Annotated in this window: 829 protein-coding genes, 13 tRNA genes, 6 rRNA genes, 7 pseudogenes and 2 riboswitches (2 of these 857 running past the window's edge); of the genes and pseudogenes, 517 read left to right on the forward strand and 338 right to left on the reverse strand. The window is 65.6% G+C overall.

The genetic code is table 11. The features are described from left to right. The 4 genes in view from N2K98_RS03460 to N2K98_RS03475 are tightly spaced (at most 10 nt apart) and all read left to right on the forward strand, a layout consistent with a single transcriptional unit that may run on beyond the window. On the forward strand, positions 1–1,605 hold the 3' portion of the coding sequence (locus tag N2K98_RS03460) for a helicase-related protein (RefSeq protein ID WP_255866025.1). 1,272 nt of this gene lie to the left of the window's left edge; the window shows 1,605 of its 2,877 coding nt (coding positions 1,273–2,877); its start codon lies off the left edge, out of view; it ends in the stop codon at positions 1,603–1,605. Further along, positions 1,605–6,233, forward strand: coding sequence for an Eco57I restriction-modification methylase domain-containing protein (locus N2K98_RS03465; RefSeq protein WP_255866026.1), 4,629 nt, complete (start codon positions 1,605–1,607; stop codon positions 6,231–6,233). Before N2K98_RS03460 ends, N2K98_RS03465 begins: the two co-directional genes overlap by 1 nt. After that, entirely contained in the window at positions 6,234–12,599 is a 6,366-nt protein-coding gene (locus tag N2K98_RS03470; protein WP_255866027.1) for a DEAD/DEAH box helicase, read from the forward strand. It abuts the gene before it with no gap. 10 nt (positions 12,600–12,609) lie between these two features. Next, a complete protein-coding gene (locus N2K98_RS03475; RefSeq protein ID WP_255866028.1) occupies positions 12,610–14,841 on the forward strand; it encodes a 3'-5' exonuclease in 2,232 nt (743 codons plus the stop codon). 175 nt (positions 14,842–15,016) lie between these two features. On the opposite strand, the gene N2K98_RS03480 is transcribed toward N2K98_RS03475, so the two are convergent. Further along, the gene (locus N2K98_RS03480) at positions 15,017–16,534 is read right to left on the reverse strand and encodes an HNH endonuclease signature motif containing protein (protein WP_260553960.1); all 1,518 of its coding nucleotides are present in this window, start codon (positions 16,532–16,534) and stop codon (positions 15,017–15,019) included. A gap of 346 nt (positions 16,535–16,880) precedes the next feature. Between N2K98_RS03480 and N2K98_RS03485 the strand changes: the two genes are divergently transcribed. The 3 genes and pseudogenes from N2K98_RS03485 to N2K98_RS03495 all read left to right on the forward strand — a co-directional run. Then, a complete protein-coding gene (locus N2K98_RS03485) occupies positions 16,881–18,143 on the forward strand; it encodes an arginine deiminase (RefSeq protein WP_255866030.1) in 1,263 nt (420 codons plus the stop codon). Between the two features lie 285 nt (positions 18,144–18,428). Then, positions 18,429–19,877, forward strand: a complete 1,449-nt coding sequence (locus N2K98_RS03490; protein ID WP_255866031.1) for a basic amino acid/polyamine antiporter — start codon at positions 18,429–18,431, stop codon at positions 19,875–19,877. Between the two features lie 225 nt (positions 19,878–20,102). Next, positions 20,103–20,309, forward strand: a pseudogene (locus tag N2K98_RS03495) (arginine deiminase family protein); the annotation flags it as partial. A 60-nt stretch (positions 20,310–20,369) separates the two neighbouring features. Here the strand turns inward: N2K98_RS03495 and N2K98_RS03500 are convergent. After that, positions 20,370–20,783 carry a hypothetical protein gene (locus N2K98_RS03500; RefSeq protein ID WP_255866032.1) on the reverse strand — a complete coding sequence of 138 codons (414 nt, stop codon included), beginning with the start codon at positions 20,781–20,783 and terminating at the stop codon, positions 20,370–20,372. A 286-nt stretch (positions 20,784–21,069) separates the two neighbouring features. Between N2K98_RS03500 and N2K98_RS03505 the strand changes: the two genes are divergently transcribed. The 8 genes from N2K98_RS03505 (at position 21,070) to N2K98_RS03540 (ending at position 28,571) form a co-directional block, all read left to right on the forward strand. Next, a complete protein-coding gene (locus tag N2K98_RS03505; protein WP_255866033.1) occupies positions 21,070–22,188 on the forward strand; it encodes an EcsC family protein in 1,119 nt (372 codons plus the stop codon). A 93-nt stretch (positions 22,189–22,281) separates the two neighbouring features. Further along, positions 22,282–22,902, forward strand: coding sequence for a phosphatase PAP2 family protein (locus N2K98_RS03510; RefSeq protein WP_255866034.1), 621 nt, complete (start codon positions 22,282–22,284; stop codon positions 22,900–22,902). A 194-nt stretch (positions 22,903–23,096) separates the two neighbouring features. After that, positions 23,097–24,284 carry a YkvI family membrane protein gene (locus N2K98_RS03515; protein ID WP_255866035.1) on the forward strand — a complete coding sequence of 396 codons (1,188 nt, stop codon included), beginning with the start codon at positions 23,097–23,099 and terminating at the stop codon, positions 24,282–24,284. A gap of 160 nt (positions 24,285–24,444) precedes the next feature. After that, the gene (locus N2K98_RS03520; RefSeq protein ID WP_255866036.1) at positions 24,445–24,939 is read left to right on the forward strand and encodes a hypothetical protein; all 495 of its coding nucleotides are present in this window, start codon (positions 24,445–24,447) and stop codon (positions 24,937–24,939) included. Beyond that, entirely contained in the window at positions 24,936–25,940 is a 1,005-nt protein-coding gene (locus N2K98_RS03525) for a hypothetical protein (RefSeq protein WP_255866038.1), read from the forward strand. Before N2K98_RS03520 ends, N2K98_RS03525 begins: the two co-directional genes overlap by 4 nt. Further along, entirely contained in the window at positions 25,891–26,475 is a 585-nt protein-coding gene (locus N2K98_RS03530; protein ID WP_255798369.1) for a hypothetical protein, read from the forward strand. The genes N2K98_RS03525 and N2K98_RS03530 overlap by 50 nt, the downstream gene beginning before the upstream one ends. A 5-nt stretch (positions 26,476–26,480) precedes the next feature. Beyond that, on the forward strand, positions 26,481–26,912 hold the full coding sequence (locus N2K98_RS03535; RefSeq protein ID WP_255766813.1) for a helix-turn-helix domain-containing protein: 432 nt from the start codon (positions 26,481–26,483) through the stop codon (positions 26,910–26,912). Between the two features lie 450 nt (positions 26,913–27,362). Beyond that, positions 27,363–28,571, forward strand: coding sequence for an alpha-hydroxy acid oxidase (locus N2K98_RS03540; protein WP_255866039.1), 1,209 nt, complete (start codon positions 27,363–27,365; stop codon positions 28,569–28,571). A gap of 54 nt (positions 28,572–28,625) precedes the next feature. Here the strand turns inward: N2K98_RS03540 and N2K98_RS03545 are convergent, their stop codons facing one another. Further along, positions 28,626–29,891: an MFS transporter gene (locus N2K98_RS03545; RefSeq protein ID WP_255866040.1), complete on the reverse strand. Its 1,266-nt coding sequence runs from the start codon at positions 29,889–29,891 to the stop codon at positions 28,626–28,628. A gap of 26 nt (positions 29,892–29,917) precedes the next feature. On the opposite strand from N2K98_RS03545, the gene N2K98_RS03550 reads away from it, so the two are divergent. Both N2K98_RS03550 and N2K98_RS03555 read left to right on the forward strand, forming a co-directional pair. Next, on the forward strand, positions 29,918–30,508 hold the full coding sequence (locus N2K98_RS03550) for a TetR/AcrR family transcriptional regulator (RefSeq protein ID WP_255866041.1): 591 nt from the start codon (positions 29,918–29,920) through the stop codon (positions 30,506–30,508). Between the two features lie 96 nt (positions 30,509–30,604). Continuing rightward, complete coding sequence (locus tag N2K98_RS03555) at positions 30,605–31,153, forward strand: hypothetical protein (protein WP_255866042.1); 549 nt, start codon at positions 30,605–30,607, stop codon at positions 31,151–31,153. Positions 31,154–31,192: 39 nt separating this feature from the next. On the opposite strand, the gene N2K98_RS03560 is transcribed toward N2K98_RS03555, so the two are convergent. Next, positions 31,193–31,684 carry a hypothetical protein gene (locus N2K98_RS03560; protein WP_255866043.1) on the reverse strand — a complete coding sequence of 164 codons (492 nt, stop codon included), beginning with the start codon at positions 31,682–31,684 and terminating at the stop codon, positions 31,193–31,195. Positions 31,685–31,862: 178 nt separating this feature from the next. Here N2K98_RS03560 and N2K98_RS03565 point away from each other — a divergent pair, with 178 nt between their 5' ends. Beyond that, positions 31,863–32,663 carry an excalibur calcium-binding domain-containing protein gene (locus N2K98_RS03565; RefSeq protein WP_255866044.1) on the forward strand — a complete coding sequence of 267 codons (801 nt, stop codon included), beginning with the start codon at positions 31,863–31,865 and terminating at the stop codon, positions 32,661–32,663. A 178-nt stretch (positions 32,664–32,841) separates the two neighbouring features. Continuing rightward, positions 32,842–34,038, forward strand: coding sequence for a hypothetical protein (locus N2K98_RS03570; RefSeq protein ID WP_255866045.1), 1,197 nt, complete (start codon positions 32,842–32,844; stop codon positions 34,036–34,038). Between the two features lie 6 nt (positions 34,039–34,044). Here the strand turns inward: N2K98_RS03570 and N2K98_RS03575 are convergent, their stop codons facing one another. After that, positions 34,045–35,277 carry an acyl-CoA dehydrogenase family protein gene (locus N2K98_RS03575; RefSeq protein WP_255866046.1) on the reverse strand — a complete coding sequence of 411 codons (1,233 nt, stop codon included), beginning with the start codon at positions 35,275–35,277 and terminating at the stop codon, positions 34,045–34,047. Positions 35,278–35,385: 108 nt separating this feature from the next. On the opposite strand from N2K98_RS03575, the gene N2K98_RS03580 reads away from it, so the two are divergent. Beyond that, positions 35,386–36,570, forward strand: a complete 1,185-nt coding sequence (locus tag N2K98_RS03580) for a thiolase family protein (RefSeq protein WP_255866047.1) — start codon at positions 35,386–35,388, stop codon at positions 36,568–36,570. An 8-nt stretch (positions 36,571–36,578) separates the two neighbouring features. Here the strand turns inward: N2K98_RS03580 and N2K98_RS03585 are convergent, their stop codons facing one another. Beyond that, positions 36,579–36,707: a hypothetical protein gene (locus N2K98_RS03585; protein WP_255798378.1), complete on the reverse strand. Its 129-nt coding sequence runs from the start codon at positions 36,705–36,707 to the stop codon at positions 36,579–36,581. 126 nt (positions 36,708–36,833) lie between these two features. On the opposite strand from N2K98_RS03585, the gene N2K98_RS03590 reads away from it, so the two are divergent. Together N2K98_RS03590 and N2K98_RS03595 are read left to right on the forward strand one after the other, a co-directional pair. Next, a complete protein-coding gene (locus N2K98_RS03590) occupies positions 36,834–37,433 on the forward strand; it encodes a hypothetical protein (protein ID WP_255866048.1) in 600 nt (199 codons plus the stop codon). A gap of 67 nt (positions 37,434–37,500) precedes the next feature. After that, entirely contained in the window at positions 37,501–37,911 is a 411-nt protein-coding gene (locus N2K98_RS03595) for a hypothetical protein (RefSeq protein ID WP_255866049.1), read from the forward strand. Between the two features lie 47 nt (positions 37,912–37,958). On the opposite strand, the gene N2K98_RS03600 is transcribed toward N2K98_RS03595, so the two are convergent. The 12 genes from N2K98_RS03600 to N2K98_RS03655 form a co-directional block, all read right to left on the reverse strand. Continuing rightward, complete coding sequence (locus N2K98_RS03600) at positions 37,959–38,747, reverse strand: hypothetical protein (protein ID WP_255866050.1); 789 nt, start codon at positions 38,745–38,747, stop codon at positions 37,959–37,961. A gap of 149 nt (positions 38,748–38,896) precedes the next feature. After that, positions 38,897–39,694, reverse strand: coding sequence for an HAD family hydrolase (locus tag N2K98_RS03605; protein WP_255866142.1), 798 nt, complete (start codon positions 39,692–39,694; stop codon positions 38,897–38,899). A 5-nt stretch (positions 39,695–39,699) separates the two neighbouring features. After that, entirely contained in the window at positions 39,700–42,414 is a 2,715-nt protein-coding gene (locus N2K98_RS03610) for a phosphoribosyltransferase domain-containing protein (RefSeq protein WP_255866051.1), read from the reverse strand. Continuing rightward, positions 42,411–43,601 (reverse strand): HpcH/HpaI aldolase/citrate lyase family protein, encoded by a 1,191-nt coding sequence (locus N2K98_RS03615; RefSeq protein ID WP_255866052.1) that lies wholly within the window; start codon positions 43,599–43,601, stop codon positions 42,411–42,413. Before N2K98_RS03615 ends, N2K98_RS03610 begins: the two co-directional genes overlap by 4 nt. Positions 43,602–43,606: 5 nt before the next feature. After that, the gene (locus N2K98_RS03620) at positions 43,607–44,518 is read right to left on the reverse strand and encodes a hypothetical protein (RefSeq protein ID WP_255866053.1); all 912 of its coding nucleotides are present in this window, start codon (positions 44,516–44,518) and stop codon (positions 43,607–43,609) included. A 3-nt stretch (positions 44,519–44,521) separates the two neighbouring features. Continuing rightward, complete coding sequence (locus N2K98_RS03625; protein ID WP_255766830.1) at positions 44,522–45,073, reverse strand: TerD family protein; 552 nt, start codon at positions 45,071–45,073, stop codon at positions 44,522–44,524. Continuing rightward, positions 45,073–45,591: a hypothetical protein gene (locus N2K98_RS03630; protein ID WP_255798384.1), complete on the reverse strand. Its 519-nt coding sequence runs from the start codon at positions 45,589–45,591 to the stop codon at positions 45,073–45,075. The genes N2K98_RS03625 and N2K98_RS03630 overlap by 1 nt, the downstream gene beginning before the upstream one ends. Before the next feature lie 38 nt (positions 45,592–45,629). After that, on the reverse strand, positions 45,630–46,823 hold the full coding sequence (locus tag N2K98_RS03635; protein WP_255798385.1) for a toxic anion resistance protein: 1,194 nt from the start codon (positions 46,821–46,823) through the stop codon (positions 45,630–45,632). 91 nt (positions 46,824–46,914) lie between these two features. Continuing rightward, complete coding sequence (locus N2K98_RS03640) at positions 46,915–47,496, reverse strand: TerD family protein (RefSeq protein ID WP_227923331.1); 582 nt, start codon at positions 47,494–47,496, stop codon at positions 46,915–46,917. Positions 47,497–47,524: 28 nt separating this feature from the next. Further along, positions 47,525–48,106: a TerD family protein gene (locus N2K98_RS03645; protein ID WP_255766833.1), complete on the reverse strand. Its 582-nt coding sequence runs from the start codon at positions 48,104–48,106 to the stop codon at positions 47,525–47,527. Positions 48,107–48,134: 28 nt separating this feature from the next. After that, positions 48,135–48,725, reverse strand: coding sequence for a TerD family protein (locus N2K98_RS03650; RefSeq protein ID WP_227923335.1), 591 nt, complete (start codon positions 48,723–48,725; stop codon positions 48,135–48,137). A 12-nt stretch (positions 48,726–48,737) separates the two neighbouring features. Beyond that, on the reverse strand, positions 48,738–49,847 hold the full coding sequence (locus N2K98_RS03655) for a DUF475 domain-containing protein (RefSeq protein WP_255866055.1): 1,110 nt from the start codon (positions 49,845–49,847) through the stop codon (positions 48,738–48,740). A 311-nt stretch (positions 49,848–50,158) separates the two neighbouring features. On the opposite strand from N2K98_RS03655, the gene N2K98_RS03660 reads away from it, so the two are divergent. The 7 genes from N2K98_RS03660 to N2K98_RS03690 all read left to right on the forward strand — a co-directional run bounded on the left by N2K98_RS03660 (position 50,159) and on the right by N2K98_RS03690 (position 59,823). Then, the gene (locus N2K98_RS03660; protein WP_255866056.1) at positions 50,159–50,464 is read left to right on the forward strand and encodes a variant leucine-rich repeat-containing protein; all 306 of its coding nucleotides are present in this window, start codon (positions 50,159–50,161) and stop codon (positions 50,462–50,464) included. A gap of 196 nt (positions 50,465–50,660) precedes the next feature. Next, complete coding sequence (locus tag N2K98_RS03665; protein ID WP_255798388.1) at positions 50,661–51,809, forward strand: type I restriction enzyme HsdR N-terminal domain-containing protein; 1,149 nt, start codon at positions 50,661–50,663, stop codon at positions 51,807–51,809. 250 nt (positions 51,810–52,059) lie between these two features. Further along, complete coding sequence (locus N2K98_RS03670; protein ID WP_255866057.1) at positions 52,060–54,531, forward strand: zinc ribbon domain-containing protein; 2,472 nt, start codon at positions 52,060–52,062, stop codon at positions 54,529–54,531. 85 nt (positions 54,532–54,616) lie between these two features. Continuing rightward, positions 54,617–56,893 (forward strand): zinc ribbon domain-containing protein, encoded by a 2,277-nt coding sequence (locus tag N2K98_RS03675; protein ID WP_255866058.1) that lies wholly within the window; start codon positions 54,617–54,619, stop codon positions 56,891–56,893. Positions 56,894–57,010: 117 nt separating this feature from the next. After that, entirely contained in the window at positions 57,011–58,072 is a 1,062-nt protein-coding gene (locus tag N2K98_RS03680; protein ID WP_255866059.1) for a GDSL-type esterase/lipase family protein, read from the forward strand. Positions 58,073–58,160: 88 nt separating this feature from the next. Then, positions 58,161–58,970, forward strand: coding sequence for an enoyl-CoA hydratase/isomerase family protein (locus N2K98_RS03685; protein WP_255866060.1), 810 nt, complete (start codon positions 58,161–58,163; stop codon positions 58,968–58,970). A gap of 46 nt (positions 58,971–59,016) precedes the next feature. Further along, complete coding sequence (locus N2K98_RS03690; RefSeq protein ID WP_407080020.1) at positions 59,017–59,823, forward strand: 3-hydroxyacyl-CoA dehydrogenase family protein; 807 nt, start codon at positions 59,017–59,019, stop codon at positions 59,821–59,823. Here the strand turns inward: N2K98_RS03690 and N2K98_RS03695 are convergent. Further along, the gene (locus N2K98_RS03695) at positions 59,810–60,853 is read right to left on the reverse strand and encodes a nucleoside hydrolase (protein ID WP_255866062.1); all 1,044 of its coding nucleotides are present in this window, start codon (positions 60,851–60,853) and stop codon (positions 59,810–59,812) included. The genes N2K98_RS03690 and N2K98_RS03695 overlap by 14 nt on opposite strands. An 88-nt stretch (positions 60,854–60,941) precedes the next feature. On the opposite strand from N2K98_RS03695, the gene N2K98_RS03700 reads away from it, so the two are divergent. Next, a complete protein-coding gene (locus tag N2K98_RS03700; RefSeq protein WP_255866063.1) occupies positions 60,942–62,099 on the forward strand; it encodes an NAD(P)/FAD-dependent oxidoreductase in 1,158 nt (385 codons plus the stop codon). 12 nt (positions 62,100–62,111) lie between these two features. Here N2K98_RS03700 and N2K98_RS03705 read toward each other — a convergent pair whose 3' ends face one another. Next, entirely contained in the window at positions 62,112–63,299 is a 1,188-nt protein-coding gene (locus tag N2K98_RS03705; RefSeq protein ID WP_255866064.1) for an ROK family transcriptional regulator, read from the reverse strand. A gap of 205 nt (positions 63,300–63,504) precedes the next feature. Between N2K98_RS03705 and xylA the strand changes: the two genes are divergently transcribed. From xylA to N2K98_RS03730, 5 genes are all read left to right on the forward strand, one after another. Then, positions 63,505–64,686: a xylose isomerase gene (xylA, locus tag N2K98_RS03710; RefSeq protein ID WP_407079881.1), complete on the forward strand. Its 1,182-nt coding sequence runs from the start codon at positions 63,505–63,507 to the stop codon at positions 64,684–64,686. A 90-nt stretch (positions 64,687–64,776) separates the two neighbouring features. Continuing rightward, complete coding sequence (locus tag N2K98_RS03715; RefSeq protein WP_255866067.1) at positions 64,777–66,198, forward strand: FGGY-family carbohydrate kinase; 1,422 nt, start codon at positions 64,777–64,779, stop codon at positions 66,196–66,198. 10 nt (positions 66,199–66,208) lie between these two features. After that, complete coding sequence (locus tag N2K98_RS03720; RefSeq protein ID WP_255866068.1) at positions 66,209–67,126, forward strand: aldose-1-epimerase; 918 nt, start codon at positions 66,209–66,211, stop codon at positions 67,124–67,126. A gap of 50 nt (positions 67,127–67,176) precedes the next feature. Further along, positions 67,177–67,635 (forward strand): cytoplasmic protein, encoded by a 459-nt coding sequence (locus N2K98_RS03725; RefSeq protein ID WP_255866069.1) that lies wholly within the window; start codon positions 67,177–67,179, stop codon positions 67,633–67,635. A 31-nt stretch (positions 67,636–67,666) separates the two neighbouring features. Then, positions 67,667–68,197 carry a GNAT family N-acetyltransferase gene (locus tag N2K98_RS03730; protein WP_255866070.1) on the forward strand — a complete coding sequence of 177 codons (531 nt, stop codon included), beginning with the start codon at positions 67,667–67,669 and terminating at the stop codon, positions 68,195–68,197. Here the strand turns inward: N2K98_RS03730 and N2K98_RS03735 are convergent. Genes N2K98_RS03735 through N2K98_RS03755 form a run of 5 tightly spaced genes read right to left on the reverse strand, consistent with a single transcriptional unit; the run spans position 68,194 to position 74,699 of the window. Beyond that, the gene (locus tag N2K98_RS03735; RefSeq protein WP_255866071.1) at positions 68,194–69,186 is read right to left on the reverse strand and encodes an acetylxylan esterase; all 993 of its coding nucleotides are present in this window, start codon (positions 69,184–69,186) and stop codon (positions 68,194–68,196) included. The genes N2K98_RS03730 and N2K98_RS03735 overlap by 4 nt on opposite strands. 50 nt (positions 69,187–69,236) lie before the next feature. Further along, positions 69,237–71,600, reverse strand: coding sequence for a beta-xylosidase/alpha-l-arabinosidase (locus N2K98_RS03740; protein ID WP_255866073.1), 2,364 nt, complete (start codon positions 71,598–71,600; stop codon positions 69,237–69,239). Between the two features lie 2 nt (positions 71,601–71,602). Continuing rightward, positions 71,603–72,421, reverse strand: coding sequence for a carbohydrate ABC transporter permease (locus N2K98_RS03745; protein WP_255866074.1), 819 nt, complete (start codon positions 72,419–72,421; stop codon positions 71,603–71,605). Next, positions 72,421–73,371, reverse strand: a complete 951-nt coding sequence (locus N2K98_RS03750) for a carbohydrate ABC transporter permease (RefSeq protein ID WP_255798405.1) — start codon at positions 73,369–73,371, stop codon at positions 72,421–72,423. Before N2K98_RS03750 ends, N2K98_RS03745 begins: the two co-directional genes overlap by 1 nt. 20 nt (positions 73,372–73,391) lie before the next feature. Continuing rightward, a complete protein-coding gene (locus tag N2K98_RS03755; RefSeq protein WP_255798406.1) occupies positions 73,392–74,699 on the reverse strand; it encodes an ABC transporter substrate-binding protein in 1,308 nt (435 codons plus the stop codon). Positions 74,700–74,839: 140 nt separating this feature from the next. Here N2K98_RS03755 and N2K98_RS03760 point away from each other — a divergent pair, with 140 nt between their 5' ends. Next, positions 74,840–75,871, forward strand: coding sequence for a LacI family DNA-binding transcriptional regulator (locus N2K98_RS03760; RefSeq protein WP_255798407.1), 1,032 nt, complete (start codon positions 74,840–74,842; stop codon positions 75,869–75,871). 75 nt (positions 75,872–75,946) lie between these two features. Here the strand turns inward: N2K98_RS03760 and N2K98_RS03765 are convergent, their stop codons facing one another. Together N2K98_RS03765 and N2K98_RS03770 are read right to left on the reverse strand one after the other, a co-directional pair. Next, on the reverse strand, positions 75,947–77,422 hold the full coding sequence (locus N2K98_RS03765) for an HNH endonuclease (RefSeq protein WP_255866075.1): 1,476 nt from the start codon (positions 77,420–77,422) through the stop codon (positions 75,947–75,949). Positions 77,423–77,951: 529 nt separating this feature from the next. Next, complete coding sequence (locus tag N2K98_RS03770; protein WP_255866076.1) at positions 77,952–78,341, reverse strand: VOC family protein; 390 nt, start codon at positions 78,339–78,341, stop codon at positions 77,952–77,954. A gap of 197 nt (positions 78,342–78,538) precedes the next feature. On the opposite strand from N2K98_RS03770, the gene N2K98_RS03775 reads away from it, so the two are divergent. From N2K98_RS03775 to N2K98_RS03805, 7 genes are all read left to right on the forward strand, one after another. After that, positions 78,539–79,441 (forward strand): DUF5996 family protein, encoded by a 903-nt coding sequence (locus tag N2K98_RS03775; RefSeq protein ID WP_255866077.1) that lies wholly within the window; start codon positions 78,539–78,541, stop codon positions 79,439–79,441. 112 nt (positions 79,442–79,553) lie between these two features. Then, positions 79,554–80,510 carry a sugar-binding transcriptional regulator gene (locus N2K98_RS03780; protein ID WP_255866078.1) on the forward strand — a complete coding sequence of 319 codons (957 nt, stop codon included), beginning with the start codon at positions 79,554–79,556 and terminating at the stop codon, positions 80,508–80,510. Between the two features lie 91 nt (positions 80,511–80,601). Further along, entirely contained in the window at positions 80,602–81,258 is a 657-nt protein-coding gene (deoC, locus tag N2K98_RS03785) for a deoxyribose-phosphate aldolase (RefSeq protein WP_255866079.1), read from the forward strand. Further along, positions 81,258–82,604 (forward strand): L-fucose:H+ symporter permease, encoded by a 1,347-nt coding sequence (fucP, locus tag N2K98_RS03790; RefSeq protein WP_255866080.1) that lies wholly within the window; start codon positions 81,258–81,260, stop codon positions 82,602–82,604. Before deoC (N2K98_RS03785) ends, fucP begins: the two co-directional genes overlap by 1 nt. Continuing rightward, complete coding sequence (locus tag N2K98_RS03795; RefSeq protein ID WP_255866081.1) at positions 82,591–83,613, forward strand: aldose 1-epimerase family protein; 1,023 nt, start codon at positions 82,591–82,593, stop codon at positions 83,611–83,613. The genes fucP and N2K98_RS03795 overlap by 14 nt, the downstream gene beginning before the upstream one ends. 5 nt (positions 83,614–83,618) lie before the next feature. Then, positions 83,619–84,527, forward strand: coding sequence for a ribokinase (gene rbsK / locus N2K98_RS03800; protein WP_255866082.1), 909 nt, complete (start codon positions 83,619–83,621; stop codon positions 84,525–84,527). Between the two features lie 79 nt (positions 84,528–84,606). After that, on the forward strand, positions 84,607–85,062 hold the full coding sequence (locus tag N2K98_RS03805) for a DUF3817 domain-containing protein (protein WP_255866083.1): 456 nt from the start codon (positions 84,607–84,609) through the stop codon (positions 85,060–85,062). Positions 85,063–85,115: 53 nt separating this feature from the next. Here the strand turns inward: N2K98_RS03805 and N2K98_RS03810 are convergent, their stop codons facing one another. From N2K98_RS03810 to N2K98_RS03825, 4 genes are read right to left on the reverse strand one after another with little or no spacing between them, the layout of a single operon-like run. Beyond that, positions 85,116–86,429, reverse strand: a complete 1,314-nt coding sequence (locus N2K98_RS03810) for a multidrug effflux MFS transporter (RefSeq protein WP_255866084.1) — start codon at positions 86,427–86,429, stop codon at positions 85,116–85,118. Positions 86,430–86,463: 34 nt separating this feature from the next. Further along, positions 86,464–87,309: an SDR family oxidoreductase gene (locus N2K98_RS03815; protein WP_255866085.1), complete on the reverse strand. Its 846-nt coding sequence runs from the start codon at positions 87,307–87,309 to the stop codon at positions 86,464–86,466. Between the two features lie 3 nt (positions 87,310–87,312). After that, complete coding sequence (locus N2K98_RS03820; RefSeq protein WP_255866086.1) at positions 87,313–88,014, reverse strand: type 1 glutamine amidotransferase domain-containing protein; 702 nt, start codon at positions 88,012–88,014, stop codon at positions 87,313–87,315. Between the two features lie 44 nt (positions 88,015–88,058). Continuing rightward, entirely contained in the window at positions 88,059–88,949 is an 891-nt protein-coding gene (locus N2K98_RS03825; protein ID WP_255866087.1) for an aldo/keto reductase, read from the reverse strand. A 228-nt stretch (positions 88,950–89,177) separates the two neighbouring features. Here N2K98_RS03825 and N2K98_RS03830 point away from each other — a divergent pair, with 228 nt between their 5' ends. The 4 genes from N2K98_RS03830 to N2K98_RS03845 all read left to right on the forward strand — a co-directional run bounded on the left by N2K98_RS03830 (position 89,178) and on the right by N2K98_RS03845 (position 94,084). Then, on the forward strand, positions 89,178–90,665 hold the full coding sequence (locus N2K98_RS03830; protein ID WP_255866088.1) for an aldehyde dehydrogenase family protein: 1,488 nt from the start codon (positions 89,178–89,180) through the stop codon (positions 90,663–90,665). 21 nt (positions 90,666–90,686) lie between these two features. After that, positions 90,687–92,096: a vanillate/3-O-methylgallate O-demethylase gene (gene ligM / locus N2K98_RS03835; RefSeq protein ID WP_255866089.1), complete on the forward strand. Its 1,410-nt coding sequence runs from the start codon at positions 90,687–90,689 to the stop codon at positions 92,094–92,096. Positions 92,097–92,220: 124 nt separating this feature from the next. Further along, a complete protein-coding gene (locus tag N2K98_RS03840) occupies positions 92,221–92,610 on the forward strand; it encodes a VOC family protein (RefSeq protein WP_255866090.1) in 390 nt (129 codons plus the stop codon). 94 nt (positions 92,611–92,704) lie between these two features. Continuing rightward, a complete protein-coding gene (locus N2K98_RS03845) occupies positions 92,705–94,084 on the forward strand; it encodes an MFS transporter (RefSeq protein WP_255866091.1) in 1,380 nt (459 codons plus the stop codon). 5 nt (positions 94,085–94,089) lie between these two features. Here N2K98_RS03845 and N2K98_RS03850 read toward each other — a convergent pair whose 3' ends face one another. Further along, positions 94,090–94,452 carry a hypothetical protein gene (locus N2K98_RS03850; protein ID WP_255798425.1) on the reverse strand — a complete coding sequence of 121 codons (363 nt, stop codon included), beginning with the start codon at positions 94,450–94,452 and terminating at the stop codon, positions 94,090–94,092. Between the two features lie 142 nt (positions 94,453–94,594). Here N2K98_RS03850 and N2K98_RS03855 point away from each other — a divergent pair, with 142 nt between their 5' ends. From N2K98_RS03855 to N2K98_RS03865, 3 genes are read left to right on the forward strand one after another with little or no spacing between them, the layout of a single operon-like run. Continuing rightward, positions 94,595–95,419 (forward strand): (Fe-S)-binding protein, encoded by an 825-nt coding sequence (locus tag N2K98_RS03855; RefSeq protein WP_255866093.1) that lies wholly within the window; start codon positions 94,595–94,597, stop codon positions 95,417–95,419. Next, on the forward strand, positions 95,416–96,915 hold the full coding sequence (locus tag N2K98_RS03860; RefSeq protein WP_255866094.1) for a LutB/LldF family L-lactate oxidation iron-sulfur protein: 1,500 nt from the start codon (positions 95,416–95,418) through the stop codon (positions 96,913–96,915). The genes N2K98_RS03855 and N2K98_RS03860 overlap by 4 nt, the downstream gene beginning before the upstream one ends. Then, positions 96,912–97,532, forward strand: coding sequence for a LutC/YkgG family protein (locus N2K98_RS03865; protein WP_255798428.1), 621 nt, complete (start codon positions 96,912–96,914; stop codon positions 97,530–97,532). Before N2K98_RS03860 ends, N2K98_RS03865 begins: the two co-directional genes overlap by 4 nt. Positions 97,533–97,544: 12 nt before the next feature. Here the strand turns inward: N2K98_RS03865 and N2K98_RS03870 are convergent, their stop codons facing one another. Together N2K98_RS03870 and ligM (N2K98_RS03875) are read right to left on the reverse strand one after the other, a co-directional pair. Beyond that, positions 97,545–98,654, reverse strand: a complete 1,110-nt coding sequence (locus tag N2K98_RS03870) for an alpha/beta hydrolase (protein ID WP_255866095.1) — start codon at positions 98,652–98,654, stop codon at positions 97,545–97,547. Between the two features lie 203 nt (positions 98,655–98,857). Continuing rightward, positions 98,858–100,264 (reverse strand): vanillate/3-O-methylgallate O-demethylase, encoded by a 1,407-nt coding sequence (gene ligM, locus N2K98_RS03875; RefSeq protein ID WP_255866097.1) that lies wholly within the window; start codon positions 100,262–100,264, stop codon positions 98,858–98,860. A 305-nt stretch (positions 100,265–100,569) separates the two neighbouring features. Here ligM (N2K98_RS03875) and N2K98_RS03880 point away from each other — a divergent pair, with 305 nt between their 5' ends. Then, on the forward strand, positions 100,570–101,553 hold the full coding sequence (locus N2K98_RS03880; protein WP_255866098.1) for an ABC transporter substrate-binding protein: 984 nt from the start codon (positions 100,570–100,572) through the stop codon (positions 101,551–101,553). A gap of 2 nt (positions 101,554–101,555) precedes the next feature. Here N2K98_RS03880 and N2K98_RS03885 read toward each other — a convergent pair whose 3' ends face one another. The 3 genes from N2K98_RS03885 to N2K98_RS03895 all read right to left on the reverse strand — a co-directional run bounded on the left by N2K98_RS03885 (position 101,556) and on the right by N2K98_RS03895 (position 105,082). Next, complete coding sequence (locus N2K98_RS03885) at positions 101,556–102,416, reverse strand: methylenetetrahydrofolate reductase (protein ID WP_255866099.1); 861 nt, start codon at positions 102,414–102,416, stop codon at positions 101,556–101,558. Positions 102,417–102,469: 53 nt separating this feature from the next. Beyond that, a complete protein-coding gene (locus N2K98_RS03890) occupies positions 102,470–104,209 on the reverse strand; it encodes an L-lactate permease (protein ID WP_255866100.1) in 1,740 nt (579 codons plus the stop codon). Positions 104,210–104,374: 165 nt separating this feature from the next. Beyond that, on the reverse strand, positions 104,375–105,082 hold the full coding sequence (locus tag N2K98_RS03895; protein WP_255798434.1) for a YoaK family protein: 708 nt from the start codon (positions 105,080–105,082) through the stop codon (positions 104,375–104,377). 180 nt (positions 105,083–105,262) lie between these two features. On the opposite strand from N2K98_RS03895, the gene N2K98_RS03900 reads away from it, so the two are divergent. Together N2K98_RS03900 and N2K98_RS03905 are read left to right on the forward strand one after the other, a co-directional pair. Next, positions 105,263–107,020 carry a gamma-glutamyltransferase family protein gene (locus tag N2K98_RS03900; RefSeq protein ID WP_257794602.1) on the forward strand — a complete coding sequence of 586 codons (1,758 nt, stop codon included), beginning with the start codon at positions 105,263–105,265 and terminating at the stop codon, positions 107,018–107,020. A gap of 110 nt (positions 107,021–107,130) precedes the next feature. Further along, a complete protein-coding gene (locus tag N2K98_RS03905) occupies positions 107,131–108,093 on the forward strand; it encodes an L-lactate dehydrogenase (protein WP_255798436.1) in 963 nt (320 codons plus the stop codon). Here N2K98_RS03905 and N2K98_RS03910 read toward each other — a convergent pair. Further along, entirely contained in the window at positions 108,090–108,824 is a 735-nt protein-coding gene (locus tag N2K98_RS03910) for a DUF72 domain-containing protein (RefSeq protein WP_255866102.1), read from the reverse strand. The genes N2K98_RS03905 and N2K98_RS03910 overlap by 4 nt on opposite strands. 198 nt (positions 108,825–109,022) lie before the next feature. Between N2K98_RS03910 and N2K98_RS03915 the strand changes: the two genes are divergently transcribed. The 5 genes from N2K98_RS03915 to N2K98_RS03935 all read left to right on the forward strand — a co-directional run bounded on the left by N2K98_RS03915 (position 109,023) and on the right by N2K98_RS03935 (position 112,421). Beyond that, positions 109,023–110,012 (forward strand): LLM class flavin-dependent oxidoreductase, encoded by a 990-nt coding sequence (locus tag N2K98_RS03915; protein ID WP_255866103.1) that lies wholly within the window; start codon positions 109,023–109,025, stop codon positions 110,010–110,012. A gap of 48 nt (positions 110,013–110,060) precedes the next feature. Then, the gene (locus tag N2K98_RS03920) at positions 110,061–110,531 is read left to right on the forward strand and encodes an acyl-CoA thioesterase (RefSeq protein WP_255866104.1); all 471 of its coding nucleotides are present in this window, start codon (positions 110,061–110,063) and stop codon (positions 110,529–110,531) included. Positions 110,532–110,630: 99 nt separating this feature from the next. Then, entirely contained in the window at positions 110,631–111,176 is a 546-nt protein-coding gene (locus N2K98_RS03925) for a DUF421 domain-containing protein (RefSeq protein ID WP_255798440.1), read from the forward strand. A 71-nt stretch (positions 111,177–111,247) separates the two neighbouring features. Next, the gene (locus N2K98_RS03930; protein ID WP_255866105.1) at positions 111,248–112,015 is read left to right on the forward strand and encodes a VWA domain-containing protein; all 768 of its coding nucleotides are present in this window, start codon (positions 111,248–111,250) and stop codon (positions 112,013–112,015) included. 202 nt (positions 112,016–112,217) lie between these two features. Further along, on the forward strand, positions 112,218–112,421 hold the full coding sequence (locus N2K98_RS03935) for a cold-shock protein (RefSeq protein WP_146362594.1): 204 nt from the start codon (positions 112,218–112,220) through the stop codon (positions 112,419–112,421). A 1,199-nt stretch (positions 112,422–113,620) separates the two neighbouring features. Here N2K98_RS03935 and glsA read toward each other — a convergent pair. Then, entirely contained in the window at positions 113,621–115,435 is a 1,815-nt protein-coding gene (glsA, locus tag N2K98_RS03940; protein WP_255798442.1) for a glutaminase A, read from the reverse strand. A gap of 206 nt (positions 115,436–115,641) precedes the next feature. On the opposite strand from glsA, the gene N2K98_RS03945 reads away from it, so the two are divergent. The 6 genes from N2K98_RS03945 to N2K98_RS03970 all read left to right on the forward strand — a co-directional run bounded on the left by N2K98_RS03945 (position 115,642) and on the right by N2K98_RS03970 (position 121,839). Then, on the forward strand, positions 115,642–115,845 hold the full coding sequence (locus N2K98_RS03945) for a cold-shock protein (protein WP_146362590.1): 204 nt from the start codon (positions 115,642–115,644) through the stop codon (positions 115,843–115,845). 280 nt (positions 115,846–116,125) lie between these two features. Next, positions 116,126–117,424 carry an Nramp family divalent metal transporter gene (locus N2K98_RS03950; RefSeq protein ID WP_255866106.1) on the forward strand — a complete coding sequence of 433 codons (1,299 nt, stop codon included), beginning with the start codon at positions 116,126–116,128 and terminating at the stop codon, positions 117,422–117,424. A gap of 184 nt (positions 117,425–117,608) precedes the next feature. Then, entirely contained in the window at positions 117,609–119,045 is a 1,437-nt protein-coding gene (locus N2K98_RS03955; protein ID WP_255866107.1) for a serine/threonine-protein kinase, read from the forward strand. Between the two features lie 27 nt (positions 119,046–119,072). Next, complete coding sequence (locus N2K98_RS03960) at positions 119,073–119,486, forward strand: YchJ family protein (protein WP_255866108.1); 414 nt, start codon at positions 119,073–119,075, stop codon at positions 119,484–119,486. Between the two features lie 148 nt (positions 119,487–119,634). Next, positions 119,635–120,690, forward strand: coding sequence for a zinc-dependent alcohol dehydrogenase family protein (locus N2K98_RS03965; protein ID WP_255866109.1), 1,056 nt, complete (start codon positions 119,635–119,637; stop codon positions 120,688–120,690). Between the two features lie 132 nt (positions 120,691–120,822). Then, positions 120,823–121,839 (forward strand): zinc-binding dehydrogenase, encoded by a 1,017-nt coding sequence (locus N2K98_RS03970; RefSeq protein ID WP_255866110.1) that lies wholly within the window; start codon positions 120,823–120,825, stop codon positions 121,837–121,839. Between the two features lie 71 nt (positions 121,840–121,910). Here the strand turns inward: N2K98_RS03970 and N2K98_RS03975 are convergent, their stop codons facing one another. Beyond that, entirely contained in the window at positions 121,911–122,561 is a 651-nt protein-coding gene (locus N2K98_RS03975; RefSeq protein WP_255866143.1) for an NADPH-dependent F420 reductase, read from the reverse strand. Positions 122,562–122,669: 108 nt separating this feature from the next. On the opposite strand from N2K98_RS03975, the gene N2K98_RS03980 reads away from it, so the two are divergent. Next, entirely contained in the window at positions 122,670–123,767 is a 1,098-nt protein-coding gene (locus N2K98_RS03980; RefSeq protein WP_255866112.1) for a HoxN/HupN/NixA family nickel/cobalt transporter, read from the forward strand. Positions 123,768–123,811: 44 nt separating this feature from the next. Here the strand turns inward: N2K98_RS03980 and N2K98_RS03985 are convergent, their stop codons facing one another. Genes N2K98_RS03985 through N2K98_RS04015 form a run of 7 tightly spaced genes read right to left on the reverse strand, consistent with a single transcriptional unit; the run spans position 123,812 to position 129,141 of the window. Next, on the reverse strand, positions 123,812–124,534 hold the full coding sequence (locus N2K98_RS03985; protein ID WP_255866113.1) for an AAA family ATPase: 723 nt from the start codon (positions 124,532–124,534) through the stop codon (positions 123,812–123,814). 18 nt (positions 124,535–124,552) lie between these two features. Further along, positions 124,553–125,404 (reverse strand): urease accessory protein UreD, encoded by an 852-nt coding sequence (locus N2K98_RS03990; RefSeq protein WP_255866114.1) that lies wholly within the window; start codon positions 125,402–125,404, stop codon positions 124,553–124,555. After that, positions 125,376–126,131 carry an urease accessory protein UreG gene (gene ureG, locus N2K98_RS03995; RefSeq protein ID WP_255866115.1) on the reverse strand — a complete coding sequence of 252 codons (756 nt, stop codon included), beginning with the start codon at positions 126,129–126,131 and terminating at the stop codon, positions 125,376–125,378. The genes N2K98_RS03990 and ureG (N2K98_RS03995) overlap by 29 nt, the downstream gene beginning before the upstream one ends. Next, positions 126,124–126,807: an urease accessory protein UreF gene (locus tag N2K98_RS04000; RefSeq protein WP_255866116.1), complete on the reverse strand. Its 684-nt coding sequence runs from the start codon at positions 126,805–126,807 to the stop codon at positions 126,124–126,126. Before N2K98_RS04000 ends, ureG (N2K98_RS03995) begins: the two co-directional genes overlap by 8 nt. A gap of 8 nt (positions 126,808–126,815) precedes the next feature. After that, complete coding sequence (locus N2K98_RS04005; protein WP_255866117.1) at positions 126,816–128,522, reverse strand: urease subunit alpha; 1,707 nt, start codon at positions 128,520–128,522, stop codon at positions 126,816–126,818. Between the two features lie 2 nt (positions 128,523–128,524). Next, positions 128,525–128,842: an urease subunit beta gene (locus tag N2K98_RS04010; protein ID WP_308219833.1), complete on the reverse strand. Its 318-nt coding sequence runs from the start codon at positions 128,840–128,842 to the stop codon at positions 128,525–128,527. Beyond that, positions 128,839–129,141: an urease subunit gamma gene (locus N2K98_RS04015; protein ID WP_255798454.1), complete on the reverse strand. Its 303-nt coding sequence runs from the start codon at positions 129,139–129,141 to the stop codon at positions 128,839–128,841. Before N2K98_RS04015 ends, N2K98_RS04010 begins: the two co-directional genes overlap by 4 nt. Positions 129,142–129,251: 110 nt before the next feature. On the opposite strand from N2K98_RS04015, the gene N2K98_RS04020 reads away from it, so the two are divergent. Beyond that, positions 129,252–130,001 (forward strand): sulfite exporter TauE/SafE family protein, encoded by a 750-nt coding sequence (locus N2K98_RS04020; RefSeq protein WP_255866118.1) that lies wholly within the window; start codon positions 129,252–129,254, stop codon positions 129,999–130,001. Positions 130,002–130,010: 9 nt separating this feature from the next. Here the strand turns inward: N2K98_RS04020 and N2K98_RS17195 are convergent, their stop codons facing one another. Continuing rightward, complete coding sequence (locus N2K98_RS17195) at positions 130,011–130,652, reverse strand: hypothetical protein (RefSeq protein WP_308219834.1); 642 nt, start codon at positions 130,650–130,652, stop codon at positions 130,011–130,013. A 191-nt stretch (positions 130,653–130,843) separates the two neighbouring features. On the opposite strand from N2K98_RS17195, the gene N2K98_RS04030 reads away from it, so the two are divergent. Further along, entirely contained in the window at positions 130,844–131,740 is an 897-nt protein-coding gene (locus tag N2K98_RS04030) for a phosphodiesterase (protein WP_255866119.1), read from the forward strand. Here N2K98_RS04030 and N2K98_RS04035 read toward each other — a convergent pair. Continuing rightward, positions 131,737–132,162, reverse strand: coding sequence for a pyridoxamine 5'-phosphate oxidase family protein (locus N2K98_RS04035; protein WP_255798457.1), 426 nt, complete (start codon positions 132,160–132,162; stop codon positions 131,737–131,739). The two genes, N2K98_RS04030 and N2K98_RS04035, sit on opposite strands and share 4 nt — an antisense overlap. Before the next feature lie 140 nt (positions 132,163–132,302). On the opposite strand from N2K98_RS04035, the gene N2K98_RS04040 reads away from it, so the two are divergent. Beyond that, the gene (locus tag N2K98_RS04040; RefSeq protein ID WP_146362568.1) at positions 132,303–133,976 is read left to right on the forward strand and encodes a catalase; all 1,674 of its coding nucleotides are present in this window, start codon (positions 132,303–132,305) and stop codon (positions 133,974–133,976) included. 67 nt (positions 133,977–134,043) lie between these two features. Here the strand turns inward: N2K98_RS04040 and N2K98_RS04045 are convergent, their stop codons facing one another. After that, on the reverse strand, positions 134,044–135,612 hold the full coding sequence (locus N2K98_RS04045) for a stealth family protein (RefSeq protein ID WP_407080021.1): 1,569 nt from the start codon (positions 135,610–135,612) through the stop codon (positions 134,044–134,046). A gap of 256 nt (positions 135,613–135,868) precedes the next feature. On the opposite strand from N2K98_RS04045, the gene N2K98_RS04050 reads away from it, so the two are divergent. Next, entirely contained in the window at positions 135,869–136,519 is a 651-nt protein-coding gene (locus N2K98_RS04050) for a hypothetical protein (RefSeq protein ID WP_255866120.1), read from the forward strand. 60 nt (positions 136,520–136,579) lie between these two features. Here N2K98_RS04050 and N2K98_RS04055 read toward each other — a convergent pair whose 3' ends face one another. Continuing rightward, entirely contained in the window at positions 136,580–137,167 is a 588-nt protein-coding gene (locus tag N2K98_RS04055; RefSeq protein ID WP_255866122.1) for a GNAT family N-acetyltransferase, read from the reverse strand. Between the two features lie 203 nt (positions 137,168–137,370). Here N2K98_RS04055 and N2K98_RS04060 point away from each other — a divergent pair, with 203 nt between their 5' ends. Next, positions 137,371–138,039, forward strand: a complete 669-nt coding sequence (locus N2K98_RS04060) for a DUF6318 family protein (protein ID WP_255866123.1) — start codon at positions 137,371–137,373, stop codon at positions 138,037–138,039. Between the two features lie 187 nt (positions 138,040–138,226). Continuing rightward, complete coding sequence (locus N2K98_RS04065) at positions 138,227–138,946, forward strand: hypothetical protein (protein WP_260554009.1); 720 nt, start codon at positions 138,227–138,229, stop codon at positions 138,944–138,946. Between the two features lie 663 nt (positions 138,947–139,609). Here N2K98_RS04065 and N2K98_RS04070 read toward each other — a convergent pair. The 3 genes from N2K98_RS04070 to N2K98_RS04080 all read right to left on the reverse strand — a co-directional run bounded on the left by N2K98_RS04070 (position 139,610) and on the right by N2K98_RS04080 (position 141,685). Beyond that, positions 139,610–140,413, reverse strand: coding sequence for an MSMEG_6728 family protein (locus N2K98_RS04070; RefSeq protein WP_255866125.1), 804 nt, complete (start codon positions 140,411–140,413; stop codon positions 139,610–139,612). A gap of 12 nt (positions 140,414–140,425) precedes the next feature. Beyond that, on the reverse strand, positions 140,426–140,983 hold the full coding sequence (locus N2K98_RS04075; protein ID WP_255866126.1) for a GNAT family N-acetyltransferase: 558 nt from the start codon (positions 140,981–140,983) through the stop codon (positions 140,426–140,428). Between the two features lie 66 nt (positions 140,984–141,049). Further along, complete coding sequence (locus N2K98_RS04080) at positions 141,050–141,685, reverse strand: DUF1684 domain-containing protein (RefSeq protein WP_255866127.1); 636 nt, start codon at positions 141,683–141,685, stop codon at positions 141,050–141,052. A 22-nt stretch (positions 141,686–141,707) separates the two neighbouring features. Between N2K98_RS04080 and N2K98_RS04085 the strand changes: the two genes are divergently transcribed. Then, positions 141,708–142,454, forward strand: a complete 747-nt coding sequence (locus tag N2K98_RS04085; protein ID WP_255798466.1) for a sulfite exporter TauE/SafE family protein — start codon at positions 141,708–141,710, stop codon at positions 142,452–142,454. 116 nt (positions 142,455–142,570) lie between these two features. After that, entirely contained in the window at positions 142,571–143,821 is a 1,251-nt protein-coding gene (locus tag N2K98_RS04090) for a cell division protein PerM (RefSeq protein ID WP_255798652.1), read from the forward strand. Here the strand turns inward: N2K98_RS04090 and N2K98_RS04095 are convergent. Beyond that, positions 143,818–144,249, reverse strand: a complete 432-nt coding sequence (locus N2K98_RS04095; RefSeq protein WP_255798467.1) for a hypothetical protein — start codon at positions 144,247–144,249, stop codon at positions 143,818–143,820. The two genes, N2K98_RS04090 and N2K98_RS04095, sit on opposite strands and share 4 nt — an antisense overlap. Before the next feature lie 40 nt (positions 144,250–144,289). Here N2K98_RS04095 and purN point away from each other — a divergent pair, with 40 nt between their 5' ends. Further along, positions 144,290–144,868, forward strand: coding sequence for a phosphoribosylglycinamide formyltransferase (gene purN, locus N2K98_RS04100; RefSeq protein ID WP_255866128.1), 579 nt, complete (start codon positions 144,290–144,292; stop codon positions 144,866–144,868). 7 nt (positions 144,869–144,875) lie between these two features. Here the strand turns inward: purN and N2K98_RS04105 are convergent, their stop codons facing one another. Continuing rightward, positions 144,876–146,228, reverse strand: coding sequence for an MFS transporter (locus N2K98_RS04105; RefSeq protein ID WP_255866129.1), 1,353 nt, complete (start codon positions 146,226–146,228; stop codon positions 144,876–144,878). Positions 146,229–146,345: 117 nt separating this feature from the next. On the opposite strand from N2K98_RS04105, the gene N2K98_RS04110 reads away from it, so the two are divergent. The 4 genes from N2K98_RS04110 (at position 146,346) to N2K98_RS04125 (ending at position 150,912) form a co-directional block, all read left to right on the forward strand. Beyond that, on the forward strand, positions 146,346–146,591 hold the full coding sequence (locus tag N2K98_RS04110; RefSeq protein ID WP_255866130.1) for a DUF559 domain-containing protein: 246 nt from the start codon (positions 146,346–146,348) through the stop codon (positions 146,589–146,591). Between the two features lie 217 nt (positions 146,592–146,808). Continuing rightward, positions 146,809–148,422, forward strand: coding sequence for a bifunctional phosphoribosylaminoimidazolecarboxamide formyltransferase/IMP cyclohydrolase (purH, locus tag N2K98_RS04115; RefSeq protein ID WP_255866131.1), 1,614 nt, complete (start codon positions 146,809–146,811; stop codon positions 148,420–148,422). A 163-nt stretch (positions 148,423–148,585) separates the two neighbouring features. Beyond that, a complete protein-coding gene (locus tag N2K98_RS04120) occupies positions 148,586–149,821 on the forward strand; it encodes an NADP-dependent isocitrate dehydrogenase (protein ID WP_227924196.1) in 1,236 nt (411 codons plus the stop codon). A gap of 128 nt (positions 149,822–149,949) precedes the next feature. Next, entirely contained in the window at positions 149,950–150,912 is a 963-nt protein-coding gene (locus N2K98_RS04125; RefSeq protein WP_255866132.1) for a bile acid:sodium symporter family protein, read from the forward strand. Positions 150,913–151,256: 344 nt separating this feature from the next. Here the strand turns inward: N2K98_RS04125 and N2K98_RS04130 are convergent. From N2K98_RS04130 to N2K98_RS04140, 3 genes and pseudogenes are all read right to left on the reverse strand, one after another. Continuing rightward, a pseudogene (locus tag N2K98_RS04130) lies at positions 151,257–151,664 on the reverse strand (Hsp20/alpha crystallin family protein); the annotation flags it as partial. Between the two features lie 183 nt (positions 151,665–151,847). Further along, a complete protein-coding gene (locus N2K98_RS04135; RefSeq protein WP_255866133.1) occupies positions 151,848–153,317 on the reverse strand; it encodes a glutamate--cysteine ligase in 1,470 nt (489 codons plus the stop codon). A gap of 6 nt (positions 153,318–153,323) precedes the next feature. Continuing rightward, complete coding sequence (locus N2K98_RS04140) at positions 153,324–153,863, reverse strand: hypothetical protein (RefSeq protein WP_255798474.1); 540 nt, start codon at positions 153,861–153,863, stop codon at positions 153,324–153,326. A 226-nt stretch (positions 153,864–154,089) separates the two neighbouring features. On the opposite strand from N2K98_RS04140, the gene N2K98_RS04145 reads away from it, so the two are divergent. Genes N2K98_RS04145 through N2K98_RS04155 form a run of 3 tightly spaced genes read left to right on the forward strand, consistent with a single transcriptional unit; the run spans position 154,090 to position 155,914 of the window. Next, positions 154,090–154,863 carry a hypothetical protein gene (locus tag N2K98_RS04145; protein ID WP_255866134.1) on the forward strand — a complete coding sequence of 258 codons (774 nt, stop codon included), beginning with the start codon at positions 154,090–154,092 and terminating at the stop codon, positions 154,861–154,863. Further along, entirely contained in the window at positions 154,863–155,288 is a 426-nt protein-coding gene (locus tag N2K98_RS04150; protein ID WP_229952527.1) for a phage holin family protein, read from the forward strand. The genes N2K98_RS04145 and N2K98_RS04150 overlap by 1 nt, the downstream gene beginning before the upstream one ends. Further along, a complete protein-coding gene (locus tag N2K98_RS04155) occupies positions 155,285–155,914 on the forward strand; it encodes a DUF3618 domain-containing protein (protein WP_255866135.1) in 630 nt (209 codons plus the stop codon). Before N2K98_RS04150 ends, N2K98_RS04155 begins: the two co-directional genes overlap by 4 nt. 95 nt (positions 155,915–156,009) lie before the next feature. Here N2K98_RS04155 and N2K98_RS04160 read toward each other — a convergent pair whose 3' ends face one another. The 7 genes from N2K98_RS04160 to purU all read right to left on the reverse strand — a co-directional run bounded on the left by N2K98_RS04160 (position 156,010) and on the right by purU (position 164,239). Next, positions 156,010–157,098 carry a Gfo/Idh/MocA family protein gene (locus tag N2K98_RS04160; protein ID WP_255798477.1) on the reverse strand — a complete coding sequence of 363 codons (1,089 nt, stop codon included), beginning with the start codon at positions 157,096–157,098 and terminating at the stop codon, positions 156,010–156,012. Positions 157,099–157,302: 204 nt separating this feature from the next. Beyond that, on the reverse strand, positions 157,303–158,385 hold the full coding sequence (locus N2K98_RS04165) for a substrate-binding domain-containing protein (protein WP_255798478.1): 1,083 nt from the start codon (positions 158,383–158,385) through the stop codon (positions 157,303–157,305). 55 nt (positions 158,386–158,440) lie between these two features. Further along, positions 158,441–159,733, reverse strand: coding sequence for a multiple monosaccharide ABC transporter permease (mmsB, locus tag N2K98_RS04170; RefSeq protein ID WP_255798479.1), 1,293 nt, complete (start codon positions 159,731–159,733; stop codon positions 158,441–158,443). Then, on the reverse strand, positions 159,730–161,301 hold the full coding sequence (mmsA, locus tag N2K98_RS04175) for a multiple monosaccharide ABC transporter ATP-binding protein (protein ID WP_255866147.1): 1,572 nt from the start codon (positions 161,299–161,301) through the stop codon (positions 159,730–159,732). The genes mmsB and mmsA overlap by 4 nt, the downstream gene beginning before the upstream one ends. A 212-nt stretch (positions 161,302–161,513) precedes the next feature. Further along, positions 161,514–162,728, reverse strand: coding sequence for an ROK family transcriptional regulator (locus N2K98_RS04180; RefSeq protein ID WP_255798481.1), 1,215 nt, complete (start codon positions 162,726–162,728; stop codon positions 161,514–161,516). A gap of 50 nt (positions 162,729–162,778) precedes the next feature. Next, entirely contained in the window at positions 162,779–163,306 is a 528-nt protein-coding gene (locus N2K98_RS04185) for a gamma carbonic anhydrase family protein (RefSeq protein WP_255866148.1), read from the reverse strand. A 63-nt stretch (positions 163,307–163,369) separates the two neighbouring features. Next, positions 163,370–164,239 carry a formyltetrahydrofolate deformylase gene (purU, locus tag N2K98_RS04190; RefSeq protein WP_255798653.1) on the reverse strand — a complete coding sequence of 290 codons (870 nt, stop codon included), beginning with the start codon at positions 164,237–164,239 and terminating at the stop codon, positions 163,370–163,372. A gap of 54 nt (positions 164,240–164,293) precedes the next feature. Here purU and N2K98_RS04195 point away from each other — a divergent pair, with 54 nt between their 5' ends. Then, a complete protein-coding gene (locus N2K98_RS04195; RefSeq protein WP_255798483.1) occupies positions 164,294–164,833 on the forward strand; it encodes a GNAT family N-acetyltransferase in 540 nt (179 codons plus the stop codon). Here the strand turns inward: N2K98_RS04195 and N2K98_RS04200 are convergent. Continuing rightward, positions 164,808–165,890 (reverse strand): FAD-dependent oxidoreductase, encoded by a 1,083-nt coding sequence (locus N2K98_RS04200; RefSeq protein WP_407080005.1) that lies wholly within the window; start codon positions 165,888–165,890, stop codon positions 164,808–164,810. The two genes, N2K98_RS04195 and N2K98_RS04200, sit on opposite strands and share 26 nt — an antisense overlap. A gap of 271 nt (positions 165,891–166,161) precedes the next feature. Here N2K98_RS04200 and glyA point away from each other — a divergent pair, with 271 nt between their 5' ends. The 5 genes from glyA (at position 166,162) to N2K98_RS04225 (ending at position 171,204) form a co-directional block, all read left to right on the forward strand. Continuing rightward, on the forward strand, positions 166,162–167,445 hold the full coding sequence (gene glyA / locus N2K98_RS04205) for a serine hydroxymethyltransferase (RefSeq protein ID WP_308219837.1): 1,284 nt from the start codon (positions 166,162–166,164) through the stop codon (positions 167,443–167,445). Between the two features lie 20 nt (positions 167,446–167,465). After that, positions 167,466–168,440 (forward strand): bifunctional methylenetetrahydrofolate dehydrogenase/methenyltetrahydrofolate cyclohydrolase, encoded by a 975-nt coding sequence (locus tag N2K98_RS04210; protein WP_255798485.1) that lies wholly within the window; start codon positions 167,466–167,468, stop codon positions 168,438–168,440. A gap of 67 nt (positions 168,441–168,507) precedes the next feature. Beyond that, on the forward strand, positions 168,508–169,485 hold the full coding sequence (locus N2K98_RS04215; RefSeq protein ID WP_255866150.1) for an ABC transporter ATP-binding protein: 978 nt from the start codon (positions 168,508–168,510) through the stop codon (positions 169,483–169,485). Further along, the gene (locus N2K98_RS04220) at positions 169,478–170,374 is read left to right on the forward strand and encodes an ABC transporter permease (protein ID WP_255866151.1); all 897 of its coding nucleotides are present in this window, start codon (positions 169,478–169,480) and stop codon (positions 170,372–170,374) included. The genes N2K98_RS04215 and N2K98_RS04220 overlap by 8 nt, the downstream gene beginning before the upstream one ends. Continuing rightward, positions 170,371–171,204, forward strand: coding sequence for an ABC transporter permease (locus N2K98_RS04225; RefSeq protein ID WP_255798488.1), 834 nt, complete (start codon positions 170,371–170,373; stop codon positions 171,202–171,204). Before N2K98_RS04220 ends, N2K98_RS04225 begins: the two co-directional genes overlap by 4 nt. Positions 171,205–171,212: 8 nt before the next feature. Here the strand turns inward: N2K98_RS04225 and N2K98_RS04230 are convergent, their stop codons facing one another. Then, positions 171,213–171,734, reverse strand: a complete 522-nt coding sequence (locus N2K98_RS04230) for an O-acetyl-ADP-ribose deacetylase (protein ID WP_255866152.1) — start codon at positions 171,732–171,734, stop codon at positions 171,213–171,215. 112 nt (positions 171,735–171,846) lie between these two features. Between N2K98_RS04230 and N2K98_RS04235 the strand changes: the two genes are divergently transcribed. The 4 genes from N2K98_RS04235 (at position 171,847) to N2K98_RS04250 (ending at position 174,946) form a co-directional block, all read left to right on the forward strand. After that, positions 171,847–172,350 (forward strand): hypothetical protein, encoded by a 504-nt coding sequence (locus N2K98_RS04235; RefSeq protein WP_255798490.1) that lies wholly within the window; start codon positions 171,847–171,849, stop codon positions 172,348–172,350. Positions 172,351–172,471: 121 nt separating this feature from the next. After that, entirely contained in the window at positions 172,472–173,299 is an 828-nt protein-coding gene (locus tag N2K98_RS04240) for an exodeoxyribonuclease III (protein ID WP_229952511.1), read from the forward strand. Positions 173,300–173,310: 11 nt separating this feature from the next. After that, on the forward strand, positions 173,311–174,345 hold the full coding sequence (trpS, locus tag N2K98_RS04245; RefSeq protein WP_255798491.1) for a tryptophan--tRNA ligase: 1,035 nt from the start codon (positions 173,311–173,313) through the stop codon (positions 174,343–174,345). Between the two features lie 4 nt (positions 174,346–174,349). Continuing rightward, positions 174,350–174,946, forward strand: a complete 597-nt coding sequence (locus N2K98_RS04250) for a 2'-5' RNA ligase family protein (protein WP_370646451.1) — start codon at positions 174,350–174,352, stop codon at positions 174,944–174,946. On the opposite strand, the gene N2K98_RS04255 is transcribed toward N2K98_RS04250, so the two are convergent. From N2K98_RS04255 to sdhC, 5 genes are all read right to left on the reverse strand, one after another. Further along, the gene (locus N2K98_RS04255; protein WP_255866153.1) at positions 174,943–175,719 is read right to left on the reverse strand and encodes an alpha/beta hydrolase family protein; all 777 of its coding nucleotides are present in this window, start codon (positions 175,717–175,719) and stop codon (positions 174,943–174,945) included. The two genes, N2K98_RS04250 and N2K98_RS04255, sit on opposite strands and share 4 nt — an antisense overlap. Before the next feature lie 77 nt (positions 175,720–175,796). Then, complete coding sequence (locus N2K98_RS04260; protein WP_227914227.1) at positions 175,797–176,573, reverse strand: succinate dehydrogenase iron-sulfur subunit; 777 nt, start codon at positions 176,571–176,573, stop codon at positions 175,797–175,799. Continuing rightward, positions 176,573–178,339 carry a succinate dehydrogenase flavoprotein subunit gene (sdhA, locus tag N2K98_RS04265; protein ID WP_255866154.1) on the reverse strand — a complete coding sequence of 589 codons (1,767 nt, stop codon included), beginning with the start codon at positions 178,337–178,339 and terminating at the stop codon, positions 176,573–176,575. The genes N2K98_RS04260 and sdhA overlap by 1 nt, the downstream gene beginning before the upstream one ends. 68 nt (positions 178,340–178,407) lie before the next feature. Then, on the reverse strand, positions 178,408–178,890 hold the full coding sequence (locus N2K98_RS04270; RefSeq protein ID WP_255798494.1) for a succinate dehydrogenase hydrophobic membrane anchor subunit: 483 nt from the start codon (positions 178,888–178,890) through the stop codon (positions 178,408–178,410). A gap of 6 nt (positions 178,891–178,896) precedes the next feature. Next, positions 178,897–179,274: a succinate dehydrogenase, cytochrome b556 subunit gene (gene sdhC, locus N2K98_RS04275; protein ID WP_146363726.1), complete on the reverse strand. Its 378-nt coding sequence runs from the start codon at positions 179,272–179,274 to the stop codon at positions 178,897–178,899. Positions 179,275–179,499: 225 nt separating this feature from the next. On the opposite strand from sdhC, the gene N2K98_RS04280 reads away from it, so the two are divergent. The 18 genes from N2K98_RS04280 (at position 179,500) to N2K98_RS04365 (ending at position 199,469) form a co-directional block, all read left to right on the forward strand. Continuing rightward, on the forward strand, positions 179,500–180,639 hold the full coding sequence (locus tag N2K98_RS04280) for a mannose-1-phosphate guanylyltransferase (protein ID WP_255798495.1): 1,140 nt from the start codon (positions 179,500–179,502) through the stop codon (positions 180,637–180,639). A 148-nt stretch (positions 180,640–180,787) separates the two neighbouring features. Then, positions 180,788–181,930, forward strand: coding sequence for an amidohydrolase (locus N2K98_RS04285; protein ID WP_255798496.1), 1,143 nt, complete (start codon positions 180,788–180,790; stop codon positions 181,928–181,930). Between the two features lie 291 nt (positions 181,931–182,221). Beyond that, entirely contained in the window at positions 182,222–183,310 is a 1,089-nt protein-coding gene (locus N2K98_RS04290) for a BMP family lipoprotein (RefSeq protein ID WP_370646452.1), read from the forward strand. A gap of 128 nt (positions 183,311–183,438) precedes the next feature. Further along, positions 183,439–185,001 carry an ABC transporter ATP-binding protein gene (locus tag N2K98_RS04295; RefSeq protein WP_255866155.1) on the forward strand — a complete coding sequence of 521 codons (1,563 nt, stop codon included), beginning with the start codon at positions 183,439–183,441 and terminating at the stop codon, positions 184,999–185,001. Continuing rightward, positions 184,998–186,347 carry an ABC transporter permease gene (locus N2K98_RS04300; protein WP_370646453.1) on the forward strand — a complete coding sequence of 450 codons (1,350 nt, stop codon included), beginning with the start codon at positions 184,998–185,000 and terminating at the stop codon, positions 186,345–186,347. The genes N2K98_RS04295 and N2K98_RS04300 overlap by 4 nt, the downstream gene beginning before the upstream one ends. Then, positions 186,344–187,636 carry an ABC transporter permease gene (locus tag N2K98_RS04305; RefSeq protein ID WP_255798498.1) on the forward strand — a complete coding sequence of 431 codons (1,293 nt, stop codon included), beginning with the start codon at positions 186,344–186,346 and terminating at the stop codon, positions 187,634–187,636. Before N2K98_RS04300 ends, N2K98_RS04305 begins: the two co-directional genes overlap by 4 nt. A 90-nt stretch (positions 187,637–187,726) precedes the next feature. Then, the gene (locus N2K98_RS04310) at positions 187,727–188,143 is read left to right on the forward strand and encodes a cytidine deaminase (protein WP_229952503.1); all 417 of its coding nucleotides are present in this window, start codon (positions 187,727–187,729) and stop codon (positions 188,141–188,143) included. Positions 188,144–188,145: 2 nt separating this feature from the next. Next, positions 188,146–189,435, forward strand: coding sequence for a thymidine phosphorylase (locus N2K98_RS04315; RefSeq protein WP_255866156.1), 1,290 nt, complete (start codon positions 188,146–188,148; stop codon positions 189,433–189,435). Positions 189,436–189,783: 348 nt separating this feature from the next. Then, a complete protein-coding gene (locus tag N2K98_RS04320; RefSeq protein ID WP_255866260.1) occupies positions 189,784–190,452 on the forward strand; it encodes a DedA family protein in 669 nt (222 codons plus the stop codon). A 19-nt stretch (positions 190,453–190,471) separates the two neighbouring features. Continuing rightward, positions 190,472–191,611 carry an adenosine deaminase gene (locus tag N2K98_RS04325; RefSeq protein ID WP_255798500.1) on the forward strand — a complete coding sequence of 380 codons (1,140 nt, stop codon included), beginning with the start codon at positions 190,472–190,474 and terminating at the stop codon, positions 191,609–191,611. Beyond that, complete coding sequence (locus N2K98_RS04330; protein ID WP_255866157.1) at positions 191,604–192,290, forward strand: MazG nucleotide pyrophosphohydrolase domain-containing protein; 687 nt, start codon at positions 191,604–191,606, stop codon at positions 192,288–192,290. The genes N2K98_RS04325 and N2K98_RS04330 overlap by 8 nt, the downstream gene beginning before the upstream one ends. Positions 192,291–192,462: 172 nt before the next feature. Further along, positions 192,463–193,749: a phosphopyruvate hydratase gene (eno, locus tag N2K98_RS04335; RefSeq protein ID WP_229952792.1), complete on the forward strand. Its 1,287-nt coding sequence runs from the start codon at positions 192,463–192,465 to the stop codon at positions 193,747–193,749. A gap of 163 nt (positions 193,750–193,912) precedes the next feature. Further along, positions 193,913–194,719, forward strand: a complete 807-nt coding sequence (locus tag N2K98_RS04340; RefSeq protein WP_255866159.1) for an FtsB family cell division protein — start codon at positions 193,913–193,915, stop codon at positions 194,717–194,719. 64 nt (positions 194,720–194,783) lie between these two features. Further along, entirely contained in the window at positions 194,784–195,449 is a 666-nt protein-coding gene (locus N2K98_RS04345) for a DUF501 domain-containing protein (protein WP_255798503.1), read from the forward strand. A gap of 29 nt (positions 195,450–195,478) precedes the next feature. Then, positions 195,479–196,423 (forward strand): Ppx/GppA phosphatase family protein, encoded by a 945-nt coding sequence (locus tag N2K98_RS04350; RefSeq protein WP_255798659.1) that lies wholly within the window; start codon positions 195,479–195,481, stop codon positions 196,421–196,423. Further along, positions 196,420–197,829 (forward strand): S8 family serine peptidase, encoded by a 1,410-nt coding sequence (locus N2K98_RS04355; protein WP_407080006.1) that lies wholly within the window; start codon positions 196,420–196,422, stop codon positions 197,827–197,829. Before N2K98_RS04350 ends, N2K98_RS04355 begins: the two co-directional genes overlap by 4 nt. Before the next feature lie 69 nt (positions 197,830–197,898). Continuing rightward, complete coding sequence (locus N2K98_RS04360; RefSeq protein ID WP_255866160.1) at positions 197,899–199,284, forward strand: NAD(P)/FAD-dependent oxidoreductase; 1,386 nt, start codon at positions 197,899–197,901, stop codon at positions 199,282–199,284. Between the two features lie 111 nt (positions 199,285–199,395). Beyond that, a tRNA-Leu gene (locus N2K98_RS04365) sits at positions 199,396–199,469 on the forward strand. A gap of 3 nt (positions 199,470–199,472) precedes the next feature. On the opposite strand, the gene N2K98_RS04370 is transcribed toward N2K98_RS04365, so the two are convergent. Further along, positions 199,473–200,036, reverse strand: a complete 564-nt coding sequence (locus tag N2K98_RS04370) for a hypothetical protein (protein ID WP_255866161.1) — start codon at positions 200,034–200,036, stop codon at positions 199,473–199,475. Between the two features lie 210 nt (positions 200,037–200,246). Here N2K98_RS04370 and N2K98_RS04375 point away from each other — a divergent pair, with 210 nt between their 5' ends. Beyond that, the gene (locus N2K98_RS04375) at positions 200,247–201,638 is read left to right on the forward strand and encodes an ABC transporter substrate-binding protein (RefSeq protein WP_255866162.1); all 1,392 of its coding nucleotides are present in this window, start codon (positions 200,247–200,249) and stop codon (positions 201,636–201,638) included. Positions 201,639–201,777: 139 nt separating this feature from the next. Here N2K98_RS04375 and N2K98_RS04380 read toward each other — a convergent pair whose 3' ends face one another. The 4 genes from N2K98_RS04380 to N2K98_RS04395 form a co-directional block, all read right to left on the reverse strand. Beyond that, a complete protein-coding gene (locus tag N2K98_RS04380) occupies positions 201,778–202,524 on the reverse strand; it encodes an ABC transporter ATP-binding protein (protein WP_230024746.1) in 747 nt (248 codons plus the stop codon). Beyond that, positions 202,521–203,480: an ABC transporter ATP-binding protein gene (locus tag N2K98_RS04385; RefSeq protein WP_255798661.1), complete on the reverse strand. Its 960-nt coding sequence runs from the start codon at positions 203,478–203,480 to the stop codon at positions 202,521–202,523. Before N2K98_RS04385 ends, N2K98_RS04380 begins: the two co-directional genes overlap by 4 nt. Before the next feature lie 113 nt (positions 203,481–203,593). After that, a complete protein-coding gene (locus N2K98_RS04390) occupies positions 203,594–204,574 on the reverse strand; it encodes a branched-chain amino acid ABC transporter permease (protein WP_255798507.1) in 981 nt (326 codons plus the stop codon). A gap of 14 nt (positions 204,575–204,588) precedes the next feature. Next, positions 204,589–205,884: a branched-chain amino acid ABC transporter permease gene (locus N2K98_RS04395; RefSeq protein WP_255866262.1), complete on the reverse strand. Its 1,296-nt coding sequence runs from the start codon at positions 205,882–205,884 to the stop codon at positions 204,589–204,591. Positions 205,885–206,230: 346 nt separating this feature from the next. Between N2K98_RS04395 and N2K98_RS04400 the strand changes: the two genes are divergently transcribed. The 6 genes from N2K98_RS04400 to N2K98_RS04425 all read left to right on the forward strand — a co-directional run bounded on the left by N2K98_RS04400 (position 206,231) and on the right by N2K98_RS04425 (position 212,040). Continuing rightward, on the forward strand, positions 206,231–207,073 hold the full coding sequence (locus tag N2K98_RS04400) for a Bax inhibitor-1/YccA family protein (protein ID WP_255798508.1): 843 nt from the start codon (positions 206,231–206,233) through the stop codon (positions 207,071–207,073). Positions 207,074–207,225: 152 nt separating this feature from the next. Further along, on the forward strand, positions 207,226–207,936 hold the full coding sequence (locus tag N2K98_RS04405) for a GAF and ANTAR domain-containing protein (RefSeq protein WP_255866163.1): 711 nt from the start codon (positions 207,226–207,228) through the stop codon (positions 207,934–207,936). Positions 207,937–207,966: 30 nt separating this feature from the next. Beyond that, complete coding sequence (locus tag N2K98_RS04410; protein WP_255866164.1) at positions 207,967–208,917, forward strand: aldose 1-epimerase family protein; 951 nt, start codon at positions 207,967–207,969, stop codon at positions 208,915–208,917. A gap of 66 nt (positions 208,918–208,983) precedes the next feature. Beyond that, entirely contained in the window at positions 208,984–210,216 is a 1,233-nt protein-coding gene (locus tag N2K98_RS04415; RefSeq protein WP_255866165.1) for an AI-2E family transporter, read from the forward strand. After that, positions 210,213–211,454, forward strand: a complete 1,242-nt coding sequence (gene ilvA, locus N2K98_RS04420; RefSeq protein WP_255798512.1) for a threonine ammonia-lyase — start codon at positions 210,213–210,215, stop codon at positions 211,452–211,454. Before N2K98_RS04415 ends, ilvA begins: the two co-directional genes overlap by 4 nt. A gap of 4 nt (positions 211,455–211,458) precedes the next feature. Continuing rightward, positions 211,459–212,040, forward strand: a complete 582-nt coding sequence (locus tag N2K98_RS04425; RefSeq protein WP_255798513.1) for a rhomboid family intramembrane serine protease — start codon at positions 211,459–211,461, stop codon at positions 212,038–212,040. Positions 212,041–212,071: 31 nt separating this feature from the next. On the opposite strand, the gene greA is transcribed toward N2K98_RS04425, so the two are convergent. Together greA and N2K98_RS04435 are read right to left on the reverse strand one after the other, a co-directional pair. Continuing rightward, positions 212,072–212,563 carry a transcription elongation factor GreA gene (greA, locus tag N2K98_RS04430; RefSeq protein WP_227924248.1) on the reverse strand — a complete coding sequence of 164 codons (492 nt, stop codon included), beginning with the start codon at positions 212,561–212,563 and terminating at the stop codon, positions 212,072–212,074. A gap of 225 nt (positions 212,564–212,788) precedes the next feature. Beyond that, entirely contained in the window at positions 212,789–213,247 is a 459-nt protein-coding gene (locus N2K98_RS04435; protein ID WP_255798514.1) for a DUF4307 domain-containing protein, read from the reverse strand. A 57-nt stretch (positions 213,248–213,304) separates the two neighbouring features. Between N2K98_RS04435 and mca the strand changes: the two genes are divergently transcribed. Genes mca through N2K98_RS04450 form a run of 3 tightly spaced genes read left to right on the forward strand, consistent with a single transcriptional unit; the run spans position 213,305 to position 216,713 of the window. Next, positions 213,305–214,222: a mycothiol conjugate amidase Mca gene (gene mca, locus N2K98_RS04440; protein ID WP_255866166.1), complete on the forward strand. Its 918-nt coding sequence runs from the start codon at positions 213,305–213,307 to the stop codon at positions 214,220–214,222. Between the two features lie 51 nt (positions 214,223–214,273). Beyond that, the gene (locus N2K98_RS04445) at positions 214,274–214,588 is read left to right on the forward strand and encodes a hypothetical protein (protein WP_255798516.1); all 315 of its coding nucleotides are present in this window, start codon (positions 214,274–214,276) and stop codon (positions 214,586–214,588) included. 10 nt (positions 214,589–214,598) lie between these two features. Beyond that, entirely contained in the window at positions 214,599–216,713 is a 2,115-nt protein-coding gene (locus N2K98_RS04450) for a thioredoxin domain-containing protein (protein WP_255866167.1), read from the forward strand. On the opposite strand, the gene trhA is transcribed toward N2K98_RS04450, so the two are convergent. Then, positions 216,710–217,462 (reverse strand): PAQR family membrane homeostasis protein TrhA, encoded by a 753-nt coding sequence (trhA, locus tag N2K98_RS04455; protein WP_255866168.1) that lies wholly within the window; start codon positions 217,460–217,462, stop codon positions 216,710–216,712. The genes N2K98_RS04450 and trhA overlap by 4 nt on opposite strands. 184 nt (positions 217,463–217,646) lie before the next feature. On the opposite strand from trhA, the gene N2K98_RS04460 reads away from it, so the two are divergent. The 4 genes from N2K98_RS04460 to N2K98_RS04475 all read left to right on the forward strand — a co-directional run bounded on the left by N2K98_RS04460 (position 217,647) and on the right by N2K98_RS04475 (position 220,974). After that, positions 217,647–218,408 carry an isoprenyl transferase gene (locus N2K98_RS04460; protein ID WP_255798519.1) on the forward strand — a complete coding sequence of 254 codons (762 nt, stop codon included), beginning with the start codon at positions 217,647–217,649 and terminating at the stop codon, positions 218,406–218,408. A 179-nt stretch (positions 218,409–218,587) separates the two neighbouring features. Continuing rightward, a complete protein-coding gene (locus tag N2K98_RS04465; protein WP_255866169.1) occupies positions 218,588–219,904 on the forward strand; it encodes a PhoH family protein in 1,317 nt (438 codons plus the stop codon). 61 nt (positions 219,905–219,965) lie between these two features. Continuing rightward, a complete protein-coding gene (locus N2K98_RS04470) occupies positions 219,966–220,499 on the forward strand; it encodes a prepilin peptidase (protein ID WP_255866170.1) in 534 nt (177 codons plus the stop codon). Positions 220,500–220,503: 4 nt separating this feature from the next. Further along, the gene (locus N2K98_RS04475; RefSeq protein WP_255866171.1) at positions 220,504–220,974 is read left to right on the forward strand and encodes an NUDIX hydrolase; all 471 of its coding nucleotides are present in this window, start codon (positions 220,504–220,506) and stop codon (positions 220,972–220,974) included. 78 nt (positions 220,975–221,052) lie between these two features. Here the strand turns inward: N2K98_RS04475 and N2K98_RS04480 are convergent, their stop codons facing one another. From N2K98_RS04480 to N2K98_RS04500, 5 genes are all read right to left on the reverse strand, one after another. Beyond that, the gene (locus N2K98_RS04480; RefSeq protein WP_255866172.1) at positions 221,053–222,744 is read right to left on the reverse strand and encodes an MDR family MFS transporter; all 1,692 of its coding nucleotides are present in this window, start codon (positions 222,742–222,744) and stop codon (positions 221,053–221,055) included. Beyond that, positions 222,741–223,448 (reverse strand): TetR/AcrR family transcriptional regulator, encoded by a 708-nt coding sequence (locus tag N2K98_RS04485; RefSeq protein WP_255798524.1) that lies wholly within the window; start codon positions 223,446–223,448, stop codon positions 222,741–222,743. The genes N2K98_RS04480 and N2K98_RS04485 overlap by 4 nt, the downstream gene beginning before the upstream one ends. Before the next feature lie 124 nt (positions 223,449–223,572). Further along, positions 223,573–224,994, reverse strand: a complete 1,422-nt coding sequence (locus N2K98_RS04490; protein ID WP_229952475.1) for a class II fumarate hydratase — start codon at positions 224,992–224,994, stop codon at positions 223,573–223,575. A gap of 41 nt (positions 224,995–225,035) precedes the next feature. Further along, a complete protein-coding gene (locus N2K98_RS04495) occupies positions 225,036–225,698 on the reverse strand; it encodes a carbonic anhydrase (protein WP_255798525.1) in 663 nt (220 codons plus the stop codon). A 63-nt stretch (positions 225,699–225,761) separates the two neighbouring features. Then, entirely contained in the window at positions 225,762–226,355 is a 594-nt protein-coding gene (locus tag N2K98_RS04500; RefSeq protein ID WP_255798526.1) for a DUF4245 domain-containing protein, read from the reverse strand. A gap of 177 nt (positions 226,356–226,532) precedes the next feature. Between N2K98_RS04500 and glpX the strand changes: the two genes are divergently transcribed. Together glpX and N2K98_RS04510 are read left to right on the forward strand one after the other, a co-directional pair. Continuing rightward, positions 226,533–227,573 (forward strand): class II fructose-bisphosphatase, encoded by a 1,041-nt coding sequence (gene glpX / locus N2K98_RS04505; protein WP_230024773.1) that lies wholly within the window; start codon positions 226,533–226,535, stop codon positions 227,571–227,573. Between the two features lie 138 nt (positions 227,574–227,711). Continuing rightward, positions 227,712–228,740, forward strand: a complete 1,029-nt coding sequence (locus N2K98_RS04510) for a lipid II:glycine glycyltransferase FemX (protein WP_255866173.1) — start codon at positions 227,712–227,714, stop codon at positions 228,738–228,740. Between the two features lie 4 nt (positions 228,741–228,744). Here N2K98_RS04510 and manA read toward each other — a convergent pair whose 3' ends face one another. The 4 genes from manA to N2K98_RS04530 are packed head-to-tail and all read right to left on the reverse strand — an operon-like array spanning position 228,745 to position 233,471. After that, positions 228,745–230,073 (reverse strand): mannose-6-phosphate isomerase, class I, encoded by a 1,329-nt coding sequence (gene manA / locus N2K98_RS04515; protein WP_255866174.1) that lies wholly within the window; start codon positions 230,071–230,073, stop codon positions 228,745–228,747. 48 nt (positions 230,074–230,121) lie between these two features. Beyond that, positions 230,122–231,765, reverse strand: coding sequence for an LCP family protein (locus N2K98_RS04520; protein WP_255866175.1), 1,644 nt, complete (start codon positions 231,763–231,765; stop codon positions 230,122–230,124). Then, positions 231,762–232,301 (reverse strand): 5-(carboxyamino)imidazole ribonucleotide mutase, encoded by a 540-nt coding sequence (gene purE, locus N2K98_RS04525; RefSeq protein ID WP_255866176.1) that lies wholly within the window; start codon positions 232,299–232,301, stop codon positions 231,762–231,764. The genes N2K98_RS04520 and purE overlap by 4 nt, the downstream gene beginning before the upstream one ends. Positions 232,302–232,304: 3 nt before the next feature. Next, positions 232,305–233,471 (reverse strand): 5-(carboxyamino)imidazole ribonucleotide synthase, encoded by a 1,167-nt coding sequence (locus tag N2K98_RS04530; protein ID WP_255866177.1) that lies wholly within the window; start codon positions 233,469–233,471, stop codon positions 232,305–232,307. Between the two features lie 187 nt (positions 233,472–233,658). Here N2K98_RS04530 and N2K98_RS04535 point away from each other — a divergent pair, with 187 nt between their 5' ends. Further along, positions 233,659–234,210, forward strand: coding sequence for a GtrA family protein (locus tag N2K98_RS04535; protein ID WP_229952466.1), 552 nt, complete (start codon positions 233,659–233,661; stop codon positions 234,208–234,210). Here N2K98_RS04535 and N2K98_RS04540 read toward each other — a convergent pair. Next, positions 234,188–234,922 carry a TIGR03089 family protein gene (locus tag N2K98_RS04540; RefSeq protein WP_255866178.1) on the reverse strand — a complete coding sequence of 245 codons (735 nt, stop codon included), beginning with the start codon at positions 234,920–234,922 and terminating at the stop codon, positions 234,188–234,190. The two genes, N2K98_RS04535 and N2K98_RS04540, sit on opposite strands and share 23 nt — an antisense overlap. Before the next feature lie 339 nt (positions 234,923–235,261). Here N2K98_RS04540 and N2K98_RS04545 point away from each other — a divergent pair, with 339 nt between their 5' ends. Genes N2K98_RS04545 through N2K98_RS04555 form a run of 3 tightly spaced genes read left to right on the forward strand, consistent with a single transcriptional unit; the run spans position 235,262 to position 240,980 of the window. Continuing rightward, a complete protein-coding gene (locus N2K98_RS04545; protein WP_255798533.1) occupies positions 235,262–235,807 on the forward strand; it encodes a WhiB family transcriptional regulator in 546 nt (181 codons plus the stop codon). Next, positions 235,807–239,271, forward strand: a complete 3,465-nt coding sequence (locus N2K98_RS04550; RefSeq protein ID WP_255866263.1) for a glycosyltransferase family 2 protein — start codon at positions 235,807–235,809, stop codon at positions 239,269–239,271. The genes N2K98_RS04545 and N2K98_RS04550 overlap by 1 nt, the downstream gene beginning before the upstream one ends. Then, positions 239,268–240,980 carry a DUF5719 family protein gene (locus N2K98_RS04555; RefSeq protein WP_255798534.1) on the forward strand — a complete coding sequence of 571 codons (1,713 nt, stop codon included), beginning with the start codon at positions 239,268–239,270 and terminating at the stop codon, positions 240,978–240,980. Before N2K98_RS04550 ends, N2K98_RS04555 begins: the two co-directional genes overlap by 4 nt. 22 nt (positions 240,981–241,002) lie before the next feature. Here N2K98_RS04555 and N2K98_RS04560 read toward each other — a convergent pair whose 3' ends face one another. Further along, positions 241,003–241,545, reverse strand: coding sequence for a metallopeptidase family protein (locus N2K98_RS04560; protein ID WP_255866179.1), 543 nt, complete (start codon positions 241,543–241,545; stop codon positions 241,003–241,005). A 139-nt stretch (positions 241,546–241,684) separates the two neighbouring features. Between N2K98_RS04560 and N2K98_RS04565 the strand changes: the two genes are divergently transcribed. The 3 genes from N2K98_RS04565 to ahcY all read left to right on the forward strand — a co-directional run bounded on the left by N2K98_RS04565 (position 241,685) and on the right by ahcY (position 243,853). Further along, positions 241,685–242,074 (forward strand): DUF3499 domain-containing protein, encoded by a 390-nt coding sequence (locus N2K98_RS04565; RefSeq protein WP_255798536.1) that lies wholly within the window; start codon positions 241,685–241,687, stop codon positions 242,072–242,074. Between the two features lie 89 nt (positions 242,075–242,163). Next, positions 242,164–242,349, forward strand: a complete 186-nt coding sequence (locus tag N2K98_RS04570) for a Trm112 family protein (protein WP_229952460.1) — start codon at positions 242,164–242,166, stop codon at positions 242,347–242,349. Positions 242,350–242,386: 37 nt separating this feature from the next. After that, positions 242,387–243,853, forward strand: coding sequence for an adenosylhomocysteinase (ahcY, locus tag N2K98_RS04575; protein WP_255866180.1), 1,467 nt, complete (start codon positions 242,387–242,389; stop codon positions 243,851–243,853). 787 nt (positions 243,854–244,640) lie between these two features. On the opposite strand, the gene N2K98_RS04580 is transcribed toward ahcY, so the two are convergent. Continuing rightward, on the reverse strand, positions 244,641–245,441 hold the full coding sequence (locus tag N2K98_RS04580; protein WP_255866181.1) for an RDD family protein: 801 nt from the start codon (positions 245,439–245,441) through the stop codon (positions 244,641–244,643). 54 nt (positions 245,442–245,495) lie between these two features. Between N2K98_RS04580 and N2K98_RS04585 the strand changes: the two genes are divergently transcribed. Together N2K98_RS04585 and N2K98_RS17200 are read left to right on the forward strand one after the other, a co-directional pair. Beyond that, positions 245,496–246,488 (forward strand): stage II sporulation protein M, encoded by a 993-nt coding sequence (locus N2K98_RS04585; protein WP_255866182.1) that lies wholly within the window; start codon positions 245,496–245,498, stop codon positions 246,486–246,488. Positions 246,489–246,565: 77 nt separating this feature from the next. Further along, the gene (locus tag N2K98_RS17200; RefSeq protein WP_308219838.1) at positions 246,566–248,335 is read left to right on the forward strand and encodes a TIGR01906 family membrane protein; all 1,770 of its coding nucleotides are present in this window, start codon (positions 246,566–246,568) and stop codon (positions 248,333–248,335) included. Positions 248,336–248,411: 76 nt separating this feature from the next. Here the strand turns inward: N2K98_RS17200 and N2K98_RS04595 are convergent, their stop codons facing one another. After that, a complete protein-coding gene (locus N2K98_RS04595; RefSeq protein ID WP_255798540.1) occupies positions 248,412–250,220 on the reverse strand; it encodes an AMP-dependent synthetase/ligase in 1,809 nt (602 codons plus the stop codon). Positions 250,221–250,264: 44 nt separating this feature from the next. Continuing rightward, positions 250,265–251,740 carry a dolichyl-phosphate-mannose--protein mannosyltransferase gene (locus tag N2K98_RS04600; protein ID WP_255798664.1) on the reverse strand — a complete coding sequence of 492 codons (1,476 nt, stop codon included), beginning with the start codon at positions 251,738–251,740 and terminating at the stop codon, positions 250,265–250,267. A gap of 226 nt (positions 251,741–251,966) precedes the next feature. On the opposite strand from N2K98_RS04600, the gene rsmI reads away from it, so the two are divergent. Beyond that, positions 251,967–252,836, forward strand: a complete 870-nt coding sequence (gene rsmI, locus N2K98_RS04605) for a 16S rRNA (cytidine(1402)-2'-O)-methyltransferase (protein WP_255798541.1) — start codon at positions 251,967–251,969, stop codon at positions 252,834–252,836. Between the two features lie 170 nt (positions 252,837–253,006). Continuing rightward, complete coding sequence (locus N2K98_RS04610; RefSeq protein WP_255866183.1) at positions 253,007–254,488, forward strand: NAD-dependent succinate-semialdehyde dehydrogenase; 1,482 nt, start codon at positions 253,007–253,009, stop codon at positions 254,486–254,488. Positions 254,489–254,583: 95 nt separating this feature from the next. On the opposite strand, the gene N2K98_RS04615 is transcribed toward N2K98_RS04610, so the two are convergent. The 3 genes from N2K98_RS04615 to N2K98_RS04625 all read right to left on the reverse strand — a co-directional run bounded on the left by N2K98_RS04615 (position 254,584) and on the right by N2K98_RS04625 (position 259,398). Next, positions 254,584–256,923, reverse strand: coding sequence for a transglutaminase family protein (locus N2K98_RS04615; RefSeq protein ID WP_255866184.1), 2,340 nt, complete (start codon positions 256,921–256,923; stop codon positions 254,584–254,586). Further along, a complete protein-coding gene (locus N2K98_RS04620) occupies positions 256,920–258,266 on the reverse strand; it encodes a DUF58 domain-containing protein (RefSeq protein ID WP_255866185.1) in 1,347 nt (448 codons plus the stop codon). The genes N2K98_RS04615 and N2K98_RS04620 overlap by 4 nt, the downstream gene beginning before the upstream one ends. A gap of 70 nt (positions 258,267–258,336) precedes the next feature. Next, on the reverse strand, positions 258,337–259,398 hold the full coding sequence (locus tag N2K98_RS04625; RefSeq protein WP_255798545.1) for an AAA family ATPase: 1,062 nt from the start codon (positions 259,396–259,398) through the stop codon (positions 258,337–258,339). A gap of 156 nt (positions 259,399–259,554) precedes the next feature. Between N2K98_RS04625 and N2K98_RS04630 the strand changes: the two genes are divergently transcribed. Together N2K98_RS04630 and N2K98_RS04635 are read left to right on the forward strand one after the other, a co-directional pair. Continuing rightward, positions 259,555–260,490, forward strand: a complete 936-nt coding sequence (locus tag N2K98_RS04630) for a TatD family hydrolase (protein WP_255866186.1) — start codon at positions 259,555–259,557, stop codon at positions 260,488–260,490. Positions 260,491–260,909: 419 nt separating this feature from the next. Then, positions 260,910–262,004 carry a transglycosylase family protein gene (locus tag N2K98_RS04635; protein ID WP_308219839.1) on the forward strand — a complete coding sequence of 365 codons (1,095 nt, stop codon included), beginning with the start codon at positions 260,910–260,912 and terminating at the stop codon, positions 262,002–262,004. Positions 262,005–262,035: 31 nt separating this feature from the next. Here the strand turns inward: N2K98_RS04635 and N2K98_RS04645 are convergent, their stop codons facing one another. Next, positions 262,036–263,250 carry a helix-turn-helix transcriptional regulator gene (locus N2K98_RS04645; RefSeq protein ID WP_255866187.1) on the reverse strand — a complete coding sequence of 405 codons (1,215 nt, stop codon included), beginning with the start codon at positions 263,248–263,250 and terminating at the stop codon, positions 262,036–262,038. A gap of 250 nt (positions 263,251–263,500) precedes the next feature. Between N2K98_RS04645 and rsmA the strand changes: the two genes are divergently transcribed. The 3 genes from rsmA to N2K98_RS04660 are packed head-to-tail and all read left to right on the forward strand — an operon-like array spanning position 263,501 to position 267,257. Next, a complete protein-coding gene (gene rsmA / locus N2K98_RS04650) occupies positions 263,501–264,385 on the forward strand; it encodes a 16S rRNA (adenine(1518)-N(6)/adenine(1519)-N(6))-dimethyltransferase RsmA (protein ID WP_255798548.1) in 885 nt (294 codons plus the stop codon). 13 nt (positions 264,386–264,398) lie between these two features. Then, positions 264,399–265,355, forward strand: a complete 957-nt coding sequence (locus N2K98_RS04655) for a 4-(cytidine 5'-diphospho)-2-C-methyl-D-erythritol kinase (RefSeq protein ID WP_255866188.1) — start codon at positions 264,399–264,401, stop codon at positions 265,353–265,355. 6 nt (positions 265,356–265,361) lie between these two features. Continuing rightward, entirely contained in the window at positions 265,362–267,257 is a 1,896-nt protein-coding gene (locus N2K98_RS04660; RefSeq protein ID WP_255866189.1) for an ABC-F family ATP-binding cassette domain-containing protein, read from the forward strand. Between the two features lie 23 nt (positions 267,258–267,280). On the opposite strand, the gene N2K98_RS17205 is transcribed toward N2K98_RS04660, so the two are convergent. Beyond that, on the reverse strand, positions 267,281–268,360 hold the full coding sequence (locus N2K98_RS17205) for a TetR family transcriptional regulator (RefSeq protein WP_308219840.1): 1,080 nt from the start codon (positions 268,358–268,360) through the stop codon (positions 267,281–267,283). A 126-nt stretch (positions 268,361–268,486) separates the two neighbouring features. On the opposite strand from N2K98_RS17205, the gene N2K98_RS04675 reads away from it, so the two are divergent. The 12 genes from N2K98_RS04675 (at position 268,487) to N2K98_RS04730 (ending at position 288,982) form a co-directional block, all read left to right on the forward strand. Beyond that, a tRNA-Gln gene (locus N2K98_RS04675) sits at positions 268,487–268,558 on the forward strand. Between the two features lie 162 nt (positions 268,559–268,720). Then, the gene (gene glmU, locus N2K98_RS04680) at positions 268,721–270,145 is read left to right on the forward strand and encodes a bifunctional UDP-N-acetylglucosamine diphosphorylase/glucosamine-1-phosphate N-acetyltransferase GlmU (protein WP_407080022.1); all 1,425 of its coding nucleotides are present in this window, start codon (positions 268,721–268,723) and stop codon (positions 270,143–270,145) included. Beyond that, positions 270,145–271,128 carry a ribose-phosphate diphosphokinase gene (locus tag N2K98_RS04685; RefSeq protein ID WP_255798552.1) on the forward strand — a complete coding sequence of 328 codons (984 nt, stop codon included), beginning with the start codon at positions 270,145–270,147 and terminating at the stop codon, positions 271,126–271,128. The genes glmU and N2K98_RS04685 overlap by 1 nt, the downstream gene beginning before the upstream one ends. A 249-nt stretch (positions 271,129–271,377) precedes the next feature. Then, on the forward strand, positions 271,378–271,986 hold the full coding sequence (locus tag N2K98_RS04690) for a 50S ribosomal protein L25/general stress protein Ctc (RefSeq protein WP_255798553.1): 609 nt from the start codon (positions 271,378–271,380) through the stop codon (positions 271,984–271,986). 66 nt (positions 271,987–272,052) lie between these two features. After that, positions 272,053–272,640 (forward strand): aminoacyl-tRNA hydrolase, encoded by a 588-nt coding sequence (gene pth / locus N2K98_RS04695; protein ID WP_255798554.1) that lies wholly within the window; start codon positions 272,053–272,055, stop codon positions 272,638–272,640. Positions 272,641–273,075: 435 nt separating this feature from the next. Beyond that, positions 273,076–275,682, forward strand: a complete 2,607-nt coding sequence (locus N2K98_RS04700) for a helix-turn-helix transcriptional regulator (RefSeq protein WP_255866191.1) — start codon at positions 273,076–273,078, stop codon at positions 275,680–275,682. Positions 275,683–275,702: 20 nt separating this feature from the next. Next, positions 275,703–278,408 (forward strand): helix-turn-helix transcriptional regulator, encoded by a 2,706-nt coding sequence (locus N2K98_RS04705; RefSeq protein ID WP_260554034.1) that lies wholly within the window; start codon positions 275,703–275,705, stop codon positions 278,406–278,408. A gap of 294 nt (positions 278,409–278,702) precedes the next feature. After that, positions 278,703–280,952, forward strand: a complete 2,250-nt coding sequence (locus tag N2K98_RS04710) for a helix-turn-helix transcriptional regulator (protein WP_255866193.1) — start codon at positions 278,703–278,705, stop codon at positions 280,950–280,952. 307 nt (positions 280,953–281,259) lie between these two features. Beyond that, complete coding sequence (locus N2K98_RS04715; protein ID WP_255866194.1) at positions 281,260–284,007, forward strand: helix-turn-helix transcriptional regulator; 2,748 nt, start codon at positions 281,260–281,262, stop codon at positions 284,005–284,007. Then, the gene (locus tag N2K98_RS04720) at positions 284,004–286,757 is read left to right on the forward strand and encodes a helix-turn-helix transcriptional regulator (protein ID WP_255866195.1); all 2,754 of its coding nucleotides are present in this window, start codon (positions 284,004–284,006) and stop codon (positions 286,755–286,757) included. The genes N2K98_RS04715 and N2K98_RS04720 overlap by 4 nt, the downstream gene beginning before the upstream one ends. A 230-nt stretch (positions 286,758–286,987) precedes the next feature. Further along, positions 286,988–288,505 carry a sugar transferase gene (locus tag N2K98_RS04725; RefSeq protein ID WP_255866196.1) on the forward strand — a complete coding sequence of 506 codons (1,518 nt, stop codon included), beginning with the start codon at positions 286,988–286,990 and terminating at the stop codon, positions 288,503–288,505. Between the two features lie 24 nt (positions 288,506–288,529). After that, the gene (locus tag N2K98_RS04730) at positions 288,530–288,982 is read left to right on the forward strand and encodes an adenylyltransferase/cytidyltransferase family protein (RefSeq protein ID WP_229952438.1); all 453 of its coding nucleotides are present in this window, start codon (positions 288,530–288,532) and stop codon (positions 288,980–288,982) included. Here the strand turns inward: N2K98_RS04730 and N2K98_RS04735 are convergent. Further along, positions 288,952–289,848: a glycoside hydrolase family 16 protein gene (locus N2K98_RS04735; RefSeq protein WP_255866197.1), complete on the reverse strand. Its 897-nt coding sequence runs from the start codon at positions 289,846–289,848 to the stop codon at positions 288,952–288,954. The two genes, N2K98_RS04730 and N2K98_RS04735, sit on opposite strands and share 31 nt — an antisense overlap. A 249-nt stretch (positions 289,849–290,097) precedes the next feature. Between N2K98_RS04735 and N2K98_RS04740 the strand changes: the two genes are divergently transcribed. The 3 genes from N2K98_RS04740 to N2K98_RS04750 are packed head-to-tail and all read left to right on the forward strand — an operon-like array spanning position 290,098 to position 292,037. Further along, positions 290,098–290,988, forward strand: coding sequence for a YveK family protein (locus N2K98_RS04740; RefSeq protein WP_255866198.1), 891 nt, complete (start codon positions 290,098–290,100; stop codon positions 290,986–290,988). A gap of 36 nt (positions 290,989–291,024) precedes the next feature. Further along, positions 291,025–291,474 (forward strand): PssD/Cps14F family polysaccharide biosynthesis glycosyltransferase, encoded by a 450-nt coding sequence (pssD, locus tag N2K98_RS04745; RefSeq protein ID WP_255866199.1) that lies wholly within the window; start codon positions 291,025–291,027, stop codon positions 291,472–291,474. Further along, a complete protein-coding gene (locus N2K98_RS04750; protein ID WP_229952434.1) occupies positions 291,471–292,037 on the forward strand; it encodes a glycosyltransferase in 567 nt (188 codons plus the stop codon). The genes pssD and N2K98_RS04750 overlap by 4 nt, the downstream gene beginning before the upstream one ends. Here the strand turns inward: N2K98_RS04750 and N2K98_RS04755 are convergent. Genes N2K98_RS04755 through N2K98_RS04780 form a run of 6 tightly spaced genes read right to left on the reverse strand, consistent with a single transcriptional unit; the run spans position 291,978 to position 300,055 of the window. Next, complete coding sequence (locus N2K98_RS04755) at positions 291,978–293,540, reverse strand: oligosaccharide flippase family protein (protein WP_255866200.1); 1,563 nt, start codon at positions 293,538–293,540, stop codon at positions 291,978–291,980. The two genes, N2K98_RS04750 and N2K98_RS04755, sit on opposite strands and share 60 nt — an antisense overlap. After that, the gene (locus N2K98_RS04760) at positions 293,537–294,820 is read right to left on the reverse strand and encodes an O-antigen ligase family protein (protein ID WP_255866201.1); all 1,284 of its coding nucleotides are present in this window, start codon (positions 294,818–294,820) and stop codon (positions 293,537–293,539) included. The genes N2K98_RS04755 and N2K98_RS04760 overlap by 4 nt, the downstream gene beginning before the upstream one ends. After that, on the reverse strand, positions 294,817–295,740 hold the full coding sequence (locus N2K98_RS04765; RefSeq protein ID WP_255866202.1) for a glycosyltransferase family 2 protein: 924 nt from the start codon (positions 295,738–295,740) through the stop codon (positions 294,817–294,819). Before N2K98_RS04765 ends, N2K98_RS04760 begins: the two co-directional genes overlap by 4 nt. Positions 295,741–295,753: 13 nt before the next feature. Continuing rightward, entirely contained in the window at positions 295,754–296,500 is a 747-nt protein-coding gene (locus tag N2K98_RS04770; RefSeq protein ID WP_255866203.1) for a CDP-alcohol phosphatidyltransferase family protein, read from the reverse strand. Positions 296,501–296,516: 16 nt separating this feature from the next. Further along, positions 296,517–299,351 (reverse strand): fibrinogen-like YCDxxxxGGGW domain-containing protein, encoded by a 2,835-nt coding sequence (locus N2K98_RS04775; RefSeq protein WP_255866204.1) that lies wholly within the window; start codon positions 299,349–299,351, stop codon positions 296,517–296,519. 23 nt (positions 299,352–299,374) lie between these two features. Further along, entirely contained in the window at positions 299,375–300,055 is a 681-nt protein-coding gene (locus tag N2K98_RS04780) for a hypothetical protein (RefSeq protein ID WP_255866205.1), read from the reverse strand. A gap of 372 nt (positions 300,056–300,427) precedes the next feature. Here N2K98_RS04780 and N2K98_RS04785 point away from each other — a divergent pair, with 372 nt between their 5' ends. The 4 genes from N2K98_RS04785 (at position 300,428) to N2K98_RS04800 (ending at position 304,200) form a co-directional block, all read left to right on the forward strand. Beyond that, positions 300,428–301,744: a cysteine desulfurase gene (locus N2K98_RS04785; RefSeq protein WP_308219841.1), complete on the forward strand. Its 1,317-nt coding sequence runs from the start codon at positions 300,428–300,430 to the stop codon at positions 301,742–301,744. Further along, positions 301,745–302,194, forward strand: coding sequence for a Fe-S cluster assembly sulfur transfer protein SufU (gene sufU, locus N2K98_RS04790; RefSeq protein WP_255798572.1), 450 nt, complete (start codon positions 301,745–301,747; stop codon positions 302,192–302,194). A 63-nt stretch (positions 302,195–302,257) separates the two neighbouring features. Next, complete coding sequence (locus N2K98_RS04795; protein ID WP_255866206.1) at positions 302,258–303,334, forward strand: hypothetical protein; 1,077 nt, start codon at positions 302,258–302,260, stop codon at positions 303,332–303,334. Next, a complete protein-coding gene (locus N2K98_RS04800) occupies positions 303,334–304,200 on the forward strand; it encodes a hypothetical protein (RefSeq protein WP_255866207.1) in 867 nt (288 codons plus the stop codon). The genes N2K98_RS04795 and N2K98_RS04800 overlap by 1 nt, the downstream gene beginning before the upstream one ends. Positions 304,201–304,207: 7 nt before the next feature. On the opposite strand, the gene N2K98_RS04805 is transcribed toward N2K98_RS04800, so the two are convergent. The 5 genes from N2K98_RS04805 to N2K98_RS04825 form a co-directional block, all read right to left on the reverse strand. Beyond that, positions 304,208–305,521 carry a UDP-glucose dehydrogenase family protein gene (locus N2K98_RS04805; RefSeq protein ID WP_255866208.1) on the reverse strand — a complete coding sequence of 438 codons (1,314 nt, stop codon included), beginning with the start codon at positions 305,519–305,521 and terminating at the stop codon, positions 304,208–304,210. 404 nt (positions 305,522–305,925) lie between these two features. Further along, positions 305,926–306,507 carry a peptidase gene (locus tag N2K98_RS04810; protein ID WP_255866209.1) on the reverse strand — a complete coding sequence of 194 codons (582 nt, stop codon included), beginning with the start codon at positions 306,505–306,507 and terminating at the stop codon, positions 305,926–305,928. Between the two features lie 241 nt (positions 306,508–306,748). After that, positions 306,749–308,509 (reverse strand): DUF4012 domain-containing protein, encoded by a 1,761-nt coding sequence (locus N2K98_RS04815; protein ID WP_255866210.1) that lies wholly within the window; start codon positions 308,507–308,509, stop codon positions 306,749–306,751. Positions 308,510–308,690: 181 nt separating this feature from the next. Then, positions 308,691–310,127, reverse strand: coding sequence for a sugar transferase (locus tag N2K98_RS04820; RefSeq protein ID WP_255866211.1), 1,437 nt, complete (start codon positions 310,125–310,127; stop codon positions 308,691–308,693). A 27-nt stretch (positions 310,128–310,154) separates the two neighbouring features. Then, positions 310,155–311,579 carry a polysaccharide biosynthesis tyrosine autokinase gene (locus N2K98_RS04825; protein ID WP_407080023.1) on the reverse strand — a complete coding sequence of 475 codons (1,425 nt, stop codon included), beginning with the start codon at positions 311,577–311,579 and terminating at the stop codon, positions 310,155–310,157. A 1,064-nt stretch (positions 311,580–312,643) separates the two neighbouring features. Between N2K98_RS04825 and N2K98_RS04830 the strand changes: the two genes are divergently transcribed. From N2K98_RS04830 to N2K98_RS04870, 9 genes are all read left to right on the forward strand, one after another. Continuing rightward, entirely contained in the window at positions 312,644–312,916 is a 273-nt protein-coding gene (locus N2K98_RS04830) for a glycosyltransferase (protein ID WP_255866213.1), read from the forward strand. Positions 312,917–313,091: 175 nt separating this feature from the next. Further along, on the forward strand, positions 313,092–313,862 hold the full coding sequence (locus N2K98_RS04835; protein ID WP_407080007.1) for a glycosyltransferase: 771 nt from the start codon (positions 313,092–313,094) through the stop codon (positions 313,860–313,862). 486 nt (positions 313,863–314,348) lie between these two features. After that, positions 314,349–315,395 (forward strand): oligosaccharide flippase family protein, encoded by a 1,047-nt coding sequence (locus N2K98_RS04840; RefSeq protein WP_255866214.1) that lies wholly within the window; start codon positions 314,349–314,351, stop codon positions 315,393–315,395. A gap of 25 nt (positions 315,396–315,420) precedes the next feature. Continuing rightward, positions 315,421–316,320 carry a glycosyltransferase family 2 protein gene (locus tag N2K98_RS04845; RefSeq protein ID WP_255866215.1) on the forward strand — a complete coding sequence of 300 codons (900 nt, stop codon included), beginning with the start codon at positions 315,421–315,423 and terminating at the stop codon, positions 316,318–316,320. 374 nt (positions 316,321–316,694) lie between these two features. Continuing rightward, positions 316,695–317,486 (forward strand): glycosyltransferase family 4 protein, encoded by a 792-nt coding sequence (locus N2K98_RS04850; protein WP_255866216.1) that lies wholly within the window; start codon positions 316,695–316,697, stop codon positions 317,484–317,486. 284 nt (positions 317,487–317,770) lie between these two features. Next, positions 317,771–318,946 carry an acyltransferase family protein gene (locus N2K98_RS04855; RefSeq protein WP_255866217.1) on the forward strand — a complete coding sequence of 392 codons (1,176 nt, stop codon included), beginning with the start codon at positions 317,771–317,773 and terminating at the stop codon, positions 318,944–318,946. 134 nt (positions 318,947–319,080) lie between these two features. Next, the gene (locus N2K98_RS04860; RefSeq protein WP_255866218.1) at positions 319,081–320,418 is read left to right on the forward strand and encodes a hypothetical protein; all 1,338 of its coding nucleotides are present in this window, start codon (positions 319,081–319,083) and stop codon (positions 320,416–320,418) included. Between the two features lie 709 nt (positions 320,419–321,127). Beyond that, positions 321,128–322,114, forward strand: coding sequence for a polysaccharide pyruvyl transferase family protein (locus N2K98_RS04865; RefSeq protein ID WP_255866219.1), 987 nt, complete (start codon positions 321,128–321,130; stop codon positions 322,112–322,114). Positions 322,115–322,681: 567 nt separating this feature from the next. Continuing rightward, complete coding sequence (locus tag N2K98_RS04870) at positions 322,682–322,870, forward strand: hypothetical protein (RefSeq protein ID WP_255866220.1); 189 nt, start codon at positions 322,682–322,684, stop codon at positions 322,868–322,870. 269 nt (positions 322,871–323,139) lie between these two features. Here the strand turns inward: N2K98_RS04870 and N2K98_RS04875 are convergent, their stop codons facing one another. Then, on the reverse strand, positions 323,140–324,789 hold the full coding sequence (locus tag N2K98_RS04875) for a sensor histidine kinase (protein WP_255866221.1): 1,650 nt from the start codon (positions 324,787–324,789) through the stop codon (positions 323,140–323,142). Between the two features lie 157 nt (positions 324,790–324,946). Here N2K98_RS04875 and N2K98_RS04880 point away from each other — a divergent pair, with 157 nt between their 5' ends. Beyond that, complete coding sequence (locus N2K98_RS04880) at positions 324,947–325,759, forward strand: response regulator transcription factor (protein WP_255866222.1); 813 nt, start codon at positions 324,947–324,949, stop codon at positions 325,757–325,759. A 7-nt stretch (positions 325,760–325,766) separates the two neighbouring features. Here N2K98_RS04880 and N2K98_RS04885 read toward each other — a convergent pair whose 3' ends face one another. From N2K98_RS04885 to N2K98_RS04900, 4 genes are all read right to left on the reverse strand, one after another. Beyond that, the gene (locus N2K98_RS04885; RefSeq protein ID WP_255866223.1) at positions 325,767–327,371 is read right to left on the reverse strand and encodes a sensor histidine kinase; all 1,605 of its coding nucleotides are present in this window, start codon (positions 327,369–327,371) and stop codon (positions 325,767–325,769) included. Positions 327,372–327,564: 193 nt separating this feature from the next. Beyond that, positions 327,565–328,059 carry an Hpt domain-containing protein gene (locus tag N2K98_RS04890; RefSeq protein ID WP_255866224.1) on the reverse strand — a complete coding sequence of 165 codons (495 nt, stop codon included), beginning with the start codon at positions 328,057–328,059 and terminating at the stop codon, positions 327,565–327,567. 161 nt (positions 328,060–328,220) lie between these two features. Next, complete coding sequence (locus N2K98_RS04895; RefSeq protein WP_255866225.1) at positions 328,221–328,655, reverse strand: VanZ family protein; 435 nt, start codon at positions 328,653–328,655, stop codon at positions 328,221–328,223. Beyond that, positions 328,652–329,230, reverse strand: coding sequence for an arsenate reductase/protein-tyrosine-phosphatase family protein (locus N2K98_RS04900; protein WP_255798591.1), 579 nt, complete (start codon positions 329,228–329,230; stop codon positions 328,652–328,654). The genes N2K98_RS04895 and N2K98_RS04900 overlap by 4 nt, the downstream gene beginning before the upstream one ends. Before the next feature lie 213 nt (positions 329,231–329,443). Here N2K98_RS04900 and N2K98_RS04905 point away from each other — a divergent pair, with 213 nt between their 5' ends. The 5 genes from N2K98_RS04905 (at position 329,444) to N2K98_RS04925 (ending at position 332,993) form a co-directional block, all read left to right on the forward strand. Next, a complete protein-coding gene (locus N2K98_RS04905) occupies positions 329,444–330,031 on the forward strand; it encodes an alternate-type signal peptide domain-containing protein (protein WP_255866226.1) in 588 nt (195 codons plus the stop codon). 86 nt (positions 330,032–330,117) lie between these two features. Beyond that, on the forward strand, positions 330,118–330,663 hold the full coding sequence (locus N2K98_RS04910) for a hypothetical protein (protein WP_255866227.1): 546 nt from the start codon (positions 330,118–330,120) through the stop codon (positions 330,661–330,663). 23 nt (positions 330,664–330,686) lie between these two features. Beyond that, the gene (locus tag N2K98_RS04915; protein ID WP_255866228.1) at positions 330,687–331,445 is read left to right on the forward strand and encodes a signal peptidase I; all 759 of its coding nucleotides are present in this window, start codon (positions 330,687–330,689) and stop codon (positions 331,443–331,445) included. Beyond that, entirely contained in the window at positions 331,445–332,416 is a 972-nt protein-coding gene (locus N2K98_RS04920) for a hypothetical protein (RefSeq protein ID WP_255866229.1), read from the forward strand. The genes N2K98_RS04915 and N2K98_RS04920 overlap by 1 nt, the downstream gene beginning before the upstream one ends. 100 nt (positions 332,417–332,516) lie before the next feature. Continuing rightward, entirely contained in the window at positions 332,517–332,993 is a 477-nt protein-coding gene (locus N2K98_RS04925; protein ID WP_255866230.1) for a hypothetical protein, read from the forward strand. A 3-nt stretch (positions 332,994–332,996) separates the two neighbouring features. Here N2K98_RS04925 and nhaA read toward each other — a convergent pair whose 3' ends face one another. The 4 genes from nhaA to N2K98_RS04945 form a co-directional block, all read right to left on the reverse strand. Further along, positions 332,997–334,364: a Na+/H+ antiporter NhaA gene (gene nhaA, locus N2K98_RS04930; RefSeq protein ID WP_255866231.1), complete on the reverse strand. Its 1,368-nt coding sequence runs from the start codon at positions 334,362–334,364 to the stop codon at positions 332,997–332,999. Between the two features lie 199 nt (positions 334,365–334,563). Continuing rightward, complete coding sequence (locus tag N2K98_RS04935) at positions 334,564–334,785, reverse strand: SCO4848 family membrane protein (RefSeq protein ID WP_255866232.1); 222 nt, start codon at positions 334,783–334,785, stop codon at positions 334,564–334,566. Positions 334,786–334,788: 3 nt separating this feature from the next. Next, positions 334,789–335,292, reverse strand: coding sequence for a DUF2505 domain-containing protein (locus tag N2K98_RS04940; protein WP_229952412.1), 504 nt, complete (start codon positions 335,290–335,292; stop codon positions 334,789–334,791). A gap of 127 nt (positions 335,293–335,419) precedes the next feature. Further along, positions 335,420–336,085, reverse strand: a complete 666-nt coding sequence (locus tag N2K98_RS04945) for a hypothetical protein (protein WP_255866233.1) — start codon at positions 336,083–336,085, stop codon at positions 335,420–335,422. A 278-nt stretch (positions 336,086–336,363) separates the two neighbouring features. Between N2K98_RS04945 and mfd the strand changes: the two genes are divergently transcribed. After that, positions 336,364–339,963 (forward strand): transcription-repair coupling factor, encoded by a 3,600-nt coding sequence (gene mfd / locus N2K98_RS04950; protein ID WP_255866234.1) that lies wholly within the window; start codon positions 336,364–336,366, stop codon positions 339,961–339,963. A gap of 8 nt (positions 339,964–339,971) precedes the next feature. Here mfd and N2K98_RS04955 read toward each other — a convergent pair whose 3' ends face one another. The 3 genes from N2K98_RS04955 to deoC (N2K98_RS04965) all read right to left on the reverse strand — a co-directional run bounded on the left by N2K98_RS04955 (position 339,972) and on the right by deoC (N2K98_RS04965) (position 341,208). Continuing rightward, positions 339,972–340,109: a hypothetical protein gene (locus N2K98_RS04955; RefSeq protein ID WP_255798601.1), complete on the reverse strand. Its 138-nt coding sequence runs from the start codon at positions 340,107–340,109 to the stop codon at positions 339,972–339,974. A 133-nt stretch (positions 340,110–340,242) separates the two neighbouring features. Next, positions 340,243–340,494: a hypothetical protein gene (locus tag N2K98_RS04960; protein ID WP_146363517.1), complete on the reverse strand. Its 252-nt coding sequence runs from the start codon at positions 340,492–340,494 to the stop codon at positions 340,243–340,245. Between the two features lie 39 nt (positions 340,495–340,533). Then, the gene (gene deoC / locus N2K98_RS04965) at positions 340,534–341,208 is read right to left on the reverse strand and encodes a deoxyribose-phosphate aldolase (RefSeq protein ID WP_227924335.1); all 675 of its coding nucleotides are present in this window, start codon (positions 341,206–341,208) and stop codon (positions 340,534–340,536) included. A gap of 519 nt (positions 341,209–341,727) precedes the next feature. Between deoC (N2K98_RS04965) and N2K98_RS04970 the strand changes: the two genes are divergently transcribed. The 3 genes from N2K98_RS04970 to N2K98_RS04980 all read left to right on the forward strand — a co-directional run bounded on the left by N2K98_RS04970 (position 341,728) and on the right by N2K98_RS04980 (position 344,968). Beyond that, positions 341,728–342,756: a hypothetical protein gene (locus N2K98_RS04970; protein WP_255866235.1), complete on the forward strand. Its 1,029-nt coding sequence runs from the start codon at positions 341,728–341,730 to the stop codon at positions 342,754–342,756. A 164-nt stretch (positions 342,757–342,920) separates the two neighbouring features. Further along, positions 342,921–343,397 carry a DUF7793 family protein gene (locus tag N2K98_RS04975; protein ID WP_255866236.1) on the forward strand — a complete coding sequence of 159 codons (477 nt, stop codon included), beginning with the start codon at positions 342,921–342,923 and terminating at the stop codon, positions 343,395–343,397. Further along, positions 343,394–344,968: a putative bifunctional diguanylate cyclase/phosphodiesterase gene (locus tag N2K98_RS04980; protein WP_255866237.1), complete on the forward strand. Its 1,575-nt coding sequence runs from the start codon at positions 343,394–343,396 to the stop codon at positions 344,966–344,968. Before N2K98_RS04975 ends, N2K98_RS04980 begins: the two co-directional genes overlap by 4 nt. A gap of 15 nt (positions 344,969–344,983) precedes the next feature. On the opposite strand, the gene N2K98_RS04985 is transcribed toward N2K98_RS04980, so the two are convergent. The 3 genes from N2K98_RS04985 to N2K98_RS04995 are packed head-to-tail and all read right to left on the reverse strand — an operon-like array spanning position 344,984 to position 348,175. Then, entirely contained in the window at positions 344,984–345,541 is a 558-nt protein-coding gene (locus N2K98_RS04985; protein ID WP_255866238.1) for a dihydrofolate reductase family protein, read from the reverse strand. A gap of 18 nt (positions 345,542–345,559) precedes the next feature. Beyond that, positions 345,560–347,326, reverse strand: a complete 1,767-nt coding sequence (locus N2K98_RS04990) for a phospho-sugar mutase (protein WP_255798608.1) — start codon at positions 347,324–347,326, stop codon at positions 345,560–345,562. Between the two features lie 48 nt (positions 347,327–347,374). Continuing rightward, positions 347,375–348,175 (reverse strand): purine-nucleoside phosphorylase, encoded by an 801-nt coding sequence (locus N2K98_RS04995; protein WP_255798609.1) that lies wholly within the window; start codon positions 348,173–348,175, stop codon positions 347,375–347,377. 91 nt (positions 348,176–348,266) lie between these two features. Here N2K98_RS04995 and N2K98_RS05000 point away from each other — a divergent pair, with 91 nt between their 5' ends. Both N2K98_RS05000 and N2K98_RS05005 read left to right on the forward strand, forming a co-directional pair. Further along, positions 348,267–349,673 (forward strand): NAD(P)H-quinone dehydrogenase, encoded by a 1,407-nt coding sequence (locus N2K98_RS05000; RefSeq protein ID WP_255798610.1) that lies wholly within the window; start codon positions 348,267–348,269, stop codon positions 349,671–349,673. 176 nt (positions 349,674–349,849) lie between these two features. Beyond that, a complete protein-coding gene (locus tag N2K98_RS05005) occupies positions 349,850–351,277 on the forward strand; it encodes an MFS transporter (RefSeq protein ID WP_255866239.1) in 1,428 nt (475 codons plus the stop codon). Between the two features lie 106 nt (positions 351,278–351,383). Here N2K98_RS05005 and N2K98_RS05010 read toward each other — a convergent pair whose 3' ends face one another. Further along, the gene (locus N2K98_RS05010; RefSeq protein ID WP_255866240.1) at positions 351,384–353,186 is read right to left on the reverse strand and encodes an acetyl/propionyl/methylcrotonyl-CoA carboxylase subunit alpha; all 1,803 of its coding nucleotides are present in this window, start codon (positions 353,184–353,186) and stop codon (positions 351,384–351,386) included. 629 nt (positions 353,187–353,815) lie between these two features. On the opposite strand from N2K98_RS05010, the gene N2K98_RS05015 reads away from it, so the two are divergent. Then, positions 353,816–354,418: a hypothetical protein gene (locus N2K98_RS05015; RefSeq protein ID WP_255866241.1), complete on the forward strand. Its 603-nt coding sequence runs from the start codon at positions 353,816–353,818 to the stop codon at positions 354,416–354,418. A 453-nt stretch (positions 354,419–354,871) separates the two neighbouring features. On the opposite strand, the gene N2K98_RS05020 is transcribed toward N2K98_RS05015, so the two are convergent. From N2K98_RS05020 to N2K98_RS05040, 5 genes are all read right to left on the reverse strand, one after another. Continuing rightward, positions 354,872–355,507, reverse strand: coding sequence for a Maf family protein (locus tag N2K98_RS05020; RefSeq protein WP_229952398.1), 636 nt, complete (start codon positions 355,505–355,507; stop codon positions 354,872–354,874). A gap of 94 nt (positions 355,508–355,601) precedes the next feature. Then, positions 355,602–356,996: a dicarboxylate/amino acid:cation symporter gene (locus N2K98_RS05025; RefSeq protein WP_255798614.1), complete on the reverse strand. Its 1,395-nt coding sequence runs from the start codon at positions 356,994–356,996 to the stop codon at positions 355,602–355,604. A 172-nt stretch (positions 356,997–357,168) separates the two neighbouring features. Further along, positions 357,169–358,875: a DUF885 domain-containing protein gene (locus N2K98_RS05030; RefSeq protein WP_455423604.1), complete on the reverse strand. Its 1,707-nt coding sequence runs from the start codon at positions 358,873–358,875 to the stop codon at positions 357,169–357,171. A gap of 68 nt (positions 358,876–358,943) precedes the next feature. Then, on the reverse strand, positions 358,944–359,177 hold the full coding sequence (locus N2K98_RS05035) for an acyl-CoA carboxylase epsilon subunit (RefSeq protein ID WP_255866243.1): 234 nt from the start codon (positions 359,175–359,177) through the stop codon (positions 358,944–358,946). Beyond that, complete coding sequence (locus tag N2K98_RS05040; protein WP_255798667.1) at positions 359,174–360,763, reverse strand: acyl-CoA carboxylase subunit beta; 1,590 nt, start codon at positions 360,761–360,763, stop codon at positions 359,174–359,176. The genes N2K98_RS05035 and N2K98_RS05040 overlap by 4 nt, the downstream gene beginning before the upstream one ends. Before the next feature lie 472 nt (positions 360,764–361,235). Between N2K98_RS05040 and N2K98_RS05045 the strand changes: the two genes are divergently transcribed. The 14 genes from N2K98_RS05045 (at position 361,236) to N2K98_RS05110 (ending at position 382,320) form a co-directional block, all read left to right on the forward strand. Beyond that, complete coding sequence (locus N2K98_RS05045; RefSeq protein ID WP_255866244.1) at positions 361,236–362,093, forward strand: SDR family oxidoreductase; 858 nt, start codon at positions 361,236–361,238, stop codon at positions 362,091–362,093. An 80-nt stretch (positions 362,094–362,173) separates the two neighbouring features. Next, positions 362,174–363,040: a biotin--[acetyl-CoA-carboxylase] ligase gene (locus N2K98_RS05050; protein WP_255866245.1), complete on the forward strand. Its 867-nt coding sequence runs from the start codon at positions 362,174–362,176 to the stop codon at positions 363,038–363,040. 34 nt (positions 363,041–363,074) lie between these two features. Next, positions 363,075–363,644, forward strand: a complete 570-nt coding sequence (locus N2K98_RS05055) for a PH domain-containing protein (RefSeq protein WP_255866246.1) — start codon at positions 363,075–363,077, stop codon at positions 363,642–363,644. Next, complete coding sequence (locus N2K98_RS05060) at positions 363,637–364,785, forward strand: adenylate/guanylate cyclase domain-containing protein (RefSeq protein ID WP_229952391.1); 1,149 nt, start codon at positions 363,637–363,639, stop codon at positions 364,783–364,785. The genes N2K98_RS05055 and N2K98_RS05060 overlap by 8 nt, the downstream gene beginning before the upstream one ends. 159 nt (positions 364,786–364,944) lie before the next feature. Next, a complete protein-coding gene (locus N2K98_RS05065; RefSeq protein WP_260554067.1) occupies positions 364,945–371,079 on the forward strand; it encodes an Ig-like domain-containing protein in 6,135 nt (2,044 codons plus the stop codon). A gap of 51 nt (positions 371,080–371,130) precedes the next feature. After that, positions 371,131–372,108: an AAA family ATPase gene (locus N2K98_RS05070; RefSeq protein ID WP_255798621.1), complete on the forward strand. Its 978-nt coding sequence runs from the start codon at positions 371,131–371,133 to the stop codon at positions 372,106–372,108. 8 nt (positions 372,109–372,116) lie between these two features. After that, positions 372,117–373,475, forward strand: coding sequence for a DUF58 domain-containing protein (locus tag N2K98_RS05075; RefSeq protein WP_255866248.1), 1,359 nt, complete (start codon positions 372,117–372,119; stop codon positions 373,473–373,475). Continuing rightward, positions 373,472–375,967, forward strand: a complete 2,496-nt coding sequence (locus N2K98_RS05080) for a transglutaminaseTgpA domain-containing protein (RefSeq protein WP_260554069.1) — start codon at positions 373,472–373,474, stop codon at positions 375,965–375,967. The genes N2K98_RS05075 and N2K98_RS05080 overlap by 4 nt, the downstream gene beginning before the upstream one ends. A gap of 7 nt (positions 375,968–375,974) precedes the next feature. After that, positions 375,975–376,868: a PP2C family protein-serine/threonine phosphatase gene (locus N2K98_RS05085; protein WP_255866250.1), complete on the forward strand. Its 894-nt coding sequence runs from the start codon at positions 375,975–375,977 to the stop codon at positions 376,866–376,868. A gap of 510 nt (positions 376,869–377,378) precedes the next feature. Continuing rightward, the gene (locus N2K98_RS05090) at positions 377,379–377,720 is read left to right on the forward strand and encodes a hypothetical protein (RefSeq protein WP_260554070.1); all 342 of its coding nucleotides are present in this window, start codon (positions 377,379–377,381) and stop codon (positions 377,718–377,720) included. Positions 377,721–377,734: 14 nt separating this feature from the next. After that, positions 377,735–378,736, forward strand: a complete 1,002-nt coding sequence (locus N2K98_RS05095; RefSeq protein ID WP_260554071.1) for an FHA domain-containing protein — start codon at positions 377,735–377,737, stop codon at positions 378,734–378,736. After that, a complete protein-coding gene (locus N2K98_RS05100) occupies positions 378,733–380,334 on the forward strand; it encodes a serine/threonine-protein kinase (RefSeq protein WP_255866252.1) in 1,602 nt (533 codons plus the stop codon). The genes N2K98_RS05095 and N2K98_RS05100 overlap by 4 nt, the downstream gene beginning before the upstream one ends. A 90-nt stretch (positions 380,335–380,424) precedes the next feature. After that, positions 380,425–381,222, forward strand: coding sequence for a hypothetical protein (locus tag N2K98_RS05105; protein WP_255866253.1), 798 nt, complete (start codon positions 380,425–380,427; stop codon positions 381,220–381,222). After that, positions 381,223–382,320, forward strand: coding sequence for an RDD family protein (locus N2K98_RS05110; protein ID WP_255866254.1), 1,098 nt, complete (start codon positions 381,223–381,225; stop codon positions 382,318–382,320). It begins immediately after the preceding gene. Between the two features lie 50 nt (positions 382,321–382,370). Here the strand turns inward: N2K98_RS05110 and eccCa are convergent, their stop codons facing one another. The 4 genes from eccCa to N2K98_RS05130 form a co-directional block, all read right to left on the reverse strand. Continuing rightward, entirely contained in the window at positions 382,371–386,378 is a 4,008-nt protein-coding gene (gene eccCa / locus N2K98_RS05115) for a type VII secretion protein EccCa (RefSeq protein ID WP_255866255.1), read from the reverse strand. Continuing rightward, the gene (locus N2K98_RS05120) at positions 386,375–387,343 is read right to left on the reverse strand and encodes a hypothetical protein (RefSeq protein ID WP_255866256.1); all 969 of its coding nucleotides are present in this window, start codon (positions 387,341–387,343) and stop codon (positions 386,375–386,377) included. The genes eccCa and N2K98_RS05120 overlap by 4 nt, the downstream gene beginning before the upstream one ends. Positions 387,344–387,434: 91 nt before the next feature. Then, positions 387,435–388,760, reverse strand: a complete 1,326-nt coding sequence (eccD, locus tag N2K98_RS05125; RefSeq protein ID WP_255866257.1) for a type VII secretion integral membrane protein EccD — start codon at positions 388,758–388,760, stop codon at positions 387,435–387,437. A 5-nt stretch (positions 388,761–388,765) separates the two neighbouring features. Next, positions 388,766–389,146, reverse strand: coding sequence for a hypothetical protein (locus N2K98_RS05130; protein ID WP_255798631.1), 381 nt, complete (start codon positions 389,144–389,146; stop codon positions 388,766–388,768). 143 nt (positions 389,147–389,289) lie between these two features. Between N2K98_RS05130 and N2K98_RS05135 the strand changes: the two genes are divergently transcribed. After that, positions 389,290–389,607, forward strand: a complete 318-nt coding sequence (locus tag N2K98_RS05135) for a DUF6457 domain-containing protein (RefSeq protein ID WP_255866258.1) — start codon at positions 389,290–389,292, stop codon at positions 389,605–389,607. 115 nt (positions 389,608–389,722) lie between these two features. On the opposite strand, the gene N2K98_RS05140 is transcribed toward N2K98_RS05135, so the two are convergent. Then, positions 389,723–392,071 carry an FdhF/YdeP family oxidoreductase gene (locus N2K98_RS05140; protein ID WP_255798633.1) on the reverse strand — a complete coding sequence of 783 codons (2,349 nt, stop codon included), beginning with the start codon at positions 392,069–392,071 and terminating at the stop codon, positions 389,723–389,725. A 334-nt stretch (positions 392,072–392,405) separates the two neighbouring features. Between N2K98_RS05140 and N2K98_RS05145 the strand changes: the two genes are divergently transcribed. The 7 genes from N2K98_RS05145 to N2K98_RS05175 all read left to right on the forward strand — a co-directional run bounded on the left by N2K98_RS05145 (position 392,406) and on the right by N2K98_RS05175 (position 395,983). Beyond that, positions 392,406–392,741, forward strand: coding sequence for a hypothetical protein (locus N2K98_RS05145; RefSeq protein WP_255767095.1), 336 nt, complete (start codon positions 392,406–392,408; stop codon positions 392,739–392,741). Positions 392,742–392,819: 78 nt separating this feature from the next. After that, positions 392,820–393,125, forward strand: a complete 306-nt coding sequence (locus N2K98_RS05150; protein ID WP_227924368.1) for a pore-forming ESAT-6 family protein — start codon at positions 392,820–392,822, stop codon at positions 393,123–393,125. Positions 393,126–393,386: 261 nt separating this feature from the next. Continuing rightward, complete coding sequence (locus N2K98_RS05155) at positions 393,387–393,722, forward strand: hypothetical protein (RefSeq protein WP_255767095.1); 336 nt, start codon at positions 393,387–393,389, stop codon at positions 393,720–393,722. A gap of 78 nt (positions 393,723–393,800) precedes the next feature. Next, entirely contained in the window at positions 393,801–394,106 is a 306-nt protein-coding gene (locus N2K98_RS05160; protein WP_227924368.1) for a pore-forming ESAT-6 family protein, read from the forward strand. 3 nt (positions 394,107–394,109) lie between these two features. Further along, a complete protein-coding gene (locus tag N2K98_RS05165; protein WP_255866543.1) occupies positions 394,110–394,562 on the forward strand; it encodes a hypothetical protein in 453 nt (150 codons plus the stop codon). A gap of 75 nt (positions 394,563–394,637) precedes the next feature. After that, complete coding sequence (locus N2K98_RS05170) at positions 394,638–395,090, forward strand: hypothetical protein (RefSeq protein ID WP_255866544.1); 453 nt, start codon at positions 394,638–394,640, stop codon at positions 395,088–395,090. A 14-nt stretch (positions 395,091–395,104) separates the two neighbouring features. After that, positions 395,105–395,983: a hypothetical protein gene (locus tag N2K98_RS05175; RefSeq protein ID WP_255798900.1), complete on the forward strand. Its 879-nt coding sequence runs from the start codon at positions 395,105–395,107 to the stop codon at positions 395,981–395,983. Positions 395,984–396,543: 560 nt separating this feature from the next. On the opposite strand, the gene N2K98_RS05180 is transcribed toward N2K98_RS05175, so the two are convergent. After that, positions 396,544–396,687, reverse strand: a complete 144-nt coding sequence (locus N2K98_RS05180) for a hypothetical protein (RefSeq protein WP_255866545.1) — start codon at positions 396,685–396,687, stop codon at positions 396,544–396,546. Between the two features lie 184 nt (positions 396,688–396,871). Between N2K98_RS05180 and ligA the strand changes: the two genes are divergently transcribed. From ligA to N2K98_RS05200, 4 genes are all read left to right on the forward strand, one after another. Then, a complete protein-coding gene (gene ligA, locus N2K98_RS05185; protein ID WP_255866546.1) occupies positions 396,872–399,139 on the forward strand; it encodes an NAD-dependent DNA ligase LigA in 2,268 nt (755 codons plus the stop codon). Continuing rightward, positions 399,136–399,930 carry an inositol monophosphatase family protein gene (locus N2K98_RS05190; protein WP_255866547.1) on the forward strand — a complete coding sequence of 265 codons (795 nt, stop codon included), beginning with the start codon at positions 399,136–399,138 and terminating at the stop codon, positions 399,928–399,930. The genes ligA and N2K98_RS05190 overlap by 4 nt, the downstream gene beginning before the upstream one ends. A gap of 44 nt (positions 399,931–399,974) precedes the next feature. Beyond that, positions 399,975–400,829, forward strand: a complete 855-nt coding sequence (locus N2K98_RS05195) for a phosphotransferase (RefSeq protein WP_255866548.1) — start codon at positions 399,975–399,977, stop codon at positions 400,827–400,829. Between the two features lie 344 nt (positions 400,830–401,173). Continuing rightward, positions 401,174–402,841 carry an HNH endonuclease gene (locus N2K98_RS05200; protein ID WP_255866549.1) on the forward strand — a complete coding sequence of 556 codons (1,668 nt, stop codon included), beginning with the start codon at positions 401,174–401,176 and terminating at the stop codon, positions 402,839–402,841. A gap of 77 nt (positions 402,842–402,918) precedes the next feature. Here N2K98_RS05200 and N2K98_RS05205 read toward each other — a convergent pair whose 3' ends face one another. Further along, complete coding sequence (locus N2K98_RS05205) at positions 402,919–403,671, reverse strand: class I SAM-dependent methyltransferase (protein WP_255866550.1); 753 nt, start codon at positions 403,669–403,671, stop codon at positions 402,919–402,921. Positions 403,672–403,817: 146 nt separating this feature from the next. On the opposite strand from N2K98_RS05205, the gene N2K98_RS05210 reads away from it, so the two are divergent. The 5 genes from N2K98_RS05210 to gatB all read left to right on the forward strand — a co-directional run bounded on the left by N2K98_RS05210 (position 403,818) and on the right by gatB (position 408,518). Further along, positions 403,818–404,285 (forward strand): TraR/DksA family transcriptional regulator, encoded by a 468-nt coding sequence (locus N2K98_RS05210; RefSeq protein WP_255866551.1) that lies wholly within the window; start codon positions 403,818–403,820, stop codon positions 404,283–404,285. Positions 404,286–404,405: 120 nt separating this feature from the next. Then, positions 404,406–404,900, forward strand: coding sequence for a GNAT family N-acetyltransferase (locus N2K98_RS05215; RefSeq protein ID WP_255798907.1), 495 nt, complete (start codon positions 404,406–404,408; stop codon positions 404,898–404,900). A gap of 292 nt (positions 404,901–405,192) precedes the next feature. Then, complete coding sequence (gene gatC, locus N2K98_RS05220; protein WP_146363477.1) at positions 405,193–405,489, forward strand: Asp-tRNA(Asn)/Glu-tRNA(Gln) amidotransferase subunit GatC; 297 nt, start codon at positions 405,193–405,195, stop codon at positions 405,487–405,489. Between the two features lie 8 nt (positions 405,490–405,497). Next, positions 405,498–407,000 (forward strand): Asp-tRNA(Asn)/Glu-tRNA(Gln) amidotransferase subunit GatA, encoded by a 1,503-nt coding sequence (gatA, locus tag N2K98_RS05225; protein ID WP_255798908.1) that lies wholly within the window; start codon positions 405,498–405,500, stop codon positions 406,998–407,000. Continuing rightward, positions 407,001–408,518: an Asp-tRNA(Asn)/Glu-tRNA(Gln) amidotransferase subunit GatB gene (gatB, locus tag N2K98_RS05230; protein ID WP_227924395.1), complete on the forward strand. Its 1,518-nt coding sequence runs from the start codon at positions 407,001–407,003 to the stop codon at positions 408,516–408,518. 72 nt (positions 408,519–408,590) lie between these two features. On the opposite strand, the gene N2K98_RS05235 is transcribed toward gatB, so the two are convergent. After that, complete coding sequence (locus N2K98_RS05235; protein WP_255798909.1) at positions 408,591–409,364, reverse strand: FadR/GntR family transcriptional regulator; 774 nt, start codon at positions 409,362–409,364, stop codon at positions 408,591–408,593. A 129-nt stretch (positions 409,365–409,493) separates the two neighbouring features. Here N2K98_RS05235 and N2K98_RS05240 point away from each other — a divergent pair, with 129 nt between their 5' ends. The 9 genes from N2K98_RS05240 to N2K98_RS05280 all read left to right on the forward strand — a co-directional run bounded on the left by N2K98_RS05240 (position 409,494) and on the right by N2K98_RS05280 (position 418,497). Continuing rightward, positions 409,494–410,777 carry an ABC transporter substrate-binding protein gene (locus N2K98_RS05240; RefSeq protein ID WP_255866552.1) on the forward strand — a complete coding sequence of 428 codons (1,284 nt, stop codon included), beginning with the start codon at positions 409,494–409,496 and terminating at the stop codon, positions 410,775–410,777. 73 nt (positions 410,778–410,850) lie between these two features. Then, on the forward strand, positions 410,851–411,774 hold the full coding sequence (locus N2K98_RS05245) for a carbohydrate ABC transporter permease (protein WP_255866553.1): 924 nt from the start codon (positions 410,851–410,853) through the stop codon (positions 411,772–411,774). 1 nt (position 411,775) lies between these two features. Next, complete coding sequence (locus N2K98_RS05250; protein ID WP_255866554.1) at positions 411,776–412,657, forward strand: carbohydrate ABC transporter permease; 882 nt, start codon at positions 411,776–411,778, stop codon at positions 412,655–412,657. Between the two features lie 8 nt (positions 412,658–412,665). Beyond that, positions 412,666–413,811 carry a galactonate dehydratase gene (dgoD, locus tag N2K98_RS05255; RefSeq protein WP_255866555.1) on the forward strand — a complete coding sequence of 382 codons (1,146 nt, stop codon included), beginning with the start codon at positions 412,666–412,668 and terminating at the stop codon, positions 413,809–413,811. Positions 413,812–413,831: 20 nt separating this feature from the next. Beyond that, the gene (locus N2K98_RS05260) at positions 413,832–414,461 is read left to right on the forward strand and encodes a bifunctional 4-hydroxy-2-oxoglutarate aldolase/2-dehydro-3-deoxy-phosphogluconate aldolase (RefSeq protein WP_255866556.1); all 630 of its coding nucleotides are present in this window, start codon (positions 413,832–413,834) and stop codon (positions 414,459–414,461) included. A gap of 118 nt (positions 414,462–414,579) precedes the next feature. Continuing rightward, positions 414,580–415,479, forward strand: a complete 900-nt coding sequence (locus N2K98_RS05265; RefSeq protein ID WP_255866557.1) for an aminoglycoside phosphotransferase family protein — start codon at positions 414,580–414,582, stop codon at positions 415,477–415,479. A 61-nt stretch (positions 415,480–415,540) separates the two neighbouring features. Beyond that, complete coding sequence (locus N2K98_RS05270; protein WP_255866558.1) at positions 415,541–416,275, forward strand: protein phosphatase 2C domain-containing protein; 735 nt, start codon at positions 415,541–415,543, stop codon at positions 416,273–416,275. Next, positions 416,272–417,402: an NAD(P)/FAD-dependent oxidoreductase gene (locus N2K98_RS05275; protein WP_255866559.1), complete on the forward strand. Its 1,131-nt coding sequence runs from the start codon at positions 416,272–416,274 to the stop codon at positions 417,400–417,402. The genes N2K98_RS05270 and N2K98_RS05275 overlap by 4 nt, the downstream gene beginning before the upstream one ends. 183 nt (positions 417,403–417,585) lie before the next feature. After that, positions 417,586–418,497, forward strand: a complete 912-nt coding sequence (locus N2K98_RS05280) for a hypothetical protein (RefSeq protein WP_255866560.1) — start codon at positions 417,586–417,588, stop codon at positions 418,495–418,497. Positions 418,498–418,737: 240 nt separating this feature from the next. On the opposite strand, the gene N2K98_RS05285 is transcribed toward N2K98_RS05280, so the two are convergent. Then, entirely contained in the window at positions 418,738–419,037 is a 300-nt protein-coding gene (locus tag N2K98_RS05285) for an acylphosphatase (protein ID WP_255798919.1), read from the reverse strand. A gap of 111 nt (positions 419,038–419,148) precedes the next feature. Next, positions 419,149–420,729 carry a histidine ammonia-lyase gene (gene hutH, locus N2K98_RS05290; RefSeq protein ID WP_255866561.1) on the reverse strand — a complete coding sequence of 527 codons (1,581 nt, stop codon included), beginning with the start codon at positions 420,727–420,729 and terminating at the stop codon, positions 419,149–419,151. A gap of 124 nt (positions 420,730–420,853) precedes the next feature. Here hutH and N2K98_RS05295 point away from each other — a divergent pair, with 124 nt between their 5' ends. From N2K98_RS05295 to N2K98_RS05325, 7 genes are read left to right on the forward strand one after another with little or no spacing between them, the layout of a single operon-like run. Next, positions 420,854–421,711, forward strand: a complete 858-nt coding sequence (locus N2K98_RS05295; protein ID WP_255866562.1) for an IclR family transcriptional regulator — start codon at positions 420,854–420,856, stop codon at positions 421,709–421,711. A 25-nt stretch (positions 421,712–421,736) separates the two neighbouring features. Continuing rightward, positions 421,737–423,422, forward strand: coding sequence for a urocanate hydratase (hutU, locus tag N2K98_RS05300; protein ID WP_255866563.1), 1,686 nt, complete (start codon positions 421,737–421,739; stop codon positions 423,420–423,422). A gap of 21 nt (positions 423,423–423,443) precedes the next feature. Further along, entirely contained in the window at positions 423,444–424,643 is a 1,200-nt protein-coding gene (locus N2K98_RS05305; RefSeq protein WP_255866564.1) for an allantoate amidohydrolase, read from the forward strand. Beyond that, a complete protein-coding gene (locus tag N2K98_RS05310; protein ID WP_255866565.1) occupies positions 424,640–426,061 on the forward strand; it encodes a formimidoylglutamate deiminase in 1,422 nt (473 codons plus the stop codon). Before N2K98_RS05305 ends, N2K98_RS05310 begins: the two co-directional genes overlap by 4 nt. Continuing rightward, positions 426,058–427,287 carry an imidazolonepropionase gene (hutI, locus tag N2K98_RS05315; RefSeq protein WP_255866566.1) on the forward strand — a complete coding sequence of 410 codons (1,230 nt, stop codon included), beginning with the start codon at positions 426,058–426,060 and terminating at the stop codon, positions 427,285–427,287. Before N2K98_RS05310 ends, hutI begins: the two co-directional genes overlap by 4 nt. A gap of 29 nt (positions 427,288–427,316) precedes the next feature. Continuing rightward, positions 427,317–428,105, forward strand: coding sequence for a CPBP family intramembrane glutamic endopeptidase (locus tag N2K98_RS05320; RefSeq protein WP_255798926.1), 789 nt, complete (start codon positions 427,317–427,319; stop codon positions 428,103–428,105). Between the two features lie 46 nt (positions 428,106–428,151). Beyond that, positions 428,152–429,960 carry a glycoside hydrolase family 2 protein gene (locus tag N2K98_RS05325; protein WP_255866581.1) on the forward strand — a complete coding sequence of 603 codons (1,809 nt, stop codon included), beginning with the start codon at positions 428,152–428,154 and terminating at the stop codon, positions 429,958–429,960. Positions 429,961–430,102: 142 nt separating this feature from the next. Here the strand turns inward: N2K98_RS05325 and N2K98_RS05330 are convergent, their stop codons facing one another. Both N2K98_RS05330 and N2K98_RS05335 read right to left on the reverse strand, forming a co-directional pair. After that, positions 430,103–431,044: a type IV toxin-antitoxin system AbiEi family antitoxin domain-containing protein gene (locus N2K98_RS05330; RefSeq protein WP_255866567.1), complete on the reverse strand. Its 942-nt coding sequence runs from the start codon at positions 431,042–431,044 to the stop codon at positions 430,103–430,105. Between the two features lie 491 nt (positions 431,045–431,535). Further along, the gene (locus N2K98_RS05335; protein WP_229953226.1) at positions 431,536–432,186 is read right to left on the reverse strand and encodes a VOC family protein; all 651 of its coding nucleotides are present in this window, start codon (positions 432,184–432,186) and stop codon (positions 431,536–431,538) included. Positions 432,187–432,346: 160 nt separating this feature from the next. After that, a riboswitch (SAM riboswitch) is annotated at positions 432,347–432,463 on the forward strand. Positions 432,464–432,540: 77 nt separating this feature from the next. Here N2K98_RS05335 and N2K98_RS05340 point away from each other — a divergent pair. The 3 genes from N2K98_RS05340 to N2K98_RS05350 all read left to right on the forward strand — a co-directional run bounded on the left by N2K98_RS05340 (position 432,541) and on the right by N2K98_RS05350 (position 435,510). Then, positions 432,541–433,857 carry a bifunctional o-acetylhomoserine/o-acetylserine sulfhydrylase gene (locus N2K98_RS05340; protein WP_255866568.1) on the forward strand — a complete coding sequence of 439 codons (1,317 nt, stop codon included), beginning with the start codon at positions 432,541–432,543 and terminating at the stop codon, positions 433,855–433,857. A gap of 1 nt (position 433,858) precedes the next feature. After that, positions 433,859–435,004 (forward strand): homoserine O-acetyltransferase MetX, encoded by a 1,146-nt coding sequence (gene metX / locus N2K98_RS05345; RefSeq protein ID WP_407080008.1) that lies wholly within the window; start codon positions 433,859–433,861, stop codon positions 435,002–435,004. Positions 435,005–435,069: 65 nt separating this feature from the next. After that, entirely contained in the window at positions 435,070–435,510 is a 441-nt protein-coding gene (locus tag N2K98_RS05350; RefSeq protein WP_255798929.1) for an SRPBCC family protein, read from the forward strand. 9 nt (positions 435,511–435,519) lie between these two features. On the opposite strand, the gene N2K98_RS05355 is transcribed toward N2K98_RS05350, so the two are convergent. After that, entirely contained in the window at positions 435,520–436,362 is an 843-nt protein-coding gene (locus tag N2K98_RS05355) for an SGNH/GDSL hydrolase family protein (protein WP_255866583.1), read from the reverse strand. 88 nt (positions 436,363–436,450) lie between these two features. Between N2K98_RS05355 and N2K98_RS05360 the strand changes: the two genes are divergently transcribed. Next, positions 436,451–437,113 (forward strand): alpha/beta hydrolase, encoded by a 663-nt coding sequence (locus tag N2K98_RS05360; RefSeq protein ID WP_255798930.1) that lies wholly within the window; start codon positions 436,451–436,453, stop codon positions 437,111–437,113. Here N2K98_RS05360 and N2K98_RS05365 read toward each other — a convergent pair. Further along, a complete protein-coding gene (locus tag N2K98_RS05365) occupies positions 437,110–437,340 on the reverse strand; it encodes an RNA-binding S4 domain-containing protein (protein ID WP_255798931.1) in 231 nt (76 codons plus the stop codon). The two genes, N2K98_RS05360 and N2K98_RS05365, sit on opposite strands and share 4 nt — an antisense overlap. 117 nt (positions 437,341–437,457) lie before the next feature. On the opposite strand from N2K98_RS05365, the gene N2K98_RS05370 reads away from it, so the two are divergent. From N2K98_RS05370 to efeB, 4 genes are all read left to right on the forward strand, one after another. Beyond that, positions 437,458–438,459 carry a DMT family transporter gene (locus N2K98_RS05370; protein ID WP_255866569.1) on the forward strand — a complete coding sequence of 334 codons (1,002 nt, stop codon included), beginning with the start codon at positions 437,458–437,460 and terminating at the stop codon, positions 438,457–438,459. Between the two features lie 175 nt (positions 438,460–438,634). Further along, positions 438,635–439,477 (forward strand): iron uptake transporter permease EfeU, encoded by an 843-nt coding sequence (efeU, locus tag N2K98_RS05375; RefSeq protein WP_255798933.1) that lies wholly within the window; start codon positions 438,635–438,637, stop codon positions 439,475–439,477. Positions 439,478–439,532: 55 nt separating this feature from the next. Further along, positions 439,533–440,684, forward strand: coding sequence for an iron uptake system protein EfeO (gene efeO, locus N2K98_RS05380; protein ID WP_255866570.1), 1,152 nt, complete (start codon positions 439,533–439,535; stop codon positions 440,682–440,684). A 10-nt stretch (positions 440,685–440,694) separates the two neighbouring features. Then, the gene (efeB, locus tag N2K98_RS05385; RefSeq protein ID WP_255798935.1) at positions 440,695–441,969 is read left to right on the forward strand and encodes an iron uptake transporter deferrochelatase/peroxidase subunit; all 1,275 of its coding nucleotides are present in this window, start codon (positions 440,695–440,697) and stop codon (positions 441,967–441,969) included. A 115-nt stretch (positions 441,970–442,084) separates the two neighbouring features. Here efeB and N2K98_RS05390 read toward each other — a convergent pair whose 3' ends face one another. Continuing rightward, positions 442,085–444,040, reverse strand: coding sequence for an integrin alpha (locus N2K98_RS05390; protein WP_255866571.1), 1,956 nt, complete (start codon positions 444,038–444,040; stop codon positions 442,085–442,087). 23 nt (positions 444,041–444,063) lie between these two features. Beyond that, a complete protein-coding gene (locus tag N2K98_RS05395) occupies positions 444,064–445,683 on the reverse strand; it encodes a hypothetical protein (RefSeq protein WP_255866572.1) in 1,620 nt (539 codons plus the stop codon). A gap of 423 nt (positions 445,684–446,106) precedes the next feature. Between N2K98_RS05395 and N2K98_RS05400 the strand changes: the two genes are divergently transcribed. Next, the gene (locus N2K98_RS05400) at positions 446,107–447,495 is read left to right on the forward strand and encodes a glycine--tRNA ligase (RefSeq protein ID WP_227924417.1); all 1,389 of its coding nucleotides are present in this window, start codon (positions 446,107–446,109) and stop codon (positions 447,493–447,495) included. Beyond that, positions 447,495–448,400, forward strand: coding sequence for a GNAT family N-acetyltransferase (locus N2K98_RS05405; protein WP_229953219.1), 906 nt, complete (start codon positions 447,495–447,497; stop codon positions 448,398–448,400). The genes N2K98_RS05400 and N2K98_RS05405 overlap by 1 nt, the downstream gene beginning before the upstream one ends. Positions 448,401–448,493: 93 nt before the next feature. Here N2K98_RS05405 and N2K98_RS05410 read toward each other — a convergent pair whose 3' ends face one another. Next, on the reverse strand, positions 448,494–449,090 hold the full coding sequence (locus N2K98_RS05410; RefSeq protein ID WP_255866573.1) for a TetR/AcrR family transcriptional regulator: 597 nt from the start codon (positions 449,088–449,090) through the stop codon (positions 448,494–448,496). Positions 449,091–449,163: 73 nt separating this feature from the next. Further along, positions 449,164–450,618, reverse strand: coding sequence for a short-chain fatty acid transporter (locus N2K98_RS05415; RefSeq protein ID WP_255866574.1), 1,455 nt, complete (start codon positions 450,616–450,618; stop codon positions 449,164–449,166). Positions 450,619–450,765: 147 nt separating this feature from the next. On the opposite strand from N2K98_RS05415, the gene dusB reads away from it, so the two are divergent. The 5 genes from dusB to N2K98_RS05440 all read left to right on the forward strand — a co-directional run bounded on the left by dusB (position 450,766) and on the right by N2K98_RS05440 (position 458,765). Further along, positions 450,766–451,971 (forward strand): tRNA dihydrouridine synthase DusB, encoded by a 1,206-nt coding sequence (gene dusB / locus N2K98_RS05420; RefSeq protein ID WP_370646490.1) that lies wholly within the window; start codon positions 450,766–450,768, stop codon positions 451,969–451,971. Between the two features lie 8 nt (positions 451,972–451,979). Then, positions 451,980–453,263: a deoxyguanosinetriphosphate triphosphohydrolase gene (locus N2K98_RS05425; protein ID WP_255798941.1), complete on the forward strand. Its 1,284-nt coding sequence runs from the start codon at positions 451,980–451,982 to the stop codon at positions 453,261–453,263. A 124-nt stretch (positions 453,264–453,387) separates the two neighbouring features. Next, a complete protein-coding gene (locus N2K98_RS05430) occupies positions 453,388–456,456 on the forward strand; it encodes a thioester domain-containing protein (RefSeq protein WP_255866575.1) in 3,069 nt (1,022 codons plus the stop codon). Positions 456,457–456,576: 120 nt separating this feature from the next. Next, on the forward strand, positions 456,577–458,619 hold the full coding sequence (dnaG, locus tag N2K98_RS05435; protein WP_255866576.1) for a DNA primase: 2,043 nt from the start codon (positions 456,577–456,579) through the stop codon (positions 458,617–458,619). A 73-nt stretch (positions 458,620–458,692) separates the two neighbouring features. Continuing rightward, positions 458,693–458,765 (forward strand) — tRNA-Asn (locus tag N2K98_RS05440). A gap of 35 nt (positions 458,766–458,800) precedes the next feature. Here the strand turns inward: N2K98_RS05440 and N2K98_RS05445 are convergent. After that, positions 458,801–459,247, reverse strand: a complete 447-nt coding sequence (locus N2K98_RS05445; protein ID WP_255866577.1) for an NUDIX domain-containing protein — start codon at positions 459,245–459,247, stop codon at positions 458,801–458,803. Positions 459,248–459,350: 103 nt separating this feature from the next. Between N2K98_RS05445 and N2K98_RS05450 the strand changes: the two genes are divergently transcribed. The 7 genes from N2K98_RS05450 to N2K98_RS05480 all read left to right on the forward strand — a co-directional run bounded on the left by N2K98_RS05450 (position 459,351) and on the right by N2K98_RS05480 (position 465,256). Next, a tRNA-Asn gene (locus tag N2K98_RS05450) sits at positions 459,351–459,426 on the forward strand. 519 nt (positions 459,427–459,945) lie between these two features. Next, complete coding sequence (locus N2K98_RS05455) at positions 459,946–461,382, forward strand: sugar porter family MFS transporter (protein ID WP_255866578.1); 1,437 nt, start codon at positions 459,946–459,948, stop codon at positions 461,380–461,382. Between the two features lie 101 nt (positions 461,383–461,483). Beyond that, a complete protein-coding gene (locus N2K98_RS05460; RefSeq protein ID WP_255798946.1) occupies positions 461,484–462,272 on the forward strand; it encodes a phage holin family protein in 789 nt (262 codons plus the stop codon). A gap of 36 nt (positions 462,273–462,308) precedes the next feature. Next, a complete protein-coding gene (locus N2K98_RS05465; protein ID WP_308219850.1) occupies positions 462,309–462,950 on the forward strand; it encodes a CDP-alcohol phosphatidyltransferase family protein in 642 nt (213 codons plus the stop codon). Positions 462,951–462,998: 48 nt separating this feature from the next. After that, positions 462,999–463,931, forward strand: a complete 933-nt coding sequence (locus N2K98_RS05470; RefSeq protein WP_255866579.1) for a DMT family transporter — start codon at positions 462,999–463,001, stop codon at positions 463,929–463,931. Further along, entirely contained in the window at positions 463,928–465,127 is a 1,200-nt protein-coding gene (locus tag N2K98_RS05475; RefSeq protein ID WP_255866580.1) for a glycosyltransferase, read from the forward strand. Before N2K98_RS05470 ends, N2K98_RS05475 begins: the two co-directional genes overlap by 4 nt. A 55-nt stretch (positions 465,128–465,182) precedes the next feature. Next, positions 465,183–465,256, forward strand: a tRNA-Ile gene (locus N2K98_RS05480). Positions 465,257–465,345: 89 nt separating this feature from the next. Here N2K98_RS05480 and N2K98_RS05485 read toward each other — a convergent pair. Continuing rightward, entirely contained in the window at positions 465,346–465,501 is a 156-nt protein-coding gene (locus N2K98_RS05485; RefSeq protein WP_255866643.1) for a hypothetical protein, read from the reverse strand. A 367-nt stretch (positions 465,502–465,868) separates the two neighbouring features. Here N2K98_RS05485 and N2K98_RS17265 point away from each other — a divergent pair. Beyond that, a pseudogene (locus tag N2K98_RS17265) lies at positions 465,869–466,006 on the forward strand (hypothetical protein); the annotation flags it as partial. Between the two features lie 72 nt (positions 466,007–466,078). After that, a pseudogene (locus N2K98_RS17270) lies at positions 466,079–466,309 on the forward strand (acyltransferase); the annotation flags it as partial. 78 nt (positions 466,310–466,387) lie between these two features. On the opposite strand, the gene N2K98_RS05500 reads toward N2K98_RS17270, so the two are convergent. Genes N2K98_RS05500 through N2K98_RS05530 form a run of 7 tightly spaced genes read right to left on the reverse strand, consistent with a single transcriptional unit; the run spans position 466,388 to position 471,198 of the window. Beyond that, positions 466,388–467,083: a hypothetical protein gene (locus tag N2K98_RS05500; protein ID WP_255866642.1), complete on the reverse strand. Its 696-nt coding sequence runs from the start codon at positions 467,081–467,083 to the stop codon at positions 466,388–466,390. Positions 467,084–467,086: 3 nt separating this feature from the next. Continuing rightward, positions 467,087–468,739, reverse strand: coding sequence for a hypothetical protein (locus N2K98_RS05505; protein ID WP_255866641.1), 1,653 nt, complete (start codon positions 468,737–468,739; stop codon positions 467,087–467,089). 60 nt (positions 468,740–468,799) lie between these two features. Beyond that, on the reverse strand, positions 468,800–469,120 hold the full coding sequence (locus N2K98_RS05510; RefSeq protein ID WP_255866640.1) for a phage holin: 321 nt from the start codon (positions 469,118–469,120) through the stop codon (positions 468,800–468,802). Continuing rightward, positions 469,120–469,575, reverse strand: a complete 456-nt coding sequence (locus N2K98_RS05515) for a hypothetical protein (RefSeq protein WP_255866639.1) — start codon at positions 469,573–469,575, stop codon at positions 469,120–469,122. The genes N2K98_RS05510 and N2K98_RS05515 overlap by 1 nt, the downstream gene beginning before the upstream one ends. A 9-nt stretch (positions 469,576–469,584) precedes the next feature. Then, positions 469,585–470,193: a CHAP domain-containing protein gene (locus N2K98_RS05520; RefSeq protein WP_255866638.1), complete on the reverse strand. Its 609-nt coding sequence runs from the start codon at positions 470,191–470,193 to the stop codon at positions 469,585–469,587. Then, positions 470,193–470,906, reverse strand: coding sequence for a collagen-like protein (locus N2K98_RS05525; protein ID WP_255866637.1), 714 nt, complete (start codon positions 470,904–470,906; stop codon positions 470,193–470,195). Before N2K98_RS05525 ends, N2K98_RS05520 begins: the two co-directional genes overlap by 1 nt. Then, positions 470,899–471,198, reverse strand: a complete 300-nt coding sequence (locus tag N2K98_RS05530) for a hypothetical protein (RefSeq protein ID WP_255866636.1) — start codon at positions 471,196–471,198, stop codon at positions 470,899–470,901. Before N2K98_RS05530 ends, N2K98_RS05525 begins: the two co-directional genes overlap by 8 nt. A gap of 62 nt (positions 471,199–471,260) precedes the next feature. Here N2K98_RS05530 and N2K98_RS05535 point away from each other — a divergent pair, with 62 nt between their 5' ends. After that, a complete protein-coding gene (locus N2K98_RS05535) occupies positions 471,261–471,668 on the forward strand; it encodes a hypothetical protein (RefSeq protein ID WP_255866635.1) in 408 nt (135 codons plus the stop codon). Here N2K98_RS05535 and N2K98_RS05540 read toward each other — a convergent pair. The 14 genes from N2K98_RS05540 to N2K98_RS05605 all read right to left on the reverse strand — a co-directional run bounded on the left by N2K98_RS05540 (position 471,665) and on the right by N2K98_RS05605 (position 482,878). Continuing rightward, positions 471,665–472,378 carry a hypothetical protein gene (locus N2K98_RS05540; protein WP_255866634.1) on the reverse strand — a complete coding sequence of 238 codons (714 nt, stop codon included), beginning with the start codon at positions 472,376–472,378 and terminating at the stop codon, positions 471,665–471,667. The genes N2K98_RS05535 and N2K98_RS05540 overlap by 4 nt on opposite strands. Next, on the reverse strand, positions 472,378–473,448 hold the full coding sequence (locus N2K98_RS05545) for a hypothetical protein (protein WP_255866633.1): 1,071 nt from the start codon (positions 473,446–473,448) through the stop codon (positions 472,378–472,380). The genes N2K98_RS05540 and N2K98_RS05545 overlap by 1 nt, the downstream gene beginning before the upstream one ends. After that, positions 473,448–474,389, reverse strand: coding sequence for a hypothetical protein (locus N2K98_RS05550; protein ID WP_255866632.1), 942 nt, complete (start codon positions 474,387–474,389; stop codon positions 473,448–473,450). The genes N2K98_RS05545 and N2K98_RS05550 overlap by 1 nt, the downstream gene beginning before the upstream one ends. Positions 474,390–474,396: 7 nt before the next feature. Further along, entirely contained in the window at positions 474,397–475,320 is a 924-nt protein-coding gene (locus N2K98_RS05555) for a phage tail family protein (RefSeq protein ID WP_255866631.1), read from the reverse strand. After that, a complete protein-coding gene (locus N2K98_RS05560) occupies positions 475,321–478,242 on the reverse strand; it encodes a phage tail tape measure protein (RefSeq protein ID WP_255866630.1) in 2,922 nt (973 codons plus the stop codon). Between the two features lie 221 nt (positions 478,243–478,463). Further along, the gene (locus N2K98_RS05565) at positions 478,464–478,994 is read right to left on the reverse strand and encodes a DUF7426 family protein (protein WP_255866629.1); all 531 of its coding nucleotides are present in this window, start codon (positions 478,992–478,994) and stop codon (positions 478,464–478,466) included. Between the two features lie 84 nt (positions 478,995–479,078). Next, a complete protein-coding gene (locus N2K98_RS05570) occupies positions 479,079–479,591 on the reverse strand; it encodes a phage tail tube protein (protein WP_255866628.1) in 513 nt (170 codons plus the stop codon). A gap of 11 nt (positions 479,592–479,602) precedes the next feature. Further along, on the reverse strand, positions 479,603–480,034 hold the full coding sequence (locus N2K98_RS05575) for a minor capsid protein (RefSeq protein WP_255866627.1): 432 nt from the start codon (positions 480,032–480,034) through the stop codon (positions 479,603–479,605). Further along, positions 480,035–480,376, reverse strand: a complete 342-nt coding sequence (locus N2K98_RS05580) for a minor capsid protein (protein WP_255866626.1) — start codon at positions 480,374–480,376, stop codon at positions 480,035–480,037. It abuts the gene before it with no gap. Continuing rightward, the gene (locus N2K98_RS05585; RefSeq protein WP_255866625.1) at positions 480,376–480,699 is read right to left on the reverse strand and encodes a hypothetical protein; all 324 of its coding nucleotides are present in this window, start codon (positions 480,697–480,699) and stop codon (positions 480,376–480,378) included. The genes N2K98_RS05580 and N2K98_RS05585 overlap by 1 nt, the downstream gene beginning before the upstream one ends. Further along, on the reverse strand, positions 480,696–481,109 hold the full coding sequence (locus N2K98_RS05590) for a head-tail connector protein (protein ID WP_255866624.1): 414 nt from the start codon (positions 481,107–481,109) through the stop codon (positions 480,696–480,698). Before N2K98_RS05590 ends, N2K98_RS05585 begins: the two co-directional genes overlap by 4 nt. A gap of 15 nt (positions 481,110–481,124) precedes the next feature. Next, positions 481,125–481,358, reverse strand: a complete 234-nt coding sequence (locus N2K98_RS05595; protein ID WP_255866623.1) for a hypothetical protein — start codon at positions 481,356–481,358, stop codon at positions 481,125–481,127. After that, complete coding sequence (locus tag N2K98_RS05600) at positions 481,358–482,227, reverse strand: phage major capsid protein (RefSeq protein ID WP_255866622.1); 870 nt, start codon at positions 482,225–482,227, stop codon at positions 481,358–481,360. Before N2K98_RS05600 ends, N2K98_RS05595 begins: the two co-directional genes overlap by 1 nt. A 15-nt stretch (positions 482,228–482,242) precedes the next feature. Continuing rightward, positions 482,243–482,878: a hypothetical protein gene (locus tag N2K98_RS05605; protein ID WP_255866621.1), complete on the reverse strand. Its 636-nt coding sequence runs from the start codon at positions 482,876–482,878 to the stop codon at positions 482,243–482,245. Between the two features lie 123 nt (positions 482,879–483,001). Between N2K98_RS05605 and N2K98_RS05610 the strand changes: the two genes are divergently transcribed. Beyond that, positions 483,002–483,295, forward strand: a complete 294-nt coding sequence (locus N2K98_RS05610) for a hypothetical protein (RefSeq protein ID WP_255866619.1) — start codon at positions 483,002–483,004, stop codon at positions 483,293–483,295. Here N2K98_RS05610 and N2K98_RS05615 read toward each other — a convergent pair. The 7 genes from N2K98_RS05615 to N2K98_RS05645 form a co-directional block, all read right to left on the reverse strand. Then, complete coding sequence (locus N2K98_RS05615) at positions 483,292–484,368, reverse strand: phage minor capsid protein (protein ID WP_255866618.1); 1,077 nt, start codon at positions 484,366–484,368, stop codon at positions 483,292–483,294. The two genes, N2K98_RS05610 and N2K98_RS05615, sit on opposite strands and share 4 nt — an antisense overlap. Positions 484,369–484,374: 6 nt before the next feature. After that, positions 484,375–484,662 (reverse strand): DUF6221 family protein, encoded by a 288-nt coding sequence (locus N2K98_RS05620; protein WP_255866617.1) that lies wholly within the window; start codon positions 484,660–484,662, stop codon positions 484,375–484,377. A 9-nt stretch (positions 484,663–484,671) separates the two neighbouring features. Beyond that, positions 484,672–486,234, reverse strand: a complete 1,563-nt coding sequence (locus N2K98_RS05625) for a phage portal protein (RefSeq protein ID WP_255866616.1) — start codon at positions 486,232–486,234, stop codon at positions 484,672–484,674. Between the two features lie 26 nt (positions 486,235–486,260). Next, the gene (locus tag N2K98_RS05630; protein ID WP_255866615.1) at positions 486,261–487,553 is read right to left on the reverse strand and encodes a PBSX family phage terminase large subunit; all 1,293 of its coding nucleotides are present in this window, start codon (positions 487,551–487,553) and stop codon (positions 486,261–486,263) included. Next, entirely contained in the window at positions 487,504–488,031 is a 528-nt protein-coding gene (locus N2K98_RS05635; protein ID WP_255866614.1) for a hypothetical protein, read from the reverse strand. Before N2K98_RS05635 ends, N2K98_RS05630 begins: the two co-directional genes overlap by 50 nt. Positions 488,032–488,419: 388 nt before the next feature. Beyond that, the gene (locus N2K98_RS05640) at positions 488,420–488,635 is read right to left on the reverse strand and encodes a hypothetical protein (protein WP_255866613.1); all 216 of its coding nucleotides are present in this window, start codon (positions 488,633–488,635) and stop codon (positions 488,420–488,422) included. A 345-nt stretch (positions 488,636–488,980) separates the two neighbouring features. Then, positions 488,981–489,832: a hypothetical protein gene (locus N2K98_RS05645; protein WP_255866612.1), complete on the reverse strand. Its 852-nt coding sequence runs from the start codon at positions 489,830–489,832 to the stop codon at positions 488,981–488,983. Positions 489,833–490,014: 182 nt separating this feature from the next. Here N2K98_RS05645 and N2K98_RS05650 point away from each other — a divergent pair, with 182 nt between their 5' ends. Beyond that, positions 490,015–490,539, forward strand: a complete 525-nt coding sequence (locus N2K98_RS05650) for a DUF4145 domain-containing protein (protein WP_255866644.1) — start codon at positions 490,015–490,017, stop codon at positions 490,537–490,539. A gap of 23 nt (positions 490,540–490,562) precedes the next feature. Here the strand turns inward: N2K98_RS05650 and N2K98_RS05655 are convergent, their stop codons facing one another. From N2K98_RS05655 to N2K98_RS05695, 9 genes are all read right to left on the reverse strand, one after another. Then, a complete protein-coding gene (locus N2K98_RS05655) occupies positions 490,563–490,700 on the reverse strand; it encodes a hypothetical protein (RefSeq protein WP_255866611.1) in 138 nt (45 codons plus the stop codon). Continuing rightward, complete coding sequence (locus N2K98_RS05660; protein WP_255866610.1) at positions 490,700–491,023, reverse strand: hypothetical protein; 324 nt, start codon at positions 491,021–491,023, stop codon at positions 490,700–490,702. Before N2K98_RS05660 ends, N2K98_RS05655 begins: the two co-directional genes overlap by 1 nt. Continuing rightward, a complete protein-coding gene (locus N2K98_RS05665; protein ID WP_255866609.1) occupies positions 491,020–491,433 on the reverse strand; it encodes a hypothetical protein in 414 nt (137 codons plus the stop codon). The genes N2K98_RS05660 and N2K98_RS05665 overlap by 4 nt, the downstream gene beginning before the upstream one ends. Next, entirely contained in the window at positions 491,430–491,783 is a 354-nt protein-coding gene (locus tag N2K98_RS05670; protein WP_255866608.1) for a hypothetical protein, read from the reverse strand. The genes N2K98_RS05665 and N2K98_RS05670 overlap by 4 nt, the downstream gene beginning before the upstream one ends. 95 nt (positions 491,784–491,878) lie before the next feature. Beyond that, positions 491,879–492,283, reverse strand: coding sequence for a RusA family crossover junction endodeoxyribonuclease (locus N2K98_RS05675; protein ID WP_255866607.1), 405 nt, complete (start codon positions 492,281–492,283; stop codon positions 491,879–491,881). After that, positions 492,283–492,474 carry a hypothetical protein gene (locus N2K98_RS05680; protein WP_255866606.1) on the reverse strand — a complete coding sequence of 64 codons (192 nt, stop codon included), beginning with the start codon at positions 492,472–492,474 and terminating at the stop codon, positions 492,283–492,285. The genes N2K98_RS05675 and N2K98_RS05680 overlap by 1 nt, the downstream gene beginning before the upstream one ends. Before the next feature lie 205 nt (positions 492,475–492,679). Further along, entirely contained in the window at positions 492,680–492,979 is a 300-nt protein-coding gene (locus tag N2K98_RS05685; RefSeq protein WP_255866605.1) for a hypothetical protein, read from the reverse strand. Then, a complete protein-coding gene (locus N2K98_RS05690; protein WP_255866604.1) occupies positions 492,976–493,389 on the reverse strand; it encodes a hypothetical protein in 414 nt (137 codons plus the stop codon). Before N2K98_RS05690 ends, N2K98_RS05685 begins: the two co-directional genes overlap by 4 nt. A 208-nt stretch (positions 493,390–493,597) precedes the next feature. Beyond that, positions 493,598–493,942, reverse strand: a complete 345-nt coding sequence (locus N2K98_RS05695) for a hypothetical protein (RefSeq protein WP_255866603.1) — start codon at positions 493,940–493,942, stop codon at positions 493,598–493,600. A 26-nt stretch (positions 493,943–493,968) separates the two neighbouring features. On the opposite strand from N2K98_RS05695, the gene N2K98_RS05700 reads away from it, so the two are divergent. Continuing rightward, positions 493,969–494,505, forward strand: a complete 537-nt coding sequence (locus N2K98_RS05700) for a hypothetical protein (RefSeq protein WP_255866602.1) — start codon at positions 493,969–493,971, stop codon at positions 494,503–494,505. Between the two features lie 43 nt (positions 494,506–494,548). On the opposite strand, the gene N2K98_RS05705 is transcribed toward N2K98_RS05700, so the two are convergent. From N2K98_RS05705 to N2K98_RS05770, 14 genes are all read right to left on the reverse strand, one after another. Further along, positions 494,549–494,998 (reverse strand): hypothetical protein, encoded by a 450-nt coding sequence (locus N2K98_RS05705; RefSeq protein ID WP_255866601.1) that lies wholly within the window; start codon positions 494,996–494,998, stop codon positions 494,549–494,551. Further along, positions 494,995–495,894: a hypothetical protein gene (locus N2K98_RS05710; RefSeq protein ID WP_255866600.1), complete on the reverse strand. Its 900-nt coding sequence runs from the start codon at positions 495,892–495,894 to the stop codon at positions 494,995–494,997. The genes N2K98_RS05705 and N2K98_RS05710 overlap by 4 nt, the downstream gene beginning before the upstream one ends. 376 nt (positions 495,895–496,270) lie before the next feature. After that, entirely contained in the window at positions 496,271–496,408 is a 138-nt protein-coding gene (locus N2K98_RS05715) for a hypothetical protein (RefSeq protein WP_255866599.1), read from the reverse strand. A 73-nt stretch (positions 496,409–496,481) separates the two neighbouring features. After that, on the reverse strand, positions 496,482–496,958 hold the full coding sequence (gene ssb / locus N2K98_RS05720) for a single-stranded DNA-binding protein (RefSeq protein WP_255866598.1): 477 nt from the start codon (positions 496,956–496,958) through the stop codon (positions 496,482–496,484). Further along, on the reverse strand, positions 496,955–497,938 hold the full coding sequence (locus N2K98_RS05725; protein ID WP_255866597.1) for a hypothetical protein: 984 nt from the start codon (positions 497,936–497,938) through the stop codon (positions 496,955–496,957). The genes ssb and N2K98_RS05725 overlap by 4 nt, the downstream gene beginning before the upstream one ends. Beyond that, entirely contained in the window at positions 497,935–498,807 is an 873-nt protein-coding gene (locus tag N2K98_RS05730) for a YbbN family protein (RefSeq protein WP_255866596.1), read from the reverse strand. The genes N2K98_RS05725 and N2K98_RS05730 overlap by 4 nt, the downstream gene beginning before the upstream one ends. A gap of 2 nt (positions 498,808–498,809) precedes the next feature. Next, positions 498,810–498,947 carry a hypothetical protein gene (locus N2K98_RS05735; RefSeq protein ID WP_255866595.1) on the reverse strand — a complete coding sequence of 46 codons (138 nt, stop codon included), beginning with the start codon at positions 498,945–498,947 and terminating at the stop codon, positions 498,810–498,812. Continuing rightward, complete coding sequence (locus N2K98_RS05740; RefSeq protein WP_255866594.1) at positions 498,944–500,197, reverse strand: AAA family ATPase; 1,254 nt, start codon at positions 500,195–500,197, stop codon at positions 498,944–498,946. Before N2K98_RS05740 ends, N2K98_RS05735 begins: the two co-directional genes overlap by 4 nt. Before the next feature lie 108 nt (positions 500,198–500,305). Beyond that, positions 500,306–500,509 (reverse strand): hypothetical protein, encoded by a 204-nt coding sequence (locus tag N2K98_RS05745; RefSeq protein WP_255866593.1) that lies wholly within the window; start codon positions 500,507–500,509, stop codon positions 500,306–500,308. Further along, complete coding sequence (locus N2K98_RS05750; RefSeq protein ID WP_255866592.1) at positions 500,506–500,889, reverse strand: hypothetical protein; 384 nt, start codon at positions 500,887–500,889, stop codon at positions 500,506–500,508. The genes N2K98_RS05745 and N2K98_RS05750 overlap by 4 nt, the downstream gene beginning before the upstream one ends. A gap of 68 nt (positions 500,890–500,957) precedes the next feature. Beyond that, entirely contained in the window at positions 500,958–501,146 is a 189-nt protein-coding gene (locus N2K98_RS05755) for a helix-turn-helix transcriptional regulator (protein ID WP_407080024.1), read from the reverse strand. Continuing rightward, entirely contained in the window at positions 501,146–501,436 is a 291-nt protein-coding gene (locus N2K98_RS05760; protein WP_255866590.1) for a hypothetical protein, read from the reverse strand. Before N2K98_RS05760 ends, N2K98_RS05755 begins: the two co-directional genes overlap by 1 nt. A gap of 1 nt (position 501,437) precedes the next feature. Beyond that, a complete protein-coding gene (locus N2K98_RS05765) occupies positions 501,438–501,593 on the reverse strand; it encodes a hypothetical protein (RefSeq protein ID WP_255866589.1) in 156 nt (51 codons plus the stop codon). After that, on the reverse strand, positions 501,594–501,908 hold the full coding sequence (locus N2K98_RS05770) for a helix-turn-helix transcriptional regulator (protein ID WP_255866588.1): 315 nt from the start codon (positions 501,906–501,908) through the stop codon (positions 501,594–501,596). Positions 501,909–502,198: 290 nt separating this feature from the next. On the opposite strand from N2K98_RS05770, the gene N2K98_RS05775 reads away from it, so the two are divergent. The 4 genes from N2K98_RS05775 (at position 502,199) to N2K98_RS05790 (ending at position 506,107) form a co-directional block, all read left to right on the forward strand. Beyond that, positions 502,199–502,660, forward strand: a complete 462-nt coding sequence (locus N2K98_RS05775) for a hypothetical protein (RefSeq protein WP_255866587.1) — start codon at positions 502,199–502,201, stop codon at positions 502,658–502,660. 35 nt (positions 502,661–502,695) lie between these two features. Continuing rightward, the gene (locus N2K98_RS05780) at positions 502,696–503,100 is read left to right on the forward strand and encodes an ImmA/IrrE family metallo-endopeptidase (RefSeq protein WP_255866586.1); all 405 of its coding nucleotides are present in this window, start codon (positions 502,696–502,698) and stop codon (positions 503,098–503,100) included. 10 nt (positions 503,101–503,110) lie between these two features. After that, positions 503,111–504,346 carry a site-specific integrase gene (locus N2K98_RS05785; protein ID WP_255866585.1) on the forward strand — a complete coding sequence of 412 codons (1,236 nt, stop codon included), beginning with the start codon at positions 503,111–503,113 and terminating at the stop codon, positions 504,344–504,346. A 576-nt stretch (positions 504,347–504,922) separates the two neighbouring features. Continuing rightward, positions 504,923–506,107 (forward strand): acyl-CoA dehydrogenase family protein, encoded by a 1,185-nt coding sequence (locus N2K98_RS05790; protein WP_229953206.1) that lies wholly within the window; start codon positions 504,923–504,925, stop codon positions 506,105–506,107. 75 nt (positions 506,108–506,182) lie between these two features. Here N2K98_RS05790 and N2K98_RS05795 read toward each other — a convergent pair whose 3' ends face one another. After that, the gene (locus tag N2K98_RS05795) at positions 506,183–506,863 is read right to left on the reverse strand and encodes a M23 family metallopeptidase (protein ID WP_255866464.1); all 681 of its coding nucleotides are present in this window, start codon (positions 506,861–506,863) and stop codon (positions 506,183–506,185) included. 455 nt (positions 506,864–507,318) lie between these two features. Here N2K98_RS05795 and rpsB point away from each other — a divergent pair, with 455 nt between their 5' ends. From rpsB to N2K98_RS05825, 6 genes are all read left to right on the forward strand, one after another. Further along, positions 507,319–508,209 carry a 30S ribosomal protein S2 gene (gene rpsB / locus N2K98_RS05800; RefSeq protein ID WP_229953204.1) on the forward strand — a complete coding sequence of 297 codons (891 nt, stop codon included), beginning with the start codon at positions 507,319–507,321 and terminating at the stop codon, positions 508,207–508,209. A 128-nt stretch (positions 508,210–508,337) separates the two neighbouring features. Continuing rightward, entirely contained in the window at positions 508,338–509,177 is an 840-nt protein-coding gene (tsf, locus tag N2K98_RS05805) for a translation elongation factor Ts (protein ID WP_229953203.1), read from the forward strand. Between the two features lie 150 nt (positions 509,178–509,327). Further along, positions 509,328–510,047 (forward strand): UMP kinase, encoded by a 720-nt coding sequence (gene pyrH / locus N2K98_RS05810; RefSeq protein WP_308219743.1) that lies wholly within the window; start codon positions 509,328–509,330, stop codon positions 510,045–510,047. A gap of 397 nt (positions 510,048–510,444) precedes the next feature. Beyond that, positions 510,445–511,002, forward strand: a complete 558-nt coding sequence (gene frr, locus N2K98_RS05815; RefSeq protein ID WP_255798954.1) for a ribosome recycling factor — start codon at positions 510,445–510,447, stop codon at positions 511,000–511,002. An 80-nt stretch (positions 511,003–511,082) separates the two neighbouring features. Beyond that, complete coding sequence (locus N2K98_RS05820; protein WP_255798955.1) at positions 511,083–511,970, forward strand: phosphatidate cytidylyltransferase; 888 nt, start codon at positions 511,083–511,085, stop codon at positions 511,968–511,970. 173 nt (positions 511,971–512,143) lie between these two features. After that, on the forward strand, positions 512,144–512,722 hold the full coding sequence (locus N2K98_RS05825; protein ID WP_229953200.1) for a DivIVA domain-containing protein: 579 nt from the start codon (positions 512,144–512,146) through the stop codon (positions 512,720–512,722). A gap of 6 nt (positions 512,723–512,728) precedes the next feature. Here N2K98_RS05825 and N2K98_RS05830 read toward each other — a convergent pair whose 3' ends face one another. From N2K98_RS05830 to N2K98_RS05845, 4 genes are read right to left on the reverse strand one after another with little or no spacing between them, the layout of a single operon-like run. Then, positions 512,729–514,231 carry a sodium/solute symporter gene (locus N2K98_RS05830; protein ID WP_255866475.1) on the reverse strand — a complete coding sequence of 501 codons (1,503 nt, stop codon included), beginning with the start codon at positions 514,229–514,231 and terminating at the stop codon, positions 512,729–512,731. A gap of 27 nt (positions 514,232–514,258) precedes the next feature. After that, positions 514,259–514,645, reverse strand: a complete 387-nt coding sequence (locus N2K98_RS05835; protein ID WP_255798956.1) for a DUF485 domain-containing protein — start codon at positions 514,643–514,645, stop codon at positions 514,259–514,261. After that, complete coding sequence (locus N2K98_RS05840; protein WP_255798957.1) at positions 514,642–515,382, reverse strand: LytR/AlgR family response regulator transcription factor; 741 nt, start codon at positions 515,380–515,382, stop codon at positions 514,642–514,644. The genes N2K98_RS05835 and N2K98_RS05840 overlap by 4 nt, the downstream gene beginning before the upstream one ends. A 10-nt stretch (positions 515,383–515,392) precedes the next feature. Further along, complete coding sequence (locus N2K98_RS05845) at positions 515,393–516,604, reverse strand: sensor histidine kinase (RefSeq protein WP_255866463.1); 1,212 nt, start codon at positions 516,602–516,604, stop codon at positions 515,393–515,395. Positions 516,605–516,834: 230 nt separating this feature from the next. On the opposite strand from N2K98_RS05845, the gene N2K98_RS05850 reads away from it, so the two are divergent. Continuing rightward, positions 516,835–517,206, forward strand: a complete 372-nt coding sequence (locus N2K98_RS05850) for a DUF485 domain-containing protein (protein WP_255798960.1) — start codon at positions 516,835–516,837, stop codon at positions 517,204–517,206. 68 nt (positions 517,207–517,274) lie between these two features. After that, entirely contained in the window at positions 517,275–518,831 is a 1,557-nt protein-coding gene (locus N2K98_RS05855; RefSeq protein ID WP_257794686.1) for a solute symporter family protein, read from the forward strand. A gap of 32 nt (positions 518,832–518,863) precedes the next feature. On the opposite strand, the gene N2K98_RS05860 is transcribed toward N2K98_RS05855, so the two are convergent. Beyond that, entirely contained in the window at positions 518,864–519,403 is a 540-nt protein-coding gene (locus tag N2K98_RS05860; protein ID WP_255866462.1) for an Lrp/AsnC family transcriptional regulator, read from the reverse strand. A gap of 166 nt (positions 519,404–519,569) precedes the next feature. Here N2K98_RS05860 and pdhA point away from each other — a divergent pair, with 166 nt between their 5' ends. The 3 genes from pdhA to N2K98_RS05875 are packed head-to-tail and all read left to right on the forward strand — an operon-like array spanning position 519,570 to position 523,098. Beyond that, positions 519,570–520,712, forward strand: coding sequence for a pyruvate dehydrogenase (acetyl-transferring) E1 component subunit alpha (gene pdhA / locus N2K98_RS05865; protein ID WP_407080009.1), 1,143 nt, complete (start codon positions 519,570–519,572; stop codon positions 520,710–520,712). Further along, positions 520,712–521,731, forward strand: coding sequence for an alpha-ketoacid dehydrogenase subunit beta (locus N2K98_RS05870; RefSeq protein ID WP_255866461.1), 1,020 nt, complete (start codon positions 520,712–520,714; stop codon positions 521,729–521,731). The genes pdhA and N2K98_RS05870 overlap by 1 nt, the downstream gene beginning before the upstream one ends. After that, a complete protein-coding gene (locus N2K98_RS05875) occupies positions 521,731–523,098 on the forward strand; it encodes a dihydrolipoamide acetyltransferase family protein (protein WP_255866460.1) in 1,368 nt (455 codons plus the stop codon). Before N2K98_RS05870 ends, N2K98_RS05875 begins: the two co-directional genes overlap by 1 nt. Positions 523,099–523,459: 361 nt before the next feature. Here the strand turns inward: N2K98_RS05875 and N2K98_RS05880 are convergent, their stop codons facing one another. Both N2K98_RS05880 and N2K98_RS05885 read right to left on the reverse strand, forming a co-directional pair. Beyond that, positions 523,460–523,927 carry a GNAT family N-acetyltransferase gene (locus tag N2K98_RS05880; RefSeq protein ID WP_255798965.1) on the reverse strand — a complete coding sequence of 156 codons (468 nt, stop codon included), beginning with the start codon at positions 523,925–523,927 and terminating at the stop codon, positions 523,460–523,462. A gap of 61 nt (positions 523,928–523,988) precedes the next feature. Then, entirely contained in the window at positions 523,989–524,615 is a 627-nt protein-coding gene (locus N2K98_RS05885; RefSeq protein WP_255798966.1) for a TetR/AcrR family transcriptional regulator, read from the reverse strand. A 143-nt stretch (positions 524,616–524,758) separates the two neighbouring features. Between N2K98_RS05885 and N2K98_RS05890 the strand changes: the two genes are divergently transcribed. The 21 genes from N2K98_RS05890 (at position 524,759) to N2K98_RS05990 (ending at position 545,868) form a co-directional block, all read left to right on the forward strand. Next, on the forward strand, positions 524,759–526,363 hold the full coding sequence (locus N2K98_RS05890) for a carboxyl transferase domain-containing protein (RefSeq protein ID WP_255866459.1): 1,605 nt from the start codon (positions 524,759–524,761) through the stop codon (positions 526,361–526,363). A 6-nt stretch (positions 526,364–526,369) separates the two neighbouring features. Further along, positions 526,370–528,532 carry an acetyl/propionyl/methylcrotonyl-CoA carboxylase subunit alpha gene (locus N2K98_RS05895; protein WP_255866458.1) on the forward strand — a complete coding sequence of 721 codons (2,163 nt, stop codon included), beginning with the start codon at positions 526,370–526,372 and terminating at the stop codon, positions 528,530–528,532. Further along, the gene (locus tag N2K98_RS05900; protein WP_255866457.1) at positions 528,519–529,682 is read left to right on the forward strand and encodes an acyl-CoA dehydrogenase family protein; all 1,164 of its coding nucleotides are present in this window, start codon (positions 528,519–528,521) and stop codon (positions 529,680–529,682) included. The genes N2K98_RS05895 and N2K98_RS05900 overlap by 14 nt, the downstream gene beginning before the upstream one ends. A 44-nt stretch (positions 529,683–529,726) precedes the next feature. Further along, positions 529,727–530,509, forward strand: coding sequence for a CoA transferase subunit A (locus tag N2K98_RS05905; RefSeq protein WP_255798970.1), 783 nt, complete (start codon positions 529,727–529,729; stop codon positions 530,507–530,509). Between the two features lies 1 nt (position 530,510). After that, on the forward strand, positions 530,511–531,152 hold the full coding sequence (locus N2K98_RS05910) for a CoA transferase subunit B (RefSeq protein ID WP_255798971.1): 642 nt from the start codon (positions 530,511–530,513) through the stop codon (positions 531,150–531,152). 31 nt (positions 531,153–531,183) lie between these two features. Continuing rightward, entirely contained in the window at positions 531,184–531,690 is a 507-nt protein-coding gene (locus tag N2K98_RS05915) for a MaoC family dehydratase (protein ID WP_255866471.1), read from the forward strand. Between the two features lie 43 nt (positions 531,691–531,733). Continuing rightward, positions 531,734–532,546, forward strand: a complete 813-nt coding sequence (locus N2K98_RS05920; protein ID WP_255866456.1) for an HpcH/HpaI aldolase/citrate lyase family protein — start codon at positions 531,734–531,736, stop codon at positions 532,544–532,546. 64 nt (positions 532,547–532,610) lie between these two features. Beyond that, entirely contained in the window at positions 532,611–533,288 is a 678-nt protein-coding gene (locus N2K98_RS05925; RefSeq protein ID WP_255866455.1) for an NAD(P)-binding oxidoreductase, read from the forward strand. Positions 533,289–533,385: 97 nt separating this feature from the next. Then, the gene (gene dxr / locus N2K98_RS05930; protein ID WP_255866454.1) at positions 533,386–534,630 is read left to right on the forward strand and encodes a 1-deoxy-D-xylulose-5-phosphate reductoisomerase; all 1,245 of its coding nucleotides are present in this window, start codon (positions 533,386–533,388) and stop codon (positions 534,628–534,630) included. 31 nt (positions 534,631–534,661) lie between these two features. Further along, positions 534,662–536,005, forward strand: a complete 1,344-nt coding sequence (locus N2K98_RS05935; protein ID WP_255798974.1) for a M50 family metallopeptidase — start codon at positions 534,662–534,664, stop codon at positions 536,003–536,005. Between the two features lie 372 nt (positions 536,006–536,377). Next, on the forward strand, positions 536,378–536,842 hold the full coding sequence (locus tag N2K98_RS05940; RefSeq protein ID WP_255866453.1) for a hypothetical protein: 465 nt from the start codon (positions 536,378–536,380) through the stop codon (positions 536,840–536,842). 193 nt (positions 536,843–537,035) lie between these two features. Continuing rightward, a complete protein-coding gene (locus N2K98_RS05945) occupies positions 537,036–537,416 on the forward strand; it encodes a VOC family protein (protein ID WP_255866452.1) in 381 nt (126 codons plus the stop codon). 283 nt (positions 537,417–537,699) lie between these two features. Then, positions 537,700–538,326 (forward strand): MarR family transcriptional regulator, encoded by a 627-nt coding sequence (locus N2K98_RS05950; protein WP_255866451.1) that lies wholly within the window; start codon positions 537,700–537,702, stop codon positions 538,324–538,326. Beyond that, positions 538,327–538,683 carry a hypothetical protein gene (locus N2K98_RS05955; RefSeq protein ID WP_255798978.1) on the forward strand — a complete coding sequence of 119 codons (357 nt, stop codon included), beginning with the start codon at positions 538,327–538,329 and terminating at the stop codon, positions 538,681–538,683. It abuts the gene before it with no gap. A 58-nt stretch (positions 538,684–538,741) separates the two neighbouring features. Then, positions 538,742–539,032 carry a YciI family protein gene (locus N2K98_RS05960; RefSeq protein WP_255798979.1) on the forward strand — a complete coding sequence of 97 codons (291 nt, stop codon included), beginning with the start codon at positions 538,742–538,744 and terminating at the stop codon, positions 539,030–539,032. Positions 539,033–539,170: 138 nt separating this feature from the next. Then, the gene (gene ispG, locus N2K98_RS05965) at positions 539,171–540,337 is read left to right on the forward strand and encodes a flavodoxin-dependent (E)-4-hydroxy-3-methylbut-2-enyl-diphosphate synthase (protein WP_230026182.1); all 1,167 of its coding nucleotides are present in this window, start codon (positions 539,171–539,173) and stop codon (positions 540,335–540,337) included. Then, a complete protein-coding gene (locus N2K98_RS05970; protein WP_308219848.1) occupies positions 540,312–541,196 on the forward strand; it encodes a GNAT family N-acetyltransferase in 885 nt (294 codons plus the stop codon). Before ispG ends, N2K98_RS05970 begins: the two co-directional genes overlap by 26 nt. Positions 541,197–541,378: 182 nt before the next feature. Continuing rightward, on the forward strand, positions 541,379–542,233 hold the full coding sequence (locus N2K98_RS05975) for a hypothetical protein (protein ID WP_255866450.1): 855 nt from the start codon (positions 541,379–541,381) through the stop codon (positions 542,231–542,233). Between the two features lie 140 nt (positions 542,234–542,373). Beyond that, on the forward strand, positions 542,374–543,105 hold the full coding sequence (locus N2K98_RS05980) for a hypothetical protein (protein WP_255866449.1): 732 nt from the start codon (positions 542,374–542,376) through the stop codon (positions 543,103–543,105). Between the two features lie 160 nt (positions 543,106–543,265). After that, complete coding sequence (locus tag N2K98_RS05985; RefSeq protein WP_255866469.1) at positions 543,266–545,065, forward strand: proline--tRNA ligase; 1,800 nt, start codon at positions 543,266–543,268, stop codon at positions 545,063–545,065. Positions 545,066–545,070: 5 nt separating this feature from the next. Beyond that, positions 545,071–545,868 (forward strand): sulfite exporter TauE/SafE family protein, encoded by a 798-nt coding sequence (locus N2K98_RS05990; protein WP_255866448.1) that lies wholly within the window; start codon positions 545,071–545,073, stop codon positions 545,866–545,868. On the opposite strand, the gene N2K98_RS05995 is transcribed toward N2K98_RS05990, so the two are convergent. Both N2K98_RS05995 and N2K98_RS06000 read right to left on the reverse strand, forming a co-directional pair. Next, positions 545,865–546,851: an aminoglycoside phosphotransferase family protein gene (locus tag N2K98_RS05995; RefSeq protein ID WP_255798983.1), complete on the reverse strand. Its 987-nt coding sequence runs from the start codon at positions 546,849–546,851 to the stop codon at positions 545,865–545,867. The genes N2K98_RS05990 and N2K98_RS05995 overlap by 4 nt on opposite strands. A 78-nt stretch (positions 546,852–546,929) precedes the next feature. Continuing rightward, positions 546,930–548,150, reverse strand: coding sequence for a DUF4439 domain-containing protein (locus N2K98_RS06000; RefSeq protein ID WP_255866447.1), 1,221 nt, complete (start codon positions 548,148–548,150; stop codon positions 546,930–546,932). Between the two features lie 86 nt (positions 548,151–548,236). On the opposite strand from N2K98_RS06000, the gene N2K98_RS06005 reads away from it, so the two are divergent. The 5 genes from N2K98_RS06005 to rbfA all read left to right on the forward strand — a co-directional run bounded on the left by N2K98_RS06005 (position 548,237) and on the right by rbfA (position 553,877). Further along, the gene (locus tag N2K98_RS06005; protein WP_370646495.1) at positions 548,237–548,863 is read left to right on the forward strand and encodes a ribosome maturation factor RimP; all 627 of its coding nucleotides are present in this window, start codon (positions 548,237–548,239) and stop codon (positions 548,861–548,863) included. Next, positions 548,864–549,835 (forward strand): transcription termination factor NusA, encoded by a 972-nt coding sequence (nusA, locus tag N2K98_RS06010; RefSeq protein WP_255798985.1) that lies wholly within the window; start codon positions 548,864–548,866, stop codon positions 549,833–549,835. Positions 549,836–549,883: 48 nt separating this feature from the next. After that, positions 549,884–550,279, forward strand: coding sequence for a YlxR family protein (locus N2K98_RS06015; protein ID WP_255799061.1), 396 nt, complete (start codon positions 549,884–549,886; stop codon positions 550,277–550,279). 132 nt (positions 550,280–550,411) lie between these two features. Next, on the forward strand, positions 550,412–553,330 hold the full coding sequence (infB, locus tag N2K98_RS06020; protein WP_255866446.1) for a translation initiation factor IF-2: 2,919 nt from the start codon (positions 550,412–550,414) through the stop codon (positions 553,328–553,330). Positions 553,331–553,403: 73 nt separating this feature from the next. Next, complete coding sequence (gene rbfA, locus N2K98_RS06025) at positions 553,404–553,877, forward strand: 30S ribosome-binding factor RbfA (RefSeq protein WP_255798987.1); 474 nt, start codon at positions 553,404–553,406, stop codon at positions 553,875–553,877. 70 nt (positions 553,878–553,947) lie between these two features. Here the strand turns inward: rbfA and N2K98_RS06030 are convergent, their stop codons facing one another. Next, the gene (locus N2K98_RS06030; protein WP_255866445.1) at positions 553,948–556,887 is read right to left on the reverse strand and encodes a glycoside hydrolase family 3 protein; all 2,940 of its coding nucleotides are present in this window, start codon (positions 556,885–556,887) and stop codon (positions 553,948–553,950) included. A 166-nt stretch (positions 556,888–557,053) separates the two neighbouring features. Beyond that, complete coding sequence (locus N2K98_RS06035) at positions 557,054–558,208, reverse strand: pyridoxal phosphate-dependent aminotransferase (protein ID WP_255866444.1); 1,155 nt, start codon at positions 558,206–558,208, stop codon at positions 557,054–557,056. A 76-nt stretch (positions 558,209–558,284) separates the two neighbouring features. On the opposite strand from N2K98_RS06035, the gene truB reads away from it, so the two are divergent. The 8 genes from truB to N2K98_RS06075 all read left to right on the forward strand — a co-directional run bounded on the left by truB (position 558,285) and on the right by N2K98_RS06075 (position 566,246). Further along, positions 558,285–559,193, forward strand: coding sequence for a tRNA pseudouridine(55) synthase TruB (gene truB, locus N2K98_RS06040; RefSeq protein ID WP_255866443.1), 909 nt, complete (start codon positions 558,285–558,287; stop codon positions 559,191–559,193). Further along, positions 559,194–559,562 (forward strand): hypothetical protein, encoded by a 369-nt coding sequence (locus N2K98_RS06045; protein WP_227924482.1) that lies wholly within the window; start codon positions 559,194–559,196, stop codon positions 559,560–559,562. Beyond that, positions 559,559–560,008 (forward strand): hypothetical protein, encoded by a 450-nt coding sequence (locus N2K98_RS06050; protein WP_255866442.1) that lies wholly within the window; start codon positions 559,559–559,561, stop codon positions 560,006–560,008. Before N2K98_RS06045 ends, N2K98_RS06050 begins: the two co-directional genes overlap by 4 nt. A gap of 83 nt (positions 560,009–560,091) precedes the next feature. Next, positions 560,092–560,778, forward strand: a complete 687-nt coding sequence (locus N2K98_RS06055; RefSeq protein ID WP_255866441.1) for a DUF4345 domain-containing protein — start codon at positions 560,092–560,094, stop codon at positions 560,776–560,778. Positions 560,779–560,884: 106 nt separating this feature from the next. After that, on the forward strand, positions 560,885–561,868 hold the full coding sequence (locus N2K98_RS06060; protein WP_229953161.1) for a bifunctional riboflavin kinase/FAD synthetase: 984 nt from the start codon (positions 560,885–560,887) through the stop codon (positions 561,866–561,868). Between the two features lie 132 nt (positions 561,869–562,000). Beyond that, the gene (rpsO, locus tag N2K98_RS06065; RefSeq protein WP_229953160.1) at positions 562,001–562,270 is read left to right on the forward strand and encodes a 30S ribosomal protein S15; all 270 of its coding nucleotides are present in this window, start codon (positions 562,001–562,003) and stop codon (positions 562,268–562,270) included. 349 nt (positions 562,271–562,619) lie between these two features. Then, the gene (locus N2K98_RS06070) at positions 562,620–564,845 is read left to right on the forward strand and encodes a polyribonucleotide nucleotidyltransferase (RefSeq protein WP_255798996.1); all 2,226 of its coding nucleotides are present in this window, start codon (positions 562,620–562,622) and stop codon (positions 564,843–564,845) included. Continuing rightward, a complete protein-coding gene (locus N2K98_RS06075; RefSeq protein WP_407080010.1) occupies positions 564,846–566,246 on the forward strand; it encodes a M16 family metallopeptidase in 1,401 nt (466 codons plus the stop codon). It abuts the gene before it with no gap. A 78-nt stretch (positions 566,247–566,324) separates the two neighbouring features. Here the strand turns inward: N2K98_RS06075 and N2K98_RS06080 are convergent, their stop codons facing one another. After that, positions 566,325–566,585, reverse strand: coding sequence for a MoaD/ThiS family protein (locus tag N2K98_RS06080; RefSeq protein WP_255798997.1), 261 nt, complete (start codon positions 566,583–566,585; stop codon positions 566,325–566,327). After that, positions 566,586–567,758 (reverse strand): GTP 3',8-cyclase MoaA, encoded by a 1,173-nt coding sequence (gene moaA, locus N2K98_RS06085; RefSeq protein ID WP_407080011.1) that lies wholly within the window; start codon positions 567,756–567,758, stop codon positions 566,586–566,588. It lies immediately after the preceding gene. A 38-nt stretch (positions 567,759–567,796) separates the two neighbouring features. On the opposite strand from moaA, the gene modA reads away from it, so the two are divergent. From modA to N2K98_RS06130, 9 genes are all read left to right on the forward strand, one after another. Next, on the forward strand, positions 567,797–568,588 hold the full coding sequence (gene modA / locus N2K98_RS06090; protein ID WP_255866439.1) for a molybdate ABC transporter substrate-binding protein: 792 nt from the start codon (positions 567,797–567,799) through the stop codon (positions 568,586–568,588). After that, positions 568,578–569,429, forward strand: coding sequence for a molybdate ABC transporter permease subunit (locus N2K98_RS06095; protein ID WP_255799000.1), 852 nt, complete (start codon positions 568,578–568,580; stop codon positions 569,427–569,429). Before modA ends, N2K98_RS06095 begins: the two co-directional genes overlap by 11 nt. Continuing rightward, positions 569,426–570,997 (forward strand): molybdopterin-dependent oxidoreductase, encoded by a 1,572-nt coding sequence (locus N2K98_RS06100; protein WP_255866438.1) that lies wholly within the window; start codon positions 569,426–569,428, stop codon positions 570,995–570,997. Before N2K98_RS06095 ends, N2K98_RS06100 begins: the two co-directional genes overlap by 4 nt. 44 nt (positions 570,998–571,041) lie before the next feature. After that, the gene (locus N2K98_RS06105; RefSeq protein WP_255866437.1) at positions 571,042–572,343 is read left to right on the forward strand and encodes a molybdopterin molybdotransferase MoeA; all 1,302 of its coding nucleotides are present in this window, start codon (positions 571,042–571,044) and stop codon (positions 572,341–572,343) included. A 115-nt stretch (positions 572,344–572,458) separates the two neighbouring features. Further along, positions 572,459–572,884 (forward strand): cyclic pyranopterin monophosphate synthase MoaC, encoded by a 426-nt coding sequence (moaC, locus tag N2K98_RS06110; RefSeq protein ID WP_407080025.1) that lies wholly within the window; start codon positions 572,459–572,461, stop codon positions 572,882–572,884. Continuing rightward, positions 572,881–573,372, forward strand: coding sequence for a MogA/MoaB family molybdenum cofactor biosynthesis protein (locus N2K98_RS06115; RefSeq protein ID WP_255866435.1), 492 nt, complete (start codon positions 572,881–572,883; stop codon positions 573,370–573,372). The genes moaC and N2K98_RS06115 overlap by 4 nt, the downstream gene beginning before the upstream one ends. Then, a complete protein-coding gene (locus N2K98_RS06120; protein WP_255866434.1) occupies positions 573,362–573,799 on the forward strand; it encodes a molybdenum cofactor biosynthesis protein MoaE in 438 nt (145 codons plus the stop codon). Before N2K98_RS06115 ends, N2K98_RS06120 begins: the two co-directional genes overlap by 11 nt. Positions 573,800–573,816: 17 nt before the next feature. Next, complete coding sequence (gene dapB / locus N2K98_RS06125; RefSeq protein WP_255866433.1) at positions 573,817–574,575, forward strand: 4-hydroxy-tetrahydrodipicolinate reductase; 759 nt, start codon at positions 573,817–573,819, stop codon at positions 574,573–574,575. Between the two features lie 8 nt (positions 574,576–574,583). After that, positions 574,584–575,069 carry a hypothetical protein gene (locus N2K98_RS06130; protein WP_229953151.1) on the forward strand — a complete coding sequence of 162 codons (486 nt, stop codon included), beginning with the start codon at positions 574,584–574,586 and terminating at the stop codon, positions 575,067–575,069. Here N2K98_RS06130 and N2K98_RS06135 read toward each other — a convergent pair. After that, a complete protein-coding gene (locus N2K98_RS06135; RefSeq protein WP_255799009.1) occupies positions 575,066–576,253 on the reverse strand; it encodes a heparan-alpha-glucosaminide N-acetyltransferase domain-containing protein in 1,188 nt (395 codons plus the stop codon). The two genes, N2K98_RS06130 and N2K98_RS06135, sit on opposite strands and share 4 nt — an antisense overlap. Before the next feature lie 117 nt (positions 576,254–576,370). On the opposite strand from N2K98_RS06135, the gene dapA reads away from it, so the two are divergent. From dapA to N2K98_RS06165, 6 genes are all read left to right on the forward strand, one after another. Beyond that, positions 576,371–577,288, forward strand: coding sequence for a 4-hydroxy-tetrahydrodipicolinate synthase (gene dapA, locus N2K98_RS06140; RefSeq protein ID WP_255866432.1), 918 nt, complete (start codon positions 576,371–576,373; stop codon positions 577,286–577,288). A gap of 6 nt (positions 577,289–577,294) precedes the next feature. Continuing rightward, positions 577,295–578,995: a ribonuclease J gene (locus N2K98_RS06145; RefSeq protein ID WP_229953148.1), complete on the forward strand. Its 1,701-nt coding sequence runs from the start codon at positions 577,295–577,297 to the stop codon at positions 578,993–578,995. Positions 578,996–579,091: 96 nt separating this feature from the next. Beyond that, positions 579,092–581,986, forward strand: coding sequence for an FtsK/SpoIIIE family DNA translocase (locus N2K98_RS06150; RefSeq protein WP_255866431.1), 2,895 nt, complete (start codon positions 579,092–579,094; stop codon positions 581,984–581,986). Between the two features lie 20 nt (positions 581,987–582,006). After that, positions 582,007–582,597 (forward strand): CDP-diacylglycerol--glycerol-3-phosphate 3-phosphatidyltransferase, encoded by a 591-nt coding sequence (gene pgsA, locus N2K98_RS06155; RefSeq protein WP_227934579.1) that lies wholly within the window; start codon positions 582,007–582,009, stop codon positions 582,595–582,597. Then, positions 582,594–583,082, forward strand: coding sequence for a CinA family protein (locus tag N2K98_RS06160; protein ID WP_255866430.1), 489 nt, complete (start codon positions 582,594–582,596; stop codon positions 583,080–583,082). The genes pgsA and N2K98_RS06160 overlap by 4 nt, the downstream gene beginning before the upstream one ends. 154 nt (positions 583,083–583,236) lie before the next feature. Continuing rightward, positions 583,237–583,662: a helix-turn-helix domain-containing protein gene (locus N2K98_RS06165; protein ID WP_269438011.1), complete on the forward strand. Its 426-nt coding sequence runs from the start codon at positions 583,237–583,239 to the stop codon at positions 583,660–583,662. A gap of 187 nt (positions 583,663–583,849) precedes the next feature. Here N2K98_RS06165 and N2K98_RS06170 read toward each other — a convergent pair whose 3' ends face one another. Then, positions 583,850–584,398: a MarR family winged helix-turn-helix transcriptional regulator gene (locus N2K98_RS06170; RefSeq protein WP_255866429.1), complete on the reverse strand. Its 549-nt coding sequence runs from the start codon at positions 584,396–584,398 to the stop codon at positions 583,850–583,852. A gap of 105 nt (positions 584,399–584,503) precedes the next feature. Here N2K98_RS06170 and N2K98_RS06175 point away from each other — a divergent pair, with 105 nt between their 5' ends. The 8 genes from N2K98_RS06175 to dapF all read left to right on the forward strand — a co-directional run bounded on the left by N2K98_RS06175 (position 584,504) and on the right by dapF (position 593,010). Beyond that, a complete protein-coding gene (locus tag N2K98_RS06175; protein WP_255799016.1) occupies positions 584,504–584,728 on the forward strand; it encodes a DUF3046 domain-containing protein in 225 nt (74 codons plus the stop codon). 235 nt (positions 584,729–584,963) lie between these two features. Further along, the gene (gene recA, locus N2K98_RS06180) at positions 584,964–586,016 is read left to right on the forward strand and encodes a recombinase RecA (RefSeq protein ID WP_255866428.1); all 1,053 of its coding nucleotides are present in this window, start codon (positions 584,964–584,966) and stop codon (positions 586,014–586,016) included. 192 nt (positions 586,017–586,208) lie between these two features. After that, a complete protein-coding gene (locus tag N2K98_RS17215; RefSeq protein WP_308219847.1) occupies positions 586,209–587,084 on the forward strand; it encodes a regulatory protein RecX in 876 nt (291 codons plus the stop codon). Between the two features lie 198 nt (positions 587,085–587,282). Further along, on the forward strand, positions 587,283–588,560 hold the full coding sequence (locus N2K98_RS06190) for a coiled-coil domain-containing protein (protein ID WP_255866427.1): 1,278 nt from the start codon (positions 587,283–587,285) through the stop codon (positions 588,558–588,560). A gap of 100 nt (positions 588,561–588,660) precedes the next feature. Continuing rightward, complete coding sequence (locus N2K98_RS06195) at positions 588,661–589,473, forward strand: aggregation-promoting factor C-terminal-like domain-containing protein (RefSeq protein WP_255866426.1); 813 nt, start codon at positions 588,661–588,663, stop codon at positions 589,471–589,473. 58 nt (positions 589,474–589,531) lie between these two features. Continuing rightward, positions 589,532–591,052 (forward strand): tRNA (N6-isopentenyl adenosine(37)-C2)-methylthiotransferase MiaB, encoded by a 1,521-nt coding sequence (gene miaB, locus N2K98_RS06200; protein ID WP_255799019.1) that lies wholly within the window; start codon positions 589,532–589,534, stop codon positions 591,050–591,052. Positions 591,053–591,106: 54 nt separating this feature from the next. After that, positions 591,107–592,054 carry a tRNA (adenosine(37)-N6)-dimethylallyltransferase MiaA gene (gene miaA / locus N2K98_RS06205; protein WP_255866425.1) on the forward strand — a complete coding sequence of 316 codons (948 nt, stop codon included), beginning with the start codon at positions 591,107–591,109 and terminating at the stop codon, positions 592,052–592,054. Continuing rightward, a complete protein-coding gene (gene dapF / locus N2K98_RS06210; protein ID WP_255866424.1) occupies positions 592,051–593,010 on the forward strand; it encodes a diaminopimelate epimerase in 960 nt (319 codons plus the stop codon). The genes miaA and dapF overlap by 4 nt, the downstream gene beginning before the upstream one ends. Here dapF and N2K98_RS06215 read toward each other — a convergent pair. After that, the gene (locus tag N2K98_RS06215; RefSeq protein ID WP_255866423.1) at positions 593,007–593,618 is read right to left on the reverse strand and encodes a class I SAM-dependent methyltransferase; all 612 of its coding nucleotides are present in this window, start codon (positions 593,616–593,618) and stop codon (positions 593,007–593,009) included. The genes dapF and N2K98_RS06215 overlap by 4 nt on opposite strands. Positions 593,619–593,786: 168 nt before the next feature. On the opposite strand from N2K98_RS06215, the gene hflX reads away from it, so the two are divergent. After that, complete coding sequence (gene hflX / locus N2K98_RS06220; protein ID WP_255866422.1) at positions 593,787–595,358, forward strand: GTPase HflX; 1,572 nt, start codon at positions 593,787–593,789, stop codon at positions 595,356–595,358. After that, on the forward strand, positions 595,351–597,396 hold the full coding sequence (locus N2K98_RS06225) for an ATP-dependent DNA helicase (protein WP_255866421.1): 2,046 nt from the start codon (positions 595,351–595,353) through the stop codon (positions 597,394–597,396). The genes hflX and N2K98_RS06225 overlap by 8 nt, the downstream gene beginning before the upstream one ends. A 110-nt stretch (positions 597,397–597,506) precedes the next feature. On the opposite strand, the gene lexA is transcribed toward N2K98_RS06225, so the two are convergent. Beyond that, entirely contained in the window at positions 597,507–598,313 is an 807-nt protein-coding gene (gene lexA / locus N2K98_RS06230; RefSeq protein WP_255866420.1) for a transcriptional repressor LexA, read from the reverse strand. A gap of 481 nt (positions 598,314–598,794) precedes the next feature. Here lexA and N2K98_RS06235 point away from each other — a divergent pair, with 481 nt between their 5' ends. The 8 genes from N2K98_RS06235 (at position 598,795) to N2K98_RS06270 (ending at position 604,925) form a co-directional block, all read left to right on the forward strand. After that, positions 598,795–599,211 carry a LysM peptidoglycan-binding domain-containing protein gene (locus tag N2K98_RS06235; protein WP_255866419.1) on the forward strand — a complete coding sequence of 139 codons (417 nt, stop codon included), beginning with the start codon at positions 598,795–598,797 and terminating at the stop codon, positions 599,209–599,211. A 108-nt stretch (positions 599,212–599,319) separates the two neighbouring features. After that, the gene (locus N2K98_RS06240) at positions 599,320–600,420 is read left to right on the forward strand and encodes a histidinol-phosphate transaminase (RefSeq protein ID WP_255866418.1); all 1,101 of its coding nucleotides are present in this window, start codon (positions 599,320–599,322) and stop codon (positions 600,418–600,420) included. A 118-nt stretch (positions 600,421–600,538) separates the two neighbouring features. After that, positions 600,539–601,156: an imidazoleglycerol-phosphate dehydratase HisB gene (gene hisB / locus N2K98_RS06245; RefSeq protein ID WP_227924520.1), complete on the forward strand. Its 618-nt coding sequence runs from the start codon at positions 600,539–600,541 to the stop codon at positions 601,154–601,156. After that, complete coding sequence (gene hisH / locus N2K98_RS06250; RefSeq protein WP_229950135.1) at positions 601,153–601,791, forward strand: imidazole glycerol phosphate synthase subunit HisH; 639 nt, start codon at positions 601,153–601,155, stop codon at positions 601,789–601,791. The genes hisB and hisH overlap by 4 nt, the downstream gene beginning before the upstream one ends. A gap of 8 nt (positions 601,792–601,799) precedes the next feature. Beyond that, on the forward strand, positions 601,800–601,958 hold the full coding sequence (locus N2K98_RS06255; RefSeq protein ID WP_229950136.1) for a hypothetical protein: 159 nt from the start codon (positions 601,800–601,802) through the stop codon (positions 601,956–601,958). A 22-nt stretch (positions 601,959–601,980) separates the two neighbouring features. Next, positions 601,981–602,730: a bifunctional 1-(5-phosphoribosyl)-5-((5-phosphoribosylamino)methylideneamino)imidazole-4-carboxamide isomerase/phosphoribosylanthranilate isomerase PriA gene (gene priA / locus N2K98_RS06260; RefSeq protein WP_229953131.1), complete on the forward strand. Its 750-nt coding sequence runs from the start codon at positions 601,981–601,983 to the stop codon at positions 602,728–602,730. A gap of 2 nt (positions 602,731–602,732) precedes the next feature. Continuing rightward, entirely contained in the window at positions 602,733–603,581 is an 849-nt protein-coding gene (locus N2K98_RS06265) for an SseB family protein (protein ID WP_255866417.1), read from the forward strand. Positions 603,582–603,614: 33 nt separating this feature from the next. Then, complete coding sequence (locus tag N2K98_RS06270; protein ID WP_255866416.1) at positions 603,615–604,925, forward strand: MFS transporter; 1,311 nt, start codon at positions 603,615–603,617, stop codon at positions 604,923–604,925. Positions 604,926–605,032: 107 nt separating this feature from the next. Here the strand turns inward: N2K98_RS06270 and N2K98_RS06275 are convergent, their stop codons facing one another. Next, positions 605,033–605,461 (reverse strand): DUF1844 domain-containing protein, encoded by a 429-nt coding sequence (locus N2K98_RS06275; protein WP_255767216.1) that lies wholly within the window; start codon positions 605,459–605,461, stop codon positions 605,033–605,035. Positions 605,462–605,850: 389 nt separating this feature from the next. Between N2K98_RS06275 and infC the strand changes: the two genes are divergently transcribed. From infC to N2K98_RS06300, 5 genes are all read left to right on the forward strand, one after another. After that, on the forward strand, positions 605,851–606,873 hold the full coding sequence (gene infC / locus N2K98_RS06280) for a translation initiation factor IF-3 (protein ID WP_407080012.1): 1,023 nt from the start codon (positions 605,851–605,853) through the stop codon (positions 606,871–606,873). A gap of 108 nt (positions 606,874–606,981) precedes the next feature. After that, a complete protein-coding gene (rpmI, locus tag N2K98_RS06285) occupies positions 606,982–607,176 on the forward strand; it encodes a 50S ribosomal protein L35 (RefSeq protein WP_146363238.1) in 195 nt (64 codons plus the stop codon). A 118-nt stretch (positions 607,177–607,294) separates the two neighbouring features. Continuing rightward, complete coding sequence (gene rplT, locus N2K98_RS06290) at positions 607,295–607,948, forward strand: 50S ribosomal protein L20, sunset domain variant (RefSeq protein WP_255799030.1); 654 nt, start codon at positions 607,295–607,297, stop codon at positions 607,946–607,948. Between the two features lie 18 nt (positions 607,949–607,966). After that, complete coding sequence (locus tag N2K98_RS06295; RefSeq protein ID WP_255866415.1) at positions 607,967–608,902, forward strand: TrmH family RNA methyltransferase; 936 nt, start codon at positions 607,967–607,969, stop codon at positions 608,900–608,902. Between the two features lie 145 nt (positions 608,903–609,047). Beyond that, entirely contained in the window at positions 609,048–609,995 is a 948-nt protein-coding gene (locus N2K98_RS06300; RefSeq protein WP_255866414.1) for a cation diffusion facilitator family transporter, read from the forward strand. On the opposite strand, the gene N2K98_RS06305 is transcribed toward N2K98_RS06300, so the two are convergent. After that, a complete protein-coding gene (locus N2K98_RS06305) occupies positions 609,928–611,181 on the reverse strand; it encodes an MFS transporter (RefSeq protein WP_255866413.1) in 1,254 nt (417 codons plus the stop codon). The two genes, N2K98_RS06300 and N2K98_RS06305, sit on opposite strands and share 68 nt — an antisense overlap. Positions 611,182–611,391: 210 nt before the next feature. Between N2K98_RS06305 and N2K98_RS06310 the strand changes: the two genes are divergently transcribed. Together N2K98_RS06310 and N2K98_RS06315 are read left to right on the forward strand one after the other, a co-directional pair. Then, entirely contained in the window at positions 611,392–612,204 is an 813-nt protein-coding gene (locus N2K98_RS06310; protein WP_255866412.1) for a putative protein N(5)-glutamine methyltransferase, read from the forward strand. A 9-nt stretch (positions 612,205–612,213) separates the two neighbouring features. Continuing rightward, on the forward strand, positions 612,214–612,693 hold the full coding sequence (locus tag N2K98_RS06315) for a (deoxy)nucleoside triphosphate pyrophosphohydrolase (RefSeq protein ID WP_308219846.1): 480 nt from the start codon (positions 612,214–612,216) through the stop codon (positions 612,691–612,693). On the opposite strand, the gene N2K98_RS06320 is transcribed toward N2K98_RS06315, so the two are convergent. Together N2K98_RS06320 and N2K98_RS06325 are read right to left on the reverse strand one after the other, a co-directional pair. After that, the gene (locus tag N2K98_RS06320; RefSeq protein WP_255866411.1) at positions 612,690–613,844 is read right to left on the reverse strand and encodes an Rv2578c family radical SAM protein; all 1,155 of its coding nucleotides are present in this window, start codon (positions 613,842–613,844) and stop codon (positions 612,690–612,692) included. The two genes, N2K98_RS06315 and N2K98_RS06320, sit on opposite strands and share 4 nt — an antisense overlap. 38 nt (positions 613,845–613,882) lie before the next feature. After that, on the reverse strand, positions 613,883–614,380 hold the full coding sequence (locus N2K98_RS06325) for a hypothetical protein (RefSeq protein WP_255866410.1): 498 nt from the start codon (positions 614,378–614,380) through the stop codon (positions 613,883–613,885). Positions 614,381–614,483: 103 nt separating this feature from the next. On the opposite strand from N2K98_RS06325, the gene pheS reads away from it, so the two are divergent. The 3 genes from pheS (at position 614,484) to N2K98_RS06340 (ending at position 618,880) form a co-directional block, all read left to right on the forward strand. Continuing rightward, positions 614,484–615,581, forward strand: coding sequence for a phenylalanine--tRNA ligase subunit alpha (gene pheS, locus N2K98_RS06330; RefSeq protein ID WP_255866409.1), 1,098 nt, complete (start codon positions 614,484–614,486; stop codon positions 615,579–615,581). Then, positions 615,582–618,119, forward strand: a complete 2,538-nt coding sequence (gene pheT / locus N2K98_RS06335; RefSeq protein WP_255866408.1) for a phenylalanine--tRNA ligase subunit beta — start codon at positions 615,582–615,584, stop codon at positions 618,117–618,119. It abuts the gene before it with no gap. Positions 618,120–618,268: 149 nt separating this feature from the next. Continuing rightward, positions 618,269–618,880, forward strand: a complete 612-nt coding sequence (locus N2K98_RS06340) for an HAD family hydrolase (RefSeq protein ID WP_255866407.1) — start codon at positions 618,269–618,271, stop codon at positions 618,878–618,880. A gap of 34 nt (positions 618,881–618,914) precedes the next feature. Here N2K98_RS06340 and N2K98_RS06345 read toward each other — a convergent pair whose 3' ends face one another. Then, complete coding sequence (locus N2K98_RS06345) at positions 618,915–619,301, reverse strand: hypothetical protein (RefSeq protein WP_255799040.1); 387 nt, start codon at positions 619,299–619,301, stop codon at positions 618,915–618,917. Positions 619,302–619,415: 114 nt separating this feature from the next. Beyond that, the gene (locus N2K98_RS06350; RefSeq protein WP_255866406.1) at positions 619,416–620,378 is read right to left on the reverse strand and encodes a quinone oxidoreductase family protein; all 963 of its coding nucleotides are present in this window, start codon (positions 620,376–620,378) and stop codon (positions 619,416–619,418) included. Between the two features lie 123 nt (positions 620,379–620,501). Between N2K98_RS06350 and argC the strand changes: the two genes are divergently transcribed. From argC to N2K98_RS06395, 9 genes are all read left to right on the forward strand, one after another. Continuing rightward, positions 620,502–621,533, forward strand: coding sequence for an N-acetyl-gamma-glutamyl-phosphate reductase (gene argC, locus N2K98_RS06355; RefSeq protein WP_255866405.1), 1,032 nt, complete (start codon positions 620,502–620,504; stop codon positions 621,531–621,533). Beyond that, the gene (gene argJ, locus N2K98_RS06360) at positions 621,533–622,753 is read left to right on the forward strand and encodes a bifunctional glutamate N-acetyltransferase/amino-acid acetyltransferase ArgJ (RefSeq protein ID WP_255866404.1); all 1,221 of its coding nucleotides are present in this window, start codon (positions 621,533–621,535) and stop codon (positions 622,751–622,753) included. Before argC ends, argJ begins: the two co-directional genes overlap by 1 nt. A gap of 13 nt (positions 622,754–622,766) precedes the next feature. Continuing rightward, positions 622,767–623,693 (forward strand): acetylglutamate kinase, encoded by a 927-nt coding sequence (argB, locus tag N2K98_RS06365; RefSeq protein ID WP_255866403.1) that lies wholly within the window; start codon positions 622,767–622,769, stop codon positions 623,691–623,693. Beyond that, positions 623,686–625,014, forward strand: a complete 1,329-nt coding sequence (locus N2K98_RS06370; RefSeq protein WP_255866402.1) for an acetylornithine transaminase — start codon at positions 623,686–623,688, stop codon at positions 625,012–625,014. The genes argB and N2K98_RS06370 overlap by 8 nt, the downstream gene beginning before the upstream one ends. Continuing rightward, on the forward strand, positions 625,011–625,976 hold the full coding sequence (gene argF, locus N2K98_RS06375; protein ID WP_255866401.1) for an ornithine carbamoyltransferase: 966 nt from the start codon (positions 625,011–625,013) through the stop codon (positions 625,974–625,976). The genes N2K98_RS06370 and argF overlap by 4 nt, the downstream gene beginning before the upstream one ends. Next, positions 625,973–626,509 carry an arginine repressor gene (locus N2K98_RS06380; protein ID WP_227924562.1) on the forward strand — a complete coding sequence of 179 codons (537 nt, stop codon included), beginning with the start codon at positions 625,973–625,975 and terminating at the stop codon, positions 626,507–626,509. Before argF ends, N2K98_RS06380 begins: the two co-directional genes overlap by 4 nt. Positions 626,510–626,606: 97 nt before the next feature. Next, positions 626,607–627,815 carry an argininosuccinate synthase gene (locus tag N2K98_RS06385; RefSeq protein ID WP_255866400.1) on the forward strand — a complete coding sequence of 403 codons (1,209 nt, stop codon included), beginning with the start codon at positions 626,607–626,609 and terminating at the stop codon, positions 627,813–627,815. Between the two features lie 4 nt (positions 627,816–627,819). Further along, positions 627,820–629,280 carry an argininosuccinate lyase gene (gene argH / locus N2K98_RS06390; protein ID WP_255866399.1) on the forward strand — a complete coding sequence of 487 codons (1,461 nt, stop codon included), beginning with the start codon at positions 627,820–627,822 and terminating at the stop codon, positions 629,278–629,280. A gap of 114 nt (positions 629,281–629,394) precedes the next feature. Next, entirely contained in the window at positions 629,395–629,916 is a 522-nt protein-coding gene (locus N2K98_RS06395) for a pyridoxine/pyridoxamine 5'-phosphate oxidase (RefSeq protein ID WP_255866398.1), read from the forward strand. 57 nt (positions 629,917–629,973) lie between these two features. Here the strand turns inward: N2K98_RS06395 and N2K98_RS06400 are convergent, their stop codons facing one another. Then, positions 629,974–631,734, reverse strand: a complete 1,761-nt coding sequence (locus tag N2K98_RS06400) for an HNH endonuclease (protein WP_255866397.1) — start codon at positions 631,732–631,734, stop codon at positions 629,974–629,976. A gap of 167 nt (positions 631,735–631,901) precedes the next feature. Here N2K98_RS06400 and N2K98_RS06405 point away from each other — a divergent pair, with 167 nt between their 5' ends. Continuing rightward, positions 631,902–632,753 carry an SRPBCC domain-containing protein gene (locus tag N2K98_RS06405; RefSeq protein ID WP_255866396.1) on the forward strand — a complete coding sequence of 284 codons (852 nt, stop codon included), beginning with the start codon at positions 631,902–631,904 and terminating at the stop codon, positions 632,751–632,753. Positions 632,754–632,797: 44 nt separating this feature from the next. Then, positions 632,798–633,451 (forward strand): DNA-3-methyladenine glycosylase, encoded by a 654-nt coding sequence (locus N2K98_RS06410; RefSeq protein ID WP_255866395.1) that lies wholly within the window; start codon positions 632,798–632,800, stop codon positions 633,449–633,451. Positions 633,452–633,508: 57 nt separating this feature from the next. Here N2K98_RS06410 and N2K98_RS06415 read toward each other — a convergent pair whose 3' ends face one another. Then, positions 633,509–634,501, reverse strand: a complete 993-nt coding sequence (locus N2K98_RS06415) for an aldo/keto reductase (RefSeq protein ID WP_255866394.1) — start codon at positions 634,499–634,501, stop codon at positions 633,509–633,511. 233 nt (positions 634,502–634,734) lie between these two features. Here N2K98_RS06415 and N2K98_RS06420 point away from each other — a divergent pair, with 233 nt between their 5' ends. From N2K98_RS06420 to N2K98_RS06520, 21 genes are all read left to right on the forward strand, one after another. Then, the gene (locus N2K98_RS06420; RefSeq protein WP_255799052.1) at positions 634,735–635,289 is read left to right on the forward strand and encodes an adenine phosphoribosyltransferase; all 555 of its coding nucleotides are present in this window, start codon (positions 634,735–634,737) and stop codon (positions 635,287–635,289) included. Between the two features lie 149 nt (positions 635,290–635,438). Further along, positions 635,439–637,700 (forward strand): HelD family protein, encoded by a 2,262-nt coding sequence (locus tag N2K98_RS06425; protein ID WP_255866393.1) that lies wholly within the window; start codon positions 635,439–635,441, stop codon positions 637,698–637,700. Between the two features lie 13 nt (positions 637,701–637,713). Continuing rightward, positions 637,714–639,039 (forward strand): tyrosine--tRNA ligase, encoded by a 1,326-nt coding sequence (gene tyrS / locus N2K98_RS06430; RefSeq protein WP_255866392.1) that lies wholly within the window; start codon positions 637,714–637,716, stop codon positions 639,037–639,039. Positions 639,040–639,659: 620 nt separating this feature from the next. Then, a 16S ribosomal RNA gene (locus N2K98_RS06435) occupies positions 639,660–641,187 on the forward strand. A 541-nt stretch (positions 641,188–641,728) separates the two neighbouring features. Then, a 23S ribosomal RNA gene (locus tag N2K98_RS06440) occupies positions 641,729–644,863 on the forward strand. A 265-nt stretch (positions 644,864–645,128) separates the two neighbouring features. After that, positions 645,129–645,245 (forward strand): 5S ribosomal RNA (rrf, locus tag N2K98_RS06445). Together the 16S, 23S and 5S rRNA genes form the textbook arrangement of a ribosomal RNA operon. Before the next feature lie 222 nt (positions 645,246–645,467). Continuing rightward, positions 645,468–647,240: a thioester domain-containing protein gene (locus tag N2K98_RS06450; RefSeq protein WP_255866647.1), complete on the forward strand. Its 1,773-nt coding sequence runs from the start codon at positions 645,468–645,470 to the stop codon at positions 647,238–647,240. Positions 647,241–647,748: 508 nt separating this feature from the next. Next, positions 647,749–649,276, forward strand: a 16S ribosomal RNA gene (locus N2K98_RS06455). 541 nt (positions 649,277–649,817) lie between these two features. After that, positions 649,818–652,952: ribosomal RNA gene (locus N2K98_RS06460) — 23S ribosomal RNA — on the forward strand. A gap of 263 nt (positions 652,953–653,215) precedes the next feature. Then, positions 653,216–653,332: ribosomal RNA gene (gene rrf, locus N2K98_RS06465) — 5S ribosomal RNA — on the forward strand. A gap of 435 nt (positions 653,333–653,767) precedes the next feature. Next, positions 653,768–655,126, forward strand: coding sequence for a hypothetical protein (locus tag N2K98_RS06470; protein WP_260554109.1), 1,359 nt, complete (start codon positions 653,768–653,770; stop codon positions 655,124–655,126). After that, the gene (locus N2K98_RS06475) at positions 655,114–655,995 is read left to right on the forward strand and encodes a tetratricopeptide repeat protein (protein WP_255865261.1); all 882 of its coding nucleotides are present in this window, start codon (positions 655,114–655,116) and stop codon (positions 655,993–655,995) included. The genes N2K98_RS06470 and N2K98_RS06475 overlap by 13 nt, the downstream gene beginning before the upstream one ends. Then, positions 655,988–656,986, forward strand: coding sequence for an HAD-IIA family hydrolase (locus tag N2K98_RS06480; protein ID WP_255865262.1), 999 nt, complete (start codon positions 655,988–655,990; stop codon positions 656,984–656,986). Before N2K98_RS06475 ends, N2K98_RS06480 begins: the two co-directional genes overlap by 8 nt. A gap of 78 nt (positions 656,987–657,064) precedes the next feature. Then, on the forward strand, positions 657,065–657,313 hold the full coding sequence (locus N2K98_RS06485; RefSeq protein ID WP_255798153.1) for a hypothetical protein: 249 nt from the start codon (positions 657,065–657,067) through the stop codon (positions 657,311–657,313). 2 nt (positions 657,314–657,315) lie between these two features. Beyond that, positions 657,316–658,188 carry a TlyA family RNA methyltransferase gene (locus N2K98_RS06490; RefSeq protein ID WP_255798152.1) on the forward strand — a complete coding sequence of 291 codons (873 nt, stop codon included), beginning with the start codon at positions 657,316–657,318 and terminating at the stop codon, positions 658,186–658,188. 54 nt (positions 658,189–658,242) lie between these two features. After that, entirely contained in the window at positions 658,243–659,256 is a 1,014-nt protein-coding gene (locus N2K98_RS06495; protein WP_255798151.1) for an NAD kinase, read from the forward strand. Next, a complete protein-coding gene (recN, locus tag N2K98_RS06500) occupies positions 659,253–660,974 on the forward strand; it encodes a DNA repair protein RecN (RefSeq protein WP_255865263.1) in 1,722 nt (573 codons plus the stop codon). Before N2K98_RS06495 ends, recN begins: the two co-directional genes overlap by 4 nt. 46 nt (positions 660,975–661,020) lie before the next feature. After that, positions 661,021–662,715: a CTP synthase gene (locus tag N2K98_RS06505; RefSeq protein ID WP_308219818.1), complete on the forward strand. Its 1,695-nt coding sequence runs from the start codon at positions 661,021–661,023 to the stop codon at positions 662,713–662,715. Between the two features lie 2 nt (positions 662,716–662,717). Next, positions 662,718–663,380: an NUDIX domain-containing protein gene (locus N2K98_RS06510; RefSeq protein ID WP_255865264.1), complete on the forward strand. Its 663-nt coding sequence runs from the start codon at positions 662,718–662,720 to the stop codon at positions 663,378–663,380. 296 nt (positions 663,381–663,676) lie between these two features. Next, entirely contained in the window at positions 663,677–664,639 is a 963-nt protein-coding gene (gene xerD, locus N2K98_RS06515) for a site-specific tyrosine recombinase XerD (RefSeq protein WP_227922815.1), read from the forward strand. Then, on the forward strand, positions 664,639–665,121 hold the full coding sequence (locus N2K98_RS06520) for an 8-oxo-dGTP diphosphatase (RefSeq protein ID WP_308219819.1): 483 nt from the start codon (positions 664,639–664,641) through the stop codon (positions 665,119–665,121). The genes xerD and N2K98_RS06520 overlap by 1 nt, the downstream gene beginning before the upstream one ends. A 330-nt stretch (positions 665,122–665,451) precedes the next feature. On the opposite strand, the gene N2K98_RS06525 is transcribed toward N2K98_RS06520, so the two are convergent. From N2K98_RS06525 to N2K98_RS06540, 4 genes are read right to left on the reverse strand one after another with little or no spacing between them, the layout of a single operon-like run. Continuing rightward, complete coding sequence (locus N2K98_RS06525; protein WP_255865265.1) at positions 665,452–666,585, reverse strand: bifunctional 2-methylcitrate synthase/citrate synthase; 1,134 nt, start codon at positions 666,583–666,585, stop codon at positions 665,452–665,454. Positions 666,586–666,627: 42 nt separating this feature from the next. Next, positions 666,628–667,533, reverse strand: a complete 906-nt coding sequence (gene prpB, locus N2K98_RS06530; protein WP_227933236.1) for a methylisocitrate lyase — start codon at positions 667,531–667,533, stop codon at positions 666,628–666,630. After that, complete coding sequence (locus N2K98_RS06535) at positions 667,534–669,051, reverse strand: MmgE/PrpD family protein (protein WP_255865266.1); 1,518 nt, start codon at positions 669,049–669,051, stop codon at positions 667,534–667,536. Beyond that, positions 669,048–669,713, reverse strand: coding sequence for a GntR family transcriptional regulator (locus tag N2K98_RS06540; protein WP_255865267.1), 666 nt, complete (start codon positions 669,711–669,713; stop codon positions 669,048–669,050). Before N2K98_RS06540 ends, N2K98_RS06535 begins: the two co-directional genes overlap by 4 nt. Before the next feature lie 317 nt (positions 669,714–670,030). On the opposite strand from N2K98_RS06540, the gene N2K98_RS06545 reads away from it, so the two are divergent. Beyond that, positions 670,031–671,884, forward strand: a complete 1,854-nt coding sequence (locus N2K98_RS06545; protein ID WP_255865268.1) for a hybrid sensor histidine kinase/response regulator transcription factor — start codon at positions 670,031–670,033, stop codon at positions 671,882–671,884. Here the strand turns inward: N2K98_RS06545 and N2K98_RS06550 are convergent. Continuing rightward, positions 671,861–672,280 carry a GlcG/HbpS family heme-binding protein gene (locus tag N2K98_RS06550; protein WP_255798143.1) on the reverse strand — a complete coding sequence of 140 codons (420 nt, stop codon included), beginning with the start codon at positions 672,278–672,280 and terminating at the stop codon, positions 671,861–671,863. The two genes, N2K98_RS06545 and N2K98_RS06550, sit on opposite strands and share 24 nt — an antisense overlap. Before the next feature lie 182 nt (positions 672,281–672,462). Between N2K98_RS06550 and N2K98_RS06555 the strand changes: the two genes are divergently transcribed. From N2K98_RS06555 to N2K98_RS06575, 5 genes are all read left to right on the forward strand, one after another. Further along, a complete protein-coding gene (locus tag N2K98_RS06555) occupies positions 672,463–673,326 on the forward strand; it encodes a class II fructose-bisphosphate aldolase (protein WP_255798142.1) in 864 nt (287 codons plus the stop codon). 2 nt (positions 673,327–673,328) lie between these two features. After that, the gene (locus tag N2K98_RS06560; RefSeq protein ID WP_255865269.1) at positions 673,329–674,126 is read left to right on the forward strand and encodes an HAD-IA family hydrolase; all 798 of its coding nucleotides are present in this window, start codon (positions 673,329–673,331) and stop codon (positions 674,124–674,126) included. After that, a complete protein-coding gene (gene dhaL / locus N2K98_RS06565) occupies positions 674,123–674,755 on the forward strand; it encodes a dihydroxyacetone kinase subunit DhaL (RefSeq protein ID WP_255798140.1) in 633 nt (210 codons plus the stop codon). The genes N2K98_RS06560 and dhaL overlap by 4 nt, the downstream gene beginning before the upstream one ends. A gap of 56 nt (positions 674,756–674,811) precedes the next feature. Beyond that, positions 674,812–675,807 carry a dihydroxyacetone kinase subunit DhaK gene (gene dhaK / locus N2K98_RS06570; RefSeq protein WP_255798139.1) on the forward strand — a complete coding sequence of 332 codons (996 nt, stop codon included), beginning with the start codon at positions 674,812–674,814 and terminating at the stop codon, positions 675,805–675,807. A gap of 107 nt (positions 675,808–675,914) precedes the next feature. Next, positions 675,915–677,825, forward strand: a complete 1,911-nt coding sequence (locus tag N2K98_RS06575) for an AMP-binding protein (RefSeq protein ID WP_255865270.1) — start codon at positions 675,915–675,917, stop codon at positions 677,823–677,825. Positions 677,826–677,841: 16 nt separating this feature from the next. Here the strand turns inward: N2K98_RS06575 and N2K98_RS06580 are convergent, their stop codons facing one another. After that, the gene (locus N2K98_RS06580) at positions 677,842–678,561 is read right to left on the reverse strand and encodes a response regulator (RefSeq protein ID WP_255798137.1); all 720 of its coding nucleotides are present in this window, start codon (positions 678,559–678,561) and stop codon (positions 677,842–677,844) included. Then, positions 678,558–680,195, reverse strand: a complete 1,638-nt coding sequence (locus tag N2K98_RS06585; protein ID WP_255865271.1) for a sensor histidine kinase — start codon at positions 680,193–680,195, stop codon at positions 678,558–678,560. The genes N2K98_RS06580 and N2K98_RS06585 overlap by 4 nt, the downstream gene beginning before the upstream one ends. 130 nt (positions 680,196–680,325) lie before the next feature. On the opposite strand from N2K98_RS06585, the gene N2K98_RS06590 reads away from it, so the two are divergent. From N2K98_RS06590 to N2K98_RS06635, 10 genes are all read left to right on the forward strand, one after another. Further along, positions 680,326–681,753: a cation:dicarboxylate symporter family transporter gene (locus N2K98_RS06590; RefSeq protein WP_255798135.1), complete on the forward strand. Its 1,428-nt coding sequence runs from the start codon at positions 680,326–680,328 to the stop codon at positions 681,751–681,753. A 149-nt stretch (positions 681,754–681,902) separates the two neighbouring features. Further along, positions 681,903–682,490, forward strand: coding sequence for a GNAT family N-acetyltransferase (locus N2K98_RS06595; protein WP_255865272.1), 588 nt, complete (start codon positions 681,903–681,905; stop codon positions 682,488–682,490). Positions 682,491–682,604: 114 nt separating this feature from the next. Next, positions 682,605–683,498 (forward strand): ParA family protein, encoded by an 894-nt coding sequence (locus N2K98_RS06600; protein WP_255798133.1) that lies wholly within the window; start codon positions 682,605–682,607, stop codon positions 683,496–683,498. Beyond that, positions 683,476–684,426 (forward strand): segregation and condensation protein A, encoded by a 951-nt coding sequence (locus tag N2K98_RS06605; protein ID WP_407080013.1) that lies wholly within the window; start codon positions 683,476–683,478, stop codon positions 684,424–684,426. The genes N2K98_RS06600 and N2K98_RS06605 overlap by 23 nt, the downstream gene beginning before the upstream one ends. Beyond that, complete coding sequence (gene scpB / locus N2K98_RS06610) at positions 684,423–685,067, forward strand: SMC-Scp complex subunit ScpB (RefSeq protein WP_255798132.1); 645 nt, start codon at positions 684,423–684,425, stop codon at positions 685,065–685,067. Before N2K98_RS06605 ends, scpB begins: the two co-directional genes overlap by 4 nt. A gap of 24 nt (positions 685,068–685,091) precedes the next feature. Beyond that, positions 685,092–686,315, forward strand: a complete 1,224-nt coding sequence (locus N2K98_RS06615) for a pseudouridine synthase (RefSeq protein WP_255865273.1) — start codon at positions 685,092–685,094, stop codon at positions 686,313–686,315. 3 nt (positions 686,316–686,318) lie between these two features. Beyond that, a complete protein-coding gene (locus tag N2K98_RS06620; RefSeq protein ID WP_255865274.1) occupies positions 686,319–687,428 on the forward strand; it encodes a prephenate dehydrogenase in 1,110 nt (369 codons plus the stop codon). Further along, positions 687,425–688,126 carry a (d)CMP kinase gene (cmk, locus tag N2K98_RS06625; protein ID WP_255765778.1) on the forward strand — a complete coding sequence of 234 codons (702 nt, stop codon included), beginning with the start codon at positions 687,425–687,427 and terminating at the stop codon, positions 688,124–688,126. Before N2K98_RS06620 ends, cmk begins: the two co-directional genes overlap by 4 nt. A gap of 170 nt (positions 688,127–688,296) precedes the next feature. Next, a complete protein-coding gene (gene der / locus N2K98_RS06630; protein WP_255798129.1) occupies positions 688,297–689,859 on the forward strand; it encodes a ribosome biogenesis GTPase Der in 1,563 nt (520 codons plus the stop codon). Between the two features lie 386 nt (positions 689,860–690,245). Beyond that, positions 690,246–690,319 (forward strand) — tRNA-Pro (locus N2K98_RS06635). A gap of 96 nt (positions 690,320–690,415) precedes the next feature. Here N2K98_RS06635 and N2K98_RS06640 read toward each other — a convergent pair. Together N2K98_RS06640 and N2K98_RS06645 are read right to left on the reverse strand one after the other, a co-directional pair. Then, positions 690,416–691,057, reverse strand: coding sequence for a hypothetical protein (locus N2K98_RS06640; protein ID WP_255865275.1), 642 nt, complete (start codon positions 691,055–691,057; stop codon positions 690,416–690,418). Positions 691,058–691,146: 89 nt separating this feature from the next. Next, on the reverse strand, positions 691,147–691,731 hold the full coding sequence (locus N2K98_RS06645) for a small multidrug efflux protein (protein ID WP_255865276.1): 585 nt from the start codon (positions 691,729–691,731) through the stop codon (positions 691,147–691,149). A gap of 257 nt (positions 691,732–691,988) precedes the next feature. Between N2K98_RS06645 and N2K98_RS06650 the strand changes: the two genes are divergently transcribed. Then, positions 691,989–694,736 (forward strand): ATP-binding protein, encoded by a 2,748-nt coding sequence (locus N2K98_RS06650; protein WP_255865277.1) that lies wholly within the window; start codon positions 691,989–691,991, stop codon positions 694,734–694,736. Positions 694,737–694,766: 30 nt separating this feature from the next. Here N2K98_RS06650 and N2K98_RS06655 read toward each other — a convergent pair whose 3' ends face one another. Then, positions 694,767–695,282, reverse strand: a complete 516-nt coding sequence (locus N2K98_RS06655; protein ID WP_255798125.1) for an alpha/beta hydrolase — start codon at positions 695,280–695,282, stop codon at positions 694,767–694,769. A 199-nt stretch (positions 695,283–695,481) separates the two neighbouring features. On the opposite strand from N2K98_RS06655, the gene N2K98_RS06660 reads away from it, so the two are divergent. Together N2K98_RS06660 and N2K98_RS06665 are read left to right on the forward strand one after the other, a co-directional pair. Then, positions 695,482–696,255 (forward strand): SDR family NAD(P)-dependent oxidoreductase, encoded by a 774-nt coding sequence (locus N2K98_RS06660; RefSeq protein ID WP_255865278.1) that lies wholly within the window; start codon positions 695,482–695,484, stop codon positions 696,253–696,255. A gap of 203 nt (positions 696,256–696,458) precedes the next feature. Continuing rightward, complete coding sequence (locus N2K98_RS06665) at positions 696,459–697,415, forward strand: PQQ-dependent sugar dehydrogenase (protein WP_255865279.1); 957 nt, start codon at positions 696,459–696,461, stop codon at positions 697,413–697,415. Here N2K98_RS06665 and N2K98_RS06670 read toward each other — a convergent pair. Next, a complete protein-coding gene (locus N2K98_RS06670; RefSeq protein ID WP_255865280.1) occupies positions 697,412–697,990 on the reverse strand; it encodes a GNAT family N-acetyltransferase in 579 nt (192 codons plus the stop codon). The two genes, N2K98_RS06665 and N2K98_RS06670, sit on opposite strands and share 4 nt — an antisense overlap. 156 nt (positions 697,991–698,146) lie before the next feature. Here N2K98_RS06670 and rox point away from each other — a divergent pair, with 156 nt between their 5' ends. After that, positions 698,147–699,586: a rifampin monooxygenase gene (rox, locus tag N2K98_RS06675; protein ID WP_255865281.1), complete on the forward strand. Its 1,440-nt coding sequence runs from the start codon at positions 698,147–698,149 to the stop codon at positions 699,584–699,586. A gap of 22 nt (positions 699,587–699,608) precedes the next feature. Next, positions 699,609–700,001: a VOC family protein gene (locus N2K98_RS06680; RefSeq protein ID WP_255865282.1), complete on the forward strand. Its 393-nt coding sequence runs from the start codon at positions 699,609–699,611 to the stop codon at positions 699,999–700,001. Here the strand turns inward: N2K98_RS06680 and N2K98_RS06685 are convergent. Continuing rightward, positions 699,988–700,641 (reverse strand): hypothetical protein, encoded by a 654-nt coding sequence (locus N2K98_RS06685; RefSeq protein WP_260554116.1) that lies wholly within the window; start codon positions 700,639–700,641, stop codon positions 699,988–699,990. The two genes, N2K98_RS06680 and N2K98_RS06685, sit on opposite strands and share 14 nt — an antisense overlap. Before the next feature lie 58 nt (positions 700,642–700,699). Here N2K98_RS06685 and N2K98_RS06690 point away from each other — a divergent pair, with 58 nt between their 5' ends. From N2K98_RS06690 to N2K98_RS06715, 6 genes are all read left to right on the forward strand, one after another. After that, positions 700,700–700,828, forward strand: a complete 129-nt coding sequence (locus tag N2K98_RS06690; protein WP_255865284.1) for an LPXTG cell wall anchor domain-containing protein — start codon at positions 700,700–700,702, stop codon at positions 700,826–700,828. A gap of 312 nt (positions 700,829–701,140) precedes the next feature. After that, on the forward strand, positions 701,141–701,965 hold the full coding sequence (gene erm, locus N2K98_RS06695) for a 23S ribosomal RNA methyltransferase Erm (RefSeq protein WP_255865285.1): 825 nt from the start codon (positions 701,141–701,143) through the stop codon (positions 701,963–701,965). Between the two features lie 241 nt (positions 701,966–702,206). Further along, on the forward strand, positions 702,207–702,677 hold the full coding sequence (locus N2K98_RS06700; RefSeq protein ID WP_255798116.1) for an FHA domain-containing protein: 471 nt from the start codon (positions 702,207–702,209) through the stop codon (positions 702,675–702,677). A gap of 37 nt (positions 702,678–702,714) precedes the next feature. Beyond that, a complete protein-coding gene (gene ftsR / locus N2K98_RS06705) occupies positions 702,715–703,464 on the forward strand; it encodes a transcriptional regulator FtsR (RefSeq protein ID WP_255798115.1) in 750 nt (249 codons plus the stop codon). A 1-nt stretch (position 703,465) separates the two neighbouring features. Beyond that, positions 703,466–703,960 (forward strand): bifunctional nuclease family protein, encoded by a 495-nt coding sequence (locus tag N2K98_RS06710; RefSeq protein ID WP_255798114.1) that lies wholly within the window; start codon positions 703,466–703,468, stop codon positions 703,958–703,960. Positions 703,961–704,150: 190 nt separating this feature from the next. After that, positions 704,151–704,738: a MerR family transcriptional regulator gene (locus N2K98_RS06715; RefSeq protein ID WP_308219820.1), complete on the forward strand. Its 588-nt coding sequence runs from the start codon at positions 704,151–704,153 to the stop codon at positions 704,736–704,738. 127 nt (positions 704,739–704,865) lie between these two features. Here the strand turns inward: N2K98_RS06715 and N2K98_RS06720 are convergent, their stop codons facing one another. Continuing rightward, entirely contained in the window at positions 704,866–705,708 is an 843-nt protein-coding gene (locus N2K98_RS06720; RefSeq protein WP_255798113.1) for a ParA family protein, read from the reverse strand. A 258-nt stretch (positions 705,709–705,966) separates the two neighbouring features. Between N2K98_RS06720 and N2K98_RS06725 the strand changes: the two genes are divergently transcribed. Together N2K98_RS06725 and N2K98_RS06730 are read left to right on the forward strand one after the other, a co-directional pair. Then, positions 705,967–709,365: a pyruvate carboxylase gene (locus tag N2K98_RS06725; protein ID WP_255865286.1), complete on the forward strand. Its 3,399-nt coding sequence runs from the start codon at positions 705,967–705,969 to the stop codon at positions 709,363–709,365. A 58-nt stretch (positions 709,366–709,423) separates the two neighbouring features. Further along, complete coding sequence (locus tag N2K98_RS06730) at positions 709,424–710,851, forward strand: mycothione reductase (RefSeq protein ID WP_255865288.1); 1,428 nt, start codon at positions 709,424–709,426, stop codon at positions 710,849–710,851. A 30-nt stretch (positions 710,852–710,881) separates the two neighbouring features. Here the strand turns inward: N2K98_RS06730 and N2K98_RS06735 are convergent, their stop codons facing one another. Next, positions 710,882–712,690 carry an AMP-dependent synthetase/ligase gene (locus tag N2K98_RS06735; RefSeq protein WP_255865289.1) on the reverse strand — a complete coding sequence of 603 codons (1,809 nt, stop codon included), beginning with the start codon at positions 712,688–712,690 and terminating at the stop codon, positions 710,882–710,884. 236 nt (positions 712,691–712,926) lie between these two features. Here N2K98_RS06735 and N2K98_RS06740 point away from each other — a divergent pair, with 236 nt between their 5' ends. Then, positions 712,927–713,907 carry an ROK family glucokinase gene (locus tag N2K98_RS06740; protein WP_255798177.1) on the forward strand — a complete coding sequence of 327 codons (981 nt, stop codon included), beginning with the start codon at positions 712,927–712,929 and terminating at the stop codon, positions 713,905–713,907. Between the two features lie 31 nt (positions 713,908–713,938). Here the strand turns inward: N2K98_RS06740 and N2K98_RS06745 are convergent, their stop codons facing one another. Together N2K98_RS06745 and N2K98_RS06750 are read right to left on the reverse strand one after the other, a co-directional pair. Further along, positions 713,939–714,472, reverse strand: coding sequence for a hypothetical protein (locus N2K98_RS06745; protein ID WP_255798109.1), 534 nt, complete (start codon positions 714,470–714,472; stop codon positions 713,939–713,941). Continuing rightward, positions 714,469–715,233, reverse strand: a complete 765-nt coding sequence (locus N2K98_RS06750) for an alpha/beta hydrolase (RefSeq protein ID WP_255865290.1) — start codon at positions 715,231–715,233, stop codon at positions 714,469–714,471. The genes N2K98_RS06745 and N2K98_RS06750 overlap by 4 nt, the downstream gene beginning before the upstream one ends. 170 nt (positions 715,234–715,403) lie before the next feature. Here N2K98_RS06750 and N2K98_RS06755 point away from each other — a divergent pair. Together N2K98_RS06755 and N2K98_RS06760 are read left to right on the forward strand one after the other, a co-directional pair. After that, positions 715,404–716,084, forward strand: a pseudogene (locus tag N2K98_RS06755) (lysophospholipid acyltransferase family protein); the annotation flags it as partial. Positions 716,085–716,616: 532 nt separating this feature from the next. Beyond that, positions 716,617–717,978: a class II 3-deoxy-7-phosphoheptulonate synthase gene (locus N2K98_RS06760; RefSeq protein ID WP_255798176.1), complete on the forward strand. Its 1,362-nt coding sequence runs from the start codon at positions 716,617–716,619 to the stop codon at positions 717,976–717,978. 25 nt (positions 717,979–718,003) lie between these two features. Here N2K98_RS06760 and N2K98_RS06765 read toward each other — a convergent pair whose 3' ends face one another. Both N2K98_RS06765 and N2K98_RS06770 read right to left on the reverse strand, forming a co-directional pair. Further along, complete coding sequence (locus N2K98_RS06765) at positions 718,004–720,160, reverse strand: Stk1 family PASTA domain-containing Ser/Thr kinase (protein ID WP_255865291.1); 2,157 nt, start codon at positions 720,158–720,160, stop codon at positions 718,004–718,006. 80 nt (positions 720,161–720,240) lie between these two features. Next, on the reverse strand, positions 720,241–721,587 hold the full coding sequence (locus N2K98_RS06770; RefSeq protein ID WP_255865292.1) for a lytic transglycosylase domain-containing protein: 1,347 nt from the start codon (positions 721,585–721,587) through the stop codon (positions 720,241–720,243). Between the two features lie 258 nt (positions 721,588–721,845). On the opposite strand from N2K98_RS06770, the gene N2K98_RS06775 reads away from it, so the two are divergent. Continuing rightward, positions 721,846–722,199, forward strand: a complete 354-nt coding sequence (locus N2K98_RS06775) for an Rv2175c family DNA-binding protein (protein WP_229952314.1) — start codon at positions 721,846–721,848, stop codon at positions 722,197–722,199. An 81-nt stretch (positions 722,200–722,280) separates the two neighbouring features. Here N2K98_RS06775 and N2K98_RS06780 read toward each other — a convergent pair whose 3' ends face one another. Then, positions 722,281–723,381 (reverse strand): polyprenyl synthetase family protein, encoded by a 1,101-nt coding sequence (locus tag N2K98_RS06780; protein WP_370646430.1) that lies wholly within the window; start codon positions 723,379–723,381, stop codon positions 722,281–722,283. A 2-nt stretch (positions 723,382–723,383) separates the two neighbouring features. Then, positions 723,384–723,872, reverse strand: a complete 489-nt coding sequence (locus tag N2K98_RS06785) for a hypothetical protein (RefSeq protein ID WP_255865293.1) — start codon at positions 723,870–723,872, stop codon at positions 723,384–723,386. A gap of 194 nt (positions 723,873–724,066) precedes the next feature. Between N2K98_RS06785 and dinB the strand changes: the two genes are divergently transcribed. From dinB to nrdR, 25 genes are all read left to right on the forward strand, one after another. Further along, entirely contained in the window at positions 724,067–725,254 is a 1,188-nt protein-coding gene (gene dinB / locus N2K98_RS06790; protein ID WP_370646433.1) for a DNA polymerase IV, read from the forward strand. Between the two features lie 215 nt (positions 725,255–725,469). Then, the gene (locus tag N2K98_RS06795) at positions 725,470–725,844 is read left to right on the forward strand and encodes a DUF3040 domain-containing protein (RefSeq protein WP_255865294.1); all 375 of its coding nucleotides are present in this window, start codon (positions 725,470–725,472) and stop codon (positions 725,842–725,844) included. A gap of 342 nt (positions 725,845–726,186) precedes the next feature. Beyond that, positions 726,187–726,618, forward strand: a complete 432-nt coding sequence (gene mraZ / locus N2K98_RS06800; RefSeq protein WP_227922615.1) for a division/cell wall cluster transcriptional repressor MraZ — start codon at positions 726,187–726,189, stop codon at positions 726,616–726,618. A gap of 181 nt (positions 726,619–726,799) precedes the next feature. Then, complete coding sequence (rsmH, locus tag N2K98_RS06805; RefSeq protein WP_255798102.1) at positions 726,800–727,798, forward strand: 16S rRNA (cytosine(1402)-N(4))-methyltransferase RsmH; 999 nt, start codon at positions 726,800–726,802, stop codon at positions 727,796–727,798. Beyond that, a complete protein-coding gene (locus N2K98_RS06810) occupies positions 727,798–728,532 on the forward strand; it encodes a hypothetical protein (RefSeq protein WP_255865295.1) in 735 nt (244 codons plus the stop codon). The genes rsmH and N2K98_RS06810 overlap by 1 nt, the downstream gene beginning before the upstream one ends. 47 nt (positions 728,533–728,579) lie before the next feature. Beyond that, the gene (locus N2K98_RS06815; protein WP_255798100.1) at positions 728,580–730,361 is read left to right on the forward strand and encodes a peptidoglycan D,D-transpeptidase FtsI family protein; all 1,782 of its coding nucleotides are present in this window, start codon (positions 728,580–728,582) and stop codon (positions 730,359–730,361) included. Beyond that, positions 730,351–732,009 carry a UDP-N-acetylmuramoyl-L-alanyl-D-glutamate--2,6-diaminopimelate ligase gene (locus tag N2K98_RS06820; protein WP_407080014.1) on the forward strand — a complete coding sequence of 553 codons (1,659 nt, stop codon included), beginning with the start codon at positions 730,351–730,353 and terminating at the stop codon, positions 732,007–732,009. The genes N2K98_RS06815 and N2K98_RS06820 overlap by 11 nt, the downstream gene beginning before the upstream one ends. Before the next feature lie 6 nt (positions 732,010–732,015). Next, positions 732,016–733,521, forward strand: coding sequence for a UDP-N-acetylmuramoyl-tripeptide--D-alanyl-D-alanine ligase (locus tag N2K98_RS06825; protein WP_255865296.1), 1,506 nt, complete (start codon positions 732,016–732,018; stop codon positions 733,519–733,521). After that, complete coding sequence (gene mraY / locus N2K98_RS06830) at positions 733,518–734,621, forward strand: phospho-N-acetylmuramoyl-pentapeptide-transferase (protein ID WP_255798098.1); 1,104 nt, start codon at positions 733,518–733,520, stop codon at positions 734,619–734,621. The genes N2K98_RS06825 and mraY overlap by 4 nt, the downstream gene beginning before the upstream one ends. After that, positions 734,603–736,171: a UDP-N-acetylmuramoyl-L-alanine--D-glutamate ligase gene (gene murD / locus N2K98_RS06835; RefSeq protein ID WP_255865297.1), complete on the forward strand. Its 1,569-nt coding sequence runs from the start codon at positions 734,603–734,605 to the stop codon at positions 736,169–736,171. The genes mraY and murD overlap by 19 nt, the downstream gene beginning before the upstream one ends. 1 nt (position 736,172) lies before the next feature. Beyond that, positions 736,173–737,501: a putative lipid II flippase FtsW gene (ftsW, locus tag N2K98_RS06840; RefSeq protein ID WP_255798096.1), complete on the forward strand. Its 1,329-nt coding sequence runs from the start codon at positions 736,173–736,175 to the stop codon at positions 737,499–737,501. Continuing rightward, positions 737,498–738,607: an undecaprenyldiphospho-muramoylpentapeptide beta-N-acetylglucosaminyltransferase gene (gene murG / locus N2K98_RS06845; RefSeq protein ID WP_255865298.1), complete on the forward strand. Its 1,110-nt coding sequence runs from the start codon at positions 737,498–737,500 to the stop codon at positions 738,605–738,607. Before ftsW ends, murG begins: the two co-directional genes overlap by 4 nt. Next, the gene (murC, locus tag N2K98_RS06850; protein ID WP_255865299.1) at positions 738,604–740,037 is read left to right on the forward strand and encodes a UDP-N-acetylmuramate--L-alanine ligase; all 1,434 of its coding nucleotides are present in this window, start codon (positions 738,604–738,606) and stop codon (positions 740,035–740,037) included. The genes murG and murC overlap by 4 nt, the downstream gene beginning before the upstream one ends. Next, on the forward strand, positions 740,027–741,028 hold the full coding sequence (locus N2K98_RS06855) for a cell division protein FtsQ/DivIB (protein ID WP_255865300.1): 1,002 nt from the start codon (positions 740,027–740,029) through the stop codon (positions 741,026–741,028). Before murC ends, N2K98_RS06855 begins: the two co-directional genes overlap by 11 nt. A 398-nt stretch (positions 741,029–741,426) precedes the next feature. Further along, positions 741,427–742,626 (forward strand): cell division protein FtsZ, encoded by a 1,200-nt coding sequence (gene ftsZ / locus N2K98_RS06860; protein WP_229952299.1) that lies wholly within the window; start codon positions 741,427–741,429, stop codon positions 742,624–742,626. A gap of 41 nt (positions 742,627–742,667) precedes the next feature. After that, positions 742,668–743,390 carry a polyphenol oxidase family protein gene (locus N2K98_RS06865; protein WP_255865301.1) on the forward strand — a complete coding sequence of 241 codons (723 nt, stop codon included), beginning with the start codon at positions 742,668–742,670 and terminating at the stop codon, positions 743,388–743,390. Between the two features lie 49 nt (positions 743,391–743,439). Continuing rightward, complete coding sequence (locus N2K98_RS06870; protein WP_255865302.1) at positions 743,440–744,198, forward strand: YggS family pyridoxal phosphate-dependent enzyme; 759 nt, start codon at positions 743,440–743,442, stop codon at positions 744,196–744,198. Positions 744,199–744,304: 106 nt separating this feature from the next. Next, a complete protein-coding gene (locus N2K98_RS06875) occupies positions 744,305–744,835 on the forward strand; it encodes a cell division protein SepF (protein WP_227922587.1) in 531 nt (176 codons plus the stop codon). A gap of 63 nt (positions 744,836–744,898) precedes the next feature. Then, positions 744,899–745,189, forward strand: a complete 291-nt coding sequence (locus tag N2K98_RS06880; protein ID WP_255798090.1) for a YggT family protein — start codon at positions 744,899–744,901, stop codon at positions 745,187–745,189. 159 nt (positions 745,190–745,348) lie between these two features. Next, positions 745,349–746,011: a DivIVA domain-containing protein gene (locus tag N2K98_RS06885; RefSeq protein WP_255798089.1), complete on the forward strand. Its 663-nt coding sequence runs from the start codon at positions 745,349–745,351 to the stop codon at positions 746,009–746,011. A 252-nt stretch (positions 746,012–746,263) separates the two neighbouring features. After that, positions 746,264–746,857, forward strand: a complete 594-nt coding sequence (gene lspA / locus N2K98_RS06890) for a signal peptidase II (RefSeq protein WP_255798088.1) — start codon at positions 746,264–746,266, stop codon at positions 746,855–746,857. Next, entirely contained in the window at positions 746,854–747,789 is a 936-nt protein-coding gene (locus N2K98_RS06895) for an RluA family pseudouridine synthase (protein WP_255798087.1), read from the forward strand. Before lspA ends, N2K98_RS06895 begins: the two co-directional genes overlap by 4 nt. Positions 747,790–747,873: 84 nt before the next feature. After that, complete coding sequence (gene dnaE / locus N2K98_RS06900) at positions 747,874–751,413, forward strand: DNA polymerase III subunit alpha (protein WP_255798086.1); 3,540 nt, start codon at positions 747,874–747,876, stop codon at positions 751,411–751,413. Between the two features lie 77 nt (positions 751,414–751,490). Continuing rightward, positions 751,491–752,840, forward strand: a complete 1,350-nt coding sequence (gene hisD, locus N2K98_RS06905) for a histidinol dehydrogenase (RefSeq protein ID WP_255865304.1) — start codon at positions 751,491–751,493, stop codon at positions 752,838–752,840. Between the two features lie 801 nt (positions 752,841–753,641). Further along, positions 753,642–754,142 carry a transcriptional regulator NrdR gene (gene nrdR / locus N2K98_RS06910; protein WP_230026531.1) on the forward strand — a complete coding sequence of 167 codons (501 nt, stop codon included), beginning with the start codon at positions 753,642–753,644 and terminating at the stop codon, positions 754,140–754,142. A 71-nt stretch (positions 754,143–754,213) separates the two neighbouring features. Here the strand turns inward: nrdR and ppgK are convergent, their stop codons facing one another. Both ppgK and map read right to left on the reverse strand, forming a co-directional pair. Then, positions 754,214–755,017 carry a polyphosphate--glucose phosphotransferase gene (ppgK, locus tag N2K98_RS06915; RefSeq protein WP_255798084.1) on the reverse strand — a complete coding sequence of 268 codons (804 nt, stop codon included), beginning with the start codon at positions 755,015–755,017 and terminating at the stop codon, positions 754,214–754,216. 37 nt (positions 755,018–755,054) lie between these two features. After that, complete coding sequence (map, locus tag N2K98_RS06920) at positions 755,055–755,933, reverse strand: type I methionyl aminopeptidase (RefSeq protein WP_255798083.1); 879 nt, start codon at positions 755,931–755,933, stop codon at positions 755,055–755,057. 98 nt (positions 755,934–756,031) lie between these two features. Between map and N2K98_RS06925 the strand changes: the two genes are divergently transcribed. Then, positions 756,032–756,193: an SPOR domain-containing protein gene (locus tag N2K98_RS06925; protein ID WP_255792720.1), complete on the forward strand. Its 162-nt coding sequence runs from the start codon at positions 756,032–756,034 to the stop codon at positions 756,191–756,193. 12 nt (positions 756,194–756,205) lie between these two features. Here N2K98_RS06925 and panB read toward each other — a convergent pair whose 3' ends face one another. Then, positions 756,206–757,072 (reverse strand): 3-methyl-2-oxobutanoate hydroxymethyltransferase, encoded by an 867-nt coding sequence (gene panB, locus N2K98_RS06930; protein WP_255865305.1) that lies wholly within the window; start codon positions 757,070–757,072, stop codon positions 756,206–756,208. A 151-nt stretch (positions 757,073–757,223) separates the two neighbouring features. On the opposite strand from panB, the gene N2K98_RS06935 reads away from it, so the two are divergent. From N2K98_RS06935 to N2K98_RS06965, 7 genes are all read left to right on the forward strand, one after another. Next, on the forward strand, positions 757,224–758,564 hold the full coding sequence (locus N2K98_RS06935; RefSeq protein WP_227922563.1) for a glutamine synthetase family protein: 1,341 nt from the start codon (positions 757,224–757,226) through the stop codon (positions 758,562–758,564). A gap of 16 nt (positions 758,565–758,580) precedes the next feature. After that, on the forward strand, positions 758,581–761,595 hold the full coding sequence (locus N2K98_RS06940) for a bifunctional [glutamine synthetase] adenylyltransferase/[glutamine synthetase]-adenylyl-L-tyrosine phosphorylase (RefSeq protein WP_255798081.1): 3,015 nt from the start codon (positions 758,581–758,583) through the stop codon (positions 761,593–761,595). Positions 761,596–761,705: 110 nt separating this feature from the next. Then, positions 761,706–763,166 (forward strand): amino acid ABC transporter substrate-binding protein/permease, encoded by a 1,461-nt coding sequence (locus N2K98_RS06945; protein ID WP_255798080.1) that lies wholly within the window; start codon positions 761,706–761,708, stop codon positions 763,164–763,166. Next, positions 763,163–763,891 (forward strand): amino acid ABC transporter ATP-binding protein, encoded by a 729-nt coding sequence (locus N2K98_RS06950; RefSeq protein ID WP_255798079.1) that lies wholly within the window; start codon positions 763,163–763,165, stop codon positions 763,889–763,891. Before N2K98_RS06945 ends, N2K98_RS06950 begins: the two co-directional genes overlap by 4 nt. A 54-nt stretch (positions 763,892–763,945) precedes the next feature. Further along, on the forward strand, positions 763,946–764,656 hold the full coding sequence (locus N2K98_RS06955) for an NUDIX hydrolase (RefSeq protein ID WP_255865306.1): 711 nt from the start codon (positions 763,946–763,948) through the stop codon (positions 764,654–764,656). A gap of 36 nt (positions 764,657–764,692) precedes the next feature. Then, positions 764,693–765,040, forward strand: coding sequence for an SdpI family protein (locus N2K98_RS06960; protein WP_255865307.1), 348 nt, complete (start codon positions 764,693–764,695; stop codon positions 765,038–765,040). A gap of 434 nt (positions 765,041–765,474) precedes the next feature. Continuing rightward, positions 765,475–767,307 (forward strand): HNH endonuclease, encoded by a 1,833-nt coding sequence (locus N2K98_RS06965; RefSeq protein WP_260554125.1) that lies wholly within the window; start codon positions 765,475–765,477, stop codon positions 767,305–767,307. An 83-nt stretch (positions 767,308–767,390) separates the two neighbouring features. Here N2K98_RS06965 and N2K98_RS06970 read toward each other — a convergent pair whose 3' ends face one another. Next, positions 767,391–768,077: an alpha/beta hydrolase fold domain-containing protein gene (locus tag N2K98_RS06970; RefSeq protein ID WP_255865309.1), complete on the reverse strand. Its 687-nt coding sequence runs from the start codon at positions 768,075–768,077 to the stop codon at positions 767,391–767,393. Positions 768,078–768,289: 212 nt separating this feature from the next. Then, positions 768,290–768,967, reverse strand: a complete 678-nt coding sequence (locus tag N2K98_RS06975; protein WP_255865310.1) for an alpha/beta hydrolase family protein — start codon at positions 768,965–768,967, stop codon at positions 768,290–768,292. Between the two features lie 263 nt (positions 768,968–769,230). On the opposite strand from N2K98_RS06975, the gene N2K98_RS06980 reads away from it, so the two are divergent. Both N2K98_RS06980 and N2K98_RS06985 read left to right on the forward strand, forming a co-directional pair. Further along, on the forward strand, positions 769,231–769,407 hold the full coding sequence (locus N2K98_RS06980; RefSeq protein ID WP_255798073.1) for a hypothetical protein: 177 nt from the start codon (positions 769,231–769,233) through the stop codon (positions 769,405–769,407). A gap of 188 nt (positions 769,408–769,595) precedes the next feature. After that, positions 769,596–770,195 (forward strand): hypothetical protein, encoded by a 600-nt coding sequence (locus N2K98_RS06985; protein WP_255865311.1) that lies wholly within the window; start codon positions 769,596–769,598, stop codon positions 770,193–770,195. A 25-nt stretch (positions 770,196–770,220) separates the two neighbouring features. On the opposite strand, the gene N2K98_RS06990 is transcribed toward N2K98_RS06985, so the two are convergent. Then, a complete protein-coding gene (locus tag N2K98_RS06990; protein WP_255865312.1) occupies positions 770,221–771,237 on the reverse strand; it encodes a zinc-dependent alcohol dehydrogenase in 1,017 nt (338 codons plus the stop codon). A 195-nt stretch (positions 771,238–771,432) separates the two neighbouring features. Continuing rightward, positions 771,433–772,857, reverse strand: coding sequence for a type I glutamate--ammonia ligase (gene glnA, locus N2K98_RS06995; protein ID WP_255798070.1), 1,425 nt, complete (start codon positions 772,855–772,857; stop codon positions 771,433–771,435). A gap of 247 nt (positions 772,858–773,104) precedes the next feature. Here glnA and N2K98_RS07000 point away from each other — a divergent pair, with 247 nt between their 5' ends. Then, on the forward strand, positions 773,105–773,545 hold the full coding sequence (locus tag N2K98_RS07000) for an RDD family protein (protein WP_255865313.1): 441 nt from the start codon (positions 773,105–773,107) through the stop codon (positions 773,543–773,545). Between the two features lie 37 nt (positions 773,546–773,582). Next, a complete protein-coding gene (locus N2K98_RS07005; protein WP_255865314.1) occupies positions 773,583–774,644 on the forward strand; it encodes an NAD-dependent epimerase/dehydratase family protein in 1,062 nt (353 codons plus the stop codon). Positions 774,645–774,696: 52 nt separating this feature from the next. Here N2K98_RS07005 and N2K98_RS07010 read toward each other — a convergent pair whose 3' ends face one another. The 3 genes from N2K98_RS07010 to lipB all read right to left on the reverse strand — a co-directional run bounded on the left by N2K98_RS07010 (position 774,697) and on the right by lipB (position 777,286). After that, positions 774,697–775,449 (reverse strand): DUF4191 domain-containing protein, encoded by a 753-nt coding sequence (locus N2K98_RS07010; protein WP_255865315.1) that lies wholly within the window; start codon positions 775,447–775,449, stop codon positions 774,697–774,699. Positions 775,450–775,556: 107 nt separating this feature from the next. Further along, positions 775,557–776,561: a lipoyl synthase gene (lipA, locus tag N2K98_RS07015; protein ID WP_255865316.1), complete on the reverse strand. Its 1,005-nt coding sequence runs from the start codon at positions 776,559–776,561 to the stop codon at positions 775,557–775,559. Continuing rightward, complete coding sequence (gene lipB / locus N2K98_RS07020; RefSeq protein ID WP_255865317.1) at positions 776,558–777,286, reverse strand: lipoyl(octanoyl) transferase LipB; 729 nt, start codon at positions 777,284–777,286, stop codon at positions 776,558–776,560. Before lipB ends, lipA begins: the two co-directional genes overlap by 4 nt. Before the next feature lie 146 nt (positions 777,287–777,432). Between lipB and N2K98_RS07025 the strand changes: the two genes are divergently transcribed. The 4 genes from N2K98_RS07025 to crcB all read left to right on the forward strand — a co-directional run bounded on the left by N2K98_RS07025 (position 777,433) and on the right by crcB (position 784,096). After that, on the forward strand, positions 777,433–779,286 hold the full coding sequence (locus tag N2K98_RS07025) for a protein kinase domain-containing protein (protein ID WP_308219821.1): 1,854 nt from the start codon (positions 777,433–777,435) through the stop codon (positions 779,284–779,286). Between the two features lie 51 nt (positions 779,287–779,337). Next, positions 779,338–782,922, forward strand: a complete 3,585-nt coding sequence (locus N2K98_RS07030; protein WP_255865319.1) for a S41 family peptidase — start codon at positions 779,338–779,340, stop codon at positions 782,920–782,922. Between the two features lie 341 nt (positions 782,923–783,263). Then, entirely contained in the window at positions 783,264–783,722 is a 459-nt protein-coding gene (locus tag N2K98_RS07035; RefSeq protein WP_255865320.1) for a fluoride efflux transporter FluC, read from the forward strand. Then, complete coding sequence (gene crcB / locus N2K98_RS07040; protein WP_255865321.1) at positions 783,719–784,096, forward strand: fluoride efflux transporter CrcB; 378 nt, start codon at positions 783,719–783,721, stop codon at positions 784,094–784,096. Before N2K98_RS07035 ends, crcB begins: the two co-directional genes overlap by 4 nt. Positions 784,097–784,120: 24 nt before the next feature. Here crcB and N2K98_RS07045 read toward each other — a convergent pair whose 3' ends face one another. The 14 genes from N2K98_RS07045 to N2K98_RS07110 all read right to left on the reverse strand — a co-directional run bounded on the left by N2K98_RS07045 (position 784,121) and on the right by N2K98_RS07110 (position 798,427). Further along, positions 784,121–785,050 carry an urea transporter gene (locus N2K98_RS07045; RefSeq protein WP_255865322.1) on the reverse strand — a complete coding sequence of 310 codons (930 nt, stop codon included), beginning with the start codon at positions 785,048–785,050 and terminating at the stop codon, positions 784,121–784,123. After that, a complete protein-coding gene (locus N2K98_RS07050) occupies positions 785,047–786,222 on the reverse strand; it encodes a HoxN/HupN/NixA family nickel/cobalt transporter (protein ID WP_255798060.1) in 1,176 nt (391 codons plus the stop codon). Before N2K98_RS07050 ends, N2K98_RS07045 begins: the two co-directional genes overlap by 4 nt. 26 nt (positions 786,223–786,248) lie before the next feature. Beyond that, positions 786,249–787,265: an urease accessory protein UreD gene (locus N2K98_RS07055; protein ID WP_255865324.1), complete on the reverse strand. Its 1,017-nt coding sequence runs from the start codon at positions 787,263–787,265 to the stop codon at positions 786,249–786,251. Positions 787,266–787,342: 77 nt separating this feature from the next. Continuing rightward, entirely contained in the window at positions 787,343–787,978 is a 636-nt protein-coding gene (gene ureG, locus N2K98_RS07060) for an urease accessory protein UreG (protein ID WP_255798058.1), read from the reverse strand. 80 nt (positions 787,979–788,058) lie between these two features. Continuing rightward, positions 788,059–788,637, reverse strand: coding sequence for an urease accessory protein UreF (locus N2K98_RS07065; RefSeq protein WP_260554129.1), 579 nt, complete (start codon positions 788,635–788,637; stop codon positions 788,059–788,061). 120 nt (positions 788,638–788,757) lie between these two features. Next, positions 788,758–790,482 (reverse strand): urease subunit alpha, encoded by a 1,725-nt coding sequence (gene ureC / locus N2K98_RS07070; protein WP_257794425.1) that lies wholly within the window; start codon positions 790,480–790,482, stop codon positions 788,758–788,760. Beyond that, entirely contained in the window at positions 790,482–790,928 is a 447-nt protein-coding gene (locus tag N2K98_RS07075) for an urease subunit beta (RefSeq protein WP_255798055.1), read from the reverse strand. Before N2K98_RS07075 ends, ureC begins: the two co-directional genes overlap by 1 nt. A 60-nt stretch (positions 790,929–790,988) precedes the next feature. Next, positions 790,989–791,885, reverse strand: a complete 897-nt coding sequence (locus N2K98_RS07080; RefSeq protein ID WP_255865327.1) for a hypothetical protein — start codon at positions 791,883–791,885, stop codon at positions 790,989–790,991. A gap of 1 nt (position 791,886) precedes the next feature. Continuing rightward, positions 791,887–792,192, reverse strand: a complete 306-nt coding sequence (locus tag N2K98_RS07085) for an urease subunit gamma (protein WP_255798053.1) — start codon at positions 792,190–792,192, stop codon at positions 791,887–791,889. Between the two features lie 219 nt (positions 792,193–792,411). Beyond that, positions 792,412–792,840: an OsmC family protein gene (locus tag N2K98_RS07090; protein ID WP_255798052.1), complete on the reverse strand. Its 429-nt coding sequence runs from the start codon at positions 792,838–792,840 to the stop codon at positions 792,412–792,414. Positions 792,841–792,921: 81 nt separating this feature from the next. Next, positions 792,922–793,269: a hypothetical protein gene (locus N2K98_RS07095; protein ID WP_255765854.1), complete on the reverse strand. Its 348-nt coding sequence runs from the start codon at positions 793,267–793,269 to the stop codon at positions 792,922–792,924. A gap of 165 nt (positions 793,270–793,434) precedes the next feature. Then, positions 793,435–795,204, reverse strand: a complete 1,770-nt coding sequence (gene sucB / locus N2K98_RS07100) for a 2-oxoglutarate dehydrogenase, E2 component, dihydrolipoamide succinyltransferase (protein ID WP_255865328.1) — start codon at positions 795,202–795,204, stop codon at positions 793,435–793,437. Positions 795,205–795,325: 121 nt separating this feature from the next. Continuing rightward, on the reverse strand, positions 795,326–796,708 hold the full coding sequence (lpdA, locus tag N2K98_RS07105; protein WP_255798050.1) for a dihydrolipoyl dehydrogenase: 1,383 nt from the start codon (positions 796,706–796,708) through the stop codon (positions 795,326–795,328). Between the two features lie 189 nt (positions 796,709–796,897). Further along, positions 796,898–798,427, reverse strand: coding sequence for a leucyl aminopeptidase (locus tag N2K98_RS07110; RefSeq protein WP_255865329.1), 1,530 nt, complete (start codon positions 798,425–798,427; stop codon positions 796,898–796,900). 263 nt (positions 798,428–798,690) lie between these two features. Here N2K98_RS07110 and N2K98_RS07115 point away from each other — a divergent pair. The 6 genes and pseudogenes from N2K98_RS07115 to N2K98_RS07140 form a co-directional block, all read left to right on the forward strand. Further along, positions 798,691–799,584, forward strand: a pseudogene (locus tag N2K98_RS07115) (proteasome assembly chaperone family protein); the annotation flags it as partial. Positions 799,585–799,806: 222 nt separating this feature from the next. After that, positions 799,807–801,144, forward strand: a complete 1,338-nt coding sequence (locus tag N2K98_RS07120; RefSeq protein ID WP_255865330.1) for an MFS transporter — start codon at positions 799,807–799,809, stop codon at positions 801,142–801,144. 58 nt (positions 801,145–801,202) lie between these two features. After that, positions 801,203–801,961 (forward strand): ABC transporter ATP-binding protein, encoded by a 759-nt coding sequence (locus N2K98_RS07125; RefSeq protein ID WP_255865331.1) that lies wholly within the window; start codon positions 801,203–801,205, stop codon positions 801,959–801,961. 14 nt (positions 801,962–801,975) lie between these two features. Further along, the gene (locus tag N2K98_RS07130) at positions 801,976–802,731 is read left to right on the forward strand and encodes an ABC transporter permease (RefSeq protein ID WP_255865332.1); all 756 of its coding nucleotides are present in this window, start codon (positions 801,976–801,978) and stop codon (positions 802,729–802,731) included. 156 nt (positions 802,732–802,887) lie between these two features. After that, on the forward strand, positions 802,888–804,213 hold the full coding sequence (locus N2K98_RS07135) for a DUF4192 domain-containing protein (RefSeq protein ID WP_255865333.1): 1,326 nt from the start codon (positions 802,888–802,890) through the stop codon (positions 804,211–804,213). Between the two features lie 329 nt (positions 804,214–804,542). After that, positions 804,543–805,826, forward strand: coding sequence for an RNA polymerase sigma factor (locus N2K98_RS07140; protein ID WP_255865334.1), 1,284 nt, complete (start codon positions 804,543–804,545; stop codon positions 805,824–805,826). A gap of 216 nt (positions 805,827–806,042) precedes the next feature. Here the strand turns inward: N2K98_RS07140 and N2K98_RS07145 are convergent, their stop codons facing one another. Beyond that, on the reverse strand, positions 806,043–806,264 hold the full coding sequence (locus N2K98_RS07145) for a DUF7455 domain-containing protein (RefSeq protein ID WP_146362357.1): 222 nt from the start codon (positions 806,262–806,264) through the stop codon (positions 806,043–806,045). A gap of 238 nt (positions 806,265–806,502) precedes the next feature. Here N2K98_RS07145 and N2K98_RS07150 point away from each other — a divergent pair, with 238 nt between their 5' ends. Next, the gene (locus tag N2K98_RS07150; protein WP_255798043.1) at positions 806,503–808,614 is read left to right on the forward strand and encodes a DNA gyrase/topoisomerase IV subunit B; all 2,112 of its coding nucleotides are present in this window, start codon (positions 806,503–806,505) and stop codon (positions 808,612–808,614) included. Between the two features lie 76 nt (positions 808,615–808,690). Here the strand turns inward: N2K98_RS07150 and N2K98_RS07155 are convergent, their stop codons facing one another. Both N2K98_RS07155 and N2K98_RS07160 read right to left on the reverse strand, forming a co-directional pair. After that, positions 808,691–809,683, reverse strand: coding sequence for a M56 family metallopeptidase (locus N2K98_RS07155; protein ID WP_255798042.1), 993 nt, complete (start codon positions 809,681–809,683; stop codon positions 808,691–808,693). A gap of 15 nt (positions 809,684–809,698) precedes the next feature. After that, positions 809,699–810,064 (reverse strand): BlaI/MecI/CopY family transcriptional regulator, encoded by a 366-nt coding sequence (locus N2K98_RS07160; protein WP_255798041.1) that lies wholly within the window; start codon positions 810,062–810,064, stop codon positions 809,699–809,701. A 184-nt stretch (positions 810,065–810,248) separates the two neighbouring features. Between N2K98_RS07160 and N2K98_RS07165 the strand changes: the two genes are divergently transcribed. The 4 genes from N2K98_RS07165 (at position 810,249) to N2K98_RS07180 (ending at position 817,456) form a co-directional block, all read left to right on the forward strand. Then, positions 810,249–811,850: a cytochrome ubiquinol oxidase subunit I gene (locus N2K98_RS07165; protein ID WP_229952230.1), complete on the forward strand. Its 1,602-nt coding sequence runs from the start codon at positions 810,249–810,251 to the stop codon at positions 811,848–811,850. A gap of 99 nt (positions 811,851–811,949) precedes the next feature. After that, on the forward strand, positions 811,950–812,966 hold the full coding sequence (gene cydB / locus N2K98_RS07170; protein ID WP_255865335.1) for a cytochrome d ubiquinol oxidase subunit II: 1,017 nt from the start codon (positions 811,950–811,952) through the stop codon (positions 812,964–812,966). Continuing rightward, complete coding sequence (gene cydD / locus N2K98_RS07175) at positions 812,963–816,454, forward strand: thiol reductant ABC exporter subunit CydD (RefSeq protein WP_255865336.1); 3,492 nt, start codon at positions 812,963–812,965, stop codon at positions 816,452–816,454. Before cydB ends, cydD begins: the two co-directional genes overlap by 4 nt. 9 nt (positions 816,455–816,463) lie before the next feature. Then, complete coding sequence (locus tag N2K98_RS07180) at positions 816,464–817,456, forward strand: GNAT family N-acetyltransferase (RefSeq protein ID WP_255865337.1); 993 nt, start codon at positions 816,464–816,466, stop codon at positions 817,454–817,456. Positions 817,457–817,479: 23 nt separating this feature from the next. Here N2K98_RS07180 and N2K98_RS07185 read toward each other — a convergent pair whose 3' ends face one another. Then, entirely contained in the window at positions 817,480–818,172 is a 693-nt protein-coding gene (locus N2K98_RS07185; RefSeq protein ID WP_255798037.1) for a metal-dependent transcriptional regulator, read from the reverse strand. A gap of 117 nt (positions 818,173–818,289) precedes the next feature. Here N2K98_RS07185 and N2K98_RS07190 point away from each other — a divergent pair, with 117 nt between their 5' ends. The 3 genes from N2K98_RS07190 (at position 818,290) to N2K98_RS07200 (ending at position 821,239) form a co-directional block, all read left to right on the forward strand. Further along, positions 818,290–818,634 (forward strand): metal-sensitive transcriptional regulator, encoded by a 345-nt coding sequence (locus N2K98_RS07190; protein ID WP_255798036.1) that lies wholly within the window; start codon positions 818,290–818,292, stop codon positions 818,632–818,634. A gap of 45 nt (positions 818,635–818,679) precedes the next feature. Then, positions 818,680–818,904, forward strand: coding sequence for a heavy-metal-associated domain-containing protein (locus N2K98_RS07195; RefSeq protein WP_255798035.1), 225 nt, complete (start codon positions 818,680–818,682; stop codon positions 818,902–818,904). A gap of 61 nt (positions 818,905–818,965) precedes the next feature. Then, the gene (locus tag N2K98_RS07200) at positions 818,966–821,239 is read left to right on the forward strand and encodes a heavy metal translocating P-type ATPase (protein ID WP_255865338.1); all 2,274 of its coding nucleotides are present in this window, start codon (positions 818,966–818,968) and stop codon (positions 821,237–821,239) included. Positions 821,240–821,332: 93 nt separating this feature from the next. On the opposite strand, the gene N2K98_RS07205 is transcribed toward N2K98_RS07200, so the two are convergent. After that, the gene (locus tag N2K98_RS07205; protein WP_255865339.1) at positions 821,333–823,831 is read right to left on the reverse strand and encodes a DNA gyrase/topoisomerase IV subunit A; all 2,499 of its coding nucleotides are present in this window, start codon (positions 823,829–823,831) and stop codon (positions 821,333–821,335) included. Positions 823,832–823,959: 128 nt separating this feature from the next. Between N2K98_RS07205 and N2K98_RS07210 the strand changes: the two genes are divergently transcribed. From N2K98_RS07210 to N2K98_RS07225, 4 genes are all read left to right on the forward strand, one after another. Further along, entirely contained in the window at positions 823,960–826,647 is a 2,688-nt protein-coding gene (locus N2K98_RS07210) for a bifunctional acetate--CoA ligase family protein/GNAT family N-acetyltransferase (RefSeq protein WP_255865340.1), read from the forward strand. A 61-nt stretch (positions 826,648–826,708) separates the two neighbouring features. Beyond that, positions 826,709–827,383, forward strand: coding sequence for a DUF5998 family protein (locus tag N2K98_RS07215; protein WP_255865341.1), 675 nt, complete (start codon positions 826,709–826,711; stop codon positions 827,381–827,383). A 4-nt stretch (positions 827,384–827,387) separates the two neighbouring features. Beyond that, the gene (locus N2K98_RS07220) at positions 827,388–828,593 is read left to right on the forward strand and encodes an alkaline phosphatase family protein (RefSeq protein WP_255865342.1); all 1,206 of its coding nucleotides are present in this window, start codon (positions 827,388–827,390) and stop codon (positions 828,591–828,593) included. Positions 828,594–828,595: 2 nt separating this feature from the next. After that, positions 828,596–829,429 carry a thymidine kinase gene (locus tag N2K98_RS07225; RefSeq protein ID WP_255865343.1) on the forward strand — a complete coding sequence of 278 codons (834 nt, stop codon included), beginning with the start codon at positions 828,596–828,598 and terminating at the stop codon, positions 829,427–829,429. Between the two features lie 107 nt (positions 829,430–829,536). Here N2K98_RS07225 and sepH read toward each other — a convergent pair whose 3' ends face one another. Next, positions 829,537–830,850: a septation protein SepH gene (sepH, locus tag N2K98_RS07230; RefSeq protein WP_255865344.1), complete on the reverse strand. Its 1,314-nt coding sequence runs from the start codon at positions 830,848–830,850 to the stop codon at positions 829,537–829,539. 315 nt (positions 830,851–831,165) lie between these two features. Between sepH and N2K98_RS07235 the strand changes: the two genes are divergently transcribed. Next, positions 831,166–831,465 carry a DUF4193 domain-containing protein gene (locus tag N2K98_RS07235; protein ID WP_255798028.1) on the forward strand — a complete coding sequence of 100 codons (300 nt, stop codon included), beginning with the start codon at positions 831,166–831,168 and terminating at the stop codon, positions 831,463–831,465. A 1-nt stretch (position 831,466) separates the two neighbouring features. On the opposite strand, the gene N2K98_RS07240 is transcribed toward N2K98_RS07235, so the two are convergent. Further along, positions 831,467–831,952 (reverse strand): DUF3093 domain-containing protein, encoded by a 486-nt coding sequence (locus tag N2K98_RS07240; RefSeq protein ID WP_255798027.1) that lies wholly within the window; start codon positions 831,950–831,952, stop codon positions 831,467–831,469. A gap of 188 nt (positions 831,953–832,140) precedes the next feature. Between N2K98_RS07240 and dut the strand changes: the two genes are divergently transcribed. The 4 genes and pseudogenes from dut to N2K98_RS07260 all read left to right on the forward strand — a co-directional run. After that, on the forward strand, positions 832,141–832,629 hold the full coding sequence (dut, locus tag N2K98_RS07245) for a dUTP diphosphatase (protein ID WP_255798026.1): 489 nt from the start codon (positions 832,141–832,143) through the stop codon (positions 832,627–832,629). 67 nt (positions 832,630–832,696) lie between these two features. After that, a complete protein-coding gene (locus N2K98_RS07250; RefSeq protein WP_255865345.1) occupies positions 832,697–833,434 on the forward strand; it encodes a DUF3710 domain-containing protein in 738 nt (245 codons plus the stop codon). A gap of 33 nt (positions 833,435–833,467) precedes the next feature. Beyond that, entirely contained in the window at positions 833,468–833,779 is a 312-nt protein-coding gene (locus tag N2K98_RS07255) for a single stranded DNA-binding domain-containing protein (RefSeq protein WP_255798024.1), read from the forward strand. After that, positions 833,776–834,384, forward strand: a pseudogene (locus N2K98_RS07260) (DUF3159 domain-containing protein); the annotation flags it as partial. The gene N2K98_RS07255 and the pseudogene N2K98_RS07260, both read left to right, overlap by 4 nt. A gap of 17 nt (positions 834,385–834,401) precedes the next feature. Here N2K98_RS07260 and N2K98_RS07265 read toward each other — a convergent pair. Together N2K98_RS07265 and N2K98_RS07270 are read right to left on the reverse strand one after the other, a co-directional pair. Continuing rightward, positions 834,402–835,217 carry a potassium channel family protein gene (locus N2K98_RS07265; RefSeq protein WP_255798023.1) on the reverse strand — a complete coding sequence of 272 codons (816 nt, stop codon included), beginning with the start codon at positions 835,215–835,217 and terminating at the stop codon, positions 834,402–834,404. Further along, on the reverse strand, positions 835,214–835,888 hold the full coding sequence (locus N2K98_RS07270) for a potassium channel family protein (protein WP_229952211.1): 675 nt from the start codon (positions 835,886–835,888) through the stop codon (positions 835,214–835,216). Before N2K98_RS07270 ends, N2K98_RS07265 begins: the two co-directional genes overlap by 4 nt. Positions 835,889–836,068: 180 nt before the next feature. Between N2K98_RS07270 and N2K98_RS07275 the strand changes: the two genes are divergently transcribed. The 6 genes from N2K98_RS07275 to N2K98_RS07300 all read left to right on the forward strand — a co-directional run bounded on the left by N2K98_RS07275 (position 836,069) and on the right by N2K98_RS07300 (position 845,178). Then, positions 836,069–837,358 (forward strand): class I SAM-dependent RNA methyltransferase, encoded by a 1,290-nt coding sequence (locus N2K98_RS07275; protein ID WP_255865346.1) that lies wholly within the window; start codon positions 836,069–836,071, stop codon positions 837,356–837,358. A 309-nt stretch (positions 837,359–837,667) separates the two neighbouring features. Continuing rightward, a complete protein-coding gene (locus N2K98_RS07280) occupies positions 837,668–840,493 on the forward strand; it encodes an aconitate hydratase (protein ID WP_255798021.1) in 2,826 nt (941 codons plus the stop codon). 174 nt (positions 840,494–840,667) lie between these two features. Continuing rightward, complete coding sequence (gene dxs, locus N2K98_RS07285) at positions 840,668–842,641, forward strand: 1-deoxy-D-xylulose-5-phosphate synthase (RefSeq protein WP_255865347.1); 1,974 nt, start codon at positions 840,668–840,670, stop codon at positions 842,639–842,641. A 48-nt stretch (positions 842,642–842,689) separates the two neighbouring features. Next, positions 842,690–843,547, forward strand: coding sequence for an SDR family oxidoreductase (locus N2K98_RS07290; RefSeq protein WP_255865348.1), 858 nt, complete (start codon positions 842,690–842,692; stop codon positions 843,545–843,547). A 50-nt stretch (positions 843,548–843,597) separates the two neighbouring features. Continuing rightward, on the forward strand, positions 843,598–843,912 hold the full coding sequence (locus N2K98_RS07295; RefSeq protein WP_255798018.1) for a hypothetical protein: 315 nt from the start codon (positions 843,598–843,600) through the stop codon (positions 843,910–843,912). A gap of 288 nt (positions 843,913–844,200) precedes the next feature. After that, the gene (locus N2K98_RS07300; protein WP_255865349.1) at positions 844,201–845,178 is read left to right on the forward strand and encodes an aldo/keto reductase; all 978 of its coding nucleotides are present in this window, start codon (positions 844,201–844,203) and stop codon (positions 845,176–845,178) included. A gap of 152 nt (positions 845,179–845,330) precedes the next feature. Here the strand turns inward: N2K98_RS07300 and N2K98_RS07305 are convergent, their stop codons facing one another. The 3 genes from N2K98_RS07305 to N2K98_RS07315 form a co-directional block, all read right to left on the reverse strand. Further along, entirely contained in the window at positions 845,331–845,621 is a 291-nt protein-coding gene (locus N2K98_RS07305) for a DUF4287 domain-containing protein (RefSeq protein WP_255865350.1), read from the reverse strand. Beyond that, complete coding sequence (locus N2K98_RS07310; RefSeq protein ID WP_255865351.1) at positions 845,622–845,852, reverse strand: hypothetical protein; 231 nt, start codon at positions 845,850–845,852, stop codon at positions 845,622–845,624. It lies immediately after the preceding gene. Positions 845,853–845,914: 62 nt separating this feature from the next. Further along, entirely contained in the window at positions 845,915–846,580 is a 666-nt protein-coding gene (locus N2K98_RS07315; RefSeq protein ID WP_255865352.1) for a TetR/AcrR family transcriptional regulator, read from the reverse strand. 101 nt (positions 846,581–846,681) lie between these two features. On the opposite strand from N2K98_RS07315, the gene N2K98_RS07320 reads away from it, so the two are divergent. Continuing rightward, positions 846,682–847,584 (forward strand): SDR family NAD(P)-dependent oxidoreductase, encoded by a 903-nt coding sequence (locus N2K98_RS07320; protein WP_255865354.1) that lies wholly within the window; start codon positions 846,682–846,684, stop codon positions 847,582–847,584. Positions 847,585–847,818: 234 nt separating this feature from the next. Here N2K98_RS07320 and N2K98_RS07325 read toward each other — a convergent pair whose 3' ends face one another. The 4 genes from N2K98_RS07325 to N2K98_RS07340 all read right to left on the reverse strand — a co-directional run bounded on the left by N2K98_RS07325 (position 847,819) and on the right by N2K98_RS07340 (position 852,207). Then, positions 847,819–849,945, reverse strand: a complete 2,127-nt coding sequence (locus N2K98_RS07325; protein WP_255865355.1) for a 3-hydroxyacyl-CoA dehydrogenase NAD-binding domain-containing protein — start codon at positions 849,943–849,945, stop codon at positions 847,819–847,821. After that, positions 849,945–851,186, reverse strand: a complete 1,242-nt coding sequence (locus tag N2K98_RS07330; RefSeq protein ID WP_255798012.1) for a thiolase family protein — start codon at positions 851,184–851,186, stop codon at positions 849,945–849,947. The genes N2K98_RS07325 and N2K98_RS07330 overlap by 1 nt, the downstream gene beginning before the upstream one ends. Positions 851,187–851,417: 231 nt before the next feature. Continuing rightward, positions 851,418–851,816, reverse strand: a complete 399-nt coding sequence (locus N2K98_RS07335; RefSeq protein ID WP_255865356.1) for a phage holin family protein — start codon at positions 851,814–851,816, stop codon at positions 851,418–851,420. Between the two features lie 10 nt (positions 851,817–851,826). Beyond that, the gene (locus N2K98_RS07340; RefSeq protein WP_255865357.1) at positions 851,827–852,207 is read right to left on the reverse strand and encodes a hypothetical protein; all 381 of its coding nucleotides are present in this window, start codon (positions 852,205–852,207) and stop codon (positions 851,827–851,829) included. Between the two features lie 161 nt (positions 852,208–852,368). Here N2K98_RS07340 and N2K98_RS07345 point away from each other — a divergent pair, with 161 nt between their 5' ends. Next, positions 852,369–853,301 (forward strand): alpha/beta hydrolase fold domain-containing protein, encoded by a 933-nt coding sequence (locus tag N2K98_RS07345; protein ID WP_255865358.1) that lies wholly within the window; start codon positions 852,369–852,371, stop codon positions 853,299–853,301. A gap of 97 nt (positions 853,302–853,398) precedes the next feature. Further along, complete coding sequence (uvrA, locus tag N2K98_RS07350; RefSeq protein WP_407080015.1) at positions 853,399–855,927, forward strand: excinuclease ABC subunit UvrA; 2,529 nt, start codon at positions 853,399–853,401, stop codon at positions 855,925–855,927. A gap of 51 nt (positions 855,928–855,978) precedes the next feature. Here uvrA and N2K98_RS07355 read toward each other — a convergent pair whose 3' ends face one another. After that, entirely contained in the window at positions 855,979–856,374 is a 396-nt protein-coding gene (locus N2K98_RS07355) for a ClpX C4-type zinc finger protein (protein ID WP_255865360.1), read from the reverse strand. 102 nt (positions 856,375–856,476) lie between these two features. Here N2K98_RS07355 and N2K98_RS07360 point away from each other — a divergent pair, with 102 nt between their 5' ends. Beyond that, the gene (locus N2K98_RS07360) at positions 856,477–857,721 is read left to right on the forward strand and encodes an MFS transporter (protein ID WP_255865361.1); all 1,245 of its coding nucleotides are present in this window, start codon (positions 856,477–856,479) and stop codon (positions 857,719–857,721) included. A 56-nt stretch (positions 857,722–857,777) separates the two neighbouring features. Here N2K98_RS07360 and N2K98_RS07365 read toward each other — a convergent pair whose 3' ends face one another. Beyond that, positions 857,778–859,748 carry a glycosyltransferase gene (locus N2K98_RS07365; protein ID WP_255865362.1) on the reverse strand — a complete coding sequence of 657 codons (1,971 nt, stop codon included), beginning with the start codon at positions 859,746–859,748 and terminating at the stop codon, positions 857,778–857,780. A gap of 140 nt (positions 859,749–859,888) precedes the next feature. Continuing rightward, positions 859,889–860,344, reverse strand: coding sequence for a PGPGW domain-containing protein (locus tag N2K98_RS07370; protein ID WP_255798005.1), 456 nt, complete (start codon positions 860,342–860,344; stop codon positions 859,889–859,891). Between the two features lie 232 nt (positions 860,345–860,576). Between N2K98_RS07370 and N2K98_RS07375 the strand changes: the two genes are divergently transcribed. The 4 genes from N2K98_RS07375 to N2K98_RS07390 all read left to right on the forward strand — a co-directional run bounded on the left by N2K98_RS07375 (position 860,577) and on the right by N2K98_RS07390 (position 863,956). Beyond that, positions 860,577–861,125: a GNAT family N-acetyltransferase gene (locus N2K98_RS07375; RefSeq protein ID WP_255865363.1), complete on the forward strand. Its 549-nt coding sequence runs from the start codon at positions 860,577–860,579 to the stop codon at positions 861,123–861,125. A 9-nt stretch (positions 861,126–861,134) separates the two neighbouring features. Then, positions 861,135–861,656 carry a GNAT family N-acetyltransferase gene (locus N2K98_RS07380; RefSeq protein WP_255865364.1) on the forward strand — a complete coding sequence of 174 codons (522 nt, stop codon included), beginning with the start codon at positions 861,135–861,137 and terminating at the stop codon, positions 861,654–861,656. 180 nt (positions 861,657–861,836) lie between these two features. Then, positions 861,837–863,558 carry a bifunctional metallophosphatase/5'-nucleotidase gene (locus N2K98_RS07385; protein WP_255865366.1) on the forward strand — a complete coding sequence of 574 codons (1,722 nt, stop codon included), beginning with the start codon at positions 861,837–861,839 and terminating at the stop codon, positions 863,556–863,558. 128 nt (positions 863,559–863,686) lie between these two features. Then, positions 863,687–863,956 carry a GlsB/YeaQ/YmgE family stress response membrane protein gene (locus tag N2K98_RS07390; protein WP_255798001.1) on the forward strand — a complete coding sequence of 90 codons (270 nt, stop codon included), beginning with the start codon at positions 863,687–863,689 and terminating at the stop codon, positions 863,954–863,956. 122 nt (positions 863,957–864,078) lie between these two features. Here N2K98_RS07390 and N2K98_RS07395 read toward each other — a convergent pair whose 3' ends face one another. Next, positions 864,079–864,321: a hypothetical protein gene (locus N2K98_RS07395; RefSeq protein WP_255798000.1), complete on the reverse strand. Its 243-nt coding sequence runs from the start codon at positions 864,319–864,321 to the stop codon at positions 864,079–864,081. A gap of 120 nt (positions 864,322–864,441) precedes the next feature. On the opposite strand from N2K98_RS07395, the gene N2K98_RS07400 reads away from it, so the two are divergent. Continuing rightward, the gene (locus tag N2K98_RS07400; protein WP_255865367.1) at positions 864,442–864,942 is read left to right on the forward strand and encodes a DinB family protein; all 501 of its coding nucleotides are present in this window, start codon (positions 864,442–864,444) and stop codon (positions 864,940–864,942) included. Here N2K98_RS07400 and N2K98_RS07405 read toward each other — a convergent pair. Both N2K98_RS07405 and N2K98_RS07410 read right to left on the reverse strand, forming a co-directional pair. Then, a complete protein-coding gene (locus tag N2K98_RS07405) occupies positions 864,939–865,484 on the reverse strand; it encodes a GNAT family N-acetyltransferase (protein ID WP_255865368.1) in 546 nt (181 codons plus the stop codon). The genes N2K98_RS07400 and N2K98_RS07405 overlap by 4 nt on opposite strands. A 38-nt stretch (positions 865,485–865,522) precedes the next feature. Then, the gene (locus N2K98_RS07410; protein ID WP_255865369.1) at positions 865,523–865,957 is read right to left on the reverse strand and encodes an SRPBCC domain-containing protein; all 435 of its coding nucleotides are present in this window, start codon (positions 865,955–865,957) and stop codon (positions 865,523–865,525) included. A 64-nt stretch (positions 865,958–866,021) separates the two neighbouring features. Between N2K98_RS07410 and N2K98_RS07415 the strand changes: the two genes are divergently transcribed. Further along, positions 866,022–866,504 carry a GNAT family N-acetyltransferase gene (locus N2K98_RS07415; protein WP_255797996.1) on the forward strand — a complete coding sequence of 161 codons (483 nt, stop codon included), beginning with the start codon at positions 866,022–866,024 and terminating at the stop codon, positions 866,502–866,504. A gap of 18 nt (positions 866,505–866,522) precedes the next feature. Here N2K98_RS07415 and N2K98_RS07420 read toward each other — a convergent pair whose 3' ends face one another. The 9 genes from N2K98_RS07420 to N2K98_RS07460 all read right to left on the reverse strand — a co-directional run bounded on the left by N2K98_RS07420 (position 866,523) and on the right by N2K98_RS07460 (position 876,326). Beyond that, positions 866,523–867,860, reverse strand: a complete 1,338-nt coding sequence (locus N2K98_RS07420) for an HRDC domain-containing protein (RefSeq protein WP_255797995.1) — start codon at positions 867,858–867,860, stop codon at positions 866,523–866,525. A gap of 82 nt (positions 867,861–867,942) precedes the next feature. Continuing rightward, positions 867,943–868,566, reverse strand: a complete 624-nt coding sequence (locus N2K98_RS07425; RefSeq protein ID WP_255766576.1) for a DUF3000 domain-containing protein — start codon at positions 868,564–868,566, stop codon at positions 867,943–867,945. A gap of 122 nt (positions 868,567–868,688) precedes the next feature. Further along, positions 868,689–869,771: a threonine aldolase family protein gene (locus N2K98_RS07430; RefSeq protein WP_255797994.1), complete on the reverse strand. Its 1,083-nt coding sequence runs from the start codon at positions 869,769–869,771 to the stop codon at positions 868,689–868,691. A gap of 35 nt (positions 869,772–869,806) precedes the next feature. Continuing rightward, positions 869,807–870,580 (reverse strand): SDR family oxidoreductase, encoded by a 774-nt coding sequence (locus N2K98_RS07435; RefSeq protein WP_255865370.1) that lies wholly within the window; start codon positions 870,578–870,580, stop codon positions 869,807–869,809. After that, positions 870,577–871,986: a DUF6421 family protein gene (locus tag N2K98_RS07440; RefSeq protein ID WP_255865371.1), complete on the reverse strand. Its 1,410-nt coding sequence runs from the start codon at positions 871,984–871,986 to the stop codon at positions 870,577–870,579. Before N2K98_RS07440 ends, N2K98_RS07435 begins: the two co-directional genes overlap by 4 nt. A gap of 128 nt (positions 871,987–872,114) precedes the next feature. Further along, entirely contained in the window at positions 872,115–872,543 is a 429-nt protein-coding gene (locus N2K98_RS07445) for a hypothetical protein (protein ID WP_255865372.1), read from the reverse strand. A 126-nt stretch (positions 872,544–872,669) separates the two neighbouring features. Further along, positions 872,670–874,301, reverse strand: coding sequence for a peptide chain release factor 3 (locus tag N2K98_RS07450; RefSeq protein ID WP_255797990.1), 1,632 nt, complete (start codon positions 874,299–874,301; stop codon positions 872,670–872,672). Between the two features lie 85 nt (positions 874,302–874,386). Beyond that, positions 874,387–875,685 (reverse strand): MFS transporter, encoded by a 1,299-nt coding sequence (locus N2K98_RS07455; protein ID WP_255865373.1) that lies wholly within the window; start codon positions 875,683–875,685, stop codon positions 874,387–874,389. Positions 875,686–875,702: 17 nt separating this feature from the next. Next, positions 875,703–876,326 (reverse strand): winged helix-turn-helix domain-containing protein, encoded by a 624-nt coding sequence (locus tag N2K98_RS07460; RefSeq protein ID WP_255865374.1) that lies wholly within the window; start codon positions 876,324–876,326, stop codon positions 875,703–875,705. A gap of 697 nt (positions 876,327–877,023) precedes the next feature. Between N2K98_RS07460 and N2K98_RS07465 the strand changes: the two genes are divergently transcribed. After that, positions 877,024–878,190: an acetyl-CoA C-acetyltransferase gene (locus tag N2K98_RS07465; RefSeq protein WP_255865375.1), complete on the forward strand. Its 1,167-nt coding sequence runs from the start codon at positions 877,024–877,026 to the stop codon at positions 878,188–878,190. 59 nt (positions 878,191–878,249) lie between these two features. Here N2K98_RS07465 and N2K98_RS07470 read toward each other — a convergent pair whose 3' ends face one another. The 4 genes from N2K98_RS07470 to N2K98_RS07485 form a co-directional block, all read right to left on the reverse strand. Beyond that, positions 878,250–881,267, reverse strand: coding sequence for an alpha-mannosidase (locus N2K98_RS07470; protein WP_255865376.1), 3,018 nt, complete (start codon positions 881,265–881,267; stop codon positions 878,250–878,252). A gap of 8 nt (positions 881,268–881,275) precedes the next feature. Further along, positions 881,276–882,139 (reverse strand): carbohydrate ABC transporter permease, encoded by an 864-nt coding sequence (locus N2K98_RS07475; RefSeq protein WP_255865377.1) that lies wholly within the window; start codon positions 882,137–882,139, stop codon positions 881,276–881,278. A gap of 3 nt (positions 882,140–882,142) precedes the next feature. Further along, on the reverse strand, positions 882,143–883,012 hold the full coding sequence (locus N2K98_RS07480; protein ID WP_255798171.1) for a carbohydrate ABC transporter permease: 870 nt from the start codon (positions 883,010–883,012) through the stop codon (positions 882,143–882,145). Positions 883,013–883,121: 109 nt separating this feature from the next. Next, positions 883,122–884,447, reverse strand: coding sequence for an extracellular solute-binding protein (locus N2K98_RS07485; protein ID WP_255865378.1), 1,326 nt, complete (start codon positions 884,445–884,447; stop codon positions 883,122–883,124). 254 nt (positions 884,448–884,701) lie between these two features. Between N2K98_RS07485 and N2K98_RS07490 the strand changes: the two genes are divergently transcribed. From N2K98_RS07490 to N2K98_RS07505, 4 genes are all read left to right on the forward strand, one after another. Beyond that, positions 884,702–885,193 carry a YybH family protein gene (locus N2K98_RS07490; protein WP_255865379.1) on the forward strand — a complete coding sequence of 164 codons (492 nt, stop codon included), beginning with the start codon at positions 884,702–884,704 and terminating at the stop codon, positions 885,191–885,193. A 10-nt stretch (positions 885,194–885,203) separates the two neighbouring features. Further along, positions 885,204–886,613 (forward strand): purine-cytosine permease family protein, encoded by a 1,410-nt coding sequence (locus tag N2K98_RS07495; protein ID WP_255865380.1) that lies wholly within the window; start codon positions 885,204–885,206, stop codon positions 886,611–886,613. 4 nt (positions 886,614–886,617) lie between these two features. Further along, entirely contained in the window at positions 886,618–887,286 is a 669-nt protein-coding gene (locus N2K98_RS07500; RefSeq protein WP_255865381.1) for a cyclase family protein, read from the forward strand. Positions 887,287–887,389: 103 nt separating this feature from the next. Next, on the forward strand, positions 887,390–888,340 hold the full coding sequence (locus N2K98_RS07505; RefSeq protein ID WP_255865382.1) for an aldo/keto reductase: 951 nt from the start codon (positions 887,390–887,392) through the stop codon (positions 888,338–888,340). Between the two features lie 33 nt (positions 888,341–888,373). Here N2K98_RS07505 and N2K98_RS07510 read toward each other — a convergent pair whose 3' ends face one another. The 13 genes from N2K98_RS07510 to N2K98_RS07570 form a co-directional block, all read right to left on the reverse strand. Beyond that, entirely contained in the window at positions 888,374–888,973 is a 600-nt protein-coding gene (locus N2K98_RS07510; protein WP_255865383.1) for a V-type ATP synthase subunit D, read from the reverse strand. Positions 888,974–888,986: 13 nt separating this feature from the next. Beyond that, the gene (locus N2K98_RS07515; RefSeq protein ID WP_255865384.1) at positions 888,987–890,390 is read right to left on the reverse strand and encodes a V-type ATP synthase subunit B; all 1,404 of its coding nucleotides are present in this window, start codon (positions 890,388–890,390) and stop codon (positions 888,987–888,989) included. Beyond that, positions 890,383–892,179 carry a V-type ATP synthase subunit A gene (locus N2K98_RS07520; protein ID WP_257794427.1) on the reverse strand — a complete coding sequence of 599 codons (1,797 nt, stop codon included), beginning with the start codon at positions 892,177–892,179 and terminating at the stop codon, positions 890,383–890,385. The genes N2K98_RS07515 and N2K98_RS07520 overlap by 8 nt, the downstream gene beginning before the upstream one ends. Beyond that, on the reverse strand, positions 892,164–892,691 hold the full coding sequence (locus N2K98_RS07525; protein ID WP_255797977.1) for a V-type ATP synthase subunit E family protein: 528 nt from the start codon (positions 892,689–892,691) through the stop codon (positions 892,164–892,166). Before N2K98_RS07525 ends, N2K98_RS07520 begins: the two co-directional genes overlap by 16 nt. Then, positions 892,688–892,921, reverse strand: coding sequence for a hypothetical protein (locus N2K98_RS07530; protein WP_255865386.1), 234 nt, complete (start codon positions 892,919–892,921; stop codon positions 892,688–892,690). The genes N2K98_RS07525 and N2K98_RS07530 overlap by 4 nt, the downstream gene beginning before the upstream one ends. Beyond that, positions 892,918–893,373 carry an ATP synthase subunit C gene (locus N2K98_RS07535; RefSeq protein ID WP_227933319.1) on the reverse strand — a complete coding sequence of 152 codons (456 nt, stop codon included), beginning with the start codon at positions 893,371–893,373 and terminating at the stop codon, positions 892,918–892,920. Before N2K98_RS07535 ends, N2K98_RS07530 begins: the two co-directional genes overlap by 4 nt. Further along, positions 893,370–894,683, reverse strand: coding sequence for a V-type ATPase 116kDa subunit family protein (locus N2K98_RS07540; protein WP_255865387.1), 1,314 nt, complete (start codon positions 894,681–894,683; stop codon positions 893,370–893,372). Before N2K98_RS07540 ends, N2K98_RS07535 begins: the two co-directional genes overlap by 4 nt. Continuing rightward, entirely contained in the window at positions 894,670–895,602 is a 933-nt protein-coding gene (locus tag N2K98_RS07545) for a hypothetical protein (protein ID WP_260554144.1), read from the reverse strand. The genes N2K98_RS07540 and N2K98_RS07545 overlap by 14 nt, the downstream gene beginning before the upstream one ends. Positions 895,603–895,613: 11 nt before the next feature. Next, positions 895,614–896,060, reverse strand: a complete 447-nt coding sequence (locus tag N2K98_RS07550; RefSeq protein WP_255865389.1) for a hypothetical protein — start codon at positions 896,058–896,060, stop codon at positions 895,614–895,616. A 44-nt stretch (positions 896,061–896,104) separates the two neighbouring features. Further along, positions 896,105–896,425 carry a ferritin family protein gene (locus N2K98_RS07555; RefSeq protein WP_255865390.1) on the reverse strand — a complete coding sequence of 107 codons (321 nt, stop codon included), beginning with the start codon at positions 896,423–896,425 and terminating at the stop codon, positions 896,105–896,107. Positions 896,426–896,565: 140 nt separating this feature from the next. Beyond that, on the reverse strand, positions 896,566–897,114 hold the full coding sequence (locus tag N2K98_RS07560; protein ID WP_255865391.1) for a flavin reductase family protein: 549 nt from the start codon (positions 897,112–897,114) through the stop codon (positions 896,566–896,568). Positions 897,115–897,120: 6 nt separating this feature from the next. Beyond that, positions 897,121–897,567 (reverse strand): peptide-methionine (R)-S-oxide reductase MsrB, encoded by a 447-nt coding sequence (gene msrB / locus N2K98_RS07565; RefSeq protein WP_255865392.1) that lies wholly within the window; start codon positions 897,565–897,567, stop codon positions 897,121–897,123. Between the two features lie 14 nt (positions 897,568–897,581). Further along, positions 897,582–898,073 carry a hypothetical protein gene (locus tag N2K98_RS07570; RefSeq protein WP_255797968.1) on the reverse strand — a complete coding sequence of 164 codons (492 nt, stop codon included), beginning with the start codon at positions 898,071–898,073 and terminating at the stop codon, positions 897,582–897,584. Between the two features lie 94 nt (positions 898,074–898,167). Here N2K98_RS07570 and N2K98_RS07575 point away from each other — a divergent pair, with 94 nt between their 5' ends. Both N2K98_RS07575 and N2K98_RS07580 read left to right on the forward strand, forming a co-directional pair. After that, on the forward strand, positions 898,168–899,430 hold the full coding sequence (locus N2K98_RS07575; RefSeq protein WP_255865393.1) for an alpha/beta hydrolase family protein: 1,263 nt from the start codon (positions 898,168–898,170) through the stop codon (positions 899,428–899,430). A gap of 215 nt (positions 899,431–899,645) precedes the next feature. Beyond that, complete coding sequence (locus tag N2K98_RS07580) at positions 899,646–900,389, forward strand: class I SAM-dependent methyltransferase (RefSeq protein ID WP_255865394.1); 744 nt, start codon at positions 899,646–899,648, stop codon at positions 900,387–900,389. Here N2K98_RS07580 and ybaK read toward each other — a convergent pair. The 3 genes from ybaK to N2K98_RS07595 form a co-directional block, all read right to left on the reverse strand. Further along, positions 900,386–900,895, reverse strand: a complete 510-nt coding sequence (gene ybaK / locus N2K98_RS07585; protein ID WP_255865395.1) for a Cys-tRNA(Pro) deacylase — start codon at positions 900,893–900,895, stop codon at positions 900,386–900,388. The two genes, N2K98_RS07580 and ybaK, sit on opposite strands and share 4 nt — an antisense overlap. Positions 900,896–900,956: 61 nt before the next feature. Further along, entirely contained in the window at positions 900,957–901,427 is a 471-nt protein-coding gene (locus N2K98_RS07590; RefSeq protein ID WP_255865396.1) for a SufE family protein, read from the reverse strand. A gap of 25 nt (positions 901,428–901,452) precedes the next feature. After that, positions 901,453–902,352 (reverse strand): sulfurtransferase, encoded by a 900-nt coding sequence (locus N2K98_RS07595; protein ID WP_255797962.1) that lies wholly within the window; start codon positions 902,350–902,352, stop codon positions 901,453–901,455. 529 nt (positions 902,353–902,881) lie between these two features. On the opposite strand from N2K98_RS07595, the gene N2K98_RS07600 reads away from it, so the two are divergent. Then, the gene (locus N2K98_RS07600) at positions 902,882–904,714 is read left to right on the forward strand and encodes an HNH endonuclease (RefSeq protein ID WP_255865397.1); all 1,833 of its coding nucleotides are present in this window, start codon (positions 902,882–902,884) and stop codon (positions 904,712–904,714) included. A 56-nt stretch (positions 904,715–904,770) separates the two neighbouring features. Here N2K98_RS07600 and N2K98_RS07605 read toward each other — a convergent pair whose 3' ends face one another. Continuing rightward, positions 904,771–905,277, reverse strand: a complete 507-nt coding sequence (locus tag N2K98_RS07605) for a hypothetical protein (protein ID WP_255865398.1) — start codon at positions 905,275–905,277, stop codon at positions 904,771–904,773. A 154-nt stretch (positions 905,278–905,431) separates the two neighbouring features. On the opposite strand from N2K98_RS07605, the gene zapE reads away from it, so the two are divergent. Continuing rightward, positions 905,432–906,469 (forward strand): cell division protein ZapE, encoded by a 1,038-nt coding sequence (gene zapE, locus N2K98_RS07610; protein ID WP_255797959.1) that lies wholly within the window; start codon positions 905,432–905,434, stop codon positions 906,467–906,469. Between the two features lie 80 nt (positions 906,470–906,549). Here the strand turns inward: zapE and N2K98_RS07615 are convergent, their stop codons facing one another. Beyond that, entirely contained in the window at positions 906,550–906,804 is a 255-nt protein-coding gene (locus N2K98_RS07615) for an antitoxin (protein WP_255865399.1), read from the reverse strand. Positions 906,805–906,907: 103 nt separating this feature from the next. Continuing rightward, entirely contained in the window at positions 906,908–908,164 is a 1,257-nt protein-coding gene (locus tag N2K98_RS07620) for a ScyD/ScyE family protein (RefSeq protein ID WP_255865400.1), read from the reverse strand. Between the two features lie 354 nt (positions 908,165–908,518). Between N2K98_RS07620 and N2K98_RS07625 the strand changes: the two genes are divergently transcribed. After that, complete coding sequence (locus N2K98_RS07625) at positions 908,519–909,451, forward strand: CPBP family intramembrane metalloprotease (RefSeq protein WP_255865401.1); 933 nt, start codon at positions 908,519–908,521, stop codon at positions 909,449–909,451. A gap of 20 nt (positions 909,452–909,471) precedes the next feature. On the opposite strand, the gene N2K98_RS07630 is transcribed toward N2K98_RS07625, so the two are convergent. Then, the gene (locus N2K98_RS07630) at positions 909,472–910,329 is read right to left on the reverse strand and encodes an SDR family oxidoreductase (RefSeq protein ID WP_255865402.1); all 858 of its coding nucleotides are present in this window, start codon (positions 910,327–910,329) and stop codon (positions 909,472–909,474) included. Positions 910,330–910,442: 113 nt separating this feature from the next. After that, positions 910,443–911,123 (reverse strand): hypothetical protein, encoded by a 681-nt coding sequence (locus N2K98_RS07635; RefSeq protein ID WP_255865403.1) that lies wholly within the window; start codon positions 911,121–911,123, stop codon positions 910,443–910,445. Between the two features lie 101 nt (positions 911,124–911,224). Between N2K98_RS07635 and N2K98_RS07640 the strand changes: the two genes are divergently transcribed. The 3 genes from N2K98_RS07640 to N2K98_RS07650 all read left to right on the forward strand — a co-directional run bounded on the left by N2K98_RS07640 (position 911,225) and on the right by N2K98_RS07650 (position 912,911). Further along, positions 911,225–911,809, forward strand: a complete 585-nt coding sequence (locus N2K98_RS07640) for a VOC family protein (protein ID WP_255865404.1) — start codon at positions 911,225–911,227, stop codon at positions 911,807–911,809. 118 nt (positions 911,810–911,927) lie between these two features. Then, positions 911,928–912,374: a hypothetical protein gene (locus N2K98_RS07645; protein WP_230024347.1), complete on the forward strand. Its 447-nt coding sequence runs from the start codon at positions 911,928–911,930 to the stop codon at positions 912,372–912,374. Positions 912,375–912,413: 39 nt separating this feature from the next. Then, entirely contained in the window at positions 912,414–912,911 is a 498-nt protein-coding gene (locus N2K98_RS07650; RefSeq protein ID WP_255865405.1) for an SRPBCC domain-containing protein, read from the forward strand. Here the strand turns inward: N2K98_RS07650 and N2K98_RS07655 are convergent. The 8 genes from N2K98_RS07655 to N2K98_RS07690 all read right to left on the reverse strand — a co-directional run bounded on the left by N2K98_RS07655 (position 912,901) and on the right by N2K98_RS07690 (position 915,137). Then, positions 912,901–913,878: a GNAT family N-acetyltransferase gene (locus N2K98_RS07655; protein ID WP_308219822.1), complete on the reverse strand. Its 978-nt coding sequence runs from the start codon at positions 913,876–913,878 to the stop codon at positions 912,901–912,903. The genes N2K98_RS07650 and N2K98_RS07655 overlap by 11 nt on opposite strands. Positions 913,879–913,972: 94 nt before the next feature. Further along, positions 913,973–914,260, reverse strand: a complete 288-nt coding sequence (locus N2K98_RS07660) for a hypothetical protein (RefSeq protein WP_255797950.1) — start codon at positions 914,258–914,260, stop codon at positions 913,973–913,975. Positions 914,261–914,490: 230 nt separating this feature from the next. Next, positions 914,491–914,564 (reverse strand) — tRNA-Gly (locus tag N2K98_RS07665). A gap of 25 nt (positions 914,565–914,589) precedes the next feature. Then, a tRNA-Val gene (locus N2K98_RS07670) sits at positions 914,590–914,661 on the reverse strand. 56 nt (positions 914,662–914,717) lie between these two features. Continuing rightward, a tRNA-Gly gene (locus N2K98_RS07675) sits at positions 914,718–914,791 on the reverse strand. A 28-nt stretch (positions 914,792–914,819) separates the two neighbouring features. Further along, positions 914,820–914,891, reverse strand: a tRNA-Val gene (locus tag N2K98_RS07680). A 28-nt stretch (positions 914,892–914,919) separates the two neighbouring features. Continuing rightward, positions 914,920–914,993, reverse strand: a tRNA-Cys gene (locus N2K98_RS07685). A 70-nt stretch (positions 914,994–915,063) separates the two neighbouring features. Beyond that, positions 915,064–915,137: transfer RNA gene (locus N2K98_RS07690), tRNA-Gly, on the reverse strand. A 213-nt stretch (positions 915,138–915,350) separates the two neighbouring features. On the opposite strand from N2K98_RS07690, the gene N2K98_RS07695 reads away from it, so the two are divergent. The 10 genes from N2K98_RS07695 to N2K98_RS07740 all read left to right on the forward strand — a co-directional run. Continuing rightward, positions 915,351–915,422: transfer RNA gene (locus tag N2K98_RS07695), tRNA-Val, on the forward strand. A 109-nt stretch (positions 915,423–915,531) separates the two neighbouring features. Beyond that, complete coding sequence (locus N2K98_RS07700) at positions 915,532–916,215, forward strand: MBL fold metallo-hydrolase (RefSeq protein ID WP_255865406.1); 684 nt, start codon at positions 915,532–915,534, stop codon at positions 916,213–916,215. A gap of 59 nt (positions 916,216–916,274) precedes the next feature. After that, positions 916,275–917,219, forward strand: a complete 945-nt coding sequence (locus N2K98_RS07705; RefSeq protein ID WP_255797948.1) for a PD-(D/E)XK nuclease family protein — start codon at positions 916,275–916,277, stop codon at positions 917,217–917,219. Between the two features lie 74 nt (positions 917,220–917,293). Beyond that, a complete protein-coding gene (gene def / locus N2K98_RS07710; protein WP_229952133.1) occupies positions 917,294–917,890 on the forward strand; it encodes a peptide deformylase in 597 nt (198 codons plus the stop codon). Next, a complete protein-coding gene (gene fmt / locus N2K98_RS07715; RefSeq protein ID WP_255865407.1) occupies positions 917,891–918,832 on the forward strand; it encodes a methionyl-tRNA formyltransferase in 942 nt (313 codons plus the stop codon). It abuts the gene before it with no gap. Further along, a complete protein-coding gene (locus tag N2K98_RS07720) occupies positions 918,829–920,331 on the forward strand; it encodes an RsmB/NOP family class I SAM-dependent RNA methyltransferase (RefSeq protein ID WP_255797946.1) in 1,503 nt (500 codons plus the stop codon). Before fmt ends, N2K98_RS07720 begins: the two co-directional genes overlap by 4 nt. A gap of 10 nt (positions 920,332–920,341) precedes the next feature. Continuing rightward, positions 920,342–921,010, forward strand: a complete 669-nt coding sequence (gene rpe, locus N2K98_RS07725) for a ribulose-phosphate 3-epimerase (protein WP_229952130.1) — start codon at positions 920,342–920,344, stop codon at positions 921,008–921,010. 9 nt (positions 921,011–921,019) lie between these two features. Then, positions 921,020–921,165: riboswitch (FMN riboswitch) on the forward strand. A gap of 134 nt (positions 921,166–921,299) precedes the next feature. Beyond that, positions 921,300–921,983: a nicotinamide riboside transporter PnuC gene (pnuC, locus tag N2K98_RS07730; protein ID WP_255865408.1), complete on the forward strand. Its 684-nt coding sequence runs from the start codon at positions 921,300–921,302 to the stop codon at positions 921,981–921,983. A 75-nt stretch (positions 921,984–922,058) separates the two neighbouring features. After that, complete coding sequence (locus tag N2K98_RS07735; RefSeq protein ID WP_255865409.1) at positions 922,059–922,490, forward strand: DUF1801 domain-containing protein; 432 nt, start codon at positions 922,059–922,061, stop codon at positions 922,488–922,490. A 71-nt stretch (positions 922,491–922,561) separates the two neighbouring features. Continuing rightward, on the forward strand, positions 922,562–922,746 hold the beginning of the coding sequence (locus N2K98_RS07740) for a DNA alkylation repair protein (protein WP_255865410.1). The gene runs 910 nt beyond the window's last position; 185 of the gene's 1,095 nt are visible here — the first part of the coding sequence; it begins with the start codon at positions 922,562–922,564; the stop codon falls past the right edge of the window.

A 922,746-nucleotide genomic window follows, 5' to 3' on the forward strand; every position in this document is an offset into this window, starting at 1 on the left:
ACAGCCAACACCGGAGAATCCGCCAAGTACAACGAACTGGTCAGCTACCTCAAACGTATCGGCGTCGGGAAAGGCTCCAACACAAGGGCCGTCGTCTTCGCCGAACGAGTGGCCACACTGAAGTGGCTGCAGGAGAAGCTTCCCAGGGCTCTGGGTCTCAAGCCCGAAAACATCGGTCTGCTGCACGGCGGCCTCAGCGATATTGACCAGCAGCGCATCGTTGACCAGTTCAAGCGCGGCAACAGCCCTCTGCGCGTCCTGGTCACAGGCGACGTCGCTTCCGAGGGCGTGAACCTGCACGCCGAATGCCACCACCTGATCCACTTCGATATCCCGTGGAGCCTCATCCGCATCGAACAGCGCAACGGGCGCATCGACCGTTTTGGGCAGCGTCACAAGCCGCAGATCACCACCCTGCTGCTCAATCCGGACAACACCCGCTTCTCCGGCGACATCAAGGTCCTGACCCGCCTGATGGAACGCGAACACGAAGCCCACACAGTGCTCAACGACGTCGCCTCGCTGATGGGGGAGTACAGCGAAAAGAAGGAAGAGGACGCTATCCGGGATGTCCTAATGGGCAAGAAGGCCTTCGAGGACACGGTCCCGGATCCGGAAGCGAAGTCCGACGACGACTGGGACTTCCTCGACGCCGTCCTGAACCCGGAGACACAAAAAGAGCACGACGCAGCAACAATCCAAGACATCCCGGTGGAAAAGCCCCTGGGCCTTTACCCCACGGACCTGGATTTCCTCGATGAGGCCCTCAGCGAAGCCTTCGGCGATCCGCAGAAGAGGCTGGGCTGGACCGTCTACCCCGGCCACGGCATCGCTGAGTTGGAGCCGCCAGCTGACCTGCAGCACCGCCTCGGCTACCTCCCGCAGGACTACCTGTCCGAGCGGAAGGTCACCGAGAAGCTCAAACTGGCCACCAACGTGCAGGCCGGCACCCGGGAACTGGACCGGGCCCGTGAGTCGGACACCATGAGCTGGCCCGAAGCGCATTACCTCGGGCCGCTGCACCCGGTCCTTGACTGGGCCAGCGACCGCGCCCTGGCCTCCATGTCCCGCAGCGAAGTCCTGGCGGTCCGCGGCGACGTCGACTCCCCACAGATCCTGCTGATGGGAACCCTGATGAACCAGCGTGGGCAGGTGGTGTCCAAGGCATTCATCGGGGTGGAGTTCCCCAACCCGCAAAGCCCGGACTTCTGTATCGCTGAGACCATTCCGGACATCGGTGAGCATCTCGCAGAGATCGGTGTTCACGCCAAGGCAACCAACCCCGGGCCCGTGCAGCTCAACGGCCTTCAGGACCTGCTGCCGCATGCCGTGGAGCACGCCACCAACAATCTGGAACTCACCTTCGGCGAGGCCGCGAAACAGGCCGGAGCGCGTCTCCACGCATGGATCAGCCGAGCGCACGGCTGGACGGAGGAATCCTTCGCGCTGGCTCAGCGGGCCGAAGTCCGGAAGCAGCGGGCCCGCGTGACCGAGGAACAACGTATTGCCCAGTCGCTTGCCCCCGCCCAGAGACTGGTCCGCCCGCTGCTTGTGATCGTCCCGCGCAACACCCCTGCCGCTCCTTTGGAAGGTGCCAACCAGTAATGCCGTCTTTTGATTCGATTGTTGTCGGAGAGGACTGGATCAGTGAGCACTTTTTCACCACGGATTCCACCAAAGAGTCTTACCAGGCCGAGGTTATCAAGCTCCGCAAGTCCTGGGATGAACAGGCCAAAGACGGCGACTCGACTACGCTGACCCGTTTTGCCGAGGCCCGTGGACGGTTGCAGGTGCTTCTGGCCGGTCTGGCCGAAGACCCGGCCGGCGCCGCTGAAGCGTATTCCGTGCTCCGGCACGCTCTGGGTTTTCAGGGAACGACGGCGACTGTCACCTTCAACCGCAGCGGCACCGAAACTATGGTCTCCGGTGTGTGGGCGACGGGTGACTTGGATGTGCTGTTCCTCGAAGCGACTCCCGCTGACGCTGCCGAAGACGTTCTCTCATCCGTCCGCCCGCTGGGCAGGGTGCTGGTTGACGGCAAAGAAACCGACCTCACCGCAGCCAAGCTCGTATCGGAGATGTACCTGGCGGAACGGGCGCCGCGGTTTGTGGTGATCATGGCCGGGCGTTGGACGGTGCTCACCGAGCCCGAACGCTGGGCCGAGGGACGTTATCTTGCCGCCGACGCGCTGCTGGTTGCGGACCGGAACGACACCAAGAAGTACGGCGAAACCGACCGGTTCCTGAGTATCTTTGGCAGGGATTCCCTGATGCCCGCGCCGGACGGATCCGTGTGGTGGGACACCGTGCTGGAGTCCTCGGTCAAACACACGGTTGGTGTCTCGCAGGACCTGCGTGAGGGGATCCGCCGCTCCATCGAAATCATCGCTAACGATGTCCTGCAGCGCCGCGCCGCCCGCGGCCTTCATGAGGACGACGTCGACGGTCAGGTTCTCGCCAAACAGTCCCTGCGCTTTCTCTACCGGATCCTGTTCCTGCTGTACGCGGAAGCATCCCCGGAAATGGGAGTGCTTCCCGTTGGAGCTGGCGAATACAGTGAAGGGTACGGCCTGGACCGGCTCCGCGAACTGACGCTGGTGAATATGCAGTCCCGGGAAACCCAGCGCGGCACACATATCTATGAGTCGCTGGAACTGCTCTTCCGGCTGGTCGACGGCGGCCATGATCCGGCCAGGGGCATGTCTCGCGATGAGGTCGAACGGGCGAGCGGAGACAACGAGGGACTGGTCTTCCAACCGTTGAAGGCTGATCTCTTCCAGTCCCAAGCAACCTCTTTCATCAATGAGGTAGGACTCAGCAACTCGGAGCTCCAGCGGGTACTGCGCAACCTGCTGCTGAGCAAGGAATCCCGTGGAAAGGACCGCGGCTTCATTTCCTACGCGGAGCTGGGCATCAACCAGCTTGGCGCGGTGTACGAAGGGCTGATGTCCTACACCGGCTTCATTGCTGCCGAGCCACTCTATGAGGTGGCGAAAGACGGGAACCCTGAGAAGGGCTCCTGGGTTGTCCCGGTGGATCGGGCCGATTCCATTGATCCCCGGCACTTCGTCAAGTCCGAGGATGAGCTCACGGGGGAAAAGAAACCCGTCCGGCATGAAAAGGGTTCGTTTGTTTTCCGGCTGGCCGGTAGGGAGCGTCAGCAGTCGGCTTCGTTCTACACGCCTGAGGTTCTGACCAAGTTCGTCGTCTCCCAGGCGCTGGAGGAACTGCTGGACCAGGACGGCGAGACAACCTCAGCTGATGAGATCCTAAACCTCACCGTGTGCGAACCGGCTCTGGGTTCCGGAGCGTTCGCGATTGAGGCCGTCCGCCAGCTTGCCGATGAGTACCTGAAGCGCAAGCAAGCTGAACTCGACACCCAGATCCCCGCGGACGAGTATCAGCAGGAACTGCAAAGGGTTAAGGCGCAGATCGCGCTGCACCAGGTTCATGGTGTGGACCTGAATTCGACGGCGGTGGAACTGGCAGAAGTCTCTTTGTGGTTGGACACGATGGTTCAGGGCCTGCAGGCGCCCTGGTTCGGGCTGCGGCTCAAGCGGGGTAACTCGCTAATCGGCTCCCGGCGCGCCACCTACTCACGTGCGGCAATAACGGATAAGTCGTGGTTGAAGTCAGAACCAGCCGAGGCTCCTCTGACCGGGCTGGTGGGCGCGATGGCCAACGACTCGGATGATCCTCAGGTGGTATCACGCGTCCATCACTTCCTTCTTCCAGCCGACGGGTGGGGCACTGCCGCAGAGGCCAAGGAAGTGAAGGACCTGGCAGGCGACGCTCAGAAGGAGCTCAAGGTTTGGCGGTCACGAATCAAGGCCAAACCGACCAAAACGCAGATCGACCGGCTGGTCGCGCTGAGTGGCCGTGTGGAGTCATTGTGGAAGCTGGCTCTACGCCGGCTTCAGGTCGCCGAATCGGAAGCCCGCCGAGACATCGACTACTTCGGCAAGGAAGAGGCCAGTGTCGATGGAGCCGACCGGCACCCGCGTGAGGCTGTGACGCGGGAGCAGATCGAGGCGTCGTTGAGCGACCCGGATGGCTCCTACCAGCGGCTGCGGCGCGTAATGGATGCTTGGAACGCAATCTGGTTCTGGCCGTTGACTGAAGGCGCCACCGGGGGTTCACAGCCCCCGACCTTGGAGCAGTGGATTTCTGCCTTGGAGGGGATTCTCGGCCAGACATCTAAGGAGAAAATGCCGTCAAAGTATGGGCGCGTTGAGGGGCAGACTTCTGTCCTATCAATGGCTTCATGGGGCGAGCTGGAGGGCATCGAGTCGTTCGATCACAGTACAGCGCAGGTGCGGAAGATCGAGGCTGTCCTCGAGGAGCACCCGTGGCTTCAAGTCTGTGAGAACGTAGCGAAGGAGCAGGGCTTCTTCCATTGGGAACTCGACTTCGCTTCAGTCTTCGGCCGTGGCGGTTTTGATCTTCAGGTGGGAAACCCGCCATGGGTCCGCCCCCGCTCTGACGAGGCAGCACTTCTTGCAGAGGGCGACCCCTGGTGGCAGCTGGCAGAGAAACCAACCCAGGCGCAGGTTACGGCTAAGCGGCTGGAGACGTTGGCACAGCCGGGTATGCAGGATTCCTTCATTAATGCGGCAGTTCCTACACCAGTGGTGGCCGCGTTCTTGGGCTCACCCGCGGATTACGCACTGTTGGCAGGGTTGCAGCCAGATCTTTATAGGGCCTTTATGGTCCGCACGTGGCGTTCTGTCTCCAAGAAGGGTGCGATTGCCTTGGTGCACCCGGAGTCTCACTTCACCGAGAAAAAAGCCGCGTATCTGCGGGCAGAGACCTACCGGCGCCTCCGCCGGCATTGGCAGTTCATCAACGAGCTGTCCCTGTTTGAGATACACCATTTGGTTACCTACGGCGTACACGTTTACGGCTCGCCCAAGGAGTGGCCCGAATTCAGAATGGCGGCATCGCTTTACCACCCCGACACGGTTGCGCGATCGGAGGTTCATGACGGCTCCGGAGAAGTTCCTGGTTTGAAGGACAGCGAGGGGAACTGGGATACCCGCCCGCACTTGGAGCGCATCATCCGCGTTGACGAAAGCATCCTAAAGGTCTGGGCCGATATCTTGGACGAACCGGGTACGCCGCCTCTTCATGCACGCATGGTCTACCCGGTGAACCGTGCAAGTTCTCGCGTGCTCGAGAAGCTCAGCAAAGCTCCCCGCGTGCGGGAACTAGGACTTCAATACTCACGCGGCTGGGATGAATCCATCGATCGCAAAAAAGGCTATTTCGATGTGGGGTCAGCCGTTCCAGATTCGTGGGATGACGTCATCCTCCAGGGGCCGCACTTCACGGTCGCGAACCCGTTCGCGAAGCAGCCTAACCCCACGATGAAGAACAACCTGGACTGGACCGAAGTTGATCTTGAAGCTCTTCCCGAAAACTTCATTCCGCGGACCAGCTACCAGATAACAGCAAACCGCCGGTCGTATGACCGTGATTACGGCGATTATCTGACTGCGAACGAGCAGCCGGAACCGGTCCGCAACCGGTACCGAATTGGGTGGCGCATGATGGCGTCAACCACTGGAATTCGGACTCTCTTCCCAGCACTTATCCCTCCTGGAGCTGCACATACCGACGGAACTCACTCTGCCGTGGTCGAGGAGACCGAGCTTGCACTGTTGTTGGGACTTTGGGCGTCAATCCCGGTCGACTTTTTAGTTAAGGTCTCTCAGGTTGCGAATTTGCGCGGCGTGTTTATCTCAGGACTTCCGCGCATCGAGGACCCCCTTTTGAAACGTTTAATAAGTGAGCGGGGTCTGAAGCTGAACTGTCTAACCCAGGTACATTCCGGTTTGTGGACGAGGGTGTCTGGTATGCCTTGGACCATGGAGACCTCACCAAGAATTGCACTCGAACGCCGAATGACTCTGATCGAGTTGGATGCTCTTTCGGCGATTGGCCTTGGAATCTCATCTGACGAACTCTGTACCATCTACCGCACGCAGTTCCCTGTTCTTCGTGGCTACGAGCAAAATGACCTCTATGACGCCAACGGTCGCAAGGTACCTGGAGGCATGAACCGGCTCTACCATAAGGTCGGCGAAAAGCTGACCCTTGAAGAGCGCACCTGGACCCACCCGCAGAGCGGCGTCGAGTACGTGTTCGAATTCCCCTTCCGTAGCTTTGACCGCGAGGAAGATATGCGTAAGGCTTACGCCCACTTCGAAAACCTGCTGGGGGACAAAAGCTAAATGTCGGAACTGCTTCCAACGAGCCAGAGCCAGGACCTGCGCAGCGGTCTGTCAGACTTCCTGGCGACCACATTTGCACTCACCGACCCGGGCGCCCAGTCCGCGATCCAAGACTTTCTCTCCAACCCCGAAAAGGGCCTGTTCAAAGGCCCTTACGTTCGTCTTCGGCTCCCCTTCGAAAGCGCGGCACCGGGCTGGCGGGATTGCCTGGATTGGTATCAAGGCTTCGAGCCCTACGGTCACCAAGCGCGGGCCTTCCAGCGGCTCAGCAGCAAAGCGCTAACGCCCGCAGGCAGCGGCAGCAGATACCGCCGGCCCGAACCGACCCTTATCACCACCGGCACCGGATCGGGCAAAACCGAAGCGTTCCTTTACCCCATCCTGGACCACGTGCTCCGCGCCAAGAAGGACGGAACCACGGGTGTCAAGGCGCTCATCCTTTACCCGATGAACGCCCTGGCGAACGACCAGGCCAAGCGTCTCGCTGACGTGCTGACGAAATACCCGGAGCTGAGCGGAGTCACCGCCGGACTTTACACCGGACAGAAGGACACGCCGCGGACCAAGGTCTCGCCTGACGGGCTGATCAATGACCGGGGAGTCTTCCACGAAGATCCGCCGGACATCCTGCTGACGAACTACAAAATGCTGGACATGCTCCTGCTGCGCCACGACGACGCGCCGCTGTGGGCAAAGTCCGCCCAGAGCCTCCAGTACGTTGTCCTGGACGAATTCCACACCTACGACGGCGCCCAAGGCACCGACGTCGCCATGCTCCTGCGCCGGCTTGGCCTCACCCTGAAGAGTTACTGGCCCGACGACCTCACCAACACCCCGAACGGTTTGACCGAGGTGGACCGTGCACGGCCACTCGGACGCGCGACTCCCGTGGCCACCTCCGCAACCCTTGGCAGCGGGGGAGACCCGCAGACAATGCTGGATTTCGCCGAAACCGTCTTCGGTGAAGCCTTCCCACCGGAAGCTGTCATCACTGAATCCCGCCTAAGCGCCGAAGATTGGGCCGGGCTGGGCTCCGGCAAGGCTGAGAACAGAAGCATGCAGGCCATCAGCCTCAACATCGGAGTAACCAACACCGCCGTGGCCAGCCTCCGAGAGAAGGGGGCCGACGTTGAGGCCGTCGTCGAACCCGTGCTTAAGGCCCTGTTCGAAACGCCTCCCGACGATCTGCTGGATGCAGTCCGAACCCACCCGCTCACAGGCGCACTGCTCGCCAACGCCACCGACGCCGTCGCACTTTCCACGCTGGCCGAGGCAGTATTCCCCGCCCAGGTTGCCAATCGCGCCCTGCCCACCGGCGCAGTCGAAGAGTTCCTGTCCCACGTCATCGCGCTGCTGAGCCATGTCCGCGCCCGCTCCGGCATGAAAGCGCTGACCGTGGAAACGCACTTCTGGATCCGCGAAATGTCCCGGGTGGACAGTGCAGTGGACACCGTCCCGAAATTCCGCTGGGCCGACGACGGTATCGACCAGTCCGAAACCATGTTCCTTCCTGCCCTCTATTGCCGGCACTGTGGACGGCACGGTTGGGGAGCCCTGCTGGCGCCCACCGGAATGGATCTAGAACTGGACGACTCTAAGGTCCGTGAATCCCGGCTCGTGAACAATCCCCGGTTCCGGACGTTCATCTCCGCCGCGGAGGAAGCCGACGCCGTCGAGTTCAATAAGGACGGTGCGGAGAGGATCCAAGGTCTGCACTGGCTGCACACTACCAACCGGAGCCTGTCCAAGACCCCGCCCGCGGACGACAGTGCCGACCTGCTGCAGGGCCGTATCATTCCCGTCCTGATGCTGGCAGGACAGGACGCAGACGACCAGTCCAAACAGGACGTCTGCCCGGCCTGCCTGGCCAAGGAAGGCATCGCCTTTATGGGCAGTGCCATCTCCACCATGCTCTCAGTCACTATCTCGAACCTCTTCGGCGCGCAGGGTCTCCATGAGGCGGAGAAGAAGGCACTGGTTTTCACCGACAGTGTCCAGGATGCTGCCCACAAGGCCGGATACGTCCAGTCCCGTTCCCACACGATGACCCTTCGCACTGCACTGCGGCGGGCTCTGGGAGACGACATCCGGACGCTGACGGAGGTTGTTGAGGCTGCCATCTCCGGTGCTTCTATGCCCGCCGATCGGTACCAGCTGATAGCGCCCGAGTACGCGGACCGCAAGGAATTCGTTCCCTTCTGGCGTCCTGGTTCTCCGCCGTCGGCCCGAACGACGGCGCGCAAATATGTCCGGCGTCGTCTGCAGTTCGACGCCATCCTCGAGCTGGGACTCCAGTCCCGCACAGGCCGGACCCTGGAGCTCACCGGAGCAGTCGCCGTCGAAACCGATGCCGGAAGCCCCACGAGAATGCTCACCGTCGCGGGCAAGGCCTGGGAGAGCGCACAGCACCAGACCATGCTCGGCGAAGCTGCCCCCACCCCCGAACAACTGCTGCAGTGGGTCCGGGGAACTGTTGAGCGCGTGCGCCTCCAGGGCGGCATTTATCATGACTGGCTGAAAAACTACATCGCCAAAGACGGCAGACGCTGGCAGATCTGGGGAGGCCGTCCCAAGGGGCAGGGTATGCCCGCGTTCCCGGCAGGCCGGTCCGCTCCCACCTTCCCACGGATCGGGAAAGCCGATGCGACGGCGGAAAACTTCGACTCCGTCACGTCCACCGCGTCCTGGTACGCCCGTTGGACCTCCCGCTGCCTGGGCGTACCGACGGCGGACAGCGCCTACCTCGCCAAGGCGTTGATCCTGGCGCTGGCAGAGGACGACGTGCTGGGGACATCCCGTACCGAGTCCGGAGCGGACATCTACTGGCTGGACGCTGACAAAATCCTGGTCTCACCTCCCGCTGCCGACGAGCTGAAAAATAAACAGCATGTCCTGGCCTGCACGGTCTGCCGGGCCGTGACTCCGGGAAGCCGGACTGTCTGTGAGCAGCTGGATGGAGCACCCTGCACGCTGGTGCGCTGTCCGGGGAAGCTGGAACGGATTGAGGGTGCCCCGGAGAACTTCTACCGGACGCTCTACTCCTCGCAGGAGAGCAAACGCGTTGTGGCGAAGGAACACACGTCCCTTCTGGACGACGCCACGCGCATTGCCTACGAGACACAGTTCAAGTCCGGATCGGATAACCCACAGGCACCCAACGTCTTGGTCGCGACGCCGACGCTTGAGATGGGCATCGACATCGGAGATCTCTCCTGTGTCATGCTCGCCTCCCTGCCCACCTCGGTAGCCTCTTATGTGCAGCGGGTGGGCCGGGCAGGACGCCTCACCGGGAACTCCCTGGTCCTTGCCTTCGTGCAGGGCCGAGGCGAGCATCTGCCCAAGCTTAACGAGCCGCTCTCCGTCATCAACGGCGTGGTCCAGCCGCCCGCCACATATCTGGACGCCGAGGAAATCCTGGCACGCCAGTACGTTGCCCACATCGCCGACAGGTTCGCCCGCGATTCCGGCCGCCGCCACCCCCGCGAGGCCATCCATGCCCTGGGGAGCGTTGAACCTGGGTCGTATCTGGGGGACATCATCCAGGAAGCCACCACCAACGCGGATGCCTATCTGCAGGAGTTCCTGTCCCAGTTCGGCGACAGTTTGTCTGAGGCCAGCCGGAATCGCCTGACGGCTTGGGCTACGGAGCACGACGACGGCGAGCCCAGCGATCTGGCCCGTCACCTTGTACGGGCCGCCGGGCAGTGGAAAGCGGACATCCAGGAACTGGAAGCCCGCCGCAAAACCATCGACGCCGTGATGCCCGAACTGCAGAAGGCCGCCGACGACGCAGAGCGGCTGGGCGACGCATCCTCCGACGCTCCCCAGGCACTGCGCACCGCCAAAGCAACGCTGCGGATGATTGGCGGACAGCTCATGGAGCTGCGCGGTGACTACTGGATTTCAGTCCTCGAGGCCTACGGCATCTTCCCCAACTACACGCTCCTGGACGATTCCGTCTGCCTGGACGTCGGGCTCTCCTGGAAAGACGCCGACACCCAGGAGTTCGAAACCGACACCGTCACCTACAGCCGCGGCGCGTCTGTTGCGCTGAGCGAGTTTGCACCCGGGGCTACGTTCTATGCCCAGGGCATGGAAATCCTGATCGACGCCGTCGACCTCGGTCCACAGCAGAGCAACGTCATGCAGTGGCAGGTATGCCCGAAGTGTGGATGGATCAACAAGGAAGCGGCCGCCAGCAAACCGGTCGAATCATGCCTCCGGTGCAAGACCACTGCCATCGCAGACATGGGCCAGATCCTGAACGTCGTGCTGATGAAAAAGGTCTCTGCGGAGATCCGCCGTGATGAAGCCGCGATCAATGACCGCCGGGATAACCGCGTCCGCGAACGCTTCACCATCGCGGCCGCAGCGGATATCGACGAGCAGCACCTGCAGAAACGCTGGTTCATTGATGGCCTCGATTTCGGTGCCGAATACCTGAACCGCATCGACATCCGCTGGCTTAACACCGGCCGCACGGCGTCGAACGGCGGGGTCCGGCTCATCGCCGGCGATGAGGTCAAGGCGCCGATGTTTCGGCTGTGTTCCTACTGCGGGCAGCTGGACCAGGCGGCCAAGGAAAACAAACCGACCGAGCACCGGTTCTGGTGCAAATACCGCAAGCAGGAGCAAGAGAGTATCCGGGAAGTGGTCCTCGCCCGGGAGCTCAGCACCCAGGGCGTGGTGCTTCATCTGCCCCCGGAAGTGACGTTCGGGGACGACTTCTCGATTCCCAGCCTGCAGGCCGCCATCCTTCTGGGCCTGCAGAAGGTTCTGGGGGGCGCTCCGGACCACCTGGGTGTGCTGCGCATTAACGACGCCCTAAGCGGAGGTGATCGTCCGGCGTTGCTGCTGCATGACAAGGTCCCCGGCGGAACCGGCTACCTTGCCGAGTTCGGGGACCCAGAGCGCGTATGGCAACTCCTGAATGCTGCATGGGAGACGCTGCGGGACTGCAGTTGCAGGAGTGAGGAACGCCTCGCCTGCCACCATTGTCTGCTGCCGCATGCCGAACCGTGGCAGGTGGACAAAGTTGCCCGGGCAACGGCTGAACGTATCCTTCGGCAGCTGCTTCTGGTGGGGACCGACGACGGCGAGACCACGCCGTCGTTCGATGCGTGGACAGTGACCGAGGATGTACCTGTCCAGGACACGAGCAGTGAGTCCTTCCTGGAGAAAAGGTTCCGCAAGGTGTGGATGGACCGGCTCAAGGACGTCGGAGCCCATGTCAAAGTGACGCCGGGCGCTTTGGCGGACACCATCACCTTCAAGATCCCGGGGCAACCGTTCCGATGGCAGCTGATTCCTCAGGTGGATGTGGCCGGAACACGTCCGGACTTTCTCCTTCAAGGCCCTGCGGATCCCAACTTCCCAGTGCTGGCAATTTACACCGACGGATACGCGTTCCACGCGAGCCCGGAACACAACCGGATTGCTGACGACGCCGAAAAACGGGATCGGCTGCGGCACACCACGGACCTTTCTGCCGCCGTCATTCCGTGGGCAATCACGTGGAACGACGTGACGTCATTTGAGGCGGGATCTGATGCGCCCGTTTCTATGCCGGGGTGGGTAAACGAGAACCTGAATGCGCAGTTGATGACCAGGTATCCCGTGGATGCGGGCATCATGAATCAGCTCGGCAGGGACGCGGTCTCCATGCTTTGGGAATGGGTCAACCGGCCCGACCCGGAGGCCTGGCAGAAGTTCTCAGAGTTGGTGCCGCTGATGCTCTCGCAGCCCGAACGTGTCCCCGCGGATCGAGACGCCGTGTACATCCATGCCAAGGACGTAGCCCAAGGAAGCCTGGCACCGATTTTGCCCGGAGACACACAGGCATGGACCTATCGGGCTGGAGTACTGGCGTTCACAGCAGCTGGTTCTCCCTCCGATCCGGCGTCGATCACCGTCGGGCTCTGCCTCGATGACCGTGATCACTCCCTCACCGGATCGGGCCATGAGGAATCGTGGCGCGGCTGGCTCCAGCTGTCCAATCTGTTGGCTTTCAAGCCTTGGGGAATGACGATCGGATCCGTCTCCTCCAGCGTTTCCGCGGGCGACATGAACGCGAAAGCCGCCCAGGAGGAAGCCGCGCAGGTCGTGGGTAGCGAATGGCAGGAGCTCCTCGCCGACGCCACCGAGGCGGAGAAGGCGGTCGTGCTGCGCCTCGCGGAGATGGGGTTGCCACAACTGCCGGAGCTCGGCTACGAGCTTGAAGGCTACGTGGCTGATCTCGCCTGGCCGGAATTCCAGGTGGCGCTGGCTTACGACGACGAATCACGCGGGATGTTTGAGTCCGCTGGCTGGACAACCACAACCGACGTGGACGACATCCAGGAACTTCTGAAGACGATGGGGGCTTGAAATGGCGTTGGTGACCTGGATTAAGCAGAAGGACAAGATAGACGGGGCCATGAAGGCCAAGGTCTATTCGTTCTTCGAAAAACTGCAGAAGGACGACACCTCTCCCGGCCTGCACATTGAACCGATGCAGAACCCGGCGGATCCCCGGGTTCGTACCGGAAGGATCGATCAGAAATTTCGGGCGGTGCTGTTCAAGGTTTTCCTGGATACTATTCCGCACTACTTCTACTACGGCGCGTGGCCGCACGATCAGGCTATCGAAATTGCCCGCTCAAGCGTTCTCAACGTCAACTCGGCCAACGGTGTGCTGGAAGTGTTGCGCAAGTCTGCACCGGCCAATACAGCTGAGCCCGCAAGGGCGAAAACGCCGCCTGTGCCGCCTAAACCTGAGATCGAATCCGCCCCGGTCACCGTGCCTGCGGAGGTTTGGGTCAACCCGCTGGCGCAGTCCGGGACCGAAGCGGCGGATCTGGTTTCCCGCCTCGGCCTGGATGAGGAGCTTGTCCAAGCCGCATACGCAGCCCCCTCTGATGACCGTCTGATCGACCTCCTCGGGGACGCCCCGGACTGGCAGGCCACTGCGCTGCTGGAGCTCGCGGCCGGCATGTCCATGGCCGAGGTCGAAGACAAGCTCGCGCTGAATCAGTTTGTTGTGGACCCGCAGGCGACCGAAGAAGAGAAGATCAAGCAGGCGCTGGAGCATCCCGCCACCAAGATGCAATTCACCTTCATCGGTGAGGACTCCGAGGAACTGCGCAGGGTCATTGAAGGCGGAGACTTCGATGCCTGGCGGACCTTCCTCCACCCGGAGCAGCGGATTTATGCAGAGCGTCATTACAACGGCTCCTTCCGTCTGTCGGGCGGGGCTGGGACTGGCAAGACGGTGGTGCTCCTGCACCGTGCCCGCATGCTGGCCAAGTCCGAACCCAGCTCCAGGGTTGTGCTGACCACCTACACCACCACGCTTGCCGAGTCCCTGAACAATGGGTTGTCGAGGCTGGATAACGAACTGCGCCGTGCCGAGAAGCCGGGGGAGAGCGGTGTCCTGATAGCGGGTGTGGATTCGTTGGTGTCCAGGGTCCTCCACCCAGCAACCGATGCTGAAAAACGGCAGGCCATGAAGGGCCTGTTTGGCATGGAACTCCCTGCGCCGAGCAACCTTATCGGCACGGATCCCAGCGCCAAGCAATGGGAATATGCCCTGGCGAGTGTGGACCACGGGTTGGAGCCTGAGCTGGCAAACGCCACTTTCCTGCAGCAGGAGTACGAGACGGTCGTTCTGCCGAACTTGATCACGGCCAAAGACGACTATTTGAAGATCCCCCGCGCCGGGAGAGGAACAGCCCTGAACCGTGCAAAGCGGCTGGCAGTTTGGAAACTCATCGAAGAATACCGGTACCACAACCGCATTGAGATGCACGCTACCTATGTGGAAATGGCGCATTTGGCTGCCTGCGTCCTCCGCCAGCGGGGGGACGGCAATCGCGTTGCTGACCATGTACTGATCGACGAGGCCCAGGACCTCCACGCTGGCCACTGGCTCTTCCTGCGGGAACTGGTGAAGAAAGGCCCGGATGACCTCTTCATCGCGGAGGACTCCCACCAGCGCATTTACGGGCAGAAGGTTCCGCTTTCGCGCTTCGGAATTGGAATTGTGGGTCGTTCCCGGCGTCTCACATTGAATTACCGAACCACCCAGCAAAACCTCGCGTACGCCGTCGGACTCCTAAAGGGAGCGCCGGTGACAGATATCGAAGGTGAGCAGGAATCGGTCAGCGGCTATACCTCCTCGCGGGTTGGCCCAACACCGCTGGAGCAGGCGGCCCCGACCTCCGTCGCAGAACTAGACAACCTTGCAGCGACGTTGAAGACCTGGCAAGAAGACCGTGTTGATCTGGGGAACGTTGGCATCCTCGTGCGCTACAACAATCAGGTCGCCAAGGTCATCAGCGGTCTCGACGAACGGGGGATGCGCGCCCGGAACGTTGACGCGTCAGATCCCGCCGGCGCACCGATGGTGATGACCATGCATCGTTCCAAAGGCATGGAGTTCACCCGGGTAGTTCTCTACGGCCTCTCTGCCGACTCATTGCCTGCCTCCTACAAGAAGCTGGCGCCTGCGGAACAGGCCGATGCCCTGCTGCGGGAAAGGTCGCTTCTGTACGTGGCTGCCACCCGTGCACGGGATGGTTTGGTCGTATCGTGGAGCGGGAAGCCGCTGGAGCTGCTCGGGGCCGTTTAAAGGCTCCTGCTCGCGGACGCCGAGACCAAGAAACGGCGGCGACCCTTGGATAGGATCGCCGCCAAATCTTATGGTTATGACAACATTTTAGGTCCGGTAATTGCCAGCAGCCTCTTATCTCGACCTTCCCACCGGTGCCAATGGAGACGGCTTGGCGACCGCCTCGAATGACTGCTCAAGACCAGTGTTTGCGGAACTGTGGGTCCTTATTGCCCATGACTAAGTGGGTGAGGCTCAAACCCAGCTCTTCGAACAGTTCCTTTGATGCTTGGTTCTTTTCAAGTCCTGTTTGAAGGGTTTTCAACCCTGGCTTGTCTCCCCAAGGTGCCGTCCAGATCGGGTGGTTTACTAGTCGATCTATTCCTTCTTGGAATAGCTTCCACTGATTCTCATCGAATTCATCGTCCATGAGGTTTTTTTCGGCGGAACGGCACGCTATATGGAACCATAGCTCGCGGATCAGCTTCGAAATATAGGCCAATGACCCCTGGTATACCATTCGACGGCCTCGTTCAGACTCTTGGGGTGTCCTATTAGAGCCTTCAGGTACGTCAAAGGCGAGGTCGCTGAAGCGGTTAAGGCAGGCGATAATATTTTCTGCCTCCCGGTCCCGAGCGGCCTGCGCATCGTTACCTTTGGAGCGCTGAGGATCCTTAATAAGGAGCCCCTCAATGATCTTTGTCTTGAGTGCCTGCTCGGTGATTTCAATGGATTCACGAGGGCCAGACGGCTTTTTGACGTAATTGGTTATGCGCAGCCCCTCATCGCCGAGAATCCCTTGGACCAACGCGCCATGCAGGGCCTGCTTTCCCCGCGTTCGTTCAGTGTTGGGAAGCCAGTCAATAAAACCCTTTTCCGAGATATCAGTGGATCCGACGGACTTCTCGTATTCTTGAAACTTGTTCTGCCACTCATCAGACATCTTGCCAGCCAGCTCAAATGGTGACAACGGCAGCTTCTTTATCTTGGCTTGAATTGAATTAACAAGCTCATTGGCGGCCGAGCTTGACAGGTTCAGGTAAACCTTTGCGGTGACAGAATCGCGCCCCGCCATCCATGTCGCAATAGTCTTGTGCTGCCCGTCGAACATTAGGAGCCGGGTGGGTCGCTCTAAAGCTTCCGTCTCAGTTCTGCAGCTGGGAGGCTCATGAAGAGGGTTCCGCTGAAGGTCCCCATAAATCGCCCAAGCATGCTCAGGGCGGATAGCTCTGGGTTGGCAATCATCATCGTTGAATATCGCTTCACGGGGCAGGCTGACGAATATGTACTCAAACTCTTTCTGTGGAGTTTTTTCTGCAAAAATAGGGCACTCTTGAGTGTCACCATTAGGCAGTTCTATGGTTGCATTTTGTCCGCTTCGAGAGATCACTACTGACGCCGGATTTATGTCGAAGTGTTTGAGGTATCCGTCATATTTCAATCGTCTCTTATTTGCATATGAAACGAGGCGCAGATAGGGGCGAACATCCATTGTCCTCGCAGCCCGCTTGGCGCTGTTGCATGGCGAGTGTGCAAGGTTCAGGTTCGCCAAATCTGTTGGTCCACCTTCTGATTCAGGGATCTCGTGGTCAGCTACGATTGTGTCCGAAGCGCGATTGAGTGTGCCTTGGCACAGCCAGCAGAACCCGGAGCTCTTAGCCCACAACAAGTCCAAAATGCCTTCTTGCTCTTCGAGCGGCAGTTTCTTCTTCATGGATTTGGACATGGTTATTCCGGCGCTCATGAGCATCCCCCAGTTTATTGGATCTTCTATTTTGGTATTCTACAACTTCGTTCTGTCCATCCGGGAACTCGAGGTCCCTGCGGTTGGGTCCGCTCGCTCGGCAAGTGTCGATACCCCTTCGCGATTTGGGACTGCCCCAGAAGATGAGGCTGCGATCTTGGCGGTCTAGGGGGTGCAGACAGTACGGAGCGTTGTGCGAGCCGTATTGAGGAAATGCATGCCTAGATTACGAGCGATCCCGCAAAGGTGCCCCGATTCGGCCCCCGCCCCTCCGTCTGCAAGGATGCTGGTAAGTCTGCTGATAAAGGAGCATCCCATGCCTTCCCCCGCCTCCACCCCGAACGCCGCCACCTACGGGGTGCACTCGGAGGTCGGCAAACTGCGCAAGGTCCTGGTCTGCGCCCCGGGCCTTGCCCACGAACGGCTCACCCCCACGAACCGGGAAGACCTGCTCTTCGACGACGTGATGTGGGTGGAGAACGCCCAGCGCGACCACGCCGACTTCGTCACCAAGATGGAGAACCACGGCGTGGACGTCGTGGAGCTGCACGATCTGCTGGGCTCCACCATGGACCTGCCCGAGGCCCGGGCCTGGCTGCTGGACCGGAAAATCGTCGCCAACCGGGTCGGGCTGGGACTGGTGTCCGGCACCCGGGCGTTCCTGGATTCGCTCACCGGCGCGGACCTGGCTCGCTACCTCATCGGCGGGCTCGCGACGTCGGACCTTCCCGCCGATTACCGCACCGATTACATCGCCCTGGCACGGGAATCCTCGGGCCGGCCCGAGTACCTGCTGCCGCCGCTGCCCAACACCCTCTACACCCGGGACACCACCTGCTGGGTCGGCGGCGGACTGACGCTGAACCCCTTGTACTGGCCGGCACGCCACGACGAGACCCTGCTGATGCAGGCCATCTATAAGTTCCATCCCGAGTATGCGGCGTCGACCGTCTGGTGGGGTGACGGGGAACAGGACTGGGGCCAGGCCTACCTGGAAGGCGGGGACGTGATGCCGGTGGGCAACGGCACCGTGCTGATCGGCATGGGGGAGCGGACCTCCCGCCAGGCCATCACCCAGCTCGCGCAGTCGCTGTTCGCTGCCGAGGCCGCCGAGCGGATCGTCGTGGCAGGCATGCCCAAGCTGCGCGCCGCGATGCACCTGGACACGGTGTTCACTTTCGCCGACCGGGACCTGGCCACCATCCATCCGGCCATCGTGGACGGCATCCACGCCTTCACCATCCACCCCTCGGACCGCAGCCCCGGCCTGGAGGTGCGGGACCACCGCGACCGCCGCTTCGTTGACGTGGTGGCCGAATCCATGGGCTACAAAAAGCTGCGCCTGGTGGAGACCGCCGGCGACTACTCCGCCTCCGAGCGGCAGCAGTGGGACAGTGCGAACAACGCCGTCGCGCTGGAACCGGGCGTGGTGTTCACCTATGACCGCAACACCCAGACCAACGCGGCACTGCGGAACGCCGGCGTCGAAGTGATCCCGATTGCCGGGGCCGAACTCGGCCGCGGCCGCGGCGGCGGACACTGCATGACCTGCCCGATCATCCGGGATGGCCTGGACTAACGACGACGGCGCGGGGCCGGCTGGCATGTGACCGCGGCCCAGCCACGGTTTCGACGTGGACTCCAGCGAACGCACCGCCTTTGACGGGTACATGCCTTTCCACTGCAGGGACCCCCTCGGCTACTGTCTCGAGGTGCTGGCCGCCGATTCGGACCCTGCCGTCTCCCTCTGAGAGGATTGTGGTGAGCCGCTGACGGAGGAGCCTCCGCAGGAAGCGGTCCGTCCCTCCACAGATGTCTAAGCGGTGTTGCCTCAGTGGCCGCAACATCCGATTGGAAAAGAACCGTGTCTAATGCGCCTGCTTCAGGGGACAAAGCCCCAGCAGCCAAACTCTCCCTGCTGACCCTCACCACTGTGGTGATCGGGTCCATGGTCGGGGCCGGGGTGTTTTCCCTGCCCCAGCGCTTCGCCGAGGAAACCGGGGTGTGGGGTGCGCTGGTCGCCTGGCTGATTGCGGGTTCCGGCATGCTGATGCTGGCTTTCGTGTTCCAGCGGTTGTCCATGCGCAAACCAGCGCTTGATGCGGGGGTCTTCGCCTACGCTAAGGCCGGCTTCGGAAACTACGTGGGGTTCTTCTCCGCAGCGGGTTACTGGGCCAGTGCCTGTGTTGGAAACGTCACCTACTGGGTGCTCACCATGTCCACGCTGGGAGCCCTGTTTCCGCAGCTGGGCGCAGGGGACACCCTCCTCGCCGTCGTGCTGTCCTCGGCCGGGCTGTGGGGATTCTTCTTCCTGATCAGGCGCGGGATCAAAGAAGCCACGGCCATTAACCGGATAGTCACGATCGCCAAGGTTGTTCCCATCCTGGTCTTCGTGCTGTTTGCTGTCTTCCTGTTCGACCCCGCCGTCTTCGCGGGAAACCTTACCGGTGGGGACTATACGGGGCCGCTGTTCGAGCAGGTCAGCAACACGATGCTGGTGACGGTCTTCGTTTTCCTCGGTGTCGAAGGTGCCAGTGTGTATTCGCGCCATGCCCGACGGCGGGAGGACGTTGGCCGGGCCACCGTCCTCGGATTTCTGAGCGTCTTTGCCATCTTTGCCTCGGTCACGATCGTTTCCTACGGCGTCCTGCCGATGGAACAGCTCGCCGAGCTGCGCCAACCATCCATGGCGGGTGTCCTGGAAGCGGGAGTGGGGACCTGGGGGGTGGTGTTCGTCAGCGCAGGCCTGATCATTTCGGTGATGGGGGCCTACCTGGCTTGGAGCCTGATGGCAGCGGAGGTCCTGTACGTGGCCGCCACGGAGAAGGACATGCCGCGGTTCCTGTCCCGGGTCAGCGAGGACGATGTCCCGGTCAACGCCCTGCTGCTGAGCACCCTGCTCAGCCAGCTGGTAATGGTCATCACCTACTTCTCCGGTGACGCCTTCGACTTCGCACTGGACATGACCGCGGTCCTGACGTTGTTTTCCCTCCTTTTCGCGGCCCTCTACGCCCTCAAACTCGGTTGGAGCGGGGAAACGTATGAAGGAGCCCCGAGCCGCACCCGGCGGGGCGACCTGGTCATTGCCGTCATTGCCACCATTTATTCAGTGTTCCTGGTCTATGCCGCCGGGCTGCCCCTGGTGCTGCTTTCGATGATCTTCTACGCCCCCGCCACCGTCCTGTTCGTGATTGCCCGCCGTGAACAGGGGCAGCGCGTTTTCCGGGGAGGGGAGCTTGTTCTTTTCCTCATTACTTTGGCAGGAGCCGTTGCAGGCGTGCTCGCCCTGACCCGGGGCTGGATAGAGCTCTGAGCAGAGGGCGTGCCGCGTCCTGCGGTATGCACCCGGAGGTGGGCACGCTGCGCAAGGTTCTGGTCTGTGCCCCGGGTCTGACCCACGAACGGCTCACGCCGACAAACCGTGAAGACCTGCTGGGCCCGAACCGGGTACCTGCTGCCGCCGCTATGAATCTTCTACTGGCCGGCCCGGCACGACGTAATCCTGCTGATGCAGGCCATCTATCTGTTCCATCCGGCCTCCGAACGCCAGCAGTGCGACAGCGCGAACAACGCAGTCGCCCTGGAACCCGGCGTGGTGTTCACCTATGACCGCAACACCCAGACCAATGCGGCGCTGCGGAACGTCGGCGTCGAGGTCATCCCGATTGTCGGGGCCGAACTCGGTCGCGGCCGCGGCGGTGGGCACTTCATGACCTGCCCGATCATCCGGGATGGCCTGGATTAACGACGACGGCGCGTGGCGGGCGGGATGGTCACCACCAGCTCGCCGGCGGCGCCCATGGGTTTACGTAGCCGGCAGACTTCGGGCAGCACCGGCAGCGTCGACAACCTGCGCGATGTTTCTATCCGCAGCCTTCCTGGCCGAGATGTTCCGCCAGTGGAGGACCACTGCCACGATGATTAGCGGGACGTGGATGGCTGGGAGATTTTTGGCCAGCCATTGAGGCAAATAGATGTCGGTGACAGACCCGGAACTATCTCCGAGATCTCGTGCCACCGCCGTAAGCGGGCAGTGAAATCCGTTGCCGGCGAAGACCAGAACCTCCATGGACACCACGGCGGCCGCGATCCCTGCTCTGCGGTCAGACCGCTTCCGGATGCCGGCGACCAGAACATAAAGCATGCAGCTTTCAATGGTGACCCACGCAAACGTATGAAACACCTTCACTGCTCTAAGTAGCGCGTCGCGTTCGTTCATGCCCCATTGTCGCGCTCGCTGTCAGGGAAACTAGTCCTGGTTCCCTCTCTTAGCTGGATCCGGGTCGGTTGAGCTTCGTGAAGGATTCAGTCGCGACGTGACCAATATTGGCCATTTCGGAACGGGGGACTTGGAACTAAGAGTCGAACTCGAATCACCATGGTCGGTCGTGGAGGATCTCACGCGGCGTGCTTACATGGCCAACTAGCCCCGGAAAGTGAAATTGCGGTCAAACCACCCCGCCGGATCCTCTGCAGTGTCGGAGTACGCCACTAGAGTGTCCGACATGACGAAACCCTCGAGCTATGAGATCCATGCCTGGCGACGGATCCAGCGTGTTAAGCCACGCCCGATCTCGCGGGCGATGAAAAAAGCCAGTGAACAAGTGGCCAACGGGGCTGCCGGTCTTGGTAAGCGTGCAGGACAGTACCTCGAGGACCGTCCAGGCGCCCAGTCGGCCGTCTCCCGCGGCCAGGAAATGGTGGGCAAGGGCGCAAACGCCATACGTGCCGGAGCCCGCAAAACTGCTGACGCCGTTCCCGAAGCGATGACGGAATGGGGTGGTGCGGCCGTTGACTCTGTGACCCGCATGCTGGCACGGGCAGCCCGCGTGGGGCTCTCTCCACGTCGGGTAGTCGAAGCCCATCAGAAGCGTGGGCACGATGTGTCCTCGCTTTCGGACCTGCGCCGCCTTGACCTCGAGCAGATCGACGCGGTGCGGGGGCGGGGACTGAACCTGTACTATCCGATCGCTGCTGCAGTCTCAGGCATGGGTGCCGGGTTGGTCATCTCCGGTGGAGCGCTGGTCACTGTCGCCTCAGCCGGTGCCGGCGCAGCGCCTTCCGGCGTTGCGGTTGCTGGAGCCATGACCGGTGACGCGGCAGTTGTCCTGGGACTGGCATCGCGCTCGGTGGGGCATGTGTCGCTGTTCTACGGGTATGACCCGGAGGAACCCGGCGAAAAACTGTTCGTGATGTCGGTGGTGAATGCTGGCACCGCGATGTCGGCCAGCGCAAAGACGGCTGCTATGTCAGATATTTCCCGGCTAACCCAGGCACTCGTTCGCGGCAAAGCATGGTCCGTCCTGGATAAGTCCATTGTCGCTAGGGTTTCCCATGAGTTCGCGAAAGCGTTCGGCGTCCGGTTCACCAAGCAGTCGCTTGGCAAGGTGGTGCCGGCTGCCGGAATAGTGATTGGCGGAGGGTTCAATTGGGCCACCCTGGAGTCGGTTGTCGACGCCGCCGACACTGCCTACAGGCGGCGTTTTCTGCTGGAGAAGTACCCCCATCTGGCGGAGGACGACGGGCGTGGAGTGGTAGTTGACCCAGAGGCTCCGGACGAGGCAGACGAAACCATAAGCATCCTCGGGGAGCTGGCCGAAGCGGGCGGACCCGAGATCCATTAGGCAAGGGGGCCACCCTCGCCTGCACCATTGCCTGACCTGGCCGTTCGGCGATGCCATCGGTGGCGGTAACCCCGACCCCCGTAGAATCGACGGATGCCCGAAACCCTGCAGCCCGCCGCATCGCCCGCATCACGCACCGCCTCCACCTCCACCCGGCTGGCGCGCATCGTCACCGAAACCACCGCCCCGGCCGTACTCGTAGGAATCCTCCTGCTGCTGCAGCCCCTGCTCACCCCGGGCGTGACCTGGCTGCAGGGCATCACGGCGGCGCTGTTCACCGTGGGGCTGCCCTTCGCCGGGATCCTGGTGCTGAAGCGGCGGGGCAGGGTGACCGACCACCATGTAGGCGTGCGGACCCAGCGGGCACCGATCCTGGCCGCGTCCGCAGTGTCGCTGGGGATCGGAGCGCTGCTCCTGGTTCTGCTGGACGCCCCGGCGGCAATGTTCGGCGAAATCGGCGGCGTCTTTATCGGCATGATGCTGTGCCTGGCAGCGAACCTGGTGTGGAAGCTTTCGGTGCATTCCGCCGTCGCCGCCTACGTCGGGCTGGCCCTGCTTGCGCCCATCCCGGCGGTCGGCGCGGCGCTGGCCCTGCTGCTGGCCTCGGCCACAGGCTGGTCCCGGGTGAAGCTCGGCGATCACACACCCACGCAGGTCCTGGCCGGACACATCGCCGGATGCCTGACCTTCACCGCCGCCATGCTGCTGCCCTAATCCGCGGTCCGGAAAGCATTTCTTGCAGTCACAAGTATTGTTACAAACCCTTAACGATTTTAGCCCCTGCAATTAGCCGTTAATAGATCGTTCCAGTTAACAGAAGAATGAGCGAAATACAAACCCGCCGAATCCGGATGCTTTGACACCCGAAACCACGCGGGGCACCGTGACGCTTGTCATAATGTGGACGGATGACTCAGACAGCATCCAAGAGAGTTCGGGCCGGCACGGTCATCACCTTGATGGGGGCAATCCTTGCCTACCTGATCGGATCCGGTTTCGCCACAGGCCAGGAGGCACTGCAGTACTTCGCGTCCTTCGGGGCGCCCGGTGCAGCTGGCGCCCTGGTGATTAGTTTTTGCCTTTATTCCTACGTCACGGCGGTGGTTCTCCGCGATGGCCGCAACCTCCGGTTGAAATCCGGAAATGCGATCTTCGAGTATTACTGCGGAAAGTACATCGGCAAATTCTTCGGCGTTTTTGCGCCCTTGTTCTTCTTCTGCCTGTTCGCGGTCATGCTCTCCGGAGCCGGTGCCGCCCTCAACGAGCACTTGGGCTGGAACAGTCAGGTGGGAATCCTTGCGATGGCAGTGGGAGTGCTGCTGACGGTGATGATGGGGCTGGATGGCCTGGTGGGTATTGTGTCCAAACTCGGTCCCGTCATCGTCGTCCTGTGCCTCGTCGTCGGCATCATCGGTATCGCCAGGAGCCCGCAGGGTATCACGGCATCAGCGGATACCCTCCCCACCATCGACGTTCTGCAGGCGGCCCCGAACTGGGCCGTGTCGGGATTCAACTACCCGGGCCTGGGGATCCTGATGCTGGTCCCGTTCCTTGCAAGCCTGAGCACACGAGTCCGCAATGACAGGGAAGCCGTCACCGCCGGATTGGCCGGAGCCATGACGTTTGTGGCGGCGGTTGCCGTGGTGGCTTTCGGGCTGCTGGCCAACATCGGTGACGTGTATGACAAGCAGATCCCCATGCTGTGGATTGCCAACCAGATATTCTCCGGCGCGGGCAGCATCTTCTCGGTGGTCCTCTTCGCAGGCATTTACACCACCGCCGTTCCGCTGCTGTGGACGGCGATCAACCGGATCGAGACAAACGACAGGAGCAACCGGGCAAAGCTGTTCGCCCTCATTGCCACGGTGGCTGCGGTGCTGTTGGCGCAGGTGCCGTTCGCGGAACTCGTCAACGTCCTGTACCCGGTTGCCGGTTACCTGGCCCTGGTTCTGGTGGGGTGCATTGTCATCCGGCAGATCCGAAACATCCGGGCCCGGAAGCGCGGGACCGACGTCTACGCCGTTGCGTTCGAGCGGTTACCTGAGGAGAAGGCAGCTACTGCGCCCCAAGACGTCCAAGACGTCCAGGCCGGCTAGCCCGGCGACCACCGGCGACCACAGCCGGCCAAAACCGGCCCCGGCAGCACCCGCCCCGGGGGCCAAGCCGCAGTTTGCGATAAAGTCAGGGGCAGTCTCTTCACACAAGTTGGACATAAGCAGGCACGAAAAAGATGTGTGAAACAACGATGGGGGTTTCATGACAACGCGATTCGGGAAGTCCGCCGGTGAACGGGCCACCTCAAAAGCAGTCGTCGCCGCCCTACAGCTGGGCGAGCACGTCACGTTCGATGAACTGCTGGCCGCCGTGACCAAGACGCACGGAAAACCCATTGAACTGCGCGACATCGACTCCGCCGTGATTCCTTCCGTCACCGGTCTCTGGATCGAGAAGGACACGAAGTCGATCATCCTGCTGCCCTCTGGCGACAACCGGCTGCACCGCACCCACGCCGCCTGCCACGAATTCGGCCACATCCTCCTACGCCACCAAGGATGCGGCGGAGTGGAAACGGCCATGCCGTCCCTGTTCCAGCACATCGGCAGCCGCCAGGGAATCCGGCGGATGCTGGCGCGGTCCCTGACCTGGAACGAGACGGAACGCGCCGCCGAGCAGGTGGCCTACCTGCTCTCGCTGGCCCTGCTGCCTCGGGAACGCGACAGCTCCAGCACCTTTGAACGGACCTTCCTGTGATCACTCTGCAGATGATGCCGGCCGCCGCCCTCTGGACGCTGGTGATCATCCGGCTGGTGGGTCTGCGCTTCGGCTGGAAGCTTGGCATCCTGCCCGGCATGGCCGCGGTGGCCATGGGCGCCACCCTGAACATTGACCAGGTCTACCTGTACGTCGATTCCCTGCTGGGGGAGCGGAACCTGCTCAACCTGATCGTCCACCTGCTCATGGGTGCCGGGATGACGGAACTGTGCCGCCTGCTGCTCAAGGCCACCGGCAGAACGGACGACGACGGCGGGCGGCACGTGAAGGCACTGATCGGCATGGGAATTGTCCTGGCCGTCATTCAGACGACCCTGCTGCTGGTGTCCGATACCCCTGGCTCCGCCACCAACTTCACCGACACCTTCGCGTCCATCCCCACGATTGCCCCGTACCAGGCGAGCTTCTTTGCCTGGATCGGCGTGGTGCTCGGCTACACCGGCGTCGAATGCCTGCGCCGGGACAAGAGCGGGGAATCCCGGGAATTCGGCATCGGCCTGAGCATCCTCAGCGCCGGGTGCCTGGCCGGCGTGGGCGCCGTGTCCGTGAAAATGCTGCTCATCGGCCTGGAATTCGCCGGCGTGCAGGCGTCCTTCGGCCTCTACCTCGGCTACCGCATCCTTATGGCGCTGACCATGTTCGGCTTCGCGGTCGGATTCGCTGTGCCGTCCTACGCCCGCCTCAAAACCGCCGCCGCCGACCGCCGTCGTCGTGCCGAGGATCTGGACGCCCTGTGGCCGATCGTGCGCCGCCTGATGAAGACCTGCGAAGGCACGCGGGCCCTGGAAGCGGCCAACGTATCCCTCAACGCCCGCACCTCCAAGACCCAGCTCTACCGCTGGTTCATCTTCATCGGCGACATCCGGGTCCTGGAACCCGGGCTGCTGTCGCCGGAGGAGACCCGCATCATTGACGAGATAGGCACAAGAATTGAAGACAAGGGAACACCCGCCCGCCGCGCAGCTATCCTCGGCGGCTAGCTGGTACTCCAAAATCCTGCCGCCGGCCCTGGTGCTGGCGGTCCTCATCATTGCTGCGGGAATCGAGGCGGGGCTGGGACCGGTGGGCGTGCTCCTGCTCCTGGCCGGCGTCGTCGTGGTGCCCGGGGCGATCTACAAGGGCACCAAGGGACTGTTCCGACGCCGCGGGATCCCTGACCGCTGGCGGGCCGCCCTGGTGGCTGCCCTGATGCTGGCCGGCGCCGTCGTCTGCTACCTCCTGCCCGTGGCCTCCCCGGTGCCGGAAACGGTGACCGGGCTGCTGCTCGGCAACTTGGGCCTCGTCTTCTTCCGGCGCTGGCTCAACGTTTCGGCGCACGTGTCCGTCCTGACCTTCGGCGTGCTCTGGGTAATCGCGACATACGGGGCGGGCTGGGCGTGGCTGTTGATACTATCGCCGTTGATGATCTTCAGCCGGGTGTCCCTCGGCGAACATACCCTGAGGGAAGCGCTGTCCGGCGCGGCCCTGGGACTGGCCACCTTCTGCTGTTTCCTCGCAGTTATGACATGGAGCTGAACTACGTGAATGATTTTGATCTTCCCCCGGAGCGCGCGGCGGGCATCCGACGAGCCGAAACGCTTGCCCGGAAGATCAATCTCCTGCTGGACGTCATCATGTCCGACTCCGGCAAGCCCTTTGACTACCCGACAATTAGGGACGCCGCGCAGAAAGCGGGCTACTACCTCTCGCGCACCCGGTGGTCGCTGCTGAAATCCGGCAAGGAGCAGGTGGTTCCGGAGGAAGCCCTGCGCGCCATTGCCGCCGTCTTCGACGTCGACCCCGACTATCTGCTGCAGGAAGACGGAAACCTGCCTGAGCGGGTCGAGGCCGAGCTGGAGCTGCTCCGCAGCCTGCGCCGCGCCGAGGTGCGGAACTTTGCGGCCAGGGCATTGGGTCCGGTGGATCCGGAGGCCTTGAAGGCGATCGCGAAAATCCTGGACGAGGATCACTAGCCCTCCGCCTCCCGTCCCCGGGGCCTTCTGCGGCCTGCGCGGCGCTGATAACAACTTTGACCCGGACACCGAGCGGTGGTAGCGTCTCACCCATGTCTCACACATGTGTGAGACGAGTTTGAAAAAGTTCATAAACGGCGGACGGAGCGATCCTGAGCCCGATGGGGAATCTTCGTGTATTTGTGGCTGGGGGGTCACTGCCGAAGTCTCCACCTCGACGGCCTACAGGCCTCCGTTCCCGTTTGTCGGCGCGTTTAGGCGCGCTGTATCTGTAGCATCCGCTGCCTGTGGGGGGTCGGTGGAGGGCTGCAAGCGAAGCCAGCGGATATCCTCCGCTGGCTTCGCTGTTTAACGAAAAGGCGTTGAGGCTGCGCGTAACGATCGGTCAACTCCTGCTCCATGGCGGTTCCGCCGTCTTAGACTGGCGCCAAGCCGAGCCAGAAAGCAGCCATGAAACGCCGAATTCCCCAGTACTCCGAACTCCGCGATCTCGTTCAGTTTCAGTCCTTCGACCTGGACCGCCGCCGTGCCCGCCTGGCCAAGGCCACCAATATCTGGGAGCTGAGGGACATCGCGAAGCGGCGGATCCCGGCCGCAGCCTTCGACTACGTGGACGGCGGTTCGTTCGGGGAGCATGCCCTGCAGCGCAACCGTGAGGCCTTCAACAACATCGAATTCGTGCCGCACGTGCTGCGCGATGTGACCAGCGTGGACCTGAGCACCAAGATCGCGGGCACCGAGTCGGCCATGCCCGTAGGCGTCGGGCCCACCGGGCTGACTCGGCTGATGCACACCGAAGGGGAGGTGGGTGGCGCGCAGGCCGCGGCCGCCTTCGGGGTGCCCTTCTCGCTCTCCACGATGGGCACCGCCTCCATCGAGGAACTGGCCGCAACGGTGCCCGACGCCGCCAAATGGTTCCAGCTCTACCTCTGGAAAGACCGCGAACGTTCGCGTGAACTGGTGCAGCGGGCCGCGGCGGCGGGGTACGGCGCGCTGATCGTCACGGTGGACACCCCGGTGGCCGGCGCCAGGCTCCGCGACACCCGCAACGGCATGACGATGCCGCCCACCCTGACCGCCAAAACCATTCTGGACGCCTCCTACCGGCCCGAGTGGTGGTTCAACTTCCTCACCACCAAACCGCTGGGCTTCGCCAACTTCGAGGGTGAACGGGTCTCCCTGGCCGAAACCGTGAACACCATGTTCGAACCCTCGCTGAACCTCGCCGATTTGGACTGGCTGCGCGAGACCTGGCCGGGCAAGCTCATCGTCAAGGGCATCCAAACGCCCGACGACGCCGTCGAGGTCCTGGCCCGCGGTGCGGACGCCCTGGTGGTCTCCAACCACGGCGGCCGGCAGCTGGACCGTGCCCCGGTGCCGCTGCGGATCCTGCCGTCCATCCGGTCCGCCGTCGGACCCGAAGCGGAGATCATCCTGGACTCGGGCATCATGTCCGGCGGCGATATCGTGGCGGCGCTTGCTGCCGGCGCGGACTTCACGCTGATCGGCCGGGCCTACCTGTACGGGCTGATGGCCGGCGGCCGGCAGGGCGCCGAACGCACCCTGGAGCTGCTGCGCACGGAAATGACCCTGGTGATGCAGCTGCTCGGCGTCACGAGCGTGGCCGAGCTGTGTCCGGAGCATATCCGCAGCATCTGACCGCCGGGCTCGCTCGCCGCCGGGGATTGCAACCCGCGGGCGCCGGCCGACCGGTCAGGACGCGGCGTCGGAGCGGGCAACCCGGAGTCCGCCGTCTTCCGACGTGTGTTGGTTTTGGGTGCGGGCAATGGCTCCGGCAGCGCTGATTCCGCATGCGGCTGCGGCAACGGCAAAGGTCAGTCCGAAACCGGACGCTTCGATGAGGGCACCGGTCAGGGCTGCCCCGGCGGCCTGCCCAAGGATGAGGCTGATGAAGAGGGCCGACGTGCCGGCTGCACTGCTGCTCGCCGTGGCAGTGGCCCAGATGATGAGGACCGACGTCGCGGCCGTATAGGCCAGTCCGAACAGTGCAGCCGCGGCGAAGGAGATTCCGGTACTTCCCGGTGCGAGGGCCATACCCGCCGTGGCCGCTGCGGTGGCCAGTACCGTGACCGGCCAGGTGAGGCGGATCGAGTGCCGGGCCAGCCAGGGGGCGGTCAGCACTGCGGCCGCGCCGCCGACGCCAAGGGCAATCCAGGCTCCGGCGGACAGCGCGACGGGCATGCCGCCCTGATCCTCGAGCAGGGTGCGTCCGTACACCCAGACCGCGGCGCAGCCGATGCCGTAAATGAACGCCGCAGCGAGCGGCCATTTCAACGCCGCCAGGCCGAGCCCCCGCTGCTGGCTTCCGCCGCGCTGCCGCTGCCCGGCGTCGTCGTTCCCGTTTGCACCTTCTGCATCGTTTTGAAGACCCGCATTCCCGCGGTTCCGCGAGGCGTCCCCCAGCAGCACGCCGATCATCCCCGCCACTGCGATCACCGCGATCAGCACCCACGCCAGCCGCCATGCGGGCCCCAGCAGCAGTGCGAGCAGCCCGGCTGCGACCACGCCGAAGCCGGTTCCGGAGTTCACCACCGACTGTCGCTTCGCCGCGTGAAACGGCTTCGTGTTGCGCTGCACCAGTTCGACCAGGGCGGGGGAGGCGAACCCCGCCCCCATCCCGGCCAGCAGCACGGCTGCGGTGAAGAACCCCGTGGACGGAGCGGCGGCGATACCGGCCGAGCCGAGCGCCGCCGTCGACCCGGCCAGAATCGTCATCAGCCGCGGATGCCGCGGCGCGTACGCAAACCCCAGCCCGGCCGAGACGCAGTAGATCACCGAGGCGCCGGAAGAGAGCAGCCCGCCGACTGCCGGGGTCAGCTCGAAGGAGGCGGAAAAGGCGGGCAGGAACAGGCCGTAGCCCAGCCGTGCCAGGCCGTAGGTCGCGGCGATAAGGGTCACCGCGGCGACCGCGAAGAGCGGGCCGGCGGTCGGAACAGAAGGCTGTAACGGTCGTTTCATTGAAACGTACGTTATATGCTTTCCGCATGAATGGACAACCCAGTGCACGAAACCGGCTGCTCGACGCCGCCGAGGAACTCGCCTTCACGCAGGGTGTCGCGGCGACGCCCGTGGACCGGATCCTGCAGCGCGCTAACGTTGCCCCGGCAACCCTGTACGCGCATTTCGGCAACAAGGAGGGCCTGATCGCGGAGGCCCTGCGCCGCCGGTTGCAGAACTGGGACGCGGCCTGGCTGCGGGAAATCGACGCCGCCGCCACGGACCGGGACCGACTTTTGGCCGTCTTTCCCGCCCTGACCAGCTACCGGTCCGGCGCGTCTGCCGCGCGCTGGTGCGCCGCACTCGGCGTCGCTGCCGAAACCGTTGATCCGGGCCAGCAGCTCGCCGAAACCCTGTCGCAGGATACACAGCTGCTTACTGACCGTTTCCGTGAGTTGGCTGTCCCCGTTGTCGGTGCGGACGACGCCGACGCGGTGGCGGCCCACCTGCTGCTGATCTTCACCGGCGTGCTGGGCATGCTGCTCCGCGGTTCCTCGCCGGAAGAAGCGTCGGCCACGGGCCGCGCCACCGCGGGCTTTGTTATCGATGGGTTCGCGTCGTCCCGCTCGGCCGGGTAGTCCCGGGCGACGACGGCGGCGGCCGTTTGCGGGCCGGGGTGGGCATGTGAGCGGCGTGTCGGCGGAAGGTGTCTTGGTTCCATCAGAGAATGAGGCATGGATCTCATGACCTCCGCGGCGGCCGCTGCTGCTCTTGCCAGCGCCATCGCTGCCTTCTTCAGCTGGATGGTGGCACACAATTCAATGCTGGCCGAGCGCCGCCGCTATGCGGCAAGCCTGCAAGCAGACCTAACAACGGGGGAAGTTGCAGCCGCCCGTAACGTTATTGGGAGCTGGCTATATGGGCCGCACGTAAGACACTCCCAAATTGAGGAAAGCGAACTGATCCAGTCTTACTACACGGTCGCATGGGCTATAGAACGTCTTGCGGCCGGACGGAGTGCTCTCGGTGTGTTGCGCTTTTCCGATCGGCGCACAATCGCGACTTTCGACAAGAGAATTAAGTGGCATGTCCAAGAGCAAGCCAGAAATCTAAAGATTCTTGCTCAACATATCAAGATGGACAATGGGGATCTCCTTCAATCCTTGAACGCGCTCAAGGAAGAAATCCCTGATCTCGATACGAGTGCTTCGAGTCACTCCTTCATATGCGATGCGCCGGACTGCCGTCGAACTAATCCGATCCCGGAAGCAGGAAGCATGTGACGAAAGGTCTGCGTTCTAAAGGGATGACCGCTTTCGTCCCTATATGGCAGACCTCTCTCCTACACCCGGCCGTTTGCCGGCCGGGGCTTCACCGGGGCTGAGGTACTGGACGTCGCGGCGGCCGTCGGTGAGGATCCGCAGGTCCTCGTCCAGGTTCCGCCGCAACTCCATCAGTGCGAACTGGTAGCTCCCCGGATCTGCGGCCACATCACGCAGGTAGCGGTTGCTGGCGGCGGACATCCGCATCAGTATCTCGGTGGCACCGGATCCGGGCGTGAGATGCGCGAGTGTCTCCATGAGGTTTTCGCGCAGATCCTGCACAGCGGACCGGTGCCGGGCTTCCATCGGTCCGCCCTGTGCCGCCTGCGGATCGATCGGGGCCAGCGTCCGTTTCAGGTGCAGGTAGGTGACCAGCTCGTTGAGCGCCCGGGACTCGTGGCGCCGGTCCAGGCTCCGTTTCGTCAGCCAACCTGCACCGAAGCCGATCAGCACCCCGACGATGGGCCAGAGAACGTTCCAGATCCACTCCATCGCAACCTCCAGAGGACGTGCAGAGAGGCTACGGCCCTGTCCGGGCATCGGCTAGAGAATCGACGTTGGACCGGACTACTTGGTGTCCGTTCCGGATGGTAATTGCCCCTCCACAAGTCCTGTAGCCTTTGGATCGATGCAATTGCATCCACATTCATGTCTTGTCCATGGGGGACCTATGCCTGTTTTGCCCGCACGCCGCACCGCATCTTCCGCCCGCTCCCGGGTGCTCACTCTTGGCGCGCTGGCGATCAGCACCGTCGTCGTCCTGACCGGTTGCGGCGGCGGCGACGCCGAACCCGCTGCCGCCACTCCGTCGCCGACCAAGACCACCTCGTCACCAACGCCGACGCCGACGCCGACTGCGACGCAGATCGCCAACAAGGCCTGCAAGACCGCCGGTGCCACCCAGACGCAGAAGCAGGCTGGAACCGCGAGCCCCACGCCCACGCCGTCGGCATCCACCAAATCCGCCAAGGCCACGCCGACGTCGTCCCCGTCCCCGTCCACGACAACGGCTTCGCCGTCAGCCACCCCGTCAGCCACCCCGACGTCACAGTCCGTGGTTTATGTCTGCACCGAAAATGACAACGGCTTGCTCGTCTGGATGGACAAGGACAGCTCCATCAAGCTGATTGCCGAGCGCCAGGAAGCTGCGGACAAGCAAGCGGCAGAGGAAGCCGCGGCAGCAGCCGAACAGCAGCGCCTTGATGACGAGGCAGCCGCGGCTGAGGCGCAGCGCGTGGCCGATGAGCAGGCAGCCGCGGCGGAAGCGCAGCGAGTGGCGGACGAACAGGCCCGCCAGCAGGCTGTTCCCGCCCCCGTGGTTCCGGCACCGGCGCCGCCCGCGCCGCCGGCCAGCGTTTACTACCCCAACTGCACCGCGGCCCGTAACGCCGGAGGCGCTCCCGTCTACGCCGGTGGACCCGGCTACGGCACTCACCTGGACCGCGACGGCGACGGCGTCGGTTGCGAGTAATCCCCACCAGTTTCCGGAAGCAGTAGAAGTTGCCCTTGGACCCGCCTAGCGTGGTTCCAAGGGCAACTCGCGTTAACGGTTCCGGTATCCGGTCCGGCCAGCGCTGTTGCCGCATCAGAAGCCGGCCGCGGTCCGCGGATCGGGGGAGACCGGCCCGGTTCCACAGCGCTGAGGCATCATGTCGCACGAATCAACACCGGCAGCAGCTCCCTTCGATGCATCCGTGCCGCAGCGAAGTCCCAGTCTCGGGAATCCCCGCTCCGCATGGTTGGTCCTCGGCCTGGCAGCCGGGTTGCTCTGGGTGGCGGCACTGCAGGGGAGCCTCGGCGTCATAGTGTGGCTGCTGGCCATCGGATCGCTGCTGGTGCTTACCGCGCTCTACGCGTTGGGTTTCCGACGTCGCAGCTGGGCCAATCTGGACACGCTCGAACAGCGGAAATTTGCCCTGTCCCTTGGTGCCGTGGTGCTGGTGGTCGGCATGGTCGCTGGAGTCGTCTCGACGCCGGATCCCGTTCCAAGTTCGCTATCTGCAGAGGCCGACGGCCTTCGGCCACGGCCCGATCCTTTCGCCCTGCCGACGACGCCGCCGCCCGGGTCCGTCCTGAACCTCCCCCTCCCGCCCGGAGTGGAGGACGCCACCGACGATTCTGCCAACGAGCCGGGCGGTGTAGCCGTACTGGCCGATGCTTTGGTGCAGGAACCCGCCCAGCAGGGTTCCATCCGAAACGGCCCGTGTGCCACTGAGGGGGAAGTGCGCACGGAAGACCAGGTCGAGTACCGCTGCACGCGCAACCCGGCCGGGGATCTCGTATGGCTGGACAGTGCATCCCGGCTGGAACAAGCCGAGCAGGAGGAAAAGGCACGCCAGGCCGAAGCGGAAAGGGTGCGTCAGGCGGAGGCAGACCGATGGGAGCAGGCACAGCAACAGGCAGCCGAAGAACGCGCCCGTGCTGAGGATGCCGCCCGGAACCCCCAACCGGCACCTCAACAGCCACCGCTGAATCCGCCGGGCAATTCGCCGCAGCCTCCGCCGACTGAACCCTCGCCTCAACCGCCGACCGAACCAGGCGAGCCGCCTACGCAGCCACCGACCGAGCCACCGACGGAACCTTCCACGGAACCGCCGACTTCCCCGCCCAGCCCGGACCCGACGGCACCGCCCACCGTGCCGCCTACACCGCCGGGACCGCCCAATCCGCCGGAGCCGGGGACGCCGGACCCGGACATTCCGGTCATTCCGCCGGAATTCCCGTTCCCGCCCAACCCGCCGTCGCCACCCCGGCCAACACCGCCGCCGTCGTCATTCGCTCCGCCGCCAGACGCACCGGATGCGACTGAGGCGGCCATCGAAACCGTACTGCCTGCCGCCCGGTAAACCGCTCTACCGGAACGCGGAAATGCCTGTGATGTGCTGGCCCAGGATCAGGGTGTGCACTTCGTCGGTGCCCTCGTAGGTCCGCACCGATTCGAGGTTGTTGGCGTGCCGAAGCGGTGAATAGTCGAGCGTGATGCCGTTTCCGCCCAGGATGGCGCGGGCCTCCCGGCAGATCGCGATCGCTTCGCGCACATTGTTCAGCTTGCCCACGGAAATCTGCACCGGTTCCAGCGTGCCGGCATCTTTGAGCCGTCCGGTGTGGATGGCCAGGAGCACGCCTTTCTGGATCTCCAGCAGCATGTTCACCAGTTTCTCCTGGGTGATTTGGTAGGCGGCGAGCGGTTTGTCGAACTGCAGCCGTTCCAGCGAATACTTCAGCGCTTCCTCGTAGCTGTCCCGGGCCGCGCCCATCGAGCCCCAGAGGATCCCGTAGCGGGCCTCGTTCAGGCATGAGAACGGGCCGCGCAGGCCTTTCGCACCGGGCAGCAGTGCCGAGTCGGGCAGCCGTACATCCGCCAGGAACACATCGCACTGGATGGAGGCGCGCATGGACAGCTTCGGTTCGATCGGCACGGCGGAGAAACCCGGGGTGTCCGTGGGGACGAGGAAGCCGCGGACGCCGTCGTCGGTCTGCGCCCAGATCACGGCGACGTCGGCAATGGAAGCCAGCCCGATCCACCGCTTGGCGCCGTTCAGGACCCAGCCGTCGCCGTCGTGCCGGGCAAACGTGCTCATGCTCGACGGGTCGGAACCGGCGGTGGGTTCGGTGAGACCGAAGCAGCCGATCAGTTCCCCGCGGGCCATGCCCGGCAGGTACCGGTTCTTCTGCTCCTCGGAGCCCCATTTATGGATCGCGGTCATGGCCAGCGAGCCCTGCACAGAGACGAAGGTGCGCAGGCCCGAGTCGCCGGCCTCCAGTTCCATCGCGGCGATCCCGTATTCGACGGCGGAGCGGCCGGGGCAGCCGTAGCCTTCCAGATGCATGCCGAGCACGCCGAGATCGCCCAGTTCCCGGACGATCTCCACCGGGAACACCGCGTCCTCGTACCAGCCCTTGATGTTCGGGCGGATGCGCGCATCCACGAAGGCCCGGACTTTCGCGCGGAGGGCGAGTTCGTCCGCGGTGAGGAGTCCGTCCAGGCCCAGGACGTCCGACGTCGTGCGGAGGGTTTCGAGGTCCGGCGCGGCGGGGGCGGGGGAGGCCGCCGGGGCGGTAGACGGCGTCGTGGGCGTGCTCATGGTTCCTCCTGCGGCCGCAGCTCTGCGGCCCGAACGGGGTGTCTTGCCGGGATCGGCGTCGTGTTGTCCAAGTCACATTACTATTGCGGGCGCAGTACTATTGCCGGCATGACTGAGGCTTACCTGGTGTCCGGCGTCCGCACTCCCGTCGGCCGCTATGGCGGCGCCCTTTCGAGCGTCCGCCCCGACGATCTGGCAGCCTTGGTACTTCGGGAAGCGGTGGCCCGCGCAGGGGTGAACCCGGCCGACGTCGACGAGGTACTGCTGGGCAACACGAACCAGGCCGGCGAGGACAACCGGAACGTGGCGCGGATGGCGACCCTGCTCGCAGGGTTCCCCGACACCGTGCCGGCGATGACGGTGAACCGGCTCTGCGCCTCCGGGCTCAGTGCGATCATCACCGCCTCGCAGATGATCAAGACGGGTGCCGCGGACATTGTGGTGGCCGGGGGAGTGGAGTCGATGTCGCGGGCGCCGTGGGTGCTGGCGAAACCGGAGAAGGCCTTCGCGAAGCCGGGGGAGCTGGCCGATTCCGCGATCGGTGCCCGGTTCACCAATCCTCGGTTCTACGACCTGCCCGGCACCACCTACTCCATGCCCGAGACCGCCGAGGAACTGGCCGCCCGGGACGGAATCTCCCGCGAGGACTCCGACGCGTTCGCGCTGCGCTCGCATCAGCGGGCGCTCGCGGCCATTGACGAGGGGCGGTTCGCAGACGAGATCGTGCCGGTGGAAACGAAGAAGGGCGTGGTGAAAACCGACGAGGGTCCGCGCCGGGAAACCAGCATCGAGGCCCTGGCGAAGCTGCGGCCCATCGTCCGGCCCGACGGCGTGGTGACCGCCGGGAACTCGAGCTCTCTGAACGACGGCGCGTCCGCCGTCGTCGTCGCCAGCGCCGATGCCGTCCGCAGGCTCGGGTTGAACGCCCGCGCCCGGATTGTCGACGGCGCCGCCGCCGGAGTGGCGCCGGCCGTGATGGGCATCGGCCCGGTGCCGGCGACGCAGAAGGTGCTGGACCGGGCCGGCTGGTCGCTCGGCGACATCGAAGCCGTGGAGCTGAACGAGGCCTTCGCCGCGCAGTCGCTGGCGTGCATACGGGCCCTGAACCTGGACGAGGCGATCGTGAACCGCGACGGCGGGGCCATCGCTCTGGGGCATGCGCTGGGGTCGTCCGGGTCCCGGCTTACGGTGACGATGCTGAACCGGATGGAACGCGAGGATGCGTCAAAGGGGTTGGTGACCATGTGCGTGGGGCTGGGTCAGGGTGTGTCGATGCTGCTGGAACGGGTGTAGGCGCCTACCTACGCGTCAGCGAGCCTCGCGAGCAGCTCGGCATCCTTCGTGAGGATGGAGTGGAGCGCAGCGTCGATTGCACGCCGGCGTTCGTCTCTATCCTCGTTGTCTTGGGGGTCCTCATGCTGCTCAGTCATGCGAGCACTCTACCGTCTGTCTGTGGCGGTCTGGATTCTGGCCGTCGGCCAAACCAGCTTGGAAGAGTCGCATATTTCTCCGGGATAGGCTGTGGCAGACAATCGGTCTGTAGATATGGGGGAAGAATGCACAAGGGAAGTGTCGCCGGGCTGCTGCTTATCAGTTCTCTGGGATTAGCAGGGTGCTCATCCGAAGCAGCCAAACAACCCGTTTCCGCAGCTTCCCCGAGCGTATCGGCGTCGGCCAAGACCACCCCGGCCCCGTCCACCACCGGGACGACGGCCCCGGCCACGCCGGCGACCGCCCCCAGTACGTCCGCTCCCGCCGACGACGCTGCGCATCCCCTGACCGCCATAACCGTTGCCCAACGTCTGCAGGCAGCCGTACCGACCATCACATCCGTCATTGAAGTGACGGAAGCCAATGATTCAACCGGGTCTATCGGCCAGCCCGGCAAGTACACGTCCGCTGCGTGGATTGCCGACACCGGTGCTGCGGCGACTGAGAACAGCGTGGTCGGCGGAGCCGTCGTGGAGGTATTCGCCAGCGAAGCAGAAGCCCAGGCCCGCCTGTCCGCCCTGCAACAGCACATAGGCCAGGGCCCGGCCTTCAATGCGGAGTACCACTATCTGCAGGGAACGGTGCTCCTACGGGTGTCGGGAGCACTAAGTTCCGAGCAAGCGGCTCTCTACGAGCAGGCCTTCACCGGCGCCACTCTCGAATAAACCACTCTCAAATAAACCGGTCTCAAACAGGGGTATCGCCATGGGGTTGTTCAGCACGAAACCGATAGTGGAAAAGAAGGAACAGTGGACCTCGGCCCAGCCGCCGCAGGCGGTCCTGGACGCGTTGGCCGCGGCCTTCTCGTCCCACGGCGAGGACGTCCGGCGGGAAAAGTCCTCGCTGGAGGTGCACATGGGGTCAAACACGCTGTACCGGACGTGGGGCAACATGACCGCTGAAGGCCGCGCGAATTTGCCGGTCGCCTTGACCTTTACTGCGTCCGAATCCGGAACCGGTGCCGCCATCGAGGTGCATGCGTTCGACACCTACGGTTTCCGAATCGGCAGCGGAACGTCCTTCGGTGTCCCGGAGACGTTCAACCGGCGGCTGGAGGAATTCCTGAGCTATGCAGCAGTGGTGATCGGCATCGACCGGCCCGTCACCGGACCTGTTCCTGCCCCGCCGCGCTTCAACCTCTAGGCCGGTGTATCCGCAGCTCCGTCCGGCAGCTTGCGAGTGGAAAGGACTTACCAGCGGACCTTCGGGACTGCACTCTTAGGAATTCCCGTTTTCCAGTTAGGGGGCCCGGGAATTTCGTCGGGATTGGCGAGGAAGTCATTCAATGCCTTCTCCGCCGTGCTCAGGCCGTGTACGAACACCACGGGTTCGCTATTCCCCTGCGGGGCGGTGACCTGGAAGCCGGAATCCGCTCCCGAAGATGACTGATCAACAATCAGTACGGCCCAGGTGTCCTGGTGGTCAACATCGGGATTGCGGTGGCACACCAGGCCCGTGGTGATACTTCCCGAGATTTGCAGGTGCGCAGATCCATGCTCAATCAGCAGCGCGTGCTTCGCCTTCCGGCCGCCGTCCATGGCCTGGAGTTCCGTGATTGCGGCCTGCCAGATTTCGCTGACCGAGTTAAATCCTCGATACCCCAAAAACCACTCTCCCGTGCGGGCATTCTTGCGCATCTCGATCCGCATCTCCTGCAGGCCAATTCCGGTCAGCATGCCGGCAATGAGACCTAGATTCCATGCAAACGCGGGCATGCCGACAATGAAGAAGGATACGCATGAGCCAACCAGGACGGTGAGGAAAATCCACGGCGACCGGAGTGGAAGCAGCATGAGTACGGCACCAAAGAGCAGCCCAGCCCCAAGCAAAGGGAAATCAGAGGGCAGCTTTTCCTGATTTCCATAGACGAATACGTACACAACACCAGCCAGAACCATGACGGGAAAGAGGAGCGGCAAAAAGGGAGACTTACGGGGCGGGCGTACCCCGCCCTTCAAAGCACCGGGCTGTTGAGACATGAATGAGACCTTTCATAAATCCAGCAAAGAGCGAGGTTGCGGAGCCGATCCTATCCTTGAAAGGGAATAACAATCGAAGGCTTAACGGCATAACTGCCTGATTTTTCCAACGCCTTCCGGCAGCCTAAATGCCTCGCGGCCAGCCAGCCCTAGCCCCGCACCAGCCCCAGCATCCGCCGGACAATTTCTTCCCCGGCCAGGATGCCGCGGGCCTCGGTGACCTGCAGATGCGGCTCGAAGTAGCCGGCGTCGTCCAGTTCGCCGTGTGCGGGACGGAAAGCGACGTCGGCGCACTCCAGCATCGGCCGGTCCAGCAGGGAGTCCCCGGCCGCGATGATGCGGTCCGCACTGATCCGGCGGGCAACCTCGGCCACGGCCTGCTGCTTGGTGACCGGCGTCGGCACGCAGTAGAGCTTGCGGCCCTGCAGCGACACGGTCCAGCCGCGCGCGTCGCACCAGTCCTCCAGAGCCAGCAGGAACTCGCCGGGGAGGGCATCGCGGTCCACAATCGCGTACGCGAACAGATCCTCAGCAGAACGAAGCTTCAGAATCCATTCATGGAACTCAGGACGGCCCAGGTAAGCCTCAATCTCGGCCAGCGGAGCGCACCCGGACGTGACGAGGCCGCGCACGGAGGCCTGCCAGTCGGCGTCGGGCTCCCCGTGGTGCAGGATGACGCCGCCGTTGGTGGTGACCGCATACTCCGGCGTCGGCCCGGGCAGCTGGATCCGCCGGTACTGCGCCACGGTCCGCGTGGTCACCGGGACGAACACGGACGCCTCGGCAGCGGAGACCAGCAGCGCCTCCGCGGCACGGGTCATGAAGGACAGCGGCTTACCCTCATAGACTTCGGCCACCACCATGGCCGGAGCCAGGGCATCCTCGGTGTTCAGGAACAGCGCGTTGGCGGAGTAGATCAGGGTGCGGTCCAGATCGGACGCGAGCATCGTCTTCACGCGTCGGCCCCCGGAACGGCAGCCGCAACCGCCCGGCCGTCCGCGCCCACGGCGCCGGCGGTGAACCGGGGATGGATCAGGCCCACACAGCTGAACGGCAGGTCCGGCACCTCCTCCACGGGCACGCCGCGCTGTTCGGCCAGCAGCAGCACATGTGCCACGTCCTCCAGCGCCCCGGGATGCACCAGCACCTTCCACGGCACCCGGCGCAGCAGCACGCGGGTGGTCTCGCCGACGCCGGGCTTCACCAGGTTCACGTTGTGGATGCCGTACTCTTCGCTCAGGCGCTCCACGGCCTGCCAGCCCACCCAGGTGGGGGTCCGGTCCGCAGCAGCGAGCGACGCCGCAGCAGCCTCCGTTTCGGGGCGCACGTCGTCGAAGTGCCGCTCGATCGCGGCCAGGAAATCCCGGGACACATCGGCGCCGGCCAGATGGGCGTAGAACTTCGCGCCATGGAAATCGTCCGGCGCAATGAGGTCCTTGTTGAAGACCGTGCGGGAGACCAGCCCGGAGACGGTCGAGTTCAGGCAGGCCGACGGAATCAGGTAATCCTCGCGCGTGCCGAACAACTCCACGGAATGGCCGGGATCGGCCAGCACCGCAAGCTCGGACGAGAACCGCACGCCGTCGGTGGCTTCGAACTTATCCAGCGCCGCGGTCAGCTCGCGCGTGATGGCGCCCTTGCCGGTCCAGCCGTCCACGAACAGGATCCGCTCGGGGGAGTACGTCCGGGCCAGGTACCGCAGCGCCGTTTCATCCATCCCCACGCCGCGCACAATGCTCATGGTGTAGTGCGGCAGGTCCAGCCCGTGCATCCGCTGCGCCCACCGGCGCATCAGGATTCCGATCGGCGTTCCGGCCCGGGCGAGCGACACCAGTACCGGCTCGCGGTTCCGGGCGGCCAGCGCCAGCTCGGTCACGGTGCCGACGGCGGACGCGACCCGCGGCGCGGAACGGCGCAGCGCCTCCTCGTACAGGTCCTGGTACTGCGCCGAGGGCAGGTACTCCATCGGCAGCGACTCGGCGTAGTTCGCCCCGCCGGACTGGATGGCCGCCTCCCGCTCGGCGGTGGGGGCCTCCAGCTGGGCGTCGCGCAGGTCCTTCAGCAGCCAGGTCACGTCCTCGGGCGCGTAGGACCCGAACTCCGGGCCGGTCAGCGGCACGGCCGCAGCAACGGAACCGGTCCAGTCCGCGGGGACATCGGCCGGCAGCAGGACGACGACGACGGCGCCGGTCACCGTGCGCAGCGCCTCGGTCACGCTGCCCGGGCCGGTGATGGATGCAGGGTCGGTGCCGGGTTCGGGCAGGAGCACAATGCTGTCGAAGCCGGTGTTCGCTGCGCTCCCGTCGGCCGCCCGGCGGGGTCCGACGTTGTACGCGTGCCGCGGGCCGGGACCGTCCTCGGTGACATCGTGGCTGGCGAAGTCCACGGCATTGGCAATGGCGTAGTCGGGCCGGTCGATCGGGACGATGGGGGAGCGGGTGGTGGTGGAGAACCGGACGGAGGCACCCGGCAGCGCTTCGGCCACGGCATTGGCGATGGTCAGCGGCACATGGATGAATTCCTCGCAGCCCAGGACCAGCACCGATTCCGCCGAAGCGGGCAGCGCGGCGGAGATACGGGAGGCAACGAGAGCCAGGCTCTCCGCCGAGACTGCTCCCGGCAGGGCGTCCGGCAGGGTGCCGAGGTAATCCGAGGAGATGCCGGCACGGTTGCCGAAGCGGTCACTGCGCAGGCTGCGGGCGGTGTCCTCCAGCAGAGTCACGGTGCCAGGGGCGGAAGCCGAACCGGAACCGGAACCGGCGGCCCCGGCAGGGGAATCCGGAAGCCCGCCGATCAGTTGCTCGGCCCGGACCAGGATGTCTTCACCGAGTTCGATGCTGCCCGTCCCGAGAGCTACCACGCGGATGCTGCAGCCCAGCTCGTCCGCCAGCTCGTCGAAACGGGCACGGTCGGCGTCGGAACGCAGGTCAATCAGGGAAGCCACCACGTAGAGCGGATGCGGTGCGGCGGCATGGAGTTCGGTGATGGTGTTGATGACGGTGGCGCCTGTGCTCAGCTCGTCGTCGACCAGCACCACGGGACCCGGGCTGTTCAGCTGGGCCGGATCCACGGGCAGCAGCCGGTGCGAGGTGGCGTGCGAATGGGCTTCCTCGAACGCGCCGTACGCCACTGCACCCTCCGGGGCATGCCGGGTGGAATGGATGTAATACGAGCCGAGCATGTCGGCAACGAGCCGGCCCAGACCGGTGGCGGTTTCCGCGTAGCCGATGGTCACCACCTCGGGGTGGGAGACGGGCAGGTCCCAGAGCCGTTCGCGGGCATACTGCAGCCGGGCGCGCGGTGTGCGGGGAGCGGCGTGGCGGCCGCCGTCGTCGTTCGCCCGCCTGGACCCGGCCGCACTCTCGCCGTCCTCGAGCACCGCCGCCAGTTCGGCTGCGACACCGCGCAGCACGGCGTCGTCCACCTTGCTGCCGAGCGCCTCTCCAGCCAGTGCGCCGAGCAGCTCGCCGGCCGCCAGGACGAGCGCCGGTTCGGTGGGCACATGCTTGGCCAGCACACGGGACACGAGCAGGTGCGCGCGGCGGGGGTTGCGGCGCAGGGCCAGTCCCACCAGGTCCTCTACCGGCAGCAGCGCTGCAGGATCAGAGGTGATCCGCACTCCCAGGGCCTCGTTCACAAATCCGCCGGTCCAGGGGTGGTGCTTCAATTCATGCTCGCTTCCAGAAGATCTACATAGGTGATGTCGGGGGCTGCAACGCCGAAGGCGGCGGCCCGGACGAGGGTGGAAGCTGCCCACGCCTGATGCGGTTTCATTTCGTTCATTTTGTTGCGGTACGGCGACGCCGCGGCACCGCCCCCGGCCTCGCCGGAAATGTGGAGGGCGTCCAGGTACGCCTCGTGGCTGATCACGGACATAGCGTGGACCAGGGGAACATGCGAGGGGTGGATAACGGTTTTACCGAGCAGTCCGTTGGCCTGGTCCAGTTCGATTTCGCGGATCAGCCCGTCCAGGTTCGCCGTCAGCAGCCGTTGGCGCAGGCCCAGCTCGTCGGCTTCCGCGAAGGGGGAGGAGCGAAGCATCGGACGCAGCAGCCGCTCGCCGGAGCTGTAGTGTTCCCAGACCGGTCCGCTGATGACAAAGCCGCCCGGCCTGCCGAGCATATTGACGATGTCCCCGATCACCGCGGAGACCACCTTGACGTCGTAAATGGTGAGGTCCCGGGAACGACGCAGCCCGTAGGCGCTGGACATGTCCGTAGCGCCGATCCGCACGGCCAGGATGTCCGGCCGGTTCGCTTCCAGCACCTCGAAGATGCCGCCGAGGGTATGTGTGCGGGTCTCGGCATGGATCATCAGGGGAGACTCGAGGATCGGCATGATCCGCAGCGGACGGGCACCGGGATCGGCGGCCCACCGGGCGTCGTTCACGCTGTGCAGGGCGTCGAGGAAGCGCTGGGCGGCGCCGGAGGTGTTCTCGAACTTCGGAATCACGAACCCGGTGAGGACGTCCAGGGTCTGTCCGCCGCGCTCGGCAAGGCTCAGCAGCTGTTCGGGCGTGCGGACGCGGACGAAGAGCATCAGGTCTTCGGCGTCGCCGGCCTTCCGGACGCCGGCGGAGTGCAGTTCGGCGAGGGCTTCCACCAGATTGGTCTCCGCGGCCGGGACCTCGGCGTCGGCAATCGAATCCTCCAGGCAGATAACCATGCTGACGGCTCCGCGGGCGGCCTGCTTGCGGACGTCTTTAACCAGGTCCGGCCGGGTCGCGGGGCAGTAAAGCGTGGCCCCGAGCGCGCTGGCCAGCAGTCCGGCGTCGGAATCGAGGGTCAGTTCCTGCGGTGCGAGGTGGAACAGGCGGGCAGTTTCGGGCTCGCTCAGGTACGAGAAGTGGCGCATCGCGTTTACCGCCCCTGGTAGGGGAGGCGGGTGGTCATGGTGAAGCCGAAGGCCTCCCAGATCGCTTTGAACTCCATGCCGTACGGCAGTTCCTCGGCCCGCAGTTCCAGTACGTCGTCAACGCGGATCACGGAAAGTGCGTAATAGCTGCGGTGGCCGGCCTGCGCCGGGATGGTCACCGACTTGCCGTTGTAGACCCCCACGCTCATGGGCTGCTTCGGCTTCGGGAAGAACAGTGCCCGGCGCAGCATTCGAACATGGCGCAGCGGGATCAGCGCGAGGTCATCCTCATAGCCGACCAGCGGCCGGTTGCCCGGAGCCTGGACCATAACGCCGTCCAGGTCTTCGGGCCGGAACTCGCCGGCGGAAACGGACCCTGTGCTGTATCCCGGCCCTTCCCACACCGCACGCACGGTACCGGCAACCACGAGGCTGCCCACGGCGGACTCCATCGGGGTCAGGCGCACTACCGGGTTCTGCCGGTCCAGGCTGCGCAGCTCGCCCATGCCCGGTGCCGGGAAGAGCCTGTTGTGCAGGGGCTCTGCCCGTACCGGTTCAGCAGCGCGGGAGGACGACGTCGGCCGGGACGCTGCGGGGGCAGCGGCACGGCTGCTGGCCGCCTCGGCATTGGGGGACAGGCCCAGCGAAAGCGACGGGGAGACCGACGGCGCGGGCTGCTGCCGCGGCGGCGGGGACAGCGAGAGGGACCCCGGAGCCGGAGCTGGAGTGGCCGGCCGGGCGGCGGGGGCTGAAGTGCGCGGCGCTGCGGCGGCGGGTGCCGGCGTCGTTCGAGGTGCCGGGGCAGCCTGCGGCGCGGGCGCAGCCTGCGGTGCAACCGGAGCCGCAGCGCGCGGCTTGACCCGGCGGCTCAGGAAGGGAAGGTCGGTGCGGACGGCCGACGAGCGGTTGACGGCCATCGCCTAAAGGTCGAATCCGAAGTCGGCAGCCAGCCCGCGCAGGCCGGTGGTGTACCCCTGGCCCAGGGCGCGGAACTTCCAGTCGGTGCGGTGCCGGTACAGCTCGCCGAACATCATGGCGGTGATGCTGTCCCGGTTCGCCGAGGGCAGGTCGAAGCGGACCAGTTCCCCGCCGTTGGGGCGTGCCACCCGGATGTAGGCGCTGCGCACGGCGGCGAAGGTGCCGGGTCCGCGCATCTCCGGATCGGCGTAGACGGCGAAGACAATCTTGGAGACGGCGTCCGGCACCCGGGACAGGTCGACGTCGATCTGCTCGGTGTCGTCGTCGCCCTCGAACACGACGGAACCCTCCGGGCTGGCGATCTGGTTGAAGAAGACCAGGTGCTCGTCGGAGAGGACCCGGCCGTCGGAGCCGCACAGCAGGGTCAGCGGAACGAGTTCGGCTGCGGGCCCGCGGCTGGGGATCACGTCCCAGCCCAGTCCCACCAGGACGGAGCTGAGGCCGGGGTTTTCGGCGGTGAGGGCGGCGTTGGCGCCGGCTACCAGGGTTCCCATCAGTGCTCCCCGAAGGTCAGGGAGGAGGGGGAGAACTTGTCATCGAGGAACCGCCCGTGGGTGGACAGCTCGGCAATGGCACCGGTGCGGACCTGGTTCTCCAGGTCCCGGGCAATGCCTTCCAGGATGGTGAGTTGGTCAACGAGCAATGTGGTGGCCTCTGAACTCTCGGTCCGCTCCCGGTCGCTGAGGGCCACATAGGCACGCAGGGGAGTAGGGAGGTAATTGGTAATGATGGCGTTGAGCAGCACGCGCTGCTCGGTGGAGGCGCCGTGGCTGCCCACGTATTCCACCAAAGGCGCCAGAATGTCATCGATCTGCCGGACCATGGAGGACACCAGGGTCGGCAGCGCGGCGCCGGCCCTGCGCACGGCCCTGCGCAGGTTCTCCAGGGACTTTACGGTCTCCTGGTGTTCGGCGTCGGGGCCCGACGGCGGCGTGGCCGCGGACAGCGCCGGTGGCGGTTCCGGCTCCGGCGAGTTGCCGAAGAGGGAACCGAAGAACCTGCCTACTGCCATGGCCGGCTCCTACCCACCGGTGCTGTCCTGCCCGGCATTTAGCGGGACTCGCTCTGGCGGGAGCGCTCGAGGTACGGCTTGGCCTGCGTGATGGTGGATTCCAGGGACTTCACGGTCCCTTCCATGTTGCGGGCCGCTTCCGAACGGAACGTGTCGATCGCATCCATGGTCTGGTACACGTTGTCGAACGCCTTCTGCAGGGTTTCCACGCTCACGCCGGAGCTGGAGGCCTGCTGGTGGATCCGGGCGGTCTGGTCCTTGAGCATTTCGCTGGTGCTCAGGATCATGTTGTTCGTGGTGGCGTTCACCGCGTCGATCTGGTCCAGCACCATCTTCTGGTTGGCCAGGGCCTGGGCCACGATCACTGCGGTGCGCAGGGCGGAAATGGTGGTGGTGCGCGCCCGCTCCACGCCCTTGATCAGTTCCACGTTGTTCTTGCGGATCAGGTCCATGGCGAGGTAGCCCTGCACGGACACGGCCAGCTGGGTGAGGATGTCCTGGCGGCGCTGCCGGATGGGGAAGAGCACGTCCGCTTCCAGGGCGTTGGCCTGCTCAATCTGCCCGGAGTTCTTGAGCTTGTCCACCTTCTCCACGCAGGCGGCATCCAGAGACTCGGCGAGCACGGAGTATTCGCTCAGGGTCTGCATGGTCTTCCACAGCTCCACCTTTTCCCCGGCGAGGGAGGCGTTGTCCTTGAGCAGTTCATCCTGGCCGGCCATCAGTGCCTTGATGATCTTGTCCAGCTGGACCTGCGCGGACTCGTACTTCTGGAAGTACTTGGCCAGCTTGTTGCCGCCGGGGATGATGCCGAGGATCTTGCGTCCGGTGCCCAGATTCGCCTGGTTCGGCGTGAGGTCCTCGACGGTGCTGCGCAGATCGCCCAGGGTGACGGCGACCTTCTTCTGAGCGTCATTGCCGGACTTCTTCGCCCCGGCCACGGAGGTGGAGGAGCGGTCCAGCAGGCGGGTGGAGTATCCGGCGGACTGCACCATTTCCGCACCGGCCAGCTTGTTGATGGAATCCACCTGGGCGGTGAACTCCGGGCTACGGGCGTCCAGCTTGGAGACTTCCTCCATGAAGGACTTGGCCTGCGCGGCAATTTCGACGCGGCGTTCCTCCGGCACCGGAACCATGCCCGGAGCGCTCTCGGGAGCGACCGGAGCGGGCGGTTCCGGAGCTTTCAGCACCAGGGCGGCTTCGGTGGCGTCCGGGGGAGTCAACGGTGTGGTCATGGTCCAGCCTTTTCTTGTGAGCTGCGTATACGGAGCGGGGAGTGTCCCGGCCTGCGGAACACTCCCCGCAGGGTGTAACTGAAATGCGAGTCTAGCTGAGCTGCACACCGAAGTCGGTGGCGATGCCGGCCAGACCGGTGGCGTAGCCCTGGCCGACGGCCTTGAACTTCCACTCGCCGTTGTTGCGGTACACCTCGGCGAAGATCATGGAGGTCTCCGGAGCGGCGTCCTCGCTGAGGTCGAAGCGGACAATTTCGCTGTCGTTGTCCTGGTTGATGACGCGGCAGTACGCTCCGCGGACCTGGCCGAAGTTCTGGTTCCGGGCTTCGGCCTGGTCGATGGAAACGACGATGACCACGCGGTCGACGTCGGCGGCCATCTGGGTCAGGTCGATCAGGATCTGCTCGTCGTCACCTTCGCCGGCGCCGGAACGGTTGTCGCCCAGGTGGGTGACGGAGCCGTCCTTGGCTGCGGGCTGGTTGTAGAAGATGAAGTCGTCGGAGGAGCGCACCTTGCCGTTGGCTGCGATCATCAGCGCCGAGGCGTCCAGGTCGAAGGGTTCGCCCGTGGTGGTGCGCGGGTCCCAGCCGAGGCCGACTACGGCCTTCTGGAGTCCGGGATCGGTTTTGGTGAGGGAAAGGTTGTTGCCCTTGGTGAGGGTCAGTCCTGCCATGCTGTTCAGCTCCTTGTAGACGTGGGGATTAGTCGAGGGCGATGCCGAAGTCGGTGGCAACCCCGTACAGCCCGGACGCGTAGCCCTGGCCGATGGCGCGGAACTTCCACTCTCCGCGGTTGCGGTAGATCTCGGCGAAAATCATGCAGGTTTCCGCTGCGGCGTCCTCGCTGAGGTCGTAGCGGACAACTTCTGCGTCGGTGTCCTGGTTGACCACCCGGCAGTACGCATCGCGCACCTGCCCGAAGTTCTGGTGCCGCGCTTCGGCCTGGTCGATGGAGACCACAATGACCACGCGGTCGACGTCGTCGGTCAGGATGCTGAGGTCAATCAGGATCTGCTCGTCGTCGCCGTCGCCCTGGCCGGTGCGGTTATCGCCCTGGTGGACCACCGAGCCGTCCTTGGCGGACAGCTGGTTGTAGAAAATGAAGTCGTCCTGGGAGCGCACCTTGCCGTCGGCTCCGAGCAGCAGTGCGGAGGCGTCCAGGTCGAACGGATCTCCGCTGGTGGTGCGCGGATCCCAGCCCAGGCCGATCAGGGCCCGTTCCAGGCCCGGGTCAGCCTTAGTGAGGGAAAGGTTGCTTCCTTTGGAAAGTGTCAGGCCGGACAAGGTGCGCTCCTTACGGACGGGCGGGTGGTTAGAGCGAGCGGGCTGCGGTGGGGATCAGGTCCATCACGGTGCGGCCCTGGGCGCGTTCGCCGATGGCCTTGAAGCTCCAGCCGGAGCCTTCGCGGCCAACCTTGGCCATAACCATGGCCGTGTGGGTGCCGGCATCGGTCAGCTGGTAGCGGGCGATTTCCGGGCTGCCGGGCGTGGAATCGTCGATCAGGCGGCAGAAGGCGTTCTGCACCTGGTCGAAGGTCTGCCGGCTGTAGCTGGAGATCACGAACACAATGTTCTGCACAGCGGGGGAGACTGCTGCCAGGTTCACCAGGATGACCTCGTCGTCGCCCTCGCCGGCGCCGGTGAGGTTGTCGCCGGTGTGCTTGGTGGAGCCGTCCTTGCTGGCGAGCTGGCCGTACCAGACCTGGTCAACAGCGTTGCCGTTGGCGTCGAAGAAGATGGCCGAGGCATCGAGGTCCACTTCCGCGGTCTTCTTGCCGCCGAACAGACCGCGCTTGACCGGGGCTGCGGAATCCCAGCCCAGTCCCAGGCGGGTCTTGCTCAGCGCTCCGCCGTCCTTCTTCGTCAGTGACAGCGACTGACCTTTTTCCAGGCTCAGGCCCATGATTCTCCCTCGTTAGTTTGTGTAGACAGATTCTTTGGCTGCGCCGGACTTCGCTGCGCGCTTGTTGCGCACAATCGAGGAGGTCAGCGACGCGAGGATGAAGACCACGCCGATGAGGCCGGTGATGACCTCGTTGATCTCGATTTCGATGGTGAGCAGCAGGATGGCTGCCAGGGCGCCGATGGCCCAGTGGGCACCGTGGTCCAGGTAGACGAACTCATCCAGGGTGCCCTGCTTCACGAGGAAGACGGTCAGGGAACGGACGAAGATCGCACCGATGAGGCCAAGGCCCAGGGCAATGATGATGGGGTCCGAGGTGATCGCGAAGGCGCCGATGACACCGTCGAAGGAGAAGGACGCGTCGATGACTTCCAGGTAGAGGAAGAGCATGAAGGCGGCCTTGCCGGTGGCCTTCACCAGTGCCCCGTTGCCGGACTTCGGGGCACGTGCCTCGACGTCGTCGGCATCGAAGTCGTCGTCGCCGTCGACGTCGAACATGTCACCCAGGCCGGTGACCAGCAGGTAGGTGATCAGGCCGGCGGCGCCGGCGACGAAGACGTCCGTGGTGTGCGAGGGATCCGAGAGGGCGCCGGCGGCCAGCAGGGCACCGAGGCCTACGATCAGGGAGGCGCCGTTGACCTTGCCGACCTTGGCGAACGGGGTTTCCAGCCAGCGCAGCCACCGGATGTCACGGTCTTCGAACATGAAGTCCAGGAAGATCATCAGCAGGAACAGGCCACCGAAGGCGGCGATCTGCGGGTGGGCTTCATGCAGGAGGTAGCCGTAGCTGCCGGGCTCGTCCGGGTCGCCCTTCTCGAGGGCCAGCTGCAGGGCTTCGATCGGGTTGATGCTGGCGGTGACGCCGACAATGACGAGCGGGAAGACGATGCGCATGCCGACGACGGCGATCAGGATGCCCACGGTGAGGAACATCTTCTGCCAGAAGGGGCTCATTTTTTCGAGGATGCGCGCGTTGACCACGGCGTTGTCGAAGCTAAGGCTGATTTCGAGGACGCCCAGGATGGCGCAGAGGATAAGTGCCTCTACCCCGCCGTAGAAGAACGCCGTTACCAGCGCGGCGGCCGTGATCACAAACGACCAACCGAAAGTTTTGAAAAACACTCTGCTTGCAGCTCCTTCAGTTCCTGCGCGCAGCCGGTGGGGGCGGGAAGGGCAAAAACTAGGTAGAGGATGGCTTCATCCAAAATCGAATTAGGCTTCAGTATGTCGCACCCCGGACACCGCGGGCAACTACCGGCGGTGACGTTCGCGGAGAGGGTAGAGCCGGGGGAGTGCAGGCCACCGGGGCGGCGGCCGACGGCGGTAGTCCGGCCCGTCCCTTGACGGGGCTGCGGCGATTGGGCGGCGGCCCCGCGGTCTGAAACAATAATGGAAAGCCTGCTTACTCAGGCACCCATTTGAAGGAGGACTGCATGCAGGACGAAAAGTATGGGAACGGAAATCCGGAACCGGTTATGAACATTCCGGCAGCCGACGTCGTCAGCGGCGGCGCATCCGCCGCCCCGCCCGCGCAGGTGGACCCCGCCGAGGTTGCCATCCTGGCCGAGGCCGAAGATCCGGGTACCGACCCGCTCCGGCTGCAGGAACTGGCCACTGACTACCCGTTGGCCCGCCCCGCGGTGTCAGCCAACCCTGCTGCCGGCCCGGAACTGCTTGCCTGGCTCGGCGCGCTTGGCGACGCCGGCGTGAACGAAGCACTGGCGCGCCGCGGCCGCTAGCCTCCACTGAGAACGTCCCGCTGCAGGAAGTCGATGCGGCGGGACGTTCCTTTTAAGAAGCAATTCCCTACGCGTAAGGGACGATTTCGTACGCGGGAATCGCGGTAAGCGGCTTTGAGGGTGCCTAAGGATAGTCTGACGAGGAGAGAAGCGAACAGGCGCCTGGAGTGCAGGTGCTGTCCTGAGGGGGATGTATATGACAGATGCAAAGTTCGAGGCACGGTTGGCAGTGCTGGCTGAATGGGCGCGAGAGGCGGCAGTCCAAGGGCACCCGGTTCCGTCTGAAACCGATCTAGAGACGATCAGTCGGCTAAAGGATGCTTCCACCGACCAAGTGGACCGGCAGGCTGTCGAGCCTTGGCTGCCCACCATTCAGTGGCTGTTGAAACAAGCAGCTTTCGGGGTCTCCGCACCTCATCTGCAGCTGCCCATTGAGCTGGCGCGTCCTCTGGGTTTCGTGGAAGCGATTGAGGAAGTTCCCAGCCCTCAGGATCCTGCTCCAGTGATTGTCTCCTCGGAGGTTGCACCAAGTGTGCCTGTTCCGCCGCAGCCGGCAGCTACCGTTGAGGTCAGTCTTGTGGACGTAGTGCCCGCACAAAAGGGTGAGGCGGAAGGCACCATGACGGTGGTTGCCAAAATCAAGCCGGCAACAGCGCAGAGCCGAATGCCGAAATGGGAATCGGACGCGCGTGAGCACGTAACGGCAGCCGTGAAAAAATTCGCGAAACCGCTGCAGAGTCTCCTTGAGCGGGATGCCAACGAGGGCGATACCCGGCTCGTCGTGACCGATCTGCTCTGTGAAGGCCTCGGCTATGACAAGTTCCGGGACCTCACCACGGAATACATGGTGAAGCAGGATTTCGCGGACTATGGCGTTCGCATCGACAAGCAGCTTGTCGGTTTTATTGAAGTGAAGCGCATCAGCCAGAAATTGAATGAGCGCCACCTCCGCCAGGTTCAGATGTACGCAGTAAACGAGGGCGTCGAATGGATGGTCCTCACCAATGGGCAGGTTTGGCGTGCCTACCACCTGACCGGTGGGCTGCCTGTGGTGGTGGATATGGCGTTCGAAGTGGATCTGCTCGGTCCCGAGAGTGTCGCCGAAAAAGCGGAAAAGCTCTTCTACCTTCACCGGGAAGCGCTTAAGCGCCGGAAGATTGACGAACTCTGGAAACACCGCGCGGCTACATCCCCTGAAGCGCTGTTGGATATCCTCCTATCCGATACAGTGCTGGATGCCATCCGCAAGGAGGTCAAGCGCAATAGCGGTATTTCCACTACCGTGCAGGACCTGGCGACCGTGCTGCGTATGGAAGTTGTCGACCGAAAGCTCATTGCGAAGTAGCTCAAGCGGATAGGGGTAGAGGCTCATTCGTGGATCTTGGGCGGATGGGGTCGGGCCGCTCAGGGCGGCGGTTCTGAATCCACCGCCGGAACCTTCGATGACAGCTACGTTCTCAACGTCAATCTCAGCCGCTGAAACTGCCCCCTCGCCTGACCACGGCCCGTGCTAGGGTCTAGTGCCGTACGTATCTGTTGGCTCGGGGGACCATCACTTACTCCTTCCGGGTCCTTGCTGACATCCTGGGGGAGTCTTGAAACACTGCACGTCCTGCGGCGCTGAACTGCAGCCGCATTGGAAATTCTGTACCAATTGCCAGGCGCCTCAGCCGGCACTGTCGGGCGGCGAAACAACCGCTCCTCAGGGCACGGAAGCCGATGCTGCCCCGGGTTCCGGAACGCACCGCGCCGACTCCACGCAGGCCGGAGCCCCGCAGGCAGCCTCCCCTCAGGCCGTCGACTCCCAGAGCCCGGCCCAGGCCGAGCAGCAGACGCAGCGGTTCGAGCAGGCCCCGGCCCAGCAGCACAGCGAGCAGCCGACGCAGCGGTTCGATCAGGCCCCGGCCCAGCAGCACAGCGAACAGCAGACTGCAGCTATGCGCACCCCGGCTGCACCGACTTCAGTTTTCGACCCACCCTTTGTCTCGCAAGCTGCGGCCCAGTCCGGATCCGGCCAGCCCGGCACCGGCTACACCGGCCCCGCCGGCTCAGGTCCCGCGCCCGGAGGCCCGGCCGCGGGCGGTCCCAATTCGGGCGGTCCCAACTACGCTGCTCCGAACGACGGCGGCCCCGCTGGTCCGCAGGGACCCGCCGGACCCGGCGCGCCGTCGTCGGGCGGCAAAAAGCCCTCCCGCAAGCTGACGATCATCCTGGTCTCCGTGCTGGCCCTCCTCGTAGTCCTTGGGCTGGCAGCGTTCTTCATCGTGCAGAACATGGTCCGCGGAGGTGCCGGGTCCGCCGAAGGCGCTGCCGACAAGGTGGTGGAGGCCATCGAGTCCAAGGACATCATTGGACTGGCCACCATGGTGCCGCCGGAGGAACGCGAACCGCTCCAGCGCATCCAGGAACAAGTGATGGACAAGGCCGAGGAATTCCAGCTGGAGGAAGCGATCAATAAGGTCGCCGACGAAGAAACGGAAATCGACGACGAACTGACCTTCGACGGCATGAGCATCACCTTCGAGGGTGTCGATCCCGAGGTCACCGAGATCGACGACTCTACTGCGCTGATCAAGTACACCTCCGGTGAGGCACGGATTCAGCTGGATCCGGCTGAAACCACCGGAGCCATCCGCTCCGGTCTCGAGGCCGGCGGCTACGAAGACGAAGAAAAGATCGATGAGACCGTCCAGCTCAACGAAATGGGACCGGATGGCTCTCCGCTGACCCTGGTGGCCACCGAACGTGACGGCCGTTGGTACGTGAGCCCGATGTACAGCATCGTTGAAATGATCAACGAGAGCGAAGGCTATGACCGCGGCAGCGTTCCCGAAACAGCGGGCGGCAGCGACAGCCCGGCCGCAGCAGCGCAGGCCGCAGTAGAGGCCGTTCCAGACGTGGTTTCCGAAGGAAGCCTGGAGGCTCTGGCCGGGACACTCTCCATCCACGAAGGCAGCCTGCTGTTCCTGTACCAGGACCTGTTTGACGACATGATGGCCGGGGCGAGCGGAGAAGAGCTGAATATCAGCGACGTGCGCTTCACGGATGGCGACAAGGACGGCGACCGTGCCGTCGCCGTCGTCGAGAACATCACGGTTGAAAGCGAATACGGTGACAAGATCACCCTGACCAGCGAGTGCATCGAAGGTGAGCGGGAGTCCGACAGCATCTGCTTCAGCGATTCCGGTTACTCCATTGAGCCCTCCATGGAGATGCTGGGCGGCGCGAAGATCATGAGCCTGACCACCATTGAGGAGGAAGGCAAGTGGCGCGTGAGCCTGGGGCACACCGTTGCGGACTGGGTCATCAACTGGACCGATTCCCTGACCCGTGAGCAGGCGCTGGCCCTGATGCAGCTCGCGAACACCGAGGATGCCACCGGAGATATCAGCGTGGACGAATCCACCGAGGTGGAGTTCAACTCGGCGGGCTTCGCGGTCCTCAATCTGACGGTGGACGAGGACATGGCTCTGGAGCCGGAAGACGGCGACTTCGGCGACATGCTGGTGTACTCCGAGGACGGCAAGGAGCAAATCGCGGACCTCGGATGGGGCGATGAGGTCGAGGCGGGCAACTACAAGCTCGTGGTCTTCGCCGGCTCGGAATGGCAGGAAGGGTTCGCCGAAAAGGGCAACGACTTCGAGCACTCCGCCGACCTGACCCTGGTTGAGGGGAAGGGCTACGACTTTTCCAATGACTCGGACTACTCTGACTCGGATTACTCCGCGGATTCAGTGCCTTCCGGCTCGTACATCAGCAGTGATTTCGGAGTGCTTTCCACCGGGTCCTCGGCAGAGTCCGTGAAGAGCCACACCATCGCGGGCGCGGACGTCGAAGCCGATCTGGAGATCAGCGCTCTCGGCTCATCGACTTCAACGATCGTGCTCGGCATCACGCTGGACGGTAAGGAAGAGAAGCTCGAAATCCCGATGGGGGAGAGGGTCGAGTACTCCACCGCCTACCCCAATGACGGCAAGGACCATGAGCTGAAAGTCCAGATTCTGTCTTCCACTCCGGAGACCGACTTCGACCTCGTGAGCTACACGGTCGCGGTCAAGACGAAGTAGCAGGCTTCCCGGCGGGCGGTCCAGCCTGTTTCCGGTCTGCCGGGCCACCGGCATAAATGATTCTTGAAGATCCAAGGAAGGCGTTATGAAATTCTGTCCCGAATGTGGGAAACAGCAAGAACCGGGAGGCCGGTTCTGTGCGGACTGCGGGTACGCCATAGGTGCCGCACCCGCTGCTGCTTCCGCTCCAGTTGCGGAGCCTGCCGCCGAACCCGCAACACCAGCTGCCGGACCGGCGGAAGATCGGCAGTTCGCAGCAGTCGGCGCACCAAGCCAGCCCGGTCAGGGTGGTTACGGCCAGGCGCCTTACGGCCAGCCAGGTCAGCCCGGTCAGCCCGGTCAGCCGGGCCAGCCCGGCCAGGGGGGTTACGGCCAGGCGCCTTACGGCCAGCCAGGTCAGCCCGGCCAGAGTGGCTACGGCCAGTCCGGCTACGGTCAGCCGACCCAACAGCGTCAAGAGCAGCAGTATCCGGGCCACCCCGGCTACAGCCAGGCCCAGGCGCAGGTTTCCGCCGGCACCAAGCGTCCGTCGCCCTTTGCCGGGGTTCCGATCAGTGACTACGTCCGTGACGGCCTGGCCTTCCTGGCCCTCTTCGCGTCGCTGTTCATGACCTGGTCCATCAGTACGAGTAGCTACGACGACCCCAGCAAGGCCGGAACCCGGGTAGACGTACTCCTCATTAGCCTCCTAAGCATGATGTCCATTGGCGTCAGCTACCTGTGGCGCGCGGGCGTCTTCGGACCCACCATCGGCTACCGGAAGATCCAGGACATTCGCCTCCTGGCCAATCTTCCGTACGTGATCCTGGTGCTCGTCTACTTCGTGCTGAGCCTCGTTTCCGGCTTCGGTGACGATGATTTCCGTTACCTGGGCAACGCCGTCGCCTTCGGACTCGCAGGTGCCATCCTCGCGGCACAGCCGCGAAAGGGTGAAATAGCTCCCGGCGAAGTTGATGCGGCACGCCACCGGCGGTGGCTGTTCGTCATGCTGGGCATTGTGGGCTTCATGGCCGTCACCACCATCCTGCAGATCATCCTGCTTGCCATGGAAGTGCAGGAGTACTACACGGGCGGGGACCGATGGATGTTGCTGGTTTCCCGAACTTTTGCGGCGCTCCTGTCGGTAGCGGTTCTGGGACTCATCGCGCTGAAGGTCTTCCGCGGCTCCGACGCCTGGCGTTTTGCCGGTGTGGCGCTCGGGGTGGGCGGCGTTTTCCTCGCGGTGCTGGGACTCATGGGCGTGGATTCGATTCCGCAGGGGTTCTTCCCGGGTGGAGCAGGATTCTCCATCTTGTTCTGGATGGCCTTCGGCGCTACGGTTTCCGCTCCGTCCGTCGCCCGCACCACGGACCGGAACGCAGTTGCCCCCGCGGACCGGCTCACTGCCCTCCGCCCCGTACTGCTCCTGACCTTGATCCTGGCCGCGGCTTTGGCCGTCTTCATGCTGATCGGACTGGTGCAGACACTGATCGAAGACTACGACGGCGTGGCCTCCTGGTCGGTTGGCCTGGTTCTGGCGCTCCTGTTGGTCGCCGCCACCGCACTGACCCCGAAGCTTGCCTCCCGTGACGAGCGGTCCGCTTTCGTGATGGGCAGCGTGTACGCGGGTGCCGTGTTTGTCCTGGCGCTGATCCTCATGATCCTTTTCGAAGTCCAGGACTTCGAGTGGTCGACGGGTGCCGAGCCGTTGCCGGTCGGTACGGTCATGTCTCTGATTATGGTGCTCACCTGGGTTATGCCGTTCGCGGTGCTGGCCGTGCTTTGGCTGGACAAGGCAGCGCGGGCACACTTCAAGTCGCTGCCGGCCTCCGGCAACTTGGGCACCGGTTTCGCCTTTGAAGGGGCTCCGGCCCAGGCACAGGTTCCCGCCATTCCGACGCCGGCCAGTTTCGTTGGGGCTCAGCAACACCAGTTCCCGCACCAAGGCCAGCCCGCTCAGCAGCAGGGCCAGCCCCAGCAGCAGGCTCCGGTTCAGCCCCAGCAGCAGGTTCCCGTCCAGGAACCCCAGCAGCAGGCACCGGTTCAGCCCCAGCAGCAGCTTCCCGTCCAGGAACCCGCAGTCGAACCGGCTCCGGCCCAGGAACCCGCGCAGTCTGCGGCAACTGAGCCGCAGGACCAGGACCAGGACGAGGAAGTGTCCGAGGACACCGTTCGGCGTACCCCGGTCGCTGACCCGGATGCCGCCCTGCTGGCTGAAGCCGCCGATCCGGCCACGCCCCTGGCCCGGCTCCAGGAACTGGCTACCCACCCGCGTGCCCGGGTAGTCGTGGCAGCCAACCCGTCCACCTACCCGGCACTGCTGAGCTGGCTCAGCCAGCTCGGAGACCCGGCCGTGAACGAGGCGCTGGGCCGCCGTCGGTAACCGGCGTTAAGTAATAGGTATGAAGCGGCGGCCGTCGTCGTTGGTGCGGGTTATCACTGCCAACGACGCCGGCCGCCGGCGTTTAACTTCCACCAGCTCAATGATTCAGGGGCGCTCATGAAAAACCGGACGTGCGCGGGCGTGAGGCGGCGGGCGGCAGCCGGCATCGTGGGGGCCGCAATACTGCTCTCCGGGTGCTCGACCGCGCCTGCCGCGGGTCCGCCGCCGGGCAGTACGACGACGGCGGCCAGTCCCGATCCAACGCCCAGCGATCCAGCCCCCAGCCCCGCCCCGACCCCGGAACCGCCCCGCCCCTCGGGCTGGCTCGCGGAGGTAACCGGCGACGCCGGACGCCTGGCCATCCTCGGCGACTCCTTCGCCGCGGGGGAGGGTGCCGGCGATTACCAGCCTGCTGTGTCCGGCGGCGGGGATTCCTGCCACCGCAGCCTCCACCCGCCCGCTGCGGAACTGTTTGCCCCGCAGAACATCGCAAACCTCGCATGTTCCCGGGCCACCACCGGGCACCTGACCGCTCAGCAACGGCTGGCAGTGCTGGATCCCGGAGCCGGACCGGCAGCCGACCCCGGCACGGTCCCGGCACAGCTGGACCAGTTGCAGGGCTTCGAACCGACCCTGGTGGTGCTCTCGGTGGGCGGCAACAACCTCGACTTCGCCGGAATCCTGCAGGCCTGCCTGCTGGAAACCACTCCCTGCAGTGATGATCCGCAACTGGGCGCCCACGCGGCGGAGCAGCTGTCCGCCCTCGAGGCCGACCTGACGGATGCGTATGCCAGCGTCGCGGCGGCCGTCTCTGCTCCGGTGCTGGTACTTCCGTACCCCCAGCTTTTTGATGAGCCCGACGGCGGCTGCGGCCGGCTCAGCACGGAGGAGCAACGCTTCGGCCGGGACCTCATAGATGATTTGAATGCCATCATCCGGTCCGCCGTGGACACATCGGCCGCGTCGAACCTCTACTACGTGGACGCCGTCGAACAGGCCCTGGCCGGACACGGCGCCTGCAGCCCGGAACCGTTCGTGCATGCGGCAGATCTCTCCGGGCTGTTGCAGGCCGCGGACTCGTTTACTGCCAACCAGGAGCTGCTGCACCCCACCGATGCGGGCTACCGTGCCATGACGGCGGAGCTGGTCCGTTGGGCCGCGGAGCATCCCATGCCGTAGTGAGCCGCATCACGGCAAAGCCCGGTGCCTGCGTAATACTGGGACTGCCGGCAAGGACGCCGGCCCCCAACGAGAGGACGGGCGCACCGTGACGGAACCCCCGCAGCAGCAGACCAACGCATTCGCAGGATTTTCCACGCTCCGCGTGACCGAGGGGGCAGACCGGATCCACGTCCAGCTGCACCGGCCCGAGGTCCGCAACGCCATTGACGCGGCCATGGTGGCGGAACTGCATGCGGTCTGCGCCGAACTGGAGCGGCGGCCGCGGGTGCTGGTCCTCTCCGGCACCGAGGTTGGTGGAAAGGGGATCTTTGCCTCCGGGGCGGACATTACCGAGCTGCGCGAACGGCGCCGCGACGACGCCCTGGCGGGCATCAACTCCGGTCTCTTCACCCGGATTGCCGCCCTGCCGCTGCCCGTGATTGCAGCCTTGGACGGATTTGCCTTGGGCGGCGGGGCGGAACTGGCCTACGCCGCGGACTTCCGGCTGGGCACACCGCGGCTGAAGATCGGCCAGCCTGAAGCGGGGCTGGGAATCATGGCGGCTGCCGGAGCCACCTGGCGGCTGAAGGAGCTCGTGGGGGAGCCGCTGGCCAAGGACATGCTGCTGGCCGGGCGGATCCTATCCGGGGAGGAAGCACTGGCCGTCCGGCTGATCACCGAAATCCACCATCCCGCCGGCCTGCTGCCCGCCGCCCACGCGCTTGCGGACCGCATCACCGCGTCCGATCCGCTGGCCCTGCGCCTGACCAAAGCCGCCTTCGCGGCACCGCGTGAAGCCCATCCGCTGATCGACAACCTTGCCCAGGGGATACTCTTCGAATCCGAGGCGAAGTTGGACCGCATGCAGGCCTTCCTCGACCGCAAGGAGAGCCCCCGTGGCACCCGGGAGCGCTAACGCCGGTACCGTTCCGGCACGCATAGGGGTGCTGGGCGGCGGACGCATGGGAGCGGGTATTGCCCACGCCTTCCTCCTGGCCGGAGCAGAGGTGGTGGTCGTCGAACGGGACCGGGAAGCCGCCGACGCCGCCCGCACCCGGGTCACCGGGTCACTCGCCAAAAGCGTGGAACGCGGGGACACGGACGAAAGCACCCAAGAGCTCGCTGAGCGTGCAACCTTTGCCGTGAACTACGGGGAGTTCGCGGGCTGCGGCCTGGTAGTGGAAGCGGTACCGGAGGACTTCGCGCTGAAATCCACCGCCCTGTGTGCTGTGGAGGAACAGCTCGACGACGGCGCCTGGCTGGCGACCAACACCTCGTCGCTGTCCGTGGACCGGCTGGCTGCGGGTTTGAAGCGGCCGGGGAACTTCTGCGGCCTGCACTTCTTCAATCCCGTGCCGGCTTCCCGCTTGGTGGAACTGGTCCTCGGTGCCCGGACGTCGGAGCAGCTGGCCACGAGCGCACAGGGATGGATCGAAGCCCTGGGCAAGGCCGCCGTCGTCGTCCGCGATGCGCCCGGCTTCGCGTCCTCCCGGCTCGGCGTCGCCATTGCCCTGGAAGCCATGCGGATGGTGGAGGAGGGTGTGGCGTCCGCCGAGGATATCGACACCGCCATGACGCTGGGCTACCGCCACCCCACCGGCCCGCTGCGCACCACTGATCTGGTGGGACTGGACGTCCGGCTGGGGATTGCCGAGTACCTGCATTCGACATTGGGAGACCGCTTCGCGCCACCGCAGATCCTCCGGGACAAGGTGGCCCGCGGTGAACTCGGACGGAAGACCGGGCAGGGCTTTTTCAGCTACGAATAGCCTCGTCCGGAGCCACCGTGTCCAGGAACGTCCGGACCATGGCGGGGTGGTCCAGGGCCATGGCCACCGAAATCACCGGTGCCGGGGCGAGCAAGCCGTGCACCGCGTCCTCACCGGCGATTCTCCGCCGGTCCACCAGGGTCTGCCCGCGGCTGTGCCCGGCAAGCTCCACCCGCACCGGGTAATCCTCCAGCACCACGGTTTCCGGTGCGGCGATCAGGCAGGCGGCACCGGCGTCGCCGATGGTCATGGGCTCGAGGGTGCCGTCATTGGCGCTCACCGTGGGAAGCGGCTCCGCGCCCAGGACACCTCCGGCCGCCCGAGTCCGGGCGCCCAAGGCCAGCAGCGAACCCACGAGCCGTGCACCGGGATCCGTGGAGGCTTCCAATTTCAGGTACTGCGGCGCATCGAGGGTCGCCAGCATAAAGACGTCCAGCCCGTACATGGTCACGGGCACTCCGCTTTCCAGCACCACGGCCAGCGCCTCGGGGTCATGCCAGGCATTGAACTCGGCATGCGAGGTGGCATTGCCCATCCCGGCGGATCCGCCCATAAACACAATCCGTTCCAGCTTCCGGGCCGTGAGCGGGTAGGCACGCAGGAACACCGCCACATTGGTCAGCGGGCCGATGCCCAGCAGGGTCACCGGTTCCGGAGAATCTTCAATGGTGCGGTGCAGGAGTTCGACGGCGGCCAGCGGGGAGGCCAGTGCACTGGCTGCCGGCAGCTGCAGCCCGCCGATCCCGTTGACGCCGTGGAAGGCGTGGGCATTGCGGGGCTCGTTGATCAGCGGCCGCTCCGCCCCGCGGGCCACCGGAACATCCGGCCGTCCGGCAAGGTCCAGCACGTCCAGGGTATTGCGCAGTACCTGGTCGACGTCGGTGTTCCCGGCCACGCAGGTCACGGCCCGCAGGTCGATGCGGGGGCTGCGGGCCAGGAAGGTCAGGGCCAGGGCATCGTCCACGCCGGTGTCGACGTCGGCAATGACGGGGATGCGGCGCGGCTGTTCGGAGGAGGAAGAAGAATGCACGGCGCCGTCTTTCACTTAAACTGCTGGAAATTACCTGACAAGGTAATCAGAGAATTGAACCCTGCGGTACTTCATGAAGGGGAAAAGCATGCCGAACACGCTTCCGCCGGATACCGTCGCCGTCCTGGGCGGCGGGGTGCTGGGACTTTCCACTGCGGTGCAACTGCTGCGCGGCGGTGCGGACGTGCTGCTGGTGACGGAAGCGGAAGTGGGCAGCGGAGCCTCCGGGCGCTCGCTGTCCTGGCTGAACGCCGGCGGCGGGTACGGCGAGGATTACTACCGGCTGCGGATGGCCGGCATCGACCGGTACCGGACCCTGCTGGCCCAGAACCCCGGCATTGACTGGCTTGCCTTCGACGGCGGCCTGTACTGGGACGATGACCCGTTTGTTGTAATCGAACGGCACAACCAACAGACCAGACAGGGCTACGAGGCCCGGATGCTGGAACGCGAAGACGTTCCGGCCATGGTGCCGGGCGTGGACCCCGGGGTCCTGCCGCACCGGGTGCTGGTCAACCCGGGCGAGGGATGGGTGTCGCTGCCGCACCTGGTCCGGTACCTGGCCGAGGAGTTCACAATGCGCGGCGGCACCCTGATCGAACACGCCGGCCGATGTACTCTTACCCGCACTGTTCCCGGCGGGGACGGGTCCGACGGCGTCGTCAGGGCGCGCGGGATCCGCACCGCAGGCGGGGAAGAATACGCGGCCGACGTCGTCGTCGTCGTCTGCGGAGCCGGCACCCCCGCGGTGCTCGCCGAGGCCGGTGTCCACCTGCCCGACGCCTCTGACCCGGCCATGCTGGTGATCAGTGAACCTGTGGACCACGGACTGCGGGCCGTGCTGAACACGCCCCGGATATCGCTGCGCCCGCACCCCGGCGGGCGGCTCGCGATGGATTCCACCTGGTACCTGGACCGGGTGCAGCGCCTTGGAGACGGCAGCTGGAGCGTGGATCCCGAGGTGCCGGCCGAGCTGGCAGCGGAGGCGAGCCGGGTGCTGGCCGGGCATCCCGAGGTGGTGCCGCAGAGCCGGCAGCCGGGGCTGAAGCCGGTGCCGGGGGACGGCGAGCCGGTGCTCGGTGAGCTTGCCGCGCTGCCCGGCTGCTGGACCGCCTTCACGCACTCGGGGGCCACGCTGGGCCTGATCGCAGGGGAGCTGGTATCCGATGAAATCCTCACCGGCCGCCGGCATCCGCTGCTGGAACCGTTCCGGCCCGAGCGTTTCAGTTTCGGCTGGGATTCCTAAACCGGGCGATTCCTACGCCGGTCGCGGCGCAGCCAGCACCGGGGCGAAGGCCAGCTCCGCGGCACCGACCAGCAGCAGTTCCGAGCGCAGCGCCGCCCGGCGCAGTTGAACGCGCTCGCCGAGGCCCGCCACCGCCTCCGCGGCAACGGCGTCGGTCAGCCGCCCGGGATTGGAAGCGAACAGGGTGCCGAGGAACCCGCCCAGGACAATCGTGTCCGGATTGAAGATGTTCACGAAGTTCGTCAGCGCCACTGCCAGCTGGTCCAGCTGCCGGTCCGCTTCGGCGCGCACCGCGGCGGTCTGCTGGTCGGCCATCGCCGCGTCCAGCGTGTCCTGGTCCGCGCGGTCCAGTCCCAGGACCTCCAGCAAGCCGGCCAGGTTCACTTCCGTTTCCAGGCAGCCGCGCCGGCCGCAGTGGCATTGTTCGCCGTCGCTGCGGACCAGCGTGTGCCCGAGCTCGCCCGCGTAGCCGTCAGCCCCGCGCAGCGGCGTGCCTGCAACGATGATCCCGCCGCCGATCCCGCTCGCACTGCCGTTGAGGTACACGGCATTGCCGGTATCGACGGCGGCACCGAAGAGACTCTCTGCCACCGAGCCCAGCGTGGCGTCGTTGCCGGCGAACACCGGCAGGGCCAGTGCCTCGGCCAGGGGAGCGGCCAGCGGCTCGTTCCGCCAACCCAGGTGTGGTGCCAGCAGCACCTGGCCGTCCGAGGTGCGGGTGAGCCCGGGAACGGCCACACCCACGCCGGCAATCCGGTCCATCCCGGCCAGATCAGGAGCCATCCCGGCCAGCACGGCGCGGGTGATGCTTACCGTCTCGGCCACGCTCGGCCGGGAAACGGTGTCATGGCGGACCCGGCGGTGCACCCGCCCGCCCAGCCCCACCAGGCCTACGGTCACGGCGTCGACGTCGGGATGGACCACTACGGCGGCCACCCGCTCGTTGGGGTGGACCAGCGGGCTGGGCCGGCCGACCCGTCCGGCGGGGGGATCCGTCTCATATGCCAGCCCCATGCCGGCCAGTTCGCCGACCAGGGCACCGATGGTGGAGCGGTTGAACCCGGTAAGCCGGGTCAGGTCCGCGCGGGAGAGCTGCCCGTTCCGGTGCAGCAGGGTCAGGATGCGGGAGAGGTTGGCGGACCGCAGGTTATCGGTGCCGCGGCCCGCCGGGGCAGGCGCGCTGATAATGCCGCTTTCCACGTCTTTGTTCCCTCTCCCGTTGATGGTCAACCTCCAGCCTACCTGTCGCGGCCGTGATTTGGTTGGGGGCGGCAACAAAATGTCCTCCGGCAGGCCCCGATGACCCGCGGAGGGGAGTTTTATTGTCCGAAAACCATTGACAGGGGAGTGTTGCCCCAATATGTTGTTGCTTCCAACTAATACTTATTCTGGAGCTAACGTGACAATGACGCCATCGCCTTCCGACCGCTTTACCTTCGGCCTCTGGACCATCGGCTGGACCGGAACCGACCCCTTCGGCACACCGACGCGGGCCGCCCTGGATCCCATCAAGGGCATGCACAAGCTCGCCGAACTGGGCGCCTACGGGGTGACCTTCCACGACAACGATCTGGTTCCCTTCGACGCCACGGCGCAGGAGCGGGACATCATCATCAAGAACTTCACCAATGCCCTGGCCGAAACCGGCCTCAAGGCACCCATGGTGACCACCAACCTGTTTACGCACCCGGTGTTCAAGGACGGCGGCTTCACCTCCAATGACCGCTCCGTTCGCCGCTTCGCACTGCGCAAGGTGCTGCGGAACATCGACCTCGCCGCGGAACTCGGCGCGGAAACCTTCGTCATGTGGGGCGGCCGCGAAGGCAGCGAGTACGACGGTTCCAAGGATTTCTCCGCAGCCTTTGATCGCATGCGTGAGGGCATCGACACCGCTGCCGGCTACATCAAGGAGAAGGGCTACGGGCTGCGCATCGCCATCGAGCCCAAGCCCAACGAACCGCGCGGCGACATCTTCCTGCCGACCATCGGCCACGGCCTGGCGTTCATTGCCCAGCTTGAGCACGGTGACATTGTCGGCCTGAACCCGGAAACCGGGCACGAGCAGATGGCCGGGCTGAACTTCACCCACGGCATCGCCCAGGCCCTGTGGTCCGGCAAGCTGTTCCACATTGACCTTAACGGCCAGAAGTCCATCAAGTTCGACCAGGACCTCGTCTTCGGGCACGGCGACCTCACCAGCGCCTTCTTCACCGTGGACCTGCTGGAGAACGGCTTCCCCAACGGCGGACCGCGCTACGAAGGTCCGCGCCACTTCGACTACAAGCCGTCCCGCACCGAGGGCTACGAAGGCGTCTGGGAATCCGCCAAGGCCAACATGGACATGTACCTGCTGCTCAAGGAACGTGCCCTCGCCTTCCGGGCCGATCCCGAGGTGCAGGAAGCCATGCAGTACGCCGGCATCACCGAGCTGGCACAGCCCACGCTGGCTGCCGGTGAATCCGTCGCGGACCTGCTCTCCGACGCAGCGTCCTTCGAGGACTTCAACGCCGACGCCGCCGCGGACCGCGACTTCGGGTTCGTGAAGCTGAACCAGCTTGCGCTGGAACACCTGATGGGTGCCCGCTAGGCTACCTGCCCACGACGCGCAAAACATCACCGAATCGTGCTGCCGCCGGGTCCTGGGGGACCGGCGGCAGCACCCGTTGAAAGGCTCGACATGCCACTCGTTGCCGGAGTCGACAGCTCCACCCAGTCCTGCAAGGTAGTTATCCGCGATGCTCAGACCGGCGCGCTGCTGCGCGAAGGCACGGCCCGCCACCCGGCGGGCACCGAGGTGGATCCGGAAGCGTGGTGGGCAGCCTTCCTGGAGGCCGCGGCGGCTGCCGGGGGACTGGACGACGTCGACGCCGTCTCGGTAGGTGGGCAGCAGCACGGCATGGTCTGCCTGGATGAAACCGGCGCCGTGGTCCGCCCGGCGCTGCTCTGGAACGATGTCCGCTCCGCCGCCGCCGCGGACAAGCTCATAGCCGACGCCGGACCCGACGGCGCCCGGTACTGGGCCGACACCACGGGTACCGTGCCTGTGGCCTCGATTACCGCGACGAAGCTGCGCTGGTTGGCCGAAAACGAGCCGGAGAATGCCGCCCGCACCGCCGCCGTCTGCCTGCCGCACGACTGGCTGAGCTGGCGCCTGGCCGGTTACGGGCCGGGCAGCGGGGCGGAGGGACTGGCCGCCCTGACCACCGACCGGTCCGACGCCTCCGGCACCGGCTACTGGTCCCCGTCCACGGGGGAGTACCTTTCCGACGTCCTGGAGCAGACCCTCGGCCACGTGCCGCAGCTGCCGCGCGTCCTGGGTCCGCTCGAAGCGGGTGCCCGCACTCCCGCCGGCGCGCTGATCGGCCCGGGTGCCGGTGACAACGCGGCCGCCGGGCTGGGCGTCGCGGCCGGGGTGGGGGATGTGGTGGTCTCCATCGGCACCTCAGGCACCGTGTTCGCCGTCGCCGACGCCCCGACGTCGGACGCCTCCGGACTTGTGGCCGGCTTTGCCGACGCCACCGGCCACTTCCTCCCGCTGACCGCCACCCTGAATGCCTCCCGTGTCCTGGACGCCACCGCTGCCCTGCTCGGGGTGGAACTGGACGAACTGACCCGGCTGGCCCTCTCCGCGCCGCCCGGTGCCGACGGCCTGGTGATGGTGCCCTACTTTGAAGGGGAGCGAACCCCCAACCTGCCGGACGCCACCGGTTCCTTGCACGGCATGACGCTGCGGAACTTCACTCCCGCCAACCTGGCCCGGGCCGCCGTCGAGGCCGTGGCCTGCTCCCTTGCGGACGGCTTCGCGGCGCTGAAGAACACGGGGGTCTCCGCGCAGCGCGTCATCCTGGTGGGCGGTGCTGCCCGGTCCGAGGCGATCCAGCAGGCCATTGCCGCGGTCTTCGAGCTTCCCGTCACCGTCCCGCGCCCGGGGGAGTATGTGGCCGACGGCGCCGCCCGGCAGGCCGCTGCCATCCTCACCGGTGCGTGGCCCGCCTGGAACGACGGCGCGTCCGTGGTGGTGACGGCGGATCCCACTCCCGGGGTGCTGCAGCGTTACCGGCAGGCGGCGGGAAGCCCTACGCTGCTGGCTGCCGGATAGGATCGGCCCCATGACTTCTTCATTCGGCCCCAACGGCCGTCCCGTTTCCCTGGCCGCGGGGGATTACCGGGCCACCATCCTGCCGGTGGGCGCCACGCTCGCAGGGTTGACCTTCGGCGGCCGGGATCTGGTGCTGACGCTCGCCGAGGACGAGATTCCGCAGGCCTTCACCGGCAAGGTGCTGATGCCCTGGCCGAACCGGATTGTCGGCGGCCGCTACACCTTCGACGGCACCGAGTACCAGGTGCCGGTCAACGAACCCGAGACCGGTATGGCCCTGCACGGGCTGGTGGCGTGGGATGCCTGGGATGTTGCCGAAACGTCGCCGGAGCGTGTGGTCCTGCGGCACCGGCTGATGGGCCAGCCCGGCTACCCGTTCCAGCTGGAACTGCAGGCGGTCTATGCGCTCGATGCCGAAACCGGGCTCAGCGTGGAGCTGTCCGCCGCCAATGCGGGTACCGCGTCCGCACCCTATGGCGTCTCCGCCCACCCGTATCTCACGGCGGACCGGGTGCCCGTGGACCGCTGCGTGCTGGACGTTCCTGCCGGGCAGGTTCTGGGCGGCCCGGAGCAGTCCGGGAGCCCCCTGGATTTGAGCGAACTGCGGGACACCGAGGGCACCGTGCTCTCCTTCTCCGCTCCGGAACCGATCGGCGCCCGCACCGTAGACCATGCCTTCACCGGCCTGCCCGACGGCGGGTGGCAGGTGACGCTCACCGACCCGGAGACCGGCTTCGGCGCCGTCCTGTCCTCCACCGGCAAGGATGCGCCGTGGCTGCAGGTCTACTCCGGCGAGAAGATGGACCGGCTGGGCGTGGCCGTGGAGCCGATGACCTGCCCGCCGGATGCCTTCAACTCCGGCAAGGATCTCATTGTGCTGGCGCCAGGCGAGGAGCACCGGCTGGGCTACCGGATTGCTGCTGCCTAACCACCGTGCTGTCCTGTTTCCCGCAAGGGAACCGGCCTACCCTGTGAGGTATGACTCAGGATCCCGTCGAGTCCAATCCCGACCATTACAAAGTGGTGTTTGAAAACGATCGCGTGCGCGTGCTCGAGTACCGCGACGCTCCCGGCCATACAAGCGTTATGCATCGGCATCCGGACAGCGTGATGCTCACCGCCAGCTCCTTCCGGCGGCGGCTGCATTCGTCCGGGGGACGCGGGGTAGGTCCTGTGCCGGGACCGATGCCTGTGCCGGGCGCGGGTGGAGGACCGGGCGCGGGTGGAGGACCGGGGCCGGGGCCGGGCGCGCCAACTCCCGCTCCGGGCGGCGGAATGGACGTGGAACTGCCCGCCGGTGCCGTCCGTTGGCTCCCCGCCCAGGAGCACTACGGGGAAAACACCGGAGAGACGGAAACCCATGTGTTTTTCGTGGAGCTGAAGGAACCGGACCCGTCGGGGGAGCTGCCGGACGGGCCGCGGCCTGCCGGCCCCTGACCTGCTCTTTCAGTCGCTGTAGACTTCCCGGATGCAGACCCTGGAGACCGATCGACTGACCCTGCGCCCGTTCACTTCCGAGGACGCGGACTTCGTCCTGGACCTGTATTCCCGGATGGAGGTGCAGCGTTTTCTGGGCGCCGTTCCGAAGCTGATGAAGGACCTCGACGAGGCGAACGCCCTGATCCAGGCCTGGGCCCGACTGGATGACGGAACCTGCGGCATTTGGGCCGTGCAGGATCGGGAAACCGGGGACCTGGCCGGAACCCTGCTGCTGAAGTCCATTCCGGCGTCGGGCCCGGAACGGAAGCCCTCGGGCGATATCGAAATCGGCTGGCATTTCCATCCTGACAGCTGGGGCAGGGGCTACGCGCCGGAGGCCGCGGCCGCCGTCCTGCAGCACGCTTTCAAGCAGGGGCTGCCCCGTGTGGTGGTGGTGATCGATCCGGCCAACACTTCCTCCCGGCGGGTCTGCGAGAAGATCGGCGTGGTTCCCCAGGGCAGCACGGACCGGTATTACAACACCGTCCTGGAGCTGTTCACCGCCGAGAACCCGGGCTAACCCGCCAGCTGCTTCTGCAGGAATGCCAGCGCGGCGACGTCGTCCTCAATGGCCCCGGCCTCGTGTCCGTTGAACGGCCACACCGTCAGCTCCTTCGGCCCGGCGTAGTTGTTGTACGCGGCGTAGACCGTGGACGGTGGAGTGGTGGTGTCCATCAGCGCCACCGAGAACAGCGCCGGAGCCGTGGACCGCGGGACCAGGTTCACGGCGTCGAAATAGGCCAGTGTCTCCATCACCGTCTCCACCTGCCCGCGCTGGACTGCCAGGTAGTCCCGGATCTCCCGGTACGGATACGAATCGGTGACGGTCACGGCCCGCGGGAAATCGGACAGGAACGGCACGAACGCGACGACGGCGGCCACGTCCGGGCAGAGTGCCGACGCCGCGAGGGCCAGCGCCCCGCCCTGGCTTTGTCCCAGCACGGCCACCCGGGCCGGATCGACCTGGACCGCTGACGCCTCCGACAGGGAGCGCATGGCCTCCACCGCCCGGACAGCGTCGGTGAACAGCCGCCGGTAGTAATAGGTCTGCGGGTCGAGCACGCCTCGGGTCATCACACCCGGCACCTGCGGTCCGGCGCTGCCGGCGGCGTCGGGTGTGGCGCCCTTGCTCCAGCCGGCCCCCTGCCCGCGGGTATCCATCTGCAGGTGCGCGAACCCGGCCGAGGCCCAGAACAGGTTCTCGTGGGCGTCCCCGCGCCCGCCGCCGTAGCCGACAAACTGTACGACGCCGGACAGCGGAGCGTCGCCGCGGATGCTCCGGGCCGGCAGCCGCAGCCAGGCGCGGATGGGGTCACCGCCGAAGCCCGGAAACACCACATCGTAGAGCTCCACGGTCCGCAGCCCGCTGGGATAGGGGATGACCTCTACCGCCAGCGGATGCTGCCGTGCTTCGTCCAGGGTGTCCGCCCAGAACCGGTCCAGGTCCTCCGGGGCACGGGTGCTGCCTCGATAGGCGGCCAGCTGGTCGGCGGGCAGGTCGGAGTACATACGGTTTCGGCTCCCGGGTTCGGCGGTGCGTTGCGTGCGGTTGCGGGTGTTCAGCCCAGCGGTGCCACGTCCGCCGGGCAGTGCAGCCGCCGGGTGTGGTCCACTACCCGCACGGTTCCGGTCAGGCTAACACCGGCCGTACCGCGGATGTCGGCACTCGACGTTCCGAGCCGCAGCTCCAGGTCTCCGGGTTCCACAATCCGCTGCCCGTCCCGCCCGGTGAAGGACGCGGCGTCGGCCGGAACCGTAAACCGCACCCTCGCCGCTTCTCCGCCGTGCAGCGGGACCCGGGCGAACCCGGCCAGCCGCTGCACCGGACGCACTACCGAGGCCACCGGATCGTGCAGGTAGAGCTGGACGATCTCGACGCCGTCGCGCCCGCCGGTGTTGGCTACGGTCACGGAAACGGAGGTTTCGCCGTCGACGCCGAACTGTGCCGGACCGTCCAGGGCAACATCCGTCCAGTCGAAACTGCTGTAGCCCAGCCCGTGGCCGAACGCGAAGGCAGGTGTCGGGTCGATGCTGGACACGTCGCTCAGCTGAGCGAGCGGAGCGGCCAGATAAGTGGACGGCTGCGCACCGGGGGACGCCGGAACACTGACCGGCAGCCGGCCGCTGGGATTCACCCTGCCGCTCAGCACCCCGGCAATCGCCGGTCCGCCCTCTTCACCGGGGAAGAACGCGTGCACAATCGCGGCCGCTTCCGTGGCGGCGCGGCCCAGGGCGTAGGGGCGTCCGGTGAGCAGCACCAGCACCACGGGTTTGCCGGTGTCCAGCAGTTCATCCAGCAGCTGCTGCTGCACCCCGGGCAGGACCAGCGACTCGGTGTCGCAGCCTTCGCCGCTGGTGCCGCGTCCGAACAGACCGGACCGGTCACCCAGCACTGCCACGACGACGTCGGCGTCCCGGGCGGCGGTCAGCGCGTCGGCGAATCCGTCCGTCTCGGGGCCGTCCACGCTGCAGCCGGTGGTCACGGTGAGGGAGCTGTCCGGGAACTCGCCGCGCAGCGCCGCCGCGACGGTGGGCAGCTCGATTCCCGCCGCCACCTCCGGGTGCTGCACACCAACGTGGGCGGGGAAGGAGTAGCAGCCCAGGAACGCCATCGGGTTGTCGGCGTTGGGTCCGACGACGGCGATCCGCCCCGGCGCTGCGAGCGGCAGGATTCCCTTGTTGGCGGTGAGGATCAGTGCCTGTTCGGCGACCTCGGCCGCCAGGGACCGGTTCTCCGGCCGGTCCAGGTCCACCGAACCCAGGACGCCGGACGAGTCCGTAAGGTCCATACCGGCCAGGGCCGAGGGCACCGGGGACCAGTCCGGGTCCAGCAGCCCGAGTTCGACCTTCTGGGTCAGGACCCGCAGCAGTGCGGTGTCGATGACGGATTCGTCCAGCCGCCCGGACTCCAGTTCCGCGATGAGGTGTTCGCCGAACGCATCCACGGTGGGCAGTTCCACGTCCACGCCGGCGGTCAGCGCCGCTGCAGCGGCCTCGCCGAGTGAACCGGCCACGCGGTGCAGTTCCTTGAGGAAGCTGATGCCGAAATAGTCGGCCACCACCGTGCCGACGAAACCCCACGTCTCGCGCAGCAGGCCGGTGAGCAGTGAGCGGTCCGCAGCGGAGGGGACGCCGTCGACGTCGGTATAGGCGTGCATCACCGAGCGCACCCCGGATTCCCGCACGGCCATTTCGAAAGGCACCAGCAGTACGTCCGCGCGTTCGCGTGCACCGACGGACACCGGCGCCAGGTTGCGGCCGGCCTTGGACGCCGAGTAGCCGACAAAGTGCTTCAGCGTGGCCACCACGCCCGCGCCTTCGAGCCCGCGGATGTAGGCCGAAGCGATGCTGCCCACCAGATAGGGGTCCTCGCCGATGGTCTCCTCCACCCGGCCCCAGCGGGCGTCGCGGACGACGTCGAGCACTGGAGCGAGTCCCTGATGCACGCCGACCGAGCGCATGTCGGTGCCGATGGCCGCACCGATCCGGCCGATCAGCTCCGGGTTGAACGTGGCGCCCCAGGACAGCGGCACCGGATACGCCGTGGCACCCCAGGCCGCGAACCCGGCCAGGCATTCCTCATGCGCCATGGCCGGGATGCCGAACCGGTTGGACTCGGCGATCCGCTGCTGGGTGCGCATCAGGGACAGGGCGCCCATACCGGCGTCGACCGGCAGGGTGCCGAACGGCCGGGTGAGCTGGCCCAACCCGTTCGGCAGGAGCTCCTCCAGCGGCACCGGTTCCTTCATGTCGTGCTGATGGGGCGCCACCTGGCCGCCTTCGTTGGACGCACCCACCCAGACGCCGAAGAGCTGGGCCACCTTTTCCCGCAGTGTCATCTGCTCGGCCAGCCGGGCGGCGCGCTCGCGGGCGGTCAGGGAGGTGTCCCGCCAGGGGAGGTGCTGAACTGTTGTTTCTGTCATGTCTACTTTCCGCCAACGCCCATAAGGCCCTGGACCAGTGCGCGGCGCGCAAAGAGGTACACCAGCAGGACGGGAATCATGGAGAGCATCACTGCGGCGAGGATGCCCGGCACGTTGATGCCGTACTGGGTTTGGAAGTTGAAGAGGCCAAGCGTGATCACCTTGGTGGATTCCGACTGGGTCAGGATCAGCGGGAGCAGGAACCCGTTCCAGCCCTGCAGCGCGGCGAACACTGCGATCGTGGACAGGCCGCCTTTGGACAGCGGCAGCACCAGGCGCAGGAAGGTACGTGTGGTGGACGCTCCGTCCACGGACATGGCTTCGTAGAGTTCGGGCGTGATGTCCCGCATGGTCCCGGAGAGGATCAGCGTGCAGATCGGCAGTGCGAACGCGGCCGTGGGCAGGATGATGCCCAGCAGGGTGTCATACAGGCCCACCGAGTTGATCAGGTAGAACATCGGCACAATCACTGCCTGGACCGGAATGGCCAGCCCGAGCAGGAAGAACCGGAAGATCAGCGTGGTGGAGCGGGACTGGCTGCGCACGATTGCGTAGGACAGCGGCGGCACCACCAGCAGGACAATGCCCACCACGCCGGCCGTGACAATGGAGGTGTTCAGGAAGTACTTGCCGAACCCGCTGTCGAAGACCATCAGGAAGTTCTCGAAGGTCAGGCTGGTGGGTACGGACAGCGGGCCGTTGGCGCTGAACTCGGGGCGGGTCTGCACGCTGGCGGCCACCATGACATACAGCGGCAGGGCAACGATCAGGAGCCAGACGGTGACCGCAGCTCCGGCAATGTAATTGGGGCGGGTACGCATCAGACTCCCTCCATGGTGCTGCGCATTTTGTCGTAGCCGGAAACCTTCACCATGATCAGTGAGATGGCGGTGGCCACCACCACCAGGACCAGGGCAATGGCGGAGCCCATGCCGAAGTTGTAGCGGCGGAAGGCTTCCTCATACATGTAGAAGGCGGTGATGGTGGTGTCCGTTCCGGGTCCGCCGTTGGTCAGGATCAGCACCGTCTCGAAGGTGGTCAGGCCGCCGACCACCATCAGGATCACCGAGGTGATGATGCTGTTGCGCAGCTGCGGGAGCGTGATGGAAAAGAACTGGCGCACCCGTCCGGCGCCGTCGATTTCCGCGGCCTGGTACAGCACCGGCGGAACCGATTTGGCGGCGCCCTGGTAGATCAGCGTGTGGAAGGGGGTGAACTGCCACATGCCCACGAAGATGATCACGCCGATGGCGGTGGACTGGTTGCCGAAGAGGTTGCCGTCCCCGAACAGCCACTTGAGCTGTGCGGGAACACCGAAGTTCGGATCGAGCAGCGCACGCCACAGCACCGAGATGGCTGCGGAGGAGAGCAGCAGGGGGAGGAAGAAGATGGCGCTGAGCACGGCGCGGTTGCGCTGCGGGCCAGCGGCCCAGACACCGAGCAGGATGCTCACCGGAGTCTGGGTGGCAACACCCAGCACAATGAACAGCACGCTGAGCCACAGGCTCTTGAGCATCACCGAATCGCCGGCGAGCGTTTCCCAGTTCTCGGTGCCGACAAACTTCGGGTCACCCAGCCCGGTCCAGGTCATAAAGGACAGGACGACGACGGCGATCAGCGGCACCACGGCGAAAAGCAGGAAAAAGACGGTGGCGGGCAGGGTCCAGGCGACGCCCGGACGGTTCAGCCGGGCCCGGCCGGCCCGCACCGGACGACCCTTGGCGGGGTTGTCCGGTGCGGCCGGAGGCCGGGGTGGAAGCAGAGTGGTCATGGTCTCGGCAATCGGTCCGGCTATTTCTTCAACGACTGCATGGCTTCAATGAAGCCGTCTTCGTCGATGCTTCCGGCGAAGAAGTCGGCAACAGCACTGTGGATGGTGGGTGTTGCGGCCGGCGGGTAGGCCTGGTCCCAGGACAGCTGGAAGTTAGGCGCATCCTGCACCAGTCCGAACTGGAAGCGGGCGTAGTCCGGGTTGGTCGCCTGGTCCAGGAAGCCCTCGGTGCTGGTGGTGGTGGGCAGGTTGCCGATGGCCATCTGCTCCTGGACAAATTCGTCCGAGTACATCAGCTTCAGGAAGTCGCGTGCGGCTTCCGGGTAGCGGGTGTCCTTGAGGACGGAGTAGTAGTTGTTGGTGTTGCCGACCAGGTTGGCAGGATCTCCCTTGCCTCCCTCGATCTCGGGGAATTCGCTCCAGCCCAGACCGCTGGCGGCGAACTCGGGGTTGACGTCCTGGATGGTGGAGTACTCCCAGGAGCCCATCAGTTCGAAGCCGGCCTGGCCGGTGGAGAGCAGGGTGTGGGAGCCGCCGTCGGTGAACTTCACGGACTGGAAGTTGGTGCCGAACGCCCCGGTGTCCACGAGTTCGCGCAGCATGCCCAGCGATTCGCGGCTTTCTTCGGAATCCCAGACGTCGGTGTCGCCGTCGATAGCGGACTGGAAGAGTTCCGGTCCGGCTACGCGGTCATAGACGTAGGAGAACCACATCTGGGTGGGCCATTCGTCGCCGCCGCCGAGGGCGATCGGGGTCTTGCCTGCAGCCTTGAGCTTCTCGACGGCGTCGAGCAGTTCGTCCCAGGTCTGCGGTGCTTCCTCGATGCCTGCCGAGGCGAGCACTTCCTTGTTGTGGAAGAGCATCACGGGCTGGGTGCCGCGCATCGGCACACCGTACGGGGTGTCGTCGACCGTGGCGACGTCGAACACCGAGGGAAGGAAGGCGTCCTTGAGCTTCGGATCCTCCTCGATGAAGTCATCCAGCGGCATCAGCAGGTCTGCGTCCACGAAGTCCTGGATACTGCCTCCGCCCCAGTTGAAGAAGATGTCCGGTGCTGCGTCGGTGCTCATGACCGTCTGCAGCTTCTGCTGGTATTCGGCGCCGGGGATGGTGTCCAGCACCACCTTCACGTCGGAGGTCTCATTGAAGCGTTCGACCATTGCGGATTCGACGTCGTTGCTCGCGTCTCCGTAAACGAGGACATGGATCTCATTTTCGGGACGGTCCGAGGCAGCGGAGTCGCCGCCTCCACAGCCGGCCAGGGTGAGGCTGAGCGCCAGTATGCCGGCGGCAGCCAGGACCGGGGTCCGGGACGAGGGTTTGTTCATCGTTGAACACCTTCCGAAAGTTTCGGTATATTGGTCGAAAGTTACTAGATGCCGTCAGCATAAGATGCACATAATGTGATGCGCAACACTTTTCCAATAAACTGTTGTCCCGCATTGCTTCGAACCCCGAAGGACTACCTATGCAGTCATCACTGCCGCAGAACCCGGTCACGCTGGCCGACCTGGCGTCCGAGGCCGAGGTTTCACTTTCGACAGTTTCGAAAGTTCTCAACGGGAGGACGGACGTTTCGCGGAAAACACGGGCGAAAGTCGAGGCGTTGCTGGAGGAGCACGGCTATCGCCGTAAGGGTGGGGCCAAGTCGCGGCTGCTGGAACTGGTGTTCCACGAACTCGAAAGCGCCTGGGCACTGGAGATCATCCGCGGCGTGGAAAACATTGCCCGCGAGAAGGGCCTGAGCGTGGTCCTGACGGAAAGCGGTACCCGGCACGCGCCGTCGCCCGAGTGGGTGGAAGGTGTGATCGCCCGCCGGCCGGTCGGCGTCGTTCTGGTTTTCTCCGACCTGGCGCAGGACTCGCGCCGGCAGCTCGAAGCGCGGTCCATCCCGTTTGTGATCATCGATCCTGCGGGGGATCCGGCTCCGGACGTGCCGTCAGTCGGGTCGGCAAACTGGTCCGGAGGCATGATGGCCACCCGCCATCTGATCGACCTGGGGCATACCCGGATTGCTGCGATCACGGGGCCGGAGGACATGATGTGTTCGCTGGCGCGGATTGACGGCTACCGATCTGCGCTGAACAACGCCTCCCTGCCGTTGGACCGGGATCTGATCCGGTACGGAAACTTCCACGTCGACGGCGGCCGCGACCACGCTCTGGAACTGCTTAGCCTTCCGGACCGTCCCACTGCCATTTTTGCCGGCAGCGACCTGCAGGCGCTGGGGGTTCTCGACGCCGCCCGGCAGCTGGGCATTAGCGTCCCGGACGAGCTTTCGATTGTGGGGTACGACGATCTGCAGGTGGCGCAGTGGTCCAGTCCTGCGCTGACCACGGTGCATCAGCCGCTGATTGAGATGGCCGAGGAAGCTGCCCGGATGGCTGTCCGGTTGTTCGAGGGGGAGCGGCCAAACAACCTGCGCCTGGACTTGGCCACCTCGTTGGTGGTGCGGCAGAGCACTGCTCGGGTGCCTGCGGCCGTGGGTTCGTCTGGCTAGGTTCGGTTCGCTCGGCCCCGCGCCCCCGCCGGTTCGGAAGCACGCTTTCTGCACGCCCGTCAATCTGCACGCCCCTCAAAACGGTGGTGCCTGTTCCGGCTGGGATTGTTCATGGTCCGTTCGCCCACGGTCCGGGTCCGGCACTGGACGTGGTGGTCCGAGTTCCAGGAACGGCTCGGTGCGATAGACCCGGCCGGTAGGCGAAGCCCACTCGATCACCCCGGGCACCGGTTGGCACGCTTTCCAGTAGCCCAGGGTCTTGAACCGGTGGTGACGGCGGCACAGATGTTCCAGGTTTCCGTGGTCGGTGGGACCGCCGCGGGCCCAGTCGACGGTGTGGTCGATGTCCGCGTTCGCGGTGCTGACCCGGCAACCGGGGAACCTACAGGTTCCGTCCCGGGCGCGGAGCCAACGGCGAAGCCCGGCCGGCACCTTTCTCCGTCTACCCACACCTAGGATCTCTCCGGTGTGCGGGTCTTGGGCCAGTCCAGTCCAGCCGACAGCATTGCGGGCCAGCCTGCGGGCTTCTTCGGCGCTGATGGGGCCGTAGCCGTGCAGCTCGGCGGGCTGGTCGTCGGCTCCGAAAAGGGTTTCGACGCTGATCAGGACCATGATCTCGGTCCGAGGGACGATCCCTTCGTCCGGTCCTGATCCCACTCCCGCTCTGGCGTCTATATCGGGGTTGCCTTCCATATTGGGGCTGCCTTCCGGGCCGCCGTCAAAACCGAGGTTTCCCTCGTACCGGGTGGCTGCGCCATTGTCATTGCCGGTGTGGCCGGTGTGGCCGGTGCCGGGTCGGACTCCGGTCGCGTATCGGGTTCCGGCTTCGCCTCGGGTTCCGGCCGTCGCGAAAAGTCCCCGGCTGCCGCCCATCAGCAGCTGCGACAGAATATCCGCACGCAGTTGATCCGTGGTCCGGGAATCCCCGGCAGACTGTTCACCCCGCGCGGCGGTACTGAGAGCGGTATAGATCTGCTGCGCTTCCGCGGCCCGGAGGTGGGCTGAGAGGCAGGACATGCCGTCCTCTTCCCGGTCCAGGGTGACCATGCGCTGCTCGAAAGCGGTCAGGTGCCGTTTGCTGACGGTCTCTGGGAACTTCTTTTCGCGCAGCCGCCGGGCCTTGGCCGAGAACTGCGCCCGCGTCTGACCCTCCGCCGCCTTCAACAGGTCCGCCTCGAACGCTGGCAGTTTCGAGGCGGGAACGTTCTGGCACTGTTCCAGGACCACCTGCGCATGCTGGTACGAAAACCGTCCCTCTTCCAAGCCGGAAAGGGTGGCGGTATGGGTGCCGCACAGCTGGCCGGCCTCGCTTAGCAGCCGCTGACCGGTCACCTGCGGAACATTCAGAATGGCTGCACCTTCGGCCGCCGCGAGGCTGAAAGCGATCCCGGGTTTATCCCGCTCCGACGGGTCGAAGAAGTTGTCCCGGAAGATTTGCTCCATCCGGTTCAAAAGGCGGGCCCGCTGGGCCTGCCCCCAGGAAATCAAATGCTCCACCCGGACCAAGGCCTCACCAACCATGGCTTCGTCGAAGGCTTCAAGGTTCTGCAACGCAAGGGTACCGGTGAAGCCGTCCGGGTAGGCCTCAACAGGATCGGCGCCGGAATCCGCGGAGACGGAGGCCCCCTCGCCAGCGACCCCGGCAGACGCTCGCGCCGCAAGTTGCGCCCGGTATACGGACAAAGTTATCGAAGAGCGGGGCGCATTTGCTTCACCAGGCTGCCCTCCCGGCTGCTGGTCTTTAGTGCCTGGCTCTTCGGTTGTCGGTTCGGTATTCCCGAGCTGATCCATACCTCAGGATTTCATCCGGCACTGACATTTCCGGGCCCAAACCAGCCCCTAAATGGCTTCCCCGGAAATCAAAAATACCTGTCTTTTCTGCAGCACTACCTACCCCCGGGAACCTGGCTCTGAAAAGTGACGGCCGGGGGAGCCCTCAACGCCTCGGCACCGATATCTCAGCACCCAGGTTCGACGGATCACCTGATCATGGCTAAGGTCAGCGGGACCGATCCACCGGAGAGAGCCGCTGGCTGCCTGCGTCTGAACCGCCGGACCACCCGACGGCGACCCGACGCCATCAGCCCGCAGGCAGTGAAAGGGTTTCCACCCGGTTTCCGAACGGGTCCTTGCAGTGGAACCGCTCGTAACCCTCGAAGGTGTACCGGTCAGTCCAGGAGACCTCGAAGCCTCGCGTTGAAATCCGGGCACCCAACTCCTCGAGCTCCTTAGCCGAATCCAGCAGCAGGGCCGGGTGCGCCTTCTTGGCAGGAACAAAGGGGGAGTCCACTCCTAGATGAATCTCCGCCACGACGTCATCGCCGTCGAATGTCCGGAACCAGCAGCCGCCCCGGCCGGCGAGCGACGGCGGCTTGTCCACCTCAGTCAGTCCCAGTGCCGCACCGTAAAACTGCCGGGCCTGGTCCTCCCCGTCCTTGGGTATTGAAACCTGTACATGGTGCAGCCGCATGAATCCCCCGAGTCTCGACTGATTGCAGTAACGAAACTGATTGTGCCAGAGGGCGCCGTTGACCGGTTCCGGGGCCGGTTTCAGACTGGGAGCAGCACGTTTGCCGAGCCACCGAGCCCCCGCCAGCCGAGCCATCGAGCCCCCGCCACCGAGCCACCGAGCCCCCGCCACCGAGCCACCAACCGAAGGTGCTTCCCATGGACAAGAACTTCCTGAACTACCCGGACTGGCAGGCCACCGCCGACACCCTGCACCTCTACCTGCAGGTGGCGGGCAAGGTGAAACTGGAACGCAGCTACCCCGAACCGGAATGGGGCCACGTGCGGATGCCCCTCACCGTCCAGGGCATCGGGACCGGCATCATGCCGGGACCGGATACGAACTTTGAGATTTACTTCAACCTGCGCCAGCATCATGTGGATGTGCAGAACACCAACTACATCCGCACCCGGATCGAACTCAGCGACGGCCTCAGTGTGGCGGACTTCTACCGCCAGTTGATGGGGGCGCTGGAATTCATCGAGGCGCCCACCTCCATCAACACCGACCCGCAGGAATTCTACGATCCGGTGCCTTTCGACGCCGATACCAAGCACTCCACGTATGACAAACATGCGGTGGAGCTCTTCCTCGACAACCTGCACTTCGCCCATCGAAGCCTTGAACAGTTCCTCGGACCGGTGCGCGGAAAGGTCTTCGCGCCGTCGTACTGGTTCGGCACCATGGACCTTTCCGGAACCATCTTCAGCGGCCAATCGGAGCCGTACCCGGGAAACGGAGTTATTGCCGTGAACTGCTTTGACGAGCGGTTCTGCGAGTTCGGCTTCTGGCCCGGTGACCCGTCCTCCACGGATCCCGCGTTCTACGTGATGCCCTATCCGTTCCTCTCCAACATCGGCAGCTACGGCACCATGCTGGCTCCGGCAAAGGCACAATTCCTCACCCGATCCAGCGAATTCATCTTTACGCTCAAGGACGCCTTCTCCTATGACGATCCACAGCAGGCCGTGGTGGACTTCTGCCGCACGAGTTTCGACATAGTGCAGCGGCTGGATCCGTGGGACGACATCGACTGGATCACCGAACCGCTGACCTACTGACGGCAGGTCGGCGTCGGTTGGATCTGCGGCTAGTGACGCAACATACTGCCGGAGATGGAACAATCACCTGTGAGCTACCTCATTGGCGAGGGTGCCCGACAAGGGGGAAACGATGGACGCGCGGGATGAACAGGCGCTTGACGCGGTCAAGCTCTACTACGGAACCGGACTTTCGCAGGGCGAGGTTGCCCAGCGGCTAGGGCTGTCGCGTCCGACTGTTTCCAAGCTCATCCAGCACGGCAAGGACCGAGGGTACGTCTCCATCCAGATCCATGACCCGCGGGAGCAGGAATCCTCGCTGGCTACGGAGCTGTGCAAGGCCTTCGGCCTCTCCGCCGTCCGCCTCGCCGTCGTGCCGGAGAGCGGACCCGAAGACCTGGTGGGGGAGCTCGGCAAGGTAGGCGCGGCACTGCTGGCCGAGAATGTCCGTGACGGCGACTCGGTGGGTGTCACCTGGGGCCAGACGATGTACGCCGTGGCGCGGAACCTTCAGCGCCAGGAGCGCCGCGGGGTGGAAATCATCCAGCTCAAGGGCGGGGTGTCCTACACCACCCGAGCCACCAACGACTTCGAGACCATCACCCTGTTCTGCAATGCCTTCGGTGCGTTTGCCCGGACCCTGCCGCTGCCGGTGATTTTCGACAGCGTGGAGGTCAAGCGGCTCGTGGAGAGGGAGGAGCACATCCGGCGGGTCATCGAGATGGGCCGGGAGTCCGACGTCGCGGTCTTCACCGTGGGTGCAATCCGTCCTGACGCCATGCTGTTCAATCTTGGCTACCTCAGCGAGACGGAGGAGGCCGGCATTGCTGCGCACGCCGTCGGGGATATCTGCTCCCGCTTTTTCGACGACGACGGGAACCCCTGCGTCCCGCAGCTGGATGAGCGGACGGTCGGCATCACTCTGCAGGACCTGCGCAGGGTGCCCACCCGCCTCATGGTCGCCGGCGGCGAGCACAAGGCAACGGCTATCGAAGCCGCACTGCGTTCCGGATATGCGACCCATCTGGTGATCGATCAGGACACCGCCCGGCAGGTACTGCGGATGACCAGGCAGCGCGCTGCGTCCTAGTCGAAATTGCGGAAAATATGTCAATAGTTGGTTTGACATGTGTTCCGAGCCACTTCTACAGTGAGTGAAAACCCTCAATGAGGAGGCTCACATGTCGAAGATTTCGCAACTCATCGATCACACCCTGCTTGCCCCGACGGCAACAGCCACGCAGATCGACACCCTGGTCCAGGAGGCCGTTGAACACGGGTTCAAGACGGTCTGCGTCAACCCGGCCTGGGTCAGCCGGGCCCGCCGTGCCGTAGAAGGAACCCCGGTCGGTGTGTGCACCGTCGTCGGCTTCCCGCTCGGCGCATCCACCACGGCCGTAAAGGTTTTCGAAACCACCGACGCCGTCACCAACGGTGCGCACGAGGTGGACATGGTCATCAACATCGGCTGGGCACTCGCCGGCCAGTGGGATGACATTGAAGCGGAAATCCGCGCCGTCGTCGACGCCGCCGGATCCCAGGCCCTGGTCAAGGTCATCCTCGAGACCTGCCTGCTGACTGCCGAACAGACCGCGGAAGCCTCGCGCCGCTCCGTGGCTGCGGGCGCGGACTTCGTCAAGACTTCCACCGGCTTCTCCAAGCACGGCGCCACCGTCGAAGCCGTACAGCTGATGCGGGAAACAGTGGGACCCGACCTTGGAGTCAAGGCCTCCGGCGGTGTCCGCACGCCCGAGGATCTCGCCCGGATGGTGGAAGCCGGTGCCAGCCGCATCGGAGCCTCCGCCGGCGCAGCCATCCTGGCGGGGAGCACCATCTAATGCTCTTCAAGACGTCAGCCGTCCAGCAGCCGGACGGCTACCTCAGCCGTATCCCGTGGTTCCAGTTCCTCTTGATCTCCCTGTGCTTCCCCCTGTGGGGCGCCGCGGCAAGCCTGAACGACATCCTCATCACGCAGTTCAAGTCCGTGTTCACCCTTTCGGACCTGGCCACCGCCTTCGTCCAGTCGGCGTTCTACGGCGGCTACTTCGTCATCGCGATTCCCGCCTCCCGCATCATCCGCCGGTTCACGTACAAGACCGGCATCCTGATCGGCCTCGGCGTCTACATCGTCGGCTGCGCGGCATTCTTCCCCGCCTCGCACATGGCCACTTACAGCATGTTCCTGGTGGCGCTGTTCGCCATCGCCATCGGCCTGAGCTTCCTGGAAACGGCCGGCAACACGTACTCCACCATGCTTGGCCCGAAGCCCACCTCCACGCTCCGGCTCAACATCTCCCAGACCTTCACGCCGCTGGGCTCCATCCTGGGCATCCTGCTGGGCAAGTACCTTGTCTTTACCGACGGCGACACCCTGGACGCGCAGATGGCCGGCATGACCATGGAGGAGAAAACAGCCTTCAGCGCCGAAATGCTGCAGCGGACCCTGCTGCCGTACCGCTACATCATCATGATCCTGGTGGTGGTCTTCATCGTGGTGGCGCTGACCAAGTTCCCGCACTGCAAGCCGCTGGGTGACCGGACGCATCTGGCCACTGCCCGCGTGGGGGAGACCCTGGCCTACCTGGCCCGCAACAAGGAATTCCTGCGCGGCATCTTCGCCCAGTTCATGTACGTGGGTATGCAGACCGCGGTGTGGTCCTTCACCATCCGGCTGGCACTGAACCTGGATGATTCCATCAACGAACGCGATGCCACCAACTACATGGTGTTCGCCTTTGCCGCCTTCTTCCTCGGCAAGGTCGTCGCCAACTTCCTGATTGCCCGCTTTGACGTCAACGCCGTCCTGATGGGCTTTGCCGCCCTCGGCAGCCTGGCCCTGGTGTACGTCATGCTGGTTCCGAACATCACCGCGGTCTGGGCCGCAGTGCTGGTCTCAGGTCTCTTCGGTCCCTGCTGGGCCACCATCTTCGGCCGCACGCTGGACACCATCACGGACAAGCGCCACCAGGAAACCGGCGGCGCCGTGCTGGTGATGGCCATTGTCGGCGGAGCAGTCATCCCCGTGGTCCAGGGCCTGGTCTCGGATGCTTCCGGCTCCCTGCAGTTCTCCTTCATTGTGTCCGTGGTCTGCTTCCTGGTGGTCCTGCTGCACTTCGGCCGTCTGCGTCGGATAACCGGGCGCACCATCAGCACGGAAAAGGAAGCCGAGTATGTTTCGCATTAACCTGGCCCGGTCCGCTTTCTCCGCGGTCCCGGTAACCATGGCCGAATCGGACGAATTCACGGTCACGGGTATCCGGTACCCCTCCGGCGTCGAGTCCGTCACCGTGGCCAACTCCCGCGGCCGGGTGGAAGTCCTGCCGTTCCTGGGGCAGATGGTCTGGGATGCGGAGTTCGACGGCGTGAGCCTGCGGATGGATTCGCCCTTCCGGCAGCCCTATCCCGCCACTCTGATCGAGGACACCTACGGCTGCTTCGCCTTCCACTCCGGACTGCTCGCCGCCGGTTGCCCGTCGCCGGAGGATAACCACCCGCTGCACGGGGAGTTCCCGTGCGCGGTCTTCGACGAAGCCTGGCTCGAAATCGACACTGACTCCGTGGCCGTCTCCGGACGCCACGAATTCGTCAAGGGATTCGGTGACCACTACGAGGCAGTTCCCGCCGTCCGCCTCCGGGCCGGTTCGGCCATGTTCGACATCGACCTGTCCGTGACCAACCTGTCCGCAGTACGCACCATGCCGCTGCAGTACATGTGCCACATGAACTACGCCTACTCGGACGGGGCGCGGATGACGCAGTCTCTGCCCGACGGCGCGTTCGCGCTGCGCGGGACCGTGCCGGCGCACGTCTTCCCGACGCCTGAGTGGACGGTCCTGAACGAGGCCATCCGCAGCGGGCAGGTAGCCGCGGACGTGCTGGATGCTGCCCAGGGGTATGACCCGGAGATCGTGTTCCTCGCCGATGACCTGCCCGCGTACGGGCAGGACCTGGAGTTCCGGCTCGAACGCACCGACGGCATTACTTTCTGCACCCGCTTCTCCAGTGCCGACTTCCCGGTGGCCACCCGGTGGCTGCTGCACAACCCGGATCAGCGGGTGGCGTCATTTGTCCTGCCCGGTACCTCCCGGCCCGAAGGATTCCTCGCCGCGAAGGCAGCGGGAACGTTGATTGAACTGGCACCTGGAGCGTCCCGCTCCTTCCACGTCAGTACCGGCATTACAGAGGAGGCGTAAGCCCGTTGGATATTGCAGTAATCGGCTCAAACATGGTGGACCTGGTGTCCTATCTCAGCCGCATGCCGGACGAAGGCGAGACGGTCGAGGCCTGGGACTTCGAGATGGGCTGCGGCGGCAAGGGAGCCAACCAGGCCATGGCTGCCGCCCGCATGGGCTCCTCGGTCCTGATGCTTACCCGGATCGGCAATGACGCGTTTGGCGAAACCACTCGGCGCAACTTCGAGGCCAACGGCATCGACACCACCTACGTCCTGGAGACCGAAGCCACCAGCGGTGTCGCGCCCATCTTCGTGGATGACAACTCACGCAACTCGATAGTCATCGCCAAGGGTGCCAACGCCTTCCTGACACCGGCGGACATCGAGGATGCAGCCGAGGCGATCGCCCAGTGCTCCCTGATCGTGCTGCAGCTGGAGGTCAACCTCGAGACGGTTTATGCGGCCATCGACTTCGGCAACCGGCACGGCATTCCCGTCCTGCTGAACCCCGCTCCGGCCACGCCGGAGCTGGACTTTGCCCAGGTGGCAAAGTGCGACTACTTTGTACCCAACGAAACCGAGCTAGCCCTGCTCACCGGCATGCCGGTGGAAACCCTTGACCAGGTGCAGGCCGCGGCCGGAACCATCCTGGACCACGGCGTCAAGAACATCATTGTGACCATGGGCTCGCGCGGGGTCCTGTGGCTCTCGGCCGCCGGACCTGTCCTGGTTGAAGGCCGGGCCGTCCCCGCGCTTGATACAACGGGCGCCGGCGATGCGTTCATCGGCTGCTTCAGCCACTGCCTGGTGGAATCGGGAGACGTCCCTGCGTCGTTGGCCACGGCCAATGCCTACGCTGCGGATTCCGTCACCCGGCGCGGCACCCAGACCTCCTACGCCACGCGCGAGCAGTTCGAAAAAACGGGCGCCTAAGGAGCGGTGGGGGGATTCGCCTGAACCCGGGGCATGCTGACATACTGTTGGTAAACCCGATTTGAAGGTGGATCCCTCCATGTCACCCCGCAAACTGTTCCGCACCCTCGCCCTGGCCGAAGCCGTAACCTGGACCCTGCTCCTGATCGGCATGTTCGCCAAGTACGTGCTGGATTTTGAGGCCCTGACGCCGATCTTCGGCGGCCTGCACGGCTTCGTTTTCCTGGCCTACGGCGTGGTCACCCTCTTTGTCTGGGCCAACCAGAAATGGCCGGCACGCACCGGCATCCTCGGCCTGGCCACCACAGTAATCCCGTGGGCCACCATTCCCTTCGAGAAGTCGGTGGACCGCCGCGGCATGCTGAACGGCGGCTGGCGGATGGCCCCCGGAGGTGAAGAGCCCACCAACGGCGTGGACCGGATCGCCGCCCTCGTGCTGCGCCGGCCGATCGCGGCCGGGATTGTGGCCCTGGTCGCCGTGGCTGTGGTCTTCACCGTCCTGCTCTACCTCGGCCCGCCCGTCCCTAAGGGGTAAGCGTCCCTAAGGGGTAAGCATCCCGAAGGGGTAAGGATCCCGAACGGTAACCGCTAGGACTCGGCCGCGAGCGGGGCGGCGGACCCGCCGGAGCTCGGCGCGGCACTGCGACGCAGCCGACGCCGGCCCGGACGGTTGGAGCCGCCGCCGCGGTACGCCGTCGTCGCCGTGGCCAGGATCAGGACAATCAGGACGGCACAGCCGATGATGACCGAAACCATGGCCATTGCTCCGCCGCCGAGAATGCCGACCAGCGGGCTGATGATCCCGGCCAGGCCCACCTGCAGGGCACCGATCAGTGCCGCGGCGCTGCCGGCCATGTGCCCGTAGTCGTTCAGGGCCAGCACGGACGAGTTCGAGGCGATGAAGCCGTGCATGGCCAGGACCAGCCACAGTCCGGCGGTCAGGCCGGCGACGCCGCCGAGACCGGTCAGCACAATCACCGGCAGCAGGACGGTCAGCCCCAGCAGCAGGATGACGGCCAGCCGCAGGATCCCCATGGGGGAGTAGCGGCCCACGAGCCAGGCATTGAGCTGTGCGGAAATGACCATACCGACGCCGTTGATCGCGAACACCGCGGCGTACTGTGCCGGGCTGAGTCCGTACTCATCCTGGAAGACGAACGGCGAGCCCACCACGTAACTCATGATCACGGCCATGCCCAGGCCGGGAATGGTGGCCAGGGCCAGGAACTGCCGGTCCTTCAGCAGGACCCGGAAGCCGCTGAAGGTACTGGCGCTGCCCTTGGTCCGGCGCCGTTCCGGCGGCAGCGTTTCGGGCATCCACTTCAGCACGATCGCTCCGAGGACCACGCCGATCAGCGCCAGGGCCAGGAACACCGCCCGCCAGTTCCAGAGCCCGGAAACGGCCTGCCCGATGCTGGGTGCCAGCAGCGGTGCCAGGCCGATGATCAGCATCAGCCGGGAAAGCATCGCGGCGGCGGAGGAGCCGGTGAACCGGTCGCGGACCACGGCCAGGGCCACCACGCCGGCGGCGGCGTTGAAGAAGCCCTGCAGCAGGCGCAGCACAATCAGCGCGCCGATGTTGGGCGCCAGGAAGCACAGCAGCGAAACCACCACATGCAGGGCAATGCCGATGATCAGCGGCAGCCGCCGGCCGAAGCGGTCGGAGAACGGTCCGATGACCAACTGCCCGACGGCGGCGCCGAGCAGGGTGCCGGAGAGCGTGAACTGCGCGGCGGCGGCGCTGGTGTGCAGGTCCTCGGCCACCTCCGGCAGGGCCGGCAGGTACATGTCGGTGGTCACTGCCGGAAGGGCGGCCAGGGCGCCGAGCATCAGGATGTACTTGATGCTCGTGCGGGTCGCAGTGCGGTTTCGTGTTCCGGTTTCGGGCGGGGTATCGCTCACAGGCACTCCTGGTGCGGTTGTTTGTTTCTAAATTCTAGGGGTGGCGTACGCCGGCACCGGCCAGCACGGCGCGGTAGCCTTCCCGGTACGTGGGGTAGGCGAATTCGAATCCGGTTGCGCGCAGACGCCGGTTGCTCAGCCTGTGGTTGCCGCCGCGGCTGCTGGACGTGTCGCCCGCCGGCGGGAGTCCGCGGCCGAGCTCGGCAGCCAGGAAACCGAGCACCTCAGCCAGCTCCACCGGCTCCATATCCACTCCAACATACAGCGGCGCGGGAGGGGAAACCCGGGTGGTCAGGTGCACGATGGCCGCGGCGGCGTCGTCCCGGTGGATGCGGTTGGTCAGCTGGGTTCCGGCGGGTACGACGGCGGTTCCGGCGTTCACGGAATCGATCAGCCGGGTGCGTCCCGGCCCGTAGATGCCGGACAGCCGCAGCACCACCGCATCGGGGCGGCGGTTGTGCAGCAGCTGCTCCGCCTCGAGGATGACGGCACCGGTGGCCGACGCCGGGCGGGCCGGGGTTTCCTCGTCCACCTCGCCGCCGTCGGCATCGCCGTACACCGCCGTGGAGGAAACGAACAGGATGCGACGCGGCTCCACGCCGTCGCGCTCAAGCGCGTCCAGGACGTTGGCGGTGCCGGTGACGTAGGCGGCACGGTAGGCCTCCTCGGTCCGCTGATCGGCGGCCACCGCAATAACGACGACGTCGGTGTCCGCAGGAATGCGCGGCAGGTCGCCGGTCAGGTCTACCGCCTGTCCGGCGATTTGCTTCGGCAGTTTCTCCGGGGAGCGCCGCCATCCGAGCACGGAAAAGCCGGCCGCAGCAAACCGCAGGCCGGCCTCCGTGCCCAGATCGCCGCAGCCGGCGATCAAGACCGTCATGTTCTACTCAGCCAGGGCGGAGATGACGGCTTTGGCCACATCCTCGCTGGACTGGGGGTTCTGGCCCGAGATCAGGTTCCGGTCGCGGACCACGTAGCTGGTCCAGGCGGGACCGGTTTCAACCACGGCACCCTTGTTCCGGAGCACTTCCTCCACGAACCAGGGGGTGTTCTCGCCAGTGCCGCCGTTAAGCTCCTCCTCGTCCGTGAAGACGGTGAGCTTGCGGCCGGAGAAGATGAACTCGCCGTCCGCGGTTTCGGCGGCCAGCAGGCCGGCCGGGCCGTGGCAGAACGGGGCAATGATCTTGCCCGCGGCGTCCGCCTCAATGAGGATCCGGCCCATGTCCTTGTCGAACGCCAGGTCCGCCATGGGACCGTGCCCGCCCGGCATCACCACGGCGTCGTACTCTGACGCGTCTGCATCGGCGAGCACCAGCGGCGAGGAGAGCTCGGCGTCAATGTACGCGATGTACTGGGTGAAGGCAGCGGCCTTTTCCGGGCTGCCGGCGGACTCGGGTGCCAGGGACACCTGATCCACGGTGGGCTTCACGCCTCCGGGGGTGGCGACGCGGACTGTGTGTCCGGCTTCGCGCAGCACCCGGTGGGATTCCACCAGTTCCTCGGCCCAGTAGCCGGTGGGGTGTTCGCTGCCGTCCTTCATGGTGAGGGAGTCTGCTGCGGATACAACCATCAGGATATTTGCCATGCGTTCTTTTTTCCTTTGCTTGGCGGGAAAAGCGGAAAGTGTTGTTACTTGGCCGGTGCTGCGGCGGCGCCGGCGGCGTCCAGCTCAGCGAAGGTGGCGTCGTCGAGTGAGATGTCTGCGGCACCCAGGTTGTCCTCGAGGTGGCCGATGGAGCCGGTGCCCGGGATCGGCATCATGACCGGGGAGCGGCGCAGCAGCCAGGCCAGGGCAACCTGCGAGGTGCTGGCATTCAAGCGCTTGGCGGCTTCGTCCACGGGGCCGCCCGGCTGGGCCAGTTCGCCGGCGGAGATCGGGGCCCACGGGATGAAGCCGATGCCGTTGTCCTCGGCGTACTTCAGCACGTCCTCGGAGGAACGGTCGGTGAGGTTGTAGCGGTTCTGCACGGTGGAGACGGTGAAGAACTTCGATGCGGCTTCCAGTTCGGCAACGGAGACCTGGGACAGGCCGAGTGCCTTCACCTTGCCCTCCTGCTGGAGGTCGCGCAGCACGGCGAACTGCTCTTCGGGATCGACCTTGGGGTCAATGCGGTGCAATTGCAGCAGGTCGAGGGAATCGACCTTCAGCTTGCGCAGCGAAAGTGCGGTCTGCTGGCGCAGGTATTCGGGGCGGCCCACCGGTACCCAGACGTCCGGGCCGGTACGGACGAAGCCGACCTTGGTGGCAATACGGACGCCGTCCGGGTAGGGGTACAGCGCTTCGGCGATGATTTCTTCGCTGATGTTCGGTCCGTAGGAGTCGGCGGTGTCGATGAAGTCGACACCCAGCTCGACGGCGCGGCGGACCACGTCGACGGCGGTTCCGCGGCTTTCCGGCTCGCCCCAGATACCGGGTCCCACAATCCGCATGGCCCCGAAGCCCAGGCGGTGTACGGTGCCGAGATCCTTGAGGTCAATGGTGGGGGACAGGGCGGGAGAGTTTTCCGTCGTATCAGTCATACAGGCGTCAACAAGGCCCGTCGCCGGGTTTATTCCTCAGCAGCCTTAGTTCGGGGCCCGCGGCCGGTGCTGCTCGGGCAGCCGGGGCCCGGAAGGCGGCCTTCCGGACCCTGTTGTCCGGACTCCCGGGGTGGGCTACCTTGTACCCACCGTGGCAGGGCATTCGAAGCTTCCGCCTGCGGATACCGCAGCAGCAACCCCTGCAGCAAACACAGAGAGGTGTTGGCGATGACAAAGACATCCGCCCAGGTGGTGACCGGGCTGTACATCAACGGCGAGTCCCGGAGGACGCAGGCAACCCTGGCGGTCGCCGATCCTGGCCGGCCCGGGCAGGTGGCGGGCCACGCAGCGGCTGCGTCGCCGGAGGACGTGGCGGACGCCGTCGGTGCCGCTAAGGCTGCCTTTCCCCCCTGGTCCGCACTGTCGGCGCAGGAACGGGCGGCACGGATGGCCGACGCAATTGCGGGCATCGCCGACCTGCGGGATGAGGACGCAGCCATCCTGTCCCGTGAAAACGGCAAGATCGTTATGGAGAGCTGGGTGGACGCCCTCGTTTTCGAGCTCCGCTGGCAGCTTGCCCTGTCCCTGGCTGATCAGGTGGACCAGGACGGGATCCTCGAACCGGCGCCGGGCATCCCCGTGACCACCACCGTGTCCTACCAGCCGCTGGGCGTGGTCACGGTGATTGTGCCCTTCAACTGGCCGGTCGCAATCCTCGGCGCGTCCCTGCCCCACGCCCTGCTGGCCGGGAACACCGCCATCGTCAAACCGCCGCCCACCGCGCCGCTGGCAACCACCCGGATTGTGCAGCGCGTTGCCGAGAAACTGCCGCCGGGAGTGCTGAACGTGGTCACCGGCCGGGACAGCGACATGTCCGGCCTGATCCGGAACGACGACGTGGCCAAGGTCTGCTTCACCGGCAGCGTCAACGGCGGCAAACGCATCATGGAAATGGCTTCCGGGTCCCTGACCCGGGTCACCCTCGAGCTCGGGGGAAACGATGCGGCCATCATCCTTGACGATGCCCTGCTGGACGACACCCGGCTGGACCGGCTCCATGCCGCTGTCTTCGATACAACGGGCCAAATCTGCATGAACGCCAAGCGGATCTACGTTCACCGGTCCCGCATGGAGGAACTGGTGCAGGGACTGTCCGCCCGGCTGGAAAACGCTGTCATCGGCTACGGCCTCGACGAAGGTACAACCATGGGGCCGCTGCATTCCCCGGCGCAGAAAGCCTTCGTCGAAGACCTCATCCAGGAGGCAGAGGGTGCCGGCGCCGAGGTCCGCCGGTTCGGCACCCTGCCCGAGGGTCCGGACCTGCGGGACGGCAACTTCCTGCGCCCGGCACTGGTCCTTGATCCGCCGCCGGAACTGCGTGTGGTCACCGAGGAGCAGTTCGGGCCCGTGATCCCGATCATTCCGTTTGATTCCGAGGACGAAGCCATTGCCTGGGCGAACGACAGCTGGGCCGGGCTCTGCGGCTCGGTCTGGACCGAGGACCCTGCCAGGGCCAACGCGGTCGGTTCGCGCCTGGTTTGCGGCTACGTGTGGGTCAACGACCACGGAGCAACCCGATTGGACCTTCGTGCCCCGTTCGGCGGCATGAAGCAGTCCGGCATGGGCCGCGAACAGGGAATCCAGGGCGTCCGGGCTTTCCAGGACACCCGATCCATTGCCCACCTTGACGAGGCTGCAGCCGCCGCTGCGCACTGACGTTCGCGAAAGGAACCGAAGATGTCCCCGAATTCCCTGCAGGAGGTTCTGGACGCGTCCGGAAACACCGTGGAGTATCTGCGCAACGTCCAGGTGGGCGCTTATGTCTACCCGGTCGTCGCTGCCGAGTTCACCAACTGGCGCAACGAGGTGAGGGCCTGGCGCGAATCGGCAGTGCTGTTTGACCAGTCCCACCACATGGACAACCTGACCATTTCCGGGCCGGGAGCCCTGCAGCTGATGTCCGACACCGCCATCAACTCGATGAAGGACTTTCCCGTCAGCCGCGCCAAGCAATATGTTCCCGTCACCCCCTACGGACACGTCATCGGGGACGGGATCCTGTTTCGGGAAGCCGAGGAGGAGTTCGTTTTTGTCGGCCGCTCACCTGCTGTGAACTGGCTGCTCTACAACGCGGAGCAAGGGGGATACGACGTCGAGCTGAGGACCGACCGGCGCTCGCCGTCGCGCCCCATGGGCAAGCCCGTGTTCAGGGACAACTGGCGGCTGCAGATCCAGGGACCGCGCGCCTGGGACGTCATTGAGAAAGTGAACGGCGGCCCGCTGGAGCAGCTGAAGTTTTTCTCCATGGGCTCCATGTCCGTGGGCGGAACCCGGGTACGGACCCTGCGCCACGGCATGGCGGGAGCACCCGGACTGGAGCTCTGGGGCCCGTACGAGGATTACGACCGGATCCGGGACTCCATCCTCGCAGCCGGCGCGGAGTTCGGACTTGAGCCTGCCGGTGCGCGGGCCTACTCCTGCAACACCCTGGAATCCGGGTGGATCCCGTCACCCCTGCCCGGGATCTACAGCGGGGAGGAGCTGGCAGGCTATCGCCGGTGGCTGGGTGCAGACAGCTTCGAAGCCAACTCCGCCGTGGCCGGGTCCTATGTGCCGGACTCGGTCGAGGAGTACTACACCACCCCCTGGGAACTGGGCTACGGGTCCTTTATCAAGTTCGACCATGACTTCATCGGCCGGGATGCGTTGCAGGCCATGGACCCGCAGGCCCAGCGCCGGAAGGTCACGCTGGCCTGGGACGGCGATGACGTAGCAACCATTCACGCCTCCATGTACCAACAAGAGGAACTGCCCTTCAAGTTCTTCGACCTGCCCAATGCCAACTACGGTGCCTCTAATTTCGACACGGTTTTGGACGACTCGGGCCGGATGGTGGGCATTTCCATGTTCACCGGTTACAGCTGGAATGAGAAGCGTCCGCTTTCGCTGGCCGTGGTGAACCCGGACGTGGAGATCGGATCGCGGCTGTCGGTGGTCTGGGGCGAACCGGACGGCGGTACCCGGAAATCCTCGGTGGAACCGCACCGGCAATACAACGTCGGCGTGGACGTCAGTCCGGTGCCGTACTCCGAAGTTGTCCGCAGAACGTACACGGACGGCGGGTGGCGGAAAGCGGCGGCCCTTTAGCCGGTTCGACTTAACCGGTACCGGTTCGACGGTCAGCTGCAGTCCAGGCTTATCTGCCGAACGGGGACTGAAGCTGTCCGCAGTACTGTTCCACGCCGTCGTCTGCGGTCTTATGGTCAGGGCCATGGACTGGAAAATCGAGCTCGTTCCCGTGCCGGTGTCCGACGTCGACGCCTCCAAGCGGTTTTACGTAGACCAGGTGGGTTTCAATGATGACTTTGACGAACGCATCGACGAGACCCTGCGCTTTGTGCAGCTGACCCCGCCCGGTTCTGCCTGCTCGGTGGTGATCGGCCCGGGCACCACCGATATGGTTCCCGGCACGCAGCGGATCCAGGTGGTGGTCCCCAGTGCCGCCGACGCCAGGCAGCACCTGGTGGACCACGGCGTGGCCGCCAGCGAGATCACTCCGCTGGAGTGGGGGACGTTCGTTTATTTCAGTGATCCGGACGGCAACCAGTGGTCACTGCAGGAGCTGCCGGCCATTCCGCCCACCCTGCCGTCGGATCTGTAGCGGAGGACAACCTGGCGTGCTTGACCTCAACCGCACTTGAGCCTGTTGACTTCGAGCAGCACATCCGGAGCCAACATCCTCAAGGAGCATCACTTTGCAGGCCGAAGACAAGGTCAATACCGGGCCCGAGCGCGCCGGTTTCTGGTCCCGCCGTTACCTCCCGACCACGGTAGGGCTTTTCACCCTTGCCTTCCTGTTCGCCTTCGAAGCCCTCGCCGTGGGCACGGTGATGCCGGTGGTCGCGCGGGAGCTGGACGGGCTGTCCCTCTACGGCCTGGCCTTCGGTGCACCGATGGCCACCGCCGTCGTCACCATTGCACTGGCAGGCGGCTGGACCGACGCGCGGGGACCGGCCCCGGCGCTGCGGACCGGCGTCGTGCTGTTCTCCGTGGGCATTGTCGCCGCAGCCCTGGCACCGTCCATGGTGATGCTGGTCCTGGGCCGGTCGCTGCAGGGACTGGGCGCAGGGCTGGCGGGAGTGGCAATGTACGTCGTCATTGCCCGTGCCTACCCGCAGTCCATGCGGGCCAAGGCCTTCACAGTGCTCAGCAGCGGCTGGGTGTTTCCCGCGCTGGTGGGACCGGCCCTTGCCGGCTGGCTGAATGACCTGCTGGGCTGGCGGTCGGTTTTCGGAGCGGCGCCGCTGCTTGCCGTGGCCGCCTACGCGGGCCTTGCCCCGGTGCTCCGGAAGCTGCCGGGGAGCAAAGCCTGGCGTCCGAATTATGTGCGCACCGCATGGGCAGTCCTGGCGGCCGGGGGAGTGCTCGGCATCGGGCTGACCGGAGGCGATGCCACGGGATGGGCGCTGCTGCCGGCCGCAGCCTGTGCCGCACTGGTGCTGCTGGCCGGCCCGCGGCTGCTGCCGCGGCGGACCTGGACCCTGGGCCGCGGTTTGCCGGCAACCATTCTGCTGCGCGGATTTATCGGAGCGGCCTTTGCCGGAGCGGAGGCCTATCTGCCCTTGGCACTGTCCGTGCACCGGGGGTTCACACCGACGCAGGCCGGACTGCTGCTGACCGTCTCGGCAGTGACCTGGTTTGCCGGATCGCTGGCCGCGGCCAACCTGGCGGTCCTGGCGAACAAGGTGGCGAGGGTCCGTTTGGGGGCGCTCCTCATGGCCGTAGGCATCGGTGCGACGGCGTGGAGCGTGGACCCGCAGATGAGTATCCTGCTGCCCGTGCTGGGCTGGGCAGTTGCGGGCGCCGGCATCGGGATGGCATTCCCTACCCTGTCCGTCCTGATGCTGGACTTTTCCGCCGAGGGGGAGGAAGGCACCAACAGTTCTTCCCTTCAGGTCAACGACAACCTCGTGCAGTCGCTGTGGCTGGCCCTGGGCACAGTGGCTTTTGCCCTGATGCTGCCGGTGGCGCCGCTGGGTGCGTTCATCGGAGCCTTTGCCAGCGCCGCCGGCCTGGCCGCCGCAGCGCTTGCCCTTTCGGGGCTGCTGGCACCGCGGCGGCCCGCGCAGGCCTAGAGTGCCTAAAGTTCGGCGGCTAGGGCGTTCAGGACCGCGGCCAGGTCCGCTTTGCCCTGACCCCAGTCCGTCAACGTGGTGGGAACCGCCGGCGTGCTCGTGGCCACCACGCGCGTTGTGCCGGCGTCGACCGGTTCAAAGGTGAGCACAATGCTGGATCCGAAGGACTTCCAGGTCATTCCGACCGAGAGCTCGGCCCGTTCCTGCCACACCCCGGTGAGCGTCATCGTCGGGAGCCGGTAGGCTGCCCGCTCGACGGCGGGCGGCAAGGCAGCCACGGGCGCGGAGATCAGCAGCTCGCCCCGGCCGCGCGCCCGCTTGGAGGTTATTTCGAGACTGATTGTTTTGGCATTCCCCATGTTCGTCATGCAACAGAGAATAGCGCAGCGGCGACTGCCCGAGGGTCGATCACGAACTTCACCTGCAGCAGGCATATCAATCGGCGGAGTTATATTGAAAGATGGTTCCACCCGAGGAGGTGCAGCGCCGCACTTCCGCTGAAAGGCAGCCATGAAGATTGCTTTGTTCGCCACCTGCATTGTGGACGCGATGTATCCCTCCACGGCCCGCGCCACGGTCTCCATCCTGGAACGGCTGGGGCACGACGTCGTGTTCCCGGCCGGCCAGGCCTGCTGCGGGCAGATGCACCTCAACTCCGGGTATTTCACGGAAGCGGTGCCCGTAGTCCGCAACCACATAGAGGCGTTTGAGGCAGAGGAGTACGACGTCGCCGTGGCGCCGTCGGGCTCCTGCGTCGCCTCGGTGAAACACCAGCATGCAATGCTGGCCCGGTCCGTGGGCGATTCAGACCTCGAAACCCGGGCTACCGCCGTCGGCGCACGGACCTACGAACTCTCCGCCCTGCTGACCGATGTCCTGGGGGTGACGGACGCCGCGGCCCAGCTGGGCTCCTGGTATCCGCATCGGATCACCTACCACCCCAGCTGCCACGGCATGCGGCTGCTGCGGCTGGGGGACCGGCAGGCGAACCTGCTCCGCACAGTGGAAGGCCTGGAACTGGAACCGCTGCCCGAAGCGGACCAGTGCTGCGGCTTCGGCGGAACATTCTCGCTCAAGAACGCGGACGTCTCCTCGGCCATGCTGGCAGACAAAAACGCGAACATCGCCGCCACCGGCGCCCAGCTGTGCAGCGGCGGTGACGCCTCCTGCCTGATGCACATTGGCGGGGGCCTCTCCCGGGAAGGCAGCGGCATATCGACCCTGCACTTCGCGGAGATCCTCGCCAGCACGCGCGAACACCCGGCACCGCCGCCGGGTGCCGTGCGCGGCGGGAGCCGGAGCGCCGCTCGCCTCGCGGGAAAGGGACGCCAATGAGTTCCACCTATCTGGGCATGCCGGCCGTTCCGGTTTACGGCAGCGGCAATCTGCACACCGCTGAACCCTTTCCGGTCGCAGCGCGGAGGGAACTGGACAACGAGCAGCTGCGTGCCAACCTCGGCCACGCCACGCACACCATCCGCGATAAGAGGCTGCGCGTAGTGGCCGAACTGCCGGACTGGGAGGAACTGCGCGAAGCCGGCAGCGCCACCAAGGCCGCTGTTATGGCGCGGCTGCCCGAACTGCTCGAGCAGTTCGAGGAAAACTTCACCGCACGCGGCGGCGTCATCCACTGGGCGCGGGACGCAGCGGAAGCCAACGAAATAGTGCGGGACCTGATCCGCGACGCCGGCGCGGACGAGGTGGTCAAGGTCAAATCCATGGCCACCCAGGAAATAGGACTCAACGAATACCTTGAAGAGCACGGCATTTCCGCGTTCGAAACCGATCTGGCGGAGCTGATTGTCCAGCTGGACCATGACAAGCCCAGCCACATCCTGGTGCCGGCCATTCACAAGAACCGCAGCCAGATCCGGGACATCTTCCTGCGGGAGATGCCGGACGTTGATCCGAACCTCACCGACACCCCGGCACGGCTGGCCGAAGCGGCGCGGCTGCACCTGCGCCGCAAGTTCCTTTCCGCGAAGGTGGCCATCTCCGGCGCAAACTTTGCCCTGGCCGATACGGGCACGCTCGCCGTCGTCGAATCAGAAGGCAACGGCCGGATGTGCCTGACCCTCCCGGAAACCCTGATCACCGTGATGGGGGTGGAGAAGCTGCTGCCCTCGTGGACGGACCTGGAGGTGTTTATGCAGCTGCTGCCCCGTTCCTCCACGGGGGAGCGCATGAACCCCTACACCTCGCTCTGGACCGGAGTCACCGAAGGCGACGGGCCGCAGAACGTGCATCTGGTGCTGCTGGACAACGGGCGCAGCGCGGCGCTCGCGGACGAGCGAGGGCGTTCGGCCCTGCACTGCATCCGCTGCAGCGCCTGCATGAATGTCTGCCCGGTGTACGAGCGCACCGGCGGGCACGCCTACGGCTCCACCTATCCCGGCCCCATCGGTGCGATCCTTTCGCCGCTGCTGACCGGTATCACTTCCGAAGAGAACGCGTCCCTGCCGTACGCCTCCTCACTCTGCGGAGCCTGTTACGACGCGTGTCCGGTGAAGATCAACATCCCGGAAATCCTCGTGCACCTGCGCTCCGAGGATGTCCAGAGCCGCCGCGGGACGAAGAAGGTGCCGGGGCAGATGGATGTGGCCATGAAGGCAGCGTCCTGGATGATGGGCTCGGGGCGGCGGATGGCCCTGGTGGAGAAGGCCCTGCCGTTGGGAAAGCTGGCGGCCGGACCGGATCGGAAAATCAAGAAGCTTCCCGGCATCGCCGCCGGGTGGACCCGGAGCCGCGACCTTCCGGCTCCGCCTGCGCAGTCCTTCCGGGACTGGTGGGCAAAAGAGCACGAAGACACTGCGTCGAAAGAACAAGCATGAGCGCCCGTACGGAAATCCTGGACCGGCTTCGGTCCGCCCTCCACGATGCCCCGGAAGCACCGGAAATTCCACGGAAGTACCGGCACAGCTCCGGCATGAACGAGGAAGAACTCATCGAACTGCTTCGAGACAGGCTGCTGGATTACAAGGCCGGCGTCAGCGTGGTGGATGAGGCGTCCGTGCCCGCCAAGGTGGCCGAACTGCTGAAAGGGGAGACTTCCTACGTGGTTCCCGCAGGACTCGATGAACGCTGGACGGCGCTGGCCCCGGGACGCGTGGTGGATTCACCGGAGGAGCCGCTGAGCGTGGAGGAGCTGGACGGCATTGACGCGGTGGTCACCGGCTGCGCGGCGGCGGTGGCCGAAACCGGAACCATCATCCTGGACGGCAGCCCGGGGCAGGGCCGGCGGGCCTGTTCGCTGATCCCGGACCACCACGTCTGCCTGGTCCGGGCCGGCGACATTTACGGGGTGCTGCCGGAGGCGGTGCGGCGGCTGGATGTCACGCATCCGTTGACCTGGATCAGCGGCCCGAGCGCCACCAGCGATATTGAGCTGCAGCGCGTGGAAGGCGTGCACGGTCCGCGGAGGCTGGACGTCGTGATCATCCGGTCCTGACCTGCAGCCCGGCTAGGCGGCGAGCAGCCCCTCCGTGCGGGAAAGGTCCTCAGAGAGATCCTTGCCCAGGGAGATAACCTTCTGCGGCGGCTGCCCGGGCAGGGCGGATACGCCTGTCACATCCGCCAGGAAGGCAACCGTCGACTGCAGCGATTCCATCGCCTCCGGGCGGTGCAGCTGGAACTGATACTCGTGTCCCAGCTTCGGTTTGTAATCCTTGGGCCAGAACCTGCGGCGGACGGGTACCCCAAGGTCCTGGAGCCGGTCTGCCAGGGGTATCGACTGCTCCCGGGTCAAGTTGTCACCGTTTCCACCGGAAATGTAGGTGGGCGGGAAACGGTAGTCCACGTGTTTCGGGATGCACATGTGGTCTGCGGCAGGTGTGGCCGCCCAGTTCCTGGACCCGGTGTAGGCCCACAGGGCTTTCCGAAGCCCCCAGCCCACCGGCCCGGCCATGCGGGCCACGGATTCCAGATCGAAGACGCCGCAGTTGAGCACGATTCCGCACAGCTGTTCGGGGCCCGCCGCAGGAATAACGCCTGTATCCCGGGCGTACTCCGGATTGGTGATGACCAGGGCCAGCTGTGCGGCCAATTGCGCGCCGGCGGAATCGCCGGCCAGCACAATCCGGTCGGGGTCCAGCCCGTAACGGTCCGCGCGCTCGCGGATGAAGCCCAACGCGGCGTTCAGCTCTTTCACGGCGGTCGGATAGACAGCTTCGGGCGAGATCGAGTACCCGACCCCCAGCACGGCGTACCCGTATCCGGCGAGGATCCTGAGGTACGGCGCCACATCTTCCTTGGTGCCGGAAATCCATGCCCCGCCGTGGATCCACATCACCACCGGGAGCGGTTTCCGGGCCGGATCGTCAGGAAGGAACAGGTCAAGGGAGGGTTTGCCGGCGGACCCCAGATAACGCACATCCCGGTGTCGGGTGACCGTAAACCGGGGAATATGGGGAAGGACCTTTTTCACCGGAACCCTGCCTGCACCGGCGAACACGCCGCGAATGAGCAGCGTAGCCGGCCGGGGATCCCGCTGCAGTACGGCAGCGGCGCTGATCCCGGCAACGGCGGCAGCGCCGGCCAGGATCCCCGCCGAAGTAAGCGAGGAGAGCTTCATTCCCTTAAGCTAAATCCCCGGAAACAGGCCTCTTTCGGCCGGTCCCGCGCCGTTGAGCGGCTCCGGGCGGGCAGCTGCGAGGAATCTCATGGCAGGTGGTGGTGGACGGCACTGCTGGGACGCACTATCCGGATGCCGGACAGCGCGCCCGGACGCTGCAGCGGGAAGGTCCCCGGCACCTGCAGCGTCCGGTGCGGCACCGGTCAGGCCGGGCTGTTACCCGTCCGCCAGCCGCCCTTGTACTCCTTGCGGACCGTTTCGGAGAACGGCACCGGGCTCACGGTTGCACGCACATCAAGCTGCCGGTGCGGTTCCACCGTTGTTTTGGCGCTGCCGCCGTCGGGCTCGCCCCACACCACCCGGAGTTCGGCGCCCAGGGGCACCGCCGGATCGACCGTTGCCAGCGAGAGGCCGCGGCGCTCGTTCGCCGAATACCCGGTGAACATGGAGAGGCCAACGACGTTCCCGTCCGCATCGATGACGGAGTCGTAGTTGGAGGATCCGTAGTTGGCCAGGGGAAGGTCAAAGTGCTTGTAGGGTTCCTCCGTGCCCAAGGGCGAGGCCAGGATCTTCCCCAGGTCTTCCGCGTTCCAATCCAGCGTCACTTTGCGACGCTGTGCCGACGGGTCCATCTGTTCCAGGGCCTCCCGGCCAATGAAGTCGTGGTCGAACTTCACGAAGGACCCGTAGCCCAGTTCCCACGGGGTCAGGTAGTAATCCTCGATGTTCGGGCTGACAAAGCTGCCTGCAATGGCGTTGGAAGCTTCGTAGCTGTCCGCTCCCAGCCACTCCCGATACGGACGCAGCTCCTCACCCGTGTAAATGGCCGGCAGCGGAGAAGGGATCCAGCCGGACTCGAGCGTATTGGACGGATAGGCGCGGGCGCCGACGGCGGCCATTCCGTACTCCGCGCCGACGTCCAGGATGGTGTCCCGCACTTTCTCATAGGACCCGTAGTCGCCCCAGATCTCCAGCCCCGGAGCTCCGGCCATCCCGTGGCGAAGCGTCCGGACCCGTTCGCCGGCAATCGACATGTGGTCCATCTTGAAGAATTTCAGCTGCTCCACCGAGGAGCCGTTTAGCTTCTCGATAATCTGCCAGGCGTTCGGGCCCTGGATCTGGAACCGCCAGTAGCGGCGGGATACCGGACGGCCCATCGGCCGTGAGGGGGAGCGCCGGTCGATCTGGACGTCGAGATCATAGCCGCCGGTTTCGGCGTTGAAGAGCAGCCAGTTGGCCGCGGGTGCCCGTCCCACGTAGATGTATTCGTCCTCGTCCTCGTGGAAGAGGATGCCGTCACCGATCACGTGGCCTGACGGGCCGGTGGGAACGTACTGTTTCGCCTTGTTGACCGGGAAATTCGCAACACTGTTGACCGCTGTGTCAGAGATCAGCTTCAGGGCGTCAGGACCCTTGATGAACAAGTTGTCCATGTGGTGGGACTGGTCAAACAGCACCGCCGTCTCGCGCCAGGCCCGCTGTTCGCTGCGCCAGTTGCTGAACTCCGGTGCCACCACGGGATAGATGTACGCCCCGATCTGGGAGTTGCGGAGTTGATCCACAACATTTGAGCTCGAGTCGAGGACGTCCTGCAGATTCTTAGGTGCCACGTTGAACCTCTTCTTCGCTGGGATAGGGAAACGCTTATCTCCGGAATCCGCATCTTTCGCGGCGGACCAGGGGATTCCGTTTGCTGTCCCTGGCCCGCCCGCGGAGAAGCAGCACGGATTGACCCCGACCCTAGGGCCATCTTCGAGTGCTGTCGAGAGCCGGTTAGCGGAGCCCCCGGGCGAAGGGGTTCCCCGGGCCGCCGGATACCTCGCTGGCCGGGGAGGCTAAACGCGGCTAGGGTGCAGCTACCGACAGGGCGGCCGGGACCTGGCTTGCCTCCGGCTAATGAAAACTGGAGGGCACGATGAGGAAAACCGGTGTTGCTGTGGTCCTGGCGGCGGCCTTAATGGGCGTTACGGGATGCGGCGGCGGTTCGCCGTCGTCCGAAAACGAAACCGAAACCGAAGCCAGTGCGGACCTGGTGCCCATAGAGGTGGGGGTGATTCCCATTGTGGATGTGGCTCCCATTTACCTGGGGGTGGAGCAGGGCTTCTTCGAGGACGAAGGCTTGGAACTGACCCTGACGCTTGCACAGGGCGGGGCGGCAATTGTCCCGGCAGTCACATCCGGCCAGATGGCGTTCGGCTTCTCCAACGTAACCTCCATGATTGTGGGCAAGTCCAAGGGCCTGCCCATCCGAATGGTGGCCCCGGGCGCCAGTACCACCGGCGACGTCGATGCGGACTTCGCGTCGGTGATGACGCTTCCCGGCAGCGGAATCGAGGAGATCGAGGACCTGGCCGGCAAGAGGGTGGGCGTGAATACGCTCAACAACATTTCAGACTCCACCATTTCCGAAGCGGTGAAGCAGGCCGGCGGCGACTACGAGAGCATCGAATTTGTCGAGATGCAGTTTCCCGATATGCCGGCCCAGCTCGACGGCGGCAACGTGGACGCCATTGCCGCAGTGGAACCCTTTGTGACCATCACCGAGGCGCAGGGCGCCGTTCCGGTGTTCTCGAACTACGCGGAGCCCATCAAGGACCTCACCGTGGCCGTTTATTTCACTTCGGACCGGTACGCGCAGGAGAACCCGGAGACTACGGAGAAATTTGTCCGTGCGATGACGGCGTCGCTTGAATATGCCGATCAGAACCCTGACGAGGTACGCGCGGTCCTGCCGAGCTACACCTCGCTGGAACCAGACGTCATCGAGGAGCTGACCCTGCCCAGATACTACGGCGAGATCAACCAGGATTCGCTGGAGGAGGTTATGCGCATCTCGCTCGACCGCGGCCTGATCGAGGAAGAGCCTGATCTGGAAGAGCTCCTGCCACGGTCCGGGTGAGTTCAGCTGCGGTACGCGTGTACCCAATCCGCCGTGGTCTTGATCCCGCCGAAGGTGTAGAAATGCAGCCGGACATCGCCGTGGGTTGTGGGTGAAAGAGCCTGGGCCAGGTCCTGGATGAACCGGCCCGGACCTGCTGTGCCCAGCAGATTGGACAGGGAAAACCCATACTTATGGGCGATTCCTGCCGAGGAGGCAACGCCGAACCGGCGGGCGTAACCGAGGAGGCGCTTCACCCCGGCGGGGCCGGGGACGCCGATCCGGACGGGTGCACTCACGCCGCGGCTGCGGAGTTCCTCAAGCCAGATAAGGACAGGCGCCACGTCGAAGCCGAACTGCGTCGTGATCGAAGCCTCCAGACCGCTCTGGTCCAGCGCCTGGATCTTGTCTTCCAAGGCCGTCCAGAGGGTGCCGGTATCAATGTCCGGATGTCCCTCGGGATAGCCGCTGATGCTCACGGCCCGGACCCCGTGCCCGGGAAGCAGTCCGCTCCGGATTACGGACAGCGCGTCCGGGAAGGGGCCCAGCGGGGATACCGGGTCTCCGCCGACCACAAAAAGCTCACGCGTTGCGTCGGCTTCCTCGAGCGCCACCAGGAACTTGCCGAGGTCTTCTCGGGATTCCAGCCGCCGCGCGGAAATATGCGGAACGGGAACGAATCCGCCGGCGCGGACGGCCGCAGCAGCGGCGACGCGCATCGGCAGGTCCTCATTCCCCAGGAACGTGACGTTGACCCGTGTCCCCGGGGGGATGGAAGGCTGCGCCTCCTGGAGCGCACCGATGTCCTTGCCGGTCATCTCGAGCGAGAAACCAGTGAGTAGCCGGGCGGGGGCGGAAGGCGTTTCAACGGGGTCCGGAGTCATGCGCGTTACCCTAGCGACCGCGGAAACCGGTGTCCACGGTTCCGCTCCGTGGCTTACGGCAGCATCCAATCAAGGACCGGGGTGGACTGCAGGTACACCAGAATGCACAGGGCGAGCAGCAGCAGCACGCTCCAGCCGACCACCTTGCGCAGCAGCACCGATTCCTGGCCGCTCATGTTCACCGCGGCAGCCCCGATGGCAAGGTTCTGCGGGCTGATGAGCTTGCCCATGACACCGCCGCCGGTGTTGGCGGCAACCATCAGCTGCGGATCCAGGCCGGCCTCAATTCCGGCTGTCTGCTGGAGCTTGGCAAAGAGCGCGTTCGCGGAGGTATCCGAACCGGTCACCGCCGTGCCGATCCAGCCGAGCACGGGGGAGAGGAAGGCAAAGAAGCCGCCGGTCGCCGCGAGCCACGTCCCGATCGATACCGTCTGCCCGGAAAAGTTCATCACGTATGCCAGGGCCAGCACCCCAAGGATGGTCAGCGCTGCGGAACGCATCCGCACCGCCGTCGTCCATATTTCCCGCACCGCCGCTCCCATGCTCAACGGATACCGGCCGTTTTCATTGAAGCGGGAGTAGACCAGGGCAACAATCAGCCCGGTGATCAGCAGCAAGGTACCGGGGCTGATCAGCCAGTCGAAGTTGTAGACGGTGGAGGACTGGGTCTGGCCGTTGCTGTCCAGCAGGGCTTCGTGCAGCACAGGCCAGGGGATCTCGATGTTGGTCTTCGCCAGTGCTTCGGGCACGTCGATGCCGAGCGTCCACAGGTTCACAAAACCGAAAATGACAATGACCGCCACATAGGGGAACAACGCCATCCACGCGCGTCCCGGGGTCAGACGGTCAGCAGCGGTGTCATCCGCCGCAGTCTGGACGTCCGACGCCGCGCCGGTGCCCGCCGGCGTCCAGCCGTCCGCCCGCGCTTCGGCCAGTTCCGCTTTCATCCGCTGGCCGGCCTCGCCGCCGTTGCGCGGATGCCAGAAGCGCAGGAACCCCACGGCGGCCAGCAACGCCACGAGGGAGGCCACAATGTCGGTGAGTTCATAGGAGAAATAGTTTGAGCACAGGAACTGGAAAATGGAGAAAACGACGCCGGTGAACAGGGCTATGGGCCAGCAGTCCCGCAGGCCTCGGCGTCCGTCCAGGATGAACAGCAGGATCAGCGGTACAAACAGGGCCAGCACCGGTGTCTGCCGGCCCACCACGGCACCGATTTCATCTCCCGTGTAGCCGGTGAGATTGGCAGCGGTGGTAATGGGGATGGCCAGGGCGCCGAACGCCACCGGGGCGGTGTTGGCTACCAGCACCGCGGTTGCCGCGCGGATCGGGGCGATGCCCAGGGCCAGCAGCATGGTCACCGTAATGGCGACCGGGGCGCCGAATCCGGCCAGCGCCTCCAGCAGGCCGCCGAAGCAGAAGGCCACCAGGATGGCCTGCACCCTCAGGTCCCCGCCGCCGATTGCATCAAAGACCCTTCGCAGGTCCTCGAACCGGCCGCTGAGTACCGTCACCTGGTACAGCCACACGGCCATCACAATGATCCAGACCACCGGGAACAACCCGAAGGCGGCGCCCTGCGTGGCTGAGAGCAGGGCAAGACCTACCGGCATGCCGAAACCGAAGATGCCGACGGCGAGGGCTACGAGGAGCGCCCAGGCCCCGGCCACGTATGCCCGGGTTTTGGCGAAGGCCAGCAGGAAGAAAAAGGTGAGCAACGGCAGCAGCGCTACGAGCGCGGACAAGGCCACGCTGCCGAGGACGGGGTTGGTGCTGGGAGTGAAGCTGTCCATAAAGACCTCCGCGCCGGCTGCGGAACCGACTTCAACGGATGGAGCTTCCCGATGAGGCCGCAACTCCGGCTGAACCGTGGAAGCACTGGAACAAGCGTTCATTCAAGCGTACGGCGGCGTTCCCTGTTGGTAACCCCCGGCCGGCCTTGGCAGGCCAGTTACCCGTCAGGAAGATACGGAGCCGGCAGCGCTGCGCTCGCGGTGGTGGCGGACGTAACCGGTCACGGCCACGGCAATCGAGATGACGGCCGAGATAGTCAATCCGAGCCAGAGCCCGACCTTCAGGGCAGCCGCGCCGGCTACGGCTCCAAGCATAATCAGGGAAATCGCGAGGGCCCGGCGGACCCAGTGCTTGCTGTCCCCGCCGGCCAGACGCGAGTCCGAGGCAAGCCCCGTAATGGTTGAGGTCACTACCACTGTTGTAATCTCAGCGACCTTCAACCGCTTGGCGGTCGCGGCCTGGATGCCCATCGATATGGCGAGGGCCGACGTCGTGATGCTGCCTAAGTGGGAATTGCTCTGTACATCCACCACCGCCGTGAGGACGGCCAATGCGGAAATGACACCCGCCACCACCATCAGTGACAGCGTGGTCCGCCCGGACCAGCCCTCCGGGCCCTTGCGCAGCATTCGGCCGGCAAGGGCGGCGCCCAGCATAAAGAAGAGAAGCGCCAGGATCGGACGCAGGATCGGCAGGTCGGCACCACCGGCAAAGGCCATGCCCAGCAGCACCACGTTGCCCGTCATATTTCCGGTGAAGACCCGGTCGAGGCCCAGATAACCGACAGCGTCCACTACCCCGGTGGAGAAAGTCAGGGCCAGCATCAGCCATAGATGCACCCGTTCGGTCGGTACGGCGTTGAGTCGTTTCACTGGCGGAATGTCTCCTTAGGCAGCCGTCCGTATACGAACGCGTGGCGGAAGGTCCGATTGTATTCAAAATCGCGGGATGCAAGGATTCCCCTAACTCTGTCGTCTGCCGAAAGCTGCCCCGTGACCTATACCGCCCCGGCTTCCTTCACCACCCGGCCCACCCTGCAGGGCACCTTCGGCATGAGTGCGTCTACGCACTGGTTGGCCACGGCGTCAGCCCAAGCCGTCCTGGAGCGAGGCGGGAACGCCTTCGACGCAGCGGTTGCCGGCGGCTTTGTCCTGCACGTTGTGGAACCGCATCTGAACGGTCCGGGCGGGGACATGACCGGTGTTTTCGCGACGGCGGAGAACCCTGAAGAACCCGTGGTGCTGATGGGCCAGGGCCCGGCGCCCGCCGCAGCCACCCGGGAGCACTACCTCGCCGAAGGCCTGGAACTGGTGCCCGGCGCCGGTGCCCTCGCCGCAGCCGTTCCTGCCGCCGTCGACGCGTGGCTGTTGCTGCTGCGGGAGCACGGCAGCTGGGAACTCACAGACGTCCTGGCGTTCGCCGTGGACTACGCCCGCAACGGTCATCCCGTCCTGGCCCGGGTCGGAGCCACCATCGAATCGGTGGCGGAGCTGTTCTCCGACCACTGGCCCACCTCGGCGGCCCAGTGGATGCCCCAGGGGCGCGTTCCGCGCGAGGGCGAGATCATCCGCAACGAGGCCTACGCCAGTGTGCTGGACCGGCTGGTCGACGCCGGCTCCGGCGCCGGAAGCCGGGAAGAACGTATCGACGCCGCCCGGCGTGAATGGCGCGAGGGTTTCGTGGCTCAGACAGCGGCGGATTTCGCGGCTGCACCGCACCGCCACTCCTCGGGAACCGACCACGCCGGCGTCATCACCGCGGCGGACTTCGCGGCGTTCGAAGCGGGGTTTGAACCTGCTGTCACGTTCGACTTCCGGGGTTACACCATCGCCAAGACCGGAGCCTGGGGGCAGGGGCCGGCGCTGCTGCAGACCCTGGCCATCCTCGCCGGCTTCGACGACGACCGGCTGGACCCGTCCACGGCGCTGGGCGCACACACCATCCTGGAAGCCCAGAAGCTGGCCATCGCGGACCGCGAGGCATACTACGGTGACGCGCAGGTGCCCCTGGACTACCTGCTCAGCGAGGACTACGCGGCCGGCCGCCGCGCCCTGATCACCGACACGGCCTCGGCTGAATTCCGCCCCGGAACGGTGCCGGGACACACGCCCTTCGTGCCGCCGCTGCGCACGGAGTACCTGCCGCCGGCCTTGGCCGGAGCCAGCGGTGCGGGTGGCTTCGCCGGCGTCGGCGAGCCCACCGTGCTGCCCACCGGCGAGACCCGCGGGGACACCTGCCACATCGACGTCGTGGACCGGTGGGGCAACATGGTCTCCGCCACCCCGTCGGGAGGCTGGCTGCAGTCCTCGCCGACCATCCCGGAACTGGGGTTCTGCCTGGGGTCCCGGCTGCAGATGACCTGGCTTGAAGAGGGCGCACCGTCCACCCTGGCCCCGGGGAAGCGGCCGCGCACCACGCTGACCCCCACACTGGTGCTCAAGGACGGCAGGCCGGTGGTTGCCCTGGGCTCGCCCGGCGGGGACCAGCAGGACCAATGGCAGCTGCTGTACCTGCTGCGCACCATCGTGGGCGGCTACACCCCGCAGCAGGCGATTGACGCTCCCGCCCTGCACACCACGTCCATTCCCGGTTCTTTCTGGCCGCGCACCTGGACACCGGGCGGTGCGGTAGTGGAAGACCGCCTGGGGGAGGACGTGATTGCCGAGCTGGAATCCCGGGGGCATGTGGTGACCCGGGCGGGGGACTGGGCATTGGGACGGTTGTCCTCGGTGGTCCGGGAGCCGGATTCGGGCCTCCTGCAGGCGGCGGCAAATCCGCGGGGAGCGCAGGGGTATGCGGCCGGGCGGTGAGGCCGGCTTACCCCTTCCTCAGGGGGAGGGGAGTTTCGCCCGTTCCGTTGGGTGAGCCCCGAGCCTATAGTTCAAGAGGGGTTCCTTCCTACTGTGAGCGAGGCTTCAAGATGGCCAATATCACCACCCGACCCGTCACAAAACTTGGAATTGTGGGAGCCGGAAGTGTCGGCACTTCAATGGCCTACGCGGCGATCATCCGGGATACGGCCCGCCAGATTGCGATCTACGACATCGACGCCGTCCGGGCCGAGGCCGAGGGTCTGGACCTGGCCCACGGCACCCAGTTCACCGGCGCCAACACGGTCACCGGCGGAGGCAATATCGAGGACCTGGCCGGGGCCGACGTCATAGCCATCACCGCCGGAGCACGCCAGCAGCCGGGCCAGAGCCGGCTGGACCTGGCCGGCGCAAATGTGCGGATCCTGGAGAAGCTGATGCCGCAGCTGATGGAACAGGCGCCGGACGCCGTCTACATCATGGTGACCAACCCGGCCGACGTCCTCGCCGTTGCCGCACAGAAAATCGCCGGCCTGCCGCGCAACCGGATGTTCTCCTCCGGAACGGTCCTGGACACCTCGCGGCTGCGGCTGCTGCTGGCCCGCGAAGCGCACGTACTGATGACCAGCGTGCACGCCACCATCATCGGTGAACACGGCGACAGCGAGTTCCCTGTCTGGTCCAACGCCACCATCGGCCCCGTGCCCATCCGGGAATGGGAAATCAGCGGCCGGCAGGTTTTCACCGATGAGTTCCTTGCCGCCGCCACGGACGACGTCGTCAACGCCGCCTACAAGGTGATCGAGGGCAAGGGAGCAACGAACTACGCGATTGGACTGGCCGGAGTGCGGATCATCGAGGCGGTGCTGAATGCCGAAAACGCCGTCCTGCCCGTTGCGGCCACGCTGAACGGCGAGTACGGAATCAGCGGTGTTGCACTGTCCCTCCCGTCCATCGTTGGCCACAACGGGGTCTACAAGATGCTCGAAATGCCGCTGGACGAGGCCGAGACCGGGAAGCTCATGGCTTCGGCCGAGACCCTGCAGGGCACCCTGACGTCACTGGGGATCTAGCGGGCCTGCCCGGTCAGTTCGCGCAGCCGCCAGGCGTTGCGGACTGCGTGCCCTTCGCCGTCGTTGTTGAAGTATGCGTACACGTCCTTGCCCATGGCATCCCATTCGCGCATCCGGGCCGCCCACCACTGCAGGTCTTCCTCGGAGTAGGAATCGACGTAGAGCTGCTCAGGGTTCGGTCCGTGCAACCGGACGTACACAAACGGGGCGGTGGCGCGCAGGATGCACGGCAAATGCGCGCCGCTCATGACGGTGTAGGCAGCGCCGTGGCGCTCCAACAGCCGGAAGACCTCTTCGTCGTTCCAGCTGTCGTGCCGGAACTCCACCGCCACACGGATAGTCCCGGGCAGCTTCGAGAGGACGTAATCCAGACGGTCGTCGTCCCGCGCCATGTCCGGGGAGAGCTGGAGCAGGAACACTCCGCTGCGGTCGCCGAGCTCGGCGAAGCAACGCTCTATCCGGCCTATCCATTCATCCGGATCCCGCAGCTTCCGGGCGTGGGTCAGTCCGCGGGGCGCCTTGACGGAAAAGACGTACCCTTCCGGCAGCCGGTCCCGGTAGGCAGCGAACGCCTCCTCGCGAGGCCAGCGGTAAAAGCTGCCGTTCAGCTCAACGGTGTCGAATTCACTTGCATACTTTTCCAGCCACACCCGGGCGGGCACGCCCTTGGGGTACAGCACGTTGCGCCAGTGGTTGTAGGCCCAGCCCGATGTTCCGATATGGATGCTCACACCATCCAAACTAGCCGCTTCCGGGACCCGCCTGCCGACATTGCGCCCGCTGCCCGGCCCGGCAGCGCGGACCGGAGTGACGGAGCCGTCGCCGCAGGAGTGCCCGCAGATGAAATAACCCGGCCGCCGCCGCGGTTGCATCCTACGTGCCCGGCCAAAAAGGCCCCGCGCGCAAGCAACTGAAAGGCAAGTCCCCCTATGACTGTTCCGCTCTCTATTCTCGATCTCGCCATCATCGATGAGGGCGAGACCGCACGTGATTCGTTTGCGTCTTCGCTGGCGTTGGCCCAGGAAGCGGAGAAGCTGGGTTACACCCGCATCTGGTACGCAGAGCACCACAACATGCCTACCATCGCTTCCTCCGCCACCAGCGTGCTGATCGGCTACATTGCCGCGCACACCCAGAACATCCGGCTCGGAGCCGGCGGAGTCATGCTGCCCAACCACGCGCCGCTGACCATTGCGGAGCAGTTCGGCACTTTGGAAACGCTTTTCCCGGGCCGGATTGATCTCGGCCTCGGCCGGGCTCCCGGCACGGACCAGAAGACGCTGCACGCGCTCCGCCGGGACCACATGTCCTCGGACAGCTTCCCCCAGGACGTCCAGGAACTGCAGGGTTACCTGAGCGGCAATACGCTGATCCCGGGCATCAACGCGACGCCGGGGGCCGGCACCAACGTGCCGCTGTACATCCTGGGCTCCTCCCTCTTCGGCGCCAAGCTGGCCGCCGCCCTTGGCCTGCCCTACTCGTTTGCCTCGCACTTCGCCCCGCAGGCACTGCAGGACGCAGTAACCATCTACCGCCGTGACTTCAAGCCCTCGGCCCAGCTGGCCGAGCCGTACGTGATTGCCGGCGTGAACGTTGTGGCCGCCGAGACCACCGAAGAGGCCCAGCAGATGTTTGCCGATTCACAGCGCCGCCGGGTGACCCAGCTCTTCGGCCGGGACCGTACCTTCACTGATGAAGAGGCGGATGCCATCCTGCAGTCGCCGGGCGGACAGCAGGTCAAGCAGATGGGCCGCTACTCGGCCGTCGGCAACCCCGAGGAAGTCCGGGACTACCTCGACTGGTTCACCGGACATGCGCAGGCCGACGAACTGATCGTTGCCACGCAGACCGCCACGCTGGAATCCCGGCTCCGGTCCTTCCAGCTGCTGGCAGACGCCGCACTGCCGGTCCGGGCCTAACCATGCCTAATCAGCAGCCGCCTGCGGCTGCTGTGCTAGATATAAAGGATGAGTTCTAACCCGCACGTTATCCACTGTTCCGTCGGCATGCGCTGGGGGGACATGGATGCTTACGGGCATATCAACAACGTTGAGATCGTCCGGATGCTCGAGGAAGCACGGGTGCATGCCTTCGGCCCTCCCGGCGGAACGGGAGGGCCGGGGCAGCAGCCTGGGGTGCCGCTGTTCAGCGATGTACCGCCCGGCACCCAGTCCCTTGTCGTGGAACACCGCGTCCGGTACGTGGCGGAACTGACCTACCGGAACGTCCCGGCCGACGTCGACGTCTGGATCAGCGCGGTCAAGGGCGCCAGCCTCACACTCTCCTACGTGATCCATGACCCGGTGACCGGGCAGGCCTGCGTCCGCGCGGAAACCACACTGGCCTTTGTCGACGGAGCCACCGGGATGCTGCAGCGCCTGACGCCGGCCCAGCGGGAAATGGCAGCAGCGCATACAGGGGCTTCCGTCTTCGCCTGAGCTCCCCGCCGCCCCTCGACCCCTGTGATCGGCACGCGTCCGCTATTAACATCTTCCGTAGTCCCGGCAGGTCCAGCCCGGTAACCAAGGAGATGCGCCGTGTGGCACAACCTCGGCATCACCCCGTCCGAAGCTCTTTGGGTTGTGCTGAGTGCCCTCGGCATTTACGCAGCCTTCTCCCTGCTGGTCCGCGGCTTTGGGCAGCGCGCACTGGCTAGCTGGTCCACGCTGGACCGCGCCATCGTTATTGCCCTGGGCGCTGTGCTTGGCCGGGTGGTCCTCGGCTACACGCCGACTCTTGCGGCCGGCGTCATCGGATTGGCCACGATGTTCGGGATGCTGCGGGTGGAGGGCTACCTTCGCCGGAGCCGGCACGGAGCCTACCTCACCAGCCGGCCGATCCTCCTGATGGCCGGAAGCGAGGTGGTGCAGGAGGGACTGCGTAAGGCGCACATCCTGGAAGAGGAGCTGTTCTTCAAGCTGAGGCAGTCCGGCATCCGGAACCTGACCGAAGTGGCTGTGGCGATTCTGGAGCCCACAGGCGAGGTCAGCATCCTTCGCCGGGGCGAGCGCATTGATCCGCTGCTGCTGAGCCGGGTTCCTAACCAATCCCGGATTCCGCGTGACCTGTTGCTCCCGGAGTAGGTGTTCCGTGGCCGGGTAGGCTTCTGCGTACCTGCCCTGAGACGGGCGCCACACTCACCTAAAGGACCACGATGCCCCTTTCACTCGACAAGGTTGCCGAGAAGGCTCCTTCCCTCCTCAGCCTCGCGAAGAACGCCTCAGCTGCCGTGGACATGTCCGGCCTGAACGGGCAGACCGCCAAAGTCGCGCTTGTCCTGGACTTTTCCGGCTCCATGCACTCGCAGTACAAGTCCGGAGCCATGCAGCGGCTGGCCGAGAAGGTCCTGGCCCTGGCCACCCAGTTCGACGACGACGGCGCCATCGACTTCTTCGTCTTCGACAGCGGTGCGGCCCACCTGGGTGAAATCAGCCTCGACGATTTCAGTGACGGTGTCTCCCGCCTGATCGGTAAGCGGCGGATGGGTACCACCAACTACGCAGCGGCCTTCCTTGCCGTCCGTGACCACTTCGGGTTTCCGCCGGCTTCGAAGACGCCTACGCGGAAGGGGCTGTTCGGCGGCCCGAAGAAGGTGGAGCCGGCTGCGGGCACGGTGCCCGCCGACCAGCCCGTCTACGCCCTCTTCCTGACGGACGGTGCCCCCGACAGCAAGCCGGCGGCCGTCAAGGCGCTGACTGAGGTCAGTACTACGCCGATCTTCTGGAAGTTCCTGTCCATCGGCCGGGAGGAGATGGCTTTCCTGCAGAAACTCGATGACCTCGACGAACGGTTCATGGACAACGCCGACTACAAGGCGGTGGGGGACACCGACCAGCTTTCCGACGTGGCCCTGTTCGACGCCATGCTCGACGAGTATCCAGCCTGGATCGCGGAGGCCCGCACCAAGGGCCTGATCAGGTAACCGGAGGGTGCGGGGGAGTGGATTAGGCGTCCGGGCAAACCTCGTGTAGGCTGAAACGCAGTTGTTGTGTTGCGCATTTTGTATTTCAAGTGGCGAAACCCAATTGGTCTAGCTGCTTTTTCTGTAGAAGCGGTAAAGGAACACCGCGACTGAAACCGCCCGAAAGTCGGGATGTGTTTCGAATGCAGAAGGAATTAAAAAAATGGCTACAGGTACCGTGAAATGGTTCAACTCCGAAAAGGGCTTCGGCTTCATTGAGCCCGACGACGGCAGCGCCGACGTCTTCGCTCACTACTCCGCGATCAACTCCAACGGCTACAAGTCGCTGGACGAGAACCAGAAGGTTAGCTTCGACACCGAGCAGGGCCCCAAGGGCCCGCAGGCCTCGAACATCCAGGCCCTCTAATTTCTTAGAGACTTTGTAACGGCCGCTTAGCGGCGATACTACATAGAGCAGGACGGGATCTCCCGTCCTGCTCTTGTGTTTAACCCGGATCTTCTACGCCGTGCTCGGGCACCGGTCTATGACGGGCCGTTCCACAAGACCGGTGCCTTCCTCGCCACTAAGGCCCGGCTATGGTGCCCTCCGTCCCTCGAGTCCTCGCCGGTCTCGCTAAGCCTGGGGTGTTTCCCTGCGCTTTGGGTAAAATCCTGCACTTTGTAGCAATCCCCGCGCCGCGCAGCGCAGGGATTGCCACAAACTGCAGGGATCCGGACAAAGCGCAGGGGAAAGGCTCCGGGCCAGGCTGGGGTTCAAAGGAGCGGGGTCGCAGCTCCCGTGCAGGGGCCCGGTGCCGTGCCTGTGGTCTTCCGATGTCTGCTAATCCGGCGGCAGCGTTTCCCTGCAGTTTGTCCGGATCCCTGCACTGCGCAGCGCAGGGATTGCCACAAACTGCAGGGATCCGGACAAAGCGCAGGGATCCAGCACCGTGGGACCCCGTGCAGGCGCCCGGCTGGGTTCGAAGGAGCGGGGTCACAGCTCCCGTGCAGGGGCCCGGTGCCGTGCCTGTGGTCTGCCGATGTCTGCTAATCCGGCGGCAGCGTTTCCCTGCAGTTTGTCCGGTTCCCTGCACTGCGCAGCGCAGGGATTGCCACAAACTGCAGGGATCCGGACAAAGCGCAGGGATCCGGAACCGTGGGACCCCGTGCAGGCGCCCGGCTGGGGTTCGAAGGAGCGGGGTTACAGCTCCCGTGCAGGGGCCCGGTGCCGTGCCTGTGGTCTGCCGGTGTCTGCTAATCCGGCGGCAGCGTTTCCCTGCAGTTTGTCCGGATCCCTGCACTGCGCAGCGCAGGGATTGCCACAAACTGCAGGGATCTGGACAAAGCGCAGGGATCCGGCACCGTGGGACCCCGTGCAGGCGCCTGGGTTCGAGCCACCCTCCTGTCCAGGCGCCCGGGTTCGAGCCCTCCCCTTCCCGTGCAGGCGCCCGGGTTAGGCGGCTTTAATATTCTTTGCGAGCTCTGCGAGCAAGGAATTTCGTTGCCGCCGTTCCGGGCGCCGGAGCGGGAGGCGCCGGAGCGGGAGGCGCCGGAGCGGGAGGCGCCGGAGCGGGAGGTGCCGGAGCGGGAGGCGCCGGAACGGGACCGGGTGCCGGAGCAGCTCCCTCAGTCGTGAATCCGGACCGCCGCCTCACGCAGGTACTGTTCCACCCGGCTGTACGCGTCCTGGGTCAGGGCTTTCCACAGGTTCATGCTCAGCACCGGATCCCTTTCCGCCAGCTCGTCGATCGAGTCGGCAGTCAGCACCTTGACCTTCACCGGTCCCGCCGCCTTGACGGTGGTTTCCTGGCGTTTGTCCTCGCCCATCGCCATTTCTCCGAAGGTCATGCCCGGACCCAGTGTGGCGAGTTTGACCCTGCTGCCGTCCGGACCGGGCATGGACGTGGTGATGTGCCCGGAGACGATGAAGAAGACACCCCCGAAGCGTTGACCCACGCGGCGGACCACGTCGCCGTCGTCGTACGTGCGGTCTTCCATCATCTTCTGCAGCAGCTGCGCCTCTTCGGGGTCCAGCGGGCTGAAGGCGGGGGAATCGGCGGGGTCGATGCTGTCCGGCAGGACAAGCTCGGTGCCGTAGCCTTCCAGCAGCCTGTTCTCGCACCACTCGATGGCCGCGGAACGCATCGCGAAGGATTCGGTTTTCCGGCCCAGTTCCTGCAGGGCTGCCGTGACCGAACCCTCGATGTCCACCAGGGCCAGTTCACGGCCGGCACGGCGGAGCATGTCTTCCGCCTCGGCAATCAGCCGGATCGCGACGTCGGACACTTCGTCCACGCTGCGCAGATCGGCAACCACGAGTTCGACGTCGTCGGGCAGTTCGGTGAGGGCCCGCACCATGGACTCGGCGCCGGCGAAAAGCAGGTCGCCGTTAAGCTCGATGACCTGTACCCGATGGCCGTGCTCGGCCAGGATCTCCGCAGCCTCGTCCGTGCGCCGGATGCCGGAGGGGGTGGAGGTGATGTCATAGATGGCCCGGATGGCGGATCGGCCGGTGCGTGCAGCCCGGACAAAGTGGAGGCCAAGGTCATGGGAGAGCCGCTGGCTGACCGCTACCCCGCGCACGCTGTTGCCGTGGGCGTCCAGGGGAGGGGAGTAGACGGCCAAACCCACCTGGCCGGGCAGGACGGCAAGGATGCCGCCGGCCACCCCGGACTTTGCGGGCATGCCCACGCTGCTGATCCAGGATCCGGCGTCGTCGTACATGCCGCAGGTGGTCATCACCGAAAGGACGCGTTCCACCGAGGCCAGGTCCAGGACTTCTTCTCCGGAGAGGGGATGGCGGCCGCTGTTAGCCAGGGTGGCGGCCATCAGGGCGAGGTCCCGGGTGTTGACCATGACCGAGCACTGCCGGAAGTAATCCTTGATGATCGGGGCGGGATCGGACTCGATGATCCCGAAGGAACGCAGCAGATAGGCCAACGCAGTGTTGCGGTGGCCGGACCTCAGCTCGGACGCGTAAATCCGCTGGCTCACGTCGAGGTCACGGCCGGCGAAGGCCGAGTAGGTATCCAGGATGCGCTTGAACCGGGACCTGCCGCCGGATCCCTTGACCAGGGAGGTGGCGGTCAGGGCACCGGCATTGATCATGGCGTTGGCCGGGCGGCCGGTACCTTCGGCAAGGGAGATTTCGTTGAAGGAGTCTCCGGACGGTTCCACGTCCACCTTTTCGTCCACCGCTTCCATGCCCAGATCGGCGAGGGCCAGGGCGTAGGTGAAGGGCTTGGAGATGGACTGGATACTGAACTCTTCGCGCGTATCCCCAACCTCATAGACAAAGCCGTCAGCGGTGGCCAGAGCTATCCCGAAGCAATCCGGGTCGACATTGGCCATGGCCGGTATGCCGCGGTACGGGGTGCCGTCTTTCAAACCGGCGATCTCGGCGTGGATCCTGCGCAGGTAGTTCTCGATCGGGGAGTCCATACTTCAAGCCTAGGGGCTTGCGGAGGGGTGACTCTCCACGAGGTGCGCGGTATACTTTTGTTGTTGCAGTGTTGTGCAATTTGTACGTTCAAGCGGCGAAACCCAGATCTAGGGCCAGCCGCTTTTTCTGTATTTTGCATGGAAGGCACGGCAGCGTGAAACTCCCCGAAGGTCGGGGCAGGTTTCGTTCAGAAGGATGATTAAAAATGGCAACAGGTACCGTGAAATGGTTCAACGCTGAAAAGGGCTTCGGATTCATCGAGCCCGATGACGGCAGCGCCGATGTTTTCGCCCACTACTCCGCTATCAACTCCAGTGGCTACCGGTCTCTCGAAGAGAACCAGAAGGTCACTTTCGACACCGAGCAGGGCCCCAAGGGTCCGCAGGCGGTTAACATCCAGGCTGTCTAAATAGACATTAGGTCCGTTTCACGGGCCGGCTGGAATCAGGAGCAGGACGGGATTTATTCCCGTCCTGCTTTTGTTTTGCCCGCCGGATTCTTTTCCGGTGCGGCCGCCCGGAGCCACCCGGGCGTTGTAATGGGTGCGTCGGCACAGGTGAGCAATCTAACTCATGATGACTCGCGGAATTCCGCTTGCGCCTGCCTGGATGCGAAGATTACCTGGCCGGAAGTGACGTGCAGCACAGGCTAAGCTCCGGCCACACGCACCCCACGGTTAGGAACTAAGCATGTCTGCTGACACCCCTCCCAAGAGGCCCTTAAACCACTCCGACGCGGTGGACGACGACGGCGGCGCCCCCGCCAAATGGAAGGTCGTCGGTCCCGGGCTGGTCGTGGCGGCAACCGGCGTCGGCGCAGCCGACATGGTGGCCACCCTCGTTGCCGGGTCCCGCTACGGGTATGCGCTGCTCTGGGCAGTGATCCTTGGCGTCATCCTGAAAATCATCCTGGTGGAGGGCGCCGGCCGCTTCACCCTTGCGACCGGCCTGACCATCTTCGAGGGTTGGCGGTCCCTGGGTAAATGGACCACCTGGTACTTCGGCCCGTACATCATGATCTGGGGTTTCATTTACGGAGCCACGGCCATGTCTTCCGCCGCCTTGCCGCTGGCCGCCGTTTTCCCGGTGCTCCCGTTGACGGCGTGGGCGGTCCTGATGGGCCTCGCCGGTTTCGTGATGGTCTGGTTCGGCCGATACGCCACCTTCGAGAAAATCACCGCAGTGCTGGTCGGGCTGATGTTTATTACGGTGGTGGGGCTGGCCGTGATTGCCGTGCCGAACATTCCGGCAATGTTCGCCGGGCTGGTGCCCATGATCCCCGAGGGCGGCGTCTTCTACACACTGGCCCTGGCCGGAGGTGTGGGCGGAACCATCACCCTCGCCGCCTACGGGTATTGGCTGCGGGAAAAGGGCTGGTACACCCCCAAGTGGATGCGGGTCATGCGCATCGACAATTCGATGGCTTACGTGATGACGGGCATTTTCGTGGTGGCAATGCTCATTGTCGGCGCCGAAGTGGTCCGCTCCGCAGGAGTGTCCCTTTCCAGCGGCGACGCCGGCCTGCTGGACCTGTATGACGTGCTGAAGGTGGAATACGGAGACGTGGTCGGCACCGGGTTCCTGATCGGGTTCTGGGCCGCGTCCTTCTCCTCGATCATCGGGGTGTGGAACGGCGTCTCGCTGATGTTCGCCGACTTCTGGGGGAACATCCGCGGCAAGGAATCCGGCCACCCCGACACCCGTATCGGCGGAAAGTACTTCCGCTTCTACGTCCTGTGGCTGACCTTCCCGCCGATGATCCTGTTCCAGCTCGGACAACCCATCGGCCTGATCCTGGTCTACGGTGTGCTGGGTTCGTTGTTCATGCCCTTCCTTGCGGTGACCCTGCTCGGCCTGCTCAACGGCCGCCGCATCCCCAAGCAATGGGCCAACAAACTCCATACCAACCTTGCCCTCGGTTTCACCGCACTGCTGTTCATTGCGCTGGGCATCCAGCAGCTGTGGGACAACATCGCCAAGGTGCTGTAGCGGCACTGAAACACCCGGGAAGCTCCCGCAGACCAGCCCGCCGCCGGCCTTCGGCGGCGGGCTAGTTTAGCGCAGCAGACGGGCTTCCACGAGGGGTAAAACAGAGTAAAAGAAAAGTGGTTACGGGCCATCTACGCAGCGATTCTGCTCAGCTACGCTATTAGCGGCGAGAGAAGGTTGCAGGATGGAAACCAGCGCAACGGGTGGCCTCGACAGGCTCATTGCAGGCCGATACCGACTCATCGAACCCATTGGATGCGGTGGCATGGCCACCGTCTATCGAGGCCAGGATGAAGCGCTCGGCCGCGACATTGCGGTTAAGGTCTTCCGTGCCAGTGCCGTGGCTCCGGACGACATCGGGCGGCAGGATAACGAGATGCGCCTCCTCGCTTCACTTTCGCATCCGGGCCTGGTCACCCTGTTCGATGCGGGCAAGGACGACGCCGGTCCTGCCGACGGCGCCGACGTCAAGGCGGAAGAGCCACGGACCTATCTGGTCATGGAGCTGGTGGACGGTCCGGACCTGCGCAAGCGCCTGCGCGAGGGCGCCGTCCAGTCTGCGGATGTCCCCTCCATCGGGGCCGAACTGGCAGGAGCCCTGGCCTACATCCATGACAGGGGGGTGGTTCACCGCGACGTAAAGCCGGCAAATATCCTGCTGCCGCCGGTTGTCGCGGGGACATCGCCGCGGGCCAAGCTGACGGATTTCGGTATCGCCCGGATCCTGGGAGGCGCCCGGATCACTGCTGCCGGTGCCACCCTCGGCACCGCCAACTACCTCAGCCCGGAGCAGGCTTCCGGACTCGGGGCAGAGGCAGCAAGTGATATTTACTCCCTTGGCCTGGTGCTGTTGGAATCCGTCACGGGACGGGTGGAGTTCAACGGCAGTGCTATCGAGGCAGCGGTCGCCCGCCTCAGCCGTGACCCCGAGATTCCCGACTCGCTGGAAAGCCATTGGCGCGGCCTGCTGTCCGCGATGACCAGCCGGGACCCGGACCTGAGGCCGACGGCAGCTGAAGTCTCTGCGACCCTGCTGGACTACCGGTGGGCGGAAGGGACGGTGCAGCCGGGACGAGTCCCGCAGTTGGCCGCCGGACCGTCCCGACCGTCCGCACCAGCCGGGCCTCCGGGGACCGCTGACCGTGCTCCTGCCGATCCGGCGTGGGACCCGTGGGGTGGACCGCCCACGCAGGCGGATGCCGTCTCCGGCATAGACGACGAAACCGGGGGAGCCGGCGTCGTCGTCGCCCCGGGAGAAGATGACGGAACCGGCGGCGGCCAGGCCCTGGGCAGGCATCCGTCGGCGCCGCTGCCCTCGGTTCCTCCGCCCACGGATCTGCCTGCCCTGTCGGGGCAGATTACGTCTCCGCCGAGTGCCCCGCCCACTGTAGGGACGGTAGCCGCAAGGCAGTTATCCGAGCCGACGCCGCGCGTGCAGGTGCTCGCCGACCCGCGGCCCTCCTTCGCCGGACGAGCCCTGCTTGCCGTCCTGGTGATGGCCGTGCTGACGGCAGCGGTGGTCCTGATGCTCGGGCGGGTGGGGGCGCTGCCGGACGGAGGCGTCATTCCGGGGGAGATCGGGCAGAACCTGGAGCGGCTGCAGGACAACTTCGGACCGTAGCCCGACCAGCCGCGGGATACTGGAACGATGAGTACCTCTACACCCGTCCCGTCCACCGCTGTCACCGACGAAAGCCGGTGCCCCTGCCTCAGCGGGGAAACCTACGGGAACTGCTGCGGACGCTTCCACTCCGGAGCCGCCACCGCCCCCACCGCGGAGGCGCTGATGCGCTCGCGGTACAGCGCCTTCGCCACCGGTAACGTCCCCTACCTGCTGGCCACGTGGCATCCGGACCACCGTCCCGCGAACCTCGAGCTGGACGCAGGGATCGAATGGCGGCGGCTGGATATCCTTTCCACCTCCGGCGGCGGCCCCCTGGACAACACCGGCACGGTTGAGTTCCTTGCCCACTACCGGCAGGACGGCCAGCGCGGTACACAGCAGGAAAGAAGCAGCTTTGTTCGTGAACGGGGCCAATGGCTCTATGTGGAGGGCCGATAGCCCGCCGCTCCTTCCGGACAGCCACGGGCGGGACCTAGGCTTGAAAGCATCCGACGGCGGCCCCGAAACAGGCCCGCTCAGGGAAGCTCCCGAAACGCAGGCGCATCAGAGGTCCTGCATGTAAGTCGGATGAGCAGGCGAGGACACTATGAAAGCACTCGTTTACGAAGGCCCCGGCCAGAAGTCCTGGAAGGACGTTCCCGACCCTCAGATCCACGACCCGCGGGATGCCATCGTCAAGATAGATACCACCACCATCTGCGGCACCGACCTGCATATCCTCAAAGGCGACGTTCCGGCAGTTACGCCGGGCCGGATCCTTGGCCATGAGGGGGTTGGCACCGTTACGGAGACCGGCTCCGGCGTGAATGCCTTCAAGACCGGCGACAAAGTGATCCTGTCCTGTGTATCGGCGGACGGTTCCTGCAGTTTCTGCAAGGACGGGCTCTATTCGCACTGCACCGGAGAGGAAGGGCAGTCCGGTATCGGCTGGATCTTCGGACACCTGATCGACGGGACGCAGGCCGAGTACGTCCGTGTGCCTTACGCGGACACGTCCATGTACCGGCTGCCGGAGAACGTCTCCCAGGAGCATGGTGTCCTGCTCAGCGACATCTTCCCCACCGGGTTTGAAATGGGTGTGCAGTACGGGCAGGTCCAGCCCGGCGACGTCGTCGCCGTGATCGGCGCAGGCCCCGTGGGGCTGGCCGTGATTGCGACCTCGGGACTGTACGGTGCCGCGAAAATCATCGCCGTGGACCTGGACGCCAACCGGGTGGAGCAGGCCCGAAAATTCGGTGCCACCCACGGCGTGAACTCCGGGGATGAGAACTGGCGGGAACAGATCATGGACCTGACGGACGGCTGGGGCGTGGACGTCGCGGTGGAGGCCGTGGGTATCCCTGCCACGTTCGAGATGTGCACCAGTATCGTCCGGCCCGGCGGCAACGTGGCCAACGTGGGGGTGCATGGGACGCCCGTGAGCCTGGAGCTGGACCGGCTGTGGATCGAGAACATCAACATCAGCATGGGCCTGGTCAACACGAATACCCTGTCCATGCTCCTGAAACTGATTGCCGAGGGGAAGCTACCGGCCGAGGAGTTCATCAGCCACCGCTATTCGCTGGCCGACATCCTCACGGCTTACGACACCTTCTCCCGCGCCGCCGAAACGAACGCGCTCAAGGTGATCCTGCAGGCCTGAACGGTTCTTCTGCGGGCAGGAGGGCGGCAGCCGGTTCCGGCTGCCGCCTTTGTGTGCAGCGGCGGCACGGGCAGATAATGAGAACTGCGGCCGCGTCTGCCCCCGCAGTTCTGAGTTCAGAAGAGGTTTTCCATGTCTAACGGCACCATGATTGCAGGACGGCTCAACGTTGAGACCGGCACGTTCGCCATGAAGGAAGTTCCGATTCCCGATCCCGGTCCGGGCTTTGTCCGTATCAAGGTCGGAGCTGCGGGCGTGTGCCTGTCCGACGTCCACCTGATTCAGGGCATGCTGCGCCCGCAGTTCCTCGAGGGCAACGAGGTCACCCTCGGCCACGAGGTGGCCGGCACCGTGGACCTTCCCGGAACAGGAGTCACCTCCGTGGCTCCCGGCGACCGGGTGGTGGTGCAGGCCGGGTACGAGTACAACGGCGTCACGCTGACCATGGGTGTTGATTTCGACGGCGGCTGGGCCGAGTACCTCGTGGTTCCCGCCGGTGTGCTGGTACCGCTGGGGGATGACATTCCCTTCGACCAGGCGTCCATCATTCCGGACGCCGTGTCCACTCCCTGGGCTGCCATTGCCTCCACAGCTGAAGTGCGCGCCGGTGAAGCAGTGGGCGTCTGGGGCATCGGCGGGCTCGGTGCCCACGGTGTCCAGCTGCTGCGCCTGATTGGTGCCGCGCCCATCATTGCCGTTGATCCCATCCCCGAGGCCCGGGAGCGTGCCCTGGAATTCGGTGCGGATCTGGCCCTCGATCCGATGGCGGAGGATTTCCCGGACGCGATGAAGGCCGCCACCGCCGGCCAGGGGCTCGACGTCGCCCTGGACTTCGCCGGTGTCGACGCCGTCCGAACCCAGGCCATCAACTGCCTGGGCCGGAGCGGACGTCTTGTGCTCGTGGGCCTGTCCGGCAAGCCGATGACCATCAACGACAGCACCGGCTTCTCCTACGCACGCAAGCAGATCCGCGGCCATTACGGCTCGGACGCCCACCATGTGCCGCAGCTCGTGTCCCTGGCCCGGCTGGGCCGGCTCGACTTCGCCAAATCCGTCAGCGCACGCATTCCCCTGGCCGACGCCGAGCAGGCGGTCAAGGCGCTCGACGCGAAGGAAGGCAACCCGATCCGCCTGGTGCTGATCCCGTAGCGTCCCCGGCCGTAAACAGCAGGAGCTCCCCGCCGCGGCGGGGAGCTCCTGCTGTCCTTCTACGTGCGCCGTTACGGCATGTCAGCGTAGCGGACGGCGTCCGCAAGGGCCTGTTCCAGCCCCTTGGTATCCAGCGCTTTCACGTAGGCGGGGGTGTCCCGCTGCCAGCGCCAGCCCTCGGCCAGCTGGCCGGCGTTGACGACGTCGAACCCGAATTCGTTTATCAGGGACGTGACCAGTTCCTTGGACGCCGCGTCGTTGCCGGCAATCGGCAGCGCGCGGCGGTTCGGCGTTCCGGCGGGTGCGGCCTGGCTGGTCAGATGGTCCGCAATGATGTTGTTGAACGCCTTCACCACGTGCGAATCGGGAAGGTGGTTCTGCAGCAGTTCGCTGGTAGTGCTGGACTCGTCGTCAAGCTCGGCAATGTTCCCGTCGCGCTGCGGGTAGTAGTTCATGGTGTCGATGACGGTCTTGCCGCGCAGTTCCTCCACCGGCACGTCCGCGTAGTTCTTCAACGGGATGCTCACCACCACTAGGTCTGAGGCTTTCGCGGCTTCGGCCGGGGTGGCCGCACGGGCATGCTCGCCCAATTCCATGATGAGTACCTGGAGGGTCTCGGGGTCCCGTGAGTTACTGAGGACGACGTCGTACCCCTGCTTCACTGCCAGGCGAGCCAACTGCGACCCGATGTTCCCGCTGCCGATAAAGCCGATGGTCCGAATACGAGGTGTGCTCTCCAGTGTGCTCATAAAGGGCATAACCGTGGAGGCTGCCAAATATTCCGGCCCTGCTGTTACGTCGCGGAAATCTAAGTTCCCTACGATCGGCCCATGACTGCACCCTCCCGTCCCATTGCCCTGCCTGGTCCAGCCGCCCCGCAGGACCCCCGCCGTCGTCGGACACTGGTGTGGATGGGGCTCGCCGTCCTCGCCCTCCACCTGCTGGGGTGGGGCGGTTTCCTGCTGGCGGTCGCACCGCACGGATACACCACGGCTGCGGGATCAGGGTTCGGCGCCGGACTTGCCCTGACCGCCTACCTGCTGGGCGTACGGCATGCGTTCGATGCGGACCACATCGCGGCGATCGATAACACGAGCCGAAAACTGGCTGCCGGCGGCAACCCGCCGGTCTCGACGGGTTTCTGGTTTGCCCTGGGCCATTCAACCGTTGTGCTGCTCGCCGTCGGGCTGCTCGCGGCCGGCGTGAATGTAGTCGCCGGGCAGCTCACCGACGACGCTTCGGTGCTTCGACAGTTTTCCGGGGTGTGGGGGCCGGCTGTTTCCGGGACCTTCCTACTGGCAATCGGTGCCATCAACCTGCTTGCCCTGCGCGGCATTGTCCGGGCGTACCGGAAACTGCGGGCCGGGAGGTACAACGACGTCGAGCTGGAGCGGACGCTGGATCAGCGCGGATTGGTTGCCCGGATGCTGGCTCCGCTGGCACGCCGCGTGGATAAGGCCTGGAAGCTGTATCCACTCGGCTTCCTGTTCGGGCTCGGACTGGACACCGCCACCACCATCGGCCTGTTTGTGGTGGCGGGCGGTGCCGTCGTCGTCCTGCCGTGGCAGGCGGTGATGGTGCTGCCGCTGCTGTTCACCGCGGGCATGGTCCTTTTCGATTCGTTGGACGGGATCCTCATGAGCCGGGTCTACCGGTGGGCCTTCGACTCTCCACAACGCAAACTGTTCTACAACCTGGTCATTACGGTCGTTTCGGTGCTGGCTGCCTTCGGTGTCGGCGCTGTGGTGCTTGGCGGACTGTTCACCGAGACGCTGGCGCTGGAATCGGGGCCGGTCGCGTGGCTGGGGAACCTGGACCTGGAGTATTTCGGTTTCGGAGTGGTGGGTCTGTTTGTTGGCGTCTGGGGAATCGCCTACGCATTGCGGCGGGTCTCGGGGGATCGGCTGAGTATTTCTGAGAGGGCCTGATTCCGCCCGTGGAAATACCTGACTACTGGGGGCCCTCCTGAGCGTTACAGCCGGCGCAGGTAGCGTTCCGGGCCGTCGAGGAAACTCTTCCAATTGGTCACCAGATCCAGTTCGTCCCACTGGCGCTCCCGGAATCCCCACGGACCCAGCTCGAGGATCCGGGCTCCCGGAAGCGCGGCGAGAAGCGGTGAGTGGGTGGAGAGCAGGACCTGTGATTTGCCGTCTGCGAGCTTGTCCTTGAGGACACCCAACAGGGCCAGGCAACCGGAGAAGGACAACGCGGATTCGGGTTCGTCCAGGACCCACAGCCCCGGTCCGCGGAACCTGTCCGATGCCAGGGCCAGAAAGGATTCCCCGTGCGAGAGGGAATGGAACTCCACATCCAGGCGGGCCGTGGAGGGGTTCTGCTCCAAGTAGGTAAAAAATCCGTGCATCGTCTCGGCCCGCAGGAAATAGCCCCGCTTTGTCGCGCCGGGATTACGCACCAGCTGCAGGTGGCCGCTGAGCTCCGATTCGGTGCTGCGGGTAGTGTGACGGGCGCCGGTGGAACCGCCTTCGGGGGACAGGCCAAAGGCCAGTGCCACCGATTCGATCAGCGTGGACTTGCCGGAACCGTTTTCGCCCACGAAGACCGTGGCGGGGGCAAGGTCAAGCCCTCCATCCAGCAACTGGGCCACAGGAGGCAGGGTTGCAGGCCACTTCTGCCGGTCCAGAGGTTCCAAGGGATGCTCCCGAACCTGGCGGATGGGGAATCGGTCCGAGAACATACGCAGAGTGTGCCATGTTCAGGCTTGAAGGATCGGGTCAGGTTCACCCAGCAACCCGTCCTTCCAAGACCGGTAGACGGGGTCGGTTTCCCGTGCGGCTTCATGTGCCGTACCGGCAAGTGCCCGAATCGCTGCCCCCTCCGCCGCAAACTCCAGCCGCCGCGCACCGCCGTCACCTGGCCTGGCGCCGCCGGTCGGACGCAGCGACGGCGGCCGCCAACCCGCCGCCGTCGCACTGGAGAGCACCTTGGCGGAGCCCAGGACGCCGACGGCGCGTCGGCGCGGTCCGCGCAGATCAAGGTCTTCGTACAGGTAGTCCGTGTCCGGACCGGTCAACCGGGTGATGCTGCGCAGCGGCCCGGCCTCCTCGCCGGAGCGGCCGAGGACCAGCGTTTCGCGGATCAACACCCGTGCGCCGGTGCCCAGCTTCACACGGGTTTCGCGCAGTACGTTGGACCCGGCGGCAGCCACAAACGGCGCTCCCTCCCAGATCAGCACCGCACCCTCATCCAGCACCGCCTCCAGCGTCCAGCGGGACTGCTTGCCCTCGGCGTCGTAAGCCACCATGCCGGCCGGCTCGACCACCTCCAACGTGACACCCGGACCCACAGCCACCTCAATCCGGACATCATCTCCGCCGAGCAGCATCATGTGGATTCCGATCAGCGCCACCCGCAGCTGCCGCGCGCCGGAACCCGATCCGCCGGCAACCGGACGGGGCGCCAGATAATGCCCCTGGTCCAGGAGCGCGAAGCGTGCTCCCTCGCCGGCGGGTTCCACTGCGATGCGGGTAGGCCGCTGCCCGGGGTGTGCGCCGGCCGGTGCGGAAGCAGGCACCCGCTCAGTGCTGGTGTCGGACAGCTTCTTCATCCCCGTGCGTGTGGATAAACCCGCCGTCTTCGTCCGCATGGAAATGCGGAGCCATGGGCCCGGGATCCTGCGGCGTGTGCTGCCCGGACCGGTGCAGGGCCACCAACCCGCGGACCCAGGCGCAGAGTTCGTCCACGGTGTCCTGCTGCTTGCGGGAGAGGGCCAGCACCGGAGCTCCTTCCCTGGCCGCGACGGCGTCCGCCACCATCTGTTCCACGTCGACTTCCACGTACGGGGCCAGATCGATTTTGTTGATCACCAGCAGATCGGCACGGGCAATACCCGGTCCGCCCTTCCGGGCGACATCGCCGCCGCCGGCGACGTCCAGGACAAAGATCTGCGCGTCCACCAGGGCAGGGGAGAAGGTGGCAGTGAGGTTGTCGCCGCCGCTTTCGACCAGGACGAGGTCCAGCGGCGCGAAGTCCGATTCCAGGTCCTCCACGGCAAGCAGGTTGGTGGTCACGTCATCGCGGATGGCGGTGTGGGGACAGGCACCGGTTTCCACTGCGCGGATACGCTCTTCCGGGAGAACGCCCGCGGAGCGGAGGAACCGGGCATCCTCATCCGTGTAGATGTCGTTGGTGATCACGCCGATCTGCAGCTCACCGGCCATGGCCCGGCAGATGGTGGCAATCAACGAGCTCTTGCCGGTGCCGACCGGACCGGCAACTCCCAGGCGCAGCGATCGGGTGGACGGGGCAGCGGCGGGGAACGAATTGTCAGGCAACGAATAGTCTCCTTGTTCTAGTGGTGTGGTCTTCGGCCCAGTGCTCCATCAACGGGGCACTGAGGGCAGGAATATCGTCTAGGCCACCGACGAGCAGCGATTCCACGGCGACGGCGTCAATCTCTTCGGCGGCGTCCAGGATCCAGGCGGTGGCATCCATCGGGTCGATGGGCAGCAGCTTCAAGGCGGCCGCCACCACCGACTGCGCATCGTCGTAGCAGCAGAGCCGGGCGAGCTGCAGCTCGCCGACGCCGAGCGCGGCGGCGGTGACGCCCAGCGACACCGGACGGGTAGGGCGCGGAACGGTCCGCTGCAGCTCGACGACGGCGGGAGAGTCCGGTTTCAGCTTCCCGGCCAGGCGCAGCATGCCCCGGCCCAGACGGCGCGAGGCCTCCCGCTGCGCAGCGGAGGGTGTCCGCGCGTCGAGGGCAGCCTCGATCCGGGCAAAGCCGATGCCCGCTATGCCGCAGGCGGACCTGTGTGCCAGCACGGCAGCGGCGGTTTCCACCCGGACCACCGTGTGCAGCCGGGCGAGCAGGTAGGGATACACGCCGTCGACGTCCAGGCCGGCCAGGACCGCCGGCTCCAGGCCCGCCGAGTGCGAGTACGCTCCGGAGGGCAACCGCGAATCGGCCAGCAGGAAAGCGGCAACGCCGGCGTCGGGAACTAGCAGCATCGTTCCCCCTAGAACAGCGAGTAGCGCTGGGTCAGGGGCAGCTCGGATACGGGAGCCGGTTCGATGACCTGCCCGTCGATGCTGACCATAAATGTTTCCGGGTTCACCTGGATGTCCGGCAGCGCCGTGTTATTCGGCAGTGATGCCTTGGTGACGTCCCGGGTGGAACGGATGGCGGTCAGCGTGCGGGTCAGACCGAGCCGGTCCGCCAGTCCGTCGTCGAGCGCTGCCGGCGCTACAAAGGAGGTGGACAGATGCGGTGCCGACGACGCCGTTCCCGCCAGTGCTTCCCGCATCCAGACGGGCTGGGGCGTGGGCAGGGTGGCATTGGGGTCACCCATCTGGCCGGCCACGATCGCTCCGCCCTTGATCACCAGCGTCGGACGGATACCGAAGAACGCCGGATCCCACAGCACCAGGTCCGCCATTTTGCCGACCTCGACGGAGCCGACCTCATGGTCGATGCCGTGCGCCACCGCAGGGCAGATGGTGTATTTGGCAATGTAGCGGCGCACCCGCTCATTGTCGGCCGGTAGCTGGGACGCCGTGGCGCCCATGTAGTCCTTCATAACGTGCGCCACCTGCCAGGTACGGGTGATCGTTTCGCCGATGCGGCCCATGGCCTGGGCGTCGGAAGAGGTAATGGACATGGCGCCGAGGTCCTGGAGGACGTCCTCGGCCATCATGGTGTTGGCCCGGATCCGGGACTCGGCAAAGGCCAGGTCCTCGGGGATCCGCGGATTCAGGTGATGGCAGACCATCAGCATGTCCAGATGCTCCGCCACGGTGTTGACCGTGAAGGGGAGGGTCGGGTTGGTTGACGCCGGCAGGACATTCGCAGCGGCAGCCACCGTGATGATGTCCGGGGCATGTCCGCCGCCGGCACCCTCGGCGTGGAACACATGGATGCCGCGGCCGTTGATCGCGTCCAGCGTGTTCTGCACATAGCCGGCCTCGTTCAGTGAATCCGCGTGCAGCGCCACCTGCACGCCCCACCGGTCCGCGGCGGTCAAGGCGGCGTCGATGGCGGCCGGCGTCGACCCCCAGTCCTCGTGGACCTTGTAGCCTGCGGCGCCGGCAAGTGCCTGCTCTTCCAGCCCGGCCTGGCTGACCGTGTTGCCCTTGCCGTAGAGCAGGAAGTTCAGCGGCAGGTGGTCCAGCGCCCGGTGCATCACCTGCAGGTTCCAGGCGCCCGGCGTCACTGTCGTCGCCTTGGACCCTTCGGCCGGACCGGTGCCGCCGCCGCCCACGGTCGTGATGCCGGAGGCAAGCGCCTCCCGCAGGGCATCGGTGCCCAGCAGGTGGACGTGGGTGTCGATTCCGCCGGCAGTGAGGATCCGGCGCTCGCCGGAAATGATCTCGGTCCCGGGGCCGATGACCAGCGCCGGATCGATTCCGTCCATGATGTCCGGGTTGCCGGACTTCCCGATGCCCGCTATCCGGCCGTTCCGGACGCCGACGTCGGCGCGCACAATGCCCCAGTGGTCCACGATGATGACGTTGGTGATCACCAGGTCCGGCGCACCCTCGGCGGAACTACGGGTGGACTGGGCCATGGACTCCCGGATGTTCTTGCCGCCTCCGAAGACGGATTCATCCCCGCCGAAGGTGTAATCCTGTTCCGGGCTGATCCAAAGATCGGTATCGCCCAGCCGGACCGAGTCGCCCGTGGTGGGGCCGTATAGGTGGGCGTATTCATCCCTGCTGATCCGCATGTTCAGGCCCCTTCCGTCGCGGTACCCCGTAGTTGAAGGCCGGGAACCTTGCCGCTGCCAGCCAACCGGACGAGGGTTACCTCGCGGGAGGCGCCGGGTTCAAACCGGACGGCCGTACCTGCCGGGACGCCCAGCCGGAAGCCGACGGCGGCATCCCGGTCGAAGCGCAGCGCCGAATTCACGTCAGCGAAGTGGAAGTGGGAGCCGATCTGGACCGGACGGTCGCCGTCGTTGGTCACCACCAAGCGGCGGGTCTCGCGTCCGGCATTGATCTCCACGTCTCCCTGCGCGGTACGGATTTCGCCGGGAACCATGCTCATGAGATCGGATCCGTAATAGTGACCAGTTTGCGGCCGTCAGGAAAGGTCGCTTCAATCTGCAGGTCCGGAAGCATTTCCGGCACCCCCTCCATCACTTCGTCGCGGCGCAGGACCGAGCGTCCCTCGCTCATCAGGTCGGCAACCAGCCCGCCCTCGCGTGCCCGTTCCATCACCCAGCAGGAAAGCAGGGCCACGGCCTCGGGATAGTTGAGCCGGATGCCGCGTTCCCTGCGGTCGCGTGCCACCATGCCGGCAACACTGAGCAGCAGCTTGTCCTTATCAGCGGGAGTGAGGAACATGCGCCGATTGTGCCACCGGGTTGTTTCCGGGGTGTTGCGTAATTTGCCTAAACGTCGAAACCTAAACGTCGAAATTGGGAGCCGGGAGTCTTCCGCCATAGACTTCGGCAGTGAATTCCGGACTGCTGCTGGCGATCTTGGTCGCCGTCTTTGTTGGGGGAATCGCGCAGCGTGTGGCCGGGATTGGCTTCGGACTCCTGCTGGCGCCGTTCTTCATCGTTGCCCTCGGCCCGTACCCGGGTGTCGTGGTCACCAATGTGTGCGGCATGCTGGCCGCCGGTCTGGTGATCCGGCACGTCTGGCAGCGTATCGACTGGAAAATGTACGTCTCGCTGGCCGTGCCGGCGGCGCTCGGCGTGCTGCTGGGAACATATGCGGCGTCGGTCCTTCCGGTGGGACCGCTGGAAATCGGAGTCGGTGTTTTTATGCTCGCCGCCCTGACGTCATCCCTGGTGCTGAACCGGACCGAGATGGTGCTGCGCGGAGGTTCGCCGAAAGCTGCCGCAGGACTCTTAGCCGGAATCAGCAACTCCATGGCCGGAGCCGGGGTTCCAGCCGTGAGCGCCTACGCAGTCCTGGCCAAGTGGCCGCAGGCATCCTTCATGGCAACCATGCAGCCCTTCCTTGCCACGCTGAGCATTGTGACCCTGGCGGCCCACGCCGTGGTGGACCCGGGGGAGTGGCCGCAGCTGGCCTGGTGGCTCTGGGTACTGCTCGGCATCCTCACCGTTGCCGGGCTTCGAACCGGAAGCCGGCTGGCACCGCACGTTCCCGAGTCCACGGCCCGCCGCGTCGTCGTCGTTCTGGCCTACCTGGGAGCCGTGTCCGCCCTGGTCAAGGGGATCATCGACCTGCAGTAGCCGCAGAGCCTATTTGCCGCCGGACTTTCCCGCACGCTCCTTGGCGGCCTTGGCAACCTTCACGGCTGCAGCCGCCTTGGCAACCTTCACGGCCTTCCCGGACTTGTCGGCTTTGGCTGCCTTCGCAGTCTTGGCGGCTTTGGCCGTCTTGCCCGCCTTCGCCGCTGCCTTGCCTGCACCCTTGGCGCCGACCGCTGCCGCGGTACCCATCACCGGCGTCGGAACCTTGACGACCTTGACCTTGGTCTTCGGCCGTTTGCGGTCCAGGACCAGTGCGGTGGCAATGCCGGCCATCCAGGTGTCCTTTGCCAGCCCCATGCCGTCGGGGGAGGGGCGGATGCCATCCGCTTCCGTCATTTCCGGCGTCATGAGGTACATCCGGATCATGCCGCCGGAGAAGCCGCCCAAAATGAGCCCGGCCAGGCGGCTGGGAACGAACGGGAGCAGCAGGGACAGTCCCACGCAGATCTCCGCGTTGCTCAGCAGCTTGCCGAATTTCGCCGGTTCAATGTCCTGGACCTGGGGAAAGGCTTTGGCGGCCATCTGCTGCAGGTACGCGGCGCTTTCCGCATCCAGATTGCGCTTATTGAGACCGGAATTGAGGATGTAGGCGCCGGTGGTCAGGCGCAGGGGAATATGGCTGAGTTTCATGGGAGTCCCTTCGATTCAATTCTGAGCCTACGGCCGCCGCGGTGCCTGCGCCAGAGTAGACGCTGGAACGAACGGTGGCGAAGAGCCGGGCGAAAATGTCCGAAACGCGGGGGAACAGGTTACTCACCGGTCGCCTTGTCTGCTTTTATAAAGGGGTACGCCGCAGCAGCTGTCGACACAAGAAGGTTCCGATGGAATTCCTCCCGGGTGAGCATCCTCGCCCGCGTCATTTCCTCCTCCATCTCAGCGACACGCACCTGCTCGGGGGTGACAACCGCCTGTATGGCGCAGTGGACAGCCATGCCAAACTTCGTGCACTCTTCGCCCGTCTCGAAGACAGCGGACAACAGCCCGAAGCTCTTATTTTCACCGGCGACCTGGCGGACCGCGGTGAAGCCGGCGCCTACGCCAAGCTCCGGGAGATCGTTATCCCTGCCGCTGAACGGATGGGTTCCCGGGTGATCTGGGCGATGGGCAACCACGACAACCGGGCGGCTTTCCGCCAGGTCCTGCTAAACGAGGCTCCGGAAATGTCGCCGGTGGACCAGGTGCACCACCTCGGCGGGCTGCGGATCATCACCCTCGACACCACCGTCCCGGACCACCACCACGGGGAGCTCAGCGACAGCCAGCTTGCCTGGCTGCGGCGGGAACTGCAGAAGGCCGCTCCGGAGGGAACCATCCTGGCAATGCACCATCCGCCGGTCCCCAGCGTGCAGGACCTCGCCGTCCTGGTTGAACTGCGGCATCAGCACCGGCTTGCAGGCGTCTTGGCGGGCAGCGATGTCCGGGCCATCATCGCCGGGCACCTGCACTATTCGACCTTCAGCACCTTCGCCGGGATCCCCGTGTCCGTAGCGTCAGCCACCTGTTACACGCAGGACCTCGCGACGCCGGGGACCCGCGGCCAGGATGCGGGCCAGGGCTACAACATGGTCCACCTCTACGAGGATTCGGTGGTGCACTCCGTGGTGCCCTTGGAGGAAAGCGGCACCGTGGGGGAGCAGGTGGGGCCGGAGGAAACCGCTGCCCGCCTGGCGGAGGCGGGTATCCGGCTACCAGGTGCGCTCACACTGACATCCGCCTAGTCCCGGGACGGGTCCGGGCCCAGGTTGAAGAACCGGCCGGTGACGGTTTCGGGCACAATCTCCACGTAGCGGTACTTCTCCGTGCGAACCCAGGGCTGCAGGGGAAGGCTGTCCGCGGCTTCGATCTCGGCCCCCGTCTCCAGGAAGCGGGTTGTTCCCTTGACGATGACGGACCAGGCCTGGTCACTGTGGATGCCGTCGGCTTCGAACGCTACGTGCGTATTGACCGCCATTTCCGCCAGCTTCGTGCCCGGCGCGGTGCGAAGGAGGAGTACGCCGTCGTGCGCCAGGTAGTTGATGGGATAGATGCTGGGGCGGTTAGCCACGCTGACCGCAAGACGGCCGTGATGCGTGTGTTCCAGAAACTTCCAGCTTTCTTCTGAAGACAGTTCAACCACGGGCGGCAGCTCTTCATTAGTCATTCACACAGTGTGCCAACAGCACCTCCGGACCGCCACCATCAGGTTGCTTATGAACTTGACTCTGTCCCTACCCTTGCAAGAGAGTGGAGTAGGTAGTATTGCCAGCCAGCAATAGACCTCACCACCGAGGAGCACACGTTATGACAGACGCAGGACAGCAGCATTCCACTACCGGCCAGAACGACGCCGGAGACCCGAAGACCCTGACCACACGCCAGGGACACCCGGTCTACGACAACCAGAACACCCGGACTGTGGGAGCTCGTGGCCCGGCCACGCTGGAGAACTACCAGCTCCTCGAGAAGATCAGCCACTTCGACCGTGAGCGGATCCCCGAGCGCGTGGTCCACGCCCGCGGCTTCGTGGCGTACGGCGAGTTCGAAGCGACCGGCAAGTGGGGCGACGAGCCCATTGCCAAGTACACCCGCGCCAAGCTTTTCTCCGAGCCGGGCAAGAAGACCGACCTGGCCATCCGCCTTTCCTCGGTTATCGGTGGCCGGGACTCTTCGGAGACCGCCCGTGACCCGCGCGGCTTTGCCGTGAAGTTCTACACCGAAGACGGCAACTGGGACCTGGTCGGCAACAACCTCGGCGTCTTCTTCATCCGCGATGCCATCAAGTTCCCCGACGTGATTCACTCCCTGAAGCCGGACCCCGTCACCTTCCGCCAGGAACCGGCCCGCATCTTCGACTTCATGTCGCAGACTCCCGAAGCCATGCACATGCTGGTGAACCTCTTCAGCCCGCGCGGCATCCCGGCGGATTACCGCCACATGCAGGGCTTCGGCGTTAACACCTACCGCTGGGTCAACGCTGCCGGCGAGTCGAAGCTGGTCAAGTACCACTTCCAGCCGCGGGAAGGCGTGAAGTCCCTCACCGAGGAAGACGCCGCCAACATCCAGGCCAATGATCTGGGCCATGCGTCGAAGGACCTCTACGAGGCCATTGAACGCGGCGACTACCCGAAGTGGGACCTGTACGTCCAGATGATGGATGACCACGACCATCCGGAACTGGACTTCGATCCGCTGGATGACACCAAGACGTGGCCGGAGCAGGATTTCGAACCCAAGCTCATTGGCACCATGACCCTGAACCGCAACGTCACGGACCACCACAACGAAAACGAGCAGATTGCTTTCGGTACCGGTGTCCTGGTGGACGGGCTGGAATTCTCCGACGACAAGATGCTCGTTGGCCGTACGTTCAGCTACTCCGATACGCAGCGTTACCGCGTAGGCCCGAACTACCTGCAGCTTCCGGTGAACTCCGCGAAGAACGCACGGGTCGCCACCAACCAGCGCGGCGGCCAGATGTCCTACGGCACCGACCTCGCGCCGGGGCAGAACCCGCACGTGAACTACGAGCCGAACATCACCGGCGGCCTGCAGGAAGCACCCAAGCCGGAACAGGCTGAAGTCGGCCCCGAGCTTGAGGGTCGCCTGACCCGCGCCCGCCTGCCCCGCACGAACGACTACATGCAGGCCGGCCAGCGCTACCAGCTGATGGAGCAGTGGGAGAAGGACGACTTGGTCGCCAACTTCATTGCCAACGTCGGCCAGGCTGTCCGCCCGGTGCAGGAGCGCATGCTCTGGCACTTCTACATGACCGACGACGAGCTGGGCGCACGCGTCGGAGAGGGCCTGGGCATCAGCTTGGACGAGATCAAGGATCTCGGCCCGCTGGCCACCCAGACGCTCAATGAGGAAGAAACCGAGCGCATGAAGAACCTGGGCCATAACGGTCCCCGGAACGTCGAAGGCCTGACCATGACTCACTGCGTGCCCAATGAGCACGTGGTAGTTACCCGGTAACTAGCTTTCACACAACGACGGCGCGGGCGCACTTTTGGTGCGTTCCGCGCCGTCGTCGTTTAATCCCCTACTTTTCCCAAGGTGCCCGGACCGGGAAGTACTTTTCCAAAAACTCCGTCACCCGTTCGGCCCGTTCCGCCGCGGGGACTTCCGGGAAGCTTCCGTCATTGAGGCAGAACATGTCCTTGTGGCGTTTGGCGAGCAGCCGGTCCATCATCTTCAGACCGGCATAGCTGGTGGTGTCCACGTACCGAACCTTCGCTGTCTCCTGCGTGACCGCCCGGCCGGTGAGCAGCGCGTAGTAGTGGTAGAGCGAGTTGGTCACGGAGATGTTGTCCTTGGCCCGGAAGGTGCTCGCGGCCGTGGCAGCGAACTCCTCGGGGAATTCCTCCTCCATTTCCAGCAGGACGCTGCGGCGCAGGGGAGCTGCCGTGTGTTCCAGGTGGCGGGTGGTGACCCGGCCGAAGCGCTCCCAGAGCAGCCGCCGGTTCACCCTTGCAGCATTTTCGAAGCCGCTGCGCTCGGAATCGTTGGCGCCCAGGCCAATCCGGGTGCTGGCCTCGATGAACTTGGTGATCCCGCCGGGGGAGAAGAACATGTCCGGGGCAACCGGACGGCCAAAGAACATGTCGTCATTGGAGTACAGGAAGTGCTCCGCCAGTCCCGGGATGTGCTGCAGCTGGGCCTCGACCGCCTGGGAGTTGTGCGTGGGCAGCACGGACGGGTCCTTGAAATGCTCCGACGCCGGCACGAAGGTGACGGACGGATGCTCAGCCAGCCAGTCCGGCCGCGGCGAGTCCGAGGCAATGAAGATGCGGCGGATCCAGGGCGCGAACATGTGCACCGAACGAAGGGCGTATTTCAATTCGTTGATCTGCCGGAACCGGGCCTCGTGGTCATCGCCTTCGCCCACCACGACGCCGCTCATCCGGGCGGCACGGGCGGCCTGGAACTCGGGGGAACTGCCGTCCACCCAGGAGAACACCAGATCGATGTCGAACCGGATGTCCGTGGCGTGGTCCGCGAACATGTTCTCGATGGTCGGCCAAGCCAATCCGTGCTTTTCCACGGTGCCGCGGACCACCTCGCTGGCCGGGAGGGTGCGGCGGGTCAGGGAGTTCTCCACGGGCAGGGTGATGTTCTCGCCCTCCAGGTCCCATAGTTCAATCTGCACGCCGGCCGAGCTTGAAATCAGCAGGTTGGTGCCGGTAAACGCCCGCGGACGGTACACCCGGATGATCCGGGCCTTGTCGATGGAGGAGAGGTCGCCGTCTGCGATCAGCAGGGTCCGGCTTTTTTTGGTATCGACGGTCCGGGCGTAGAACGGTTCGTCGCGGCAGGCCTCGACCATCGCCTTCCGGAGCTGCTGGCGCATCCGGAGGTCGACCGCGATCACCGGCCGCTGGTCATTTCCACGCACCAGAAGGTAGGTCACACCGGCGTCGTCGAGTACACGGCGTACGAAGAGCAGGTCCTCGACCATGGCCTCGTGCGGTGTGAGTCCTGTATCCATGAGGGCCAGGCGGCCCTTGACCAGGGCGACATTGGGTCGTTGTTCCACTCGCTGGAGCACCGCGGGGGAAGCGGCGAGCAGGGTCTCCGGTTCTAGATCCGGTTCCGGGGCTCCGAAGTAGATATCGTGTTCAGCAGCTGTATCGGTAATAGGAACCTCCTAGGGTGGGTAGGCGCCCACAGTGCAGGCGCTGATGAGTGCTGCGTTGCACGGGAACTGCTGCCGGGCGTCCGGCGGGTCCTTCAAGATGCGCCGGGGATGCTCCGAACGCTATGTGCTCAACTGCGGGCCGCCAGTAGCATTGTCTTCGGACACGGACATTCCGGGAGTAGATGTGGGATACCGTAACACCGCCCGTGGCAGCACCGCCCATAAAGCCATGGCCCGTAACATAACCGCCCGTAACAGTGGCCTGCTCGCGGCAGCATTGCTCCTCACCAGTATCTCATCCTGTGCTGCTCCGCCGCAGGAGGGCCCGACGTCGTCCGCCCCGGAATGGGCCACCTATACGACGGCGGATAGCAGTCTCCGCTTCGAGCACCCGTCCGGCTGGGACATCCGGGAGCTTCCGGCTCGCGCCAATGATCCGGCAGGCGGGGTGTCCCTGGAAGTGGTCGACGACGGCGGCCGCGTGCTTGCCCGGCTGGACACCGGCATCATCACGGACCTGAGCTGCTCCGAACCCGCCGAACCGGCGTCCTACGTGGAGTATGAGAGCGTGCCGATGCCGGCGCTGGAGTCCAAACAGGGGTCTGACCAGCGTTTTGTTTACCGTTCCCTAGCGCCGTCCGGGGGCCTGGCAGCGCAGGCGACCTACGCCGTGGTGAGCGGGCAGCAGCAGAGTCCGGAGTGCGGGCTGTTCGATTTCTTCACGCTGACCGAGTCCAGCGGGGGACGGTTCGCAGGGGAGTATGCGGCCGGTTCCGGGGCATCGCAGGAGGAATACTTTGAAGGTGTTTCCCGGTACCGGGAAACACAGGAATACCGGGACCTTCGGGAGATGCTGACCTCACTGCGCAACGCGGATTAGCTGCGGTGTTCACTCGCTCCCGGTTTACTTGCACGTGGCGGTTTACATGCCCGGGCCGGTTTACTTGCCCGGGTCGGCGGAAGCTGCGCGCCGCCGTCGCGACTTGCGTGGCGGCCGGAGCGTGAAACGGGACCAATGCTCGCGCGGCACGAGCTTGTGGAATTCCCTTTTGGCGGCAAGGTGCTCCCGGGTCTCCGGGCAGAAGGGCAACACCGCCACACGTCGGCGCAGGGATTCGGTGAGGACTTCCTCGATGAGCAGGGCCTGGACTTTGCTGGGCCGGTAATCCGGATCAACCGTCGTCCGCAGGGCCCAGAGCTCTCCCCGGTGCATTTCATACCGGAGGTAGGCCGCCAGGGTGCCGTCTATGAAAAGTTCGTACCGGCCGTGCAGGTGGTTGTTGTAAACACTCGTATTGTCCGGTGTCACCCTTTGCGGTTTGAGCGCACGTTCTCGGCCCCGGCTCGCATCACCGCGTCCTTCCAATGCGGACAGAACGGTGAGGTAGCGTTCCCTGGTTTCACTGTTCGGGCTGCGGGCGAGGTCATCGGCTGCAGAGACAACCCGTTCCTGCAGATCCGTAGTGGTGAGGGCACCGAGGTTTGGCGTCGGTACGGCCGCAGGGGCGGTAGGGGTCAGGGGGTTCACAGCAGGCTCCGCGGAGGTAGGACCGGGTGGACAGCTGCTGGACCACGTCCAGACGATACTCCCAAATGCGGAACTTATAAGCAAACTGATTACTTGGAGCCACTCTGGTGCCCTGTGGATAAGTCGTTAGGCTCTGCAGCGGCCTGATTACTATGGCCGAACCGACTTTGTCTCTCGGCCCACCCAGCGTTGGGGGTTTTCGAATGAGTAGAACTGAAGTGCTCCGTCCTGCTGTGCGGGTGAAGCTCGCGACCGCCGCGGTTGCGGTCCCGTTGCTGTTCCTGACGGCGTGTTCCGGAGCGGCGGGCGATTCAGGGGATTCCGGAGCGGGGGAGTCGCCTTCGAGTCCGGCTGCCACAGCTTCCGAAACGCCGACGCCGACCCCCACTCCCAGCGCCAAGTACAAGCCGGCGTCGGCTGAGGGACCGGCGGAGAACGTTCCGCCGCCGGTGATGCCGGAGGAGGCGAAGGTTGAGTCGAAGGAAGGGCTCGAGGCCTTTGCCCGGTACTGGTATGAAGCCGCCAACTACGGGTACGAGACCGGCGACGTTGGGCTGGTTCAGGACATCAGCAGTCCGGACTGCACGACGTGCCTCAACTACTACGAGGTGGTTGACAACGGTTACCGGGACAACGACTGGATAGCCAACGCGAAGATTACTGTCCAAGGTGCGCATTCCGACTACGTGCTGACTCCGGAAGGACGTTATCAAGCACTGGCACAATTTCAACAGGAAGCGATGGAGTATCACGGTCCCGAAGGTCTACAGGGCAGCGAGGACGCCGACCTGACACCTTCCGTGCAGCTCTTCGAAGCGACGTGGGTGGGGGACAACTGGGTGGCCGTGAACATCGTGACCATAAAAGGGTGAGGCCAAGATGACTCTATGGATCTTCCGAATGTTGTCTATCACCGCCATTACTGGCCTCCTGCTGGTGCTGTCCTCAGTTCACGTAAACGGCATCGAGGGAGGTAGCGGAAAGATTAAAGGTAATGGGACTGTTCAGGGTTCCGTATTCCGGCAGGATCCCGTCTCAGGTATGTGGACGCAGATGCCCGTGGGTATCCCTGACGACCCTTCCGGCTATCGTTTTGAGCCGGTCTGTTTTGATGATCTTGCCGGCGATGTCTCCTGCCTTGCCGCGAACCAGGCCGCGTGCACCGCTGGGGAAGACGGCCGGCTTGTGTATTGGTTCTCCGGATTGAAAGGAACGGACCCGAGTACTTGGACAAAGGTCAGCGAAACGCCGTCCTGCATTTATTCGGAAGAGCCGGTGGATGTCGGCGAGCAGATCCAGGCGCAGATCCTCACGGCCTTCCAGGAGCGGCCGATAGCGGCCGGGAAGCTGGTCCTGCAGCCCAGTCCGCACACCTTGATAGGGATGGAAACCAACGTTTACGTCGAGGCCGCGGAGCAGGTCTTCGAAATGGTGCTGCTCGAACAGACGGTCCGGATTGTCGCTACCCCCACCGAATTCGAACTGAACTACGGGGACGGCACGGTTTACGGACCCACCAGTGTTCCGGGAGCCCCGCTGGCCCAGGACCGGTGGGGCGAGCAGACCCAGACCAGCCACAAATACACGGCCAGCGGCGACTACCAAGTGGGTGCCACTGTGCATTTCTCCGGAACCTATTCCGTGAACGGCGGGCCGATGAGTCCCATCGATGGCCGGGCAGCGGTGTCCTCCGAACCCCAGACCCTGAGCGTCTGGCGGGCGGAAACCCGCAGCGTCGCCGACAACTGCCTGGTGAACCCTAGCGGCGTCGGATGTTAGCCTGGCGCACAGGCTGGTATCAGCCTGCGAACTACGGTTTCAAGCCGGCGAAGTGGGGCTCGTGGAGCGACAAGCAGCCCGGAGTGTGACAGCGATCAGCCGGTACCGGCCCGTCAGAGCGGTGCGGCACATAGTCGGGCTCTTCTTGCCTGTCCATGCCGAGCAGTCTGCCCCGGCGGGCCGCGAATCGCGTGAGCTCCGGGCGCCGGGCCCGGAAATCCTTCGATTTGTCGGAATCCCTACGGTTTGTGACAATCCCTGCGCCGCGCAGCGCGGGGATCCGGACAAGGTGCGGGGATTCGGACAAAGCGCAGGGGGATCCGGACAAGGTGCGGGCATTCGGACAAAGCGCAGGGGGATCCGGACAAGGTGCGGGGATTCGGACAAACCGCAGGGTGATCCGGACAACGTGCGGGGATTCGGACAAACCGCAGGGGGATTCGGACAAACCGCAGGGGGGTCCGGACAAGGTGGGGGGATTGGGACATACCGCAGGGGATCCGGACAAGGTGCGGGGATTCGGACAAACCGCAGGGGGATCCGGACGAGGTGCGGGGATTCGGACAAACCGCAGGGATGATCCGGACAAGGATGGCGAAGTGGAAGTCGTCACCACCGCGACCATGAAGGTACGTGCATGGTGAACCCAACAGACGACAGCTGCTAGACCGATTCCGGGCGCGGCACCGCAAACAGTGTCCGTGGATCCTGCAACACCGCAGGGTAGGAGAACGCTGCCCGGGATACTTCCCCGTTCAGCTTTACCTGCCGCACCGCCGTATCGTTCGTGAGCTCCACTGGCCCGGCTCGGCCAAGAAGCAGGCGGGTCCGGTCAGCTGGAGAAAGGACAGCCACCTGGTCGCCGTCGTCCATGTCCTCCAGCAACCGCAGCAACTGCCGGCCTTTCTTACCGGTGATGGGGGTGCCCTTGGCGGAAAGCATCGGCAGCACGATGGCGGCAGCATCGCCGTCGGGGACTGCACGCACCACCCACAGTCCTTCATCCGGGCCAGGGTCAACAGGATCCGGAACGTCGGCAGGGGAGGGCCAGACATAGGGCAGCCCGGCATCGGTATCCGGAAACAGCGGTCCGTACACGTCCGGAGACTTCTCGATCAGGTTGGAGCGGTGACTGCGGTGCAGCTCTTCGTTCCCGATCCAGGCGGGAAGGTCGACGTCGGCCTCCGAGGCTTCCGCAGCCTCCGGAGCGAACTCCAGGATCTGTTCCCGGACGGTGTCGGCGTGTCCGCGGGCAATCCACTCATCCGTCATCGCCAGCCCGTAGGCGGTGAGCGCCGGAACGAAGCCCTTCCACATCAGCAGGGCGGGGTGGCGCTGCCAGCCGTAATCGGGAACCACCAGCCCGCGCAATAACTGGAGGGTTTCCACCCGCTGCTTGCCCAGCCGCGCCTGGTCCAGGACGGCGGCGCTGCGGGCGAAGCTCGGATACGGAAGGAAGGTCTGCACGGGCCTAGTCTGTCACTGCCCGCCGGCGCCGAGCTGCCGGACCATGATCAGGTCCCGGAAAGTATGGACTCCCACTTGGAAGGACCGGCGTCCGACGGTGGTGAACCCGGATTTGCGGTAAAAGGACTGGGCCCGCACATTCCGGTTGTTCACTCCCAGCCACATAGACCGGGCACCCGCGGACTCAGCCACCCTAGCGGCAGCTTCCACCAGCTGCCCGGCAAGACCGCTTCCGTGCGCAGTCGGATGCAGGTAGAACTTGCTCAGCTCGCCTGAGGGCTGCATCGCCCGCCCCGACTCCAGCGCCTCCACCACATCCGGATCCGACGGCGGCGCCAGCACCAGCAGACAGTAACCGCTTAGCCGGCCCTCCGTCCGGGCGACCAGCACACGGCAGGTCTCATCGCCGAGATAGCCGGCGAAACGCTCCGCGGAAAGATTCGCCGCGACAAACGCCGCGCTGTCCGCCGGGGTTACCTCAGGCGGACAGGCCAGCGGAAAGGTGACGGCAGCCAGATCGGCAAGCCCGGGAACATCTTCAAGCGTTGCGGATGAAATGGAAGCTTGCACCCTTCCAGCATAGGCACGGGGAGCGCCGGACCGGCCCGCCCACGTAACCTGGCAGGGTTCCCCGAATCAGTACCTCGCGTACAGCTCGCCCACCTGCAGGGCGGCGTCCACGGTGTTGTCCGGACCCGGAAGCGGGCAAGCCCATGCCTCGTCATAGGCGCAGGACGGGTTGTAGAGGAAATTGAAATCCAGGATCAGACTGCCGGGAAGATCGCCCGTCCCGAGGTTCGCACCCTTTATGGTGTCCAGCAGGTACCGCCCGCCTCCGTAGCTGCCGCCGTCGACGCCGGACGTCGCATCGCGCACCGGGATGAAGATCCCGCCGCCATAGGAGTCCAGATGCCAGACGGCCAGGCTGCCTACGCCGTCGGCGGAGACTGTGCCGAGCCGGGTGAACGGCACCACGCCGTCCGTCCCCGTAGCGACCTCCATCTTCTCGCCGGCGCCGGCGTCGTCAATTACTGCCTCGAACCGGAACGCCGGATCGTAGCGGGCCGTACGCAGCCCGCGGAAGCGGCGCCGCGTGTCTTCGGGAAGGGGCGACGCCGGGTGGGTGCCGAAGAGCCGGTCCCGTCCGGTGGCCCACAAAGCATGGGAGTGCGACGCCGCAATGCCCTCCGCGGCGCGCCGCACCTGCTCGTAGAGGGCGAACGTATTACGACGCCAATCGGCGGTGGCAAGGGCTGTGACGGGAGATACCATTCGTCCAGCGTAGTGTGTTCGAGTGACTACCGGACTCCTCATAGTGGTGCTCGTCGCCATCTTTATCGGCGCGATCGCCCAGCGGATCGCCGGCCTGGGCTTTGCGCTCCTGATTTCACCCTTCCTGGTGATCATCCTCGGCTCCCACGGGGGAGTGCTAATGGTGAACATCTGCGGACTGGTCTCTTCGCTGCTGATCATGTTCCGCGTCTGGCGTGACGTGGACTGGTCGATGTACCGGTGGCTGGCCGTCCCCGCGGTCATTGCCAGCGTGCCGGCGTCAGCAGCCGCGGTGTACCTGCCCGCAGCGCCCCTGGCCGTGACGGTGGGCGCCGTCGTCCTCGTGGCGCTGAGCATCTCACTGCTCCTGCAGCGCACCTCCGTGGTGCTGACCGGCAATGTCCCGAAAGCCGTGGCCGGTTTCGCTTCCGGGATCACGAACGCGATGGCCGGCGTCGGCGGTCCCGCGGTAAGCGTGTATGCGTTGCTGGCCCGTTGGCCGCAACGCCCGTTCGCCGCCACGCTGCAGCCGTTCTTCGTCACGACCGCCATGGTCACCCTGACGTCCAAGCTGCTGCTGGATCCGGGACAGATGCCGCCGTTCCAGTCCTGGGCGTGGGCGTTGATCGGGCTCATGATTGTGGGCGGGATCTTCGTCGGGGAGAAACTGCAGCGCTACATCCGCGATGACCAGGCGCGGCTGGCCGTGATCATTATTGCGTTCATCGGCGCAGCAACGGCACTGGTCAAGGGCCTGGTCGACCTCTAGGGCCCGGCCGGAGTTACCCGACTCACGCCGGCGCCTCAACGGGCTGCGCGGGGCCGGATGGCACGATAGAAACGATGAAAATTTTATTGCGGCCGAAGAAGCCGGGTGTGCCGCCCATGCCACTCTGGTTGCAGGGAACCCTCGAGTTGGGTCAGGCTGCGGTGCTTTCAGCCCTGCTGGTCCTCCTGCCGCTCATCGGCGTGTGGTTTGCCAATGGCTTTACGGATCGAGACTTCACCTCCCTGGCTCGCTTGGGTGGCCAGGCGTGGTTGCTGATCCACGGCGTGCCGATGTCGTTGAGCTTTCCAGCCGGCGAACTGGGAGAGGCACCCGCCTCCGGCCTGCTCTCCTTCTTTCCGCTGGGACTGACGCTGATTCCATTCTTCCTGTCCTGGCGGGCCGGCCGGCGGCTTGCCCGGGCCTCCTACACGGACCAGCTCTGGCAGGCGCTGCTGGGCGCAATGGGTACCTATGCGCTGATCGGTGCCGCAGCGGCGTACTTCTGCAGTACCGAAGGCGTGCGGATTTCCGTGACGGCAGGTGCACTGGTGCCGCTGATCGCTGCAGGAGCGGGGCTCATTGTGGGTGCCCGGATAGAGGCCGGTTCCTGGGTGCGGCTGATCGGCATGGACCTGACCGATTGGATTGCCCGCACCAGCCAGCATTCCCGCTGGGCGGGTTCATACATGTGGGCGGCGCTGCGCGCCGGCGCGGTGGGCACGCTCGCCGCACTGGGTCTCTCATCCGTGCTGCTCGTGGTGGCCCTGGCAATGAACTGGGCCGAGATCGCGTCCGTCTACGAGCGGCTCGACGCCGGTGCGCTGGGCGGTGCCGTGCTCACTGTGGTGGAGCTGGGGCTGATGCCGAACTTCGTGGTCTGGACTCTGGGCTGGGCGTCGGGTGCAGGCTTCTCGCTGGGAACCGGAAGCATGATCAGTCCGCTGGAAACCACCGTCGGTCCGCTGCCCGCGCTGCCGGTGCTGGCAGCTTTGCCTGTGGGAAATATGGAATACGGCTACGCGGCACTGCTGATCCCGGTGATGGCCGGGATCCTGGCGGGCTGGTGGTTCCTCCGGGAAGGCGAAAACCACTTCGACGAGTGGCTTTCCATCAAGATCCGCGCCCGCTGGTTCACCGCACCCGTCTCCACGCTTGTACTCGGGGTGATCGTCGGTCTGGTGTCCGGGCTGCTGGCCGCCGGCGCTGCGTGGCTGGCGCTCGGCTCCCTTGGCATCGGACGCTTCGTGAGTCTGGGATCGGACCCGCTGTGTCTGGGGCTGTGGGTGGCCGCGGAAGTAGGGATCGGCGTCGTACTTGGTTACGCAGTAGGCCCGTGGCTGGAGCGTGAGCCCAAGCCGGACGCTTAGCGGATCTGCTGGAACGGCAGGTATTCGGCCTCGCAGGCTTCCACTCCGTCGAGGGTGAGGGCGGAGCGCATGCAGGATTCGTAGGTCATGGTCTCATCCCAGAGCAAAGTCATTCCGGCCAGCCCCAAGGTTGTGAGGGCCGTGATGACCAGGCTCAGCGACACCAGTATCGGCATCAGCGGCCCCATCCGGCGCCTGGCCAGCTTGATCACGGCGATGATCCCCACCACCAGTGCGGCGATCCCCAGCGCAAGCGGGATCAGCTTCCACGGCAGAACCAGGTTGCTGCTCAGCAGTGTGGCGAACATCAGTAGCCAGAACAGAACTACATACTGGAACGCGTTGCGTTTTTGCTCGTCCGAGGGCGCGGGGTGGCGGCTGTCGGGCGCGGGCAGGGTCTTGGTCTGGTGCTGAGTGCCGTCGGTCATGGGTTTAAGCGTAGGGGACGCCGCGTCCTATGGTGGACGCATGCGCATCGTAGTCCTCGTGTCCGGCACCGGATCCAACCTCCAGGCGGTGCTCGACGCCGTCCGCGACGGCAGGCTTGACGTGGAGATTGCCGCCGTCGGCTCGGACCGGCCCGGAACCTTCGGGGTCCAGCGCGCCGCCGACGCCGGCTACCCGACCTTCGTGGTCCCCTTCCGGGAGTACCCGGTGCGGGCGGACTGGAACCGGGCACTCACGGAGAAGGTTGCCTCGTATGAGCCGGACCTGGTCCTGTCCTCCGGATTCATGCGGATAGTGGACGAGCATTTCATCGACACCTTCGAGGGACGCTACCTGAACACGCACCCGGCGTTGCTGCCGTCCTTCCCCGGGGCGCACGGCGTCCGTGACGCGCTTGCGTACGGTGTGAAGATCACCGGCTGCACGGTTCATCTGGCCGACGCCGGCGTGGACACCGGGCCGATCCTCGCCCAGGCCGCCGTCGAAGTGCTCGACGGCGACACTGAGGAAACGCTGCACGAACGCATCAAGGTGCAGGAACGGCGGCTGCTGATCGAAACGCTGGACCGGATCAGCCGCGAGGGCCTGCCCGCGCTCTAACCAGCGGCTAGTCCAGTGCGGCGCCCTTCGTCTCGGGCGCGAACCGGGCCATCCACAGTACGGCCAGCAGGACCAGGACCCCGGCCAGTGCGAAGGACATCGGCAGTCCCAGATAGGGCCAGAGCACCGACACGAAGATCAGCGGACCGAACCCGGCACCGATCCGGGAAACGGTGGACGCCCAGCCGAAACCGCTGCCGCGCAGGTTGGTGGGGTAAAGCTCCGAGACGTAGGCATAGAGCACGGGAATGGCCACCTGCACCACAAATCCGTACACCAGCAGCAGGATCGTGGCTGCAGCGGGGACATCCACCACCAGGGCGACCACCACCAGGATGGCAGCCGACAGCGGACCGGTGATCGCCAGGATCCATTTCCGGCCGACCTTTTCCACGAGCAGCGCCGCCACGATGACTCCCAGCAGGCCGACGGCGGCCATCCCCGAGGTGGTCAGGAACGCGCGGTGTTCGGCGAACCCGGCGTCCACGAGGATTTTCGGCATCCACTGCAGGGCCAGGTAATAGACCAGCAGGATAGTCAGGAACAGGGACCAGGCGGCAATAGTGGTCTTGGCGCTGAACCGCCAGAGGTCCGTGAGCTGGGTGCTCATGGTGCGCAGGGACAGCTTCTCAGGGGCCTGCGGTTCGGGCAGGTGCCATTCGGTCTGCGTCCCGCCGGTTCGGCGGACCAGGTCATCGATGACGGCGGAGGCTTCCGAGGTGCGGCCCTTGCGGACCAGATAAAGCGGAGACTCGGGGACCGAGCGCCGCACCCAGAAGACCAGGAGCGCAGGGATGACCATGATCAGCATGGTGTAGCGCCAATCCGCGAAGGTGGCGATGATGGCCGCGGAGGTGACACCGCATAACGCTGCGCCGACGGGCCACCAGCCGTCCATGCCGGTCAGCACCCTCCCTCGCTGTTTCTTGGGAGTGAACTCACCCACCAGTGCATAGTCCACCGGAACGCAGCCGCCCAACCCGAAGCCGGCCATGAAACGGAAGATGCAGAACCAGACGATGTCAGGGGAGAAGGCGCCCAGCACCGTAAAGATTGAGAACACCAGCAGGGTGGCGGAAAAGGCCCGCTTCCGGCCGATCGCATCGGCAATGGAACCCCAGACGAAGGCGCCGATCGCCATGCCGAGCAGGTTGGCTGTTCCAATCCAGGCCGCCTGGGCCGGGGCCAGTTCCCATTCCTTGGAGAGCAGGGGAATCAGGACGCCGTTCAGCGTTACGTCCCAGGCATCGAACATAAAGCCCAGGCCGCCGATGAGGAAGATTTTGCCCTGGACCTTCCACCGCCAGGGCAGGTTCTGGACCACCTGGTCTCCGGTGGGCAGGGCGTTAGTGACGGACATGTGGTTCGGGGCCTTTCGGAGGGGAGATGCTCGGGTTCGGGGAGAACAATACAGGGCTTGGTGCCCGCCCCTGTGGATAGCCCGGAAACTGCTTTCGGTGTCCGGGAGGATGGGGCCATGGCTGAGCATGACCTGCAGTACCGGCGGCTGCGAATTGCTCTTGAATACGAAGGGGAACACCACTTGCTGGATCCTGATCAGTGGCATCGGGATATCGAGCGGGATGATCGGCTCCGCCAGTTGGGGTGGGCGGTGCTGCGATTCAGCAAGAAGCATCTGCGCCCGGAGAACGAAGCAGGCACGGCGGGGAAAGTCCGCGCCGTCCTGCTGGCCCGTGGGTGGCGGCCCGGACAGCCTCTGTAACCGGTCTCGTGCCGGTGGCAGAACACCGAAAAGGCAGTAGTTACCGTTTTAGGAAGGGAAATCGGTAACTATTGCTCTTTCGATCCCGGGAACGCGCGGAAACGGCCCCCGCGACAGGTTGTTACCTCCGTCCCGGGACCGACGGGAAGCGAAGGCATAAACTTCTCGTGGGCCGCACGGCCTGCGCACCGATCATCGACCACTTGGAGTGTCAGCAGTGAGCAATCCCGTCCTTGACCGTGTTCCTATCCGCCGGGCCCTGATCTCGGTCTACAACAAGACGGGCCTGACAGAGCTTGCGCAGGGCCTCGCGGCAGCCGGCGTCAGCATTGTCTCCACCGGTTCCACCGCAAAGCAGATTGCCGCAGCGGGCGTCTCCGTAACCGAGGTCGCGGAAGTCACCGGCTTCAAGGAATGCCTGGACGGACGCGTCAAGACGCTGCACCCGCGGGTACATGCCGGTATCCTCGCCGACCGCCGCCGCGAGGACCACGTAGCCCAGCTGGAGGAAATGGAGATTGAACCCTTCGACCTGGTGGTGGTGAACCTCTACCCGTTCGTGGAGACCGTCCGCTCCGGCGCCGGCCAGGACGAAGTGGTGGAACAGATCGACATTGGCGGCCCTTCCATGGTCCGCGCCGCGGCGAAGAACCACCCCTCGGTGGCCGTGGTGGTGGATCCCAACAAGTACTCCGACGTCGTCACTGCGGCAGCCGAAGGCGGATTCGCCCTGGCAGAGCGGCGCCGGCTGGCCGCCGAAGCGTTCGCGCATACCGCTGCCTATGACACGGCCGTTGCCACATGGACGGCAGAGCAGTTCGGCGACGGCACCGAAGACGGCACCAAATGGCCGGCCTACACCGGTCTGTCCCTGGAACGGGCCGAGGTGCTGCGCTACGGCGAAAACCCGCACCAGGACGCCGCGCTTTACGTGGACAAGGGCGCCCGGCCCGGGGTCGCCCAGGCCGACCAGCTGCACGGGAAGGCCATGTCCTACAACAACTACGTGGACGCAGACGCCGCCCTGCGCGCAGCCTTCGATTTCACGGAACCGGCAGTCGCCGTCGTCAAGCATGCCAACCCGTGCGGTATCGCCGTGGCTTCCCCCGGTGCCGCGGACCCCATCGCGGACGCGCACGCCAAGGCCCATGCCTGCGACCCGGTTTCGGCCTTCGGCGGAGTGATTGCCGCCAACAGGACGGTCACAGCCGGCATGGCCCGGACCGTGAAGGAGATTTTCACGGAGGTGGTGATCGCCCCTGACTTCGAGCCGGAAGCCGTGGAGATCCTCTCGGCGAAAAAGAACATCCGCCTGCTGGCGCTGCCGGACGGCTACGGGCGCAATGACACCGAATTCCGGCAGGTGTCCGGAGGCGTCCTGGTGCAGAAGACGGACCGGCTGCAGGCCGAGGGCGATGACCCCGCGAACTGGACCCTGGCGGCGGGGGAGGCCGCGGATGAAGCAACGCTGGCCGATCTGGCCTTCGCCTGGTCCGCCGTGCGTGCAGCCAAGTCCAACGCCATCCTGCTGGCGAAGGACGGAGCCTCGGTGGGCGTGGGCATGGGGCAGGTCAACCGGGTCGATTCCTGCCGGCTCGCCGTCGAACGTGCCAATACGCTCGGCGGTCCCGGCGAGGAACGGGCCAGCGGGTCGGTAGCCGCGTCCGATGCGTTCTTCCCCTTTGCGGACGGCCTGCAGATCCTGGCCGACGCCGGCGTCCGTGCGGTGGTACAGCCGGGGGGATCGGTCCGCGACAACGAAGTCATTGAAGCCGCAGCGGCGGCCGGCATCACCATGTACTTCACTGGTGCGCGCCACTTCTTCCACTGAAGTCTGCCTGGAACGGCAAGGCGGTGCAGGTAATGCGCCGCCTTGCTGTTTAGGGCACGGATAGTGGGCTGTGGCATAGTTGAACTCAAATAAAAGCCAAAAAGACGGGTTCCGTCATGCCATAAGACATGCTCCGGTGCCCACCAACACACAAGGAGATCGTGTGGCTGAGAAAATTAAGGTTGTGGGCTCTGTAGTAGAGCTCGACGGCGACGAGATGACGCGCATCATCTGGCAGTTCATTAAGGATCGCCTGATCAACCCGTACCTGGACGTCGACCTGAAGTACTACGACCTCTCCATCCAGAACCGCGACGCGACCGATGACCAGGTCACCATCGACGCCGCCAACGCCATCAAGGAACACGGCGTGGGCGTCAAGTGCGCCACGATCACCCCCGACGAAGCACGCGTCGAGGAATTCGGCCTGAAGAAGATGTGGGTCTCCCCGAACGGGACCATCCGCAACATCCTGGGCGGCGTGGTCTTCCGCGAACCGATCATCATCTCCAACATCCCGCGCCTGGTCCCGGGCTGGAACAAGCCGATCATCATCGGCCGCCACGCCCACGGCGACCAGTACAAGGCCACGAACTTCAAGGTTCCCGGTGCCGGTACCCTGACGCTGACCTACACGCCCGCCGACGGCAGCGAAGAAATCAAGCAGCAGGTTGTTACGTACAACGAAGATGGCGGCGTCGCCATGGGTATGTACAACTTCAACGATTCCATCAAGGACTTCGCGCGCGCTTCCTTCGCCTACGGCCTGCAGCGTAACTACCCGGTGTACCTCTCCACCAAGAACACGATCCTGAAGGCCTACGACGGCCAGTTCAAGGACCTGTTCCAGGAAGTCTTCGACGCCGAGTTCAAGGACCAGTTCGAAGCAGCCGGCCTCACTTACGAGCACCGCCTGATCGATGACATGGTTGCCTCCGCGATGAAGTGGGAAGGCGGCTACGTCTGGGCCTGCAAGAACTACGACGGCGACGTCCAGTCCGACACCGTGGCACAGGGCTTCGGTTCGCTGGGCCTGATGACCTCCGTGCTGATGACCCCGGACGGCCAGACCGTCGAGGCCGAAGCTGCACACGGTACGGTTACCCGCCACTACCGCCAGCACCAGCAGGGCAAGCCCACCTCCACGAACCCGATCGCCTCGATCTTCGCGTGGACCCGTGGCCTGATGCACCGCGGCAAGCTGGACAACACCCCCGAGGTCATCAACTTCGCCGAGACCCTTGAAGACGTTGTCATCAAGACGGTCGAATCCGGCAAGATGACCAAGGACCTGGCACTGCTGGTCGGCCCCGACCAGGCCTACCTGACCACGGAAGAGTTCCTCGCCGCACTGGACGAGAACCTCAAGGCCCGCCTGGGCGCCGAGGTTGCAGCCTAAGCATCACTGCACCAACGACGACGGCGCGCTGCCCCCTTCCCGGGGCGGCGCGCCGTCGTCGTTTCCTTCCTTGTTAAGCACACGCGTAACAACTAGCGCAGCCGCACGGGCGGTGCCACCATGTGGGGATGTCGAACTCCACCACAGCGCAGCCCGCCGCGAAGAGCGCCGAAGAGCGAAGCGCCCGCATAGCGGTGACCGTATTCCCGCTGCTGATTGTTGCCGGGGGAGCGGTGGCCCTGTTCTTCCCGGAGCCGTTCACCGGCCTGTCCGGCTACATCAACCCCGGTCTGATGCTCATTATGTTCGGGATGGGCCTGACCCTGACCCTGCCCGATTTTGCTCTGGTCATCCGGCAGCCGCTGCCCGTCCTGCTGGGAGTGGTGGCGCAGTACGTGATCATGCCGCTGCTCGGTTTCGGTATCGCCTGGGCCCTGCAGCTCAGCCCCGAACTCGCGGCCGGCGTGATCCTGGTGGGCTGCGCACCCGGCGGCACGGCGTCGAACGTGGTGACGTACCTGGCCCGCGGCAACGTAGCCCTTTCCGTCGCCATGACGTCGGTTTCCACTCTTCTGGCGCCCCTGCTGACCCCGATCCTCGCGCTGTGGCTGGCCGGCCGGTACATGGCGGTGGACGCGGGGTCGATGGCCTGGTCCATTGTCCAGATTGTGTTGATCCCGGTGGTGCTGGGCCTGGCCATCCGGTATCTGGTACCCCGGCTGGTGGACCGGGTGCTGCCCGTCCTGCCCTGGATTTCGGTGCTGGCTATTACCTTCGTGGTTATTGCCGTGGTGTCGGGCAGCGCCGAAGCCATCTTTACCGCGGGCTGGCTGATCCTGCTGGCGGTGGTGCTGCACAACGGGTTGGGCCTGGCCCTCGGCTACGGTGCGGCGAAATTGTTCCGGCAACCGGTTGCCTCCCGCCGTACCATGGCCATTGAAGTGGGCATGCAGAACTCCGGGCTGGCCGCGGGACTGGCTAAGCAGTACTTCGCTCCCGAAGCCGCCCTGCCCGCAGCGGTCTTCTCGGTCTGGCACAACGTCAGCGGTGCCTTGATGGCGGCCATCTGGCAGCGCCGGCCCTCTGCTTGATCCTCCCGCCGCATCCCGCCGAACCCAGCCAGAACCCCCAGCGACCCAGAACCCCCGGTGACCCAGAACCCCCAGCGACACAGTGCAGGCCCCGGACATGCTGTCCGGGGCCTGCACTGGTTCCGCTGGTCTCGCTGCGGCTAGATGCCCGCGCCCTGATCGCCGGAGGAAGAGTGCCCGCCGGAACCGGATGATCCCGAACCGGATGATCCCGAACCGCCGGGTTGGCCGAACGAGCCCGGCGAACCGGAACCGGATGAGCCGGAACCGGAACCGCTGGAACCCGAGCCGCTGCTGGACGAGACCGAAGCAGGCTCCGATGAAGACTGCCCGGAAATCGTGGAACCGTCCTTGTAGGTGGCTGACACCTCGATCTTGCGCGGCTTCGACCGTTCGCTCACCGGAATGAAGACGCTCAGCACACCGTTCTCGTACTTCGCGGAGATCGAGTCAATATCAATGCCCTGGCCAAGATTCAGCTGGCGCAGGAAGGTCCCGCTTTCCCGTTCACGGTTCAGCCAGGTAACCCCCTCGGTGGTGTGGATGGTCCGCTCGGCCCTGATGGTCAGCAACTGGCCGTCAACGTCCACGTCCACTGAACCGGGGTCGATACCCGGCAGATCCGCGTTGAGGATGTAGTGGTCGCCCTCGCGGTAGAGGTCTATCGGCATAAGCCGCAACCGCTGCCGGGGATCAAGAAGAGCGCCTGCCATCCGGTCAAGCTCACGGAAAGGATCAAACTTCATCGCCATTGTCATCAACTCCTGTTGCGCCGGTACCCGCCGGGCACCGGTGATTGGAATGCCGTTGTAGGAAAAGGGTCGATAAAGGTTGAGTCGTCGTGACTCAACGATGAAATTCACGCTAGCACTCGGCACTTTTGAGTGCTAGGTTCGATGTCCGATTTTTACCCGCAGGCGCCCGGTTTCAGTCGGTCAGCCGAGCGGCCAGGAATGGACGGCAGCATTGGTGTGCATGTTCTCCCAGTAGAGCCGGGAGAGCTCGCCCAGTGCCGCCGACCGGGACATCCCGGCACCCTCGAGGCGGCGCAGCGTGGCGATCTGCCACGCTGCGCCGTTCTGCTCCGTGCGGGCACGCTCGGACACCACGTTCAGGTAGCGGTCGATCAGGGAGGAATCCACTTTCAGTTCCCGCAGCCCCTCGGCGGCCTGCGGAATCAGGTGGCGCACAATCAGCTCAGCCACCGGAATCTCGCCGATGCCCGGCCAGTACACGGCCGCCTCCAGTCCGTGCCGGGCACAGGCCAGGAAGTTGTCCGACGCCGTCTTGAAGGCGATGCGGCTCCACAGCGGCCGGTCTGCCGTGCGGAGATACTCCACGAGACCGTAATAGAACGCCGCGTTGGCGACCACGTCCAGGACGGACGGGCCGGCCGGCAGCACCCGGTTCTCCAGGCGCAGGTTGGGTCTGCCGCTGCCGGGGTCATAGATCGGTCGGTTCCAGCGGTAGACCGTGCCGTTGTGGAGGCGCAGCTCAGGCAGCAGCGGCGCACCGAACGCTGTGGCTTCCGTTCCGTTGCCGGAGAGCTCCGGAAGCAGTGCGGGGAAGTAGCGTACGTTCTCCTCGAAGAGATCGAAGATCGACGTAATCCACCTTTCCCCGAACCAGACACGTGGGCGTACGCCTTGATTGCGCATTTCCGGCGGTCGGGTGTCGATGGCCTGCTTGAAGAGTTCAATCCTGGTCTCATGCCAGAGCACGTGTTCCATAAAGATGGGTGAATTGGCGGCAAGGGCAACCTGCGGGGCGGCAATCATCTGCGCCGCATTCCAGGCGGGCGCAAACTGGTCGGGCGAGACTTCCAGATGCAGCTGGACCGACGTGCATGCAGCCTCCGGTGCGATGTTCTGTGCGTAGAAGGACAGCGGCTCCGGGCCTGACAGATCCAGGAGGACGTCTTCTCCCCGGGCTTGGAGGACTGACGTGTTCAAGGCCGCATAACGCTGCCCGCTGCTGAGCCAGTCCCATCCGTCCATGAAGCGGGGGGTGAGGGTGGGGAGGATACCCACCATCATGATGTCCGCCGCTTCCTGGGCGGCACGCTCATCGGCGCGGTTGAGCTGCGTCCGCAGGCTGTCCTCGAGCTCCTTCAACCCAAACTGCGCCACCGACATTGCGGGGTGGTTCATCTCGATGTTGAAGGCGCCGATCTCGGTCTGGAAGGCCGGATCGGCGATGCGGTCAAGGACAGCCTTGTTGCGGAGGGCGGGGGAGAAATCGCGGTTGGTCAGGTTCAGTTCCAGTTCCAGGCCAATGCTGGCCGTGTCCGCAAACTGCGCGGTGGAAAGGAAGTGAGCGAAGTGGTCCAGGTTTTCCAGCAAGCGCTGCCGGTAGGCCGTGCGCTGCGCCCGGCTGAAAGTCCTGCTCGTAACTTCTGCGCCCATGGCCCGTTACTTCTTTTTCAGGCCCTTGAGGACATTGGCGGGCCGTTGCATTTCCCCATGCTGGGCACCCATCACAATCACCGCCCCCGAAAGCACGGGGATGCTCCACTGCAGGACCTTCAGTTGGCGCTGGGCTGACTTCAGTTCCTTTGACGCTCCCTCATGGGGCTCCGTGGCCCCTTGGCTGCCCTGTTCCGAGAGCTTGCCGACCTTTCCACCGAGGATCCCCGAATAAAGCGTGACGACGGCTGCCAGTGCCGTAACCGCCGTCTTGTATACGGTGAGGGGGCCCACCCCCTCCTGCTGGGAAACCCGGGTTTTGTTGTCGCCGATGAGTGCGAGTCCGGCGAGGAAGTGCAGCCCGATTGCCCCGGCCTGCACGGGGGCCCATTTTTTCCAGCCAAGGGCGGACAACCGCGCTCTCTCAGTGGGGTCCTTGGCCTTCGCGGTGGCTCCGTTAAGCCCGACGGCGCCCATCAGGGAACCACCGAACCAAGCCGCTGCCGTGAGGTCATGGACAGATCGTGCTATTAGGTTTGCCGCCAATGTGATGCTCCTGTGCGTTGTGGGCCAGGGGCCGTCCCGCCGGATTATTCGGCAGGAAGCGGGCCCGCGGGCTCTTCTGATCGGTGCAAAAAGAAAACCACGCGCAGAATCCAATAGCAAGGGCACTTACAATCCTAACACGCTACACATTCGTAACTAAGTGTGCTTATTATCGAGTTACGGACCATCCGATCTTGATCAGCAGTTGCAATGACGAAAGAGAGCGATGATGACAGAGAACTTCACTCCGCGTGACGGAAGCCATGCAGCATCCCCGGCCGGAAGCACCAACGATTCCACGGCCGCAGCGAAGGCCGACGCCGCCAAGCAGCAGGCAGGTGACCTCGCCCAGCAGGCCAAGGGTAATGCCGCTCAGGTAGCGGACACCGCCAAGTCTGAAGCAGCGGGCGTCGCCTCCGAAGTAAAGACCAACGCCAAGGACCTGTTTACCCAGGCCCGTTCCGATCTCACCGAGCAGGCTGGTACCCAGCAGCAGAAGGTGGCCGAAGGTCTCCGCTCGATGGCTGACGAGCTGCACTCCATGGCTCAGTCCGGCCAGTCCGGCGTAGCCACCGATCTCGTGGGTGAAGCAGCCAGCCGTGCATCCTCGGCTGCCACCTGGCTTGACGGCCGTGATCCGGGATCCCTGCTGAATGAGGTCAAGGGCTTTGCCCGCCAGCGTCCCGTTGCCTTCCTGGCTCTCGCAGCCGGAGCCGGTTTCCTGGCAGGCCGCCTTAACAAGGGCCTGAGTGCAGGCCTCCCGACTCAGGGCGCAACCGGATCCGCCGGCCAGCACGTGGCACCGCCCGTGCCTCCCGTGACGCCTGTCCCGGCGGCCCCGGCGGCCAACCCCACGGTTGGCACCACCGGAACCAACGATCCGTTCGGCACCGAACCGGTCCGCCAGCCCGGTACGGGTCCCGCGTCGGCGCAGACTCTTCCCCCCACCCCCTCCACCGGCGTTCCGGCAGCTGATCCCTACAGCGGTGGTCGGCACTGATGAGTACCGAACTCCCTCCCACACCAGCGCAGGCTAAGGCTGAGTCCACGTCCCTGGGCGATCTGCTCGGCCAGGTGACGCAGGACATGTCCACCCTCATGCGTCAGGAAGTGGAGCTGGCGAAGGTCGAACTGAAGCAGTCCGCAACCCGTGCAGGCACGGGTGCCGGAATGTTCGCCGGCGCGGCCGTCGCAGGGTACTTCGTACTCCTCTTCCTCTCTATCGCCCTGTGGTACGCACTGGGCACGACGGCGATCGGCTTCGGCTGGTCCGCAGTGATCGTGGCGGTTCTCTGGGCCATCGTTGCCGCCGTCCTGGCATCACGTGGACGCAAGGAAATGAAGAAGATCAAGGGCATGCCGCAGACGTCCGAGACACTGCAGGAGATCCCCCAGACCATGAAACCAAGCGAGGAAACACGATGAGTGAAAACCCCGATGAGATCCGCGCCGACATCGAAGCAACCCGCCGGCGCCTAGGCACCAACGTGGACGCAGTGGCGGACAAGGTAACTCCCTCCCACATCGTCCAGCGCCAGACGGACAAGATGAAGGACAAGGTATTCGGAGTGAAGGACAAGGTGATGGGTGTGGCCGATTCAGTAGGTAACAGCGCAAGCAATACCGGCAGCAACATCGGCGGCAGCGTTTCCGACATGGGCGGTAGTGTTTCGGACGGCATGTCCGCCGCCGGCTCCGCTGTCCAGGGTGCACCTGCCAAGCTCGCAGGCCAGGCGCAGGGCAACCCCATTGCAGCAGGCCTCATTGCCTTCGGGGCCGGTCTGCTCGCAGCAACGCTGATCCCCACCAGCGACAAGGAGCGCGTCGCTGCCGACAACATCAAGACCGCCGCGCAGCCGATGACCGACGAACTGGCCGGGGCAGCCAAGGAAATGGCCGAGGGCCTCAAGGAACCGGCTCAGGAAGCGGTCGAGAACATCAAGGCCACTGCCACGGACGCCGCGCAGAACGTGAAGTCCGAAGGCCAGGCAGCTGCTTCCGACGTCAAGGATTCCGCTACCGAAGCCCCGCAGAACGTGAAGAACGCCTAGTACAGCGCTAAAAACGACGGCGGTGCCGCACCTGCAAAAGGTGCGGCACCGCCGTCGTTTTTCGTGTCCTCAGCCGCTACGGCCCCATGGGCCGGTCAGCGGGGGACAGCGTCCTTGTCATTGGCATACAGCACACCGATCTGCGCCCGTACGGTGTCAAAGAGCCGCATGGTCCGCAGGGAATCCGCCCAGGTCATGGTGGGGCTTTCCACCAGCCCCGCCTGGATGCACCGGGTCACCTCCCGCAGCTCGTACGCGTAGCCGTTGCCGACCTGCGGGAACCGCTCCACCCGGGCCTCTCCGTCATGCGGCACGATGGTCAGTTCCACCGGGTTATGCAGGGGTGAACCGGTGCGGAGCCAGCCCCTGGTGCCGGAAATGACCGCAGTCCGCGGGGAGGAGGACACCAGTGACGAGGTCAGCTGTGCCAGGCCGCCGGACGCGTAGCCGAGCGTCAAAGCGTTCTGCGTGTCCACGCCGTCGGCGTTGATGCTGCCGACCGCGTGGACCGTCTCGGGGTAGCCGAGCGCACCCAGGGCAAAGGTGAGCGGATAGACGGTCAGGTCCAGCAGTGCTCCTCCGCCTGCCGCCGGATCCCAGAGCCTGCTGGCCGGGTCATACGCTGCCGGGAAACCCAGGTCTGCCTGCACCCAGTTGATGTCCCCGAGTTCACCCGAGGCAATGAGTTCCCAGATGCGGTTGATGCAGGGCAGGAAACGGGTCCAGACCGCTTCCATGAGGAACAGGTTGCGGGACCGTGCCAGTTCGATCAGGTCCTCGGTTTCGCGGGCATTGATGGTCAGCGACTTTTCGCACAGCACGTGTTTGCCGGCCTCCAGCGCACGCCGGGCTATCCGATAGTGCTGGGCGTGCGGGGAGGCGATGTAGACGACGTCCACTTCGGGATCGGCAAAGAGCCGGTCATAGCCCGAGACATCGTCGGCGTCGAAGTAGCTGCTGGCGAAGCCGAAGCGGGAGGCGAACTCCTCGGCCGTGGCCTGCCGGCGGGAACTGACCGCCTGGAGGACGGCGTCCTCCAACCGGGCGATGTCTTCAGTGACACGCTCAGCGATATTTCCGGTGGCCACTACGCCCCAGCGCAGGGTGCGTCCCGTGGACTGGACGGGACTTGGAGCTCCCGGCTGGACACAGGGGGGTGTGGGTATGTGTTGAACGGCAGTCATGGTCCTCGTCTTCCGCGTCGTTGCAGGGAGTACCCCTACTCTATGGTTGCAGCCTGCCGGGGCCTAGGGGTGGACTCCGAGTCCGTGCGGCTCCAAGTGCCGGCGGCAGGGTGTGGAACGGGGTGGATCAGGTGTGGAACAGCCCGGGTTTCCGTGAAGGAAACCCGGGCTGTTCCGCCCGAAAGGGCAGTTGATGTGCAGGTATTACTTGGTCAGCTCGGAGAGCGTGGGGTCATTCGCGTAGGCCTCGGCAGCGTTGGCCTTGGTGACGATGACCGGCTCCAGCAGGTAGCTCTCGACTACCTTCTTGCCGTTGTCGTAGCTCTCGTCGTCATTGATTTCGACCTCTTCACCGGCGCCCAGTGCCTTGACCATGTCAATGCTCTGGTTCACCAGGTTACGGGTGTCCTTGTTGATGGTGGAGTACTGCTTGCCTTCCATGATCAGCTTGACGGATTCCACCTCGGAGTCCTGGCCGGTGATGACGGGCAGTGCCTTGCCGGCGCCGGTGACCGAGGTCAGGACGGCGCGGGCCAGGGTGTCGTTGGGGGAGAGGACGCCGTCCAGTTCCTGGGAGGCGTAGTTGCTGGAGAGCAGGGTGTCCATGCGCTTCTGGGCGTTCTCTGCCTTCCAGCCCTGGGTGACAGCCTGGTTGAACTCGGTCTGGCCGGAGCCGACTACGAGGTTTCCTGCTTCGATCTCCGGCTGGAGGATATCCATGGCGCCGTCGAAGAAGACCTGGGCATTGGCGTCATCCGGGGAACCGGCAAACAGCTCAATGTTGTACGGACCTTCGGGCTTCTTTTCCTTGAGCCCGTCCAGCAGGGCCTGGCCCTGCAGCTGGCCGACCTTGAAGTTGTCGTAGGCCACGTAGTAGTCAACGTTTTCGGTGTTGGTCAGCAGGCGGTCATAGGCGATGACCGTGATGCCGGCATCCTTGGCGTCCTGCAGCTGCGAGCCGAGCTGGCTGCCGTCGATGGCACCCACAATCAGGACCTCGACACCGTTGGTGATCATGGAGCTGATCTGGTTCTGCTGTTCGGACACGCCGCCGTTGGCGAACTGGACCTGGCCCTCGTAGCCGGCCTCCTTGAGGCCGTCGTTGAAGAGGGTCTCGGCGAGCACCCAGTTTTCCGAGGTTTTCTGCGGCAGGGCGACGCCGATGGCTGCCCCGTCCTCGAAGCCTTCTTCGGCTCCGGAAGCGGTTTCTTCGGTGCGGCCGCAGGCGGACAGCGACAATGCTGCCACCGTTGCCGCAACGGCGAAGGATTTTGCGAATTTACGCATGGTGTTCTCTTTCTTGATAGCGGTGCTGGAAATAGAGCGGAGTAAGTGGTGCGGTCTAGGCGTCGGTGGCAATGACAGTCTTGGTGCCCGTGGGCATTTCCGGGGTGGCGTCGACGACGGCGGGGGCCGGCTTGGGCTTGTTGCCGCCGAAGTTGCGCATCAGCAGCCCGGTGATGGAGGGCTTGCCCTGGGTCTTGTTGTAGACGTCCAGTGCGACGGCGAGCAGCAGGACCAAGCCCTTGATCATGGAGGTGGTGTCCGCGCCCACGCCGAGCAGCTGCAGGCCGTTGTTCAGGACGGCCATGACCAGGCCGCCCACGATGGAACCGACTACGGTTCCGACGCCGCCGGAAACGGCCGCTCCGCCAATGAAGACGGCGGCAATGGCGTCAAGTTCCCAGTTGGTGCCGTCAAACGGACCGGAGGCGGTGGAGCGGGCCACGAAGATCATGCCGGCCAGGGCGGCCAGAATCGACATGTTCATCATGACCATGAAGTTGACCTTCTTGCCCTGCACGCCGGAGAGCTCCGCAGCGTGCCGGTTGCCGCCCACCGCGTAGACGTGGCGGCCAAGGATGGTCTTGTTGGAGACGAACCCGTAGAAGAGGACCAGGACGCCCAGGATGATGCCCGAGACCGGGAAGGACGTGCCGGGACGGCCCGTGGCGAAGAGGTACGTGGCGTAGAGGATGACCGCGCAGAGCAGGCCGATCTTAACCACCGGAACCCAGGCAGGCGGGTTGGCGGTGCCGAGCTTGGCGTTGCGGGAACGCTTGCGCATTTCGCCGTAGATCACTGCGGCGCAGAGGATCAGGCCCAGCAGCAGGGTCAGGTTGTTGTAACCCGGGATCGGGCCGCCCTCGGGCAGGTAGCCGGCGCCGATGAACTGGAATTCGGAGGGGACCGGAACGGTATTGGACTTGCCTACCCACTGGTTGGCCCCGCGGAAGATCAGCATGCCTGCCAGTGTCACGATGAACGCCGGGATTCCGACGTACGCCACCCACAGGCCCTGCCAGGCGCCGATTGCCGCGCCCACCAGCAGGCCCAGGAGTATGCCCGCATACCAGGGCAGGCCCCAGTCCCGCATGGCCATCGCGACGACGATGCCCGAGAACGCGGCGACGGATCCCACCGAGAGGTCGATGTGGCCGGCAATGATCACGAAGACCATGCCCACCGCCAGGATCAGGATGTAGGAGTTGCCGTTGAACAGGTTGATCATGTTCGTGGGCGTCAGGGTCTTGCCCCCGGTGAGGACCTGGAACAGGCCGACCAGGATGGCCAAGGCGAAGATCATCCCGAATTGGCGGCCGTTGCCGCCCAGGAGTTGCTTGATGGCGTTCATGAAAGTGTTCCTTGAGTGGCGTAGTCGGCGGGCTTCCGGGCGGGGGAGGTCATGAGCCTCATGAGGTTCTCCTGGTTGGCCTCCGCCTTGGAGACCTCGCCGGTGATCGCCCCTTCGAAGATGGTGTAGATGCGGTCCGAGAGGCCCAGGAGCTCGGGGAGCTCAGAGGAGATCACGATGACTCCCTTGCCCTGGTTCGCGAGCTGCTGGATGATTCCGTAGATTTCGTACTTGGCGCCCACATCGATGCCGCGGGTGGGTTCGTCCAGGATCAGCAGGTCCGGGTCGGTGAACATCCACTTGGCCAGGACAACCTTCTGCTGGTTGCCGCCGGAGAGCTTGGAAACGCCCTCATCGACGGTGGGTGCCTTGGTGCGCAGGCTCTTGCGGTATTCCTCCGCGTGGCGGAACTCGGCGTCGTTGTCGACAACCAAGCCGCGGGTGATCTTCTTAAGGTCGGCCGAAACCGTGGTGGCCTTGATGTCGTCCAGGAGGTTCAGGCCCAGGGTCTTGCGGTCCTCAGTGACGTAGGCCAGGCCATGGTTAATGGCGGAGTGCACCGTTTTGAGGGTGATCTCCTTGCCGTCCTTGATGATCTGGCCGGAGATGAAGTTGCCGTAGGAGCGGCCGAATACGGAACGGGCCAGCTCGGTGCGCCCGGCTCCCATCAGCCCGGCAAATCCGACAATCTCGCCGCGCTTCACGTGGAAGTCCGCACCCTTGCAGACCAGGCGATCCGCGACGGAGGGGTGGCCCACGGTCCAACCGCGGACCTCGAAGAACGTTTCACCGATCTTCGGGGTGTGGTCCGGGAACCGGGATTCCAGGGAACGTCCAACCATGCCGCGGATGATGCGGTCTTCGTCGGCGCCTTCGGCGGCGACGTCGATCGTCTCTACGGAGCGGCCGTCGCGGATGATGGTGATGGAATCCGCGATCTGCTCAATCTCGTTGAGCTTGTGCGAGATCATGATGCAGGAGATGCCCTTGTCCCGCAGGCCGGACATCAGGCCCAGCAGGTGCTGGGAATCGGTCTCGTTGAGCGCGGCGGTGGGCTCGTCGAGGATCAGCAGCTGTACTCGCTTGTTCAGTGCCTTGGCGATCTCCACCAGCTGCTGCTTGCCCACGCCCAGATCCTTGATGGGCGTGGTGGGGTCTTCGTTGAGTCCCACCCGTTCCATGAGGTCCAGGGTGTCGAAGTTGACCTTGTCCCAGTCGATGACGCCGAACCGGGTGGGTTCGTTGCCCAGGAATATGTTCTCGGCAATGGAGAGTTCGGGAATTAGTGCCAGTTCCTGGTGGATGATGACAATTCCCGCGGCCTCGCTGGACCGGATGTCCCGGAACTGGACGGGCTTGCCTTGGAAGACGATTTCTCCGGTGTAGGTGCCGTGGGGGTAGACCCCGGAGAGGACCTTCATCAGCGTGGACTTTCCGGCGCCGTTTTCTCCGCAGATGGCGTGGATTTCGCCGGCCCGGACGTTCAGGGCCACATCCGCGAGGGCCTTGACGCCGGGGAACTCCTTGGTGATGGAGTGCATTTCCAGAATGAATGGACTAGCCGACATGCGTTTTGTCCCTGCCGTGGTGGCAGGGAGCGCGCCGCGCGCCTACTGCCGGAGCTGCTTCTGCTCGCATGAGTGCCTCCGTGTGACCTCTTTGTCGTGATACGGCCCACAGAGTGGGCCGGTAAGGAAGTTACCACGGTCACAGGCACTGCCGTCAAGTCTTGAACACAACAACCGCTGTTTCGGGTAGTTTTTGATTCGCCCGGCAAGTACTAGGCTGCCGCGGCACCCTGTTCCTGGAGGACGAGTGCGGCTGCGCCCAGGGCTTCGGCGCGGTCCCCGAGGGAGGACATAAGCACGGTGGAGGTTTCGCCGACCAGTGGAACGGCATGCCGCAGCAGGCCGCGGCGGATCGGGTCCAGGAACGTGTCCCCGAGATCGGTCAGCGAACCGCCGATGATGATGAGTTCCGGGTTCAGGGTATTCGCGAGATTGGCGGCGGCGCGGCCGACTGCAGCGCCGGCGTCGTCAATGACGCGCAGGGTGGCTGGGTCCTTTCCGGCGGCGCGCGAAAGGATGTCCGCGGTGGTGACGGGGCCCTTGGAGGCGCGGCTCAGCAGCTCGATCATGATGGAGGTCGACGCTATGGTTTCCAGGCAGCCGCGGTTGCCGCAGCGGCAGATCAGCCCCTGGTCGAAGATGGTGGCGTGTCCGATCTCCCCGGTGATGCCGACATTGCCGTAGTAGAGCGAACCGTTGATGACCAGCCCGGCACCGATGCCGGAGGCAACCTTGATGAAGATCAGGTTTTCGCTGCAGCCATGCGGCCCCCAGGTGACTTCCGCCAGCGCCCCGAGGTTGGCGTCGTTGTCGATGTAGACCGGGACACCCAGCCGGTCGGCGAGGTCTTCGCGCATATTGATTCCCACCCATTCGGGAAGGATCGCGCCCTGGACCACAGTGCCCGTGCGCCGGTCAATGGGGCCGGGGATGCCGACGCCGGCGCCCAGGACGGCACTGCGGTCCGCCCCCTGCCGGCGCAGCAGCCGGGCCAGCAGGGCCGCAGCGGCATCCATGCCCTCTGCTGCGGAGTGGCCCAGCGGAAGCTGGATGGACTCTTCCTGGAGGATCCGGTGGCCGAGCGAGGCCAGGATCACCCTGACGTGCCGGCGTCCAATGTCGATGCCGGCAGCGACGGCTCCGGACTCGTTGAGCCGCACCGAAAGTGCCCTGCGCCCGGAGCTGGTGGTGGGCTCGGTGATAACGAGCTGACGCTCGCTCATATCACCCACGATGTTGGACACAGTGGCGCGGGACAATCCCGTCTGGCGCGAAAGTCCCGCCTGCGTCAACGGCCCCGAGGCCAGGAGGGCCTGGACAATGCGCTGCCGGTTGCGTTCACGCAGGGCGCTCTGCGAGCCCGGCTTGGATGGGGTGGTTCCCGGTGTACGGGTGGTCCTCAACGTCGAGGATGGATCGGCTGGCATTAGTTTAGCGTGCTACATCACACTCTTGCAGTCAAGAAGTGAACACAAGCCTAGGGCTGCGACGAGACGGCAGCCCGGTGGTCAGCGGCCGTCTGCCGGTAGTTTTCCGCGTTCGCCTTCACCCCGGCGACCTCCTCGTCAGTGAGGGTCCGGCGGACCTTGGCCGGCATGCCGGCCACCAGCGAACGGGGCGGGACCACGGTGCCTTCAAGGACCAGGGCGCCGGCGGCCACGAGGGAGCCGGCACCGATTACGGCACCGTTCATAATGGTGGCGCTCATGCCGATCAGGCAGTCGTCCTCGACCGTGCAGCCGTGCACCACGGCATTGTGGCCGATGCTCACCCGGTCGCCCACCGCCGTCGGGAAGCCCGGGTCCGCATGCAGGACCACGTTGTCCTGGAGGTTGGTCCCGGCCCCCACGCGGATGCTGTTGGAATCACCGCGGACGCATGCGCCGTAGAAGGCGCTGGAGTCCGCGGCCATGGTGACGTCGCCAATGAGCGAAGCGGTGGGAGCGAGGAAGACAGTGGGATCGACCGCGGGGGTCTTGCCCCGGAATTCAATGATGTGTGCCATGGAACCCAGCGTAGCGCCGGCCGGATACCCGTTAGCGGAGGCAGCGCCCGTAGAAGGAACGGCCTAGCTGAAGACGATGGTCCGCCGGCCGTCCAGCAGGACCCGGTGCTCGGCATGCCATTGCACCGCCTTGGACAGCGCCCGCCCCTCCACATCGCTGCCCAGGGCCGCGAGCTGGGCAGCCGACCGGGCATGGTCCACCCGGATGACTTCCTGTTCGATGATGGGACCTTCATCCAGGTCCGACGTTACGTAATGCGCCGTGGCACCGATCAGCTTCACTCCCCGGGCATGCGCCTGGTGGTAGGGCCGCGCTCCCTTGAAGGAGGGCAGGAAGGAATGATGGATGTTGATGGCACGCCCGGACAGATCGCGGCAGAGGTCGTTGCTCAGGATCTGCATGTAGCGGGCGAGGACCACCAGCTCAATATCCAGCTCGGCCATTAGGGCGCGCAGCCGGTCCTCCGCCTGGTCCTTCGTGTCCGGGGCGACGGGGATGTGGTGGAACGGCACACCGTAGAAATCGGCGAGGGGCTCCAGCTCGCGGTGATTGGAGACAATGGCCGGGATGTCAATCGGCAGCGTCCCCGCGCGCTGCCGGAACAGCAGGTCATTGAGGCAGCGGCCGGATTTGGACGCCATGATCAGGGTGCGGGTCCGGCGGCCGGCGCGGTGCAGCTCCCAGGACATGGCAAATGCGGAGGCCGTTGCGGCGAGTTCCGTATGGACCTGCTCGTAGGAACGCGGGGAAGTGAAGTCCACGCGCATAAAGAAGGAGCCGGTTTCCGGACTGCCGAACTGCGCCGACTCAGTGATGTTGCCTTCGGCTGCCACCAGGGAAGCGCTGACGGCATGGACAATGCCGGGACGGTCGGGGCAGGACAACGTCAAGGTGAAGGCGTTGGCGGCGGGGGCGTCGGGAGAGGAAATCATGGCGGTCACCCTTGCTAGGTTACCGGTTTCAGCGCCCTGACCTAGGGTGGGCACATGGATGTGATGTTCCTTCCGTTTTCTGACAAGGATGAGGGAGAGCTCGTACGTTTCCTCACTACCAACAGCTTTCCGTACCACCGGATCAAGGCGCCTTCCGAGGGGCTGGTGCGGCGCCTCCTGATCGAGGGGCGGTTCGACGGCGACGGCGTGAGCACCTTCTGGGTGTTCGGCGACAACCACCGCATGGGCCTGGTCATCCTGGAGGAGCTGGGCACGAGTACGCCGGTGCTGGACCTGCGTCTGGTGGAGAAGTTCCGCGGCCGGGGCAACGGCGTCCCGGTGTTGAAGTCCCTGACCGGCATGGTGTTCGACGACTACCCCGAAGCGCACCGCTTCGCAGGCCGTACGCGCGAGGACAACATCGCCATGCGCAAGACCCTGCTGCGTTCAGGCTTCGTGAAGGAAGCGCATCACCGGGAGGACTGGCCGCTGGAAGACGGACACAGGGTCGCCACGGTGGTTTACGCCATCCTGCGGCGTGACTGGGAGAAGGGCACGGTTACGCCCGTCAACTGGGAAGAGGTGCTTTCGTAGCCGGCTGCTGTTGTACGGCAGCAAGCGCCGCTGCACGGCCGGCGCGGGTGGCCCCCAGCGTGGAGGAGGACTCGCCGTAGCCCACCAGCAGCAGACGCGGCTCGCGCACCACCCGAACCCCGTTCATCCGGATCCCGCCGCCTGGTTCGCGCAGGTGCAGCGGTGCCAGATGCTCCAGGGCGGCACGAAAACCGGTGGCCCACAGGACCGTATCCACGGACTCGGCGGACCCGTCCGCGAAAACAACACCGGAGGCGGTCAGGCGGCCGATCCCTCCGCGCGAAACGAGCACCCCGTCCTCAATGCCCCGACGGTATTCATCGGTCAGCGGCAGACCCGTGGCGGCCACGACGCTCAGCGGCGGCAGGCCGGCACGGGTCCTGGCGCTGACTTTCGCTTCCACGGCCCGCCCCCATTCGGAGTCGAAGGGACGGAGGGTGAATTCCGGCGGCCGGCGCGTGGACCAGACCGTTTCCACACCGGCACGTTGCAGCTGCAGGAGGAACTGCACCGCGGAGGTGCCGCCGCCGACCACCAGGACCCGCTGCCCGGCAAAGTCAGCCACGCTGCGGAAGTCCCGGGTATGCAGCTGCCGGCCGCGGAAGGACTCCCGCCCCGGATAGTAGGGCCAGTACGGCCGGTCCCACGTACCCGTCGCGTTGATGACCGTGCGGGCCTGCCACTCCCGGCCGTCCACGGCGCGGACCGCGAGCCGGCCGCCGTCGCCCTCCGCCACCGCCGACACGGAGACCGGCCGGACGACGTCGAGTCCGAACTCCTGCTCATAGCGGCCGTAGTACCTGGTGACGACGGCGGAAGCGGGCTCGGCGGGATCGGGTGAGCCCAGCGGCATCCCCGGGAGGTCGTGCAGGGCGTGCGCAGCACCGAAGGTCAGCGAATCCCACCTGTGCCGCCAGGCCCCGCCCGGCCCGGGGTTCGCGTCCAGCACGGTGAAGCCGCCGCCGGGCTCCAGTCCCCGGCGGCGCAGGTGATAGGCGGCACTGAGTCCGGCCTGGCCGGCTCCGATCACCAGTATGTCCGTTTCCACCTTTTGCACTCCTTCGTTCTTGGGAACCGTAACGGTCCGGGCATTGCGGCTATTCCGCCGAAGCCCTGCGGCCGGGGGACAGGTGAGGCTAGGATGGAGAGCGTCGCGACTGGCGTTAGGTGGATTACCACCAGGAAGCGGCACGGCACCCTGCGGGGTGTCCTAACGACCACGGATCGCACGCCTGGGCCGAGGGTCACGCGCGAAACTGTTGTGCCATGCCCGGCCTATGCCCCGACAGGTAGCCTGACCTATAGAGAACCCTTCCCAGGAGATCCACGTGAGAGTATCCACCCACCCCGTCACCAACGCGCCGCTTATCGATGTTGATCCCGAAATAGCAGCGGTTTTGAATGATGAATTGTCCCGCCAGCGCAGCACCCTCGAGATGATCGCTTCCGAGAACTTCGCGCCGCGCGCCGTCCTGGAAACCTCCGGTTCCGTCCTCACCAACAAGTACGCCGAGGGCTACCCCGGGCGCCGCTACTACGGCGGCTGTGAACATGTGGACGTGGCGGAGAACCTTGCCATCGAGCGGGTGAAGGCCCTGTTCGGTGCCGAGTTCGCCAATGTCCAGCCGCATTCCGGCGCGCAGGCAAATGCTGCCGCGCTCGCGGCCCTGATGGCACCGGGCGAGAAACTGATGGGGCTGAACCTGGCCCACGGCGGGCATCTTACCCACGGCATGAAACTGAACTTTTCCGGCAAGCTGTACGACGTCGCGGCCTACGGCGTGGACGAGCAGACGTACCGGGTGGACATGGACCGGGTCCGCGAACAGGCGCTGGCAGAACGCCCGCAGGTTATTGTCGCCGGCTGGTCCGCCTATCCGCGGCAGCTGGACTTCGAGGCCTTCCGCTCCATCGCCGATGAAGCGGGTGCCTATCTTTGGACCGACATGGCGCATTTTGCCGGACTGGTGGCCGCCGGGCTGCACCCCAACCCGGTGCCGGTGTCCGACGTCGTCACCTCCACCGTGCACAAGACCCTTGCCGGGCCGCGGTCGGGAATGATCCTGGCGAAAAAGGAATACGCGAAGAAGCTGAACTCCGCCGTCTTCCCCGGCCAGCAGGGCGGTCCGCTGATGCACGTGATTGCCGCGAAGGCCGTGGCCTTTAAGATTGCCGGCACCGAGGAGTTCCGGGAACGGCAGGAACGCGTGCTCGAGGGCGCGCGGATCATTGCCGACCGCCTGAATGCGCCGGACGTCGCCGAACACGGAGTATCAGTGCTCACCGGCGGCACCGACGTACACCTGATCCTGGTGGACCTGCGGCACTCCGCCCTGGACGGCAAGCAGGCCGAAGACCTGCTTGATTCCGTTGGCATCACGGTGAACCGCAACTCCGTGCCGTTCGACCCGCGTCCGCCGATGGTCACGTCCGGCCTGCGGATCGGCACCCCCGCGCTCGCAACCCGGGGCTTCGGCGCAACGGAGTTCACCGAGGTTGCCGAGATCATCGCCGCCGCGCTGAAGCCCGCCCCCGACGTCGAGGCCCTTCGTGCCCGCGTGGGTGCGCTGACTGAGAACTTCCCGCTCTACCCCGGACAGGAGGAATGGTAACCGTGGAGAAAGGAACCAATATGGAGGGTCCCGCGACCGATGAGGCCGCCAGCGTCAACCTTGGCTGGGAGGTTAAGGAGAAAACCGAATACGGCACTCCGGTCGCGGCGAAGATCCTGGACGGCCGCGCCGCCGCCCGGGAGATCAAGGATGACCTGGCCGAACGGGTGCGGGTGCTGAAGGAAGAGCACGGCATCACCCCGGGCCTGGGCACCGTGCTGGTGGGCGATGATCCCGCCAGCCACTCCTATGTGGGCGGCAAGCACAAGGACTGCAAGCAGGTGGGGATTAACTCCATCCGCAGGGACCTTCCCGGCGACATCAGCCAGGCAGACCTGGAAAAGGTCATCGACGAGCTGAACGAGGACCCGGCCACCACCGGCTACATTGTGCAGCTGCCGCTGCCGGCGCACATCGATGCGAATGCCATCCTGGAACGGATTGCGCCGGAAAAGGACGCGGACGGGCTGCACCCGGTCAATCTGGGCCGCCTGGTGCTCAACGTCAGCGAACCGATGACGTCTCCGCTGCCCTGCACGCCGCACGGGATCGTGCAGCTGCTGGTCCGCAACGGGATTTCGCTGAACGGCAAGAAGGTCCTGGTGGTTGGACGCGGCGTCACCGTCGGGCGGCCGCTCGGCCTGCTCCTGACCCGCCGGCCGATCAACGCCACGGTCACCCTGGCGCACACCGGGACCGCGGACCTGTTCGAGCACCTGCAGGCAGCCGACGTGGTGGTTGCCGCGGCCGGCTTCCCTGAAATGATCCGTGCCGAGGAGCTCAAGCCCGGCGCCATCGTGCTGGACGTCGGCGTCACCCGGGTCACCGACCCGGAAACCGGGGAGACCACGCTGACCGGCGACGTCGAGCCGGCAGCGGCCGACGTGGCATCCTGGATTTCGCCCAACCCGGGCGGCGTGGGCCCGATGACCCGCGCAATGCTGCTGGCGAACGTGGTGGAAGCCGCCGAACGGCAGGCCGGAATCCTGGTCTAGAACCGAATCGGTGCAATTGACGGGGCCGGTGCATGGCAACATGCACCGGCCCCGTCCTGCGTCCACTATGCTGTCTCAAGTGTCACAGATCACATCAAGCAAAACCGTCCCCGAAACCCGCTCCGACTTCGTCATTTCCGCACGGAACCTGACCAAGTCCTACGGCGATTTCACCGCCGTCAACGGCATCTCCTTCGACGTTCCGCCGGGGGAGTCCTTCGGGCTCCTCGGGCCCAACGGCGCCGGGAAATCCACCACCATGAAGATGATCGGCGGCGTCGCCCAGCGCAGCGGCGGAGACCTCAGCATCATGGGGCTGGACCCGAACACCTATGGCCCGGAGGTCCGCGCACACCTGGGCGTGGTGCCGCAGCAGGACAACCTGGATGAGGACCTGCGCGTGCGGGACAACCTCCTTGCCTACGGACGCTACTTCGGCCTGCCCAAGAGCTACCTGCAGCCCAAGGCCGACGAACTGCTGGAGTTCGCGCAGCTCACCGACAAAGCCAAGGCCCGTGTGGACTCGCTCTCCGGGGGTATGAAGCGGCGCCTGACCATTGCGCGGTCCCTGATTAACGACCCGAAGATCCTGCTGCTCGATGAACCGACCACCGGCCTTGATCCGCAGGCCCGGCACATCCTCTGGGACCGGTTGTTCCGGCTCAAGGAAGCCGGGGTGACGCTGATCCTCACCACCCATTACATGGACGAGGCCGAGCAGCTGTGTGACCGGCTGATCGTAGTGGACAAGGGCGCGATCATGACTGAAGGGTCGCCGTCGGCCCTGATCCGTGAGCATTCCACCCGTGAGGTGGTAGAGCTGCGGTTCGGTTCGGAGCGCAACACCACCGTGGCCGCCGAGCTGGAGGGGATCGGCGAGCGGATGGAGACCCTTCCGGACCGGGTGCTGATTTACGCCGATGACGGCGAAGCCGCCCTGGAAGCCGTGACCGGCCGGGGGCTGCGGCCCATCACCTCGCTGGTGCGCCGCTCCTCGCTGGAAGATGTGTTCCTGCGCCTGACCGGGAGGAGCCTCGTTGACTAGGCCGGAATCCGCTGCCCAACCTGCACTTGAGCGCCATGAGGTCCTCGGACTGCGGTCGCCGCTGACCCCGCGCCAAACCGCCGCCAGGGCGCGGCGCTTCGGTGCCTTGTACTACGCGGACATGTGGATCCGCCGGATGCGCGGCTACCAGGGGACCGTGCTGATGACCGCCATAGGCACCCCGCTGGTCTACCTGCTGGGCATGGGCACGGGCCTGGCGGTGCTGATCGACGGGAACTCGAACGCGGGTTTCCCGGGTGGCGACGGTTCGACCGTGTCCTACCTGGTGTTCCTGGGACCTGCCCTCGTGGCCACGGCAGCGCTGATGGTCTCCAGCGAGGAAAATACCTACACCGTCATGGGCGGATTCAAGTGGCACCGGACGTACTACGGACCCAACGCTTCGCCGATCTCCAGCGGACAGATTGCCCTCGGCCACGTCCTGGGAGTTACGGTCCGCATCCTGCTGACCACGGGCCTCTACTACCTGTTCCTGGTGCTCTTCGGTGCCGTGGTGCAGCCTGCAACCGGTTGGCTCATGATCTTCACGGCGCTGCTGGCCGGACTTGCGTTCGGGATGCCGCTATTGGCGTTCAGCTCCACCCTGAAAGAGGACAAGGGGCAGTTCGCCATGGTCCAGCGGTTCATTGTGATGCCGCTGTTCCTGTTCTCCGGCACCTTCTTTCCGCTGGAGTCGCTGCCGCTGGCCGTCCGCTGGATCGGCTGGATCTCGCCGCTCTGGCATTCCACCGAACTGGGCCGGGTGCTCAGCTACGGACACCCGGAGCCGGCAGCCATGACCGCCGTCCACCTGGTGTACCTGCTGGTCCTGACCGTCGGTGGGCTGGTACTGGCCCGGCGGAACTTCACGAGGAGGCTCGACGGATGAGCATCGAAAACCGCACGGCGCCTACTGTGCTGGTACCGCAGGACAGGTTCCTCGGCTCGCTGTACGGACGAAATATCCGGGCCGTGATTGCCCGCGGGCTCAAGGCCACGTGGGGCACCAACTGGAGCATCATGGTCAGCGGGTTCGTCGAACCCGTGCTGTACCTGGTGGCCATGGGCATAGGCCTGGGCGCTTTGGTGGGGGCGGTTTCCGGCCCCGGCGGGCAGGAAATGGAATATGCCAACTTCATTGCGCCGGCGCTGCTGGCAGTGTCGGCGATGAACGGCGCGGTGTACGACTCCACCATGAACGTGTTCTTCAAGCTCCACTACTCCCGGCTCTACGAGGGCATGCTGTCCACGCCCCTGGGTCCGTTGGACGTGGCGATGGGAGAGATCTTCCTGGCCCTGCTCCGCGGAGCGCTCTATGCCACCGGCTTCACCGCCGTGATGGGCGCGATGGGCCTGATCACCTCACCCTGGGCGCTGCTGATGATTCCGGCCGCCGTGGTGATCGCTTTTGGCTTCGCTTCCTTCGGAATGGCCGTGACCAGTTACATGAAGACATTCCAGCAGCTGGACTGGGTCCAAATGATCATGCTGCCCATGTTCCTGCTCTCTGCCACCTTCTATCCGCTGAGTGTGTACCCCGAAGCAGTGCAGTCCGTGATCCAGGCACTGCCGCTCTGGCACGGCGTGGAACTGCTCCGGCAGATCAGTGTGGGCATCTTCAGCTGGGGAACGGCAGGGCACCTGCTGTACTTCGTGGTGATGATTGTGCTCGGCCTGACCCTGACCACTAACCGGCTCCGGGCGCTGTTCCTGAAGTAGGCTCCGGGTCAGCCGGCCAGCTGCTCATGTTTTCGGGCGAAGATCCCGGCCAGGCGGTCATTGAAGAGCACAAACTCCGCGCGCTTCAGCGTCCCCGGAGTGTGGGCCAGGACCTCCTGCAGCCCGATTCCCGCCACGGTCTCCGGGTCCCACCCGTAGATGCCCGCACTCACGGCCGGAAAGGAAATGCTCTCCGCGCACAGCTCCTCGGCAACGGCCAGGGCGGTGCGGAAACAGGACCTCAGCAGCTCCGGGTCCGTTTCCCCTGCCCCGGCGTTGGGACCCACGGTGTGCACCACCCACCGCGCAGGCAGGTCGAACGCGTCCGTAGCCACGGACCGGCCAGTGGGAAGCCCCTGCGGCAACGATGTCCTGCGCAGCTCACGGCAGGCGGCCAGGAGCTTCGGGCCCGCCGCCCGGTGGATGGCGCCGTCCACTCCGCCGCCGCCGAGCAACGATGAGTTGGCAGCATTGACGACGACGTCGGTATCCCGGGTGGTGATGTCGCCGGTGGCGATGGTGATCTGCATCGAGCCAGTCTGCCACTGCAGCCGCCCCGTTTTCCACCGCGGGACAGGCCTGCACCACCGCGCAGAGCGAACGCGGCATCCGGCACCTGTCCGAGTTTGAGAGAATAAAACCATGCAGTCGATCCGAAACGGCCAGACGCCGTCGTCCTCGTCCTCGCCCGGCCGCGGCATTAGCCGCAAGATGGGCTCTACGGGCATCGTCGTGATGCTCATTGTCTTCCTGGTGGCAGTGGTTTTCGCCGCCAACCAGAATGACGTCATCGGTTGGCTGGTGGTCATTGTGTCCCTCGGCTGGCTGTTCCTCTCGACGTTCGTGGTGTTCTCGGTTCGGAGTGCCACGCGCAAGGCCACCGCAAAGCTCGCCGGTGCCACCGCCGGCCTTGCTCCCCGCGGCGGCGTCCAGGTGGTCGACGAAAGCACCACTGTGCGCGACCAGAAACTGGACCACAGCTTCAAGATCATCCAGGTCCAGGCGAAGGTCATTGTCCAGAACCTGGACGCTGACCGGGAAATGGTGGACCGTGCCCTGGAGACCATCGAGATCACGGCGTCCAACGGCCGTGGCATGATCAAGAAGGACGACGGCGGGCCTGTCGAAGGCACCGTAGTCGACTAGTTCCCGCCCACCCCTTCCGGGCGCGCCGTGCCGGTGGCGGCCGTTTCGGGATGAACAGCTACTGAGGAGTATGGTTATTCGCGTGAGTTCGGCATCAACAGGGACGGCATCAACAGGGACTATGGACAGTTCCGGGGAAACCCTGCGCATTGCGTCCGTGAACGTCAACGGCATCCGTGCCGCCTACAAGCGGGGCATGGCCGATTGGCTGGCGGAGCGCGATGTGGACATCCTGTGCCTGCAGGAGGTGCGCGCGCCCGACGCCATCCTGAAGGACCTGCTCGGTGATACCTGGCACGTCCAGCACGCCGAATGCCTTGAGGCCAAGGGCCGTGCCGGTGTTGCCATCGCCTCCCGCACCGAACCGGTCGCCGTCCGCGAGCACATCGGCGACGAGTACTTCGCACGTTCGGGCCGCTGGGTGGAGGCGGACTTCAAGGTCGCGGTGGCGGGAGAAGAGAAGATCCTCACCGTCGTCAGCGCCTACGTCCATTCCGGCGAGGTGGATACGCCCAAGCAGGTGGACAAGTACCGCTTCCTCGACACCATGGCCGTCCGGCTGCCCGCCCTGGCGCAGACCAGCGACTTCGTGCTGGTGGTGGGGGACCTGAACGTGGGACACACACCCCTGGACATCAAGAACTGGAAGGGCAACGTCAAGCGCGCAGGCTTCCTGCCAGAGGAACGTGCCTACTTTGACCGCTTCTTCGGCGAGGAAATCGGTTACACCGACGTCCACCGCTCCCTCGCCGGTGAGGTCAACGGACCGTACACCTGGTGGAGCTGGCGCGGACAGGCGTTCGACAATGACTCCGGCTGGCGGATCGACTACCACATGGCCACGCCGGAGCTGGCGGCACGGGCCGTCAACGCCGTCGTCGACCGTGCCCCCACGTATGACTCCCGCTTCTCAGACCACGCTCCAGTAGTGATCGACTACCAGTTCTAAGGGTTTCCTCCATGACATCTGAGTCTTCCAGCAGCCGCCGGCGCATCCTCTCGGGAATGCAGCCGTCCGCCGATTCCCTGCATCTGGGCAACTACCTCGGCGCCTTGGTGAACTGGGTGCGGCTTCAGGACGAATACGACGCCTACTTCTTCATCCCGGACCTGCACGCCATCACGGTGCCCCAGGATCCCGAGGACCTGCGCAAGCGCACCCGCGTCACCGCTGCCCAGTACATTGCGGGCGGCGTCGACGTCGACAAGGCGACTCTGTTTGTCCAGTCCCAGGTGCCCGAGCACGCCCAGCTGGCATGGGTGCTGAACTGCCTCACCGGATTCGGTGAGGCCTCCCGCATGACGCAGTTCAAGGACAAGCAGCAGCGCTTCGGCTCTGACTCGGCCAGTGTCGGACTGTTCACCTACCCGATCCTGCAGGTGGCCGACATCCTGCTCTACCAGCCGCACGGCGTGCCCGTGGGCGAAGACCAGCGGCAGCACGTAGAGCTGAGCCGGGACCTCGCCAAGCGGTTCAACACGCGGTTCGGCGACACCTTCGTGGTGCCCGAGGTCTTTATCCAAAAAGAAGCGGCCAAGATCTACGACCTGCAGAACCCCTCGGCGAAGATGTCCAAGTCCGCCGCGTCGCCGGCAGGCCTGATCAACCTCCTCGATGAGGACAAGGTCATAGCCAAGCGGATCAAGTCGGCAGTGACCGACGACGGCAGCGAGATCCGTTTCGACCGGGACGCCAAGCCGGGGATCTCGAACCTGCTGTCCATCTACTCCCTGATCAGCGGACGCAGCGTGGAAACCCTGGAGAAGGAGTACGAGGGGAAGATGTACGGACACCTGAAGGTGGACCTTGCGGAGGTCGTCACCGAACACATCCGGCCCATCCGTGAACGTGCCCTGCACCTGCTGGACGATCCGGCCGAGCTGGACCGCCTGCTGGCCGTCGGTGCTGCCAAGGCCAGGGAGTCGGCGTCGGTGACTCTCGCAGACGTGTACAACAAGGTCGGCTTCCTGCCGCTGGGCAGCGTTACCGCCTAGTCCCATGAGAATCTCCGAATCCTACGACCAGGCCATGCGAGCCGGCAGCATGAACGGCAGCCACGCTCCGCAGTGCGATGCGCACTGCGTGGGGATAGTGATTGCGGTTCCGGAGCCGATGGCGGCCGAGCTGAAGGCGGCACGGGCGTCCTTCGGGGATCCCATGGCGGCGCTGATCCCGGCGCACATCACTCTGGTCACCACCACGGAAACGGATGACTGGGAAGCGACGTTGAAGCATGTGCGCAAAGTCGCCGCGGCGCAGGAGCCGTTCCGGGTGACGCTGGAGGGGACCGCCACCTTCCGGCCGGTTTCGCCGGTGGTCTTCCTGAACGTCGACGAGGGCTTTGACGAGTGCACGGCGCTGCACAAGGAGCTCCAGAGCGGCCCGCTGGCCCGGGACCTGGCCTTCCCCTTCCACCCGCACGTTACGGTGGCGCACGATGTCAGCGAGCAGAGCATGGACGAAGCCGTTCGCCGGCTGGGCAGCTATTCCGCAGGTTTTACGGTGGACTGCGTGGGCCTTTACGAGCACGATGCCACCGGGCTATGGAAGCTGCAGGAGCACGTCAGGCTCGGATCCGGGAAGCAGCCGGACTAGGACTCTCCGCCCAGGTCCAGATAGGTGCCGGCCCAGGCGGCAATGATTGCCGCGGCGCGGGTTGTCTGGGCCCGGTCCACCATCAGGTGGTCGCTGCCTTCGAGCGAAATGAAATTCCGGGGATGCCGAGCGGTCCGGAAGATCTCGCTCGCGTTGTCTATGCCCACGGTGTTGTCGGTGGGGGAGTGCATCACCAGCAGGGGCAGGTGCAGCTCCTTGATGCTGTCCGTGAGGTCATGACTGCGCAGGTCCTCAATCAGGTGGCGGCGGATTTCCAGTTCCCCGCCGCCCAGATCTACGGCTGCCGATCCCTGTTCGTGAATCCGGTCCAGCTCCGATTCGAAGAGGTGGACGACGTGTGAGGGGCGGAAGGGCGCCGCGATGGTCACCACGGCGTCCAGTCCGGGAACCTGTGAAGCGGCTGCCAGGACGGCGGCGCCGCCGAGCGAATGGCCCACCAGCAGGGAGACCGGGCGGCCGGTATCCGCCATGAAGGCGCACGCACTGAGCACGTCTGCCACCTTGGTGCTGAAGCTGCCGTCTTCCCACCTGCCGGTGGAACTGCCCAGCCCCGCGGCGTCGTAGCGGAGCACACCGATGCCGTGGCCGGCCAGGGCCTTGGAAATCCGAGAGGCTGCGGCGCTGTTCTTTCCGAGCGTGAAGCCGTGGCAAAAGACCGCCCAGTCGCGGGCTCCGCCGTCGGGGATATCGACGGTTCCCGAGAGGGTGGTCCCGTTGACGCCGGAAAAGGACACAGATTCAAACGAAGGCATGGAGCAACTCTATCGAGTATGCAAAAGGCGCCGGTAAGCGGTGAAATCCGCTTACCGGCGCCTTGCGCAGGAACTGCTTAGAGGGAGCGGGCCAGGATGGCCTGCTTGACCTCTGAAATGGCCTTGGTGACCTGGATGCCGCGGGGGCAGGCTTCCGAGCAGTTGAAGGTGGTGCGGCAGCGCCACACGCCTTCCTTGTCGTTCAGGATCTCCAGGCGCATGTCTCCGGCGTCGTCACGTGAATCGAAGATGAAGCGGTGCGCGTTGACGATGGCCGCCGGGCCGAAGTACTGGCCGTCGGTCCAGAAGACGGGGCAGGAGGACGTGCAAGCGGCGCAGAGGATGCACTTGGTGGTGTCGTCGAAGCGCTCACGGTCCTCGGCGGACTGCAGGCGTTCCTTCGTGGGTTCGTGGCCCTTGGTGACCAGGAACGGCATGATCTCGCGGTAGGACTGGAAGAACGGCTCCATGTCCACGATCAGGTCCTTTTCCACCGGCAGGCCCTTGATGGGCTCGACGAGGATGGGCTTGGACGTGTCCAGGTCCTTCAGCAGGGTCTTGCAGGCCAGGCGGTTGCGGCCGTTGATGCGCATGGCATCGGAGCCGCAGACGCCGTGGGCACAGGAACGGCGGAACGAAACCGAGCCGTCGTGCTCCCACTTGACCTTGTGCAGCGCATCCAGCACGCGGTCCGTGCCGTACATGGTCAGCTTCCACTCATCCCAGTAGGCTTCGTCGGAAACCTCGGGGTTGTAGCGACGGACCTTCAGGGTGATCTCGAACGAGGGGATCTCTCCGCCGATTGACTCGGGGAGCTCTACCTTCGAGGCCGGCTCGGCGATTTCGGTTGTCATTAGTACTTCCTCACCATCGGCTCGTAGCGCGTGAAAATGACCGGCTTGGTGTCCAACCGGATGCCGGCGGTGTGCTCGGTATTCTCGGCTTCGTCAACCTTGTAGGCCATCGAATGCTTCATGAAGTTCTCGTCATCGCGCTCCGGGAAGTCCTCGCGGAAGTGTCCGCCGCGGGATTCGGTGCGGTGCAGGGCGGCAACGCTCATGACCTTTGCCAGTTCCAGGAGGAAGCCAAGCTCCACGGCCTCGAGGAGGTCTAGGTTGAAGCGCTTGCCCTTATCCTGGACGCTGATTTTCTGGTACCGCTCCTCGAAGGAAGCGATGTCCGTCAGGACCTGCTGGATGGTTTCCGCGGTGCGGAACACCTGCATGTTCAGGTCCATGGTGTTCTGCAGGTCGCGGCGGATTTCGGAGACACGCTCGGTGCCTTCGGAGTTGCGCACGTGGTCCAGCAGGTTGACCGTGTCCAGCTCGGAGTTCTCCGGCAGATCGACAAAGTCGGCGGTCAGGGCGTATTCGGCAGCGTAAATGCCGGCCCGCTTGCCGAAGACGTTGATGTCCAGCAGGGAGTTGGTGCCAAGCCGGTTGGAGCCGTGTACGGACACGCAGGCAACTTCGCCGGCCGCGTACAGCCCGGGGATCACCGTGTCGTTGTCCTGGAGTACCTCGGCCTTGATGTTGGTGGGAATGCCGCCCATCACGTAGTGCGCCGTCGGGAACACCGGCACCGGTTCGGTGTAGGGCTCCACACCGAGGTAGGTGCGGGCGAACTCCGTGATGTCCGGAAGCTTCGCATCGATGTGCGCCGGTTCCAGGTGCGTCAGGTCCAGCAGGACGTAGTCCTTGTTCGGGCCGCAGCCGCGTCCTTCGCGTACCTCGTTGGCCATGGAACGGGCCACGATGTCACGCGGCGCGAGGTCCTTGATGGTGGGGGCGTAGCGCTCCATGAAGCGTTCACCCTCGGAATTGCGGAGGATGGCACCTTCGCCGCGGGCGGCTTCGGAGAGCAGGATGCCCAGCCCGGCCAGGCCGGTCGGGTGGAACTGGATGAACTCCATGTCTTCCAGGGGAATGCCGCGGCGGAACGCGATGCCCATGCCGTCACCGGTGAGGGTGTGTGCGTTGGACGTGGTCTTGTACACCTTGCCGGCACCGCCGGAGGCGAACACCACGGACTTGGCCTGGAAGATGTGCAGCTCGCCGGTGGCGAGGTCATAGGAAATGACACCCGCAACCCGCTTCTGGCCGTCGGGGTCGACGACGGTGATGAGGTCCAGGACGTAGTACTCGTTGTAGAACTCAACGTTGTGCTTGACGCAGTTTTGGTAGAGCGTCTGCAGGATCATGTGGCCCGTGCGGTCTGCGGCGTAGCATGCACGGCGTACCGGTGCCTTGCCGTGGTCACGGGTGTGCCCGCCGAAGCGGCGCTGGTCGATGCGTCCTTCGGGCGTGCGGTTGAACGGCAGGCCCATCTTCTCCAGGTCCAGCACGGCGTCAATGGCTTCCTTGGCCATGACCTCGGCTGCATCCTGGTCCACCAGGTAGTCACCGCCCTTGACGGTGTCGAAGGTGTGCCATTCCCAGTTGTCTTCTTCGACGTTGGCCAGGGCCGCGCACATGCCGCCCTGTGCCGCACCCGTGTGGGAGCGGGTGGGGTACAGCTTGGTCAGTACCGCCGTACGGGCGCGCTGACCTGATTCGATGGCGGCACGCATACCGGCGCCGCCTGCGCCGACGATGACGACGTCGTACTTATGGACCTGCATAGCAGATGCTCTTTCTGTTGAAACTACTAGAAATTCGTGGGCGTACCCGTGGTTGTCCTGCGCCGGCCTTAGCTGGCGCCGCAGAACTCCTGGAGCGTCTCAGTCGAGGCGCCTGCAAGGCAGGGGTCAAAGGTGAAGATCACCAGGGTGCCGAGCACGATGATCACGAAGGTCGCGACATAGAGGACAGTCTTGAGCCACATGCGGGTGGCCTTCTTGTCTGCGTAGTCGTTGATGATGACGCGGACGCCGTTGGTGCCGTGAAGCATGGCCAGCCACAGCATGACCAGATCCCAGACCTGCCACAGCGGGCTTGCCCACTTGCCGGCAACGAAGCCGAAGTCAACGGCGTGGATGCCGTCGCCCAGGACCAGGTTCATAAACAGGTGCGTGAAGATCAGGACAACAAGGATCACGCCGGAAACGCGCATGAACAGCCACGCAAGCATTTCAAAGTTGCCGCGGCCCGAGGAGTTGCGCGTGTAGCGCGGGGCGATGCGTCCTGAACGGGGTGCTTCGAGGGCGTGCGCTTCGTTAGTAGATGTGCTCATTGGTTATTAACCCCCGAAGACGTTGGGCAGGTGGCGAATGGAGAAGCCGATAACCGTAACGGCCCACAGGGCAACAACGCCCCAGAGCATCTGGCGCTGGTACTTGGGCCCCTTCTTCCAGAAGTCGATCAGGACTACACGCAGGCCGTTGAAGGCATGGAACACAATCGCCGCAACGAGACCAAGCTCGCCGAGGCCCATAATCGGGTTCTTGTAGGATTCGATCACCACGTTGTAGGCCTCCGGCGAAACTCGCACCAAAGAGGTATCCAGAACATGGACCAAAAGGAAGAAGAAGATCGCCACGCCGGTGATACGGTGCACAACCCACGACCATTGGCCCTCACGGCCACGGTAGAGAGTGCCTGCTGGTAACTTCGACACTGAATTTTCCTCCCTGCATCGCAGCGGCGTTAGCGCGTGTTCCACGCAGTGATGACGCCGGTGCGACAGCGATATAAGCTCTACCATAATCTAGGCTGACGTGACCGGGGTTTCAATTTAGGTTCGCCTATGGTGTGACGCTGATTACATTGAATCGGCGCTGAAAAGGCTGTAGCAGCGCCGCTTCCTGAAGTTCGCCGGCAGGCTGGGCTAATCTTGGCTGTGATGAGTAACGAAAAGCCACAAGCCGCCCCTGCGTCCGCCGTTCTTGACCGTTTTTACGGGGTCATCCCGGCGGGCGGCGTCGGTACGCGCCTTTGGCCTCTTTCCCGGGCGGCCGCACCCAAGTTCCTGCACGACCTGACAGGTTCGGGCTCCACGCTGATCCGGGCCACCTACGAGCGCCTGAGCCCGCTCAGCGGAGACCGCGTCATGGTAGTGACCGGGGCCGTGCACCGGCAGGCCGTGCGGCAGCAGCTGCCCGAAATCTCCAATAAGAACCTGGTCCTGGAACTCGAGCCGAAGGATTCGGCCGCAGCGATCGGCCTTGCTGCGGCGATCCTTTACAAGCGGGATCCGCAGATCATCATGGGGTCCTTCGCCGCAGACCAGGTCATTGCTCCCGTGGAGGTCTTCCAGGCCGCCGTCCGGGAAGCCGTGCACACCGCAGCGCAGGGATATATCGTCACCATCGGCATCGAACCCACGCACCCGTCCACCGGTTTCGGTTATATCCGTGCCGGCGAGCAGCTGCGGGTTGCCGGCGCACCGAGCGCACGCTCCGTGGTCGAGTTCGTGGAGAAACCGTCCGCGGATGTTGCGCAGACGTACCTGGACAGCGGCAGCTACAGCTGGAACGCCGGCATGTTCGTGGCCCCGGTGGATCTGATGCTCAAGCACCTGGAAGCCAATGAGCCGGTGCTCTACGCCGGCCTGATGGAAATTGCGGACGCCTGGGACACCACCCGACGCCGCGAAGTGGTCCGCCGCGTCTGGCCCTCGCTGCCCAAGATTGCCATTGACTATGCCGTCGCTGAACCGGCGGCGGCAGCAGGTGACGTCGCAATGATCCCGGGTGCGTTCAGCTGGGATGATGTCGGCGACTTCGCCGCGATCGGCCGGCTGAACCCCGCAGCGGAAAACAGCAACCTGACGGTCATGGGCGAGGGTGCCCGCGTCTACTCCGAAAACGCCACCGGAATAGTCGTCTCCGATACCAAGCGTGTCATTGCGCTGATCGGGATTGAGGACGTCGTCATCGTGGACACTCCCGACGCCCTGCTGGTGACCACCAAGGAACACGCGCAGGAAGTCAAGAAGGCCGTGGAACACCTGAAGGCCAGCGGCGACACCGACGTCCTGTAGGCGGTCCGCCGAACACCGTCACGCGGCGTCGTTTCCGGTGCCGCACATTCCCGCTTTGGCTCCGGAATTGGCTAACCTTGAGGTTGTGCAGACTATCCCTTTGAGCAATTCGCCAATCCCCTCAATACGGGGGAGTGTGGCGCCGCTCATGGACGGATTGATTGAGTTCCGGCGGGACCTCCACTCGCATCCCGAGCTCTCGCATAAGGAATTCCGTACTACCGACCGCATTGTCGAAGCCCTGGAGCATGCGGGCCTGACACCCAAACGGCTCGAAAACACGGGCGTTGTGGTGGACATCGGCGAAGGTCCCGTCCGGCTGGCGGTCCGGGCGGATATCGATGCCCTTCCCGTGTTGGAGGAGACCGGACTGCCGTACGCCTCGGAGAACACCGGGATAGCCCACGCCTGCGGCCATGACATCCACACCACGGTGATGCTTGGCGTAGCCAAGGTGCTTGCAGGGTTCGACGCCGCCGGTGAGCTGGGCGGACGGGTGCGCGTGATTTTCCAGCCGGCGGAAGAAGTGATGCCGGGCGGCGCCCTCTCGGTGATCGAGCAGGGGGCCCTGGACGGCGTGCCGCGCGTCCTGGCCCTGCACTGCGACCCCCGGGTGGACGTGGGGCAGGTAGGCACCCGCATCGGTGCGATTACCTCGGCGTCCGACACCATCCGGATCGAACTCAGCGGCCGCGGCGGGCATACCTCCCGCCCGCACCTGACCGAGGACCTGGTCTTCGCGCTGGCCGAGATCGCCGTCAGTGTTCCGGCCGTGCTCTCCCGCCGCATCGATGTGCGCAGCGGAGTTTCCGTGGTGTGGGGCCAGATGCACGCGGGTTCCGCGCCCAATGCCATTCCCGGACACGGATTCATGGCGGGCACCATGCGCTGCCTCGACGCCGAAGCCTGGCATGCCGCCGGGGAGCTGCTGGACAAGGTGGTGCGGGAAATCGCGGCGCCGTTCGGCGTCGACGTGCACCTGGAGCACATCCGCGGCGTTCCCCCGGTTATTAACGCCGACGCCGAGATCAGCCTGATCGAGGCGGCGGCCCGCGCCGAACTGGGCGAAGACGCCGTTGTGCTGGCCCCGCAGTCGATGGGCGGGGAGGACTTCGCCTGGATGACGCAGGCGGTGCCGGGCGCCCTGATGCGGCTCGGCACCCGCTCGCCCGGCGGGGAAACGTTCGATCTGCACCGTGGAGACTACAACCCGGATGAACGTGCAATCAGCTGCGGCGTAAGCGTGATGGCAGCTGCGGCCCTCCGCGCCGCACGGGGCCTGCGGCACTGACTGCGCATCGCCCGTTCCACCCCGTTGGGGCTGCGTAACCTGGCGACACAATCCGGCCTGCAAGCTGCGCAGGGAACCGGCCGGGACCATAGCAGTCCGGTCCCGGCCGGAAGTTCCCATTTGATAACAACATGTAAACAATGTTCCACCAGCACCGAATTTGGATTTGGTGTTGCCTCCGACACACTATGGTTATGTTGCTGCGGTCCAACGACGGACGGAGCGCTGCGCCACGCGCTGCACCTTTAAAGGGCACCGTTCGGCGAAAACCATTTCTTTTCTGGAGGAACATTGAAGAATTACCCGCGCAGCTTTAAGCGCAACGCAGGCGTCTCCGCCGCCATGCTCGGCGTCTCAGCTCTCCTGCTTTCCGGCTGCGGTGCTGCACCGGAAGAGGAAGAAGGCGGCTCCGAAGCAGCCAACAGCGACTTCACCGGCTGCATTGTCTCCGACGCCGGTGGCTGGGATGACCGCTCCTTCAACCAGTCCAGCTACGAAGGCCTGATGGCTGCGAAGGATTCGCTGGGCATCGAGACCCGCGACGCCGAGTCCCAGGCTCCCACCGACTTCACGAACAACGTTGACAGCATGGTCCAGGCCGGCTGCGACCTGACCGTGACCGTCGGCTTCCTGCTTTCCGACGCCACGAAGGCCGCCGCCGAAGCGAACCCCGACGTGAACTTCGCGATCGTCGATGACAACGCGATCGAGCTCGACAACGTCAAGCCGATCATCTACGACACGGCCCAGGCTGCCTTCCTTGCCGGCTACGTCGCTGCAGGCTCGTCCGAGACCGGCACCGTCGCTACCTACGGCGGCATGAACATCCCCACCGTGACCATCTTCATGGAGGGCTTCGCCCAGGGTGTTGAGTACTTCAACAAGGAGAACGGCGCCGACGTCAAGGTCCTCGGCGCAGACTCCTTCGTCGACAGCTTCGACAACCGTGCCGCAGGCAAGACCCTGACGCAGAACTTCATCAACGAAGGCGCCGACGTCATCATGCCCGTCGCCGGTCCGGTTGGCCTGGGCACCATGGAAGCAGTGGTCGAGGCCAACGAAGGCGGCAAGAACGTCCGCGCCGTCTGGGTTGACTCCGACGGATACGAGACAGCTGAAATCGGCAAGGAATTCATCCTGACCTCGGTCATGAAGCTGATGGGCGACGCAGTCGAGGATGTCATCACCGAGTCCGTTGATGACAACTTCAGCGCCGAGCCGTACGTGGGCACCCTGGAGAACGGCGGCGTTGACCTGGCGCCGTTCCACGACCAGGAGGCCAACGTCCCCGAAGACGTCAAGTCCGCCGTCGAGGACCTGAAGGCCAAGATCATCTCCGGTGAGATCACGATCGAAGCCGAGTCCAGCCCGAAGCAGTAGCAACGGGCGAACTGCCCTCAGACAACCGCCATGTCCCGCAGTAGAGACTGCTGGACATGGCGGTTTGTCTGTGCCGGACAGCCCTACCTCCCACACAGCACTTTTTAGAACAGATTGGTTGGGGTTTTGTGAAACTCGAGCTTCAAGGCATCACCAAGCGATTCGGTTCGCTGGTAGCCAATGACCACATCGACCTCGTGGTCGAGCCGGGGCAGGTACACAGCCTGCTCGGCGAGAACGGCGCCGGTAAATCGACGCTGATGAACGTCCTCTACGGCCTCTACGAGCCGACCGAGGGACAGATCCTCATCGACGGGCGGCCGGTAACCTTCAGCGGCCCTTCGGACGCCATGGCCGCCGGCATCGGCATGGTGCACCAGCACTTCATGCTCGTACCGGTGTTTACCGTGGCCGAGAACGTGGCCTTGGGAAATGAAAAAACGCGGTTCGCCGGAATGCTGAACCTGGACGACACCCGCCGCCGGATCCGGGAGATCTCGGACCAGTACGGGTTCGACGTCGATCCCGACGCTCTGGTGGAAGACCTGCCCGTCGGCGTCCAGCAGCGCGTGGAAATCATCAAGGCACTGATCCGGGACGCGGAAGTCCTGATCCTCGACGAACCGACCGCCGTCCTTACCCCGCGTGAAACAGACGAACTGCTGGGTATCATGCGCCAGCTCACCAGTGACGGCAAGGGCGTCGTCTTCATCTCGCACAAGCTGCGCGAGGTCAAGGCCGTTTCCGACGTCATCACGGTAATCCGCCGCGGCAAGGTAGTCGGCTCCGCAGAGCCCAGCGCCGGCACCACCGAACTGGCAGCACTGATGGTGGGCCGTTCGGTCAGCCTGAGCCTGGACAAGGCTCCGGCCGTCCCGGGCGAAGAGACCTTCCGGGTGGAGAACCTCACGGTTCTCTCCGCGGGCGGCCAGCCGGTGGTTAACGGCCTGAGCTTCGGCATTGCCAAGGGTGAAATCCTGGCCGTCGCCGGTGTCCAGGGCAACGGCCAGACCGAGCTCACCGAAGCGGTCATGGGCCTGCAGGAACACGTGACCGGCTCCATCAAGCTGGACGGACGGGAACTCGTGGGCATGAAGACCCACAGGATCATCGACGCCGGCGTCGGCTTCGTACCCGAGGACCGCAACGTTGACGGACTGGTCGGCACCTTCTCGGTTGCCGAAAACCTGGTCCTCAACCGCTATGACGAGCCGCCGTTTGCGCGCGGCCTGTCGATGAAGCCTGCAGTTGTCGGCGCCAACGCCGAGGAAAAGATCACCGAGTTCGATATCCGTACCCAGACTGCGGCGACGCCGGCGGGCACACTGTCCGGCGGTAACCAGCAGAAGGTGGTTATGGCCAGGGAACTGTCCCGGCCGCTCTCACTGTTCATCGCCAGCCAGCCCACCCGCGGGGTGGACGTTGGTTCCATCGAATTCCTGCACCGGCGGATCATCGCCGAACGGGAAGCCGGCACGCCGGTGATGATCGTGTCCACCGAACTGGACGAGGTCCTTGAACTCGGGGACCGTATTGCCGTGCTGTACGGCGGCCGCCTGATGGGCATTGTGCCCGGCGGCACATCGCGGAACGTGCTGGGCCTGATGATGGCCGGCATGACCGCCGACGAGGCGCTGGCCCGAGAGGCCGCACCCGAGGAAAACCAAATTATTGAGGGAGGGGCGCAGTGAGCCCGGAAAAGTCCACCACTGGTGGGCCAGCACCAGACCGCAAGACTTCGGCTGCCGATGAGGCACGCCTCGAAGTAGCTGCGGAAACCGCCGGAGGCCAGCTGGCGCCGCCCGCCGCCGCCGTCGGCAGTACCATCACCCCGGAGACGGACACCCGTCGCGGCGTCCTCGAGCGGATCGTGACCGGAAACGGTCTGGTATCCGTCCTCGCCGTCCTGATGGCCCTGATTGTGGGCGGGGTGCTGATCGCCCTGACCAACGAGGAAGCCACTGAGGCAGCCGGCTACCTGTTCAACCGTCCCGGCGATTTCTTCGCCGCCGCATGGGATGCGGCGGCCGGGGCGTACTACTCGCTCTTCCAGGGTTCGATCATCAATCTGGAGGCCGAGACCTTCACCCGTGCGATCTACCCCCTCACCCAGACGCTGACCACCGCCACCCCGCTGATCTGCGCCGGCCTCGGCGTGGCGCTGGCGTTCCGTGCCGGCCTGTTCAACATCGGTGCGCAGGGCCAGATCATCATGGGTGCCACACTGGCGGCGTGGGTCGGGTTCACCTGGCAGCTGCCCGCAGTGCTGCACATCCTCCTGGTGATCATCGCCGGCCTGATCGGCGGAGCCATCTGGGCCGGTATTGCCGGCCTGCTGAAGGCCCGCACCGGTGCCCACGAGGTGATCGTCACGATCATGCTCAACTATGTGGCCATCCAACTGGTCGCGTTCCTGCTCTCCACTCCCGGTTTCCAGCGAGAGGGCAGCAACAACCCGATCAGCCCGCTGCTGGCTGACAGCGCCATGTTCCCCAAGCTGTTCGGCGCGGATTTCCGCCTGCACTGGGGCTTCATCCTGGCGATCGCGGCCACGGTCTTCGTATGGTGGCTGCTCAACCGTTCCACCATCGGCTTCGAACTGCGTGCCGTGGGTGCCAACCCCGACGCCGCCCGGAACGCCGGTATCAGCACCACGAAGGGCTACGTGGTGGTTATGCTCATCGCCGGCGCCCTGTCCGGCCTCGCCGGCGTGTCCCAGGTCTCCGGAACCGAGCGCGTTCTGACCACCGACGTGGCGGCCAGCTTCGGCTTTGACGCCATCACGGTGGCGCTGCTGGGCCGTTCGACGCCGTGGGGTACCTTCGCTGCCGGCCTCCTCTTCGGCGCTTTCCGCGCCGGGGGTGTCGCCATGCAGACCAACACCGGTACCAGCATCGACATTGTCCTGGTGGTCCAGTCCCTGATCGTGCTGTTCATTGCGGCCCCGCCGCTGGTGCGTTCGCTGTTCAGGATCCCGCCGCCCGGAGCCTTCCGCTCCACCCGCAAGCCCGCCGCAGCCGCCGGAGGAGCAGCATGAGCACCGCAACTACTACCCCCACCCCCGCGCTGACCCCGGCGCCCGCTGCCCTTGTGCGCAGCTGGAAGACACCGATCCTGCTTGGCGTGCTTGCCCTGCTGTCCCTGGTGTTCTTCGCTTTCGGAGCTCCGTCCACCGATGTCACCTTCCGGCTGACCGATCCCGGGGCAGCCATAACGCTGCCGGACCTGGTGTTCTCCGCCAAGGTCTTCGGCTGGGCAGGCGCAATTGTGCTCGTCCTGGCCGCTGCCTGGGCCTTTGTCCTGGTCCGTTCGGGGCGGCGCCTGCCGCTCTGGCTCCCGGTGATTTTCGGCGTCGTCTTCGTGGCGGCGTTCCTTTCCTGGTCCGTCGGCAGCGCCGGCACGCCCAACATTGCCCTCTACGGCCTGCTGGCCGGCAGCATCACCCTCGCCGTGCCGCTGATTTTCGGTTCACTCTCGGGTGTCCTGTGTGAACGCGTCGGCGTGGTCAACATCGCCATCGAGGGCCAGCTCCTCTTCGGCGCCTTTGCCGCAGCAGTGGCCGGCACCGTGTCCGGCAGTGCCTTCGTCGGTCTGCTGGCAGCAGCGGTTGCCGGCGTGCTCGTCTCCCTGGTGCTGGCCGTCTTCAGCATCAAGTACGTGGTCAATCAGGTCATCGTGGGCGTCGTGCTGAACGTGCTCGTGTCCGGCCTGACCGGCTTCCTCTTCTCCACCGTGCTCAGCGCGAACCCGGCCGAATTGAACTCGGCGCCGCGCCTGCCGAACATCCGGATTCCGTTCCTGGCAGACATCCCGATCATCGGACCGATCCTGTTCGATCAGTCGCTGATCGGCTACCTGATGTACTTCGCCGTTGCGGCGGTCTACTTCGGGCTGTTCCACACCCGCTGGGGCCTGCGTACCCGTGCGGTGGGAGAACACCCGAAGGCGGCCGACACCCTGGGCGTCAACGTCAACCGGACCCGGTTCACCAACGTGCTGCTCGCCGGTGCCGTGGCCGGTGTCGGCGGTTCGTTCTTCACCCTCGTATCGGTCTCCAGCTTCGGCCAGGACATGACCGGCGGCCAGGGCTACATTGCCCTCGCAGCCCTCATCCTTGGCCGCTGGAACCCGCTCGGTGCCGCAGCCGCGGCCCTGCTGTTCGGCTTCGCCACGAACCTGCAGTACGTCCTGGGCCTGCTGGGTACCCCGGTGCCCAGCCAGTTCCTGTCGATGTTGCCCTACGTGGTGACGATCTTCGCGGTGGCCGGCGTCGTGGGCAAGTCCCGCGGCCCGGCTGCCAGCGGCGTGCCGTACATCAAGGGATAGCTCTCAGGGGGACCTGCTGCCGGGAAGCCGGCGGCAGGTCCCTCGTGGTTTCCGGTCCGACCGGACCGGAAACCCAATTGGAAGGAAGACATGACACAGACGACCCCCGGCCAGGTGGACTGGGACCAGCTCCTGGAAACCGCACGCGCGGCCCTGGCCCACGCCTACGTGCCCTACTCGAAATACCCGGTAGGTGCTGCGGCGCTTACCGACGACGGCCGGATTGTTTCCGGCTGCAACATCGAAAACGCCTCCTACGGGCTGACGCTGTGCGCCGAATGCTCGATGATCAGCCAACTGCAGATGACCGGAGGCGGCCGCCTGGCTGCCTTTGCCTGCGTGGACGGATCCGGCAACGTACTGATGCCGTGCGGCCGCTGCCGTCAGCTGCTCTACGAATTCCGGGCACCGGGTATGCAGTTGATGACAGTAAGCGGCATTCGAAGCATGGACGAAGTCCTGCCGGATGCTTTTGGACCGCAGCACCTCGAAGGGCAGGACAAATAAACATGACCGCTGAAAAGTTCGACGCCGTAGACATCATCGGAATCAAGCGGGACCGGGGCACACTGACCCCGGAACAGATTGACTGGACCATCGACGCGTACACCCGCGGAGCGATCGCGGATGAGCAGATGGCCGCGCTGAACATGGCAATCCTGCTCAATGGCATGAGCCGGGCGGAAATCTCCCGCTGGACCACCGCCATGATCAATTCGGGGGAGCGGATGGACTTCTCCTCCCTCGGCAAGCCGACCTCGGACAAGCACTCGACCGGCGGCGTGGGAGACAAGATCACCCTCCCGCTGGCGCCTCTGGTAGCCGTTTTCGGTGTTGCCGTCCCGCAGCTCTCCGGCCGCGGTCTCGGCCACACCGGCGGCACCCTGGACAAGCTCGAAGCCATTCCGGGCTGGCAGGCGGCCCTGACCAATGATGCGCTGATGGCCCAGCTGCGCGACGTCGGCGCGGTTATCTGCGCTGCCGGTGCGGGTCTGGCCCCGGCCGACAAGAAGCTCTACTCGCTGCGTGACGTCACGGGAACGGTGGAAGCCATTCCGCTGATCGCTTCCTCGATCATGAGCAAGAAGATCGCCGAAGGCACCGGTTCGCTGGTGCTCGACGTCAAGGTCGGAAGCGGCGCGTTCATGAAGGACGAGGCCCGCGCCCGCGAACTGGCCGAGACCATGGTGGCCCTGGGCAAGGACGCCGGCGTGAACACGGTGGCCCTGCTGACCGACATGTCCACCCCGCTGGGCCTGACTGCCGGCAACGCCATCGAGGTACAGGAGTCCGTGGAGGTACTCGCCGGCGGCGGACCCGAGGACGTCGTAGAGCTCACCCTGGCCCTGGCCCGCGAAATGCTCACGGCAGCCGGGCAGCCCGACGCCGACCCCGAAGCAGCACTGAAGGACGGCCGCGCAATGGACGTCTGGCGCCGGATGATCTCCGCGCAGGGCGGCGATCCGGACGCTGCGCTTCCCGTGGCCCGCGAGTCCGAAACCATCTACGCGCCCGCCGACGGCGTGCTGGTGGAACTCGATGCCCTCTCCGTAGGCGTTGCCGCTTGGCGCCTCGGTGCCGGCCGTGCCCGCAAGGAAGACGCAGTCCAGGCCGGTGCCGGCGTCGTGATGCACGCCAAGCCGGGCGCCACCGTCCGGGCCGGCGAGCCGCTGATGACGCTGCTGACCGACACCCCCGAAAAGTTCGACCGTGCCCGCGAGGCACTGGCCGACGCCGTCGTCGTAGCTCCCGAGGGATCGCGTCCGGCACGGAAACTCATCATCGACCGGATCAGCTAGGGCCTCGCTTCTTCCGGGGCCCGGGGGCGCCGGGGGTGCCTGGGTGCCGGGCCCTGCGGGCCCTACGGGCCCCGGAACGGCGGCAACGAAATTTCCTTGCTCGCAGAGCTCGCAGGAAATATTAAAGCCGCCTTCCTCCGGGGTCCTCCGCGGCCCTTCGGGTCCGGCGGGACCGGTGCCCCTGGCGGGGGTGCCTCCTCCACGTCCCTCCACGTCCCTCCGGGTCCGGCGCGCCTGCGCCTCGCCGGAAGGGGGCGCCGCAGGCATCGGTCTCTGCGTGGCATGCTTGTAAGGGACCTAGGTAGCTAACTCAAGGAGCGGCAGCTGTTGGACGTTCTCAGTGCCACAGTGGACGGCATAAACAACTTCATCCTCTCCACAGCGGGTTCGCCGTGGGTCTACATCGGGCTCCTGGCCTGCTGCCTGATCGACGGCTTCTTCCCGCCGGTGCCCAGCGAGTCCCTGGTGGTCGCACTGGCATCGCTGGCGCTCAGCGGCGCCGGCGTGAATATCTGGCTGCTCATTCCCGCAGCAGCCCTGGGTGCCTTCCTGGGCGACAATCTCGCCTATCTGCTGGGCCGCTGGATCGGGACCGAAAGGTTCCGCTGGATGCGCACGCCGAAGATGCGCCGTTCCTTCGCGTGGGCCCGCCATGAACTCGACAAACGCTCCATGTCGCTGATCCTCGTGGCCCGGTTCATCCCCGTTGGCCGCGTGGTAGTGAACCTCACCGCCGGCGCCACAGGGTTCCCTCGACGCCGGTTTATCTCCCTGACCGCGATCTCCGGGATTGTCTGGGCTGCCTACAGCGTGGCTATCGGCGCGATAGCCGGTGCCTGGTTCAACGAGCACCACCTGCTCGGCGTGGTGGTGGGTGTAACCGGCGCCCTCGTCCTGGGCCTGGTCATTGACCGCATCATCACCCTGGTCCGGGGCCCCGCAGCGGGGGCAGTACCCGCGGCAGCGGACGACATGCCGAACGCCGACGACGACGAGAGCACGCAGAAGGCCGCCTGAAACACCGTAGAGTTGCTGTGTGACTGAGCCTACAAACCTCCCCGCATCCTCTTCCCTCGACGTGCGCAGCCTGCCGAAGGTATCGCTGCACGACCACCTTGACGGCGGCCTCCGTCCGGCCACCATTATTGAGCTGGCCGCCGCCGTCGGCCATACCCTGCCGAGCACCGACCCCGCCGCACTGGGGGAGTGGTTCCGCGATTCGGCGGACTCCGGATCCCTGGAGCGCTACCTCGAAACCTTCGACCACACCATCGCCGTCATGCAGACGCGCGAGGGCCTGGTGCGGGTGGCCCGCGAATTCGTCGAAGACCTGGCAGCTGACGGCGTGGTCTACGCGGAAGTCCGCTGGGCTCCGGAACAGCATGTGCAGGCGGGCTTGAGCCTGGACGAAGCCGTGGAAGCAGTGCAGGCCGGCATCGAAGAAGGCGTTGCGAACGCGGAAGCTGCGGGCAGCTTCATCCAGGTGGGACAGTTGATCAGCGCCATGCGGCACGCAGACCGTGCCATGGAGATCGCCGAGCTTGCCGTGCGTCACCGCGATTCCGGGGCCGTGGGCTTCGATATCGCCGGCCCGGAAGACGGCTTCCTGCCTTCGCGGTTCAAGGACGCGTTCACCTATCTGGCCGAAAACCAGTTCCCGGCCACTGTGCATGCCGGTGAAGCAGCCGGAATCGAGAGCATTGTGGATGCCCTGGTCCACGGCCGGGCGCTGCGGCTGGGCCACGGCGTGCGGATCGCCGAGGACATCGACGTCGAATTCGAGGACAACGGCGCGCCGGACGAACCCGAAGTGGGCATCGTGAGCATGGGCCGGGTGGCGAACTGGGTCCGGGACCGCGGTATCGCCCTGGAAGTGTGCCCGTCCTCGAACCTGCAGACCGGTGCCGTTGCCTCCTTCGGTGAGGACATCGAGACCCACCCGATCGACCTGCTTTACCAGACAGGCTTCGCCGTCACCGTCAACACGGACAACCGGCTGATGAGCTCGGTGACGCTCACCGGCGAGTTCGAGCTCCTGATGGACACCTTCGACTACGACCTCGACGATGTCCTGGAACTGACGATGAACGCCGTCAACGCCGCGTTCCTGCCGCTGGACGAGCGTGCTGCGCTTTCCGCCTATGTCACCGAGGGGTTCAACCGCGCCCGTGGCTGAAATCCCCCTTCCCGATGACCTCGGTGAGCGGTTCATCCGCCTTACCGAGGTCATCGGTGCCCTCCGCGAGCGTTGCCCCTGGACCAGGGCATTGACCCACGAGTCCCTGCTCGAGTACCTCGTGGAGGAAACGTATGAGCTCGTTGAAGCGGTGGAGGGCGGAACGGCCGGTCCCGGGCGTGCTGCGGAACTGCGCGGCGAACTCGGCGACGTCCTGCTGCAGGTGCTGCTTCATGCCCGCCTGCAGCAGGAAGCCGGCAGCTTCACAGTGGCGGACGTGATTGATTCCCTTACTGCGAAGATGATCCGCCGGAACCCGCATGTGTTCCGCCCCGACGGCAGCCTCCGGGAATCCAGCGAAGAGTCCGGTATCGCGGCGATTGAACAGGCCTGGGACGAAGCGAAGAAGGCCGAGACACCCTCCCGGATCTCGCCGTTCGAGGGAATTCCCGCAGGCCTGCCGGCGCTGCTCCTGGCCGCCAAGACCCTGTCGCGTGCCAGCCGCGCCGGACGGCGGCTGCCTCCGACACAGGCCTTAAATGCGGAATTTGCAGATGAAAACGAACTCGGTGACGTGCTGTTTTCACTGGTTCGCCGTGCCTCGGAACAGGGGCTCGACGCCGAAACGGCCTTGCGGGCGGCGGTCCGCCGGTACACGGACGAAGACGCAGGCACCTGATTTCGACGCCGCCTACCCTGCGCCGAAGAGATCACCGATGTCCGTGATTCAGCTCACCGGACCTTACTCGGAGCCGTGATTCTATTAGGCTAAGAGGCAGACACTCAGAACCTGCCCGCCAGGCAGGTCTGCGGTTTTCTTCCCAATCGTTCCAATGAACAGGAGCAATTCAATGGCCATCATCGATGCCATCCATGCCCGCGAGATTCTCGATTCCCGCGGCAACCCCACCATCGAGGTGGAGGTGCTGCTCGACGACGACACCTTCGGCCGCGCGGCTGTCCCCTCCGGCGCCTCCACCGGCGCTTTCGAAGCCAACGAACGCCGTGACGGTGAGAAGAACCGCTACCAGGGCAAGGGCGTGCTGCAGGCCGTTGAAGCCGTGATCGAACAGATCCAGCCGGCACTGCTCGGGTTCGACGCATCCGACCAGCGTGCCATCGACCAGGCCATGATCGACCTGGACGGCACCGAGAACAAGTCCGGCCTGGGCGCCAACGCCATCCTCGGCGTCTCCCTCGCGGTCGCCCGTGCCGCCGCAGAATCAGCTGCACTGCCGCTGTACCGCTACCTCGGCGGTCCCAACGCGCACATCCTGCCCGTGCCGCTCATGAACATCCTGAACGGCGGTTCGCACGCCGATTCCGACGTCGACATCCAGGAATTCATGATCGTTCCCCTGGGCGCTCAGACCTACTCCGAGGGCCTGCGCTGGGGTGTTGAGGTCTACCACAACCTCAAGTCCGTGCTGAAGGAAAAGAACCTCTCCACCGGTCTTGGCGACGAAGGCGGCTTCGCTCCGAACCTGCCCTCCAACCGTGCAGCCCTGGACCTGATCATCGAAGCCATCGAGCGTGCCGGCTACGTACCGGGCAACGACATTGCCCTGGCCCTGGACGTGGCAGCCTCCGAATTCTTCAAGGACGGCTCGTACCTCTTCGAGGGACAGAACCGGACCGCGGCCGAAATGTCCGCCTACTACGAGGAACTGGTCCGCGACTACCCGCTGGTTTCCATCGAGGACCCGCTGGATGAAGAGGACTGGGACGGCTGGAAGACCCTGACCGCGTCCATCGGCGACAAGGTGCAGATTGTGGGCGATGACCTCTTCGTCACCAACCCGGCACGGCTGGAAACCGGCATCAAGAACAACGCCGCCAACTCCCTGCTGGTAAAGGTCAACCAGATCGGCACCCTGTCCGAAACCCTGGACGCCATCACCATGGCCCAGCGTGCCGGCTACACCACCATCACGTCCCACCGCTCCGGTGAGACCGAAGACACCACGATCGCCGACATCTGCGTTGCCACCAACGCCGGCCAGATCAAGACCGGTGCTCCGGCCCGTTCCGAGCGCGTGGCCAAGTACAACCAGCTGCTGCGCATCGAAGAGGAGCTGGACGACGCCGCACGCTACGCAGGGCGCAGCGCGTTCCCGCGCTTCAACAACGCCAAGTAGCCGTACCGCCGTGACGGCTGCCGGCCCGATTCCGGGACGGTAGGCGTTGCGGAACAGGCTCCAAACACCGCGGGTGGGTAACCTCATAGGAGGGAACCCGCCCGCGGTTGTTTTTCACCGCCTGCCCCGCCTTTTCGACAGCACCGATTTAGACAGGAAGCGCATGCCAACCCGACGCCCCAAGGTGCCCCGGTCCGCGGCCCCAGCCAACCCGGACAGGGTAAAAGCCAGCGGAGGCGACGCGTCGAAACCGGTGAAGGCTGCCGCCCCGAAGGCTGCAACCCCGAAGGCCGCCGCCCCGAAGGGTGCAACCCCGAAGGCCACCGCCCCGAAGGCTGCCGCCCCGAAGGCGACGGCTAAGAAAGCACCGGCCGCGAAGGCTAAGCAGCCGGCGGCCCGGAAAGCCGAAGCTCCGAAGGCCGGAACGCAGCCGGGGAACCAGCGCTTCGGGAAGATGTCGGCATCGGACGCCCGCGCAGCAGTGCGCTCCCAGCTTTCCGGCGCGATCCGCCGCAAGTCCGATCCTGCACCGGAATCAAAAGCCCCCGCAGCCGTGCCGGAGGTGGAAGCCCCGGATGAGCTGCGTCCAGTACCCGCGAAGGCATTCTCCGGACGGCTGCTGGTCCTTGCCATGGTGATGGTGGCCATCACCGTACTGCTTGCACCGTCGGTGCGGACGTACCTTCAGCAGCGCTCGGAGATCGCCGTGATGAAGGCGGAGATTGCGGAGGCTGAAGCAACACAGGCCGAATTGGAAGTCCAGCTTGGCCGCTGGGAAGACCCTGCCTACATCAAGCAGCAGGCGAGGGACCGTATTTTCCTGGTGATGCCGGGGGAGAAACGGTACCTGGTCAAGGGTGAAAACGGTGTGGAACAAGCAGAGCAGCTTGCTTCCGAAGAGGAGCCCGAAGACCTGCAGTGGGTGGATTCGCTGTGGGACTCGGTCAAGAAATCCGCCACGGCACAGTAATCTGGAGGCTGATAGAAGAAGCAGCCCGGGGCCCTCACCGGCCCCCACGGAAGGAACCTCCTGCATGACCCAGGACCAGCTCGCCCCCACCCAGGAAGACCTGGAAACCCTGAGCCGGCAGCTTGGCCGCCCGGTGCGCGACGTCGTTGAAATCGGCGCCCGCTGCGTCTGCGGCAACCCTCTGGTAGCCACCACGGCCCCCCGGCTGAGCAACGGCATACCTTTCCCCACCACCTATTACCTGACGCATCCGGTCATCACGGCTGCCGTGTCCCGGCTGGAAGCCGCCGGCCTGATGACCGATATGAGCCGCCGGCTGGAGGAGGACCCGGAGCTGGCGCAGCGGTACCGAAGCGCCCACGAACACTACCTCCGGGTCCGTAACGAGATCGGGGAGCGCACCGGAACCGGTCCGGTACCGGAAATCGACGGTGTCTCCGCGGGCGGCATGCCTAACCGCGTGAAATGCCTGCACGTGCTGGTGGGCCATTCCCTGGCCGCCGGCCCCGGGGTGAATCCGCTGGGCGACGAAGCACTGGCCGCTATTGAACAATGGTGGACAACCGACCGCTGCTACTGCGAAGGTGCTTGGGACACTGCAGCTCCCGCTCCGGCGCGTGACCTTAGCCGCCACACGAAGACACAGGGCCTAAGCCCGGAAGAACTCGAGAGCAAGAAGGCTGCACGCCGGCAGGCAACGGATGCCGCTACGAACGAGGGGGAACTGTGACAGGCCAGGAAGACAACCGCGCCGAAGGCATGCGGGTTGCAGCCATCGACTGCGGCACCAACTCCATCCGGCTCCTCATCGCGGACATCACCCGGGACGATCACGGCGCAGCCCAGCTCACCGACGTCGTACGCCTGATGCGGGTTAACCGGCTGGGACAGGGCGTGGATGCCACCGGACGGCTGGCCCCGGAAGCGTTGGAACGCACCTTTGCAGCGGCGGATGAGTACGCTGCCCTGATCCGTGAGCATGGTGCCTCCCGTATCCGGTTCGTTGCCACCTCCGCCAGCCGCGACGCCGAAAACCGGCAGGAATTCGTCGACGGAATCCGCGAACGCCTCGGCGTTGAACCCGAAGTGATCAGCGGAGACGAGGAAGCGGCGCTTTCGTTCGCCGGTGCGGCAAGCGTGTTCGCCGGCGGGAACGGCGCCAAGACACTCGTGGTGGACCTGGGCGGCGGCAGTACCGAGTTCGTCCTCGGTGACGGCTCCGGCGTCCTGGCGGCGAAGAGCACCAACATGGGCTGCGTGCGCTTCACCGAACGGTACCTGCTGTCGGATCCGCCTACCGAAGCGGAAATCGCGTCAGCACGCACCGACATCCTGGACATGATTGCTTCCGCACTGGTCAGTGTGCCGCTGGCCGAAGCCGACCGGCTGGTGGGGGTGGCCGGGACCATCACCACTGTCACCGCCGCGGCCTTGGGCTTGGCCGAGTACTCTCCCGAGGCCATACACGGGGCTGAGCTGAGCCGGGAGCGGATTGACGAGACAGCCGACGCCCTGCTGCGGCGGGACCGTGCCGGGCGGGCAGCACTGCCGTACATGCATCCGGGCCGCGTGGACGTTATCGGGGCCGGCGCGCTGATCTGGCGCACCATCGTGGACCGCATCGACGAACTGACCGACGGCCGCGTGGCCACGGCGTTCGCCAGCGAACACGACATCCTTGACGGCATTGCGCTGAGCGCGTGAGGGCAACGGGAACCGCCCCCGGCCGCCGCCGGGGAGGCGCCGCACGCCTCAGGACCGCCGCCGCAGCGCTCTGCGCAGCAGTGGCGGTGCCGCTGCTGGCACCTGCTCCGGCACAGGCCGATGAATGGCGGGACAAACAGTATTGGCTCGCCGACTACGGTGTGACCGAGGCCTGGAAGACCACCAAGGGTGCCGGAGTGAAGGTGGCCGTCATCGATACCGGCGTCGATGCAACTCACCCTGACCTGGCCGGTGCCGTCGTCGGAGGGTTCGATGCATCAGGCGCGGGCGATCCGCAGGGTGCCAGGGGCCTCGGCAGCACGCCCGGGCACGGAACGCTGGTGGCGACACTGCTGGCCGGCCGGGGCCACGAGAAACCCCCGGAGGACAAGGAAGCCGGCGAAGGGGACGAAAAGGAAGGCGAGGACAAGGACAAGCCGGCGGACCGCCCCGACGGCATCATCGGCGTTGCCCCCGAGGCGGAGATCCTCGCTGTCTCCACCTGGATCGGCGGAACGAATCCCGGCGGAGTTCCGATTGACACGCAGATCCCCGCCGCCGTCCGCTGGGCCGTGGATAACGGCGCCCAGGTCATCAACATGTCCCTCGGCAGTACCTCGACCGCCTGGCCGGAAAGCTGGGACGACGCGTTCCTTTACGCCGAGCAGAATGACGTGGTGGTTGTCGCAGCCGCAGGCAACCGCGGTGTCGGCATGGTCCAGGTGGGAGCACCTGCCACCATTCCCGGGGTCCTCACCGTGGCCGGACTGAACCGGCAGGGCGAGGCCAGCCAGAACTCGTCCTCCGAAGGCATCAGCATTGGTGTTGCCGCTCCTGCCGAAGACCTGATCGGGGGGATGCCCGGGGACACATCCCGGTATGCGAAATGGGAAGGCACCTCCGGGGCGGCGCCGCTGGTGTCCGGTGTTGCTGCACTGATCCGTGCTGCATACCCGGAAATGAGCGCGGCAGATGTGGTCAACCGGATCGTCAGCACCGCGCGGGACGCCGGGGACCCGGGGACGGACACTATTTACGGCTACGGGATCCTGGACGCCAATGCCGCAGTGAATGCCGATGTTCCCTCGGTCACCAGCAACCCGCTGGGAACCATTGCCGAGTGGATCCGCGTGCACCGGCGGGTGGCGGATGAGTCGCCCGGCGCTGCGGATATTCCCGCCCCCTCGGTCCCGGACCTGCCGGAGCCCGCCGTCCCGGTGGCGCAGGAGCCGGCTGCTGCGAACGGCAACCTACCCGCCGTCGTCGTACTTGGTTTCGGCGGGCTCCTGGTGGCCCTGCTGGTGGCCGGCACGGTGCATGTGACTCACGTTCGGCGCCGCGGGACAACGGCCGGCGGGACGCAGGCGACCGAAACGGGCTCCCTGGATGAAGCGGGAGTCCGGTAGCGAAACGCCCTGTTCGCGGTTTGTCAAATGGTTCGTGAAAGCTTTCACAAACTCAGGTAGGATTGGGGCATGGCATCGAACAAGCAGTTTTCTGATCGTCCCCGCGTTCTGGTGGTCGGCGGTGGTTACGTCGGTCTGTACGTGGCCAAAGACCTCCAGAAGAAGGTAAAGGAACAGGGAGGGATTGTTACGGTAGTGGATCCGCTGCCGTACATGACCTACCAGCCTTTCCTTCCCGAGGTTGCCGCAGGCACCATTGAAGCCCGCGACGCCGTTGTGTCCCACCGCATGCACTTGAAGCAGACCGAGCTGATCAACGGCAAGGTGACTTCCATCAACCATGCCGCCCGCACCGCGACCATTGAGCCGGGCGACGGCAGTGAGCCGTTCGAGCTGCCGTACCAGGATGTTGTCGTAGCGGCAGGCTCGATCACCCGCACCTTCCCGATCCCGGGCCTCGCCGAGGCCGGCATCGGAATGAAGAGCATTGAAGAAGCAATGGCCACCCGGAACCACGTGCTCGAGCGCATTGAAACCGCATCGCTCATGCCCGTTGGCCCGGAACGCGAACGTGCGCTGACCTTCGTCGTCGTCGGCGGCGGCTTTGCCGGCATCGAAACCCTGACCGAGCTCGAAGACATGGCCCGCGACGCGGTCCGTATCAATGACCGGCTTCGCCGCGAAGACCTCCGCTTCGTCCTGATCGAGGCCATGGGCCGGGTTATGCCCGAGGTCAAGCCGGACCAGGCCGAGTGGGTTGTCTCCAGCATGCGTGAGCGCGGCATCGAGGTCCTGCTGAACACGTCGCTGGCGTCCGCAGAAGGCGGCCTCCTCAAGCTGATCAACATGGCGGACAAGTCCCCGGCCGGCGAGTTCGGTGCTGACACCCTGATCTGGACCGCCGGTGTGCAGGCGAACCCGATGGTCCGCGCCACCGACTTCCCGGTGGATGAGCGCGGCCGTGTCCGCGCCAACGCCGAACTGCGCATCACCGGCGACGACGGCCCCATCGACGGCGCCTGGGCTGCCGGCGACGTCTCCGCGGTTCCGGATCTTTCCGGCGGCGGAGTAGGCGGCTTCTGCGTCCCGAACGCACAGCATGCCGTCCGTCAGGCGAAGCTGCTGGCCAAGAACATCATGGCCGCCCGCTACGGCGTCGGCACCGTGGAAGAGTACAACCACAAGAGCCTGGGTGCTGTTGCAGGCCTTGGCCAGTACAAGGGTGTCGCCAACATCATGGGCTTCGGCCTGAAGGGCTTCCCGGCCTGGCTGGCGCACCGTGGCTACCACGGCCTGGCCATGCCGATGTTCGAGCGCAAGTTCCGCGTCATCTCGGGCTGGCTGCTGAACGTGAGCTACGGCCGCGACCTGACGTCGCTGCGCAACCTGGAAGATCCGCGCCGCGGCTTCGAGGAAGCAGCAACGCCGGCTAAGAAGCCGGCCGTGAAGGCCTAGTCTTCCGCATTCGTTCACAGACGACGACGGCGGCCCTCCAGCAGGAGGGCCGCCGTCGTCGTGTTTCCTGCCGTACACGCGTTTCCAGTAGGCTTGGAAAGCAATCGCAGAGCCCCAGTAGCCCAATTGGCAGAGGCAACGGACTTAAAATCCGCGTGTTGTCGGTTCGAGTCCGACCTGGGGTACCCCTAGCCGCGTGACCGGTTGCGGTGGCGCAGCAGCAGTCCGCCGGCGAGCAGTCCGAGTATGACGACGGCTGCGATCGCCGGGAGTGCCAGATCCGAGGCGGTACGTTCCTCATCCACCGCGTCCGTGGCGGACGGCGAGGGGCTGGCGCTCCGGCTGGGACTCGGCGACGTCGTGCCGGTCGAAGAGTTCCCTCCGGTTCCGCCGACGGGTGTTCCACCCGTGCTGCCGGTGGAAGCCGGGGACGGCGGCATAGTGGACGGCGCGGCTTCCGGTGTGGCTTCCGGCGTGGGCTCCACGGGTGCGGCGGGCGCGGCCGGAACCGGAACGGCGGGAACCGCCTCGGAATAGTTGCCGGTGGACGGATCGTAGTGGCTTTCGCCCGGGTTGTAGGACGGCGCCGGCACAGCGGGGCTGTAGGTGCTTACGACGCACGTCTCGACCCCGTCGACGACGGCGGGAAGGTAGCCCGGCGCGCACTCCAGGGCCTGTGCCGGAGCAGCGGGCCCCATCAGGAGCAGCACGGCAAGTGCGGAAGCGGCAGTGGACAGGCGCGGAATGTGCATTTTTCCCCCAAGATAACGGTTCTACGGCCATCGTATAGGGCTAATGCGCACTTCCCGGCAAGGGGATCAATGTTGGAATGTGACGAGCGTTACAAGGCTGTAACCGCAGCCTCTTATATTCGACACAATGATCTACTAGCTTTTCTTCTAATCAGGAACACCTGGTATTTGCGTCAAAGGCACCCGCCTTTCGATCGGGGAGAAACTTTTATGACTGCACTACGCACTGCCAGCGGTTTTGGCACGGGCACGGGATACGCCCGCACCGCCAAGATCGCCGCCCTTGGGCTGGGCCTCGCAATGTTCGCCAGCGGCTGCAGCGGCGGCAGCGGGGAATCGTCTGCTGAAGAAACATCCGCAGAGACCGAAACCGCCGCTGCCTCGGTTCTGTCCTGCCCGGAAAGCCAGGGGGGAACCGGGGAAGACCCGGGCGCCAAGGGCGATCCCGCGGCCGTCCCCGCCTCCACCGGAACCACCGACGCACCGCTGAAGATCGGCACGCTGCTGCCCACCACGGGTTCCCTCGCGTACCTCGGCCCGCCGGAAATTGCCGGCACCAACCTGGCAGTTGAGGAAATCAATGCGGCCGGCGGCGTCCTCGGCAAGGACATCGAAATTGTCCACCGCGATTCCGGCGACACCACCACGGATATCGCCACCCAGTCGGTAAACGACCTGCTCAGCCAGGGCGTCAGCGCCATTGTGGGTGCAGCGTCCTCGGGCGTCTCCAAAACAGTGATCGGCAACATCACCGGCGCCGGCGTCATCCAGTTCTCCCCGGCCAACACCTCACCGGACTTCACCACTTGGGATGACAACGGACTGTACTGGCGGACCGCTCCCTCGGATCTCCTGCAGGGACGCATCCTGGGCAACTACATCATGTCCTGTGGCGCGCAGACCGTGGGCATGATCGTGCTTAACGACGCCTACGGCACGGGGCTGCAGAGCAACGTGAAGACCTCGGTTGAATCCGCCGGCGGCCAGGTGGTGGCCGAGGAGATGTTCAATGAGGGCGACTCCCAGTTCAGCAGCCAGGTGGACTCCGTTGTGGCAGCAAAGCCGGACGCCATCGTGGTGATCAGCTTTGACCAGGCCAAGAGCATCGTGCCGCTGCTGACGGCCAAGGGTGTCGACGCCAGCCAGTTGTTCTTTGTGGACGGCAATACGTCGGACTACAGCAAGGACCTGGACGCCGGAACCCTTGAAGGGGCGCAGGGAACCATTCCCGGAACCTTCGCATCGGAAAACTTCAAGGAGTCCCTGCTTGGAGTCGATCCGGCGCTGAAGGACTGGTCCTACGCGGGTGAAAGCTACGACGCCGTCACCCTCTTGGCGCTTGCGTCCGAGGCCGCGGGCAGCACCGATGGCAAGGCCATAGCCGCCCAGCTGGAGAGCGTGTCCGGCGAGGGCGAGAAATGCTACGACTTTGCCGGCTGCGTGACCATCCTGCGCGGCGGCGGAGACATCGATTATGACGGCTACTCCGGACCGATCACGTTCGATGCGAACGGAGACCCCACGGAAGCCTTCATCGGTATCTACCAGTACGACGCTGATAACGTGCCGCAGCCGAGCCGCTCCGAAGCGGGCAAACTGTAACTGAAGCAGAACAGCAAGGAAGAAGCCCCCGCCGGTTCCGGCGGGGGCTTCTTCCTTGCTGCTGACTGTCCTCTGATGATGCCTCCCAGAGGCGCGGAGTCTTCCGCCGCCCCTGGGCCCCTCCTTGGGCCGGGAAGGACTAGGCCGTCTCTGCCAAGGTGCCCAGGTAGAGCTGGATGACCTTTGGATCCTTCATGAGTTCGCGCCCGGTACCGGTGTAGGCGTCCCGGCCCTGGTCCAGCACGTACGCCCGGTCACAGATCTGCAGGCAGCGGCGGGCATTCTGTTCCACCATGATCACGGAGACTCCTGCCCGGTTGATCTCATGCACCCGCAGGAACGCCTCGTCCTGCTTGACGGGGGAGAGCCCGGCGGAGGGTTCGTCCAGCAGCAGCACGGCGGGATCCATCATCAGGGCACGGCCCATGGCGACCATCTGGCGTTCACCGCCGGACAGGGAACCCGCCCGCTGGGCCCGGCGCTTGGCCAGTTCGGGGAACACGCCGGCCACAAAATCGAAGCGTTCCCGAAAGGTCCTGGGCGCCTGGTAGACGCCCATCTGCAGGTTCTCCTCGATGGTCAGGGAAGGGAAGACGTTGTTGTTCTGCGGAACGAATCCCACACCCCGGCTGACGAGCTTGTTGGCCTTGAGCCCGGTGAGGTCCTGGCCGCGGACCACTACGGTCCCGGAATGCACCTTGACCAGGCCGAACATCGCCTTGAGCAGGGTGGACTTGCCGGCACCGTTGGGTCCGATGATTCCGATCAGCTCTCCCCGGCGGGCTTCGATGCTGCAGCCGTTGAGGATGTTCACCCCGGGGATGTACCCCGCCACGAGGTCGGTCACCTTGACAACCGAGTCGCCGTCGAATGCCTCCGCGCTCATGCCTGGTCCTTCCGTTCGTCGTGGCGCCGGGCCGATGCCCCGGCAGATTGGACGGCGGGTTCGGTTCCCACCGATGACTCGGCGTCCTGCTCCAGCTCCGCTTCGAGCTTTTCGAAACCCTCCGAATCGGCGAGGTCCACGTCGTGATGGGCGCCCAGGTAGGCGTCGATCACGGCCTGGTCCTTCATGACCTCGGAAGGCGGTCCCTCGGCCACCACCTTGCCTTCGGCCATGACCACCACCCAGTCGGCAATGTGGCGGACCATGTGCATGTCGTGCTCGACGAACAGGACGGTCATGCCCTCGGCCTTTAGGTTCTTGATGTGGTCCAGCAGGGACTGGGTCAGCGCAGGGTTCACGCCGGCCATGGGCTCATCCAGCATGACCAGTTTGGGGCGGACCATCAGGGCCCGGGCCATCTCCAGCAGCTTGCGCTGGCCGCCGGAGAGAGACGCTGCATAGTCGCTCCGCTTGGTGTCCAGCTTGAACTTGGCCAGCAGGACGTCGGCCTGCTCGGTAATCTCCTTTTCCCGCTGGCGCCACAGCGGAGGCAGGAGCGCCCGTCTGAGGGATTCCCCCGGCTGGGCTGTGGCACCCAGGCGCATGTTCTCCAAGACGGTCAGCTTGCCCATGACCTTGGTCAGCTGGAATGTGCGGACCATGCCGAGGCGTGCCACCTTGTAGGCGGAAACCCCGGCCAGGTCTTTGCCCTCGAACTGCCAGGCGCCCGACTGGGGCGTGTCGAAGCCGGTCAGCAGGTTGAAAAGAGTCGTTTTCCCGGCACCGTTGGGGCCGATCAGTGCGGTGATCTTATGCCGCGGAATCTCCACGTGCTCCACATCCACGGCGTTGATTCCGCCGTAGGTCCGGGTGACGTTTTCCGCCACCAGGATCGGATCCCGCTTGGCACATCCCGGGCCGATCTCACCTTGTGCGATGGGACGGGTGTCGTCCATGTATTCGTTGTCCGCCGGGGTGACGGGACGGGCGTGGGATGCTTCCGCTTCCGTACCGGCTGCGTGCGCCCCTGAGGCGCGCGCTTCCGCCCGGGGCTCGTCTGCTTTGTGGCTCATGCGAACGACAGCTCCTTCTTGTTGCCCAGAATGCCCTGGGGCCGGAAGATCATCAGCAGCATCAGGGCTACGCCTACAAGGATGTAGCGGATCTGGCCTGCCTGGGTAGTGGTGATGAACGTGATGTACCCGGATTCAATGGCACCGTAGAGCAGACCCTGTGTGACGGAGAGGATGGCCCAGAAGATCATCGACCCCAGAACCGGTCCGAGCACGGTGGACATTCCGCCCAGGAGAAGGGCGGTGTAGAGGTAGAAGGTCAGCTCGGTCCCGTAGTTTGCCGGCTGCACGGCGTCCCGGGGGAGGGTGAAGATGATTCCGGCCAGCGAGCCCAGGAGGCCGCCGATGACCAGCGCCTGCATTTTGTAGGCGTACACGTTCTTGCCCAGGGCGCGGACGGCATTCTCGTCCTCCCTGATGCCCTTGAGCACGCGGCCCCAGGGACTGCGGATCAGCATCCACACCAGGAGGCAGGCGAGGGCCACCAGGGTCCAGGCCACCAGGCGGATCCAGAGGTCCCGCTCGTTCATGGAGACGGGGCCGAGGCTGTAGGAGCCGTCCGGTATCGGGTTGAGGGCATAGAAGCTGCCGGTAAAGGCGGCCAGGCCGTTGGCGGATCCGGTCACCGGTGTCATGGAGTTGGTGGTGACGACGTACCGGATGATCTCGGCGGCGGCAATGGTAACGATGGCAAGGTAGTCCGCACGGAGACGCAGCGTGGGGATGCCCAGGATGACGGCAAACACCGCGGATGCCAGCAGGGCGATCAGCAGCGCCAGCGGCAGCGGGGCGTTGAAGGAGAGGATCGGTATGGCGAAGCCGTAGGCGCCGACGGCCATGAATCCGGCCTGGCCGAAGTTCAGCAGGCCGGTGTAGCCGAAGTGCACGGCCAGCCCGAGGGCGGCCAGTGCGTACGCGGCCGTGGTGGGGCTGATGATTTCGGTGAAGGCACCGAGAAGAATATTGGCGAAATCCATTTGCAGCTAAGCCCCTAACCTATGCGCTCGCGGCGGCCGAGGAGTCCCTGCGGCCGGACCAGCAGGACAAGAATCATGATGACCAGGGCGCCCACGTATTTCAGGTCCGCCTCCAGCCAGAGGGTGGAGATTTCCACGAAGAGGCCTACCAGGACGGATCCGACCAGTGCGCCGAAGACCGTGCCGAGACCGCCCAGGGTCACTCCGGCGAAGATCAGCAGCAGGATCTGCTGGCCCATGTTGAAGGAAACGCCCGGCCGGTAGTACGCCCAGAGGATGCCGCCCATGGCGGCAAGGGCTCCACCGATGACCCAGACGAGCCGGATGACCCGATCCACGTCAATGCCCGACGCCGCGGCCAGGGCGGGGTTGTCCGCCACTGCCCGGGTGGCCTTGCCGATCCGGGTGCGCAGCAGCAGGAGCGCGACCACCAGGATGACGGCCAGGCTGACGATCAGGGACACCAGGGTATTCCGGGGGATGGACACGGGGCCGAGTTCCAATATCGGGCTCTGGGAGCCCGGCAGCTGCTGGGTTCCGCCGCCGAAGAAGAACAGGACGGTGTAGCGCACTGCCACGGCGAGGCCGATGCTGACGATCATCATGGGCACCAGGCCGGTGCCGCGGCGTCGCAGCGGCTTCCAGATTCCGGCGTCCTGCACATAGCCAAAGGCCGCGCCGCCCAGTACCGCCAGCGGAAGCGCGACCCAGAGCGGCATGCCCAGTGAGGCGAAGGCGAAGGCAAGGATGGCGCCCAGAGTCACCATTTCCCCATGGGCGAAGTTGGTCAGGCCGGTGGTGCCGAAGATCAGCGAGAGACCGACGGCGCTCAGCGCCAGCAGGAGTCCGAAGCTCAGGCCAGCCACGGCGCGCTCGAGCAGCAGGGACCCGAAGCTTTCCTCCTGCAGCACGATGCCTTCACCCAGCAGGAACAGCGTGGTGATGTTGGTGGTGTTGGCGAAGGTGACGGTGCGCGGGTTCTGCTGGCCTTCCGCCAGGGCGACACCCTCCGGAAGGGTGGATTCGTCCAGCTCCACTTCATAGGCGCCCTGCTGCGGGACGCCGATGGACCAGGAGCCGTTTGCCCCGGTGACGGCTTCGCCCTCGTACCCGTTGCCGTTCGCGGTGATTTTCACCCCCTCGAGCGGAGTGCCCTCATTCTTGATGACGCCGCTGATCCGATCGGGGTAGTCCGCCCCGGAGTCGGGACTTGTGGCTGACGGCGAGGCGTCAGGCGTTGCAGTGGTTGCGGACGCGGCTGGAGCCGAGAGCAGCAGGGCAGCAAACATTGCTGCCACGGCCGCCAGCATCCCCAGATAACGGGTCAGCGCCGATGTTCTTACCAAGTTCTGAAACCTCCACGCAGGGCTGCGGAACCGAAGAAGCGGCGCGCAGGCGGGCAGATGTGACACGGGTCACCGAATGGAGAACATGCTACCCACAGAATGTTTCAGGCAATGACCTTTCTCCCGGCGCGCATGTCGCGATCGGGTAACGACTGGCTGGGCGCAAATGCAAGCCCGCGTTCCTCCGGGGGATCCGGCGGTACCAAACCGTTATCTCCAGGCAGCAGTTCCGCGGGAATCTGCCGCCCCCTGTACTCGTTGTAATTGGTAGGCTGGGCTGAAACAGCCCCCCAGATGGAGGACAGATTCAATGGCACTTGGCGGAAATCCGGTATTCAACGGAAAAAACTTCCGTTCCCAGACCCGCGGCGGTACCGCAACGGGCTCCCTGGCAACAGACAACAGCTACATGACCCCGCAGCAGCTGCAGGATCTTTACACGGCCCCTTCGGCCAAGCCGTCGGACATGGGCCGCATGACCTACGACGACGTCATCATGAAGACGGTGTTCTGCCTCGCGATGGTCCTGGTGGGTGCCGCAGTTCCGACCCTGCTGCTGCCGGGACTGGGCGGCGGGCTGATGATCCTGGGCGCACTGGGCGGCTTCGTCCTGGGCCTGGTGAACTCCTTCAAGCGTGAGCCCGTTCCCGCACTGATCCTGGCTTACGCCTTCCTTGAAGGTATGTTCCTCGGCGGTCTGACCGCTGTCCTGGACAACATGTACCCGGGTGTCGGACTGCAGGCAGTGCTCGGCACGCTGGCAGTCTTCGCGGTCACCCTCGTACTGTTCCGCAGCGGCAAGGTGCGCGCCACGCCCAAGGCCGTCCGCTTCTTTATGATCGCCATCATCGGCTACGCGGTCTTCTCCCTGCTCAACGTCGGCCTGATGATCTTCGGAGGCGTGCAGGATCCGTGGGGCCTGCGGGGCAGCGTGGAGATCTTCGGCATCCCGCTGGGCGTCTTCATCGGTGTCCTGGCCATCGGCCTGGCAGCGTTCTCGCTCATCATGGACTTCACGTCCATCGAGCAGGGCGTCAAGGCGGGCACCCCGGAGCGTTACTCCTGGACCGCTGCATTCGGCCTGACCGTGACGCTGGTGTGGCTGTACGTGGAGATCATCCGTCTCCTGTCGATTCTCCGAGGCAACGACTAAACGCACCCGGCAACGACACATCGGTAGTACTACTACCGGAAGGATCGCAGGCAACGCCTGCGGTCCTTCCGCCGTTTAAAAGGCCTGGACTCTGGGCACCCTCCTCATGCGGACGTAGCATGGCCGCTGGGGAACCGGGAAAGGGGGCTTCGATGGCCGAATCCGAGCGGCAGCCGGTGGTCGAGGAGCTCGTTGCCGCCCTGCTGGGCGGACCGGATACCGAGACATTCCTGTCCGTTGCCGCCGGGGTTGCAGCCCGGCGGCTGGCCCTGTCTGCACCGGACGGTTGTACGATCGCCGTGGAACGCAGCCGGCGGCCGCTGCTCACCGTCCGGACGCCGGGGTTACCGGCACTCCGTGCGGAGCATGGTCCCGGCAGCCCGGGCGGGACGGTGCTGGGCGGCGGACCCGACGTCGTGCTGACGGACCTTGCCGCGGATCAGCACTGGCCCGCGCTGGCCGGGGCAGCCGATAACGGAATCCGGTCAATTGCCGCCGTCGCCCTGCCGCTGGAGGGGGACCGCGGGGTCCTCAGCTGCTATTCCGTGCGGATAAACGCGTTTGGCCCCGGCGAGATTGCCGGTGTGCGTGCTGTTGCCGCTGAAACTGCCAAGGTCCTCCGGCTGGCCCTGCAGATCGATGCGCAGGCGAACCGGGCGGCGAACCTCCAGGCCGCGCTGGAATCGCGGACCGTGGTGGACCTGGCGGCAGGCATCATCATGGGGCAGAACGGCTGCAGCCAGCAGGCTGCAATCGACATCCTGCGCAGCGTCTCGAACAGCCGGAATATCAAAATCCGCAATGTCGCGGCAGGTGTGGTTGCCGCCGTCAGCGACCGGGTCAACACGCATTTCGATGAGTGATTACCGGACGCGCGGGTAAGATCGGGTGGCATGAACGCAACCGGCAGCGAACCGGTGGAGGCCAGCCCGGCCACCGGTCCGCAATATGAAATCAGCCGCGGCAGTGCCCGCGCCGTCATCGCTTCCCTGGCCGGCGCGCTGCGCCGGTACACGGTTGACGGGGTCGATCTGGTGCAGACGTATCCGGACACCGCCATACCCCCGTCCGCCAACGGGGTGCTGCTGGCACCATGGCCTAACCGGACGGCGGACGGACGATGGACCCTGGCGGGGAAGACACAGCAGCTGGACATCACCGAGCCATCCCGCGGGCACGCCAGCCACGGCCTGCTGCGCAATACCGGATACACCGTCCGGGAACAGGTGCCGGGCGCCGTGGAACTCAGCGCGGAAATCTTCCCGCAGCACGGGTATCCCTTCCACCTGCTGCACCGTGCGCGCTACAGCCTCGACGACGACGGCGGTCTGCGGGTGCAGCAAAGCCTGACGAATGTGGGCACCGCCGCCGCTCCCGTTGCCCTCGGTGCCCATCCCTTCCTGCGGCTCGGCGACGTACCGACCGAAGACCTGGTGCTCACGGTGTCCGCGTCCACGGTGCTGACCGTTGATGAGCGGCTCATTCCAAACGGTAGGCAGGAACCGACCGGAGCGGCGGACCTCCGCGGCGGGGCCCGGGTAGGGGACCTGGCACTGGACAGCGCCTACACGGACCTGTCGTTCGATGAGTCAGCCCCCGGCACGCACCGGCATACGCTCAGCGCGCCGGACGGACGGACGGTGAGTCTCTGGACCGGGGCCGAATGCGGTTATGTCCACGTTTTTGTCACAGACACATTCCCCGGGCAGCGGCGCGCGGTGGCCCTGGAACCGATGACCGCCCCGGCCAACGCCCTGAATTCGGGGGAGGGCTTGGCCTGGCTGCCCCCGGGCCAGGTCTTTTCCGCCCACTGGGGCATCCGCGCCCAGTTGGACCCGGCTTGAGGTAACAGCGAGGATAGGCACGTAAAGAGGGGTCCCGGCCCAAGCCCGGTATGGAAAGATGGCCCCATGAAACCCCATGCGCGACGCACAGCGGCGCCCCGCGCGCTGCAGGCAGCGGCGGCGAATTCCCACCGGAACAACGACGAGGTCCCTTTCGCCCTGCGGGTCAGTGCCGCCTGGGCCTGGCGTCTCGGCATTGTCCTGATCGTCGGCGCCGGGCTTATCTGGATCCTCAGCCACTTCTCGCTGCTGATCATTCCGCTGATGATCGCCGCCCTGCTGGCCGGGCTGCTGTCCCCGGTTTCGAGTTGGCTGCGGCGGAACCGGCTCCCCGGCGGTCTGTCGGTTGCCGTGACCATCGTGGCCTTCCTCGGCGTCGTTATCGCTGCCCTGACCTTGGTGGGACGGCAGCTTGCCCTCGGGTTCCGGGATCTCTGGGGAGAAACGCTCGCCGGAGTGCGCCAGATCCAGGGCTGGCTGTCCGACGGTCCGCTGAACGTCACCGCCGGCGACATGGACTCGCTGTTCAACGAAGCCACCACCACGCTGCAGGACAATTCGGCCAATATCCTCTCCGGTGCCCTGAGCGTGGGCAGCAGCGCCGGCCACTTCGCCGCCGGCATCCTGCTGACCCTCTTCGCCTTGGTTTTCTTCCTGCTGGACGGCCGCCGGATCTGGGAGTTCACTTCCGGACTGCTGCCGCGCCGGGCACGGACCGCCGCCTACGGAGCCGGCATCCACGGCTGGGAATCCATGGTCAACTACGTGCGGGTGCAGGTGGTGGTGGCGCTCATCGATGCCATCGGCATCGGCGGCGGCGCAGCCCTCATCGGTGTACCGCTCGCCCTGCCCCTCGGGGTTCTGGTCTTCCTGGGCTCGTTCGTTCCGTTGGTAGGTGCGTTTGTCACCGGCTTCGTGGCGGTCCTGCTGGCATTGGTGGCAAACGGCGGAGTCAACGCGCTGATCATGCTGGGCATCGTCCTGCTGGTGCAGCAGCTGGAATCCCACATCCTCCAGCCGCTGGTCATGGGTAAGGCCGTCTCCCTCCACCCCCTGGCCGTGATCCTGGCAGTCACGGGCGGTACCCTCGCCGCGGGGGTTCCCGGAGCCCTGTTTTCAGTGCCGCTGCTGGCCATCCTCAACACGATGGTCCGCTACATAGCGGCCCGCGGCTGGGAGGACGACCCGGCGATGGAACAGGAGGGGGAAGAGAACGACGACGGCGGCAACCCTGTGTCGGGGGAACCCGGTTCCGACACGGTGGATACATTGGCTACAGAGGAAGAGCGCCGCAAATGACCGATCTGTCGCAGTTGCCCGTCACCCTGGACGATATCCGGGCCGCGGCGAAGCTCCTCGACGGAGTCATTGCCCACACACCCGTCGAGTCATCACGGGCGCTGGCCCGCGAAATCGGCTCGCCGGTGCACCTCAAATGCGAAAACCTCCAACGGGCAGGTTCATTCAAGGTCCGCGGCGCCTATGTCCGCATGGCCAAGCTGTCTCCCGCTGACAAAGCCAGGGGAGTGGTGGCAGCCTCTGCCGGCAACCACGCACAGGGCGTGGCCGTAGCTGCGGCGCGCCTGGGTATTTCCGCCCGGATCTACATGCCGCAGGGAGTGGCGCTGCCCAAGCTGGCCGCCACCAGGGGACACGGCGCGGAGGTCATCCTTCACGGCCATACCGTCGACGAGGCCCTGGCAGAGGCCCAGCGGTACTCCGACCAAACCGGTGCCGTCTTTGTCCATCCGTTCGACAACGTGGATGTGGTGGCCGGACAGGGGACCATCGGGCTTGAGCTCCTGGACCAGATACCGGACCTGGACACCGTGCTGATGGGGGTGGGAGGCGGCGGCCTGCTCGCCGGCGTCGCCGTCGCGATCAAGTCCCGTGCACGGGAGCTGGGCCGTGAGATCCGGATCATCGGAGTGCAGGCGGAAAACGCTGCCTCCTATCCGCCGTCACTGGCCGCCGACGCACTGGTACCCCTTACCAGGGTCAGCACCATCGCGGACGGCATCGCCGTCGGACGGCCCGGACAACTGCCCTTTTCGATCATCCGTGAACTGGTGGACGATGTGGTGACCGTGAGCGAGGATTCCCTTGCCCGCGCACTGATTTTCCTCCTCGAGCGTGCCAAGATGGTCGTGGAACCGGCCGGAGCCGTGGGAGTGGCTGCATTGATGGACGGGAAGATAGACAATCCCGGAAACACGGCAGTCATCCTCTCCGGCGGCAACATCGACCCGATGCTGATGCTGAAGGTCATCCAGCGGGGACTGGCGGCTGCGGGCCGTTACCTGGTGGTCCGCATCCTCCTTGACGACCGTCCCGGGTCGCTGGCCACCATTTCGCGGATCATCGCGGAAGCGGACGCCAACGTCACCGGGGTGGACCACACGAGGGTAGGAGGATCTATCAGCATGGGAGACGTAGCGATCACCATCAACATGGAAACAAAGGGCCACGAGCACTGCGAACTGGTGCTGAAGAACCTGCGCACTGTTGGGTTCCAACCCGTAGTGCTGGCGGGTTAAGCCGATGGCTGCCTCCCGTACACGCACGGCCCTGGCCGGGTCGCTCCTGTTCGCCGCCGTGCTCTGGGCGGTGTACCTGCTCACGCTGCTCTTCAAACCGGTCCTCTTTCCGCTGCTGGGCATCCTGCCGAGGCAGCTTGAGGGGCTCGACGGCGTGGTGTTCGCCCCGCTGCTCCACGCCGGGACGTCCCATCTCCTCGGCAACACGGTCCCCTTGATCGTCTTTTCGTTCCTGACGCTGCTGGAAGGGGTGCGGCGGTTCGTCTCGGTGCTTGCCATATCCTGGCTGTGCTCCGGAATCGGGGTATGGCTGTTCGGCAGCGGACTGACCGTGGGCGTCTCCGGCGTGGTGTTCGGTTTATTCGCGTATCTGATTGTCCGCGGCTTCTATAACCGCAATATCGGGCAGATCCTGCTCAGCGCCGTGTTGTTCCTGGTGTACGGATCAATTCTCTGGGGCCTTTTCCCGACCTCACTGGGCGTCTCCTGGCAGGCGCACCTGTTCGGCGCGATGGGTGGCGTGCTGGCCGCCGTGGTGCTGCGGCACGACCGCCGCGCGCCAACGCAAAGGCGGGCCCTCCCGTAGGAAAGCCCGCCTTCACTGAACCGGGGAAAACCTACCCGGTGTAGGGCTTGGCGGAGATGATCTCGACGGAGATGTTTTTACCGTTCGGTGCGGTGTAGGTAGTGCTGTCCCCGGCCTTGAGGCCCTGGATGGACGCACCCAGCGCAGACTTTTCGCTGTAGACGTCGATGTTGCCGTCGCCGGCGATCTCGCGGCTGCCCAGCAGGAAGGTCTCCACGTCGCCGGCGACGCGGGCTTCCACCAGCATGCCCGGCTCCACGACGCCGTCATCGGCCGGGGATTCACCAACTTGTGCACTTTCAAGGAGCTGCGTCAGCTGCCGGATCCGGGCCTCAGCCTTGCCCTGTTCCTCTTTGGCTGCGTGGTATCCGCCGTTTTCCTTGAGGTCGCCCTCGGAGCGTGCCTGCTCGATGCGGGCAACGATTTCCGTCCGACCGGGGCCGGACAGGTGATCCAGTTCCGCCTTCAGGCGGTCGTAAGACTCCTGCGTGAGCCAGGCGACAGATGCGCTGTTGGTTGACACGGGTATCTCCTTATATAAACGTCCGGGCCATCCATTGGTCCGGCATGGCTGAATGCCCGCCGGCCGGATTGGCCTGACAAGCAAAGACCCCGCCGGGCGGAGACCAACTGGTTTTGGAATGTCTACCAAAGACCAGCCGGACACCTGGGCGGGGCATGTCGTAAGTTCCCATAGTAGTTTGCCCGCGCACATAACCCAATATGCGGGACGGGACGTCTTACGGGGCTAGCCCTCGTCCACTATCCAGCAGGAGGACACACCGCCGGTAACTGCCGGGGAGTCCGTGCGGAGTTCAACCCGCTGGGTGCTGCTTTCCGGAGCATCCGGACCCAGGAGCACCGTCTTCCAGCCCACGACGGCGTAACTCTCGTTGAGTGCCTGGACGGCGCAGGCAGCGGTGCTGCCGGCCGATTTATCGACCTTGAAATCCACCACCACACGGCCGTCCTCCGGAAAGGTAAAGCCGACGTCCTTCGACGTGACCGTTCCGGTGGAGGCGGGGATGTTCATCCACGCCGCAGCCACTATGCCGGCGGCCACCGCGGCCGACGTGCCGATGATCCGTGCCCGCCGCGACAGGCGCCGCTTTGGAGCGCCGTAGCGATTGGCTAATCTGGACTCGGACGTGGAAACGTCCGGCTGATGGGGTGCCGACGTCTCGGGCTGACCTTCCGAAGTGCTCACAGGCCCATTTTAGCTTCTCGATTCCACCGTCGTTTTCCGCTTACCTCAGGAGTTGCCTTGTCTGCCCGCGAAAGCACCGATTCCCGGCCTACCGCCCCGCTGCGCCTGCTCGCGGTGCATGCCCACCCTGACGACGAAGCCAGCAAGGGCGCGGCCACGATGGCCTCCTATGCCGCCGCCGGCGTCGAAGTGATGGTTGCCACCTGCACCGGAGGGGAACGGGGATCCATCCTCAACCCCGGTGCCGAAGATGATCCCGCAGGCAAGCGGGACCTGGCCGGCCTGCGCCGGCGTGAAATGGCCGCTTCACAGGCGGCCCTGGGAATCCGGCACCGCTGGCTTGGATTCACGGATTCCGGGCTGCCCGAAGGTGATCCGCTGCCGGACCTGCCCTTCGGCTGCTTCGCCCTGCAGCCACTGGAACGCGCTGCGGCGCCCCTGGTGAAGCTGGTCCGCGAGTTCCGGCCGCACGTCATCATCAGCTACGACGAAAACGGCGGCTATCCGCACCCGGACCACATCATGGCCCACAAGGTCGCCGTGGAGGCGTTCGCCGCGGCCGGCGATCCGGAGCGGTACCCCGGGACAGGGTCCGCGTGGGAACCGTCGAAGCTTTACTACGACAGGGCTTTCAACCCGGAGCGTTTCCGGGCCCTGCATTTTGCCCTGGAAGAGGCCGGCCTCAAGTCCCCGTACGCAGAGCGGATCGCCGCCTGGCAGGAAACCGATGCGGAAGGCCATCAGCCGCCCGCTCCCACTCATGCGACCACCACGCAGATCGAGTGCGGCGACTTCTTCGAAGTCCGGGACGAAGCCCTGCGCAGCCACCGCACGCAGGTGGATCCGAACGGCTTCTTTTTCGCCGTCAGCCCGGATCTGCAGCGCAAGGTCTGGCCCTGGGAGGACTACTCCCTGATTGAGTCGCGCGTGGAAACCGACCTGCCTGAAACCGACCTGTTCGCTGGCATACGATAGACCCTGGGAACATAGGTCCCGCCGCAGTATTGGCTAAAAGAGAGATATACCGTGAACTTCCTGTACAGCCTGGCTACGGCCGCCACTCCGGCACCCGAGGAGTCCCTCGCACCGGGAGTTGCCGCAGAAGACGTCACCCCGGGAACGCTGGGGTTCCTCTTCACGCTCTTCGTGGTGATTGCGATCATCTTCCTGATCCGCGACATGACCAAACGCATCCGCCGGGTCCGTTACCGCGAACAGGTGCTGGCCACCCAGGAAGCCGCCCGGGAAGACGCCGGGCGGGACGCCTCCGGACCTGCGCCTGCCAAGGGCACCCCCGGTGCGACGGAGGAACGGGACACCACCTGGGACCACCTCCGGTAAGGGGAATGCCATGGCTGAAAGACTGAGGAACCAGGCGTCGGCCTACCTGCGCCAGCATGCGGACAACCCCGTCGACTGGTGGCCCTTCAGTGAGGAAGCCTTTGCCGAAGCCCGGCGCCGGAATGTTCCCGTCTTTATCTCCGTGGGTTACGCTGCCTGCCATTGGTGCCATGTCATGGCGCACGAATCGTTCGAGGACGCTGCCACGGCGCAGTACCTGAATGAGCACTTCGTGTCGGTGAAGGTGGACCGCGAGGAACGTCCCGACGTCGACGCCGTGTACATGGCAGCTACGCAGGCGCTGACCGGCCAGGGCGGCTGGCCGATGAGCGTGTTTACCCTGCCGGACGGCCGCACCTTCTATGCAGGCACCTATTTTCCGCCCCGGCAGCTGCAGGGTATGCCGTCCTTCCAGCAGGTTATGGAAGCGGTTTCCTCCGCCTGGCGGGACCGCCCGGCCGAAGTCGAAGCAAGCGCCGCGCAGATTGCCGCACACCTGGCCTCCGCCCAGGCGGGAAACCGGCGGTTGATCGGCAGCCTGGAAGTGACGGCCGAGTCCGGTCCGCTCTCGGGGGAGGTGCTCGAGGCCGCGGTGGAGGCGGTGTTGGAACAGGAAGACCAGCGTTTCGGCGGGCTGGGCGGTGCACCGAAGTTCCCGCCGTCGCCCCTGCTGCGGTTCCTCCTGGTTTACGGATCCACTGACCGGCCGGCCGCCGGCGCCGCCGCGTCCGTGGCTGACCGAACCCTGGAAACCATGGCCCGCAGCGGACTGTATGACCAGCTCGAAGGCGGCTTCGCCCGGTACACCGTGGACCGGGCCTGGGCCATCCCGCACTTCGAAAAAATGCTTTACGACAATGCCCAGCTGCTGCGCCTCTACGCCCACTGGAGCCGTTCGGCGCCCTCGGAGGACCAGCGGCACCTGGCGCTGCAGGTCAGCGCCGATACCGCGGCCTGGCTGGCCAAGCGGCTGCGCGTCGAGGGGGGAGGATTTGCGTCCTCGCTCGACGCCGACACCCTCGTGGACGGGCATCGCCGGGAAGGTGCCACCTATGTGTGGACCCCCGACGAGCTCCGCACCGTCCTGTCGGATTCCGGCGCCGACGCCGACGCGGTTCTGTCCCTGCTGGACCTGGAAACCGGCCGGATGGAGGCCGGCGGATCCACCCTGCACTTCGGGCGCAGCCTGCAGCCGGAGGAGGAGCAGCTCTGGCAGCGCGTGCGGCCTGCGCTGCTGGCCGTACGGGACCGGCGGCCCCAGCCGGACCGCGACGACAAAGTGGTGGCGGGTTGGAACGGGCTGGCCATCGCCGGCCTGGCCGACGCCGCCCTTGCACTCGACGATGCCGGAGACCCGGGGGAGAAGGCAGCGGGCCTGCTGGACCTGGCCCGGGACGCTGCGGATTACCTGCTGCGCGTGCACTACCGGAACGGTCTGCTGGCGCGGGTGTCCCATGCAGGCACGGCCGCCGGCATCGAGGGCCTGCTCGAAGACTATGCGGGGGCTGCCGAAGGGCTGTTTGCGCTCTTCGCCGCCACCGGCGAAGAGCAGTGGTACCGCAAAGCGGAGGAGCTGGTCCTGGCCGCCGAGCAGCGCTTCATCGTGGACGGCGTCCTGCAGGACACCGCCGTGCGGACGGACCAGCTGGCGGCAGCGCAGGGATCGCTCTCGGCAGCCGATCCGATGGACGGCCCCACTCCCAGCGGCACAGCGCTTTTTGCCGGTGTGCTGGTGACCTACGCGGCCTATTCCGGTTCCTCCCGGCACCGTGCCCTCGCAGAAGCGCTGCTGTCCCATGTTCAGCTGGTGGCGGCACGGGCCCCGCGCGCCGGCGGCTGGGCGATGTCCGTCCTCGTGCAGGCGCTGGAGGGGCCGCGGGAACTCGCCGTGACAGGCAGCGATCCCCGGCTGGTGCGTCAGCTGCTTCGGACCGGGCGGGCCGCGGGCGGGCCCGCCGTCGTCGTAGCCAGCGGCTCCGGCGGCGAAACAGCGGTGCCGCTGCTTCGGGACCGGCCCGCACCGGACGGCGGCGCCTTGGCCTACCTCTGCCGCGGGATGGTCTGCAGCCGGCCGGTGGCGGATCCGGAAGAGTTGGCGGCCCAGTTCCGCACGCTGAACTCCTAGCCTGTCACCGCGCGGACGGCCATCAGGATGGCGACATAGTGGGCGGCGAATCCAGCCAGGGTAAAGGCGTGGAAGATCTCATGGAAGCCGAACCAGTCCACCGAGGGATTGGGCTTCTTCATGGCATACATAACGGCACCGGCAATGTACATGGCCCCGCCCACGCAGATGAGGATGGCGGCCGTCGGGTTGGTCCCGTAGAAATCCGGAATGTAGAACAGGGACGCGCAGCCCAGCGCAATGTAGACGGGCGTGTAGAGCCAGCGGGGCGCGTGGAGCCACAGGAGCCGGAACGCGACGCCCACCAGGGCACCGGACCAGATGATCCAGAGCAGCGTGACCGCGCTGTCCCGGGGCAGGAGGGACCACGCCAGCGGGGTATAGGAACCGGCAATGACCAGCATGATGTTCGTATGGTCCAGGCGCTTAAGCACCACTTTCACCTTCGGGGACCAGTTGCCGCGGTGGTAGACGGCACTGGTGCCGAACAGCAGCACGCCCGTAAAGGCGTAGATTGCGGAGGCAATCCGGGTGCCCGTCGTCGGTGCGAGGGCTACAAGGATGATCCCCGCCGCCAGGGCAAGGGGAGTGGCACCGGCATGCAGCCAGCCGCGCAGCCGGGGCTTGATCTCCAGTTCTTCGGCTACTGCTTCAACGGCGTTTTCCAGGGGGCCGGGCGTGGTCCGCGATTCGGGGTCGTGCTGTGCAGGAACTCCCGGAGACGGGGCGGAAAATGGTGACGAATCCATAACGGAAATTCTAACCTACGTCCCGGTAAGTTACGGTTTGGTAAGCAGGCGCCGGCACCGATATGCGCTTCGGCGAGCCGAGCTAGCGGTAGCCTAGGAGAAGATTTTTATCCTATGGGCAGACCCGGGGTATGCGGGACCCTTGGCGGTCCACGCTCCGGATCCCAGGCACGTGAGGCAAACAATGAAATTCCCCGGTGTTGTCTACGCCTACTATGAGCGTAAGCTGCGGCGGTCCCTTATCGGAGACCGCATCCCCGAACACATCGGGGTGATGGTGGATGGAAACCGGCGGTGGGCCAAACTCGCCGGGGCGCCGACCAGCGACGGGCACCAGGCCGGAGCGGACAAAATCCTGGAGTTCCTGGGGTGGTGCCAGGAGCTCGGGGTGCGGATGGTCACCCTGTACATGCTGTCCACGGACAACCTGAACCGTGATGCGGACGAACTGGAACCGTTGCTGGATATTATCGGCAACACCCTGGACCGGCTGGGCGAACAAGGCAACCTGCGTGTCCAGCCGGTAGGGGCACTTGAGATCCTCCCAGCCCGGTTGGCCAAACAGCTCACTGAGCTTGGCGAAAGCACGGGCGACGCCGACGGACTGCATGTCAACGTGGCCATCGGTTACGGCGGACGCCGGGAAATTGTCGACGCCGTCAAGGAACTTCTGCGGGACGCCGAAGCCGAAGGCAAGGGCATCGCGGAAGTCACCGAAGAAATCTGCGACACCAAGATTTCCGAATACCTCTACACCCGCGGCCAGCCGGATCCGGAACTGGTCATCAGGACCTCCGGCGAGCAGCGCCTCTCCGGCTTCCTGATGTGGCAGAGCGCCTACAGCGAGTTCTACTTCTGCGAAGCGCTTTGGCCGGATTTCCGGCGGGTGGATTTCCTGCGTGCCCTGCGCGATTACGCCAGCCGGCAGCGGCGCTTCGGCTCCTAGCGGCTTCCCCGCAGGCAGCTGGGCCGGGAACGGCCGTGTCCTGCTGCGGGACTGCGGCCTGCGGGCGTACTTTGGTGCTACCGGCCCGGCTGAGGCAGCGGGCGGAACGTCCAACGCAACATCGGGATGGAATACATCCAGCGACCGGGGCCCTGGGGCGCCCCTGACGGGAGTTCCACGTGGCAGCTGAACAGCAAGTGCAGGAGCGGGCCAGCTTTGTACTGGATACCTCGGTGCTATTGTCCGATCCGCGGGCGATCCTCCGTTTCGCCGAACATGAAGTGATCCTTCCCCTGGTGGTCATCACCGAACTGGAGCGCAAGCGCCAGGATCCCGAGCTTGGGTATTTCGCCCGGAACGCGCTGCGGCTGCTGGACGACCTCCGGGTCCAGCACGGCGGGCTCGGGGCGCCCATCCCGTTGGGGGAGAGCGGCGGCACACTGCGGGTGGAGCTGAACCACATCTCCACGGACGTGCTGCCGGCGGGCATCCGGGGCAGCGACAATGACAGCCGGATCCTCGCCGTTGCCAAGAGCTTGTCCGACGGCGGCCGGAACGTGACAGTGGTGTCCAAGGACCTGCCCATGCGGGTGAAGGCCTCGGCGATGGGACTGGCGGCGGACGAGTACCGCAACGAACTGGTCCGGGATTCGGGCTGGACCGGTGTGGCGGAACTGGAAATTTCGGACGCGGACATGGCGCTGCTGTATGACCACCAGCCGCTGCTCATCCCCGAAGCCGCGGACCTGCCCGTCAACACCGGCACGGTGCTGATGGCCGGACGCGCCTCGGCTCTTGGCCGGGTGGGGGCGGATAAGCGGCTGCGGCTGGTCCGCGGGGACCGGGATGTCTTCGGGCTGCACGGACGCTCGGCCGAACAGCGGCTGGCCATCGACCTGCTGATGGACCGGGAGGTGGGCATTGTTTCGCTGGGCGGCCGGGCAGGAACGGGTAAGTCCGCGCTGGCCCTGTGCGCCGGGCTGGAGGCGGTGCTGGAACGCAGGGAACACCGCAAGGTGATGGTGTTTCGTCCGCTCTACGCCGTGGGCGGCCAGGAGCTGGGTTATCTGCCCGGCACTGAGTCCGAGAAAATGGGCCCGTGGGGCCAGGCGGTCTTCGACACCCTGGAGGCGCTGGTCTCCGTGGAGGTGGTGGAGGAGGTCCTGGACCGCGGCATGCTCGAGGTGCTGCCCCTGACCCACATCCGGGGCCGTTCACTCCATGACGCCTTCGTGATCGTGGATGAGGCACAGTCCCTGGAGAAGAACGTCCTGCTCACGGTCCTGTCACGGATTGGACAGAACTCCAAGGTGGTCCTGACCCACGACGTCGCCCAGCGGGACAACCTTCGGGTGGGCCGGCACGACGGCGTGGCCGCCGTGGTGGAGACACTCAAGGGCCATCCGCTTTTTGGACACGTGACGCTTACCCGCTCGGAGCGCTCGCCGATTGCCGCACTCGTGACCGAGCTGCTGGAGGAAGGGCAGATCGGCTAGCTTGTCCACAGCCGCGGGCCCGGACCCCTGAGCCGGGCGGGCCTCAGGCTACGGTGGTTCCATGGTGGGGATCCTGGCGGGCTATTGGGCAGCAGGCGCCGACGGTGAAGCGGGTCCATCCGTTGCCGTGGTGCTGCTTAGTGCGGCGCTCGTCTGGTTTGCGGCCGTCGCCGTCCGGTTGGCCGTGATCGACATCCGTACCCGCCGCCTGCCCAACACCCTGGTCCTGCCGTCCTATCCGGTAGCCGGGATGCTGCTGGCCGGTGCGGCGCTGGCCGCCGGGGAACCGGACCGCGTCAGCGCAATGCTGGTGGGGGCCGCTGCGCTGTGGATCGGGTTTTTTGCCCTTCGGCTGCTCAGTCCGGCCGGCATGGGCTTCGGGGACGTTAAGCTTGCCGGGCTGCTGGGCCTCTATCTGGGTTTCCTCGGCCCCGGCCACGTCCTGGCAGGGGTAGTGGCTGCATTTGTTTTCGGCGGACTCTGGGGAGTGGCGTTGATCCTCGCCCGGCGGGGGACGGCGTCGTCAACGGTGGCATTCGGTCCGTTCCTGCTCCTGGGGGCCGCCGTAGCCATGCTGGCCCCTGCCCTACAGTAGAAGCATGCCTACCCCTGATTTTGTCCTGTCCCTGCGGAAGCGGATAGGACATGATCCGCTCTGGCTTCCCGGCGTCACGGCCGTGGTGTTCAACGCGGAAGGGCAGGTACTGCTGGGCCGCCGCGCGGACAACGGGCGGTGGGCCTTGATCACCGGAATGCTCGAACCGGGGGAGGAAGCGGGGCCGGGAGCCGTGCGTGAAGTGGAAGAGGAAACCGGCATCCGGGCCGAGCTGGAACACCTTATCCACGTCGGCGCCCACGGGCCGGTTACCTTCCCCAACGGCGATGTCTGCTCCTTCCTGAACCTGGCGTTCAGCTGCCGGTATGTGTCGGGGGAGGCGCGCGTGAACGACGACGAGTCCATCGAGGTGGGCTGGTACCGCCTGGATGCCCTGCCGCCCCTGAGCGAACGGCACCGAATGCTGATTGACCTGGCCCTGACGGCCGACGGCGTGCCGGTCTTCGAACGCTGAGCCGCTGAGACCCCGAACAGGAAAGGGCCGTCCCGCAGCAGCAGGACGGCCCTTTCGGCGGTTAATGCAGCGAAGCCGCTACTTCTCCCGGTAGGGGTTTTCCGGAGCCTGCGGCTCAGGCTCCGGGGCTTCTGCCGGGGCTGCGGCCTGCGCACCGGTTCCCTTGAGCGCGGCCAGGCGTTCGGCCTCCAGCCGGTCCGCCTCCGGGCCGGCAACGGCTTCCCCGCGGGCCACCATTCCGGCGACGTCGGACAACGGGATCTGCTTCAGGAAGAAGGCCAGGACCAGCGCGATGACCAGGAACGGGATCAGGTACCAGAAAACGGGGGCCAGCGAATCGGCATAGGCGGTGACAATGCCGTCCCGGATGGGTTCGGGCAGATCGTTCATGACGGACGGCTGCAGGGTGGCAGTGGCCTCGCCGGCGGCGGACGGATCGAAGCCGGCCTTGGTGAAGACCTCATTCAGGTTGTCCGAAAGGCGCGAGGTGAACATGGCACCAAAGATAGCCACGCCCAGGGAAGCGCCGACCTCGCGGAAGTAGTTGTTGCTGGAGGTCGCGGTGCCGATCTGGCCCACGGGGACGGAGTTCTGCACCACAAGGACCACCACCTGCATGATGTAGCCGAGCCCGGCGCCGAAGACGAACAGCTGTGCGCAGATCACCCAGACCGGGGTGTCGGCGGAGAGGGTGGTCATCCAGAGCATGGCAGCGATCACCAGGGCCGCACCCATGATCGGGTACTTCTTGTAGGTGCCGTGCTTGGTGATGGCGAGACCCGAGTAGATCGAGGTACCCATCATGCCCACCATCATCGGCAGCATCAGCAGGCCGGAGACCGCGGCCGAGGTGCCGGTGGACATCTGCAGGAAGGTCGGCACGAAGGCAAGGGCTGCGAACATGCCCATGCCCAGAGTGAAGCCGATGGCCGTGCTGTTCACGAAGATCGGGTTCCGGAACAGGCTCATCGGGATGATCGGGTCCGCGACGCGGTTTTCCACCATCACGAACAGGGTTGCCGCAACCAGCATCCCCGCGCCGAAGGCGAGCGTCAGCGGGTCGGTCCAGCCGCGCTCGTCGCTGCCGCCGAAGTCCGTGAAGAAAATCAGGCAGGTGGTGGCAATGGACAGCAGGACCACGCCCGCGATGTCGATCCGTTTGGTGGCCTTCTTGCTCGGCAGCGTCAGGGTGAAGAAGGCGATCAGGAAGGCAGCGATGCCGATTGGGATGTTGATGTAGAACGCCCACTGCCAGGTCAGATGGTCCACGAAGAAGCCGCCCAGCAGGGGGCCTGCAACGGCGGAAAGGCCGAAGATGCCGCCCAGCGGGCCGAGGTACTTGCCGCGCTGGTCGGCCGGCACAATGTCCGCGATGATGGCCTGCGACAGGATCATCAGGCCGCCGCCGCCAAGACCCTGAATGGCCCGGAAGATGACAAAGCCCCAGAAATCGGTGGCGAAGGCACATCCAACCGACGCCGCAGTGAACAGGACAATGGCGAACAGGAACAGGTTGCGCCGGCCCAGCACGTCACCGAACTTACCGTAAATGGGCATCACGATGGTGGTGGCCAGCAGATAGGCGGTGGTGATCCAGGTCTGATGCTCGACGCCGCCCAGTTCTCCCACGATGGTGGGCATGGCGGTGGAAACAATGGTCTGGTCGAGGCTGGAAAGCAGCATGCCTGCGATCAGGGCGGAAAAGATGATCCAGATGCGTTTCTGGGTCAGCAGAAGCGGCCCGGAAGCACGTTCGGCGGTGGAGGTCATTTACTGTCCTTGGCGGTATCGGCAGGGGCGGTGGATGCAGGGCGGTGGTCCGTTGGTTCGACGGAGAGTGGAGACGCGGACGAAAACACGGCTATGGCCGCATTGACCTCGGTAACGAGGATGCTGCGGTAGGAATCGGTGTTGGCCGGATCGAAGAAGCGGAGCCCGGCGCGCTGGACCAGTGCTCCGAAGACGGCAACGGTTGCCCGGACGCGTGGGTCATCGGCCGGCAGGGACTCCCGGGCAGCTACTATCCGCGCAAAGGTTTCCTCGGTCTCCTGCGAGCCGCGCATGGCCTTTTGGATGAGCCGGGGTTCGGCACTGACAGCTTCCTTCAGCTGCGCCATCTCCGAGCGGGACATGGCCATGCGTTCGGTCATGCCGACGGCCAGGTCCACGAAGTCCGCAACCAAGGCGGGGGAGATTCCTTCGCCTGCAGAGCCGGCGCCGCCGTCGACGAAGCGCTGAACCAGATCCTGGGGAAGGTCATCTGCGGGCGAACCCAGAATGGCATCTTCCTTGGCGGGGAAGTAGTTGAAAAACGTCCGGCGGGAAATGCCGACCCGCTCGCACAGCTGTTCGACGGTGAAGCCGTTGACACCGTTGGCGGCGGTCAGGATGCGGGCGTGCGCCGTGATGGCGGCACGGGTGGCCGTCCGCTTGCGCTCCCGCAGTCCGCAGTCTTCTGTTGCACCTTTCGTCACGGAGTAGAGTTTTGCACTCTGAGCCGGCAGGTGCAAATTTCCGGTTGCCGGGCAAAACGAAGGAGCGCCCGGGGATCCGGACGCTCCTTCGGCGGGCCTGCCGTACTGGGGCAGCAGTGGTTCTTTAGGCCTGCGGCGGCTTCGTCATGGACAGGACGTCCAGTGCCTTGTCCAGCTGCTCAACCGTGAGTTCCCCGCGCTCCACGTAACCGAGGTCCTCGACGGACTGGCGGATGGTCTTGCCTTCCTTGACCGAGTACTTGGCGATCTTCGCTGCGTTTTCGTAGCCGATGAACTTGTTCAGCGGAGTCACGATGGACGGGGAAGCCTCCGCCAGGTAGCGGGCGCGCTCGACGTTTGCTTCGATGCCGTCAATCATCTTGTCCGCCATGACGCGGGAGGAGTTCGCCAGGAGCCGGATGGACTCGAGCAGGTTCGCGGCGATCACCGGAATGCCCACGTTGAGTTCGAAGTAACCGAAGGTGCCGGCCCAGGCCACGGCGGCGTCGTTGCCCACTACCTGCGCGGCAACCTGCAGGACGGCTTCGGAGATGACGGGGTTGACCTTGCCCGGCATGATCGAGGAGCCCGGCTGCAGGTCCGGGATGGCAATTTCGCCCAGGCCGGTGTTGGGGCCCGAACCCATCCAACGCAGGTCGTTGGCGATCTTGGAGAAGGACACGGCGATGGTGCGCAGCATGCCGGACACCTCGACCAGTGCGTCGCGGTTGGCCTGTGCTTCGAAGTGGTCCCGCGCTTCGGTCAGCGGCAGGCCGGTGTCAGCGGCCAGCAGTTCGATCACGCGCTGCGGGAATCCGGCGGGAGTGTTGATGCCGGTACCGACGGCGGTGCCGCCCAGCGGGACTTCGGCTACACGGGGCAGGGACGCCTGCACGCGCTCGATGCCGTAGCGCACCTGTGCGGCGTAGCCGCCGAATTCCTGGCCAAGGGTGACCGGAGTGGCGTCCATCAGGTGGGTTCGCCCGGACTTGACGACGTCCTTGAATTCTTCGGCCTTGCGCTCCAGGGACACGGCAAGGTGCTCGAGGGCGGGGACCAGGTCATTGATCAGGGCGGACGTGGCGGCAACGTGCACCGAGGTCGGGAAAACGTCGTTGGAGGACTGCGAGGCGTTCACATGGTCGTTGGGGTGGACAGTGGTCTCGCTGCCGGCGTCCTTCAGCGCCCGGGTGGCGAGCTCCGCGAGGACCTCGTTGGTGTTCATGTTCGAGGAGGTGCCGGAGCCCGTCTGGAAGATGTCGATCGGGAACTGGTCATTGTAGGTGCCGGCGGCGACGGCGTCGGCGGCCTTTTCAATGGCCCGGGCGCGCTCGTCGTCGAGTACTCCCAGTTCCGCGTTGGCGGTCGCGGCGGCCTTCTTGATCCGGGCGAGCGCTTCGATGTGCGAGGGTTCCAGCGTGGTGCCGGAAATGGGGAAGTTCTCGACCGCGCGCTGGGTCTGGGCGCGGTAGAGGGCGGAGGCCGGAACCCGGACCTCACCCATGGTGTCGTGTTCGATGCGGTATTCGGAGGTGTCAGAAGTCATGCCCCCAAGCCTAATCTCCGAAGGCACCGCAGTGATAACCGCTACTTGGGCAGCGACGAACGCAGGACGGCGGGATGCTCGAGGGCGCCGAAGCCGGAGACGAGTTCGGCGTTGCCTTCCGCCAGCCGGTAGGACAGGCCGATAACGGCAACTTGCCCTTCCTCCACTGCAGCGGAAATGAGGCGGGAACTTTCCACCAGGCGTTCCGCGGTCTGCTTGGTGTGTTCAACCACCATGTCATTGACTTCGTGCAGGTCCTTGCGCTGCGCCGCCAGCACGGACGGAGTGATCCGCTCCACCAGGGTGCGGACGTACCCGGTGGGCATTTCGCCCGTGTCCACGGTGGCTTTGGCGGCAGTGACGGCGCCGCAGTTGTCATGGCCCAGCACCACAATGAGGGGTACGCCCAGCGTGCCGACGCTGTACTCCAGCGAGCCGAGCACGGCGTCGTCAATGACCTGTCCGGCGGTGCGGACCACAAACGCGTCCCCGAGACCGAGGTCGAAGATGATCTCTGCAGCGAGGCGGGAGTCCGAGCAGCCGAAAATCACTGCAAACGGGTTCTGCCCCTCAACGAGGGAACTGCGTCGAGGCGCGTCCTGGTTGGGGTGGCGGGCGGTGCCGGCTACGAAACGTTCGTTGCCTTCACGCAGCTTCTGCCAGGCCTGGGCGGGTGTGATGATCTGTTCGCTCGCTGTTTCCACGCTATTGAGGTTACTACTACGGGAACCGGTGGTGCCGACCCGGGACGCCCGCAGGCGTCACGATCAGTTGCTGCGCAGCTCGCGGACCACGTGTTCGGCGAGCACATCGAATTCCGCCAGGTCGGCGGAACCGGTGAGGATCACGGTTTGCCCGTCGATCTCCGCGACCAGTGTTGAGTCCTTATTGGAGGAATCGCGCAGCTCCCAGGAGACTCCGCCTGCCGGCCGTTCACCGGACACGGTCGAGTTGCCGCTGTGTTCGAAGATCCAGGTGGGATTGGCGGCGTTGGTCTGGGTCAGGGAGATGAACTCGGTATCCGGAGTGACATATCCGACTTCCCAATTCGGGACGCCGTCGTTGGTTCCGGCATTCCAGCGGGCGTAGTTGGCACTCCAGCCGTCCGGAAGCTCCAGGGCCAGCGGCTGGTAGCCGGCGTCTCCGGCGGCCTGGTTGGCAGCGGCAGCAACATCGACGTTGCGGGCCTGCATCTTGGGCGCGGGATTCAGCAGTACGGGCACCAGGCACAGCGCCAGCGTGAGTCCGGTGGCGATCAGCATGCCTATCACGGTGGCATTGGCCCGCTTGGCCTGCTTGGCGGTCAATACCGGCGTTACGGGTTCATCGGTCTGCTGGGGATCGGGCTGCGTTTCACTCACCCATCCATGTTCTCTTATTCGGATGCGATGTCCTACTCCGAGTAACGCACCGCCGCCGAAATCCTCTGCCCGAGGTGGTGACGGGGGGCACGCAGACTATGATCGGACAAAGGCCACCCGCTTTCGGCGGTTGTCCGCAGACGTTTACAGCAGAATTTCTACATCATAATTTCGAAGATGAGGTTTGACGTGTCCAAAGGTGCCCAGTACTCCACACTTTCCCCCGCATTGGCAGTCGGGGACTCCGAGCCGGACCGCAACCTGGCCCTGGAACTCGTCCGAGTCACCGAGGCGGCGGCCATCGCCGGCGGCCACTGGGTGGGCTTCGGTGACAAGAACGCGGCAGACGGTGCTGCCGTGGATGCCATGCGCTCACTCATTTCCACGGTCTCCTTCAACGGCGTGGTGGTGATCGGTGAAGGTGAAAAAGACGAAGCGCCGATGCTCTACAACGGCGAGCACGTTGGTGACGGCACCGGCGCCCTCTGCGATGTCGCGGTGGATCCGATCGACGGCACCCGCTTGACTGCATTGGGCATCAACAACGCCCTTGCCGTGCTGGCCGTCGCGGAACGCGGCACCATGTTCGATCCTTCGGCGGTCTTCTACATGGAAAAGCTGGTCACGGGACCGGAAGCCGCAGACATGGTGGACCTTCGCCTTCCGGTGAAGCAGAACCTGCACCTGATTGCCAAGGCCAAGGGCAAGAAAATCAACCAGCTCAACGTGATGATCCTGGAGCGGGACCGGCACAAGCCGCTGGTGCAGGAAATCCGCGACGCCGGTGCGCGCACCCGGATGCTGATGGACGGTGACGTCGCCGGCGGCATCGCTGCAGCACGCGAAGGCACCGACGTCGACGCACTGATGGGCATCGGCGGCACCCCCGAGGGCATCATCACGGCCTGCGCGATCAAGACGCTGGGCGGCGTCATCCAGGGCCGGCTGTGGCCGACCTCCGACGATGAGAAGCAGAAGGCCATCGACGCCGGGCATGACCTGGACCGCGTGATGTCCACCAATGACCTCGTCACGAGCGACAACTGCTACTTTGCCGCCACCGGAATCACCGACGGCGACCTGCTGCGCGGCGTGCGCTACAAGAAGGACCGGGTCCTGACCCAGTCGATCGTGATGCGCTCCAAGTCCGGCACCATCCGCGTGGTGGACGGCGAACACCAGGCACACAAGTGGGAGTCCTACGCCCGCTCCAACTAGGAGCTGACGCGGGACCCGAACTGACAAGACGCAATTGATGCTGCCCGGCGGATCCGCCGGGCAGCATCAGCTGTTTGTAAGGCGCCGCGGCGGCGCCGCTTTTCGGGTGCGGCAACGGAGCCAAGTAGGCTGGAAGGCATGACACTGCGCGTTACCCCCTGCTCCGATGCCGCCACCTGGAACGAAACCGTGAACCGCTTCCGCGGGCACCCGCAGCAGTTGTGGGGCTGGGGGAAGACCAAGGCAGACCACGGATGGAACGTAGACCGCGTCCTGGTGAGCGACGACGCCGGTACGGTCCTCGGGTGCGCTCAGGTCCTGCTGCGTGCGCTTCCCTTCCCCTTCCGGGCCCTTGCCTACATTCCCCGCGGCCCGCAGGGTGAGCCGGGACGGGAACTCGAAGTCCTGGACGCCGTTGCGGATTACGTCAAGAGCACCCATTCCGCCGTGGCCTTGTCCATCGAACCTGACTGGGATGCGGACGGGAAGCTGGTGGCGGGGTTGCCCGGACTGGGCTTCCGCAGCAGCGCGAACACCATCCTCATCGGCCGGACGCTGATCCTGGACCTGCAGCGCAGCCTCGAGGACCTGTCGGGGGACATGAGCAAAAAACACCGGCAGTACATCCGCAAGTCCGGGCGCGAGGACCTGACCTACCGGCGGGTGACGCGTGCGGAACTCGGCAAATGCCTGGCCGTGTACAAGCTCACCGCCGAACGGGCGAACTTCGGCATCCACGAGGATTCCTACTACCTGGATATCTTCGACAACCTCGGCGAGGATTCACCGGTCTACGCTGCCTTCAAGGGCGAGGACGTGGTCGCGTTCCTGTGGCTTTCCACCAGCGGCTACACCTCCTTCGAGCTCTACGGCGGAATGACCGAGGAGGGTGAACGGCTACGGGCGAACTATGCCCTCAAATGGCACGCCATCTCCGATATGAAGGAGCGGGGGATCACGCGGTACGACTTCAACGGCCTGCTCAATGACGGGGTCTCGAAGTTCAAGATGGGCTGGGCGAAGCACGAGGACCAGCTGGCCGGCACCTGGGACAAGCCCCTGTCCCCGCTCTATCCGGTCTTCTCCACCGCGCTGCCGCTGGCCAAGACAGGAATGCGCAAGGCCCGCGGAGCAGCGGCCGCCCTGAAGGCCCGGCTGGGCCGCTAGCCGGCTAGGCGTCGATATCCAGCCGGGGGGCATCTGCTTCCCCGGCCGGAACCGACCCGACGGTCACGGCAAACGCAAGCGCGCCGTCGTCGTGCTGTGCGGAGTCCGCTGCGAGCCGGGCCACCACGGGTGCCTCCCACGCTGGAAGGAAGGCACTGTCTCCGGCCTCGAGTGTGAGGCTTCCCGCCGGGGACGTCAGGGCAATGGTGCCCCGCACCGCGATGACCACCGCCGGTCCGTGCTGCAGGACAGGTGCTTCGGCCGGAAGCGGATCTCCGGGCGCTGCGGAAGGTCCCTGAGCGAGCTCCAGGCGCTGGAGCGCGAACTCCTCGAACGGCGGGCGGAATACCTGCTGACCCGCCCCCGTGTCCTCGGCCGCCAGGTACGGGACGCCCAAGGGACGGAAATCCACGGTCCGAAGCAGTTCGGGTACGTCAATGTGCTTAGGGGTCAGCCCGCCGCGCAGGACATTGTCCGAGGCCGCCATAACCTCCACCCCCAACCCGCTGAGGTAGGCGTGGACATTCCCGGCCGGCAGGTAGACCGCTTCGCCGGGCTGCAGCGAAGCACGGTTCAGCAGCAGGGAGATCAGGACACCGGGATCCCCCGGGTAGTAGCCGTTCAGCTCGGCCAGCGTGGTCATCTCGCGGGCATATTCACCGCCGTCGGCGAGCTTCGCGACGGCGGCCGCGGCAAGTTCGACGGCTTCACGCACGGATTCGCCGTCATTAATAAGGGTGCGGAAGACGGACTGCAGCCGCGCCGGTGCCGGATGGCCGGAGGACAGCTCCGCCACGATCCATTCCAGCAGGTCGGGCACCTCCCGGCCGGAGGCGGTGACCGCAGCATTGACGGCACGGAACAGGCCCGCGGACTCCTCCGGCTTCCGGAAACCGCACAGCGCCTCGAAGGGCGTGAGCGCGAAAATCATCTCGGGCTTGGAGTTCCCGTCCTTGTAGTTGCGTTCCCGGGCACCGCGGTCCACGCCGGCTTCCTCCTCCGCGGCGTACCCGGCCCGGGCCTGCTCGGGTGTGGGGTGGACCTGCAGTGACAGGGGAGCCCCGGCCGCAAGGATCTTTGCCAGGAAAGGCAACTCGGGACCGAAGCGCCCGGCGGTGTCGGCGCCGAGCATCCGTTCAGGATCGGCCGCAATCAACTCGTCGAGTGTTTCGCTTCCGTCCACGGGCGGAACCAGCGCCGAGGGTGCCCCCGGGTGCGCACCTATCCACAGTTCAGCTTCGGGGTCGCCGGAGGGTTCCCGGCCGAACAGCTCGGCGATCGCAGTGGTCGATCCCCAGGCATAGGGTCGAAGGGTGTTCCGGAGCAGGTACACGGGCCTCTTTCGTGTGCTGGAGAGTCGGGTCGGGCTGGGAAGGCGGAACTATCCCACGCTGCACTCGCCGTTGTTGTTCAGGAGCGAGCCGAGGGTGGCATCATCGCCGATTTCCGCGAGGTACTGAAGATACTCCACCGTTATTTCGGTTTCCTCCTCCTGCGGCACCTCGGTGATGGGAGTTCCGTCGGCTGCTTCGCCGTCCGTCCCGGTGTCTGCCTCCGGCGCCGGTGCGGCTTCTGGTGCAGCTTCCTCCGGTGCGGCCGGCGCAGCTTCCTCCGCCGGAGCGGGAGCCGGAGCCGGTTCGGCAGGTGCGGCTTCCAGGCCGGCCAGGAATTCCTGCACCCGGGCATGGATCAGGTTGAAGTCCGGATAGGTCACGAAGTTGTCCGCCGCCGAGCCGAAGTCCGGCGGGCCGATGGTCATCCGCTCCATGGGCTGGCCCTTGGCCTTCAACGCCAGGTCCACGAAGCTGCCCAGCTGGTCCTGGGGGAGGTCCGTCTTCACGATCTCCTCGCCGGCCGTGGCGATGGCCTGGAAGCGGGTCAGGAGCGTAGCCGGGTCCATCTGCGCCACCATGGCCTGCTGGACACACTGCTGCCGGGCGATCCGGTGGTAGTCGGTCACGAATTCGCGCGAGCGGGCGTACCAAAGCGCATGGTAGCCGTCGAGGGTCTGGGTGCCCGGCGGAATCCAGCCGTCCGGTGGATAGTGCCGGTTGGTGCCGGGAATTTCCCCGGCCGTGATGGGGACCCAGCCGCCGGAATTGATGGTGACGCCGCCCATGGCGTCGACCAGCTGTTCGAAACCGCCCATGTCCACGATGACGTAGGCCTGCACCTCAAGGCCCAGGCTGCCGCTGACGGCGTCCATCATGGCTTCGGCGCCGGGATCCGCTGCCCCGGGGTAGAGATCCGCGTAATTCTCCGTCACCGTCTGGTAAAGGCTGTTGATGATGCACTCGTCGCCGCAGTTATAGCCGTCGGGGTACACATCGTGCAGCGGGGAATCCGCGGGGAACTGGGCGTTCTGGAAGTTGCGGGGAATGCTGAACGTCACGGGCTGGCCGGTTTTCGCATCCACGCTGATCATCGAGATGCTGTCGGGACGCAGGCCGGTGCGGTCCTCGCCGGCGTCTCCGCCCATGAGCAGGAAGTTGTACCTGCCGTCCACGGGATCAAGGGACGGGCCCGAGGCAAAGATGGAGCCGAAAGTCTGCCGGCTGACGTTCATCAGGTAGGCGCCGTAGGCGAGGCTGCCGCTGGTGCCAACCATCAGCAGGACCAGGCAGGCGGAAACGAGCGGCCGCACCCTGCGCTGCAGCAGGGGAGGGCGGATGATGCGCAGGGTGTTCAGGAACAACAGTCCCCAGGCAACGGCCAGGGCGGCCAGCACGATCATGATGAGGAACGAGGCCCAGCCATTGGTCAGGACATTGATCAGCAGTGCACGGTCGGTGACGGCCAGGATGAGGGCTGCAATCGCCACTGCCCAAACCGCGAAGGTGACTTGCAGGGCACGCCTGCCCAGGCGCCGGTCCCCGGCAACCACCTGTGCCGACCCGGGAAGCACCAAGGTCAGCAGCAGGAGGATGAAGGCACGCTTGGTGCGTACTGCCGGGGCGGCAGCCTGGGGGTACCGCACGGGATCGGTGTAGGAGCTGCCCGAAGGCTCGGAGCGTTGCTGGTTCATTGCTGCTGGTCCGTTCCCGGCAGGGAGGTGCGCAGCGCGGCGCCTTTGGCCATGGCGGACTGGCGCAGCCCGCCGGCAAACTCGATGAGCTGCTGCTGGAGGCGGGCAGCGAGCGGGTCCGTGCCCGCTGCGAGGATCCGGACAGCAAGCAGTCCGGCGTTCCGGGCACCTCCGATCGAAACCGTGGCCACCGGCACTCCCGCGGGCATCTGGACGATTGAGAGCAGGGAGTCCATCCCGTCCAGGTACTTCAGCGGAACGGGGACTCCAATAACGGGAAGCGGGGTAACGGCGGCCAGCATGCCGGGGAGGTGGGCGGCGCCGCCCGCTCCGGCAATGATGACGCGCAGCCCGCGCCGGTGGGCGTCCTGGCCGTACTCCAGCATGTCGGCCGGCATCCGGTGGGCTGAAACGACGTCGGCCTCATAGGGGATGCCGAATTCGGCAAGGGCAGCGGCGGCTGCGTCCATGACCGGCCAATCGGAGTCCGAACCCATAACGAGGCCTACCAGCGGCGTGGTAGCACGGTGGGGCATGCTTCAGTTCTCCTTCAAGGGGTCGCGGCCGTCACGGATGATGGCTGCTGCCCGGCCGGCACTGCGGCGGAGGGCGGGGAGGTCGTCGGCGGAACCAACGGCATTAACGTGGCCGATCTTACGTCCCGGCCGGACGGATTTGCCGTAGGTATGGACCTTGACGGCGGGTTCGGCCGCCAGCGCCAGGGGATAGGCGGCAAACAGGTCGCTGTTGTCGCCGCCGAGGAAGTTCTTCATCACGGCCGCGCCGCCCCGTACTGCGGTCGCGCCGAGCGGGAGGTCGAGGACTGCACGCAGGTGCTGCTCGAACTGGCCGGTGACGGAGCCGTCCATGGTCCAGTGCCCGGAGTTGTGCGGGCGCATCGCGAGTTCATTGATCAGGAAGCCGGGACCGCGGCCGGGGGTCTCGAAGAGTTCGACAGCCATAACACCGGTGACGCCCAGTTCCTCGGCCAGGCGCAGGGCCGCTGCCGCGGCAGCATCCGCGACGGCCGGATCCAAGTGCGGTGCCGGCGCGATGACCTCGTCGCAGACACCGTGAACCTGGATGGATTCGACAACCGGCCAGGCACGGCTTTCGCCGCTGGGGGTGCGGGCCACGAGGGCGGACAATTCCCGGTGGAACGGTACTTTCTCCTCGACCAGCAGGGGCCCGGAGCCGAACCAGTCGGCGCAGTCCGCGGCAGCCGCGGCGTCGTCCACTATGCGTACGCCCTTGCCGTCGTAGCCGCCGCGCGGGGTTTTCAGGACCACCGGCCAGCCGGCGGCGTTGCCGAACGAGGCCAGCTCCCCTGGAGTGGAGACCTCGGCCCAGCGGGGATTGGGCAGTCCGAGTCGCTCCACGGCCGCACGCATGACCAGTTTGTCCTGGGCATGGATCAGCGCGGCGGGACCAGGCTGGACATTGATGCCCTTCTCCACGAGGGCCCGCAGATGCTCGCCGGGCACGTGCTCGTGGTCAAACGTGACAACGTCCACTTGGGCGGCGAAATCCGTCAAATCCTGCAGGTTCCGGTAATCACCCACTGTGGCATTGGCCACTGCCGCCACGGCAGATACCTGGGGGCCTTCGGCGAGCACACGCAGCTCAAATCCGAGGGCTGTGGCCGCCGGGGCCATCATCCGGGCGAGCTGACCGCCGCCTATCACGCCGATAATTGGGAAATCCACGGCTTAAGCGTACCGAAGAGGGCTGTTATTCCCGCCTCGCGGCGCCGGTGTCTCCCCGGACACTAAGCAGACTCCCATAAAGGCGCGGTAATATCGCCTTTTGACCGCCGCGCGTCCGCGCGTCGGGAACTGGCAGCCGTCGATCCGAGTCTTTGGGAGTGCTGCCGCGGATCGGCCTCGGAGGGTCATGAATACATCGCTGTCAGATCGGCTTCGGGGCCTGGTTTCCCTTTTTTGGCGTGAGGTTGCCAAGTTCGGCACGGTAGGTGCCGTGGCCTTCGTGGTGGACAACGGCCTTACCCTCTACCTGATGCACGGACCCATGTCCGGCAGCGAGGTCAAGGCACGGTTCGTGGGCGCCGTCGTCGCCACCATGGTCTCCTGGATCGCCAACCGCTACTGGACCTTCCGCCGCCGCCGCAGCGTGGACAACGTGGGCCGTGAACTGGGGCTGTTCATTCTGATCAACGGCGTGGGCATCGTGATTTCCACGGGCTTCACCTGGGTTGCCCGTTACCCCATGGGTATCGAGGACAAGAACATGCTGTTCCTGGCCGGCGTGCTGGGCATCGCCGTCGCCACAGTCCTTCGGTTCTTCGCGTACCGGTTCTGGGTCTTCAACGTTGAACTGGACCAGGAGCCCGGCTTCGAGCAGGACTATGAACTGATCGATGAGTCCATAATCCCGCCCGGCAAGGTCAAGCCGTACGGCGCCGTTAAGCCTCCAAGCGCTTCGTAACCTTCTCAGAGGCCAATACCCGTTCATCCGGTTCCACGCCGGCCGCAGTAAGCACGACGGCGCCGCCCGAGGCCCATGTGCCCACCGCCTCCTCCAGCACGAGCGGCAGGTCAGGAGCCGAAGCGAGCAGCACTTCGGCGGAATCATCCGCTGCTTCGAGCAGGGTCCCGAGCGATCCGTAGGACACCGTTCCGTTCAATTCGCGGGCGGCCGTAGGACCCCCGACCTCGAGGGCCGGTTGTCCGCCGTCGGGCCGGGCGCCTTCCATGTACGTGTCAGCGTAGGAGCGCACCTCCGCCGCGTAGTCGACGACGCCGGCCGGCAGGTCCGCCGGGAACGCCAGGTCCAGGGCGCCCAGCGCGACGGCGACGACGGTCCCTTCGGCGCCGCTGTCCGCAGCATCGGTGACCGTGACGTCCACATGTGCTCCTTCATCCAGCGAACCGAGCACCACTGTGCAGCCGGTCTGCCAGGCAGCCAGTGCCCAGACCAAGGTCTTCCAGTGGATGGGGAGGTCCAGGTGGACGCGCAGGCCGGGCTCGGCGTCCAGTTCATCGACCAGGAAGTTCGAGGTCTTGGCCACCCAGTTGTCCAGCACCTTCCCTGAAAGCTCGATCCGTTCGCCGGCGGGGCCGTACCAGATCAGGGCAGGGGATGTAGCTTGGCGCGTGCGGAGCCCGGACAGCAGGGTGCTTGCTGCAGACATGGTCATGGAAATGGCCTCTTTCGTTGGTTCCCGCATGAGGCGGCGCGGCGTGCACCGGCCTCATGCGAATGTCGGTGCGTAATAAATACGGGGGACATGTAGTTCCCGGTTCCCGGACCGGGAAAAGTGCGACGCGCCGGGCTGATGTGCGAAATCCCGGGCGTGGCGTTCCCAGCATCCGTTGATTGAACTCTATAGGATGCCTGAACAGCTTGACGGAGCCGTATTACACACGTGTAATTAGGTATCGGATTTGTTCCAGCCACATGGGAGGAGCCGCAGGGCCCAGGCCCTGCCGGCACCACCACACAGCCGCCGCTGGAGCAGCAACACCGGGAGGACTCCATGGGGCAAGCAGAAGAAACGCAGGACAGCACGGTCATCGCCGGGCAGGCTTCGGCCAGCTACGGCTCAAGGGGTGTCCCCGTCGACTGGTACGTGGATCCTGCAGATCCGGCTGCTGCCGAGCGCTACCGCCGGGAAACCGCAGGCACCCTCGAGGATCAGGCCACTGCCTTCCTCGCCGCGCATGAAGCGCTTGCGGATGCTCCTGTCGACGAGGAGCTCGTGCTGGACCCGCCCGTTTCGTTGTTCCAGGCTCCGCCCGAGTCCGAAAGCCGGCCCGTGTGGATCGGGCTGCCGGGCCTGGGCCAGGACTACGCAGACGAAGGCGAGCTGGGCTGGCAGGCGGATGCCCTCTGCGCACAGACCGATCCCGAGGCTTTCTTTCCCGAAAAGGGCGGCTCCACGAGGGACGCCAAAAAGGTCTGCGCGGCCTGCAATGTCCGTTCGCAGTGCCTCGAATATGCACTGGCCAATGACGAGAGGTTCGGAATCTGGGGCGGCCTGTCCGAGCGCGAACGCCGTCGGCTTCGGAAGCAGGCAGTCTAATTCATTCGCAAGTCCATGTCTGCGCTGTTGTTGTAGCCCATAACGGCGCCTCTTATCTGCCCGCTACACTCTCAGCGCTGACGGCCCAAACCCGGCCTGCGGACTTCTGCATCGGCGTTGACGCCGGTTCCACGGATGCCAGCGCCTCGTTGCTGCAGCTGGGACTCCCGGTCGGCAGCCCGGTCATCGCAGTTCCGGCGCGCAGCGGCTTCGGAGCAGCTGTGAAGGCGGGCCTGGCCGAACTCCCGGACAACCTGCGCTCCACCGGCAAGGTGTCCGCCCATGACGGCGGAACCGGGGACGGCGCCGGCACCGTGCAGGAATGGATCTGGCTGCTTCATGACGACTCGGCTCCGGATCCCGGCGCACTGGAAGAACTGCTCCTGGCCGTTGAGCGCGCACCTTCGGTAACCATCGCGGGTGCGAAGCAGGTGGAATGGGATAACGACCGGCGCCTGGTGGACGTGGGTCTGAGCATTGACCGGTGGGCCGAAAGGCTCACGCTGATCGACGCCGATGAACTGGACCAGGGGCAGTACGACTCCCGCAGCGACATATTTGCCGTGAACTCCGCGGGCATGCTGATCCGCCGCGATGCCTGGGACCTGCTGGGCGGCTTCGACCCCGCATTGCCCGGAAGCGGAGACGACATTGACCTCTGCTGGCGGAACCGGCTGGCCGGAAACCGGGTGGTGGTGGTGCCTTCGGCACGGATGCGCCATGCGGGCAACCGTCCCAACCCTGCCGCCTCCGCATCTGCTGCCCGACGGGCGGAGATCTTCCTCCGGCTCAAACACGCGCCCTTGTGGCAGGTGCCGTTCCTGGCAGTAGGTGCGGTCCTGGGCGGCATTGGCCGCTTCTTCCTCGGGATGGTGGCGAAGGACCCCGGATATGCGGTGTCCTCGCTGCTCACCAGCGCAGCGGCGGTCGTGCGTCCGGTCGATCTGTACCGCTCCCGTCGGCGTGCGGCGGATACCCGGCGGCGCCCGCGCAGCGCAGTTAATGCACTGCGCAGCGGCAGCAGGGATGTCCGGGAGCACCGGCGGACAATGTACCGGGATGCTTCGCCGGAGGCTCCCGAAACAGGGAGCGCGGAATACGTCCCCAGCGGGGACACCAATAATGACTTTGCCGCCCTGGAAGGCCCTGCGCGCGCCTGGGTAGGGCTTGGCGCCCTCGCTGCCGTGCTGCTGCTGGCAGGGTTCTCCCTGGCCGGGCTGCACCGGCTCTTCGGCGCCTCGGCCGTGGCCGGCGGGGCGCTGGTACCCCTGGGGCAGGGCGTGGGTGAGATCTGGACCGCGGCTACCGGTTGGTGGGCGCACCTGGGCTCCGGAGGCCCTGCACATGGGGACCCGTTCAACTTTGTCCTGTCACTGCTGGCGATCGCCGGATTCGGTAACGGCAATGCCGCCCTGCTGATCCTGCTGTTGCTTGCGCTCCCGCTGGCAGGGCTGAGTGCCTGGTTCGCCGCCGGAGCCTTCACCGGCCATCGCGGGCTGCGCTTCTGGGCAGCGATGTTCTGGGCGGCGGTTCCCGCGTTCCAGGTGGCCCTGGGCAGCGGCCGGCTCGGCGCTCTGGTTGTGCACATCCTGCTTCCGCTTACGGTGCTGGCGGTTGCCCGCGCCGTCGGCTCGGGTGCTGCACCCGGGACGGCATCCGCTGGGATGGCAGCAACCGGGACCGCAGCACCTGCCCGTGCCGCGTCCTGGACCGCAGCCGCTGCCGCAGGCCTTCTGCTGGCCGCCGTCACTTCTGCCGCACCGCTGGTGTTCGTGCTGGCTGCCGCCGCAGTGCTCCTCCTGACGCTGGGACTGCGGCGCCGTGCAAGGACCCTGTGGTGGGCCCTGCTGCCCGGCGCTGTCCTCCTGCTCCCGCAGGTCCTCTCCGCTGCTCCCAACCTTCGCGCTGTCCTGGCCGATCCCGGCATGCCGCTTGCTTTCGTCCGGTCCGAGGCCTGGCAGCAACTGCTCGGCTATCCACTCGCCTTCGACGTCAACGGCACCCTGGCGGGTCTGCTTCCGGTCGGTCCCTGGAACCTGGTGCTGGCACTGGTGGTCGGTGCTCCTGTTGTGTTCCTGGCGGCCCTTGCCCTTTTCCGGCCCCGGTCCGCGCCGCTGGCCAGGCTCTGCTGGCTGCTGGTCCTGGCGGCCCTGGCCCTCAACGCCGCAGCGTCCTACGTGGGAACCGCCGCGGCGCCGGATGCGGTGGTGACGGCATTCACCGGACCGCTCGTCTCCGCCTGCTCGCTGTTGCTTCTCTGCCCGGCGCTGGTTTTTGCCGGCGGCCTCCTGTCCGGTGCGCGGCGCCGCAGGGTTGCCCGCGGCAACCGCGTCCTGGCCGTAGTGCTTGGAACGGTGCTCGCAGCCGGTCCGGCCGCCAGTCTGGGCTTCTGGGTCATCCCGCAGTTCACCGGCAGCGGTTTCCCCGGAACCCAGACCCCGGACGGTGCCGCCGCAGGCATCCTGCCGGGCACCAATCTGGAGGTCCAGGGTGCAGAAGACCGCAGCCTGCCCGCCACGGCAGCCGATGCCGGCCATGACACTACACAGTCACGCAGCCTTGTCCTTCATGTCGACGGCGAGGGCAATGTCTCAGCCGCGCTCATGCGGGGCGGCGGGACCACGCTGGAGCAGCTTTCCACCATTTACGCTGCCCGCGGGGTAAAGGGCGGTGTGGGCGAGGAAACGCTGGCCGACGACGATCCGGCGACTGCCGACCTGCGCCGCGCGGTTGCCGCGATTACCGCCGGAACAGGAGTTGACCCGCGGGCGGACCTTGCCCGTCTCGGCGTCGCCTTCGTGGTACTGCAGGAATCCGACACGGCGGCCGAGCTGCTGGCCGGGCGGATGGACTCCGTACCCGGATTATCCGCAGTGGGGCAAACCGGCTCCGGGTGGCTTTGGCGGGTGAGTGAACCGCTCAGCGCAGCCGGTACGGAGACGCAGTCCGGGCTTGGTGCCAGGGTGCGCATCCTTAACGCGGACGGCAGCACCGCGGCGGCCGTGCCGTCCCAGTCCGAAGACATCCGCACCTCCATCCCGGTCGGCGCCGAGGGCCGCGTGTTGGTCCTCGCCGAACGCGCCGACGCCGGATGGCAGGCCAGCCTGAACGGCAGGCCGCTGACCGCCACGGATCGTGAGTGGGTGCAGGCCTTCGAACTGCCTGCCGAGGGCGGAGAGCTTCGCGTGGACTATGTCAGCGCAGCCTCGCCGTGGCTTGAGGCACTGCAGATCCTGGTGATCGGCCTGACCTTGCTGCTGGCGCTTCCCACACCCACCGGCCGAACGGTCCGCCTTCCCGGCAAACGGGATTTCCCCGAGACACAAACGGCGGCTAACGAGCCGCAGCCCGCTGCCGGCCCGGTAGACGGTTCGGAACAGCCGGCTGTAAAAGAGGAATCGCCCGTACCCTTCGGTGCAGGCCCGCACCGGGTTGACCGGACCCCGGAAGGAAGCCAGCAATGAGCAGGGACAAATCCGGCGGCAAGCCGGGAAAGCAACAACACCCTTCTACCGGGGACGAGGCTGAGGTGCTTCCAGAGGCACCGGAACGGTCTGCTTCAACTTCTCCTGCGTCCGGGCCTGCCGGCTCCGGGTCCAGCGGGGCCACTGCCCGCCGGTCCAGCTCCGGCGGAGCCAGGACCGCAGGACGCTGGACCACCGGGGTCCTGCTGCTGACCGCCGCCGGTGCCCTGGTGGCGGGGACATCGCTTGTGGGAACCGGTTCCGCAGGCGGCGCCGTCGACGTTCCCTATGCCGAAGTTCCCGCCGGACCCCTGACCGGTGTGTGCCCGCAGCCCCCGCGGCTGCTCGCCGGCAACACAGCCGGTACGGACGCCGAGTTCAGCGCGGAGTCCACCTCTGCCAAGTCGGTGGTGAGCGCCGTTCTCCTAGCCGATGCAGGCAACCCGCTGCCCGCCGCCGAACTGTCGAAAGTCTCGGACGGTTCGGTCCTCAAAAGCATCGGCGGCGGCACGGACTCACCGCTTGCCGGAGAGCGGACCGCCGGCGTCGTACGTGGGACGCCCGTCTCTGCGGCGGCGCTTTTGAGCGCGGAGCCTTCCGGTGCCCAGCAGGTCACGGCCGGTGCCACCATGACCTATACCGCTGCAGACGGCGATCTGGCCGGACTCACGGCAGCCACCTGCCAGGCCCCGGCCAACGACCTTTGGCTGGTGGGAGCACGGACGAACGTCGGAGCCGCCGCGGTGCTGCAGTTAACCAACCCGTCCCTGACCCCCGCCGATGTCGACCTGGAACTTTACGGCACTGCCGGCCCGGTGGAAGGGCCGGGCAGCAGGGGCATCGCCGTGGGACCGGGCGAAACAAAGTCAGTGGTCCTTGCCGGACTGGCCGCCAACCAGGACTCCCTGGCCGTGCGGGTGCGTAGTTCGGGCGGCCCGGTTTCAGCGGTGATTTCGCAGAACCTGCTGCGGGGCCTGACCCCCGGCGGTGTGGAGCTGATCCAGCCCACAGCGGCTCCCGGGCCGGCGCAGGTGGTCAGCGGCGTGCGCATCCAGAACCCGGAGGCTACCCGCAAGCTGGCGAAGGAGGAGGGCTACGCGTCGGTCACGCCGTCGCTGCAGATAGCGGTTCCGGGCGCCAGCGACGCCGTTGTGAACGTCCGGGTCTTCGGCAGCAACGGTGAAGCCGCCCTGGAAGGCGGCGGAAGCTACAACGCTGCTGCAGGCACAGTCACGCGCCTTCCGCTGGATACGCTGCCCGAAGGCACATACACGCTCGATATTTCGTCCGACGTCGCCGTGGCCGCCTCAGCCGTCTTCAGCCGCGGTTCCGATGCCGAAAAGGGAACCGATATTGCCGTTGCTCCCGCCGGCGAACGCCTGGGCAGCGAGCACCTGGCGGTGCTGGCATCGGGGGACTCCACGCTCTCCTTCACGGCGCCGGAAGGGGCGTCCGAAGTGCGCCTCGCCGCTGTCACCGCCGACGGCGTCCTGTTGGCCGAGAAGACCGTGCAGCTGAAAGCCGCCTCCACTACCACGGTGAACCCTGGCGATCTGGGTGGATCCGCTGCGGCAGTCCTGGTCAGCGCCACCGGAGCACCGGTTTACGGCGCACAGATAGTGACCGGCGGAGATACCGGGATCAGCGTAGTGCCCCTGCCCCGGGGCACCGTCGGCGGCAGCCGCGTACAGGTCGGTGTGGGGTACTAGCCCTCCGCTATAGGGACGGAACCTATAGCGGGCGGAACCGGCCGTAGGCAGGATCAACGGTTTCCGGGTCCATCCCCATCAGTATCGCTAGCTGCTCCACGATGACGTCATGCACCAGTTCGCTGACGGGCACCAGGGAGCGGGCAGCCGTTTCGACGGCGTGCCGGTAGATGGTGATGACCGGGGGCCGGTTTGGTGCGGAGGCCGTCCCGGCGCCCAGCGGAATGGGTCCGCCGGAACGCGCCAGCTCCTCAAGTCCCGGAGGGATCTCCTCGACCACGAACTGGTAGGACTGGATGCGTTCGCCCCAGAGCCGTTCGAGTCGTTGGGCTGATTCGAGTACCCACTCGTCGAAACGTTCCGCACGCGTGCGGGCACCGGCCAGATGCGGCGGGATCACGTCTCCCCGCAGGCCGCGGCCGTGCCGGTTGCGCCGCCGCTGCCGGAAGGACCGGGCCGGCACGCCGGGGGAGGAGGCGGCTGCGGCACTTGACTCAACGGCACTTGACTCAACGGCACTTGACTCAACATCGAGGCGCACCCGGAATGAAGATCCCATGGACATGTAAGAACTCTAACCGCTGCCCCCGGCCCCCGGGACCCCTTTTTCCTTCTGCAACCGCCGGCGGCGCAGCAGTGCCCGGGGCCGCGGTTCCGGCGCGCCTGCGCAGGCACCGCGCAGGGAACGGGTAAAGTGGTCCTCCGTGGAATCCTTACGCCAGTGCTCCCGGTCAGCCTGCCGCCAGCCGGCGGTAGCAACGCTGACCTACGTATACGCCGATTCCACTGCAGTGCTTGGCCCACTGGCGACCTACGCCGAGCCGCATTGTTACGATTTGTGTGCCGGCCACTCCGCCCGGCTTACCGCCCCGCTGGGATGGGAACTTGTCCGCCTGAACCTGGAGGGCCAGCCCCGGACTCCGAGCCGTGACGAACTCTCAGCTTTGGTGGATGCCGTACGTGAACAGGCCGCAAAGGCAACGGACGAGGACAGCACGGAGCCGCAGCGCAGCGGAAAGCATGCCTTGGAGCCACCGGCCGAAACCCCCGGGACGCGCCGGGCGCACCTGAAAGTGCTGCGCGAACAGAACTAGGCACCGCCCCTCGCCTGGCTTCCACGCGTTAGTCTTGGCTGTGATGCGCCGCCCACCGCGGCACCCGAATTCAAGGAAGTGCTGTATCAATGGCCAATCTGACAGCCGGACTCCTCGACGTCCTGCGTTGCCCTGTCACCGGATCCGTCCTCGTCCAGGACGGTGACGAACTCGTTTCGACCGTTCCCGACGCAGGCGGCAAACCGGTGCGGTACCGCGTGGAAGAAGGAATTCCCGTTCTGCTGAAGGCCGCCGCCACTCGGCAGGAGGGCTAAACGCCCGGACCCGCCGCGAACCTGTGAGGATTCCAGCGTGAGCATTGACTTCAAAGTAGCCGACCTTTCCCTCGCCGAAGCCGGACGCCACCAGATCCGGCTGGCCGAACACGAGATGCCGGGCTTGATGGCGCTGCGGCGCGAGTACGGTCCAAGCCAGCCGCTGGCCGGAGCCCGGATCGCCGGGTCCCTGCACATGACGGTGCAGACCGCCGTGCTGATCGAAACGCTGACGGCCTTGGGCGCTGAAGTCCGCTGGGCGTCCTGCAACATCTTCTCCACACAGGACGAAGCCGCTGCCGCCGTGGTGGTGGGCGGGGGAACGGTAGACGAACCCGCAGGCGTCCCCGTCTTCGCCTGGAAGAACGAGTCTCTCGAGGACTACTGGTGGACCGCCGAGCAGATCCTTACCTGGCCGGAAGGGTCCGGCGGCCCGAATATGATCCTTGACGACGGTGGCGACGCCACCCTCCTGCTGCACAAGGGCGTGGAGTTCGAAGCTGCGGGGTTCGTTCCGGAAAACCCGCAGGACGGCGATGAGGGCTACTCCTACGAGTTCACCGTAATCCTCGACCGTCTGCGCCGCAGCCTGGCGGAGCACCCGGGGAAGTGGACCGAAATCGCCAAGGGCATCCGGGGCGTCACGGAGGAAACCACCACCGGTGTGCTGCGCCTTTACCAGCTGGCGGCCGAAGGCAGGCTGCTGTTCCCGGCCATCAACGTCAACGACTCCGTCACCAAGTCCAAGTTCGACAATAAATACGGCATCCGGCACTCCCTCCCGGACGGCCTGAACCGTGCCACCGACACGCTCATTGGCGGCAAGGTCGCCGTCGTCTGCGGTTACGGCGACGTCGGCAAGGGAGCCGCGGAGGCACTTCGCGGGCAGGGCGCCCGGGTGATCGTCACGGAAATCGACCCGATCTGCGCACTGCAGGCGGCGATGGACGGCTACCAGGTGGCCAAGCTGGAATCCGTACTGGCGCAGGGCGACATCTTCATCACCACCACCGGCAACAAGGACATCATCATGGCCAGCCACATGGCGGCCATGAAGCACCAGGCGATTGTCGGCAACGTCGGCCACTTCGACAATGAGATCGACATGGCCGGACTCGCCCGGATTCCCGGAATCCGCAAGGTCGAGATCAAGCCGCAGGTCCATGAATGGGTGTTCGATGAAGGCACCGACGCGCAGCGCAGCATCATTGTGCTCTCCGAAGGGCGGTTGCTCAACCTTGGCAACGCCACCGGCCACCCGTCCTTTGTTATGAGCAATTCCTTCGCGAACCAGACCATCGCGCAGATCGAGTTGTTCACCAGGCACGGCGACGGGACCTACGCCAACCAGGTCTACGTGCTGCCCAAGGTCCTGGACGAAAAGGTGGCCCGCCTGCACCTGTCCGCCCTCGGCGTCGAACTGACTGAGCTGACCAAGAGCCAGGCGGACTACCTGGGCGTTGACGTGGCGGGGCCTTTCAAGCCCGAGCATTACCGCTACTGACTGCTACCCGGGGGGGTTGTGCCGGTTCCGCCGGATAACCCCGTCTGCTGTACTAGCAGCGGTTGGGGCTCTCTGCTGGGCGTTGGTTGTACAGCTAACGGGGCTTTGGGCGCCGGATAACCCCGTCAGCTGTACTACCAGCGGCCGGCCCTGCCGGAGAAGCCCATTTACTGTACTACCAGCGGTTGGGGCTCTCTGCTGGCCGTTGGTTGTACAGCTAACGGGGCTTTGGGCGCCGGATAACCCCGTCAGCTGTACTAGCAGCGGTTGGGGCTCTCTGCTGGGCGTTGGTTGTACAGCTAACGGGGCTTTTGGCCGCCGAATAACCCCGTCTGCTGTACTACCAGCGGCCGGTCCCGCCGGAGAAGCCCGTCTGCTGTACTACCAGCGGACCGGTCCCGCCGGATAACCCCGTCTGCTGTACAACCAACGGTTGGGGCTCTCTGCTGGGCGTTGGTTGTACAGCTAACGGGGCTTTGGGTGCCGGATAACCCCGTCTGCTGTACTACCAGCGGTTGGGGCTCTCTGCTGGGCGTTGGTTGTACAGCTAACGGGGCTTTGGGCGCCGGAGAAGCCCGTCAGCTGTACTACCAGCGGACCGGTTCCGCCGGATAAGCCCGTCTGCTGTACAACCAGCGGCCGGTCCCGCCGGATAAGCCCGTCTGCTGTACTAGCAGCGGTTGGGGCTCTCTGCTGGGCGTTGGTTGTACAGCTAACGGGGCTTTGGGCGCCGGATAAGCCCGCCAGCTGTACTACCAGCGGCCGGGCCCGCCGGATAAGCCCCGGCTCAATCGGTGAACGGCATCCGATGCAGCCGTTCGGCCAGGGCCCGGGACTGCCGCCGTTGACGGTCCAGCCGGACGTAGTCGCGGTTCCGGCGCTCTGCGACGACCGCCCGGAGGTAGGCCTCCGGATGCGTGCCCGGCGGCGGCTGCGGGGAAACATGCGCAGTGGTTTCCGAGGCAAGTTCGGAGGCGAGCACCATTCTGGCCGTTCCGGTCATCCGCCCGCTCTGCGCGAGGAAGCGGGAGATGCGGCGGGCCAACCCGTCCGGCAGACGGCCGATATCGGCCAGGTCCGCCCAGCCGGCAAGCTCCGGGGGAGCCGCCACCAGTTCCGGCAGCGGTGCCACCACCCGGTCCCGCAGGGCGTAGGTGCCGGCCATGAGGTCCCCGAGGCGCTTGGACTTGTCATTGAACAACGCCACCATGAAGGCCAGTGAACCCGCGAGCATGTAGATTTCCAGGACCGCGGTGAACGCCCGGATGAAGGCATGCCGGAACCGCACCGAGCCGCCGTCGTCACGGACGATCCGCAACCCCATAACCAGCCGGCCGAGCGACTTTCCCCGCGTCAGGGTTTCCACCGTGGCCGGGACCAACACAAACAGCAGCACCACAAGGCTCAGCGACAATGCCTGCGCCAGGGCGGGGTCCGACGACACGACGGCCTGTGCGACCAGCAGCAGCAGGACGATGAACACAAGGACCTGGGCGACGACGTCAATGAGGGCGCTGACCATCCGGGCGGCGAAGCCGGCGGGGCGGAGTTCAAGGACCACCGCTTCGCCGGTAACAATGCTGCTCATTCGAGTCCTCCTGAAGTGATGAGGACCACTGTACCGACCCGTTAGGGTGTAACCGTGGACCTCGATGCCTTCACTGCCGTGCACAGCGATGACTGGAAACGCCTCGACGAGCTGGCTGCCCGCCGCCGCTTAAGCGGCCCGGAAGCGGACGAACTGCTTCGGCTCTATCAACGTGCCTCCACCCATCTTTCCATCGTGCGCTCGGTGGCACCGGAAGGAACGCTTTCCGCCGCCCTTTCCATGCGCCTGTCCCGTGCGCGCACCCGGTTCACCGGCAGCCGGTCCAACTTCATGGAGGACCTCGCGAACTTCTTCGTTTTCTCCCTCCCTGCAGCCTTTTACCGCGTACGCTGGCTCACCGTTGCGATAGGTGCAGCCTTTGTCCTGGTGGCCTGGCTGACCGGTTTCTGGGCCGTCAATACACCGGGGGTACTGGCAGCAGTGGGGTCCGACGAGGAGCTCCGCCGCTATGTCGAAGAGGATTTCGTCAACTACTACTCCGAAAACCCGGCGGCGTCGTTCTCCGGCATGGTCTGGACCAACAATGCCTGGATCGCCGTCCAAGCGGTTGCCTTCGGCATCACCGGCCTGTGGGTACCCTGGATCCTTTACCAGAACGCCGTAAGCGTGGGCTTGTCCGCGGGCATGATGGCAGCACACGGCCGGCTGGACGTGTTTTTCACCTATATCCTGCCGCACGGGTTCATGGAACTGACCGCTATTTTCATTGCCTCGGCCGCTGGGCTGCGGATTTTCTGGGCCTTCGTTGCACCCGGCCGACGTTCCCGGATGACCTCCGTGGCGCAGGAGGGACGTTCCCTGATGACGGTTGCCCTTGGGCTGGTAGTGGTCCTGTTTATCTCGGGGCTGGTTGAGGGATTCGTTACACCCAGCCCCCTGCCGGCCTGGCTGCGCCTGACCATCGGGTTCGGAGTATTCGCGGCGTACTGGGCGTACACGCTCATCCTCGGCGGCAGGGCCTACCGGGCCGGCCACCGCGGTGACCTGTCCGCGCGCGACGCCGGGGCGTACCTGCGTACGGCCTAGCCGCGGGGTGGCGTGCGGTCCACCCGGTGCTGTCCCGGTAGGGTCGAGTGTAAGACCAGCGGAGAACAGTTTAGGAAGTGAAAGAGGAAGCAGTGGCTAGCCAGGACGAAACCCCCACGCATCGATCGACGGCCGGAGGGGAGCCGCTCAACGGAACCGAGGCTTCAGTGCCGTCGCAGGGGACTGCCCCCGACGGATCCGGCTCCCACGCCGCTACTGCCCCGGAACTCGCCGGGAACAGTGAGCACGCCGACTGGGACGCCGAGTTCGACAACCTCACCGCCTCCGAGCGGGCCGATGTGGAGGCTGCAGCAGATGAGGCGGGCGACGCACCCGTCGACGCCGAAGAGCCGGACGTCGAGCGGACCCCGGAGGCGCCGGAGAGCCTCGAAGACCCCGAAGGGTCGGAGGGCCTTGAGGGCCCGGAAGAGTCGAAGGACGCTGAGGACGCTGAGGACGCTGCGGACCTCGACCGGGACACGGCCGAAAGCCCGGCTGCGTCCGAAAATCGTGACAAAGCAGCAACCGGCGGCGCCAGCGGAACCGTTCCGGGCGGGCACCCGAAGGTTGCCCAGCGCAGCCACCTACCCATGCGCCGCGCCAGCACCCTGCCGGACCTGAGCGGCTATTCCTCCACCGACGATGCCGTGGACGCCGGACCCGAGGACCGGAACGCCCCGGAAGAGGAAACGGCGGCAACCTCCATGGGAACGTCTTCCGGCGCAGTGGAAGCAGGAGAAGGCCGGCCGCACGCCGTTCCCTCCGGCGCCCATGAAGCCGGCCGGCATGAAGCCGACGCGCCCGGGGACGCTGAAGCCGACGCTGAAGGGGACGCAGAAACCGACGCTGAAACGGACTCCAACACGGCTCCCGAAACCACGTTGGACCGCGAAGCGGAAACATCCGGCGCCGTCGACCGGCATGACGGCACGGCGGAGGAGACCACCGAATCCACAGACACTGCCGTCACACCCGTTATTGCCCACTCCGCCGAGACGGAGAGGGAGACGAAGAACGGGACGGAGTCAGTCCATGACACGGCTGACTCCGCTGACGACGTCGACCCGGCACTTGCGGAAGCGCAGCGGCGCGCCCAGGAACGGGAGAAGGCGGCAGCAGGCAAGCCCGTCCTGGCCCGTGTCCTCCAGGTAATGATTGCCGTGTTCTTCCCGGTCATGGTGCTGGCCGCCGCCATCCGTGCGGTCGCGACGCCCCTGTTCCTGTGGGTGGAGTACCACCGGCCCGGTTTCCCGGCAGACAGTTACGGCTTCTCCACCGATGACCGGATGACCTACGGTTCCTACGCCGTGGACTACCTGCTCAACTTCAGCGGTTCCCGGTACCTGGGGGACCTGGTCGGGGACGGCGGAGAACCGCTGTACCTGGACAGCGAAGTCAGCCACATGGCCGATGTTAAGACGGTGCTGACGGTGGCCTTCATCGCTGCGATGGTGATGGCGGTCCTGAGCCTCTTCGCCGCGCTGTATCTGCACCGCCGCAGCCCGGGCGGCATCCGCCGGTCATTGTTCTCCGGTGCGGTGCTCACACTGGTATTGGTGGCGGCACTGGTGGTCCTCGCCGTTCTGGGCTGGGAACAGTTCTTCACCCAGCTGCATACGATCTTCTTCGCGAACGGGAACTGGACCTTCCGGCTGGATGACACCTTGATCCGGCTCTTCCCGGCCCAGTTCTGGATGGACGCCGGGATTACCATCGCCGCGCTGGTGCTGCTCACCTGCATCGTCGTGCTGGTTTCCTGCTGGCCCACCCGGGCACGCAGGGAACGCGTGTTGCAGGCCCGGGAAGACGCCCGCCGCCGTTACACAGAGTCCCTCGAAGCACTCTAGGCCGAGCGAGCGGAGCGTAAGCAGCATAAAAATCCCCCGTACCGGTATCGGTACGGGGGATTTTTACTGCCGCTGCCTACTTGGCGTAAAGCTTGTCCACCTCATCGGAGTAATCCGCAATCACTGCATTGCGGCGCAGCTTCAGCGTGGCCGTGAGATGCCCCGATTCCAGGGTGAAGTCCTTGGGCAGCACGGTGAACTTGCGGATCTGTTCGGCCCGGGACACCGCCGCATTCGCGGCGTCGACTGACTCCTGCAGCAGCTGCTGCACCCGGGGATCCTCCGCGGCAACTCCGTCCGGGGCACCGTTCTCCCGGCTCCACGCGGCGAGGGCCTCCTCGTCCAGGGTGATCAGGGCGGACACGAACGGGCGTCCTTCGCCCACCACGATGGCCTGTGAGACCAGCCGGTTCTCACGGATCTTTTCTTCCAGGGGACCGGGGGCCACGTTCTTGCCGCCGGCCGTGACCAGCAGGTCCTTCTTGCGGCCGGTGATGCGCAGGAAACCGTCGTCGTCGAGTACGCCCACGTCGCCGGTCTTGAACCACTCGCCCTCGAAGGCGTCCGCAGTTGCCTCAGGGTTGCGGTGATAGCCCTTGAAGACCACGGCGCCGCGGACCAGGACCTCGCCGTCGTCCGCAATCCGGATGGTGGTGCCCGGCATGGGCAGCCCCACCGATCCCACCCGCGTGCGGGTTGCCTGGTTGACGCTCGCCGGGGCGGTGGTTTCGGTCAGGCCGTAGCCCTCCAGCACCGTGACCCCGCAGCCGCGGAAGAAGTGCGCGAGCATCGGGCTCAGCGCGCTGGCACCGGAGATGGCGAATGCTGCGTTTCCGCCAAGGACCGCACGCACCTTCGGGTAGAAGAGGCGCTCAAACAGCTTGTGCTTCATTGCCAGCGCCACCGACGGTCCGCGGCCGCCGCGGGCGGCCGAGTCCTGCGCCTCCGAGTAGGCAATGGCCGTGGCGGCTGCCGCCTCGAAGGCCTTGCCCTTGCCGGCGGCTTCGGCCGAAGCCTGTGCGCCGGTGTAGATCTTTTCGAAGATCCGCGGCACGGCCAGCAGGAAGGTGGGCTGGAAGGACTTGAGGTCCGACATCAGGTCGGAGGCACTGCGGGAGTGGCCCACCTTGACGCCGGCGTGCAGGCAGCCCACCTGGACCGCGCGGGCCAGCACGTGTGCCAGCGGCAGGAACATCAGCGTGGTCGGGTTGGGGATCTTCAGCATTTCCGGCAGGACTTCAATGACGTTGACGCCGAAGAGGGCAAAATTGCCGTGCGTGATTTCGCAGCCCTTGGGCCGGCCGGTGGTTCCGGAGGTGTACACCATCGACGCGGTGTCACTGAGGTTCGCGGTACTGCGGGCCGTTTCCAGCGTGTCGTCGCTGACACTGCTTCCTGCGGCGCTGAGGCCGGTGAACGTGTCGGCGCCGTCGCCGTCGTTCATCAGCCAGATGGAAAACTCCCCTTCAAGGGCGGAAGCGGCAGCAAGCACGACGTCGGCCTTGCGTGCGTCCTCCACGAACACGTGCCGGGCACCGGAATCCTTGAGGATCCACTCGACCTGGGAGGGGGAGGAGGTTTCATAGATCGGGATGGTGACGGCCCCGGCGAACCAGTTGGCCATATCCGCCACGGTCCACTCGTAGGAGGTCCGGGACATGACGGCAACGCTGTCTCCGGGGCGGACGCCGGATCCGATCAAGCCCTTGGCCAGCCGGGTAACTTCTGCGAGGAACTGCGCGGCGGTGATGTCTTCCCAGCTGCTGCCGTTCTTGACCGCGTACAGGACGCGGGCGGGATTTTTTCGATGCATCTGGAGCAGGAGATCCGTAACATTCGAATCTTCGGGAAGGCTAACCAGGAGGTCAGTGGCGGACTCGCGCACTTATGACCCTCGCTTTCTGTGCGTTCAGCACATGGGTAATGAGACTAAATCCAGCTGGGCATCCACATACGCAGCCGCCAGCCAGAATACGGGATGGTTTCCGCTGTCCAGACCGGCAGGAAATATGCCGAGAGCGCCAGGACCCCCGCTACGAAGCACCCGGTAACCAGGAGGCCGATCCGCCGGCGGTGCGGACTGTCCGCCGGCCGGCCGAGTATCAGGCCCAGGACATACACCAGGGCGAGGATGAGGAACGGTTCAAAGGACACCGCATAGAAGAAGAAAGTTGTCCGTTCAGGATAGGCGAACCACGGAAGGTATCCAGCCGCCACTCCGGACAGCACCGCACCGGCACGCCAGTCCCGCCGGCCGGCCCAATAGAAGAGCACCAGCAGCAGCGACAGGGCGGCACCCCACCAGATCAGGGGATTGCCAACGGAGGTGACCGCGGTGGAGCAGCTCTCCACCGCGCAGCCGGCCTCTCCTTCGGCGGAAGACTCGTAGAAGAACGACGTGGGGCGGCCCATGAACAGCCAGGTCCAGGCGTTGGAGGAGTAGCTGTGCTCCGAACTGAGTCCGTTGTGGAAGGCATAGGCACTGCGGTGGTACTCGGCCAGGGAGCGCACCGGGGCAGGCAGCCAGCTCCAGCCTTCGTCAGGGTTCTCCCGGGCCCACTGCCGGTTATACGCGTTATCGGAAAGCAGCCACCCGCTCCAGCTGGCCGCATAGGAGATCAACGCGGCGGGGATGATGGTGAAAAACGCCGGAATGCCGTCCCGGAACAGGGCAGTTTCCCACAGTCGGACTCCCGCAACCCGCCGGGCACTGACATCCCAGAGGACGGTCATGAGCCCGAATACGGCAACGAAGGCCAGGGCTGACCACTTGGTGCCTACAGCGAGGCCGAGGCAGGCGCCGGCGACGATCCGCCACGGACGCCAGAGCAGCCACGGCCCGTACAGCAGTGCCCCGCCGCCCGGGTCCCCGCCGCCGGCCGTGCGGGAGAGGGCACGTGCCAGCCGGAGCCGGCCGTCCCTTCGGTCCAACAGGAGCGCACCGAACGCGGCCACAATCCAGAACGTCAGGAAGACATCCAGCAGGGAGGTGCGGGAATGGACCAGATGGTGTCCGTCCACGGCCAGGAACAACCCGGCCAGGGCACCGAGAGTCGCCGAGGAGAACAACCGTGCGGCGATGAGTCCCAGGAGCAGGACCGTGAGGGCGCCGGTCAGCGCGGCGCCGAAGCGCCAGCCGAAGGCATTGTCCGAGCCGAAAAGGGCCATGCCGAAAGCGATCATCCATTTGCCAACGGGCGGATGCACCACATATTCGGGCTCGTCGAGCAGGACCTGGGGCTGCCCCGCAGTAAAGGACTCGTTTGCATCTTCGGGCCAGGCACGTTCATAGCCGGACTGCAGCAGTGAGTAGGCGTCCTTGACGTAGTAGGTTTCGTCAAAAACCAGCGCTCCCGGCTCACCCAGGCGGGTGAAGCGCAGCACACCGCCCAGTACCGCCATCATCAGCGGCAGGATCCAGCCGGCCGCTCCCAGCGGAACCAAGGTGCTGCCCAGCAGGCGGTTCCGCAGGGCATCGAAGGTGAACGCATGCTGTGGGGACTCGACCGGGGCCAGCGCCGCGGGGCGGGTCGTCGAGGTGCCGGAGAGACTCACGCGCACCACTCTATAGCCTGTCGCGTAGGGTTAGAGGGTGGACTCGAGCAAGGTAACAGGCAGCAGGACAGGCACCATGACGGCAGGCACTGCAAACAACGACGCCGCAGGGCCGGGACAGATTGTCCTCGCGGCAACGCCCATCGGCAACATGGGCGACGCAACCAACCGGCTGATCGGATTGCTGGAAAGCGCCGACATCATTGCCGCGGAGGACACCCGGCGTCTGCACCGGCTGGTAAGCGCGCTCGGCATCACCACACGGGGCCGGATCATCAGCTACCACGAGCACAACGAAGCTTCCCGCACTGCCGATCTGCTGGAGATGGTCCGCGGCGGCGCCACCCTCCTGATGGTGACGGATGCCGGCATGCCCGCCGTATCCGATCCCGGCTTCCGCCTGGTGGAGGCTGCGGCGGCCGAAGGGCTGACCGTCACCGCCGCCCCCGGACCCTCTGCGGTGCTGACCGCGCTGGCCCTTTCCGGCCTCCCGACGGACCGCTTCTGCTTCGAAGGCTTCCTGCCCCGGAAGCCCGGGGAACGCAGCAGCCGGCTCGCGAAGCTGGCGGGCGAGCAACGGACCATGGTGTTCTTCGAGGCCCCGCACCGCCTCGAACCCATGCTGCGTGCACTGGACGCCGCGTTCGGCGGGGACCGCCGTGCCGCCGTCGCCCGCGAGCTCACCAAGCTGCATGAACAGGTACTGCGCGGGCCCCTGCGCGAGCTGCTGGAATGGGCGGAAGCAGGCGACGTGCGCGGGGAAATCGCCGTGGTGGTGGAAGGCGCACCGGACGCCGCGCCGGAACAGGCAGCGGACCACGTGGCCGCCGTCAATTCCCTGGTGGAGCAGGGCATCCGGCTCAAAGACGCCGTCGCTGCCGTGGCCGAGGATGCCCGGATCAGCAAGCGCGAACTGTATTCGGCGGTGTTGGAAGCGCGCAGCTAAGGCTGCGGACGGCCGGCAACACCACGCCGAACACTGGGCAGATGCACAGTAGCTCCCGCAGAAGGTAGTGCATACCCGCATTTACAGGCAGTGCCGCCGAAGCCTACGGTTTAGGAGAGACCGCGGGCACGCCGCCCGTGGTGGATCCGATGATTTTGGAGGCATTCCCTATGGGCATTCCCGCAGACCGTGAAGCCGAACTCCTGGCACAGGTCCCCACCGGCCTGTTGATTGACGGCCAGTGGCGGGAGGCGTCCGGCGGCCGCACGTTCGACGTCGAAGATCCCGCCACCGGCAAGGTGCTGATGAGCATTGCCGATGCCTCCACCGAAGACGGTGCGCGCGCAATGGACGCCGCCGCAGCCGCACAGGATGCCTGGGCGCGGACGGCACCGCGTGAACGCGGGGAAATCCTGCGCCGCGCCTTTGAACTGGTGACGGAACGCGCCGAGGACTTCGCCCTGCTGATGACGCTGGAAATGGGTAAACCGCTGACAGAAGCCCGCGGCGAGGTGGTGTACGGCGCGGAGTTCCTGCGCTGGTTCTCCGAGGAAGCCGTCCGGGTTTCCGGACGCTACAGCACCGCCCCGGACGGTAAATCACGGCTGCTGGTGAACAAGAAGCCGGTGGGGCCGTGCCTGCTGATCACCCCCTGGAACTTCCCGCTGGCCATGGCCACCCGCAAGATCGCCCCCGCCGTGGCCGCCGGCTGCACCATGGTGCTCAAGCCCGCCAAGCTGACCCCCCTGACCTCCCAGCTCTTCGCGGCCGTCATGATGGAAGCCGGGCTGCCTGCCGGGGTGCTGAACGTTGTCTCCACTACTTCTGCCGGCGACGTCACCGGGCCCATCCTCAAGGATTCCCGTTTGCGGAAGGTCTCCTTCACCGGGTCCACGCCCGTGGGCCAGGGCTTGATCCGGGATGCTGCCGAGAACGTCCTGCGCACCTCCATGGAACTCGGCGGCAACGCACCCTTCATCGTTTTCGAGGACGCTGACCTGGACAAAGCCGTGGACGGCGCCATGATCGCCAAGCTGCGGAACATGGGCGAGGCCTGCACGGCGGCCAACCGCTTCATCGTCCAGGACACAGTCGCGGAAGAGTTCGCAGAAAAGTTTGCGGCACGGGTGGGTGCCATGGCTACCGGCCGGGGCACCGAAGACGACACCAAGATCGGGCCGCTGATTGACGCCAAGTCGCGGGACAAGGTGCACGCACTCGTCAGCGAAGCGGTCGACGGCGGCGCTGTTGCACTGGTCGGCGGCGAACCCGTGGACGGCCCGGGCTACTTCTACCGGCCCACGGTCCTGAAGAACGTTGCCCCGGACGCCCGGATCCTGAAGGAAGAGATCTTTGGTCCGGTGGCACCGATCGTCACTTTCTCCACTGAAGACGAAGCCGTGGCGCTGGCCAACAACACCGAGTACGGACTGGTGTCCTACGTCTTCACCCGCGACTTGAACCGCGGACTGCGGATCGGTGAAAAGCTGGAATCCGGCATGCTGGGACTCAACGCCGGAGTGGTGTCCAACGCAGCTGCACCGTTTGGCGGCGTCAAGCAGTCCGGGCTGGGCCGCGAGGGCGGCGCCGAAGGCATCGAGGAATACCTTTACACGCAGTACATCGGGATCGCCGACCCATATGCCGGGTAGGTAACCGGCAGGAAGAAACCCAGTGACGCCAACCGAACCGGCATCACTGGGTTTCTTTTGCCGCGTCCCGGGCAGGCGGGTGCGTGCCGGGGTGCTCAGTCGTGCCGAAACCGCAGAGCCAGCGACGGCGGGAGGAACCGTGCATGCAGCCGCCCGAACAGGCTGGTGCCGCTCCGCAGTTCCTGCTCCACTGTTTCGAGGTCCGCCCACGTCGGTGCGGCTCGCCGGCCGCCGCGGCCCGCCCCGGCGTAGGCTTCTTCCTCGAACGAGACACGGATACGGGTCAGCGCCTCCTCAGCCTGCGGGGAGAAACCGCCCTCGGCCGCGAGCCGGCGGGCGTACGTCCGGGGAGTGTCGGATGTCCGGCCGGGGTACCCGTAATCGATCCCCAGATCGGCTATTTCGTCCCAGACGGGCCCCGAACGGGAGTCATCGGCGGCAGCCTTCCGTCTTCGGGCCGCACGGCGCCCCCGCATCGCCCAGGGCATCAGCACGGCGGCAGCTGCCGCCAGCGTTCCCAGCAGGGCAACCAGCCACGCCGTTGTGCCCGTATCGGATTCGAGCACGGTTTCCGGTGCCAGCGGAGCTTCCTCCTGCGGGACGGCCGGCGCCGTCGCAAGCGCATCAGGGACCCGGGGATCGTCGTCGTCGTGAAGAGGGGCACTCCCGGGCGTCCGCTGCTGCTGGGCGTAGGCCGGCACCGATCCGCGGGAAGGGGTGGGCTCGAAACGGACCCAGCCGGCACCTTCGAAGTACAGCTCGGGCCACGCATGGGCGTCCGTGGAATCGACTACGAACTCACGCAGAGGTTCTCCGTCGGGGCCGGTCCCGTCCGGGGTCTCGCCGGTTCCCTCGCCGGGCGCGTATCCCAGTGCCATCCGGCTGGGGATGCCCTCCTGGCGGGCCATCACGGCCATGGCCGCGGCGAAATGCACGCAGTAACCGGCCTTGCGTTCAAGGAACTCGGACAGGACGGAAATTCCGTTCCCGTCGTAGCCGCCCTCCACCGGTGCCTGAAGCGAATAGGAGAACTGCGGCCCGCGCAGATAACTCTGGATAGCCATGGCCTTGGCATACGGCGTGGCGGCATCCCCGACTGCGTCGGCGGCGGCATCCCGGATGTTTTCGGGGAGGTCCGCGGGCAGGTCCGTAAACACGGGGTCCAGACTGGTGCTGTCGGCCTCCGGAATTGCCGCCAGCTGCTCCGGCGTGAACTCGGCTGCGGCACTCAGCACCTGGTAGTCCTGCCGGGCCGCGCCGTCGGAATCGCCGTCCAGCACGGTCATGGTCTTGGGATCCCAGGACCAGCTTCCCTCGGCACCGGTAACGCCCAGCGGATAGTAGGGGGCCAACAGCCAAGGACTGGAATAGGTGTCCGAGCTGATCCGCGTTACCACTGTCTCCGCCCGGCTTCCCCGCGGCAGCGGGTAGGTGCCTCCGGACATGGTTGCCACACCCTCCCGGCGTTCCTCCTCGCGCACATCGGGAGCCCAGCGGCTTCCGGAAAAGTCCTCCAAGGTAGTGGAGCGGAGATACAGGGGTTCAACCGAGGAGGTTGCATAGGTGATCCGGCCTGCGGACTGGGGCTGGCGCAGGTCATTGCCCAAGGTGACTATGGGGTTCAGCCCGGTGCTGCCGGAAAAGAAATTGAATCTGGTGCCCTCCGGGAAGGCGCCGCCGTCGAATCCCGGCAACACCGGAGGCAGCAGGAGTGCCAACGCCAGGGCAGATGCCGAAACCGCTGTTCCGCGTGCCAGCCAGGTCCGCGGGGTACGGGATCCGTGCTGTTCCCTGCGTGCACCGACCGCAAGCAGCAGCAGGTATCCGACCGCTGCGAGGAAGAAATATCCTGCTCCCAGGCTCTCGGGTTTCAGCACTGCAGGGATCATCAGCACTGCGAACAGGCCCAGCCCGGCCGTTGCCGGCATTCGCAGCGTGGCCGCCAGGGTATCCGTCAGGACGGCCACCAGCCCTATTCCCGTACAGCACAGGAACAGTATGCCGGGCAATGGCTGCACGGGGGTGACTTCGGTGAGGACGACCGTCCGCGCCTCGGACAACAGCGCATCCGCCCGGGCAAGGGTCCCCGGCCCGGGCAGAAACCCCAGGAACGACGCCGACGACGCGAACAGCCACGTCAGGGTGCACGCCAGGACAGCCATTCCTGCCACCGGAACCAGAGGCTGCGGCACCTTCAGCCGCCGCGCGCCTGCGGTGGCCGCCAACGGGACGAGGACGGCGAAGAAGAGCGGCGGCAGCCAGGACCAGCCTTCGATGACCCCGTGCACGCTGAGCGAACAAAGCAGGACCGCCAACGCTCCTGCCCCGGCTACCGCCAAGTTGGCCGGTTGGCGCTCGCCGCCGGGCGCCGGTTCCGTGCCCTGCTGGTGGCCGGACGCCGGCGCGGCCTCCGGGCGGCTAAGCAGGGCACTCATACCCGCCCCCCGGCGGCGTGCACGCCCTGCGGGTCATGGTCAAGGAGGGACCAGGCCGCGGGTACCGGAGTTGCCGGTGTTACGGCCACGGCAGTCCACCCGGCCTCCCGGAGGATTTTCAGTACGGGACGCAGTGCGGCCGGCCGGTCGGTGACCAGCAGAACCAGCGGCTGGCGGGCATACCGGGCAGCCGGAGCCAGCGTATGTGCCTGAGCAGCGTCGATCCGGCCGGCAACAACGAGCAGGGGGCCGGGCGCTTGGCCGGAACCATCGAGCGCGGCAAAGGGGGCGGCAGCATCGGCGCCCCTGAGATTCCCGGCCTGCGCGGGCGGCGGAGATTCCAGGCCCAGGGCGGCCAAACCTTCGGCGAGGTTCTGTACCCCGTCGGACCCGCGGAAGCCGGTCTCGCCGGCGTCTACGGCAGAAGGGGAACGGGCCAGCCCGGGCCGGGAGAGTTCATCGGTAAAGCGCACGCCGTAGCCGGACTCGGAGAAGAAAACGGCACACGAAACAACCGCCGAAACGGCCCATTCGAATGTTTCCGAGGTCAGTAGCTCACCGTTTTCGGGATTCAGCGGCGATCCGTCATCGTAGGAGGCCAGGCGCTGGTCCAGCACGATGGAAGCGGTTGGAGCCGTCACCGGTTCCTCCTGCCGGACCATCAACTCCCCGTGCCTGGCCGTGGCCGGCCAATGCACGCGGCGCATAGGGTCGCCGTGGCGGTACTCGCGGGTGGAAGCGTCATCTTCGCTGGGCGTTCCGCGGCGCCGGCTGGGTGCGCTGCCGTCGGTGCCCAGGGCGCCGAACAACGACGACGGCGGAAACTCAAGCGGGGCCGGCGCCACTGCCAGCCGGTCGGTTCCGCCCAGCGTGTGCACCGTCCGTGCCAGGCCCAGGGGATCCACGAACTCCGCGGTTACGGGGCCGATGCCGTAGAGGCCGCGGCGGCTGGACCGCAGGCGGTACTCATAGGTGCTGGAACCGTTCTCCGCCCTGTAACCGGACGGAAACCGGAACACCGGGCTGGGTCCGAAGCGGAACGGCAGCCCCTCGCGCATGAGTGCTCCCGACGCCGGCGTTCCCCGGCTGAACACACGCAGCGATACCGTGGCGGCCGTTCCCGTTTCCACCAGCGGGGGAGAGAAGGTCCGCTCGACCTCAAAGCCCGGTTTGAACAGGCGCAGCAACGCCGCGGCCAGGACCGGCAACCCGATCAGCAGGACCGCGAGTGCCAGCAGGTCCCGGCGGCCCAGGCTAAATGCGCCAAGGAGCGCCGCCGCCCCGGCGCACACCAGGCCCCAGCCGCGCGGGGTGAAAAACCTCGTAACGGATGAGGTGTCCATGGGAGCCTTTCGCTCGGCGGTGCGGACTCGGTGCGGCGGAAGCCGGCCCGGGGGAAACCGTCAGGGGCAGCTAACGGTGCAGTCGCTGCGGTGTACCGGCGGACCGGGGAACCGGCACGGCCGCAATCACGGAAGCAATAACGCTCGTGGCGCTGAGCCCGGCTCCGGCTGCCTTGCGCTGCAACAGGAGCCGGTGGGCGAGGACGGGGTCCGCCAGCCTCGTCACGTCGTCGGGCAGCACGAAATCCCGGCCTTCGAGCGCTGCGTAGGCCTTGGCCGCACGGAGCAGCTGCAGGAGGGCACGGGGGCTGGCACCCAGCCGGAGATCCGGGTGTTCGCGGGTGGCCCGACCCAGGGAAACCGTGTACTCCTTGACGGCGTCGGAAACGTAGATGTCGCGGACCCTGGCGATCATGGCCGAGGCCTCCCGTATTCCCACCACCGGGGTAACGCTATCCAGCGGTGAGCCGGACTGATGGTTTTCAAGCATTTCCACTTCGGAACGCGCATCCGGGTAGCCCAGGGAAAGCCGGGCCATGAACCTGTCCCGCTGGGCCTCCGGCAGGGGATAGGTTCCCTCCATCTCGATGGGATTCTGCGTGGCAACCACCATGAAGGGTGCCGAGAGCCGGTGAGTGCCGCCGTCGACGGTCACCTGGTGTTCCTCCATGCACTCCAGCAGAGCAGACTGGGTCTTTGCGGAAGCCCGGTTGATTTCATCGGCGATCACCAGGTTGGCGAACACCGGACCCTGGCGGAATTCGAAGCGGTGGCTGTCCTGGTTATAGATGGACACCCCGGTGACATCCGACGGAAGCAGATCCGGGGTGAACTGGATGCGGCTGACCGTGCAGTCTATGGTCCGGGCCAGTGTCTTTGCGAGCATCGTCTTACCGACCCCGGGAACGTCTTCGAGCAGCACATGCCCCTCGGCAAGCAGGACCGTCAGCACCAGCCGGGCCGCGTCCTCCTTGCCGTCAATCACCGTATTCACGGCGGCCAGGATCCCTTCCGCCGCAGCGGAGAAGGACTCGGCGTCGGCCATGGCTGGAGAGGGTTGAAGGGCGGCTGACGGCCGGGAAGGAAAGCCGGTAACGGACGCTGCGGCGGCAGAGGGGATCGGAGCGTCCATGGACACCTTCCATACTCGGCGGTTGCCGCTGCAGCATGCGGACCTCGCCTACGGGAACACGGCAGGCGGAGTCAGCCCCGCTATCCGTAGTCGACCGGCGGGAGCTCCAACGGCATTTTGTCTGTTCAGGCTACTAGCTCACCTAGGCTTAAGAACATGATTAATCGAAGCGGATATTTCCCCGGCAGCACACCGGCGGCCTACCTCCCTTCCGCCGAAGGCGCCGCAACCGTCCGACACAAGGGCAAAGGCTATCCGCCGGCACCTGAGCCGCTGCCCGTGCCCGTAATGGATAACCACACGCATTTCGACTTTCCCGCCGGTGATATTGCCGGCGACTTTACGGTTGCCCTCGCCGCTGCCCTTGATGCGGCGGAGGCGGCAGGCGTCCAAGGCGCCGTCCAGGTAGGCACCGATCTGGAGTCTTCCCGCTTCACTGCTTCCGCCGTCGACGCAGATCCGCGACTGCTTGGCGCGGTGGCCATTCATCCGAACGACGCCCCCGTCCTCGCCTCGGAGGGCACGCTGGAGCCTGCGCTCGCCGAGATCGAGGCGCTCGCAGCGCATCCCCGCATCCGGGCGATCGGCGAAACCGGGCTCGATTACTTCCGGACCGGGGAAGACGGCCGGGAACGGCAGCACTATTCGTTCCGCCGGCACATCGACATCGCCAAGCGACTCGGGCTGGCGCTCCAGATCCATGACCGCGATGCCCATGAGGACGTCGTCCGCCTCCTGAAAGAGGAGGGAGCCCCCGATACGGTGGTTTTCCACTGTTTCTCGGGGGACCGCGAGTTGGCCCGTACCTGCAACGAGAACGGCTGGTACATGTCATTCTCCGGCACCGTAACCTTCAAGAATTCGCACGGTCTCCACGAGGCCCTCTCGATCGCGGACCGGAACCTGCTGCTGGTTGAAACGGATGCTCCGTTCCTGACCCCCCACCCGCACCGCGGGCGTCCCAACGCCAGCTATATGGTCCCCTATACGGTGCGGTCCATGGCCGACCGCATGGGCGTCGACCTTTCCGAGCTGGGAGCAGGGCTGGCCTCGAACACCGTCCGGGCCTACGGCTCCTGGGCCGAGCAGTAGGCGGCAGGTATTACCCGCTGAAGCCGGTGCCGCGCCGCGGGCCGCCACGCTACCTGCGGAACCCGTGTTTGCCCTCACATCACGGTTCGGTTACGGTAGGGAGCAATTAGCCGGGGTCGGGGAAGGCATCCGGACTATCACTGCATTGACACTGCATAAACACTGCAACAATTTGCGGGCCCATGCCGCCGAGCGGCGGCACGGACCTGTGGAGCCGTGTCCGCGGCAGTTCGCTGCCACTGTCATGGTTTTGTTCGCCAAGCCTGTGCCTGGCCGCGTTCCGTTACCCTGCCGTCCGGCAGGTAACGGAATGCGCACGGCGCTTAAAGTCCCCGTGCCCGGATTCTGTGACAGTTTGGAATTTCGTGGCAAGTTCACTCGCAAGGCGTGGGATAAAGCTCGTTGGCCAGGCAACCGTTATGGTGTGCCTCCTGCTCGGCATGGTTGCCTTTGTCGGTGCCAGCAAGTCGGTGGTGCTGACCGTCGACGGTCAGAGCCAGGAGGTGCAGACCTTCGACGGCACCGTTGCCGAGGTACTGGAACAGGCCGATGTGGCCGTAACCTCCGCTGATCGGGTGACGCCGGAGCCGTCGGCAACCCTGGAGGACGGCGCCGCCATCGAAGTCCAGCGGGCCCTCGCGGTGGACGTCGTGCTGGATGGAAAGGGAACCACGGTCCACACCACCGGCGAGACCGTCGAGGACCTGGTCTCGGAGCTGCGGGTGGCCACCAACTCCGCCGTCTCCGCCCCGATGGATACCTCTCTCGACGGGCTGGACGGCAGGATTTCGATCTCCACTCCCAAGACGGTGTTCGTCACCGTGGACGGGAAAACCCACGAACGCAGCTCCACAGCGGCAACCGTGCGGGACCTGCTGAAGGAATCAGGGGTGCAGCTCGGTGCCGCGGACCAGATCTCGGCTCCGCGCAGTGCGGGCCTGGTGGACGGCATGGGCCTGAAGGTCACGCGTGTTTCCGCCGGCGTTGAGGAAACCGTCACGGAACCGGTGCCGTTTACCAGCACCGAGGTTCCCAATGCGGACCTGTTGGAAGGCGAGAAGAAGGTCACCACTGCCGGAGTGGACGGGGAACGCTCCCGGGTCTTCTCGGTCACCCGCGTAGACGGCAAGGAAGTCGGCCGTACGCTCGTGAAGGAAAGCGTCACCAAGGAACCCGTAGCCGAAGCCGTGGCCAAGGGCACCAAGAAGCGCCCGGAAGCCAAGCCCGCAACCGGTTCGGGTGGCGGCGGCGGCGGTGAGGCACCCGCCTCCGGAACCTGGGCTGCCCTGGCGCAGTGTGAATCCGGCGGCAACTGGCACATCAACAACGGCAACGGCTATTACGGCGGCCTGCAGTTCAGCTCCAGCAGCTGGCTGGGTGCCGGCGGCGGCGCCTATGCTCCCGTTGCCAGCGAAGCCACCCCGGAGCAGCAGATCGCGGTAGCCGAGAAGCTGCGGGCCAACGGCGGATGGGGCCACTGGCCGTCCTGCGCCTCGAAGCTCGGCCTGCTCTAACCCAGGCCTGCTCAACCCCGGCCGCCCTGCCTCACCCGGCTGCCATCTCGTGGGCCAGGGCAGCCGCGTGTGCTGCGCGGTCCTTGGCTCCGGCCGAGCGGAAGCGCTGTTCGCTATCCGCCAGATAGGTGGATCCGGCGTCGGGCAGGCCGGTTCGTGCCAAGGCCAGGCCGAGGTGAAGGGCCAGCTCGCCCGAGTCCTGAGGAGAGAGCTCGCTCCGGTGGGCGTACACGCCGGAGAGCATCCAGACGGCCCTCGTATGTTCGCCGTTGAGGTCCAGCCAGATGCCCCGGCTGTGATCCGCTTCCAGCCGTTCGGGACCGTACAGTCCGACCGCCGACATTGCCGCTTCGGCGTGCTCTATGCAGGTCAGCGTCTCGTTATCGTGGATGCCCGCCCCGAGCCGCATGGCAGCGGTGGCGTTATTGAAGCGGGCCCACAGCTCGACGTCGACGCCCGGCTCCAGGAGGTCCGCAGCAAGACGGTGGTGCATTAGCCCGGTGTGGATGTCCCCGCGGCGAAAGGCCACGGTGCCCACTGCCCAGCGGGCTTTACCCTCGATTTGCCGGCCAACCCCCGTCTCCAGCAACGGCAGCACCAGGGTGCGGCAGTATGCCCAGGCCTCGTTCAGTCCGCCCGCCTCGGCCAGCGTGGTTACCAGCGTCCCGCACGCTTCAAGGAAAGCCCCTGCGCCGAGCCTGGATTCCTGCACCCGTTCTACGGCCCTGCGGGCATGTGCCACGGCGGAACCTAGTTCCCCGGTGCCCTGGTAGGCGGTGGCGAGCAGCGTTTCCGCCTGTGCCTTGAGGTAGGGGTACTCCGCAGCCAGGGAATGGCGGGCCAGCAGGGACGCCTTTCCGATGCAGTCCCGGTAGGCGTGCGTGGTGCAAAGGCAGCGGGCTGCCAGATAGGTCATATCCCACCAGGACCGCGGATACCCCTGCGCCAGTGCCGCATCCGCGGCGGCACCCGCCAGTGAGCATGCCGCGCCGTAGTCGCGCTCATCCAGCGCCTGGCGGGCACTGAGTTCCAGGAACAAGGCCGTTTGTTTCCCTGCCCGGTCCGTGGCGGCGCCCGAGGCCAGGCGGTCGGAGAGCAGGCTGACCGCACCCGGAACGGGTTCTCTCCGCCCGGCTTCCAAAAGCGAGATCTCACGGGGCCGAAAGGTCCCGTCTCCCAGCTGAGCCTGCGTCAGGTTTAGCTCCTGCCGCGCCGAACGCAGCTTTTCACCGAATGATTTGCCCATCGTTCATACCGCCGATCCGCGGGTGCGGCACACTGTTACCGGTGCCGGCAATGCGCACGATGCTACCGGCCGAAACCGGCCGTCGGCAGAGCACTCCGCGCTTATGGAGGGCAAAACGGCGAACTCGATTTCCCCACCTCCGAGACGCACCACTCGAGCAGCGGGAAGACGGTCCGGGGGAGTGAACCGGACGGCCGCGCAGGCCCGCACGCGGCGCCGGCGGCCGCGCCCGCTCGGCTAGTATTACTGGGTGAGAGAATCCGAACCCGCCCCCCGAACACCTGTTCCCGCACTCCTCGGTGCCTCGGATATCCGGGCGCTGGCAGAGGAACTCGGAGTCCGCCCCACCAAGACCCTCGGCCAGAACTTCGTTATTGACGGAAACACCATCCGCCGGATTGTGGCTGCGGCCGACCTCGCTCCGGAGGAGACCGTGCTGGAGGTTGGGCCCGGCCTCGGCTCATTGACCCTCGGACTCCTTGACGCCGTCGAGTCGGTGGTGGCCGTGGAGATCGATCCCGTCCTTGCCGGCAAACTGCCGTCCACGGTTGCGCAGCGGCGTCCGGAAGCGGCCGGCCGGCTGCACGTGGTGCTCGGCGACGGCATGCGGATCACCGAACTGCCCAAGGAACCGACCGCACTGGTAGCCAACCTGCCCTACAACGTGGCCGTCCCCGTGGTGCTGCACCTGCTGGAGCATTTCCCGTCCCTGCAGCACGGCCTGGTCATGGTCCAGGACGAAGTGGCGGACCGGATGGCCGCCAAACCCGGTTCCAAGACCTACGGGGTGCCGTCGGTGAAAGCCGCCTGGTACGCGCAGATGCGCAAGGCCGGCGTGATCGGCATGAACGTGTTCTGGCCCGCTCCGAAGATTGCCTCCGGGCTGGTCGGGTTCGTCCGGCACGAACCGCCGCAGACGCGTGCCACCCGTGAAGAGGTCTTCGCAGTTATCGACGCCGCCTTCGCACAGCGCCGCAAGACGCTGCGCGCCGCCCTGGCCGGATGGGCCGGCAGCCCCGCCGAGGCGGAGAAGGCACTGCGCGCTGCGGGAGTGGATCCCAGTGCCCGCGGCGAGGTCCTGGACATCACGGCGTTTGCCCGGATCGCCGAGGCGCGGAAGCCGCTCATTGCCTGAGGAAAAGGGAACCATGGCCGCACCGCGCTCTGTTACCGTCCGGACCCCCGGCAAGATCAACGTGTCCTTGAAGGTGGGACCGCTGCGTCCGGACGGCTACCACAGTGTGGCCAGCGTCTACCTGGCTGTGTCCCTCTTCGAGGAGGTAACGGCCACGGCGCTGGAAACGGATGAGATCCAGCTGACGCTCAGCGATCCCGACGGGCGCCTTCCGCAGGAAGGCATACCTCTGGACGGGAACAACCTGGCTGCCCGTGCCGCCCGGGCAGTGGCGTCCCGGGCCGGCCTGGCGCAGGCAGGCGTGCACCTGCACATCACCAAACGGGTGCCGGTGGCCGGCGGCATGGGGGGCGGCTCCGCGGACGCCGCAGCCGCGCTTCTCGCCTGCAATGAGCTCTGGAACGCGGGACTGACGCCGGCTGAACTGGCCGGTCTGGCTGCCGGGCTCGGGGCCGATGTGCCGTTCGCCCTCCTTGGCGGTGCTGCTGCCGGGCTCGGCGTGGGGGACCGGCTCACCCCGGTACCGGCACCGCACCGGCTGCACTGGGTCCTCGTTCCGGCACCCTACGGGCTTTCCACCCCGCAGGTTTATGCCGCCGTCGACCGCCTCCGCAGCGGGACCGACGTCGCCGAGCCCACGGAAGTGGACCCGGTGATCCTTGCCGCCCTGGCGGACGGGAACACCTCCGCACTGGCGGGCGTTCTAGTCAATGACCTGCAGCCGGCGGCCTTGGAGCTTGCACCCGGACTTCGGACCGTTCTTGAGGCGGGGACCCGGCTCGGCGCCCTCGCCGGCATGGTTTCCGGTTCCGGCCCCACTCTGGCCTTCCTGGCGGCGGATGAAGCTGCTGCCTCCGCCCTGGCCGCCGCACTGCGCACCGAAGGCCACTCGGCCCTGGCCGTTTACGGGCCGGCCGAGGGTGCCGTCACGGCTGCCGACACCACCGCACATCAGACGTACAGAAAGTAGTACCGATTGGCACACCTGCTTGGTGCTGAAAACCTCAGCATTTCCTTTGGCACGCGCACCATCCTCGACGGCGTTTCGCTCGGCCTCGAGGAAGGCGACCGGATCGGCATGGTCGGCCGCAACGGCGACGGCAAGTCGACCCTGATGAGCCTGCTGGCCGAACGGCAGAGGCCCGACGACGGCCGCGTGACCCGCCGTCGGGATGTCACCGTGGGCTATCTGGACCAGACGGACGTCTTGGACGGGGACCTGACCGTCGGCCAGGCCATCGTCGGCGACGCGGCGGACTACGAATGGGCGTCCAACGCACGGATCCGGGACGTGATGAGCGGCCTGGTGCAGGAAGTGGACTGGAACGCGCAGGTCTCTTCGCTGTCCGGCGGGCAGAAGCGCCGCGTGGCGCTGGCCAAGCTGCTCACCGGCGACGACGACGTCATCATGCTGGACGAGCCCACCAACCACCTCGACGTCGAAGGCGTGGCCTGGCTGGCCCGGCACCTGAAGCAGCGCTGGCGCCCTTCCGACGGCGGCCTGCTGGTGGTCACCCACGACCGCTGGTTCCTGGACGAAATCTGCACCCGGACCTGGGAGGTCCATGACGCGATGGTGGATCCGTTCGACGGCGGATACGCCGCCTACGTGCTGGCCCGCGCCGAGCGTGACCGGATGGCATCAGTGGTGGAAGGCAAGCGCCAGCAGCTGGTCAAGAAGGAACTGGCCTGGCTGCGCCGCGGCGCCCCGGCCCGCACTGCCAAGCCCAAGTTCCGCATCGAGGCCGCAAACAACCTGATTGCGGACGTCCCCGAACCCCGCGACACACTGTCCCTGAACAAGATGGCCACCGCGCGCCTGGGCAAGGACGTCCTGGACCTGGAGAACGTCTCCCTGACGCTCGGCGACACCGACCTGTTCCGCAACATCACCCTGCGCCTCGCGCCGGGGGAGCGGCTGGGCCTGGTGGGCGTCAACGGCGCAGGCAAGACCACCCTGCTCCGCCTGCTGAACGGTGACATTGAGCCTACGTCCGGCCGGCTCAAGCGCGGCAAGACCGTGCAGACCGCCGTGCTGTCGCAGGAAGTGAAGGAACTGGATGAGGTCGCGGACCAGCGGGTCATCGAGGTCATTGAAAACGAGAAGCGGGTCTTCAACGTGGGCGGCCGCGAGCTGTCCGCCGGCCAGCTCGTGGAGCAGCTTGGCTTCAGCGCCCAGCGGCAGTGGACCCCTGTCCGTGAGCTTTCCGGCGGTGAACGGCGCCGGCTGCAGCTGCTGCGCCTGCTGGTGGGGGAGCCGAATGTGCTGATGCTCGACGAACCGACCAATGACCTGGACACCGACACGCTGGCTGCCGTCGAGGATGTGCTGGACGGCTGGCCCGGCACGCTCGTGGTGGTCTCCCACGACCGCTACCTCCTGGAACGGGTCACCGACCACCAGATGGCACTCCTCGGCGACGGGAAGCTGCGCGGCCTGCCCGGCGGTGTGGACCAGTACCTGCAGCTGCGCGGCGAAGCCCTGGCCGCCAACTCGTCTGCCTCCACCGCTGCCCGCGGATCGTCCCAGGCGGCCCGCGCCGCTGCGGCCGGGGCCTCGCGTCCCGGCGGCTCTTCCGCGGCTGCTTCAGCCGGCACGCCGGGTGGAACGACGACGGCGCTGGCCGGCTCCGGTGCGACCGAAGCTGAAAAGCGGGCGGCCAAGAAGGACCTCACCCGGATCGAGCGGCAGTTGAGCAAGCTCACCGCACAGGCCGAAAAAATCAACGCCCAGATGAACGACGCCACCCAGAAGGCCGGCGGCGCCGACTTTGAACTCATCGGCGAGCTCAACGCCAAGCTGCAGGCCGTTGCGGCCGAGCAGGAGGAACTGGAAATGGAGTGGCTCGAGGCTTCGGAGATCCTCGAGTAGGAACCGCTGCCCTCCAGCGGCAGCTAGCCCAGCAGGCGCGGCAGGATGTGCGTGCTCAGCAGCGGCGAGAGATCGGTGCGTTCCGCGGCGTCCGCGGGTGCCGTCCAGAGCAGTTCCTCGATCTCCGCCGCGGCGGCGGGCTGCGGGCCGTCCGCGGGAAGGGTCCAGGCAAACAGGCCGGCGTCAATGAAGGTGTTTTCCTCATTCGCCGCCGGACCGTACCAGCGGCCCAGATCCTCGAGATCGCCGGCTGCTACGGCAAGTCCGAGTTCCTCGCCCACCTCCCGGGCCGCTGCTTCCGCAAAGGTCTCCCCGGGCTCGAGCTTTCCGCCGGGCTGCATAAAGCGCGAGGTGCCGCGCTTGCGCACCAGGAGGATCCGGCCGGCGTCGTCGTGCACCAGGACAGCCGAAAGCCGAAGGACCGCCGGGGCCGGACCGCCGTAGCCGGCCTCCGGTATGGCAGAGCCGGCGGGCATGTGGGACAGCCGGGGATCCTTCTGCAGGCCGGCCAGGCCGTTCCAGGAAAGGTTCACCAGATGCGCCGCCACGGTGGCCTTATCCGGCGTACGGGTGTCCAGCCACCACTGGCCGGTCATGGCAACCATGCCCACCAGCATCTGCGCGTACATCCCGCCCACCTCGGCGCTCAGGCCGCGGCTGCCGAATTCCTTGGACAGGATGTGTTCCACGTGGCGGGTGATCCGGGACAGCAGGGTGGAAAACGTCCCCTCGGGCTGCGACGGCGGCGCGTCCCGGGTAAGGATCCGGAAACCGTCGGTGTGGTTCTCGATGTAGTCCAGCAAGGCGTAGGCGGCCCGTTCGAGCAGCACCCGGGGACCGGCGTCGGCGCTAAGCGATTCGGTCATCACTTCGAGCAGGCGGCGGAACTCAATGTCCACCACCTCCGTGTAGAGGCCTTCCTTGGAACCGAAATGCTCGTAGACCACCGGTTTGGAAACACCCGCTGCAGCGGCAATCTCCTCGATGGTCGCGCCGTCGAGGCCGCGCAGGGCAAACAGCCCGCGTGCCACCTCGATCAGCTGGGCGCGGCGCTGGACGCCGGTCATACGCAGGCGTGTGCCGCCGGCGGAAGTCTTTACCACCGGACCAGTCTACCCATGCACCCCTGCCGGTTCGGCGGCAACGCCGCGCCTGGGGACTCAACTCGCGAACGCATCGGCTCCCGTGGCAGACTAAACTCTTGTGTGCGCGGCAAGCCGCGCACATGATCCGCCCTGGTGTAATGGCAGCACCCCGGCCTTTGGAGCCGTGGAGTATAGGTTCGAATCCTATGGGCGGAACGCTGCGCAGCGGACCTGTGAGGACTGCCGCGGAGCCGATATACGCCGGCCGTACCACCGAGGAGCGCCATTTTCGTGACCACCAGCGATGTCCGAACCAACGAGGCCTCCACCGGCGCTTTGTCCGCGGTGATTGTCCTTGCAGCCGGCGCCGGGACGCGGATGAAGTCCCGGACCCCGAAAATCCTGCATCAAGTGGGCGGCATCTCGATGCTTGGCCATGCACTTGCCGCAGCCTCCGCGCTGCACCCCCGCTTCCTGGCCGTCGTGGTGCGCCATGAACGTGACCTTGTCGCCGCCCATGCCGCCGAACAGGCCCCCGGGGCCGTCATCGTTGACCAGGACGAGGTTCCCGGCACCGGCCGCGCAGTCCAGGTGGCACTCTCTGCCCTGGACGCCGCCGCCCGGCTCGAAGGCACCGTGGTAGTCACCTACGGGGACACCCCGCTGCTCGAAGCACAGACACTCCGCAACCTGGTGGCCGTACACGAAACGGACGGCAACGCCGTGACCGTCCTGACCGCGCGGCTTGCGGACCCGACGGGCTACGGACGGGTTCTGCGGGCAGAAGACGGCACCGTGACCGGAATCGTGGAGCACAAGGACGCCACCGATGAGCAGCGTGCCGTAAACGAGATCAACTCCGGCATCTATGCCTTCGACGCCGCGGTGCTGCGCAGCGCACTGGAATCGGTGACCACCTCCAACTCGCAGGGCGAGATGTACCTGACCGACGTCCTGGGCATCGCCCGCGCGGCGGGCGGACGGATCAGCGCCGTAGTCACCGACGACACCTGGCAGGTGGAAGGCGTAAATGACCGCGTCCAGCTCGCTGCCCTCAACGCAGAACACAACCGACGCAACCTGGACCGGTGGATGCGCGCCGGTGTCACCGTCGTGGATCCGGCCACCACGTGGATCGACTCGACAGTGACCCTCGCTGAAGACGTCACTGTCCTGCCGGGCACGCAGCTGCACGGTTCCACCAGGATTGCCCGGGACGCCGTCGTCGGACCGGATACCACGCTGACCAACGTCACCGTGGGCGAGGGCGCTTCGGTGGTGCGGACCCACGGCAGTGATGCCGTCCTGGGTGCCGGAACCAGCGTGGGACCGTTCGCGTACCTGCGCCCCGGAACAGTGCTGGGTGCCAAGGGCAAGATCGGCACCTTCGTGGAAACCAAGAACGCCGACATCGGCGCCGGATCCAAGGTTCCCCACCTTTCCTACGTGGGGGATGCCACCATCGGCGAGCAGTCGAACATCGGTGCGGCCTCGGTTTTCGTGAACTATGACGGCGTCAACAAGCACCACACGACCATCGGTTCGCACGTGCGCATGGGCAGCGACAACATGTACGTGGCACCCGTCACGGTGGGCGACGGAGCGTACAGTGGAGCCGGAACGGTGATCCGCAAGGATGTCCCCGCCGGTGCCCTGGCGATCAATGTGGCGCCTCAGCGCAACCTCGACGGCTGGGTGCTGGATAAGCGCCCCGGCACGGCCGCCGCTGCAGCCGCCGCGGCTTCCGCCACCAACACTTCTTCCTCCGAAACTGAATCCCCCACGCGAGAAAGCGATCATTAATGAGCAGCGAGATCACCGCACAAGGTGAAAAGAAGCTTGTCCTTGCCACTGGCCGGGCACACCCGGAGCTGGCGGAGGAGATTGCACGCTGTCTTGACACCGACCTGCTGCCGCTGGCGTCTTATGACTTCGCGAACGGCGAGATCTACGTCCGTCCCGGTGAGAGTGTCCGCGGCACCGATGCCTTCGTGATCCAGGCGCATCCGGCACCAATGAACAACTGGCTGATGGAACAGCTGATTACCGTGGATGCGTTGAAGCGGGCCTCTGCCAAGCGCATCACCGTGGTGTCCCCGTTCTACCCGTACGCCCGGCAGGACAAGAAGGGCCGCGGCCGCGAACCCATCTCGGCACGCCTGATCGCAGACCTGTACAAGACTGCCGGCGCAGACCGCATCATGAGCGTGGACCTGCACACCTCCCAGATCCAGGGCTTCTTCGACGGCCCCGTGGACCACCTGATGGCCATCCCGCTGCTGGCCGACTACATCCGCACCCGCGTGGATGTCTCCAACGTCACGGTGGTGTCTCCGGACACCGGCCGCGTCCGCGTTGCCGAGCAGTGGGCCGAGCGCCTGGGCGGTGCGCCGCTTGCCTTCGTGCACAAGAGCCGCGACCTCACCGTCCCGAACCAGGCCGTTTCCAAGCAGGTTGTGGGACAGGTTCAAGGCCGCACCTGCGTGCTCATCGATGACATGATCGACACCGGCGGCACCATTGCCGGTGCCGTCCGAGTGCTCAAGGAAGCCGGCGCCAAGGACGTCATCATCGCTGCCACGCATGCGGTGTTCTCCGACCCGGCGGCGCGGACCCTGGCCGAGTCCGGCGCCCGCGAGGTGGTTGTCACCAACACCCTGCCTATTCCGGCTGCCAAGCGTTTTGACCAGCTGACCGTGCTTTCGATTGCCCCGCTGATCGCCCGGGCCATCAAGGAGGTCTTCGAAGACGGATCCGTCACGAGCCTCTTCGACGGCAAGGCCTAGGCACTAACAGCTTGTATAACCGCCCGCCCGGGCTGCGCGTCGGCGCCGTTCGGGCGGGCGGACTTGTGCTGGTAGCATTGAGACCGATGCCTAGGCGAGGGAGCGGCCCGGAGAATTCCGGACGAACTCCGTTATCGACGGTGGCTGGCAACTTCTGATCGTACAAAGGACCGTTATCCGGTCCGTACGGTGCACTGTTCCGAAACCGGCGCCTGAGGCAACCACGGAACACCACTTACAGGAGTAGCAATGTCTGAGCAGAAGCTCGCAGGAACCGCCCGCACCGAGTTCGGCAAGGGTGCAGCCCGCAAGGCCCGCGCCGCCGGCCAGATCCCGGCAGTCATCTACGGCCACGGCGCCGATGTTATGCACATCCTGCTGCCGGCCAAGGCCACCACGCTGGCCGTCCGCACCTCCAACGCCCTGCTGGAAATCGACGTCGACGGCGAGTCCCACCTGGCCCTGGCCCGCGACATCCAGCGCGACCCGATCAAGCAGATCATCGAGCACATCGACCTCCTGACCGTCCGCAAGGGCGAAAAGGTCGAGGTTGAGGTCAACGTCCACGTCGAAGGCGAACTGGCTGCAGGCGACTCCGTCTACAACCAGGAAGCCAACACCGTCCTGGTTACCGCAGACGCCACCGACCTGCCGGAAACCATCGTGGTCAGCATCGAAGGCCGCAAGGCCGGCGAGCACATCTACGCCTCCGACCTCGTCCTGCCTGCCGGCGTCGAGCTGCTGCTTGATCCGGAGACCATGATCATCAACATCTCCGAGCCCACCGTCCAGGACCTCGGCGCTCCGTCCGACGAGCAGGTTGCTGTTGCAGCTGCTGAAGTCGGCGCCGAAGCGTAATCCACTTCCGGGGCCTGCTCCCCGTAACGGAGCCGTCCGGTTCTCATTGAAGGAGCAGTACCAGTAGTGAGCAGCAATACCTGGCTTGTAGCCGGGCTCGGCAACCCCGGGCCCGGCTACAGCCGTAACCGGCACAATGTGGGCCAGATGGTCCTGGATGAACTTGCCTCCCGCATGGGTGGAAAGTTCAAGACGCATAAGTCCCACGCGTCCATTGTCGAAGGACGCCTCGGCATCGGCGGTCCGCGCGTGGTCCTGGCCAAGCCCCTGACATACATGAATCTGTCCGGCGGTCCCGTTTCCTCCCTGGCGCGGTTCTTCGACATCGACCCCGCGCAGGTGGTGGCCGTCCACGACGAGATCGACATCCCCTTCAACACCATCAAGCTCAAGCTCGGCGGGGGAGAAGGCGGACACAACGGTCTCCGGGATATCAGCAAGGCCCTGGGCACCAAGGATTATCTTCGTGTGAGGGTAGGCGTCGGCCGCCCGCCGGGGCGTATGGACACCGCGGATTACGTACTCAAGGATTTTTCCGGTACCGAGGCCAAGGAGCTTCCGTTCCTCGTCGGCGACGCCGCCGACGCCGTGGAGCTGCTCCTGTCCGAGGGCCTAACCGCCGCTCAGCAGAAGTTTCATGCCACAGGTGCCTGAGCTCAGAGCTAGGTAGCAGCGGGGCAGAATGGAGTAGTTTTCCAGCGTCCCGATTGCCGGGGGACCATTGTTTCGGTTCGGTCACCGGGCCTAAAATGGAACCAGCCTTCAGGGCTCCCAAAGCGGGGCCGACGTCGGGAGGCCTCCGAGACTGGGCCACCCCCATCCCGGCGTCGGTCCCTTATTATCACCGCATTCTTATCGCCCTTATTAGTACCGTCTTTCCGCCTCAGTCCGGTGCAGCCTGATGCTTCTAAGCCAGGCTGAAGTTGGCTCGGTGCGCTGATCCGGCGCGCCGTGAAAAAACATGCTTTTGTATCTAGACGCTTCCTACTTACGCGCGTATGCTCCATTCCACTGAGCAGTTGCTACCGATAGACGCGGCATCCCGAATCCGGATTCCGTGCTGGCGTTGTGGGGGGCGTGGGCTGGTTGATGGAAAGTGTTTCACTTGTCGCCGGGCTAATCGGACGCAAAGAGCTAGTTGAAGATCTGTGTTCGGCCCTTGCTGCCGGCGGAGCCGGAGCAGTCATCCTCGGTCAGCCCGGTGCCGGGAAAACTGCGGTGCTCAACGCCGTCGCTGACCGTCTGCGGGCTGACTTCCACATAATTCCGGTCCGCGGTACGGCCATCGCCGCCGAGACTCCGTACGGAGCCCTGGCCTACCTCGTAAGCAGCCTGCCCGAAGGCGCGGACCAGGATCCGCTTCAGCTGCTGCAGGAACTCGGCCGCTCCTTTGAGTCTGAAGCGCAGGAAAAGCCCGTGCTGGTCACGGTGGACAACGCGGACCGGTTGGATCGTTTTTCCATCATGGTGCTGTCCCAGTTGCTTCGGCGGGGAAAGATTGCCGTGCTGGCGGCTGCTTCCCAGTCGATGGACGCAAACCATGAGCTGGTGGGCCTGTGGAGCGAAGGCCTGCTGGAACGGGTCGACCTTGAACTGCTCACAGAGCGGCAAACCCGCCTGTTGATGCAGGAGTTGCTCGGAGGCCCCGTATCGTCTCTTGCCGCAGCCACAATGTGGCAGGAAACAGCGGGCAGCCCCCGGCTCATCCGGCTCATGACAGGTGCACAGGTGCGGTCCGGAACCTTGGTGCGTCGGGAAACCATATGGGTCCGCACAGCCCCCTTTGTCCGCACCGGCGAGGTGAGTGAGGTTTTCGACACCGTGCTGGACCTGCTGGGCGCACACGAACGCCGGCTGGTGGAGGTCCTGGCCCTGTGTGTCAGCCTGTCTTTATCCAGAGTCCTGGAACTGGTACCGGCAGCTGCCGTAGAGACACTCGAAGAGCAGCAGGTTATCTCTGTTGGCGGCGACCCGCCTTCAGTGAGGCTCGGCGGTGGAACTCCGGGCTCAGTGATAGCGGCGAGTATGGCGCCCGGCCGGAGGCGGGAACTGTGGGAGGACGTGGCAGTCCGGATTGACCCCACGGACATGGACGGCGAGGAACTGGCCGCTTTCCTGGGCTGGGCCCTGTCCTGCGGTGAGGAGGTGCGGCCGGCGGACGCCCTCCGCGCCGCGCGTGCGGCCAACGACCGTGCGGATGCAGCGGCCGCGCTCCGGTTCGTCCGGTCAGTGCCCTCGAAGGCCGCCAGCCAGGACATGCTTCTTGAAGAGGTCCGCGCCCTGCACAGTGTGGGGCATCTCGACAAAGCACTGCGTGTTTTCCGCGACGCGGAGCCCCGCTTGGCATCGGAGCAGCGCTCCAGCTTTGTGCCGTTGATGCTGCTTTACAGCTATCTCCTTGCCCGTGTTCCCGGATCAGGAGATCCCCAGCGGGCCCTTGCCGCAATTGAGGAGTCATGCCCGGCAGAGGGGGATTCACCGGAATTGGAGGCGGCGCTGGTCATTGCCCGCAGCGCACTGGCTGCGGACGGAGGCCGGCTTGCGTCGGTCCCGGACCGTCTCACGAGTCTGGCGGGGGACCGGAAACTGGGGCAGGCCACTCGGATGCAGGCCGCGGCGTTGTCCGCCCATGTCCTCGCCCTGGCCGGGCGGACCGGAGAAGCACTGCACATCCTGGACCAGCTGGGGCAGCCGGAGAACTACGCGCTCAATGCCGGAAACGCCGCGGAAGTCTGCACCCGGATATTCGATACCTATGTCCTTTCGGGTGAGCTGGACCGGGCTGCCGAATTCGTTCGGGCCTTCGACGAGGCCGGAGTCCGGCCCTCCTACCAGGGCAGCGCAGGCGAACTGGCCGTGGCCGTCCTGGCGGCCTGGCAAGGGCAGGAGAAAGGGAGCCGGGATGCGCTGACCGGCGCTATCGGGCAGCTCCGCGTCCACGACCCGCAGGACATGCTTCCCCTTGCCCGAACCCTCACTGCCTATATCCATCGCGAGCAGCGCCCGGAAGCCGCCGAGATGCTTCGGCAGGCTCGCGCCGGCAGGCAATACTACGGCTACTTCCGGGGGTTCCTCCTCCGCTATTTCGCGATCCTGTCCGAAGATGCCGACGACGGAATCCGCTGCGGGCGTCTGCGCGGAGAAGCTGCGTCCGCCCATGCGGCAGGGTACGCGGCACCGGCACTGCTGTTCCTGTCGGCAGCTGTTCGGGCCGGTGACAAGGACGCCGCCGCTGATGTCATTAGGGTGTCCAAGGACGTGAGCGGAAGGTTCAGCGGGCTGATGGCTGACTTCGCTGCCGGGTTGCTCAACGATGATCCTGCCCGTTTGGTCGCCGCGGCAAAGGGGTTCATTGACTGCGGTCAGTACCTGCTGTCCCGGGATGCCGCCCGGGCGGCTGAGCACCGCATGGCCAACTGCACCGCAGGTGAGCGGAAAATTCTGGCACGAGCGGCCCGTGAAGTGGCAAATGCAAGCATGCGCCGTATGCAGCATTCCGGTGGCCGTGCAGAAACACTGGCAAAACTGAGTGAATTCGAGGCAGATCTTGCGCTTCGGGCGGTTACGCTGGCCACAACCACGCAGATAGCCGGGGATCTGAACCTGTCTCCCCGGACCATCGAGTGGCACCTGGGAAAGATTTTCGCGAAGCTCCACGTCTCCGGCCGCATTGAGCTGTCCGAGATCCTGGCCTAGGGACCGACGGGGGGGATGGGATGCACGGGTTGAACGCGCGGTCGCTGACGGGCAGGGATATCGTCCTTGCCTCCGTGCTCGAGAGCCTGCGCCGCCCCGCTGGACACGGTGCCGCCGTCGCGGCGGAAGCCGGACTGGGCAAAACTGCCATAGCAACGGCAGCCGCCCAGGAAATGCAGGCGGAGATGCCCGTCTACTGGGTGTACTCCAGTCCCGCCCTGAAGACCGTGCCGTACGGTGCACTGGCTGCGCTCCTGCCTGACCTCGCGCCACGGCAGACGGGGTCTGCCCTGGCGGTGATGCGTGCTTTGATGGCTCGCATCATTGCCCAGGCGCCAGAGGGCGGAGCGCCCGCAGGCCGGCCGGGCCGGGCACCGTTGGTGGTTGTCGACGATGCGCACGACATTGACGGCCCCAGTCTCGATCTACTCGCCCAGCTCCTTGACGCCCGCCACATCAGGCTGCTCGTCCTGACCCGGACCTTCCAGGACATTTCAGACGTGCTTCCGCACATGTGGGACGGGCAGGTAACCCGCCACCAGCTCCTGCCGCTGGACGAACGGGAGGTCCTTCAGCTGTGCCAGCAGGAGCTCCAGGGCCAGGTCAGCATCACTGCCGCAGTTGAGCTGGCCCGCCTCACCGGTGGAAATCCCATGTACCTGCTCGCTTTGCTCGATGAGGCGGTGCGCACCGGTTTCCTGGTCCAGCGGCAGGGCATCTGGGCAACGACAGACAGCGAGACGCCCGTCGGAGGACGCGTAGGAGACCTCGTAAAAGCCCAGATCCGGGGTCTGGACCCGGCCGACCGCACGGCGCTGGAGGTCATTTCGCTTGCTGAACCGCTGCCGCTGCGGCTCGCCTTCCGGTTGGGACTGCACGCCTCAGTGGACCGTCTGGCGAATCTCCTCCTGGTGATGGTTTCCGGCGCGTCCGACGCCGGGCAGGTTGTGCGTCCGCTGCACCCGATCTATGGAGAAGTTGTCCGGGGGATGGTTCCGGCTGCCCGCAGTGCGCGCCTGCATAAACAGCTGCAGGCCGTGCTGGCAGGCGTCGACCTGGGGGAGGAAGGGCAGCTCCACCTTGTCTCATGGTCCTTGGCGCTCGGAGCACAGGTTCCGGAGCAGGAGCTGCTGTATGCCGCGGAAACGGCAAACAACCGATCCGATCCCCGGCTGGCACTGAGGGCTGCCGCTGCTGCAGGAAGAGGGGCGCTGCGCATACCGGCACGCATCCAGGAAGCGCGCGCACTGCTGCTGCTCGGCAAAACAGGCCAGGCAACGGCAACGTTGGAAGGGACACTCGAGCAGGCAGCAGATCTGCGCACCGTGAAGCAGGCAATGATGGTGCACGTCCAGCTGGCGCAGCAGTCCACATTCGGGAGCGGCTGGGAGGTTCCCCTGGCCAGGCAGTGGAACCGGGCAATAGACCGCTTGTCCGGGAGCCAGCCGGCGGAAGCGGTTGAATCGGCCCGCTGCGGGGCACAGACGCTCCGTCTCCTGTCCCGGGTTTGGGCGGGTGAATACGCCCAAGCGGAACTGGAACTGGCTGAGGTCCTCCGCAAGGCACGTGAAAGCGCCGACGTTGAAGCAATCCTGTTTGCCGAAGCGATGACGGCCGAGGTCCAAGTTGCGACAGGGCGGGCGCAAACCGCGCTTAAGCACAGCACGGCCGCCATGGATCTGTTACCGGAAGCCACTGCCGGTTCACGGCTCTTCGGCCCGTTTGTCCTCCACCGGCATCTCACCGTGCTGCTCTGGCTCGGGGACTGGGAACAGCTGCAGCGGTCCGTTGCCTCCGCGGATTCGCCGGTTCAACGCACGCTGTTGCATTCCGGCGGAGTCGCGGATTTTGCGATGGGCCTGGGCCATCTGCGTGCCAACGACCTGCACGAGGCCGTGAAAGACTTTTCCGCTGCAGTGGAAGCAGCAACCCGCAATGATCCCGAAGGGATCCTTCCGTTGGCCCTGGCATTGGCTTCCTTTGCCGCCGCGAGCCTTGGCCAGCGGGAAGCAGCCGGGCGGCTGCTTGCCGCCGCTGGAAGGACTCCGCCGCGGGGACCGGAACAATACCGGCTTCTGGCCGAGGGAATTCTCGCCGGGGGACGGTTCGCACTGGACTCCGACGGCTCGTACATTCAAAAGCTGCGCGACACGGCGGCTGCAGCCCAGGAGCGCTCCTTCACGGCGGTGGAATTCACCCTGCGCACCCTGTCCCTGCGGCTGGGGGACCTTTCCGAGGCCGGCCGACTGCTGAAGGTGACAGAGGGATTCGAAGGACCGCAGGCTCTTGTGCTGAACCGGGCGACCCGGGCCCTCGTCGACCAGGACAGCGCGGCGTTGGTGGCACTGGCCTCGGACCCGGAGCCGGAACTTGACCTGCAGCTGGCCCGGCAATGCCTGCTCGAAGCCCAGCGGCTGGCCCGCAGGAACAACGACCGCGCCTTATTGAACCGAATCCATCGGCTGACGGGACGGCACGGCGGCGGGAACCGCGGCATGCTTCCGGAGTTGACCCGGCGGGAGCGCGACGTCGCTGCCCTGGTCGCCGCCGGACAGCGCAACGCGGAAATCGCCAGAACGCTGAATCTCTCCGTCCGTACTGTCGAAGGGCATATCTACCGGACGTACGAAAAACTGGGGATCAGCCGGCGGGAAGAACTGAGGGAACGGTTTCCCCTGCTCGAGCGCCCCTCCGGAGGCTGGAAGCGGCCTGCTGAGGCCGAGTAATTTCCGCCGGGAACACCAGTAGGTTTTACTCGGGCGCTGCCATTCCGGGGTTCGTAGCCTTGTGCATGTTACTCAAGGTCAACCTGGTTACGGCAGCGGGCTTCCATCCGGTTCTGCCGCACCGGTACCTCGGGTCCCACATACGGAGCCGGCGGCGTCGATGCCCTCTGAGACCGGGGCGTCCCCCCAGCCGCCGTCGGCTCCTTCCCGGGTGCAATCCATGCACCCGCAGCAAGACCCCCGCAGTTTGGGCGAGACGCCAGGTCTGTACGACGCCGGTGAAGGAGCCGTTCGATGGAACTTGCCGGACGCAGCCGGACTCCCAGCGGCAGCCGGGACCCCGGAAGGAAAACCGGCACCCACCTCAGCGAACCCGTGCTGGCACAGGTGAAAAACACGGTGGCAGGAGCCCTCGAAGCATTGTCCGAGGACCGGAGCGTGGTGGTGACGGGGGCAGCGGGAACAGGTAAGTCCACCGCAATGGCCGGCATCCTGGCCGGCCTCGGCGACCGCTATTCGGTGCTGCAGCTGCGCGGCGCGGCTTCATGGGCCGGAAAGCCTTTCGCCGGGCTGTTCTGGCTGCTCAGTGAGCTGCCGCCTGAGACGCTGTCCAACCCGGTTTACGTGCTCCAGTATCTCCGGCGGGTCTTGAAAGACAAGGCAGCCGGACGTCGTCTTGTTCTTGCAATCGAAAACGTGGAGGACATGGACGAGGCAACCGTCGCTGTTCTTCTCCAACTGTGCAGGACAGGCAGTGCCCTGATGCTGGCAACCGTCCGCGATCTCTCCGCCTGCACCGGCGAGTTCGTCCGATGGTGGTCGGAAGAGTCAGTGCACAGGGAAGGCCTGGAGCCGTTGCGTTCCGGCGGAACCCGGGTGTTGCTGGAAGGACTGGCCGGGGGAAGGGTTTCCAACCGGCTGGTGGTCCAGGTGCAGGCCCGGAGCCGGGGCAACCCGCTGCTTTCTGCCCTGTTCCTACGGGAACAGATGGACGCCGGGACAGTGGTCCGCCGGCGGGGAACATGGGTATGGACGGGATCGGTGTCATATTCGGGCGCTCTGGCCGAGCGGATGGAGGCGGAGACCGGCGGGCTGTCCACCGCGGAACGGTTCGCTGCGGACGTGCTCGCGGTCTGCGGTGCCCTGCCCGTTCTTTTGCTGCTGCAGGTTGCCGATCCACCGGCTGTGGAACGGCTTGAACAGGATCTGCTGGTCTCCTCCGGATCGGCCGGTACCCTTCGGTTCAAGGATCCGCTGCTCGCCGAGGCCGCGGCAGCACTGGTCCCGCCGGGCCGCGCCGCAGAGATCCGGTCCCGGCTTGCCGCGGTCCAGAGCCGGCAGACGGCCGAATACACCCGGAACCCCCCGCATGCTGCGGACATAGCTGCTGTACGGGCAGCAGTGCAGGAAGCAGGGGACTTGTCCCGCTGCGGCCGGTGGACGGAAGCCAGTGCAGCGGCACGGACCGGACTGGAGCTTGCGGACAGGTACGGAATAACCGGTCGCCAGCGGCGGGACCTCCTCTCGGAGCTGTTCTGTGTGTTCCTGCGCTGCGGTGAGCTGCGCCATGCTGCCGATGTGCTGGCACAAACAGACAAGGCAGCCGAGGGAATGGAGCTTCGAGGAGGCAATGATCTGTGCGAGGGCATTGTGCAGGTCCTGGGCGGCCGCGCTGACCGTGCCCTGGACTCCCTGCAGCGGGCGCTGGCGCAGTTTGAGGAAGAAGGAACAGGGGACTTGGTTCCCCTGGCCGGAACGGCTGCGGCTTATGCATGCGTCCTGCTTGACGACGGCGATGCTGCCCGCAGCTACCTTTCGGCGGCCGGGCCCGGCACCCGGCAGCGTAGGGAGGGTGCCAATGCTTCTTCGACGGACGCCGGCGCACGGAGCTCCGACTGGGAAACCGCCCTTACCCGGAGCTTTTCCGAGTTGTGCGCCGTTCACGGGGTATCGGTCCCCGGGGACAACGGGGGGTTTACTGCCGCCGTCCCCAGCGGCACCCCCCGGGACCTTCCAACGTCCATGCTGGTGTTGACCGCTGCGGCTCTGCACGGCAGGCCCGGGGCAGCCGAGGAACTGCGGGAGGCAGCGGCCGGCTGCAGCGGGGATTCCGCGCAGATGTACCTGGAGCTGGCCGAGGGGCTCACGGCGCGCCGTCCCGCCAGCCTGCTCAGGGCAGCGGAAAGGGCACACAGCTTGGGCCAGTACCTTACGGCATACGGGGCAGCCGGCGGGGCGGTGCGGCTGGCACGCGAGCAATCGGACCGCGCGCGGCTGCGTGCTGCGCGGCGACTCGAGAACGCCAGTTACCGCTTGCTGCGGGCGGCAAACTCGGTGGCCGACCGGTTACCGGAATTGTCGGACTTTGAGCGGGAGCTGGCACTCGGGGCTGCAGCAGGGAAGAGCAGTTCGCAACTGGCGGGTGGCCTGCACCTCTCACCACGGACAGTGGACTGGCACCTCGGCCGCATCTTTCAGAAACTACGCGTTTCGGGGCGGACAGAACTGAGGGAGTGCCTCGAGGCGGAGCGCCCACGTAGCTAATGAGGCGCGTTTTTCCCCTGTCGACGGCGTTGTTGGCGGCGTTGCAGGTGGTTGGTACGGAGAAACCACGTAGACACGGGCCGTCCCGGCACTTCATTTCCAAGTAACCCAGGTGGTCTAACTAGGGAGCGCTACTCGTGTAGCGCAGATGCTCCCTTTCTACTCTGGTGCATGGCAGCAGGGCCTTCAGTCCTGCGGAACCCGCACGCCGACGGCGCCTGGGTGCGCCAGCTCCGTTGCCGAACCTGTTCCAGAACCGCTTGTACGTGAACCGAAAAACGTTAGCCGACAGAAAACGGGTCTCAAAGTGCAGCTTCATGATGATCAACCAGCCTTTCCCCGTCTAACCGCCGCAGACACACCGGATGCCGCAGCGGGCACAGAGGCCCGACAGCAGGCCCAGCCCGTCGTCGTCGGCCGCGAACAGGTGCTGCAAGAAATACTGCGGAGCCTGTCCGGGGGTACACAGGGAACCGGCTGCCTGCTTGTGGGGGAGGCCGGTATCGGCAAGACCGCCGTGATGCAGCACGTGCTCCGCAACCTGCAGGAAGACACGTACATCGTGCAGGTGCGCGGTTCGGAGTTTGCGGGGAGAACACCGTTTGGTGCACTGACGTTCCTGCTCTCGGACCTGGACCCGGAGCTTTCCAACCATCCGGTGATGATCCTGCGCGGGCTCACGCAGCTGGTGTCGGAACGTTCCGGAGGCCGGCCCGTGCTCCTGTCCGTGGACAACGCGGAGGAGCTGGACGAGTTTTCAGCCATGGTGCTTACCCAGATGGTGCTGAACCGCAGCGCCGGGATGCTCGTGGCGTTCCGGGATTTCAGTTCGGCCCCGGCGGAATTTGCCGGACTATGGCGGGACGGCATCCTGGAGCGGGTGGATCTTGAGCCGCTGAGCGTACCCGAAACAGCTGCCTACCTCGGTGCGCTGCTGGGCGGGACGGTCTCGCGGGCCGCAGCAGCCGCCGTCCACGACCACGCCGGAGGCAACCCGCATCTGCTGGCGCTGGCGAGAACAGACTTTCAGGATGCGGGCCGGTTGAAACTGCATAACGGAAGCTGGATCCTTGCCCCCGGCGAAGAAATCCAGGGCGGGCGGGTCGCTTCCGCAGTCATGGGCAACCTCGCCGACCTGCCGCCCGCCCAGATCAAACTGCTCCAGTTGCTGTCGATGGCACAGTCGCTCCCGCTGCCCGTGGTCCTTGCCCGGTTGGACAACGCGGATCTGGACTCGCTGCAGGAAAAGGGAATCGTGACCCTCGCTGCCGGTCCCGTTGTTGACGTCCTGATCTCCAGTCCCGTAGTGGCACGGTCCGTGCGGGCCGGCCTGACCCCGGCGCGGCAGCGGCAGCTCTTTGAGGAACTTGCGCCGGCGCTGAACACCGGGCTGGTCCTGGATCCGCTCGTCCTGGCCCGCTGGCTGAGTGCCATCGGTGAAGAGCCGGCCTTGGAGCTGGTGCTCCGGGCTGCGCGTCTTGCCACTGCCTCGGGGCAGCCGGAGACCGCTGTCCGGTTGCTTTCGGCGGTCATCGACGGTGAGGAAAGCGCAGGGACCGTCGTCGAACTCGCACGTGCACGCACAGCACAGGGTGAATACGGAGCAGCAATGGGAGTGCTTGCGCGCTTCCGCGGCAGCGAATCGGTGCCGTCCGTGCAGGACCGGATCCGGCTGCTGCTCGCTGAGGGCAAGGTGATGTGTATTGAGGCCACCGGACTGCGCGATCCCCGCTCCGCGGACGTCCCCGCGGAGCCGACCCGGATGCGGCATACGGATCTCTTCGAGCAGGCGGAACGGGAAATTGCAGACCTCGGCGACGGGAACGGCGGAGATACCGCCGATCTGGTCCGGGAACTTGCTTTGGCCCGCGCCGAATGCCACTCCGCTCACGGCCGGTTCCTGGCCAACGCCACCTACCTGGCTGACCTGGACATCCCCGACGCGGGCTTCAGGATACTGCGGGCTACCTGGCAGGCCGAGGCGTGGAGCATGAGCAACCGCCAGGATGACGCCGTCGAGCAGGCGGGAAAGGTGGAGCGGCTCCTCCAAGGAGCTGAACTCACTGCCGGTACCCGTGCCCGCGTGGTCAGCAGGCTGCTGCACACCTACGCGCTCACCGGGGCGCTGCCCGCCTGCCAGCGGTTGCTTGAGCGGTCCGCTGCCGAGGGCATGGAGGGCACGTACGCGGAATTGGCTGAAGGATTGCTCCATGCCTTCGCCGGCAGGCCGGAACAGGCGCTCGCCGCACTGACCCCCGGGGTCAACCAATTGACGGTTAGCGGACCCGCGGCGTTCCTTCCGCTCGCTGCTGCCGCGGCAGCGTACTGCCACGCCGTAGAGGGGCGGAGCGAGGAGGCGCGCCGGTACCTGCAGGTGCAGCGTTCGGCGGCTGACGGCGGCCCCTGGACGGTTCGCCGCGGTGCCCGGCACTTCGCCGCCCTGACCGAAGCAGCGCTGGGATCGGAGACCGGCAGTTCCCGCTTTGCCTCGCTCGCGGCGCAGGACCACAGGCGGGGGGCCTACGCTTATGAACTGTTGGCCCGGTTGACCGCCATGCGGCTGGGCGACGAGGAAAGCCTGGATGACGTCCTTTCCGTTGCGGCCAACCAGGAAGGGGACTTCGCGGCCTTGTGCGAGCTTTATGCCAAGGGGCTGGGCAACGGGGACTCCCAGGTACTGCTGCGGGCGTCGGAGACAGCCGCTGGGATCGGGCATGTCCTGCTGGCCCGGGAAATCTCGGAACATGCCCTGAGCATCGCCTCGGGAGCAGGGGACCGCGCCACGGTCCGCTTTATCCACCGCAGCCGCCGAGTGGCAGCTCCCGATTCTCCGGCCGAAGCGGCCGACGAATTCCTTGGCGCACTTACCGCCAGGGAACGCTCCATTGCGCGGAAGGCCGTGGCGGGCACCAGCAACAAAAAGATCGCAGAGGAACTGGGCATCTCGGTCCGGACGGTAGAAGGACATCTGTATCAGGTGTACTCCAAACTCCATGTGGGAAGCCGGCGGGAGCTGGCCCGAACTATTGCCGAGCAGTCAGGGGCGAAGAAATGACGCACTGGGGACAGGGCCGCCAACTGTTCGGCCGCGAACGTGAACTCGCAGAAGTGACCAGCCGGCTCTTGGACCCGGGACTGCGCGGCGTGGTCCTGCTGGGAGCCGAGGGGATCGGCAAGTCTTCCCTCGCCGAGCTGGCGGCTGAGCGCCTCAGCTCCATCATGGTTCCGTATTATGTCTGCGGTTCCCCGGTGCTGTCCCGGATGCAGTACGGCATCCTGTCCACTTACCTGGGTTCGGCCACGGCTGCAGAAATGGAGTCCCCGCTCGCGGTCCTGCGGACGGTGCGGGCGCATTTCCAGCGCCTGACGGAAACCAGCGGGATGCAGACCCTGCTGGTGGTGGACAATGCCCAGCACATAGACGAAGCCAGCGCGCACCTGCTTACCCAACTGGCCATGTCCGGAGAACTGCGCCTGATGGTCATCTCCCGTGCCCGGGCACCGAGGATCCATGAGTTGCTCTCACTGGCCCGGGACGGTCTGCTGGCCCGCGTGGACCTGGGACCGCTGTCCCGGCACGCCGTCCACGAGTTCTGCGTCAGCGTCCTGGGAGGCCCGGTGCTCCAAGCCTCCAGCACGCTGTTAAGCCGGATGTCCGGCGGCAACCCCCTGTACGTGAAGGAACTGTTGAGCCGGGCCCAGCGGCAGCAGCGGCTCCTGGAAATGAACGGTGCCTGGTATCTGGGGAAAGAGCCCGACAGCTGCGACACCTCCCTGGTGGATCTGGTTAAGGGCATGCTGGCTTCGCGCAATCCCGCAGAACGCAATGTCCTGGAGACGGTCGCGCTCGCCGAACGGCTGCCGCGGTCCGTTCTGTCGGCGGTGTCCGACGACGAGGCCGTCCGCGCGCTCTTGATCGACGGGATCCTGGGAATCCTGCCGGACCGGGATGAATCCGTGTACCTGGTGCAGCCGCTGCACGAGCAGATCATCCGCAGCCTGGTTCCGGCCGCCCGCAGCGCCGAGATCCGCGCCCGGATCCTGGGGCGCTACGAGCCAGGATCGCTGCTGGACACGGTGCAACCGGCTGGCTTGGATACCCCGCTTAGGTATGCGGAGTGGGCCCTCGACTGCGGCGAACGGCTTTCCCCCGAGGAGCTTCTGGCGGCGGCGCGTGCGGCAAACGGAATGGGGGACGCAGCACGCGGCCACCGTTTCGCTGCTGCCGTTCACCTGCCGGCCTTCCGGAAGGCCGCAGAAGTGGAGCTCGCAGTTTCCTGTGCCAAACAGGGAAGCTACGCACGGGCTCGAACCCATCTGGAAGCACTCAAGACGGGGCCGGGCGAGATCGGCACCTGGGATCAGCGGAGCCTGCAGCGGGCAGCCTTCACAAGTGCGCTGATGCTCCGCCAGAGCAACGCGGACGCCGAGGAATTGAATGCCCTGGCGCAACGCTGGACTGACGTGGCAACCGGGGCGGCCGTCAGGGAGGTGGCTTCCGCCGGCACGCCGCCCGGCGTTTCCGCGGGGGCGGGAATGCTCGAGGCTGCCGCACTCGTGTTGAAGGGGGACTACGCCGAAGCCCGCACGCGGCTGGCCGCCATCGCAGGCGACGAGGAAGAACCGCAATCGGCCGACGACGTCGAGCGGGCCCTGATTATCCACGGACTTTATGCGGAAGTGCTGGGGGCGTGCGGCGAGGTGGGACCGGCACTGCAGCAGGCGCAGGCAGCGGCGAACATCCTCGCGGACAGCGCCGGACGGTTCCGGAGCTATTCCGGGTTCGTTTTTGTGCGCCATGCCTTCGCCCTGCTCCACGGCGGCCGGTTTACCCAACTGGAACAGCTGATCGCCAAGATGCACACCGGACCCCAGCACCTGCTGACCGTGCTGGGAGGAACCATGGGCGTTTTCGAGGCCGCCCTCGAAATCCACCGGGGGCGGTTGCAGGAAGGACTGCAGCGGCTGCGGCCGGCCGTGGAAGCGCTCCGCGAACACGATCCCGAACTGATGCTTCCCTACGCCCTCGGCCTGGCCGGCTACGCTTCGACGGTCGTCGGAGACGGAACTCCTGCCGCCGGGTTCGGCACTCAGGTTTCCGCCGCAGGCTACCCAGGTCCCCGGCATTTGTGGCTTACCGCCCAGGCGTACGCGGCGGCTGCTGAAGCCTCCCAGTCCACCGAGGGGCCCACCTCCGGCAGACTGGCGGTGCTTGCTGCCGAGGCACGGGCGGCCGGGTTGCGCAGCAGCGAAAAGGACATCCTGGAACTGTGCCTTGCCGTGGGGGACCTCACCCAGGTGGGACGCCTGGCCGAGCTGACGGCGGACTTCGAGGGCGCAGAAGCGCAGGCCCTGCACACCTATGCTGCGGCGGTTGCCTCCGGCAACCCTGACCGCATGGTTGCCGCCGCCGAGGACGCGATCGGAGCACAGAAGTACCTGGTGGCTGTGGAGAGCATAGGCCACGCCATCCGCTTCTACGGCAACCACGGAAACCTGCGCCGGCAGCGCGCGCTTATCCAGCAGCTGCGGCGGCGACGGGAGGAACTGGCGGGAGTGACCGTCTCGTATCTGAGCCCGTCGCTGCACCTCGTCCGCCTTACCCGACGCGAACACGAGATTGTGGCCCTGTTGCTGTCCGGGGCAACCACCAAGGACATTGCCGGCCACTTCACGCTGTCCCAACGGACCGTGGAGGGGCATGTATACCGGATTTACGTCAAGCTGGGGATCAGCCGGCGGGCGGATCTGGAATCTGCCTACCGTGCACTGGAACCGGGCCCCCGCAGCAGTTCCCTGCTCTAGCGGCTGCTGTCCGGGCAGCGGGCAATACCGGGGGCCGGAATTACCGTCGGTTATGCGGAACGCCGCGGCCCAAGAGTTTCATCTCCCAAACTGGGTAGTTGGCTGCACGTGGCACAAGTTTGTGGCCCATGGCTGGGTATCCGGTACTCGTGCCAACTGAATTCCCAGCTCCTAGGCTTGGCCCGATCCAGTATCAAACAGGTCTTTTTCGGGTGGTTCACGGGGGACGAATGATGACGGCGGTACAAGAACCAGCGGCTGAGGTCCGGCAGGCTCCGGGCTACACCTTTCCGAGCTTCACCACCCAGGGGATCTTTGGCAGGGCGGGGCAACCCACAGCAGCTGCGTGGAGACGGCGGTACCGCCGTATCCTCGCGGCCTCCGATGCCGTCGTGGTGTCCGTTGCCGTACTGGCCGGATACCTCTGGCGGTTCGGCCCCGAACCAGCCGGTGCGCGGGTGGGGCCGTTCACGTACCTGTGGGTCTCCCTTTTTATCAGCGCGGCCTGGATGTCTGCGCTGCATATCTACCGCAGCCGGGATGCGAGGATCACCGGCATCGGCACTGACGAATACAAGCGCGTCGTCAATGCGACAGTCACCCTGGCGGGAAGCCTGGCGTTCACGGCCGTGATCTTCGATGTGGACATCGCCCGGGGTTACTTCGGCTTCGTCCTGCCTGCGGGCGCCGCCGGGTTGATCAGTAGCCGCTGGTTGCTGCGGAGATGGCTCTGGGCCCAGCGGCGGCAGGGGGATTATCTCTCGAAGGTGGTGGTGCTGGGACGGGCACGGGACGTGCGATACGTGGTGCACCAGATTGCCCGGAAGTCCGCGTACCAAGTTGTGGGAGTGGCGCTGACCGGGAAGCCGCGCAGTTTCTTCGAGGTGGACGGTGAATCGCTGCCGGTGGTTTCGGACGAGCGGTCAGTGGTCGACGCCGTCCGCCGCGTGGGTGCCGATGCCGTCATTGTTGCGGGCCCTACCAAGGGCGGCAGCCAATACGTCCAGGAACTGGGGTGGGAGTTGGAAGAATCGGCAACCGAACTGATCCTGACAACGGGCCTGACCAATGTCGCCGGCCCTCGGATCCATTCCCGCCCCGTCGAGGGCCTGCCCCTGATGCATGTGGAACTGCCGCAGTACTCCGGGGCGCGGCACGCCGTCAAACGGATTTTCGATATTGCCGTCTCGGGTGTTGCACTCGTTCTTCTGCTCCCGTTTATGGTGCTGCTCGGCATGCTGGTCACACGCGACAGTCCCGGCCCGGCCCTGTTCCGGCAGGAACGGGTGGGACGCGGAGGACGCAAATTCCTGATGCTGAAGTTCCGTTCCATGGTGGAAACGGCCGAGGATGATCTGGCCGGCCTCTTGGACCGCAATGAAGGTGCCGGGCTGATGTTTAAGATCCGTGCAGACCCCAGGGTCACGAAAGTGGGTGCCTGGATGCGTCGTTACTCGCTGGACGAGCTGCCGCAGTTCTGGAATGTCCTCATCGGGGACATGTCACTGGTGGGCCCTCGGCCACCCCTGCAGCGCGAGGTGGACGGCTACCCCAGCCGGGTGCACCGCCGCCTCTATATCAAGCCCGGCATCACGGGTATGTGGCAGACCAACGGCCGCTCTGACCTTAGCTGGCAGGACAGTGTGCGCCTGGACCTCTATTACGTCGAGAACTGGTCCCTGACAGGGGACCTGATCATCCTCTGGCGCACCGTGGTCCAGATGTTCAAGCCGCTTGGATCCTACTAACCCGCGTCCTACGAAGGAGACACCATGGGCATTCGAATAGGCTATGCCGCCGGCGCGTTTGACCTGTTCCACGTAGGCCACCTCAACATCCTTCGTCAGGCCCGCACGCATTGCGACGTCCTCGTCGCGGGTGCCGTCTCGGACGAACTCTGCCTGGCCACCAAAGGCCGGCTCCCCGTGGTTCCCCTGAACGAACGCATGGAGATACTGCGGCACATCGACCTGGTGGACAGGGTTGTCAGCGAGACCTCGCCGGACCGCCTGCGGATCTGGCAGGAAGTGGGATTCAATGTCTTCTTCAAGGGAGACGACTGGAAGGACACCGCAAAGGGCAGGGCCATTGAGCGCAGCTTCGCCGCCGTCGGCGTGGAAGTGGTGTATTTCCCCTATACGGTCCACACCTCGAGCACGGTGCTGCGGCGGGCACTTGAAGTACTGTCCACCGGTCAGCGGGGGAGTTCCCAGACCCTGACGTAGTCGATTTCGAAGGGAGCGCGATCCACGGTGACCGAGGGATCAACCGGATCCGGATAGCCCCAATACTTCGAGCCGTACTGAAGGTTCAAGCGCATGTGGAACTTCGCTCCCGTTCCAAACGCAACGTCGTAGGCCGGATAATCCTCCCGAAGGACCTTCTTATAGAGCAGTCCGTCGATGTACCAGGCCATGCCCGTGGGCGTCCATTCGAAGGCCCAGACATGGAACTCGGTGTCCAGCCCCGGGATTGCCGGCGTCCACCCGCTGGTCTTGTTCTGTCCGGACTGGTCGAAATGCAGTGACGCCTGCGTCCGGCTGCGGGTTGAGAAACTATACGGGGAGGATGCCGCGGTCCCGTACGCCTCCATGATGTCGATTTCTCCTTCGGTGGCGCTGTTATCGGGACGGAGCCAGAAGGCGGGCCAGATGCCTTGGGACGAGCCAGGAGGCAGCGGCAGTCTTGCACGGATTTCCCACCGGCCGAACTCCTGCGAAAAAATACCGGCGCTGTCCACATATCCCGTGACAAACGGACGGTCTTCGTTGCCTGGGATCGGCGCCTCAAGGCGCTGACCGGTGATGGTGAGCATCCCGTTTCGGACGGCCACCTGGCTACTGGCGATCAGGGCACGGTCATAGCTGAGGGAGCCGTGCGTGGACCGGTCTCGAACCGTCCACCGCTCCAGGCCCGAGTCGAACTCGTCCCGGTGGACGGGAACGCCCCACTCGGGCAGGTAAGCCTCGTCCGCGCCAAGCGCACGATCAAGGACTAAATCGCTGGTGCGGCTTTCCCGTCCGGCGTCCCCGCCAGAAGGCAGCGCAACAAGCAGGAACGCAATCAGGAACAAACCGGGTACCAGCAGCATCGTCGCCGCCCTGATCGGCGGCGGGGTCAATTTTGTTATTTCGGCCCTTAAATCCACATCGTCCCCCGCGGTGCCTATTTGTATCTAGTGCGGTACTACTCGGGTAAATTTGGGGGGCGAACCGCGGCGCCCGGGTATAAAGATGAGCATCGCATTTCCAGAACGGTTATTTTTACTCGTGCGGCGCCTCCCTGCCAACTCTAGGATGAATTGTATCAACGCGCCACTGCTTCGCTGGGGGAAAACAGCATGGGTAAAAATTCATTCGTCTCGGTCATTGAATTGAGAGTTATTGTGGGGGTAATCATGCGCCGATGGCTTCTGATAGTGACAATGGCGCTGCTCTTTGGGGCGGCAGGGCTTGTCCTCGGAGCAGCCGTGCCCGTGACCTACTCAGCCGGCGCATCACTGACCGTTGCACCGCTCACTACCTCACCGTTCGCCTCCTCGGCACCGCAGCAGGTGAACATGGCCACCGAGCGCGAGGTGATGGCCTCGAGGGAAGTTGCCCAAACTGCAGCTGAGAGCCTGGACGATGTGACTGTGGATGAGCTGATGGAACAGACTTCCGTCGCAGCACCTACGGGTTCGCAGGTCTTGAAGGTGAGTGTGCGGGATGCAGACGCGCGAACGGCTGCTGACCGGGCCAATGCACTGGCCCAGGCCTACCTTGATTTCCGAAGGGCTGGCGCCGGTGAAATCGCCGCAGGGCAGATCGAACTGCTGAATCAGCAGGTCGCGGAGTTGACGTCCGCCGATTCCCTGTCGGAAGCGGAAAGGGATGAGCTGTCCGCGCTGCACGAGCAGTTGACCGAGCTCAGCCTTGTCGGTGAAATTCCAGGCCGCGTTATTTCCTCCGCCGCCGTTCCAACTGCCCCGGCTTCCCCGGGGGTCATGGTTTACACGACGGCCGGGGTGGCGCTCGGCCTGCTCGTGGGCTGCACGCTGGCGCTGGCGGGCGCCAGGAGTAGCCGAAGGAGCACATCCGGGGAGCGCGGTAAGCGTCATTCCGACTCCCTGACCGCTGATGTGCGGGATGGCGGGAGAGCCGCCGGAGCACATCGCACCGGCTCGGACAGGCCTGCCGGTCCGGCCGATAATCCAGGCCGCGAAGCAACGGGCAACCGGGTCCAGGTCTAGGGCCGGCAGCGCCGGAATCTACGGGGGAGGAACGGTATGAGAATCCTATTAGTTAGTTCCGGCGGCGGGCACCTGGCCCAACTACTGCCCCTGCGTCCATGGTGGGGAAAGCAGGAGCGGCGATGGGTTTCCGTTCGGCAAAGCGAAGTGGAAAACACGTTGTCCGGCGAGAGCGTGGTGTGGGCGCACTTTCCCACCACCCGGAGCGTTCCGAATGCCTTGCGAAACCTGTTTCTTTCCTGGCCCACCCTCAGGAACTTTCGGCCCGATATCCTCGTCTCCGCGGGCGCCGGCGTCAGCGTCCCGTTCTTTATCATGGGAAAAATGCTGGGAATTCGCACCGTATATATCGAATGCTTTGATCGGATTACATTACCGACACTGAGCGGGCGGATCTGTTATCCGCTGTCTGACGTTTTTTGTATTCAGTGGGAAGAGCAGAGAGAATTTTATCCGGATGCACTCAATATAGGGCCCCTGTTATGAATTCCCCGGAATATCGGATTATTGTGTCCCTCGGTACTGACTATCACCGTTTTGACCGGCTGGTGCATTGGATCGACCATTGGCTCGGCCTGTTCGCGGAACCGCCGTCCTGCCTGGTGCAGCACGGTTCCAGCATCGCCCCGCAGCTGGCGAAGGGCATAGACCGCATGCCCCGTTCGGAACTTCTGGACCTCTACCGGGACGCTGACCTGGTGGTGGTGCAGGGCGGTCCCGGTTCGATTCTTGATGCCAGGGAAGCGGGCCATATTCCGGTAGCTGTCCCTCGGCTACCGCAGCTTGATGAGGTGGTCGACGCGCACCAGCTCGCCTTCACCAAGGCCATGCAGGAACGGGGGGAGGCAGTAATGGCCACCCGGTTGGAAGAGTTGATCCTGCTGGGGGAGGCGGTGCTACGGAGTCCGGGACAGGCACGAACAGTGCCGCGGCCCCCTGGCGGGGCGGAAGCAGCCGGGGTACTGGGCCGGGCTGTCACCGACCTCGTTTCAACGCCGCCCCAGCGGCATACCCTCCGACGGTTGCGGCAGGTGTGGCTTCGCCGCTAGCGCAGCCAGGCCCAAAGGACGCCGCAGGGCGGCCAGCAACACGGCGTAAAGGGTGCCGCCGCACACGAGGAGAAGCAGCAGTCCGTGGAAGGTTGGACCCGTTGCCCAGCGCAGGAACCAGCCACCGAGACCGAAAACGGAAAACGCCAAAGCCGCCGGGAGCGCCACTACGTTGAGCCGCAGTCCAATACCCAGGAAGACCCGGACCTGGAAAGCGGCCAGGCCTGTGTCCACTAGGGCCGCGGAGGACCAGGCAATCACAGCTCCGTACAGGCCCAGGGCGGGAACCAGGAACAGGTTCAGAATGAGGGCCACGGCAAGGGCCGCGATTTTATTCAGGAGCTGCCAACGGCTGCGTCCGGACATCAGCAGCACGCTCTGGACTCCGCCCGCGGAAACCACCAGGAGCATGGTGGCGGCAATAACGGTGAACGCGCCGGAAGCTACGTCGAACCCCTCGCCGAAGATGCGCAGCACCGGAGCACCGAAAAGAAGGTAGACAAGGTACAGCGGCCAGGCCCCCAGGATCAGCAACCGGGTGACGGAATTGAAGAGCCGGGCAGCCGAAGCCACGTCTCCCACCGCGAGGGCCGCGCTGAGTGAGGGGCCGGAAACAATCCGTGCGGTGTGGTCCAGCATGCTTCCCAGCCTGATGCACCGGTTGACCACCCCGTAGACGCCGGCCGCTGCTGGACCGAGGAAAACCGCCACGGCCAATACATCCACCCATTCGAGCAGGATCTCCACTCCGGAGCTCGCTCCACGTGCACCGGAAAAAGACCAGAACGTGCGCCGGGACGGGGCGCCGGAACCGGTCCGTGGCTGTTGTGGTTCTGCGGAAGTACGGTGGATCCTGAGCGTGCGCCGCAGAAGCAGGGCCGCCGCAAGACAGACGATTAGCACCGGGACGGACCAAGCGGCGGAAAGGGCGCCGATGCCGGCACCTATCCCGATGGCCGCACAGAGCCCCGCCAGCCGAAGCAACGGTAGGGCCAGATTCTGGAGCGCTGCAAACCGGATGATTTCCCCGCTGCCGCGCAGCGCGCCGAACAAGACCGTCATCAGGCTGCCGATAATGATGAACGGGGCAGCGGAACGGATGCCTGCTTCGACATCGGCGCCCCAGAGGTCCGCTACGGCAGGAGCCGCCACCCACAGGGCAACAGCTACTGAGGTAGCGGCAACCGCAACGGGTACCAGCGCCGTGGACAACAGGGAAGCAGCCTCATGCTCCCGGCCCAGCGCCCGGCCGGCGGAGAGGAACCGCACCAGCCCGGTATCCGCACCAAACGTACACAGGGTGGTGAGGATTGCGAAGGAAGCACTGATTTGGAAAAAGACGCCTGCCCCTTCGGCGCCCAGCCTATTGCTCACCAGGAGCGTAGTGCCGAAGGCCAGAGCGGATCCCGAGAGAACCAGGAGCAGCGAAACCGTCCCCGTGCGGGCCAGTGTGCCGCCCGGGGGCCGGGCCGGACCTCCGCCCGGCTGCCCGGCGGCACTCACTCCGCCCCGTAGCGGCCGCGCAGGAGCAGTGCCAGGACCACGAACACGGCAGTCAGCTGCATAACGTCAAATCCGTAAAAGGGGACCATCACGAGCGCTGCCACTGGAACGCTGTGCAGCCACAGTCCGACGGTGGACGGGGTATGCCAGGTGCGCAGTACGGCGCCGGCCAGGAAATACAGGAACAGGCCCAATCCCACCAGACCGTAGGAGAACATCAGCATCCAGAGATACCCCTGCGTACCCAGGGAAACCCCGATGGTCTCTTCCAACTGCGGGGTGCCGTAGCCAAGCAGCGGCTGTTCCAAGGTTGCCTGCCATGTCTGCCGGTACAGGCTCAGGCGACCCGAGGTGCTGTCGCTGTACAGCTGGCGGTCGAGGATCTCCTGCAGCGAGCCAGTTGCCACGATCGTTCCGCCGGCCAGCAGCATCCCGGCAAGGCCCAGGGCTGCCGCTGCAAGCCGTCCCCGGAAGGCCAGACGGATGACCACGTAGACCACGGCGGCGCCCAGGCCCACGAGCATTCCCCGGTTGCTGGTTGCCAGCGCCGGCCAGAAGGACACTGCCATGCCCAGCACCAGCAGGGCCTTGGCGAGCGGCGATCGGACCAGGGCGACGGCGGCGCAGGCTACCGGGGTCAGGACCGCAAACATAACGCCCCAGCTGTTGGCGTAGGGAAACGGTGCTGCGGGGCGGTTGAAGGCTTCCGGGGCGCCTCCGGGGTGTTGGACCTCGGCAAGGGGAGGCAGGACCAGGTTCCGCACCAGGGGGTTTTCGAGCAGGGCATCCGGAAGAATCAGCCCCACGGGAGTGGTGAGGCGGTAGTCGGGGAAGTAGATGGCGGTGATCCCGAGAAGGACAATCGCCAGCCACATCGCCAGCAGACCGTAAACCACCTTGCGCACCGGCAGGCTATCCCGGGCATTGATGACGTACAGCAGGAAAATTCCCACTGCCAGCAGGATCCCGCTGCGCTGTCCGTAGGCCAGCAGCGAAGCTCCGGAGAGCAGGTTGATGCCGGCTGCCGCTACCCAGACCAGGAAAGCGGCCCACGGCAGGATCCCCGGGACCAGCACCGTGCCTCCGCGGGCCAGCATCAGTACAGCCATGACTCCCGCCAGGATCAACGGCATAAAGGCTGCTGCCCCCAGGGCCCACCAAAGGGGGAAGCCAACCAGCAACAGCATCAAAGGCCAGGCTGGAAGCGGTTGCCGGACGACCAGCTCGGCTGCCGGAGACGAAAAGTGCAGGTCCCGCCGCGTCAGCGCAGTGGCGCTCAAACCCCTCGCCCCCTCTTCTGCACAAACGCCAGGAGGGTGTCCGCGGAGACGGCACCCGTTGCCACGAGGACTGCGGCATAGGCCCGGACCTGGGCAGGATCGCGTCGCAGGGCGCTGCGGGCCCACCTCCACGCCTCGCTCCGGTGCCCCAGCGCGGCGTGCGCAAAGGCTACCTGCCCGGCAATCCGGGCCGTCCCCGCAGCGCTGGTGGAGAACTCGGGAAACTTCCGCAGCAGATACGTCAGGCCGGCGACGAGCATCTCCCATTTTCCGGCGTACATCGAGTGTTCGCCCCAGCGCACCAGCACCAGGGGTTCCTGCACGCAGCGGACGTGACCGAAGCGGGTGGCCCGCAGGAGCAGGTCATAATCCTCCCCGTAGGAGGCGGGCAGTGTTTCGTCAACGAGCCCGATCCGTCCAGTGAGATCGGCCCGCCGGTAGAGCAGGGACGAGGAATGGACGGCGGTAACCCGCGAGCGGAGCAGGTCCCGGAATCCGACCCTGGATGGAGGGGTGCGGACGGCCATGGAGGTATCCGAAATCAGCCGAAGGCCGGCGCCGATGGCCACCGCTGCCGTGTCCAGGCTCCAGGCGGCAAGCTGGCGGCTTAGCTTGGTTCGTTCCCACGCGTCGTCGTCGTCGCAGAAGCCCACATACACACCCCCGGCAGCGAGGATGCCGGTATTGCGGGCGCCGGCAAGGCCGGGGGAGCGGTGGTTGGTCATTACGGTCAGTGTCCTGCCCGGCGGGACCTGAACGTCGTCGAGCGGATCCGCGGACACTCGGTCGAAGACTACGAGGACCTCGACCTCCCCGGTGTAGTCCTGTGCCAGGGCGGCACGCACGGCATGGCGCAGGAGGACCCGACGGTCCACCGTAGTGATCACCACGCTCACGGTCGGAGAGCTGGAGTTGTTCACGGCAGGATTCCTTTCACAACGAGACCAAGGAGCGGTACTTGCGGCGCATTGAGGCAGCACCGGCCAAGAGGTTGAGCAGGAACAGGCAGCCATAGGCGATGAGGAACCCACCCTGGTTACCCCAGCAGGCAAACACCCAGCACAGGACGCCTGCATCGGAGGGAAGCAGCAGGAAGGAACGCAGCCGTGACGGCGCCGGCTCCGGGCGGCCGGCCTGCCGGTGCCGGCGGACTAATTGCTCCGCCAGGATCTGGCTCATGAAGTGCCCGGCCGACAGGAGGCAGTACAGCATCGGCAGCGCCAGCACCAGGCGGGAGGCATCTGTGTGGAGCGCCCATCCGCCTAATACAGCCAGATGGACGGCCGGGGTCCGGACGGAATCCACCACGTGGTCCAGCCACTCTCCGGCCGGGCCGCCGCGCCCGGTCACCCGTGCCACTTGGCCGTCAGCGGAATCCAGCACGTAGCCTGCCGCGAGCAGCACGGCGGCAGCCATACCTGTGATGACCCCGGGCGGCCGCAGGAGCAGCAGCAGGAGCCCGCACAGGGACACTGCTGCGCTCGCCGCCGTCACCATGTTGGGAGAAATCCGCAGGGCGACGGCAGCAGCGGCGGCATAGCGCGCGAGCCTGCGGTTGATCCAACGGGTATAGGCAGGGACGCCTGCTCCCGGCTTCTGCGCCTCGTCCAGCTGCGCCAGGCAGTCGCGGAAGGATACCGCGCCGGTCCTATCCCGCTCGGCGGCAGGCGCCCTGCTCATCTCCCGGCCCCGCATTTCATCGGCGCAGGTTCATGGACGCGGTGAGATCGAAACTGGTGCTCGGGGTGGAGCGGTAGTTGGAATGGACCTCCGCGCTGATCACGTTGGCGCCGGCGGTAAAAGCGCTTCCGGGCACGGTAACCACCACGGGTGCCGCCACCGCTGCGGCCGTACTGGGGGCTGCAGTGGCGTAGGTGTTGTGGTTGGGTGTTCCCGCCGGCATATTGGCGCGCGCTACTTCCACGCCGTTCACATAGACCACCACGCCGTCGTCGGCCCTGGTGGTCAGGGTTACCGAGGCTAATTGCGACGGGTCGGGAACCTGCACGGTTTTGCGGTAGTGGCTGGAAAGCGGTTTGGTGCCGCTGGCCGTCAGGGTTGTGCCCAGATTCGTGGTGCCCCAGCCGAGCGCAGCAGTTCCGGTGCTCCAGCCGGCGTCATTGAAGGCGGTGCCGGTCCATCCCGTTGGAGGCGTTTCCCCGCTGAACCGGTACTTCCACTGGCTGCCGGCTGGAATCAGTGCCTGCGGAGCAGGGGGAACAACGCCCGTCGACCCGGCCGCCGCCGTCGTCGCCGAGTAATTGCCGGCGGCGTCCGCAGCGCGGACGTAGTAACGGGCCCCGGCGACGGCGGGCAGTGAGAATGTGGTGGCAGTGGTGGTGGCTACCACGCGGTCGTTGCGCAGCACATGGTAGAGAGCGGGAGAGCCGGCTGCAGCGGACCAGCGAAGCGTGTCGTTTCCACCGGCGCTGCTGACAGTGAACCCGTCCGGGGTGGAAGGGGCCGTGGCATCGGCGGGGGCGAACCGTGCGTAGCCGCCCGACCACTGGCTTTTGCCGGCGGAGGATACGGAGGAGACCAGGTCTCCGCCCGCCCACAGGATGCCGCGGCTGTCCACAAATGCGGACCAGATTCCGTACCCGGCCCGTCCCTTCATCACCGGGTTGAATCCCGGAATGTACTCACCGGTGCCGGCGTCCCAGGCGCCGATCAGGTTGATTTTGTCCGCCATCTGGAAATTCGATCCGACGCTGGGCCAGGTGGAGGCCCCGCTGTAGTTCCAGTGCCCGCAGTGGCAGGAACCGTAGACAATGCCGTTGGCTGCGCTGACATCCTGGAAATCGCCGCCGGACAACGTGATGTTCGTGGACTGGCGGGTGAGGGTAGCGGTGTCGAAGCTGAAGAGGGAGTGCTCCGCACCGCCGACCCATACGCGGTTGCCCACTTCTTCAATACCCTGCTGGTATCCCGCTCGTTCACCCGAGCTGGGGACGAAGTTCCAGGGCACCACCGAGGCGCCGGCTCCGGTGCCGATGGCGGCGGCGCGGTAAGTGTTGGCCGTGTTCGAGGTGGAGAAATAGCCGGCCGCGTAGAGGCGCTGGCCGTCTGCTGAGGGGTCCACATCCACGACTGTCCCGTTGAAGGCCGGATTCCAGGTGCCGTCCGGCTGGCCGGTGGCTGCGGCCACCCTTGCAGCGGACCGCGCGTAGACGGGGTTGCCGGTGGCGCCGGTGAGGTGTGTGAAGGCGCCGCCGACGTACAGCCAGCCCTCCCTGACCTCGAGGCTGCGGATCTGCACCGCACCGCCGCTGACCCGGTTTTCGACGCCAAGCCGCCACCCCGGGGCGGCGGCCCCGCTGACGGGATCTATTGCGGTGACCGCACCGGCAGGCTGACCGTTCAGGGTGCTGAAGGTGCCTCCGATGGCAAGGGTTCCGTTGGGGAGTACGGCCAGGGCCTTGACCTGGCCGTTGAGGTTGGGCCGGAAACCCGAAATCCATTCGCCCGTGTTTACGTCGAAACCGGCGAGGTAGGACTGTTCCACGCGCCCGGTGCCGGCGGAGTCCTTCTGGACATAGCGGAAGTTCCCCGCCACGTAGACGGTGTTGCCGATCTGTGCGAAGGCCTGCACCTCGGAGTTCAACTCACCGGATCCATTGGCCAGCCCGGTAACTCCCCACGATGTCGGTACGGCGCCGGTCTCCGGGCGGGCCTGCTGGGTGTTGCCGGGCGTACCCGATGCCGGGAGGGCAGTGAACCCCGCGTTCGCTTGCGTCAGCTTGGGCCGCAGATACATCTGGGTGAACGGACGCGGGTTACCGGCGGTGGCGGTATTCGACCAGATATAGGTTGAAGCCGAGTTCTCGCCGCGGGCCTGGCTGCCGTAAGCGAAGCCCTGCGTCCAGCCCTGCGCTTCGGCTTCGGAGGTCACCACGCGTGAATAGGTTTGATCCGTACCGAAACTGGCGGTCCGGCCGCCGGTAAAGGCGGTGGTCCCGAAGCTGCCGGAGGTGACCGGTGTGGCGGATCCCAGTGCCCAGGACCAGCGGGGCTGGTTATCGGTGCGGTACCGTACTTCCTGCCATTCGCTGCCGGTCTTATCCAAGGCCCGCCGCAGCCGGACGCCGTCCTCAAGCTCGTCGGGCGCCTGTCCGTTGAGCAGCCCGTCCACCAGGTTTGACGGCAACTGGCGTGGGGTGAAGGCGCCCGTACCGGTCACCGTCCCGCGTACCTGGGCAGGTGTGCCGACGCCTTCGTAGAGTTCCTTCCACCCCTCGCGGCCGCGTCCGATCAGCACCCAACCGCCGCCGTCGGTGGTTTGGTCGCAGTAGAACTGCTCCGGTGCGGCCATGGCTGGTGTGAGCAGCCAGTACACACCCGACGGCGCGGACGGGCTGGTCTGTTTGATCTCCCAGCAGGAGGCAGCCGCCGATGCCGAAGATGCCCCGTCGACCGCGGCCGGTTCCGCCGTGCTGGCCGGAAGGGCGGTAGCCAGTGTGGCGGCGGTTGCGAGCGCAGCCAGGGCCGCACACAATGCGGCGGATCTCCTGGGGCGGGGCAGGTTTTTCATTGTTGGTCCTTTGGGCAGGTGGGTCAGCAGGCAGGGTCGTCTGGAAAACTGTGGGATACGACTTTCCAGGTGCCGTCGCGTTCCTGGAGGTCGTAGTAATTGAGGGATTTTCGGCTGCCGGGTTCCGTTGCCGCCAGCAGCACTTGTCCGTCCTGGTCCTTCAATTCCATGGCGCTGGAGTCGATGCAGATGGACAGCCTGCGGATCGGTCCGCCCTCAGCTTCCAGGTCCTCTACTGCCTGCACGGACAACACTTCGGCGGGACCGGATTGGATCCATCCGTTGTCCTGGAATTCCTCGAACTGTCCCGTGAGCTCGCCGAGCGCGGATCCGTCCGCGATCCGGGAGTAGTCGGGTGGGGTGCCGCGGTCGTTTTCGTTCGGCTCCACCCGCATGGCGGACGCCGTCTCGATGAAGCCCAGCAAAGCCTCGCGGGCGGGTTCCGGCAGTTCCCACAAGGCCGGGGACGAGGTGCCCTCCGGCACGGGGGTGGCACCGCCGTCGGTGCCGGGGCCCTCGTTGTCGGTCCCGGTGACTGCTTCCGCAGGTCCGCCCGTTGCAGGCGGTTTTTCAGCGACGGGAGTGGATCCCGACGCGTCGCGGGGATCCGCACTTTGGCCGGTAGCGTGTGGAACGGCAGTCCAGGCCCCGAAAATGAGCAGGCCGACCACGACTGTTGCCGCCAGGACGTAGACGGTTCTCATTCGGGACGCCCGGGTAGTGCCCCCGCTAGCGGTACGGGGAGAAGATTTACGCATGTGTACCTCGAAATCTGTGAGACCTAGGGGTGACCATAGGGAGGCAGCCGCAGCCGGGGAAGGGTTTTCGTGCAGGTCAAGAGTCGGATCGAAAAAAACGGGTGAAGTACGGCTTTCCACGCACGTAGTTCTGAGCATTTCGGACGGTGCCGGAGCGTACTCACAAGTAACCGGGGATGCGCGCGCCCGGAGCAGGTCCGTCAAACTAAGGCTGGACTCAGGTGCGGCTGGTGTTCACACCGTGGAATGATTAGCGCAGACTTGTTTTGCGTAATGCCCGCAGGGTGTTGGTCGGTCTCTAGCTGAGGAGATTCTTTCGTGCCTGTTGTTTCCACTCCCGCCAGCCTCCGCCGCATCGGCGGTCCCCTGGACAATGCCGAGGTGGAGAGGATCCGGAACGACTTTCCGATCCTCGACCAGGAGGTCAACGGGCACCGGCTTGTCTACCTTGACTCCGGCGCCACCTCCCAGAACCCGCTGAGCGTCATCGAAGCCGAGCAGGAATTCTACGAGCAGCGCAATTCGGCGGTCCACCGCGGCGCGCACACCCTTGCCGTCGCCGCCACCGACGTCTACGAACAGGCCCGCGAAACGGTGGCGGCCTTCATCAACGCCCGCCCCAATGAGCTGGTGTGGACCTCCAACGCCACCGAAGGCCTGAACCTCCTGGCCTACTCCTTCTCCAACGCTTCCCTGGGCCGCGGGGGAGAAGCGGCAGCCCGGTTCGCGTTGAAACCCGGAGACGAAATAGTCGTCACCGAAATGGAGCACCACGCCAACCTGATCCCGTGGCAGGAACTCGCAGCCCGCACCGGAGCAACTCTGCGGTTCATCCCGGTGGACGACGACGGCGCGCTGCGGCTCGAGGAGGCCGAGCACATCATCGGGCCGCGCACCAGGGTGCTGGCGTTCAGCCATGCCTCCAACGTGCTTGGCACCATCAACCCGGTGGAGACCCTGGTGGCCATGGCGCACCGCCACGGCGCCCTGGTGGTGCTGGACGCATGCCAGTCCGTGCCGCACCTGCCGGTTGATGTGAAGGCGCTCGACGTCGACTTCCTGGTCTTCTCAGGGCACAAGATGCTCGGGCCCACCGGCATCGGCGCCCTCTACGGCAAGGCCGAACTGCTGGATGCCATGCCGGTGTTCCTCACCGGCGGGTCCATGATCACCACGGTGACGATGGAAAAGGCCGCGTACCTTCCGGCACCCCAGCGCTTCGAGGCCGGAACCCAGCGGATCTCGCAGGCGATGGCCCTGGGCACGGCAGCGAACTATCTCACCGAGACCGGCATGGACCGCATCCACGCCTGGGAAGCCACCCTCGGCCAGCGCCTGGTACAGGGCCTGGAGCAGATTGACGGGATCCGCGTGCTGGGTCCGAAGGCAGGTGAGGAGCGGATCGGCCTCGCGGCGTTCGACGTCGCCGGCGTCCACTCCCACGACGTGGGCCAGTTCCTGGACGACCAGGGGATTGCCGTGCGCGTGGGACACCACTGCGCCCAGCCGCTGCACCGCCGGCTGGGGCTGGTCTCCACCACCCGTGCCAGTACGTACCTCTACAACACCACCGACGACGTCGATGCGTTCCTTGCCGCAGTAGCCGGCGTCCGTCCCTTCTTTGGAGTGAAGTAAATGAGTTCGGACCTGCAGCAGCTCTACCAGCAGATCATTCTGGAGCATGCCAAGCGGCGCCGCGGCGACGGCCTGGCAGCGGCTCCGGACGGAGTTGCTTCGGGGGAGTCCCACCAGTTGAACCCCACCTGCGGCGACGAGATCACCCTGCGGGCCGCCGTCGACGGTTCCACCGTGCACGGCATCAGCTGGGAAGGACAGGGTTGCTCCATCTCCATGGCGTCTGCCTCTGTGCTGACCGAACTCGCGGCCGGCCTGGAGCGGGACGACGTACTCCACTTGGTGGACGAGTTCCGGACGCTGATGCGTTCGCGGGGCAGCATCGAACCGGATGAGGAAGTGCTCGGCGATGCCGCGGCGTTCGCGGGCGTCGCCCGCTACCCGGCGCGGGTCAAGTGCGCCATGCTCGCCTGGGTTGCTTTGGAAGAAGCACTGCTGGCGGCAAACTGACGCTCCGCGTGCGGCGGCGTGTCGCCGATGTCGGGCGAGACATCCGCTCCGTACGCTGGCGGCATGACCAGCCAACTGGATACCTCCGTCTTCCGCGACCCCGTGCCCGCAGAGGAGATCGCAGCCCAGCGGCCCACCGGGATTGCCGGACTGGCTACGGGGTCCAGGCTGTTCCTGGCGGGTTTCGCAGCCGCCTGCCTGGCAGTATGGCTGGTCTGCTCGATGGGTATTGCTGAAGCGACGGTGGGCTCCTTTAATCTGGACGCGTCAGCGGTCAATGTGGGATCGGGGATCTTCCTGGCCGGGCTTCTGGCCGCCGCGGTAGGTTTCCTCCTCCAAGGCGCGAAAGAGGATCCGCGGATCACGGCCGCAAAGCTGAACCGGTTCGTACAGCGGAACGGGTTGTCCTACAACGCGGACCCCAAGCTTCCCAGGATCGATGCCACCATCTTCGGAGAGGGCCACCATCCGCAGTCCTGGAAGCGGTTCCGTAACGGACCTGCCCACCTCTTTCCGTTCGAGGTTGCCCATTTCTCCTACCGGACGGGCTCGCGGGCCCGGAACCGGAACGACCGGCCCTCGGTCATAACCTGGACCTACGCCGCGGTCACCGCGGAGCGGCGGCTGCCCCGGATGCTGCTCGATGCCAAGGGGAACGATCCCTGGCTTGGCTCCAGCGTGCCGGTCAGCCTCGCGAAGTCGCAGCAGGTTCCACTGCCGGAGGACCTGGACAGCCACTTCACCCTGTACGCCCCTGAGGGGCACGAGGCAGCGGCCCTGGCCGTCTTCACGCCGGAGGTCCTGCGTCGGGTGCTCGCGGAAGCGCCGGGGTTCGACGTCGAAACCGTGGACGATTCCATCATCTTCTTCACCCGCGGGGAACTTGATCTGAGCAGCGAAGGAACCTGGGAACGGCTCTCACAGGTCATCTTCGGGCCCGGTGCCGCGCTGGTGGGGCTGGCGAACGGCCCGGTGTCCGCGCAGCGGTTCGCCAGCGGCGCCGCGCAGCCGGTGCCTCCGGAAGGCCGCACGCTCAAACGCCGCGCCCTTACCCCCGCCCTGATCTGGACCCTGGGCGGTTTCGCCGTCCTCGTGCTGGCGCGATTGCTCCTGACCGGACCACTGAACGGACTGATCTAATGGGTTTTCTGGATTTCCTGGACGGTACCAAGCGTGCCGCCAAAGCCTCCGCGGCAGCCGCCACGGAGGCGCTGGTGGCAGACATGACCGCTGCACTTCCCAAGGATGCGACGGTGTCGGCGCGTTCCTGGGGCGTTGGCACCACGACGTACACCGCAGCGGTTACCGGGGCCCGCCGGGAGCTGCCCATCTTGGTGTCCCGGCTGAACGGGGTGATCAACGGGTTGGGCCGCACCGATGATCTGAAGGTGCGGATCGCGGAGTCGGCTGCTCCCAATGCACTCTTTTCGTCGCTGACGATTATCGGGCAGAACCGGGATGCGGACGCACTGGACTTCCTTGTGCGGACGCATGAGGAGTTGCTCGCAGGGTTCCCGGGGATGTCGGTGCTGGTGGACGGCTCCTACGGAGGGTTTACCGTCAGCGGGGTGGCGCGCGACGACGCCGTGCCCGCCGCCCGCCGCCTGGTCACCTGGTGGGAGGACATGCTGGCCGCGGAGCTGGAGCACTGGCCGATGTCCGAGGTCGCTATGACTATCGGCGGGACAGCCGAGGAACCGGAAATCAGCTACTCCGTGGCCTTGGACGAACCGGAGGACGATGCTGCACCAGTGCCCCTCGAGGAGAAACGGCAGGAAGCCCGGCGGGCGGTTGCCGCCTGGACCCAGAGCCTTCCTGACCTGGAGGCTCTGGCCAAGACGCGGGTCCGCCCCGGCTACGCCGTGCGGTTCAGCTTCACGCCCACGAAGTTCAAGCCGCGGGTGGTTGTGGAAGACCTGGAAACCGGCGACGAGGATGAGGACGAGACCGCCGAGGTGGTTGCCGCAATCCGGTTCCACCATCCTGCGTCGACGGTGAAGGCCTGAGGCCCCGTTACGGCCGGCCCATGCTCCGATAGTTCCAGCCGGCGGCCCGCCAGGCTGCCGGGTCGAGGACGTTGCGGCCGTCGATAATGTTCTTGTCCGTGACCAGCGGCCCGGTGGCTGCCGGGCCCAGGGACCGGTATTCCTTCCACTCCGTCAACAGCACCACCGCGTGGGCGCCCAGCAGGGCGTTTTCGGTGACCGGCTCGTAGTTCAGCTCGGGGAAGCGTCCCTTGGCGTTGTGCAGGGCCTGAGGGTCGGTCACCGTGACCGTGGCACCTTGGAGCTGCATCTGGGCGGCGGCGCTGAGCGCGGGGGAGTCCCGCACGTCGTCGCTCTCCGGCTTGAAAGCTGCACCCAGGATGGTCACCCGCTTGCCCAGCAGGGAGCCGCCGCAGATCTCCCGCGTCATCTCGACCACCTTGGAGCGGCGGCGCATGTTGATGGCGTCCACCTCGCGGAGGAAGGTCAGCGCCTGGTCGGCGCCCAGTTCCCCGGCGCGGGCCATGAAGGCGCGGATGTCCTTGGGCAGGCAGCCGCCGCCGAAGCCGACGCCCGCGTTCAGGAAGCTCCGCCCGATGCGCTCGTCCATGCCGATGGCGTCGGCCAGGGCCGTGACATCTGCACCCGACGGCTCGCAGACCTCCGCCATGGCGTTGATGAAGCTGATCTTGGTAGCCAGGAAGGAATTGGCGGCGGTCTTGACCAGTTCCGCCGTGGCATAGTCGACCACCATGCGAGGGGTTCCGGTAGACAGGGGAGTGGCGTACACCTCGTCCAGGGCGGCGACGGCGGCAGCTGCGGTATCGCCGGCTGGCACACCGTAGACAAAGCGGTCCGGAGCGAGGGTGTCCTGGACGGCGTGGCCTTCGCGCAGGAATTCCGGGTTCCAAACGAGGACCGCTTCCGGCGCGGTTTCGGCCAGCTGCTCGGCCAGACGAGCGGCGGTGCCCACGGGAACGGTCGACTTGCCCACCACAATGTTCCCTGGTTTCAGGTGCGGAGCCAGACCGGCGACGGCGGCGTCCACGTAGCGCAGATCGGCGGCGTATTCGCCCTTTCGCTGGGGAGTGCCCACGCAGACAAAGTGGACGTCCGCCCCGGCAGCGTCTGCCAGGTCGGTGCTGAACGTGAGGCGGCCGCTCTCCAATGCTTCGGCAAGAAGCTCGGGCAGGCGGGGTTCGAAGAATGGTGCCCGGCCTGCGGCGAGGTCCTCGATCCGGGCGGCGTCGACGTCGATTCCTACAACATCATGTCCCAGCTGGGCCATGGAAACCGCATGTACGGCGCCCAAATAGCCGCAGCCAATAACCGAGAGACGCACTGTTACCCCATAGGTTCGATAGCGGAAGACGGCTACCAGCCTATCGCCTGCACAGCCGTGGCTTGGAATGCTGACCGGGGCCTAGGTAGAAAAGCGTTCGGGGCAGGTAGCGACTACTCTTCCCCCGCGACCTGAGTTGTTAATAGCTTCGGAACCATGAGCACAGTGGAACCGAGAAGAGAATGGCGCCGTAAGCGGCCGCGCCGAACTGGGGCCGAATGGGCCGTATATGCGGGGATCGCAACCCTGGTGCTGGTTACGGCGGTGGTAGTGATCGTGGCTTTGGGACGATAACGGCTCAGCGCCACGTGAGGAAACGCCAGAGGGAGGGTGGAAACCGTTTGGTTTCCACCCTCCCTCTGTTTCTGATTAGTACGCTCCCGATGGGACCGCCAAGCAGTTAGTTAGGCATTCTTGCGGCGTGCGACTGCTACGGAGGCAACGCCGGCACCGAGTGCCAGGACGCCTGCGGCACCCCAGAGCATCATCGCGGAATCAGCGCCGGTATCGGCGAGGCCGCCGTCGGCGGAAGCGTTGGCGCCGGTTCCGGCACCCGTTCCTACGCCGGCGCCTGTGCCTGCAGCTGCGTCCACAACAACGGTATTGGTGACAACCTTGCCGGACTCCACTCCGGTGGCAGTCAGGGTGTAGGTTCCGGCCTCGCCCAGCGTTACCTCAACGGCGAAGTTGCCGGATGCATCGGCAACGGTGTTGTAGCTGCCAATCTGCTGAGCCAGGATGATCGGGCTGCTGACACCGGTGCCAGCGACCACTGTGGGGTCGTTGGCGTAGGTGGCGGTCACGAGGATTTCCTCGCCGGGGATGAAGCCGGTACCGCTGAAGACCACAGTTGAACCGGGGGTGACAACGCTATCGCTGACCGTGCCGGTGGCCGGTGCGGGGTAGCTTTCAACGGCGCTGGCAGCTCCGGCGCCAACGAAGGCCAAGGATCCGGTCAGGACTAGTGCGGATACGGTTTTTTTCATGTGAGACTCCCCGGTGCAATTGATAAAGACTGTGTGGTTATAGACGGTCGGTTCCCACCAAGAACCCGTGAAACCCAAGCCTGGAAATATTTCGATCTAGCGATGTGTCCCGGCGCTTCCCAGCATTACCGGTAACCTGCGCCCCTCCGCAACGCTTTTGCGAAGTGGAACGTTCCCACGGTAACAGGTGATGGTCCTACTTCCAAGCGTTGTGTGATAGGCAATCACTAACATCATATTACTATTCACAAGATTCGCTCGTTTTCGCCGGGAGTACTACGTCTCGAACCGCTTGTATCGAAGGCGTAACTTGGAGCTTTGGTTCAGAATCCTGCACTACTCGGGAAAACTCGAGGTCTATTACCGCTGTTTCTCCTGGCGCTAATTCCAAGGTCACCGTCCCCACGGGCCTCTGGCCGTGTTTACCGGCTCCGAAGGGCACTGCGGTTCCGTTGATCTGGGCTGATTCCACCAACGCTTGTGCGGGGCCATAGACAACATAGTTCGTACGGAAATGTCCTGGTTCTACTCCGTATACTCCTGCGCCGGTAACGTAAGCCGGAAGCGAAGTGGCGGCATCCTGAGGCGCTGTGTTTCCTACGGTGAGCTGTACGTTGTAGTGGCTGTACCCGTTGGGATCGCAGGTCTGCACCAGTTGGACGGTCCGTGAGGCATAATAATCCATTTTTGCCCCGGTTCCATCGTTGAAGTACACCCCGAAGGAAGCGCCTCCGGCATTTGGTCCAGTGACGGACCCAGCAAGGGCAGTGGACGAAATGATGTCCTGCTCGCCTTTGTCGCTGGACCATAAATACAGCCGGTGCTCTTGGACACTGGTGGTCAACGCCTGGACCAACTGGGTGCTATCTCCCAGGCCATCGGTGAATGCAGAGAAAACGCTGGCTGCCACGGCAGCGAAGTACGCATCCTGGGCTGCGGGCTCCTTAATCTCCCGATAAACATCGGACAGAAGTGTGCTGACCACATTTTCCTTGGTCAGAGATACAGGCAATGACGTCCCGTCGATTAATTGCACAACTGCTGGATCCGCTAGATCCACCGGACCGGTGGCCTCCAGAAGGTGAGCTAATACCACCGGATCCAGGGCAAGCACTCCGTCCACCGTTTTCCCGGGGTGGCGTTCTTCCCACATTCTTTTTGCGGTTTCTGCCGCAGTCGGGAAATGGGGGGTGAGGTTCACATTCTGCATCTGTGTCCCGAGCCGCCCTGTGTACAGGCGTTCCTGCTCCTCATCCACCTTCAGAGCGGGCCTAAATGCCTCGATTGCGGCCGCGCTACTCTGATCGCTCAAGCTGATTTGCCCATCGTTGACGGTCAGCATTGCTAAGGCCCCGGGAATACCGCCGGTCGCCCTCACCTCCGCACTGTTTTGTATGAGGAGAAGGTAATTACGCTCCCCGTCGGCACCCAGCATTGCTGGCATAAGCTTGGCCGCAGAGGAGGCCGTGCCCAGCGCGGAATTCACGGATTGAAGCTGCTGAGTTGCCGAACGAATCGGATCCGCCACTTCCGGCAGAAGCCGGGTTAAATCGATAGACGCGAGCCTGTCCTGCGAGAGGCGTACGGTGTTCGCAGCTGACATGATGCTCGGGGCTGCCTCCTCCAGCTGCGCGACATCGATACGCCCATCAGTCGGCGACAGCGTTTCCCAGTCGAGGGAATCGTACTGGTTCAGCAAAGGGGCTACGGCCCGATCAACAACATCATCGGCAGAAACTGCAACCTCCGTCACGGCTCCGAAGTTCGCCCCGAGGACTGGAACCGCTGAGGCGGCTTTCCACAGGGGACCCGTAGCCGTTGCACGAGCATTCGAGGTGCTTTCCTGCATTTGAGCGAAGAGTTCATTGGAACCGTCTTGGTTGCCCGCACCCAGCTCAGCCCGAAGCTCGGGCACCAGCGTCATAGCTTTTTCAAGGTCCGCTCGGACTGCAGAGACCTGATGGAGCAACACACCTACGGCGGCGCCGGCAAGGATGCCCATAACAAGAACTGTGATCCCCGCCCGGTAAATTGCGCGGCGCCCTCGGTGTGGATGCCTGCGTCGTAAAGTCCGCTCAGACCCGGATGTCTCAGGGTGGGTGATCGTGCTGTTGTTCATTGAGCTCATGGTGTGGCTTTCAGCAGGAGGGAGTGGGTCCAGCGGATGGGAACGGCTTCAACACTCAGTAGGCGCCCTGGCGACTAAAGACTGCACGCACCGTCTTGAGGAGGATCGCTATGTCGCCGGCCAGAGACCAGTTCTCCACGTAATAGAGATCCAGGCGGACCGTGTCGTCCCAGGAAAGCAGAGACCGCCCGCTGACCTGCCAGAGACCAGTCAACCCTGGCCTCACTATGAGCCGGCGGTGCACATGGCTTTGGTACTGCTCTACCTCTGAGGGGAGTGGCGGGCGGGGGCCGACCAAGCTCATAGTTCCGTTGAGAACATTGAACAGCTGAGGGAGCTCGTCCAAGCTATAGCGGCGGAGAAACCGGCCCGCCGTTGTAACCCGAGGATCAGACTTCAACTTGAACATCACGCCATTGCCGTCGCTGTGCGCCCGGAGGGCAGCTAGGTGATCTTCGGCGTCGACAACCATAGAGCGGAATTTCAACATTTGAAAGCTTTGGCCCCCAGCTCCCACCCGTTCTTGGCGGAAGAAGATAGGACCAGAGGAATCGGCTTTGATCACGGCTGCTACAGCTAGTAGTACAGGAGAAAGGACAGCTACGAGAAGGCAAGCACCCATTACGTCGAAGCAGCGCTTTAGAAGGCCCTGACCGGTACCCAGGTTGGGTGTCGAGACGTGGATCAGAGGGAGTCCAGCCACCGGTTGCGTGTGAATTCGGGGGCCAGCGATGTCCGTCAGGGCAGGTGCCATAATCATCCGGATCTGCATATCAGCCAAAGCCCAACCGAGCTCGCGTATGACGGATGGAGCTAGCGGTACACCACTAGAAAGAGCGACTGCATCAGGGCGAGCTTCGCGCACCGCGGAGACGATGGCCGCGGATGAAGGATCGTGCCCCAGATTTGGAAGCTTCAAGGAGCCACCGATAGTTGTTCCAGGAGGAGTGCCCGGCAAATACGTGGACACGGGACGGTATCCCGCCATTGGTTGACTGCCTAGAGCTCGTGCTAGATGCTCGGCGCCGAAAACTCCACCGATGATGAGCACCGAAGAGCTGCTTTTCCCCACTTTTCGCTGACTTCTCAACAAACTCCGGATGAGAACCCGAGAAATTAGAAGCGATAGTACGCCGGCCGGAAGTGCCAAAGCGACATAACCCCTGGCAGTATCCAACTGAAATACGTAGGACACCGTAGCGACCAACCCGAAAAGCCAGAACGACCCGGTTAATATACGTTTAAACTCTTCGGTACCGTAGCCCAAGACTGTGGTATCGCGGCTTCCCGATAGGCCTAGGATAGTCCACCATACGCCGGCAAGAACCAGCGTAACAGCACCGTACGGTTCAAATTCGGAGGTGATTGCTTCTCGGCCACGCGCTGTGCCGAATCGAAGAATGAGAGCCCCGGACATGGCCCACAGCACGACCGCTGCATCCACACAGGCGAGGATTCTCGAATAACGGTTCCGCCAGTTAGATTCTTCCACCCGATTCCTGTCCCCCAGACGGCATCGCTAGGCCTTACTACGTGTCGTAGCGTCGTAGAAGGCCGTATCCCGAATCCTTGGGCGCCGCTCAACTCGCATATGACTTGCATTCATACTTTTGACGGCACGGCGGGACTGCTCTTGATCCCCCGCTTCGGTTTTTGAACCGTAGGAGTAGTAACTATGGGCATATGCATCAGGACCCTTTGTGGGAAGCAGATTCAGCACAATGCCCACAACATTCGCTCCCACGAGATTCAAGGAGCCTATGGACTTTTCAAGATCCTGGGTCTTAACTTTGTTCGCTCCAACTACTAGAACGACGCCGCCTACCATTTGTGCAAGCACTGAGGCATCAGTCACGGGGATCAGCGGAGGTGCATCGATGATGACCACATCGAACTCGAGTTCCAGCTGGCCCAACAAGCGAGACATAGATCCTGATCCAAGCAACTCGCTCGGATTTGGAGGGATCTGCCCCGAAGTTAGCACATATAGTTCGTCGTCGCCCCAAGGCTGAAGAAGGTCCTCGACGGAGGCAGCTCCTATCAAAGCTGTGGTGAGACCAGCTCGGCCTTCAAGCCCTAAGTAGTCTGCCGCGGTCGGCCGGCGGAGATCAGCATCAACGAGTACAACGCGCTGGCCAGCTTGAGCCATAGCGATCGCGAGATTTATAGCCGTTGTGCTTTTACCCTCGGCTGGCAATGACGAGGTCACCAACATCAGCTTGGATTTGCTGTTCACGTTGGCGAACTGCAAGTTGGTTCGTATTTGGCGAAAAGACTCCGCCCGCGGGCTTTGGTGGGAAGCTTGAGTTAGCAGAGGCTTTTTCTGAGCATCGCTATCGAATGCAACGCCACCCAGGAATGGAAGCGCCGTCACGCGGCGCAGATCCTGTTCGCCGCGAAGCTTTGTATCGAAACGTGTCCTGAAGACTGCCCATCCGAGACCTAGGGCAGCACCAACAACGAGCCCACAAAGTAGGTTCAGTACAGTGTTGGGCGCAGTGGGACTCGAAGGAGCGGTAGCCGGGGTGATTATGGAGAGCCTTACGAGAGACTCTCTACCCTGAGCAGGCGTCTCCAATCGGTCCACAGCCGTGATGAGACTTTCGGCAACTGCCTGCGCTATGGCAGCGGCCTGAACCGGCGAGCTGTCTTCAGCTGTAATAGATATCAGTACTGTATTGGGATCTGCTGTTGCTGAGACTGTACTGGATAGCTCCGCTGGAGTGGCGTCAACACCGAGGCTGTCAATTGCCGGCTGCAGCACTTCCGGCGTGGTCGCCGTTTTCACGTATGACTGCACTCTAGCCTGGCTGAAGCTATTTCCCTGCTGCAGATCTGTGACAGTCCCGGAACTTTGGGTCGATACGAAGAGCTGTGACTTAGCAGCGTATGTGGGTGGCGTGGAGAGCGATAACAGCCCGGACGATATCAGGCCCAAAAGCATAAGTCCGACGATTACCACCCAATGTCGTCGAACCGCCCTGATGTAGTCGCCAAGCTCCAAGACGTAGACCTCTTCCCAATCGTGCGGTGTGGCTCAGACGCTGCGAAGGCCGCAGAGTTAGCCGAGTAAAACCTATTCAGCCATATCCGTAATACCTGATGAGGCGTCGGCCTAATGGTACCGGCCATGTGGCTGAACAGCTAACGGTCAGCAACTACATGTCTTGACTCCAGTGAGGAAGAAAGGACATCTAAACAAGAAACCGACGGGCGGACCCAAGAAGATGAAATCGAGTAACCGGTTCGAACCACCCTTTGCGGGTATGCGGTTATAGCTGTGCTGATGCGATACCCCTCGCAGACTAGGGGTATATTGTAGGCCGGTAGAACAAACATGGATAAAGGGGTAGCTTGCGTAAGCGAAAACTGCTTATGGTCGCAGGAACCGGGGGACACCTGACGGAACTCATCAGGTTAGCTCCGCGATTTGGTGCCTCACCCGACTCGGTTTGGATAACGTTCGAGACGGAACAGAGCCGTTCAATGCTAAGGGGTAAGGAGACGCTCTATGTTCCGTACATCTCTCCGCGCGATTGGAAGGGTACGCTTCGGGCCTTCGGTGTTATAGCAAGATTCTTGCGGACTCACGAATTTGATGGTGTCTACAGCACAGGAGCCGCTGTAGCGCTGGCGGCGTTCCTGCAGCCCAAGCTCATAAGGACGCCGAAAACGTATGTGGAGAGTGTCTCCCGCACTATGGGGCCGTCGCTTACGGGGCGCATAGTGTCGTTCTTGCCGTCAGTGCGATTATTTACGCAGCACCGTGGGTGGGCCAGTAGACGCTGGGCCTATATGGAGAGTCTGCTCGCCCAATACGACACAAGATCGCCTGGATCAAGGGCTGGCGCTCCCAACAATTTGTTCGTCACATTGGGAACCATCGCGCCATATCGATTCGATGCCCTGATCGATGCCGTGGTGGAATCAGGCTGCGCTGGCCCCAGCACCGTTTGGCAGTTAGGTGCGACATCTCGGAAGGATCTCCCAGGGAAGGTCTACACACAAATGGCTGCTGATGAATTTATGAAAGCGGCAGAAGATGCGGACGTAGTCGTAACCCACGCAGGCGTAGGAACTGTTCTACAGCTTCTGGAACTGGGTAAATCGCCAGTAGTCGTGCCTAGAGAAAAAGCTCGGAGCGAGCATGTTGATGATCATCAGTCTCAAATATGCGATCTGCTGAGCGAGCGGGGCCTTGGGATAGTTACGAGCGCTCGGAACCTGTCGGCCGATCATCTAAAAAGAGCAATGAAACAACGAACGGAAGTCCATGAGTAACGATAATAGTGTCTTCATAAGTTGGACTAGAGGCAATCCTCGTACGAGGGACCTCGGACGCCGCTTAGCGTTGGATGTTGTATTCGTTCATCGTCAGGGGAATTTGTTCGGGCGCTACTTCAAGCAGGGGTATGCGACTTGGCGAACGCTACGTGCGAGGAAGCCCCAGGTCATAGTGATCATGCTTCCACCATTTCCGCTCCTGCTGATTGCCGCGCTCTACGCAAAACTGCATCGTTGCGCTCTAATCGCAGACATGCACACGGGTGCTTTCAACGATCCGCGCTGGAAGTGGAGTCTCCCACTGACGCTACGTCTCCTGCGAGGAAGGACAGCCGTGGTAACTAACTCCTTCCTGGCTAACCTGTGCGAAGACAAGGGAGTCCGCGCAGTCGTCTTGCACGACGTAATAGAGGTGTGCGGTGCGGGGGAACGCCACTTCCAGGGTAACGCCGTCCTGTGTCCTGTGAGCTACGCCAACGATGAGCCAATCGAGGAAATCATGGAGGCAGCGCGATTGACTCCCGAGCTTGAGTGGATATTGACTGGCAACGCCCCCAGAAATGTACAGATGTCTGCTCCGACTAACGTAACCTTCACCGGATTCGTATCAGACGATTCGTTCGTTCAGCGAATGGAGGAAGCCGGTGTGGTCTTGGCGCTGACTACCAGGCCACACACGATGCAAAGGGCAGGCTACGAAGCACTCTCATTTGGTGTGCCCCAAGTTACTTCAGATTTTCCCGTGCTCCGCGAGTTCCTTAGTGAAGCGGCATCCTATACCGACCTAACAGGAACGGAAATTGCGCGCTCGGTGAAAAACGTCTTGGAACGTAGGAGCGAAATCACCTCGGCGGTAGTTCGTATTCGAGAAGAGCGAATGGCAGAGCAGCAGAATCAGCTGAAGCGCCTTGCCGCGTCCATTGAAGATGGCTCGCGGATCTAAATAATGATCACACCGGGCCAGCGCGGGACAGCGCCAGCGAAGACGAGTCGCGCTTTAGGTGGTGTGTCTCTAAGCGTTTTAGCTGGTTCCGCGTCGCTTGTTGCTGGCATCGTTCTACTTCCGTTCATACTGCGCGAAGTAGGTGCTGGAAGCTATGGCGTATGGCTGGTGCTCTCTACTGTCGCCTCGTACCTCTATTACTCCGATATCGGGGTCGGCGCAGCGATAAGTCATTATGGTGCCCGGGCGCGAGGCGGGCGATCAGGGCCGGCACTTTCTAGCCTGCTGGCTTCGGGTCTGATTTGGTCTGCTGGTGCGTGCCTGATCGTATCCCCTTTATATCTCGCCTTTGCTTTTTGGTACGTGGGCACCTTGGGGGGATCCGTTGCAGTGGAGGATCAAGCTCCTCTCGCACTACTAAGTATGGGGCTATTGGTCCCTCTGTTGCTGCGACCGTTTGGCTCCGCCCTTGTGGGCGCTGGCTTTTTGACGATCGATAGGCGCAACCAGGTAGTAGGAGTGATAGCTAGGGTTATCGGGACATCGATTGCGCTCACCACTGAAGCAGGGATACTCGGAATCGCGATTGCGGAGCTTGTAGCACTGCTTATACCGTCACTACTCTCGATTGTCTCTCTTTATTTACGTAGGATCGTGAAGTTCAAAAGGGCTGACCTATCTATCTCTACCTTGCGTCTTATGCTTGGATTTAGTTACCGCTCTTTCGGTGTCAACCTAATAGGGGCACTCACCCTTCAATCCGGGACGGTTGTCGTGGGCCTTGTGGGTTCATCGGCTGATGTGACCTACTACAATGCCGCTTTCAGAATCTACAGCGGCGTGCGTCAGCTTTTGACCTGGACAGTGGATCCGTTTAGGCCGGCACTCAGTCGGATATTCGGGAAAGATAACGCCGACGCGACTCCCGTCCTTATGTCCATCCTTTTGGTCAGCCTAGGGGCGGGTAGCGCGGCATCTTGTTTCCTCGCCATATCTGCGCCGGACTTGGTGGAGTTATGGCTCGGCGGAACGGTTCCAACGGACGTCGTATCTTTGGCTTCCCAAGTATTGCTAATTGGTCTGCTGATCAACATGATTCACATACCTCTGGCGCCAGCAACAGACGCGGCAGGAAAGCCTGGCACGTTGATTTGGGGCCAGATGCTGTGGCTCGTCCTTTGCGTGGGAATTAGCTTTCCGCTTGCGGCACACTTTGGAATTGTTGGAGTAGCCCTTGCTCTCAGTCTTCCATTAGTGCTCGTGGAGCCTCTGATGCTATTCCTTGCCATGAGCGTCCTCGACATAAGGATGTCGAGTTGGCTGCGCTTGGTTGCCACGCCCGTATTGGCAATAGTTGGCTGTTCTCTCGCACTAACGGCTCTAGTTGGAGTTTTAATAGAGAGGTTCAATCTGGAGTATTACTGGCTAATACTTGGGCTGGGATTCGGCCTATGTGTCCTGGTCGCGACGGCCGCACTGGATCGAACTTATGGTCTTCGAAAATCGATCAGTGCACTTAATATCGACCTATGACAATGGAAGCCGAGGCAATAGCCAGATGAAAAATGTTCATGTATTCATTGTGAACTATAACAGTGTGGACTTGCTCAAAACATGTCTCGAGTCTTTGCGACACGAGCCAGTAGAGAGCATCCACGTTATCGACAACTACTCCAGTCCTTCAGAGCGCGAGGCTGTGGTAGTGCTACCCTCAGTTTTCCCTCGGGTGCACGTTGCTTTGCGCGACTCTAATGTCGGTTTTGGTCCAGCCTTGAACCACGCGATCGAAAATTCCGAAGTGCGGGATGACGACATTGTCTGGATATTAAATCCGGACACGAACGTGTCGCCGGGCACAGTAGCTGCCATGACGGAATTCATGCAGGAGGGGTATGACATTGTTTCTCCGGTAATTTTGACGGGGGATCCCGCTACTCCCAGAGTTTGGTTCGCTGGGGGCGTCTTGGATAGGCGGCAGGTGCGCACGGTCCATGCTGGACTCGGCAGCTTCTGGGGCACCACGGCTACCCAGTCCAAAGAGCATTCGGTGAACACGTTCATCACAGGCGCCGCAATGATGATGCAGGTTGACACGTGGAAAAAAGTGGGCGGATTCCGTGAGGGGTTTTTCTTGTACTGGGAAGACGCAGAGCTCAGCGAGAAAGCCGTTCGAATGGGCTTTAGGCTGGGTGTAGCTACCTCCGCCCACATATGGCATGCCGTGGGAGGATCCGGCTCGAGCTCCGGAATGAGCGGCACCTATTACTACTACATGCAGCGAAACCGACTTTGGTTTGGTCGGCAATGGCAGAGTCGCTTAGCCATATTATTGGGTCCTGGCCTGCGTGAAACACTGGCGTTAACCTTGCGCCCGTTGAAGGAGAAGGAAGGCCGGGTGTCTAAAACGCTATCTTCCTTCAGGGGATTGATGGACGGAGCAATTAGGGCTCCACTCTGAATGGGACGCGCGGACATGACCGAACCGAATTGAGTAGTAGAAACTGCGCCGCCGCGTTTAGGCACTTTGGACGACACCTTGCAGGCATTTAGAAGAACGGACCCAAGTAGCGAGTGAGTACGCAACCAAGGCTAAAGAAACTGGGCGTTATATTTCCTGATGGCCTCGACTCTAACGAATGGGCTGGAGATCATAGGCTGGGCCATGTACCCGACAGATGGCCCTATGGTTTGCATCGACTCAGTGAAGCCGCCGAGCAAACAGAGGCCCTACACGCGCGTCCGCTTGGATTGCGAGACAAGGTGACCCTGGCCTCTAGACTACTCAGGCCCAAAGGACTTCCCAGCAAGGTAGTAAGCGGCCTCGATGTCGGTGTGGCATGGGACGAATATAGTGCAGTCAAAATGGTGGCTCAGTATCCCGCAAAGGCGATGTTCTCGGGGGTAATATGGGCAACAGATACTTGGCTGTCAAAAGAGCAAAGCCTGCGCAGTATAGCTACCATGCATGTGCTCCCACTTCTTGCCGGATTGTGGTGCCTTAGCCGCCCCCAGGTGGACGCAACGCGTCGAATAACCAAGGGGCGAGTTCCAATAGATTTCTTACCGTTCGGGATCGATCACGAGTTCTTTAGTTACGCGGAACAGCCAGAGCGTGCGCGGATTCTGAGCCTTGGTGTAGATCGGGACCGCGACCCTGAAACACTATTTGCAGCACTGGAACTGGTTCGGCAGGTAAATCCAAAAGTCGAGATTATGATCCAGACTGACCACAAAGGAGCATTGCCAGCGGGTGTAACCAGATTTGAACGCGTCCCGCATGCCGCGCTTCGGGACTTATATCGCACCGCAAGCGTAGTCCTCGTGCCAACACGACCAAACATGCACGCTTCTGGTATGACAGTTGCCTTAGAGGCTGCTGCTACAGGCAGGCCGGTGGTCGCTTGTAGCACTCCAGGAATGGAGGACTACGTGGTCCACGGTGAAACAGGACTACTGGTACGACCGCAGGATCCAGAGGCAATGGCGCGGGCAACCCTTGAAATCCTGAGTGACAAGGAATGCGCTCGGGAATTCGGAATTCGGGCCCGCGAACATGTTGAGCGAGAACATACTACCGAACTCATGGCGAGGGAGTTAGGACAGATTATTGCCAAAAGGGTATAGGGGAGTTTGCGCATGTTATTTTGGCCACACAGGCCGTTTCAGATGCCCGCCTAGAGGAATCCCATATGTGCCGAGATCGTTTGAGAGTGTGTACCGTCCGTGCAAACCGTGAGATGGCCCATCCGGCCTCGTTGGCCTTGCCTTAATTGACCTGCCAGCCGCTGTGCTAATGGCGCTGATATATCGCTAGCGACACTGCCGCTCCCCAGGAAGATTTCACCCAGCGGTGACACCGCCTGTTGCCGGAAACAGGAAGGCTGCGTTCCGTCCGCTAGAGTGCCATCATGACGCATTCTCGGGGGCTCGACGTAAGGCCGGGCAGGATTCACTCACTGGACGGACTCCGAGGCCTAGCAGCCACTGTAGTGCTTCTACATCATGCTTTACTCGTTTTCCCATCCCTGGCAGCCCCATACTTTAACGGGGAGACCACGAGATGGAGTGCTGCGTGGTGGTTCGTGAATACTCCAATGCACCTCTTCTGGGAGGGCACAGCTGCCGTGTACGTATTCTTCATCCTCAGCGGTGTCGTCTTGGCTGTACCCGTGTACGCGGCTTCCGGAACCTTCGACTGGAAGGCCTTTTATCCTCAGCGGCTGCTTCGTCTCTACGTGCCAGTCTGGGGCGCCGTTCTTTTTGCTGTAGGCACTTTCTTGATCGTGCCGCGGAACCCCTTGATGGAGAGTGCTTGGCTCCAAGCCATGCCCTCCCAGATAACTCCTGACCGCGTGTTCAAAGACCTCACCCTCATCATGGGGAACGGATGGCTCGCAAGCCCGCTGTGGTCCCTCCGGTGGGAGATCCTGTTCTCTGTTCTTTTACCTCTTTTCATATGGGCCGCATACCTGGTGCGCCGGCACACATTCCTCGCCATCGGGGGGTGCTTGGTGGTCATTGGGATTGGTGGCTTCGTAAACCAGGATGTCCTTCGCTTCATGCCTATGTTTGCGATAGGAGTTCTCCTTCTGCCTATAGTGAGCTCCCCGCGAGAGGCGACACGTGCGTTGGCTTCGCAACCGCGGCATGCTGGCTGGATTAGCACTCTCGCACTCGGGTTGCTTCTAATGATCCTCCCGTGGCTTGCACCTATTTTGAAAACTAGTTCAGCCGGAGCCGGGCTTCTCATCGGACTGGCAGCCGGTGGTTCCTCGCTCGTCGTTATTTGCGCGGCAACCTATCCGCCGGTCAAGCGGTTCCTGACGTACCCTCTATTGCTATGGCTCGGACGGATTTCATTCAGTCTCTACCTGGTGCATGAGCCCATAGTCATCACCACAGCCCATCTGTTTGGTCCAGGCAATGAGTACATCGCGGTGCCCGTCGGCATTATGGCCTCTCTGGCCGTTGCTGCGTTGTTCTTCCGATTCGTGGAGCAGCCTAGCTACAAGCTCGCGAAAGCGTCAGTGCGGGTACTTAGCCGGAGCACTAAGACGTTCGGCAGTACCCGCTCCACTGCTTAACTTCTTACTGAGCCTCAAAGCCACTAGCGGCGGCAATAGCGACAGCCGGCTTCGGTTCCGCGGATATACTGACCGGAAGGGGACGATCCGTAGGGGAGTGCGTGGGAAAAGATAATATGTGGCGTCTATTGACTGTGAGCGTTGCAATGCTGACGGTGATTCTCGCGGTAATGATTGTCCGAGCACCTGCGCTACCTTTGCTGCTAGTGGGTGCAGTTGTAGCTATATTAGTTTTCGGTGGGCGCCCGAGGCTTTCACTGGTTATTTGGATGGTTGCGGTCGCGTTTATCCCACACTGGGTTGGAATAAACCTAATCGGCTACATACCTATCGTTTCGGTGATCAGTGCGGCAATACTCGCTGCCAACCTGTTCAACGGCCAGTGGAAGAGCGGTAAGGGAGACCTTCCCATTCTTTTGTTGATCGTTATTGGGCTCATCGCGGTCGCCATTGGGAACTCGAGCCAAGGTGTTTGGTTCTCCATGATTTCACAGTGGTTACTCGCCTATCTGGTTGGCAAGGCCATCGTGTCCGCTGCCGGAATCGGATTTTCCGTGAAGACCGTTGCGGCAGTATTTGGCTTGGTCGGTGTGCTATCCGTCGTTGAGTTTGCGTTTTCTTGGCATCCCTTCGTTGAGCTCGTGACGCCTATCCCGTCCTATGAGACGTGGGCGCCAATCCAGGTTCGTGGAGGGTTGGATCGCAGCGAGTGGTCTATGGGGCATTCGATTGCTTTGGGTGGAGTTCTTTCTGCTGCGGTTCCGTTTGCCCTTCGCTCTTCTCTGGGGAAGCTCTCGAAGCCTTTACTTCTCATAGCGATATTCGCAGGGATTGCCTGCACGTTCAGCCGGGCTGCCATTATTTCCGCGGTGCTGACCCTAGCGCTCTCGCTTCTCTTTATGCGAGGCGTCAAGCCAGCGTTGCGGTTCATGCTCCTAATAGTTATCGGCGCTGCTGGCTTTGTCGGCCTCATGATTCTCGTCCCGATCTTCGAACTGGCTAGCTTGGAAACTGCCGGGAGCAGCAGCTACCGGTTGCGCATGTTCGTTGAATTGATCCCAGAGCTCTCGGCGCTGGGCCGGTCCGATGTAGCATCCGTTGGTGCCGATGGGACCGTTTACTACGGCACGTTCCAATCCATCGACAGTGCGTTCCTCGCCGTGGCGCTCGGGTTCGGGTGGATTGCGGCGCTAGTAATGCTAGTGCCCTTCGTCATAATGAGTATTCGCACAGTTAGGCGAACTGCAACAACAGGTGAGATCGCACTGGTCGGCCAACTTCCTATGCTCTTTACGGTTGCCCTAATTACCCAGTATCAGTTGGTCCTATGGTTCTTTGTCGGGATCGCGGTGGCAGAATTCAGAGTTCGGGCTAAGGCCGTTGATGGCGCTTCCAAAGACAGCAGCGGCTATCGGGCCAGGCTAGGCGTCACATACGCCAGTCCTGTGAGGGCCAGAGCGATCACGCGTTAGCAAGCCTGGAGGGGAGCTTCATCAGCGCTGCTAAATCCACGGCTGTCTCGGCTAAACTTCGCGGGGCAAAGTCAGGTGTAGCCCTCCTCACTGGGACGGCTATAGGGCGTATTCTGTCTGGAACTCCCCGCACGGAATACGCCCTAGGCAAGACTTCGTTTGGCTAAGAATTGGCTAGAGCCCCGGATCATGAGTGATTTGGAAAACCATGCTGGAACCGACAGATCCACACAACGATATCCTGCATCAGGAATGGGCTACGAAAGAAGCGACAACGGGAGGCTTGCCCCGATGGGAGGGCGCTGCTGCTGGCTACGGAGCCGCAGCCGGGCTGCCACGTCGGACGTTCTTGGGAGATACGGGGGGGGGGGCTTGTACGGCACTAACTGCGTCGGACTGGTTGCTGCCTTATCGGAGGTAGCCCGGTTTAAAGGCCATATACAGACATGGCCCCCATGATTGCCCAGCTATCTCCTGTCGCCCCGCTACAGAATTGGCGATTGTCATGGTCGTCTTACCGTTACCGCTGCCTTTGCCTCTGATGACGCAGTACCGCCTGGGACAGTGCTGAGCTTTTGTTTTTTGTCGGTTTGGTGCAGGTCCATGAGAAGGTAAGCGGGATACTGAGTGGTGCACGCAACGTAGTACTTTCAGCGCCCGACTGACGCTTGTGTTGCTCACAGCGAAGCGCACGATCTAAGATATCCCCATGGGCCTTCAGGAAATTCAGGATACGACGCTAAATATACTGTCCACCTACCTACGCCCTGGCGAACGTGTCGCGCTGGTTGACTTTCCCAATCATGGCAATTCCGGTGATTCCCTTATCTACTTGGGGGAGTTGATGTACTTGTCTCGACTGGGTGTGCACTTGGATTATGTTGCCGATGCTTCCAGATATACCGTTGACGATCTCCGCAGGCGGGTCCCTGTAGGTCCGATATTGATCAATGGAGGCGGTAATTTCGGGGACCGCTGGAGCGTTATGCAGGAAATGCGTGAGCGAGTCATAGCAGATTTCCCGGATCGCCGGATTATCCAGCTCCCTCAAAGTATTGAATTCAGTGCCGGCCCCGCTCTGGAGCAAGCGCAGTCCATTCTTGGTAGGCACAGTAAATTGACTCTATTAATCCGAGATCATAGTGGTGTGCGACGGGCCAAAGAGCTATTTCCTTCAGCTACGGTCGAGTTCTGTCCAGACATGGCGTTCGGCTATGGAAGTATCGCTACGAAACGTGTTGCCCGGCATGAGGTCATGGTACTCAAGAGGCGAGACTCGGAATCAGTTGAACCAGACATCTTCGTTGACCCTGATCAGCGTGAGGAAGACTGGGGACTTACTGGGTGGCGTAAAGTACTCGGAGCCGCCCTTAGGGCACCAGGAGCCTTCATGAAGAGGGTGCCGGTGTTGGCTAATTTTCTGTACCCGATTCAACGCAGGTGTTACGACGCACTGGCTCGGCTTCATGTCCTGAATGCCATCAGGCTTCTGGCGACCGGGCGAGTAGTCGTTACGGATCGACTCCACGCAGCGGTTATTTCCGGACTGATGGGGAAGCCCGTGGTGGCATTGAATAATGCCAACGGAAAAATCGGAGCGATATATTCCGATTACCTGTCCGAGATCCCCAGCGTTCACTATGTTGCCGGTATTGACGAAGCTAAGATAGCTGTACGGAAACTCTTGGCCCAGTAGTCCCAAATGGCTCCGGCGAGCACGAAGAGGTAGCCCCCCGGATGGACGACTGTGTGATCGTTCCTGACGCGGTGCACCAAGCGCAGTCGCTTAGGCACGGCAGGTGCAACGCTAAAAGCCTCGACCGGGTCAAACGAAGCTTTCACGATCCAAATAATTTTTGGGTTGAGTCGCGCCGCTATACGTCACAGCCGGCGGAAGACCACGCCAGGTTTTAGCCAGGGGGAGTCGATGGGACCATGCGCATTTTTTAACCAGCGTAAATTGATCGTCATCGCAGCATAGGTACCGCAAGTGTTTTGACTATAGTTTTGGGGTCTCGCTTTGTCGTTAGCTGACATTGGATGACGTCGGGGAGGGGTTGCTCGTTCGAGGGACAGCCCTTTCGCCACGCGTGATGCTGCTAGCTGGAACATCGCCAATAACCGTCGAGCCTGCCCCGATTATAGCGTTCTCACCTACGGTGAACGGCTGTTCCCGTCTGGGTATGATCTGTACTCCGGACCCGATGGTTACGTTGTTGCCGATGTGACTCATACCTTTGACGGTGCCAGCTATGGTTACACCGTGCGCGATACTTACATTGTCGCCGATGGCGATGTTCGGGTGGATAACTACACCAAGTCCGCGATGCCAAAGCGAAACGTTCTCTCCCAGCTCAATTTCATAAGGAAGGACGGCGCGAAAAATAAAGTAATTAAAGGTCTTCAGGAGTTTCGCTGGAATTACCCAACCACGCCGGTAGCAGAGGGTTGACAGTTTCCAGAAAAGCTCAGGTTTCATACTGATAGCGTAGTCCAAACGGACCGCATGTGCTGACGGGTGCCGGACCGTGAATCTCTAGGGGTGGTCGTGTCAAGAAAGTCGTGCCGCTAATATAGGCTGACGGAAACTTGGATGTCGGGAGGCGCACGAAGGGGATTGGATTTGCGACTTTCGTCCTGAGTTCTACGAACCGCGCCGCAAATCAGTTGTCGCTTATCGAGCAAATGATGGCCCGCATCCCGGGTTGCAGGTCTGTCTTATCAGTCTTGTCTTGATCTTCGGGTCTCCAGCTGGATTTCGACCCGGAACGTGCTACCGGCCCCCAGCTCCGAGCTGAAAGAAATCCGGCCGCCGTGGGCCTCCACTATCGATTTGGTGATCACCAGGCCTAAGCCGACCCCGGGAATGGCGGCCTTCTTGACCTGGCCGGTGCGGAAGAACTTGGTGAACACGTCCCGCTGGTCCGCCTCGCTCATGCCGATACCGGTGTCCTCCACCTCCAAAACCAGGTTCCCGTCCTCCTTCCGGGAGCGGACGGTGACCTTGCCGCCGTCGGGGGAGTACTTGATGGCGTTGGAGAGCAGGTTGTCCAGTACCTGCGAGATCCGGTCCGGATCCACCGAGGCACGCAGCTCCGCTTCGCAGTCGCAGTCCAGGTCCACACCGATGGCGGTGGCGCGGGGCCGGGCGGAGTCCAGAGCAACGCGCACCAGTTCGGCGACATCGGTTTCGGAGCGCTGCAGGTGCATGGTTCCGGAGGCCGTGGTCAGCAGATCCGCCACCAGCAGCAGCAACCGCTCCGCGTTGCGCTGCGCCACCTCCAGGGCGTTCACGAGGTGCCCGGGAAGACGGGAGGTCTCTTCGTCGTCGACCACAAGGTCGAGGTAGCCAATGATCGAGGTCAGCGGGGTCCGCAGTTCGTGGGAGACACTGGAGACAAAGTCCTCCCGGGCGTTGAGTGCATTGACCATCTCCGTGACATCGCTGTAGGCCAGCACAGACCCGGCGAATTCTCCCTGTTCGTGCATGGCGCGGGCACAGACGGCGAGGGCGCGCTGCCGTTCCCCGGTTCCGACCCAGACAATGACGTCCGAAAATGATTCCTCGCGCATAGCCCGCTGCGAAGGCCTTTCCGCCGCAGATACGGGGGTGATCTGGTCCAGACCGTAAATCCGGGCGTCGCTGCCCGTGTCAGCTCCATCGGTGAGGCCGGCCAACGCATGGTTGATCCGCTGGCGGCTGTTCATCAGGATGGTCCGGCCTTCCGCGTCAACCGCCATCACGCCCACATCGACCGTTTCCAGCACGGCGTCCAGCAGCTGTGAGCGGCGGTGCGTTTCCCCCAGGCTGGCCTGCAGCTCGGACTCGATCGCCACAAGCCGTTTCTGCTGGGCCGTAGTATCCGATTCCATCGTCGAGATCACTACGCCGATACCCAGCATGACGAACGGGATCAGAAGGGGGGCCAGCAACTCGTCCAGGGCGGGGATGCCGCCTACCTGCGTGAACAGCGGAGCCCATAGCAGCAGTGTGGTGCAGACGTAACCGAGTATCCACGCCCTGCGCGGTGCCGCACCAGACCAGGCCATCCAGAAAACGGGGAAGACTGCGAGGAAACTCAGCCCGATCACCGAGTCGCGGCCCTCGTAATAGAGACCGCCCACAACGGCGAAGTCCAGCACGGGAATACACCAGTAAGCCAACGGTGAATACCGTTCCCACGGGACCACCACGCATGCCGCTGTCAAAGCGGCAAGAAGCACCGTCGCAAATCGAAAGCCGAGGCTGTCCAATACGGCCGGAGCCACCGCCGCAGTAATCACCAGCGCCACAACAACGGCAATCAGCAGCGGCAGTTGACTCACCAGCAGCCTCCGGCGAAGACTCAGTTCGTTGAACTGCAGTTTCATACCCGTCAGGGTGGCCACTTGGGCTTTGAGACTGGACATAAAAACGGAACCCCCGGATTCCCATAGTGGTACGTCAGATTATAGGGGGGAAGCTGTAAGATACCGGGTAAGGGGAGCGGGGAATCAGAAGGTCTCGCAGGACAGGAAAAAATAGAACATGGAAATTCAACGTGTAGCCGTCATTATTGAGGACGATGCCGATATTCGCGATCTTCTTAACGCGGTTCTGCAGCAGTCAGGTTTTAAGGTTTATACCGCTCCGAACGGCTCCGAAGGAGTTGAAGCGGTTCGGCTGCACAATCCGACAGTGGTCACGTTGGATCTGGGCCTTCCGGACATTGACGGGTTTGAGGTGATCCGGCAGCTGCGGCAGTTCAGCGATGCCTACATTGTGATGCTCACTGCCCGTGCCGAAGAGCTTGACACCCTCATGGGGCTTGAAGCAGGCGCGGATGATTACATCACCAAGCCCTTCCGGCCCCGGGAACTGCGGGCCCGGATTTCAGCCATGCTCCGCCGTCCCCGCGGGGAGTCTGCTGGCGACGCCGAGACGCCCGTTTCCATTGATGCTTCTTCATCCAGCGGCCAGGGAACCGGAGCCCCCGCGGTGCAGGCCGCGGCCCCGGCCCCCGCAGCTGCCGCAGGCACGCTTGCCCACAACGGTCTGACCCTGAACCCGGGTACGCGCACCACTGAAATCCACGGCAAGGGCGTAGAGCTCACCCGCACCGAGTTCGACCTGCTGCAGGCCCTCCTGGAGGGCGGCCGCCTGGTGCGAACCAAGACGGACCTGGTCCGGCGGCTGCGGGGCGAGGAATACGACACCGGATCCTTCATCAGTGACGCGGATGAGCGGACCGTGGAAGTGCACGTGGGTAACCTGCGCCGCAAACTAGGGGACGATTCGAAGGCTCCGCGCTGGCTCGAAACCGTACGCGGCGTCGGCTACCGTCTGGCTCCGCAGGCCTGATCCGCCGCTAAACGCCCGCCGGCACGCCCGCGGGGAGTTCGACGGTAAAGCTGGTGCCGCGGCCCAGTGTGCTCTCCACCCGGATACTGCCCCCGTGCGCCTCGGCGATGTCCTTGCTGATGGCCATGCCGAGCCCGACGCCGGGGATGCCCGCCTGCCGAACGGTGCCGGTGCGGAAGAATTTCTCGAAGACATCATGCACGTCATCCGCGGACATACCCATGCCGGTATCTGCCACCCGGAACACCGCACGGTCCCCTTCGCGCCACGCGCTGACCGTGACCGTGCCGCCGTCGGGGGAGTATTTGACGGCGTTGGAAAGCAGGTTGTCCAGGACCTGCGCAATACGGTGCGGGTCCGCGAACATCGGCAGCTCTGCCGGGGCATCGTTGACCAGGTCGACGCCGGCCTCCCTGGCCCTGGTCCCCGCAGCGCGGAGGCTGGTGCGGATGATCTCTGCCAGGCACATGGGCCGGGATTCCAGCTGGACCGTGCCCGAGGCTGCGGTGAGCAGGTCCGACACCAGGCGGAGCAGCCGCTCGCTGTTGCGCAGCGCCACCCGCAGTGAGCCTGGAATGGAGCCCTGCAAACCGGTCTCTTCTGCCTCGTCCAGCGCCAGATCCAGGTAACCCATGATCGACGTCAGCGGGGTGCGCAGTTCGTGCGAGACGCTGGCCACGAAGTCGTCCTTTGCAGCCAGCGCACCAACCATGGCCGTGACATCCGCGAAAACAATCACCGCACCGTTGAAGCCGCCGTCGTCGTTGCGCAGCACGGCCCCGGAGACGTTCATGGCCATCTGGCTGCCGGGCGGGCCCAGCCACAGCTGTAGGTCGCTGAAGTCTGCGCCGCGCAGGGCGCGGGCAACGGGACGCTGTTCGAGGGGTACGGGAGTGGTGCGGTCAACTGTGTAGAGGAACAGATCGCGTTCATGCGGGTGGACCGTGCCCGGGGGCAGCGCCCGTTCCTGCAGCATGCGCTGGCGGCGGTTCATATGCCGTGGCACGCCGTCCTCGTCCACCAGGAGGACACCGACGTTGATGGCGTTCAGCACCCCGTCGAGTTGCCGGGATTGCCGCTTGCTCTCCGCCAGCGCGGCCTCGAGCAGCCGGTCCTTGTTCTCCAGCGTCTCGCGCTGGGAACGGATGTCTTCGCGCAGCACGGACACGGTGATCGCGACGCCCAGGCTCACCAGTGGAACGAGCAGAGGGGCGCTGAGATCCGCGCCGCTGACCGGACCGGACATGCCGAGGATGAACGGGTGCCATACGGACAGCAGGGGGCAGAAGAAGCTCAGGTACCGGGCGGCCGGCGGCGAGACGCGGGACCAGGACATCCAGAACACGGGGAAAACGTGGAGCAGGCTCAGCCCGGTAAGAATGCCGGCACTGCCGTGCTGGAGTTGGGCGATAGCCACGAAGTCAAGCAGCGGGATGATCCAGTAGGACGGATACCAGAACCGGTTCCAGGGAAGAGCAATGCACACGGCGGTGACAACGGCCAGCGTAACTAGGCCAGCAACGAATTCCCGCCGCTGGAAGACCTCCGGCAATTGCCAGGCGGCAACGGCGCAGATCAGCGCCACAACGACGACGAGCGGCGCCTGGCTCACGGCGGTCCGGTACCGCAGCGGAAGTTCATGGAATTGGGACGAAATGCCGAATAATTTCAGCGTCGACTGCGACAACCGCGACACGCGTTACCCCCTCGTAAAACACAACAGGGTCTAACGATACCGGGGGTATGTCGCCTCCGTGACCGCGCTCACGGTGGAGCGCCGGCGGCCGGGATGGGAAGGCCGGGACTTATGCCGCGGAAAAGAGGTCTGACTCGTTCAAATAGGCCATGGTTTCGGCACCGCAGGCGCGGACAGCAGTCACCATTTCGTCGAGTCCACGCACATCGCGGCGTGCTACGAGGTCCTGTGCCGCGGCGCCCAGGGCGGATAGCCGTTCGGCCCCGGCCATGTGGCTGGAAATCTTGATGCTGAGGACCACATCCATGGCGGCGTCGAAGTCCCGGCCCTGCACCGCCTGGTGAAGGCGGGTGAACCGGCCTTCCCACATGGAAGTGAAGTTGGAGACGAACCGGCGGCAGGATTCCACGCCGACCTGGTCGCTGAGTTCCCGCAGCCTGTCCATGGAGATCAGCCGCGCCTCGAGTTCTTCCTGAGGCGTCATCAGCTGGCGCTCCGGCGGTGACGGGCAGCGGCGTTCTGCGTCCGCGGACCTGCCTGTGCAGCGGAGGGCGGGCTCGTTGGCCATACCGGTGGGGGCTGCGGGGGAGTGGGAGACAAACAAAATATCCTTCGGTGTGGGGTCGCCGTCGGGCGTTGGGAGCCTGATGGAAGCCAGCCGAATACTCCCGGCTGATGTCCCACGGTCTCACCCGAACCTCAGGAAAAGTTGCCTGCAACGCTCAAGATCGAGGCAATATTGGAGGCCTGATTGCAGGCATGGCGTTAATCGTCTTTCCGGCTGCGGGCGGCGTAGACCACCAACGTGCCGAGCGCCACGCCCAGGGAATTGGCGATGACGTCGTAGACCGTGGCGTAGCGCGCCGGCAGGAACACATGCTGCCCGGCTTCGATGGCGCAGGAGGCGGCCATGCCGACGACGGCGGCCAGCCAGGCGAAACGTGCCGTGAGGTACGCAGCGGCCAGGACGCCGAAGGGAACAAACAGGACCACGTTCGCGACGGACTCCACGAGGGCGTAGTTGACCCAGACGGGCACGCCGTGGCTGTGCAGGGCCGTCAGGACGGCGCGGAGGGTGCCGGCCGATCCGGCGTCCACCGGGGAGGGCCAGAACGCGATGAACCCCACCGCCCCTATATAGAGGAGGAAGAGCCCGGCCAGCAGCCGCCGTCGTCGTCTATCCCGGATGACCAGGTTCACCGGTAGCGGCGCTCCCAGGCGAGCAGCTCATCCACGGCCGGGGTGAGCTCGCGGACCATCTGCTGGTAGACGGCGTCGCTGCGGCGGTACGGGTCCACCACGTCATCTTCTTCCGGTCCCGCCGGGTGCGCGCTGCGCAACCGCAGCGCCCGGGACATGGCTGCCTGCCAGCGCTCGGCGGCGGGGGCGTCGGGATCGGCGTCCACCAGGGGGAGCAGGCGGGCCAGCTCGCGCAGCGTGAAGGTGCGCCGCAGCAATCCCGGCGCCAGTTCCACCACCTTGCTCCGGTGCCCCCGGGTCAGGGCCAGCACCAGGTCCTGGCCCTGGAGGATCTCCGCAGTGAGCTGGCGTGAGGTGAACCCTGAGGAGTCGCCGCCGAAGATATTCACGAACCCGGCCACGTGCGGCTCGATGCCCGAGCCCACCAGTGCGCCGGTGCCGGCACTGGTGATTTCGAATTCGCCGGGGGCCAGGCTGTCCAGGCCGGCCTGGAGCAGACGCTCGGCCATGGGGGAGCGGCAGATATTGCCGGTGCAGACGGTCAGGATGCGGAACGGGGCAGTGGTGGTTCTCATGTCCTCAAGCTTCGAATAGGGCTGGTTCCCGGGCCGGAGCCGGCCGGATGCGCTGGTTTTGAGGTTACCTTGTGTGGCGCTTGAGCTTTGCCGGAATGTTTCACGAACCCTGTGTTTGGGCGGCGTTGTTTCTTGAGGAGCGGGCGGCAAAGTAATACCCAGCGGCAAGGAAAACCTTCCAAAGCCAAAACGGGTTACACGGAACAAGGGGACATGATGAACAAGATGACCAAGGGCGCACTGGCAATCGGTATCGGCTCGGCAATGCTGCTCGGCGGCGGCGGCACCCTGGCCGTCTGGAACCAGACGGAGAATGTCAACGCCGGCCAGATCGCAGCCGGTGACCTGGAACTGATCACGAAGCCCGGTGTCTGGACCAACGCCTACGGCACTAAGGTGGACCTGGATCCGACCAATGGAATTGCTGACTACAAGGTGGTCCCGGGCGATGTCCTGACCTACAGCCAGACCATGGACGTGAAGCTCACAGGTGATCTGATGCAGGCCAAGCTGTCCATCCAGGGCCTTCCCACCAGCACCTTCGTGGCGCAGAACGTCACCATCGATAACGTGGTGGTTCAGGATGCCAGCGGTAATGACGTCAAGGACGCCATCCTGAAGTCGAGCAACGCTGTGCAGAAGATCACCGCCTCCGCTAAGTTCACCTTCAAGCAGGACACTGATCTGCGCAGCAGCACCAACGCGCTGGCCGACTTCGCGAAGGTCTCCTACAAGCTGGATCAGCAGGCGCTGCCGGCTCCCACCGCCACCCCGGCCGCTACTCCCGCCGCCGGCAAGTAACACCGGCTATCGCCACCTTGTTCTAACCCCTGGCTGTGCGCGGCGCGCACGCTCCGCGCACAGCCTGTTCCCCCTGAAGGCGGATCATGAAGAGCACACTGAAGGCAGCAGGGTTGATCCTCGCCGCCGTGGTGCTCGGTCTGATGACCGTCCAGGGAACCTACGCCTTATGGAATACCGCAGCTCCCTCGAACGCCGGCACCATTCAGGCAGCCGACTTCAACATCCTGGTCAACGGGAGCCCGATGACACCCGGACCCCTGACGCTCAACGTAGGTGACGTGGCCAAGGGCCAGCCAAGATATCAGTCCGTCACCGTTGAGAACGCAGTAAACGTCACCGAGAGTTCGCCGCTTCGCCTCCAGGCCAGTCTGGTTGGACTGGGTCCGGTCAAAGGCTTTGACGGATACCTGACGGTGACGGCAGCAACGGTCCCTATTGCAACCGCCTGCGACCTCGTCGCCGCGACCCAGTACACCGCAACTCCACCGGCACCCGTCCTTGCCAAGGACGCGCCGCAGAAGATCTGCCTGAAGGCGGACCTTAACCCCAACACTCCCATCGCCTATCTGGGGCGGACCATCGCCAGCACAATCACCCTCACCGTCGCGCAGACGGCGCCGGTCAAGTAATCCACAATGGACAGGAAGAAACCATGAGCGGTCGCAGGAAAGCAGCAGCCTCAGCCAGCCCCCTGGGCTTCCTCGGTGCCGGCCTGAGCTACCTGGCCCTCTGCCTGGCCGCTTTGGCCGCCCTCGTCTTGGTGGTGGTACCCCTACTTACCGGATCGCAGACCTACAGTGTCCTGACCAGCTCCATGGCCCCCAAGTACGCGCCCGGCACCTTCCTGGTGGTCAAGCCCGTGCCGTTCGAAGAACTCCGGGTAGGCGACATCATCACCTACCAGATCGAGTCCGGCAGCCCCGCTGTCATCACGCACCGCATCACCGCCATTAGCGCAGCGCAGAGCGGCGAACTGGAGTTCATCACCAAGGGCGACAACAACGACGTCGAAGACGAGCTGCCCGTCCGCGAGCTCCAGGTACGCGGCAAGCTCTTCTACGCGGTGCCGTTTGTGGGCTTCGTGGCCAACGCGCTTGGCAACTCGGACCGTGGAGCGGCAGCCCAGTGGGGCGCCGTTGCGCTGATGGGTTACGGTGTCATCTCCCTGGTCCGCGGCTCACTTGCCAAGCGGCGCGAGAACGGTTCCCAGGACGATTCCCTGGACCCGTCCCGGAACGGCGACGGCCCGGGAGAGGGCGGCTACGGCGATGACGCCGAGTCCACGGGCGACGACCACCCCGAGTACGCCGATCCGCTGGAATACGACGATCCCATCCTCACCGACTGCGACTGTGACACTCCCGCCAAGCACCGGCACTCGATGAGTTACCGCACGCCCGCAGGCGTTTGATGAAAAAACCAACCAAGGGGGCCCGGCAGCTGCTCGGAGCATCCGCCGTGCTCACGCTGGCCGGCACCGTATCCCTCGCTGGTGCCCCGAGCGCCGGGGCAGCTGATAACTACCTTGAATTCAGTGCAGACGGCAACCGTTACAGTCCCACCCTGCAAGGGCCGCTGTTCGACGAATCCGTAACCTACATTCCCGGAACCGGGCAGGCCGCTACGGTCTGGATCCGGAACAACAGCGCCGATCCGGCCCGGTTGAGTACCGCTGCGGTCATGGTGCGATCTGATCCCGAGCTGAACGGGTACCTCGGCCTCGCCGCGGGGCCGAATTCATCTCTTTCCGGACGGATGGTGCTCGGAAGCTCCGGTAGCTGCCTGGACGTACCCGCCACCTGGAACCTGGGCGGAGGGGAAGAGGTTGCGCTGACCTTCGCCGTCGACATGTCCCTTGACGCCCCCAACGCCACGCGAAACCGAGAAGCCGAATTCGACCTGCTCTTCTACCTCGAGTCGACGGAGGCCGGACTTGGTGCCCGGCCGGCGTGCGACGTTCTCAACGGCGGAACGGATGGCGACGGACCGGGCAACAGCGGACCCGGCGGAGAGAACGGAACCGTGAACGGCGGATCCGGCACAGGCGGAAACAAAGAACGTCCCCAGGCAGGCGGCGCCCGCTCGGATGCCGGCGGGGCGGCCCCGGCACCGGGCTCACTGGTTGCCCTGCCCGGCAGCAGCACATCTCCCGGCGGTCCGCAGGCCGTCCCGGCGGGAGCGGTAACGGACCGTCCTGCCGTTCGGACTCCGAACGGCACGGATTCGCCGGGCCGGACTGCAGAGCCCCAGGTCTTGGACGCCCGGGTCCAGAGCACGGTGGAACCGGTGATCCGGTCTCTGTCCGGTACGCTCCTGATAGCAATGTCGGTGGCGTTCACTGCGGCCGTGGTTCTTCGGGTCTGGAGTAGAAGATATGTGTGACAAGCAGTTGGGGGCTGCTCCTGAGGCGGGAACAGAACCGGCGAAGGGTCCGGGCTGGTTCGCTCGTCTGCGCGCCCAGCGGGGCTTCAAGACTGCTGCTGTGGCCTTCGTCCTGACCGTGATCCTGGGCGTGGGCGGACCTGCCGCGTATGCCTATTGGAGTGCCTCGACAAATCTCTCGATCTCCGGCAAGACGGTACGGCCACCGCTGCCGGCGCTGAAGGGTGATGTGCGGTGCAGCCAGCCGTTAACTGTCAGCGTTGTTCGTATTGTTTTTTCGCCCGCGGAAGCGCTTCCGGCGGACGTGAGCGTAGTGGCCACTGTGGCTGTTACAGGCAAGACGCCGCGGTCCTATGTCATCCCCAATAACGGAGTTTTGGTGCTGAAGGACCTGCCGGGCCTCGCCGATTCTCTCTCCTGGGGCGACCGAATGAGCATTTCCGTCACAACAGCTTACGTTGACGGGGCGCCGGGCAACCTTCCCGCAGCGGTTGATGAAACGAAGGTGCTGGCAAGAGCCGCGCAGACCCCTGGGCCCGCTAACGCTTATTACCTCGCCTCGTTCTTCTGCAGCTAACCCCTAACGCCCCTCCCCGTCCTGATAGACATCGGGAATGCCGTCCTGGTCATCGTCGCGCCGGTCCTCCGCCTCGATCAGGCGGTAGCGCCGGTTCCGAGCCGTCAGCAGGGCTGAAGCCAGCAGGGCCGACAACACCGAGGCCACGAGGATGCCGACCTTCGCGTCGTCGTTGTGCAGCGAACCGACCTCGAAGCTCAGGTCATTGACCAGCAGGGAAACGGTGAAGCCGATCCCGCCCAGAATGCCGATTCCTGCCAGATCAATCCAGCGCACATCCGCGTCAAGCTTTGCGCGCGTGCCTGTGGTCACGGCCCAGGTGGTGAACAGGATACCGATGGGCTTACCGACAACGAGGCCCAGGATGATTCCGATCGCCACCGGGTCCGTAACCGCAGCACCCATGCCGCTCCAGCCGCCCAGGGCCACGCCGGCGGAAAAGAACGCGAATACCGGAACTGCAAAGCCCGTGGAGACAGGCCGGAAACGGTGCTCAAAGATTTCGGAGAGGCCGGGGGCGTCCGGGTTGGCGGGCAGTTTCTGCCGGTCCGGGCCGCGGCGCAGCACCGGAACCGCAAAGCCCAGCAGCACCCCCGCCACGGTGGCGTGGACGCCGGAGGCATGCATCAGCGCCCAAACGGCGATACCAAGGGGCAGCAGGATCACCCAGGCGGCCCAGCCGCGGGTGCCGAAGAAGCGCGGGACACGCTGGACCAGCAACGTGAACGCGGCCAGCGGCAGCAGCATCCACAGCAGGTAGCCCGGGTGCACGTCTTCGGAGTAGAAGAAGGCAATGATGGCGATGGCGATGAGGTCATCCACCACGGCGAGGGTCAGCAGGAAGATGCGCAGCGCGCTGGGCAGGTGCGAACTGATGACCGCCAGGACGGCCAGGGCGAAGGCAATATCGGTGGCGGTGGGGATGGCCCAGCCGCGCAGGCCGTCCGAACCGGCAATAAGGTTGACGGCTACGTAGACCAGGGCGGGGACAATGACGCCGCCCACCGCGGCCGCGATGGGTACGATCGCCTGCTTCAGGTCCCTCAGGTCACCGGCAATGAATTCCTTCTTCAGCTCCAGGCCGACCAGGAAGAAGAAGATGGCCAGCAGCCCGTCGGCCGCCCAGGCGCCGATGCTCAGCTTGAGGTGCCACGGCTCGTAACCGAATTCAAAGTCACGCACGGCGAAGTAAGTGTCTGCAGCCGGAGAGTTCGCCCAAATAAGGGCAGCCACCGTAGCGATCAGCAGCAGAATGCCGCCCACGGTTTCCTTGCGGAGAATCTCGCTGATGCGAAGCGTTTCGCCGTAGCTGCCCCTGCTCAGAACAGTGCGTGCGCCGCTGGGCTTGGGGGAGGAGGGATCAGAGGCCATGAAGGATTCCTATCAAATTCGGGTACGGCAAAGTTATTGCCGACCAGACTTCCCGGCGCACCGTGTACCAGTCTAACTGCATCGGGTTGGCCGTGTGTGATGCAGGCCCTACCGGCAGCAGGTGGTTCCGCCAGCAGACAGTTCGCGGCAGCAAAACGCCCCGGCAGGAAACTGCCGGGGCGTGCGTCACCAGGGGTGTTCAGCCGATCAGGCCGCGGACACCGATAACGAGGGTGGCCAGTCCGAAGACCATGGCCGTGCTGATCTTCATGAGATTCGTGGTCATGTACCGGGTGGGCGCACCCTTGTCGTCCCGAGCCTCCGGGGACTTCAGGACGTCCCGCAGGTAGGGCGGCCAGACGATGAGGGACCAGAGGCCGGCAATCACCAGGACCAGTGCGAGGGGAGTGGAGAGGACCATGGGTTAGCTCTTCCGGCTTTCAATCCACTTGCCGGCCTGGCCTGCCTGGATCGTGAGGGCCTTGCCGATCATCGGTTCGGCGGCTTTGGCGATCTTGTCGCCCAGGAACGGAATGCTGGAGGCCACCTTGCCGTCAACATCGACGCGGGTGCCCTCGGGGGTGCTGACCAGCCGCTGCACGGCGTTGACCTTCAGCGGCACCCCGCCCACGGACAGTTCCACGGCAGCTTCACGGGATCCGTCGGCAGCCGGTGCGGCCCACTGCTCTTTCTGGGTCACGGTCAGGGTGGCACCCACAAACTTCTTCGCCATGTCCGGCAACCGGTCCGTGGGCATCGTCCGCACAGCGGTGAGGACAAATGCCCCGGCGGTGTCACCGTCCACGGAAGCGGAAACCAGGGATCCGCCCACGTGCTCGCTCATGCTGCGCAGGAACCCCTCGTCGGCGAACGTGTCCGTCACGGTCCGTACGTCGTAGGGCAGGATAGTTGATGCGTTCAGGGCCATAGGTCCTCCGTAAGGTGAGCGGTATTGCCGGATTCCGCGGGCTCGTACAGCCCGCCGGCCAGCCAACCCTCATCCTAAACCGCACGCACAGCTGCCCCGAAACCGGGGCCGGGGAGTCCCGGACGGGTCAGGGCACCAGATTGATGCAACCTACCGGGTCTCCCGCCGCCCCGCCCTGCCCCGCATCGAGGATGAGGAGGGACTCGGCGTCGTCGTCCGGCAGCGTCCACTGAACCGTGGTGCTCGCGGTGGCGTTGCCCGCCGCGTCGGTAGTGAAGTCCAGGGCGAGGCCGCCGGAGCCGCTCTCGTACTCCGCGCCGGAGTCCGCTGGATCTGCTCCGCAGCCGTCCTCATGCAGCCGGGCGATGTAGGTGGTGTTGGCAGCGAAGCTCTGCGCCTGGAGCTGCACAGTGGTGTCCTCCTGGCTTTCCTCCACGCTGACAATGGCGACGGAGTCATCCGGGATCAGGGCAGTGCTGTAGGTGGTCGCGACGGCGTCGTCGCAGTACGGGCCGAAGGTCCCCTCGATGATCCCGCCCGGCGTCGGGGACGCAGTGAATTTTCCGCAGCGATCGGGGTTGGCAGTGATGCCGGGAACGCCGGCGGCCTGGCAGTTTTCTCCGCTGGCGTTCGGGGAACCTGTGCCGCAGGGCGAAGGGCCGGAAGACGAAGCTGACGAAGTGGAACCTTCGGGATCGTTGTAGCCGTCGCCGTCGGGGTTGCCCGCGCAGCCGGTGAAGGCCAGCGCGAATACCGCGCATCCCGTGGCCAGAAGGGTCGCATTGCGTGCCATGGGGCAATCCTTACGTTGTCGAAAGGCGAATCCGGCGAATGGGAGACAGCCGTCTTCGGGTGGCCCGTGCTTTTCCAGCGTGGCAGGCGCCCCGGGGAAAATCCAGATCCAGCGGCGCTGCGGGCGGGCGTAACGGCTTCCCGGCTTTCGTATGTTTTCCGCTCTCAGCGCGAGCGCCGGACCGCTGTCCCGGCAGCAGGTAATGTGGAAGAAAACCCCGGGGTTCCGTTTGTGGACTTCGGGTATTTGCGTTGCCGTCATGAAGGAGAAAACACCCCATGAGCCTGAACGGACTGCGTGCCGCCCTCGCTGAGGACCCCTCGTACGCAAGGGTGCGGACCCTCTCCTCCCGGCCGCCCGCAGGCCGCAGCGAAGACCTGCAGATCGGGGCTCCGCAGGGCATGCGTGCCGCCCTGCTGGCTGAAATCGTGGACGGGCTGGCCGCGGCGGTAACCGGCGACGGCATTCCGCCGGTGGTGCTGGCCGTGACGGCGACGGGACGCGAGGCGGAGGACCTGGCGGCCGCCCTGCGCAGCTATCTTCCACTCGCCGGCATCGAAGAATTCCCCAGCTGGGAAACCCTGCCGCACGAGCGGCTGTCCCCGCGTTCGGATACCGTCGGACGGCGCCTGTCGGTGCTCCGCCGTCTGGCGCACCCGGAAACCGCTCCGGTGCAGATTGTGGTTGCCCCGGTGCGCGCCGTGGTCCAGCCGCTGGTTGCCGGACTGGGCGAACTCAAGCCGGTGGCGCTGAAGGTCGGCCAGGAACAGCCCTTCGACTCCGTGGTGCAGGCGCTGTCAGAGGCCGCCTATGCGCGGGTGGACATGGTCTCCCACCGCGGAGAATTCGCCGTTCGAGGCGGCATCCTTGACGTTTTCCCGCCCACCGAGGACCACCCCATCCGCATCGACTTCTTCGGCGACGAAGTGGATTCCATGCGCTGGTTCGCGGTCGCAGACCAGCGGACCCTCACCGGGGAGCACATCACCCACCCCTCCGAGCTCTACGCCCCGCCCTGCCGCGAAATCCTGATCACGCCGTCGGTGATGAGCCGCGCCGCCAAGCTCAAGGACCAGATGCCGGCAGCCTCGGACATGCTGGAAAAGATTGCCGGCGGCATTGCCGTGGAAGGCATGGAATCCCTGGCTCCGGTACTGGTGGACTCCATGGTCCCGCTGATGGGCGAGCTGCCTCGTGGATCCATTGCCGTGGTCATCGAGCCGGAGAAGGTCCGGGCCCGTGCGCACGACCTCGCCGCCACCAACGAGGAGTTCCTGGCCGCAGCCTGGGCCACGGCGTCCGACGGCGGTGCGGCGCCCCTGGACCTTTCCGCCGGGCTGGCCTCGGACCTGGACGCCGCAAGCTTCCGTTCCCTGGCTGATACGCGCACTGCCGCGCACGCCAATGACGTGGCCTGGTGGTCCATCACGTCCTTCAACCCCGACGACGAAACCGTCCTGGACATCGACACCCTGACCATCAATGCCCGTGAACCGCGCGGCTACCGGGGCGACGTAGCGGAAATGATGGAGTTCATCGGCAGCCGTGTCCGGGACGCCTGGCGCGTGGTGGTGGTGACCGAGGGGCCGGGCCCGGCCTCCCGCCTGGCCGAACTGTTCCGGGAGAACGACATTCCCGCAGCGCTGGTGGAATCCCTGGACGAGGAACCGCGCCCCGGCGTCATCGCCATCACCACGGCCAGCGCCGGCCGGGGGTATGTCTTTGACACCCTCAAGACCGGGCTGCTGACCGAAGCGGACCTGCTCGGCCGCGCCAGCACCTACTCCACCCGCGACATGCGCAAGATGCCCTCCAAACGGCGCAACGCCGTCGACCCGCTGCAGCTGCAGGAGGGCGACTTCGTGGTGCACGAGCAGCACGGCGTGGGCAAGTTCATTGAACTCATCCAACGCGCCACCGGTGCCGGCACCAGCAAGACAGTGCGCGAGTACATGGTGCTTGAATACGCGTCCTCCAAGCGCGGGGCGCCGGGGGACCGGCTGTTCGTCCCCACCGACCAGCTGGACCAGATCACCCGGTACGTGGGCGGTGAAACCCCTGTCCTGTCCAAGATGGGCGGCTCCGATTGGGCCAAGACCAAGAGCCGGGCACGCAAGGCGGTCAAGGAGATCGCCGGGGAGCTGATCCGGCTCTACTCCGCCCGGATGGCGTCCAAGGGCCATGCCTTCGCAGCGGACACCCCGTGGCAGCGTGAACTCGAGGAAGCCTTCCCCTATGTCGAGACCCCGGATCAGCTGACCACTATCAACGAGGTCAAGGCGGACATGGAGCGGGAAGTGCCCATGGACCGGCTGGTCTCCGGCGATGTGGGCTACGGCAAAACCGAGATCGCGGTGCGTGCAGCGTTCAAGGCCGTGCAGGACGGCAAGCAGGTAGCAGTGCTGGTGCCCACCACCCTGCTGGCCCAGCAGCATATGGAGACCTTCGCCGAACGCTTCTCCGGCTTCCCGGTCCGGGTGGATTCGCTCTCGCGCTTCCAGACCGCCAAGCAGGCCAAGGCAACTATCGAGGACGTCAAGACCGGCTCGGTCGATGTCGTCATCGGCACCCACCGCCTGCTGTCCCAGGAGGTCCAGTTCAAGGACCTGGGCCTGGTGATCGTGGATGAGGAGCAGCGCTTCGGCGTCGAACACAAGGAAGCGCTGAAGAAGATGCGCACCAACGTGGACGTGCTGGCCATGAGCGCCACCCCGATTCCCCGCACCCTGGAAATGTCCCTCACCGGTATCCGCGAGACGTCCACCCTGGCCACCCCGCCGGAGGAACGCCATCCGGTGCTCACCTATGTGGGCCCCTACACGGACAAGCAGGCCTCCGCCGCCATCCGCCGCGAACTCATGCGCGAGGGCCAGGTGTTCTTTGTCCACAACCGGGTGTCCTCGATTGACCGGACAGCCGCGCATCTGCGGGAACTGGTGCCGGAGGCGCGGATCGCCGTCGCCCACGGCCAGATGAGCGAGTCCAAGCTTGAGCAGATCATCGTGGATTTCTGGGAGAAGCGCTTCGACGTGCTGGTGTGCACCACCATCATCGAAACGGGCCTGGACATCTCCAATGCCAACACCCTGATCGTGGACCGTGCGGACCACTTCGGGCTTTCACAGCTGCACCAGCTGCGCGGCCGGGTGGGCCGCGGCCGGGAGCGGGCGTACGCCTACTTCCTGTACCCGTCGGAGAAGCCGCTGGGCGAGGTGGCGCTGGAACGGCTGAAGGCCGTGGCCACGCACAACGAGCTGGGGGCCGGCATGCAGCTGGCGATGAAGGACCTGGAGATCCGCGGTGCCGGCAACCTGTTGGGCGGGGAACAGTCCGGCCACATTGCCGGCGTCGGCTTTGACCTGTACATCCGGCTGGTGGGCGAAGCCGTGGCCGATTACCGGGGCGAGGCCGAGGAGAAGGCGGCCGAAATGAAGATCGAGCTGCCGGTCAACGCCCATCTCCCGCACGACTACGTTCCGGGGGAGAGGCTGCGGCTGGAGGCCTACCGCAAGCTGGCGTCTGCGCTCACCAACGAGGCGATCGACGAAGTGCTGGCCGAACTGGTGGACCGTTACGGCGAGCCCCCGCAGGAAGTGAAGAACCTGATCGATGTTGCCCGCTTCCGGGTGGATGCACGTGCCGCCGGCCTGACCGACGTCGCGCTGCAGGGCAACTTCATCAAGTTCGCACCGGCGGACCTGCCCGAATCGCGGACCATGCGGCTGCAGCGGATGTATCCCGGGGCGCTCGTGAAGCCGGCGCTGAACGCCGTGCTGGTACCGAAGCCGAAGACCGCCCGGATCGGCGGCAGGGATCTGGTAGACGCCGAAATCCTGGCCTGGGCCAAGCAGGTGCTCGATGCCGTGTTCAAGGAGTAAGTCGGAGGCTAGCCCGTCACCGCAATGACGAAGACCGCGGCGGCGGCCACTACGCAGGAGGTCAGTACCGAGTAACCGACGAGGACGATGCGTTGCTGCAGGGCCCGGTTCCGGCGCCACTGCCTGCGGGTCATGGTAGTAGTCATAAACCGAATGTAGGGACGGTGGGGCACGGCGGCGAAGAGTAGGACACACCTGCTTAGCCCCGGCGACTACTCAGTTAAACAGTGATGCACCCCAGCCCGCGGGCTGGGGTGCATCACTGTTTACGCAGGAAGACTACTCGTTGTGTGAGTAACCCTTGGCCAACTCCGTGGTGGTGTCGGAACGCCCGATGCTGAACGCAACGAGGTACATGCCGGTGGCGGCGACCAGCAGAATGGCCATCGGCCACACGTTGTCCAGGGTCAGCCAGTTCACCGCGTAGATGGCGCCGAGGAAGATGGCGAACATCACGGCAAAGATGAGGATGTTGCTGACCAGATGGCCCTCGCCTGAGTGTGAAGGCTGCTTTGACCGTGTTCCAACCATGAAGTTCTCCGTTTCAAAAAGTGTCAGTAGCTATGCCGGTCAGTAGTCCGACGTGGCTTTGCTTCCATTAACAATAGCGATTCCGGAGCTCGCTCCGATACGCGTGGCGCCGGCGTCGATCATTGCCTGTGCATCTTCGAGCGAACGGACGCCGCCGGAAGCCTTGACGCCGAGGTCCGGGCCGACGGTGCGGCGCATCAGGGCAACGTCTTCGGCGGTGGCTCCGCCGCCGTTGAAACCGGTGGAGGTTTTCACGAAGTCGGCTCCGGCTTCGACGGAAGCCTCGCAGGCCAGGACCTTCTGCTCATCATTGAGCAGCGAGGTTTCGATGATGACCTTGAGGATGCCGCCGGCGGCGTGCACGGCGTCGGCTACAGCTGCGATGTCGCGGACCAGGGCTGCACGGTCTCCGCGCCGGGCTGCGGCGATGTCGATGACCATGTCGATCTCATCGGCGCCGTCCTGAAGCGCGCCCTGGGCTTCGAAGACCTTCACCTCGGTGGTAGTGGCTCCCAGCGGGAAGCCGATAACCGAGCAGGTGAGCACTCCGCTGCCCTTCAGGGCGTTGCGGACGGTGCCGACCCAGATCGGGTTTACGCAGACGGACTTGAACTGGTACTCAGCGGCTTCGGAGCAGACCCGGAGGATGTCGTCGCGGCTGGCCTCGGGTTTGAGGAGCGTGTGATCAATATACGAGGCAATGGGTGTAGACATGGGATCTATCTTGCCACAGGGCAGTGCTGCCGCGTGGTCGAGATCACGGTGGTGGCGGTGCAGTAACGGGCGGGTGTGGGACCAAGTGCAGCCCGAACGTCAGAGGCCCGGATGCCACGCACCCTCGCGTCGCACCCGGGCCCTTCAGCTTTCTGAGGTGATTAGCCGTGCGGCCACATGCTAAACGGCTTTGCCGTGCTGCTGGTCGGGGAAAGCGGAGCTGCCGAGGCTGAGGCTGGGGCTGCCACGCCTGCTCCTGCAATGACTGCGGCAAGTACCAGTGCTGCACCGAGTTTCTTCATTTTTTGCTCCTAAATTATCCGGTCGATCTCGACAACTGGAGTATAGCTATATATTCGGAGGTCCTTCCTCCTGACTGAGCCTTTTGCAGGAAACCATCGGATAAGTTGATCCTTGGACGCTGAGGAGCAACGTCCCCTAGCTTTCGCGATATTTATGCGGTGGAGTGACAATGAGCTTCAGTGCATGCAGGTTCTTACTACGAGAAGGTGCTCGGCCATGGATAGCAATGCGGTGCTTGTATTGAACGAATATCGTGCAAATCAAGCCAAGGGACGGCGAGACTTTGCCCTCGCGATAAGCCATTCCCGAGTTGCAGCCGAGGCGGCGACACTGGCGAACGACAGCCGGAGCTTCTGCCGCATGACCTTCAATGTGGGCGAAATCCAATTGGAAATGGGCTTAATGGAGGATTGCATCGAAACCTGCACGTCACTGCTCACGACCGCTGCTATCAAGGAGTACGCAGACTATGAATCACGTGTCAGAGTGCTCATGACCAGGGCGTTACATGACTTGGGCCAGATGGAAGAAGCGCTGTCGGCTGCGCGTGAAGCATCAAACCTTCCTATGCAGGAACTTTCCTCAGATAGCAGGCTCAGCGTCCAGCATGTCCTCATTGCGGCATTGGCTGAAGACGGAGATACCGAAGGTGCGTGGCAGGAAGCCATGCGGCTGATTGAAATGTTGCCCACAGAAGCGCCCCCTCGGGTGGCAGGCATGGCCTACTGGACAGTAGGCAATGCGGCGTTTTTGTCCGGAAGGGTTGATGAAGGATTGAATTACCATCGCTTGGCAGCGGATTCCTTCAGCCTCCTGAACGACGTAGGTGTTTGGGCGCTGTTCAATAAGGCTTCAGCCCACATGCGATTGGTGGCCGGACTCGTGCAGCCGGAAACCGGAGAATGTCTCGATCGGGCAGAAGTGGCCTTTGGTGTTGCAGGGGTGACGGAAATGGACCGGTTGGAAATTGCCATCACGCGAGCGTGGTGGGAGCTGGAGTCCGGTAACGCGGTCAAAGCCGAGGAAACTCTACGTTCACTTGAAAAGCAGATTGCCGGTACCCACCTGTTCCTACAAGGACGGACGCTTTTAATGCTAGGTCGCTGTCTCCATGTCCTGGAACGGAAGAGCGAGGCACTGGAATATGCACAGCAAAGCGAAAAGATCCTCGGCCAGGTTGGTGCGGACGTGTTTGCATCCGAAGCGCGCGAACTCGTCACCGCAATCTCCAACACAGCCCTATAGTCCGGGCTTGAAATAAGTTGGTGGCTGCGATCCTCGATATTTAGGCGTTCAAGGCGCACAATACAAACAGAGCCACCGACGAAGCCGCCCACCAACTAAGGCGGCTGGCATAGTGAAGCATATTCCGCTGCATTGAGGTCCTGCGCGGCGACTTGGGGGAAGCAATGGCAAGACAGGAAACAGTGCAGCACAACAGCTCCGGAGCGCTCCGTGACAGCGTCTCGCTCAGCGTCCTGGAAAGTGCAGGTGCCGACCTTGAAGACGGGATTCAAAACCCTTCACCCCGCGCGGAGGCTTTGGTAAACCTGTCCGATGAGGGGCACCTTGAGTTAGTGCTGCCTGCCGGCGAGGTGATTACTGGTTCCATGGCTGTCGCTGCTGCCGAGAAGATCGATGAACTGGCGGCCGAGCACAGTCTCCCGCTGCTTCTGACGCTGACGGGTGTGGAATCCATTTCCCGTAGTGCCCGGGACGTCTTCAGCGCCGCGCGCTCCTTGGCAGCCGTCGCCGTCATCGGTGTTTCTCCGGTGGACCGGGTGATCGCGAATTTTCTGCTCGGCGGAGAGGTCCAGCCTTGTCCCACCCGGTATTTTTCGCAGGAAGGCGATGCTCTGAACTGGCTTAGAAGGTACGACACGTGATTCGTTCACAAGAGGGAGCCGGGGACCTGCCGGCGGACCCGCGCCTCGGCCAGATCGTCGAAGGCATTGTGAGGATCGCAGCGGGAAACCTCACGTCCCGGATTCCGGTTTCATCCGCTCGGGACCAGGTTGATGCCGTCAGCACGGGCATCAACCTCCTGGCAGCGGAACTGGACGACATGTACCAGGACATGGAGCAGCGGGTGGAGTCCCGCACGCTGGAACTCCGCGAAGCACACCAACAGGTGCAGCGAATGGCGCTTTCGGATCCGCTCACTGGACTGAGCAACCGGATTGACTTGATGCAGCAGGTGGAGCGGGCTCTGACGGACTGGCACGGTGGGGAATCCGCACCTGCCGTGCTGATGATTGATCTCGATGGTTTCAAGGAAATCAACGACGGATTTGGGCACAAAGCCGGGGATCTGGTGCTGCAGGAAGTAGCGGTCCGGTTGGTCGCCTCGGTGCCGGAGGGAAGCGTTGTAGCGCGGCTCGGCGGCGACGAATTCGCCGTCCTGCTCCCTGAGGTTGCGCGGCTATCGGCACTCGCGGCCGCGGAAGGGATCCAGGCTGCTTTGGGCGTTCGGACCGTTGTTGAGGGACTGGACGTCTGGCCCCGTGCGAGCATCGGCGTGCACCTGGCCGAAGCTGGGCAATCCGCCGAGGACCTGCTGCTCCGGGCAGACACGGCCATGTACGAGGCGAAGGAAAACGGCCCCGGCCTGGTGCGGCTATTCGAACCGGTAATGCTCTACGCCCGCCAACTGCGACGGGAAATGGCCGCTGACCTGCGCAAGGCCGTTGAACGCAGCGAGTTTCGATTGGTCTACCAGCCCGTCGTTGACCTGGTCAGCGGGCAAATGCAGGGTGTGGAGGTATTCCTGCGGTGGGAACATCCCACCCAGGGACTGGTCATGCCGGATATCTTCATTCCGCTGGCGGAGGAAAGCGGCGCCATTCTGGGGATCGGCCGCTGGGTGCTGCGGTCTGCCCTGGAGCAATTGTCTGCGTGGCGCGCGGCGGGTCAGGACCAGAACGGCTTCCATATCCGCGTCAATGTCTCCCCGTCCCAGCTGCAGAGCATGGACCTTGTCGACTACGTCCGGGCGCAGCTGCGGGAAACCGGCGCCGCGCCCGAGGATCTCACTCTGGAGATCACCGAGAGCGCCTTCGTGGGCAGCGGGGAAGTAGAGACCTATTCCTTGCGGGCCTTGAAAGCCCTGGGCGTCCGCTTGGAAATTGACGATTTCGGCACGGGCTATTCCTCCATCAGCTACCTGCGGCGCCTGCCGGTGGACACAGTCAAGGTGGACCGGGCGCTGATCGCCGAAATCAGCCGCGACGAAGGGCAGCTGCAGTTCGTGGACGCCGTCCATAGGCTTATCCAAGCCGCCGGAATGGAAGCCGTCTTCGAAGGGATAGAGACCCTGCAGCAGGCTGAACTGCTGCAGGACATGGGCTGCTGCAGCGGCCAGGGCTACTATTTCAGCCGGCCGCTCACAGCCGAGCAGGTGGGGACGCTCCTGGCCAGCGGCAGCCGCCTGCCGCTGGCCACGGCATTGCTGGCGTAACCGGACGCAGGAAGCTCAGTCCCGGACCCGGTACCGCAGGAACACGACGCCGTTGGCGAACCGCTTCTCCTCCAGCAGCTCCAGGTCCAGCCGCAAACCGTCCGGCAGGAACCGTTTCCCGCCGCCGACAATCACGGGGGAGAGCAGCTGCTGCAGCTCGTCAACGAGTCCCGCCTGCAGCGCCTGGCCGGCGAGGTTCGGCCCGCCCACGGACACGTCGCCGTCGGACTCCTCCACGAGTGCCCGCACGGCAGCGGGGCGAAACTCCCGTTCCAGCCGCGTGCGCGGCGCGGAGAGGCCGGTGAGGGTGCGGGAGAAGACCACCTTGTCCGCCGCCTGCCAGATCCGCGCGTAATCGTGGATGGCAGGCGGCTCGTCCTCAGCGGGAACGGTGTCCCAGTAAGCCATCACCTCATACAGCTGCCGGCCCAACAGGTGCGTGTGGACGTCGCGCTCCAGCCCGTTGACGAAGGAGTGGACCTCTTCATCGGGCATGCTCCAGTCAAAGGACCCGGACTCGTCCGCTATGTACCCGTCGAGCGAAGTGATGCTGGTGTAGATCAGCCGTCCCATGCCGGCCTCCCGCTTAGGTTAGAGTCCCAGGGCCTTCCGTACGTCCGCCAGCACTGCGTCCAGGGTTGCACGTGCGTTGGAACGCGCAGCCGGCAGCTCAGCCGCCGAACCGACGGGCTCAATCACCTCGAGATAGCACTTGAGCTTGGGCTCGGTTCCGCTGGGGCGAATGATGACCCGGGTGTTGTCACGGGTAATGTACCGCAGCCCGTCCGTGGGCGGCAGCCCGTTGGCGCCTTCGGAAAGGTCGACGGCGGTTTCCACCGGGGAGCCGGCAAAGGAGACGGGCGGGTGCTCGCGCAGCCGCTGCATCATTTCGGTCAGCAGGCCCAGGTTCTCCACCCGGACGGAGAGCTGGTCGCTCTGGTGCAGGCCGTGCTCCAGGGCCAGCTCGTCAAGTTCGTCAAAGAGGGTCCGGCCCTTCGCTTTCAGCGCCGCGGCCAGCTCGGCCAGCAGCAGGCCGGCGGAGATACCGTCCTTGTCCCGGACCAGTCCGGGGGCAACGCAGTAGCCCAGTGCTTCTTCGTAGCCGTAGGTCAGTTTCGGCACCCGGGAGATCCACTTGAAGCCGGTCAGGGTTTCCTGGTGCTCAAATCCTGCAGCGTCCGCGATGCGGGCCAGCAGGCGGGAGGAAACAATCGAGTTGGCGAAAACAACGCCGGAGCGGGTTTTCTCACCCCGTACCTTCCAGCGGCCGGCAGCGATCCGCCGGGCAATGTGGCGGCCCAGCAGGGCACCCACTTCGTCCCCGCGCAGCATGCGCCATTCGCCCGTGGCAGGGTCCTTGGCGGCGACGGCGGCGCGGTCGGCGTCGGGATCATTGGCAAGGACAAGGTCCGCGTTCCGCTCGGCGGCAAGCTTCAGGGCCAGGTCCAGCGCCCCGGGTTCCTCCGGATTCGGGAAGGCAACGGTGGGGAAGTCCGGGTCCGGCAGCGCCTGTTCCGGAACCAGGGTCACCGAGGTGAACCCGGCGCCGCGAAGTACGGCCGACATGGTTTCGCCGCCGACGCCGTGCATGGGCGTGAGGACGATGTCCAGGTCCCGGGCCGGGTAGCCCTCGCGGTGTGCCAGATTGTCCACGGCTCCGATGTAGTCAGCGATCAGCGACTCGGAAACTTCCGTGTAGCCGTCCGGTGCCAGCTCAATGGAGTCCAGCGGAACGGTGTAGTCGATCCGTGCCGCAATCTCGGCGTCGTACGGTGTGACGATCTGCGCCCCGCGGCCGGGGCCCTTGACCGTCCGGCCGCCCAGATAGACCTTGTAGCCGTTGTCGGCGGCAGGGTTGTGGCTGGCAGTGACCATCACACCCGCGTCCGTGTCCAGGGCACGCACCGCGTAGGCGAGCAGCGGCGTCGGAAGCGTGCAGGGCAGCAGGAAGGTTTCGATGCCGGCGGCACCGAAAACGGCAGCCGTTTCCAGCGCGAAGTCCTTCGACTTGTACCGGGCGTCGTAGCCGATCACGGCACTGGGGGTCCAGTTGTCGCCGGCTGTGTCCTGCAGGAAGGAGGCGATGCCGGCAGCGGTGCGCCGCACCACCACACGGTTCATCCGGCGGGAACCGGCGCCCAGCTCCGCACGCAGCCCAGCAGTTCCGAACTCGAGCGTGCCGGCAAACCGGTCCGCCAGGTCCGCCGCAGCTTCGTCTGCGCCGTCCGCACCGTCCGTGTCCGCGAGGGTGCGGAGGAGGGCGCGGAGTTCGCGGGCGGTGTCCGGGTCAGGGTCACTGTCCGCCCACGCGTGCGCGGCGGCGGTTAGTTCTTCGAGGTCGACGGGGATCAGAGTCATGTGGATACCTACTGTTGCTGGTGCGGGTAGCTGTGCGGCGGAGAGCTGCTAGATCTTGTTGATGATCTCGGCAAGCAGCTTGGAGATGCGCGGTCCGGCGGCCTGTCCCGCTTCCAGGACCTCGCCGTGGCTCAGTGCCACCGGGCTGATGCCGGCGGCCAGGTTGGTAACCAGGGAGATGCCGAAGACCTCCATGCCGGCGTGCCGTGCGGCAATGGCTTCGAGTGCCGTGGACATGCCGACCAGGTCGGCGCCGATGGTCTTGGCGTAGCGGACCTCTGCCGGAGTTTCGTAGTGCGGGCCGGTGAACTGGGCGTAAACGCCTTCATCCAGGGTCGGGTCCACGCTGCGTGCCACGTCCCGCAGACGGGACGAGTACAGGTCCGTCAGGTCTACGAACGTGGCGCCTTCAAGCGGGGAGGTGGCCGTCAGGTTCAGGTGGTCGCTGATCAGCACCGGGGTGCCCGGCGTCCAGTCGGGGTTGAGCCCGCCGCAGCCGTTGGTGAGGACCATGACCTTCGCGCCGGCAGCTGCTGCCGTGCGGACACCGTGGACGACGGCGCGGACGCCCTTGCCCTCGTAGTAGTGGGTGCGTGCACCCAAGACCAGAGCACGCTTGCCGTCGGTGGTGAGGACGGAGCGGATGGTGCCGACGTGCCCCTGCACGGCGGGGGCGGAGAAGCCCGGGATATCCGAGGCGGAAAGCGTTGCGGTGGTCTCGCCGATCAGTTCGGCGGCTTCTCCCCAGCCGCTTCCGAGGACCAGTGCAATGTCGTGGGAGGGTACGCCGGTGTGCTCTGCAATGTAGTCGGCGGCCTGCTGGGCAAGTTCAAATGGGTCGTTAGTCACTTAACAAACTTACAGCCTTGCCGGCCTGCCCAAGTCCGCGCCCGGTACCGCCGTTTGAGCGCCGTCACTCGATGGGACAGAATAGAGCCTTGTGACCACCCAACTAGATTTCACTGCCCGAAAACTTGCAATTCTCGGAGGCGGCCCCGGCGGCTATGAGGCTGCCCTCGTGGCGGCATCCCTCGGAGCGGACGTAACCATCGTGGAGCGGCAGGGACTGGGCGGCTCCGCCGTACTCACCGACGTCGTTCCCTCCAAGACCCTGATCGCCACCGCCGATGTGATGACGCGGATGAACGCGGCCCGGAACCTCGGCGTCGAATTCGGTGATGTGGCTTCTCCGGTCTTCGCCGACCTGAAGGTGGTCAATCACCGCCTGCTGGCCCTGGCCAAGGAGCAGTCCAACGATATCCGCAGCACCCTCGAACGTGCGGGCGTGAAAGTGAAGATCGGCAGCGGCCGGCTCCTGGACAACTCCACCATCGAGGTCACGGCCGACGACGGCACCGTGGAAACGGTCAAGGCCGAGGCGCTGCTGATTGCCACCGGCGCGAACCCCCGCGAGCTGGACACCTCGGTGCCCGACGGCGAACGGATCTTCACCTGGAAGCAGATCTACAACCTCACCGAGGTTCCCGAGCACCTGATTGTCATTGGTTCCGGCGTTACCGGCGCGGAATTTGCCTCCGCCTACAACGGGCTCGGCACCAAGGTCACACTGATCTCCAGCCGTGACCGGGTGCTCCCCGGCGAGGACGCGGACGCCGCCGTCGTTCTGGAGGACGTCTTCCAGGCCCGCGGCATGACCGTGCTCAGCCGGTCCCGCGCCGATTCCGTGAAGAACACCGGCGACGGCGTGCTGGTGACGCTTTCCGACGGACGCACCCTGGAGGGCAGCCACTGCCTCGTGGCCGTGGGTGCCATTCCCAACACCGCCGGAATCGGGCTGGAAGAGGCCGGCGTGCAGCTGGACGAACGCGGCCAGATCCGGGTCGACGGCGTCTCCCGCACCACGGCGGACAACGTCTACGCCGCGGGCGACTGCACCGGCGTGTTCAACCTGGCATCCGTGGCGGCCATGCAGGGCCGCATTGCCGTAGCGCACCTGATGGGCGACGGCGTGAAGCCGCTGAAGCTCAAGACCGTGGCCTCCAACATCTTCACCTCCCCGGAAATTGCCTCCGTGGGTGTCTCCGAGGCCGACGTGGCCGAGGGCCGCTACCAGGGCGACGTCATCAAGCTGTCCCTGCACACCAACGCCCGGGCCAAGATGATGGACGTCAAGGAAGGCTTCGTGAAGATCATTGCCCGCAAGGGCTCCGGCAGTGTGATCGGCGGCGTTGTGGTGGGGCCCCGTGCCTCGGAACTGATCTTCCCGATTGCCATTGCGGTCAGCCAGAAGCTGCACGTGGATGACCTGGCCAGCACGTTTGCCGTGTACCCGTCCCTCACCGGATCTATTTCGGAGGCTGCCCGGCGGCTGCACGTGCACCTGTAGGGATTACTCTTTTCTTTCCCGCGTCCGCGGCGGATTATCCGTCGCGGGCGCGGGATTTTTTCTGCCCGGATATCGGCGCTCCGAAACATTTGTCCATTATCTGGACACAAATCTCAAATAACGGACGCAAGCTCCTAGGATGTGGGTACTTCAATTCCTCTTGCGAAAGAGTTCCAATGTCTACTAAGAATCCCTCCGCGGCATCCACGCCGGCGCCGGTGCCGGCCAAGGCCAATTCCAAGGGCCGCGTGATTGTCGCCAGCCTCGTCGGCACCTCCATCGAGTTCTACGACTTCTACGTATACGCAACGGCTGCAGTCCTCGTCTTCCCCCGGTTGTTCTTTCCGAACGCCGAGGGGGTCACGGCCCTGCTGAGCTCGTTTGCCGTCTTTGGGGTGGCTTTCATTGCCCGGCCGCTGGGCTCCATCGTCTTCGGGCACTTCGGTGACAAGGTGGGCCGCAAGGGAACCCTGGTGGCATCGCTGCTGACCATGGGCATTGCGACGTTCCTCATCGGTTGCCTGCCGACCGCGGAAAACGGCTGGACGATCCTGGCTCCCGCAATGCTGGTGGTCCTGCGGTTTGCCCAGGGTCTGGCCCTGGGTGGGGAATGGTCCGGAGCGGCGCTGCTCGCCACGGAGAACGCGCCGGCCAACAAGCGTGCCGTCTGGGGAACCTTCCCGCAGCTGGGCGCGCCGATCGGGTTCATCCTGGCCAACGGCCTGTTCCTGCTGCTGAGCCTCCAGCTGGATGCCGAGCAGTTCGATTCCTGGGGCTGGCGCGTGCCGTTCCTGGCCAGCGCCATCATGGTGATCATCGGCCTGTACGTCCGGCTGAAGCTGGTTGAGACGCCGGCCTTCCAGAAGGTTGTGGATTCGGGAGAGATCAGCAAGCTGCCCCTGAGCCGCGCCTTCAAGTACAGCTGGCGCCAGATGATTGCCGGCACCTTCATCATGCTGGCGACGTATGTGCTGTTCTACCTGATGACCACCTTCACGCTGTCCTACGGGACTGCGGCCAAGAGCGAGGAAGCCGCCAAGGCCGCCGCGGACAAGGCCGGCAAGGCCTTCGACCCGGAGACCTTCACCGCCGGTCTGGGCTACGCCCGCAACGACTTCCTGATCATGCTGATTATCGGTGTGGTGTTCTTCGGGATCTTCACGCTCGTCGCCGGTCCGCTGGCGGAGAAGTTCGGACGCCGCAAGACACTGTTGGTTGTCACCGCCGGCATCTTCCTCTTCGGCTTCACGTTCTCGCCGCTGCTCGGCGGCGGAACCGTGGGAGTGATGGCACTGCTGATCATCGGCTTCACGCTCATGGGCCTGACCTTCGGACCGATGGGAGCCCTGCTGCCGGAGCTCTTCCCGACCAACGTGCGGTACACGGGCTCGGCCATTGCCTACAACTTCTCGTCCATCCTGGGTGCGGCCGTGGCTCCGTTCATCGCCGTCGCCCTGTGGCAGGCAGCGGACGGCAGCCCGTGGCTGGTGGGGATCTACCTGTCCTCCATGGCGGTGCTGACGCTGATCGCACTGTTCGTGACCAAGGAAACCCGCGACGTCGACTACGAAAACAATTCCAGTGAGGCCGTGAAGGTCCTCTAGACCGTTCAAGCACAGCAGGCCCGGTTCCCTCTGCGGGGACCGGGCCTGCTTTTTTGTATGCCTGTTGGGCTGCCGTTGCCTCGGGTTCGTCCGGGATCGTCCGGGATTAGTCCAGGATCGAGGCGATGACGGCGCCGGCGGACACCGTCGCGCCGGGCAGGGCGCTCAGGCCGGAGATGGTTCCGGACTTGTGCGCGGTCAGCGGCTGTTCCATCTTCATGGCCTCGAGCACCACCACGAGGTCACCCTCGCGGACCGCTGCGCCGTCCTCGACGGCCACCTTGACGATGGTTCCCTGCATGGGGGAGGTCAGGTCATCACCCGCGGCCGCGGTGGAAGCGCCTCCACGGGAACGCTTGCGGGACTTTCCGTTGCCGCGGGCGCCGTTGGGAGCGCCGGCTGCGGGGCCGCCAAGGCCGGCCGGGAGCACAACCTCGAGCCGCTTGCCGCCTACCTCAACGGTGACGCGCCGGCGCTCGTCGTCGTCGCCCGTTCCGGGTTCGCCGTTCCAGGCCGGGATGGTGTTCTCGAACTCGGTCTCGATCCAGCGCGTGTGGACGCCGAAAGTGTCCTCGCCGGTGAAGGCGGGGTCTGCGGTGACGGCGCGGTGGAAGGGGAGCACGGTAGGCAGGCCGACGACGTCGATTTCCGCCAGGGCGCGCCGTGCACGCTGCAGCGCTTCGCGGCGGGTGGCGCCGGTGACAATCAGCTTGGCGAGCATGGAATCGAAGTTCCCGCCCACGGTTTCGCCCGCTTCGATGCCCGAGTCCACGCGGACGCCGGGGCCGGTGGGCAGCTTGAACTCGGAGACGGTGCCGGGGGCGGGCATGAAGTTGCGCCCCGGGTCTTCGCCGTTGATGCGGAACTCGAAGGAATGCCCGCGCACTTCCGGGTCGCCGTAGCCCAGAGCCTCGCCGCGGGCGATGCGGAACTGTTCGCGGACCAGGTCCAGGCCGGTGACTTCCTCGGAGACCGGGTGTTCCACCTGCAGCCGGGTGTTGACCTCCAGGAAGGAAATGGTGCCGTCCTTGCCGACCAGGAATTCGCAGGTCCCGGCGCCCTGGTAGCCGGCTTCCTTGAGGATTGCCTTCGACGCCGAGTAGAGGCGGGCGTTCTGCTCTTCGGTGAGGAACGGGGCCGGGGCTTCCTCGACAAGCTTCTGGTTGCGGCGCTGCAGGGAGCAGTCGCGGGTGGAAATCACGACTACGTTGCCGTAGGCGTCCGCCAGGCACTGGGTTTCCACGTGGCGCGGGGCATCCAGGAAGCGCTCGATGAAGCACTCACCGCGGCCGAAGGCAGCCGTGGCCTCGCGGACGGCCGAGTCGAACATTTCGGGAATCTCTTCGCGGCTGCGGGCAACCTTGATGCCGCGGCCGCCGCCGCCGAACGCTGCCTTGATGGCCAGCGGCAGACCGTGGCGGTCCGCGAAATCCAGGACATCCTGGGCGGACTCGACCGGATCCTGCGTGCCCGGAACCAGCGGGGCGCCCACCTTGGCGGCAATATGCCGGGCCTGCACCTTGTCCCCGAGCGAGGAGATGGCGCTGGGGGAGGGGCCGATCCAGGTCAGGCCGGCATCGATGACGCGCTGGGCGAACTCGGCGTTTTCGGAGAGGAAGCCGTAGCCGGGGTGGATGGCGTCGGCGCCTGCGCGTGCGGCGGCGTCGAGGATCTTGTCCATGTCCAGGTAGGACTCGGCCGCGGTGCTGCCGCCCAAGGCGTAGGCCTCGTCGGCGAGGCGGACGTGCAGGGCGTCGCGGTCGGGATCGGCGTAAACCGCAACGGCGGCAATTCCCTCATCGCGGGCGGCGCGGATAACCCGGACCGCAATCTCGCCGCGGTTGGCAATGAGGATCTTGGTGAGTGCCTTGGCGGGGGTCGCAGCAGGCTCGGGGATGTTCTGGCTCATTGGTGCACTGGCTCCTTTTGATCTGTTCGGAGCCTAGCGCGGTTTTGTGGTCTCGGGCCATAATGCGTGCTGTTTCTGCGTGGGAACCGGCCGTTCGTTGTGGGGATTCTACAAAAGCCGGGAGCTCCTTGGGCGCGCGGCGGGGTCGGCAACTATCCCTCCACCGACGTCTACCCTTCCTCGTCCGGAGGTTCTGTTCCTCCACCGGCCAATGCTGACGGCGCGCTGCTCCCGGTAGCGCCCGCTGGGGGTGCGAACTCCGATGCCGAGTGGTTGATGGAGACATGAGATCTCCCAGTCCGCTCCCTGACGGGATGAATGGCACACCCTTCACTGTCTTGAAAGCCCAGGCACAGGGTGTCGGTGCGGAGCGGCTCCGTGCTTCTGACCTGAGGACTCCCAGCCGGTCCGTCCGCGTGCCCGCAGGAGGCCGGTTCTCCCTGGCTGAGAGCTGCCGCCCGTACGTGGAGTTGTTGCCGGACGCCGTCGTCAGCCATGCAACGGCGGCGCGGCTGCACGGACTGGTGCTTCCGCGGAGGCTGGCCGAGGAACCGGTGATCCATCTGAGCCGGCCTCCAGGGCGAGGGAAGCCAAGGAGACGGAATGTCGTGGGGCACCGTTTGGACCTAATGGCGCATGAGACGGAGGAGGTCCAGGGACTGCCTGTCACCAGCATTGCCCGCACGTGGCTGGATCTTGCCGGGATGTTGTCTCCGGAAGAGCTTGTTGTTATGGGAGACCAGATCGTCAGCGAGCATCAGCGGAATTTTGGAACGCCCCGTGTGGCGCTCGTGCAATTGGCGGATCTGCGCGAATTTATCAACGACAAGGCGAACAACTCCCATATCCGTAAATGCCGGACTGCACTGGACCTCCTCCGCGTGGGAGTGGATTCACCGCCGGAAACGCGGTTGCGGTTAATGCTGCTTGCTGATCCGGAGCTGCCCGAATTCCTTCCAAACGTTGCCATCTGTGATGCCGCGGGGGAGCCGCAGGTATGGACTGATCTCGGCTGCAGGGAATACCGGACCTGCTTGGAGTACGACGGCGTGCATCACCTAACTCCCGAACAGCAGGCCCGTGATCACTATCGGGATCTCAAGACGGCCGAGCTGGGCTGGATTCAGGTCAAAATAAGCAAAGCTGACTTCGCGCAGGGCCAGCACCGTATCAGGGCAAAGGTACGGAGAGGCCTGGCCCTGGCCGGGTGGCGCCCGGGTAGCGGCTCCTAGGGCTGCGGTTGTGCGGTGCTAGTACAGATAACGGGGTTTTGGGGCCCGGGTAAGCCCGTTATCTGTACAACGGTTGCGGTTGCGCGGTGCTAGTACAGGTAACGGGGTTCTGGGGCCGGGATAAGCCCGTTATCTGTACAACGGCTGCGGTCCTCGCCGGGGTAAGCCCGTTATCTGTACAACGGTTGCGGACCGGGCCGGGATAAGCCCGTTATCTGTACAACGGTTGCGGACCGGGCCGGGATAAGCCCGTTACCTGTACAACGGCTGCGGTTTCGCGGTGCTAGTACAGGTAACGGGGTTCTGGGGCCGGGATAAGCCCGTTATCTGTACAACGGCTGCGGTCCTCGCCGGGGTAAGCCCGTTATCTGTACAACGGCTGCGGAATGGACCCGGGTAAGCCCGTTATCTGCTCCGTAGATTGCCCCAGCACCGTCAAACGCGGCGCAGGAACTACTTCCAGAGGTCGATGATCCGCACGTCGGCGCTGGCCAGCAGCTGGCGCAGCGTCGAAACGGAAAGACCGACGACGGCGTGCGGGTCGCCGTCGACCCGCTCGATGAACGCCCCGCCCAGGGAATCGATAGTGAAGGAACCGGCCACCTGCAGCGGCTCGCCCGTGGCGATGTAGGCCTCGATCTCGTCCTCGGAAAGCTTCACGAAGTGCACCTCGGCGGAGGACACCGCCCCGAGGGTGGCCCCGGAACCGTCCTCGTCGGTGTCGCGGCAGTCCACCAGCCAGTGCCCGGTGTGCAGCACCCCGGAGGAACCGCTCATGCGGCGGATCCGCTCACGGGCGACGTCGGCCTCCCACGGCTTGCCGTGCGCCTCGCCGTCGAACTCGAAGACCGAATCGCAGCCGATGACCAGGGCGCCGTCGGCCTCGGGCAGGGACGCCACGGCTTCGGCCTTGGCGCGGGCCAGCAGCAGGGCCGTGTCGTGCGGGTCGGTCAGGCCGTAGCGGGCGGTGACGGCGTCTTCATCGACGTCGGAGACGAGCACGGTGTGGCTGATGCCGGCGTCGGTCAGCAGCTTGGTGCGGGCGGGGGACGCGGAGGCCAGGATGAGGCTAAGGTTCGGGTTGGTCACGGGTTCAAGCCTAGTGCCGGTGCGGACCGGCCCGGAAACCAAAAACGCCGGGCCGCCCCCGAAGGGACGGCCCGGCGTCGTACTGCAGGGAGGATCAGCTCTTGGACTCAACCAGCAGGGGAACCTCGATCTGCTCGGAATCGTCCGCGAAGGGATCGCCCTGGCGGCGTGCGTTGTACAGTCCGCTGTCCAGCAGTCCGTTGCGCCGGGCCACGAGGGTGGGGACCACCGTCTGGCCGGCCACGTTCACGGCGGTGCGGCCCATGTCCAGGATCGGATCGATGGCCAGCAGCAGGCCGACGCCGGCCAGCGGCAGGCCGAGGGTGGACAGGGTCAGCGTGAGCATCACGACGGCGCCGGTGGTGCCGGCGGTTGCGGCGGAACCCAGGACCGAAACCAGTGCAATCAGCAGGTAGTCGGTGAAGACCAGGTCCACGTTGAAGAACTGTGCCACGAAGATCGCGGAGACGGCCGGGTAGATGGAGGCGCAGCCGTCCATCTTGGTGGTTGCACCCAGGGGCACGGCGAAGGATGCGTAGGCGCGGGGCACGCCGAGGTTGCGCTCGGTCACTCGCTGGGTCAGCGGCAGCGTTCCCACCGAGGAGCGGGAAACGAAGGCGAGCTGGATGGCGGGCCAGGCGCCGGAGAACCACTGGCGGACGGAGAGGCCGTGGGCCTTGATCAGTGCCGGGTAGACACCGAACAGCACCAGGAACAGGCCGAGGTAAACGGTGAGGGCGAACATGCCCAGGGATCCGATGGTGTCCCAGCCGTAGGTGGCGACGGCGGTGCCGATGAGGCCGACCGTGCCAACCGGTGCGAGGCGGATGATCCACCACAGGACCTTCTGGATGACGGCCAGCGCCGAGGCATTCAGGGCCAGGAACGCTTCGGCGGGCTTGCCGACCTTGAGGGCGGCGATGCCGACGGCGATCGCGATCACGAGGATCTGCAGCACGTTGAAGCTGACGCTAGTGGTGACGTCACCGGACTCCGCCACCTTGGAGCTGGCACCGAGTCCCAGGAAGTTGGCCGGCACCAGTCCGGTCAGGAAGCCCACCCAGCTGCCCTGGCTGCCGTTGAACTCCTCACCCTGGCTCACGTCGGCGTTGTTGCCGGGCTGCAGGAAGAAGCCGAGCAGGATGCCGATGACAACGCTGATGAGTGCCGTAATGGCGAACCAGAGCAGCGTCTGCCAGGCCAGGCGGGCGGCGTTGGACACGGCCCGGAGGTTGGCGATGGAGCTGACCACGGCGGTGAAGATCAGCGGAACAACGGCGGCCTTCAACAGCGAGACGTAGCTCGTGCCGATGGTGTCCAGAGTGGTGGTGAGCCAGTTCGGCTCATCGTCAACGGTGCCCATTGACTTGGCCAGCAGGCCCAGCGCCAGGCCCGCAATAAGGGCGGCGATGATCTGCGGTCCGAAGGACGTTACCCACTTGGGCAGCCGCCGGGCGGGGGATTCAGGGGAGGAGGTCTGTGAGGTCACGGAAAGACTCTAGCCGTGCGCCATTATCAGAACTGCCTCAAAGTTGCGAAATGTGACGGACCGAAAAAGCTGCGGCAGGTACCTGGTGGTGGCCGGATCCGCGCCGTTACTGCCAGGAAACGGCAGTGGCCCGGGAAACTCCCCGGGCCACTGTGACTAAGATCGCAGGTGCTTACTTCCCAAGCAGGGCCCGCCGCAGCGTGTCCAGTCCCACGGAGCCGAGCTGCAGGGCCCGGGTGTGGAAAGCCTTCTCATCGAACGCCTCGCCCTCCCGGCTGCGGACCTCGTCGCGGATCTGTTCCCAGAGCCGCTGGCCCAGCTTGTAGGAGGGGGCCTGGCCCGGCCAGCCCAGGTACCGGGTGAACTCGAAGTTCAGCTGTCCCTCGCTGATGGTCATGTTCTCCTTCAGGAACGCGTAGCCCTTGTCGGCGGTCCAGGTGCCTTCGCCCCAGCGTTCCGGGATTTCCAGTTCGAGGTGGACTCCGATGTCGAAGACCACGCGTGCGGCACGCATCCGCTGCGCGTCCAGCATTCCCATCCGGTCGCCCGGGTCGCTGAGGTAGCCCAGCTGCTCCATGAGCCGTTCGGCGTACAGCGCCCAGCCCTCGCCGTGGCCGGAAACCCAGCAGATGTTCCGCCGCCAGTCGTTGAGCAGCCCGCGGGAGGCGGTCGCCGTCGCAATCTGCAGGTGGTGCCCCGGAACGCCCTCGTGGTAGACGGTGGTGGTTTCCTGCCAGGTGGTGAAGGTGTCCTCGCCGGCCGGCACGGACCACCACATGCGGCCCGGACGGGAGAAGTCGTCGCTGGGGCCGGTGTAGTAGATCCCGCCCTCCTGCGTGGGGGCAATCATGCACTCGATCCGGCGCATCGGTTCGCTGATCTCGAAGTGGGATCCGGACAGATCGGCGACGGCACGGTCCGCCAGGTCCTGCATCCAGGCCTGCAGCTCTTCGGTTCCGTGCAGCTGGCGTGCCGGGTCCTCATCGAGGATGCGCATGGCTTCAGCCACGGTGGCGCCGGGCCGGATCTGCTCGGCCACGGCTTCCTGCTCGGCGATGATGCGGTCCAGTTCCTCCACGCCCCACTGGTAGGTCTCTTCCAAGTCAACGGCGGATCCGAGGAACTGGCGGGACATCAGTGCGTAACGCTCTCGGCCCACGGCGTCTGCGGCAGGGGCCGCCGGAAGCAATTCCTCTTCAAGGAACGAAGCGAGGCTGGTGTAGGCCCGGCGGGCCGCGTCGGCGCCGGTCCGCAGGTCTGCGCGAAGTGAGGCGGGCAGCTCCGCGCCGCCGGGCAGGGAGGCGTTGGCGGCAAGGGCGTCAAAGAATCCGCCGTCCTCGGCATAGGCGGAGGCCTGCTCAATGACGATCTTCACCTGCCGGCGGGCGGCTGACAGGCCGCGTGCGATGCCGCTGCGCAGGCTGGTGATGTAGCCGGCGACGGCGTCGTCCACGTTGTTCAGGCGGCCCGCAATATGGTGCCACTGCTCCTCGGTGTCCGTGGGCATCAGGTCGAAGATGCTGCGGATTCTCTGCGCGGGGGAAGCAATGTTGTTCAGCTCCGCCAGGCCCCAGCCGGACTCGTGGATCTCCAGGTCCAGGCCGAGGCGCTCGTGCATGGCGTCAAGGGTCACGCTGTCGACGTCGTCAGCGGGCTGCAGTCCGTCCAGCCGTCCGAGCGTCTCCCGGACGGCTTCGGCCATGGACTCCAGACCGGCAGGCGAGTAGTCGCCGTATTCGGTTTCCCGGCCGGGGATGCCCAGGGACGTGGCGAGGGACGGGTCCAGCTGCAGGAGCGTGGCGGTGAAGGCATCGGCAACGGCGTCGATGGCGGTGGGCTGGCGTACCGGGGCACTGCTGGCAGCGGCGGACGCGGGCACGAAAGGAGGTGTCTGTTGGGTCACAAAGGTAGCCTAACCGCAGAGCGGCACGCCGGTCTTGTTTGTGACTAGCGGAAACTCCGCCGCCAGGACCCGGGCCCGGGCTTCGGGTCCAGGCGCAGGTTCCGCCGCCGTGCCCACGCGCGGTGGGCCGGGCGGACAGGAGGCAGGGGTGCGGTCTGTGCTCCCAACCCGGCGACGACGGCGGCCAGGGCCGCGAGTTCCTCGTCCGTCGGGGAGCCGGAAACCACCGAAAACAACGGCTCCGGAGCCGGTTCCGGAGCTGCGCCGTCGATGCTCACAGCGGCATGTTCCCGTGCTTCTTGGCGGGCAGGGATGCCCGCTTGTCCCGCAGCGCACGCAGGCCCCTGATCAGCTGCAGGCGGGTCTCCGAAGGGGCAATGACGGCGTCCACGTAACCGAGCTCGGCCGCCTGGTAGGGGTTGAGCAGCTCGTCTTCATACTGCTCGATGTACTGGCGCCGGACGTCCTCAACGTCCCCGCCGGCGTCGGCCGCTGCCTTGAGCGGTGCCCGGTAGAGGATGTTCACCGCACCCTGTGCGCCCATCACGCCGATCTGTGCTGTGGGCCAGGCGAGGTTAATGTCCGCGCCGAGCTTCTTCGAGCCCATCACGATGTAGGCGCCGCCGTAGGCCTTGCGGGTAATGACCGTCAGCTTGGGAACCGTGGCCTCGGCGTAGGCGTAGAGGAGCTTGGCGCCGCGGCGGATGATGCCCTGGAACTCCTGGTCCTTGCCCGGCAGGAAGCCCGGCACGTCCACGAAGGTCAGGATCGGGATATTGAAGGCGTCGCAGTTGCGGACAAACCGGGCCGCTTTCTCGGAGGCGGCGATGTCCAGGGTGCCGGCAAACTGCATGGGCTGGTTGGCCACGATGCCTACGGTGTGGCCCTCCATGCGGCCGTAGCCGATGATCACGTTCGGGGCGTACAGCGCCTGCATTTCCAAGAAGTGCCCGTCGTCCAGGACGGTCTCAATGACGGTGCGGATGTCATAGGGCTGGTTCGCGGAGTCAGGGATCAGCTCATCCAGGGCCAGATCGGCGTCGGTGGTTTCCGGATCGGAATCGAACGCGGTCAGCGGCGCTTCGGCCAGGTTGTTCGACGGAAGGAAATCGAGCAGTTCGCGCACGAACTCCACGGCGTCCTCTTCGTCGGAGGCGAGATAGGCGGAGGTGCCCGTGTTGGCATTGTGCTGCCGGGCGCCGCCGAGGGTTTCCATATCCACGTCTTCACCCGTGACTGTCTTGATGACGTCGGGTCCGGTGATGAACATGTGCGAAGTCTTGTCCACCATCACCACGTAGTCGGTGAGGGCGGGGGAGTAGGCGGCACCGCCGGCCGAGGGACCCATGATCAGTGAGATCTGGGGAACGACGCCGGAGGCGTGGACATTGTTGCGGAAAATATCGGCAAACATGGCCAGCGAGGCGACGCCTTCCTGGATGCGCGCTCCGCCGCCGTCCAGGATGCCGATCACCGGGCAGCCGTTGCGCAGGGCGAATTCCTGCACCTTGACGATCTTCTCGCCGTTGACCTGGCTCAGGGAGCCGCCGTAAACACTGAAGTCCTGGCTGTAGACAGCCACGGGGCGCCCGTCGACGGTGGCGTAACCGGAAACCAGTCCGTCGCCGAGGGGCTTCTTCTTTTCCATGCCGAAAGCCGTGGAGCGGTGCACGGCGAGGGCATCGAACTCCACGAAGGATCCCGCGTCCACCAGCAGGTCGATCCGCTCGCGGGCGGTGTGCTTGCCGCGGGCGTGCTGCTTTTCCACTGCCGCCTCCCCCGAGGGCATCGCTGCCAATGCCTGCCGACGCCGGAACTCGGCAATCTTGCCGGCCGTCGTATGCAGGGACAGGTCCTGGTCGATGCTCAAAGGGGCCTCCGGGTGCTTCAGTTCAGACGCTGCCGAGCCTTCGGGGGATCCCGGGGCTGAGGCAGTGCAGGGCGTTAAGTAGGTTCCGCACAAAATGCGTGACGGTTTACCCAGTCTAGTGAGCCGCAGCAGGGGGACCGAGTGTAGAAAACCTACAATTTCGTCTCCCGCCGGTTGGTCCGGCCCATTGAGCCCCAGGCCTGGTGTGCGTCACCCCGGGTTGTCAGGATCCCTGCACGTTTGTCCGGATCCCTCCGGGTTGTCCCCCCCCCCCCCCGCGTTGTCCGGATCCCTCCGGGTTGTCCCCCCGGTTTGTCCGGTTCCCTGCGCTTTGTGACAATCCCTCCGCCGCGCGGTGCAGGGATTGCCACAAAACGCGGGGATTACGACAAACTGCAGGGTTTCCCCTCCCGGACACGATGTTACCCGCTAGTAACATAGGAGTGAGGTGCATTACCCTGTGGCTATGAGCATCCCCAACAGCACCCCGGAAACGGCGTCCCGGTCCCTCGCCGGACGCACCATCCTGATGTCCGGCGGAAGCCGCGGCATCGGCCTCGCCATTGCCCTGCGCGCAGCAGCGGACGGCGCCAACATCGCCATGCTCGCCAAAACGGCGCAGCCGCACCCGAAGCTCGAAGGGACCGTCTACACGGCCGCCGAACAGCTGGAGGCAGCCGGCGGCAAGGCCCTGCCGATCATCGGCGACGTGCGCCGCGACGAAGACGTTGTCCGCGCCGTCGAATCCACCATCGAGCAGTTCGGCGGGATCGACATTGTCCTGAACAACGCCTCAGCCATCGACCTTTCCGGCACCGACGCCGTGTCGATGAAGAGCTATGACCTGATGGCCGACATCAACACCCGCGGCACGTTTATGCTTTCCAAGTTCTCCCTGGATGCCCTGCGCCGCTCCGGCAATGGCCACATCCTCACCCTTTCCCCGCCCCTGAACCTGGATCCCAAGTGGGCCGGCGGCTACCTGGCGTACACCATGGCCAAGTACGGCATGTCCCTCACGACGCTCGGCCTGGCCGAGGAACTGAAGAACGACGGCGTGTCCGTGAACTCGCTCTGGCCGGTGACCGGGATTAACACCGCGGCCATCCGCAACATGCCCGGGGGAGACAAGCTCGCCGCGGCCTCCCGCAGCGCGGACATCATGGCGGACGCCGCGCACGCGATCCTCACCCGTCCCAGCGGCCAGTCCACCGGCAACTTCTACACGGATGAGGAAGTGCTGCGGGAGGAAGGGATCACGGATTTCAGCCGCTATGCACCCGGCGTGCCCGCGGACAAGCTGATGCCGGACTTCTTCCTCTAACCTGCGCTGCCGGACCATGCGCGAAGGGAATGTCAGGGCGCCCGCGTAAGATCGGAAGAATGCAACTGCACTACTCCAGCATGGAAAGACCTGCCCTGGACCCCGGCCGCCTGAGGGCGGCGCTGGTGGCACCCAACGGTCCCTTCGCTGCGCTGGAAGTGGTGGAGGAGACCGGATCCACCAATACGGATCTGGCAGATGCTGCACGGCTGCGCCCCTGGGAGGTCGCGGACCTGACCGTCCTGACCGCCGAACTGCAGACGGCAGGCCGCGGCCGGATGGACCGCAGTTGGGTGGCTCCGGTGCGTTCCTCGCTGTTCGTGAGCGTGCTGCTGCGTCCGGTGAACCCGTCCGGGCGGCCCCTGCCCACAACCTCCTACGGCTGGCTGTCGCTGCTGGCCGCCCTGGCCATGGCCGAAAGCGTGGCCGCGCGCACCGGCGTCGAGGCCCGGTTGAAATGGCCGAACGATGTCATGGTGGACGGGCGGAAACTCGCCGGCGTGCTGGCCCAGTTGGTTCCGGCGTCCGACGGCGGCCCGCCGGCCGTGGTGGTCGGCGTCGGCCTGAACGTGAGCCTCACGGACGAGGACCTGCCCGTCCCCACCGCCACCAGCCTGTTGATGGAATATGCCTCCACTACGGACCGGAACATCCTCCTGCAGGATTACCTGTTGGCGTTGGCCGCCCGGTACCGGGCGTTCTGCTCGGTGGACGGCGACCCGGAAGCCGTGCCTGCCGGATCCCGGGAGTCCCTGCGGGACGAGGTGGCGGCACGACTGGGCACCCTGGGCCGGGGTGTGAGTGCGCAGCTGCCCGGCGGAAACGTCCTTACCGGACGTGCCGTTGCCCTGGCGCCGACGGGAGCGCTGGTCATTGTCGATGACGCCGGCGCCACGCATACCGTCAGCGCCGCCGACGTCGTACACCTGCGCCCCGAGCAGCCGTGAGGGCCCAATCCATCCGCCTGCCGGGAGGCGCCCCGTGCGCCTGAAGCTCTCTCCCGGCGAGCACATCATCGCCGCAGGCCGCCCGCACGCCCGTTCCCTGTGGAAACCGCTGGTGTTCGCTGGAATCACCGGAGCCCTCGCCGGTTACGCCCTGGGATGGCTGGGCCGTGACTCGCTGCCCGGACAGCTGTCCGAATTCAGCCCCTACCTCCAGCCGGCGGTCGTGGTGCTGGCTGTGCTGCTGCTGGCCCGCTACGCCGTTCCGCCCGTGCTGCGCTGGCTGGCCGGGCGCATCATCCTCACCGACCGGAGGCTGATCCAGCGGCAGGGAGTGCTGATGCGCCGCGAGCACGAGATTGCCCTTGCCGCCATCTATCAGCTGGAAATCCGGCAGTCCGTGACGGACCGGATGCAGCGCAGCGGGACCCTCATCCTCGACCTCGGACACGGGCGGATCATGCAGTATCCGGCGGTACCGGAGGTGCACCGTTTCCGCTCCATTGTGGTCTCCGCCATTGGTCAGCTGCCGCTGACTGCCATGTTCGATGGTGTAGATATGGAAACGGATGGGGAATACGACTACGAAGGGAGGGACGATGACTGATACCGGCCACGGCGAGCTCGGTCCCGCAAGCCACCCCGAACCTATGACCCCGCCAGTGCAGCCCGTTCCGGTACCTCGTCCCGACTACTCCCTGGCCAGCACCGGCACCGAGATTGACCGGGAGGATGTGCGCAGGCTGGAGGCGCAGCTGCTCGGCGGACCGCGTACGCTTCGCCGCCGCGAAGCCGCCGCCGAAGCGGGCGTCTCCCTGCTTTCCGCCCGCAAGCTCTGGCGGGCCATGGGTTTCCCCAACCTCGACGACGACGCCGTCTTCTTCACCGAACAGGACCGCGAGGCCCTGACCACCGTGATCGAACTGGTACGGGACGAGCAGCTCACCGAGGAAGCAGCTATCTCCATCATGCGGTCCATCGGCCAGATGACGGACCGGATGGTGGTCTGGCAGGTCGAAGCGCTGGTGGAGGAAATGGTGGTCCGCCGCGGAATCACCGACGCAGAGGCCCGCAAGCGGCTCGTCGAGGCACTTCCCGATCTCATTGAGCCGCTCGAGAAGACCCTCGTCTACGCCTGGAAACGCCAGCTCAACGCGGCCATCCAGCGCCTGGCCCTGCGTGCGGAGGCCGGCCTGGCAAGCCACGACGACGCCGCCTCCGATGACGCGCCGCTGCCCTTGGCGCGAGCGGTTGGTTTTGCCGACCTCGTCTCCTACACCAGCCTTTCCCGGCAGATGAACGAGAAGACCCTGGCCCAGATGGTGCAGCGTTTCGAGCACAAGTGCGCAGAGATCATTTCGGTGGGCGGCGGACGGCTGGTGAAGACCATCGGTGACGAGGTCCTCTTCAATGCGGAGACACCGGAGGCCGGGGCGGAGATCTCACTTGCGCTGGCGAAGGCGTTTACCGAGGACGATCTGCTGCCCTCTGCCCGGGTGTCCCTGGTCTGGGGCAGGGTGCTCTCACGGCTGGGCGATATCTACGGGCCCACCGTCAACCTTGCTTCCCGGCTCACCTCCCTGGCCGAACCAGGCACTGTCCTTACCGATGCCTCCACGGCTGCGGCGCTGAAGGACAACCCCAAGTTCGTGCTCATCCCGCACCAGCCGCGCAACGTGCGCGGGTTCGGCGAAATCCATCCGGTGACCCTGGCCCGGGGGACCGGGTCCGGCCTGGTGCTGGACTAGCGGCACCTCCGGCCTGGCTTGCCCTCCGCGGCTACTCGTGACGAGGCTCACCCCCTCCTGAGATGTGTGCGACACTATGCGGTGGAACTGCTGTGCCCGCCGCGTTGTCCGCGGCACTGCCTCGGTTTCGGTGCAGGTTCATAACCAGGGGGAAACATCGTGGCAGTGCGTGGGGGAAAAGCACGTCTACTCACCCGTAGGCGGCGGAAGGCGGTCTCGGTAGGGTCAGCTGTCGCCGTCACCACGGCGCTGGTCACCGGAGCCTTGCTATATCCCGGCTTCGCCAGCGCCGATGTGGACCTGAACGACGGCGGCGTCTGGGTCACCAACCGGACCCAGGGCATGGTCGGCCACCTGAACTACCCCTCCAAGCTCCTGGACGGCGGCTACACCGCCAACAGCGACAATTTTGACGTCCTGCAGAACGCAGGCACCGTCTACAACCTCAACACCGACCAGTCCAAGATCAGCCCCGTGGACGTGGCCAACGTTGTCCGCGGCGCGGAAGTCCAGCTTCCCGGAACGGCCGCTTTCTCCTTCGGCACTGAGACCGCGGCGGTCACCGACCCGGCACAGGGCAGGGTCTGGATTACCCCCGTCAGCGAGATGGGATTCTTCAGCGACGGGGAAAACGAGCCCGTACTGGAAGGCAACCCCGGGGTGCTTGCCGCGGTTTCCGCCAGTGACCAAGTGGTTGTTGCAGCACCGGAAGACGGCATGCTCTACACCTTCGAGAAGGATGAAGACGGCGGTTACGGTGAACCCGAGGGGCAGGAGGCCCCGGCGCTGAAGGACTTCAAGGACGCGCAGATAGCCGCCGTCGGGAATCAGGCCGTGGTCCTGAACACGGAGACTGAGACGCTGCTGCTACCCAACGGTGAAACGGTCGGCATTCCGGACTCCAAGAACGCCAAACTCCAGCAGAGCGGGCCGGCGAGCGACTTCGTGGCCATAGCCACGGAGGAAGCCCTTATCCTGCAGCCGCTCGACGGCGGAGATCCGGAAGTCACGGACATCGACGCCGGCGGCGGGGCTGCCGCACCGGTGAAGCTGGGGGACTGCGTATACGCCGCCTGGGCGGGAGCCGGAACCCACCTGCGGAACTGCGGCAACGATGCCGAGGACGCCCGCGAAGACATCCCCGACCTCACCGCGTCCTCCGAGCTGGTCTTCCGCGTCAACCGGGACGTGGTGGTACTCAACGATGTCAACGGCGGTGATGTCTGGCTGGTGCTCGAAAACATGCAGCTGGTGGATAACTGGGGAGACATCATTCCGCCCCAGCAGGATTCGAGCGACGACGAGGAAGAGTCAGCCAGCGAAAACCCGGTGAACACCCTTCCCGACCGCACCACGGAAAACCGGCCCCCCTCGGCAGCCGATGACCAGGTTGGTGCCCGTGCAGGGCGCACAACGATCCTCCAGGTGCTCGAGAACGACAGCGATCCCGACGGCGACCTCCTGACGGCTTCGGTTGTCGGCGACATGCCGCGGGTGGGTTCCGTGGAACCGATTTACAACGGTGCCGCGTTGCAGATCGTGGTTCCGGGCAATACCGCGGGCGGCACCGGTACCTTCACTTATGAGGTCAGTGACGGACGCGGCGGCACTGACACTGCCACGGTGACAGTGAATGTGGCGGGACCGGGCGAAAACACGCCTCCGGAGCAGCGGCGGAAGACGAAGATCCTGCTCGAACAGGGAAAATCGGTCAGCCAGAACATCCTTAATGACTGGAAGGACGCAGACGGAGACGACCTGGTGCTGGTCAGCGCCGAGCCCACCGAAGACGGGGACCAGATCCGTCCCAGCTCCGACGGCCTGCTGGACTTCCGGGACGTCGGAAAAACACAGGGGATCAAGGAAGTTTCCGTCACAGTCTCCGACGGCACGGACGAGGTCGAGGGCACGGTGACCTACGACGTCCGGCCCGGAGGGGTCCTTCCTCCGGTTGCCAACTTTGACCACGTCACCACCACTGTCGACCAGCCGGTGCAGATGTTTCCGCTGAAGAATGACCTGGACCCGGCCGGGGGACAACTGGCCCTGGCCAAGGCCGAGGGCGAAAACGGCGTGGTGGTCACGCCCGATTACCAGACCGGCTCCATCGGCTTCACGCCCACGGAAGCCGGGACCTACTACATCGAATACCTGGTGACCAACGGTCCGCAGAGTGCCAACGGCCTCATTCGCGTGGACGTCAATCCTTCCGGCCGCGGCGGTGTGCCCGTTGCCGTGCGCGACGTCGCCCTGCTGCCCCGCGACGGGAACGTCCTGGTGGATGTGCTGGCCAATGACACCGATCCCGCCGGCGGAATCCTGGTGGTGCAGTCCATCAGGGCAGCAGATGCCTCGCCTGACTCACCGGTTAATGTCGCCGTCCTGGACCGTAACCTGCTGCAGATCCACGATGTACGGGGACTCAACCAGCAAATGGTCCTGGAGTATTCCGTTTCCAACGGCACAGCTTCGAAAACGGGGGAAGTCAACATCATCCCCGTTGAGCCGCCGGCAACTCTGCTGCCGCCCACGGCCGGGGCCGACGAGGCAGTAGTCCGGGTAGGGGACGTGGTGACCATTCCGGTCCTCAACAACGACTCCTCTCCCACGGGCGGAAAGCTGGCGCTGAACCCGGTACTGCCGCAGGCAGTTGACCCTGCGGACGGACAGATGTTCGTCTCGGACGACAAGCTGCGGTTCGTCGCCGGACCGAATGCGAAGACCGTCTACGCCATCTACGAAGTCACCGATGACACGGGACAGAAAAACTCCGCCCAGGTGCGCATCAACATCCGCCCCCGTGACGACGAGAAAAACACCCCGCCGGTTCCCTTGAACGTCGAGGGACGAGTGGTCGCCGGAACCACGGTCCGCATTCCGATTCCGTTGGACGGACTGGACGCGGACGGGGATTCAGTGGTGCTCAACGGGATCGGCAGCGCCCCCACCAAGGGCGCCGCCCTGGCCGGTCCGAACTTCATCGACTACACCGCGCTGTCGCAGGCCGCCGGCACGGACTCGTTCACGTACACCGTCCGGGACCGGTTGGGACTGGAAAACACCGGAACCGTTCAGGTGGGAATCGCTCCCGCCGCCCAGGCCAACCAAAAACCAGTAGCGGTTGAGGACGCAGTCACTCTGCGCCCGGGACGTGCCCATGCCGTTCCCGTGCTGCGCAACGACTCCGATCCTGACGGCGACCCGATTTCGCTGAACTCATCGATGGTCTCCGGCAGCGATCCAGCGCTCGAAACCCGGTCGGACCTTTCCCAGATCCTCCTGAAGTCACCGAAGACACCGGGTACGTACGGTGTCAGCTACGGAGTCCAGGACAACCGCGGGGCCGCGACCACGGGCAACGTCACCGTGATTGTTGATGAGAACGCTCCGCTGCTGCCCCCGATTTCGCGCGATGACCTGGTGGACGCGTCTGAAACACGGGACAAGACCTTTGTGGAAGTTCCGGTACTGGAAAACGACGAGGATCCGGACGGACTCGCCAGCGACATGTCCGTGGAAATCCTCGGGGACCGACCCACCGCGTCAGTTTCCGATGGAACCGTGCGGGTGGACCTGACCGACGAAGCGCAGATCATCCCCTACACCGCACGGGATGAAGACGGCGGCACTTCCAGTGCCATCATCTGGGTACCGGGGCTCAGCACCCAGTACCCGATGCTGCGGGAGGCCGAGCCTTTGGAAGTCCAGGCTGGAAGCACCCTTGACCTGAACCTGAAATCCCTCGTGGTGGTGCGGGACGGCCGCACCCCCCGGATTACCGATGCCGAGTCCGTACGGGCCATTGGCACCAAGGACGGGGGAGCACGCATCATGGGCACCTCCACTCTGCGCTATGCACCCCACCCGGACTATTCCGGCCTCGGCTCAGTGACCTTTGAGGTTACGGACGGAGCAGGCCCCGAAGACCCGGACGGACTGAAGGCCACGCTGACGGTGCTGGTAAACGTCATCCCCCTGCCCGAACAGAATTATCCGCCCACTATCAGTTCGGGATCCTTGGAAGTAGCCAAGGGTGAACCGGTCAAGATCCTGGACCTTGCCGGGCTTGCTTCGGACCCCAACCCCGAGGATGCGGACCGTCTCCGGTTCAAGCTGACTGCCGGCGTTCCCACCGGCTTCGAAGGTGAACTCGATGGCAGCGAACTGAGGATCGCCGCGAGCGATGACGCAGCCGTCGGGGCCACTGCAGAGATCTGGGTGTCCGTGACGGACGGGCGCGGCGAACCCGTGGTGGGGCGAGTGGACCTCACAGTTGTGGCTTCGATGCGCTCCCTCCCGGTGGCTAATGACGATGCTGTTCCGGACGCGGTCCAGGGCCGCGAGGTGACAGTGCCGGTATTGGAGAACGACTTCAATCCGTTTGAGGATAGGCCGCTTGAGCTCGTGGACGTCAGGGCCGACGGCAACGGCACTGCCGTTATCCGGGGTTCCAACGTAGTGGTGACGCCGGGGGCGGAGTTCGTGGGCAGTATGGGGGTCCAGTACACGGTGCGGGACCGCACCGGTGAACTGAGCCGCCAGGCCGTGGGCCAAATCCGCCTGACCGTCCAGGGCAAGCCTGCTGCCCCCTCGACACCCATTGTCGAGTCCACCCGCAGCCGCACGGTTGTTCTGACTTGGAGCCCGCCTGCGGCCAACGGTTCACCGATCACCGGCTACACCGTCACCGCGGCCAACGGCTTTAGCCAGGCCTGCCCGGCAACGACCTGTACGCTAAACGGGCTCACCAACAACGTGGAGTACGTCTTCCGGGTGACGGCGACCAACGCCCATGGAACATCCGCGCCGTCGCCGACCTCCGCCGTCGCCCGTCCCGACACCCAGCCTGAGCGTCCTGCGCCCCCTACCTTGGAAGAGGGAGACCGGGAACTGACCGTCAGCTGGATACCGCCGGCCAATGACGGCTCACCCATCACGGGATACGAGCTGCAAATCTCGCCCGCGCCGCCCAACGGCGTTGTGCAGAAATCGGCACCCGCTGCAGGCGGCAAGCTGGTGTGGACCGGATTGGAGAACGGTACGAGCTACCGCGTGCGGGTCCAGGCCCGAAACTCGGCGCCTGAACCGTCCGAGTTCAGCGAATACTCGGTGCCGGAATTCCCCAACGGCCTGCCCGGCGCTCCGCCTGCTCCCACCACGGAGAGTGCCCTTCCGCTGGGCAGGGAAACCCAGATCACCGTGAAATGGAGCGAGGCACCCAGCAACGGCGCACCCGTCCTCGAGTATCGGGTGCACGAGTACCACGGCGAGTCCGTCAGCAGGACCATGGAAAGCGGAAACCAAGTGCCGGAAATGACCGTGAGGGTGGGGAACTCGGAGTTGGACTACTCCTACGCCATCCAGGCACGCAACCGGAGCGGCTGGGGTGAAATCGGTCCGCGGTCCGCGCCGCGGCGTGCCATGGGCGCCCCCGATGCTCCGCCCGCGCCGAAACTGGAGCCGGCAAACACCGGGGGCCCCGGCCGCGCAGTGAAGATTACCTTCGCGCCCCTGTCCGCCGCGGCACGGAACGGCGCGAGCGAACAGGAAGTTACCTACACCGCCAAGTTCTACAGTGACGGAGCTGAAATCCAAACCCGATCGGTCCGCAGCGGGGACGTGGTGGACGGATTGGTGAACGGCAAAACCATCACCGCTGTCCTGTCGGCTTCCGTGGTGGTGGACGGATCAACCTATCCGAGCCCAGCAGGAAGCTCTTCCCTCGGCGTAGTTGCGCACGGTGCACCGGGCACACCCTTGGTCACGAAATCGGACGGGGACAGCTTCAAACCGGGCGCATCTGCAACATGGACCCCGCCCGACCATAACCAGTTCGACGTCGCCAAGCTGGAGATCAGGGTTGACGATGCAGCCGAGTGGAAGCCCGTCGACGGCAACAAAATCACCATCGACACCGACAGGGGAGTGGCGCACACGGTGCGGGTGCGGTCCGTCAACTCGGCTAATGCGCCTGGCCCCGAGAGCAGTGTGGTCATGACCACCGGGCCGAAGGCCGAAAAGTGGACGATCGGTGGAGGGCACCACCTACCGCCAAACGACAAGGCATGTATGTCGTCGTTCGCCGGATACGTCGGGACCGGCAAGACCTGCGTCGGCGACCACTGGTTCTGGTACGAAGACACCATCGATGCGAACTGCTACGGCATTGCGTACAACGGTGACGTGTGGTACCGCCAGGACACCGGCAGCAGGCCAAGCAACAACGGGTACTTCGTCAACGCAATGCATACCAATATCGGTATCGACCGGCCCGTGGATATGCCGCGCTGTTAGACATGCTGCGCTGTGGGATCTCATAACAAGAACGACTGGAGATATAAGAAGATGGCAATGACTGAAGAACAGGCAGCCTGGTTCGCGGAGACCTTTGAACGGCTCACAGCGAACGTCGGTGAAGCGGTGCTGGGCAAGAAGGACGTTGTCCGGCTGGTACTGACCGCAATGCTGGCTGAAGGCCATGTGCTGCTTGAAGACGCCCCCGGGACCGGCAAGACCATGCTGGCCCGTTCACTGGCGGCCACGGTGCAGGGATCCAACTCCCGCATCCAGTTCACCCCGGACCTGCTGCCCTCCGACGTCACCGGCATCACCATCTATGACCAGAAGCAGCAGCTTTTCGAATTCCACCGCGGGCCCATCTTCGCGAACATCGTGCTTGCGGATGAAATCAACCGCGCTTCGCCCAAGACGCAGTCCGCGTTGCTGGAGGTGATGGAGGAATCCCGAGTCACTGTGGACGGGGAGACCTACACCCAGGACCGTCCGTTCATGGTGATCGCCACCCAGAACCCGATTGAGCAGGCGGGTACCTACCGGCTTCCCGAAGCCCAGCTGGACCGCTTCCTCATCAAGACCTCCATCGGCTATCCGGACCACGAGGCAACCCTGGAACTGCTCTCCGGTTCCTCCACCAGAGACCGCTCGGCGGCCCTCACCCCGGTGATTACGACGTCGGCGGTCCGGGACATGGCCGAGCTGGGCACCACGGTGCATGTGGAACCGGCGGTGCTGGAGTACATCTCGCACCTCGTGTCAGCCACCCGTACGGCAACCGAAACACGTCTTGGTGTCAGCGTCCGCGGGGCCCTGGCGATGGTTCGGGTCGCAAAGATCCGGGCAGCTTCCGAGGGGCGGAACTATGTCCTGCCCGACGACGTCAAGGCGCTGGCGCCGGCTGTCTGGACCCACCGGCTGGTCATGGACCCGGAAGCCGAGTTTGCCGGAGCCAGCCCGGAAGCGGTTCTGCTGTCAGTGCTCGCCGACGTGGCTGCACCCCAGCAGCGGGCACAGGCGCAGGCCTAGGGACGACCATGCCAAAGTTTCCCGGGCGCACCGGCCGCTGGAGCCGGCGCGCCGCAGTCAGCCTGCGCCGGCGCATCCTGCGGCTGCGTCGTGCATTCCTCCGCTCCGCTTACTGGCGGGCCGCAGCACCCAAACTGGCACCGGCCGCCCGGCGCCTGGCTCCGGTCCTGGAACGGACGGGAGCCGGACTTGGCTCGGCGGGACACCGCCTGCGGGCCGCCATGGCAGCTGTCAGCCCGCTGGGCTGGCTGGCCGTGGGGCTCACCTTCGTTCTTGTTCTCCTCGGCACGGTGTTCAACTGGCAGGAGGCGCTGGTTGCCGCCGTCGGCTCCGGTGTCCTGCTGGTGCTGGGAACGGCGTTCGTCGTCGGCAGGCTCTCCTATGACGTGGCACTGGACCTGGCCCGCACCCGGGTTGCCGTCGGCGATGCCGCGGTAGGCAGCCTCAGCATCACGAGCACGGCCGCGCGGTCGATGCTTCCGGTGACCTTTGAGCTTCCGGTGGGCGGAGCCGTCGCCGCGTTTGACCTGCCCCGCATGCGTCCGGGACAGACACATGAGGAACTCTTCAGTATCCCTACGCGCCGGCGAGCCGTGATTGGCGTGGGCCCCGTGGAGTCCGTGCGCCAGGATCCGCTGCGGCTGATGGGCAGGCGGCTCATCTGGGCCGATGCCGTGGACCTGTACGTGCATCCCCGCACCGTGTCCCTGAGCGGTTCCACCACGGGATTCATCCGGGACCTGGAAGGCGAGCCCACAACGGACCTGTCCAGTTCGGATGTGGCCTTCCATGCCCTCCGGGCCTATGTTCCCGGTGATGACCGCCGGCACATCCACTGGAAGACCACCGCGCGGACGGGCACCCTGATGGTCCGCCAGTTTGAAGAAACCCGGCGTTCCCATGTGGCGGTCGCACTGTCTTTGAGCAGCGCCGAGTACGCCTCCGAGGAGGACCTGGAACTGGCGGTTTCGGTTGCGGGTTCGCTGGGAGTCCAGGCGTTCCGCGAACAGCTGGCATTGTCGGTACTGACCCAGGACGGGCCGCTGCGCTGCGTGACTGCCGGTGCCATGCTGGACGGCCTCACCGTGGCAGAGGGCCAGACACGCACCTCCGGGATCGTCGACCTCGCCCGGATCACGGCGGACGCCGTGCCCAACGCCTCCGTCGTGTTCCTTGTTACGGGTACCGAACCCAACGGCGCCGCGCTGCGGTCCGCCTCGATGAAGGTTCCGCCGGGCATCCGCTGCATTGCGCTGCGCTGCGGGACCGGCATGGAACCGGCTTTGGCCGCCATAGGTGAGCTCGCGGTGCTGGACATCGGGGATCTCCATAGCCTCCCCGGCGTGCTGCGGAAGGCGGTCGCGTGAGTACGCACGTGACCGGCCCGGGTTTGGCAGCCCTGTTGCCCCGGCTGGCTGACTGGGCGCTCCTCACGGCAGTGTTGACCCTCGGGATCCTGGGCCTCGGACCCACCTTCGGCTGGGATATGCGGTTCCTGGTAGCCGGGATCGGCGGCATCCTGCTGGGCCTGGGCCTGGCCGAAGCATCCGCTCGCCTGCGCTGGGGATTCTGGGCCACCGCGGGCGCTGCGGCGGGCACCTATGTGCTGTTGGGCAGCGCATTCGCGGCACCGCTCGAAGCCATCGCCGGCATCGTCCCCTCGTTCGCTTCCGTCCGGGTGCTGGTCCTGGGCATCGTTTTTGCGTGGAAGGACCTGCTGACCATCGCGCCGCCCGTCGGCCTTGCGGCGGGCATGCTGGTGGTGCCGTTCCTGCTTGGCCTGGTCGGCGGACTGGTGGCCGGTCTCCTCGCCTGGCGTGCCCGGCGCCCCTACTGGGTGTTGGCCCCTGTCGTGGCAGTGTTCGTCGCAGGCATTGCCCTCGGCACGGACGAGGCGCCGCTGCCCGGCATCCGCGGGGCCGTGCTGATTGCCCTGACGATGCCTTGGCTGGCCTACCGGCGGGAGCTGGGCCGGGGCACGGTCGAAACCATTACCCTGCAGGGCAGCTCCCCGGCTGCCGGGGCGGGAGAGACGACCAGACGAAAACTCCGCAGCGCGTCCGGGCAGCCGTCCGCTGCCGCCCGGTCCGCCCGCACCCGGCGGCTCGGTTTCGGGGCGGCCGTGCTTGCCGTAGCGCTCGCTGCGTCCCTCGGCGCGGCTCCGCTGCTGGACCAGGGCGCCGACCGCCAGGTGCTGCGCGACGTCGTCGAGCCGCCCGTGGACCTCTTCGACTATCCCAGCCCGCTCACGGACTTCCGGCGGTATGTGAAGGACGAATCGGACACCACGCTCTTCACGGTGGAAGGACTGCCCGAGGGCCAGCGCATCCGCCTGGCCGCGCTGGACGCCTACGACGGCGTGGTCTACACCGTGGACCCGGGCAGCAACGGGAACTTCACCCGCGTGGGTGACGCACGCTCGGACCTGGCACAGGCAGCCGACGAGGACGGCACCAAGGCGAACCTGAAGTTCACCGTTGGTGAGTACGGCGGCGCCTGGGTCCCGGCAGGCGGGCAGGCGACGGGCTTCAAGGTAACGGGTGAACGTGCCGCGGACCTCGCCGCCGGCCTCTACTACAGCGAAGCCTCCGGCACCGCGTTGACGGTGGCGCAGCTGCAGCCGGGGGATACCTATGAGGCCAGCGTCCTTTTCCCCGAAGAGCCCGACGACGCCCAGCTGGCCAAGTACCGCTTCTCCTCCACCCAGCTTCCCCGGGTCTACAACGATCCGCCGATCCTGGGCTCGAAGGCGGCGGATTACGTCGGTGAGGAGTCCCGCCCGGTCCAGCGCGTGCGCCGCCTGCAGCAGATCCTTGCCTCGGAGGGCTTCTTCAGCAACGGCAAGGAGGGGGAGACCCCCTCGCTGCCCGGACACGGAGCCGCGCGGATGCTGCGGCTGATGGACGCGGACCAGATGGTCGGCGACGACGAGCAGTATGCCGTCGCGATGGCGTTGATGGCACGCAAGCTGGGCATCCCGGCTCGCGTGGTTATGGGCTTCTATCCGGATTGGGACGAAGTGAAGGATCCGTCGGCGCCGCTGGAAATCACCGGTGACGACGTCCACGCCTGGGTTGAGGTGGAGTTCGAACACGTGGGCTGGGTGCCCTTCTTCCCCACTCCGGATGAGGATAACGAACCGGTGCCGCCGCAGCAGCAACCGAAGTCCACGCCGAAACCCCAGGTCCTGCAGCCGCCGCCTCCGCCGCAGGAACCGGCCGAGCTGCCTCCGGACACGGAGGCCGAGGCCCAGGACCCCGAGGAGCAGGAAGACGATTTCTGGGTTACGTTCCGCTACTGGCTGCGCCTTGTAGCCCTGGCCTCGCTGCCGCTTGTCATCCTGCTGGGACCGTTGTTGCTGATCCTGCTGGTCAAGGTCCGACGGCGGCGCTCCCGGCGGACGTCCGGCTCGCCCTCCCGGCGGACGTCCGGCTCGCCCTCCCGGCGGGTCGGCGGCGGCTGGAAGGAAGTGGTGAGCCTGGCGACCGACCTGGGCAGCCGCCCGCCCAGCCGCGCGACCCGGCGCGAACATGCAGCCCTCCTGCAGCATGCGTTCCCGGTCGCGGCGGATTCGACCGCTGTCCTGGCCCGGCGCGCCGACGCCGGTATCTTCGGCCCGGGTGAACCTTCCGAGGCTGAGGTCGAAGAGTACTGGAAGCAAGTCGAGGAGCATCTGGGCAGGCTCGCAGGATCAGTGGGTTTCTGGCGGCGCCAGCGGGCCCGCTATTCACCGCGCTCCTTGCTGCTCGACGCGAGGATGTGGACCCGCCGCCTCACGCCGGACCGCTGGGCGCTGCCGTCGGCTAGGGTAAGCAGGAGAACTCGTAAGCCAGATCACTTTAGTGAACCTTCCGGATAGGGCGTGAATGAACTCCGACGAAACTGCATCCCCGGATACCGATATGCACGCCGTGTTCGGCTACGCCTCGGACCGCGGACTGCGCCGCGAACTGAATGAGGACTCGCTCATTGCCGCTGACCCGATCTTTGCCATCGCCGACGGCATGGGCGGACACGAGGCGGGGGAGGTGGCCAGCAGCATCTGTGTCCGGACCCTGGGTGATTCCCCGATAGTGGGCAAGCACCTGCCGGAGTTCTCGGCTGAACAGCTGGAGGCTCTGGTTAAGGAGGCGGACCACCGCATCCGTGAGGCCACAGGCGGGCGGGCAGGCACCACGCTGACCGGCGCCGTCCTCGTCCGGGAAGGGGGAAACCCCTACTGGCTGGTGTTCAACGTGGGCGATTCACGCACCTATCGGCTGAGCCACGGCGTGCTGGAACAGATCACAGTGGACCACTCCGAGGTCCAGGAGCTGGTGGATCTGGGACAGATTACTCCGGACGAGGCCCTGGTGCATCCGCGCCGCCACGTCGTCACCCGCGCCCTGGGCACCGGAAATGATGCCGAGGCAGACTTCTGGCTGATCCCGGTGGAACCCGGGGACCGGCTCCTGGTCTGCTCCGACGGTCTCACCGGCGAGGTGGCGGACGGGCACATCCTGCAGATCCTGACGTCCGTGACCAATCCCCAGGACGCCTGTGCCGCCTTGGTCCAGGCTGCATTGCGCTCGGGCGGGCGGGACAACGTCACGGTTTTGGTCATCGACGCCGAGGGCGGACCGGACGGACACGAGTCCGCCGCCATCACGCTGCCCGGAGCTTCCCAGGAAGCGCAGTCCACCGGCCCCCGTCCCGTCGAAGGCGGCCCGGCGGGTCCCGGCATTGACCCGGCGGTCCAGCGGAAGACTGCAGAGGAATGAAAGGCCTACGCTACCGCCCCGGGACGTGGCTGTGCCTGGTTCGCGATTCGGTGCTGTGCCTGCTGCCCCCGGACACCGGGGAAGAGCGGGTACGGGAGATCTGGTCACTGCTGGCAACCGAGCCGGCACTCGACCGCGTTTTTTCGGCTGTCTCCGGGGGGCTCACCGGAAGTCTTGCGGATATGCCGTCCTTCGGTGTGCTTTCCCTGCGGGACCGGGAGCGCCTGCACGTCATCCTGCGCGGCCCGCTGGAACTGCAGGAGGCAGGGAAGGACGAGCCGGCCGCGTCGGGCGAATTCGTCACCACGTGGAGCGAACGGGTCCTGCCGGCTGGCGGCTCGTTCACCCTGAAGGCCTCGGCTTCGGATGGTGGTGCCGGGAGATCCGCGGAGGATCCGCTGCTGCCGCTCGAAAGCGGCGTTGCCCTGGTTTCGATGCTGGAATTCGGCTCGCGGGACGTCGGGGCTCTGGAAGTCGGGGCTCTGGAAGTTGGGGCGCGGATGACCGCCGATGCGAAGCAGGCCTCATCCCAGCCCGCTGCCGTCCAGCCTGCGGCTGCCCAACCGGAATCCCAGCCCGCAACTGCTCAGCCCGCTGCCGTCCAGCCTGCGGCTGCCCAACCGGAATCCCAGCCCGCAACTGCTCAGCCCGCTGCCGTCCAGCCCGCGGCTGCCCAACCGGAATCCCAGCCCGCAGCTTCTCAGCCCGCTGCCGTCCAGCCCGCTGCCGTCCAGCCCGCGGAACCCCAGCCCGGCTCATCCCAGCCCGCCGCTGCCCGCCCCTCCGCGCCGGCCTCAACGCCGGGCCCTTCGCCGGAAGGTAACGCTGCCGGTCCGGCTGAACCCGGTATAACAGCGGAGCAAACCGTGGAACCCGAGCAAGAGCCGGTTTCCGCGGAGGAGACGGACCTGAGCGAGACCGTCCGGCCCCCGGACGAAGCTTTCGTCCCGTCGGATACCCTCCAGCCTGTCGAAGCACCGCTTCCGCCCGCACCGAAAGCAGCCGCCGTGCCGTCCGGTGCACTGATCGATTCAGTGCCGTGGCAGCGCAGCAACTCGGCGGCCCCGGTCGGTGCTCCCGGGCGTCCGGCCGGAGTCCCGGTACCAGCAGCTTCGGTCCCGGCAGCTCGGGTTCCCGCTGCCGCTGCCGCAGCGCCGGCACCGGTAGCCCCGGCGCCGTCGGCTCCCGCACCGGCCCCCGCGCCGGCGCCTTCACCCATACCTGCGGCCCCGGTGTCTGCAGCTCCGGAGGCCGTTCCGGTCACGGCCCCAGCTCCCGCGGTACCTGCCGGTGAGGCACCCGATGACCTGGACCACGACGGCGACACCATCATGAGCAGCGAACTGGCCAAGGAGGCACCGGCCCCTGCCGGCCATGCGGCACCGGCCCCTGCCAGCCACCCGGGTACGGCCCCGACGGTTCTGGCCCGCACCTGCCCGCAGGGGCATGCAAATCCGCCTACGCGCAGCGTGTGCGTGCACTGCGGGCAGCCGCTGGGCGAAGAGCCCCACCCGGTGAGCCGTCCTGCCCTGGGACGGGCGGTGTTTTCCACCGGCCATACGGAGGTCCTGGACCGGAACATTGTTGTCGGGCGCCAGCCGTCGGTGGCGAGGACTCCGGGCTCGGACATGCCGCGGATGGTGCAGGTTCCCAGCAGCGGAGGCGACATTTCCCGCTCGCACGCGGAGATCCGGCTGGAGGGGTGGCATGTGATGCTCCGGGACCTGTTCTCCACGAACGGCACCGTGCTGGTCCGCAACGGACAGCTGCCGCACCGCCTGGGCCAGGGTGAAGGGGTGATTGTGCTCGACGGCGACACCGCCGAGCTCGGCGACGACGTCTGGATCCGGTTCGAGGGACTGGCATGAAGAAGCGTGCTCCGGCACCCCCGCCGGAGATCTCCGGCTACCGCTACCTGCGGCACCTGGGTTCCGGCGGCTTTGCCGACGTCTACCTCTATGAGCAGGACCATCCCCGGCGGCGGGTCGCCGTCAAGGTGCTCCTCTCGGACCTGCGCACGAACAGCGCCCGGCGCAGCTTCGAGGCCGAGGCGAACCTCATGGCACAGCTGTCCTCGCACCCGTACATCGTCACCATCTATGAAGCGGACATCACTGAGGCCGGCCACTCCTATCTGGCCATGGAGTACTGCTCCCGGCCCAGCCTCGACATCCGGTACCGCCAGGGCGGCCTGCCGTTGGCTGAAGTGCTCACCATCGGAATCCAGGTGGCCTCCGCCGTAGAGACCGCGCACCGGGCCGGTATCGCCCACCGGGACATTAAACCGGCCAATATCCTCACCACGGACTACAACCGTCCCGCCCTGACGGACTTCGGGATTTCCGGCACCACCGACGCCGCCGAGGACGAGGACCTGGGACTGTCCATTCCCTGGTCGCCGCCGGAAGCGCTCACCGGCGGCCGGGCGGACGGAATCCGGGTTGACGTCTGGGCCCTCGGCGCCACCCTGTACACCCTGCTGGCAGCGCGCTCGCCGTTTGTAGTGCCCGGGCAGGGCAATACCCAGCGTGAACTGATCGACCGGATTGTCAGCCAGCCGCTGCGGCCCACCGGACGAGCGGACGTCCCGGAATCGCTGGAACTGGCTTTGGCCACGGCCATGGCCAAGTCTCCCGAGTCCCGGTTCTCCTCCGCCTACGCCTTCGGGCTGGCACTTCAGCGGATCCAGGGCGAGCTGAACCTGGCCAGTACGCCGTTTGAGGTGCTGCAGGAGCCGGACCAGGCTGAGGAGAGCGGCGACGACGAGGACCGCACCCGCATCCGGCGCGTGGTCTCCATTGATCCAGGCACCACGACGCCGCCGCGCCGGGCACCCTTGCAGCGCCCGACGTCGTCAGTCACCGGCGCCGGTGCGGCGCGGGCGGCGGTCCCTGCTGCTGTTTCCCCGGGCCCCGCCTCCGGCGGCGACGAGGCTGCTGCGGTCCACGAGGGCACGGTAATGCGTTCGGGAGTTGCGCCGACGGGACCGGCCCCGGGGGCCGTGGACACGGGGGTTCCGGAGGCTTTCAGCTGGCCGGAACCGCCCCGGCGCCGCGGCAAGACTGCACTGCGCATCGGTCTGGTGACTGCGGCAGCAGCCGCCATCGGCATTGTCGCTGCGGCCCTGCTGCTGCCCGAAACGGAACCGAAGAGCGTCCTGCCCACACCGTCGAAATCCGCGCAGAATCCCTTGGCGGGGACCGAAGGTGCGGTGCTCCCGCCCGAATCGCTGGCCGCCGCTGTTTCGGACGGTTCAGTGGTGTTCACCTGGAAGAACCCGGAACCGGCAGACGGGGATATTTATCTGTGGCGGACGGTCAGTGCCACCGCTCGGGGAGAGATGGTCCGGACACCGGAGGCCAAGGCACAGGTTCCGGCATCGGACGGCGAGACCTGTATAGAAGTGCAAGTGGCGAGGGACAACGGGAAAGCATCGCCGCCGGTCGCGTTCTGCGCGCCGCAGTGAGAAGCAGCAGGTGCGGATGGACAATGAAGGCGTAGCGGGGCCATGGGGGAGCCGCACGGAAAGCCGGGCAACCGGACAAGGGGGAGACGCGTGGGGGAGCTTGGCATAGAGTACTGCGGCGAATGGTACGAGCCGCAGGAAACTGCCGTTTTCAGCATCGGCAGGGAGGGCGATCTGGCCATCGACGACAATCCCTATCTGCACCGGAAGTTCCTCAGCATCGCCAAGGACAACGGGATCTGGTGGCTGACGAATATCGGCAGCCGGATCTCTGCCACCATTGCGGACTCGGGCGGCGGTATGCAGGCCTGGTTGGCGCCCGGCGCCCGGCTTCCTGTGGTCTTTGAACAGACCCGGATTATCTTCAGTGCCGGTTCCACCACCTACGAATTCGATGTCCACCTGAAAACGCCCACCTTCCGGCAGGATCCCCTCAGCGCAGCCGACAGCGGGGAAACAACCATCGGTCCCGTGCTATTTACGGAATCCCAGAAGGCAGTGATGGTGGCGCTGGCGGAACCGCTGCTGCGGCGCGACGGCACCGGGTACAGTGCCCTGCCGACCTCCGCGGAGGCAGCGCAGCGGCTGGGCTGGTCGCAGACCCGGTTTAACCGGAAGCTCGATAACGTGTGCGAAAAGCTGGACCGGGTCGGCGTGGCGGGCCTCCGCGGGGCCGAGGGGAAGCCGGCGTCGAACCGGCGGGCCCGACTGGTGGAGCATGCCGTAACGTCCCAGCTCATAACCTCGGCCGACCTGCCACTGCTGGACCGTCCTGCGGATGATCCGGCAGGGACCGCGCTCGTCCGTGACAACGTGCAGGCGCAGGCACCCGAAGCGGCATCGCCCGGGGACCGTACTTCGATCAACAGAACGACAAGGAACACCTAGATGGCCTCCAGTACGAACCTCGTCAATGCCACGGCTTTCCAGCGTCTGGCCGCCAAGGCACTGGACGCGTTGCCGTCAGCGGTGTTGTTGCTTGCCGTGACCTGGCTGTTTTGGCTGGTCGGGGGCGACGAGGCCCGGGTGCTGGGGATGACAACGGGAGCGGTACTGGCCAGCGGATACGCGCTGTGGCTCTGGATCTGGGAAGCGGGCTCCGGCAAGACACCGGGGAACCTCGCCTTGGGTATCCGGACCACCGGCAGCAACGGACACGCGCCGGGGCTGCTCCCCGTGCTGCTGCGAAACGTCCTGCTCGGGTTGTCCGGCGCCGTGGTGGTGGGGCCGGTGGTTCTGCTGGTCTCCAACCTGTGGGATAAAAACCACCAACGCCAGGGCTGGCATGACAAGGTTGCCGGCACCCTGGTGGTGGACGTGCGGGCCGGGCGTGATCCGCTGCTGACCGGCGGAATCCGTGCCGCCGGTTCGGCTGCCCCTGAAAGCAACGCAGACCCGGCCCAGGCGCCGACGGCCGTCTCGCCTGCCAGCCCGGTCACTGCGGTGCCGGGTTTCCCTGCCTCCGATGTACCCCAGGCTGCTTCCACTCCGTTCCAGACCGTGCCTGCCACCATGGCTGGAGCGCCCGCCGCACCGGCACCGGCCTCCCCGCGGCGCGCGGCGGCTGCGGCCCTGCCGTCCCCTGCCCCGGCAGGGGTTCCCCAGCATCCGGACGACGAGCTGGAAATGACCCGGGTGGCGTCCCGGCACCGCTCGACCGGCGTGTTGATGCAGTTCGACGACGGCGCCGCCGTCGTCGTGACCGGCACGGCGCTGCTGGGGCGGAATCCGGCAACCAAGCCCCAGGAAACGGTGGGGCAGCTGCTCGACTTCGCGGACATGGGCCGCTCGGTCTCCAAGACCCATCTGCACCTGCAGGCGGATCCGAAGGGGGTCTGGGTAACGGACCGCAATTCGACCAACGGCAGCGCCGTCGTCACCGCCCAGGGACTGCGGGAGGAACTGGAACCGCTTCGCCCCGTCCTTGCACCCGTGGGCAGCACCGTTTTCTTCGGTGACCGCAGCTTCACCGTCTCCCAGGCATAACCGGACAGGCGGCGCGGGGTCCTGGGGCCCGCGCCGCGTCCAGCCCGGACTCAGCGCCGCGCTTCTCCCGCCAACACGTCGCTGGCCGTCTCGTTCCAGAACAGCTGCAGGGTCTGCACCGGCCGTCCCGGCTGGACCAACTGGGCGCGTCCGGGTGGCAGCGCCCGGGCCCGGACACCGTTAATGAGCGTGCCTTCCCCGCGGTCGCCGGAGAGGATCAGCGCCGCGGCACCGGAATCACGCAGGGCCGTGAAGAAGGACTCGTACATGCCCCGGCTGGCACCCCGGACCCGGCGGGAAAGCACTGCGTGCAGCCCGATCTCCGGGGCCAGCGGCAGGAAGGGCGTCAACCTGCCCAGGGGCGAGGAGCCGCCGGCGGTCAGTACGTCATAGTCGTCGATCACCAGCACCACCCGGGGCAGGGCGGCGACCTCTTCGGGGGTGGCACTGATCCGTTTCTGCAGCTCGCCGGCGACGGCGGACGCCAGCTGTTCGGCCAGGGCTGCGCTGGTGGCATATCCGCCCAGATAATCTTCCGGCACCTCATCCGCGAGCGTGCGGCGCGGATCGAACACCGCGAACACAATGTCCTCGGCGTTGTGCTGTTCGGCCAGACGGCGGATCACCGATCGCATGGCGTTGGTCTTGCCGGCGCCGTCGTCGCCCATGATCACCAGATGGCGTTCCTTGTTGTGCAGGTCCAGCAGCTCGGTGCCCAGGTCGGTCTCGCGCTGGCCCAGCGGCACCGTGGCCGGGGCCGCCGGTGTGGGTGCGGTTGCTGCGTCCACCACTGCCGGCAGCACGCGGACCTGCATGGCGCGTTCGTCCGTGGAGGCGGACACCGCATCCACAAGATCCCGCATCCCGGAGTTGGCGGTGTCCGGGTCCGATTCGGAGTCGATGCGCGGCAGGGCAAAATGCCCCTGCAGCTTCCGGTCCGTCATTGCCCGACCGGGCGTCCCCGGGCTCACGGACTCGGCCAGTTTCCGGCCGTGCGCAGACTCCCCGGGATCCGACAGGCGCAGTTCAATCCGGTTGCCGAAGAAGCTTTGCTGCGCAATGCGGATTTCGTTCATCCGCGAGCAGGTCACCACCACATGGATGCCGTATCCGCCGCCGCGGCTGATCAGGGCGTGTACGGATTTTTCAATCTCTTCGAACTCGTCCGAGAGCTGGCCGTAACCGTCCAGCACCATCACGATGTCCGCACTCGGCAGCTCAGGGATGCCGCCCTGCGCGCACAGGCGGCGCAGAGTGGGCAGGGAGTCGATCTGGTACTTCTCGAAGATACGTTCGCGCTGCGAGAGCATGGCGAGGATTTCGTCAACGGTACGGCGGACCACCTCGCGGTTGGTGCGGACCGCCACGCCGCCCACATGGGGGAGCCCTTCGAGCGGAACCAGCCCGCTGCCGAGGAGGTCAATGGCGTAGATGCCTACTTCGGCCGGCGAGTGGGTCAGGGACAGGCTGGCGACGAGCGTGCGCAGGGCCGTGCTCTTGCCGGTCTGCGGTCCGCCGACAATGGCCGCATTGCCGCCGTTGGCAGCCAGGTCCACTTCCCAGATGCCCTGCCACTGCTTCGCCGGATCATCGAGCAGCCCTACCGGGATCTTCAAGCCGCCGCCGGTGGCCAGGCGGATGCCCTGGCTGGTGGTGTCCAGCCCGTCCGCGGCGATATCCAGCGCAATGCCTCCCGGGAGCGGCGGCAGCCAGATCGGTTCGACGGCGCGGGGGAATTTCGCGAGCGTGTCCATCAGGGTGGAGAGCACCGTGGGGCCGGTGGTCCGCTTGGAGGCGGAGGTCGACGCCGGTTTGGCGGGGTCCTGCTGCACGGCCTCTTCGAGGGTCGCGGCATACCGCGGGACGCGCAGGACGGCGGGCCGTCCGGCGTCGTCGGTTTCCGGCTCGTCCTCTTCTTCCATCTCGAGCGGGCCGGACACGTATCCGGACTTGAACCGGGTGTACGTGGTGGTGTCCACCTTCAGGTACCCGAACCCGGGGACCGGCGGCAGGTGGAAGGCGTCGGGGGTGTCCAGCACGGTCCGGGACTCAGCTTCGGAGAGCGTGCGCAAGCCGATCCGGTAGGACAAATAGGTGTCCAGGCCGCGAAGCTTGCCGCCCTCGATGCGCTGGCTGGAGAGCAGCAGGTGCACGCCGATCGACCGGCCGATGCGGCCGATGGACAGGAAGAGCTCAATGAAGTCCGGGCGTGCGGTCAGCAGCTCGCCGAATTCGTCAATGATGACCACCAGGTGCGGCAGCGGCGCCAGGTCTTTGCCCTGGGAGAGCAGCTCCTGCCGGTGCAGCTGGTAGTCCGTGATGTTGGCGAGGTTGCCGGCCTCCTTGAGGACTTCCTGCCGGCGCTGGATTTCACCGGAGAGGCTGGCATAGACGCGTTCGATCAGGCTGACGTCGTCGGAAAGGTTGGTGATGACGCCGGTGACCTGGGGTGCGTTGGCGAAGGGGGCAAAGGTGGCGCCGCCCTTGTAGTCCACCAGCACCATGGCCAGCACCTCGGGGGAGTGCGTGGCCAGCAGTCCCACCACGAGGCTGCGCAGCATTTCGGACTTGCCGGAGCCGGTGGCACCCACGCACAGGCCGTGCGGGCCGTGCCCGAACTGTGCCGATTCCTTCAAATCCAGCAGGGCCGGCCGCCCGCGGTCATCGGGACCCAGCGGAACCCGCAGGAAGTCCACCTCGCCGCGGGGCTTCCACAACCGGCGGATATCGGCTTCATCCAGCCGCGGGGAGAGGCCCAGCATCTCCAGGAACCCCTGGGAGTTTTCCGAGGAATCGTGTTCCATCGAATCGGGGGACAGCCGTAGCGGTGCCAGGCTGCGGGCCAGGGACTGGGCGAGCGGGACCGGCAACTGGTCCAGGGTGCCAGCCTCGACCACCGGCTCCACGGGGTCGGTCCGGTAGTTTTCCACCCGGAACCCCTCGCCGTCCTCACTGATGCGGATCGCCACTTCGCTGGGTTCCTGCCGGCGTTCCTTCACCAGGAACAGCGTGGTGATCCCAAGGGCGCCGGGCGAGGACTGCTTGTCCGGGACTGCCAGCTCCACCGGCAGCTCTCCGTAGGAATCGGCAACCACCATCAGGCGGGGCAGCGCCGTGCCCACACCTCCGCGCAGGAAGTTTTTCCGGGACTCCGCGGCCAGACTGGAACGTCCGTGGAGGTCATCGGCCAGCAGGTCCGACAAGACGTCCATGGACGGGGCCAGCCGCCGGACCGGCCCGGTGCGGTGAGTGCTTTTCTGGTCCGCCAAGTGCGGCAGCCAGGTGGCCCACTCCCAGTTTTCCCGTTCGGCTTCGGGCACGGCCAGGGCCAGATGGAGGTCCTCCGGGGAATGGAAGGCCGCACCCTGGACCAGCAGGAGACGGCTGACCCGCAGCACGAACTCCCTGGAGCCGACAATGCTGACATTTCCGGCGCAGTCCAGCGGTACCGTCAACGGCAGTTCGGGGCTGGACTCGTAGCGCCGCTTGAGGATCTCCAGTTCCGTCATCATGAAGGTGTCACTCTGCATCACCGCAGAGCCGGAGTTCATGATCTGCACTTCACGGTTCTGCCGCGGCCCGGTACCGATGCGTACGTCCAGGAAATCCTCGTTGTGCCGCCGCCGCTCCCAGATGCGGCGGGTATTGCGGATGATGTCGAATAGGGCGTCCGGCGGCGGGCTGGCGATGCGGGCCACCTTGACGGCCGTGTGTTCCTCGGTGCGGAGCGTGGCGCGGCAGCGTTCGAGGTATTCGAGATAGTTTTCCCGCCGGTCCTTGCGCTGGCGGCCCTGCTTTCCGCGCTGGCTGACCATCATGATGACGGAGGCCAGGATGGTCACCACCATGGCCAGTGCACCCACGGCGGCCAACGGGGAGCCGCGGAAGAGCATCATGACCGTCATGGAGACGCCGGCGCCGAGCAGGGGTACCAGCGACATCATGTTCATGCCGCCCTTGCCCTGTTCCATCTGCGGCGGGGCGTCCATGGTGAACGGTTCGAGGCCGCGGGCGGGGGCCGTGGTCCGGGCAGGCCGGTGCAGGATCCGAACGCTCATGCCGTGGCCCTCGCGAGGACGCCGGCGGCAAGGGAGGCCGCCTCGAGACGGGTTCGGCGGGCCAGCAGTGCAAGGCTGATTTCCACTCCGGCTGCGAGGTGCCGGTCGTATCCCAGCCCGACGGCGTCGATACCCATGCGCGTCAGACGGCGGGCTTCGGCGTCGGCGCGGAACGGTCCGTCCGGCTGGTTCCGGACCACCACCACCAGCAGCGGCACGGCCGCCAGTGCCGGGTCCCGCCGCCAGGCCGTGGCGTACAGGCCGGCATCTTCCAGGCCCGCTACGGAGGCAGTCGTCGCGAAGACCGCCAGATGGGATTGGGAAAGCGCCCAACGTGTGCTGGGGAGCTCCAGTCCGGTGCCGCAGTCCATGACGGTGATGGGGCAATACCGGGAGATGGCCAGGGACAGTGCCTTGGCGGCGGCGTCGTCGGCTGTCGGCCGTCCGCCGGTGCCGCGGCGCCCGGTGACCAGCAGGTTCCCGCGGCCGGCGGGTGTCAGCAGCGCCGAGAGATCAGCCAGCGATGTCGGGGGGCGGCGGGACAGTTCGGCGGCGGCGATATCCAGGGAGGCGGCGTCGGGGACCCCGGTGCGCAGCGCCAGCGTGCCGCCGGAGGGGGCGTTGTCCAGGACCGTAACGGCGTCGGTGCGCATGGAGGAGTAGACCGATCCGAGCAGGGCCGCCAGCGTGGTCTTCCCGGCACCGCCGCGGGAGCCGACGACGGCGATGCGCCGGCCCGTGGCCACCGGTGCCTGCGCACCGGCCGCGGCCTCGGCCAGACGGTGCGGATAATCATCCCCGCGGAAGAGGTTCCCCGCGGAGCTGACCGACCGGCGAAGCAGGCCTTCGGCAGGGCGGGTCCGCAAGGTCCGGCGGAGCCGCTGAGGGGTTGATTCGAAGCCGTCCGGGGTGGCGGCACCGGGGGCACCGTAGGGCAGCGGCCCGGCGTTCACGGGTGAGCTCATGGCTATAGTCCTCCACCGGCCGGGGCGGCCGGATCAGCGGGATGGAAGGTGTCGGATGGCGGGCAGACCCGCAGATGAGGCGATTCGCGCATCAGAAGCTGCCCAGCAGCTGGGAGTAGATGCCGAACATCCCGATGACCAGGGGAATAGAGGCCAGGATGGCGAAGGTCTCCAGACGTTTGGCGAGCAGCCGGATGCGGGCTTCGGCGTGGTCCGGCAGATCAAGGGTCAGGCTGACCGCGATGCAGGCGGCGAGAACCAGTACCGCCAGGCCCACAGTCCAGGGCGCGGAGGAGAAGAACCGCAGGGACGCCACCGTGAGGGCGGTCAGCCCCACACCCGATGCGGCGTACAGCGAGATGCGTTCGGCCGCGAGCGGGAAGGACCGCGCCCGCAGGAAAACCGCCAGGGTCAGGGCGAACAGCAGCGGCAGCGTCCATTTCTGGTGCTCCGTGTCGGTGCCGAGCACCCAGAGCCCCAACGCTATGGAAACCGACGTGAGGATCGCGCCCAGGGTGAGCCCCCGATGGGCGCCGGCCACGGCCTCGAGCGCATCCGTCCTGCTGATGGTTCCACCGGTGGCACGCTGGTCATCCAGGGTTGCCAGGCCGGAGGCGGACAATGCCAGTTTCGGGAGCAGGCCGAGCAGGAGAACACTCGATACCGCGGCCAGTGCTGCCGCGCGGGGAGGGTTCTCGGAAATGAGTCCCGCCGCCGCCCAGATGACGGTGGCCAGGGCAAGGGTGCCGGCGCCCGTGAAGAGCGCCCGCGGGTTGGCTGCGCTGAGTCCCACTCCCACAAGGGTCAGTACGGACAATCCGGCGATCAACAGCAGGGTTGTTTCCGGGTCCAGATCTCCGCGCAGCAGGGCGCCGAGTCCCAGCAGCCAGCCGGCCCCCTGCAGGGTTGGACCGATGGCGGAGGTTCGGGGCGGCCGTGCCAGCGCGGTGCCGGCAGTGAGGAGTACCAGGGATGCGGAGAGCAGCAGCCACCAGGCGTCGTCGGGGGCCACCGAGCCCAGCAGGATCTCAGCCCCTGCCCACAGGCCGACGGCGGCGGAGACACCGGCGGTCAGCTCCCGGAACCTGTCGGTCCAGCGTCCCGAGACAGCCTCGGTCTCGCTGACCACCAGGTCCGTGACGTCATAGACGACGGCGGCGGGCGGCGCCTCGGAGGCGTTGCAGAGCAGCAGAGAGGAACCATCGGCTATTTCCGCACTGCTCAGCGTGCTCTCCGCGGCCAGCTCTGTGCCGTCGGGTCCGACCAGTACCTTGGCGGCTACCTCGTCCGCCGGCTGGTCGTTCAGCAGCTCCAGTACCTGCGGCATCAGTGCGCCGACGGGCTGGTCCGACGGCAGCAACAGGTCCAGATGGCGCCGGGAGCCGATCAGTGTCACTCGGGTGAAGGCATGGGCCATGGCGGCTAGGATCCTGTCTGCATCGAAAAGGCAACGTTGTACCGGCCGCCGGCGGGGCCGGCGTCGTAATCCGCCCCGTGGGGGTCCGAAGAGCGGTGCGGAGCAGAGTTTTGCTGCCGGCGCTGCTCTTCCTGCTTTTGGCGGTTCTCTTCCAGGAGGTTGCTGACAAAGGAGTACCCCACGCAGACCGCGGCGATGACTGCTGCGGCCGCCACGCTGAACAGGAACAGGCGCACGCTGTCCATCCACCGGCGCTCGTTCGGGTTTTCCCCGTACAGCAGGGCGCCGAGCAGCCGGTTCCGGCGCACGGTCACGGATTCGATCAGCTGATTGTCATAATCGCTCGCCAAAATAAGTCCCCCCACCACTTGGACAAGTACCGACATATCCTTACACGATCCGGGTGGGGTCTGCGTCACACTCGCCGGAGCCGCACCGTTGAAGCTGAGGCGTACGTTGTGTGTGCCGGGCCACGGGTGCTAAAGCTTGACTAATTACTTACCGCACACGCACCGATGAAGGAGCCGCAATGAGCACCAACCCGGAGATGGAAGAGCGCCGACTGAACGACTGGAGCAGGCGCCTCACCCAGGCGCTGCAGATCCTGGATCTTGAAGTGGACCACAAGATGCTTGTGGAGCTGGGGGAGAAATCGGCCGAGACCGTTGCAGACAACGCGGGCCTGGTCAGCGCCTTTGTGGTCGGGTACGCAGCCGGACTCACCACTACCAGCGGGCGGAAATCCTCGGAAGAAGCGGTTCAAAAGGCGGCAGGCACCGCCTTCCAGCTGGCCGAGACCGGTCTGGAAGGGTCGGACCAGCCGGGTTGGAAGGGCTCTGCCCAGTAAGCAGCCCGTTGGGGCCAGGTCATTGCGGGCCCACCCATCCGAAGATACAACAACAGGCCAGGACCGAAGTCCTGGCCTGTTGTGCGTCTTGGCTGTTGCTGCCTACGTGGGTGCCCTACACCGGAGCCGTTTCGCGGCGCATCTTGTCTTCCGGCCCCGCAGCCTGCTGTGCGGCCGGTTCCACCCGGACCAGCACGGTCTTGGACACCGGGGTGTTGCTGCCCTCGGCAACATGGTCCAGCGGTACGAGCACGTTGGCTTCCGGGTAGTACGCAGCTACGCAGCCCTTGGGCGTGGGGTAGGAGACCACCCGGAAATTGCGCAGGACGCGCTCGGCGCCGTCGTGGTGGACACCGTGGATGTCGATGTACTGGCCGTCTGCCAGGCCGAGTTCCTCGATGTCGCCGGAGTTCATAAACAGCACGTGGCGGCCACCCTTGATGCCGCGGTACCGGTCATTGTGCCCGTAGATGGTGGTATTCCACTGGTCATGTGAACGCATGCTCTGCAGCAGCAGGGTGCCTTCCGGACGCTGCACCGCTTCCAGGTCATTAACCGTAAGGACGGCCTTGCCCGTCGGGGTGTGGAAGGACCGCGAATCGCGGGGGCCGTTGGGCAGTACAAACCCGCCCTCGTGCCGGATCCGCTCGTTGTAGTCTTCGCAGCCCTCCACTACCCGCGAGATGTGGTCCCGGATCAGGTCGTAGTCCTTTTCGAAGCCGGCCCAGTCGGCGTCAATCCGGTCGCCGATCACCAGGGCACCGAGCCGGGCGACGAGGGCCGGTTCGGAGAGCAGGTTCTTCGAGACAGGTTCCACCCCGCCGTGCGAGGCATGGACCACGCAGACCGTGTCCTCCACCGAAACGAACTGCCGGCCGGTTTCCTGGACGTCGATTTCGGTGCGGCCCAGAACCGGAAGGATCAGCGCTTCCTTGCCGGTGACCAGGTGGGAGCGGTTGAGCTTGATGGACATCTGCACGGTCATGTCCGTCTTTTGCATGGCAGCCTCGGCGAACTGGGTGTCCGAGATGGCGGAGATCAGGTTGCCCCCGAGTGCCATGAAGAATTTGATCCGGCCGTCCTGCATCCTGAGGAAGGTTTCCACGGCGTCGGCGCCGTGGTCGCGCGGCGGGTCGAAGTTGAATTCCTTGCCGAGTGCGTCCAGGAAGGTCCCCGGCATCTGTTCCCAGATGCCCATGGTGCGGTCGCCCTGAACGTTGCTGTGCCCGCGGATGGGGGCGGCGCCGGCACCGGGCTTGCCGATGTTGCCGCGCAGCAGCAGGAGGTTGATGATCTCCTTGATGGTGGCAACGCCCTTTTTCTGCTGGGTGATGCCCATTGCCCAGGTGATGATCACCTTTTCAGCCCGCAGGTAGCGCTCGGCCAGTTCGTCGATTTCCTCGGCGCGCAGCCCGGTGGCTTCCAGCACTTCCTCATCGTCGAGCAGCAGCAGATGTTCCTTGAGGTCTGCCAGCCCCTCGCAGTGCTCCTCGAGGAATTCGTGGTCGAGGACGGTTCCCGGGTTCTTGTCCTCTGCCTCGAACACCCGCTTGGAAATGGCCTGGAGCAGGGCCATGTCCCCGCCGAGCCGGATCTGCAGGAACTGGTCCGCGAGCTCGGTGCCCTTTCCTGCGATGCCCCGGGCCTTCTGGGGGTTCTTGTAGCGCTTCAGCCCGGCTTCGGGAAGCGGGTTCACGGCTACGATGTTGCCGCCGTTGCGCTTGCACAGTTCCAGTGCGGTGAGCATGCGCGGATGGTTGGTGCCCGGGTTCTGGCCCATGAGGATGATCAGGTCGGCCTGCCCGAAATCGTCATAGGTTACCGTGGCCTTGCCGATTCCGATGGTCTGGCCCATGGCCCAGCCTGAGGACTCGTGGCACATGTTGGAGCAGTCGGGCAGGTTGTTCGTGCCATAGGCGCGAACGAACAGCTGGTACAGGAAGGCTGCCTCGTTGGAGGTACGCCCGCTGGTGTAGAACGCTGCTTCGTGCGGGGAATCCAGGGCCTTGAGCCGGTCGGCCACGATCCCCAGTGCTTCATCCCAGCCGACGGGACGGTAATGGTCTTCACCGGCGGGTTTGTACAGGGGCTCGGTCAGCCGGCCCTGCATGCCCAACCAGTATTCCGAGCGCCCGCGCAGGTCCGTGAGGCTGTGTTCGGCCCAGAAGTCCGAGGAAATAACCACCGGGGTGGCTTCCCACGTGACGGCCTTGACACCTTCTTCGCAGTATTCGAACGGGCTGCGGTCCTTCGGGTCCGGCCACGCGCAGCTCGGGCAGTCGAAGCCGTGCTTCTGATTCATGCGGAAGGTGGTCCCCAAGGCACGGGCGAGCCCCATGTGTTCAATGGCGGGTTTCATGGAGTGGTAGACGGCAGGAAGTCCCGCCGCCCACTCCTTCGGCTCTCCCTTGACCTCTATGTCGCTCTCGTTGACTTCCTTCACGCGGGGTTCTTTCCTGGCCACGCCGCACTTCCCTTCATCGCGAGGTCTGCCGCAAAAGCGGCGACTGCTTCTACCGCAGTTTATCTATCAACAGGCCTAGCAGTCAGGGCGCACCACCGCAAGGACTGCTGCCGTCCGACGGCGGCGGGCGCTTTGGGAATAGCCGGAACATTATCCGCGGGCACTGGCCACATGGGTAGTTCTGCCCATGTGTTTTCCTTGACCGGGTTGGTTTTGGTGGGTTTGATGGGGGTTACCGGCAAACGGAACGGGATTTACCTTTGGTGAATTCGTCCGCTGCTCGGGGGAACAGTTCGGACGAGGGCGCCGAGGGGTGCCGAAAAGGTGGTTTGCCATGAAGTTTGATATGGGTTCTTCGACCCTTGGGACGTTGACGCAGCAGACGAGTTCCTCCAATGAGGATCTGGGTCAGCTGGTGCGGAGCCTGATGGAGGCTGCGGCGCCGCTGGAGGGCAAGTTCAACGGTGCCGGCCGGGTGAAGTTTGACGAGTTCAAGGCCCGCACGGACGAGGTTGCCAATGAGCTCAACAGCTCCCTCTCGGCGATCCTGATGGGTCAGTCGGAGATGGACCGGCACTTCCAGACCGGTGACCAGGAGGCTGCGGACAATGCGGCCCAGCAGCAGGGGTCGGCGTCGTTCGACTCTGCGCGTTTCGGTTCTTCGCGCTAGTTCTTCTGTCCCTTTTTCAGTTCTTCCTTAGTTCCGTTGCTTTCCGGCGCGTGGGTGCCGGTGTTGAAAGGATTTGCCATGTCCCAGGATCGTTTGAGCTATGACACTGATACTTCCTCTGCGGTGCAGGGGGATATCCAGTCGATTGTTGCCCGGCTGGAGTCGTTGATCGGTGAGCGTGAGAAGGCTGTGAATGCGGCTATGTCGGATTTCCAGGCTGATGGTGTGTCGGAGGATTACCAGGCGGTGGAGAACCGTTTCCGGAATGCTGCCAATGAGACGCGGAACATTATTGCGTTGGTGAAGCAGACGCTGTCGCAGAATGATGAGACGGCTGCGGGTGCGGGTGCCCGGGCGAAGTCCGCCGTCCAAAACATCGGCTAATCACTGATTGCACAACACAACGGCGCCGGGCTGGATCCGGCGCCGTTGTTGTTTTAACCGAACCGCCTGCATGGCCCTTTTATTCGAGCTCGATCTCGATGGGTAGTTCTGCCCATGTGTTTTCCTTGACCGGGTTGGTTTTGGTGGGTTTGATGGGGGTTACCGGCAAACGGAACGGGATTTACCTTTGGTGAATTCGTCCGCTGCTCGGGGGAACAGTTCGGACGAGGGCGCCGAGGGGTGCCGAAAAGGTGGTTTGCCATGAAGTTTGATATGGGTTCTTCGACCCTTGGGACGTTGACGCAGCAGACGAGTTCCTCCAATGAGGATCTGGGTCAGCTGGTCCGGAGCCTGATGGAGGCTGCGGCGCCGCTGGAGGGCAAGTTCAACGGTGCCGGCCGGGTGAAGTTTGACGAGTTCAAGGCCCGCACGGACGAGGTTGCCAATGAGCTCAACAGCTCCCTCTCGGCGATCCTGATGGGTCAGTCGGAGATGGACCGGCACTTCCAGACCGGTGACCAGGAGGCTGCGGACAATGCGGCCCAGCAGCAGGGGTCGGCGTCGTTCGACTCTGCGCGTTTTGGTTCTTCGCGCTAGTTCTTCTGTCCCTTTTTCAGTTCTTCCTTAGTTCCGTTGCTTTCCGGCGCGTGGGTGCCGGTGTTGAAAGGATTTGCCATGTCCCAGGATCGTTTGAGCTATGACACTGATACTTCCTCTGCGGTGCAGGGGGATATCCAGTCGATTGTTGCCCGGCTGGAGTCGTTGATCGGTGAGCGTGAGAAGGCTGTGAATGCGGCTATGTCGGATTTCCAGGCTGATGGTGTGTCGGAGGATTACCAGGCGGTGGAGAACCGTTTCCGGAATGCTGCCAATGAGACGCGGAACATTATTGCGTTGGTGAAGCAGACGCTGTCGCAGAATGATGAGACGGCTGCGGGTGCGGGTGCCCGGGCGAAGTCCGCCGTCCAGAACATCGGCTGACTAATGCCTGAAGCATTGGGTGGTCTGGATTTGATTCTGCGTCGTTCCGAGTTGGAGACGGCGTTAGCGCGCGAGGTGGACGGGAGTGTGTCGGCTGGCTGGCGGTCACTCCGCTTCGAGGGGCGTGAGGCCGGTACTGTTTCGGAGGTCCAGCTCTTCGTCGACCGGAACGGTGTGGTGAAGAAGGAGGAACCCTCGGATCACTCCTTCGACCTCGTCGAGGAGTTGCGCAAGCTGATGTACCGGCCGGGGTACGGTACCTGGTTCTCCCTGACCGTGAAGATCGGTGACCAGGGGCAGGCTGAGACGCACTATAACTATGACGAAGAGGCAGCCTGGACTTTCCCTCTGTCTGACCAGTCCTATGTAGAAGACCAGCAGAGGTTCCCGCGGGATCCGGAGCATATTCCTGCGTGGCTGGCTCCGAAGCTCGGGCTTGGCGGCGCTTCCAACTAGTTCCACCGGGTGGGAGCCCAGGCTCCCGTCCGGCCATTAGCTGTGATTATCCGTTTCATTAGGGGGAACAGGGACGTGTCTGAAGAGTCAGTGACAGTGGATGCGGTTCTGCGGCGGACGGAGCTGGAACGGGATCTGGCTCGTGTTCTGGACGCGAGCGTGCCGGAGGGGTGGCAGTCCTTGAGGTACGAGGCGGCGTCTGCGGGAAGGGTGACGGAAGGTCTTCTCCATGTTGAGCGAAACGGCGTCGTACAACCTGTCGACTCGTCGGACGATGACTTCGCTCTGCTGAGGCAGCTACGCAAGCTAATGTATCGGCCGGGGTACGGCACATGGTTCTCCATGGAAATGCGTATTGATAGCCATGGCCATGTGGAAACGCACTACAACTTTGACCAGGAAGCGGACTGGAGTTTCCCGCTTGCCGACCAGTCCTATAAGCAGGACCAGCAGAAGTTTCCACGTGATCCGGAGCATATCCCGGCGTGGCTGGCTCCAAAGCTCGGGTTTGGCGGCCATGTTTCATAAAGAAAGCAGGGAACTTGATTTTTGAAAAGCCGCTAAGCCCGGCCCATGTGGGCACGATGGTGGAGGGCAACCGCGACACGATCGCCGGGTTCGTCCTGAACGCCGCCGACGTCGCACAGATGAAGTCGCCCCGGGAGCTGTACGAGGCCCACGGGCTGGGCTTCCCGGGCTCGCCGTGGGATCCGGCCGCCGGCTACCTCGACGTGCTGCGGTTCCAGGCGCCGCCGTCGGTCTACGTGCATTCGGCGACGGCGCCGGAGTTCGTGGACCGGCCGCCGTTCACCGGTACCGGGTTTGCCCGCTGGGGCGGGGGCGTTGCGCCGGTGTGGTTCCTGGACGAGTGCCGGATTCCCCCGCGTGCGCAGCTGTGGCGGATCCGGGAAGGTCAGCAGGATCAGTTGCTGGCGATGTACATTGACGCAGCCTCGGGGTGGGGCATCCTCGAGGGTTCCGGTATCTCCAGTCCTGCGCACACGGTGCCGCAGACGGTGATCGGTTGGGTAGCGGTCTGGGACGGTTTCCAGTTCCCGGCGGACGTGGTGGGTGACAAGGCGGTGCTGGCTGCGGCGTCGGAGCCGCCGGCCGAGATCACCGGGTTCCGGCGGACGATGCGCGGCTGCTGGAGCCGGGAGGTGCCGGTCTCCGAGTTGGATGACCTGTTCGAGGTCAATGCGGTGTGCCGGTGGCAGGGGCATCCCTTCCGGATTACGGATGTGGCGCACGACGGCGGTGCACGCATCTTCCGGTTGTTCTACACCGGGCACAACGCTGACGTCGCAGAGTCGCTGGGCTTGAACAAGGCAGATGCCGGGGTCTACTGGACGGTTCAGCCGGAGTCCGCCGTCACGGATGTCGAGATGTTCCAGAACCGGCTCAAGCCCGTCGCGGGCTAGGGTTCCAGATATTAGGGGGTTGGCAGGTGCCTGAAGAGTCAGTGGCAGTGGATGTGGTTTTGCAGCGCGCGGAGTTGGAGCGGGATTTAGCTCGACTTCTCGATGAAGGCGTACCAGAGGATTGGCAGTCCTAAGGCTCGAAGCGCGTGCGGCGGGAACGGCTACTCGTTCATGCCGGGGTGGCACCTATCCAAATCGTCGAGAAGTACCTGAAGAAGTAGGAACTATCAGCAGATAGCTGTCTGGCGGAATGGAAAGCAGGTGCTCGTGATTTTCAGGAACCGACCGGCCCGGCGCCGGATGACGCCGATGCGGGAAAGGGGCGTCCGGTTGTGAAGCGTCCGGCGGAGAGACTCCCTAATGGGATGCTGTGCCCACAGCATTACGCGGTGTGGAGAGGTCAGTGCTTTGGAGCGAGTCCGTTTAGGTACCCGGTCTATTTGCTTTGGACAAGTGGCGCGGACCGGCCTGGACCGGAGTGGTACGCCTCGGGTGATGTGAATGAATTCGGTCGACCCGCGAGTTGGATGCTTGAGGTTTCGAAGGAGGCGCTTGACCGTTTAGTCAAGGTGGAGGTAACGGCTAAGTGGAAGGGCAACGACCTTGGTCTGGTCCAATACGAGAACGGTATTGTCCACGCCCGTGTGGGTGTTGATCCGCATCAGCAGGTGAAGGTGGATCGAGGGGAAATCCCCGAAATTCATAGGCTCAGTTTTGGGGAGTATGTGGGGACCTTCCGCTGGGAGGAGCTTGAGGATATCCAAATGCTTGAGAAGGACTTGAAGAAGTAGGATCGGCCGACGCCGACGCCGACGCCGACGCCGACGCCCCGGCGTCGCAGTCCCGCAAAACTCCCGCAACCGGACGCGATACGGCAAGATTGGTTAGGTGAGCACAGCCAAGACTTCCCCTGAACCCACGGACACCGAAGCCGCCGTCGAGTCGGTCAGCACAGATACCCCGCCCGCGGGGGACCTGCGCGAGGAATATCAGACGCTCGCCGAGCAGGTGCGCCGCTACCGCTTCGCGTATTACAACGAAGACGCACCCCTGGTTTCGGACGCCGAGTTCGACCGGCTCTACCGCCGCCTGGAAGAGATCGAGGCGCTGCACCCCGAACTGGTCACCAACGACTCACCCACCCAGGAAGTAGGCGGCGAAGTATCCGCGGCCTTCTCTCCGGTGGAACACCTGCAACGTATGTACAGCCTCGAGGATGTTTTCTCCCTTGATGAGCTCGACGCCTGGGTACGCAAGGCCGAAGCGTCCGTGGCCAACATTGCCCCCGGTGCGAAGATCAAGTGGCTCACCGAGCTCAAGATCGACGGCCTTGCGGTCAACCTGCTCTACCGCAACGGCGAACTGGTCCGGGCCGCCACCCGCGGGGACGGCACCACGGGTGAGGACATCACCCACAACGTACTCACCATCGCCTCCATCCCGCGCACTCTCAAGGGCGAGGACTTGCCGGCGGAAATGGAAATCCGCGGCGAGGTCTTCATCCCCTCGAAGGAATTCGCGCACCTGAACGAAACCATGGTGGAAGCGGGCAAAGCGCCGTTCGCCAACCCGCGCAACGCCGCCGCCGGTTCCCTGCGGCAGAAGGACCCCGACGTCACCGCCCGCCGCCCGCTGAGCATGTACGTGCACGGTATCGGGGCACGCGAAGGACTCAACGTGGCGAGCCAGTCCGAGACCTACGAACTGCTGAAGCAGTGGGGACTGCCGACGTCGCCCTATTACAAGGTGCTGGACACTTACGAAGAAGTGCTGAAGTACATTGCCGACAACGGCGAGCACCGGCACGATCTCTCCCACGAAATCGACGGCATCGTGGTCAAGGTGGACGACTTCGGCCTGCAGCGCGCACTGGGCAACACATCCCGCGTGCCGCGCTGGTCCGTGGCCTACAAGTACCCGCCGGAGGAAGTGAACACCAAGCTGCTGGACATCCGCGTGAATGTTGGCCGCACCGGCCGGGTCACGCCCTACGGGATGATGACGCCGGTGCTGGTCTCCGGTTCGACGGTGGAAATGGCCACGCTGCACAACCAGGACGTGGTGAAGGCCAAGGGTGTGAAGATCGGCGACACAGTGGTGCTGCGCAAGGCCGGTGACGTGATCCCCGAAATCGTGGGCCCCGTCGTCGCACTCCGTGACGGCAGTGAACGCGACTTCGTGATGCCCACCCACTGTCCCTCCTGCGGCACGGAGCTGAAGCCGGCCAAGGAAGGGGACGTGGACATCCGCTGCCCCAACTCCAAGTCCTGCCCCTCGCAGCTGCGCGAGCGGGTGTTCCACCTGGCCGGCCGCGGTGCCTTCGATATCGAAGCGCTCGGCTGGGAAGCGGCTATCGCGCTCACCTCGCCGGCCGAGCCGGAAACCCCGCCGCTCACCAGCGAGGCGGGTCTGTTCGACCTGAAGATCGAAGACCTGGCGGACGTGCGGATCGAACGGCCGAAGCGAGTCAAGGGCGTGGTGGACGGCACCGAACTCGTGCCCTACTTCTACACCAAGGGCACCGCCAAGAAGCCGTCCGTGCCCAGCGCCACCACGCACAAGCTGTTCACCGAGCTTGAGAAGGCCAAGACCCAGCCGCTGTGGCGGGTCCTTGTGGCCCTGTCCATCCGGCACGTAGGCCCGACGGCGGCACGCGCCCTGGCGGGTGCCTTCGGCTCCATGGACGCCATCCGCGCCGCCACGGAAGAGCAGCTGGCGCATGTCGACGGCGTCGGCCCGACCATCGCGGCCGCCCTGAAGGAATGGTTCGCCGAGGACTGGCACCGCGAGATCGTGGACGCCTGGGCGGCCGCCGGGGTCCGGATGGCCGACGAGCGCGACGAATCCATGCCGCGGACGCTGGAGGGCCTGACCGTCGTCGTCACGGGCACGCTGCCCAACTTCAGCCGCGACGAAGCGAAGGAAGCCATCCTGACCCGCGGCGGCAAGGCTTCGGGCTCGGTCTCCAAGAAAACCGACTACGTGGTGGCCGGGGAGAACGCCGGCACCAAGCTGGACAAGGCCGAGCAGCTGGGGGTCCGCGTAATCGACGAAGACGGCTTCCGCACGCTGCTGGCCGAGGGATCCGTACCTGGCGGGCCGGTTCCGGCTGCTGAATCCGGGCCGGAGTCCGTGCCGGCCGGGGAGTCCGAATGATGCCGTTGCCCGACGCGGCGGACCCGCTGGAACTGCTCGAAGTGGCCCGCGAGGCGGCCGCAGCGGGTGCCGCTGTGCTGGCACAGCGCTCTGCCGGCGGCCTCAACGCGGTGAACAAGAGTGCCGACGGCGACTGGGTCACGGACTTCGATACCGCCGCCGAGGTCGCGGTCCGAGAGGTTCTTGCGCGTCTGCGCCCGCACGACACAGTGATGGGGGAGGAGCTGGAACCGGCCGTCCCGGTGCATCCCTCCGGCATCCGCTGGTCCATTGATCCGCTGGACGGCACCACCAACTTCATCCGCGACATCGTCTATTACGGCACCTCGGTGGCAGCGGTGAACGACGACGGCGAGTGGCTCGCCGGCGTCGTTCACGCTCCCGCGCTGGTACGCGTGTATTCGGCCGCCCGCGGACACGGTGCCTGGCTGGCCGAGCACGGCAGCGTCCGGAAGCTGACCGGTCCCGATCCGCAGCGGGTCGGGAAGCTGCTCGGCACCGGGTTCTCTTACGACGCCGGCGTGCGGTCCGAGCAGTACGCGGCGCTGCCCCAGCTGGCCGGGGAGTTCGCTGATGTGCGGCGGATGGGGTCCGCGGCCCTGGACCTGTGCATGGTGGCGGACGGTTCCTTGGATGCCTATATCGAGCGCGGTCTCAACGAATACGACTACGCCGCCGGTGCCCTGATTGCCGAGGAAGCCGGTGTGCCGGTCCAGCGTCCTCCGCAGCCTGCCAATGACGCCGAGCGGCTCGACGCCGTCACTGTCGCCGGAGCTGCGCTGCTGGGTTAGCTGTGGCCGGATCGGGCGCTAGTCTGCTGGAATAGTCTGCTGGGATGGAAACCTGGCATCGGAACCGGTTGAGCGCGCGGCAGGCTGAACTTGTCGAGTCTTGGCTGCCCGGGGTGCGTCTCGTTACCGATCTCTCCTGGAACCTTCTGGATACCGCGGTCCTTGAAGTAGTGGACGCACACCGCAGGTATGTAGTCAAAGCGGCAGGGCCCTCCAACCACCACATAGGACGTGAGATAGACGCCCACGAGTCATGGGTCAGGGTGTGGGCCCTGCAGAACCGTGCGCCCAAACTTGTCCAATCGGACCGTTCCGAGAACATCTTGGTCACGGAGTATTTGGACGGTTCCCTCGTCGAGGGAACCGCAGCTGAATACGACCCCGAGACGTATCGGCAGGCCGGGCATCTTTTGCGGATATTCCATGAGCAAACCGCGCGTACTGACGTCGACTATGAGGTGCGGGCCACTGCCAAAGAGTTGTCTTGGCTGGAGAAGCCGCACCGCATTTCCAAATCCCACGTTGCCCGGGTTAGGGCCATCCTCGACGGCTACCGGCCCAAGCCGGTGGTTCTCGTTCCGACGCATGGTGACTGGCAACCTCGCAACTGGCTTATGGACGGCAGCGAGCTGAGGGTCATCGACTTCGGCCGGTTCGAATTGAGGCCTGCCGCAACCGACCTTTGCCGCTTGGCGGTGCAGCAATGGAGGTCTCGCAGTTATCTGGAGGCCGCCTTCTTTGAGGGGTACGGACCGGACTCCAGGGACAGTGAACTCTGGAACGTAACGCTGCTGCGCGAAGCTGTCTCCACTGCTGCGTGGGCTTACCAAGTCGGCGACCATAAGTTCGAGGCACAAGGCCACCGGATGCTTCGGGATGCGCTGGCCAACTTCTCGTAGGTTGCATCTGCAGGGTTTATTCAGAAGCGATCTTCGGTGGTCTGGTCCTCGGTGGCTTGCTTCTACATGGCTTGCTACATGGCTTGCTCCGTGGTGGCCGGGTTGTCCGCTGCTTGTCCCTTAGTGGTCTGGTCCTCCGTGTCCTTTAGTGGTCTGGTCCTCCGCGCCACCCAGCCGGGCGGTCGGCACGGTGTCAGGGTTGAGCGTGCTAACTGGGCGCCGCCGACGGCTTGGTTTGTGGGTAGGTAGTTGCGTTCAAAAGACGGGTATTTCCGGTTTTCGGAGGAGGCTGTTTGAGGCTGTTTTTGGCCCGGAAATGTCAGTGCGGGATGAAATTGTGAGGTATGGATCAGCTCGGAAACACCGAACGGATAACCGAAGAACCAGGCAGTGAAGACCAGCAGCTGGATGGCACCGCTGGTGAAACGGATGCGCCCCGTGCGGCCTGCACCCTGTCGGTGTACCGGGCGGAACTGTCCGAGGACACTTCCACTCCCGACGACGCAGCAACCGCATCCACAGAGCCTGAAGGCGCTGGCCGCGTGCGTCCGAACGGAGAGGATGCCGGTGGTTTCCCAGACGGTTTTACCGGAACATTGGCGTTGCAGAACCTTGAAGCCTATGACGAGGACATGGTGGGCGATGCCCTGTTCCGGATGGCGCATTTGATGTCCTGGGTGCAGGCGCTTCAGGCGCGTCTGGTGAACCGGATGAATGAGATCTTTCGGGACGACTTCCACGCCGCGTCGGGGCAACTCGAGCCCGCGATGGCATTCAGCCTGGCATCTTCCGAATGTGCCGCCATCCTGAATGTTCCGCAGGTTACCGCCCAGCGGATGATGTTCGAAGCTGGCATGCTGTGCGGGACCCATGCCGCCACCCTGGCCGGGCTGGAGGACGGGCGCTTGTCGTACCAGCATGCGCAGGTGGTGCTGGAGCAATGCGAGAACGTTCCCGCCGAGAAACTGCCCGGGTTTGAAGCCGATCTGCTGGAGGCTGCAGAGGGGAAGACCCGGGCGCAGTTCTCCGCTAAGGCCCGGCGACTGCGTGAGAGGAAGTTTCCGGACACGATCAGCAAGAGGCATCTGACCGCCTTCGAGCAGCGCAAAGTCACCCTGGACCGCGAAGAGGACGGCATGTCCTGCCTCTCCGCCTATCTTCGGGCCGAGGAAGCCCAGCAGATCTACACGACCCTCAGCACCGCAGCGCGGGGTGAACAGGCCGCCGGCGATGGCCGCTCCACGGACCAACTGCGTGCCGACATCCTGGCCCAGTTGCTGATGGGCGGTCTGAGTTCAACGCACGTCCGAAATATGGGCGGAGCCAGCCGGGCGGGCGGCGCTACCGGTACCGGCTCATCGCCTGCTGACGGGGGAGACGGCAGCGGTGCGGTGGCAGATGAGAGCGGAACCGGCGGCAACGGCTCAGGGCCGGACGAGGTGATCGTGCCCCGCGCGGAGATTATGGTCTTGATCAACGCAGAAACCCTTTTCGGCGCCGACGACCAGCCAGCGGAACTGCACGGTTACGGACCTATCAGCGCAGAAGCCGCCCGAAGACTGGCCCGCAACGCTGCCGGATGGACCGGACTCGCCCAGGACCCGCAGACCGGTGAGATCCTAGGGGTAGGGAGGCGGCGGAAGGTCCCGGCCGGCCTCAGACGCTGGCTTCGGGCCCGGGACGGAACCTGCAGGTTCCCCGGCTGCCGGGTCAGCACCGCAAATGCGGACATCGACCACACCGTCGACTGGGTGAAAGGTGGCTCCACGGATCACGGAAACCTGGAGCACCTCTGCCGCCGGCACCACAGGTTCAAGACCCTCGGTTACTGGAAAGCCTGTCAGCCCTCGCCCGGCGTGATCGAGTGGACGTCGCCGACCGGACGCGTCTACCGGACCGAGCCCTATTTGGAACTTGACCCGCCGGGTCCGGCATTGGATCGGAGGGGGCCTTCCAGACCGAAGGATTCAGGGCAGGAAGATTGCCGGCAGGAACAGGCACCGCCATTCTGAGGTGGGTGCAGCCGATTCTGGTGGTTACCGGACTGCGGTCGCTACCGCCGCAGCTCCCTACTGGCCCGCCTACCGGGCTACCGCCGCGCAGCCACAATGATCTCCCGGCTGGACGCTTCCATGAACGGACCGCCCTCCCAGTCCCCGTACCAGTCCACGGAGTTGAAGCCGGCCCGTTCCAGCAGGTCCTTCAATACCTCGGCCCGCACAAACTTCAGGATGCTCCGGCTGACGAACCGCTCGCCGTCGGACCGGAAGAGGGTACGGTCCTCGAAAGTGACCAACACGCCGTCGTACTGCTCCTCGGCAGAGATCAGCTCCCACTCCACTTCGAGCGTGCCCGCAGAGGATTCCTGAATCTCGGGCCCGGTACTGCCGCTGTCCCACGCCAGCCATGCCTTCGCCGCAGGATTTCGGGTTTCGAAATAGAAGGTTCCCCCGGAGACGAGCCGGGACCGAACAGCCACCAGGGTTTCGAGGATCTCGGCCTCGGTCAGAAGGCACTGAAACGCATGCCCCGTCATAAGGGCAGCATCAAACGGACCGGGAGGAAGATCCGCAGCGGTGCCCTGCAGCCAGGTGACCTTCTCACCGCCGGCACGCGCCCGCGCCACCTCCAGCATGCCGCGCGCCGGATCGATGCCGGTCAACGTGTGGCCCGCCAGCGCCAGACGCACGGCGAAACTGCCGGTGCCGCATCCGACGTCGGCGATTCGGAGCGGCTTATCGCCGATAAGGCCGGCGTAAAAGTCGGTGTCCCACTGCCCGGCATTGTCTTCGTCATAGAGAGCCACGAGCCGCGGCTCGTTGTAATTCGTGTCAACCATCATTCCCCCGGATTCCGGACAGTTGACCCGAATCTTACCGGGATTAAGCCCTGAGGAAAGGACGGTCCAGAGCAACCGTTTTGCGCGTTCGTGCGACGGATAATTTATCCCGATGCATCCAGTGCAGCACCGACTCGCAGGAGGAACGCATGCCCCGAAAAGCACCCACGGCACCGCGGACGACGATCCGAGGGACACCCGAGCCCGCGCCGGTTACGCCGCAGACCCCGCCGACCCAGCAGACGCCGCAGACCCCGCAGGATCTGGATACGGCCTACTTCGCCCGCCTGATCGATGAGCGAATGGAACACACCCGCGAGCAGATCAGTACGCTGACGGCTGTGATCCGGGAAGTTACCCTGGCAGCCAAGGACATTCCGGCAGACGACGAACACGACCCCGAAGGAACCACCGTGTCCGTGGAAAGGGCCAACGAGGTGGCACTGCTGGCCGCAGCGGAAACATCGCTGATCGAACTGATGGAGGCACGGGAACGCCTGAACACCGATAGTTACGGCATCTGCGAACGCTGCGGGACAGCGATCCCGACGGCACGGCTCGAGATCCGCCCCGAAACCCGCTTCTGCGTGGAGTGCGCTTCAGTCCGCAGAAGGTGAGCGCGACGCCGCCGGTGCGGTTGAGCCATGTGCGCCGCCTCACCGCCGTCCGGAAACGCGGCAGGGCGGGGATAGAATCTACGTGCACTTCAACCAAGACCGTAAGGATCCGTAACACGCATGAGCATCACCATCCGGCTTGCCACCGAGGCTGACTTTGACGACATCCGCCGGATTACCCGTGAGGCTTACCTGCACGGCAACCACATCGAGGCCGACAATCCCTACGTCAAGGAACTGGAAAACGTCGAGGACCGCGCCAAGCACACCGAGCTGTGGGTAGCCGAGCTCGACGGAAAGGTGGCTGCCTCCGCCGCAATCACGTACGCCGGTCAGCCCTACACGGACATCGCCATTGAAGGCGAACTGGAATTCCGGATGCTCGCCGTGGATCCGGCCGTCCAGCGCGGGGGAGTGGGCCGCGCGATGGTCAACGCCATTGTCGACTATGCCCGGAACAAGGACGGCATCAACGCGGTCAGCCTCACCAGCATGACCACCATGCTGAACGCCCACGCCCTCTACCTGTCCTGCGGGTTTGAACGCGTTCCGGAGCGGGACTGGACCGTTCCCGGCGAGGACTACATTCTCTGGGTGTTCCGCAAGGCGGTCTAATCCTCCAGCAGTACGCGGCCCCGGCCGTCCCGGTGCCCGACGGCTGCGGGACGGCTTTTGTGCGTCGGCCCGGCCGTCCCGGTGCCCGACGGCGGCGGGACGGCTTTTGCGCGTCGGCCCCGGCCGTCCCGGTGCCCGACGGCGGCGGGACGGCTTTTGCGCGTCTGCAGCGGTCGGCAGCACGTCGGCAGCGTGTGGCGGCGGCCTCCATGCCCTGCCCCGAAACGCCGTAGACTGGAACGGATACCGGCGTAAAGCCGAAACACGTTCCTAAAAGACGCATGGGAGACTCATGTCTGAGATCAATCGTGAGGCTGTGGCGCATCTGGCGCGGCTGGCCCACATTGAGATGACCAACGACGAGCTGGACAAGATGGCCGGCGAACTCGATGTCATCGTGGATTCGATCAAATCCGTAAGCGAAGTTGCCGGCGAGGACATCCCGGCAACCTCCCACCCCATCCCGCTGACCAACGTCTTCCGTGAAGACGTTGTGGGGCAGACGCTGACCAATGAAGAAGCCCTGTCCGGCGCCCCGGACAACGCCGCCGGCCGCTTCAAGGTCCCCGCCATCCTGGATGAGGAGTAAAAGCTTCCATGAGTGAACTGATTACATCAAGCGCCGCACAGCTGGCCGCCAAGCTGGCTGCCGGCGAAGTGTCCGCCGTCGAGGTCACGCAGGCCCACCTGGACCGCATCGCGGAGGTGGACGGCGCCATCAACGCCTTCCTGCACGTCAACACCGACGAGGCGCTGCAGGTTGCCGCCGACGTCGACAAGGCCCGCGCCAACGGCGAGGAACTGCACGAACTGGCCGGCGTGCCCATCGCCATCAAGGACCTGATCGTCACCAAGGGCCAGCCCACCACGGCCGGCTCCAAGATGCTCGAGGGCTGGATGAGCCCCTACGACGCCACGGTGATCTCGAAGATCCGTGCCGCGCGTATGCCGATGCTCGGCAAGACCAACCTGGACGAGTTCGCCATGGGCTCCTCCACGGAACACTCCGCGTACGGCCCCACCCGCAACCCGTGGGACCTGGACCGTATCCCGGGCGGCTCCGGCGGCGGTTCCGCAGCCGCCGTCGCCGCTTTCGAAGCTCCGCTGGCGCTGGGCACCGACACCGGCGGATCCATCCGCCAGCCGGCCGCCGTCACCGGCTCCGTGGGCGTGAAGCCCACCTACGGCGGCGTCTCCCGCTACGGCGCAATTGCCATGGCCTCCTCGCTGGACCAGATCGGCCCGGTCTCCCGCACCGTGCTGGATGCTGCCCTGCTGCAGGAACTCATCGGCGGCCACGATCCCCGCGACTCCACCTCCCTGACGGACCCCGTGGGTTCACTGGCCGACGCCGCCCGCAACGGCAGCGTCGCCGGGATGCGGATCGGCGTCATCAAGGAACTGCAGGGCGAAGGCTACGAAGCCGGCGTCCAGGCCCGCTTCACTGAGTCCCTGGACATGTTGCGGGACGCGGGAGCGGAAATCGTTGAGGTGTCCTGCCCTAACTTCAAGTACGCACTCGGCGCCTACTACCTGATCATGCCGTCCGAGGCTTCCTCGAACCTGGCCAAGTACGACGGCGTCCGGTACGGCATGCGCGAACTGCCCGCCGAGCCGCCGCTGACCATCGAACGCGTTATGGGTGCCACCCGCGCCGCCGGCTTCGGCGACGAGGTCAAGCGCCGCATCATCCTGGGCACCTACGCCCTTTCCGCCGGCTACTACGACGCCTACTACGGCTCGGCCCAGAAGGTGCGCACCCTGATCCAGCGCGACTTCAACGCCGCGTTCGCGCAGGCCGACGTGCTGATCTCCCCGACCTCGCCCAACACGGCGTTCAAGCTCGGCGAAAAGCTGGACGATCCGCTGGCCATGTACCTGAACGACGTCGCCACCATCCCGGCCAACATGGCAGGCGTGCCGGGCATCTCCATCCCCGGCGGCCTGTCCGACGGCCTGCCCGTCGGCATCCAGTTCCTGGCCCCGGCCCGCGAAGACATCCGCCTCTACCGCGCCGGCGCAGCCCTCGAGGGCATGCTCGAGCAGAAGTGGGGCGGCCCGCTGCTGGCCTCGGCACCCGTACTCGGAGGAGTGAAGTAAATGTCCGTCCATATCCAGGATGAAACCCTGTCCTTCGAAGAGGCCATGGAGAAGTACGACCCGGTGCTGGGGTTCGAGGTCCACGTGGAGCTGAACACCAAAACCAAGATGTTCTCCGACGCCCCGAACATCTTCGGCGACGAGCCCAACACGGCCGTCACCCCGGTGGACCTGGGCATGCCCGGCGTGCTGCCGGTGGTGAACAAGAAGGCCGTGGAGTACTCGATCCTCATCGGCCTGGCCCTGAACTGCAAGATCGCCGAATCCTGCACCTTCGCCCGGAAGCAGTACTTCTACCCGGACACACCCAAGAACTTCCAGACCTCCCAGTACGAAGACCCCATCGCGTACGACGGCTACCTGGACATTGAGCTCGAAGACGGCACGGTGTTCCGCGTCGAGATTGAACGCGCGCACATGGAAGAGGACGCCGGAAAGCTGACCCACATGGGCGGCGCCGCCGGCCGCATCCAGGGCGCCGACTTCTCCCTGGTGGACTACAACCGCGCCGGTGTGCCGCTGGTCGAGATCGTCACCAAGCCGATCGAAGGCGCCGGTTCGCGTGCCCCCGAACTGGCCAAGGCCTACGTGGCCGCCATCCGGGAAATCGTCAAGAACCTCGGTGTCTCCGACGCCAAGATGGAGCGCGGCAACGTCCGCTGCGACGCCAACGTGTCGCTGCGTCCGTACGGCCAGGAAAAGTTCGGCACGCGTTCGGAAACGAAGAACGTGAACTCGCTGCGCGCCGTCGAACGCGCCGTCCGCTTCGAGATCCAGCGCCACGCCGCCGTCCTGGACTCCGGCAACGAGATTGTCCAGGAAACGCGCCACTGGCACGAGGACACCCGGTCCACCACCTCGGGCCGGCCGAAGTCCGACGCCGACGACTACCGGTACTTCCCGGAACCGGATCTCCTGCCCGTGGTGACCACCACGGAATGGATTGAAGAGCTGCGCTCCCGCCTGCCCGAGCCGCCGGCCGAGCGCCGCAAGCGGCTCAAGGAAGACTGGGGCTACTCCGACGCCGAGTTCCGCGACGTCGTCAACGCCGGAGTCATGGAAGCCATCGAGGAAACCATTGCCGCCGGCGCTTCCGCACAGGTGGCGCGCAAGTGGTGGATGGGTGAGGTTGCCCGCCGCGCCAAGGAAGCCGAAGTGGATCCGGTGGACGTAGGCGTCACGCCTGAGCTGATCGTGGAACTGGACCGCCTGGTCCAGGCCGGCAAGATCAACGACAAGCTGGCCCGCCAGGTCCTCGACGGCGTCCTCGCCGGCGAAGGCACCCCGGAGGAAGTCATCGACAAGCGCGGCCTGGCCGTGGTGTCCGACGACGGCCCCCTGCTTGAAGCGATCGACGCGGCGTTGGCGGCCCAGCCGGACGTTGCAGACAAGATCCGCGGCGGCAAGGTCCAGGCTGTCGGCGCCATCGTGGGCGGCGTTATGAAGGCCACCCGCGGGCAGGCCGACGCCGGCCGCGTCCGCGAGCTGATCCTGGAACGCCTCGGCGTGCAGGGCTGATAGTCCGGACTCCCGCCTGACGAGCAACCGCTGACCCCCGTGTGGCCTTAGGGCCGGACGGGGGTCGGCGCGTTAACGGCTTCCCGTCCCGTGCCGCGCCCAGAACTCAGAGGTCTCCTCCATGCTGCGCTCGACGATCCGTTCCATCGCCGCCTGGGCTGCGGATCCGTCCGCAGCCTGGACCGCAACCGCAATGTCCATGTGCAGCTGCAGCGCCTCGTGGTGGGGCAGATCCGGCATCAGGCCGTACTGTGCCCGCCCGACCAGGACCTCGGCGACCAGGCGATGCAGCTGGGCGAACATTTCATTGCCGGACGCGGTCAGCAGCAGCTGGTGGAACTGCACGTCCAGTCGCAGGAATTCCGCGGCATCGCCGGACTGGCCCGCAGCCCACATCCGGCCGGAGAGAAGAAGCAGTTCCGACACCTGGTCCGGTTCGGCGCGGACGGCCGCCAGACGGGCTGCCTGGGGTTCGACGGCGGTCCGCAGCTCCGCAAGGGAGCGCAGCTGCCCGAGCCGGTCGTTGGTGGCCAGCCGCCACCGGATGACCAGCGGATCAAAGAGGTTCCACTCCCTTGCCGGCAGGATCTCCACCCCCACTCTCCGGCGCGAGGCGACCATTCCCAGGGCGGACAGCACCCGCAGCACTTCCCTGATGACGGAACGCGAAACCGCCAGCTTTTCCTCGAACTCCTCGCTGCGCAGGATGTCACCGGCAGCCAGCTTCCCGCCGCAGATCGCCATGCCCAGATGCTCCAACACCTGCGCATGCAGACCGGACGGAGCCTGGGTGCTGTTCACGGCAGCGGCGCCGGGGGCGGCGGTGCCCCGTGGAGTCGTGGTCATCCTCGAATCATACGGCTTCCAAAACACTGTTGAATAAGTATGATTTATCCGCTAAAACTCTGCTCACCGCAGGCGTAACGAGGCGCCGGCGCGGGGGCCCGGACCGCCCCAGGGACGGATGGAGACGGCGTGGAGCGCAAAAAACTTGCACGAACGGCGGCAATACTCACGGCGGCAACGCTGGGGCTGGCAGCCTGCGGCAGTTCAGACGAGGGAGCCGAAGGCTCGGACACCATCCGGGTAACCGTGGCGAACCACGTCTGGACGGACACAATCAAGGCCGCGATACCCGAGTTTGAAGAGGAAACCGGCCTCAAGGTGGAACTGACCCAGCTGGGAGAAGACCAACTGTCGGATCAGTACAACGTCAAACTCAATGCGGGATCGGATGAAATTGACGTCATGATGTACCGCCCGCTGCAGGAAGGGCGCCTTTTTGCGGACAACGGCTATCTGGCTGACCTGAGCGAACGGGTCGAGAGCAACGAGGACTGGGACTGGAGCGACTTCCAGGAAGGTCCCGTCACAGCCACCACCTTTGAAGACCAGGTGGTGGGGGTTCCCATCATCACCGAACGGGAAGTCCTCTACTACCGCAAGGACCTGCTGGCGGCGGCCGGACTGGAGATTCCCTCGACCATGGAGGAACTGGAAGCTGCAGCGAGGACCATCTCCGAACAGAATCCAGGCACGGCGGGCTTTGTGGCCCGGACCGGCAAATCAGCAGCAGTCACGCAGTTCTCCAGCTTCCTGTTCAGCTTCGGCGGAGACTTCCTGGAGGACGGCAAGTCCGCCGTCGGCTCCGAAGAAGCCAAAGAGGCCTATGCCTTCTACGGCGGGCTGATCAATAAATACGGTCCGGAGAACGTCAGCACGGACATGAGCTGGTCCGAAGCCATGGCGATCTTCACCCAGGGCGGCGCAGCGTTCTACACCGAGGCCGATTCCCTCTACAAGAACGCCACAGACCCGGCGAAGTCGAAAGTGGCGGAGACCGTCGGGTTCGCTCCGCTGCCCGCCGGACCGGCGGGGTCCAAGCCGTACAACATTCCGTCCTGGAGCTTGGCCATCAACGAGGCCTCGCAGAACCAGGACAACGCGTGGAAGTTCATCGAATGGGCCACCAGCAAGGACATGACCCTGCAGATCCAGCAGAGCGGCGTCCCGGGGCCGCGGTCCTCCGTGTGGGCGGATGAATCGGGCACGTCCACGTATCCGGAGGATCTGGCGGAAGCCATCACCGTCAGCGCCGAGAACGGGGTGGGACATGACCGGCCCCTGGTGAAGTCGGTGGCTGAAGCACGCGAGATTGTCGGCGGTCCTATTGTCGCCGCCATCACCGGAGAGGATTCCGACAACGCGGCAGACACCGCACAGTCGGACTTCGAGAAATTCCTCGAGGGCGAACAGTAACTCCCGGGGCTGCCGGCCCGGGCTCCCCGGACCGGCAGCCCCGGTTCCCGCAACTGCTTTCAAAGGCGAAACGATGGCTGCTGTTCTAACCCCGGTCCGGAAGACAGCCGGACAATCCTTTTCCGACTGGGCCAACGCCCACCGCAAATGGCTGTTTGCTGCACCCGCCATGATCTTCGTCGGGCTGCTGATTGTCTTCCCGGTGGCCTGGACCCTGTATCTGAGCCTGACGGACGCATCCGGCTCGGTGCGGGCCGATTCGGATTTCATTGGCCCGGACAACTACCTGACCGTGCTGACGGACACCGACCGCTTCTGGCCCGCCGCCGGCCGTACCGCGTATTTCACCGTCTCTGCCCTGGCCGTGGAACTGGTCCTGGGGATGTGTATTGCCCTGTTGCTGTGGCGGCCGTTCCGGGGCGAGAAATGGGTGCGCGTTGCGATCCTGCTGCCGCTGGTGGCGACACCGGTGGCGGTGGGCATGATGTGGCGGCTGATCTTCGACCCGAACATAGGTTTTGCAAACCAGATGCTCGGCTGGGTGGGGATTCCGCCGCAGCCATGGCTCTCGGGTGTTGAGTCCGCCCTGCCGACCACCATCTTCATCGACATCTGGCAGTGGACACCCATGATCGTACTCATTCTGCTGGCGGGCCTGACCTCGCTGTCCGACGAACCGGACGAGGCGGCACGCATCGACGGTGCGAGTGCCTGGCAGCGCTTCCGGTACGTGACGCTGCCGTTGATGATGCCGACGGTGATTGTGGCAGTGCTGCTGCGCAGCATCGACGCACTGAAAACCTTTGACATCCTCTACGCCACCAAGGGCAAGGGCGGCGGGTCCTTCAACGAAGTGGAAACGCTGAACATCTACGCCTACGGCCTGAGCTTCGACTACAACAAATACGGGCTGTCATCCACGGTGCTGATCCTGTTCTTCCTGATCATTGTCGGCATCATGTTCTTCCTGACCCGGCGCCGGAAAGGAACCAACTGAAATGAGTGCCGTTACCGAGCTGCCCGAGTCCTTCACCCCGGTTGAGGCAACCGGCCGCCGCCGCAAACCCCTGCGCAGCCGCGCCTACAAATGGTTCCGCGTCTGCGCCCTGGTGCTGGTGGTCCTGCTGCTCCTGGCACCGCTGGCCTGGATGGTCCTGGCATCATTCAAGACGAACGTGGACATTTACGACGCCGCGAAGTCGCTGATCTTCACACCCACCTTCGAGAACTACGCGAACGTCCTGGCGCGCAACAACTATTTCGTTTTCATCTTCAACAGCTTCTGGGTGGCGTTCGCCTCCACGCTGCTGTCCCTGCTGCTGGGCGTGCCGGCGGCGTATGCCATGAGCCGCTTCTCCATGCAGCGTTCCGCGCTGGTGGTGCTGATGGCGCGGATCATTCCCGGCGTGAGCCTGCTGGTGCCGTGGTACTACGTCTTTTCGAACCTGCGGATGGTGGGCGGGTTCAGCGTCCTCATCCTCAGCCACATGTTCGTGGCGCTGCCCCTGATCGTCTACATCATGATGAGCTACTTCGATTCGCTCCCGCTGGAGCTGGAGGAATCGGCCCAGGTGGACGGGCTCTCACCCATCGGTGCCTTCCGGCTGATTACGCTGCCGCTCTCCGTACCGGGGATCATGACCGCCGGCATCCTGTCCTTTATCTTCTCCTGGAACAATTTCATGTTCGCCCTGGTGCTTTCGGGGTCTTCCACCAAGACCCTTCCGGTAGCGATCTTCGATTTTGTGTCCTACGCAAGTATCGACTGGGGCGGACTCATGGCTGCCGCCACCGTGGTCACCATTCCGATTATGGTTATCGCCCTGTTCACTCAAAAATACGTAGTCAGCGGCCTTACCGCCGGCGCGACCAAGGGATAGGCAGAAGTATGCGGGTTGCCCGAATCGAAACCTTCATGGTCCCGCCGCGCTGGCTGTTTGTCCGGGTGGAAACCGACTCCGGACTGGCAGGGTGGGGAGAAGCCACCTGCGAGGGGCGTTCCGAAACGGTCCGGACTGCGGTGGACCAGCTCTCGGAGCTGCTCCTGGGGCGGGATCCGCTGCGGATCGAGGATAACTGGCAGCTGCTCACCAAGGGTTCCTTCTACCGGGGCGGGCCCATCCTGGCCAGCGCCGTGTCCGGTCTGGACCAGGCGCTGTGGGACATCGCCGGCAAACATTTCGACACACCCGTGCACCAGTTGCTGGGCGGGCATGTCCGGGAACGGATCCGGATGTACGGCTGGGTGGGGGGCGACGATCCCGGGGAGATTGCGGACGCAGTCAGTGCACAGGTGGAGGCAGGCCTCACCGCGGTGAAAATGAATGCCAGTGGCAGGATGGGGCCGATTGCCACCACCGCGGAACTGGACGCCGTCGTCGGGCGGGTTGCGGCGGCCCGCGAGGTGCTCGGCGGCAGCCGGGATGTGGCAGTGGATTTCCATGGACGCTTTTCCGCCGCCAACGTCCGCCGGGTTGTGCCGCTTTTGGAACCGTACCGTCCGTTCTTCCTGGAGGAACCGGTGCTGCCTGAGAACCCGCATCTTCTCCGCTCCGTCACCTCCGCCACCAGCATTCCCATCGCCACGGGGGAGCGGCTGTACAGCAGGCAGGAGTTCCTGCCCGTTCTCCAGGCGGGGATTGCCGTGGCGCAGCCGGACCTGTCCCACGCCGGCGGCATCTCGGAGGTGCGCCGGATCGCCTCCCTTGCCGAGGTCTACGATGTGCAGCTCGCGCCGCACTGTCCGCTGGGCCCGCTGGCATTGGCTGCATGCCTGCAGGTGGGGTTCGCGACGCCGAACTTCCTGATCCAGGAACAGAGCATCGGCATCCACTACAACCAGGGCGCCGAGGTCCTGGACTATGTTGTTGACAAGACACCGCTGAAGTTCGTGGACGGCAGCATCGAACGGCTTACCGGTGCCGGCCTGGGCATCGAGGTGGATGAACAGGCCGTGCGGTCGGCAGATAAGCACGGTCATGCATGGCGCGGACCGCTCTGGCGGCACGATGACGGGTCCTTCGCGGAATGGTAGGCGGCGACATGGCAGGTTTCATGACGGAACTGACCCGCAGCGGGCTCGTGGCGATTATCCGCGGGACGGACCGTGACGCAGCCGCGGCCGCTGCGCTGGTTCTTTTCGAAGAAGGGATCAGCTGCGTAGAGATTGCCTTGACCACTCCGGGCGCGTTTGAGGCAATCGAAAAGATCCGGCGGCAACTCCCGGACGGCGCCTGGGTGGGCGCGGGAACGGTGCTCACGGCGGCGGACGCCATGGACGCTGCGGCGGCGGGCGCACAGTTCGTGGTAACCCCCGGCGTGACTGAGTCGATCCCGGCGGCCGCGGGCCTGGGCCTGCCCGTCCTCGCCGGGGCATTCACCGCTACCGAAGCCATGGACGCCATGACGCGGGGAGCCAGCGCGGTCAAGCTGTTTCCGGCCTCGGCTGCCGGTCCCGGGTATTTGTCGGCGCTTCGGGGACCGTTGCCGAGCATTCCCTTTATCGCCGTCGGCGGGGTTGGGTTGGCGGATGCGCCCGGCTTTTTCCGCGCCGGTGCGGTGGCCTTGGGCCTTGGCAGTCCGTTGGTAGGCGACGCCGCGACGCCGGCAGGGAACCTGGCCAGCCTTCGGACGCGGGCACGGCAGTTTATTCAAGTGGTCATTGACGAGGCCGCTGCCCGCTGACCTCCCGGCGCCTTAGCCGACACTGCAAGGGAGGGGGCGGGTGGCACCGGTAGGCATTGTGTCTGCCGGGGTCCTGACGTTTGTGGCCCGCTGCACACCCGGCGGGTACGCTGGCGCAATGGCCAACCTTCCCGCTGCCGAAATCTCTGCCGACGCCGCTCTGGTGAGCCAGCTGGTGCGGGAGCAGCACCCCCACCTGGGCGGGCAGGACCTGGAGCAGGTTGCCAGCGGATGGGACAACTACATTTACCGGCTGGGCACGGAGTATGCCATCCGGCTGCCCCGCCGGAAGTCTGCGGCCGGACTGACGGCCAACGAACAGCGCTGGCTCCCGCAGCTCACCGCCGACGTGCCCGTACCGACCTCCGCCCCGCTGTTCTGCGGGGCACCGTGTGAGCTCTACCCGTGGCCGTGGAGCATCACGGTCTGGTTCGACGGCCAGGATGTGTCCTTGTCGCCGCGGGACCGAAACGTTGCCCTCGCCGAACCGCTGGCAGGCTTCCTTAACGCCTTCCACCGGCCGGCACCGCCGGATTTTCCCCGTAATCCGTTCCGGGGCGGACCGTTGTCCGGGCGGGATGAAGCCGTACAGGGCAGGCTGAACAGCGGCATGGTGCCCCACGCCGCCCGGGTGCAGGAACTCTGGGAGGAGGCCCAGGACATCCCGGCCTGGACCGGACCCCCGCTGTGGCTGCACGGAGACCTGCACCCCGCGAATCTCGTCGCCAAGGACAACACCCTGCAGGCGGTCATCGATTTCGGCGACCTCACCGCGGGCGATCCGGCCACGGACCTGGCAGCAGCCTGGCTGGTGTTCGACGCCGAAGGGCGGGACATCTTCCGCCGCAGCCTGGGCAGCCAGTACGACGGCGACCCGCACGTTTGGGAGCGGGCCCGCGGCTGGGCGATCTGCATGGCAACCATTCTGCTGGCGAACTCCGACGATGCTCCGGGACTGTACCTGGTGGGCTCGGAAACCCTGATGGAGATCCTCACCGGCGACCGGGAAAGGTTCTAGCCCGGTGGCGGCCGGCAGGTGGAAGCACTCTGTCCGGATTTCCACTGAAGGCGACGGGCACGTGCAGGAGGACACCTGCGGCTACGCGGGCTCCACAGCCTGGGTAATCGACGGCGCGAGTTCCCTCTTGCCTCAGCTCGGGCTGCCGGGCCCCTCGGACCCGGCCTGGTATGCCCGGAATCTTGACTTGTTGCTGACGGATGCCGCAGTGGCGGCCGGTGTTGCACCCGCCCCGCAGGTGCTGGCCGACGCCCTGACCCGGATGGACCAGCTGGCCCGCACCCTGGCCGGCGAGGAGCGGATCCGCTTCCCGTCTGCGGCCCTGTGCCTGGCGGCGCTGACAGGGGACGGCGTGGAGATCCTCGCACTGGCGGACTGCCACGCGGTGGTTGAACTGGAGGACGGCTCGCTGGTCCATGTCACGCACGAACCGGCCGACATCCGGATCGGCACCGAACATTCGGCGGACCCGGTGCGGGAACGCGAGCTGCGGGTGCTGGACCGGGAACTGCGCAATACCCCGGGCCGGCTGTGGGTGGCCCGGCGGGAAGCAGAAGCCGCATACCAGGCACGCACCGTCCGGCTTGGCCCGGCACGGCGGGTTGTGCTTGCCTCCGACGGCGCCTGGCGGGCGGTGGAACTGGGAATCGTCGACGGGCCCGGCGGGTTCCTTGCGGCGGCAGGCTCCGCGGTCGCCGCCCAGGAGCTGCTGCTGGCGCTGCGCACTCTGCAGGCGGAGCTGGGCGAAAACGCCGACGACGCCACCCTCCTCACATTGGAAAGGATTTCCCCATGACCGCTGACATTTCCTGCGACATCCTGTTGATCGGCGGCGGCATCGCCGGTCTCTCGCTGGCCGCCGAGGTCGCGTCCCGGATGGCCGCGGCCCCGCAGCCCCGGGGGAGCGGAGGCGGGGTTGTCCTGGTGGAAGCTGAACCGGCCTTGGGCTACCACACATCCTCCCGCTCCGCCCGGCAGCTGATCCCCAGTTACGGGCCGCCGGTGATCCAGGACCTGACCCTGCGGACCCTGGCCTTGATTCGGGCGGCGGAGGCGGACCTGCCGGAACCCGTCCTGGCGCCTCGGAGCTTCCTGCTGATCGGAGACGACGAGTCGGTGCGGGACCGGGCGAGTGCCCATATGCACCCGGTAATGCCGGCTGAAGCCCTGGGGCTGGCTCCCGAGCTGCGGCCGGAGGCTTTCAGCGCTGCCGGGCTCGACAACACATCAGTGGCCTGCAACACCGATGCACTGCTGGACTACCACCGGGAGCGGCTGACCGCGGCGGGCGGCCGCATCGTCACGGGCCGGCGAGTACAGGCGGCAGTGCGCGTAGGGGACCCGGGCGCACAGCGCTGGGAAGCCGCGGCTGACGGACTGCGGTTTGAGGCTCCGATGGTGGTCAATGCGGCCGGCGCCTGGGCGGATATCGTCGCGGAAACCTTCGGGGCCCGTCCCCAGGGGCTCACGCCTTACCGCCGCACCGCCGCCGTCGTCGACGTTGAACGGCCGCTGGATGCCGGGGCGCCCATGGTGGCGGACGCACGCGACCGGTTCTACTACCGGCCCGAAGGCAGGCAGGTACTTATATCGCCGTCGGAACGCGAACCAAGCGTGGCGGAAGACTCCCGGCCCCGCGACACAGATGTGCAGGCATTGGTGGAACTGGTCAACAGCGTCACCACCATGGGAATCACCGGCGTTGCCCGCGCCTGGACCGGGCTGCGTACGGAGACACCGGACGGGTTGCCCGCGGTGGGCTGGGATCCGGACGTTCCGGGGTTTTTCTGGCTGGCCGGGCAGGGCGGATACGGGTTCCAGACATCATCCGCCGTTGCCGAGCTGGCCGCGGGAATCCTGCTTGCCGAGGACGTCGAAAACGGTGCCCGGGAAGCCCTCACCCCCGCCCGGCACCGAGTGTGACCAAAGTCTCACCAATCGGCGCGTAACGAATCAGCCAAGGTGCGCGCGTATGGTCATTAGGTTCCCGAGACATGCCTAGAGTTGTAGTAACAAGTGCTTCTCCTAAAACCCGAATAGATTAACAATTCGGTGCCCGAAAGGTCAGTCTCAGTGCCAGATTTCTTGCCGCCAAAATTTGTTGGCGTGCAGCAGCGTCCGCTTTACATCCGGGTTCGTTCAATCCTGGAAATTCTGAGTACGCTGTGGCTGATTTCTGCCGTTATCGGCGTTGGTTTCTTTTCCGGCGGGACCACATCGCTCGCCTTTTCCCTGATTCTTCTGTACAGCACGGGCGCGGCTCTGCTGGTTGTCATCTCGGCCCTGTACCGCGTCCTGTCCCGGGCCGCACGTCAGCGGGTTGAAGCCGTCCCCGATGACAGCGCTGCCGCAGTGTTCGTGGACACCACCCGGTCAGCGACCGAAGAAATCATGGCCGCCCTCCGTCCGGCCGCACCCTACGGCACCCCTGGGGCATCCGTGCGGATGCCCTCGACGGTGGATGCCCTGGATGTGGCTGCCGCACTGACAGCACGCACGGCTGCATTGACCTCTGCCGCCGCCGCCGAGAAGTCTGCCGCTGCCGCCGCTGCGATGGTTGCTCCCGGGAAGTCGGGTAGTGCGGCCAAGTCCGTCATGAACAAGTCCGTCGTGAACAAGTCAGCCAGCAAGAAGAAGGCTGCTCCGAAGCAGCCGGCCCAGCCCACGAAGGCCCAGGCTGCGAAGACCCGTCCCGCCAACAACAACGGTTCGCGCGGCACGGGTAACCAGGCCTCCACCGCTCCGAAAAAGAGCACCGGCGGTAAGAAGCCTGGTTCGGCCGGGAAAGGTGCAGGCGGAGATAAGGCCTCGAACAGCGGGTCTGCCGGAACCAAAAAGCCTGAACGAGCTACGGCTCCGGAAGTGAAAGCCGCCCCCTTCGAGACCGGCATGAGCATGCCGGGTATCCGCACGGCTCAGCAGGACATTCTTCCCCGCCAGACCGGTGCACCGTCCTGCGGTCTCGCCGGCCCAACCCGTCTCGGCGGTCCAGGACCGCGTCAGCTCGTCGCCGCCTGACGTTCCGCCGGGCCAGATACTCAGGTAGTTGTCAGGTTGTCTTCAGCAGCTACCCAGATGGGCCGTTTATCGTCATTAGTACCTCATAAGGGTGCGAGTGATGAATGGACCGAGTAGTGACCGGTCCGGACGCCGGCAGACTAGGGTTGTTTCCCCCAACCAGCCCCAAGTCTGCCGGCGTTTTTCCTTTTAACCCGCAGGTCCGGCAGCACCCCGGCAGGCAGTGCAGCACCCCCGGCGCTATTCGGCACTGAAATCGCGGAATTCCCCGGTGGCCGGAGAAAAGGATTCTTCGACGCCGGCCACTACGCCCGGCGCCTTGGGGCCGCGCAGGAATTCACGAAGCCCGTCCAGGGCCGGTTCCCTGCCCTCGGCCACCACGTGGACGGATCCGTCCGCCGCATTGGAGACCACGCCCGTCAAGCCCAGCTGCACGGCCTGCCGAAGGGTGCGGTATCGGAAACCGACGCCTTGGACCTCGCCGGTGACCCGTGCCGTCAGACGGCGGGCAGTGCCTTCCGGATTCTCTTGCTCATTCATGTGCACAGCGTAGCTGCATCGACACAGCGTAGCTGCACAGCCTAGCGCCGGGGAGGGCCGGGGGAGGGCCGGGAAAGCACTCCGTTGGCGGGAGGTTCTTCGAAGACAAAATCAGTGCAGGCGGGTTCCCAGTTCGTCCTCCACCGCTGCCAGCAGGGAACCACCCTCGACGAGCACCCTGAGCGCCTCGATTTCCGGGGCCAGGTACCGGTCCGGACCGGGCCCGGGCACAACAGTCCTGATCACGGCCCGCGCCGCCGTCACTGCGGGAGCGCTGCGCGAGGTGGCCGTGCCGCCGTCGCGCATGTCCAGCCCCCGTGCCGAGGTCAGCAGCTCAATGGCCAGCACCCGGGTCAGTCCGTCCAGTGCCCGGCGGAGCTTCAACCCTGCCGCCCAGCCCATGGAGACATGGTCCTCCTGCATGGCGGAGGACGGGATGGAATCCACCGATGCCGGCACCGCCAGGCGCTTGAGCTCCGAGACAATGCCGGCCTGCGTGTACTGGGCAATCATGTGCCCGGAGTCCACACCGGGGTCGTGGGCCAGGAAGGCATTGAGGCCGTGGCTGCGGGACCGGTCCAGGAACCGGTCAGTGCGCCGCTCGCTCATGGACGCAACGTCCGCGACGGCGATGGCCAGGAAATCCAGCACATAGGCCACCGGCGCACCGTGGAAGTTGCCGTTGGACTCCAACCGTCCGTCCAGCGTCACTACCGGGTTATCGATGGCTGAGGCCCGCTCGGCTGCCGCCACGGCTTCGGCATGCAGCAGCGTGGAGCGGGCGGCCCCGTGGACCTGGGGTGCACAGCGCAGCGAGTAGGCATCCTGCACCCGGGTAAACCCGCCGGTCTTCTGCTCCTCGATCAAGACGGATCCGGACAGGACCGAGCGGATGTTCGCTGCTGATTCGCTTTGCCCGGGCTGGGGCCGCAGCGCCTGGAGGTCCGCGGCAAACACGCTGTCGCTGCCGAGCAGGCCTTCCACGCTCATGGCGGCCGCGAGGTCCGCCGTGGCCAGCAACCGGTGCAGGTCCGCAATGGCCAGGGTCAGCATGCCCAGCATCCCGTCCGTACCGTTGATGAGCGCCAGCCCCTCCTTCTCCTGCAGCTCCACCGGTTCCAGCCCGGCTGCGGCGAGCGCTGCCGAAGCGGGCACCAGCTGCCCGCCGGCGTCGCGCACTTCCCCTTCGCCCATCAGCGCCAGGGCACAGTGGGAGAGCGGAGCGAGGTCTCCGGAGCAGCCCAGGGAGCCGTACTCGCCCACCACCGGAGTGATACCCGCGTTGAGCATCCCGGCGTATGCCAGGGCGACGGCGGGACGCACTCCCGTCCGGCCGGTGGCCAGCGTAGCCAGGCGGTTGAGCATCAGGGCACGCACCACCTCCCGGTCAACTTCGGACCCCGACGACGCCGCGTGGCTGCGGATCAGCGAGCGCTGCAGTTGGATCCGCTGCTCCGGCGGGATCTGCTTGACCGCCAGGGCGCCGAACCCGGTGGAGACGCCGTAGTGCGGCTTGTCATCTGCGGCGAGAGCCTCGATGACCCCGCACGAGGCGGCCATGGCAGCCAGGGCCTCGGGAGTCAGCGTCACCCGCGCACCGTGCCGGGCGACGGCGAGGATATCCTCGCCGGAGAGCGGACCAACCCCCAGTTCCACGGCGGCGGTGCCCACGACGTTGTTGCGTAGCTGCATGCTTGTTCCTTCTGCGCTTGGACGGCCGGCGGTTGCTATCCATCTTGCCCGTTCAACCCGGTGCAGGGGCGGACCCGGGCGGATTCAGCTTCTGGGATCCCAGACACTGGCCTAGACTCTGGACATGCCCGCCGCCTATGCCCGTGTCCAGGTCCCGGCCGCAGCCCAGGTCCTGGCCATCCTGCGCTATCTGGGACAGCAGGCCGGACCGGTCAGCGCGTCCGCCGTCGCGCGGGACCTTTCGTTGCCGCGCTCCACCACGTACCACCTGCTCGCAGCGCTGGTAAGCGATGGTTTTGCCGTGCACCTGCCGGAAGAACGGCGGTATGCCCTCGGCGCCACCGCACATGAACTGGGTACCGGCTATGCCCGGCAGGCTCCGCTGCAGCGCATTGCCCGGTTCCCGCTGCGCGGGCTGGTGGCCCGGACCCGCTTCACCGCGCATCTGGCGGTGCTGCAGGGAACGGACGTGATCTACGTGATCGAGGAACGGGCGCCGCGCCAGCAGCCGCTGGTGACCGACGCCGGCATCCGCCTTCCGGCCCACCGCACTGCCAGCGGCCGGGTCCTGTTGGCCGGGATGACAGGTGCGCAGCTGAGGGCGCTCTATCCGGACCCGGGGGCTGTCCGGTCCTCCCGCAGCAGCGGTGCCGGCCTGCCGGGCCTGCTGAAGGAGGTCCGGGGGCGCGGCTACGCCTGGGAGGAGAACGAAGTCACCGAAGGGTTCTCGTCCATTGCCGTACCCGTGCCGGACCGCTCCGGGCACACGGTCGCCGGCCTGACCCTGACCGCACCAAACCGTGCACCGGCAGCGGGCATCGAGGCGGCTCCGGCGCACCGGATCGAGGCCATGGCGGACCGGGTCCTGCCCGACCTGCTGCGCTGCGCCGCCGAGCTTTCCCGCCGGCTTGGCGCCCGCCCGCGGCCTGCTCCCAATGTGTCTGAGATGCCAGACAACCATCCCGGGCCGGCTGCGCCCTGAACCGCCCCGGGGCTACGGTCTGGCTATGGCAACTACCTCTGACCCGTCCCGCCGCATCCGGGCACCGCGCGGCACCACGCTCACCGCGCGCAGCTGGCAGACCGAAGCTCCGCTGCGGATGCTGATGAACAATCTGGACCCTGAAGTGGCCGAACGTCCCGAGGACCTGGTGGTCTACGGCGGCACCGGCAGGGCCGCCCGCAGCTGGGAAGCCTACGACGCCATCATCCGGACCCTGTCCACACTGGCCGACGATGAAACGCTGCTGGTGCAGTCGGGCAAACCGGTGGGGGTTTTCCGCACCCACGAATGGGCGCCGCGCGTGCTGATCGCCAACTCCAACCTGGTGGGGGACTGGGCCACCTGGCCCGAGTTCCGCCGGCTGGAAGCGGAGGGCCTGCTGATGTACGGGCAGATGACCGCCGGTTCGTGGATCTACATCGGCACCCAGGGCATTCTGCAGGGCACCTTTGAAACCTTCGCCGCCGTGGCCCGGAAGCTGTTCGCCGACGAAAACGCCACCCTCGCCGGCACCCTGACCCTGACCGGCGGCTGCGGCGGAATGGGCGGCGCGCAACCGCTCGCAGTCACGCTGAACGCGGGAGCGGTCCTGATTGTCGACGTCGACGAGGCGCGCCTGCGCCGACGTGTCGGCAAGTGCTACCTGGACGAGGTGGCACCGGACCTGGACACCGCCGTCGCCCGCGTCATGGCCGCCCGGAACGAAAAACGTGCCCTGTCCGTGGGGCTGGTGGGCAACGCCGCGGAAGTGTTCGAGGAACTGCTGCGCCGGCAGCAGGCCGGGGAGGTCGCGGTGGACATTGTCACCGACCAGACCTCCGCCCACGACCCGCTGAGCTACCTGCCCGCCGGCATCCCCGTGGACCGCTGGCAGGCCGAAGCCGCCGCTGATCCGGAAGGCTTCACCAAGCAGGCCCGCGAATCCATGGCCCGGCACGTTGCCGCCATGGTCGGGTTCCAGGACGCGGGCGCCGAAGTGTTCGACTACGGCAATTCCATCCGCGACGAAGCACGCCAGGGCGGCTATGCCCGCGCCTTCGACTTCCCCGGCTTCGTCCCCGCCTACATCCGTCCGCTGTTCTGCGAGGGAATGGGGCCCTTCCGCTGGGTGGCACTCTCCGGGGATCCGCAGGACATTGCGGTGACCGATGCAGCCATCAAGGAGCTGTTCCCGGAGAACCTGCGCCTGCACCGCTGGATCGACGCCGCTGCCCAACACGTGGAGTTCGAGGGCCTGCCCGCGCGGATCTGCTGGCTGGGCTACGGCGACCGTGCCAAGGCCGGGCTCCTGTTCAACCGGCTCGTCGCCGAGGGCAAGGTGAGCGCGCCCATTGTGATCGGGCGGGACCACCTGGATTCGGGGTCGGTGGCCTCTCCCTACCGGGAGACCGAAGCCATGGCGGACGGATCGGACGCCATCGCGGACTGGCCCCTGCTCAACGCCCTGCTGAACACCGCGTCCGGGGCCACCTGGGTGTCCCTGCACCACGGCGGGGGTGTGGGCATCGGCCGGTCCATCCACGCCGGCCAGGTGGGCGTGGCCGACGGAACCGAGCTGGCCGCCCGTAAACTGGAAACCCTTCTGACCAATGATCCGGGCACCGGGGTTATGCGGCACGCGGACGCCGGGTATTCCCGGGCCGCGGACGTCGCCGCCGAGCGCGGCATCCGCATCCCCATGAACGAATAAGCATCCCGCCTGGAGAGAACCATGGACACTGTTACCGGCCTGCTCGCTTCCATCGCCGACGTCGGACGGGATCCCCGGCGCGGCGGATACTCGCGCCCGGTGTTCTCGACGCCCGAGCTGACGCTCCGCGAGTGGTTCAAAGCGGAGGCACAGCGCCGCGGACTCGATGTGGAGACGGACCGCAACGGCATCCTCTGGGCCTGGTGGGGGCAACCGGAACGCGGGGCACTCGTGACCGGCAGCCACCTGGACTCGGTGCCGGGCGGCGGAGCGTTCGACGGGCCGCTGGGGGTGGCCTCCGCGCTCGCCGCCGTGGACCTGCTGCGCGAGCGGGGAATTAGCCGCAACCGCTCCCTGGCCATCACCGTCTTCCCGGAAGAGGAAGGGTCCCGCTTCGGGGTCGCCTGTCTCGGCTCGCGGCTGCTGACCGGCGAAATTGATGCCGACAAGGCCCGGAACCTGCGCGATGCCGACGGAACCACCTTCGCGGACGCCGCCCGGGCCAACGGACTCGACCCCGCACGGCTGGGACGCGACGACGAGGCGCTGGCCCGGATCGGCGACTTCGTGGAACTGCACGTGGAGCAGGGCCGCGGGCTCGGCGAGGACGGACCGGCCGTTGCCGTGGGCGGATCCGTCCTGGGCCACGGCCGCTGGCGGATCAGTGTCTCCGGGCAGGGCAACCATGCGGGAACCACCGCGATGGATGACCGCGCCGACCCCATGGTTGCCGCCGCGCAGATCATCGTGGCCGTGCAGAAGGCCGCCGCCGCCGTGGACGGCGCCCGGGCGACAGTGGGCCGGATCTCGCCCGTCCCCGGGGGTACCAACGTCATCGCTTCCCGGGTGGACGTCTGGCTCGATGCCCGGCACCCCGACGACGCCGCCGCGCTGGCCCTCGTGGAAACCATCCACGGCAAGGCGCAGAAAATCGCCGCGTTCGAGGGCTGCACCGTGTCCCTGACGCCGGAATCCTGGACCGGTTCGGTGACCTTCGACGCCGCACTGGGCCGCAGCCTGGAACTGGCTCTGCCCGGAGCTCCGGTGCTCGCCACGGGGGCGGGGCACGACGCAGGCTTCCTCGCCGGACACGTGCCTTCCGGAATGCTGTTTGTGCGCAACCCGACCGGGATCTCGCATTCCCCGGAAGAACATGTGGAGGCCGAGGACGCCGAAGCCGGAGCCGTGGCGCTCGCCGACGCGCTGGAGGCGCTGCTGTGAAAGGTGCCGCGGGTCCGTCGGACGAGGATGCTGCCGTCTGGTGTGAAGCCGGGTGGTACGAGGGCAGTATCCGGGAACGAATCCGGCTGACGGTCGACTCCGCCGGCAGGGTCACGGCAGCCGTCACCGGAAGGGAAGCCGAACCCGGGGACCTGGTGCTGCCCGGCGTCGTCGTTCCGGCAGCCGCGAACGCGCACTCGCACGCCTTCCACCGGATACTGCGTGGACGCACCCACACCGCCGGGGACTTCTGGAGCTGGCGCGAGCAGATGTACTCGGCCGCCGGCGCCCTCACACCGGAACTCTACGAGCAGCTGGCGACGGCGGTGTTCGCTGAAATGGTGGTCTCGGGATACGCCAGCGTGGCCGAATTCCACTATGTGCACCACGCCCCCGATGGGTCCGCCTATCCGAACCACGGGATGGAACTGGCCCTGGCCCGAGCCGCGGTTGCCGCCGGCATCCGGCTGACCCTGCTGGACACCTGCTATCTTTCCGGCGGTTTCGGGGCCGATGGAGTAGGCACGCCGCTGGACGCCCGGCAGCAGCGGTTCGGGGACGCCGACGCCGATGCCTGGCTGGAACGGTTAGCTTCGCTGCAGGCGGCGGTCGGGGAGCGGTTTGATCCGGAGCAGGTGAGGGTCGGGGCCGCCCTGCACTCGGTCCGTGCCGTACCGGAAGCTGCGCTGGCACGCATCGCGCAGCGGCTGCCGGCCGGGATTCCGCTGCACATCCACCTGTCCGAACAGCCGCAGGAAAACGCCGACTGCCTCGCTGCGACCGGGCTGACCCCCACCGGGCTGCTGCACCGGCACGGGCTGCTCGGCCCCCGGCTCTCAGTGGTCCACGCGACGCACCTGACCGACGCCGACATCGCCCTGCTGGGAGAGGCCGGAGCCACCGCGGTGTTCTGCCCCACCACGGAAGCCGACCTCGCTGACGGACTGGGCCGCGCCACGGACCTGCGGAACGCCGGAGTTGCCCTGGCGCTGGGCAGCGACCAGCACGCCGTCGTCGATCCGTGGCTGGAAATGCGGGCCCTGGAATACGGAGAGCGGCTGCGGACCGGCAGACGCGGGGCCCTTGCTCCGAGCGATCTGCATTTCGCCGCGTCCGACGCCGGTGCGCGCGCCCAGGGCCGGACCGCACCCGGGCTGGAACCGGGGAAGGCCTGCGACCTCATGGCGGTGGACCCGCATAGCCTGCGTACCGCCGGGTCGCGGCCCGACCAGTTGGCATTCTCCGCCACCGCTGCGGACGTAACCGCCGTCGTCGTCGGCGGTCGGCTGCGCGCCCGGAACGGTTCGCACACTCTCCTCGGAAACCCGGCCGCCCTGCTGCGGGAGGCCATTGCCGCCGTCGACTCTGCTGCCGCACCAGTGCACGAACCCCGCTTGGAAGGAACCCGGCGCCCATGAGCTCCGCCTCGACACTCATCACCAACATCGGCGAACTTTCCACCCAGGACTATTCAGCGGACGCTCCGGTGCTGAAGAACGCCGCCGTGGTGTTCGAGGGGGAGCGGATCAGCTGGATCGGCCCGGCGGGGAACGCCCCGGCGGCCGATGAGGTAGTCGACGCCGGCGGACGCGCCGGGCTGCCTGGCTGGGTGGACTCGCACACCCACCTGGTGTTTGCCGGGGACCGCAGCGCGGAGTTCGAAGCGCGGATGGCGGGGCAGGCCTACGAAGCAGGCGGGATCGCCGTAACTACGGAAGCCACCCGGGCGGCGTCGGACTATGACCTGACCCGGATGCTCCTGGCCCGGGCCGCCGAGGCCGCAGCGGGTGGGACCACGTACCTGGAAACCAAGACAGGCTACGGGCTGAGCGTGGAGGAGGAACGCCGGCATGCGCGGATCGCCTCGACGGTGGCGGACGCCGTCACGTTCCTGGGCGCGCACCTGGTGCCGGACGGAGCCGACGCCGACGAGTACACGGACCTGGTCTGTAACGACATGCTTGCCGCGGTGCGGCCGTACGTGCAGTGGGCGGATGTCTTCTGCGAAAAGGGCGCGTTCACCGAGGAACAGTCGCGCCGGGTGCTGCAGGCGGCCCGGGATGCCGGCCTGGGGCTGCGGGTGCACGGGAACCAGTTGGGCCCGGGGGCGGGGGCGCAGCTCGCCGTGGAGTTTGCGGCGGCCAGCGTCGACCATGTGAACCACCTGTCCGACGACGACGTCGCCGCGCTCGCGGACAGCTGGTCCGGGTGGGATTCCGGTGCCGGAGTCCCAGGGACCGTCGCGACGTGCCTGCCGGCCTGTGACCTGTCCACCCGGGCACCGCTGGCTCCGGCACGGCAGCTGCTGGACGCCGGGGTGCAGGTGGCCCTGGCCTCCAACTGCAACCCGGGAACGTCTTTCACCAGCTCCATGGCTTTCTGCGTCGCCACTGCCGTGCTGCAGATGGGACTGACCGTGCAGGAAGCCGTCCGGGCCGCCACCTACGGCGGCGCCCTGGCACTGCGGGTGCACACCGGCGCCGACCGGGACGGTGCACGCGCTGTCGGGTCGCTCGCCGTCGGGCACCGCGCCGACCTGCAGCTGCTCAACGCTCCCTCGGCTGCCCATCTGGCGTACCGGCCCGGCATGCCGCTGACCGGGATGGTGTTTCGGGCCGGGGTGCAGGTGCCGGTCCGCCGCTGACCGGGGCCCCGTCCGGCACAATGGTGTCCATGCGCGCTGCTTTCCCCTCCGCCCCCGCCGAATCCCTGGATCCGCGGGCCCGCCGGATGCTGGTGTTCGAAATCCTGATTGTGCTGGGGCTTTCGCTCGGCAGATCAGGTGTTTACGCCGTCGTCGAACTCATTGAAAAGGCCACCGAAGCGCCGCTGGGCGATCAGACCACCACGCTGAATCCCGTCCTCGATGATCGGCCGTACTTCGACCTGGTGTACCAGCTGCTGGGGATCTTCTTCTCCCTGCTGCCGGTGGCGCTGGTCCTGTTCCTGCTGACCGAACCGGGGAAGTCCGCGTTTCGACGGATCGGGTTCACGTTTGCCCGGCCGCTGAGGGACTTCGGCCTGGGTGTTGCCCTGGCGGCGGTCATCGGTATCGGCACGCTTGGTGTCTACGCCGCAGGGCGGGCTCTGGGCATCACCACCGCACTGGTTCCGGCGGCCCTGGACACCTACTGGTGGACGCTGCCGGTGCTGATCCTCTCGGCCATGCGGCACGCGGTACTGGAGGAAGTCATTGTGGTGGGCTACCTTTTCCTGCGGCTGCGGCAACTGGGCTGGGGGACGCCGGCGATCATCCTTACCAGCGCCCTGATCCGGGCCAGCTACCACCTCTACCAGGGGATCGGCCCCGGCATCGGGAACTTCCTGATGGGCCTGCTCTTCGGCTACGTCTACACCAGGACGCGGCGGGTGATGCCGCTGGTGATCGCGCACGCGCTGGTGGACATTGCCGGGTTTGTCGGGTTTGCGCTGTTTGGGTCGGCCATCGGGATCGGAGACTGAGCGGGATCGGCGACTAGGAGGCACATAGGATGGCCCGGTGACACTGATGACCCCGTGGGGCGCAGCCCTGGACCCCGAATCCGTCCTGCCGGAATACCCCCGACCCCAGCTGGCCCGCGACAGCTACCTCAATCTCAACGGCTACTGGCAGTACGCCATCACCGGCGCCCATCGGGAGCAGCCGCCCGGGGACGGGGACTGGGACGGACGCATCCTGGTGCCGTTCTCACCTGAGGCGCCGCTCTCCGGGGTGAACCGGCACCTCCAGCCGCAGCAGCTGCTCTGGTACCGGCGGACGGTGACCCTGCCGGAGGGGTTCGCGGGGGAGCGGATCCTGCTGCACTTCGGCGCGGTGGATTCCAGCTGCCGGGTCACGGTCAACGGTATTCCCGTGGGCGGGCACGACGGCGGCTACGTGCCGTTCTCCCTGGACATCACCGACGCGTTGGCTGCGGGTCCTGACGCCAATTCCCCCGGCGGCCAGCACGAAATCGTAGTCAGGGTCCGGGACCTGAGCAACACAGGTTCCGCCAGCCGCGGCAAGCAGACCCTGGACCGCGGCGGCATCTGGTACACCGCACAGTCCGGGATCTGGCAGACGGTCTGGCTGGAAGCGGTGCCGCAGGCGAGCATTTCCCGCCTGCTCCTCGTGCCGGACCTGGAGTCGGTGACCGCCACCGTGCTGGTCGACGATCTCCGGTCCACCACGGACAGCACCGACCTGCAGGCGGAAGTCACCGTGTCCGCAGGCGGGCACCCGGTGGCGGACGCCGTCGTCGTTCCCGGAACCCCGGTAAGGATCCCGATTCCGGATCCGCACCTCTGGTCCCCGGAGGACCCGTTCCTGTACGACGTCACCGTGCGGCTGCTCGCCGACGGGAAGGAAACCGACCGCGTGCGCAGCTACACGGCGCTGCGGACCGTAGGCACGGGGCCCGACGACGCCGGGCACCTGCGGCTGCTGCTGAACGGGCGGCCGTATTTCCATGCGGGCCTGCTGGACCAGGGGTACTGGCCGGACGGGCTGTACACCGCGCCGTCGGACGAGGCACTGGCCTCCGACATCCGTGCCGCGAAGGACCTGGGCTTCAACATGCTGCGTAAGCACATCAAGATCGAACCGCTGCGCTGGTACTACCATGCCGACCGGCTGGGCATCCTCGTCTGGCAGGACCTCGTGAACGGCGGCACGGCCTATAAGCACGCCGTCGTCACCGCCCCCGCGGTGGGTGCAGCGCACCGGTCCGACGACGACTACGCCGCGTTCGGGCGGGCCGACGAGCAGGGCAGGGAACAGTTCCTGGCCGAACTGCACGGCACGGTGGAGCTGCTGGGCAACAGCCCGTCGATCGTGGTGTGGGTGCCGTTCAATGAAGGATGGGGCCAGTTCGATGCCAACGCCGTCGCCGAGCTGATGCGGCGCCTGGACCCGACCCGGACCATCGACCATGCGAGCGGCTGGCACGATCAGGGCGGCGGAGACCTCAAAAGCGTGCACTTCTACTTTGTGCCGTTCCGGCTGCAGAAGAGCTGGCTGGCCGGGTCCCGTGCCGTGGTGCTGTCCGAGTACGGCGGGTACAGCCTGCGGATCCCCGGGCACACCTTCAACGACAAGGAGTTCGGCTACCGGCGGTTCCGGTCCCGTCGTGCACTGGCCCGGGCGTACGAGCGGCTGCACCGGCGGCAGATTGAACCTGCGGTCGCCGGCGGGCTTGCCGCCACCGTCTACACCCAGCTCACCGACGTCGAGGATGAGGTCAACGGGCTGCTGACCTATGACCGCCGGGTGGTGAAGCTCGATGCCCAACTGGTGCGCCGGATCAATGCGGGGCTTCGCCGGGCCGCTGGGGGCTGACCCACCTGAGCGCCTGCCTGGGTTCCTGCACTTTGTCCGGATCCCCGCAGATTGTCCGGATCCCCGCACCTTGTCCGGATCCCCGCACCGCGCGGAGCAGGGATTGCCACAAACCGCAGGGATCCGGACAAATCGGAGGGAATCAGCGGCGTCGGGCGCGGGGAAGCCCTGCGCGGACCAGGCGCTGCACGAGGGATTCCGGGTGCTGGGGCTGTCTGGAGACGTCGTCCCAGGACCAGCGAACAAAACTGACCCCTGTTGCACGGATGGCATCTTCGCGCCGTTTCTCCTGACGCAGTGTGTCCCACGAAGGGGCAAGGGCCGCATCGCCCCGGCCGTATTTCACCGCGCCGTCAAACTCCCCAACGAGCCTCTGCTCTCGCCAGTAAAAGTCGACCCGGAAACGGCCGGCGGAGGTGTTGAATTGTTGCTGGAGCTCGGGCGGAAGGAAGCGGTGCCTGTGAATGACGGCTCTGGAATAGGATTCGCCGGCCGACTCGGAGCGTGCATCGGCGAAGTCGATTACCTGTCGGGCCCGCAGCCGCTTTACCTGACTGGGCAGGTTGGTGGCTGTTTCCCGCAGGCGTTCCTTTCCCAGAGGAGGCAAACCATGAACAGGATCCGGCCGCAGCACGTGGTCCATGGCGGGTACCGCGTGCTCGAAAGGGAGATAGGCAGCCATGTCCAGAACGGTCTGCGCCCGGGATGTCAGGGGCACATCTTCCAACGCAGTGAGCGGTTCCAACAGCTGCCGCTCAACCCAGTGGAGCCCGCCTCGGCGCTGGCCATGAATGGGAGGTACGGCCAACAGCAGAACCTCAGCAGAGTTTCCAATGACGGGCAGCCCCCACATGACGGCAGCAGATTGTTGGATAAGGACGCGCTGACCGTGCCCCTGTTCCACGGCTGCCCGGATCCGCACCCGTTGCTGTTCCCAGGGAGAAAGACCCTGCCACTCATCCGCCTGCATGTAGACGCCGTGACGGAGGCGGATCAGCTGACCAGACCGGCAGTTCGAGGCCAAGGCGCGGCGGTCAGTACCGTGGGCCTCAGCATCGGCTGTGAAAATGAGCTCCGGATCCATGGGCTCAAAGGTGGATGGGAAACCGGGGACCCGCGAGGGTAAGCCTCCCAATTGTGGACAACCCTTCTGGCGCCTCGGTCTGGAAAAGCCCTGCGGTTTGTCGCGATCCCTGCGGTTTGTGGAGCCGGCCGGCACTGGAAAGCCCTGCGGTTTGTCGCGATCCCTGCGGTTTGTGACAATCCCTGCGCCGCGCGGCGCAGGGATCCGGACATTCCCCGGGGAACCGGACAGAGTGCAGGGACATTCCGCGGGGAACCGGACAGACCGCAGGGATCCGGACAGAGTGCAGGGGCATTCCGCGGGGATCCGGACACAGTGCAGGGACATTCCGCAGGGAACCGGACAGAGTGCAGGGACATTCCGCGGGGATCCGGACAGAGTGCAGGGACATACCGCGGGGATCCGGACAGACCGCGGGGATCCGGACAGACCGCAGGAATCCGGACATTCCGCGGGGACAAACCAGCCCGAACCGGCAGCAGAACCCGGAACTAGATCTCTACAGGACCGTTCGCGGTGTCGAAGGTGACGGACATGATGCCCGGTGTGCCGGCCGGGGCAATCCACGTGACGTCCACGTTCTCCAGCGGCTTCTCCACGGGGTGGCCCAGCCAGTCGGTGACGCGTGCAGCGGAGCCGGCAATGGTCAGGGACTTCAGCTTCACCGAACCGGGCATCCCCGGAATGGCGTTGGAGGGGTGCAGCTCGTCGGTGCCGTCGTCCCAGCGGAGCAGGTAGGGCACCTGCGGATCGGCAATCAATCCGTTGATGCCGATCTGCCGCCAGGTCAGCTCCTGGCCGTCGGGGAACTTGCGGTTGCCCGGCACGGAGGCCCGGCCGAGGCGTTCCTCGAAGGGGGAGAGATCGTCAACGGCAACGCACCAGCCCATCCAGCCGCCGCCGCATTCGGAGCGCTGGCGTACGGCCTGGCCGAACGGAGCTTTGTCCGACGCCGGGTGGTTCAGGACCTCCACCACCTCGACGTACTGGTTGTTGGCCAGGGGCAGGATCATATTGCGGGTACCGAATCGGGGGTGGACGCCACCCTTCACGTAATCGGCGCCGAGAGCAGCAGCAATCCTCTCGGTGGTGGCCAAAAGACCGTCGGATTCACAGGCATAAGAAACATGGTCCAAGCGCATGCGGCCCATTGTGGCACGTTGTGATACGCGTCTCGACCAAGGGAAGCCTAAGTGCGGAATGTTCCCTGCCGCAGTGCCGAATTAAGACCAAAAAGCTCCGGTGTTTCACGGTGCGTCATAGAGGTTGCGCGACGGCGGCATATCGGTTTCCATAGGTGCAGGTCATGAGTGCCAGCAGATAGCCCCGGCTTGCTGGCCGGCAACCCTCCAACCGCGGTGGGGTGCCCCGGGTGAAGACCTGGCCGTACGCCAAACGGGCGTCCGGCAAGCGCGGGTCCCACGGCCCCACCGGACATCCGGCGTACCCGGGTGCACCCCGGCGGCGTTGTGCGGCCCCTGGTTTGAGGGAGCATCATGAGTGCAGATTGGTCATTTGAAACCCGCCAGATCCATGTAGGCCAGGAGCCCGACGCCGTCACCGGTGCACGTGCCCTGCCGATCTACCAGACCACGTCCTTCGTTTTTCCGAGTGCAGAGGCTGCCGCGAACCGGTTTGCCCTGGCCGAACTGGAACCGATCTACACCCGGATCGGCAACCCTACCCAGGAAGCGGTGGAAAACCGGATCGCCTCCCTTGAGGGCGGCGTCGGCGCCCTGTTGCTGGCGTCCGGGCAGGCGGCCGAAACCTTCGCGCTGCTGAACCTGGCGCAGGCGGGCGACCATGTGGTTGCCAGTCCCAGCCTTTACGGCGGCACCTACAACCTCCTGAAGCACACCCTGAAGCGGTTCGGCATCGAGACCACTTTCGTGCAGGACCCGGACAACCTGGACCACTGGCGCGACGCCGTCCGGCCCAACACCAAGGCCTTCTTCGGCGAGGTGGTCTCCAACCCCCGACAGGATGTCCTGGACCTGGAAGGCATCAGCGCCGTGGCCCACGAGGCGGGCGTGCCGCTGATCGTGGACAACACGCTGTCGACCCCGTATCTCATCCGTCCGATTGAATGGGGAGCCGACATTGTGGTCCACTCGGCCACGAAGTACCTCGGCGGGCACGGGACGGCCATTGCCGGCGTCATCGTGGATTCGGGCAACTTCGATTTCTCCGCCGATCCGGAGAAGTTCCCCGGTTTCAACACCCCGGACGAAAGCTACAACGGGCTCGTTTATGCCCGGGACCTGGGCGTCAACGGAGCCCTCGGAGCGAACCTTGCCTTCATCCTCAAGGCGCGGGTGCAGCTGCTGCGGGACCTCGGGTCCGCGGTGTCGCCGTTCAACGCGTTCCTGATTGCCCAGGGACTGGAAACGCTGAGCCTGCGGCTGGAGCGGCACGTAGCCAACGCCGTCGCTGTAGCGAACTGGCTGGAAGGGCACGACGACGTCGTGTCGGTTGCGTACGCGGGGCTGGAGTCCAGTCCGTGGTTTGAACGAGGCCGCAAATACGGGCCGCGCGGCACCGGCGCCATTGTCTCCTTCGAGATTGAGGGCGGCATCGACGCCGGCAAGCGTTTTGTGGACGGACTGGAACTGCACTCACACGTGGCCAACGTTGGAGATGTCCGTTCCCTGGTGATCCACCCGGCGTCGACCACCCACAGCCAGCTGGGTGCCGAAGCGCAGCTGGCCGCCGGCGTCAGCCCGGGGCTGGTCCGGCTCTCGGTGGGCATTGAGCACATCGATGACATCCTCGCGGACCTCGACGCGGGGTTCCGGGCCGCCAAGGGAGCGTAGCTTGCCCCGGCACCCGGCTCCGCAGCGCGAGTCGCTGCAGTCGCCGCTGCAGCACCCCGCCGAAAAGGACGGGGTGCTGCAGTACGCCTCCATCGGCGGACTGGAACTGGAAACCGGCGGGTACCTGCCCGACGTCGTACTGGCCTATGAGACGTGGGGGCAGCTGGACCCGGACGCCGGCAACGCCGTGCTGATTCCGCATGCGCTGACCGGCAGCACCCACGTAGCCCGCGGAAGCAGCGCCGAAGCGGGCTGGTGGGAGGAGCTTGTGGGTCCGGGCCGGACCGTGGACACCCGCCGGTACTTCGTGGTCTCGATCAACATGCTGGGCGGTTGCTACGGCTCCACCGGCCCTGCCTCGGCGGATCCGGACGGATTGCCGTGGGGATCACGGTTTCCCTTCGTCACCGTGAGGGATTCGGTCCGGGCGGAGGCGCGGCTGGCGGACCGGCTGGGCATTGCCAGGTGGCACACCGTGCTGGGCGGTTCGCTCGGGGGAGCGCGGGCGCTGGAATGGGCGGTGACCGAGCCGGACCGGGTGCTGCACTGCGGGGTAATTGCGGCGACCGCGGCCAGCACTGCCGAGCAGATCGCGTTTGCCCAGGCGCAGCTGGCAGCAATCCGCCTGGATCCGGCGTTCAACGGAGGGGACTATTACAACGGCGCCCCTCCGCTGGCCGGCCTTGGCCTGGCCCGCCGGATCGCGCACATTACCTACCGGTCCGAACCGGAACTGGAATACCGGTTCGGGCGCAGTCCGCAGGCCGCCGAAAACCCCTTCGGCGCCGCTCACCCGGCCGGACGGGGCCGGTACTCCGTGGAGAGCTACCTGGACCACCAGGCCCGGAAACTGGCCGACCGGTTTGATGCCAACAGCTATCTGGTGCTCACGGAAGCCCTGGTCAGCCATGACGTCGCCCGGGGCCGGGGAAGCCTGCGCGCGGCGCTCGCAGGCACGACGGCGGACTTCTTCATTGCCGCGGTGGAATCGGACCGGCTGTACCTTCCCCAGCAGTCCGCGGATCTGGCAGCGGCCCTTCCCCGGGGAACGCAGGTCCATCTCATCCGAGCGCCCATCGGACATGACGGTTTCCTGACCAGCGTCCGGGAGATTTCCGGTGCCCTGAAACGGGAGGTGTTCGGGTAGGACGCTCAGGCGGAACAGGGCCTGCCCCCTTGCCCGCTGCGGCAATTCGTGGGAGAACATTCCCCATGGCAGATCGGATCTCGCTTTCCGGCCGGGCGCAGTGCACCCCGGAGGTTCTCTGGCACGTGCTCGTGGATAACCGGGCGTCCTGGTGGCCGGACATGGATTTCGCTGCGCATCCGGGGGCGCCCCTGAAGGAACGGTGGAGCGAGGACGGAGTGGAGCACACGGCCACCGGCACCGTGCTGGCCGTGGCCCCCGGCCGGCTGCTTTCCTTCCGCTGGACGGCGCCCGAATGGGGCGCCCACACCGTGGTCAGTTTCGAACTCACCGACGAGATAGACGCCACGGGGATAGCCGTGACGGAGAGCGGCTTTGCGGCGCTCGACGCCGGAGCGGGCGCCGCACTCTCCGCAGCCCACCGGGAAGGGTGGGCCTTCCACCTTGCAAACCTCATCGAGCAGGCAGAAAAAGCCGATCAGGCACAGCAGTCGGGCGGTTCCTGAAAAACAGCGCTAGTCGGCTGATCCCTGCGGCATCCCCTGCCCGAACATCGGGCCGGCCTCGGGCCGCTTCGCGGAGATCCCGTCACCCGAGGACTGGTGCCGCACCCGGCGGACCACCCACGGGAACAGGAATTCGCGGGCCCAGACCATGTCTTCGGAGCGCGCCGTCCGCCAGTTCTTCGCGGGCAGCGGCTTGGTTTCCAGTGGCTGCAGGGAATGCGGCACCTGGAGCGTGTCCAGCACCATGGAGGCAATGGTGTGGTGTCCCAGCGGGGAGAAGTGCAGCCGGTCCGGAGCCCACATCTGCGGATCATTCAACTCGCGCAGTGCCCACATGTCGGCAATGATGGCGCCGTGCCGCTTGGCTATGGTCCGCAGGTTTTCGTTGTAGATCGCGGCCCGGCCGCGGACGCTGCCCAGGACGGGGGTGCTCCCGAGGTCCGGGCCGGTGAACAGGACAACTCCGGCACCTGATCCGCGCAGCCGGGCAACGGCACCGTCCATGCGTTCGGCCAGCCGGTCCGGATCGCCGCCGGGGCGGATCACGTCATTGCCGCCTGCGCAGATGGTGACCAGATCCGGTTTCAGGGCAAGGGCCGGCTCGAGCTGCTCGTCGATGATCTGGTTCAGCAGCCGTCCCCGGATGGCGAGGTTTGCGTAGGCAAAGTCGGGCTGTCCCGAAGCCAGTTCCTCCGCCACCCGGTCCGCCCAGCCGCGGTTGCCGCCCGGGCTGTCCGGATTGGGGTCGCCGATGCCTTCGGTAAAGGAATCGCCCATGGCCACGAACCGGGACCAGAGGTGCGGGGGCCGCTGCTCCTGCCGGAAATCGGGGGCGGAAACGGCTTCGGGCAAAGAATTTGTACTCACCGGTCAATACTTGCAAACCGGCCCCTGGCTACGCGACCGTAGGTTGTAAATGCCGGCATGCCAGAATAAAACCATGACGAAATCCGCGTGGAATCCTGTTGTCCTCTGGTCCAAACCCGAAGCTGAACGGGCAGGCACCCCGCTGCTGGTGCTCTTCCACGGATACCTGGCCAATGAAGAGGACCTGATGGGACTGGCCGATTACCTGCCCGCGGACTTCACCATCGCCTCGGTCCGGGCACCCCAGGCCTCGGGGCCGGGCTACACCTGGTTCCCGCTGATGAGCGACGCCGATTACTCAGTAGACGCAGTGGTGGACTCCGTGGCGGACGTCGCCGCGTGGCTCGATACCGTTCGGGACGGTCACACCAGCGTGAGCCTGCTGGGCTTTTCGATGGGTATGGCCGTGGCCACCACCCTGATGCGGCACCGGCCGCAGGACTTTGCCGCCGTCGTCGGGCTCTCCGGCTTTGTGGTCCCTTCACAGGACAACCCGTTCTTCCACGACGACGAACTGCAGCCCGGCGGCATGCAGTTCTTCTGGGGCCGTGACCAGGCTGACCCGGTCATCGACGCGCCGCGGATCGAATACACGCACGCCTGGCTCAATGCCCACACCGCGCTGACCAAGATCCTCTACTCCAACATGGGCCACGGCATCAATATGCAGGAGCTGGGCCATGTGAAGGAGTTCCTGGTTCATACGGTGCTGCGCGCCAACACCCGGGCGAACTAACCCCCGCGGGTAACCCGCACGGTCTCGCCGTTGACGGAGACCAGGTCGCCGGCATGGAGCTGGCGGCCGCGGCGCTCTTCAATGTCGCCGTTGACCTTGACCATTCCGTCTTCGATCAGCTGTTTGGCCTCGATACCGTCCTCGGCTAGGTTGGCGAGCTTGAGCAGCTGGCCCAGGCGGATCATTTCGTCGCGGATGGGAAGGTCTTGGGCATCGGAAGAACTCATGCCTCCATTCTGCCCGACTTTCCGCCCCGGTTTACTGCTCGACTTTCCGCCCCGGTTCTCTGCCGCCGGTCCGGCCCGGCGGGGCGGTAGGGTAGTCGGGTGCCAAATGCTGTGCGGATGTCCCCGCTGATCGGTCTGCCCCTGTCCCTGCTCGCCGGGGTTGCCATCCCGTCCCAGGCCCGCGTCAACGGTGCCCTTGGGGAACGGCTCGACGACGGCCTGGCCGCCGCGCTGGTCAGCTTCCTGGTCGGGCTGGTGGTCATGGTTGGAATCAGTCTTGCCCTGCCCCGCGGCCGGGCCGGCGCCGGGCAGCTGATTCCTGCGCTGCGGGAACGGCGCTTCCCGCGCTACTACGTCCTGGCCGGCATGATCGGCGGCTACTTCGTGCTTTCCCAGACCCTGACCGTCGCCGTCCTGGGCGTGGCTGTGTTCACCGTTGCCGCCGTCGCCGGGCAGACCCTCACCGGGCTGGTGGTGGACCGGCTCGGCATCGGTCCGGCCGGCAAAAAGGCCCTGACCGTGATGCGCGTGGTGGGCGCGGTCCTGACCATTGCCGCCGTGGCCTGGGCGGTCAGCCCCAAGCTCGGAGCCGGGGGAGAGCCCTCCGAATGGCTCCTGCCGGTATTGCTGCCCTTGACCGCCGGCATGCTGATGAGTTTCCAGCAGGCCATGAACGGCACCACGGGCATGCATTACGGCACCCCCATCACCGCCACGCTGGTGAACTTCATTTCCGGCACCGTCCTGCTGGCCGTGATGTGGGGGATCAAGGTTGCGGTTTCGGGACCGGGAAACCCGCTGCCCGGCGAGTGGTGGCTGTACCTGGGCGGGCCGCTGGGCTGCATCTTCATCGGCGTCGGCGCCCTGCTGGTGCGCAGCCTGGGTGTCCTGCTCACCAGTCTCGGGCTCATCGGCGGGCAGCTGATCGGCTCGCTGCTGCTGGACATTGTCTTCCCGGCGCCGGGCTCCGTGGTGGTGGCGGCAACCGTGCTCGGCACGCTCCTGACACTGCTCGCCATCGTGCTGGCCACGCTGCCGTGGAACATGCCCGGCGGCGGGCCGTTCCGCCGTCGCGGCTCACGCACCCCGGCGAAGGCGTCCCGCCAACGTCCCCAATAACTGCTTCATTGATGACCGGATAAAGGGCCGCACCGTTGGCATGTCACGCAGGTGCAATAAATTCCTGACTTAGCCGAGCCTAAGCTAATCTCTAATAGCGCATACTTCCCTTGCGTAATTATTGACCGCGCTCGGAATGTGAATGACGGTGCTGCGGCACGATCCAAGGCACCTAATGACTGCTAATTTCCTCATCGGACTTCGTGAAGGACTCGAAGCCGTCCTGATTGTTGTTCTCCTGTTGGCCTACCTCAGGAAAAGCGGCCGCAGCCGGCTGATCCCCCGCGTCTACGGAGGAGTGGGGGTTGCGGCGGCCGTCTCCCTGGCCTTCGGTGCTCTGCTGACCTTCGGCCCTCGCGGCCTGACCTTTGAAGCCCAGGAAATCATCGGCGGGTCCCTCTCCATCGTTGCTGTTGGTTTCGTGACCTGGATGGTGTTCTGGATGGCGCAGGCTGCCCGGTCCCTGGGTGCTGATCTGCGGTCCCGGGTGGACACTGCAGCACAAGGAAGCAGTTGGGCCATTGTCCTGGTGGCAGCACTCGCCGTCGGACGTGAGGGACTGGAGACGGCGCTGTTTATCTGGGCCGCGGCCCGAGCCACAGGCCAGACCTGGGAGCCCATCCTCGGGGCCGCTCTCGGACTGCTCGTGGCGGTGGCTCTGGGGGCACTGCTGCACAAGGGCGTCCTGAAGATCAACCTGAGCCGGTTCTTCACCTGGACCGGTGCCGCGCTGATAATCGTGGCCGGCGGCGTCCTGGCCTACGGCATTCATGACCTGCAGGAAGCGGCAGTGCTTCCCGGTCTGCACCACTTGGCGTTCGATGTTTCCCATATCGTCGCGCCCGGCAGTGCGCTGGGCACCCTCCTGAAGGGGATCTTCAATTTCTCGCCGGCCACCACCTGGCTCGAAGCCGCCGCCTGGGTGCTCTACGTCGTCCCGGTGATGGCCCTGTACTTCCGCCGTAACCGCAGGGCTGCGCGTCCGGTCACAGCTGCGCCCGTCAGCGCGGGCTCCTGATTCTCCTGCACATCTTTATACCGCCGCACCCAGACACCGCACCAAAGGAAAGAAAATGAAGAAGCACCTGTCCCTGGCACCGGCCGCTCTCCTGGCGGTCACCGCAATGACGCTCAGCGGCTGCACCGACAACAGCGCCGGCACCTCCGGCGCAATTTCCGTGACCAGCACCGCCGACGCCTGCACCGTGTCAACGGAATCCACCCCGGGCGGAACAATCCGCTTTGACGTCACCAATGACGGATCTGAGGTGACGGAGTTCTACCTGCTGGCCGAAGACGGCCTGCGCATTGTGGGCGAGGTCGAGAATATCGGTCCAGGCCTCACCCGTGACCTGGTGCTCGTGGCCCCCGAGGGAAACTATTACACCGCATGCAAGCCGGGAATGGTCGGCGACGGAATCCGTTCCGAATTCACTGTCACCGCGGCTCCAGCCGGGCAGGAAGTCAGCGCCGACCGCGCCGCACTGCAGGACACGGCAGTCAACCTTTACGCCGCTTACGTCAAGGACCAGGCCGCGCAGTTGGTCGAAGGCACCGGTGAGTTCGCTGCAGCGTTTGCGGCCGGCGACGAGGACACGGCCCGCACCCTCTACCCGCAGGTGCGTATGCACTGGGAACGCATCGAACCTGTTGCGGAATCCTTCGGTGATCTGGACCCGATCCTCGACGCACGCGAAGCCGACCTGGAAGAAGGCGACGAGTTCACCGGCTGGCACCGGGCCGAAAAGGACCTCTGGGCCCCGGTGGACTACAAGAAGATGACGGCCGAGGAGCGCACCTACATCGCGGACAAAATGGTCGCCGACACCAACGAGCTCTACAGCCGTACCCAGGAACTGACCTACACCGCGGACAAGCTGGCCAACGGCGCCAAGGAACTGCTGGACGAAGTGGCCACCGGCAAGGTCACGGGCGAGGAGGAGTTCTTCTCCCACACCGACCTCTGGGATTTCCAAGCTAACGTCGACGGCGCCCGGATCGCCTACGAGGACCTCAAGCCGCTGCTGGCAGAGAACGACAGCGAACTCGACGCCGCCCTCGAGGAGAACTTCTCCGCGCTGCAGGCACTGCTGGACCAGTACCGGGTGGGCGAGGGCTTCAAGCTTTACACCGAACTGACCGACGAGCAGGTCCAGGAGCTGAGTGCCGCCGTTGATTCGCTCAGCGAACCGCTTTCCAAGCTGACTGCCGCGGTGGTGAAGTAGCCAGGTGTCAGTGACTTCCGACGCTGACCCCGGAAAGGGCCGCCTCAGCCGCCGCAGCCTGTTCACGGCGGCGGGGGCGGGCGGCCTCGGCCTGGCGGCGGGCGCCGTCGGCGCCTTTGCTCTCGGCAAGGACAGGGCGGAAGCGGCCGGCGATGTCGTGCCTTTCCACGGCGCGCATCAGGCCGGGATCACCACAGATGCACAGGACCGCATGCACACGGCGGCGTTCGATCTGACCGCTTCCACCCGCCAGTCCGTGATCTCGCTGCTGCGGGATTGGACCGAAGCCGCCGAATCGTTGACGGCGGGCCGGGACATCGGGGAGACCGGCGCCTCGGGCGGAGCCTACGACGCTCCGCCCGAGGACACGGGGGAAGCGCAGGATCTGCACGCGGCGCACCTGACCATTACCTTTGGGTTCGGCCGGACGCTGTTCGTGAAGGACGGGGTGGACCGCTACGGCGTGGCCGCACACTTGCCGGAGGCACTGATCGACCTCCCGCTGTTTTCCGGAGATGCGCTCGAAGAGGGGCGCAGCGGCGGAGACCTGATTGTGCAGGCCTGCGCCGACGATCCGCAGGTGGCTGTGCATGCGGTGCGGAACCTGGCCCGGATTGCCTTTGGCCGGGCACGGGTGCGGTGGTCGCAGATTGGTTTTGGCCGCACCGCGTCCACGTCAGCGGAGCAGAAGACCCCGCGAAACCTGTTCGGTTTCAAGGACGGCACCTCCAACCTCAAGGTTCAGGAGGACGACCTGCTCGCGGAGCATCTCTGGGTCAGCGGCGGTCCGGCAGCCGAGTCCTGGCTCAACGGCGGTACCTACATGGTGGTCCGCCGGATCCGGATGCATATCGAAACCTGGGACCGTACCACGCTGCGCGAGCAGGAGCTGGTGGTGGGCCGCACCAAACGGGAGGGGGCTCCGCTTTCGGGCGGTACGGAATTCACGGCTCCGGACTTCTCGATGCCCGGCCGCGACGGGCCGTTGATCGATCCCGCCTCGCACCTGGCCCTGGCTCATCCGGACCATAACGGCGGCGCCCGGATGCTGCGCCGCGGCTATAACTATACGGATGGTTCCGACGGGCTCGGCCGCCTGGACGCCGGGCAGTTCTTTATCGCCTATTTCGTGGATCCGCGGACCCATTATGTTCCGATGCAGTCGGCCATGGCCAAGAACGACCTGATGGTCGAGTATCTGCGCCACACCGGCAGCGGACTGTTTGCCGTGCCGCCCGGAATTACCCCCGGCGGATACATCGGGCAGGGGCTGTTCGAAGCCTGAGGAATGACCGTGGACGCGCACGGCAGAAAAAGGACGCAGGATAAAAACAGCCGTCCGGTGGAATACCACCGGACGGCTGTTCTCATCTAACGCCCAGGCCCCTCAGGGCCGGGCGTTACACCGCCCGGCGCCTGCGGATAAGCCAAACCCCGGCGGCAACCAGCAGCAGGGCAGCTCCGGCCACATAGGCCCAGCCACGGCCCAGTCCGGTGGCGGCTAGCGGGTCCTGCGATCGAGCGGCCGGGGACGCGCCGTCCGCAGCCGCCGGGCCGGTCCCGGATTCGGCCTGCCCCGTTGCCGTGCCGGTGGTTCCGTCGGCGGGGTCGTCAACGGCGCCCGTGCCGCTACCTTCTTCGGCGGTATCTTCGCCGTTACCGCCGTTACCGCCGTTTCCCCCGCCCGGAACCGTGCCCGGAGTCGGAGTCGGAGTCGGCGTCGGCGTCGGAGCCGGTGATGCGGGATCCGACGGGACAGCCGGAGCGGCCGCGGTCAGGAGGTAAAGGGATACCGCGTTGTCGCCGCCGGCCACCGCATCGGGGCTGCCGTCCGCGTTGATGTCCCCGGCAAAACCGATGGATGTTCCGCCGCGGGTGCCGAGCAACGCGCCGGTTTCCTGGGTCAGGGCGGCGAGGTCCAGGACGCCGCTGCCGGTCCGGGCACCGTATGCGACCCAGGCTTCACCGGCTCCGCCGGCGGATCCGATGAGGATGTCCGGTGTGCCGTCGGCGTTGAGATCCGGGATGCCTGCCACGGAAACGCCTGTCCGTCCGCCGTCAGTGCTGCCGTCGATCCAGTAACCGCGTTCCCGGCTCGTTTCGCAACCGGTGTCGGCGCGGCCGGTGCTGCAGGAAAAGACTGTGGCTCCTTCGGCCTCCGGCGCAGTCATCACCGGAGCAGACGACGCCGCGCCGAACACCACCGCGACGCCCCCGTTGCGGGGACCGTCAGCCCGGGAAATTCCGTCGGCGCCCACCGCGATGTCGTCCAGGCCGTCGCCGTTGATATCGCCGACGCCGGCGATCGAGGTGCCCAGCCGGTCCCGGGAACGCTCGGGGCCGGCAATCATGAATCCATCCTCATGCAGGGCCGCGAGGTCAAGGGCGCCGGTGCGTCCGCCCCACAAGGCGTAGGCGGCGCCGGGGGAAGCAACGTCGGGGCCCCAGGGCATGGCCGAGTAGGCGCCCACCAGGAGGTCGGCGGTGCCGTCACCGTTCACGTCTCCGGCGCTGCTGACTGCGGCCATGCGGTCCTGCGCAGCCGCTCCGTCAATAGTCCGGATGACCTTTGCGGAGTCTGCCTGGACGTCGACGGTGCGGACGGAAGTCTGACCCTTGATGATCCAGACCCGGCCGCTGTTGGTGCGGCCGTTGTAGTCGGCCAGCACGTCGCCAACGGCAATGTCGGCCAGCCCGTCGCCGTCGACGTCGCCGGCGTTTGCGACGGAGAAGCCGAAGTTATCCGTGGATTTGTCGCCGGTGGTCTTGTCGGCGGCGCCGGAGTCCTCGATGAAGAATCCCCGGGTGCCCAGGAAATCCAGATCGACGGGAGTGAAGTTCCGGGCGCCGAAGATCACGCTGGCCTGCTGGTATCCGCGGCTGCCGGCGCCGAGGACAAAGTCGTCGAGTCCGTCACCGTTGACGTCGCCCAGACAGGAGACCGACCACCCGACCCAGGCTCCGGCGGGGACGGTGACAGACGGTCCGTCGATCCGGATGGTTCCGGAGGCAGCAGGGTTGGCGACGTCGCCGCCGCTGGGTGAGGAGCTGCCCGCCGGGGTGCCCAAGGCCACGTAGGCGGCCCCGGTATTGGTGTATCCGGGGCGGTCCCAGCCCCAGTCGCCCAGGATAGTGTCATCCAGGCCGTCTCCGTTGATGTCGCAGGTGGACGGGCTGACGCTGGTACCGAAAGTGCCGTTCGGCTCGCCCTGCCAGGTGCTGGCGGCCAGGAGCGGGGGATCAGTGGTTTCTGCGGCGGCCGGCGCAGCGGCGGCCAGTGACCCGAGGCCGACGGCGACGGCGGCGGTCCCGGCCAGCAGGTGTCTCCGCGGTGCGGAGATGGTGTGCTTCTTCATGTGTGTTCTGCTCGTTCCGGGCGTTAGTTGGGGGCGTGGACGCCGTTGTTGTGGCCGTAGTCAGCATCAGTGTCGAACTTCTGCGTGCTGAGGTTGGCCGTGGTGGTGGCGGATCCGGAGACCAGATGCTGGCGGATGCTGCCGGGGAACTCGGTTTCGGTGGCGCCGGCACCATAGGGGTCCGTGTAGACCGTGGCGGGGGTGCCTGCCGCGACCTTGTTCTGGGTCAGATAGAAGTCGCGCTGGGCGCCATCGAACGGGGAGGCGGGATCCTGCCAGTTCAGCGGAACCGATGCGGCGACGGTGTTCCAGGGGTAAGTCGTGGCGGCATTGTCGCCCCAGGCCAGGTCCACCGGCCGGGATATGCCGTTGGTGGTGGCGGTGCTGTTTGCTGGGTTGTAGTAGCGGCTGGGGTTGCGCAGGCCGAACCAGGGGTCGAAGTGCGCCAGCTCGGTCTGGCCGTCTGCGGCCATGATCTTGTTTTCGCCCTTCCACAGCTCGTACATGCCCCAGAGGGAGGCGGCATTCCCGGTGGCGTTCTTGGCTACGCATTCGGCGTCGGGAATCTGCCGGAGCCCGCCGTACCCCATGGGCAGTTTGCTGCCGACAGTGGCTACCGGACCGAGGGTGCCGCAGGTCTGGTGGAATTCATTTGAATTGCCGAATTTGCTGAGGGTGGTCGAGATGATTTCCGTTCCGTCCGAGCAGCGGCTGGCGTAAATGGCCTCGTGCGCGTTGTTCGAGGTGGCGTCGGGGGACCAGCTGCCCTGGTGCTGCTTGATCAGGAAGTCGCAGGTGACGATCTCCTGGGTTCCGGGGATGGTCACCCAGTCGCGGAACTCGTCGATGAGCTGGACATCATTGGCGATGAAGATCTTGTGCCCGGCGTTGTCCTCGTGCCGCATGGCCATGCCTTCGTGGCTGGCCCCGTACGTCATCAGCGCCTCGCTGGCGTAACCGAAGGGAATCCCGGTCTTGCCGCCGTCGGTGTCTTCGGGGGTGAGGTGGTCTACGACCCAGCCGTAGATATCGGAGCTCGCGGGATCCGCTCCGTGCTCGTGGCCGAAGGTGCACAGGGTCCCGGTGGCCGGGTCGGTGACCTGGGCGGGGTGCCAGGTGGGATAAATCTTTCCGTCGGGCCCCAGCGCGGTGTAGCTCGCGTGGAGTTCCTTGGAACAGGTGTCATAAGCGGTGGGCGTCCAGTTCCGCTCCGTGTAGGCGGTTGAGTACTGGGAATCTCCGGACGGTTCGTGGCCTTCGTGGCTGGGCTCGGCCGTGGGCGTGGACTCAGGTGATGCGGAGGCCTCGGGCGTTGTGGAGGGCTCGGGCGTTGCTGAGGGCAGGGACTCCGCTGCGGCAGTCTCCTGCGCACCGGGCGCATGAACCCCGTGGCCTGAATCGACGGCTGGATTGTGCTGCGCCGTGGCCTCCTGGCTGTCATCCTCGGCTTCGGCGGCTGCCGTGGCCTCGGCCTGCTGTGCCTGGGGCGCCGGCTCCAGGGCCTGGGCCGACGGTGCGGTCAGGGACAGAGCGGCCAGGCCTCCCGCGGCCAGCGCGCCCGCGGCGATAGCTCCGGCCAGCGGATGCCACCGGCGGAGGGTTCCGGCGTCGGATTCGCCGCGAACGTTCGTGTGGTTCTTCAAGACAACCTGATCCGGCCTCAACCAATAGGTCAGGCCTTGTGAGTGGGGGGAAACGATGAAATGACGCGGAAATGATGAGCCGCACCTAGGTGAGGACCACCTAAGTAGTGCTTGAGAATCGTATAAAGACCCGAGTTACGCAACAAATTTGTGTGCTAATTATTACCGCGGTCTTAACGCGGCAGGGAAGGCGCATTTCCGGGTGGGAGTAAGGAGCGGTTATCTGTGACCCATCGGCGGCCGTATCCCGGATGCGCCGTCGATGGCCGGCTTTCGCCGCTGGGACCTTAAGCTGGTAGTTGTAGCTTCTGCCCTCCGCAGTCCCTGGCCGTGCAACCTGCCGGTACATACTGCCCCAGGGACACCAGAAGAGGACCGCACCCAGCGGCCCTCTCGACACGAATAGAACGGCGGTACCATTCCATGGCTTCGACCAAATCCAAGCTGGATCCCATCATCTCCCTGGCCAAGCGCCGGGGGTTCGTCTTCCAGTCGGGAGAGATTTACGGCGGGTCCCGGTCCGCATGGGATTACGGTCCCCTGGGTGTCGAACTCAAGGAAAACATCAAGAAGCAGTGGTGGCAGCACATGGTCCGCGGCCGTGACGACGTCGTCGGGCTGGATTCCGCCGTCATCCTTCCGCGCCAGGTCTGGGAAGCTTCCGGACACGTTGAGGTGTTCTCGGATCCGCTGGTGGAGTGCCTGAGCTGCCACAAGCGCTACCGGGCCGACCACCTCGAAGAGGCCTACGAGGAAAAGAAGGGCCACGCCCCCGAAAACGGCCTGGCCGACATCGCCTGCGCCAACTGCGGCACCAAGGGCCAGTGGACCGAGCCGCAGGAATTCTCCGGCCTGCTCAAGACCTTCCTCGGCCCCGTGGCCAATGAAGAAGGCATGCACTACCTGCGCCCCGAAACCGCGCAGGGCATCTTCGTGAACTTCAATAACGTGCTGACCACTTCGCGGAAGAAGCCGCCGTTCGGCATCGGCCAGATCGGCAAGAGCTTCCGCAACGAAATCACGCCGGGCAACTTCATCTTCCGGACCCGCGAGTTCGAGCAGATGGAAATGGAGTTCTTCGTCGAGCCGGGCACGGACGAGGAATGGCACAAGTACTGGATCGAAAACCGGTTCAACTGGTACACCGAACTGGGCATCAACCCGGAGAACCTGCGCCTCTTCGAGCACCCGCTGGAAAAGCTCAGCCACTACTCCAAGGGCACCACCGACGTCGAATACCGCTTCGGCTTCCAGGGCTCCGAGTGGGGCGAGCTCGAGGGCATCGCCAACCGCACCGACTTCGACCTCGGCACGCACTCCAAGCACTCCGGCACGGACCTGAGCTACTTCAACCAGGCCACAAACGAACGCTTCACCCCGTACGTGATCGAGCCCGCCGCCGGCCTGACCCGTTCCTTCATGGCGTTCCTCGTGGACTCCTACACCGAGGACGAGGCCCCCAACGCGAAGGGCGGCGTCGACAAGCGCACCGTCCTGAAGCTGGATCCGCGCCTCGCCCCGGTCAAGGCCGCCGTGCTGCCGCTGAGCCGCAACGAGGACCTTTCGCCCAAGGCCAAGGACCTCGCCGCACAGCTGCGCCGCAACTGGAACATCGACTTCGACGACGCCGGCGCCATTGGCCGCCGGTACCGCCGGCAGGACGAAATCGGCACCCCGTTCTGCATCACCGTCGACTTCGACACGCTCGAAGACCAGGCCGTGACCGTGCGCGAACGCGACACCATGGCGCAGGAACGCGTGAGCCTGGACAAGGTCGAGGGCTACCTGGCCGAACGGCTGATCGGCGCGTAATGGCTATTTCGTTCCGCGAATGGCGTGAAGATGACGATCTCAAGCTCAACCAGCTCTGGGGCGACCCGGAGAGCGCGCAGGCCGGGCAGTTCCGCGCCGTGCTGCGTCCGTCCTCCAACGAGCCGTGGAGCCGCTGCATCGTGGCCGAAGACGACGGCATTCCGGTAGCCGCCGGCGTCGTTTACGAGACGAGCCTGCACCCCGACCGGCTGTGGGCCTACGTGGAGGTGGCCCGGGAAAACCGGCGCGCCGGTCTGGGCACCACCCTGCTGGACATGCTGCGCAAGGAAGCCGAGTCGGCGCCGTCGGGCGTAACCAAGCTCCGCGCGAAGGTGGAGCCGGGCACCCCGGCCGCCGCGTTCGCCGAAGCCGCCGGGCTCACCCCGATCCAGCGGTCCTGCGTAGTGCTGGTGGAACCGGGCAAGCTGAAACTGCCCGTGTTCACCGACGACGGACCCCAGCTGGATGAGGCAGCCACCGGTTCGGTGGAGCTCACCCAGTCGGTCACGCAGTTCTACAACGCCGTGCATGACTGGGACCGCGCCGACATGACCCTCGGCCGTGCCCAGCAGATGCTGCTCAACGACGCCACCGGAGCATCCGGCGCCGTCGTGCTGCGGGATAAGCCGAAGAAGGACGGCGGGAAGATTGCCGCCTTCGCCGTGAGCTACACGCAGGAACGCACGGACGAACCCGCCGACGTGCTGGTGGGCTACGACACCACTCTGGACCTCGACGAGGCGCAGGCCGCGGTGGAGTCCCTGGTGGCGATGCTCGCGTACCAGTACCCGGTGCAGCTGGAAGTGGACGAGTCCATGACCGCGGTGGTCCGGGCCCTGGAACCGCTGATCAAGGCGGGCGTGGCCCGGCAGGTCGGCAGCGAAACGCTGATCCTCAGCGACTAGTCCTTCTCAGCAGAACGAAAAGAGGCGGTCCCCGCGCAATGCGGGGGCCGCCTCTTTTGCATCGTGTCTTTTGCGGCGGGGCTCAGGCGGAGCTCAGGACTTCAGTCGCCCGGACAACGCGTACAGCACGGCTGCGGCCACGTCTTCCACGGAGCGTTCCGGATCGAACACCAGCCAGTCGAGCGCACCCATCAGGGTGGCACCGAAGACGCTGCCAGCAATCAGGGTCAGCTGGTCGGAACCGTGGTCGGAACCGCCGTCGGGCAGGCCGGAGGGCACGCCGGTCTGCCGGATGGGCTCCACGAACTCGGCCAGCGCCTCCTGCCGCAGCAGGTGCAGGGAGTGCTGCCAGGTCCGGTCGGTGCGCAGGATCTCCGCGGCCATGAGTTTGGCCAGGGCACGGTTTTCGGACAGCAGTTCCAGCAGGGCGCGGACCATCGACTCGATGGCCTGCCAGCCGGTCAGGCCGCTGCGCGCATTCCGGAGGCACTCGGTCAGGGTGCCCACGCCCTCCAGCAGGAGCTGTTCGAAGAGCTTGTCCTTGGAGGAGAAGTTGTAATAGAGGCTGCCCTTGGCCACCCCGGCCCGTACGGCCACATCATCCATGGTGGTTCCGGAGATGCCGTTGGCGGCGGCCAGGTCCAATGCGGCGTCGAGTATGGCGCGCTTGGTGCCGGATTCGCGAGGCATGCGGCAATGAGTCCTTAGACGGAAGGGAAGTGCTGTCCCTTCGATCTTAGATGCCGCCGGGGCAGGCGCCGGATTACGGTGCCGGTGCGGCCGGAGGTATCACCGGAGGTTCGAAGCTGAAGGTCATGCCCAGCAGCCAGACCAGCAGCAGCACCACCGGGAGATGGATGGTGAACTGAAGGAAGGTGAATCCCACCAGGTCCCGTGCCCGCAGCTTCAATACCGCCAGCAGCGGGAGCATAAAGAAGGGATTCACCAGGTTCGGCAGGGCCTCGGCAATGTTGTAGATCTGCACGGTCCAGCCCAGGTTCATTTCGACGTCGGTGGCTGACTGCATCACGTAGGGTGCCTCGACCAGCCACTTCCCGCCGCCGGACGGGACAAAGATGCCGAGGATGGCGGTGTAGACGGCTATGACCACGGCAAAGCCGCCGCCGGAACCGATGCTGGTGAAGAACTCCGCCAGATGCTCGGAGACGGTCATGCCGCCCGATCCCTCGGCCTTGGTCAGGATGGCCGCCATGGCCGCATACAGGGGGAACTGCACCAGGATGCCGGCCGTTGCCGGAACGGCTTTGGTCACCGCCTGGAGGAAGTTGCGCGGGGTGCCGTGCAGCACCAGGCCCAGGATCAGGAAGACCAGCAGATAGCCGTTCAGGCTCGAGATCACGGTTAGGAAGGGCTTGGTCAGGAACTGCGATACCAGCCAGCCGGCGGTGAGCAGGCCGAGCAGCACCGGCAGGATGCGGCTGTACTCCAGCCACTCGCCGGGCCGCTCGCGCCGGGCTGCCGGTTCCGGGGAATCGTCCAGGTCCACGCCGAGGTCCTGTGCCGTGCGGATGGCGGCCCCGCGCGGAGCGGAGAAGTGGGCGATGAGGGTGGTCAGGGCAATCAGGATGGCGCAGGTCAGGAGGGACTGCCAGGTGAAGATGGTCTTGCCGAAGTCGAGCACCCCCGTAATCTCCAACAGCGCGGGCGGGAGGGAGGCCGCCGTCGCCTGCAGCTGCGCGGCGGAGGAGGAGAGTCCCAGTGCCCACACGGCTCCCAGCCCCATAAACGCCGCGGCACCCAGGGCACGGTAGTCCACCTGCAGGTCCCGCCGGCGGGCAATTGCCCGTGCCAGCAGACCGCCGAAGACCAGGCTGAGCCCCCAGTTCAGGAAGGACACGGACATGGACAGGAACGCAACAAAGCTCACTGCGGTGGCCGCTGTCTGCGGAACAAGCGCCAGCCGGGCAATCAGCCGTGCCACCGGCGGGGACGTAGCCACGGTGTAGCCGGTAAGCACCACCATGGCCATCTGCAGGGTAAAGGCCGTGAGGTCCCAGAAGCCGTTCCCGAAGGAATCCACCACGGCCTGCGGCGAGGAACCGTTCAGCAGGGCCGCCAACGCGACCAGAACGACGCCGCCGAGGGCGAAGACATAAGCGTCCGGGAACCACTTTTCCGTCCACCGGGCCATCACCTGGGCTACCCGGGCCAGCCCCTTCTCGGACGGTGCGGAGGTGCTTTTGGCAGCGGTGGTCATGGGGAGCCTCGAATCTTCGGTTGCAGCGGCGAAACCGATTGATGCGGAAGTGAAAAGTGATGCAGATCACCAGCACGCTAGGGGCGGCAGGGGAGCGGTGTCAATTCCCCGCGCCGGGGGCGTTTCGCGGGCTCGGCGCCGGGCGGTATCGGATTTGCATCGGCTTGCGAGAATAGAGGGGTGACTGTTTTATCTCCGGAACTCAAGCTTGAGCTTCCCCCGCTGCAATTAGGCCCGATCACCGTGGACACCCCGGTGATCCTGGCACCCATGGCCGGCATCACCAACAAGGCCTTCCGCCGGCTCTGCCGTGAATACGGGGGAGGGCTGTACGTGACTGAGATGGTCACCTCCCGTGCCCTCGTGGAACGCTCGCCGGAATCTATGCGGATCATCAAGCACGACGACGACGAAAAGGTCCGTTCCGTCCAGCTCTACGGTGTGGATCCCAAGACCGTCGGTGCAGCCGTCCGCCTCCTGGTCGAGGAGGACCGCGCCGACCACATTGACCTGAACTTCGGCTGCCCCGTCCCGAAGGTCACCCGCAAGGGCGGCGGTTCGGCCCTGCCGTGGAAGCTGGACCTGTTCACCGCGATTGTGCAGACGGCGGTAAAGGAAGCCTCCCGGGGCAACGTGCCGCTGACCATCAAGATGCGCAAGGGCATTGACGAGGACCACCTGACCTTCCTTGATGCAGGGAAGATCGCCCGCGACTCGGGCGTGGCTGCCGTGACCCTGCACGGCCGTACGGCCTCGCAGTTCTACTCCGGCAAAGCCGACTGGTCCGCCATCGCGGAACTGCGCGAGGCCCTGCCGGACATGAACGTCCTGGGTAACGGCGACATCTGGTCCGCCGAGGACGCCATCCGCATGGTGCGCGAAACCGGCGTTGACGGCGTCGTCATCGGACGCGGCTGCCAGGGCCGCCCGTGGCTCTTCGGTGACCTGGAAGCCGCCTTCGAGGGGAGCACCGAGCGGCACCGGCCCGGATTGAAGCAGGTGTCCGACAGCGTGTACCGGCATGCCGAACTGCTGGTGGAGACCTTCGGCGACGAAGTGATTGCCCTGCGCGACATCCGCAAGCACATGGCGTGGTACTTCAAGGGCTACGTAGTCGGGGGAGACCTCCGCGCTAAACTGGCGACGGTACCGTCCCTGGCGGTCCTCCGCGAACTGCTTGACCAGCTGGACCCCGACGCTCCCTACCCCGGCACAGACGCCGAGGGACCGCGCGGACGGGCCGGAACACCCAAAAAGACAGCGCTGCCGGAAGGCTGGCTGGACGGGCGGGAACTCAACGCCGCCCAGAAATCCATCATCTCCGCAGCCGAACTCGACGTATCAGGCGGCTAAAGCAACCCATGACCTTCCCGCAGGCAGTAGAAACCGCAGGCTATACCGAAGTTGACCTGGCCCGCTGGGTATCGGAACCGGCTAAGAACACCAACCGCACGCAGTTCGGCCGCGACCGTGCGCGGGTGCTGCATTCCTCCGCGCTGCGCCGGCTCGGTGCCAAGACCCAGGTGGTCGCCCCGGACACGGACGACTTCGTCCGTACCCGGCTGACGCACAGCCTCGAAGTGGCGCAGGTGGGCCGGGAACTGGGCAACGCGCTCGGCTGCGATCCCGACGTCGTCGACGCCGCCTGCCTGTCCCATGACCTGGGGCACCCGCCCTTCGGCCACAACGGCGAGACCGCGCTGAACGATATTGCGCATGCGATCGGCGGGTTCGAAGGCAACGCCCAGACGCTGCGGCTGCTGACCCGGCTGGAACCGAAGATCATTGCGCCCGACGGCACACCCGCCGGGCTGAACCTGACCCGGGCCAGCCTGGACGCCGCCACCAAATACCCGTGGTCCATTGCGGACGCTCCGCTCGTCAACGGCCACCGCACCACCAAGTTCGGTGTGTACGAGGATGACCTGCCCGTCTTCACCTGGCTGCGCGACGGCGCCCCGGACGGCCGTTCCTGCCTTGAAGCGCAGGTGATGGACCTGGCGGATGACATCTCCTACTCGGTGCACGACGTCGAAGACGCGATAGTCGCCGGCCACGTCCAGCTCAAGTGGCTGGACAATCCCGACCAGCGTGCCCGCGTGGTGGGCTACACCCAGCAGTGGTACCTGCCCGGCGTCGAGGCTGCCGCCATTGACGCGGCCCTCGCCCGGCTGGAAGCCACCAATGTCTGGGTGCGCGAATCGGACGGCAGCCGCCGTGCGATGGCGGCCCTGAAGGACATGACCAGCCAGCTCATCGGCCGGTTCTGCAACAGCGCCCTCGAAGCGACGCGCGGCATCTACGGCACGGATCCGCTGACCCGGTACAACGCCGAAATGGTGGTCCCCGAGGACACCCAGCTGGAAATCGCCGTCATGAAGGGCCTGGCCACCACGTTCGTTATGACCACCGACCAGCGCCAGCCGCTGTATGAGCGCCAGCGTGAGATCCTCACGGCCCTCGTCGCCCAGCTCTCCGCCACCGGGGATAAGCATCTGGACCCGATGTTCGCCGCAGACTGGCGGGACGCGGCCGACGACGGCGCCCGGCTGCGCGTCGTCGTCGACCAGGTGGCCTCGCTGACAGACGGCTCGGCACTCGCCCTGCACGAGCGGCTGGTAGGCCCGGTTCCGGCGCTCTGGTAGAGATAGCGGCCAGCTCTCTGGCGGTGGGGTGTGTGCCCCGTTAGCCTCTGGCGCGGGGTGGTTCAGCGTTCGGTGATTCACTATCGCCGGATGGTCGGCCGAACACGCGTACCCGAGGACCGCCATGAGCACTCAGCAGACAACCCGTTCCCGCCAGCTACGTCGCGTCAGGCACGGAAGCCGACGGTTCCACTCTCGGAGCCTCCTGGTTTTCCTGCTGGGCCTGGCGATGTTGCCGCTGGGGCTGCCCGCGCAGGCCGCCCTGGATCCCGGGCCTCTTCTTGGTGCGCCTCCTGCCAGCAACTCGAACACTGACATCGTGATCACCTCGCTGGGCGCCGGGACAAGGGTGTCGGGAGGGCTGCCGCCCCTGGGGCAAACCTGGCCCATTGACGCGTATCCCGCCGGTGTTCCGGCCGGGTACCAGACGGAAAACGTCAGCTTTGCCGGCATCATCAATACCCAGGACGCCAGCGGCACCACCACTGCCGAGATGTACTGCATCGACCTGCGCACCTCCACGAGAGCGGGAATCGGCTACGAAAACGGCTCCTGGGATGAGTCCAACGTTCCCAACATCGGGTACGTCAACCGGATCCTGAACACCTACTATCCGAGTACCAACCTTCCGGCAGGCAACGTCAACAACAAGGCCGCCGCAGTGCAGGCTGCCATTTGGTTCTTCACGGACGGGTTTGTCCTCAATCGGCAGAGTTCTCTCTACTCGACCGTCGCCGGGATAGTGAACGACACCATCGCAGCCGGTCCCCTGGAGGAGCCGGACCCTCCGGCGATCGCAATTACTCCGCCCACTACCGGAGCACCCGTGACCGGAGTGGCAGGGCCGCACACGGTGACGTCGGAAGCGGACGAAATCGAAGTAACGGTGGATGAGGGGTTCAGCCTCTACGCCGACGCCGACGGGACCGTTCCGTTGAACAGTCCGGTGCCCAGCGGAACGCAGATCTGGGTGCGCAGCGACACGGGCGCAACGGGACCGGCAAACCTTACGGCCAGGGCCGCGGTCACCGTACCCACAGGCAACGTCTATCTCTACGACGCGGCAACACCGGGGGTGGACAACGCGCAGAAGCTGATCCTGGCTGTCACGCGGGAACTCAGCTCCAATGCGACGGCAGCCGCAGCCTTCACCGAGGTGGGCTCCCTTACCGTCACGAAGACGATTGCCGGCCCGGCCGCCGGCAGCCAGGACGCCGTCGTAATCACTATCGACTGCGGCGCAGACAACCAGTTCACCTTCAACATCGACGCGGAGGCCACCGGCACACTCTCCGAGACGTTCAACGACATTCCCGCGGGCTCCACCTGCACCATTGCGGAACCGACCGACGGCGACAATGACAGCGTCCAGGTCAGCACCATCCTGCCCGGCGCCGTCACCATCGTGTCCGGAACCACTGCCACGGCGGCGGTCACCGACACCTATACCTTTACGCCGGGAACGCTGGTGGTCACCAAAACCAACACCGGGGAGGCGGCCGGGGCCCAGGGCGAGGTGACGATCTCCGTGGTCTGCACCCTGGATGGCACCACGGTCCTGGAAACCGCGGAAACTATTCCGGCAGGAACCACGGACCCGGCTTCGTTCGAGTACCCGGAGCTTGATGCCGGCACCAGCTGCACGGTGACGGAAACCGTTGACGGCTCAAGTACCGCCGTGGCCGTTACCGTGACCGGTGAAGGGACCGTAACGGTTCCGGCCGCGGGCAGCGTTACTGCCGCACTGGCCAATGACTACACCTTCACCGCGGGGACACTCGCCGTCCGGAAGGACATTGCCGGGACGGGGGCCGGCAGGCAGGGCGTTGTCACGCTGCAGGTGACCTGCACCGCTGCAGGCGCGACGGTCCTGAACACGACCGTGCCCGTTGCGGCCGGCACCACGGAACCAACCACCGAGGAGTTTGAGGATCTGCCTGCGGGAGCCACCTGCACGGTCACGGAGACCGCCGATGGCGCCAACACCGAGGTCAGTGTGGAAACTGTGGTTGATCCAGCGGGCGGAACTGTCACCGTTCCCGCGGGCGACGGCGTGGAGGTCACGGTGACGGATACGTACACCGTGAATCCCGGGGCCCTGATAGTTGACAAGGTGATTGCCGGCCCGGCAGCCCGGGAGCAGGGTCCCATCACGGTCGAGGTCGTCTGCACCGCTGACGGAGAAGAGGTGATCCGCCAGGACATCCCCATTGAAGCAGGCGCCGGAGGAACCGTTCCCGGCACTGTCAGCGGAATCCCGGAAGGTGCGAGCTGCGCTGTCTCTGAACCCGCAACGGGTGAAACGCCTGCAGTGGGTGTCACCGTGGAGCTGCCTGAGGATGTGACCATAGCCGCCGGGCAAACGGCGGAAGCTACCGTCACCAATACCTACGCGGTGAACCCGGGCTCCCTGACCGTCACCAAGGTCATTGCCGGTGATGCGGCAGGAAACCAGGAGTACGTGGAGGTCGATGTCCTGTGCACCCTGGACGGGGTGACGGTGTTCGAGGAGACCTCGCAGGTTCCGGCCGGAACCACCGAAGACGTGGGCGCGGTGTTCTCGAACATCCCAGCAGGTGCCTCCTGCGCCATTACGGAGCCGGTGACCGGGGCCACCGCCGCCGTCACCGTCGACACTGATTTGCCCGCCGACGTCGAAATTCTCGCAGGCGATACGGTCGGCACCACCGTGACGAATACCTATGCGTTTCTCCCGGGCACGCTTGCCGTCACCAAGATCATTGCCGGTGAGGCTGCGGGGGAGCAGGGGGAGATTATCCTGCAGATCCGGTGCGGCCCGGACGGTTCGGTGCTGGATGAAACCGTGAGCATTCCCGCCGGCGCCACGGGGGACGTGACCGCTGAATTCGGCGGTCTGGCTGCGGGCAGTGAATGCACGGTGACGGAGACAGCCAGCGGGGCCACGTCTGCGGTGCAAGTGGTCTCGGCCCTTCCGGCTCCGGTCACCATCCCGGCCATGGGTACCGCCACGGCAGAGGTGTCCAACACGTTCAGCTTCGTAGCGGGTTCGGGTTCCGCGGATCAGCCGGCGCAGTACAAGCCGAGCCGGCCGTACCTGCCTGCCACCGGCTTGGAGGTATCCGCCGGTGCCTATCTGGCGCTGGGCGCAGGGCTGTGCCTGATCGGCGGCCTGGGGATCTTCCTCGGCCGGCGTCGGGACGAGGAGCACTAAGGGAACCGGATATTGGAGGCGTTTCGGCGCCCGCGGCTCCATTCGCGGACGCCGAACGCATCTTCCCAGCTTCGCCGGGGCTTCCCAGTCGGTTTGGCGGGGAAGAATAGACTGGATGCTATGGCCGGACTGATCAAGCGTGAAGACATCGATGAAGTGCGGCTGCGCACTGATATCAAGGCCGTGATCGACGGTTACGTGACCCTGAAATCGGCGGGTATCGGCTCCTTCAAGGGGCTGTGCCCTTTCCACGACGAGCGCTCGCCGTCCTTCCACGTCCGCCCGCAGGTGGGCACGTACCACTGCTTCGGCTGCGGTGAGAGCGGCGACGTCATCTCCTTCGTGCAGAAGATGGACCACGGCACCTTCTCCGAAACGGTAGAGAAACTCGCCGCCAGGCTCGGCTACGAGCTGCACTACGAAGACGGCGGCACCGGACCCCGCCGCGAAGACGTGGGCAAGCGCCAGCGCCTGCTGGATGCGCACAAGGTAGCGGCGGAGTTCTTCCGCAGCCAGCTCGGCACCCAAGGTGCCGCCGCTGCCCGGAACTTCCTGCAGGAACGCGGCTTCGACCCGGCAGCAGCGGAGCACTTCGGGGTCGGCTACGCACCGCAGGGCTGGGATTCGCTGCTCAAGCACCTCACGTCCAAGGGCTTCACCCGCGAGGAACTGGCCGAGACCGGAATGTTCTCCACCGGATCGGACGCTTCCCGGTTCTACGACCGGTTCCGGGGCCGGCTGATCTGGCCCATCCGCGACCTCACCGGCGCCGTGATCGGCTTCGGCGCGCGCAAGCTCTACGAAGACGATCAGGGCCCCAAATACCTCAACACCCCCGAAACGCCGCTCTACAAGAAATCCCAGGTCCTTTACGGCATCGACCTGGCCAAACGGGACATCGCCAAGACCCGGCAGCTGGTGGTCGTGGAAGGCTACACCGACGTGATGGCGTGCCATCTGGCCGGCATCACCACCGCCGTCGCCACCTGCGGCACTGCCTTCGGCACCGACCACATCAAGATTGCCCGCCGGCTGCTCTCCGACGACGGCACCGGGGGAGAGGTTATCTTCACCTTCGACGGCGACGCCGCCGGACAGAAGGCAGCACTGCGCGCCTTCGAAGAGGACCAGCGGTTCACCGCCCAGACCTACGTGGCCGTTGACCCCAACGGCATGGACCCGTGTGACATCCGCCAGACCCACGGCGACTCCGCGGTGGCCGAGCTGATCTCTTCCCGCCGCCCGCTTTTCGAGTTCGCTATCCGCTCCACGCTGCGCAAGTTCGATCTCAACACGGTGGAGGGCCGCGTTTCCGCGCTGCGCGCCGCGGCACCGGTGGTGGCGGACATTCGTGACCCGGCCATGCGTCCTGCCTATGCCCGGGAACTCGCCGGGTGGCTGGGCACCGACGTCGACGACGTCAGCCGGGCGGTCAATGCCGCGGCCAAGCGCGGAACGGCGGGGTCCGGCGGAGACAATGCCGGACAGTCGGCACCGGCCGGGCGGCGCCAGGAAGGGCAGCAGACCCGGCAGCAGTTCGGGCGCGGCGGCCAGCAGGGCGGCGGCCAGCAGCAGTACGGCCAGCAGCGAGGGGGCCAGCAGCAGTACGGCCGGCGCGATGAGCAGGCACCGCGGCAGTGGCAGGGCCAGCAGAGCGAGCAGCAGGAGCCGGAGCCTTCATCCGGGTTCAGCCGTCCCAACCCGAATGATCCCGCCGCCCGGATGGAACGGCAGGCGCTGGAAGTCGCCCTGCAGCAGCCGGGCATGCTCGACGCCGGACAGTGGGAACGTTTCAAGGCGGCCCGGTTCACGGTTCCGGCCTACGTGGCTGTCCATGACGCAATCCGTGCCGCCGGTGAAGCCGGAACCGCCCCCGCCTCCTGGGTGGAACGGGTCCGCGAGGAACTACCGGACCCGCTGCGGGGTTTCGTCAGCGAGCTGGCCGTGACGCCGCTGCCGGCCCGGGATGCCGATGCGCTGGCACTGTACTGCCGGGACATTTTGAACCGGCTCTTTGAGCTGCAGGTGACGCACCTCAAGGCCGAAAAGCTGGGGCAGCTGCAGCGCCTGGACCCCAACGCCGATCCGGAACAGTTCCACCAGCTCAACCGTGAGCTCATGGAGCTGGAGATGCAGCGCCGGGCACTGCGGGGAGACCAGTAACCGCCCGGATTCCTCCGGCAGGGTGCCGATTTCGTTTCGGCGCGGAATCTCTGTAAAGTAAAACCTGCCGCTTTCCCCCGTAGCTCAATTGGCAGAGCATTCGACTGTTAATCGAAGGGTTACTGGTTCGAGTCCAGTCGGGGGAGCAACTAAGAGGGCCCCTGATCTGCAGCTATGCGGATCAGGGGTCTTTTTTGTGCTGCCCGAGCTCACCAAGCATGGCGCCGAGCCCGGCAGCAAGGACGTGCGCCTGGGCCAGCGGCATCCACCAGCAGGTCCAGGCTGCGGGCGGCCCGCCGTGCTCCGGTTCCGGCTCTCCGGCGTCCCATCGGGTAGTCGGATCCATTGGAGGGACTTCCAGCCAGAAGAAGTGCCGGGCGGCAATCTCCTGGCGCATCGGCCGCAGGTCGTACCGGGACTCGCCGAGATATCCCGCAACCCTGCCGGTTCGCCCGGTTTCCTCCTGCAGTTCGCGGACTGCGGCATCGGCCGGCTCTTCACCGGGCCGGATAGTTCCCGCCGGGACCTGTACGCCCGTGACTGCCAGGGGCACTTCCTTATGGGTGAAAACCAGCAGATGGCCCTGCTGTACCGCATAGCAGACAACTTTCGGGACCTGTTTGACCATGCGCAACTGTCTCACGGCCTCCGCATCCGCAGCCCAACAGCGCGCCGGAGCGGCCTTGGTTCGGAAGCACCGGGAAATTCCTGTATAGTTGAGGACGCCGCTTTCCCCCGTAGCTCAATTGGCAGAGCATTCGACTGTTAATCGAAGGGTTACTGGTTCGAGTCCAGTCGGGGGAGCCAGCAAAGGGTCTGCAGCACGGGTTTTCCCGTGTCGCAGGCCCTTTTTCGTGGGATCTTCAGCGGCCCTCCCGCGGTTTGTCGGGATACCTGCACTTTGTCCGGTTTCCTGCGGTGCGCGGCGCAGGAAACCCGACAAAACGCAGGGATCCGGACAAAGCGCAGGGAAGCACGCTGGCCGGACCTCGCCCGGCCACCCCGCCGTTCCAGCCGCAGCGGCGGCCGCTTCCGGGTAGCTGACTCCCGCCGGGACAGAGCCGGGACCCTGTGAGGTGAGCGACATCAGGTGCGTTCCCCTTCCACGGTTCCGGTTCCCCGACGGGACTCTCCGCCCGATACTGGCACTGAAATTCAAGGGCCAGGGCTTGGAATCCGAATGAACCGTTGAGGGCCCATCTGCCTTTGGAGACGCACTCCGGCTACCCTGCATGAACAAGCATGCTTAGTGTTATGCGTAGGCTTAAGTGTTTTGACACCAGTCACGTGTACGCAGCTAGTTGAGTAGAAAACGAGGAACGGTCGATGGGCGCGACGCAGCCAGGACCTAACAAGGACGGATCCGAACGGGTAGCCCACCCCGGCAAGGTGATTGGTGTCACCGTTGCCGCAGCGGTGGGCGGATTGCTCTTCGGGTTCGATACCGCAGTGATCAACGGTGCGGTGGATGCCATCGGTGAGGAATTCACTCTCAGCCCGGGCATCCTGGGCTTTACCGTTGCCATCACGCTGCTCGGCTGTGCTGCCGGTGCATGGTTTGCCGGCCAGCTGGCGGACAAGCTAGGCCGCAAATTGGTTATGGTCGGTGCCGCCGTGCTGTTTGCGGCCAACTCCGTGGGTTCGGCACTGGCCTTCTCCGAGTGGGACCTCATGCTCTGGCGGCTGGTCGGCGGCCTGGCCATCGGTACCGCCTCCGTCATCGCCCCCGGTTACATTGCCGAAGTGGCACCCGCAAAATGGCGCGGTGCGCTGGGCTCAGTTCAGCAGCTAGCAATCACGATCGGCATCTTTGCCGCCCTGCTCTCCGATGCCTTCCTGGCGAACACCGCGGGCAGCGCGCTCGGCGAACTGTGGTGGGGCCTGCCGGCCTGGCGCTGGATGCTGCTGGTCGGTGTCGTCCCCGCCATTGTCTACGGTGTCCTCGCACTGACCATTCCGGAGTCCCCGCAGTACCTGGTCCGGAAGAACCGTGACGCGGAAGCCGCCAAGGTGCTCACCACCATCTCCGGCGTGACGGATACGGACCGCAAGATCGCCGACATCCGCGACAGCTTCAAGAGCCCGCAGCCGACGTTCCGGGACCTGCGCGGTCCCAAGTTCGGGCTCCAGCCCATCCTGTGGGTCGGTATGGCCATTGCCGCGTTCCAGCAACTGGTCGGCATCAATGCGATCTTCTACTACTCCACCACTCTGTGGCGGTCCGTGGGCTTCAGCGAAAGCGATTCCTTTACGACGTCGGTGATCACCTCGATCGTGAACGTCGTGATGACGCTGGTTGCCATCGCCTTCGTGGACCGCATCGGCCGGCGCAAGCTGCTGATGATCGGTTCCGCCGGTATGTTCGTGGGCCTGCTGGCAGCCACGGTTTCGTTCTTCCAGGCCGTGGACGTAGACGGCGAAGTCTCCCTGCCCGGCATCTGGGGTCCGGTGGCCCTGGTAGGCGCGAACCTCTTCGTGGTCTTCTTTGCGGCGACTTGGGGGCCGGTCATGTGGGTGACGCTGGGCGAGGTCTTCCCGAACAACATCCGCTCCCTGGCCCTGGGCCTTGGCGCGATGGTCAACTGGATCTTCAATTTCATTGTTACCCTTGCCTTCCCGTGGGTCAGCGATAACTTCGGGGTCTGGATCATGTACGCCATCTTTACCGCTTTCGCGGTCCTGTCCTTCTGGTTCGTGAAGACCAAACTTCCCGAGCTGTCCGGCCGCGAGCTCGAGGACCGCGAGGGCCTCGAAACGTCCTGACGCGCAAGTGGTGCAGATGGGCAAACTGATAACACTGAGGAGAATGGTAATTTGGGGTTATGGCAACGGTGAATACTGAACAGGGGACGGAGGCTGGGCGCATGAACCGCTCCGCTAGCACTCGGACACAGCGAACGGCGGGAAGCTCGTCGCTGGTTGGGCTGGCGAAGGTCATGGCCCGCCTGACGCCGCGTCAGCTGAATGACGAGTTCGCCCTCGCCACAGCCGAAATGAAGCAAAAGGGCATCAAGGCCGGCATTGCTGCCGCGTTTATGGTGGTGGCGCTGCTTATGGTCGCCGCGCTGGCCATTTCTCTGCTGGTAGCCGGCATCCTGGCACTGTCGCTGGTTCTGCCGGGCTGGCTGGCAGCCCTGCTGGTCGCCGCCTTGTTCCTGGTGATCGCAGGCATTGCCGGATTCATCGGCTACAGCCGCTTCAAGAAGACCCTGCCGCTGCTTCCGGAGGAAGCCATCCGCGGCATCCGCTACGACGTCGGCGTGCTGAAGGAAGGCCGCAGCTTCGATCCGGCCACGCTGGACAAGCCCAAGGAACCGAAGGAAAAGAAGGACAAGAAGGCCGAGAAGGATGACAAGCCTGAAGGTCCGAAGCCGCCCACTCCGGAGGAACTGCGCACCCGTGCGCGGCAGCGCCGCGAGCACCTCGCTGCCGTCCGTGACGGGCTCGGCGAGAAGGTGGACGTCAAGGCCCGCATCCAGGAGCTCAAGTCCCGCCGTGCTGCTGCAGCCCGCGGCAAGGAAGACAGCACCGCCGGTCCCTCCACGGCCGACGACGTGCTGGCCATGATCAAGGAACGCTGGCAGCCGCTTTCGGTAATGGCCGCCTCCCTGCTGGCACTGCTGCTCATGTCCCGTCGGCTCGCGCGAAAGTAAGCTGTACTCGTACATCTTTGACGAGGGGAACGGACCGTGATCAGATTTATCGGTGCCGGAACGCGTCCCGATACGGAAATAACCGTATTGGAACGGTTCTGGACTTTACCGAATCTGGTCACGGTCCTTCGCTTTCTCGGCATCCCCCTGTTTGTGCTGTTTATCAGCCAGGACCGGTATGGGAGTGCGTTCCTCACCTTGGTGGCAGTGGGCTGCACCGACTGGATCGACGGCTATCTTGCCCGCAGGCTGAACCAGGTCTCCGCTACCGGCCAGTGGCTGGATCCGGTAGCGGACAGGCTGGCACTGATCATTGTGGCCGCCACTTTTGTGGTGGACGGCATCGCTCCGGCCTGGCTGATCCTCAGCATCGCCATCCCCGACGCCGTCCTGATCGCCAACTCGCTCCTGCTGTTCCGGGGAAACCCCGACCTGCCGGTGAGCATCGTCGGCAAAATCCGCACCGCGTTGCTGCTGCTGGGTGCGCCCCTGCTGCTGCTGGACCGGGTGGAGGGATTTGACCAGCACTGGCTCGAGGTTTCCGGTTCCGCCGTGCTGGCACTGGGCTGCATCGGCCACGTCGTGGCAGCCGCCGGATACCTTGTTGCAGCGTGGCGCAAATACCTGCACCAGCGCGGGCAGGTACCGGCCGGAACCGGAACCGGCCATGCACCCTAGGACGGAATCCGTTCCCGCGGACCGCACGGCAGCTTCTGGACCAGGCCGATGGTAGGTATCGCCGTAGCCTGCGCCCTGGCCAGCGCCTTCTTCCTTGCCTTCGGCGCCCAGCGCCAAGGCAGTGCAGTCAAGGCAGACACGGGCGGACTGGGGCTGAACTCGTCCCAGATCAGCCGTCTGCTGCGCAACCCGCGCTGGCTACTCGGTCTTTTACTGCTGGGGACCGGCATGGCCCTGAACGTGGCCGCACTGTCGATGGCGCCGCTGACGGTGGTGCAGCCGATCGGTTCCATCGCGCTGGTCATCACGACCGTGGTGAATTCACGGGACCAGGGCCTGCACATGAACCGCATTACGGTTGCCGCGATTACCGCGTGCGTGGCCGGCAGCATGCTCTTCGTGTCGCTGGCCATCATGGTCACCCGGTCGGAGCAGGTGGTGGAGCCGCGTCAGGAAGTGACAATTGTCCTCATCCTCGCCGTCGTCGTGCTCTTCTTCGGTGGCCTGAACGTGTTCTTCGGCAAGCGGCTCCGGGCTATTGTGCACATCCTCGGCGCCGGCATCCTGTTCGGCTTCGTTGCGGTCCTGACCAAGGTTATTGCCGGGGACCTGCTGAACCCGAACGGCCGGTTCCTGCTGAACGTGCCCTGGTACACCATCGTGGCGATTGCCGCCGCAGGTGCACTCGGTTCCTGGTTCGTGCAGAACGCCTATTCGAGCGGCCCGCCGGACCTGGTGATTGCGGGGCTGACGGTAATCGACCCCATGGTGGGAATCGCCATCGGTATTGGAGTCCTGCACGAATTGCGGCCGGATGTTCCGGCCGTGGCCGCGGTGGCCATGTCCGTGGCGGCCTTGATTGCTATTGTTGGGGTCGTTGCCCTTTCGAGGTATCACCCTGACGTTATCCAGCGTCGGAACGAAGAGCGGAGGCGGCAAAAGCCGGCCTCAAAGAATCCGAAAGCAGGACCTACAACGTGACCGACGCCCCGGTAGACAAACCGCTGACTGTCCTCATCGCTTGTGACACGTATCCTCCCCACCTGAACGGCGCCGCGCAGTTCGGCTACCGGCTGGCCCGCGGGATGCATGGGCGTGGGCACAACGTCCACGTACTGGCTCCCAACGATGTCAACGGCGGCAGCCGCAGCGATCTTGAGGGGGAGTGGCCGGTCCACCGGCTCCGTTCCCACGGGGTCCCTACCCACGAATACTGGCGGATCTGCCTGCCCTGGGAGATCAAGAAGGAAATCGCACTGCTGTTCGATCGGGTGCAGCCCGACGTCGTGCACATCCAGTGCCACTACATGGTGGGGGAGTACACGCTCTACGAGGCCCGTAAGCGCGGTATCCGCGTCATTGCGACCAACCACTTCATGCCGGCGAACCTTGATCCGTTCCTGCCTTTCCCCAAGTGGTTGAAGCGGATCGTCGCGACCAACTCCTGGAAGGACATGGGTAAGGTGATGGGCCAGGCGCAGGTGGTCACCACGCCGACGCCGCTGGCCGCCGAGGCGATGTACCGCCACGCCTTCCTGCATGACGTGATGCCGCTGTCCAACGGCATTGACGCGTCGGTTTACGAGTTGCATGACGGAGAGCAGATTCCCCCGCACGAGGCGCCCACCGTTCTTTTCGTCGGCCGGCTGGCCGAAGAAAAGCACGTGGACGTGCTGATCGATGCCGTAGCGAAGACTCCGGCCCACCTCGGGGTGCGGGCGGAGATCATCGGCGGCGGCGAGGTCCGGACCGCGCTGGAAGCCCAGGTCCAGCGGCTGGGACTGCAGGACCGGGTGGTCTTCCGCGGGTTGGTCTCCGACGAAGAGCTGCGGGAGGCGTACCTCAAGGCCGATCTGTTCTGCATGCCGGGTACCGCGGAGCTGCAGTCGCTGGTGACGCTGGAAGCAATGTCGGCGTCGAAGCCTGTGCTGCTGGCAGATGCGATGGCGTTGCCGCACCTCGTGGACAAGGGGCGCAACGGCTACCTGTTTACGCCGGGGGACAGCTCAGAGCTGGCCGGGCGCATCACGGAGATCCTGGAACTGCCCGCCGACGAGCGGGAGAAAATGGGCCGGACCAGCCGCGAGATGGTGGACCGGCACAGCCTGGAAGCCACGCTGTCCACCTTTGAAGATCTCTACCGCGGGGATCCGGGGAAACGCGTCAACGCGGGCTGATTGGTTGTCCAGTCCCCGGACCCACTAGGATGGCATCGTTGCCTCTTGGCACCCGGGGGCTGTAGCTCAGCTGGTCAGAGCAGCGGACTCATAATCCGTGGGTCGTGGGTTCAAGCCCCACCAGCCCTACGACATTCCGGGCCTTCCAAGCGATTGGGAGGCCCGGATTTGTCTCTGGTCATCGGAAAGTCATCGAAAAGTCCGTGGAGACGCGTGGATTACAGGACGTCGTAGGGGTCGATCCAGTCCGACTCCTCGCGCCGGATCCGGGTCACCGCGGCGGCCGGCACCCACTCATCCGTGACCACGCCCTCCGGCTCCGCATGGAACAGAACAAACTCCTGCGTCCAGGCCAGCCCTTTGCCGTCTCTCACAGCCCCGTCAGGGAATCGGGCCCGGATGTACGGCTCACGCCGGTACGGGGCGTGTACGACCCGCCCAGGCGGGCAGGAAGTCCCGCCGGACAAGCTGTAGGGCGTGGACATGACATCAACTTTATTCACTCCGGGATGCTCTCATCCAGCACTGACTTAACGACAAAACCGCCCCCACCCGGTGAAGGGTGAGGGCGGTCACTAACGTTAGGATGTCTGGATGAAGACTATTCGGGGGACTTTCAAAGACACATCGAGTTGGGCTCGCCTGCGGGGAGCAGCAACGGGCGCAAGTATTCTCGCGGGGGAAGTCGTAGGAAATGTGCCGTCTGGAACCCTTCGGACTTTCGGCGCGAGGATGCTGGGCATGAGGGTGGCGCCCACGGCCAAGCTGTACCGCTGGCGTGAGGTACGCGCCGCCGGGAACATATCAATCGGCGATGGCTCGATCATTGGTATGCGAGCGACCCTGGATGGGCGCGAAGGAATCGTGATCGGGAAGAACGTCAACATTTCCAGCGAGGTGGCTCTTTGGACTCTGCAGCACGACTACAACAGCCCCACTTTCGCGACTTCGGGCGGGCCGATCGTTATCCGCGACCGCGCTTGGATTAGCTTCAGGGCAACCATCCTGCCGGGTGTGGTCATCGGCGAAGGGGCTGTCGTAGCCGCCAACTCGGTCGTCACGAAAGACGTTGAGCCCTTCACGGTCGTTGGCGGCATCCCCGCCAAGAAGATCGGGGAGAGGAACCCGAGCGTCTCCTATGAGTGGACCAAGGCCCGCAGCCACGCCCCCTGGCTGATTTAACGCCAACCTCGGGTGGGTCCCGCAGGGAAAGCACGCAGGCCCCCACGATTCGAGGTCGGGGCCTGCGCGGCACAACTGCTAGGCCACTTGCCACTCAGTCATCAGAGCCGTGTTTAGGGCGGTTGCCTGCGCGTCGGTAAGCGCTTGATCCCATAGCGCGAACTCATAGCCCCGAAAGGCTGCAGTGTTGGCGTTCATACCCCAGAGCACAGTCGGGTCGGCGGCTGAGGGGGCGCTGCCAGCCCCTGCCGTAACGGCCCCATTCACCCACACCTTAGTGTCGGCGGCACTGAAGCGCGCAATAACGACCTTGCGGGCGGTGCCAATAGCGGGCGCCGAACTCGTCAGCGAGTCGCCCACGAGTACATTCCCGCCGCCGTTGATGGCGATATTCTTACCGCCATATCGTGCGACGTATTGAGCCGACGGATTGGTGGTGAATTCAAACACGACAGCCATGGTGATTGCTGCCGGTGCAGCTTTCGACCCCTGCAGCAACTTCTTTGCGGGCGTGATGCTGAAGAGCAGGTGCGGCGGCAGCCCGGATGAGGAGTTTTCCAGGGTGGGCTGCTGGTCAACCAACCCTCGGGCCAGGGTAATTCCTCCGTTGAGGTCTGGCAGGGCGCCTACATTGGCACCTAGTGCCGTCGTCAATGTATAGGGCAAATAGCGGTGGGCCGGCGCGGGCCCAGGTAGTCCGTGGAGGATGAAGGGAAGCCCCTCCACCCCGGACCCACTGAAGGTGGTGGGAAGGACGATCTGTGTTCCGGTCATATTTTAGGCCCAGCCTCTCGAAATGAATTCTTGTTTTACTCGCTTGGAGACCGCAGTCCGGCCCGCCAGGTTCAGGTGCACGTCATCACTACGGAAGCTCCGTGGGGTCAAGCCCGCAGCAATGTCGGCGCGGTCGTCAGTGGTAAACACGATCCCCGCGGCTGTTGCTGCGGCGTCGGTGCGGAGCCAGTCTGCCACCCGCACATAGTTCTCCGGCCACTCTTGGGAGTAAGCCCAATTCACAGCGTCGGCGCTTTCAGTGCTGTTGGCCCACGGCAGTACCTGCAGGACGAGGAACCGCTTCACCCCGGCACTCTGGTACGCTGCCATCGCCCGCACGGCGTTGAGGTTACTGGTCACTCCGGTCGGATCGTTGCGGCCCACCCAGTAGACCTGCACCCAGTCGCGCCGGGTCGCACCATCATCGGGGGTGAACTTGGCTGGCTCCCTCAACACGACAGCAGCACCCGCCGTGTCGCGGGTAAACGTCCATGGGCCGGTGAAGCTATCAGATTTGAGTACGCCTGGGATGCCAGCAATGACGCCTCGCCGATGGTTGTTGGTGGCGGTGGGCACGTTCACGGGGTCCACATTGAGAGTCACGTTCGCGGGACCGCTGGCCGGGATCGTGTTGTTCGAGAACGTAACCAAAGCCTGTGCCCCGCCCTGCCGGGCCGCGATCGGCTTGGCGGGCTGCGAGGACCAACCGCCGTTGTAGAACGGCACGCGCAGGTCGTTGGCAAGCAGCGCGATCCACGATGTAGTGTCGCCGCCGATCTCCGTTATGGAGTCACCCCATGCGGCCACTCCGGGGCCAGCGACGAGCCCCTTCGGGAGGTTTGCAGATGCCCCGCCGCCGCCACGGGCCACAATGCGCTCAGCGGCCCACTTCGGCACAGTTCCGTCCTGCTGGATGACGAGCTCGGAATACCGGCGCCCATCGGTGAATCCGCCCGCATAGACACTGTCTCTGAATGGCGCGAAGGCGGAACCGGACAAGTAGGTCTCCGCGAAATCTAGTCCGGGGATCTCAACGCCGCCGTCATGACGAACAAGGAGGGATGCGCGACGGCGCTGATCTGTGATAGCCCAAGCATAGGTTGGGTTGTCGAGGACTCGCTGCATTCGCTGGTCTGCGCCTTCGACCAGATCCTTATTCCCAACCTCAGTGGCGACTGCCGCTGCTGCCGCAGCTGCTACGGCTGGCTGTGCTGCAACTGCAGACGCGGCGATGGCCGGGATGTCCGCCCGCTGGATGCCACGGTCTACAGCTTCGTCGGCAGGTGCTTGCGCTTCTGCTGCAGCATCTTTGGCGGCCTCCGCCGCCGCACCCGCAGACTCCTTGGCCGCCCCGGCGTCAGCCGCCGCCGTGTCAACTTTCGCGAGGATGCTCCGCACCGCATAGACGGGGACGGGGGGCAATGTCCCGGACTTCGCCACCGCGGACCGGGTCGGGAGTTTGAACCCGCCAGCATTGTTGATGTACCCGTACGTGTCAGCCTTCGGCGCGGTACCGATCGGGCGTCCGTCCATCGCGAACACTTCCAGGGGGGTCGAGTACGAGGTGTCTGACTCGGCGTAGAACTGGACGACGGCACCCGGCTGGGGTGCGCGACCGTTCGTCGTCAGCAGGGCGTCATAAGCGTAAAGCTCCAAAGGGGCCTCCAAAAGGGCATGAAAAAAGGCCCCCAGTGGAGGCCCCGGAATGGGTGGGGGTCAGGCGCGGTGCTTCGGTTCGTCGCCGTCGCGGGATAGCTGGGCGGCAAGACGCGCCGCGGTTTCCTGCGCGTTCACCACGTCGCCGTCGATGCGGAACTCCGGCACCGGCGCCTCCTGCTTCGGAGTCGATTCGGCCCGCACAGGCGCGGTGTTCGGTGCCGCGAGTCCTGCCGTGCCAAGACCAAGAACCGCGGCGGCCAAGTTCAGCCACACCTGTGTATCCTCCCCGCCGACGAAGCCGAGGATCACCAGCACGGGGATGGCAGCCGCGACGATGCCGTAAATCCACTTACGAGTGTTCGGGTCTTTGATGAACATCAGGACTCCTCGGGTGCGGGGTGGGGCTGTGCAGCGGTGGCTTTGGGTGCGGCGTCGATGAACTTCTGCGGGACCACGCGGAGACTGATGCCCGCAGCGTTGACGACATTCCACTCATCGAGGGTGACCGGGCGGAGCTTGCCGGTGGCGACGTCGAGGGCGTACACCGTCGCGTCCTTCTCCGACTTCACGTAGTACGTCGGCGCGGTAGCCTCCACGGCGTCACGGATCGCCTGGCCTACTTGATCAGCGGATTGGCTACCCGCCAGGGCCTGCACCGCGGCGGTGAGGCCTGCCATTTCGCGCCGGACTATGTTGATGTCTCCCTGGCTGGCGATCAGCCCAGCCGGACCCGCGGTATTGATGCGTCCCGCGACGGTGGAGAGGTTGGTCTGTTCGTTCATAAGGTGACGGAGATTCTTTTCGAAGTCTTCGCGTCCTGCGTAGTAGCCCATAGGGGCCTCCTATCCCATCAGTTCGAGCATGAATGGATCATCGGTGGCAAAGGTGCCAGTGGGCATGATGCTCGCGGCCCCGCCGAAGTTGCCCAGCCCCGGGCACTTGCCCGGGATGGGTCGGAGCACGCCATAAAGATCGGCTTTGGACCACGTGTGCAGGCGTGCGGGGGAGCCGTATTGGTTGAGATACTCGTCCTCGTAGGCGTCGCCCAGCCCGTTGGCTTCGAGAACCTGGAACGTGCCGTTACCGAAGTCCTGGACAACCATGCCGATGTGTCCGTACCCATTGCCGGCACCGCGGCCCTGTGCTCCGAACGCATTCCGGTTGTAGACGAACGTGTCCCCGGGGTGGAACGTCTCGTGCGGCAGGATCCCGTCGAAGTACTCCCAGATCGGATCATCCGCGGGGAGCTCCCACACACCGGCCGCGTCGTATGTGCGCTTGATGGCGGTGGACGGGATGCCGAGGAATGTCCAAGTCCAGTTCCACAGGTCCATGCACTGGTTCCCGAAGCGCCGGTCGAAGTTCAGGGCGTAGCCGGTGGTGCGGCCGACCGTGCGACCGTTCCACTCGCTGACCATCCACTGCACGAACGCTTGAAGCCTTGGGTCCATTAGGGTGCCTCCGTGGGGATCGGGATGGATGTGAGGCGGCAGGGGCCGTCGCTGGTTTGGGTGGTGCCGTCGTCGTAGCTGACCACCCAGTAGGAGCTGTCTCCGGTACCTTCGCAGACGATGGCGGCGATGCCTCGGCCAGGTGCCCCGGGGGCGCCGTCCGTGCCGTCCGTGCCAGCGGGCCCGGCTGGGCCTTCCGGCCCGGGAGATCCCGCCGGCCCTTGAAGCCCGTCCGCCCCGTTCAGGCCGTTCAGTCCGTCCGCTCCCGCCTGGCCGAGCAGACCAGCCAGCCCCTGCGACCCCTCGGGACCCTCCGGGCCTTGCGGACCTTGCGGACCAACCGGCCCCTGAACCCCGTCCCTGCCGTCCCGGCCGTCCTTGCCGTCCCGAGGGATAACCCCGGCAGTAGGCTCGGTTGCCACGGCAGTGAGTTCGGCGCATCGGTCTGCGTCGTATATCTCGACGTCGCCCTTCTCGCACAGGACGGTCTGCAGCTCCTGCGCATACTCCTGCTTCTGCTGCTGCTCCGTCGCCGCCTCACGCTTCGAGGCATCCCGGTCAAGGGACAACTGCCAGGCAAGGACCGCGATCACCACGACAGCCACGAACAGCAGCCCGGACACCGTGAACAGCCACCACTTCTGGCGGCGATCCACATGCCGGTCATGCTCCATGTTCTGGATTGCCTCGCTGAGGTTCTTGGGATCAGTCATCGTCGTCCTTGGGTAGGGGTGTCCAGGTTCTGGGGTTGGGCTCAACGCCGAGGGCTTTGAGCTGGCCCCACCAATTCATGCCGTCACTCTCACGGGAGGCAGCCAACTCCTTCAGGCGGGCAATCTCTTGATCCCGCTGGGCTAGCTCGCTCGTCAAATGGGCGATCACGAGGGCCTCGTTAGCTTCGCGCCGCCGGTCAGCACGCTTGATGAAGAAAGCCACCGCGCCGCCGGTCGCACCGCCGACCGCGACGATGAACGTACCGGTGGCCGTAATGAGTGTGGGATCCACATTGGGGTCCTCCCTGTGGGTAGGCCGAAAGGAACGTCGGTGCGCGTTGTTAGACTGCGCAGATGGAAAAGAAATCAGCGTTATTGGGGGCCGCCGGGACGCTCGTAGTCCTGGCCGGAGCGTTTGGTGTGGCCGCGGCCGCGAACGCAGGGGACAAACCGGAACCGAAACCGTCCGCGACAGCAACGCCCACACCGTCACAGACCGTTACCGAAGTACCCGTGGAGGAACCCATCAGCACCCCGACCGCAGCACCGGTCCCAGCCGAACCGGCACCCGTAGCGCCCGCGCCCGTAGTGGAAGTTCCTGCCGCACCGGCGCCCGTGGCCCCGGCACCCGTGGCCCCGCCGGCTGAGGCACCTGCACCCGCCCCAGTAGCGGATACGCCTCCGACAGGACCCGTACAAACCAACGTCGATGCCCCTGCAGTGAGCGGAAACGCGGACCCCAACAACGAGGGAAGTTCCTAACGGGTATAGATCGCGAAAGCGTTCAAAGTCGCACCACCCTGCGTGGCGCCCCAATTACTGCCGGTGTTCTGCAGGACCAAACGGCACGCTATCGAGCCGCCGTCAAGGTTGTCGTACACCTGCTGCCGCACCGGAACGAGGGCGCCGTCGCTTTTCCCCTCCACCCGCTGAAACCGCTTCGCCCCCCACTGCTCAGCAGCAAGGTTCGGCGCCTTGATGTAAACGCGCCCAGCAATGGAGGACGGATTGTCCGTAGGATTGACGACACCTACCGAGCCCTGAACGACGACCAACGCCCTCGTGTAGCCGGGCGGTATACGAAGCTCAAGCTGGCAGACCGTCGCCTCTTCGGATGTGACGACAAGCGCGCTGCTGTCGTTGTACGAGGCCTCGTAAGCGAGGGGGCTCATCAGGGCATCGTTCTCGATGCTGCCGGGGCGGAGGGTTAGGGGCCCCTGGATATTCACGGGCCCGTCGAAGGCCGCTGATCCGTCCGAGGTGCGGAAGCGGATCCGCTCCACGCCCTCCTCGTCCACGAACCGTTGCCCGTCCGAAGCCAGGAATATCTGACCCTCGTCCGGTTTGCCAATGGACGCAGACTGCAGCCGCCGGGCGGAACCCTGCTGCTCCACCTTCCGAGCCAGGTCGTTATGTTTCTGCGCGGGCGTGGTCTCCGTAACCCGGCGGGGGATACCCGACGCATCAACCATTAGGCGTCCTCCAGCTTCGCGAGTGTGGGCTTGTATGTTTCGGCGGTCGCGTCCAGGGACCAGCCCACGACGACCATGAGGGTATCGATACTGCGGGTTGGCGCGTCGATGGTGGCCCGGGCTGAATCGCCCAAGGTCAGATCGCCGAGTTCCGTGCCCTGCCCTGAACGCACCGTCAGGGTGAGGATGTCCTGCCCGCCGAATAGTTGGGCGGCCGTCCGGTGCGCGTGGGACTGGATAGTCCGCTGGTCGGTGACGCCGGAGAACTGCCTGCGCTCCTCCAACCGGACCCACCCCGCAGCTTCCCGGGCCGTGTCAATGACGGGGGTGGACATGACCTTCGCGTCTCCCTCGCCGTCGCCGATGGTACGGACGTGGGTGGCGGCGTCGCCTTCACCCCACGGGCGGGAATGATCGAACTCCGTCACGTTTCCCGGCATGTCGAAGACGTGGTCCGGGTGCTCCACCCGGGCTCCCAAATAGGGGTAGCCGGTCCGGAACGTGTACTTCACCCGGGAATGCGTATCGTTCGTCCAGTCGACGTCGACAGTCCAGTTGAATCCGTTCTCCACCGCGGCGAGTTCCTGCAGCCGGTTGTAGACGCGGGCGTTCTCATCGTCTTCGTACTCCCGGTCCCGCAGCACCCCAGTCCGGGGGCAGTCGTACTCGAGCGGGATGCCGGCGGCGTCACCGCAGATGGAAGCGAGCTGCCGGGCGATGTCCGCCTGGTCGACACTCAGGAATCTGAGGGTCGGAACATACCGTCGCAGGAAGTACCCTTCGATGGTCACACACGGGTAACTGACGATCTCCGCGCTGTCCGTCGGGTCGTCATTCGGGATGCCGTGCCAGACGATATTTTCTTCCTCGTCCAGCACCAGGATCAGGGACCGCCACGGCAGGAGCATCTGCTCCCACCCATCCGGCACCCCGTCGGCCAGGACGGGTAGCACGAGTGTGCCCGTGCCGTGACCCTGCAGCACCCGGGACGGTTCGCCCTCAATCTCGAACGGCGCCGAGTCCAGCACTTCCCCGGTCTTCAGCTGACATATCAGGAACGTGTACGCCATCAGTAGCCGTACGCCGTGAAAGTCAGTCGTAGGTTCGCGACGTTCTTGACCAGGCTGCCGTCAGATGCGCGGCATGCAAGGGCCAGACGCGTCCGCCCCGATAGCCCTTCATCCAATTGGTAATGGACGAGTCCGATGTAGTTGCCCTGATAGACGCTGGTCAGTTCGGCGCTCACCAGTGCGTTGGGGAACGGGTTCTTGAAGATATATCCTGCGAAGCCGTTGCCATCGGTGCTGACGGAGACGGTTGCCGTGAGACCTGTCAGCGCCTCCTGATGCGCGGTGTCGGACAACATCCTCAGTCCGCTCTCCCAGCGTGACCCCGAGTAGACCTGCTCCCGGCCAGCCAGGTCAAGGCGGGCCACGCGCAGGCCCTCGTAAAGGGCAAGCGAGTTGCGGTCGTCTACGTCCCGCACGGGGATGGGAGCGCCAGCCGTCGCCGTGAACGGACAATCCACCGTCATCGTAGGGCCACCATTACCCGCCCGCGGTACATAAACCTGAGCGATATGCAGCGAGTTCACCGGCAACGCGGGCAGGCCGGGAAGCGCCGCCGGTTTGCCGGCAATAACCCGCAACACACCCTTGCGGGACCCGGCCGCGCCACCGTTGTCCGGATCCAATACCTCCAGAACCACTCGATCTATGCGAGGGTTCGTTGGATCAGCGACCCCAACCGACCCCTCGGCGTTCGTCACTGAATCCACGCCGGTAACGTATGCGCCTTTTGCTGTGCCGATAACGCACATGAATGGCCCCACCCGCACCACCGAACCAGACAGGTCCGTGGTCGGTGCTGCCCCCAAAACACCCGACCGATTTACGCCGGGAGACGACTGCGCGAACGCCGCCCCCATGTTGCGGCGCATGACCTCCGCCGAGTACTTCGGGAGTTTGGTCGCGTCGTCGGCGTTGATTGTTGAGGGGAGGATTACCGCCATCGGGAACCTACTTCCATGCGTCGTACCAGGACGCGGTCATGGTGGCCGTCGGCGAGTAGGCCGCGGCATCGAATTTGAGGGTGTTCAGTCCGGGGCCGAGTTCGAACCATCGGCCGCGGAGCGAACCGCGGCGGGATACGCCGTTGAGATTCACTGTCCGACGGTCGAAGTCGACGGCCAGCGTCTGCCCGGCCAGGACGTCCAGGTCGAACGTCATCACTTCGCCGGTCTCCCGCCGCTGAATGGACGGACGGGGAACCGGGCCCTTGATGCTCGCCACGACTGGCGCCGGAGCGGTCCCGGAGTTGAGGACCGGAATCTCGCCGGACACCACGACGGCGTCCACAACGAATGGAACAGCAGCCGGGAACACAAGGCCCCCACTAGTGGACGGCAGTGCGGTCGTCGCCGAATGGGTAGGCCCGGAGCCGTCACCGGCCAACCGCCTGTAATCCGGGGCGAACAGCTGGAACGAATACCGGACCATCCACGGGTTCACCCAGACAGGGTCTGAAGGGTCCCCGTCCAGGCGTGCCCGCACGTGCCGGCGCAACCCGTCCTCATCCACCACCAGTGGCGCCGTGTCCCGGTCAGGGATAAGCCCCATCAGCTGGTCAAGGGCGGCCACCAGTTTCAGGTGCTGGGCCTGCCCTTCCGCGCCGTTCCCGGGACGGACCCGCAAATCACCGCTGATGACCAGGGTGCGGCCCGTCGAATGGGCTTCACCCAGCCAGGCACCGTGCTGCTGCCAGCGTTGCGTGGCCGTCCCCGTCGTGCCCGTGCGGGCGCTCCAGCCGACGAATGGTTTCTTCACCGACCAGAGCACCCCATCCTCATCCCGGCCGGTGAGCGGCAAACCGTTCATCGTCAGAGCAAACCGGGAGAACGGCTGCAACGGCAGGGGAGGGGCGAAGGCATAGATCAACTGCATCTAGACAGCCCCTTCCAGGACGCGTGCAACCTTCACCGCGGTGGCCCGTGGCGTAGTCGAATCGGGGATAGAGATGTAGGCGGTCGAGGTCCGGGTGTGGACCGGGGCGGGCGTGTTCGAGAACCCGTAGTCCCGCTGGTCCGCCCAACCTCCTGTGCCCGCATAGGAGCCCGTGACCGCAAGCTCCGGTTGGATGCCGGTCTCGATCATGGAAGACACGTCCCCGAGGGTCCCCTTGAGCGCGCCCATCTGGGAACGCAGGCCTTCCTGCAAGCCGGTCATGATCCAGCCGCCGGCAGGAACCAGCAGGGCAAGGTCATAGGCTTTCGGGCCCTTATGGTCCGCGATCCAGTCACCGATGCCGCCGACGAAGTTCTTGACGTCCTCGTACTTCTGCTTGAGCCCGTCAAGGAATCCGGTGATGATCTGCACACCGGCGTTCTTCAGCAACGACCCCATATTGCCGAGGGCATCGAGGATTTTGCCGGGAAGTTCCTTCACCCAGCCGACCAGGCCGAGGAACTTGTCGACGGCGGCGTCCTTCATGCTCAGGACCCACTGGCCCATCTGGATAGCGAACCCGCCGATGGCGGCCAACCCGGACAGGATCCGGCCCGGGATGCTGGCTACGAAGTCCACGATGGCGTTGAAGACGTTCACCGTGGTGGACTTGATGTTCTCCCACGCGCCCGCCAGGAACCCGATGATGCCGTTCCAGATGTCCATGATGAAGGACTTCACTGCCTCGAAGGCATTGGCAATGATCTGCCGTACCTGATCCGCGGCGCCTGTCGACTGCCCGGTCAGCAGCCCCCAAACAGTCATGTAGTAGCCGACAATGAAGTCCCACACCGCGGTGAAGATGGCCTTCACGCCATCCCAGAGGCCGGTGAAGAACCCTACGATCGGCTCCCAGATGCTGCGTGTGATGTTGACCAGCTGCGCCCACATGCCCTGCACGAGGCCCCAGATGGCCGTCATGGCACCGCCGAAGAAGCCGACGATCTTGTTCCACCCCGAGGAGACGAGCCCGCCGATTTCCCCGAACTTGCCGGTGAAGATCGCGATGATGACGGCCAGGACCGTAGCCACAACGGTCTGGATGATCTCCCATCCAGCCTTGAAGATCGTGGTCACCACGCTGATGTACGTAGTGAAGATCGTGGAGATGATCGTCCAAGCCACACCGATGATTGACTGCACCTTGTCCCACGCCGCGGATACGGCACCGGTGATGTGCCCCCAGAAGTCCTTGAACATGCCGACCGTGTTGTTCCAGAACCCGCTCAGCACACCGGTGATCTTCGACCAGGCTGCGGAGGTGAACGCTGAGACCTTGTCCCAATTGGCGATGACAAGGGCGACGAGTGCCACGACGGCGGTGATGATCCAGCCGATGGGACCCATGGCGAGGATCCAGCCGGCGGCCATGCGGGCACCCTGGATGAGGGCTTGCGCGCCCATGAGGACCCACCCAGCCACGACCCCGGCCGCGGTAACGGCCATGGACGCAGCAGTGGCAACGAAGCTGCCGATCATCCTGTACGACTGGGCGACGTACAGGGCCCCGGCCTTGACGGCACCGGCCGACATGAGCGCCCACGCGGTTACATGAGCGGCTGCGGTCAGGGCGGCCTGAACTGCCAACCGGATGAACACCGGGATCAGCAGCGCACCGATGACGGTGGCGATGATGCCGATGGTTCCCTGGTTCTGTGAGAACCAGTTCCCGAAGGCCTGCAGGGCGGGTAGAGCGTTGGCCGTGACCCACGCGCCCAGCTGGGTGACAGCCGGGCCCACAGTGTTGTTCAGGAACCCGGCGAACGTCGACAGGGTCGGCATGATGTTGACGTTGACGAAGTCGATCAGCGCGGTCTGCGCCTGCCGCTTGAAGCCTTCGAACCCGGCCTTCGCGTTGGAGGCAACATCTGCCATCGCCTTGTCGGAGGCCCCGGCCACGGAATCGAAAGCGTCGCCCATCGGGTCGATCTGACCAAGGAACTCCGGGATCTCGTTGACGCCGAGGTCTTCCAACGGGGTGCCGAACAGGGCAATCGCTGCCGCCGCACGGGCAGACGGGTCTTCAATCTCCTGCAGCCCGTGGATGATGTCCCCGAACGCGGTCTGGGCGTCCACGCCGCCAGCGAGGAGCTTGTTGCTCATCTCCTGCTGGTCCATGCCCAGCGCCTCATAGGCTGCCCCGGAAGCGGTCGACATATCCGTGGACCGGATCGTGAACTCTTTCAAAGCGTCACCGAGCTTGTCGATGCCGTACATGCCCTTGTCTGAGGCGTTCACAAGCAGGCCCATGCCTGTTTCAGCGGCGATGCCGAGCTGAGCCATGAAGGGCCCGTATTCGTCCACTGCGTCGAGGATGTCCTCGCGGACCGCTGCCGGGACCTTCTGCAGCGCGTTCGTGAGCAGGTCAGCTGCGTGAACGCCGTCCGTCGCGAAGCCCGAGGTGATCATCTGCCCGGCGACCTGGGCCGCCCGGGAGACGTCGATTTCGAAGACGTCCGCAAGGGTGAGCATCCGCTTGGTCATGTCTTCGACGTCGGCCTGGGAGGCGTCCCGCATACCCTTGATGGAGGACATGACCGCCGAGACGCCGACCTGCACTTCCTCCATGGATTCGCCGAAGTTCTGGGAGAACACAGAGCCAGCGGCCTTGCCCGATACTGCGGCCTGCTCCTCAGTGAGGCCCAGCTGCGCCTGCACACGGTCGTTGCCGGCTTCCATGTCGATCGCATCCGCGATGCCCTTGGACAGGGCGGCCCCGATAGCGACAGCGGCAGCAGCAGCGACAGCAGCACCGGCCACCCCGAACGCCTTCAGATTGTCCTGGGCGCCCACCAGTTCGCGGTCGAAGCTCGTGGCGTCGAGGCCGAGGGTGCCGAACAGCTGGCCAATGTTCAGTGCCATCGGGCCTCCTATTTACTTTTTGCGGGGTGGTGGCGGCGGGTTCAGTTCCATGCCGAGCCGCGTGGACGGCATGGTGCGCCCGTCCGGGGTGAAGGTCGGGGGCTTATTCAGCAGGCCAGCGATGCGGATCGTCAGCCAAGCCCATGTGCGCTCACGGAGGATGCCGGAACCGACGTCGATCCCGGCATCCTGCAGGTCAGCCTCGATCAGCCGCCAGTGGGTCAGGATGTCTTTCCACGTGCGCCCTTTGCCGTGCCCTTCGGGGTACTCGTAGTAGTCCGAGAGCCCGTCTTTGTACTCGCCGCGCCCGTACGGGTTCGGGTCGCCGTTCGGCGCGCCGCCCTGTTGGGCGGCACCGCTTTTCCCCCGGAGTTGAAGTACTCCTCTGCCTGGTCGCGGCCGGCAACCGTCCAGAGCACAACGGTCTGGGCGAGGTGGTTGATGCGGACCTGGGAGACGCCGTCGGAGATCAGCTCATCCAGGGCGTCACCGAGGGCTTCACGCTGCAGGTCCCGGTTCCGGCCCGCTTCCAGGACCCGCTCGACGTCGGCGGGGAGTTCAATCTCCTCGGGAGCGTCCGTGCCGGTCTCCTTGGCCTTACGCTGGGCGTCGGCCTGCGCCTTACCCGCTTCCACGATCGCCTGAAACCAGAGTCCGGACTCGGCGGTCACGCCGTGGATGACGTATTCCTTGCCGTTGAGGGGGATGCGCAGGGTGTCGTCGAGGACTTCTGCGAGGTCTTTGAAAGCCAATGTGTTCTCCAAGGGTTTGAGGGGTTCCAAGGGTGGGGTGGTGGCCTGCCCCGCCGCCCTTGGAAACGGCGGGGCAGGAGTCGGTTAGGCGGCGGGCTTTTCTTCCGGGTCGAAGGACAGCGCGCCGGTCGGGGTGTCGACGTCGACTTCTTCCAGTGCCCCGCGCCCGGCGAGGGTGAATTCCGCCGTCGTCAGGTCCGTGCGGGAGCCGCCACCTTCCGTGAAGGAGCAGTCGGCCACGCCGGTGACGCCAACGGTCGCGCCCTTCTTGTAGGTGCGGAAGTGCACGAAGCCGTCTTCGGCGACGCCGCGGCCAGCCGTGCGCATGATGTCCTGGCCGGGGTCGGCGGGCATCGTGGCGCGGGGGACCTTCACGGTGCCGGTGACCTCGTACTCGAGACCGGTGGCGACCTGCGACGCCCACGCACCGGAGTCGAAGTCCGAGTCGTCTTCGAGGTTCTTGGACACGCCCGGGGGAGTGAAGTCCTGCATGCCTCGTACGCGGGTGAAAGCGGTGGGGGTGATGCCGTCGGTGTAGGGGGCTACTTCGAGCACCCAGTCCGAGACGACACCCGGGGTGATTGTTCCTGCTGCCATGATTTTTGCTCCTAATCGGCGCGGTTGGGTCCAGTTCGGGTGAGCTGGATGTAGTAGTTCTGGCTGATTTCCTGCCGGCCGTTGCCGTCGGTGCCGAGGTTCGCCCCGGATTGCCGCCAGATACGGACGATGGGGATGCCCGCCCAGGTGACGGCCTGCAGGTTGTGGAGGGCGTCGAAGACCGCGTCTTTGGTTTCCTTGGCGCTGGTCTTGTTCTTGGCGCCGCGGATCCAGAGCTGCAGGCCCACGACGCTGTCGGTGCCGGGGGTGTCTTCGACGTCGTAGAGGCTCATTGCGATGCCGCGGTCCGGGGTGGCCGGCAGTTCGTCGATGGTGATGGCGACGTCGGTGGCCTTGTAGGTGCCCGTGGCGAGCCACCGGCCGGCACCCTTGGCCCCGAGGTATTCGCCGACAGCGGTGAGGAGGTCAATCTCGAAGGACATTTAGAGCTCCCCGCTGATCGTTCGGGCAATGATCTGCCGGACCACGGGGATCTCGGAGTTCATTGCGTTCTCCAGGAACTTCGCGGACCGGCCGGCGTCGTGCCGGTTCCCCATGTCCTCGTGCTGACGGACGGCGTACGGGGTGTCGTAGGAGACAGCCGCCTGGAAGTTGTCCGGGTCGGTGGAGGCCACCCCGGATCGTTCCAGCGTGCCTTCCTCGATGGGGACGGCCTGATTGGAGACGGACAGGATGTGTTCGGCACTGAGTGCGAGGCCGCGGGCGGTGGCCCCGCTGATGATGTCCCGCGCCCGGAGGTTCGTATTGACCTGCCAGCCCGCCATCAGGTGAGGCTCACAGCGATGTGGTCGGGCAGGTCGAGCGGGCCGGAGTCAGCGTTCGCCACGGCGATGACCTCGGCGTCCCGGTGGGGGAGGTGCACGGTCGCGCCGGGGGTGAACTGCTCCCGGTACTCCGGCGGCGCCGTGATCGTCGTAGACGAGACCACCTCGGTGCCGTTGCTGTCCCGGACGAAGGTGCGCTTGTCGGCGACGAAGCAGCGCAGGGGTTCCGAGGTGGCGACCTCGTCACCCCACGGGCCTCCGCTGACAACCGTGTCCACCGTGACCGTGTGGATGTAGAACTCCTCAAGGTCATTGGCGCTCACAGCAGCTGCACCGCCCCGCCCAACAGCCCGGCGTCCTCCAGGATGTAGTAGGCGTCCGGGCCCAGCGTGCCGGCAGCGTTGGCGCGAGCCTCAGCCGTCGACACATAGGTGGAGTATTGGACGGACGCCCCGTTGATGGACTTCGACGCGGCCAGGGGTTTCACGCCCGCGGCCCCGAGCGTGGGGTCCACGCCCATGTCGGCCCAGAACTTCACCTGCGCGCAGGTGGCGTCCCGGAAGGCGTCCACAATGTAGGGCTCCACCGGCATCCCGTGGCCGTCCGTCCGGTAGCGGGCGGTCTTGGTACTGGACCGGACGAGGGATGAAGCGGACCGGAGGAGGCCCGCAGCGTTCTCAGGAACATCGACCTTCGCGTCGGTCAGGTCTTCCTCTGTCGCGTACGTACGCATGCGGGCCTCCTTGGGTTACTTGTCGGTCTCGAACATGTCCCGGATTTCGTTCCGCGACAGTTCCTTGAGGGCGTCAGGGAACTTGCCCTGCGCCACTGCATACTCGGCCCACTCTTCGCGAGAAGCGTTGCCGGCGGGCTTACCCGCACCGGCAGGCTCCTGCGCCTCTACGGGCCGGTCAGGGTTCTCGGCCAGCAGAGAATCCGTCTCTGCCGGCCGCTTGTGATACCGCCTCAGGAGCATGCTCATCAGGCCGCAGCGTTCCAGTTGATGACCAGGACGCCGCCGTCGTTGATGCGGTGGGTGGCGTAGTGCATGTTGGTGGTCACCACGTTGGCGCGCTTGAGGATGTCGCGGTCCTGCTCCACGATCGGGCGGCGCTTGTACTTCAGGCCAAGCGCACCGTTCTTGAGCAGCAGGGACTTCCCGGCCGGTACGCGGTTGGTGACGAAGGCGGGAACGCCGCCGAGGTCACCGATCAGGCCCCGGTTGATGATCCCGTTCGTACCCGCGCCCTGCTGGGCTGCAATGAAGTTCGGGTCCTTCATGATGCGGGCCCGTTCCGAGCTGTTCAGGTAGAAGCCGGAGAAGTCGCCCGGCTCCCAGTCGTCACCAAAGATCGCCGAGGCGTCCACCAGCCCATCCCAGCCGATGGAACCACCGGCGTTGAACAGCAGGGGGGAGGAGTCGACAGCGGGAGTGCCGTCGGAGAAGGTCCGCCCGCCCGTGACCACGGCAGTGGCCGCGGCGTACAGGTCCGCGTCGATCTTGCGGGCAGCCAGGACACCGAACTGGCGGATGGCTTCGTCCTGGGCGTTGCCGAGGCCGACGAGCTGCGCGGTGTCGGAGATCTCGACAGCCTTGCCTGCTTCCTTGATGCGCGCCTCAGTCGCGGACTGGGTGAGCTTCTCGGTGTCCATCGGGACCAGTTCTTCGAGGTCTTCCATCTCGCCGAGCGCGTTCCACTTCGGGAACTTCACGACGTCGCCGGGCTGGCCGACAAGCTCGTCGTCGGTCACGGTGGCCTGGAGCAGGATGGACTTTCCCTTGAAGGAAGCCTGGGCGAGGGAGGCCCATACTTCCGGGACGTAAAGGTCGTTGCTGGTTGTTTCAGCCATGTTGGCTCCTAAGGGTTATCCGGCGAGGCGCCGGAACAGGTTGGGGTCGGACTTGTACAGGGCGTTCTTCTCCGCGTTGGACATGGCGTCGAATTTCGCCTGCGTTACTGCGCCTTCGCCGGACCCGCCGTTGAAGTCTGCGCCGCTCGAACCGGCCACCTGGACCGCTTTGAGCTTGGGGTTTTCGTTGACCGCCTCGGTGATGGCCTTGGTGATGGCCTTCGAGTCCGTGGGGTCGAGGTCCGCGATCTTCGCCAGGAAGCCGCGGGAGTCTAGGAGGGCGTCGGGGTCGGCGCCGTGCTTGCCGGCGGAGCGGTACACGGCCAGCTCGGCTTTGAGCTGCTTGGTTTCCGCGTCGCGTTCGGAGAGGAGCTTGGTGAGCTGCGCCGGGTCGGCCTTCTCTTCCGGTTTCGCGTCCGGGTTGAGTGCCTTCTGGATGGCGTCGAGGGTCTTCTTCGCAACCCGTTCGTCGCCGTCGTCCTTGCGGAGGTCACGGATGAGCTTCTGCGCGGCCGGGGGCAGGGACTCGACCTTCCCGTCCCATTCCTGGGCGGCGGGCTCAGCGGGCCTCGGGTCCGGCTGTGCGGGCGGAGTCGGCTGCGGTGCCGGCGTCGGGTCGACGGGCTGCGGTTCGGTGGGATTCTCAGACAAGGGTTCCTCCAAGGAAGTGGGCATGAAAAAGGGAGCCACCGTGTCGATGGCCCCTTGGGGTTCAACGAGTCTGTAGGCTTTCTCTGCTCTGGCAGGGAGCCAGGTGTGGAGAAGGGGGATCTAATGACAGTCCGTGTACACCTCGACCCGAAGGGGCCGGCGACCGCAGACGCCAACAACGGTCATTTCAAGGACGATGACAAGGTCGAATACGCTTACTCGACGACGGACTACGGGGTGCTGCGCGTTCTTGCCGCGACGAAGCACGAGGATGACTGGGGCATCCTGGTGGAGTTTCCTCCGTCCGCCTGGCACATGGTCGGTGGGAAGCGCTTCGTTGAAGACAGCAGTGGGCTGCCGGCCATAATGGGTGGTGCGACGCTTAAAAAGGTCTGGCACGACGACGTCGCGAACTAGCGTGCGGTGAGGTTCGTCCGGTAGCTCAGGTTCTTCCGGTCGTTGGCTTCGCGCCAGGCAGTGAACTCTTGCTGCTTGGCGCGGAGCTTTCCTTTTGCCACCCTCGCTTCGGCGTCCCCATAGGATTCGGCGATGGCCGTCTCCCGTTTGAGCTCCCGGATGCGGCGTTCGTAGGCGCGCTGCTTGGCCCGGAGAGCGTTGCCTTCCGGGTCTGCGGTGTCGGTGCGGGCTTTGGTGATGCCGGGCAGGTAGATCGAATGGGAGTGCCGGCAGTTGTTGTGGTAGAGTCCGTCGCCTTTGGCTTTGGCGAGGGAGGCGTACACGGTCTTGCCGTCGGAGAGGCGGCCCATGGTGCGGCCGGACAGGCTGAGCACCTTGCCTTCGAAGGGCCGGCAGATGGCGCATTCCTCGGGGGCATTGGAAACAATGACTGTATCCACGCCGAGTTCCTGGATCCGGTCCGTGTGGCCCTGCAGCATGGCCGAGGCCGTGGATGAACGGACCGCCATCTCCGCGTAGGACGCCATATTCCAGCGCCGGCCAGCGGTGTCCCGGAAGCCGGTGATGCCCTGCTTCGCGAACCTGGTCAATGCCAGGCGTGATGCTTCCCGGCGTGTGGCCGTCCCGAGAGTGGTCTGCGCGGTCACCTGCGTGATGACCTGCTGGTAGATGTCCATCGCGGCCCGGCGGATCTGGAACTGTGCCGGCTCAATGAACCGCATCGTCTCCGCGACCAGGGCAGTCACCGCGCCGGTAGGCTGCACGGCGTTGAACGCCCCGTTGATCAGGCCCACGCTGGTGAGCTCCGCGCCCGCGGTGGCGATGCCCCGGTTGTAGGCGAACCCGATGGCTTTCTCCACCGCACCAGGAACGCCCGCGCCGAGGTCGGCCAGGATCTTATCCATCTGCCTCTGCAGGAAGTGGATGTTCAGGAGCTTCTGCTCCACCCACTCCGGTGCATCAGAGCCCGCCGCGAGGGCGTTGGCGATGCGCTGCAGCAGGAGGGTTTCCGCTTCTGCGTACATTTCCTGCACCCCCTTGGCGAGGGTCGCAGCATCATCGGGTCTGATCATCCGGGGTTAACCTTCCTGCGCCCAGTCGGGCTGGTAATCGGGGTGATCGGCATACACGGCGGCGAGGGCGCGGAGCAGGTCAGGCCCCTCGAGCGTTTCGTAGGGTCCCCAGTGCTCCACGATCGCCCGCTTGGCCGCGCACTCGGCAAGGACGCGGTCAGCTCCAATGGTGAGCATCAGATCCCCGCTTGCGTCCTCTTCCAGCAACAGGCTTCCAGTGGCCTGCCCGAACGCCTGTGCGGTTGCCTCATCCTCCGCAATACGTGCGACGAGGAACTCAGTGATCGTGATCATCCGGGCATCCTATCCTGTGGCTCCGACGGGTTCGGGGGCTGGTTCAGGTGGTGTGGACAACCCGGCGCCGTCCTTCCCGAAGTCCTCCGGGTCGGCCAGCTCCCCGCCGAACTCCTCGCGGATCTTCGCGACCTCGTCGTCGATCTGGGTTTCGTCCCAGTCCGGATGACCGCGGCGTACCCGCGTCTCCACGCTGGCGGACTGTGAGGCCCAGTCCAGCTGGTTCGTGCGTGCGATGGCTTCCGGATCATCGGACAGGCCGTCAGGGAAGCTCACCGTCACATCGAGCGGTTGCGCGCCCTTGCCCGGGAACACGACAGCGTCCACGGCCAGCGTCTTCGCCAGGATGTACTCCAGTGCCGGTTTCAGGCCGAGGATCTTCCGCTTCCGGGTGATGAACGAAACCCGTTCCCGCGCACCAACCTCCGTGGCTGTGACCGCCCCGCCATCGTCCACCATGCCGAACGTCTGCGGGGAGTACCCTGCGGCGCCGAGGATGATGCGGCGGAAGTGGTCGATGGCTTTGAGGAAGTCCTCGGTCCGGATTTCGAACTGGACCTGCTCGATAGCCATCTTCTCGGACCCGGCCGAGGACGGTGCCGCCTTCACGGGGGTGAAGATGCTGGCGTCGAGGTCGAACCCTGCGCCCATGCCGGCGCCGAGGTCGCGGAGCATGGACTCGCCCACGATCAGCCGGCCCTTACCCAACCGGATGTCGCGCAGCCAGGAGGAGTACAGCTCGTCGAGGGCGTCGAGGGATTGTTCGATGCCTTCGAGGTCGGAGCGGCCGAGGTTCGCACCGAGCGGGTCGTGCCGCCACAGTGCGGAGGGGCTGATGTTGGGGGCGTAGGCGACGGCGAGGCCCTCGGTGAGGGTGTCGATCTTCCCTTCCGCATCCACCTGAATACCCGCGGTTGCCGGCTGTTCGGTGAGCGGGACCATGACACCGAGGTTGTCCGTCGTGCCCTGGTACAGGCCGTGGAAGATCACCCCGTTACCGTTCACCAGCTCGTGGCGTTCAAGGTGCCGCCACACGGTGGAGTTCTCCTCAGCAACAACCCGCCAGAACGTGACCGCTACCAGCTGCCCCCACGAGAACACCGGCAGGGCCATGTCCATATCCACCTTCGTGATGAAGGCGTGGTCACGGGTCTTCACATCCCATGCGGTGCGGAAGTACACACCGCCGAGCGCCGCACTGATCTCCGCAGCGGACACGATGGTCTGTTCGAACTGGGGTCCCGCGATGAGGTCCAGGCGTTCCTGCACCTTCTCGTCCTCCACAGTGGCCGTGGCAGGCTCCGAGAACAGCAGGTTGGCACTGGTCCGGCAAATCTCCTGGCCGAGGCTGATGTGGATGTTCGAGGTGTCCTGCTGCTCGGTGGGCTTGGACCCGAGGAACCAGGTGCGCAGCCTGCCGAGTACACCCTTCCGGCCATGGTTCCCGCGGGCGTAAATGTCCGCGAGAGCATCGGTGTCGTTGGAGTACAGGGCACTGTATTCGCGGAGCTTGGGGAGGATGTTGTCCAGCTCTGCGGGAGGCCAGGTGGTGCCGTTGGCGGGTAAAGCCACAGGGGCCTCCTTCGGGTTGTTGCGGGTTATGCGGCTAGGTCTACGTAGGGCCGCCAGTTCGTTTCCGTCGTGGTGATGACGTACCGGCCCGGGTCGATGGAGTCGTCCGCGACCTTGAGCGGCTTGTCCTCGCCCCGCTCGGTGGCTTTCGGGTCCCACGAGTAGCCGGGGAACTCCTGAATGATGCCGGGGCAGCGGTCGGAGACGAGGAGCTTGCCGGCCATCATCAGGGACGACATGGTGCGGATCCCGTACAGGACGTCGTTGTCGGCGTTGATGATGTTGTTCAGCCCGTCGGCGGCCAGCTGCACCTTGAACGATGCGGCGGCCGGGTCAACGATCGTCCACTCAGGTTTCAGGGACGACGGATACGGCAGGTGGTCTTCGTCCAGCCAGGCACGGATCGCGGCGGACTGCTGGGCGTCGGTCATCCGCAGTTGGGCTTGGCCGGCTTCGTACCGCCATTCGTCCACGAAGTAGAGCCGGTGGTCTGTGCCGAGCCCGAGGATGATCGCTGAGGTGGCGTGCGTGGTGCCGTAGTCGATGCCGACCCCGAACAGGCGGGTCATTTGGGGCAGCTGTGACCAGCGGATGACCTGCCCAGGGAGGTCTTCGGCGTCGTGGTAGTTGGGGTTCCAGAAGTCGAAGACAGCGCCCTCAGCGGCCACCCATTCGCCGAGGATGAAGCGCCGGTACCAGAGGCCCGTGAATTCGTTCTTGATGGCCTCCACATAGGAGGGTTTCAACGAGGGGTTGTCGTCGATGGTGAAGGACCAGCGGGTCCAGTCCAGGAGCGGGTTCGTGAGCGCCCCGATGCGGTCGAGGAACTTCTTCTTCAACCAGTGCGCGGGGGAGTCAGGGTTGGTGGTGCCGAACAGTTGTGCGCCGTCGACGGACATACGGCCGAGGAGCTGGGTGAAGAACTCCTCCGGGATGGTCGTAACCTCATCCACCAAAGCGCCGGCCACGGTCATGCCTCGCAGGACCCGTTCCGCTTTCGCATCACTGGCACCCATAACGTGCACGACCCGGCCAAGGATCTTCACGGTCGGCGCACCATAGTTCCCGACGACATGTTTGGCGAGGTCACCGAACAGGTCCGTGTTCTGCAGTGGGGCGATCATGTTCCGCCACACCGAGTCCCTGGTCCGGCCGATCATCAGCAGCTCACCGCCCTTGGGGGCGCGGGCCACGAACATCAGCCACCGCAGCAACGCGATGATGGTCTTCCCTGACCGGATCGCACCCTCAAGGATGTTGACGCGGGCGTTACTGTTCTGGAGGAACTGGAGCTGCTTCGGGGACACCGCTGTCGCCACCGGTCACCCCTATCTGCTCCATGAGCCGGTCCAGCATCGACACAGCACCCTGCACACCGTTATCTGTGTCCACAGCTTCGAGCTTCGCCGTCGTCGTCATCGCAGTCCCCACAGCCTGCAGCAGCGTCTTCTTGTCGTTCGCCGGGATGAAGTCCAGGGTCTTCGGCTTCTCCTCACCAAACGAAGCTTTCAGGATCGTCCGGAACTTCGGGGCCTCCAGATCGTCCAGGATCTTCTCGGCCTGCCCGTACAACCGTTCGGTGATGTTCTGCCGGCGGAGCTTCCCATCGAACACACGAGCCTCAACCGCTTTACGCGTACGTTCGGTTCGTATCGTTCGAACGCCGGCCTTCTTGGCCCAGCTCATGACGGTGGTTTTGGGGATGCCGAGTTGTTTCTCTACGGCGCTCGGCCCGTGGGTTTCGTAGAGTTTGAGGGCTTCGGTGCGCTGTTCGGGCGTGTATCTGCTCGCGGGCACATCGTCACCTCCGGGGTCGTACGGATAACCTTGGCTTGCTCAGCAGCGGCCAAGGGCTTGTGTCGGCTTGCGGGATTCGAACCCGTGTCTCTTCCCCGCTGGGAAGTGTTCTAGAGCTGGCATGTCGGCGGTGCCTGGAGTGTCTAGAATCCGGCCCTCTGCCCTGCTTCGCCCACACACACCGTTGAACTATCAGCCGTGGGTGCCGGCGTCTCTCGACGAGCGGCGTAGATACAGTCACCAGCCTTTCGGTAGGTCCTGCTTTCCTTCATCCGTCGGTAGCGAATCGTCGGAAGTCTGTGCGAGGTCTTTCACCCACTGTGGTGTGGGGAGGCCTTGTTTGGCGTCGGTGGTGATGCGGAGGCGGGCCGCGGCGATGCGGACCCGGTCAACGTGGTTGGAAGCCAATGCGTCCACGCCGGTCCTCGTAGTACTCGGGTTGGTCCCGGTAGCCGGCGTGCAGCTCCGGTTCGCTCGTGTAGGAGTGTGCGTGTTCGAGCTGGGTGAAGTTGTTCCCCTCGGGCTGGGGCTCCTGGTCCTCTTGGTGTCCCATCTGGGCGGCGTGGGCTTCCAGCCAGGCGCAGACGGCGCGGTACAGGCGCACGGTTCCTCCAAGGTGGTTGACGGCTACTCACTCGCCCCGCTTGATCGTGTGGGTGGGCCGGGGGTTTTCGCCGTCAAGTGTGTGGGGTGCTGTCCCGCAGGAAGGACCATTGCAGGGTCGAAAGGAATCCGCCATTGAGAGGCCCCGGCCCTACCTTCACCAGGTACGTGATACGAGGGGGGCGGCTGGTGTTGACGGGACAGCACCAAGATGTGGGTGAGGCCCCGGGTTATGGGGGTTCCCGGGGCCTCGTGCGCGTGATCCCAAAGACAGGAATCGCACTATGACTTAAACCTACGTGACAGTTTCGGATATATCAAGTGCTGCGTGATACTTTCTCTCCTGTTAGGCGGCAAGGCGGGCACGCTTGTAGCCGGCGGCTTTGGTTGCGGCCCAGAGGTCGCGGACGTCGGACACCCGGTACACGTTCCGCCGGTCGGCGACCTGGCAGTATGCGGCCTCGAGTTTCCCGCGGCGGGCCCATTGCCGGATTGTGGCTTGGGGGAGTGCTTCCCGGGTGACGGGGTCGGAGAGCATGCGGCTGATCTCGGCCGCGGTACCGTGCTGGTACTCGGCTGCAGCCAAAGCGCGTTCCCGCCAGTCGGATACGTCCCATTCCTGCCCGCATTCCCGGCAGCGGGCGTAGGGCCGGCCGGTGAGTGCGTACAACGGTTGCTCGCAGGTGGTGCCGTCCTCGTGTTCGGTGGGGCACATGCCGGCGAATACGCGTTGCCCTGCCCGGTCGGTGGCCCGGTTGCAGTCGTTGAGGGCGTCCCGGAGTTCCTGGAGGAGGTCCCCGGCCCACTCTTGCCGGAGGATGATGTCCCGGCGGACGTACAGCCATGCGGCGACGGCGGGCGGTTCCCCGGCGGCTTGGCCGAGGTGTTCCGCCCACCCACGGAGGATCACCTCCAGTGTGCGGGCTTTGTCGAGGGCGTCCAGGTTCGCTGGCTCCTGGGAGCTGGCCTTGCCTCCGCCCCCGCCAACGCTGCCGGCACCGACGTCGAGCTTCCGTGCACTGGTCAGGATGTCCGCCCACGTGCCAGGGACCTCCCGCAGGCAGTCGGTGAGCTGTCGGGCGTGCTTCGGGCACAGGTGGATGCCGTCCGGGGTCGCCGCCTCACAGGTGGCCGTGCACTCGGTTGAGGCACTCCTAAGCTCTGCCGACCCTTTGTTGTCATGGATGGAACGGGGCATGCGATAGCCTCCTCTAGATACTTCCGAGAAATTGATGAATAGGGGCATTTGTGGCGAACGCAATCTGTGGGCGGTGCGGGACTTACACCCATATGACGGTGATAGATGCGGGCAACTGGTCCATGCGAACCAACAGTGATTTTTGGCTCGAAACCGCTTTTCGATGTGATGCGTGTCGAAGGATGAATATTGGCGTCTCCAGAGTTGGGAGTGTGCCCTCGAGTTGGGAGACAAACCGCGCTGTGGTCGTCGGTTGGTGGGACACCAAAACTCCTGAGTCCTGGACACCCAGTTTCCTGCAGGGTCAGGACTACCCGGATGTGCCTCAGGACATCGGGGAGCCCGCATCCGAGGCTCACCAGACGTTTAGTATCGGTGCCATACGGTCGTCTGTGCTTATGGCTCGATCGGTCATCGAAGCTGTGGCCAAGGATCATGGAATCCATAAGGGGCCCTTGGTTGCCAAAATTGATGCCCTCTCCGCCGCCAATCTGATCAAGGACTTTACGAAAGACACGGCCCATGTGATTAGGGCATTTGGCAACGATATGGCTCACGGCGATTTCGGAGTTCCTCTGGATAAGGAGGATGCCGAGGGTGTTCTGGACTTTATGGATTTGCTTCTCCGCGAGGTCTATCAAGACCCTGCCAAGCTCAAAGCACTCAAGAGCAAGGCTGATGCCAGGAAGGCCACGCCGGCACCCTAAAGCGCATGCCTGCTTGGTGGGGCTCACGCTGCGGCTCCTTCTGGTTGGGTTTCGATGGCGGGTTCCGTCCACCCGTTGGCGGTCAGTAGTTCCCGGGTCCGGTCCGTGACCTCGAAGCCGTCCTGGAACCGGGACTCCATGACCCCGACAAGCGCGCCCATCAGGCGCCGTCGGCTTTCGCCTGGTCGATGATCTTCTGGTCTGCCTCGTAGTAAGCCTGTGTCGGGTCACTGACCTCCACGAGGATGAGTTCGCGCCCGTGGGTGATCCATTCCGGGTCGATTAGTTCATCCATGGCGCCAATCATCTTGAACAGGACGGGGCCACCCGTCACATAGTGGGGCAGCGCAAAGGCAAGGCAGTCAATGAAGCTCCCCTTGTTCTTTGGGAAGTGCCCAGTGATGTGCCAGATGGACTCAGGCTCCGCTGCAGTCCATGGCCGCCGGGCGATCATCTCCTGCTCAAGCCGCTTGAGGTCGCTCATCCTTCGGCCTTCCTGTCGTGGATGGCCTGCACGAGGGCGTGGCCTTCGGGGTCGTTCAGGGCCGCGGTGAGAGGGTCAGCGTCGCCGCAGTCCCAGCACTGTCCGGCCTTGATGTCGAACTCGGGGGAGGCTTTCGCCAATCGGTTATGCCCCCTTATGCGGTCGTCGCACGCAACATACGGAAGCGATGAGATGGAGGTCCGGCGGTGCTTCTTGCGGGCTTCCGGCTTGATTCCTGCCTGGTCAAGCTCACGGTCCGACCAGTCACGCCAGTGGTGGCGGGGCCATTCCGCGACAAGTTCCCGGTGTTCGTAACCGTCCTCGATGCCGCAGAACGTCTCATTTTCCTTGACCTCGGCGCGGCTCTGCTCGCACTGCAAGCAGGTGTCCTCGGCCATTCCCGCGCTCATCGGGTGGCCTCGGCTTCCGGCTCGTAGAGGACCGTCGCGGGGAGGAACTGTCCATGATCGTTCAGCTCGTCCAGGCTGAAACGCACCCCGGTCACAACGTTCTTGAGCGGGGCTCCACTGCTCGGCAAGTAGTACGGATCCGAGTAACTGGCGGACTTCAGGAGCATCTCACCGTCCAGTTCTTCCGCCGTCGTGATGGTGCGGGGCTTGCGGTAGCCGGCGGCGAGGATCTTCGCAGCGATGCGTGTGGATTCGTGCCCGTCGAACGGCTCGTAGAAGACCTCGACGGCATCGTTGAGTGTCCCTGCGAGTTCGTAGCATTCGTCGGTGGTCTTGCTATCGTTGGTCATATCGAACTTCCTTGGTCGTTGTTCGGTCGTGCCCCGGCTGTTCGCGCAGCGCGGGGTCTTTACGTCTTCCATCAGTCTACCGCCTAGCACTTGATTTATCCCCCAGTGACAGGCGGTATTTCGGTCACGGTTAGGACCATTTCCTTGGGTGCTCCGGGCCGGTAGACGATCGACGGCATGGGCTTCTCCATCCATTCGGGGGTGTCGTTCGGGACGATCTGGTGGTCCATGGGTTTGGTGCCGGCCAGCGCGTCGCAAAGCGGTTTGAGGGTCCATGCCAGGTTGTCGACGTCGCGGGCGATCCGGTCGGGCACGAACCATGTCAGTTCCACCCGGCACCGGTCCAAGGCTGGGATGCCTGCCTGTCGGGCCAGGAGGCCCATGGCCTGCCGTGTGTCCCGGACCTTCTTGGCGTGGGCGTACCGGTTCGAGTAGCCGCCGTTCGGCTTCACCGGTGGAGTCGCCCACGGCAGGGTGATCGACCAGGAGCGGGCGGTCACTACTCCCACACCCTTTCGCGGCCCGGGAACAGGTCCCCGTCGCTGGTCCCGCATCCGTCGCATTTAACGGCTGGGGTCGGTTCGTAGTAGCTGGGCTGCACCTCGGCCATCACTGTGTAGGCGAAGTTCCGGCGCTTACGGCAGTTGAAGCACCAGCGTTCGCCCAACTCCTCGCGGTGAACCTCTCTCATTGTTCCTGGTCGGTTGATGTGGGCGACTGTGCCGCCTCCGAGATAGACGTAAGTCATGCGGTCCTGCTTTCCGAGGCTGTGCGCCTCTGTGAGCGTTTGGTTGGAGCTGGGGTGGGGAATTACCCCAGCCGGGGGCTTATCGCCTGTCAGTGGGCGTGTGTCGCCTGCTGGGAGGTATCCGAGGCAGACGGAAGAGAGGAGAACTTCATACGGGTTCCCCCGAACAGTCGCAGATGCCGTCCTCATCGAAGTGCTCCTCGTCCGAGTCATTGTGGATCAAGTCGATGCTGTAGACGACGAGTGCCCCGTTTCCATAGGGGTCGAGGTACTGGGTTGCCATATGCTCCCCGTCGCTGGCCCACGCACTGAGGTCGTGGCCGCGACCAGGCCGACTTTCGGGCTGGTACGCGATGTGCCATTCTCCGAGGTCGGTCCCGGTGATCACTTCGATGCGGCGCTCAGCTTGCTCCAGCGCCTTCTGCTGCCTGTCCGTCAGTGTGCTCATGCTGTTGTCTCGCTTTCTGGTTGGTAGTGCTTTCCAATGTGTGTTGCTGGCCGCTGCCCGACCTTCACGTCCGCCTGGCAGCACCGGCAGTTCGCCGCCGCCTCCTCCGCATGGTCCTCACACGCCGGACCCCGGGGGAGGACCGCAGGATCCGTAGCCGTCGACGTCCAGTGCTTTCCATCCGCCGGAAACAGGTTCGGTGTCCGCTTCGCATGCCGGCCATCCGGGCGCACCTCCGTCGCATACGCCGCCAACGCCCGGAGGACGTGCCCGAAGTCCTGGGCGAAGGGCAAACCGCCCGCGTCATTCGCTTCCCGGAGGAGCTTGCCCGGCTGGTTCGGAATCCAATCCGGCCGCATCGCCAACATCGCAGCCACCAGGCGCTGCCCCTCCTGATTCGAGAGCTTCATGCCATCCTCCGAAGGGTTTCCCGGCGGCGTGCGTCCCGGCCTCCCCGCGTTAACAAAGCGACGATCGCCGCTTTTCTCTCCCCAGAATCTTTAAAGGCCAGCCACCCCAAAAAGGTGAGTATTAAGTACTTGGTCTTGGTCTTGGTCTTGGGCAATGTTCCTGACGCGTTCCGAACGCGTTCTGTCCCACGGGACAACCTGCGGGACATCAGCGTTCCTCCGCCGTTCCGTTCCTGTTCTGCCGCCATGCCGCTTTCCGTTCCCTCGCCCTCGCCTTGTCCTCCTCAACCTGCTTCTTCGTCCGCTGGTACTCGTCCCAGGAAAGGAACCGGTAATCCTCCTCGGCAGCCGTCCAGAACCCGGTCTTGATCAGCTTCTGGGCCAGCTGCTTGCCTCGCGGCCACGACTCGACGTACCAGGCCGGCACGAGCCCGTCCGTCAGGTAATCCGTGCAGTAGGTGCCGCAGACCAGCCAGAGGCCCATCGCCTCCAAGCCGGCCTTCCGCGGCTTCGGATGGGAATGCATTTTGTCGTCGGCGTTAAACCAGGGCATTACGGCCACCCCTATATGCTTCAAGGATGCCTCTGGGAATTGAGCCGAACGTCTTATGGAGCGGCGCTATTGGATCGTTGGTTGCTGCCCTCATTGGCGGCCTTGTTGCCTTGGGGGTAGTGAGGTTGACCAACAAAAACCAGGCTCGATTAGCGGGAGAAGCGAGGGAAAAAGCTGCGATAGCCGATTTCATCGCGAGTGCCGACGGGTTCCTAACGGAATACTCAGAGGGAAGACGCGCCATCGAGTCACTATTGCAGCAGACGATGGCAGCCTCCGTTCGGTGGCAGTTGGAATTGTCAGATGAGGATATGGCCAGCGAGCTAATTCTCTGGCCACACCACCTTGTCAACCTTGCGGTCAAAGCCTCGGAAGCAGAGGCAGACGGCGGCGATCCGGCTGACGAGTACGAGGCGCTCCTCCAAGCTGTCATGGAAGTCCGGTTTGCTGCCTTGGAATGGCACAAAGCCAACCAGGGCCAACGGAACGAATACCGCAGACGCCTCGAAGCTGGACGAACTGCTGGGTCGGGCAACGCCGCAGGGCCGCCCTCAACTTCTTGACGCACGTACTTGAGTTTTCGCATTTCTGGGACTTTCGTCGCCATCAGGCACTTCTTTCGTTGTAGATTTTCCAAGCCCGGCCCCGGTGCGCGGCCAGCTCAGCTATCCAATTCCGGAGGTTGGCTTTGCTCCAGTGCGGCTCCGGAACCTTTCGGCCGGTTGAGTACAGCTCGTGCATGTCCCGGACCTCGACCATCCGTCCGCAAACGCCTGGCTCCACCTCCCGGTGCTCATCACGCAGGCGTTCGAAGGTCCAGTAAGGGCGCTCGGTGGGGATCCAATACATCTCTCCGCAGTGCGCGCATATGCCGGCGGGCCACTGGGCAGCGGAGAACTCCTCCTCATGCTCTCGGTGCCGCTCCGCCCACACCGCCAGCTCAGCCATCGGGGCTGAGCAAGGGAACTCCGAACCGCACTTGCAGCGGTAGAACGGATCATTGACCGGCGCCGGATCTTCCAGGAGGTCGAGGAGGTCCAGCTGGCCGACCATCATGCTGCAGCTCCGACGTCGAGGCCGCGCTTCATAGCGAAGATCAAATCGCCCCGGCCAGCACGGTGAAGCAGCCGCTCCAATGAGTCCTGTTTCTTGTACCCGGTCCGTGCCAGGATCGACTCGAGGCCTACGCCGGTCCGCACCAGGAACTCCACATCCTCGATCAGCGCGCTCGGATCATTCCGGGCCTGCAGATCAGGGACAAAGGCCGGGTCGTCAATGGTGTCCTCGTCCCATGCCATCGGCGGCAGCCAACCGCGGGCCTGCGCATAGTTGCGGGCACGGTTGGCCGCGATCTTCGAACGGTGATCCGCACCCACTTGGGGCTGATTCCACAGCTCGTCAAAGAGCGCCTTCACGGCCAACGCCTTGCCGACGGTGACCGGCCTGCCGCTGACGATGCCCTGCATGTTGCTGATGGCTATTCCCAGCCGTTCGCCAAGCCTGGACTGCGACCACCCGATAGCCACGAGGGCCTGCAGCCGCCGGGACGTTCCGGTCCCGTCGATGACGTGGCCGGGAGCCATGTTCTCCAACGTCGGCTTCACAGCCAGGATCTTCTCCGCGGTGTCCTTGAACACCCGCGGGTACGGGGCGTGGCCGCGCTCATGTCGGCCCCAAATGATCGCGCCGACCGTGGAGGTAGACAGGCCGGTGAGCTGCGCGGTGCGCTTCACCGAGATGCCGTTCTCCATGAGGAAACGGATATGCTCCCGGACCGGCTCAGCGTCCACGCGTCCGACATCGTAGCGACCGTAGACGATGGAATGACGCCGGTTCCGCTCATAGGTTGTGGCCGCCGTCGTGCAGTCGGCACAGCGGCACTTGTCGATCTTGTAGGCGAGGTGGGTCCCGTGCTGGTGGTCGGCATGCTTGCACTGGCAGTCCTGTTTCACGCTGCTTCCCTTTCTCTGAGTTCTTGTCGGTGGCGGTTGAGGTAGTCCCGGCGCGCCTGGATGCACGGCTCGCAGAGTTCTTCCTTGAGCCGGTAGTGGCGGACGGCACCGGAGTAAGTGCCGCATTTTGCTGCTGGCCGACGCCGTGCGTTGGGTGGGGTGCGCCGTCGGCTCGCGACGTACTCCCGGCGGGCTTCCGTGCAGGCTTCGCACGGGTCCTCGTCTCGCGCCCGGTGCCGGACGTATGCGGCGTTCGTGCCGCACGGTTGGAGCGGCTTCGGCTCCCGGACCAGTTTCGGTTCTTCCTGGCGGGGCTTCGGTGACTGCTGCCACGGGTCCGCGGCGCCTTTGAGCTTTCCCCGGTACTGGTAGGCCATTAGTCACTGCACCCCTGGCACTCCCCGGTGACCGTGAGGATGTGGCCGCAGCTGGTGCAGGCGTTGGCCGCCGCCGGGCGTTCCCGCTTCGGCGGCATGACGACGGGCGGGCGAAGGGCGATGGTGGGAACAGACATGAATATCTCCTGGTAGGTGTGATGGTGCCGCCCGTCGCGAGGGACGGGCGGCACGCTAAAGGTGGGTGGCGGGCTAGAAGACCGGGTCCTCACTGGTGGAGGGGGAGCCCCAGCCGCCGGCGTCGGCGGAACCCCAGCTGTCCGGACTGGGCTGCGACTGGCCGTACCCGCCGCCCGTGGCTTGGTGCGGACTGTTCCCCTGGTGCCAGGTGAGGTCCTTGCCGATGCTGATGACACGCAGCTGGTCGGCGGATCGTTTGTTGCCGTCACGGTCCTCCCATGTCCGGGTTTCCAGCTCGCCGTAGACGACAACGGAGTCTCCCTTGCGGAGGACTTCGACCACGTTGTCTGCGAGGGTCTGCTTCCCGGCGTTCCATGCGCCGCAGTCCCAGAACTTGGTGGGTTTCTTCTCCCACTCGTTCGTCTGCTTGTTGAACTTCCGGGCGTTCACGGCGACGCCGAACTCCGCGACCGCCGAGTTGCCCAGGAACTTCAGGTCCGGATCTTTGGTCAGTCGACCGATGATCGTTACGTAGGTCTCGCCGCTCATTCCTGGCCTGCTTCCGATTCGAGGGATCCGAGGATCTCATTGGTGAGGTCGCGTGCCTCGGTGACGGTGAGCTCCTTGGACGCGGTGATTTCGCGGCCTGCCCAGCTGCTGACGAGCAGCATCATCGCGTCCTTGGTGGTGTGCCCGGCCTTCTTGAGGGCTTCACCGAGCGCTTTCTGCTGGGCCATGCTGCAGCCCGGTTCCTGCAGCTGTTCGGCCGCCTCGGGCAGCGGCTCGACCTCGACCGGCTCCGCGGTCGGTTCGGGTTCGGCCTCGTCCCGCGGGGCTTCATGCACGACGTCGGGAACCGCCGGCACCGGAGCCTGCTGGCGCCGGACCGTCCGCTTGGCTGCTGACGCCGGGGCAGGAGCAGGCTGGGACGGGTTCTCCCCGAGGTCTTCAAGCTCGACGTCTTCCACCGAGTAGGCGGCGACACCGGTCAGCACGTCAGGGGCGATGGTGCGGCACGCTTCAGCCTGAGCCTTTGCCGTCAGCATGGCGATGGGGTCGGAGGCGTACTTCTTATTGCTGAGGTAGCCGGCCTGCCGGGCCCGGTCGATCGACCAGGTGAACTCCTGCCACTCGGACTGCCCCTTCCGGCGCCCCATGATCGTGACAGCTTCCGGGGTAGCTGCTGTGCGGCGGACGTCGTGCCCGGCCGACAGCACAAGGGCCACCATCGTCCGGGCATACATAGCCGGTCGGCCCTGCACCACGAAGATGTTCGACAGTGCGTTCATCGGGTCAAGCCCAAGGGACTTTCCGGCCAGGATCGCCGCGGCCGCCGCCTCCGGCTTGCCCCGGAATGAGGCCGGCACGAACTCCGTCCCGCACAGAGCGGTTCCGAGACGGTGCGCGGCTTCCAGCTCCTGCGCCCATTCGAGCAGGGACACGGTGGTCGCGGTCAGGTTCAGCGCTGGGGCGCCGGCGGCCGGGACGGAGAGGCTGCCAGCCTGGGGGAGGGTTGCTACTTCGGTCATGCTGCTGCGCTCATTTCTGTATTGACGGTCAGCGGTTCGCCGATGATGGCGTCCCGCTCCTTGGTGGTCTTGTGCGTGAAGGCCGCGGCGAGGAACAGCGCGTAGTGGCGGTCGATGGCAGCCCGGTCAGGGGCCAGCGCATAGAGCTTCGTCCCGTCCTCCCGGACGTGTGCCACATAGGTTGCGTGAACCTCGGGCATGGGCTGCTCGTACCCGTCCGCGTCGATAAAGAACTCGGCCTTGGAATAGGCGCCGGTCTGCAGTGCGGTCTCCCCGTAGACGCCCTTCGACGTCTTGAGGTCGATCTGCACGAGCTTCCCGCCAGCCAGGAGAGGTGAGGTGCAGAGGAGGTCGAACGTGCCCGCCCACCAGTCCTTCCGGTTCCCGCAAGGTCGTTCCATCAGCACGGGAGTGATCTGGAAGTCATCCAGGAACTGGACGTAGCCTTCGACAAAGCCCAGCAGTTCCTCGGGGACGTCCGGCGCTTCCCCGGTGCGGTGCAGTTCTTCGGCCAAAGCGTGAACAGCCGTGCCGCGCACCCCTGCTTCGTCGCGGGCCTTCGCCGGCAGCTCCTTGAGCTCCCGCACGGCGGCGTCCGGATCCCCGGCCAGCAGGGTGTCCAGCTGCTCACGGTTCTCCGGGTTAGCAACCCACTCGGCGACAACCTTCGGAGCCCAGCGGACAAGTGCCGGCTTCGGCACCCCGCCGTTGAGGAGGGTAGTCACACCGGTGACAGGAGCGAACTTATTGTCCGCGCCAATGGGGCCGGGCTTCTGAGACATCTTGTACCGGTGGCCGTTGTGCGTGAAGACCAGGCCAGCAGGGACGGGAGCGGGCCGCGGTTTCGGGCCGGGGAGTTCGGTGCTCATAATCAGTTCCACCAATCTGTCTTGGGTTCCGGCGTGTAGAAGAACCCACCGGTGTTGTTGTGTACGCCGCAGAACGCGCCGTCTTTCTCTGCCTGCTCGGTGATGACCTTGCAGTCACACCGGTACGGGTCCGGGCTCATGCCGCTACCTCGCCGTCTTCGATGACGATTCCGAAGTCGCCGGACTCGTTCACCATTTCGATCCACACCTGGTAGTCGTGGGCGACGGCCATGTCTTCGATGAGCTGCAGGTTGGTTGAGTCGAGCAAGGATCCGTCAGCGATGCGGATGACGCGCAGGCCGGGGTTGAGTGCGATAGCCATTGCGAGTGAGACGCGCAGCTGCTCGGCACCGGATGCCTGCTTGAACGGGATGCCCTGGTAGGTCACGCCGTCGGCGTCGAAGCCGAGGCCGTCCACAGGGAAGGTGGCGGCGGCGAGGCCGTCAGCCTTCCGCTTGTCGATAGCTTCGAGCTGTTCGGTGAGTTCCTTGGCGTCGGACTGCAGCGCGGTGAGGCGGGCCGCCACCTGCCCGGCCTGCTTCTTCTCGCGCACCGCGGCGTTCACCTGCTCCGCCGTGTCGATCTGCGACTGGATTGCCTCGAGGTCGGGAGCCGAAGTCAGCCGCACCTGCTCGATGGCTTCTTGGATCTGAAGGTGCTCCTGCTGAGCGTCATCCTGCTCGGCGTCCACACGGCGCAGCTCCGCGAGCAATTCCTCCTTACGGTCCTGCAGCCGGTGGACCTTCTCCGCTACTGCGTCGCGCTCCTGTTCCATCCGCGCACGGCGGGCGTGCTCCTGCTGAGCCTCCCGGTATTCGCTTAGCAGTGCGGAGACGCTGACTTCCTCGTCGGGTGTACTGGCGGGGATGCTGTAGCCGGCGGCCTGCCCCTGCAGTTCCTTGACCCAGCGGTTCACGTCGGTGCGCTCGGCGAAGACCTTGGCTCGCTCAGCTTCGATGTCGGCAGGCTTGAACGGCAGGTCAACGAGGTCGAGCAGCGTCTTCAACTGGTCCTTCTCCGACAGCTGCGTGAACGCCAGCGGGTCCAGCGACAGGCGGCCGAGCAGCTGGTCCAGCTTGGCTTGGCCCTTGGAGAAGGTTGCGCCGTCCTTGCTCTTGACCGTGAGCTTGCTCGTGCCGCCGGAGAACGTGCGGGTCACGATCAGTTCTTCCGTCTCCAGCACGATGGACGCCTTATCCTCGCCGTCGCGAATGGGGCGGGGGAGTGCCTTGGAACTGTTGCCGCCGAGCGCCGCGGTAATGGCATCCAGGACGGAAGTCTTGCCCTGCCCGTTGCGGCCGGCGATGACGACGAGGTTGCCGTCCGGGCTTATTTCCACGGCGCGCAGACGCTTGAAGTTGTTGGCCTCAAGCTTGATGATCTTGCTCATTGCGTATCCTCTTTCGTTGCGGTTTCGGTGGGTGATGAAGTCTTGTGTTTGCCCCAGGTGAGGCAGGAGGCCATCCAGAAGCCGACGGCCAGGAGGAGGGCGATGGAGTCAGGCAGCACGGGTGCCCCCGAACATCTGAGCGGCGAGGGCATCGAAGCGAGGCTGGTGAATAACCCCGCCGCGGCTCATCGGCACCCATTCGGGTCCCAACTGCGCATCCCAGATCGGGTGGTGCTTCCCGGGTCGTTCCCGGCCAATGAACCGGTCGGCGAGCCTGCGGGCCGGGGTCCATCCGGCAGCATGTGCGCTCATGCCGCGACCGGCAGGGCTACGGGCAGCTGCTCACCGGAGCGGAGGATCATGCCGGCCGGGAAGCCCGCCGCGTCCAAAGCGCCATTCACCGCGATGTTGAGGTCGGACTCGTACTGGTCCCGGAGGTCGTGCGGCTGATCGCCCCAGTAAATGTCCATGAGGCCTTCGAAGGCCCGGAGTGCGTCCACGAGGTAATCGCGGAAGCTCCGGGTGTTGTCCCCGCCGATCTGCCAGGACAGCTTCGCGGCGAAGTACTCCAGGCGGCCCGAGTTATCGACGCCGTGCCGGTTGTGGTACTCGCCGGTCAGGTGGCGGACGACAATGTCCGCCTCCGTGCGGTCCAGTCGGACAAGTTCGGTATCGTTGGTGCTGGTCATCATTACTCCTAGGTGTGTGATGGCTGCGAAGTCCTCGGGGTGCCACCCGGGGGCTTCCTTTTGTTTGGGGGTTATGCGGCGGTGGGCAGGGAATCCAGGTAGGCCACGACTGCGGACTCGCGGTAACGGACCGGGCTGGATCGTTTCGTGCCGAGCTTCACGTACTCCGGGCCCTCCTGCTTGTACCGCCAGTTCTCGACGGTCCCGGGTGCGACGCCCAGTGTTTCTGCGACGCCTTCCGTGGTCAGGAACTTCTCCATCAAGCAGCCGCCATCCGGTAGGTGCCATTGGGGAGGCCCCGCCATATCCGGCAGACTCCGCCAGCACGGCCCGGCCGCTGTGACTGGTGGAAGCCAATCGGTGTGATGATCTGTGCGGAGTAAGCGGATCGGAACAGCGCGCCCCACATGTTCGGGTGAGGCGGCTGCCGGAGTCCGTGTTCCTCCTGCAGGGTGTAGGCGTCGAAGTCCTGTCCGGACTCGGCAACCTTGGCGATGAGGTCCAGTGCGTCCGACTTCCAGGACGTGTCCTCCAGAACGGCGGCGGTCATATCAGTCTTCTTCCGGTTCGGTGAGCGGAAGCTTCTGCTCCCGTTCGAGTTCGAGTAGTTCGTTGTGCAGGTCGTCGGCGTCGACCAAGCCGAAGCGGACACCTTCGATCAGGTTCCGGAGCTTCTGCGTGGGAGACGCCTTTGTCTTCGTCGGCATCTACGCCGCTATCGGCTGCTGTGTATTGCGCTGCTGGGTAGAAACTCCACTGACAGTTGAGATTTCGGGGTCAAAAAGGGCACGCACCGGGATTTCAAGAGCCTCCGCGATGCGTTCCGCCACCTCGGGTGTGCAGCTCTTGCGCCGCCCGCTCGTCAGGTGGTTGATGAAGCCGGAGGTGACGCCGGCCTTCTCGGCCAGGAGTCGCTGGCTGATCTTCCGCCCGTCGACCCTGTCGGCCCGGCCTGAGTTGATCAGATCCATGTCGTCCTTCGTCAGTACGTAGGCCCGCAGCCTGTCCTGGCTAACTCGCATGTATGTCCCCTTCGGCCATGATGGTCGGCGTTTTCGCATGATCACTTCGTGGTTCCTATTCTCTCGTGGTAGGCGACTATCTGTCAAGCAACAACGTGGTTTGAGTATGCCTACCGCTAGGCGGCTCTGTCAAGCGCTAGTTACAAAAGTCCCTAGAAACCATGCGGCTGTAGGTCAAGTGCTTGGTTCATTAGTAGGCACTAACGCTAGAATCTGAGGGAAAACGCTGGTAGGCACATTCATCAACTACCCGCTTGCCACCCCGCGCCATAACAGTGAGGCTCTACCCCATGACAACGAAACACGTCTCCGGAGGCATCGAACGCCTCATCCTGGACCGCAAAGGAGCCCGCTCCTACGAACGCCTATCCCGTGACTGCGGGGGCGTCCCGTCTGACAAGCGGCTGCATCAAATGGTCACCCGCCCGATCAAGTCCTTCCCGGACCCGCCCACCATCCAAGGCCTCTCCCAAGGCCTCAACGTCTCCGTGATGACCGTCCTCGCCGCCCTGGCGAAGTCCCTCGGTATCAACGTGACCTCCACCGACGACCCAGACTCCCTCCTCATCGTCGGCGCCGGCCGCCTGCCCCAGTCCGCCCAGGACCTACTCCTGAGCATGGCCCGGGAAATGCTCTACCTGCAGGACGAATCCGACCACAGCACTGAGGAAACCGCCCCCGCGCAGGACGAGCTGGACCTCGCCGCATTCAAGGGCGAGCCCGGCGTTGACCCGTACCAACTACCTGAGTAGGAAAACTGTCAGTCTCGGCCAGTAGCGTGCACTGCATGCACCTCGATCTAATCGCCGCTGACTTGGGGGTCGGCATCCGCGAAGGCATCCTGCCTGGCGGATGGTGGGGCGCATATTCGCACCAGCACCACAGCATCACGCTCCTCCCAGGTCTGCCGCCCATCCAATACCGTTCCACGCTCGCCCACGAACTCGGACACGCCCACTACAGGCACCGGGGGAGTATCCCGAAATACGAGTGGCAGGCATCCGTCTGGGCCGCCCGCCAACTCATCGACCACGACCGCTTCATGGCAGCAGTACTCGAAGCGGACCGGGTCGCCGGCGTCGCCTCCATCCTGGAAGTCATGCCGACCGACGTCGACACCTACGTCCGGGCACTCTCCGGCAAGGACCGGCGCCACCTGCAGAAGCAACTGTCCATGGCGAAAGCCATATAAAGGGGAAACGATGCCGCGCACTGGACGCCCGGTGATGTCCATCGGGGAACACGGCAACATCTCGGCACGGAAACTGAAAGAGCGCACAGACACGACACCCGAGGTTTGGCGGGCGCAGGCATGGGTGCGGGGCCGGGACGGGAAGTCGAAGGTCGTCACCGCGCAGGGCCGGACGGAGACACTGGCGAAGCGCGCCCTGCAGGCGAAGCTCAAGCAGAAGCAGGGCGGGGACGTCGCGCTCAACGCCAACTCCCGGGTCGAAGACCTCGCCGAACGCTGGTACGCCACCCTCGACAGGGCTCCCGGCACGATGGACAACTACCGGCAGCAGATCGACGCGCACATCAAGCCGATGCTCGGGCAGGTCCGCCTGGCCGAGATAACGACCGGCAGGGTGGAGGACTTCCTGACCGAGGTAATGAAGCCGCGGCAGGTGAAGATGGTCCGCACGAACGGCCGGCCCATGACCGTGCAGCGCGGCGGCCCTCACGCCGCCAAGGCCTGCCGGGTCGTCCTGTCACTCATGTTCGGGATGGCCGTCCGGCACGACGCCATCGACACGAACCCTGTCCGGGAATCCGAGCGCCCTGCCCTGCCGAAGACCACGATCCGGGCACTCACCCTGGACGAGGTGAACCGGCTCCGGGAGAACGTCGCCCAGTGGCAGGACTCCGACGGGCACAAGTCGCAGGACCTCTCCGACAAGGTTGATCTGTTCGTTGCGACCGGGCTGCGGCCGGGGGAGCTGCTGGCGCTCCGGTGGGAAGACCTCGACCTGCACGCGACGCCGCCGACCGCGACCGTGACCGGGACCGTGCGCCGGACCAGCAGCACCGGCCTTTACCGGCAGCCGTTCCCGAAGTCCGAGCATGGGCTCCGCGAGCTGCCCTTGCCCGGGTTCGCTGTCGCTGTGCTGGCGAAGCGGAAGCTGGCGGATGATCCGGCGGCGAATCCGCTGGGCCTGGTCTTCCCGTCCCGGCGGGGCACGGTCGTGGATCCGGCGAACTTCCGCCGGCAGTGGCGTTCGGCCCGCGGCGAGGAGTTCGACTGGGTGAAGCCGTCGAGCTTCCGGAAGGCGGTCGCGACCCTGTTGGACCGGGAGCTTGGGTCTTTGGTGGCGTCCCGCCAGCTGGGCCATTCATCGGATGCGATCACGCGCCGCTACTACATTGAGCGGGACCGTATGGCGCCGGATTCCACGCACATCCTGGATATGTTCGCACCCCGCAAAGACGTGTCCGGCTAGTCATCGGAAAGTCATCGGAAAGTCATCGGAAAGTCATCGGAAAGTCATCGGTTAGTCATCGAAAAGTCCGTGGAGCGACCTCTTATATAGGGGGTTCTCGTGGATAGGAATCGGTCGAACGCGGCCCGCCGAATGTAGGGCTATGGGGTGGTGTGGATGCGGGTGGAAACCACACCCCTAATCCGTGGGTCGTGGGTTCAAGCCCCACCAGCCCTACCCTGTGATGAGTCGAGACATCGTTCCGTCGCGACATGAGTAACGCCCCGGTCTTCGGACCGGGGTGTTTTCTTTTGCCTGGCAATACCGGCGGAGCGCTTCAGCCGCCGGCTGGGCATTGGTTGTACAGCTAACGGGGCTTCGGGGGCCGCATAAGCCCGTTAGCTGTACATCGAAGCGCATGCGGCACCCGAAAAGCCCGTTATCTGTACTACGAGTGGGCTCAAGCCGCAGCACGCCGTCGGAGACAATTTTCCGCAGACGTTGTGATCGTTGTTACTGGTGGGTAACATGGGCTCAGCCGGTTCCCGGATGGGCACCAGCGGATCACCGATGATCAGCAGCTAAGGACATTTTTCCATGGGAATTATCGACGTCGACAACCTTCCGTACCCGGACGGCGACTTCTACGCATTCGAGGACCTGCTCACCGACAAGGAGCGCGACCGCCTGCACGAGATCCGTGCCTGGCTTGCCGCCGAGGTCAAGCCGCATGCCGCTGATTGGTGGAACGCCGGGGAATTCCCGCACCACATGATCCCCAAGATTGCCGAACTGGACGTTATGAGCCCGGTTTACCGACAGGGCTACTCCAACCTTTTCGCCGGCCTCTGCCATGCAGAGATGACGCGCGCGGACACGTCCTTCGCCACCTTCATGGGTGTCCACGACGGTCTCTTCACCGGATCCATCGAGGCCCTGGCCTCCGAGGAGCAGAAGGCAGCCTGGCTGCCGGACATCTACGCCATGAAGAAGATCGGCGCCTTCGGCCTGACGGAACCGCTGGGCGGATCCGACGTTGCCGGCGGCACCCGCACTACCGCCCGCCGCGAGGGGGACAACTGGATCCTCAACGGTGAAAAGCGCTGGATCGGCAACGCGACCTTCTCCGACTGGGTGGTTATCTACGCCCGCGACCTCGAGGACAACCAGGTCAAGGGTTTCCTGGTCGACACCAAGACCCCCGGCTACACGGCGACGAAGATTGAAAACAAGATCGCCCTGCGCACGGTCCAGAACGCTGACATTGTCCTCGACAACGTAGTGGTGAGCGACGACTTCCACCTCAAGGGCGCAAACAGCTTCCGCGACACCAACAAGGTCCTGAAGGTCACCCGCCTGGCCGTGGCCTGGCAGGCTGTGGGCCAGCAGATGGCTGCGTTCGACGTCGCCCGCAAGTACGCGGTCGAGCGCAAGCAGTTCGGCAAGCCGCTGGCATCCTTCCAGCTGGTGCAGGAACAGCTGGTGAAGATCCTGGGCAACACCGTCGCCTCGCTGGGCATGATGGTCCGCCTGGCGCAGCTCGAAGACCTCGGGCAGGCCAAGGACGAACAGTCCGCCCTCGCCAAGGCCTTCACCACGGCCCGCATGCGCGAGTCCGTTGCCCTGGGCCGCAGCATCCTGGGCGGAAACGGCATTGTCACCGACTACGGCATGGCCAAGATCTTCGCTGACGCGGAGGCCATCTACTCGTACGAAGGCACGTACGAGATCAATACCCTGGTCACCGGACGGGCGATCACCGGCGTGGCTGCATTCGTGTAGCCAGGCAAGGAATCAACGTCCGCTAGACCAGCAAAGAACCCCGGCCGGATCCTGCAAAGGGTCCGGCCGGGACGTTTAACCGGGACGTTTAACCGGCCGTGCCGACGGCGGTACGGGACGGCGGTGCGGCCGGGTCGACGGCGGTGCTCGACGGCGGAGGATGCCGTGCGGGGTCGGTGCCGGGACATCGGCGGTATCGGAAGGCACCTGGCCTGACATCTGCTGAGTAGATCGCCCCACCGGAAGGAGTACCGAGGGCCGCCGGTCGGACACATAAGCGAGCGGATCCATGTACTCCCCGTTCAGTCGGACGCCCCAATGCATGCATCCCGGACCGCAGTGCGATCCCGCCCGGACGGACCCCACCGCCGTTCCCTTGGACACGACGGTGCCCACCGGCACGGAAGCCTCGACCGGTTCGAAACTGCTCTTCAAGCCACCCCCGTGGTCAATAGTCAGGACCGGCCGGTCCACCACCCGGCGGGCAAAAATGACGCGCCCGTCCGCAGGAGCCAGGACGGCGGAGCCCTCGGCGGCGGCGACGTCGATACCGCGGTGCCCCGCCAGCCATGGCTGGGCCGGGGGATCGAAGGGTCGGAGGAGGGCAGGCACCGGATCCAGTGGCCAGGTCCAGGGCGGGGAATAGGCAGTGGCACTGGCAGTGGCAGTGGCAGCAGAGTGCGGGCCGGCTGCCGCAGCCCCGGGGACAAAGACGGCCAATACCGCTGCGAGCAGCAGGGCATGTGTTCGCTTCATGGAGCAACAGTGCATCCACGCAGGCTTCCGTCGTGGATTCCCCGGAGCGCCCTGTGGGATTGCGGGGACCGGAAGCCGGGTGGGGAGGAAAGGACGACGCCGGATGGCAGGGGTCCGGCGCTGTAGTACACTTGACGGAGCAGCTTGCTGTGCCATGGGACCTGCCCGGACGTTTTAGTTCAGGACCGGTCCCGGGTTTCTCCGGCCGGATTCAGTCCACCGGGTTCAGCCCACAGGCACGGAAGCTGACTACGCGTATCCCAATTATCCCCGTCACCGGGGGTGCGTCTCCAACGGTCCGGCAAACGCCGGCAGGGGAAGCGCGCCGCAGCTCCTACGGGGCAGCGGCTGATGGATACCAGGAGCTTCGCCCGCCCGGGCGTACAGCTAAAACCGTCAATAGGCAGTAGGACCAGTGCGCCGTGCGCACGGCTGCTGCCGGAAGGAGTGACGACATGCCCGTCGTTACAATGCGCCAGCTGCTCGACAGCGGCGTTCACTTTGGTCACCAGACCCGCCGTTGGAACCCGAAGATGAAGCGTTTCATCTTCACCGAGCGCAACGGCATCTACATCATTGACCTGCAGCAGTCGCTGTCCTACATCGACCGTGCGTTCGAGTTCGTCAAGGCCACTGTGGCCCACGGCGGAACCGTCCTGTTCGTCGGTACTAAGAAGCAGGCACAGGAAGCTATCGCAGAGCAGGCCACCCGTGTTGGCCAGCCCTACGTCAACCAGCGCTGGCTCGGTGGCATGCTCACCAACTTCCAGACTGTCGCCAAGCGGATCCAGCGCATGAAGGAACTCGAAGAGATCAACTTCGAGGACGTCGCCGCTTCCGGTCACACCAAGAAGGAGCTGCTGCTCCTTCGTCGTGAACTGACGAAGCTGGAAACCAACCTCGGCGGTATCCGCAACCTGACCAAGGCTCCGTCCCTGCTCTGGATTGTTGACACGCAGAAGGAACACCTCGCCATTGACGAGGCCAAGAAGCTGAACATCCCCGTTGTTGCCATCCTCGACAGCAACTGCGACCCGGACGACGTCGACTTCCCGATCCCGGGCAACGACGACGCCATCCGCTCCGTGAACCTGCTGACGCGCGTCATTGCCGACGCCGTGGCCGAGGGCCTGATCGTCCGCCACAACAAGTCCGGCAACACGGAAGCCCCGGCCGAGCCGCTGGCCGAGTGGGAGCGCGAGCTCCTCGAAGGTGCTGCTGAGACCCCGGCCGCTGACGCCGCTGCTGAAGCTCCCGCTGCCGAAGCTGCTCCGGCCGCCGAAGCTCCCGCCGCTGACGTTGACGCCATCGTCGACGCCCCGGCAGCTGAAGTAACCGAGAAGTAAAGAACGTATTTCCTTAGTCCGGGGGAATTCATCCCCTGGACATGGGTTGTGGTGCGGCTGGCCGGTTTACCGGCCAGCCGCACTGGCAGAACCGCACCAATACTTATTACGGGAGGACTGGAGTCCAAATGGCGAACTACACTGCTGCTGATATCAAGGCACTGCGCGAGCGCACCGGCGCAGGCATGATGGATGTGAAGAAGGCTCTGGACGAGGCTAACGGCGATGCCGACAAGGCCATGGAGCTTATCCGCATCAAGGGCCTGAAGGGCGCGACCAAGCGTGAAGGCCGTTCCACCGCTGAAGGCCTGGTTGCCGCCAAGGTCATCGACGGCACGGTTGGCGTCATGATCGAACTCAACTGCGAGACCGACTTCGTTGCCAAGTCCCCGAAGTTCATCGAACTGGCGGACAAGGTCCTGGCCACGGCAGTTGAATCTGCTGCTGCCGACGCCGAAACCCTCCTCGCCTACAACGTCGACGGCAAGCCGCTGTCCGAGGTCGTAGTCGAAGAAGGCGCCATCCTGGGCGAGAAGGTTGTTGTCCGCCGCGTGGCACGCATCGAAGGCAAGACCGTTGATGCGTACCTGCACAAGACCTCCAAGGATCTTCCGGCGCAGGTCGGCGTGCTGTTCGCCGTTGACGGCGAAGGTGCAGAAGCCGCTACCGCCGCCCACGACGTGGCCGTGCACACCGCTGCATACGCTCCGACCTACCTGACCCGCGACGAAGTTCCGGCTGAAACGGTTGAGAACGAACGCCGCATCGCTGACGAGACGGCACGCGCCGAGGGCAAGCCCGAGGGCGCACTGCCGAAGATCGTTGAAGGCCGCCTGACCGGTTTCTTCAAGGAAATCGTCCTGGTGGACCAGCCGTTCGCCAAGGACGCCAAGAAGACCGTGGGCAAGGTTCTCGAAGAAGCCGGTGTTGCACCGGCCGGCTTCGCCCGCTTCCGTGTAGGCGCCTAATTAGTTAGGTAACAACGGTTTCGACGGAAACCTCATCATGACAAAGGGGGTGGTCACCACGGGTGACCACCCCTTTTGCCTGTCCAGAACAGCTCACTAGTCTTAAAGCAGCACCAGCACCTATGCCCGGGAGGCACAATGGCCCACGTATTGAAAGAAACCGATTCCCCGCGACGACGCGTCCTGCTGAAGCTCTCGGGAGAGGTGTTCGGCGGCGGCAAGCTCGGTGTGGATCCGGATACCGTGCGGGCAGTGGCCAAGCAGATCGCTGCAACCGTCGGCGAGGTTGAGGTGGCTATCGTCGTCGGCGGCGGCAACTTTTTCCGCGGTGCGGAGCTGTCCACCAGCGGCATGGACCGCTCCCGTGCGGACTACATGGGCATGCTCGGCACCGTGATGAACTGCCTCGCGCTGCAGGACTTCCTGGAGCAGGCCGGCGTCGAAACCCGTGTGCAGAGCGCCATCACCATGGGACAGGTGGCCGAGGCCTACATTCCGCGGCGCGCCATCCGGCACCTGGAAAAGGGCCGTGTGGTCATCTTCGGTGCCGGCGCAGGCCTGCCGTACTTCTCCACTGACACGGTGGCCGCCCAGCGTGCGCTGGAAGTCCACGCAGACGAGGTGCTGATGGCCAAGAGCGGAGTGGACGGTGTCTACACTGCCGATCCGAACAAGGATTCCACCGCAGTGCGGCTGGAGACCCTGACGTACGACGACGCCCTGCGCCAGGACATCCGCGTTATGGACCAGACGGCCATGACCATGTGCAAGGACAATGACCTGAACATGGTTGTCTTCGGCATGGAGGGTGAAGGGAACGTAACCCGCGCCCTCCGCGGCGAGAAGATCGGCACTATCGTTTCGAACTAGCGTTGGGCAGGTGGTCCCTGCGGGACCTGGAACGGCGGCAACGAAATCCCCTCGGCCGCAGGCGGCCTCCGGAATTTAAAGCCGCCTTCCTCCAGGTCCCTCCGGGACCGGACTGCACGCGCACCGGAAACGGCCCGGGCATTCCCGCTCCGCGGCCGGGGTCCGGACCGGGAGTGCGAGGCTCGGTGCAGGGAACCCGCACCCTTTTGCGCCGAAAGGGTTTCCCTACACCTCGCAGGCTCGGTGCAGGGAACCCGCACCCTTTTGCGCCGAAAGGGTTTCCCTACACCTCGCAGGCTCGGTGCAGGGAACCCGCACCCTTTTGGCTTAGGATGATATTAGAGTCCGGCCACTAAGCCGACAGCGCTTGGTGGACACTGTTTTATGAGGAGAGACCGTGATCGAAGACACCTTGAAAGAGGCCGCCGACAAGATGGACAAGGCGGTGGAAGTTGCTAAGGAGGACTTCGCCTCCGTCCGCACAGGCCGCGCCAACCCGGCACTGTTCAACCGGGTGCTGGTGGACTACTACGGTTCCCCGACGCAGCTGCAGCAGCTGGCATCCTTCGCCACTCCCGACGCCCGCACACTGCTCATCACCCCCTACGATGTCAGCGCCCTGCGTGCCATCGAACGGGCGCTGAGCGATTCCGAGGTCGGCGCCAACCCGTCCAACGACGGCAAGGTCATCCGGGTCATCATGCCGGAGCTGACGCAGGACCGCCGCAAGGAATACGTCAAGATCGTCCGCGGCAAGGCTGAGGACGCAAAGGTTTCCGTCCGCAACATCCGCCGCAAGGCCAAGGACGGCATCGACCGCCTGGTCAAGGACAGCGAGGTGGGCGAGGACGACGGCGCTCGTGCCGAAAAGGATCTCGATGCACTGACGAAGGCGCACACGGATTCCATCGACGAGCTCCTCAAGCGCAAGGAAGCCGAGCTTCTCGAGGTCTGATGAGTGACGCCCAGCCTCCAACCCAGGCTGGCGGTTCACCGTCCGTCGAGACAGTTCCGGCAGCAGCAAAGGCCAAGGACATGAGCGCAGCTGATCCAGGACAGGTCGGCGGACGCGCCGCCCGGGGCCGGCGCACTGCCGAGAAACCCGTAAAGGTCTCGCGTGCGGGACGTAACCTGCCTGCTGCCATCGCTGTCGGAGTGATCCTGCTCGGCTCACTGCTTAGCGGGCTGCTCTTTTTCCCGTTCGCCATCGTGATCATTGCAGTCGGTTTCGCTGCTGTCGGTGTCTGGGAAGTCAACCGTGCACTCGAAGTGCGCGGCATGAAAGTTCCGCAGGTGCCGGTGCTGGTCGGTTCCGTTGCGCTGCCGTTCGCGGCGTTCTTCGGCGGCACGGAAGCATTGGCGTTCGCGATGGTCGCCACGGCGGTGGCCATCCTCCTGTGGCGGAGCATCGACACCGCTGCCGAAGCGATCCAGAGCATTCTCGCGGGAATCTTCGTGGTTCTCTGGGTGCCGTTCCTGTTGAGCTTTGCGCTCTTGCTGCTGCGCGAGCCCGACGGGCAGGTCCGCGTTGCCGTGCTGCTCCTGCTCGTGGTCTCCAACGACACCTTCGGCTACCTCGTAGGTGCCTTCTTCGGCAAGCACCCGATGGCGCCCAAGATCAGCCCGAAGAAGTCGTGGGAAGGCTTTGCCGGCTCTGCCGTCGGCGCGGCCATCGTGGGCGTCGGCGCCGCAGTCCTGTTCCTGGACCAGCCCTGGTGGTTCGGCGTGGTGCTCGCTGTGGCGACAGTTGCCGCGGCCACCGCGGGCGACTTCTCCGAGTCGATGGTCAAGCGGGAACTCGGTGTGAAGGATATGTCCAACCTCCTGCCGGGACACGGCGGAGTAATGGACCGGCTGGACTCCGTGGTCTTCGCCTCCCCGGTGGTGTTCCTGCTGTCGGTGCTGCTCTCGACGGCTTCCTAGCAGGAGCAACCGTAACGGTCCGGCAACGGACGGTGTGCCGGATCACGTCCGAGGTACTGGCATCGTAAGATGTTTCAGAGTTTTCAGACGATGCCCGGCAGGAGCCCTGTAGGGCCAACCGGTTCCAGCGGCAATCACTGCGCGGGGAAAAACCACAGAGGAACAATGTATTCATGGACGATGTGCGGCAGGCCAGTGCCCCTTTCGAACGCGTGGGACGACGGGACTACGGCTACAACATCCGCCAGGTCGATGAGTTCCTGACCAAGGCCAGGAACTACTACAACTCGGATTCCACCTCGGCTAATCCGGTGACCAGTGCGGACGTCCGGTCCATGGCCTTCGACCCGGCGAAGGGCGGTTACGAACCGCAGGCGGTGGACGCCGCACTGGACCGGCTGGAGGACGTTTTCGCCCAGCGGGAACGGGACCGCCTGATCGCCGACCGCGGCGAAGAAGCCTGGCTGCTGCAGATCGGGCGGATGTCCGCGGTCCTGAGGGCACGCCTGCACCGCAAGCCGGGGGAGCGGTTCCGCCGTCCCGGCAAGAAACGCGTCACCAGCTACAACGTCGAGGACGTTGACGCGCTGTGCAACGAACTGCTCGGATACTTCGAACATGACCGGCCCCTCAGCGTGGACGTGGTGCGCCGCGCCGTCTTCCGTGAGGCCAAGGGCGAGCAGGGCTACGAGGAAAGCCAGGTGGATGCCTTCCTCGACCGCGTGGTCGAACTGATGGCGTCCATAGACTAGGCAGGCCTAGCGCGCCCCTGTGCCGGTTCCCGGACGGGGCCGGTCCAGAGGTTCCGGCGTGTGCAGCTGCGCCATGAACTTCGCCGCCCCGTGCGGCGCTGATCCGGCGGTCAGCCGGGACACGACCACCATCACGGCAAACGCTGCGGGAACCGTCCAGGCTGCGGGCTGTTCAATCCAGGCGGGAACGCCGGCACCTGCCCGCGGCAGGATGGCCGCGGCGGCCATTGCCCCGCCGCACAGCAGCCCGCCGGTCAACATCCCGGCTCCGGCTCCGGCGGCCGTCAACCGCCGCCACCAGATTCCCAGCACCAACAGCGGACACAGCGTGGACGCGGTGAACGCGAACACCATTCCAATGCTCCCGGCCAGGGCGGAGGATTCGGTGAGCAGGGCAACGGCCAGCGGTACGACGGCGGCCAGCACCGCGGAGACGCGGAACCCGGACACACTCCCGCGGAAGAATTCCTGGCTGATCACGCCCGCCAGCGAGACCGTCAATCCGCTGCTGGTGGAGAGGAAGGCCGCGAAGGCGCCGGCCGTTACCAGCGCCGCCAGGAGATCCCCGGAGACGCCGTCGAACACCCGGCCCGGAAGTAGCAGCACCATCGAGTCTGCTGCTCCGCCGCCCGCCAGGTCCGGAGCATAGATCCTGCCCAGCACCCCGTAAGTGATCGGAAAGATGTAGAACAGGGACAGCAGGCCCAGGACAATCAGCGTGGTCCGCCGGGCCGAAGGTCCGTCGGGGTTGGTATAGAAGCGGACCAGCACGTGCGGCAGGCCCAGCGTGCCGCAGAGCAGCGCGATGCTCAGCGAAATGTTGCGGTACAGCGGGGCGTGGGTCTCCGGATTCAGTGCCTCCGCCAGGAGCTGGGTGCCGCCGTCGCCGGGCGGGCCGTCACCCGCGAGGCGGAAGAGGATAAACAGCACCGGTACGGCTATCGCCACCAGCTTCAGCCAGTACTGGAAAGCCTGGACAAAGGTGATGGAACGCATCCCTCCGGTTACCACGCTCAGGCAGACGACGCCGGTCACCACCAGGCAGCCGAGCCATGCAGGCAGCCCGGTGGTGATGCGCATGGTGAGGGCAGCGCCGTGCAGCTGCGGGACGATGTAGAGCCAGCCGATGGCGATCACCAACAGGCTGGTCAGGCGCCGCATCGGAAGGGATTCCAACCGGGCGGAGGCGAAGTCCGGAACGGTGTAGGCACCGGACCGGCGCAGCGGAGCCGCCACGAAGAGCAGGAGCATCAGGTAGCCGCCGGTATAGCCGATGGGGAACCAGAGCGCGTCCACGCCGGATGCGACAATCAGTCCGGCCACGCCCAGGAAACTCGCCGCGGAGAGGTATTCGCCTCCAATCGCCGAGGCATTCCACCAGGGTTTCACCGTCCGGGAGGCCACATAGAAGTCACTCGTGGTCCGCGAGACCCGCAGCCCGTAGAAACCGATCAGCAGAGTCGCTGCGGACACCAATGCCAGTGCCGTGTAGCCGATGCCCGGGCTCATGCCCGCGGCTACATCCCAGTCCACCGGCTACCGCCCGTCCACCAGGTCGCGGTAGCGGGTTTCGTTCCGCTGGGCACTGAGCACGTAAAGCAGTCCACAGCCGATCACCAGCGGGTAGACTCCGACGCCGAGCAGGATCCACGGCGCGGGCACCCCGAGGATCGACAGCTCGGCTATCACCGGCAGAAAGGCCAGCAGCACCGGCACGCTGAGCAGGATCAGCAGGAATCCGCCGCCCACCACCAGCGCCAGCCGGAGCTGGCTGCGGATCAGCGAGCCGATGATCAACTCGCCCACCTCGGACTGTTCGTCCAGTTCGCGCGAGACGGGGAACGGTGCTGCCCCCGTGCCGGGAGCGGTCACCCGGACCCGCTGGGGGACCGGGGCCGAACCGGGCATGGCGTCCCCGCTCATGGCGTGGGCCGAACCCGGCCGGCGTCAAGCGTGTTGCGCACGGCAGGCAGATGCCGGCGGCTGACCGGAAGGTCCACCTCGCCCAGCTGCACGCTTGCCCGACCTCCGCTCAGCCGCACCTGGCGGATATGGTTCCGGGACACCAGATAGGACCGGTGGATGCGGACAAACCCGGCGCCTGCCCACTGCTCTTCCAGATCCGCGAGGGGGACCCGGATCAGGTAGCTGGCCTCGGCCGTATGCAGCCGGGCATAGTCGCCCTGCGCCTGGACATAGCGGATGTCGCCGCGCGGGATGATCCTCGTCGTCGCGCCCTGGACCACGGTGACGACGTCGGCGTCCTCCGTCTCGGTATCGGCTGCGAGTTCGCAGATCCGGCGCACCGACTCGGACAAGCGCTCCGGCCGCACCGGCTTCAGCAGGTAGTCCAGGGCCGCAAGGTCAAAGGCCCGCAGCGCCTGGTCCTCGTCCGCGGTCACGAAGACGACGGCGGGCGGGCGCTGCCTGCGGCTCAGGGCCTTGGCGATCTCCAGCCCGGAGAGAGCCGGCATATGGATGTCGAGGAAGACGGCGTCGACGTCGCGGGCCTCGATCTCCTGCAGCGCCTGGGCGCCGCTGGAGGCCCGGTACACCGTACCGATCCGGGCATCCTGTCCCAGGAGATAGGCGAGTTCCTCGACGGCGGGGGCTTCGTCGTCGGCAACTACGACGGTGAGCGGCCGGAGGGGTTTGCGCATGGACAACAGATTACGCGTTCGTCGGGCGGTTCTCCGGCTGCGACTTGGGCACACGCATGGTGATCAGGGTGCCGGCGCCGGGAGCGGTGTCAATCACGAGGCCGTGGCTGTCGCCGTACACCTGCCGCAGCCGCACATCGACGTTGCGCAGGCCCACGTGGTCCCCGTCCGCATGCCCGGCCAACACGGAGCGCAGGTACTCGGGGTCCATTCCCACCCCGTTGTCCTCGATGGTGATCACCGCGTCCGCTCCGGCGTCGACGGCTGCAATGCTGATCCGCCCCTGTCCGTCCTTGGCTTCCAGGCCGTGGCGGACGGAGTTCTCCACCAGCGGCTGCAGGGACAGGAAGGGGATGACGGTTCCCAGCACTTCCGGGGCGATCTGCAGGGCCACCTTGAGCCGTTCCCCGAAGCGCGCACTTTCGAGCAGCAGATACCGGTCCACTGATTCCAGTTCCTGGGCGATGGTGGTGAAGTTGCCGTGCCGGCGGAAGGAATACCGGGTGAAATCGGCGAACTCGACCACCAGCTCCCGGGCGCGGGCCGGATCCGTATTGATGTAGGAAGCGATGGCGTTCAGGGAGTTGTAGATGAAGTGCGGACTGATCTGCGCGCGAAGCGCCCGCACTTCGGCCTCCATCAACTGCGCCCGTGAGGCATCCAGTTCCGCCAGCTCCACCTGTGTGGCGAGCCAGGCTGCCACTTCATTGGCTGCCCGGACCAGCCCGGCCCGGACCGTCGGGGCGAACACCGCCACCGTGCCCACCGTCTGGCCGTTGACCGGAAGCGGGGAGACCAGCAGTTCGCAGCCACTGTCCTGCAGGCCCAAGGCCCGCAGTGCTGCACCCCGGAAGACCCGCGTCCTGCCCGATTCCAGGACCAGTGCGGCGGCGGATAACAGCCGCTGGCGCCGGAACGGCGTGTCGTTCACGGAACCGTCCCATGCGAGTACCGCCGAGGCGTCGGTGATCACCAGGGTGTCGCAGTCCAGCAGGTCGCGCAGGTGCCGGCTGGCCTTGCGGGCCCCGGCCGGGGTCAGGCCCGCACGAAGATGAGCCGAGGCGAGCGACGCCGTATGCAGGGTCGCGTAGGTGGCCTGCTCGGCGTCGGACCCGAGGTCCCGCTGCGAGCGGCTGAGGCGGAAGCCAAGCGCGCCCACGGCCGCGATGGTCAGGACGGCGACGGCGCAGACCAGGGCTATATCGACGGCGGGACTGAGCATGCACCAACCCTAGCGGCCCGGCGGTCGTCCCGGCCGTTCAACACCGTTCGGCGCCGTCGAGCGCCGTTCACCGCACGGAACCAACCGTTCACCGACGGTTTGGCGCGGCAGGCAGACACCCGCGCGGGGACTGTAGGAAAGTGATGAGCGTCACAGCTTGCACAGCGTCGTGTCCTGACCTCCATAGGTGGATGCAGCGCGCGGAGCGGGCTCCCAACAGAGGAGGAACAATGGCTGAAGAGCAGCCGGTTTCACACGCTGCGCACCCGGAACAGGTGGATTTCCGGGAGGTCCAGAGCTCGCCTGAGTTCCAGGAACTGCGCAAGCGCCAGCGAAGCTTTATTTTCCCCATGGCCGTGGTTTTCCTGGTCTGGTATTTCGCGTACGTCCTTCTGGCGGACTACGCCCACGAATTCATGTCCACCCCGGTGATCGGCAACATCAACGTCGGCCTGATCCTGGGCCTGCTGCAGTTCGTCAGCACATTCGGTATCACCATGGCGTACGTCAGTTACGCCAACCGCAAGATGGATCCCATTGCGGCGGATCTCCGGCGCGACCTTGAGGCCCATGGAGTAAGCCGTCCGGAGGAGACCAAGTGAACACCCTGCACATTTCCGCCGCCACTGAGGTCACGGCCGAGTCCATTAAGGACACCGGCCTGCTGAACATGATCATCTTCGGCGTCTTCGTGGCCGTCACCCTCGTGGTGGTGCTGCGCGCGAGCCGCAACAATAAGACAGCGGCCGACTACTACGCCGCCGGCCGGTCCTTTACCGGGCCGCAGAACGGCACCGCCATTGCCGGCGATTACCTGTCCGCGGCCTCGTTCCTCGGCATCGTCGGGGCCATTGCAGTCAACGGCTATGACGGCTTCCTGTACTCCATCGGCTTCCTTGTCGCCTGGCTGGTGGCCCTGCTGCTGGTTGCTGAAATGCTCCGCAATACCGGCAAGTTCACCATGGCCGATGTGCTCTCCTTCCGGCTCAAGCAGCGCCCGGTCCGGATTGCGGCAGCCATCACCACCCTGGCCGTCTGCTTCTTCTACCTCCTGGCGCAGATGGCCGGCGCAGGCGGACTGGTCTCCCTGCTGATGGGCATCGACAGCAAGATCGGGCAGTCCCTGGTGATTACCGTCGTCGGCGCCCTGATGATCATTTACGTATTGATCGGCGGCATGAAGGGCACCACCTGGGTGCAGATCATCAAGGCCTTCCTGCTGATTGCCGGCGCGGCCATCATGACCGTCTGGGTCCTGGCCATGCACAACTTCAATCTCTCCGACCTGCTGGGGGCAGCGGTCGAAACCACCGGCAACCCCGCCATCCTGGATCCGGGGCTGCAGTACGGCAAGTCGGATACCTCCAAGCTGGACTTCGTCTCCCTCGGACTGGCACTGGTACTGGGCACCGCCGCCCTGCCGCACGTGCTGATGCGCTTCTACACGGTGCCCACCGCCAAGGAAGCCCGGCGCTCCGTTGTATGGGCCATCTGGCTGATCGGCATCTTCTACCTGTTCACCCTGGTCCTGGGCTACGGCGCTGCGGCGCTGATCGGCTCGGAGGCCATCAAGGGCGCTCCCGGCGGCGTGAACTCGGCAGCACCCCTGCTGGCGTTTGCGCTGGGCGGACCGGTGCTGCTGGGACTCATCTCCGCCGTCGCCTTCGCCACCATCCTGGCGGTGGTTGCTGGCCTGACCATCACCGCAGCGGCCTCCTTCGCCCACGACATCTACGCCAATGTCATCCGCAAGGGACAGGTGGACGCAGACGGAGAGGTCAAGGTAGCCCGAACCACTGTGGTGGTAATCGGCATCATCTCGATCCTGGGCGGTATCGGCGCGCAGGGGCAGAACGTAGCCTTCCTGGTGGCCCTGGCCTTCGCAGTGGCGGCCAGCGCCAACCTGCCGACCATCGTCTACTCGCTCTACTGGCGGAAGTTCTCCACCCAGGGTGCGCTGTGGAGCATGTACGGCGGCCTCGGATCCGCGATTGTGCTCATTGCGTTCTCGCCGGTTGTCTCCGGTGCGGAAACTTCAATGATCGCCGGCGCGGACTTCGACTGGTTCCCGCTGAACAACCCGGGAATCGTGTCCATCCCGCTGGCCTTCTTCCTGGGCTGGCTGGGTACCGTGCTGGATAAGAACACCGAATCCGCCATCAAGCAGGCGGAGATGGAAGTCCGGTCCCTGACCGGCGTCGGCGCCGAGAAGGCCGTCGACCACTAAGGGGCAACGGCCTCAGCAAAGGCAGGTTCCGCTCAGGCGGGGCCTGCCTTTGCCGTTGCCGGGGCCTGCTCCCGCCGTTCGGAGCCCGACGACGGCGGCTGCGGCAGTTGAGCGCCGCGGCGCAGCAGGGGAGCGGCGCGCAGGGGAATGAGTTCACCCATCGCCAGGTTGGTGTCGCAGCGCTGGACGCCTTCAACGGCGAGGATCTGCTTGTTGATGCGGAAAAGGTCTTCAGCGTCCGCCGCTACGACGCGCAGCAGGATGTCGGCGTCTCCGGTGAGGCCGTGGGCTTCGACAACTTCGGGCAGCCCGGCCAGGTCCTCGGTGATCCGCGCCAGGCTCGGCTGGTGGACATGGACATGCACAAACGCCATCAGGGGGTAACCGAGTGCGGCCGTGCTGATCCGGCGCTCAAACGGCAGGAACGCTCCCTTGCGTTCCAATCCTGCCAGCCGGGCCTGGACCGTATTGCGGGAGAGGCCGAGGACTGCAGCCAGGGCCACGGCCGTACGGGTTGAATCCTCCGCCAGGGCAAGGAGGAGGCGTAGGTCGGTGGTGTCGAGGGGCTGCATAGTGCGCAACGCTAGCACGGCGTTTTAGTCGTTTATAGGGCAGGATGCTCGGTCTTTGCGGGAATGGTTGTGCCGGGTGCTGAGTGTGAGTAGGGTCACATCTACCCGGGCAACGGAGCCCGGGGTCGGTTTGGCCCCGCCACCCCAGAGGCCCAAACACGGAAGGATGCGTATCCAAGTGTCCCTGCATACCCCGGTGCGGCACCCGGAAAACTCCGGCAGCTCACCCATCGACCCGTACGTACAGCTCGTCAGCCCTGACGGCGTCCGCACCCCAGACCCCCTGTATGACCGCTGGATCGAGGATATCGACGGCGCCCGGCTGCAGGAGCTCTACATCGACATGGCGGTCATCCGCCGGATAGACACCGAAGCCACCGCCCTGCAGCGGCAGGGCGAGCTGGGGCTGTGGCCTCCGCTGCTCGGCCAGGAAGCCGCCCAGATCGGTTCTGTGCGGTCCCTGCGCTCCTCCGACTTCGTTTTCCCCAGCTACCGGGAGAACGGTGTGGCGTACTGCCGCGGCGTGAAGGTACGTGACCTGATGCGGGTCTGGCGCGGGAATGCCGGCGCCGGCTGGGATCCGTATCAAGTGAACATGGCGCCCACGCAGGTCATCATCGGCGCCCAGGCACTGCACGCTGCCGGTTACGCCATGGGGATCACCCGCGACGGTACCGACGACGCCGTGATCAGCTACTTCGGCGACGGCGCCACCAGCCAGGGGGACGTCAGCGAGGCAATGGTCTTTGCCGCAAGCTTCAACTCCCCGGTGGTTTTCTTCTGCTCAAACAACCAGTGGGCCATCTCCGAACCGGTGGCGCTGCAGGCACAGGTACCCATAGCCAACCGGGCCCCGGGCTTCGGCATCCCGTCGATCCGGGTGGACGGCAACGACGTACTTGCTGTGATGGCCGCAACCCGCGAGGCACTGGACCGGGCCCGCTCCGGCAACGGACCCACCTTCATTGAAGCGGTCACCTACCGGATGGGGCCGCACACCACGGCCGACGATCCCACGCGCTACCGGGACTCCGCCGAACTGGACCAGTGGCGGCGAAAGGATCCGCTGTCCCGGCTGCAGGCACTGCTGGCTTCCATGGGTCTGTTCAGCGACGAGTTTGCCGCCGAAGCGGGCCGCCGGGCCGACGATGTGGCCGCCGAACTGCGTGCCGCGTGCCTCGGGATGCCGGATCCGCTGCCCGCGGATGTTTTTGCCCATGTCTATTCCGAGCCCCACTCCTGGCTGGACCGCCAGCAGGAGCAGTACTCGCGCTATCTCAGCGGTTTCGCTGGCGAGGAGAACCGCTAATGACCAGCATGACTTTCGGGCGGGCCATCAACGCCGGCCTGCGCCGGGCAATGGAACAGGACCCCCGCGTCCTTATTATGGGCGAGGACGTCGGCAAACTCGGCGGTGTCTTCCGGATCACGGACGGCCTGCAGAAGGACTTCGGTCCGCTGCGGGTAGTGGACACCCCGCTCGCCGAATCCGGGATCATGGGCACGGCCGTGGGGCTGGCGTTCCGCGGCTACCGCCCCGTGGTGGAGATCCAGTTCGACGGCTTCATCTACCCGGCGTTCGACCAGATTGTTTCCCAGGTGGCGAAGATGCACTACCGGACCCGCGGAGCAGTGAAGCTGCCGCTGACCATCCGGGTGCCGTTCGGCGGCGGCATCGGATCACCCGAACACCATTCCGAATCACCGGAGGCGTATTTCACCCATACCTCCGGACTGCGCGTCATCAGCGTGTCCAACCCGCAGGACGCCTACACGATGATCCAGCAGGCCATCGCTTCCGACGACCCGGTGCTCTACTTCGAGCCGAAACGGCGTTACCACGTCAAGGGTGAGGTGGACGAAGCAGCGGCGCCGCAGCTGCCCATGGGCACCGCGCGGGTCCTGAACGAGGGCAGCGACGTGACACTGGTGGCCTACGGACCGCTTGTCCCCACCGCACGTGACGCCGCCGTGGCGGCCTCGGACGAGGGCGTCTCCGTGGAAGTCATCGACCTGCGTTCGCTCGCGCCGATCGACTTCGCCACAGTGGAGGCCTCCGTGCGCAAGACCGGGCGGTTGGTGATCACGCATGAGGCCGCCCAGTCCGGCGGCCTGGGCGCGGAAATCGCGGCAAGCATCACCGAGCGGTGCTTCGACTACCTCGAGCATGCGCCCGTGCGGGTCACCGGCTTTGACATCCCCTACCCTGCCTCCCGACTCGAGTCCCACCACCTGCCGGACCTCGACCGCATCCTCGACGGAGTGGACTGCGCCATGGACCGGCCCAGTTCCCTGGCCGGCGTCGTTTCCGGATCGGCGGCGAGCTGATGCTGCGCGAATTCCGCCTCCCGGATCTGGGGGAGGGGCTTACCGAGTCCGAGATCCTGAACTGGCACGTCAGTGTGGGCGACACCGTACAGCTGAACCAGGTGATTGCCGATGTGGAGACCGCCAAGGCAGTGGTTGAGCTGCCGTCCCCGTATGCCGGGATAGTGGCGCACCTGCACGAGCAGGCCGGAACGGTGGTCGAGGTCGGATCCCCGATCGTCTCATTCGAGGTGGCGGTGCCGGCGGGTGCCGACGCCGGTGAGGCCGGCGAGCCGGTGCAGGCCAAGCGGGAGCCGAACCTGGTGGGGTACGGTGCGGTGCCGGACGCCGCCGGGCGCCCCGCCCGACGACGCCGCGGACAGGCTCCTGCCCCGGGTCCCGTCGCTGCCGCGGCCCCTGCTGTTGTGCCTGCAGATTCCCCACCTGCACCTGCACCTGTACCTGTGCCTGCAGCTGCTCCGGTCCGGGAGCGTCCGCGGTCCACCCCGCCGGTCCGCAAGCTGGCACGGGATATGGGAGTGGACCTCACCCAGGTGCAGGGATCGGGTCCGGGCGGGCTCGTGGTGCGTACCGACGTCGTCCGTGCTGCTTCACCGGACGCCGAAACGATGCAAGTGTCCGCACCCGGCGCCGCCGCTGCCGTGCCTGCCCTGCCGGCACCTGCGGGACGGGAGGAACGGACGGCGATCTCCGGCATGCGGAAGCATACTGCGGCGGCCATGGTGGCCAGCGCCTTCACTGCTCCCCACGCCACGGTCTTCCTGACGGTGGATGTCACTCCCACCATGGAGCTGCTGGAACGGCTCCGGCAGCAGCCGGCCTTCAACGGCTTGAAGCTGTCGCCGCTGACCCTGGCGGCCAAGGCGGTCTGCCTGGGGCTGAAGCGCTTCCCGTCGCTGAATTCGCGGTGGGATGAGTCCACGAGGGAGATCGTCCGCTACAACTACGTGAACCTGGGTATTGCCGCGGCCACGCCGCGCGGGCTGATGGTTCCCAATATCAAGGACGCCCAGACGCTGAGCCTGCATGGACTGGCAGCCGCGGTGACCTCCCTGGCGCAGACCGCACGGGACGGCAGGACGCAGCCGGCGGACCTGGCGGGCGGGACCATCTCCATCTCCAACGTGGGGGTGTTCGGCGTCGACACCGGGACTCCCATCCTGAATCCGGGCGAGGCAGGCATCCTGGCGCTGGGGGCGGTCCGCCGGCAGCCGTGGGAGTACAACGGAGAGATTGCCCTGCGCTCGGTGATGACGCTGAGTCTTTCGTTTGACCACCGGCTTGTCGACGGGGAGCAGGGCGCCGGGTTCCTGAGCGAAGTGGGAGCCGTTCTGGCCGAACCCGCACTGGCACTGGCCATGGCCTAGAAGCATCAAGGGCTGCCCCGGAGACATCCGGGGCAGCCCTTTAGCGTGCCGCTGCCGGGACCGGCTCCAGCGACGGTGCGGTGCCGCTTTTCCTGCGCTTTGTCCGGATCCCTGCGTATTGTCCGGATCCCTGCGCTGCGCGGCGCAGGGATTGCCACAAACCGTAGGGATTCCGACAAACCGAAGGGAATCCGGGCCAGACAGGAACAACCCGACCAGGTTCCGCACTGCACGCCAGGCTGGTACCGGCTCATCGTTGGCCTGCTCGGTTTGCTGCTGCAGTTAGTCGTGGCCGGGCGCGGCCGGGTGGAGCCTGATGGTCTGGGTGGGGAGTTAACCCGCCGGAGGGCAGTATGCAGCCCTAGCGAAGTTCGAGTTCGAGTTCCTTGACCACGGCGCCGCGGGCATTGGCGAAGCCCTGCGTTTCACCGATGACGGTGAAGCCGTATTTCTCCAGGATACGGATGGAGCTGACATTGTCCGCAACAGCACGTGCCCGGATCGGGCGGTCGGTGAATTCCTCCAGGAACAGTCCCACGGCTGCGGTGGTAAGGCCCTGCCCCCAGTGCGCCTTGTCGATCCAGTAACTGATCTCGGGGATGTCGCCGTCCCGGTAGGCGAGGATGCTGCCCACCACTTCGCCGTCGGCCACGATGGTGCGCACGGTAACGGTCGGATCATTCAGGATGCTCTGCCAATGGTGGTCAAAGACGCCGCGGTCCGCCGGGTTCTTGGCGCTGAACGCGGCCATATGGTTGGCACTCGGGTCCAGCTGGTGGGAGAAAAACTCCTCCAGGTCGGCGGGAACTACGGCACGAAGCTCAATCACGGCAGGTCTTTCTGCTCGGGGGTGGAGTTCTGCCTGCCGGGAGAGCCGGCAGGCCTGACAGCTACTGGGCGTTCAAGGCCGCCCACGCCATTCTATCGAGCAGCGTACGCAGCCTTGCCGTCTCGCGGGCACTGATCCGGCCGCGGACGGTATGGGAGGTGGAATTGATCAGGCCGAAAACGCCCTGCGCCCGGTGCCGCAGCAACGGGAGATCGGAGCCGGGGTGCAGTGCGGAAAGCGCATCCACCCAGACCTCGACGTATTGGCGCTGCAGGGAGCGTACGCGCCGCTCGTCGCTTTCCGGCAGGCTGCCCAGATCCCGGTCCTGGACCCGGATGACATCCGCCTGGCGCAGCGCGAAATCCACCTGGAATTCCACCAGGCCGCGCAGGGCGATTTCGGGGGTCGCAGACTCGGCGACCACCGCCTTCCCGCCCTCCAGCAGGTCTTCGCTGACGCCGATCAACAGGGCGGAGAGCACCGCGGGTTTGCCGCTGAAATGCCGGTATACCGCCGGCCCGCTGACCCCTGCGGCGGCGCCGAGCTCCTCAATGGAGACCCCGTTGTAGCCGCGTTCGGCAAACAGGGATGCGGCGGCGTCGAGCATTACTGCCCGACGGGAGGCCTTTGCCTGACTACGCCCGGTCATCCGGGCCTCTGCGGCTGCTTCGTCTTTTGCTACGTCCATTCCCACCCCTTCTGATTGGACTGCGCATATATTCCTATTGTGGTGGACAGGTGAGTTAATAACCAATAACCTGACTTGGGTTAGGGGTTATTAACTCAGCTTCCTGCCGGGTTTTTGCTCGCAACTGTTGCAGAAAGACGTCAATGGAGACCCTGAAATCCGGACTGGATACGGCTTCGGCCGCGTTTGCCGCCAATGCCGCGGCGCAGCAGGCGCTGGTACGTGAGCTGCGCGGACGGCTGGCGGACGCCGCCGCCGGCGGACCCCTGCGGTCCCGCGAGCGGCATACTGCACGCGGAAAGCTGTTGCCCCGCGAGCGGGTCATCCGCCTCCTGGACGAGGGCAGCCCTTTCCTTGAGGTGGCGCCGCTGGCCGCCGCGGACATGTACGACGGCGAGTGCCCCGGTGCGGGACTGATTGCCGGCATCGGCCTGGTGCAGGGCCGGCAGGTGATGGTCCTGTCCAATGACGCCACGGTCAAGGGCGGAACGTACTATCCGATGACGGTCAAAAAGCACCTGCGGGCACAGGAAATCGCCCTGGAAAACCGGCTGCCGTGTATTTACCTGGTGGACTCCGGCGGAGCTTTCCTTCCCCGGCAGGACGAGGTTTTTCCCGACCGGGAGCATTTCGGCCGGATTTTTTTCAACCAGGCGCAGATGTCCGCGCGGAAAATTCCGCAGATCGCCGCCGTCCTGGGCTCCTGCACCGCCGGCGGCGCCTATGTGCCGGCAATGAGCGATGAAACCGTGATTGTGCGCAACCAGGGGACGATTTTCCTGGGCGGTCCGCCGCTGGTGAAGGCCGCCATCGGCGAGATCGTCACCGCGGAAGAACTGGGCGGCGGAGACGTGCACTCCCGCACCAGCGGCGTCACCGACCATCTGGCCGAGAATGACGCACACGCCCTGGAGATAGTGCGCAGCATCGTGGAGACCTTCCCGCAGCAGGAACCGGTGTGGGACATCGCCGAGTCCCGGCTGCCCGCCGAGGACCCCGCGGAAATCTACGGCACCGTTCCCACCGACCTGCAGACCCCCTATGACGTTCGCGAACTGATCGCCCGCCTGGTGGACGCCAGCGAGTTCCACGAGTTCAAGAAGGAGTACGGCACCACCCTCGTCACCGGGTTCGCGCGGCTGCACGGCCACCGGATCGGCATTGTCGCCAACGACGGCGTGCTCTTCAGCGAATCCGCGCTCAAGGGAGCCCACTTCATTGAGCTGTGCGACCAGCGCGGCATCCCCCTGGTGTTCCTGCAGAACATCTCCGGGTTCATGGTCGGCCGGGATTACGAAGCCGGCGGAATCGCTAAGAACGGCGCCAAAATGGTCACCGCGGTGGCCACCTGCCGGGTCCCCAAACTGACGGTCGTGGTGGGCGGTTCCTTCGGCGCCGGCAACTACTCCATGTGCGGCCGGGCGTACTCGCCGCGCTTTATGTGGATGTGGCCGGCGGCCCGGATTTCCGTCATGGGCGGAGCCCAGGCTTCGTCGGTGCTGGCCACCGTCAAGCGGGACCAGCTCGAGGGCCGCGGCGAGGAATGGCCGGCGGAGGACGAGGAAGCCTTCAAGGCACCGATCCGCGAAACCTACGAAACCCAGGGCAGCCCGTATTACTCCACGGCCCGGCTGTGGGACGACGGCATTATTGACCCACTCGACACCCGCACCGTCCTGGGCCTGGCCCTGGACGTCTGCGCCAACGCGCCCCTGCCGGAGACCTCCTTCGGCCTGTTCCGGATGTGAGCGACTATGACCCCGCAGCCCTATAACGCCGCACCGCTTTTCGACACCGTCCTGGTTGCCAACCGCGGCGAAATCGCCTGCCGTGTGATCCGCACCCTGAAGATCCTGGGGATCCGTTCGGTGGCGGTCTACAGCGACGACGACGCCGGGGCCCGCCATGTGCGCGAAGCCGACCTCGCGGTCCGGCTCGGTCCGGCACCGGCCCGGCAGAGCTACCTGTCCGTGGACGCCGTGCTCGCCGCCTGCCGCAGCACCGGTGCGCAGGCCGTGCATCCCGGCTACGGTTTCCTGAGCGAAAACGCGGACTTCGCCTCTGCCCTGGCCGACGCCGGAATCACCTTCATCGGTCCGCCGGTCCGGTCCCTCGAGTTGATGGGCGACAAGATCCGCGCCAAGAACCATGTGCAGGGGCACGGCGTGCCGGTGGTGCCCGGAATCGCCGAACCGGGCCTGGACGATGCCCGGCTGCTGGCGGCCGCGGCCGACGTCGGCTATCCCATCCTGATCAAGCCCTCCGCCGGGGGCGGCGGTAAAGGCATGCAGGCCGTACTGAATCCCGGGGATCTGCCGGCGGCACTGCAGACGGCCCGGCGGGTGGCAGCATCGGCCTTCGGCGACGACACCCTGTTCCTGGAACGGCTGGTCTCTTCACCGCGTCATATCGAGGTGCAGATCCTCGCGGACACGCACGGGAACGTCGTCCATCTGGGGGAGCGGGAATGCTCCCTGCAGCGGCGGCACCAGAAAGTCATCGAGGAAGCACCCTCCGTGCTGCTGGACGCGGCCACCCGGGAACGCATCGGCGAGGCGGCGTGCAATGCCGCCCGCTCCGTGGACTACACCGGCGCGGGAACCGTGGAGTTCCTGGTTTCCGACGCCGCTCCGGACGAGTTCTTCTTTATGGAAATGAACACCCGCCTGCAGGTGGAACATCCGGTGACCGAAATGGTCACCGGCGTGGACCTGGTGGCCGAGCAGGTGCGCATCGCCGCCGGGCATCCGCTGTCCCTCAAGCAGGAAGACGTCACCCTGACCGGGCATGCGGTGGAAGCCCGGATCTACGCGGAGGACCCGGAACGGGACTTCCTGCCGACGTCGGGCTCGGTGCAGTGGCTGCGCGAACCCGTGGGCGACGGCGTCCGGGTGGATTCCTCCCTGCTGCCCGGACTGGCCGTTTCCTCCAGCTATGACCCGATGCTGGCCAAGGTCATCGCCTGGGGACCGGACCGTGCCGCCGCACTGGCCCGCCTGGACACGGCGCTCGCAGGTACTGCGGTGCTGGGCATCGGCACCAACGTGGAATACCTCCGCCTGCTGCTGGCCGATCCCGATGTCCGCGCCGGGCGGCTGGACACCACCCTGATCGAGCGGCGGCTTCCCGGACTGAAGTTCCGGACCCCGCAGCTCCCCGAGCTCGCCGCTGCAGCCCTGCTGTACGCGCAGGACCTGGCGGACACGGCGTCGGGTTCACCGTGGCGGCAGGCGGACGGCTGGCGGATCGCCGGAAGCGGTGCGGGCAGCGGTGGTGGGAACGGAAACCCCGGGGGTACGCCCCTGCACCTGGTCTTTGCCGCCCCCGTACCCGGCGGCGACGACGTCGAAGTGGGCGTTACCGGCACCGCACGGGACGCAACGGTGCGGATCGGCGGGACCACGCACACCGCCGGCCTGCTGGCCGGCAGCGAGACCCGGGAAGGGGGACGCGTGAGCGTTTCCCTGGACGGGGTCCTGCACACCTTCACCGCCGCCGCCGAACCGGAAACCGGGGCGTTCTGGCTGGCCGGAGGAACGGCCGGAGAGCTGTTCACGGTCCGGCTGCGTCTGCGCAGCCGGCGCGAGCAGCTGGACCGGCACCTGGCGGCGGCCGGACGCGTTGCCGGCGAAGCGGACCCGGTGGTGCGCTCCCCGATGCCGGGCACCGTCGTCGCGGTGGCCGTGGCGGACGGTGACCGGGTGCCCGCCGGGGCGCCGCTGCTCAGCGTCGAAGCCATGAAGATGGAACACCAGCTGCGGGCACCCATGGCCGGCGTCGTCTCCCTCAGCTTGAAACCCGGAGACCTGGTGAAGGCCGACCAGGTCCTGGCCACACTTACGCCGGAAACAGATTCCGACACCGACGCCGCAACAGACCCGCACAACGAACAAGGAGCAGACCATGCCCGACTTTGAACTCAGCGAGGAATACCAGGATCTCTCCGACACGGTGCGCGACTTCGCTGACGAAGTCATCGCCCCGGTGTCCGCCCAGCACGACGCGGAGCACAGCTTCCCGTACAAGGTCATCTCCCAGATGGGGGAGATGGGACTGTTCGGACTGCCCTTCCCGGAGGAATACGGCGGCATGGGCGGGGACTACTTCGCCCTGGCCCTCGCGCTGGAGCAGATCGCCCGGGTGGACCAGTCCGTGGCCATCACGCTGGAAGCCGGGGTCTCGCTCGGTGCCATGCCCGTGTACCGGTTCGGCAATGAAGAGCAGAAGCAGCAGTGGCTGCCCCTGCTCGCCAGCGGGGAGGCGCTCGCAGGGTTCGGCCTCACCGAACGCGAGGCAGGCTCCGACGCCGGCGGCACCAAGACCACTGCCCGGCTCGAGGACGGGCAGTGGGTCATCAACGGCAGCAAGGAGTTCATCACCAACTCCGGCACCGACATCACCCGCCTGGTGACTGTCACGGCCGTGACGGACACCGTCACCGAACCGGACGGTTCCATCCGGAAGCTCATTTCCACCATCCTCGTGCCGACCGAAACCCCCGGCTTCACAGCCGAAAAGCCGTACAACAAGGTGGGCTGGAATGCCTCGGACACGCATCCGCTGACCCTCACCGACGTCCGGGTGCCGGAGGCGAACCTGCTGGGAGCCCGGGGGCGGGGCTTCGCCAACTTCCTGCAGATCCTGGACGAGGGCCGCATCGCCATCGCGGCGCTTGCCACCGGTGCCGCACAGGGGTGCGTGGACGAATCCCTGCGGTACGCCAAGGAACGCGAGGCGTTCGGTGCAGCCATCGGCACCTACCAGTCCATTTCCTTCAAGATCGCGCGCATGCAGGCCCGGGCGCACACGGCCCGCCTGGCCTATTACGACGCCGCCGCGCGCATGCTCGCCGGACGTCCGTTCAAGACGCAGGCCGCGATCGCCAAGATGGTGGCCGGAGAAGCCGCCATGGACAACGCCCGCGACGCCACCCAGATCTTCGGCGGCTACGGTTTCATCAACGAATTCCCGGTGGCGCGGCATTACCGAGATTCCAAGATCCTGGAAATCGGGGAGGGAACTACTGAGGTGCAGTTGATGCTGATTGCCCGCAGTATGGGCCTGTAACAACCGACGGTGACTTTGCCAACTGAGAACGAACGGACACTGCCATGATCAACAAGGTGTACCCCGGTGCGGCCGAGGCCGTCGCCGATATCCCGGACGGCGCTTCCCTGGCCGTGGGCGGCTTCGGCCTCTGCGGCATTCCGGTGGCGTTGATCGATGCCCTGCACGCGGCGGGGACTACGGACCTGGAGACCGTCAGCAACAACTGCGGCGTGGATGACTGGGGGCTGGGCCGGCTGCTCGCCGACCACCGGATCCGGCGCACCGTCAGCTCCTATGTCGGGGAGAACAAGGAATTTGCCCGCCAGTTCCTCGCCGGGGAACTGGAAGTGGTGCTGACCCCGCAGGGCACCCTCGCGGAGAAGCTGCGCGCCGGCGGCGCCGGCATCCCGGCCTTCTACACCCCGGCCGGGGTAGGCACGCAGGTGTCCGAGGGCGGGCTGCCGCAGAAGTACGACGCCGAGGGCGGTGTGGCGCTGGCCTCCGACCCGAAGGAGGTCCGCAGCTTCAACGGCGCGGACTATGTGCTGGAGGAATCACTTACCCCCGACTTCGCCCTGGTCCATGCAGCGAAGGGAGACCGGCACGGAAACCTGGTTTTCCATGCCACGGCCATGAACTTCAACCCGCTCTGCGCCATGGCCGGGCGCATCACCATCGCCGAGGTCGAAGAGCTGGTGGAACCGGGGGAGCTGGACCCCGAACACGTCCACGTCCCGGGAATCTTCGTGCAGCGGGTGGTCGTGGCACCCGATGCAGAGAAACGCATCGAGAAGCGGACGGTTACTGCCGGCACCGGCAGCACCAACGGAAGCAAGGAGTCCTGAGATGGCACTGACCCGGCAGGAACTGGCCGCCCGGGTAGCCCGCGAGCTGCACGACGGCGAATATGTGAACCTCGGCATCGGCATGCCTACGCTGATACCGAACTACATCCCCGAAGGCGTGGAAGTGGTGCTGCACTCCGAGAACGGAATCCTCGGCGTCGGCCCGTACCCCACCGAAGAGACGCTGGACCCGGACCTGATCAATGCCGGGAAGGAAACCGTCACCGTGAACAGCGGCGCGTCCTTCTTTGATTCCGGCGCCTCGTTCGGGATGGTGCGCGGCGGCCACGTGGACGTCGCCGTCCTGGGCGCCATGGAAGTGGCCGCAAACGGCGACCTGGCCAACTGGATGGTGCCCGGAAAGATGGTCAAGGGCATGGGCGGGGCAATGGACCTGGTGTTCGGCGCCAAGCGCGTGATCGTCATGATGGAGCACCTGGACCGGGCGGGACGGCCCAAGATCGTGCGCGAATGCTCCCTGCCGCTGACCGGAAAGGGCTGCGTGGACCTGATCGTCACCGACCTGGCCGTGATCGAGGTGGGACCGGAGGGGCTGATCCTGCGCGAGACCGCCCCCGGCGTCAGCGTCGAGGAAGTGGTCGCGGGCACGGATGCTCCGTTGGAGGTTTCCGTTGACGTATGAGGAGCCCGACGCCGGCACCGAGGAGCTCGCGATGGCACCGCGGGTCATTGAGCAGCGCGGCCTCTGGTACGAGGAGTTCGAGCCGGGGGCCGTTTACCGCCACCGGCCCGGCCGCACCGTCACCGAGGCGGACAACGTCCTGTTCACCACCCTGACCATGAACACCCAGGGCCTGCACCTGGATGCCGCCTACAGTGAGGTCCAGCCGTTTGGGCAGCGGCTGGTGAACTCCATGTTCACCCTGGCCACGATGGTGGGCCAGTCGGTGGCGCAGCTGACGCAGGGCACCCTGGTGGCGCAGCTGGGGCTGGGGGAGATCAGCTTCCCGCACCCGCTCTTCCACGGCGACACCCTGTATACCGAAACCGAAGTCGCGGACAAGCGGCTCTCCTCTTCCCGGCCCGGCCAGGGGATCGTCACGCTGACCCACACCGGCAGGAACCAGAACGGCGACATTGTGGGGCGGTGCACCCGGACCGCCCTGATGTGGACGGAGGAGGGCTACGCCGCGCGGGAGGCAGGCACCGGCACGCGATAGGTTGGATCGGCAAGCACAACCGGAAAGACCTAGGAGTACAGCGATGACCACCTTCCCCATGGGACCAGCACTGCTTTTCTGCCCGGGGGACCGGCCCGAACGCTTCGGTAAAGCTGCCGAGCGGGCGGACGCCGTCATCCTGGACCTCGAGGACGCCGTCGCTCCCCGGGATAAGGAAGCGGCCCGGAAGAACCTCATTGCCGCCGAACTGGACCCCGAACGCACCATTGTCCGGGTCAATCCCCTCGGGACGGAGGACTTTGAGCTCGATCTGGCAGCCCTGGCACAGACCCCGTACCGCACCGTGATGCTGGCCAAGACGGAGGACGGACCCGCTGTCGCCCGGGCGCTCGCCGGCTTCACCGTCGTCGCACTGCTGGAAACCGCCCTCGGCGTGGTCCGGGCCGCGGACATTGCCGCTGCCGAAAATGTGGCCGCCCTGATGTGGGGCGCCGAGGACCTGCTGGCGTCGCTCGGCGGGGAATCCAGCCGCCACCAGGACGGCACCTACCGCAGCGTCGCCGTGCAGGCCCGCTCCACGGTGCTGCTCGCCGCCGGCGCCTTCGGCAAGGGGGCCATCGACTCGATCTACGGCAACATTCCGGATACCGAGGGGCTGGAGGTCGAAGCGCGCGACGCCGTCGCTTCGGGTTTCGCCGCCAAGGCCTGCATCCATCCCGGCCAGGTGGCCGCCGTGCGCGCCGCCTACGCCCCGGATCCCGCGGACGTCACCTACGCCGAGCAGGTCCTGGCCGAGGCCGGGAACCACGGGGGAGTGTTTAACTTCCGCGGACAGATGATCGACGGTCCGCTGCTGAAGCAGGCCGAGCAGACGCTGCGCCGGGCGCAGGGCTGAATCCCGAACAGCGATTGTTGCGGCCGGGGAATCATCTGCCGGTGACGGCCGCTACTCTTTCTTCATGCGCATAGTCATAGCGGGAGCCCACGGAAGAATCGCACGCGAACTGGGACGCCTCATGGCGGCGGACGGACACGATGTTGCCGGACTGATCCGTAACCCGGACCAGGCGGCGGACCTGGAGGCGGACGGCGTCGCGCCGGTGGTACTGGACCTGGAGAACAGCACCCTGGAGGACGTTGTGCAGGTCCTCACCGGTGCGGAGGCGGCCGTCTTTGCCGCCGGCGCCGGACCCGGAAGCGGAGCGGCCCGCAAGGACACCGTGGACCGTGCCGCCGCCGTACTGCTTGCCGACGCCGCCGAACAGGCAGGAGCCGGCCGGTTCCTCCAGGTCTCCTCCGGCGGCCTGGACGCGGTGCGGGGCGGGGCCCGCCCGGAGTCGATGGACGAGGTGATGTACGCCTACCTGGTGGCCAAGCTCGCCGCCGAAGAAGACCTGATGGCGCGCAGCCAGCTGGACTGGACGATTGTCCGGCCGGGTATCCTGACCAATGACGCACCCATCGGCCTGGTGGAACTCGCGCCCGAGGTGGACCGGGAGTCCATCCCGCGCGCCGACGTCGCCGCTGTCCTCGCCGAGCTGCTCAAGACCGGCAACGGTGTCCACCAGGCGCTGGGCCTGGTCTCCGGGACCACGCCTGTTCCCGAGGCCGTGCAGGCACTGCAGCCGGGGCGCTAGTCCCGGACGCTGCGCTGCCTGGCACCGTCGGGGCACGACCTGGTTCCGTCGGCGCGCGACGATGCCGAAGATCAGCGGGCTGCGGGATACTGGAGGCATGCAGCCTTCCGACTCGATCTCCTCCGACCACGACTACGTCCGTTCCCGCCGGCCCGGTTCGGACCATCTGCCCCGGCGGATAGTCCTGCTCGGCTCCACCGGGTCGATTGGAACGCAGGCCATCGATGTGGCCGACGGTGCACCGGAGCGGTTCCGCATTGTGGCGCTGGCCGCCGGCGGATCCAACCTGGAGCTCCTGGCCCGGCAGGCCGTGCATACCCGGGCCGAAGCAGTCGGCTGCGCCGCCGTCGACCTCCCCACGTTGCACCGGCACATCTCTGATGCCGCTGCCGCCGCCGGAATCACCGGATATTCACCTGAACTGTTTGTCGGGAAGTCCGCGGCGACCGCTATCGCGGCCTGGACCGAAGCCGACGTCGTGCTCAACGGCATCACCGGGTCGATCGGGCTGGAACCCACGCTGGCGGCCCTGGCTGCCGGACACCTGCTGGCCCTGGCGAACAAGGAATCCCTGATCGTGGGCGGGGAACTGGTAAAGCGTGCCGCTGCTCCCGGGCAGCTGGTTCCGGTGGACTCCGAGCATTCGGCACTCGCACAGGCCCTGCGCTCGGGCACCCACGCCGAAGTGGACCGGCTGGTGGTCACGGCCTCGGGCGGTCCGTTCCGCGGGCGCAAACGCTCCGAACTGGCGGACGTCACTCCGGAACAGGCCCTGGCGCACCCGACCTGGAACATGGGCCGGGTGATCACCACCAACTCGGCCAGCATGGTCAACAAGGCCCTGGAAGTCATCGAGGCGCACCTGCTCTTCGATATCCCGCTGGACCGGATCGACGTCGTCGTCCATCCGCAGTCCATGGTGCATTCCATGGTGCAGTTCGTGGACGGCTCCACCATTGCCCAGGTATCGCCGCCGGATATGCGGCTGCCGATCGCCCTGGGCATGGGCTGGCCGCACCGGGTGCCCGGCGCCGCCCGGCCCTGCGACTGGACCCGGGCCACGGAATGGACCTTCGAACCCCTGGATGAGGAAGCCTTCCCCGCCGTCGCGCTGGCCAAGCAGGCCGCCGCTGCCGGGGGCACGCGGATGGCCGTCTACAACGCCGCCAACGAGGAAGCCGTGGACGCTTTCCACGACGGATTGATCGGGTTTACAGACATCGTTGATACGATCGCGGCCGTACTCGAGGAAGCCCCGGATTCGGGGCCGCTCACGCTTCAGTCGCTTCTGGCGGCGGAGGAGTGGGCACGTGCCGCTGCGCGGAAGCGTTGTGGAAGATGACAAGACACGCAGTTGACCTGAAGGAAGCCCGTTGACCATTCTGCTTTTCATCCTTGGCGTGCTGTTCGTGGCGGTCGGGATTGCTGTCTCCATCGCCCTGCACGAGGTAGGCCACCTCCTGCCGGCCAAGGCCTTCAAAGTGCGGGTCACCCAGTACATGATCGGGTTCGGCCCCACCGTCTTCTCCCGGACCCGGGGCGAAACCGAATACGGCGTCAAGGCACTGCCCCTGGGCGGTTACGTTTCCATGGTCGGAATGTTCCCGCCCAACAAGGAGCACGACGGAGAGGTGCGGCGCTCCAGCACCGGCATGTTCCAGCAGCTAGCCACCGAAGCGCGCCAGGCCGAGACCGACCGCCTGGTCGAGGGCGACGAGAACCGGGTCTTCTACAAGCTTCCCGTGTACAAGCGGATCATCATCATGCTCGGCGGGCCGTTCATGAACCTGCTGATCGGCGTCGTGCTTTTTGCGGTCCTGCTGATGGGCTTCGGCACCGCCCAGACCACAACCACGCTGGCAGAGGTCAACAAGTGCGTGATCACGGCCGAGCAGCAGGCCGCCACGGGCCAGACCGACTGCACGGAATCCGATCCTGCCGCACCCGCGTACGAGGCCGGCCTGCTTCCCGGAGACACCATCACGAAGTTCGACGGCCGGGACGTGACGTCCTGGGCAGAGCTGACGGGCTGGATCCGCGAGGCTGCCGGCAAAACGGTTCCGCTGACCTACGAGCGGGACGGTGTCGAGGCCTCTACCAGCATCACGCCGCTGCTCACCGAACGCCCGGTGGTGGGCGATGACGGCGCGGCTAAGACCGACGACGACGGCAACTACCTCACGGAGGAAGTGGGCTTCATTGGGGTCGGCGCGGAGCAGGAACTGGTGAACCAGCCGGCCAGCGCTGTGCTGCCTGCGGTGGGCGACAACCTGGTCAACATTGCCGGCGTGGTGGTCAACCTTCCCCAGCGACTGGTCGACGTTGCCCAGGCGGCGTTCTCCTCCGAACCCCGGGACCCGAACGGACCCATGAGCGTGGTGGGCGTCGGCCGCATTGCCGGGGAGATTTCCTCGCAGGAAGTCATTCCGCTGTCGGACCGGGTGGCGACACTGATTGGACTGGTTGCCAGCGTGAACCTGGCGCTGTTTGTCTTCAACCTTATTCCGCTGCTGCCCCTGGACGGCGGCCATGTTGCCGGCGCACTGTGGGAGGGACTGCGGCGCCGCGTGGCGAAGCTGTTCCGCCGCCCGGATCCGGGCCCCTTCGACATGGCGAAACTGCTTCCGCTGACGTATGCCGTGGCGGTGCTGCTGATGGGGATGGGCGCCCTGCTGATCTACGCGGATATCGTGAAGCCGGTCAGCCTGTTCAACTAGGTTTGCTGGTTGCCGGTTGCCGGTTGCCGGTGCTCCGGTGGTGTGGTTCCGTTCCGGTGCCCGGAACGGCGGCAACGAAATCCCTTGCTCGCAGAGCTCGCCGGGATATTAAGGCCGCCTTATCCGGGCCCCTGCACGGTCATGTCACTCCGGCTACCCCGCCGCCTGCGCGGTTGTGCCCCGTTCCGGCCAGATCGGGATGCTGCGCGGCATTCCCCCGCGCTTTGTCCAGATCCCTGCAGTTTGTCCGGATCCCTGCGCTGCGCGGCGCAGGGATTGCGACAAACTGCAGGGTTTTCCCCGAGCTGCAGGGATTCGGGCTCGGGTATCGGATCCATGTGCTTCACGAGCCGGCATGGCAGGATGGCAGGCATGAGTTCCGGGGGAGAAGCAGAAACAATTACCTTCCGTACGGGTTTGCCCGCACGATACCGCCTGACCTTGGGTCTGTTGGGCCTAGTGGCTGCCGGCGGAACAGTGATTGCCACCCTCGAAGCCGGACCGATGCCGCTCGTGCTGGGCCTGCTGATAGCTGTGGTGTTCGTCGCCGTCCTGATGATGACAGCTCGGATTCGGGTAGGCCCGGAAAGCGTGCAGATCCGGGTGGTGGTGTTTGCCACCGAAATTCCGTATCGGGACATCACGCGGGCGTCGGCAGGACCGGTCACCGGACTGGCGGAGGGTATGGGTCTCCGTATCCTGCCGGGGGCCACAGGTTACCTGGTTGGCGGACCGTCAGTTCGGATCGAATGCGGGCAGAGCGCCGTGCTGGTGTCCTGCCGCGAACCGGAACGACTCCTGTCCTGCTTGGCCCGCCAGGACGTGCCTACGGCGTAGGCCTTCGCGCTTTCGACCCCGGCCGTCGCAGAGGATCCCACCGTCTGTGACGGGTGAGTGCTCATGGGATCACATCCGTCACAGCAGCACCATCGGGTAGAGCACCGCGCGCCCTCCACTCGGTCCAGCACGCGGAGCCCGGGCTGAAGTAGACCCGGCACCAAGACCGCTGGCCGTCCGCTAGCATGCCCCCATGGTGAACATCGTCTGGTGGGAAGTCGAGACCGAAGCCCCCGAGAAGTTCATGTCGTTCCATGGCGATCTCCAAGGTTGGACGTTCGCCTCAGCGTTCGAGGATTCAGAGCTCGACGCGAGCTACTGGATCATCAGAAGTGGCGAGTCGGGAATTGGCGGTCTTCAGCGCGCAACCGAAGGAACAGCGCCTACGACCGGAACCCGGGTCTATTTCGAAACTGATGACCTCGAAGGCTTCCTCTCACGAGTCCGTGAGCTCGGCGGCCAGGTCGAACGAAGCAGAACTGACCTCGGCGGCGATGACCGCTGGTTCGCAACGTTCCAAGATTCATGTGGGGTGTCCTTCGGCATATGGACTGATAGAGCCCCCAACAAGTAACAGCACCTCTCGACAGATGGTGCTTCGGGGGAGGGAAAACCGCAGAGGATCCCACCGTCTGGGACGGGACAGCACTGCTGAGGTCACATCCGCAACAGCAGCACCACTGTCTGGGACGGGACAGCACTCCTGGGGCCACACCGCAACACCAGCACCACCGGGTGGGATGCTGTGTTCGCGAATCTCTTCGCGAGGCCGCAACCAACTTCGGCTAACACAGTTGCAAAAGAAAATGAGCCCAAATGTGGTTGCAATCTGATTTGCACACGCTTACGGTTGCAAGATGTTCGTCCTCACGATAGACCAGCGAAACAGCCAGGGCAGCAGAGACAAGGTGCCGGAACTGCTCGCTGCCCTTGCGGACCTGCCGATGCTGCTGGCCTTCGAGCGGTCGGTCGGCGACGAAATCCAAGGCGTCTGCGACTCGGCGCAGACCGCTACCGACGCCGTTCTCCGGGTCCTGAGGGACCGGGACTGGTACGTGGGAGTCGGCGTCGGCGGGGTCCATGAACCCCTGCCGTCCAGCCCCCGTGAAGCCGGGGGACGGGCTTTCGTCGCGGCCCGGAAGGCGGTGGACCGGGCCAAGAAAAGCGGCGACCGGCCGCCCGTTGCGGTGGAGGGATCGCCGGGCGCACCCGAGGCAGAGGCGGTCCTGGTCCTGCTCGGCCGCCTGATCGCCGAACGTACAGACGCCGAATGGCGGATCCTGCAACACGTGGACCCCGCACAATGGGGTTCGCAGACTGCTGCTGCCCGTAAGCTCGGCATCAGTTCCCAAGCGGTGAGCAAGGCAGCCCGGCGGGGCGGCTGGCAGGAGGAATGGGCTGCACGGCCTGCAGCAGCGGTATTGCTGGAGCGTGCCGATGACCTCGCAGGCGGAACGGGAAACAGCTCAACTAAGGACGGGTAAATGACGATTGTGTGGGTAGTAACCGGCCTCCTGGCCGCCGCGCTGCTCGGCTGGCCCGTGACCGCCGGCGTGCTGCGCCTGGCCAGCGCGGTCCAGCCCCCACCACCGCCCCCGCCACCGAATGCCGTCCTCCGCGGCGGGCTGGCCATCGGCATGCTGGAACGCCTCGCGGTGGCCGCCGCGGTCCTGGCCGACGAGCCGGTGGCGATCGCGTACGTCGTCGCAGTGAAGGGGCTCGGACGGTACGCCGAGCTCAAGGAGACCCCGGCGGCGGCGGAGCGCTTCATCATCGGCACATTGGCCTCCATGCTGTGGGCCGTGGCAGTAGCCGTTCCCGTCCGCCTGCTCCTGCTGTAACCGGTCGCTGCGGTACCGCCTTCCTGCAGCGGTCCGGGCATCACGTAGGCTTGGGGATATGAGTATTTTTGCAGTTGAGTATGTCTACGACGCCGATTCGGCCCAGCTCCGCGACCAGCACCGTCCCGCACACCGGCAGTGGCTTCAGCAGCTGGTGGACGAGGGACATGTCCTGTCTGCGGGCGCGTTCGTGGACGGCGCCGGAGCGCTGCTTTTGGTTGTTGCAGAGGATGAAGCCGGCCTGCTTGCCCTGCTGAAGCAGGATCCGTTCGCCGTCGTCGGCGCCATTTCCGGCATGAAGACCACTGCCTGGAAACCCGCACTCGGCGCGTTCTCCGACCTCGCGTAGCCCGGACGTTCTAAGCCCACAGTGATATTCGCCCGCCCCCAGCAGTCTCTGTCCGGGGCGGGGTGATAATAGGAAGGGCGCGTTTCATTAGCGCGCTTCACAGCCTAATACCTGCCGTTTCGGCACATGGAGGACGTTTTGACCTCGGTCAACCTTGGAATGCCAGCTGCACCGCCGCCCACGCTTGCGCCCCGCCGCAAGACCCGCCAGATCAAAGTGGGCTCCGTTGGAGTTGGCTCGGACTCGCCGATCAGCGTTCAGTCCATGACCACCACCCCCACCACGGACATCAACGCAACCCTGCAGCAGATCGCCGAACTGACGGCGTCCGGTTGCGACATTGTGCGTGTCGCCTGCCCCAGCGCCGACGATGCTGCCGCACTGCCGATCATCGCGAAGAAGTCCCAGATCCCCGTGATCGCCGACATCCACTTCCAGCCGAAGTATGTCTTCGCCGCGATCGACGCCGGCTGCGCAGCGGTGCGCGTGAACCCCGGAAACATCCGAAAGTTTGACGACCAGGTCAAGCAGATTGCCAATGCGGCGAAGGACGCCGGCGTCTCCATCCGCATCGGAGTCAACGCCGGTTCCCTGGACCCGCGGCTGCTGGCCAAGTACGGCAAGGCGACGCCGGAGGCGCTGGTTGAGTCCGCCGTCTGGGAAGCATCCCTCTTCGAGGAACACGACTTCCACGACTTCAAGATCTCCGTAAAGCACAATGACCCGGTAGTCATGGTGCGTGCCTACGAGCTGCTGGCCGAACGCGGCGACTGGCCGCTGCACCTGGGCGTGACCGAAGCCGGTCCGGCCTTCCAGGGCACCATCAAGTCCGCCACCGCTTTCGGGGCGTTGCTGTCCAAGGGCATCGGCGACACCATCCGCGTGTCCCTCTCCGCTCCTCCGGTAGAGGAGATCAAGGTTGGAAACCAGATCCTGCAGTCGCTGAACCTGCGGCCCCGCAAGCTTGAGATTGTTTCCTGCCCGTCCTGCGGCCGCGCCCAGGTGGACGTCTACACGCTCGCCGAGCAGGTCACCGCAGGCCTTGAAGGTATGACCATCCCGCTGCGCGTTGCCGTGATGGGCTGCGTAGTAAACGGACCCGGTGAAGCGCGCGAAGCGGACCTGGGTGTAGCCTCCGGTAACGGCAAGGGCCAGATCTTTGTCAAGGGTGAGGTCATCAAGACCGTACCCGAAGACCAGATTGTGGAGACCCTCATCGAAGAAGCGATGAGGATCGCAGAAGATATGGGAGAACCCGATGGCGAGGATGCTGGGACGGGTGGCCCCATGGTTACCGTCAGCTAAGCACGATATCCGCAGCGCCTCCTCGAGCGCGGCGCTGCGGATCCTGCGCGACGACGACACCGTTGCACTGTGGGATCTGGCCGCCGCTGACCCGGTGGCCAACATCTTTATGCTTTCCCATCTGGAGACTGCCCGGACGGCAGCACCCACCTCGGCGGGCGGACGGATTGTGGGAGTGTTCGACGGCGGCACGCTGATCGGTGCCTGCTGGTCCGGTGTGAACGTGGTGCCCGTTGGTCTGGACGCCGATACCGGCCCCGAGGTCGGACAGTATCTGGCCAAGTCGCGGAACCGGTTTTCGTCCATTTTCGGTCCCTCCGAGGCCGTGCTCTCCCTCTGGTCCGAACTTCGGAACGTTTCCCCGCAGCCGTTCGACGTCCGTCCGGAGCAGCCCCTGCTGCAGATTGCCGAGTCCTCCGATGTCGTTGCGGCGCCGGGGCTGCGTCCTGCACGCCTTGACGAGCTCGATGTCCTGCTGCCCGCCTGCACGGCCATGTTCGAGGAGGAAGTGGGCTACTCGCCGGTCGCCAACGGAGACCGGCACTATCGGCAGCGGGTCAAGGGCCTGATTGAACGCCGTCAGTCGCTGGTGGACTTCGACGCCGCCGGCCGGGTGGTGTTCAAGGCCGAGCTCGGTACGGTCTCCAGACAGGCCGTACAGGTGCAGGGTGTCTGGATGAATCCGGAATACCGTGGACAGGGGCTGAGCCGGTCCTACATGTCCGCCGTCGTTGACGCCGCACTGGAAGTTGCCCCGGTTGTCAGCCTGTACGTGAACTCCTATAACGCCCCCGCGCGGGCCACCTATGAGGCCGTCGGCTTCGACCAGGTGGGTACCTTCGCCACCATCCTGTTCTAACCGGGCCCCTGCGCCTGGCCGGCCCGTTCGATGCGGTGTTCCGGATGCCGTAGGCTCTGGGCACGCACTCAGGCACGGGGGAGCAGGTGCAATACGCCTGGCAGCATGTCTGCCACCCGTCCCGTTGCGAAGGCGCGGGCAGGGACCCTGTCCGCCGACGACGATGTTGGGGGATCAAGAAAATGGTTGCTTTCACCGCAAAGACCACGAGAGCCGCAGTCCGGAACACCGGATCCCGCTGGGCAGGAGCCGCAGGTGCCGGTCTGGCACTGGCCTTGGTCCTGACCGGCTGCGGAGGAGGCGATGAGCCTGCCGTCCGGGTCGACGGCTCGGCCGCCACCGCAAGCGAGAAGCCGTCACCGTCGCCTTCGAAACCCGCCAAGCCAGCCAAATCAGCGAAGGCGTCCCCGTCAGCCACCTCCCCTGCGTCCAAACGGGCCGACGGAAACGGTGCAGGAGCACTCAGCGGCGAGGAATTGGCCGCCGTCCTGAGCGAGCTGAACACGGACCTGGACATCGGCGGCACCGTGGTGGAAGAAGCACAGCTGAAGCAGTCCACTGCGCAGGGTATGGATGCACTGCAGGACGTCGAGTACACACCCTGCAACCCGACCGAGGGCACCGACCCCATGAAGGCTGTCAGCGAGGCAAGCATGGGTGCCTTGGCTATCGATGGCAACGCCCCGGGCATGCCGGACACGATCTCCGTCCTGAGCTGGGCCAGCGAAGCGCCCGTCGCGGAGGAAATCGAGGTAAGCAGGCGTCAGCTCGAATCCTGCCCGGAGTTCAGCCTGACCGCCAACGGGCAGACGGTTTCCTCGGTTACCGAAGCCGTGGACATGCCCGCGATCGGAGATGCATCACAGGCCTACGTCACCCGTCAGACCGCGAACGGCACCACTCAGACGTCAGTGGTACTGACAGCCTGGTCCGGCACAAACTCGGTCCAGATCACCCTCCACGAGGCCGACCCCCAGGAAAGCGTTCGTTACGTTACTCCGATCCTCGAAGAGGTATTGGACCGTGTCGAGGGCTAGCGCCGATTTAGGGTGAGCCGTGTCACGTGGTTAGGATTCTCAGTGGACTTCCTATCCGGAAGTCATGGCACCAATGTCGGCAGCAAAACAAAGAACTGCTGCCGGATTGCGGCCGGAGAAACATCCAAATTGGGGGAAAAGTGAAGAAAAGCATTAAGGCCGGCGCCCTGCTCGTGGCCGGCGTCTTTGTACTTTCGGGCTGCGGCAGCTCTGAGGGATCGTCGGATTCCGGATCGGCTGAGACCAAGTCGGCATCAGCGAAGCCCACGCCCACCACGCAGGCGGTCGGGGAGAAGCAATACACGGCGGATGAGCTGGAAAAGGCACTCGCTGCGGTCATGAAGGACAAGAATCTGGACGGCCCGCTCGGCAATGATGAGACGGTGCGCCCGGAAATGATGAACGCCGTTGATCCCCTGGAGGGCATCACCATAGCGCCGGCGTCCTGTGACGTGCTGGCCTCGACGAACATCAACAAGGTGCTGGACAACGCCTATATTGCAGTCCTGCTGCTCAACGAGACGGATTCACTGACAGTCGTCAGCCACTCCGACCCCGCTGTCCTGGAAAAGCAGGTCGAGGACAACGACTCGCTGCTGGGCGAATGCGCCCAGTACACCATGGAAGGTCCGGGAGGGCAGGCCACGGTGATCAATAAAGGCATCGAGGCTTCGACAGACGCGGATACCACCCAGGCCTTCCACTCGATCACATCCAACGGAACCGTCGAGGAAGGCATCACCCAGGTTGCAGGCGCCAGCGGCACCACGAATATCGCAGCCCGGTTCGTAAATTCTGCCGATCCCGAGGCTTCCGTAGCGGAGGCCGAGGAGCTCATCGACGCGGTGTACGCCGAGCTGGAAAAGCAGTAACCCCCGCCTCACCCGATACCGGCGGGGCCGGATCTGCACTGCAGGTCCGGCCCCGCCGCCGTCGTACGCCTGTCCGGCATCGACAGCCGGGCGCGTTAGATTAGTAGGGCATACATTCTTGAGAGATGCAGCCGACTGGCTGCAGAAACGGATTCCCAGCGTGGTCCTTCGACTTTCCACCCTTTTTCTGCGCACCCTGCGCGAAGACCCGGCCGACGCCGACGTCGCCAGCCACCGGCTCCTGGTCCGTGCCGGCTACATCCGCCGGGCCGCGCCGGGCATCTACTCCTGGCTGCCGCTGGGCCTGCGGGTGCTGGGCAAGGTCGAGAACATCATCCGTGAGGAAATGGCCGCCATCGGCGCCCAGGAAGTGCACTTCCCCGCGCTGCTGCCGCGCGAGCCGTACGAGACCTCCAACCGCTGGACGGAATACGGCGAGAACCTGTTCCGGCTGCAGGACCGCAAGGGCGCGGACTACCTGCTGGCACCGACCCACGAGGAGATGTTCACCCTCCTGGTCAAGGACCTCTACAACTCCTACAAGGACCTCCCGGTGTCCCTGTTCCAGATCCAGACCAAGTACCGCGACGAGGCACGGCCGCGCGCCGGTCTGCTCCGCGGCCGCGAGTTCATCATGAAGGACTCCTACTCCTTCGACATGGATGACGAGGGTCTGGACGCCAGCTACCAGGCGCACCGCGAGGCCTACCTGCGGATCTTCGAGCGCCTGGGCTTGGAAATCGTCGTCGTCTCGGCTGTCTCCGGCGCCATGGGCGGGTCCAAGAGCGAGGAGTTCCTGCACCCGATGGCCGTGGGTGAAGACACCTATGTGCGCTCGGCCGGCGGCTACGCTGCCAACGTCGAAGCCGTCACCACCGTGGTTCCCGCGGACATCGACTACACCGGCGCGCCGGAAGCCCGCGTGGTGGACACTCCGGACACCCCCACCATTGAAACCCTCGTGAACGACGTCAACGCCCGCTTCCCGAGGGAAGCAGGCGAATGGACTGCTGCAGACACCCTGAAGAACGTGGTCCTGGCCGTCACCCTGCCCACCGGTGAACGCCGCATCGTAGTTGTCGGCGTTCCGGGCGACCGCGCCGTCGACCTCAAGCGCATTGAAGCCAACATCAGCTCCCACGTGGGAATGGGCGGCGAACTGGCCGTCGACGCCGCCACGGACGAAGACCTCAAAAAGCACCCCGGCCTGGTCAAGGGCTACATCGGTCCGGGAATCAGCACGGCCGAGCCGGTGCTGGGCACTGAATCCGCCACCGGCCTGCTGTACCTCGTGGATCCCCGCGTGGTCACCGGCACCAGCTGGATCACCGGCGCCAACGAGTCCGGCAAGCACGTCATCGGCCTGGTCGCCGGCCGCGATTTCACCTGGGACGGCACCATTGAGGCCGTTGAGGTGCGCGAAGGCGACGAGGCTCCGGACGGCTCGGGCCCGCTCGAAGCGGCCCGCGGCATCGAAATGGGCCACATCTTCCAGCTCGGCCGCAAGTATGCGGACGCCCTGGGCCTGAAGGTCCTGGACCGCAACGGCAAGCTCGCCACCGTGACCATGGGTTCCTACGGCGTCGGCGTCACCCGTGCGGTGGCCGCCCTCGCCGAATCACACCACGACGACAAGGGGATCATCTGGCCCCGCGCCGTGGCCCCGGCCGACGTCCACGTGGTTGCCACCGGCCGCGGCACCGAGATTTTCGACGCCGCCGCCCAGCTCTCCGAAGAGCTCGAGGCTGCGGGACTGGAAGTTATCTATGACGACCGCCCCAAGGTGTCCCCGGGTGTGAAGTTCGGCGACGCCGAACTGATCGGCGTCCCGACCATCCTGGTGGTTGGCCGCGGGCTGGCGGACGGCGTCGTGGAAATCAAGGACCGTGCCACGGGCAACGCCGAGAACGTGCCTGTTGCCGAAGCGGTGGAGTACGTGCGCCGCGCAGCCGGGCTCTAACCTCAGTGGTCTCCGGTCTCGAGGAGGTCACGCTTGCCACCATTGCGCTTGTGGTGGTGGCAGGCCTGGCCGCCGGCTGGGTGGATGCAGTGGTGGGCGGCGGCGGGCTGATCCAGCTTCCGGCGCTCCTCCTCGTACCGGGGATCAGCCCGGTCCAGGCCTTGGCGACCAACAAGTTGGGCTCCATTTTCGGCACCACCACCAGTGCCGTGACCTATTACCGGCGCGCCCATCCGGACCTTCGGACGGCGCTGCCGATGGCGGGCATCGCCTTGGCCGGGAGCTTCGGCGGGGCCATCCTGGCGGCCTCGCTTCCGTCGTCGGTCTTCAAGCCCATCATCGTGGTGGCCCTTGTTGCGGTGGCCGTGTTCACCGCCACCAAGCCCACCGTGGGCGAGTTGACGAAGCTGCGCCACACCGGCCGCCGGCACTACGGCACCGCGGCCGGCATCGGACTGGTGGTCGGCTTCTACGACGGGCTGATCGGCCCGGGGACCGGCTCATTCCTGATCATTGCCATGGTCGCCCTGCTCGGGTACAACTTCCTCGCCGCCAGCGCCAAGGCCAAGATCGTGAACATGGCCACCAACCTCGGAGCGCTGGCGTTTTTCCTGCCGAACGGATCGGTGTTGTGGGGGCTGGGACTGGTGCTCGGCTTCGCCAACATGATCGGCGGCTATCTCGGTGCGCGGATGGCGGTAAAGCAGGGCAGCAAGTTCGTCCGGATAGTTTTCCTGGTGGTCGTTGCCGCCCTGATCGTCAACCTTGGCCACGACGTCTGGGTGGAGAACATCCGCGGCTAGGCCGCGGGCAGCTCCTGCACCGGCGGAATGCCCGGATGCCGCCGGCCGGTCAGTGCCGATGCCACCCACACGGATCGCTGCGCGTCGCCGTGCTGCCCGTCTCGCACGTAGTCGAGCGCGTTGGTCACCTCACGCAGGACGCTCCAGTCCAGGGCCGCATTCCGGTCCAGGCCGGCAGCGGTGCACAGCCCGTCCAGCCGTGCCAGCAGTGCGTCCTCCGGCGCCGAGGCAGCCAGGTCATGCAGGCGGTTCCACAGCATCGGAGCCACGGCGTACTCGGCCTCTCCGAACACCGCCTGCGGGTCGATGGCCGCGTAGTCCTCGGGTTGTCCGGGGCGGGCCAGGATGTTGGCATAGTGCAGGTCAGCGTGCACCAGGACGTCCCGGCCGGACCGCCGTCCCACCGCGCCGCGGGTCTGGCAGACCTCCAGCGCGGCCTCCAGCAGCCAGCGTTCAAACGGACGCCCCAGGGCGTCCCACTCGGCGGGCAGCTCGTCGGAAAGCTGCTCGGCGTGCTCGGCGAGGGAAGGCACGGCCGCCCAGTGGGGTGAATCGGATTCCGGCAGGCTCAGCCGGCGTACCAGGGAACCCCAGATCCGTACGGCAGCGTCCATGTCCACGGACAGCAGCGTGCGGTCGGGGTCCAGGCGTTCCAGGACCAGGCAGGTCCCGGCCGCGTCCCGGTCCAGCAGCCGTACGGCCCCTTTGCCGTCCCACAGGGCCAGGGCAGCAGTCTCGGTGGCTGCCTCCGGATGGGGAAACGGGAACTTCAGCACGGCGGGGCTGCCATCGGCAGAACGCACGGGAAGCACCAGCGCTCCGTGCCCGTGCCAGGGTGCGGCACCGGGTGGATCCGGAGTGAACCGGAAAGCAGCAAGGCTGGTCTCCACCAGTTCGGGCAGGCCCGCCAGCCAGGTACGGCCGTCCCTGCTGCCAAGGTAGCGTCGGCGCAGGGCCTCAGGTACGACGACGGCGGGTGCCATGCAGTTCTCCTAGGCGGTTGCGGCTACGGTTGCGGCGGGGACGGCGGCCGCCGGAACGGGGGACTGTGCGCCGGGCAATCAGTTCCACGGCAGATCCTCCGGGACGGCGTCCAGACCGGGAGCAGCGGGGACCATTTCCGCCTGCAGATACAGTTCCTCTGAGACGGCGGCGAGCCGGCCGATCGCCCAGCCGCGGAGGTCTCCTTCGCTCAACGCCACGAGGTCAGCGTAGACCGCCGGGAACTGCTGTTCCAGTGCGGGCAGGGCATCGGCCGGATTCCGCAGGAAACCCGGATCCAGGCGGTAGGCGGCCACCGGAGCAACCGCCGGCAGGCACAAATCGGGCAGGTAGGCCACAGCGTCCGTGCCGCGGGACTCGTGCGCGGCCATGCGCGTCTGCCACTGCTCACTGCGGGTGGCTGCGGAGGGGTCCTGAGCCAAAGCGACCTCATAGGCGTAGGCGGCCCCGAATTCCGCGTCAACGGCAGCCTTCAGGGCAGCGGCTGCACTGGGGGCCGCGGAACCGGCTGCCGCGCTGCCGGAGGGAGTTCCCGCCGCCGAGTCCGCGGTCACTTCTCCGGTGCCGGCATCCGGACAGTTGGACAACCCCTTATCCGTTGCCGGCACGCCGGTCGCTTCGCTTTCGGCAGCCGGATCTCCGGGGTGCGCGCTGTCAGTCTCCGGCAGGTCCAGTCCGTAAAGGCCGGCGGTGCGGGCGGCCCAGACCTGCTGCGCGGCCCCGGTCGCAGCCAGCAGGCGTGCCGTGCCGGCGTCCGCCCGCCATGCGGACTGCAGATTGGCCTGTGCCGACGCCGCCAGTGCCTGCACATAGGGTTCGAGGTCCTTGGCATCCGGCACTTCGGGGGCTCCGGCGGACCGTGCCCCGTCCTTTCCGGCAGTGCCGGAAACATCCAGCGGTTCCTCGAAGCCGTTCCGGGCCGCGGCCGGTTCCCGCCCGGTGCCGGTCAGCAGGGCAGCCTGATCGCGCAGTCCCTCGGCCTGGGCGAGGAGCTCGGCTGCTCCGGGGTTCTTTCCTGCAGCGGCCAGCACGCCCGCCTCGGCGGAAAGGCTCCGCGCACTGTTCCGTGCCTCGGTCAGGGCAATCTCCGAAAAGGAACGGGCGCGCTCAGGTGCGTCCCCGGTGCCGGCCACCAGGCCGAAGCTGAGCACCACGGCTCCCAGTGCGAGGAACAACACAAGACGCCGCGCGCCGGCACCCAAACGGCGGAACCGGCGGGCAGGCTCGGGCTCGGGTCCGGGGTTTTCCAAGGGCGCATCCACAACAGTCGATGATGTCACGAACGCGCTCTCATCTGCATCGATGCCTCAAGGGCACAGGAATGTCGGTAGTCTAGGACTACAACAACATCTAGTGGGAGGCAGCTATGGCGGTTCGGCCCAACCCCAAAAAAGACACGTCGTCGGATTACCGCAGGAATGCGATGCGTGCAGAAGTAGCCGCGGAGACGCAGCGGCTCAAGAATTACCTGGCCCCCACGGTAGAGATGCAGGATCTGTTCCTCGAGGACATCGAGATCAAACTGGCCGGTGCCCACCGCACTGTCCACGTCATCGTGGACCTTCCCGAGGACCAGCCCGGAGGCGTCAGCCTCGACAGGATTTCGTCCGCAGCTCAAGTAATTTCCGAAGCCATGGACAACGATCCGGGCGATGACGGACGTCCCTACAACCTCGAGGTTTCATCCCCGGGGGTTTCCCGTCCCCTCACCGAGCCGCGCCACTGGCGCCGCAACGTAGGCCGGATGGTGTCCGTTTCCGTTGAGCGCGGGGACGACGTGATGGGACGGCTCATCTCCGTCGAAGACGACGGCATTACGTTGATACCGGAACTCCCGGTTAAGAAAGGGATGAAGGCCAAACAGGGGGACCCGGTCCGCCTGGCATTCGCCGACATCCGCAAGGGGCGCGTTGAAGTTGAATTCGCCCACCTTGAAGACGACCCGGCAGGCGAGGACGCCCCGGATGATGAAACCACAGCTGAGGAGGCCTAGATGGAAATAGATATGAGTGCGCTGAGGCTGCTGGAACGCGAACGGGAGATCCCCCTGGATCTGCTGGTGCCGACCATTGAGCAGGCTCTGCTGGTTGCCTACCACAAGACCAACGGTGCGCAGGAGCAGGCGCGGGCGGAACTGGACCGGAAGACCGGTCACGTAACGATCTGGGCCGCTGAGCTCGACGACGACGGAACCGCGGTGGGGGAGTTCGACGACACCCCCGCCGGCTTCGGCCGGATCGCCGCCAGCACCGCCCGGCAGATCATCCTGCAGCGGCTGCGCGACGTCGAGGATGACAACATCCTGGGCGAGTTCAAGGGCCGTGAAGGGGAACTGGTCTCCGGCCAGATCCAGCAGGGCAACAACCCGCACATGATCCAGGTGAACCTGGGTTCGGTGGAGGCGCTGCTGCCCCCGCCCGAGCAGGTTCCGGGGGAGAAGTACCTCCACGGTTCCCGCCTGCGCGCTTTCGTTGTGGATGTGCGCCGCGGATTCAAGGGTCCGTCCATCACGCTCTCCCGCTCTCACCCCGGCCTGGTCCGCAAGCTTTTCGAACTGGAAGTTCCGGAAATTGCCGACGGAAGCGTCGAAATCGTGGCACTGGCCCGGGAAGCCGGACACCGTTCCAAGATTGCCGTCAAGGCCAATGTTCCCGGCATCAATGCCAAGGGTGCCTGCATCGGCGAGATGGGTTCCCGCGTACGTGCGGTCATGAACGAACTGCATGACGAGAAGATCGACATTGTCGACTTCAGCGAGGACCCGGCGACGTTCATCGCCAACTCCCTCTCGCCGTCGCGCGTTAACTCCGTGACCATTACGGACGAAGACATGCGCTCTGCACGCGTGGTGGTCCCCGACTACCAGCTGTCCCTGGCGATCGGCAAGGAAGGCCAGAATGCCCGCCTCGCGGCCAAGCTGACCGGCTGGCGGATCGATATCGTTTCCGACGCGAAGGCCTCCTAGGCTCCGGTGCCGGAAGCGGATGCAGCGCCGGACAAGAAAGGCGCTAGAATGTATAAGGCCGGGTCACCCTCCGCGTCCCAATCATCGGCAGCCGCTTCCGGCGCTGCCGCGGGAAATCGGGTATCCAGGCACGTCCCCTTGCGGACGTGCATAGGGTGCAGGAAAAAGGATGACCAAGCTGTTCTGCTGCGGTTGGTCCGTGTCAGCATGGAAGGCGGCAACGCCGTCCGTGTCGATGAGGACCACCGAATGCCTGGAAGGGGTGCCTGGTTGCACCCCGACACGGCATGCCTGAGATTGGCAGTGAAACGTTCAGGCTTTCCGCGGGCCTTTAGGGGCTCCGTGGGAATATCGGACGTTGAACGTTGGTTCAAGGCCCTTGAGGACGTTCCGACCGGGAACGGACTCAAAACCGTCCAACCTGAAAGCGGGTCAGAAATCTGATGGAAACCCGATGAGTACCCAGCGATGAGTACTTTGTTGTGCTCTGTGATGGGCCCCGCTGCAACTGCAGTGGAAGCCCGCAGTAAATAGACGGTTCGTACCTGGCTCGGTGCGGACCGAGACAGGAGAAATGTGGCCAAGGTCCGCGTACACGAGCTTGCTAAAGAGCTCGGCATTACCTCGAAGGATGCAGTTGCAAAACTGCAGGAACTGGGCGAATTCGTCCGTTCCGCCTCATCAACTATTGAGGCCCCGGTAGTCAAGAAACTTCGAGGCGCCTTCCCGGCGTCTGAAAACAAGGCTGCTGCTTCCCCGGCAGCCCCCGCCAAGGCTGACGCCTCTGCGTCCAAGCCTTCGGCCCCGTCCCCCAAGCCCGGCTCCGCGAAGCCTGCCCCGGCAGCTCCCGCAGCAGAGCAGCCCGCCGCTCCGGCACCGGCAGCTCCCGCTGAGGCCGCTCCGGCACCGGCAGCCCCGGCTGCATCAGCTGCACCCGCAGCTGATGCACCCGCCGCAGCACCGGCTCCGGCCGCGGAACCTGCTGCACCCGAAACCGGTAAGGACGACGCCGCCAAGGCGCCCGCCTCTTCGGCTCCCCGTCCCGGCGCACCGCGTCCGGGCGCTGGCGGACCCCGCCCCGGTAACAACCCGTTTGCACCTTCCCAGGGCATGCCGCGTCCGCGTGGCCGCGGCGACGGCGAACGGGGTGCCGGCGCACCGCGTCCGGGCAACAACCCCTTCGCTACCTCGCAGGGTATGCCGCGTCCGGGTGGACGCCGCGATGAGGCCGAACGCTCCGGTACGCCGGGTGCCGCAGGCCCCCGTCCCGCAGCCGGTGCAGGTGGACCCCGTCCCGGCGCACCGCGTCCGGGTGCACCGCGTCCCGGTGCTCCCCGTCCCGGCGCACCGCGTCCGGGTACTCCCCGTCCGGCAGGAGCAGGCGCCGGCGGCGCACGCCCCACACCGGGAATGATGCCTAACCGCACCGAGCGTCCGGCAGCTCCGGGACGTCCGGGTGCAGCAGGACCGCGCCGCGGACCGGGCGGAGCCCCGGGTACCGGCGGCGGCGGCGCACCTGTCGGCGGCGGCTTCGGTAAGGGCGGCCGCGGACGCGGCGGCACTGCCGGTGCTTTCGGCAAGGGCGGCGCAGGACGCGGCAAGCAGCGCAAGTCGAAGCGGGCGAAGCGGCAGGAACTGGAGCAGATGTCAGCTCCGTCGCTGGGCGGCGTTTCGGTACCCCGCGGCGACGGCAACACTGTTGTCCGGCTGCGCCGCGGCGCGTCCATCACGGACTTCGCTGACAAGATCGAGGCAAACCCGGCAGCACTGGTGACCGTACTGTTCCACCTTGGTGAAATGGCAACGGCCACGCAGTCCCTGGACGAAGAGACGTTCGGCGTCCTGGGCAGCGAGCTGGGCTACAAGATCCAGGTTGTCTCGCCCGAAGACGAAGAGCGCGAGCTGCTGAGCACGTTCGACATCGACTTCGAGGCAGAACTCGAAGCCGAAGGCGACGAAGAGCTTGAGGCACGTCCTCCGGTAGTCACCATCATGGGTCACGTTGACCACGGTAAGACCCGCCTGCTGGACGCCATCCGCAACTCGAACGTTGTGGAAGGCGAACACGGCGGCATCACGCAGCACATCGGTGCCTACCAGATTCAGTTTGACCATGAAGGCGCAACGCGTCCCATCACCTTCATCGATACTCCGGGCCACGAGGCGTTCACCGCCATGCGTGCCCGTGGTGCCAAGGTCACCGACATTGCCGTCCTGGTTGTCGCAGCCGACGACGGCGTTATGCCGCAGACGGTTGAAGCACTCAACCACGCGCAGGCTGCCGATGTGCCGATCGTGGTCGCAGTGAACAAGATCGATAAGGAAGGCGCCAACCCGGAGAAGGTCCGCGGCCAGCTGACCGAATACGGACTGGTTCCCGAAGAATACGGTGGCGACACCATGTTCGTGGAGGTCTCTGCCCGCCAGAACCTCAACATCGACGCCCTGCTCGAGGCCGTTCTGCTTACCGCAGATGCTGCCCTGGACATGCGCGCCAACCCGAACAAGGACGCCCGCGGTATCGCGATCGAAGCCAACCTGGACAAGGGCCGCGGTGCAGTAGCAACTGTCCTGGTCCAGTCCGGAACGCTGAAGGTCGGCGACACCATCGTGGCGGGTACGGCCCACGGCCGTGTCCGTGCCATGTTCGACGAGAACGGCGACAACGTCACCGAAGCCGGACCCTCGCGTCCGGTCCAGGTGCTCGGCCTGTCCAACGTTCCCCGCGCCGGCGACACGTTCTTCGTTACCGACGACGAGCGCACCGCCCGCCAGATCGCTGAAAAGCGTGAGGCTGCGGACCGCAACGCCGCCCTGGCCAAGCGCCGCAAGCGCATTAGCCTCGAGGACTTCGACCAGGCCGTTGCTGACGGCAAGGTCGACACCCTTAACCTCATCCTCAAGGGTGACGTTTCCGGTGCCGTCGAAGCCCTGGAAGACTCGCTGCTCAAGATCGACGTCGGCGAAGGCGTGCAGTTGCGCGTCATCCACCGCGGCGTCGGTGCCATCACGCAGAACGACGTCAACCTGGCGACGGTGGACAACGCCGTCATCATCGGCTTCAACGTCAAGCCGGCCGAGCGCGTTGCCGACCTGGCAGAGCGTGAAGGCGTGGACATGCGCTTCTACTCCGTCATCTACGCAGCAATCGATGACATTGAGCTCGCACTCAAGGGCATGCTCAAGCCCGAGTACGAGGAAGTCCAGCTCGGCACCGCCGAGGTCCGCGAAGTCTTCCGTTCCTCCAAGTTCGGAAACATTGCCGGCTCGATCGTCCGCTCCGGTGTTATCCGGCGCAACGCCAAGGCCCGGGTCACCCGCGACGGCAAGATCATCGGTGAGAACCTCACCGTGGACTCGCTCAAGCGGTTCAAGGACGACGCCACCGAGGTCCGGACGGACTTCGAATGTGGTATCGGCCTGGGCTCGTTCAACGACCTGCGCGAAGGCGACATCATCGAGACCTTCGAGATGCGCGAGAAGCCGCGCGTCTAATCCGTGGCCGCAGGCCGCCGGGTCTCCCGGCGGCCTGCGGGTACTTGTTTTCCAGTCTTAGTAAGGAGAGGTAATGGCAGATCCAGCACGCGCTGCGAAACTCGCTGACCGTATCAAGGTAGTAGTTGCCCAGGCGCTCGAGCGGCGGATCAAGGATCCCCGGCTGGGATTCGTGACCATCACCGATGCACGGGTCACCAATGATCTGCAGCACGCCACTTTGTACTACACGGTCTTCGGCGACGAAGAACAGCAGGCAGACACCAAGGCAGCCCTGGAATCCGCACGCGGAATCCTGCGCGCCGAGGTGGGCAAGAACATCACTGTCCGGCTGACGCCGACGCTCGAATTCGTTGCCGACGAGATCCCGGTCAACGCCGGCCACCTCGAGGAACTGATCCGGGCCGCCAAGAAGCGCGACGCCGAACTGGCCGCGCTCAAGGAAGGCGCCAGCTACGCAGGCGACGCCGATCCGTACCGCAAGGACGAAGAGGACTTCGACGAAGACCTCGAATCCGATGCTCCGGTCGACTCGGACGCGAAGTAGGTCCTAGACCCCGAAAAGGGAGCGGTTCCGTTTTACGGAGCCGCTCCCTTTTGGTTTAAGCCGGCCGGGTTCAGCCGAGCGGCCGGATCCGCACCTCCGTGGTCAGCGGGGTGTCCTCGACGGAGGAACCTACATAGACCGGCACAGTGCCTGCCGGAGTAACCCACTGGTCCGTGGCGATATCCCAGTAGGAGAAGGACTGGATATCCAGGGGAAGCCGGACTCGCCGGCTCTGTCCCGGGTCCAGCGTGACTTTCTCCCAGCCCGCCAGCGAACGTTCGGCGGTCGCCACCGGGGCGGGCAGCGGGCCGGCATAGGCCTGCACTACTTCACTGCCGGTTCGGTCGCCCGTGTTGGTCAGCCGCACCGACACCTCCAGCGGCCTGCCCTTGCATCGGTCCTTCCCGTGCCCGTGCCCCTGGGCGGCATCGCCGGAGAGCTGCGGCTCCGGTGCAGTGCCGGTATCCGAGCTGCCGGTATCCGAGCTGCCGGTTGCAGAGGCGTCGCAGGTGACCCTGAGATCGGAGTAGTCGAACTCCGTGTAGCTCAGTCCAAAGCCGAAGGGGTATGCCGACGGCAGGCCGAACTGCCGGTAGCCGCGGTAGCCCTCGAAGATTCCTTCGGTGAACTGCGCGTTGACGCCGTCGATACCGGGGAACTGGGCGGGCGAGGCGGTCGGAGTCAGATCAGCGCTGACGGGCATGGTGATCGGCAGGCGGCCGGACGGATTGGTGTCGCCGAAGAGCAGGCCGGCGATGGCCGTACCCTGGTTCTGGCCCGGGTACCAGGCCTGGACGAGGCCGTCCACGGCATCCTGCCAGTCGACCACCTCCACCGCCGCGCCCGTGGTCATCACCACGACCGTGTTGGGATTTGCGGCCCCCACCGCGCGGATCAGCTCCGCCTGCCGGTTCGGCAGTGCCAGGTCAGGCAGGTCCGCGCCTTCACTGGAGAAATCCCGGACCATCACGACGGCGGCATCCGCTTCAGCAGCTGCAGCGGCCGCGTTCACAGCCTGGGGGAGGGGTGTGCCTTCCGGCGGCACCCAGCCGAGCTTGATCTGGGCGGCTGACTGGTTCCATTCGGAACCCGTGTCGTACACGTACGAAAGTTCCACCGAGTGGCTGGAGCCTGCGGTGAAGTCCAGCGGCACTGAAATGGTCTGGTTGGAAGCTTCCGTAGAGGGCGTGAAGAACCCGGTTTCGTTCACCACCTGGTTGCCGTCGACGGTGAGGGTGGTCCGCCCGTTGGTTACCACCTGCAGTTCGTAGGTGCCGGTGACCGGGGCAGTGAGCGTGCCTGTCCAGCGGGCGGACATGTTGGTGTTTAGCGCCTGCGGCTGGGCCGGGAAATTGGGTGAGGAAGCGCCCAGCCCGGTGAAGGTCAGGAAGCCCGCGTTCAACCCGGCATAAGGGTCCACCCGGTCGAGGTAGGGGGTGCCGGAGAAATCCTGGTTCAGGAAGTACTGGGCGCTCAGCCCGGTTCCCGGCGTTCCGTCCACGGGAGTAAGGAACGACGACGGAATCGGCTGGGCGCCGGGCAGTGCGGCCACGGAGGTCACCGGATCCGTGCCGGGTACAAAGGCCACCTCCGTGCCGGTGCCTGCCAGCCGGTTCCGGATCCCTTGCAACGCCGAAGTCTCCTCCGCGGGGTTTGCGATGTACGCGCTCCCGCCTCCTTGGACAACGACGTCGGCATCCGTACCGATGACCGCAATTGAATCCAGCTCGTCTGCGTTGAACGGCAACAGCTCGTCGTCGTTCTTCAGCAGGACCATGCCCTCTTCGGCGAGCTCGGCGGACTCCGCGTTATGGGCGTCGAAGGCGATCGGCAGGCCCTCGTAGCTGCGGTCGAAGAGCCCCAGGGCGAACATGGGACGGAGGATGCGCCGGACGGCGTCGTTGATCCGCTCGATCGGAACGTCCCCGGCGTTGACGGCGTCGATCAGGGGTTGGCAGAACAGGCACGTGCCGGCCTCGCCCGCCACCGGGGTGAAGTTGCCCGGCTGCAGCTGGTCCAGCCCGTTGTTGATGCCCAGGGTGGTGGTCCGGGCGCCGTAATCGGTCAGCACCCAGCCCTCAAACTCCAGCTGGGTCTTGAGAATTTCGTTCAGCAGGTACCCGCTGTCGCAGGACTGTTCCCCGTTGACCTGGTTGAAGCCGCACATCACCGACCCCGGATGGGACCCTTCAATCGCGATGGCAAAGGGACGGGTGTAAATCTCCTGCAGCGTCCGTTCGTCCATCACGTTGTTCAGGCCCTGCAGGCGGTTGGTTTCCTGGGTGTACGCCGCTACATTCTGCTGGTTTGAAATCACCCCGCCGTAGTCCTGCGTGGTCTCGGAATAGGCGGAGCCCATAATTCCCTGCAGCAGCGGATCCTCACCGAAGGACTCAAAGTTCCGACCGTTCTGCGGCACCCGGGCAATGTTCATTGAGGGTGCCAACAGCACGTTCAGTCCGTTCCGGAAAGCTTCGTCAGTGGCCACCTGGGAATGGCGCTCCGAAACGTTCCGGTCCCAGGAGGCAGCCACGCTGATGGCGGAGGGCAGCAGCGTGGATAGCCCGTTGTTGTTGATGTTGTTGGCCTGGCGAACGCCGTTTCGGCCGTCGGTCATGGTGAGGGCCGGAATCCCCAAGCGCTCGATCGGTGCGTTGTAAAAGCCGTAGTTGCTGTTTAGCTCGCCGTGGAGCATGTCCACTTTTTCCTCCAGCGACATCTGTGGCAGGAGTGCATTGGCCCGTTCGGTGGCGGACCGGTCCTCGTCCCACCAGGAACGTTCGCTGGACCTGCCCGACTGTCCGTCGGCGGCACCGGCAATCCCGGAGGGGCTAACCAGCGCGGCGGCACAGACCGCGGCGGTGAGGATTCTGCGTATGGATGCCCGCGGTCGTGCGCCGGGCGGCGGGACGTCGGACACGGGTGCCCGGAGGCGGGAGCCGGCGCCGGGGGAGCCCCGCCGCAGGAGGGCGGTCAGGGCAGGGACAACTAAAGCGGGTGACTTTTTCACGACGTTCTCCTCGGCAGGATGCGTTGCAGTGAAAGACTGCTCCAGCACGCACCCGCCCCGCGGTTCCCCCGCTGAAGGGCTCACAGCCTAGGCCCCGGGAATACCGCCGTAAACCGAGACGGCGGGTATTGGCTGCGGGGCCGCCCAGACGCGGGCCAAAGGCGGCCTAGGCCGCTCCCGGGCCCGGCAGCCGGCTGACGCCTTCCAGCAGCTCATCGCGGTCGCCGCACAGCGCAATCCGGATCCAGCCCTCTCCAATGGAGCCGAAAGCGGTGCCCGGGGCCACCGCCACCGACTCCTCTTCCAGGAAGCGCAGGGTCCAGTCCCGGACGTTTCCGCCGGTTGCGGCGGACAGATCGGCCCAGAGGTAGAAGGCCCCCTGTGCCTCGAGATAGGGAATGCCCTTTTCGGCAAGGACGGCGCAGGCAGCATCCCGGTTGGCCCGGTAATGCGCGGACGCCATGTCCACGTAATCCTGCGGTCCGGTGAGTGCGGCCAGGGCAGCATACTGCGACGGGGAGGCCACGCAGGACACGATGGATTCCATGACCGTGCTCAGCACCGGTTCCAGCCCTTCCGGCAGCACCAGTGCGCCGATGCGCAGCCCGGTCAGGCCGTAGGTCTTGGACAGGGTGAGGGAAGTGATCACGCGTTCCCCGGCGTCGCCGTCGAACGCCAGGGGGCTCACATGCGGTACATCGAACGTGAAGGCCTCGTAGCACTCGTCCGAAAGAATCCACAGGTCGTGCCGCCGTGCCAGCTCCACCAGGGAACGGGTCAGTTCGCCGCTGAACACGGCACCCAGGGGATTGGACGGGGAGTTCAGCAGCAGCACCCGGGTGCGCGGCGTCAGCAGGGCTTCGATGTCTTCGATCCTCGGCTGGAACCCGTGCTCGGGATACAGCGGGTACTCCACCGGCACCGCGTGCAGGAGTTCGGCGGTCATCGCGAACGTCGGATATCCGGGGTTCGGCACCAGGACTTCGTCTCCGGCGTCCAGGAGCAGGCTCATGGCCAGATGCAGTCCCTGCTGCGCCCCCGACGTAACGAAAACCCGCTCCGGGCTGATCTCCTTCCCGCAGGCGGCACCCGCGTGCCGGGCGAAGGCCGAGCGCAGGGGAGCGATGCCCGCGTTCGGGGTGTAACCGGTTTCGTCCCGGTCAAGCGTGGCCCGGGCGGCGTCGAGGATATGCCCGGGGGTGGGGAAACCGGGCTCGCCGATACTCAGGACAATCGCGTCCGGCTTGGCCCAGGCGGCCTGGGTGATTTCACGGATCTGGTTGGGCGGGACTTTCCGGACGTGCGGTGAGAGCTGTGCCATATCCGAATGCTATCGCCGCCCGCGGGCGGCAGCGGTGCGGAACGGACGCCGCGTGCCGCAACATATACTGAAAGGCGTGAATTCAGGGCAGGTCCGTTCAGGACTGATTATTGTGGACAAGCCGCAGGGATGGACGAGCCACGACGTGGTCGGACGCCTGCGGAGGCTGGCAGGCACCCGGAAGGTCGGACACGCAGGCACCCTGGATCCGATGGCCACCGGCGTGCTGGTGGTCGGCATCAACAAGGCGACCCGCCTGCTGACCTACATTGTCGGCACCACCAAGACCTACGAGGCCACCATCCGGCTCGGTCAGGCGACCGTCACGGACGACGCCGAGGGTGAAGTCACCGCGGAAACCATTGCCGCCGCCGTGACGGACGAGGAAATCCGGGCTGCGGTGGCGAACCTGACCGGCGACATCCAGCAGGTCCCCAGCAGCGTCAGCGCGATCAAGGTCAACGGCGAACGTTCCTACGCGAAGGTCCGCGCCGGCGGGGAAGTGAACCTGCCCGCGCGGCCGGTTACCGTCTCCCGGTTCGAGGTCCATGACATCCGGCGCGAGAACGGCGGGCGGCTGCGCGACGTCGACGTCACCGTCGACTGCTCCTCCGGCACCTACATCCGCGCCCTGGCCCGTGACCTCGGTGCCGCACTCGGCGTCGGCGGGCACCTGACCGCCCTGCGCCGCACCTGCGTGGGACCGTTCAGCCTGGAACAGGCCTCCACCCTCGAGGAACTGGCAGAGGACCTGCGGGTCCTGGACCTCGACGACGCCGCCGCCGACCTCTTCCCGGTCCGCAGCCTGTCCGCGTCCGAAGCCGAGGACCTCTCGCACGGCCGCCGGATCGGCGCCACCGGCAACGGCCAGCCGGGACCCGTCGCGGCCATCGATCCGGACGGCCGGGTGGTGGGACTGCTCGAGGACAAGGGCGAGCAGGCAAAGGCACTGCTGGTCTTCACACCCGGAAACGAGAAGGCGTAAATGGATCCGCTGTTCCTGGTCGGTTCCCTCGTCTGCCTGGTGTCCGTGGTGCTGTGCATCGGTGCCGCCGTCCTGAAGCAGGGACCAAACGACCTCACCATCCTGTCCGCGGCCGCCGTCGAACTCTTCCTGCTGGTCTACGGCGCCGCTTCCCTGATCCGCCTCGCCGGCGGGGAGGGCATTGCCGGAGAAGCCTGGGAGTTCTGGGGCTATCTGCTGACCGCGCTGGTCATTCCGGTCGGTGCGGTCTGGTGGTCGCTCCTGGACCGGAGCCGCTGGAGCAACATTGTGCTTTCCGCCGTGGGAATCACCGTATTTGTCATGCTGTTCCGGATGGAACAGATCTGGGACGGAGCAACACTTCTATGAACCGCAGTACTAATCCCGACGACGCCGAATCGGCGGACAGCTCCGCTCCCGCGGCCCGCAATGCAGGGCCCGGCCGGCTGCTGGTAGCCGTTTACGCGATCTTCGCGTTGGCGGCGTCGGCCCGCGCTGCGTTCCAGATCCTCACCAAGTTCGAGCACGCGCCCGTGGCTTACCTGCTTTCCGCCTTCGCCGCCGTGGTCTACATCGTGGCCACCGTCGGCCTGGCCCGCTCCGGCGCCACCGCTTACCGGATTTCCGTGGCGGCAGTGGGAGTGGAAATGGTCGGCGTGCTCGCTGTCGGAATCTTCGGCCTGATCGACCCCGCCGCGCTGCCCGACGACACGGTCTGGTCCGGCTTCGGCAGCGGGTACGGGTATGTGCCGTTGATCCTGCCGATGGTCGGGTTGTGGTGGCTTTACCGGCACCGCGCAGACGCGCGCCGCTGAAATAAGTATGCTTACCTGTTCGGCGCGGGTGCGTGAGACGATGGCAGGAACAACTTCAGTTCCAACTCCGTCAAAGGGGAGCCATGAGCAACGCAGCGCCGACACCGGGCGACAGGAACAGCCCTTCGGGCACGGACGGGCCGGGAAGCCAGGCACCAAAGGCGCCGGGGACATCAGCGCCGGGGACATCAGCGCCGGGGACATCGACGCCGGGCGGGTCGGATTCCCCGACCCGCCGGACGCAGTCCGGCAAGCCGTCCGCCGGCAAGCCCGGCAGGGCAGGAAAGCAGCCGAAGGCGGCCAAGCCCTACAAGAGCAGTGACGACTGGGGCGTCTTCCGCGCCGTCGTCATCGGTGTGGGCATCCTGGTGGCCGGCTTCGGCCTCTACAACCTCATCACCGGCACGGCCGGCCTGCCGGACGGCGCCGGGGGAGAGGTCAATCCCACCCTGGAAAGCCAGTACCGGTTCTTCGCCGCGATGATGGTGGGCGTGGGCGCGGCATTCGTGGCCATTGCCGTGAAGTTCCAGTGGGCGAACATGCTCTGGCTCGTCTGCCTGATGGTGTTCCTGGGCGGCATTGGCCGTGTGCTTTCCTGGGCCTTCTCCGGAACCCCGCACTTCACGTTCATTGTGCTGATGATCGTTGAGCTGGCCTTCCCTCCGGCGCTGCTGGTCTGGCACCGGTTCATCGCCAAGACATCCGACCTGCGCCGCGAGTACAGCCAGCAGGCCGGGGGAGATACCGGGATTGCGGGCGGTTCCCGGTAAGCGTCGCAGATCGGACATAATGGATAGGTCCCGGCGCGGCGAAAGCCGCCCGGAAACCTGGACCAGCCGTTCGACCGGCGCTGGAAAATGCTGCTAAGGAGCCTGCGTGTACTACTGGAATGACCTGGCGGAAATACCTGCCGACATTGGTCCGACAGTAATCACCATTGGCAACTTCGACGGCGTGCATCTGGGCCACCAGCATGTGCTCAACCGCCTGGTCAAGGTGGCGCGTGCCCAGGATGCGGCCGCCGTCGCCATCTCCTTTGATCCCCACCCGGCGCAGGTACACCGGCCCCAGAGCGCACCGGAACTGATCATGGGCCTCGTGGACCGCGTGCAGGCGCTGGCCGACACCGGGCTGGACGGCCTGCTGATGATGCATTACACGCTGGAGCTGGCTTCCCTGACCGCAGAGGAATTTGTCCGCACGGTCCTGGTTGAGGCACTCCACGTCAAGACAGTCGTCATCGGCCACGACGTCCGCTTCGGACGGGGCAACGCCGGAGACCTGGACACCATGCGCGAACTCGGCCGCGAGCTCGGGTTCGCCGTGGAAGCGGTGGAGGATTTCGGCGCACTCCCGGACGGCCCGGACTCCGGCCGGCGCTGTTCCTCCACCTGGATCCGCGAAGCACTGCGGGAAGGTGATGTCCGCACCGCTGCCCGCCTGCTCGGACGTACCCACCGGATGCGCGGCGAAGTGGTGCACGGGGCGGCACGCGGCCGCGAACTGGGGTTCCCTACCGCCAACCTCGCCCCGGAGTCCTCAGGCCTCATCCCCGCCGACGGGATCTACGCCGGCTGGCTGGTGGACGAGGCCGGCGCCCGGTGGCCCGCCGCCGTGTCGGTGGGTTCCAACCCCACCTTCGAGGGCGTGAGCCGTCAGGTGGAAGCACATGTCATCGACCGGCCCGCCGAAGAGATCGAGGATTTCAACCTGTACGGCCAGCACGTGGTGGTGGAATTCGTGGACCGGCTCCGGGGCATGGTGGCGTACACCGGCCCCGAGGCACTGGTCGCCCAGATGCGCCTCGACGTCGAACGCACCCGCGAGGTCCTTTCGACAGAAAGCGGCACGGGCAGGTAAACTGGTTTCAAATTCGGCTGCGGTCCGTGGCGGCTGAATTTCTTTATGTTCCGGGGCTGACGCCCCAGGGCAGAAAGATTCCCGGCAGCGAAGTGCTGACTCGGGCCTCACGGCACAACTCTAGGAGTTACATTGGCACTCGATCCCGCCGTCAAGCAGGAAATCATTCGGGAATTCGCTCGCGCTGAAGGGGACACCGGTTCCCCCGAGGTTCAGGTTGCTGTGCTTTCACGGCGCATCCTCGACCTGACCGAGCACCTGAAGACCCACAAGCATGACCACCACACCCGCCGCGGCCTGATGGCCCTGGTTGGTCGTCGTCGTCGCATGCTGACCTACCTGCGCGAGACCGACATCGCCCGCTACCGTACGCTCATTGAGCGCCTCGGCCTGCGTCGATAGTCTTTGTGAAAGGCGGCACCTGTGCACTGCACGGGGAGCCGCCTTTTGCGCAGGCAGGCATGGACACCGGGAAAGCCGGAAGCGCACCTGTCTGATTTCGGTCTCCACCATAGGGGGGGCCGGCGAAGGTAGTTATGCAGTAAAAGAACCACAGAAGTAAAGAAGCACACATCACAGGAGTCAGCCAGCATCGCAGCATTCGCGGTCCTCGGTAGTGGTCTCCGGGAGAATCTGCCCGAGGACCTCGATCGAAGACCGGGTGTTGAACGTGCGGCCCGTGCCGCGCGGAAAGAAGTTCGATACGGTGCTGGGTGCCTCCGCCCACAGAAGAAACGGAGGTGACTCTCATATGGAGGGTCCCGAAATTCAGTTCTCAGAAGCCGTTATTGACAACGGCAAGTACGGCAAGCGCGTCATCCGGTTCGAAACCGGCCGCCTTGCCCAGCAGGCAGCCGGTTCGGCGATGGTCTACATTGACGAAGACACCGCCCTGCTCTCGGCCACGTCCGCCGGCAAGTCCCCGCGTGAAGGTTTCGACTTCTTCCCGCTGACCGTGGACGTCGAGGAGCGTATGTACGCTGCCGGCCGCATCCCGGGCTCGTTCTTCCGCCGCGAAGGCCGTCCGTCCACCGAAGCCATCCTGGCCTGCCGCCTGATGGACCGCCCGCTGCGCCCCGCGTTCGTCAAGGGCCTGCGCAACGAGGTCCAGATTGTGGTCACCGTCCTGGCGATCAACCCGGACGTTCTCTACGACGTGGTTGCGATCAACGCTTCCTCCATGTCCACCCAGCTGAGCGGCCTGCCGTTCTCCGGCCCGATCGGCGGCGTCCGCGTTGCCCTGGTTGACGGCCAGTGGGTTGCGTTCCCGAAGCACTCCGAGCTGGAGCGCGCCGTGTTCTCCATGGTGGTTGCCGGCCGCATTGCCGGTGACGACGTCGCCATCATGATGGTGGAAGCCGAAGCCACCGACAACGCCTGGAACCTCATCAAGGAAGAGGGCGCCACCGCCCCGACCGAAGAGGTTGTTGCAGAAGGCCTGGAAGCGGCGAAGCCGTTCATCAAGGTCCTGTGCGACGCCCAGTCGGACCTGGCTGCCCGCGCAGCCAAGCCCACCGTCGAGTTCCCGATCTTCCTGGATTACCAGGACGACGTGTACGAGGCCGTTGAAGCCGCTGCCGGCGAGAAGCTGGCCAAGGTCTTCTCGATCGCCGACAAGCAGGAGCGCGACGCCGCTGCCGACGAGCTCAAGGACGAAGTCAAGGCCGCACTGGCTGAGAAGTTCGAAGGCCGCGAAGGCGAAGTTTCCGCTGCTTTCCGCTCCGTCACCAAGCAGGTCGTGCGCCAGCGCATCCTCAAGGAGCAGGTCCGCATCGACGGCCGCGGCCTGACGGACATCCGTCAGCTCACCGCCGAGGTCGAGGTCCTGCCCCGCGTACACGGTTCGGCCATCTTCGAGCGCGGCGAAACCCAGATCATGGGTGTCACCACGCTGAACATGCTGAAGATGGAACAGCAGATTGACTCGCTGTCGCCGGTAACGCGCAAGCGCTACATGCACAACTACAACTTCCCGCCGTACTCCACCGGTGAGACCGGCCGCGTGGGTTCGCCCAAGCGCCGCGAAATCGGCCACGGCGCACTTGCAGAGCGCGCCCTGATGCCGGTGCTGCCCACGCGTGAAGAATTCCCGTACGCCATCCGCCAGGTCTCCGAAGCCCTGAGCTCCAACGGTTCCACCTCCATGGGTTCGGTCTGCGCCTCGACGCTGTCCATGCTCAACGCCGGTGTTCCGCTGCGCGCTCCGGTGGCAGGCATCGCCATGGGCCTGGTCTCCGACCAGGTTGACGGCGAAACCCGCTACGCAGCCCTGACCGATATCCTCGGCGCCGAAGATGCTTTCGGCGACATGGACTTCAAGGTCGCCGGTACCTCCGAGTTCGTCACGGCCATCCAGCTGGACACCAAGCTCGACGGTATCCCCGCCTCCGTGCTGGCAGCAGCACTGAAGCAGGCCCGCGAAGCCCGCCTGCACATCCTCGACGTGATGCAGGCCGCGATCGACGCACCGGACGAGCTCTCCGAGTTCGCCCCGCGCATCATCTCGGTCAAGATCCCCGTGGACAAGATCGGCGAGGTCATCGGCCCGAAGGGCAAGATGATCAACCAGATCCAGGAGGACACCGGCGCTGACATCTCCATCGAAGATGACGGCACCGTCCTCATCGGCGCAACCGACGGCGGCTCCGCCGAGGCTGCCCGCTCGGCGATCAACGCGATCGCCAACCCGCAGGTCCCCGAGATCGGCGAGCGTTACCTCGGCACGGTAGTCAAGACCACCACGTTCGGTGCTTTTGTCTCCCTGACCCCGGGCAAGGACGGCCTGCTGCACATCTCCGAGCTGCGTAAGCTCGCCGGCGGCAAGCGCGTGGACAACGTCGACGACGTCGTCTCCGTGGGCCAGAAGGTCCAGGTGGAAATCACCAAGATCGATGACCGCGGAAAGCTTTCGCTCTCCCCGGTGGTTGCTGAAGACGCCGAAGGCGAAGAAGCAGCAGAAACCGAGTCTGCAGAGTAAATGCCGGACTACTCCGATGGAAACCGTCCCGTGTCCCCTTCCTCACCGAAGGGGCACGGGACGGTTGTCCAGCTTCCGCTGACCACTCTTTCCTCCGACCCGACCCTTGTGGTCGGAACTCCGGGAGGCGCCGTCGTGCGCCGTTCGGTACTGCCCGGCGGCGTCCGGGTCCTGACGGAGGAAATGCCGGGCCAGCGCAGCACGGCCATCGGATTCTGGGTTGGTGTCGGCTCGCGGGATGAAGCCGCGGGCCGGCACGGCTCCACACACTTCCTTGAGCACCTGCTGTTCAAGGGCACCAGCCGCCGTTCGGCGCTGGATATCGCCTCGGCGTTTGACGAGGTGGGCGGCGAGTCCAATGCGGCCACCGCCAAGGAAAGCACCTGCTACTACGCTCGGGTGCTGGATACCGATCTTCCGATGGCCATTGACGTCATCACCGACATGGTTACGTCTGCCGTCCTGGATCCTGAGGAACTGGAACAGGAACGCGACGTCATCCTCGAAGAGATCGCCATGGACAATGACGATCCGGCCGATCTCTGCCACGAAAAGTTTTCCGAAGCCGTCCTCGGCGACCATGCCCTCGGCCGTCCCATCGGCGGCACTCCCGATGCCATCCGGAGCGTGTCCCGCGAAGCGGTCCTTGACCACTACCGGCGGTACTACCGTCCGGAGGAACTGGTAGTCACCGCTGCCGGGGGACTGGACCACGAGCAGGTCTGCGCACTCGTGCTGCAGGCGCTGCAGACCGCCGGCTGGGAACTGGACCCGGCGGCAACGCCTGCGCCGCGCCGGGACACCGCGCCGGCGTCGATCTCCGGCACCGCCGGCGTCCACGTCATCAACCGTCCGGTGGAGCAGGCCAACATCGTGATGGGCTGCCCCTCGCTGACCGCAACGGATGACCGCCGCTTTGCCATGAGCGTGCTGAACACGATCCTCGGAGGCGGCATGTCCTCCCGCCTGTTCCAGGAGATCCGCGAGAAGCGCGGACTGGTGTACTCCACCTACTCTTTCTCGGCGTCGTACGCCGACGCCGGCTACTTCGGCATGTATGCAGGCTGCTCGCCCGCCAAGACCCGGCAGGTCATCGACCTGCTCGGCAGCGAACTCGAGCGGCTGGCCGCCGACGGCGTGGAGCCTGCCGAACTGGCCAAGGCCCTGGGCCAGATCTCCGGCGGCATGGTGCTGGGCCTGGAGGACTCCGGCTCCCGGATGTCCCGCCTGGGCCGGGCGGAGCTGGTCAGCGGCGAGTTCATCGACATCGATGAGTCCCTGCGCCGGATCCATTCAGTCACGGCGGAACAGGTCCAGGAGCTGGCCGTAGAACTGGCCGCAGCCCCCCGCACCATCACCGTGGTGGGCCCGTTCGAATCAGCGGCGGAACTGGGCTTCTAACCTCTTTGCGAAAGGCACACCCGGCGCGGACCGCGTCCCGGGTGTGCCTTTGCCGTTTAACCGCCGCCGCTCCTGCGCCTATCCGCCCGCGAAGGGCGGGAGGATGTCCACAACGTCTCCCGGCTGCAGCAGCAGGTCCGGGTTCCGGGCCGCCGTTTCGTTGACCAGGAACGTACTGCGGGCAATCACCGTACCGAGCGCCGGGACGCCTGCGCCGGGCGACGGGTACCGGGCGGCAAGTTTTTCCGCCAGCTCGGCCAGCGTCAGCGGCCCTTCATCCAGGTGTTCTTCTTCCGTGCCGGCTGCTGCCTTCGCAGCGCCGAAGTATCTGATCAGCACTTAGCCGCCTATCGCGCTCATGGTTCGTTCGGGCTGGACATAGTCGGAGTCGCCGAGCCCGGTATGGCCCATGCCGTGTGCCTTGGGCTTGCCCCACATGGCTTCCTGCCAGCGGCGGACGACGGCGTCGTCGTCCACACCGCTGCGCAGCAGCGCCAGCAGGTCCGTCTCGTCGTGGGAAAACAGGCAGCTGCGGACCTTGCCCTCGGCAGTGATCCGGGTCCGGACGCACTCTGCGCAGAAAGGTTCGGTGACGGAAGCAATGATGCCGACGGTCCCGACAACCGTTGCCGGGTCCGCATGCCGGCGGACCTCCCAGCGCTGCGCCGGTGCGCCGTTGCGCTCCCGGGAATCGGGGGTCAGGACGAAGTCCCGTTCCAGCAGGGACCGCATCTCGGCGGCGGTGATCATGCCGTCCCGCGTCCAGCCGTGGTCCGCATCCAGGGGCATCTGCTCAATGAAACGCAGTTCGAAGCCGCGGCTGACCGCCCACTCCAGCAGGTCCGGCGCCTCGGCGTCGTTGATTCCCCGCATCAGCACGGCGTTGATCTTGACCAGGCCCAGGCCCACCCGGGCGGCTTCCTCCACCCCGCGCAGCACCCGGTCCAGGAACGGGCGGCGGGTGAGCTGGGCAAAGGTGTCCGGGTGGAGGGAATCCAGGGACACGTTGATGCGGGTCAGGCCGGCGTCCTTCAGTGCCTGGGCTTTCTTGTCCAGGCCGAGCCCGTTGGTGGTCAGGGAAATCGGCAGTTCCGGGTGGTTGGCACGGATACCGGCAACAATGTCCACCAGGTCCGCACGGACCAGCGGTTCACCGCCGGTCAACCGCAGCTCGCGCACACCCAGCCGGTCGACGCCGAGGCGGACGAGGCGGACGATTTCGTCCCGGGCAAGTACTTTGTCCCGGGCCAGCCAGTTGAGCCCTTCGGCGGGCATGCAGTACGTGCAGCGCAGGTTGCATTTGTCCGTCAGCGACAGCCGCATGTCCGTGGCGCGGCGGCCGTGCCGGTCCAGCAGACCGTCTGCCGGGGAAAGCGCCAGGGCAGACGCGGGGGAGGGCAGCGCCGAGACGGCAGCGGTAGAACCGCTGCCCGGTGCCGCGGCTTCGGGCGGGCTGATTTCTGGTGTACTGGGGGAAGGGCGTACTGCAGGCATTCCCAGCTGTGTTCCCATTCCTCGAGGTTACGCCTTTTGACAGTTAGGCTCTATAAATGCGCTTTGTTCCCCGGGGCCGCCGGACTTTGGCAGCGTGCGCCGTGATGGTTCTAGCCGCTTCCGCAGCCGCATGCACCTCCGCGGACACCACCGGCGCCGCCGACCGCAGCGGAACCGGCATCACGGTCTTTGCGGCTTCCTCGCTCACGGACGTGGTTGAGCAGCTGAATGCGGCTTACGACGGCGGCGGGCGCCTGCGCGTCAACATCGGCTCCAGCAGCCAGCTCGTGGCGCAGCTGCAGTCCGGCGCGGAAGCGGACGTTGTGATTACAGCCGACCTCGAGGCACTCGAACCCCTGCGGAACGGACTGGACCGGGAGACGGTGCTGGCCAGCAACAACCTGGTGCTGGCCCTGGCCGCGGACAACCCCGCCGGGATCCGCGTATTACGCGATGTTGCGGGCGACGGCGTTCGGGCAGCCCTGTGCGCACCCTCCGTTCCGTGCGGGCGGGCAACATCGCGGGTCCTCGAAGCAGCCGGTGTCGCTGTTCCCGCACCGAGCCTGGAGGACAGCGTCCGTTCGGTGCTGACCAAGGTAACCAGTGGCCAGGCAGATGCCGGGTTTGTCTACCGGACCGATGCCCTGGCCGCAGCCGGGTCCGGCGTGACCTACCTGCCGCTGGAGGATCCCGCCCCTAACCGGTATCCGGCGGGACTGACCGCCGAAGGAGCCGGCAATCCCGACGCGGCAGCATTCTACGAGTGGCTTATCGGCCCCGAGGCGGCAGGCATCCTTGCCGAGGCGGGGTTCGGTCCGGCGGACCCGGGGAGCAACGATGCCCCTTAGGACGCGGGAATTCGAAGCGGCGCCCGGCTCGGCGTCCGCCATGAGCCGGGAGGCACGAGCCACGACGCCCGCCTGGCTGTGGCTGCCGGCCGGCATCGCCCTGCTCCTGTGCGCCGGACCCGTCGCGGCGCTGCTGCTCAACGTCCCCTGGACGTCGCTGCCGGAACTGCTCGGCTCCGACGCGGCCCGCACGGCATTGGGCCTCTCCCTTGCCACCTCGGCCGGCTCCACGCTTCTCTGCGTACTGCTGGGGTTGCCGCTGGCCGTGCTGCTCAGCAAACTGGAGGGCCCGTGGATCCAGTTGATGCGCGGAATCCTGCTGATCCCGCTGGTGCTCTCACCGGTTGTCTCCGGCATCGCCCTGCTGTATTTCTGGGGCCGGCAGGGGATTGCGGGAAAGCTGCTCGGCACCGTGGGACTGGACGTGGGGTACTCGCCGGCCGCCGTCGTTATTGTCCAGGTGTTTGTTTCCCTGCCCTTCTTCGTGGTCGCGTCGCTGAACAGCCTGTCCGCCGTGGACCGGGACCTGGAAATGGCCGCCGCCACGTCCGGGGCAGGTCCCACCGCGATCCTGCGCCACATCACCTTGCCCCTGGCGCTGCCAGGCATCGTGGCGGGCACGTTGCTGGCCTTCGCCCGGTCGCTGGGCGAATACGGGGCCACCATCACCTTCGCGGGGAGCATCGAGGGGAGCACCCGGACCCTGCCGCTGCAGATCGAACTGAGCCTGAACTCCAACCAGCCGCAGGCGGCCCTGGGCATCTGCCTGATGCTTATTGCCCTGTACCTGCTGGTGCTGCTGCTGGCCCGGATCGCCACCGGACGGCTGCTGCCGCGATGAGCACCCGTGAACGGCGCACCCGGGGCTCCGCCGCAGGTCCGGAGCGGGCCAACCGGCGGTGGTCGGCGGCCGCGGGACTGGTCGCCGCCGGACTGGGCGTGGCCGCCGGTGAGCTGCTCGCCGCCATCGCCAGCCCGTCGCTTTCCCCGGTGTCCGCCGTCGGATCGGTGGTCATCGACTTCGTTCCCGGCCCGGTCAAAGACGCCGCAATCAGCCTCTTCGGGACGGCGGACAAGGCCGCGCTGCTGGTGGGCATGGGTCTGGTCATCGCCCTTGCCGCCGCCGCAGCGGGTGTCCTGGAGGTGCGCCGTCCGCCTACGGGTGCGGCGGTCCTGGGCCTCTTCGGGGCAGCCGGCCTGGCCGCCGTCCTTACCCGGCAGCAGTTTTCGCTGCTGGCCCTGCTGCCGCCGCTGGCCGCCGGCGTCGTCGCCGTCCTGGTCCTGCGGGCGCTTACGGCGCGGATCCGGAACCTGGCCGCGGCGCAGACGAACGACGACGCCGCGGTGCGCCGCCGTACCGTAATAACCTCGGTGGGCGGGGGAGCGGCGGTGGCCCTGCTCGGTGCCGCGCTGGCCGGCATAGCCCGCGGGGGACAGGTGGGCGTCACGGCCCTGCGCGAAACGGTCCGGCTGCCGGTACCGTCCCGGCGTGCGGCAGCAATACCCGCCGGGGCCGAGCTCGCCGTCGACGGCCTGGCGCCGCTGGTGACACCCGCTGCCGATTTTTACCGGATCGACACGGCCCTGAGGGTGCCGCTGATCGACCCGGCGGATTGGCGGCTGCGGGTCACCGGCATGGTGGACCGCGAAGTGGAACTGGACTACGCGGAACTCCTCGCTGCGCCGCTGCAGGAAAGCTACGTCACCCTCGCCTGCGTTTCCAACGAGGTGGGCGGAAACCTGATCGGCAACGCCCGGTGGCTGGGAATGCCCGTCAGAGAGGTGCTGGCCCGGGCAGGCGTGCAGCCGGGCGCGGACATGGTGCTCTCCACAAGCCGGGACGGGTGGAGCGCTTCCACCCCCTTGGAAGCACTGACGGATGACCGGGATGCGCTGCTGGCCGTGGGCATGAACGGGGAACCGCTGCCGCTGGAACACGGTTTCCCCGTCCGGCTGGTCGTACCCGGACTGTACGGATACGTGTCCGCCACCAAGTGGGTCACCGAGCTGCGGGTCACCCGGTTCGCGGACGAAACGGCTTACTGGACGGAACGCGGCTGGGGCGAGAGCGGCCCGGTCAAGCTCGCCTCCCGCATCGACGTTCCCGGCCGTGCACCGGTCTCCGCCGGCACGGTCACCGTGGCCGGCGTGGCGTGGGCGCAGCACACCGGCATCAGCGCCGTGCAGGTCCGCGTGGACGACGGCGGCTGGCAGGACGCGGAGCTGGCTCCCGGGATCTCCGCGGACACGTGGCGGCAGTACCGGATCGCAGTGGAGCTGGCACCGGGCGGGCATGACACCGCGGTCCGGGCCGTGGATGCAAACGGCGTGCGGCAGGCGGAAGAAAAACGGCCCGTGCTTCCTGACGGAGCCACCGGCCTGCATACAATTCGGGTGACGGTGCGCTGAGTTTTTCTCGTCCCTCGACACCGTCCCATCTCCCAAGGAGGACCATGTCGGTAGAACCGGCTCCACAGGGTGTCCCGGCACGGGCATCCGCTGCTACTGCCGGACCCCGGACGGTGGCGGCACACCGGCAAGCCGTGGAGGACCTCCTGCGGACCTGGTTCCGGGACCATCCGCCCGCCCACGAGACCGTGGCGCTGAACGCCGCGGCCGGGCGGCTCCTTGCCGCCGAAGTGCGGGCACCGGGGAACCTGCCGCCCTTCACAAACTCGCAGATGGACGGTTACGCGGTCCGTGTTGCCGATCTGGCCGCCGGGAACCAGCCGGCCGATCCCGGCAGGGTCCGCCTGGCCACGGCCGCACCTATTCCGGCCGGCTCGGCAGCGCCGCCGCTGCTTCCCGGCACGGCCGCCCCCGTTATGACCGGTGCCATGCTGCCCGAGGGTGCCGACGCCGTCGTCCCGATCGAGGCATGCACCCCCGATTATTTCCTGCCCGCAGGACAGGCCGGCAGCACCGTGGCGGTCCCGGCGGATGTGTCCCCCGGGCAGTTCGTCCGCAGGGCGGGCAGCGATATTGCCGCCGGCACCCCGGCACTGCCCGCCGGAGCCGTGCTGGGTGCGCTGCAGCTGGGCCTGCTCGCGGCCCTCGGCCTGGACCGTGTAGCAGTCCGGGCCCGGCCGCGGGTGCTGCTGCTGACCACCGGGGACGAAGTCATTGAACCGGGCATACCGCTCGGGCCGGGCCAGATCCACGACGCCAACACCACCCTGCTCCGGAGCTCCTTGCAGGAGGCAGGCGCCGAGGTGCTCCGGTCCCGGATCCTGGCCGACTCCCCGCAGGAGTTCACCGACCGGCTCCGTGCCGACGTCGCCGCCGACACCCCGGACCTGGTCCTCACCTCGGGAGGCATCAGCAAGGGAGCCTACGAGGTGGTGCGCCAGGGCCTCGCTGCGCAGGACGTGGCGTTCCTGTCCGTGGCGATGCAGCCGGGCGGCCCGCAGGGCATCGGCACGGTGGACGGCGTCCCGTTCCTCGGGTTCCCCGGCAACCCGGTCAGCTCGCTGGTGTCCTTCGAGATGTTCCTGCGCCCGGCCCTGAGCGCCGTCACCGGTGCCCCGCGGCCCCGGGCGGAAGTGCCGGCCCGCCTCACCGCCCCGCTCGGCAGCCCGGCCGGCAAGCACCAGGTGCGCCGCGGCCGGTACACGGCCGGAACGGTGGAGCCGGTGGGCGGACCCGGGTCCCACCTGGTCCATGCCCTCGCCTCCTCCAACGCCCTGATCTCCGTCCCCGTGGGAACCGAGCACCTCGAGGCCGGCGCAGAAGTGACAGTATTGCTACTGGAATAACCGCAACTGTGTCCTGCCCGGACGCCGTGCCCGAAAGGACCCTGCCGTGAGCGCCGAACCCGAAGACCTCCACCCCGCGGGACTGACCCACGTCCGCGAGGACGGCTCCGCGCACATGGTGGACGTATCCGCCAAGACCGAAACCACGCGCCAGGCAACGGCGCAGGCAGTGCTGCGCAGCACCGTCGAAGTGGTTCGCCTGATCGCCGACGGCGGGCTGCCGAAGGGGGACGCACTCGCCGTGGCCCGGGTTGCCGGCATCATGGCCGCCAAGCAGACGTCCAACCTCATCCCGCTGTGCCATCCGCTGCCCCTGACGAAGGTCACCATTGACTTCACCCCGCGGGAGGGCGACGTCGTCGTGGAAGCCACCGTGAAGACCAAGGCACTCACCGGCGTCGAAATGGAGGCGCTGACCGCCGCCTCCGTGGCCGCGCTGACGCTGTACGACATGATCAAGGCCGTGGACAAACATGCCCGCATCACCGACATCATGGTGCTCGCCAAGTCCGGCGGCAAAAGCGGAGACTGGGCGTTGTGAGCACTCCGTCACCCCGCCGCACCGCAGGGGTCCTGATTGCCTCCACCCGCGCGGCGGCCGGGACCTACCAGGATGAATGCGGCCCGCTGATCGCCGACTGGCTCTACGCACTGGGCTATGACATTGTGCTGGCCGAAGTGGTGCCCGACGGCGTGGAGGTCGCCGCGTCGCTGCAGCGCATCCTCGCGCTGGAACCTTCGGTGCTGCTGACCAGCGGAGGCACCGGGCTCAGTCCGGACGACGTCACCCCCGAGTCCACCGAGCCCCTACTGGACCGCCACGTGCCCGGAGTCATGGAAGCCATCCGCGCCAAGGGGCTGGCCTCGACGCCGATGGCCGCCATCAGCCGCGGGTTCGCCGGCACCGCCGGCCGCACCTTCGTGGTCAACCTGCCCGGTTCCCCGGGAGCGGTGGCGGACGGACTTGCCGTACTGGAACCGATCATCGGCCACATCTGCGCCCAGCTGGAGGGAAAGCGTGAACACTAGCGAAGTTGTCCATGCCACGGTTTCCGCGGAGCCGCTGAGCAGCGCCGAGGCCGAACACGGCGCATGGTCGCCGGACTGCGGCGCGGTGGTCCTCTTCAGCGGCATCGTCCGCAACCACGACGACGGCAAGTCCGTCACCGCCCTCGCCTACAGCGCCCACCCCACGGCACAGTCCGTGCTGGGCGAGGTGGCCGCCCGAATCGCGGCGAAGTATGACGGCGTCCGGATCTGGGTGGCCCACCGCACCGGAGACCTGGAGATCGGCGACGCCGCCCTGGTGGCGGCCGTCGCCTCGGCCCACCGGGGCACCGCGTTTGCGGCCTGCTCCGAGCTCGTGGACACGGTCAAAGCGAACGTGCCCATCTGGAAGGAGCAGGGCTTCACGGACGGCAGCACCGAGTGGGTGGGCGTCAGCGACCGGCCCTGACCGGTAATCTGGAGCCTATGAGCGAAAAACTTGCCGTAGCGGTCCTCGGGGCCGCAGGCCGCATGGGGTCCGAGGCCGTTGCCGCCGTCGAGGCCGCCGAAGACATGGAACTGGTGGCAGCGCTGGGCCGTACCGACCCGCTGGAAACCCTCGTCTCGGCCGGTGCCCGGTACGTGGTGGACCTGACCGTGCCGGACAGCACCGAGGCCAACGTCCGCTTCGCCGTCGAACACGGCATGCACGCCGTCGTCGGCACCACCGGATGGGATGCCGAACGGCTGGGCCGCCTGGCGGACCTGCTGGAAACGTCCCCCGGAACCGGTGTGCTCATCGCTCCGAACTTCGCCCTTGGCTCGGTGCTGGCCTCGGCCTTCGCTGCCAAGGCCGCCCGCTACTTCGAATCGGTGGAACTGATTGAGCTGCACCACCCGGACAAGGTGGACGCCCCCTCGGGAACGGCCGTACGCACCGCCCAGCTGATCGCCGCCGCACGCGCCGAGGCCGGCGTGGCTCCCTCTCCGGATGCCACCACCAAGGCGCTGCCGGGAGCGCGCGGCGCGGAGGTGGACGGGGTGCACGTGCATTCGGTGCGGCTGCGCGGGCTGGTGGCCCACCAGGAAGTGCTCCTGGGCGGTCCCGGCGAGCAGCTGACCATCCGGCATGATTCCTTCGACCGCGCCTCCTTCATGCCCGGTGTCCTGCTGGGCCTGCGGCAGGTCGCCGGCCATCCCGGACTGACCGTCGGACTTGACGGCTACCTCAACCTGAACGACTAAGGAACACGTTGTCTTTCTTCACCGGCCTTTTCTCCAACCGCGCCAAGCTCGGCGTGGCCCTGGTGACCCTGCTGCTCTTCTTTTACCTGGTGGTTTCGGGGCAGCGCGGCTGGCTGCTGCTCACCTCTGACGAGATTCCGGCCAAGCTGATGGGCCTTGCCTATCTGGTGCTGCCCGTGGTGGGCGCCTGGGCGCTCATCCGCGAACTGATGTTCGGCAACCGGACGGAGCAGATGGCCCGGATCCTTGCCGAGGAAGGCCGGCTGCCGGTGGATGACCTCCCGCGGACGCCTGCGGGGCGGATTGTGCGGGAAGCCGCGGACGCCCAGTTCCCTCAGTACAAGGCCGAAACCGAGGCGGCGCCCGAGGATTGGCGCAGCTGGTTCCGGCTGTCCTGCGCGTACGACGCCGCCGGGGACCGTACCCGCGCCCGGCGCACCATGCGGCAGGCCGGCAGGCTCTATGCGGGAACCCGGAACCAGCCCGGAGCCTAGCGCTTCTGCCGGGCCGGGGCCGAGGTCCGGCCGCCCTTGCCGCGGGCCAGCCGGGAGGCACCCGAGGTGACCAGTTCCAGCGGACCGCGTGCGTCGATGCGCTGGAACAGTACGGCCAGCACCACCAGGATCGCCACTTGGATCCAGTACACCGGCATCGGTTCCAGGGGCGGGCTTTGCTGGTCCACCATGGTCATTATCCACACGTGCAGGCTGTAAAGGGTGAGGGTCATGGCGCCTGCCGCGGACAGGGGCAGCAGGAGGAGCGGCCGGGCACGTGTCAGCAGCAGGCAGACGCCCAGCACGGCGGCGGCAGCGCCGGCGGTGTGCAGCATGTCCAGGCTGGTGTTGGAGTGCGGTCCCGACAGGGCGAGCCACCACCAGGAACCGGTCTGCTCCACCGAACTGAGATTGACCTCCAACATCCGTGCCAGCGGCCACTGCTGCCCGGACTCCGTGGCCCGGAGGACATCAAAACCGCCCAGCTCACCAAGCAGGTAATTGGAGATCAACTTGGCGGTCACGGCGGCAAACACCCCGCCCGTGAGCAGTCCCACCTGCACCGGCAGGCTGGTCAGGGCCAGGCGCCCGATCACCAGCCCCAGCAGGATATAGCTCAGCCACTGCAGCACCGGATAGAACCCCGTGACGAAAACGTCCGCTGCCAGCGCGGCGGGGGAGAGGAACGCCTCCCAGGTGATGTTCCCATTGATGTCCGACGGCGACAGGTTCCGGATCAGCCAGTCCCGCACCACGTAGGCAAGCACCGGGGACAGCAGCAGCCAGGCCCCGGCCCAGACGGCCAGCCGGCGCAGCGGCATGCCCAGGAACGGCAGCGCCAGCAGGAACAGGACGGCGTAATGGAAGAGGATGACGGCGATGGTGGTTTCGAGTCCGCCAAGGATCAGGCCGACCAGGGCGATGATCAGTGCCCGCACCGCAATTCCGCGCCGGTCCCGGTTCACGGCCTTCGCCTCATGGGGTTCGCTGCCGCCGGTCAGCAGCGCCAGCCCGACGCCGGCAACCACCGCGAACAAGGCCGAGGAACGTCCGGAGAACACCAGCCCGGTCAGGCTGGGATCGCCGGTTTCCTGGTTGTAGAGCGGCAGCACGTGCGTGGCGATCATGCCCAGCAGGGCGATTCCGCGGGCAGCATCGATGCCGGTCAGGCGGCGTTGGTTCATGCACAGAATCGTCTCACAGGACATTGCAGGCGGCCGTCGCCGCCCTGAAGCTCGGCCGGCTTCCACTTCCTACGCCTTGTTGTCCCATTGCGCTGCGTAACGGGTAACGTTTTACCCATGGATTTCCAAAACAGCACGCTTCCTTTCGGCACCCTCGTCACCGCCATGGTGACCCCGTTTACCGAGGACGGCGAAGTGGACTTCGATGCCACTGCCTACCTCGCGAACAAGCTCGTCGAAGACGGCTGCGACGGTCTGGTGGTTTCCGGCACCACCGGTGAAACCTCCACGCTGGAAGACAGCGAGAAGGAAGACCTGTTCCGCGTGGTTGCCCAGACCGTCGGCGGCCGCGCCAAGGTCATTGCCGGCACCGGCACCAACCACACGTCCCACTCGGTGGAGATGGCCCGCCGTGCCGAGCGCGCCGGCGTTGATGGCCAGCTCGTGGTTACTCCGTATTACAACAAGCCCACGCAGGCGGGCGTGATCGCGCACTTCGACGCCGTCACCGCCGCCACCGACCTGCCGGTCATGGTGTACGACATTCCCGGCCGCGCCGGCATCGCCCTGAGCACCTCCACTATCTTCCGCCTGGCGGAGAACCCCCGGATCCTGGCCCTGAAGGACGCGAAAGGCGACTTCGCCGGCATCACCCGGGTCCTGGCCAACACCACCCTGGATGTATACGCGGGCGACGACGGCCTGACCCTGCCCTGGATGGTGGCCGGCGCCGTCGGCGTCGTCAGCGTGTCCGCGCACGTGGCCACCGCGCAGTTCCGCGCCCTGGTCGACGCCGCGGCAGCAGGGGACTTCGCCACCGCCCGCCGCATCCACTTCGAACTGGATCCGGTGGTCCGTGCCGTGATGACCCACATTCCCGGCACCGTTTCGACCAAGCAGATCCTGGCCATGCAGAAGGTTATTCCCACCGCAACCGTCCGGCTGCCGCTGGTGGCGCCCGACGCCGTCGAAATGGAAACCATCCTGACCGATCTGGCAGAAGCCGGCATGGACTTCTCCCGGACCGAGGCGTAAGCAATCATGAGCGAAACCCCCGAAACCGCCGGACCCGGCCTGCTGACCCCGCCGCCGCTGGAGGCAGGAACCCTGAGGATCGTCGCGTTGGGCGGCCTCGGGGAAATCGGCCGGAACATGGCCGTCTTCGAAATCGACGGCAAGCTGCTCATCGTGGACTGCGGTGTCCTCTTCCCCGAGGAAACCCAGCCCGGCGTCGACCTCATCCTGCCGGACTTCTCCTACATCGAGGACCGCCTGGACGACGTGGTCGGCGTTGTGCTCACCCACGGACATGAGGACCACATCGGCGCGGTGCCGTACCTGCTGCGGTTGAAGAACGACATTCCGCTGATCGGCTCGCAGCTGACGCTGGCGCTGGTGGAGGCGAAGCTGCAGGAACACCGCATCAAGCCGTTCTCCCTGACCGTCACCGAGGGGCAGATCGAACAGCTCGGCCCGTTCGAGTGCGAATTCGTAGCGGTCAACCACTCCATCCCCGATGCGCTGGCCGTGTTCATCCGCACCGAAGCCGGCACCGTGCTGCACACCGGCGACTTCAAAATGGACCAGCTGCCCCTGGACGGCCGGATCACCGACCTGCGCGCCTTCGCCCGGCTGGGCGAAGAGGGCGTGGACCTGTTTATGGCCGACTCCACCAACGCCGACGTCCCCGGGTTCACCACCGCGGAACGCGAAATCGGCCCGGTGCTGCAGGAACTGTTCGGCAAGGTGGACAAGCGGATCATCGTCGCTTCCTTCTCCTCCCACATCCACCGCGTCCAGCAGGTCCTCGACGCCGCCGCCGCGCACAACCGGTTCGTCTGCTTCGTCGGCCGGTCCATGGTGCGCAACATGGCCATCGCCGAAAAGCTCGGCTACCTCCATGTACCCGAGGGCATCCTCGTGGACCTGAAGAACGTCGACGACCTGCCGGACAACAAGGTGGTGCTGATGTCCACCGGATCCCAGGGCGAGCCCATGGCGGCCCTGTCCCGGATGGCGAACGGCGACCACCGGATCCGCATCGGCAAGGGGGACACCGTCATCCTGGCCTCGTCGCTGATTCCCGGCAACGAAAACGCCGTGTTCCGGGTGATCAACGGACTCATGCGGCTGGGCGCCGACGTCGTACACAAGGGCAACGCGAAAATCCACGTCTCCGGGCACGCCGCCGCCGGGGAACTGCTCTACTGCTACAACATCCTGCGGCCGAAAAACGCCATGCCGGTGCACGGCGAGACGCGGCACCTCATCGCCAACGGCCGCCTGGCCGCCGCCACCGGTGTCCCCGAGCAGAACATCATCCTGGCCGACGACGGCACGGTGGTCGACCTTCGCGACGGCAAGGCCCGCGTGGTCGGGGAAGTGGAGTGCGGCTTCGTCTACGTGGACGGGTCCAGCGTCGGAGCGATCACCGACACCGATCTGAAGGACCGGCGGATCCTCAGCGAGGAAGGCTTCATCTCCATCATTTCCGTGGTGAACCGCAGCACCGGCACCATCGTCTCCGGCCCCGAGATCCACGCCCGCGGCTTTGCCGAGGGTGACGCGGTCTTCGACGAGATCATCCCCAAGATCAGTGCCGCCCTGGAAGAGGCGGTGCGCTCCAACACCGACCACACCACCTACCAGCTGCAGCAGGTGGTCCGGCGGGTCGTGGGCACGTGGGTCAACCGCCGCCTGCGGCGCCGTCCCATGATCGTGCCGGTAGTGGTCGAAGCCTAGTTCCCGCCGTGGTACGCGGCGGGTAAGTAGTCCCAAAGCCCTTCCCGGCCGCGTAAATTCAGGGTATCGGGGGCGGCATCGGGTAGCGTGGCTGGTATGGCGACTCGTACTTCCCCTGCCGCACGCAGCGGTGCCTCCGGCCGGACAACGGCCCGGAGCGCCGGCGGCAGCTCAAGCAAGACATCAGGCAAGTCCAGTCCGCGCGGCGGATCCGGGGGCCGGGGGACCTCCGTCTCGCGCCAGGCGCCCCCGGACCAGCTGCCGCTGCCGCTGCGCGCGGTGGAGAGCGCCTGGATGGGCATCTCCCGCCTCGCCGGGGCCGGCGTCCGCAAGCTCGGCACGGACGTCTCACCCGAGCGTGAAATCCGCCGCGACGGGACCGGATTCTTCCTGATCCTGCTCGCCCTTGCCGTTGCCACCGTCGAGTGGTGGGCCCTGCGCGGTCCCGTCGCCGACGTGATCCATGCCGGCGCGGCCGGAACCTTCGGCTGGATGGCCGTGGTGCTGCCCTTCATGCTCACCGCCGGCGCAGTCCGCCTGTTCCGCTACCCGGAGCGGCACCGCGCCAACAGCAGGATCAGCATCGGCCTCGTGATCATGCTGCTGGCCGGCTCCGGCATCACGCACATTGCCGGCGGCTTGCCCGCCTTGTCTGACGGTTTCGACCGGCTCTGGGCCTCCGGAGGCATCGTCGGCTTCCTTGTGGCCGGGCCGTTGTCCGCCGCACTGACCCAGTGGCCCGTGCTGCTCCTTCTGGCATTGCTGGTGTTCGTGAGCGTCCTGATCATCACCGCCACGCCCTTCCGCCACATACCGCTGCGCCTGCGGGCACTGTATGAACACCTGATGGGCCAGGACCTGGACCCCGATGATCCTGAGGCACACGACCAGAGCTACCTCTACGGCTCGCCGAAGCCGGAAAAGGTCCGCAAGCCCCGCAAGACCCGGCGTGAGAAAGAAGCCGAGGCAGCCGCCGTGCAGGACGGCTTCGCCGGCGATGAAGCGTTTGAACGCGCGCTGCTGCAGGACGAAGAGGACGAGGCAGCCGCGGCCGCTGCCGCCGCCGCACCGGCGGTACCCCCGGGAGTCCGGCGTCCCACCCAGTCCGAACTGGCTACGCAGAAGATCCGGCGCAACCAGGGCCTGCCCGTCGACGGCGGCACGGACGCCGCAGAGCCGCCCACCGAGGCCATCAGTACGGTCCCCGGCGCCACCGAAGTCCTGAACCTGGCAGCCGTTCCGCCCGTAGCACCCGTGCCTTCCCGGCCGGTCCAGCCGGTGCCGCCGGCCACGCCCATCCCGCAGCGCACCGAGCAGCTGCAGCTTTCCGGCGACATCACCTACACGCTGCCGCCGTCGGACTTCCTGCCCCCGGGACCGCCGGCAAAGGAACGCTCCGAAGCGAACGACGCCGTCGTCGCGGCCCTGACGCACACCCTCGAGCAGTTCAACGTGGACGCCAAGGTCACCGGGTTCTCCCGCGGCCCGACGGTGACCCGCTACGAGATCGAACTCGGCGAAGGCACCAAAGTGGAACGCGTCACCGCGTTGTCCAAGAACATTGCCTACGCCGTGGCGAGCTCCGACGTACGCATCCTCTCGCCCATTCCGGGCAAATCCGCCATCGGCATTGAAATCCCCAACGCGGACAAGGAAGTAGTTGCCCTGGGCGATGTCCTGCGGTCAAACTCCGCACGGAAGACCGAACACCCCATGGTCATGGGCGTCGGCAAGGACGTCGAAGGCGGCTTCGTGGTCGCCAACCTGGCCAAGATGCCCCACCTGCTGGTGGCCGGCGCCACCGGTGCGGGTAAATCCTCCTTCGTGAACTCGATGATCACGTCCATCCTCATGCGCTCCACACCTGATGAAGTGCGCATGGTGATGGTGGACCCCAAGCGTGTGGAACTGACCGCCTATGAAGGCGTGCCGCACCTGATCACCCCGATCATTACCAACCCGAAGAAGGCCGCGGAAGCGCTCCAGTGGGTGGTCCGCGAAATGGACACCCGCTACGACGACCTCGCGAACTTCGGCTTCAAGCACATCGACGACTTCAACAAGGCCGTGCGCAACGGCAAGGTGGTGCCCCCGGCCGGATCCAAGCGGGTCATCCGGGCCTACCCGTACCTGCTGGTGATCGTGGACGAGCTCGCCGACCTCATGATGGTCGCCCCGCGGGACGTCGAAGACTCCATTGTGCGCATCACCCAGCTTGCCCGCGCCGCCGGCATCCACCTGGTGCTGGCCACCCAGCGGCCCTCCGTCGACGTCGTCACCGGTCTGATCAAGGCGAACGTCCCCTCCCGCATGGCGTTCGCCACCTCCTCGGTGACCGACTCCCGCGTGGTGCTGGACCAGCCCGGCGCCGAAAAGCTCCTGGGCCAGGGCGATGCCCTGTTCCTGCCGATGGGCTCCAACAAGCCCATCCGCGTGCAGGGCGCCTGGGTTACCGAGTCCGAGATCCACCGGGTCGTTGAGCACGTCAAGGGCCAGCTGCAGGCCGTCTACCGCGAAGACGTAGCGGTCACGGCGCCGAAGAAGCAGATCGACGACGACATCGGAGACGACCTCGACGTCCTGCTGCAGGCAACCGAACTCGTGGTGACCACGCAGTTCGGTTCCACCTCCATGCTCCAGCGCAAGCTGCGCGTGGGCTTCGCGAAGGCCGGCCGGCTCATGGACCTGCTGGAATCCCGCGGCGTGGTGGGACCGTCCGAGGGTTCGAAGGCCCGCGACGTTCTCGTGAAGCCGGATGACCTGGCCGCCACCCTCGCTGCCATCAGCGGAGGTGAAGCCCCGGCCCCGTCCGGGGGAGCCGGAGCCGCAGCGCTGGCGGAGAACGCCAATGCCAACCACGGCTTCGACCCTGCCGGACCGACGGACCTTGTGGCCGCAGACCTGGAGGGCAGGCCGCAGGCGAGCGACTACCACGACGACGCGGAGGACCCGGACGGTTCCGAAGACGCCTGGAACCTCACCGGCCGGTGAAACTTCGCTACGCTGAAGACGTGAGCAATTCTCCTACCGATAGGGTTCCGACCCTCAATATCGCCAATGCCCTGACGGTGGCGCGGATCCTGATGGTTCCGCTCTTTATCTGGTTCCTTGCGTCCGACGACGGCCGTGACGGCCTGTTCCGCTGGCTCGCCGTGGCAACCTTCGCCGTCGCCATCTACACCGACAAGCTCGACGGCGATATTGCCCGCAGCCGCGGGCTGATTACCGACTTCGGCAAAATCGCCGATCCTATTGCCGACAAGCTGCTGATCGGTTCGGCGCTGGTGATGCTTTCCCTGCTGGGCGAGCTGTGGTGGTGGGTGACCATCGTTATCCTGGTCCGCGAACTGGGTATCACGCTCATGCGCTTCGTCGTGATCCGGTACGGCGTTATGGCCGCCTCCCGGGGCGGCAAGCTCAAGACCGTCGTCCAGACCTTCGCCATCTTTGTGTTCCTGCTTCCGCTGACTGCTTGGCTGGGTGCCTGGGCATGGTGGATCGGAGCCGTCTTCATGGCCGCCGCGCTCGTCATCACGGTCGTCACGGGCGTCGATTACGTCCTGCAGGCCGTCAAGCTGCGCCGCGCCGGCAAGCGCGCATGAGCAACGCGCCTGCCGCCGTCCTGGCGGTCGAGGTTCTGGCCGCAGCCCGGGAGGCAGGGCAGACCGTAGCCACTGCCGAGTCGCTTACTGCGGGCATGCTTTGCGCCGAACTGGGGTCCGTCCCCGGCGCTTCCGCGGTTTTGCAGGGCGGCGTGGTTGCGTATCAAAATGGAATCAAGCTGTCCGTCCTCGGGGTTCCGGCCGAGCTCCTGGCCGAAGCCGGATCCGTTGACGGGAGGGTGGCTGAGCACATGGCAGCCGGGGCGCGGCGTGTTCTCGGCGCCGACGTCGGGGTCTCCACCACCGGCGTCGCCGGGCCTGAGGCGCACGACGGCAAACCGGTTGGTACCGTGTTCGTGGGGATCGCTACTTCGGAAGGGACTTCCTTCCGGGAGTTTCTGTTCCCGGGGGACCGGACGGCCATCCGAACGGCGGCATGCAGTGAAGCACTCTCCATGCTGGCGTCAGCCCTGGAAGACCGCTAGCGCAACGGACGAATCGGGAAGCTGCGCAGGCGGGAACAAAACCGGCAGGGCGTCAGTTGTTAGTATCAGGAACCGCCAAGGTTCCTTTATTACGATCTTTGGACAGTCTGCGGTACCGCCGCAGTCCGTACTCACAGGGAGCAGGACGATACACATGGTTAAGCAACCCGTATCCGTGAACGGCGTGATCCGCTGGCGGGATGTAGGGTTGGCGGAAGACGCACACCGGGAGCCTAAGGAGCGCAAGATGGTAGTTCTTCGTCACGAGATTGGTGATGTTCTCCGCGACGTGCGCCAGCGCCAGGGCCGGACCCTGCGCGAGGTGTCGCATAGCGCCCGCGTTTCTCTCGGCTACCTGAGCGAGGTTGAGCGCGGACAGAAGGAAGCATCATCGGAACTTCTGTCTTCAATCTGCACCGCCCTCGATGTGCCCCTGTCCCTGATGCTCCGAGAGGTCAGCGACCGGGTGGCAAACGCCGAAGGCGTTGCCATTCCAGACACCGTGCCATCTGAGTTTTCCCGGGAGTTCGCCCGCGAATTCCCCGAAGACCTGGCACGGGACCTGGCCCGCACATCCTAAAAACCGCATACCGCGGCGCGTCACACCGGCCGAACGGAATTGGCCGTAGTGACTGCGTTGCCCCATAGACATACTCCTTGATGCTGTTGCATCAGGGCGACGAAATCTCCAAGGGAAACCCCCGCAGGCGCGGTGCCTGCGGGGGTTTGTTCTGTCCGGTGCAGCCACGGCCTGCACAGTCCGGCACCTAGCTGCCGTCCGGGCCGGAAGGCTCGTCCTCCGGTTGATCCCCGGCTGGCCGGACGGAAGCATTCAGTTTGTGCAGCAGTCGGACCAGGGTATGGAGTTCCTCGGCTTCCCACCCCGTCCAGGTACGCCGGAAGTGCTCTTTGCGGGCGGTGGCCGTACCTTCCAGACGGGCAGCACCAACCTCGGTGAGATTGATGGGCTGCGCCCTTCCGTCCTCCGGGTCAGCATGTTTTTCCACGAGCCCCAGCGCCTGCAGCATAGCTACCTGCCTGCTGAGGGAGGGCTTACCCACACCGACCGCTGCGGCCAGGTCCGTCAGGCGCATGGGACCCTGCTGATGGAGCAGGACCATCAGCCCGTAGGCCGAAGGTTCCATCTCGGGGTGGACCTCCCGGGCGATCCGGTGGGAGCTGGCCCGGGCGCGGCGCCACAGCACGCTGAGCTCCTGCTCAAGGTCCTCTATTGCCGTGTCCTTGTCCGGCTCGGAACCGGAGGGGGGAGAAGCGTCGCCGGTGGGTGAATCGGCGGGACCGGATGTCTCGGTCATCCTCCCATTGTAGGATCGCGGTCCTTCCACAGCACTGGAATATGTTGGCTTTCGAAGGCGGCGGGCCGGTTCGCTGCCGTGTTTCGTGCGTGAGAGGATTAATTGATGCGTATCAGCGATTTCTGGCGGCTTATGGATGACGAGTTCGGTGCGGCCTACTCCCGGGTCCTGGCCGCGGATCTGGTGCTCGGCCAACTCGGAGGGGTCACGGCTGCGCAGGCCTTGGACAAGGGCATGGAACCCAAATCCGTATGGCTGGCGGTATGCGAGATCCAGGACGTTCCACCCGAACGCCGGCTGGGCCGCGACATCAAGCCCAAGGCAAACTAGGGCTGCCGCCGTTCCCCGGCGAACGGACACGCCGGGTTCGCTGTTCGAATATTTGTTCGGATAAAGATATGCTCCTACACAGGGGCCCGTCCTAGCTGATACGGCCCGGGAATATCCACAAGACAACGAGTTATACGTTCCGGTCAGCCGTTTTGTCAGTGCCGCCGGATAGGGTCGTAGATAAGAAATGACGACCGGCCTACGGGCCGCCCACAACCACAACACGAGGTGAACAATGGCTGCTCCAGCCGACCGCGCAAAAGCCCTAGAGGCAGCGCTGGCCCAGATTGACAAGCAATACGGCAAGGGCTCGATCATGCGCCTGGGCGACGAAGTGCGTGCCCCCGCCGAAACCATTTCCACCAGCTCCGTCGCTTTGGATGTTGCGCTGGGTATCGGCGGCCTGCCGCGCGGCCGCGTGGTGGAGATCTACGGACCGGAATCTTCCGGTAAGACCACCCTGGCCCTCCACGTCGTCGCCAATGCGCAGAAGAACGGCGGCATTGCGGCCTTCATCGACGCCGAGCACGCTCTGGACCCCATCTATGCAGCCAAGCTGGGCGTGGATACGGACTCGCTGCTCGTTTCGCAGCCGGACACCGGCGAGCAGGCCCTGGAAATCATGGACATGCTGATCGGCTCCGGTTCGGTCGACGTCGTGGTCATTGACTCCGTTGCCGCACTGGTTCCGCGTGCCGAAATCGAAGGCGACATGGGCGACAGCCACGTTGGCCTGCAGGCCCGCCTGATGAGCCAGGCACTCCGTAAGATCGCCGGCCGCCTGAGCCACACCAATACCACCGCAATCTTCATCAACCAGCTGCGTGAAAAGATCGGTGTCTTCTTCGGCAGCCCGGAAACCACCACCGGTGGCAAGGCGCTGAAGTTCTACGCTTCGGTCCGCATCGACGTCCGCCGCATCGAGACGCTGAAGGAAGGCACCAACCCGGTCGGTAACCGTACGCGTGCCAAGATCGTCAAGAACAAGATGGCTCCGCCCTTCAAGCAGGCCGAGTTCGACATCATGTACGGCGTCGGCATTTCCCGCGAGGGCGGACTGATTGACATGGGCGTGGAACACGGCCTGGTCAAAAAGTCCGGTGCCTGGTTCACCTATGACGGTGACCAGCTGGGCCAGGGCAAGGAAAACTCGCGCAACTTCCTGAAGGACAACCCCGATCTGGCGGACGAGCTGGAGCGCCGTATCCGTGAAAAGCTCGGAATCGGCGTTCCTGCCGCTGAAGAGCCAGCAGTGCCGAAGCTGAAGGCAGTCGGAAAGGACTCCTAGCAGCCGGCCCGCGGTCCCGGCGATACCGGACCCGGGACAGAGGGAAGCCGCTCCCGGAGAGGGGGCGGCTTCCTGTCCGGTCTGCCCGGGCCGCTCGGAACGGCGCGCTATCCGCGGCCACCCTCCGCGGCGGTCCAGGGAATGGAAGTCCGGGGGAGTAAAACGGGAGCAGAGTCCCGGGAGCGGATAGTTATGGATACCTCGCAGGAAGAGACCCTGGCTGAGCTGAAGCGGCGGCTCGCCGAAATCAGCGTGGCGGCGGCAGCCACGCCGGCCGGCGACGGGGCCGCTCCGGGCGGTGCGAAAGGAACACGCACGGCACCCGAACCGGTGGACACCCGTGCTGCCACACCAACCCGACGCCGGAAGCCGCCTGCCAAGGTACCCGACACCTTCAAGGAAGACGGCTTCGGTGAGGAAGCTCCCGCCGACGAGCCCTGGGCGGAAACCGGTACGGGGGACGCCGGTTCGAAACGGAGCGGGAAAAATTCCGGCCGCGGACGGCAGGCCTGGGGACAGCAGGGTGCAGACGCAGACCCGCCGGAGGAAGTCGTCCCGCTGACGCCCGAGGAAGCTTACGCTGAGGCCAAGGCAATCGTCCTGCGTCAGCTGACTGCCTCTCCCAAGAGCCGCAAACAGCTTGAAACCAAGCTTGCGGAAAAAGACATTCCGCCGGATGCCGCAGCTGCGGTCCTTGACCGGTTCGAAGAAGTGCAACTCGTGGATGATGCCGAGTTTGCGCGTCTGTGGGTCCGCAGCAGGTCCCAAAGCAAGTCCCTGGCCCGCGGTGCCCTGCGCCGTGAACTGACGGAAAAGGGGATTGCGCCGGATCTCGCCGCAGAAGCGCTTGAGCAGGTCAGTGCCGACGACGAACTCGAGGCCGCCCGCGCCCTGGCAAGGAAAAAGCTCCAGATGTCCGCCGATCTTTCCGACCGCGGCGTGCGCGACAAACAGACCCGCCGCCTGGTGGGGATGCTGGCCCGGAAGGGCTATTCCCCGTCGCTCGGCTTTAGGGTGGCGGCCGAAATTATCGGCGAAGTCCGTGATGCCCGGGGAGACTCCGTCTAGCCGGCGGACCGCGGGCCGGGCCCCGGCCGTAGGGCAGGTGGCGAAGCAAAGCTACCCGGCGCAATGCGGCAGAACGGGAAATAACCAGCACTATTCGTCGTAGTGTCAATCCGACGCGCCGTATCGTATGCTGTGCCAACTATGTTAAAGATGAGGTTGGCGGGGCCCATGTTGCATCCGGTAAGTCGTTTCTCTCTGGTGCGTGCACGGAGAACCCCGTTCTATGCCCTGGTCCTTACCAGTGTGCTCGCTTCGGCGGTCCTGACTGCCGCGCCCGGTTCTGCGGCGGACCCCTACCCTTCCTGGGACGATATCCAGCAGGCAAAGTCCTCTGAGTCGGCCAAAGCTGCTGAAGCGGAGAAGCTGGAAGGCCTGCTGTCGGACCTGCGCGAGGACGCCGGATCCCTGGGCGATGCAGCCGTGGATGCGGCGAACCGCTACAACGCAGCCAAGGATGCCCTTGCCGCCAGCGACAAGGAGCGTGCTGCCATGGCCGCACAGCGCGAAGCGGCAGCCGAGCATTCAGCTGGATTGATGCGGCAAGTCGCCGGGCTCGCGGCCGAAACCTACAAGTCCGGCGGGTCGGCTTCCGACAGCATGGCTTTGATGCTGTTGGACACGGATGCCTCGGCGGACGCACTGCACGGTGCGGGCCTTATGGATAGGGTCTCGTCGCGGGCGGGCAACCTGTATGCCGAAGCAGTGGCATCGGAAAAAGTTGCCGCCGGATTCCGGGAGCAGGAACAGGAAGCCAGGGACGCACGGGCCGAGCTTGCCGCCGAAGCGGAAAAGGCCCTCGAGGAGGCCGGAGCCTCCGCTGCCGCCGCTGGCAAGGCAGTGCAGGACGAAGAGGCCCGCAAGGCCGTCCTGCTTGCACAATTGGCAGACCTGCACGGCAGCACAGCCGCCGCCGAGGAGGCACGGCTCCGCGGGATCGCCGCCGAGAAGGCGTTTCAGGAACAGCACGATGCCGCGGGACGGGCGGCTGCAGGAGAGCCCGCGCCGGAAGGGCAACAGCCGGCAAATCCGCCGGTCGGTGCGGCACCGAATCCGCCGGGAACACGGCCCCCGGAAGTCGTGGTGCCTGCGCCCCAGCCAGCCCCCGCACCGGCACCTGCCCCGGTCCAGCCTGCACCGCCGCCCGCACCCGCACCGGGGCAGCCGGTGAATGACCCGGCGGGTGCACAGAACTACGCATCCGGGCGGATGGGCAACTACGGCTGGGACGGGAACGAGTTCCGCTGCCTGATAATCCTTTGGAATCACGAGTCCAACTGGCTAACCACCGCCGACAACCCCTACAGCGACGCTTACGGCATCCCGCAGTCCCTGCCGGGGAGCAACATGTCGAGTCATGGCTCCGATTGGCAGACCAACTACCGGACCCAGATCAACTGGGGGCTGGATTACATCAGTTCCAGGTATGGCACACCGTGTGCGGCCTATGGTTTCTGGCAGCGCAATAACTGGTACTGATCAGGTACCTGCGGCGGTCAGCGGGTTACCTGATCGACGTCAATAGCAGCGTTACCGTTTTGAGACTTTTCCCAGAAAACTCCGATACCGTCCTGCGCTTGTGACTTCAACTAACTTCACGCGACGCGATCAGACCCGCATCCGGCGAGCCCTGCGACGCCGCCGGCGGCTCCGCCTCGGTGCCGCGACCGCGCTGGGTTCCCTGGCTGTGGCCGGTGTTTCCGGCGCTGCCGTTGGCACTGCGGGGGCAAACCTTCGGTCCACGGCCGGTATCCAGCTGGTGAACCTGGCCGAACCGCTCCTTGCCGCTGCAGAGGACGTCGACAACGCCGACGACGCCGACGACGCCGACGACGGCGACGGCGGCGGGGCTCGGGCAGCCGGGCCTGACGACCGTCCAGCAACTGATAACGAGTCCGACAGGCGGGCGCCGGAGAAAGCCCAGCCCGACACGGCCGAAGCAGGGACAGGAACAGGGGTGGAGGTCCCGGAACACCGGGAGCTCGCAGCGAAGGCTGCAGCCGATGCAGCCGCACGGAGCGCCGCAGCCGACGCCGCTGCGCAAACGGCTGCGGAAGAAGCGGCCCGAGCGGCCGTACCGCTCGATGATCCCGCCGCGGCCAAGGCCTATGCTGCCTCGGCCCTGCCCGCCCGGGGTTGGGATGCGGGCCAGCTGACCTGCCTCGACACCCTCTGGACCAAGGAATCGGAATGGCTGACGAGCGCGGTCAATCCCAGCAGCGGTGCCTACGGGATCGCGCAGTCCCTCCCGGCCGAGAAGATGGCAGTTGCCGGAGCCGACTGGAAAGTCAGCTATGCCACGCAGATCAACTGGGGCCTGGACTACATTGCGTCGCGCTACGGCAGCCCCTGCAGCGCACTCAATTTCCATTACGCCAACAACTGGTACTAGGAAAAAGTCTGCCGCGGGGCATACCGGGCGGCAGCGCCAATGGACGTACCCTAGGAGGGTGAGTTTGACTGTTTCCTCTCCTGCCCCCGAGGCCACCGCGGCCCAGCCCCGCACTTACGAGGTGCGCACCTTCGGCTGCCAGATGAATGTGCACGATTCCGAGCGGATTTCGGGCCTGCTGGAAGGCGCCGGTTACGTGCCGTCCGACGGCGAACTGGCGGACATCGTCGTGTTCAACACCTGTGCCGTGCGGGAGAACGCGGACAACAAGCTGTACGGCAACCTCGGGCAGCTGGCGCCGGTCAAGGAAAAGCGGCCCGGGATGCAGATTGCCGTGGGCGGCTGCCTGGCGCAGAAGGACCGGGACACCATCCTGCGCAAGGCACCCTGGGTGGACGCCGTCTTCGGCACGCACAACATCGGTTCGCTGCCGGCACTGCTGGAACGGGCCCGGCACAATGCCAAGGCCGAGCTGGAGATCCTGGAGTCCCTGGACGTCTTTCCCTCCACGCTGCCCACCAAACGCGATTCGGTGTATTCGGGCTGGGTCTCGATTTCCGTAGGCTGCAACAACACCTGCACCTTCTGCATCGTCCCGTCGCTGCGCGGCAAGGAACGCGACCGGCGGCCGGGGGAGATCCTGGCGGAAATCCGGGCCCTGGTGGACGACGGCGCCATCGAGGTAACGCTGCTGGGCCAGAACGTGAACTCTTACGGGGTGGAATTCGGCGACCGCGGGGCCTTCGCCAAACTGCTGCGTGCCTGCGGCGACATCGAGGGGCTGGAGCGGGTGCGTTTTACCAGCCCGCACCCTGCGGCATTCACCGACGACGTCATTGAGGCCATGGCCGAGACGCCCAACGTGATGCCGCAGCTGCACATGCCGCTGCAGTCGGGTTCGGACAAGGTCCTCAAGGACATGCGCCGCTCCTACCGGTCAAAGAAGTTCCTCGGGATCCTGGACCGGGTCCGGGAACGGATGCCCCACGCAGCCATCTCCACTGACATCATCGTGGGTTTCCCGGGGGAGACGGAGGAGGACTTCGCCGCCACCCTCGACGTCGTCGAGCAGTCCCGTTTCGCGAACGCCTTTACCTTCCAGTATTCAAAGCGTCCGGGCACCCCGGCGGCGGAGCTGGCCGACCAGCTGCCGAAGGCCGTGGTGCAGGAGCGCTATGAACGCCTCACCGCACTGCAGGACCGGATTGCCGCCGAGGAAAACGCCAAGCAGGTCGGCACCACCGTTGAGGTCATGGTCACCGCGGCCTCGGGCCGCAAATCCGGGGAGACGGGACGCCTCTCCGGACGTTCCCGGGACCAGCGCCTGGTGCACTTCTCGGTGCCCGACGGCGCGCCGGTACCGCGCCCGGGCGACCTCGTTACCGTGCCGGTCACCGCCGCCGCCGCGTTCCACCTGATCTCCGACCCCGCCGGACCCGCCGACTACTCGCTGCGGCGTTCCCGTGCCGGTGATGCCTGGGACCGCTCGCAGGCCGAGTCCTGCGGCGTACCGGCCGGACCCGCAGGCACCCGAACCGGCGTGTCCCTCGGCATGCCCGCGCTGCCGCCGCGTTCCTGAGCGCCCGTGAACCCCTCCCAAAGTGTCCCCGGAAATTCCCCTGCGGTAGCCCCCGTGAGTGCTCCAAAGCCGTCCGCCGACGAACGGCCGGTGATCGCCGTCGTCGGTCCCACCGGGTCCGGAAAGTCCGACCTGGGCGTTGCCCTGGCCCTGGAACTCGGCGGCGAAGTGATCAATGCCGACTCCATGCAGTTCTACCGGGGGATGGATATCGGCACCGCGAAGATTACCGGGGCCGAACGCCGCGGCGTGCCGCACCACCTGCTGGACATCATGGACGTGACCGAAGAGGCAAGCGTCTCGGCCTTCCAGGCGCAGGCACGGGAGCTGATTTCCGGGATCCGGGCGCGGGGCCGGTATCCCGTCCTGGTCGGTGGTTCCGGGCTGTACGTCCGGGCCGCACTGGACGTCCTGGAATTCCCGGGCACCGACCCGGCCGTCCGCGCCGGGATCGAAGCCGAACTGGAGGCCAGGGGCCTGCCCGCGCTGCAGGACCGGCTGCGGGACGTGGACCCGGTCTCTGCCGAACGGATTTCCGATGCGCGCCGGGTGGTACGCGCACTCGAGGTGGTTGAACTGACCGGACGGCCGTTCAGCTCCTTCATGCCGGTGCGGGAGTACGTCTCGCCGGCCGTGCAGATCGGCCTGGGCGTGGAACGGCCGGTGCTGCACGAACGCCTGGCCCGCCGGGTGGACAGGATGGTGGACGAAGGTCTGCTGGAAGAAGTCCGGCGGCTTGAGCCGGCCGGACTGCGGACCGGCCGGACCGCCTCGCGCGCCCTGGGATACGCACAGTTCCTGGCCGTCCTGGACGGGAAATCGTCCGTGCCGGAAGCCGCGGCGGCCACTGTGGTGGCTACCCGCCAGTTCGCCCGCCGGCAACTGACCTGGTTCCGTGCGGATCCGCGGATCACCTGGCTGGAGCATAACGACCCCCGGCTGCTGGCCCGGGCGGCCGCGGCCGTCCGTGAAGGGCGCCCGCCCAGTATCCTTGATAAGTGACCAATACTTCTGCTGCCTCAGCTGCATCCCTGTCCGCCTCCGGCCTTCCCTCCTCCGTGGCCGGGCTGCCCTTCGCGAAGGGCCACGGCACAGGCAACGACTTTGTGCTGGTGGCCGATCCCGACGCATCGCATGATCTTGCCGCCGACGAAGTAGCCGCAGTCTGCGACCGGCACCGCGGAGTGGGCGGCGACGGTTTCATCCGCGCCGTCCGGTCCGAGCATCTCCCGGAAGGCCGTGCCCTGCTGCAGACGGCTCCGGAAGCCCAGTGGTTCATGGACTACCGGAACTCCGACGGCAGCATTTCGGAAATGTGCGGGAACGGGGTGCGTGTCTTCGTGCACTTCCTGCTGGAAGAGCGGCTGGTGGAACTGGCCGAGGGCGCGTCCCTGGTGATCGGTACCCGCGCCGGGGTCAAGACCGTCACCCGGATGGCCGGCGGCTATGCGGTGGACATGGGGCCCTGGGAGTTCATTTACCCTGACCACGCGGCTGCCAAGTCCATGGACACAGTGGTCAACGCAGACGGACTGGAAGTGCCCCGCCCGGGCCTCTCCGTCAGCATGGGTAACCCCCACACCGTCGTGGCCCTCGCGGAACTGGACGAACTGGCGGCGACCAACCTGACCGCAGCACCGTCCGTGCAGCCGGAACCGGAGCACGGAACCAACGTGGAGTTCGTGGTCCCGGCCGAGCCGCTCGTAGAAGACGGGGTGGGGCTGCTCACCATGCGCGTCCACGAGCGGGGCGTCGGCGAAACCCTCTCCTGCGGAACCGGCGCCTGCGCCGCCGCCGTAGCCACCCGGTTCTGGGCCGGAGCCGAAGCACCCGATGACTGGGCAGTGACTGTGCCGGGCGGCGTCGTCGGCGTCCGGTTCCGCACCGGACCCGACGGCCGCGAACATGTGGAGCTCAGCGGACCGGCCGTGCTGGTGGCCCGCGGAACCCTGCTCTAGGCGCTGCGTTCCACCTTCAGGGTCCGGAAGGACTTCGCGGTGCTGTGGCGGGAGACCGCGAATCCGGACGGCAGGGTCTCCGCCAGCCAGCGCTGCAGGGAATCCGAGCCCAGGTTCTTCTGCACCACCAGCCAGGCAGTGCCTCCCGGGGCCAGGCGCGGCAGCCAAAGCAGCAGCAGGGCATGCAGCTCCTCTTTGCCGATCCGGATGGGCGGGTTGGACCAGATGGTGTCGAAGCGTACTTCCGGGTCAACCTCCTCAGGCAGGGAGGCCGTGACGTTTCCGCATCCCAAAGCTGCTGCGTTATCCCGGGTCAGTGCGATGCAGCGTTCGTTGACGTCGACGGCGTAGACCCGGGCCGCCGGGGATTTCAGTGCCAGGGTCAGGGCGATGGGGCCCCAGCCGCAGCCGATGTCCAGCAGGTTGCCGGTCTCCGGCGGGGCGGGAACTTCATCCAGCAGGACCATCGTGCCCTTGTCGATCCCGTCGGGGCTGAAGATGCCACCGGCTGTCTGCAGGGTCCTTTCGGTCCCGTTGAGGCTGACGCGCAGCGGTTTGCGGACCTCGGGCCCGGACGGTGTGGAGGAGAAGTAGTGGTCTGAACCCATAACAATCCAGATTAGTCGCTGCAGGCGTGCGGCATGGAATTTATGGACGGCCGCACGGGTTGTAAAGGGTGGCTGGCGCGGTAGGGATCCATAGCGGAGAAGGTTGTTTTCCTGAGGATTTGTCGGTTCACTGGCCTACCATAGAAAGTACGTTCCTATAAGGAGATTATGACCATCAACAACTCCCGTGCCACGGATTCGACAGACACTTCTGCGAACGGTTCCACACCCGAACTGAGCCCTTCGGATATCCAGGGGGTCATCGACAGGATCCTCGCCAAGGACAGCGCCGTCGAAGCTAAGGCTCCGGCCGACAAGCAGCAGGGCCGTGCCCTGGCACTCGGCGACGACGAGCATTCCGTCCACGACGGCGACCAGCAGGACCTCGAAGAACGCCGCGCACTGCGCCGCGTCGCCGGCCTCTCGACCGAACTCGAAGACGTAACCGAGGTCGAATACCGCCAGCTGCGGCTGGAACGGGTTGTACTTGCCGGACTGTGGAGTGAAGGCACTGCCGCCGGTGCCGAAAACTCGTTGAAGGAACTTGCCGCGCTGGCGGAAACCGCGGGGTCGGAAGTCCTCGACGGCATCATCCAGCGCCGGCTGAAGCCGGATCCCGGCACCTTCCTCGGTTCGGGCAAGGCCCAGGAACTCAAGGACATTGTGACGGCCACCGGCGCAGACACAGTGATCGTGGACAGCGAACTGGCTCCGTCCCAGCGCCGCGGGCTGGAAGACATCGTCAAGGTCAAGGTCATCGACCGGACGGCGCTGATCCTGGACATCTTTGCCCAGCACGCGAAGTCCCGCGAGGGCAAGGCCCAGGTGGAACTGGCGCAGCTGGAATACCTCCTGCCGCGCCTGCGTGGCTGGGGCGAATCGATGTCCCGGCAGGCAGGCGGCCAGGTCGGCAGCGCCAGCGCAGGCATGGGTTCGCGCGGTCCCGGTGAAACCAAGATCGAATTGGACCGGCGGAAGATCCGCACGCGGATGGCCAAGCTCCGCCGCGAAATAGCGGGCATGAAGCCGGCACGGGAAACCAAGCGGGCCAACCGCCACCGCAACTCGGTGCCGTCCGTAGCTATCGCCGGATACACCAACGCTGGAAAGTCCTCGCTGCTGAACCGGCTCACCGATGCCGGGGTACTGGTGGAAAACGCATTGTTCGCCACCTTGGATCCCACCATCCGCAAGGCCCAGACCGAAGAGGGCATCGGGTACACGCTGGCGGACACCGTAGGGTTTGTCCGGTCGCTGCCCACCCAGCTGGTGGAAGCCTTCCGCTCCACCCTTGAGGAAGTAGCGGACGCAGACCTGATCCTGCACGTCGTTGACGCTTCGCACCCGGACCCGGAAGGCCAGATTGCGGCCGTCCGTACCGTCCTGGCGGAAGTCGACGCCCGCAAGGTGCCTGAAATCATCGTGCTGAACAAAGCCGACGCAGCGGATCCGTTCGTTCTTGAGCGGCTGCGGCAGCGCGAGTCCCGGCACGTGGTCGTTTCGGCGCGTACCGGCGAGGGAATCCCCGAGCTGCTGCAGGCGATTTCCGAAGGCATTCCGCGCCCCGGCGTGGACCTGGAACTGCTGGTGCCCTACGAGCGCGGCGACGTCGTCTCCCGCCTGCACCAGGAGGACGCTGAAATCCTGTCCCTGGAACACGGCGAATCCGGTACCCAGCTGCATGTGAAGGTTCGTGAAGGGCTGGCAGCGGAGCTGGAGCAGTTCGTGACCAATGGGTAGGAAAGACCCGCAGGGACCTGCCCAGGTCCTGGAACTGCTCGACACCGCGGTAGCGGCCATGGGCGGGCAGAACCGGCCCGGCCAGCACGAGATGGCCCGGCAGGTGGCCGAGGCCATTGAGTCCGGCGACCACCTGCTGGTCCAGGCCGGAACCGGTACGGGCAAGTCGCTTGCCTACCTGATCCCGCTGATCGCGCACGCCCTGGAGAGCAGCAAACCCGCGCTGGTCTCCACGGCCACGTTGGCCCTGCAGTCACAGATTGTCGGACGGGACCTCCCGCGCCTGCTGAAGACGCTGGAACCGAAGCTTCCCCGGGAGGTCGACGTCGCCCTGCTCAAGGGCCGCAGCAATTACGTCTGTGTCCACAAGACCGGCGGCGGTTTCCCCGAGGAAGACGAAGCCGGAACACTGTTTCTGCTTGGCGACGAGCACGCTGTCTCCCATCCCGCTCCTGCGGGCGGGCCCACCTCCGCGCTGGGGCGCGACGTCGTCCGCCTGCAGGAATGGGCGCAGGAAACGGAAACCGGCGACCGGGATGAGTTGCTTCCCGGCGTCAGCGACCGTGCCTGGCGTCAGGTGTCCGTCACCTCAATGGAGTGCCTGGGGGCGCAGAAGTGCCCGGTGGCGGAGGCCTGTTTCAGCGAACAGGCACGGGCCAAGGCGGCCGTCGCCGATCTGGTGATCACCAACCACGCGATGCTGGCCATCAGCGCGTTCGAGGGACTGGCGGTCCTGCCGGACTACGACGTGGTGGTGATTGACGAGGCGCACGAGCTGCAGGACCGCGTCACCGGCGCGGTTACCGGGCAGCTCTCCGGAACCGTTATATCCGCGGCGGTCTCCGCCGCGCGCAAGCACACTTCCGCCACCATGGAGCCGCTTGCGGCTGCCGGCCGGGCCTTCGACTCGGTTTTTGCCCCGGTTCCCTCCGGCCTGCTGGCCGGAGGACTGTCCGAGGACCAGGAGCTGGTCCTGGGCGCGGTGCGTGAAGCCTGCCGCACGGCCCTGTCCGATTCCAAGCCCGAAGGCTCCGACGCCGTCGACGGCGGCCGCCAGATGGCACGCTCCCGCCTGATGGCTGTCCTGGAACTGTGCGAACGCATCCTTGACGCAGTGAATTCAGGGGAGGTGCTGTGGGCATCGCGTGCCAGCACCTTCTCGCCTGGCACCGGTTACACCGCCCCGGAAGAAGATGCACCGCCCACCATCAACGTTGCGCCGCTGTCCGTGGCCGGACGGCTGCGCGAAGGCCTGTTCGACGGACACACCGTGGTGCTGACCTCGGCCACCCTCGCCATCGGGTCGGAGTTCGGTCCGGTTGCAGGGGCCCTGGGGCTGGTGGGCGCCGGTGCACCGAAATGGACGGGGACCGACGTCGGCAGTCCCTTCGACTACCCCCGGCAGGGGGTGCTGTACGTAGCCAAGGACCTGCCGAAACCGGGACGTGGAACCTCCCCGGAGCAGCTGGATGAACTGGAGGCGCTGATCAAGGCCTCCGGCGGCGGCGCCCTGGGTTTGTTCTCCTCCCGCCGTGCAGCGGAAGAAGCCGCGGAAGCACTGCGGAAGCGGGTCGACTTTCCGATTCTTTGCCAGGGCGAATCCACCATGTCCGCCCTGGTTCAGCAGTTTGCCGACGACGACGAGACCTGCCTGTTCGGCACCATGTCCCTCTGGCAGGGCGTGGACGTCCCCGGCGCCTCCTGCCGGCTGGTGATCATTGACCGGATTCCGTTCCCGCGTCCCGACGATCCGTTGATGACCGCCCGGACCCGCGCGGTTGCCAAGGCCGGGGGAAACGGCTTCATGAGCGTCTCGGCCACCCACGCGGCCGTCCGGCTCGCCCAGGGCGCCGGGCGGCTGATCCGCGCTTCCGGAGACAAGGGAGTGGTGGCCGTGCTGGATTCGCGCCTGGCCACCGCACGCTACGGCAGTTTCCTGCGGGCCGCCCTGCCGCCCTTCTGGTCCACCACCGACCGTTCCGTGGTGCTTCAGGCGCTGAAGCGGCTCGCCGCGGAACCCGCCGGCGCGAAGAAGTAAAACCCGCCGGACCCGGATCGGCGGAAAACAAAAAGCAGCGCCGCCGTGTGCCGGCGGTGCTGCTTTTGCGTGGTCCTTGTCAGCGTCCGACCAGGCCTCTCAAGGTGTGCCTAGAGCGAACGCATTACGGAGACAACCTTGCCCATAATGGTGGCTTCGTCACCGAGGATGGGCTCATAGCGGGTGTTCTGGGGCAGCAGCCAGGTGTGTCCGTTGCGCTGCCGGAAGGTCTTCACGGTCGCTTCGTCTTCGAGCAGGGCCGCGACAATGTCACCGTTTTCGGCGGTGGGCTGGCGGCGGACAACCACCCAGTCACCGTCGCAGATAGCCGCATCCACCATGGAATCGCCCGCAACGCGAAGCATAAAGAGGTCGCCGTGCCCGACGAGCTGGCGCGGAAGCGGGACCATCTCTTCAACCTGCTGGTCGGCCAGGATGGGTCCGCCTGCGGCGATCCGTCCGACCAGCGGAACCATCGCCGTGTCGATTGCGGTGGTGAGGTCGGAAACGCTGCCGGAGGCGGGTGTGCGTGCGTTGCCGCCGACGGAGCTCAGGCCGCCCTTTGCGGCGCCGTCAGCAGCCTCCCCGGTGTTCCCGCCGTCGACCGCGTTGCCTTTGCCGCGGCGCGGGGGAGCACCGCGGAGCATCAGCGGAACCAGTATCTCCATGGCACGCGGACGCTTGGGGTCACGGCGGATATAGCCGAGCTTCTCCAGCTGGCTCAGCTGGTGAGTAACGCTGGAAAGGCTGGCCAGGCCCACGATGTCGCCGATCTCCCGCATCGACGGCGGGTAACCGTTCGCGTTCACGGAACGCTGGATGGTTTCCAGGATCTTCGTCTGGCGGGCGGTTAGGCCCTTGGTGCGTCCTGCCGGCGCGGCAGGGGAGGGGGTGCTGCCATTGGTAACACGGGCCACGTCGGCTTCCCTTCACAGTCGGCCCGTGGATGCGGGCCGGATGGTTCTTACGGTGTATCTGGTTTGTCCTGCGGTGATGCGGTGATGCGGTGATGCGGTGATGCGGTGATAACGGGTGTGGTGGTCTGTCCCGCCAAGCCGTTTGTCAGTGCCGTTTTGTCAGTGCCGGATGGTTAGTTGGTCCCAGCCGCTTCCAACAGGTTCAACGCTAGGGGAGCGCAGCCTCATTTTCAAACATATATTCGAGCGAGTCTCGACAATGTTCGTAGATAAGTGCTAGAAATGTTCGAGTACAAGTTAGAACATACGTTCGAGTCTGAGTATGGATCTGAGTTTGGATCCGACTTTGAAATGGCCCGCCGACACCTCGGCGGGCCCACCAGATGTTCGAATGCAGTTTCGAGCCACACTGTTTATCCGGTGCTTTTGCGGGAAGCGGGGGAATCGGCGGAGCTGCTCTTCGGACCGGAAAGGTATTGACATGTCAGTACACGTACTTCCCTTCACCGCACAGAGCCTCACTGAGCGTGCCCCGGACCGGGCCGCTGCCGCCGCCCGCACCGCCGTTGCCGCGGACACCCAGGCGTCGGTCCCGCTGCGCCTGACGCGGCGCGGCCGGCTCGTCCTGGTCGGCGCCCCGCTGATGATCGTGGCCGCCGCACTGCTGGTCTTTATCGGATTCTTCACCGCACCGGCTATGGCTTCGGGCGACGCCCAGGAACAGACACGCACCATCCAGGTGGGTGTGTCCGCCGGTGATTCGCTCTGGTCGCTCGCCACCGAGTTCGCTCCGGACCGGGATCCCCGCACCGTGGTGGCAGACATCGTGGAACTCAACAACCTGGCGGACGCCACCGTCCCCGCCGGCAGCCAGATTTACATCCCGGTCTCGCGCTGATTCGCCAGGCAGGCATCCCGAAGTTCTTTACCTGCGCGCACCCGTAACAGAGGGGTGCGGGAAGTCGGCCAAATACAACGTCACCGCGCAGCGTCCTAAGCTGTAGTGGTGAACGAACAGTTGGAAAACCTGAACAGACTTCCCCTGCGCGATGATCTGCGGGGCCTGACCCCGTACGGCGCCCCCCAGTTGGATGTGCCCGTCCTGCTGAACGTCAATGAAAACACCCACGGTCTTCCGGAGCATGTGCGCCGGGCCATTATGGCCGAGATTGAATCAGTGGTCGCCGGCTTGAACAGATATCCCGACCGCGAATTCACGCTGCTGCGGGAAAACCTGGCCAAATACCTCGGCCACGGACTGGCCGCGGAGAATATCTGGGCCGGCAACGGTTCCAATGAGGTTCTCCAGCAGATCCTGCAGGCCTTCGGCGGACCCGGGCGAACGGCCATGAGCTTCCCTCCCACCTACTCCATGTATCCGCTGCTCTCCAGCGGCACCGGCACCGCATACGTGACCGGCACGAGGGACCGGGACTTCTCCCTGACCCCCGAATCGGCTGCGGAGCAGATCCGGGCGCAGGCACCCAGCATCGTGATCCTGTGCACCCCGAACAACCCCACGGGTACGGCCCTGGAACTTGAGGTGATCGAAGCCGCATATGAAGCAGGAGAAGCCTCCAATGCCATCGTGGTGGTGGACGAGGCCTACGCAGAGTTCTCCCACACCGATACCCCCAGCGCGCTGCAGCTGCTCCCTGGACGGGAACGGCTGATCGTTTCCCGGACCATGTCGAAGGCCTTCGCACTCGCCGGAGCGCGCATCGGCTACCTTGCCGCGGCACCGCAGATTGCGGACGCGCTTCGCCTGGTCCGCCTGCCTTACCACCTCTCCGCACTCACGCAGGCGACCGCGAATGCGGCCCTCACGCACGCCGATGCGCTCCTGTCCAATGTGGAAGACATCAAGGGCCAGCGGGACCGCATCGTGACGGAACTGCGTGCGCTCGGACTGGAACCGGCGCCGTCGGACGCCAACTTCGTGCTGTTCAGCGGAATGGAGAATCCCCGGGCGGTGTGGGAAGGCCTGCTCGAGGCAGGTGTCCTCGTGCGGGACATCGGCATCGAGGGCCATCTGCGGGTCACGGCCGGCACCGAAGCCGAAACCACTGCGTTCCTGACGCGGCTGCGGGAACTGCTCGCCGCCTGAGCGGCAGCCGGGCGCCCAGGATGTCCCGGTTTCAGGGAGTCGGGGCGTTCGGGACTAAACTGATGACCTGCCGGGGCTTTGTCTATTGCCCCGCTTCCAATCTTCGTGAAGGAACCCCATGACTGTGGAGACCGCCACCGGACGCACCGCCCGCCTTGAGCGGACCACCAGCGAATCGTCCGTCTTCGTCGAGCTGGACCTGGACGGCACCGGCCGCGCCGACATCAGCACCTCGGTACCGTTCTACGACCACATGCTGACAGCGCTGGCCAAGCACTCCCTGATGGACCTCACCGTCCGGGCCACCGGCGACACCCACATCGACGTCCACCACACGGTCGAGGACATTGCGATCAGCATCGGCGAGGCGCTGAAGACCGCCCTGGGCACCAAAGCCGGCATCCGCCGCTTCGGTGAAGCCACCGTGCCCCTGGACGAAGCGCTGGCAAACGCCGTCGTCGATATTTCCGGCCGCCCCTACCTGGTGCACTCCGGGGAACCCGCCGGCCAGGAATACCACCTGATCGGCGGACACTTCACCGGATCCCTGACCCGCCACGTGTTCGAAGCCATCACCCTGCACGCCCAGATCTGCCTGCACATGCGGGTCCTCGGCGGGCGCGATCCGCACCACATTGTCGAGGCCCAGTTCAAGGCCTTTGCCCGCGCACTGCGCGCAGCCGTCGAATCCGATCCGCGCGTCGAGGGCATCCCCTCCACGAAGGGAGCACTGTGAGTCCCCGCAACGTCACTGTCCTGGACTACGGTTCCGGCAACATCCGTTCGGCCGTCCGCGCCCTGGAGCACGCCGGCGCCAACGTCACGCTCAGCGCCAAGCCGGACGACGTGCTGAACGCCGACGGACTGGTGGTGCCCGGCGTCGGAGCTTTCGCCGCCGTGATGCAGGGGCTCAAGGACGTGGATGCGATCCGCATGATCGGACGCCGCGTAGCCGGCGGCCGGCCGGTCCTGGGCATCTGCGTTGGCCTGCAGGTCCTCTTTGACGAAGGCGTGGAACACGGGGTCCGGACCAAGGGGATGGGCGAATGGCCCGGCGTAGTCGAGCGCCTGGCCGCCGACGTCGTACCCCACATGGGCTGGAACACCGTGACTCCGCCGGAAGGTTCGGCCCTGTTTGAGGGCATCGAGGACCAGCGGTTCTACTTCGTGCACAGCTACGGGGTGCAGAAATGGGACTTCGACGTCACCCAGCCCGCCATGCGCCCCCCGCAGGTCACCTGGGCGGACCACGGCGGCCCGTTCATCGCCGCCGTGGAGAACGGCGCGCTGTCGGCCACCCAGTTCCATCCGGAAAAGTCCGGTGACGCCGGTGCGGCGCTGCTGAACAACTGGCTGAAGACCCTGGGCTAGGCACCGATATGTGGAGCGTTGTCCTCATGGGCCTGGCCGGACTGCTTATCGGCGGAGCGGTGTCCTTCCGCAGCCAGGGCATGTCCAAAATCATTGTTATCAGTTTCTGGGTCCTGGCCGGAATGGCCCTGCTGGGCGCGTACCTGCTGACCCTCGACCTTTCCTGACCCCACCACCGAAAGCATCCAAATGCCCTTCAGCGAAACCCCTGTCCTTGAACTGCTGCCCGCCGTTGATGTAGCGGACGGCCAAGCCGTGCGACTGGTGCAGGGCGAGGCCGGCAGTGAGACCAGCTACGGCGATCCGCTGGACGCAGCCTTGGCGTGGCAGAACGACGGCGCCGAATGGGTCCATCTCGTGGATCTCGACGCAGCGTTCGGGCGCGGTTCGAACCTTGACCTGCTCAGCCGCGTGGTGAAGTCCCTGGATATCAAGGTGGAACTGTCCGGCGGCATCCGGGACGACGAGTCCCTGGAAAAGGCGCTGGAGCTCGGCGCTGCCCGCGTCAATCTGGGAACCGCGGCACTGGAGAACCCGGGGTGGACCGCCAGCGCCATTGCCCGCTACGGCCAGGCCATCGCCGTCGGCCTCGACGTACGCGGCACCACCCTCGCCGCACGCGGCTGGACCCAGGAAGGCGGGGACCTCTGGGAGGTCCTGGCCCGGCTGGAAGAGGCCGGCTGCGCCCGCTACGTGGTCACCGACGTCACGAAGGACGGCACACTGCGCGGACCCAACCTGGAACTGCTCCGCGAGGTCCTCAAGCGCACCGACCGCCCCGTAGTCGCATCCGGCGGCATCTCCAGCCTCGATGACCTGGCTGCGCTCCGCGAACTGGTTCCGCTGGGACTCGAGGGCACCATCGTGGGCAAGGCACTCTACGCCGGCGCGTTTACGCTGCCCCAGGCCCTCGACGTCGCCGGGCACCCGGAACGCTAGGCATGGCAGCACGCGAACTGCCCGGCCACATCGCCGCGGCCCTTGCCGGGGCCGGAGGGCCCACCGATTCCGCAGGCCGGCCGTGGTCCGGACGGGACCTGGCCGGTGAGGGAAACCCGCTGCACAACTTCGACTCCGACAACGGGCAGACCGACGCCGGCTACGCGGCGGCCCTGGCGAAACTGATAGCCGGGAGCGGAAGCGAAGCGGAAGTTGTAGCCTCCCTGGCCACTGCCCGCGTGTTCGTGCCGATCGTTGCCGTGCTGGGCGAGGAAGCGGAATCCGATCACGGGCTGACCGCGGACAAGCAGGCCGACATGGCCCTGGTGACGCTCAACGCCCCGGACGGCCGCAAGGCGCTGCCGGTGTTCACCTCCGTGGCCGCTTTGGGACACTGGCATCCCGAAGCCCGGCCGGTTGCGGTCTACGCCAACCGTGCCGCACTCTCTGCCGTCGCCGAAGACGCCCAGCTGCTGGTTATCGACCCGGGAGCCGAATTCACCTTCGTGGTACGGCGTCCGGCCATGTGGGCCCTGGCCCAGCAACAGGAGTGGTTGCCCTCCTATGCCGACCCCGGACTCGTCGCGGCGGCCGAAGCCGCTGCCGGGCCGGACCCCCGGATCATGGCCGTGACCCTCCAACAGGGACCGGGGACCGCGTCGCGGACTGCTGCCGGAACCCCGGTGGCCGGGGGAGGGGCCGGCCCTGAGCTTAGAATGGTGCTTCAGCTTGCGCCCGGACTGGATCCGCAGGACGTTTCTGCCCTGGCGGCCGGACTGCAGCAGCGCCTGACTGCCAACCCCGAGTTTGTTGAGCGCGTGGATTCACTTGATCTGAAAATCACGCGCTGACCCGTCCGGCGTAGCCGCCAGAAGAGAACTGCCGTGAACTTTGGCCTGTACCGCGAGATGCTGCGGATAGCTCCTATCCGCCGTGTCCTGCTCATCGGGATGATCGCCCGTTTCCCGCATTCCGCCGCCGGAGTGCTGCTGACCCTGCACGTGGTCAACACCATGGACAAGGGTTACGCAGCGGCAGGCGCCGTAGCCGCCGTCGTCACCATCGGCATCGCGGTGGGTGCCCCCTGGCGCGGCCGCCGCGTGGACACCGTGGGCCTGCGGCGTGCCCTGATTCCCTCGGTTATTGCCGAAGCAGTCATCTGGAGCATTGCTCCGCACGCCAGCTTCGAATGGCTCCTGGTCCTGGCGCTGATCGGCGGCGTGTTCACCCTTCCGGTCTTCAGCGTCGTGCGGCAGTCACTGGGCGTCCTGGCCACCGGCGAACAGCGGCGTACCGCCTTTGCGCTGGACTCCATCGCCACTGAGCTGATTTTCATGATGGGCCCTGCCCTGGGCGCGGTGATAGCTACGCGCTCGTCGGTTATCGGACTGACCGCAGTCGGGGTCTCCTCCGCAGTAGCGGGACTGTTGCTGATCTGGTTTAACCCGCCGACCCGCACTGTGGAGCCCCGGAACGCCGTGACCGCGGCCGATGAGCAGGAGGCCGCTGCGGCCGCCGCCGTCGCCGTGGCCCCCGCAAACGTGCAGGAAGCGCCGATGGAACTGACCGGAGCCGGCCTGCCGGGCGGACCGCAGAACCTGTTCGGCAGGCTGCGGAACGGCCTCGCGGGAAGCTTCGGCTGGTTTACCCCGAGCGTGGCAGTGGTCTTTGCGGTCTCCGTCGGCGCCGGGCTGCTGCTGTCCAGCACGGACGTCGGCATCGTGGCGCTGGTGGAAGCCGGCGGGAACCCGTCCGAGGTCGGCATCGTGTTCGTCGCGTGGTGTGCAGCGTCGGCCGTCGGCGGCATCCTCTACGGAGCCATGAACCGGCGGATCTCGCCGATGCTGCTTCTGCTGGCCATGGCCGTCCTGACCATGCCGATGGCCTTCGCCACCAGCACCCTCAGCCTTGCACTGCTTTCAATTCCCGCGGGCCTGCTCTGCGCGCCTGTGCTGTCTTCAGCATCCGAGCGGGTGGCTGACCTCGTGTCGGAAGAACGGCGGGGCGAAGCCATGGGCTGGTACGGCTCGTCAATGACTGCCGGCACCGCGCTGGGCGCGCCCGTGGCAGGTCTGGCCATCGACGTCATTGGTCCCTGGTCCGGCTTCCTGATGGCCGGCGGTTCCGCAGCCCTGCTTGCGCTGGTGACGCTTACGGTCCGGTGGTTCGTCCGGCGCCCGGAACCGGTCCGCTAGTTTCCGGGCAGGAAAAAGCCCGAAGGGCCTGCCGCGGACTCCGCGGTACCGGCAGCTGCCGGAGTCAGGCCCTTCGGGCGATCAAATGGTGTGGGGAGGAACGGAGACTAGCTGACGGGGCCGGTGAACTTTTCGCCCGGACCCTTGCCCGGGGCATCCTGGATAACGGAAGCTTCGCGGAAGGCCAGCTGCAGGGAACGCAGTCCATCGCGCAACGGACCGGCATGCTGGCTGCCGATCTCCGGAGCGGCGGCGGTGACAAAACCGGCCAGGGCGGTAATCAGCTTGCGGGCCTCGTCCAGGTCCTTGAGCTCCTCGGCGTCATCGCCTTCGGCCAGGCCGCACTTCACGGCTGCTGCGCTCATCAGGTGCACGGCCGCCGTCGTAATGACCTCGATGGCCGGCACCTCGGCGATGTCGCGCATCTGCTCGACGACTTCCTGCTGTGCTGCTGCCGCAGATTCGGACTCTGCTGATGTTCCCGGGAAGGAGTGGCGGGTTGCTTCGCCTGCCGGATTGCTCTGTGGGGTACTCATACTGGTAAGCTTGTCACAGACCGACTGGTTGTCGTTACTTTCAATGCCCATCACGGGCGGGATGAAAATCACACTTTCCTCCTGGAAGCTTACGTCGCCGGTATGCAAGCGGAGACCCCTCCCACCCGCGTCAGCCTGACCGCCCTCGTTGGCGGCAGAGTTGCCGGGTTCAGGTCGGCCCCGGACGGGCTGCAGTATTACTGCGGTTTATTCCGGGAGCTAACTGCCTTCGAACTGGCTTCGGGGCAGTTCCTGCCGACCCCCACAGGGCCTTCGATTGCGCTTGCAATTGGAGGCCTTCTTCATTTGCAGGCGGTAGCCGTTTTGAAGAGCACAGGAGCTGCAACATTAGCGAGCCAAGAATCAATGATCGGATCCGCGTCCCCGAGGTGCGGCTGGTAGGTCCGGCGGGTGAGCAGGTCGGAGTGGTCCGGATTGAGGACGCGCTTCGCCTGGCTGCCGAGTCTGACCTGGATCTTGTTGAGGTAGCACCGCAGGCGAAGCCTCCGGTGTGCAAACTAATGGACTTCGGCAAGTACAAGTACGAAGCCGCCGTCAAGGCACGCGAAGCCCGGAAGAACCAGACGAACACCGTTCTGAAGGAAATCCGCTTCCGCCTGAAGATCGACACCCACGACTACGAAACCAAGCGCGGACACGCCATGCGCTTCCTGGCCGCCGGTGACAAGGTCAAGGCCATGATCCAGTTCCGTGGACGTGAACAGCAGCGCCCCGAAATGGGCATGAAGCTGCTGAACAAGTTCGCTGAGGATGTTGCCGAGGTGGGTGTGGTTGAGTCCACCCCGCGTATTGACGGCCGCAACATGGTCATGGTCATTGGCCCGGTGAAGAACAAGGCCGAGGCCAAGGCAGAAGCGCGACGGGCAACCCAGCGTGCCGATGCCAAGGCAGCGAACGAGGCAGTGAAGAACGGGGAGGCACCCGAACGGGTGAACACCTCGGAGAAGGCTGCTCCTATGACGCAGAGCCTCGCGGACCTGCTTCCGGACGGACTGCGTTTGGGTTCCTCCGCTGAAGCTGCCGACAAGGCCCGTGCAGAGCAGGAGCAGGCTGAAAAGGAACAGGCCGCAAAGCGGGCCAGGGCTGCAGCTGCCGAAAAGGCTGCAACCGAGGCACGCCGTGTGGCAGCAGCCAGCAGGCCGGCCGCAGCGCCTGCCGCTGAAGCTGCGGCTCCCGCCCAGCCGTCCCAGCCGGCCGAGCCCGCGAAGCCGGCAGAAGCAGCGAAGCCTGCCGCAGCGCCGAAGCCTGCAGCGGTTCCGAAGCCGACGGCGGCAAAGCCTGCGCCCAAGCCTGCAGCCCGGCCCAAGCCTGCCGCAGCACCGAAGCCTGCCGGCAAGCCGTCCTCCTCGCGGGGGACCACCGGCCAGAACAAGCCCGGAACTGCAGAGTAGTTTCACTGCACTGCGCCTCGTTCCGGCGTCCAGTAATAAGCCCTGGCACCGCAAGGTGTCCGAAGCCCCGCGGGCCTGCCCGCGGAAACCTAAAGGAGATCGGTAGACATGCCGAAGATGAAGACCCACAGTGGCGCCAAGAAGCGCTTCAAGCTGACCGGTACCGGCAAGCTCAAGCGCCAGCAGGCTAACCGCCGCCACTACCTGGAGCACAAGCCTTCCACGCTGACCCGCCGCCTCGCCAACGACAAGCTCGTGGCACCGGCGGACGCCAAGGTCATCAAGAAGATGCTCGGCATCTAGCCAGTCCCCGATAGCCGACCCGTCCGGGCCGGCGTCACCCATCAAGCTTTCCCCGCCTGGGTTTACAGGTGCAGAGACTTTTTTGAAGTCGGGGAGATTTACCAAAAGGAGTACGCACGTGGCACGTGTGAAGCGGGCGCTTAACGCCCACAAGAAGCGTCGGGTTATTCTCGAGCGCGCCAAGGGTTACCGCGGACAGCGTTCGCGCCTGGTCCGTAAGGCCAAAGAGCAGCTGCTGCACTCGTTTGTGTACAGCTACGGCGACCGCCGCAAGCGCAAGGGCGACTTCCGCCGCCTGTGGATCCAGCGCATCAACGCTGCTTCCCGCGCCAACGGCCTGACCTACAACCGCCTGATCCAGGGCCTGAAGCTGGCCGAGATCCAGGTTGACCGCCGCATGCTGGCTGAACTGGCCGTCAATGACGCTGCTGCCTTCGCCGCACTGGTCCAGCTGGCCAAGGACGCACTGCCGTCCGACACCTCCGCTCCGGCCGTCGCAGCTGCTCCGGTTGCCAAGGCTGCTGCTCCGGCCGCCGCTGAAAAGCCGGCTGCTGCCGTTGCCACCGCTCAGGGCGGCTTCAAGGCTTCCGAGGGCGACGCCCCGGAAGGCTTCGTCATCAAGGGCAACCTGGGTTCGGGTAAGTACCACGTCCCGGGTTCCACCTGGTACGAGCAGACCGTTGCCGAGTACTGGTTCAACTCCGTTGAATCAGCCAAGGCTGCAGGCCTGGAGCCTGCTGGCGGAGAATCCCGCCAGAAGTTCCAGGGCTAAGTCGGTTCCCAAACGCCGATGAACCTTGAAGGGCGCCCGCAGGCACCGCTTATGTCCAACCCCCGAGCCGATCGGGTCCGTGATGTAGCGAAGCTTGCCGGGCGCTCTTCGCGCTTAAAAACCGGCCGCTTCCTGGCCGAAGGTCCGCAGGCCGTACGGGAGGCGCTTTCCGCGCACCGTGCGGCTGCGGTCGACGGCGGCCCCGCCGTCGTCCACGAGGTCTATGCCACCGAGGCCTGCCTGGACCGTCTGCCGGAGCTGGCTGATCTGGCCTCCGGCGTCATGCTCCGCCTGGCCACCGACGAAGTTCTGGCCGCCATGGCTGACACCGTTTCCCCGCAGGGCATTGTGGCTGTCTGCCACACCTCCACGGCCACGCTCGAGGATGTCCTCGCCGCGGGTGCGAAGCTCGTTGCCGTGTTGTGCGAGGTGCGGGATCCCGGCAACGCGGGCACCGTGCTGAGGGCAGCGGATTCCGCCGGTGCCGATGCCGTAGTGCTCACGGCGTCCAGCGTGGACATCTACAACCCCAAGGCGGTCCGTTCCACCGCAGGGTCGCTCTTTCACCTGCCGGTGGTTACCGGCGCCGACTTCACCGATGTCATCCACGCCCTGCAGGCGGCAGGCGTGACGGTCCTGGCCGCCGACGGTTACGGCAACGTCAATCTGGACCGGCTCCAGGACCTGAGCGCGGTGCGCCGCTTCGGCGGAACCGCGGCTGCCGCCAGTTCCCGCCCCGATGGGGAGGACGCAGCCGCAGAGGCGGCCCTTCCGCAGCTTGAGCAGCCCACAGCATGGCTCTTCGGCAACGAAGCCCAGGGACTGTCGGACGCCGAGCTGGCCGCAGCGGACCACCGCGTCGCTGTCCCGCTCTACGGCCGGGCAGAGAGCCTGAACGTCGGCACGGCTGCAACCGTGTGCCTCTACGCCTCCGCGCGCGCACAGAACGGGTAACCCGCAGGTTCTCCGCGCAAACCCCGCTGACAGCAAACCCCCGGCGCCGTCGTATCCCGGCAGAACTTCTCCCATGTAGCGTATTGGTAACGGTTGTCTCCGGACAGCCGGACCAGCCAATCCACGTACAAAGAGATGGTCTTATATGTCTGCCAGCGGCGGGAATAAGGCGATTATCGCGGCACTGAGCGCCAACCTGGCCATTGCGGTCATGAAGTTCATTGCCTTCGCCTTGACGCGTTCATCCTCCATGCTCGCGGAGGCTATCCACTCGGTTGCCGACTCCGGCAACCAGGCACTGCTGCTCGTGGGCGGCAAACGCGCACGGCGCCAGGCCAGTCCCGAGCACCCCTTCGGCTACGGCCGTGAACGCTACGTTTACGCGTTCATCGTCTCCATCGTCCTCTTCAGCGTGGGCGGACTGTTCGCCCTCTACGAGGCGTACCACAAGTGGCAGGATCCGCACCCGATCGAGGGCCGCTGGTGGTGGGTGCCGCTGGCAGTGCTCGTCGGTGCCATCATTGCCGAAGCGTTCTCCTTCCGCACGGCCATCAGGGAATCGAACCATACGCGCGGCAAGCAGAGCTGGAAGCAGTTCGTCCGTACTGCCAAGGCACCGGAACTGCCGGTCGTCCTGCTCGAAGACCTCGGCGCACTCCTCGGTCTGGTCTTCGCCCTGTTCGGCGTGAGCATGACCCTGGTGACCCACAACGGCATCTGGGATGCGCTGGGCACCGCGATGATCGGCATCCTGCTCGTGGGCATCGCCGTGATTCTGGGCATGGAGACGAAGTCCCTGCTGCTCGGTGAATCTGCAACGCAGGCTGACGTCCGCCGGATTGAAGCTGCCATCCAGGAAGACCCCGATACGCGGATCATCCACCTCAAGACCCTGCACCTGGGTCCGGAGGAACTGCTTGTGGCGGCCAAGATCACCATGGCCAAGAGCGACACCGGGCAGGAGATTGCGGACGGCATCAATGCTGCGGAAGCACGGATCCGTGCCGCCGTGCCGATCGCTACCGCTATTTACCTGGAGCCTGATGTATTTGCTTCGAAGAACGCGCAGGACGCCGGTCAAGTGACCCGCTGATCAGCGCAATAGCCAAACCAAGCAGGGCGAGTACCGCTCCCACCACAGCGGGGGAGCGGTACCCCCAGCCCCAGGCAATAACGACGCCGCCCAGCAGCGCTCCCAGCGCATTGGCCAGGTTCAGGGCCGCATGGTTCAGTGAGGATGCCAGCGACTCGGCACCCGGCGAAACATCCAGCAGCCTGGTCTGCAGCGGCGGCGTCAGCATTGAGCCGATCACCCCCACCAGGAAAACCAGCACCATGGCGGTCACCGCGTACTGCACCGCCCACGCGTAGGCCAGCAGGATTACCACCGTGCCGCCCAGGATCGCGTAGATGCTGCCCATGACATTGATATCGGCCAGCCTTCCGCCGGCCACGTTGCCTATCACCTGGCCCACGCCGTAGAGCCCGACGACGACGGGCAGCACGTTCTCGGAGACGCCTGCCACCTCGGTCATGGTGGGCGCGATGTAGGAATACACGGCGAAGAATCCGCCGAAACCGACAGTTCCCACCAGCAGGGCCAGCCACACCTGGGTACGTCCGAGGGCGCTGAGCTCACCCTTGATGCTGGCACCGGCCAGGGGTGGTTGGTACGGGACGAAACGGGCCACCATGGCAACGCTCAGGAGACCGATGGCCGCCACCAGGACGAACATCCACCGCCACCCTGCCTGCTGTCCCAGCCAGGTCGCAAATGGGACTCCTACAACGTTGGCGATGCTCAGTCCCAGCATGACCATGGAGATGGCCCAGGCCCGGCGCGTCGGTGCCACCAGCGACGCAGCAATGACCGCTGCAACGCCGAAGAAGGCGCCGTGCGGGAGCCCCGACAGGAACCGGGTAAAGAGCAGCCACGAATAATCCGCAGCAAAGAACGAAGACAGATTGCTGAGGGCGAAGAAGAGCATCAGGCCCAGTACCAGGGTCTTGCGGGGCATCCGGGCTCCGAGTGCGGCAAGCACGGGAGCCCCCACCACAACGCCCATTGCGTAGGCAGAGATCACGTGGCCGCCCGCGGGGACGGAGATGCCCAGGTCTTCGACCATTTCCTGCAACAGGCCCATAATGCTGAATTCAGTGGTGCCGATCGCGAAGCTGCCCACGGCCAAGGCAACTATGGCCTTGGCTGCGGTGGTATGGCGGTTGCCGGGTGTGCGCTGGCCGGACAGTGAAATGGGCGCGGTAGTGCTCCGGGACATGTTCGCTTTCAAGAGTGGGGGATGCGGCTGTGCCGCTGCGGACGGCGTTCACGGTCAACGAGCAGGAAATGCTCCTGCCGGACGCCGGGACGGCTTCGTCCCCTCAAGCCTAGTGCACACCTGCGCACGGGAAAGGTTCCCTGATGCAGGGGGCGTGGCCGATATAACGGGGGACTGGTGGCGGCAGTGTCGGCCTGTCACCGTTAACGCGTGCAGAGCCGTGAAATTCCCGAGGGGCTGGTGTCCCGCCTGCGGGAGGCAGGGTGCGTCTTCGCTGAAGAAGAAGCGCTCCTGCTGTTGTCGGACGCCCCGGGCGCAGCGGTGCTGGAGCTCATGGTGGCCCGTCGGCTGGCCGGGCAGCCGTTGGAACAGATTCTTGGCTGGGCGTCTTTCGGAGGTCTTCGGGTTGCGCTGCGGCCGGGAGTCTTTGTTCCACGGCGGCGTACGGAGTTCCTGGCCGCACAGGCGGTTCATGTGCTTGCAGGACGGCGTACGGCCCTGGTGGTGGACTTGTGCTGCGGGTCGGGGGCAGTCGCGATGGTAATCTCGGCGGCCGTACCGGACTGCCGGATATACGCCGTCGACCTTCACCCGGAAGCAGTCGAATGTGCCCGCAGCAATCTGCCGCAGGCCTCCGTCCTGGAGGGGAACCTCTTTCTGGCGCTGCCCGGCGAGCTGCGCGGGAAGGTCGACCTCGTTGTTGCCAACGCACCCTACGTCCCCACCGCGGCATTGGCCACGCTGCCGCGCGAAGCACGGAACTACGAGCCCGCCGCCACCTTCGACGGCGGCCGGGACGGACTCGATACGGTGGGACGCATCATCAGCGAAGCTCCGCAGTGGCTCGGTTCCCGGGGGAAGGTCCTGCTCGAATGCAGCGGGGAACAGGCAAGTGCGGTGAGCGGGCTGTTTGCCGCGGCAGGCCTGTCCCCGCAGATTCTCCGGGATGAGGAAACCGATGCCACGGTTGCGGTGGGCAGCGCACCGCCCCGGAGGACCAAGGGCATCGGGCTAACCGGTTAAACTCGGGGTGTGCATTCAGAAGAGAACTCCAGCCAGACCGGTACAACAGCTCCCCGTTCATCGCCCGCTGTGCAGGTGGTGGGCGCTGCAATCCTGGATTCCTTGGCCAGGCCCTCGAAGCTCCTGGCAGCACGCCGAAGCGCTCCCGAAGCGCTCGCCGGATTATGGGAGTTCCCCGGCGGAAAGGTGGAACCGGGGGAAGGCTGCATGGAGGCGCTGCACCGGGAACTGGCAGAGGAGCTCGGGATCAGGGTCGAGTTGGGTGCTGAAGTCCCTCGCCCCTTGGAGCAGGGCTGGCCGCTCAACCGCTCCGCCGCAATGCGCGTGTGGCTGGCAGAAGTCACCGATGGGACCCCCGAGCCGCTGGAAGACCACGACGAGCTTCGCTGGGTGGAGCTCACCGAAAAGGCATTGATGGAGCTGCCCTGGATACCGGCTGATCTGCCGATCGTTACCGCCCTGCAGCAAACGGTTGCTGCCGGAAGTTAGAACAGTGCCTCTTGGCTGGCAGCCGGTGCGGCATCCGGCCTTCCCGCTCCGGGAGCGGTTTCCCCCGCCGGCCGCAGGAACCGGGCGCCGCCGGTGAAGCCGTACTTGGCTTTGAAGAACCGGATCCGCCCGGCCAGCCAGTCGCGGTATTCCTTGGATGCGTAGGTGCCCTTGCCGTACAGGTCGGCGTACTTGCCGGACAGCTCCGGGTAGTGCCGGGCCAGGAACTGCAGGTACCACTCGCGGGCTCCGGGTCGCAGGTGCAGTGCTCCTGCCGTGACACCCGTGGCCCCGGCAGCAGCAAGCGCGGAGAAAAGGGCGTCCAGGGATTCGTCGCCGTCGGTAAGCCACGGCAGGATGGGCATGGCCATGACCGAGCACGGCAGGCCGGCGTCCCGGAGGCGGCTGATCAGCTCCAGCCGTGCACGGGGTGTGGGCGTTCCCGGTTCCGCCCGCTTGGCCAGTTCCGGATCCACCAGCGCCAGTGAAATGCCCATCCCGATCTCGGTCTGGGCGGAGGCTTCCTTCAGGAGCGGGATGTCCCGCGCCAGCAGGGTGCCCTTCGTCAGGATGGAGAACGGGGTGCCGCTGTCTGCCAGCGCACGGATGATGCCGGGCATCAGCTTGTAGCGGCCCTCGGCGCGCTGATAGGGATCAGTGTTGGTTCCCATGGCCACATGGTGGTGCTGCCAGGAGGGCCGGGTGAGTTCCCGCCGCAGGACCTCGGCAGCATTGACCTTGACCACCAGCTGGCTGTCGAAATCTGCGCCGCTGTCCATATCCAGGTAGGTGTGGGTCTTGCGGGCGAAGCAGTAAACGCAGGCATGGCTGCAGCCGCGGTACGGATTGACGGTCCATTCAAAGGGCATGTTCGAGCCGCCGCCCACCTTGTTCAGTACCGACTTGGCCAGGACCTCGTGGAACGTCACCCCGGCAAAGTCCGGAGTGCGGACGGAACGGACCAGGCCCTGCAGGGGAATCAGGGGATCGGTGGTGCCGGGCCCGGCGGGAAGGGGCAGCGCGGAATCGGCTGCCGCAGAGCCGGGAGCGTCTGTGCCTGGAGGTGTTGTCCGGGAAGCTGTGACGCGACCGGTGCGGTTATCGTCGCCCTGCGCGGGCGGTGCATTGAGTTCCTGACCTTGCCACCTCATTCCCTTATTAGAACATATGTTCGAATCGAGGGATAGCTCTAGCTGCTGCGGAACGGATGGCGGGGTCGGCCCGGACCGGCGGCCCGGGGACGCCGCCGCGGCCTTCCGGGGTTCGGACGGTAGCCGCCGTCGCGCAGTCCTGCGAGCCGTTCAAACGGATTCCCCGAGGCCGGATCCCCGGCGAAGGCGCGGGAGAGGGCCGCGGCGGCGAAGTACGCCGGCAGAAAGAACGGGCCCAGGAGTGCGTACTGCGAGCTGTGGCGGATCTCGTGGCGCAGCAGCGGGCTGTCCGGCGCGTGGATGCGGCGGGCCGAGGAGGAACGGTAGAGGACCACGTTGCCGACGGTGAAGGCGGCCGCACGGGGGAGGGGAAGCGGATAGCCCTCGGCGAGGGTGACCTTCTGCGGCCCCGGGGTGATGCTGCACCCGGTTGCCCGTGCCAGCAGCACACCCGCAGGGGTGGAGAGATTCAACAGATTGATCCAGCGGCGGATGGAGACTGCGTGCGGGCGGAGAACGATCGGTACGGACGGCATGGCACCTCCCTGCGGCAGTATGACGGCCCAGTCGGGGGCGTCTACTAGACTTGCAATGATAAGCCAGAACCCAACTAGGGCCGGAAACAGGTAAGAACAGTACATGTCTAACTCCACACCGGGGACCGGTTCCCCAGATACTTCCCCTGAGGGCACCCAGCCCGAGCCGCCGAATCCGCTGGATGAAGCCGCCATAGCAGCCGCCGTCGAGCAGGCGCTCGCCGCCATTGCCGCTGCCGCGGACTTGAGCGAGCTCAAGGAGGTCCGGATTGCCGTCACCGGCGAGAAGTCGGCGCTGAGCGGAGCGAACCGGGCCATCGGCAAGCTCCCCAAGGACCAGAAGGCCGCCGCCGGCAAGCTCGTGGGCCCCGCCCGCGGCCGGATCAACTCCGCGCTCGCCGCCCGCACCGTTGAGCTCGAAGCGGAGCGGGACGCCCGGATCCTCGTCGAAGAGGCCGTGGACGTCACAGCAGCTCCCCGCCGCCGTCACATCGGCGGCCGGCATCCCATCTCCACCCTGCAGGACCGGGTGGCGGATGTGTTCGTCGGCATGGGCTGGGAAATCGCGGAAGGCCCCGAGGTGGAATCCGAGTGGTTCAACTTCGACGCACTGAACTTCAAGCCGGACCACCCGGCCCGGGAAATGCAGGACACCTTCTTCGTGGAGCCGCCCGAGGCGCACCTGGTGATGCGGACGCACACCTCACCGGTGCAGGTCCGCTCCATGCTTGAACGGGACCTGCCGATTTACGTGCTGTGCCCCGGCAAGGTGTTCCGCACCGACGAGCTGGACGCCACACACACCCCGGTCTTCCACCAGTTCGAAGGCCTGGCCATCGACAAGGGCCTGACCATGGCTGACCTGGTCGGCACCCTGGAACACTTCACCCGTGTCCTTTTCGGCGATGAGGCAAAGGTCCGGCTCCGCCCGAACTACTTCCCCTTCACCGAGCCCAGCGCCGAACTGGACATCTGGCACCCGGGCGCCAAGGGCGGCCCGCGCTGGATCGAATGGGGCGGCTGCGGCATGGTCAACCCCAACGTGCTCCGCGCCGCCGGGATCGACCCCGAGGTCTATTCAGGATTTGCCTTCGGCATGGGCATTGACCGTGCCCTCATGTTCCGCAACGAGGTTTCGGACATGCACGAAATGATTGAAGGCGACGTACGTTTCAGCGAACACTTCGGGATGGAGATCTAAGTGAGAATCCCACTTTCCTGGCTGCGCGAGTATGCCCAGGTGCCGGCGGACGCAACCGCCGAAGACGTAATGGAAGACCTCGTGAAGGTCGGCCTGGAGGAGGAGGACGTCCACCGTCCCACCGACGAGCTGCAGGGTCCGATCGTGGTGGGCCAGGTGCTCAGCATGGAGCCGGAGGCCCAGAGCAACGGCAAGACCATCAACTGGTGCTCGGTCCGGGTGGTTCCGGAAGGTGCCGAGCAGACCCTGACCGGCAAGGGCATCGAGCCCTCCGGCGTGCAGGGCATCGTCTGCGGCGCGCACAACTTCAAGGTGGGGGACAAGGTTGTTGTCACCCTGCCCGGTGCCGTGCTGCCCGGAGACTTCCGCATCAGCCCGCGCAAGACCTACGGCCACGTCTCGGCCGGCATGATTGCCTCCGTCCGTGAACTCGGCATCGGCGAGGACCATGACGGCATCCTGGTGCTTTCCACCCTGGGGCTGGACCCCGAGGTAGGCACGGACGCGATGGAGCTCCTGGGCCTGTACGACCAGGCGGCGGAAATCAACGTCACCCCTGACCGCGGCTATGTCTTCTCCATCCGCGGCGCCGCCCGCGAATACGCCCACGCCACGGGCACCAAGTTCACTGACCCGGCTGCCGCCGTCGTTGTTCCGCAGGCCGACGGCAACGGTTACCCGGTGCGTCTCGACGACGCCGCGCCCATCTACGGCAAGCCCGGCTGCGACCGGTTCGTGGCACGGACCGTCCGCGGCGTCGATACCTCCCGGCCCACCCCGCCGTGGATGTCCTCGCGCCTGCGCCTGGCCGGCATGCGGTCCATCTCGCTTGTGGTCGACATTTCCAACTACGTGATGCTCGAACTCGGCCAGCCGCTGCACTTCTACGACCTGGATAAGCTCACCGGCGAGATCGTGGTGCGCCGCGCAGCCCAGGGGGAGACCCTGAAGACCCTGGACGAGAAGGAACGCAGGCTTTCCCCGGAAGACCTGCTGATCACTGACGGCTCCGGTGCCATCGGCATCGCCGGCGTGATGGGTGGAGCTGCCACCGAGGTTGCCGACGGAACGCAGAACGTCCTGATCGAAGCCGCCCACTTTGAGGAAGTCAGTATTGCCCGCTCCCGGCGCCGGCATAAGCTGCCCTCCGAAGCGTCCAAGCGCTTCGAACGCGGCGTGGACTGGAACGTGGCGGACGTCGCGGCGCAGCGTGCGGTGGACCTGCTGGTGGAACTCGCCGGCGGCACGGCCGACGAGTCCATTACCGACGTCGGCACGGCCCCCGCGCCGCGCCGCATCGAACTGGCTGCGCAGTTCCCGGCCCGGCTGATCGGCCTGGACTTCACCGAGTCCCAGATCACCGGAGCGCTCGAGGATCTGGGCGCCACCGTCGAGAAGACCGACGACGGCTACCTGGTCACGCCCCCGAGCTGGCGCACGGACCTGGAGACGCGCGAGGACCTCACCGAGGAAATCATCCGGCTGGTCGGCTACGACAAGATCCCGTCCACCCTGCCGGTGGCCCCTCCCGGACGCGGTCTGACCCGTCTGCAGCAGCAGCGCCGCCGCCTGATGCAGTCCCTTGCGGCTGCCGGGCTCACCGAAGTGCTGGCCTACCCGTTTGTGACCGAGGCGGACAACAACACCTTCGGTGCACCTGTTGGCACGCGGCCGGCGCTCAAGCTGGCCAACCCGCTCAGCGCCGAGTACGGCTACCTGCGCACCTCGGTGCTGCCCGGTCTGTTCGAGGTGGCCAAGCGCAACATGTCCCGCGGCTTCCGTGACCTGGCCCTGTTCGAATCCGGCACGGTCTTCCTGCCCGGCGAGCACCTGGGCACGGAGAGCATCCCGCCGCTGGGCGCCAAGCCGTCCGACGACGTCCTCGATGAGCTGTATGCCGGAATTCCGGACCAGCCGCTGCACGTAGGTGTCCTGCTGGCCGGCCACGAATCCGCCCCCGGAGCAGGCAACACGCCGCGCGCCTGGGACTGGGCCGACGCCGTCGACTTCGCAAAGCTGATGGGCGACGTCCTGGGTGTGGAACTCGTGGTGGAACAGGGTACCCACCAGGCGTTCCACCCGGGCCGCACCGCACGCGTTGCCCTGCGCAGCGGTGAAACCGTGGGCTACGCCGGCGAACTGCACCCCAAGCTCCTGGCCGCACGGGACATGCCCGCCCGCACGGTGGCTGTGGAACTGAACGTGGATGCGATTTTCGACGCCGCCCCCGACGTCATCGTGGCCCGTCCGATTTCCAGCTTCCCCATTTCCACGCAGGACGTGGCACTGGTGGTGGCAGAGGATGTTCCCGCCGAGCAGGTCCGCGAGGCACTGCGCGAGGGTGCGGGGGAACTGCTCGAAGACGTGGCACTGTTCGACGTCTACGCGGGCCAGGGCATTGAGCCCGGGCACAAGTCGCTCGCGTTCGCACTGCGCTTCCGCGCGCCGGACCGGACCCTGACCGCGGACGAAGCCTCCGAGGCGCGGGCGGCCGCCGTCGCCCTGGCCGCCGAACGGTTCGGTGCCGTTCAGCGCTAGGGTTATCCAACCAGCCAGCAGGCTCCGCCGGATGTCGTTATCCGGCGGGGCCTGCTGCGTTTAAGCCCTGCCGGTGCAGATCAGTTTCCGGAGCCCGGCGGGAGCCACACCTGTCTGCCGCACTCCGGACCGTTCGCTAAGCTGTGGCGATGACTCCCCGTGGAACCCGCTGGTACCTCTTCGATTACGGCATGGTGATTTCGACGGCTCCTGCTCCGGAGGACTGGGGGCTGCTGGAGCAGGCAACCGGCTTCCGGGAGCTGGAGGCTGGAACGAGCCCGTACTGGCGACGGCGCGAAGACTTTGACGCCGGCCGGCTGACCCCGGCGCAGTACTGGGAAAGCGTGCTGGGCCGGGACGCGGGCCAGGCCGAGGTGGACACTCTGGAGGAACTGGACGCAGCGCAGTGGGCGCATCTGAATCCCCGGACTATGGGGGTTCTGGAGACGCTGCACAGCGAGGGAGCCAACCTTGCCCTGCTCTCCAACATGCCGGACGGCATGTCGCGCAGGTATTCCGCCGAATCGCCCTGGGCGCAGTATTTCTCCAAGCTGTACTTCAGCGGACGGATGGGCCTGGTGAAACCGGACCGGCAGATCTTCGAGCGGGTGGTTGCCGGTCTGGGTGCGGCTCCCGAGGACATCGTCTTCATAGACGACAACACGCAGAACATCTCTATGGCACGGACCATGGGGTTCCGAACGATCCTCCACACCGGCGGGACGGACCTGCGGGCGGAGCTTTCGGGGCTTGGCCGGTAAGTAGTGTGCCGACGCTGCGCGAGACAGTCCGCCGTCAGCGGCCACCCTTGGCGATGTAATCCGCTCCGTCGTAGTGCAGATTGAGGCTGTCGATCACGCCGTCCTCAAAGGTAAAAAATTCCGCGAATCGGACCGAACCGGCCGGCAGCTCGGCGTCGTAAAGGACCGCGGACCCCGATTCGTCGTGCACTTCGCGCAGGATGTTGATGCTCCGCACCGTTCCAATGAAGCCAGCGACCCCCTGCAGGAAGCCGTCCGTGGCATCGGGACGATGGCCTGCAAGGGAACCGGTGAAGTCCAGCCGGTCTGAAAGGAGGGCACGGAGTTCGCTGCCGTCACCATATGCCTGCGGTCCGGATGCCAGGACGCGGTAATACTCCTGGAGCGCAGCGGGAGCAGACCCGGAGAGAGTATTGGCCATGTTTACTCCTTGGTCCAAAGGGGCACAGGGCGTTCCGTGCGGAGACGGGATCCACGGCAGGTATTCCTGCTGCAGCTTTGTCCCGGAAATGCCAGTATGGGCAGGTTCTGTCGGTTAGGGCACCAGCAGCACCTTCCCCGTGGTCTTCCGGCCTTCAAGGTCAGCGTGTGCACGGGACGCTTCGGCCAGCGGATAGGTCTGTCCGATCCGCACGTCCAGCTTGCCGGCCAGGACCGCGTCAAACAGTTCGCGGGCCCGCCACTGGCGTTCTTCGGGTGTGAGCAGGTAATGCGCAATCGTGGGCCGGGTCAGGAACAGGGAACCGGAGGAGTTCAGCCGTTGGATGTCGAAGGGCGGGACCTGCCCGGAGGCGGCCCCGAAGAGCACCATCATGCCCCGCGTGCGCAGGCAGGCGAGCGAGCCGTCAAAAGTGGCCTGCCCGACGCCGTCGTACACCACGTCCACGCCCTGTCCTCCGGTGAGGGCACGCACCTGTCCGGTGAAACCGTCGTAGCGCAGCACATGGTCGGCACCGGCGCCGCGGGCAAGCTGCTCCTTTTCCTCGGTGGACACGGTGGTGATCACCGTCGCGCCCTTGGCCTTGAGCAGTTGGATCAGCAGCAGTCCGACGCCGCCGGCACCTGCATGCACCAGCGCCGTCTGTCCTTCCTGCACCGGAAAGGTGGAGTTGCACAGGTAATGCGCGGTAATACCCTGGAGCAGCACTGCGGCCGCGGTGTCGTCCCCAATTCCGGCAGGCACCGGCAGCGCCACCTCTGCATCCATCAGCATGTACTCGGCGTAGGCCCCTCCGCCCTCCGCTGTGGCTACCCGGTCACCCTCCCGGAAGCCCGATTCAAGCCCGGCGGACACCACCGTTCCGGCCGCTTCGGAACCGGGTATGAAGGGATATGACATCGGATAAACGCCGCCGCGCTGATAGGTATCGATGAAGTTCACGCCCGCTGCCGCTACTTTCACCAGGATCTCGCGGGGTCCGGGCTGGGGAAGGGCAACGTCTTCATAACGCAGGATTTCCGGTCCGCCGGACTGCGGGACGACAATGGCTTTATGCATGGCAGGCCTCTTCTGCTTCGCTGTTACGTGCCGGGCGGTGCGGGCGGTGCCCGATGTGGTTCCTATCATACGGTTTGCATAAATATTGGAGGCAGTGCATAAATGTGCTGTATGGTGGGGGGCATGACGATTTCCGTAGCAGTCTCGGGCGCCAGCGGCTATGCCGGGGGCGAAGTGCTGCGCCTGCTGGCCGGCCACCCGGAGGTATCCATCGGTGCCATTACGGCCCACAGCAACGCGGGCAGTCGGCTGGGGGAGCTGCAGCCGCACCTGCATTCCCTTGCTGACCGGGTCCTCGCGGACACCACTGTCGAGACGCTGGCGGGACACGACGTCGTTTTCCTGGCCCTGCCGCACGGCGCCAGCGCGGGGATTGCTGCGCAGCTGGATCCGGACACCCTGGTGATCGACGCCGGTGCCGACCACCGGCTCGAGGATCCGATGGCATGGGAAAAGTTCTACGGTTCTCCGCACGCCGGAACCTGGCCCTACGGCCTGCCCGAGCTGCCCGGACACCGCGAGCGGCTCAAGGGAGCCCGACGGATTGCCGTCCCAGGCTGCTACCCCACAAGCTCCCTGCTCGCACTGACACCCGGCTTTGCCGCCGGACTGCTCGAGCCGCAGGATGTCGTCATCGTGTCCGCGTCCGGCACCTCGGGCGCCGGCAAGGCCGCGAAACCGCACCTGCTGGGCTCGGAAGTCCTGGGCGGCATGAGTCCCTACGGGGTGGGCGGCAGCCACCGGCACACCCCCGAAATCGAGCAGGGGTTGTCCGCTGCGGCCGGAGGGCCCGTGGCCGTGTCCTTCACGCCCACGCTTGCACCGATGGCCCGCGGCATCCTTACCACCGCCACCGCTAAGGTCCGCCCCGGCGTCGATCCCGCGGACCTGCGCACAGCATGGGAACAGGCATACGCGTCGGAACATTTCGTCCGGGTGCTGCCGGAAGGCCAGTGGCCAGCCACCAAGATGGTGGTCGGCTCCAACTACGCCGTGATGCAGCTGGCGTACGACGCCCATGCCAACCGGGTGATTGTCAGCTGTGTGATCGACAACCTCAACAAGGGAACTGCCGGCGGCGCCGTGCAGTCCATGAACATTGCCCTCGGACTGGATGAAACCGCGGGACTGACACAGCAGGGGGTGGCACCGTAATGAGCGCCGAACCAACAACCGGTCCGACTACCGGCGGAGGAATTTCCGGAATCACCGGCATCACCGCCCCGGCGGGCTTCCGTGCCGCCGGTGTGGCCGCGGGCCTCAAGGATTCCGGGGGACGCGACGTCGCCCTGGTGGTCAACGACGGTCCGTCGAAGGCCGCAGCCGCGGTCTTCACCCGCAACCGGGTGGCAGCCGCTCCGGTGCTGTGGTCCCGGCAGGCAGTGTCCGACGGACGGGCCGACGCCGTCATCCTGAACTCCGGCGGCGCCAACGCCTGCACCGGCACTGAAGGGTTCCGGAACACCCACACCACCGCCGAACAGACCGCAGAACTCCTGGGGCTGAGCGCCTCCGACGTGCTGGTCTGCTCCACCGGCCTGATCGGTGCCCAGCTGCCCATGGACAAGTTGCTGTCCGGTGTCCGGGCAGCCGTCGACGTGCTGTCGGACGACGCCGGTGCCGACGCGGCGCATGCCATCATGACCACCGATACCGTGCCCAAGCAGGCAGTCTTCGCCGGAACGGACAGCGCGGGCCGGACCTACCGCATCGGCGGCATGGCCAAGGGAGCCGGAATGCTCGCGCCCGGACTGGCCACAATGCTGGTGGTCCTGACCACGGACGCGGATCTCCCGGCACCCGCCCTGGACTCGGCGCTGCGGGCCGCAACCGCTGTGACGTTCGACCGGACCGATTCGGACGGCTGCATGTCCACGAACGACACTGTGATCCTGATGGCCTCCGGTGTCTCAGGTGCCGCACCTGCGGCAGTGGATTTCGTCGACGGGCTCACCGAGGTCTGCCTCTCGCTCGCGCAGCAGCTCATCACAGATGCCGAAGGCGCCAGCCACGACATTGCAATCACCACCGTCAACGCAGCCACGGTCGCCGACGCGGAAACGGCTGCCCGCGCCGTCGCCCGCTCCAATCTGTTCAAGACCGCTATTTTCGGCAACGATCCGAACTGGGGCCGGGTGCTGTCTGCTGTCGGCACCACTGATGCAGCTTTTGAACCGGACCGGATCGACGTCACCATCAACGGCGTGCAGGTCTGCCGGAACGGCGGCATCGGAGATCCCCGGGAGAACGTGGACCTGGCACCGCGCGCGGTCAGCGTGGAAATCGACCTGCACGCAGGTTCGGAATCCGCCACCATCTGGACGAACGATCTCACCACCGATTACGTCCATGAGAACTCTGCGTACAGCAGCTGACCGGGGGACAGGCATGATCACACCAGCAGCGGCCGGCGAACGGCTGCGGGCACAGGACAAAGCGGCAACGCTGATCGAAGCGCTGCCCTGGATCCAGCGCTTCGCAGGCACCACCATGGTCATCAAATACGGCGGCAACGCCATGCTTAACGATGACCTCCGGCGGGCCTTTGCCGAGGACATCGTGTTCCTCCATCACGCCGGCGTGCACCCGGTGGTTGTCCACGGCGGCGGTCCGCAGATCAGCGCCATGCTGGACCGCCTCGGTATTGACTCCGAATTCCGCGGCGGGCTGCGGGTTACTACTCCCGAGGCGATGGACGCCGTGCGCATGGTCCTGACCGGCCAGGTGGGCCGGGAGCTCGTAGGGCTCGTTAACGCGCACGGTCCCTACGCCGTCGGACTGTCCGGCGAGGACGGAGGCCTGCTGGAGGCTGTACGGACCGGCGTCGTGGTGGACGGAGAGGAACTGGACCTCGGCCTGGTCGGGGAAGTGGTGGGGGTCAACCCCGGCGCGATCCTGGACATCATTGCCGCCGGACGGATCCCGGTGATCAGTACGGTGGCACCGGAGGTGAACGCCGACGGCGGCCCCACCGGACAGGTGCTCAACGTCAACGCCGATACCGCCGCCTCTGCCCTGGCCGTAGCACTGGGCGCGTCGCGGCTGGTAGTGCTCACGGACGTGGAGGGCCTCTACGGAGATTGGCCGGATAAGTCCTCGCTGATCTCCTCCCTGACCGCCGGGGAACTGCGGGCCATGCTGCCCGGCCTCGAGGCGGGCATGATTCCCAAGATGCAGGCATGCCTCGCCGCCGTAGACGGAGGTGTGGACCGGGCCGCAGTGGTTGACGGCCGGATGGCGCACTCCATGCTGCTGGAAATCTTCACCGAAGCCGGAATCGGCACACAGGTAGTACCGGAGGACAAAGATGCATAACCCGGATACCCAGGGCGCAAAGCCCGGAACGGCAGTCCAGGGCACGACGCAGGAGGAATGGCTGAACCGCTACGGCTCCTCCCTGATGGGCGTCTTCGGTGCTCCGCAGCGGGTGCTTGTCCGCGGCAGCGGCTGCTATGTGGAAGACGCCGATGGGAAGCAGTACCTCGACCTGCTGGGCGGCATTGCCGTCAACTCCCTGGGCCACGCCCATCCGGCACTAGTGGCGGCGGTGTCCGATCAGCTTGCCGCCCTCGGCCACGTGTCCAACTTCTTCACCAGCCTTCCTCAGGTGGAGCTGGCCGAACGGCTGCTGGCGCTCGCCGACGCTCCGCACGGTTCGAAGGTCTTCTTTGCGAACTCCGGTGCCGAAGCCAACGAGGCCGCCTTCAAGCTGGCCCGGCGGAACTCCGACCCCGCTGCCGGACGCACCCGCATCCTGGCGCTCGAAGGAGCCTTCCACGGCAGGACCATGGGAGCACTGGCCCTCACGGCCAAACCTGCCTACCGGGAACCTTTCGAACCGTTGCCCGGGGGAGTGGAGCACCTTCCGTTCGGCGACGTCGACGCGCTGCTGGCCGCAGTAGATGAGACCGTAGCCGCCGTCTTCCTGGAACCGATCCAGGGCGAGGCAGGAGTGCGGATGCTCCCTGAGGGCTACCTGCAGGCAGCCCGAGAGGCCACCCGGGCTGCAGGCGCGCTGCTGGTCATTGACGAGGTGCAGACCGGCATCGGCCGTACGGGCAAGTGGTTTGCCTCCGAAGGCGTCCTTCCGGATGCCATGACCCTGGCCAAGGGACTCGGCGGCGGCTTCCCCGTCGGCGCCATGATCACCTTCGGCGAGCGGACCTCCGGCTTGTTGGCCGCCGGAATGCACGGCACCACCTTCGGCGGGAATCCCGTGGCTGCCGCGGCAGCCCTGGCTACCCTGTCCGTGCTGGAAACCTCCGAAGCGCTGGCCAAAGTGCGCGCCACCGGGGACTACCTGCGCCGGGAACTGGCCGCCCTGGATTTCGTGGCCGAAGTGCGCGGGGAGGGCCTCCTCATCGGCATCGACCTGGTCGACGAGGTTGCTCCCGCCGTGGTCGCGGCGGCACTGGAGGCGGGCTACATCATCAACAGCACCGGTCCGGCAACGCTGCGGCTTGCCCCGCCGCTGATCCTCACTCCGGAGCAGGCCGGCACCTTTCTGAACGCGCTGCCGGGCATCCTGCATGCCGCTCGGGCACAGGTCGCCGGCGCGGGTCCCGCTCCCGCCGCTCCGACCACCCCAGACTCTGTATCCGGTGCCACCGGCACAACCACTGAAGGAAAACCATGACCCGTCATTTCCTGGTCGACACCGACCTCACGCAGGCGGAACAGGCCGAAGTCCTGGATCTGGCCGATGCGCTTAAGAAGGACCGCTACAAACACCAGCCGTTCGCCGGTGAATCCACCGGCCGCAAGACCGTTGCCGTCATCTTCGACAAGACCTCCACCCGGACCCGCGTGTCCTTCGCGGCCGGCATCTCCGATCTGGGCGGCGTCCCCCTGATCATCGGCGCGGGGGAGTCCCAGCTGGGCCACAAGGAAAGCGTTGCGGACACCACCAAGGTGCTCGAGCGCATGGTTTCCACCATCGTCTGGCGGACCTACGCACAGGCCGGCCTGGAGGAAATGGCTGCCAACTCCTCGGTCCCGGTCATCAACGCGCTGTCAGACGACTACCACCCGTGCCAGCTCCTCGCGGACCTGATGACCATCCGCGAGCACAAGGGAAAGCTCGCCGGCCTCACCCTGGCCTACCTCGGTGACTGCGCCAACAACATGGCCAATTCCTACCTGCTCGCCGGTGTGACAGCCGGAATGCACGTCCGTGTGGCCGGTCCGCTGGGCTACCTGCCCGATCCCCGGATTGTCGACGCTGCAGCGGCCCGCGCCGAAGAAACCGGCGGCTCCGTCACCATCACCACCGACGCCGCCGAAGCGGTGGCCGGAGCCGACGTCGTCGCCACCGACACCTGGGTGTCCATGGGGCAGGAAGCCGAAAAGGCCGCCCGGCAGGAGCTGTTCCGCAGCTACACCGTGGACGCCGACGCCATGGCACAGGCTGCGGAAGACGCCGTCGTACTCCACTGCCTGCCCGCTTACCGCGGCTACGAAATTTCCGCCGACGTGCTCGACGGACCGCAGTCGGTGGTCTGGGACGAAGCAGAGAACCGTCTGCATGCGCAGAAGGCCCTGATGGTGTGGCTCATGGCGCACTCCGGCCTCACTGGAATTCCGGAGGCACGGGCATGACCATGCCGGCGACCAAGACGGCGCGCCAGGCGCGCATCCGCACCCTGCTGACGGGCCTTTCCATCCGTTCCCAGGCCGAGCTCGCGGCACTGCTGGCCGACGACGGCGTGCAGGTCACGCAGGCGACGCTCTCCCGCGACCTGGTGGAACTCGGTGCCGTGCGCATGCGCGGCAAGGACGGGGCGCTGGTGTATGCCGTTCCGTCCGAGGGCGGGGAGCGGGCGCCCAAGTCCGGCGTCACGCAGGAAGTGCTGGATGCACGGCTGGCGCGGCTCTGCGGGGAACTGCTGGTTACCGCGGAGGCGTCTGCGAATATCGTGGTGCTGCGGACTCCGCCCGGAGCCGCAAACTTCCTGGCGCTGGCCATCGACCATTCCGTGCTGCCGTCCGTCCTGGGCACCATCGCCGGCGACGACACGGTGATGATGGTGACCCGGGACCCTGAGGGCGGCCCCGACCTCGCGGCCCGCTTCCTGCGGATTGCAGACGAAGCCAGCAACAACGGCTCCGCACCCGAAAGCCGGATCCTGTAACCGGGTTCCGGCCCGCTGAACCAAAACCCAAGACTTTCATCCTGAACCAACCAGCGGCCCCGTACGGGCCGCAACCAATGCAAGAGGAGCGAAATCCGTGAGCGAACGTATTGTTCTGGCCTATTCCGGTGGCCTGGATACGTCAGTGGCCATCGGCTGGATTGCCGAGGCAACCGGCGCTGAAGTTATTGCCGTTGCCGTGGACGTAGGACAGGGCGGCGAGTCCCTGGAGACCGTCCGCCAGCGAGCCCTGGACTGCGGCGCCGTGGAAGCCTACGTGGCCGACGCCCGCGAGGAATTCGCAACCGAGTACTGCATGCCTGCGCTGAAGGCCAACGCCCTTTACATGGATGCCTACCCGCTGGTCTCCGCACTCTCGCGTCCGGTTATCGTGAAGCACCTGGTGGCTGCTGCCCGCCAGTTCGGTGCCACCACCGTCTCCCACGGCTGCACCGGCAAGGGCAATGACCAGGTGCGCTTCGAAGTCGGCATCCAGACCCTGGGCCCGGACCTGAAGTGCATTGCACCGGTCCGCGACCTTGCCCTGACCCGCGACAAGGCCATCGCCTTTGCCGAGGAGAAGAACCTGCCGATCGTCACCACCAAGAAGAACCCCTTCTCCATCGACGCCAACGTCTGGGGACGCGCCGTGGAAACCGGCTTCCTCGAAGACATCTGGAACGGCCCCACCCCGGACGTGTACGAGTACACCTCCGATCCGGCGTCGGCTTCCGCCCCGGATGAAGTCGTCATCACGTTCAAGGAAGGCGTTCCGGTCGCCATAGACGGCAAGCCGGTCACCCCGCTGCAGGCCATCGAGGAAATGAACCGCCGCGCCGGAGCCCAGGGCATCGGGCGCATCGACATTGTCGAAGACCGCCTCGTAGGTATCAAGAGCCGCGAAATCTATGAAGCCCCCGGAGCCATGGCACTGATGGCTGCGCACCGCGAGCTGGAAAACGTCACCGTGGAGCGCGAGCAGGCCCGGTTCAAGAAGACGGTCGGCCAGCGCTGGACCGAGCTGGTCTATGACGGCCAGTGGTTCTCCCCGCTGAAGCAGTCCCTGGACGCTTTCATCGGCGACACCCAGCAGTACGTCTCCGGCGACATCCGCATGACCCTCGACGCCGGACGCCCGGTGGTTACGGGACGCCGCTCCGAGTCATCCCTGTATGACTTCAACCTGGCCACCTACGACACCGGCGACAGCTTCGACCAGTCCATGGCCCGCGGCTTCATCGAGCTGTTCGGGATGTCCTCCAAGGTGGCCTCCGGCCGCGACCAGCGCCAAGCAGAAGGTAAGTAAGCACATGACAGACGGCAAGTCGCCAGAAGAAGAAGCAGCGGGTACCGGGACCCCCGGTTCAACCGTCCAGGGTGCCCTGTGGGGCGGCCGGTTCGCCGGCGGCCCTGCAGACGCCCTTGCGGAGCTGAGCAAGTCCACCCACTTCGACTGGCGGCTTGCCGGCTACGACATTGCCGGCTCGCGTGCCCACGCCCGGGTACTGCACAAGGCCGGCCTGCTCGACGACGGCGAGTTGGAGGGGATGCTTGCGGCCCTGGACCAGCTCGACGCCGATGTGAAGTCGGGTGCCTACGTGCCTGCGCCGTCGGATGAGGACGTGCACGGGTCGCTGGAGCGCGGCCTGATTGAACGGGCGGGCACCCAGCTGGGCGGGAAGCTCCGGGCCGGCCGGTCCCGCAATGACCAGATCGCCACGTTGGGCCGGATGTACCTGCGGGACCACGCCCGCATCATCGGTTCCGGCGTGCTGTCGGTCATCGATGCCCTGGTGGGCCAGGCACAGGCACACCTCGGGGTGGCGATGCCCGGACGCACCCACCTGCAGCATGCGCAGCCCATCCTGCTCAGCCATCACCTGCTGGCTCACGCCTGGTCCCTGCTGCGCGATGTGCAGCGGCTGGCCGACTGGGATAAGCGTGCGGCAGTTTCTCCCTACGGTTCGGGTGCCCTGGCGGGATCCTCCCTGGGCCTGGACCCGAACGCTGTGGCGGAGGATCTTGGGTTCGATTCCGCTGTGTGGAACTCCTTGGACGGGACTGCTGCGCGTGACGTGTACGCCGAGTTCTCCTGGGTAGCCGCCATGATCGGCGTCGACCTTTCCCGGGTCAGCGAAGACATCATTCTGTGGGCCACGAAGGAGTTCTCCTTCGTCACACTGGACGACGCGTACTCCACCGGGTCCTCGATCATGCCGCAGAAGAAGAATCCCGATGTTGCCGAGCTTGCCCGCGGCAAGGCCGGACGGCTGATCGGCGACCTGGCCGGGCTGCTGGCCACCCTGAAGGGCCTTCCGCTGGCCTACAACCGTGACCTGCAGGAAGACAAGGAACCGGTCTTCGATGCTGCCGACACCCTCGAGGTATTGCTTCCGGCGGTGTCCGGGATGATCGCGACCCTGAAGTTCAACACCGAGCGGATGCAGTCGCTGGCGCCGCAGGGCTTTGCCCTGGCCACCGACATTGCCGAGTGGTTGGTCCGCCAGGGGGTGCCCTTCCGTGAAGCGCATGAACTCTCCGGTGCGGCTGTGCAGCTGGCCGAGGGGCGCGGCGTCGAACTTTGGGACCTGACCGACGAAGACTATGCCGGCATCTCACCGCACCTGACGCCCGAGGTGCGCTCCGTGCTCAGCACCGAAGGCTCGCTGGACAGCCGCAGCTCGCAGGGCGGTACTGCACGGTCGGCTGTCGAGTTGCAGCTGGCGGAGCTGATCCGCCAGGTAGGCGAGGTGCGCGGCTACGTAGGCTAAATCCGCGCAAACGGACCCCGATGGAGTGCACCTCCTCGGGGTCCGTTTTTTAAGTGCCGGGCTGCGGGGTGGGGCAAGGTGGGCCAGCGGCACGCGCACAGCTACGCTGGCGGCATGACTGATTCCTTCCGGGCCCGGCTGCGTGCCCTTCCGGACTTTCCCGAGGAGCTTCCCGACTTTGATCCCTCGGCAGGGTCGCAGGACCCTGCGGAGCTTTTCCGCCACTGGCTTTCCGGCGCGCTGGCCGCCGGGGTGCGGCAACCGCACGCGTTTTCCCTTGCCACCGCCGATGCAAACGGGCATGTCTCCTCCCGGATGCTCATCCTCAAGGACATTGACGACGACGGCGGCTGGCAGTTCGCCACGGCCCGCACCTCCCGCAAAGGCGGAGAACTGACCGAGAACCCGAATGCTGCCATGAACTTCTACTGGCAGGAACTCGGCCGCCAGATCCGAGTGGCCGGAGCCGTAGTGGAGCTGTCCGCCGAAGCGTCGGCAGCCGACTGGGATGCGCGACCATCATCGGACGGACGCCCGAACCCGGCATGGCAGCTGTATGCGCTGAAGCCGCGGGAGATCGAATTCTGGCAGGCCCGTGCCGACCGGCATCACATCCGGCATCGGATGGTGTTCTGATCCTTTCGCGGCTCCAAGCCGGCACCCGGGGGAGCGCTGGGGCCATGCCGTTCGGCGTTAGAACGGCGGCGGCGTCTCGCGGGGCGGCTTCTCATGGGGCGGCGGTTTCTCATGGGGCGGTGAGGTCTCGCAGGGTGACGGCTGCTCGCGGGGCGGTGGTTCTGCCCGGAGGTCAGGAGGCTGGTGGCCAGTGACGCGCAGCCGGAGTTGGGGCGTGGTCTGGTAGGTCCGGCCCAGCGGCGAGGTCCATTCCAAAGTCCCGGAGCTTGGTCCGGAAGTGGATTGGTGTGCTTTCCAGTGGCCCAGGGTCTTGAACCGATGGTGTTTCCTGCACAAATGCGAGAGGTTCGTATGGTCGGTTGGTCCGCCGTTTGCCCACGGCAGGGTGTGGTCGATTTCGGTGGTGGTGTGTCCCGCGGCGGGGGTGTCGCAGCCGGGGAAGCGGCACGTTCCATCGCGGGCCTGGAGCCAGCGGCGCAGGCCGGGCGGAATACGGCGGCGTTTCCCGACCCCGAGGATTTCCCCGCTGGCCCGGTCCTGCACGAGACCGGTGAGGTGGGAGGCGTTTTCGGCCAGTCGGCGGGCGGTTTCGGCGCTGATGGGTCCGTAGCCGTTGAGTTCTGCGGGCGCATCGTTCAGGCCCAGGAGGGTGTCGGCGTTGACGAGGACCATGATCTCGGTCTGTGTGCCAGCACCAGCACCAGCACCAGCACCAGCACCAGCACCAGCACCAGCACCAGCGCCCGCACCGTTACCGGTACTCGCACCAGCGCCCGCACCGGTACCGGGTGGCGTCGATTCGCTTACCGGACGGTCGTTTCCCGCCGGTCTCCGAAGCGGTGCCTGTGGTGTCTGCCCATCCGGCGCTTCGTGCACGGTACCCGGTGCGCCGGTCAGTAACGACGTCAGGATGTCCGCCCGTAGCTGGCCAACGCTGCGGGGATCTCCGGCGGCCTGCTCGCCGCGGGCCGCGGTGGTCAGGGCTCCGTAGATCAGCTGCCCCTGCTCGGCAGCGAGGTAGGCACCGAGTTCCGCCATCCCGTCGGGACGGGCTTCGAACCAGACCTTCCGCGCCTCCAGGGCTTTGCGGTGGCGGGGGAAGAGGGTTTCGGGGTGCAGGCGTTCGCGCAGCCCTACCGCGCTCCGGGTGAACTGGGCGTCTGTGTGCCCAGGGGCGCTGGCGAGCAGCTCCGCCTCGAAACGGGATTGCTCGGCTCCGTCCAGAAACCGGCACTGGTCCAGGATGGTTGCGGCCTGCCGGCAGGACAAGGTCCCGGCCTCCAGAGCCGCGACGGTAGCCGTGAAGCCGGTGCAGAGGTCCAAGGCGTCGGCCAGCAGCCGGGCGGCCGCCTGGTAGGAGAGGCACAGCAGGGTCTGGACCTCCGTAGCGGTCAGGCTGAACACCTGCGAATGGTCCGTACGTGCTCCCGCATCGGACGCTCCCGCATCGGACGCCCCCGCACCCGATGTCCCCGCACCCGATGCTCCCGGGGTCGTACAGGCGTCCCGGACATGTTTGTGCAGACGGTGAAGGGTGCGGGCCTGCTGGGCGTACCGCCAGGCCTCCAGGGCGTGCAGGCGCTGCAGGACGGTCGCCGTAGCTTGCTCGTTCAGGCGGGCAGGGTTCTGTAGGGCCAGGGTGCCGGTGAACCCGTCCGGGAACCTGGTCCGGCGTTCCGGGCTGTTAGGCCGGGCATAAAACACCGCGGCAGCGCCTCCGCCACCAACCCCGCCGCCGCCGCCTCCGACCCCGGCAGCGCCTCCACCGCCCAGCCCGCCACCGCCACCGCCCCCGGTTTCATATCCGTGCTTTTCCATACCCCAAGGCTTTCAGCCCGCACCGACATTTCCGGCCCGAAAACCGGCCAAATCACCCCGCAACCGGACACCCCGGATACCCGTCTTTTCGCTCAAACTACCTACCCGCCCCTCCCAGCGGCGCCCCCGGCGAAGCTACCCTTGGAAGAACCCCAGGAGGACGCGCCATGACCGAGTCCAGCCCCCTCGAAACGCCGGTTCCCGCCGGAAGAATCGAGCGCCGCCCCGACGGCTACACCCTGGTCTTCGAGCGCCGGTTCGATTTTCCCGCGGGATACATCTGGGAAGTGTTGACCAACACGGACAAGGTCGCCCAGTGGCTCGGCACGGTGACTCCCGGCTGGCAGCTCGGCAAGGAATACCGGCTGGACATGGGAAACGCGGAGGTCACTGGAACCGTGCTGCAGATGAGCCCCGGACTGAGCCTGCAGTTCACGTGGGAGGACCCGCTGGGGGACGAATCCGTTCTCGACTGGCAGGTGCTGGAAACCCCTGACGGTGCGTTGCTGCAGTTCCGCACGCACGAGGAAAGTGCGGATTTCCTCACGGAAGGCGCCGCGGGGTGGCAGGGGATCCTGGACGCGTTCGACGACGTCGCCGCGGGCCGGGAACCTGCCCGCGCGTCCATGCACCAGTGGCGGGCCCTCCGCGATGCCTACGCCGAGGAATTCGACGTCTCGCCCACGATGGGACACATGGATGCGGCCGGGATTGTCTTCGAACGCTGGTACAACGCAGCCGCCGGCGATGTCGGCAGCGCACTGGACCGCGCGACGTCGGAACTCGGCATCGGTGCGGAGGCCTCCGTCGACGTCACGGACGACGGCGGCCGGACCCGCGTCGTCGTCCGGCAACCGCTGAGCGGCGGAAACGGCGACGCGGCGTCTGCCCAGCTCGCCGCGTGGCACCAGGCACTGGACGCAGCCGGCGACCACGCTGCCGGAAACCCCTGGCATCCCAGCTCGCGCAGGCTCGCGGCCCTGAAGGAGTTCTACGGAGCCTCTGCCGGGAGCATCTGAGCAGCACGGAAAACCTCCCCAATGAACCTTGCTACCGTCGGAGTATGGCTTTTGCGAGTGAACGAGAACGTCTTGCCGTCCCTGCCACGCAGGCGGCACCCCAGTTGCTGGGCGCGGTCCTGACCCACGACGTCGACGGCGAACGTGTCAGCGTGCGGATCACCGAGGTGGAGGCCTACATGGGCGACGCCGACCCCGGCTCCCACGCGTTCCGCGGCCAGACGGCGCGGAACGCCACCATGTTCGGCCCGGCGGGACACCTCTATGTGTACTTCACCTACGGCATGCACTACTGCGCCAACATAGTCTGCGGAACGGAAGGCGATGCCACCGGGCTGCTGCTGCGCGCGGGCGAGATCGTCGAGGGCACGGAGATAGCCGCCGTCCGGCGCGGAAACCCGCGCAACCCGCTGGACCTGGCACGCGGTCCGGCACGCCTCGCCCAGGCGCTGGGCATTTCCCGCCCGCTGGACGGGGCGGATGTGTTCGCTCACCCCCTGCACTTGGCACTGCCCGCCGAACCGGTGCGCCCGGAACTCCTGTCAACGGGGCCGCGGGTGGGAGTCAGCGGCCCCGGCGGTTCAGACGAATATCCGTGGCGGTACTGGCTCACCGGTGACCCGACCGTGTCCAAGTACCGTCCCGCCCAGCCGCGCAAGCAGCCGGCGTCCGCGGGAGCCGCGGCCCTGCGGCCGTGAAACGCGGAACGGCGTTCCGGGTGACTGCACCCGGAACGCCGTTCTGCGAAGCTGCTGCTAGGAGCGCGGAAGCGGAGCCTGCGCGGAAATGAGCTTCTTTTCCAGCAGCTCGTCCCAGAAGGCACCCGGGATCTCGGCCTTCATCGCAGCGACATCCTCTGCGACGCGTCCGGGCCGGCTGGAGCCCGGGATGACCGCAGCCACTGCGGGGTGTGCGGCGGAGAACTGCAGGGCCGCTGCCTTCAGGCTCACGTCGTGCCGAGAGGCGACCGCGGTCAGCTCTGTGATCCGTGCCTGGACCTGCGGAGGAATCTCCGCGTAGTCGAACTTGTCGCCGCCCAGCAGTGCGCCGGAGTTGAAGGGACCGCCGACGACGATGCCCACTCCCTTTTCCTGTGCCATCGGCATCATGCGCTGCAGGGCACGCTCGTGCTGCAGCAGCGTGTACTGAGTGGCGGAGAGGCTCATGGTCGGAGCAGCCTCGTCCATGTCCATGGCCAGCTCGATGGGCTCGGTGGTGTTGACGCCGAGGCCCCAGCCGTTGATGACGCCCTCATCCTGCAGGCGGGCGAGTACCCGGAACGCGCCGGTCCGCGCCTCGTCGAACTTGGAGACCCACTCGTCACCGAGGAAGTCCCGGGACGTGTCGTGGATGAACACAAAGTCCAGACGGTCCGTCTTGAGCCGGTTCAGGCTCTCCTCGATGGACCGCAGAGTGGCGTCCGTGGTGTAGTCCGTGGCGATCTTGTTCGAACGCCCGTGGGTGAAGAGGCCGGAGCCCTTTTCTTCTTCCTCATCCAGGATCAGCCGTCCCACTTTGGTGCTTAGCACGTACTCGTCGCGGTTGTGCTGGGAGAGGACCTCGCCCAGGCGGGATTCCGCGAGGCCGGCGCCGTAGAAGGGAGCGGTGTCGAAGTAGCGGATGCCTTCGCTCCATGCGGCTTCAACCGTTGCCAGCGCCTCATCCTGGGGAATGTCGCGGAACATGTTTCCCAGCGGAGCCGTGCCGAATCCGATCTTGTTCTTGAGCACTTCGTGCAGGTTAGCCATATGTGTTGCAATCCTTGAACTGTTGGTGCGGTAGATTCCGGGCCCTGTCACAGGGGACCCGGGACATGGCAACCGGCACCGGTTGTCCTTTATTCCTCCACCTGGTCCTCCGCCCCGTTCCTCCGGCGGGTCCTCCACCGGCCGCATCGGCGGCCCCGGACAACCGGCGAGACAAGTGCCACAGGAGCCCGCACGGCTCCGGCCAAACCGGGTGGAACGGGTAAGGTAGACGGGTGAAAGATGCCCCGGCAGAACCGGATAACCACGAGTCCATTGAACAAACCATCGAACGCCTGGGCGCTGTAATCCCCGATTACCCCAAGCCCGGGATCGTTTTCCGGGATCTAACCCCCGTCTTTGCCGACGGGCCCGCCCTCCGGCGCGTAGTAGATGCCCTCATTGCCCCCTTCGAAGGACAGTTCGATTTCGTGGCAGGCGTGGAAGCACGTGGTTTCCTGCTCGCGGCAGCCGCCGCCTACGCCTCCGGCAAGGGTGTCATCACCGTGCGCAAGCCCGGAAAGCTGCCCCGCGAAGTGTTCTCCGAAAGCTACTCCATGGAGTACGGCGACAGCACGCTGGAACTGCACCGCGACGATATGCCCGTCGGCTCGCGTGTCCTGATCCTTGACGACGTGCTGGCCACCGGTGGAACCCTCGGCGCTGCGGCGCGCCTGATCCGCAAGGCAGGCGCCGAAGTGGCCGGATTCGGCGTCGTGCTGGAACTTGGCGACCTCGGCGGCCGGGACCGCCTCGGCGACACCCCGGTTACCGCTCTGATCGCCTACTAGGATCGTCCCCTCAAGGCGGGAACACCGCCCGGACGACACGCGTTCCTCGCAGGCAGCAGCTGAGAGAGAAACCGCATACATTAGTGACCTGCAAAAGTCCAAATGCACTGTAAGATTGACGCTCTGCCTTTGCGAGAGGGAACTCGAACATGCCTGAAACACCTTCAGCTTCCAACGAGCTGGAACACGAGCGTCAGTACGTCGCCGGTCTGTACTCACGTCTCGATGAGCTGCGTGAGGAAAAGCGGGAACAGCTGGCCGCAATCCGGCGCAGCCACTCCTCGGGTTCACACCAGAACCGTTCCGAGCGGGATGCCTTCGCCACCATGTACGAGGACCGCCTCGCGCAGCTGAATGCCGTCGACGACCGGCTCGTGTTCGGCCGCCTGGACCTCGACGACGGCGAAGAACGTTACATCGGCCGCATCGGCCTTTCGACGTCGGAGCTGCAGCGCCTGATGGTCGATTGGCGCGCACCCGAAGCCGGCACCTTCTATCAGGCAACCGCTTTCGAGCGCCAGGGCGTACGACGCCGCCGACACCTGATCCTGAAGGGCCGCGACGTGCAGGCCATCGAGGATGACGTGCTGGACTACTCCATGCTGGAAGAAGGCGAAGCCCTCCAGGGCGAAGGTGCCCTCCTCGCTGCATTGAACTCCAAGCGGACCGGGCAGATGTCCGACATCGTGGGCACCATCCAGGCCGAACAGGACCGCATCATCCGGGCTCCGCTGTCCGGCACCCTGGTGGTCCAGGGCGGTCCCGGTACGGGCAAGACCGCCGTGGCGCTGCACCGCGCCGCGTACCTGCTTTACACGCACCGGGAACGGCTGAAGTCCGCCGGTGTGCTGCTGGTGGGGCCGTCCAACGCCTTCATCCGGTACATCGAACGGGTGCTGCCCTCGCTAGGCGAGACCGGCGTCGTGATGTCCAGCCTGGGGCAGCTGATGCCCGGCATCGTCGCCGCGCATGAAGAGGACCCGGCCGTCGCCGAGGTCAAGGGCCGGCTGTACATGGCCGACGTCGTCGCGCGTGCGGTTGCCAACCGCCAGCGCCTGCCGCGCGAGCCGCGGAAGCTGAACGTCGAAGGCACCATCCTCACGCTGACTCCCAAGCAGGTGCAGCGTGCCCGTGACAAGGCCCGCGCCACCGGCAAGCCCCACAACGAAGCACGTGTCACCTTCGTGAAGATCCTGCTGCGCGAACTGACCGAGCAGCTGACCGAACAGCTCGAGGAATCGGCCGGAGCCGGGAACAGTACCGACCGGGCCTACCTCGCAGAGGACGTCCGCAGTGCCCGTGACGTGCGCGTGGCACTGAACCTGTGCTGGATGCCGCTGACCCCGGAGAAGCTCATCACCGAGCTGTTCAGCAAGCCCGGGCACCTTGAATCGGCCGCGCCGGACCTCACCGACGCGGAACTGGACCTGCTGCGCCGCAGCCCCGACGCACCGTGGACAGAATCCGACGTGCCGCTGCTGGACGAGGCCGCCGAGCTCCTCGGCGAGCTTGACGCCTCCGCCGGCCGGGAGAACGCACTCCGTGAGGAACAGCGCAAGCGCGACCTCGCCAATGCCGAAAGCGCCATTGCCAATACGGAAGGCTTCCTCGAGGATTCCGGCGCTCACGGCATTCTGTCTGCGGAAGACCTGGCAGACCACAATGCGGTGGGGGAGCAGCGCCTGACCGCTGCCGACCGTGCCGCCGTCGACCGCACCTGGGCCTTCGGGCACATCGTGGTCGATGAAGCGCAGGAACTGTCCGCCATGCAGTGGCGGCTGCTGATGCGCCGGTGCCCGCTGAAGTCCTTCACCGTGGTCGGCGACATTGCCCAGACCAGCTCGGCTGCCGGGGCAACGTCCTGGCAGGCAGCACTGGATCCGTTCGTGGGGGAGCGGTGGACGCTCGAAGAGCTCACCGTGAACTACCGCACCCCTGCACAGATCGCCGAGGCCGCGGTACGCATGGCCAACGCTGCCGGTCTCGTGGTCTCCGCCCCGAAGGCCGTGCGCGAAGGACGGTGGGCGCCGTTCATTGACGAGGTGCCCGAAGACGGCCTGATCCAGCGCCTGCTGGATACCCTGCCCGATGACCTGGACGCGCTCGACGGCGGCCTGCTCGCCGTCATCGCCGAGGACCACCGGCTATCCGCAGTCCGCCGCGCACTGACCGAGGTGTACGGCGCCCGCGTGGGCTCCGGTGCCGGCGGCTTGGAGCAGGACATCGTGGTGACCTCGCCGCGGGAGGCGAAGGGCCTGGAGTTCGACGGCGTCGTCATCCTGGAACCGTCCGAGCTGCTTACCGCAGCAGCCGGCAAGGTGGGGGACCTGTATGTCGCCATGACGCGGCCCACGCAGCGGCTGCGTCTGATTGCTGCAGGCGGGATCCCGGCAGGCATTCCCGAAGACTGATAATTTAGAAGGCGTGTCAGATAATATCGTGAACTCCGAGGGCCTCGGCGCCCAGCAGAATGATTCCTCCTTTGCCAACATCTGGCAGGAACTCCAGTGGCGAGGCCTTGTGCACGTCTCCACCGATGAGGCGGAACTGGAAAAACTTCTGGCCGGGGGACCGATCACGTATTACTGCGGCTTCGACCCGACGGCACCGAGCCTGCACCTGGGCAACCTGGTGCAGCTGCTCACCATGCGGCGCCTGCAGCTTGCCGGCCACCGGCCCCTCGCTCTGGTCGGCGGTTCCACCGGGTTGGTCGGGGATCCGCGCCCGACGGCGGAACGCACCATGAATACGAAGGAAACCGTTGGCGAGTGGGTCGGGTACCTCCAGGGACAGGTGCAGCGCTTCCTTAGCTTCGAGGGTGACAACGCCGCACGCATCGTGAACAACCTGGACTGGACCGCGCCGATGAGCGCCATCGATTTCCTGCGCGACGTCGGCAAGCACTTCCGGGTGGGCACGATGATCAAGAAGGAAATCGTCTCCTCGCGCCTGAACTCTGACGAAGGCATCAGCTACGCGGAGTTCAGCTACCAGGTCCTGCAAGGTATGGACTACCTCGAGCTCTTCCGCCAGTACAACTGCGTGCTGGAAACGGGCGGATCGGACCAGTGGGGCAACCTCACCAGCGGCACCGAGCTGGTCCGCAAGGTCGAGGGTAAGACAGTCCACGCGCTGGGCACCCCGCTGATCACCAACAGCGACGGCACCAAGTTCGGCAAGAGCGAGGGCAACGCGGTCTGGCTGGACGGCACCATGACCAGCCCGTACGCCATGTACCAGTTCTGGCTCAACACCTCCGATACCGATGTGGTGGACCGGCTGAAGGTCTTTACCTTCATGAGCCGGGCACGCATTGAAGAGCTGGCGCGTGCCGTGGAGGAAGCGCCGCACAAGCGTGAGGCACAGCGAGCCCTGGCCTACGACGTGACGTCACTAATCCACGGCACCGATGCGACCGACAAGGCAATTGCCGCTTCCGCCGCACTGTTCGGGCAGGGAGACCTGGCCGAACTCGACGAAGCTACCCTGAAAGCCGCGACGGAACAGCTGCCGACGGCCGTAGTGTCCCCGGACTCCCTGGGCATCATCGACCTGCTTGTAGCCTCGAAGCTTTCCAAGACCAAGTCCGAAGCACGCCGCACGGTGTCCGAAGGCGGTGCCTACGTGAACAACATCAAGGTCACCGATGCCGATGCCGTAGTGAACTCGAAGGACCTGCTGCACGGCCGGTTCCTTGTCCTCCGGCGCGGAAAGCGGAACCTTGCAAGCGTTGAGGTCTCCGCCGTATAGTTTTAATGCTTCCTTCGAGGAGGTCCTCCAGGGAGGTTCCAGATGAACTTCCGGAGGAACTCCCAGAGGGGAACAACGGGACCGCTTCGGCGGGAACCTGCAGGACTTCGGGCGGCCCTCGCCGGACAACGGCGGGGGTGCCGGCGCTGAAGAAGGGGATGAGCACGCTTGTGTGGCGGATCACCTCGATCCGGTTTGCAAGGACCGGAAGCGATGTGTAAAGTTGCATGAGTCGCCGCGGCCGGGACGCTGGAAAAGCGCCCGAGCATGGCGGCCAAACCCCATCAGAAAACAGAGTCCAACCAGTGTGTTCCCCTCGCGGGGGCGGTGGAAAAGACTCCGGTTGCTGGTGGGTCCGGAACGGCGGAAACGCTTTTCCTGTAAAACATTGCAGCGAAGAAGAAAAGGAAAACATTGTTTTCCCGAGTATTTTCGGATTGCGTCTGTTGTTTGAGAACTCAATAGTGTGCCAAGTTTATTGATACCAATTTATTTTGATTGGTTGAACAGGCCGTTTCCGCCCACCCCGTGGGTAAGGGACGGTTTTTTTAGCCGGTTTCGAATTTAGTGCAGTGCCTGCAGCCAATTTTCCTTGGCTTCGGTGCTGTGTCTGTAACACATTTACGGAGAGTTTGATCCTGGCTCAGGATGAACGCTGGCGGCGTGCTTAACACATGCAAGTCGAACGATGACTTCTGTGCTTGCACAGAATGATTAGTGGCGAACGGGTGAGTAACACGTGAGTAACCTGCCCCTGACTTCGGGATAAGCCTGGGAAACCGGGTCTAATACCGGATACAACGGACCACCGCATGGCGGTCCGTGGAAAGCTTTATGCGGTTTTGGATGGACTCGCGGCCTATCAGCTTGTTGGTTGGGGTAATGGCCCACCAAGGCGACGACGGGTAGCCGGCCTGAGAGGGTGACCGGCCACACTGGGACTGAGACACGGCCCAGACTCCTACGGGAGGCAGCAGTGGGGAATATTGCACAATGGGCGGAAGCCTGATGCAGCGACGCCGCGTGAGGGACGAATGCCTTCGGGTTGTAAACCTCTTTCAGCAGGGAAGAAGCGAAAGTGACGGTACCTGCAGAAGAAGCGCCGGCTAACTACGTGCCAGCAGCCGCGGTAATACGTAGGGCGCAAGCGTTATCCGGAATTATTGGGCGTAAAGAGCTCGTAGGCGGTTTGTCGCGTCTGCTGTGAAAGCCCGGGGCTCAACCCCGGGTCTGCAGTGGGTACGGGCAGACTAGAGTGATGTAGGGGAGACTGGAATTCCTGGTGTAGCGGTGAAATGCGCAGATATCAGGAGGAACACCGATGGCGAAGGCAGGTCTCTGGGCATTAACTGACGCTGAGGAGCGAAAGCATGGGGAGCGAACAGGATTAGATACCCTGGTAGTCCATGCCGTAAACGTTGGGCACTAGGTGTGGGGGACATTCCACGTTTTCCGCGCCGTAGCTAACGCATTAAGTGCCCCGCCTGGGGAGTACGGCCGCAAGGCTAAAACTCAAAGGAATTGACGGGGGCCCGCACAAGCGGCGGAGCATGCGGATTAATTCGATGCAACGCGAAGAACCTTACCAAGGCTTGACATGAACCGGAAAGGCCTGGAAACAGGTCCCCCACTTGTGGCCGGTTTACAGGTGGTGCATGGTTGTCGTCAGCTCGTGTCGTGAGATGTTGGGTTAAGTCCCGCAACGAGCGCAACCCTCGTTCTATGTTGCCAGCGCGTTATGGCGGGGACTCATAGGAGACTGCCGGGGTCAACTCGGAGGAAGGTGGGGACGACGTCAAATCATCATGCCCCTTATGTCTTGGGCTTCACGCATGCTACAATGGCCGGTACAAAGGGTTGCGATACTGTGAGGTGGAGCTAATCCCAAAAAGCCGGTCTCAGTTCGGATTGAGGTCTGCAACTCGACCTCATGAAGTTGGAGTCGCTAGTAATCGCAGATCAGCAACGCTGCGGTGAATACGTTCCCGGGCCTTGTACACACCGCCCGTCAAGTCACGAAAGTTGGTAACACCCGAAGCCGGTGGCCTAACCCCTTGTGGGAGGGAGCCGTCGAAGGTGGGACCGGCGATTGGGACTAAGTCGTAACAAGGTAGCCGTACCGGAAGGTGCGGCTGGATCACCTCCTTTCTAAGGAGCACCTCGAAGACCATGTCCGTCCACAGTGTCGGATGTGTGCTTTGCAGGAGATGCCCATATCGGAGACATCTGTTCTCCGGTGGGTGCTCAAGGGTGGAATATCAATGGATAGGCGCCGGCATGCCGGCTGCAGGGATCAGTACGTTCCCTCCTTCGGGAGGGTTCCTGGAACATCCCGTGCAGCATTGGTAGGTCCGGTTCGTCGTTTGGCACACTGTTGGGTCCTGAAGCAACAGGCACCCCGGTTCTTCCTGTCCCGTTTGCGCGGGGCCGGAGGGCATGGGTTGGTTGGTTTGTTTCTGTTTGTTCCTGCGCAGGCCGGAACCGTACACGGGTGGTCTTCCCTTCGGGGCGGGCTGCGGGTGCGGGGAGGGGTGTGACGGGGTTGTTGTTTGAGAACTACATAGTGGACGCGAGCATCTTAAAATATTAAGTGCAATTTCAGAAAAACCTGGTGGATCCGGGTGCCCCGTCAAAAGGGTGCCTGGGGAGACCGTGGTTTTCTCGATAGCGATAATAAATTGATCTTTGTGGTCAAGTTTTTAAGGGCACACGGTGGATGCCTTGGCATCAGGAGCCGAAGAAGGACGTAGGAATCTGCGATAAGCCTGGGGGAGTTGATAACCGAACTTTGATCCCAGGATGTCCGAATGGGGAAACCCCGCCCGGCGCGCGAGTGACCGGGTGACCCGCATCTGAACACATAGGGTGCGTGGAGGGAACGTGGGGAAGTGAAACATCTCAGTACCCACAGGAAGAGAAAACAACAGTGATTCCGTTAGTAGTGGCGAGCGAACGCGGAAGAGGCTAAACCAGTGGTGTGTGATAGCCGGCGGGCGTTGCATCACTGGGGTTGCGGGACTTTCCGTACCGATTCTGCCGGATCGGTGAAGTGAGTGCAGATGTATAGGTGAACCGGTTTGAAAGCCGGGCCGTAGAGGGTGTTAGCCCCGTAACCGGAATGCATGCTGCCGCTTGGAGAGGATCCCAAGTAGCACGGGGCCCGAGAAATCCCGTGCGAATCTGCCAGGACCACCTGGTAAGCCTAAATACTCCCTGATGACCGATAGCGGACAAGTACCGTGAGGGAAAGGTGAAAAGTACCCCGGGAGGGGAGTGAAATAGTACCTGAAACCGTGTGCCTACAAACCGTTGGAGCAGCTCTGATTGCTGTGACAGCGTGCCTTTTGAAGAATGAGCCTGCGAGTTAGTGTTACGTCGCGAGGTTAACCCGTGAGGGGAAGCCGTAGCGAAAGCGAGTCTGAATAGGGCGATGCAGTGGCGTGATCTAGACCCGAAGCGGAGTGATCTACCCATGGCCAGGTTGAAGCGACGGTAAGACGTCGTGGAGGACCGAACCCACTTCAGTTGAAAATGGAGGGGATGAGCTGTGGGTAGGGGTGAAAGGCCAATCAAACTCCGTGATAGCTGGTTCTCCCCGAAATGCATTTAGGTGCAGCGTTGCGTGTTTCTTACCGGAGGTAGAGCTACTGGATGGCTAATGGGCCCTACAAGGTTACTGACGTCAGCCAAACTCCGAATGCCGGTAAGTGAGAGCGCAGCAGTGAGACTGTGGGGGATAAGCTTCATAGTCGAGAGGGAAACAGCCCAGACCACCAACTAAGGCCCCTAAGCGTGTGCTAAGTGGGAAAGGATGTGGAGTTGCCCAGACAACCAGGAGGTTGGCTTAGAAGCAGCCACCCTTGAAAGAGTGCGTAATAGCTCACTGGTCAAGTGATTCCGCGCCGACAATGTAGCGGGGCTCAAGTACACCGCCGAAGTTGTGGATTTCAGATATAGATAAGCCTTCGTGGTTCAGTCGTCTGGAGTGGTAGGGGAGCGTCGTGTGGGCAGTGAAGCTGCGGTGTAAACCAGTGGTGGAGCCTACACGAGTGAGAATGCAGGCATGAGTAGCGAAAGACGGGTGAGAAACCCGTCCGCCGAATGATCAAGGGTTCCAGGGTCAAGCTAATCTGCCCTGGGTAAGTCGGGACCTAAGGCGAGGCCGACAGGCGTAGTCGATGGACAACGGGTTGATATTCCCGTACCGGCGAAGAACCGCCCATACCAAGCAGGGGACACTAACCGTCCGGAGCCTGCCCGATCACCCTTGTGGTGTGAGGGTTTTGGCCGAGCACGGGACCTGATCCTGGGAGGTAAGCGTATTAACAGGTGTGACGCAGGAAGGTAGCCGGGCCAGGCGATGGTAGACCTGGTCTAAGGATGTAGGGTCCGTGATAGGTAAATCCGTCACGGTGTCTTTGATGACGCACCTGAGATCCGACGGGACCCCCTCGCGGGGGGATCCGGTGATCCTATGCTGCCTAGAAAAGCATCGGCGCGAGGTTCCAGCCGCCCGTACCCCAAACCGACACAGGTGATCAGGTAGAGAATACTAAGGCGATCGAGAGAATTATGGTTAAGGAACTCGGCAAAATGCCCCCGTAACTTCGGGAGAAGGGGGGCCCCAACCTTGATGGACACTTGCTGTCCGGAGGGGATCGGGGCCGCAGAGACCAGGGGGAAGCGACTGTTTACTAAAAACACAGGTCCGTGCGAAGTCGCAAGACGATGTATACGGACTGACTCCTGCCCGGTGCTGGAAGGTTAAGAGGACCGGTTAGCCCTTACGGGCGAAGCTGGGAATTTAAGCCCCAGTAAACGGCGGTGGTAACTATAACCATCCTAAGGTAGCGAAATTCCTTGTCGGGTAAGTTCCGACCTGCACGAATGGAGTAACGACTTCCCCGCTGTCTCAACCATAAACTCGGCGAAATTGCAGTACGAGTAAAGATGCTCGTTACGCGCAGCAGGACGGAAAGACCCCGAGACCTTTACTATAGTTTGGTATTGGTGTTCGGTGTGGCTTGTGTAGGATAGGTGGGAGACTGTGAGACCCGGACGCCAGTTCGGGTGGAGTCATCGTTGAAATACCACTCTGGTCATACTGGATATCTAACTTCGGCCCGTAATCCGGGTCAGGGACAGTGCCTGATGGGTAGTTTAACTGGGGCGGTTGCCTCCTAAAGAGTAACGGAGGCGCCCAAAGGTTCCCTCAGCCTGGTTGGCAATCAGGTGTCGAGTGTAAGTGCACAAGGGAGCTTGACTGTGAGAGAGACATCTCGAGCAGGGACGAAAGTCGGGACTAGTGATCCGGCGGTACATTGTGGAATGGCCGTCGCTCAACGGATAAAAGGTACCTCGGGGATAACAGGCTGATCTTGCCCAAGAGTCCATATCGACGGCATGGTTTGGCACCTCGATGTCGGCTCGTCGCATCCTGGGGCTGGAGTAGGTCCCAAGGGTTGGGCTGTTCGCCCATTAAAGCGGTACGCGAGCTGGGTTTAGAACGTCGTGAGACAGTTCGGTCCCTATCCGCTGCGCGCGCAGGAAATTTGAGAAGGGCTGTCCTTAGTACGAGAGGACCGGGACGGACGAACCTCTGGTGTGTCAGTTGTACTGCCAAGTGCACCGCTGATTAGCTACGTTCGGATGGGATAACCGCTGAAAGCATCTAAGCGGGAAGCCCGCTTCGAGATGAGATTTCCATACACCTTGTGTGTGAGAGGCCCCCAGCCAGACCACTGGGTTGATAGGCCGGATGTGGAAGCGGGGACTAAAGACCCGTGAAGCTGACCGGTACTAATAGGCCGATAACTTACACCACACCAGCACCTGGACGGACACGACTTCAAACGGTCCGTCAAAGTATAAAGGGTGTTGTAGATCATGCTGCTTGCGTCCACTATGTGGTTCCCGGACAACAACCGTTGGTTGCTGTGCCTGGAACACCGAACCATTGCCCCTTGTCCAGGGGGCGGGTTCATATTTTTACCGCACTGCCCGGCACCCCTCTTTTGTGGGGTGGTTCCGGGGGAGTGTTGTAACCATTGTTTTCCCCTCCCGCCTTTGGTGGGTGCGGGTAGAAGGGTTACGGCGGTCATAGCGTGGGGGAAACGCCCGGTCCCATTCCGAACCCGGAAGCTAAGACCCACAGCGCCGATGGTACTGCATCCGGGAGGATGTGGGAGAGTAGGTCACCGCCGGACAATATTTGAAGAGGTTGAGCCCGTACCAGTGTTGGTACGGGCTCTCCTTGTTTAACCAGGGAATGTCAATAAGAAATTTGGTCCCTGCCCGGCTTTCTACGAATATGGCAGATTTGCCTACCAGCGGCTTCGGATTCCACATACTGTGCCCAGCACAGGCCGAACTGGTTTCGGCATGGTCACTCGCGAGTCATCCCCAGGGATAGAAGCAGGAAGACCACTATGAGCCAATATTCCTTTCCTTCCGGCCCGCGGCGTCGGCGGGCTCACGAGCGCCGGCTACGCAGGTCACTTTTAGGCACGGCGGCCGCTGCAGCGCTGCTGCTGGCACCGTTCGCGGCACCCGCGAATGCCTCGTGGACAGAGCCGGACCCGAATGATCCGATGCCGGTAGCCGGCAGCAATGCGGAAGTCGTGACTACCATGCTCGGGCCCGCTCAAAGGGTACAGGCCTTCGTGGCTGACGATCCCACCCCGCCGGATCCATTGGCACCGTATCCGGAGGAGAACCCAGTGGGAGTGCCGGTGACCGGCCGGTTCGCGGGCATCATTATCACCGAGGATGCCGGTGGCGGGATCGGGCAGATGTACTGCATCGACACAGCGGTGGAAACCATGGTCGGCATTGGCTACGTTCAGGGGGCCTGGGAGGAATCCAACGTAGCCAATATCGGCTACGTGAATTACGTCCTGAACAACTACTATCCTGCGAATCCCGCAGCGCCTGCGGGCTTAACCGCGAACGAGCAGGCTGCGGCGGTGCAGGGTGCGATCTGGTACTTCACCGACGGATACCTGGTCAATACAACGGAGACGGTCATCAGAGGCGCGGTTGAGGCCATCGTCGCCGACGCACAGGCCAACGGGCCCCTGGTGGAGCCGCCGCCACCGAATGTCACCGTTTCCCCGCCGGTTTCTGCGGGTCCGGCGGGAGGCATAGCGGGCCCGTTCACGGTCGCGTCGGAAGGAGCCGCGGAGGTTACGGTTTCCGTGCCGACCGGATACACCATGTTTGCCGACGCTGCGGCGACCATTCCCATCGAGAGCGGAAGCACAGTTCTTTCGGGAGCTCAGATCTGGGTGGCCGGCCCCCCGGGATCAACCGCTCCGGGAATCCTTAGCGCCCGCGCTTCCGTCACGGTCCAGACCGGCAATGTCTACCTCTACGACCAGGGCGATCCACTGTTGGACAACGCGCAACCCCTCATCCTCGCCGCGAGCACGGTGTTGGAAGCCACTGCCGAGGCAACCGCGGAGTTCTTTGTACCGGGAGACCTCGTGGTGAACAAAACGTTTGCGGGAGAAGCGATAGGCAGCCAAGGTGCAATCGCGCTTACTGTCGACTGTGGCCCGGCGGGGTTGTTTAGCTTTGAGATCCCCGCAGGAACCACAGTTCCCGTCAGCGAAACGATCGTTGATCTTCCGGTGGGTGCAGTGTGCTCTCTCACCGAACCGGTCACGGGATCCACTACCGAGGTGACGGTGACTTCGACCGTCTCGGATCCGGTGACGATCACCGAGGGAGAGAATGTCCTCACAGTCACTAATACGGTGGAATTCAACCCCGGGAGCCTGGTTGTGGCGAAAACCATCAGCGGCTCCGGAGCGGGCCTGCAGGAAGAGGTCGTGCTTCACATCCAGTGCGGTGACGGACTGATCGACGAGATCTTCGTTATCCCCGAGGGGACTTCGGCGGATACCTTTACCCAGCGGTACGACGGCATCCCGGCGGGAACGGTGTGCCGGGTTACGGAGCCGGCGTCCGGCGCCAATGAGGACGTCACCGTGGAATCGTCTGGTGCGGCGGAGGTAACCATCCTGCCCGGACAGTCCCAAACCGTCGGGGTGGTCAATGAATATGCACCGGTGCCGGTAACCGAACGGCTTCCGCGCACCGGGGCGGAAGACGCTACGCCCATGGTCATGGCAGCAGGTGGTGCAGTCCTGGCCGGATCGCTGTTGGTCCTGGGCTCCTTTCGGAGGCGCAGCAGCTAGTCCGGGGTTTCCTATAGTGGGAGGCTGATGGATAGCCGGAGCCGGCGCCCGAGCGGGGGCCGGCTCCGGCTATGCCGGTCGATTTGCGGCTCCGGGCAAACGCGTGTAAAGTTTTAGGAGTCGCCGCGGCCGGGACGCTGGAAAAGCGCCCGAGCATGGCGGCCAAACCCCATCAGAAAACAGAGTCCAACCAGTGTGTTCCCCTCGCGGGGGCGGTGGAAAAGACTCCGGTTGCTGCTGGGTCCGGAACGGCGGAAACGCTTTTCCTGTAAAACATTGCAGCGAAGAAGAAAAGGAAAACATTGTTTTCCCGAGTATTTTCGGATTGCGTCTGTTGTTTGAGAACTCAATAGTGTGCCAAGTTTATTGATACCAATTTATTTTGATTGGTTGAACAGGCCGTTTCCGCCCACCCCGTGGGTAAGGGACGGTTTTTTTAGCCGGTTTCGAATTTAGTGCAGTGCCTGCAGCCAATTTTCCTTGGCTTCGGTGCTGTGTCTGTAACACATTTACGGAGAGTTTGATCCTGGCTCAGGATGAACGCTGGCGGCGTGCTTAACACATGCAAGTCGAACGATGACTTCTGTGCTTGCACAGAATGATTAGTGGCGAACGGGTGAGTAACACGTGAGTAACCTGCCCCTGACTTCGGGATAAGCCTGGGAAACCGGGTCTAATACCGGATACAACGGACCACCGCATGGCGGTCCGTGGAAAGCTTTATGCGGTTTTGGATGGACTCGCGGCCTATCAGCTTGTTGGTTGGGGTAATGGCCCACCAAGGCGACGACGGGTAGCCGGCCTGAGAGGGTGACCGGCCACACTGGGACTGAGACACGGCCCAGACTCCTACGGGAGGCAGCAGTGGGGAATATTGCACAATGGGCGGAAGCCTGATGCAGCGACGCCGCGTGAGGGACGAATGCCTTCGGGTTGTAAACCTCTTTCAGCAGGGAAGAAGCGAAAGTGACGGTACCTGCAGAAGAAGCGCCGGCTAACTACGTGCCAGCAGCCGCGGTAATACGTAGGGCGCAAGCGTTATCCGGAATTATTGGGCGTAAAGAGCTCGTAGGCGGTTTGTCGCGTCTGCTGTGAAAGCCCGGGGCTCAACCCCGGGTCTGCAGTGGGTACGGGCAGACTAGAGTGATGTAGGGGAGACTGGAATTCCTGGTGTAGCGGTGAAATGCGCAGATATCAGGAGGAACACCGATGGCGAAGGCAGGTCTCTGGGCATTAACTGACGCTGAGGAGCGAAAGCATGGGGAGCGAACAGGATTAGATACCCTGGTAGTCCATGCCGTAAACGTTGGGCACTAGGTGTGGGGGACATTCCACGTTTTCCGCGCCGTAGCTAACGCATTAAGTGCCCCGCCTGGGGAGTACGGCCGCAAGGCTAAAACTCAAAGGAATTGACGGGGGCCCGCACAAGCGGCGGAGCATGCGGATTAATTCGATGCAACGCGAAGAACCTTACCAAGGCTTGACATGAACCGGAAAGGCCTGGAAACAGGTCCCCCACTTGTGGCCGGTTTACAGGTGGTGCATGGTTGTCGTCAGCTCGTGTCGTGAGATGTTGGGTTAAGTCCCGCAACGAGCGCAACCCTCGTTCTATGTTGCCAGCGCGTTATGGCGGGGACTCATAGGAGACTGCCGGGGTCAACTCGGAGGAAGGTGGGGACGACGTCAAATCATCATGCCCCTTATGTCTTGGGCTTCACGCATGCTACAATGGCCGGTACAAAGGGTTGCGATACTGTGAGGTGGAGCTAATCCCAAAAAGCCGGTCTCAGTTCGGATTGAGGTCTGCAACTCGACCTCATGAAGTTGGAGTCGCTAGTAATCGCAGATCAGCAACGCTGCGGTGAATACGTTCCCGGGCCTTGTACACACCGCCCGTCAAGTCACGAAAGTTGGTAACACCCGAAGCCGGTGGCCTAACCCCTTGTGGGAGGGAGCCGTCGAAGGTGGGACCGGCGATTGGGACTAAGTCGTAACAAGGTAGCCGTACCGGAAGGTGCGGCTGGATCACCTCCTTTCTAAGGAGCACCTCGAAGACCATGTCCGTCCACAGTGTCGGATGTGTGCTTTGCAGGAGATGCCCATATCGGAGACATCTGTTCTCCGGTGGGTGCTCAAGGGTGGAATATCAATGAATAGGCGCCGGCATGCCGGCTGCGGGGATCAGTACGTTCCCTCCTTCGGGAGGGTTCCTGGAACATCCCGTGCAGCCCTGGTAAGACCGGTTCGTCGTTTGGCACACTGTTGGGTCCTGAAGCAACAGGCACCCCGGTTCTTCCTGTCCCGTTTGCGCGGGGCCGGAGGGGATGGGTTGTTTGGTTTGTTTCTGTTTGTTCCTGCGCAGGCCGGAACCGTACACGGGTGGTCTTCCCTTCGGGGCGGGCTGCGGGTGCGGGGAGGGGTGTGACGGGGTTGTTGTTTGAGAACTACATAGTGGACGCGAGCATCTTAAAATATTAAGTGCAATTTCAGAAAAACCTGGTGGATCCGGGTGCCCCGTCAAAAGGGTGCCTGGGGAGACCGTGGTTTTCTCGATAGCGATAATAAATTGATCTTTGTGGTCAAGTTTTTAAGGGCACACGGTGGATGCCTTGGCATCAGGAGCCGAAGAAGGACGTAGGAATCTGCGATAAGCCTGGGGGAGTTGATAACCGAACTTTGATCCCAGGATGTCCGAATGGGGAAACCCCGCCCGGCGCGCGAGTGACCGGGTGACCCGCATCTGAACACATAGGGTGCGTGGAGGGAACGTGGGGAAGTGAAACATCTCAGTACCCACAGGAAGAGAAAACAACAGTGATTCCGTTAGTAGTGGCGAGCGAACGCGGAAGAGGCTAAACCAGTGGTGTGTGATAGCCGGCGGGCGTTGCATCACTGGGGTTGCGGGACTTTCCGTACCGATTCTGCCGGATCGGTGAAGTGAGTGCAGATGTATAGGTGAACCGGTTTGAAAGCCGGGCCGTAGAGGGTGTTAGCCCCGTAACCGGAATGCATGCTGCCGCTTGGAGAGGATCCCAAGTAGCACGGGGCCCGAGAAATCCCGTGCGAATCTGCCAGGACCACCTGGTAAGCCTAAATACTCCCTGATGACCGATAGCGGACAAGTACCGTGAGGGAAAGGTGAAAAGTACCCCGGGAGGGGAGTGAAATAGTACCTGAAACCGTGTGCCTACAAACCGTTGGAGCAGCTCTGATTGCTGTGACAGCGTGCCTTTTGAAGAATGAGCCTGCGAGTTAGTGTTACGTCGCGAGGTTAACCCGTGAGGGGAAGCCGTAGCGAAAGCGAGTCTGAATAGGGCGATGCAGTGGCGTGATCTAGACCCGAAGCGGAGTGATCTACCCATGGCCAGGTTGAAGCGACGGTAAGACGTCGTGGAGGACCGAACCCACTTCAGTTGAAAATGGAGGGGATGAGCTGTGGGTAGGGGTGAAAGGCCAATCAAACTCCGTGATAGCTGGTTCTCCCCGAAATGCATTTAGGTGCAGCGTTGCGTGTTTCTTACCGGAGGTAGAGCTACTGGATGGCTAATGGGCCCTACAAGGTTACTGACGTCAGCCAAACTCCGAATGCCGGTAAGTGAGAGCGCAGCAGTGAGACTGTGGGGGATAAGCTTCATAGTCGAGAGGGAAACAGCCCAGACCACCAACTAAGGCCCCTAAGCGTGTGCTAAGTGGGAAAGGATGTGGAGTTGCCCAGACAACCAGGAGGTTGGCTTAGAAGCAGCCACCCTTGAAAGAGTGCGTAATAGCTCACTGGTCAAGTGATTCCGCGCCGACAATGTAGCGGGGCTCAAGTACACCGCCGAAGTTGTGGATTTCAGATATAGATAAGCCTTCGTGGTTCAGTCGTCTGGAGTGGTAGGGGAGCGTCGTGTGGGCAGTGAAGCTGCGGTGTAAACCAGTGGTGGAGCCTACACGAGTGAGAATGCAGGCATGAGTAGCGAAAGACGGGTGAGAAACCCGTCCGCCGAATGATCAAGGGTTCCAGGGTCAAGCTAATCTGCCCTGGGTAAGTCGGGACCTAAGGCGAGGCCGACAGGCGTAGTCGATGGACAACGGGTTGATATTCCCGTACCGGCGAAGAACCGCCCATACCAAGCAGGGGACACTAACCGTCCGGAGCCTGCCCGATCACCCTTGTGGTGTGAGGGTTTTGGCCGAGCACGGGACCTGATCCTGGGAGGTAAGCGTATTAACAGGTGTGACGCAGGAAGGTAGCCGGGCCAGGCGATGGTAGACCTGGTCTAAGGATGTAGGGTCCGTGATAGGTAAATCCGTCACGGTGTCTTTGATGACGCACCTGAGATCCGACGGGACCCCCTCGCGGGGGGATCCGGTGATCCTATGCTGCCTAGAAAAGCATCGGCGCGAGGTTCCAGCCGCCCGTACCCCAAACCGACACAGGTGATCAGGTAGAGAATACTAAGGCGATCGAGAGAATTATGGTTAAGGAACTCGGCAAAATGCCCCCGTAACTTCGGGAGAAGGGGGGCCCCAACCTTGATGGACACTTGCTGTCCGGAGGGGATCGGGGCCGCAGAGACCAGGGGGAAGCGACTGTTTACTAAAAACACAGGTCCGTGCGAAGTCGCAAGACGATGTATACGGACTGACTCCTGCCCGGTGCTGGAAGGTTAAGAGGACCGGTTAGCCCTTACGGGCGAAGCTGGGAATTTAAGCCCCAGTAAACGGCGGTGGTAACTATAACCATCCTAAGGTAGCGAAATTCCTTGTCGGGTAAGTTCCGACCTGCACGAATGGAGTAACGACTTCCCCGCTGTCTCAACCATAAACTCGGCGAAATTGCAGTACGAGTAAAGATGCTCGTTACGCGCAGCAGGACGGAAAGACCCCGAGACCTTTACTATAGTTTGGTATTGGTGTTCGGTGTGGCTTGTGTAGGATAGGTGGGAGACTGTGAGACCCGGACGCCAGTTCGGGTGGAGTCATCGTTGAAATACCACTCTGGTCATACTGGATATCTAACTTCGGCCCGTAATCCGGGTCAGGGACAGTGCCTGATGGGTAGTTTAACTGGGGCGGTTGCCTCCTAAAGAGTAACGGAGGCGCCCAAAGGTTCCCTCAGCCTGGTTGGCAATCAGGTGTCGAGTGTAAGTGCACAAGGGAGCTTGACTGTGAGAGAGACATCTCGAGCAGGGACGAAAGTCGGGACTAGTGATCCGGCGGTACATTGTGGAATGGCCGTCGCTCAACGGATAAAAGGTACCTCGGGGATAACAGGCTGATCTTGCCCAAGAGTCCATATCGACGGCATGGTTTGGCACCTCGATGTCGGCTCGTCGCATCCTGGGGCTGGAGTAGGTCCCAAGGGTTGGGCTGTTCGCCCATTAAAGCGGTACGCGAGCTGGGTTTAGAACGTCGTGAGACAGTTCGGTCCCTATCCGCTGCGCGCGCAGGAAATTTGAGAAGGGCTGTCCTTAGTACGAGAGGACCGGGACGGACGAACCTCTGGTGTGTCAGTTGTACTGCCAAGTGCACCGCTGATTAGCTACGTTCGGATGGGATAACCGCTGAAAGCATCTAAGCGGGAAGCCCGCTTCGAGATGAGATTTCCATACACCTTGTGTGTGAGAGGCCCCCAGCCAGACCACTGGGTTGATAGGCCGGATGTGGAAGCGGGGACTAAAGACCCGTGAAGCTGACCGGTACTAATAGGCCGATAACTTACACCACACCAGCACCTGGACGGACACGACTTCAAACGGTCCGTCAAAGTATAAAGGGTGTTGTAGATCATGCTGCTTGCGTCCACTATGTGGTTCCCGGACAACAACCGTTGGTTGCTGTGCCTGGAACACCGAACCATTGCCCCTTGTCCAGGGGGCGGGTTCACATTTTTACCGCACTGCCCGGCACCCCTCTTGTGGGGTGGTTCCGGGGGAGTGTTGTAACCATTGTTTTCCCCTCCCGCCTTTGGCGGGTGCGGGTAGAAGGGTTACGGCGGTCATAGCGTGGGGGAAACGCCCGGTCCCATTCCGAACCCGGAAGCTAAGACCCACAGCGCCGATGGTACTGCATCCGGGAGGATGTGGGAGAGTAGGTCACCGCCGGACAATATTTGAAGAGGTTGAGCCCGTACCAGTGTTGGTACGGGCTCTCCTTGTTTAACAGCCAACGTTGTGGGCGCGTGGCCCGGGGCGGCAGGTCGGCGTCGTGGTCCATGCCTGGACCGAGACGTTGTCCGGGGGGCCGTCGTGTCGAGACTCACTCGCTTACCTGGCTCGAATGGGCGAGCAGAATCGGCGCCAGGCAGCGCACTGCACTAGAATTACCCAGAGGCATGATCGCCTCCCATAACTTTTACATCTTCATTACAGGTACATAGTGACGAGCGACTGCAGTAATTCCGTTGGTCGGCTCACGACGAGAGGAACTCAGCAGCATGTCAGAGCAAAATAACAGGGATCAGCGGGGCGGCGACGCAAACAACGCAGCCCGCAACAGCAGCTCGTCGGACCGCCGCGATGACCGCGGACGCCCCGCCACTAATGACCGCAACGCCCCCAAGCGCTTTGAAGACCGCAAGCCGTCGTTCGGCGGCCGTCCCGCACGAGACGGCGAACGTAAGTCGTTCGGCGACCGCGGAGCAGCCGGTAAGCCGTCGTATTCGAAGGATCGCAAGCCGTCCTTCGGCGATCGTCCCGCTCGGGACGGCGATGATCGCCGTCCCGCACGCGACGGTGAGCGTAAGCCATTCTCTGCGCGCAGCGGTGAGCGTAAGCCGTTTAGCGACCGCGGCGACCGCAAGCCCTCATTCGGTGGTGACGATCGTCGTCCTGCCCGCGACGCCGAAGGCCGGCCCCCCTTCAACAACCGTTCAGACCGGAATGACCGTGCCAGCCGGGGGAGCGATGACCGTCGTCCGCCGCGTGATGGTGAGCGTAAGCCGTTTGGTGATCGTGGGGATCGTAAGCCGTTCTCGCGCGATGATCGTCCGCAGCGTGATTCCCGTCCGCCGCGTGATGGTGAGCGTAAGCCTTTCGGTGACCGCGGTGACCGCAAGCCGTCGTTTGGCGGCGATGACCGCCGTCCCGCACGTGACGGTGAGCGGAAGCCTTTCTCACGTGATTCCCGTCCGCCGCGTGATGGCGAGCGGAAGCCGTTTGGTGATCGTGGGGATCGTAAGCCGTTCTCGCGCGATGATCGTCCGCAGCGTGATTCCCGTCCGCCGCGTGATGGTGAGCGGAAGCCTTTCTCACGTGATTCCCGTCCGCCGCGTGATGGCGAGCGGAAGCCGTTTGGTGATCGTGGGGATCGTAAGCCGTTCTCGCGCGATGATCGTCCGCAGCGTGATTCCCGTCCGCCGCGTGATGGTGAGCGGAAGCCTTTCTCACGTGATTCCCGTCCGCCGCGTGATGGCGAGCGGAAGCCGTTTGGTGATCGTGGGGATCGTAAGCCATTCTCGCGCGATGATCGTCCGCAGCGTGATTCCCGTCCGCCGCGTGATGGTGAGCGTAAGCCTTTCGGTGACCGCGGCGATCGTCCGCAGCGTGATTCCCGTCCTCCCCGCGACGGTGAGCGTCACTCCTTTGGCGATCGCAGTCAGTCCGCTGAGCGTAAGCCCTTCGGTGACCGTGGAGACCGCAAGCCGTCGTTCGGCGGCGATGACCGCCGTCCGCCGCGTGACGGTGAGCGAAAGTCCTTCGGCGACCGCCCGTCACACGGTTCCGACCGTCCGTCGTTCCGTCGTGATGACGCCCCGGCGGCAGCTCGTCCCCGTAACGCCAAGGACCTGCGCAGCGCCAACCGGCCCGACCGCGAACGTTCACCGGAAATCGATGAGGACGTTACCGGGCAGGAGCTGGACAAGGTCACCCGCGCCCAGCTGCGCAACTTGGAGGAAGTAAACAGCGAGTGGGTCGCCAAGCACCTGGTGATGGCCGGTCGCTTGATCGATGACGAGCCTGAGCTGGCTTTCCAGCACGCACTGGCCGCCAGCCGGCGCGGTGGACGCATGGCAGTGGTCCGCGAAGCCGTTGGCCTGACCGCCTATGCAGCCGAGCACTTCGGTGAAGCACTGCGCGAGTTCCGCACCTACCGCCGGATCAGCGGTTCCAATGCCTACCTGCCGATGATGGCCGACTGCGAACGCGGTCTGGGCCACCCGGAAAAGGCGCTGGACATGGCCCGTTCCGAAGACGCCAAGGACCTGGACACCGCCGGCCAGGTGGAGCTCGCCATCGTCGTCTCCGGCGCCCGGATGGACATGGGCCAGTTCGATGCAGCTGTTGCCGCACTGGAGATCCCGCAGCTGGACCGTAACCGGGCCTTCTCCTACAGCCCGCGGCTGTTCCGCGCCTACGCGGACGCCCTGGAGGTTGCCGGCCGCAACGAAGAAGCGGAAAACTGGCGCAAGCAGGCCCTGCGGGCCGACGAAGCCCTGGGCTTCGGCGACTTTGCAGAGCCGGAAATCTTCGACCTGGTACCTGAGGAAGAAGAACGCCCCAAGCGCCGTTCCGAGGACCGCGAGGACCGCTCCGGCGCCTACTTCGCACCGGCCGAAGAAGCCCCGAAGGACAACCTTGAGCCCTCCGACGAGGACATCGACGCGCTGCCCAGCGACGAGCAGGAAAACCTGCTCACGGAGGACAGCGACGTCAATGACGACGGCGAGGCCGTGGAAGTCGTAGTCTCGGACTTCAATTACGACGACGACGACGAGGAAACCCCTCGTGAAGACGCCGAAGAGACGGAGCAGCAGCGCACTGATGGCTAATCCTTCACTGGTCTCCGGTTACGACGCGGTCTTTTCCGACCTGGACGGCGTTGTCTACGCCGGACCGCACGCTATTCCGGGGGCCGTGGAGGCCCTCGGCAGGCTGGCCGACGTATCGGTCCAGCTTGCCTACATCACTAACAACGCATCACGCTCCTCGGAAACTGTTGCGGCCCACCTGCGCGAACTCGGTGCACCCGCCACCGCGGAAAATGTGTTCGGGTCCGCGCAGGCGGGCGCGGAGCTGCTGGCGACCAAGGTTGCCCCGGGAAGTAAGGTCCTGGTCACCGGCAGCGCGACCCTGGCCGCCGCCGTCGACGCCGTGGGCATGGTGCGCGTTGCCTCCGCCGATGACGCTCCCGACGCCGTCATCCAGGGGTTCGATCCCTCCTTGGGATGGGCCGACCTGGCCGAGGCAGCCTTCGCCGTTGAACGCGGAGCAGTCTGGGTTGCCACGAACACGGACCTGTCCATTCCGCAGGCTCGCGGCATTGCACCCGGCAACGGAACACTGGTGGCCGCCGTCGGTGCCGCCACGGGACGGGTTCCCTTTGTTGCCGGCAAACCTGAAGCACCGCTGTTTACGACGGCGGCACGCCACTTGGATGTTCATCGCCCGCTGGTGGTGGGGGACCGGCTGGACACGGACATCCTGGGCGGCACCAACGCCGGTTTTGATACCGCGCTGGTACTCACCGGCGTCGACACCCCGCTGACGGCGCTGGCCGCACGGACGCCGGAGCGGCCGGTGTACCTCATTGAGAACCTTGAAGCATTGTTTGAACCGTATCCGGCACCCGTCCTCGAGGGCGGGCAGTACCGCTGCGGCAAAGCTGCAGCCTGGGTAGAGGACACCGCTCTAGTGATTGGAGGCGATTCCTCGGACCTGGACAGCTGGCGCGCAGGCTGTGCCGCCTGGTGGGCCGCCTTCCCTGATGTGGATTCTGCCCGGGCACCCGAGATCCGCTGGACTGTCACCGCCCGCGGCTAGGCTTCCAAGAGAAGCTCCGTTCACCATTTACGCATTCATCGTCAATGCATCCAGCATGCAACAGCAGGAGGAAGACCGATGCCTGAATCCCAGCCGTCAACGCCATGGCCGCAGTCACCGGTCTCCACGGACGACGAGGCCGTCGATTCCCTGCTCGACGCCCTCGGTCCGCTGCCTGCCCAGCCGGTGGCCGCTCACGCAGCGGTCTACAGGGAACTGCATGATGCCCTGCTCACTGAGCTGAACACCGAGCCCGCGGCACCCTCCCCGGCAGCCGCTCCAAAGGCGCCGCCGGCTCCCGGGAACCACCTCGGGACAGCAGACTAGTCATGCCCAGACTCGACCAGGAACTCGTCACCCGAGGACTCGCCCGCTCCCGCACCCAGGCCGCCAAGCTGATTGCCGCAGGGCGGGTACTGCGCGCAGGGAAGCCCGCCGTCAAACCGTCTGCACCGGTGGACGCCGGGGAACGCCTGGTTGTGCTCGACGACGGACTGCCGGACTATGTCAGCCGCGCCGGGCACAAGCTGGCGGGCGCCCTGGCTGCCTTCCCTGCCGTGCAGCCGCATGGACTGCGCTGCCTCGACGCCGGTGCTTCCACCGGAGGCTTCACCGACGTCCTGCTTCGTTCCGGCGCCGCACACGTGGCCGCCGTCGACGTCGGGCACGGACAGCTGGTGGAACCGCTTCGGCAGGACCCCCGGGTCAGTGTCTACGAGGGCATGAATGTCCGTTACCTCGACCCGGCGGACATCGGGGGAACCGTTGACCTGACGGTGGCGGATCTGTCGTTCATCTCCCTGACAATGGTCGTTGGACCGTTGGCGGCCGCCACCCGTCCCGGGGGAAGCCTGCTGCTGATGGTGAAGCCCCAGTTCGAGGTGGGGCGTGAGAGGCTGGACCGGACGGGGGTGGTCACCGATCCGCTCCAGCACCGCTCGGCCGTGACGTCCGTGGCGGCGGCAGCGCTCGGTGCGGGGCTGGAAATCGCAGGCATTGCGCCAAGCCCGCTTCCCGGCCAGAACGGCAATGTGGAGTTCTTTATGTGGCTGCAGGTTCCCCTGCAGCACTCCGCCTCCACAGCCGACCAAACCGCGCGAAGCGAACAAGGCCCCGGCCCGTCGCCGGCCGATGCGGCCGCCGAACTGGTAGCTACGGCGTTTGCCGGGTTTGCGGAGCGGAAGCCCGCCGTAGAAGACTGACGGATGGGCATGCCGCAGGCATTCACCCGTAGGACGAAGAGGATGAAGACGGACATGAGCAGACGCATACTGGTTTTGGCCCACACCGGGCGGCGGGCCGCCATGACCGCTGCCCAGGAGGCCTGCACCCAGCTTCATTCCTCCGGACTCATTCCGGTGATGCGGCGCAGGGACCTTGAAGACATCCAGGCCGAATACGGAGTACTCACCGCCCCCACCGAAATCCTCGACGAGGATGTCGCACTGGACGACGTCGACCTGGGCATGGTGCTCGGCGGCGACGGGACCATCCTGCGCGCCGCGGAACTGGTCCGCGGAACCAGCGTGCCCCTGCTGGGCGTAAACCTGGGACACGTAGGCTTCCTGGCCGAGAGTGAACGTGCCGACCTCGCCCAGACCGTCCACTGGGTCGTGGAACGCGCCTACACGGTTGAAGAACGCATGACCATTGACGTCAAGGTCTGGCTCGGCGGAGAACTCATCTCCCGCACGTGGGCGCTGAACGAGGCAGCAGTGGAAAAGGCCGACCGCCAGCGGATGCTCGAGGTGGTCATTGAAGTAGACGCCCGCCCCATCAGTTCCTTCGGATGCGACGGTGTCGTGCTGGCCACGCCCACCGGCTCCACCGCCTACGCCTTCTCTGCCGGCGGACCGGTGGTCTGGCCCGAGGTCGAGGCTCTGTTGCTGGCACCCATCAGCGCACACGCCCTGTTCGCCAAGCCGCTGGTGGTGTCGCCGGCGTCCGTGCTGGCGGTGGAGATCCTGACCCGTACCGACGCTGCCGGAGTGCTCTGGTGCGACGGCCGGCGCAGCATCGACCTGCCCCCGGGCTCCCGCGTGGAGGTGACCCGGTCCAAGACACCGGTCCGCCTGGCGCGCACCCATCTGACCCCGTTCTCGGAACGGCTCGTCCGCAAGTTCCAGCTGCCCACCCACGGATGGCGCGGACCGGCCCCGGTACCCGCCGCCGGGACCCAGCTCAGCCCTGCAGCAGACGGCGACACAGCACCTGGCCGGCGGGCAGCCAGGGACGCAGCAGTTTCGGACAGCGGAGGCATTGTCGAATGATTGAGGAAATCCGGATCCGGGACCTCGGTGTCATCACCGACGCCACCCTGGACCTAGGCCCGGGGTTTACTGTGGTGACCGGTGAGACCGGTGCCGGCAAGACCATGGTCATCACCGCGCTGGGACTGCTCCTGGGTGCACGTTCCGACGCCGGCGCCGTCCGCATCGGTGCCAAGTCCGCCGTCGCCGAGGCCCTCGTGCACGTGGATCCGCAGAGCCCTGCGGCGGTCCGCGCGGCCGAGGCGGGAGCCGAACTCGAGGAGTACGACGGCGCCGCCGAACTGACGCTGGTCCGTACCGTCAACGCGGACGGCCGCAGCCGCGCACACGTGGGCGGACGGTCGGCTCCGGTGGGCGTGCTGGCGGAAGTGGGTGAACACCTGGTGGTGGTCCACGGGCAGACCGACCAGCTGCGCCTGAAGAGTGCCGCAGCGCAGCGGGAGGCACTGGACAAGTACGCCGGTTCCCCGCTTGCCGCCGAACTCGGCACCTACCGCGAGGACTACGCCCGCTGGCGGGCCGCCGCGAAGGAACTCGCCGACCTGCGGGACCAGGCCCGGGACCGGCTGCGCGAAGCCGAATACCTGACTGCCGCGCTGGAGGAAATCGAAGCGGTGGATCCGCAGCCGGGAGAGGACGATTCCCTCAAGGCAGAGGCCATGCGCCTGAGCAACCTCGAGGAACTGCGCACAGCTGCAGTGAGCGCCCATGCGGCTCTCATCGCGGACGATTTTGCTGACGGCGGGGACGCCACGTCGCTGGTGGACGCAGCCAAGCGGCAGCTGGAATCCGCAGGGGAGCATGATCCGGCGCTGGCTGCCTCCGGGCAGCGGCTGGCCGAGGTGGGCTACATCCTGGCCGACATCGCCACCGAGCTGGCCAGCTACGGAGCTTCACTGGACTCCGAGGGACCGGAACGGCTGGCCGAGGTGGAGTCCCGTCGGGCGGAACTGGCAGGCCTGGTCCGTAAATACGCCCCCTCGATCGACGGGGTCCTGGAGTGGAGCGGCGAAAGCGCCAAACGCCTCGCCGAACTCAGCTCCGACGATTCCCGGATCGAAGCCCTGGAGGCCGAGATCGATGCCCTCGGCGAACGCCTGGCGACCCGCGGAGCGGCCCTGACCAAACTGCGGACCGAGGCTGCCGCGGAACTCGCGCAGCGGGTCAGCGACGAACTCACGGCGCTGGCAATGAAGGACGCCAACCTGGTCATCGCGGTGGAACCCACGGGGGAGCCGGGACCGCACGGTGCCGACAGCATTTCCTTCCTGCTCGCACCGCATCCCGGCGCCCCGGCCCGCCCGCTGGGCAAGGGTGCCTCCGGCGGTGAACTTTCCCGCGTTATGCTGGCGATCGAAGTGGTCCTGGCCGCGGTGGATCCGGTCCCCACCTTCATCTTCGACGAAGTGGACGCGGGCGTCGGCGGCAAGGCAGCCGTCGAAATCGGCCGCCGGCTGGCCATGCTCGCGAAGCATGTGCAGGTGATCGTCGTGACCCACCTTCCGCAGGTGGCCGCATTCGCCGACCACCACATCCGCGTGATCAAAACCTCCACGGCAGCCGACGACGGTTCGGGCGTCACCGCCAGCGACGTCCGGGTGCTGGGCCAGGAGGAGCGGATCAAGGAACTCGCCCGGATGCTTGCCGGGCAGGAGGACTCGGCGTCGGCCCGCGCCCACGCCGAGGAACTGTTGGACTCAGCGGGACATCTTCAGTGAAGTCCCGACGGAAACAAGACACAGGTCAAACCCGAAACGACAAAAGGTGATAGGCTCGAACTCCGTGGTGCAGCGATCAAATTCCAGGTTTCCCAAGTCGTCTTCTACGACCAAACACATCTTCGTCACCGGTGGCGTGGCGTCCTCACTTGGCAAGGGACTGACAGCGTCAAGTCTCGGCCATCTGTTGAGGTCGCGCGGCATAGCGGTGACCATGCAGAAGCTCGATCCGTATTTGAATGTGGATCCGGGCACAATGAACCCCTTCCAGCACGGCGAAGTCTTCGTGACCGACGACGGCGCCGAGACTGACCTCGACATCGGACACTACGAGCGGTTCCTTGATGAGAGCCTCGACGGCTCCGCCAATGTAACCACCGGCCAGGTGTACTCCACGGTTATCGCCAAGGAACGCCGCGGCGAATACCTCGGCGACACGGTCCAGGTCATTCCTCACATCACCGACGAGATCAAGCGCCGGATGCGCCTGCCCTCCGAGGCGAAGAAGACCCCCGACGTCATCATCACCGAAATCGGCGGCACGGTAGGCGACATCGAGTCCCAGCCGTTCCTCGAAGCGGCGCGCCAGGTCCGCCAGGACATCGGCCGCAGCAACGTCTTCTTCCTGCATGTTTCCCTCGTGCCGTACATCGGCCCGTCCCAGGAACTGAAGACCAAGCCGACGCAGCACTCCGTGGCCGCCCTGCGGTCCATCGGCATCCAGCCGGACGCCATCGTCATCCGTTCCGACCGCCCGGTGCCCGATGCCATGCGCAACAAGATCGGCCGCATGTGCGACGTCGATGTTGATGCCGTCATCGGCTGCCCGGATGCCCCGAGCATCTACGACATCCCCAAGACGCTTCACTCCCAGGGCCTGGACGCGTACATCGTCCAGCACCTGGACCTGAAGTTCAAGGACGTCAACTGGACCAAGTGGGACCGCCTGCTTGAATCCGTGCACAACCCCAAGCACCACGTAGACATCGCCCTCGTGGGCAAGTACGTGGATCTGCCGGACGCCTACCTGTCGGTTACCGAAGCCCTGCGTGCCGGCGGCTTCGCCAACAAGGCCAAGGTCAACATCCGCTGGGTACCCTCGGATGACTGCGATACCCCCGAAGGCGCAGCCAAGGCCCTGGCCGGGGTGGACGCGATCTGCGTTCCCGGCGGCTTCGGTATCCGCGGCCTCGAGGGCAAGCTCGGCGCCCTGACCTACGCCCGGGAGAACAAGCTTCCGACGCTGGGCCTGTGCCTTGGCCTGCAGTGCATGGTTATTGAATACGCCCGCAACGTGGTGGGCCTGGAAGGCGCTTCCTCCTCCGAGTTCGAACCGGATACCCAGTACCCGGTTATCGCCACTATGGCCGAGCAGAAGGACATTGTCGCCGGCGGCGGCGACATGGGAGGCACCATGCGCCTTGGCCTGTGGGACGCGAAGCTGGAACCGGAATCCGTGGTCGCCAAGACCTACGGCAAGACGGAGGTGGCCGAGCGCCACCGCCACCGCTACGAGGTCAACAACCAGTACCGCGACCAGATTGCCGACGCCGGCCTGGTGTTCTCCGGAACCACCACCGACGGCGGACTGGTTGAGTTCGTCGAGCTTCCGGCCGACGTCCACCCGTACTACGTCTCCACGCAGGCACACCCGGAGCTCAGCTCCCGTCCGACGCGGCCGCACCCGCTGTTCGCCGGACTCATCAAAGCTGCCCTGGCCCACCAGAGCGGCAAGGCCTAGCCATGGCACCGGGGTTCGCCGACGAACAAAGCCCGCGCCCGCTGCTGGAATCGGAAACGGTCTACAGCGGTCCGGTGTGGGACGTGGTCAAGGAGAAGTTCCTCCTGACCGACGACGGCGAACCCCTGGTCCGTGACTACGTCGCCCACCCCGGCGCCGTGGCCATCCTGGCCATGAACGACGCCGGGCAGGTGCTGCTGATCAACCAGTACCGGCACCCGGTGCGGATGACCCTGTGGGAAATCCCGGCCGGGCTGCTGGACGTGGAGGGTGAAGACTTCCAGGTCGGCGCCGCCCGCGAACTGGCCGAGGAAGCAGACCTTGAAGCCGCCGAGTGGCAGGTCCTCACCGACCTGTTCCTCTCACCCGGCTCCTCCCGGGAAGCCCTGCGCATCTACCTGGCCCGCGGCATCTCCCAGGTTCCGGAGGCGCAGCGGCACACCCGTACCCACGAGGAAGCCGAAATCACCACCGCATGGGTGGATTTGGATGAGGCCGTGCAGGCAGCACTGCAGGGACGCATGCACAGCCCTTCCGCGGTGGCCGCCGTCCTGGCTGCCGCCGTCGCCCGCGGCAACGGGTACCGTGACCTGCGGCCAGCCGACGCACCGTGGCCCGAACACCACTCGCAGCACTCCTCCTGGGCCAACGGCCCAGTGCGCTAGGAACCACAATGCCCAGCGCTGATGCTGATGCCAGCTCTACGAACAACGACACCGTTGCCATTAACCTGCGCGGGTCCCTGAATCCCACCCTCAAGCTGGACCTGGAATCAGAAGAAGCACGCCGGCTGCGGGACGCAGACCTGGCCGAGCTGGACCGGACCGGTTCCATGCAGCCCCAGCTTCAGGTCGCACCGGCAGCGGAACCCGGGATCGACGCCGAGCGAAACTCCGCGCCGCCCCGCCAATCCAAAGCTGCACCCAAGCCGGCTACCCAGGCACGCTCACGTGCCGCCACGATGATTTCGGCAGCCGAGGAACTGCGTTCCACGCCCGCGGGACGGGCCATCGGCAGCTACCTGCAGCACATGGCCGTTGAACGCGGCCTGGCGGTCAACACCCTCGACGCCTACCGCCGGGACCTGCTGCGGTACGCCCGTTTCCTGAGTGCCCGGGGCGTAGAGGACATTTCACGCATTTCCCGCCACGACGTCACGGCGTTCGCCCAGTCGATTTCCGAAGGCTCCGACGGCGCCTCCGCACTGAGCGTGCGCTCGGCTGCCCGCACCATCGTGGCGGTGCGCGGACTCCACCGGTTCTGGGCGCTCGAAGGCATGACCGCCGCCGATCCGGCGTCGGACGTACACCCGCCCATGCCGGGCAAGCGCCTGCCCAAGGCGATCAGCGTCAACGAGGTCACCCGCATCCTGGAGGCTGTCAGCCTCGATACGCCCTCCGGGCTGCGGGACCGTGCCCTGCTGGAGTTCCTGTACTCCACCGGAGCGCGCATCAGCGAGGCCGTGGGCCTGGACGTCGATGACCTGTCCCTGGAGCGTATTCCGGCCAAGGGGCCGGATGTGGTGCGGCTGTTCGGCAAAGGGTCCAAGGAACGGCTGGTTCCGCTGGGATCCTACGCTGCCCGTGCCCTGGACGAATACCTGGTGCGCGGCCGCCCGGCGGCCTCTGCCAAGGGCAAGGGCACACCTGCCCTGTTCCTGAATGCGCGCGGCGGACGCCTGTCCCGGCAAAGCGCCTGGACCATCCTGAAGAACGCCGCCGAGAAGGCGGATATCGGCCGGGATGTTTCTCCGCACACCCTGCGGCATTCGTTCGCCACGCACCTGCTCGAAGGCGGCGCGGATGTCCGTGTGGTCCAGGAACTGCTCGGCCACGCCTCGGTGACCACCACGCAGGTCTACACGCTGGTGACGGCGGAAACCCTGCGCGAGGTTTACGCCGCAGCCCACCCGCGGGCGTTGTAGTGCAGTTCCGTGCCTCGCCGGTTGTGCTGTGCTTCCTCTTCCGGGAGACGCCGGACGGCGGGCAGGTCCTGATGGGATTGAAAAAGACCGGCTTCGGCCTCGGCCGGGTCGTAACCCTGGGCGGCCATATCGAAGCCGGCGAAACCCCGGAGCAGGCCGCAGTGCGCGAGGTGGAGGAAGAGTCCGGCGTCATCGTCGCGGAAAACGATCTCACGCGTGCCGGAACCATCGAGTGGATCTTCCCCGCCCAGCCGAAGCTGGACATGTCCACCGTGCTGTTCCGTGCACACCGCTGGGACGGCGAACCGACGGAGTCAGACGAGATCCTTCCGGCCTGGTATCCCGCCGGGGAAATGCCCTACGCCAAGATGTGGCCCGACTCGGCCCTCTGGATGCCCCGCCTTCTGGCAGGCGACTATTTCAACGCTGTTATCACTATTGCTGCCGACAACGTCAACGTTTCGAGTGTCGTCTTCTCTTAGCCGGGTCTATAACACCGCCCCCGAAAAGGCAACGAACCCGGAATGGGCAGCCCGGGACACGGGATCTAGATAAGGTGCCGGGGGAGGATCAGGGAATCCCGGCGCGGCGAGGCTCGGGAGGCATAGTTGGACCAACCGGGCCCCCAAAAGGTGCTCGTGGGAACCACAGGGGACCCCGGATAAGGCGGCTTTAATATTCTCCGCGAGCTCTGCGAGCGGGGAATTTCGTTGCCGCCGTTCCGGGGCCCCCGATGGTGCCCCCGGCGCGGGCCCCGACGGGCCCCGACGGGCCCGGGACTGGCGCCGGGAGTAGGCCCGGGAAAGCGAAACCTACGGCAGGTGCCGCTCCTCCGCACCGTTGTACTCGCTCAGCGGCCGGATCAGGGAGTTGGCTTCGAGCTGCTCCATGATGTGCGCCGTCCACCCGGTGATCCGCGCGGCCACGAACAGCGGCGTGAACGTGAGCGTGTCGAAGCCCATCAGGTGGTAGACCGGACCGGCCGGGTAGTCCAGGTTCGGCAGGATGTTCTTGCGCTCACCCATGGCCGATTCCAGTGCCGTGTACAGCTCGCCCATGTCCGGACGGTCGTAGTACTTGACCATGTTGTCCAGGGCGGACTTCATGGTCGGCACCCGGGAGTCGCCGTTCTTGTAGACCCGGTGGCCGAAGCCCATGATCTTCTTCTTCTCCGCCAGCGCCTCGTCCAGCCAGGCGGCAGCGTGGGCGGCGACGTCGCCGTCGGCCGCGCTCTCGGTGATCTCCGCGAACGTGTGCATGACTGCTTCGTTCGCGCCGCCGTGCAGCGGGCCCTTGAGCGCACCGATGGCACCGGTCACGGCCGAGTGCAGGTCCGACAGCGTGGAGGTGATGACGCGGGCGGTGAAGGTGGACGCGTTGAAGGAGTGCTCCGCGTACAGGATCATCGAGACGTTGAAGGCCTCCACCACCTCGGGGGCGGCTTCCTCGCCGAAAGTCATCCAGAGGAAGTTCGCCGAGTAGTCCAAGTCGTCGCGCGGTTCCACGACGTCCTCGCCGCGGCGGCGGCGCTGGTCGTAGGCGACGACGGCGGGCATGGCAGCAAAGAGGCTGACGGCCTTGTCCATGTTGGCCTGGACAGAGGAATCCCCGGCCTGCTCATGGGATGCGCCGAGCACGGATGCCGCGGTACGGCAGACGTCCATCGGGTGGCAGGTCACGGGCAGCGCGTCAATGACGGCCTTCAGCTCGGGGGTGAGGGCGCGCTGGCTGCGTTCCCCTTCGGTGAACTCCGCCAGCTGCGCTTCGGTGGGGAGCTCGCCGTTCCACAGCAGGTAGGCCACCTCTTCGAAACTGCACCGGGCGGCGAGTTCCTGGACGGGATAGCCGCGGTACAGCAGGGAATTGGTCTCCGGGTTGACCTTGGAAACGCGGGTGGTGTCTACGAGTACCCCCGCCAGGCCCTTGTGGATCTGGGTGTCTGTCATTGGTGCTGACTCCTTTGTCGTGCAGGAAATGGGTGGCGGGTCCTAGCGGGTGCCCGGAACCTGGAAGTTGAAAACGGACGTGTCGAACTGGTTGTACGCCTCATAATCCACCAGTTCGTACAAACGCGCACGTGTGAGCATGTTGGGGACATCGGCCTGCTGGGTGCCGTGCGCCTTGATGGTCTCCAGGGTGCGTTCGGCTGCGCCCATGGCGCTGCGCAGCAGGGTGACCGGGTAGATCACCATGTTCACCCCAGCCGAGGCCAGCTCGTCGTAGGTGAACAGGTCGCTCTTGCCGAACTCGGTCATGTTCGCCAGGATCGGCACGTCGACGGCGGCACGGATGGCCGCGAACTCCTCCAGGGACTTCATCGCCTCCGGGAAGATGGCGTCCGCTCCGGCGTCGACCAGGGCGCGGGCCCGGTCCTGCGCCGCTTCCAGGCCGTCCACGGCGCGGATGTCGGTGCGGGCCATGATCAGGAAGTTCGGATCCCGGCGGGCATCGGCGGCGGCCCGGATGCGCTTGACCGCGGTGTCGGTGTCCACCACGTTCTTGCCGTCCAGATGCCCGCAGCGCTTGGGGTTGAACTGGTCCTCGATGTGGCAGCCGGCCAGGCCGGCGTTTTCGAGTTCCTGGATGGTGCGGGCCACGTTCATCGGCTCGCCGAAACCGGTGTCCGCGTCCACGATGGCGGGCAGGTTGGTCATCCGGGCAATCTGTCCGGCGCGGGTGGCCACCTCGGTGAGCGTAGTGAGGCCGATGTCCGGCAGGCCCAGGTCATTGGCCAGGACGGCGCCGGAGATGTAGACGCCGTCGAAGCCTTTTTCCTCGATCAGGCGCGCCGAGAGCGGGTTGAAGGCACCCGGGAACTGCTGCAGGGTGCCGGAGGCCAGTCCTTCGCGGAAAGCAATCCGCTTGGCCTCGGGGGTTACGGAGGAGTACAGCATTTAGAAGAGTCCCTTCGGTGCGGCGGCGGGGTTGATGACGCCCTCGGCAGCGGTGATGTTCAGCTGGTCCAGCTGCCCGGTGGCCAGTTCGGGCAGGCGCTGGACGGTGGCAAGGAAGCGGTCGATTTCCTCGGCCGAGACCAGGCCCTCCGCCAGGGTGCGGAACTTGTTGATGTACTGCTCGCGGGTGAACGGCTTGGCGCCGAGCGGGTGGGCATCGGCGACGGCGATTTCGTCGGTGATGACGGTGCCGTCGGTCAGCACGATGGTCACCTTGCCGCCGAAGGCCTTTTCGCTGATGTCCAGCGAGTGGTAGCGGCGGGTCCATTCCGGATCCTCCACGGTGGTGACCTTGTGCCACAGAGCCACGGTGTCCGGCCGGCCGGCGCGCTCGGGGGAGTAGGAATCCACGTGGTGCCAGGCGCCGTCCTGCAGGGCGACGGTGAAGATGTACGGGATCGAGTGGTCCAGGGTTTCGCGCGAGGCGGTGGGATCGTACTTCTGCGGATCGTTGGCGCCGGAGCCGATCACGTAGTGGGTGTGGTGCGAGGTGGCGATCAGGACGCTTTCCACGTTGGCCGCATCCGCTGCCTCGGGGTGCTCGGCGTGGATCTTGCGGGCCAGGTCGATCCAGGCCTGCGCCTGGTACTCGGCGGAGTGTTCCTTGGTGTAGGTGTCCAGGATGGCCCGCTTGGCTTCGCCGTCTTCGGGCAGCGGCACTTCGTAGGCGGCGTCGGGGCCGTCCAGCAGCCAGGCAATAACGCCGTCTTCACCCTCATAGATGGGGGTGGGGGAGGTCTGGCCGCGCATGGCCCGGTCCACGGCCTCGACGGCCATCTTGCCGGCGAACGCCGGAGCGTGTGCCTTCCAAGTGGAGATCTCGCCCTTGCGGGACTGGCGGGTGGCGGTGGTGGTGTGCAGGGCCTGGCCGACGGCCTGGAAGATGGTGTCGACGTCGAGCCCCAGCAGGGTGCCGATGCCGGCCGCTGCGGACGGGCCGAGGTGGGCCACGTGGTCGATCTTGTGCTTGTGCAGGCAGATGGCCTTGGCCAGGTTGACCTGGATTTCGTAGCCGGTGGCGATGCCGCGGATCAGGTCCCGGCCCGAGGCGCCGGTGTGCTGCGCAACGGCGAGGACGGGCGGGATGTTGTCACCAGGGTGGGAGTACTCGGCGGCGAGGAAGGTGTCGTGGTAGTCCAGTTCGCGCACGGCCACGCCGTTGGCCCAGGCGGCCCACTCGGGGGAGGTCTTGGCCAGCACGCCGAAGACAGAGGCGCCCTTGCCGTGGGCGGACGGGGAGAAGGAGAGGGCCTGGGCACGGGCGGCGACGATCGGGCCGCGGTTCAGCGAAGCGACGGCCACGGAGGCGTTGTCGATGATGCGGTTGATGACCATGTCCGTGACGTCGTCGGTGACCTCAACGGGATCGGCGGCAACCTTGGCGATCTTGTAGGCCAGCTGGTCTTCGCGGGCCAGTTTTTCGTCGGAGCGGTAGACCCGTACTTTGTTCAGGTTCAAGGGATTGTCCTTATCTCGGGGGTGGTGATCCGGGCGGATCGAAGGTGTTCAAGACTTTTGTGCAGGTGGACCGATACCGAGGCGCTCGCCAGGTCCGGGTCTCCTGTTGCCACGGCGGCGGCGATGGTGGCGTGTTCCCCGGCGGTTTCCAGCAGCCGTGCGGGGTTGTCCTTGGCCAGGCGCCGTACCCGGGCCAGGTGCAGCCTGACGTTGCCCAGCGCCTGTGTGAGGTAGGAATTCGCCGCGGCGGTGTCGATGGCGGCGTCGAGTTCGGCCACCAGTTCGTAGTAGCCGCCGCGGTTCTGCCGGTCGGAGGTACTGATGAGGCTGCCTGCCGAGCGGAAGCGGGACTGCAGTTCTTCAAAGACCGCTGCCTGCCCGCGCACGGCTGCAAGGGCCGCACTTTTGCATTCCAGCGCCTGGCGCAGTTCAAAGAGTTCGGCGACGGTGTCGAGGGAGATGCCGGTAACGACGACGCCGCGTCCGCTGTGCGGTGCGGCCAGGCCGTCAGCAGTCAGCCGGCTCAGTGCTTCACGCAGGGGAGTGCGGGAAATACCCAGACGCGCGGACTGCTCCACTTCGCCCAGGACGGTGCCCGGCGGGAGCCGCCACTCCACGATGTCCTGCCGCAGGGCGGCGTACGCGCGGTCACTGGCCCGCATGGTGCGCCTCCTTGATATCTGCGTCACGTTTCCCCACAGTGTATACACGAGTGGGGCAAAAAGCGTATCCGTGGTCACATTCACGGGAGTCGTCGGAGGTTGTGTATACATTTACCGCCAGACTCGGACCGTATTTGCGGGAACGGAAACCGACGGCGCGCCGGCGCACGATGCTGGGCAGCGGCCCCAACCTCGGGCTTCCGCTGACTACCCGCTGATAGAACGGCTTGGCTCTACGCACCCGGTGCAAGGCTTTACCGCCGAGCTATCCTAAAGGCCCGAGCGCAGCGTTGCGCCGCAGGAGACAGGTGCCGTTTATGCAGCAGCTTCCCACGCCCAGCATCACCCGGAACCACCAAAGCCATGCTCCGCTCTCGGAACTCGACCGCATCACCGAACTAGCCGGCGACCTCGCCGGGCAGTTCGAACTGGTGCCGCTTCTCGAACGCGTGCTCGGGCACGCCGTCGCCCTCCTCGGCTGCGAGAGTGGTTCCATCTCCATCGTGCATGAAGCCGAGGGGTACTACCGCAAGGAAGTGGATCAAGGCGTCGGATGCCACCAGGGCCAGACGTTTCCGCTGACGGAAGGCCTGACCGGCCAGATCGTCGCGACGCGGGGGACTGTCATCCTCGACTGCTACGCGTCCGTGCCCGCAGGCCACATCGACCCTGACGATCCGAGGTGGCGGAGCGCCGTCATCGGTGTCCCTATCGCATGGGACGGCGCCATCATCGGTACCTTCGCCATCTTCAGCAATGGGCCCGGCCGCGTCTTCACTGCCGAAGACGCTTCCCTCGTGGAACTTTTTGCGAACCACGCTGCCATCGCCATCATGAACAGCAGGCTTCATCAGGCCGCCGCGGCGAAAGAGCGTGAGGCCGCGGTTGCCGGTGAGCGGGAACGGGCTGTGCAGGAAGTCCACGAAACCATCGGCCGATCGCTGAGCTCGCTCCTGCTCCACCTCGACCGTGCGGACAAGGCTACGCCGGGGGGCTCGCCCTCTATCGCGCACATCGACTCTGCCCGTGTGCTCGCCCACGAGGCACTCTTCGAGGCCCGACGCACGGTGCTTGGCCTCGCCCCCTCCAGCCTTGCCGGCAGCACGATCGAGGAGGCTGTCCGGCAGGAACTCGATATTGTGAGTGCCGGCTATCCCATCACCATCACGCTCCTTGTCACCGGCGAGCAGCACGATCTGGCGCCCGTCGTGGCCCATCAGCTCTTCATGGTGATCCAGGAAGCCCTGGCCAACGTCGTCGCCCACTCCCGTGCCACCACCTGTCGGATCGGGATCTTCTACGAAGAAGCAGGCCTGACAGTCATCGTCGAGGACAACGGGCGCGGATTCGAGCGCCCGAACATCCAGGGCGACATAGGAAGCACGCAGGGCAGACGGCTCGGCCTGCACGGCATAGCCGCCCGCGCACACTATCTGCGGGGCGAAGTCCACGTGGACTCAACGCCGGGCTGGGGCACCAGCATCCGCGTGCAGGTGCCGTATTCCTCCAACGGCGACGCATCCCGGGAACGGTGGAAAGTTCTTGTTGCGTGTACCCAACCGCTCATCCGCGCCGGACTCGTCCGGCTGCTTGAAACGTCCGAGCCGTCCGTCCAGGTCCTCGGCGAAGTCACCACGTTGGAGGACCTCACCGAATCCGTGTCACTGCTCCAACCGGACATGATTGTCCTCGATGACCTCCTGCTCGGCGAATATGCAGGGGCGCGATCGATCGGCAGCGACACGGTCGAGAGGCCCGTCGTCGTTGTCATCGATCACCCGACCAATGAGCAGCTGACGCTTTCGGCGTCGTCGGGCGTGCGGGGTTTCGTCTCGTTGTCCTCGACTCCCACGGAAGTGGCACGCGTCGTCGTCGCGGCTGCCCGGGGGGACGCGCTGCTGGACGGTGCGATCTTCAGCCGCCTCGCGGAGGGCCGCGGCACCTCTGAACCCGCAGCGAATACCTCCCGCCTGACCGCCCGGGAACTGGAGGTACGGACCCTGCTGGCGGAGGGGCTGGCAGACAAGCAGATTGCCACGCGTCTGGGAATCTCCGTGAAGACGGTGGAGAAGCATGTGGGCGCGATGCTTCGGAAGACCGGTGCCCGCAACCGCACCATGCTGGTGACCGGAGCAGTAGGACAGGCCTCAGTAGGCAGCCGCACCCGCTGAAGCCACCTCCTGGTCCTGCTCAATGGTGCCCGTGGAGACCCCGACGGCGCCCATGATGCTGCCATCGCGTACCAGCGGGATGCCGCCCGGGAATACCGCGAGCCGGCCGCCGTGGGCGTCGCTCAGCCCGTAGATGGGACCGTCCGGCCGCGTGACTCCCTGCAGGTCGCCGGTTTCACACTGGAACGCAATGGCCGTGTAGGCCTTGTTGATCGAGATGGTGATACTGCCGATGTTGGCGCCGTCCATTCGGACGTGTGCCTTGAGGTTCCCGCCGGCGTCGACGACGGCGATGTCCATCGGCTGGCCGATTTCCGTCGCCTTCGCTGCGGCGGCGTCGATGACGCGGCGGGCTTCCTCGGCGGTGATGGTCTCGAGCACTGATCCCTGTGGCATGGGTGTCCTTCGTCATTGATGTGGAAGACATGCTGGCCGGAGCGGCCGCGCCCCACATAACCACTGAAGTCGTGCGCTGGCGAGGTAGTGATTACCCCCACAGGGAGGGAGGGGTAATTACCCATTCCGGCGTGGAGGCCGCGCGCCTAGCGTGGGCAGAAGCCAAGCCAGGAGGAAGTGTTGTGGGCGTTGTGCCGCTGAAGGACATTGTTGATCCGGCGTTCCGCGAGCGCTACGGCGTGCCCGCCATCAACATCTTCAATGACCTGACCATGGAGGGCGTCCTCGCAGGAGCTGTGGAGGCGAACTCACCGGTGATCCTGCAGACCTCGGTCAAGACCGTACGCAGCATCGGGTCCCGGGTCCTCTTCGACATGTGGCAGTCGATGACGCGCGGCATCGAGGTGCCCGTCACCCTGCATCTGGACCATTGCCCGGACCGCGCGGTGGTCACCGAATGCCTCAAGGCCGGCTGGAATTCGGTGCTCTTCGACGCCTCCAACCTGCCCGTCGAGGAAAACCAGCGCCAGACCGTCGAGGTCGTCGCCGAAGCCCGCAGCTACGGCGCCCAGGTGGAGGGCGAGATCGAGGCGATCACCGGAGTCGAGGACGACCACGGGTCCGACGACGTCTCCAAGCAGCAGAGCCTTGACGTGGCACTGGCCTTTATTGACGCCACCGGGATAGACGTCTTCGCCCCCTCGATCGGCAACGCCCACGGCAGCTACAAGGCCGCACCCGTGCTCGACGCCGAACGCGTCACACAGATCGTCGAGGCGCGCAACGTGCCCATCGCCCTGCACGGTGGCAGCGGCCTCAGCGCCGGGCAGTTCGCGGACCTCATTGCCCGCGGCTGCGCGAAGGTCAACATTTCCACCGCGCTCAAGGAGACCTACATGCAGTCCAGCCTGGCCTTCCTGAAGCAGGCCGAGCAGAACAGCAAGTGGGATCCGCCGTCGCTGTTTCGACACACCCGGGCCGATGTCGTCTCGATGGTCACGGACCTCTGCACACAGTTCGGCAGTGCAGGCAAGGACGGCCGTTGACCATGCCCGCCCTCATCTTCGATTGCGACGGCGTGCTCGCCGACACCGAACAGTACGGACACCTGCCCGCCTTCAACCAGACCTTCGCCGACTTCCATGTTCCCGTGCAGTGGTCGGTAGAGGAGTACGCCGAGAAGGTGAAGATCGGCGGAGGTAAGGAGAGGATGCGCAGCATCCTCACACCCTCGCTCTCCGAGTCGCTGGGCCTGGAGAACGACGACGCCGTCGACAGGGCGATTCTCTCCTGGCATCGGCGGAAGACCGAGGTCTACAAGGGGCTGGTGGAGAGCGGCGTTATGCCCGCGCGGCCGGGCATCGCCCGGATCGTCCAGGAAGCGCACGACGCCGGCTGGACCCTCGCCGTCGCTTCCACCTCCGCAGAACCCGCTGTACGCGCCGTCCTGACGCACGCCGTCGGGGACGACCTCGCGGTGCACTTCTCCGTGTTCGCCGGTGACGTGGTGTCGGCGAAGAAGCCTGCGCCGGACATCTACCTCCTCACGCTAAAGGAACTCGGCGTGGAACCGCAGGACGCGATCGTTGTCGAGGACAGTGCGAACGGGCTGCGTGCCGCCGTCGGCGCCGGACTTCGTACCGTCGTGACGGTCAGCGGTTTCACCCGCGGGGAGGACTTCACGGGCGCAGAGCTTGTGGTCTCCTCGCTGGGCGATCCCGACGGAGAGCAGGCCGAGGTGCTCGCAGACCCGCATGGCGTCCGTCCTTCCGGCGCAGTCACCCTCGCCGTCCTGCAGGAGTTGCTTGATCTACCTGCCACAACGCACGAAACGGAGACACCATGAGCAGCACCGATCTGGCCGACGTCGAATTCGTTGTCCGCTCCCTGGCCCAGACTGCCGTCGACAAGGAGGAGGCGTTCGGGGACCTTGACGCCGTGGTGGGAGACGGTGACCTGGGGTATTCCCTCGCCCGCGGCTTCGAGAAGGTCCTGGCAGATTGGGACTCGTTCAAGCGCGACGATGTGGCTACCTTCCTGCAGCAGATCGCGCTCGCCATCTCCAGCAGGATCGGTGGAACCTCGGGTCCGCTGTGGGGCACGGCGTTCCTGCGGGCGTCCGCGGCCGCGAAGACGCTGGACACGATCGACGGCGCCGCCGTCGTCTCCATGCTGCGCGGGGCCACCGACGGCATCAAGGCTCGCGGTAACTCCGACCTTGGTGACAAGACCCTGCTGGACGCCCTGATACCTGCAACCGATGAACTCGAGCGCCAACTCGCCGCGGGCGCGTCGCCGGTTCAATGCCGTGCCGCTTTCGCTGCCAAGACCCGCGAGTGCGCTGATGCAACCTCGGCACTGGAAGCCAAGCGGGGGCGGGCCAGCTATAGCGGAGCGCGCAGCATCGGTTCCCCGGACGCCGGGGCGGCGGCGGTCGCCATCATCGTCGAGCGTATGGTCGCCGACTGGCCCTGACTATTCTTCACCCGCATCAATTTGTCCCTGCCAACTCACAACGACGTGGAGCCCCCATGAAAAAGTTCGTCAACGATCCGCAGCAGTTCGTCCCGGATATGCTCGAGGGCCTCGCCCTCGCGAACCCGGACACCCTGAAGTACGTGCCGGAGTACAACCTGATCATGCGCGCCGACGGTCCGGACCAGGAGAAGGTCTCCATCGTGCAGGGCTCTGGCTCAGGGCATGAGCCGGCCCACGTGATGATCGTCGGCAGGGGAATGCTCGACGCCGCCTGCCCGGGGGACGTGTTTGCGGCGCCGCCGCTCGATTACGTGTACGAGACCACCAAGCTCATGGCCTCGCCCAAGGGTGTGCTGCTGCTGGTGAATAACTACACCGGCGACAAGATGGTGTTCGACATGGCGCAGGAAATGTCCTCCGCCGAGGGCATCGAGGTCAAGACGCTCTTCATCAATGACGACGTCTCCGTCGAGGACTCCACCTACACGATCGGCCGACGCGGTGTTGCCGGTAATTTTTTCGTTATCAAGGCAGTGGCCGCCGCCGCCGAGCGCGGGGCGGACCTCGACGAAGTGATCCGCATCGGTGAGAAGGTCAATTCCGTGACCCGGACGATGGGTGTCGCCCTGACCGCCTGTACTCCGCCGGCGAAGGGGAGCCCGCTGTTCGAGCTCGGAGAGGACGAGATCGAGATGGGCGTCGGCATCCACGGCGAGCCGGGCCGGCGCAGGGCGAAGATGATGAGCGCCAACGAGATTGTCGAAGAGCTCCTCGGCCCGGTGGTGCGTGACCTGCCCTTCCGTGAGGGAGACCGCGTGGCGCTCATGGTCAACGGACTCGGCGGCACTCCGATCAGCGAGCTGTACCTCCTGTACGGGCAGGCACACAAGCGTCTCGCGGAGCAGGGCATCAGCGTGGGCCGCAGCTACGTGGGGGAGTACTGCACGTCCCTGGATATGGCCGGTGCGTCCATCACCCTGGTGAAGCTCGACGACGAGATCGAGTCGCTGCTCATGGATCCCGCCGAGATCCCCATCCGGGTCTTCTAAATCCAGCGCCACCAGACACCGTTGATGTCCCCGGCAGGTCGAAAAGGAGGCGTCCGCAGGCCCGTCCTCGAGTAGCATGGCGTACTACGCCGGATCAAGGAGGATTCATGGGTGGGCACGAAACGTACGCACAGGCCTATGCACGCAGCAGTTCCGATCCCGAAGGGTTCTGGCTCGCTGCAGCCGCCCTGGTGGACTGGGACAAGCCGCCGTCCCGCGCCCTCGAGGACGCCAGGGCGCCGCTGTACTCCTGGTATCCGGACGCGGAGCTCAACACCTCCTACAACGCCCTGGACCGCCACGTGGCCGCCGGCCGCGGAGACACCGCGGCGCTGATCTACGACTCCGCGATGCTCGGCACCACGCGCACCTATACCTACAGCCAGTTGCTGGCCGAGGTTGAACGGTTCGCCGGCGTGCTGCGCGGGCTCGGCGTCGGCTCCGGGGACCGCGTGATCATCTACCTGCCGATGATCCCCGAAGCCGTGATCGCGATGCTGGCCACCGCCCGGCTGGGCGCGGTCCACTCCGTGGTGTTCGGGGGATTCGCCCCGCGGGAGCTCGCCGCCCGGATCGACGACGCCGGTCCCACGGTGATCGTGACGGCCAGCGGCGGACTCGAACCCAAGCGCGCCGTCGAATACCTGCCGGCCGTCGCCGAGGCCCTGGAAACCGCCACGCACCGGGTGGCCGCCGTCGTCGTGGCCGATCGGACGGGCTTCACGGCTACCCGCGAGGAGTTTGACGGCACCGGCGGTGCGGCCTGGCATGACTGGAACGCGCTCGCCGCAGCTGCCATGCCCGTCGGACCGGTCTCCGTGGCCGCCGCCGATCCGCTGTACATCCTCTACACCTCCGGCACCACGGGCGCACCCAAGGGCGTGGTGCGGGACAACGGCTCCCACGCGGTGGCGATGGCCTGGTCCATGGAGAACATCTACGGGGTGGGGCCGGGGCGGGTGATGTGGACCGCCTCCGATGTCGGCTGGGTGGTGGGCCACTCCTACATCGTCTACGGACCGTTGATCGCCGGCGCCACCACCGTGCTGTACGAGGGCAAGCCCGTGGGCACCCCGGACGCAGGCGCGTTCTGGCGGGTGGCAGCGGAGCACGGCGTCGACGTCCTGTTCACCGCACCGACCGCGCTGCGCGCCATCCGGAAGGCCGACCCGGCCGCCGCCGAACCCGGCCGTTACGACCTCTCGAGGCTGCGGCACCTCTTTGCCGCCGGCGAGCGCCTGGACCCGGCCACGCTGGAGTGGGCGGAGGCTGCCCTCGGGGTGCCGGTGATCGACCACTGGTGGCAGACCGAAACCGGCTGGGCCATCTGCGCCAACCCCGTGGGACTGGAGGAACTGCCGGTCAAGGCCGGGTCGCCCACCGTCCCGGTTCCCGGGTTTGCCGTGCGCGTGCTCGGGCCGGACGGGAAGCGGGTGCCGGCCGGAACGGAGGGCAACATCGCACTGGAACTGCCGCTGCCGCCGGGAACCCTCCAGACGCTCTGGGGCAGCGACGAACGCTACCGCGCCGCGTACCTGGAGGTTTTCGACGGCTACTACGCCACCGGTGACTCGGGGTACGTGGACGAGGACGGCTACGTGTTCGTGATGGGCCGTACCGACGACGTCATCAACGTCTCCGGCCACCGGCTCTCCACCGGCGCCATGGAACAGGCGGTGGGCTCCCATCCGGCCGTCGCCGAAGCGGCGGTGATCGGCATCGCGGATCCGGTGAAGGGCCAGCGCCCGTCCGGCTACGTGGTGCTGAAGGCAGGAACGGAGATCGACGCCGACGTGCTGCGCGCCGAACTGGTCGAACGGGTGCGCTCGCAGATCGGCCCGGTGGCGGACTTCAAGGACGTGTACGTGGTGGACGCCCTGCCCAAGACCCGGTCCGGGAAGGTGCTGCGCAAGACCATGCGCCAGATTGCCGACGGCGTTCCGCACACCGTGCCCTCCACCATCGAGGATCCCGGCGTGCTGGAAGCCCTGACCGCGGTGCTGCGTCCGGTGCCCTAGGCCGCGGCTGGGCGCCTCACCGGCGCCAGCTGTACTCCAGCTCCGGCCGGCCCCGGGTGCCGTACCTCGGCGAGCGCAGCACCGACTGCTGGTCCGCCAGGTACTCCAGGTAGCGGCGGGTGGTGATCCGGGACATGGCCAGCGACTCTGCTGCCTCAGTGGCGGAGAGCGGTGCCCGGGCACCCTTGAGCAGATCCGCCACGGCCTCCAGCGTTTCCGCGGACAGGCCCTTGGGCAGCTGTCCTGCCACGGCAGGACGGAGGGCGGCAAAGGCACTGTCGACTTCGCTTTGCGTGGTGGAGGCGGCCTGCTCGGCCATCCGACGCCGGTATTCGGCGTAGGCGGTGAGCTTGGCGCTGAACGCCGAATACGTAAACGGCTTGATGAGGTACTGGACAATGCCGCCGGACATGGCGCTGCGGACCACCGCCAGGTCCCGGACCGCGGTGATGGCTATGACGTCCACGGGCAGTCCGGCCCCGCGGATCCGGCGCAGCAGGTCCAGCCCGTGCAGGTCAGGCAGGTTCATGTCCAACAGCACCAGGCCGATCTCGGCTTCGCTGCCCGACGGCGCGGACTCGGCGTCCTTGAGCGCTTCCAGTGCTTCGGCGCCGGTGCGTGCAATGCCCGCCAGCCGGAAGCCCGGCGTCCGGCGGACATACTCGGCGTGGGCCTCGGCGGGGATTTCCTCATCCTCGACCACCAGCACGCCGACGGCGGGGGAGTGCCGCGTCACGATGCTGCCTCAGCCCGGGGGGCCGGAGCCTGGGGGGCCGGAGTAGAGGCCGAATCCGGCAGCGGGAGTTCCACACTGAAGCAGGCCCCCGGGCCGCCCAGTACCTGGATGCTTCCGCCCAGCCGCGTCACCGCCTGGCGGACCAGTGCCAGGCCGATTCCGCGGCCGGACAGCACCCGTCCCTGCGGCAGCGCCTTCGTACTGAACCCCTGTTCGAAGATATGTTCGATTATCTCGGGGTCCACGCCCGCGCCGTCGTCCTGCACCTCGATCAGCAGCTGGCCGTCTCCGCTGCCCAGGTACAGGCGCACGGAGTCCTCCGCGGCGTCGAACGCGTTGTCCAGCAGGTTGCCGATGATGGTCACCAGCTCCACCGGTTCCAGCCCGGCCCCGCTGAATCGTCCCGTTTCCGGGCCCACCTCGATGTCCAGTTCGATGCCGCGCTCGCGGGCCTGCGCCGCCTTGCCCATCAGCAGGGCGGTTACCGCCGGTTCCTCCACGACGGCCAGCACTTCGTCATTGAGCTGCTGGGACTGTTCCAGATCGGCGGTGGCAAACCGCAGGGCTTCATCGCTGCGCCCCAGCTCGATCAGGGACGCCAGCGTGTGCACGCGGTTGGCGTGCTCATGGGCCTGGGCGCTCAGGGCATCGGCCAGCGTCCGCATGGAGGCCAGTTCACCGGTGAGGGATTCGACGTCGGTATGGTCCCGCAGCGTAGTGACCGTGCCGAACCGCCGGCCGTGCGGCCCTGCGGACACCGCTGCGGACTGGTTGACCACCAGGATGCGCTCGCCGGTGAGGTGGATTTCCTCCCTGGCGTCCCGGCCGGAGCGCAACAGGGATGCCAGCGGTCCGGGAAGATCCGGCAGTTCCCGGCACCGCACGGCGGGATCTGCCGGCGGCAGCCCCAGCAGGACGGCGGCTTCGTCGTTGTAGAGCACCAACTGTCCCCGGTCATTGAGCAGCAGCAGCCCCTCACGCACCGAATGCAGCGCCGAATCGTAGAAAGCGTACATGTGTGTCAGCTCCGCGGGACCGAGGCCGTGCGTGGCCCGGCGCAGATAGCGGCTGAGCAGGTAGGACCCCACGGCTCCGGCAGCGAGCGCGGCCGCGTCGATGGCGAACAGCTCCGGCAGCCGTGCATCGCGGGCAATGGCCACCCGGTCCACCGTGATGCCGGCGGCGACCAGCGCGGTGACGTTGCCGGCGTCGTCGTACACCGGGGTGACGGCGCGGACCGAGGGTCCCAGCGTGCCGGTGTAGGTTTCCGTGAAGCTCTCTCCCGCCAGGGCCGGATCGATGGAACCGATGTAGGGCCTGCCGATCTGCTCGGCGTTCCGGTGCGTGAACCGCGTGCGGTCCGTGTCCATGATGGTCAGGAAGTCCACCCCGACGTCGTCCATCACCTCCCGCGCATAGTCCTGCAGGCCCGCCGGATCGGTGGAGTCGACGGCGGTGCGGACGGCATCCGCGGCAGCCACGGTGCCGGCGACGGCGAGCATCCGGGAGCCCGTTTCCTCATACGTGTTCTCTTCGGCCTGCTGGTACAGCCCCCAGGCGATCCCGCCCGAAACGCACAGGATGAACGCAAGCTGGGCCAGGAACAGCCGTCCTGCCAGGCTCCGTCGGTGCACGTTTGGTCCTTTGTCGCGGATCCTTACGGGGCGTAAGGAGTTTTCTTGAGAACAATATGAACACAAGGGTGACTGTGATCACATAAGCATCGAAGATGGAAGCCGACCACACGCATCAAGGAGTACCGCCATGGCAGCTGCCGCTAATCCCTACGACGGTTCACAGAAGAGCCGTAAGCGGGACAGAACACATTTCCTCTACATCGCCGTAATCGCTGCGGTGGTGCTCGGTGCCGTACTCGGGCTTCTTGCCCCCGAGTTCGCGAAGAGCCTCAAGCCCCTCGGAACGGGGTTCATCAACCTCATCAAGATGATGATTGCCCCCGTCATCTTCTGCACCATTGTCCTAGGCATCGGATCAATCGCCAAAGCAGCCACGGTCGGCAAGGTGGGCGGCCTGGCGCTTGGCTACTTCATCATCATGTCCACCTTCGCGCTGGCCATCGGCCTCGTGGTGGGTAACCTCATCCACCCGGGCGAAGGCCTGGACCTGCAGGCTTCCGCTGGTGCCGCCCCGGCTGCCCCCGAGGAAGGGGAGGGGATGACGGGCTTCCTTCTGAGCATCATCCCCACCACACTGCTGGCCTCCCTCACCGGCGAGTCCATCCTGCAGACCCTGTTTGTTGCCCTGCTGGTCGGCTTTGCCCTGCAGAAGATGGGACCGGCGGGAGCGCCGGTGCTCAAGGGAATCGGCTACATCCAGGCCCTGGTGTTCCGGATCCTCATGATGATCATGTGGCTGGCTCCCATCGGCGCCTTCGGTGCCATCTCCGCCGTCGTCGGCGAGACCGGCATCCAGGCGATCGTGAGCATGGCCACCCTGATGGTTGCCTTCTACATCACCTGCATCCTCTTCATCGTCGTCATCCTGGGCGGGCTGCTGAAGCTGGTCACCGGGTTCAGCATCTTCAAGCTCATGCGGTACCTGGGCCGTGAGTACCTGCTGATCTTCTCCACCTCCTCTTCCGAGGTGGCCCTGCCCCGCCTGATCGCAAAGATGGAACACCTGGGCATTTCCAAGCCCGTGGTCGGCGTTACGGTTCCGACCGGTTATTCCTTCAACCTCGACGGAACCGCCATCTACCTGACCATGGCCGCACTGTTCGTGGCCTCGGCCATGGGCAAGCCGCTGGAACTGGGCGAACAGATTTCCCTGCTGGTCTTCATGATCATTGCCTCGAAGGGCGCCGCAGGCGTCACCGGTGCAGGCCTGGCCACGCTGGCCGGCGGACTGCAGTCCCACCGCCCCGACCTGATCGAAGGCGTGGGCCTGATTGTCGGCATCGACCGCTTTATGTCCGAGGCCCGCGCCCTGACCAACTTCACCGGCAACGCCGTGGCCACCGTCCTCATCGGCACCTGGACCAAGGAAATCGACAAGGAACAGGTCAAGGCGGTCCTGGACCGCGAACTGCCCTTCGACGAAGCGAGCATGAACGTCGACGCCGGCACTGACGAACCGCGGCAGACGGCGGAATCCGCCGAACTGGCCGCCACGGTTCCCAGCCCTGCCGGCAGTTCCGCAGTCGCCGGCACCGCCGGCGATCCGCGGCACTAAGGCGCCAGCACTACAACCGGCAGTACCTCGAAACGCGCTCCGCCCCGGAAGACACCGGGGCGGAGCGCGTTTTGCGTGTGCTGCCGGCGGGAATCCGGGCGAGTGCATAATGGTCCTCGATGCCCGCTCTACGAAACGGTGGACCTTCCATGACAGCACTTGGCCCCTATCTGCCGCGCGGGACATTGAGCAGCCGGGTGCAGCCGACCCTCGACGCGGACGGCCTGGTCCTGCGGCCCTGGCGCGACGACGACGCCGCCGTGGTGGCGGAGGCGTACGGCGAGCCGGACATCTCGCACTTCAACCGGCGGACGATGGCAACCGAAGCCGAAGCCCTTGAATGGATCCGCCGCTGGAGTACCCGCTGGCAGGAGGAATCCGGTGCCAACTGGGCCGTATGCAGCAGCGGCCGGAACGTGGTGGGGCGCGTGGCTCTCAGCCGCGTCAATCTGTACGAAGGCGATGCTGAACTGGGCTATTGGGTGCTTCCGGGGGATCGGGGAAACGCGGTGGCATCCCGGGCCGTGGACGCGCTGGCGCGGTGGGCCTTCGGCGCGGCAGGCCTCATGCGCCTCCAGCTTTCCCACTCGGTGCGCAACCAGGCTTCCTGCGCCGTCGCCCGGAAGACCGGTTTCGCGTTGGAAGGAACCAAGCGCAGTGCCCTCAGGCATGCCGACGGCTGGCACGACATGCATCTGCATGCTGCCGTCCGCCCTCAACGTTCGAGTTCTACTTGAGCGTCAAGGCTCGCCGGTCATCACAGCCCTGATTCGCGGGATGGCCGTGGCGCGGCTGTAACCTTGACAAAGACAGCCCGCAGCAAAGCTAGATACGGAAGCGTGGATTTATACGTGAGCAGCGAACAGGGTTCATCAACTCTGCAGGACGCAACCGGAGCCGACACGGCGATGGGTCCAACCGGACGTCCCCTGACGGTATTCCCCGAGCCTCCCGTCCTCACGTCCCATGGTCCTGCCCGGATCATTGCGATGGTGAACCAGAAGGGCGGGGTCGGCAAGACCACCTCCACCATCAACCTTGGTGCCGCCCTCGCGGAAGCCGGCCGCCGCGTGCTGCTGGTGGACTTTGACCCGCAGGGCGCCCTGTCCGCAGGGATGGGAGCCAACCCGCACGAGCTGGACCTCACCGTCTACAACGTGCTGATGGACCGGAAGGTGGATATCCGCGAGGCGATCCACGAAACCTCCATCGAGAACATCCACCTGCTGCCGGCCAATATCGACCTTTCCGCAGCCGAGGTGCAGCTCGTGAACGAGGTGGCCCGCGAGCAGGTGCTCGAACGCGCACTGCGCCGGGTATCGGATGACTACGACGTCATCCTCATCGACTGCCAGCCTTCCCTGGGCCTGCTGACCGTCAACGCCCTGACCGCCGCGCACGGCGTGATCATCCCGCTGATCTGCGAGTTCTTTGCCCTGCGTGCGGTGGCCCTGCTGGTGGAAACCATCGAGAAGGTCCAGGACCGGCTCAACCCCAGCCTCCAGGTGGACGGCGTCCTGGCGACCATGTACGACGCCCGCACCCTGCACAGCCGTGAAGTGATTTCCCGCCTCGTGGAAGCCTTCGGGGACAAGGTCTTCGAAACGGTCATCAAGCGGACCATCAAGTTCGCCGACGCCACTGTGGCGGCCGAACCGATCACCTCGTACGCCGGCAACCACCCGGGCGCGGACTCCTACCGCCGTCTCGCCAAGGAACTGATTGCCCGCGGCGGCGCGCCCTAAGCCGGCGCCCGCCCCGGCGGAGCCGGAGGCCAGGGAGCCGGGTTCGCAGGATCCGGCCGCCCGCGCCGGCTTCGAAGTCCGGCTGGCAAACTTCACCGGGCCCTTCGATGTCCTGCTGGGACTGATTTCCAAGCACGAGCTGGACATCACCGAAATTGCCCTTGCCGCCGTCACCGATGAATTCCTGGGCTACATCCGGGAACTCTTCGGTACCGGACCCGAGGTCGCGCTGGATGAGGCGAGCGAATTCCTGGTTATTGCCGCCACCCTCCTGGACCTCAAGGCAGCACGTCTGCTTCCGGCCGGCGACGTGGAGGACGAGGAAGACGTCGCCCTGCTCGAAGCCCGTGACCTGCTGTTCGCCCGGCTGCTGCAGTACAAGGCGTTCCGCGAGATGGCCGCCCTGATGGGGGAGCGGCTGACGGACGAGGCGCGGCGTTACCCGCGGCAGGTATCCCTGGATCCGCACTTCGCGGCGATGCTTCCCGAGCTGGTCTGGCGGACCACGCCGCAGCAGTTCGCGGACCTGGCCGCGCGTGCCCTGCAGCCGCGCGACGAGCAGCCTCCGACAGTGGGGCTTGAACACCTGCACGCGCCCAAGACCAGCGTCCGGGAGCAGGCGCTAATCCTCGCGGAACGGCTCGCTGCAGACGGCGCGGCCACCTTCGGTGCCCTGGTGTCCGACGCCGACGGTCCCGTGGCGGTGGCCCGGTTCCTCGCGCTGCTGGAAATGTTCCGCGACGGAGCCGTCAGCTTTGAACAGCCTGCCCCGCTGGGTGAGCTGCTCATCACGTGGACCGGAGGGGCGGATCCGGCAGGCGGGGTTGCCGCCGTGGGAGATGAATATGACGGTGAGGGCGCCGGCGAAAACAGCGGATCCAATGGCGCAGCAGTCCAACACACAACCTTGGAAGAGGACCGGTCATGACGGCGGAACCTGGTTTTGGTCCGGGCACAAGCGGCGGGGACGACACCCGCGAAGACGTTGCAGCACTTCCCGGGGGAGTGAAGGCCGCCGTCGAGGCGGTGCTGATGGTGGTGGACGAACCTGCTGCCCCCGCGGTGCTGGCCTCGGTGATCGGCGTGCCGGAGCCGGAAGTGCTCGCGGCCCTCACGGAACTGCAGCGGGAGTATGACGGTTATACTGGGGATGGACCCGAGGGCGCACCGCGTGGTTTTGAACTCCGTGACGTAGCAGGCGGATGGCGGATTTTTTCCCGCGCTGACTATGCGCCCGTTGTGTCGAAGTTTGTACTGGAAGGCCAGAGTGCACGGCTGTCGCAGGCCGCACTGGAAACATTGGCGGTGATTGCCTATCGGCAGCCCGTCTCCCGGGCCCGGGTCTCCGCGATCCGGGGAGTAAACGTCGATTCGGTGGTCCGCACGCTGGTTCAGCGTGGATTGATCGTCGACGCCGGCACCGAACCGGAAACCGGTTCGCTGCTGTACCGGACCACGCCGTACTTTCTGGAACGGCTTGGTTTGGGCAGCCTCGACGAACTTCCACAGATTGCACCGCACCTGCCCGGGCTGGAAAACCTGGCCGAATATGAAGACACTACTTATTAACCGCTACACCCAAAGGACTTACTCATGACACCAGCACCCCGTTCCGGATCCGGCCGCAATACCCCTCGCGGCGGCGGACGCAGTGCCGGTGGCCCCGCCGGCGGCAAAGGCTACGGCCGCGGCTCCAAGCCCTCCTCCAACCGCACCGGCGGCCCGCGCTCGGCATCGGGTCTCAAGCCCGGTGAAGACCGTGCCAACGGCTACCGGCCCGTCAGCCCCGAGGCGGCCCGCCCGGAGAAGTTCAAGTCCGACGCCGTGAAGGCCTTCGGCTCTAGCAACTCCGGCAAGACCGGTGCACCCCGTACCGACGCCCCGAAGTCCGGTGCTTCCAAATCGGGCGGCTTCAAGCCGGGCGGTTCCAAGTCCGGTGCCGGCAAGTTCGGCGGCCCCCAGCAGGGCCAGCGCAAGAGCGGCGACCGCGCCTTCCGCGGGGAGCGCTTCGGCCAGAACCTGGGCCCCGTTCGCCGATCCACCACCCGCCGCCCCGCCGCCCCGGTGATTTCCGAACAGCACAACCCCGAAGGCGTCCGCCTGCAGAAGGTCATGGCCAGTGCCGGCGTCGCCTCCCGCCGCGTGTGCGAGGAAATGATTGCCGAAGGCCGCGTCGAAGTTGACGGTCAGGTCGTCACCGAACTCGGCGTCCGCGTTGACCCGGCGACGGTGGCCATCCACGTGGACGGCATGCGCCTCCAGCTGGATGAAACCCAGAAGTACTACGTGTTCAACAAGCCCCGCGGCGTCATCTCCACCATGGAAGACCCCGAAGGGCGTCCCTGCATCAGCGACTTCCTTAAGGCCACCAGCAAGAACGAGCGTTTGTTCCACGTTGGCCGGCTGGACAACGAAACCGAGGGCCTGCTGCTGCTGACCAATGACGGCGAGCTGACCAACCGGCTGACGCACCCCTCCTACGAAGTCCCCAAGACCTACCTGGTGCAGGTCCGCGGACCGATGAGCCACGGCGTGGGCGCGCAGATGCGTGAAGGCATTGAGCTGGAAGACGGCTTCCAGAAGGTTGATTCCTTCAAGCTGGTCGACTCCACCCCGGGCCACCTCCTGGTCGAGGTAGTCCTGCACTCGGGCCGCAACCGCATTGTCCGCCGGCTGTTCGACGCCGTCGGCCACCCGGTGGAGCGCCTCGTCCGCACCAAGATCGGACCGATCAGCCTGGGCGACCAGCGCCAGGGCAGCATCCGCGTCCTCGGCCGCGGCGAGGTCGGACACCTGCTCGCCTCAGTAGGACTGTAGCCAATGGCCGCTGCCGCTGACGGGGGCACCCACCTGTCCGGATCCGTGCTGATTATCGGCACGGGGCTGCTGGGCACCAGCATCGGCCTCGGGCTTTCTGCCCGGGGTGTCGATGTGGTGCTCTCGGACCTGTCTCCCTCGACAGAGGCCGTGGCCCGCGACATCGGCGCCGGACGGCTGCTCAGTACTGCAGGCGAAAGCTTCGAGCCGGCACTCGTGGTCGTTGCCGCGCCGCCGGACGTTACCGCGTCTCTGGCCGCGGCAGCGTTGAAGGACTGGCCGGCCGCCGTCGTCGTCGATATTGCCAGCGTCAAGTCCGCCGTCCTGGCTGACCTGCGGGAGCGCGACGCCGATCTCAGCCGTTACGTGGGCACGCACCCGATGGCAGGCCGGGAGAAATCCGGGCCGGTGGCTGCGCGGGCGGAACTGTTCAACGGCATGCCCTGGGTGATCTGCCCGCCGGAGGAAGCAACTCCGGACGCCGTGCGCCGCGCCGAGGCCCTTGCCTTCGACCTGGGTGCCGTGGTCTCCCGGATGTCCGCCGAAGACCACGACGCGTCCGTGGCACTGACCTCGCACCTGCCGCAGGTAATGGCTTCCCTGGTGGCCAGCCGGCTGCAGGAAACCCCGCCGCAGTCCCTCGCCCTGTCCGGCAATGGCCTGCGGGACGTGACCCGGATTGCCGCAAGCGATCCGAATCTCTGGGTGCAGATCCTCAGCGGAAACGCCGGGCGGCTGGTGCCGATCCTGCACGGGGTCCGCGAGGACCTGAACCGGCTGATCCGCACGCTCGAAGACCCGGTCGCGGATGGTGCGCGCCTGGACATGGCGCAGCTGATTGCCGAAGGCAACGCAGGGCAGGCCCGGATTCCGGGCAAGCACGGCGGACCGGCGCAGACCTTTGTGTCCTTCACCGTCCTGGTGGATGACACGCCGGGCCAGATTGCCCGGCTGCTCACCGAAATCGGTGAGATCGGCGTGAACCTGGAAGACCTCCGGCTGGAGCACGCCTCCGGCCGGCAGGTAGGACGGGCGGAAATCTCCGTCCTGCCCGGCCGGGTGAATGACCTTGTTTCTGAATTGAGCGCCCGCGGGTGGAAGGTAGTGCAGTGAGTTCTAATGTGGATCCGGCCCAGTTCCGGCAGGGCAAGCCGCTGGTTGTGGCCATCGACGGACCGTCGGGGTCGGGCAAGTCCAGCATCAGCCGGGAAGTGGCCCGCCGCCTGCACGCCGCGTATCTCGACACCGGTGCCATGTACCGTGCGGTCACGCTCTCCTGCATGGAGGCCGGCATCGATCTGACCGATTCGGTGGCCGTTGAGGCCGCCGCGGAAAACGCCGACATTGCCCTGAGCCTGTCCCCGGATGAGGAATGGGTGCGGGTCAGCGGCCGGGACGTCACCGACGCCATCCGCGAGCCCGCCGTGTCCTCCTCGGTCAGCGCCGTCGCCACCACCTTGGGTGCCCGGGCGGAACTGGTTCGACGCCAGCAGCAGCTGATTCGGGACTCGGGCCTGCGGATCGTGGCCGAGGGCCGGGACATCACCACCGTGGTGGCCCCGCACGCCGAGGTGCGGATCCTGCTCACCGCCAGCGAAGAAGCCCGGCTCCGCCGCCGCGGCATCCAGCTGGGCGGCACGCAGACCGCCGCCGCCCTGAAGGAACAGGTCCTGGTCCGCGACGCGAAGGACTCCACCGTGGTGGAATTCCAGCAGGCCGCCGACGGCGTCGTCACCATCGATTCCTCCGACCTGGACTTCGAAGAGACGGTCTCGGCCGTACTCGAAGTGGTTTTCACCAGTACCCACTAGCTCCCCGCCGGGGGACCCGGCACCAATCACGGGCACCCGCCCGTGTTTCAATGGGAGGAGGACATCCGGCGGCAACGCCGCAAGGTATCCTCCCTCACACTTACCGGGCTGAACGTCCGGCGACGGCCTGTACGCAGTGCTGCAGACCTCAACGGAAAGAAAGCAATTCAATGAACGGAAAACCTCTCAACGACGACACCGCCGGTGACGGGACCTCCACGGACGAGTACGTTCCGTCCGGAGAAGACCAGATCGACGAGCGCCTCGCGGCAATGGATGACGACGAGGCCGATATCCGCGCCCGTTCCCTCCGCGCCGGTCTCGACGACTACGAACTTGATGAAGAAGACGCCGCGCTGCTCGCCGGCGGCTTCGAAGAATACGACGAAGACGCACCCCTGCGCCAGGATCCCGTGGTCGCCATCGTTGGCCGCCCGAACGTGGGCAAGTCCACCCTGGTGAACCGTATCCTCGGCCGCCGCGAGGCCGTCGTCGAGGACACCCCCGGCGTGACCCGTGACCGGGTTACCTACCCCGCGACCTGGAACGGGGTGAACTTCACCCTGGTGGACACCGGCGGCTGGGAACACGACGCCCGCGGCATCCACCGCCGGGTTGCCGACCAGGCCGAAATCGCCGTCGACCACGCCGACGCCGTCATGCTGGTGGTCGACGCGACCGTCGGCATCACCGCCACCGACGAAGCCGTGGTGCGGATGCTGCGCGGCAAGGGCAAGCCCGTCGTCGTCGTCGCCAACAAGGTGGACGACATCCAGAACGAAGCCGACGCTTCCTCCCTCTGGGGCCTGGGCTTCGGCGAGCCGTACCCGGTCTCCGCCCTGCACGGCCGAGGCACCGGCGACATGCTCGATGCCGTCCTGGACGTGCTGCCCGAGTACTCCGCATACGGCGGACTGGACCGCTCCGGCGGCCCGCGCCGCATCGCGCTGATCGGCCGTCCGAACGTGGGCAAGTCCTCGCTGCTGAACAAGCTGGCCGGGTCCGAGCGTGTGGTCGTTGATGACACCGCGGGCACCACCCGTGACCCGGTGGATGAAATGATCGAACTCGGCGGCCGCACCTGGCGCTTCGTCGACACCGCCGGCATCCGCCGCCGTCAGCACATGGCCCAGGGCGCGGACTTCTACGCCTCCCTGCGTACCCAGGCTGCCCTGGAAAAGGCCGAGGTCGCCGTCGTGCTCCTGGCCGTGGACGAGGTCCTCAGCGAACAGGATGTCCGCATCCTCCAGCTGGCCATCGAATCCGGCCGCGCGCTGGTCCTCGCCTTCAACAAGTGGGACCTGCTCGACGACGAGCGCCGCCGTTACCTCAAGATCGAGATCGAGCGCGACCTGGCCCACGTTGAATGGGCTCCGCACGTCAACATCTCGGCCAAGACCGGCTGGCACAAGGACCGTCTTGTTCCGGCACTGGATACGGCACTGGAAAACTGGGACAAGCGCATCCCCACCGGAAAGCTCAACGCCTTCCTGGGCGAGCTCGTGGCGGCCCACCCGCACCCCGTGCGTGGCGGCAAGCAGCCCCGCATCCTCTTCGGTACGCAGGCTTCCTCGCGTCCGCCGAAGTTCGTGCTGTTCACCACCGGCTTCCTGGATCCGGGCTACCGCCGCTTCATCACCCGCCGGCTGCGTGAGACGTTCGGCTTCGAGGGCACGCCCATCGAGGTCAGCATGCGCGTGCGCGAGAAGCGCGGCAAGAACAGCAAGCGCTAAGTCTCCGGCGTAAATCCCCGGTCCTGGTCCCCTATGGGGGAGCGGGGCCGGGGTTTCTGCGTTCCGGGGGGGGTGTCTGCGGTGCTGTGGCAACGGGGCTTCGGGGCTGTGGCAGCGGCCCGGGAGTCCGGCGGCTCATCACTGTACAGATAACGGGGCTATCCGGCTGGGATAAGCCCGTTATCTGTACAAGCACCGCGGCCGGGAAGCGGATAAGCCCGTTATCTGTACAAGCACCGCAGCCGGGAAGCGGGGGAGCCGGTGCGCGCTCTGTTTTGGCCGTACGCCGGTGCCCGCAACGCCCGCGAGCCCCGATGCGACGGATTCACCGGTTGTGGTGTAAGGTATTTGAGGTGGTTCAGCCGGGAGGCATTCCGGAAGAACTGCGGGTTGTGGCGCAGCTTGGTAGCGCACTTGACTGGGGGTCAAGGGGTCGCAGGTTCAAATCCTGTCAACCCGACGGTAAGCCTGATGAAACGCGAGTTTCGTCAGGCTTTTGTCGTTTAAGCGGGTGCCGGGCTGGGGGTCGAGCCTGCCGCAGAGCCCGGCCGATGCTCTAGTCACCACCCTCAAGGAAGCCGCCGTCGAGGACCCAGTTGTAGCGCAGCCTCAGTGCACGTTCGGTGCTCGCTGCCAACGTTGCCAGCAGCAGCGTTATGTTCGCCGATGCCGGAAGCTGGAACGGGCTGGAGAACGTGCCGATGTTCTCCGCGACGGGCGGGAGCTGCATGATCTGCTCAACGATCTGCGGAACGCCGAGCACGAGCGCGACCACGAGTACGCTGGCCGATACGATGCCAACGGCACGGCTCAGCGCCGGATTGGTCCGTTCCAGTCGGGCGCGCAGTCCTTCGGCCGAGGCAGGATCAGGTAGAAGCTGTCGCTCGGACCCGTCGGGCGTCACATAGTGGCAGCGTCTGAGCCCGTAGATGCTGACCTCGACCTCGATGGCGCCACCCGGCACTGCGAACACCGCGGGAAGTTTCGATCGGGCCTGGTTGATCCCGTTGCGGTAGAGCTGCGCGCGCACTTCGCCGTCCGAATCACCCCCGGGCCGGACCTCTACGGACCAGATCTCCGGTGCACCGTCCTCGCCGGTGAGCTGCAGATGAAAGAGGGAACGCGAGAACAGCTGCCACCATCGATAGCGCGGAAGCGTATGGCCGTCCCCGGGTTCCAGCGTCTCTTTGGGTGTCACTTGTTCCTCCCGGAATCGCTTCTTCGGAGCTGCCCTGCCGGCGCGGCTACGTTCCGCCGATGGGTCGTCGATCCGTGCTTTCATGTGACTCAGACCCCGACGACGTAGGTGAGGGCGGCCCAGACCGAGACGGTGGCCACTGTCGTCCATATGACGATTGCCACACCTTGCCAGAGCAGCACCCAGCCACGGGGGGTTCCGCCGGCGATGAGGATCGCGGATGTGAACTGGGTCGGGATCGCGAGGGGACCGAGGATGCTCGCGCCTGGGACGCCGAAGCGGACGAGCCACTTCATGAAGCGCTGGCGCCCCTTTGATACGGGCTTGGCCGGCACCGTCTCCTCGAACTCAGCGGACCCCTGGTAACCCAGGGAGGCCGGGACACGCTCGGCCCTCCGAGCAGCCGCGACGCGGGCCGTGTTGCGGTCGGTGACCGCAGTGCGGGCCCGGGACGTGAAGAGCACCACGAGGACCACGCTCAGGAAATTGCCGACTGCGGCGGCGATACCGGCAACGATAGGGTGGAGGCCGGCGAGGATGCCGATCACGGAGGCCCCTTCGGCCTCGATGAACGGGACGGCCCCGGCGAGCATCATGATGAAGGGACGGATGATCTCGGGCACCTGGGCCGCCAGATCCTGGAAGTTGATGATCAGTTCCTGAATGGGGTTCATGGTTCGGCGCTTCTTTCTTTTGTCTTATGCGGGTCGTGGATTTGTGCGATTCTCGAAACTGCCCCCAGCAGAAACAGTGTTCCCGGGTCTGGCTGGGCCGTACTGCTTCGCCTGCACCGGTGTCTTCAGATTCGCACCGGAGTCAGCGCCGTCGCGTCGGTGGAAGTCCCTGCATTCCGCCGGTTTCCGCCTACGCGGTAGGTCGGAGCGACTTCGTTTGCGTAGGTGGGAATTGCCTAATAGGGTGCCGACAAGCTGTGAAGGGAGCGACACTGATGGACTTCCTGGGCCGGCACGCGGAGCGTGCAGCGGTCGACAACTTCCTCTCGCAGGCACGAGACGGGCTGAGCGGGGCAGTCATTGTGCGCGGGGAGGCGGGTATCGGAAAGACGGCGCTGCTCCAGTACGCCCGCCGCAGGGCTGATGCCTCAGGGTTCCGGGTGGCGTCCTCGGTCGGGGTGGAGTGCGAGACACAGTTCGCTTTTTCGGGCCTGCATCAGTTGTGCACGCCGCTGCTGGACCGCATGGGTTCGCTGCCCGAGCCGCAGCAGGCCGCTCTGGGCGTGGCGTTCGGGCAGCAAAGCGGTGCCGTGCCGGATCCGTTCCTGATCGGGCTGGCAACTCTCAACCTGTTAGCCGAGGCCGCTGAGGAAAGGCCCCTTCTGTGCATCGTCGACGACGCGCAGTGGCTGGATGAGGCGTCTGCCCAGGTTCTCGCGTTCGTGGCACGACGGGTCGCGGCCGAGCGGATGGTGCTGGTGTTGGCGCTTCGGGAGCCCACCGACCGCGATGTGCGCGGGTTCGACGGGATCCCTGTCTTACGCTTGGGCGGGCTCGACGAGACCGACGCGCGGGAGTTGCTGGCTGCGGCCGACTACGTACCCCTGGACGACGGGAAGCGGAACCATGTCCTTGCCGAGGCACGAGGGAACCCTCTCGCCCTGCTGGAACTGGCCCGTAACGCGCCGGCTGCGTGGCTGGCCGGCGGGTTCGAGCCGATGCCGGGCATCACGCACCGCCTTGAGGACACCTTTCGGCGCCGCTCGGACAGCCTGCCGGCACCGACTCAACTCTTGCTGCTGATTGCCGCTGCCGATCCAACCGGAGAGGTGGCGCTGCTATGGCGTGCGGCCGCGCACCTGGGGATCGCCGGCGAGTCTGCCGCGCCCGCGGAAGCCGCCGGTCTGCTGGAGATTGATACGCGGGTGAAGTTTCGCCATCCGCTGGTGCGTTCGGCTGTGCTTCGGTCCGCCGCCCCGCCGGAGCGCCGCCGCGTGCACGCCGCGCTGGCCGCTGCCACCAATCCGGACATCGATCCCGACCGACGCGCCTGGCACCGGGCACGGGCCGTGCTGGGCACCGATGAGGACGCCGCCGCGGAACTGGTACGGTCAGCAGGCCGGGCGCGTGCCCGCGGCGGGCTGTCCGCCGCGGCGGCGTTCATGGAGCATGCAGCCAGACTGACACCTGATCCCGCCGCACGGGCGAGCCGGGCATTGGAAGCCGCGCGTGAGAAGCACGAGGCTGGTGCGGACGCCTCGGAGCTGCTGACCATCGCTTCGGCCGGGCCGCTCGATACCCTACAGCAGGCTCGCCTCGAACTGCTGCGCGCGCGGATCGCGTTCCACCTCGAGCGCGACGCCGAAGGGCAGAGAATGCTGCTGGAAGCCGCTAAGAGCCTGGCCCCGCTGGACCCGGTGCTGTCCCGTGAGACGTATCTGCGCGCGCTCGAAGCGGCGATCGTCACCGGTGACTTCCGCCGCGGCCGCGGCATACCGGAAGTGACCGAGGCTGCCCTGACGGCGCCCGTCGCGACGGGGTCTCTGCGGCCTGCGGATCTGCTGCTCGACGGGCTTGTGACGACCTTCACTCAGGGGTATTCGGCCGGTGTGCCGGGGCTGCGGCGGGCGCTGGCGGCCTTCGGAGGCCAGGAGCAGGATGTTGATGCGCTGAGCGTCGCCGACACCTGCCGCTGGGGGTGGCTCGCGAGCCGAACCGCAATGTCGGTGTTCGACGACGAGATGCTCCACGCGGTGTCCATCCGTCATGTCCGTCTGACCCGTGAGACCGGCGCGCTTGCCGCACTCCCGGACGCACTTCTGGGCCAATCCGTCATGCAAGTGCTCTCGGGTGAGTTCGACCGCGCCGCCGAGCACGCAGCGATCGCAGCCGCGACCGAGGCTGTGCCCTTGCTGCACGCGCAGCTCCTCCTCTCTGCCTGGCGCGGCCGTCCAGACGAGACCGCCGGGATGCGCGCGAGCATTGTCCGCAAGGCTGCCGGACAGGCGCACAGCACCGAGGATGCCCTGACACAGTACGCCATGGCGGTGCTGCATAACGGTCGGGGCGACTACTCCGCAGCTCATGCCGCGGCGGCACGGGCCGTCGACACCGAAGCGGTGAGGTTCAACAACCTGGCCCACTCTGAACTCGTCGAAGCGGCGTGCCGTTCCGGTCGGCCGGAGAGTGCGGCCGATGCGCTGGAGCAACTCACTTCACGCGCCCTCGCCAGCGGTACGCCGTGGGGGCTCGGTCTGGCGGCGCGTGCACGGGCGTTGACCAGTACGGGGAGGACTGCTGAGGAGCACTTTCGTGAGGCAATCGACCAGCTCAGTCGCTGCCGGATAACCACCCACCTCGCCCGTACCCACCTTGTCTACGGCGAGTGGCTTCGTCGCGAGGGCCGACGGCAGGACGCCCGCGAACAGCTCCGCACCGCGCACGAGCTGTTATTGGACATGGGAGCCGAAGCGTTCGCAGCCCGCGCCGCCCGCGAACTGCGTGCCACCGGTGAGCACCCCCGCAAGAGAAGCGCCCAGCCGACCGACAGCCTCACCGCCCACGAAATGCACATCGCCCGGCTGGTGGCTACCGGCGCAACCTCCCGCGAAGTTGCCACCGAGCTCTTCCTCAGCCCTCGCACGATTGACGCCCACCTCCGGAACATTTTCCGAAAGACGGGCGTCACCTCGCGCCGCCAGCTCCGCGAGCTGTCCCTTCGCTGAGCCCCGCAGCGTGGCGGTCGAGGCCCGCCACTAGGGCGTGCCGACGTCGTCGGCTACCGCAGCCATCCGCCCCTCGAACTGGTGCCCGCCGGATGTATGCCGGCGGACGACGGCGTGAGGCAGCCGCGCTGCGTGCCGGTCCAGGTGGTCGATGGGCACCACCTCGTCGTCGACGCAATGGTGGAGCCAGACCGGGAAGCCGGTTGGCAGTTCGGCGTCAGCCGGCAGGGCGTATTCCGCCTGCCAACCCTCCGACTCCCAGAAAGGCACTGCCAGGAGGACAAGTCCCAGCGGCGGGGTGCCCTGAAATCCATCGGCGAGGTGAAGCAGGACCATCGACGCCCCGAAGGAATGCCCGACGATGACCAGGTCAGGGGCGAGGGTATTCCGGTGCCGTTCGATTTCGCTGCGCCAGCCCGCGGCTGACATGTCCTGATCGGGGAAGCGGGGCGCCGTAACGGGCAGGCCGAGGCGGGTGTGCAGTTCTTCTGCGAGGGGCAGGTCGTCCGGGTAGCCGCCGGCTCCATGGACGAAGAGGATCTCCATGCGTTCTCCCGGGATTTCATTGCCGTGCCGGGTTTGGGTTGAGAGTGTTACCTGTTCCTGCAGGCCAGCTTGGTCTTCCGCCCGCTAGCCGGTCAAGGGGAGCCCTGCCCGGATGACTCCGGCGCCCTGCCCTGCTAGCCTCATCCGTCCGGCGTCACGGCGTCCGCCATCCAGGTTGCGTCGGAGAAGGAGCGGGTCCATGGCTGCGGAAATCCCATCCCGGAAGGTCATTATCCATGGCGCCGGCGGTGCGATCGGCGGTGCCGTAGCGGAGGAATTTGCCCGCCGCGGGGCGGAGCTGTTCCTCGCCGGGCACCGCCTCGACTCCGTTAATACAACGGTGGACCGCATCCGCGGCCTGGGCGGCGGGCCGGTGCATGCGGCCGAAGTCGACGCGTCCGATCCCGCGGCCGTAGACGCGCACGCCGACGCCGTCGTCGACGCCGCAGGACGGATCGACGCAGTGCTCAACGCGGCCGGCCTCCCGGCGGTGCAGGGCGTCCCGCTGCTCGACATGCCCGTGGACGACGTCGTCGCGCCGGCAGCGGGCTGGCTGCGCACACAGTTCATCACTTCGCGGGCCGCTGCAGTGCACATGGTTCGGCGCGGAAGCGGAACGGTCCTGCTGCTGTCCGCCTCGCCGGCAAGGGTCTCGATCGCCGGAGTGGGCGGCTTCGCAGCGGCTTGTGCCGCCGTCGAAGCTCTCACGCGGACCCTCGCCGCGGAGCTCGGTCCCTCGGGAGTGAGGGTCGTCTGTCTTCGCCCGCAGCGCATTCTGGAAACTATCGGAAGCACACCGGACCTGCCGATGGCACTGGACGAGTTCACACGGTTTCTCGAGTCACTCACCACCACGGGGACCCTTCCCACTCTCGGGGAGGTGGCCAAAGCAGCAGTCTTCCTGGCCGAGGGCGGCGCCGGGAGTATGAACGGCGCCGTCCTGAACCTCACGAGCGGGATGAGCGTCGATTGATACCCGGGACATCGGTGCAAAAGGGAACCGTGAGGATCGCGGCTGCGGGGACCAATGGCACCGGCACGGGTTCCCGGCGCAGCCAGGTACGACGCCGGTTGGCCGCCCTCGCGGCCGTTGCAGTCACGGCGGCCGCGGCGGCCGGATGCACCGGCGGCGGACCGGGACCGGAGCCACCCTCTTCCGTTTCGCCCGGACCGGAAGTGACAAGACCCGATCCGGAAGTCCTCGCCACCGGTCTCGACGCGCCCTGGTCGATTGCGTTCCATGAGGGCATTCCGTTGGTCAGTGAGCGGGACTCCGCACACATCCTGGAGCTCAACGCCGGCGGCAACATCCGGGAAATCGGCACCATCGAGGGCGCCGGCGGCAGGGGAGAAGGCGGCCTTCTCGGGATCGCCGTCCAGGACGGGTACCTGTATACCTATTTCACCGGGGACGGAGGGAACCGGATCGAGCGGCGCGAGGTCACCGGCGAACCCGGGTCATTGGCGCTGGGCGAAGCGGAAACCATCCTCGACTCAATCCCCGCCGGCCCGGTCCACAACGGCGGTCGCATCGCCTTCGGCCCGGACGGCATGCTGTACGCCACCACGGGCGACGCCGGCAACCGGGACAGCGCCCAGGACCGGGACTCGCTCTCGGGCAAGATCCTGCGGATGACCCCGGACGGCACCGCCCCGGAGGACAACCCGTTCCCGGGAACACTCGTGTACAGCTACGGGCACCGCAACCCGCAGGGCATCGCCTGGGATAGCAACGGCGTCCTCTACGCGAGTGAATTCGGGCAGAATACCTGGGATGAATTGAACGTGATCGAGGCCGGCGGGAACTACGGCTGGCCCGAGGTCGAGGGCATCGGCGGGGAGGAAGGCTTCACTGACCCGATGCAGCAATGGACGCCCGGGGAAGCCAGTCCGAGCGGCATCGCCGTGGCGGAGGGCTCCCTGTACATCGCCAACCTGCGCGGTGAACGGCTGCGGGAGGTCCCGCTCGACAATCTCGGGGCCTCCACTGAGCAGCTGGCCGGCGAGTACGGCCGGCTGCGCGACGTCGTCAACGCTCCGGACGGCAGTGTGTGGATCCTGACGAACAACACGGACGGCCGCGGCCGTCCGGGGCAGGATGATGACCGGATCCTGCGCCTGGAAACGGATTAGGCGAGGCTTCTCCGCATCAGCCACCGGGTCTTTCCGCCGGATTTCGACGCCGTCGGCACCACGCGTTCGAAGCCGGCTGCCTCGAACAACGCAGTAGTGCCGACGTACGCGAGCGAGGAACTGATCCGGCCGCCGCCGGCGTCGATCGGGTAGGCCTCCAGCGCCGGAGCGCCGGCAGCACGGGCATAGTCGACGGCGCCGTCGAGTAGGTGCCGGGCCAGTCCCTGCCGGCGGAACTGCGGGCGGATAACCAGGCAGACCACGCTCCACACCGGCACGTCGTCGACGGCGGGGATGGTCCGTGAGGACCGCAGACGGTGGTGGCTGGCGCGAGGACTCACCGAACACCAGCCCGCGGCCTCGCCGTCGACATAGGCGACGACGCCGGGCGGGGTGCCTTCCTCCGCATACCGGCGCAGCCTGCCCTGCTGGTCAGCGCCGGCGAGGGCACGGAATTCGGACGTCGGGAGGCGGTAGCTGAGGCACCAACAGGCCTGGGTGTCGGGGTTCTTCGGCGCCAGGACTGCGGCGACGTCGTCAAACCGGTCCGCGGTGGCAGGGTGGACCTCGATCATTTCGCGGCTCCGAAGGCTGAGGATGCTCGAGACGCTTACGGCTCGAATCCCCCGTACCGTAACCTGCCGGTTCAGGCAGCGGAAGCGGGACCGCCGCGACCTGCAGCAGTGCCCGGCCGTGCCGCACCGCTGGCGGCCTCAGGGAAAGGCAAAACCATGCGCGAAGCCGTGAGGGACGTGATCATCGCCGGCGGCGGGCCGACCGGCATTATGCTCGCCCGCGAACTGCGGCTGCACGGCGTGGATGTGCTGGTGCTGGAGCGGGATGCCCAGCCCACGGCAGTGAGCCGTGCGGGAGGCCTGCACGCGCGCAGCTTGGAGATCCTGGATCAGCGGGGTGTGGTCGAGCCGTTCCTGGAACACGGCCGCAGGTATCCGCTCGGCGGATTCTTCGCCGGCATTGTCAAGGACCCGCCGGAGGGGCTGGACACCACCTACCCATATGTCCTGGGCATTCCGCAGCCCGTCACGGAGCGGCTGCTGACGGAATGCGCCCTGGCTGCCGGCGTCGAGTTTCAGCGCGGCCGGGAAGTAACGGGTGTGAACCACAACGACGACAGCGTCACGGTGAGCCTCAAGGGCGGCGGGCTGCTCCGGGCGGGGTACCTCGTGGGCTGCGACGGAGGCCGCAGCACGGTGCGGAAACTGCTCGGTATCGGCTTCCCCGGTGAACCCAGCCGGCAGGATCGGCTGCTGGGGGAGATGGAACTCACCGAGCCGGAGGAGACGGTCATGTCCGTGGTGGCGGAGGTGCGCGAGAACCATAAGGATTTCGGCGTCGTCCCGCTGGGGGACGGCCTTTATAGCGTGGTGGTTCCGGCCAACGGCGTTGCCGAAGACCGCAGCGCACCCACCCTCGAGGAACTCCGTGTGCAGCTGACACGGTACGCAGGCACTCACTTCGGGGTGCATTCCCCGCGTTGGATCTCCCGTTTCGGCGACGCCACCAGGCTGGCCGAACGCTATCGGTCCGGCCGGGTCCTGCTGGCCGGCGACGCCGCGCACATCCATCCGCCCTTCGGCGGCCAAGGGCTCAACCTGGGTCTCCAGGACGCGTTCAACCTCGGCTGGAAACTTGCCGGCGCGGTGAAAGGCTGGGCACCGACAGGGCTGCTGGACACGTACAACGCCGAACGGCGGCCCGTGGCGGCTGCAGTGCTCGACAATACCCGCGCCCAGTCCGAGCTGACGTCCACGGAACCGGGCCCGCAGGCGGTCCGTCGGCTGCTGGCTGAGTTGATGGATTTCAACCAGGTCAACCGGTATCTGATCGAGAAAATCACAGCGACTGGCATTCGGTACGACTTCGGTACCGGCCCCGACCTGCTTGGCCGCCGACTGCCCGACCTGCCACTGAAGGAAGGCCGGCTCTACGAGCGGATGCATGCCGGCCGCGGCCTCCTACTTGAACGGACGGGGCAACTCTCGGTGGAAGGCTGGGAAGACCGGATCGATACGGTGACCGACCTGGACCGGATGAATCCGTCCATACTGCTGCGCCCAGACGGTCATGTGGCCTGGATGGGCGACGACCAGCAGGATCTCACGCCAGCGGTAGGACGCTGGTTCGGAAACCCGGCCCCTGCGGCGGAATAACCGGCCCGAGAAAGGACCAGCCATGCCCGCGAAAGTCACCTCCTTCGCCGTCTCCCTGAACGTTCCCGCGCCGGAAGCCTCCGCAGCCTTCCTCGTCCGCCATCTTGGCTACATCGTGGAGATGGAAAACGACGGCTTTGTTTCGCTCAGACATCCGGGCGGGGGATCGAACCTCATTTTCCTGCGTACCGGCCTCTCGACGTTTCAGCCGCCGGAGGTCGCTGGACGGGCACGGGAGGGATTGTTGCTGGTGCACGTGGTCGAGAATCTCGACGAAGTCCACCAACAGTTCCTTGCCGACGGTGTGGACGTGGTGACCCCTCCGGAAACGGAGCCCTGGGGTGAACGGTTCGCGCAGTACCGGGATCCGAACGGCTTGATCGTACAAATAGTCCAGTGGATCACCGGCGAATGACCGGCGGGATCCACGAACCGGTATGACTGCGGCTCGCGTTACTACTGGGAACACTGGGGCTGGGGTGAAGAAAGTGGATTTTACGCTTGCGGAGAACAAGGCAGGGTGTCAACCTCGTCCGCATGCAAACCAAACGCCTTCCACATGCCCTTGCCACTACTTCAATCTGCAGCCTGGCGGCAGCTTTTGCCCTCGTGGGCTCGCTGGCCACCGCTCCGACGGCTGCCGCACAGGCTCCCGCCGCGCCAATGGAATCCGGTGTTTTCGTAGCCGTTTCGGACCCTACGCCCACCTGTCTCATGACCCCCACGCCTACGCCCACGTCGACGCCTACGCCCACGTCGACGCCGACGGGCACCCCGACAACTACACCCACGTCGACGCCGACGGGCACCCCGACAACTACACCCACGTCGACGCCGACGGGTACCCCGACTAGTACGCCGACCTCGACGCCGACGAGCACCCCGACAACTACACCCACGTCGACGCCGACGGGCACCCCGTCAACAACGCCCACGTCGACGCCGACGGTCACTCCGACTAGCACGCCCACCTCGACGCCGACGGGTACCCCCACAGTCACTCCGACGCCGACCGGTACCTCGACGCCGACGCAGACTGATACAGGGGTGACCATGGTCCAGGTAGTGTCCATCACTCCGCCGTGCATGAGGACCGGAGGACCGTCCAATGGTGTGAGCCCTGACCTGGCAGGCACCGGTGCAACCGGCACCTCGCTCGCACTGTTGGGAGCCGGAGGCCTTCTTGTCGCTGGTGCTGCCGGCGTGTACTTCACGCGTCGCCGCGGAGCCGAGGAATCGTAGGCGTAGCCGCCCTCAAGGACCCCGAGACGTGCGGCAGCCGGCCCTATCCCGGGGCCGGCTGCCGTTCATCCATCCGCCGTACATCTTGCTCCCTCTGGAATCGTCGAGCCGGTCGCCGTATCCTCCTTCCCATGACTTCCTGTAGAGCTTTTGCCCGCGCTTTCGGCTGCGGGTTCTTCGTGCGCGACCGCCGCCGCTGACGGCGGGCGGCACCTCCACTCGCGGTACCGCGCGCCGTCGTTCCGGATGCCAGGCACCCGGAAGGCGTCGTATGCCTGAAGGGTGCTCCATTTCGCGGCGATTGGAGCGCTCGTGGGAGCGAGAACCCAGTATGGCGGCCGGGAGGAGCTCGGCCAGAATTTCCTGATCCACCAACCCACTATCCGTTTGGTCACTGGCCTGGTCCGTTCCTCGGGCGGCGGGAGCATCCTCGAACTCGGTGCCGGCGACGGCGCCCTGACCCGTCCGCTCGCAGCCCTCGGCCGTGACCTGCTGGCCATTGACTTGGATCCAGGCTGCGTAGAACGACTGCAACGGCGTGTGCCCGCAGCACGGGTGCGGCAGGCCGATGCCCTGACCGTTCCATTTGACCGACCTGTGATTGTGGGCAATATTCCCTTTCACCTGACTACCCCGATCCTGCGCCGTCTGCTGACAACGGGTACCTGGACCCAAGCGGTGCTGCTGACCCAGTGGGAGGTCGCCCGCAAGCGGGCCGGGGTCGGCGGCGGAACCCTGCTGACGGCCCAAACCTCTCCCTGGTTCGAATTCGACCTTCGGGGCCGGGTGCCAGCAGCCGGGTTCCGCCCTCGCCCCACAGTGGACGGCGGAGTCCTCTGCCTCCGGCGTCGCAAGGTTCCGCTGCTGGGACCGCAGGACCGGGCAGCCTACGAGCGGTTCGTGCGCGGCATCTTCAGCGGTCCCGGAGCAGGGCTGGGGGAGATCCTCGGCAGGTATCTTGGGTCCGCACGGGCCGCACGGACCGCGTTGTCCGCTGCGGGAGTTCCGGTGCAGGCGCTGCCCAGGGATGTAGCCGCCGCGCAGTGGCCGCGGTTGTGGCAGGCAACCGCCTCCGCCAAGGGGCCGGCAGGTGAGGCAGGGCTGGCCAGGGCGAATGTGTCGCGGCCGAGCAGGTAGCGAGGCTTCGGAATCGGGACGGACAGGATCCGCAGGATCGGCAGGGCCACCTCCGACGCCCGCGCACGCCCCGATTATTACCTCCTGCCCGCACAAGCCGGAAGCAGTACTTGTAAATCAGTGCCACACCGGGCCGGTTACGGGTAGGCTGATACAGCAGGTAAGGCAGAAACAGTCATCGGAACCGGGTCAGCCAGATATTTTTGGCTGATCAGTTTTCTTTTTGGGGAGGAAATTGCACATGGCGGGCGAGCAGTACAGCGCCGAACGAGCGGGCAACCGACGGGCGCCCAGCGCGGAAGACACTACATCCATCAGTCTTCCCCCGATGTCCGATGCCGCATCCGTCGAGCCCAAGTTGACTCCGGACGAGCGAGCCGCCGTCGCGGCCCTCCCTGCGCGCTCAGCCCTGCTGATTGCCCACAGCGGTCCGAACGCCGGTGCGCGCTTCCTGCTGGACCAGGACGTCACCACTGCCGGACGGCACCCCAACGCAGACGTTTTCCTCGATGACGTCACTGTTTCACGCAAGCATGTTGAGTTCCGCCGCACCCCCGAGGGGTTCCGCGTGGTGGACTCCATGAGCCTGAACGGCACGTACGTCAACCATGACCGGGTGGACAGCGTGCTGCTGCGTACCGGGAGCGAAGTGCAGATCGGTAAGTTCCGACTCACTTTTTACGCTGCCCGCCCCGCAACTGCCGGAAACTAGGCTCAGGCCCCGGCGTAGGGCAGATAAGGTAGTAGACATGTCAGCATCACAGTCCGTCAGGCGCACCACCGGACCGGAACGGCTGCGCGGCAGGGTGCTGAATATCGGCGAGGTCCTGAGCGAGCTAAGCACGGACTTCCCTGCCATCAGCGCGTCCAAGATCCGTTTCCTCGAGGAAAAGGGTCTGGTGACGCCGCAGCGAACGGCCGCCGGTTACCGCAAGTACAGTCCGGCCGACGTCGAGCGCCTTCGGTTTGTGCTGGCACTGCAGCGGGACCAGTACCTGCCGCTGAAGGTCATCAAGGATTATCTGGATGCGATTGACCGGGGGGAGCGGCCCGAGTCGCTTCCCGGCGGTATGTCCCTTGCCCCGCGCGTTGTTTCGGACCAGCTGGCCGGAGAGCTCGCGGCCCGTTCCCATGCGCGGACCCTGACCTTCAACGAACTGGTCAAGGAATCCGGCGCCACCACGGAATTGGTGCACAGCCTGGTCAGCTACGGGCTGATCACCAGTGCCGAAGAGAACTATGACGAGCATGCGCTGAAGGTGGCGAAGGCCTGTGTCCAGCTGGAGGCCCACGGCATCGAACCGCGCCACCTGCGTCCGTTCCGGGCGGCCGCGGACCGTGAGCTCGGACTGGTTGAACGCGTGGTTGCGCCCGTCGCCTCCCGCCGGGACGTCGCCTCGAAGGCCCGCGCCGCTGAGACCGCCCGTGAGATCAGCGACCTGTGCCTGAGCCTGCACAGTGCTCTGGTGCATGGCCAAATTGCGCGGATGGAGGGCTGAGATGCAGGAAGTAGAAGTTGTCGGCGTGCGGATCGAACTCCCGTCCAACCAGCCGCTGGTCCTGCTCAAGGAAATCAACGGCGAACGGCACCTGCCTATCTGGATCGGTGCCCCGGAAGCCAGTGCCATTGCCTTTGTGCAGCAGGGAATCGTTCCCCCGCGCCCCATGACGCATGACCTGCTGGTGAACCTGATTCACGCCCTCAAGCGCGAAGTGACACTCGTCCGGCTGATCTCCGTGGAGGACACCGTGTTCCACGCGGAGATTGTCTTCGAGGACGGAACCGCCGTGAATTCGCGGGCATCGGACGCGATTGCGGTTGCCCTGCGGATTCCGTGCCCTATTTACTGCGCCGACGAAGTCCTCAATGAGGCCGGCGTCCGCATTGCCGATGCCGATCCCGAAGACGAAGAAGAGCAGGACAACGCGGAGCAGGAGATGCGCCAGTTCCGCGAGTTCCTGGCCGACGTCGAGCCCGAAGACTTCGAACGCTGAGCAGTTGTCCACGTATGCCTCCGACACGCTTCGGAAAAGTTCCCGGCATCTTTGACCTTGGTGCCCGTCGGTTCTAACGTCGAAGAATAGAGTTCCCATTGCACCGGGGGAGTTCTCGGGGCACACTGAAGAAACCCCGACAGCTCCGGCCTGTGCCGACCCCCAGGGGAACCGTTACTAGGAGGCACACGTGAGTCCGAAAGGCGATGCCGGCGAACACGCCGCAGCACCGGGGAGCATCCCTTCCCAGAGCGCCCAGGGCTTGCTGTTCACCGAGGACCTGCCTCTTCTCGACGAAGACGCTGGCTACCGCGGCCCTACCGCCTGCAAGGCTGCAGGGATAACTTACCGCCAGTTGGATTACTGGGCACGCACCGGGCTTGTGGAACCTGCGGTACGAGGTGCCGCCGGTTCCGGCACGCAGCGCCTCTACGGTTTCCGCGACATCCTGGTCCTGAAGGTCGTTAAGCGACTGCTGGACACCGGCGTATCACTCCAGCAGATCCGAACAGCCGTTGAGCACCTGCGTGAGCGCGGGGTCGAGGACCTGGCGCAGATCACCTTGATGAGCGACGGCGCCAGCGTTTACGAGTGCACTTCCGCCGACGAGGTCATCGACTTGGTCCAGGGCGGCCAGGGAGTCTTCGGCATAGCCGTGGGCCGCGTCTGGCGAGAGGTTGAGGGCAGCCTCGCGCAGTTGCCCAGTGAGCACGTCAACGAGCAGGACTTTCCCGGAGACGAACTGAGCCAGCGCCGCATCGCCCGCAAAATCAGTTAGGCCACGCAGATCAGTTAGGCCACACCGCTCGAGTAGGGCACGCACAATACAGACCATTAACGCTGAAGGGCATCCCCGCGGGGATGCCCTTCAGTGTTTGTTCAGCTGCTCTGTGGCCTGACCGGCGCTAGGCCACCGGGCGGCGCATCACGCGGTTGCGCACGCTGCCGGAATCCATCAGGTTCTTCATCAGGGCATCGAAGGTTCCGGCTGCCTGCTTGGCCGATTCGCCCGGCCAGTGGTGCACCGAATGGGCGGCACCCTGGATCTGCTGCCAGTTCGCCTGTTCTGCAATGGTGGGTGTGAGGAGCAGGTCACCGAACATCTGCTTCATTTCAGCAAGCCGGAAAACGTGCTCGTTGGAGCTGGGCCGCACCCGGTTGGCGATGATTCCGGCGGGGGCCAGGTTCGGAGCGAATTCCTCCCGGAACAGTTCGAGCGCGCGCATGGTCCGCTCGGTGCCGGCCACCGAGAACAGTCCCGGCTCCGCTACCAGCAGCACCCGGTTGCTGGCGGTCCAGGCCATCCGGGTGAGGCCGTTCAGCGACGGCGGGCAGTCGATGAGGACCAAGCCGTATCCGGACACCCGGGACAGCAGGTTGGTCAGGCGTCGAAGATCGCGCTTGCCAAGGTCCGGACGGTCGTAAATACCGGAGTAGGCCGAGCCCATGGCAACATCCAGGACGGCCTTCTTGCCGTCGGAATCCTTCGCAAGGCGGCGGGCGTTCGCCACCCAGCCGCTGGGGACTACGTGGTCCGAAAGCTGTGCCCGACGGGCCGTCCGGAGCATCTCGCCGATTCCGAGCTGGTTGCCGGCGCTGACACCCAGGCCGGTAGTGGCATCGGCGTGCGGGTCCAGGTCCACGACGAGCGTCGGAATGCCGGCGGCCAGCGCTGCGGATGCCAGACCGAGGGTGACGGAGGTCTTGCCGACGCCGCCCTTCAGGCTGCTGATGCTCACTACTTGCACTTGATGAACCAAAACCTAACGTGTCTAGGGATCACTGGACGCTGCTGACTCATTCTATGTGACGCACACCCGTTACCTTGGCAGCGGGCTTTTGCAGGGGTGGCGATTAGACTGGTGCAAGTGTGATGTCCAACACGGCAGCTCCGGAGTCCGCCCCCGGCGGGGTTCCGGTACGCCTTGGGGTTTGCCTCTTGTGCCGTGGGTAAATAATGGCGGTATCTGTCCGGGTGCCCCATCCGCAATTGATCCAGGAGACCCATGTTCTCGAAGATTTTGGTAGCGAACCGGGGCGAGATCGCCATTCGCGCCTTCCGCGCCGCGTATGAACTAGGTGCCAAGACCGTGGCCGTGTTTCCCCATGAGGACCGGAATTCCATCCACCGTCAGAAGGCCGACGAGGCTTACCTGATCGGGGAAGAGGGACATCCGGTCCGGGCGTATCTGGACGTGGACGAGATTATCCGGGTAGCCAAGGAATCCGGCTGTGACGCCATCTACCCCGGTTACGGATTCCTTTCCGAAAACGCGAACCTCGCGCGGGCTGCGGCCGACGCCGGCATTACCTTTGTGGGTCCCGCGGCGGACATCCTCGAACTGGCCGGCCACAAGGTCCATGCCCTGAACGCGGCGCGGAAGGCAGGCATCCCGGTACTGCGCTCCACCGAGCCGAGCGACGACGTCGAGAAGCTGCTCAGCGAGGCGGAGGACATCGGGTTCCCCATCTTCGTCAAGGCCGTTGCGGGCGGCGGCGGCCGCGGCATGCGCCGGGTGGACACCGCGGACAAGCTGCCCGAGGCGCTGCAGGCGGCCATGCGGGAGGCTGAAACAGCCTTCGGCGATGCCACCGTGTTCCTGGAGCAGGCAGTCCTGCGTCCCCGGCACATTGAAGTACAGATCCTTGCCGATGCGGACGGCAACATCGTGCACCTGTTCGAACGTGACTGCTCCCTGCAGCGCCGCCACCAAAAGGTGGTGGAGATAGCGCCGGCGCCCAATCTGGATGAGAACATCCGCCAGGCCCTGTACCGGGACGCGGTGAAGTTCGCCAAGGCCCTGAACTACGTCAACGCGGGAACCGTGGAGTTCCTCGTGGACACCGTCGGCGAACGCGCCGGCCAGCACGTGTTCATCGAAATGAACCCCCGCGTCCAGGTGGAACACACGGTCACCGAGGAAATCACCGACGTCGACATTGTCCAGTCCCAGCTGCGGATCGCGGCCGGTGAGACGCTGGCCGATCTGGGCCTGCAGCAGGACGAACTGCAGATCCGCGGTGCCGCCCTCCAGTGCCGCATCACCACCGAGGATCCGGCCAACGGGTTCCGGCCCGACGTCGGCCGGATCACCGCCTACCGTTCCGCCGGCGGCGCCGGGGTCCGGCTCGACGGCGGCACCGTCTACGCGGGCGCTGAAATCAGCCCGCACTTCGATTCGCTGCTGGTCAAGCTGACCTGCCGGGGACGGACCTACCCCATAGCGGTCAACCGGGCCCGCCGGGCGCTGGCCGAGTTCCGGATCCGCGGCGTCGCCACCAACATCTCCTTCCTGCAGGCGGTCCTGGATGATCCGGACTTCGTTGCCGGCGACGTAGCCACTTCGTTTATCGAGGAACGCCCCGAACTGCTCAACGCCCGCGGCTCGGCGGATCGAGGTACGAAGCTGCTCAACTGGCTCGCCGATGTCACCGTTAATAAGCCCTACGGCGATCCCGTTGCGCACATCGACCCGGCGGAGAAGCTGCCCGCCGATCTGCCGGCTGCCGTGCCGGGGTCCCGGCAGCGGTTGCTCGAACTCGGCCCCGAGGGTTTCGCGGCGGACCTGCGGCAGCGGACCGAACTGGCCGTCACCGACACCACTTTCCGCGACGCCCACCAGTCGCTGCTGGCCACCCGGGTGCGGACCAGGGACCTGACCGCGGCTGCACCCGCGGTAGCGGCCCTGACTCCCGAGCTGCTGTCCGTGGAGGCCTGGGGCGGTGCCACGTACGACGTCGCCCTGCGGTTCCTGGGCGAGGATCCGTGGGAGCGGCTGGCGGCCCTCCGGCACCAGCTGCCCAACATCTGCATCCAGATGCTGCTGCGCGGACGGAACACGGTGGGCTACACCCCGTATCCCACTGAAGTCACCGAAGCCTTCGTGGAGGAGGCTGCGGCTACCGGCGTCGACATTTTCCGTATCTTCGACGCGTTGAACGATGTCTCGCAGATGGAGCCTGCCATCCGGGCCGTCCGCAAGACCGGCACCGCGGTCGCGGAAGTGGCCCTCTGCTACACCGGCGACATGCTGAGCCCCAACGAGGACCTCTACACGCTGGACTACTACCTGGACCTGGCGCAGAAGATGGTGGACGCAGGCGCCCACATCCTGGCCATCAAGGACATGGCAGGCCTGCTGCGCCCCGCGGCGGCCGCCAAGCTGGTCGCCGCACTGCGGGAGCGTTTCGACCTGCCCGTCCACCTGCACACGCATGACACTGCAGGCGGCCAGCTGGCGACCCTGCTGGCCGCTGCCGAAGTGGGAGTGGACGCCGTGGACGTTGCCAGCGCGCCGCTGGCGGGCACCACCAGCCAGCCGTCCATGTCCTCGTTGGTCGCCGCGCTGACCAACACCGAACGGGACACCGGGATCAGCCTGGACGCTGTGGGTGCGCTGGAACCGTATTGGGAGGCCGTGCGGCGGGTCTACGCGCCGTTCGAATCCGGGTTGGCGGGTCCCACCGGACGCGTGTACCGCCACGAGATTCCGGGCGGCCAGCTTTCCAACCTGCGTCAGCAGGCGATTGCCCTGGGACTGGGGGAGCGGTTCGAAGCCATTGAGGACATGTACACCGCCGCGGACCGGATCCTGGGCCGTCTGGTGAAGGTCACGCCGTCGTCGAAGGTGGTGGGCGATCTGGCCCTCCAGCTGGTCGGCTCCAACGTTTCCCCGGAGGACTTCGAGGAGAACCCGCAGAACTACGACATTCCGGATTCCGTGATCGGCTTCCTCAGCGGTGAACTCGGCGATCCGCCCGGAGGATGGCCGGAGCCCTTCCGGACCAAGGCGCTGCAGGGCCGCAAGGTCAAGGCGCGCGACGTCGAACTGAGCGAAGTGGACAAGGCGGGACTGCACGCCGATTCCGCTACCCGGCAGGAAACCCTGAACCGGCTGCTCTTTGCCGGCCCGGCAAAGGAGTTCGCAACCGTCCGTGAAACCTACGGAGACGTTTCCGTACTGGAAACCCGGGACTACCTGTACGGGCTGCGGCGCGGGGAAGAACACGTCATCGAACTGGAAAAGGGCGTGCGGCTGATCGCAGCGCTGGACGCGGTGTCCGAGCCGGACGAAAAGGGCATGCGTACGGTCATGACCACCCTGAACGGGCAGATGCGTCCGGTCTCGGTCCGGGACCGCAGCATCGAAAGCACCACGAAATCGGCGGAACGGGCAGATCCGACCGAGGCCGGGCACGTTGCGGCTCCGTTTGCGGGTGCAGTTACCGTCACCGCCAAGGAAGGTGCAGAGGTCGCCGCAGGGGAAACCGTCGCCACCATCGAGGCAATGAAGATGGAGGCCTCCATTACGGCCCCGGTTGCCGGAACGGTTGAACGGGTCGCCATCTCCCGGGTGGAGCAGGTCCAGGGCGGGGACCTGCTGCTGGTCATCGCTCCGAAATGAGTACCGGCTTCACCGGTGCGAAATGATCGGTGGACTGTGACTGCATAGACTGAAGAGCGTGACTCACTTCGATCTGGCCATCATTGGTTCCGGCTCCGGCAACTCGATCATCACCCCGGACTGGGACGGTAAGAAGGTAGCGATCATCGACGGAGGCACGTTCGGAGGAACGTGCCTCAACGTCGGGTGCATCCCCACCAAGATGTTCGTGTATCCCGCCCAGCTGGCGGCCGCCGCAGTGGACGGTGCGCGGCTCGGCGTGGACACGGTGTCCGCAGGCGTCCGGTGGCGGGATATCCGGGACCGGATCTTCACCCGCATCGATGCGATTTCCGACGGCGGCCGCCGTTACCGGGACGAGGAGCTGGACAACGTCACGCTTTTCAGCGAATACGTCCGCTTCGTCTCGCCGCACGCACTCGTCACGGCGTCGGGGCAGGAGATCACCGCTGATGAAATCGTGGTGGCCGCAGGATCCCGTCCGGTCCTGCCGGATGTGCCGGGGATGGACCTTCCCCAGGTGCATACCTCCGACACCGTGATGCGTATCGATGAGCTGCCGGCCCGGGTCCTGATCATCGGCGGCGGGTATATCGCCGCGGAGTTCGGCTTCGTTTTCTCCGCTTTCGGGTCCGACGTCACCATGGCCGTGCGGTCGGGGGCGCTGCTTCGGTCCCTGGACGAAACCGTGTCCGAGCGCTTCACCGCAGAAGCCTCCAAGCAGTGGAACGTGCAGTTAGAAACGACGGTGGACTCACTCGTCGAAAACGCCGACGGTTCCGTGCATGCGGTGCTCTCCGGTCCCGCCGCAGAGTCGGCCCTGGATGTGGACCTGGTGCTCGCAGCAACCGGCCGGACCCCCAACACAGACCGGCTGGACATCGGTGCTGCCGGTTTTGACCTCACCTCGGATGGCCGCCTGGCCGTGGACAGCTACGGCCGGGTGCTGGCCTCCGGCGCTCCGGCGAAGGGGATCTGGGCGCTGGGTGACATCAGCAGCCCCTACCAGCTCAAGCACGTGGCCAACCACGAAGCGCGCGTGGTGGCGCACAACCTGGTGCACCCCGGGGACCTGCGTGCCATGGACCACCGCTTCGTGCCGGCAGCGGTTTTCAGCAGTCCGCAGATTGCCAGCGTCGGGATGACCGAGGACCAGGCCATCGCCGATACGGAGGCCCGCGGCGTCGAACTGGCCCTGGCCGTGCAGGAATACGGGTCGACGGCGTACGGCTGGGCGATGGAGGATTCCACCGGGTTCGTGAAACTGCTGGCGGAGCGGGAAAGCGGCCGGCTGCTCGGCGCCCACATCATGGGACATGAGGCGTCCATGCTGATCCAGCCCCTGGTGCAGGCGATGGAGTTCGGCTTGGATGCCGCCACCATGGCCCGTGGGCAGTACTGGATCCACCCGGCACTGACAGAGGTGGTCGAAAACGCACTGCTTTCGCTGAATACAAAGGAAAAGCCGGGCAGGAACCGCCTCTAGGGGAGTCGGTTCCTGCCCGGCTGGGATAAATCAGACCCGCTGCCCGCTGTAGATATCGTCAATGACGTCGGAGAAGTCCCGCATCACCTGGGCGCGCTTGATCTTCAACGACGGGGTCAGGTGTCCGCTGGTCTCGGTGAAGTCGGTCGGGACCACACGGAACTCCTTGATCGCCTCGGCAGAGGAAACCTTCTTGTTGGCACGGTCCACCAGGGCCTGGAGTTCCTTCTGCAGCTCGTCGGTCTTGGCCACTTCGGTCACCGTCATGGTGTCCGGCAGTTTGTGCCGCCCGAGCCAGCCGGGAAGGGCTTCTTCGTCGATGGTGATGAGGGCCGAAATGAACGGCTTCGCATCCCCGACCACCACGCACTGGGAAACGATGGAATCGGCGCGGATGGAATCCTCCAGCTGGGAGGGAACCACGTTCTTGCCGCCGGCGGTGATGATGATTTCCTTCTTTCGGCCGGTGATCTTCAGGAAGCCGTCCGAGTCCAGTTCGCCGATGTCACCGGTATGGAACCAGCCGTCAGTAAACGTTTCACCCATCAGTTCCGGGCGGTTGTAGTAGCCCTTCATCACGCTGATGCCCTTGGCCAGGATCTCGCCGTCGTCGGCGATCTTCACGCTGTTCCCGGGAAGGGGTGCGCCTACCGTTCCCAGCTTGACGAGCTGCGGGGTGTTGGTGGTGAGCGGAGCCGTGGTTTCGGTCAAACCGTAGCCCTCCAGTACCAGCAGTCCGATGCCGTGGAAGAAATGCCCCAGCCGTTCGCCCAGGGGTGCACCGCCGGAGACGGCGTACTTCACGTTGCCGCCCATGGCCTCGCGGATCTTGCCGTACAGCAGGCGGTCGAAGAGGGCGTGCTTCAGGGTGAGGCTCAGTGGGACCTTGCCTTCCTGCTTCGCCTTCGACCAGGCGACGGCGGTCGCGACGCCGGCGTGGAAGATCTTGCCCTTGCCGCCGTCTTCGGCCTTCAGCATGGAGGCATTGAAGACCTTCTCGAGGACGCGGGGAACCACCAGGATGAAGCTGGGCTTGAAGCTCTGCAGGTCAGGCAGCAGGTTCTTGACGTCGGGCGTGTGTGCCACGGTTGCGCCGGTGGCCACGCACAGCACGGAAATGAAGCGGGCGAGGACGTGTGCCAGGGGCAGGAACATGATCGTCTGCGAGCCTTCGGTGGCAACTTCGGGCTCTGCCAGCTCGGAGTTCCGGGACACATCGACGAAGTTGGCGTGCGTGAGTTCGCAGCCCTTCGGCTTGCCCGTGGTGCCGGACGTATAAATGATGGTCGCAAGGTCAGCCATCTGGGCGGTGGAGCGACGTTTCTCGAGATCCTCATCACTCACCGAAGCGCCGTCGGCGCGCAGTGTGTCGAGTCCTCCGCCTTCGATCTGCCACACGTTGGCGACCATGGAAAGGTCTTCGTCGGCGGCGGCCGTGCGGACAATGTTCTCGTGCCTGGCAGCCTCAACCACAATGCCGACGGCCCCGGAATCGCTCAGGATCCAGGCGACCTGCGAAGGGGAGGAGGTCTCATAGACGGGAACCGATACCGCCCCTGCGAACCAGAGCGCAAAGTCCACCAGGGTCCATTCGTAGCGGGTCCGGGACATGATAGCCACGCGGTCGCCTGCCTTGATACCACTGGCCATGAAGCCCTTTGCCAGCGCCCGGACGTCCTTGGTGAACTCGGTGGCACTGATCCGCTGCCATTCGCCCTGGCCGTTCCGGACGGCAAAGAGAGCGGGGTTGCTTGGCTTGGCTGCCTGGTCGAGCAGCATGTTGGTGATGTTCGTCTGCGGCGGGGACTCCGCTAGGACGGGAACGCTGAATTCTCGCACGATAGCTCCTTTGATATCCGGTACGCCCGTAGGCACTGTTCAGCCTATAACGTAGATCACATTTTCTTACCCGTCGGTAACCTTGCAGATTCATAACAAACGCGTCGCCGCTCTTGCCGTTTCCCTAGAATGGGTTTCTGATGCGTCCAGTTACCCCAGCACCCGTTCCCCGTCCGCTTTCCACCCCGCTCCAGCGCAGGCTTGCTGCTTCGGAGCCGTTCCGGCCCCGCAGGCCCATGCGGCTGCCGAACCGAATGCGGCGGCGCGGGCTGGCTATCGGAATTGATATCGGTGGGACGAAAGTGGCGGCGGGGCTTGTGGACGGAGACGGTCGCGTGCTGAAGCAGGCACGCCGGTCGACGCCGGGGCAGGATCCCCGGGAAGTCGAAGCGGTAATCGTGGACCTGGTCCGGGAACTTTCGGCCGAGCACCACGTGTGGTCCGTCGGCATCGGCGCGGCCGGGTGGATGGACCTCGCCGGCAGCACCGTGTTGTTCAGCCCGCACCTGGCCTGGCGGAACGAGCCCCTCCGCGAGAACCTGGAGCGGCTGCTGCGCAGGCGTGTCTTCTTGGTGAACGACGCCGACGGCGCCGCCTGGGCGGAGTACCGGTTCGGAGCCGGCGCGGGGGAGAGCAGGATGGTCTGCGTGACCCTTGGAACCGGAATCGGCGGGGCGATGGTGCTCGACGGGCGCCTTGAGCGCGGCCGGTACGGCGTGGCGGGGGAGTTCGGGCACCAGATCATCATGCCCGGCGGGCACCGCTGCGAATGCGGCAACCGGGGCTGCTGGGAACAGTACGCCTCGGGTAATGCCCTGGGCCGGGAGGCCCGGGAACTGGCCGCAGCCAACTCCCCGGTAGCCCAGGAACTGCTCCGGGCCGTGAACGGCAATGCGGAGCAGGTGACCGGCGCCGTCGTCACCAGACTGGCCCTCGAAGGCGACCCGGCGTCCATCGAACTCCTTGACGAAGTGGGACAGTGGCTCGGGTTGGGGTTGGCGAACCTCGCCGCTGCCCTGGATCCGGGGATGTTCGTCATCGGCGGCGGGCTGAGCGATGCCGGTGATCTGCTGCTTGAGCCGGCGCGGCGGTCCTTTGCCCGAAACCTTACCGGGCGGGGCTTCCGCCCCGCGGCCAAAATGGAGCGGGCGGCACTGGGCCCGTCCGCGGGGATGATCGGAGCTGCGGACCTGTCGCGGATCGCCGCACGGCGCTGAGCCGGGGAGTCCCCGGGAGAGGAAACCGGGCCTAGACGGCCGCGCCGTCGTCATCCTCGTCGCGGTGCTGGGGCAGGCGGAAAAGCAGATAGGCTGCGGATCCCGCGAAGACGGCGATGGTTCCGAGGATGACCGGCAGCGGGGCGCTGCGCCAGAACATGGCGAACACCAGGAGCAGGAGCGGTCCGGCCAGTGTGCCGAGCCAGCTGAGCACTACCAGTGGTTCCCCGGTGCCAAGCGGCGGCGGCTCGGGCGGCACAAACCCGCCGTCGTCCTCATCTTCGTCCTTGGAGATATAGTCCCGGGGCCCAGCTGATGCCAACGGCTGGTTCTCGAAAATGGCGCGGGTCCGTTCGGCCGGTGTCGGTGCCGCCGGATCGCGGGACGGTGTTGTTTGTCCCGTTTCCCCGCTGCCGTGCGGGGCAGCGGCATCCGTGGCGCCGGCGGATTGGCCGGGTTCCGGATGCACCGGATCGCTGGCGTCCATGTGCTCCAGGCGGGCGACCAGGTCCAGCCAGACTTCCTCGTCGGTGGACTCGTTATGTTCCGGCTCGCGTTCGCTCATGCGCGCACCCCGGAGCTCACGCGTCGGATGAATTCAGATGAGCGGTCAAAGATCAGCGGCGCGTCGTGGTCCATGGTGGCAACGTGGTAGCTGTCTTCGAGCGGCACCACCTCAAGCTCTGCATTAACGAGCCGCCGGCGGAGCATTACCATGCTGGATTCCGGCACCACGGCGTCCACCCGTGACCGGAACGCCAGTACGGGAGCCGTGACGTTCGGCAGAGCCGCGGCAGTATTCCGGAAGAGCCTGCCCAGCTGCTGCACCGCGCCCACCGGCGTGCGGGGGTACGCACCCTCATCCTGCCCCTCGAGCCGGATGTCGTTGCCGATGGCAGGCACCGATTTCAGGAAATACTTCAGCACGCCCGAATAGCGTGCCCGGGGGTCGGCGAACGTCAGCCCGGGATTAACCACGACGACGCCGGCCACCGGCTGCGTCGCCGCCAGCCGCAGCGCCAAGGTGCCGCCCATGGAAAGCCCTGCCGACACAACACAGTCCGTCCGCTTCCGCAGGTTTAGGTAGGCGCTCTCGTATTCCTCGTACCAGCGCAGCCAGGGCGTCTGTGCCAATTCCTGCCAGCTGGTGCCGTGGCCAGGCAGCAGCGGCAGGCTCACGGCGTAGCCACGGTCCGCCAGGTGGCGCGCCCAAGCCGCAAGGCTCACCGGGGATCCGGTGAATCCGTGGCTGAGAAGCACACCCACACCCGCGTTGGGTCCGTGCCCCTCTGAATGGAAGGCATCAGCGCCGGGGAGGGAAGTCATATGTCTATGGTTGCATTAGAGGGGCGTTTTTGGACCCCGCACGGGGGAAACTCCCGGGAACCCCTGTACGCGCCGAATTCACCAGCGGGGGATAAGCGCGCATACAGTAGAGTCTGGGGAACCAAACGGGTCCCCCGTTATTGTCTTGTCCGGACAGGAGATCAAGCCGCGTGTTCTATTGGGTGATGAAGACTATATTCATCGGGCCGGTGGTAAATCTTCTCTTCAGGCCTTGGGTCAAGGGAATGGATAACATCCCCGAATCCGGGCCTGCCGTCCTGGTGAGCAATCACCTTTCGTTCTCCGATTCGATCTTTCTTCCCCTCGCCGTGCCCCGGCCGGTGAGCTTCCTCGCGAAGAGCGATTACTTCAACGGCAAGGGCATCAAGGGCAAGCTCACTGCAACCTTCTTCCGGCTCGCGAACCAGCTGCCGATGGACCGCTCCGGCGGAGCAGCCTCTGCGTCCTCGCTCAAGGCAGGCGTCGATGTCCTGGAAAACGGCGGCCTGCTGGGCATTTACCCGGAGGGGACCCGCAGCCCGGACGGACGCCTGTACCGCGGCAAGACCGGTGTGGCCAAGCTGGTGCTCTCCACCGGTGTTCCCGTCATCCCCGTTGCGATGATCGGAACGGACAAGGTCCAGCCCATCGGCCGGCGGATTCCGAATATCCGTCGGATCGGCATCATCGTAGGCGAACCGCTGGATTTCTCGCGGTACGCCGGGCTGGAGAATGACCGCTTCATCCAGCGGTCCGTGACCGACGAGATCATGTATGAGCTCATGCGTCTTTCCGGCCAGGAATACGTGGATGTATACGCCAGCACCGTCAAGGAGAAAATGGCCGCCCGCAAGGGCGCTAAGGCCGCACAGGCACGCAGCGCGGCTGTCCGCCTTTCCACCGGCTCCGAATCCGGGACAGTGCCTCCGGCCGGCGGTTCGGAACTGCCTGCCGAAGCGGGCGACAAACTGCCCGGCGCCGTTACCGTCATCGGTTCGAGCGCGGCCAAGGGCACCGGAAAGCCCCGGGCTGCAGCCGAAGCGGGCGATACCGCGCAGGACGCCGGAAACAAGCGGCGCCTGAAGTTCCGGGGCCGCAGGCCCGGCGCCAACGGTGCCCGCGCTGTCGGGACCGATGCCGCCGAAACCAGCGGTGTCGAAAGCAACGGTGCCGAATCCAGCAGTGTTCGCCCTTCCGCAGCCGATGACCGCGACGTAGATCCACGCTCCCACACTGCCTAGATTTCCCGAGGGGGAACGGCGGAAGCCTGCGTGTATTGCGTGCCGCGGCAGCGTTTATGACGGTTTTGTTCGCTCCAGGCGGGCAACTAGTAGGATTTAAGCCGTGACTGACACCCCCGTACACCGCGAGTCCATTCCGACCATGCTCTCGGGCGCGGCGGCCACTTCCGCGAGCCACCCCGAGCTGGACAACTGGCGTTCCCTGCCGATTTCCCAGCAGCCGACGTGGCGCGACGACCCGGGGTATGACGCGGCCATTGCCGAACTCTCGATGGTGCCGCCGCTGGTTTTTGCCGGCGAAGTGGATGTCCTCCGGAGCCGTCTGGCCGAGGCCGCCCAGGGCCGTGCTTTCCTCCTGCAGGGCGGCGACTGCGCCGAGACCTTCGAGGCAGCCACCGCGGACAAGATCAGCGCCCGCGTCCGGACGCTGCTGCAGATGGCCGTGGTCCTCACCTACGGTGCGTCCGTTCCGGTGATCAAGATGGGCCGGATGGCCGGGCAGTTTGCCAAACCGCGCTCGTCCAATGAGGAAACCCGTGACGGCGTGACGTTGCCCGCCTACCGCGGAGACATGGTCAATGGCTACGACTTCACACCCGAATCACGCCGGCACAACCCGGCGCGGATGGTGCGCGCCTACCATGCGTCCGCGTCCACGCTGAACCTGATCCGCGCCTTCACGCAGGGCGGTTTCGCCGACCTCCGGCTGGTGCACCACTGGAACAAGGGCTTCACGTCAAACCCGGCACACTCCCGCTATGAATCCCTGGCCCGGGAAATCGACCGCGCCGTACGCTTCATGGACGCCTGCGGTGCCGATTTCGAAGCGCTGAAGCGAGTCGAGTTCTTCGCCAGCCACGAGGCGCTCCTCCTGGACTACGAACGGGCCCTGACCCGGGTGGACTCCCGGACCGGCCAGCCGTACGACACCTCCGGGCACTTCCTGTGGATCGGAGAGCGGACCCGTGAGCTCGATTCCGCGCATGTGGACTTCCTGTCCCGGGTGCGCAACCCCATTGGCGTGAAGCTCGGCCCGAAAACGAGCGCCGAAGACGCCTTAGCCCTGATCGACAAGCTGGATCCGAACCGGGAACCGGGGCGACTCACGTTCATAACCCGGATGGGTGCCCGGAACATCCGCGAGAAGCTTCCCGCCCTGGTGGAGAAGGTGACGGCCTCGGGTGCCCAGGTGCTCTGGGTGACGGACCCCATGCACGGCAACACCGTCACCTCGCCGAACGGCTACAAGACCCGCAACTTCGACGATGTGATGGACGAGGTGCGCGGCTTCTTCGAAGTGCACGATTCCCTGGGAACCTTCCCCGGCGGCCTGCACGTGGAGATGACGGGCGACGACGTCGCGGAGTGCCTGGGCGGTGCGGACCCCATTGACCAGGAAGCGTTCGTGGAAGGCTACGAATCCGTCTGCGATCCCCGGCTGAACCATATGCAGTCGCTGGAGATGGCCTTCCTGGTTGCCGGAGCCCTTTCCCGCAGGAGCTGACCGGGGCGCAGGACCGCCCCGGGGGCTACACCACCTTCAGGATGACGGTGGAGCCCTCGGGGGCGGTTCCCGCACCCGGTTCCTGGTCCCGGACCAGGCCAAGCAATCCGCCCAGCAGATTCTCCACCTCGACGGTGAACCCGCGGCTTTCCAGGTCAGCCCGCGCGGTCTCGACGCGCTGTCCCACGTAATTCGGGACCTCAACCATCCGCGGGCCGAGGGAGATGGTCAGCGTAACGGTGGATCCGCGCTCCAGCAGCCCGGATGCCGGCGTCTGGGCGACTACCGCGCCCGCCGGCACGGTAGCGCTGTTCACCTTGTCCGGAGCCACGGCAGCCGTGAGTCCGGCGTCTTCAACGGCTTTCAGCGCAGCGTCCTCACCCAGGCCGGTGACCACGGGGACCTCGACGGGTGCCGGTCCCTTTGAAACAGTGACGTCGACCGGCGCTCCGAGCCGCAGCAGCGTATCGGGCAGCGGCTGCTGGCTGATGATACTGCCGGCTTCAATGCTTTCGCTGTACTCCTCCGTGACTGCGCCGAGCGCGAGCTCGCCCTCCTGAAGGTCAGCCCGGGCGGCTTCGAGCGTGCGCTGGACGACGTTGGGGACGGAGAACAGCTGCGGGCCCTTGGACACGAGCAGTTTCACCGGCTGGAAGCGGCGGATTTCCCGGGCCGCGCCGGGATCGGTGCCCACGGCCAGCCCCGCTGCCACCACCTCATCGAACACTTCGTCGGTGGTGTAGTTCAGGCCGGCGTCGCCCAGCTGTGTGCCGGCTTCCTCGACGGAAGCGTTGCTCACATCCGGTACGGAGACAAGGGCTCCGGGTCCGGCACCGAAGAACCAACCGGCAAAGGCAACCGCCGCAAGCAGTACCGTCAGCAGCACGGCCAGCAGGATGCCCCGCCGGCGCGGCTTTCCGCTGCGAAGGGATAACTGCGGGCGATGGGCCTCACGGTCGTTCAGCCGCTGCCGGTCGCGTTCATCCCGCTGAGCTCTGCGCCGGCGCGCGTTGGGGCTGAGGTCGGCTTCGCCGTCTGTGTCATAGTCGTCGTCCGGGCCCTCGACGTCGTACCCGTCCTGGTCCGCACCGTCATCCCCTGCACCGCGGCTGCCGGCAGGAAATACCGTGGTGGCGTTGTCGTTCCGGTGGATGACCTCGGTGTGGTTCGCGCGGGTACCGCCGGCGCCCAGTGAGGAGGTGTCGATGACGCTTGTGGCTGCACCGGCAGCACCGCCGGCCGTGAGGACTTCCGTGGCTCCGGCCAACGCCTCGGTGGGTGTGCCGGCGCCTGACGGTCCGCTGGCCGGGTCCGGAGTGCACCGGAAGTCAAGCTCTGCATCGCTAAGCGATGTGCGGATGTGCCGCAGCTCGCCGAGCAGGGCCCGGCCGTTTACCGGGCGTTCCTCGGGGTCCTTTGCCGTGCACCAGCGGACAAGTTCGTCCAGGTCTTCCGCCAGTCCCGGGCACAGGTCCGAGGGTGCGGGAACGGAGGAATGGACGTGCGCAAAGGCCACCTGGATGGGTGAATCCCCGGTGAAAGGCTGCCGGCCCGTGAGCATTTCATAAAGCATGATGCCGGCTGAATAGACATCGCTGCGTTCGTCGGCACCGCCCGCAGTAACCAGTTCGGGTGCGAGGTAGGCGACGGTACCCACCAGTGTTCCGGTGTTGGTGCTGGTGGACACGGCGCGCGCCAGTCCGAAGTCGGCGATCTTGATCCTGCCGTTGTCCGCAAGGAGCACATTCTCCGGCTTGACATCGCGGTGGACCAGACCGGCGTCGTGCGCAGCGGCCAGCCCTTCGACCACCGCATCCATCAGGGCCAGCGCAAGGCGCGGCGACAGGGGGCCGCGCTCGTCCAGCAGCCCGCGCAGGGTCCGTCCGGGCACATACTCCATCACGAGGTAAGCCAGGCTGTCGGTGATCCCCTGGTCCAGGACGCCCACCACGTGGGGGTGGGAAAGCCGCGCAGCCGATTTGGCTTCGCTTTCGAAACGCCGAAGGAAACCGCGGTCCGAGGCAAGGTGCGGGAACAGCACCTTGAGCGCCACATCACGGTCCAGGCGGCGGTCGGTGGCCAGGTAAACGCTGGACATTCCGCCGCGCGCAATCAGGGACCTGACGAAGTAACGGTCGTCGACCAGCGTCTCAACGAGGGAGTCTTTCACGGGCTCATGCACTCTTCGATCCTAATGGCGGTACGCGGAAGGGTCCGGATCGACACCCGATCCGGACCCTTCCGCTGCACTCCGTGATTGCCTTACTGGAAGGACGCCCGGTGGGCAAGCACGGAACTGACGTAGTTGCGCGTATCCGCGAACATGCCGTGGGTGGTCACCGAGTACTGGCCCTGGTAGTAGGAAGCAATCGCGTTTTCCAGGCTGTCGCTGCTGCGGATCAAAGCGCTGATGATCGCTACGCCGGCCGTGGCATTGTCGTACGGATCCAGCAGGTTCAGCTGCCGTCCTACCAGCTGCGAGGCCCATTCCCCGGAGGAGGGAATGACCTGCATGGTGCCGATGGCGTTGGCGGGCGAGACGGCCCGCTGGTCGAAGCCGGATTCCTGGAGGGCAAATGCCTGTGCCAAGGCCGGGTCGACGCCCATCTGCACTGCCGTGTCAGCCACGATCTGCTGCATCTGCGCACGGCTGGGAACGGGCATTGAGTTGAGCGTCTGCTTGTTGAGGTTGGCGTCGGCGACGGTGTGCTCGGGGTACGTGTAGTGCAGGAAGGTGTTGGGAACCAGATCCGTGGGTGCGGCTGCCGCGGGGGCGGAAGCGGTGACACTGACGGTGCTGCCGTCAACGGTGATTTTCTGGCCGGGGCGGATCACCGAGGTCTGCGACAGTCCGTTGGAGGCCATGATGCCGGAGAGGCTGACGCCGTGCTTCGCGGCGATTGCGCTGAGGGTATCCCCGGCGGCGACCGTGTAGGTGCCGCCGGTGCCGGGGGCCGCCTCGACACCGGTAGGTGCCGTGGGAGCGGCGGGTGCCTGGCCGTCAATGCGGATCGACTGGCCCGGGTAGATGACGGACGTGAGGGTCAGACCGTTCGCGGCAAGGATGCTGGAGAGGCTGACGCCGTGCTTTCCGGCAATGGCGCTCAAAGTATCCCCGGAGACCACCGTGTAGGTGCCTTCGGCGGCAGCGGAGGCGGGAGCAGCGGATGCGGATGCCCCGCCAAGGCGGAGATCGTCCCCTGCGAAGATCAAAGAGGTCGGCTGCAGGTTGTTAACGCGCAGCAGTTCCGTCACGGACAGTCCGTACTGTGCTGCAATTGAACTGACCGTGTCGCCGGAAACGATCCGGTGCGTAGCAGGAACGGCCGACTCAGCCGGCAGCGTCGCGGGAACCTGGGTGGCCAGCTGCGAGGCGGTGACTCCGGTGGCAGCTCCGGTGTTCAGGTTCTTGATGGCCTGCAGGGGGAGCTGGGGAAACAGCGAGTTCTGGGGAGCGGCGGGGGCAGCTGCCGCCGGCTCGGCAAGAGCCAACGCGGACATCATCACTGCAGGAATGGCGGCGGTCGTCACGGCAACACTCAGTTTGCGCGGTATTCCTGTGGCAACGGGACGCGCCTCGGGCGTTCCCGTGGTGGACTGAGCGTTCATATGGTGATGTTTCCTCATCTGTGTTGGCCGCGGCCTTTACCGCAAATCCCTTGGATTAAAAACAAGTATTGGAACGGGTGTTACTGCTGTTGTTTATGTGACTCATGATGTGCTAGTTACTGATGTGATTACAGGTACTAATGTGAATTTACACTAACCAGCGACCGGCACAATACCCGGGTAGTCGTTTTTGTGTTTCAGTTCTGTTGCCAAACGGCAAAGTGGCCCGGGCAACCCCGGACGTGGCACCCTTGAAGGGTGAATGAACTCGAGGAACTTGTTTCCGACTGGCTGACCCTGCCCGATGTGGCTGAACAACTCGATCTCCCTATTAACAAGGTGCATAGCCTGCTGGAGGAGCGCGCCCTCGTGGCTGTGCGCCTCGGCGAGCGGAAGATCCGCAGCATCCCGGCTGCCTTTATCGCTGACGGCTCCGTGCTGGACAGCCTGAAGGGCACCATTTCGGTGCTCGATGACGCAGGCTTCCACGACGACGAGATGATCCGCTGGCTCTTCACGGCCGACGACACGCTGCCCGGCCGTCCCGTGGACGCGCTCCGTGAAGGGCGCAAGACGGAGATCCGCCGCCGAGCACAGGCGCTGGGCTGGTAACAACGCCTAACGCAGCACCTGAATAAGGAGCTGCCAGTCTCCGGACTGGCAGCTCCTTATTATTTGGGGATCTTAGTATCGCTAGGAACTGCGCCGAACGGCTGAGTGGGCCAGCGCGTCAAGGGCGGCCCGAGGGGTGCCGTCAAGGGGGAGTGCGGCTAATGCGGAAAACGCTGTTTCCGTATGCCTCGAGATGAGTTCTTCCGTCGCGGCCAGCGCCCCGGTGTCCAGGATGATTCCGCGCAGCCGGGCCACGCCGTCGTCGTCCAGCTCCGGATCCCCAAGCCGGGCCGTGATCTCTTTCCGGGCGCTCTCGCTTCCGCTGGACAGGGCGTAGGCAATCAGGACCGTGCGTTTACCCTCACGCAGATCGTCTCCTGCCGGCTTGCCCGTGGTCCGGGGATCCCCGAAAACACCCAGCACGTCGTCCCGCAGCTGGAACGCCTCGCCCAGGGGCAGGGAGAAGCGGGAATAGCCCGCCAGGAGCTCTGCGTCGGCACCGGCCAGGGCGCCGCCAAGGGTCAGGGGATGCTCCGTGGTGTACTTTGCCGCCTTGTAGCGCAGGATATTGAGCGCCCGGACGACGGCGTGTTCGGGGTCGTGGCCCGGACCTGCAACCTCTTCCAGGATATCCAGGTACTGCCCGGCCATGACCTCTGTGCGCATGCGGTTGAAGATGCGCCGGGCCTCGGTGCCGTGCGCCGCCCGCGGACCCACCGCGGAAAACATTTCCTCGCTGAGGGACAGGCAAAGATCACCGGCAAGGATGCCTGCCGATGAACCGAAATGTAATCCGTCCAGATGCCAGTTGGAGTCCGCATGCGCCATCGAGAACGTGCGGTGGACGCTCGGCCCGCCGCGGCGGGTGTCGGACCGGTCAATGATGTCGTCGTGGATCAGTGCGGCACTCTGGAACAGTTCCAGTGCGACGCCGGCCCGGACGGCTTCCGGCTGCAGGGGAGTTCCGCCTGCGCCGCGCCATCCCCAGTACGCAAGGAGAGCCCGCAGCCGCTTCCCTCCGCGGGCAAGGTTGTGCACGGCATCCAGCAGGGGAAGCGCCTCGCGGGAGACCTCGGAGAGCACCGAGTGCTGGAGCGCCAGGAAATCCTCGAGTTCCGTGCCCAGCAGGCCCCGGTATGCAGCCTGCTCCTCCTGCGCGGATTCGACTGGGGTGGCGGGCACTGTTATTTCACCGCTTCTGCGAGGACCGTGGCACCGACAGTCACCGTCGCCGGGCCGCCCTCTTTGGTGATCGCCGTGATGTTGACCGTTTCGGGTTCACCGGCGCCGGTGCGCACGTAGTCGCGTGAGGAAGGGGAACCTGCGGCCGCCTCAGCTGCAGTGAATCCCTGCGCAACCAGCTTGGCATCGTAAAAGGAGAGGATCTCGGCTGCGGGAGCGTCCGAGGACTCCACCAGCACCGCGGTGAGCGTGCCGTTTGACCGGTCCACGCTGCTTGATAGCAGTTCCGCGCCATCCATCATCGGGATGAGTTCGGACGGGAACCCCTCCGCGAGGGCAACGGGAGACGCCGTGGGTGTCGGGGAGCCGGAAGGAGCGCCGGAAGTAGGGGATGCGGACTGGGAATCGGCGTTCCCTGCCGTGTCGGTGGAGCATCCGGCTGCCGCCAGGATCAGGGCCGCGGCAGAGAGCATCGTGAGCGTCTTTTTCATCGGGTTCCGCTTCGGTGGGGGTCAGGGTCCTGCCACCCAGTCTAGGCGAACCGAAAACCGCTCCAGGGAAGATGGTTAGGGTGCCGAAAAAGAAGCGGAGAAGCGGGAAAGACGGGAATGGGGGCAGGGCTGGCTACGATGATGGAGTGAGCAATGGTCCCGACGCCGGCGGCGGCAACCGCGACTGCACCATCATGCACGTGGATATGGACGCTTTTTATGTTTCCGTAGAGCTGCTTAAACGGCCCGACCTGGTGGGCAGGCCCGTCATCGTAGGCGGGCTCGGGGGACGGTCCGTGGTCCTGTCCGCATCCTACGAGGCGAGGCGATACGGTGTCCGTTCTGCCATGCCGATGGCCGTTGCCCGCAGGCAGTGCCCGCAGGCTGTGGTCCTGGAACCGCACCAGGAGGTTTACCGGACCTTCTCCGGGCAGCTGATGCAGATCTTCGAATCCATTACTCCACTGGTGGAACAGCTCAGCGTCGACGAGGCCTTCCTTGATATTGCGGGAGCCATGCGCAGGCTCGGGCCGCCCCGGGCGATCGGCGAGCATATCCGCGAGCGTGTTGCCGCCGAACTGGGCATGACCGCCAGTGTCGGCATTGCCGCCACCAAGTTCGTGGCCAAGATCGCTTCCACCCGATGCAAGCCCAACGGACTGCTGCTGGTGCCCAAGGAGCAGACAGTGGACTTCCTCCATACGTTGGACGTTTCTGCGTTGTGGGGAGTAGGGGCCAAGACCCGCGAGGTACTGGCCCGTGTCGGCATTGCCACGGTGGCGGATGTGGCCAATACCCCGCCCACCGTGCTCCGCCGGCTGCTCGGGGCCGCGGGGGACCACGTGTACGAATTGTCCTGGGGGCGGGATAACCGGACCGTAACGCCCGTGAGGCGCGAAAAGAGCATCGGCGCGGAGGAAACATTCGCGTCCGACGTCAGCGACGACGACGTGCTGCACACGGAGCTGCTTCGGCTGGCACACCGCAGCGCTGTCCGCCTCCGGGCCGCCGGACTGCAGTGCAGGTCCGTCTCCCTGAAGCTGCGTTATGCGGACTTCACCACGCTCACCCGCACCCGCACCCTTCCCGAGCCGGTGGGCAGCGCCCAGATGATTTACGAGACGGCCAAAGGGCTGCTGACTGCCCTGGGCCCGCGGCCGCAAAGCGTCCGGCTGATAGGACTGCGGGCCGAACAACTTGAATCCGCCGAAGGTGCTGCCATGCAGCTGACCCTGGACGGACGGGAGGACAGCTGGCGTTCGGCAGAGGATGCGCTGGACCGGATCAACCGGCGGTTCGGCGAACTGGGCGTTGTTCCGGCCCGGCTCATCGCGCCGTCTCCCCGGAAGCCTCCGGCGGAGCCGGACCAGTTCCCGGGCTGAACTCCTTCCGGCGCTCTGCCCGGCCCCGGATAGGCGGTGCGTCGAGGCTGGTTCCCTACCCGGTGGAATACGTGGACGTGCCGCTTTCGTGCGGACCGGTTGCCACCTATCCTTGGACTAAGTGCAAAGCAGCAGCGAGCCTGCGCGGGAACATCCGGCGCCACACGTTCGTTGGTTGGTTTACAGGGGCAGGACCGGACGGCAAGGAGGCAGCAATGGCACTGTCGGAACACGAGCAGCGCTTGCTGGATCAACTGGAGCAGCAATTACATGCCGAAGATCCAAAATTCGCGAACTCAATGGCGACGTCCGCGGGCCGTGGGATCTCGACCAGGCGAATAGTCCTCGGCGCCTTGCTGGCTGTGGTGGGCTTGGGCGTGCTGCTTCTGGGAATTACGGAAGCAGGCATTCTGGTCGGCGTACTGGGGTTCCTGATCATGGGTGCCGGCGTGTACTACGCAACCACCCGGGGGAGGAAGAGTCCGCCGGCGCCGACGGACGGGCGCAAGGAGCGTGAGTCCAGTACACAGCGTGGATTCATGAATAACCTGGAAAGCAAGTGGGACGAACGCAAACGCGACCAGCCGTAGGTACACCCGCCCGGCGCCGCAGGCCCTGGACCCCGTGACAGCTCAGGACCAAAGGGCGGCAGGCAGCTAGGAAGCGCAAAAAGGATCCGTTTCGGCGGGTCCTTTTTTGTGCCCTTTTCCCTCTCCGGGATGCGTTTCCGGAACCAATGTCGGTTGGCTAAACCCCTCCACAACACTCCACCGGCCAGGATCCGCTTCAACATGCGGATTTTGGACACGACGCGCCCGGAATACAACGTGCGAAGGCGTTGACTGTGGAGGGAAGTGGAGTAAAGTGGGGGACATAAGAGGGTAGGGGCGGTACTCAAGGGGTTTACCCCCAATCGGACAGGGCGGTGCGGGATGTTCCTAGGAACACATTCGCCGCGTCTGGACGAGAAGGGGAGGCTGATCCTGCCGGCCAAGTTTCGTGAGGAACTGGCCGACGGCCTTGTCCTGACGAGGGGTCAGGAGCGCTGCATCTACGTCTTCAGCCAGAAGGAATTCGAGCGGGTCCACGACCAGATGCGGGAAGCTCCACTTTCCTCCCGCCAGGCGCGTGACTACATTCGTGTCTTTCTCTCAGGAGCCTCGGACGAAGTTCCGGACAAGCAGGGCCGGGTAACCATCCCGCCGGCACTGAGGTCCTACGCAGGGCTTGGGCGCGAACTGGTCGTCATCGGCGCCGGTACGCGGGCCGAGATCTGGGATGCAACCGCTTGGCAGAACTATCTGGCAGAACAGGAAACCGCGTTCTCGGAAACAGACGAAGACGCGATTCCAGGGATTTTCTAGCAGTACCCACCCACTACAACCCGGGCCGGGTCTTGAATGAGATCTCCCGCCGCCCCACCGCAAGGCCATCTGGCTTCCCTTCCCCGGAGCCAGAAGGTACGCAGCGGTGAGGCGCGGATGGGGGTCTGGTTTAAGAACCGGCCGCAGGGCAAATAACACTACGAATGGAAGGAAGCCTCAGATGAGCGAAGAGCGCCCCACCGAGGAACGGCATGTTCCGGTGCTGCGCGACCGCTGCATCAACCTCCTGGCTCCTTCCATCGAAAGCGCCGTGGCCGACCATGGCCGTGCGGTTGTCGTAGACGCCACCCTGGGAATGGGCGGGCACACCGAAGCCATGCTGCAGCGGTTCCCGCAGCTTCACGTGATCGGGATTGACCGGGACCGGCAGGCACTGGCACTGGCCGGCGAGAGGCTGGAGCCGTTTGCGGACCGGATTGACCTGGTCCATGCGGTCTACGACGAGATAGCGGATGTCGTCACGGACCTTGGATTCGAGGGAATCGACGGTGCGCTGTTCGATCTGGGCGTTTCCTCGCTGCAGCTCGATGAACGGGACCGCGGCTTCGCCTACTCGTACGATGCGCCCCTCGATATGCGGATGGACACCACCCGCGGACGTACCGCTGCAGACATCGTCAACACCTACGGTGAGGCGGAGCTGGTAGGCATTATCCGGAAATGGGGCGAGGAGAAGTTCGCAGGGCGAATCGCCTCCGCCATTGTTGCTGCACGTGCTTCGAAGCCCTTCACCACCACCGGCGAGCTTGTCGAGGCGATCCGCGGGGTTGTCCCGGCGGCGGCTGCGCGAACCGGCGGGCATCCTGCCAAGCGAACGTTCCAGGCCCTGCGCATCGAGGTGAACGAGGAACTCGATGTCCTCGAGCGGGCCATTCCCGCATCGTTGTCGGTGCTGAATGTGGGCGGACGCGTGGTGGTGATGTCCTACCACTCGCTCGAAGACAAGATCGTCAAGGGCGTCTTCGCCGCAGGAGCGCGGTCCTCCGCGCCCAAAGGCTTCCCCGTTGAACTTGAACAGCACAAGGCTCAGCTCAAGAGGCTGACCAAGGGTACCGAGGTGCCTACGGACGAGGAAATTGCTGAGAATCCCCGTGCAGCCTCCGCAAAACTCCGTGCAGTAGAACGAATCCGCAAACCCATGGATGGGGCCAGGAAATAATGAGTGAACGTCGGCCATCGGCCCGATTCAGCACCATGGCGTCAGGCGCCGTTGTCGGTAACACGGCGCGCGCGCTTGATTGGGATGCTGCGGCGGCCCCTGCCACCACCGTAAAGCGGCGCACCCCGCTGTCCCTGGTGCCTGCAGCCTCACGCCGCAAACGTGCCCCGTTCGCGGTCTTCTGCTTCGCTGCCCTCGTCCTCGGACTGGCCTCGGTGCTGTTGCTGAACATCTCGGTTTCCAGCGGCCAGTACGAGCTGGTGCAGCTGCAGAGCCAGAAGGCGGAACTGGCCCAGCGCAACGAAGCACTGACCCAGAAGATCGAAAACCACCAGGCACCCCAGGTCCTGGCTGCTTCCGCGGCCGATCTCGGTATGGTCTCTTCGCCCAGCTTCGGCACCATCGACCTCCAGACCCTCGCTGTCACCGGCAGCCCGGAGGCGGCCAAGGAAGGCGAGCCTGCCGAGCTGCTGATCGGGGCACCGAGTGTCCTGACCCAGCCGATCACCCCCGCACCCTCCGTGGTTCCGGAAGAACCGCAGGAATCGGTACGGGCGCTCGTGGAGCAGGAGGAAGCCGCCGCACGCGAAGCAGCAGCAGCGGCCGCAGCCGCAGCAGCCGAAGAAGCCGCACGGACTCCGGAAGCGGATCCGGCCCAGTCTCCGGACATAGTCCCTGAAGGCGAACTGAACGGCGGAACCATCCCCGCACCCGTGCAGCGAAGCGGAAACTAATCCAAGCTAAGCAGTCAGCAAAATTTAGGCATGAACGAGGACACGTTGTGGCACAAAAATCCGGCCCGGACAACCACAGGGTGGCCATCGTAACCGGACGCCTGCGCACCGGACTGATCCTGGCCCTGGCACTACTGCTCGCGCTCGGACTTCGGCTGTTCCACGTCCAGGCACTGGACCCCGACGGCATGGCGCAGAGCGCCGTGGATAACCGGCTCGTGACGGTAACCGTACCGGCGCTGCGCGGCAGCATCCTTGACTCCAACGGCAATTACCTGGCCCGAAGCGTTGAGCGGTTCGACATTGTCGTGGACCAGCGCCTTTCGCAGGACATCGGCGAGAAATTCAAGCGCCGTGACGCCGAGGGGAAACTCCAGGACGTTACCTTCGACCAGGCGTTTGAGGAACTTGGCGCCATCCTCGGGCAGGACCCGGAAACCCTGCGCTCAGCACTGCTGGGGGAGAAGGGCTTCAACTTCGTTGCCAAAACCGTCACCCCGGAAATCAAGGAAAAGGTCCTCGCCGTAAAGTTCCCGGGGATCTACGCGGACCGGACGACGCTGCGGACCTACCCCTCCGGATCGGTAGCCGGGTCCATTGTGGGCTTCCTCGGCACCGAAGGCGCGCAGGAAGGCCTTGAGCTGACCCAGGACGAAATCCTGGCCGGCGAGGCCGGCAGCAAGACCTACGAAATCGGCGGCGACGGTATCCGCATCCCCTACGCCACCAATGAGGATGAACCCGTCCACGACGGGGAATCGATAAAGCTGAGCATCGACCAGGACCTGCAGTGGTTTGCCCAGCAGACCATTGCCGCACAGGTGGATGAGTACGACGCCGAGTGGGGCAACATCGTGGTTATGGAGGCCGATACCGCCCGGGTGATCGCGCTGGCGGAATCCACCACGGTAGACCCCAACAACCCCGGCGCAACCCCGGCGGAGTCGCGGAAGGCACGTTCCGTCACGGACTTCTTCGAGCCCGGCTCCACCACCAAGGTCATCACCATGGCGGCCGCCATCGAAGAAGGCATCACCACCCCCGAAACGCGGCTGGAGATCGAACCCACCTACACCGTCGACGGCCAGACCTTCAAGGACGCCGTCCCGCACGGGACCGTCAAGATGACCGTAGCGGGTGTGCTGGCCAAGTCCATGAACACCGGAACGGTAATGGTCGGTCAGCAGCTCACGCCGCAGCAGCGGTACGACTGGCTGCGGAAGTTCGGGATCGGCCAACCGCTGAACGTTGGACTCAACGGCGAAACCGCAGGTCTGCTGCCGGAACCCGATGCCTGGGACGGACGGCAGCAGTACACCGTGCTGTTCGGGCAGGGCCTGACGCAGACGGCGCTGCACACGGCAAGTGTCTTCCAGACCATTGCCAACGACGGCGTGCGCGTCCAGCCGAGCATCATCGACTCCGTCATCAAGGAAGACGGCACGGAGCAGCCCATCGAAAAGGAACCGGGTACGCGGGTTGTCTCCGAGGAGACCGCGGTTCAGGTCCAGCACATGATGGAAACGGTCACCAAAGACGGCTCCGGCAAGACCGGTGAGTTGAAGCAGTACCGGGTCGGTTCCAAGACGGGAACGGCTGAAGCCCCCGGGCCGAACGGCGGCTATTCAGGCTCAACCCTCTCTTATGCTGGTATTGCACCCATGGATGATCCGAAGTACGTGGTTGTGGTGACCCTCCAGCGGCCCCAGGGCGACCTCTACTACATCATTCCGGGCCAGTCCTTCCAGAAGGTCATGGAACAGACGCTTGTCAGCAACAACGTCCCGCCTTCCACCGGTGAACCCGAGACTTACCCCATTGAGTACTAATTCCTGGAGCATTGAAGTGCCGATAAGTGAAAATCCTCCCGCCGGATCCGGTCTCCGTCCCGGTGCCGTCGAGCCGGTAACCGTCCGCGCCGCCGTGCAGGCACTGCCTGCGCAGCTGCGGGACGTTGCCCCTGCCGCAGGAACGGCGGAAGCAGCCTGGGATACGGAGCTCTCGGGACTCACGATCAATTCCCGTGAGGTGCTCCCCGGCGACCTCTATGTGGGCATTGCCGGTGCCCGCCACCACGGCGCCCGCTTCGCAGGCGCAGCGGAAGCGGCCGGAGCGTCGGCGGTCCTGACGGACGAGGCGGGGCTGGCCCATCTGGCCGACCTGCACATTCCGGTCTTCGTTGCCGGTGATGTCCGCCGGCTGGTGGGGCCGCTGGCCGCCGCCGTCTTCAACAGCGTTCCTGCGGACGGCCCCCGCCCCACCCTGTTCGGCATCACGGGCACCAACGGTAAAACCACCACCTCCTACTTCGTGAACTCGCTCCTGCAGTCGCTCGGACGCACCACCGGGCTGATCGGCACCATCGAGATCCTCGCCGGCGGGGAAGCCATTCCGAGCGTCCTGACCACGCCCGAATCACCGCAGGTGCACGGGCTGCTGGCCTTGATGCGCGAGCGGGGCCTGGACGCCGCCACCATGGAGGTCTCCTCCCACGCGATCACCTACCGCCGCGTTGACGGTGTCCGCTTCGACGTCGCCGGGTTCACCAACCTGACCCAGGACCACCTGGACCTGCACGGGTCCATGGAGGAATACTTCGCTGCCAAGGCAGCACTGTTCCAGCCGGACCGGGCCCGCCGGGCCGTCGTCACGGTAGATGACGAATGGGGAGTCAAAATGGCAGCCCGGGCGGGGGTGCCCGTCCTGACGCTTGCGACTGACGGCACAGGCCGCGACGCCGATTGGTCCGTTACGGACATTGCGCCCCGCGGGCTCGGACACTCCTTCAGTATCCGCGGACCGGTTGGGGAGCAGCTGCGGGTCTCCACCGCCCTGCCCGGAACTTTCAACATCTCCAACGCCGCGCTGGCCACAGTGATGGTGCTGGCCTCCGGCGTTCCCGCAGAAACCGTGCAGGCGGCCCTGGACGCCCATGATCCGTTCACCGTTGAGGTGCCCGGACGGATGCAGCTGATCGGAGAAGAGCCGGCAGCCATCGTTGACTTTGCCCACAACCCCGATGCCCTGACCCGCACCCTTGCCTCCGTGCGGCGTCCCGGCGGCGACTCGAGGGTGATCATCGTCTTCGGGGCCACCGGCGAGCGGGACCAGACCAAGCGTCCGCTGATGGGAGCCATCGCGGCCCGGCTTGCCGACGTCGTCGTCGTCACCGACGATGACCCGCACGGCGAAGACGCCGCCGCTATCCGCGCGGACGTCCTGCGCGGTGCCGAGGGTGCACGGACCGAGGAAGACCTGCCGTGCGTCCTTGAAGAAGTCGCGCCCCGTGCCGTTGCCATCGACCGTGCCGTTGAACTGGCCCGTCCGCAGGACACCGTGCTGGTGGCCGGCCGCGGCCACGAAGTGTGGCAGGAAGTCATGGGGGAGAACCTTGCCCTGGATGACCGGGTGGAACTGCGCCGGGCTTTGACAAGATACGGATTCAGTGCCCTTTCGAGCGACGGGGTAGAGTCCTAAATCGTCATGATTGAACTTAATGCAGCCGAAATAGCGGCAATTACAGGCGGCCAGCTGATCGGCCCGGCCGCACAGACTCCGGGTCTAGTCGTGACTTCCGCCACCACGGATTCGCGCGACGCCGTACAGGGCTCGCTTTTCATTGCCAAGCCCGGCGAGAACTCGGACGGACACCTGTTCGTGGGAGCCGCTTTTGCCCGCGGCGCCATGCTGGCGCTCGTCGAGCGGCCGGTGGCCGACGACGCGGGTGCGCTTTACCCGGGCGTGATGGTCCCCGACGTCGTGCTGGCCATGGGTACCCTTGCCGCGGAAATTGTCCGCCGGCTCCGGGAGCACGGCGAACTGACCGTCATCGGCATCACGGGATCAGCCGGCAAGACCACCACCAAGGACCTGCTGGCCGGCGTCCTGGCCGAGGCCGGTCCCACCGTCGCTCCGGTAGGTTCCTACAACGGCGAAGTCGGCCTCCCGCTGACCGTGTTCACCGCCGGCTACGGCACCCGCTACCTCGTAATGGAAATGGGTGCCACCCGCATCGGCAACATCCGTTACCTGGCGGAGATGGTGAAGCCGGATATCGGCGTCGTCCTCTTCGTAGGTTCCGCGCACGCCGGTGAGTTCGGCGGAGTGGACAACATCGCCGTCGCCAAGGGAGAGCTCGTCGAAGCGCTGCCCGCCGGCGGCACCGCCATCCTTAACGCGGACGACATCCGCGTCGCGGCGATGGCGAAGCGCACCCAGGCGCCCGTCCTCTACTTCACCTCCTCGCCCGAGGAAGCGCACGGTGCCAAGAACGCCGTCCGTGCCCTGGATGCACGCACCGATGCCGAGGGCAGGCCCGTCTTTACGCTGCTGCTGCCCGACGGCAGCCGCCACGAAATCCGCTCCGGGCTCATCGGCGCCCACCACACCGCGAACCTGCTGGCGGCCGCTGCCGCGGCCTACGCCGCGGGCATTCCGGGCGAGCAGATCGCCGCGGGGCTTTCCGGCCGCGCTGCAGCCAGCCGCTGGCGCATGGAGCGCACCGACCGCGCCGACGGTGTCACGGTGATCAACGATGCCTACAACGCGAACCCGGAATCCATGCGGGCAGCCCTGCGCACCCTGGCCGAACTCGGCCGGGAACGGCGCACCTGGGCAGTCCTGGGCGAAATGCTGGAGCTTGGCGAGGATGCTGTCACCGAACACGACGCCATCGGCCGCTACGCTGTCCGGCTCAATATTTCCAAACTCATTGTCGTGGGCACAGGTGCCCGCGCCATGCACACCGGTGCGGTCATGGAGGGCTCCTGGGGGGAGGAATCCACCTTCGTGGAGACGGTGGAGGATGCCGAACGCATCCTTGCCGAATCCCTCGCGCCCGGCGACCTTGTCCTGTTCAAATCCTCCAACGGGGCGGCCCTGCGCTTCCTCGGCGATCGGATAGCCTTGACCCCTGTACCACCGTCCGCAGCAACTGATCCGGCGAGTGCGCCGGCGCGCACCGAAGGGACCGGAGGAGAGAACCTGTGATCTCCCTGCTTGTAGGGTCTTCGCTGGCTCTGGTCTTCGCCTTTGCCGGAACACCCCTGTTCATCCGTTTCCTGGTGCGGAAAGGGTACGGCCAGTTCGTCCGCGACGACGGCCCCACGTCCCACCACACCAAGCGCGGCACCCCCACCATGGGCGGCGCCGTCATCGTGGCCTCCGTGGTGGCCGCGTACTTCCTCACCCACCTCATCAGCGGCATGCTCGGCTTCGGGTCCTTCAGCCCGACGGCGTCCGGCCTGCTGGTCCTGCTGCTCACCGTGGGTATGGGCATGGTCGGCTTCATTGACGACTACACCAAGATTTCCAAGCAGCGCAGCCTGGGCCTGAACGCCAAGGCAAAGATCATCCTGCAGGCAGTCGTCGGCATCACCTTTGCCGTGCTGGCCCTGCAGTTCCCCAATGAGCAGGGCAGGACGCCGGCGTCGACCGCCGTCTCCTTCATCCGGGACACGAACTTCGACCTTGCCTTCGCCGGAACGGTGATCGGCGCGATCCTGTTCGTGATCTGGTCACTGGTCATCATCACCGGCACCACCAACGGCGTGAACCTCGCCGACGGCCTCGACGGCCTGGCCGCCGGTGCCTCGGTACTGGTGTTCGGGGCGTACTTCCTGATCGGGATCTGGCAGTACAACCAGAGCTGCGGCCGGCCGGGCGCCGAGGGTGTCTGCTACGAGGTCCGCGACCCGATGGACCTGGCCCTGCTGGCCGGTGCCATGGCGGGTGCCCTCATCGGCTTCCTCTGGTGGAACACCTCGCCCGCGAAGATCTTCATGGGCGACACCGGCTCGCTGGCCATCGGCGGCGCCATTGCCGCGTTCGCCATCCTCTCGCGGACCGAACTGCTGCTGGTGATCCTTGCCGGCCTGTTCGTGATCATCACCCTCTCCGTCATCATCCAGGTGGGCTACTTCAAGCTCAGCGGCGGCAAGCGCGTGTTCAAGATGGCTCCGCTGCAGCACCACTTCGAGCTCAAGGGCTGGGCCGAGGTCACCGTGGTGGTGCGGTTCTGGATCATCGCCGGCCTCTGCGTGGCCGTGGCGCTGGGCATCTTCTACGCCGAATGGGTGGTGGGACTGTGAGTGCACCCCTTGCCGAACTGACCACGTGGGACGCCGACTGGAGCGGACTGCGCGTAGTCGTCACCGGCATCGGCCTCTCCGGCTTCTCCGCAGCGGACACCCTGATTGAACTCGGGGCCCGGGTAGTAGTGGTGGACGCCAGGGACACCGAGGAGAACCGCGCCAAGGCGGACACCCTTCGGATTGTCGGCGCCGCGGACATCCTGCTCGGCGCCGACGCAGTGGCCGGGCTTCCCGCGGTCGACGGCGAAGCCCCTGACCTCGTGGTGACCTCACCGGGCTTCCGGCCCACCCATCCCGTGCTGGCGGCAGCCGAGGCCGCGGACATTCCCGTCTGGGGCGACGTCGAGCTGGCCTGGCGGGTGCGTATCCGCGAAGGCCGCAAGACCGCACAGTGGCTGGCCATCACCGGGACCAACGGCAAGACGACCACCGTCTCGATGACCGAAAGCATGCTCCGGGCCGCCGGACTGCGCGCCATCGCAGCCGGCAACGTCGGGACTCCCATCCTGGATGCGATCCGGGATCCGGAAGGCTATGACGCCATTGCCGTGGAACTCTCCAGCTTCCAGCTGCACTGGACACACTCCATTTCCCCGCTGGCCAGCGTGTGCCTGAACATCGCCGAAGACCACGTGGACTGGCACGGCTCCTATGAGGCCTACCTGGCCGACAAGGCGAAGATCTACGAAAACACGCAGGTCGCCTGCATCTACAACGCCGAGCAGTACGAGACCGAGCGCATGGTCGAGGAAGCCGACGTGGTGGAAGGCTGCCGCGCAGTAGGCTTCACCACCGGCGTGCCGGCCGTGAGCATGGTCGGAGTGGTCGAAGGACTGCTGGTGGACCGGGCCTTCATTGAACAGCGCAAGGACTCCGCCGCGGAGCTTGCAGCCATGACCGACCTGGGCGAGTATGCGCCCCGGCATATGGTGGCCAACGCCCTGGCCGCTGCTGCGCTGGTGCGTGCCCTCGGCGTCGAACCGGCGGCGGTCCGGGACGGACTGCGGGCCTATGCGCCGGGAGACCACCGGATCCAGCCCGTGGCCCGCCTCAACGACATCCTTTGGATCAATGACTCCAAGGCGACCAACCCGCATGCGGCGTCGGCATCGCTGGCTGCCTTCTCCAGCGTTGTCTGGATTGCCGGCGGCCTGTCCAAGGGGGTCAGCTACAACGACCTGGTTGCTGAGCACCGGGGCCGGCTCAAGGCCGTGGTGCTGATCGGAGCGGACACCGCCGATCTGCAGGCAGCCCTGGCACAACACGCACCCGATGTACCGGTCATCCACGCCCTTGTGGAGCAGACTGGGGAACGGCAGCTGACGGCGGCACCGGTCACCAGTGCCGAAGAGATCATGGGCAGGGCAGTCGCCGCAGCGGCCGCCGTGGCCGAAGCAGGAGACACAGTGCTGATGGCGCCGGCAGCAGCTTCCATGGACCAGTTCACTTCCTATGCCCACCGCGGCGAGGCTTTCATCGAAGCCGTCGCAGGATATATGAGCGAACAGCAGGCACCGGGACAGGCACAGACTCCGAAGGAGCCCTAGATTGGTCACCACGCCCACCGGCAGCAAACGCAAACCGGTCCTGCGCCGGAACCCTGCGGCCACAGCCACTAACGGTACGGGCGCGGTGACAGCGAAAACCGGCCCCGCAACGGAAAAGCCCGCTCGGAAGACGGCAGCCGCAAAACCGGCCAAACCGCCGTCGCTCATTGAACGCTTCCTGGTCTTCCTGGAGGGCAGCGGACGGAGCGCCACCGGCTCCAGCTACTACACGATCCTCGGCGCCACCCTGGCTTTGACCGCCATCGGCCTGATGATGGTCCTTTCGGCGTCCTCGGTGGAATCCATTGCCGCCGCGGCCGGCAGCGATGCGGGAGCGGCTACGACCTTCGATCTGTTCCTGAAGCAGTCCATGTTCGCTGCGGCCGGTGTTGTGGCCATGCTGGGGCTCTCGCGGCTCGGTCCGCCGCACTACCGGTTCCTCTCGTGGTTCCTGTACGGCGTTGCCGTCATCCTGCTCATCCTGGTGCTGGTGATCGGCAAGGAAGTCAACGGCAACAAGAACTGGATTGAAATCGGGCCCATCACGGGACAGCCCTCCGAAGCCGCGAAGCTGGCCATGGCCATCTGGTTCGCGGCGGTCCTGTCCCGGAAGGGGCGGCTGATCAACGAATGGAAACACGCCCTTATTCCGGTGGTCCCCGGCGGCGGGATCCTGATTGTCCTGGTCATGCTCGGAAGCGACCTCGGCACCGTGATCGTGATGGGCATGATCATGGTTGCTGCCCTGTTCTTCGCCGGAGCACCCCTGCGTTTCCTGGGCGTCCTCGCGGCCGGAGCAGCCGTGGGAGCGGTACTGATGTCCCTGGTGAGCAGCAACCGGTCCAGCCGGATCAGCGCCTGGCTCCAGCTGGACTGCAGCACCGGCCTGTGCGACCAGGCCAACGCCGGCATGTACGCACTGGCCTCCGGCGGCTGGCTGGGAGTGGGCATCGGCCAGAGCCGGCAGAAATGGAACTGGATCCCGGAAGCCCATAACGACTTCATCTTCGCCATTATCGGCGAGGAGTTCGGCCTGCTGGGAACGCTCGTCGTAGTCAGCCTCTTTGCCGTCCTCGCCATCGCCACGGTCCGGGTCACCATGCGCCACACTGACCCGTTCATCCGCATTGTCTGCGGTGCCATCCTGGTCTGGATCATCGGACAGGCTTTCGTGAACATTGCCATGGTGACCGGGTTGCTTCCCGTCATCGGCGTTCCGCTGCCGTTCATTTCCTACGGCGGCTCCTCCCTGACCTTCACGCTCGCCGCCGTCGGCGTCCTGCTTTCCTTTGCCCGCAAAATCCCCGAAAGTGAACCAACAGCTCCATGACGCAGCCTTCCCTCTCCGTAGTCCTGGCCGGAGGCGGCACCGCCGGGCACATCAGCCCTCTCCTGGCCATTGCAGATGCCGTCACGGCACGCCGTTCCGACGCCCGCATCACAGTGGTGGGGACCGCATCCGGAATGGAAACACGCCTGGTGCCCGCGGCGGGCTATGAGCTGGCGACCATCGACCGGGTCCCCATGCCCCGGCGGCCTTCCGCGGACCTCGCCAAACTGCCGGGCCGCCTGATCCGCGCGGTGCGCCAGGCCGGCGAGATCCTGGACGCTGCGCAGGCCGACGTCGTTGTGGGCGTGGGGGGCTATGTTTCCACGCCGGTGTACCTGGCGGCCCGCCGCCGGTCGCTTCCCGTGATCGTGCACGAGGCCAACGCGCGTCCCGGGCTCGCCAACCGAGTGGGTGCCCGCTTCGCGGCCGTGACAGGAGTGGCCTTCGAATCCACCCGCCTGCCCCGGGCGACGTGGGTCGGCATGCCGATGCGCCGGGAAATCTCCGGGCTGGACCGCAGTGCCGCCCGGAACGCGGCACGGTCCGCCCTCGGGCTGGAGCAGGACCGGCCCACGCTGGTGGTGACCGGAGGTTCTTCCGGTGCCGCGAGCATTAACCGGGCAGTGGAGCACGCCCTTCCGGCATTGGCGGCGGCCGGTATCCAGACGCTGCACATCACCGGCCGCGGAAAGTCCCTCGTGGACGCCGACGGAAAACCGATCGCCGCCCGCGGCTACACCCAGGTGGAGTACGTCGACGGCATGGAGCAGGCCTACGCGGCCGCGGACCTGCTGCTGGCCCGCTCCGGGGCGGGAACCGTCTGCGAAATCAGTGCGGTGGGGCTGCCTGCCGTCCTGGTTCCGCTGCCGCACGGCAACGGCGAACAGGCACTCAACGCCGAAGCCCTGGTGGCTGCCGGCGGGGCGCTGACGGTTGCCGATTCCCTCTTCACAGCCGAGTGGATTTCCGACAGGCTGATACCTTTGCTGGCCGATCCCGAGGCATTGGAAGCCATGGCAAAGGCATCGGCGGCGTTGGGTATCCGTGACGCGGACTCCCGGATGGCTGCATTCATCCTCGAAGCAAGCGATAGGTCAAAGGCATGAACCGGCTCAACCCGACAGACCTTGGGAACGTACACTTCATCGGCCTGGGCGGCGCCGGCATGTCGGCCGTTGCCCGGGTGCTCCTGGCCCAGGGCATTCCGGTTTCCGGCTCCGATTCCAAGGACTCGGCGGGACTGCGTGCCCTTGAAGCACTGGGGGCGACGGTGTTCGTGGGGCACGACGCCGGACACGTTGCCGGCGCCGACACGGTAGTCGTGTCTACGGCAATCCGCGAGCAGAACCCGGAACTTGCAGCGGCGCGGTCCCGCGGGCTGCGGATCATCCACCGCTCGGTTGCGCTCTCCGCGGCGATGGGGGAGCAGGACCTCATTGCGGTGGCCGGCACCCACGGAAAGACCACCACCACGGCCATGGTGACCGTGATGCTGCGCGAGGCCGGCCTGGATCCTTCCTTCGCCATCGGCGGCGATGTTGCCGCCCTTGGCGTTAATGCGGCCCACGGTGCCGGACCGGTCTTCGTGGCCGAAGCCGACGAATCGGACGGGTCCTTCCTGAACTACAACCCGCGGATCAGCGTGGTCACCAATGTCGAGGCCGACCACCTCGACCACTACGGCACCGAGGAAGCGGTCTTCGCTTCCTTCGACGCCTTCACCGCGCTGCTGCCGGCGGAGGGACTCCTTGTTGCCTGCGCGGACGACGCCGGTGCCGTAGCCCTGGTCGAACGTTGTCCGGGAGTCCGGGTAGCCACCTACGGCTACGCGGACGGCGCAGACGTGCGGGTTACGGCTACCCGCCCGGCCGGCGCCGGCTCGGTCAGCACCCTGCAGTACACCGTGGACGGCCGTGACGCCGAGGTGCAGCTTGCCCTGCAGGTTCCGGGCGCGCACAACATCCTGAACGCGGCTGCCGCCTTTGCCGTGGCCCTGGAACTTGGCGTTGATCCCCGGGTGGCCGCAGCGGGGCTGGGTACGTTCTCCGGAGCCGCCCGGCGGTTCGAATCCCGCGGCAGCGCACGCGGCGTGCAGGTGTTCGACGATTACGCCCACCATCCCACCGAAGTCCACGCCGCACTGAAGGCTGCCCGCACAGTGGCCGGGGGGCACCGGGTGCATGTGTTGTTCCAGCCGCACCTGTTCAGCCGGACCCGCAACTTTGCGGCGGAGTTTGCGGCCGCCCTGGACCTGGCGGATACCGCCACCGTGCTGGACATCTATCCGGCCCGGGAAGATCCGATTGAAGGCGTGACCAGTGAGCTGATCACGTCCCGCCTGCACGTCCCCGGCGGCTATGCCGATAGCCCGGACCGCGCGGTGGCCCGGGTTGCTGACGGTGCCGGCGAGGGAGACATCATCCTGACCGTTGGCGCCGGTGACGTCACCGTCCTCGGATCCGAACTGGTTGCCCGCCTGTCCGCCGTTCCGGCCCGTCCTGCCGCCACCGCTGGGAAAGCCGCCAATGGCCGGTAGGAAGCGCTCCGGGAGCGACGACGAGACCATCACCGCTACGCGGGCTCTGGAGCCGGAAGATCAGACGGTCCTGCCTGCCGCCGGTTCCACCGCCGTCCGGCCCGCTTCCGGCGCCCCCAAGGCGAAGTCCGCGGGGCAGTCTGCCGGGAAGCGGAAATCCGCGGTGAAGGCTGCGGGCACTTCAGCGGACAAAGTCCCGGGCCGCCTGGCCGGAACCCGGCGCTCCGCAGGCAAGTCCCCGGTGCCGGGCGCCAACAGCGCGAGCACGGACGGAACGGTCCTGGCATTTCCGGAACCGCCCGGCAGGCGGCGGCGCAGGGCAGCCTGGATTACGGCCGGCTCCGCGCTGTCCGTCACCGCACTGTTCTTTGCCCTGTGGTTTTTCTCACCGATGCTCGAGCTGAAGACCGTAGTGGTCGAGGGCACCACGCTGCTGCCCCGTGAGCAGGCTGAAGCAGCGCTGGAACCGTTGAAGGGGCAGACCCTGCCCACCATTTCCGACGCCGACGTGGAAGGGCTGCTGAAAGACCGCCCGGAAATCGAAAAGATCGAGGTCGCAGCGCAGCCACCGTCCACCCTGGTGGTTACGGTTACCGAACGCATTCCCGTGGCCGTGCTGCAGGACGGTGACACGCATGTCCTCATCGATGAAGAGGGCCGCCGGCTGGCAGTAGCAGCCGACCGGGCAGCGGTCGCCCTTCCGCTTATCGCCGGCGGAAGCGAAGCCATTAACGCGAGTGTTTTCCCCAGTATCACGGCCGTACTGGCGGCACTGCCGCCGGAGGTGCTCGGCCGGCTGGAGAACGCCTCCGCCCAGACGCTGGATTCGGTCGAACTGAAGCTTAAGAGCGGGCAGACAGTATTCTGGGGGAGTGCCGATGCCAATGAGGCAAAGGCACGGGTGCTTGAGGCGCTCCTGAAGATGGAGCCGTCTGATCCGCCGGTGCAGGTTTACGACGTGAGTACGCCCGACCGCCCGGTGACGCGTTGACCGGCGCGGAGGACGGCCGGAAACCGTATGCCGCACCGGACCCGGCCGAGGGGATTTTCGGGGGTCCGAAGCAGGTGATGCTGCGCGGGAGTGAGGAAAGATTCCTCCGACACGCGGGGCCGGTATTTGCGGAAGCGGCGCTGGCCCCATAGCGTCTCAAGTAATGGATTACTTGACATAACTATAACCCTCAAGTTGAGGGTTAGGGTTGTGTCGGTTCAAGGTTTTCGGCCGGGCGTCCAGTGGGAATCTCCGGGATTCCGCTGGAAACCACGGGGGCGTCGGCGGCCGGGAACCGGTTTGTACGCAGACCGGTTCAGCAAGACACATGCAGCTGCAGAACGCAGGCAGTTGCGAAAACATAAAAGTTGCAGAGATTCGAACAAGGGACACAGGACGTGGCAGCACCGCAGAATTACTTGGCCGTCATCAAGGTCGTCGGCATCGGCGGCGGTGGCGTGAACGCCGTAAACCGGATGATCGATGTAGGCCTCCGCGGCGTGGAGTTCATCGCCATCAACACCGATGCACAGGCACTGCTGATGAGTGACGCCGACGTCAAGCTCGACGTCGGCCGCGAACTCACGCGTGGCCTGGGCGCCGGCGCTGATCCCGAGGTCGGCCGCAAGGCTGCCGAGGACCACGCAGAGGAGATCGAGGAAGTCCTTCGCGGAGCGGACATGGTCTTCGTGACCGCAGGCGAAGGCGGCGGAACCGGTACCGGCGGCGCCCCCGTCGTCGCCCGTATCGCCCGTTCGCTCGGCGCCCTGACCATCGGCGTGGTTACCCGTCCCTTCACCTTCGAAGGCCGGCGCCGCTCCAACCAGGCCGAATCCGGTATCGATACGCTGCGCGACGAAGTCGACACGCTGATCGTCATCCCGAATGACCGGCTGCTGTCGATCAGCGACCGCAACGTCTCCATGCTGGATGCCTTCCGTTCCGCGGACCAGGTCCTGCTCTCCGGCGTTCAGGGCATTACCGACCTGATCACCACCCCGGGCCTGATCAACCTCGACTTCGCGGACGTGAAATCGGTTATGCAGGGTGCAGGTTCGGCACTTATGGGTATCGGTTCGGCCCGCGGCGAGGACCGTGCAGTCAAGGCTGCCGAGCTGGCAATAGCTTCTCCTCTGCTCGAAGCCTCGATCGACGGCGCACACGGCGTGCTGCTCTCCATCCAGGGCGGTTCCGACCTCGGCCTGTTCGAGATCAACGAGGCTGCACGCCTGGTCCAGGAAGTTGCCCACCCCGAAGCCAACATCATCTTCGGCGCCGTCATTGACGACGCCCTGGGCGACGAAGCGCGGGTTACCGTTATTGCTGCAGGCTTCGACCAGGTGGATGTCACCTCGCAGCCGGCGCAGCACAAGCCTGCCGAGCCCGCCACGCCTCCTGCCTCGGCAGCGGCCGCCGGCGGCTTCGGGGCTGCTGCTCCGGCATCCGCAGGCCTGTCGGCGTGGTCCCAGCGGTCACAGCACCAGCACAGCGATGTCCCGGCCGACGCCGGCTTCGACATCGATCTTCCGGCAGTAGTGGAATCGGATCTGTCCACCGGCCGTCCGGACGACCTGGACGTGCCGGACTTCCTGAAGTAGGAAGACCGGCAGGCAGAACAGCAGAGCAAGAACAGCTGAGCATGACAGCGGGGTTGTCCCGGATGTTTTGGTGGCACCGCCAGGTTGGCGACAACCTGTGGGCGGGATTCACCAACACGTCCGCAGGCAACCTCGCTTTGCATGTGGGGGATGACCCGGATGCGGTCCTGAAGCGGCGTGCGGAACTCGAGGCCGTGATGGGCGTCCGCCCCGGCACCCTGCGCTTTATGAACCAGGTTCATTCAGCGGAGGTGGCAGAAGCAGCAGGCCCCGGCACCGGTGCTCCCACGGCGGACGGCCTGATCAGTGGCGACGGCGCAGCCCCGCTGGCGGTCATGGTTGCCGACTGCGTGCCGGTCCTGCTGGCCGGGGCCGGCCCCGACGGCAGACCCGTTACTGCCGCCGTGCATGCCGGCCGCCGTGGCCTGCTGGACAACATCCTGCCCGTTGCCGTCGACCGGATGCGCTCCGCCGGGGGAACCGGGCTCCGGGCCTGGATAGGTCCCTGCGTCTGCGGGCAGTGCTACGAGGTTCCGGCTGCCATGCAGGCCGAATCGGTTGCCCTGCTCCCGGCGACGGCCGCTGTGACCCGCAGCGGCACCCCCGCCCTAGATCTTCCCGCGGGCGCCCAGGCGCAGCTCGCAGGCCTGGGCGTCTCCGTGGAACGGGTCGGAGGCTGCACCCTGGAGAACGACCAGCTGTTTTCGCACCGCCGGGACCCCGCCACCGGGCGGTTCGCCGGCGTGATCTGGCAGCGTTCCTGATTCCGCCGCAGCGCATCGACGCCGGCCAGGCCGGGATAATGGAAAGACCATGACTTCAATATCCGAATATCCCTCCCGCACTGATGAGCTTCGGGACCGGCTGCAGCGCGTCCGGAACCGCATCCAGGCCGCCGGGCGCCCCGCCGGTGCCGACGAACCGCACCTGATTGTGGTCACCAAGTATTTCCCGGCCTCCGATGTCGACATCCTCGCCGGGCTGGGAGTCCGGGACGTGGGCGAAAACAAGGACCAGGAAGCCGCCGCGAAGGCCGCAGACCTGGCGCACCTGGATCTTGACTGGCACTTCATCGGCCAATTGCAGTCCAATAAGGCAAAGTCCGTGGTGCGCTACGCGGCCTCCGTCCACTCGGTGGACCGCCGCTCCCTGGTGACTGCCCTGGGCAAGGCGATGGCAGCAGAGCAGCGGCGCCGTGAATCCGAAGGACTGGCGGCCCGTGGGGACCTGTCCTGCTTCCTGCAGGTGGACCTGCGCGGCGATGCCGCACGGGCTGCGGATCCAGGCCGAGGGGGAGCGCAGCCGGAGGATCTGCCGCTTCTGGCCGAAGCAGTGGCCGGTACTCCCGGACTGCTCCTGTCCGGGGTGATGGCCGTTGCACCGCTCGGCGCGGATGCCGGTGACGCCTTCGCGCGCCTCCGGGAACTTTCGGCGCAGTTGCAGGCGCAGCACCCGGGGGCGCTGAGCATCTCCGCCGGCATGAGTTCCGACCTCGAGGCCGCCGTCGCCCACGGGGCGACACACCTGAGAATCGGATCCGATGTTCTGGGCCCGCGCCCGCCGGTACGGTAGCGTCAAAGTACGAACACCATACAGCCGCCGCGCAGCACCCTGCAGTACCGTGCAGTAACAGTACAGTAATGGGCAGCTAGGCGTTGAAGGATTAAGAGGAGCAACCATGGCTGGCGCAATGCGCAGGACAATGATCTACCTTGGGCTCGCCGACGGTGACGAGCACTACGAGTCCGAACAGCGGCACCTGCGGGAAGCCCCTGCCCGGGAGGAAGACTTTGCTCCCGTCCATGAGCCCGATGAGGAAGCGCCGGAGGCGGTTCCTGCCCCCGTCGTCCGCAATGCAGTGGAGGAGTACCGCGCACCCGTGACACCCATCAAGCGTGCCCCGTCGTCCCGCGAGGACGTATCTGGCCTTCGTCAGATCACCACCGTCCACCCCCGCTCCTACAACGACGCCAAGATCATCGGTGAGAGCTTCCGTGACGGCATCCCCGTCATCATGAACGTCACCGATATGGGAGAAGCGGACGCCAAGCGCCTCGTCGACTTCTCAGCGGGCCTCGTTTTCGGCCTGCGCGGTAGCATTGAGCGTGTCACCAACAAGGTCTTCCTGCTTTCGCCGTCCTACGTTGAGGTTTTGGGCGATGACAAGAAGATCAGCGAATCACAGTCCACTTTCTTCAACCAGAGCTGACCCAAGGCCCGCACCGACGGGCCGCGGGTGCTGCCACCGACTTCCGGAAATGAAACCCTGCGCGTGAATATCATTCTTCCCCTGGTGTACCTGGTGCTGGTGCTCTTCCAGCTCGCCCTCATCCTGCGGATCGTGTACGACGCCGTGCAGATGTTTGCCCGGCAGTGGCGGCCAAAGGGGCCGGCACTCGTGCTCGCTACCGGCGTCTACGGTGTTACCGACCCGCCCGTCCGGCTGTTCAGGCGCATCATCCCGCCGGTGCGGCTTGGGGGAGTGGCCCTGGACCTGGCTTTCCTGGTCCTGTTCATCCTTGTATCGATCCTCACGCAGATTGTCGTCAGCGTCGCGCACTAGCGTTTCGATGCAGCAGGGGTCCGGTTAGTTTTCGGAAACCAAACGATATAGTGTGAAACCGAATACAAATCTGCATTTTTTTGTATGTCCGTAATTCTCTACGTAGAACCGCCTGCTTGACTCGCAGGCGAATCTTATAATCCAGTATGAGGTGACCAGATGGCTCTGACGCCAGAAGATGTTGTCAACAAGCGGTTCCAGCCGACCAAGTTCCGGGAAGGCTATGACCAGGATGAAGTCGATGACTTCCTCGACGAGATCGTGGTGGAACTGCGCCGGCTGAACTCCGAAAACGAAGATCTCCGCAGCCAGCTGGCCGCGGCCGTGGCCGGAGGATCCGCCGCTTCGGCGAACTCGGTCCCGGCTCCGGTAGCCGCTGCGCCGAAGGTCGAAAAGGTTCCGGAAGAGCCCAAGCCCGAGCCGAAGGTTGAAGCTCCGGTCGTAGAAGAGCGTCCGGAACCCGTCGAGGCGAAGCCGGAGCCCGCCCCGGTTCCCGCGGCCAACAACACGGAGACCGCTGCAGGCATCCTGGCCATGGCCCAGAAGATGCACGACGACTACGTCGGTGCCGGTATCGAGCAGCGCGACAAGATCATCGCCGAAGCGCAGATCGAGGCCAGCGGCCTCGTCACCGACGCCCAGGAGAAGAGCCGCAAGATCCTCAGCACCCTGGAACAGCAGAAGGCTGTCCTGGAGCGCAAGGTCGAGCAGCTGCGCGGCTTCGAGCGGGACTACCGTTCACGCCTGAAGGCTTACATCGAAGGCCAGCTGCGCGATCTGGATGCACGCGGTTCCGTAGCTTCGGAAACCGCCGACGCGTAATTGCCTCGGGCACGGCGCTCCTGGAACATCGGTTAAACTGATGTACAGGCAGCAGCCGGCATTCTGGAAGTCCAGTAATTGAAGAAGCTGAACAATGCAGAAGATAAGCAGTGTATTAGCTGAATAAAACCTAAGGGCCGGAGGCCGGGTCACCCCGGCTGACGGCCCTTAGGTTTTATGCCCGAACATCCGTTTCACCGCGCAGTTCAGCCGGCACCTGATTCCCGCCGGCATTCCGATCACGAAAGCACCATGACTCCTTCCTCAGCGCAGACCCCGGACAGCACGGGTGCCGGACGCAGCCGTGCCCGCAGGGGCACGCCTGCTTTGATCATGCTTGGCATGGCGGTCATCGCCGTTATTTCCGACCAACTCACGAAACTGTGGGTGGTCCGCACCATGACCGAGGGCCAGATAACCGATGTCCTCCCCCCGGTCCTGCGCTGGCACTTCATCCGCAATCCCGGTGCAGCGTTTTCGATCGGCACCGAGTACACGTGGGTCTTCACGATCATCATGGTTCTCGTATCCGGTTTCCTGGTCTACCTGATGTTCCGGGTCCGTTCCCTGGCCTGGGCCACGGCCCTGGGTCTGGTGCTCGGCGGTGCGTTGGGCAACCTCACCGACCGGCTCTTCCGGGAACCGTCCTTCGGCCAGGGCCATGTTGTGGACTTCATCGCCTTCCCGAACTTCGCGATCTTCAATATCGCCGATTCCTGCGTGGTCTCCGGCGTGATCCTGGTCTGCCTGCTCACGCTGCGGGGAATCGGCTTGGACGGGGTGCGCACGCCGTCCGGCAAGACAGTTACGACCGACCAGCGCAATGACGACGAGGCAACACGATGAACGAGCTCCACACAGTATTCGCAGTCCCCGAGGAAGCCGACGGCAAGCGTGCCGACGCCGTGCTGGCCGGCCTGCTTGATGTATCCCGCTCCGTTGCGGCCACCTGGTGCACCGACGGCTATTTCAGCTCCGCCGGCCGGGTGCTGGCGAAATCGGACAAGCTGCACGCCGGACAGGAAATCACCGCAGACGTCCCGGAACAGCGGGACCCGCTGGCCGTCGTCGTCGAACCGGTTGACGACCTGCTGATCCTGGCCGACGACGAACACTTTGTCGTCATCGACAAGCCGGTAGGCGTGGCAGCGCATCCATCGCCGGGCTGGGTGGGACCAACGGTGGTCGGGGCGCTGGCCGCTGCCGGCTACCGCATCTCCACGTCCGGCGCCCCCGAACGGCAGGGTATTGTCCACCGGCTCGACGTCGGCACCTCCGGGGTCATGGTCGTTGCCAAGACCGAGCACGCCTACACGCTCCTGAAGCAGGCGTTCAAGGAGCGCACCGTGGACAAGATGTACCACGCAGTGGTCCAGGGGCTGCCCGACCCGCTGAAGGGCACCATCGACGCACCGATCGGCCGTCACCCCGGCTACGACTGGCGTTTCGCCGTCGTTGAGGGCGGCCGGCCGTCGGTGACGCATTACGAGGTGCTGGAAGCCTTCGGTAAGGCCTCGCTGGTGGAGGTGCACCTGGAGACGGGCCGCACCCACCAGATCCGTGTGCACTTCTCCGCCCTGCGCCATCCCTGCGCCGGCGACCTCACCTACGGTGCGGATGCAAAGCTGGCCGCGGAGCTGGGCCTGACCCGGCAGTGGCTGCACGCCCGGAAACTGGGCTTCACCCACCCCGGCTCGGGAGAGTACGTGGAGTTCACCAGCCAGTACCCGCAGGATCTGCAATACGCCGTCGACGCCCTGCGCAGCGGCGAGGTTTAGCCCCGCCGGAGAGCCGCGGCACACCGGTGGCGGCCCGGCGCGGCGGCGTCCGACGCGCCGCGCGCCGGGGCCTAGAATGTACAGGTGGCTTCAGCAACTAGTACGTCGAAATCGTTTGTCCATCTTCACAACCACACCGAATATTCGATGCTCGACGGGGCTGCCCGGCTGACGGATCTGTTCAGCCACGCCGACGAGCTGGGCATGAACGCCCTGGCAACCACCGACCACGGTTTCGTGTTCGGCGCCTTCGACTTCTGGAACAAGGCCCGCGGTGCCGGCATCAAGCCGATCATCGGTGTGGAGGCCTACCTGACGCCCGGTACGGCGCGCAGGGACAAGACCCGCGTGAAGTGGGGCGACGGCGGCAGGAACGACGTTTCCGGTGCCGGTGCCTACACCCACATGACCATGTGGGCCGAGAACACCGAGGGCATGCACAACCTCTTCCGGATGTCCTCCCTGGCCTCGCTGGAAGGCTACCTCTACAAGCCCCGCATGGACCGGGACCTGCTGCAGACCTACGGCAAGGGCCTCATCGCGACCACCGGCTGCCCCTCCGGCGAAGTTCAGACGAAGCTGCGCCTGGGCCTGTACCGGGAAGCCGTGCAGGCGGCGTCGGACTTCCGTGACATCTTCGGCCCGGAGAACTTTTTCTGCGAGCTGATGGACCACGGCCTGGACATCGAGCGCAACGTGCAGGCGGACCTGATCAAGCTGGCCCGCGAGCTGCAGCTGCCCCTGGTGGCCACCAATGACCTGCACTACACCCACGCCGAAGACGCCTCCGCGCATGCGGCGCTGCTGTGCGTGCAGTCCGGCTCCTCGCTGGCCGACCCCAAGCGCTTCAAGTTCGACGCCGACGAGTTCTACCTCAAGTCTCCGGACGAAATGCGGGCCATCTTCCGCGACCACCCGGACGCCTGCGACAACACCCTGCTCATTGCCGAGCGGTGCGACGTCGAATTCAATACCAAGGCTAACTACATGCCGCGCTTCCCGACTCCGGAGGGCGAGAACGAGGAGTCCTGGTTCGTCAAGGAGGTCGAAGCCGGACTGCACCGCCGCTACCCGAACGGGATCAGCGATGCCGTGCGCAAGCGCGCCGACTACGAAGTGGGCATCATCGCCCAGATGGGCTTCCCGGGCTACTTCCTCGTGGTGGCCGACTTCATCAACTGGGCCAAGGAAAACGGAATCCGTGTCGGCCCCGGCCGTGGCTCCGGTGCAGGCTCAATGGCCGCCTACGCGATGGGCATCACCGACCTGGACCCGCTGCAGCACGGCCTGATCTTCGAGCGCTTCCTGAACCCGGACCGCGTCTCCATGCCTGACTTCGACGTCGACTTCGATGATCGGCGCCGCTCCGAAGTGATCCACTACGTCACGGAGAAGTACGGCGACGAGCGCGTTGCCATGATCGTCACCTACGGCACCATCAAGGCCAAGCAGGCACTGAAGGACTCCTCCCGCGTGATGGGCTACCCCTTCTCGGTCGGAGAACGCCTGACCAAGGCCATGCCGCCGGACGTGATGGGCAAAGGCCTGTCTTTGGCCGACGTGCACAACAAGGAAGCCAAGCGCTACGGGGAGGCCGAGGAGCTGCGCGAACTACTGCGCACCGACCCGGATTCCCAGCGTGTGTTCGATACCGCACTGGGCCTTGAAGGCCTGAAGCGCCAGTGGGGTGTGCACGCTGCCGGCGTGATCATGTCTTCAGACCCGCTGATCGACATCATCCCGATCATGCGCCGCGAGCAGGACGGGCAGGTCATCACGCAGTTCGATTACCCGACCTGCGAAGGCCTGGGGCTGATCAAGATGGACTTCCTCGGCCTTCGGAACCTGACGATCGTCTCCGACGCGGTGGAGAACATCAAGAACAACCGCGGCGAAGACCTGGTCCTGGAAGACCTGCCGCTGGATTTGAAGGAAGCCTACGATCTCCTTGCCAGCGGTGACACGCTGGGTGTGTTCCAGCTCGACGGCGGGCCAATGCGGTCGCTGCTCAAGAGCATGCGTCCGGACAACTTTGAAGATATCTCGGCTGTCATCGCCCTGTACCGTCCGGGCCCCATGGGTGCGAACTCGCACACGAACTACGCCCTGCGCAAGACCGGGCAGCAGGAAATCACCCCGATCCACCCGGAGCTCGAGGAACCGCTCGCGGAAATCCTGAACACCACCTACGGCCTGATTGTGTATCAGGAGCAGGTTATGGCCATCGCCCAGAAGGTGGCCGGCTTCACCCTGGGCCAGGCAGATATTCTCCGCCGTGCCATGGGCAAGAAGAAGAAATCGGAGCTGGATAAGCAGTACGCCGGTTTCCATCAGGGCATGGTGGACCGCGGCTATTCCGAAGCGGCCATCAAAGCGCTCTGGGACATCCTGCTCCCGTTCTCCGACTACGCCTTCAACAAGGCGCACTCCGCGGCCTACGGTGTCGTCTCCTACTGGACGGCGTACCTGAAGGCCCAGTATCCGGCCGAGTACATGGCGGCCCTGCTCACCTCCGTGGGTGATGACAAGGACAAGCTGGCGCTGTACCTGAACGAGTGCCGCAAAATGGGCATCACGGTCCTGCCGCCGGACGTGAACGAATCCTCGGTGAACTTCACCCCTGTGGGCAAGGACATCCGCTTCGGCATGGGCGCCATCCGCAACGTCGGTGCCAATGTGGTGCAGGCCATGGTCGCCGCCCGTGAGGAGAAGGGAGCGTACACCAACTTCAAGGACTTCCTGATGAAGGTCCCGGCGGTGGTCTGTAACAAGCGCACCATCGAGTCCCTGATCAAGGCGGGTGCCTTCGACTCGATGGGTCATGCCCGGCGTCCGCTGGCAATGATCCACGAAGAAGCGATCGACTCCGTGGTGGTGCTCAAACGCAACGAGGCCGTAGGACAGTTCGACCTCTTCGCCGCCATCTCCGACCAGGAACCGGAGGACTCGATCAGCATCGATATTCCGGACCTCCCGGAATGGGAAAAGAAGGACAAGCTGTCCTTCGAACGCGACATGCTCGGCCTCTACGTCTCGGACCACCCGCTGCAGGGCCTGGAAGGCATCCTCAGCCAGCACGCCGACTCCACGATCACCAACATTGTGGGGGAGGAAGGCCCGCCCGACGGCGCCATCGTCACCATCGCAGGCATGATCACCTCGCTCCAGCGGCGCATTGCCAAGAACAGCGGCAACGCCTACGCCCGCTGCGAGATCGAGGACCTCGCCGGGTCCATGGAAGTGATGTTCTTCGGGCAGGTCTACGGCCCCATTGCCGCCGTGCTGGCTGAAGACCTGATTGTGGTGGTCCGCGGCCGGCTGCAGCGGCGCGATGACGGCGCCGTCACACTGAACGCGCAGGAACTCACCGTCCCCGACCTCAGCGAGGGTCATTCCGGGCCCGTGGTGATTTCCATGGCCACCTATAAGGCCACTGAAACCGTGGTCTCCCAGCTCGGAGACGTGCTGCGGACGCACCCGGGTACCTCCGAAGTGCAGATCCGGCTCAACGGCTCCCGCACGGTGGAAGTGATGAAACTGGGCGTGGACATGCGGGTCAACCCCACGCCGTCGCTGTTCGGTGACCTGAAGGTGCTCCTCGGTCCGGCCTGCCTGGACGGCTAAGCCGGCCACGCGCCCAGGGGGTGCATGCGGCGACATATTCGCCGCGGGCCGTGAGCGGGGCTGGGTAGAATGGTGATGTGAATTCATCCAGCCCCGCAGCAGCCTTTGAATCCTTCCGCACCATTGACCTGCGCGGCCGGCACCTCAGCCCCGCTGAGCTGAAGGCCGCCATGCCGCGGGCGGAAACGACGTTCGACGCGGCGTCGGATGCCGTCTCCGCCATCATCACCGACGTCCGTACGCGGGGCTTTGCCGCGCTGACGGAACTGGCCCAGCGGTTCGACGGCGTGGAACAGCAGGCGGTCCGGGTCCCGGCGGCAGCGCTCGACTCGGCGCTTGAGCAGCTGGACCCCGCCGTGCGGGCCGCCCTGGAAACAGCAATCGAGCGGACCCGGATCTTCGCCCGGGCCCAGCGCCCCGCCGATGCCGAAGTGGAAATCCGTCCCGGTGCGGTCCTTACGCATAAGTGGATGCCCGTCTCCCGTGTTGGGCTCTATGTTCCGGGCGGACTGGCGGTATATCCGTCTTCCGTGGTCATGAACGTGGTGCCGGCCCAGGAAGCCGGCGTCGCCTCGCTGGCACTGGCCTCCCCGCCGCAGAAGGAATTCGGCGGGCTGCCGCACCCCACCATCCTTGCCGCGGCCAAGCTGCTGGGCATTGACGAGGTCTACGCTGTGGGCGGTGCCCAGGCCATCGCCGCGTTTGCCTACGGTGTCCCTGCGGACGATGCCAATGCCGCCATCCTGCCCGTGGATGTGGTCACCGGTCCCGGCAACGTTTTCGTGGCTACTGCCAAGCGCCTGGTCAAGGGCGTGGTCGGCATTGATTCCGAGGCCGGTCCCACCGAGATCATGGTCCTGGCGGATGAGACGGCCGATGCCCGGCTGGTCGCAGCGGACCTGATCAGCCAGGCCGAACATGATCCCAATGCCGGATCCGTCCTAGTCACTGCGTCGGAGCAGCTTGCCGGGAAGGTCCGGGAGGAGCTGGGGCGCCAGATCGGGGAGACCAAGCACAGCGAACGCGTGCGCGAGGCTCTCTCCGGCGCCCAGTCCGGGGTGATCCTCGTTGACGGGCTGGAGCAGGGCATTGCCGTCTGCGATGCCTACGCCGCCGAGCACCTGGAAATCCAGACGGCCGACGCCGAGGCCGTAGCGGCGCGGGTCCGGAGCGCCGGTGCCATTTTCGTGGGGGACTACAGTCCCGTCAGCCTGGGCGATTACTGCGCCGGTTCCAACCACGTGCTGCCCACCGGCGGCACGGCAGCCTTTTCCTCCGGGCTGAACGTCACCACCTTTATGCGTGCCATCCAGGTGGTCAACTACAACCGCGAAGCGCTGGAGGAAGTGAGCGCCGACATCGTGGCCCTCTCACAGGCGGAAGACCTTCCGGCCCACGGCGACGCCGTCAGCATCCGCTTCGAATAGCGCGCGGGGCAGGGTCCGGGGTCGCTTCGGCAACCCCGGCCCGGTGCGGCGCCCGTGGTTCCCTTCGGTGCCCGGGGTTCCCTTCGGCGCCCGGAACGGCGGCAACGAAATCCCTTGCTCGCAGAGCTCGCCGGGATATTAAAGCCGCCTAACCCGGGCGCCTGCGGGCCGGGGTGAGGCTCAGATGCCCGGTGCCGGCCGGCGGACTGGGGGGCGCTGCCGCCGCTGAACCGCGATCCGCAGAACCCGACTCCGCCCTTCCCCCTCGGTTTGTCCCGTCGGTTTGTACGGATCCCTGCGCTTTGTACGGATCCCTGCTTCGCGCGGAGCAGGGATCACGACAAACCGCAGGGATTGCGACAAACTGTGGGGTTTCCTCGATCGGAGGGATGCGGGACCCGGACCGGTGCCCCCGCCATGCGCCCGGGACCCGGTGCCCCGCCACGCACCCGGGACCAGGCGCCCCGGACCCATGGCCACGGACCCGGTGCCCCGCCATGCGCCCCGGACACATGGACCCGGGCCCGTGCCCCCGCACCCATGGCCCCGGACCAAGCGCCCCGGACCCGGTGCCCCGCCACGCGCCCGGGACCCGGTGCCCCGCCACGCGCCCGGACCCGGTGCCCCCGCCATGCGCCCCGGACCCACGCGCCCGGGACCCACGCGCTTCGCGCCCGGCACGCTGAGCTCACCTACATGTAGTACGGCCGGCACTACATGTTGTGGTTGTGTACTTGGTGATGCGGCAGGGCGGGCCCTATAGTGAGAGCACCACAAGGCCCCTTCGCGAAAGGACGGGACATGTACTGTCCGTTTTGCCGCAACGCTGATTCCCGCGTCGTGGACAGCCGCCTGGCCGACGACGGATCGGCGATCCGCCGCCGCCGGCAGTGCCCCCAGTGCGGGCGCCGCTTCTCCACCGTGGAAACCACCAGCCTGAGCGTCATCAAGCGCTCCGGGGTGGGAGAGCCCTTCAGCCGCAGCAAGGTAATCAACGGTGTGCGCAAAGCCTGTCAGGGCCGGCCCGTGAGCGAAGACGACCTCGCCATGCTGGCCCAGGAAGTGGAGGAATCCATCCGGGCCAGCGGAGTAGCGGAAATCGATGCCCACGAAGTGGGGCTGGCCATCCTCACCCCGCTGCAGAAGCTGGACCAGGTGGCGTACCTGCGCTTTGCCAGCGTTTACCAGTCCTTTGACTCCCTCGAGGATTTCGAGACAGCGATCGAGAAGCTGCGGACCGAGGCCAGGGAAAATTCGGGACGCGTACCGTCCGGTGCCCAGCGCCCGCTCACCGCGCAGTAGCTGCTAAGCAAAAAGCGGCGGAAAGGATACCTTTCCGCCGCTTTTTGCTTACCCTGTATCCGGGAAACCAGCTACTTGATGTATTTGAAGTGCATGGCTGCCTGGAGTGCGGCGCCGACAATGCCGGCGTTGTTCTTCAGGTTGGCGGTGACCATCGGGGTCCGCAGGCTCAGCATGGGCAGGAAGTCCTCGCTGCGCTTGGAGATGCCGCCTCCGATCACGAACAGGTCGGGGGAGAAGAGGAACTCCACGTGCGAGAAGTAACGCTGCAGCCGCTGGGCGTATTCTTCCCAGCCGATCCCGTCGCGTTCCCGGGCCGAGGCGGAGGCCTTGGTCTCGGCGTCGTGTCCGTCGATTTCCAGGTGGCCGAGTTCCGCGTTTGGAACCAGCATGCCCTTGTAGATCAGGGCCGAACCGATGCCGGTGCCCAAGGTGATCACCAGAACGGTGCCGTCCACTTCACGGCCTGCACCGTAGCGGGCCTCCGCGAGGCCGGCGGCGTCGGCGTCGTTCATGACCTGCACGTCGCGGCCGAGTGCCTTGGTGAGCAGTGTGTCGACGTCGGTATCGATCCAGCTCTTGTCCACATTGGCCGCGGAGCGGGCAATGCCGTGCTGGATGATGGCCGGGAAGGTGACGCCCACCGGGACTTCGGGGCCGGGGCCGCCGGGACGGGAGGACAGCTCCGCGACGATCTGGCCCACCACTCCGGCCACTGCCTCGGGCGTTGCAGGCTGCGGGGTGGGGATGCGGAAACGATCGCCAATCAGCTTGCCCTTGGACAGGTCGACGATGCCGCCCTTGATGCCCGTGCCCCCGATATCAATTCCAATGACGGCGTCGACGTGCTTGTCGGACTTGTGCTTCTTGGCCATGGTTCTCCAGTAGTAGTTCTGAGCTCGGGTCAGCGGATCAGGGAAGGGTCAGAACTTCGGCGCCGTCATCAGTAACGAGCAGGGTGTGCTCGAACTGCGCGGTGCGTTTGCGGTCCTTGGTGAGGACTGTCCAGTTGTCATCCCACATGTCCCACTCGATAGTGCCGAGAGTGAGCATAGGTTCAATCGTAAACACCATTCCCGGTTCAATCAGCCTGCTGTAGGCGGGCGCGGCGTCGTAGTGCGGAATGATCAGGCCGGTGTGGAAGGCTTCGCCGACGCCGTGGCCGGTGAAGTCACGGACAACGCCGTATCCGAACCGCTTGGCGTAGGACTCGATGGTACGGCCAATGACATTGATTTCCCGGCCCGGAGCCACGGCCTTGATGGCACGGCGCAGGGATTCCTGGGTGCGTTCCACGAGCAGCCGGGACTCGTCGTCGACGTCTCCGACGAGGAAGGTCCAGTTGGTGTCGCCGTGGACGCCGTTGATGTAGGCGGTGATGTCGATGTTGATGATGTCGCCGTCCTGCAGCACCGTGGTGTCCGGAATCCCGTGGCAGATGACTTCGTTCACGGAGGAGCACAGGGACTTCGGGAAGCCGCGGTAGCCCAGCGTGGAGGGGTAGGCGTTGGAGTCCAGCAGGAACTGGTGCCCGATCCGGTCCAGTTCGTCGGTGGTGACGCCGGGGGCAATGTGCCGGCCGACCTCAACGATGGCCTGCGCGGCAATCCTGCTGGCAATCCGGATCTTCTCGATGGTTTCCGCAGACTTGACCTCGGAGCCGGTGAACGGTGCGGGCGCTTCCCTGTCCACGTATTCGGGGCGGGGGATGGATGCCGGAACCCGCAGCCGGGGGCTCACGCTCCCCGGTGTCAGGTGTCCAGCGGGTGCAGAGGCGAGTTTCTGGGGCATACCATCGATCTTATCGCCAGCGTGCCCGAAGGTGGGACGAGACCGTCCGGCAGAGGCACGGCACGCCAATGGCAACAGCACGTCAACAGGAGGACCCCATGGCCGATTACTGGTTCAACGTAGTGACCCACCAGGTGGAGGAGGGCCCGCAGTCGGACTGGACCAAGCTGCTGGGGCCGTACCCCACCCGCGAGGAAGCCGAGCTCGCGCTGCAGAAGGTGCAGGCGCGGAACAAGGCCTGGGACGCCGACGAAGACTAGAAGCTGTGTTCCCTAGAAGCTGTGCTCCGGGCCGGGGAAGGAACCGCTGCGTACCTCATCGGCGTATTCCTTCGCCGCCCGGGACAGTTCGGTCCGCAGGTCCGCGAACGCCTTGACGAAACGCGGCTGCTTTCCGCCGCGCAGTCCGGCCATGTCCTGCCAGACCAGCACCTGTCCGGTCGTGGCGTTGCCCGCGCCGATCCCGATGGTCGGTACCCGCACCGCGGCGTCGACCTCCGCGGCGACGTCGGCGGGCACCATTTCCATCAACACGCAGAACGCCCCGGCCTCGGCGAGGGCGACGGCGTCCTGCACCACCGCGGCTCCCGCATCGCCGCGGCCCTGCACCTTGTAGCCGCCGAGCGCGTGTTCGGCCTGCGGAGTGAAGCCCACGTGGGCCATGACCGGAATACCTGCCGCCGTCATGGCACGGACATGCTCAACGTAGTGCCGTCCGCCTTCCATCTTCACCGCATGGACCAGGCCTTCCTTCATGAGCCGCACCGAGGACTCGATGGCCTGGGCGGGGGAAACCTCGTAGGAGCCGAAGGGAAGGTCGCAGACCACCAGCGAATGGCTGGCTCCGGCGGTAACGGACCGGGCGAAGACGATCATCTCGTCCATGGTGATGGGCAGGGTGGTGGCATGGCCCATCACATTGTTCGCGGCCGAATCGCCCACCAGCAGCACCTCGATGCCGGCTTCGTCGAAAATGCCGGCGGCGTACTGGTCATAGGCGGTCAGCATGGCGAACCGGCCGCCGTTGTCTTTCAACTGCTGCAGATGCGAGATGCGGATTTTCTTCAGCGCCGGTGCGCCAGGAACGGAAAGGTCCGCGGGATTGGCGGCGTACGGGGAGGGCTGTTCGGCACTGGTCATGCTTCGAGCCTACTAAACAACGGACCGCGGGGACCCGCCGGGCCGGTTGGTTGAGGGGATCCCCGCGGGCTGCCGACCAAATCCCGCACACGTAGGTAGAGTGAAGAAGGTTTCACATGTCTCTGAGCCGTGAAGAGGAAAGAAGGTAAGGATGAACCGCCAGCAGGAATTCGTTCTGCGCACCATCGAGGAGCGCGATGTCCGGTTTGTGCGGTTGTGGTTTACCGACGTCGTCGGCCAGCTCAAGTCCGTGGCGCTGGCACCGGCGGAAGTGGAAGGCGCCTTTGAAGAGGGCCTGGGCTTTGACGGTTCCTCGGTCGAGGGCCTGGCCCGGATCTTCGAGTCGGACCTGCTGGCCCAGCCGGATCCCTCCACCTTCCAGATCCTGCCCTGGCGCGGCGACGAGGAGCAGACCTCGCGGATGTTCTGCGACATCCTCACCCCGGACGGCCAGCCGTCCGCTGCCGATCCCCGGAACGTGCTCAAGCGGCAGCTGGCGAAGGCCGCGGACATGGGCTTCACCTGCTACACCCACCCCGAGATCGAGTTCTACCTGCTGAAGTCCGATGAACTCGGCGAAGACGGCCAGCCCGTTCCCGTGGACCAGGCCGGCTACTTCGACCACGTCCCCGGCGGCGTCGCGCAGGACTTCCGCCGCACCGCCGTGTCCATGCTCGAGGCAGTGGGCATCTCCGTGGAGTTCAGCCACCACGAGGCCGGGCCGGGTCAGAACGAGATCGACCTGCGCTATGCCGACGCCCTGCAGACCGCGGACAACATCATGACCTTCCGCACAGTGGTCAAGGAAGTCGCGTTGATGACCAACTGCTACGCGAGCTTCATGCCCAAACCCTTCTCGCACCACCCCGGTTCCGGCATGCACACCCACTTCTCCCTCTTTGAGGGCGACAGCAACGCCTTCTTCCAGGCCGGTGCCGAGTTCCAGCTCTCCACCACCGCACGCCAGTTCATGGCGGGCATCCTGCGGCACGCCCCGGAATTCACGGCCGTCACCAACCAGTTCGTGAACTCCTACAAGCGGCTTTGGGGCGGCGGCGAAGCCCCCAGCTACCTGTCCTGGGGCCACAACAACCGGTCCGCGCTGCTGCGGGTGCCGTTGTACAAGCCGAACAAGGGCCAGTCCGCCCGGATCGAGTACCGCGGCATCGACGCAGCAGCCAACCCGTACCTGTCCTACGCCGTGCTGCTCGGGGCCGGCCTGAAGGGCATTGAAGAGGGCTACGACCTGCCCCCGGGCGCCGAAGACGACATCGAGAGCCTGAGCGCCGCCGAACGCAGGGCCATGGGCCACGACCCGCTGCCGGCGTCCCTGCATGACGCCGTGCGCGTTATGGAGGAGTCCGAGCTCGTGGCCGACATCCTGGGCGAGCAGGTGTTCGAGAACTTCCTGCGGAACAAGCGTGCGGACTGGAACGAATACCGCCAGCAGGTGACCAGGTTCGAACTGCAGAAGAACCTGGGCATCCTCTAGGAAAGGGCCGGCACCGATGAGCCTGACTCGACGGCTGATCGCCACGGGTTTCCGCGACCTCGAAAAAAGCACGCGGTTCCTGGCGGCTTCGGAACTCGAGGGCATCGATGAGGACGCGCTGTTCGCGGGCTTCAATTGCTCGGCGGATCCGGACCTGGCACTGCAGTCGCTGGTTCGGCTGATCGGGCGTGCCCCGGAGCTGGTGGAACTGGTCAACGGCGGCGCCGAGCGGAGCGAAGCCCTGTTCCGCCTCCTGGGGGCCTCCGATGCCTTGGCGGAGTTCCTGATGCGGCATCCCGGGGATGTCGGCGTGCTGCACCGCGAGCTGCGTGCCGAACCCGGCAGCACGGATGAACCCACCCTGCGGGCCTCGCTGCTGGACGCCGTACATGCGGGCAGCGGCGCAGCGCCCGTGGCCGGCCTGACGGGAACGGGCGCCTATGTGGCGCTGCGGTCCCGGTACCGGCGGCACCTGCTGGACCTTGCCGTGCGGGACCTCGGTGCGGCGTCGCCCACTGACTTCCTGCCTGCGGCCGGACGCGAGCTCGCGGACCTGGCCGGCGCGGCCCTGGAAGCCGCGTTGGCGGTCTCCCGGGCGGAGCTGGCGGCGAGCTACCCGGCCGAAGAGATCTCCGCTGTACGCCTGGCCGTCATCGGGATGGGCAAGGCCGGCGCTCGGGAACTGAACTACATCTCCGACGTCGACGTCATCTACGTGATTGAGGCCTCCGGGCTGCCGGAGGAGCGGGCCTCCGCCATCGGCACGGCGCTGGCCGCCGGGATTTCCCGCGCCATTAACGCCTCGGCACCGGAGCCCCCGCTTTGGGAGGTGGACACCAATCTGCGTCCCGAGGGCAAGGACGGCCCGCTGGTGCGCACGCTGGAGTCGCATCTGAACTACTACCAGCGCTGGGCGCACAGCTGGGAGTTCCAGGCGCTCCTGAAGGCCCGCGCCATGGCAGGGGACAGGGACCTGGGCCGGCGCTACGAAGAAGCCGTCGCCCCCCTGATCTGGAGCAGTTCCGAGCGGGACGGATTCGTCGAATCGGTGCAGGCCATGCGCCGCCGGGTCACCGACAACATTCCCGCCCATGAAGAGGCGCGGCAGCTGAAGCTGGGCAGCGGCGGACTGCGCGACGTCGAATTCACCGTCCAGCTGCTGCAGCTGGTGCACGGCCGGGTCGATGAATCCCTCCGGGTGCGCACCACAACCGCTGCGATTGCCGCGCTCAGCGACGCCGGGTACATCGGGCGTACCGATGCCCGGGAACTGGACGAGTCCTACCGCTACCTCCGTGTCCTTGAGCACCGCATCCAAATGGTGCACATGCGCCGCACCCACCTGATGCCCGAGAGTGAGGCCGCGCTGCGGGCCCTCGCCAAGTCCAGCGCCGGTTCCCTTTCCCCGGAGCGGCCCAGCGCCGAACGCCTGCAGGAGCAGTGGCAGCGCCGCAAGCGCCTGGTGCGGCGGCTGCATGAGAGCATCTTCTACCGCCCGCTGCTGAGCACCGCGGCGAACCTGAGCGCGGACGAGGTCCGGCTGACACCCGAGGCAGCCCAGGCCCGCCTGGCCGCCCTGGGTTACGCAGATCCCCGCGGCGCCATGCGCCACATCGAGGCACTGACCGTGGGAGTCAGCCGCCGTGCCGCGCTGCAGCGGCAGCTCCTTCCGGTGCTGCTGGCGTGGCTGGCCGACGGCGTGGACCCTGACGCCGGCCTGCTGGGTTTCCGGCGGCTCAGTGAAAACCTGGGCGATACGCATTGGTACCTGGGCATGCTGCGCGACTCTTCGGCCGCGGGGGAGCGGCTGTGCTCCATCCTCTCCTCGAGCCGGTTCATTACCGACCTGCTGGAGGTTTCGCCGGAATCCACCTCCTGGCTGGCCTCCGACAAGGACCTGGTGCCGGCGTCCTTTGACGCGCAGTGGCAGGAAATCCAGTCAAAGATGTCCCGCCATCCCCGCCCTGCGGAGGCCATGCGGCTGATCCGGCTGATCCGCCGGCGGGAGATGCTGCGCATTGCCATCGCCGACAGCGCGGGCCTGGTCAGCCAGCAGGACGTCGGCCGTGCCCTGGCCGACGCCGACCGTGCCGCTGTGCTGGGAGCCCTGCATGTGGCGGAGTCGGAGGTGTTCGACAGCAGCGAGAAGCTCACCGATCTGCTGGTGGTAGCGATGGGCCGGCAGGGCGGACGGGAGATCGGCTACGGTTCCGACGCCGACGTGATGTACGTGCACCGCCCGCTGCCCGGCGTCGACCCGGCCGCAGCGCAGGCGCAGGCGGAGAAGGTCGTCTCGCAGATCTCCACATTCCTGCAGCAGCCCTGCAGTCCGGCCGTCCAGGCCGAACGCCCCCTGGTCCTCGACGCCGGACTGCGCCCCGAGGGCCGGCAGGGGCCGCTGGTGCGCAGCCTGGAATCCTACCGTGGCTACTACGAGCGCTGGTCGGTGATCTGGGAAGCGCAGGCCCTGCTCCGGGCGCGCCCGATGGCCGGCAGCGACGCCCTGGCCGAGGACTTCATGGCGCTGATCGATCCGGTCCGCTATCCGGAGGAGGTCACGGTCAAGGACGTGCGGGAAATCCGCCGGATCAAGGCCAGGGTGGAAGCCGAACGGCTGCCCCGGGGAGCCGATCCCTCCCGCCAGCTCAAACTCGGACGCGGCAGCCTCAGCGACGTTGAGTGGCAGGTCCAGCTGCTCCAGCTGCAGCACGCGCACCGCGTGCCGGAGCTGCGGACGACGGCGACCCTGCCCGCCCTGGACGCGATCGAGGCGGCGGAGCTGCTTCCCGCCGTCGACGTCGACACCCTCCGCCAGGCCTGGCTGCTCGCCAGCCGGGTCCGAAGCGCAAATGTTATCCGCGGCGGACGGAACCCCGACGTGCTGCCGTCCTCCCGGCGCGAACTGGACGCCGTGGCCCGCTGGTGCGGTTACGGCGCAGGCCAGGGCGGGGTCCTGGAGGAGGACTACCTCAAGCTCACCCGGCATGCCCGGGCCGTTTTCGAACGGTATTTCTACGGATACGGGACCTAGGTCACGCTCCTGGAAGCCCTTCCAGTTCGTTGCATTGCCACTGCTCTAGGTACGCTCTATGAGGGCATTTGCGGCGTGGGCCGCAGTGAAAGAGCTAGGAGACGTTTACTTTGCTTAGTGGCAAACGGGCCTTAAAGGGCCCGGCTAAACTGGCCGTACCGCTGACCACCTTCCTCGCAACCCTGGCTTTGCTGCTGGGGATACCTGCGGCCGGAGCCTTTGCAGCGGACGGCGTCGAGGGCGAGACCTTCGTCATCGGCACCGATACCACCTTCGCACCGTTCGAATTCCGTCAAGACGGCGAACTGGTCGGTATCGACATGGACCTTCTCAACGCGATCGCCGAGGAGGAGGGTTTCAATGTCGAAATCCAGTCCCTCGGCTTTGATGCGGCACTGCAGTCGCTGCAGTCCAACCAGGTGGACGGCGTCATTGCCGGGATGTCCATCACCGACGAGCGCCGGCAGGTCTTCGACTTCTCGGATCCGTACTTCGAGTCCGGCATCCAGATGGCCGTCGCCGAGAACAACGACGACGTCGCCGGGTACGAGGATCTGCGCGGAAAGCGCGTAGCGGTCAAGACCGGGACCGAAGGTCAGACGTTCGCCGAGTCCATCAAGGACGAGTACGGCTTTGAGGTGGTTGCGTTCGCGCAGTCCGCCCAGATGTACGACGACGTCAAGGCCGGCGGCTCCGTGGCCGTGTTTGATGATTACCCCGTGCTTGCCTACGGCGTGGCCTCCGGCAACGGCCTGAAGACCGTCACCGAGAAGGAAGCCGGCAGCTCGTACGGTTTCGCCGTGAACAAGGGTGCCAACCCCGAACTCCTCACCGCCTTCAACGCCGGCCTCGCCGACCTGAAGGAAAGCGGCGAATACGACGAAATCCTGGATACCTACCTGGAAGCCGGCGCCAAGGACTCAAGCTTCTGGTCCCTCATCACGGACAACGGCCCGGCCTTCGCCAAGGGCATGGGCCTGACCCTGCTGGCAACCGCACTGTCGTTGCTCTTCGCGCTCGTTCTGGGCGTGTTCTTCGGCTTCCTGAAGGTCGGCTCGTCAAAGATCCTGCGCGGCATCGCCACCGTGTACGTGAGCATTTTCCGCGGCACCCCGGTGCTGGTTCAGGCCTTCTTCTTCTACTTCGGCCTGCCGCAGATCATCGGCCAGCCGGTGGATGTGCTGACGGCCGGCGTGCTGACGCTGAGCCTGAACGCCGGCGCCTACATGACCGAGATTGTCCGCGGCGGCATCCAGTCCGTGGATCCCGGCCAGATGGAAGCGGCACGCAGCCTCGGACTGGGCTACGGGAAGACCATGCAGAAGGTCATCATTCCCCAGGCCATCAAGATCATGACGCCTTCCTTCATCAACCAGTTCGTCATTACCTTGAAGGACACCTCCCTGCTTGCCGTCATCGGCTTTGCGGAGCTGACGTACCAGGGCCAGCAGATCTACGCGGTGAACTTCCGTACCGCGGAGGTCCTGATCATCGTGGCTGCCCTGTACTTCATCGTCATTACGCTGCTGACCAAGTTGGCGGACGTCCTGGATAAGAGGTTTAACAAGTGAGCAAGATCCAAACCATCGGACTGCGGAAGTCCTACGGATCCAACGAGGTCCTCAAGGGCCTGGACGTCAGCGTGGCCGAGGGCGAAGTGGTCTGCGTGATCGGCCCCTCCGGCTCCGGCAAGTCCACGTTCCTGCGCTGCCTGAACAAGCTCGAAGACATCACCGGCGGCACCGTCATGGTAGACGGTTTCGACCTCACCGATCCGAAGGTGAACCTGAACGAGGTGCGCCAGCACATCGGCATGGTCTTCCAGCACTTCAACCTGTTCCCGCACATGAGCGTGCTGGACAACATCATGCTGGCTCCGGTGCAGCTGAAGAAGGCACCGAAGGCCGAGGTCCGCAAGACCGCGCTGGCACTGCTGGACCGGGTTGGGCTGGCAGACAAGGCCGACGCGCGTCCCGCTCAGCTTTCCGGTGGCCAGAAGCAGCGTGTGGCTATTGCCCGTGCGCTGGCCATGCAGCCTGACATCATGCTCTTCGACGAGGCCACCTCTGCCCTCGACCCGGAAATGGTGGGCGAAGTGCTGCAGGTCATCCGTGACCTGGCCCGGGAAGGCATGACCATGGTTGTTGTCACCCACGAAATGGGCTTTGCCCGCGAAGTGGCCGACCGCGTGATCTTCATGGCGGACGGCTACATCGTCGAAGAGAACACCCCGGAACTGCTCTTCGGCAACCCGCAGGCTCCGCGGCTTCAGGACTTCCTGGCCAAGGTGCTCTAGCGCTCCGGACGCTTTTTACGGTGGCCGCCGCCGGTATTCGTTATGCTCTTCTGAATGAGCGAACTAACCGGTACGGCGGCCACTGTCGTACTCCTTCGGGATTCCGACGCCGGCCCCGAAGTGCTGCTGCTCGAGCGGCCGACTGCGGGCTCCTTCGGCGGTGCCTGGGTGTTTCCCGGCGGCCGGGTGGATGCGGAAGACCGCGTTGAGGGAGAGCCCGAGGCAGCGGCCGCTCTGCGGGCCGGAGTACGCGAAACCGCCGAAGAGACCGGGCTGGTCCTTCCTGCCGCGGACCTGGTGCCGCTTTCCTGCTGGATCCCTCCGGAGAACATACCCCGGCGCTACCAGACCTGGTTCTTTGCGGCGAAGGCTCCAGACGGGAATATCCGGCTCAACCCGGGGGAGCTGCTCAACCACCTGTGGCTCCTGCCGGCGGAGGCACTGGACCGGCACCGCAACGGGCTGATGCAGCTCGTTGCGCCGACCTGGGTCACCCTGCACTCCCTGACCTCCGATACCTCCGCGGCTGCCGCCCTGGCCCGGATTGCGGGTGCTGAACCGGAAACCTTCCGGACCCGTCCCCTCTCCGGATACGAGCCCGCGACGGTTTTGGCCTGGGCGGGCGACGAGGAGTACGACGGCGCGGGCGGTGCTTCCGGCGCGGCTGTCGGTGGATCGTCTGCGCCGACGTCGGATCCTTCCCTGCCGGCGCGGCACCGGCTCGTGATGGACAAGACCTCCTGGCGCTACGAGCGGACCCGGTAGCCTGTAGCCATGGGGTTTACGGGAATAGTGATGCTAATGTGCGGACTCGGCCTGTCCTGGGCGGCTGAAGCCACCGCCCGGGGGAAGGTTGGCGTCAACGGCCTGATTGGCATCCGAACGGGATACGTGACGGATTCGCCGGAGGCCTGGCTGGCGGGACATCAGGCAGCGCGCGGGCTAATGCACGCGGCAGCTGCCGTTTTTGCGGTCATGGGCATCCTCGCCCTGGTCTTCGACGGCACCGAGGGAGTGCTTGCCGTCGTTGCCATTACGGGAAGCCTCGGAGTACTTGCGTTGATTCTTGCGGCTGCCTCCCGGGCGAACCGTGCTGCGGGACGGGTTGTTGCTGCGAGTGGCTCTGAACCTGCGGGGAAGCAACACTAGAGGCCTGCTCGCTGATGGGTGATGCCGTGACCTGCTTGGAGGACGGTGGACTTCGACGCTGTGCAGCCGCCGCTTGCGAGCGGGCACCGTGGCAGGGCTGAGCAGGTCCGGCGTTTTGGCTTATTCGACCTGGTCGCTGCAGACGGGTGTGAGCCAGGAGCAGAGAGTTCCTCCACAGGCTGGGCCCTCATGATTCCGTAGAGCAGTTTTCCACATAGTGCCGGCCCACCGGTCCGGGCAGGCCTCCGCGCTGGTGGACTTGGCTCATGGAACAGGCCACTGCCCGCAATTCTCGCTCCCGGAGTCGAGCGGCTCGTCATCCGGGGGCATATCCACGTTCGGACAGCACGGGTACCGGAAATGCCGGGGGCCGCGCTGAAGAGCCGCGGGAGCCATCCAAGGCATGGACAACCAGCACACCTCCCCAGGCGGACATGGGATTGGCGCTGCCGGGTGTGTTCTGCGTGTCCGCCGGTGATGCTCCTGCTGCAGGCACGGTGTTGCCGCCCGGGTTGATGGGGATGCTCTCCCTCCAGGAGCCTGGGGAACTGGGGCAGGAAGCGGCGCTGGAGACTCTGGAGCGTCTCAACGCAGTGGTCTGCTGGGTGCAGGCGCAACAGGCGCGCACCGTGTACCGGCTGCAGGAACTCACTGCACAGAACCTATATCCACGTCCGGATCCCTACGCGGCAACTCCGGGTCCGGCTGCCAGCGCCCACGCAGCTGATACGGCTACCGAGGCTAACTTTGCCTCTAACGCGAACCCTGCGGCGGAAGCCTCGAACGATACGGCTTCGGCCGCCACCGGCAACGACCGGGCGGGTGGCCGGGGTTGCAGCCGGGGTGGTGCCCGTGGCAGAGACTGGGGCGCACAGTGGGACGGGGAGTGGGTGCTCAGGGCCACCGCTGCGGAGGTCGGTGCCCTGCTGTGCCTGCCCGGAGTTACCGCGCAGCGGCTGGTCGCCGATTCGGAGCAGTTGTGCACCAGATGCCCCAAGACATTGGCTGACCTCGAACACGGTGCCATCGATTACCGCAGGGCCCGCACGGTTGTGGACCAGACCGCTGGCCTGCGCCTCGAGGACAGCAGGGTGCTGGAGGCCGGACTGTTGCCCCTGGCCCCGGGGAAGACCGGTCCGCAGTTCGACCGCACGGCCCGCAGGATCAGGGAGGGGATGTTCCCGCAGACCATTCCGGAGCGCCACCGGGCGGCCGTGTCGGATCGCCGGGTCTGGGTGGAGGACCTGCCGGACGGGATCGGTGTCCTTTCGGCTTTCCTGCCTGCTGCTGCGGCGCACGGGATCTTCAACGGTTTGACCGGCTGCGCCCGCGGCGAGCAGAAGGCAGGGGATTCCCGGACATTGGATCAGTTGCGTGCCGATGTCTTCGTATCGGCGCTTACCGGCCAGACGACACGCTCCATGGCGGAACCGGGCATGCCGACAGGCACGGCGGCGGAACCGACCATGCCGACAGGCACGGCGGCGGAACCGACGCTAGGGACGCCAATGCGCTCGGCTGCGGAACCGACCGCGGTAAAACGGGAACCGGGCAGTCGAGGCAGGCCGGAAGCGGCGGGAACCGGACCGAAATTATCTTCGCGAACAAGCGAACCGGGGGTGGGCGCAACCCCGGGTCCCGATGCCCAGCAGGAGCCAGGGCTGCCGGGGGAGGGCTGGTCCGCCGGGGGATTGCGGGCGGAGGTGATGGTGCTTGTGTCGGCCGAATCGCTGCTGGGGCTGTCGGATGCGCCCGCGGAGTTGAATGGCTACGGTCCGATCAGTGCCGAGGTCGCCCGGGACCTGCTGGCCAACATGGGCCGGTGGACCGGCTTGCTGCAGGGCGGCGACGGAGAAATCCTGGCGGTGGGCCGGCAGCGCAGGATTCCGCACGCACTCAAACGCTGGCTACAGGCCCGTGACGGGACCTGCCGGTTCCCGGGATGCAGCGTGGCGGCAGAGAACTGCGAACTCGACCACACCCTGCCTTGGGCCGTTGGAGGGCCAACCGAGCACGGGAACCTGGCCCACCTATGCAAGAAGCACCACCGGTTCAAGACAGTCGGGTTGTGGAAGGCAAGGCAACCGGAGCCGGGCATCATCGAGTGGACTTCGCCGATGGGACGGGTCTACCGAACGGACGCGAAATTACACGGCAGGGACTTCAACGGACTTGGTTCTTCCGGGACCAGATGGTCTGGAACCGGCGGAACCGTCGGAACCGGCGGACCGAGCCCGGAGCCAGAGGAGAACATGCCGCCCTTCTGACGGCACCGACGGTCGAATCGACGGCCCGCTTTTCCTGTCCCGGCGTCGACATCCTGCCCCTGTATCTCCCTCGGCTCCGGTAATCAGGCCCGCAGCAGCTCCAGGATCCTCTTCCGCGCAGCCCTGCCCTCGGGCACGGGAAGCAGGGGATAGACATGGACCCCGCCGTCAGCGACCTGCAGCGAAACCGGGGTTCCGGCCGACTTCAGCAGTCTTTCCAGCCGGAGCACATCGGGATAGGGCAGGTCATGGGTTCCGACAAACAGGTCCGTCGGCGGCAGACCCGACAGCGTGCCGTTGACGGGACTGATCCGGGGATCAGCCAGGGGATCACCGGATGCCCAGGCGCGCGCCGCAACCCGCAGCCCGGCACGGCTGAGCCACGGATCCACCGCTTCAACCGCGGCAAGCTCCGGATTCTCCATCGCCACGTCCACCCACGGGGACAGCAGAACCAAACGCCGCGGTTGAGGCAGAGACAACTCCGTTAGCTGCTCGGCAAAGGCCAGCGCCAGTCCGCCACCGGCTGAGTCGCCCATAAAAGCCACGTCCCTGGGATCGTAGTCTTCAAGCAGCTGCCGGTACACGGATGCCAGCAGTCCTGGTGCATCCCGGTGGCTGTACTCCGGCGCCAGACCGTAGAGCGGAACCTCCACCCGGTGGCCCGCTGCCGCCAGACGGGCGATGAACCGCCAGTGCCAGGCGCTGATCGGGCTGATGTACGAACCCCCATGCAGGTACAACACCGCGCAGGAGGCAGTTCCGGGCACGGAGCTGCCCCCGGCCCCTGGCATCACCGAATAGCAGGAGAACCCCTCGACGCTCCTCTGTTCCACACGGAACTTCCGCAGCAGGCTTCGGGGAGGCGGGGCGGGCTGCCTCCCCTTCGCCAGTCTCGCCTGCGTACGTTCCGCCGTGGCCGTCAACGGCTTCCTGGTCAGCCGTAAGAACGGCGCCAGAAGCTGCATCGGCAGGCTTGCCATCAACTCCTCCCGGCTTCTGCGTCCCGGATAAACCGCAGGACCGGCTCAGCGAGTCCGGCACCTATGACGTCAGGCGTGCGCTTCTGTCCGCGCACCTCAAAGGAGTGGTTCCCGCCCTCAATCCGTTCAACCCGGGCGTTCGGACCAATCCGATGGGCCACGGGTTCCAGCTCGCCGGGCAGAGCGAAAGTGTCACGTGTGCCTTGCAGGAACAGCATCGGGAGGGTCAGGCCGTATAAGTGCTCATCGCGCAGCTTCTCCGGCTTGCCGGGCGGATGCAAAGGGTAGCCCAGGTACACCAGGCCGGCCGCAGGCATGCCTTCCGCGACCGCCATGGACGCCATCCGGCCGCCGAAGGACTTCCCGCACGCCCAGACCGGCCCGGCGTCGTCGCGCTCCGCCACAGTGGCCATAACGGCCTTCCACGTTTCCACGGCCACGGGAGCCCGGTCCGGAAACTTCTTCCCGGCTTCGCGGTACGGAAAGTTGAAGCGCAGGGTGGCCGCGCCGCCGTCGTTCAGGGCGCCGGTGAACCCGGTGAGGAAGGGGTGCTCCATCCCGGTTCCGGCTCCGTGGGCGACGACGACGGTCACGTCCGCGCCGTCGGGGCGGAACAATACGGCGGATACGTGCCCCTCGCCGACGGGAATGGACAGGTCAAGATGATCAACTTGCATGTGTTCAAACGTACTGCCATCCCGGGCCTCGCACCTTGAGCACAGAAGGTAATACCAGTAGACTGGAAAGTGGACGGGATCCGAAGGCCCCATAAGCGCAGCAAGTAAGTGCAGCAAGCGCAGCCTCTCCTGAATTCCGCGGTCCGCCTTGGGCGACGAACCGCAAAACCACCACTCCGGCGCAGAAGCCACCGCTTTTCGGCACATCGATTCAGTGTGTCCGGAGTGCTATCCCATGCCTCTTGAAGGGAGCATCAAGCTATATGTTGAAGCACGTCAATGTCACACGCAGCAGGACCACCACTTCACGATTCACCGCACAGATCACGGCCATTGCGGCCGGATGCGCACTAGTTGCCGGGGGAGTATCGGCAGCAGAGGTCGCAATGCTGAACGCAGAACCGGCCGCGAGCCAGGTCGTCGCTGAGGCCACCGCGTAACGCACAAGGCACAGCGCAGAAGAAGTCTCCGCCGTCGTTCCCACCCGGGAATGGCGGCGTTTTTGCATTTGAAGGACCGGGGACAGCGGACTCCTAGAATAGGAGAAACACCATTCCAACATCCGGGGAGCACCGTGCCCAGAGGCAAACACCACCCGCCGCGTCCGAAACCGGCAAACAGCGAGGGTATGCTCATCGCCAATGACCTGAAGAAGGAACGGGGCTGGACCGACGGGCAGATCAAGACCTTCCTGCCCGAACCGGATCAGACCGCCCGGAACCCGTTTTCCCGCAAGGCAGCCCCCATGAAGCTCTACGCCCTGGAACGCGTCGAAGCCATCGAGGCCACACCGGAGTACCAAAAGGCCCGGGAGGCCTCCCGCAACCGGCAGCTGGCAGCCCGGGAACGCGCCCTGGTGAAGAAGAAGGCAGCGGTCGCCGTCGCCGAAGCGCTGGACCTGCGCATTGTTCCCGAGCCGTGGGAAACCATGCAGCGCAAGGCGATCGAGCATTTCAACGGCCGGCTCCGCGGCAAGCAGTCCCCGGCCAGCCTCTCCACGGCACCGTCGCGGCTGAACCGGCTGACCGTGAACTACCTGCGCCACCAGCAGACTTCCTACGAGGAGGAGCTCAAGGAATTCAAGGGCGTGGTGGGCGTCGGCGAGGCTTACCTGGTGGTCCGCAACCGCATCCTGGACCTGATTGCCGCCACCTACCCGCAGCTGAAGGCCGAGTGCGAACGGCAGAAATTCGATGCACCGGACCTTCCCGACGGCGTGACGCTGTAGCCGCCGGGAAAACCGGGATGCGGCGTTAGTCGAAGATCACGACCACCTTGTCGGCAGCACCCGGGGTCTGTGCAAGGGTGAGGGCGTCCAATGCTTTATCGAAGGGCAGCGTGTCGCTGATGATCAGTGCGTACTTCTGCCAGTTTTCGATGATGTCCTCGGTCACTTCGAAGATCTCCGTCGGATAGCCCATGGCAAAAACGATGGTGAGTTCGGTGGTGAGGATCGTCCCGAAGTCGAGCTCGACGGGCTTCTTATGGACCGCCACGACGCCTAGCATCGCTCCCTGCTTGGCGAGGCCGGCGACGGTAGCGGGGATGACAGGTGCGCCGGCCGCGTCCAGGAAGATGTCGGTACCGGACCGGACCCCGCGGACCATCATGGTTGCTCCGTCACCGTGCAGCTCCACGAGCCGGGCGGCAAGGTCCTCTTCTGCGGAGTTGATGACGGCGTCCGCGCCGATCTGGAGGGCCTTCTCAAGCCGGGACGCGATGACGTCGACGACGACGATGTGGCCCACACCGCGGCGCCGGTAGCCGAGGAGGGCGCCGAGGCCGATCGGACCGGCACCGAAGATCACCACTTTGTCGCCGGGCTTGGGATTGGTGCGGTTCACGGCGTGGAGGGCCACGGCCATCGGTTCGTTCAGGGCGGCCACTTCCCACGGAATGTCCTTGGGAATGACTTTGAGCTGGCGGCCAAGGGCTGCGTCGTGAACCACCACGTACTCCGAGAGCCCGCCCTGCGCACCGCCGCTGCCGAGCAGTCCGTCAGTGAAAGCCATCGTGTCAATCACCACGTGGTCGCCTACCGCGATGCCGTCGACCTCGGAGCCGACTTCCGCCACCTCGGCCGCTGGTTCGTGGCCCAGCGGTGTTGCACCCTGACGGGGCGGAATGCCGCCGATGTGGCTGTAAAACGCGTCTGATCCGCAGATCCCGCAGGCCTTCATCTTCAGCAGGACGTCGCTGGGCCCGACGGTGGGCTGCTCAACCTCAACCCATTCGTTGGTGTCCGGGCCGGTGACGTAGACAGCTTTCATAGCAGTGTTCTCCTTAGTGATGACGGGGATCTCCCCGCTCCCGATGCTACGCGAGCCGGACCGGGTTGAAAGGGTTTCGAAAGCGGCCCTGGACAGCAAAAAGCGGGGTCCCATGACGTTGGGACCCCGCTTCCATAGGCAGGCAGTTACTGCTGGCCGGCTGCGGGCAAGCCGCGGCCCAACCGCAGAACCGGGTTAGACGCCGTAGTACAGCTCGAACTCGAACGGGTTCGGGCGCAGTGCCAGCGGCAGGATTTCGAATTCACGCTTGTACGAGATCCAGCTGTCGATCATGTCCTGGGTGAACACGCCGCCGGCCTGAAGGAACTCATTGTCGTTCTCCAGGGCAACCAGTGCCTCTTCGAGCGAGGCCGGGGCCTTCTGGATGTGCTTGGCCTCTTCGGGCGGCAGTTCGTAGAGGTCCTTGTCGATCGGGTCAGCCGGCTCGATGCGGTTCTTGATGCCGTCCAGGCCCGCCATCAGCTGCGCGGAGAACGCCAGGTACGGGTTGGAGGAGGGGTCCGGAGCGCGGAACTCGAGGCGCTTGGCCTTCGGGTTGGAACCGGTGATCGGGATGCGGATAGCGGCGGAGCGGTTGCCCTGCGAGTAGACCATGTTCACGGGAGCTTCGAAGCCCTTGACCAGGCGGCGGTAGGAGTTGACCGTCGGGTTGGTGAAGGCAAGCACGGCCGAAGCGTGCTTCAGCAGGCCGCCGATGTACCAGCGGGCCAGATCGGACAGACCGGCGTAGCCCTTCTCGTCGTAGAACAGCGGCACGCCGCCGTTCCACAGCGACTGGTGGCAGTGCATGCCCGAACCGTTGTCACCGAAAATCGGCTTCGGCATGAAGGTGGCGGACTTGCCCCAGGCATCGGCCACGTTCTTGACGATGTACTTGAACTTCTGCAGGTCGTCGGCCGCGTGGGTCAGGGTGGTGAACTTGTAGTTGATTTCAGCCTGGCCGGCACCGCCGACCTCATGGTGGGCGCGTTCGACTTCGAGGCCTACGTTGTCCAGCTCCACGCTGATGGCGTCGCGCAGGTCGGCCTGCTTGTCCACGGGTGCCACGGGGAAGTAGCCGCCCTTGTACGGCGTCTTGTTGCCCAGGTTGCCGCCGTCTTCCTCGCGGCCGCTGTTCCAGGGCGCCTCAATGGAGTCCACCTTGTAGAAGCTGCCCTTGGGGGAGGACTCGTACTGCACGTTGTCGAAGATGTAGAACTCGGCCTCGGAACCGAAGAAGGCCGTATCGGCGATGCCCGTGGAGGCCAGGTAAGCCTCGGCACGCTCGGCAACGCCGCGCGGGTCGCGGTGGTACGGCTCGCCGGTACGCGGGTTCACAATCGAGAAGTTCAGCGCGAGGGTCTTCTCGATGCGGAAGGGATCGACAAACGCCGTCGTCACATCCGGGATGAGCTGCATGTCGGACTCTGCAATGCCCTGGAAGCCGCGGATGGATGAGCCGTCGAACAGCTGACCGTTGACGAAGAAATCGGCATCTACGGTTTTGGCCGGCACGTTGAAGTGCTGCTGCACTCCGGGAACGTCGGTGAATCGGATGTCGACGAACTTCACTTGCTCGTCAGCGATGAACCTGAGGACTTCGTCCGCGTTCTTGAACATCGTTTATGTGCTCCTATACAACTGTTTGGGTGGAAGACCTCGGGCTGCAAGACCTGGCTGGCGCCGGGCCCTTTGAACGTCCCGCGCGTCACCTTGACCCTAAAGGGGCATGGTTTCCCGGCGGTGACGCATGTGTTTCCGGTACGTTACGCAGTCGATGGTCTCCCTTCCACCCTATCCGCAACCATGGGGGACAGTGATAATGGAGGGTGCCTTTCCGCCGTTGCCACCCGGGTAGTCTTTAACCGTGGTCGATAGAAGCGATATAGGTTCCTGGCTGGAAGGCCCTCCCTCCGATGAGAGTACGTGGCCGGGCAAACGCCTCGGCCGCCCGCGTACCGGACCGGGATCCATTGCGCGCGTCGGCCCCCGGCTGGGTGCCTTGGTCATTGACTGGGCCATCGCCTCACTCATTGCCTACTGGCTCTTCGGCGGAGATGACTTTGCCATCCTGGCGATCTTCGCCGTAGAGCAGATCCTCCTCGTCAGCCTCCTCGGCTACAGCATCGGTCACCGCGTCTTCAGCCTGCAGGTGCAGAAAATGGACGGCCGCGCGGCGGGAATTCCGGCTGCGATTGTCCGCACGCTGCTGCTGTGCCTGGTGATCCCGGCGGTGGTGTTCGACGCCGACCAGCGCGGCCTGCATGACCGCGCCATGGGCACGGTCCTGGTGAAGGTGAAGCACTAGGCTTCCACCGGACCTCGGAATCTGGCAGATTCCGGGTATGAAACTACTGATTCTGGGCGGAACCGCCTGGCTGGGTCACCACACCGCCGTCGCTGCACTGGCTGAAGGTCACGACGTCACCTGCGCCGCCCGCGGCAGCTCCGGCGAACCGCCGGCCGGAACGAATTTCCTCAGGGTGGACCGCGACGCCGACGACGGCCTCGCAGCAGCCGCACAGGAGCACTGGGACGCTGTCATCGACGTCTCCCGCCAGCCCGGACAGGTGCGCCGCTCCGTCCGCGACCTGAGGGCCGCCGCGGGATTCTATGTGTTTGTCTCCACCGGCAACGTCTATGCCAGCCAGCGGGAATTCGGCCAGGACGAGGATGCCCCGCTGCTGGCACCCCTGGCGGCAGACGTCATGGAGAGCATGGAAAGCTATGGTCCCGCCAAGGTCGCCTGCGAGCAGGCGGTCACTGACGGCTTCGGCGACGGCTCCCATGCCATAGTCCGTGCCGGGCTCATAGGCGGCCCGGGGGATACCTCGGGCCGCAGCGGATACTGGCCGGTGCGCTTCGCCCAGGGCGGCTCAGTCCTCGTGCCGGACGTGCCGAACCAGCCGACGCAGCTCATCGACGTCCGGGACCTGGCACAGTGGCTCGTGCTCGTGGCTGAGCAGCGGACCGCCGGAGTGTTCAACGCGGTGGGGGAGACGCTGCCGTTCTCAGGGCACCTGGCCGAGGCAGCGTCGGCAGCAGGGGTCAGGGAGCCAGATGCGCGAGACTCACGGGTGGCGGATTCCGCCCTTCCGCCGATCACCGTACCGGCCCCGCCGCAATGGCTCAGTGAACAGGGCGTGAACGAGTGGTCCGGTCCCCGGTCGCTGCCGCTCTGGCTGGAAGATCCGGACTGGCACGGCATGAACGCCCGCTCCAATGCACGCGCGCATTCCGCCGGACTACGGCTTCGACCGCTGCGGCAGACGCTCAAGGACACCCTCGCCTGGGAGGAAGCCGCCGGCGTCGGACGTCCGCGGGGAGCGGGACTCACCCTGGCGGAAGAACACGACCTGCTGGTCCGGCTGGCGGACGCGGATTCCCTGCTGCCGGATGGGACCTAAGGGCAAAACAAAAGGGCCCCCGGTAAAGGGGGCCCTTTTGGTGGAGAATCGGCTAGCGTCCGCGGGTTGCCTTGCGGTCCGGACGGGCGCGGTACGGGTCGATGCCCTTGGGGATCGGCAGGCGGGTGCCGAGCGCCGAGAGCCGCTTGTTGACGGTGGCGACTTCCTGCTTGGTCAGTGCCTTGGGGAGCTTCTTGGCCGTGGTCGCCACCTTGGACAGCGGAACCTGGCCTTCGCCGCGGCCGGTGTGGATGACCGTGATCGGAACCTTGGGGACGATCCGGTTCATCCGGCGCCGTTCGCCGTCGGCAAGTGCCTTGGCGCGGGCGGGCGAACCTTCGGTGACCAGGACGATGCCGGGACGGCCGATGGCACGGAACACGGCTTCCTGGGTGCGGGGGTTCACGGCGACGGGCTGTTCTTCCAGGATCCAGCCGCGGCGCAGCACGCTCAGGGCGGCACCGGAGGCTCCCGGCTGGCCTTCAATCTGTGTGAATGCCGCCCGTTCGGCACGCCGGGACAGGATGAATACTGCCGCGAGCAGGCCGAGCGGGATGGCGATGATGAGCATCGTGATCCAGTTATCGATCAGGAAACCGATCAGCAGGCCCACGGCGATGATGCCGAGGAACGCGCCGAGCATCAGCCATACGACGTTGGGGTCATTGCGCCGGGTCATCTTGAAGACCTGGGCAATCTGCTTCATGCGCCCTTCCTTCTTGGGCTTCTTTTCCCCCTTCGGCTTGCGGGAAAAGACGCCTTTGCGGGCGCTCTGGGATGCGTCTGAATCGGTGCTTTTGGCCATAATGAGTTCATTCTACGTGATGTGAGGCGTGCGGTTAGGAACGTTGTGCGGTTAGGCGGAATACGGTACACAGGGGTTGGCGCAGTGCCCGGGGGACCGGGCCGCCGTCACCTGCGGGCGAGGATGGAGGAGGCTTCCTGGAGCGTGCTCCCGGAATCCTCGATGTGGGCCAGCTGCGGAGGCAGTTCGCGTCCCTTGCGGCGCATGGCCGTAGCCCAGAGCCTTCCGGCACGGTAGGAGGAGCGAACCAGGGGACCGCTCATCACGCCGAGGAAACCCAGTTCTTCCGCCTCGGTATTGATTTCGACGAATTCCTGCGGCTTGACCCAGCGGTCCACGGGCAGATGACGTTCGCTGGGGCGCAGGTACTGGGTGATGGTGATCAGGTCGCACCCGGAGTCCCGCAGGTCCTTCAGAGCTCCGGAAATCTCCTCACGCGTCTCACCCATGCCCAAGATCAGGTTGGACTTGGTGACCATGCCCATGTTCTGGCCCTGCGTGATGACGTCCAGGGAGCGCTCGTACCGGAAGGCAGGCCGGATCCGCTTGAACAGGCGGGGAACCGTTTCCACGTTGTGGGCGAAGACCTCGGGCCGGGCTTCGCAGATGTCGATGATGTGCTCCACTTTCCCGGAGAAGTCCGGAATCAGGATCTCGACGCCGGTGCCTGGGTTCAGTTCGTGGATTTTGCGGATCGTTTCGGCGTAGAGCCAGACACCCTCGTCCTCGAGGTCGTCGCGGGCCACACCGGTGACCGTGGCGTAGCGCAGGTTCATCTGCTGGACCGAGCGGGCGACTTTGGTGGGTTCCATCAGGTCCAGCGGCGAGGGCTTGCCGGTGTCGATCTGGCAGAAGTCGCAGCGCCTGGTGCATTCGGACCCGCCGATGAGGAACGTTGCTTCACGGTCCTCCCAGCATTCGAAAATATTGGGGCAGCCTGCTTCCTCGCAGACGGTGTGCAGGCCTTCCTTCTTGACCTGCTTCTTCAGCTCCACGTATTCAGGGCCCATGTTTACCTTGGCCTTGATCCATTCGGGCTTCCGTTCCACGGGGACGGCGGCGTTGCGCTGTTCAATGCGCAGCAGGCGCCGTCCTTCAGGGGCGAGGGTCACAGCAGGGCTCCTTTCGGCCGGCTGCCGGCAGGGACGGCGCCGATGCCGGGGGAGTTCTTCGAGGGGGTGGTGCCGGTCAGGTCCGCCTCACGGGCGGCAAGTTCGTCTTCCACGCGGGCGACGACGTCGGCCGGGGACACTGCTTGTCCCGTCTCGGCGCTGATTGACGTGGTTCCCGCGTCGCTGATGCCGCAGGCAATGATCTGGCTGTACGGCGCCAGATCATTGCTGCAGTTCAGCGAAAATCCATGCATGGTGACGCCTTGGTGGACGCGGATGCCGACGGCTGCAATCTTCCGGTCCGGAAGTCCGAAGGGCTGCCCGTCTCCGCGGACCCACACCCCCGAACGGCCTTCGACGCGGACCCCGGGGATTCCGTAGTCCTGCAGCACGCTGATGACAGCCGCTTCCAGGGCGTCAACATAGGCCAGCACACGCGCGGGATCGGAGAGCTTCAGGATCGGATATCCCACCAGCTGTCCCGGACCGTGCCACGTCAGCTTCCCTCCGCGGTCCACGTTGACCACTTCAGTTCCGTCAAAAGGCCGCTCGTGCGGCTCGGTACGCCGCCCGGCGGTATAGACAGGGGTGTGTTCAAGCAGCAGCACCGTGTTCGGTGCCTTGCCCTCAAGAACCTGCCGGTGCAGCTGCTGCTGGAGGTCCCAGCCTGCTGAATATTCCACGTAGTGCGGAGACAGGCCTACGCGGGTGAACTCCAAAGCCATGGCCCCTAGCCTAGACCTCCATAGACGTAATGTGGACCACACTTCAGGCGTGCCCGGCCGGCGCAGTTCCCCGGCGTCCCGCACCCGTCCCGCTACCCTGTGGATAACTGCTCCGCGGACCGGGCGGAGGGTAAGACTTTGCTTTCATGGACACGACCCAGCCCGTGGAACCCCCGGCGAGAGATTCCGCAGCCAGTGGCGGTATTCCACTGCCTCCCGCGCCTGCTGCACCCGAAGTGCCGGGTTTCCGCGTAGAGCGATTGCTGGGAATGGGCGGCAGCGCTGCCGTGTGGCTTGTGCGGGACGACGACGGCGCTCCGTTCGCGCTCAAAGTCCCGGCAACCGGGGCAGAAGGGGCACTCAACGCCTTCGAAGCCCGACGGGAAGTCAATATTCTTGCCCGCCTGGAGCACCCGCATCTGCTGCGGATGCACGCGGTGGTCGAGACGAATCACGGCGCGGGGCTCCTCAGCGGATACGCGGCCGGCGGGAGCGCGGCGGGTCTGGTGGCCGCCCGGGGGCCGGTCCAGCCCGGAGAAGCGGTCAGCATCCTCGTGGGGATAGCGGAAGCCCTGGGATATCTCCATTCGCGGGGTGCGGCCCACGGGGACGTATCTCCGGGAAATATCCTGTTCACCTCGGAGGGCAGGCCGCTGCTGGCGGACTTTGGGTCGGGGCGACTGCTGGGGGAGCCCGGGGTGAAGCGGCCGGGGACGCACGGGTTCGCTGCGCCGGAGGCCGCTGACGGGGAAGGGTCCGGGCTGGGTGCGGCAATGGATGTGTATGCGTTGGCGGCGGTGGGCTGGTTTCTGCTGACCGGACGCACTCCGCCGCCCAGCCGCGACCGTCCCCCGCTGTCGATTCTGGTCCCGGACGTGGGCCGGGAGTTGCCGGCCCTGCTGGAGGCGGGATTGGCGGAGGATCCCGCCGAACGGCCCGCAGCTGGGGAATTTGCGGCGGCGGCATACCGGGGCGCTCCCGCGCTGCCCGTGGACCTGGTGGCCGCTGTCCATCCGGATGTCCATCCCGAACTGCTGACGCGCCGGACCGGCTCCGCCGGGTCCGCGACTCAGAAACGGACACGCCGGTGGCGGAAGCGTGGCCCGTCCGGAAGAGCTGGCGGGCCGGAACCGGAACGGGGACGCAGCAGGGCACTTGGACGCAGGCAGGGTCGCGGAAGCAGGCAGGCGAACGGAAGCAGGCACGATCGCGGACGTAGGCAGGCGAACGGAAGAGGCGGAGTGCCGGGTGCAGCGGGAATCAGCCGGTGGGGAAGGGACAGGCTGGACCGTCAGCACGCAGGACGCCGCCGCGTATCCCGCAGTTCCCCCGCTGGAAGCCGGGTGTTTCCCGTGGCAGCCACAGTGGTGGTTGTTGCGGTCCTGCTGCTTGCCGGCATAGCGCTCGCCGCCCCTGATCTCCTGCGTGCCCGTGGTGCAGGTGCCGGTGAGCGGGAAGGTTCACCCGGCGGTTCCCGGGGTGCCCCGAGCACCTCCGCACCGGTGGCGGCACCTTCGCAGCCCGGCGCATCGACGGCCGAAGCTCCAGCACCGCCCGCAACGCGGGAAACCGCAGAAACCGTGGAAACACTCCTGGCAGAGACCGCGGCCGAGGACCCCGCGCAGGCCCTGCCCGCGCTCGCCGAACTGCGGAGCAGGGCCTTTACCAGCGGGGACCCCGCCCTGCTTCACCATGTGAATGCTCCGGGGTCAGAAGCGCTGCAGGCGGACCAGGACCAGGTCGCCCGGCTGGCTGCGGAAGGGCAGGCCCTGTCCGGCCTGGCCATGGAGGTATCCGTGGTGGACGGCAGTCGGACTGCTCCGACGACGCAGGAAACGGCAACGGCCGAACTGCGGGTTCGGATGCAGGTTTCCGGCTACACGCAGGTTGACAGCGCCGGGGCGGTGCTGCGTTCCGCACCAGCACAGCAGCAGGAGGTGCTGCTGGTGCTGGTGCGGAACGAGGGACAATGGCGGATCAGCCGGATCCTGGCTCCATAGTGAAGCTGCTGGCTACACGGACAAGTCATTGGCGAAAGATAGGATCATTCCATGAGTCCAACTGCATACCTCCGTTACCCCGATCTGCACGGGGACCTCCTCACTTTTGTCGCCGAAGACGATGTCTGGATGGCTCCCGTCAGCGGCGGCCGCGCGTGGCGGGTTTCCGCGATGCAGCTGCCCGCCCGCAGCCCGAAGTTCTCCCCGGACGGGAGCCGGCTGGCCTGGCAGGTGGTCCAGGGCGGTGCCCCGGAAATCGTCACGGCCGACGTCGACGGCGGGAACTTCCGGCAGCTGACCTTCTGGGGCAGCCAAAGCACGCGGCTCAAGGGATTCAACTCCGCCGGACACGTCATTGCCACCTGCTCAGTGGAGCAGGAGGACACCCGGCTGCGCTGGGCATTCGCGGTTCCTCTCGACGGCACGGCGCCGGTGAAGCTTCCGTACGGCCCGGTGGAGACCATCGCTGAAGGACCCGCAGTCGGCGACGAACGCCCGATGGTGATCGGGAGCATGCTCACCCGTGAGCAGGCATGGTGGAAGCGCTACCGCGGCGGGACCGCGGGAAAGCTCTGGATCGACGCCGACGGCAATGGAGAATTCCTTCGCCTTGTGCCGGAACTGGACGGCAACCTGTCGGACCCGATGTGGATCGACGGCCGGGTGGTCTTCCTTTCGGACCATGAAGGCTACGGCAACCTCTATTCCGTGACGCCGCAGGGGAACGATCTTCGCCGGCACACCGACTTCGAAGGCTTCTATGTTCGTCACGCCTCCTCCGACGGCAGTCGGATCGTGTATGAATCGGCGGGACGTATCTGGCTCCTGTCTTCGCTGGACGCCGAAGCGCAGCCGCTGGACATCGTCCTGGGCTCGGCGCGCACTGCCCGCCGGCCGCGTCCCCTTAACGTCGCAAAGCATTTGTCAGCGGTTGTTCCGGATACCAAGGGAACCGCCAGCGTGGTGGAAAGCCACGGAACCCTGCACTGGCTGACCCACCGGGACGGGCCGTCGCGCGTGATCGAAGCAGACTCGGCCGTCCGCGCCCGTCTGGGCAGGCCGTTGGACGGGTCCCGTGCCGTGTACGTGGCGGACCGCAACGGAGAAGAAGCGATCTACATCAAGGATGTTTTTGCCGACCTTCCCGCGGATACGGCGAGTGCGGCTGCCAAGGAAGGGGTGGGGATTCCTGCTGCCGGTGCCGGTGAGGGCGACGGTTTGGTTCTGCCCAGCCCGGTGTCCGCGACCGGTGCTGCCGTTCCGGCCGCCCAGGAGATCGGTGACGGAGCCGGAGACGCCGGAACGGGCAACGCCGCGGTACACGGCGCAGGTGCGCAGGAGGGTGCCGCAGCCGACGCCGCCGCCGGCGTCGTCCGCGTAGGGTTCGGCCGCCCGACCCGCGTCAGCCAGCTCGTTCCCAGCCCGGACGGACAGCACGTGGGAGTCTCCACCGAATACGGTGAAGTGTTTGTGTTGGACGTCGCCACGGCCGAGCTGTTCCCCGTTGCGTCCACCGGCTTCGGTGCCGTCGACCAGCTGGCTTTCTCTCCGGACTCGCAGTGGCTGGCCTGGGCCGAACCCTCCAGCGGCGAGGGACGGTCACGGATCCGCCTGCGGTCCGTGCGGGATACGGCAGCCCCCGTGATCGATATAACCGACGGCCGGTTTACCGACCATGATCCTTCGTTCACCACTGACGGCCGTTACCTGGCGTTCCTTTCGGAGCGCAGCTTCGACCCGGTGTACGACACCCACCGGTTCGACCTCAGCTTCCCGTCCTCCACGAAACCGTTCCTCGTTGCACTGGCAGCCGGGACGCCTTCGCCGTTCGGCCCGTCGGTGTCCGGGACTTCCATCGCTGCTTCCAAAGCCACGGCGGAGTCCGCAACCGAATCAGACGCGGCACAGGACACGGTGGCGCCGGTGCAGGTGGACGCCGAGCGGATCGGCGACCGCCTGATCGCCGTGCCGGTACCTCAGGGGCGCTACGAAAAACTCCGGCCGGCAGAGGGCGGACTTCTCTGGCTGGCCTCCGACATCTACGGGGTGACCGGCGACGGCCGGGCTTCGGCCGCGGACCGTGATCCGGCCTCCCGGCTGGAGCGCTTTGACCTGGCGAAGAAGGACGTCTCCGTCCTGGTTCCGGCGTTGGACGATTTCGAAGTCAGCGGCGACGGCACCAAGATAGTGCTGCGCCACGAGGGCAGCGTCCGGATGGTCCCCGCTGCCGCCCGGGTGGAGGAGGACTCGGCCGACAACGTCCGCGTTGACCTGGAGCGCATCCGGGTCCGGATCGATCCCGTGAAGATGTGGGGTCAGGCATTCGACGAAGCGTGGCGCCTGCAGCGGGACTTCTTCTGGGCTCCGGACATGGGCGGGCTGGACTGGGAAGGCGTCCACGCCCGGTACCGCCCGCTGGTGCAGAACCTCGGCAGCCATGACGACCTGGTGGACCTGCTGTGGGAAATGCATGGCGAACTAGGCACCTCCCACGCCTACGTCACTCCCGCGCCGGTCACTGAACAGGGATCCGGGGGCCAGGGTTTCCTCGGCGCCGATCTGCGCCCCGGGGCCGGCGGGTGGGAAGTGGTCCGGATCCTCGGGGCCGAGTCCTCGGATCCGGAGGCCACGTCTCCCTTGACGGCTCCAGGAGCCGGCGTTCACCCCGGTGATGTTATTGCCGCAGTGGACGGGCAGCCGGTTCCGGCGAACGAGGGACCGGCAGTCCTGCTCGCCGGTGCCGCCGGCCGCACCGTCGAACTGACTGTTGTGTCCGCCGGCAAGGACGGCGCACCGGAGCAGCGGCGGATCGCCGTCGTTCCGCTGCGAAGCGAGGAACGCCTGCGTTACCAGAACTGGGTCAGCGCCAACCGCCGCATCGTGCGGGAAGCCTCCAACGGTGAGTTCGGCTACCTGCATATCCCCGACATGATGGCCAACGGGTGGTCGCAGCTGCACCGGGACCTGGACCAGGAAGCGTCCCTGCGCGGCCTGGTGGTCGACGTCCGGCGGAACCGCGGCGGGCACACGTCCCAGCTGGTTGCCGAGCTGATCGGGCGGAAGGTCACGGCCTGGAGCAACCCTCGAGCGGGCACGCCCACACCCTACCCGTCACATGCTCCGCGGGGGCCGGTAGTGATCCTCACTGACGAGTTTGCCGGTTCCGACGGCGACATCGTCACCCAGGTCTCCAAGCTGCGGGGCATCGGCCCGGTAGTCGGCACGCGCACCTGGGGCGGGGTCGTCGGAATCGACGGACGCTTCAGCCTGGTGGACGGAACCGCGGTGAACCAGCCGCGGCACGCCTACTGGTTCACGGGCGGTGCCGGCTGGGGCGTGGAAAACCGTGGAGTGGAGCCGGACATCGAGGTTGCCTTCCCGCCGCACGCCTATGTGTCCGGGGACGACCCGCAGCTGGAACACGGTGTCGGCATCCTGCGCGAAATGCTTTCCGAGCTGCCGACGGACGAGCCCCCGGCCATGACGGGCTACCCCGTCCTGCAGCCCGCCCCGTTGCCGCCGCGCCCGCAGGACCGGGAGGGGGAACGCGTGCAGGAGAACGTTGACCTGTCGATTCCGGCCCCGGTATCGGCAGGCACGGGCAGCACCGACGGAACCAGGGACAACCGGCACTGACATCCACGCCAAAGGCCCGGCTCGGGGGAGCCGGGCCTTTGGCGTACCCCGAGCGTCTGAACCCGGTACGACAGGCGGCGGACCGGCGGCGTGGTGCTCCCGTTCCGGCCCCCGCCCGGCTGTCCTCGGCGCCTGGCCGATAGTGTCACCGGGCCTCCTGCGGTGCCTATGCCGGCCGCTCGATGGATAGCCCGGTTACCGGCGTTGTCGGCAGGTGGCCGCAGGAGTAGGCTCGAAAACATGGGCGCTAGCTCGAATTCCCCGCAGAAGCACCCGGTCGCCGTCGGCGTTTCGGACGGCCACGCCATCGGCGCCGACGGTTCCCGACCCGGGACCGGGGAATGAGCACCGGCATCCGCCCGCCGCACCTGCGCTGGGCACCCATCGCCCTCGTCTTCCTCGGCGGCGGCGCCGGTGCGGCCAGCCGCGAGGGCCTCACACTCCTCATCCCGAACCTGGGTGAGGTGCCCGTGGCTATCCCGATCATCAACGTGGTCGGCGCCTTTCTGCTCGGCTACCTCTACGAGGCCGTCACCCGCATGGGCAGCGAGCCGACCGGCAAGAACCTCAAGCTGCTGCTCGGGACCGGTTTCTGCGGCGGCTTCACAACCTACAGCTCGCTGGCCACCGACACCGCCGTGCTCTTCCGCGACGGGCTGCCCGGGGCCGCACTGATCTATGCCTTTGGCACGGTGCTTGTTGGTGCCTGCGCCACCTGGGCAGGCATCGCCGTGGCGAGCGGCATCAATGCCCGAGGTCCGGGCCGGCGGGACAACGGCGGGCAGGAGGCTGGCTCATGACCCCCGGGATTTTCCTGTTGCTGGCGCTGGCCGGCGGGTTCGGCGCCGTGGTGCGGTTCATCGTGGACGGGCTGATCCGAGACCACCTCAAGACGTCGTTCCAGTGGGCGACGACGATCATCAACGTCTCCGGCTCCCTCGTGCTCGGCCTGCTCACCGGCGTCGTTTTCGTGCACCTGGTGCCGACTGACCTGAGCTATATCATCGGCACCGGATTCCTCGGCGGCTACACCACCTTCAGCACGGCGAGCTACGAGACGGTGCAGCTGATCAAACAGGGCCGCCATGGCGCGTCGTTCATCAGCGGCGTGGTTATGCTCGTGCTCTCGGTGGCGGCCGCCGCGATCGGCCTATGGGTGGGGGCGGCGCTGTAAAGCGAATGCCGCTGTGGCTGTCTATCAGGTGCGCTTGGCCGCGGGAATGTAGTGGGCAATCACCAGGAACACCCATGTGGTGAGGATGTACGGCCAGGTGTAGGTGGGAGCTGAAAGATCGTGCATGATCACTGTCACCACCGCAGTGACCACCGTTCCGATCACGGCCAGAATCCACGAGAGCGTGCTGCTGCGGAGGAAGACCACGGCGAGGGCAATCGTGGTGAGTACACCGGAGTAGCCGGCCAGGCCGTTGGCCGTCTCGGTGAGGGCCTCTCCCATTGCCAGGGCGCACAAGCTGCCCACCACACTGCCGAGCAACCCGGCCAGCCCTACTTTCCAGCTCGCGACGAACAGGCCAAGCAGAATGAGTGCCCCCGACCAGACGTTGTTGATCAGTACCACTTCAGAGACATTCGTCAGCAGGGAGCGTGCAAAGGCGAGCGATTCGGAATCGATGGTGGCCGACGGCGCCGAGGTCACGTGCAGTGCCTCCGTGCTGAGCAGTATGCCCGTCGCGACGATGCAGAACGGTGCCGTCGTGGACGGCAGGGAGAACACCCTCAGTGGTGTCTTGGTGAACAGTGCAACCACCAGCCACGTCACCGGGGCACAGAGTAAGCCGCCGATGAGCGCGATGGGATACGCCGCCCACTGACCCCCAATGGTTGAGAACGTCGCAGCCCCAACAAGGGCGCCGCAAAAACCTTCCAGGCCTGATGTCACCGAGGACGAATCGGCCTTGAGCAGGCGCCCTCCCACCGTGTTTCCCGCGCAGCCAATCAGCACGAGCACGGCCATGCGCCAGTCGGCCACAACGAAGGCGGCCAGGATCAGCAGCGCCGTGTAAATATTGCTTTGGAAGAAGATCTGCGACAGCCCCTGGCCCCAGCCCTTCAGCCAGCCCGCACTGGAGATGGATGGGGTCGGTGATGCCGTACCGGCGCTGCTCATATGTGCTCCGTTCGCGGGGCATCGTCAGGCGGCGCGCCCTTCCCGGGCTCCTGCCCCACCTCCGGCCGGCCCGGTGCCCTCGTACCGCCTCCGGTGCCGGCCCCGCCGCTCGCCAGCGCCCATCGCTCCTCCACATGACCCAACCTCCAGTACGCGGTAGAGGTCAACCAGACCAGTATCAGCGTGGCCACGACGATGTAGCCCACGTTCTCAAGGTCGATGGCAGCTACCCACCCGGTGAGCGGGTCCCGCAGCCCGAGCTTCTCATTCAGCAACCCGACCAGCTCAATGCCGCCGATCATGACGGCAATCATGACTGAGAGCCCGGTAATGGTGAGGTTGTAGTACAGCTTGCGAACCGCGTTGACGCTCGCCCATCCATAGGCTTTCACCATGACGGCTGAATCGAGCGTGTCGAACAGGCTCATGCCTGCGGCAAAGATCAGGGGCAGGCAGAGGACGGCATACCAGGGAAGCCCCGTCGCTGCCCCGGTTCCGGCCAGCACCAGCAGGGCAATCTCGCTGGCGGTGTCGAAGCCGAGTCCGAACAAAAAGCCAACGGCATACATCTTCCCCGGGCGGTCGATCGTCCGAAGCATCGGCCGGATGAGGCGGCTGATGAGGCCTCGGCCCTGCAGGTGCCGCTCCAGCTCCAGTTCGTCGAGGTCGCCATTGCGCGAGGCCCGCCAGACCTTGAGGATTCCGATGAACGCCACGGTATTGATGAGTCCGATGAGCAGCAGGAAGACTCCGGAGACGACCGTGCCGAAGACACCGAGACCATTGCGGACGGCATTGCCGTCGTCGCTGAGCCCCACTGCCCAGCTCACACCGAGCGCCAGCAGAGCCGCCATGAGGAAGACGATGGTGGAGTGACCGAGGGAGAAGAACAGCCCGACGCCGGCGGCCGGCCTGCGCAGGTCCACGAGTTTGCGGGTGGTGTTGTCGATTGCAGCGATGTGGTCGGCGTCGAAGGCATGCCGCACGCCGAGCACATACGCCACCACTGCAATGCCCACCCCGAAGACGGAGGAACCCAGCTGCAGATGCAGCGGCTCGACCAGGAAGAAGAACAGTCCGAAGCCCGCAATGTGCAGGAGCACGACCGGGATGAAGGCACGCACCACCTGTGCCCGGTAGGAGCGCCCCTGCGTCGCGGCTTCCTCTTGCATGTTGTTACGCACCGTCACACCCCTCTCTAGCTCTTTCGGATTACGGGTGCCCGCTTCCCAGTCAGCAATTCATGCACCGCTGATGCAGCGGCAGTGTTTGCGGCCGCCACAGCTACGGTGTCGTTGCCCACCAGGCGCATCCACACACCGGCATCGCCGGGTAATGTGCTCACCCCGAAGATCAGGTCACCGCCGCTCTCGGTGAGCGCCCGGTGCAGGGTATCGGCGAGCTGGGCCGCCGGAACAAGGGGCGTGAAGACGTAGAGCATGGCGAGCACATCGTGGTTGGCAAGCACGCCCAGCCCGCCGACGCCGGAGATTGCTCCGTCGGCTCCCGCTCCTGGGCTGAGCCGAACCCGGTCGAGGGCAACCAGCCTGCCGTCCGGCCGCCGCACCTCGAGGTCGGAGGCGTACACATCGTAGGCGTGCCGCTCCCCGCGGGCGAGCCTGCCCGCGTACATGGTGTCGCCGAGCAGCAAGGTTGCCGACTCGTCGATCACCACCGATGTCTGCTGGTAATAGCGCGAAGCAGCGAAGGGCACCACTGGCTCGGGCAGGTACTCCACATACCCGCCTTCTTCTACCGTGATGTTCATCAGCGCGGAGGCGTAGTCGTGGTCCATGCGGTAGACCCTGGTCTGGGTCTGAGTGGTGATGTGCGCCGAAGTGCCGGGGCCGAAGCCCAAATCGGTGCGCAGCCGGTCTCCCTGCAGAATGCCGCCGCCTGAGGACATCAGGTAGGTGTAAGCCATGTCGGGGCGCAGCTGGTTGAAATAGAGCGGATGCATGATCTGCAACGGCGACTTCTGGTAGTGCTGCACCAGCTCGGTACGGCCCCGGTTGCAGGCGAACCCAAGCTGCAGAATGCCGACTTTGCCCGGGCTGCCGACGGGGAGGTTCCTCCACTCTTCCTCGGTGTGCCGCCGAACTTCGGCAGGCACCCGGCCTGGCTCATAAAACGCCGGATCCAGCCGGTAGCCGCCCGTGCCCGGTGCCGTCCGCCCGGCGTCGCCGGAAACCGGCGGACGGGGGAGAGGGCTCACGCCCGCGAGACCGACGGCACCCGCCGCGGTGTTCCCGGCGGGTGCCGGTGCGCTTCGCGGATCCGTAGCCCTGAGCGTCATCCTATGAGCTCGGTTCTGGCACCGTTCCACTGCGACATGATTTGTTGGTGGAGTTCATCGACGCCGAACCCGGTGAGTGAATTGGTCAGCACCACGGGCCGATCCTCGCGTACCCGGTGTGCGTCGGACTCCATCACGTTGAGGTCGGTGCGGACATACTGCGCGATGTCGATCTTGTTGATCACCAGGATGTCGCTGTCGGTGATGCCGGGACCGCGCTTGCGCGGCATCTTCTCGCCTTCAGCGGTGTCGAGCACGAACACGAACACATCGGCAAGCGCCGGTGAGAAGGTAAGCGTTAAATTGTCGCCGCCCGACTCGTAAATGAGCGTGTCGATGTCGGGAAACCGTTCCAGCATCTCCGCGCCGACGGCCAGGTTCATCGTTGGATCGTCGCGCACGGCCGTATGCGGACAGGAGCCGGTTTCGACGCCCATCACCCGCTCGGGGTCGAGGATGCCGGCCAGCTCCCTGCGCACGTGGTGGGCATCCTCCTGGGTATAGATGTCATTGGTGATGACGCCGGGGGTGCGCCCGGCCTCAATCAACAGCGGCACCAGCGCTTCCGTCAGCGCCGTCTTGCCGCTGCCCACGGGCCCGCCGATGCCGATCCTCAACACGTTCTCACTCATGAAGTCCTCGTTTCCAGTGGATCTGCTGTTTTCATGTGGGCGCTCATCGGCGCCGTTCCGTTCGGGTCCGGGCTGCCGTCCTAACTGGCGAACAAGCGTGCCTCGGCCCTCTCATGCTGTGCTGACATGACATCCGCCATGGGCGCAAAGCCGCCAAGATCGGTGAGATTGCGCTCCAGGGCGGCCTCCGTCACCTGCTCCATGACAGGGGATGTCTGAAGCAGGATGGCCTGCGCCTGCCGGTGGTCGGTCAGCCTCAGGCGAAGGGCTGCCCCGACGAAGCTCGCCGAGAAGGCGAACAGGTCCGATGCCACGGCCTGCCGGGTCGCGACTCCGTTGGCTGCGTACACCACCGCCGCCGCGACCGGCTGGCAACCGGGTGTGCTACGCAGCCGTACCCGCTCGCCATACTCGGCGAGGAGTCCCTGGTCAATCAATTCGGCCCCCAGATCAATCAGCTGGTGGCCGCTGCGTACGGAGGCGGTGCGCATTTCTGCGTTCAGTTTCGAGGCGAACAGCCGCTGGTCGACCTCCTGCACAAGTTCGATGTCGCCGTCTGCCGCGGCGCGGTGCGCTGCAGCAAGTGCCGTTGCGTCCCCGGGGCCGACGGAGTGCAGCAGCAGATCGGCCAGCAGCTGCTGCACTCCGTCAGCAGACACGAGCCGCGCCTGCCTGTAACCCTCGAGCCCATGCGACATCGTGTAGAAGCCGCTGGGAAACGCCGAGTCAGCGAACTGCAGGCTGGTCAGCAACTGGCGTACATCCGACATGCCGTGTCCCTACGCGAGAAAGAACAGCTGGGTCATCGGCAGGGACTGGGCCGGCGGGATGGTGGCCAGCGTGCCGTTGTACGTCACGTCGTATGTCTCCGGGTCCACCTCGATCACAGGCGTCGCGTTGTTGCGGACCATGTGCTCCTTGCCGATGCCGCGGCAGCGTTGCACCGGCAGCACCTGGCTCTCGAGTCCGAGCCGCTCCGGCACGCCCTTGTCGATGGCCGCCTTCGACATGAACGTCACCCGTGTGCTCTGCAGCGCCTTGCCCTGCGCACCGAACATAGGCCGGTAAAACACGGGCTGCGGGGTGGGCAGTGAGGCATTCGGATCACCCATCAGTGCCCAGTTGATCAAGCCGCCCTTGACGATCAGCCGGGGCTTGGCACCGAAGGATTGGATCGGCCAAAGCACGATGTCGGCGATCTTGCCATCCTCCAGGGAGCCGATGTAGTCGGACACGCCCTGGGTGATGGCCGGGTTGATCGTGATCTTGGCGAGGAAGCGCAGCACCCGGAAATTATCGTTGTCGCCGCTGTCCTCCGGCAGTGCGCCGCGCTGGTCCTTGCAGTGGTGGGCGATCTGGAAGGTGCGCATAAACGATTCGCCGATGCGACCCATTGCCTGGGAGTCGGACGAGACCATCGAAATGATCCCTTCATCGTGGAAAACCGTCTCCGCGGAGATCGTCTCGGCCCGCACCCGGGAATCCGCGAAGGCGACGTCTTCGGGGACGTCGTGGGAGAGGTGGTGACACACCATCACCATGTCGAGCAGCTCATCCACCGAATTGACGGTGTAGGGCAGGGTCGGGTTCGTCGAGGACGGGAGCACGTTCGGGTGGCCGGCCACCTTGATGATGTCCGGGGCGTGGCCGCCGCCGGCACCCTCGGTGTGGAAGGTGTGGATGGTGCGGCCGTCGATGGCGTCAAGGGTGTTCTCCACATAACCGGCCTCGTTGAGGCTGTCTGTATGCACCGAGATCTGCACATCGTAGTCATCGGCCACGGAGAGTGCGTTGCTGAGCGCAGCCGGCGTCGTGCCGTAGTCCTCGTGTACCTTGAGTCCGCATGCGCCGGCCTCGACCTGTTCTATCAGGGCATCGGGCAGCGAGCCGTTCCCCTTGCCGAGGAAGCCCATGTTGACCGGCATCCCTTCGGCCGATTCCAGCAGCCGGGCGAGATTCCAGACGCCGGGAGTGGTGGTGACGCCGTTGGTGCCGTCGGTGGGTCCCGTGCCGCCGCCGAAGAGGGTCGTGATGCCGTTGGAGAGGGCAGCCAGCGCCTGTTCCGGCGAAATATAGTGCACGTGTGAGTCGATGCCGCCGGGGGTGGCGATGAAGTGCTCGCCGGCCAGCAGTTCGGTCCCGGGGCCAACCACCAGGCGCGGATCGACTCCGCTCTGGGTGTGCGGGTTGCCGGACTTGCCGATACCGGCGATCTTGCCGTCACGCACACCGATGTCGCCCTTAATGACACCCAGCACCGGGTCCAGGATGATTGCGTTGGTGATCACCAGGTCAAGCACGCCTTCCGCGGAAGTTGCCTGGGGATCGGCCGCCATACCGTCACGTGCGGTCTTGCCGCCGCCGTAGACCACCTCATCACCGTAGTGGCCCTCGTTGTAATCCTTCTCGATCTCGATCACCAGATTGGAATCGGCCAGGTGGACCCGGTCGCCGGTGGTCGGACCAAAGAGATCGGTATACTGCTTACGCGAGATTTTCGCCATCACTTCTTCCCCTCTTCTGGGCGGCCCGTTTGTGCTGCAGGGCCCGCGTTGTTTGCACTGGGTTTGGAGCTCGGTTTTCCGTCGGAAAATCCGAGTTCCTTCATCCGCGCCATGGCCCGGATCTTCGTGGCCGCAGAGTCGAGGCCGCCGTCGACGAGGTTGTTGAAGCCAATGACCCGCCGGTTTCCGGCGTAGGCGGTGAGGGTCACCTCGCGGGTGTCACCTGCTTCGAAGCGGATTCCGGTGCCCGCCGGCACATCGAGGTGCATGCCGTAGGCCAGTTCGCGTTCGAACAAAAGCGCCTTGTTGGTTTCGAAGAAGTGAAAGTGCGAGCCGACCTGCACGGCCCGGTCGCCGGTGTTGCTCACCAGCAGAGTGACGCTTGGCCTGCCAGCGTTGATCTCGATGTCCTCTTGCTTGTGGTGGTAGGTGGGGCTGCCCAGCATGGTTTTTCCTTCCCTTGCGGCGCAGCGTCGCTGCACGTGGCGTTTCGATGGGATCTGCGGTCAACTCGAACGGATCGGGGCGGGGTGGTGATGCGGGTGGCTGTTGGCCGCCCCGTGGTTGTGGGGATGGCCGCTGTCCGCGTCAAAGGCGTGTGAGTGCGCGTAACCGTGACCGTGATCAGCCTGCAGTCCGGCGTCAATACCGGTGGAGCCGTGGCTGAGGTTGTGCAGTGCGTCGCGAACACGCTCGCCGATAACGCGAAGCACCGCCTGCTCGCTCAGCAGCGCACCGTAGAACCGGGCCTCGGCGAAACCTCCCTCGCCGAAGGGCACCGCTTCACCGTGCACGGTGGCCACCCGCCGAAATCCTGCGGGAACAACCACCGTTTCCGTGCTGCCGAGAAGACCCAGCCGCCGTACGGCCTCCAGGAGTGCATCCGCGTCAGTGACAGCGGCAACCTCCACCAAGTTGCCCGCCCCGTGCGTGCGCACCAGATGCGCGATGCGGTAGAGCTCCGCATCATCGAAGGGATTGGCGGCGTCCGCGACGATCAGCACTGCCGCCTCCGGTGCCAGCCTGCGCACCTCCACAGCGGCGGTCCGAAGCCACGCCGTGAGATGGTCGCGGGTGCCGAATTCGTCCGCCAGGGCCAGCGGGGCCCGGGCGGCACCGTGCGGGACTGCTCCTGCTTCGAGCCAGCGGAGCGTCTTCGCCGTGTCCGCGACGAGGGTCGGGTTACGGCCGAAGGTCATCGGCAGCACCACGACGGGCGCAAGGTCCGCTCCGTCGGCCCTGTCCCCACGCAGCCGCGTGAGGACATTGTGCAGCGGTCGGCCCGCTGGGGTAATGAGGGCGCCCGGAACGGAAGCCGTGATGAAGGACAGATCCACCCCGTTGTCGCTCTCATGTCCTCCGACCAGCACCACCGTCGCACCCGGCTCGATGGGCCAGGTCAAGTCACACCCCGATGGGATCGTGACAGGAGACGAGCTTGCTGCCGTCGACGAAGGTTGCCTCGATCTGGAGGAGCGGCAGCCTCTCACGCACGCCGTCCATGCATTGGCTTTCGGAGACGATGTTCTTGCCGAGCTCCATCACCTCGGCCACGGTCCTGCCGTCGCGGGCGCCCTCCAGAATCGCCTCGCAGATGAGGGCGGTTGCCTCGCTGACATTCAGCTTGGTGCCCCGGTCGCGCCGCTTCCGGGCCAAATCCGCGACTTGGTACACGTAAAGCTTGTCGATTTCTTTGGGAGTAAGGTTCATCTCTTTACCTTCAGACGCAGTTGCGATCCGGTCGAAACCGCTCCCTTGGCGCAGGGGCCAAGCTCGCTTGAAAACCACGCTACGCGGGCCCAGCTGGGACCAACACCCCGTCCTGCCGGAAGCCGGCGTGCAATCCGGTATTCGGTTCGGGCAGGCCGGCCGAACGAGGAGAGGCCCGGACCGCAACAGCTGCGGTCCGGGCCCCGGGGGCGTGAAGGCCTAGGACTCGAGCGTCGCGTCCATGGTGATCTCGATGCCAGCCAGCGCCTGCGAGACCGGGCAGCCGGTCTTCGCCGACTCGGCAATATCGTCAAACTGCTCCGCCGTCAGTCCGGGTACCACGGCACTGACCACAAGGTGGCTGCCGGTGATGCCCGTGCCCGGAACGAAGGTCACGTCAGCGGATGTGGAAATCCGCTCCGCCGTCTTGCCTGCCTCGGCAAGCGCGTTGCTGAAGGCCATCGAGAAGCAGGCCGAGTGGGCCGCGGCAATAAGTTCCTCAGGGCTGGTCTTGCCGTTGGCTTCTTCGGCGCGGGCCTTCCACGTGACGTCGTAGGTGCCGAGTCCGGAGGAGTCGAGGGTGACGTCTCCCTTGCCGTTGAAGAGGTCGCCGTTCCAGACGGTGTGGGCTGAACGGACTGTAGCCATGGGGGTCTCCTTAAACAGTGATGGGACGGGGCCGGCAACAAGCCGGCGCACCATCCCATCCTATTTCCGCTGTTGTGCGGACTACCACATAGTGGCTACGGCAATGTTGATGATCGCAAGGATGCCCACGCCGTTTGCGAGTCCGGAGGAAACCGGCTCGTCCTTCTTGTAGCGGCGCTGTCCGATGAAGGCCAGTACGGCAATCACCAGGGTGATCAGCAGCTTGATACCCACCTTCAGGTGGTTGACGTCGCCGTCGCCCATCTCATTCAGCGCCACCAGCGCCAGGCCGGTGACCAACTGCAGCAGTGCTGCGTGGAACTGGCCGGGCAGCACGGTCGGATTCTTGATGCGGGCAAACCAGATGCCGACAATGATGGCTGCGCCGAGGATGTGCAGGAAAACAAGGAAGCTGTGAAGGAAGTCCATAAGGCCAGTTTACCGACTGGAAGTCGGGAACCCGGAGGAAAGCATAGGAGGCAGGTAACTTTTCTACAACATGTAGAGGATTTCCGTAGGGGCGACCAACCCGTAGAAACGGCGCAGGGCGCCCTCCCGGTAACGGGAGAGCGCCCTGCCTAAGCGGAACCGGAACTAGAGCCCCAGGTCTGCCTCGAAGTTGCCTTCTTCCAGGCGTGCCTTCAGCGTCTGCAGGAAGCGGCCTGCATCGGCGCCGTCCACCAGGCGGTGGTCGTACGTCAGGGAGAGGTACATCATCGATCGGATGGCAATGTTGTCATTGCCCTCGGCGTCGGTGACAACCATGGGACGCTTGACGATCGCGCCGGTGCCCAGGATGCCGACCTGCGGCTGGTTGATGATCGGCGTGTCGAAGAGGGCTCCGACGCTGCCGATGTTCGTGATGGTGAACGTGCCGCCGGAGAGCTCGTCGGGGCCGATCTTGTTGTTGCGCGTGCGGCTGCCGACGTCGGCAATCTTCTTGGCCAGCCCGGTGATGTTGAGGTCACCGGCATCGTTGATGACCGGAACCAGCAGGCCCTTCTCGGTGTCCACGGCAATCGCGAGGTGCTCGGCGTCGTGGTACGTGATTTCCTGCGTCTCGTTGTTGTACGAGGCGTTGAGGACCGGGTGCTGCTTCAGGCCTTCGACAACTGCCTTGGCAATGAACGGCAGGAAGGTGAGCTTCGCGCCGTTCTGCTGCTGGAAGTTGCCCTTGGCCTTCTGGCGCAGGGCTGCAATGCGGGTCATGTCGACCTCGTGCACCTGGGTCAGCTGTGCCGACTCCTCCAGGGACTCGCGCATGCGGCGCGCGATGGTCTGGCGGATGCGCGGTGCCTTGACCGTGGTGCCGCGGAGCTTCGCGCTGGCTTCGCTGATCTGCGCCGGTGCTGCCTTTTCGGGGGTGGCGGAGGCGGCAGGGGCGGACGCGGCGGGCTGCTGCGAAGCGGCCTTCTTAGCCTCAGCCGCTTCAAGCACGTCCTGCTTGCGGATGCGTCCGGCAACGCCGGAACCCTTGATGCTGGACAGGTCGACGCCGTGTTCGTTGGCGAGCTTGCGCACCAGCGGGGTCACATAGGTGCCGGCGTCGTTGGAAGCCTCCTGCTTCGGAGCCTCAGCCTTGGGGGCTTCCTGCTTGGGAGCTTCAGCCTTCGGAGCTTCCTGCTTCGGGGCCTTGGGCTCTTCCTTCTTTTCCGGCTCGACGGCCGGAGCTTCGCGCTCGTCCTTGGAAGCGGCCGCTACCGGCTCGGCACCCTTGGGCTCGGCCTTGGCCGGGGCAGCAGCACCCGATCCGATGACGGCCAGGACGGAACCGACCTCGGCCGTGTCGTCTTCGTTAACCCGGATTTCCAGCAGCTTGCCGGCTACCGGGGAAGGGATCTCGGTGTCGACCTTGTCGGTGGAAACCTCGAGCAGCGGCTCGTCCATTTCGACGTCGTCGCCGACGGCCTTGAGCCAGCGGGTGACGGTGCCTTCGGTGACGGATTCGCCGAGGGCGGGGAGGGTGACCTCGGTGCCTTCGCCGGAGCCGCTCTCCGCGGGAGCTTCTTCAGCAGCCGGAGCCTCTTCGGCCGCAGGGGCCGGTGCTTCCTCGGCAGGGGCCTCTTCGGCCGGAGCTTCCTGGTCGGCGGCGCTGCCGCCGTCGTCCAGCTGCTCGCCGGAACCGGAGCCGTCACCGATGCGTACAAGCGCAGCGCCGACCTCTGCGGTTTCGTCTTCGGCCACGAGGATTTCCTCGATCACGCCGGCAACGGGGGAGGGGATTTCCGTATCGACCTTGTCGGTGGATACCTCGAGCAGCGGCTCGTCGACCTCGACGCGGTCGCCCACGTTCTTCAGCCAGCGGGTGACGGTGCCTTCGGTGACGGACTCGCCGAGGGCTGGTAAGTTCACGGTTTCAGACATATTGTCCCCGTTTCTCCTTGATAGATCTTTTGTGACCAGCCGTGCCGCTGGTGCTGGTGATGATTTCCCCCGGGCCGAAGCCGCGAGGCGGAATGCGGCCCGGGGAAGTGAATCTTAGGTGTTAACCGTGAAGGGGCTTGCCGGCCAGTGCCATGGCGGCCTCGCCGATAGCCTCGTTCTGCGTCGGGTGGCCGTGGATCAGGCTGGCAATATCCTCAGGGTACGCCTCCCAGTTAACGATCAACTGGGCTTCGCCGATCTGCTCGCCGATACGGCCGCCGATCATGTGCACACCCACGATGGGGCCGTCCTTCTCGCGGACCATCTTGATGAGGCCGGAGGAGCCGAGGATGGAGGTCTTGCCGTTGCCGGCCAGGTTGTACTCCTGGACCTCGACGTTTTCGGCGCCCAGCTTCTCCTTGGCCTTGGCTTCGGTCAGGCCGACGGAGGCGATTTCCGGCTCGCAGTAGGTGACCTTGGGGATGTTGACATCGTCAACCACAACGGGCTTCAGGCCGGCGATTTCCTCGGCAACGAAAATACCCTGCTGGAAGCCGCGGTGGGCCAGCTGCAGGCCGGGAACGATGTCGCCCACGGCGTAGATGTTGCCGACGCCGGTGTGCAGGCGGTCGTTCGTGATGACGAATCCGCGGTCCATCGTCAGCCCGGCTTCTTCGTAGCCCAGGTTGGCGGTGACGGGGCCGCGGCCCACGGCAACGAGCATCAGGTCGGCTTCGAAGGTCTTGCCATCGGCCAGGGTGACGACGACGCCGTCGTCGTTCTGCTGGACGTTGTCGAAGAAGATGCCCGTGCTGAACTTGATGCCGCGCTTTTTGTACGCGCGTTCAAGCTGCTTGATGATGGCTGCGTCTTCGTTGGGGACCAGGGAGGGCAGGCCCTCGACGATGGTGACGTCCACGCCGAAGGAGTTCCAGACCGAGGCGAATTCGACGCCGATGACGCCGCCGCCGAGGATGACCGCGCTCTTGGGCACGGTGTCCATCTTCAGGGCCTGGTCGGAGGTGATGACCTTGCCGCCGATTTCCAGGCCCGGCAGTGAACGGGAGTAGGAACCGGTGGCCAGGATGATGTTCTTGCCGGTGTAGGTCTCACCGTTGACCTCGATGGTCTTTTCGCTGGTGAGCTTGCCCTCGCCCTCGATGACCGTGATGCCCTTGGACTTGATCAGGCCCTGCAGGCCGCGGAACTTGCCCGCAATGATGTTGTCCTTGTAGGAGTTCACTGCAGTCATGTCGATGGAGTCGAAGGTGGCGTTGATGCCGTACTTCGAGGCCGTCTTGGCGTTCTCCGCGATTTCAGCGGAGTGCAGCAGCGCCTTGGTGGGGATGCAGCCGTTGTGAAGGCAGGTCCCGCCCAGCTTTCCCTTTTCAATCAGACCTACGGAGAATCCCAGCTCCACGGAGCGCAGTGCCGCGGCGTAGCCGCCGCTGCCTCCGCCGAGGATCAGGATGTCGAACTCTTGCGCAGCTGCCTTATCGGCCACTTGGACGCTCCCTCGCGTATTCGTTGACGCGCCCATGCGCGCCGATGAGTTATTGGGCGTTTGTGATCAGTCCTCACCCTATCGCCCCCTACCACCGGCATCCACTTGGACACAGGCAGTAGGGGGCGAAGTGTAATGAGAAACACCTGCCACAAGCGTCAGTTCCGTTTCACGGAACCGTATTGGATGCTATGAGGCGCGCGCCACGACGTCCTCCGCGTAGGCCACCAGGGTGCGGACGGCGACGCCGGTGCCTTCCTTGGGGGTGTAACCGTAGGGGGCGCCGTCGTTGAAAGCCGGTCCCGCAATGTCCAGGTGCGCCCACGGGATCTTGGTTCCGTTGACTTCGCCGACGAATTCCCGCAGGAAGGTGGCGGCCGTCATCATGCCGCCGAAACGCTCCCCGTGGTTGGCGATATCCGCCACCTGGGAATCCAGGCTCGCCCGCAGCTCTTCCGGAATCGGCATCGCCCAGAACAGCTCGCCTGCGCGGTCCGCAGCTGCCTTGACGGCGTCCCGGACTCCTTCTTCACCCATGACTGCCGAAACGCGTTTGCCCAACGCAATCATCTGAGCACCGGTTAGCGTGGCGACGTCGATGATCGCGTCAGGGGTTTCCTCGCTGGCAGCCACAAGACCGTCGGCCATCACCAGCCGGCCCTCGGCGTCCGTGTTCAGGACTTCGACAGTGCGGCCGCCGTAGGTGGTCATTACGTCGGAGGGGCGCTGCGCCGTGCCCGAGGGCATGTTCTCGGCAATGCAGAGCCAGGACGTCACCTTGATGGGAAGCCCCAGTTCGGCGATGGCGAGCAGCGCGTTCAGCACGACGGCGGCCCCGCCCATATCCGATTTCATCGCCTCCATGCCGGCGGCCGGCTTGAGGGACAGTCCGCCGGAGTCGAAGGTGATGCCCTTGCCGACGAGTGCCAGCTTGGCCTTCGAGCGCAGCGGCGCGTATTCGAGCTTCACCAGGCGCGGGGGACGGGCCGATCCCTTGCCCACCCCGAGGATGCCGCCGAAGCCTTCGCGCTCAAGCTTCTTTTCGTCCATCACGGTGACCTTGACGGGCAGCGACTTGGCCAGGTCCTTTGCGGCGGCCGCGAAGGTCTCCGGGTAGAGGTGGCTCGGCGGCTGGTTGACCAGGGTCCGGGTGGCGTTGACCGCGCGGCCGAGGATACGGGCGCGTTCGAGGGCGGGCCGAAGGCCCTTCTCGTCAGCGGCTGCAGTGATAACGGTGATCTCCGAAACCGGCGCCGGAATCTTGTCCGCGGTGGCGGCACTGCGGTGTTCGGTGAAGCTGTACGCGCCGAGCAGGGCACCTTCGGCGACGGCGGCGGCATCGGCCACGGTGCCGGCCGGCAGTGCGAGGGCGACGGATCCGGTGCCGGCAATCTGGCGGACAGCCGAACCGGCGGCGCGGCGCAGGGCTTCCTCGGTCAGGGCGACGCCGGCCGAAACCTTGCCGAGGCCGGTAAGGACCAGCATGTCGGCATCTGCCTCGGGCAGGCCCGGCAGGCGGTGGACTTCGTCAGCTGCACCGGTGACGCCGAGCAGCGGCAGTGAAGCGGCCAGGGCGGCAGACGCCTTGGGGGAAAGCGGGCTTTCGATCAGGACCGGGCCGTCGGGGGTCTGGCCGACGCCGATCACGAGTGCGCTGGCGGCAACCTTCCGCCCGTCCCTGGATACTGCCGACAGGCTGGGTTCACTGGCTTTGTTCACGAAGCTGCTTCCTCACGTTTCTGTGTTGCTCTGCGTTTACCACACCGATCGTAGTCTGAAGAACGCCCGCATGCCGCAACGTTGCTCCTTAGCTGCTGCGCAGGGGCTAAGGAACAAAGGCCGGCCCCGGTCCCGGAATGAAACGCACGCGTCCGGACGTTTACCCTTGAGTAAGGGCACAGCAACGGTTTAAAGCAGCCGGAATCACCGGTCGTCACCTTCCTGTGCCGAGAGCGCACGCGAGTTCCCGGGAGGGGTAAGACATGCTGGATCCGTTGACCCTGTTTAATCTGAATCCGGAGGTCGCGGAGTCCGGGGACCTCTCCGGCTTGAAGCTCCTCGTCGGTTTCACCGGCTTCGCCGAGGCCGGCCACGTGGTCAGCCAGATCCGGGATGAGCTGTTTGATGCCCTGGACCATGACCTGGTGGCGACGTTCGACTCGGACCAGCTGATCGACTACCGCAACCGCCGGCCGCAGATTTCCTTTATCGAGGACCACCTCAGCGACTACGAGCCGCCGCGGCTTGAGCTGCACCGGATGTATGACGGGCTGGGGGAGCCGTTCCTGTTCCTGACCGGCTTCGAGCCGGACCTGCAGTGGGAACGTTTCACGGCGGCCGTAGTGCATTTGGTGAAGGCGTTCGACGTGGCCCTGGTCTGCTGGGTCCATTCGATTCCGATGCCCGTCCCGCACACCCGCCCGATCGGCGTCACCACGCACGGCAACCGGCCCGACCTGGTGGAAGGGATCAGCTCCTGGACGCCGATCGCGCAGGTACAGGCCGCCGTCGGACACGTCCTGGAGCTCCGGCTGGTCGAGGCCGGGGTCGACGTCGTCGGCCACGTGGTGCACGTACCGCACTACCTGGCCGAGGCGGAGTTCCCGCCCGCAGCCGTCGCCGGACTCGAGTACCTCGGGGCAGCCGCCTCACTGGTGCTGCCGACGGACCGGCTGCGCGAGGCAGGCCGGGACGTGGAACGCCAGATCACCGAACAGGTGGAGGCATCTGCGGAGGTCAAGGGCGTAGTGGCAACCCTCGAGAAGCGTTACGACCAGTACACCGAAAGCACCGTCCGGCGCTCCCTGCTGGTCAAGGGCAACGACGAACTGGCAGACGCCGAGGAAATCGGAGCCGCAGTGGAGGCGTACCTGGCCAGCCCGCAGGCCGAAGAAGAATCCGAGGCGCTGTGGCCCGAGAACCAGCATGACGCCCAGAACAGCGAACCGAGCGATAACGCGGATCAGGAGAATGCACCAGATGCCACCGAGGGCACGGTCGAGGGCCACGGCAGCGACGACGGGAACGGGCGGACCGGCACGGCCTGACGCCGCGCATCCCGGCCCCGGTCCGGGCCCCCGTCCCGGGCAGGTGTGCCGATGAACGGAACACGTGCCTGGATTGTCTGGGGCGTAGGCGTCTTTGCCTACATGGTGGCGGTGACCCAGCGGACGTCGTTCGGTGTGGCCGGCATCGAAGCCACTGAGCGCTTTTCGGCGACCGCCTCCGTCCTGTCCGTCTTTACGGTGGTGCAGCTGCTGGTCTATGCGGGGCTGCAGATACCCGTAGGGGTGCTGGTGGACCGCTTCGGCCCGCGGCTGCTGATCGCCGGGGGAGCTGCGCTGATGCTTGCCGGACAGCTCCAGCTGGCTGCTGCCGAATCCGTCGGCGCCGGAATCCTCGGGCGCTCCCTGGTGGGTGCCGGCGACGCGCTCACCTTCATCTCCGTGCTGCGGCTCCTTCCGGCCTGGTTCTCCGGCAGGAAAATCCCCGTCCTGACCCAGTACACCGGCATTGTCGGCCAGCTGGGGCAGATTGCCAGCGCAATTCCTTTCGCCTATGTGCTGCACCGGTTCGGGTGGAGCACGGCCTTTGTATCCGCTGCCTCCCTGTCCCTGCTTGCCCTGGTTCTGACCTTGGCCTGCGTGCGGAACCGGCCGGCCGGCGGTGAGGCGCCCGTCCCGCTGCCGTTGCGGCAGACCGGCACCTCCCTGGCAGAGGCGTTTGCCCAGCCGGGGACGCGCCTGGGCATGTGGACCCATTACACCGTGCAGTTCCCCGGCACGGTTTTCGTCATGATGTGGGGGTTCCCCTACCTGGTCAGTGCCGAAGGCGTGTCTTCCGCCGTCGCATCAGGCCTCATGACTTTCTTCGTGGTGGTCGCGATTGTCTGCGGGCCGTGGATGGGGTCCTGGGTGGGCAGGCACCCGCTGCGCCGCTCCACTATGGTGCTGCTGATCGCCGGCGCCATGGCGGCCGGGTGGGCCGCCGTCCTGCTTTATCCCGGCCCGGCGCCGCTGTGGCTGTTGGTCCTCCTCGTGGCGCTGCTGGCCATCGGCGGCCCCGGGTCCATGATCGGCTTCGATTTTGCCCGGACCTACAACCCCAGTGCCCGGCTGGGGACCGCCACCGGGATTGTGAACATCGGCGGCTTCATTGCCTCGCTGGTCAGCATGTACCTGATCGGCGTGGTGCTGGACGTGCTGAATAGCAGCGGCTTTTCAGGGGGGAACCTGTATGCCCTGGACTCCTTCCGGATTGCCTTGTCCGTGCAGTTTGCCGTGATGGCGGTAGGGGTCGCGGGCATTCTCCGGACCCGGGGGCAGATCCGCAGGCGGCTGGCCGACGAAGGATCGCCGCTGCCGCCGCTCCGCGCCGCACTGGCCCGCGAACGGCAGCGCCGCCGCGGGGAACGGGGAGGTCCAGGTCCGCAGTAGGGCCGCGGGCGCCCTCCACCCTTGACCCTTGCGCAGCCCCGCCGCCAAAATGATCCGCATGACCAGGGCGCGGGTGCCTGCCGGCACGGTGGTAAGCGTGAGCGGGATAGCCAAGGCTTTCCGGAATGTCACGGCGCTCGAAGACGTCACGTTTTCAATCGACGCGGGTGAAGCCTTCGGAATTCTCGGCCCCAACGGCGCCGGCAAGACCACAACCGTGGAGTGCGTGGCCGGCACGCTGCGGCCGGACAGCGGACGCATCACGGTACTGGGCGTGGATCCCGCGGCTGACCGGGCAACCGTACGCGAGCGGGTCGGCTATCAGCTCCAGGCCGCCGCTCTGCCTCCCGCCCTGCGCGTGGAGGAGGCGCTGCGGCTGTTCGCCGCTTTTTACCCCGCACCGGCCGATGTGCCGGAACTGCTGCGTACCGTCGGGCTGGACGAACACCGCAAACGCCCCTTCGGCAAGCTTTCCGGCGGACAGAAGCAGCGCCTCTCAATCGCCCTGGCGCTCATCGGCAATCCCGATGTCGTCGTGTTCGACGAGTTGACCACCGGGCTGGACCCGCAAGGCCGGCGCGACGTGCGGCAGCTGATTCAACGGGTGAAGGACGGCGGCATCACGGTCGTCCTCGTCACCCACTACCTCGACGACGTCGAGCGACTCTGCGACCGCCTGGCGATTATCGACGCCGGCCGGACACGGTTCGTGGGCACACCGGCCGAACTGCTCGCCCTTTCCGGCAGGAACGCCGCCGAGCCCGGTGCTCTCGAGGATGCGTATCTGGCCTTCATCGAGCAGACGGCAGCCGACTGAAGGGAAAGTGGAGCATGCGAGCCCTGGGAGCGCTGACGCGCACTGAAGCCACACTGTATCTGCGCAACCCGGTGAGCATTTTCATGGCATTGGTGCTGCCCTCGGCCATTCTGCTGCTCCAGGGCTTCGTCATTCCCAACACACGCGTCCCGATGGGAGGCACGGATCCCGTCTATGCCGCCCTGCGGCCCATCGACCTGCTCGTGCCGTTGTCCATAGCGGTGGCACTGGCCAGTGTGGCGGTAACCAATTACCCGTCCGCGATCAGCGGCTACCGGGAGACCGGAGTGCTGCGCCGGCTGGGCGTGACACCGGTCGGCGCGCACCGCATCCTGTTCGCCCAATGGATCGTCAGCGGCGTGGCGCTCGCCGTCGCGGTGTCCGTCACCGTCCTGCTCGCCAGGATTGCCTTCGACAGCCGGATGCCGGGCAGCCCCGGACTGGTTGTCCTCGTGGTGGTTTTCGGCGTTGCCGCCATGATGGCCGTGGGATCACTCATTGCCGCCCTCGCCGGGACCGCCCAGAACGCCTACGGCATCGGATTCCTGGTGTTTATGGGGTGCATGTTCACCGCCGGATTATGGACACCCGGGCCGCTGATGCCGGAAGGTGTCAGGCAGGTTGCGTCCTTCACCCCGCTTGGTGCCATGACCCAGGCACTGACCGCCGCCTGGTACGGAGGAACCGTCACGGCCGCTCCCTTCCTCGTTATGCTCTTCTGGACCGCTTCATGCACCGTGGTGGCCGCAAAGGTGTTCCGCTGGAAATGATCCCTCCGCTGCCGCCCGGCGGGCGGGCCTGTCGGCCCGGCCCGCGGCCGGCCACTTTTCCTCCACCGCTGCCGACGAGGCGGCTGAGCCGGCGCCGGGTGCACAGATTCCGGGCTTGCCCTGCAGCGACCGCGGATTCCCGGGCAACCTTGGGGCATGAGCACAGAACCGGCCAACGGCACCCCGCGGAACCCTTACCGCGTCAACGCTCCGGCTGACATCCTCAGCCTGATTCCACATACTTTGGGCTTCGAGCCGCGCGAGTCCCTGGTGCTCATGGCACTATGCGGTGGCCGGCTCGGCGCGACGCTGCGGGTGGACCTCCCGCCGCGTAAGGCGCCGCGGCCGGGGCCGGCACCCAAAGGGGCGGATGCCGCCTATTCCGCCACGGCCTCCCGGTTCCTGGCCTCGGACACCGAGGCCGACGGCGTGCTGCTGGCGCTGTATACGGACCTGCCGTGGAAAGACCCCGCGCATCCGCCCTACCGGCCGTTGGTCCGCCGCCTGGAGAAGGACCTGGCCGCCGCCGGCATCCCGCTGCAGGATGGCTGGCTGGTAGGGCCGGACACCTGGCGGGACTACTTCTGCACCCAACTGGACTGCTGCCCCTGGCCGGGGGCGCCCAGGTCGCAGATTGCAGACAGCATGCTGAACACGGAACTGGTGTACCGGGGGAGTGCCTTCGCGGCATCCCTGGAAAAAGCGGTGGGGGAGTCTTTCCCGGCGCAGTGGCCCAACCGGGGCGAGGTAGCGGTGAGCCAGGCACGCTTCGGGAAGCAAATGGCCGCGAATTGGTGTGAACGGGAGCAGTTCCGCCGCACCCTGGAGTTGTGGGGCAGATGTTTTGCAGGCCACGGCCTCGATGCCGGTGCTGTCCCGTACGCCGAAGACACAGCCGAGCCGGACGCCGGCTCCCGGAACCTGCTGCACCGCGATTCCGAATGTGCCGGGTTTCTCCTGGCGAGCCTCTGCGACCGCGGTATCCGCGATGCCCTGCTTGTCCAGACTGCTGCGGGCCACGCCGCAGCCGTTTACGGCGCAGAAGCCAACGGCATGGTCCGCCGCCAGGTCCATCCTGTTGTCCTTCCCGGGGCAGCAGACCACGGCCTCTCCGGACCCGGCGTCGTTCCCCTTCTCCCGCGCGCTCGCAGACAGTCCAAAGCAGCCGCGGACTTCCGCAGCATGCTGGTGGGCAGAGGGAGTGCCCCGGACTGGAACCGGCTGGACCGGGCGTACGGCGTTTTCTCGGATCTCGTGCCCGCGGCGGACGAAGACGCCAAGGCGGCGCTGCTTTCACTGCTTGCCTGGATGGAGTGGGCCAGGGGACGCGGCTCACGGGCGCACCTCCATCTGCAGCACGCGCTCGATGTGCGCCCCGGCTACCGTCTTGCCTTGCTGCTGCGCGAACTGCTGGGCACGGGAATCCTTCCGGACTGGACCGGTTCCCGGGACGGGTCATGGCCGGGCACGCCGGACGGCTAGACCGGGACCCGGACGAACCGGTGTGCAAAGAGAACCAGCGGGGAAAAGCTGCACGGCGGAACAGGCCCGCGGAGTGCGCCGATAAGGTGCGCCGGTGCGGTGGCGGGGCGGAAAACGTGCGACAATGGGAACCGAGACCCGGTCGGGTTCGTGTATCAAGTGTCCTTTGAACTGCCAGTCCCTGTGGCTTGCGGAACAATACACCGGCACGGTTTGTTCTATTGAGGGCAAGCCAAACCGAACACTTGGATAGAATCACGGACTTGACAGGGTCATAGTGGTGTTGCCCCCAATGGCGGTGCCACAACCCGCCGTATGAAAGGTTTTCTGTGTCGCCGAGAAAGACAACTGCAGTCGAAGAGACTGACACTGCAAATAAGCGCACTGCCGCAACTGAGGCCCCGTCCGCGGTGGCCGCCCAGGAGGCTGCTTCCGGCGAAAAGACCGCTGCCAAGACGCCCCGCAAGACTGCGGCCCGGAAGGCTCCGGCCAAGGCCGGCACCACTGCAGCCGGCCGAAAGACCGCTGCGAAGACCGCCAAGGCCGCCAAGGCCGAGGTTGATGAAGAGGTTGAGTCTGCCGACGTCGAGCCGGACGCAGACGCCGTCGAAGCTGCAGACACTACAGCACCCACCGGATCCGGTTTCGTGTACTCGGATGCCGACGACGACGACGCGCCGGCCCAGCAGGTCGTCTCCGCCGGCGCCACGGCTGACCCGGTCAAGGACTACCTGAAGCAGATCGGTAAGGTCGCCCTGCTGAACGCCGAGCAGGAAGTCGACCTTGCACTGCGGATCGAAGCCGGCCTGTACGCCGAAGAGAAGATGGCTGCGGATCCCGATATGGACCCGAAGCTCAAGCGTGAGCTTCAGTGGGTGTCCCATGACGGCAAGCGCGCCAAGAACCACCTGCTCGAAGCCAACCTGCGCCTCGTTGTGTCGCTGGCCAAGCGCTACACCGGCCGCGGCATGCTGTTCCTGGACCTGATCCAGGAAGGCAACCTTGGCCTCATCCGTGCCGTAGAGAAGTTTGACTACACCAAGGGCTTCAAGTTCTCCACGTACGCCACGTGGTGGATCCGCCAGGCGATCACGCGCGCCATGGCTGACCAGGCCCGCACCATCCGCATCCCGGTGCACATGGTGGAAGTCATCAACAAGCTGGCCCGTGTACAGCGCCAGATGCTCCAGGACCTGGGCCGCGAGCCTGCTCCGGAAGAGCTGGCGCTGGAACTGGACATGACCCCTGAAAAGGTCGTGGAGGTGCAGAAGTACGGCCGTGAGCCGATCTCCCTGCACACCCCGCTGGGTGAAGACGGCGACTCCGAATTCGGCGACCTCATTGAGGACTCCGAAGCCGTGGTTCCCGCCGATGCGGTCAGCTTCACCCTGCTGCAGGAGCAGCTGCACTCAGTGCTGGACACGCTGTCTGAGCGCGAAGCCGGCGTGGTTGCCATGCGTTTCGGCCTCACCGACGGCCAGCCGAAGACGCTGGACGAAATCGGCAAGGTTTACGGCGTGACCCGTGAACGGATCCGCCAGATCGAATCCAAGACCATGTCCAAGCTGCGCCACCCGTCGCGGTCGCAGGTCCTGCGGGACTACCTGGATTAAGCACCTGCCGGTCAGCCGGCAACCCGCTTCACCAACGGCACCCCGATCCGCGGACGGGGTGCCGTTTGCGTGGGGCACGCACCGGCGGAACAAGATGCAGCTGGACAAAAAAGAAGTCCCCTTCCGACTCGGAAGGGGACTTCTTCAAGCTTGGTACGCCGCGTCTACGCGGACATTACTCCGTGGCATCGCTGACCGAACAAGGCGACTGCCTGTTTACTCTGCAGAGACCGGCGCCTTCTCGTTCAGGCGCGAGGTTTCATCCTGCCATTCCGAGGTGAGCGGACGAAGGTTTGCCTCCACCGCCCGGGCGTGGTGCCCGCAGAAAAGCAGTTCCCCACCGGAGGATTCCAGTACGGCACGTACGTATGCCTGTGCGCCGCAACGATCGCAGCGGTCCAGGCTGTTCAGCTCACGGGTTGCTACTGCTGCTGTCATGAGTTGCCTCCTCAAGGGTGTTGATACTTCATATAACCACCTTTGACACCCCGTCCCTTGCAGGTTGGCCCGCCTTTCGCTCTACGCGTACCCTTCGGCGCGGTCCCCGTGGGCAAACTCACGCAACTGAGTCGTTGGGCGGAAGTGTCACCGCCGGGGATTAACCTTGTAGGAGTCCCTGATTGTTCCCGGATATCTCTACCGGCAAAACAGCCGACACCAAGGAGTTTCAACGCACGTGGCGCCCCCTAGTTCTGATTACACTGCCCGGCACCTGTCCGTCCTGGAAGGACTGGAGGCCGTCCGCAAGCGTCCCGGCATGTACATCGGGTCCACCGACTCCCGTGGCCTGATGCACTGTCTTTGGGAAATCATCGACAACTCCGTCGATGAAGCCCTGGCCGGTTTTGGGCAGAGCATCAAGATCATTCTTCATCCGGACGGTTCCGTGGAGATCCACGACGACGGCCGAGGTATCCCGGTGGATATCGAACCGAAAACCGGACTCTCCGGCGTCGAAGTCGTTTTCACCAAGCTCCACGCCGGCGGAAAGTTCGGCGGCGGGTCCTACGCGGCCTCCGGCGGCCTGCACGGCGTCGGTGCCAGCGTGGTCAACGCCCTGTCCTCCCGCCTCGACGTGCAGGTGGACCGGGCCGGGAAGACGTACCAGATGGCCTTCCGCCGCGGCGAGCCCGGCCACTTCGACGACACGGGCAAAAAGCCCGGCCCCGAGGCCAAGTTCTCTCCGTTCCTGGCCAGCTCACGGCTTGAAGTGGTCGGCAAGGCCAAGCGCGGTGTCACGGGCACCCGCATCCGGTACTGGGCCGACCGGCAGATCTTCACGCCGGATGCCAAATTCTCCTACAGCGAGCTGCAGGCCCGCGCCCGCCAGACGTCCTTCCTGGTCCCTGGACTGCGCATCACCCTGCGCGATGAACGGCGCCTGCCCGGAACCCCGGGCGAGAACGGCCCCGTGGAGGAAGTCTTCCACCACGACGGCGGGATCGCCGAGTTCGTCGACTACCTGGCCGCCGACGCAGCGGTCACGGATATCTGGCGCCTGCACGGCTCCGGCAAGTTCAAGGAATCCGTGCCCGTACTCGATGAAAGCGGGCATAGCCGGATCACCGAGATCGAACGCGAGGCCGAGGTGGATATCGCCCTGCGCTGGGGCATCGGGTACGAGACCAATATCCGCTCGTTCGTGAACATCATCGCCACCCCCAAGGGCGGAACGCACCAGACCGGCTTCGAGCAGGGCCTGCTGAAGACCTTCCGCAAGGTCATTGAAGCCAATGCCCGCAAGCTGAAGGCCGGCAACGACAAGATCGAAAAGGACGACGTTTTCGCGGGGCTCACCGCCGTGCTGACGGTCCGCCTCGCCGAGCCGCAGTTTGAGGGCCAGACCAAGGAAATCCTCGGCACCTCCGCCGTAAGGGCCATCGTGAGCAAGGTGGTGGAGAAGGAAATCACCGCCCGGCTGAACTCCACGGCGCGCGCCGACAAGGCGCAGTCTTCACAGCTGCTGGAAAAGGTGGTGGCGGAGATGAAGTCCCGGATCTCCGCCCGCGTGCACAAGGAGACCCAGCGCCGGAAGAACGCGCTGGAAACCTCCACCATGCCGGCCAAGCTGGCGGACTGCCGGATTGATGACCAGGAACGCTCTGAACTGTTCATCGTGGAAGGCGACAGCGCCCTCGGCACGGCGAAACTGGCCCGGTCCTCGGACTACCAGGCGCTGCTGCCCATCCGCGGCAAAATCCTGAACGTGCAGAAGGCGTCCGTGGCGGACATGCTGTCCAATGCCGAGTGTGCAGCGCTGATCCAGGTGGTGGGTGCCGGCTCCGGCCGCAGCTTCCAGCTCGACGCCGCCCGGTACGGCAAGGTCATTTTCATGACCGATGCAGACGTCGACGGCGCGCACATCCGGACCCTGCTGCTCACGCTGTTCTTCCGCTACATGCGCCCGCTGGTGGACGCCGGACGCGTCTATGCGGCCGTTCCACCGCTGCACCGGGTGGAGGTCATCAATGCCGGCTCCAAGAGCAATGAGATGGTCTACACCTACAGCGAAAAGGAACTGCACCAGGTCCTTGCCCGTCTGGAAAAGGAAGGCAAGCGCTACAAGGAACCGATCCAGCGCTACAAGGGCCTGGGTGAAATGGACGCGGGCCAGCTGGCCGAAACCACCATGGACCCCCGGCACCGCACCCTGCGGCGGGTCCGGATTTCCGAGGCAGCTGCGGCCGAGCAGGCGTTCGAGCTGCTGATGGGCAGCGACGTGGCACCGCGCAAGGACTTTATTATCGCCGGGGCGGCCATGCTGGACCGGGACCGGATCGACGCCTAGCCCGGACCGGATCGACGTCTAGCGGAGACCACGTCCGGTGGGGCCGGGCCCGCACACCACCGAGGCGGGTCCCGGCCTAATCCAGCAGCCCCGGGGCGATCAGCAGGGTGGTCGGTACCGCCAGCAGCAGGGCTGAGAGGCACAGTACGCTCCACTGCTGCCAGCGGGGCAGGGGCGGCTGCGGCGTGAGTAACCGGCTGAGCCTGCCGGCAATACCGAGCGGCTCTGACCCCTCCGGTGCACCCAAAGCCAGCGGGGACGCCGCGCTCAGGCGCGCCTGCTGTTCGGCCGGGGGCTTCGGTGCCCCGGGTGCGGCGGGGGACCCTGATCCGACAATTGCCACGGCACGGACGAGTGTCATCCGGTCCACCTCCCGCAGCGCCTCGTCGTCTGCAAGCATCTCGATCAGCTCATTGACCGCGTGCTGGGCCAGCATCGATGTCGGCAGCCACGGCAGGGCGGCACGCCAGGCCGCGAAGGCCCACAGCAGCAGGTGGTGGTGCTGGGCCAGATGGGCGCGTTCGTGGGTAAGCACCGCGGAAAGCTCATCCTTGGAGAGCATGTTCAACAGTCCGTCAGAGAGGACGGTGACGGACCGTGCACCGCCGGGCAGGCAGTAGGCCACCGGGGTTGGATGCTGGATGACCAGGGTGGCGGGCGTGTCAGCTGAGGGGGAGCTGAGGAGGTTGAGCATGTCCCGGTGCCGGTGCCGGCCGCGGAGGATCCGGTAGTACGTCAACAGCAGGGTGAACACCAGATGGGCGCTCAGCAGCATTGCGGCGCTGAGGGCGAAAACATGGACCAGTCCGAGGGTGCTGGCCGGAGCGCCTTCCAGAAGAATCCGCCACAAACCGTGCAGCCCGGCCAGGAGATTGTCCCCGAGCGGCTCCAGGCCCCAGGTAAGCATGGCGCCGATCATGGACAGGCCACCCGCAAGGGCTATGGCCTGCCACAGGACCATGGCGGTGAAAGGCGAGCGGGCGGGCCACTTTGCCCGCGAGAGAAGAATGGGAACGGGCCACGCCAGCACGATCGCCAGCGCCGCCAATGCGTAGGAGGCCCAGAACACCGCAGGTGCCGGTGCCTAGGCGCCGAGGAGCCTGCGCAGCATTTCGGCCTCTGTGTCCGAGACGGAACCGACGAACCGGGCCAGCACTGCTTCGCGGTCATTGGCAGTACCGAGGGCTTCATGCATGAGTTCGGCCGTGTGTTCGGCGCGGCTGGTCACGGCGCGGTAGCGGTGGGGGCGGATGTCGCGTTCACGCTCGACCAGCGACTTCTTTTCCAGCCGTGACAGGACGGTCAGCACGGTGGTGACAGCCAGGCCCTTGCTGTCGGCGGAATCCTCGCGCTGCGCCAGTTTCTCCCGGAGTTCATTGGCGGTTGCTGCGTCGTTTGATTCCCACAGGAGATCCATCATTGCGCGTTCCAGCTCACCGAGCGTTGCCATGTGCATCCTTTTTCGATCGAGACCTCGGCTGACCCCGTATCGGGTCCAGACTTACTAATGTACCGCGTTTCGCCCGTTTGTTCTACATCACGTAGAAATCCTGGCGAAGTTGTTCTACGCTGTGTAGAAGTAAGGAATTCTACGGCGTGTAGAACTCGTTCCTCAAGTTGAAGGACATGTAAGCGTGGAAGCACTGGATATCGCCCGGTGGCAGTTCGGCATCACGACCGTCTACCACTTCCTCATGGTCCCGCTGACCATTGGGCTGGGGATCGTGGTGGCAGCCATGCAGACAGCCTGGGTGCGCACCGGCAAAGAGCAGTACCTTCGAATGACGAAGTTCTGGGGCAAGCTGTTCCTCATCAACTTCATCCTCGGCCTGGCCACCGGCCTGGTCCAGGAGTTCCAGTTCGGGATGGCGTGGAGTGAATACAGCCGGTTCGTCGGCGACGTCTTCGGCGCCCCGCTGGCGCTGGAATCCCTGCTGGCCTTCTTCACCGAATCGGTGTTCCTTGGACTCTGGATCTTCGGCTGGAAACGACTGCCGAAGAAGGTCCACTTGGCCTGCCTGTGGATCACCACACTGGCCTCCATGCTCTCGGCGTACTTCATCCTTGCTGCCAACTCCTGGATGCAGCACCCCGTGGGCGTGGAAATGGTGGACGGCCGCCCGGTCATGAACGACATCTGGGCCGTCCTGACCAACAACACCCTCCTCGTCGCCTTCCCGCACACCATCTTCGGCGCCTTCGCCGTGGCCGGCGGGTTCCTGATCGGCATCGCCTGGTACCACCTCTGGAAGCGGCGCCGGGACGGCATCGACACCGTGGATGCCAAGGGCAACGTGGTTGTGGGCGAGCGACCGGAAATCGGCCGCGACAAAACCGACCATTCCGTGTGGCTGCGTTCCCTGCGCATTGGTGCCGTCGTCGCCATGATCTCCTTTGCCGGCGTCGCGGTCAGCGGCGACCTGCAGGGCAAGCTGATGTTTGAGCAGCAGCCCATGAAGATGGCTGCGGCGGAGGCAGCGTGCCATGACGGCACCGGCTTCTCCGTCCTGTCCATCGGCGACCCGGGCGCGGAGAACTGTGAAGACGTGGATACCCTGGTCGAAATCCCGGGCATGCTGTCCTTCCTCGCCAACGGGGACTTCGATACCGAAATCCGGGGCGTGAACACCCTGCTGGAGCAGTACCAGGACGATTACGGGACGCATCTGCCCGCTGACGAGATGTACGGCACCAACTCCGGTGCAGAAATTGACTACACCCCGAACTTCGCCGTCACCTACTGGGGTTTCCGCATCATGATCGGCTTCGGCAGCATCGCCGCCATTGCCTCCGCTTACGCTCTCTGGGCGGTCCGCAAGGGCACGGTCCCCGAATCCAAGTGGCTCATGCGCCTGGCCGTCTTCGGCATCCTGGCGCCGTTCGGTGCCAACTCCGCAGGCTGGATCTTCACCGAAATGGGCCGCCAGCCGTTTGTGGTGGCTCCGAACCCCACCGGTTCCGATGGCGTGTTTATGTTCACCGCGGCAGCGGTCTCGCCCGGGGTGAGCATGGGGGAGCTGCTGTTCTCCGTCATCACCTTCACCGTGGTGTACCTGGCCCTGCTGATCGTGGAGGTGATGCTGCTGTTCAAGTTCGTCCGCGGCGGCGTCCCGGCCGCGATGCCGGACCTCCTGGGCGGCGACGACGGCGCCACGGGCGGGATGAATTCCCCCGGCGGCGATCCGGACGGCACCCCCGGAAAGAAGAAGGACGATGTCCTCGACTTTGCCTACTGAGATTCTCCGGAGGGCAACTGCGCGTGCGGGCGCCCTCCGGATACTGTCCGACCACCCTGCAATCTGCCGCACACCGGCACTTCTGGAGCTCTGAACGTAATGTCGCTACCGCTGTTCTGGTTTATCGTGATTGCCTTCCTGTGGGTCGGGTACCTTTTCCTGGAGGGCTTCGACCTGGGCGTGGGCATGCTTATGAAGCTGATGGCCCGCGATGAAAAAGACCGCCGGGTACTGCTGAACACCATCGGTCCGGTGTGGGACGGCAACGAAGTATGGCTGATCACGGTCGGTGCAATGACTTTTGCGGCTTTCCCGATGTGGTACGCCTCGTTGTTCTCCGCCCTGTACCTTCCGCTGGTCCTGGTGCTGCTGGGGCTCATCTTCCGGGCCGTATCCATCGAGTACCGCGGCAAGCATGACAGTGACAGCTGGCGCAACCGCTGGGACTGGGGCATGGCCCTCGGCTCCTTCGCTGCTGCCTTCGGCGTCGGCGCCGCCCTCGGACTAACCACCACGGGCCTGCCGCTGAATGAGAACGGCGACCGCGTGGGCGGCGCATTTGCCTGGCTGACCCCGTATGCGCTGCTGGGCGGCGTGGCAGTGGTGGCCTTCTGCCTGGTTCACGCCTGCGTTTTCCTGATGCTCAAGACCGATGGGCAGATCCGTGACCGCGCCCGGCGCATCGTGATGCGCTGGCTGCCCGTGGGCATCCTGCCCCTGGCGGCATGGGCCATCATCGTGCAGTTCATGAACGCCAAAGTGGCGACCCTGCCCCTGCTGGTGATTGCGGTGGTGGGAGCCCTGCTGGCCTGGATCTACGCACGCCGGGGCCGCGACGGCCTGAGCTTCATCAGCCTTGGCATCTTCCTCGTGGCCGGCGCGGCGACCATCTTCGCCTCCATGTACCCCGTGGTGCTGCCCTCCACGCTGGATGCCGCCTGGAACCTTACGGTGGACAACGCCTCCGCATCCCCGTACGCCCTGAAGGTCATGAGCTGGGTGGCCCTCTTCGGCCTGCCGGTAGTGGTGCTGTACCAGGGCTGGACCTACTGGGTGTTCCGTAAGCGGGTCACCACCGAGGCCATCCCCGCCCCCCACAGTTTCAAGAACCAGTGAAGCCCGTACTGCCCGTCAGCGCCACGAGCCGCCGGGCGCTGTACCTCCTCGGGCTGCTCGCAGCCATCAAGGCCGCGGGGCTGGTGCTGCTGGCCGACGCCGTAGCCGGCGGCATCGCGGGACTGGCCGCGGGCGGCCCCGAGTGGAACCGGGTGTTCCTGCTCGGCATTACCGGCGCCGTGCTGCGGTCCGTGGCCGTATGGGGCCAGGACACCGTGGCCCAGCGTGCGGCGGCCGGGGTGAAAGACGAACTTCGCCGGCAGCTGTCCGTGCGGGTACTGGCCGACGGTGGCACCGTCCCGGGGATGGGCAGCGGCGCCCTGAGCGTCCTGCTGACCCGCGGGTTGGACGGGCTGGACAACTACTACTCCAAGTACCTGCCCGCATTGGTGACCTGCGCCGTCGTACCCCTGCTCGTGGGTGCCCGGATCCTCGCCGCGGACTGGATCAGCGCGGTCACGATCGTGCTGACCGTACCCCTCATTCCGGTCTTTATGATCCTGATCGGCCTGCACACCGAGGACAAGACGGCCGCCGCGGTGGACGCACTGAACCGGCTCTCGGACAACATGCTGGAGCTGGCCAAGGGCCTTCCCGTGCTGGTGGGCCTCGGCCGCGCCCGTGCGCAGACCCGGGCACTGCGCGACGTCGCCGACCGCTACCGCACCACAACGCTGGCGACCCTGCGGGTGGCGTTTATGTCCTCGTTGGCGCTGGAACTCATTGCCACTATCTCGGTGGCCCTGGTGGCGGTATTCATCGGCGTCCGGCTGGTGCACGGGGGCATGCCGCTGGAACTGGGGCTGCTGGCCCTGATTCTTGCACCCGAGTGCTATCAGCCGCTGCGTGACCTGGGCACCGCCCATCACGCCAGCGAGGACGGCCTCGAAGCACTGAACCGGACCAACGCTGTGCTGGACGCGCCGGCGGCCGTGCCGCTGGCGGAGGACGCAGCCGCCGCTCAGGAAACCCCCGGATCGGCGCTCGTGGTCAGGGATCTGACCATTGCGTACGAGGGGCGGCCGCACCCTGCAGTGGAGAACCTCAGCTTCACCGTGCAGGCAGGTGCCATTGCCGCCCTGACCGGTTCCAGCGGGGCAGGAAAAACCTCCGTGCTGGAAGTCCTGGCCGGGCTCCGCCGGAACGGCGGGGACACCCGGCTGGCCGGCACCGTACAGGGGATCAGCCGCAAAACGCAGGCCTGGATACCGCAGCATCCGGTACTGGTCGAGGACACCGTTGCCCAGGAGATAGCCCTCTACGCTGGCTTCCCTGTGTCCGGTGCCGGCAGTGCCGAAAGCCCGGACAGCCTGGACAACCCGGGCCGCACCGCAGCCCGGCGCGCACTGGAACGCATCGACGCCGGGCACCTCTTGGATTCCGCGACCGCCGACCTGAGCCCGGGCGAACAGCGACGGGTGGCCGTGGCGCGGGCACTGGCCCGCGTCGAAGCGGATCCCGACGTCCGGATCCTGCTGGCGGATGAACCGACCGCACACCTAGATTCGCGAAGCGCCTCAGCTGTCCGTGCAGCCCTCGCCGCGCTGCGGGGACGGACCACCGTGCTGCTGGTGGCCCACGACGCCGCCACCGCAGCCATCGCCGACACCGTGATTCCGGTTGAAGCGGCGGCGGGCGGAAGTCCGGCCCGGGAACGCGTCAAGGGCAGGCATGCGGCATCCCTGGCCGCCGCTGCACGCAGCGCCCCGGTGACGGTTCCGGCGGACGTTGGTCCGGCAGCTGCCGACGCCGGTCCCGGCCGGTTCGCCGGTTCAGCAACCGGCAGTCCGGCAGCCGCCGGCCCGGCAGCAGACACCGCAGCGGAGCCGGCCTCGGGCCATCAACCGCTGTGGAAGAACCTCCTGGTGCTGAAGCCGTGGAGCAGGCAGTTTGTCCTGGCCCTGGTGCTGGGCACGGGCGCCACCATGTTCGCCGTCGCGCTGACCGCCCTGTCCGCCTGGCTGATTGTGCGTGCCGCGGAGCAGCCGCCGATCCTGTACCTGCTCATGGCGATCGTGGGGGTGCGGTTCTTTGGCATCGGCCGGGCGTTGCTGCGCTACCTGGAGCGCCTCTCCCTGCATGACGCGGTGTTCCGGGCCACCAACACGCTGCGGGTCCGGCTCTGGAACGGACTGCTGCAGCGCCCCGAAGGCTGGCGCCGAGTGGCGCGGGGTTCGGGTGCGCTCGAACGCCTGGTGGGTGACGTGGACGAGCTGCGGGACATCGCGCCCCGGGTGGTCTTCGCACCCCTGACCGGCCTGCTGACCGCCGTCGGCGCCTGCATCGTGACGTGGCTGCTGGTCCCGGAAGGCCTGGCGGTACAGGTGGCGCTCACCGTGGTGGGGATGGTCATCGCTCCGCTGCTGGCCCTGTTCGCGGATTCCGCGGCCCGTGCAGCCACCGTGAACCTGCAGGCCCGGTCCATGTCTTCCATGGCACGCCTGCTCACGGCGGCCTCCGACCTGGAAGCCAACTCGAGCTCGGGGCCGGTCCTGGCCCGTCAGGAGCAGTTCGAGGCAGCCGCGGCTCAGGCTGTCCGCCGCAGTGCCTGGGCGCAGGGCCTGGCCAATGCGATCACCGCCCTGGCCTGCTCCCTTGCAGCGCTGTACATGATCACCGCTTCGCAGGGCGCGCCGGCCACGGTGGCCGCGGTGGTGGTTCTGGTGCAGCTGGCGCTGATTGAGCCTTTTGTCGCAGTCAACGGCTCCATCCAGCAGTTCTCCGCATGGCGCACCCTGGGGGACAAGGTGCTGCCGGATCTGGGCACTGAAGACGTCGCACCCGATGACACCGCCGCGGAAACCGCTGCCCGGAAGAGCTTCGGCAAGGTCCGGGTACTGGAACTGGATAACATCCGGTACCGGTACCCCGGCGCTGCCGCAGATGTGCTGACCGGCGTGGACCTCTTGGTATCCGCAGGGGAGTGGGTAGCCGTTACCGGTCCGTCCGGCAGCGGCAAGTCCACCCTGCTCGGCGTGCTGCTCGGCTTCCTGCCGCCCCGGAGCGGCACCTATCTGATCAACGGCGTTCCTGCGCAGTCGGTCCCGCAGGCAGCGCGGCGGATGGCGTGGTGCCCGCAGGAGGCGCACCTGTTCGACTCGACCCTCCGCGGGAACCTGCTCCTCGCCCGTGACCGGACCCTTGCCCCGACGGAAACGGAAATGATCGCCTCCCTCCGGGCTGTTGGCCTGGGGCCGCTGTTCGACACGCTGCCCGACGGCCTGGATACAGCCATCGGTGCCGGCGGGCATTTCCTCTCCGGCGGCCAGCGCCAGCGGCTTGCCGTGGCCCGTGCGCTGCTCGCGGCGGCCGACGTCGTCCTCCTGGATGAGCCCACCGCCCACCTTGATGCCGAGGCAGGGGCGCAGCTGATGGCCGACCTGAAGTCCGGCCTGCAGGGCAAGGCCGTAGTGGTCGTGACCCATAATCCGGCCGACGCTGCGTGGTGCGAACGGGAGGTCTCACTGGGAGCGGTGCTGTTGTCCTAGGGTGGATGAATGCAGACGCCTTCCCCACCCCTGTTCCCCGGGCCGGAAACCGGCCTGCGCTGGCGCTCCATCGGAGCCGACGACGTCGACGCCTGGTACGCCCTGATCCGCAGGATGGCGGCGGCGGACAGACCGGGATGGGTGGAGGACCGCAGGGACCTGGAGCAGGCGCTGGAAACCACGTCCGGCGATCCCGCGCAGGACACGCTGATCGGGCTGGATAAAACCGGTGCGGCCCGGGCGTACGGCCGGATCGCCTTGAACCCCGGATCGGAGACCGGTTCGGGGTTCGGCGGCGTGGACCCGCAGTGGCGGCGCCGGGGCATCGGGTCGAAGGTCTACCGCTGGCAGGAAACCCGCCTGCGCCAGCGGCTGCTCACCGAACACCGGAAACACGGGGTGCTGCGCACGTACGCCGAGGAATCCAACGCTTCCCAGGTGGCACTGCTGCAGTCCGAGGGTGCCGAGGTGGTCCGGTACTTCACCGAGATGAGCCGGCCGCTGGCCGGGGACCTGCCCGACGCGGTGCTGCCGGAGGGCATGGAGTTCCGGACCTTCAATGCGGAGATTTCGGACGCCGTACGCCGGGCGCACAACGAAGCGTTCAAGGACCACTGGGGCAGCGAGCCGCGGAACAAGGAACGCTGGGGATTCACCGTGGACCATCCGCAGTTCCGGCCGAAATGGAGCTTTGCCGTGGTGGACACCGCCTCCGGGGAGGTTGCCGCCTACCAGCTGGCGAGCTTCGATCCGGAGAGCGAGGACATCCACGGCTACAAAGAGGGTTACACCATGCTCCTGGGCGTGCGGCGGGACTGGCGGGGACGGAAACTGGCTCCGGCGATGCTGCGTGAAGCAATGCGCCGGTTCCGCGAGGGCGGCATGGACAACGCCGGGCTCGGCGTGGACACGGAGAACCCGTCCGGGGCCCTGGGCCTGTACGAAAGCCTGGGCTACAAGCCCACGCACCGGGAAGTGGTCTTCGACAAGCCGGTGTTGTAGCAGGGTTGTAAGGGAAGAGCGCGCTACCGGTCTGCGGGGGCGGTGTCCGGAACCTCGAGGATCCAGATGGCTTCCGCCGCGGGCAGGCCCAGGTCCAGCGTCCGGCCGCCTGCCTCGATGGTCAGCGTGCCGGCATATGGCTGGCGCTGCACCACGGAGACCATGGTGTCCAGGTGAAGCCCCAGCCCGGCGAGGTAGCGCAGCAGTTCGGGTTCATTGTCGGAGACGCGGGCCACCGTGCCGCGGGAGCCTGGTTCGCACCGGCTCAGCCGCCGTGCATTCAGCACGGGAAAACTGCCGTCGGGGGCCGGGATCGGGTCGCCGTGCGGGTCACGCACGGGATTGCCGAGGCGGGCCGCCAGTGCATCCACCATCTTGTCCGATACGGCGTGCTCAAGGTGTTCGGCTTCGTCGTGCACTTCGTCCCAGCGGTAACCCAGGTACTCCACCAGGAAAGTCTCGATCAACCGGTGCCTGCGGACCATGCCCACGGCAGCCTTCTCGCCCGCGTCCGTCAGGGCAATCGACCCGTAGCGTGCGTGGGTCAGCAGGCCCTGGCCGGTCAGTTTCTTGACCGCCTCGGAGACCGACGACGGCGAGAAGCCCATGTGGACGGACAGCGCGGACACCGTCAGGGGTTCATCCGTCCATTCCTGCGCGGTCCAAATGACCTTCAGGTAATCCTGGCTTGCTGTCGAGAGTTCACTGTGTGCCACGGATTCCACCTTACTGGCAGGACGCCGCCAGTCGGGAATAAATACCCCCTAGGGGTACTTGAATCGATACCCGGGCAGGGTATAGGTTGGAGACAGTCAAGGACAGGAGCAGAGGCAATGGACGCAGTGACGCAGAACGTTCCGGAAACCGTGGAGACCCACGACGGGCCGCACGGTTACGCGTCGGATAAGGACGCCTACCTCCGCCGGCTGCGCCGGATCGAGGGCCAGGTGCGGGGAATCGCGCGCATGGTCGAGGAGGACAAATACTGCATCGACATCCTCACGCAGGTCGCCGCCATCAACAAGGCGTTGCACGCGGTCAGCCTTGGGCTGGTCCAGGACCACATGTCCCACTGCCTGGTAGACGCCGCGCAGGAGTCCGAACGAACCGGCAACCCCGAGCTTGTCACCGCAAAGGTCCAGGAGGCGGCCGACGCCATCGGCCGGCTGCTCCGCTAGGACCGGCACCCGGTCCACCCACCCATCCAGAGGAAGAAGATTCGCATGGAAACCACCACACTGAACATCTCCGGCATGACCTGCGGCCACTGCGTCGCGTCCGTGACTGAGGAACTGGAGGCACTCGACGGCGTCGATAAGGTCTCCGTGGACCTGAACGCGGGCGGCATTTCAACCGCTACTGTCACAGCGAACCGAAGCCTCAGCCCCGCCGAACTGGGCGAAGCGGTTGCTGAAGCCGGTTATCTGGTGGTGGGCGCCGACGCGTAGCAGCCGCAGAAAGCGCAACGAAGCGGACACTGCGGGCAGGAAGTAGGAAAAGGAAAGCATCATGGACACTCGCGAACAAGCGGCAACCAGGGCAGTCGAACTTGAGATCCAGGGCATGACGTGCGCTTCCTGCGTGGCGCGGGTGGAGCGCAGGCTCGGAAAGATCGACGGTGTCGAGGCCGCAGTCAACCTGCCGCTGGAAAGCGCGCGGGTCACCGCCCCTGCAGCGGTCACCGACCAGGAGATTGTGGACGCCGTGAATGCGGCGGGCTACACCGCCCGGTTGAAAACCCGGCAGCCTGCCCGGCCTTCCATCCACGAAGGGCACATGTCCGGTGAAGACCACATGTCCGGTGAAGACCACATGTCCCACGGCGGAACAGCGGCACAGCTGCGTCCCCGGCTGATCCTGGCAGCTGTCCTCAGCGTTCCGGTCCTGCTCATTTCCATGGTTCCGGCACTGGCATTCCCGAACTGGGGATGGGTGGTGGCGCTGCTCGCGCTGCCCGTGGTGACCTGGTCCGCGTGGCCCTTCCACCGGGCCGCGGCCGTCAATGCCCGGCACCTTGCCTCCACCATGGACACCCTGGTCTCCATCGGCGTTGTGGCTGCGTACCTGTTCTCGCTGGGCCAGCTGGCCGTCGATCCGGGACTTACCGCGGATCCGGGCATGGGATCGGACCCGCACCTGTACTTCGAGGTCGCCTCCGTGGTGGTCACCTTCCTGCTGCTGGGCCGCTACCTGGAGGCCAACGCCAAAACCAAGGCAACGGATGCGCTCAAGGCACTGCTGAACCTCGGTGCCAAGGACGCAACCGTGCTGCGGGACGGGCAGGAGGTCCGCGTCCCCGCGGACCGGCTGGAAGTCGGCGACGTATTTGTTGTCCGGCCCGGAGAAAAGATCCCAGCTGACGGCGTGGTCCTGGAGGGCCGGTCCGCGGTGGATGCTTCCCTCATCACCGGCGAGTCGCTGCCGGTGGAGGTGGATGTCAACAGCCCGGTCACGGGCGCCACCATCAACACCTCCGGACGCCTGCTGGTGCGGGCCACCCGGGTAGGCAGCGAGACCACCCTGGCGCAGATGGGCCGCCTCGTCAGCGATGCGCAGTCCTCCAAGGCGCCGATCGCCCGGCTGGCGGACCGGATCAGTGCCGTCTTCGTTCCGGTGGTCCTCGCGATCGCGGTCCTGACGTTCGTGTTGTGGATGCTTCTCGTCGGCGACCTGCAGGCCGCCTTCACCGCCGCCGTGACCGTGCTGGTGATCGCCTGCCCGTGCGCCCTCGGCCTCGCCACCCCGGTGGGCCTGCTGACCGGAACCGGCCGCGGCGCGCAGCTGGGCATCCTCATCAAGGGCGCCCAAGTACTGGAGGACACCCGAACAGTGGACACCATTGTGCTGGACAAGACCGGCACCATCACCTCGGGCCGGCTGTCCGTGGCCCGGATCCGGCTGCTGGACACTGCTTCAGCAGACCTCACGACTGAAGACCTGCTGCGCCTGGCCGGCTCCGTTGAGGACGCCGGGGAGCACCCGATTGCCCGTGCCATCGCCGCCTCCGCACGTACCGGCCCCGGCACCGTACCGGTCACCGACTTCGATTCGGCACCGGGCGGGGGAGTCCGCGGCACCGTGGACGGACACCGCATAGTGGCCGGACGCCCGGCCTGGCTGGACGAAAACGGGATAGACCTGCCGGACGCTGCCTACGCCGCACTGCGGGAAGAGCAGGAGGCCGGCGCCACTGCCGTCCTGGTGGCGGTGGATCGCCGGGCCGCCGGAATCATCAGCCTGCAGGACACCATTAAGGAGGGCTCGGCGGAGGCCATTGCACGTTTCCGCAGCCTGGGCCTGCATCCGGTGCTGCTGACCGGCGACAACGCGGTGGTGGCCGCGCAGGTCGCGGAACAGGTCGGAATTCCGGCGGAGGACGTGCTTGCCGATGTCCGTCCCGAAGGGAAGGTCGACGCCGTCCGACGGCTCCAGGCACAGGGACGCACGGTGGCCATGGCCGGGGACGGCGTGAACGACGCCGCGGCACTGGCCCAGGCGGATCTGGGCATAGCCATGGGATCCGGCACCGACGTCGCCATGGAAGCAGCGGACCTGACCGTGATGGGCAGCAGCCTGGGACAGGTGGCCACCGCCGTCGAACTTTCCCGGCGGACGCTGGCGACCATCAAGACCAACCTGTTCTGGGCGTTCTTCTACAACGCGGTGGGCATCCCGGTGGCAGCCTTCGGACTGCTCAACCCCATGATCGCGGGGGCTGCGATGGCGGCGAGCTCGGTGCTGGTGGTCGGCAATTCACTGCGGCTGCGCAGCTTCGGCAAATAGGAAGCAAATAGGAAGACAGCCGCGCACTAAAAAACGGGCCGGCCGGGGAGCATTCAGCTCCCGGGCCCGCCCGTTTTTTGTTAATGCCTGATGTCAGCCCTGGCTTGGTCCTACGGCGTCCACCGCGTTGGCCAGGGGTACGCCGGAGCCGTCCCGCCGGCCGTGTTCGGTGGGCAGGGCCCGCGCCACTCCGTTGGCTGCGGATGCCTTCGCGGGGCCGTGTCCGGCCCAGGCCACGGACAGCGAATCTTCGCCCTTCAGGAAGCGGTGTGCCCGGACGCCGGCAGTTGCCCGGCCCTTGGCAGGGTATTCGGCAAACGGTGTCACCTTCACCGAGCCGCCGGGTGTGCCCGGCAGGGCCTCGGTGGTGGTTGAAACGGTGACGACGACGGCGTCGGGATCCTCCGCAGCCACGGCGCCGAAGAACACCGCGGCGTCGTCGGCTGCCAGCTTGATCCCGGCCACGCCGCTTGCCGTACGGCCCTGGGCGCGGACCGCGGAGGCAGGGAAGTGCAGCAGCTGCGCCGACCGGGTGATGAAGACCAGTTCATCCGTCTCGTCCGCGGCCACGGACACCCCGATGACCTCGTCCTTGGGCTTGAGCGTGATGGCTTCCCAGTCATCGCGGTTCAGCGGGTAATCCGGATTGACCCGCTTCACCACGCCGTTGCGGGTGCCGATGGCCACCACGGCGTTCAACGGGACGAGCCCCACCAGCTTTTCGCCCTTGCCCAGGGTCATGAATTCCTTGACGGGCACGCCGCCTGCAAGGTTCGGCAGGCCGGCGGTCGAGGGCAGTGCAGGCAGGTCAAGGACGGAGATCCGGATCATCCGGCCGGAGGAGGTCAGCGCCCCGATCTCGCCGCGGGCGGTGGTCTTCACCACTGAGCGGAACACGTCGTGGCGCACCCGCTGCCCTCCTTCGGTGAGCGGTTCCTGGTCCGAGGTCCGCGCCACCTGGCCGGAGGCGGACAGGATGGCCCAACAGGGATCGTCCGGGATCTCCAGCGGAAGGACCGCTTTGGCGCCCTTGCCTGCGACGCCGGCGGCAGCGGTCACTGCCGCACCCTTCAGGGGTGAAGCGGCCTCCGATTCGAGCAGAACCGTACGCCGCGGCGTCGCGTATTTTGCCGCCACTTCGCCCAGTTCATCCGATACCAGGGAGCGCAGGCGCTGCTCGGAGCCGAGAATCGCCTCGAGTTCCTCGATGGCCTTCCGCAGCTCGTCCTGCTCCTTTTCGAGTTCGATGCGGGAGTACTTGGTCAGCTGCCGCAGGCGCAGCTCGAGGATGTGGCTGGCCTGGACTTCGGTCAGGTCGTAGACGGCCATCAGCCGTTCCCGGGCCTGGGCCGTTTCATCCGAGGACCGGATGATCTGGATGACCTCGTCGATGTCCACAATGGCGATCAGCAGGCCCTCGACCAGGTGCAGCCGGTCCTGCTTCCGGCGAAGCCGGTAGGCGGTGCGGCGACGGACCACACCGAGACGGTGCGCAACGTAGACCTGCAGCAGCTCAACCAGGCCCAGGGTCCGGGGCTGGCCGTCCACCAGGGTGACGTTGTTGATGCCGAAGGAATCCTCCATGGGCGTGAACTTGTACAGCTGGGCGAGCACGGCGTTGGGGTTGAACCCGTTCTTCAGCTCGATCACCAGGCGCAGGCCGTGGCTGCGGTCGGTGAGGTCCACAATGTCGGAGATGCCCTGCAGCTTCTTGGACGTCACGGCGTCCTTGATTTTTTCAATGACCTTTTCCGGGCCGACCATGTAGGGCAGCTCGGTGACCACCAGGCCGGTGCGGCGCGCGGTGAGCTGCTCCACTTCCACCTTGGCGCGGGTCTTGAAGGAACCGCGGCCGGTGGCGTAGGCATCGCGGATGCCGTCGAGCCCGACGATCCGTCCGCCCGTGGGCAGGTCCGGTCCGGGGATGAAGCGCATCAGCTCGTCCAGCCCGGCGTCCGGGTTGGCGATCAGGTGCTGGGTGGCGGCAATAACCTCGCCGAGGTTGTGCGGCGCCATGTTTGTGGCCATGCCCACGGCAATACCCGTGGCGCCGTTGACCAGCAGGTTGGGGAAGGCCGCGGGCAGGACTTCGGGCTGCTGGAGCTGGTTGTCGTAGTTCGGGACAAAGTCCACTACGTCTTCGTCCAGGTGATCCGTCAGGGTCAGGGCCGGGGCCGCCAGCCGGGCCTCGGTGTAACGGGCGGCGGCCGGACCGTCGTCGAGCGAGCCGAAGTTGCCGTGGCCGTCGATCAGGGGCAGGCGCAGCGCCCAGTCCTGCGCCATGCGCACCATGGCGTCGTAAATGGCCGTGTCTCCGTGCGGGTGCAGCTTGCCCATCACCTCGCCCACCACGCGGGCGGACTTCACGTGTCCGCGGTCCGGCCGCAGCCCCATGTCCGACATCATGTACAGGATGCGCCGCTGGACAGGCTTCAGGCCGTCGCGTGCATCGGGGAGGGCACGCGAATAGATCACCGAGTAGGCGTATTCGAGGAAGGAGCCCTCCATCTCGGTGGTGACATCTATCTCGATGATGTTCTCGGCGATCTTTTCGCCGGGTACGGATTTGGAGACGGGTTGGCGCCGGGCCATGCTGTTGTCGAATCCTTGCAGTGTTAGGGGACAGGTGTTCCGCGCCGTACATAATCCACGCGGTGGGGAGCCACGCTGTACAGAGCGGGTGGATGACTATGGGGAAGTTTGCCCACTACTCTGATTCTATGGTGGAGCAGGGACATTACCCCGAATATTGGGAAGCCGACGTCGTGTTGCGGGACGGAGGGACCGGGCATCTGCGCCCCGTTTCCCCCTCCGATGCGGACGCACTGCAGGCCTTCCACATGCGGCAGTCGCAGAGTTCCATCTACCTGCGGTTCTTCACCTATAAGGCCAAGCTCACCAACAAGGAGCTGGAGCGCTTCACCAATGTCGACTACCGGGACCGGCTGGCGTTCGTCATCACCATCGGTGATGAAATCATCGGCATCGGCCGCTACGACCGCCTCGACGATCCCACCGAAGCCGAGGTCGCCTTCAACATAGCCGACGGCCACCAGGGCCGCGGGCTGGGGTCCATCCTGCTGGAGCACCTGGCCGCCGCCGCCCGCGAAAACGGCATCCGCCGCTTCTCCGCGGAGGTCCTTCCCGAGAACCGCAAAATGATCGGCGTCTTCGCCGACGCCGGCTACGAGGTAAGCCGGCACTTCGACGACGGCGTGATCGCCCTGGACTTCAACATCGACCCGACGGAGAAATCGCTGGCGGTGATGGAAGCACGGGAGCACCGCGCCGAGGCCCGCAGCGTGGCGGACCTGCTCTCGCCGTCGTCGATCGCCGTCATCGGGGCCAGCCGGGAATGGGGCTCGGTGGGCTACCAGCTGCTCGAGCACATCATTGAGGGCGGCTTCAAGGGATCCGTGTACGCCATCAATCCGGAAGCCTTCGAACTGGCCGGCATGATTTCCTACAGCCGGATCTCCGAAGTGCCGGAAACGGTCCAGCTGGCCGTCATTGCCGTGCCCTACGAACAGGTCCTGGAGGTGGCGGATGAATGCGCTGCCGCCGGGGTGAAGGCCCTGCTGGTGGTCACCGCAGGTTTCGGGCCGAAGGGCCCGGAGGGGCTGGCCCGGCAGCGTGCCCTGGTCCGACGCGCACGGGCCCACGGCATGCGGGTGGTCGGGCCGGCGTCGCTGGGCCTGATCAATACCCGGCCGGATGTGTCCCTGAACGCTTCCATGGCACCGGCCCTGCCCCGGCGCGGGGGACTGGGGCTCTTCAGCCAGTCCGCCGCCATCGGCGTCCTGCTCTACGCCACTGCCCAGCGGCGCGCGCTGGGACTGTCGTCCACCATCTCCGCCGGCAACCGGGCCGACGTCTCCGGCAATGACGCCATGCAGTACTGGGAGGACGACGCCGACACCAAGGTTGTGGCGATGTACCTGGAATCGGTGGGGAACCCGCGTAAGTTCTCCCGCCTGGCCCGCAGGCTGGCGCGCACCAAACCCGTGATCGTCGCCAAGTCGGACGTGACCGGCCTCCAGCTTCCGCCCGGCCACGCCGTGCGCACCACGCAGGCCCCTCCGGGTGCCCTGGACGCGATGCTCCGCCAGTCCGGCGTCATCCGGGTGACTACCAACGAGCAGCTGATCGACGTGGCGCAGATTGCTGTCAGCCAGCCGCTGCCGCGCGGCCGCCGGGTGGCTGTCTTCAGCAATTCCGTGGCCCTGGGCCGTGTCCTGGCCGATGCCTGCACCGGCCTGGACCTGGACATCACCCGCCTCGAGGCGGAACTGGCCCTGGACACCGGGATGAGCGTGGCACTGCCGCAGCTGCGCCGGACGGTCACCGAGGTGCTGTCGGACGATTCGGTGGACGCCGGCGTCGTCGCGATTCTCCCGGCGCCGGGGCTGAGGACGGAAGCGATAGCCGCCGTTCTGGCGGAATGCGTGCAGGAGACCGGCAAGCCCCTGGTCGCTGCCTTTACCGGGATCGTGGATCCCAGGGCGCATGTTGAGGGACTGCTTGCGGCGGACCCCGATGTTGCAGGCGGCGGGTTGCCCTGCTTCAGCAGCCCCGGAGCAGCGGTAACCGCACTGGCCTCCGTGGTGCGCTACACCGAGTGGGCGCAGCGGGACCACGGCAGTTTCGTGGAGCCTGCCGGTGTCGATACCGAGGCAGCGTCGGCCTACCTCGATTCACTCATGGACCGGGTGGAAGGTGACGCCCTGACCCGGCTGGACCCGGAGCAGACGGCAAGGCTCCTGGAGTTCTACGGCATTTCCGTGCTGCCCGCCGTCAGTTTTTCCACACCGGACGAGGCAGTGGCCGCCGCCGAACAGCTTGGCTGGCCGGTGGCGGTCAAGACCCGCGAAGGGCATCTGCGCCACCGCCTGGACCTTGGCGGGGTACGGCTGAACATTGCCACGCCGGAGGCGCTGCGGACCAACATCGAGCAAATGCACCAGGCGCTGCGCCGCTACGGCGAATTCGAAATGGAAGTGCAGTCCATGGCCAACAGCGGACAGGGCTGCCGCATCCGCGCCATCGAGGATCCGCTGCTGGGACCGGTGATTTCCTTCGGACTTGCCGGTGACGCCACCAGCCTGCTGGACGACTGGGCGCACGGCGTTCCGCCGCTGACGGACCGCGACATTGCCGACCTGGTGCGGGCACCGCGTTCAGCTGCCAAGCTCTTCGGCTATCAGGGACTGCCCGAAGCCGACATCGCCGCGCTGGAGGACCTCATCGCCCGGCTGGCCGTCCTGAAGGATGAGCATCCGCAGATCGCGCTGATCGAGATCAACCCGGTTCTGGTCTCCGCCGACGGGGTCACCGTGCTGAGCGCCGACGTCCGGCTGGGCAACCCGCAGCGCCGCACCGACAGTGCCCGGCGCGCAATGCGGGACTGATCTTTTCCACCACCCGCGCGCCATTTAGGCATGAAGGGGCGGTCTGGGGGAAACTGGAAGCATGTCGCCGTTACTTTCCGCTGAACGCCGCAGCCTTGACGCATCCATGGAACGGGCAGGCTTCTACCCGACGCTTTTGGCCGACGTGGTCCACGATGCCCTCGACGGCCGCGAACCGCTGTCCCATCTGATCCACCTTGAAACGCATTTCGAGCGTACCGAGGTGCACCGCCACATCACGGTCCTGGTGTTGACCGAAGACATGCTCGTTATCACCCACGTGGATGACCAGCAGCTGGACGAGGCAGGCGAGCAGATGATGGCGCAGGTCTCCACCGAATCCGTACCGGTAACGCAGATCCGTTCCGTGGTGCTGGGCTACATGTACGCCCAGCCGCAGAACTACAAGCCGTCGGACCCGGCGCGGGAGATGACCCTCGCCATTGCCTGGTCCGGCGGACAGCGCCTGGACATGGGTCCCGCCGGCTGTGCGGACCCCCAGTGCGATGCGGACCACGGCTACACCGGCACCATCGCCCAGGAAGACATTGTGCTGCGCGTCAGTGCGGAAGCCGACGGCGCCCAGGCGGTTCAGAACGCCAAGGCCTTTGCCCGCGCCCTGCGTAAGGTGAACACCGATACCACGGCGGTTCCCCGCCCGTTGGACGGCGGCGACCCGCGCCAGCGCATGCCCGGCATCGGCGGACGCTTCAACCGCGCCCACCCGCAGCGCTAGCACCGTGGCATCAAACCCCGCTGCTCCCGACCTCCTGCCCGCCGCACCGGCCTACGGAACCCGTTCCGTAGCGGACGTGCTGTCCAGCGCCGCCGCCGTCCTGGGCGTTCCCGGCTATGAAAACTTGCTGTCCCTTCCGGCAGCCCGGCGTGTCTGCGTAGTGATGGTGGACGGGCTGGGACTGTCCCTGCTTAAGAAGCGCGGCGGGCACGCCCCCTTCCTGAAGGGATTCCTCCCCAAGGCCCGCACCCTGAGCGCTTCCTTCCCCACCACCACGGTTGCCTCGCTGGCATCCCTGGGCACGGGGCTTCCTCCCGGCCGGCACGGACTCGTGGGCTACGACGTCCTGGACCCGAACCAGGACAAAGTAGTAAACATGCTCGGTTCCTGGGATCCGGGCGTGGACCCGCTGCAGTGGCAGCCCTATCCCACCATCCTGGAGACTGCCGCCGAGCATATCCCGGTGGCCACGGTCAGCCTGCCCCGCTTTGCCGACTCCGCACTGACCCGCGCCGCGCTCCGGGGCGGCACGTTCATCCCGGCAACCGGGGTACACGCCCGTGTATCGGCAGCTGTCGACGCACTGGCAGGTGCGGACCGCATGCTGATGTACCTCTACTGGAATGAACTGGACAAGGCGGGGCACCGGTACGGCGCAGCTTCCCCCGAGTGGGGCAACGAGCTGGAAGAACTCGACAGCGCCCTGAAGCGGCTCGTGGCCAGGGTGCCTGCCGGCACCCTGGTGGTGCTGACCGCAGACCACGGCATGGTCGACGTAGCTGCTTCCCAGCGGTTCGATTTCAGTACCCAGCCGGAACTGATCGACGGCGTCCGGCACACGGCAGGGGAGCCGCGCATGGTCCATCTGTATCTGGAACCTGACGCGGGAAATGATGCGCTTGGCCGGCTCAAAGCCGCGTGGCAGACCGCCTACGGGGCCCGGGCATGGATTTTCACCCGCGAGGAAGCAGTGCGTGCAGGCTATTTCGGATCCGACGTGGATGCCGCTGTCCTGCCCCGTATCGGCGACCTCATGATCGCCGCCCGCGAGCCGATCGCCCTGTTCGACACGCGCCGGGTGGCTGCCTCGGCGCTGGAGGTCACCGGCCAGCACGGGTCGCTCACCAAGGCGGAGTGCGAAGTCCCCCTCCTGGTCCTGGCACAGCCTGAAACACGCAAGCGCACTTCGACGGCGCAGGGAGCAAAGTAGCCATGGCGGAACTGGTCTTTTTCTCAGGCACCATGGACTGCGGCAAATCGACGCTCGCGCTCCAGATGGATTACAACCACAGCGCCCGCGGCCGCGGCGGGATCCTGTTCAGCCGCAATGACCGGGCGGGGGAGTCCATGATCTCCAGCCGCCTCGGACTGCAGACGCCGGCAGTCGAGGTGCGTGACGACACGGACTTCTGGGCCGAGGTGCTGCACTGCCGGGGTACAGGGCACAACGTGGACTACCTCATCTGCGACGAGGCACAGTTCTACAGCGCCGCACAGGTCGAGCAGCTGGCCTCCATCGTGGACGAGATGGATATTGACGTGTTCGCCTTCGGCATCACGTCTGACTTCCGGACCCGGTTGTTCCCGGGGTCGCAGCGCCTGGTCGAGTTGGCGGACCGCATGGAGGTCCTGCAGGTCCGCGCCCTGTGCTGGTGCGGCCGGCGCGCTACCCATAACGCCCGCACCGTGGACGGCGTGATGGTAACGGAGGGGGACCAGGTGGTGGTTGGCGACGTCGAGTCCCGCACCCCGGCTCCGGCCGTTTCCGCCGAAGCGGAGCTGCCTCTGTTTGCGGACGAGCCCTTGTTCGAGGACCGTCCCTTGTTCGATGATCAACCGTTGTTCGACGCCGAGGAGCTGCTTGCAGCCGGCGGCGCCGGGTCCCCGACGGGAACCGAAGCCGCCCCTGTCATCGGCTATGAAACGCTCTGCCGCCGGCACTACATGCGCCGGGTCACCGCGCAGCAGGCAGCCGCCCTCGCAGACGAAGCAGAGTCGGCGTCGGTGTGTTGTGTGGAGACGAAGCCGGAAACGTTCCGACCCTAGGCGGCGCCGCCCTGGGCCAACGCGCGCCGGGCCGGTTCACCGTCACGGGCAAGCGTACTTCCGGCCCGGCCGGCGCCAAGAATGACCGTCGCGGATGTTATCCGGGACTAGTCGCCCTTGGTGCCGAAGACAATCTCGTCCCAGGACGGGACCGAGGACCGCTTGGGCTTGATGGCGCGCCGCTCCTGGGCACTGTCGTCCTTGCCCTTATCGGCGTCGGATTCCTCCGGCTGCTGGCCCTTGCCCCCGCTGGGCAGGCGGTCCCAAGGGAAGTCGCGTCCGGCGTTTTTGCGGGCCGAGGGTTCCACCGGTGGCTCATCCGGAACGGCGGTCTCTGCTTCCGCAGGCGGGTTGGGCGTTTCCTCGTCGGTACCGCCTGCGGCAGGTTCCCGGGTTGCACGCCGGCGGAAGGGCCGCGCCAGCACACTGATTTCCCGGGTCTGGGTAACGCTGCCGGGAAGGGCTACGGGATCCACCGGATCGTCGCTGTCTGCGGACTCGACCGAAGGCGCCAGGGTCAGGCGGCCGGTACGCGGCCGCTTGGCGTTGCTCTCGTCGTCCTCCGTGTCGGGGCTGCCTTCCCGCGGGTGCGCCGCGGGGACGCTGCCCTTGGACAGCAGTGTTGCCAGCGCGTCGTCGCCGTCTTCATCGCTGCCCAGCCGCTGGCCGCGCCGCGACCGCAGGACTTCGAGAATGTCGTCGGTGTCGTCGGAGGACGCACCGCCTTCTGCTTCGAAATCGAAGACACGGTCCGCGACGGCGGCCAGGCGGCGGGTGGGTACGGGAGTGTCCAGCGGTTCCAGTTCGCTCAGGACCTGCGCCCAGCGGTTGGTGTTCGTAACGCTCTTGCGCAGCGGGCTGAAGATCCAGCGGGCGGGCGGTTCCTCGCCGATGGCGACCCGGGACTTCTCGGTGAGCTCGAAGCGGGCCACCACTTCCCAGGTTCCATCCGGGCGGCGCCAGGCGTCCCACTCGACCGAATCGGGGTCCACGCCGAAGGACCGCAGGCGGTGCAGCACCATGTCGCCGAGGTTAACCGGATTCTCGCCGAAGGCGCTGCGGTAACCGTCGTGGGTGGCGGACATGGGTGCGGCAACCTCGACGCCCTGCGCCTGCCGCGCAACGTATTCACGCTCGGCGAGCACGGGACCTTCGTAGCGTCGGATGTGCGCGAGGTCGTGGCCGGAAAGTTCGGCAACCTCTTCGGCGCTGGCGCCGGATCGGATGCGGGCCTGGATATCCCGCGGAGTCATGGTGGTGCCGGCCGCCGGAGCAGCCTGCGGTGCGGACCGGTGTGCGGGGCGCGATGCCGCTACCCGGAGGGCTTCATCAATCCGGAGACGGAAGGTTTCCCCGCCCTTGCCGCTTAACAGCAGATGTTCGCCACCTTCATGGACACCCACCAGCCGTAGATCCTGCATCAAAAAGTCCTCCACCCGATAGCAATTCCTTCTTGAAACAATGCCATCCCCGGCGCCGAAAACCTAAGCTTTGCCCGGGTGTGGCGCATTTGGAAAGGGTGCAGGATGGACGGCCCGGCGCGGGAGCGCGTGTCCCGAGCGGCAGCCGGTTCGCTTTTTCACCCCATGTGGGTAAAAATCTCTGCTTTACGGGCACAAAACAGGTATCCGTGGCGTTGATATCTCCGAGTCACCGACGCGGGTCCGGGGAGCCGGTCCAACCCGGGGCTCAGGCAGCAGCGAACACCATACAAACGGACGGCGAGATAAGACACTATGGCGACAGATTATGACGCCCCGCGCAAGACCGAGGAAGACGCCGGCGAAGAGTCGATAGAGGAGCTCAAGACGCGCCGCACGGCTGTGCCGTCAGCCCTCGTGGACGAGGACGAGGCTGAGGCGGCGGACGCCTTTGAGCTCCCCGGGGCGGACCTTTCGGGCGAGGAACTGCTGGTCCGGGTCCTTCCGGCGCAGGCTGATGAGTTCACCTGCGCCTCATGCTTCCTGGTTCGCCACCGCTCACAGATAGCCCTGGAAAAGAACGGCATGTTTTACTGCGTGGACTGCGAGGGCTGATTCAGCGCCCGGAGGTGAGTGCTTCGACCAGCTTTTCCGGACGGCGCGTGGAGGTCAGCCAGTACGGCGTGCGGTCCGCCGGATCCGTAATTTCAATGCGGACCACAGGGGAGATCCAGCCGCGGATGCACATGTAGGACGTAGCGTTCAGCGCGGGCCCGCGCTGCATCGTGGCGTCTTCACCGCGGAAGGCCTCGACCTTGCCGATGAAGCGGCGCTCGATCTGCGCCCGCCCAACCTGCAGGGTTTCGGGGGTGACCCGGATCTGGGGGGTCGAGATCACCAGGAGCACTGCAAAAATGACCGCGGCGACTACGGCGCCGGTGATGCCGGCCCCCAGGCTGATCGGGACAAAAACAAGGATGCAGGCTGCGGAGAGGAGGGCGGCGACGAACCAGATCCCGAAGGAAGGTGTGAGGCGTTCGGAGTACAGGACGGTGCCGGCGGAGCTCTTTGACGAAGGGCTCTTTGCAGAAGGGGATGACATACCCCCAGCTTTTCACCTTTGGCGGGGCATTTCATCCCGCGCCGTGCCGGTGGGCAAATGCCCGGCGACCGCACAGGAAAACGCGCTAAAGTGTGGTGGTTGGCCCGGGGGCCGGGGCGAACGGCTCTGCCTCCCGGATGCTTCCACCGCCCCCGCAGCCGCCCCCGGCTGCTGTTGTTGGAAATCTATTGAAACCGGAGAAACTGGTGCAAGGTGCAGGGACCACGCTGAAGGTACAGCTGAAAATGCTCGACGACGGGCTGGAACCGCCGTCGTACGCGCACCCCGGCGACGCCGGAGCCGACCTTCGCTCCCGGATCGATTTCACCCTCGCCCCGGGGGAGCGGCAGCTCATTCCCACCGGTGTTTCGCTGGCCCTGCCTTTCGGCTATGCAGCTTTTGTCCATCCCAGGTCCGGGCTCGCCACCAAGCACGGCATCAGCATCGTCAACGCGCCCGGGACCGTGGACGCCGGGTACCGCGGAGAAATCTCCGTCACCCTGATCAACACCGACCTCACGCAGCCCGTGACGCTGCGGCGAGGCGACCGGATTGCCCAGCTGGTGATCCAGCGCGTGGAAACGGCCGAGTTTGTTCCCGTCGATGAGCTCCCGGATTCCGTCCGGGGAGCCGGCGGATTCGGGTCCACCGGAGGATTCACCGCCGTTCCCGCCTGACCCGCACCCGGACCGCGGACAGCGGCCGTACTAAGAACTTGCAGACAAGAGAGAAGGAACTTCGGTTATGGCATTTGGGCGGCGTAAGAAAACCAAGGCAGAGGAAACCGCCGGGGCAGCAGCGGAGAACACATCCGCAACCGATACGGACACGGCAAACGCCGACGCCGGCAGTGACGCCGTGCAGGCTCCGGCGGCAGGCGGCCCCTACGACCTCAGCGAGCGTCCCTCCGAGGAAGGCTACGTTGATCTCGGAGCGCTCCGGATCGCCGCGTCCCAGGGGCTGCAGCTGCGCCTGGAAGTTGAGGAAAAGACCCAGCGCGTGGTTGCCGTGACGCTGGACCTGGAGGGATCCAGCCTTCAGCTGCAGGCCTTCGCCGCACCGCGGTCGGAGACCCTCTGGGACGACATCCGGGAACAGATCGGCAAGTCGGTGGGATCACAGGGCGGCACCGTGGATGAACTCTCCGGTACGTTCGGAACCGAGCTGCTGGCCCGGGTGCCTGCGCAGGCACAGGACGGCTCCAAGGGGTACCGGGTGGCCCGCTTTGTCGGCGTCGACGGCCCCCGCTGGTTCCTTCGCGGCGTCTTCGGCGGCCCGGCAGCCATGAATCCCGAAGCCGCCGGCCCCCTCGAGGAAGTCTTCCGCAACGTAGTGGTGGTCCGGGGCGAGCAGCCCCTGCCGCCGCGCGACCTGCTGCAGCTGCGCCTGCCCCGCGATGCTTCCCCGCTCCCGCGTGCCAACAAGGATGCCGCCAAGCCTGCCGCACCCGAGCGCGGCCCGGAAATCACGACGATCGGCTAACCGGTGCCCGCCGTTACCGCTTCCACGCACTGCGTGAGCATCAAATCCCTCCCGGAGCGTGGCCGGGCGTACTGCCGCGGCTACGTTTCGGCCATCACCGTGGTGCCGGCCAACGACCCGCCGCGGTTTACCGCAGTGGTAGAGGACTCGATGGCCGCTTACCGCGAAAACCCCCTGGCTTCCCGGGCCAAGGTGCGCCTGGTCTGGGTAGGCCAGCGACGGGTGCCCGGGATCGAAGCCGGAACGTACCTGGCGTTCGAGGGCATGGTGTCCGATGTGGACGGACGCCCCACCATCTTCAATCCGCGATACGAAATCATTGGACGCCCGGAGGCCGACGCATGAGCACACCCAAGCAGTCGGACGAGGGCCAGCCGGACCTGAACCAGCTCGCCGGACAATATGCGGCCCGCGCCGGGGTGGAGCGCCGCGACGACGGGCAGATCGATGTGCTCAAGTCCGTCGGCGGCGTCCGGGGACTGGCCGAGGCGATTGTTCCCGGGCTTCTCTTCACCCTGCTCTACACCGTGGGGGTGGAGCTGAACCTCTCACTGGGTGCGGCCGTAGCCGCCGCAGCCGTGTTTTCAGTAGCCAACCTTCTCCAGCGGCGCCCGTTGATGCAGTCCCTGACGGGTGTGGCAGGCGTCGCCATCTGCGCCTTCGTGGCACTGCGCAGCGGTGACGGCGCAACGTACTTCGTCCCCGGGTTCTACCTGAACGGCGCCTACATCCTGGCGTTCCTGATCTCCATCGCCGTGAAATGGCCGGTGGCCGGACTGCTGTTCGGGATGATCCGCGGCGAAAACCTGGATTGGCGCACATCGCCGGTCCGGTTGAAGGCCTACACCTGGGCCAGCTGGATCATCGTGGCAGTCTTCGCCCTCCGGCTGGCCGTCCAGCTGCCCCTGTTCCTGGCGGACAATGTTGCCGCGCTGGGCACCATGCGCCTGGCTATGGGCGTGCCGCTCTATGCGCTGGGACTCTGGCTGGCGTGGGTGGTCTCCCGGCCCTCGGCCGTCGTGGCCCCCGAAGCCGCGAGCGGGCCCGGCTCTGCTGCGGGAGACTCCGCAGCGTCCGACCCGGCGTCCAGGGATTCCTGACGGGCGTGTGCGGCTGCCGCGGCCGCAGCCGGGGATAGGACTGCCCGCAGTTCGTCTTCGGCTGCAATCGTGGTGATGAAGAACAGCTCGTCACCCGGCTCCACGACGTCGTCGTTGCTCGGCGTGATGGGTGCGTCGTCGCGCAGGATCGCAACCACGGTGGCATCCAGCGGCCAGTCGATTGATCCCAGGGTCCGGCCCGTGAGGTGCGAATCGGAGGGAACGGTGAACTCCACCATGGAGGACACACCGGTCTGCAGGCTGAGCAGCCGGACCAGGTCGCCGATTTCCACCGCTTCTTCGACCAGGGCGGTCATGAGGCGGGGCGTGTTCACTGCCACGTCAACACCCCACGAATCGTCGAACATCCAGTCGTTCTTCGGATTGTTCACGCGGCCTACGGTCCGAGCCACGCCGAATTCGCTCTTGGCCAGCAGCGAGACCACAAGGTTGACCTTGTCATCGCCGGTGGCGGAAACGACGACGTCGGCTTCCTCCAGCCGCGCATCCTTCAGTGTGGTCAACTCGCAGGCATCGCCGATCAGCCACCGGGCTCCGCGCAGGCCGCTGCGGCCCACGCACTCAGGCTTCTCATCAATCAGCAGCACGTCATGGCCGTGGGAGAGCAGTTCCTTGGCGATGGACGAGCCCACGCTGCCGGCGCCGGCAATCACAACTTTCACAGGGACTCCTTGGCTGGTTCCTTGGACAGGATCTTGCTGATTTCCGCGGTCCGGTCGACTGACATCATCGCGTGCAGGACATCACCCTCCTGGTAGCTGCTGTCCTGTCGCGGCAGGATCCCTTCCCCGAACCGGGTGACATAGGCAATCCGGACACCGGCGGCGGTCTCGATGCTGACCAGCGACCGGCCCAGCCAGCCCTCATGCAGGGACAGCTCACCCAGGATCAGCCGGCCGGAGGACTCGCGGAAGTCGCCGTTGATGCTCTGCTCGGGCAGGATCCTGCGCAGCACCTGGTCTGCGCTCCACCGAACGGCCGCGACCGTGGGGATGCCGAGGCGCTGGTAGATCTCCGCGCGTCCCGGATCGTAGATGCGCGCGACGACGTGCCCTACATGGAAGGTCTCACGCGCCACGCGGGTGGCCAGGATGTTCGAGTTGTCACCGCTGGAAACGGCGGCGAATGCATAGGCCTCTTCGATGCCCGCAGCTTTGAGCGTCTCGCGGTCAAAGCCGACGCCGGTCACCTTGCGTCCGGTGAAGGTCTGCCGCAGCCGGCGGAACGCCCGCTCGTCCTGGTCGATGATGGCGACCGAATGGCCGGCATTGTCCAGGGTATGGGCGAGGCTGACGCCTACGCGCCCGCACCCCATGATCACGTAATGGGCCAACTGCCCTACCTCGGTTTCGGTTTATGGCGAACTGCGCGCCGCAGAAGGCTGCCGCGCAGCTGTCCGCGCAATAAAATCAATCAACGCCAGCTTAGTCCCGACGGCGGCCCAAATAGCACCGCGCCCGGCTCCCGTGGTGAGATGGACTTTTAGGCTCCATGAAGGAAGTACAGCAACCCCATGTCTATTGAACTCACCATCGGCGCCCCGGCCCACGGCGGCCACTTCGTTGCCCGGCATGAAGGGCGGGTCGTCTTTGTCCGGCACGGCCTTCCGGGGGAGCGGGTCCGGGTCCGGCTCACGGAATCGGGCGAGGACGCCAAATTCTGGCGGGCCGACGTCGTCGAGGTCCTCGAGGCGGCAGAGGGACGCCGGGAGCATTTCTGGAGGGAAGCAGACGCGCTGCGCGCGGCGGCACGGGGGAAGCTGCCCGTGGGCGGCGCTGAGTTCGGCCACATTGACCTGCCGGTCCAGCGCCGGCTGAAGGCGGAGGTCTTCGCCGAGCAGCTGCGCCGGCTCGGCGGCACCGACCTGGTCCCGGAGGTCGAACCCGCACTCGAGGAAAGCGCCGACGGACTGGGCTGGCGTACCCGGGTCAGTTTCTCGGTGGCGCCCAGCGGCCGGCTGGCCATGCATGCCCACCGCTCAGATGAACTCATTCCGGTCGAAGCCATGCCCCTGGCCTCCGAGTCCATCAACGCACTGCGGCTGTGGGAGACGGATTTCACCGGCATTGACCGTGTGGAGGTAGCCGCTCCGGCCGCCGGCGGACAGCCCCTGGTCCTCCTGATCCCCGCGGCGGGAACCCACCCGCGGATCCCCGCGCGGATTGCCGGCAACCTGCCCGACGGCGTGTCCGTGGCCGCCTGGAACCCGGAGAGCCACGAACTCACCCGGCTGAAGGGACGCACCTGGGTGCAGGAAACGGTGCTGGGCCACGACTACCGGGTCACCGGGGCAGGGTTCTGGCAGATCCACCGTTCCGCGCCGCAGACGCTGGCGGCGGCCGTGCTTGATGGCCTTCAGGTGCAGTCCGGGGAATCCGTGGCCGACCTTTATGCCGGTGCCGGACTGTTCACCGCTCCGCTGGCGGCGGCTGCAGGGGAATCCGGCCGGGTGCTCTCGGTCGAAGGATCCCCGGGTGCCAGCCGTGACGCCCGAAAGAACCTCTTCGCCGCGCCCCAGGTGCAGATCAGCCAGGGCCGGGTGGACAAGATGCTCCAGGATGCGGGGGACCTCGACGTCGTGCTCCTGGACCCGCCGCGCGTCGGAGCCGGGAAAGCGGTGGTGCAGCAGATCGACGCCGCCGCGCCCCGGGTGGTCGGCTACGTGTCCTGCGACCCGGCGTCGTTCTCCCGTGACCTGGGCTATTTCCGGGCCGCCGGCTGGGAAATGGACAGCCTGCGGGTGTTCGACCTGTACCCGCATACCCACCACATGGAGTCCTTCGCCGTCCTGCGCAAGCGCTAGCGGTTCCGTCGCCGGCGCCGGAAAAGCCGTCGGCGACGCCGGTCACGACGCGTCGTGGCCCATATCTCCTCCGGGCGCCCCTGTAAAGGCTAGGATGGGATGCAGTTGTCCAGTACTGCGCCTTTATGGGGGAGTTCTCCGGTAGTTTCGACTTTCGGGGGAGTCGTTGCCCAGGCAGGGGGCCTGTGTCGGCAGGAAATGAACCACCGGTTTCCATGCCGCCCCCTTTGCCCGACTTTTTAGGGAAACCTAACTGGCGGGCAGTTGTGACCTGGACAAAGATAACAAGGTGGCGAGAGGAGTCCTGTTATGACTAATGTGGACAGCTTCGGATCCAAGGGCGTCTTAGACGTCAAAGGTTCCGAGTATGAAATTTTCCGGCTGAATTCCGTCGAAGGCGCCCAGAGCCTTCCGTTCAGCCTCAAGGTCCTGCTGGAGAACCTGCTCCGCACCGAAGACGGTGCAAACATCACGGCAGACCATGTACGTGCCCTGGCGCAGTGGGACGCAGACGCAGAGCCCAGCACCGAAATCCAGTTCACCCCTGCCCGGGTGATCATGCAGGACTTCACCGGCGTACCCTGCATCGTTGACCTGGCTACCATGCGCGAGGCAGTTGCCGATCTCGGCGGCGACCCCAAGCGTGTGAACCCGCTGGCACCTGCCGAAATGGTCATTGACCACTCCGTGCAGATCGATGCCTTCGGCAACTCCGGCGCCCTCGAGCGCAACATGGAGATCGAATACCAGCGCAACGGCGAGCGGTACCAGTTCCTCCGCTGGGGCCAGACGGCGTTCGATGACTTCAAGGTCGTTCCCCCGGGAATGGGCATTGTGCACCAGGTCAACATCGAATACCTGGCCCGCACGGTTATGACCCGCGAAGTTGACGGCGTCCTGCGTGCCTACCCCGACACCTGCGTCGGCACCGACTCCCACACCACCATGGTCAACGGCCTGGGCGTGCTCGGCTGGGGCGTTGGCGGCATTGAAGCCGAAGCAGCAATGCTCGGCCAGCCCGTCTCCATGCTGATCCCGCGCGTCGTCGGTTTCAAGCTGACCGGCGAGATCCCCGCCGGCGCAACGGCCACCGACGTCGTCCTGACGATCACCGAAATGCTGCGCAAGCACGGTGTGGTCGGCAAGTTCGTAGAGTTCTACGGCGAAGGTGTTGGCGCTGTTCCGCTCGCCAACCGTGCCACCATCGGCAACATGAGCCCCGAATTCGGTTCCACTGCGGCGATCTTCCCGATCGACGACGTGACGCTGGAATACCTGCGCCTCACCGGCCGGTCCGAGGAGAACGTAGCCCTCGTTGAGGCCTACGCCAAGGAACAGGGCCTCTGGCACGACCCGTCCAAGGAAATCAAGTACTCCGAGTACCTGGAACTGGACCTGTCCACCGTGGTTTCCTCCATCGCCGGCCCGAAGCGTCCGCAGGACCGCGTGGAACTGACCAACGCCAAGACGCAGTTCCGCAACGACCTCAAGAACTACGTCCACGAGACCGTAGAGGCCGAGAACGGCACCGTCGACGAGACGCTGGAAGAGACCTTCCCGGCTTCCGACGCACCCTCGTTCAACGCCAACGCCACGACCGTCGAAGACCACGACCACGACCTGGTTGCCGAGGCGGATGCTCCCGCCGAGCGTGCCACCAACTCCGTGCCGGTCACCATGGCCGACGGCCGCAGCTTCGAGCTGGACCACGGTGCAGTAACGATCGCCTCGATCACCTCCTGCACCAACACGTCCAACCCCTCCGTGATGATGGCCGCCGCCGTGCTGGCCCGCAACGCGGTGGACAAGGGCCTGGCGTCCAAGCCGTGGGTCAAGACCTCCGTGGCCCCGGGCTCGAAGGTTGTCACCGACTACTACGAGAAGTCCGGCCTGATCCCGTACCTCGAGAAGCTCGGCTTCTTCGTGGTCGGTTACGGCTGCGCCACCTGCATCGGCAACTCCGGTCCCCTCGAAGAGGAAATCTCCGAGGCGATCAACGAAGCCGACCTGGCGGTCACCGCAGTGCTTTCGGGCAACCGCAACTTCGAAGGCCGCATCAACCCGGACGTGAAGATGAACTACCTGGCCTCACCGCCGCTGGTAGTCGCCTACGCCCTGGCCGGCACCATGGACTTCGACTTCGAGAATGACCCGCTGGGGCAGGACGAAGCCGGCAACGACATCTTCCTGAAGGACATCTGGCCGAACCCGGTCGAGGTCCAGCAGATCATCGATGCCTCCATCGACCAGAAGATGTTCAGCGACAGCTACAACACCATCTTCGAAGGCGACGAGCGCTGGAAGTCCCTGCCCACTCCCGAAGGTGCAACCTTCGAGTGGGATGCGGAGTCCACGTACGTCCGGAAGCCCCCGTACTTCGAGGGCATGAAGGCTGAGCCGGAGCCCGTCTCCGACATTGAGGGCGCACGCGTCCTGCTGAAGCTGGGCGATTCGGTCACCACCGACCACATCTCCCCGGCCGGTTCCTTCAAGTCCGACACCCCGGCAGGCAAGTACCTGCTGGAGCACGGTGTGGCCCGCAAGGACTTCAACTCCTACGGCTCGCGCCGTGGCAACCACGAAGTCATGATCCGCGGCACCTTCGCCAACATCCGCATCAAGAACCAGCTGCTCGACGGCGTTGAAGGCGGTTTCACCCGTGACTTCAGCCAGGCCGACGCACCGCAGGCTGCCGTTTACGATGCCGCGATGAACTACCAGGCCGCCGGCACTCCGCTGGTTGTCCTGGCCGGCAAGGAATACGGCTCCGGTTCCTCACGTGACTGGGCCGCCAAGGGCACTGCGCTGCTGGGCGTGAAGGCAGTTGTTGCCGAGAGCTACGAGCGTATCCACCGCTCCAACCTCATCGGCATGGGCGTCCTTCCGCTGCAGTACCCGGCCGGCGTCAATGCCGAGTCCCTGGGCCTGACCGGTACGGAAACCTTCTCTGTTGAAGGCGTCACCGAACTGAACAACGGGACCACGCCCAAGACCGTCAAGGTCACGGCCACCCCCGAAAACGGCGAAGCCATCACGTTCGACGCGGTCCTCCGCATCGATACCCCGGGTGAAGCCGACTACTACCGCAACGGCGGCATCCTGCAGTACGTACTGCGTCAGATCTCCGCTAAGTAGCAGTAAACGCACCACGTTCAGGGCCCCGTTTCCCCGATCCGTCCAGAGGGCGGAGAAGGGGAAACGGGGCCCTGAAGCGTTGGGTAGGAACCGCGGAGCGCACGCCGCGCGTTAGAGTTAATCCATTGCGACGGCGTGCAGTGCCGCCGATACGACTCAAGGGAGGCACCCCTGTTGGGACTTCTGGAAACAATCCGGGATCCTCGGGACCTCAGCAGGCTTTCGCTGACACAGCTGAAGCGGCTTGCTGAAGAGATCCGTTCATTTCTGATCACGAACGTCGCGCAGACCGGCGGGCACCTCGGCCCGAACCTGGGCGTGGTGGAACTGACCATGGGCATCCACCGGGTCTTTGATTCCCCGCGGGACAGCATTGTCTTCGACACCGGGCACCAGTCCTACGTGCACAAGATCCTCACCGGCCGCCAGGACTTCGCCACACTGCGCCAGCAGGGCGGCATGTCCGGTTATCCCTCGCGTGCCGAGTCGGTCCACGACATCGTGGAAAGCTCCCACGCCTCCTCCTCGCTCTCCTGGGCGGACGGCATCTCCCGTGCCCGGCAGCTCAGCGGCGAAGGCGACCGCTACACCGTGGTCATGGTGGGCGACGGCGCCCTGACCGGCGGCATGGCCTGGGAAGCCCTGAACAACATAGCCGCGGACCAGCGCCGCCGTGTAGTGATTGTGGTCAATGACAACGGCCGCTCCTACGCCCCGACCATCGGCGGCCTCGCCGACTACCTGGCGTCCCTGCGGCCCACCATCGACGCGGTGCGCACGCACCACGCCTATGAGAACACCCTCGGCTGGTGGCGCGACCGCCTGCAGAAGGGCGGTCCTGCAGGTCGGTTCGCCTACCGCAGCCTGCACGCCGCTAAGAAGGGCATCAAGGACTGGTGGACTCCGCAGGGCCTCTTCGAGGACCTCGGCATGAAGTATGTGGGACCCATCGACGGCCACGACCTTGACGCCGTCGAACGCGCCCTGCACAAGGCCAAGAACTACGCCGGTCCGGTCATTGTGCACGCCATGACCGAGAAGGGCCGCGGCTACGCTCCGGCCCGCGCCCACGAGGCGGACCAGTTCCACGCGGTCGGGATCATTGACCCGGAAACGGGTGCCCCCGTGGAGCCGGGCAGCAAGGAGTCCTGGACGTCCGTATTCGCCACGGAGATCGCCGAGATTGCGGACGAACGCACCGATATCGTCGGAATCACCGGTGCCATGCTTATCCCGGTGGGCCTTCACCGTTTTGCCGAGCGGCATCCGGACCGGGTGTTCGACGTCGGCATCGCCGAACAGCACGCCCTCACCTCTGCCGCAGGCATGGCCTTCGGCGGCCTGCACCCGGTGGTGGCGCTGTACGCGACCTTCCTGAACCGTGCGTTCGACCAGCTGCTGATGGACGTCGCCCTGCACAAGGCCGGCGTGACCATCGTCCTGGACCGGGCCGGCGTCACGGGCCCGGACGGCGCCAGCCACCATGGCATGTGGGACATGTCCATGCTGCAGATTGTCCCCGGGCTGCACCTGGCTGCGCCGCGCGACGCCACCCGGCTGAAGGAGGAGCTGCGCGAAGCCGTGGCCATCTCCGATGCCCCCAGCGTGGTGCGCTTCTCCAAGGGCACCGTGGGAAGCGATATCGATGCCGTGGAGCGGACCTCCGACGGCGTGGACATCCTGGCCCGGCGCCCCACCGGGGACAGCTCCAATGACGTCCTGATCGTCAGCGTGGGCGCCATGGCGGATATGGCCCTGGACGTCGCCGACCGGCTCGGCGCGCAGGGCATCAGTTCCACCGTCGTGGATCCGCGCTGGGTGCTGCCCGTGCCGCGGTCCATCATCCGCATTGCCGCCGACCACCGGATTGTCATTGTGATCGAAGATGGCGTCCGGGCCGGCGGGGTGGGCTCGCGGATCCGGCAGGAAATGCGGGCCGCGGGCGTGGACACCGCATTGAACGAGGTCGGGCTGCCGGCCGAGTTCCTGGACCACGGCAGCCGCAGCGAGGTGCTGGAGCGGGTCGGGCTGACCGCCCGGCAGATTGCCAACGACGTCGTCGCCCAGGTCCTCGGCACGAAGGTGCCGTTTGCCCGGCCGCTGCCCGGCTCCGAAATGCCGACGGGGCAGGTACCGAAGATCCAGTAGCCGCGCAGGGTCCGGGCGGCCGGACGACTCTCTGAAGGGGTGTAAGCCATGGCGGATAATGTTCCTGCCCTCGCCGTTACAGGAGCCACCGGTGCCCTGGGCGGAGCGGTTGCCCGGATGCTGGCCGAGGCCGGGGTCCGGCAGCGGCTGCTCGCGCGGCACACCGCCCGGCTGCCTGAGCTGCCGAATACCCCCGTTTTCGCGGCGTCCTACCTGGACCGGCCGCAGGCGGTCAGTGCCCTGCGCGGCGTGCACACCCTGTTCATGGTGTCGGCCGCGGAGAGCCCGCACCGGGTGGAGGACCACTGCACCTTTGTGGACGCGGCCGTCGATGCCGGCGTGCAGCACATTGTCTACACGTCCTTCATGGGTGCGGCGCCCGACGCCGTCTTCACGCTGGCCCGTGACCATGCCGCCACGGAGGAGTACATCGCCTCCAGTCAGGGCCTGGAGCACACGTTCCTGCGCGACTGCCTGTACCAGGACGTGCTTCCGACCTTTGTCCAGCCCGACGGCGTCATGCGCGGTCCGGCGGGAGAGGGGAGTTTCGCCCCGGTGGCGCGGAGGGATGTTGCCCGCACAGCCGTGAAGATCCTGTTGTCACCGGAGCAGCACCGGAACCGCGCCTACACCCTGACCGGCCCCGCCGAGCTGAGCATGGAAGAGGTTGCCGGCATCCTGTCCCGGGCGACCGGAACCCCCGTGAGGTACCAGGCGGAAACCTATGACGAGGCCGTGGCCTCCCGAATGAAGAGCGGCGCCGCCCGATGGCAGGCGGAGGCATGGGCCAGCAGCTACCAGGCCATTGCCGCGGGCCAGCTGGCACCGGCCAGCCCGGACATTGAACGGCTCACCGGTATTGCCCCGCTGGGGTTCGAGGATTACCTCCAGCAAACCCGTAACTGAACACCGCCTGGGAGTGCACCACGGGGCGTGCAGGGGATAGGGTCGAAGGTATGGAACACCACATGCCGTCGGACATCGCCCGCTTTCTTGCCGAGTGCACGGTGGGCGACATGGATGATGAAGCAACACCAGTAGCGGACCTGTACGGTATGTACATTATTTGGAGCGAGCAGCAGGGGACCGAGCCGCTGGCCGTGCAGGCGTTCTCCGCAGCGGTCCAGGGCGAGGGGATCGAGGCCGAGCGCCGGCGCAGCGAGCAGGTCTACACCGGACTCCTTCCCACCGGAGCCATCCCCATCCAGTACATCCTGGAAACGGACAAGGCGCCGGGCCCCAACAACAGCCTGGACACGTTCCTGGGCTAGCGCGTTCTGCTGCCGGTCCGGGAGTTTGCTGCCCGTTTGGGAAAAGCCTCCGCTGCGCAGCGGTTGGAATTTCCCAAACCGGCAGGATTTTTCCTAAACGGCAGCGATTCGGATGCCGTGAGTTCCAGCTGGAGCCCGGATCCCTGCATTCTGTCCGATTCCCTGCGGTTTGTCCGGGTTCCCGCGCCGCGCGGAGCAGGGATCCGGACAAACCGCAGGGATTTCCCCCAAACCGCAGGGGTCAAGGGACGCACAAAGAGAGCGGTTCGCGGGAGTACCGTAGTTTGCATGACTTCATATAACAGACTCGGAAATTCCGGCCTGACCGTCTCCACGGTCGGACTGGGTTGCAACAACCTGGGCCGTCCGGGGACGCCCACGGAATCGCAGGAGGGCACCGACGCCGTCGTCAATGCCGCCGTCGACGCCGGCATCACGCTTTTTGATGTGGCTGACGCCTACGGGCGTACCCCGGGGCTCAGCGAGGAAATGCTGGGCAAGGCGCTGGGCAACCGCCGCGACGACGTGGTGGTGGCAACCAAATTCGGCATGGACATGAAGGGTGTCAACGGCGCAGACTTCGGTGCCCGGGGATCCCGGCGGTACATCGTGAAGGCTGCTGAGGCTTCCCTGCGCCGCCTGAACACGGACTGGATTGACCTCTACCAGTTCCACACCCCGGACCCGCTGACGCCCATCGAGGAGACCCTTGCGGCCCTCGATGACCTGGTGACCAGCGGCAAGGTCCGGTACATCGGACACTCCAACCGAGCGGGATGGCAGATTGCCGAAGCGGAGTTTGTGGCCCGGATGGGCGGCTTCACACCGTTCATCTCCTCACAGAACCATTACAACCTGCTGGACCGCCGGGCCGAGCTGGAGGTCACTCCGGCCGCTGAAGCCTACGGATTGGGCGTGCTGCCCTACTTCCCACTGGCCAACGGCCTGCTCACGGGCAAATACAGCAGCGGCAAGGCTCCGGAAGGCAGCCGGTTGACGCACTCCCGGACCAACCTCCTGGAGAACGCGGACTTCGGGCAGCTTGGGGAGTTTGGCCGGTTCGCAGCCGAGCGCGGCCTCACCGAGGTGCAGGTGGCCTTCTCCTGGCTTGCCGCCCAGCCGTCGGTGGCCTCCGTGATTGCCGGTGCCACCAAGGTGGAGCAGGTGCAGCAGAATGCCGACGCCGTGTGCTGGGAGCCGTCGGAGAAGGACCTGGAAGAACTGGACCGGATCTTCCCGAAGACGCCGAAGGTTGCTTTGTTCTAAGCTCCTCTCGTCACCTTGGGTGGTCCGGAGGGTCCGGAACGGCGGCAACGAAAATCCCTTGCTCGCTTCAGTTCGCCGGGATTATTGAAGCCGCCTAACCCGGACCCGCCGGCCCCTCCAGCCGCTACGGACCCGCCGAAGCAGCGGGTGGGTCAGGCGGGCTTGGTGGCCTTGCCGTCGAGCCACAGGGTTTCGGAATCGTCCCGGTGTGTTCCCGTGGTGCCGACGTGTTTCTGGTCTATTTGGGCACCATTCTTAATGACGTGGACGAGTGCCATCCCGTGACCGCGTCCGATTCCGTAGTCGGTCTTGAGCCATTCGAGGATATCGCCGGCCTTGACGTTTCCTCCGCTGAACCCTTTCGCTGCGGCGATATCCACAAGCTGGCGGGGTGTTAGTCCTGTTTTTTCTTCAACTGCGTCGAGATAGGCCTGAAAAGACATCTAGTTGTCCTTTTCCCGTTCACGCCAGTACTCCTCCCGCCGCGCGCGGACGGGGCGTACCAGCAGGCTAATGAAAACGATACCGAGTGCGATCTCGATACCCAGCAGCATCCAGCTCCAGGGTTCGTCGAACGGAAGCAGGATGTAGAGCCAGCCAAAAACACATGCGCTGAGCATGAGCACCACCATCCGCTTGGCACGCTTCTGCGACCATGCTGGGTCCTGGCTCATGCAGGGAGGTTAGCGCGGGCGCAGCCTCCTGACCAGAGCGAACCGGCGTACCACCCGGCGGTTCAGGCGCGTGGCAGCACGCCCATGAGTGCCGAGGTGAAGGCGACCCGGAGGGCATCCTGCAGATCCACATGGAGTACGCCAAGTGCGGGCTCCTCGGCATAGGCGGCGAGGAGGCTGGCCGGCGCCGGAACGTAGGAGGACAGGGCGCCAGCCGTGACAAGGCTTATCAGGCAGAACCGCTGCGCACTGTCCCCGAGCTCGGGAACATGGCGCTGCACGAGTTCGGTCATGGTCTCGAGCCTGGCCAGCGAGGAACGTTTGTGCCGCTTGGCGACTTCGACTGAGACATTGTGCTCCAGGACGCCGCCCTGCGCGCCGAAGAGGTCGCACAGAACCGGACGGTCCGCCAATGACCTGCTGAGGATCCCGGCCAGCTGGTTCGTCCGTACTTCCGGTGCCGCAGATGACTCGATGCCTTCGGACAGCTCCTCTGCCAGCACGGCGAGCCAGCTGCCCAGGAAGTCGTCCAGCAGTTCCAACAGCACTGCCTCACGCGACTCGAAGTAGCGTAGGACATTTGACTTGGCCAGACCCACCCGACGGCTGAGCTCGTTGAGGCTCACCGCGGCCACGGGCATCTCGTTGAGCATGGAGGCCGCTGTATCCAGAATGGCCTGCCGGCGCATTTCCTTCTGCTCCTCGCTGCGTGCACGTTGGAATGTCACGAGGCGAGCCTACCTTACAGACCGGCGGTCTATTGACGTCTGATCGACCGCCTTCTAGGCTCGCTGCTACTAACAGACCGAAGGTACTTTAGGAGCGGGCCATGAATGACACCTGGAACGAACATTCCATCCCCGATCAGCAAGGCAGGGTGGCAGTTGTAACCGGAGCCAACACCGGACTTGGCTTCGAAACCGCCAGAATGCTTGCCGCGCGCGGGGCCGCGGTGGTCCTGGCCGTGCGTGATCTCCAGAAGGGCAAGCAGGCCGCTGCCCGCATCGCCGGTGACGTTACGGTGCAGGCGCTGGACATGACGTCCCTCGATTCGATCCGGTCCGCAGCGGACAGCATCCGGGCGGCCCACCCGAGCATTGATCTGTTGATCAATAATGCCGGGGTGATGTACACGCCGAAGGGGACCACAGTGGACGGCTTCGAGCTGCAGTTCGGCACCAACCACCTTGGCCACTTCGCCCTTACCGGGCTGCTGCTGGACCTGCTCCTGCCCGTACCCGGCTCGCGCGTCGTTACGGTCAGCAGCACCGGGCATCGTATCCGGGCGGCCATCCACTTCGATGACCTTCAATGGGAGCGCTCGTACAACCGCGTCGCCGCCTACGGTCAGGCCAAACTGGCCAACCTGATGTTCACGTACGAACTGCAGCGCCGGCTCGCGCCCTATGGCACGACGATCGCAGCCGCCGCCCATCCCGGCGTATCCAACACCGAACTCGCCCGGAATGCCCCCGCCGCGATTCGGATCCCCTTCTCCTGGCTCGCTCCGCTGCTCACCCAGAAGCCCGAAATGGGTGCCCTGCCCACCCTGCGTGCTGCCACCGACCCGGACGTAGCCGGCGGCCAGTACTACGGTCCGGGCAACCGGACCCAGACGAGGGGCTATCCGAAGCTGGTCACATCCAGCCCCGCCTCACATGACGTAGCCGTCCAGCAGCGCCTCTGGACCATTTCAGAGGAACTCACCGGAGTGAAATTTCCGCTGGGCTGAAGTCGCGGGCTCCGCAGTGGAGAAGATCGAAGTTGAAGCTGGGCCCGGGCGTTAACGAGAGCGCCGGACGGACCGGGTTAGGCGGCTTAGCTGGGCCCGGGCGTTAACGAAAGCGCCGGACGGACCGGGTTAGGCGGCTTTAATAATTCCTGCGAGTTCTGCGAGCAGGGATTTTCGTTGCCGCCGTTCCGGTCCGCCCGGCGCGGACAGGCGCGGGCGAAGCGAACGGACTAACTAAGCAGCAGCCGCCGCATGGAATTTCTTGCCGTTCACGCGCTCGGACGCACCGACACGGTCCAGGTACGGCGTGATGCCGCCCAGGTGCATCGGCCAGCCGGCACCGAGGATCATGCACAGGTCGATGTCCTCCGGAGCTGCGACAACGCCCTCTTCGAGCATGAGTCCGATTTCCTCGGCCAGGGCATCCTGCGTGCGGCGCAGGACTTCCTCGGAGGTGGAAGGCGTGGTGCCGAAGTCCAGCATCGCCAGGGTTTCCTCGGGAATGTAGGCGTTGCCGTCCTCGTCCTTCTGCCACAGGGACTTGATGCCGGCGTCGATGAGCTTCTGCGAGTTCTTCGAGAGCCAGAAGCGCTCACCGAAGGCCGAGTGCAGCGATTCCTGCACATGCTGTCCCACCGGCAGGCCCACGAGGGCGAGCAGGGTGAACGGAGACATCGGCAGGCCCATCGGACGCAGTGCGTTGTCCGCGGTGGCGGCGTCGGTGCCCTCGTCGAAGACCATGGTGATCTCGCCGAACATACGGCCCAGGATGCGGTTCACCACGAAAGCGGCGGCATCCTTGACCAGCACGGCGGTCTTCTTCAGCTGCTTGGCCAGGACAAAGGCGGTGGCCAGCACGGCGTCGTCGGTCTTGGGTGCGCGCACGATTTCCAGCAACGGCATGACGGCGACCGGGTTGAAGAAGTGGAAGCCGACCACGCGTTCCGGGTGCTGCAGGTCCGCGGCCATTTCCGTCACTGAGAGCGAGGAGGTGTTGGTGGCCAGGATGCATTCGGGGGAGACCACGGCCTCCACCTCGGCAAACACCTGCTTCTTCACGGAGAGTTCTTCGAAGACAGCCTCGATGACGAAGTCGGCGTCGGAGAACGCCTCCTTCGAGACCGAACCCGTGACCAGGCCCTTGGTGCGGTTGGCGGCGTCGGGGGAGATGCGCTTCTTGGCCAGGAGCTTGTCCACCTCGGCGTGCACGTAGCCCACGCCCTTGTCCACGCGCGCCTGGTCGATGTCCGTCATGACCACGGGCACCTTGAGCTGGCGGGCGAAGAGCAGGGCGAGCTGGCTGGCCATCAGGCCTGCGCCGACCACGCCCACCTTGGTGACCGGGCGGGCCAGCTTCTTGTCCGGTGCACCGGCGGGGCGCTTGCCGCGCTTCTGGACCAGGTCCAGGAACGCATAGACGGTGGAGCGGAACTGCGGGGTCTGCATCAGTTCGGCCAGGGCATTGCACTCGGCCTCGCGGGATTCCTCCCGTGTCCAGGTCTTGCCGGCTTCGAGCAGGTCCAGGACCAGCGCCGGTGCGGGGGCTGCGTTGGAGGTCTTGGCCTCCACAAACGCACGTCCCTTGGCGACGGCGGCATCCCACGCGTCCCCGGCGTCGGCGGGTTCGACGGCGTTGGGCCGGGAAACCTGCTCCTCGCCGCTGATCACGCGGGAGGCCCAGGCCAGTGACTGCTCGAGGAAGTCCGCCGGCTCGAACAGGGCGTCGGCAATTCCCAGCTTGTAGGCGGCCGCCCCGGAGAGGGTGCGGTTGTTGCTCAGCGGGTTCTCGATCATCACCTTCACGGCGTTCTCGGGTCCGATCAGGCGCGGCAGCAGGTAGACGCCGCCCCAGCCGGGAACCAGACCGATGAAGGCCTCCGGCAGCGACAGCGCGCCGGCGCCGGTGGAGACCGTACGGTAATCGGACTGCAGGGCGATCTCCAGGCCGCCGCCGAGGGCAACGCCGTTGATGAAGGAGAAGCTGGGCACGCCCAGGTTGCCGAGCTTTGCGTAGACGTCGTGGCCCAGGTGGGCCATGGCAGCGCCGTCTTCATATTCGGAGATGGACTTCACGGCCGACAGGTCGGCGCCGGCGACGAGGTAGAACGGCTTGCCGGTGACACCGACACCGACAATCTCGCCCTTGTCCGCACGGGCCTTGAGCTCGTCCAGCTTCGCGCCCAGCTCAAGCAGGGTGTTCGGGCCGAGCGTGGTGGGACGTGAGTGGTCGACGTCGTTGTCCAGGGTGATCAGGGCGAAGGTGCCCTGGTTGCCCGGCAGCTGGATGTCGGAGACGTAGGAGTGGGTGACAACCTCGGTGGGGAACAGTCCCGCGAGGCGCTGGTAGTCAGGAGCAGACATTACTTCGTGGCCTCCGTGGAATCGGTGTTGTATTCGGGGTGGTTCGGGTTTTCCCAGATCACGGTCGCGCCCATGCCCAGGCCGATGCACATGGTCGTCATGCCGTAACGCACACTCGGGTCTTCCTCGAACTGGCGGGCCAGCTGGTTCATCAGGCGCACGCCCGAGGAGGCCAGCGGGTGGCCGACGGCGATGGCGCCGCCGTAGCGGTTCACGCGGGGATCGTCGTCGGCGATGCCGAAGTGGTCCAGGAAGGCCAGCACCTGGATGGCGAAGGCCTCGTTGATCTCGAACAGGCCGATGTCCTCGATGGACAGGCCGGTCTGCTCCAGCACCTTTTCGGTGGCGGGAACCGGACCGTAGCCCATGACCTCGGGCTCGACGCCGGCGAAGGCGTAGCCGACCAGGCGCATCTTGACGCCCAAGCCGAGTTCCTCGGCAGCTTCCGCGGAGGCCAGCAGGGCGGTGGTGGCGCCGTCGTTCAGGCCGGCGGCGTTGCCGGCGGTGACCCGGCCGTGGGCACGGAACGGGGTGCGCAGGGCGGCGAGGTCTTCCACGGTGGTGCCCGGGCGCGGCGGTTCGTCCACGGTGTTCAGGGTCCAGCCGGTGCCGGGCTTCTTCGTGGCTACGGGAACCAGGTCCGGCTGGATGGAGTTGCCGGCGTAGGCCTTGGCAAGCTTCTCCTGGCTGGCGGCGGCGTACGCGTCGGTGCGGTCCTTGGTGATGTGCGGGAAGCGGTCATGCAGGTTCTCCGCAGTGTTGCCCATGTTCAGGGCGGCGGGGTCCACCAGCCGCTCGGTCATGAAGCGCGGGTTCGGATCGGCGTCCTTACCCATCGGGTGGTTGCCCATGTGCTCCACGCCGCCGGCAATGACGACGTCGTAGGCGCCGAAGCCGATGCCGGACGCGGTGGTGGTCACGGCCGTCATGGCGCCGGCGCACATGCGGTCAATGGCGAAGCCCGGGACGGTGCGCGGCAGGCCGGCCAGGAGCGCGGCGGTGCGCCCGATGGTCATGCCTTGGTCACCGGACTGGGTGGTGGCTGCAATGGCAACTTCGTCAATGCGTTCCGGAGGAAGGGAGGGGTTGCGGCGCATCAGTTCGCGGATGCACTTGACCACCAGGTCATCAGCCCGCATGCCGGCGTAGATACCTTTTTCGCCTGCTTTGCCGAACGGGGTCCGCACTCCGTCAACGAAAACTACGTCCCTGATCTGCCGTGATCGGCTTTGTGGGCTCACGTACTTACTCCTCTTTGAGATATGAAACGGAACAACGTCCGAGCCTATGTTACTCATGAGTAACATAGGCTGCAAGGATGCTGACGGACAGCCGTGGACTGATCCGTTATGGCGTGGATCACGCCGGTCCCGAATCGACCCTACCCACATACCGCCGTTCGACAAACCCGTGGTCCGTGCCGGAATCCTGCGCACCGGGCAGTAACGGAATAGGCTGGGCGGGAAGCAGGGCTATGCGCGTCCGGCAGCCTGGCCCGGGGTGCCCCTGCGACGTGAGGCCAAGACCTGGGCAACTGCTGATCCGGCCGCTGATGCGACCCAGAGGATGAGTGCCGAAAGGATCCAGTTGCCAATCCCGGTGTTGCTGACTCCAGCCGGGATGGTACTGGCTATAACCAACGCCAACAGGGCAGTGGCAAGCCCCGTCCCGCCGAGGAAAGCGGGTGCGTAGCGTTTTGCCGCCCAGTTGGTCAGCGGCGTCATAACGGCCTGGGCGAGCACAACAACCAGTACCGTCGCGACGAATCCGGGCCACTGGACGCGGAAACCGGGCACCCACCACATACTCAGCAGAAGGGCTGCGCTTGCCGCAAGTATCTGCAGCAGGCACGTGATCAGCAGGTTTTTCATCAGGCCAGGGTCAGGCGGAAAGCGCCATGGACTTCAGCCGGTCAAACTCGGACTCGGTGATGCTCCCGTCGGCAAGGAGGCTGCGCGCGGACTCAATCTGCTGGGCGGGGGAAGCTGTTGCGGCGATCCGCCGTACATAGCTGTCGGTTGCCTCCGCCTCCTCCCGGGCGCGGGCCTCACTCCGCGCAGCCATGCCTCCGCCCCGGGCGACGATGTACACCAGCGCCGTAATAAAGGGGGCGACGAACAGAAAGAAAATCCAGGCCGCCTTGGCGAAACCGCCTAGTTCCCGGTCACGGAACAGATCCGCCAGGATCTGGAACAGCAGGATTAGATAGGCCACGAAAAAGAACGCCACAATGATGCTCCACATGGATTCCCAGAAGCTCATGTCAATCTCCTTTGATTATTCCCCCGGGTGCGTGGCGGGCCCGCCGTACGTGGCCATGTGCCCGTCGAAGAGCAATAGTGGAGTCCGCTGGTGTCCTCATTTTCCTCCCGGCGGACACCGGTTGGAAGATGTCCCGCTAACCGCGCTGGTAGGTTGGGCGCATGGAGTCCATAGCTGATCCAGCGTTGGCTGCCTGGCTGGATGGGATACGTACCGGCGAAAGGGTGGAGCCCTCACTCGAAACCATCCTTTTGTTGAGGAAGGACCGCGCCCGGCCTCCTGGCCCGGAGCTTGCCAGCGTCACCGACGTCTCCCTCCCCGGAAGGCCTGCGCTGCGGGCCCGGCTGTACCGCTCTGGTGCCGGAATCCAGCCGCTGACGGTGTTTGTGCACGGCGGCGGGTTCGTGTTCGGCGGGCTCGAGTCACACGACAGGCTCTGCCGCCGCCTCGCACTGTTGGCCAACACTGCGGTACTGGCGGTGGACTACCGGCTCGCCCCCGAGCATGCCGCGCCGGCGGCGGTGGATGACATTGTGCGTGCCCTGGCGTGGGTTGCGGACCGTCCGGCGGAACTGGGGTCCTTCCGTCCCGGCGTCGGGCTGGCCGGTGACAGCGCTGGCGGACTGATTGCTTTCCTGGCCGCAGACAGGCTGGCCGGTACCGGGTTGCAGCCTCAAGTGCTCCTGCTGGCCTATCCCAACGCCGACCTGGCACTGGGCCTTCCCAGCGTCGGCGAAAAGGATGAGGGGTGGGGCCTGTCGGTGCGGGATCTGACATTTTTCATTTCACAGTGGGTACCGTCGGCGTCCCCGGAGATGTATGCCGAGTACAGTCCGTTGGCTGTCGCCGCTGCCAGCGGACGGCGCCCGACGTCCGTGCGGACTCTGCTCGCTACTGCAGAACATGATCCGCTGCGGGATGAGGGGCAGCTGCTGGCTGAAACTCTGGTGCGCGGTGGAGCCGGCGTCGACTATGTGGCTCACCCCGGTTTGGTGCATGGCTTCCTGACTCTGGACACAGTGTCGCCGGCCGCCCGGCAGGCGGGCGATGCCCTGCTGCGGCGTTACGGGACGGCGCTGCGGCGCGGTCAGTGACGCCAGGCGGTAATCCGGCCGCGTCCGGCAGCTCACGCTCTAGGCGGAAAGCATGCTGATCATTTAGTCCCGGGGGCAGGGGCTCGGTAACCTGTTGATGATGAGTAGCGCGAAAACTTCCCCGGAATCTGCCCCTAATTTGCACGCCAGCGGCATGGTGCGCGTGCGCGGAGCGCAGGAGAACAACCTGCGCAACGTCGACGTCGACATCCCGCGCGACGCGATTGTCGCCTTCACCGGCGTTTCAGGTTCGGGTAAGTCCTCCCTGGCCTTCGGCACCATCTACGCCGAGGCGCAGCGGCGCTACTTCGAGTCGGTGGCCCCCTATGCGCGCCGCCTGCTCGCCCAGGGGCATAACCCCAAGGTCGAGGAAATCGCCGGGCTGCCGCCTGCCGTCGCCCTGCAGCAGCGCCGCGGAGCGCCCAGCTCGCGCTCTACCGTCGGCACCCTCACCACGCTCTCCAACTCCATGCGCATGCTGTTCTCCCGCGGAGGCACCTATCCGGCAAACGCCGAACCCGGCAGCCTCGACTCTGACGCCTTCTCGCCCAACACGGCGGCCGGCGCCTGCCGGGAGTGCTCCGGACTGGGCATTGCGCACACCGTCACCGAGGACTCCCTGGTTCCGGACCCCAGCCTCAGCATCCGGGACGGCGCGATTGCTGCCTGGCCCGGCGCCTGGCAGGGCAAGAACCTGCGGGACATCCTCATCCAGCTCGGCTACGACGTCGACGTGCCCTGGAACCGGCTGCCGAAGAAGGACCGCGACTGGATCCTGTTCACCGAAGAGCAGCCGGTGGTGATGATCACCCCGCAGCGTGACCGTGTGGCCAAACCGTACAAGGGGCGGTTCTGGAGCGCCAAGAGCTACGTGATGCACACCCTGGCGGATTCCGGCAGCGCCCAGATGCGCGAACGGGTCCTGGCCTACATGGTGTCCGGTCCCTGCCCGATCTGCGGCGGAGCGGGCCTGCGTCCCGAGGCGCTCGCCGTTACGTTCGCCGGCCGGAACATTGCCGAGTTGAACGGCGCCACGCTGGCCGAGCTGGCCGAAATCATCCGGCCGACGGCGGAACTGAAGTCCGCGGGCACCGCCTCCCGTGCTGCGGCCTCCAATGAAGACACCGAAGTTGCCGTGACCATCACCCGGGACCTGCTGAGCCGGTTGGAGGTGCTGATCGGCCTGGGCCTCGGTTATCTCAGCCTCTCCCGCGCCACCCCCACCCTTTCACCCGGTGAAATGCAGCGCCTGCGGATCGCCACCCAGCTGCGCTCGGGCCTTTTCGGGGTCATCTATGTCCTGGACGAGCCCTCCGCTGGACTGCACCCGGCGGACGCCGAGCCGCTGCTGACCGTGCTGCAGGAACTCAAGGATGCCGGGAACTCGGTGTTCGTCGTCGAGCACAACATGGACGTGGTGCGCAGCGCTGAATGGATTGTGGATGTAGGTCCGCAGGCCGGCGACGGCGGCGGAACCGTGCTTTACAGCGGCCCCGTGGACGGACTGGCAGAAGTTGAGGAGAGCGCCACCCGTCCCTTCCTGTTCGGGGAGGCCGAAACCGCAAAGCCGGCCCGCCGCACTCCGGACCAGTGGCTGAGCCTGAAGGGAATCACCCGGCACAACCTGCAGGGCCTGGACGCCGAGATTCCGCTGGGCGTGTTCACCGCGGTCACCGGTGTTTCGGGTTCCGGCAAGTCCACCCTGGTCAGCCAGGTCCTGGCCGAAACAGTGGGCCGCCAGGTGAACGGCGTGCCGACCGAACCAGAGGACCCGGAGGCTCCGGAAGAACAGGATCCGGGGGCGCACGTACGCAGCATCGCCGGACTGGAGCACCTGGACCGGCTGGTGCGGGTGGACCAGCGGCCCATCGGCCGCACCCCGCGCTCTAACCTGGCCACCTACACCGGCCTCTTCGACGCGGTGCGGAAACTTTACGCCGGCACCGAGGAAGCCCGCGCCCGCGGCTACAACGCCGGACGCTTCTCCTTCAACGTAGCGGGCGGACGCTGCGAGACCTGCCAGGGCGAAGGCTTCCTCGCCGTCGAACTGCTGTTCCTGCCCGGCACCTACGGTCCCTGCCCGGTCTGCCACGGCGCCCGCTACAACGAGGAAACCCTGCAGGTCACCTACCGCGGCAAGAGCATCGCCGACGTGCTGGCGATGCGGGTGGAAACCGCCGCCGAGTTCCTGGCTGACGTGCCCGCCGCAGCCCGGAGCCTGCGGACGCTGCTCGACGTCGGCCTGGGCTACCTGCGCCTGGGCCAGCCCGCCACCGAACTCTCCGGCGGCGAAGCCCAGCGGATCAAGCTTGCCACCGAACTGCAGCGCGCCCGCCGCGGCCACACGCTGTTCCTGCTCGACGAGCCCACCACCGGCCTGCACCCGCAGGACGTCCAGCTGCTGCTGCGCCAGCTCAACCGGCTGGTGGACGCCGGCAACACCGTGGTGGTGGTGGAGCACTCCATGAATGTGGTGGCGTCCGCGGACTGGGTCATCGACATGGGCCCCTCCGGCGGCGAGGAAGGCGGCCGGATCATCTGCGCCGGCACTGCCGACGACGTCGCGGCGTGCGACGCCAGCCGGACGGCACCCTACCTGTCGGCTGCGCTCAAGCTGCTCCCGTAAGCCGGCCCGTGCCGGGCAGCACCACGCCTTAGGCCCGTGTAGAACGCGGACCTAAGGCGCGGTGCGGAAACGCTCCCATGCGGATTGGCGCGACATCCCCAGCGACGCGCCGATGACGGCCCAGCTGATGTTCCTGTCCCGGGCCGCTGTCACCCAGCGTCGAAGATGCTCCTCCACTTGGTCCCGTGCCTGCGCCACCCGGGGGAGCCGTTCCAGTAACTCGTCATTGCTCAGCGCCTCCCAGGGAGTGGCAGGAAGCGGATCGGGATCCGCCGGGCGGGGGGCTTCCAGCAGTTTCAGGGCCCCTTCCGCGCATTCCCGGCAGATGGCGGCAGTGGGGGCCGCCGCCAATACTCCGGTTTCCTGCCGCGGCCGCAGACAGAACGAACACATGAAGGGCTCGTTTCCCCGGTGATCACGGTCCGTGCCGCTCAGCTCAGAAGGCATGGCCCCAGTCTAGCCAGCCATCGATCGAGCCCGCCCTCTTGTGCTGTCAGGTAACCCCTGACAGGATGTCAGGCATTACCTGACAGCATCGAGGGGGGCCGCGTGGCAACTGCACAACTTCCGGAACCGGCGACGGTCCGGATCCGGGGCGGACGTTCTTTCCGTTTCCTCGCGTCCACCGCTGCGGCGGAGGGGTTCGCTGACGCCCTGACCCGCACGGTCCTGCCCATCCTCGCCGTTGCGGTGCTGGGACTGGGACCGGGCTTCGTGGGTATTCTCAACGCCACCGGAATTGCAGCCTTCCTGCTGCTGGGCGTGAGCGCCGGAGTGATCGTGGACCGCATCGGCAAACCACTGCTTGCGATGGGTGCGGCTTCCCTGCTGCGGTGCGGTGTCCTGCTGTTCCTCGCCGGCGGTGTCTGGCAGGGGTGGCTCTCCGGAACCGGGCTGTTCGCCGCGGCCGTGTTGATCGGCATTTCGGACCTCCTCTTCACCACCGCCCATTCCACCGTTGTGCCGGTGGTGTCCGGACCGCAGGGAATGAAGCGGGCCTACTCCCGGCTGGCCATGGTCAACCAGACGACGACGGCCGGCGGCGCTGCTGCCGCGGGCACCGTTCTGGGCCTGCTGGGGATGCCGGTGCTGCTCCTCACCGGTGCTGCCGCCTACGCCTCGTCCTGGCTGCTTCAACACGGAATCCGGTTGCCTGCGGCTGCACCGGTTCCCGGGCGCCCTGCACGTGGGCGGGCCCGCCGCGGATTCGCCACGCTGCGCTGCACCCCGGCGCTGCGGGCATTGACCCTGTCCGCCTGCCTGACGAATGCCGGCGCCATGGTCGGCAACACCGTCCTGCCGGTCTATCTGCTGCGCGACCTGGCCGTTGCGCCGTCGGCCTTTGCGGCACTGGGTGTTCTGTCCGCTTTCGGAGCAGTTTCCGGTGCTGCGGCCGCGCCGTACCTCAGCGGCCGGATGGGGCTCAGAGCGCTCAGGGCCGGTGCCGCCCTGGTGTCGGTGCCCGCGGTCCTGCTGGCAGTCTTCTGTTCGGTCCTTCCCGGGCCGGATCTGGTGTGGCTGGCCGGTTCGACCCTGGTCTGGGGCTTCCTGGTGGCCCTGTCCGGCGTCGCGGGGGCGGAAGTGCTGCCCCGGACGGTCCCGCAGAATGAGCTGGCTACGGTGGGTGCTGCGCAACGGACGCTGACCCTCGGCGTGATGCCCGTGGCTGCACTGCTTGCGGGGATGGCGGCAGCTGCAGCGGGCACCGGGCCGGTGCTCTGGCTGTGGGCACTGCTGGCCGGGCTGGCCGCGCTCCCGGTCGCGTTTGCGAAGTCGCTGGCGCAGTTCCGTTGAACCTGGCTCCCTGGCCAAATAAACGGCGCGCGAGGGTTCAGGACGCAGGCAAGCGATCAATCTGCCCGGAATGTCCGCTCCCAGGCCTCCATCGAGGTGATGCCCGGGAGCGCCTCGCGGTAAGCGGCACGCAACGACTCCCACTCGGCCAGGAGCCTTGCCTTCAATGCCGCCGTTTCGGCCAGCATCTTCCGGACTTGACGGGGATCCCGTTGGTAGCGGGCGGCTCCGGTACCTTCCGCGTTGGTGACCACCGCTTCGTCGAGCCTGGACAGGGTCCACCATTTGCTGTCTTGATGGGATACGGCAGCCACCATCCGCCGGCTCACCGGCTGCGCCGTGTGTTTAAGTGCCGCTTTGAGAGTCCATGCCCCCCATCGGGGCGCGTCACCGGACCGCCTGCCCAGCGGCTTGGAGAGTCCCTTGCCGGTGTGTCCCGACGGAAGGGCACCAGGTTCGTGGTCGAGCACGGCATCGGAATAGTCCGCCCGCAGCGCCTGCAGCCGGGGGAGGGTGTTCTTCAGTGCTGCATGCAGTCCGGCGGGTCCCTGCAGGACATCCCGAAGTGCCATGAGCCGAATCGTTTCGGGGTAGTACTGCATGGAAAACAAGTGCCGGAAGTCGGTGTCGAGGCTTTCCCGCAGGACGCGGCCGCCCTTGGCATACGGTGAGTGGAGGAGGGCTGCGATCAGGCGGTTCCGCTCATGGAAATATGCCTGCCAGTCCACGGCATCGTCTTTGTCCGCCCAGGAAACGTGCCATACCGCCGCCCCGGGCAGGGACACCGTGGGGAAGCCGAGCTTGCGGGCCCGCAGCGAGTATTCGGCGTCGTCCCACTTAATGAAGATCGGAAGGGGCAGCCCGGCTTCGTGGATGATCCGGACCGGGATCAGGCACATCCACCAGCCGTTGTAATCTGCATCCCAGCGCCGGTGCAGGATCGATGATGAACGCAGTCCGGAGACCGCGAAGTCATGGGGGCCCAGACCCTTGCCGGGACCCCAGAGGAACCGGTAGGGGTCCACCATCTCCGCGAAGGCATTCAAGACGGACTTGTTGTACATGTCGAACATGTGTCCGCCGACGATCGTGGGGATGCGGCAGAGGTCCGCGAAGGCAATGGCTCGCAGGATGCCCTCGGGCTCGAGGACAATGTCGTCGTCGAGGAGGATTGCGTATATCGAGGTCCCGGATTGCGCCGTTTCGCTCATGACCCGGGCAAAACCGCCCGAGCCGCCCAGGTTGCCCTGATTGATGACCCGCAGCTGCCCGCCCATCGCCCGGGCCAGGTCCGGGTATCCGGCCTGGTCTTGGACCTTCCTGTCTCCCTGGTCAACCACGATCAGTTCATGGACGGCTTTCCGGACCTCGGGATCAGCCTCGATGGCACCTATTGTGTCCAGGCAGTATTCGGCACGGTTGAAAGTGGTGATCCCCAACGTTGCCTTGCCCGCAGGAACGTCCGACGCCGCGCACCACCTCGCCGAGGCAAGTTCCATGCCGTTGCCCCCGGCCACTAGATCGAACCAGCACCAGCCGCCGTCACCGAACGCGGTAAGCGGAATCTCGAAGACAGAGTGCTGGCTGCCGTGTACCTGCCTGATCTCCAAGCGCCGGGGAGACCCGACGTCGTTGGAGCAGTAGAGCAGGACGAAGCCGGAACCTTCCGTCCGGACCTGCAGGATAACGGCTTCGACCGTCGTCCACCGCCGCCAGTAACTGGCAGGAAAGGCATTGAAGTAGGAGCCGAAGGACAACCGCTCCCCGGCCCGCACACGAACGGACGAGCGGCCCAGGATGTCATCGGGATGGATCCAGCCGACCGGTGCGGTGCGTCCTGCTTGGGCCGAAGCTCCGCCGCCGCCTCCGGTATCCGGATCGATGTACAACGACAGGGAAGCAATGTCCCTCGCGTCCGGGAGCACCACGCGCTGCAGTACGCGGAGCCCCCCGCGCTCGTCTCCGCCGGATGGCGACGGGTCGGCCAAGTCCAGCCCGTCCGGCGCATTCAAAGTGCCGATGTCCATTCGTTGCCCCCAAACGCTGTGGTGGCGGATCCCGCCACCACAGCGGGTCTGCCCCTGTAGTTCCGGGGGGAGAGCATGGCGGACGGAGAAGGCTCGGACAAGAGTAATCTGGCGTGTACGGCTGTTTTCCTGCCGATGGCCTACTTACGGGATGACCCCGAATGGCGGAAGCGCACATAGCTGTAAACAATCAGGGCCAGGCCGAGGACGCCCGACGCAATCAGGGTTCCGCCTGTGACCCACCCGCCGGGCAGCCACCAGGAATCCCCCAGCGGCCACCAGTGCGGTACCTGCCGCCAGAGCCCCCAGATCACGCCGGCGGCCATGACTGCCAGCCCGCCGCTGACAGCTACGAATATCCGCGGCGTGGTCTGCACCCCCTGTGCGGCCGCACGGAAAGCACGCTCTTTCACCGGATGCAGCCAGCGGTGGGCCCACGCATAACGCAGGGACAGGACAGCGAGACCGGCAACCACCATGAGCAGCCCCGGTCCGGGGAGCACCAGGGCAGCCACGCCCAGAACCACCAGAGACCATCCGGCCACCTCAATGCCGGTGCGGCGCAGCCACGCTGGAATCCGTTCGGTTCTGTTCATTGGGCCACCTTTCCACACCAACCTGCGAGTTGGCCGCGTTGGAAACAGTAGCCGCTCCCGTTGGCCGGAGGGCGGCACACCGTGGACGCAGAAGTAGCCCTTCGACCCGGACCTGGATCCGGACGGCGCCTACGCCCGGCGTCCGGGTAGTCCTGCCGGACGGAATCCAGAGTCGACGCGCGGCCGTATGCGCTTTACACAGTGACCGGGAACACGCGAGCTACGCTGAAGTGTGCTTAGCGAACCTCTTCCCGCCCCACAGTTACTGCACGGTATTCAGCTCCGGGTTGCGGATCTGTCCGATGCCGAAGAACTCGCCGCTGCCTATCAGCGGAACCGGAGTTATCTGGCGCCCTTTGAACCGCTCAGGGAGGACACGTTCTTCACCCCGGCCGGCCAACGTACGGTCCTGAGGTCCAAGCTGGTCCAGCATGCCGCGGGTACGGAGGTTCTCTGGGTCCTGGTCCATCACGAGCGGATCGTCGGCACCATTACGCTCACTGGGATCGTCGGGGGTTCCTTCCAGTCGGGCAACCTCGGCTACTGGGTCGACGGCGACTATGCCGGACGGGGGATCGGCACCGCGGCGGTGGAGGCCGTCGTCGAACTTAGCCGAAGCGGGCTGGGGCTGCACCGGGTCCAGGCGGCCACCCTGCTGGACAACGCTGCGTCGCAGAAAGTCCTGGCCCGCTCCGGGTTTGAGCGGATCGGCATGGCGCCGGACTACCTCCGAATTGCCGGAGAGTGGCGGGACCATCTGCTTTTCCAGCGGATTCTTTAGGCGGAGGCGATGACGGGTATGCTCCGGGCCAAGCTGATTACCACTGATCGCTATACGCTGGAGCCTTTGGGTGTGCACCACGCAGCGGAAATGACGAAGGTGCTGGCCGGTACTGCCATCTACAAATACATCGGCGGTCAGGCACCGACAGCGCAGGAGCTGGCGAACCGGTATGCCGCCCAATCGGTTGGATCGTCGCCGGACGGCCGTGAAACCTGGCTCAACTGGATTATCCGTGAACAGGACAGAAGCATTGGATTTGTCCAGGCCACAGTGGAGGCGGACGGGCCGACGTCGGACATCGCGTGGGTGGTGGGCGAGGCGTTCCAGGGGAGGGGTGCTGCCACCGAGGCCGCCCGCGCCATGGTCACCTGGCTGCGCCGCCGACAACCGCCGGTCCGGATCACGGCATCCATCCATCCGGAAAACACCGCCTCATCCTCCGTCGCCCGCCACCTGGGCCTCACTCCATCCGGCCATTTCGACGCCGACGGCGAAGAACTCTGGGACGACGCCCCAGCAGCGGATTAACGACCCAAGGACGAAGCAACAGAACACCGGGGTCTTCCAGAATGGGGCTTTTACCTGTAAGGGTGCCTAAGGGACATTTGTACGCACTATGAGGAGTTGTTTAATTTGATGCATTCATTCGCCCGTCGCCGGGGTACTGCCACCGCAGTCACCGCGGCCGTGGCAGTTACACTCGTGTCGATGACACCTGCAGCAGCGGCGCCGCCGGAGCATGCCGGCAAGGACCAGAAAACCAGTGTCACGGTTATGGGAACCTCCGACATGCATGGCTATGTCGAGAACTGGGACTATTTCAAGGACGGCGAATACGACGACGCCGCCCACAACGACGTCGGATTGGCTAAGGTCTCCACGCTGGTGGACTCGGTCCGCGCAGACCGCGGTGTGGAATCCACCATGCTGATAGATGCAGGCGACACCATCCAGGGCACCTCCCTGACCGACTATTTCGCCAACACGGAACCGATTACCGAAACCGGGGAAATCCATCCCATGGCGGCGGCAATGAATTCGATGGACTACGACGCCGCGGCGCTGGGTAACCATGAATTCAACTACGGCCTCGAATTGCTGCGCGAGTTTGAAGGCCAGCTGAACTTCCCGCTGCTCGGCGCAAACGCGGTGGACACAGCAACGGACAAACCTGCCTTCACCCCGTACATCATCAAGACGGTCAAAACCAAGGGCAACAAACCCGTGAAGGTCGGGATTCTGGGCCTCACCAATCCCGGAGTGGCAATCTGGGACAAGAACAACGTTGACGGCAAGCTGGAATTTCCGGGCATTGTGGAGCAGGCACAGAAATACGTCCCGGAGATGAAGGCCCGCGGTGCCGACGTCGTGGTGGTCAGCTCGCACTCCGGAACCTCCGGCACCTCCTCCTACGGCGACGATCTGCCGCTGGAAAACGCCTCCACCCAGCTGGCGGAAACCGTGCCCGGCATTGACGCCATTCTGGTGGGGCATGCCCATCAGGAAATCCCGGAACGCTTCGTGGCCAACAAGACCACCGGTGAGAAGGTGCTGCTGACCGAGCCGCTGAACTGGGGCATGCGCCTGTCCGTAATGGACTTCGAATTGACGAAGGTGCGGGGGCAGTGGGACGTGACGTCGGCGTCGGCGTCCCTGTTGAACGCCAACACTGTCGAGGCAGACCCCGTGGTGTCCAAGCTGGTGGCCGAACAGCACCAGCGGGTGATCGACTACGTCAACACGCCCGTCGGCAATGCCACCGAGTCGATGCCCGCGGAGGAGTCCCGGTACCGCGACACCGCTGTGATGGACTTCGTGAATTCCGTCCAGGCCCAGGCCGTGGACCGGGCGCTCGACGGCGGCCCCAACGCCGACCTGCCGGTGCTCTCGTTGGTGGCACCCTTTAGCCGCACCGCGGAAATCCCCGCCGGTCCGGTCACCATCCGCGACCTGGCCGGTTTGTACGTCTTCCCGAACACTTTGTTCGGCGTGGAGCTGACCGGCGCCCAGGTCAAGGAGTACCTGGAGTACTCGGCGAAGTACTTCACCCAGACCGCCCCCGGCGTACCGGTGGATCCCGCCGCGCTGACCAACGCAGACGGCACCCCCGACTACAACTACGACATGATGTCCGGCGTCGACTATGACATCGACATCAGCCGTCCGGTGGGGGAGCGCATCGTCAATCTGAGCTTCAACGGGGCGCCGGTGGATCCGGCCCAACGGTTTGCCGTGGCAACCAACAACTACCGGCAGTCCGGCGGCGGGAACTTCCCGCACATTTCCACGGCTCCGGTGCTGGTGAACCAGCAGACGGAAATCCGCCAGCTGCTCATCGACTATGTGGTGGCCCAGGGGACGGTGGATCCGGCTGATTTCGCGGAGAACAACTGGCGACTGGTGCGCAACGGGGTGCCTGTCTTCGAATAGCCGGACGCCGGGCGGAAATAGACAGTACGCTTAGGAAATCCGGTGGGTCTTGTCTAAGATTGATGGCAGAACGGATTTGCGGGAGTTCCCGCCCCCGTTGCATGTACCGCTACGAAGGGACCAGAACCATGATCGGATTCATCATTGCAGGGCTTGTTATCGGAGCCCTCGCGCGGCTGATCAAGCCGGGCCGGCAGAACCTGGGAATTGTTGCGACCCTCCTTCTCGGCCTCGTCGGCTCCGTCATCGGCGGAGTCATCGCCAGCCTGCTGGGCACCGGCGACATTTGGGAGCTCAACATCCTTGGCTTCATCGTGTCCGTTGTCGCCGCCGTCCTGCTGATCGGCGTCGCCGAGGGTGTTGCCGGCCGCGGCAAGGGCAACCAGGTACGCCGCTAGGCCCGCGCCATTAACCAAGCCGTCCCGGCACTCGACGCATACGCGTTGGGTGCCGGGACGTTTTGTGTTCAGAGGCTGCTGTTACAGGCGGAAAACAATGCCCGGGGAAGGCTGGGGGCGGTCTAGACCGAAACCGGCTGCGGGGTGCTCTGCTGCTGCGCCGGGAGCTCCGGCCTTCGGGCCGTATCGGCCTCTCGATCTTGAATCTCAGCCTGAAGCGAGAGATAGAACGCAAGGAGGCCCTCAACGACGGGGCCGTCTTCAAGTTGGGTAAATGCCTGATCGCACAAGGATTCGAGCGTGCTATCCGTCATAGCGGAAAAATCCGGGAAAAGGTCAATCGAAACAATGGGACGTTGGGTCATTGAGTGTCCTAAACAGAGGAACCCGGGCCCGCGTCTAAACCAAGGGATTACAACACTAGCGTGTTCGCGCCCCGGTGTAAATGCGGCCAGTGCGGGGACAAGTTCGATTAGATTGAGCCCATGGAAAATGACACGCGCGTGGAACCGCCCGAGGCAGCAGGCGAACGTGAGACCCTGATCGGTTTCCTGGACTACTTCCGGGCCACAGTCCACCTGAAGGCGGCAGGACTCAGCGACGCCGACGGAGCCAAGCAGCTGCTGCCCTCGCTGACAACGGTCTCGGGACTCGTGCAGCACCTGACCGACGTCGAGCGGCTCTGGTTCCAGGACCGGATCGACGGGCAGCAGGGGGTGCCGCTCCGTTGGTCGGCAGAGGATCCCGACGGTGAGTTCCGTGTTTCCGAGTCAGACAGCCTGGTCCGGCTCCTTGCCGATTATGAGGCGGCCTGCGGCCAGTCGCGCGAAGTGCTGGCACGGTATGGACTGGAGGACCGCTGCCGGGGCGGCAGCAAGGGACAGAGCGTGCGCTGGGTCCTGGTCCATATGATCGAGGAAACCAGCAGGCACTGCGGGCACCTGGACATACTGCGCGAGCTGCTGGACGGCTCCACCGGCGACTAGTCCGACAGGACAGCGCTGTCCGAAGCTGACCGCGTCCAGTAGTGCATCTTGACCAGCGCACCGCGCTGGCGTTGCTGCTCGGTCCGCACCGGATGGAAGCCGGCCCGGCGCGCAACCGCCTCGCTCAGGCTGTTTCCGTAAATGGTGCGCAGGGCGACCTCTGGGATGCCGCTGGCCAGTGCCCAGTCGCTGAGTCCGCGGGTGGCGGCAGTGGCGGCGCCCCGGCCGCGCCCGGAGGGCAACAGTGCATACATAAGCTCCGGCGTGCCGTCCATGGTGGAGGAGATTCCCGCTGTGCCCAGCACCTCCCCGCCCTGCCGCAGCGAATACCGTGCCAAGAGGCTCTCGCCGCGTGCTTCCGCTGCGCGGTCCATCCGGGAGCGGGCTCGATCGTCGCTGAGGTCCGGCGGGAAGAGGGTCCAGCGGATGACGTCGTCGTCCCTGGACAAGGCCTGGTCGAGGCGCCAGTCCGCAGCCGTAAGGATGTGGAGGGTGAATCTCCCCACCTGGAGCGTATCCGGGGTCGATGTGAGAAGCGGCATCCGTCATTATTGCGCTCGAGGACGCAGCTACCCAACCCTTAGGCAGGCTCAGCGTGTCCAGCCACGGGAATTGCTTCAACCAGAGTCTTTAGCCCGGCGTAGATACCCGGTGTGTCATGTTCCACGGAGGTGGCAGAGGCACCGTGCAGCCCGGTGATGCGCACAGTCAGGTCACATCCGTCTCCGGTTTGCTGCAAGGTGTATTCGAGGACGCCGGGGGCTTCGCCGGCCACCGTTCCATCCCACTGCGGGTTGAAAGTCAGTGCCAGGCGTACGGGTGCCTCCACTGCAAGGACTGTCCCGGTGATCAGGTCCTCACCGTCGTACTGGAAGGCATAGGAACTGCCCTCGGCCAGCGATCCGATCAGGACAGAGTCCCACATCCAGGCCCTGGGAATGTCGGTGGCAGTCAACTCCGCCCAGACCCGGCCGGGAGGGGCTGCAACATGTGTGCGGTAAATTGTCTCGTCCATAGTGGATCCGCTTTCCTGTGGGGCGGCACTTCCAGGTGCCGTAGCGGTTGACAATAATCCATACATGACTGCACCGCTATCCCTTCGCCGACGTACTGTCGAGGACCTGGAAACCATCATCAACTGGATTCCCGACGACGCCGCCCTTTTGATGTTCACCGGTCCCCGGATGGCCTGGCCGCCTACCGGCGAGCAGTTCGCGGACCTGGCTGCCGTGCCGGGACTTACCCCGTGGGTTCTGTGTGCCGGGCGCACACCAGCGTTCGGTCAGGCCGAACTTCGGGTAGAGAACGGGACCGCGCATATAGCGCGGGTCATCATTGACCCGTTGCTCCGCGGGCGGGGCCTCTCGCAGCAGCTGATACGGCTGGTGCTGGATCAGGCGTGCGCACAGGGTGCCCGGAGCGCGCGGCTGAAGGTCACCAAGGGGAACACGGTCGCCCTGCGTGCCTACCGACGGCTGGGGTTCGTGATCGACCCGCGCGCGGAAACCGCTCAGGCTTGGGTGCTTGAACTGGATCTGGGGCAGCCGGCAGTTACGGGCTAGGAAAGCGTAGTCCGGCGTTTAGCGGCGCCGGCCACGAGCCGGTTGCTCCCCTCCGGAATTGTCCTCAGCCTGCTTTTCCTCCAGCGGATCAGGATCGAGGAAAGCCACGGTGAGGACGGCCGCGGTCTGCTCGATCTGCCACTCGCGGGCGCCGAGTGCGCGCAGGGCAGCACCCACTGTCTCCAGATTAATCTCGGCAGGCGGCCGCCAGGCCAGACGCCGCAGATGGTCCGGAGTGAGCAGGTTCTCCAGCGGCAGGTTCAGCTTCTCCGCCAGGGCGGTGAGCCGCGGCTTGGCGGTCTGCAGGCGGGCGGCGGCAGCCGGATCATTCTTGGCCCAGACGCGGGGAGGCGGCGGGGCGTGGGTAGGAATATGCAGCGGGGGCAGGTCCGCGGAAGAGCGCGCCGCAGAGATGCAGCGGAGCCACCGGGGCGCCTCCTTCTGCGCGGCACGGCCGTGGAAGCCGGGGGTCTTGAGCAGCTGCGGCACCGTCGTCGGCATGGCCCGGGCGGCGGCGACAATGGCCGAATCCGGAATCAGCCGGCCGGGTGCGGTGTCCCGCAGTTCGGCAAGATGCTCGCGCTCGGTCCAGAGTTCGCGCACGGCGGCCAGCTGGCGGCGGTCCCGAAGTTGGTGCATCCCGGAGGTGCGGCGCCAGGGGTCCACGCGCGGGGGTGCCGGCGGAGCCGTACGGATGGCTTCGAATTCCTCTTCGGCCAGTTCCAGCTTGCCGGCTTCCTCCAGCACACGGATCAGTTCCAGGCGCAGCTCGGCGAGGACCTCGACGTCGAGCGCGGCGTAGCGCAGCCACGGTTCGGGCAGCGGACGGGTGGACCAGTCCGCAGCCGAGTGCTCCTTGGCCAGCGAGAAGCCGAGCAGGGTTTCGATGACGGCGGCCAGGCCCACCCGGGGCAGGCCGGCGAGGCGCGCCGCAAGTTCGGTGTCGAAGAGCTTGTCGGGCCACATGCCCAGCGCCGAAAGGCAGGGCAGGTCCTGCGTCGCGGCGTGCAGGATCCATTCGACGCCGCTCAGGGCCTCGTTGATGATGCGCAGGTCACCGAAGGCTTCCGGATCGATCAGCCAGGTACCGGCGCCTTCGCGGCGGATCTGGACCAGGAACGCGCGCTGGCCGTAGCGGAATCCGGAGGCGCGTTCGGCGTCGACGCCGGCCGGCCCGGTTCCCGCAGCCAGGGCGGCTGCGGCCCGTTCGAGGCCGCGCTGGGAATCAATGACCAGCGGCACACCGTCCCGCGGCATTTCCAGCACCGGAATCGGCTGCGGCTCCGGTTGTTCCCCGGCTGGGTCGGGTGTGGTGCTGGACTGATTTTCGGTCTTGCCGGGTATGTGCGCGGTCATAAGGATTCCATTCTACCGAGGAAGGCCGTGGCTGCGGACAGCAGGGACAGCCGCCGGGTCCGCCGCCGCGGCAGGTGCGCGCTCAGCTCCGGCGTCGGCCGGGAAGGGGCGTAACGCCGTCGGGCAGCGGGGGCAGGCCGGCGAAGGTGCATACCATGTCTGACCAGGCTTCCAGATGGGACTGCACGTCGGCGTCGGCCGGGGTCCAGGAGGCGCGGAGCTCTATGTCGATCGAATCGTCCCGGCGCTCGAGGGTTCCGTAACTCTCCGACAGCACCCGAGTGGCCGTTCCGCCGGCCATGGAATACCGGGCATCGTGCTGCTCCAGCGCTTCCACCAGCCAGGTCCAGGCGACTGAGCCAAGCAGTTGGTCATTGCCCATGTCCGGTTCCAGCTCGGCGCGGATATAGGTGACGATGCGGAAGGTGCCGTTCCAGACCGGGGAACCTGCGGGATCGTGGAGCAGTATGAAGCGTCCGGTGGCCAGCTCAAGTTGATCGGGGACCGGCGGGGCTGCGGGTCCGTGCAGGCTGCCGGGACCGACAGGTCCGGGAGCGAGCACCTCGGCGCCGAGTGAGACGGCATACGGGGCCAGGCGCGTGGGTGCCGGGATTTCTTCCAGCTTCAGCTCCGCCCGGCAGGCCGCCCGGCGCAGGGCGCCGAGCGCGGTCAGGAAATCCGGGGGTACCTGGGACAGGTCACCTATTGCACTCACCTCCGCAGACTACTGGCTGTGCAGCGCCGGGGGCGGGGCAGGCTCGCCGCTGTGGCCGTTTCGTTACCTGCCGTCCGCTCCGCGCCAGCGGCCGGACGGCAGGCAACATCGGCTTAGCGTGCGGCCAGCGGTGCCGGATCCGCAGCGACTTCGCGGGCAATGGCCGCAGCGAAGGCATCAACATCATCCTCGGAGGTATCGAAGGTGCACATCCAGCGCACCTCACCGGTGGACTGGTCCCAGTCGTAGAACCGGAAGTCGCCGCGCAACCGGTCGGCGACCCCGGCGGGCAGCTTGGCGAAGACAGCGTTGACCTGGCTGGGCTGGGTGATTTCCACCCCGTCGATCTGCTCGACGGCGGCCCGGAGCCGGCTCGCCATGGCATTCGCGTGCGAGGCTGACCGGTGCCACAGGTCCGTACCGTACAGGGTGATGAACTGGGCGGAGATGAACCGCATCTTGGAGGCCAGCTGCATGTTCATCTTGCGCAGGTAGTCCAGTCCGGGGGAGGCCTCGGGGTCGAAGGTGATGATGCATTCGCCGTACATCATCCCGTTCTTGGTGCCGCCCAGGGAGAGGATGTCCACACCGGCGTCGGCCGTCATCTCCTTGAAGGACACGCCCAGCGCTGCGGCGGCGTTGCCCAGGCGCGCGCCGTCCATGTGCAGCTTCATGCCGCGTGCGTGGATGTGGTCCGCGATGGCGGCGATTTCCTCCACCGTGTACAGCGTGCCGAGCTCGGTGGACTGGGTGATGGACACGGCCAGCGGCTGGGCACGGTGCTCGTCGCCCCAGCCCCACGCCTCGCGGTCGATCAGCTCGGGGGTGAGCTTGCCGTCGTCGGTGGGGATGCCCAGCAGCTTCATGCCGCCGATCCGCTCCGGGGCGCCGTTTTCGTCCACGTTGATGTGCGCCGTCGTCGGGCAGATGACGGCACCCCAGCGGGGCAGCAGTGACTGCAGGGCGATAACGTTCGCGCCGGTGCCGTTGAAGACGGGGAACGCACGGATGTGCTTGCCGAACTGGTCGGTCAGAACCTCGCGCAGCTTGGCGGTGTACACATCTTCGCCGTAGGCCACCTGATGGCCCTGGTTCGCGGCGGTGAGCGCCGCGAGAATTTCCGGATGGACACCGGAGTAGTTGTCGGAAGCAAAAGCCTTAATTGCGGTGTCGTGCAGGGGGAGTATGTCAGTCACGGTTCCTAGTATCTCTTACCTTGATGTAGTTCAGGTCACTTCTCCGGGGAGAGGTGAATCCGCTGCCCGTTGACCTCGGCGGCGTCCTGCTGGAAGAGCCGGACGACGGCGGCGGCCAGGTCTGCGACGTCGGTGTAGCCGGGGAACCGGCGGTCCGGGGCAGCGGCGCGCTGTGCGGAGTCCACCAGTGCCTTGACCACGAAGACGACGGCGGCGGAGCGCTGGGGTTCCGGGTTTTCCTTCCGTCCGGACTGGGCGCTGCGGAAACCCGCGGCGATGGCCCGGACCCATGCTTCGGCCGCGGCTTTGGCAGCCGCGTATCCTGCTCCGGCAGCTGTGGGGGACTCCACCGCCGTGGAGGAAACGATCGCCAGCCGTCCGTCCGGGGAGGCCTCGAGCTGGTCGTAGAAGCTGCGGCTGACATTGCGCAGGGTGCGCAGGATGTTCGTTTCCAGGAAGTCCCAGTCCGCCTCGCTCTGGGAACCGATGCCGGTACCGGCGTGCCAGCCGCCCACGAGGTGGATCAGGCCGTCGATCCCGCCGTAGATTTCCTGCATGTCGGCCGCGAGGGCCGCCACCTCCCCGGTGTCGCTGAGGTCGCAGGTGCGCAGGTCGGCGTCGTAAAGGCGGAACAGTGTGTTCTCCAGCCGCGCGGCATCGCGGCCTACCGCAACCACCTTGGCACCTGCCCCCTCCAGGGCTTCGCAGACGGCGGTGCCGGAGGGGCTCCCGGCGCCGGCCACCAGGACGGTCCGGCCCTTCAGCGGGGCCGCGGCGGTCTCTGCTGCCGTGCCGGGTTCGGTGCTCATTCGGGGGTGCCTCCCGTGCTGTAGCCGGTGATCCCGGCCGTGGACTCGATGACCGGGGCCATCTTCTTGGACAGGGCCTCATAGAACATGGAGAGCGGGAACTCGTCGTCGAGCACCTGGTCGGTAAGTCCGCGCGGCGGTCCGTCCAGCGGGAGCGCCTGCGGGCCCTGTGCCCAGACCGAGGCCGGGTTCGGTGTCAGGGTTCCTGCCACCAGATCGTACGCCGCGAGCCAGTGCGCCGTCTTGGGCCGGTCGATGGAACGCCAGTAAAGTTCCTCGATTTCCGCACCGAGGCGGACGACGACGTCGGCCGTTTCCTCCCAGTCGATGCTCAGCTTTCCGTCGGTCCAGTGGAGTACGTGGTTCTGGTGCATCCAGGCGAAGAGCAGCTGGCCGCCGAGTCCGTCGTAGTTGCGCACCCGGCTGCCGGTGATCGCGAAGCGGAAGATGCGGTCGAAGATCACCGCGTACTGGACCAGCCGGGCGTGCCGGCGGGTTTCCTCGGGGGCGTCCTCGTCGTGCTGGATCTTCACGGCCTCGCGGAAGGCGGTGAGGTCGCAGCGCAGTTCCTCCAGGGAGTAGAGGAAGTAGGGCATGCGCTGTTTGATCATGAACGGATCGAACGGGAGGTCCCCGCGCATGTGGGTGCGGTCGTGGATGAGGTCCCACATGATGAAGGTTTCCTCGGTGAGCTGCTGGTTGTGCAGCAGTTCGGCGGCCTCGGCGGGCAGCTGCAGCGAGGTGATGTCCGCTGCGGCGGCCAGGACCTTGCGGAAACGGGCGGCCTCGCGGTCGGCGAAGATCGCGCCCCAGGTGAAGGCGGGAGTTTCGCGCACGGCCACGGTTTCCGGGAAGAGCACCGCGGAGTTGGTGTCGTAACCGGGGGTGAAGTCCAGGAAACGGATGGGGACGAAGAGCCCGTTGGAGTACTCGCCGGCCTCGAGTTCGGCGACGAATTCAGGCCAGATGACCTCGATCAGCACGGCTTCCACGAGGCGGTTGGTGGAGCCGTTCTGTGTGTACATGGGGAAGACCACCAGGTGGGCAAGCCCGTTCACGCGGTCCCGCTGCGGGGCGAAGGCCATCAGGGAATCGAGGAAATCGGGTTCCTGTTCCAGTCCCCCGGCTACCCAGCGTTCAAAGTCCTCCACCACGAGGTGCAGGTACTCGGCGTCGTGCGGGAAAGCCGGAGCCAGTGCGGTGACGGCAGCGGCAACGGTTCCAATCAATTCGGCGGCCTGCCCGTGGTATTCCGGATCCACCGAGCCGTTCTTGTTCTGGAGCGGCTGAAGAGCAGTGGCCGCCTGTTTCAGTGCGGTCCAGGCTTCGGATTCCTCGGGCCGGACGTCCCCGGTAACGGCGGCGAAAACCGGGCGGGACAGGCAAGGGAAAACTGAGGAGGACATGGTGCTGTGCCTTCCGGGAAGGGCCTTCCCGTGAGACCGGGGGCGGCAGATGGAGTAGTTGCGGCCAGCATACTCACAAATTCCTAACGCTTACCTGAAAGCACCGGAGCAATTAGTAAAGCTTATGCTCAACGGGATGTGGCAGGGGTCACTCCAATGGTCTCGCTTGGGTCGGACGGCGAACGGCTGCCTTCTCGGCGGGGCTCGTTCTCGACGGGCATCGGAGCCGAGGTGGCGCTATCCATACGTTCCTGCGTCCAGTACCCCGTCTCGTCGAGTGGTGCCGTGCGGGCGCTGGACAGCCCGCACGGATCGGGGTCCGTAGGCGTTGCCTCCGAGGCCGCCTCATCCGGCGGGACAGACTGGACCGCCGGTGCAGGTTCTACGGGGGCGGCCGGATCGGTCGGCACGGCGTCCGCGCCGCTCGGACATCCGGTCTGCGGGGCAGGTTGCACCGCAGTCTGGCCCGGCAGCGCGGGGTCCAGGGACGCGGCCGGGTCGGCCGGCACCGCGTCCGCGCCGCCCCCGCACCCCGTCGTGAGCAGTGAGGCAGCCAAGAGTGCACAGCATGCAACTATCCCGTTATGCATCATTCGGGCAGGCTAGCGCACAAAGGAACCGAATGGTGCACCCCCGGGGGGAGGATCTTTTCGCGGATGCCGACGGCAGGTGGGCAGCAGCGCCTAGTAGCCGCGGCTGCTGTTAGGTGATTCGGTGCCGATGACGGTCAGGGACACCTCCGGGTGGTTCTTTTCCACCCGGCGCAGCGCCCAGACGTCGTTGAACACGGCCACATAGGCGCCGTCGGTGCGTACCAGGACCTCGGCCCCGTGCACGTTGGACAGGATTTCCGCGGCGTCGGCAGTGGTGAGCCGGGCCAGCGAGTAGGAGAGCTGCTCGTAGCGCATGGGCGCATTGAAGTCCTGCGTCATGCGGTCCTCGACCACTTCGAACTGCATCGGGCCGACGGCTGCCAGGACCGGTGCCTGATCGCCGCGCCGGTCCGAGCGCAGCACCTGGATGATGCCCTCGTGCTCGAGCTGGTCGATGCCGCGGCGGAACTGCTTGTAGCGGCTGGGGTCCTGGGACCGCGCGACGCGGAAGTGTTCGGGGGAGAAGAACGGAATGGGCGGGTATTCCACCGGTTCCTCGACATAGAGGCTGTCACCCACGCGCAGGGCAGATGCGTTGACCAGCCCGACGACGTCGCCCGGGTACGCCTGGTCGATGACTTCGCGTTCGCGGCCGAACAGGTGCTGGGCGTACTTCGTGGCGAAAGTCTTGCCGGTGTTGGAGTGCGTGACCACCATGCCGCGTTCGAAGATGCCGGAGCAGACGCGGATGAACGCCACGTGGTCGCGGTGGGCCTTGTTCATGCCGGCCTGGACCTTGAACACGAAGCCGGAGAACGGCGCCTCGACGGGGCGGAGCCCGCCGTCCTTGTCCTCGCGGGCGGAGGCCGACGGCGCGAGGTCCACCAGGGCGTCGAGAATCTGCTTCACGCCGAAGTTCAGGGCTGCCGAGGAGAAGAGGATGGGGGTGGCCTTGGCGTCCAGGAACTTGTTGCGGTCGAACTCGCGGCCGTCAATGACCAGCTCGGCTTCGTCCAGCGAATCGGTCCAGACGTCGCCTTCGCGTTCCAGGGCCTGCTCGGGGGTGAAGTGGTCTTCCTTGGCGAGGGAGGCACCGGAGTTCTGCCGTTCGAAGTGGACGTATTCGTCCTTCTGCAGGTCCCAGACACCGCGGAAATCGCCGGCGATGCCCACGGCCCAGGTCAGCGGCATCGGCTCGAGGCCGGTGCGTTCGGTGATTTCGTCCATCAGGGCCAGCGGGTCCAGGCCGGGCCGGTCCCACTTGTTGATGACGGTGATGATCGGCAGGTTCCGGGAGCGGCAGACCTCGAAGAGCTTCATGGTCTGGGTTTCCAGGCCCTTGGCGGCGTCCACCAGCATCACGGCGCAGTCCACGGCTGCAAGGACGCGGTAGGTGTCCTCGGAGAAGTCGGCGTGGCCGGGGGTGTCCAGCAGGTTGATTACGGTGTCGCGGTAGGCAAACTGCAGGGCCGTGGAGCTGATCGAGATGCCGCGGTCCTTTTCCATCTGCATCCAGTCGGAGACCGTTTCGCGGCGGTTTTCCTTGCCGTTGGTGGCACCGGCCGTGCCGATCACCCGGGCGTGCAGGGCCAGCGCTTCGGTGAGCGTGGACTTACCGGCGTCGGGGTGCGAGATCACGGCAAAGGTACGCCGGCGGGCGGATTCCTTGACGATCTCTTTGGTGGCGGTGGCGCTGACGGGGGTGGAAACCTGTTGGGACACTCCGCTGCTTTCAGACTCTGGTGGGTGGGACTGCTTGTCGGGCGGGACTTCTCCCCGGCAGCCGGCTGCTCAGAACACAGCTTTTTCATTCTACCCGTCGCCCGTCGAACGCCCGGACGGGTGTGCCGGTGCCGTCGTCGTCGCCTGCGTCTGCCGGTTCGCCTGTGACTACCGGTTCGCCCGCGACTGCCGGGACGGCCGACCGTGCGTGCCGGGAGAGCAGGGGCGCCGCCGCCAACAGGCAGCCGACGCTCATGGCCATCACCAGCACCTGGTAGGGCAGGAGCCCGATCAGCACCGCGGCAAGCATCGAGGCTGCGACCTGGGGGAGGTTGGTCATTACCTGCGTCACGGCGGCGGTCCGGCCCTGCATGCCGGGCGGTGTCTCTTCCTGCCGCAGCGTGACAAAGGCGATGACCATCCACGAAGCGCCCGTGCCGACCGCGGCAGCGCCGGCCAGCACCAGGGGCAGGAAGGTGAGCGCGGTGGTCAATACGCCGCCGGCGAGCAGGGCGACGCCGAAGACCATGCAGCGGCGGACACCGAAACGCCGGATCACCAGGCTTGCCGTGAGCCCGCCCAGAACAGCCATGACTCCCTGCGCACCCAGCAGCACGCTAAGGAATTCCGGCGGCCTGCCCAGGCCCTGCTCCACCGTGGCGAAGATGGTCACGTTGAGGATTCCGGTGGCACCCATGGCGATACCCAGGGTCAGCAGGGCGCGGCTGAGCAGGCGGTGCCGGGCCATGAAACGGACACCCGCCGTCGTGCTCCGCCAGAACGTCTCACCGGCGTCCCTGGCGGCGACCGTTTCGGTCAGTTTCAGGGTGGCCAGGATCAGCGCGGCCGCAAGGAAGCAGGCGCTGGCAAGCAGCACAACGGTGTGCATTCCCCAGAGGGCGAGCATTCCGGCTCCAGCCAGCGGCGAAACGATGCGCAGTCCCTGGTCGATGCTGCTCAGGATGCCGTTGGCCGGCGCGAGGAGGCGGGTGTCCAGCAGGTCGCGGAGCAGTCCGGATTGGGCGGCTGCGGTGATGTAGGAGGAAATGGCGTAGACGAAGATAACCGCATAAACCAGCCACACGGTGTCGACGCCGCGGACGGCCAGGAGAGCCAGGATCACGACGCCGGCGCCCAGGTTGTTGAAGATGAGCAGCGGTCGGTGCCGGTACCGGTCCGCCAGCCGGCCGGTGAAGGGTGCCAGCAGCGCGGGCAGGCCGAGGGCCGCGAAGACGAGGCCTGCCGCGGCGTCGCTGCCGGTGAGCTGTTTGACCCAGATTGCGGCGGTCAGGAACAGGACCGAGTCGCCGAAGTTGGAGAATACCCAGGCAAACGCGAGTCTTCGGAACCCGGGGACGCGCAGAACGTCGCGATTGGTGCCCACGGCCGGCGGCGTCGTTGTCACTCCTGCCCCGGGTCAACATTGAGGACGGAGAACAGGCGGACGGGGACTGCTCCCTCGGGGCGTTGGCCCGGGTTCTCCCAGCGGCCTTCGAAGCGGCGGGCCAGCTGCCACAGGTCTTGGCGCAGCTGCAGGATTTCCTCGTGGGTGGCGTAGGCACGGGCCTCGTGCACCGTGGACACCTCGAGGTCCTCCGGGGGAAGCCCGGGGGAGCGGCGGAGCCAGGACTGGATCCGTCTCAGCTGGCGGTCCACCTCTATGGCGGCCACGGCGGAAACCGCGTGCACGGAGCCGGGCGCCTCCGGATCGATGACGTGCGACCGGTGGAGCGCGACCGTCTTCCACGGCTTTTCCCGTCCCGGCTGCTGGACCTGTTCGATGTAACCGTGCCTGGCCAGGATGCGCAGGTGGTAGGAACAGCTGGCTACGGATTCGCCGAGGGCTGCGGCGCACTCGGTCGCGGTGGCCGTTCCGGCGTCGTCCAGGTGCCCGAGTAGTTCCAGCCGGACCGGATGGGCCAGGGCACGGATCTGCACCGGATCCGCGAACACCTGCTCGCCGGATGCTCCCGGGGTTGCCGCGCGCCGTTTCGGGCCGGGTGCTGGGTCCGGGGTCTGGGTCATGGCTTGAGGCTAGATGCTAAAGAAGTCTTTAGCAAGGGTTCTTTAGGTGGGGGTTTCCGGCCAGGGATGGGGGCGGGAACCGCCGCCGGAGCGGGGTCGCGGGGATTGGGTGCGGGGACCGCCGCCGGAGCGGGGTCGCGGGGATTAGGTGGGGTCGGTGCGCTTCGCGGGGTCGCGGGGATTGGGTGGCCCGTGCTGGCGTCCGGCGGCCAGCGTCGACGAAATCCCTGCGGTTTGTCGTAATCCCTGCGGAATGTCGCAATCCCTGCTCCGCGCGGCGCAGGGATCCGGACAAACCGTGGGGATCCGGACAAAGTGCAGGGACCCGGACTGGGATGCAGTGGACAAACCGCGGGGATCCGGACAAAGTGCAGGGACCCGGACTGGGATGCAGTGCACAAACCGCGGGGATCCGGACAAAGTGCAGGGACCCGGGTGGGATCCGGACAAACTGCGGGGATGCGGACAAAGTGCAGGGACCCGGACTGGGATGCAGTGCACAACCCCAGAGGGGATTCCGGCCCGGAGGACACAGCCCAGCTCGCGGCACGGCCGGGCACATACCGCCGGTCTGGTTACCCGCGCGTCGGAATCACCTATTGTGGTGCACGGCACATGGCTTCTGTATTCAGTGCCGAACCCGGGTCCCGAGGACTTGGCAACAAACCTGCCTTACAACGACGAAAGGCCCTCGACTATGGCTGAAGCGTTCATCATCGACGCCGTCCGCACTCCCGTCGGCAAGCGCAACGGGGGACTGAGCAAAATCCACCCCGCAGACCTGGCCGCGCACGTGATTGCCGAAACGGTCCGGCGCGCAGGGATCGACTCCGAAGAGTATGACGAGGTCATCCTCGGCGCCATTGACCAGGTGGGACCGCAGGCCATGGACATTGCCCGCACCTCCTGGCTGGCAGCGGGTCTGTCCGAACGCGTTCCCGGCACCACCGTGGAGCGCCAGTGCGGCTCCGGCCAGCAGGCCGTGTCCTACGCGGCGCAGGCCGTCATGAGCGGCACCAGCGATCTCGTGATTGCCGGCGGCGTGCAGAGCATGTCCTCCGTCCCGTTGTCCTTCGCCAACTCGGCGGCCAAGGAGCTGGGCTTCCCGAACCCGTTCGCCGGCTCGGTGGGATGGGAAAAGCGCTACGGGAACCAGCAGATCTCGCAGTTCATCGGCGCTGAAATGATGGTGAAGCAGTGGGGGCTGACCCGCGAGGAGATGGAGGACTTCGCCGTCGAATCCCATGTACGCGCCATCGCCGCGCAGGCCGAGGGACGCTTCGACCGGGAAATCCTGGCGATGAACGGAGTCACCGCGGACGAGGGGCCCCGTGACCCCGACCGCGCGAAGATTGCCACCCTGGCCCCGCTGGCCGAGGGCGGGCACCTCACCGCTGCCACCTCCTCCCAGATTTCCGACGCCGCCGCCGTCCTGCTGCTTGCCTCCGAGGATGCGGTGCGCCGGTACGGTCTGAAGCCGCGGGCCCGCATCCACTCCATCTCGGCCCGCGGGGATGATCCGGTCATGATGCTCAGCGCCCCCATCGAGGCGACCCGGCATGCACTGAAGCGCACCGGCATGAGCATCGAGGATATGGACCTGCTGGAAATCAACGAGGCCTTCGCCTCCGTGGTGCTCGCCTGGCAGCGTGAACTCGGCGTGGATATGGACAAGGTCAACGTGAACGGGGGCGGCATCGCCCTGGGCCACCCGATCGGGGCCACCGGAGCCCGGATCATGACCACCTTGCTGCATGAGCTTGAACGTACGGGCGGCCGCTACGGGCTGCAGACCATGTGCGAGGGCGGCGGCCAGGCGAACGTCACCATCATCGAGCGGCTGGACGAGGGCTTCCGGCTGTAGCGGCGGCGTCGGGCCCCATGTCCCCGGTCCCCGGACGCAACTGTCCGGGGACCGGCCCGTCAACCGACCCGGAAGCGCAGCGTCACCAACTCGAAAGGCCGCAGCGACAACTGAACCCCGCCGTCTCCGGCACGGCCCACGGCCAGAGAGTCCACCGGTCGCTCCAGCAGGTCCGTCGCCGCAACTGAGGAGTAGCCGAAACCGGCCGTGACCTGCGCCGTCGCCCGCCCGCCGAACGCCTCGTAGAGCCGGACGACGACGTCGCCGCTGCGGTCCTCCGCGAGCTTCACCGCCTCGATCACCACCGCGGGATTGTCTACTGCCAGCAGCGGGACGGTATCGGCGGCATCAACTCCGGATACCGTGCGCAGCGGCAGGTTCAGCCGGTATCCCTCCGACACTGCCTCGGGGATCCCCGCAGCCGGACGCAGCGAGAACCGGAACCGGTGAGGGCCCTGGTCCGTGCCCGGATCCGGGAACACCGGAGCGCGCAGCAGCGACAGCCGGACCGTGGTGCAGGTCCGCCCGTCCACCTCGTCCCGGATCGTATCGTGCCCGTAGGTCCGGTCATTGGCCACAGCGACGCCGAATCCGGGCTCCCCGACGTGGATCCAGCGGTGCGCCACAGTTTCAAAGCGCGCCGCGTCCCAGGAGGTGTTGGCATGGGTGGGGCGGTAGAGGTGGCCGAACTGGATTTCCGACGCCGCGCGGTCCGCGTGCACGTCCAGCGGAAAGGCGAGTTTGAGCAGCTTCTGCCGCTCGTGCCAATCCACATCGACGGTGAGGTCCACCGCCGTACCCTCCGGGCTGAGCGTAATGCGCTGCACCAAGGTGGAAGCGCCGAAAGACCGCTCGATGCTCAACACCCGGCCATCATCCTCCAGCTTTACGGCGTCGGGCTGCATCAGCTCGGTGCTGCTGAACCGGTAGTGTGCGTCCAGATCCCAGGCGTCCCATTGGTTGGGGACGTCGCGGAAGAGCTGGAAGTGGTTCCCGGGCCTGCCGGGAAGGAACACTTCCCGGCCGTCGGCAATCAGGGAGGTAAACAGTCCGGCGTCGTTCACGGTCAGCCGAAGGCGGGGTCCCGTCAGGTGCCAGCCGGAGTCGGTGCGTTCCCAGCTGCCGGAGCTTTCCGCAAAAGCCGACGCCGCTGCCGCACCTCCCGCGGGCACGCCCTGCTGCGGATACGGCCCCGCGTTCAGCACCGCCAAGGTGTCGCCGCTGCCCAACAGGGTCCCGGCGGCGTCCTCGATCACCGCCTCAAGTGTTGCCGCCACCCGGGCGTAGTTACGCTCGGCTTCCTGATGCACCCAGGCGATGGAGGTGCCGGGCAGGATGTCGTGGAACTGCTGGAGCAGGACCGTGTGCCAAGACTGTTCCAGCACGTCGTAGGGGTACGCGGCGCCGGTGCGCACCGTGGCAGTCGCTGCCCACAACTCGGCTTCCCGCAGGAGGTGCTCGCTGCGCCGGTTGCCCTTCTTGGTGTTGGCCTGGCTCGTGTAGGTGCCGCGGTGAAACTCCAGGTAGAGCTCCCCGGACCATACCGGAGGCACTGCCAGTTCCTCCTCGGCTGCGGCAAAAAACCGTTCCGGGCTGGAAAGCCGCACCCGCGGGGACCCTTCCAGGTCCGCGGTGCGCTCCGCCGCGGCGAGCATTTCCCGCGTGGGGCCGCCGCCGCCGTCGCCCCACCCGAACGGAACCAGGGACGTGTTCCCGAAGCCCTTCTCGGCGTACTGGCGCTGTGCACGGGCCAGTTCCTGGCCGGAGAGCTCGGAGTTGTAGGTGTCCACGGGCGGAAAGTGCGTGAACAGGCGGGTGCCGTCGATGCCCTCCCAGAGGAACGTGGAGTGCGGCATGGTGTTGGTTTCGTTCCAGGAGATTTTCTGCGTAAGGAACCACCGGGCGCCTGCGGCCCGGGCGATCTGCGGCAGCGCTGCGGAGTACCCGAATGAGTCGGGCAGCCAGACCACCTCGGGGTCCACCCCGAACTCCTCCCGGAAGAAGCGCTTTCCGGCCACGAACTGCCGCGCCAGCGCTTCACCGCCGGGCAGGTTCGTGTCCGATTCCACCCACATCCCGCCGGTGGGCACGAACTGTCCGCTGCGCACCTTTTTTGCGACCCGGTCAAACAGGTCCGGATAGTGGTCCCTCAGCCAGGCATACTGCTGGGCTGAGGAGGCAGTGAAAACGAACTCGGGTTCGTGATCCATCAGCTCCAGCACATTGGCGAAGGTCCGGGCAACCTTGCGGACGGTTTCCCGCACAGGCCACAGCCAGGCCGTATCGATATGTGCGTGTCCCACCGCGGAGATCCGGTGCGCGCTCGCATACGACGGGCTGGCCAGCACCGCGGCCAGCGCGGCCCGGCCGGCGCCGGCGGTGCCCGGGATGTCGGAGGGGTCAACCGCATCGACAGCGCGTTCCATGGCGCGCAGGATTTCGTACCGGCGGGGCAGGTCCATGGGCAGCTCATGCATTAGCCCGTTAAGGGTCCAGAAGTCCCTCGCCAGGTTCCAGGCCGGGACGTCCAGCAGGGCGAGGTCCGCGGCGCGGAACACATACAGTGGGGCGCTGCCCGACGTCGTCCGGTCGCCCATGGGAGTGGGTGCGTAAGTGAAGCCCGCGATCACGTTGGGATTGGACGCGGCCTCGACGTAGTAGGTGAAGGTTTCGCCCGGCCGGTGGGGGAGCGGAACATGCAGGTTCCGCGGTTCCACCGCTTTTACTATCGCTCCCTGCTCCGTGTAGACAAGCGCCTCGGCCTGGAAACCCGGGCCATCGCCGTTGAACCCCAGATCGATGACCAGTTCGGGCCGGACGTCGTCCGCTTCGGCCCAGCCATCGGGTACCGTTCCGCTGACCCGAAACCATGTGGTGTCCCACGGGGCGCCCCAGGCCTGGCCCGCATTGAAGGGGAGGAATTCCCGGCCTGCTGCTTCCCCGAAGGACACCGGTTCGCCCGGTTCCGTCCAGGCGGCAATGTCCAGCGGCCGCCGGTCACGCCACCGTGCAGGTTCGAGCCGTTCCCTCAGGAACCGGCTGATGCGGGCTTCAACAAGTTCGCGGTTTGCGTGCACCGGTCACCCTAACCTTTCATTGCCCCGCTGAGGGCAAACGAGCCGCCCAATGCGCGGGAAACGATGTACAGAACGATCACCGGAAGCGAATACAGGATGGAGAAGGCTGCCAGCTCGCCGTAGGCCACACCGCCGTACTCGTCGAAGAAGCGGAAGATGCTCACTGCCGCAGGCTGGCTGTCGGGTGAGAAAAGGAGGATGAACGGAACGAAGAAGTTTCCCCACGCCTCCAGGAACACGAAGATGAACACCACTGCCAGACCCGGCCGCATCAGCGGGAGCACCACGTAGAACAGCGCCTTCATGGAGGAAGCCCCGTCAATCCAGGCCGCCTCCTCGAGCGACACGGGCACGGAGTCCATGAAGTTCTTGGTCATCCAGATCGCGATCGGCAGGAAGGTGGCGCCCATAAAGAAGATGGTGCCGGCCAGCGAATCCAGCAGGTTCAGCTGCACGAACAGGCTGTACACCGGCACCATGATGGCGGTGATCGGCAGGCAGGTGCCAAAGAGGATGGTGTACATAAACGGGCGCTTGAAGCGCATCTGGTAGCGGGAAAGCGGGTAGGCGGCGAGCACTGCTGCCGTGACGGTGACCAAGGCGGAACCGACGGCGAGGATGAAGCTGTTCAGCAGGGGAATGAACGTCTGCTGCGCCGTCATGATGGCGGCGAAGTTCTCCAGGGTGAGTGTTGTCGGGACAGCCAGCTCGTAGGTGGCATCGGCGTTCACCGAGGCGGCCAGCAGCCAGCTGAGCGGCAGCAGGAAGCAGGCTGCAAGCAGCACCAGCACAATATTGGCGGTGCGGGCGCTGCGGGTTTTCCCGGCCCCGCGGGCGGGGGTGGCGGGCGCAGCGGTGGCGACGGCGGCCATGGACTAGTCCTTCCTTTCCCGCAGCATGCGGATATAGGCAATTGAAAACACCGCTCCGATAAGCAGCATCACAACGGCAATGGCGGTGCCGTAGCCGATGTCTCCGTATTGGAAGGCCTGCTCGTAAGCCATGATCGGCAGCGTTGTGCTGGCATTGAGCGGCCCGCCGCTGGTCACCACGTAGATGAGGGTGAACGTGCCCAGGGTCAGCAGGGTGATCAGCATCAGGTTGGTGGCGATGCTGCTCTTGATCATGGGCAGCGTGATGAACCGCAGCCGCTGTATTCCGCCGGCACCGTCGATGGTTGCTGATTCGGTGATCTCCGGCGGAACGTCGTTCAACGCGGCCTGGTAGTTCATCATCGAGAAGGCGGTGCCCCGCCAGATGTTCGCGAATACCAGGGCCAGCATGGGGTATTCGTAGAGCCAGTCCACTACGGGCAGCCCTGCCAGTCCGGTGAGCTGGTTCAGCATTCCGTCCCGGAAGAAGAACGCGTAGGCAATAAAAGCAGCGACAATTTCAGGCAGCACCCATGCGGCCACCACGCAGGTGCCCACAATCGCAGCCACCACGCGGTTGGCGCGCTGCATAACCAGGGCCAGCGCCAGTCCCAGGCAGTTCTGGCCAATGACGGCGGATCCGAGGACAAACAGGAACGTCAGCCACAGGGAGTGCGGAAACTGCGGATCGGTGAGCAGGGTGGCGTAGTTGTCCAGCCCGATCCATTCCGGGTTCCGGGCACTGGCGCCGGTGAGGCCCGCATCGGTGAAGGAACCGTAGAAGGCCCAGAGGATGGGTCCGCCGAGGAACACCAGCAGCAGCGCGACGGCGGGCAGCAGCGGCAGGAGGCGGACGGTCTGCCGCAGCCGCACGGTCGACGGCGGTGTCCGCGGCCGGGGAGCCTGCCCGACGGGCCGGTCCCGGTCCCGGCCCGCGGTTGTGCCGGCGGCCCGGGCGGGGGACGTGCTTGACAGGTCCGGACTACTTTTCAATGACGTTGTCTTCGCCGACGATCCGTTTCAGGGCCTCGTCATAGTCGGCTGCTGCCTCCTCCGGGCTCTTACCTCCGGCCACTACTTCCTGGGTGGCCGTGAGCACCGCGGTGTCGATTTCGGCGAAGTCTGCTGTTGCCGGGCGGTAGCGGCTCACTTCCAGCACCTCGGTGACCTCCCCGGCGAAGGGGTTCATGTCCTGGTATTCGGAAGTTTCAGCGACGTCGTTGCGCACGGCTATCTTCGAGGCGTCCACCGTGTAGGCCAGCGAGTTGTCGAAGTTCATGGCCATCTTCACGAAGTCCACGGCCAGCTCGGGGTTTTCGCTTCCGGCACCCACGGCGAGGGTCCAGCCGCCGGACATGCTCACGGCGCCGGGCTCCTGTCCGTTCTGGGTGGGGAACGGTGACGTCGCCATCACTTCGCCGTATTCCGGCCATTCATAATCCGCCCCTTCCTGCCAGAACTGCGGGGCGTAGGAGCCTTCGACGGTGGCGCCCATGCGGTCCTGCGGCAGCATGTCGCCCACAATCTCCTGCCAGATGTTCGGATCCAGCGCCTGGGCCGGAGTGACTGCCAGCCCTTCGTCGTAGATGGTCTTCAGGAAGTCCAATGAATCGATGAACCCTTGGGAGCCGACTACCCACTTCTGTTCGTCCTCGTCGTACAGGGCACCGTCTTCCGTGCCGTACAGCAGTTCGTAGAAGCTCTGCATGGTGCCTGCATACATGCTGAACGGCACCACGTCGGGGTTGGCCGCCTTGACTGTGCGGGCCATCTCCAGCAGGTCGTCCCAGTTTTCAGGCTGCCACGGCAGCTCGATACCGGCGGCACCAAGGACATTCCGGTTGTACCAAATGACCCGGGTGTCCGCTTCCAGCGGGACCGCGTAGATGCCGCCGTCGTCGCCCGTTCCGGCTTCCTTCGCGGTTTCGTTGAACGCGTCCCAGTCCTCCCAGTCGGCGAGGTACTCGTCCAGCGCGAGGACGTAGCCGGCGTCGACGTCGGCCCGCAGCTTGAACGAATCCTCCACGAAGACGTCCGGAGCGGTGTCGGGGGAGCGCTGTGAGAGAGCCAGCTTGGTCGCGTAATCGTCGTCGTTGCCCTCAATCGGGCTCAGTTCCACGGTGATGCCCTCATTGGCAGCCTCAAACTGCTCTTTGGTGTCTTCCATCAGGGATTCGAGGACCGGGTCAGCCTTCTTGTACGCAATCAGCAGGGTCTGGGAGTCCTCCCCGCTGGAATCGCCGGAGCAGCCGGTAAGGGCCAGGCCCACGACTGTCAATGCAATAAAGGTCTTCTTTATGCCGCGCATGGTTCTCCTTTGATCCATGACTTCCCCCAGCCGCTGACGGCCCTGTTGGTGGCGAGGCTAGTACATGGACGGGATTTAGGCCATGATCCCGACTGCGCGAACATCGAGTGGGATCTCCTCCGCTTGACACGTGACCCGGCTCACTTCAAACTAGAGCAGGTTTTCTAATACGCACCACTTGTTTCCTTAGAGTGCGTTTTCGAAGAATGTCTCACCCGCCCACGCTGTGCGCAGCCCGTTCTGAAAGGCTGGCCATGGATACCCCCACTCCGGCCCGGTCCCTGTCCGAAAACGATGTCCTCGAAGCCGCGGCACGCCTGGTCGGCGCGTTCTCCCGCACGGACACGGAGGAGTACTTCGCGGCGTTCGCTCCGGAGGCAACCTTTGTCTTCCACACGGAGCCGGCCAGACTGGAAAGCCGCGCCGAATACGAGGCACTCTGGGCGTTCTGGCTCACTGAAGGCTGGTCCGTCTCGGCGTGCGAGAGCACCGATGCACATGTGCAGGTGTACGGTCCCAGCGCCGTATTCAGCCACACAGTGCTGACAACGGCGGGTACGCCGGGGGCAACGGCGACGACCAGGGAACGGGAAACGATCGTCTTCGTCCGGTCCGGTGACCGGATCCTGGCTGTCCACGAGCATCTTTCCCCGGTGCCGGACCCCGGCTTCAGCCTTGAGCCGGCGGATGCGGGTGCCGCAGAAAGCGCCGACGCCGCCGTCACACCCGTCGTCGTTGTTGCCTAAGGGGAATCCGATGTCAGCAACCGCGCAGCCGTCCGCCTGGGCCCGTCTTTCCCACCGCCTCGACAAGGATGCCGAGGGCTACGGTCCGCTCCGCGGCACCCTCGGCGTCGGACGCATCGGCATGATCTGGCTGGCCGCCAACCTGGTGGTCACCACGCTGCTCACCGGCACCCTGTTTGTTCCGGGCGTCAGCTGGCCCATGGCACTGGGCATGATCGTCCTGGGCACCCTGATCGGGGGAGCCGTACTGGTACTGGTGGGCAACATGGGCACCCGCACCGGGCTGCCCACCATGTCCCTGACCAAGGGGTCGTTCGGACTGCGCGGCTCGTTCCTGCCCGTGGCCGCGAACGTGGTCATCCTGATGGGGTGGAGCTGGGTCCAGGCCATGCTTGCCGGAGTCACGGTGAACTTCCTGGTGGAACGCGCCACCGGTTTCTCCAGCCCCGTCCTCTTCTCCGTGCTCTGCCAGCTGCTGGTGGTGGCCCTGGCCATCTTCGGCCACAAGGGCATTGCCCGGGTGGAGCCGTGGCTGGCACTGGTGATCCTGGCCATCATGGCGTACGTCTTCACCGTCGCGTTCCGGGAATTCCCCGTGGCTGACTTCGCTGCCATTCCCCGGGACGCCGACGCCGGGATGTCCGCGATCTCGGTGCTCGACATCGTTATTGCCACGGCCATCTCCTGGACCGTCCTTTCCGCCGAGTTCAACCGGCTGGCGAAGTCCCAGACCGCCGGCGTGGCCGGCTCCGCCGTCGGCTACGTGGTTTCGACGGTTCTGGCCATGGCGCTGGGCGCCACCGCCATCGGCTATGTTGTGCTCGACGGCGGCGAGGCGGTGGGCTTCGACCCGGCCCTGATCGTGGGGATCTTCGGTGCACCGCTGGCCGTGGTGATTTTCCTGTCCGTGATGGCCACCAACACCATGGTGGTGTACGGCATGGTCTCCTCCGTGGTGAACATGGTGCCGTCCCGGCGGATCCGGTTCCTTCCCACGGCCGTCGTGCTGGGTGCCGTGTCCGTCCTCGGTTCCACCTGGCTGGGACTGCTGGACAGTTTCACGTCCTTCCTGACCGTAATCGGCTCCCTGTTCATTCCGGTGTTCGCGGTGATGATCGCGGACTATTACGTGGTGCAGAAACGCTCGTACAGCGCGGACATCCTGCTTGGCAGCGGGGGACGGTACTGGTTCCGGAGCGGCATCAACGCGGCGGCGCTGGTGGCCTGGCTGGTGGGCGCGGGTGCCTCCCTGCTGCTGACCTATGTGCTGCCCAGTCCGCTCGGGGCCACCATCCCCACCTTTGCCGTCACCTTTGTCCTCTACCTCGGCTGGTGTGCCGCGACCGGCCGCGTGGTTTCGGGCCGGCCGCGTTCCCTGCACCTGAGCGAACCTGCCCCGGTTCCCGGCGGAACAGCCTAGCGCTGTGCAGGCAATCGACCTCAGCCATCCGGTCCGCACCGGAATGCAGGTGTTCCCTGGCGACCCGTCCGTAGAGTTCCGCAGTGCCGCCACCGTGGCTGCGGACGGCTTCGCCGTGGCGCAGCTGCACCTGGGCAGCCACTCCGGAACACATCTGGATGCGCCGCTGCATACCGTGCAGGGCGGCGCGGCAGTGGACGCGATGCCGCTGGAGGCCCTGATGGGACCGGCGCGGATCGTTTCCCTGCCCGAGCCCTCCGTCAACACCGTCCTTGGCTGGCAAGACGTGAGCGGGCAACTGGAGAACCTGCTGCCCGGAACCATCGTGCTGTTTTCCACGGGCTGGTCCCGGCACTTCGATACGCCCGTCTACCTGGAGCACCCGACCTTCGATACCGAGATCGCCGAGCGTCTTGTGGCGGCCGGGGTGCGGCTGGTCGGCGTCGATATCCTCAACCCGGATCCGACGCCCGGACCGGCGGCACCCGGGCACGCGCAGGGCGAAACGTTCCTGCCGTTCCACGATGTTTTCCTGGGGTCCGGGGGCGGGATCGTCGAGAACCTGACAAACCTGGGCGCCGTGCCGTGGGCTGATCCGTGGTTCTCCGCGCTGCCGCTGCGGCTGGAGGGGCTGGACGGTTCACCCGTGCGCGCCGTGGCGTTTAGGCCCTGACCCGCTCCCGGTTCCGGCGGTCCGGCACCCTGCCGAGCAGCAACCCGATAGGCTGGGGCCCCGGGACACGCCTCCCCGACCAAAGCCCCACCTGGAGGAACCAATGAAGACTGTGCCCTTCGGCAGTACCGACCTTTTGGTGCCCAACGTCATTGCGGGAATGATGCGCATCGCCGGCGACACCGATGAGCAGATCCGTGCCCTGTATACGGCGTCCCGCGAGGCGGGGATCGACTTCTTCGACCACGCCGACCTGTACGGGTTCAACCACCCGGGCGGTGGCTACCACCTGTGCGAGCGCCGTTTCGCCGAGGCGCTGCAGCTGGCCTCCTCAGAGCGCGGGCAGATCAACCTGCAGACCAAGACGGGCATCGTCGACGACCCCTGGGGCTACGACCAGTCGTACGAACACATCGTCTCCTCGGCAGAGGAATCGCTGAAGGCGCTGCGCACCGACTACCTCGATGTGTTGCTGCTGCACCGGCCTGACGCCCTGGTCGAACCCGAGGAAGTCGCCCGTGCCTTCGACCACCTGGAGTCCAGCGGAAAGGTCCGCTCCTTCGGAGTCTCCAACCACACCCCGCGCCAGATCGACCTGCTGAAGACCGCGGTGCGGCAGCCGATCGTGGCTAACCAGATGCAGCTCTCGATCACGCACTCCACGATTATCGCCCAGGGCCTGTCATCGAACATGACCAGCCATGACGACTCGATCACCCGCGACGGCGGCGGCCTGGTCGACTATGCCCGGATCAACAAGATCACGCTGCAGGCCTGGTCGCCCTTCCAGAGAGGGTTCCAGGGCGGCGTCTTCTTCGGGTCGCCCGACTACCCGGAGTTGAATGCCGAACTCGACAGGCTCGCGGTGAAGTACGGGGTGACTCCTACCGCGATCGCGGTCGCCTGGATCGCCCGGCATCCGGCCGGGATGCAGGTGGTCCTCGGGACCACGACGCCGCAGCGCGTCACCGATGCCGCACAGGGATCGGACATTCCGCTGACCAGGGGCGAGTGGTACGGACTCCTGCAGGCAGCGGGCCACAACGTGCCCTGAGCGGGTCCTTGTCCCGCTCAGGGCCGCCCCGCCTCACATCAGCCCGGCTGCCCAGCGCAGCCGCAGGCTCTCCTCCAGTTCCTGCTCGGCGATCCGGCGTTCAATGGCCGCCAACTGTTCCTCCAGCCGGGGGATCCACCGGTTCTCCACCGCCCGCTGCCGCGTCCGGGTGGCAGCGAGTTCCTCCGACACCAGCAGCAGCGCCCGCTGCCCGGCCGCCGCAGCCACGGCCGCTTCCAAGGCTGCCCGGTGCGCCGACGCCGCGAAGGCAAGGGCGGAACTGCCGCCGGCCGGCGGCGACGCCGGGACCGTGCAGGATGCGGACTCGGGATACGAGATGCCCATCGCTCCGCCCCACTGCACGACGGCGACCGCGGGGTCCGGCGGCGAGGCCTCCAGCAGCCGGTCCGCACCATCCAGACCGGTACTGCGCTGCAGCCACACCGCAGCCGTCCGGGCGCTGGTTTCCCAGGCACGGGCCCCCGCATCAGCGCGTTCCTGCAGCCCGTCGATGGCGGCCTGCAGGATGCGCTGCTTCCGGTCCAGCAGCTCGGCCCCGCGCCGGGCCGTGGCGAGCCGCCGCTGCACCTCGGACCGCTCGGCGCGGCTGCCGCCGGACCGGAACCCGCTCATAACCGGTCTCCGCTCATGGCGTCGCGCCGCCCGCCCCGGGAAGGTACCGGTCCAGGAACTCGGCGGACAGCATGGTCAGTTCCCGCCGCGGCAGCAGGGACAGCGCCTGCCAGGCCAGATCCAGTGTCTGTTCCAGGGTGCGCAGCTCGTCCCGCCCCTGGTTGAGCAGCTCCTTCTCCACCACGGTGCGGAACTCGATGTAGGCCTTGTCGGTTTCGCTCAGCGCGGCCGCTCCCACCAGTTCGGCCAGTTCCGAGGCGGACCGGGCGCGGGCCATGGCGGACAGGATCTGCGCGGCGACGTCGAGGTGGTCCTCGCGGGTGCGTCCCCGCCCGGCGCCGCTGCGCATCAGCCGGGACAGCGAAGAGAGCACATCCACCGGGGGGTAGATGCCGCGGGCGTCGATGTCGCCGTCGAGCACCACCTGCCCCTCGGTAATGTAGCCGGTCAGGTCCGGCACCGGGTGGGTGATGTCCCCGGCGGGCATGGTCAGCACCGGGACAATGGTCACCGAGCCCTCCCGGCCGCGGACCCGTCCGCAGCGTTCGTACAGGGTGGCCAGGTCGCTGTAGAGATAACCCGGGTAGCCGCGCCGGGCGGGGATCTCCCGGCGGGCAGCGGACACTTCGCGTACTGCCTCGGCGTAGCTGGTCATATCCGACATCACCACCAGCACATCGGAACCGTCGTCGTAGGCCAGGGACTCGGCGATGGTCAGGGCGATGCGCGGGGTCAGGATGCGTTCAATCACCGGATCGTCGGCCGCGTTCAGCAGCAGGACCAGTTCACCGGCGGCGGAGCGTTCCTCCAGCCGGTCGCGGACATAGGCGATATCGGCATGGGTCATCCCCATGGCGGCGAACACCACCCGGAAGGCCCGCCCGGAGGACGCGGTCGCCTGCGCGGCGATCTGCGTGGCCAGGGTGAGGTGCGGCAGCCCGGGGATGGAGAAGATGGGCAGCTTCTGTCCGCGGACCAGAGTGGTGAGGGCATCCACCACGGAGATGCCGGTGATCACCGGGTCCTGCGGCGGCTCCCGGAAGACGGGGTTCAGCGGCCAGCCGCCCACCGGGGAAGTATCGTCCGCGGTGACCGGCGGGCCGCCGTCGAGCGGTTCCCCCCGCCCGTTGCATACCCGGCCGAGCCAGCCGGTGCCTACCGGGACCGCCAGCGGCCGGCCCTGGAACCGGACCTCCACTCCTCCCAGTGCAATACCCTCGGTGCCTTCGAGTACCTGCAGGGTGGTTTCGTCACCGTCAATCTCCAGCACCAGCCCGTGCCGCTGGGGACCGCCGTCGACGTCGACGGTCGCGAACTCGTCCCAGCCCACGCCCTCCGTGTCGCCGAGAACCAGCAGCGGTCCGCGCAGCTCACGCACATCACTGTGGCCCACCCGGGCCCGGTTGCCGCTAGCCATGGGCTTCTCCCGTCGATGGCTGGTCCAGTGTCTCGGTAAGCCGCCGCACGAAGGCCCGCCCGCGCTCCTGCACGCCGGCGGCATCTGTGGGCCCGGTGTCCTCACGCAGCCGCAGGATGGGGGAGAAGTCATAGCGGTCGACGTCGGCCGGCGGCACTCCGCGGGCCACCAGGGTCTGGCAGGTCTCCACCACGTCCAGCACCGCCTGCAGCAGGGCGGCACCCTTTTCCTCGGAGCTGTAGCCGTCATTGGGGCTGAGCGCGTTCTGCAGCAGCACCCCGTCGCGGATCAGCCGCCCGCCGAGGAGGACCATCTGTTCATGCCCGGGGAGGGAGGAAGCACCGATGATTTCCGCCAGGGCGGTCAGCCGGTCAGCTTCCGAGAGGAGTAGGGAAGCCTGCGCCCGGCGCTGCGCCCACTGCGGATCCCCATGGGCGGAGTACCAGCGGCCCAGTGACTCGGCATCCCGGGAGAAGGAGCCGCGCCAGCTGACGGCAGGGTAATGCCGGGAGTAGGCGAGGTCCCGGTCCAACAGCCACAGCGTGCGGACAAAGCGCTGGGTGCCGGTGGTCACCGGTTCGCTCATGTCCCCGCCGGGAGGGGAGACCGCCCCGATCACAGTGACCGACGCCGTCGCCCCGCCCAACGTGCGTACCCGCGCGGCCCGCTCATAGAACGCCGCGAGTTCGCTAGCAAGGGAGGCCGGATACCCTTCCTCGGCAGGGAGGTCGCCGTTGCGGTTGGCGAACTCGCGCAGCGCCTCGGCCCAGCGGGAGGTGGAATCGGCAATCACGACGGCGTCGTAGCCCATGTCCCGGAAGAACTCGGCCACGGTGACGCCGGTGGCGATGGATGCTTCCCGGGCCATCATGGGCATGTTGGAGGTATTGGCGATGATGACGGTCCGGTCAATCAGCTTCCCGCCGGTACGGGGATCGTCCAGCCCGGAAAGCCCGTCCAGCACGTCCGCCATCTCGTTGCCGCGCTCGCCGCAGCCCACATAGACAATCACATCCGCGTCCGACCACTTGGCAATCTGCTGCAGGGTGAGGGTCTTTCCGGTGCCGAAGCCCCCGGGTACCGCGGCTGCCGCGCCGCGGGGCACCGGGAAGAGCAGGTCCAGCACCCGCTGCCCGGTCTGCAGCGGAACCACATCGGTGATGCGCTCGCCGAAAGGCCGGGGGCTATGCACCGGCCAGCGCTGCGCCAGCGGCACCTCCACTCCGCCGATCCGGGCCACGGGATCCAACGGCCGGACCTTGCCTTCGGCCAGCCAGCTCACCTCCCCGGAGACCGACGGCGGCGCCAGCACCCGGAACTCGATCGTCCCCACTCCGGGCACGGTGCCCAATATCTGGCCGGCCTGCACCGTCTCGCCGACGGCTACCGACGGCGCGAACTCCCACCGGGTTTCCAGCACTGCCGGGTCTTCCGCGGAACTCTGCCGCTCCTGCGTCAGCCACAGGGGCGCCGAAGACAAGGGGCGCAGCAGCCCGTCGAAGACCGTGCCCAGCAGTCCCGGACCCAGCAGCCCGGCCAGCTGATGGCCGGTCCGTTCGGCACGGTCGCCGGCCTTCAACCCGCCGGTGTATTCATACGCCTGCAGGGTGGCTTCGTCGCCGTTGATGGCGATGGCCTGCGCGGCAATGCCGTCCGGGCCGATATTGACCACCTCCAGCATGGACAACCCAGGCAGTCCGCTGATTTCCACCAGCGGTCCGCTCACCCGGGTGATCCGGCCGTCGCCTGCTGATTCTGCCGGGTCCGGAGTCCTCACGCGTCGTCCCATAACCGCCGCACCTCCCCGGCGTGGTCCTCCAGTGCCTGATCGGCCAGGGTGGGCAGCGAGAGGTCCAGCCGCCGTGAGCCCGCCGTTCCGATCACGCCGCCCTTGTAGCTCTCGGTCACGGAAGCCATGGGTCCGAGAACGCGGTCCGCCTGCGCGGTCAGCCGCCGCAGGATCTGCGGGTAGCGCGGGTCCCTCCGGACTTCATGCACCTGCTCCTGCACCTGTTCGGCCAGCAGCGACCGCAGGTGTTCCTGTTCAGCCAGCACCGTCCGGCGTGCCTCCCGGCGGGCGCGTGCGGAGGAGGCAGCGGCGTCGGCCCTGGCGGCTTCGGCCCCCTCGCGCTGCGCGGTTCGGTGGATAGCGTCCGCCTCCGCCTGGGCCCGGCCGAGCAGATCCGCCGCCTGTTGCCTGGCCTCGGCGTCCAACCGGGCAGCTTCCGTTTCGGCGTTCCGACGCAGTGCCTGTCGCACCGGGTCCAGGGCTGCCTCCGCGCCCTGCGGCAGCCGGGTCATGAAGGCAGCACCACGGTGAGGGGCGACGCCGGATCCGCCAGTTCGACGCCCAGCTCCGCGGCGGCGTCGGGCGTGAGCAGGACAACGCACACCGAGTCCGGCAGGCCGGCCCAGACCGCCCGCACGTCCGCTGCTCCCGCGGCCGGGTAAAGCACGGCCCCTGCCAGCCGGTATCCCTCCAGCAGGGCCGGGTTGCCCACCGCCGCCACGGTTCCTTCCCGGCGGCTCATGCCTGGCCAATGAGGATGATGGAAATGATCAGCCCGTAAATCGCGATGCCTTCGGCAAGCCCAACCACCACCATGGCGCGGCCGAAGATTTCCGGCCGCTCACTCATCGCCGCCAGGGCAGCCGAGCCGGTGTAGGCCACGGCGATGGCTGCGCCGATGGAGGAACCGGCGACGGCGATCGCGGCGCCGATCAGGGCTGCACCGCTGCTGTCGCTGCCATCGGTCGCCGCAGCGACAGCGGTGGCGGCAGCTCCGCCGTCGCCGGCCGTGGCCGGGGCCGCGTTCAGGGCGGAGACCAGCAGGGCCAGCGCTCCGGCCATGAGGACGCCGTTCAACCCGAGCAGCGCGCGGACGCCCGCCCGCCGGCGGCGGCGCATCAGGGCCAGGGCACCCCCGGCCAGCAGGACGGTAAGGAACAGGGCCAGTGGAAGGACGGCAAACCAGGGATTCACGGCAGGTGCCTTTCAGCAGGGGCGGAGGCAGCGGAGGCAGCGGAGGCGGGGCCAAGATCGGGGGCCCAGGGGCGGAACGGGCGTCCCTCCTCTGTGAAGACGCGGGAGAAGAGCTCGTAGTACTCCAGCCGCAGGGCCTGGATGCCAGCGACGAGGCCTTCCAGGGCGAAGGTGAGCACATTGCCCAGCACGAACATCAGGACGGCGGGGATGATCCGCCAGCCCGGTTCCCAGATGGCCGTTGTAGCCTGCCAGACCACCATCATCAGGGCCGCGTGGGTAAGGCCGAACGCGGCCAGCCGGGTAAAGGACACCAGGTTGGAGGCCAGCTGCACCACGGTGTCCACCAGCTCCACGGTGGCCTGGAGCCCGCCGGTGGGTCCGCCGCCGGATTCCACGAACAGGCCGATGAAGATGAACACCAAAGCGATCAGTGCGGCGGTTCCGGCGGCCACCAGGATCACCGCGCTGCCGGCCAGCAGCCCCCACGCCACCAGCCCGATCGCCGCGAACAGCAGCGCGCCGGCCAGCCCCGAGCGGGCGTAGAGGGCATACCCCCAGCCGCCCTCGCGGACCCGGTTGATGGTGCCCAGTGCGTAGGACCCGGCCAGCAGGACGGCGCCCAGCACCAGGGCGGCGACGATCAGTGGGATGGGTTCTTCGAGTGGTTCCAGCCACAGCACCGGCAGCACATGGGTGGGGCCGAAGAACTCCCCGTAGAGGAACCCGAAAAACACCGCAGCGGCACCCGCGCCGGTAATGAACAGCCACGTCCTGCGGTAGCGGTCCAGCCAGGGCACGCGAAGGAACCGGACCAGCAGCCCGGCAATCACCAGCAACGCCCCCTGTCCGGCATCGCCGAACATCATCCCGAACATCACCACGTAGGCCACCGCGGCTATCCGTGCAGGGTCCAGATCCGCATAGGGAACGGTGGTGTACGTGTCCACGAGCAGCCGTGACAGACGGGGCCGGCGTCGTTCCTCGCCGGTCAGCTGGGTGGGCGGCTGCACGCCGTGCGGCCGGCGCAGGGGAACCGCCGAAGCGCCGTGCGGTTCCAGGGCCTTCCGGAGTTCCGGCAGCTGCCGTGTGGGGGACCAGCCAACCAGCGCGGCCACGGGACCGTGCACGACGGCGGCGTCCGCGGCGCGGTCCAGCTCGTCGGGTCCGTCACCGGGTTCGTAGGGTAGATCCAGTTCGACGGCGGCGCTGTCCGCCACCTCGGTCAGCACTGGCCGGCGGCCCTCGAGCGGCCAGACCAGGGCAATGCGTTCCATCCGTACCGGACTGAGGGTTTCACGCCACGGCATCGAGCACCTCGCTTCTTCCGGTGCCGGCAGCCGCGGCGGCCAGTGCAGCCCGGACCCGCCAGGCATCGGCAGCGAGGACCGCCATGGCGCCGACAATGACGTCCGGGCCGGGCAGCCCGGCGCGCAGCAGGCCGAAACCGTCCGCTTCCACCTGCGCGGCGAGACGGGCCTCCGCCCGCCACAGGTCCTGCGGCTCCTGGACCTCGGCCAGGACCTGTCCGGCGGCCGGACTCAATGACGCGGTCAACTCCGGCAGCGACGCAGCTTCGGTCCAGCCGGTGCCGATCAATGGACGGAGCAGGGATACCAGCCGGTCCGTGGTGCCGGTTCCGGTCACCAGCAGCAGGCGGGCGGCCAGCAGCACGGCACCGGCAACAGCCCACGGGCGTGTTGCAGGGGCGGCCGAGGCCAGCCGGCGCAGCCAGACGGCGGTGAGCATGTCCGGCAGTGCCGGTGCGGGTCCGGGGTCGCCCCAGGGCGACGCGGCCAGCATCACCTGAAGGCTTTCGGGGGAGTCGGCCGTACGCAGCCGGGGCCAGGCCGTGGCCAGTCCGCCCAGATCGTACTCAGAGGCCGAATCGGAGCCTGGCTCCGGCTCCAACCCGGAATTCCGCTGCAGCGCGGCGGCGAGGGCAACGACATTGTCCGCCTCGAACCGTGCGGCGGCTGCCCGGACCAGCTGCGTGTCCTGGCCGGCCAGCAGCCAACCCGCCAGGACACGCAGCTGCCAGAGCACGGTTCGCCGGGTGGCCTGCTGGGAGGATCCAAGTGTCCGGGCGCCGGACAACTGATTGGCATAGACCGATCCCTCCAAGGCTTCAACGGCGGCCGGCAGGTCCGGCAGCGCGGAGAGTTCCCGGCAGGCGCCGGCGCCTACCCTCCGCTGCGCCATGGACCGGGCCCGCACGCTGGCTGCCACCCAATCCGCCCTCATTGGCCGGTATCCGTTCCGCGGCCCAGCAGGTCCTGCACCAGGTCCGCCACTATGGCGGAGGCAAGTTCCGGAACCCGTGATTCACCTTGGCTCCGGAGTCTCCGGGCCTCGTCCCGTGCTTCGTCGAGCAGGCGTTCATTTTCGCGTTCAGCGTCGGCGGAGACCCGCGCTGCGGCGTCGGCCCGCACGGCCGCACTGTCCATCCGGGCCTGCTCTACCAGGGCAGCGGCCTGGCGCCGGGCAGCGGCGACGGTCTGCTGTGCCTGGTCTCCGGCGGTTCGGGTCTGCCCGCTGCCCTTCTCGATCGTTGGGTCAAGTGCTTCGAAGACGGGGATAAGTTCGGCGGCTGTTCCTTCATCGTCAGCGGCCGGGACGCCGGCCGGGCCGGCCGGTCCAGGCGCGCCGACGGGTCGGAAACGGTCCAGCAGGCTGTTGCGTGCCATGCGGCACCTCCCTGAGCGGAGGAGTGGTTGCGGGTTGCTGCGGGCTAGTCTCCGGTGGCTTCGGCCTCCGAGGCTTCGCCGTGGCGGACTATGTCGCCCTCAGTGAAGAGGATGCCGTAGGCGATTTCCCGCCAGAGGGGAGTGCGGCGAAGCAGGAATTCAAGTTCCATGCTGAAGTGCTTGAACTCCTCACCGAGCGAATCGAGCATGATGGCCCGGGAATCGGCATCGGGCTCCACGGCCATCCGCTGCACATACCAGCCAATGGCTTCGGCTTCTTCGGCCAGGCTGGCGCACATACGCGCAAAGGTCCGCGTTTCTGCGGGAAGTTCGGAAGGCGGCTCATGGTACTGGTCTGTGCCCATTTGCATCTCCTGAGGACCGGTGGCTCCGCAGCGTCCAGCCGGCTGCGAAACGTTCCCCCGTTCATCGACGTTACGTGGGGCACGGTGGGGAAACAATGGTTCCGGCCGGGCGGAGCGGCCGAGGCGGAAGGAACGAAAGGTCAGTGGGCCAGCCGGGCGTAGGCGGAGGCAAAGTGCAGCAGCGGGTCCGCCTCGTCGTCGGCGCCGGCCCGGCGGCCCATGGCCACCACCTCGCCCACGATCAGCTGGTGGGTGGCCGCCGTCGTCACCTGCGTGGTGCGGACCTCGAACCAGGCGATGGAATCCTCGATGACCGCGGCACCGGTTTCCGGTGCGCGGCCGTAGTTCACTTGGTTCAGCAGCCCTTCGACCGGCGAGCCGGGACTGGCAAGCCAGTTGGCAGTGCCGCGCAGCCGCGCCGGCAGCAGGCTTAGGGCCCAGCTGCCGGCGTCGATCACTGCTTCGGCAATGCGTGCCTCGGCGTACAGGCTCACCAGGAGGGTGGGCGGATCGTAGGAGACGGAGAGGAACCCGCTGACGGTCGCCGCGTAATCCCGTCCGCGCAGTCGCGTTGACACCACGCCGACGCCGGACGCGATGTCCGCGCTCAGCTCCCGGTACCGGTCAATGACCTCGTCCGGAATGTCCGCCCCGGCAACCGTTTCCCCGGGAAAAACTCCGTGCTCCATGGGTTCCTACTCCGCTGGGTTCGCGGACGCGTCCTGCGGGACCAGCTTCACGGAGATCGAGTTGATGCAGAACCGCTGGTCGGTGGGCGTGTCGAAACCTTCGCCTTCGAACAGGTGTCCCATGTGGGAATCGCAGTTGGCGCAGCGCACTTCAATCCGGTCCATGCCCATGCTGCGGTCATGCAGGTAGCGGACCTTGCCCTCGGCCAGCGGGGCGAAGAAGGACGGCCAGCCGCAGTGCGAATCGAATTTCTCACTGCTGGTGAACAGATCGCTCCCGCAGGCACGGCACTGGTAAACGCCGGCGGTCTTGGTGTCCCAGTACTCGCCGGTGTACGGCCGTTCGGTGCCGGCCTTGCGCAGCACGGCGTACTCCTGCGGAGTGAGTTCCTCGCGCCACTGCTCGTCGGTTTTCTGGACCGGGACGGTTCCGGTGTTCTCTTCGGTAGTCATGTCAGCGTCAACGCTTAAGAGTCACCAATAAATCCCGAGCCGCTGTACAGGTGCAGCACGGGAACGCCGAGCCGGTCCTGCGCCTCGTTGGCCCAGTCCGTACGGAAAGTGTCTTCGACGGCGTGCGGCCGGGTAATCACGACCACCTGGTCCGCGTGCGTGCGCTTGGCGGTTTCGACGACGGCGGCCACCGGGTCTTCACCCGTGACCGTGCCGGTGGCCTCCAGGCCGGCTGCCTGCAGCTCTTCCAGGGAATCGGCGAGCGAAGTGACCGCTTCCTTCACCTCGTCGGCCTTGGACGGGCGGCCGCCGGTCAGGTTCCGGAAGGCCTCCGCGAAATCCAGCAGGCTGAGGTTGTCCAGCACGTCCACCAGCAGGTTCCGGCCCGGATCGGCGGGCACCAGCACGTCAAAGCGGACGGGGGCATCGCCCACCAAGGACCGCAGGTTCTCTATGTCGCGGCTACCCAGCGATTCTTCCGTCAGCACCACAATTGTCGAAGTCATGCGCACCAGCCTAGTACGCCCGTCCCTCCCGCCCCACCGGGGGCTACCGGCCTGCCGTTACACGGTCCCGGCGCGCATCCGGTAAAAATGTTCTATGGCTATCTCCGTTCCTTCCGATGCATCCTCCGGCACCACCCCGGTTCTCTCGGTTCCGTGGGTCCGTTGGACGGCGTTCGGCGCCGGCGTCGGTGCTGCGGCTTCCACCGCCGTCGTAGCGGCCGCCTCCGGCCTCGGCATCTACTTCGCGCGCCAGGTGGTCACCCCGGCCCGCACGCGGGACGCGAACCTGGAGATCCTGGCGGTCACGGACAGCGAACACGGTCGGCAGGTCATCCTGCCGGCAAACCTGGACACCACGGTCGAAGGCACGTACAGCCTGTACTTCGACAACGGCGACGGGCATGCCCGGATCGGGGCCATCCGTTCCTACGTGCCGCGTGAGGGCACGGTGCAGCGGGATGTGGAAGAGGTGTACAGCGGCGATCTGAGCAAGGCACGGCGTGGCTGGTGGAGCGGTTCCGTCTATCCCTCGCCGGCCGCCGTCGGGCTGCCCGAGGAGGAAGTCGAGATCCCGGTCGAAAACGGAACGGCACCGGCCTGGCTGGTGCGTACCCCCGGTGCCGATACCTGGGCCATCATGGTCCACGGCCGCGGCGCGCGCCGGACCGAATGCCTTCGCGCGCTGCGTACCGCCCGAGAAGCCGGGCTCACCAGCCTGGTGATTTCCTACCGGAACGACGGCGAGGCCCCCTACGCCTCCGACGGCCGGTACGGGCTGGGTCTGACCGAGTGGCAGGATGTGGAGGCGGCCATCCGCTACGCCCTGGACCACGGAGCCAGCGACGTGGTGCTGTTTGGCTGGTCCATGGGCGGGGCGATCAGCCTGCAGGCTGCGGACCGCTCGCCGCTGCGCCGGTACATCCGTGCCATGGTGCTGGACGGGCCGGTGATCAACTGGGTGGACGTGCTGGCCCACCATGCCCGGGTGAACCGGATTCCGGCGCAGGCCGGCCGGCTGGGCCAGTGGCTGATCTCCAACGCTGCCGGACGCGCGCTCACCGGACTGGCGGCTCCGCTGGACCTCAAGAGCATGGACTGGGTGACGCGTGCGGAGGAAATCCGGATCCCTACCCTGATCCTGCACAGCAAGGACGACGACTTCGTGCCGTACGGGCCGTCTGCGGAACTGGCGGAGAAAAACCCGGATGTCATCACCTTCGAACCCTTCACCAAGGCCCGGCACACCAAGGAATACAACGTGGATCCCGAGCGGTGGGAGCGCGTGGTCCTGGGCTGGCTTAACGACGCCCTGGGCCGCACCCGGCATCCTTCCGAGCACCGTCTCGACGCGGAGTAGCGGGTACTTCGGCGGTGCCGACAGTTTTCCTCCGTTTTGGGTAAAACCCTGCGGTTTGTGACAATCCCCGCGCGGCGCGGCGCAGGGAAATGCACAAACTGCAGGGAAATGCACAAACTGCAGGGAAATCAGGCCGGGCGTCGGACCGGACCCAGGACAAGCGCCGGCACCGAGTAGGTTAGATGCGCACTGACACATTTATGGGGGAATAAAAAATGCAGGACCAACAGGGGACCGCTCCACTGGACGACTTTTTCCCGGCCTGGAACCAAGGCGCCCATCCTGAGCTGTACGAGGTGGAGAACCGGGCCTTTGACCGAGAAGGGACGGTCTGGGACGCACTTGCCCGCCTTGCGCCCTGGGCCGGACGGACTCTCCTCGATCTCGGCTGCGGAACCGGCTTCTGGCTTCCGCGCTACGCCGAACTCGCAAAGTCGGTCATCGGCGTCGAACCCGATCCGGAGCTGCTCGCGGCCGCCCGGTCCAGGCCCGGCGGAGCCGAGGTCCTGCATGGCTCGGCTGAGCACATCCCGCTGCCGGACGCCTCGGTGGATGTTGTCCATGCCCGGTTCGCGTACTTCTTTCCTTCGCCACAGAACGACTGCACGGCGGGGCTGGAGGAAGTCCTGCGGGTCCTGCGTCCGGGCGGATCGCTGGTCGTCATCGACAACGACCAGCACGACGGCGACTTTGCCGCCCTGCTTGAGGCGGCCAACGCATCGGCGCATCAGGGCGAGGGCAAGTACATCAAAGACTGGTGGGCGCAGCAGGGTGCCACCACATCCCTGGTCATGAGCAGCTGGACCTTTGATAGTCCTCAGGACCTGGTTGACGTGGTCAGCATGGAGTTCCCCAACGGGACCGCCGATGAATGGCTAGCCCAGGAACCGCAGCGCGTCCGGCTCAGCTACGGCTACGCGCTGCACCACCTTTCCAAAGGAGAGCGGAACCGCCGCTAAGCAGGCGCCGCGGCGATGGGGGCCGTGATGGCGTGGGTGAGCCGGATCAGATCAAAGGGTGAAAGTCCGATCTGCAGGCCCCGCCGGCCGCCCGATACATACACCGTGTCCAGCAGTTCCACTCGGGAATCGATTCCTGCGGGGGAAGAGTGCTTCTGGCCCAGCGGCGAAATGCCGCCCACCATGTAGCCGGTCCGCCGCTCCGCGTCCCGGCGGTCGGCCATCGCGGCCTTGCGCGCACCCATCAGCGCGGCGAACTTCTTCAGGTCCAGGTTCAGGGCCACCGGAACCATGGCCACGGCGAGGTGCCCGCCCAGGTCCACCATCAGCGTCTTGTAGACAGCTTCGGGCGGCACGCCCAGCTTCTCCGCGGCTTCCATCCCGTACGACGGCGCGCCGGCGTCGTGCTCATAGTGACGCACCGTGTACGTAACCCCGGCGTCGTCCAGTACCTTGGTGGCCGGCGTCGCGCCCTTCCCCGAATGCTTGTCCCGGTGTCCTGACATGGCTGCGCCTCCTGTGCTTCTGCGGCCGCCCTAGTTACATCTAAGCCCGGCCGGTTACGGGCTACGCCGGCTGCTGTGCCAGTTTCTCGTGCTGGGCGAGCCGACGCTTGATGCGTCCCAGCATGGCGGACATTCCCCGCATGCGCAGCGGGGTGATGGCCCGGGTGAGTCCCAGACGGTCAGGAACATCGGCCGGGACAGCCAGGATGTCGGCGGCCGGAAGACCGTTCAGGCCTTCGTAGAGCACGCTGGCGAACCCGCGGGTGGTGGGAGCCTCCGGCGGTGCCTTGAAGAACAGCGAAACTCGATGCTCGGGGGAGTCATCCACATCCAGGCTGAGGAACACCGGCGACTGGCATTCCACCACCTGTTCCAGCAGCTCGGGGCGGTCGGCTATTTCGGTCGGCAGTTCGGGCAGGCTGCGGGAGAACTCCAGCAGCAGTTCCAGCCGGTCGGATTCCTCCATCGCCTGGAAGTCGTCGATGATCTCGGCCAGGGAGTCCGGGACGGCGTTTTCGGGTGTGGCAGTCATGGGTAAATCTCTCTTACTTGGGGCTTCAGCTGGGGGCGTTGCCGGGTTCTTCACCACGGGCAATCGGGACGCGCACGGCGTTGCCCCATTCGGTCCAGGACCCGTCGTAGTTACGAACGGACTCGAAGCCGAGCAGGTGCTTCAGCACAAACCAGGTATGGCTGGAACGTTCGCCGATGCGGCAGTAGGCCACGACGTCGTCGCCTTCCTTCAGCCCGGCGTCGTCCTTGTAGAGCGCCTCGAGTTCCTCGCGTGCGCGGAAGGTTCCGTCTTCGGCTGCGGCCTTGCTCCACGGGACGGACTTTGCGGTGGGGATGTGCCCGCCCTTCATGGCGCCCTCGTCCATGTAGTCGGGCATGTGGGTGCGTTCGCCCGTGTATTCGGCGGGGGAGCGGACGTCGATCAGCGGTCCCTTGCCCAGGTGTCCGACGACGTCGGGCAGGAACGCGCGGATCTTCTCGTCGTCGCGCTCCACCACGGGGTATTCGGTGGGGTCCACGGAAACCTTGTCCGTGGTCACCGGCCGGCCTTCTGCAATCCACTTGTCGCGGCCGCCGTCGAGCAGCCGAACGTCCTCGTGGCCGAAGAGGGTGAAAACCCACAGGGCGTAGGCCGCCCACCAGTTGCTCTTGTCGCCGTAGATCACCACGGTGGAGTCCCGGGTGATGCCCTTGCGGGCCATCAGCTGGGCGAAGGCCTTGCCGTCTACGAAGTCCCGCGTATCGGAATCGTTGAGGTCGGTGTGCCAGTCGATTTTCCGGGCACCGGGGATGTGTCCCGTTTCGTACAGCAGGATGTCCTCGTTCGATTCAAGGACCACCAGCTTCTCAGCCTCCAGGTTCTCTGCCAGCCACTGTGTGGAGACCAGGCGTTCCGGATGGGCATAGGCGGAGAACTTGGGGCTGCTGTCAGCTGCGATCGACATACGCGAAACTTCTTTCCTCGGCAATTGGGCTTCTATCTAGCCTAACGACGACGGGGGCCGAAAACTTCCATGGGCTGAACCTGGGAGGGTGAAGCCATCCGGCACGCTGTCCCACGGTTTGGGGTTGGGGATGCCTGCTGAGGCCCCACCGGCCCCGGGAGTACCACTCGGTGGGATGCTGTGCTGGGAGGGTGAAGCCATCCGGGACGCTGTCCCACGGTTTGGGGTTGGGGATGCCTGCTGAGGCCCCACCGGCCCCAGCACCACCCGGTGGGATGCTGTGCTGCCGCCGTGGGCGGGTGCCACACGCAAGCTTCCCGAGGCACCGGAGGGCCGAGACGGAGGGCCGAGAGGGATGGCCTGAGGGCCATATTCGGATGGGGTCTGTTTGGTCCTGCTGCCAGGTCAAAATGCCCGGTTTTCTCAGCACGTAGTCGTCTCAAAAAGACGCGTATTTTAGGTTTTCGGAGGAGGCTGTTCGAGGCTGTTTTTGGCCCGGAAATGTCAGTGCGGAATGAAATCGTGAGGTATGGATCGGCTCGGGAACACCGAATGGACAACCGAAGAACCAGACAGTGAAGCCCAGCGGCCGGATGGGACCGCTGGTGAAACGGATGAGCCCCGTGCGGCCTGCACCCTGTCGGTGTACCGGGCTGAACTAGCGACCGAGCCTGCCGGGGCCGCTGAGCCTGCCGGGCCTGCTGACGCGAGTGCCGACACTTCCGCCGCCACCATTCCGAAGGACGGCGCCGAGGCCGCCGACCATCCCGTCGGGGAGACCGGTAGCTCCAATCCCGGTGTCCCTCCGAACGAAGATGCCGAGGACACTTCCGCTCCCGACGACGCGGAAACCGCATCTACAGAACCTGAAGGCGCTGGCCTCGCAGGCCCGGACGGCGTGGCTGCCGGCGGTTTCCCGGACGGTTTTACCGGGACACTGGCGCTGCAGAACCTTGAAGCCTTTGACGAGCAGATGGTCGGCGAAACCCTGTCCCGGATGGCGCATCTGATGTCCTGGGTGCAGGCACAGGAGGCGCGTCTGGTGAACCGGATGGAAGAGATCTTCAGGGAGGACTTCCACGCCGCTTCGGGGCGGCTCGAACCTGGGATGGCGTTCAGCCTGGCAGCGTCAGAATGTGCCGCCATCCTGAATCTCCCGCAGGTCACGGCCCAACGGATGATGTTCGAAGCAGGCAAACTGTGCAGCACCCACACCGCCACCCTGACCGCCTTGGAAGAAGGACAGCTGAGTTACCAGCACGCGCAGGTGGTGCTGGACCAGTGCCAAGACGTGCCAGCGGCGAAACTGCCTAAGTTTGAAGCTGACCTGTTGGCAGCAGCGGAGGGCCAAACCCGGTCCCAGTTCTCCGCCAAGGCCCGCCGGCTGCGCGAGAGGAGATTCCCGGAGAGCATCAGTAAACGGCACCTGACCGCGTTCGAGCAGCGCAAGGTCACCCTGGACCGCGAAGAGGACGGAATGTCCTGCCTCTCCGCCTATCTGCAGGCGGCAGAAGCCCAGCAGATCTACGCGACGCTCAGTACCGCCGCACGGGGCGAACAGGCAGCCGGGGATTCCCGGACCACGGACCAGTTGCGTGCGGATATTCTGGCTCAGTTGCTGATGGGCGGCCTCGGCTCAACCCGTGTCACGGATACCGGCGGGAGCGGCCGTAGCGGCGGGGCAGGCCATACGGGTGACGGTGCAGGCTGGACTGGCCGGAGTGGCGGTGCTCCCAGCGGTGCGCACGGAACCGGGGGAGGCGGGGCAGGACCGGACGAGGGAATCGTACCCCGGACGGAAATCATGGTCCTGATCAGCGCCGAAACCCTCTTCGGAGCCGACGACCAACCTGCGGAACTTCACGGTTACGGACCCATCAGCGCCGAAGCGGCACGCAGGCTGGCAAGGAACGCCGTCGGTTGGACCGGATTGGCCCAAGACCCGCAGACGGGCGAAATTCTGGGCGTGGGACGACGCCGAAAAGTCCCGGCCGGGCTCCGCCGCTGGCTCCGCGCACGGGACGGAACCTGCAGGTTCCCCGGCTGCCGGGTCAGCACCGCGAACGCGGACATCGACCACACCGTCGACTGGGCGAAAGGCGGACCCACCGACCACGGAAACCTGGAACACCTGTGCCGCCGTCACCACCGGTTCAAGACCCTCGGGTATTGGAAGGCAAACCAACCCGTGCCCGGGGTGATCGAGTGGACCTCGCCAACCGGACGCGTCTATCGAACCGAGCCCTTCTTGGAACTTGGCTTACCGGACACGGCACCGAATCCGGGTATGTACTTCACCCGAGAGGGACAGGGGGAGTCAGACCTGGAAGATTCGTTGCAGGAACAGGTGCCCCCGTTCTGACCCGGTCCCCTCAGAGATGCAGACGGGCATCCGTTACGGTCGCCGTGGGGCAGCGTTCATCCGGCGCCTCCGCGGCGCCGCCGGCGGTGCAGGGAATGTGCCGGCGCGAGTGCACCTGCAGCACCTAGTGCTCCTGGAGCGGGCGCCTCCGGCGGAAGGCGCAGCGCCAGCACGACGACGGTGGCACCGATTCCAACGAACACAGCCTCCAACGGCTGAAACTCAATGAACGCCATCTCCCAAGCCTCCAAACCGATGAGGGTCAACCCGGCCGCCAGAGAAACCCGCCGCGCAGCCCGGTGGCGTCGAAAGTGCAGCATCCCAGCGGCTAGGTAACCGCCGCCGCAACCCATGGCAAGGAGAAGGCCCGGAAGCCGCCAGTCCCGAAACGGCGTCCGTCGCAGCACGGACGGATCAGCGTGCAGGAAAGCGCCATCGGGGCGCAGGGCCAGAAGGATGCCGCCACCAAGGGCTGCCCCGGCCGTGCCGAACTCCAGTCCCATCAAAGCCCGTTCTTCAGACGAATAAGCTGAGGCGCCTACCCCGTCCCGCTGCCGCGTCATGCTCAGACTATGGACCGCAGACACAGCTGCAGTCCACTGGCAACAGTTCCAAATTCCCGGACGCGTTGGCGTATCGTTGCGAGGGCGGCAGAACGCCGCAGAACCGGCACGTATGGTGCCGGATGCAGGCATCAAACGGACGGAAAAGCGCGCAGTGGCACAACTCGAGCACCTGACAGAACGGACTCCCCAGGTATCGGTGGATGAACTGCTGCAGGGATTCTTCCCCTCGCCCCGGTTCGGCAGCGTGTCCTTCGATTCCTACCGCCCCGATCCCGAACAGCCCTCCCAGGCCAAAGCCGTGGGCGCGATGCGTTCCTTCGCGGCCGACGTCGACACCCCGGAGCCGAGCGGCCTGCGGAAGTTCTTTGGCGGCAAGAAGCCCGAAACCAAGGCCGGGTTCTACCTGGATGGCGGATTCGGCGTCGGCAAGACCCACCTGTTGGCCTCGCTCTGGCACGCCGTGGAAGGGCCCAAGGCCTTCGGCACGTTCGTGGAGTACACCAACCTCGTGGGTGCACTCACCTTCCGCAAGACCGTGGATGCGCTGAGCGCCTACAAGCTGGTCTGCATTGACGAATTCGAGCTCGACGATCCGGGCGACACGGTGCTGATGTCCCGCCTGATGCGCGAACTGGCCGACGCCGGCGTGAAGCTTGCGGCTACGTCCAACACCCTGCCGGGTTCCTTGGGTGAGGGCCGCTTTGCCGCCGTCGACTTCCAGCGCGAGATCCAGGTGCTGGCGGATCAGTTCGACGTCGTCCGCATCGACGGTGAGGACTACCGCCACCGCGGTCTGCCCGAGTCGCCGCAGCCGCTGCAGGACGGGGAACTGGAAGCCCGGATGGAAACCGAATTCTCCGGCCGGACCGTCGCTGTTGATGACTTCTCCGAACTCATCAACCACCTTTCCCAGGTCCACCCGAGCCGGTACCGGCAGCTGCTCGACGGAGTGGAAGCCGTTGCCTGGCACAACGTGCAGACCATCACCGAACAGTCCGTGGCGCTGCGCTTTGTGGTGCTCGCTGACCGGCTGTACGACAAAGACGTGCCGATCCTGGCCAGCGGGGTGCCGTTCGATCAGCTGTTCACCAAGGAAATGATGGCGGGCGGGTACATGAAGAAGTACTTCCGCGCCGTCTCCCGCCTGACTGCGCTGGCCCGCGAAGGCCAGACCGGAGAAGCGTCGTAGGACTGCTCCTTTAAACGGCGGAAGCGCCGGTGCCGCCTCTCGGCGGGACCGGCGCTTCTTTGTCGTGCTCTTGGGGCTGGTTAGGCCGGAGGCGTCTGCTCGGGACCGTTGCCGGTACCCGGCTCCAGGTTGCGGTTGGTCTTGTCAACTGCTTCCGAGGCCTTGCTCTGGAAGCCATCGATCTTGCTGGAGTACTTGCCGCCGGTCTTCTGGTCGACGAAGTTTCCCGCCTGATCGATGCCGCCCTTGATCTTGTCGGCATTCTGTCCGACAAGTCCGGTGGCCTTTTCCTTCAGCTCACCGGCCCTGCCCTTGAGCTCGTCAAATACAGACACGGATCACCTCCTTTCACAGGGGAAACCCGCTCGTTTCCCGTTCCCCACAATCGTAGGACTGCAAGGGGATGGAGGAAAGGGCTTTCTCTGCAGGCATACTCGCCTATTCCTCCGACTCGTCGCCGCGGACACCGTCACCCGAGTGCCGGTCAGCTCCTCCGTGGTGGTGATGGTACCCGCCGCAGTTGTCGTCCAGCTCGATCCGGATGATGCTGCCGGTCGCCGGGGCCGGCTCAGCCGGAGGCTCCGCAGCTGGCGGTGCCTCGGGGTCTGGGCCGGTCGGTAGTCCGGCAAGAGCATCCACTGACGCATACAGGGCATCACCCCGCAGTTCCAGGGCAGCAGGTTGGTTTGCTTCCAGGAACAGTTGGGGGGTATCCGAGCCGGACGGTACCACCGAGATCCGGTTAGCGAACAGCTCCGCCACGAAGATATCGCCGTTGTCGTTTACGGCCAGACCGGTGGCCCCGACGAAGCCGGTCGCCACGAGTTCCGGTTCGAGAGTGGCCGGGTCGATCCGGAAGACTGATCCCGTGGGGCCTCCTTCGGGGCTTCCGGGCAGCGAGGTCACGTACAGAGCGCCGTCGGGACCGCGTTCGACGTCGGTCGGTACCGGTTCCGCGTTGTAGGCCAGTCCCACTGCGCAATCCGGCCAGCCGATCCCGGCGGGTACGGTCACGGGGATGGGCGGTAGCACCGCGACCGTGGCGATGTCGCCGTCGTCGCTTACCTGGATGAGGGCGTTCATTCCTGCGTCCGCCACAATGGTCCCGCCGAACCGCCCGGGAAGGGAAGCCGCCGGGTTTGAGTCCGGCAGCCCGGTGTAGGGCGACGCGGGTATGCCTTCCGGCAACTGTGCCGCGCATTCGGCGGGAAGCGCCTCCTCGAAGCCGTAGGTGTTGATGCTGTCCGGGTTTTCTGCGAATTCGTAAGCAGAAATATCCGCAATCGTTTCGATGGTGCCGTCCCGGTCAACCGACTGCAGCAAGGTGATGTTGGCTACCGGGTCGTTGGTTCCGGCACCGGTAGCAACTGTGTAATAAGTAGCTCCACGGTCGCGGGAAACGGAACCGGGGGAATAGCCTTCGGGCGCCGTTGCGAGAACCTCGGGTTCCCCGCCGTCAGTGATGCGGGTCAGGAGCGTAGTGAATGATTGGGCTACGTCGAGGGTGCCGCCACGACCGACGGCGAAACTCAAGGGACCGAGCAGCCCCTCGGCAACGGTGGTCACTTCCCCGGCAACAGGTGCGGGTGAGGGTGATGGTGGGTGGTGCCGTCCGCCGGCGGTCGCAGGTGAGGCTGCGAGCCCCAGCGCTGCGGTTGCGGCAAGAACGGCGAGGGCAGGTGATGATTTCTTCACGGTGATCTCCTCAGCATTGGTGCGGTGCAATGCGAGACTCGCCTCTTGGCCTCCCGTGGATCCCGGCCACGCCCCCGGCCAAGGCATACAAAGCCTAGGGGCGGCTGGGTTCTGCGAACACGTAGTTTTGGCACATGCCCCGGCTCGGCGTTCAGAAAAACCAAGTAGTCGACGGGGTGTGTAAGCGAGTAATTTTTCGTGGCGCCGCCGTCGCTGCCCGGATGGACGCTGCCACCGTCTCGGTCGCCGCGGCAATCAAACCAGCGGGCGTGGCTGCGTAGATTGCCCGGGTCTTCGTGGTGGACTGGCGTCGATCCTGCACTACCGCCCCGACGCGATAAATGAGGACCCTCGATGCCTGCACGCACACCGACTGCAGTGACGCCGTCTCAACTGCCGGACCAGACGCGACAACCGATTCCGCGGGGACACGCACTTCGGGCTGCGGTCCTTGGATGGGTGTTCCTCGGCATCGGCCTTGGCACGGCCATAGGGGTCGCCGAAGCCCTCGGCCGGGCTTTTGGCTGGGGACGGCTGACCGAAGTCCTGCTGCAGGCAGTCCTGATGACCGCCGTCGTGGTGCCGGGCATTGTGCTGCTGCGTCGGCGGCTGGACCACCGCAGCCTGAAGGGACTCGGCCTCAGCAGGTCAGCCGCCCGGCCACTGGCTCTGGGTGTGGCTGTGGGTGCACTCACCGGCCTTCTCGTCTGGGTACCCGCCGGCCAGGCCGGATGGATACGGGTGGAAGAGCTCGACGTCGCAGCTTTCCTGGGTTTCCTGCTCCTGAACGGCGTGGTGCTGGCCCTTTATGAGGCGCTTCCGGAGGAACTTGCCCTGCGCGGGTATGTCTGGACGAACCTGCGGGACGGCTGGGGGCTGGCGGTTGCGACGCTGGTGACCACTGCGTTGTTCCCATTCGTAGGAGTGGTGGTGGGACCGGTGCGGTGGGCGATCACCACGGTGCTCGGAGGCGACGGAGGAGGCATCGAGGTGTTCCCGGCGGGCAACGACCCCGTTGTCTACATCGTGCAGCTGGTGCTGTTCGGGCTGGCACTGGTGGCGGCCCGGCGCATCCCCGTGCCCGGCGCGTTGTTGGTGGCGGTCGCGTTCCACTGGACGCAGCTGACCGTCACCCGCACCATTCTCGGGGGAACGGGATGGCTCGAATCAGGATGGACCATCACCTGGGTTGAACCGGATGCGATCGCCCTGGTCTTGGTGCACATCATCCTTGCCGGCGTTGTCTTCATAGCCGTACGCCGGCGGCTGCAGCGCCGGGCGGGCTGACGAGGCGCAAGCAGGCGCTATCAGCGGGCCCAGGAGCGCATCGTTTCGATCAGCGGCTCGGTAGGCCGCCCGATGAGTTTGGACAGCTCACCGGGTGCCGGGGCCAACGCACCGTCGCGCATGTTGGCATTGAGCGTACCCAGGAAGCCCGCGGTCACCTCATCAATTCCGAGGCCGATCAACTGCTTCTGTTCCTCCTCCGGAGTCAGGACCTCGTAGCGCACCGGGGTTTCAAGCACCTCCTGCGAGGCCGCAGCGAACTCCGTGTAAGTCCAGGCTCTATCGCCCGACAGTTCATAGGCCTTGCCTTCGTGGCCTGGCGTGCTGAGCACGACGGCGGCTGCCTCGGCATAGTCCCGGCGCGGCGCGCTGGCAATGCGCCCTGAACCCACACTGTTGGCGACGACGCCGGTCTGGCGCGCGGCGTCGAACTCCTGCCGGTGGTTTTCCGTATACCAGCCGTGGCGCAGGAAGGTCGTTGGAAGGCCGGATGCGGTGATGAGTTCCTCGGTTGCCCGATGCTCCGGAGCGAGGGCGAGCACCGTCGTCGGCGCATTAAGGACCGACGTGTAGACAAGGTGGCTGACGCCGGCGTCCCGCGCTGCCTCGATTGCGTTTGCGTGCTGAGCAACGCGGCGTCCCGGTTCACTCATGGAAATGAGTAGAACCTTTTCGACGCCGTCCAGCACACCCGCTGTGGTGGCGGCGTCGTTGAGGTCAACCCGTGCCGTACGCAGGCCGCGGCCGGCGAGCTCAGCCAGCCGGTCCTGGTTCCGGCCCAAGGCTAGGACATCGCCCGGCGCGACACCGCGTCCGATCAGGGAGTCAATGACGAGGCCGCCGAGTTGTCCGGTCGCGCCGAAGATGGCAATGGTCACGGAAGGTTCCTTTCAGGTGGGCCCGCGGGAGTGGTGAAAGACTATGCCCGGACCGGCTGGGTCACCAGCGAGTCAGGTGCGGTAACGGGACACGTCGGACGCGGCAGGACGGGTCAGAGCCAGGGGTAGCCATCCGGGTCTTTCAGGGCTTTCACGTCGACCTCCGCCGCGTCGTGTTTCCGTACCTTCCCCATGAAGGGAAAATCCGCCGGTACGACAGCGACTTTCGCGAGAGGCCGCACAGGAGACGGTGATGCCCAATGGGGCTCCTCGATGACATGCCGCCCGAGACGTTCACGCGGCTGGCGGGAAAATCCCTTCCGGGGCAGAACATATACGGTTCCGTTCCGCCACAGGGGAGCCATCGCATTTCCCGGGGAGACCGAGAAGAAATAGTGCATTCCACTGGTGGCTCCGTTGTGCCGGACAAACTGGAGCGCGCTGTTGAGGAACCTCAGGCCCGGCTGGGGGCGGCTGACCACCGCATAGAAAATCGGCCAGATCCCGTCACCGGCGGCATAAACGGCCTTCTGTTTACTGAAGTCATCGGGGGAGTAGTCAACGGGTGTCCGCGGTTCAAACACTTCAATTCCCGGGCCCGGTGACCCGTGAAGCAGGTACCCGAAGGAATGGACCAGCCGGTCCAGGAAAACCCAGACAGGGAGCCCCGGCGGCGGCTGGACCCATCCGCCATCGGCGGTGTGAACGGATGCCGCCGCTGCCTCAAGATCGGATTCGGCAACGCGATCTCCCAGCGGTGGCCGCGGCAGCCAGTACGGTTCGATGTCCTCCATGGCGTCACCCTAGACCGAACCGATGTGCGCAGCGGTCAGCAGGAGCCCGGAAGGACCACTGCGCCCTGTTCGCGAGCTGGACCGAGGCGCAGAATAAGGGCATGCCTCCGCAAGTCATTCCGATGCTGCCGTGCGCGGACATTGACGAGATAGCCGCCTTCTTTTCCGCGATGGCGTTCCAGGTCCGGTACCGGCAGATTAAGCCGAACCCCTACCTGGCACTGGAAGGATACGGTTTTCCGTTGCACTACTACGTGCTGGAGGGGCACCGCGCCGAAGAATCACACAGCACCTGCGGGATCCTGGTGCCGGACACGGGAGCGCTCTTTGACTCGTTTGCAGCAGGTCTGCAGGCTGCCTACGGCAAGCTGCCGATTTCGGGCTATCCCCGCGTCACCCGCCCGCGGAGGCGCACGAATGCGGATGGGAGGACCGGATTCAGCCTGATCGATCCGGCGGGAAACTGGATTCGAATCATGAACGAGGGCCCGGTTCCGCAGGCTGAGACAGAGTCCTCGCCCCTTGGCCGCAGCCTGGACAACGCCGTAGTCCTCGCTGACAGCAAGGGCGATACGGCCCAGGCCGCCAAGATCCTCTCGGGTGCCATCCGTCGCGCCGATGCCGCGGACCCCGGCATGCCCGCTGCCCGTGAGTTCCTGGCCGAGCTGGAAGAACGGATGCGATAGGCGGCTGCACCTCGGGGCGGCAGGGAAATGGGGTAGCGTTCCCTAATCAGGACCGCCCGTGGAAACGATGAGGGGGAAAGCCATGGCGCCGCAGGCACCGGCAAGCAGTGTCAGGTTCGTGGAACGTTCGCCCGGATGGCTTCGGTGGGGAGGCGGTGCCTTTCTTGCGGCCGTCGGGGCCGCGTTGGCGGGTGGGGCAGCTGTCGAGTCGGTCTGGCATCTGTATGTAGCCGCCGCAGCGTTCCTGCTCGCTGCCGGCTGGTGGTGTTTCGTTGCGCGGATTACGGTCTCGGTGGACCAGCAGGCCGTCACCCTGAGAGGTCCCCTGTGGAAGCGCACCATTCAGCGCCAAAACGTGCAGGACATCATGGTGGCCAAAGACAACGGGCAGAACACCGGACTCGTGAACTGGCCGGTGACGCGGCACGGACGCGGCTCCCTGACGAGACTGAATATGGGCGGCGCCGGTGCTGTCACGTTCTCCGACGCCGGTGGCCACCGCTACCAGGTGGTGCTGGCTGATCTCGCGTCCGCTGAACAGATGGCACTGGCCATCGGAAACTGATCCGTGCGGCACGCGTATCCGTATGCCACAATCTTCGACATGCCGCTCACCTCTGTATCAACCGCCGACGGTTCGCTTCTGATTTCCTGGGCGTTTTCCGCCCCGGCACAAGCCGTGTGGGCGGGGTTCACTGACGCCGCCCTTTTGTCCCAGTGGCTGGGCCGTTCCCTTGAATGCGAGGCTCGGACCGGCGGAACAATCGTCGTCGACCATAGCGGAGGCTACTTGTCGCGCAGCGTCATTACTGACATGGACGAGCCTCGCCGGTTGGCCACGAGCTGGGAGTTCCCCGAGGAACCCGAGTCGCGGATCAGCATCCGGCTGGGTGACACGGAGGCGGGGGCGGTGATGGACTTCGTGCACTACGGTCTGGGGACCCTCGTCGATTCCTACGGCCCCGGCTGGATTACCCACCTCGTGTATTTGGAAGCCGCCGTCGCCGGCGCCGCCATTCCTGCCGCACAGTTCTGGCCGCTGCATTCCACTTTTGAGACGTTGTATACCGCAAGCGTGGCAGCGGACGCGGTCACGGGCTGACGGTTTCCTTCTGCAGGATGATTTCCGTCTCCACGGGCGTGAAACCCAGCGCGGAGTTGATGGAACGCATCCAGACATTTCGGTCATCGCTGCTGGTCCGGACCCTATGCACATTGCCGGATTCGACAGCCCGGTGCAGGGACGCCAACTTCACGGCTGCTCCGAGGCCGTGGCCGCGGTGGCCGGAGACGACGAGCGTTCCTTCAATCTGTGCCGGCCGTTCAGCATCGGCTGCCGCTACCAAGCAGGTCCAGGCCGCAACCTTTCCGGCAGCGTCCACGGCTATGGACTCGAACACCGTGGAACCCTGAGCGACCCACAGGGCCAGCTCATCGGCATATTCATCGGGCGATACCGGTATCTCACCCCAGCCGAGCTCGCCGTTGGGCGCCTCGGCATCGACCAGGCCCTTGATCTGGCCTACCTGTTCGCGGAACCGCTCCGGGACGCCGTTGACGTGCGTTGAGATTTCGTAGCCGGGCGCCGTCGTCGGACTCGCTAGCTGCATATCCCGGAGATCAAGTTCCACGACGGTTTCAGTGGTTGCCTGGGAATAGCCCAAAGGAGAGGCGAAGGCCCGCGTGAGCGCGTCAATCTCGCTTGTGCTGGACCGGTAAGCGCTTGCCACGAACCTCGCCGTCGACGCCGGACTGGCGTCTTCCGCCGCACGGGCCAATGCCGAACCAATCCCTGCATTTTGGTGGGCGGGGTCGACCCAAACGAATATCCATGTGGTGTCCGGAGTGTCGGTTGAATTCATACCGGCCGCGAAACCAATTAGCGTGGTCCCGTTCCAAACTCCGAGGAGATGGTTCCGCCATCCGTTAGGCGTGCGCCAGCCGAGAATGCGTGATTCCCTGCTGAGAGGAATCCAGCCGGGCCTTACGCTTTGGTTTGCCACGCATTCAACGCGGTAGGCCTCGGACATAGCGCGGTCATCATTGATGTCCAGCGGGCGGATTTCCATAGGCCACACTCTAAGCAGTTAAAACAATTCCGGCACGGAGCTCAAAGAGCGCCGCGCCGGAATAAGTGTCCGGCACAAGGCCGGAAAACGCTGGTTACGCGTTGTTGTTGCTGTTGTGTCCGCGGTGGCCGGACTTGGCCAAGCCGCGGGCAACCATCAGACCGACCGTGAGGAAGGTGATGTATTCCATCGCCTGTGCGGCGTTGAACGCGTCAAGGCCGTTTTCGCTGGCGTTGTCGCCAACAACAGCTGCCGTGATGATCGTGGCAATAACGGCCAGGACGTAAACGGCGAATTCGAGGGTCCGCGTGGACACCTTGATGTCATTGGCGTTGCGAACGGTGGTGTTCGTGTGCTCGTTGTGAGTCTGCGTATTAGCCATGTGGTTCTCCTCAAGTAGTGGTGTGAGCGGCCTATCGGCCATGCAACTTTGATCCCGCTACTGAAACCAGGTCGACATTTTCTCTACTGGAAAGACATTATCTGTAGGCCGACTAATAAGCAAACTTAGCTTTGACCACCGAGCAGATCAGGCCGGTATGAACTGCGGGTTAAACAAAAGAAGGAACAGGTAAAAACCTGTTCCTTCTAAGCCGGCCAAAACCGGGGGAGAGCGGACGACGGGATTCGAACCCGCGACATCCACCTTGGCAAGGTGGTGCTCTAGCCAGCTGAGCTACGTCCGCAAATGCAAACAGTCGAAACTGTCCGTGCGCGATACTGGGATCGAACCAGTGACCTCTTCCGTGTCAGGGAAGCGCGCTACCGCTGCGCCAATCGCGCCCTAAACTGCTCGGCCCGTTCAGGATTACTCCTGGAAAACCATAAGCAGAAGGGAGAGCGGACGACGGGATTCGAACCCGCGACATCCACCTTGGCAAGGTGGTGCTCTAGCCAGCTGAGCTACGTCCGCAAGAAAAGCACTGAAACAGTACTGTTCGTGCGCGATACTGGGATCGAACCAGTGACCTCTTCCGTGTCAGGGAAGCGCGCTACCGCTGCGCCAATCGCGCCCATAAATGGGTTCTTTACAATCCACTGTGGAGGTGGGGACGGGATTCGAACCCGCGTATACGGCTTTGCAGGCCGCTGCCTCGCCTCTCGGCCACCCCACCGTAACCGCCGCATAAAGCTTTGGAGAACCGAACCCGGCAAAACCGGGAGCGGCTTGTACAGTGACTTGCGAGCGGACGACGGGATTCGAACCCGCGACATCCACCTTGGCAAGGTGGTGCTCTAGCCAGCTGAGCTACGTCCGCATGTTGATCAGGTGGGGAGCTATCGCCCCCGGATTGCTTGCGCTTTCCGCGGCGAACCCCCGCTTTCCAACGAAGAAAAACTCTATAGGACGTTTGCGGGTTCGTCCAATCGGCCCCGGGAACGGCCCTGGTTTGGACTCGGGCGGGATCTGGGCTAGCATCTTTAGACGTTGGAGTGCTTCCGGGCGCATCAACGCGAGTGCACAAATTGAAGGGCGATTGGCGCAGTGGTAGCGCGCTTCGTTCACACCGAAGAGGTCACTGGTTCGAACCCAGTATCGCCCACCCTTCACTGGCCGTCACTTTCCTTCGGGAAGGTGGCGGCTTTTTGCGTCTATCTGGCGCCGGCTCCTTTTGGGGCGTAGTTATGTCCTGCATCCACACTGCGGACCCAATGACTACGGAGCCAATCGTGACCCTTCCGGAAACCGGCCCGTTGCACGCACCCTTGGACGGGCTGCTTGCCACTTCCGCCGTGCGCCTGCCCTATCAGCACAACGTGCTGCTTCGCTCGTTCGTCCTCGAGCGGCCCGGCGGCAACATGATTGTTTACAACTCGCCGGGGATCAACAGCTCCGCGGAGGCCATCATGGACCGGGGTGGAGCTGCTCGGCTGCTGATCAACCACGCCCATGAAGCGATGTACGGAGCGCCGGAGTTCGATATTCCGGTATACGTCCATGAGGGGGACCGGGCCGAGGTGGCCGGGTCCCTTCCGGTGTCGGCCGTGTTTGACCGGCGTCAGATGATTGGCGAAGACCTTGAGGTAATTCCGACGCCGGGACACACTGCGGGCACAACAAACTACCTATGGAACAACGGGGAGAGGCGCTTCCTGTTCACCGGGGACTTCATCTGGATTGAGCACGGTGAGTGGAAAGCGGTGGTTCTGGACGAGCACCTTCGAGGCGATTACCTCGCCAGCCTCGCGCAGGTCCGTGATCTGGACTTTGACGTTCTCGTGCCGTGGGGCACTACGGACGACGGCCCTCCTTTCGGGCTGGTCGGAGGCAAGGATGAAATTCGAAGCCGCGTCGATGCCGTGATGGACCGGGTCCGCGCAGGCGGACGCCGCTAGGCACAGACCGTGCGGGGAGCCGAAAGCAGACTGTCACCGCCGGGTGGCAGACTGGAAACATGACTGAACCAGCACTGGCACACGCAACCGAATACGGACGCATGTATTCGCGGTCGCTCTCCGAGCCGCCCACGGTCCCGTCCATCACCACGGTGATTTCCCAGGGATCTACGTCCCTGGACGGCTGGCACAGCTATATGGCCGCCTCCGCCGTCGTCAAGGATCCCAAACTCACCGCAGCCCTCGGCAGCCCGTCGCAGCTGCGCTCCGTGGTGAAGGAGGCGTCCTCGGCTTCGGAACGCTACCGCGACGCCGCCGCGCAGCGGGGTACACGCGTCCATTTCTACTGTGAGCAGGTTGCGCTCCGCGCTCTGGACCGCCCGCATGAACTCGAACGTGCCCGCGAGGAGCTTGCGGCCCGCGGCGAGCACCAGTTCGCGGACCGGTTCGACGAATGGTGGAAGCTCTACGACGTCCAGCCCATCGCGCCGGAAATCACCGTGTGGAACGCCGAGCTGGGCTACGCCGGCACCCTGGACCTGGTCGCTCGGATCGGCGGCCGGCTGTGCCTGATCGATTACAAGACCAAGAACACCGACCGCGACGGGCAGGTGAAACAGCTGGATGACAAGGTCGTGATGCAGCTCGTCGCCGGGATGAAGGCACAGGAGTCGCTGGTCGACGCCGGTGCCGGCACCTGGGAGCCGTGGGCCTACGGACAGGACCCGCTGCTGCTGGGCGTCGCTGTTGGCCAGACGGAGGTGCGTCCCATGCGGGCCAATCCTGAGGTGTTGCCCCAGCACTGGTTCAAGTTCTGCGCATTGCGCCGGGTCTGGCAGACCAGTATTGATGCCGTTGCCGCCGGCCGTGCCCTGCTGCCCGTGCCGCCGCCCCCGGTCGGCGCGCACGAAGCCCCTGCTGCCCAGGCATCAGCCCCGGAGGCTGTACCTGCAGAGACTGCGGATCCACAGACTTCAGTGGCAGCGGGCGCTCCACAGGCCTGAGCGTCCCGGCGGGCGGCGGAGCCAACTAGACTGGATTCCGATCCCCTGCAGCAAGAGTAAGGAACAAACCCCCGATGGCCATCCTGACTATCCGCACGCTCGGCGACCCGGTCCTGCGGACCCGCGCCGAAGACGTGACCGACTTCGGCCCCGAACTGGCGAAGCTGGTAGCGGACATGGAGGAAACCATGGAGGACGTCGAAGGTGCCGGGCTGGCAGCACCCCAGGTCGGCGTCAGCCTGCGGGTCTTCACCTACCGTGTGGACGGCCAGGCCGGGCATGTGGTCAATCCCGTCCTTGAACTGAGCGACGACCTCCAGCCGGACCATCTGGAGGGCTGCCTGTCCATCCCCGGGCTTGGCTACCAGACACCGCGCTTCCGCTGGGCCCGCGTCTCCGGCCAGGACCTGCACGGCAACCCGATCAGCATCGAGGGCGAAGGGATGCTGGCCCGCTGCTTCCAGCACGAAACGGACCACCTGAACGGCGCTCTCTATATCGACCGGCTCGAAGGCGAGCAGCGCAAGGAAGCACTCCGGGCCATCCGGCAGCGCGAGTACGACGCGATCGCGGACCGTACCGCAGCGCAGCGTGCCCAAAGCGTGGGCTCCAGCTTCGGTACCTTCGGCCAGGCGGCCAAGGGTACGTTCGGCACCCAGGCCGGAGCCTAGGTGACCGCGGCACTTCGCGTCCTGTTTGCCGGCACACCCTCCGTGGCCGTGCCGTCCCTGGATGCCTTGGTTGACGCCGGATTCGACGTCGTCGGCGTCCTTACCCGCCCCGATGCTCCGCTGGGCCGCAAGAAGGTCCTGACGCCCTCCCCGGTCGCCGCCCGCGCCGAGGAACTGGGCCTGCCCGTAATCCGCGCGTCGAAGGTGGACGACGAAGCCATCGCGGCGATTGCCGTCCTGGAGCCCGACGTCGCCGCGATCGTTGCGTACGGCGCACTCGTTCCGGCCCGCGCCCTCACCGTGCCCAAGCATGGCTGGATCAACCTGCACTTCTCGCTGCTGCCCGCCTGGCGCGGCGCGGCCCCCGTGCAGCACGCCGTCATTGCCGGTGACGACATCACGGGCGCGTCCACCTTCCTGCTCGAGACCGGGCTGGACACCGGCCCGGTCTACGGCACGCTCACGGAAACGGTGCGGCCCGAGGACACCAGCGGTGACCTGCTCGAACGCCTCTCGCACTCCGGTGCCGTCTTGTTGGCCCAGACACTCAGTGCGGTCGACGCCGGCGCTGCCGTACCGGTGCCGCAGCAGGGTGACATCACCCTGGCACCCAAGCTCAGCATCGACGATGCCCGTGTGGACTGGCAGCAGCCGGCCCTGGCTATCCGCCGCCGCATCAACGGCGTCACTCCCGAACCCGGCGCGTGGACCACCTGGGACGGCGCCCGGTTCAAGATCGGCGCGGCCAGACTGCGCTCCGACGTCACCGACCTGCGCCCCGGCCAGGTCCGCTTCACCGGCGGCGGGGACGCCGCCGCCGTCGTGGGGACCGGCTCGCACGGACTCGAACTGCTGCGTGTCCAGCCCGCAGGCAAGAAAATGATGCCGGGGGCCGACTGGGCCCGCGGCCTCGCCAACCGTGAGGACGTGGTCTTCGAATGACCCCCCAGCCCGACCAGCCCAACAAACACCGCAACGACAAGGGCCACGAACGCCGCCGCGCCGCCGTGAAGACCCGCACCGCCGCCGCCCCCGGCCAGCGCACCCGCGCAGCCGATCCGGCCCGGCTGGTCGCCTTTGAAGTGCTGCGCGCCGTCTCCGGCGAGGACGCCTACGCCAACCTCGTGCTGCCGAAAAGCATCCGTAAGCACCGGCTGGACAAGCGCGACGCCGGCTTCGCCACGGAACTGGCCTACGGCGCCCTGCGCGGCCAGGGCACCTATGACGCCATCCTCGCCAAGTGCGTGGACCGCCCGCTGGAACGCCTGGACCCCGCTGTCCTGGACGCCCTGCGCATCGGCACCCATCAGCTGCTGGCCATGCGCGTTCCGGCGCATGCCGCCCTCGACCAGACTGTGGGCCTGGCCCGTGCCGTCATCGGCGCCGGCCCGTCGGCACTGATCAACGCGGTGCTGCGCAAGGTGTCCGCCCGCAGCCTGGACGAGTGGGTGGAGATCCTTACCGAAGGCGAAACCGACGCCGTTAAGCGCTCCGCCATTGAGCACTCGCACCCGGAGTGGATTGTCCGGGCCCTGCGCCAGTCATTGGTGGCCCATGGACGCAGCGTCGACGAGATCACCGACCTGCTGCGTGCCGACAACGACGCTCCCGTGGTGAATCTGGTCGCCCTGCCCGGCCTCGGCGACCTCGATGAGGCCCGCGCCGCCGGAGCAACCGACGGCGAGCTCGTGAAGGACTCCGCACTGTTCTCCGCCGGCGACGTCGGCCGGCTGGACTCGGTCCGCGCCGGCACCACCCGGGTGCAGGACGCCGGCTCCCAGCTGGTCGCCCGTGCCCTGGCCGAACTGGACCTCGGCGGCGCGTCCGTCGATGAAGACGGCGTCGAAAAGTGGCTGGACATGTGCGCCGGCCCCGGTGGCAAGGCGGCGCTGCTCGCCGCCCTCGCGCACGAATCCGGTGCCGTGCTGCTGGCCAACGAGCCCGCCCCGCACCGCGCGCAGCTGGTCCGCCAGGCCCTTGATGCCGTGCCCGGGGAAACCTGGAACGTACGGACCGGAGACGGCCGCACCATCGCCGAAGACTACCCGGAGACCTTCGACCGGATCCTCGTCGACGCGCCCTGCACCGGCCTGGGCGCGCTGCGCCGCCGCCCGGAGTCCCGCTGGCGTCGCAAGCCCACCGACGTCGGCGAACTCGGTATCCTGCAGCGCGAGCTGCTCACCACCGCCGTGGACGCGGTAAAACCCGGGGGCGTGGTGGCCTACGTAACGTGTTCCCCGCACCCTGCGGAAACCACCGCCGTCGTCGCCGACGTGATGCGCAAGCGCAACGACCTGGAACTGCTCGACGCCGGCGCCGCGCTGGACGCCGTCAGCCTGCCCGGTGCGCTGGAAGCCGGCCACGAGTCCACTGCCCAGCTGTGGCCGCACATCCACGCCACCGACGCCATGTTCCTGGCGCTGATCCGCCGCAAAATCTAGGAGAACCTTCGTGAGCAAGTGCTGCATTAACCCGAGCATCCTCTCGGCCGACTTCGTGAACCTCGAAGCCGAGCTCCAGCGGATCAGTGCGGCGGACGCCGTGCACGTGGACGTGATGGACAACCACTTCGTCCCGAACCTGACCATCGGGCTGCCCGTGGTGGAACGGATCCAGCAGGTGTCCGCACTGCCGCTGGACGCGCACCTGATGATCGCCGACGTCGACCGCTGGGCGCCGCTGTACGCCGAGGCCGGCCTCGCGTCCGTGACCTTCCATGTAGAAGCGTCGACAGCGCCGATCAAGCTCGCCCGCGACCTGCGGGAGCGCGGTGCGAAGGCAGGCATGGCCCTCCGCCCGGCGACTCCGGTGGAGCCGTACCTGGACATGCTGTCCGAGCTGGACATGCTGCTGATCATGACGGTGGAGCCGGGCTTCGGTGGACAGAAGTTCCTCGACGTGACGCTGCCCAAGATCCGGCGGGCCGCCGAGGCCGTCCGCGGCTCCGGGCTGCCGCTGGCTATCCAGGTAGACGGTGGAATCTCGCCGGAGACTATCGAACGGGCAGCCGAGGCCGGCGCGAATGTGTTCGTGGCCGGCTCGGCCGTGTACGGCGCTGGTGATCCCAATGACGCTATCCGCAAATTGCGCGCATCTGCCGAAGCGGCTGTGCAAGAATAGCTAGCAACAAACGTGCTCCGGGGTCGGTGTAATTCCGAACCGGCGGTTATAGTCCGCGACCCGCACTGCTGATCCGAGAACCTCGGGGAGGCGGTTCGGTTGAATCGGTGAAATTCCGATACCGACAGTTAAAGTCTGGATGGGAGAAGCACGTGCAGTTTGTTGTTCCGCCGGCTTTGCTGACCCTTCGAGGTCCCCTTTTGCAGGGGTGACCCCTCGGACCGGTCGCACCCCGGCGACGCATCGTACTGTCGTACCCCCGGAGCACCCGCTTAGGGATAAGGACGACATGGATTTTCTGCGATGGCTCTTTGAGGCACAGATTCCGGTGGGCTCAAGCTCACTGCTGGTGCGCGAACTGGTGGGCAACATCTTCGGGTTGCTCAGCGCCTTCGGCGGTATGCGCCGTAAAGTGTGGGCCTGGCCGGTCGGCATCCTGGGCAACTTGCTCCTGCTGACCGTCTTCCTCGGCTCCATGTTCGGCGGGGCCGATACGGCCACCCTGCTGGGCCAGGCGGGCCGGCAGATCATGTTCATTGCGGTGTCCATCTACGGCTGGCGGCGCTGGCAGCAGAGCAAGTCCCACGGCGAGAGTGCCGTGACCCCGCAGTGGGCCTCCACCCGGGAACGAATCGGGTTGGTGACGATCATGCTGTTGGGCACCGTTGCCCTGACACCGGTCTTCGCCCGACTCGGTTCCTACGAACCGGTGTGGGCCGACGCCTGGACCTTCGTCGGTTCGCTGCTGGCCACTTACGGCATGGCCAAGGGGTGGGTCGAGTTCTGGCTCATCTGGGTGGCCGTGGACATAGTGGGCGTCCCGCTGCTCTTCAGCGCCGGTTACTACGCCACAGCCTTTATGTACCTCTTCTACGGCGGCTTCACCCTTGCCGGCTTCTTCGTCTGGTGGAAGGCCAAGCGCGACGAGAAGCCGCAGGTGGAAGTGATGATGCCTGATCCGCGGACGCGGTAAAGAACCCGTGGCCGGCAGCTAAACCCGGGTCCGGCGTCCAGGATGGAAGCCGGACCGGCAACGAGGAGGCGCACCATGGAAGCAACCAGCACCAGCGTCAGCAGCTTCATCGACGGTGTGGCATCGCCCGTTCGCCGCCGCGACGCCCAGACCCTGGTCGCGCTGATGACGCGGATCACGGGCGAGCAGCCAGCCATGTGGGGGCCGTCGATTGTCGGCTTCGGCAGCTACCACTACAAATACGCCAGCGGCCGGGAAGGCAACGCCGGGGCGGCGGCATTTTCTCCGCGCAAGGGCGCCACCACGGTATATCTTCCTGACGGAGTGGACACGTACACCGAGCAACTGTCCCGTCTCGGCAACCACACGACGGGTGCGGGCTGCCTCTACATCAAGGATCTGGCTAAGGTGGACCTGGATGTCCTCGGAGGGATCATTGCCGAGTCCTACCGGCGCGTTACCGCGGAAACCCCGGGCAGCGGAGTCGACCCAAAGGATGACTCATGAGTGAGCAGAACGCTGAGTAAGAGGTGGGCGCTGCCTGCCGGGTATAAGAGAAGCCGGAACGGGGGAACATCATGGGCGCGATGGATGACCTGCTGGGGCCGAACGAGGTCAAGACCCTGCACGATGCGCTGGTCGGCGCGGAGCCCGGTATCGATTGGGACGAACTGCTGGACACCCGGACCCGGTTGGAACCGTTGTCGCTGCGCGGCCGCACCGACGCCGTCGCGCACGCCCTCGTTAACGCGCTGGGCACCTA

Origin of the sequence: Arthrobacter jinronghuae, assembly GCF_025244825.1 — a bacterium.
GTDB lineage: Bacteria > Actinomycetota > Actinomycetes > Actinomycetales > Micrococcaceae > Arthrobacter_B > Arthrobacter_B jinronghuae.

Coding starts and splice junctions, on each gene's coding strand:
- N2K98_RS03465 (WP_255866026.1), top strand. CDS start 1,605: ATGCCGTCTTTTGATTCGATTGTTGTCGGAGAGGACTGGATCAGTGAG.
- N2K98_RS03470 (WP_255866027.1), top strand. CDS start 6,234: ATGTCGGAACTGCTTCCAACGAGCCAGAGCCAGGACCTGCGCAGCGGT.
- N2K98_RS03480 (WP_260553960.1), bottom strand. CDS start 16,534: ATGAAGAAGAAACTGCCGCTCGAAGAGCAAGAAGGCATTTTGGACTTG.
- N2K98_RS03485 (WP_255866030.1), top strand. CDS start 16,881: ATGCCTTCCCCCGCCTCCACCCCGAACGCCGCCACCTACGGGGTGCAC.
- N2K98_RS03500 (WP_255866032.1), bottom strand. CDS start 20,783: ATGAACGAACGCGACGCGCTACTTAGAGCAGTGAAGGTGTTTCATACG.
- N2K98_RS03505 (WP_255866033.1), top strand. CDS start 21,070: ATGACGAAACCCTCGAGCTATGAGATCCATGCCTGGCGACGGATCCAG.
- N2K98_RS03510 (WP_255866034.1), top strand. CDS start 22,282: ATGCCCGAAACCCTGCAGCCCGCCGCATCGCCCGCATCACGCACCGCC.
- N2K98_RS03515 (WP_255866035.1), top strand. CDS start 23,097: ATGACTCAGACAGCATCCAAGAGAGTTCGGGCCGGCACGGTCATCACC.
- N2K98_RS03520 (WP_255866036.1), top strand. CDS start 24,445: ATGACAACGCGATTCGGGAAGTCCGCCGGTGAACGGGCCACCTCAAAA.
- N2K98_RS03540 (WP_255866039.1), top strand. CDS start 27,363: ATGAAACGCCGAATTCCCCAGTACTCCGAACTCCGCGATCTCGTTCAG.
- N2K98_RS03545 (WP_255866040.1), bottom strand. CDS start 29,891: ATGAAACGACCGTTACAGCCTTCTGTTCCGACCGCCGGCCCGCTCTTC.
- N2K98_RS03550 (WP_255866041.1), top strand. CDS start 29,918: ATGAATGGACAACCCAGTGCACGAAACCGGCTGCTCGACGCCGCCGAG.
- N2K98_RS03555 (WP_255866042.1), top strand. CDS start 30,605: ATGGATCTCATGACCTCCGCGGCGGCCGCTGCTGCTCTTGCCAGCGCC.
- N2K98_RS03560 (WP_255866043.1), bottom strand. CDS start 31,684: ATGGAGTGGATCTGGAACGTTCTCTGGCCCATCGTCGGGGTGCTGATC.
- N2K98_RS03565 (WP_255866044.1), top strand. CDS start 31,863: ATGCCTGTTTTGCCCGCACGCCGCACCGCATCTTCCGCCCGCTCCCGG.
- N2K98_RS03570 (WP_255866045.1), top strand. CDS start 32,842: ATGTCGCACGAATCAACACCGGCAGCAGCTCCCTTCGATGCATCCGTG.
- N2K98_RS03575 (WP_255866046.1), bottom strand. CDS start 35,277: ATGAGCACGCCCACGACGCCGTCTACCGCCCCGGCGGCCTCCCCCGCC.
- N2K98_RS03580 (WP_255866047.1), top strand. CDS start 35,386: ATGACTGAGGCTTACCTGGTGTCCGGCGTCCGCACTCCCGTCGGCCGC.
- N2K98_RS03585 (WP_255798378.1), bottom strand. CDS start 36,707: ATGACTGAGCAGCATGAGGACCCCCAAGACAACGAGGATAGAGACGAA.
- N2K98_RS03590 (WP_255866048.1), top strand. CDS start 36,834: ATGCACAAGGGAAGTGTCGCCGGGCTGCTGCTTATCAGTTCTCTGGGA.
- N2K98_RS03600 (WP_255866050.1), bottom strand. CDS start 38,747: ATGTCTCAACAGCCCGGTGCTTTGAAGGGCGGGGTACGCCCGCCCCGT.
- N2K98_RS03605 (WP_255866142.1), bottom strand. CDS start 39,694: ATGCTCGCGTCCGATCTGGACCGCACCCTGATCTACTCCGCCAACGCG.
- N2K98_RS03615 (WP_255866052.1), bottom strand. CDS start 43,601: ATGCGCCACTTCTCGTACCTGAGCGAGCCCGAAACTGCCCGCCTGTTC.
- N2K98_RS03620 (WP_255866053.1), bottom strand. CDS start 44,518: ATGGCCGTCAACCGCTCGTCGGCCGTCCGCACCGACCTTCCCTTCCTG.
- N2K98_RS03625 (WP_255766830.1), bottom strand. CDS start 45,073: ATGGGAACCCTGGTAGCCGGCGCCAACGCCGCCCTCACCGCCGAAAAC.
- N2K98_RS03630 (WP_255798384.1), bottom strand. CDS start 45,591: ATGGCAGTAGGCAGGTTCTTCGGTTCCCTCTTCGGCAACTCGCCGGAG.
- N2K98_RS03635 (WP_255798385.1), bottom strand. CDS start 46,823: ATGACCACACCGTTGACTCCCCCGGACGCCACCGAAGCCGCCCTGGTG.
- N2K98_RS03640 (WP_227923331.1), bottom strand. CDS start 47,496: ATGGCAGGACTGACCCTCACCAAGGGCAACAACCTTTCCCTCACCAAA.
- N2K98_RS03650 (WP_227923335.1), bottom strand. CDS start 48,725: ATGGGCCTGAGCCTGGAAAAAGGTCAGTCGCTGTCACTGACGAAGAAG.
- N2K98_RS03660 (WP_255866056.1), top strand. CDS start 50,159: ATGCAGGACGAAAAGTATGGGAACGGAAATCCGGAACCGGTTATGAAC.
- N2K98_RS03665 (WP_255798388.1), top strand. CDS start 50,661: ATGACAGATGCAAAGTTCGAGGCACGGTTGGCAGTGCTGGCTGAATGG.
- N2K98_RS03675 (WP_255866058.1), top strand. CDS start 54,617: ATGAAATTCTGTCCCGAATGTGGGAAACAGCAAGAACCGGGAGGCCGG.
- N2K98_RS03680 (WP_255866059.1), top strand. CDS start 57,011: ATGAAAAACCGGACGTGCGCGGGCGTGAGGCGGCGGGCGGCAGCCGGC.
- N2K98_RS03690 (WP_407080020.1), top strand. CDS start 59,017: ATGGGAGCGGGTATTGCCCACGCCTTCCTCCTGGCCGGAGCAGAGGTG.
- N2K98_RS03700 (WP_255866063.1), top strand. CDS start 60,942: ATGCCGAACACGCTTCCGCCGGATACCGTCGCCGTCCTGGGCGGCGGG.
- xylA (WP_407079881.1), top strand. CDS start 63,505: ATGACGCCATCGCCTTCCGACCGCTTTACCTTCGGCCTCTGGACCATC.
- N2K98_RS03715 (WP_255866067.1), top strand. CDS start 64,777: ATGCCACTCGTTGCCGGAGTCGACAGCTCCACCCAGTCCTGCAAGGTA.
- N2K98_RS03720 (WP_255866068.1), top strand. CDS start 66,209: ATGACTTCTTCATTCGGCCCCAACGGCCGTCCCGTTTCCCTGGCCGCG.
- N2K98_RS03725 (WP_255866069.1), top strand. CDS start 67,177: ATGACTCAGGATCCCGTCGAGTCCAATCCCGACCATTACAAAGTGGTG.
- N2K98_RS03730 (WP_255866070.1), top strand. CDS start 67,667: ATGCAGACCCTGGAGACCGATCGACTGACCCTGCGCCCGTTCACTTCC.
- N2K98_RS03735 (WP_255866071.1), bottom strand. CDS start 69,186: ATGTACTCCGACCTGCCCGCCGACCAGCTGGCCGCCTATCGAGGCAGC.
- N2K98_RS03740 (WP_255866073.1), bottom strand. CDS start 71,600: ATGACAGAAACAACAGTTCAGCACCTCCCCTGGCGGGACACCTCCCTG.
- N2K98_RS03745 (WP_255866074.1), bottom strand. CDS start 72,421: ATGCGTACCCGCCCCAATTACATTGCCGGAGCTGCGGTCACCGTCTGG.
- N2K98_RS03750 (WP_255798405.1), bottom strand. CDS start 73,371: ATGACCACTCTGCTTCCACCCCGGCCTCCGGCCGCACCGGACAACCCC.
- N2K98_RS03755 (WP_255798406.1), bottom strand. CDS start 74,699: ATGAACAAACCCTCGTCCCGGACCCCGGTCCTGGCTGCCGCCGGCATA.
- N2K98_RS03760 (WP_255798407.1), top strand. CDS start 74,840: ATGCAGTCATCACTGCCGCAGAACCCGGTCACGCTGGCCGACCTGGCG.
- N2K98_RS03770 (WP_255866076.1), bottom strand. CDS start 78,341: ATGCGGCTGCACCATGTACAGGTTTCAATACCCAAGGACGGGGAGGAC.
- N2K98_RS03775 (WP_255866077.1), top strand. CDS start 78,539: ATGGACAAGAACTTCCTGAACTACCCGGACTGGCAGGCCACCGCCGAC.
- N2K98_RS03780 (WP_255866078.1), top strand. CDS start 79,554: ATGGACGCGCGGGATGAACAGGCGCTTGACGCGGTCAAGCTCTACTAC.
- deoC (WP_255866079.1), top strand. CDS start 80,602: ATGTCGAAGATTTCGCAACTCATCGATCACACCCTGCTTGCCCCGACG.
- fucP (WP_255866080.1), top strand. CDS start 81,258: ATGCTCTTCAAGACGTCAGCCGTCCAGCAGCCGGACGGCTACCTCAGC.
- N2K98_RS03795 (WP_255866081.1), top strand. CDS start 82,591: ATGTTTCGCATTAACCTGGCCCGGTCCGCTTTCTCCGCGGTCCCGGTA.
- N2K98_RS03805 (WP_255866083.1), top strand. CDS start 84,607: ATGTCACCCCGCAAACTGTTCCGCACCCTCGCCCTGGCCGAAGCCGTA.
- N2K98_RS03815 (WP_255866085.1), bottom strand. CDS start 87,309: ATGACGGTCTTGATCGCCGGCTGCGGCGATCTGGGCACGGAGGCCGGC.
- N2K98_RS03820 (WP_255866086.1), bottom strand. CDS start 88,014: ATGGCAAATATCCTGATGGTTGTATCCGCAGCAGACTCCCTCACCATG.
- N2K98_RS03825 (WP_255866087.1), bottom strand. CDS start 88,949: ATGACTGATACGACGGAAAACTCTCCCGCCCTGTCCCCCACCATTGAC.
- N2K98_RS03830 (WP_255866088.1), top strand. CDS start 89,178: ATGACAAAGACATCCGCCCAGGTGGTGACCGGGCTGTACATCAACGGC.
- ligM (WP_255866089.1), top strand. CDS start 90,687: ATGTCCCCGAATTCCCTGCAGGAGGTTCTGGACGCGTCCGGAAACACC.
- N2K98_RS03840 (WP_255866090.1), top strand. CDS start 92,221: ATGGACTGGAAAATCGAGCTCGTTCCCGTGCCGGTGTCCGACGTCGAC.
- N2K98_RS03850 (WP_255798425.1), bottom strand. CDS start 94,452: ATGACGAACATGGGGAATGCCAAAACAATCAGTCTCGAAATAACCTCC.
- N2K98_RS03855 (WP_255866093.1), top strand. CDS start 94,595: ATGAAGATTGCTTTGTTCGCCACCTGCATTGTGGACGCGATGTATCCC.
- N2K98_RS03860 (WP_255866094.1), top strand. CDS start 95,416: ATGAGTTCCACCTATCTGGGCATGCCGGCCGTTCCGGTTTACGGCAGC.
- N2K98_RS03865 (WP_255798428.1), top strand. CDS start 96,912: ATGAGCGCCCGTACGGAAATCCTGGACCGGCTTCGGTCCGCCCTCCAC.
- N2K98_RS03870 (WP_255866095.1), bottom strand. CDS start 98,654: ATGAAGCTCTCCTCGCTTACTTCGGCGGGGATCCTGGCCGGCGCTGCC.
- N2K98_RS03880 (WP_255866098.1), top strand. CDS start 100,570: ATGAGGAAAACCGGTGTTGCTGTGGTCCTGGCGGCGGCCTTAATGGGC.
- N2K98_RS03885 (WP_255866099.1), bottom strand. CDS start 102,416: ATGACTCCGGACCCCGTTGAAACGCCTTCCGCCCCCGCCCGGCTACTC.
- N2K98_RS03890 (WP_255866100.1), bottom strand. CDS start 104,209: ATGGACAGCTTCACTCCCAGCACCAACCCCGTCCTCGGCAGCGTGGCC.
- N2K98_RS03900 (WP_257794602.1), top strand. CDS start 105,263: ATGAGTGCGTCTACGCACTGGTTGGCCACGGCGTCAGCCCAAGCCGTC.
- N2K98_RS03905 (WP_255798436.1), top strand. CDS start 107,131: ATGGCCAATATCACCACCCGACCCGTCACAAAACTTGGAATTGTGGGA.
- N2K98_RS03915 (WP_255866103.1), top strand. CDS start 109,023: ATGACTGTTCCGCTCTCTATTCTCGATCTCGCCATCATCGATGAGGGC.
- N2K98_RS03920 (WP_255866104.1), top strand. CDS start 110,061: ATGAGTTCTAACCCGCACGTTATCCACTGTTCCGTCGGCATGCGCTGG.
- N2K98_RS03930 (WP_255866105.1), top strand. CDS start 111,248: ATGCCCCTTTCACTCGACAAGGTTGCCGAGAAGGCTCCTTCCCTCCTC.
- N2K98_RS03935 (WP_146362594.1), top strand. CDS start 112,218: ATGGCTACAGGTACCGTGAAATGGTTCAACTCCGAAAAGGGCTTCGGC.
- glsA (WP_255798442.1), bottom strand. CDS start 115,435: ATGGACTCCCCGATCGAGAACTACCTGCGCAGGATCCACGCCGAGATC.
- N2K98_RS03945 (WP_146362590.1), top strand. CDS start 115,642: ATGGCAACAGGTACCGTGAAATGGTTCAACGCTGAAAAGGGCTTCGGA.
- N2K98_RS03950 (WP_255866106.1), top strand. CDS start 116,126: ATGTCTGCTGACACCCCTCCCAAGAGGCCCTTAAACCACTCCGACGCG.
- N2K98_RS03955 (WP_255866107.1), top strand. CDS start 117,609: ATGGAAACCAGCGCAACGGGTGGCCTCGACAGGCTCATTGCAGGCCGA.
- N2K98_RS03960 (WP_255866108.1), top strand. CDS start 119,073: ATGAGTACCTCTACACCCGTCCCGTCCACCGCTGTCACCGACGAAAGC.
- N2K98_RS03965 (WP_255866109.1), top strand. CDS start 119,635: ATGAAAGCACTCGTTTACGAAGGCCCCGGCCAGAAGTCCTGGAAGGAC.
- N2K98_RS03970 (WP_255866110.1), top strand. CDS start 120,823: ATGTCTAACGGCACCATGATTGCAGGACGGCTCAACGTTGAGACCGGC.
- N2K98_RS03980 (WP_255866112.1), top strand. CDS start 122,670: ATGACTGCACCCTCCCGTCCCATTGCCCTGCCTGGTCCAGCCGCCCCG.
- N2K98_RS03985 (WP_255866113.1), bottom strand. CDS start 124,534: ATGTTCTCGGACCGATTCCCCATCCGCCAGGTTCGGGAGCATCCCTTG.
- N2K98_RS03990 (WP_255866114.1), bottom strand. CDS start 125,404: ATGAAGAAGCTGTCCGACACCAGCACTGAGCGGGTGCCTGCTTCCGCA.
- N2K98_RS04000 (WP_255866116.1), bottom strand. CDS start 126,807: ATGCTGCTAGTTCCCGACGCCGGCGTTGCCGCTTTCCTGCTGGCCGAT.
- N2K98_RS04005 (WP_255866117.1), bottom strand. CDS start 128,522: ATGCGGATCAGCAGGGATGAATACGCCCACCTATACGGCCCCACCACG.
- N2K98_RS04010 (WP_308219833.1), bottom strand. CDS start 128,842: ATGAGCATGGTTCCCGGCGAAATCCGTACCGCGCAGGGAGACGTGGAG.
- N2K98_RS04015 (WP_255798454.1), bottom strand. CDS start 129,141: ATGTTCCTCACTCCCGCTGATAAGGACAAGCTGCTGCTCAGTGTTGCC.
- N2K98_RS17195 (WP_308219834.1), bottom strand. CDS start 130,652: ATGAAACTCAGCCATATTCCCCTGCGCCTGACCACCGGCGCCTACATC.
- N2K98_RS04030 (WP_255866119.1), top strand. CDS start 130,844: ATGGAATTCCTCCCGGGTGAGCATCCTCGCCCGCGTCATTTCCTCCTC.
- N2K98_RS04035 (WP_255798457.1), bottom strand. CDS start 132,162: ATGACTAATGAAGAGCTGCCGCCCGTGGTTGAACTGTCTTCAGAAGAA.
- N2K98_RS04040 (WP_146362568.1), top strand. CDS start 132,303: ATGACAGACGCAGGACAGCAGCATTCCACTACCGGCCAGAACGACGCC.
- N2K98_RS04050 (WP_255866120.1), top strand. CDS start 135,869: ATGGCCCGTAACATAACCGCCCGTAACAGTGGCCTGCTCGCGGCAGCA.
- N2K98_RS04060 (WP_255866123.1), top strand. CDS start 137,371: ATGAGTAGAACTGAAGTGCTCCGTCCTGCTGTGCGGGTGAAGCTCGCG.
- N2K98_RS04080 (WP_255866127.1), bottom strand. CDS start 141,685: ATGGTATCTCCCGTCACAGCCCTTGCCACCGCCGATTGGCGTCGTAAT.
- N2K98_RS04090 (WP_255798652.1), top strand. CDS start 142,571: ATGCCACTCTGGTTGCAGGGAACCCTCGAGTTGGGTCAGGCTGCGGTG.
- N2K98_RS04095 (WP_255798467.1), bottom strand. CDS start 144,249: ATGACCGACGGCACTCAGCACCAGACCAAGACCCTGCCCGCGCCCGAC.
- purN (WP_255866128.1), top strand. CDS start 144,290: ATGCGCATCGTAGTCCTCGTGTCCGGCACCGGATCCAACCTCCAGGCG.
- N2K98_RS04105 (WP_255866129.1), bottom strand. CDS start 146,228: ATGTCCGTCACTAACGCCCTGCCCACCGGAGACCAGGTGGTCCAGAAC.
- N2K98_RS04110 (WP_255866130.1), top strand. CDS start 146,346: ATGGCTGAGCATGACCTGCAGTACCGGCGGCTGCGAATTGCTCTTGAA.
- N2K98_RS04125 (WP_255866132.1), top strand. CDS start 149,950: ATGTCGAACTCCACCACAGCGCAGCCCGCCGCGAAGAGCGCCGAAGAG.
- N2K98_RS04135 (WP_255866133.1), bottom strand. CDS start 153,317: ATGGGCGCAGAAGTTACGAGCAGGACTTTCAGCCGGGCGCAGCGCACG.
- N2K98_RS04145 (WP_255866134.1), top strand. CDS start 154,090: ATGATGACAGAGAACTTCACTCCGCGTGACGGAAGCCATGCAGCATCC.
- N2K98_RS04150 (WP_229952527.1), top strand. CDS start 154,863: ATGAGTACCGAACTCCCTCCCACACCAGCGCAGGCTAAGGCTGAGTCC.
- N2K98_RS04155 (WP_255866135.1), top strand. CDS start 155,285: ATGAGTGAAAACCCCGATGAGATCCGCGCCGACATCGAAGCAACCCGC.
- N2K98_RS04160 (WP_255798477.1), bottom strand. CDS start 157,098: ATGACTGCCGTTCAACACATACCCACACCCCCCTGTGTCCAGCCGGGA.
- N2K98_RS04165 (WP_255798478.1), bottom strand. CDS start 158,385: ATGCGTAAATTCGCAAAATCCTTCGCCGTTGCGGCAACGGTGGCAGCA.
- mmsB (WP_255798479.1), bottom strand. CDS start 159,733: ATGAACGCCATCAAGCAACTCCTGGGCGGCAACGGCCGCCAATTCGGG.
- mmsA (WP_255866147.1), bottom strand. CDS start 161,301: ATGTCGGCTAGTCCATTCATTCTGGAAATGCACTCCATCACCAAGGAG.
- N2K98_RS04180 (WP_255798481.1), bottom strand. CDS start 162,728: ATGCCAGCCGATCCATCCTCGACGTTGAGGACCACCCGTACACCGGGA.
- N2K98_RS04185 (WP_255866148.1), bottom strand. CDS start 163,306: ATGGCACACATCATTGAATTCCGGGGCAAGACCCCCGCGGTCGATCCC.
- purU (WP_255798653.1), bottom strand. CDS start 164,239: ATGATTTCCTCTCCCGACGCCCCCGCCGCCAACGCCTTCACCTTGACG.
- N2K98_RS04195 (WP_255798483.1), top strand. CDS start 164,294: ATGGATGTGATGTTCCTTCCGTTTTCTGACAAGGATGAGGGAGAGCTC.
- N2K98_RS04210 (WP_255798485.1), top strand. CDS start 167,466: ATGGAGGGTCCCGCGACCGATGAGGCCGCCAGCGTCAACCTTGGCTGG.
- N2K98_RS04215 (WP_255866150.1), top strand. CDS start 168,508: ATGCTGTCTCAAGTGTCACAGATCACATCAAGCAAAACCGTCCCCGAA.
- N2K98_RS04225 (WP_255798488.1), top strand. CDS start 170,371: ATGAGCATCGAAAACCGCACGGCGCCTACTGTGCTGGTACCGCAGGAC.
- N2K98_RS04230 (WP_255866152.1), bottom strand. CDS start 171,734: ATGCAGATCACCATCGCCACCGGCGACATCACCACCCGGGATACCGAC.
- N2K98_RS04235 (WP_255798490.1), top strand. CDS start 171,847: ATGCAGTCGATCCGAAACGGCCAGACGCCGTCGTCCTCGTCCTCGCCC.
- N2K98_RS04240 (WP_229952511.1), top strand. CDS start 172,472: ATGGACAGTTCCGGGGAAACCCTGCGCATTGCGTCCGTGAACGTCAAC.
- trpS (WP_255798491.1), top strand. CDS start 173,311: ATGACATCTGAGTCTTCCAGCAGCCGCCGGCGCATCCTCTCGGGAATG.
- N2K98_RS04250 (WP_370646451.1), top strand. CDS start 174,350: ATGAGAATCTCCGAATCCTACGACCAGGCCATGCGAGCCGGCAGCATG.
- N2K98_RS04255 (WP_255866153.1), bottom strand. CDS start 175,719: ATGCCTTCGTTTGAATCTGTGTCCTTTTCCGGCGTCAACGGGACCACC.
- N2K98_RS04260 (WP_227914227.1), bottom strand. CDS start 176,573: ATGACAACCGAAATCGCCGAGCCGGCCTCGAAGGTAGAGCTCCCCGAG.
- sdhA (WP_255866154.1), bottom strand. CDS start 178,339: ATGCAGGTCCATAAGTACGACGTCGTCATCGTCGGCGCAGGCGGCGCC.
- N2K98_RS04270 (WP_255798494.1), bottom strand. CDS start 178,890: ATGAGCACATCTACTAACGAAGCGCACGCCCTCGAAGCACCCCGTTCA.
- N2K98_RS04280 (WP_255798495.1), top strand. CDS start 179,500: ATGAGTAACGAAAAGCCACAAGCCGCCCCTGCGTCCGCCGTTCTTGAC.
- N2K98_RS04285 (WP_255798496.1), top strand. CDS start 180,788: ATGGACGGATTGATTGAGTTCCGGCGGGACCTCCACTCGCATCCCGAG.
- N2K98_RS04305 (WP_255798498.1), top strand. CDS start 186,344: ATGAGCACCGCAACTACTACCCCCACCCCCGCGCTGACCCCGGCGCCC.
- N2K98_RS04310 (WP_229952503.1), top strand. CDS start 187,727: ATGACACAGACGACCCCCGGCCAGGTGGACTGGGACCAGCTCCTGGAA.
- N2K98_RS04315 (WP_255866156.1), top strand. CDS start 188,146: ATGACCGCTGAAAAGTTCGACGCCGTAGACATCATCGGAATCAAGCGG.
- eno (WP_229952792.1), top strand. CDS start 192,463: ATGGCCATCATCGATGCCATCCATGCCCGCGAGATTCTCGATTCCCGC.
- N2K98_RS04340 (WP_255866159.1), top strand. CDS start 193,913: ATGCCAACCCGACGCCCCAAGGTGCCCCGGTCCGCGGCCCCAGCCAAC.
- N2K98_RS04345 (WP_255798503.1), top strand. CDS start 194,784: ATGACCCAGGACCAGCTCGCCCCCACCCAGGAAGACCTGGAAACCCTG.
- N2K98_RS04350 (WP_255798659.1), top strand. CDS start 195,479: ATGCGGGTTGCAGCCATCGACTGCGGCACCAACTCCATCCGGCTCCTC.
- N2K98_RS04360 (WP_255866160.1), top strand. CDS start 197,899: ATGGCATCGAACAAGCAGTTTTCTGATCGTCCCCGCGTTCTGGTGGTC.
- N2K98_RS04370 (WP_255866161.1), bottom strand. CDS start 200,036: ATGCACATTCCGCGCCTGTCCACTGCCGCTTCCGCACTTGCCGTGCTG.
- N2K98_RS04375 (WP_255866162.1), top strand. CDS start 200,247: ATGACTGCACTACGCACTGCCAGCGGTTTTGGCACGGGCACGGGATAC.
- N2K98_RS04380 (WP_230024746.1), bottom strand. CDS start 202,524: ATGAGCGCGGAGGCATTCGACGGCGACTCGGTTGTCAAGGTGACCGAC.
- N2K98_RS04385 (WP_255798661.1), bottom strand. CDS start 203,480: ATGGACGACACCCGTCCCATCGCACAAGGTGAGATCGGCCCGGGATGT.
- N2K98_RS04390 (WP_255798507.1), bottom strand. CDS start 204,574: ATGGATTTCGCCAATATTCTTCTCGGTGCCTTCACCGAAATCATCAGC.
- N2K98_RS04395 (WP_255866262.1), bottom strand. CDS start 205,884: ATGCTGGCGGCCGTGGCAGCAATGTTTGCTGCCCTGCTGCTCTCGGCT.
- N2K98_RS04400 (WP_255798508.1), top strand. CDS start 206,231: ATGGCACTTGGCGGAAATCCGGTATTCAACGGAAAAAACTTCCGTTCC.
- N2K98_RS04405 (WP_255866163.1), top strand. CDS start 207,226: ATGGCCGAATCCGAGCGGCAGCCGGTGGTCGAGGAGCTCGTTGCCGCC.
- N2K98_RS04410 (WP_255866164.1), top strand. CDS start 207,967: ATGAACGCAACCGGCAGCGAACCGGTGGAGGCCAGCCCGGCCACCGGT.
- N2K98_RS04415 (WP_255866165.1), top strand. CDS start 208,984: ATGAAACCCCATGCGCGACGCACAGCGGCGCCCCGCGCGCTGCAGGCA.
- ilvA (WP_255798512.1), top strand. CDS start 210,213: ATGACCGATCTGTCGCAGTTGCCCGTCACCCTGGACGATATCCGGGCC.
- N2K98_RS04425 (WP_255798513.1), top strand. CDS start 211,459: ATGGCTGCCTCCCGTACACGCACGGCCCTGGCCGGGTCGCTCCTGTTC.
- N2K98_RS04450 (WP_255866167.1), top strand. CDS start 214,599: ATGGCTGAAAGACTGAGGAACCAGGCGTCGGCCTACCTGCGCCAGCAT.
- trhA (WP_255866168.1), bottom strand. CDS start 217,462: ATGGATTCGTCACCATTTTCCGCCCCGTCTCCGGGAGTTCCTGCACAG.
- N2K98_RS04460 (WP_255798519.1), top strand. CDS start 217,647: ATGAAATTCCCCGGTGTTGTCTACGCCTACTATGAGCGTAAGCTGCGG.
- N2K98_RS04470 (WP_255866170.1), top strand. CDS start 219,966: ATGGTGGGGATCCTGGCGGGCTATTGGGCAGCAGGCGCCGACGGTGAA.
- N2K98_RS04475 (WP_255866171.1), top strand. CDS start 220,504: ATGCCTACCCCTGATTTTGTCCTGTCCCTGCGGAAGCGGATAGGACAT.
- N2K98_RS04480 (WP_255866172.1), bottom strand. CDS start 222,744: ATGACCTCCACCGCCGAACGTGCTTCCGGGCCGCTTCTGCTGACCCAG.
- N2K98_RS04490 (WP_229952475.1), bottom strand. CDS start 224,994: ATGACTTCTGACACCTCCGAATACCGCATCGAACACGACACCATGGGT.
- glpX (WP_230024773.1), top strand. CDS start 226,533: ATGAGGTTTGACGTGTCCAAAGGTGCCCAGTACTCCACACTTTCCCCC.
- N2K98_RS04510 (WP_255866173.1), top strand. CDS start 227,712: ATGACACTGCGCGTTACCCCCTGCTCCGATGCCGCCACCTGGAACGAA.
- N2K98_RS04520 (WP_255866175.1), bottom strand. CDS start 231,765: ATGAACCAGCAACGCTCCGAGCCTTCGGGCAGCTCCTACACCGATCCC.
- purE (WP_255866176.1), bottom strand. CDS start 232,301: ATGCCCCACCGTGCTACCACGCCGCTGGTAGGCCTCGTTATGGGTTCG.
- N2K98_RS04535 (WP_229952466.1), top strand. CDS start 233,659: ATGAATACATCGCTGTCAGATCGGCTTCGGGGCCTGGTTTCCCTTTTT.
- N2K98_RS04540 (WP_255866178.1), bottom strand. CDS start 234,922: ATGACCATGTCTGCAGCAAGCACCCTGCTGTCCGGGCTCCGCACGCGC.
- N2K98_RS04545 (WP_255798533.1), top strand. CDS start 235,262: ATGGGGCAAGCAGAAGAAACGCAGGACAGCACGGTCATCGCCGGGCAG.
- N2K98_RS04555 (WP_255798534.1), top strand. CDS start 239,268: ATGAGCAGGGACAAATCCGGCGGCAAGCCGGGAAAGCAACAACACCCT.
- N2K98_RS04560 (WP_255866179.1), bottom strand. CDS start 241,545: ATGTCCATGGGATCTTCATTCCGGGTGCGCCTCGATGTTGAGTCAAGT.
- N2K98_RS04570 (WP_229952460.1), top strand. CDS start 242,164: ATGGCCAATCTGACAGCCGGACTCCTCGACGTCCTGCGTTGCCCTGTC.
- N2K98_RS04580 (WP_255866181.1), bottom strand. CDS start 245,441: ATGAGCAGCATTGTTACCGGCGAAGCGGTGGTCCTTGAACTCCGCCCC.
- N2K98_RS04600 (WP_255798664.1), bottom strand. CDS start 251,740: ATGATGGCGGTACTGGGCGGTGTGCTGCGCTTCACCCGCCTGGGTGAG.
- rsmI (WP_255798541.1), top strand. CDS start 251,967: ATGACGGCAGGCACTGCAAACAACGACGCCGCAGGGCCGGGACAGATT.
- N2K98_RS04610 (WP_255866183.1), top strand. CDS start 253,007: ATGGGCATTCCCGCAGACCGTGAAGCCGAACTCCTGGCACAGGTCCCC.
- N2K98_RS04615 (WP_255866184.1), bottom strand. CDS start 256,923: ATGAGTGCCCTGCTTAGCCGCCCGGAGGCCGCGCCGGCGTCCGGCCAC.
- N2K98_RS04620 (WP_255866185.1), bottom strand. CDS start 258,266: ATGGACACCTCATCCGTTACGAGGTTTTTCACCCCGCGCGGCTGGGGC.
- N2K98_RS04625 (WP_255798545.1), bottom strand. CDS start 259,398: ATGGACGCTCCGATCCCCTCTGCCGCCGCAGCGTCCGTTACCGGCTTT.
- N2K98_RS04630 (WP_255866186.1), top strand. CDS start 259,555: ATGATTAATCGAAGCGGATATTTCCCCGGCAGCACACCGGCGGCCTAC.
- N2K98_RS04635 (WP_308219839.1), top strand. CDS start 260,910: ATGGTGTGCCTCCTGCTCGGCATGGTTGCCTTTGTCGGTGCCAGCAAG.
- N2K98_RS04645 (WP_255866187.1), bottom strand. CDS start 263,250: ATGGGCAAATCATTCGGTGAAAAGCTGCGTTCGGCGCGGCAGGAGCTA.
- N2K98_RS04655 (WP_255866188.1), top strand. CDS start 264,399: ATGGCCGCACCGCGCTCTGTTACCGTCCGGACCCCCGGCAAGATCAAC.
- glmU (WP_407080022.1), top strand. CDS start 268,721: ATGAAGTCCCGGACCCCGAAAATCCTGCATCAAGTGGGCGGCATCTCG.
- N2K98_RS04685 (WP_255798552.1), top strand. CDS start 270,145: ATGAGCAGCGAGATCACCGCACAAGGTGAAAAGAAGCTTGTCCTTGCC.
- N2K98_RS04690 (WP_255798553.1), top strand. CDS start 271,378: ATGTCTGAGCAGAAGCTCGCAGGAACCGCCCGCACCGAGTTCGGCAAG.
- N2K98_RS04700 (WP_255866191.1), top strand. CDS start 273,076: ATGGAAAGTGTTTCACTTGTCGCCGGGCTAATCGGACGCAAAGAGCTA.
- N2K98_RS04705 (WP_260554034.1), top strand. CDS start 275,703: ATGCACGGGTTGAACGCGCGGTCGCTGACGGGCAGGGATATCGTCCTT.
- N2K98_RS04710 (WP_255866193.1), top strand. CDS start 278,703: ATGGAACTTGCCGGACGCAGCCGGACTCCCAGCGGCAGCCGGGACCCC.
- N2K98_RS04720 (WP_255866195.1), top strand. CDS start 284,004: ATGACGCACTGGGGACAGGGCCGCCAACTGTTCGGCCGCGAACGTGAA.
- N2K98_RS04725 (WP_255866196.1), top strand. CDS start 286,988: ATGATGACGGCGGTACAAGAACCAGCGGCTGAGGTCCGGCAGGCTCCG.
- N2K98_RS04730 (WP_229952438.1), top strand. CDS start 288,530: ATGGGCATTCGAATAGGCTATGCCGCCGGCGCGTTTGACCTGTTCCAC.
- N2K98_RS04735 (WP_255866197.1), bottom strand. CDS start 289,848: ATGCTGCTGGTACCCGGTTTGTTCCTGATTGCGTTCCTGCTTGTTGCG.
- N2K98_RS04740 (WP_255866198.1), top strand. CDS start 290,098: ATGGGTAAAAATTCATTCGTCTCGGTCATTGAATTGAGAGTTATTGTG.
- pssD (WP_255866199.1), top strand. CDS start 291,025: ATGAGAATCCTATTAGTTAGTTCCGGCGGCGGGCACCTGGCCCAACTA.
- N2K98_RS04750 (WP_229952434.1), top strand. CDS start 291,471: ATGAATTCCCCGGAATATCGGATTATTGTGTCCCTCGGTACTGACTAT.
- N2K98_RS04770 (WP_255866203.1), bottom strand. CDS start 296,500: ATGAGCAGGGCGCCTGCCGCCGAGCGGGATAGGACCGGCGCGGTATCC.
- N2K98_RS04775 (WP_255866204.1), bottom strand. CDS start 299,351: ATGAAAAACCTGCCCCGCCCCAGGAGATCCGCCGCATTGTGTGCGGCC.
- N2K98_RS04780 (WP_255866205.1), bottom strand. CDS start 300,055: ATGAGAACCGTCTACGTCCTGGCGGCAACAGTCGTGGTCGGCCTGCTC.
- sufU (WP_255798572.1), top strand. CDS start 301,745: ATGAGTTCGGACCTGCAGCAGCTCTACCAGCAGATCATTCTGGAGCAT.
- N2K98_RS04795 (WP_255866206.1), top strand. CDS start 302,258: ATGACCAGCCAACTGGATACCTCCGTCTTCCGCGACCCCGTGCCCGCA.
- N2K98_RS04800 (WP_255866207.1), top strand. CDS start 303,334: ATGGGTTTTCTGGATTTCCTGGACGGTACCAAGCGTGCCGCCAAAGCC.
- N2K98_RS04810 (WP_255866209.1), bottom strand. CDS start 306,507: ATGAAAAAAACCGTATCCGCACTAGTCCTGACCGGATCCTTGGCCTTC.
- N2K98_RS04815 (WP_255866210.1), bottom strand. CDS start 308,509: ATGGGCATCCTTGCCGGCGCCGCCGTAGGTGTGTTGCTCCATCAGGTC.
- N2K98_RS04825 (WP_407080023.1), bottom strand. CDS start 311,579: ATGCTTTTGGGCCTGATATCGTCCGGGCTGTTATCGCTCTCCACGCCA.
- N2K98_RS04830 (WP_255866213.1), top strand. CDS start 312,644: ATGGCTGCTGATGAATTTATGAAAGCGGCAGAAGATGCGGACGTAGTC.
- N2K98_RS04845 (WP_255866215.1), top strand. CDS start 315,421: ATGAAAAATGTTCATGTATTCATTGTGAACTATAACAGTGTGGACTTG.
- N2K98_RS04855 (WP_255866217.1), top strand. CDS start 317,771: ATGACGCATTCTCGGGGGCTCGACGTAAGGCCGGGCAGGATTCACTCA.
- N2K98_RS04865 (WP_255866219.1), top strand. CDS start 321,128: ATGGGCCTTCAGGAAATTCAGGATACGACGCTAAATATACTGTCCACC.
- N2K98_RS04875 (WP_255866221.1), bottom strand. CDS start 324,789: ATGAAACTGCAGTTCAACGAACTGAGTCTTCGCCGGAGGCTGCTGGTG.
- N2K98_RS04880 (WP_255866222.1), top strand. CDS start 324,947: ATGGAAATTCAACGTGTAGCCGTCATTATTGAGGACGATGCCGATATT.
- N2K98_RS04900 (WP_255798591.1), bottom strand. CDS start 329,230: ATGAGAACCACCACTGCCCCGTTCCGCATCCTGACCGTCTGCACCGGC.
- N2K98_RS04905 (WP_255866226.1), top strand. CDS start 329,444: ATGATGAACAAGATGACCAAGGGCGCACTGGCAATCGGTATCGGCTCG.
- N2K98_RS04910 (WP_255866227.1), top strand. CDS start 330,118: ATGAAGAGCACACTGAAGGCAGCAGGGTTGATCCTCGCCGCCGTGGTG.
- N2K98_RS04915 (WP_255866228.1), top strand. CDS start 330,687: ATGAGCGGTCGCAGGAAAGCAGCAGCCTCAGCCAGCCCCCTGGGCTTC.
- N2K98_RS04920 (WP_255866229.1), top strand. CDS start 331,445: ATGAAAAAACCAACCAAGGGGGCCCGGCAGCTGCTCGGAGCATCCGCC.
- nhaA (WP_255866231.1), bottom strand. CDS start 334,364: ATGGCCTCTGATCCCTCCTCCCCCAAGCCCAGCGGCGCACGCACTGTT.
- N2K98_RS04935 (WP_255866232.1), bottom strand. CDS start 334,785: ATGGTCCTCTCCACTCCCCTCGCACTGGTCCTGGTGATTGCCGGCCTC.
- N2K98_RS04940 (WP_229952412.1), bottom strand. CDS start 335,292: ATGGCCCTGAACGCATCAACTATCCTGCCCTACGACGTACGGACCGTG.
- N2K98_RS04945 (WP_255866233.1), bottom strand. CDS start 336,085: ATGGCACGCAATGCGACCCTTCTGGCCACGGGATGCGCGGTATTCGCG.
- mfd (WP_255866234.1), top strand. CDS start 336,364: ATGAGCCTGAACGGACTGCGTGCCGCCCTCGCTGAGGACCCCTCGTAC.
- N2K98_RS04955 (WP_255798601.1), bottom strand. CDS start 340,109: ATGACTACTACCATGACCCGCAGGCAGTGGCGCCGGAACCGGGCCCTG.
- N2K98_RS04960 (WP_146363517.1), bottom strand. CDS start 340,494: ATGGTTGGAACACGGTCAAAGCAGCCTTCACACTCAGGCGAGGGCCAT.
- deoC (WP_227924335.1), bottom strand. CDS start 341,208: ATGTCTACACCCATTGCCTCGTATATTGATCACACGCTCCTCAAACCC.
- N2K98_RS04970 (WP_255866235.1), top strand. CDS start 341,728: ATGGATAGCAATGCGGTGCTTGTATTGAACGAATATCGTGCAAATCAA.
- N2K98_RS04975 (WP_255866236.1), top strand. CDS start 342,921: ATGGCAAGACAGGAAACAGTGCAGCACAACAGCTCCGGAGCGCTCCGT.
- N2K98_RS04985 (WP_255866238.1), bottom strand. CDS start 345,541: ATGGGACGGCTGATCTACACCAGCATCACTTCGCTCGACGGGTACATA.
- N2K98_RS04990 (WP_255798608.1), bottom strand. CDS start 347,326: ATGACTCTGATCCCCGTCGACCTCGAAGAACTAACCGCCGCCGCGCAC.
- N2K98_RS05005 (WP_255866239.1), top strand. CDS start 349,850: ATGTCTACTAAGAATCCCTCCGCGGCATCCACGCCGGCGCCGGTGCCG.
- N2K98_RS05010 (WP_255866240.1), bottom strand. CDS start 353,186: ATGAGCCAGAACATCCCCGAGCCTGCTGCGACCCCCGCCAAGGCACTC.
- N2K98_RS05015 (WP_255866241.1), top strand. CDS start 353,816: ATGGCGCATGAGACGGAGGAGGTCCAGGGACTGCCTGTCACCAGCATT.
- N2K98_RS05045 (WP_255866244.1), top strand. CDS start 361,236: ATGAGCATCCCCAACAGCACCCCGGAAACGGCGTCCCGGTCCCTCGCC.
- N2K98_RS05050 (WP_255866245.1), top strand. CDS start 362,174: ATGGAAAGACCTGCCCTGGACCCCGGCCGCCTGAGGGCGGCGCTGGTG.
- N2K98_RS05060 (WP_229952391.1), top strand. CDS start 363,637: ATGACTGATACCGGCCACGGCGAGCTCGGTCCCGCAAGCCACCCCGAA.
- N2K98_RS05070 (WP_255798621.1), top strand. CDS start 371,131: ATGGCAATGACTGAAGAACAGGCAGCCTGGTTCGCGGAGACCTTTGAA.
- N2K98_RS05075 (WP_255866248.1), top strand. CDS start 372,117: ATGCCAAAGTTTCCCGGGCGCACCGGCCGCTGGAGCCGGCGCGCCGCA.
- N2K98_RS05085 (WP_255866250.1), top strand. CDS start 375,975: ATGAACTCCGACGAAACTGCATCCCCGGATACCGATATGCACGCCGTG.
- N2K98_RS05090 (WP_260554070.1), top strand. CDS start 377,379: ATGCGAAGCAGGCCTCATCCCAGCCCGCTGCCGTCCAGCCTGCGGCTG.
- N2K98_RS05100 (WP_255866252.1), top strand. CDS start 378,733: ATGAAGAAGCGTGCTCCGGCACCCCCGCCGGAGATCTCCGGCTACCGC.
- N2K98_RS05110 (WP_255866254.1), top strand. CDS start 381,223: ATGGCCTCCAGTACGAACCTCGTCAATGCCACGGCTTTCCAGCGTCTG.
- eccCa (WP_255866255.1), bottom strand. CDS start 386,378: ATGAGCGTTCGGATCCTGCACCGGCCTGCCCGGACCACGGCCCCCGCC.
- N2K98_RS05120 (WP_255866256.1), bottom strand. CDS start 387,343: ATGAGCTCACCCGTGAACGCCGGGCCGCTGCCCTACGGTGCCCCCGGT.
- eccD (WP_255866257.1), bottom strand. CDS start 388,760: ATGGCCCATGCCTTCACCCGAGTGACACTGATCGGCTCCCGGCGCCAT.
- N2K98_RS05130 (WP_255798631.1), bottom strand. CDS start 389,146: ATGTCGGTACTTGTCCAAGTGGTGGGGGGACTTATTTTGGCGAGCGAT.
- N2K98_RS05135 (WP_255866258.1), top strand. CDS start 389,290: ATGAGCACCAACCCGGAGATGGAAGAGCGCCGACTGAACGACTGGAGC.
- N2K98_RS05145 (WP_255767095.1), top strand. CDS start 392,406: ATGAAGTTTGATATGGGTTCTTCGACCCTTGGGACGTTGACGCAGCAG.
- N2K98_RS05150 (WP_227924368.1), top strand. CDS start 392,820: ATGTCCCAGGATCGTTTGAGCTATGACACTGATACTTCCTCTGCGGTG.
- N2K98_RS05155 (WP_255767095.1), top strand. CDS start 393,387: ATGAAGTTTGATATGGGTTCTTCGACCCTTGGGACGTTGACGCAGCAG.
- N2K98_RS05160 (WP_227924368.1), top strand. CDS start 393,801: ATGTCCCAGGATCGTTTGAGCTATGACACTGATACTTCCTCTGCGGTG.
- N2K98_RS05165 (WP_255866543.1), top strand. CDS start 394,110: ATGCCTGAAGCATTGGGTGGTCTGGATTTGATTCTGCGTCGTTCCGAG.
- N2K98_RS05180 (WP_255866545.1), bottom strand. CDS start 396,687: ATGAATTTCGGGGATTTCCCCTCGATCCACCTTCACCTGCTGATGCGG.
- N2K98_RS05190 (WP_255866547.1), top strand. CDS start 399,136: ATGATGCCGTTGCCCGACGCGGCGGACCCGCTGGAACTGCTCGAAGTG.
- N2K98_RS05195 (WP_255866548.1), top strand. CDS start 399,975: ATGGAAACCTGGCATCGGAACCGGTTGAGCGCGCGGCAGGCTGAACTT.
- N2K98_RS05200 (WP_255866549.1), top strand. CDS start 401,174: ATGGATCAGCTCGGAAACACCGAACGGATAACCGAAGAACCAGGCAGT.
- N2K98_RS05205 (WP_255866550.1), bottom strand. CDS start 403,671: ATGATGGTTGACACGAATTACAACGAGCCGCGGCTCGTGGCTCTCTAT.
- N2K98_RS05210 (WP_255866551.1), top strand. CDS start 403,818: ATGCCCCGAAAAGCACCCACGGCACCGCGGACGACGATCCGAGGGACA.
- N2K98_RS05215 (WP_255798907.1), top strand. CDS start 404,406: ATGAGCATCACCATCCGGCTTGCCACCGAGGCTGACTTTGACGACATC.
- gatC (WP_146363477.1), top strand. CDS start 405,193: ATGTCTGAGATCAATCGTGAGGCTGTGGCGCATCTGGCGCGGCTGGCC.
- gatA (WP_255798908.1), top strand. CDS start 405,498: ATGAGTGAACTGATTACATCAAGCGCCGCACAGCTGGCCGCCAAGCTG.
- gatB (WP_227924395.1), top strand. CDS start 407,001: ATGTCCGTCCATATCCAGGATGAAACCCTGTCCTTCGAAGAGGCCATG.
- N2K98_RS05235 (WP_255798909.1), bottom strand. CDS start 409,364: ATGACCACGACTCCACGGGGCACCGCCGCCCCCGGCGCCGCTGCCGTG.
- N2K98_RS05245 (WP_255866553.1), top strand. CDS start 410,851: ATGGCTGCTGTTCTAACCCCGGTCCGGAAGACAGCCGGACAATCCTTT.
- N2K98_RS05250 (WP_255866554.1), top strand. CDS start 411,776: ATGAGTGCCGTTACCGAGCTGCCCGAGTCCTTCACCCCGGTTGAGGCA.
- dgoD (WP_255866555.1), top strand. CDS start 412,666: ATGCGGGTTGCCCGAATCGAAACCTTCATGGTCCCGCCGCGCTGGCTG.
- N2K98_RS05260 (WP_255866556.1), top strand. CDS start 413,832: ATGACGGAACTGACCCGCAGCGGGCTCGTGGCGATTATCCGCGGGACG.
- N2K98_RS05265 (WP_255866557.1), top strand. CDS start 414,580: ATGGCCAACCTTCCCGCTGCCGAAATCTCTGCCGACGCCGCTCTGGTG.
- N2K98_RS05275 (WP_255866559.1), top strand. CDS start 416,272: ATGACCGCTGACATTTCCTGCGACATCCTGTTGATCGGCGGCGGCATC.
- N2K98_RS05285 (WP_255798919.1), bottom strand. CDS start 419,037: ATGAATGAGCAAGAGAATCCGGAAGGCACTGCCCGCCGTCTGACGGCA.
- hutH (WP_255866561.1), bottom strand. CDS start 420,729: ATGCAGCTACGCAACAACGTCGTGGGCACCGCCGCCGTGGAACTGGGG.
- N2K98_RS05295 (WP_255866562.1), top strand. CDS start 420,854: ATGCCCGCCGCCTATGCCCGTGTCCAGGTCCCGGCCGCAGCCCAGGTC.
- hutU (WP_255866563.1), top strand. CDS start 421,737: ATGGCAACTACCTCTGACCCGTCCCGCCGCATCCGGGCACCGCGCGGC.
- N2K98_RS05305 (WP_255866564.1), top strand. CDS start 423,444: ATGGACACTGTTACCGGCCTGCTCGCTTCCATCGCCGACGTCGGACGG.
- hutI (WP_255866566.1), top strand. CDS start 426,058: ATGAGCTCCGCCTCGACACTCATCACCAACATCGGCGAACTTTCCACC.
- N2K98_RS05320 (WP_255798926.1), top strand. CDS start 427,317: ATGCGCGCTGCTTTCCCCTCCGCCCCCGCCGAATCCCTGGATCCGCGG.
- N2K98_RS05325 (WP_255866581.1), top strand. CDS start 428,152: ATGACCCCGTGGGGCGCAGCCCTGGACCCCGAATCCGTCCTGCCGGAA.
- N2K98_RS05330 (WP_255866567.1), bottom strand. CDS start 431,044: ATGGATCCGGAGCTCATTTTCACAGCCGATGCTGAGGCCCACGGTACT.
- N2K98_RS05335 (WP_229953226.1), bottom strand. CDS start 432,186: ATGCGCTTGGACCATGTTTCTTATGCCTGTGAATCCGACGGTCTTTTG.
- N2K98_RS05340 (WP_255866568.1), top strand. CDS start 432,541: ATGAGTGCAGATTGGTCATTTGAAACCCGCCAGATCCATGTAGGCCAG.
- N2K98_RS05350 (WP_255798929.1), top strand. CDS start 435,070: ATGGCAGATCGGATCTCGCTTTCCGGCCGGGCGCAGTGCACCCCGGAG.
- N2K98_RS05360 (WP_255798930.1), top strand. CDS start 436,451: ATGACGAAATCCGCGTGGAATCCTGTTGTCCTCTGGTCCAAACCCGAA.
- N2K98_RS05365 (WP_255798931.1), bottom strand. CDS start 437,340: ATGAGTTCTTCCGATGCCCAAGACCTTCCCATCCGCGACGAAATGATC.
- N2K98_RS05370 (WP_255866569.1), top strand. CDS start 437,458: ATGTCCCCGCTGATCGGTCTGCCCCTGTCCCTGCTCGCCGGGGTTGCC.
- efeU (WP_255798933.1), top strand. CDS start 438,635: ATGACTGCTAATTTCCTCATCGGACTTCGTGAAGGACTCGAAGCCGTC.
- efeO (WP_255866570.1), top strand. CDS start 439,533: ATGAAGAAGCACCTGTCCCTGGCACCGGCCGCTCTCCTGGCGGTCACC.
- N2K98_RS05390 (WP_255866571.1), bottom strand. CDS start 444,040: ATGAAGAAGCACACCATCTCCGCACCGCGGAGACACCTGCTGGCCGGG.
- N2K98_RS05400 (WP_227924417.1), top strand. CDS start 446,107: ATGGCTTCGACCAAATCCAAGCTGGATCCCATCATCTCCCTGGCCAAG.
- N2K98_RS05405 (WP_229953219.1), top strand. CDS start 447,495: ATGGCTATTTCGTTCCGCGAATGGCGTGAAGATGACGATCTCAAGCTC.
- N2K98_RS05410 (WP_255866573.1), bottom strand. CDS start 449,090: ATGCCTCGCGAATCCGGCACCAAGCGCGCCATACTCGACGCCGCATTG.
- N2K98_RS05415 (WP_255866574.1), bottom strand. CDS start 450,618: ATGACCACCGCTGCCAAAAGCACCTCCGCACCGTCCGAGAAGGGGCTG.
- N2K98_RS05425 (WP_255798941.1), top strand. CDS start 451,980: ATGACCTTCCCGCAGGCAGTAGAAACCGCAGGCTATACCGAAGTTGAC.
- N2K98_RS05430 (WP_255866575.1), top strand. CDS start 453,388: ATGAGCACTCAGCAGACAACCCGTTCCCGCCAGCTACGTCGCGTCAGG.
- dnaG (WP_255866576.1), top strand. CDS start 456,577: ATGGCCGGACTGATCAAGCGTGAAGACATCGATGAAGTGCGGCTGCGC.
- N2K98_RS05445 (WP_255866577.1), bottom strand. CDS start 459,247: ATGGTCAAACAGGTCCCGAAAGTTGTCTGCTATGCGGTACAGCAGGGC.
- N2K98_RS05455 (WP_255866578.1), top strand. CDS start 459,946: ATGGGCGCGACGCAGCCAGGACCTAACAAGGACGGATCCGAACGGGTA.
- N2K98_RS05460 (WP_255798946.1), top strand. CDS start 461,484: ATGAACCGCTCCGCTAGCACTCGGACACAGCGAACGGCGGGAAGCTCG.
- N2K98_RS05470 (WP_255866579.1), top strand. CDS start 462,999: ATGGTAGGTATCGCCGTAGCCTGCGCCCTGGCCAGCGCCTTCTTCCTT.
- N2K98_RS05500 (WP_255866642.1), bottom strand. CDS start 467,083: ATGACCGGAACACAGATCGTCCTTCCCACCACCTTCAGTGGGTCCGGG.
- N2K98_RS05510 (WP_255866640.1), bottom strand. CDS start 469,120: ATGTTCATCAAAGACCCGAACACTCGTAAGTGGATTTACGGCATCGTC.
- N2K98_RS05515 (WP_255866639.1), bottom strand. CDS start 469,575: ATGGGCTACTACGCAGGACGCGAAGACTTCGAAAAGAATCTCCGTCAC.
- N2K98_RS05520 (WP_255866638.1), bottom strand. CDS start 470,193: ATGGACCCAAGGCTTCAAGCGTTCGTGCAGTGGATGGTCAGCGAGTGG.
- N2K98_RS05525 (WP_255866637.1), bottom strand. CDS start 470,906: ATGACTGATCCCAAGAACCTCAGCGAGGCAATCCAGAACATGGAGCAT.
- N2K98_RS05535 (WP_255866635.1), top strand. CDS start 471,261: ATGGAAAAGAAATCAGCGTTATTGGGGGCCGCCGGGACGCTCGTAGTC.
- N2K98_RS05540 (WP_255866634.1), bottom strand. CDS start 472,378: ATGGTTGATGCGTCGGGTATCCCCCGCCGGGTTACGGAGACCACGCCC.
- N2K98_RS05545 (WP_255866633.1), bottom strand. CDS start 473,448: ATGGCGTACACGTTCCTGATATGTCAGCTGAAGACCGGGGAAGTGCTG.
- N2K98_RS05550 (WP_255866632.1), bottom strand. CDS start 474,389: ATGGCGGTAATCCTCCCCTCAACAATCAACGCCGACGACGCGACCAAA.
- N2K98_RS05555 (WP_255866631.1), bottom strand. CDS start 475,320: ATGCAGTTGATCTATGCCTTCGCCCCTCCCCTGCCGTTGCAGCCGTTC.
- N2K98_RS05560 (WP_255866630.1), bottom strand. CDS start 478,242: ATGGCACTGAACATTGGCCAGCTGTTCGGCACCCTCGGCCTCGACGCC.
- N2K98_RS05570 (WP_255866628.1), bottom strand. CDS start 479,591: ATGGCAGCAGGAACAATCACCCCGGGTGTCGTCTCGGACTGGGTGCTC.
- N2K98_RS05575 (WP_255866627.1), bottom strand. CDS start 480,034: ATGTCCTTCGAGATTGACCTCCTCACCGCTGTCGGCGAATACCTCGGG.
- N2K98_RS05580 (WP_255866626.1), bottom strand. CDS start 480,376: ATGGCGGGCTGGCAGGTCAATACGAACCTCCGGGCGCGGGACATCATC.
- N2K98_RS05590 (WP_255866624.1), bottom strand. CDS start 481,109: ATGCGTACGTACGCGACAGAGGAAGACCTGACCGACGCGAAGGTCGAT.
- N2K98_RS05595 (WP_255866623.1), bottom strand. CDS start 481,358: ATGAGCATGCTCCTGAGGCGGTATCACAAGCGGCCGGCAGAGACGGAT.
- N2K98_RS05600 (WP_255866622.1), bottom strand. CDS start 482,227: ATGGCTGAAACAACCAGCAACGACCTTTACGTCCCGGAAGTATGGGCC.
- N2K98_RS05610 (WP_255866619.1), top strand. CDS start 483,002: ATGACAGTCCGTGTACACCTCGACCCGAAGGGGCCGGCGACCGCAGAC.
- N2K98_RS05615 (WP_255866618.1), bottom strand. CDS start 484,368: ATGATCAGACCCGATGATGCTGCGACCCTCGCCAAGGGGGTGCAGGAA.
- N2K98_RS05620 (WP_255866617.1), bottom strand. CDS start 484,662: ATGATCACGATCACTGAGTTCCTCGTCGCACGTATTGCGGAGGATGAG.
- N2K98_RS05645 (WP_255866612.1), bottom strand. CDS start 489,832: ATGCCCCGTTCCATCCATGACAACAAAGGGTCGGCAGAGCTTAGGAGT.
- N2K98_RS05650 (WP_255866644.1), top strand. CDS start 490,015: ATGAATATTGGCGTCTCCAGAGTTGGGAGTGTGCCCTCGAGTTGGGAG.
- N2K98_RS05655 (WP_255866611.1), bottom strand. CDS start 490,700: ATGGGCGCGCTTGTCGGGGTCATGGAGTCCCGGTTCCAGGACGGCTTC.
- N2K98_RS05660 (WP_255866610.1), bottom strand. CDS start 491,023: ATGAGCGACCTCAAGCGGCTTGAGCAGGAGATGATCGCCCGGCGGCCA.
- N2K98_RS05665 (WP_255866609.1), bottom strand. CDS start 491,433: ATGAGCGCGGGAATGGCCGAGGACACCTGCTTGCAGTGCGAGCAGAGC.
- N2K98_RS05670 (WP_255866608.1), bottom strand. CDS start 491,783: ATGACCAACGATAGCAAGACCACCGACGAATGCTACGAACTCGCAGGG.
- N2K98_RS05680 (WP_255866606.1), bottom strand. CDS start 492,474: ATGAGAGAGGTTCACCGCGAGGAGTTGGGCGAACGCTGGTGCTTCAAC.
- N2K98_RS05685 (WP_255866605.1), bottom strand. CDS start 492,979: ATGAGCACACTGACGGACAGGCAGCAGAAGGCGCTGGAGCAAGCTGAG.
- N2K98_RS05690 (WP_255866604.1), bottom strand. CDS start 493,389: ATGAAGCTCTCGAATCAGGAGGGGCAGCGCCTGGTGGCTGCGATGTTG.
- N2K98_RS05695 (WP_255866603.1), bottom strand. CDS start 493,942: ATGCCCTGGTTTAACGCCGACGACAAAATGCATTCCCATCCGAAGCCG.
- N2K98_RS05700 (WP_255866602.1), top strand. CDS start 493,969: ATGCCTCTGGGAATTGAGCCGAACGTCTTATGGAGCGGCGCTATTGGA.
- N2K98_RS05705 (WP_255866601.1), bottom strand. CDS start 494,998: ATGATGGTCGGCCAGCTGGACCTCCTCGACCTCCTGGAAGATCCGGCG.
- N2K98_RS05715 (WP_255866599.1), bottom strand. CDS start 496,408: ATGTCTGTTCCCACCATCGCCCTTCGCCCGCCCGTCGTCATGCCGCCG.
- ssb (WP_255866598.1), bottom strand. CDS start 496,958: ATGAGCGGCGAGACCTACGTAACGATCATCGGTCGACTGACCAAAGAT.
- N2K98_RS05725 (WP_255866597.1), bottom strand. CDS start 497,938: ATGACCGAAGTAGCAACCCTCCCCCAGGCTGGCAGCCTCTCCGTCCCG.
- N2K98_RS05730 (WP_255866596.1), bottom strand. CDS start 498,807: ATGAGCACCGAACTCCCCGGCCCGAAACCGCGGCCCGCTCCCGTCCCT.
- N2K98_RS05735 (WP_255866595.1), bottom strand. CDS start 498,947: ATGAGCCCGGACCCGTACCGGTGTGACTGCAAGGTCATCACCGAGCAG.
- N2K98_RS05740 (WP_255866594.1), bottom strand. CDS start 500,197: ATGAGCAAGATCATCAAGCTTGAGGCCAACAACTTCAAGCGTCTGCGC.
- N2K98_RS05745 (WP_255866593.1), bottom strand. CDS start 500,509: ATGAGCGCACATGCTGCCGGATGGACCCCGGCCCGCAGGCTCGCCGAC.
- N2K98_RS05750 (WP_255866592.1), bottom strand. CDS start 500,889: ATGATGACCAGCACCAACGATACCGAACTTGTCCGACTGGACCGCACG.
- N2K98_RS05755 (WP_407080024.1), bottom strand. CDS start 501,146: ATGGAGAAGTTCCTGACCACGGAAGGCGTCGCAGAAACACTGGGCGTC.
- N2K98_RS05760 (WP_255866590.1), bottom strand. CDS start 501,436: ATGACCGCCGCCGTTCTGGAGGACACGTCCTGGAAGTCGGACGCACTG.
- N2K98_RS05765 (WP_255866589.1), bottom strand. CDS start 501,593: ATGCCGACGAAGACAAAGGCGTCTCCCACGCAGAAGCTCCGGAACCTG.
- N2K98_RS05770 (WP_255866588.1), bottom strand. CDS start 501,908: ATGCGAGTTAGCCAGGACAGGCTGCGGGCCTACGTACTGACGAAGGAC.
- N2K98_RS05775 (WP_255866587.1), top strand. CDS start 502,199: ATGACAACGAAACACGTCTCCGGAGGCATCGAACGCCTCATCCTGGAC.
- N2K98_RS05780 (WP_255866586.1), top strand. CDS start 502,696: ATGCACCTCGATCTAATCGCCGCTGACTTGGGGGTCGGCATCCGCGAA.
- N2K98_RS05785 (WP_255866585.1), top strand. CDS start 503,111: ATGCCGCGCACTGGACGCCCGGTGATGTCCATCGGGGAACACGGCAAC.
- N2K98_RS05790 (WP_229953206.1), top strand. CDS start 504,923: ATGGGAATTATCGACGTCGACAACCTTCCGTACCCGGACGGCGACTTC.
- N2K98_RS05795 (WP_255866464.1), bottom strand. CDS start 506,863: ATGAAGCGAACACATGCCCTGCTGCTCGCAGCGGTATTGGCCGTCTTT.
- rpsB (WP_229953204.1), top strand. CDS start 507,319: ATGCCCGTCGTTACAATGCGCCAGCTGCTCGACAGCGGCGTTCACTTT.
- tsf (WP_229953203.1), top strand. CDS start 508,338: ATGGCGAACTACACTGCTGCTGATATCAAGGCACTGCGCGAGCGCACC.
- N2K98_RS05820 (WP_255798955.1), top strand. CDS start 511,083: ATGAGCGCAGCTGATCCAGGACAGGTCGGCGGACGCGCCGCCCGGGGC.
- N2K98_RS05825 (WP_229953200.1), top strand. CDS start 512,144: ATGGACGATGTGCGGCAGGCCAGTGCCCCTTTCGAACGCGTGGGACGA.
- N2K98_RS05830 (WP_255866475.1), bottom strand. CDS start 514,231: ATGAGCCCGGGCATCGGCTACACGGCACTGGCATTGGTGTCCGCAGCG.
- N2K98_RS05835 (WP_255798956.1), bottom strand. CDS start 514,645: ATGAGCGGGGACGCCATGCCCGGTTCGGCCCCGGTCCCCCAGCGGGTC.
- N2K98_RS05840 (WP_255798957.1), bottom strand. CDS start 515,382: ATGCGCAAACCCCTCCGGCCGCTCACCGTCGTAGTTGCCGACGACGAA.
- N2K98_RS05845 (WP_255866463.1), bottom strand. CDS start 516,604: ATGCTCAGTCCCGCCGTCGATATAGCCCTGGTCTGCGCCGTCGCCGTC.
- N2K98_RS05850 (WP_255798960.1), top strand. CDS start 516,835: ATGGCTGAAGAGCAGCCGGTTTCACACGCTGCGCACCCGGAACAGGTG.
- N2K98_RS05855 (WP_257794686.1), top strand. CDS start 517,275: ATGATCATCTTCGGCGTCTTCGTGGCCGTCACCCTCGTGGTGGTGCTG.
- N2K98_RS05860 (WP_255866462.1), bottom strand. CDS start 519,403: ATGCAGCCCCTCGACACCACCGACCTACGCCTCCTCCTTGCCCTGGCG.
- pdhA (WP_407080009.1), top strand. CDS start 519,570: ATGCGTATCCAAGTGTCCCTGCATACCCCGGTGCGGCACCCGGAAAAC.
- N2K98_RS05870 (WP_255866461.1), top strand. CDS start 520,712: ATGACCAGCATGACTTTCGGGCGGGCCATCAACGCCGGCCTGCGCCGG.
- N2K98_RS05875 (WP_255866460.1), top strand. CDS start 521,731: ATGCTGCGCGAATTCCGCCTCCCGGATCTGGGGGAGGGGCTTACCGAG.
- N2K98_RS05885 (WP_255798966.1), bottom strand. CDS start 524,615: ATGGACGTAGCAAAAGACGAAGCAGCCGCAGAGGCCCGGATGACCGGG.
- N2K98_RS05890 (WP_255866459.1), top strand. CDS start 524,759: ATGGAGACCCTGAAATCCGGACTGGATACGGCTTCGGCCGCGTTTGCC.
- N2K98_RS05895 (WP_255866458.1), top strand. CDS start 526,370: ATGACCCCGCAGCCCTATAACGCCGCACCGCTTTTCGACACCGTCCTG.
- N2K98_RS05900 (WP_255866457.1), top strand. CDS start 528,519: ATGCCCGACTTTGAACTCAGCGAGGAATACCAGGATCTCTCCGACACG.
- N2K98_RS05905 (WP_255798970.1), top strand. CDS start 529,727: ATGATCAACAAGGTGTACCCCGGTGCGGCCGAGGCCGTCGCCGATATC.
- N2K98_RS05910 (WP_255798971.1), top strand. CDS start 530,511: ATGGCACTGACCCGGCAGGAACTGGCCGCCCGGGTAGCCCGCGAGCTG.
- N2K98_RS05915 (WP_255866471.1), top strand. CDS start 531,184: ATGGCACCGCGGGTCATTGAGCAGCGCGGCCTCTGGTACGAGGAGTTC.
- N2K98_RS05920 (WP_255866456.1), top strand. CDS start 531,734: ATGACCACCTTCCCCATGGGACCAGCACTGCTTTTCTGCCCGGGGGAC.
- N2K98_RS05925 (WP_255866455.1), top strand. CDS start 532,611: ATGCGCATAGTCATAGCGGGAGCCCACGGAAGAATCGCACGCGAACTG.
- dxr (WP_255866454.1), top strand. CDS start 533,386: ATGCAGCCTTCCGACTCGATCTCCTCCGACCACGACTACGTCCGTTCC.
- N2K98_RS05940 (WP_255866453.1), top strand. CDS start 536,378: ATGAGTTCCGGGGGAGAAGCAGAAACAATTACCTTCCGTACGGGTTTG.
- N2K98_RS05945 (WP_255866452.1), top strand. CDS start 537,036: ATGGTGAACATCGTCTGGTGGGAAGTCGAGACCGAAGCCCCCGAGAAG.
- N2K98_RS05950 (WP_255866451.1), top strand. CDS start 537,700: ATGTTCGTCCTCACGATAGACCAGCGAAACAGCCAGGGCAGCAGAGAC.
- N2K98_RS05955 (WP_255798978.1), top strand. CDS start 538,327: ATGACGATTGTGTGGGTAGTAACCGGCCTCCTGGCCGCCGCGCTGCTC.
- N2K98_RS05960 (WP_255798979.1), top strand. CDS start 538,742: ATGAGTATTTTTGCAGTTGAGTATGTCTACGACGCCGATTCGGCCCAG.
- N2K98_RS05975 (WP_255866450.1), top strand. CDS start 541,379: ATGGTTGCTTTCACCGCAAAGACCACGAGAGCCGCAGTCCGGAACACC.
- N2K98_RS05995 (WP_255798983.1), bottom strand. CDS start 546,851: ATGGCACCCGCCGTCGTCGTACCTGAGGCCCTGCGCCGACGCTACCTT.
- N2K98_RS06005 (WP_370646495.1), top strand. CDS start 548,237: ATGGCGGTTCGGCCCAACCCCAAAAAAGACACGTCGTCGGATTACCGC.
- nusA (WP_255798985.1), top strand. CDS start 548,864: ATGGAAATAGATATGAGTGCGCTGAGGCTGCTGGAACGCGAACGGGAG.
- N2K98_RS06015 (WP_255799061.1), top strand. CDS start 549,884: ATGTATAAGGCCGGGTCACCCTCCGCGTCCCAATCATCGGCAGCCGCT.
- rbfA (WP_255798987.1), top strand. CDS start 553,404: ATGGCAGATCCAGCACGCGCTGCGAAACTCGCTGACCGTATCAAGGTA.
- N2K98_RS06035 (WP_255866444.1), bottom strand. CDS start 558,208: ATGGCACAGCTCTCACCGCACGTCCGGAAAGTCCCGCCCAACCAGATC.
- N2K98_RS06045 (WP_227924482.1), top strand. CDS start 559,194: ATGGATCCGCTGTTCCTGGTCGGTTCCCTCGTCTGCCTGGTGTCCGTG.
- N2K98_RS06050 (WP_255866442.1), top strand. CDS start 559,559: ATGAACCGCAGTACTAATCCCGACGACGCCGAATCGGCGGACAGCTCC.
- N2K98_RS06055 (WP_255866441.1), top strand. CDS start 560,092: ATGAGCAACGCAGCGCCGACACCGGGCGACAGGAACAGCCCTTCGGGC.
- N2K98_RS06070 (WP_255798996.1), top strand. CDS start 562,620: ATGGAGGGTCCCGAAATTCAGTTCTCAGAAGCCGTTATTGACAACGGC.
- N2K98_RS06075 (WP_407080010.1), top strand. CDS start 564,846: ATGCCGGACTACTCCGATGGAAACCGTCCCGTGTCCCCTTCCTCACCG.
- moaA (WP_407080011.1), bottom strand. CDS start 567,758: ATGGGAACACAGCTGGGAATGCCTGCAGTACGCCCTTCCCCCAGTACA.
- modA (WP_255866439.1), top strand. CDS start 567,797: ATGCGCTTTGTTCCCCGGGGCCGCCGGACTTTGGCAGCGTGCGCCGTG.
- N2K98_RS06095 (WP_255799000.1), top strand. CDS start 568,578: ATGCCCCTTAGGACGCGGGAATTCGAAGCGGCGCCCGGCTCGGCGTCC.
- N2K98_RS06100 (WP_255866438.1), top strand. CDS start 569,426: ATGAGCACCCGTGAACGGCGCACCCGGGGCTCCGCCGCAGGTCCGGAG.
- N2K98_RS06105 (WP_255866437.1), top strand. CDS start 571,042: ATGTCGGTAGAACCGGCTCCACAGGGTGTCCCGGCACGGGCATCCGCT.
- moaC (WP_407080025.1), top strand. CDS start 572,459: ATGGTGGACGTATCCGCCAAGACCGAAACCACGCGCCAGGCAACGGCG.
- dapB (WP_255866433.1), top strand. CDS start 573,817: ATGAGCGAAAAACTTGCCGTAGCGGTCCTCGGGGCCGCAGGCCGCATG.
- N2K98_RS06135 (WP_255799009.1), bottom strand. CDS start 576,253: ATGAACCAACGCCGCCTGACCGGCATCGATGCTGCCCGCGGAATCGCC.
- dapA (WP_255866432.1), top strand. CDS start 576,371: ATGGATTTCCAAAACAGCACGCTTCCTTTCGGCACCCTCGTCACCGCC.
- N2K98_RS06145 (WP_229953148.1), top strand. CDS start 577,295: ATGAGCGAAACCCCCGAAACCGCCGGACCCGGCCTGCTGACCCCGCCG.
- N2K98_RS06150 (WP_255866431.1), top strand. CDS start 579,092: ATGGCGACTCGTACTTCCCCTGCCGCACGCAGCGGTGCCTCCGGCCGG.
- N2K98_RS06160 (WP_255866430.1), top strand. CDS start 582,594: ATGAGCAACGCGCCTGCCGCCGTCCTGGCGGTCGAGGTTCTGGCCGCA.
- N2K98_RS06165 (WP_269438011.1), top strand. CDS start 583,237: ATGGTTAAGCAACCCGTATCCGTGAACGGCGTGATCCGCTGGCGGGAT.
- N2K98_RS06170 (WP_255866429.1), bottom strand. CDS start 584,398: ATGACCGAGACATCCGGTCCCGCCGATTCACCCACCGGCGACGCTTCT.
- N2K98_RS06175 (WP_255799016.1), top strand. CDS start 584,504: ATGCGTATCAGCGATTTCTGGCGGCTTATGGATGACGAGTTCGGTGCG.
- recA (WP_255866428.1), top strand. CDS start 584,964: ATGGCTGCTCCAGCCGACCGCGCAAAAGCCCTAGAGGCAGCGCTGGCC.
- N2K98_RS17215 (WP_308219847.1), top strand. CDS start 586,209: ATGGATACCTCGCAGGAAGAGACCCTGGCTGAGCTGAAGCGGCGGCTC.
- N2K98_RS06215 (WP_255866423.1), bottom strand. CDS start 593,618: ATGGGTTCAGACCACTACTTCTCCTCCACACCGTCCGGGCCCGAGGTC.
- hflX (WP_255866422.1), top strand. CDS start 593,787: ATGACCATCAACAACTCCCGTGCCACGGATTCGACAGACACTTCTGCG.
- N2K98_RS06225 (WP_255866421.1), top strand. CDS start 595,351: ATGGGTAGGAAAGACCCGCAGGGACCTGCCCAGGTCCTGGAACTGCTC.
- N2K98_RS06235 (WP_255866419.1), top strand. CDS start 598,795: ATGTCAGTACACGTACTTCCCTTCACCGCACAGAGCCTCACTGAGCGT.
- hisB (WP_227924520.1), top strand. CDS start 600,539: ATGACTGTGGAGACCGCCACCGGACGCACCGCCCGCCTTGAGCGGACC.
- N2K98_RS06255 (WP_229950136.1), top strand. CDS start 601,800: ATGTGGAGCGTTGTCCTCATGGGCCTGGCCGGACTGCTTATCGGCGGA.
- priA (WP_229953131.1), top strand. CDS start 601,981: ATGCCCTTCAGCGAAACCCCTGTCCTTGAACTGCTGCCCGCCGTTGAT.
- N2K98_RS06265 (WP_255866417.1), top strand. CDS start 602,733: ATGGCAGCACGCGAACTGCCCGGCCACATCGCCGCGGCCCTTGCCGGG.
- N2K98_RS06275 (WP_255767216.1), bottom strand. CDS start 605,461: ATGAGTACCCCACAGAGCAATCCGGCAGGCGAAGCAACCCGCCACTCC.
- rpmI (WP_146363238.1), top strand. CDS start 606,982: ATGCCGAAGATGAAGACCCACAGTGGCGCCAAGAAGCGCTTCAAGCTG.
- N2K98_RS06295 (WP_255866415.1), top strand. CDS start 607,967: ATGAACCTTGAAGGGCGCCCGCAGGCACCGCTTATGTCCAACCCCCGA.
- N2K98_RS06300 (WP_255866414.1), top strand. CDS start 609,048: ATGTCTGCCAGCGGCGGGAATAAGGCGATTATCGCGGCACTGAGCGCC.
- N2K98_RS06305 (WP_255866413.1), bottom strand. CDS start 611,181: ATGTCCCGGAGCACTACCGCGCCCATTTCACTGTCCGGCCAGCGCACA.
- N2K98_RS06320 (WP_255866411.1), bottom strand. CDS start 613,844: ATGAGGTGGCAAGGTCAGGAACTCAATGCACCGCCCGCGCAGGGCGAC.
- N2K98_RS06325 (WP_255866410.1), bottom strand. CDS start 614,380: ATGCCGTCCGTACCGATCGTTCTCCGCCCGCACGCAGTCTCCATCCGC.
- pheS (WP_255866409.1), top strand. CDS start 614,484: ATGTCTAACTCCACACCGGGGACCGGTTCCCCAGATACTTCCCCTGAG.
- N2K98_RS06340 (WP_255866407.1), top strand. CDS start 618,269: ATGACTCCCCGTGGAACCCGCTGGTACCTCTTCGATTACGGCATGGTG.
- N2K98_RS06345 (WP_255799040.1), bottom strand. CDS start 619,301: ATGGCCAATACTCTCTCCGGGTCTGCTCCCGCTGCGCTCCAGGAGTAT.
- N2K98_RS06350 (WP_255866406.1), bottom strand. CDS start 620,378: ATGCATAAAGCCATTGTCGTCCCGCAGTCCGGCGGACCGGAAATCCTG.
- argC (WP_255866405.1), top strand. CDS start 620,502: ATGACGATTTCCGTAGCAGTCTCGGGCGCCAGCGGCTATGCCGGGGGC.
- argJ (WP_255866404.1), top strand. CDS start 621,533: ATGAGCGCCGAACCAACAACCGGTCCGACTACCGGCGGAGGAATTTCC.
- argB (WP_255866403.1), top strand. CDS start 622,767: ATGATCACACCAGCAGCGGCCGGCGAACGGCTGCGGGCACAGGACAAA.
- N2K98_RS06370 (WP_255866402.1), top strand. CDS start 623,686: ATGCATAACCCGGATACCCAGGGCGCAAAGCCCGGAACGGCAGTCCAG.
- argF (WP_255866401.1), top strand. CDS start 625,011: ATGACCCGTCATTTCCTGGTCGACACCGACCTCACGCAGGCGGAACAG.
- N2K98_RS06380 (WP_227924562.1), top strand. CDS start 625,973: ATGACCATGCCGGCGACCAAGACGGCGCGCCAGGCGCGCATCCGCACC.
- argH (WP_255866399.1), top strand. CDS start 627,820: ATGACAGACGGCAAGTCGCCAGAAGAAGAAGCAGCGGGTACCGGGACC.
- N2K98_RS06395 (WP_255866398.1), top strand. CDS start 629,395: ATGACTGATTCCTTCCGGGCCCGGCTGCGTGCCCTTCCGGACTTTCCC.
- N2K98_RS06400 (WP_255866397.1), bottom strand. CDS start 631,734: ATGGAAAAGCACGGATATGAAACCGGGGGCGGTGGCGGTGGCGGGCTG.
- N2K98_RS06405 (WP_255866396.1), top strand. CDS start 631,902: ATGACCGAGTCCAGCCCCCTCGAAACGCCGGTTCCCGCCGGAAGAATC.
- N2K98_RS06410 (WP_255866395.1), top strand. CDS start 632,798: ATGGCTTTTGCGAGTGAACGAGAACGTCTTGCCGTCCCTGCCACGCAG.
- N2K98_RS06415 (WP_255866394.1), bottom strand. CDS start 634,501: ATGGCTAACCTGCACGAAGTGCTCAAGAACAAGATCGGATTCGGCACG.
- N2K98_RS06425 (WP_255866393.1), top strand. CDS start 635,439: ATGCCTGAAACACCTTCAGCTTCCAACGAGCTGGAACACGAGCGTCAG.
- N2K98_RS06450 (WP_255866647.1), top strand. CDS start 645,468: ATGAGCCAATATTCCTTTCCTTCCGGCCCGCGGCGTCGGCGGGCTCAC.
- N2K98_RS06470 (WP_260554109.1), top strand. CDS start 653,768: ATGACCGCAACGCCCCCAAGCGCTTTGAAGACCGCAAGCCGTCGTTCG.
- N2K98_RS06480 (WP_255865262.1), top strand. CDS start 655,988: ATGGCTAATCCTTCACTGGTCTCCGGTTACGACGCGGTCTTTTCCGAC.
- N2K98_RS06485 (WP_255798153.1), top strand. CDS start 657,065: ATGCCTGAATCCCAGCCGTCAACGCCATGGCCGCAGTCACCGGTCTCC.
- N2K98_RS06490 (WP_255798152.1), top strand. CDS start 657,316: ATGCCCAGACTCGACCAGGAACTCGTCACCCGAGGACTCGCCCGCTCC.
- N2K98_RS06495 (WP_255798151.1), top strand. CDS start 658,243: ATGAGCAGACGCATACTGGTTTTGGCCCACACCGGGCGGCGGGCCGCC.
- recN (WP_255865263.1), top strand. CDS start 659,253: ATGATTGAGGAAATCCGGATCCGGGACCTCGGTGTCATCACCGACGCC.
- N2K98_RS06510 (WP_255865264.1), top strand. CDS start 662,718: ATGGCACCGGGGTTCGCCGACGAACAAAGCCCGCGCCCGCTGCTGGAA.
- xerD (WP_227922815.1), top strand. CDS start 663,677: ATGATTTCGGCAGCCGAGGAACTGCGTTCCACGCCCGCGGGACGGGCC.
- N2K98_RS06525 (WP_255865265.1), bottom strand. CDS start 666,585: ATGACAGACACCCAGATCCACAAGGGCCTGGCGGGGGTACTCGTAGAC.
- prpB (WP_227933236.1), bottom strand. CDS start 667,533: ATGCTGTACTCCTCCGTAACCCCCGAGGCCAAGCGGATTGCTTTCCGC.
- N2K98_RS06540 (WP_255865267.1), bottom strand. CDS start 669,713: ATGCGGGCCAGTGACCGCGCGTACGCCGCCCTGCGGCAGGACATCGTG.
- N2K98_RS06545 (WP_255865268.1), top strand. CDS start 670,031: ATGCAGCAGCTTCCCACGCCCAGCATCACCCGGAACCACCAAAGCCAT.
- N2K98_RS06550 (WP_255798143.1), bottom strand. CDS start 672,280: ATGCCACAGGGATCAGTGCTCGAGACCATCACCGCCGAGGAAGCCCGC.
- N2K98_RS06560 (WP_255865269.1), top strand. CDS start 673,329: ATGCCCGCCCTCATCTTCGATTGCGACGGCGTGCTCGCCGACACCGAA.
- dhaL (WP_255798140.1), top strand. CDS start 674,123: ATGAGCAGCACCGATCTGGCCGACGTCGAATTCGTTGTCCGCTCCCTG.
- dhaK (WP_255798139.1), top strand. CDS start 674,812: ATGAAAAAGTTCGTCAACGATCCGCAGCAGTTCGTCCCGGATATGCTC.
- N2K98_RS06575 (WP_255865270.1), top strand. CDS start 675,915: ATGGGTGGGCACGAAACGTACGCACAGGCCTATGCACGCAGCAGTTCC.
- N2K98_RS06590 (WP_255798135.1), top strand. CDS start 680,326: ATGGCAGCTGCCGCTAATCCCTACGACGGTTCACAGAAGAGCCGTAAG.
- N2K98_RS06595 (WP_255865272.1), top strand. CDS start 681,903: ATGACAGCACTTGGCCCCTATCTGCCGCGCGGGACATTGAGCAGCCGG.
- scpB (WP_255798132.1), top strand. CDS start 684,423: ATGACGGCGGAACCTGGTTTTGGTCCGGGCACAAGCGGCGGGGACGAC.
- N2K98_RS06615 (WP_255865273.1), top strand. CDS start 685,092: ATGACACCAGCACCCCGTTCCGGATCCGGCCGCAATACCCCTCGCGGC.
- N2K98_RS06620 (WP_255865274.1), top strand. CDS start 686,319: ATGGCCGCTGCCGCTGACGGGGGCACCCACCTGTCCGGATCCGTGCTG.
- der (WP_255798129.1), top strand. CDS start 688,297: ATGAACGGAAAACCTCTCAACGACGACACCGCCGGTGACGGGACCTCC.
- N2K98_RS06645 (WP_255865276.1), bottom strand. CDS start 691,731: ATGAACCCCATTCAGGAACTGATCATCAACTTCCAGGATCTGGCGGCC.
- N2K98_RS06655 (WP_255798125.1), bottom strand. CDS start 695,282: ATGGAGATCCTCTTCGTCCATGGAGCCGGCGGCTACCCGGACGACCTG.
- N2K98_RS06660 (WP_255865278.1), top strand. CDS start 695,482: ATGGCTGCGGAAATCCCATCCCGGAAGGTCATTATCCATGGCGCCGGC.
- N2K98_RS06670 (WP_255865280.1), bottom strand. CDS start 697,990: ATGATCGAGGTCCACCCTGCCACCGCGGACCGGTTTGACGACGTCGCC.
- rox (WP_255865281.1), top strand. CDS start 698,147: ATGCGCGAAGCCGTGAGGGACGTGATCATCGCCGGCGGCGGGCCGACC.
- N2K98_RS06680 (WP_255865282.1), top strand. CDS start 699,609: ATGCCCGCGAAAGTCACCTCCTTCGCCGTCTCCCTGAACGTTCCCGCG.
- N2K98_RS06685 (WP_260554116.1), bottom strand. CDS start 700,641: ATGGTCACCCCTGTATCAGTCTGCGTCGGCGTCGAGGTACCGGTCGGC.
- N2K98_RS06700 (WP_255798116.1), top strand. CDS start 702,207: ATGGCGGGCGAGCAGTACAGCGCCGAACGAGCGGGCAACCGACGGGCG.
- ftsR (WP_255798115.1), top strand. CDS start 702,715: ATGTCAGCATCACAGTCCGTCAGGCGCACCACCGGACCGGAACGGCTG.
- N2K98_RS06710 (WP_255798114.1), top strand. CDS start 703,466: ATGCAGGAAGTAGAAGTTGTCGGCGTGCGGATCGAACTCCCGTCCAAC.
- N2K98_RS06725 (WP_255865286.1), top strand. CDS start 705,967: ATGTTCTCGAAGATTTTGGTAGCGAACCGGGGCGAGATCGCCATTCGC.
- N2K98_RS06740 (WP_255798177.1), top strand. CDS start 712,927: ATGCGGCTGCCGAACCGAATGCGGCGGCGCGGGCTGGCTATCGGAATT.
- N2K98_RS06745 (WP_255798109.1), bottom strand. CDS start 714,472: ATGAGCGAACGCGAGCCGGAACATAACGAGTCCACCGACGAGGAAGTC.
- N2K98_RS06750 (WP_255865290.1), bottom strand. CDS start 715,233: ATGACTTCCCTCCCCGGCGCTGATGCCTTCCATTCAGAGGGGCACGGA.
- N2K98_RS06760 (WP_255798176.1), top strand. CDS start 716,617: ATGCTCTCGGGCGCGGCGGCCACTTCCGCGAGCCACCCCGAGCTGGAC.
- N2K98_RS06770 (WP_255865292.1), bottom strand. CDS start 721,587: ATGAACGCTCAGTCCACCACGGGAACGCCCGAGGCGCGTCCCGTTGCC.
- N2K98_RS06785 (WP_255865293.1), bottom strand. CDS start 723,872: ATGAAAAAGACGCTCACGATGCTCTCTGCCGCGGCCCTGATCCTGGCG.
- dinB (WP_370646433.1), top strand. CDS start 724,067: ATGCACGTGGATATGGACGCTTTTTATGTTTCCGTAGAGCTGCTTAAA.
- N2K98_RS06795 (WP_255865294.1), top strand. CDS start 725,470: ATGGCACTGTCGGAACACGAGCAGCGCTTGCTGGATCAACTGGAGCAG.
- mraZ (WP_227922615.1), top strand. CDS start 726,187: ATGTTCCTAGGAACACATTCGCCGCGTCTGGACGAGAAGGGGAGGCTG.
- rsmH (WP_255798102.1), top strand. CDS start 726,800: ATGAGCGAAGAGCGCCCCACCGAGGAACGGCATGTTCCGGTGCTGCGC.
- N2K98_RS06810 (WP_255865295.1), top strand. CDS start 727,798: ATGAGTGAACGTCGGCCATCGGCCCGATTCAGCACCATGGCGTCAGGC.
- N2K98_RS06825 (WP_255865296.1), top strand. CDS start 732,016: ATGATTGAACTTAATGCAGCCGAAATAGCGGCAATTACAGGCGGCCAG.
- murD (WP_255865297.1), top strand. CDS start 734,603: ATGGGTGGTGGGACTGTGAGTGCACCCCTTGCCGAACTGACCACGTGG.
- murG (WP_255865298.1), top strand. CDS start 737,498: ATGACGCAGCCTTCCCTCTCCGTAGTCCTGGCCGGAGGCGGCACCGCC.
- murC (WP_255865299.1), top strand. CDS start 738,604: ATGAACCGGCTCAACCCGACAGACCTTGGGAACGTACACTTCATCGGC.
- N2K98_RS06855 (WP_255865300.1), top strand. CDS start 740,027: ATGGCCGGTAGGAAGCGCTCCGGGAGCGACGACGAGACCATCACCGCT.
- N2K98_RS06865 (WP_255865301.1), top strand. CDS start 742,668: ATGACAGCGGGGTTGTCCCGGATGTTTTGGTGGCACCGCCAGGTTGGC.
- N2K98_RS06870 (WP_255865302.1), top strand. CDS start 743,440: ATGACTTCAATATCCGAATATCCCTCCCGCACTGATGAGCTTCGGGAC.
- N2K98_RS06875 (WP_227922587.1), top strand. CDS start 744,305: ATGGCTGGCGCAATGCGCAGGACAATGATCTACCTTGGGCTCGCCGAC.
- N2K98_RS06885 (WP_255798089.1), top strand. CDS start 745,349: ATGGCTCTGACGCCAGAAGATGTTGTCAACAAGCGGTTCCAGCCGACC.
- lspA (WP_255798088.1), top strand. CDS start 746,264: ATGACTCCTTCCTCAGCGCAGACCCCGGACAGCACGGGTGCCGGACGC.
- N2K98_RS06895 (WP_255798087.1), top strand. CDS start 746,854: ATGAACGAGCTCCACACAGTATTCGCAGTCCCCGAGGAAGCCGACGGC.
- nrdR (WP_230026531.1), top strand. CDS start 753,642: ATGTACTGTCCGTTTTGCCGCAACGCTGATTCCCGCGTCGTGGACAGC.
- ppgK (WP_255798084.1), bottom strand. CDS start 755,017: ATGGCCAAGAAGCACAAGTCCGACAAGCACGTCGACGCCGTCATTGGA.
- map (WP_255798083.1), bottom strand. CDS start 755,933: ATGCCCCAGAAACTCGCCTCTGCACCCGCTGGACACCTGACACCGGGG.
- N2K98_RS06925 (WP_255792720.1), top strand. CDS start 756,032: ATGGCCGATTACTGGTTCAACGTAGTGACCCACCAGGTGGAGGAGGGC.
- panB (WP_255865305.1), bottom strand. CDS start 757,072: ATGACCAGTGCCGAACAGCCCTCCCCGTACGCCGCCAATCCCGCGGAC.
- N2K98_RS06935 (WP_227922563.1), top strand. CDS start 757,224: ATGAACCGCCAGCAGGAATTCGTTCTGCGCACCATCGAGGAGCGCGAT.
- N2K98_RS06940 (WP_255798081.1), top strand. CDS start 758,581: ATGAGCCTGACTCGACGGCTGATCGCCACGGGTTTCCGCGACCTCGAA.
- N2K98_RS06955 (WP_255865306.1), top strand. CDS start 763,946: ATGAGCGAACTAACCGGTACGGCGGCCACTGTCGTACTCCTTCGGGAT.
- N2K98_RS06960 (WP_255865307.1), top strand. CDS start 764,693: ATGTGCGGACTCGGCCTGTCCTGGGCGGCTGAAGCCACCGCCCGGGGG.
- N2K98_RS06965 (WP_260554125.1), top strand. CDS start 765,475: ATGGGATTGGCGCTGCCGGGTGTGTTCTGCGTGTCCGCCGGTGATGCT.
- N2K98_RS06975 (WP_255865310.1), bottom strand. CDS start 768,967: ATGCAAGTTGATCATCTTGACCTGTCCATTCCCGTCGGCGAGGGGCAC.
- N2K98_RS06980 (WP_255798073.1), top strand. CDS start 769,231: ATGTTGAAGCACGTCAATGTCACACGCAGCAGGACCACCACTTCACGA.
- N2K98_RS06985 (WP_255865311.1), top strand. CDS start 769,596: ATGCTCATCGCCAATGACCTGAAGAAGGAACGGGGCTGGACCGACGGG.
- N2K98_RS06990 (WP_255865312.1), bottom strand. CDS start 771,237: ATGAAAGCTGTCTACGTCACCGGCCCGGACACCAACGAATGGGTTGAG.
- glnA (WP_255798070.1), bottom strand. CDS start 772,857: ATGTTCAAGAACGCGGACGAAGTCCTCAGGTTCATCGCTGACGAGCAA.
- N2K98_RS07005 (WP_255865314.1), top strand. CDS start 773,583: ATGAAACTACTGATTCTGGGCGGAACCGCCTGGCTGGGTCACCACACC.
- N2K98_RS07010 (WP_255865315.1), bottom strand. CDS start 775,449: ATGGCCAAAAGCACCGATTCAGACGCATCCCAGAGCGCCCGCAAAGGC.
- lipB (WP_255865317.1), bottom strand. CDS start 777,286: ATGGCTTTGGAGTTCACCCGCGTAGGCCTGTCTCCGCACTACGTGGAA.
- N2K98_RS07025 (WP_308219821.1), top strand. CDS start 777,433: ATGGACACGACCCAGCCCGTGGAACCCCCGGCGAGAGATTCCGCAGCC.
- N2K98_RS07030 (WP_255865319.1), top strand. CDS start 779,338: ATGAGTCCAACTGCATACCTCCGTTACCCCGATCTGCACGGGGACCTC.
- N2K98_RS07035 (WP_255865320.1), top strand. CDS start 783,264: ATGAGCACCGGCATCCGCCCGCCGCACCTGCGCTGGGCACCCATCGCC.
- crcB (WP_255865321.1), top strand. CDS start 783,719: ATGACCCCCGGGATTTTCCTGTTGCTGGCGCTGGCCGGCGGGTTCGGC.
- N2K98_RS07045 (WP_255865322.1), bottom strand. CDS start 785,050: ATGAGCAGCGCCGGTACGGCATCACCGACCCCATCCATCTCCAGTGCG.
- N2K98_RS07050 (WP_255798060.1), bottom strand. CDS start 786,222: ATGCAAGAGGAAGCCGCGACGCAGGGGCGCTCCTACCGGGCACAGGTG.
- ureG (WP_255798058.1), bottom strand. CDS start 787,978: ATGAGTGAGAACGTGTTGAGGATCGGCATCGGCGGGCCCGTGGGCAGC.
- ureC (WP_257794425.1), bottom strand. CDS start 790,482: ATGGCGAAAATCTCGCGTAAGCAGTATACCGATCTCTTTGGTCCGACC.
- N2K98_RS07075 (WP_255798055.1), bottom strand. CDS start 790,928: ATGCTGGGCAGCCCCACCTACCACCACAAGCAAGAGGACATCGAGATC.
- N2K98_RS07085 (WP_255798053.1), bottom strand. CDS start 792,192: ATGAACCTTACTCCCAAAGAAATCGACAAGCTTTACGTGTACCAAGTC.
- N2K98_RS07090 (WP_255798052.1), bottom strand. CDS start 792,840: ATGGCTACAGTCCGTTCAGCCCACACCGTCTGGAACGGCGACCTCTTC.
- N2K98_RS07095 (WP_255765854.1), bottom strand. CDS start 793,269: ATGGACTTCCTTCACAGCTTCCTTGTTTTCCTGCACATCCTCGGCGCA.
- sucB (WP_255865328.1), bottom strand. CDS start 795,204: ATGTCTGAAACCGTGAACTTACCAGCCCTCGGCGAGTCCGTCACCGAA.
- N2K98_RS07120 (WP_255865330.1), top strand. CDS start 799,807: ATGAACGGAACACGTGCCTGGATTGTCTGGGGCGTAGGCGTCTTTGCC.
- N2K98_RS07125 (WP_255865331.1), top strand. CDS start 801,203: ATGACCAGGGCGCGGGTGCCTGCCGGCACGGTGGTAAGCGTGAGCGGG.
- N2K98_RS07130 (WP_255865332.1), top strand. CDS start 801,976: ATGCGAGCCCTGGGAGCGCTGACGCGCACTGAAGCCACACTGTATCTG.
- N2K98_RS07135 (WP_255865333.1), top strand. CDS start 802,888: ATGAGCACAGAACCGGCCAACGGCACCCCGCGGAACCCTTACCGCGTC.
- N2K98_RS07145 (WP_146362357.1), bottom strand. CDS start 806,264: ATGACAGCAGCAGTAGCAACCCGTGAGCTGAACAGCCTGGACCGCTGC.
- N2K98_RS07160 (WP_255798041.1), bottom strand. CDS start 810,064: ATGGCAACGCTCGGTGAGCTGGAACGCGCAATGATGGATCTCCTGTGG.
- cydB (WP_255865335.1), top strand. CDS start 811,950: ATGTCGCTACCGCTGTTCTGGTTTATCGTGATTGCCTTCCTGTGGGTC.
- N2K98_RS07180 (WP_255865337.1), top strand. CDS start 816,464: ATGCAGACGCCTTCCCCACCCCTGTTCCCCGGGCCGGAAACCGGCCTG.
- N2K98_RS07190 (WP_255798036.1), top strand. CDS start 818,290: ATGGACGCAGTGACGCAGAACGTTCCGGAAACCGTGGAGACCCACGAC.
- N2K98_RS07195 (WP_255798035.1), top strand. CDS start 818,680: ATGGAAACCACCACACTGAACATCTCCGGCATGACCTGCGGCCACTGC.
- N2K98_RS07200 (WP_255865338.1), top strand. CDS start 818,966: ATGGACACTCGCGAACAAGCGGCAACCAGGGCAGTCGAACTTGAGATC.
- N2K98_RS07205 (WP_255865339.1), bottom strand. CDS start 823,831: ATGGCCCGGCGCCAACCCGTCTCCAAATCCGTACCCGGCGAAAAGATC.
- N2K98_RS07210 (WP_255865340.1), top strand. CDS start 823,960: ATGGTGGAGCAGGGACATTACCCCGAATATTGGGAAGCCGACGTCGTG.
- N2K98_RS07215 (WP_255865341.1), top strand. CDS start 826,709: ATGTCGCCGTTACTTTCCGCTGAACGCCGCAGCCTTGACGCATCCATG.
- N2K98_RS07225 (WP_255865343.1), top strand. CDS start 828,596: ATGGCGGAACTGGTCTTTTTCTCAGGCACCATGGACTGCGGCAAATCG.
- sepH (WP_255865344.1), bottom strand. CDS start 830,850: ATGCAGGATCTACGGCTGGTGGGTGTCCATGAAGGTGGCGAACATCTG.
- N2K98_RS07235 (WP_255798028.1), top strand. CDS start 831,166: ATGGCGACAGATTATGACGCCCCGCGCAAGACCGAGGAAGACGCCGGC.
- N2K98_RS07240 (WP_255798027.1), bottom strand. CDS start 831,952: ATGTCATCCCCTTCTGCAAAGAGCCCTTCGTCAAAGAGCTCCGCCGGC.
- N2K98_RS07250 (WP_255865345.1), top strand. CDS start 832,697: ATGGCATTTGGGCGGCGTAAGAAAACCAAGGCAGAGGAAACCGCCGGG.
- N2K98_RS07275 (WP_255865346.1), top strand. CDS start 836,069: ATGTCTATTGAACTCACCATCGGCGCCCCGGCCCACGGCGGCCACTTC.
- N2K98_RS07280 (WP_255798021.1), top strand. CDS start 837,668: ATGACTAATGTGGACAGCTTCGGATCCAAGGGCGTCTTAGACGTCAAA.
- N2K98_RS07290 (WP_255865348.1), top strand. CDS start 842,690: ATGGCGGATAATGTTCCTGCCCTCGCCGTTACAGGAGCCACCGGTGCC.
- N2K98_RS07295 (WP_255798018.1), top strand. CDS start 843,598: ATGGAACACCACATGCCGTCGGACATCGCCCGCTTTCTTGCCGAGTGC.
- N2K98_RS07300 (WP_255865349.1), top strand. CDS start 844,201: ATGACTTCATATAACAGACTCGGAAATTCCGGCCTGACCGTCTCCACG.
- N2K98_RS07305 (WP_255865350.1), bottom strand. CDS start 845,621: ATGTCTTTTCAGGCCTATCTCGACGCAGTTGAAGAAAAAACAGGACTA.
- N2K98_RS07310 (WP_255865351.1), bottom strand. CDS start 845,852: ATGAGCCAGGACCCAGCATGGTCGCAGAAGCGTGCCAAGCGGATGGTG.
- N2K98_RS07320 (WP_255865354.1), top strand. CDS start 846,682: ATGAATGACACCTGGAACGAACATTCCATCCCCGATCAGCAAGGCAGG.
- N2K98_RS07325 (WP_255865355.1), bottom strand. CDS start 849,945: ATGTCTGCTCCTGACTACCAGCGCCTCGCGGGACTGTTCCCCACCGAG.
- N2K98_RS07335 (WP_255865356.1), bottom strand. CDS start 851,816: ATGAAAAACCTGCTGATCACGTGCCTGCTGCAGATACTTGCGGCAAGC.
- N2K98_RS07340 (WP_255865357.1), bottom strand. CDS start 852,207: ATGAGCTTCTGGGAATCCATGTGGAGCATCATTGTGGCGTTCTTTTTC.
- N2K98_RS07345 (WP_255865358.1), top strand. CDS start 852,369: ATGGAGTCCATAGCTGATCCAGCGTTGGCTGCCTGGCTGGATGGGATA.
- uvrA (WP_407080015.1), top strand. CDS start 853,399: ATGATGAGTAGCGCGAAAACTTCCCCGGAATCTGCCCCTAATTTGCAC.
- N2K98_RS07355 (WP_255865360.1), bottom strand. CDS start 856,374: ATGCCTTCTGAGCTGAGCGGCACGGACCGTGATCACCGGGGAAACGAG.
- N2K98_RS07365 (WP_255865362.1), bottom strand. CDS start 859,748: ATGGACATCGGCACTTTGAATGCGCCGGACGGGCTGGACTTGGCCGAC.
- N2K98_RS07370 (WP_255798005.1), bottom strand. CDS start 860,344: ATGAACAGAACCGAACGGATTCCAGCGTGGCTGCGCCGCACCGGCATT.
- N2K98_RS07380 (WP_255865364.1), top strand. CDS start 861,135: ATGACGGGTATGCTCCGGGCCAAGCTGATTACCACTGATCGCTATACG.
- N2K98_RS07385 (WP_255865366.1), top strand. CDS start 861,837: ATGACACCTGCAGCAGCGGCGCCGCCGGAGCATGCCGGCAAGGACCAG.
- N2K98_RS07390 (WP_255798001.1), top strand. CDS start 863,687: ATGATCGGATTCATCATTGCAGGGCTTGTTATCGGAGCCCTCGCGCGG.
- N2K98_RS07395 (WP_255798000.1), bottom strand. CDS start 864,321: ATGACCCAACGTCCCATTGTTTCGATTGACCTTTTCCCGGATTTTTCC.
- N2K98_RS07400 (WP_255865367.1), top strand. CDS start 864,442: ATGGAAAATGACACGCGCGTGGAACCGCCCGAGGCAGCAGGCGAACGT.
- N2K98_RS07405 (WP_255865368.1), bottom strand. CDS start 865,484: ATGCCGCTTCTCACATCGACCCCGGATACGCTCCAGGTGGGGAGATTC.
- N2K98_RS07410 (WP_255865369.1), bottom strand. CDS start 865,957: ATGGACGAGACAATTTACCGCACACATGTTGCAGCCCCTCCCGGCCGG.
- N2K98_RS07415 (WP_255797996.1), top strand. CDS start 866,022: ATGACTGCACCGCTATCCCTTCGCCGACGTACTGTCGAGGACCTGGAA.
- N2K98_RS07420 (WP_255797995.1), bottom strand. CDS start 867,860: ATGACCGCGCACATACCCGGCAAGACCGAAAATCAGTCCAGCACCACA.
- N2K98_RS07435 (WP_255865370.1), bottom strand. CDS start 870,580: ATGAGCACCGAACCCGGCACGGCAGCAGAGACCGCCGCGGCCCCGCTG.
- N2K98_RS07440 (WP_255865371.1), bottom strand. CDS start 871,986: ATGTCCTCCTCAGTTTTCCCTTGCCTGTCCCGCCCGGTTTTCGCCGCC.
- N2K98_RS07460 (WP_255865374.1), bottom strand. CDS start 876,326: ATGACCCAGACCCCGGACCCAGCACCCGGCCCGAAACGGCGCGCGGCA.
- N2K98_RS07465 (WP_255865375.1), top strand. CDS start 877,024: ATGGCTGAAGCGTTCATCATCGACGCCGTCCGCACTCCCGTCGGCAAG.
- N2K98_RS07475 (WP_255865377.1), bottom strand. CDS start 882,139: ATGGCCGCCGTCGCCACCGCTGCGCCCGCCACCCCCGCCCGCGGGGCC.
- N2K98_RS07485 (WP_255865378.1), bottom strand. CDS start 884,447: ATGCGCGGCATAAAGAAGACCTTTATTGCATTGACAGTCGTGGGCCTG.
- N2K98_RS07490 (WP_255865379.1), top strand. CDS start 884,702: ATGGATACCCCCACTCCGGCCCGGTCCCTGTCCGAAAACGATGTCCTC.
- N2K98_RS07495 (WP_255865380.1), top strand. CDS start 885,204: ATGTCAGCAACCGCGCAGCCGTCCGCCTGGGCCCGTCTTTCCCACCGC.
- N2K98_RS07505 (WP_255865382.1), top strand. CDS start 887,390: ATGAAGACTGTGCCCTTCGGCAGTACCGACCTTTTGGTGCCCAACGTC.
- N2K98_RS07510 (WP_255865383.1), bottom strand. CDS start 888,973: ATGAGCGGGTTCCGGTCCGGCGGCAGCCGCGCCGAGCGGTCCGAGGTG.
- N2K98_RS07515 (WP_255865384.1), bottom strand. CDS start 890,390: ATGGCTAGCGGCAACCGGGCCCGGGTGGGCCACAGTGATGTGCGTGAG.
- N2K98_RS07520 (WP_257794427.1), bottom strand. CDS start 892,179: ATGGGACGACGCGTGAGGACTCCGGACCCGGCAGAATCAGCAGGCGAC.
- N2K98_RS07525 (WP_255797977.1), bottom strand. CDS start 892,691: ATGACCCGGCTGCCGCAGGGCGCGGAGGCAGCCCTGGACCCGGTGCGA.
- N2K98_RS07530 (WP_255865386.1), bottom strand. CDS start 892,921: ATGAGCCGCCGGGAAGGAACCGTGGCGGCGGTGGGCAACCCGGCCCTG.
- N2K98_RS07540 (WP_255865387.1), bottom strand. CDS start 894,683: ATGCCGTGGCGTGAAACCCTCAGTCCGGTACGGATGGAACGCATTGCC.
- N2K98_RS07550 (WP_255865389.1), bottom strand. CDS start 896,060: ATGGCACGCAACAGCCTGCTGGACCGTTTCCGACCCGTCGGCGCGCCT.
- N2K98_RS07555 (WP_255865390.1), bottom strand. CDS start 896,425: ATGGGCACAGACCAGTACCATGAGCCGCCTTCCGAACTTCCCGCAGAA.
- N2K98_RS07560 (WP_255865391.1), bottom strand. CDS start 897,114: ATGGAGCACGGAGTTTTTCCCGGGGAAACGGTTGCCGGGGCGGACATT.
- msrB (WP_255865392.1), bottom strand. CDS start 897,567: ATGACTACCGAAGAGAACACCGGAACCGTCCCGGTCCAGAAAACCGAC.
- N2K98_RS07570 (WP_255797968.1), bottom strand. CDS start 898,073: ATGACTTCGACAATTGTGGTGCTGACGGAAGAATCGCTGGGTAGCCGC.
- N2K98_RS07575 (WP_255865393.1), top strand. CDS start 898,168: ATGGCTATCTCCGTTCCTTCCGATGCATCCTCCGGCACCACCCCGGTT.
- N2K98_RS07580 (WP_255865394.1), top strand. CDS start 899,646: ATGCAGGACCAACAGGGGACCGCTCCACTGGACGACTTTTTCCCGGCC.
- ybaK (WP_255865395.1), bottom strand. CDS start 900,895: ATGTCAGGACACCGGGACAAGCATTCGGGGAAGGGCGCGACGCCGGCC.
- N2K98_RS07590 (WP_255865396.1), bottom strand. CDS start 901,427: ATGACTGCCACACCCGAAAACGCCGTCCCGGACTCCCTGGCCGAGATC.
- N2K98_RS07595 (WP_255797962.1), bottom strand. CDS start 902,352: ATGTCGATCGCAGCTGACAGCAGCCCCAAGTTCTCCGCCTATGCCCAT.
- N2K98_RS07600 (WP_255865397.1), top strand. CDS start 902,882: ATGGATCGGCTCGGGAACACCGAATGGACAACCGAAGAACCAGACAGT.
- N2K98_RS07605 (WP_255865398.1), bottom strand. CDS start 905,277: ATGACGCGGCAGCGGGACGGGGTAGGCGCCTCAGCTTATTCGTCTGAA.
- N2K98_RS07625 (WP_255865401.1), top strand. CDS start 908,519: ATGCCTGCACGCACACCGACTGCAGTGACGCCGTCTCAACTGCCGGAC.
- N2K98_RS07635 (WP_255865403.1), bottom strand. CDS start 911,123: ATGGAGGACATCGAACCGTACTGGCTGCCGCGGCCACCGCTGGGAGAT.
- N2K98_RS07640 (WP_255865404.1), top strand. CDS start 911,225: ATGCCTCCGCAAGTCATTCCGATGCTGCCGTGCGCGGACATTGACGAG.
- N2K98_RS07650 (WP_255865405.1), top strand. CDS start 912,414: ATGCCGCTCACCTCTGTATCAACCGCCGACGGTTCGCTTCTGATTTCC.
- N2K98_RS07655 (WP_308219822.1), bottom strand. CDS start 913,878: ATGGAAATCCGCCCGCTGGACATCAATGATGACCGCGCTATGTCCGAG.
- N2K98_RS07660 (WP_255797950.1), bottom strand. CDS start 914,260: ATGGCTAATACGCAGACTCACAACGAGCACACGAACACCACCGTTCGC.
- N2K98_RS07700 (WP_255865406.1), top strand. CDS start 915,532: ATGACTACGGAGCCAATCGTGACCCTTCCGGAAACCGGCCCGTTGCAC.
- N2K98_RS07705 (WP_255797948.1), top strand. CDS start 916,275: ATGACTGAACCAGCACTGGCACACGCAACCGAATACGGACGCATGTAT.
- def (WP_229952133.1), top strand. CDS start 917,294: ATGGCCATCCTGACTATCCGCACGCTCGGCGACCCGGTCCTGCGGACC.
- N2K98_RS07720 (WP_255797946.1), top strand. CDS start 918,829: ATGACCCCCCAGCCCGACCAGCCCAACAAACACCGCAACGACAAGGGC.
- pnuC (WP_255865408.1), top strand. CDS start 921,300: ATGGATTTTCTGCGATGGCTCTTTGAGGCACAGATTCCGGTGGGCTCA.
- N2K98_RS07735 (WP_255865409.1), top strand. CDS start 922,059: ATGGAAGCAACCAGCACCAGCGTCAGCAGCTTCATCGACGGTGTGGCA.